At 65.5% G+C, this 922,746-nt stretch carries 794 protein-coding genes, 1 tRNA gene and 1 pseudogene (1 of these 796 only partly in view); 410 read left to right on the top strand and 386 right to left on the bottom strand.

All coding sequences use genetic code 11. The features are described 5' to 3' along the window. Window positions 1-737: the 3' portion of a peptidylprolyl isomerase gene (locus FAZ98_RS18255; RefSeq protein WP_158952704.1), read on the top strand. The gene continues 136 nt to the left of window position 1, outside the view; 737 of the gene's 873 nt are visible here — the last part of the coding sequence; the start codon falls outside the window, past its left edge; the stop codon is at window positions 735-737. Window positions 738-926: 189 nt separating this feature from the next. Here the strand turns inward: FAZ98_RS18255 and FAZ98_RS18250 are convergent, their stop codons facing one another. Together FAZ98_RS18250 and FAZ98_RS18245 are read right to left on the bottom strand one after the other, a co-directional pair. Further along, window positions 927-2,912, bottom strand: coding sequence for a methyl-accepting chemotaxis protein (locus FAZ98_RS18250; protein ID WP_158952703.1), 1,986 nt, complete (start codon window positions 2,910-2,912; stop codon window positions 927-929). A gap of 275 nt (window positions 2,913-3,187) precedes the next feature. Beyond that, window positions 3,188-5,662, bottom strand: coding sequence for a heavy metal translocating P-type ATPase (locus FAZ98_RS18245; protein WP_158952702.1), 2,475 nt, complete (start codon window positions 5,660-5,662; stop codon window positions 3,188-3,190). A gap of 300 nt (window positions 5,663-5,962) precedes the next feature. On the opposite strand from FAZ98_RS18245, the gene FAZ98_RS18240 reads away from it, so the two are divergent. Beyond that, complete coding sequence (locus tag FAZ98_RS18240) at window positions 5,963-7,393, top strand: DUF1254 domain-containing protein (RefSeq protein WP_158952701.1); 1,431 nt, start codon at window positions 5,963-5,965, stop codon at window positions 7,391-7,393. Window positions 7,394-7,791: 398 nt separating this feature from the next. Beyond that, complete coding sequence (locus tag FAZ98_RS18235) at window positions 7,792-11,625, top strand: DUF748 domain-containing protein (RefSeq protein WP_158952700.1); 3,834 nt, start codon at window positions 7,792-7,794, stop codon at window positions 11,623-11,625. Window positions 11,626-11,632: 7 nt separating this feature from the next. Here FAZ98_RS18235 and pdxR read toward each other — a convergent pair whose 3' ends face one another. Continuing rightward, window positions 11,633-13,183, bottom strand: coding sequence for a MocR-like pyridoxine biosynthesis transcription factor PdxR (gene pdxR, locus FAZ98_RS18230; protein ID WP_158952699.1), 1,551 nt, complete (start codon window positions 13,181-13,183; stop codon window positions 11,633-11,635). Window positions 13,184-13,352: 169 nt separating this feature from the next. On the opposite strand from pdxR, the gene FAZ98_RS18225 reads away from it, so the two are divergent. The 4 genes from FAZ98_RS18225 to FAZ98_RS18210 all read left to right on the top strand — a co-directional run bounded on the left by FAZ98_RS18225 (window position 13,353) and on the right by FAZ98_RS18210 (window position 17,888). Beyond that, window positions 13,353-14,450 carry an ABC transporter ATP-binding protein gene (locus FAZ98_RS18225; protein ID WP_158952698.1) on the top strand — a complete coding sequence of 366 codons (1,098 nt, stop codon included), beginning with the start codon at window positions 13,353-13,355 and terminating at the stop codon, window positions 14,448-14,450. A gap of 149 nt (window positions 14,451-14,599) precedes the next feature. Beyond that, window positions 14,600-15,625, top strand: a complete 1,026-nt coding sequence (locus tag FAZ98_RS18220) for an ABC transporter substrate-binding protein (RefSeq protein WP_233272828.1) — start codon at window positions 14,600-14,602, stop codon at window positions 15,623-15,625. A gap of 133 nt (window positions 15,626-15,758) precedes the next feature. Continuing rightward, the gene (locus tag FAZ98_RS18215; protein WP_158952696.1) at window positions 15,759-17,039 is read left to right on the top strand and encodes an ABC transporter permease; all 1,281 of its coding nucleotides are present in this window, start codon (window positions 15,759-15,761) and stop codon (window positions 17,037-17,039) included. A 9-nt stretch (window positions 17,040-17,048) separates the two neighbouring features. Continuing rightward, on the top strand, window positions 17,049-17,888 hold the full coding sequence (locus tag FAZ98_RS18210) for an ABC transporter permease (RefSeq protein WP_158952695.1): 840 nt from the start codon (window positions 17,049-17,051) through the stop codon (window positions 17,886-17,888). A gap of 80 nt (window positions 17,889-17,968) precedes the next feature. On the opposite strand, the gene FAZ98_RS18205 is transcribed toward FAZ98_RS18210, so the two are convergent. Continuing rightward, complete coding sequence (locus FAZ98_RS18205) at window positions 17,969-19,444, bottom strand: amidase (RefSeq protein ID WP_158952694.1); 1,476 nt, start codon at window positions 19,442-19,444, stop codon at window positions 17,969-17,971. Window positions 19,445-19,963: 519 nt separating this feature from the next. Here FAZ98_RS18205 and FAZ98_RS18200 point away from each other — a divergent pair. Beyond that, entirely contained in the window at window positions 19,964-20,566 is a 603-nt protein-coding gene (locus FAZ98_RS18200; RefSeq protein ID WP_158952693.1) for a response regulator transcription factor, read from the top strand. A gap of 85 nt (window positions 20,567-20,651) precedes the next feature. Then, a complete protein-coding gene (locus FAZ98_RS18195; RefSeq protein ID WP_158952692.1) occupies window positions 20,652-21,029 on the top strand; it encodes a gamma-glutamylcyclotransferase family protein in 378 nt (125 codons plus the stop codon). 135 nt (window positions 21,030-21,164) lie between these two features. Here the strand turns inward: FAZ98_RS18195 and acnA are convergent, their stop codons facing one another. From acnA to FAZ98_RS18170, 5 genes are all read right to left on the bottom strand, one after another. Then, entirely contained in the window at window positions 21,165-23,882 is a 2,718-nt protein-coding gene (gene acnA / locus FAZ98_RS18190) for an aconitate hydratase AcnA (RefSeq protein WP_158952691.1), read from the bottom strand. Between the two features lie 75 nt (window positions 23,883-23,957). Then, window positions 23,958-25,409, bottom strand: a complete 1,452-nt coding sequence (locus tag FAZ98_RS18185) for a bifunctional 2-methylcitrate dehydratase/aconitate hydratase (RefSeq protein WP_158952690.1) — start codon at window positions 25,407-25,409, stop codon at window positions 23,958-23,960. A 19-nt stretch (window positions 25,410-25,428) separates the two neighbouring features. Beyond that, window positions 25,429-25,962: a hypothetical protein gene (locus FAZ98_RS18180; protein ID WP_158954021.1), complete on the bottom strand. Its 534-nt coding sequence runs from the start codon at window positions 25,960-25,962 to the stop codon at window positions 25,429-25,431. Window positions 25,963-26,229: 267 nt separating this feature from the next. Beyond that, window positions 26,230-27,240 carry an HpcH/HpaI aldolase/citrate lyase family protein gene (locus FAZ98_RS18175; protein ID WP_158952689.1) on the bottom strand — a complete coding sequence of 337 codons (1,011 nt, stop codon included), beginning with the start codon at window positions 27,238-27,240 and terminating at the stop codon, window positions 26,230-26,232. Window positions 27,241-27,423: 183 nt separating this feature from the next. Then, complete coding sequence (locus FAZ98_RS18170; protein WP_158952688.1) at window positions 27,424-28,410, bottom strand: malate dehydrogenase; 987 nt, start codon at window positions 28,408-28,410, stop codon at window positions 27,424-27,426. A 618-nt stretch (window positions 28,411-29,028) separates the two neighbouring features. Between FAZ98_RS18170 and FAZ98_RS18165 the strand changes: the two genes are divergently transcribed. From FAZ98_RS18165 to gltA (FAZ98_RS18135), 7 genes are all read left to right on the top strand, one after another. Continuing rightward, window positions 29,029-29,823, top strand: a complete 795-nt coding sequence (locus FAZ98_RS18165; protein ID WP_158952687.1) for a GntR family transcriptional regulator — start codon at window positions 29,029-29,031, stop codon at window positions 29,821-29,823. Window positions 29,824-29,972: 149 nt separating this feature from the next. Beyond that, window positions 29,973-30,389 carry a succinate dehydrogenase, cytochrome b556 subunit gene (gene sdhC, locus FAZ98_RS18160; protein ID WP_158952686.1) on the top strand — a complete coding sequence of 139 codons (417 nt, stop codon included), beginning with the start codon at window positions 29,973-29,975 and terminating at the stop codon, window positions 30,387-30,389. A gap of 3 nt (window positions 30,390-30,392) precedes the next feature. Then, window positions 30,393-30,761: a succinate dehydrogenase, hydrophobic membrane anchor protein gene (gene sdhD, locus FAZ98_RS18155; RefSeq protein ID WP_158952685.1), complete on the top strand. Its 369-nt coding sequence runs from the start codon at window positions 30,393-30,395 to the stop codon at window positions 30,759-30,761. Window positions 30,762-30,765: 4 nt separating this feature from the next. Continuing rightward, a complete protein-coding gene (gene sdhA, locus FAZ98_RS18150) occupies window positions 30,766-32,541 on the top strand; it encodes a succinate dehydrogenase flavoprotein subunit (protein ID WP_158952684.1) in 1,776 nt (591 codons plus the stop codon). A gap of 28 nt (window positions 32,542-32,569) precedes the next feature. Beyond that, the gene (locus FAZ98_RS18145) at window positions 32,570-33,271 is read left to right on the top strand and encodes a succinate dehydrogenase iron-sulfur subunit (protein WP_158952683.1); all 702 of its coding nucleotides are present in this window, start codon (window positions 32,570-32,572) and stop codon (window positions 33,269-33,271) included. A gap of 15 nt (window positions 33,272-33,286) precedes the next feature. Further along, a complete protein-coding gene (locus FAZ98_RS18140; protein ID WP_158952682.1) occupies window positions 33,287-33,553 on the top strand; it encodes an FAD assembly factor SdhE in 267 nt (88 codons plus the stop codon). Window positions 33,554-33,645: 92 nt separating this feature from the next. Next, the gene (gene gltA, locus FAZ98_RS18135) at window positions 33,646-34,947 is read left to right on the top strand and encodes a citrate synthase (RefSeq protein ID WP_158952681.1); all 1,302 of its coding nucleotides are present in this window, start codon (window positions 33,646-33,648) and stop codon (window positions 34,945-34,947) included. A 121-nt stretch (window positions 34,948-35,068) separates the two neighbouring features. Here the strand turns inward: gltA (FAZ98_RS18135) and FAZ98_RS18130 are convergent, their stop codons facing one another. Then, window positions 35,069-35,533: a VOC family protein gene (locus FAZ98_RS18130; RefSeq protein ID WP_158952680.1), complete on the bottom strand. Its 465-nt coding sequence runs from the start codon at window positions 35,531-35,533 to the stop codon at window positions 35,069-35,071. Window positions 35,534-35,721: 188 nt separating this feature from the next. On the opposite strand from FAZ98_RS18130, the gene FAZ98_RS18125 reads away from it, so the two are divergent. Next, complete coding sequence (locus FAZ98_RS18125) at window positions 35,722-37,038, top strand: sensor histidine kinase (RefSeq protein ID WP_158952679.1); 1,317 nt, start codon at window positions 35,722-35,724, stop codon at window positions 37,036-37,038. A gap of 20 nt (window positions 37,039-37,058) precedes the next feature. Beyond that, window positions 37,059-37,715: a response regulator transcription factor gene (locus FAZ98_RS18120; protein ID WP_158952678.1), complete on the top strand. Its 657-nt coding sequence runs from the start codon at window positions 37,059-37,061 to the stop codon at window positions 37,713-37,715. A gap of 128 nt (window positions 37,716-37,843) precedes the next feature. On the opposite strand, the gene FAZ98_RS18115 is transcribed toward FAZ98_RS18120, so the two are convergent. The 3 genes from FAZ98_RS18115 to FAZ98_RS18105 form a co-directional block, all read right to left on the bottom strand. Next, the gene (locus FAZ98_RS18115) at window positions 37,844-38,254 is read right to left on the bottom strand and encodes a tellurite resistance TerB family protein (protein WP_158952677.1); all 411 of its coding nucleotides are present in this window, start codon (window positions 38,252-38,254) and stop codon (window positions 37,844-37,846) included. A gap of 68 nt (window positions 38,255-38,322) precedes the next feature. Further along, window positions 38,323-38,595: a TFIIB-type zinc ribbon-containing protein gene (locus FAZ98_RS18110; protein ID WP_158952676.1), complete on the bottom strand. Its 273-nt coding sequence runs from the start codon at window positions 38,593-38,595 to the stop codon at window positions 38,323-38,325. A 120-nt stretch (window positions 38,596-38,715) separates the two neighbouring features. Continuing rightward, a complete protein-coding gene (locus FAZ98_RS18105; RefSeq protein ID WP_158952675.1) occupies window positions 38,716-39,726 on the bottom strand; it encodes a TerC family protein in 1,011 nt (336 codons plus the stop codon). Between FAZ98_RS18105 and FAZ98_RS18100 the strand changes: the two genes are divergently transcribed. Next, window positions 39,725-40,336, top strand: coding sequence for a hypothetical protein (locus tag FAZ98_RS18100; protein ID WP_158952674.1), 612 nt, complete (start codon window positions 39,725-39,727; stop codon window positions 40,334-40,336). The two genes, FAZ98_RS18105 and FAZ98_RS18100, sit on opposite strands and share 2 nt — an antisense overlap. Before the next feature lie 107 nt (window positions 40,337-40,443). Here FAZ98_RS18100 and FAZ98_RS18095 read toward each other — a convergent pair whose 3' ends face one another. Beyond that, on the bottom strand, window positions 40,444-41,292 hold the full coding sequence (locus FAZ98_RS18095) for a MipA/OmpV family protein (RefSeq protein WP_158954019.1): 849 nt from the start codon (window positions 41,290-41,292) through the stop codon (window positions 40,444-40,446). A gap of 497 nt (window positions 41,293-41,789) precedes the next feature. Here FAZ98_RS18095 and leuC point away from each other — a divergent pair, with 497 nt between their 5' ends. The 4 genes from leuC to leuB are packed head-to-tail and all read left to right on the top strand — an operon-like array spanning window position 41,790 to window position 45,179. Next, window positions 41,790-43,199: a 3-isopropylmalate dehydratase large subunit gene (gene leuC, locus FAZ98_RS18090; protein WP_158952673.1), complete on the top strand. Its 1,410-nt coding sequence runs from the start codon at window positions 41,790-41,792 to the stop codon at window positions 43,197-43,199. A gap of 2 nt (window positions 43,200-43,201) precedes the next feature. Beyond that, the gene (locus FAZ98_RS35410) at window positions 43,202-43,354 is read left to right on the top strand and encodes a hypothetical protein (RefSeq protein WP_199272390.1); all 153 of its coding nucleotides are present in this window, start codon (window positions 43,202-43,204) and stop codon (window positions 43,352-43,354) included. Between the two features lie 60 nt (window positions 43,355-43,414). Continuing rightward, window positions 43,415-44,065: a 3-isopropylmalate dehydratase small subunit gene (gene leuD, locus FAZ98_RS18085; protein ID WP_158952672.1), complete on the top strand. Its 651-nt coding sequence runs from the start codon at window positions 43,415-43,417 to the stop codon at window positions 44,063-44,065. A gap of 43 nt (window positions 44,066-44,108) precedes the next feature. Then, window positions 44,109-45,179: a 3-isopropylmalate dehydrogenase gene (gene leuB, locus FAZ98_RS18080; protein WP_158952671.1), complete on the top strand. Its 1,071-nt coding sequence runs from the start codon at window positions 44,109-44,111 to the stop codon at window positions 45,177-45,179. Window positions 45,180-45,221: 42 nt separating this feature from the next. Here the strand turns inward: leuB and FAZ98_RS18075 are convergent, their stop codons facing one another. Further along, a complete protein-coding gene (locus FAZ98_RS18075; RefSeq protein WP_158952670.1) occupies window positions 45,222-45,452 on the bottom strand; it encodes a hypothetical protein in 231 nt (76 codons plus the stop codon). Window positions 45,453-45,543: 91 nt separating this feature from the next. Between FAZ98_RS18075 and asd the strand changes: the two genes are divergently transcribed. The 13 genes from asd (at window position 45,544) to FAZ98_RS18010 (ending at window position 60,493) form a co-directional block, all read left to right on the top strand. Beyond that, the gene (asd, locus tag FAZ98_RS18070) at window positions 45,544-46,665 is read left to right on the top strand and encodes an aspartate-semialdehyde dehydrogenase (protein ID WP_158952669.1); all 1,122 of its coding nucleotides are present in this window, start codon (window positions 45,544-45,546) and stop codon (window positions 46,663-46,665) included. A 173-nt stretch (window positions 46,666-46,838) separates the two neighbouring features. Beyond that, the gene (locus FAZ98_RS18065) at window positions 46,839-49,247 is read left to right on the top strand and encodes a FimV/HubP family polar landmark protein (protein ID WP_158952668.1); all 2,409 of its coding nucleotides are present in this window, start codon (window positions 46,839-46,841) and stop codon (window positions 49,245-49,247) included. 19 nt (window positions 49,248-49,266) lie between these two features. Continuing rightward, window positions 49,267-50,082: a tRNA pseudouridine(38-40) synthase TruA gene (gene truA, locus FAZ98_RS18060; RefSeq protein WP_158952667.1), complete on the top strand. Its 816-nt coding sequence runs from the start codon at window positions 49,267-49,269 to the stop codon at window positions 50,080-50,082. Between the two features lie 34 nt (window positions 50,083-50,116). Then, window positions 50,117-50,794: a phosphoribosylanthranilate isomerase gene (locus FAZ98_RS18055; RefSeq protein ID WP_158952666.1), complete on the top strand. Its 678-nt coding sequence runs from the start codon at window positions 50,117-50,119 to the stop codon at window positions 50,792-50,794. A 61-nt stretch (window positions 50,795-50,855) separates the two neighbouring features. Next, window positions 50,856-52,049, top strand: a complete 1,194-nt coding sequence (trpB, locus tag FAZ98_RS18050; RefSeq protein WP_158952665.1) for a tryptophan synthase subunit beta — start codon at window positions 50,856-50,858, stop codon at window positions 52,047-52,049. Window positions 52,050-52,070: 21 nt separating this feature from the next. Next, entirely contained in the window at window positions 52,071-52,985 is a 915-nt protein-coding gene (locus tag FAZ98_RS18045; RefSeq protein WP_158952664.1) for a DNA-methyltransferase, read from the top strand. Window positions 52,986-53,044: 59 nt separating this feature from the next. After that, window positions 53,045-53,857, top strand: a complete 813-nt coding sequence (gene trpA, locus FAZ98_RS18040; protein ID WP_158952663.1) for a tryptophan synthase subunit alpha — start codon at window positions 53,045-53,047, stop codon at window positions 53,855-53,857. 124 nt (window positions 53,858-53,981) lie between these two features. After that, window positions 53,982-54,854, top strand: coding sequence for an acetyl-CoA carboxylase, carboxyltransferase subunit beta (accD, locus tag FAZ98_RS18035; RefSeq protein ID WP_158952662.1), 873 nt, complete (start codon window positions 53,982-53,984; stop codon window positions 54,852-54,854). A gap of 186 nt (window positions 54,855-55,040) precedes the next feature. Beyond that, entirely contained in the window at window positions 55,041-56,351 is a 1,311-nt protein-coding gene (gene folC / locus FAZ98_RS18030) for a bifunctional tetrahydrofolate synthase/dihydrofolate synthase (protein ID WP_158952661.1), read from the top strand. Between the two features lie 61 nt (window positions 56,352-56,412). After that, the gene (locus FAZ98_RS18025; protein ID WP_158952660.1) at window positions 56,413-57,342 is read left to right on the top strand and encodes an SPOR domain-containing protein; all 930 of its coding nucleotides are present in this window, start codon (window positions 56,413-56,415) and stop codon (window positions 57,340-57,342) included. Window positions 57,343-57,349: 7 nt separating this feature from the next. Then, a complete protein-coding gene (locus tag FAZ98_RS18020; protein WP_158952659.1) occupies window positions 57,350-57,844 on the top strand; it encodes a CvpA family protein in 495 nt (164 codons plus the stop codon). A 106-nt stretch (window positions 57,845-57,950) separates the two neighbouring features. Continuing rightward, window positions 57,951-59,495 (top strand): amidophosphoribosyltransferase, encoded by a 1,545-nt coding sequence (gene purF, locus FAZ98_RS18015; RefSeq protein ID WP_158952658.1) that lies wholly within the window; start codon window positions 57,951-57,953, stop codon window positions 59,493-59,495. A gap of 125 nt (window positions 59,496-59,620) precedes the next feature. Next, complete coding sequence (locus FAZ98_RS18010; protein WP_158952657.1) at window positions 59,621-60,493, top strand: MOSC domain-containing protein; 873 nt, start codon at window positions 59,621-59,623, stop codon at window positions 60,491-60,493. A gap of 27 nt (window positions 60,494-60,520) precedes the next feature. On the opposite strand, the gene FAZ98_RS18005 is transcribed toward FAZ98_RS18010, so the two are convergent. Further along, the gene (locus FAZ98_RS18005) at window positions 60,521-61,330 is read right to left on the bottom strand and encodes an AraC family transcriptional regulator (RefSeq protein WP_158952656.1); all 810 of its coding nucleotides are present in this window, start codon (window positions 61,328-61,330) and stop codon (window positions 60,521-60,523) included. Between the two features lie 36 nt (window positions 61,331-61,366). Next, a complete protein-coding gene (locus FAZ98_RS18000; RefSeq protein WP_158952655.1) occupies window positions 61,367-61,708 on the bottom strand; it encodes an FKBP-type peptidyl-prolyl cis-trans isomerase in 342 nt (113 codons plus the stop codon). 167 nt (window positions 61,709-61,875) lie between these two features. On the opposite strand from FAZ98_RS18000, the gene FAZ98_RS17995 reads away from it, so the two are divergent. Next, window positions 61,876-62,631: a sensor histidine kinase gene (locus FAZ98_RS17995; protein ID WP_158952654.1), complete on the top strand. Its 756-nt coding sequence runs from the start codon at window positions 61,876-61,878 to the stop codon at window positions 62,629-62,631. A 109-nt stretch (window positions 62,632-62,740) separates the two neighbouring features. After that, window positions 62,741-64,189 (top strand): hemolysin family protein, encoded by a 1,449-nt coding sequence (locus FAZ98_RS36170; RefSeq protein ID WP_158952653.1) that lies wholly within the window; start codon window positions 62,741-62,743, stop codon window positions 64,187-64,189. A gap of 32 nt (window positions 64,190-64,221) precedes the next feature. Here FAZ98_RS36170 and treY read toward each other — a convergent pair whose 3' ends face one another. From treY to FAZ98_RS17950, 8 genes are all read right to left on the bottom strand, one after another. Then, the gene (gene treY, locus FAZ98_RS17985) at window positions 64,222-67,074 is read right to left on the bottom strand and encodes a malto-oligosyltrehalose synthase (protein WP_158952652.1); all 2,853 of its coding nucleotides are present in this window, start codon (window positions 67,072-67,074) and stop codon (window positions 64,222-64,224) included. Further along, on the bottom strand, window positions 67,071-69,320 hold the full coding sequence (malQ, locus tag FAZ98_RS17980; protein WP_158952651.1) for a 4-alpha-glucanotransferase: 2,250 nt from the start codon (window positions 69,318-69,320) through the stop codon (window positions 67,071-67,073). The genes treY and malQ overlap by 4 nt, the downstream gene beginning before the upstream one ends. Then, complete coding sequence (gene treZ / locus FAZ98_RS17975; protein WP_158952650.1) at window positions 69,317-71,248, bottom strand: malto-oligosyltrehalose trehalohydrolase; 1,932 nt, start codon at window positions 71,246-71,248, stop codon at window positions 69,317-69,319. Before treZ ends, malQ begins: the two co-directional genes overlap by 4 nt. 34 nt (window positions 71,249-71,282) lie before the next feature. Continuing rightward, a complete protein-coding gene (gene glgX / locus FAZ98_RS17970) occupies window positions 71,283-73,541 on the bottom strand; it encodes a glycogen debranching protein GlgX (RefSeq protein ID WP_158952649.1) in 2,259 nt (752 codons plus the stop codon). 95 nt (window positions 73,542-73,636) lie between these two features. After that, window positions 73,637-75,859, bottom strand: coding sequence for a 1,4-alpha-glucan branching protein GlgB (glgB, locus tag FAZ98_RS17965; RefSeq protein ID WP_158952648.1), 2,223 nt, complete (start codon window positions 75,857-75,859; stop codon window positions 73,637-73,639). Continuing rightward, entirely contained in the window at window positions 75,852-79,310 is a 3,459-nt protein-coding gene (gene treS, locus FAZ98_RS17960; RefSeq protein WP_158952647.1) for a maltose alpha-D-glucosyltransferase, read from the bottom strand. Before treS ends, glgB begins: the two co-directional genes overlap by 8 nt. Further along, entirely contained in the window at window positions 79,307-82,804 is a 3,498-nt protein-coding gene (locus FAZ98_RS17955; RefSeq protein WP_158952646.1) for a maltotransferase domain-containing protein, read from the bottom strand. The genes treS and FAZ98_RS17955 overlap by 4 nt, the downstream gene beginning before the upstream one ends. Before the next feature lie 410 nt (window positions 82,805-83,214). After that, window positions 83,215-83,880, bottom strand: coding sequence for a DUF1345 domain-containing protein (locus FAZ98_RS17950; protein WP_158952645.1), 666 nt, complete (start codon window positions 83,878-83,880; stop codon window positions 83,215-83,217). 354 nt (window positions 83,881-84,234) lie between these two features. On the opposite strand from FAZ98_RS17950, the gene FAZ98_RS17945 reads away from it, so the two are divergent. Then, a complete protein-coding gene (locus tag FAZ98_RS17945; protein ID WP_158952644.1) occupies window positions 84,235-84,978 on the top strand; it encodes a metallophosphoesterase in 744 nt (247 codons plus the stop codon). A 41-nt stretch (window positions 84,979-85,019) separates the two neighbouring features. On the opposite strand, the gene FAZ98_RS17940 is transcribed toward FAZ98_RS17945, so the two are convergent. The 3 genes from FAZ98_RS17940 to FAZ98_RS17930 all read right to left on the bottom strand — a co-directional run bounded on the left by FAZ98_RS17940 (window position 85,020) and on the right by FAZ98_RS17930 (window position 87,133). Beyond that, entirely contained in the window at window positions 85,020-85,721 is a 702-nt protein-coding gene (locus FAZ98_RS17940; RefSeq protein ID WP_158952643.1) for an RES family NAD+ phosphorylase, read from the bottom strand. After that, the gene (locus tag FAZ98_RS17935; RefSeq protein ID WP_158954017.1) at window positions 85,718-86,080 is read right to left on the bottom strand and encodes an MbcA/ParS/Xre antitoxin family protein; all 363 of its coding nucleotides are present in this window, start codon (window positions 86,078-86,080) and stop codon (window positions 85,718-85,720) included. Before FAZ98_RS17935 ends, FAZ98_RS17940 begins: the two co-directional genes overlap by 4 nt. A gap of 201 nt (window positions 86,081-86,281) precedes the next feature. Then, window positions 86,282-87,133, bottom strand: a complete 852-nt coding sequence (locus FAZ98_RS17930; RefSeq protein WP_158952642.1) for a LysR family transcriptional regulator — start codon at window positions 87,131-87,133, stop codon at window positions 86,282-86,284. Between the two features lie 96 nt (window positions 87,134-87,229). On the opposite strand from FAZ98_RS17930, the gene FAZ98_RS17925 reads away from it, so the two are divergent. Continuing rightward, window positions 87,230-87,613, top strand: coding sequence for a tautomerase family protein (locus FAZ98_RS17925; RefSeq protein WP_158952641.1), 384 nt, complete (start codon window positions 87,230-87,232; stop codon window positions 87,611-87,613). A gap of 102 nt (window positions 87,614-87,715) precedes the next feature. Here FAZ98_RS17925 and ppk2 read toward each other — a convergent pair whose 3' ends face one another. Beyond that, window positions 87,716-88,816: a polyphosphate kinase 2 gene (ppk2, locus tag FAZ98_RS17920; RefSeq protein WP_158952640.1), complete on the bottom strand. Its 1,101-nt coding sequence runs from the start codon at window positions 88,814-88,816 to the stop codon at window positions 87,716-87,718. Then, window positions 88,813-89,049, bottom strand: a complete 237-nt coding sequence (locus FAZ98_RS17915; protein WP_158952639.1) for a YdcH family protein — start codon at window positions 89,047-89,049, stop codon at window positions 88,813-88,815. Before FAZ98_RS17915 ends, ppk2 begins: the two co-directional genes overlap by 4 nt. A gap of 183 nt (window positions 89,050-89,232) precedes the next feature. Here FAZ98_RS17915 and FAZ98_RS17910 point away from each other — a divergent pair, with 183 nt between their 5' ends. Next, entirely contained in the window at window positions 89,233-90,978 is a 1,746-nt protein-coding gene (locus tag FAZ98_RS17910; RefSeq protein ID WP_158952638.1) for a CHAD domain-containing protein, read from the top strand. 111 nt (window positions 90,979-91,089) lie between these two features. Then, complete coding sequence (locus tag FAZ98_RS17905; RefSeq protein ID WP_158952637.1) at window positions 91,090-91,977, top strand: TOBE domain-containing protein; 888 nt, start codon at window positions 91,090-91,092, stop codon at window positions 91,975-91,977. Between the two features lie 184 nt (window positions 91,978-92,161). Here the strand turns inward: FAZ98_RS17905 and FAZ98_RS17900 are convergent, their stop codons facing one another. Beyond that, complete coding sequence (locus tag FAZ98_RS17900; RefSeq protein WP_158952636.1) at window positions 92,162-92,860, bottom strand: phosphatase PAP2 family protein; 699 nt, start codon at window positions 92,858-92,860, stop codon at window positions 92,162-92,164. A gap of 262 nt (window positions 92,861-93,122) precedes the next feature. Here FAZ98_RS17900 and FAZ98_RS17895 point away from each other — a divergent pair, with 262 nt between their 5' ends. Both FAZ98_RS17895 and FAZ98_RS17890 read left to right on the top strand, forming a co-directional pair. Next, the gene (locus FAZ98_RS17895) at window positions 93,123-94,268 is read left to right on the top strand and encodes an extracellular catalytic domain type 1 short-chain-length polyhydroxyalkanoate depolymerase (RefSeq protein ID WP_158952635.1); all 1,146 of its coding nucleotides are present in this window, start codon (window positions 93,123-93,125) and stop codon (window positions 94,266-94,268) included. Between the two features lie 111 nt (window positions 94,269-94,379). Continuing rightward, window positions 94,380-94,559: a DUF3563 family protein gene (locus FAZ98_RS17890; RefSeq protein ID WP_158952634.1), complete on the top strand. Its 180-nt coding sequence runs from the start codon at window positions 94,380-94,382 to the stop codon at window positions 94,557-94,559. 179 nt (window positions 94,560-94,738) lie between these two features. Here FAZ98_RS17890 and FAZ98_RS17885 read toward each other — a convergent pair whose 3' ends face one another. From FAZ98_RS17885 to FAZ98_RS17875, 3 genes are all read right to left on the bottom strand, one after another. After that, window positions 94,739-95,542 (bottom strand): BPSS1780 family membrane protein, encoded by an 804-nt coding sequence (locus FAZ98_RS17885; protein WP_158952633.1) that lies wholly within the window; start codon window positions 95,540-95,542, stop codon window positions 94,739-94,741. Beyond that, the gene (locus tag FAZ98_RS17880; RefSeq protein ID WP_158952632.1) at window positions 95,533-96,540 is read right to left on the bottom strand and encodes a homoserine kinase; all 1,008 of its coding nucleotides are present in this window, start codon (window positions 96,538-96,540) and stop codon (window positions 95,533-95,535) included. The genes FAZ98_RS17885 and FAZ98_RS17880 overlap by 10 nt, the downstream gene beginning before the upstream one ends. A gap of 288 nt (window positions 96,541-96,828) precedes the next feature. After that, a complete protein-coding gene (locus tag FAZ98_RS17875; RefSeq protein WP_158952631.1) occupies window positions 96,829-97,254 on the bottom strand; it encodes a hypothetical protein in 426 nt (141 codons plus the stop codon). Between the two features lie 302 nt (window positions 97,255-97,556). Between FAZ98_RS17875 and FAZ98_RS17870 the strand changes: the two genes are divergently transcribed. After that, window positions 97,557-99,080 (top strand): AMP nucleosidase, encoded by a 1,524-nt coding sequence (locus tag FAZ98_RS17870; RefSeq protein WP_158952630.1) that lies wholly within the window; start codon window positions 97,557-97,559, stop codon window positions 99,078-99,080. A 73-nt stretch (window positions 99,081-99,153) separates the two neighbouring features. Here FAZ98_RS17870 and FAZ98_RS17865 read toward each other — a convergent pair whose 3' ends face one another. Together FAZ98_RS17865 and FAZ98_RS17860 are read right to left on the bottom strand one after the other, a co-directional pair. Then, window positions 99,154-99,681 (bottom strand): chromate transporter, encoded by a 528-nt coding sequence (locus FAZ98_RS17865; RefSeq protein WP_158952629.1) that lies wholly within the window; start codon window positions 99,679-99,681, stop codon window positions 99,154-99,156. After that, a complete protein-coding gene (locus FAZ98_RS17860) occupies window positions 99,678-100,286 on the bottom strand; it encodes a chromate transporter (RefSeq protein ID WP_158952628.1) in 609 nt (202 codons plus the stop codon). The genes FAZ98_RS17865 and FAZ98_RS17860 overlap by 4 nt, the downstream gene beginning before the upstream one ends. Before the next feature lie 100 nt (window positions 100,287-100,386). Between FAZ98_RS17860 and FAZ98_RS17855 the strand changes: the two genes are divergently transcribed. Further along, window positions 100,387-101,301, top strand: coding sequence for a transcriptional regulator GcvA (locus tag FAZ98_RS17855; RefSeq protein ID WP_158952627.1), 915 nt, complete (start codon window positions 100,387-100,389; stop codon window positions 101,299-101,301). A gap of 28 nt (window positions 101,302-101,329) precedes the next feature. Here FAZ98_RS17855 and FAZ98_RS17850 read toward each other — a convergent pair whose 3' ends face one another. After that, entirely contained in the window at window positions 101,330-102,091 is a 762-nt protein-coding gene (locus FAZ98_RS17850; protein WP_158952626.1) for an LOG family protein, read from the bottom strand. 1 nt (window position 102,092) lies between these two features. Between FAZ98_RS17850 and polA the strand changes: the two genes are divergently transcribed. From polA to FAZ98_RS17835, 3 genes are all read left to right on the top strand, one after another. Continuing rightward, entirely contained in the window at window positions 102,093-104,894 is a 2,802-nt protein-coding gene (polA, locus tag FAZ98_RS17845; RefSeq protein WP_158954015.1) for a DNA polymerase I, read from the top strand. 129 nt (window positions 104,895-105,023) lie between these two features. Then, entirely contained in the window at window positions 105,024-106,403 is a 1,380-nt protein-coding gene (locus FAZ98_RS17840; RefSeq protein ID WP_158952625.1) for an NAD(P)/FAD-dependent oxidoreductase, read from the top strand. A gap of 46 nt (window positions 106,404-106,449) precedes the next feature. Further along, on the top strand, window positions 106,450-107,322 hold the full coding sequence (locus tag FAZ98_RS17835; RefSeq protein ID WP_158952624.1) for a dienelactone hydrolase family protein: 873 nt from the start codon (window positions 106,450-106,452) through the stop codon (window positions 107,320-107,322). Window positions 107,323-107,358: 36 nt separating this feature from the next. Here the strand turns inward: FAZ98_RS17835 and FAZ98_RS17830 are convergent, their stop codons facing one another. After that, a complete protein-coding gene (locus FAZ98_RS17830; RefSeq protein WP_158952623.1) occupies window positions 107,359-108,228 on the bottom strand; it encodes a sulfurtransferase in 870 nt (289 codons plus the stop codon). 157 nt (window positions 108,229-108,385) lie between these two features. Beyond that, a complete protein-coding gene (locus FAZ98_RS17825) occupies window positions 108,386-109,492 on the bottom strand; it encodes an aromatic ring-hydroxylating oxygenase subunit alpha (protein WP_158952622.1) in 1,107 nt (368 codons plus the stop codon). A gap of 297 nt (window positions 109,493-109,789) precedes the next feature. Between FAZ98_RS17825 and FAZ98_RS17820 the strand changes: the two genes are divergently transcribed. The 4 genes from FAZ98_RS17820 (at window position 109,790) to folE2 (ending at window position 113,916) form a co-directional block, all read left to right on the top strand. Next, the gene (locus tag FAZ98_RS17820) at window positions 109,790-110,092 is read left to right on the top strand and encodes an exodeoxyribonuclease VII small subunit (RefSeq protein ID WP_158952621.1); all 303 of its coding nucleotides are present in this window, start codon (window positions 109,790-109,792) and stop codon (window positions 110,090-110,092) included. Next, window positions 110,089-110,970, top strand: coding sequence for a polyprenyl synthetase family protein (locus FAZ98_RS17815; protein ID WP_158952620.1), 882 nt, complete (start codon window positions 110,089-110,091; stop codon window positions 110,968-110,970). Before FAZ98_RS17820 ends, FAZ98_RS17815 begins: the two co-directional genes overlap by 4 nt. An 88-nt stretch (window positions 110,971-111,058) precedes the next feature. Continuing rightward, window positions 111,059-112,966 (top strand): 1-deoxy-D-xylulose-5-phosphate synthase, encoded by a 1,908-nt coding sequence (dxs, locus tag FAZ98_RS17810; RefSeq protein WP_158952619.1) that lies wholly within the window; start codon window positions 111,059-111,061, stop codon window positions 112,964-112,966. Window positions 112,967-113,109: 143 nt separating this feature from the next. After that, window positions 113,110-113,916 carry a GTP cyclohydrolase FolE2 gene (folE2, locus tag FAZ98_RS17805; RefSeq protein ID WP_158952618.1) on the top strand — a complete coding sequence of 269 codons (807 nt, stop codon included), beginning with the start codon at window positions 113,110-113,112 and terminating at the stop codon, window positions 113,914-113,916. A gap of 98 nt (window positions 113,917-114,014) precedes the next feature. Here the strand turns inward: folE2 and tsaD are convergent, their stop codons facing one another. Next, window positions 114,015-115,043, bottom strand: a complete 1,029-nt coding sequence (tsaD, locus tag FAZ98_RS17800; RefSeq protein ID WP_158952617.1) for a tRNA (adenosine(37)-N6)-threonylcarbamoyltransferase complex transferase subunit TsaD — start codon at window positions 115,041-115,043, stop codon at window positions 114,015-114,017. 220 nt (window positions 115,044-115,263) lie between these two features. On the opposite strand from tsaD, the gene FAZ98_RS17795 reads away from it, so the two are divergent. From FAZ98_RS17795 to dnaG, 4 genes are all read left to right on the top strand, one after another. Then, window positions 115,264-116,490 (top strand): BaiN/RdsA family NAD(P)/FAD-dependent oxidoreductase, encoded by a 1,227-nt coding sequence (locus tag FAZ98_RS17795; protein ID WP_158952616.1) that lies wholly within the window; start codon window positions 115,264-115,266, stop codon window positions 116,488-116,490. 70 nt (window positions 116,491-116,560) lie between these two features. Further along, window positions 116,561-116,773: a 30S ribosomal protein S21 gene (gene rpsU / locus FAZ98_RS17790; protein WP_158952615.1), complete on the top strand. Its 213-nt coding sequence runs from the start codon at window positions 116,561-116,563 to the stop codon at window positions 116,771-116,773. Window positions 116,774-116,982: 209 nt separating this feature from the next. After that, window positions 116,983-117,429 (top strand): GatB/YqeY domain-containing protein, encoded by a 447-nt coding sequence (locus tag FAZ98_RS17785; protein WP_158952614.1) that lies wholly within the window; start codon window positions 116,983-116,985, stop codon window positions 117,427-117,429. Window positions 117,430-117,537: 108 nt separating this feature from the next. Next, window positions 117,538-119,415, top strand: a complete 1,878-nt coding sequence (gene dnaG, locus FAZ98_RS17780; protein WP_158952613.1) for a DNA primase — start codon at window positions 117,538-117,540, stop codon at window positions 119,413-119,415. 52 nt (window positions 119,416-119,467) lie between these two features. On the opposite strand, the gene FAZ98_RS35635 is transcribed toward dnaG, so the two are convergent. Then, window positions 119,468-119,719 (bottom strand): hypothetical protein, encoded by a 252-nt coding sequence (locus FAZ98_RS35635; protein ID WP_233272803.1) that lies wholly within the window; start codon window positions 119,717-119,719, stop codon window positions 119,468-119,470. Here FAZ98_RS35635 and rpoD point away from each other — a divergent pair. Together rpoD and FAZ98_RS17770 are read left to right on the top strand one after the other, a co-directional pair. Further along, a complete protein-coding gene (rpoD, locus tag FAZ98_RS17775; protein WP_407672109.1) occupies window positions 119,718-121,964 on the top strand; it encodes an RNA polymerase sigma factor RpoD in 2,247 nt (748 codons plus the stop codon). The two genes, FAZ98_RS35635 and rpoD, sit on opposite strands and share 2 nt — an antisense overlap. A gap of 139 nt (window positions 121,965-122,103) precedes the next feature. Continuing rightward, a tRNA-Ile gene (locus FAZ98_RS17770) sits at window positions 122,104-122,191 on the top strand. Between the two features lie 112 nt (window positions 122,192-122,303). Here FAZ98_RS17770 and FAZ98_RS17765 read toward each other — a convergent pair. The 8 genes from FAZ98_RS17765 to FAZ98_RS17730 form a co-directional block, all read right to left on the bottom strand. Continuing rightward, window positions 122,304-123,500 carry a YncE family protein gene (locus FAZ98_RS17765; RefSeq protein ID WP_158952611.1) on the bottom strand — a complete coding sequence of 399 codons (1,197 nt, stop codon included), beginning with the start codon at window positions 123,498-123,500 and terminating at the stop codon, window positions 122,304-122,306. 229 nt (window positions 123,501-123,729) lie between these two features. After that, window positions 123,730-124,659 (bottom strand): LysR family transcriptional regulator, encoded by a 930-nt coding sequence (locus FAZ98_RS17760; protein WP_158952610.1) that lies wholly within the window; start codon window positions 124,657-124,659, stop codon window positions 123,730-123,732. A 190-nt stretch (window positions 124,660-124,849) separates the two neighbouring features. Beyond that, a complete protein-coding gene (locus FAZ98_RS17755) occupies window positions 124,850-126,106 on the bottom strand; it encodes an MFS transporter (RefSeq protein WP_199272388.1) in 1,257 nt (418 codons plus the stop codon). A 158-nt stretch (window positions 126,107-126,264) separates the two neighbouring features. Beyond that, complete coding sequence (locus FAZ98_RS17750; protein WP_233272802.1) at window positions 126,265-127,887, bottom strand: thiamine pyrophosphate-binding protein; 1,623 nt, start codon at window positions 127,885-127,887, stop codon at window positions 126,265-126,267. 88 nt (window positions 127,888-127,975) lie between these two features. Continuing rightward, a complete protein-coding gene (locus FAZ98_RS17745) occupies window positions 127,976-129,424 on the bottom strand; it encodes an aldehyde dehydrogenase family protein (RefSeq protein ID WP_158952608.1) in 1,449 nt (482 codons plus the stop codon). A 97-nt stretch (window positions 129,425-129,521) separates the two neighbouring features. Further along, window positions 129,522-130,760, bottom strand: a complete 1,239-nt coding sequence (locus tag FAZ98_RS17740) for an alpha-hydroxy acid oxidase (RefSeq protein ID WP_158952607.1) — start codon at window positions 130,758-130,760, stop codon at window positions 129,522-129,524. After that, window positions 130,757-131,527 (bottom strand): class II aldolase/adducin family protein, encoded by a 771-nt coding sequence (locus FAZ98_RS17735; protein WP_158952606.1) that lies wholly within the window; start codon window positions 131,525-131,527, stop codon window positions 130,757-130,759. Before FAZ98_RS17735 ends, FAZ98_RS17740 begins: the two co-directional genes overlap by 4 nt. 245 nt (window positions 131,528-131,772) lie before the next feature. Beyond that, a complete protein-coding gene (locus tag FAZ98_RS17730) occupies window positions 131,773-132,666 on the bottom strand; it encodes a LysR family transcriptional regulator (protein ID WP_158952605.1) in 894 nt (297 codons plus the stop codon). A gap of 107 nt (window positions 132,667-132,773) precedes the next feature. Here FAZ98_RS17730 and mdlC point away from each other — a divergent pair, with 107 nt between their 5' ends. The 6 genes from mdlC (at window position 132,774) to FAZ98_RS17700 (ending at window position 141,156) form a co-directional block, all read left to right on the top strand. Then, window positions 132,774-134,351 (top strand): benzoylformate decarboxylase, encoded by a 1,578-nt coding sequence (gene mdlC, locus FAZ98_RS17725; protein ID WP_158952604.1) that lies wholly within the window; start codon window positions 132,774-132,776, stop codon window positions 134,349-134,351. 19 nt (window positions 134,352-134,370) lie between these two features. Further along, window positions 134,371-135,543, top strand: coding sequence for an alpha-hydroxy-acid oxidizing protein (locus FAZ98_RS17720; protein WP_158952603.1), 1,173 nt, complete (start codon window positions 134,371-134,373; stop codon window positions 135,541-135,543). A 13-nt stretch (window positions 135,544-135,556) separates the two neighbouring features. Beyond that, window positions 135,557-136,636: an enolase C-terminal domain-like protein gene (locus FAZ98_RS17715; RefSeq protein ID WP_158952602.1), complete on the top strand. Its 1,080-nt coding sequence runs from the start codon at window positions 135,557-135,559 to the stop codon at window positions 136,634-136,636. Between the two features lie 115 nt (window positions 136,637-136,751). After that, window positions 136,752-138,104, top strand: a complete 1,353-nt coding sequence (locus FAZ98_RS17710) for an MFS transporter (RefSeq protein ID WP_158952601.1) — start codon at window positions 136,752-136,754, stop codon at window positions 138,102-138,104. Window positions 138,105-138,146: 42 nt separating this feature from the next. Beyond that, window positions 138,147-139,610 carry a benzaldehyde dehydrogenase gene (locus tag FAZ98_RS17705; protein WP_158952600.1) on the top strand — a complete coding sequence of 488 codons (1,464 nt, stop codon included), beginning with the start codon at window positions 138,147-138,149 and terminating at the stop codon, window positions 139,608-139,610. A gap of 388 nt (window positions 139,611-139,998) precedes the next feature. Further along, a complete protein-coding gene (locus FAZ98_RS17700) occupies window positions 139,999-141,156 on the top strand; it encodes a branched-chain amino acid ABC transporter substrate-binding protein (protein ID WP_158952599.1) in 1,158 nt (385 codons plus the stop codon). A gap of 40 nt (window positions 141,157-141,196) precedes the next feature. Here the strand turns inward: FAZ98_RS17700 and benD are convergent, their stop codons facing one another. From benD to FAZ98_RS17680, 4 genes are read right to left on the bottom strand one after another with little or no spacing between them, the layout of a single operon-like run. Next, window positions 141,197-141,973 (bottom strand): benzoate diol dehydrogenase BenD, encoded by a 777-nt coding sequence (gene benD, locus FAZ98_RS17695; RefSeq protein ID WP_158952598.1) that lies wholly within the window; start codon window positions 141,971-141,973, stop codon window positions 141,197-141,199. After that, a complete protein-coding gene (gene benC / locus FAZ98_RS17690) occupies window positions 141,970-142,992 on the bottom strand; it encodes a benzoate 1,2-dioxygenase electron transfer component BenC (protein WP_158952597.1) in 1,023 nt (340 codons plus the stop codon). Before benC ends, benD begins: the two co-directional genes overlap by 4 nt. A gap of 36 nt (window positions 142,993-143,028) precedes the next feature. Further along, complete coding sequence (benB, locus tag FAZ98_RS17685) at window positions 143,029-143,529, bottom strand: benzoate 1,2-dioxygenase small subunit (protein ID WP_158952596.1); 501 nt, start codon at window positions 143,527-143,529, stop codon at window positions 143,029-143,031. After that, window positions 143,526-144,884 carry a Rieske 2Fe-2S domain-containing protein gene (locus FAZ98_RS17680; RefSeq protein ID WP_158952595.1) on the bottom strand — a complete coding sequence of 453 codons (1,359 nt, stop codon included), beginning with the start codon at window positions 144,882-144,884 and terminating at the stop codon, window positions 143,526-143,528. Before FAZ98_RS17680 ends, benB begins: the two co-directional genes overlap by 4 nt. Before the next feature lie 257 nt (window positions 144,885-145,141). Between FAZ98_RS17680 and FAZ98_RS17675 the strand changes: the two genes are divergently transcribed. Further along, window positions 145,142-146,038, top strand: coding sequence for a LysR family transcriptional regulator (locus FAZ98_RS17675; protein WP_158954010.1), 897 nt, complete (start codon window positions 145,142-145,144; stop codon window positions 146,036-146,038). A 34-nt stretch (window positions 146,039-146,072) separates the two neighbouring features. On the opposite strand, the gene FAZ98_RS17670 is transcribed toward FAZ98_RS17675, so the two are convergent. Beyond that, on the bottom strand, window positions 146,073-147,860 hold the full coding sequence (locus FAZ98_RS17670) for a sensor histidine kinase (RefSeq protein ID WP_199272387.1): 1,788 nt from the start codon (window positions 147,858-147,860) through the stop codon (window positions 146,073-146,075). Between the two features lie 105 nt (window positions 147,861-147,965). After that, complete coding sequence (gene gcvA / locus FAZ98_RS17665) at window positions 147,966-148,883, bottom strand: transcriptional regulator GcvA (protein ID WP_158952594.1); 918 nt, start codon at window positions 148,881-148,883, stop codon at window positions 147,966-147,968. Between the two features lie 115 nt (window positions 148,884-148,998). Between gcvA (FAZ98_RS17665) and FAZ98_RS17660 the strand changes: the two genes are divergently transcribed. The 3 genes from FAZ98_RS17660 (at window position 148,999) to FAZ98_RS17650 (ending at window position 153,184) form a co-directional block, all read left to right on the top strand. After that, window positions 148,999-149,838 carry a DMT family transporter gene (locus FAZ98_RS17660; RefSeq protein WP_158952593.1) on the top strand — a complete coding sequence of 280 codons (840 nt, stop codon included), beginning with the start codon at window positions 148,999-149,001 and terminating at the stop codon, window positions 149,836-149,838. Between the two features lie 269 nt (window positions 149,839-150,107). Then, entirely contained in the window at window positions 150,108-152,369 is a 2,262-nt protein-coding gene (katG, locus tag FAZ98_RS17655) for a catalase/peroxidase HPI (protein WP_158952592.1), read from the top strand. Window positions 152,370-152,482: 113 nt separating this feature from the next. After that, window positions 152,483-153,184 (top strand): SDR family NAD(P)-dependent oxidoreductase, encoded by a 702-nt coding sequence (locus FAZ98_RS17650; protein WP_158954006.1) that lies wholly within the window; start codon window positions 152,483-152,485, stop codon window positions 153,182-153,184. Window positions 153,185-153,251: 67 nt separating this feature from the next. On the opposite strand, the gene FAZ98_RS17645 is transcribed toward FAZ98_RS17650, so the two are convergent. The 4 genes from FAZ98_RS17645 to FAZ98_RS17630 all read right to left on the bottom strand — a co-directional run bounded on the left by FAZ98_RS17645 (window position 153,252) and on the right by FAZ98_RS17630 (window position 158,421). Then, window positions 153,252-154,361 (bottom strand): S-(hydroxymethyl)glutathione dehydrogenase/class III alcohol dehydrogenase, encoded by a 1,110-nt coding sequence (locus tag FAZ98_RS17645; RefSeq protein WP_158952591.1) that lies wholly within the window; start codon window positions 154,359-154,361, stop codon window positions 153,252-153,254. Between the two features lie 46 nt (window positions 154,362-154,407). Next, window positions 154,408-154,683 carry a formaldehyde-responsive transcriptional repressor FrmR gene (gene frmR, locus FAZ98_RS17640; protein WP_158952590.1) on the bottom strand — a complete coding sequence of 92 codons (276 nt, stop codon included), beginning with the start codon at window positions 154,681-154,683 and terminating at the stop codon, window positions 154,408-154,410. Window positions 154,684-154,789: 106 nt separating this feature from the next. After that, a complete protein-coding gene (locus FAZ98_RS17635) occupies window positions 154,790-155,857 on the bottom strand; it encodes a porin (protein WP_158952589.1) in 1,068 nt (355 codons plus the stop codon). A 140-nt stretch (window positions 155,858-155,997) separates the two neighbouring features. After that, window positions 155,998-158,421 (bottom strand): membrane-bound PQQ-dependent dehydrogenase, glucose/quinate/shikimate family, encoded by a 2,424-nt coding sequence (locus FAZ98_RS17630; protein WP_158952588.1) that lies wholly within the window; start codon window positions 158,419-158,421, stop codon window positions 155,998-156,000. 322 nt (window positions 158,422-158,743) lie between these two features. Here FAZ98_RS17630 and FAZ98_RS17625 point away from each other — a divergent pair, with 322 nt between their 5' ends. Then, the gene (locus tag FAZ98_RS17625; protein WP_158952587.1) at window positions 158,744-159,031 is read left to right on the top strand and encodes a DUF4148 domain-containing protein; all 288 of its coding nucleotides are present in this window, start codon (window positions 158,744-158,746) and stop codon (window positions 159,029-159,031) included. A gap of 154 nt (window positions 159,032-159,185) precedes the next feature. On the opposite strand, the gene FAZ98_RS17620 is transcribed toward FAZ98_RS17625, so the two are convergent. Continuing rightward, a complete protein-coding gene (locus FAZ98_RS17620) occupies window positions 159,186-159,551 on the bottom strand; it encodes a DUF4148 domain-containing protein (RefSeq protein ID WP_158952586.1) in 366 nt (121 codons plus the stop codon). A 264-nt stretch (window positions 159,552-159,815) separates the two neighbouring features. Between FAZ98_RS17620 and FAZ98_RS17615 the strand changes: the two genes are divergently transcribed. Next, window positions 159,816-161,132 (top strand): cation:proton antiporter, encoded by a 1,317-nt coding sequence (locus FAZ98_RS17615; protein WP_158952585.1) that lies wholly within the window; start codon window positions 159,816-159,818, stop codon window positions 161,130-161,132. A gap of 22 nt (window positions 161,133-161,154) precedes the next feature. On the opposite strand, the gene FAZ98_RS17610 is transcribed toward FAZ98_RS17615, so the two are convergent. Genes FAZ98_RS17610 through FAZ98_RS17600 form a run of 3 tightly spaced genes read right to left on the bottom strand, consistent with a single transcriptional unit; the run spans window position 161,155 to window position 164,273 of the window. Next, window positions 161,155-162,300, bottom strand: coding sequence for a DNA topoisomerase IB (locus FAZ98_RS17610; protein WP_158952584.1), 1,146 nt, complete (start codon window positions 162,298-162,300; stop codon window positions 161,155-161,157). 36 nt (window positions 162,301-162,336) lie between these two features. After that, on the bottom strand, window positions 162,337-162,972 hold the full coding sequence (locus FAZ98_RS17605) for a D-glycero-alpha-D-manno-heptose-1,7-bisphosphate 7-phosphatase (protein ID WP_233272800.1): 636 nt from the start codon (window positions 162,970-162,972) through the stop codon (window positions 162,337-162,339). Between the two features lie 11 nt (window positions 162,973-162,983). Further along, a complete protein-coding gene (locus FAZ98_RS17600) occupies window positions 162,984-164,273 on the bottom strand; it encodes a glycosyltransferase (RefSeq protein WP_158952583.1) in 1,290 nt (429 codons plus the stop codon). 203 nt (window positions 164,274-164,476) lie between these two features. Between FAZ98_RS17600 and FAZ98_RS17595 the strand changes: the two genes are divergently transcribed. Both FAZ98_RS17595 and FAZ98_RS17590 read left to right on the top strand, forming a co-directional pair. Beyond that, window positions 164,477-165,031 carry a phosphoglycerate mutase family protein gene (locus FAZ98_RS17595; RefSeq protein ID WP_158952582.1) on the top strand — a complete coding sequence of 185 codons (555 nt, stop codon included), beginning with the start codon at window positions 164,477-164,479 and terminating at the stop codon, window positions 165,029-165,031. Between the two features lie 71 nt (window positions 165,032-165,102). Further along, window positions 165,103-165,528, top strand: a complete 426-nt coding sequence (locus tag FAZ98_RS17590) for a hypothetical protein (RefSeq protein ID WP_233272799.1) — start codon at window positions 165,103-165,105, stop codon at window positions 165,526-165,528. A 74-nt stretch (window positions 165,529-165,602) separates the two neighbouring features. Here the strand turns inward: FAZ98_RS17590 and FAZ98_RS17585 are convergent, their stop codons facing one another. Further along, window positions 165,603-167,555, bottom strand: coding sequence for a hypothetical protein (locus FAZ98_RS17585; RefSeq protein WP_158952581.1), 1,953 nt, complete (start codon window positions 167,553-167,555; stop codon window positions 165,603-165,605). Window positions 167,556-168,191: 636 nt separating this feature from the next. Here FAZ98_RS17585 and FAZ98_RS17580 point away from each other — a divergent pair. After that, complete coding sequence (locus FAZ98_RS17580) at window positions 168,192-168,902, top strand: aldolase (RefSeq protein ID WP_158952580.1); 711 nt, start codon at window positions 168,192-168,194, stop codon at window positions 168,900-168,902. 8 nt (window positions 168,903-168,910) lie between these two features. Here the strand turns inward: FAZ98_RS17580 and FAZ98_RS17575 are convergent, their stop codons facing one another. Continuing rightward, window positions 168,911-169,366, bottom strand: coding sequence for an SET domain-containing protein (locus FAZ98_RS17575; RefSeq protein ID WP_158952579.1), 456 nt, complete (start codon window positions 169,364-169,366; stop codon window positions 168,911-168,913). 199 nt (window positions 169,367-169,565) lie between these two features. Between FAZ98_RS17575 and FAZ98_RS17570 the strand changes: the two genes are divergently transcribed. Then, the gene (locus FAZ98_RS17570) at window positions 169,566-169,805 is read left to right on the top strand and encodes a hypothetical protein (RefSeq protein ID WP_158952578.1); all 240 of its coding nucleotides are present in this window, start codon (window positions 169,566-169,568) and stop codon (window positions 169,803-169,805) included. A 42-nt stretch (window positions 169,806-169,847) separates the two neighbouring features. Here the strand turns inward: FAZ98_RS17570 and FAZ98_RS17565 are convergent, their stop codons facing one another. The 6 genes from FAZ98_RS17565 to FAZ98_RS17540 form a co-directional block, all read right to left on the bottom strand. Then, complete coding sequence (locus FAZ98_RS17565; protein WP_158952577.1) at window positions 169,848-170,210, bottom strand: copper resistance protein CopC; 363 nt, start codon at window positions 170,208-170,210, stop codon at window positions 169,848-169,850. 20 nt (window positions 170,211-170,230) lie between these two features. Next, a complete protein-coding gene (locus tag FAZ98_RS17560) occupies window positions 170,231-171,178 on the bottom strand; it encodes a hypothetical protein (RefSeq protein ID WP_158952576.1) in 948 nt (315 codons plus the stop codon). A gap of 101 nt (window positions 171,179-171,279) precedes the next feature. Then, window positions 171,280-171,675: a DUF2946 domain-containing protein gene (locus tag FAZ98_RS17555; protein ID WP_158952575.1), complete on the bottom strand. Its 396-nt coding sequence runs from the start codon at window positions 171,673-171,675 to the stop codon at window positions 171,280-171,282. 142 nt (window positions 171,676-171,817) lie between these two features. Further along, window positions 171,818-173,299 carry an aldehyde dehydrogenase family protein gene (locus FAZ98_RS17550; protein ID WP_158952574.1) on the bottom strand — a complete coding sequence of 494 codons (1,482 nt, stop codon included), beginning with the start codon at window positions 173,297-173,299 and terminating at the stop codon, window positions 171,818-171,820. 35 nt (window positions 173,300-173,334) lie between these two features. Further along, window positions 173,335-174,285 carry an agmatinase gene (gene speB, locus FAZ98_RS17545; protein WP_158952573.1) on the bottom strand — a complete coding sequence of 317 codons (951 nt, stop codon included), beginning with the start codon at window positions 174,283-174,285 and terminating at the stop codon, window positions 173,335-173,337. Window positions 174,286-174,448: 163 nt separating this feature from the next. Next, on the bottom strand, window positions 174,449-175,279 hold the full coding sequence (locus FAZ98_RS17540) for a helix-turn-helix transcriptional regulator (protein WP_158952572.1): 831 nt from the start codon (window positions 175,277-175,279) through the stop codon (window positions 174,449-174,451). 195 nt (window positions 175,280-175,474) lie between these two features. Here FAZ98_RS17540 and FAZ98_RS17535 point away from each other — a divergent pair, with 195 nt between their 5' ends. The 5 genes from FAZ98_RS17535 (at window position 175,475) to FAZ98_RS17515 (ending at window position 180,974) form a co-directional block, all read left to right on the top strand. Beyond that, on the top strand, window positions 175,475-175,819 hold the full coding sequence (locus FAZ98_RS17535) for a cupin domain-containing protein (protein WP_158952571.1): 345 nt from the start codon (window positions 175,475-175,477) through the stop codon (window positions 175,817-175,819). A gap of 59 nt (window positions 175,820-175,878) precedes the next feature. After that, complete coding sequence (locus tag FAZ98_RS17530; RefSeq protein WP_158952570.1) at window positions 175,879-177,363, top strand: NAD(P)/FAD-dependent oxidoreductase; 1,485 nt, start codon at window positions 175,879-175,881, stop codon at window positions 177,361-177,363. Between the two features lie 50 nt (window positions 177,364-177,413). After that, a complete protein-coding gene (locus FAZ98_RS17525) occupies window positions 177,414-178,361 on the top strand; it encodes a LysR family transcriptional regulator (RefSeq protein WP_158952569.1) in 948 nt (315 codons plus the stop codon). A 157-nt stretch (window positions 178,362-178,518) separates the two neighbouring features. Continuing rightward, a complete protein-coding gene (locus FAZ98_RS17520; RefSeq protein WP_158952568.1) occupies window positions 178,519-180,081 on the top strand; it encodes a purine-cytosine permease family protein in 1,563 nt (520 codons plus the stop codon). A 119-nt stretch (window positions 180,082-180,200) separates the two neighbouring features. Continuing rightward, entirely contained in the window at window positions 180,201-180,974 is a 774-nt protein-coding gene (locus FAZ98_RS17515; RefSeq protein WP_158952567.1) for an SDR family oxidoreductase, read from the top strand. Window positions 180,975-181,008: 34 nt separating this feature from the next. On the opposite strand, the gene FAZ98_RS17510 is transcribed toward FAZ98_RS17515, so the two are convergent. The 6 genes from FAZ98_RS17510 to FAZ98_RS17485 form a co-directional block, all read right to left on the bottom strand. Beyond that, window positions 181,009-181,779 carry an AraC family transcriptional regulator gene (locus FAZ98_RS17510; protein WP_233272798.1) on the bottom strand — a complete coding sequence of 257 codons (771 nt, stop codon included), beginning with the start codon at window positions 181,777-181,779 and terminating at the stop codon, window positions 181,009-181,011. A 134-nt stretch (window positions 181,780-181,913) separates the two neighbouring features. Continuing rightward, window positions 181,914-183,185 (bottom strand): NAD(P)/FAD-dependent oxidoreductase, encoded by a 1,272-nt coding sequence (locus FAZ98_RS17505; protein WP_158952566.1) that lies wholly within the window; start codon window positions 183,183-183,185, stop codon window positions 181,914-181,916. Continuing rightward, window positions 183,182-183,454, bottom strand: a complete 273-nt coding sequence (locus FAZ98_RS17500) for a 2Fe-2S iron-sulfur cluster-binding protein (RefSeq protein ID WP_158952565.1) — start codon at window positions 183,452-183,454, stop codon at window positions 183,182-183,184. The genes FAZ98_RS17505 and FAZ98_RS17500 overlap by 4 nt, the downstream gene beginning before the upstream one ends. Next, window positions 183,447-184,622: an NAD(P)/FAD-dependent oxidoreductase gene (locus tag FAZ98_RS17495; RefSeq protein ID WP_233272797.1), complete on the bottom strand. Its 1,176-nt coding sequence runs from the start codon at window positions 184,620-184,622 to the stop codon at window positions 183,447-183,449. The genes FAZ98_RS17500 and FAZ98_RS17495 overlap by 8 nt, the downstream gene beginning before the upstream one ends. Continuing rightward, the gene (locus FAZ98_RS17490) at window positions 184,604-185,563 is read right to left on the bottom strand and encodes a 4-hydroxyproline epimerase (RefSeq protein WP_158953996.1); all 960 of its coding nucleotides are present in this window, start codon (window positions 185,561-185,563) and stop codon (window positions 184,604-184,606) included. The genes FAZ98_RS17495 and FAZ98_RS17490 overlap by 19 nt, the downstream gene beginning before the upstream one ends. Before the next feature lie 114 nt (window positions 185,564-185,677). Beyond that, window positions 185,678-186,397 carry a TetR/AcrR family transcriptional regulator gene (locus FAZ98_RS17485; protein WP_199272385.1) on the bottom strand — a complete coding sequence of 240 codons (720 nt, stop codon included), beginning with the start codon at window positions 186,395-186,397 and terminating at the stop codon, window positions 185,678-185,680. 64 nt (window positions 186,398-186,461) lie between these two features. Between FAZ98_RS17485 and shc the strand changes: the two genes are divergently transcribed. Next, window positions 186,462-188,492: a squalene--hopene cyclase gene (gene shc / locus FAZ98_RS17480; protein WP_158952564.1), complete on the top strand. Its 2,031-nt coding sequence runs from the start codon at window positions 186,462-186,464 to the stop codon at window positions 188,490-188,492. A 45-nt stretch (window positions 188,493-188,537) separates the two neighbouring features. Here shc and FAZ98_RS17475 read toward each other — a convergent pair whose 3' ends face one another. From FAZ98_RS17475 to FAZ98_RS17425, 11 genes are all read right to left on the bottom strand, one after another. After that, the gene (locus FAZ98_RS17475; protein ID WP_158952563.1) at window positions 188,538-190,223 is read right to left on the bottom strand and encodes a purple acid phosphatase family protein; all 1,686 of its coding nucleotides are present in this window, start codon (window positions 190,221-190,223) and stop codon (window positions 188,538-188,540) included. Between the two features lie 213 nt (window positions 190,224-190,436). Next, entirely contained in the window at window positions 190,437-191,609 is a 1,173-nt protein-coding gene (locus tag FAZ98_RS17470; RefSeq protein WP_158952562.1) for a porin, read from the bottom strand. Window positions 191,610-191,873: 264 nt separating this feature from the next. Beyond that, window positions 191,874-192,050 (bottom strand): DUF1328 domain-containing protein, encoded by a 177-nt coding sequence (locus FAZ98_RS17465; RefSeq protein ID WP_158952561.1) that lies wholly within the window; start codon window positions 192,048-192,050, stop codon window positions 191,874-191,876. Window positions 192,051-192,253: 203 nt separating this feature from the next. Beyond that, window positions 192,254-192,550, bottom strand: a complete 297-nt coding sequence (locus FAZ98_RS17460) for a YciI family protein (protein WP_158952560.1) — start codon at window positions 192,548-192,550, stop codon at window positions 192,254-192,256. An 11-nt stretch (window positions 192,551-192,561) separates the two neighbouring features. Beyond that, on the bottom strand, window positions 192,562-192,846 hold the full coding sequence (gene catC / locus FAZ98_RS17455) for a muconolactone Delta-isomerase (protein WP_158952559.1): 285 nt from the start codon (window positions 192,844-192,846) through the stop codon (window positions 192,562-192,564). Window positions 192,847-192,899: 53 nt separating this feature from the next. Next, the gene (locus tag FAZ98_RS17450; protein WP_158952558.1) at window positions 192,900-194,228 is read right to left on the bottom strand and encodes a short-chain fatty acid transporter; all 1,329 of its coding nucleotides are present in this window, start codon (window positions 194,226-194,228) and stop codon (window positions 192,900-192,902) included. A gap of 60 nt (window positions 194,229-194,288) precedes the next feature. Continuing rightward, window positions 194,289-195,266 carry a 3-hydroxyacyl-CoA dehydrogenase gene (locus FAZ98_RS17445; protein ID WP_158952557.1) on the bottom strand — a complete coding sequence of 326 codons (978 nt, stop codon included), beginning with the start codon at window positions 195,264-195,266 and terminating at the stop codon, window positions 194,289-194,291. A gap of 2 nt (window positions 195,267-195,268) precedes the next feature. Further along, a complete protein-coding gene (locus tag FAZ98_RS17440) occupies window positions 195,269-195,970 on the bottom strand; it encodes an SDR family oxidoreductase (RefSeq protein ID WP_158952556.1) in 702 nt (233 codons plus the stop codon). Between the two features lie 42 nt (window positions 195,971-196,012). After that, complete coding sequence (locus tag FAZ98_RS17435) at window positions 196,013-197,065, bottom strand: cyclase family protein (protein ID WP_158952555.1); 1,053 nt, start codon at window positions 197,063-197,065, stop codon at window positions 196,013-196,015. Window positions 197,066-197,121: 56 nt separating this feature from the next. After that, the gene (locus FAZ98_RS17430) at window positions 197,122-197,865 is read right to left on the bottom strand and encodes an IclR family transcriptional regulator (RefSeq protein WP_158952554.1); all 744 of its coding nucleotides are present in this window, start codon (window positions 197,863-197,865) and stop codon (window positions 197,122-197,124) included. A 221-nt stretch (window positions 197,866-198,086) separates the two neighbouring features. Further along, complete coding sequence (locus FAZ98_RS17425) at window positions 198,087-198,704, bottom strand: TetR/AcrR family transcriptional regulator (protein ID WP_158952553.1); 618 nt, start codon at window positions 198,702-198,704, stop codon at window positions 198,087-198,089. 216 nt (window positions 198,705-198,920) lie between these two features. Here FAZ98_RS17425 and FAZ98_RS17420 point away from each other — a divergent pair, with 216 nt between their 5' ends. The 3 genes from FAZ98_RS17420 to FAZ98_RS17410 are packed head-to-tail and all read left to right on the top strand — an operon-like array spanning window position 198,921 to window position 204,784. After that, a complete protein-coding gene (locus tag FAZ98_RS17420) occupies window positions 198,921-200,087 on the top strand; it encodes an efflux RND transporter periplasmic adaptor subunit (RefSeq protein ID WP_158952552.1) in 1,167 nt (388 codons plus the stop codon). 9 nt (window positions 200,088-200,096) lie between these two features. Next, a complete protein-coding gene (locus tag FAZ98_RS17415) occupies window positions 200,097-203,303 on the top strand; it encodes an efflux RND transporter permease subunit (protein WP_158952551.1) in 3,207 nt (1,068 codons plus the stop codon). Beyond that, the gene (locus FAZ98_RS17410; RefSeq protein WP_158952550.1) at window positions 203,300-204,784 is read left to right on the top strand and encodes an efflux transporter outer membrane subunit; all 1,485 of its coding nucleotides are present in this window, start codon (window positions 203,300-203,302) and stop codon (window positions 204,782-204,784) included. The genes FAZ98_RS17415 and FAZ98_RS17410 overlap by 4 nt, the downstream gene beginning before the upstream one ends. 60 nt (window positions 204,785-204,844) lie before the next feature. Here the strand turns inward: FAZ98_RS17410 and FAZ98_RS17405 are convergent, their stop codons facing one another. Further along, the gene (locus FAZ98_RS17405; protein ID WP_158952549.1) at window positions 204,845-205,024 is read right to left on the bottom strand and encodes a hypothetical protein; all 180 of its coding nucleotides are present in this window, start codon (window positions 205,022-205,024) and stop codon (window positions 204,845-204,847) included. A gap of 196 nt (window positions 205,025-205,220) precedes the next feature. Between FAZ98_RS17405 and FAZ98_RS17400 the strand changes: the two genes are divergently transcribed. Next, the gene (locus FAZ98_RS17400) at window positions 205,221-205,997 is read left to right on the top strand and encodes a DinB family protein (protein WP_158952548.1); all 777 of its coding nucleotides are present in this window, start codon (window positions 205,221-205,223) and stop codon (window positions 205,995-205,997) included. A 154-nt stretch (window positions 205,998-206,151) separates the two neighbouring features. On the opposite strand, the gene FAZ98_RS17395 is transcribed toward FAZ98_RS17400, so the two are convergent. After that, the gene (locus FAZ98_RS17395) at window positions 206,152-207,066 is read right to left on the bottom strand and encodes a LysR family transcriptional regulator (RefSeq protein ID WP_407672107.1); all 915 of its coding nucleotides are present in this window, start codon (window positions 207,064-207,066) and stop codon (window positions 206,152-206,154) included. Window positions 207,067-207,256: 190 nt separating this feature from the next. Here FAZ98_RS17395 and FAZ98_RS17390 point away from each other — a divergent pair, with 190 nt between their 5' ends. The 10 genes from FAZ98_RS17390 (at window position 207,257) to FAZ98_RS17345 (ending at window position 220,258) form a co-directional block, all read left to right on the top strand. Next, window positions 207,257-209,542 (top strand): NADP-dependent malic enzyme, encoded by a 2,286-nt coding sequence (locus tag FAZ98_RS17390; protein WP_158952546.1) that lies wholly within the window; start codon window positions 207,257-207,259, stop codon window positions 209,540-209,542. A 162-nt stretch (window positions 209,543-209,704) separates the two neighbouring features. Then, the gene (locus FAZ98_RS17385) at window positions 209,705-210,484 is read left to right on the top strand and encodes a DeoR/GlpR family DNA-binding transcription regulator (protein WP_158952545.1); all 780 of its coding nucleotides are present in this window, start codon (window positions 209,705-209,707) and stop codon (window positions 210,482-210,484) included. 253 nt (window positions 210,485-210,737) lie between these two features. Continuing rightward, complete coding sequence (glpD, locus tag FAZ98_RS17380) at window positions 210,738-212,270, top strand: glycerol-3-phosphate dehydrogenase (RefSeq protein WP_158952544.1); 1,533 nt, start codon at window positions 210,738-210,740, stop codon at window positions 212,268-212,270. Window positions 212,271-212,352: 82 nt separating this feature from the next. Beyond that, complete coding sequence (gene glpK, locus FAZ98_RS17375) at window positions 212,353-213,855, top strand: glycerol kinase GlpK (RefSeq protein WP_158952543.1); 1,503 nt, start codon at window positions 212,353-212,355, stop codon at window positions 213,853-213,855. 152 nt (window positions 213,856-214,007) lie between these two features. Next, window positions 214,008-214,724: an MIP/aquaporin family protein gene (locus FAZ98_RS17370; protein WP_158952542.1), complete on the top strand. Its 717-nt coding sequence runs from the start codon at window positions 214,008-214,010 to the stop codon at window positions 214,722-214,724. 200 nt (window positions 214,725-214,924) lie between these two features. Further along, window positions 214,925-215,782, top strand: coding sequence for a fumarylacetoacetate hydrolase family protein (locus FAZ98_RS17365; RefSeq protein ID WP_158952541.1), 858 nt, complete (start codon window positions 214,925-214,927; stop codon window positions 215,780-215,782). Between the two features lie 13 nt (window positions 215,783-215,795). Beyond that, entirely contained in the window at window positions 215,796-216,548 is a 753-nt protein-coding gene (locus tag FAZ98_RS17360; protein ID WP_158952540.1) for an SDR family NAD(P)-dependent oxidoreductase, read from the top strand. 320 nt (window positions 216,549-216,868) lie between these two features. Then, entirely contained in the window at window positions 216,869-218,212 is a 1,344-nt protein-coding gene (locus FAZ98_RS17355; RefSeq protein WP_158952539.1) for an MFS transporter, read from the top strand. A gap of 24 nt (window positions 218,213-218,236) precedes the next feature. Next, complete coding sequence (gene rhmD, locus FAZ98_RS17350) at window positions 218,237-219,415, top strand: L-rhamnonate dehydratase (protein WP_158952538.1); 1,179 nt, start codon at window positions 218,237-218,239, stop codon at window positions 219,413-219,415. A 60-nt stretch (window positions 219,416-219,475) separates the two neighbouring features. Beyond that, window positions 219,476-220,258, top strand: a complete 783-nt coding sequence (locus tag FAZ98_RS17345; protein ID WP_158952537.1) for an SDR family NAD(P)-dependent oxidoreductase — start codon at window positions 219,476-219,478, stop codon at window positions 220,256-220,258. 39 nt (window positions 220,259-220,297) lie between these two features. On the opposite strand, the gene FAZ98_RS17340 is transcribed toward FAZ98_RS17345, so the two are convergent. Then, a complete protein-coding gene (locus FAZ98_RS17340; RefSeq protein WP_158952536.1) occupies window positions 220,298-221,290 on the bottom strand; it encodes a LysR family transcriptional regulator in 993 nt (330 codons plus the stop codon). Window positions 221,291-221,473: 183 nt separating this feature from the next. Between FAZ98_RS17340 and rhaM the strand changes: the two genes are divergently transcribed. From rhaM to FAZ98_RS17295, 9 genes are all read left to right on the top strand, one after another. After that, window positions 221,474-221,788, top strand: a complete 315-nt coding sequence (gene rhaM / locus FAZ98_RS17335; RefSeq protein ID WP_158952535.1) for an L-rhamnose mutarotase — start codon at window positions 221,474-221,476, stop codon at window positions 221,786-221,788. 26 nt (window positions 221,789-221,814) lie between these two features. Further along, on the top strand, window positions 221,815-222,720 hold the full coding sequence (locus tag FAZ98_RS17330) for an amidohydrolase family protein (protein ID WP_158952534.1): 906 nt from the start codon (window positions 221,815-221,817) through the stop codon (window positions 222,718-222,720). A 32-nt stretch (window positions 222,721-222,752) separates the two neighbouring features. Beyond that, on the top strand, window positions 222,753-224,294 hold the full coding sequence (locus tag FAZ98_RS17325) for a sugar ABC transporter ATP-binding protein (RefSeq protein ID WP_233272796.1): 1,542 nt from the start codon (window positions 222,753-222,755) through the stop codon (window positions 224,292-224,294). Beyond that, on the top strand, window positions 224,291-225,346 hold the full coding sequence (locus FAZ98_RS17320) for an ABC transporter permease (RefSeq protein WP_158952532.1): 1,056 nt from the start codon (window positions 224,291-224,293) through the stop codon (window positions 225,344-225,346). The genes FAZ98_RS17325 and FAZ98_RS17320 overlap by 4 nt, the downstream gene beginning before the upstream one ends. Then, window positions 225,339-226,352, top strand: a complete 1,014-nt coding sequence (locus FAZ98_RS17315; RefSeq protein WP_158952531.1) for an ABC transporter permease — start codon at window positions 225,339-225,341, stop codon at window positions 226,350-226,352. The genes FAZ98_RS17320 and FAZ98_RS17315 overlap by 8 nt, the downstream gene beginning before the upstream one ends. Before the next feature lie 77 nt (window positions 226,353-226,429). Next, window positions 226,430-227,437, top strand: coding sequence for a rhamnose ABC transporter substrate-binding protein (gene rhaS / locus FAZ98_RS17310; RefSeq protein ID WP_158952530.1), 1,008 nt, complete (start codon window positions 226,430-226,432; stop codon window positions 227,435-227,437). A 179-nt stretch (window positions 227,438-227,616) separates the two neighbouring features. Continuing rightward, window positions 227,617-228,471, top strand: a complete 855-nt coding sequence (locus FAZ98_RS17305; RefSeq protein ID WP_158952529.1) for an alpha/beta hydrolase — start codon at window positions 227,617-227,619, stop codon at window positions 228,469-228,471. A 205-nt stretch (window positions 228,472-228,676) separates the two neighbouring features. Further along, window positions 228,677-228,838: a DUF1328 family protein gene (locus FAZ98_RS17300; RefSeq protein ID WP_158952528.1), complete on the top strand. Its 162-nt coding sequence runs from the start codon at window positions 228,677-228,679 to the stop codon at window positions 228,836-228,838. A gap of 269 nt (window positions 228,839-229,107) precedes the next feature. After that, complete coding sequence (locus FAZ98_RS17295; protein WP_158952527.1) at window positions 229,108-230,313, top strand: NAD(P)/FAD-dependent oxidoreductase; 1,206 nt, start codon at window positions 229,108-229,110, stop codon at window positions 230,311-230,313. Between the two features lie 59 nt (window positions 230,314-230,372). On the opposite strand, the gene FAZ98_RS17290 is transcribed toward FAZ98_RS17295, so the two are convergent. The 4 genes from FAZ98_RS17290 to FAZ98_RS17275 form a co-directional block, all read right to left on the bottom strand. Next, window positions 230,373-230,903, bottom strand: coding sequence for an RrF2 family transcriptional regulator (locus FAZ98_RS17290; protein ID WP_158952526.1), 531 nt, complete (start codon window positions 230,901-230,903; stop codon window positions 230,373-230,375). Window positions 230,904-231,071: 168 nt separating this feature from the next. Then, window positions 231,072-231,575, bottom strand: coding sequence for a PRC-barrel domain-containing protein (locus FAZ98_RS17285; protein WP_158952525.1), 504 nt, complete (start codon window positions 231,573-231,575; stop codon window positions 231,072-231,074). 483 nt (window positions 231,576-232,058) lie between these two features. Continuing rightward, window positions 232,059-232,574 (bottom strand): response regulator, encoded by a 516-nt coding sequence (locus FAZ98_RS17280; protein WP_233272794.1) that lies wholly within the window; start codon window positions 232,572-232,574, stop codon window positions 232,059-232,061. Beyond that, entirely contained in the window at window positions 232,558-232,842 is a 285-nt protein-coding gene (locus tag FAZ98_RS17275; protein WP_158952524.1) for a DUF2795 domain-containing protein, read from the bottom strand. The genes FAZ98_RS17280 and FAZ98_RS17275 overlap by 17 nt, the downstream gene beginning before the upstream one ends. Window positions 232,843-233,130: 288 nt before the next feature. Between FAZ98_RS17275 and FAZ98_RS17270 the strand changes: the two genes are divergently transcribed. Together FAZ98_RS17270 and cqsA are read left to right on the top strand one after the other, a co-directional pair. After that, entirely contained in the window at window positions 233,131-234,300 is a 1,170-nt protein-coding gene (locus FAZ98_RS17270) for a GGDEF domain-containing protein (protein WP_158952523.1), read from the top strand. 767 nt (window positions 234,301-235,067) lie between these two features. Continuing rightward, complete coding sequence (gene cqsA / locus FAZ98_RS17265) at window positions 235,068-236,366, top strand: alpha-hydroxyketone-type quorum-sensing autoinducer synthase (protein WP_158952522.1); 1,299 nt, start codon at window positions 235,068-235,070, stop codon at window positions 236,364-236,366. Window positions 236,367-236,406: 40 nt separating this feature from the next. On the opposite strand, the gene FAZ98_RS17260 is transcribed toward cqsA, so the two are convergent. From FAZ98_RS17260 to FAZ98_RS17235, 6 genes are all read right to left on the bottom strand, one after another. Then, the gene (locus FAZ98_RS17260) at window positions 236,407-237,432 is read right to left on the bottom strand and encodes a response regulator (protein WP_158952521.1); all 1,026 of its coding nucleotides are present in this window, start codon (window positions 237,430-237,432) and stop codon (window positions 236,407-236,409) included. Further along, window positions 237,429-238,832 carry a sensor histidine kinase gene (locus FAZ98_RS17255; RefSeq protein WP_233272793.1) on the bottom strand — a complete coding sequence of 468 codons (1,404 nt, stop codon included), beginning with the start codon at window positions 238,830-238,832 and terminating at the stop codon, window positions 237,429-237,431. The genes FAZ98_RS17260 and FAZ98_RS17255 overlap by 4 nt, the downstream gene beginning before the upstream one ends. A gap of 238 nt (window positions 238,833-239,070) precedes the next feature. After that, entirely contained in the window at window positions 239,071-239,892 is an 822-nt protein-coding gene (locus FAZ98_RS17250) for an alpha/beta fold hydrolase (RefSeq protein ID WP_158952520.1), read from the bottom strand. 8 nt (window positions 239,893-239,900) lie between these two features. Next, window positions 239,901-241,541: a benzoate-CoA ligase family protein gene (locus FAZ98_RS17245; protein ID WP_407672106.1), complete on the bottom strand. Its 1,641-nt coding sequence runs from the start codon at window positions 241,539-241,541 to the stop codon at window positions 239,901-239,903. A gap of 142 nt (window positions 241,542-241,683) precedes the next feature. Beyond that, on the bottom strand, window positions 241,684-243,279 hold the full coding sequence (locus FAZ98_RS17240; protein WP_158952519.1) for a 3,4-dehydroadipyl-CoA semialdehyde dehydrogenase: 1,596 nt from the start codon (window positions 243,277-243,279) through the stop codon (window positions 241,684-241,686). Window positions 243,280-243,417: 138 nt separating this feature from the next. Beyond that, window positions 243,418-243,888 (bottom strand): DUF4863 family protein, encoded by a 471-nt coding sequence (locus FAZ98_RS17235; RefSeq protein ID WP_158952518.1) that lies wholly within the window; start codon window positions 243,886-243,888, stop codon window positions 243,418-243,420. 252 nt (window positions 243,889-244,140) lie between these two features. On the opposite strand from FAZ98_RS17235, the gene FAZ98_RS17230 reads away from it, so the two are divergent. From FAZ98_RS17230 to FAZ98_RS17210, 5 genes are all read left to right on the top strand, one after another. Then, the gene (locus FAZ98_RS17230; protein WP_233272792.1) at window positions 244,141-245,088 is read left to right on the top strand and encodes a helix-turn-helix transcriptional regulator; all 948 of its coding nucleotides are present in this window, start codon (window positions 244,141-244,143) and stop codon (window positions 245,086-245,088) included. 125 nt (window positions 245,089-245,213) lie between these two features. Next, window positions 245,214-246,905, top strand: a complete 1,692-nt coding sequence (gene boxC, locus FAZ98_RS17225; RefSeq protein WP_158952517.1) for a 2,3-epoxybenzoyl-CoA dihydrolase — start codon at window positions 245,214-245,216, stop codon at window positions 246,903-246,905. Between the two features lie 86 nt (window positions 246,906-246,991). Continuing rightward, entirely contained in the window at window positions 246,992-248,419 is a 1,428-nt protein-coding gene (boxB, locus tag FAZ98_RS17220) for a benzoyl-CoA 2,3-epoxidase subunit BoxB (RefSeq protein ID WP_158952516.1), read from the top strand. A gap of 82 nt (window positions 248,420-248,501) precedes the next feature. After that, window positions 248,502-249,755 carry a benzoyl-CoA 2,3-epoxidase subunit BoxA gene (gene boxA / locus FAZ98_RS17215; protein WP_158952515.1) on the top strand — a complete coding sequence of 418 codons (1,254 nt, stop codon included), beginning with the start codon at window positions 248,502-248,504 and terminating at the stop codon, window positions 249,753-249,755. A gap of 117 nt (window positions 249,756-249,872) precedes the next feature. Next, complete coding sequence (locus FAZ98_RS17210) at window positions 249,873-251,066, top strand: L-dopachrome tautomerase-related protein (protein ID WP_158952514.1); 1,194 nt, start codon at window positions 249,873-249,875, stop codon at window positions 251,064-251,066. Here the strand turns inward: FAZ98_RS17210 and FAZ98_RS17205 are convergent. Both FAZ98_RS17205 and FAZ98_RS17200 read right to left on the bottom strand, forming a co-directional pair. After that, window positions 251,063-251,974 carry a ketopantoate reductase family protein gene (locus FAZ98_RS17205; RefSeq protein WP_158952513.1) on the bottom strand — a complete coding sequence of 304 codons (912 nt, stop codon included), beginning with the start codon at window positions 251,972-251,974 and terminating at the stop codon, window positions 251,063-251,065. The genes FAZ98_RS17210 and FAZ98_RS17205 overlap by 4 nt on opposite strands. A 36-nt stretch (window positions 251,975-252,010) precedes the next feature. Further along, on the bottom strand, window positions 252,011-252,865 hold the full coding sequence (locus FAZ98_RS17200; protein WP_158952512.1) for an NADPH-dependent oxidoreductase: 855 nt from the start codon (window positions 252,863-252,865) through the stop codon (window positions 252,011-252,013). Window positions 252,866-253,145: 280 nt separating this feature from the next. Here FAZ98_RS17200 and FAZ98_RS17195 point away from each other — a divergent pair, with 280 nt between their 5' ends. Continuing rightward, window positions 253,146-254,006: an oxidoreductase gene (locus tag FAZ98_RS17195; protein ID WP_158952511.1), complete on the top strand. Its 861-nt coding sequence runs from the start codon at window positions 253,146-253,148 to the stop codon at window positions 254,004-254,006. Window positions 254,007-254,021: 15 nt separating this feature from the next. Here the strand turns inward: FAZ98_RS17195 and FAZ98_RS17190 are convergent, their stop codons facing one another. Beyond that, window positions 254,022-254,687 carry a hypothetical protein gene (locus FAZ98_RS17190; protein ID WP_158952510.1) on the bottom strand — a complete coding sequence of 222 codons (666 nt, stop codon included), beginning with the start codon at window positions 254,685-254,687 and terminating at the stop codon, window positions 254,022-254,024. 23 nt (window positions 254,688-254,710) lie between these two features. Next, a complete protein-coding gene (locus FAZ98_RS17185; protein ID WP_158952509.1) occupies window positions 254,711-256,105 on the bottom strand; it encodes a selenium-binding family protein in 1,395 nt (464 codons plus the stop codon). A gap of 253 nt (window positions 256,106-256,358) precedes the next feature. On the opposite strand from FAZ98_RS17185, the gene FAZ98_RS17180 reads away from it, so the two are divergent. From FAZ98_RS17180 to pbpC, 3 genes are all read left to right on the top strand, one after another. Further along, entirely contained in the window at window positions 256,359-256,688 is a 330-nt protein-coding gene (locus FAZ98_RS17180; protein WP_158952508.1) for a DUF4148 domain-containing protein, read from the top strand. Between the two features lie 404 nt (window positions 256,689-257,092). Beyond that, complete coding sequence (locus tag FAZ98_RS17175; RefSeq protein ID WP_158952507.1) at window positions 257,093-263,158, top strand: alpha-2-macroglobulin family protein; 6,066 nt, start codon at window positions 257,093-257,095, stop codon at window positions 263,156-263,158. Continuing rightward, a complete protein-coding gene (pbpC, locus tag FAZ98_RS17170; protein WP_158952506.1) occupies window positions 263,155-265,383 on the top strand; it encodes a penicillin-binding protein 1C in 2,229 nt (742 codons plus the stop codon). The genes FAZ98_RS17175 and pbpC overlap by 4 nt, the downstream gene beginning before the upstream one ends. A 37-nt stretch (window positions 265,384-265,420) precedes the next feature. Here pbpC and FAZ98_RS17165 read toward each other — a convergent pair whose 3' ends face one another. The 8 genes from FAZ98_RS17165 to FAZ98_RS17130 all read right to left on the bottom strand — a co-directional run bounded on the left by FAZ98_RS17165 (window position 265,421) and on the right by FAZ98_RS17130 (window position 275,548). After that, a complete protein-coding gene (locus FAZ98_RS17165) occupies window positions 265,421-266,920 on the bottom strand; it encodes an efflux transporter outer membrane subunit (protein WP_158952505.1) in 1,500 nt (499 codons plus the stop codon). Further along, window positions 266,917-267,918 (bottom strand): efflux RND transporter periplasmic adaptor subunit, encoded by a 1,002-nt coding sequence (locus tag FAZ98_RS17160; RefSeq protein WP_158953987.1) that lies wholly within the window; start codon window positions 267,916-267,918, stop codon window positions 266,917-266,919. The genes FAZ98_RS17165 and FAZ98_RS17160 overlap by 4 nt, the downstream gene beginning before the upstream one ends. Window positions 267,919-267,925: 7 nt before the next feature. Further along, window positions 267,926-268,135: a DUF1656 domain-containing protein gene (locus FAZ98_RS17155; protein WP_027818583.1), complete on the bottom strand. Its 210-nt coding sequence runs from the start codon at window positions 268,133-268,135 to the stop codon at window positions 267,926-267,928. Window positions 268,136-268,172: 37 nt separating this feature from the next. Then, window positions 268,173-270,311 carry an FUSC family protein gene (locus tag FAZ98_RS17150; RefSeq protein ID WP_158952504.1) on the bottom strand — a complete coding sequence of 713 codons (2,139 nt, stop codon included), beginning with the start codon at window positions 270,309-270,311 and terminating at the stop codon, window positions 268,173-268,175. 16 nt (window positions 270,312-270,327) lie between these two features. Next, window positions 270,328-270,783 carry a MarR family winged helix-turn-helix transcriptional regulator gene (locus FAZ98_RS17145; RefSeq protein WP_158952503.1) on the bottom strand — a complete coding sequence of 152 codons (456 nt, stop codon included), beginning with the start codon at window positions 270,781-270,783 and terminating at the stop codon, window positions 270,328-270,330. 162 nt (window positions 270,784-270,945) lie between these two features. After that, window positions 270,946-271,632, bottom strand: coding sequence for an HAD family hydrolase (locus tag FAZ98_RS17140; RefSeq protein WP_158952502.1), 687 nt, complete (start codon window positions 271,630-271,632; stop codon window positions 270,946-270,948). A gap of 203 nt (window positions 271,633-271,835) precedes the next feature. Continuing rightward, on the bottom strand, window positions 271,836-274,247 hold the full coding sequence (locus tag FAZ98_RS17135) for a glycoside hydrolase family 31 protein (RefSeq protein ID WP_158952501.1): 2,412 nt from the start codon (window positions 274,245-274,247) through the stop codon (window positions 271,836-271,838). A 32-nt stretch (window positions 274,248-274,279) separates the two neighbouring features. Next, window positions 274,280-275,548, bottom strand: a complete 1,269-nt coding sequence (locus FAZ98_RS17130; protein WP_158952500.1) for an MFS transporter — start codon at window positions 275,546-275,548, stop codon at window positions 274,280-274,282. A gap of 360 nt (window positions 275,549-275,908) precedes the next feature. Here FAZ98_RS17130 and FAZ98_RS17125 point away from each other — a divergent pair, with 360 nt between their 5' ends. Together FAZ98_RS17125 and FAZ98_RS17120 are read left to right on the top strand one after the other, a co-directional pair. Next, window positions 275,909-277,075, top strand: coding sequence for a porin (locus FAZ98_RS17125; RefSeq protein ID WP_158952499.1), 1,167 nt, complete (start codon window positions 275,909-275,911; stop codon window positions 277,073-277,075). An 80-nt stretch (window positions 277,076-277,155) separates the two neighbouring features. Further along, a complete protein-coding gene (locus FAZ98_RS17120) occupies window positions 277,156-277,905 on the top strand; it encodes a class I SAM-dependent DNA methyltransferase (protein WP_158952498.1) in 750 nt (249 codons plus the stop codon). Between the two features lie 7 nt (window positions 277,906-277,912). Here FAZ98_RS17120 and FAZ98_RS17115 read toward each other — a convergent pair whose 3' ends face one another. Then, a complete protein-coding gene (locus FAZ98_RS17115; RefSeq protein ID WP_233272824.1) occupies window positions 277,913-279,052 on the bottom strand; it encodes a pyridoxal-phosphate-dependent aminotransferase family protein in 1,140 nt (379 codons plus the stop codon). A 336-nt stretch (window positions 279,053-279,388) separates the two neighbouring features. Here FAZ98_RS17115 and FAZ98_RS17110 point away from each other — a divergent pair, with 336 nt between their 5' ends. Then, entirely contained in the window at window positions 279,389-279,796 is a 408-nt protein-coding gene (locus FAZ98_RS17110; RefSeq protein ID WP_158952496.1) for a PaaI family thioesterase, read from the top strand. A 116-nt stretch (window positions 279,797-279,912) separates the two neighbouring features. Here the strand turns inward: FAZ98_RS17110 and FAZ98_RS17105 are convergent, their stop codons facing one another. From FAZ98_RS17105 to FAZ98_RS17095, 3 genes are all read right to left on the bottom strand, one after another. After that, window positions 279,913-280,707, bottom strand: coding sequence for an ABC transporter ATP-binding protein (locus tag FAZ98_RS17105; RefSeq protein ID WP_158952495.1), 795 nt, complete (start codon window positions 280,705-280,707; stop codon window positions 279,913-279,915). 1 nt (window position 280,708) lies between these two features. Beyond that, window positions 280,709-281,605, bottom strand: coding sequence for an ABC transporter permease (locus FAZ98_RS17100; protein WP_158952494.1), 897 nt, complete (start codon window positions 281,603-281,605; stop codon window positions 280,709-280,711). 111 nt (window positions 281,606-281,716) lie between these two features. Then, window positions 281,717-282,706, bottom strand: a complete 990-nt coding sequence (locus FAZ98_RS17095) for an ABC transporter substrate-binding protein (RefSeq protein ID WP_158952493.1) — start codon at window positions 282,704-282,706, stop codon at window positions 281,717-281,719. Between the two features lie 1,004 nt (window positions 282,707-283,710). On the opposite strand from FAZ98_RS17095, the gene FAZ98_RS17090 reads away from it, so the two are divergent. The 5 genes from FAZ98_RS17090 (at window position 283,711) to FAZ98_RS17070 (ending at window position 288,667) form a co-directional block, all read left to right on the top strand. Then, window positions 283,711-284,838: a branched-chain amino acid ABC transporter substrate-binding protein gene (locus FAZ98_RS17090; RefSeq protein ID WP_158952492.1), complete on the top strand. Its 1,128-nt coding sequence runs from the start codon at window positions 283,711-283,713 to the stop codon at window positions 284,836-284,838. Window positions 284,839-284,984: 146 nt separating this feature from the next. Next, window positions 284,985-285,911: a high-affinity branched-chain amino acid ABC transporter permease LivH gene (gene livH, locus FAZ98_RS17085; RefSeq protein ID WP_158952491.1), complete on the top strand. Its 927-nt coding sequence runs from the start codon at window positions 284,985-284,987 to the stop codon at window positions 285,909-285,911. A gap of 7 nt (window positions 285,912-285,918) precedes the next feature. After that, window positions 285,919-287,199 (top strand): high-affinity branched-chain amino acid ABC transporter permease LivM, encoded by a 1,281-nt coding sequence (locus tag FAZ98_RS17080; RefSeq protein ID WP_158952490.1) that lies wholly within the window; start codon window positions 285,919-285,921, stop codon window positions 287,197-287,199. Beyond that, a complete protein-coding gene (gene livG / locus FAZ98_RS17075) occupies window positions 287,196-287,966 on the top strand; it encodes a high-affinity branched-chain amino acid ABC transporter ATP-binding protein LivG (RefSeq protein WP_158952489.1) in 771 nt (256 codons plus the stop codon). The genes FAZ98_RS17080 and livG overlap by 4 nt, the downstream gene beginning before the upstream one ends. After that, a complete protein-coding gene (locus tag FAZ98_RS17070; RefSeq protein ID WP_158952488.1) occupies window positions 287,966-288,667 on the top strand; it encodes an ABC transporter ATP-binding protein in 702 nt (233 codons plus the stop codon). The genes livG and FAZ98_RS17070 overlap by 1 nt, the downstream gene beginning before the upstream one ends. 102 nt (window positions 288,668-288,769) lie before the next feature. Here the strand turns inward: FAZ98_RS17070 and FAZ98_RS17065 are convergent, their stop codons facing one another. Continuing rightward, window positions 288,770-289,435 carry a helix-turn-helix transcriptional regulator gene (locus tag FAZ98_RS17065; RefSeq protein ID WP_158952487.1) on the bottom strand — a complete coding sequence of 222 codons (666 nt, stop codon included), beginning with the start codon at window positions 289,433-289,435 and terminating at the stop codon, window positions 288,770-288,772. Window positions 289,436-289,777: 342 nt separating this feature from the next. Here FAZ98_RS17065 and FAZ98_RS17060 point away from each other — a divergent pair, with 342 nt between their 5' ends. Continuing rightward, window positions 289,778-290,380 carry a DUF4337 domain-containing protein gene (locus tag FAZ98_RS17060; RefSeq protein ID WP_158952486.1) on the top strand — a complete coding sequence of 201 codons (603 nt, stop codon included), beginning with the start codon at window positions 289,778-289,780 and terminating at the stop codon, window positions 290,378-290,380. Window positions 290,381-290,413: 33 nt separating this feature from the next. Here the strand turns inward: FAZ98_RS17060 and FAZ98_RS17055 are convergent, their stop codons facing one another. Then, window positions 290,414-290,938 carry a hypothetical protein gene (locus tag FAZ98_RS17055; RefSeq protein WP_233272791.1) on the bottom strand — a complete coding sequence of 175 codons (525 nt, stop codon included), beginning with the start codon at window positions 290,936-290,938 and terminating at the stop codon, window positions 290,414-290,416. 193 nt (window positions 290,939-291,131) lie between these two features. After that, window positions 291,132-291,599, bottom strand: coding sequence for a DUF2501 domain-containing protein (locus FAZ98_RS17050; RefSeq protein ID WP_158952485.1), 468 nt, complete (start codon window positions 291,597-291,599; stop codon window positions 291,132-291,134). Window positions 291,600-292,255: 656 nt separating this feature from the next. Between FAZ98_RS17050 and FAZ98_RS17045 the strand changes: the two genes are divergently transcribed. Next, the gene (locus tag FAZ98_RS17045; protein WP_158952484.1) at window positions 292,256-293,479 is read left to right on the top strand and encodes a transposase; all 1,224 of its coding nucleotides are present in this window, start codon (window positions 292,256-292,258) and stop codon (window positions 293,477-293,479) included. A gap of 80 nt (window positions 293,480-293,559) precedes the next feature. On the opposite strand, the gene FAZ98_RS17040 is transcribed toward FAZ98_RS17045, so the two are convergent. After that, window positions 293,560-295,080 (bottom strand): mannose-1-phosphate guanylyltransferase/mannose-6-phosphate isomerase, encoded by a 1,521-nt coding sequence (locus FAZ98_RS17040; protein WP_158952483.1) that lies wholly within the window; start codon window positions 295,078-295,080, stop codon window positions 293,560-293,562. 497 nt (window positions 295,081-295,577) lie between these two features. Here FAZ98_RS17040 and FAZ98_RS17035 point away from each other — a divergent pair, with 497 nt between their 5' ends. Genes FAZ98_RS17035 through FAZ98_RS16990 form a run of 10 tightly spaced genes read left to right on the top strand, consistent with a single transcriptional unit; the run spans window position 295,578 to window position 308,462 of the window. After that, window positions 295,578-296,957, top strand: coding sequence for an undecaprenyl-phosphate glucose phosphotransferase (locus FAZ98_RS17035; RefSeq protein ID WP_158952482.1), 1,380 nt, complete (start codon window positions 295,578-295,580; stop codon window positions 296,955-296,957). A gap of 57 nt (window positions 296,958-297,014) precedes the next feature. After that, on the top strand, window positions 297,015-298,427 hold the full coding sequence (locus tag FAZ98_RS17030) for a UDP-glucose dehydrogenase family protein (RefSeq protein WP_158952481.1): 1,413 nt from the start codon (window positions 297,015-297,017) through the stop codon (window positions 298,425-298,427). 38 nt (window positions 298,428-298,465) lie between these two features. Next, a complete protein-coding gene (locus tag FAZ98_RS17025) occupies window positions 298,466-298,915 on the top strand; it encodes an arsenate reductase/protein-tyrosine-phosphatase family protein (RefSeq protein WP_158952480.1) in 450 nt (149 codons plus the stop codon). Beyond that, complete coding sequence (locus FAZ98_RS17020) at window positions 298,912-300,087, top strand: polysaccharide biosynthesis/export family protein (RefSeq protein WP_158952479.1); 1,176 nt, start codon at window positions 298,912-298,914, stop codon at window positions 300,085-300,087. The genes FAZ98_RS17025 and FAZ98_RS17020 overlap by 4 nt, the downstream gene beginning before the upstream one ends. A 58-nt stretch (window positions 300,088-300,145) precedes the next feature. Beyond that, window positions 300,146-302,374, top strand: coding sequence for a polysaccharide biosynthesis tyrosine autokinase (locus FAZ98_RS17015; protein WP_158952478.1), 2,229 nt, complete (start codon window positions 300,146-300,148; stop codon window positions 302,372-302,374). A gap of 16 nt (window positions 302,375-302,390) precedes the next feature. After that, on the top strand, window positions 302,391-303,326 hold the full coding sequence (locus FAZ98_RS17010) for a glycosyltransferase family 2 protein (protein ID WP_158952477.1): 936 nt from the start codon (window positions 302,391-302,393) through the stop codon (window positions 303,324-303,326). Between the two features lie 37 nt (window positions 303,327-303,363). Beyond that, the gene (locus FAZ98_RS17005; RefSeq protein ID WP_158952476.1) at window positions 303,364-304,509 is read left to right on the top strand and encodes a glycosyltransferase; all 1,146 of its coding nucleotides are present in this window, start codon (window positions 303,364-303,366) and stop codon (window positions 304,507-304,509) included. A gap of 2 nt (window positions 304,510-304,511) precedes the next feature. Further along, window positions 304,512-306,035: an O-antigen ligase family protein gene (locus FAZ98_RS17000; protein ID WP_233272790.1), complete on the top strand. Its 1,524-nt coding sequence runs from the start codon at window positions 304,512-304,514 to the stop codon at window positions 306,033-306,035. Then, a complete protein-coding gene (locus tag FAZ98_RS16995; RefSeq protein ID WP_158952475.1) occupies window positions 306,032-307,270 on the top strand; it encodes a glycosyltransferase family 4 protein in 1,239 nt (412 codons plus the stop codon). Before FAZ98_RS17000 ends, FAZ98_RS16995 begins: the two co-directional genes overlap by 4 nt. A gap of 28 nt (window positions 307,271-307,298) precedes the next feature. Further along, window positions 307,299-308,462, top strand: coding sequence for a glycosyltransferase family 4 protein (locus FAZ98_RS16990; protein ID WP_158952474.1), 1,164 nt, complete (start codon window positions 307,299-307,301; stop codon window positions 308,460-308,462). Window positions 308,463-308,575: 113 nt separating this feature from the next. Here FAZ98_RS16990 and FAZ98_RS16985 read toward each other — a convergent pair whose 3' ends face one another. From FAZ98_RS16985 to FAZ98_RS16970, 4 genes are all read right to left on the bottom strand, one after another. Continuing rightward, window positions 308,576-309,526 (bottom strand): GDP-mannose 4,6-dehydratase, encoded by a 951-nt coding sequence (locus tag FAZ98_RS16985; protein WP_158952473.1) that lies wholly within the window; start codon window positions 309,524-309,526, stop codon window positions 308,576-308,578. After that, window positions 309,513-310,556, bottom strand: coding sequence for a GDP-mannose 4,6-dehydratase (gene gmd, locus FAZ98_RS16980; RefSeq protein WP_158952472.1), 1,044 nt, complete (start codon window positions 310,554-310,556; stop codon window positions 309,513-309,515). Before gmd ends, FAZ98_RS16985 begins: the two co-directional genes overlap by 14 nt. Before the next feature lie 37 nt (window positions 310,557-310,593). Continuing rightward, a complete protein-coding gene (locus FAZ98_RS16975) occupies window positions 310,594-311,685 on the bottom strand; it encodes an acyltransferase family protein (RefSeq protein WP_158952471.1) in 1,092 nt (363 codons plus the stop codon). A gap of 89 nt (window positions 311,686-311,774) precedes the next feature. Next, on the bottom strand, window positions 311,775-312,152 hold the full coding sequence (locus FAZ98_RS16970) for a hypothetical protein (RefSeq protein ID WP_158952470.1): 378 nt from the start codon (window positions 312,150-312,152) through the stop codon (window positions 311,775-311,777). On the opposite strand from FAZ98_RS16970, the gene FAZ98_RS16965 reads away from it, so the two are divergent. The 3 genes from FAZ98_RS16965 to FAZ98_RS16955 are packed head-to-tail and all read left to right on the top strand — an operon-like array spanning window position 312,139 to window position 318,257. Further along, a complete protein-coding gene (locus tag FAZ98_RS16965; RefSeq protein ID WP_158952469.1) occupies window positions 312,139-314,295 on the top strand; it encodes an NHL repeat-containing protein in 2,157 nt (718 codons plus the stop codon). The two genes, FAZ98_RS16970 and FAZ98_RS16965, sit on opposite strands and share 14 nt — an antisense overlap. Window positions 314,296-314,325: 30 nt before the next feature. Continuing rightward, on the top strand, window positions 314,326-315,792 hold the full coding sequence (locus FAZ98_RS16960; protein WP_158952468.1) for a flippase: 1,467 nt from the start codon (window positions 314,326-314,328) through the stop codon (window positions 315,790-315,792). After that, a complete protein-coding gene (locus FAZ98_RS16955) occupies window positions 315,789-318,257 on the top strand; it encodes a glycosyltransferase family 4 protein (RefSeq protein WP_158952467.1) in 2,469 nt (822 codons plus the stop codon). Before FAZ98_RS16960 ends, FAZ98_RS16955 begins: the two co-directional genes overlap by 4 nt. 96 nt (window positions 318,258-318,353) lie before the next feature. On the opposite strand, the gene FAZ98_RS16950 is transcribed toward FAZ98_RS16955, so the two are convergent. Next, complete coding sequence (locus FAZ98_RS16950; RefSeq protein ID WP_158952466.1) at window positions 318,354-319,514, bottom strand: acyltransferase family protein; 1,161 nt, start codon at window positions 319,512-319,514, stop codon at window positions 318,354-318,356. Window positions 319,515-319,720: 206 nt separating this feature from the next. On the opposite strand from FAZ98_RS16950, the gene FAZ98_RS35405 reads away from it, so the two are divergent. Next, window positions 319,721-319,864, top strand: coding sequence for a hypothetical protein (locus tag FAZ98_RS35405; protein WP_199272384.1), 144 nt, complete (start codon window positions 319,721-319,723; stop codon window positions 319,862-319,864). Window positions 319,865-320,159: 295 nt separating this feature from the next. Further along, entirely contained in the window at window positions 320,160-321,050 is an 891-nt protein-coding gene (gene galU, locus FAZ98_RS16945) for a UTP--glucose-1-phosphate uridylyltransferase GalU (protein ID WP_158952465.1), read from the top strand. Between the two features lie 35 nt (window positions 321,051-321,085). Here galU and FAZ98_RS16940 read toward each other — a convergent pair whose 3' ends face one another. Both FAZ98_RS16940 and FAZ98_RS16935 read right to left on the bottom strand, forming a co-directional pair. Then, entirely contained in the window at window positions 321,086-321,601 is a 516-nt protein-coding gene (locus FAZ98_RS16940; protein WP_158952464.1) for a nucleoside deaminase, read from the bottom strand. Between the two features lie 52 nt (window positions 321,602-321,653). Further along, window positions 321,654-322,763: a BMP family ABC transporter substrate-binding protein gene (locus FAZ98_RS16935; RefSeq protein WP_158952463.1), complete on the bottom strand. Its 1,110-nt coding sequence runs from the start codon at window positions 322,761-322,763 to the stop codon at window positions 321,654-321,656. A 354-nt stretch (window positions 322,764-323,117) separates the two neighbouring features. Here FAZ98_RS16935 and FAZ98_RS16930 point away from each other — a divergent pair, with 354 nt between their 5' ends. Beyond that, window positions 323,118-324,743: a S53 family peptidase gene (locus FAZ98_RS16930; protein WP_158952462.1), complete on the top strand. Its 1,626-nt coding sequence runs from the start codon at window positions 323,118-323,120 to the stop codon at window positions 324,741-324,743. A 182-nt stretch (window positions 324,744-324,925) separates the two neighbouring features. Then, window positions 324,926-326,590, top strand: coding sequence for a S10 family peptidase (locus tag FAZ98_RS16925; RefSeq protein ID WP_158952461.1), 1,665 nt, complete (start codon window positions 324,926-324,928; stop codon window positions 326,588-326,590). A gap of 13 nt (window positions 326,591-326,603) precedes the next feature. Here the strand turns inward: FAZ98_RS16925 and FAZ98_RS16920 are convergent, their stop codons facing one another. Further along, a complete protein-coding gene (locus tag FAZ98_RS16920) occupies window positions 326,604-327,155 on the bottom strand; it encodes a nucleoside 2-deoxyribosyltransferase (protein WP_158952460.1) in 552 nt (183 codons plus the stop codon). 377 nt (window positions 327,156-327,532) lie between these two features. Here FAZ98_RS16920 and FAZ98_RS16915 point away from each other — a divergent pair, with 377 nt between their 5' ends. The 8 genes from FAZ98_RS16915 to recD all read left to right on the top strand — a co-directional run bounded on the left by FAZ98_RS16915 (window position 327,533) and on the right by recD (window position 343,338). After that, a complete protein-coding gene (locus tag FAZ98_RS16915) occupies window positions 327,533-328,840 on the top strand; it encodes an MFS transporter (protein ID WP_158952459.1) in 1,308 nt (435 codons plus the stop codon). Between the two features lie 223 nt (window positions 328,841-329,063). Continuing rightward, entirely contained in the window at window positions 329,064-330,305 is a 1,242-nt protein-coding gene (locus tag FAZ98_RS16910; RefSeq protein ID WP_199272383.1) for an NAD(P)/FAD-dependent oxidoreductase, read from the top strand. A 251-nt stretch (window positions 330,306-330,556) separates the two neighbouring features. Beyond that, on the top strand, window positions 330,557-331,438 hold the full coding sequence (ugpA, locus tag FAZ98_RS16905; protein ID WP_158952458.1) for a sn-glycerol-3-phosphate ABC transporter permease UgpA: 882 nt from the start codon (window positions 330,557-330,559) through the stop codon (window positions 331,436-331,438). Further along, window positions 331,438-332,283, top strand: a complete 846-nt coding sequence (ugpE, locus tag FAZ98_RS16900; RefSeq protein ID WP_158952457.1) for a sn-glycerol-3-phosphate ABC transporter permease UgpE — start codon at window positions 331,438-331,440, stop codon at window positions 332,281-332,283. The genes ugpA and ugpE overlap by 1 nt, the downstream gene beginning before the upstream one ends. 58 nt (window positions 332,284-332,341) lie before the next feature. After that, a complete protein-coding gene (locus tag FAZ98_RS16895; RefSeq protein ID WP_158952456.1) occupies window positions 332,342-333,433 on the top strand; it encodes a sn-glycerol-3-phosphate import ATP-binding protein UgpC in 1,092 nt (363 codons plus the stop codon). 223 nt (window positions 333,434-333,656) lie between these two features. Beyond that, window positions 333,657-337,229, top strand: a complete 3,573-nt coding sequence (recC, locus tag FAZ98_RS16890) for an exodeoxyribonuclease V subunit gamma (RefSeq protein WP_233272789.1) — start codon at window positions 333,657-333,659, stop codon at window positions 337,227-337,229. Then, a complete protein-coding gene (recB, locus tag FAZ98_RS16885) occupies window positions 337,226-341,083 on the top strand; it encodes an exodeoxyribonuclease V subunit beta (protein ID WP_158952455.1) in 3,858 nt (1,285 codons plus the stop codon). The genes recC and recB overlap by 4 nt, the downstream gene beginning before the upstream one ends. Continuing rightward, a complete protein-coding gene (recD, locus tag FAZ98_RS16880; protein ID WP_233272788.1) occupies window positions 341,080-343,338 on the top strand; it encodes an exodeoxyribonuclease V subunit alpha in 2,259 nt (752 codons plus the stop codon). The genes recB and recD overlap by 4 nt, the downstream gene beginning before the upstream one ends. A gap of 74 nt (window positions 343,339-343,412) precedes the next feature. On the opposite strand, the gene FAZ98_RS16875 is transcribed toward recD, so the two are convergent. The 4 genes from FAZ98_RS16875 to FAZ98_RS16860 all read right to left on the bottom strand — a co-directional run bounded on the left by FAZ98_RS16875 (window position 343,413) and on the right by FAZ98_RS16860 (window position 346,312). Beyond that, on the bottom strand, window positions 343,413-343,838 hold the full coding sequence (locus tag FAZ98_RS16875; RefSeq protein ID WP_158952454.1) for an organic hydroperoxide resistance protein: 426 nt from the start codon (window positions 343,836-343,838) through the stop codon (window positions 343,413-343,415). A 257-nt stretch (window positions 343,839-344,095) separates the two neighbouring features. Further along, window positions 344,096-344,662, bottom strand: coding sequence for a TetR/AcrR family transcriptional regulator (locus FAZ98_RS16870; protein WP_158952453.1), 567 nt, complete (start codon window positions 344,660-344,662; stop codon window positions 344,096-344,098). A gap of 163 nt (window positions 344,663-344,825) precedes the next feature. Further along, window positions 344,826-345,461 (bottom strand): LysE family translocator, encoded by a 636-nt coding sequence (locus FAZ98_RS16865; protein ID WP_158952452.1) that lies wholly within the window; start codon window positions 345,459-345,461, stop codon window positions 344,826-344,828. A gap of 128 nt (window positions 345,462-345,589) precedes the next feature. Further along, window positions 345,590-346,312 (bottom strand): CerR family C-terminal domain-containing protein, encoded by a 723-nt coding sequence (locus tag FAZ98_RS16860; protein ID WP_158952451.1) that lies wholly within the window; start codon window positions 346,310-346,312, stop codon window positions 345,590-345,592. Window positions 346,313-346,408: 96 nt separating this feature from the next. Here FAZ98_RS16860 and FAZ98_RS16855 point away from each other — a divergent pair, with 96 nt between their 5' ends. From FAZ98_RS16855 to kdgT, 4 genes are all read left to right on the top strand, one after another. Continuing rightward, window positions 346,409-347,545, top strand: coding sequence for an HlyD family secretion protein (locus tag FAZ98_RS16855; protein ID WP_158952450.1), 1,137 nt, complete (start codon window positions 346,409-346,411; stop codon window positions 347,543-347,545). Further along, entirely contained in the window at window positions 347,538-349,127 is a 1,590-nt protein-coding gene (locus FAZ98_RS16850) for an MDR family MFS transporter (protein ID WP_158952449.1), read from the top strand. The genes FAZ98_RS16855 and FAZ98_RS16850 overlap by 8 nt, the downstream gene beginning before the upstream one ends. 15 nt (window positions 349,128-349,142) lie before the next feature. Continuing rightward, the gene (locus FAZ98_RS16845; protein ID WP_158952448.1) at window positions 349,143-350,660 is read left to right on the top strand and encodes an efflux transporter outer membrane subunit; all 1,518 of its coding nucleotides are present in this window, start codon (window positions 349,143-349,145) and stop codon (window positions 350,658-350,660) included. A gap of 340 nt (window positions 350,661-351,000) precedes the next feature. Further along, on the top strand, window positions 351,001-352,017 hold the full coding sequence (kdgT, locus tag FAZ98_RS16840) for a 2-keto-3-deoxygluconate transporter (protein WP_158952447.1): 1,017 nt from the start codon (window positions 351,001-351,003) through the stop codon (window positions 352,015-352,017). Between the two features lie 31 nt (window positions 352,018-352,048). Here the strand turns inward: kdgT and FAZ98_RS16835 are convergent, their stop codons facing one another. Both FAZ98_RS16835 and FAZ98_RS16830 read right to left on the bottom strand, forming a co-directional pair. Then, the gene (locus FAZ98_RS16835; RefSeq protein ID WP_158952446.1) at window positions 352,049-352,594 is read right to left on the bottom strand and encodes a cytochrome b; all 546 of its coding nucleotides are present in this window, start codon (window positions 352,592-352,594) and stop codon (window positions 352,049-352,051) included. Continuing rightward, window positions 352,591-353,649: a catalase family peroxidase gene (locus FAZ98_RS16830; RefSeq protein ID WP_158952445.1), complete on the bottom strand. Its 1,059-nt coding sequence runs from the start codon at window positions 353,647-353,649 to the stop codon at window positions 352,591-352,593. Before FAZ98_RS16830 ends, FAZ98_RS16835 begins: the two co-directional genes overlap by 4 nt. Window positions 353,650-353,841: 192 nt before the next feature. On the opposite strand from FAZ98_RS16830, the gene FAZ98_RS16825 reads away from it, so the two are divergent. Continuing rightward, window positions 353,842-354,240 (top strand): GFA family protein, encoded by a 399-nt coding sequence (locus FAZ98_RS16825; protein WP_158952444.1) that lies wholly within the window; start codon window positions 353,842-353,844, stop codon window positions 354,238-354,240. 127 nt (window positions 354,241-354,367) lie between these two features. Here the strand turns inward: FAZ98_RS16825 and FAZ98_RS16820 are convergent, their stop codons facing one another. The 3 genes from FAZ98_RS16820 to FAZ98_RS16810 all read right to left on the bottom strand — a co-directional run bounded on the left by FAZ98_RS16820 (window position 354,368) and on the right by FAZ98_RS16810 (window position 357,533). After that, the gene (locus tag FAZ98_RS16820; protein ID WP_158952443.1) at window positions 354,368-356,512 is read right to left on the bottom strand and encodes a phosphocholine-specific phospholipase C; all 2,145 of its coding nucleotides are present in this window, start codon (window positions 356,510-356,512) and stop codon (window positions 354,368-354,370) included. Between the two features lie 108 nt (window positions 356,513-356,620). Continuing rightward, complete coding sequence (locus FAZ98_RS16815) at window positions 356,621-357,127, bottom strand: hypothetical protein (protein ID WP_233272787.1); 507 nt, start codon at window positions 357,125-357,127, stop codon at window positions 356,621-356,623. An 82-nt stretch (window positions 357,128-357,209) separates the two neighbouring features. Continuing rightward, complete coding sequence (locus FAZ98_RS16810) at window positions 357,210-357,533, bottom strand: DUF1330 domain-containing protein (protein WP_158952442.1); 324 nt, start codon at window positions 357,531-357,533, stop codon at window positions 357,210-357,212. A 226-nt stretch (window positions 357,534-357,759) separates the two neighbouring features. Here FAZ98_RS16810 and FAZ98_RS16805 point away from each other — a divergent pair, with 226 nt between their 5' ends. After that, window positions 357,760-357,975 (top strand): hypothetical protein, encoded by a 216-nt coding sequence (locus FAZ98_RS16805; protein WP_158952441.1) that lies wholly within the window; start codon window positions 357,760-357,762, stop codon window positions 357,973-357,975. A gap of 9 nt (window positions 357,976-357,984) precedes the next feature. On the opposite strand, the gene FAZ98_RS16800 is transcribed toward FAZ98_RS16805, so the two are convergent. Continuing rightward, window positions 357,985-360,114: a tetratricopeptide repeat protein gene (locus FAZ98_RS16800; RefSeq protein ID WP_158952440.1), complete on the bottom strand. Its 2,130-nt coding sequence runs from the start codon at window positions 360,112-360,114 to the stop codon at window positions 357,985-357,987. A 191-nt stretch (window positions 360,115-360,305) separates the two neighbouring features. Next, entirely contained in the window at window positions 360,306-361,370 is a 1,065-nt protein-coding gene (locus FAZ98_RS16795; RefSeq protein ID WP_158953974.1) for an alcohol dehydrogenase, read from the bottom strand. A gap of 202 nt (window positions 361,371-361,572) precedes the next feature. Here FAZ98_RS16795 and FAZ98_RS16790 point away from each other — a divergent pair, with 202 nt between their 5' ends. Beyond that, complete coding sequence (locus FAZ98_RS16790; protein ID WP_158952439.1) at window positions 361,573-361,989, top strand: MarR family winged helix-turn-helix transcriptional regulator; 417 nt, start codon at window positions 361,573-361,575, stop codon at window positions 361,987-361,989. A 90-nt stretch (window positions 361,990-362,079) separates the two neighbouring features. Further along, on the top strand, window positions 362,080-362,253 hold the full coding sequence (locus FAZ98_RS35400; protein ID WP_199272382.1) for a hypothetical protein: 174 nt from the start codon (window positions 362,080-362,082) through the stop codon (window positions 362,251-362,253). A 57-nt stretch (window positions 362,254-362,310) separates the two neighbouring features. Here the strand turns inward: FAZ98_RS35400 and zwf are convergent, their stop codons facing one another. Then, window positions 362,311-363,786 carry a glucose-6-phosphate dehydrogenase gene (zwf, locus tag FAZ98_RS16785; protein WP_158952438.1) on the bottom strand — a complete coding sequence of 492 codons (1,476 nt, stop codon included), beginning with the start codon at window positions 363,784-363,786 and terminating at the stop codon, window positions 362,311-362,313. Window positions 363,787-364,185: 399 nt separating this feature from the next. Beyond that, a complete protein-coding gene (locus FAZ98_RS16780; RefSeq protein ID WP_158952437.1) occupies window positions 364,186-365,535 on the bottom strand; it encodes an Nramp family divalent metal transporter in 1,350 nt (449 codons plus the stop codon). Between the two features lie 224 nt (window positions 365,536-365,759). Here FAZ98_RS16780 and FAZ98_RS16775 point away from each other — a divergent pair, with 224 nt between their 5' ends. The 3 genes from FAZ98_RS16775 (at window position 365,760) to FAZ98_RS16765 (ending at window position 369,184) form a co-directional block, all read left to right on the top strand. Next, window positions 365,760-366,785: a YncE family protein gene (locus tag FAZ98_RS16775; RefSeq protein WP_158952436.1), complete on the top strand. Its 1,026-nt coding sequence runs from the start codon at window positions 365,760-365,762 to the stop codon at window positions 366,783-366,785. Window positions 366,786-366,795: 10 nt separating this feature from the next. Next, window positions 366,796-367,803 carry a sterol desaturase family protein gene (locus tag FAZ98_RS16770; RefSeq protein WP_158952435.1) on the top strand — a complete coding sequence of 336 codons (1,008 nt, stop codon included), beginning with the start codon at window positions 366,796-366,798 and terminating at the stop codon, window positions 367,801-367,803. Between the two features lie 259 nt (window positions 367,804-368,062). Further along, window positions 368,063-369,184 carry a 3-deoxy-7-phosphoheptulonate synthase gene (locus FAZ98_RS16765; RefSeq protein WP_158953972.1) on the top strand — a complete coding sequence of 374 codons (1,122 nt, stop codon included), beginning with the start codon at window positions 368,063-368,065 and terminating at the stop codon, window positions 369,182-369,184. On the opposite strand, the gene FAZ98_RS16760 is transcribed toward FAZ98_RS16765, so the two are convergent. From FAZ98_RS16760 to FAZ98_RS16720, 9 genes are all read right to left on the bottom strand, one after another. Further along, complete coding sequence (locus tag FAZ98_RS16760; protein WP_158952434.1) at window positions 369,185-369,565, bottom strand: type II toxin-antitoxin system VapC family toxin; 381 nt, start codon at window positions 369,563-369,565, stop codon at window positions 369,185-369,187. Further along, the gene (locus tag FAZ98_RS16755) at window positions 369,562-369,768 is read right to left on the bottom strand and encodes a type II toxin-antitoxin system VapB family antitoxin (protein ID WP_158952433.1); all 207 of its coding nucleotides are present in this window, start codon (window positions 369,766-369,768) and stop codon (window positions 369,562-369,564) included. The genes FAZ98_RS16760 and FAZ98_RS16755 overlap by 4 nt, the downstream gene beginning before the upstream one ends. 67 nt (window positions 369,769-369,835) lie before the next feature. Next, complete coding sequence (locus FAZ98_RS16750; RefSeq protein ID WP_158952432.1) at window positions 369,836-370,498, bottom strand: DUF2894 domain-containing protein; 663 nt, start codon at window positions 370,496-370,498, stop codon at window positions 369,836-369,838. After that, window positions 370,491-371,141: an OmpA family protein gene (locus FAZ98_RS16745; protein ID WP_158952431.1), complete on the bottom strand. Its 651-nt coding sequence runs from the start codon at window positions 371,139-371,141 to the stop codon at window positions 370,491-370,493. Before FAZ98_RS16745 ends, FAZ98_RS16750 begins: the two co-directional genes overlap by 8 nt. Next, complete coding sequence (locus FAZ98_RS16740) at window positions 371,138-374,440, bottom strand: DUF802 domain-containing protein (protein ID WP_158952430.1); 3,303 nt, start codon at window positions 374,438-374,440, stop codon at window positions 371,138-371,140. Before FAZ98_RS16740 ends, FAZ98_RS16745 begins: the two co-directional genes overlap by 4 nt. 10 nt (window positions 374,441-374,450) lie before the next feature. Next, window positions 374,451-375,305, bottom strand: a complete 855-nt coding sequence (locus tag FAZ98_RS16735; protein ID WP_158953970.1) for a DUF3348 domain-containing protein — start codon at window positions 375,303-375,305, stop codon at window positions 374,451-374,453. A 302-nt stretch (window positions 375,306-375,607) separates the two neighbouring features. Further along, the gene (locus FAZ98_RS16730; protein ID WP_158952429.1) at window positions 375,608-376,252 is read right to left on the bottom strand and encodes a DsbA family oxidoreductase; all 645 of its coding nucleotides are present in this window, start codon (window positions 376,250-376,252) and stop codon (window positions 375,608-375,610) included. A gap of 55 nt (window positions 376,253-376,307) precedes the next feature. Then, window positions 376,308-377,708 (bottom strand): ATP-dependent RNA helicase DbpA, encoded by a 1,401-nt coding sequence (gene dbpA, locus FAZ98_RS16725; protein ID WP_158952428.1) that lies wholly within the window; start codon window positions 377,706-377,708, stop codon window positions 376,308-376,310. Window positions 377,709-377,808: 100 nt separating this feature from the next. Next, on the bottom strand, window positions 377,809-378,015 hold the full coding sequence (locus FAZ98_RS16720) for a hypothetical protein (RefSeq protein WP_158952427.1): 207 nt from the start codon (window positions 378,013-378,015) through the stop codon (window positions 377,809-377,811). A gap of 272 nt (window positions 378,016-378,287) precedes the next feature. On the opposite strand from FAZ98_RS16720, the gene FAZ98_RS16715 reads away from it, so the two are divergent. After that, a complete protein-coding gene (locus FAZ98_RS16715; RefSeq protein ID WP_158952426.1) occupies window positions 378,288-379,445 on the top strand; it encodes a porin in 1,158 nt (385 codons plus the stop codon). A gap of 174 nt (window positions 379,446-379,619) precedes the next feature. Here the strand turns inward: FAZ98_RS16715 and FAZ98_RS16710 are convergent, their stop codons facing one another. Continuing rightward, window positions 379,620-381,182 (bottom strand): methyl-accepting chemotaxis protein, encoded by a 1,563-nt coding sequence (locus FAZ98_RS16710; protein ID WP_158952425.1) that lies wholly within the window; start codon window positions 381,180-381,182, stop codon window positions 379,620-379,622. Window positions 381,183-381,282: 100 nt separating this feature from the next. Then, a complete protein-coding gene (locus tag FAZ98_RS16705; protein WP_158952424.1) occupies window positions 381,283-382,203 on the bottom strand; it encodes a LysR substrate-binding domain-containing protein in 921 nt (306 codons plus the stop codon). Between the two features lie 105 nt (window positions 382,204-382,308). On the opposite strand from FAZ98_RS16705, the gene FAZ98_RS16700 reads away from it, so the two are divergent. Beyond that, window positions 382,309-383,097 carry a HalD/BesD family halogenase gene (locus FAZ98_RS16700; RefSeq protein ID WP_158952423.1) on the top strand — a complete coding sequence of 263 codons (789 nt, stop codon included), beginning with the start codon at window positions 382,309-382,311 and terminating at the stop codon, window positions 383,095-383,097. A gap of 95 nt (window positions 383,098-383,192) precedes the next feature. Continuing rightward, complete coding sequence (locus FAZ98_RS16695; protein WP_407672117.1) at window positions 383,193-384,050, top strand: transporter substrate-binding domain-containing protein; 858 nt, start codon at window positions 383,193-383,195, stop codon at window positions 384,048-384,050. Window positions 384,051-384,120: 70 nt separating this feature from the next. On the opposite strand, the gene FAZ98_RS16690 is transcribed toward FAZ98_RS16695, so the two are convergent. From FAZ98_RS16690 to FAZ98_RS16655, 8 genes are all read right to left on the bottom strand, one after another. Next, a complete protein-coding gene (locus tag FAZ98_RS16690) occupies window positions 384,121-385,248 on the bottom strand; it encodes a porin (protein ID WP_158952422.1) in 1,128 nt (375 codons plus the stop codon). 119 nt (window positions 385,249-385,367) lie between these two features. Then, on the bottom strand, window positions 385,368-386,315 hold the full coding sequence (locus FAZ98_RS16685; RefSeq protein ID WP_158952421.1) for an NAD(P)H-dependent flavin oxidoreductase: 948 nt from the start codon (window positions 386,313-386,315) through the stop codon (window positions 385,368-385,370). Between the two features lie 109 nt (window positions 386,316-386,424). Then, window positions 386,425-386,946 (bottom strand): MarR family winged helix-turn-helix transcriptional regulator, encoded by a 522-nt coding sequence (locus tag FAZ98_RS16680; RefSeq protein ID WP_158952420.1) that lies wholly within the window; start codon window positions 386,944-386,946, stop codon window positions 386,425-386,427. Window positions 386,947-387,135: 189 nt separating this feature from the next. After that, a complete protein-coding gene (locus tag FAZ98_RS16675; RefSeq protein WP_199272380.1) occupies window positions 387,136-388,479 on the bottom strand; it encodes an MFS transporter in 1,344 nt (447 codons plus the stop codon). Window positions 388,480-388,555: 76 nt separating this feature from the next. Next, the gene (locus tag FAZ98_RS16670; RefSeq protein ID WP_233272786.1) at window positions 388,556-390,220 is read right to left on the bottom strand and encodes an AMP-binding protein; all 1,665 of its coding nucleotides are present in this window, start codon (window positions 390,218-390,220) and stop codon (window positions 388,556-388,558) included. Beyond that, window positions 390,213-391,010: an enoyl-CoA hydratase/isomerase family protein gene (locus FAZ98_RS16665; RefSeq protein ID WP_158952419.1), complete on the bottom strand. Its 798-nt coding sequence runs from the start codon at window positions 391,008-391,010 to the stop codon at window positions 390,213-390,215. Before FAZ98_RS16665 ends, FAZ98_RS16670 begins: the two co-directional genes overlap by 8 nt. A gap of 54 nt (window positions 391,011-391,064) precedes the next feature. Further along, a complete protein-coding gene (locus FAZ98_RS16660) occupies window positions 391,065-392,261 on the bottom strand; it encodes a CaiB/BaiF CoA transferase family protein (RefSeq protein ID WP_158952418.1) in 1,197 nt (398 codons plus the stop codon). A gap of 6 nt (window positions 392,262-392,267) precedes the next feature. After that, window positions 392,268-393,032, bottom strand: a complete 765-nt coding sequence (locus FAZ98_RS16655; RefSeq protein WP_158952417.1) for an enoyl-CoA hydratase/isomerase family protein — start codon at window positions 393,030-393,032, stop codon at window positions 392,268-392,270. 346 nt (window positions 393,033-393,378) lie between these two features. Between FAZ98_RS16655 and FAZ98_RS16650 the strand changes: the two genes are divergently transcribed. The 5 genes from FAZ98_RS16650 (at window position 393,379) to FAZ98_RS16630 (ending at window position 399,249) form a co-directional block, all read left to right on the top strand. Next, window positions 393,379-394,347 (top strand): hydroxymethylglutaryl-CoA lyase, encoded by a 969-nt coding sequence (locus FAZ98_RS16650; RefSeq protein WP_158952416.1) that lies wholly within the window; start codon window positions 393,379-393,381, stop codon window positions 394,345-394,347. Next, window positions 394,344-394,730 (top strand): PaaI family thioesterase, encoded by a 387-nt coding sequence (locus tag FAZ98_RS16645; protein ID WP_158952415.1) that lies wholly within the window; start codon window positions 394,344-394,346, stop codon window positions 394,728-394,730. Before FAZ98_RS16650 ends, FAZ98_RS16645 begins: the two co-directional genes overlap by 4 nt. 24 nt (window positions 394,731-394,754) lie before the next feature. Then, window positions 394,755-396,188, top strand: a complete 1,434-nt coding sequence (locus FAZ98_RS16640; protein ID WP_158952414.1) for an NAD-dependent succinate-semialdehyde dehydrogenase — start codon at window positions 394,755-394,757, stop codon at window positions 396,186-396,188. Between the two features lie 96 nt (window positions 396,189-396,284). Further along, window positions 396,285-397,577 (top strand): MFS transporter, encoded by a 1,293-nt coding sequence (locus FAZ98_RS16635; RefSeq protein WP_158952413.1) that lies wholly within the window; start codon window positions 396,285-396,287, stop codon window positions 397,575-397,577. A gap of 28 nt (window positions 397,578-397,605) precedes the next feature. Next, a complete protein-coding gene (locus FAZ98_RS16630; protein ID WP_158952412.1) occupies window positions 397,606-399,249 on the top strand; it encodes a GMC family oxidoreductase in 1,644 nt (547 codons plus the stop codon). A gap of 107 nt (window positions 399,250-399,356) precedes the next feature. Here the strand turns inward: FAZ98_RS16630 and FAZ98_RS16625 are convergent, their stop codons facing one another. From FAZ98_RS16625 to FAZ98_RS16595, 7 genes are all read right to left on the bottom strand, one after another. Beyond that, window positions 399,357-400,157, bottom strand: a complete 801-nt coding sequence (locus FAZ98_RS16625; protein WP_158952411.1) for a crotonase/enoyl-CoA hydratase family protein — start codon at window positions 400,155-400,157, stop codon at window positions 399,357-399,359. Window positions 400,158-400,179: 22 nt separating this feature from the next. Continuing rightward, the gene (locus FAZ98_RS16620) at window positions 400,180-401,199 is read right to left on the bottom strand and encodes an acyl-CoA dehydrogenase family protein (protein ID WP_158952410.1); all 1,020 of its coding nucleotides are present in this window, start codon (window positions 401,197-401,199) and stop codon (window positions 400,180-400,182) included. Between the two features lie 27 nt (window positions 401,200-401,226). Next, on the bottom strand, window positions 401,227-402,411 hold the full coding sequence (locus tag FAZ98_RS16615) for an acyl-CoA dehydrogenase family protein (protein WP_158952409.1): 1,185 nt from the start codon (window positions 402,409-402,411) through the stop codon (window positions 401,227-401,229). A gap of 10 nt (window positions 402,412-402,421) precedes the next feature. After that, the gene (locus tag FAZ98_RS16610) at window positions 402,422-403,723 is read right to left on the bottom strand and encodes a CaiB/BaiF CoA transferase family protein (RefSeq protein ID WP_158952408.1); all 1,302 of its coding nucleotides are present in this window, start codon (window positions 403,721-403,723) and stop codon (window positions 402,422-402,424) included. Window positions 403,724-403,889: 166 nt separating this feature from the next. Beyond that, on the bottom strand, window positions 403,890-405,215 hold the full coding sequence (locus FAZ98_RS16605; protein WP_158952407.1) for an MFS transporter: 1,326 nt from the start codon (window positions 405,213-405,215) through the stop codon (window positions 403,890-403,892). A 64-nt stretch (window positions 405,216-405,279) separates the two neighbouring features. Further along, window positions 405,280-405,861: an amino acid synthesis family protein gene (locus FAZ98_RS16600; protein ID WP_158952406.1), complete on the bottom strand. Its 582-nt coding sequence runs from the start codon at window positions 405,859-405,861 to the stop codon at window positions 405,280-405,282. Window positions 405,862-405,942: 81 nt separating this feature from the next. Continuing rightward, window positions 405,943-406,893 carry an NAD(P)-dependent oxidoreductase gene (locus FAZ98_RS16595; protein ID WP_158952405.1) on the bottom strand — a complete coding sequence of 317 codons (951 nt, stop codon included), beginning with the start codon at window positions 406,891-406,893 and terminating at the stop codon, window positions 405,943-405,945. A 106-nt stretch (window positions 406,894-406,999) separates the two neighbouring features. Here FAZ98_RS16595 and FAZ98_RS16590 point away from each other — a divergent pair, with 106 nt between their 5' ends. Continuing rightward, the gene (locus tag FAZ98_RS16590; RefSeq protein WP_158952404.1) at window positions 407,000-407,908 is read left to right on the top strand and encodes a LysR substrate-binding domain-containing protein; all 909 of its coding nucleotides are present in this window, start codon (window positions 407,000-407,002) and stop codon (window positions 407,906-407,908) included. 190 nt (window positions 407,909-408,098) lie between these two features. Then, window positions 408,099-409,652 (top strand): methyl-accepting chemotaxis protein, encoded by a 1,554-nt coding sequence (locus FAZ98_RS16585; RefSeq protein WP_158952403.1) that lies wholly within the window; start codon window positions 408,099-408,101, stop codon window positions 409,650-409,652. Window positions 409,653-409,757: 105 nt separating this feature from the next. On the opposite strand, the gene FAZ98_RS16580 is transcribed toward FAZ98_RS16585, so the two are convergent. Beyond that, a complete protein-coding gene (locus FAZ98_RS16580) occupies window positions 409,758-410,447 on the bottom strand; it encodes a GntR family transcriptional regulator (RefSeq protein ID WP_158952402.1) in 690 nt (229 codons plus the stop codon). 372 nt (window positions 410,448-410,819) lie between these two features. On the opposite strand from FAZ98_RS16580, the gene FAZ98_RS16575 reads away from it, so the two are divergent. The 3 genes from FAZ98_RS16575 to FAZ98_RS16565 are packed head-to-tail and all read left to right on the top strand — an operon-like array spanning window position 410,820 to window position 414,717. Further along, window positions 410,820-411,554 carry a gluconate 2-dehydrogenase subunit 3 family protein gene (locus FAZ98_RS16575; RefSeq protein WP_158952401.1) on the top strand — a complete coding sequence of 245 codons (735 nt, stop codon included), beginning with the start codon at window positions 410,820-410,822 and terminating at the stop codon, window positions 411,552-411,554. Window positions 411,555-411,557: 3 nt separating this feature from the next. Continuing rightward, window positions 411,558-413,333: a GMC family oxidoreductase gene (locus tag FAZ98_RS16570; RefSeq protein WP_158952400.1), complete on the top strand. Its 1,776-nt coding sequence runs from the start codon at window positions 411,558-411,560 to the stop codon at window positions 413,331-413,333. 16 nt (window positions 413,334-413,349) lie between these two features. Beyond that, window positions 413,350-414,717, top strand: coding sequence for a c-type cytochrome (locus FAZ98_RS16565; protein WP_407672116.1), 1,368 nt, complete (start codon window positions 413,350-413,352; stop codon window positions 414,715-414,717). A 150-nt stretch (window positions 414,718-414,867) separates the two neighbouring features. Here the strand turns inward: FAZ98_RS16565 and FAZ98_RS16560 are convergent, their stop codons facing one another. The 4 genes from FAZ98_RS16560 to FAZ98_RS16545 all read right to left on the bottom strand — a co-directional run bounded on the left by FAZ98_RS16560 (window position 414,868) and on the right by FAZ98_RS16545 (window position 418,497). Continuing rightward, the gene (locus tag FAZ98_RS16560; protein ID WP_158952399.1) at window positions 414,868-416,121 is read right to left on the bottom strand and encodes an MFS transporter; all 1,254 of its coding nucleotides are present in this window, start codon (window positions 416,119-416,121) and stop codon (window positions 414,868-414,870) included. Between the two features lie 69 nt (window positions 416,122-416,190). Next, the gene (locus FAZ98_RS16555) at window positions 416,191-417,000 is read right to left on the bottom strand and encodes a siderophore-interacting protein (RefSeq protein WP_158952398.1); all 810 of its coding nucleotides are present in this window, start codon (window positions 416,998-417,000) and stop codon (window positions 416,191-416,193) included. 160 nt (window positions 417,001-417,160) lie between these two features. Beyond that, on the bottom strand, window positions 417,161-417,982 hold the full coding sequence (locus FAZ98_RS16550; RefSeq protein ID WP_158952397.1) for a PadR family transcriptional regulator: 822 nt from the start codon (window positions 417,980-417,982) through the stop codon (window positions 417,161-417,163). A 293-nt stretch (window positions 417,983-418,275) separates the two neighbouring features. Continuing rightward, the gene (locus FAZ98_RS16545; protein WP_158952396.1) at window positions 418,276-418,497 is read right to left on the bottom strand and encodes a hypothetical protein; all 222 of its coding nucleotides are present in this window, start codon (window positions 418,495-418,497) and stop codon (window positions 418,276-418,278) included. Window positions 418,498-418,567: 70 nt separating this feature from the next. Between FAZ98_RS16545 and FAZ98_RS16540 the strand changes: the two genes are divergently transcribed. Both FAZ98_RS16540 and FAZ98_RS16535 read left to right on the top strand, forming a co-directional pair. Further along, on the top strand, window positions 418,568-418,840 hold the full coding sequence (locus tag FAZ98_RS16540; RefSeq protein WP_158952395.1) for a hypothetical protein: 273 nt from the start codon (window positions 418,568-418,570) through the stop codon (window positions 418,838-418,840). Between the two features lie 2 nt (window positions 418,841-418,842). After that, entirely contained in the window at window positions 418,843-419,250 is a 408-nt protein-coding gene (locus FAZ98_RS16535) for a RidA family protein (protein ID WP_158952394.1), read from the top strand. A 17-nt stretch (window positions 419,251-419,267) separates the two neighbouring features. Here FAZ98_RS16535 and FAZ98_RS16530 read toward each other — a convergent pair whose 3' ends face one another. From FAZ98_RS16530 to FAZ98_RS16520, 3 genes are all read right to left on the bottom strand, one after another. Continuing rightward, window positions 419,268-419,456 carry a Flp family type IVb pilin gene (locus tag FAZ98_RS16530; RefSeq protein WP_158952393.1) on the bottom strand — a complete coding sequence of 63 codons (189 nt, stop codon included), beginning with the start codon at window positions 419,454-419,456 and terminating at the stop codon, window positions 419,268-419,270. Window positions 419,457-419,800: 344 nt separating this feature from the next. Beyond that, window positions 419,801-420,724, bottom strand: coding sequence for a glutaminase (locus tag FAZ98_RS16525; protein WP_158952392.1), 924 nt, complete (start codon window positions 420,722-420,724; stop codon window positions 419,801-419,803). Window positions 420,725-420,743: 19 nt separating this feature from the next. Next, on the bottom strand, window positions 420,744-422,249 hold the full coding sequence (locus FAZ98_RS16520) for a DHA2 family efflux MFS transporter permease subunit (RefSeq protein WP_233272822.1): 1,506 nt from the start codon (window positions 422,247-422,249) through the stop codon (window positions 420,744-420,746). A 515-nt stretch (window positions 422,250-422,764) separates the two neighbouring features. Between FAZ98_RS16520 and FAZ98_RS16515 the strand changes: the two genes are divergently transcribed. From FAZ98_RS16515 to FAZ98_RS16505, 3 genes are all read left to right on the top strand, one after another. Further along, complete coding sequence (locus FAZ98_RS16515; RefSeq protein WP_158952391.1) at window positions 422,765-423,427, top strand: alpha/beta hydrolase; 663 nt, start codon at window positions 422,765-422,767, stop codon at window positions 423,425-423,427. A gap of 321 nt (window positions 423,428-423,748) precedes the next feature. After that, window positions 423,749-424,828, top strand: coding sequence for a rod shape-determining protein (gene mreB, locus FAZ98_RS16510; RefSeq protein WP_158952390.1), 1,080 nt, complete (start codon window positions 423,749-423,751; stop codon window positions 424,826-424,828). Window positions 424,829-425,117: 289 nt separating this feature from the next. After that, the gene (locus FAZ98_RS16505; protein WP_158953957.1) at window positions 425,118-425,903 is read left to right on the top strand and encodes an alpha/beta fold hydrolase; all 786 of its coding nucleotides are present in this window, start codon (window positions 425,118-425,120) and stop codon (window positions 425,901-425,903) included. 104 nt (window positions 425,904-426,007) lie between these two features. On the opposite strand, the gene FAZ98_RS16500 is transcribed toward FAZ98_RS16505, so the two are convergent. After that, entirely contained in the window at window positions 426,008-426,409 is a 402-nt protein-coding gene (locus FAZ98_RS16500) for a hypothetical protein (protein ID WP_158952389.1), read from the bottom strand. A 328-nt stretch (window positions 426,410-426,737) separates the two neighbouring features. On the opposite strand from FAZ98_RS16500, the gene gltA (FAZ98_RS16495) reads away from it, so the two are divergent. The 3 genes from gltA (FAZ98_RS16495) to amaB all read left to right on the top strand — a co-directional run bounded on the left by gltA (FAZ98_RS16495) (window position 426,738) and on the right by amaB (window position 432,257). Continuing rightward, window positions 426,738-428,039, top strand: a complete 1,302-nt coding sequence (gene gltA, locus FAZ98_RS16495; RefSeq protein WP_158952388.1) for a citrate synthase — start codon at window positions 426,738-426,740, stop codon at window positions 428,037-428,039. A 233-nt stretch (window positions 428,040-428,272) separates the two neighbouring features. Next, window positions 428,273-430,543: an amylo-alpha-1,6-glucosidase gene (locus FAZ98_RS16490; RefSeq protein ID WP_158952387.1), complete on the top strand. Its 2,271-nt coding sequence runs from the start codon at window positions 428,273-428,275 to the stop codon at window positions 430,541-430,543. Between the two features lie 196 nt (window positions 430,544-430,739). Further along, window positions 430,740-432,257 carry an L-piperidine-6-carboxylate dehydrogenase gene (gene amaB, locus FAZ98_RS16485; RefSeq protein WP_158952386.1) on the top strand — a complete coding sequence of 506 codons (1,518 nt, stop codon included), beginning with the start codon at window positions 430,740-430,742 and terminating at the stop codon, window positions 432,255-432,257. 51 nt (window positions 432,258-432,308) lie between these two features. Here amaB and FAZ98_RS16480 read toward each other — a convergent pair whose 3' ends face one another. Continuing rightward, on the bottom strand, window positions 432,309-433,208 hold the full coding sequence (locus FAZ98_RS16480) for a LysR substrate-binding domain-containing protein (RefSeq protein ID WP_158952385.1): 900 nt from the start codon (window positions 433,206-433,208) through the stop codon (window positions 432,309-432,311). 116 nt (window positions 433,209-433,324) lie between these two features. On the opposite strand from FAZ98_RS16480, the gene FAZ98_RS16475 reads away from it, so the two are divergent. Next, on the top strand, window positions 433,325-434,545 hold the full coding sequence (locus FAZ98_RS16475; RefSeq protein WP_158952384.1) for an MFS transporter: 1,221 nt from the start codon (window positions 433,325-433,327) through the stop codon (window positions 434,543-434,545). Window positions 434,546-434,710: 165 nt separating this feature from the next. Here FAZ98_RS16475 and FAZ98_RS16470 read toward each other — a convergent pair whose 3' ends face one another. Continuing rightward, window positions 434,711-435,460 carry a sulfite exporter TauE/SafE family protein gene (locus FAZ98_RS16470; protein WP_158952383.1) on the bottom strand — a complete coding sequence of 250 codons (750 nt, stop codon included), beginning with the start codon at window positions 435,458-435,460 and terminating at the stop codon, window positions 434,711-434,713. A 48-nt stretch (window positions 435,461-435,508) separates the two neighbouring features. Here FAZ98_RS16470 and FAZ98_RS16465 point away from each other — a divergent pair, with 48 nt between their 5' ends. Then, window positions 435,509-436,438 carry a LysR family transcriptional regulator gene (locus tag FAZ98_RS16465; RefSeq protein ID WP_158952382.1) on the top strand — a complete coding sequence of 310 codons (930 nt, stop codon included), beginning with the start codon at window positions 435,509-435,511 and terminating at the stop codon, window positions 436,436-436,438. Window positions 436,439-436,464: 26 nt separating this feature from the next. Here FAZ98_RS16465 and FAZ98_RS16460 read toward each other — a convergent pair whose 3' ends face one another. Then, window positions 436,465-437,076, bottom strand: coding sequence for a TetR/AcrR family transcriptional regulator (locus tag FAZ98_RS16460; RefSeq protein WP_158952381.1), 612 nt, complete (start codon window positions 437,074-437,076; stop codon window positions 436,465-436,467). Window positions 437,077-437,145: 69 nt separating this feature from the next. Here FAZ98_RS16460 and bdcA point away from each other — a divergent pair, with 69 nt between their 5' ends. Genes bdcA through FAZ98_RS16440 form a run of 4 tightly spaced genes read left to right on the top strand, consistent with a single transcriptional unit; the run spans window position 437,146 to window position 440,102 of the window. After that, window positions 437,146-437,874: an SDR family oxidoreductase gene (bdcA, locus tag FAZ98_RS16455; RefSeq protein ID WP_233272784.1), complete on the top strand. Its 729-nt coding sequence runs from the start codon at window positions 437,146-437,148 to the stop codon at window positions 437,872-437,874. Beyond that, a complete protein-coding gene (locus tag FAZ98_RS16450) occupies window positions 437,871-438,188 on the top strand; it encodes an EthD family reductase (protein ID WP_158952380.1) in 318 nt (105 codons plus the stop codon). Before bdcA ends, FAZ98_RS16450 begins: the two co-directional genes overlap by 4 nt. Before the next feature lie 12 nt (window positions 438,189-438,200). After that, entirely contained in the window at window positions 438,201-439,199 is a 999-nt protein-coding gene (locus FAZ98_RS16445) for an alpha/beta hydrolase (RefSeq protein WP_158952379.1), read from the top strand. Between the two features lie 39 nt (window positions 439,200-439,238). Continuing rightward, window positions 439,239-440,102: an NAD(P)-dependent oxidoreductase gene (locus FAZ98_RS16440; RefSeq protein ID WP_158952378.1), complete on the top strand. Its 864-nt coding sequence runs from the start codon at window positions 439,239-439,241 to the stop codon at window positions 440,100-440,102. Window positions 440,103-440,115: 13 nt separating this feature from the next. Here the strand turns inward: FAZ98_RS16440 and FAZ98_RS16435 are convergent, their stop codons facing one another. Next, window positions 440,116-441,426 carry an adenylosuccinate synthase gene (locus tag FAZ98_RS16435; RefSeq protein WP_158952377.1) on the bottom strand — a complete coding sequence of 437 codons (1,311 nt, stop codon included), beginning with the start codon at window positions 441,424-441,426 and terminating at the stop codon, window positions 440,116-440,118. 142 nt (window positions 441,427-441,568) lie between these two features. Between FAZ98_RS16435 and gcvA (FAZ98_RS16430) the strand changes: the two genes are divergently transcribed. Further along, window positions 441,569-442,468: a transcriptional regulator GcvA gene (gcvA, locus tag FAZ98_RS16430; RefSeq protein WP_158952376.1), complete on the top strand. Its 900-nt coding sequence runs from the start codon at window positions 441,569-441,571 to the stop codon at window positions 442,466-442,468. 36 nt (window positions 442,469-442,504) lie between these two features. Here gcvA (FAZ98_RS16430) and FAZ98_RS16425 read toward each other — a convergent pair whose 3' ends face one another. Further along, window positions 442,505-443,266, bottom strand: coding sequence for an IclR family transcriptional regulator (locus FAZ98_RS16425; RefSeq protein ID WP_158952375.1), 762 nt, complete (start codon window positions 443,264-443,266; stop codon window positions 442,505-442,507). Window positions 443,267-443,302: 36 nt separating this feature from the next. Next, the gene (locus FAZ98_RS16420) at window positions 443,303-444,433 is read right to left on the bottom strand and encodes an FAD-dependent monooxygenase (protein ID WP_199272379.1); all 1,131 of its coding nucleotides are present in this window, start codon (window positions 444,431-444,433) and stop codon (window positions 443,303-443,305) included. Between the two features lie 388 nt (window positions 444,434-444,821). Here FAZ98_RS16420 and FAZ98_RS16415 point away from each other — a divergent pair, with 388 nt between their 5' ends. From FAZ98_RS16415 to FAZ98_RS16385, 7 genes are all read left to right on the top strand, one after another. Then, entirely contained in the window at window positions 444,822-446,165 is a 1,344-nt protein-coding gene (locus FAZ98_RS16415) for an MFS transporter (RefSeq protein WP_407672115.1), read from the top strand. Between the two features lie 87 nt (window positions 446,166-446,252). Beyond that, the gene (locus FAZ98_RS16410) at window positions 446,253-446,585 is read left to right on the top strand and encodes a hypothetical protein (RefSeq protein WP_158952374.1); all 333 of its coding nucleotides are present in this window, start codon (window positions 446,253-446,255) and stop codon (window positions 446,583-446,585) included. Continuing rightward, entirely contained in the window at window positions 446,582-446,800 is a 219-nt protein-coding gene (locus tag FAZ98_RS16405) for a recombinase-like helix-turn-helix domain-containing protein (RefSeq protein WP_158952373.1), read from the top strand. Before FAZ98_RS16410 ends, FAZ98_RS16405 begins: the two co-directional genes overlap by 4 nt. Window positions 446,801-446,814: 14 nt before the next feature. Further along, window positions 446,815-447,831, top strand: a complete 1,017-nt coding sequence (locus FAZ98_RS16400) for an aromatic ring-hydroxylating oxygenase subunit alpha (protein ID WP_158952372.1) — start codon at window positions 446,815-446,817, stop codon at window positions 447,829-447,831. After that, window positions 447,831-448,280 carry a RidA family protein gene (locus FAZ98_RS16395; RefSeq protein ID WP_158952371.1) on the top strand — a complete coding sequence of 150 codons (450 nt, stop codon included), beginning with the start codon at window positions 447,831-447,833 and terminating at the stop codon, window positions 448,278-448,280. The genes FAZ98_RS16400 and FAZ98_RS16395 overlap by 1 nt, the downstream gene beginning before the upstream one ends. Window positions 448,281-448,328: 48 nt before the next feature. Then, complete coding sequence (locus FAZ98_RS16390; protein ID WP_158952370.1) at window positions 448,329-449,318, top strand: PDR/VanB family oxidoreductase; 990 nt, start codon at window positions 448,329-448,331, stop codon at window positions 449,316-449,318. Between the two features lie 193 nt (window positions 449,319-449,511). Then, the gene (locus FAZ98_RS16385) at window positions 449,512-450,474 is read left to right on the top strand and encodes an IclR family transcriptional regulator (protein ID WP_158952369.1); all 963 of its coding nucleotides are present in this window, start codon (window positions 449,512-449,514) and stop codon (window positions 450,472-450,474) included. Window positions 450,475-450,603: 129 nt separating this feature from the next. Here FAZ98_RS16385 and FAZ98_RS16380 read toward each other — a convergent pair whose 3' ends face one another. Beyond that, window positions 450,604-451,677 (bottom strand): porin, encoded by a 1,074-nt coding sequence (locus FAZ98_RS16380; RefSeq protein WP_158952368.1) that lies wholly within the window; start codon window positions 451,675-451,677, stop codon window positions 450,604-450,606. Between the two features lie 402 nt (window positions 451,678-452,079). On the opposite strand from FAZ98_RS16380, the gene FAZ98_RS16375 reads away from it, so the two are divergent. The 11 genes from FAZ98_RS16375 to FAZ98_RS16325 all read left to right on the top strand — a co-directional run bounded on the left by FAZ98_RS16375 (window position 452,080) and on the right by FAZ98_RS16325 (window position 463,787). Next, on the top strand, window positions 452,080-452,850 hold the full coding sequence (locus tag FAZ98_RS16375) for an SDR family oxidoreductase (protein ID WP_158952367.1): 771 nt from the start codon (window positions 452,080-452,082) through the stop codon (window positions 452,848-452,850). Between the two features lie 81 nt (window positions 452,851-452,931). Next, the gene (locus tag FAZ98_RS16370; protein WP_158952366.1) at window positions 452,932-453,471 is read left to right on the top strand and encodes a cupin domain-containing protein; all 540 of its coding nucleotides are present in this window, start codon (window positions 452,932-452,934) and stop codon (window positions 453,469-453,471) included. Between the two features lie 8 nt (window positions 453,472-453,479). Then, a complete protein-coding gene (locus FAZ98_RS16365; RefSeq protein ID WP_158952365.1) occupies window positions 453,480-454,379 on the top strand; it encodes an alpha/beta fold hydrolase in 900 nt (299 codons plus the stop codon). Beyond that, window positions 454,376-455,236: an IclR family transcriptional regulator gene (locus FAZ98_RS16360; protein ID WP_158952364.1), complete on the top strand. Its 861-nt coding sequence runs from the start codon at window positions 454,376-454,378 to the stop codon at window positions 455,234-455,236. Before FAZ98_RS16365 ends, FAZ98_RS16360 begins: the two co-directional genes overlap by 4 nt. Continuing rightward, the gene (locus FAZ98_RS16355) at window positions 455,237-456,034 is read left to right on the top strand and encodes an SDR family oxidoreductase (RefSeq protein ID WP_158952363.1); all 798 of its coding nucleotides are present in this window, start codon (window positions 455,237-455,239) and stop codon (window positions 456,032-456,034) included. Then, complete coding sequence (locus FAZ98_RS16350) at window positions 456,027-457,685, top strand: thiamine pyrophosphate-binding protein (protein WP_158952362.1); 1,659 nt, start codon at window positions 456,027-456,029, stop codon at window positions 457,683-457,685. Before FAZ98_RS16355 ends, FAZ98_RS16350 begins: the two co-directional genes overlap by 8 nt. Beyond that, entirely contained in the window at window positions 457,678-458,505 is an 828-nt protein-coding gene (locus FAZ98_RS16345; protein WP_158952361.1) for an aspartate dehydrogenase, read from the top strand. The genes FAZ98_RS16350 and FAZ98_RS16345 overlap by 8 nt, the downstream gene beginning before the upstream one ends. A 15-nt stretch (window positions 458,506-458,520) precedes the next feature. After that, window positions 458,521-460,017 (top strand): aldehyde dehydrogenase, encoded by a 1,497-nt coding sequence (locus FAZ98_RS16340; RefSeq protein WP_158952360.1) that lies wholly within the window; start codon window positions 458,521-458,523, stop codon window positions 460,015-460,017. A 14-nt stretch (window positions 460,018-460,031) separates the two neighbouring features. After that, window positions 460,032-460,997 (top strand): VOC family protein, encoded by a 966-nt coding sequence (locus tag FAZ98_RS16335; protein ID WP_158952359.1) that lies wholly within the window; start codon window positions 460,032-460,034, stop codon window positions 460,995-460,997. A gap of 166 nt (window positions 460,998-461,163) precedes the next feature. Further along, window positions 461,164-462,717 (top strand): methyl-accepting chemotaxis protein, encoded by a 1,554-nt coding sequence (locus FAZ98_RS16330; RefSeq protein WP_158952358.1) that lies wholly within the window; start codon window positions 461,164-461,166, stop codon window positions 462,715-462,717. 212 nt (window positions 462,718-462,929) lie between these two features. After that, on the top strand, window positions 462,930-463,787 hold the full coding sequence (locus FAZ98_RS16325) for an alpha/beta hydrolase (RefSeq protein ID WP_158952357.1): 858 nt from the start codon (window positions 462,930-462,932) through the stop codon (window positions 463,785-463,787). An 89-nt stretch (window positions 463,788-463,876) separates the two neighbouring features. Here FAZ98_RS16325 and FAZ98_RS16320 read toward each other — a convergent pair whose 3' ends face one another. Further along, window positions 463,877-464,146 carry a DUF2024 family protein gene (locus FAZ98_RS16320; protein WP_158952356.1) on the bottom strand — a complete coding sequence of 90 codons (270 nt, stop codon included), beginning with the start codon at window positions 464,144-464,146 and terminating at the stop codon, window positions 463,877-463,879. Continuing rightward, window positions 464,127-464,678 (bottom strand): redoxin domain-containing protein, encoded by a 552-nt coding sequence (locus FAZ98_RS16315; protein WP_158952355.1) that lies wholly within the window; start codon window positions 464,676-464,678, stop codon window positions 464,127-464,129. Before FAZ98_RS16315 ends, FAZ98_RS16320 begins: the two co-directional genes overlap by 20 nt. Window positions 464,679-465,159: 481 nt before the next feature. Between FAZ98_RS16315 and FAZ98_RS16310 the strand changes: the two genes are divergently transcribed. The 7 genes from FAZ98_RS16310 (at window position 465,160) to FAZ98_RS16280 (ending at window position 472,953) form a co-directional block, all read left to right on the top strand. Further along, window positions 465,160-465,681 (top strand): hypothetical protein, encoded by a 522-nt coding sequence (locus tag FAZ98_RS16310; RefSeq protein WP_158952354.1) that lies wholly within the window; start codon window positions 465,160-465,162, stop codon window positions 465,679-465,681. Window positions 465,682-465,754: 73 nt separating this feature from the next. Continuing rightward, on the top strand, window positions 465,755-468,100 hold the full coding sequence (locus FAZ98_RS16305) for a TonB-dependent receptor (RefSeq protein ID WP_158952353.1): 2,346 nt from the start codon (window positions 465,755-465,757) through the stop codon (window positions 468,098-468,100). A gap of 223 nt (window positions 468,101-468,323) precedes the next feature. Further along, window positions 468,324-469,064 (top strand): enoyl-CoA hydratase/isomerase family protein, encoded by a 741-nt coding sequence (locus FAZ98_RS16300; RefSeq protein ID WP_158952352.1) that lies wholly within the window; start codon window positions 468,324-468,326, stop codon window positions 469,062-469,064. A 1-nt stretch (window position 469,065) separates the two neighbouring features. After that, complete coding sequence (locus FAZ98_RS16295; RefSeq protein ID WP_158952351.1) at window positions 469,066-470,463, top strand: FAD-binding oxidoreductase; 1,398 nt, start codon at window positions 469,066-469,068, stop codon at window positions 470,461-470,463. 2 nt (window positions 470,464-470,465) lie between these two features. Further along, window positions 470,466-471,686: a CaiB/BaiF CoA transferase family protein gene (locus FAZ98_RS16290; RefSeq protein WP_158952350.1), complete on the top strand. Its 1,221-nt coding sequence runs from the start codon at window positions 470,466-470,468 to the stop codon at window positions 471,684-471,686. Then, the gene (locus FAZ98_RS16285; RefSeq protein ID WP_158952349.1) at window positions 471,686-472,546 is read left to right on the top strand and encodes a sulfurtransferase; all 861 of its coding nucleotides are present in this window, start codon (window positions 471,686-471,688) and stop codon (window positions 472,544-472,546) included. Before FAZ98_RS16290 ends, FAZ98_RS16285 begins: the two co-directional genes overlap by 1 nt. A gap of 59 nt (window positions 472,547-472,605) precedes the next feature. After that, window positions 472,606-472,953 (top strand): carboxymuconolactone decarboxylase family protein, encoded by a 348-nt coding sequence (locus FAZ98_RS16280; protein ID WP_158952348.1) that lies wholly within the window; start codon window positions 472,606-472,608, stop codon window positions 472,951-472,953. A gap of 91 nt (window positions 472,954-473,044) precedes the next feature. On the opposite strand, the gene FAZ98_RS16275 is transcribed toward FAZ98_RS16280, so the two are convergent. Further along, entirely contained in the window at window positions 473,045-473,950 is a 906-nt protein-coding gene (locus FAZ98_RS16275) for a LysR family transcriptional regulator (RefSeq protein ID WP_158952347.1), read from the bottom strand. A 372-nt stretch (window positions 473,951-474,322) separates the two neighbouring features. Here FAZ98_RS16275 and FAZ98_RS16270 point away from each other — a divergent pair, with 372 nt between their 5' ends. From FAZ98_RS16270 to FAZ98_RS16250, 5 genes are all read left to right on the top strand, one after another. Further along, window positions 474,323-475,660, top strand: a complete 1,338-nt coding sequence (locus FAZ98_RS16270; protein ID WP_158952346.1) for an MFS transporter — start codon at window positions 474,323-474,325, stop codon at window positions 475,658-475,660. A 144-nt stretch (window positions 475,661-475,804) separates the two neighbouring features. Then, entirely contained in the window at window positions 475,805-477,004 is a 1,200-nt protein-coding gene (locus FAZ98_RS16265; RefSeq protein WP_158952345.1) for a porin, read from the top strand. 89 nt (window positions 477,005-477,093) lie between these two features. Then, window positions 477,094-478,248, top strand: coding sequence for a CaiB/BaiF CoA transferase family protein (locus FAZ98_RS16260; RefSeq protein ID WP_158952344.1), 1,155 nt, complete (start codon window positions 477,094-477,096; stop codon window positions 478,246-478,248). Window positions 478,249-478,256: 8 nt separating this feature from the next. Continuing rightward, on the top strand, window positions 478,257-479,033 hold the full coding sequence (locus tag FAZ98_RS16255) for an enoyl-CoA hydratase/isomerase family protein (protein WP_233272783.1): 777 nt from the start codon (window positions 478,257-478,259) through the stop codon (window positions 479,031-479,033). Further along, window positions 479,020-479,586 carry a cysteine dioxygenase family protein gene (locus tag FAZ98_RS16250; RefSeq protein ID WP_158952342.1) on the top strand — a complete coding sequence of 189 codons (567 nt, stop codon included), beginning with the start codon at window positions 479,020-479,022 and terminating at the stop codon, window positions 479,584-479,586. Before FAZ98_RS16255 ends, FAZ98_RS16250 begins: the two co-directional genes overlap by 14 nt. A gap of 63 nt (window positions 479,587-479,649) precedes the next feature. Here FAZ98_RS16250 and FAZ98_RS16245 read toward each other — a convergent pair whose 3' ends face one another. From FAZ98_RS16245 to FAZ98_RS16225, 5 genes are all read right to left on the bottom strand, one after another. Then, window positions 479,650-480,564 (bottom strand): BKACE family enzyme, encoded by a 915-nt coding sequence (locus FAZ98_RS16245; RefSeq protein ID WP_158952341.1) that lies wholly within the window; start codon window positions 480,562-480,564, stop codon window positions 479,650-479,652. A 23-nt stretch (window positions 480,565-480,587) separates the two neighbouring features. Further along, entirely contained in the window at window positions 480,588-481,532 is a 945-nt protein-coding gene (locus tag FAZ98_RS16240; protein ID WP_158952340.1) for a 3-hydroxyacyl-CoA dehydrogenase NAD-binding domain-containing protein, read from the bottom strand. Window positions 481,533-481,565: 33 nt separating this feature from the next. After that, the gene (locus tag FAZ98_RS16235; protein ID WP_158952339.1) at window positions 481,566-482,180 is read right to left on the bottom strand and encodes a 2-hydroxychromene-2-carboxylate isomerase; all 615 of its coding nucleotides are present in this window, start codon (window positions 482,178-482,180) and stop codon (window positions 481,566-481,568) included. A gap of 7 nt (window positions 482,181-482,187) precedes the next feature. Further along, window positions 482,188-484,107, bottom strand: coding sequence for an AMP-binding protein (locus FAZ98_RS16230; protein ID WP_233272782.1), 1,920 nt, complete (start codon window positions 484,105-484,107; stop codon window positions 482,188-482,190). A gap of 65 nt (window positions 484,108-484,172) precedes the next feature. Continuing rightward, window positions 484,173-484,934, bottom strand: a complete 762-nt coding sequence (locus FAZ98_RS16225; protein WP_158952338.1) for a crotonase/enoyl-CoA hydratase family protein — start codon at window positions 484,932-484,934, stop codon at window positions 484,173-484,175. Window positions 484,935-485,127: 193 nt separating this feature from the next. Between FAZ98_RS16225 and FAZ98_RS16220 the strand changes: the two genes are divergently transcribed. Together FAZ98_RS16220 and FAZ98_RS16215 are read left to right on the top strand one after the other, a co-directional pair. Next, window positions 485,128-486,291 (top strand): ABC transporter substrate-binding protein, encoded by a 1,164-nt coding sequence (locus tag FAZ98_RS16220; RefSeq protein WP_158952337.1) that lies wholly within the window; start codon window positions 485,128-485,130, stop codon window positions 486,289-486,291. A 42-nt stretch (window positions 486,292-486,333) separates the two neighbouring features. After that, window positions 486,334-487,236 (top strand): helix-turn-helix transcriptional regulator, encoded by a 903-nt coding sequence (locus FAZ98_RS16215; protein ID WP_158952336.1) that lies wholly within the window; start codon window positions 486,334-486,336, stop codon window positions 487,234-487,236. Between the two features lie 36 nt (window positions 487,237-487,272). Here FAZ98_RS16215 and FAZ98_RS16210 read toward each other — a convergent pair whose 3' ends face one another. Both FAZ98_RS16210 and FAZ98_RS16205 read right to left on the bottom strand, forming a co-directional pair. Continuing rightward, window positions 487,273-488,163 carry an amidohydrolase family protein gene (locus FAZ98_RS16210; RefSeq protein WP_158952335.1) on the bottom strand — a complete coding sequence of 297 codons (891 nt, stop codon included), beginning with the start codon at window positions 488,161-488,163 and terminating at the stop codon, window positions 487,273-487,275. Between the two features lie 43 nt (window positions 488,164-488,206). After that, window positions 488,207-488,704, bottom strand: a complete 498-nt coding sequence (locus FAZ98_RS16205; RefSeq protein ID WP_158952334.1) for a MarR family winged helix-turn-helix transcriptional regulator — start codon at window positions 488,702-488,704, stop codon at window positions 488,207-488,209. 143 nt (window positions 488,705-488,847) lie between these two features. Between FAZ98_RS16205 and FAZ98_RS16200 the strand changes: the two genes are divergently transcribed. From FAZ98_RS16200 to FAZ98_RS16190, 3 genes are all read left to right on the top strand, one after another. After that, on the top strand, window positions 488,848-489,675 hold the full coding sequence (locus FAZ98_RS16200; protein WP_158952333.1) for a p-hydroxycinnamoyl CoA hydratase/lyase: 828 nt from the start codon (window positions 488,848-488,850) through the stop codon (window positions 489,673-489,675). A gap of 34 nt (window positions 489,676-489,709) precedes the next feature. Then, entirely contained in the window at window positions 489,710-491,161 is a 1,452-nt protein-coding gene (locus FAZ98_RS16195) for an aldehyde dehydrogenase (RefSeq protein WP_158952332.1), read from the top strand. A 95-nt stretch (window positions 491,162-491,256) separates the two neighbouring features. After that, window positions 491,257-493,134, top strand: coding sequence for a feruloyl-CoA synthase (locus FAZ98_RS16190; protein ID WP_158952331.1), 1,878 nt, complete (start codon window positions 491,257-491,259; stop codon window positions 493,132-493,134). Window positions 493,135-493,186: 52 nt separating this feature from the next. Here FAZ98_RS16190 and FAZ98_RS16185 read toward each other — a convergent pair whose 3' ends face one another. Then, window positions 493,187-493,879: a TetR/AcrR family transcriptional regulator gene (locus FAZ98_RS16185; RefSeq protein ID WP_158952330.1), complete on the bottom strand. Its 693-nt coding sequence runs from the start codon at window positions 493,877-493,879 to the stop codon at window positions 493,187-493,189. A gap of 278 nt (window positions 493,880-494,157) precedes the next feature. Between FAZ98_RS16185 and FAZ98_RS16180 the strand changes: the two genes are divergently transcribed. From FAZ98_RS16180 to FAZ98_RS16160, 5 genes are all read left to right on the top strand, one after another. Further along, window positions 494,158-495,258: a porin gene (locus tag FAZ98_RS16180; RefSeq protein ID WP_158952329.1), complete on the top strand. Its 1,101-nt coding sequence runs from the start codon at window positions 494,158-494,160 to the stop codon at window positions 495,256-495,258. A gap of 56 nt (window positions 495,259-495,314) precedes the next feature. Then, window positions 495,315-496,559, top strand: coding sequence for a CaiB/BaiF CoA transferase family protein (locus FAZ98_RS16175; protein ID WP_158952328.1), 1,245 nt, complete (start codon window positions 495,315-495,317; stop codon window positions 496,557-496,559). Between the two features lie 98 nt (window positions 496,560-496,657). Beyond that, window positions 496,658-497,980: an MFS transporter gene (locus FAZ98_RS16170; RefSeq protein ID WP_158952327.1), complete on the top strand. Its 1,323-nt coding sequence runs from the start codon at window positions 496,658-496,660 to the stop codon at window positions 497,978-497,980. A gap of 45 nt (window positions 497,981-498,025) precedes the next feature. Beyond that, on the top strand, window positions 498,026-499,198 hold the full coding sequence (locus tag FAZ98_RS16165) for a 2-hydroxyacyl-CoA dehydratase subunit D (RefSeq protein ID WP_158952326.1): 1,173 nt from the start codon (window positions 498,026-498,028) through the stop codon (window positions 499,196-499,198). After that, a complete protein-coding gene (locus FAZ98_RS16160; RefSeq protein ID WP_158952325.1) occupies window positions 499,195-500,496 on the top strand; it encodes a 2-hydroxyacyl-CoA dehydratase family protein in 1,302 nt (433 codons plus the stop codon). Before FAZ98_RS16165 ends, FAZ98_RS16160 begins: the two co-directional genes overlap by 4 nt. Window positions 500,497-500,535: 39 nt before the next feature. Here FAZ98_RS16160 and FAZ98_RS16155 read toward each other — a convergent pair whose 3' ends face one another. Both FAZ98_RS16155 and FAZ98_RS16150 read right to left on the bottom strand, forming a co-directional pair. After that, on the bottom strand, window positions 500,536-500,877 hold the full coding sequence (locus FAZ98_RS16155) for a YciI family protein (protein ID WP_199272378.1): 342 nt from the start codon (window positions 500,875-500,877) through the stop codon (window positions 500,536-500,538). A gap of 255 nt (window positions 500,878-501,132) precedes the next feature. Further along, window positions 501,133-502,044 carry a LysR family transcriptional regulator gene (locus FAZ98_RS16150; protein WP_158952324.1) on the bottom strand — a complete coding sequence of 304 codons (912 nt, stop codon included), beginning with the start codon at window positions 502,042-502,044 and terminating at the stop codon, window positions 501,133-501,135. 208 nt (window positions 502,045-502,252) lie between these two features. Between FAZ98_RS16150 and FAZ98_RS16145 the strand changes: the two genes are divergently transcribed. The 7 genes from FAZ98_RS16145 (at window position 502,253) to FAZ98_RS16115 (ending at window position 509,738) form a co-directional block, all read left to right on the top strand. Continuing rightward, a complete protein-coding gene (locus FAZ98_RS16145) occupies window positions 502,253-503,143 on the top strand; it encodes an NAD(P)-dependent oxidoreductase (protein ID WP_158952323.1) in 891 nt (296 codons plus the stop codon). 26 nt (window positions 503,144-503,169) lie between these two features. Then, the gene (locus FAZ98_RS16140; protein ID WP_199272377.1) at window positions 503,170-504,669 is read left to right on the top strand and encodes an aldehyde dehydrogenase family protein; all 1,500 of its coding nucleotides are present in this window, start codon (window positions 503,170-503,172) and stop codon (window positions 504,667-504,669) included. 71 nt (window positions 504,670-504,740) lie between these two features. Beyond that, window positions 504,741-506,060, top strand: a complete 1,320-nt coding sequence (locus FAZ98_RS16135; protein WP_199272376.1) for an MFS transporter — start codon at window positions 504,741-504,743, stop codon at window positions 506,058-506,060. A 17-nt stretch (window positions 506,061-506,077) separates the two neighbouring features. Next, window positions 506,078-507,085, top strand: coding sequence for a glutamate cyclase domain-containing protein (locus FAZ98_RS16130; RefSeq protein ID WP_158952322.1), 1,008 nt, complete (start codon window positions 506,078-506,080; stop codon window positions 507,083-507,085). A gap of 55 nt (window positions 507,086-507,140) precedes the next feature. Next, window positions 507,141-508,457, top strand: coding sequence for an aminotransferase class I/II-fold pyridoxal phosphate-dependent enzyme (locus FAZ98_RS16125; protein WP_158952321.1), 1,317 nt, complete (start codon window positions 507,141-507,143; stop codon window positions 508,455-508,457). 2 nt (window positions 508,458-508,459) lie between these two features. Further along, window positions 508,460-509,470 carry a glutamate cyclase domain-containing protein gene (locus FAZ98_RS16120; protein ID WP_158952320.1) on the top strand — a complete coding sequence of 337 codons (1,011 nt, stop codon included), beginning with the start codon at window positions 508,460-508,462 and terminating at the stop codon, window positions 509,468-509,470. 70 nt (window positions 509,471-509,540) lie between these two features. Continuing rightward, on the top strand, window positions 509,541-509,738 hold the full coding sequence (locus FAZ98_RS16115) for a hypothetical protein (protein ID WP_158952319.1): 198 nt from the start codon (window positions 509,541-509,543) through the stop codon (window positions 509,736-509,738). Between the two features lie 25 nt (window positions 509,739-509,763). Here the strand turns inward: FAZ98_RS16115 and FAZ98_RS16110 are convergent, their stop codons facing one another. The 3 genes from FAZ98_RS16110 to FAZ98_RS16100 all read right to left on the bottom strand — a co-directional run bounded on the left by FAZ98_RS16110 (window position 509,764) and on the right by FAZ98_RS16100 (window position 513,993). Further along, window positions 509,764-511,770: a putative bifunctional diguanylate cyclase/phosphodiesterase gene (locus FAZ98_RS16110; protein ID WP_158952318.1), complete on the bottom strand. Its 2,007-nt coding sequence runs from the start codon at window positions 511,768-511,770 to the stop codon at window positions 509,764-509,766. 742 nt (window positions 511,771-512,512) lie between these two features. Next, window positions 512,513-513,667: an L-dopachrome tautomerase-related protein gene (locus tag FAZ98_RS16105; protein WP_158952317.1), complete on the bottom strand. Its 1,155-nt coding sequence runs from the start codon at window positions 513,665-513,667 to the stop codon at window positions 512,513-512,515. A 185-nt stretch (window positions 513,668-513,852) separates the two neighbouring features. After that, window positions 513,853-513,993, bottom strand: a complete 141-nt coding sequence (locus FAZ98_RS16100; RefSeq protein ID WP_158952316.1) for a hypothetical protein — start codon at window positions 513,991-513,993, stop codon at window positions 513,853-513,855. Between the two features lie 328 nt (window positions 513,994-514,321). Here FAZ98_RS16100 and FAZ98_RS16095 point away from each other — a divergent pair, with 328 nt between their 5' ends. The 5 genes from FAZ98_RS16095 to FAZ98_RS16075 all read left to right on the top strand — a co-directional run bounded on the left by FAZ98_RS16095 (window position 514,322) and on the right by FAZ98_RS16075 (window position 519,803). Next, window positions 514,322-515,569 (top strand): FAD-dependent monooxygenase, encoded by a 1,248-nt coding sequence (locus tag FAZ98_RS16095; protein ID WP_158952315.1) that lies wholly within the window; start codon window positions 514,322-514,324, stop codon window positions 515,567-515,569. Window positions 515,570-515,603: 34 nt separating this feature from the next. After that, entirely contained in the window at window positions 515,604-516,485 is an 882-nt protein-coding gene (locus FAZ98_RS16090; RefSeq protein WP_158952314.1) for a fumarylacetoacetate hydrolase family protein, read from the top strand. Between the two features lie 34 nt (window positions 516,486-516,519). Further along, window positions 516,520-517,323 carry an alpha/beta fold hydrolase gene (locus FAZ98_RS16085; RefSeq protein ID WP_158952313.1) on the top strand — a complete coding sequence of 268 codons (804 nt, stop codon included), beginning with the start codon at window positions 516,520-516,522 and terminating at the stop codon, window positions 517,321-517,323. A gap of 11 nt (window positions 517,324-517,334) precedes the next feature. Beyond that, a complete protein-coding gene (locus tag FAZ98_RS16080) occupies window positions 517,335-518,231 on the top strand; it encodes a VOC family protein (protein WP_158952312.1) in 897 nt (298 codons plus the stop codon). Between the two features lie 117 nt (window positions 518,232-518,348). Continuing rightward, a complete protein-coding gene (locus FAZ98_RS16075; RefSeq protein ID WP_158952311.1) occupies window positions 518,349-519,803 on the top strand; it encodes an MFS transporter in 1,455 nt (484 codons plus the stop codon). A gap of 32 nt (window positions 519,804-519,835) precedes the next feature. On the opposite strand, the gene FAZ98_RS16070 is transcribed toward FAZ98_RS16075, so the two are convergent. After that, complete coding sequence (locus tag FAZ98_RS16070; protein ID WP_158952310.1) at window positions 519,836-520,687, bottom strand: LysR substrate-binding domain-containing protein; 852 nt, start codon at window positions 520,685-520,687, stop codon at window positions 519,836-519,838. Window positions 520,688-521,037: 350 nt separating this feature from the next. On the opposite strand from FAZ98_RS16070, the gene FAZ98_RS16065 reads away from it, so the two are divergent. From FAZ98_RS16065 to FAZ98_RS16045, 5 genes are all read left to right on the top strand, one after another. Further along, on the top strand, window positions 521,038-522,585 hold the full coding sequence (locus FAZ98_RS16065) for a class II aldolase/adducin family protein (protein ID WP_158952309.1): 1,548 nt from the start codon (window positions 521,038-521,040) through the stop codon (window positions 522,583-522,585). Between the two features lie 155 nt (window positions 522,586-522,740). Then, the gene (locus FAZ98_RS16060) at window positions 522,741-524,195 is read left to right on the top strand and encodes an MFS transporter (protein ID WP_158952308.1); all 1,455 of its coding nucleotides are present in this window, start codon (window positions 522,741-522,743) and stop codon (window positions 524,193-524,195) included. 73 nt (window positions 524,196-524,268) lie between these two features. Then, a complete protein-coding gene (locus tag FAZ98_RS16055) occupies window positions 524,269-525,348 on the top strand; it encodes a porin (protein ID WP_158952307.1) in 1,080 nt (359 codons plus the stop codon). A 35-nt stretch (window positions 525,349-525,383) separates the two neighbouring features. Next, the gene (locus FAZ98_RS16050) at window positions 525,384-526,250 is read left to right on the top strand and encodes a class II aldolase/adducin family protein (protein WP_158952306.1); all 867 of its coding nucleotides are present in this window, start codon (window positions 525,384-525,386) and stop codon (window positions 526,248-526,250) included. Between the two features lie 20 nt (window positions 526,251-526,270). After that, window positions 526,271-526,519 (top strand): hypothetical protein, encoded by a 249-nt coding sequence (locus FAZ98_RS16045; RefSeq protein ID WP_158952305.1) that lies wholly within the window; start codon window positions 526,271-526,273, stop codon window positions 526,517-526,519. Here the strand turns inward: FAZ98_RS16045 and FAZ98_RS16040 are convergent. From FAZ98_RS16040 to FAZ98_RS16000, 9 genes are all read right to left on the bottom strand, one after another. Further along, window positions 526,450-527,301: a LysR substrate-binding domain-containing protein gene (locus FAZ98_RS16040; protein WP_158952304.1), complete on the bottom strand. Its 852-nt coding sequence runs from the start codon at window positions 527,299-527,301 to the stop codon at window positions 526,450-526,452. The two genes, FAZ98_RS16045 and FAZ98_RS16040, sit on opposite strands and share 70 nt — an antisense overlap. A gap of 299 nt (window positions 527,302-527,600) precedes the next feature. Then, complete coding sequence (locus FAZ98_RS16035) at window positions 527,601-528,404, bottom strand: SDR family NAD(P)-dependent oxidoreductase (protein ID WP_325072541.1); 804 nt, start codon at window positions 528,402-528,404, stop codon at window positions 527,601-527,603. Further along, complete coding sequence (locus tag FAZ98_RS16030) at window positions 528,401-529,510, bottom strand: glycerol dehydrogenase (RefSeq protein WP_158952303.1); 1,110 nt, start codon at window positions 529,508-529,510, stop codon at window positions 528,401-528,403. Before FAZ98_RS16030 ends, FAZ98_RS16035 begins: the two co-directional genes overlap by 4 nt. A 1-nt stretch (window position 529,511) precedes the next feature. After that, window positions 529,512-530,183 (bottom strand): HAD family hydrolase, encoded by a 672-nt coding sequence (locus FAZ98_RS16025; RefSeq protein ID WP_158952302.1) that lies wholly within the window; start codon window positions 530,181-530,183, stop codon window positions 529,512-529,514. Beyond that, on the bottom strand, window positions 530,180-531,730 hold the full coding sequence (locus FAZ98_RS16020; protein WP_158952301.1) for a xylulokinase: 1,551 nt from the start codon (window positions 531,728-531,730) through the stop codon (window positions 530,180-530,182). The genes FAZ98_RS16025 and FAZ98_RS16020 overlap by 4 nt, the downstream gene beginning before the upstream one ends. A 37-nt stretch (window positions 531,731-531,767) precedes the next feature. Next, window positions 531,768-532,844: an MBL fold metallo-hydrolase gene (locus FAZ98_RS16015; protein WP_158952300.1), complete on the bottom strand. Its 1,077-nt coding sequence runs from the start codon at window positions 532,842-532,844 to the stop codon at window positions 531,768-531,770. Between the two features lie 2 nt (window positions 532,845-532,846). Next, a complete protein-coding gene (locus tag FAZ98_RS16010) occupies window positions 532,847-533,620 on the bottom strand; it encodes an SDR family NAD(P)-dependent oxidoreductase (RefSeq protein ID WP_158952299.1) in 774 nt (257 codons plus the stop codon). Window positions 533,621-533,671: 51 nt separating this feature from the next. Then, window positions 533,672-534,643 carry a shikimate dehydrogenase family protein gene (locus FAZ98_RS16005; protein WP_158952298.1) on the bottom strand — a complete coding sequence of 324 codons (972 nt, stop codon included), beginning with the start codon at window positions 534,641-534,643 and terminating at the stop codon, window positions 533,672-533,674. Further along, complete coding sequence (locus FAZ98_RS16000; protein WP_158952297.1) at window positions 534,640-535,284, bottom strand: glucose-6-phosphate isomerase; 645 nt, start codon at window positions 535,282-535,284, stop codon at window positions 534,640-534,642. The genes FAZ98_RS16005 and FAZ98_RS16000 overlap by 4 nt, the downstream gene beginning before the upstream one ends. A 204-nt stretch (window positions 535,285-535,488) precedes the next feature. On the opposite strand from FAZ98_RS16000, the gene FAZ98_RS15995 reads away from it, so the two are divergent. The 16 genes from FAZ98_RS15995 (at window position 535,489) to FAZ98_RS15920 (ending at window position 554,391) form a co-directional block, all read left to right on the top strand. Continuing rightward, window positions 535,489-536,922 (top strand): FAD-binding oxidoreductase, encoded by a 1,434-nt coding sequence (locus FAZ98_RS15995; RefSeq protein ID WP_158952296.1) that lies wholly within the window; start codon window positions 535,489-535,491, stop codon window positions 536,920-536,922. 65 nt (window positions 536,923-536,987) lie between these two features. Beyond that, on the top strand, window positions 536,988-537,965 hold the full coding sequence (locus tag FAZ98_RS15990; RefSeq protein ID WP_158952295.1) for a sugar ABC transporter substrate-binding protein: 978 nt from the start codon (window positions 536,988-536,990) through the stop codon (window positions 537,963-537,965). Window positions 537,966-538,032: 67 nt separating this feature from the next. Continuing rightward, window positions 538,033-539,598, top strand: coding sequence for a sugar ABC transporter ATP-binding protein (locus FAZ98_RS15985; RefSeq protein ID WP_158952294.1), 1,566 nt, complete (start codon window positions 538,033-538,035; stop codon window positions 539,596-539,598). Window positions 539,599-539,650: 52 nt separating this feature from the next. After that, on the top strand, window positions 539,651-540,655 hold the full coding sequence (locus FAZ98_RS15980) for an ABC transporter permease (protein ID WP_158952293.1): 1,005 nt from the start codon (window positions 539,651-539,653) through the stop codon (window positions 540,653-540,655). Between the two features lie 99 nt (window positions 540,656-540,754). Then, window positions 540,755-541,612 carry an SIS domain-containing protein gene (locus FAZ98_RS15975; RefSeq protein ID WP_158952292.1) on the top strand — a complete coding sequence of 286 codons (858 nt, stop codon included), beginning with the start codon at window positions 540,755-540,757 and terminating at the stop codon, window positions 541,610-541,612. Between the two features lie 414 nt (window positions 541,613-542,026). Next, window positions 542,027-543,601, top strand: a complete 1,575-nt coding sequence (locus tag FAZ98_RS15970) for a rhodanese-like domain-containing protein (protein ID WP_158952291.1) — start codon at window positions 542,027-542,029, stop codon at window positions 543,599-543,601. A gap of 226 nt (window positions 543,602-543,827) precedes the next feature. After that, on the top strand, window positions 543,828-545,732 hold the full coding sequence (atzF, locus tag FAZ98_RS15965) for an allophanate hydrolase (RefSeq protein ID WP_158952290.1): 1,905 nt from the start codon (window positions 543,828-543,830) through the stop codon (window positions 545,730-545,732). Window positions 545,733-545,814: 82 nt separating this feature from the next. After that, window positions 545,815-546,912, top strand: a complete 1,098-nt coding sequence (locus tag FAZ98_RS15960; protein WP_158952289.1) for a BMP family ABC transporter substrate-binding protein — start codon at window positions 545,815-545,817, stop codon at window positions 546,910-546,912. 59 nt (window positions 546,913-546,971) lie between these two features. Beyond that, on the top strand, window positions 546,972-548,105 hold the full coding sequence (locus tag FAZ98_RS15955) for an ABC transporter permease (protein ID WP_158952288.1): 1,134 nt from the start codon (window positions 546,972-546,974) through the stop codon (window positions 548,103-548,105). Next, window positions 548,098-549,024 (top strand): ABC transporter permease, encoded by a 927-nt coding sequence (locus tag FAZ98_RS15950; RefSeq protein ID WP_158952287.1) that lies wholly within the window; start codon window positions 548,098-548,100, stop codon window positions 549,022-549,024. The genes FAZ98_RS15955 and FAZ98_RS15950 overlap by 8 nt, the downstream gene beginning before the upstream one ends. 51 nt (window positions 549,025-549,075) lie before the next feature. Then, window positions 549,076-549,768, top strand: a complete 693-nt coding sequence (biuH, locus tag FAZ98_RS15945; protein WP_158952286.1) for a biuret amidohydrolase — start codon at window positions 549,076-549,078, stop codon at window positions 549,766-549,768. A 2-nt stretch (window positions 549,769-549,770) separates the two neighbouring features. After that, the gene (locus FAZ98_RS15940; RefSeq protein ID WP_158952285.1) at window positions 549,771-551,405 is read left to right on the top strand and encodes an ABC transporter ATP-binding protein; all 1,635 of its coding nucleotides are present in this window, start codon (window positions 549,771-549,773) and stop codon (window positions 551,403-551,405) included. 3 nt (window positions 551,406-551,408) lie between these two features. Further along, entirely contained in the window at window positions 551,409-552,407 is a 999-nt protein-coding gene (locus FAZ98_RS15935) for a formamidase (protein ID WP_158952284.1), read from the top strand. Window positions 552,408-552,413: 6 nt separating this feature from the next. Then, window positions 552,414-553,082 (top strand): cysteine hydrolase family protein, encoded by a 669-nt coding sequence (locus tag FAZ98_RS15930; RefSeq protein WP_158952283.1) that lies wholly within the window; start codon window positions 552,414-552,416, stop codon window positions 553,080-553,082. Next, window positions 553,079-553,543 carry an oxalurate catabolism protein HpxZ gene (gene hpxZ, locus FAZ98_RS15925; RefSeq protein ID WP_158952282.1) on the top strand — a complete coding sequence of 155 codons (465 nt, stop codon included), beginning with the start codon at window positions 553,079-553,081 and terminating at the stop codon, window positions 553,541-553,543. Before FAZ98_RS15930 ends, hpxZ begins: the two co-directional genes overlap by 4 nt. Window positions 553,544-553,704: 161 nt before the next feature. Then, a complete protein-coding gene (locus tag FAZ98_RS15920; RefSeq protein WP_158953939.1) occupies window positions 553,705-554,391 on the top strand; it encodes a GntR family transcriptional regulator in 687 nt (228 codons plus the stop codon). Between the two features lie 55 nt (window positions 554,392-554,446). On the opposite strand, the gene FAZ98_RS15915 is transcribed toward FAZ98_RS15920, so the two are convergent. From FAZ98_RS15915 to FAZ98_RS15900, 4 genes are all read right to left on the bottom strand, one after another. Continuing rightward, window positions 554,447-555,754 (bottom strand): MFS transporter, encoded by a 1,308-nt coding sequence (locus FAZ98_RS15915; protein WP_158952281.1) that lies wholly within the window; start codon window positions 555,752-555,754, stop codon window positions 554,447-554,449. A 127-nt stretch (window positions 555,755-555,881) separates the two neighbouring features. Beyond that, on the bottom strand, window positions 555,882-556,733 hold the full coding sequence (locus FAZ98_RS15910; RefSeq protein ID WP_158952280.1) for an NAD(P)-dependent oxidoreductase: 852 nt from the start codon (window positions 556,731-556,733) through the stop codon (window positions 555,882-555,884). A gap of 19 nt (window positions 556,734-556,752) precedes the next feature. Then, window positions 556,753-557,754, bottom strand: a complete 1,002-nt coding sequence (locus FAZ98_RS15905; RefSeq protein WP_158952279.1) for a transketolase family protein — start codon at window positions 557,752-557,754, stop codon at window positions 556,753-556,755. Then, entirely contained in the window at window positions 557,751-558,638 is an 888-nt protein-coding gene (locus FAZ98_RS15900; protein WP_158953937.1) for a transketolase, read from the bottom strand. Before FAZ98_RS15900 ends, FAZ98_RS15905 begins: the two co-directional genes overlap by 4 nt. 182 nt (window positions 558,639-558,820) lie before the next feature. Between FAZ98_RS15900 and FAZ98_RS15895 the strand changes: the two genes are divergently transcribed. Both FAZ98_RS15895 and FAZ98_RS15890 read left to right on the top strand, forming a co-directional pair. Then, entirely contained in the window at window positions 558,821-559,720 is a 900-nt protein-coding gene (locus FAZ98_RS15895) for a LysR substrate-binding domain-containing protein (protein ID WP_158952278.1), read from the top strand. Between the two features lie 100 nt (window positions 559,721-559,820). Beyond that, window positions 559,821-560,681 carry a MurR/RpiR family transcriptional regulator gene (locus FAZ98_RS15890; protein ID WP_158952277.1) on the top strand — a complete coding sequence of 287 codons (861 nt, stop codon included), beginning with the start codon at window positions 559,821-559,823 and terminating at the stop codon, window positions 560,679-560,681. On the opposite strand, the gene FAZ98_RS15885 is transcribed toward FAZ98_RS15890, so the two are convergent. Continuing rightward, window positions 560,653-560,928 carry a hypothetical protein gene (locus FAZ98_RS15885; protein ID WP_158952276.1) on the bottom strand — a complete coding sequence of 92 codons (276 nt, stop codon included), beginning with the start codon at window positions 560,926-560,928 and terminating at the stop codon, window positions 560,653-560,655. The genes FAZ98_RS15890 and FAZ98_RS15885 overlap by 29 nt on opposite strands. Between FAZ98_RS15885 and FAZ98_RS15880 the strand changes: the two genes are divergently transcribed. The 4 genes from FAZ98_RS15880 (at window position 560,915) to FAZ98_RS15865 (ending at window position 565,079) form a co-directional block, all read left to right on the top strand. Then, window positions 560,915-561,994, top strand: coding sequence for a C45 family autoproteolytic acyltransferase/hydolase (locus FAZ98_RS15880; RefSeq protein ID WP_158952275.1), 1,080 nt, complete (start codon window positions 560,915-560,917; stop codon window positions 561,992-561,994). The two genes, FAZ98_RS15885 and FAZ98_RS15880, sit on opposite strands and share 14 nt — an antisense overlap. A gap of 21 nt (window positions 561,995-562,015) precedes the next feature. Further along, window positions 562,016-563,362 (top strand): aspartate aminotransferase family protein, encoded by a 1,347-nt coding sequence (locus FAZ98_RS15875; RefSeq protein WP_158952274.1) that lies wholly within the window; start codon window positions 562,016-562,018, stop codon window positions 563,360-563,362. A gap of 153 nt (window positions 563,363-563,515) precedes the next feature. After that, on the top strand, window positions 563,516-564,082 hold the full coding sequence (locus tag FAZ98_RS15870) for a carboxymuconolactone decarboxylase family protein (protein WP_158952273.1): 567 nt from the start codon (window positions 563,516-563,518) through the stop codon (window positions 564,080-564,082). 709 nt (window positions 564,083-564,791) lie between these two features. Further along, window positions 564,792-565,079 carry a YodC family protein gene (locus tag FAZ98_RS15865; RefSeq protein WP_158952272.1) on the top strand — a complete coding sequence of 96 codons (288 nt, stop codon included), beginning with the start codon at window positions 564,792-564,794 and terminating at the stop codon, window positions 565,077-565,079. A gap of 252 nt (window positions 565,080-565,331) precedes the next feature. Here the strand turns inward: FAZ98_RS15865 and FAZ98_RS15860 are convergent, their stop codons facing one another. Together FAZ98_RS15860 and FAZ98_RS15855 are read right to left on the bottom strand one after the other, a co-directional pair. Further along, the gene (locus tag FAZ98_RS15860) at window positions 565,332-565,964 is read right to left on the bottom strand and encodes a LysE family translocator (protein ID WP_158952271.1); all 633 of its coding nucleotides are present in this window, start codon (window positions 565,962-565,964) and stop codon (window positions 565,332-565,334) included. A 219-nt stretch (window positions 565,965-566,183) separates the two neighbouring features. Further along, a complete protein-coding gene (locus FAZ98_RS15855) occupies window positions 566,184-566,495 on the bottom strand; it encodes a superinfection immunity protein (protein WP_158952270.1) in 312 nt (103 codons plus the stop codon). A 167-nt stretch (window positions 566,496-566,662) separates the two neighbouring features. Here FAZ98_RS15855 and FAZ98_RS15850 point away from each other — a divergent pair, with 167 nt between their 5' ends. Then, window positions 566,663-568,120: a M20 family metallopeptidase gene (locus tag FAZ98_RS15850; RefSeq protein WP_158952269.1), complete on the top strand. Its 1,458-nt coding sequence runs from the start codon at window positions 566,663-566,665 to the stop codon at window positions 568,118-568,120. 77 nt (window positions 568,121-568,197) lie between these two features. Here the strand turns inward: FAZ98_RS15850 and FAZ98_RS15845 are convergent, their stop codons facing one another. Then, window positions 568,198-568,695: a Cd(II)/Pb(II)-responsive transcriptional regulator gene (locus FAZ98_RS15845; protein ID WP_158952268.1), complete on the bottom strand. Its 498-nt coding sequence runs from the start codon at window positions 568,693-568,695 to the stop codon at window positions 568,198-568,200. Between the two features lie 104 nt (window positions 568,696-568,799). Between FAZ98_RS15845 and FAZ98_RS15840 the strand changes: the two genes are divergently transcribed. Next, entirely contained in the window at window positions 568,800-571,508 is a 2,709-nt protein-coding gene (locus FAZ98_RS15840) for a heavy metal translocating P-type ATPase (RefSeq protein ID WP_158952267.1), read from the top strand. 304 nt (window positions 571,509-571,812) lie between these two features. Here the strand turns inward: FAZ98_RS15840 and FAZ98_RS15835 are convergent, their stop codons facing one another. After that, window positions 571,813-576,423 (bottom strand): DEAD/DEAH box helicase, encoded by a 4,611-nt coding sequence (locus FAZ98_RS15835; RefSeq protein WP_199272375.1) that lies wholly within the window; start codon window positions 576,421-576,423, stop codon window positions 571,813-571,815. Between the two features lie 405 nt (window positions 576,424-576,828). Here FAZ98_RS15835 and FAZ98_RS15830 point away from each other — a divergent pair, with 405 nt between their 5' ends. Next, on the top strand, window positions 576,829-577,881 hold the full coding sequence (locus FAZ98_RS15830; RefSeq protein ID WP_158952266.1) for an aldo/keto reductase: 1,053 nt from the start codon (window positions 576,829-576,831) through the stop codon (window positions 577,879-577,881). A 187-nt stretch (window positions 577,882-578,068) separates the two neighbouring features. Here the strand turns inward: FAZ98_RS15830 and FAZ98_RS15825 are convergent, their stop codons facing one another. Further along, complete coding sequence (locus tag FAZ98_RS15825; RefSeq protein ID WP_158952265.1) at window positions 578,069-578,407, bottom strand: BON domain-containing protein; 339 nt, start codon at window positions 578,405-578,407, stop codon at window positions 578,069-578,071. Window positions 578,408-578,449: 42 nt separating this feature from the next. Between FAZ98_RS15825 and FAZ98_RS15820 the strand changes: the two genes are divergently transcribed. Both FAZ98_RS15820 and FAZ98_RS15815 read left to right on the top strand, forming a co-directional pair. Continuing rightward, window positions 578,450-578,731: a hypothetical protein gene (locus FAZ98_RS15820; RefSeq protein ID WP_158952264.1), complete on the top strand. Its 282-nt coding sequence runs from the start codon at window positions 578,450-578,452 to the stop codon at window positions 578,729-578,731. Between the two features lie 73 nt (window positions 578,732-578,804). Beyond that, a complete protein-coding gene (locus FAZ98_RS15815; RefSeq protein WP_158952263.1) occupies window positions 578,805-580,319 on the top strand; it encodes an RNA polymerase factor sigma-54 in 1,515 nt (504 codons plus the stop codon). A gap of 154 nt (window positions 580,320-580,473) precedes the next feature. Here FAZ98_RS15815 and FAZ98_RS15810 read toward each other — a convergent pair whose 3' ends face one another. After that, on the bottom strand, window positions 580,474-580,821 hold the full coding sequence (locus FAZ98_RS15810; protein ID WP_158952262.1) for a darcynin family protein: 348 nt from the start codon (window positions 580,819-580,821) through the stop codon (window positions 580,474-580,476). Between the two features lie 147 nt (window positions 580,822-580,968). On the opposite strand from FAZ98_RS15810, the gene FAZ98_RS15805 reads away from it, so the two are divergent. Beyond that, entirely contained in the window at window positions 580,969-581,604 is a 636-nt protein-coding gene (locus tag FAZ98_RS15805; protein WP_158952261.1) for a TetR/AcrR family transcriptional regulator, read from the top strand. Window positions 581,605-581,821: 217 nt separating this feature from the next. Here the strand turns inward: FAZ98_RS15805 and FAZ98_RS15800 are convergent, their stop codons facing one another. After that, the gene (locus FAZ98_RS15800; protein WP_158952260.1) at window positions 581,822-582,673 is read right to left on the bottom strand and encodes a DUF72 domain-containing protein; all 852 of its coding nucleotides are present in this window, start codon (window positions 582,671-582,673) and stop codon (window positions 581,822-581,824) included. 242 nt (window positions 582,674-582,915) lie between these two features. Between FAZ98_RS15800 and FAZ98_RS15795 the strand changes: the two genes are divergently transcribed. The 6 genes from FAZ98_RS15795 (at window position 582,916) to FAZ98_RS15770 (ending at window position 586,793) form a co-directional block, all read left to right on the top strand. After that, entirely contained in the window at window positions 582,916-583,329 is a 414-nt protein-coding gene (locus tag FAZ98_RS15795; protein WP_158952259.1) for a transposase, read from the top strand. Window positions 583,330-583,518: 189 nt separating this feature from the next. Further along, entirely contained in the window at window positions 583,519-584,487 is a 969-nt protein-coding gene (locus FAZ98_RS15790; protein WP_158952258.1) for an acetyltransferase, read from the top strand. Between the two features lie 228 nt (window positions 584,488-584,715). Next, complete coding sequence (locus FAZ98_RS15785) at window positions 584,716-584,874, top strand: hypothetical protein (protein ID WP_158952257.1); 159 nt, start codon at window positions 584,716-584,718, stop codon at window positions 584,872-584,874. A gap of 270 nt (window positions 584,875-585,144) precedes the next feature. Then, the gene (locus FAZ98_RS15780) at window positions 585,145-585,615 is read left to right on the top strand and encodes a universal stress protein (RefSeq protein ID WP_158952256.1); all 471 of its coding nucleotides are present in this window, start codon (window positions 585,145-585,147) and stop codon (window positions 585,613-585,615) included. Between the two features lie 194 nt (window positions 585,616-585,809). Beyond that, window positions 585,810-586,304 (top strand): hypothetical protein, encoded by a 495-nt coding sequence (locus tag FAZ98_RS15775; protein ID WP_158952255.1) that lies wholly within the window; start codon window positions 585,810-585,812, stop codon window positions 586,302-586,304. A gap of 264 nt (window positions 586,305-586,568) precedes the next feature. Then, window positions 586,569-586,793, top strand: coding sequence for a hypothetical protein (locus FAZ98_RS15770; protein WP_158952254.1), 225 nt, complete (start codon window positions 586,569-586,571; stop codon window positions 586,791-586,793). A 115-nt stretch (window positions 586,794-586,908) separates the two neighbouring features. Here the strand turns inward: FAZ98_RS15770 and FAZ98_RS15765 are convergent, their stop codons facing one another. Further along, window positions 586,909-587,097: a hypothetical protein gene (locus FAZ98_RS15765; protein WP_158952253.1), complete on the bottom strand. Its 189-nt coding sequence runs from the start codon at window positions 587,095-587,097 to the stop codon at window positions 586,909-586,911. A 290-nt stretch (window positions 587,098-587,387) separates the two neighbouring features. Here FAZ98_RS15765 and FAZ98_RS15760 point away from each other — a divergent pair, with 290 nt between their 5' ends. Then, entirely contained in the window at window positions 587,388-588,377 is a 990-nt protein-coding gene (locus tag FAZ98_RS15760) for a hypothetical protein (protein ID WP_158952252.1), read from the top strand. Between the two features lie 75 nt (window positions 588,378-588,452). Here FAZ98_RS15760 and FAZ98_RS15755 read toward each other — a convergent pair whose 3' ends face one another. Then, a complete protein-coding gene (locus tag FAZ98_RS15755) occupies window positions 588,453-589,172 on the bottom strand; it encodes an SH3 domain-containing protein (protein WP_158952251.1) in 720 nt (239 codons plus the stop codon). 315 nt (window positions 589,173-589,487) lie between these two features. On the opposite strand from FAZ98_RS15755, the gene FAZ98_RS15750 reads away from it, so the two are divergent. After that, the gene (locus tag FAZ98_RS15750; RefSeq protein ID WP_158952250.1) at window positions 589,488-590,810 is read left to right on the top strand and encodes a TIGR00366 family protein; all 1,323 of its coding nucleotides are present in this window, start codon (window positions 589,488-589,490) and stop codon (window positions 590,808-590,810) included. Between the two features lie 55 nt (window positions 590,811-590,865). Here FAZ98_RS15750 and FAZ98_RS35625 read toward each other — a convergent pair whose 3' ends face one another. After that, window positions 590,866-591,237, bottom strand: coding sequence for a DUF488 domain-containing protein (locus tag FAZ98_RS35625; protein ID WP_233272821.1), 372 nt, complete (start codon window positions 591,235-591,237; stop codon window positions 590,866-590,868). Between the two features lie 60 nt (window positions 591,238-591,297). Then, a pseudogene (locus tag FAZ98_RS35620) lies at window positions 591,298-591,891 on the bottom strand (uracil-DNA glycosylase family protein); the annotation flags it as partial. Window positions 591,892-592,289: 398 nt separating this feature from the next. On the opposite strand from FAZ98_RS35620, the gene FAZ98_RS15740 reads away from it, so the two are divergent. The 4 genes from FAZ98_RS15740 to dld all read left to right on the top strand — a co-directional run bounded on the left by FAZ98_RS15740 (window position 592,290) and on the right by dld (window position 598,410). Beyond that, window positions 592,290-593,792: a GntP family permease gene (locus tag FAZ98_RS15740; RefSeq protein ID WP_233272779.1), complete on the top strand. Its 1,503-nt coding sequence runs from the start codon at window positions 592,290-592,292 to the stop codon at window positions 593,790-593,792. 108 nt (window positions 593,793-593,900) lie between these two features. After that, window positions 593,901-595,466 carry a hopanoid C-3 methylase HpnR gene (gene hpnR / locus FAZ98_RS15735; RefSeq protein ID WP_158952247.1) on the top strand — a complete coding sequence of 522 codons (1,566 nt, stop codon included), beginning with the start codon at window positions 593,901-593,903 and terminating at the stop codon, window positions 595,464-595,466. Window positions 595,467-595,618: 152 nt separating this feature from the next. Continuing rightward, the gene (locus FAZ98_RS15730; RefSeq protein WP_158952246.1) at window positions 595,619-596,521 is read left to right on the top strand and encodes a LysR family transcriptional regulator; all 903 of its coding nucleotides are present in this window, start codon (window positions 595,619-595,621) and stop codon (window positions 596,519-596,521) included. A 134-nt stretch (window positions 596,522-596,655) separates the two neighbouring features. After that, on the top strand, window positions 596,656-598,410 hold the full coding sequence (gene dld, locus FAZ98_RS15725) for a D-lactate dehydrogenase (RefSeq protein WP_158952245.1): 1,755 nt from the start codon (window positions 596,656-596,658) through the stop codon (window positions 598,408-598,410). A 55-nt stretch (window positions 598,411-598,465) separates the two neighbouring features. Here dld and FAZ98_RS15720 read toward each other — a convergent pair whose 3' ends face one another. From FAZ98_RS15720 to FAZ98_RS15700, 5 genes are all read right to left on the bottom strand, one after another. Next, window positions 598,466-599,236 carry a DUF4410 domain-containing protein gene (locus FAZ98_RS15720; protein WP_158952244.1) on the bottom strand — a complete coding sequence of 257 codons (771 nt, stop codon included), beginning with the start codon at window positions 599,234-599,236 and terminating at the stop codon, window positions 598,466-598,468. Between the two features lie 191 nt (window positions 599,237-599,427). After that, the gene (locus FAZ98_RS15715) at window positions 599,428-600,798 is read right to left on the bottom strand and encodes an ATP-binding protein (protein WP_158953935.1); all 1,371 of its coding nucleotides are present in this window, start codon (window positions 600,796-600,798) and stop codon (window positions 599,428-599,430) included. Continuing rightward, window positions 600,798-601,511 carry a response regulator gene (locus FAZ98_RS15710; protein WP_158952243.1) on the bottom strand — a complete coding sequence of 238 codons (714 nt, stop codon included), beginning with the start codon at window positions 601,509-601,511 and terminating at the stop codon, window positions 600,798-600,800. The genes FAZ98_RS15715 and FAZ98_RS15710 overlap by 1 nt, the downstream gene beginning before the upstream one ends. Window positions 601,512-601,527: 16 nt before the next feature. Next, a complete protein-coding gene (locus FAZ98_RS15705; RefSeq protein WP_158952242.1) occupies window positions 601,528-601,851 on the bottom strand; it encodes an EF-hand domain-containing protein in 324 nt (107 codons plus the stop codon). Window positions 601,852-601,956: 105 nt separating this feature from the next. Further along, entirely contained in the window at window positions 601,957-602,904 is a 948-nt protein-coding gene (locus FAZ98_RS15700; protein WP_158952241.1) for a hypothetical protein, read from the bottom strand. A gap of 320 nt (window positions 602,905-603,224) precedes the next feature. On the opposite strand from FAZ98_RS15700, the gene FAZ98_RS15695 reads away from it, so the two are divergent. Both FAZ98_RS15695 and FAZ98_RS15690 read left to right on the top strand, forming a co-directional pair. Beyond that, complete coding sequence (locus FAZ98_RS15695; protein ID WP_158952240.1) at window positions 603,225-604,136, top strand: sterol desaturase family protein; 912 nt, start codon at window positions 603,225-603,227, stop codon at window positions 604,134-604,136. Between the two features lie 127 nt (window positions 604,137-604,263). After that, window positions 604,264-604,980, top strand: coding sequence for an SDR family NAD(P)-dependent oxidoreductase (locus tag FAZ98_RS15690; protein ID WP_158952239.1), 717 nt, complete (start codon window positions 604,264-604,266; stop codon window positions 604,978-604,980). 62 nt (window positions 604,981-605,042) lie between these two features. On the opposite strand, the gene FAZ98_RS15685 is transcribed toward FAZ98_RS15690, so the two are convergent. The 4 genes from FAZ98_RS15685 to FAZ98_RS15670 form a co-directional block, all read right to left on the bottom strand. Next, window positions 605,043-605,414, bottom strand: a complete 372-nt coding sequence (locus FAZ98_RS15685; RefSeq protein WP_158952238.1) for a hypothetical protein — start codon at window positions 605,412-605,414, stop codon at window positions 605,043-605,045. Window positions 605,415-605,559: 145 nt separating this feature from the next. Then, complete coding sequence (locus tag FAZ98_RS15680; RefSeq protein ID WP_158952237.1) at window positions 605,560-607,029, bottom strand: PepSY-associated TM helix domain-containing protein; 1,470 nt, start codon at window positions 607,027-607,029, stop codon at window positions 605,560-605,562. Window positions 607,030-607,073: 44 nt separating this feature from the next. Next, on the bottom strand, window positions 607,074-609,446 hold the full coding sequence (locus FAZ98_RS15675; RefSeq protein WP_158952236.1) for a TonB-dependent receptor: 2,373 nt from the start codon (window positions 609,444-609,446) through the stop codon (window positions 607,074-607,076). 123 nt (window positions 609,447-609,569) lie between these two features. Then, window positions 609,570-609,944 carry a DUF2946 domain-containing protein gene (locus FAZ98_RS15670; protein WP_158952235.1) on the bottom strand — a complete coding sequence of 125 codons (375 nt, stop codon included), beginning with the start codon at window positions 609,942-609,944 and terminating at the stop codon, window positions 609,570-609,572. 213 nt (window positions 609,945-610,157) lie between these two features. Between FAZ98_RS15670 and FAZ98_RS15665 the strand changes: the two genes are divergently transcribed. Beyond that, window positions 610,158-610,472, top strand: coding sequence for a hypothetical protein (locus FAZ98_RS15665; protein ID WP_158952234.1), 315 nt, complete (start codon window positions 610,158-610,160; stop codon window positions 610,470-610,472). Window positions 610,473-610,476: 4 nt separating this feature from the next. Here the strand turns inward: FAZ98_RS15665 and FAZ98_RS15660 are convergent, their stop codons facing one another. The 3 genes from FAZ98_RS15660 to FAZ98_RS15650 form a co-directional block, all read right to left on the bottom strand. After that, window positions 610,477-613,833 (bottom strand): ATP-binding protein, encoded by a 3,357-nt coding sequence (locus tag FAZ98_RS15660; RefSeq protein ID WP_158952233.1) that lies wholly within the window; start codon window positions 613,831-613,833, stop codon window positions 610,477-610,479. Continuing rightward, on the bottom strand, window positions 613,833-614,495 hold the full coding sequence (locus FAZ98_RS15655) for a response regulator transcription factor (protein WP_158952232.1): 663 nt from the start codon (window positions 614,493-614,495) through the stop codon (window positions 613,833-613,835). The genes FAZ98_RS15660 and FAZ98_RS15655 overlap by 1 nt, the downstream gene beginning before the upstream one ends. Before the next feature lie 125 nt (window positions 614,496-614,620). Further along, window positions 614,621-615,094 (bottom strand): hypothetical protein, encoded by a 474-nt coding sequence (locus tag FAZ98_RS15650; protein WP_158952231.1) that lies wholly within the window; start codon window positions 615,092-615,094, stop codon window positions 614,621-614,623. Between the two features lie 391 nt (window positions 615,095-615,485). Between FAZ98_RS15650 and FAZ98_RS15645 the strand changes: the two genes are divergently transcribed. The 4 genes from FAZ98_RS15645 (at window position 615,486) to FAZ98_RS15630 (ending at window position 620,574) form a co-directional block, all read left to right on the top strand. After that, a complete protein-coding gene (locus tag FAZ98_RS15645; RefSeq protein ID WP_158952230.1) occupies window positions 615,486-616,076 on the top strand; it encodes a BPSL1445 family SYLF domain-containing lipoprotein in 591 nt (196 codons plus the stop codon). A 287-nt stretch (window positions 616,077-616,363) separates the two neighbouring features. Continuing rightward, window positions 616,364-618,574, top strand: a complete 2,211-nt coding sequence (locus FAZ98_RS15640; protein WP_158952229.1) for a thiamine pyrophosphate-dependent enzyme — start codon at window positions 616,364-616,366, stop codon at window positions 618,572-618,574. 14 nt (window positions 618,575-618,588) lie between these two features. Further along, entirely contained in the window at window positions 618,589-620,100 is a 1,512-nt protein-coding gene (locus FAZ98_RS15635; protein WP_158952228.1) for an indolepyruvate oxidoreductase subunit beta family protein, read from the top strand. A 39-nt stretch (window positions 620,101-620,139) separates the two neighbouring features. Next, complete coding sequence (locus tag FAZ98_RS15630; protein ID WP_158952227.1) at window positions 620,140-620,574, top strand: acyl-CoA thioesterase; 435 nt, start codon at window positions 620,140-620,142, stop codon at window positions 620,572-620,574. Window positions 620,575-620,592: 18 nt separating this feature from the next. On the opposite strand, the gene FAZ98_RS15625 is transcribed toward FAZ98_RS15630, so the two are convergent. Then, a complete protein-coding gene (locus tag FAZ98_RS15625) occupies window positions 620,593-621,039 on the bottom strand; it encodes a MarR family winged helix-turn-helix transcriptional regulator (RefSeq protein WP_158952226.1) in 447 nt (148 codons plus the stop codon). A 233-nt stretch (window positions 621,040-621,272) separates the two neighbouring features. On the opposite strand from FAZ98_RS15625, the gene FAZ98_RS15620 reads away from it, so the two are divergent. Further along, window positions 621,273-622,052, top strand: a complete 780-nt coding sequence (locus FAZ98_RS15620) for a cyclase family protein (RefSeq protein WP_158952225.1) — start codon at window positions 621,273-621,275, stop codon at window positions 622,050-622,052. A gap of 83 nt (window positions 622,053-622,135) precedes the next feature. On the opposite strand, the gene surE is transcribed toward FAZ98_RS15620, so the two are convergent. Then, a complete protein-coding gene (surE, locus tag FAZ98_RS15615) occupies window positions 622,136-622,924 on the bottom strand; it encodes a 5'/3'-nucleotidase SurE (protein WP_158952224.1) in 789 nt (262 codons plus the stop codon). A gap of 294 nt (window positions 622,925-623,218) precedes the next feature. Between surE and ydiK the strand changes: the two genes are divergently transcribed. Together ydiK and FAZ98_RS15605 are read left to right on the top strand one after the other, a co-directional pair. Then, window positions 623,219-624,325 carry an AI-2E family transporter YdiK gene (gene ydiK / locus FAZ98_RS15610; protein WP_158952223.1) on the top strand — a complete coding sequence of 369 codons (1,107 nt, stop codon included), beginning with the start codon at window positions 623,219-623,221 and terminating at the stop codon, window positions 624,323-624,325. Between the two features lie 157 nt (window positions 624,326-624,482). Further along, window positions 624,483-627,155, top strand: a complete 2,673-nt coding sequence (locus FAZ98_RS15605; protein ID WP_158952222.1) for an ATP-dependent Clp protease ATP-binding subunit — start codon at window positions 624,483-624,485, stop codon at window positions 627,153-627,155. Window positions 627,156-627,199: 44 nt separating this feature from the next. Here the strand turns inward: FAZ98_RS15605 and FAZ98_RS15600 are convergent, their stop codons facing one another. The 9 genes from FAZ98_RS15600 to FAZ98_RS15560 form a co-directional block, all read right to left on the bottom strand. Further along, entirely contained in the window at window positions 627,200-628,435 is a 1,236-nt protein-coding gene (locus tag FAZ98_RS15600) for a type II toxin-antitoxin system HipA family toxin (RefSeq protein WP_158952221.1), read from the bottom strand. After that, the gene (locus FAZ98_RS15595; protein WP_233272778.1) at window positions 628,432-628,680 is read right to left on the bottom strand and encodes a helix-turn-helix transcriptional regulator; all 249 of its coding nucleotides are present in this window, start codon (window positions 628,678-628,680) and stop codon (window positions 628,432-628,434) included. Before FAZ98_RS15595 ends, FAZ98_RS15600 begins: the two co-directional genes overlap by 4 nt. 359 nt (window positions 628,681-629,039) lie before the next feature. After that, window positions 629,040-630,677, bottom strand: coding sequence for an AMP-binding protein (locus tag FAZ98_RS15590; RefSeq protein WP_158952219.1), 1,638 nt, complete (start codon window positions 630,675-630,677; stop codon window positions 629,040-629,042). Window positions 630,678-630,800: 123 nt separating this feature from the next. Further along, the gene (locus FAZ98_RS15585) at window positions 630,801-631,217 is read right to left on the bottom strand and encodes a RidA family protein (protein WP_158952218.1); all 417 of its coding nucleotides are present in this window, start codon (window positions 631,215-631,217) and stop codon (window positions 630,801-630,803) included. A gap of 40 nt (window positions 631,218-631,257) precedes the next feature. Next, a complete protein-coding gene (locus FAZ98_RS15580) occupies window positions 631,258-632,448 on the bottom strand; it encodes an acyl-CoA dehydrogenase family protein (RefSeq protein ID WP_158952217.1) in 1,191 nt (396 codons plus the stop codon). Between the two features lies 1 nt (window position 632,449). Then, window positions 632,450-633,304 (bottom strand): enoyl-CoA hydratase family protein, encoded by an 855-nt coding sequence (locus tag FAZ98_RS15575; RefSeq protein ID WP_158952216.1) that lies wholly within the window; start codon window positions 633,302-633,304, stop codon window positions 632,450-632,452. A 65-nt stretch (window positions 633,305-633,369) separates the two neighbouring features. Continuing rightward, on the bottom strand, window positions 633,370-633,942 hold the full coding sequence (locus FAZ98_RS15570; protein ID WP_158952215.1) for a MarR family winged helix-turn-helix transcriptional regulator: 573 nt from the start codon (window positions 633,940-633,942) through the stop codon (window positions 633,370-633,372). Then, complete coding sequence (locus FAZ98_RS15565) at window positions 633,939-634,718, bottom strand: SDR family NAD(P)-dependent oxidoreductase (protein WP_158952214.1); 780 nt, start codon at window positions 634,716-634,718, stop codon at window positions 633,939-633,941. Before FAZ98_RS15565 ends, FAZ98_RS15570 begins: the two co-directional genes overlap by 4 nt. A gap of 2 nt (window positions 634,719-634,720) precedes the next feature. Next, window positions 634,721-637,081 (bottom strand): bifunctional salicylyl-CoA 5-hydroxylase/oxidoreductase, encoded by a 2,361-nt coding sequence (locus tag FAZ98_RS15560; RefSeq protein ID WP_158952213.1) that lies wholly within the window; start codon window positions 637,079-637,081, stop codon window positions 634,721-634,723. Between the two features lie 449 nt (window positions 637,082-637,530). On the opposite strand from FAZ98_RS15560, the gene FAZ98_RS15555 reads away from it, so the two are divergent. Continuing rightward, window positions 637,531-638,619 carry an OpgC domain-containing protein gene (locus tag FAZ98_RS15555; RefSeq protein WP_158952212.1) on the top strand — a complete coding sequence of 363 codons (1,089 nt, stop codon included), beginning with the start codon at window positions 637,531-637,533 and terminating at the stop codon, window positions 638,617-638,619. A gap of 162 nt (window positions 638,620-638,781) precedes the next feature. On the opposite strand, the gene FAZ98_RS15550 is transcribed toward FAZ98_RS15555, so the two are convergent. Continuing rightward, window positions 638,782-639,552 (bottom strand): SDR family oxidoreductase, encoded by a 771-nt coding sequence (locus FAZ98_RS15550; RefSeq protein WP_158952211.1) that lies wholly within the window; start codon window positions 639,550-639,552, stop codon window positions 638,782-638,784. A gap of 315 nt (window positions 639,553-639,867) precedes the next feature. On the opposite strand from FAZ98_RS15550, the gene FAZ98_RS15545 reads away from it, so the two are divergent. After that, entirely contained in the window at window positions 639,868-640,968 is a 1,101-nt protein-coding gene (locus FAZ98_RS15545) for a ProQ/FINO family protein (protein ID WP_158952210.1), read from the top strand. A 220-nt stretch (window positions 640,969-641,188) separates the two neighbouring features. Here the strand turns inward: FAZ98_RS15545 and FAZ98_RS15540 are convergent, their stop codons facing one another. From FAZ98_RS15540 to FAZ98_RS15530, 3 genes are all read right to left on the bottom strand, one after another. Further along, window positions 641,189-641,899, bottom strand: coding sequence for a transglycosylase SLT domain-containing protein (locus tag FAZ98_RS15540; protein ID WP_158952209.1), 711 nt, complete (start codon window positions 641,897-641,899; stop codon window positions 641,189-641,191). Between the two features lie 168 nt (window positions 641,900-642,067). Further along, window positions 642,068-642,964, bottom strand: a complete 897-nt coding sequence (locus tag FAZ98_RS15535; RefSeq protein WP_158952208.1) for a fructose bisphosphate aldolase — start codon at window positions 642,962-642,964, stop codon at window positions 642,068-642,070. A 197-nt stretch (window positions 642,965-643,161) separates the two neighbouring features. Next, the gene (locus FAZ98_RS15530) at window positions 643,162-644,520 is read right to left on the bottom strand and encodes an aminotransferase-like domain-containing protein (RefSeq protein ID WP_158952207.1); all 1,359 of its coding nucleotides are present in this window, start codon (window positions 644,518-644,520) and stop codon (window positions 643,162-643,164) included. Between the two features lie 361 nt (window positions 644,521-644,881). Here FAZ98_RS15530 and cyoA point away from each other — a divergent pair, with 361 nt between their 5' ends. From cyoA to FAZ98_RS15495, 7 genes are all read left to right on the top strand, one after another. After that, entirely contained in the window at window positions 644,882-645,775 is an 894-nt protein-coding gene (gene cyoA, locus FAZ98_RS15525; RefSeq protein ID WP_233272819.1) for a ubiquinol oxidase subunit II, read from the top strand. An 8-nt stretch (window positions 645,776-645,783) separates the two neighbouring features. Then, a complete protein-coding gene (gene cyoB / locus FAZ98_RS15520; RefSeq protein WP_158952205.1) occupies window positions 645,784-647,802 on the top strand; it encodes a cytochrome o ubiquinol oxidase subunit I in 2,019 nt (672 codons plus the stop codon). A gap of 2 nt (window positions 647,803-647,804) precedes the next feature. Further along, window positions 647,805-648,428 (top strand): cytochrome o ubiquinol oxidase subunit III, encoded by a 624-nt coding sequence (gene cyoC, locus FAZ98_RS15515; protein WP_158952204.1) that lies wholly within the window; start codon window positions 647,805-647,807, stop codon window positions 648,426-648,428. After that, a complete protein-coding gene (gene cyoD / locus FAZ98_RS15510; protein WP_158952203.1) occupies window positions 648,425-648,799 on the top strand; it encodes a cytochrome o ubiquinol oxidase subunit IV in 375 nt (124 codons plus the stop codon). The genes cyoC and cyoD overlap by 4 nt, the downstream gene beginning before the upstream one ends. Before the next feature lie 103 nt (window positions 648,800-648,902). Continuing rightward, window positions 648,903-649,091, top strand: coding sequence for a CsbD family protein (locus tag FAZ98_RS15505; protein ID WP_158952202.1), 189 nt, complete (start codon window positions 648,903-648,905; stop codon window positions 649,089-649,091). Window positions 649,092-649,347: 256 nt separating this feature from the next. Next, window positions 649,348-649,953: a histidine phosphatase family protein gene (locus FAZ98_RS15500; RefSeq protein WP_158952201.1), complete on the top strand. Its 606-nt coding sequence runs from the start codon at window positions 649,348-649,350 to the stop codon at window positions 649,951-649,953. Between the two features lie 502 nt (window positions 649,954-650,455). Beyond that, a complete protein-coding gene (locus FAZ98_RS15495; RefSeq protein ID WP_158952200.1) occupies window positions 650,456-651,487 on the top strand; it encodes a GGDEF domain-containing protein in 1,032 nt (343 codons plus the stop codon). Between the two features lie 58 nt (window positions 651,488-651,545). Here the strand turns inward: FAZ98_RS15495 and FAZ98_RS15490 are convergent, their stop codons facing one another. Then, on the bottom strand, window positions 651,546-653,054 hold the full coding sequence (locus tag FAZ98_RS15490; RefSeq protein WP_158952199.1) for an MFS transporter: 1,509 nt from the start codon (window positions 653,052-653,054) through the stop codon (window positions 651,546-651,548). Window positions 653,055-653,184: 130 nt separating this feature from the next. Between FAZ98_RS15490 and FAZ98_RS15485 the strand changes: the two genes are divergently transcribed. After that, the gene (locus tag FAZ98_RS15485) at window positions 653,185-654,057 is read left to right on the top strand and encodes a LysR family transcriptional regulator (RefSeq protein ID WP_158953933.1); all 873 of its coding nucleotides are present in this window, start codon (window positions 653,185-653,187) and stop codon (window positions 654,055-654,057) included. Between the two features lie 106 nt (window positions 654,058-654,163). On the opposite strand, the gene gcvA (FAZ98_RS15480) is transcribed toward FAZ98_RS15485, so the two are convergent. After that, entirely contained in the window at window positions 654,164-655,090 is a 927-nt protein-coding gene (gcvA, locus tag FAZ98_RS15480; protein WP_158952198.1) for a transcriptional regulator GcvA, read from the bottom strand. Between the two features lie 255 nt (window positions 655,091-655,345). Here gcvA (FAZ98_RS15480) and FAZ98_RS15475 point away from each other — a divergent pair, with 255 nt between their 5' ends. Next, window positions 655,346-656,119: an SDR family NAD(P)-dependent oxidoreductase gene (locus FAZ98_RS15475; RefSeq protein ID WP_158952197.1), complete on the top strand. Its 774-nt coding sequence runs from the start codon at window positions 655,346-655,348 to the stop codon at window positions 656,117-656,119. A 116-nt stretch (window positions 656,120-656,235) separates the two neighbouring features. Here the strand turns inward: FAZ98_RS15475 and FAZ98_RS15470 are convergent, their stop codons facing one another. After that, window positions 656,236-657,270: a methyl-accepting chemotaxis protein gene (locus FAZ98_RS15470; protein WP_158952196.1), complete on the bottom strand. Its 1,035-nt coding sequence runs from the start codon at window positions 657,268-657,270 to the stop codon at window positions 656,236-656,238. A 230-nt stretch (window positions 657,271-657,500) separates the two neighbouring features. After that, window positions 657,501-658,400, bottom strand: coding sequence for a LysR family transcriptional regulator (locus FAZ98_RS15465; RefSeq protein ID WP_233272777.1), 900 nt, complete (start codon window positions 658,398-658,400; stop codon window positions 657,501-657,503). Between the two features lie 138 nt (window positions 658,401-658,538). Between FAZ98_RS15465 and FAZ98_RS15460 the strand changes: the two genes are divergently transcribed. The 3 genes from FAZ98_RS15460 (at window position 658,539) to FAZ98_RS15450 (ending at window position 661,120) form a co-directional block, all read left to right on the top strand. Further along, window positions 658,539-659,456 carry an alpha/beta fold hydrolase gene (locus FAZ98_RS15460; RefSeq protein ID WP_158952195.1) on the top strand — a complete coding sequence of 306 codons (918 nt, stop codon included), beginning with the start codon at window positions 658,539-658,541 and terminating at the stop codon, window positions 659,454-659,456. Window positions 659,457-659,491: 35 nt separating this feature from the next. Next, the gene (locus FAZ98_RS15455) at window positions 659,492-660,256 is read left to right on the top strand and encodes an SDR family oxidoreductase (protein ID WP_158952194.1); all 765 of its coding nucleotides are present in this window, start codon (window positions 659,492-659,494) and stop codon (window positions 660,254-660,256) included. Window positions 660,257-660,328: 72 nt separating this feature from the next. Continuing rightward, window positions 660,329-661,120, top strand: coding sequence for an SDR family NAD(P)-dependent oxidoreductase (locus FAZ98_RS15450; protein WP_158952193.1), 792 nt, complete (start codon window positions 660,329-660,331; stop codon window positions 661,118-661,120). 188 nt (window positions 661,121-661,308) lie between these two features. Here FAZ98_RS15450 and FAZ98_RS15445 read toward each other — a convergent pair whose 3' ends face one another. Both FAZ98_RS15445 and FAZ98_RS15440 read right to left on the bottom strand, forming a co-directional pair. Next, window positions 661,309-661,851, bottom strand: coding sequence for a hypothetical protein (locus tag FAZ98_RS15445; protein WP_158952192.1), 543 nt, complete (start codon window positions 661,849-661,851; stop codon window positions 661,309-661,311). A gap of 91 nt (window positions 661,852-661,942) precedes the next feature. Continuing rightward, complete coding sequence (locus tag FAZ98_RS15440) at window positions 661,943-662,485, bottom strand: hemerythrin domain-containing protein (RefSeq protein ID WP_158952191.1); 543 nt, start codon at window positions 662,483-662,485, stop codon at window positions 661,943-661,945. A gap of 473 nt (window positions 662,486-662,958) precedes the next feature. Between FAZ98_RS15440 and FAZ98_RS15435 the strand changes: the two genes are divergently transcribed. Then, window positions 662,959-664,935 carry an ATP-binding response regulator gene (locus FAZ98_RS15435; protein WP_158952190.1) on the top strand — a complete coding sequence of 659 codons (1,977 nt, stop codon included), beginning with the start codon at window positions 662,959-662,961 and terminating at the stop codon, window positions 664,933-664,935. A gap of 175 nt (window positions 664,936-665,110) precedes the next feature. Beyond that, on the top strand, window positions 665,111-666,652 hold the full coding sequence (locus tag FAZ98_RS15430; protein ID WP_158952189.1) for a response regulator: 1,542 nt from the start codon (window positions 665,111-665,113) through the stop codon (window positions 666,650-666,652). Window positions 666,653-666,759: 107 nt separating this feature from the next. Here the strand turns inward: FAZ98_RS15430 and FAZ98_RS15425 are convergent, their stop codons facing one another. Beyond that, window positions 666,760-667,653, bottom strand: a complete 894-nt coding sequence (locus FAZ98_RS15425; protein ID WP_158952188.1) for a LysR family transcriptional regulator — start codon at window positions 667,651-667,653, stop codon at window positions 666,760-666,762. 90 nt (window positions 667,654-667,743) lie between these two features. Here FAZ98_RS15425 and FAZ98_RS15420 point away from each other — a divergent pair, with 90 nt between their 5' ends. The 15 genes from FAZ98_RS15420 to FAZ98_RS15350 all read left to right on the top strand — a co-directional run bounded on the left by FAZ98_RS15420 (window position 667,744) and on the right by FAZ98_RS15350 (window position 683,779). Then, entirely contained in the window at window positions 667,744-668,394 is a 651-nt protein-coding gene (locus tag FAZ98_RS15420) for a 4-carboxy-4-hydroxy-2-oxoadipate aldolase/oxaloacetate decarboxylase (RefSeq protein ID WP_158952187.1), read from the top strand. 70 nt (window positions 668,395-668,464) lie between these two features. After that, the gene (locus FAZ98_RS15415) at window positions 668,465-669,829 is read left to right on the top strand and encodes an MFS transporter (protein ID WP_158952186.1); all 1,365 of its coding nucleotides are present in this window, start codon (window positions 668,465-668,467) and stop codon (window positions 669,827-669,829) included. Between the two features lie 271 nt (window positions 669,830-670,100). Next, window positions 670,101-672,053 carry a thiamine pyrophosphate-binding protein gene (locus FAZ98_RS15410; protein ID WP_158952185.1) on the top strand — a complete coding sequence of 651 codons (1,953 nt, stop codon included), beginning with the start codon at window positions 670,101-670,103 and terminating at the stop codon, window positions 672,051-672,053. A 12-nt stretch (window positions 672,054-672,065) separates the two neighbouring features. Beyond that, on the top strand, window positions 672,066-672,707 hold the full coding sequence (locus FAZ98_RS15405; RefSeq protein ID WP_158952184.1) for a c-type cytochrome: 642 nt from the start codon (window positions 672,066-672,068) through the stop codon (window positions 672,705-672,707). 269 nt (window positions 672,708-672,976) lie between these two features. Beyond that, window positions 672,977-673,702, top strand: coding sequence for an OmpA family protein (locus FAZ98_RS15400; RefSeq protein ID WP_158952183.1), 726 nt, complete (start codon window positions 672,977-672,979; stop codon window positions 673,700-673,702). 244 nt (window positions 673,703-673,946) lie between these two features. After that, a complete protein-coding gene (locus FAZ98_RS15395; RefSeq protein WP_199272392.1) occupies window positions 673,947-674,450 on the top strand; it encodes a MaoC family dehydratase in 504 nt (167 codons plus the stop codon). A gap of 180 nt (window positions 674,451-674,630) precedes the next feature. After that, the gene (locus FAZ98_RS15390; RefSeq protein WP_407672114.1) at window positions 674,631-675,977 is read left to right on the top strand and encodes an MFS transporter; all 1,347 of its coding nucleotides are present in this window, start codon (window positions 674,631-674,633) and stop codon (window positions 675,975-675,977) included. Then, on the top strand, window positions 675,974-677,392 hold the full coding sequence (locus FAZ98_RS15385; RefSeq protein WP_158952180.1) for an MmgE/PrpD family protein: 1,419 nt from the start codon (window positions 675,974-675,976) through the stop codon (window positions 677,390-677,392). The genes FAZ98_RS15390 and FAZ98_RS15385 overlap by 4 nt, the downstream gene beginning before the upstream one ends. A gap of 69 nt (window positions 677,393-677,461) precedes the next feature. Beyond that, window positions 677,462-678,646, top strand: coding sequence for an acyl-CoA dehydrogenase family protein (locus tag FAZ98_RS15380; RefSeq protein WP_158952179.1), 1,185 nt, complete (start codon window positions 677,462-677,464; stop codon window positions 678,644-678,646). Beyond that, window positions 678,643-679,833, top strand: a complete 1,191-nt coding sequence (locus FAZ98_RS15375; RefSeq protein WP_158952178.1) for a CaiB/BaiF CoA transferase family protein — start codon at window positions 678,643-678,645, stop codon at window positions 679,831-679,833. Before FAZ98_RS15380 ends, FAZ98_RS15375 begins: the two co-directional genes overlap by 4 nt. Window positions 679,834-679,938: 105 nt before the next feature. Further along, window positions 679,939-680,655 carry a GntR family transcriptional regulator gene (locus FAZ98_RS15370; protein ID WP_407672099.1) on the top strand — a complete coding sequence of 239 codons (717 nt, stop codon included), beginning with the start codon at window positions 679,939-679,941 and terminating at the stop codon, window positions 680,653-680,655. A 22-nt stretch (window positions 680,656-680,677) separates the two neighbouring features. After that, window positions 680,678-681,487, top strand: a complete 810-nt coding sequence (locus FAZ98_RS15365) for an HpcH/HpaI aldolase/citrate lyase family protein (RefSeq protein WP_158952176.1) — start codon at window positions 680,678-680,680, stop codon at window positions 681,485-681,487. Between the two features lie 27 nt (window positions 681,488-681,514). Then, a complete protein-coding gene (locus FAZ98_RS15360; RefSeq protein WP_158952175.1) occupies window positions 681,515-682,264 on the top strand; it encodes an electron transfer flavoprotein subunit beta/FixA family protein in 750 nt (249 codons plus the stop codon). Window positions 682,265-682,277: 13 nt separating this feature from the next. Beyond that, window positions 682,278-683,210 (top strand): electron transfer flavoprotein subunit alpha/FixB family protein, encoded by a 933-nt coding sequence (locus tag FAZ98_RS15355; RefSeq protein ID WP_158952174.1) that lies wholly within the window; start codon window positions 682,278-682,280, stop codon window positions 683,208-683,210. Next, window positions 683,207-683,779: a DUF2889 domain-containing protein gene (locus FAZ98_RS15350; protein ID WP_233272776.1), complete on the top strand. Its 573-nt coding sequence runs from the start codon at window positions 683,207-683,209 to the stop codon at window positions 683,777-683,779. Before FAZ98_RS15355 ends, FAZ98_RS15350 begins: the two co-directional genes overlap by 4 nt. Window positions 683,780-683,819: 40 nt before the next feature. Here FAZ98_RS15350 and gnd read toward each other — a convergent pair whose 3' ends face one another. The 3 genes from gnd to FAZ98_RS15335 form a co-directional block, all read right to left on the bottom strand. Next, entirely contained in the window at window positions 683,820-684,845 is a 1,026-nt protein-coding gene (gnd, locus tag FAZ98_RS15345) for a phosphogluconate dehydrogenase (NAD(+)-dependent, decarboxylating) (protein ID WP_158952173.1), read from the bottom strand. A 319-nt stretch (window positions 684,846-685,164) separates the two neighbouring features. Then, the gene (locus FAZ98_RS15340) at window positions 685,165-687,027 is read right to left on the bottom strand and encodes a putative bifunctional diguanylate cyclase/phosphodiesterase (protein WP_158952172.1); all 1,863 of its coding nucleotides are present in this window, start codon (window positions 687,025-687,027) and stop codon (window positions 685,165-685,167) included. Window positions 687,028-687,178: 151 nt separating this feature from the next. Next, complete coding sequence (locus FAZ98_RS15335; RefSeq protein ID WP_158952171.1) at window positions 687,179-688,147, bottom strand: LysR family transcriptional regulator; 969 nt, start codon at window positions 688,145-688,147, stop codon at window positions 687,179-687,181. A 224-nt stretch (window positions 688,148-688,371) separates the two neighbouring features. Here FAZ98_RS15335 and FAZ98_RS15330 point away from each other — a divergent pair, with 224 nt between their 5' ends. The 7 genes from FAZ98_RS15330 (at window position 688,372) to dkgB (ending at window position 696,844) form a co-directional block, all read left to right on the top strand. Next, window positions 688,372-689,742, top strand: a complete 1,371-nt coding sequence (locus tag FAZ98_RS15330) for an MFS transporter (RefSeq protein WP_158952170.1) — start codon at window positions 688,372-688,374, stop codon at window positions 689,740-689,742. 25 nt (window positions 689,743-689,767) lie between these two features. Next, window positions 689,768-690,559 carry an SDR family NAD(P)-dependent oxidoreductase gene (locus FAZ98_RS15325; protein WP_158952169.1) on the top strand — a complete coding sequence of 264 codons (792 nt, stop codon included), beginning with the start codon at window positions 689,768-689,770 and terminating at the stop codon, window positions 690,557-690,559. A 20-nt stretch (window positions 690,560-690,579) separates the two neighbouring features. Then, window positions 690,580-692,337, top strand: a complete 1,758-nt coding sequence (ilvD, locus tag FAZ98_RS15320; RefSeq protein WP_158952168.1) for a dihydroxy-acid dehydratase — start codon at window positions 690,580-690,582, stop codon at window positions 692,335-692,337. A gap of 11 nt (window positions 692,338-692,348) precedes the next feature. Next, window positions 692,349-693,260, top strand: coding sequence for an NAD(P)-dependent oxidoreductase (locus tag FAZ98_RS15315; RefSeq protein WP_158952167.1), 912 nt, complete (start codon window positions 692,349-692,351; stop codon window positions 693,258-693,260). Window positions 693,261-693,336: 76 nt separating this feature from the next. Then, window positions 693,337-694,668 (top strand): MFS transporter, encoded by a 1,332-nt coding sequence (locus tag FAZ98_RS15310; RefSeq protein WP_158952166.1) that lies wholly within the window; start codon window positions 693,337-693,339, stop codon window positions 694,666-694,668. 100 nt (window positions 694,669-694,768) lie between these two features. Further along, the gene (locus tag FAZ98_RS15305) at window positions 694,769-695,989 is read left to right on the top strand and encodes an MFS transporter (protein ID WP_158952165.1); all 1,221 of its coding nucleotides are present in this window, start codon (window positions 694,769-694,771) and stop codon (window positions 695,987-695,989) included. Between the two features lie 36 nt (window positions 695,990-696,025). After that, window positions 696,026-696,844, top strand: a complete 819-nt coding sequence (gene dkgB, locus FAZ98_RS15300; protein WP_158952164.1) for a 2,5-didehydrogluconate reductase DkgB — start codon at window positions 696,026-696,028, stop codon at window positions 696,842-696,844. A 35-nt stretch (window positions 696,845-696,879) separates the two neighbouring features. On the opposite strand, the gene FAZ98_RS15295 is transcribed toward dkgB, so the two are convergent. The 7 genes from FAZ98_RS15295 to FAZ98_RS15265 all read right to left on the bottom strand — a co-directional run bounded on the left by FAZ98_RS15295 (window position 696,880) and on the right by FAZ98_RS15265 (window position 704,657). Then, a complete protein-coding gene (locus tag FAZ98_RS15295) occupies window positions 696,880-697,905 on the bottom strand; it encodes a substrate-binding domain-containing protein (RefSeq protein ID WP_158952163.1) in 1,026 nt (341 codons plus the stop codon). Between the two features lie 175 nt (window positions 697,906-698,080). Continuing rightward, window positions 698,081-699,049: a ribose ABC transporter substrate-binding protein RbsB gene (gene rbsB, locus FAZ98_RS15290; RefSeq protein ID WP_158952162.1), complete on the bottom strand. Its 969-nt coding sequence runs from the start codon at window positions 699,047-699,049 to the stop codon at window positions 698,081-698,083. A gap of 125 nt (window positions 699,050-699,174) precedes the next feature. Next, window positions 699,175-700,131, bottom strand: a complete 957-nt coding sequence (locus FAZ98_RS15285) for an ABC transporter permease (RefSeq protein ID WP_158952161.1) — start codon at window positions 700,129-700,131, stop codon at window positions 699,175-699,177. A gap of 105 nt (window positions 700,132-700,236) precedes the next feature. Continuing rightward, window positions 700,237-701,748, bottom strand: coding sequence for a sugar ABC transporter ATP-binding protein (locus FAZ98_RS15280; RefSeq protein ID WP_325072539.1), 1,512 nt, complete (start codon window positions 701,746-701,748; stop codon window positions 700,237-700,239). An 8-nt stretch (window positions 701,749-701,756) separates the two neighbouring features. Further along, on the bottom strand, window positions 701,757-702,155 hold the full coding sequence (rbsD, locus tag FAZ98_RS15275) for a D-ribose pyranase (protein ID WP_158952160.1): 399 nt from the start codon (window positions 702,153-702,155) through the stop codon (window positions 701,757-701,759). Beyond that, the gene (gene rbsK / locus FAZ98_RS15270) at window positions 702,152-703,060 is read right to left on the bottom strand and encodes a ribokinase (RefSeq protein WP_158952159.1); all 909 of its coding nucleotides are present in this window, start codon (window positions 703,058-703,060) and stop codon (window positions 702,152-702,154) included. The genes rbsD and rbsK overlap by 4 nt, the downstream gene beginning before the upstream one ends. Before the next feature lie 280 nt (window positions 703,061-703,340). After that, entirely contained in the window at window positions 703,341-704,657 is a 1,317-nt protein-coding gene (locus FAZ98_RS15265) for an MFS transporter (RefSeq protein ID WP_158952158.1), read from the bottom strand. A gap of 396 nt (window positions 704,658-705,053) precedes the next feature. On the opposite strand from FAZ98_RS15265, the gene FAZ98_RS15260 reads away from it, so the two are divergent. Further along, complete coding sequence (locus tag FAZ98_RS15260) at window positions 705,054-705,611, top strand: DUF4142 domain-containing protein (protein WP_158952157.1); 558 nt, start codon at window positions 705,054-705,056, stop codon at window positions 705,609-705,611. A 94-nt stretch (window positions 705,612-705,705) separates the two neighbouring features. Here FAZ98_RS15260 and FAZ98_RS15255 read toward each other — a convergent pair whose 3' ends face one another. After that, window positions 705,706-706,311 (bottom strand): TMEM175 family protein, encoded by a 606-nt coding sequence (locus FAZ98_RS15255; protein WP_158952156.1) that lies wholly within the window; start codon window positions 706,309-706,311, stop codon window positions 705,706-705,708. Between the two features lie 169 nt (window positions 706,312-706,480). On the opposite strand from FAZ98_RS15255, the gene FAZ98_RS15250 reads away from it, so the two are divergent. Together FAZ98_RS15250 and FAZ98_RS15245 are read left to right on the top strand one after the other, a co-directional pair. Beyond that, entirely contained in the window at window positions 706,481-707,185 is a 705-nt protein-coding gene (locus FAZ98_RS15250; protein WP_158953925.1) for a cytochrome b/b6 domain-containing protein, read from the top strand. A gap of 128 nt (window positions 707,186-707,313) precedes the next feature. Next, a complete protein-coding gene (locus FAZ98_RS15245; RefSeq protein WP_158952155.1) occupies window positions 707,314-707,574 on the top strand; it encodes an H-NS family nucleoid-associated regulatory protein in 261 nt (86 codons plus the stop codon). A 106-nt stretch (window positions 707,575-707,680) separates the two neighbouring features. Here FAZ98_RS15245 and kdgD read toward each other — a convergent pair whose 3' ends face one another. The 4 genes from kdgD to FAZ98_RS15225 all read right to left on the bottom strand — a co-directional run bounded on the left by kdgD (window position 707,681) and on the right by FAZ98_RS15225 (window position 712,434). Further along, entirely contained in the window at window positions 707,681-708,598 is a 918-nt protein-coding gene (kdgD, locus tag FAZ98_RS15240) for a 5-dehydro-4-deoxyglucarate dehydratase (protein WP_158952154.1), read from the bottom strand. A gap of 54 nt (window positions 708,599-708,652) precedes the next feature. After that, on the bottom strand, window positions 708,653-710,002 hold the full coding sequence (gene gudD / locus FAZ98_RS15235; protein ID WP_158952153.1) for a glucarate dehydratase: 1,350 nt from the start codon (window positions 710,000-710,002) through the stop codon (window positions 708,653-708,655). Between the two features lie 71 nt (window positions 710,003-710,073). Beyond that, entirely contained in the window at window positions 710,074-711,405 is a 1,332-nt protein-coding gene (locus FAZ98_RS15230) for an MFS transporter (RefSeq protein ID WP_158952152.1), read from the bottom strand. 267 nt (window positions 711,406-711,672) lie between these two features. Further along, window positions 711,673-712,434, bottom strand: a complete 762-nt coding sequence (locus FAZ98_RS15225) for a FadR/GntR family transcriptional regulator (protein ID WP_158952151.1) — start codon at window positions 712,432-712,434, stop codon at window positions 711,673-711,675. A gap of 542 nt (window positions 712,435-712,976) precedes the next feature. Here FAZ98_RS15225 and FAZ98_RS15220 point away from each other — a divergent pair. The 8 genes from FAZ98_RS15220 (at window position 712,977) to FAZ98_RS15185 (ending at window position 719,338) form a co-directional block, all read left to right on the top strand. After that, window positions 712,977-713,582, top strand: coding sequence for a c-type cytochrome (locus FAZ98_RS15220; RefSeq protein WP_158953923.1), 606 nt, complete (start codon window positions 712,977-712,979; stop codon window positions 713,580-713,582). Window positions 713,583-713,661: 79 nt separating this feature from the next. Continuing rightward, window positions 713,662-714,918, top strand: a complete 1,257-nt coding sequence (locus FAZ98_RS15215) for a c-type cytochrome (protein ID WP_233272775.1) — start codon at window positions 713,662-713,664, stop codon at window positions 714,916-714,918. A gap of 7 nt (window positions 714,919-714,925) precedes the next feature. Beyond that, window positions 714,926-715,108, top strand: a complete 183-nt coding sequence (locus tag FAZ98_RS15210) for a hypothetical protein (RefSeq protein WP_158952150.1) — start codon at window positions 714,926-714,928, stop codon at window positions 715,106-715,108. A gap of 37 nt (window positions 715,109-715,145) precedes the next feature. Continuing rightward, window positions 715,146-715,721, top strand: coding sequence for a cupredoxin domain-containing protein (locus FAZ98_RS15205; RefSeq protein ID WP_158952149.1), 576 nt, complete (start codon window positions 715,146-715,148; stop codon window positions 715,719-715,721). Continuing rightward, on the top strand, window positions 715,711-717,336 hold the full coding sequence (locus FAZ98_RS15200; protein ID WP_158952148.1) for a b(o/a)3-type cytochrome-c oxidase subunit 1: 1,626 nt from the start codon (window positions 715,711-715,713) through the stop codon (window positions 717,334-717,336). Before FAZ98_RS15205 ends, FAZ98_RS15200 begins: the two co-directional genes overlap by 11 nt. Then, entirely contained in the window at window positions 717,333-718,121 is a 789-nt protein-coding gene (locus tag FAZ98_RS15195; protein WP_158952147.1) for a c-type cytochrome, read from the top strand. The genes FAZ98_RS15200 and FAZ98_RS15195 overlap by 4 nt, the downstream gene beginning before the upstream one ends. Before the next feature lie 100 nt (window positions 718,122-718,221). Beyond that, the gene (locus FAZ98_RS15190) at window positions 718,222-718,653 is read left to right on the top strand and encodes an OsmC family protein (protein ID WP_158952146.1); all 432 of its coding nucleotides are present in this window, start codon (window positions 718,222-718,224) and stop codon (window positions 718,651-718,653) included. Window positions 718,654-719,071: 418 nt separating this feature from the next. Continuing rightward, entirely contained in the window at window positions 719,072-719,338 is a 267-nt protein-coding gene (locus FAZ98_RS15185) for a hypothetical protein (RefSeq protein ID WP_158952145.1), read from the top strand. 54 nt (window positions 719,339-719,392) lie between these two features. On the opposite strand, the gene FAZ98_RS15180 is transcribed toward FAZ98_RS15185, so the two are convergent. The 3 genes from FAZ98_RS15180 to FAZ98_RS15170 all read right to left on the bottom strand — a co-directional run bounded on the left by FAZ98_RS15180 (window position 719,393) and on the right by FAZ98_RS15170 (window position 722,807). Next, entirely contained in the window at window positions 719,393-720,679 is a 1,287-nt protein-coding gene (locus FAZ98_RS15180; protein WP_158952144.1) for an MFS transporter, read from the bottom strand. Between the two features lie 171 nt (window positions 720,680-720,850). Beyond that, a complete protein-coding gene (locus tag FAZ98_RS15175) occupies window positions 720,851-721,255 on the bottom strand; it encodes a DUF302 domain-containing protein (protein ID WP_158952143.1) in 405 nt (134 codons plus the stop codon). A 121-nt stretch (window positions 721,256-721,376) separates the two neighbouring features. Further along, entirely contained in the window at window positions 721,377-722,807 is a 1,431-nt protein-coding gene (locus tag FAZ98_RS15170; RefSeq protein WP_158952142.1) for an MFS transporter, read from the bottom strand. A gap of 127 nt (window positions 722,808-722,934) precedes the next feature. On the opposite strand from FAZ98_RS15170, the gene FAZ98_RS15165 reads away from it, so the two are divergent. Next, window positions 722,935-723,660, top strand: coding sequence for an ArsR/SmtB family transcription factor (locus FAZ98_RS15165; RefSeq protein ID WP_158952141.1), 726 nt, complete (start codon window positions 722,935-722,937; stop codon window positions 723,658-723,660). 8 nt (window positions 723,661-723,668) lie between these two features. Here FAZ98_RS15165 and FAZ98_RS15160 read toward each other — a convergent pair whose 3' ends face one another. Together FAZ98_RS15160 and FAZ98_RS15155 are read right to left on the bottom strand one after the other, a co-directional pair. Continuing rightward, window positions 723,669-724,880 (bottom strand): M20 aminoacylase family protein, encoded by a 1,212-nt coding sequence (locus FAZ98_RS15160; RefSeq protein WP_158952140.1) that lies wholly within the window; start codon window positions 724,878-724,880, stop codon window positions 723,669-723,671. Between the two features lie 47 nt (window positions 724,881-724,927). Continuing rightward, window positions 724,928-726,217 (bottom strand): MFS transporter, encoded by a 1,290-nt coding sequence (locus tag FAZ98_RS15155; protein WP_158952139.1) that lies wholly within the window; start codon window positions 726,215-726,217, stop codon window positions 724,928-724,930. A 207-nt stretch (window positions 726,218-726,424) separates the two neighbouring features. On the opposite strand from FAZ98_RS15155, the gene FAZ98_RS15150 reads away from it, so the two are divergent. Then, window positions 726,425-727,402, top strand: a complete 978-nt coding sequence (locus FAZ98_RS15150) for a LysR family transcriptional regulator (protein ID WP_158952138.1) — start codon at window positions 726,425-726,427, stop codon at window positions 727,400-727,402. Window positions 727,403-727,408: 6 nt separating this feature from the next. Here the strand turns inward: FAZ98_RS15150 and FAZ98_RS15145 are convergent, their stop codons facing one another. After that, window positions 727,409-728,515, bottom strand: a complete 1,107-nt coding sequence (locus FAZ98_RS15145; RefSeq protein WP_158952137.1) for a 4-hydroxyphenylpyruvate dioxygenase family protein — start codon at window positions 728,513-728,515, stop codon at window positions 727,409-727,411. A gap of 88 nt (window positions 728,516-728,603) precedes the next feature. On the opposite strand from FAZ98_RS15145, the gene FAZ98_RS15140 reads away from it, so the two are divergent. Next, window positions 728,604-729,221 (top strand): VC0807 family protein, encoded by a 618-nt coding sequence (locus FAZ98_RS15140; protein ID WP_233272774.1) that lies wholly within the window; start codon window positions 728,604-728,606, stop codon window positions 729,219-729,221. A gap of 11 nt (window positions 729,222-729,232) precedes the next feature. Here FAZ98_RS15140 and FAZ98_RS15135 read toward each other — a convergent pair whose 3' ends face one another. The 4 genes from FAZ98_RS15135 to FAZ98_RS15120 form a co-directional block, all read right to left on the bottom strand. Next, entirely contained in the window at window positions 729,233-729,562 is a 330-nt protein-coding gene (locus FAZ98_RS15135) for a hypothetical protein (RefSeq protein WP_158952136.1), read from the bottom strand. Next, complete coding sequence (locus FAZ98_RS15130) at window positions 729,559-729,933, bottom strand: phage holin family protein (RefSeq protein ID WP_158952135.1); 375 nt, start codon at window positions 729,931-729,933, stop codon at window positions 729,559-729,561. The genes FAZ98_RS15135 and FAZ98_RS15130 overlap by 4 nt, the downstream gene beginning before the upstream one ends. A gap of 113 nt (window positions 729,934-730,046) precedes the next feature. Further along, complete coding sequence (locus FAZ98_RS15125) at window positions 730,047-730,304, bottom strand: CsbD family protein (protein WP_158952134.1); 258 nt, start codon at window positions 730,302-730,304, stop codon at window positions 730,047-730,049. A gap of 213 nt (window positions 730,305-730,517) precedes the next feature. Beyond that, window positions 730,518-731,429 (bottom strand): mechanosensitive ion channel family protein, encoded by a 912-nt coding sequence (locus FAZ98_RS15120; RefSeq protein WP_158952133.1) that lies wholly within the window; start codon window positions 731,427-731,429, stop codon window positions 730,518-730,520. 198 nt (window positions 731,430-731,627) lie between these two features. Between FAZ98_RS15120 and FAZ98_RS15115 the strand changes: the two genes are divergently transcribed. Next, window positions 731,628-732,245, top strand: a complete 618-nt coding sequence (locus FAZ98_RS15115) for a LysE family translocator (protein ID WP_158952132.1) — start codon at window positions 731,628-731,630, stop codon at window positions 732,243-732,245. Between the two features lie 88 nt (window positions 732,246-732,333). Then, window positions 732,334-734,712, top strand: a complete 2,379-nt coding sequence (locus FAZ98_RS15110; protein ID WP_158952131.1) for a DNA polymerase II — start codon at window positions 732,334-732,336, stop codon at window positions 734,710-734,712. Here FAZ98_RS15110 and FAZ98_RS15105 read toward each other — a convergent pair. Further along, window positions 734,709-736,112, bottom strand: coding sequence for an aminotransferase-like domain-containing protein (locus FAZ98_RS15105; protein WP_158952130.1), 1,404 nt, complete (start codon window positions 736,110-736,112; stop codon window positions 734,709-734,711). The two genes, FAZ98_RS15110 and FAZ98_RS15105, sit on opposite strands and share 4 nt — an antisense overlap. 187 nt (window positions 736,113-736,299) lie before the next feature. Between FAZ98_RS15105 and FAZ98_RS15100 the strand changes: the two genes are divergently transcribed. Beyond that, window positions 736,300-737,628: an aspartate aminotransferase family protein gene (locus FAZ98_RS15100; protein WP_158952129.1), complete on the top strand. Its 1,329-nt coding sequence runs from the start codon at window positions 736,300-736,302 to the stop codon at window positions 737,626-737,628. Between the two features lie 243 nt (window positions 737,629-737,871). Then, window positions 737,872-738,120, top strand: coding sequence for a hypothetical protein (locus FAZ98_RS15095; protein WP_158952128.1), 249 nt, complete (start codon window positions 737,872-737,874; stop codon window positions 738,118-738,120). A 72-nt stretch (window positions 738,121-738,192) separates the two neighbouring features. Here the strand turns inward: FAZ98_RS15095 and pcaC are convergent, their stop codons facing one another. The 5 genes from pcaC to FAZ98_RS15070 form a co-directional block, all read right to left on the bottom strand. Next, window positions 738,193-738,588 (bottom strand): 4-carboxymuconolactone decarboxylase, encoded by a 396-nt coding sequence (gene pcaC / locus FAZ98_RS15090; RefSeq protein WP_158952127.1) that lies wholly within the window; start codon window positions 738,586-738,588, stop codon window positions 738,193-738,195. Then, the gene (gene pcaD, locus FAZ98_RS15085; RefSeq protein WP_158952126.1) at window positions 738,588-739,376 is read right to left on the bottom strand and encodes a 3-oxoadipate enol-lactonase; all 789 of its coding nucleotides are present in this window, start codon (window positions 739,374-739,376) and stop codon (window positions 738,588-738,590) included. The genes pcaC and pcaD overlap by 1 nt, the downstream gene beginning before the upstream one ends. A 49-nt stretch (window positions 739,377-739,425) precedes the next feature. After that, on the bottom strand, window positions 739,426-740,793 hold the full coding sequence (locus tag FAZ98_RS15080; RefSeq protein WP_158952125.1) for a 3-carboxy-cis,cis-muconate cycloisomerase: 1,368 nt from the start codon (window positions 740,791-740,793) through the stop codon (window positions 739,426-739,428). A gap of 108 nt (window positions 740,794-740,901) precedes the next feature. Then, on the bottom strand, window positions 740,902-741,561 hold the full coding sequence (locus tag FAZ98_RS15075) for a 3-oxoacid CoA-transferase subunit B (protein ID WP_158952124.1): 660 nt from the start codon (window positions 741,559-741,561) through the stop codon (window positions 740,902-740,904). A 16-nt stretch (window positions 741,562-741,577) separates the two neighbouring features. Beyond that, window positions 741,578-742,273, bottom strand: a complete 696-nt coding sequence (locus FAZ98_RS15070; protein WP_158952123.1) for a 3-oxoacid CoA-transferase subunit A — start codon at window positions 742,271-742,273, stop codon at window positions 741,578-741,580. A 323-nt stretch (window positions 742,274-742,596) separates the two neighbouring features. Between FAZ98_RS15070 and FAZ98_RS15065 the strand changes: the two genes are divergently transcribed. Together FAZ98_RS15065 and folE are read left to right on the top strand one after the other, a co-directional pair. Continuing rightward, window positions 742,597-743,520, top strand: coding sequence for a LysR family transcriptional regulator (locus tag FAZ98_RS15065; RefSeq protein WP_158952122.1), 924 nt, complete (start codon window positions 742,597-742,599; stop codon window positions 743,518-743,520). A 180-nt stretch (window positions 743,521-743,700) separates the two neighbouring features. Then, a complete protein-coding gene (gene folE / locus FAZ98_RS15060) occupies window positions 743,701-744,366 on the top strand; it encodes a GTP cyclohydrolase I FolE (protein ID WP_158952121.1) in 666 nt (221 codons plus the stop codon). Between the two features lie 76 nt (window positions 744,367-744,442). Here folE and epsC read toward each other — a convergent pair whose 3' ends face one another. After that, on the bottom strand, window positions 744,443-745,366 hold the full coding sequence (epsC, locus tag FAZ98_RS15055) for a serine O-acetyltransferase EpsC (RefSeq protein WP_158952120.1): 924 nt from the start codon (window positions 745,364-745,366) through the stop codon (window positions 744,443-744,445). A 149-nt stretch (window positions 745,367-745,515) separates the two neighbouring features. Then, entirely contained in the window at window positions 745,516-745,749 is a 234-nt protein-coding gene (locus FAZ98_RS15050; protein WP_158952119.1) for a hypothetical protein, read from the bottom strand. Window positions 745,750-746,090: 341 nt separating this feature from the next. On the opposite strand from FAZ98_RS15050, the gene FAZ98_RS15045 reads away from it, so the two are divergent. Together FAZ98_RS15045 and FAZ98_RS15040 are read left to right on the top strand one after the other, a co-directional pair. Next, the gene (locus tag FAZ98_RS15045; RefSeq protein ID WP_158952118.1) at window positions 746,091-746,543 is read left to right on the top strand and encodes a DUF3005 domain-containing protein; all 453 of its coding nucleotides are present in this window, start codon (window positions 746,091-746,093) and stop codon (window positions 746,541-746,543) included. 560 nt (window positions 746,544-747,103) lie between these two features. Next, the gene (locus FAZ98_RS15040; protein WP_158953917.1) at window positions 747,104-747,808 is read left to right on the top strand and encodes a helix-turn-helix transcriptional regulator; all 705 of its coding nucleotides are present in this window, start codon (window positions 747,104-747,106) and stop codon (window positions 747,806-747,808) included. Here the strand turns inward: FAZ98_RS15040 and FAZ98_RS15035 are convergent. Beyond that, window positions 747,792-748,121, bottom strand: a complete 330-nt coding sequence (locus FAZ98_RS15035; protein ID WP_199272374.1) for a helix-turn-helix domain-containing protein — start codon at window positions 748,119-748,121, stop codon at window positions 747,792-747,794. The genes FAZ98_RS15040 and FAZ98_RS15035 overlap by 17 nt on opposite strands. 169 nt (window positions 748,122-748,290) lie before the next feature. Between FAZ98_RS15035 and FAZ98_RS15030 the strand changes: the two genes are divergently transcribed. Continuing rightward, a complete protein-coding gene (locus FAZ98_RS15030; RefSeq protein ID WP_158952117.1) occupies window positions 748,291-748,881 on the top strand; it encodes an acyl-homoserine-lactone synthase in 591 nt (196 codons plus the stop codon). 96 nt (window positions 748,882-748,977) lie between these two features. Here FAZ98_RS15030 and FAZ98_RS15025 read toward each other — a convergent pair whose 3' ends face one another. Both FAZ98_RS15025 and FAZ98_RS15020 read right to left on the bottom strand, forming a co-directional pair. Next, window positions 748,978-750,537 (bottom strand): MFS transporter, encoded by a 1,560-nt coding sequence (locus FAZ98_RS15025; RefSeq protein WP_158953913.1) that lies wholly within the window; start codon window positions 750,535-750,537, stop codon window positions 748,978-748,980. 44 nt (window positions 750,538-750,581) lie between these two features. Continuing rightward, window positions 750,582-750,806, bottom strand: a complete 225-nt coding sequence (locus FAZ98_RS15020; RefSeq protein WP_158952116.1) for a hypothetical protein — start codon at window positions 750,804-750,806, stop codon at window positions 750,582-750,584. Between the two features lie 108 nt (window positions 750,807-750,914). Between FAZ98_RS15020 and FAZ98_RS15015 the strand changes: the two genes are divergently transcribed. The 3 genes from FAZ98_RS15015 to FAZ98_RS15005 all read left to right on the top strand — a co-directional run bounded on the left by FAZ98_RS15015 (window position 750,915) and on the right by FAZ98_RS15005 (window position 753,800). Further along, complete coding sequence (locus FAZ98_RS15015) at window positions 750,915-751,388, top strand: universal stress protein (RefSeq protein WP_158952115.1); 474 nt, start codon at window positions 750,915-750,917, stop codon at window positions 751,386-751,388. Between the two features lie 169 nt (window positions 751,389-751,557). Continuing rightward, window positions 751,558-752,313 (top strand): helix-turn-helix domain-containing protein, encoded by a 756-nt coding sequence (locus FAZ98_RS15010; RefSeq protein WP_158952114.1) that lies wholly within the window; start codon window positions 751,558-751,560, stop codon window positions 752,311-752,313. Between the two features lie 209 nt (window positions 752,314-752,522). Continuing rightward, complete coding sequence (locus FAZ98_RS15005; RefSeq protein ID WP_158952113.1) at window positions 752,523-753,800, top strand: SUMF1/EgtB/PvdO family nonheme iron enzyme; 1,278 nt, start codon at window positions 752,523-752,525, stop codon at window positions 753,798-753,800. A gap of 200 nt (window positions 753,801-754,000) precedes the next feature. On the opposite strand, the gene FAZ98_RS15000 is transcribed toward FAZ98_RS15005, so the two are convergent. Genes FAZ98_RS15000 through FAZ98_RS14990 form a run of 3 tightly spaced genes read right to left on the bottom strand, consistent with a single transcriptional unit; the run spans window position 754,001 to window position 758,351 of the window. After that, the gene (locus tag FAZ98_RS15000; RefSeq protein WP_158952112.1) at window positions 754,001-755,710 is read right to left on the bottom strand and encodes a long-chain-fatty-acid--CoA ligase; all 1,710 of its coding nucleotides are present in this window, start codon (window positions 755,708-755,710) and stop codon (window positions 754,001-754,003) included. Window positions 755,711-755,769: 59 nt separating this feature from the next. Continuing rightward, window positions 755,770-757,674, bottom strand: a complete 1,905-nt coding sequence (locus FAZ98_RS14995) for an MFS transporter (protein WP_158952111.1) — start codon at window positions 757,672-757,674, stop codon at window positions 755,770-755,772. A gap of 59 nt (window positions 757,675-757,733) precedes the next feature. Beyond that, window positions 757,734-758,351 (bottom strand): YebB family permuted papain-like enzyme, encoded by a 618-nt coding sequence (locus tag FAZ98_RS14990; protein WP_233272773.1) that lies wholly within the window; start codon window positions 758,349-758,351, stop codon window positions 757,734-757,736. 114 nt (window positions 758,352-758,465) lie between these two features. Between FAZ98_RS14990 and FAZ98_RS14985 the strand changes: the two genes are divergently transcribed. From FAZ98_RS14985 to pelG, 10 genes are all read left to right on the top strand, one after another. Beyond that, window positions 758,466-759,221, top strand: a complete 756-nt coding sequence (locus FAZ98_RS14985) for a helix-turn-helix domain-containing protein (protein WP_158952110.1) — start codon at window positions 758,466-758,468, stop codon at window positions 759,219-759,221. 282 nt (window positions 759,222-759,503) lie between these two features. Then, window positions 759,504-760,031: a hypothetical protein gene (locus FAZ98_RS14980; protein ID WP_158952109.1), complete on the top strand. Its 528-nt coding sequence runs from the start codon at window positions 759,504-759,506 to the stop codon at window positions 760,029-760,031. 39 nt (window positions 760,032-760,070) lie between these two features. Next, window positions 760,071-760,370, top strand: a complete 300-nt coding sequence (locus FAZ98_RS14975) for a YXWGXW repeat-containing protein (protein WP_158952108.1) — start codon at window positions 760,071-760,073, stop codon at window positions 760,368-760,370. Window positions 760,371-760,743: 373 nt separating this feature from the next. After that, entirely contained in the window at window positions 760,744-763,527 is a 2,784-nt protein-coding gene (locus FAZ98_RS14970) for a bifunctional glycoside hydrolase 114/ polysaccharide deacetylase family protein (protein WP_158952107.1), read from the top strand. Then, complete coding sequence (locus FAZ98_RS14965; RefSeq protein ID WP_158952106.1) at window positions 763,502-767,458, top strand: tetratricopeptide repeat protein; 3,957 nt, start codon at window positions 763,502-763,504, stop codon at window positions 767,456-767,458. Before FAZ98_RS14970 ends, FAZ98_RS14965 begins: the two co-directional genes overlap by 26 nt. An 82-nt stretch (window positions 767,459-767,540) precedes the next feature. After that, a complete protein-coding gene (locus FAZ98_RS14960; RefSeq protein ID WP_158953909.1) occupies window positions 767,541-768,101 on the top strand; it encodes a penicillin-binding protein activator LpoB in 561 nt (186 codons plus the stop codon). A gap of 49 nt (window positions 768,102-768,150) precedes the next feature. Continuing rightward, the gene (locus FAZ98_RS14955) at window positions 768,151-769,626 is read left to right on the top strand and encodes a PelD GGDEF domain-containing protein (protein ID WP_158952105.1); all 1,476 of its coding nucleotides are present in this window, start codon (window positions 768,151-768,153) and stop codon (window positions 769,624-769,626) included. Then, complete coding sequence (locus tag FAZ98_RS14950) at window positions 769,613-770,926, top strand: tetratricopeptide repeat protein (RefSeq protein ID WP_199272373.1); 1,314 nt, start codon at window positions 769,613-769,615, stop codon at window positions 770,924-770,926. Before FAZ98_RS14955 ends, FAZ98_RS14950 begins: the two co-directional genes overlap by 14 nt. A gap of 47 nt (window positions 770,927-770,973) precedes the next feature. Beyond that, entirely contained in the window at window positions 770,974-772,590 is a 1,617-nt protein-coding gene (gene pelF / locus FAZ98_RS14945) for a GT4 family glycosyltransferase PelF (protein WP_158952104.1), read from the top strand. Between the two features lie 11 nt (window positions 772,591-772,601). Continuing rightward, complete coding sequence (pelG, locus tag FAZ98_RS14940; RefSeq protein WP_158952103.1) at window positions 772,602-773,975, top strand: exopolysaccharide Pel transporter PelG; 1,374 nt, start codon at window positions 772,602-772,604, stop codon at window positions 773,973-773,975. A gap of 1 nt (window position 773,976) precedes the next feature. Here pelG and FAZ98_RS14935 read toward each other — a convergent pair whose 3' ends face one another. Further along, window positions 773,977-779,481 (bottom strand): trifunctional serine/threonine-protein kinase/ATP-binding protein/sensor histidine kinase, encoded by a 5,505-nt coding sequence (locus tag FAZ98_RS14935; RefSeq protein WP_199272372.1) that lies wholly within the window; start codon window positions 779,479-779,481, stop codon window positions 773,977-773,979. Between the two features lie 770 nt (window positions 779,482-780,251). Between FAZ98_RS14935 and FAZ98_RS14930 the strand changes: the two genes are divergently transcribed. Then, window positions 780,252-780,533, top strand: a complete 282-nt coding sequence (locus FAZ98_RS14930) for a DUF4148 domain-containing protein (protein WP_199272371.1) — start codon at window positions 780,252-780,254, stop codon at window positions 780,531-780,533. Window positions 780,534-780,930: 397 nt separating this feature from the next. Then, entirely contained in the window at window positions 780,931-781,284 is a 354-nt protein-coding gene (locus FAZ98_RS14925) for a response regulator transcription factor (protein ID WP_233272772.1), read from the top strand. A gap of 110 nt (window positions 781,285-781,394) precedes the next feature. On the opposite strand, the gene FAZ98_RS14920 is transcribed toward FAZ98_RS14925, so the two are convergent. After that, window positions 781,395-782,084, bottom strand: a complete 690-nt coding sequence (locus FAZ98_RS14920; RefSeq protein WP_158952101.1) for a type 1 glutamine amidotransferase domain-containing protein — start codon at window positions 782,082-782,084, stop codon at window positions 781,395-781,397. Between the two features lie 53 nt (window positions 782,085-782,137). Next, window positions 782,138-782,983: an SDR family NAD(P)-dependent oxidoreductase gene (locus FAZ98_RS14915; RefSeq protein WP_158952100.1), complete on the bottom strand. Its 846-nt coding sequence runs from the start codon at window positions 782,981-782,983 to the stop codon at window positions 782,138-782,140. 187 nt (window positions 782,984-783,170) lie between these two features. On the opposite strand from FAZ98_RS14915, the gene FAZ98_RS14910 reads away from it, so the two are divergent. Next, window positions 783,171-783,617 carry a GFA family protein gene (locus tag FAZ98_RS14910; RefSeq protein WP_199272370.1) on the top strand — a complete coding sequence of 149 codons (447 nt, stop codon included), beginning with the start codon at window positions 783,171-783,173 and terminating at the stop codon, window positions 783,615-783,617. Between the two features lie 160 nt (window positions 783,618-783,777). Here the strand turns inward: FAZ98_RS14910 and FAZ98_RS35395 are convergent, their stop codons facing one another. Next, window positions 783,778-783,918, bottom strand: coding sequence for a hypothetical protein (locus FAZ98_RS35395; protein ID WP_199272369.1), 141 nt, complete (start codon window positions 783,916-783,918; stop codon window positions 783,778-783,780). 191 nt (window positions 783,919-784,109) lie between these two features. After that, window positions 784,110-784,880: an enoyl-CoA hydratase/isomerase family protein gene (locus tag FAZ98_RS14905; protein ID WP_158952099.1), complete on the bottom strand. Its 771-nt coding sequence runs from the start codon at window positions 784,878-784,880 to the stop codon at window positions 784,110-784,112. Window positions 784,881-785,237: 357 nt separating this feature from the next. Here FAZ98_RS14905 and FAZ98_RS14900 point away from each other — a divergent pair, with 357 nt between their 5' ends. Beyond that, window positions 785,238-785,495, top strand: a complete 258-nt coding sequence (locus tag FAZ98_RS14900; protein ID WP_158952098.1) for a hypothetical protein — start codon at window positions 785,238-785,240, stop codon at window positions 785,493-785,495. A 32-nt stretch (window positions 785,496-785,527) separates the two neighbouring features. Here FAZ98_RS14900 and FAZ98_RS14895 read toward each other — a convergent pair whose 3' ends face one another. From FAZ98_RS14895 to FAZ98_RS14885, 3 genes are all read right to left on the bottom strand, one after another. Beyond that, window positions 785,528-786,208, bottom strand: coding sequence for a response regulator transcription factor (locus FAZ98_RS14895; RefSeq protein ID WP_199272368.1), 681 nt, complete (start codon window positions 786,206-786,208; stop codon window positions 785,528-785,530). Between the two features lie 112 nt (window positions 786,209-786,320). Continuing rightward, entirely contained in the window at window positions 786,321-786,941 is a 621-nt protein-coding gene (locus FAZ98_RS14890; RefSeq protein WP_407672094.1) for a response regulator transcription factor, read from the bottom strand. Window positions 786,942-787,314: 373 nt separating this feature from the next. Next, window positions 787,315-788,820 carry an MFS transporter gene (locus tag FAZ98_RS14885; RefSeq protein WP_199272367.1) on the bottom strand — a complete coding sequence of 502 codons (1,506 nt, stop codon included), beginning with the start codon at window positions 788,818-788,820 and terminating at the stop codon, window positions 787,315-787,317. On the opposite strand from FAZ98_RS14885, the gene FAZ98_RS14880 reads away from it, so the two are divergent. From FAZ98_RS14880 to FAZ98_RS14860, 5 genes are all read left to right on the top strand, one after another. Continuing rightward, window positions 788,771-789,337, top strand: coding sequence for a hypothetical protein (locus FAZ98_RS14880; protein ID WP_158952097.1), 567 nt, complete (start codon window positions 788,771-788,773; stop codon window positions 789,335-789,337). The two genes, FAZ98_RS14885 and FAZ98_RS14880, sit on opposite strands and share 50 nt — an antisense overlap. Before the next feature lie 161 nt (window positions 789,338-789,498). Next, entirely contained in the window at window positions 789,499-789,720 is a 222-nt protein-coding gene (locus FAZ98_RS14875; protein ID WP_158952096.1) for a hypothetical protein, read from the top strand. Between the two features lie 163 nt (window positions 789,721-789,883). Then, on the top strand, window positions 789,884-790,879 hold the full coding sequence (locus FAZ98_RS14870) for an alpha/beta fold hydrolase (protein ID WP_407672093.1): 996 nt from the start codon (window positions 789,884-789,886) through the stop codon (window positions 790,877-790,879). Between the two features lie 13 nt (window positions 790,880-790,892). Beyond that, on the top strand, window positions 790,893-791,174 hold the full coding sequence (locus FAZ98_RS14865; RefSeq protein WP_158952095.1) for a DUF4148 domain-containing protein: 282 nt from the start codon (window positions 790,893-790,895) through the stop codon (window positions 791,172-791,174). Window positions 791,175-791,276: 102 nt separating this feature from the next. Further along, window positions 791,277-791,993, top strand: a complete 717-nt coding sequence (locus FAZ98_RS14860; RefSeq protein ID WP_158952094.1) for a RibD family protein — start codon at window positions 791,277-791,279, stop codon at window positions 791,991-791,993. A gap of 71 nt (window positions 791,994-792,064) precedes the next feature. On the opposite strand, the gene FAZ98_RS14855 is transcribed toward FAZ98_RS14860, so the two are convergent. Genes FAZ98_RS14855 through FAZ98_RS14845 form a run of 3 tightly spaced genes read right to left on the bottom strand, consistent with a single transcriptional unit; the run spans window position 792,065 to window position 795,004 of the window. Continuing rightward, window positions 792,065-793,120, bottom strand: coding sequence for an NAD(P)-dependent alcohol dehydrogenase (locus FAZ98_RS14855; protein ID WP_158952093.1), 1,056 nt, complete (start codon window positions 793,118-793,120; stop codon window positions 792,065-792,067). Between the two features lie 58 nt (window positions 793,121-793,178). Beyond that, complete coding sequence (locus FAZ98_RS14850; protein ID WP_158952092.1) at window positions 793,179-794,552, bottom strand: NAD-dependent succinate-semialdehyde dehydrogenase; 1,374 nt, start codon at window positions 794,550-794,552, stop codon at window positions 793,179-793,181. 32 nt (window positions 794,553-794,584) lie between these two features. Then, window positions 794,585-795,004 (bottom strand): GlcG/HbpS family heme-binding protein, encoded by a 420-nt coding sequence (locus FAZ98_RS14845; protein ID WP_158952091.1) that lies wholly within the window; start codon window positions 795,002-795,004, stop codon window positions 794,585-794,587. Window positions 795,005-795,363: 359 nt separating this feature from the next. On the opposite strand from FAZ98_RS14845, the gene FAZ98_RS14840 reads away from it, so the two are divergent. The 4 genes from FAZ98_RS14840 to FAZ98_RS14825 all read left to right on the top strand — a co-directional run bounded on the left by FAZ98_RS14840 (window position 795,364) and on the right by FAZ98_RS14825 (window position 800,247). Continuing rightward, window positions 795,364-795,618: a hypothetical protein gene (locus tag FAZ98_RS14840; RefSeq protein WP_158952090.1), complete on the top strand. Its 255-nt coding sequence runs from the start codon at window positions 795,364-795,366 to the stop codon at window positions 795,616-795,618. A 27-nt stretch (window positions 795,619-795,645) separates the two neighbouring features. Next, window positions 795,646-796,659: an aldo/keto reductase gene (locus tag FAZ98_RS14835; RefSeq protein WP_158952089.1), complete on the top strand. Its 1,014-nt coding sequence runs from the start codon at window positions 795,646-795,648 to the stop codon at window positions 796,657-796,659. Window positions 796,660-796,673: 14 nt separating this feature from the next. Next, window positions 796,674-797,099 carry an SRPBCC family protein gene (locus tag FAZ98_RS14830; RefSeq protein WP_158953895.1) on the top strand — a complete coding sequence of 142 codons (426 nt, stop codon included), beginning with the start codon at window positions 796,674-796,676 and terminating at the stop codon, window positions 797,097-797,099. A 226-nt stretch (window positions 797,100-797,325) separates the two neighbouring features. Then, window positions 797,326-800,247, top strand: coding sequence for an ATP-binding protein (locus tag FAZ98_RS14825; protein ID WP_158952088.1), 2,922 nt, complete (start codon window positions 797,326-797,328; stop codon window positions 800,245-800,247). 3 nt (window positions 800,248-800,250) lie between these two features. On the opposite strand, the gene FAZ98_RS14820 is transcribed toward FAZ98_RS14825, so the two are convergent. Then, window positions 800,251-800,784, bottom strand: a complete 534-nt coding sequence (locus FAZ98_RS14820) for a DsbA family protein (RefSeq protein ID WP_158952087.1) — start codon at window positions 800,782-800,784, stop codon at window positions 800,251-800,253. Between the two features lie 279 nt (window positions 800,785-801,063). Here FAZ98_RS14820 and katG (FAZ98_RS14815) point away from each other — a divergent pair, with 279 nt between their 5' ends. After that, a complete protein-coding gene (gene katG / locus FAZ98_RS14815; protein ID WP_158953893.1) occupies window positions 801,064-803,271 on the top strand; it encodes a catalase/peroxidase HPI in 2,208 nt (735 codons plus the stop codon). Between the two features lie 62 nt (window positions 803,272-803,333). Here katG (FAZ98_RS14815) and mctP read toward each other — a convergent pair whose 3' ends face one another. The 4 genes from mctP to FAZ98_RS14795 form a co-directional block, all read right to left on the bottom strand. Then, on the bottom strand, window positions 803,334-804,821 hold the full coding sequence (mctP, locus tag FAZ98_RS14810) for a monocarboxylate uptake permease MctP (RefSeq protein WP_158952086.1): 1,488 nt from the start codon (window positions 804,819-804,821) through the stop codon (window positions 803,334-803,336). Further along, a complete protein-coding gene (locus FAZ98_RS14805; RefSeq protein ID WP_158952085.1) occupies window positions 804,818-805,030 on the bottom strand; it encodes a DUF3311 domain-containing protein in 213 nt (70 codons plus the stop codon). The genes mctP and FAZ98_RS14805 overlap by 4 nt, the downstream gene beginning before the upstream one ends. A 447-nt stretch (window positions 805,031-805,477) precedes the next feature. Continuing rightward, entirely contained in the window at window positions 805,478-806,590 is a 1,113-nt protein-coding gene (locus FAZ98_RS14800; protein WP_158953891.1) for an alkene reductase, read from the bottom strand. A gap of 69 nt (window positions 806,591-806,659) precedes the next feature. Continuing rightward, window positions 806,660-807,007, bottom strand: a complete 348-nt coding sequence (locus tag FAZ98_RS14795) for a BON domain-containing protein (RefSeq protein ID WP_233272771.1) — start codon at window positions 807,005-807,007, stop codon at window positions 806,660-806,662. Window positions 807,008-807,386: 379 nt separating this feature from the next. Between FAZ98_RS14795 and FAZ98_RS14790 the strand changes: the two genes are divergently transcribed. Together FAZ98_RS14790 and FAZ98_RS14785 are read left to right on the top strand one after the other, a co-directional pair. Next, entirely contained in the window at window positions 807,387-808,448 is a 1,062-nt protein-coding gene (locus FAZ98_RS14790) for a catalase family peroxidase (protein WP_158952083.1), read from the top strand. Beyond that, window positions 808,445-809,053 carry a cytochrome b gene (locus tag FAZ98_RS14785; RefSeq protein ID WP_233272770.1) on the top strand — a complete coding sequence of 203 codons (609 nt, stop codon included), beginning with the start codon at window positions 808,445-808,447 and terminating at the stop codon, window positions 809,051-809,053. Before FAZ98_RS14790 ends, FAZ98_RS14785 begins: the two co-directional genes overlap by 4 nt. A 22-nt stretch (window positions 809,054-809,075) precedes the next feature. On the opposite strand, the gene FAZ98_RS14780 is transcribed toward FAZ98_RS14785, so the two are convergent. The 14 genes from FAZ98_RS14780 to FAZ98_RS14715 form a co-directional block, all read right to left on the bottom strand. Continuing rightward, the gene (locus FAZ98_RS14780) at window positions 809,076-809,561 is read right to left on the bottom strand and encodes an FUSC family protein (RefSeq protein WP_158952082.1); all 486 of its coding nucleotides are present in this window, start codon (window positions 809,559-809,561) and stop codon (window positions 809,076-809,078) included. A gap of 92 nt (window positions 809,562-809,653) precedes the next feature. Further along, a complete protein-coding gene (gene fumC / locus FAZ98_RS14775) occupies window positions 809,654-811,048 on the bottom strand; it encodes a class II fumarate hydratase (RefSeq protein WP_199272391.1) in 1,395 nt (464 codons plus the stop codon). Window positions 811,049-811,138: 90 nt separating this feature from the next. After that, window positions 811,139-811,528 carry a tautomerase family protein gene (locus tag FAZ98_RS14770; protein WP_158952080.1) on the bottom strand — a complete coding sequence of 130 codons (390 nt, stop codon included), beginning with the start codon at window positions 811,526-811,528 and terminating at the stop codon, window positions 811,139-811,141. 61 nt (window positions 811,529-811,589) lie between these two features. Further along, on the bottom strand, window positions 811,590-813,086 hold the full coding sequence (mqo, locus tag FAZ98_RS14765; protein WP_158952079.1) for a malate dehydrogenase (quinone): 1,497 nt from the start codon (window positions 813,084-813,086) through the stop codon (window positions 811,590-811,592). Window positions 813,087-813,110: 24 nt separating this feature from the next. Next, window positions 813,111-813,497, bottom strand: coding sequence for an AraC family ligand binding domain-containing protein (locus tag FAZ98_RS14760; protein WP_158952078.1), 387 nt, complete (start codon window positions 813,495-813,497; stop codon window positions 813,111-813,113). A 71-nt stretch (window positions 813,498-813,568) separates the two neighbouring features. Further along, window positions 813,569-814,972 (bottom strand): NAD-dependent succinate-semialdehyde dehydrogenase, encoded by a 1,404-nt coding sequence (locus FAZ98_RS14755; RefSeq protein WP_158952077.1) that lies wholly within the window; start codon window positions 814,970-814,972, stop codon window positions 813,569-813,571. A 281-nt stretch (window positions 814,973-815,253) separates the two neighbouring features. Beyond that, window positions 815,254-816,555, bottom strand: a complete 1,302-nt coding sequence (locus FAZ98_RS14750; RefSeq protein WP_158952076.1) for a cytochrome c — start codon at window positions 816,553-816,555, stop codon at window positions 815,254-815,256. A gap of 10 nt (window positions 816,556-816,565) precedes the next feature. Beyond that, the gene (locus FAZ98_RS14745) at window positions 816,566-818,806 is read right to left on the bottom strand and encodes a xanthine dehydrogenase family protein molybdopterin-binding subunit (protein WP_158952075.1); all 2,241 of its coding nucleotides are present in this window, start codon (window positions 818,804-818,806) and stop codon (window positions 816,566-816,568) included. 1 nt (window position 818,807) lies between these two features. Continuing rightward, entirely contained in the window at window positions 818,808-819,263 is a 456-nt protein-coding gene (locus FAZ98_RS14740; protein ID WP_158952074.1) for a (2Fe-2S)-binding protein, read from the bottom strand. A 116-nt stretch (window positions 819,264-819,379) separates the two neighbouring features. Continuing rightward, window positions 819,380-820,330, bottom strand: coding sequence for an HlyD family efflux transporter periplasmic adaptor subunit (locus FAZ98_RS14735; protein WP_158952073.1), 951 nt, complete (start codon window positions 820,328-820,330; stop codon window positions 819,380-819,382). Window positions 820,331-820,376: 46 nt separating this feature from the next. Then, a complete protein-coding gene (locus tag FAZ98_RS14730; RefSeq protein ID WP_158952072.1) occupies window positions 820,377-820,580 on the bottom strand; it encodes a DUF1656 domain-containing protein in 204 nt (67 codons plus the stop codon). After that, complete coding sequence (locus FAZ98_RS14725; protein ID WP_158952071.1) at window positions 820,570-822,180, bottom strand: efflux transporter outer membrane subunit; 1,611 nt, start codon at window positions 822,178-822,180, stop codon at window positions 820,570-820,572. Before FAZ98_RS14725 ends, FAZ98_RS14730 begins: the two co-directional genes overlap by 11 nt. Next, window positions 822,177-824,345, bottom strand: a complete 2,169-nt coding sequence (locus FAZ98_RS14720) for an FUSC family protein (protein WP_158952070.1) — start codon at window positions 824,343-824,345, stop codon at window positions 822,177-822,179. The genes FAZ98_RS14725 and FAZ98_RS14720 overlap by 4 nt, the downstream gene beginning before the upstream one ends. A 224-nt stretch (window positions 824,346-824,569) precedes the next feature. Beyond that, window positions 824,570-825,097, bottom strand: coding sequence for a DUF3331 domain-containing protein (locus tag FAZ98_RS14715; RefSeq protein WP_158952069.1), 528 nt, complete (start codon window positions 825,095-825,097; stop codon window positions 824,570-824,572). Between the two features lie 423 nt (window positions 825,098-825,520). Here FAZ98_RS14715 and FAZ98_RS14710 point away from each other — a divergent pair, with 423 nt between their 5' ends. The 3 genes from FAZ98_RS14710 (at window position 825,521) to FAZ98_RS14700 (ending at window position 828,142) form a co-directional block, all read left to right on the top strand. Further along, the gene (locus tag FAZ98_RS14710) at window positions 825,521-826,915 is read left to right on the top strand and encodes a cytochrome ubiquinol oxidase subunit I (protein WP_158952068.1); all 1,395 of its coding nucleotides are present in this window, start codon (window positions 825,521-825,523) and stop codon (window positions 826,913-826,915) included. Between the two features lie 61 nt (window positions 826,916-826,976). Further along, window positions 826,977-827,975, top strand: a complete 999-nt coding sequence (gene cydB, locus FAZ98_RS14705; RefSeq protein ID WP_158952067.1) for a cytochrome d ubiquinol oxidase subunit II — start codon at window positions 826,977-826,979, stop codon at window positions 827,973-827,975. Between the two features lie 23 nt (window positions 827,976-827,998). After that, the gene (locus FAZ98_RS14700; protein ID WP_158952066.1) at window positions 827,999-828,142 is read left to right on the top strand and encodes a hypothetical protein; all 144 of its coding nucleotides are present in this window, start codon (window positions 827,999-828,001) and stop codon (window positions 828,140-828,142) included. Between the two features lie 69 nt (window positions 828,143-828,211). Here the strand turns inward: FAZ98_RS14700 and FAZ98_RS14695 are convergent, their stop codons facing one another. The 3 genes from FAZ98_RS14695 to FAZ98_RS14685 all read right to left on the bottom strand — a co-directional run bounded on the left by FAZ98_RS14695 (window position 828,212) and on the right by FAZ98_RS14685 (window position 831,163). After that, a complete protein-coding gene (locus FAZ98_RS14695; protein WP_158952065.1) occupies window positions 828,212-829,060 on the bottom strand; it encodes an oxidoreductase in 849 nt (282 codons plus the stop codon). A gap of 182 nt (window positions 829,061-829,242) precedes the next feature. After that, window positions 829,243-830,136: a LysR family transcriptional regulator gene (locus FAZ98_RS14690; RefSeq protein WP_158952064.1), complete on the bottom strand. Its 894-nt coding sequence runs from the start codon at window positions 830,134-830,136 to the stop codon at window positions 829,243-829,245. A 46-nt stretch (window positions 830,137-830,182) separates the two neighbouring features. Continuing rightward, window positions 830,183-831,163 carry an AraC family transcriptional regulator gene (locus FAZ98_RS14685; protein ID WP_158952063.1) on the bottom strand — a complete coding sequence of 327 codons (981 nt, stop codon included), beginning with the start codon at window positions 831,161-831,163 and terminating at the stop codon, window positions 830,183-830,185. Between the two features lie 355 nt (window positions 831,164-831,518). On the opposite strand from FAZ98_RS14685, the gene fdnG reads away from it, so the two are divergent. Genes fdnG through FAZ98_RS14670 form a run of 3 tightly spaced genes read left to right on the top strand, consistent with a single transcriptional unit; the run spans window position 831,519 to window position 836,184 of the window. Then, window positions 831,519-834,587 carry a formate dehydrogenase-N subunit alpha gene (fdnG, locus tag FAZ98_RS14680; protein ID WP_158952062.1) on the top strand — a complete coding sequence of 1,023 codons (3,069 nt, stop codon included), beginning with the start codon at window positions 831,519-831,521 and terminating at the stop codon, window positions 834,585-834,587. 9 nt (window positions 834,588-834,596) lie between these two features. Then, the gene (gene fdxH / locus FAZ98_RS14675) at window positions 834,597-835,520 is read left to right on the top strand and encodes a formate dehydrogenase subunit beta (protein ID WP_158952061.1); all 924 of its coding nucleotides are present in this window, start codon (window positions 834,597-834,599) and stop codon (window positions 835,518-835,520) included. Then, window positions 835,507-836,184, top strand: a complete 678-nt coding sequence (locus tag FAZ98_RS14670) for a formate dehydrogenase subunit gamma (RefSeq protein WP_407672091.1) — start codon at window positions 835,507-835,509, stop codon at window positions 836,182-836,184. Before fdxH ends, FAZ98_RS14670 begins: the two co-directional genes overlap by 14 nt. Window positions 836,185-836,214: 30 nt before the next feature. Here FAZ98_RS14670 and FAZ98_RS14665 read toward each other — a convergent pair whose 3' ends face one another. From FAZ98_RS14665 to FAZ98_RS14645, 5 genes are all read right to left on the bottom strand, one after another. Further along, the gene (locus tag FAZ98_RS14665; RefSeq protein WP_158952060.1) at window positions 836,215-836,511 is read right to left on the bottom strand and encodes a putative quinol monooxygenase; all 297 of its coding nucleotides are present in this window, start codon (window positions 836,509-836,511) and stop codon (window positions 836,215-836,217) included. 78 nt (window positions 836,512-836,589) lie between these two features. After that, window positions 836,590-838,407 (bottom strand): FAD-dependent oxidoreductase, encoded by a 1,818-nt coding sequence (locus FAZ98_RS14660; protein WP_199272366.1) that lies wholly within the window; start codon window positions 838,405-838,407, stop codon window positions 836,590-836,592. 51 nt (window positions 838,408-838,458) lie between these two features. Then, entirely contained in the window at window positions 838,459-839,922 is a 1,464-nt protein-coding gene (locus tag FAZ98_RS14655) for a mechanosensitive ion channel family protein (protein WP_158952058.1), read from the bottom strand. A gap of 24 nt (window positions 839,923-839,946) precedes the next feature. After that, a complete protein-coding gene (locus FAZ98_RS14650) occupies window positions 839,947-840,852 on the bottom strand; it encodes a LysR family transcriptional regulator (RefSeq protein ID WP_158952057.1) in 906 nt (301 codons plus the stop codon). Between the two features lie 373 nt (window positions 840,853-841,225). Then, window positions 841,226-842,080 carry an enoyl-CoA hydratase/isomerase family protein gene (locus FAZ98_RS14645; protein ID WP_158952056.1) on the bottom strand — a complete coding sequence of 285 codons (855 nt, stop codon included), beginning with the start codon at window positions 842,078-842,080 and terminating at the stop codon, window positions 841,226-841,228. A 307-nt stretch (window positions 842,081-842,387) separates the two neighbouring features. Here FAZ98_RS14645 and FAZ98_RS14640 point away from each other — a divergent pair, with 307 nt between their 5' ends. Continuing rightward, a complete protein-coding gene (locus tag FAZ98_RS14640; RefSeq protein WP_158952055.1) occupies window positions 842,388-842,738 on the top strand; it encodes a BON domain-containing protein in 351 nt (116 codons plus the stop codon). A 72-nt stretch (window positions 842,739-842,810) separates the two neighbouring features. Here the strand turns inward: FAZ98_RS14640 and FAZ98_RS14635 are convergent, their stop codons facing one another. From FAZ98_RS14635 to FAZ98_RS14605, 7 genes are all read right to left on the bottom strand, one after another. After that, window positions 842,811-845,705 carry an ATP-binding protein gene (locus FAZ98_RS14635; protein ID WP_158952054.1) on the bottom strand — a complete coding sequence of 965 codons (2,895 nt, stop codon included), beginning with the start codon at window positions 845,703-845,705 and terminating at the stop codon, window positions 842,811-842,813. Beyond that, entirely contained in the window at window positions 845,702-848,788 is a 3,087-nt protein-coding gene (locus tag FAZ98_RS14630; protein WP_158952053.1) for an ATP-binding protein, read from the bottom strand. The genes FAZ98_RS14635 and FAZ98_RS14630 overlap by 4 nt, the downstream gene beginning before the upstream one ends. A gap of 109 nt (window positions 848,789-848,897) precedes the next feature. Next, a complete protein-coding gene (locus FAZ98_RS14625) occupies window positions 848,898-849,932 on the bottom strand; it encodes a LacI family DNA-binding transcriptional regulator (protein WP_158952052.1) in 1,035 nt (344 codons plus the stop codon). A 25-nt stretch (window positions 849,933-849,957) separates the two neighbouring features. Further along, entirely contained in the window at window positions 849,958-852,021 is a 2,064-nt protein-coding gene (locus FAZ98_RS14620; RefSeq protein ID WP_158952051.1) for an alpha-amylase family protein, read from the bottom strand. A gap of 4 nt (window positions 852,022-852,025) precedes the next feature. After that, window positions 852,026-852,847 (bottom strand): carbohydrate ABC transporter permease, encoded by an 822-nt coding sequence (locus FAZ98_RS14615; protein WP_158952050.1) that lies wholly within the window; start codon window positions 852,845-852,847, stop codon window positions 852,026-852,028. Continuing rightward, window positions 852,844-853,875 carry a carbohydrate ABC transporter permease gene (locus FAZ98_RS14610; protein ID WP_199272365.1) on the bottom strand — a complete coding sequence of 344 codons (1,032 nt, stop codon included), beginning with the start codon at window positions 853,873-853,875 and terminating at the stop codon, window positions 852,844-852,846. Before FAZ98_RS14610 ends, FAZ98_RS14615 begins: the two co-directional genes overlap by 4 nt. 76 nt (window positions 853,876-853,951) lie before the next feature. Beyond that, the gene (locus FAZ98_RS14605; RefSeq protein ID WP_158952049.1) at window positions 853,952-855,247 is read right to left on the bottom strand and encodes an ABC transporter substrate-binding protein; all 1,296 of its coding nucleotides are present in this window, start codon (window positions 855,245-855,247) and stop codon (window positions 853,952-853,954) included. A 336-nt stretch (window positions 855,248-855,583) separates the two neighbouring features. Between FAZ98_RS14605 and FAZ98_RS14600 the strand changes: the two genes are divergently transcribed. After that, entirely contained in the window at window positions 855,584-856,591 is a 1,008-nt protein-coding gene (locus FAZ98_RS14600; RefSeq protein WP_158952048.1) for a CAP domain-containing protein, read from the top strand. Window positions 856,592-856,704: 113 nt separating this feature from the next. Here FAZ98_RS14600 and FAZ98_RS14595 read toward each other — a convergent pair whose 3' ends face one another. Beyond that, a complete protein-coding gene (locus tag FAZ98_RS14595) occupies window positions 856,705-857,085 on the bottom strand; it encodes a porin (protein ID WP_233272769.1) in 381 nt (126 codons plus the stop codon). Window positions 857,086-857,136: 51 nt separating this feature from the next. Between FAZ98_RS14595 and FAZ98_RS35390 the strand changes: the two genes are divergently transcribed. Further along, on the top strand, window positions 857,137-857,430 hold the full coding sequence (locus FAZ98_RS35390) for a hypothetical protein (RefSeq protein ID WP_199272407.1): 294 nt from the start codon (window positions 857,137-857,139) through the stop codon (window positions 857,428-857,430). Here FAZ98_RS35390 and FAZ98_RS14590 read toward each other — a convergent pair. From FAZ98_RS14590 to FAZ98_RS14580, 3 genes are read right to left on the bottom strand one after another with little or no spacing between them, the layout of a single operon-like run. Continuing rightward, window positions 857,363-858,862: an efflux transporter outer membrane subunit gene (locus FAZ98_RS14590; protein ID WP_158952047.1), complete on the bottom strand. Its 1,500-nt coding sequence runs from the start codon at window positions 858,860-858,862 to the stop codon at window positions 857,363-857,365. The genes FAZ98_RS35390 and FAZ98_RS14590 overlap by 68 nt on opposite strands. Next, window positions 858,859-862,161, bottom strand: a complete 3,303-nt coding sequence (locus tag FAZ98_RS14585) for an efflux RND transporter permease subunit (RefSeq protein ID WP_158953883.1) — start codon at window positions 862,159-862,161, stop codon at window positions 858,859-858,861. The genes FAZ98_RS14590 and FAZ98_RS14585 overlap by 4 nt, the downstream gene beginning before the upstream one ends. 18 nt (window positions 862,162-862,179) lie before the next feature. Further along, window positions 862,180-863,415, bottom strand: a complete 1,236-nt coding sequence (locus FAZ98_RS14580; RefSeq protein WP_158952046.1) for an efflux RND transporter periplasmic adaptor subunit — start codon at window positions 863,413-863,415, stop codon at window positions 862,180-862,182. 151 nt (window positions 863,416-863,566) lie between these two features. Between FAZ98_RS14580 and FAZ98_RS14575 the strand changes: the two genes are divergently transcribed. The 4 genes from FAZ98_RS14575 (at window position 863,567) to FAZ98_RS14560 (ending at window position 868,477) form a co-directional block, all read left to right on the top strand. Further along, the gene (locus tag FAZ98_RS14575) at window positions 863,567-864,973 is read left to right on the top strand and encodes an ATP-binding protein (RefSeq protein WP_158952045.1); all 1,407 of its coding nucleotides are present in this window, start codon (window positions 863,567-863,569) and stop codon (window positions 864,971-864,973) included. Between the two features lie 56 nt (window positions 864,974-865,029). Beyond that, complete coding sequence (locus FAZ98_RS14570) at window positions 865,030-865,653, top strand: response regulator (RefSeq protein WP_158953881.1); 624 nt, start codon at window positions 865,030-865,032, stop codon at window positions 865,651-865,653. A gap of 148 nt (window positions 865,654-865,801) precedes the next feature. Next, complete coding sequence (locus FAZ98_RS14565; RefSeq protein ID WP_158952044.1) at window positions 865,802-867,013, top strand: putative DNA modification/repair radical SAM protein; 1,212 nt, start codon at window positions 865,802-865,804, stop codon at window positions 867,011-867,013. 9 nt (window positions 867,014-867,022) lie between these two features. Beyond that, a complete protein-coding gene (locus FAZ98_RS14560) occupies window positions 867,023-868,477 on the top strand; it encodes a UdgX family uracil-DNA binding protein (protein ID WP_158952043.1) in 1,455 nt (484 codons plus the stop codon). A 19-nt stretch (window positions 868,478-868,496) separates the two neighbouring features. Here the strand turns inward: FAZ98_RS14560 and FAZ98_RS14555 are convergent, their stop codons facing one another. The 15 genes from FAZ98_RS14555 to FAZ98_RS14485 all read right to left on the bottom strand — a co-directional run bounded on the left by FAZ98_RS14555 (window position 868,497) and on the right by FAZ98_RS14485 (window position 883,484). Next, the gene (locus FAZ98_RS14555; protein ID WP_158952042.1) at window positions 868,497-868,949 is read right to left on the bottom strand and encodes a MaoC/PaaZ C-terminal domain-containing protein; all 453 of its coding nucleotides are present in this window, start codon (window positions 868,947-868,949) and stop codon (window positions 868,497-868,499) included. A 17-nt stretch (window positions 868,950-868,966) separates the two neighbouring features. Beyond that, complete coding sequence (locus FAZ98_RS14550; protein ID WP_158952041.1) at window positions 868,967-870,598, bottom strand: AMP-binding protein; 1,632 nt, start codon at window positions 870,596-870,598, stop codon at window positions 868,967-868,969. Next, complete coding sequence (locus FAZ98_RS14545) at window positions 870,598-871,311, bottom strand: ABC transporter ATP-binding protein (RefSeq protein WP_158952040.1); 714 nt, start codon at window positions 871,309-871,311, stop codon at window positions 870,598-870,600. Before FAZ98_RS14545 ends, FAZ98_RS14550 begins: the two co-directional genes overlap by 1 nt. Continuing rightward, the gene (locus FAZ98_RS14540; protein ID WP_158952039.1) at window positions 871,308-872,102 is read right to left on the bottom strand and encodes an ABC transporter ATP-binding protein; all 795 of its coding nucleotides are present in this window, start codon (window positions 872,100-872,102) and stop codon (window positions 871,308-871,310) included. The genes FAZ98_RS14545 and FAZ98_RS14540 overlap by 4 nt, the downstream gene beginning before the upstream one ends. Next, window positions 872,099-872,998, bottom strand: a complete 900-nt coding sequence (locus FAZ98_RS14535; RefSeq protein WP_158952038.1) for a branched-chain amino acid ABC transporter permease — start codon at window positions 872,996-872,998, stop codon at window positions 872,099-872,101. The genes FAZ98_RS14540 and FAZ98_RS14535 overlap by 4 nt, the downstream gene beginning before the upstream one ends. A gap of 15 nt (window positions 872,999-873,013) precedes the next feature. Continuing rightward, window positions 873,014-873,886, bottom strand: coding sequence for a branched-chain amino acid ABC transporter permease (locus tag FAZ98_RS14530; protein ID WP_158952037.1), 873 nt, complete (start codon window positions 873,884-873,886; stop codon window positions 873,014-873,016). 13 nt (window positions 873,887-873,899) lie between these two features. Further along, window positions 873,900-875,093: an ABC transporter substrate-binding protein gene (locus tag FAZ98_RS14525; RefSeq protein WP_158952036.1), complete on the bottom strand. Its 1,194-nt coding sequence runs from the start codon at window positions 875,091-875,093 to the stop codon at window positions 873,900-873,902. A gap of 156 nt (window positions 875,094-875,249) precedes the next feature. Next, a complete protein-coding gene (locus FAZ98_RS14520; protein WP_158952035.1) occupies window positions 875,250-876,053 on the bottom strand; it encodes a citryl-CoA lyase in 804 nt (267 codons plus the stop codon). Between the two features lie 4 nt (window positions 876,054-876,057). Further along, window positions 876,058-876,939 carry a MaoC/PaaZ C-terminal domain-containing protein gene (locus FAZ98_RS14515; RefSeq protein ID WP_233272815.1) on the bottom strand — a complete coding sequence of 294 codons (882 nt, stop codon included), beginning with the start codon at window positions 876,937-876,939 and terminating at the stop codon, window positions 876,058-876,060. Continuing rightward, window positions 876,933-877,715 carry an enoyl-CoA hydratase/isomerase family protein gene (locus FAZ98_RS14510; RefSeq protein ID WP_158952033.1) on the bottom strand — a complete coding sequence of 261 codons (783 nt, stop codon included), beginning with the start codon at window positions 877,713-877,715 and terminating at the stop codon, window positions 876,933-876,935. Before FAZ98_RS14510 ends, FAZ98_RS14515 begins: the two co-directional genes overlap by 7 nt. Next, window positions 877,712-878,836 carry a lipoate--protein ligase family protein gene (locus FAZ98_RS14505; RefSeq protein ID WP_158952032.1) on the bottom strand — a complete coding sequence of 375 codons (1,125 nt, stop codon included), beginning with the start codon at window positions 878,834-878,836 and terminating at the stop codon, window positions 877,712-877,714. The genes FAZ98_RS14510 and FAZ98_RS14505 overlap by 4 nt, the downstream gene beginning before the upstream one ends. Further along, window positions 878,833-880,005 carry a phenylacetate--CoA ligase family protein gene (locus FAZ98_RS14500; protein WP_158952031.1) on the bottom strand — a complete coding sequence of 391 codons (1,173 nt, stop codon included), beginning with the start codon at window positions 880,003-880,005 and terminating at the stop codon, window positions 878,833-878,835. The genes FAZ98_RS14505 and FAZ98_RS14500 overlap by 4 nt, the downstream gene beginning before the upstream one ends. Before the next feature lie 24 nt (window positions 880,006-880,029). Further along, window positions 880,030-881,229, bottom strand: coding sequence for an acetyl-CoA C-acetyltransferase (locus tag FAZ98_RS14495; protein ID WP_158952030.1), 1,200 nt, complete (start codon window positions 881,227-881,229; stop codon window positions 880,030-880,032). Between the two features lie 36 nt (window positions 881,230-881,265). Continuing rightward, the gene (locus tag FAZ98_RS14490; RefSeq protein WP_158953879.1) at window positions 881,266-882,504 is read right to left on the bottom strand and encodes an acetyl-CoA hydrolase/transferase family protein; all 1,239 of its coding nucleotides are present in this window, start codon (window positions 882,502-882,504) and stop codon (window positions 881,266-881,268) included. A gap of 59 nt (window positions 882,505-882,563) precedes the next feature. After that, on the bottom strand, window positions 882,564-883,484 hold the full coding sequence (locus FAZ98_RS14485; protein ID WP_199272364.1) for an SDR family NAD(P)-dependent oxidoreductase: 921 nt from the start codon (window positions 883,482-883,484) through the stop codon (window positions 882,564-882,566). Between the two features lie 225 nt (window positions 883,485-883,709). On the opposite strand from FAZ98_RS14485, the gene FAZ98_RS14480 reads away from it, so the two are divergent. Beyond that, window positions 883,710-884,612 carry a LysR family transcriptional regulator gene (locus FAZ98_RS14480; protein ID WP_158952029.1) on the top strand — a complete coding sequence of 301 codons (903 nt, stop codon included), beginning with the start codon at window positions 883,710-883,712 and terminating at the stop codon, window positions 884,610-884,612. 45 nt (window positions 884,613-884,657) lie between these two features. Here FAZ98_RS14480 and FAZ98_RS14475 read toward each other — a convergent pair whose 3' ends face one another. From FAZ98_RS14475 to FAZ98_RS14435, 9 genes are all read right to left on the bottom strand, one after another. Continuing rightward, the gene (locus tag FAZ98_RS14475; RefSeq protein ID WP_158952028.1) at window positions 884,658-885,359 is read right to left on the bottom strand and encodes an ABC transporter ATP-binding protein; all 702 of its coding nucleotides are present in this window, start codon (window positions 885,357-885,359) and stop codon (window positions 884,658-884,660) included. Beyond that, window positions 885,352-886,080 carry an ABC transporter ATP-binding protein gene (locus FAZ98_RS14470; protein ID WP_158952027.1) on the bottom strand — a complete coding sequence of 243 codons (729 nt, stop codon included), beginning with the start codon at window positions 886,078-886,080 and terminating at the stop codon, window positions 885,352-885,354. Before FAZ98_RS14470 ends, FAZ98_RS14475 begins: the two co-directional genes overlap by 8 nt. Continuing rightward, on the bottom strand, window positions 886,067-887,038 hold the full coding sequence (locus FAZ98_RS14465) for a branched-chain amino acid ABC transporter permease (RefSeq protein ID WP_233272768.1): 972 nt from the start codon (window positions 887,036-887,038) through the stop codon (window positions 886,067-886,069). The genes FAZ98_RS14470 and FAZ98_RS14465 overlap by 14 nt, the downstream gene beginning before the upstream one ends. Further along, the gene (locus FAZ98_RS14460; RefSeq protein WP_158952026.1) at window positions 887,035-887,907 is read right to left on the bottom strand and encodes a branched-chain amino acid ABC transporter permease; all 873 of its coding nucleotides are present in this window, start codon (window positions 887,905-887,907) and stop codon (window positions 887,035-887,037) included. Before FAZ98_RS14460 ends, FAZ98_RS14465 begins: the two co-directional genes overlap by 4 nt. A gap of 26 nt (window positions 887,908-887,933) precedes the next feature. Beyond that, window positions 887,934-889,151 (bottom strand): ABC transporter substrate-binding protein, encoded by a 1,218-nt coding sequence (locus FAZ98_RS14455; protein WP_158952025.1) that lies wholly within the window; start codon window positions 889,149-889,151, stop codon window positions 887,934-887,936. Between the two features lie 25 nt (window positions 889,152-889,176). Beyond that, the gene (locus tag FAZ98_RS14450) at window positions 889,177-890,334 is read right to left on the bottom strand and encodes an acyl-CoA dehydrogenase family protein (RefSeq protein ID WP_158952024.1); all 1,158 of its coding nucleotides are present in this window, start codon (window positions 890,332-890,334) and stop codon (window positions 889,177-889,179) included. A gap of 31 nt (window positions 890,335-890,365) precedes the next feature. Next, a complete protein-coding gene (locus FAZ98_RS14445) occupies window positions 890,366-891,550 on the bottom strand; it encodes an ABC transporter substrate-binding protein (protein WP_158952023.1) in 1,185 nt (394 codons plus the stop codon). A gap of 95 nt (window positions 891,551-891,645) precedes the next feature. After that, on the bottom strand, window positions 891,646-893,196 hold the full coding sequence (locus tag FAZ98_RS14440) for a class I adenylate-forming enzyme family protein (protein ID WP_233272767.1): 1,551 nt from the start codon (window positions 893,194-893,196) through the stop codon (window positions 891,646-891,648). A gap of 231 nt (window positions 893,197-893,427) precedes the next feature. Continuing rightward, on the bottom strand, window positions 893,428-894,129 hold the full coding sequence (locus tag FAZ98_RS14435) for an SDR family oxidoreductase (protein WP_158952022.1): 702 nt from the start codon (window positions 894,127-894,129) through the stop codon (window positions 893,428-893,430). A 133-nt stretch (window positions 894,130-894,262) separates the two neighbouring features. Here FAZ98_RS14435 and gcvA (FAZ98_RS14430) point away from each other — a divergent pair, with 133 nt between their 5' ends. Next, window positions 894,263-895,189: a transcriptional regulator GcvA gene (gcvA, locus tag FAZ98_RS14430; RefSeq protein ID WP_158952021.1), complete on the top strand. Its 927-nt coding sequence runs from the start codon at window positions 894,263-894,265 to the stop codon at window positions 895,187-895,189. 228 nt (window positions 895,190-895,417) lie between these two features. Beyond that, complete coding sequence (locus FAZ98_RS14425; RefSeq protein WP_158952020.1) at window positions 895,418-896,503, top strand: porin; 1,086 nt, start codon at window positions 895,418-895,420, stop codon at window positions 896,501-896,503. Window positions 896,504-896,596: 93 nt separating this feature from the next. Here FAZ98_RS14425 and FAZ98_RS14420 read toward each other — a convergent pair whose 3' ends face one another. Further along, on the bottom strand, window positions 896,597-897,871 hold the full coding sequence (locus FAZ98_RS14420; protein WP_158952019.1) for a LysR substrate-binding domain-containing protein: 1,275 nt from the start codon (window positions 897,869-897,871) through the stop codon (window positions 896,597-896,599). Window positions 897,872-898,014: 143 nt separating this feature from the next. On the opposite strand from FAZ98_RS14420, the gene FAZ98_RS14415 reads away from it, so the two are divergent. The 5 genes from FAZ98_RS14415 (at window position 898,015) to FAZ98_RS14395 (ending at window position 904,297) form a co-directional block, all read left to right on the top strand. After that, window positions 898,015-898,866 (top strand): amidohydrolase family protein, encoded by an 852-nt coding sequence (locus tag FAZ98_RS14415; RefSeq protein WP_158952018.1) that lies wholly within the window; start codon window positions 898,015-898,017, stop codon window positions 898,864-898,866. Between the two features lie 68 nt (window positions 898,867-898,934). After that, complete coding sequence (locus FAZ98_RS14410; RefSeq protein WP_158952017.1) at window positions 898,935-899,846, top strand: substrate-binding domain-containing protein; 912 nt, start codon at window positions 898,935-898,937, stop codon at window positions 899,844-899,846. Window positions 899,847-899,929: 83 nt separating this feature from the next. Beyond that, window positions 899,930-901,285, top strand: coding sequence for a C4-dicarboxylate transporter DctA (dctA, locus tag FAZ98_RS14405; protein WP_158952016.1), 1,356 nt, complete (start codon window positions 899,930-899,932; stop codon window positions 901,283-901,285). Window positions 901,286-901,434: 149 nt separating this feature from the next. Continuing rightward, window positions 901,435-902,472: a porin gene (locus tag FAZ98_RS14400; protein ID WP_158952015.1), complete on the top strand. Its 1,038-nt coding sequence runs from the start codon at window positions 901,435-901,437 to the stop codon at window positions 902,470-902,472. Between the two features lie 370 nt (window positions 902,473-902,842). Then, a complete protein-coding gene (locus FAZ98_RS14395) occupies window positions 902,843-904,297 on the top strand; it encodes an MFS transporter (RefSeq protein WP_158952014.1) in 1,455 nt (484 codons plus the stop codon). 72 nt (window positions 904,298-904,369) lie between these two features. Here FAZ98_RS14395 and FAZ98_RS14390 read toward each other — a convergent pair whose 3' ends face one another. The 4 genes from FAZ98_RS14390 to FAZ98_RS14375 form a co-directional block, all read right to left on the bottom strand. Beyond that, complete coding sequence (locus tag FAZ98_RS14390; RefSeq protein ID WP_158952013.1) at window positions 904,370-905,275, bottom strand: LysR substrate-binding domain-containing protein; 906 nt, start codon at window positions 905,273-905,275, stop codon at window positions 904,370-904,372. Between the two features lie 288 nt (window positions 905,276-905,563). After that, window positions 905,564-905,947 (bottom strand): VOC family protein, encoded by a 384-nt coding sequence (locus tag FAZ98_RS14385; protein ID WP_158952012.1) that lies wholly within the window; start codon window positions 905,945-905,947, stop codon window positions 905,564-905,566. A 17-nt stretch (window positions 905,948-905,964) separates the two neighbouring features. Then, a complete protein-coding gene (locus FAZ98_RS14380; protein WP_158952011.1) occupies window positions 905,965-906,936 on the bottom strand; it encodes a hydroxymethylglutaryl-CoA lyase in 972 nt (323 codons plus the stop codon). 94 nt (window positions 906,937-907,030) lie between these two features. Beyond that, window positions 907,031-908,221: a CaiB/BaiF CoA transferase family protein gene (locus FAZ98_RS14375; protein WP_158952010.1), complete on the bottom strand. Its 1,191-nt coding sequence runs from the start codon at window positions 908,219-908,221 to the stop codon at window positions 907,031-907,033. Between the two features lie 297 nt (window positions 908,222-908,518). Between FAZ98_RS14375 and FAZ98_RS14370 the strand changes: the two genes are divergently transcribed. After that, a complete protein-coding gene (locus tag FAZ98_RS14370) occupies window positions 908,519-909,502 on the top strand; it encodes a D-2-hydroxyacid dehydrogenase (protein WP_158952009.1) in 984 nt (327 codons plus the stop codon). Window positions 909,503-909,596: 94 nt separating this feature from the next. On the opposite strand, the gene FAZ98_RS14365 is transcribed toward FAZ98_RS14370, so the two are convergent. The 3 genes from FAZ98_RS14365 to FAZ98_RS14355 all read right to left on the bottom strand — a co-directional run bounded on the left by FAZ98_RS14365 (window position 909,597) and on the right by FAZ98_RS14355 (window position 913,152). Beyond that, a complete protein-coding gene (locus FAZ98_RS14365; RefSeq protein WP_158952008.1) occupies window positions 909,597-909,842 on the bottom strand; it encodes a hypothetical protein in 246 nt (81 codons plus the stop codon). 220 nt (window positions 909,843-910,062) lie between these two features. Beyond that, a complete protein-coding gene (locus FAZ98_RS14360) occupies window positions 910,063-911,388 on the bottom strand; it encodes an MFS transporter (RefSeq protein WP_158952007.1) in 1,326 nt (441 codons plus the stop codon). Between the two features lie 126 nt (window positions 911,389-911,514). Continuing rightward, window positions 911,515-913,152 carry a gamma-glutamyltransferase family protein gene (locus FAZ98_RS14355; RefSeq protein ID WP_158952006.1) on the bottom strand — a complete coding sequence of 546 codons (1,638 nt, stop codon included), beginning with the start codon at window positions 913,150-913,152 and terminating at the stop codon, window positions 911,515-911,517. A gap of 98 nt (window positions 913,153-913,250) precedes the next feature. On the opposite strand from FAZ98_RS14355, the gene FAZ98_RS14350 reads away from it, so the two are divergent. Together FAZ98_RS14350 and FAZ98_RS14345 are read left to right on the top strand one after the other, a co-directional pair. Then, window positions 913,251-914,114: a LysR substrate-binding domain-containing protein gene (locus FAZ98_RS14350; protein WP_158952005.1), complete on the top strand. Its 864-nt coding sequence runs from the start codon at window positions 913,251-913,253 to the stop codon at window positions 914,112-914,114. Window positions 914,115-914,234: 120 nt separating this feature from the next. Beyond that, window positions 914,235-915,782, top strand: a complete 1,548-nt coding sequence (locus tag FAZ98_RS14345) for a phospholipase D family protein (RefSeq protein WP_158952004.1) — start codon at window positions 914,235-914,237, stop codon at window positions 915,780-915,782. Window positions 915,783-915,869: 87 nt separating this feature from the next. On the opposite strand, the gene hutG is transcribed toward FAZ98_RS14345, so the two are convergent. The 6 genes from hutG to hutC all read right to left on the bottom strand — a co-directional run bounded on the left by hutG (window position 915,870) and on the right by hutC (window position 922,746). Continuing rightward, window positions 915,870-916,679 carry an N-formylglutamate deformylase gene (gene hutG / locus FAZ98_RS14340; protein ID WP_158952003.1) on the bottom strand — a complete coding sequence of 270 codons (810 nt, stop codon included), beginning with the start codon at window positions 916,677-916,679 and terminating at the stop codon, window positions 915,870-915,872. Window positions 916,680-916,709: 30 nt separating this feature from the next. Continuing rightward, window positions 916,710-918,134 (bottom strand): formimidoylglutamate deiminase, encoded by a 1,425-nt coding sequence (locus FAZ98_RS14335; protein ID WP_158952002.1) that lies wholly within the window; start codon window positions 918,132-918,134, stop codon window positions 916,710-916,712. After that, complete coding sequence (hutI, locus tag FAZ98_RS14330) at window positions 918,131-919,369, bottom strand: imidazolonepropionase (RefSeq protein WP_158952001.1); 1,239 nt, start codon at window positions 919,367-919,369, stop codon at window positions 918,131-918,133. Before hutI ends, FAZ98_RS14335 begins: the two co-directional genes overlap by 4 nt. Next, complete coding sequence (locus FAZ98_RS14325) at window positions 919,366-920,028, bottom strand: HutD/Ves family protein (protein WP_158952000.1); 663 nt, start codon at window positions 920,026-920,028, stop codon at window positions 919,366-919,368. Before FAZ98_RS14325 ends, hutI begins: the two co-directional genes overlap by 4 nt. Further along, entirely contained in the window at window positions 920,025-921,713 is a 1,689-nt protein-coding gene (hutU, locus tag FAZ98_RS14320; protein WP_158951999.1) for a urocanate hydratase, read from the bottom strand. The genes FAZ98_RS14325 and hutU overlap by 4 nt, the downstream gene beginning before the upstream one ends. A 319-nt stretch (window positions 921,714-922,032) precedes the next feature. After that, window positions 922,033-922,746, bottom strand: coding sequence for a histidine utilization repressor (gene hutC, locus FAZ98_RS14315; RefSeq protein WP_158951998.1), 714 nt, complete (start codon window positions 922,744-922,746; stop codon window positions 922,033-922,035).

Below are 922,746 nucleotides of genomic sequence, written 5' to 3'. Positions count from 1 at the left end.
ACGGTCAGGCGATCGCGCAGACCACCCTCGACGAAGCCGTGCGCAAGGTCACGAGCAATGCGGGTGCGCCCGACACGCCGCAACTGCGCGCCGCGCTCAAGCAGGATCTGATCGCGCGCGAACTGCTGCGTCAGCAGGCGCTGCGTGCGCATTACGATCAGCGCCCGGAAGTCGCGCAGGCGCCCGCCGAGCAAAAGACCGACGCTGCAATTCGCGCGTGGATCGTGGACAACGTGCGCGCCGCAGCCGTCACCGACGCCGACGTGAAGGCACGTTACGACGCCGTCATCCAGACCTTCGGCAAGGACGAGTACAAGCCGCAGGTGATCGCCGTTGCCGACGAAGCCACGGCGAACACCGTGATCGCGGCCGCGAAGTCGGGCAAGCCGTTCGCCGATCTCGCGCGCGAATACGGCGTGGGCGCGACCCAGGCGAATGCGGGCGCGATGCCCTGGATCAGCCTCAAGCTGCCGCTGACTGAAGGCAACACGCACGGCGTGCCGATGCCGCTCGCGCAGGCGATCACGAGTCTCGCGCCGGGCGAGCTGCTGCCGCAACCGCTCAAGGCCGACGACGGCTGGCTGATCGTGCGTCTGGAAGCGAAGCGCGCGATGGCGATTCCGAAGTTCGACGCGTCGAAGGAAGAGATCCGCCGCACGCTGCAAGCCGAAGCCATGGATCTGGCGATGGCGCAGCGCGTGACGCAACTCGCGCAGGAAGCGACGATCGTCGAATAAGCGCGGCTCGGCCGTGCCCCAAGCGATAAAAAAAGCGGCGCCATTGCGCCGCTTTCGTTTTTTGCGTGTCCGTTTTGGTGCTCACGCTGTTGCGCGAGAGCCGACGACGGCGCGGCCCGCAGCCGCCGTGCGCGATGCGACGCCTGCAACGAACTGCGCGCCGTATCGACGAAACTCAAGACCCGCCGCTCAGTCCCGCACCTTGAACACGGAGACGAGTTCGGCGAGCGTCGTGGCGTGTTCGTTGAGCGCGGCCGCCGCGCGTTCGGCGTCGCCCACGAGCGCGGCGTTCTGCTGCGTCGCCGCGCCGATCTGCGAAACGGCGATATTGACCTGCTCGATGCCGCCCGACTGCTCGCGCGACGCCACGCTGATTTCGCCGATGATGCCGCGCACTTCCTCCACGCGCGCGACGATGTCGCGCATGGTCGTGCTGGCTTCGCCCGCGAGGCGATAACCGGTTTGCACCGTCGCCGACGACTCGGCGATCAATGCCGCGATTTCCTTTGCCGCCGTTGCCGAACGTTGCGCGAGACTGCGCACTTCGCTCGCGACCACGGCGAAGCCCTTGCCGTGCTCGCCCGCGCGCGCCGCTTCCACGGCCGCGTTCAACGCGAGAATGTTGGTCTGGAACGCGATGCCGTCGATCACGCCCGTGATGTCGGCGATCTTCTGCGAGGCGCGGCTGATGTCGTTCATCGTCTCCACCACGCGTTCGACGGCCTGGCCGCCGCCCAGCGCCGCGTCGGCCGCGCTGCTCACGACCGTGTTGGCGCGCGAGGCGTGCTCGGCGTTCTGCTGCACGGTGGAGGTCAGCTCTTCCATGCTCGCGGCCGTTTCTTCGAGGCTGCTCGCCTGGCTCGCGATGCGCGCCGCGATCTCGCCGCTGCCCGTGGCGATGCGCGAGGTGTCCTCGTTCATTTGCGCGGTCGCGCCGCGCACCTGCGACACGATCTGCGCGAGTCCTTCGCCGATCCCGTCGATGGCGCGCGTGAGGCGGCCGATCTCGTCCGCGTTCATGGGCGTGCCGTCGGCGTGCAACGCGGTGTCGCTGCCAATGCGCACTGTGAGGTCGCCCGCCGCGAGTTGACCCGCGGCGTGCGCGGCGGCGTCGAGCGGCCGGCTCACGAGGCGGCGCGCCGCGTAGATCGAGAGCGCCGCGAACGCCGCCACCAGCACGAGGCCGATGGCCGCGAAACGGTCGCGCGTGGCGGTCACGTCGGCCATGATTTCGTCGTCGGCGGCCACGCCGCCCACGAGCCACTGCCATTGCGGCACCGTCACGAACGAGGCGAACTTGTCGCGCGCGTCGTGCTCGTTGAGCGTCGCGTCGGCGGAACGATAGTCGAGCGTGCCTTCGCGCGCTTCGAGCATCTTCGACCACGGCGCGTCGTGGTCGTCGTAGTGACGGCCCGCGGCCGCGGGATGCACGAGGAAGGTGCCGCGCGCGGGACCGTTCGAGGCGTCGATCACGAAGTAATAACCGGTCGCGCCTATCTTGAGCTTGGCGATCTCGCTCTTGAGCGCGTCGATCTGCGCGCCCACGTCCACGCCCACGAACAGCGCGCCGATCACTTTGCCGCTCGCATCGTGGATCGGCCGGTATTGCGTGATGTACTGCTTGCCGAACAGTTGCGCGAGACCCGTATAGCTGCGGTTCGCGAGAATCGGCGCATACGCGGGACCCTTGCGGTCGAGCAGCGTGCCGATCGCGCGCGTGCCGTCCTGCTTCTTGAGCGAGGTCGTCACGCGCACGAAGTCGTCGCCGCTGCGCGCGAAGATCGTCGCGATCGCGCCGCTGCGCGCGAGGAACTGGTCGGGCACGGTGAAGTCGAGGTTGAGCACGTGGTCGCCGGACTTGAAGGTCGGCGTGGCCTGGCCCGCGATGTCGACGGTCTGGCTTGCGTCGAGCGCGAAGTCGCCGGGCAGGAAGCTCGCGAAGAGCGTCATCGCGCGGTCGACTTCGGCGTCGAGCGCGCCGTCGATCAGCGAGATCGACGAAGCCACCGAGTGGTCTTTTTCGGCGATACGCGCGCGCACCTGATCGCCGAGCTGCGTGGCGGCCGTGCGCGTGAGCGCCCATGTGAAGGCCGCGAAAATCAACGCGACGATGACACAGGAAAGCAAAGCGAGGCGCACGCCGACGCTCGTGCGGCGCGAAATACGTGAAAGCATGAAAACGATTCCAGAAGACGTCGGATGGAGTGCGTGCACCAAAAAGCGGCGCTCGCATGACGCATTACGGCGCGTAAGCCCCCAACCTTTAGGGTTGCGCGCGAGCCCGGCGCCGCTGCGCTAAAGCGTTGTATCGAGTGAGATATTTCGGTCGTGCCGCGAGCGCGCGAAGTCGATAAAAGTCCGCGAACGCTCGCGAGCGCGCGCCAAAGCAAAACGGCGCCCGAAGCGCCGTTTTGGTGCAAGACCCGCGCGAGGCGAGCGGGGCCGCGACTTTATCGCCGCGCGCGCCAACTGCGCAACAACAACGCGTTGGTCACGACGCTCACGCTGGAAAACGCCATCGCCGCGCCCGCGATCATCGGGTTCAGGAGGCCGAACGCCGCGAGCGGAATGCCGATCAGGTTGTAGACGAACGCCCAGAACAGGTTCTGCTGGATCTTGCGCCACGTGCGCCGCGAGATGTCGATGGCGGCCGCGACGAGCGCCGGGTCGCCGCGCATCAGCGTGATGCCGGCCGCGTGCATGGCGACGTCGGTGCCCGTGGCCATGGCAATGCCGATGTCGGCGGCGGCGAGCGCGGGCGCGTCGTTGATGCCGTCGCCGGCCATCGCCACGATGCTGCCCGTGCGGATCTTCAGGTCGCGGATCGTGCGCGCCTTGTCGTCGGGCAGCACTTGCGCGTGGACTTCGTCGATGCCGAGCTGCGCGGCCACGGCCGCCGCGCTGCCCGCGTTGTCGCCGGTCACGAGCACGCTGCGAACGCCCATCGCCTTCAGACTGGCGATGGCTTCGCGCGCAGTGGGCTTCACCGTGTCGCCGAACGCGAGCAGGGCGAGCACGGCTTCGTGCGGCGCCGCGTTGGGCGCGATCAGCCAGGACACCGTGTTGCCCGCGCTTTCGAGCGTTTGCGCGCGCGCGGCGAGCGCGGGCGGCACCGCGAGCCCGAGTTCGTCCACCCAGCGCCGGCTGCCGACGGCGAGACGGCGGCCGTCCACTTCGGCTTCGACGCCGCGGCCCGGCACGGCGCGCGCATGGGCGGCGGCGGGCAGCGTGGCTGCGTGGGTTTCGGCTTCGTACGCGCGCACGACGGCCTTCGCGAGCGGGTGATCGCTCTGGCGCTGCACGGCGGCGGCCTGCGCGAGCGCGGCGGCGCGCGTGACGCCCTCGGCGGTGTCGAGCGCGGTGAGCGCCGGTTGGCCGAGCGTGAGCGTGCCGGTTTTGTCGAAGGCGACGAGGCTCACGTTGTGCGCCGTTTCGAGCGCTTCGGCGTCCTTGATGAGCACGCCGTGGCGCGCCGCCACGCCCGTGCCCGCCATGATTGCGGCGGGCGTGGCGAGGCCGAGCGCGCACGGGCAGGCAATCACGAGCACGGCCACGGCGTTGAGGATGGCGGTTTCGGCGCTCGCCCCGGCGAGCAGCCAGCCGCCGAGCGTGACGACGGCGATCGCGAGGATCGCGGGCACGAACACGGCGCTCACGCGATCGACGAGACGCTGGATGGGCGCCTTCTCCGCCTGCGCGCTCTCGACCAGACGGATGATGCGCGCGAGCGTGGTTTCCGCGCCGATGGCGGTGGTGCGCACCGCGAGCGCGCCCTCGCCGTTGATCGAGCCGGCGGTGACGGCGTCGCCGGGCGCCTTCGGCACCGGCAGGCTTTCGCCCGTGATCAGCGATTCGTCGATATGCGTGCGGCCCTCGGCCACCACGCCGTCCACGGGCAAGCGCTCGCCCGGCAGCACGATCACGAGCGTGCCCACGCGCACCTGCGCGAGCGGCACGTCGCGCTCGGCGCCGCCCGCTTCGTCGCGAATGCGCGCGCGTTCCGGGCGCAGCGCGTTGAGCGCGCGGATGGCGTCCGTGGTTTGACGCTTCGCGCGCGCTTCGAGCCACTTGCCGAAGCGCACGAGCGTGATGACGACCGCCGACGCCTCGAAGTACAGATGCGCCATCGCGCCCGGATGCGCGAGCATCTCGTAGACGCTCACGCCCCACGCGGCCGAGGTGCCGAGCGCCACCAGCAGATCCATGTTGCCCGAACCCGCGCGCACGGCCTTCCACGCCGCGCGGTAGAAGCGCGCGCCGAAGCCGAACTGCACGACGCTCGCGAGCACGAGTTGCGCGACGGCGGGCAGCATGGCGTGCGCGCCGAACCACGCGCCGATCATCGGCACGAGGAGCGGCGCCGTGAGCACGGCCGAGATCAGCACGGCGCGCCATTCGCGACGCGCTTCGTCGGCTTTCGAGGCGGTTTGCGCGCTCGCTTGCGCGGCGGCTTCGTCTTCGTCGGCGGCGAGCGGCGTGGCGGTGTAGCCCGCTTTCTTCACGGCGGCCACGAGTTGATCCTGCAGGTCGCCCGTGAGCGGCGCGCGCAGCGCGACGGTGGCCTGCTCGGTCGCGAGATTGACGCTCGCGCCGGTCACGCCGGGCACTCGCGCGAGGACTTTTTCGACGCGCGACGCGCACGCCGCGCAGGTCATGCCGCCGATGGCGAACGCGGCGCTTTCGGCGGCGACCGGCACGGCTTCGTAGCCGGCTTTCTCGACGGCCGCCACGAGCGCGGCGGGACCCACGCCTTCGCTGGCTGCGACGGTGGCTTTTTCGGTGGCGAGATTGACCGAGGCGCGCGTGACGCCCGGCACCTTCGCGAGCGCCTTTTCGACGCGTGTCGCGCAGGCCGCGCAAGTCATGCCGCGGATTTCGAGTTCGGCGACGGTGTCGGCGCGCTCGGCAATTAAGGGTTCGTTCATGACGGAGGCGAACGTAGGAGATTCGATGTCAGGAGTATCTACGTTCCCATCATGGGAAGGTCAAGGGGCGATTGCGCGGCGTGGCGAGGTTTTTTGCGCGGCCAACATACGACATATCGGCAAGGCACAATTGCTCGCGTCAGACTTTTCACACCCCTGTGTGGGAGATACGATAGCATCCGCCGGCATTGGCACCTCGTCGCGCGCATTCGCCACGGTCCTTGGGGGGACCCGCGCGCGGCAGACGCCATCGACGTCACTTTCTGGATCTGGACCGCCCGCTTCGCACATAACTTACAAATGACAACAACACGTCGAGAGTTCTCCCTGTTTCGCACCGGCTTCGCACTCGCCGGCTTCGCGCTGATCGCCGCCTGCGCCACCGCGCCCGATACCGTCGCGCCGAAGGTCAGCAACGGTTGGGTCAAGGACGAGGTTTCCGATTCCTACGTGTTCGGCTTCCCGCTCGTGCTGATGGACGTCTCGCGCGAAGCCGCCACCGGCAGCGCGCCCGGCCAGGCCGCGCCTAACACGCTGCGCCATGCGCAATCGCTGCCGCCGGTCGGTGCCTCGAGCCCGCCCGAACCGAACCTCGACACGCTCGCGTCCAGCGGCTGGCTCGACGTCTCGAACGAACCCGTGATCGTCGCGTTGCCCGACTCGCATGGCCGCTATCTCGACGCCCGCGCGCTCGACATGTGGACCAACGTGGTCTGGTCGACGGCGGCCGCACCGGGCAACGAGCGCGTTGCCGGCCAGAAGGCGCAAACGATTGCGTTCGTGCCCGCGGGCTGGAAAGGCACGCTGCCGGCGCGCGCGAAACGTGTGGATGTGAGCACGCGCTACGTGTGGTTCGTCGCGCGCATCCAGACGCGTGGCGGCGGCGACATCGCGGCGGTGCGGCGCCTGCAACGCGGCCTGCGCGTCGCGCCGCTTTCCGCCTGGGGCGAGGGCGGGGCACGCGGGGACGAACCGGGCGGCGCGACGCAGAGCGGCGTTCCCGTGGCGTCCGGCACGCCGGCGGCGCAGGTCGCGGCGCTCGACGCCAACGCTTTCTTCAATCGCCTCGCCAGCGCGCTCGAAGACAATCCGGCCGCGCCCGACGACGCTCACGCGCTCAAGATTCTCGGCGACATCGGCGTGCAGCCCGGCGAGCAGGCGCAATTGCCGGGTGGCGCGAAAGACAAGGCGATCGTCGCGGCGGGGCTCGCCGACGGCCGCGCGCGTGTCGCCACGCCGCCTTCTAACCTGCTGGCCGGCAACGGCTGGCTCTGGGTCGGCGACGATGCGGGCAACTACGGCCCCGATTACGCGCTGCGCGCCTACGCCGCCTACACCTCGCCGGGCCTGCCGACGAGCCGCGACGAAGTGCGCGCGAGCGTGAGCCAGGACGGCGACGGCCACGCGCTCAACGGCGCGAATCGCTACACGATCCACTTCGCGGCGAAGCAGTTGCCGCCCGCGCGCGCGTTCTGGTCGATCACGGCGTACACGCCCGACGGCGCGCTCGACGCCGACGCGCCCGTGCGCGTGGCGTTCGGCGATCGCAGCGGCGCGCGCCGCAATCGCGACGGTTCGCTCGACGTGCAGGTGAGCGCGGCGCGCCCGCGTGGCGCGGCGAACTGGGTGCCGGTGCCGCATGGCGACTTCCGGCTCGTGCTGCGCATGTACGCGCCGAAAGCACAGGCCACCGACGGCAGCTGGCAACCGCCGGTGGTCGAACGTCGTTGATGCGCTGAAGCCGGTATGCGGCGGCTCACGCGCTGATTGCGGCAAGCGCCTGCTTTCGTGAATCTTGCGCGCGCCGGCATCGGCTCAGGCCGATACACCGGCGCGCGTGCCTCGCTTCGCGTCGTTTCGCATCGCATCGAGTCTATCGAACTGGTGATCGACATTGCCGCCCATGTCGATCCGCTTTTCAGCACGGCGCGCGCGCGCAGGGCGCAATGCTCCGCGCAACGTTTCCCTACCTCTGGCACCGGGCGCGCAGCTCGCGGCGCGTACGTTTTACCGACGTGCCTCATGCCATCGGGCCTATACTTCCGCGTGTCGGGGCGGCGCGTCACGCGCTGTCCGTCACCGTCCCACATCGCGCGGCGGGCCAGTTGCCGCGTCATCCGCAAGCACGCATGGCAAGCCTCAACAAAGCATCGCTGAACTCCTCGCTGCAATCGGTGCGTGCCGTCGCACGTGCGCCGCGCACGCGGCAAGTCCTGATCGGCGTGCTGATTTTTATCGTCGTCTTCGGGCTGCTCGGGTTCTTCGCCGCGCCGCCGCTCATTCGTCACGTGGCCGAGCAGCAGTTGAGCAAGCAGCTCGACCGGCCCGTCACGATCGGCCGTATCGCGCTGAATCCGTACACGCTGCGGCTCGAAGCGGACCGCGTGCATATTGGCGAGCGCGGCGGCAGCGGTGACTTTCTCGACGTCTCGCGCGCGATCGTGCAGGCGTCGTGGTCGTCGGTGTTTCGCGCGGCGCCCATCGTGGACGAAGTGCAACTCGATTCGCCGCGCGTGACGATCGTGCGGCTCGACGCGCAGCGCTTCAATTTCACCGACCTGATCGAAAAGTTCTCGAAGCCTTCGCAACCGGCCAGCAAGCCCACGCCGTTTTCGGTCTCGAACATTCGCGTGGAGAACGGCCAGATCACCTTCGACGATCGCCTGCTCAACGAGAAGCACGTGATCGATCGCTGGTCGCTCGGCATTCCGTTCATCGCCACGCTGCCGTCGAAAACCGACATCTTCGTGGAGCCGCTGCTGCGCGCGCGCATCGACGGCGCGAGCACGCTCGCCATCGACGGGAAAACCAAGCCGTTCGCGGCCTCGCGCGAGTCGGAAGTCGAACTGCGTTTGACCGATCTCGACGTGCCGAAACTGCTCAGCTACGCGCCCACGAAGCTGCCCGTGATCGTGAAGAGCGGGCGGCTCACGACCAACCTCAAGCTCGACTTCGTGATGACGGGCGAGAAGCCCACGCTGCGCGTTTCCGGCACGACCGATCTCGCCGACGTGCAGGCCACGGACGCCGCGAACGCGCCGCTGTTGAACGCGCGCAGCCTGCACGTGGCGGCGGCGTCGCTGGAACCGTTCAGCAACCGCTACCGCTTCGACGACATCCAGCTCGACGCGCCCACGGTCTGGCTCGCGCGCGACAAGCAAGGCGTGCTCAGCGTGGAGAAGCTGGCGGGCGCGCCCGCCGCGAAGCCGGAGCAGGGCGCGGGCGCTGCCACGACCAGCCGGGCTGCGGCGTCGGGCGCGGCGGCGGCTTCGGCGCCGGTTTCGGCTTCCGCTTCCGCTGCGTCGGGCGCCGCTGCGTCGGGCGCCGCCGCGACGCAAACCGCCGCGGCCGAACCCGCGCCGCTCGATCTGTCGATCCGGCAATTCGCGCTCAACGACGGCACGCTGCACGTGCATGACGAAGCGCCGTCGCGGCCTGTCGATGTCGATCTCACGCAACTCGCGGCCACGCTCGCCAATTTTTCGACGACGTCGAAGGCGAGCGCGCCGTACACGCTCGCGCTCAACATCCGCGATGGCGGCACGGCCAGGGTCACGGGCGGCCTGAGCCTCGCCGCGCGAAACGCCGACGCCAATATCGCGCTGCAAGGCGTGAATCTGCCGCCCGCGCAGCCGTATCTCGACAACGCCACCGCCGCGCAGATCGTCGACGGCAAGCTCGATCTCAACGCCACGCTCAAGGCGAACTGGGCCGCGCAACCGGCCGCCGTGACCATCGGCCCGAGCACGCTCGGCCTCGACTCGCTCAAGGTTGCCGCGCGCGGCGCGAAAACGCCGGCCATCGCGCTCGCGCAAGGCACGGTCAAGCTCACGAGCGTCGATCTCGCGGCGCGCAAGGCGCAGGTCGCTTCGGTCGACGCCACCGGTCTCGCCGTCAACGTCGAGCGCCTGAAAGACGGCAAGATCGACTTGCTGCAACTGGCCGCGCCCCATGAAGCCGCGCCCGAACGCACGGCCATCCACGCGGCGCAGAAGTCGGTGAAGGAAGGTCCCGCGTGGCATTACACGATCGACGCGCTCAACGTGAGCAACGGCGCGATCAACGTGACGGACAGCGCCGCGCCGCGCCCGGTGAAGCTCGCGATCGCGCCGCTCGATCTCAAGGTGCAGCAGATCAGCGACGACCTGCATCACGCGTTGCCGATCGACCTCAAGGCCACCGTGAACCGCAAGGGCACGCTCGCGCTCAACGGCAACGTGAACCCCACGCCGCTGAAGGCGCAACTGAAGATCGACGCGAACCGGCTCGACGCGGCCGCGTTCGAGCCGTACTTCGGCAAATCGCTCAACGCCGTGATCGCGAGCGCGCTGCTCAACATGAACGGGCAACTCGCGGTCGAGCAGGACAAGGCGTTCAAGGCGAACTATCGCGGCGACGCGGCGCTCGTCGACGTGCGCATGCTCGACAAGGCGACCTCGGCGCAGTTCGCGGGCTGGCGCTCGCTCGCGCTGTCGAATCTCAAGGCGAATTACGACGACGCGCGCGGCACCGACGTCGACGCGAGCCGCGTGACCTTCGCGGGCTTTTACGGCCGCGTGGTGCTCGACGCGCAAGGCCAGCTCAACCTCAAGAACGTGGTGGCGCACGAAAGCGGCGAGGCGAAGTCGCTCACGCAGGACGCTGGCGCCGCCGACGCGGGCAAGCGCGGCCGCGAACCCGTGCCGCTCACGCCGCAGGCCGCGAGCGCGCCCGCGGCGGCACCGGCTACCGGACCCGCGCCCACGGTGCAGGCCGCGCAGGGGCCGCAGCACCCGGTGCGCCTGCACTTCGGCCAGCTCGTGCTGCAAGACGGCAGCGTCAATTACACGGACAACTTCATCAAGCCGAACTACACGGCCGACCTCGTGCAGATCCACGGCACGGTGGGCGCGTTCGGCACCGAATCGACCACGTCCGCGCCCGTGGATGTCTCCGCGAAGCTCGCCGCGAACGGGCCCATCACGATCAAGGGCACGGTGAATCCGCTGATCGCGAAACCGGCGCTCGACCTCACGGCCACGGCGCACGACATCGAACTCACGAACCTCACGCCGTACTCGACCAAGTACGCGGGTTATCCAATCACGAAGGGCAAGCTCAACGTCGACCTGCATTACCAGCTCGCCGACGAGCAACTCACCGCGAACAATCACATCTTCATCGACCAGCTCACGTTCGGCGATCACGTTGACAACGACACCGCGACGAAGCTGCCCGTGCGTCTCGCGATCTCGCTGCTGAAGAACCGGCGCGGTGAAATCGACGTGAACATTCCGGTTTCGGGCTCGCTTTCGAACCCCGAGTTCAGTCTCGGCGGGCTGATCTGGAAAGCCGTGCTCAATCTGCTCGCGAAAGCCGTGACCGCGCCGTTCTCGTTACTTGCGAACGCGTTCGGCGGCGGCGGGGAAGAGCTCGGTTACGTGGAATTCGCGCCCGGCACCGCCACGCTCACCGACGCCGACAACGGCAAGCTCGACAAGATCGCGCAGGCGCTCGGCGACAAACCGTCGATCAAGATCGACCTGATCGGCCGCGCCGATCCCGCCGTGGACACGCCCGCGCTGCGCGAGCAATACGTCGACAACCTCGTGCGCCAGGAGAAGGTGAAGGACACGGTGGGCAACGGCGAAAGCGTGGATACGTCGCAGGTCAAGGTGGACGCGAAGGAGTACCAGAAGTACCTGACCGAAGCGTACAAGGACGCCGACTTCAAGAAGCCGCGCAACATGATCGGCATGACGAAGACGCTGCCCGACGACGACATGAAACAGGCGCTCGCCGAACATGCCACGGTGGACGAAGCCGCATTGCGCGACCTCGCGCAGCGCCGCGCGCAGGCCGTGCAGCAATACTTCGACGGCAAGGTGGATGCGAGCCGCGTGTTCATCGTCGCGCCGAAGCTCGACGCCAAGGGCATCGACGACAAAGGCGCCACCACGCGCGTCGATTTCGGGCTGAAGTAACGTTGAATCAACCCACGCGGCGCCGCTTGCGCGGCTGCGCGAACGCGTGCGTTTCGATCACTTGCGCGAGCGTCGCGAACGCGGGCGCGATCTCGTCGTGCGGCACGCAGGCGTAACCCGTCAGCAGTCCCTGGTGTTGCTGGCGCGTGCTGTAGTAGGCGGTGAGCGGACGCACGATCACGCCCGCTTCGAAGGCCGCCGCGGTGATGGCGCGATCGTCGGCGTCCTCGGGCAAACCGAGCACGAAATGCAGGCCCGCTTCGTCGCCCATCACGGGCAGCGCGTCGCCGAAATGCTGGGTGACGGCGTCGATCAGCAACTGGCGGCGCTCGCCGTACAGCGTGCGCATGCGGCGCACATGCGAGGTCAGGTAGCCGTCCATGATGAACTCGGCGAGCACGGCCTGCTGCATCAATTGTCCTTCGCGATACAACTCGGCCACGCCGGTGCGGAAGGTGGCCGCGAGCCGTTCCGGCACGACCATGTAGCCAATGCGCAAGCCCGGAAACAGCAGCTTGCCGAGGCTGCCCACGTAAATCACGCGGTCGGAATCGTCGAGTCCTTGCAGCGACGCGAGCGGCCGGCTGCCGTAGCGGAACTCGCTGTCGTAGTCGTCCTCGACGATCCACACCTTATGCTGGCGCGCGTATTCGAGCAGCATGCGGCGGCGCGCGAGACTCATCACCATGCCGAGCGGATATTGATGCGAGGGCGTGACGAGCGCGATGCGCGGCGGCTCGCGCAAGTCGGCTTCGCGTGGGTTCAGGCCTTCGTCGTCCACGGGAATGGGCGCAAGCGTGAGCCCCGAAGACTGCAGCACGCTGCGCGCGCCCCAGTAGCACGGTTCCTCCACCCACGCGCGATCGCCCACATCGGCGAGCAGGCGCACGGCGAGATCCATCGACTGATGAATGCCGGTCGTGATGATGATCTGCTCCGGCGTGCAGCGCACCGAACGCGCAACGCGCAGATAGTCGGACAGCGCGCGCCGTAGCGGCCGGTAGCCGCCGCCGGGCGCGTAAGTCAACAGCCCGTGATTCGCCGATTTCCACAGGCGCGCCTGCAAACGGCTCCACGTGCGCGCCGGGAATTCAGCCACGTCGGGCACGCCCGGCATGAACGCGCCCCACTGTTTCGCGGATACGCCGGCCTGGTCGATCAGGCGCTGGCCGCGCTTCGACATGTCGCCGCGCGGGCAGGTCTCGCGCGCTGGCTCGCCGGCCGCTTCGTCGGGCGCATTGCCGGCCGCGCCTTCCGCGTTCGCGGCGGGGTTCACGGCGGCGCTGTCCGGGCGCGTGTCGGCCACGTAGGTGCCGCTGCCGGTGGACGAGATCACATAGCCTTCGGCGCTCAACTGGTCGTACACGTGCAGCACCGTGTTGCGCGCCACGCCCAGATCGCCCGCGAGCGTGCGCGAACTCGGCAGCTTGGTGCCGGGCGCGAGCCGGCCCGTGAGTATGGCCTGCTGCATGAGTTGCAGAAGCTGGCGGTAGGCGGGTTCGGCGCTGTGTTTGTCGAGTTGCGCCGCGAGCCAGTCGGACAGGATCACCATGGCCAAGTGGTTCCATCGGGAATAATGAAATGGCTCCATTGGATAGAGCCGAACCCATCTATAGTAATTCGCACGTCAGTTCTGGTTAATGCCTGTGTCAGGAAATTTTTAACCGGAGTACAAAAGCAGTGCGTGCCGCTGCAAACATCTGAGGAAAAAAGGAAGGAGACGGCGAATGAAGACCTCGGACGTGATCGTCAGTTTTCGTGGCGTGCGTAAAACCTATGACGGCGAAACGCTGGTTGTGAAGCAGCTCGATCTGGATATCTACCAGGGCGAATTCCTCACGCTGCTCGGGCCGTCCGGCTCAGGGAAAACCACGTGTCTGATGATGCTCGCGGGTTTCGAATTCCCCACGGGCGGCGAGATTCGTCTCGAAGGCAAACTCCTCAATAACGTGCCGCCGCACAAGCGCGACATCGGCATGGTGTTTCAGAACTACGCGCTGTTCCCGCATCTCACGGTCGAGCAGAACGTGGCGTATCCGCTGGGCGTGCGCAAAGTGCCCACGGCCGAACGCGCGCAACGCGTGAACGACGCGCTCAAGATGGTGCGCATGGAAGGCTTCGCGAAGCGCTATCCCGCGCAGCTTTCGGGCGGTCAGCAGCAGCGCATCGCGCTGGCTCGCGCGCTCGTGTTCCAGCCCAAGCTCGTGCTGATGGACGAACCGCTCGGCGCGCTCGACAAGCAGCTGCGCGAACATATGCAGTACGAATTGAAATCGCTGCACGAAAAGCTCGGCGTGACGTTCGTCTACGTCACGCACGATCAGGGCGAGGCGCTCACCATGTCGGACCGCGTGGCCGTGTTCGATAAAGGCATCGTGCAGCAGCTCGACAGCGTGGACCGGCTCTACGAGTCGCCGTGCAACGAGTTCGTGGCGAACTTTATCGGCGACAGCAACCGGCTGCGCGGCACCATCGCCGCCGTGGATGGCGAGTACTGCGAAATGCATCTCGCCGACGGCACGCGTCTCAAGGGCCGCAACGTGGCGGGCGCGCAGGCGGGCGCGAGCGCTATCGCCTGCATCCGGCCCGAACGCATGAAGCTCGCGCAACGCGACAGCGCTCGAAGCAACGGCGCGAACGCGCTCGCGGGCGAGGCGCGCGGTCTCATCTATTTCGGCGACCACGTGCGCATGCGCTGCGGTCTGCCTCAACAGGACGAGTGCTTCGTGAAGGTGCCGCTCGGCACCGAAGCGCTCGACGCTTTCGCGCCCGGCCAGCCGGTCGCGCTCGAGTTCGCGCCGGAGCATCTGCGCGTGTTCGCCTGAGGCGCGCGGGCGCGGCGCGCGTAGTCGTGCGCGGCGCTTCGTTACGCGTTTCGATGTCTGGACAACCGGGTTCGCGGCGTTCGCCGCCAGGCGCCCGGCATGACAAACCACCAAGGAGAAGGGGTTACACCATGAAGCAGATCGGCACCATGCGCATTGCAGCGGCCGCGGCCGCGCTCGCACTTTCGTTCGGCGTGGCGCACGCCGCGGAACTGACCGTCGTGAACTTCGGCGGCGCGAACGGCAACGCGCAGAAGGCGGCGTTCAACGAGCCGTTCCAGTCGCAAACGGGCAACAAGATCACGGCCGTGGAATACAACGGCGAGCAGGCCAAGGTGAAAGCCATGGTCGAAGCGAAGCACGTGAACTGGGACGTGGTGGAAGTCGAAACCGGCGACATCGCGCGCGGCTGCGACGAAGGTCTCTACGAAAAGCTCGACTGGGCCAAGCTCGGTAGCAAGGGCGACTTCATGAAGGCCGCGCAGCAGCCGTGCGGCGCGGGTTTCTTCGTCTGGTCCACGGCGCTCGCCTATAACGGCGACAAGCTGAAGACGGCGCCCTCGGGTTGGGCCGACTTCTGGGACGTGAAGAAATTCCCGGGCAAGCGCGGCATGCGCAAGGGCGCGCAGTACAACCTCGAATTCGCGCTGATGGCCGACGGCGTCGCGCCGGCGGACGTCTATAAGGTGCTCGCGACCAAGGCCGGCCAGGACCGCGCGTTCAAGAAGCTCGACGAACTGAAGCCGAATATCCAGTGGTGGGAAGCGGGCGCGCAGCCGCCGCAGTTCCTCGTGGCCGGCGACGTGGTGATGTCGACAGCCTACAACGGCCGTATCGACGCCGCGCAGCGCGAAGGCAAGAACCTCAAGGTCGTGTGGAACGGCAGCATTTACGACCTCGACTACTGGGCGATTCCGAAGGGCACGCCGAACAAGGCGCTGGCCGAGCAGTACATCGCCTATACGCTTTCGCCGAAGCCGCAGCAGGACTACGCGCAGCACATCGCCTACGGTCCCGTGAACGCGAACGCGATCAAGTCGCTCGACGCGAAGACGCTCGCCAATCTGCCGAACTCGCCGGCCAACGGCAAGAACGCGGTGCAGCAGAACCTCACGTTCTGGACCGATCACGGCGACGAACTGGAGCAGCGGTTCGCTTCGTGGGCCGCGAAGTAAGCGAGGTTTGCGGCCGCGCACGTCGCAGTGAAGGCGTGCGCGGCGCGTGGACGGCGCCCTCGGGCGCAGGACCGGAGCCGGCGCGGGCACTCGTGCGCGGCCTCCGGTCGACAGGAGACTGGATGTGACAACGATGACGACCGCGACCAACGTAGCGAGCAGCACCGCGCGCGAGGAAAGCGCGCGCCTCAAGCGCGAGCTGCGCGTGGCGCAGGCAAAGAAGCGCACGATGGCGCTCATGCTGATCGCGCCGCTCGCGATTTTTCTGCTGCTGATTTTCGTGGTGCCGATCGCCGCGCTGCTCACGCGCGCCGTGCAGAACCCCGAAGTGGCCACCGCGTTGCCGCATACCATCGCGGCGTTGCGCGACTGGGACCGCAAGAGCGCGCCGCCCGACGTGGCCTATGTGGCGCTCACGCAAGACCTCACGGCGGTGCAGGACGGCGACGCCATGGGCGCGCTCGCCCGCCGCCTGAACGTGGAGATCGCGGGCTATCGCTCGCTCGTGGCCAAGACCGCGCGCGCCATGCCGCTCGCCGGCGACGACGGCAAGCCGCTCACGCTCACGCCCGCGCAAACCCACGCGAAGCTCGCCGAACTCGACGACCGCTGGAACGACGTAGCGTACTGGCAGGCCATCGCGAAGAACGGCTCTCGCTATTCGCCGTTCTATCTGCTGGCCTCGCTCGACCATCGGCAGGATGCGTTCGGCCATATCGTGGCCGCCGACCCCGATCAGCAGATCTACCTCGACGTGTTCGGCCGCACCTTCGTGATCAGCGTGTTCGTGACGCTGTTCGCGCTGCTGCTCGGCTATCCGCTCGCGTACTGGATTTCCACGCTCTCCGAGCGCCGCGCGAATCTCGTGATGATTCTCGTGCTGATTCCGTTCTGGACGTCGATCCTCGTGCGCGTGGCCGCGTGGATCGTGATCCTGCAAGGCGAGGGCCTCGTCAACAAGGCGCTGATGGGCAGCGGGCTCGTCTCGCATCCGCTCGCGTTGCTGTTCAACCGCGTGGGCGTCTACATTTCGATGACACATATTCTGCTGCCGTTCATGGTGCTGCCGCTCTACAGCGTGATGAAGTCGATCCCGCCCACCTACCAGCGCGCGGCCGTGTCGCTCGGCAGTCATCCGTTCGCGGCCTTCTGGCGCGTGTACGTGCCGCAGACGTATCCCGGCGTGGGCGCGGGCGTGCTGCTCGTCTTCATCCTCTCGATCGGCTACTACATCACGCCCGCGCTGCTGGGCGGTCCCGGCGACCAGATGGTCAGCTATTACGTGGCGTATTTCACCAACGTGTCGATCAACTGGGGCATGGCGTGCGCCTTGGGCGCGCTGCTGCTGGTGGCGACCACGGTGCTGTATTTCGTCTACGGGCGCTTCACGCGCACGCAACTGAGTCTCGGCTAAGGAGCGAGCATGAAATTCGCGAAACCGCTCTTTGCGCCGCACACGTCGGCAGTCGAACGCGTGTGGTATTTCGTGCTGCGCGCGCTCGTCGTGCTCACGCTGCTGTATCTGATCCTGCCCGTGCTCGCGATCGTGCCGCTGTCGTTTTCGTCGAGCACGTTCCTCGTGTACCCGATTCCGGGCTGGTCGCTGCGCTGGTACGAAAACCTCGTGATGTCCGACGAGTGGCGCATGGCCGCGAAGAACAGCTTTATCGTGGGACCGGCGGCCACGGTCGTGGCCACGGTGCTGGGCACGCTCGCGGCCATCGGCATCACGAAGGCCGACTTCCGCGGCAAGGCGCTGCTGATGGCGGTGCTCATCTCGCCGATGATCGTGCCCGTGGTGGTGGTGGGCGTGGGCATGTATCTGTTTTTCGCGCCGCTCGGGCTCGCCAACACGTATCTCGGGCTGATCCTCGCGCATGCCTCGCTGGGCGTGCCGTTCGTCGTCACGACAGTGGCGGCCACGTTGCAGGGCTTCAATCACAATCTGGTGCGCGCGAGTCTGTCGCTGGGCGCGAATCCGGTCACGACGTTCTTTCGCATCACCTTGCCGGTGATCGCGCCGGGCGTGATCTCGGGCGCGTTGTTCGCGTTCGCGACGTCGTTCGACGAAGTGGTCGTCACGCTCTTTCTCGCGGGCGCCGATCAAACCACGCTGCCACGCCAGATGTTTACCGGCATCCGCGAAAACATCAGCCCGACGATCGCCGCGCTCGCCACCATCCTCATCGTGTTCTCGACCTGCCTGCTGCTCGCGCTCGAATGGCTGCGCGGCCGCAACGCGGCGCGTGCCGTGAAAGCGTGACGCGGTTTCGCGCGACGTAAAAAAACAGCGCCTCGGCGCTGTTTTTTTTTGTTCGGTCGATCCCGATCGAGCGGCGACGATCAAGCGCTCAAGGCGGGCGGCAAACGTCGTTTGACCCATTGCGTGGCCTGATCGTACGCATGCGCGAGTTGCAGCACGCGAAGATCGGCGTGCGGCTTGCCGATGATCTGCACGCCCATCGGCAGACCTTGCGCGTTGAAGCCCGCGGGCACGCTGATCACGGGCAAGCCCGCGAGACTCGCGCCGATCACGACTTCCATCCAGCGGTGATACGTGTCCATCACGCGGCCCGCGACCGACTTCGGCCAGGGCTCGCGCGCGTCGAACGGGAACAGTTGCGCGCTCGGCAGCGCGAGATAGTCGTAGCGCTCGAACAGCGCGAGCAGCGCGTTGTACCACTGGCTGCGCGTGACCGTGGCGTTCCACACGTCCTCGCCCGAAAGCTTCAGGCCGCCTTCCACTTCCCACTGCGCCTCGGGCTTGAGCAGCGCGCGCTGCTCGGGATTGCGGTAGAAGCCGCCCAGCGTGCCCGCACACGAGAAGTGCCGCAGCGTCAGCCACGTTTGCCACACGCGTTCCATGGCGAAGTCGGGGCGCGTGGGATCGACCTTGCAACCGATCGCCTCGAACTGCGCGAGCGCGCTTTCGCACAGCGCGAGCACGCCGTCTTCCATCGGCAGATAACCGTCGTAGTTGCCGAGCCAGCCGATGCGCGACCCGCTCACGTCGCGTTCGAGCGAACCCGCGAACTGCGCGGGATCTTCGGCGATAGAGAGCGGCGCGCGCGCGTCGAAGCCGGCTTGCGTGGATAGCAGCATGGCGAGGTCGCCGACGCTGCGGCCCATCGGCCCGGCATAGCCGAGCTGATGGAAGAAGAGATCGTGCGCGGGCACCGAAGGCACGCGCCCCTGCGACGGACGGAAGCCGAACACGTTGTTCCAGCCCGCGGGATTGCGCAGCGAGCCCATCATGTCGCTGCCGTCGGCTACGGGCAGCATGCGCAGCGCGAGCGCCACGGCCGTGCCGCCGCTGCTGCCGCCCGCGCTGCGCGTGGGGTCGTAGGCGTTGAGCGTGGTGCCGAACACCGTGTTGTAGGTGTGCGAGCCGAGGCCGAACTCGGGCGTGTTGGTCTTGCCGATGAAGATCGCGCCCTGGGCGCGCATGCGCGCGGCCATGAGTGCGTCGGTTGTGGGGATCTCGTGGCGAAACAGCGGCGAGCCTTGCGTCGAGGCGAGCCCGGCGGTCGCGGTGAGATCCTTCGGCGCTTGCGGCAGGCCGTGCATCCAGCCGAGATATTCGCCGCGCGCGAGTTGCGCGTCGCGTTCAGCGGCTTCGGCGAGCAATGCGGGGCGCTCGCGCAGCGAGACGATCGCGTTCGCAGCCGGGTTCACGCGTTCGATATGGTCGAGAAACGCGCTCATCACGTCGCGGCACGACACCTTGCGCAGCCGGATCCATTGCGAAAGCTGCAGCGCGTCGGCCATCACGAGATCGTGGGGCGAGGGCGGAACGGGGAATGTCGATGCCTGGTTCATACGTGACTCTCGTTAGCGGATGGAGCAGGGAACGAGCATTGTCGCCCAGGCGGCGCCCGGAGGAAAGGAAACGGCTGGTTGCCGCGTGGACCAATGGTTGCCAGCCCCGGGTCGCCAGCCTGAGTCGCCGCCCCGGTTACCGGATCGACGCAATGAGCGATGCCTCGTCGACATCGCCATATGCTTCGGATTGCCAGGTAATTACGCACTGCGCACCCACTGCGTTCAGCCCGCGACAATGGCGGCACGAGAATTCAGGGCCGGTTCGTCCCCGTTCGGCATGGCACTTTCGTTGACGATTGACTGACGTCGCGTGCACCGCGCCCGCACGGCCAGCCATTGCGCGAACCCGGCGATACGTCTGCGTGCCGCGTGCGTATTGAGCTTTGCGGGTTAACCCGGTCGCCAACGACTCAGGTCGTTTAAGAACTTTCCTATACAAAAACGACCACGTGTCAGTCAGTCTGTGAGATTCCCGCTGAAGGGACAAACGAAACTCACACCGCCATGGAACATCAAATGAAGCGCATCGTCGTAATCGATGATCATCCCATCGTCCTGAAGATGCTCGCCAACGTGCTGAACACGGAATACGAGCTGGTGGGCGAATGCGGTGACGGCGAAGAGGGACTGCGCCTCGTCAACGAACTGCATCCCGATCTCGTGATCCTCGATCTCGAATTGCCGAAGCTCGACGGCTTGTCCGTCATTCGCGGCATTCGCGCGAAGCAGCCGGACGCGCGCATCCTCGTGCTGTCGGCCAAGCCCGAACTGGTCATGGCCAATCACACACGCGTGGCGGGCGCGAACGGCTACGTCAACAAGAATCGCGGTGTGGAGGAATTGTGCGGCGTGGTCAAGGCGGTGCTGCTCGGCTACGACTGCTTTCCGGCCGGCAGTTGCGGCGGCGGCCGCGACATCGCGCTCAACGGCCTCTCGCCGCGCGAAGTCGAAGTGCTGCAATACCTCGCGCGCGGCATGAGCAACAAGGGCATCGCGGCGCGGCTCGGCCTCTCGGACAAAACGGTGAGCACCTACAAGACGCGCGTGCTGGACAAGCTCGGGGTGTCTTCGCTGGCGGCGCTGATCGAGTTCGCAACGCTCAACAAGCTGATCGAGTAAGGCACGGCGTATGGCGCGCGCCGCTGCACGCGCCTGCGGCGTCGCATAAAATTCCTTTCCCAATCACCACGGGCAAGGACCACAAATGACCACGCCAACCCACGCGCGCTCCGAACTCCTGTTTTCCTACGGTACGTTGCAGCTGGAGCCGGTCCAGCTCGCCACCTTCGGCCGCCAACTCGAAGGGCGCGCCGACGAAATGCCGGGCTACTCGCTCGCCATGCTGAAGATCGACGACCCCGAAGTGGTCGCGACGAGCGGCAAGACCCACCATCCCGTCGTCACTTTCACCGGCAATCCCACCGACAAGATCAGCGGCACCGTGTTCGCGATCACGCCCGAAGAATTGCGTCACGCCGACGAATACGAAGTCGCCTCGTATCGGCGTGACAAGGTGCGGCTCGCCTTGGGCGACTCGGCGTGGGTCTATGTGGATGCGAACTCGGCGCGCGCGCCGGAGTAAGCGCGGCCACGCGACTCGCCGCACGCCAACGAACCCGCCAACGCCAACGCGCACGCGAAAAAAAAGCCCGACTTGCGTCGGGCCCTAAGTGTGACCGCACCCGTTGCCGGGCGCGGCACCTGCAAAACCGCTGGCTTACGCTGCGAGCAGCGAGCGCAGCACGAACGGCAGAATGCCGCCGTGCTTGTAGTAGTCGACTTCGATCGGCGTGTCGATACGCAGCAGCACTTGCACGCGTTGATCCTTGCCGTCCTTGTGGTGGATCACGAGCGTCAGATCTTGCTGCGGCTTGAAGTCGTTCGTCAGGCCTTCGATGTCGAAGGTTTCTTCGCCGGTCAGGCCGAGCGACTGCACGCTGTCCGCGCCCTTGAACTGCAGCGGCAAAACACCCATGCCCACGAGGTTCGAGCGATGGATACGCTCGAAGCTGCGTGCGACCACGGCCTTCACGCCCAGCAGTTGCGTGCCCTTGGCGGCCCAGTCGCGCGACGAACCCGTGCCGTATTCTTCGCCCGCGAACACCATGGTGGGCGTACCGGCGTCGATGTACTTCATCGCGGCGTCGTAGATCGAGAGCTGTTCGCCGCTCGGCTGGTGGATCGTCAGGCCGCCTTCCACGCGCGTGCCGTCGGCCTTCGCCGGGATCATCAGGTTCTTGATCCGCACATTCGCGAAGGTGCCGCGCATCATCACGTCGTGGTTGCCGCGGCGCGAGCCGTAGCTGTTGAAGTCGGCCTTCTGCACGCCGTTTTCCTTCAGCCACTTGCCCGCGGGCGAGTCTTCCTTGATCGAGCCGGCCGGGCTGATGTGGTCGGTCGTGACCGAGTCACCGAAGATGCCCAGTGCGCGCGCGCCCTTGACTTCCGGCACGTCCGACGAAGGCTTCATCGAGAATTCGCTGCCGAAGAACGGCGGCTCGGCGATGTAGGTCGACTTCGGCCAGTCGTAGACCTGACCTTCCTCGCCTTCGATCTTGCTCCACAGGTCGCCCTTCTTCGTGAGCTGGCTGTAGTTCTTCTGGAACTCTTCCGGATCGAGCGCGAACTTGAGCAGCGCGTTGACTTCGTCGCTCGTCGGCCAGATGTCGCCGAGATAGATGTCGCGGCCGCCCTTGCCCTTGCCGACGGGTTCCGTCATCAGGTCGCGCGTGATGTTGCCCGCGATTGCGTAAGCCACGACCAGCGGCGGCGAAGCCAGGAAGTTCGCGCGGATGTTCGGGTGAATCCGCGCTTCGAAGTTGCGGTTGCCCGAGAGCACCGCCGCCGCGACCACGTCGTTCTTCACGATCGACTCGTTCAGTTCCGCCGTGAGGTCGCCCGCGTTGCCGATACAGGTCGTGCAGCCGTAGGCCGCGAGTTCGAAGCCGAGCTTCGAGAGGAACGGCAGCAGGCCCGTCTTCGTCAGGTATTCCGTGACGATGCGCGACCCCGGCGCGAGCGAGGTCTTGATGTGCGGCGCGACCGTGAGGCCGGCTTCCACGGCCTTCTTCGCGAGCAGGCCCGCGGCCAGCAGCACGCTCGGGTTCGACGTGTTCGTGCACGACGTGATCGCGGCGATCAGCACGTCGCCGTTGTGCAGCTTGACCTTCTCGCCCGCTTCGTATTCGGCGGCGAGGTCGGCGGCCTTCTTGTTGAAGCCGTTTTCCGCAACCGGCTTCGAGAACAGGTCCGTGAAGGTCGACTTCACGTTGCCGATTTCGATGCGGTCTTGCGGGCGCTTCGGACCGGCCAGCGACGGCGCCACCGTGCTCAGGTCGAGCGTGAGCGTCTTCGTGTAGTCGATCTCGCCGGCCTTCGGCACGCCGAAGAGTTCCTGCGCCTTGAAGTAGTTCGCGAAGGCGTCGATCTCGGCTTGCGTGCGGCCCGTGCCCTTGAAGTAGTCGATGGTTTTTTCGTCGACAGGGAAAAAGCCCATGGTCGCGCCGTATTCCGGCGCCATGTTGCCGATGGTCGCGCGGTCGGGCACGCCGATCGAGGCCGTGCCTTCGCCGAAGAACTCGACGAACTTGCCGACGACCTTCTCCTTGCGCAGCATTTCGGTAATCGTGAGCACGAGGTCGGTGGCCGTGCAGCCTTCGCGCAGCTTGCCCTTGAGTTCGACGCCCACCACGTCCGGCGTGAGGAAGTACACCGGCTGGCCGAGCATGCCGGCTTCGGCTTCGATGCCGCCCACGCCCCAGCCCACCACGCCGATGCCGTTGATCATGGTGGTGTGCGAATCGGTGCCGACGAGCGTGTCCGGGTAGTAGACGGTGTCGCCGCCTTCGGCCTTCTTGTGCACGCCGCGCGCGAGGTATTCCAGGTTCACCTGGTGCACGATGCCGATGCCCGGCGGCACGACCTTGAACGTGTCGAACGCCTGCATGCCCCACTTCATGAACTGGTAGCGCTCGTTGTTGCGCTGGAATTCCAGCTTCATGTTCAGGTCGAGCGCGTCCTTCTGGCGGAAGTAGTCGATCTGCACCGAGTGATCGACCACGAGGTCGACCGGCACGAGCGGCTCGATGACCTTCGGGTCCTTGCCGACCTGCTTGGCCACGCCGCGCATGGCGGCGATGTCGGCGAGCAGCGGCACGCCCGTGAAGTCCTGCAGCACGACGCGAGCGACGACGAACGGGATTTCGTCGACGCGGGACGCCGTGGGCTTCCAGTTCGCGAGTTGCTCGATATGCTCTTCCGCGATCTTCTTGCCGTCGTAGTTGCGCAGCACGGACTCGAGCACGAGACGGATCGACACCGGCAGACGATCGATCTTCACGCCGAGCTGCTTGCCGAGTTGCGGCAGCGAGTAGAACTTGCCTTTACCGGAACCGCTGTCGAATTCCTTTAGCGTTTTGTGGAGGTTGTGGGCCATGGTATTTTCCTTCGTTTAATCGCGGAAATAACGCTACTGCACGTTTGCTGCAATTACCGATTTTCGCCTGATTGCTCAAATCACATACAGATCGACGTACTCGTTCACCGGCATGGCCATGAGCCGCGCCTCGTCGAGCGAGACATCCAGAATCGCCTGCTGCCGCTTCGCGGGGAAGCGGCGCGCGAGGTTGGTGCGGAACTTCTCGATCAGCAGCGGGATGCCTTCTTCGCGGCGTCGCTGGTGGCCGATCGGGTACTCCACCACGACTTCTTCGAGCGTCGTGCCGTCGTTCAGTTCGACGGTGAGCGCATTCGCGATCGAACGCTTCTCCGGGTCGTGATAATCCTGCGTGAATTGCGGGTCTTCCACGCACACGGTTTTGGCCCGCAACGCGTCGATGCGCACGTCGCGCGCCACGTCGTCTTCGTAGTCGGCGGCGGTCAACCGGCCGAACAGCAGCGGCACCGCGACCATGTACTGGATGCAGTGATCGCGGTCGGCGGGATTCGCCAGCGGGCCGGTTTTGTCGATGATACGGAGCGCCGCTTCGTGCGTGCGAATGGTGACGCGCGCGATGTCTTCCGCCGACTTGCCGCGCGCGGCGAGCACGCCGTACAGCGCGATGGCGGCTTCTGCGGCGGTCTGCGCATGGAATTCGGCGGGAAACGCAATCTTGAACAGCACGTTTTCCATCACGTACGTGCCGTAGGGGCGCTGGAACGCGAAGGGCCGCCCCTCGAACGAGACGTCGTAGAAGCCCCACGTTTTGGCCGTAAGCGCGGTGGGATAGCCCATTTCGCCGGTCTTCGCGATGAGCGCGAGGCGTACGGCGCGCGAGGTGGCGTCGCCGGCCGCCCACGATTTGCGCGAGCCCGTGTTGGGCGCATGCCGATAGGTGCGCAGCGCCTGGCCGTCGACCATCGCCAGCGAGACCGCATTGACGAGTTCGTCGCGCGTGAGGCCGAGCATCTGCCCGACCACGGCGGTGGACGCGAGTTTGACGAGCAGCACGTGGTCGAGACCGACCTTGTTGAAGGCGTTCTCGAGCGCGATGCAGCCTTGAATTTCGTGCGCCTTCACCATGGCTTCGAGCACGTGCCGCATGGTGAGCGGCGCTTCACCCCAGGCGATGGCCGTGCGCGAGAGCCAGTCGGCGGTCGCGAGAATACCGCCGAGATTGTCCGACGGGTGGCCCCATTCGGCCGCGAGCCAGGTGTCGTTGAAGTCGAGCCAGCGGACCATCGTGCCGATGTTGAACGCGGCCTGAACGGGATCGAGCTGGAACGAGGTGCCGGGCACTTTCGCGCCCTGCGGGACCAGCGTGCCGGGCACGAGCGGCCCGAGCAGCTTGGTGCAGGCGGGATAGGAGAGCGCCTCGAGCCCGCAGCCGAGCGTGTCGATCAGGCAATGCCGGGCCGTCGTCAGCGCCAGCGCGCTGTCGATGGCGAAATCGAGCACGTAGTCGACGATATCGACCAGTACCCGGTCCGGTTGCGGCCTGACGTTGGCGGTCGGCGCGGACATTGAGGCGTTCTCGCGGTCCTTATTGACCTGCTGCGCCGCTTGCCGGTGCGGCGCGGTTGGCCGGGTTCAGCGCGTTGGCTTGCGTCGGTGCCATGGCGCCGGCTTGCATGGCGGCGGTCTTGCACTCGTCGGCGAGACGCGAGCTGTCCTTGTCCGAGAACAGCATCGCCTTCGTCGGGATCACGACGAGGTCGAGGCCGGTCGCGGCGTCGTGGAAGCGGTCGGCGCCCGTCGTGGTGCTCTGACGCGGCAGGTTGTAGTTCTTTTTGTCCCAGTGAACGGTGACGATCTGGTCACGCGCCATGTCGCCCTTCAGGTCGAACTGCATGCCTTCCGCGCAGCTCCAGTGTTCCGAGCCTTCCGGCACGGCGTCCACCTTGGCTTCCTTGGCGGGGTTGGGCTTGCGCTTGATGATGCGGTGCTTCGGGGCCGGCTTCTTCGGCGTTGCCTTCTTGGCAGTGGTCGAAGTGGTTTGTGCAGCGGCGTCGGTCGCGGCCAGCATCATCGTCGAGGACAGCGTGCCGATGACGGCGGCGATCAGCAGTTTCTTCATGGGTGTCAGAACCTTTATCTCAAACAATCGGTTGATCAGTGCGCGGCTGCGAGGCGCGGCCGCCGGTTGCACTGCGCACGCCCCGTGAGCGCGCAGCGGACGCTATTTTCACCTATTTATCGCCATGGACTTCAATTTCTCCGGCGCGGTGTTGCGGGCGTGGCGACACGTTGTGCGCAGAAACCGGGCCTCGCGCGGGATCGACGGCCGCGGCGCCCGGCCGCGACACGTTGAAAACGTTTTTGGCGATCTCGCGCGGCACCGCCATCAGGCCCGCTCCCGCGCGTCGTTCGCGCCGAACAGCGGCGCGGTTTCCGGCGGCACCGCGCGGCCGGTCGAGCGCGCGCGGCGCAGCACCGACCAATAGTAGCGGTAGCTCGCGCGGTCATGCAGCGTGTCGCCATGGCGCGTGGGACCCCACTGCGCATGCTGCGCGGCCAGCAGGATCTCCGCCGCGGTGACGATTTCCGCCTCGCGCGGCGCGAACGCCGCCACGATCACCGGCACCTGCGCGGGGTGAATGCTCCACATGCGCGTGTAGCCGAACTCGTCGCGGGCGCGGCGCGCGTCGTTCTCGACGATTGCCATGTCGCGCACTTCGGTGCTCACGTTGTGCGACGGCACGCGCCCGAACGCATGGCAGGCCGCCGAGATCTCCAGCTTCGCGCGGCGCACGAGCGGGTGATCGAACTGGCCCGGCGAGCGCATGGCCGTGTCGGGAATCGCGCCGTCGTGCGCGGAAACGAAGTCCATCAGCCCGAAACTCAACGACTCCACGCCGCGCAGCGCCGCGAGATCGAACGCGCGAGCGAGGGCGCCGTGCGTTTCGACCAGCAACTGTACGGGAATCGGTTTGTCGATGCCCATTTCCACGCGCGTGGCCTCGACGAACGCCGTCATTTCGGCGGCGTCGGCCACGGCGCGGATCTTGGGCAGCATGATGAAGGCCGGCGCCCGCCTGGCCGCGCGCAGGATCAGGCGCACGTCGTCGCGCCAATGCGGATGATGAAAGTCGTGAATGCGCACGCCCACGCGGCCGAAGCGGTCGTGTTCGCCGCCGAGGAACGACGCGACCAGTTCCGCGTGTTCGGCTTCGCGGCCGACCTGCGCGCCGTCTTCGCAGTCGAGCGTGATGTCGAATACCGGGCCGAGCTGCTGCTGCAGCGCGAGCGATTTCAGCATCAGCTTCTCGCTGCCCGCGTAGTGATCGCACGCGGGCAGGATGGCGGGTGGCGCTTCGCCGTCAAACAGCACTTCGGCGGGAGTGAGGGCGCGCATCGTCGGCGTCAGGGCTTGGAAGTGGAGAAGAGACCGGATTCGCATGCGTCCTGCGGGCCGAGCCGGGGACCAGGGCGCATGCGGATCGCGGAGGGCGCGGGCGGCGTGCCGTCTTGCCGACGCACGGGCCGCGCCCTGCGAACTGGAGCGGCGCAACGCGCGCGCCCCAGCCTTGCGGTGGGCTTACTTGCCGAGCAGGTGAGCCACGCCGTCGCGCTCTTCCAGCAGCTCGTTGAGCGTGCCGGTCATCTTTTCGCGCGAGAACGCGTCGATTTCCAGACCTTCGACGCGCTTGTACTCGCCGTTTTCGCACGTGACGGGCACGCCGTAGATGATGTCTTCGGGGATTTCGTACGAGCCGTCCGACGGGATGCCCATCGTCACCCACTTGCCGTTCGTGCCGAGGACCCAGTCACGCACGTGGTCGATGGCCGCGTTGGCCGCCGATGCCGCCGACGAGAGGCCGCGCGCTTCGATGATCGCCGCGCCGCGCTTGCCGACCGTGGGGATGAACGTGTTGCGGTTCCATTCTTCGTCGTTGATCAGCTTGGTCAGGTCTTGACCTTCAGCCGTTGCAACGCGGAAGTCGGGGTACATGGTGGGCGAGTGGTTGCCCCACACGGCGAGCTTCTCGATCGATGCGACCGGCTTGCCCGACTTGGCGGCCAGTTGCGAGAGCGCGCGGTTGTGGTCCAGACGCAGCATGGCCGTGAAGTTCTTCTTCGGCAGATCCGGCGCCGACTTCATGGCGATGTAGGCGTTCGTGTTGGCCGGGTTGCCGACCACCAGCACCTTGACGTCGCGGCTTGCCACGTCGTTGAGCGCCTTGCCTTGCACCGTGAAGATTTCAGCGTTGGCCGAGAGCAGGTCCTTGCGTTCCATGCCCTTCGAGCGCGGACGGGCGCCAACCAGCAGGGCGACGTCGGCGTCCTTGAACGCAACCTTCGGGTCGTCGGTGATGACCACGCCCGCGAGCAGCGGGAATGCGCAGTCGTCCAGTTCCATCACGACGCCTTTGACGGCGGCTTGCGCTTGCGGCAGGTCGAGCAGTTGCAGGATGACGGGCTGGTCCTTGCCGAGCAGGTCGCCGTTGGCGATGCGGAACAGCAGGGAGTAAGCGATCTGACCTGCGGCGCCGGTGACGGCAACGCGCTTTGCGGGCTTAGCCATTGAAAATCTCCAGGAGGATGCGTTAGACGCCAGGGTAAAAACGCCATTCTATATGCGCGATACCCGAAGCGTTGGTGAAACAGGCGGTCCTGGCTGCCTGCCCGCGCCACGCCGCGCTTCAGCCGCGGCGCACGCGGGCGGCACGGACCGCCGTGCCGTTAACCTGTGCTGTACGACAAACAAGCGAGGATTGGACGGGGCTGCCCGTATGAGGGAATGGTGACGCTGGCCGCTTCGCGTGTGCCGACTCCTGCAACAGCTCGCTCGGGCTGGTCCACGGATGCGCGGCGCGAAAATGCGGCGAAAACCTGCATGAAGCGCGCCGGCCGGGCGGATCGAAACCTTGACTGCGTGTACTGCGTGACTGCACGAGGGGAACCGCACGAGGCAAGGCGGCATGCGGCGCATTCGCCACAAGTGGAAAGCCGCTGGCGGCGCCCGGATGACTGCTTTCGTGTCTCGAAATCAGCCCGCGAAGCCGCCCGCAAACCCTTGCTCGATCGGCAGTTTAGGAGTCGAAAGGGTCAAAGTCAACAGTATCTTATGTCTTATATAAGACATATCTATTGCGGGCAAAATGCTGGACGCGTAGGGTACCTTTATGTTGAAATGCGCGCCATGAGTGCGAACCCGGCCAGCAACGCGAATCCCCCCGCTCCTGAGAGCGGCGTTTCCGCGTCTGCGTCGGCTTCGCCGTCTCCGACCTTCAGTCCGCTCTATCAGCAGATCAAGGGGCTCATTACGCAGAGCCTCGAGTCCGGCGAATGGAAGCCCGGCGAAATCATCCCCAGCGAAGTCGAACTGGCCGCCCGCTACAAGGTGAGCCAGGGGACCGTGCGCAAGGCGATCGACGAACTGGCCGCGGACAACCTGCTGGTACGCCGCCAGGGCAAGGGCACCTTTGTTGCAACGCACAACGAAGAACGCGCCCAGTTTCGCTTCCTCAGATTACTCGCCGATGACGGCGCCGAGCACCCGCACGTGAGCCGCCTGCTGGAATGCCGCCGCCTGCGCGCCTCCGCCGACATCGCCCGACAGCTCGACCTGCGTCCCGCCGATCCCGTGGTGCTCATCAAGCGTTTGCTGCAGTTCGACGGCGACAGCACCGTGCTCGACGAAATCTGGCTGCCCGGCGGCGTGTTCCGCGGCCTCACGGCCGAACGTCTGGCCGAGTACAAAGGCCCGCTGTACGCGATGTTCGAGGCGGAATTCGGCACGCGCATGATCCGTGCGAGCGAGAAGATCCGCGCGGTGGCCGCGGAGCCCGCCGTGGCCGACGTGCTGCACGTGCCGGCCGGTTTTCCTTTGCTTTCGGTCGAACGCGTGTCCTATACCTATGGGGACCGGCCGGTCGAGGTGCGCAGAGGTTGGTATGTCACAACCGGGTACTACTATCAGAATGATTTGAGTTGAAAAGGCGGCCGCGCGGACGACGCGGCTCCTTCCCCACGCGCCTTCGCGTGCATGCGCCCCAGCCGTTTCCCGCCGAGGATTTCGCTGCAGCGCGATATGAAAAGGCGCTAAAATTGCGAATTAGTGTTACTACATAGTAGGGGTCTAGCATGGCAGAAGCCGCAAAAAAACCGAGGCCGGAATACCGGAACATCGGGATTGGGCAGATCTTGACGGCGTACCGTCTTCCGTTGGCCGGCCGCGTGTCGATCGGCCACCGTGTCAGCGGTGCGTTGTTGTTCCTGTTCTTGCCTTTCCTGTTGTTCCTGTTTGACCAGAGCCTCACCTCGGAACTCAGCTTCGAGGTCTTCAAGGGCTTCCTCTCGAACATCATCGTCAAGCTCGTCGTGCTGGTCCTCGGATGGGCGTTCCTGTTTCACTTCTGCGCTGGCGTGCGCCACCTGTGCATGGACTTCAGCCATGACCTCGTGAGCAAGGAAAAGGGCAAGACGACTTCGCTCGTCGTCGTGATCGTCTCCACGATCCTCACGATCGCCCTCGCGGCAAAACTCTTCGGAGCGTTCTAAAAAATGTCGGCAAAAAACGGTATCGGTCCGAAGCGCCTCGTCGTTGGCGCTCACTACGGCATTCGCGACTGGATCGCGCAACGTGCCACCGCCGTGATCATGGCGATCTACACCGTCGTGCTGCTCGTGCTGTTCTTCGGCGCGCACGACTTCTCGTATGACGGCTGGGCTTCGATCTTCTCCGCACAGTGGATGAAGCTCGCGACGTTCGTCGTGCTCATCGCGTTGTTCTATCACGCATGGGTCGGCGTGCGCGACATCTGGATGGACTACATCAAGCCGGTCGGCCTGCGCATCACGCTGGACGTCCTCACGATCGCATGGCTGCTGGGCAGCCTCGGCTACGCCGCTCAGATTCTCTGGAGAGTGTAAAAGAATGGCTGCAATCAAGAATTCACTGCCGCGTCGCAAGTTCGACGTGGTGATCGTCGGCGCAGGCGGCTCGGGGATGCGCGCTTCGCTGCAACTCGCGCGCGCCGGTCTGTCGGTCTGCGTGCTGTCGAAGGTGTTCCCCACGCGTTCGCATACCGTTGCGGCTCAAGGCGGCATCGGCGCTTCGCTCGGCAACATGAGCGAAGACAACTGGCACTACCACTTCTACGACACGATCAAGGGTTCCGACTGGCTCGGCGACCAGGACGCGATCGAGTTCATGTGCCGTGAAGCCCCGAACGCCGTGTACGAGCTCGAACACATGGGCATGCCGTTCGACCGTAACGCGGATGGCACGATCTACCAGCGTCCGTTCGGCGGCCACACGGCCAACTACGGCGAGAAGCCGGTTCAGCGCGCTTGCGCCGCGGCCGACCGTACCGGTCACGCGCTGCTGCACACGCTGTATCAGCAGAACGTCGCTGCCAAGACCACGTTCTTCGTCGAATGGATGGCGCTGGATCTGATCCGCGACGCCGAAGGCGACGTGCTCGGCGTGACCGCGCTCGAAATGGAAACGGGCGACGTCTACATCCTCGAAGGCAAGACCACGCTGTTCGCCACGGGCGGCGCGGGCCGGATCTTCGCGGCATCGACCAACGCGTTCATCAACACGGGCGACGGTCTCGGCATGGCGGCCCGTTCGGGCATCGCGCTGCAAGACATGGAGTTCTGGCAGTTCCACCCGACCGGCGTGGCCGGCGCGGGCGTGCTGATCACGGAAGGCGTGCGCGGCGAAGGCGGCATTCTGCGTAACGCGAACGGCGAGCGCTTCATGGAGCGCTACGCGCCTACCCTGAAGGATCTGGCGCCGCGCGACTTCGTTTCGCGTTCGATGGACCAGGAAATCAAGGAAGGCCGCGGCGTGGGTCCGAACAAGGATCACGTGCTGCTCGACCTGTCGCACATCGGCGCGGAAACGATTCTGAAGCGTCTGCCGTCGATTCGCGAAATCGCGCTGAAATTCGCGAACGTCGACTGTATCAAGGAACCGATCCCGGTCGTTCCGACCATCCACTACCAGATGGGCGGCATTCCGACCAACATCCACGGTCAGGTCGTCGGCACGCCGAAGGGCCACGAAGAAGTCGTCAACGGCTTCTACGCCGTGGGCGAATGCTCGTGCGTCTCGGTGCACGGCGCGAACCGTCTGGGCACGAACTCGCTGCTCGACCTCGTGGTGTTCGGCCGTGCGGCCGGCAACCACATCGTCAAGCACGTCAAGGAGCTGAAAGAGCACAAGCCGCTGCCGGCAGACGCCGCCGACTTCGCTCTCTCGCGCCTTGCCGAACTCGACAAGTCGACCTCGGGCGAATACGCGCAAAGCGTCGCGAACGACATCCGCGGCACGATGCAGAAGCACGCTGGCGTGTTCCGCACCTCGGCGCTGCTCGCCGAAGGCGTCAAGGAAATCGCGCAAGTCGCCGAGCGCGCGAAGCACATCCACCTGAAAGACAAGTCGAAGGTGTTCAACACGGCGCGCGTGGAAGCGCTCGAAGTGGCGAACCTGGTCGAAGTGGCTCGCGCCACGATGGTTTCGGCCGAAGCTCGCAAGGAAAGCCGCGGTGCGCACGCGCAAAGCGACTTCGAACACCGCGACGACGAGAACTGGCTGCGTCACACGCTCTGGTTCAGCGAAGGCGACCGCCTCGATTACAAGCCGGTCCACATGCAACCGCTGACCGTCGAGTCCGTGCCGCCGAAGGCGCGTACGTTCTAAGGCACACGCCAGTCAAAAGGAATTGGAAATGGCCAAGAGAATTTTTGAAGTCTATCGCTACGACCCGGACAAGGACGCGGCGCCGCGCATGCAAACGTACGAGCTGGACATCACGCACGAGCGCATGCTGCTCGACGCGCTGGTCAAGCTCAAGGAACTGGACGAGACGCTGTCGTTCCGCCGCTCGTGCCGCGAAGGCGTGTGCGGTTCGGACGCCATGAACATCAACGGCAAGAACGGTCTGGCGTGCCTCACGAACCTGAACGAACTGCCGCAGAAGATCGTGCTGCGTCCGCTGCCGGGCCTGCCCGTCGTGCGCGACCTGATCTGCGACTTCACGCAGTTCTTCAACCAGTACCACTCGATCAAGCCGTACCTGATCAACGACACGCCGCCGCCCGAGAAAGAGCGTCTGCAGTCGCCTGAGCAGCGTGACGAACTCGACGGTCTGTACGAGTGTATTCTGTGCGCGAGCTGCTCGACGTCGTGCCCGAGCTTCTGGTGGAATCCGGACAAGTTCGTCGGTCCGGCAGGCCTGCTGCAGGCTTACCGCTTCATCGCGGACAGCCGCGACGAAGCCACCGGCGAGCGCCTCGACAACCTCGAGGACCCGTACCGTCTGTTCCGTTGCCACACGATCATGAACTGCGTCGACGTCTGCCCGAAGGGCCTGAACCCGACCAAGGCGATCGGCAAGATCAAGGAACTGATGTTCCGCCGCGCGGTTTGATGTCGTCATCCTGTAATGGAATCGCATCAGTCTGATCCGCATCGTCGTGCGCGCCTGCGGTGGCGCGCACGGCGCGGCATGCTCGAAAACGATATTATTTTCGAGCGTTTTTTCGACCGCTATGAGCATGACCTCAGCGACGCCGACGTGGGCGCACTCACGCGCCTGCTCGAGCTGAGCGATAACGACCTGATGGACTTGCTGCTCGCGCGCAAGGAACCTGAGGGCAATCTTGCCGACCCGGACGTGAAGCGGGTGCTGGAGCTGCTTCGCAACGTCTGACGCGCGGTGGCGTTCGCAGTGGAACAGCGGACGCCCCGTGTGCGACGTGCAAACTATCGAATCCTGTGTTTATCTTCGATTGAGGATGTGCTATGACCCCGTCTGATGTAAAAGCCACGCTATCGTTCAGCGACAATTCGCCGAGCGTCGAAATGCCGATCTACAAGGGCACGCTCGGCCCGGATGTGATCGATATCCGCAAACTGTACGGTCAGACCGGCAAGTTCACGTACGACCCGGGCTTCATGTCGACGGCCTCGTGCAACTCGGCCATCACGTACATCGACGGGGACAAGGGCGAGCTGCTGTATCGCGGCTACCCGATCGACAACCTCGCTGAAAACGCCGACTTCCTCGAAACCTGCTTCCTGCTGCTCAAGGGCGAGCTGCCGAACCAGGCTGAGAAGGACGAATTCGTGAAGACCGTCACGCAGCACACGATGGTCCACGAGCAGATGCAATTCTTCTTCCGTGGCTTCCGTCGCGACGCGCACCCGATGGCGATCCTGGTCGCCGCAGTCGGCGCGCTGTCGGCGTTCTATCACGACTCGCTCGACATCAACAACGCGAAGCATCGCGAAGTTTCGGCGATCCGCATGATCGCGAAGCTGCCCACGCTGGTCGCCATGGCGTACAAGTACTCGATCGGTCAGCCGTTCGTGTACCCGCAGAACGACCTGTCGTACAGCGCGAACTTCATGCGCATGATGTTCTCGAACCCGTGCGAAGACTACAAGGTCAACGACGTGCTGGTGCGCGCGCTCGACCGTATTCTCATCCTGCACGCCGACCACGAGCAGAACGCTTCGACCTCGACCGTGCGTCTCGCCGGTTCGTCGGGCGCGAACCCGTTCGCGTGTATCGCAGCCGGTATCGCCTGCCTCTGGGGCCCGGCGCACGGCGGCGCGAACGAAGCCGCGCTGAACATGCTCGAAGAGATCGGCTCGGTCGACAACATTCCTGAGTTCATCAAGCAGGTGAAGGACAAGAACTCGGGCGTGAAGCTGATGGGCTTCGGCCACCGCGTCTACAAGAACTACGATCCGCGCGCCAAGCTGATGCGCGAAACGTGCCACGAAGTGCTCAACGAACTGGGCCTGCACGACGACCCGCTGTTCAAGCTCGCCATGGCGCTCGAAAAGATCGCGCTGGAAGACGAATACTTCGTGTCGCGCAAGCTGTACCCGAATGTCGACTTCTACTCGGGCATCGTGCAACGCGCGCTGGGCATCCCCACGTCGATGTTCACGTGTATCTTCGCGATGGCGCGTACGGTGGGCTGGATCGCCCAGTGGAACGAAATGATCGCCGACCCCGAGCAAAAGATCGGCCGTCCGCGTCAGCTGTTCATCGGCGACACGGCTCGCGAAGCCAAGCCGATCTCGGCACGCTAAGCCTTGCTGGCGCACGCGGCCAAACGCGTGCGCGCTGCTGCAAAAAACGCCTCGACGGCTGGTTCGTCGGGGCGTTTTTCTTTTGCCGACGGGTTCGATACGGCGTGTCGATGCGGTCTGCTCAAACCCAGCCGTCGATCTTCAAGCCGCTTGCCTGTTCGGCTTCCTCGCGCGTGACCTGGCGCACGGTTTCGCCGAAGCTCCACACGTGGCCTTCGGGGTCCACGGCCGCATACACGCGGTCGCCGTAGAACTGGTCTTCCGGTTCGCGCACGATTTTCGCGCCCGCGGCGCGGGCGCGTTCGCAATGCGCGTCCAGACCGCTCGCGAGCTGCACGTGCACCGACTGCGTGTTCTTGCCGTCGAGCGCGGCGGGACTCGTGGCGGGCGTGCCGGGCCATCCGCCGCACACCATCACGTAGCCGTCGCCGAAACGCATCTCCGAGTGGCCGAGCTTGCCGTCCGGCGTTGTCACCACGAATTGCCGCGTGAAGCCGAACGCCTTTTCGAGCCACTCGAGCGCCGCGAACGGGTCGCGGTAGTAGACGGCGGGGCCGAATGTCGGGCGTTGCGAGGTGTCGCTCATGATCGTCTCCTGTTTTGGCGCATGAGGCCATGCGCGCACGCTGCGAGCCAAATAATCTAGCACTGCGAAACGCGTCGCGCGCGCCACGCGCCCGCTCAGGTCGAGGCAAGGCGCGCCCGCGCCGCCCGCGGTTGGCGGTATCGGCGAATCCCTTATGATGGAACGTACTTTCTCCTACGGAACGCTTCATGTTCTTCGCCGCGCATTCGCTGCATCGACGCCTGAGCATCGCGATCGGCACGCTCGCGCTGCTCGTGGGCGTGCTGGGCGCGCTCGGCACGTTTCTGGTGGTGCGTAGCCTCGCGAGCGAGTTCAACGCGAGCTTGCGCGACGCCGCCGCGCACGTGCAGACAGGCACGCCGCACGGCGCGAGCGAAGCACAGGGAGAGCGCTCGCCCTCCGACGACTTCGTCGTGCAGATCTGGTCCGCCGGCGACGGCGCCGCGCCCAGCCGCACCAGCAACGCGCGGCTGGCGCTGCCACGCTCGCAAAGCGGCTTTTCGTCGGTCGATTACGACGGCGAGGCGTGGGACGTGTTCGCGCTGGCGGCCGGCGACGAGTACATCCAGGTCGCCGAATCGCGCAGCATGCGCAACCGCAACGCGCTGCGCGTGGCGTTCTGGAGCCTCCTGCCGGTGCTCGCGCTGCTGCCGCTGCTCGTGCTCACGATCGCGGTGACGGTGCGCCTCTCGCTGCGGCCGATGGAACGTGTGGGGCGGCGCGCCGCGAAGGTCGATCTGCATGACCTGAAGCCGCTCGAAGCCGCGCAGGCGCCGGTCGAATTGCGGCCGTTCGTGGAGTCGATCAATCGCATGATCGAGCGGCTTTCGGTGCTCGTGAACGCGGAGCGCAAATTCATTGCCGATGCCGCGCACGAACTGCGCTCGCCGATCTCCGCCATGCAGTTGCAGATCGACAATTTGCGCGACGCGCCGCCGGGGCAATATCCCGAACGCCTCGACGAATTGCGGCGTGGTGTGGCGCGCACGGGCTCGCTCGTCTCGCAATTGCTCGGCCTCGCGCGCGCGGAAATCGGCAGCGCAGAGCGCGTGCTCGTGAACGTGCCGCTCCCCGCGCTCGTGACCGAAGTGCTGGCCGACCTGCTGCCGCTCGCCGACGCGCGCGGCATCGATCTGGGCGTGGAGCGTCTCGACGAGGTGAGCGTGCGCGCGACCGAGACCGACTTGCGGATTCTGGTGCGCAATCTCGTCGACAACGCGATCCGCTACGGGCACGAAGGCGCGCGCGTGGACATCGCGGTGCGCCACGAAGGTTCGCACGTCAGGATCGACGTGATCGACGAAGGGCCGGGCATCGCGCCCGCCGACCTGCCGCGCGTGTTCGACCGGTTTTTCCGTGCGGCGGGCCACGACACGCCGGGCAGCGGCCTCGGTCTCGCCATCGCGCAGGCGCTGGCGCAAAGCTATCGCGGGCGCGTGACGCTGGAGAATCGCCGCGACGGCACAACGGGCGTGGTCGCGAGCATCGAATTGCCGCTCGCGTGACTCATGAAAGGACGAGGACGATGCGCATTCTGCTGATCGAAGACGATCTGCTGATCGGGCCGGCGCTGCTGCGCGCACTGAAGGACGCGTCGTATAGCGTCGATTGGGTGCGCACGGGCGAGAGCGGGCGCGCCGCGATCCGTGACGGCTCCTACACCGCCATCCTGCTCGATCTCGGTCTTGGCGACATGAGCGGGCTCGACGTGCTGCGCGGTTTGCGCGAGGCGCAGGACGCCACGCCCGTGCTGATCATCACCGCGCGCGACGACGTGGACACGCGCGTGGAAGGCCTCGATCTGGGCGCCGACGACTACCTCGTGAAGCCGTTCGAGAGCAAGGAACTGCTCGCGCGCATCCGCGCCGTGGTGCGCCGCAAATCGGGCTTCGCCTCGCCCACCATGGGCAGCGGCCGTGTCACGCTCGACATGAACGCGCGCCGCCTCAGCTTCGACGGTGCCTCCGACGATCTTTCCGCGCGCGAATACGCGCTGATGCTCGCGCTGCTGGAGCGGCCGGGCGCGATTCTCTCGCGGCAGCAGCTCGAGGAGCGGCTTTACGGCTGGGGCGAAGAGGTGGAAAGCAACGCCGTGGACGCCGTGATCTACAGCGTGCGCCGCAAGTTCGGTCACGCGGTGATCCGCAACGTGCGCGGGCTCGGCTGGGCCGTGTGCGTGTGAGAGCGTGTGACCGTAAGAGCGTTTGGGCGCGCGAATAAAAAACGGCGAGACCGAAGACTCGCCGGAAAGTCGCGATGCGCGGCGAGATCGCGCATCGCCCGCAAACCCCCGTCAACGTGTTCGCGGTGTCAGGCCAGCAAGCGTTGCCACGGTTCCTCCTGCCACGCGCGGCTGAGCGCGGCGAGCAGCGCCGTTTCGGTTTCGGCCACGTGACCGTCGGCATACACGGCCACGTGGCACAGATTCAGCACCTTGCTGCGCAGCGCGGGATCGTCGAGTTCGAGCATGACCTGCTGCATCACGTCGGAGTCGAGCTTGCACGCGTCGCTCCAGTTCAGGTGCGCGTTGGTCAGCAGCAGGTCTTCGCACAGGCCTTGCATGATCGAGCCAAATTCGCCGGGCGCGAGACCCAGCCGCTCGGCCACGCGCGCGCGATGCACGGCCACGAGTTCGTCGTTGCTCAGGTGACCGTCGGCGAGCATCGCGATGGCGACGATACGGCCCGCGGCCTGGGGACTGTTGCAGGTGTAAGTACGCATGATCAGGAATCCTCTTCAGCTTGCTTGATGTCGATGGAACGGCGGCGCGGCTTGCGCCGGTTCGATGCTCAGTCGAACAGATCGCCGAGCCACGATTTGCGGCGGCGCTCGTGTCCGTCATGGCGCTCGTGGGCGCGGCGTGACGCGTGATGGCTGTTGAAGCCGCCGCGTTCGTCGTCGTCGTGGCGGCGCGGGTGGCCGCCGCCGTTACCGCGCTCGATCAGCCTGTCGAGTTCGCCGCGATCGAGCCAGACGCCGCGACACTGCGGGCAGTAGTCGAGTTCCACGCCGTGGCGCTCGGCGAGCGACAGGGTGACGTCGGGACAGTTCGGGCATTTCATGATGCGCTCCGTGTTGAGTGGCCGGTCATCGCGCCGGGCGCGGCTTGCCGCGTTGCGTGCAGGGCGTGGCGTCGATGAAACCCATCGTATCCACGCAGAATGAGCGAAAAATGAGGACGCTCAGGAGGCGCCGGCTCGCGCCTTCGCCGGGTCCTGGGCCGCGTGCTTCGCGCCCCGTGTCTTGAACAGCGACACCACCACGCCGCCCACGAGCAGCGTCATCGTCACGCCCAGACTCACGGGCGCCGGAATCTTGCCGATGAGTCCCACCAGAAAGATCTTCGCGCCGATGAACACCAGCACGAGCGCGAGCGCGTGCTTGAGGTAGGGGAAGCGGTGCGCCATTGCGGCGAGCGCGAAGAACAGCGCGCGCAGCCCCAGCACGGCGAAGATGTTGCTTGTGTAGACGATGAACGGATCGGTCGTGATCGAGAAGATCGCGGGGATCGAATCGACGGCGAAAATCAGGTCGGCGAACTCGATCATGAGCAGCGCGATCAGCAGCGGCGTGGCGAACAGCGCGGCTTTGCCGGTGGCCGGATGCGCGCGCCGCACCACGAACGCGCGGCCTTCGATGCGCGGCGTGATCGGCACCACGCGGCGCAGCCAGCGCAGCACGGCGCTGTCCTGCACGCCCGGTTCGGCCGGCTTGCCCACAAGCATTTTCACGCCCGTGGCCGCGAGGAAAATGCCGAACCCGTACAGCATCCACTCGAACTGCGCGACCAGCGCGGCGCCGAGCCCGACCATGAGCGCGCGCAGCACCAGCACGCCGACGATGCCCCAGAACAGCACGCGATGCTGATACTGGCGCGGCACCGCGAGCGCACCGAAAATCGACGCGATCACGAACACGTTGTCGAGCGACAGCGATTTTTCGATCAGATAGCCGGTGATGTATTCGCTGGCCGCCTGGGTGCCGAGCTGCCACCCGATAAAGCCGCCGAACGCCACGCCGATGACGATATAGCCGAGCGAGAGCCAGAGACTTTCGCGTATGCCGATCTCGCGGTCGCGCCGGTGCAGCACGCCCAGGTCGAGCGCGAGCAACACGAGTACGACCGCGAGAAAGGCGACCCAGAGCCACAACGGCTGGCCGAGGAAGGAGGCGGCGACGAGCGGCGCGAACATGATGACGGTCCTTGTGTCAGAGGTGAACCCCGGCTACGCGCATGCGGCGTTGCTGGCGCGTCCGGGCGATCGGGTCAGTCTGACGGTGTCGAATGAGCGGAGAATGAGCGCGCGACGAGGAAGGCGAAACCGTGAAAGATTCGCGGTGAAAGATTCGGCGCGGGAATCGGGCTTGATGGGCGTCAGCACGGCCGCATTGAGGCGTTGCTACGATGGCGGCCCGCCACGCTTTGCGCCATCCATCACCATGAATCTTCGTCGTTGTCTTGTTATTATTTCGACCCTTTCGACCGTCGCGCTAACGTGCGTCGCTCACGCGCAAACCGGTTCCGCCGAAGGCGCGCCGCACCAGTACGGCGGAGCGCTTCAGCGCAATCTCAACACCGTGACGACATCGCCGGCCGCGAACGACGCCGACGCTGCACGCCGTTGCCGGGACCTCGCGAAAACCTATGTGGACTCGCTCGGCCCGCAACCGGGCAATGCGGCTTCGGTTGGGAATCCGAACTATGGAAGAGATGGGCGCAATGTGGAGTCGCAAACCGATCTCCAAGCACGCTACCGGGTGAACGATGCGCAGCAGGCGTACGGCGACGCCGGTTGCAAATAGCGCGGCTCGCAGGCGCGCCTGGTTGGACTGTATCGGCGGATTCGCGGTTCGTTTTTCCGGCCGTGCCGTGATCGACGGCCAGCGCTCTGTGCGCGCCGGCCGCATCCTCAAAACTGGTAGTTGATCGAGACGTCGCAGACGCCTTCGGTCTTCGTCTGGATGATCGGGCTGCGCGCGGCGCTGCCGAGCAAACGTTTGAGCGCGCCGTCGGCGCTCACGAACCAGTGCTTGTTGACGAAGTAGACCATGGTGATGCCGAAGCCCGCCGACTTCAAACCCGCGCTCGCATCGTACTGGCGGTAGCCGGAATCCACCGACTGCTGCGGCGTCACGCCGAACCAGCTTTGCATGTAGTTCGAGTCGGCGAAGGTGACGGACGGGCCCGCGAACCAGTAGAAGCTCTCGTTGCTGCCCGGCAGCGGCATGTAGGCGCCGAGGTCAGCGGTCCAGCCGTTCGAGCCGCCGAAGCTGCGCGTGAACGCCGCGCGCATCACGAGCGGGAAGTCCTTCGACACCACGTATTCGCCCGCGATCTTCAGCAGCGGCGCCGGGTTGATGTTGCCCATGCCGTTCAGGCGCGTGGGGTCGTCGTGCGCGCGGCGCCCGAGGTCGTACGCGGCCGCCACGCTCACGCGCCAGTTCTGGCCCTGGAGCACGTTCGCGCCGAAGCCTTCGCCCGTCGAGCCGAACAGGATGTCCTTGTAGCGCAGGTCGAGGCTCGGGCCGGCCATCATGTGGTAGCGGTCGGAGCCGTCGTAACGCGGCTCGAAGGTCGAGCCCACACCGAGTCGCACGGCCCAGTCGGGTTGATTCGGCTGATAGAGCTTCTCGAGCGGAATGCCGGCGGAATACTGCCATTCGCCGAGCGGCGAAGGCGTTTGTGCCTGCGCGCGCGGCGTGAGCGCGGCGAGCGCGCAGGCCGTGACCGCGAGCGAGGTGCGGCGTGCGCCGTGCATCGTGGCCTGTCGGCGGCGCAACGTCTTGCGTGTTTTGTTCGTTGTGTCGTGCGCGTTGCGAAGTGCGAGTGGCATGAGGCCTCCAGAATTGCCGGTACGGCCGTGGCGTCGTGCATGCGATGCGTTTCCACGATGGAGTTACCGCGGGCTGCACCGACGTTCGGCGGCGCTCATGTCGCAATCGACGTGCCCAATCTGGCACCATCAGTGCGTCCCGCATCGACGAAACGTTCTAAAAAAATTGTCGCAAAAACAAGGATTTCGCCGCATTCGCGAGGGTGGATGTGGGGGCAAGGCGTCGCGCCAATGCGCCGGGTAACGCCGATACAGGTATCGTCACTACCACCCAACTCACTGTTTTTTATCGCTTTTTTGCTTTGGGCTTCTGCAGGCGCGGGCCACTGCGTGGCATAATCGTGACACGCCGCGATGCCTGAGCAACACCGTATCGCGCCAGGACAACGTATTGCCCCGCAGTCAAAACATCCCCGCACATCATGGCAAAGACGCTCTACGACAAATTGTGGGACACGCATGTGGTCCACACGGAAGACGACGGCACGACGCTCCTTTACATCGACCGTCATCTGCTGCACGAAGTCACCAGCCCGCAGGCTTTCGAAGGTCTGAAGCTGCATGAGCGCCCGGTGTGGCGCATCAGCGCGAACCTCGCGGTGTCCGACCACAACGTGCCCACCACCGACCGCAGCCACGGCATCGCCGACCCGGTCTCGAAGCTTCAGGTGGACACGCTCGATTCGAACTGCGACGCCTACGGCATCACGCAGTTCAAGATGAACGACCTGCGTCAGGGCATCGTGCACATCGTCGGTCCGGAGCAGGGCGCGACGCTGCCGGGCATGACCATCGTCTGCGGCGACTCGCACACGTCCACGCACGGTGCGTTCGGCGCGCTCGCGCACGGTATCGGCACCTCGGAAGTCGAGCACGTGCTGGCCACGCAAACGCTGCTGCAAAAGAAGAGCAAGAACATGCTCGTGAAGGTCGAAGGCACGCTGCCGCGCGGCTGCACGGCCAAGGACATCGTGCTCGCCATCATCGGCAAGATCGGCACGGCGGGCGGCACGGGCTACGCCATGGAGTTCGGCGGCTCGATGATCCGCGGTTTGTCGATGGAAGGCCGCATGACGGTCTGCAACATGGCGATCGAAGGCGGCGCGCGCGCCGGCATGGTCGCGGTGGACGACACCACCATCGAGTACCTGAAGGGTCGTCCGTTCTCGCCGCAAGGCGCGGAATGGAACCAGGCCGTGGAGTACTGGAAGCAGTTCAAGTCGGACGACGGCGCGCATTTCGACCGCGTGGTCGAGCTGTCCGCCGCCGACATCGTGCCGCAAGTCACGTGGGGCACGTCGCCGGAAATGGTCACGGCGGTGGACAGCCGCGTGCCGGACCCCGAGCGCGAGAAGGACCCGGTCAAGCGCGACGCCATGGAACGCGCGCTGCAATACATGGCGCTCGAACCGAACACGCCCATCGAGTCGATCAAGCTCGACAAGATCTTCGTGGGTTCGTGCACCAACGCGCGTATCGAAGACCTGCGCGCCGCCGCGTACGTCGTGAAGAAGCTGGGCCGCCGCGTGGCCTCGAACATCCGTCTCGCGATGGTCGTGCCGGGCTCGGGTCTCGTGAAGGAACAAGCCGAGCGCGAAGGTCTGGACAAAGTGTTCGTCGACGCGGGCTTCGAATGGCGCGAGCCGGGTTGCTCGATGTGTCTCGCGATGAACGCCGACCGTCTCGATCCGGGCGAGCGCTGCGCCTCCACGTCCAACCGTAATTTCGAAGGACGTCAGGGCGCGGGTGGCCGCACGCATCTGGTGAGCCCGGCCATGGCGGCCGCGGCGGCCATCGAAGGCCATTTCGTCGATATTCGCAAGTTGGGTTGAGCATGAAAACGAATGTGATTGGCCGCGCGAGCGTGCGTTTCATCGCGCTGATGTCGCTGGCGGGCGCGCTCGTGGCCCTTTCGGGCTGCAACACGGTGGCCGGCTTCGGCCAGGACATCAGCAGCTCGGCGCGCACGGTGCAGCACGCGCTCTAAGCGCGGCGCCCGCAGCGTCACTCAGGCATCCATAGCAGGCATCCATCAGGATCACGGATCATGGAAAAATTTGTCGTACACACCGGCCTCGTCGCGCCGCTCGATCGCGAGAACGTGGACACCGACGCGATCATTCCGAAGCAGTTCCTCAAGTCGATCAAGCGCACGGGCTTCGGCCCGAACGCGTTCGACGAATGGCGTTATCTCGATCACGGCGAGCCGGGCCAGGACAACTCGACGCGTCCGCTCAACCCCGACTTCGTGCTGAACCAGCCGCGCTATCAAGGCGCTTCGGTGCTGCTCACGCGCAAGAATTTCGGCTGCGGCAGCTCGCGCGAACACGCGCCGTGGGCGCTCGACCAGTACGGTTTTCGCGCCATCATCGCGCCGAGTTTCGCGGATATCTTCTATAACAACTGCTTCAAGAACGGTCTCCTGCCGATCGTGCTGAGCGAGTCGGACGTCGATCATCTGTTCAACGAAACCTACGCGTTCAACGGTTTCCAGCTGACGATCGATCTCGACAAGCAAGTGGTGCGCACGACCGACGGCGCGAAGGAATATCCGTTCGAAGTGGCCGCGTTCCGCCGCTACTGCCTCTTGAACGGCTTCGACGACATCGGCCTCACGCTGCGTCACGCGGACAAGATCCGCCAGTACGAAGCCGAGCGCCTCGTGCGCCAGCCGTGGCTGAACAACCGCGTCCTTTAAGTCGTTTAGGTACGCCAACCGCAACAGAGCGAGGAATCACAGGATGAAGATTGCAGTGCTGCCGGGCGACGGCATCGGTCCCGAAATCGTCAAGGAAGCCGTGAAGGTGCTGCACGCACTCGGCGAAAAGTTCGAACTCGAAGAAGCGCCGGTGGGCGGCGCGGGCTACGAGGCGAGCGGTCACCCGCTGCCCGAAGCGACGCTCGCGCTGGCGAAGGCCGCCGACGCGATCCTGTTCGGCGCCGTGGGCGACTGGAAGTACGACTCGCTCGAGCGCGCGCTGCGCCCGGAGCAGGCCATTCTCGGCCTGCGCAAGCATCTGGAGCTGTTCGCCAACTTCCGTCCGGCGATCTGCTACCCGCAGCTCACGGGCGCTTCGTCGCTCAAGCCGGAAATCGTCTCGGGCCTCGACATCCTGATCGTGCGCGAACTGAACGGCGACATCTACTTCGGCCAGCCGCGCGGCACGCGCGAAGCGCCGGACGGTCTCTTCAAGGGCGCGCGCGAAGGCTTCGACACCATGCGTTACTCGGAACCCGAAGTGCGCCGCATCGCGCACGTCGCTTTCCAGGCCGCGCAGAAGCGTCAGAAGAAGCTCACTTCGGTCGACAAGGCCAACGTGCTCGAAACCTCGCAATTCTGGAAGGACATCATGATCGATGTCGCGAAGGAATATCCTGACGTCGAGCTCTCGCACATGTACGTCGACAACGCGGCCATGCAGCTCGTGAAGGCGCCCAAGGCGTTCGACGTGGTGGTCACGGGCAACATGTTCGGCGACATCCTCTCGGACGAAGCCGCCATGCTCACGGGCTCGATCGGCATGTTGCCCTCGGCCTCGCTCGACAAGAACAACAAGGGTCTGTACGAGCCGTCGCACGGTTCGGCGCCGGACATCGCGGGCAAGGGCATCGCCAATCCGCTCGCCACGATCCTTTCGGCCGCAATGATGCTGCGCTACTCGCTCGGCTGCGAAGAGCAGGCCGATCGCATCGAAACCGCGGTCAAGAAGGTGCTCGAGCAGGGCTACCGTACCGCCGACATCGTCACGCCGGACTGCAAGCGCGTGGGCACGGCGGAAATGGGTGACGCGGTCGTCGCGGCGCTGCAGTAAGGCCAGTGAGAAAAGGGCGCACCTTGGCGGTGTGCCCTTTTTTTATTCGACATGCCGATACGCGCTATTCATGCGCATTCCCGGTTCGGCTGCGCTGGCATGTCGTAAATAGCGGAAAACGCTGGGTTTTCCGCAGATAACCAGGTTTTTCGTGTATATTGTTTCGATGGCGACGATCTCCCCGATCACGACGGTTGCGAATTTCCACGGCGAAACGGCCCGTGCGATTTCGCTCGCCATCACCACGAAAACGATTACCAAAACGATCACCATTCGTTGATCGCTCGTCGTGCCCGCTCATCTTCCCCGCGCGGCCACGCCGGGCGAGCGAAGCGGGGAAGTGTGTCCATCTCAAGGGTTAGTCATGAACGTAGGTCTCGTAGGTTGGCGCGGCATGGTCGGCAGCGTGCTGATGCAGCGCATGCAGGAAGAACGTGATTTCGACCTGATCGAACCGGTGTTTTTCAGCACCAGCAATGCAGGTGGCGCGGCTCCGTCGTTCGCCAAAAACGAGACGAAGCTCAAGGACGCGAATAGCGTCGACGAGCTCAAGAAGTGCGACATCATCATCACCTGCCAGGGCGGCGACTACACCAACGAGGTGTATCCGAAGCTGCGCGCGGCGGGCTGGACCGGTTACTGGATCGACGCGGCTTCGGCGCTGCGCATGAAGGACGACGCGGTCATCATCCTCGACCCGGTCAACCTCGACGTCATCAAGGACGCGCTCGTCAAGGGCCAGAAGGACTTCGTCGGCGGCAACTGCACGGTCAGCCTGATGCTGATGGCGCTCGGCGGTCTGTTCCGCGAAAACCTCGTCGACTGGATGACGGCCATGACGTACCAGGCCGCTTCGGGCGCGGGCGCGCAGAACATGCGCGAACTGCTCTCGCAGATGGGCGCGCTCAACGCCGCCGTGGCGAGCGATCTGGCGAACCCGTCTTCGGCGATTCTCGACATCGACCGCAAGGTGCTCGCCACGATGAACAGCGACGCCATGCCCACGCAGCACTTCGGCGTGCCGCTCGCGGGCTCGCTGATCCCGTGGATCGACAAGGATCTCGGCAACGGCATGTCGAAGGAAGAGTGGAAGGGCGGCGCGGAAACCAACAAGATTCTCGGCAAGCCGGCCATGGGCCAGCCGGGCTCGATTCCCGTCGACGGTCTGTGCGTGCGTATCGGCGCAATGCGCTGCCACTCGCAGGCGCTCACGATCAAGCTGAAGAAGGACGTGCCGCTCGACGAAATCGACGGCATCCTCGCCTCGGCCAACGACTGGGTCAAGGTCGTGCCGAACCAGCGCGAAGCGTCCATGCGCGATCTGTCGCCCGCCGTGGTGACGGGCACGCTCTCGGTGCCGGTCGGCCGTCTGCGCAAGCTGGCGATGGGTGGCGAATATCTGTCCGCTTTCACCGTGGGCGATCAGCTACTGTGGGGTGCTGCGGAGCCGCTGCGTCGCATGTTGCGCATTCTGCTCGACAAGTGAATGAATTAAACTACGCGGCTAATGACGCGTAGACAGGGTGAAAAGCGCCGCGCCAGCCGCGGCGCTTTTTTATTTATTGCGGCACTGCAATTGACCCCAAGCGAACCAACGTTTGATCGACAGCCGCCACGCGCGGTGTGCCAGGGCATCTGATGATCGTTCGATTTGATTGTGTGACTTCCGCGCTTCGCGCCCAACGCGCCGAACGCGCGCAACCGGCGGCAACGCTTCGCGCGGTGCGCACCGCCGTGGCGGCGGCGTGTTTTCTGTCCTGCGGCCTCGCCGCCGCGCAAGGCGCGAGTGCGCCGCCCGCGGGCGCTCAGGCTGTGGCGGCCGCCCCGGCGCCGGTGAATATCGTCGGGACCTACACGATTCATCCGGGACAGTCGCTGCACGACGCCGCCGTGGATCTCACGCAATCGCACGACAAGGCGGTGCTCGCGCGCATGGCCTCGGCGCTGTTCGATGCGAATCCTCAGGCGTTCAATCGACATGACCCGAGCTTGCTGCGCGCGAACTCGGTGCTGAACGTGCCTCAGGTGCCGGATCTGTCTAGCGCGGCTTCGGGTGTCACGCCCGCCGCGGCGCCGGCTGCCCCGGCGGCGACCGCTTCCGCGCCCGCGGCCAGCCCGGCTGCTGCGGCGTCGAATGCGGCGGCCCAGGCGGTGTCGGCGGCTTCGTCCGCCACCGCTGCCGCAGCGGCAGGCGCTAGCTCGGCGAACGCCGCCGCGAATGCGGCAACGGCAGCATCCGAGCCGGCCACGGTGGCGAGCGCCCCGGCGGCCGCAGAATCGGCTGCCAGCGCCGCAACGAGCGCGAGCGCGGCGGCCTCGAGCCCGTCGGCGAGCGATTCGCACGTGTACAGCGGCGCGATTCAGGCTTCGGCGCCCGCTACCGCGGTGGCTTCGGGCGCGAGCGCGTCCGGGCCGGTGCATGCGTCGAGCCTCCAGCAATTGCTGGCGTTGAAGAACCGCGTGCTGATGGCGTTGCAGGGCCATGGCGCGGGGCAGGCGGCGCAGTCGTCGGCAGCGGGCGGCGCACCTGCCGCGCAGGCCGGCGCGGCTGCGCAACCGGCCGCCAACGCGAACGGTGCCGCCGTCGACACGCAAGTCTCGCCCACCACATGGGGCATCGTCGTGGCGGTGCTCGTCGCGCTGGTCGCCTTGATCGCCGGGCTGTTCACGCGCAAGCGCCGCAAGCCGCCGGTCGAAACCGCCGTGGACGAAAACACGCCCGCGCCCGCGCCGCACGAGCCGGTGCTGGCCGCCGCCGTGGCCGAGCAGGAGGTCGCGGCGCGCTACGAAGCCGAAGCGCCGCCCGTGGCCGAAGTCACGCCGGACGTACGCGAGCCGGTGGCGCCCGTGGAACCGCTCGCGCCGGAAATTGCGCACGAAGCCGCAAGCGCGCACGTGGCAGCGGTCGAGCACGAAGCGCACGCAGCGCACGTTGAAGAAGCCGCTGCTCCGCATATCGACGAAACACTTGGACACGCTACCGAAGCGGCGAGCCTCGAAGCCGCCGCCGCGCTGGGCGCCGACGCGTTGCCGCTCTCGTACGCCGAACCGCAACATGCGCCGGAAGGCGAGTCCGTCGAACCGGCTGCGCACGCCGATCACGTCGATCACGCCGCGCACGAAGCGCCCGAAGATCGCGCAACGCGCATCGAACCGACGCTAACGGCCGCGCATGACGAGCCGGAAACGCTGCACGACGCCACGGCAACCGCGAGCCTGGCCGCCGCAGCCGAACTCGGCGCGGACGCGCTGCCGCCCGAAAGCATGGCGCACGAAGCCGAATTGCCCAGGCTGGACGCCGAACCGGCGCCGCTCGCGCCCGCCCCGGCAGGCAGCGCGCCTGACCTGGCCCTCGACTTTGGCGACGATCTGGGGCACACTCCGCGCCCCGCATCAGCGCAGCCGAGCGCGCCGCCGTTGCAGCCCGAGCCGGAAGCCCCGCTTCAGCCGCAAGCCGAACCCGAAGTCTTGCCGCAGCACGCCGAGCCCGAAGCGTTGCCGCAGCCGCCTGTTTCGCTGATGGAATCCGCTCACTCCGCAGCGCCAGCAGTCCCGGTAGAAGACATGAATTACCTCGATGTACCGACCGAATTCCCGCGCGATGCCGTCGAAGCGCTCGGCGATATCGGTCTGCCGCTCCCGCCGCGTATCGGCGAACCGATCCTGCCCGTCGGCCCGCTCTCCAGCGAGCCAGTCGCGACGCCGGAAGCGGCCGAGCATCTCGCTTCGCCGTTCCACGTGCCGCCCGCGCCGCTGGTGGGTGAAACGATCGAACACGGTCTGGCCGGCGCGGGTGCGCTGGCGGGCCTTGGCGCACCGCGCTTCGGTGCGCTCACGCTCGACTTCGACCTCGACCTGCCGCCCGATTCGGCCGAGCCGCTGCCGGTGTTCACCCCGGAGCAACTCACGCGAATCGCGCGCAACAAGCTCGATCTCGCGCAGGAGTACATTTCGCTCGGCGACGTATCGGGCGCGCGCTCGCTCATCAACGAAGTGATCGAGTCGAACGACCACGCCACGCGCGCCGACGCGCAGGCGTTGCTCTCGACGCTCGCGCCGCTGTCCTGACGCCGCCGCGGTTCTCTCCATGCGTATCGCGCTAGGCATTCAGTACGACGGCGCCGCCTTTTGCGGCTGGCAATCTCAGCCGCACGGCAAGACGGTGCAGGACGTGCTCGAGCGCGCGTTGCGCGAATTCGCGTGCGTGCCGCTGCAAACGGTCGTGGCGGGGCGCACGGACACGGGCGTGCACGGGCTCGGTCAAGTCGTCCATTTCGACACCGATCTCGACCGCACGCCGTTCTCGTGGGTGCGCGGCACCAATGCGTTCTTGCCCTCGACCGTGTCGGTGCAGTGGGCCAAGCCCATGTCCGAGGCGTTTCACGCGCGCTTCGCGGCGTTCGAGCGCACCTATTACTACGTGCTCTACGTGCACCCGGTGCGCTCACCCATGCTGGCGAACCGCGCAGGCTGGATTCACACGCCGCTCGATGTCGATGCCATGCGCGAGGCGGCGGCGCATTTGATCGGCGAGCACGATTTTTCGGCGTTCCGCTCGTCCGAGTGTCAGTCGAAAACGCCGGTCAAGCATCTGTATCAGATCGATATCCGGCCGCAGGGCGACTTCATCCACTTCCGTTTTCGCGCCAACGCGTTCCTGCATCACATGGTGCGCAACCTCATGGGTTGCCTCGTGGCCGTGGGGCGCGGGCGCTACGCGGCGCCGTGGCTGGCGGAAGTGCTGGCGGGTCGCGACCGTGCCAGAGCCGCGCCGACCTTCATGCCCGACGGCCTCTATCTCGCCCAGGTAGGCTATCCTGACGAGTTCGCGGTGCCCGCGCCGCACACGGCCAGCGTGCCGTGGAGCGAGGTATGGAACGACGCGCCCGGCGGCGCTGCCTGAATCACGCGCGAACTGAATCAAACCGCCCATCATCATGACGCAAGCCGACACTAACGTCCCGCATCGCACCCGTATCAAGCTGTGCGGCCTCTCGACGCCCGAGGCGGTCGCGCAGGCCATCGATCTGGGCGCGGATGCCATCGGCCTCGTGTTTTATCCGCCTAGCGCGCGCTCGGTGAGCGTGGCGCAGGCCGTGGAACTCACGCGCGATATCCCGCCGTTCGTCTCGGTCGTGGGCCTGTTCGTGAACGCCACGGCGCAATGGATGAGCGAAGTCGCCAGCAACGTGTCGCTCACGCTGCTGCAGTTTCATGGCGACGAAACCCCCGAGCAGTGCGAAGCGCTGGCGGCCGTTGCCGGTTTGCCCTGGTTGCGCGCCCTGCGAGTGGCGGCCGATACTCGCCAGGCCGATTTGATAGAATCGGCAAATCGTTATTCATCAGCTTCCGGCCTTCTGTTCGACACGCACGTCGAGGGCTACGGTGGCGGCGGAAAGGTCTTCGATTGGTCACTTATTCCCGCAGGTCTCGCGCGTCGGGCCGTTTTGAGTGGTGGCTTGAACGCGCAAAACGTCGGTGAGGCGGTTCGCCAGGTGCGCCCGTTCGCTGTCGATGTCTCGAGTGGCATCGAAGTGCCGGGCGCCAGGGGCGTGAAGGATCACGCCCGTATGGCGGCGTTCGTACGCGCGGTGCGCGAAGCGGACGCGGGATGATTTTCTGTGCCGGTGCGGCTCGTGCAATGCGAGTTTCAAAGCCGGCTCAAGCGAGTGACTTATGTACAACTTACCCGATGAACGTGGCCACTTCGGCCAATATGGCGGCGTGTTCGCTGCCGAAACCCTCATGCAGGCGATCGACGAACTGCGCGAGGCTTACGCGAAGTTCAAGGACGATCCCGAGTTTGTCGCCGAGTATCAGCGCGAGCTGAAACATTTCGTCGGCCGTCCTTCGCCGGTGTATCACGCGCAGCGCTGGAGCGAATTGCTCGGCGGCGCGCAGATCTACCTCAAGCGCGAGGATCTGAATCACACCGGCGCGCACAAGGTGAACAACGTGATCGGCCAGGCGCTGCTCGCGAAACGCATGGGCAAACCGCGCGTGATCGCCGAGACGGGCGCGGGCCAGCACGGCGTGGCCACGGCCACGATCGCCGCGCGCTTTGGCATGGAATGCGTGGTCTACATGGGCGCCGAAGACGTGCGCCGTCAGGCCGCGAACGTCTACCGCATGAAGCTCCTGGGCGCGACGGTGGTGCCGGTCGAATCCGGTTCGCGCACGCTCAAGGACGCGCTCAACGAAGCCATGCGCGACTGGGTCACCAACGTGGAAAACACGTTCTACATCATCGGCACGGTCGCGGGTCCGCATCCGTATCCGATGATGGTGCGCGACTTCCAGCGCGTGATCGGCGACGAATGCCGCGTGCAGATGCCCGAGATGACGGGGCGCCAGCCCGACGCCGTGATTGCGTGCGTTGGCGGCGGTTCGAATGCGATGGGCATTTTTTATCCGTATATCGACGACACTTCGGTGCAGTTGATCGGCGTGGAACCGGCCGGCGACGGCATGGAAACGGGCCGTCATGCGGCGTCGCTCGCCGCGGGCACGCCGGGCGTTCTGCACGGCAACCGCACCTACCTGCTGCAGGACGAGAACGGCCAGATCATCGAAACGCATTCGGTTTCGGCGGGCCTCGACTATCCGGGCGTCGGTCCGGAGCACGCATGGCTCAAGGACAGCGGTCGCGCGCAATACGTGACCATCGACGACGAGGAAGCGCTCAAGGCGTTCCACGACTGCTGCCGTATCGAGGGCATCATTCCCGCGCTGGAGTCGAGCCACGCGCTCGCGCACGCGGCGAAGCTCGCGCCGTCGCTGCCCAAGGACAAGGTTCTGCTGGTGAACCTGTCGGGCCGTGGCGACAAGGACATGCACACGGTCGCCGAGCGATCGGGCATCCAGTTCTGAGCGCCCGGAGCGACACGAACGATGCGTGACGAGTTCGACGAGCCGCTTGCGCCGGCACCCGTGGGCGACGCGACCGCCGCGGTTGCGGCGGACGCACTGCCCATGGCTTCCCGCGTTCCCGTGGTGCCCGACAGCATCCGGCTCCTGAACCGCGATTTTCTGACCGATGCAGCGAATTTGCCCGACGCCTCGATCGATTTGATCGTCGCCGATCCGCCTTACGGGCTCGGCAAGGACTACGGCAACGACTCCGACATGCGTTCGGGCGAGGACTTTCTCTCCTGGACGTACGAATGGCTCGACCTCGCGATCCCGAAGCTCAAGGCCAGCGGCTCGCTCTACGTGTTCTGCACGTGGCAGTACGCGCCCGAGATCTTCGTCTATCTCAAGTCGAAACTCACGATGATCAACGAGATCGTCTGGGATCGTCGCGTACCCAGTATGGGTGGCACGACGCGCCGTTTTACCTCGGTGCACGACAACATCGGTTTTTTCGCGGTCTCGAAGGATTACTACTTCGATCTCGATCCCGTCCGCATCCCGTACGATGCCGCCACGAAGAAGGCGCGTTCGCGCAAGTTGTTCGAAGGCAGCAAGTGGCTGGAGCTCGGCTACAACCCCAAGGACGTCTGGTCGGTTTCGCGGCTGCACCGGCAGCATGCGGAGCGTGTGGATCATCCCACCCAGAAGCCCCTGGAGATCGTCGAGCGCATGGTGCTCGCGAGCTGCCCGCCCGGCGGCCGCGTGCTGGACCCGTTCATGGGCAGCGGCACCACGGCAGTCGCCTGCGCGCGTCAGAAGCGCGAATTCGTCGGCTATGAAATTAACGAAAGTTACTGCGCGATCGCGCGTGAACGCGTGAGCGCGGCGGCGTTGGCTACGCCAGCGGCCGCCGCGGACGCGAGCGCGACGCCCTCTGTCGCGGCCGGGGCCTGAGGCGCCGCCGCCAGGGCAATACGCACGCGCAGTAGCGACCCAAGTTGAGGACTCAAGCAATGTCCCGTATCAAGACCACGTTCGCGGCACTCGCCGCCGAAGGCAAGAAAGGCCTGATCCCGTTCATGACGGCAGGCGATCCCGATCCCGCGCGCACCGTCGAATTCATGCACGCGCTGGCCGCGGGCGGCGCCGACGTCATCGAACTCGGGGTGCCGTTCTCGGACCCGATGGCGGATGGCCCGGTGATCCAGCAAGCGTCGGAGCGCGCGCTCGCGAAGGGCGTGACGCTCAAGAGCGTGCTCGCCGACGTGAAGCGCTTTCGCGAAACCGACAACAAGACGCCCGTCGTGCTGATGGGCTACGCCAACCCGATCGAACGCATGGGCGCCGACGAATTCGTCGCGGCCGCGCGCGATGCGGGCGTGGACGGCGTGCTGGTGGTCGATTACCCGCCCGAGGAGTCGGAGCATTTCGCCGCGAAAATGCAGGCCGCGAGCATCGATCCCATTTTCCTGCTCGCACCCACGTCGACGGACGAACGGATCGCCGCCGTGGGCCGCGCCGCGAGCGGCTACGTCTATTACGTCTCGCTCAAGGGCGTGACCGGTGCAGCGAATCTCGACGTTGCGAGCATCGCGGGTAAAATCCCGGCCATCAAGGAGCATGTCTCGCTGCCCGTGGGCGTCGGCTTTGGCATTCGCGACGCGCAAACCGCCGCGGCGGTCGCGCAGGTGTCGGACGCGGTGGTGATCGGCAGCCGCATCGTGCAGCTGCTCGAACAGACTCCGCCCGACACGGCAGCGGACGCGCTCATGCAATTCATTGCCGGCATTCGGACAGCGCTCGACGAAAATTCAGGCGCAATTTAAGACTGCTGTAAAATCCACTTTTCGCCATGCGCGGTCGGGGTCGGAACCCGGTCAGTTTGACTGATCGGGGCGATGGATCGATTCGCCGCGCCCGCGCATCACGAAGGTCAAGGAAGGAACATCAATGAGCTGGCTCGATAAACTGCTGCCGCCCAAGATCAAGCAAACCGATCCGAAAAGCCGCAAGAGCATTCCGGAAGGGTTGTGGATCAAGTGCCCGTCATGCGAAGCGGTGCTGTACCGCAACGACGTCGAGGCGAATCTCCACGTCTGTCCGAAGTGCGATCACCACATGCGCATTGGCGCGCGTGAACGCCTCGACGGTCTGCTCGACCCGGAAGGCCGCTATGAAATCGGCCAGGAAATCATTCCTGTCGACGCGCTGAAGTTCAAGGACAGCCGCAAGTATCCGGACCGCCTGAAAGAGGCCATGGATGAAACCGGCGAAACCGACGCCATGGTGGTGATGGGCGGCGCGATCCGCACGTTGCCGGTCGTCGTCGCCAATTTCGAGTTCTCGTTCATGGGCGGCTCGATGGGCTCGGTGGTCGGCGAGCGTTTCGCACGCGGCGCGCAAACCGCGCTCGAGCAGCAAGTGCCGTTCATCTGCTTCACCGCTTCGGGCGGCGCGCGCATGCAGGAAAGCCTGCTGTCGCTCATGCAGATGGCCAAGACCACGGCCATGCTCACGAAGCTCTCGGAAGCCAAACTGCCGTTCATCTCCGTGCTGACCGACCCCACCATGGGCGGTGTGTCGGCGAGCTTCGCGTTCCTCGGCGACGTGGTGATCGCCGAACCGAAGGCGCTGATCGGCTTTGCCGGCCCGCGCGTGATCGAGCAAACCGTGCGTGAAAAGCTGCCGGAAGGCTTCCAGCGCGCCGAATTCCTGCTGCAAAAGGGCGCGATCGACATGATCGTCGACCGCCGCAAGCTGCGCGACGAGATCGCGCAACTGCTCGCGCTGCTCCAGCGCCAGCCCGCCGACGCGGTGGCGTAACGCCGTTTCAGGCGACGATGGCGGCGCATTCCGCCGCCGCGCGTCATCCGCAAAACAACGCGCCGCAAGCGAGAGCAAGCGGCGCGTTGTCATTTCCGCGATAATGCCGTTCTTTCGCGACCGATCATTCGCGTGAACCCTCCGCTGATGGCGGACGTCATACGCGCAGCACCTACGATTTATCCCATGAGCACCTTTCCCTCCCTCGACGCGTGGCTCACGCATCTCGAAACTGCGCATCCGGTCGGCATCGACATGGGGCTCGATCGCATCCGTCAGGTGAAGGACGCGCTCCAGCTCGAATTCGCGTGCCCGATCTTCACGGTTGGCGGCACCAACGGGAAAGGCTCGACCTGCGCGATTCTCGAAACGATTCTGCTGAAGGCCGGTTATCACGTGGGCTGTCACACGTCGCCGCACTTGCTCGCGTTCAACGAGCGCGCGCGCATCGACGGCGTGCAGGCCAGCGACGCCGAGCTGCTGCCGCATTTCGAAGCCGTGGAAGCCGCGCGTCTTTCGCTCGACAAGCCGGTTTCGCTCACGTACTTCGAGTTCACGACGCTCGCGATCATGCATCTGTTCGCCTCGCGCGGGCTCGACGCGGTGATCTTCGAAGTGGGTCTGGGCGGGCGCCTGGATGCCGTGAACGTGCTCGATACCGACTGCGCGATCATCACCAGCATCGACCTCGATCACACCGAATATCTCGGCGATACGCGCGAGAAGATCGGTTTCGAGAAGGCCGGTATTTTCCGCGCGGGCAAGCCCGCGATTTGCGCCGATCCGATGGCGCCGCAGTCGCTGATCGACCATGCGGAGGCGATCGGCGCCGAACTGTGGCTGTTCGGCCGCGATTTCCGCTACGAAGGCCAGCCGGGCAGCGAGCGCCAGCAATGGAGCTACGTGGGCCCGACCATGCGGCGCTCGGCGCTCGCCTATCCGGCGCTGCGCGGCGCGAATCAGCTCATCAACACCACGGCGGCGCTGGCGGGTCTCGAAGCGGTGCGCGACCGCCTGCCGGTCTCGGCGCAGGACATTCGCCTCGGTCTGGCCAATGTCGAACTGCCGGGCCGGTTCCAGGTGCTGCCGGGCAAGCCGGCGATCATTTTCGACGTGGGCCACAACCCGCACGCGGCCGCCGTGCTCGCGCAGAATCTCGGCAGCATGGGCTATTTCCCGTACACCTACGCGGTGTTCGGCGCGATGCGCGACAAGGACATCGCGGGCGTGATCGAGCATCTGAAGGGCGAGGTCGATCACTGGTGCGTGACCGACCTGCCGCTGCCGCGTGCGGCAACGGCACAACAGCTGGAAGCGCTGTTGCACGACGCGGGCGTCAACGACGGCGCGGACAGCAGCGTGACGCGTTACGAAAGTCCGTCGGATGCATTTCAAGATGCGCTAAAACGTGCAACTGAAAATGATAGAATTATTGTTTTCGGTAGTTTCCTGACGGTTGCCGGGGTCATGGCCTGGCGCAAATCGCAGCAGCACTGACCGCCCGGCACCGCACGCCGCCCACGCAAGACAGGCCAGGTAGGCCAACAGCAAGCCATACATGGGACTTTTCTCGTTCGGCAGCAAGAAAGACGACGACGCGCCCCGCCGGCGCGGTGAAGAAACCGGCTCCAGCCGGCGTCGCAGCCAGAGCACGCGGGTGGAGCGGCGCAGCCGCCGACCGGACCGCTCCGGCGACGCCGAAGCCATGCTGCTCGATCCCACGCTTCCTGAAAAACAGCGTGCCCGCCGCCGCCTCGTGGGCGCCATCGCGCTCGTGCTCGCCGCCATCGTGATTTTGCCGATGGTGCTCGACTCGCACCCGAAGCCGGTCACCGACGACATCGCCATCGACATTCCGAGCCGCCCGGCCGATAAATCCTCCGCGCGCCAGCACGACGCCGAAGACACGCAAGCGGGCGTCGCGCCGGATAACCCGGCCGCCGCTGAATCGACCGGCGCCTCGGGCCTTGCAGCGGCGTCCTCGTCGCAGGCGACGCAAACCGCCGACACGAAAAAGCCCGCGGCCGCCGCGCAAAAGCCGGCACAGAACGCCGCCACGGGCACCACGCCGGGCACCGCATCGCAACAAGCCGCGCAGGCGCACGCCAGCAAGCCCGCCGCCGCCTCGGCCGCGACGAGCACGGCCTCGCGCAGCAAGCCGGTGGACACGACGCAAGCGAACAACGACAGCGCCACATCGTCCAGCACGAATGCGAGCACGGACGCCGGCACGCCGTCCACGCCGCCGGGCGCGCGTTTCGCCGTGCAACTGGGCGCGTTTTCGAACGGCAACACCGCGCGTAATTGGGTCACGAAGTTGAAAGCGGCGGGCGTGCCCGCATATGTCGAGGAACGCAAGGAAGCCGACGGCACCACGCGCACGCTGCTGCGCGCCGGGCCGTTCCCGGACCGCGCTTCGGCCACGGCGGCCATCGCGAAGGTGCGCGGCGCCGGCCTGATGGCAGGCTCGAACAGCAACGCGGAATAAGCCGCGCATGTTCACGGCATTCGACTACGCTGTAATGGCGGTGATCGGCCTGTCGGCGCTGCGCGGCGCGTGGCGGGGCTTCATCGGCGAGATTTTTGGTTTGATCGGCTGGATCGCGGCATTGCTCGTGGCCTGCCGCTACGTGGACCGTGTGGTGCCCTTCATTCCGGCAACCTGGCCGGGCGGGGCGCTCACGCAATGGCTGATCGCGTTCGCGCTGATCGTCATTGGCGTGGTGCTCGTAGCCGGCGTGGGCAATGCGCTGCTCGGCCGTCTGGTGCAGGTGAGCGGGCTGTCCGGCGTGGACCGTTCGCTCGGGATGATGTTCGGCCTCGTGCGAGGCGTCGTGCTGGTGTTGATCCTCGTCGTCCTTGCCGGGCTGACCGAGCTGCCCCAGCAGGACTTCTGGCGCAAGGCGCTGCTGCGGCCGTATGCCGAGCAGGGCGTGCACGAACTGAAACCTCTGTTGCCCGAGACGCTCGCGGCCTACGTTCACGTCTGATCAGAAACTGATCGGCGCGATACGAGGCGAGGCGTGATCCCGCAACGCTGCCCTTTTGCGGCGCTCGACCGGCCGCGACCGATTTCGCTTTTTTGAAGGACCTGCCATGTGCGGCATCGTAGGCGTAGTTTCCCGCTCTCCCGTCAACCAGCTCCTCTATGACGCGCTGCTGCTGCTCCAGCATCGCGGTCAGGACGCGGCCGGCATTGCCACCGCGGACGGCAGCACGTTCCACATGCACAAGGCCAACGGCATGGTGCGAGACGTGTTCCGCACGCGCAACATGCGTAGCCTGCCCGGCACCTGCGGCATCGGCCAGGTGCGTTACCCGACGGCCGGCTCGGCGTCGAGCGAAGAAGAAGCCCAGCCGTTCTACGTGAACGCGCCGTTCGGCCTGATCCTCGCTCACAACGGCAATCTCACGAACTGGCAACAGCTCAAGGAAGAGATGTTCCGTGTGGATCGCCGCCACATCAACACGAAGTCCGACACGGAAGTGCTGCTCAACGTGCTTGCGCACGAACTCCAGCTTGCCAGCTCGGGCCTCGAACTCGACCCCGCCGCGTTGTTCAAGGCGGTCTCCGGTGTGCATCGCCGCGTGCGCGGCTCGTACGCGATCGTCTCGCTGATCGCCGGTTACGGTCTGCTCGCGTTCCGCGACCCGTTCGGTATTCGTCCGCTGTGTATCGGCAAGGTCGAAACGCCGGAAGGCACGGAATGGATGGTGGCGTCGGAATCGGTGGCGCTCGAAGGCATCGGTTTCGAATTCGTGCGCGACGTGGAACCGGGCGAAGCGGTGTTCATCGACTTCGACGGCAACTTCTACTCGCAGCAGTGCGCCGTGAAGCCGAGCCTCAACCCCTGCATCTTCGAACTCGTGTATCTCGCGCGTCCGGACTCGGTGCTCGACGGCGTGCCCGTGTACAACGTGCGCCTGCGCATGGGCGACTATCTCGCCGAGAAGATCCGCCGCGAGCTGCCCGACGTGAAGATCGACGTGGTCATGCCGATTCCCGACTCGTCGCGTCCCGCCGCCATGCAAGTGGCGAAGAAGCTGGGCGTGGAGTATCGCGAAGGCTTCTTCAAGAACCGCTACGTGGGCCGCACCTTCATCATGCCGGGCCAGGCCATGCGCAAGAAGTCGGTGCGCCAGAAGCTCAACGCCATGGGCGTGGAGTTCAAGGGCAAGAACGTGCTGATCATCGACGATTCGATCGTGCGCGGCACCACCTCGCAGGAAATCGTGCAGATGGCGCGCGACGCCGGCGCGACCAAGGTGATCTTCGCTTCGGCGGCGCCGCCGGTGAAATTCCCGAACGTCTACGGCATCGACATGCCCACGCGTGGCGAACTCGTGGCGCACGGCCGCACGGACGAAGAAGTGGCGCGCATCATCGGCGCCGACTACCTCGTGTATCAGGACGTGGAAGCGCTCAAGCAGGCGGTGCGCGACATCAACCCCGAACTGCGCGAGTTCGAGGCATCGTGCTTCGACGGCGACTACATCACCGGCGACATCACGAGCACGTATCTCGACAGCATCGAAACCGCGCGTCTCGCCCCGCAGTCGCAGTCGGACCGCGACGCCGCGAGCGACGCGATCGACGGCGGTTCGCGCTCGCAGCTGCATCTGCAACTGTCGGTCGAGTAACGCAACCCGCCACGCGGCCCGATCGTGCCGCGTGATCGCAAGCCCGCTTCTGCCGCTTCGTGTTGGCACAAGCGGGCTTTTTTACGAACCTCGTTTCGACGATTCCACTTTCCGACGCACTCGCCATGAGCACCGTTCGCGCGCTGTATGTGTATCCCGTGAAATCCTGCGCGGCGATCGCCCTCGATCGCGCCCAACTCGACGTGCAGGGCCTGCAATGGGACCGTCATTGGATGGTCGTGGACGCGACGGGCCGTTTCGTCTCGCAGCGCGAGCACGCGGCCATGGCGCGCATCGTGCCCGCGTTCGTTGAAAACGGCGTGCGTTTGTCGATGGCGGGCATGCGCGCGATGCTGCTGCTGCCGTTCGCGCCGCGCGGCAACGAGGCGCGCGCGCAGGCGACGGTCTGGAAGGACACGTTCGAGGCGCTCGACGAAGGCGACGAGGCCGCACAATGGTTCAGCGCGGCGCTGGGCGTGCCGGTGCGCCTCGTGCGTTTCGCCGCCGACGTCACGCGCCTCGCGAGCAAGAAGTGGACGCACGACGAAGACGCGCCCACGCAGTTCGCGGACGGTTACCCGATTCTCGTGACGAGCGAGTCCTCGCTGGCGGACCTCAACGCGCGCCTCGCGGCGAAGGGCGCGCAGCCCGTGCCGATGTCGCGGTTTCGCCCGAACATCGTGGTCGACGACGTGAACGACGCGTTCGACGAAGACTTCGTCGACACGCTCGCGATCGAAACCGCGCCCGGCGCGCAGGAGATCGTGCTGCGCTTCGTGAAGCCGTGCGCGCGCTGCCCGATCACGACAATCGACCAGCAATCGGGCGAACGCGACGCGCAGTGGCCCACGGAACCGCTCGACACGCTCGCCGTGTTTCGCGCCGATGCCCGCGTGGACGGCGGCCTCACCTTCGGCCAGAACGCGATCGTGGTGACGGGCGCGGGCGAGCGCGTCGCGGTGGGCGCGCGGGCCGAGTGGGAATACCGGTTCGAATGAGCAGCGGCGTGCCGCGCGGCGCAACGCCTAGTGCGGCAGCGCGCGCCATTGCCCGGGCGCGAGACCGAAGCGGCGCGTGAATGCGTGCGTGAACGCGCTCTGGTCGCCGAAACCCACTTCGAGCGCGATCTCGCTGAGCGAGGCGCGCGGGTCGGCGAGCAGCGTGAGCGCGGTGTCGAGGCGCAGACGTTGCAGGTAGCGATGCGGCGTTTCGCCGAACGCGTCGATAAACAGCTGATGGAAGCGGCGCATGCCGAAGCCGCAATGCGCGGCAAGATCGGCAATACGCAGCGGCTCGGCGAGATGCGCGCGCAGCCAGCGGTCGATGCGCGCGAAGTCGAGCCCTGCGGCGGCTTCGAACGCGGCGCCCGCCGCAATGCCGGTTTGCGCGAGCAACGCGGCGCACAGGCGCGCGGAGGCGTCCCAGTGGAAGCGGCGCTGGCGCACGTCGAGTAAGTCGGGGTGGCCCGGCGACGGCCCGGCCGTGGCGGCGCGCTGTGCGATCTGGCGCACGAGCTGCGCGAGCGCGGGATCGACCCGCACGGCGCGCGCACTGTCGAACAGCCGTTCGGGCACGGCCAGCGCGGCGGAGGGCAGATCGAGCACGAGCTGGCGGTTATCGCCGATACCCATGTAGTCGTGGCGCGCGCCCGCCGGAATGAGCCACGCCGAACAACAGTCGATGCGCTCGCCCTGGCCGTCCACGGTCATCTCCATCTCGCCGTCGAGACCGAGCACGATCTGATGAAAATCGTGCAGATCGGTCTCCTCGATTGCGCCGTAGCGGCGCAGTTCGACGCCGGGCGCGAGGACGGGAGCGGGATGGTGCGGATTCACGAGAGCGAGCGTTTTCTACAACGCGGGCGTGAACGTTTAGACGTCGAGCAGTTCGACTTCGAACACGAGCGTGGCGTTCGGCGGAATCACGCCGCCCGCGCCGCGCACGCCGTAGCCGAGTTGCGGCGGGATCGTGAGCTTGCGCACGCCGCCGACCTTCATGCCTTGCACGCCTTCGTCCCAGCCCTTGATGACCATGCCGCCGCCCAGCACAAAGGCGAACGGGTCGTTGCGGTCCTTGCTCGAATCGAACTTCTGGCCGTCCGTCAGCCAGCCGGTGTAGTGCACGCTGACGGTCTGGCCGGCCTTGGCTTCGGCGCCGCTGCCTTCGGTCAGGTCTTCGTACTTGAGGCCGGAATCGGTGGTCACGATGGACATAGGAAAACTCCTGAAACGGATGGGATGAATCCGCTATTGTAGGCGGTTTGCAGGCCGCGAGCCGCCTCTGGCGTGCGGTCTCGCCGGCCGGGTATGCCGGTTGCTTCCTTGCGCTGCCTATAATGGGGGGCTGTTTCGCCCGCCCTGGGCGAAAACCGAGGAATTCGATGGCGTCGACTTCGCAAACTATCAACGAACGCACGGCGCGCCTGTGCGCCGAAACCGCGCTGTTCATGCGCGACCATGTGCTGTCGCGCGTCTCGCACGATCTGCGTAGTCCGCTCAATGCGATCCATAGCTGGGCTTACGTGCTCGAGCGCAAGATCGACAATGCCGATACGGCCGCGCAGCGCGCGCTCGGCGGCATTCGCACGGGCGTGGAGCAGCAGGTGCATCTGCTGGAATCGCTCGTCGATAAAACGCGCGCCGAAACGCGCAAGCTGCGTATCGACCGCGCGCCGGTCGCGCTCGGCGAACTGATCGCGCAAACGGTCGACGACGCGCGCGCCGCGCTTGCCGACGCGCGCGGCGTGAGCTTCGCCGTGCAGGACGGCACGGGCGCCGCGGCCCTCGACGCCGACCGCGAACGCCTCGCGCAGGCGCTCTGGCTGATGCTCGTGTTCGCCGCCGAAACCAGCGTGCAGGGCGCGAGCGTGGCGGTTACGGCCAACGCCACGCCCACGGGCGCGCAGTTCGAAGTCAAATGGCGCGCCACCCCGCAAGCGCTCACCGACGAAGCGCTGGAACACGTGCTCGAACCCTTCGCGCGCGTGCAGGCGGGCGAGCCGCAGGAAATCGGCCGTCATGCGTGGGTGCTGGCGCTCTGCCAGCGCGTGGCCGAAGCGCACGGCGGCCGCTTCGAGGCGCCCATCGCGCCCGAAGGCGAGGAAGCCACGATGCTGCTGGGCGTGGTCGCCGCATAACGCTCGCGCAGGCACGCACGACCGTGACATCACGCGTCGTGCGCCTGTAAAACTTTCACGCACCTTGCACCCTTTATACTGAGCGCTTCGTCTTTCGGAGCCACCTGTCTTGATCCAGCTGCTCGCCCTCGTCGGGGCGCTTTTGCTCGTTGCCCTCAACGGTTTCTTCGTCGCGGCCGAATTCGGTCTCGTCAAGCTGCGCGCCACGCGCGTGCAGGCGCTCGCCGCGGAGCACGGCCTGCGCGGCAAAATTCTCGCAAAGGTTCACGGCCAGCTCGACGCGTATCTTTCCGCGTGTCAGCTCGGCATCACGCTCGCTTCGCTCGGTCTCGGCTGGATCGGCGAGCCGGCGTTCGCGGAATTGCTCGCGCCGCTCTTCAAGGTGATCGGCGTGACGTCGCCGGAAGTCGTGCACGGCATTTCGCTCGTGTTCGCGTTCACGGTCATTTCATTCCTGCACATCGTGGTGGGCGAACTCGCGCCCAAGTCGATGGCGATCCGCCAGGCCGAAAAAGTCTCGCTGTGGACCGCGCTGCCGCTCTACGGCTTCTATTGGGCGATGTACCCGGCGATCTGGGCGCTCAATTCCAGCGCGAATGCGGTGCTGCGCGTGGCGGGTTTGTCGTCGGAACACGGCCACGACTCGCATTACTCCACCGACGAACTCAAGCTCATCCTGCGCAGCCGCCGCGCCGCCGCCGAAGCGGAAACGGAAGCGCACCAGCATGCCGAATCCGCGGCAAACGGGCGGGCCAGAAATGGTGCGAAAAGCGGCGCGAAGAACGGCGCAAAAAGCACGGAGATCGCGCGCCTGCCCGCGCCCGCCGCGAACGCCTATAGCGCCGACGAATGGAACACGCTCGCGCATTCGCTCGACTTCTCGCGCCTCACGGTGTCCGACCTCATGCGTCCCGCGCACGAGATGGTGGGCTTGCGCCGCGACCTGCCGTTGCGCGAGAACATGCAGATCGTCGCGCGCCATCGTTTTAGCCGCTATCCGCTGTTCGAAGACGGTTCGGGCGAACGCGTCGTTGGCCTGATTCATCTGAAGGATCTGCTGCTCGCGCGCGAGGCGGGCAATGCGCTCGACGACCTGACGAAATTCGTGCGGCCGGTGCAATACGTGAAGCCCGAAACGCCGGCGCTCGCGCTGTTCCGGCGCTTTCGCAAGGGCGCGCCGCACTTCGCGCTGGTTGGTCACAAGCACGCGCGGCCCAGCGGCTTTCTCACGCTCGACAATCTGCTGGGCGCGCTCGTCGGGCAGATTCACGACGAATTCCATCAAGCCGATACCGACTGGACCCGCATGGACGACGGCACGCTGATGGGGCGCGGCAGCCTGCCCGTGGTCTCGCTGGAGCAGGCGCTCGGTATCGACATCGACGAAGGCCGCGCGGAGTCCGTGGGCGGGCTCGTGATTCACGCGCTCAACGATCTGCCCACCGAGGGGCAGCGCGTGGAGTTCGAGCGCTTCGATATTGTCGTGAAGAAGATGAAGGGGCCGCGCATCGTGCTCGTGCGCATCTATCCGAAGGACCTCGACGACGAGGGCGGCTGAGCGAGTCAGGCGCCGCCCGTCGTCGGCCATGTTCAGGCGCGCGGTTCCGTCGACAACACCGCCACGGGCAGCGCCTTCAGCACGTCGCGCAGCGCGAGCGCGTTGCCCGGCGTGTGATGCGCGGCGTCGCTGAGCCAGTCGTGCAGACTCGCCTGCGCCAGCGCCTTCGGCAATTCCACGTTCGTATCTTCCCAACGCTCCGGCGCGACGAGCGGCAGGTCGCCGTCGAGCAGCCCGGCGGCGTGACGCGTGCCGATCACGACCGCCCACGCATTGCCGTGATGTCGCGCGAACGCGATCACGTGTTCGGCCAGCGCGCCGCGCACGGTCAGCGGCAGATATTCGCCTTCGCGCAGTAACTCGGGCGCTTGCTTGCGCAGTTCGAGCAGGCGATGCACCGTGGCCAGCTTCACGTGCGCGTCGCGCCAGTTGGCGAGCTTCGTCGCGGGCGCGGCCCGGTCGAGCGCCTGTGCACGCGCGGCGTAATCCACCGGCCGGCGGTTGTCCGGATCGACGAGGCTGAAGTCCCATAACTCGGTGCCCTGATACAGATCGGGCACGCCCGGCGAAGCAAGCCGCAGCACGGTTTGCAACAGCGTATTCACGACGCCCGCCGGCGCGACGCGCGCGACGAAATCCGCGAGCGCCTGCAGGAAGCCGTCGCGGCGTTGCGGCGAGAGAATGTCGAACAAGAATGCCTGGCAGTCCGACTCATAGGCTTCGTCGGGTGTGAGCCAGTTGGTGCGCAATTTCGCTTCGCGCAGTGCTTTGAGCTGCCATTGCGCCACGCGTTCGGCGAGTTCGCGCACGCCCGCTTCGTCACCGGGATCGAGTTCGGGCGGCCACACGCCCACGAGCGTCTGATACAGCATGGCTTCCGCGCCGGGGCCGGGCGCCCAGCCGGTGGTCGAGGTGATGTCGCCGCGCCGCTGCGGCTGGTTCAATGTGGACCATGCGCGCAGCGTGCTGCTCCAGTCGACGGCGATCTCGCTGAGCACGGCGAGCCGCGCGCGCACGTCCTCGCCGCGCTTGTGATCGTGCGTGGCCGTGGCGAGCAGGCCATACGGATGTCGTTGCCTACGCAACTTATTGGCTGCATGAAACTGTTCGACGCTGCGCGAGAAGTCGTCGGGATCGGCGCCCACTTCGTTACGCGAGATCAGGCGGCCGTAGCGGTAGCACGCCGTATCTTCGGTGGCTTTCGCGGCGAGCGGCGCGGTGAGTTGCGAGAACAGCGCGAGCGCCGTGCGCTGCGCGATGAGCGCGTGACTGAGCGGCGCGTTCGCGTGGCTGCCCGCATTCGCATGGGCGTTGCGCGCAGACTTGCCGCCGCCGCCGTGGTTCGCGGGCGGCGCGTTGGCCGCGTCGGGCGAGCGGCCGCCGAGCCACGCGTTCACGAGTTCGAGCGCCGTGAGGCTCGCGCGCGGCAACGCCTTGCGCGCGCCTTCGAGCGCGGCGTCGAACCACGGTTTGTCGTGCGTCGTGCGCATGCCCGCGACCGGATAGATGCGATAGATCGGGAAATGCGTGGCGAGACTCGCGACCGCGCGATGCACGCTCGCGTACGTCGTGTCGCGCGTGGCGGGCTGCTCGCGCGCGATGCGATGCAGCGCGCGCGTCACGTGATCGAGTTCGGCGGCGAGGTAGTAGGACAGCATCTCGCCGCGTGCTTCGAGCGCGTAGGCGCCAAACGGACGATCGTCGCCGGCGATCGCGCTCCACGCTTCGGCGAGCGGCGCCGCGCCGCGCGCGTCGTGCAGCAGCGCGCCCACGTCGTTCATGAAGTCGTAGCCGGTCGTGCCTTGCACGGCCCAGTCGTCGCGCAGCGCCTCGGTGGGCGCGAGAATCTTTTCGACGACGATATACGGCGGTGTCGCGCGCAGTGACGTGAGCCGCTGGCGCAGGCGCTCGCAATACTCGCGCGGGTCGGCGAGACCGTCGATATGGTCGATACGTAAGCCGTCGATCACGCCATCGGCATAGAGCCGGAAAATCAGCTTGTGCACGGCCTCGAACACGTCGTGGCGCTCGACGCGCACGCCCGCGAGCGAGGTGACGTCGAAGAAGCGCCGCCAGTTGATTTCGTCGGTGGCGGTGCGCCACCACGCGAGCCGGAAATGCTGGCGTTCGAGCAGGCGATGCAGACGGTCGCGCGGCACCGGGTCGGCGCTCGAATAGGCCTCGAGCACGAAGTCGAGCGGGTCGGTGCCCACGCGTTCGATGAACGCGCGCAACGCGTCGCGGCCGGCGGCGGCGCGCGCCTGGTCTTCCGGCTGCGTCGTCAAACCCTGGAACGCGCTGGCGAGCGTGTCGAGATCGGCGCGATTCGCCGATTGCAGCAGCGCCGCGTAATCGGTCGGGCAAATCGGGCACACATGCGGACCGTACTGCGCGTAAAAGCGCGCGGCCTCGGGATCGAATTTCAGCTCGATGCGGCCCGCCGCGAGTTCCTCGCCGTACGGGCCGCCCAGGAACGGCATCAGCACCTTGCCGCGCAGCGCGGGATCGGGCGAATGCCAGTCCACGTCGAAGTGGCGCGCGAACGCGCTATGGCGTCCCCATTCGAGAATGTCGAGCCACCACGCGTTGTGCGAGCCGCCCACGCCCATGTGGTTCGGCACGAAGTCGGCGACGATACCCATGCCGCGTTCGTGCACCTTCGCGGCGAGTCGGCGCAGCGCGCCTTCGCCGCCCAGCTCGGCGCTCACGGTGCCGTAGTCGACCGTGTCGTAGCCGTGCATGGAGCCGGGTTGCGCCGTCGTGACGGGCGAGAGATAGAGATGGCTTACGCCGAGCGCGGCGAAGTAATCGAGTTGCGCGAGCGCGTCGTCGAACGTGAAGCCGTGATGGAGCTGCAAGCGCAGCGTCGCGCGTGGGTAGGTCATGGCGTCGGCTTCGTCTCGGGTGGAGTGGGCGCGGGTTGCGCTTCGTTGGAAGATGGTTCGGATGACGAATCGTTATCCGGGGTCGCGCGCGCCTGCGTGCGCGCCGCGGCTTCCCGGGCGCGCGCGACGGTGTCGATGCGCGCCATGAACGCGGGATCGGCGAACATCGTTTCGACCGTGAGCGGCAGGCGGCGGCGCCAGTTCGGGTGTTCGTCGATGGAGCCGGGCAGGTTCGGTTGATCGGCGAGTGCGAGCAGGTCTTCGAGCGGGCAGGTCACAAGCGGACTCGTGGTGGCCGCCACGTAGCCGAGCGCGGCGTTCACGGGCGGATCGTCGGGAGAAGGCGGCTCGGTGTCGCGGGGCGCGAAGTTCGCCTGTTGCAGCGCCTGCCAGAGCGCGCCGCGATCGGTGGCGCGCTGTGCCTGTTCGAGCGCTACGGGATCCTGACCATCGGCGCGTGGCAGCATTTGCCCGATGCGGTGCCGCCATTCGATGTCGGTGCCGCGCCACCAGCCCGCCACGGTGGGCAGATCGTGCGTGGTTGTCGTGGCCACGCCGTGCGGGTCCCAGCGCGAGGGCGCGAGAAAGCCCTTGCCGTCGTGCTCGAACCACAGCACGCGTATGCCGTAGAGGCCGTGTGCGGCGAGCCGCTCGCGCAAGCCGGGCGGCACGGTGCCGAGATCTTCGCCGATCACGATCGCGCGATGCCGCCACGACTCCAGCGCGATCAGCCGCACGAGGTCGTCGAACGGATAGCGCAGATACGCGCCGTGCTTCGCGCTTTCGCCTTCGGGCACGAGCCACAAGCGCCGCAAGCCGAGAATATGGTCGATGCGCACGCCGCCCGCGTGCGCGAACGCGGCGCGCAGCATGTCGATGAACGCGCGAAAGCCCGTGTTGTGCATCGCGCGCGGCGAGAAGGTCGTGAGGCCCCAGCTCTGGCCGGCCTGATTGAAGATGTCGGGCGGCGCGCCCACGGACACACGTTGCAGCATGTCCTGCGGCAACGACCACGCATGCGAGCCCGCGCCGTCGCAACCCACGGCGAGGTCGGCAACGAGCCCGACCGTCATGCCCGCGTCGCGCGCGCAGCGCTGTGCGTTGTCCAGCCCCTCGGCCGCGAGCCATTGCAGGAAGCAGTGAAAGTCGACTTCCTTGCGACGCTCCTGCGCGAACGTCGCGACGGCCGCTCCACGCGGATCGCGCAACGCTTCCGGCCAGTCGCGCCAGTGACGCGGGCCGCTGCCGTCGCCGATCATCGCTTCCTGCAGGGCTTCGAAGCGCGCGTGGTCTTCGAGCGCCTCGCCACCTTTTGCGCAAAACGCCTGAAATGCCGAGGCGCGCGGCGAACCGCTCGCGCGTTCTTCGCGCTCGAAGCGATCGAACAATGCGCGCAGCACCTTGAGCTTGAGCGGCAGCGCGCGCTGCCAGTCGATCAGCGGTTCGGCTTCGAGTTCGCGCCACGCGTCGCCCACCTGCGCGGCCACGCTCGCGTCGTGCGCGGCTTGCGCGCCGAACACGGCAGCGGGGTCGATATGCGCAACGTTGAGCCACAAACGCGACGAAGGCGAGTACGGGCTGAAATGGCCCGGCTCCGCGCTGAACATCGCGTGCGTGGGGCTCACGGCGAGCGCCTGCGCGCCGTGCCGCGCGCTTTGTTCCGCAAGCGAGGCCAACGCCGTGTAATCGCCGATACCGCCGTCGCCCTTTCTTCGCAGTCCGTACAACTGCGCGGCAAGGCCCCAGAGCGGCGGCACCGTGCTCGTGTCGCCGTGGCGTGCGCGCCAGGCGTCGGCGACCGTGTGGCAATGCGGCGGCGCGACGGCGATCGTGAGCGTGTGGTCGTTGACCGTGAGCGTGTGATAGCCGGGCTCGCTCAGCGGCGCGAGCAGCGCGGGCTCGCCGCGCGGCATCGTGAAGCGGCCTTCGATATGCTCGCCGCTTTCGAGGTCGATGCGGTAGTGACTGCCCGCGCGTACCGCCGAGGCAGGCAACTCGATCGCGCTTTCGAACTCGGCGGTGATGAGCGGCGGCAGGCGCCGCCCCGACTGCTCCGCGTTCAACGCCGAGGTGCTCTGGCGCAACTGCGTGGCGTTCGCGCACGGCAGCCCCATGCATTCGAGCAGCGTGGCGAGCGTGTCGTCGGAGACGCGCTGCACGTTGCCGAGCGCGTCGGTCCATTCCACTTCGAAGCCCGCGCGCGAGGCGAGGGCGGCGAGCGTTTCACTGCGGCGCGCCGTGCTCATGCGTGCGGCTCCTCGCGGTGCGCGATGCGCGCGTCGTGTTCGCTCGAATACTCGCGCACGTCGCCGGTCAGCCACGCGATGCACGCGCTTTCCGGCAGCGTGCCCGCGTCGGCGCGATCGCGCGCGCGGCCGGGCGTTTCGAAGATCACCATGCCCTCGGGCTGCGTGTCGAGCGGCACGTCGTGGTGACCGAGATTGAGCGCGATCGTGAGGATCGCGCCGTCGCCGAGACGCCAGCGCGCCACCAGCGCGGCCTGCGCGTTGGCGGTGTCGTCGGCGAGCACGGTGGCGCCCAGCGCCTTCGCGTGGTGCAGGCGCGGCATCAGCAAATGCGCGCGCACGCAAAGCGCCGATTTGTAGAAGTGCATCCACTCGCGCCGTTCGCCTTCCACGGGCGCCTCGGCGGGCGGCGGCGACGAATTCACGAACGTTTGCTGCGCGTTGGGGTCGGGAATGCGCGCGCGCGTTTCGGCGTCGTTGAAGGCGCTGAAATGCGCGAATTCACGGCGACGGCCTTCGCGCACCGCATCGGCGAGATCGCCTGTATAGGCCGTGAAGAACTGGAACGGTTGCGTCGAACCGTATTCCTCGTCCATGAACAGCAGCGGAATTTGCGGCGAGAGCAGCAGCATCGCGGTGGCCGCGCGCAGCGCGTCGTCGTCGGCCAGCGCGCGCAAGCGGTCGCCGAACGCGCGATTGCCGATCTGGTCGTGATTCTGCAAGAACGACACGAACGCCGTGGGCGGCAAGTGGCCGCTCGGCTCGCCGCGCGGCTTGCCGTCGTGCACGGGCGACGGATCGCCCTGATACACGAAACCCTCGCCGAGCGCGCGCGCGAGTTTGCGGATAGGCGATTCGGTGAAGCCGCGGTAGTAGCCTTCGGATTCGCCCGTGAGCATCACGTGGAAGCAGTGATGCACGTCGTCGTTCCACTGCGCGTTGAAATGCGTTTCGAGCAGATTGGCTTCGTTGTGCTCGTTCTCGAGCACGAGATGCACGTGGCGTCCGGGTTCGACGCGCGCCTTCACGTGGTCGGCGAGTTCGCGCAGCCAACCGGGATTGTTGATGGCGTGCACGGCGTCGAGGCGCAGGCCGTCGAAGCGATATTCGTTGAGCCAGTAGAGCGCGTTGTCGCTGAAGTAGTCGCGCACTTCCAGGCGCTCGAAGTCGAGCGCGTCGCCCCACGGCGTCTTGATGTCGGCGCGAAAGAACGGCTTGGCGTACTGGCCGAGCCAGTTGCCGTCGGGGCCGAAGTGGTTGTAGACCACGTCGAGGAACATTTGCAGGCCGAGCCCGTGCGCGGTATCTACGAGTTCCTTCAGTTCGTCGGGCGTGCCGTAGGCCGCGTGCGGCGCGTAGGGCAGCACGCCGTCGTAGCCCCAGCCGCGCTCGCCCGGAAAGCTGCTGAGCGGCATGAGTTCGATGGCCGTCACGCCGAGTTCCTTGAGCGCGGGCAGGCGCGCCATCACGCCGCGATAGCCGCCCATCGCGCCCACGTGCAACTCGTAGATCACCGTTTCTTCCCACGGCCGGCCCTGCCATTGCGCGTGCCGCCACGCGTACGCGCGCGGGTCGAGCACTTCGCTCGGGCCATGCACGCCTTGCGGCTGGAACCGCGAAGCGGGGTCGGGCACGCGCGTGCCGTTGCCGATGTCATAGCGATACAGCGTGCCGGGCCCGCACGGCGCCTGCGCCTCGAACCAGCCATTGCCGGTGGGCGTCATGGTGAGGGGCGGCGTGGCTTGCGCATCGCCTTCGAACACGACCTGCACCGTCTCGCACGACGGCGCCCAGAAGCGAAAGCGCGTGCTCGGCTGCCCTTGCGACGCGCCTTGTACCTGCGCGCCGAACGGCAGGCAGAACGCGAAATGGCGATCGCGCGGTCGATCATGCGGACGAACCTGCGTTTGCTGCGAAAGCGGGGACATGTTGGCTTCCTGTGTGACTCGGTGTGACGCTGCGTTAGCCCTCGGCGTCGTCGCGTGCGCGTTGCAAGCCGGATTCCCGCGCGTCCGGCGAACCGGGCGCGCGGCGCGGGTCCGGCGCGGGCGCATCGTGCCGCGGGCGTGGCGCGGTCTGCGTGTTCTGCGCGTCCTGGCGCTGCGCGTCGTGCCGCGCGGGCCGCGCGGGCCGCGCGCACAGTACCGCGAGCGCGCGCGCGGCCAGTTCGTAACGCGTATCGGGCAGGGCGTACGGCGTGGCGTCGGGGCGCGCCGTATCGAGAAGCACCTCCCATGCCATGCGCGGCGCGGGCGCGACGAAATTCACGGCGCCCGGCGAGGCGTTCAGCATCAACAACAATACTTCGGTTTCGCCGTTGCGGCCCGCGCCGGCGCGGCGCAGCGTGAACGCGCGCGCCTCGGGGTCCTGCCACGCCTCGGGCGAGAGCGCTTCGCCGCGTTCGTCGAACCAGTCGATGTCGTGTACGCCTGGCAGAATTTCCCGGTCGCCGAACAAAAAGCGCGTTTCGCGCAGCAACGGATGCTCGCGGCGCAGTGCGATCACGCGGGCGGCGAAGCGCGTCATGGACTTGCCTTGCGGCGTGTCCGCGAGCGCCCAGTCGACCCATGAAATGTCGTTGTCCTGGCAGTACGCGTTGTTGTTGCCGCGCTGCGTGCGGCTCGCTTCGTCGCCCGCGAGCAGCATGGGCGTGCCGAGCGCGACGAACAGCGTGGCCAGCATCGAGCGCGCGACGCGGGCGCGCGTAGCGAGAATCGCGGGGTCGTCGGTGGCGCCTTCCGCGCCCCAGTTCGCGCTCCAGTTCTCGTTGTGGCCGTCGCGGTTCTCTTCGCCGTTGGCCTCGTTGTGCTTGTGGTCGTACGAGACGAGATCGGCGAGCGTGAAGCCGTCGTGCGAGGTGATGAAATTGATCGACGCCCACGGGCGCCGCTTGCGTTTGTCGAACAGGTCGGCGCTGCCCGTGAGACGCGCGGCGAGGTCGGCGCGCTGGCCCGGTTCGCCGCGCCAGTATTTGCGCACGCTGTCGCGAAAGCGGTCGTTCCATTCGCTGAAGCCGGGCGGATGATGGCCGAGCTGATAGCCGCCCGGACCCACGTCCCACGGCTCGGAAATCAGCTTCACCTGCGAGAGCACGGGGTCCTGGCGCAGCACGTCGAAGAAGCCGCCGTTCGGATCGAAACCCGACGGCTCGCGCCCGAGTGTCACGCCCAGATCGAAGCGGAAGCCGTCGATGCCGTACGAGGTGACCCAGTGGCGCAGGGAATCGGCCACCATCTGCAACACGCGCGGATGCGAGAGATTGAGCGTATTGCCGCAACCCGTGTCGTTGATGAAGTGGCGCTCGTCTCCCGGCACGCAGCGGTAGTAGCTCGCGTTGTCGAGGCCGCGCCACGAGACCGTGGGCCCGGTTTCGCCGCTTTCGCAAGTGTGGTTGTAGACCACGTCGAGAATGACTTCGATGCCGGCCGCGTGCAGCTGGCGCACGGCAATGCGCATTTCGTCGGTGTCGTAGCCGACCAGATAGCCCGGCTCCGGCGCGAAGAACGCCGCCGGGTTGTAGCCCCAGTAGTTGCGCAGGCCGCGCTCGACCAGAAAGCGCTCGGAGAGAAATGCGTGCACGGGCAGCAGCTCGATCGCCGTGATGCCGAGCTTCTGCATATGCTCGATGAAGTACGGCGAAGCGAGCGCCGCGAACGTGCCGCGCGTGTGCGTGCGCAGATCGAAACGCTGCATGGAAATGCCGCGCGGGTGCGTCTCGAAGATCACGGTTTCACCCCACGGCGTGTTCGGGCGCCGGTCGCGCGACCAGTCGAACTTGTCGCTGACCACCACCGACTTCGGCATCGCGGGCGCGGAGTCGCGCCGGTCGATGGAGAGATCGCCGCGATTCGAATGCGCGCGATACCCGTAGAGCGTGTCGGACCAGCGGAACTGGCCGATCAACTGGCGCGCGTACGGATCGATCAGCAGCTTGTGCGGATTGAAGCGATGGCCGAGATGCGGCTGATACGGCCCGTGCGCGCGAAAGCCGTAGACGGTGCCCGGATGCGCGCCCGGCAGATAGCCGTGCCAGACCTCGTCGGTGCATTCCGGCAAGGTATAGCGCACGCGTTCCTTGCGGCCGGTGGGATCGAAGAGACATAGCTCGATGCGCCACGCGTTGGCGGAAAACACCGCGAAATTGGTGCCGAGCCCGTCCCACGTCGCGCCGAGCGGGCCGGGCGAACCCGGCAGCAGGCGGTCAGGCGGACCATTAGCCATGTCGAAGCTCCGTGCGTTTTTGTACGTTATGCATCGGTTCCTGCGTGATGCTGCTTCCAGCGCGCTCGCGCGCGCCGCGCCCGGACCCGCGGCCGCTAGCGGCGCAGGCGCAGGATCAGCGTGCCGAGCGGCGGTAGCACGAGCGACACCGACTGCGGCTTGCCATGACTCGGCACGTCTTCCGTACTCACGACGCCGCCGTTGCCCATGTTCGAGCCGCCGTAGATCTCGGCGTCGGTGTTGAGCACTTCTTCCCACTGGCCCGCGTGCGGCACGCCGATGCGATAGCCGTGGCGCGGCACCGGCGTGAAGTTGCACACGGCGACGATCTCGCCGCCCGCGCCGTCCACGCGCCGCCACGCGAGCACGCTGTTGCCGTTGTCGTCGGAAACGAGCCACTCGAAGCCGCCCGGTTCCGTGTCGAGCACATGCAGCGCGGGCTCGCTCGCATAGAGCCGGTTGAGATCGCGCACGAGCGCTTGCGTGCCGCGGTGCAACGGGTCGTCGAGCAGATTCCAGTGCGGCGTGCCGTCGTGATCGAACTCGGCCATCTGCCCGAACTCGCCGCCCATGAACAGCAGCTTCTTGCCCGGATGCGCCCACATGAAGCCGAAATACGCCCGCAGGTTCGCGAACTTCTGCCAGCGGTCGCCGGGCATCTTGCCGAGCAGCGAGCCCTTGCCGTGCACGACTTCATCGTGCGAAAGCGGCAGCAAGAATCGTTCGGAGTACGCATAGACCATCGCAAAGGTCATTTGATGATGGTGGTACTGCCGGTACACGGGATCTTCGTGCATGTAGTGCAGCGTGTCGTGCATCCAGCCCATGTTCCACTTGAACTGGAAACCGAGGCCGCCGTCTTCGGGGCGCGCGGTCACGCCGGGCCATGCGGTCGATTCCTCGGCGATGGTGATGACGCCGGGCCGCTGCGGCACGTATTGCGTTTCGTGATTGAGGCGCTTGAGGAACGCGATGGATTCCAGATTCTCGCGGCCGCCGTAGATGTTCGGCACCCACTCGCCGTGCTTGCGCGAGTAGTCGCGATACAGCATGGACGCGACGGCATCCACGCGCAGGCCGTCGATGTGATAACGCAGCAGCCACGCGAGCCCGGAGGCGATCAGGAACGCGCTCACCTCGCGACGGCCGAGGTTGTAGATCATCGTGTTCCAGTCGGGGTGATAGCCTTCGCGCGGGTCTGCGTGCTCGTAGAGCGGCGTGCCGTCGAATTCGACCAGACCGTAGGCGTCGTTCGGGAAATGCGCGGGCACCCAGTCGAGAATCACGCCGAGCCCCGCCTTGTGCGCGCGATCGACGAAGGCCGCGAAGTCGACCGGCGAGCCGAGCCGCGCCGTGGGCGCGAACTGCGAGAGCGGCTGATAACCCCACGAACCGCCGAACGGATGCTCGGCGATCGGCATCAACTCGATATGCGTGAAGCCCATGCCCTGCGCGTACGGAATCAGCCGCTCGGCGAGCGCGTTCCAGTCGAGTGCCTGGGAATCCGAACCTTGTGTGGGCGTGGGCAGCCACGAGGACGCATGCACTTCGTACACCGACATCGGCGCCCGCGCGCTCTGCTTCTCGCCGCGCGACTGGATCCACGCCTGATCGCTCCACGCGAATTGCTCGATCGCTTCCACGGGCGCGACGATCGACGCGGTGCCCGGCGGAATTTCGGCCTGCATCGCGCACGGGTCGGCCTTCAGCGGCAGCACGTTGCCCTGCGCGCCGAGAATCTCGTACTTGTAGCGCGCGCCGGAGGCCACGCGCGGAATGAACAGCTCCCACACGCCCGCTTCGTGACGCAGCCGCATGGGGTGGCGGCGGCCGTCCCACGCGTTGAAGTCGCCGACCACCGAAACGCGTTTCGCGTTCGGCGCCCAGACCGCGAAGCGCACGCCGGGCACGCCGTCGCAAGTCACGGGGCGCGAGCCGAGGCATTCGAGTACCGCGTACGGGTCGCCGTCCGCGAGACGCGCCAGCGCCTCGGCAGACAACTGCGGCCCGAACGAATAGGCGTCCTCGATTTCCTGGCTCACACCCTGCCAGTCGATTTCGAGCCGATACGGCACGGCTTCGGCAAGCGCGCCCGCAAAGAGGCCGGCTGGATGCACGCGTTCGAGTTCGGCGAGCGTATGCGCGCGATCGCGCGCGACGACCTTCACGCTCGCGGCGTTCGGTAGCCACGCACGCACGTACGGCGCGCCATCCACGTAGTGCAGCCCGAGCACGCCGAACGGATCGTGATGATGCGCGCCGGCGAGCGCGTCCGCCTCGTGCGGATTGAGACCGGCGTGGGGCGAGCGCTCAGCCATGAACACCTCCGCCGGCCTGGTTGGGCGTTAAACCGAGCACGCGCGACGCGATGGCGGCAAGACCGCGCACCGGCAAGGCGAGCCATGTCGGACGGTTGGCCGCTTCGTAGCGGATCTCGTACGCGGCTTTCTCGATCAGGAACAGGTCGAGCAGCGCCTGTTCGTTCGACGCGCTCACGAGCGAGATGGGCGCTTCGGCCACGGCGGCGCGGTACTGGCTCAGGAACGCTTCCGCCGAATTGCCGCGGAAACGTTCGAGCAGCGCGCGCTTGCGGTCGGCGGTTTGCGTCGGCGCATTTTCGGTGGTCGATTGCGCGGCGGCGCCCGCATACGAGAGCGAACGCAGCAGCCCCGCGACGTCGCGCAACGGCGAGGTTTTCGCGCGGCGGAATTCCAGCGGCCGCGCGGGCTCGCCTTCGAAGTCGATCAAGTACGCGTCGCCTTGCGAGAGCAGCACCTGGCCCAGATGGAAGTCGCCGTGAATGCGGATGCGCGAAGCCTTCGCGTCGAGCGGCACCATGTCTTCGACCTTTTGCACCAGCGCCTCGCGACGATCGATGAGGCTGCGCGCGAGGTCGCGCGCGTCGTCGTCGAGCGTGTGTTTGTCGTCGCCGATATGCTGCGCGATGATGTCGAGCGCTTCATTGAGCATGCGCTTCGCGTCGTCGATCCACGCACGCACGTCGCCCTCGCTGGCGGGTTCGGGCGCGAAGGCCGCGTCGTCGGTGGGCGAGGCGAGCGCGGCGTGCAACTCGCCGAGCCGCTTGCCGATGGTGCCGATTACCGTGCTGTAGCCTTGAATGATTTCCTCTTCGTGGGCCTGGTCGGCGACCGTCGTGCCGTCGCCGTCATCGGTGGCGAGCGCGAGTTCGTCCACGGTGCGGCGCAGGAAGTCGAGCGCCCAGTCCCATGCGTTGCCCTGATTGTCGATGAAACCCTGCACGATGATGAGCGTATGCGGCACGCCCTGCGGATCGACGCGCACCACTTCACCATAGAGCGGCGCCGTGTTCGCGTAGCCGAGTTTGGTGAGATAGCGGCTCATTTCCGCTTCGGGATGCACGCCCGCCATCAGGCGGCGCACGATCTTGAGCACCAGCGATTCGGCGATCACGAGCGAGCTGTTGCTCTGCTCGGCCGCGAGCCAACGCACTTCGGGCGTCTCGCCGAGATCGAGTTCGTCGAGTCGCGCGGTCGGCTCGAAGCGGATCGTGCTGCCTTGCACCGTGGGCACGGCCGCGCGCTCGCGCAGCTTGCGCAGCACGCCATACGCGAACCACGGCAACGCGAACGCGTCGGTGAGATAACCGACCGTGCGGCCGCGTCGCACGCGCGAGAGCGCGAGCTGGATATGCAGCGGCGTGGTGGTGTCGGTGCCCCACGTGATCGCGATGGGGAGCACGTAGCGCTCGCTCGTGCCGTCGGCGAGTTCGGCTTCGATCTCGGTGAACGCGAAGCCCGCGCCGGTGATCGTGGTGAGCGCCGCGAGCTTCACGGAGCGCAGCGGCTTGTCTTTCGACGCGAACCAGCGGCGCCGCGAGAGCCACGAAGGCAGCACTTCCGACTCGAGCAGACGCACGTTTTCAGGCGTTGCGCCGGTTTGCGCGTCGCGGATCACGACCGTGACGAATTCGGGCAATTGCTCGGAGGTCGGCTGGCTCCACGAAGGACGCTGATCGCCGGGGCACAGCAGGAACCACAGGAAACCGTAGGGCGGGAACGTGAGCAGATACGGCAACTGGCCAATGGCCGGGAAAACCGAGTCGGCGGTCATTTCCACGGGGGCCGTGCCCGCGAATTCGGAAAGATCGAGTTCGACGGCCTGCGGCGCGCGCGAGAGATTCGCCACGCACAAGATGGGCGGCTCGCCCGGCATTTCGCGCAGATACGCGAGGATCTTGCGATTCGCGGGCCGCAGGAAACGAATCGTGCCGCGCCCGAACGCCTGTTTCGAGCGGCGCACGGCGAGCATGCGGCGGGTCCAGTTGAGCAGCGAATGCGGATCGCGGCTTTGCGCTTCCACGTTGACCGCGTCGAAGCCATAGAGCGAACCCATGACCGGCGGCAGCACGAGTTGCTCGGGGTCGGCGCGCGAGAACCCGCCGTTACGGTCCGACGACCATTGCATCGGCGTGCGCACGCCGTCGCGGTCGCCGAGGTGAATGTTGTCGCCCATGCCGAGTTCGTCGCCGTAATAGATCACGGGCGTGCCCGGCATGGAAAGCAGCAGCGAATTGATGAGTTCGATGCGGCGGCGGTCGCGCTCCATGAGCGGCGCGAGACGGCGGCGAATGCCGAGATTGATGCGCGCGCGCCGGTCGGTCGCGTAGGTATTCCACAAATAATCGCGCTCGGAATCGGTGACCATTTCGAGCGTGAGTTCGTCGTGGTTGCGCAGAAAGATCGCCCACTGGCACGTTTCGAGCAGATCCGGCGTCTGCTTCATGATGTCGAGAATCGGAAAGCGGTCCTCGCTCGCGATCGCCATGTAGAGGCGCGGCATCAGCGGGAAGTGGAACGCCATGTGGCATTCGTCTTCGTCGCCGAAATATTCCTTCACGTCTTCCGGCCACTGGTTCGCCTCGGCGAGCAGCATGCGGTTCGGATAATGCTCGTCGATGGTCGCGCGAATCTTCTTCAGAATCGCGTGCGTTTCGGGCAGGTTCTCATTGTTCGTGCCTTCGCGTTCGACCAGATACGGCACCGCGTCGAGCCGCAGACCGTCGATACCCATGTCGAGCCAGAAGCGCATGACCTGCAGCACTTCGCGCAGCACGGCGGGATTGTCGAAGTTCAGGTCGGGCTGGTGCGAATAGAAGCGGTGCCAATAATACGCGCCCGCCACGGGATCGTGGGTCCAGTTGGACGCCTCCGTGTCGATAAAGATGATGCGCGTGTCCTGATACTTCTGATCCGTGTCCGACCACACGTAATAGTTGCGATGATTCGAGCCCGGCTTCGCGCGGCGCGCGCGCTGAAACCACGGATGCTGATCCGAGGTGTGATTGATGACGAGCTCGGTGATCACGCGGATCCCGCGCGCGTGCGCTTCCTGAATGAAGCGGCGCACGTCGGCGAGCTGGCCGTAGTCCGGGTGCACGTTGCGATAGTCGGCGATGTCGTAACCGTCGTCGCGGCGCGGCGAAGGATAGAACGGCAGCAGCCAGATCGCCGTCACGCCCAGCGCCGCGATGTAGTCGAGTTTCGCGAGCAGGCCCGCGAAATCGCCCACGCCGTCGTTGTTCGCATCGAAGAACGACTTCACGTGCACCTGATAAATCACCGCGTCCTTGTACCAGAGCGGATCGTCGGAAATCAGCGAAGGCTTGCCGCGCTTGTGCGTGCCGCGTTCTTCGTGAGGGTCCTGCGCGCTTTGCGGCGCGCTCGAATCGTGCGTAATGGATGGCATGTCGTTGGCCGTAGGCTCTTGCGTGGCGGGGTCGCGTTTCATGTCGCTCCTCCGGGCGGGAAGTCGGCGTCCAGTTCGGGATGGCCCTCGACGTGTTCGTCGGCGTCGGGCAGCGGTTCGTCGCGCGGCAAGCCTTGTATGGGCTCGATGCGCCAGATCGCGAACGGTTTGGAATGCGGATCGAGCCGCACGTGTTGCCAGCGGCCGTTCCACTCGAAGCGGTCGCCGGTGATTTCATCGGTCACGGCAAGGCGCGCCTGGTCGTCCAGATTCCAGCGCTGGAACGTGGGCCAGGACAGCTCGAAGTCGGCGCCTTGCTCGTTGAACGCGTCGAGGTTGATGGCCACGACAATCACGTTGTCGCGCGAAGGCGTGGCTTTTTCGAAGCACAGAATGGCGTCGTTGTGCGCGGGCAGGAACGTGATGCCGAGGTGCGAATGCAGCGCGGGATTCGCGCGGCGCGCCTGATTGAGCGCGGCGATTTCGGCCACGATATTGCCGGGCCGGTTCCAGTCCCATGCGCGCAGCTGATACTTTTCGGAATCCAGATACTCTTCGGAATTCGGCAGCGCGCGGGCCTCGCACAACTCGAAGCCGCTATACACGCCCCACAAGCCGGAGAGCGTGGCCGCGAGCGCCGCGCGTATCAGGAAGCTCGAACGCGCGCCCGTTTGCAGATGCCGCGGATTGATGTCGGGCGTATTGACGAAAAAGTTCGGCCGATAAAAATCGCGTACCTCGGTTTGCGTGAGTTCCGTGAGGTACTCGGTGAAGTCGCGTTTCGACTCGCGCCACGTGAAGTACGTGTACGACTGCGAAAAGCCGATCTTGGCGAGCCGGTACATGAGGCGCGGCCGCGTGAACGCTTCGGAAAGGAAGATCACGTCGGGATGGCGCGCGCGCACGTCGGCGATCATCCATTCCCAGAACGGCAGCGGTTTCGTATGCGGATTGTCCACGCGGAAGATGCGCACGCCCGTGTCGATCCAGAACAGGATCACGTCGCGCAACGCGAGCCACAAGTCGGGCTTGGCGTCTTGCGCATAGAACTCGGGATTGACGATGTCCTGATACTTCTTCGGCGGGTTCTCGGCGTAACGCAGCGTGCCGTCGGGGCGCCACGCGAACCAGCCGGGATGCGCCTTGAGCCAGGGGTGATCGGGCGAGCACTGGATCGCGAAGTCGAGCGCGATTTCGAGGCCGTGCGCGTGCGCGGCCGCGAGCATGCGGCAGAAGTCTTCGAGCGTGCCCAGCTCCGGGTGCACGGCCGTATGACCGCCTTCCGCGCCGCCGATCGCATACGGGCTGCCCACGTCGCCGGGATTGGCCGTGAGGGTGTTGTTGCGGCCCTTGCGGTTCGCCACGCCAATGGGGTGGATCGGCGGGAAATACAGCACGTCGAAGCCCATGTCGCGCACGCGCGGCATTTTGGCGATCACGTCGTCCCAGGTGCCGTGGCGCGATTCGTCGTCGCTCATGGAACGCGGGAAGATCTCGTACCAGCTCGCGAAGCGCGCGGCGGCGCGTTCCGAGTCCACGCGGTTGATGACGGTGTCGGTGGAGAGGAACGGGCGATGGCGCGCCGCGCGCACGGCGGCCGCCGTGGCGGGCGCGGCGAGCAACGCCACGCGCACGTCGGTGTCGGCAGCCATGAAGCGCTTGACGATGCCTTCGAGCGTGGCGCGATTGCGCTGGTGCGCCTCGCCGGGCACGTCCGAGGTTTCGGCCGTCGCGAGCACGAGCGCGAGCAGGCGGTTTGCCTCTTCGAGTTCGAGATCGACGGGCTGGCCCACGTCGCGCTTCTTTTGCAGATGGCCGACGAGCGAGGCGAAGTCGTCGCGCCACGCGACCACCACGTATTCGTAACGGCCCACGCGTTCGAGCGGGAACGAGCCCACCCACATATCGGTGCCCGCGGGCGGCGCGGCCGTCATGGGCGCTTCGTGCCAGACGGTTTCGTCGGCGGCGCGCCAGAGCACGGCGGCGTCGATCTTGTCGTGGCCTTCGGCGAAGATCGCCGCGCGCACTTCGCAGCGCTCGCCCACGTTGCGCTTGACGACGAAGCGGCCATGATCGATGGACGGCGTCGCGCTTTCGATCGCGATGCGCGGCGCGGCGATCGCTTCGAGCACGGTCTTGTGGCCGCTCGTGTCGATCTTGCCGCGATCGTCGGGCGGCGCGAGCACGACAAGCGGCGTGGGCTGCGCGCGGAACATCCAGCACGCGCCGGCGGGCAGCGTGAAGGTCTCGGGAATCGTCGCGTCGGGATTCGCGCCCGTGCCGGTGTGCCGCGCGGTGCGCAGCGTTTCGGCGTCGAGCGGCGTGAAGCGCGTGAAATTGCCGGGCACCGCGTCGAGCAGGCGCGCCATGTCCACGCGCACGGGCGCGGCGAGCGCTGGGTTCACGAGCGTGAGGATCGCGTTGCCGGCGTCGCGCAAATCGGCATGGTCGGCGCGCAGCAGCGCCGCGACACTCGCGCCGGGGCCGCTCAATGCGCGCAATTCGCCGCTGGTGTGCAGCGCGGGCGTTTCGCGTTGGAGCGTGTTGACGTGCGCGACTTCGGCGCTCAGGTCGAAGGGCGCGCGCTCTCTCGCCTGGGCCCACGCGTGCGCGCTGTTGCCGCTGTGGCCGATGGCTTCGTCCACGCCGAACTCGAAGCCCATCGGCATGAGCCAGCCGGTGCCCAGCGCGGCCGCCGTGCGCAGCATGCGGCGATACGCGCGCTCGATGGCGCGCGCGTCGGCGGCGCCTTCCTGGTCGTGCGCGTAACGCACGCCGTAGGGCGCTTCGGGGAACGTGACGGGCGAGCCCACGCGGCGCAGCGCGGCGTGCTCTTCCACCATCCAGCGCGACGCGTAATCCCACCAGCGCACGGAGGAAAAGGTGGCGTCGAAGCCCACGCCTTCGAGCCGCTCGATGGCTTCGCGCGGCAGGCCGGGCGTGGCGGCGAGCCAGCGCGTTTGCGGATAGCGCGCGCGCACGGCGGAGAAGATGGCGCGCAGCACGTGCGGCGGCACGCCATGCGGCGAGTCGATGCGAAAGCCGCCGATGCCCGCTTCCACGAGCGCGCTGAGGCGCGCGGTCCACCAGGCAATGAGCGCCTCGCCGCCGCGCTCGAAGTCGAGGTAGGCGACGTTCGCTTCCTGATGACCGTGGCGCGGGTCGAGCCGTGCGTCTTCGGGCTCGAACGGGTGAAACCACTCGGGATGTTCGGCGTAGAGCGCACCGTCGGCGGCCGTGCGGTCGAGCACGAGGTCGGCGAGCAGCGTGACACCGCGCGCCTGGGCGGCGAGCGCGAGTTGCCGGACGGCGTCCTTGACGGTGAGCTTGTCGCCGAATGCGGGATGCACGCGCGCATGATCGGCGACGATGCGGTCGTCCCCCGCGGTGCCCGGCGCGAACAGCGCGCCGATCAGCAGATGGTCGAAGCCGAGCGACGCGGCGCGGGCGAACTGCGCTGGCCACGCGTCGAGCGGTCCGACAAGGACGGAATGGACGAAGTAGATCCGCGGCGCAAATGCGTGGGGAGGTTGCATCGGTCGTCTTCCAGGTACGTCGGGCGGCAGGGATGCAGGACGGCGGCTGGCCGAAATGCGATCGCGCGGCCCAGGGGGTGCCGGAGTGTGCCGCGTGGCGCGTGGTGGCCCGTCACGACCTGTTCAGAGTAGTGCAGAAGCAGGCCGGAACCAAACGGAACCACAGCGCGCGCCGCGCGGCGACTTGGCTGGGGAGGGAGCAAGGCGTATGCCTATCTGCTTTGCATGACCGTGCCCGCGGGGCGCACGGCGGGACCGGGATTGCGGTTCGGGCCGCTGGGCGCCGCGAGTCGCGAGCCCTGTACGGGCCGGGGCCGGCAGCAATTGCCGGTAAGGTTTGTAGCGATCAGCGCGAGCGCGGCGGGAGGCAAGCGGAACCCGCCGGCATCGACATGACGTCTTTGTGTCGGTCAGTTGCCGACCATGCTCGCGGCGATGTTCACGCACAGGCCGAGCACCGTGACGTTGAAATAGAACGAGAGGATCGATTGCGCGAGCACGCCGCGCCGCGCGGTGCGGCCCACGATCGAGATGTCGGCGGTCTGCGACGCGCACGCGATCGTGAACGAGAAGTACAGGAAGTCCCAATAGTTCGGCGTGAGCTTCTTGTCGGGGAAGGCGAGCGCGGGCTCGTTGGGATCGGAGCCGTAGTAGAGGCGCGCGTAGTGCAGCGTGAAGATGGTCGGAATGAGGAACCACGCGCCGATCAGCGTGAGGCCGGTAAGCAGCGAATGCAGCACCTTCGAGGCCGTGCCGAGATCTTTCGTCGCGCCCAGTTCGAGCACGATGGCGACGATGCTCGCGACCGTCGCCGTGCAGATGAGGAACAGCACCGTGCCCGCGTTCTCGTCTTCGCGGCGCGCGTTGGCGCGCACGCTGGCTTCGTCGGCGAGCGCCATGTGAATCCAGATGAGCACGAGGTAAGTCCAGACGGCCGCGTCCCAGCCCACCAGCACGCGCGCGGAAGGGCGGATCGTGGCGGGCACGAGCGCCCCGAGCACGACGCCCACCGCGATGGCGATCATCAGATGCGGGCGGTTGCGCAGCACCCGCGGATAGAGATTGACGAGATTCATGACGAGGCCTCGAGCGCGGTTAAGTTCTTGTGTCGGTTATCTGTCGCGATGGTCGGTCGATAAGGCGTCGAGCGGCGTCGATCGTTGCGGCGATTCTACCGTGGCGATGGCGCGATGCACGCGGTTGGGGCGCGGCACTCACGCCTGCGTTGCAGCGTGCCGTTAGCCGGTTTTATGCCTGAAAGCGAGGTGCAAGACGTGCCGTTGGCGCAGTGACAGGCACGCGATTTGCGAGCCTTCTAATCCCTTTATGAGGCCGCGTTCGGCGCGCCATCGGCGAATTCGTATGAATTCATCGTCGATACGCTGTTTGGCGCGCATATCGGCGCCGCCTCCCAGCGCTATGATGGTGCAATGACACTCTCTCACGCTCCTCTCGTGCAGCATCACGCCGCCAATGCAGCGGGCCGCGATTTTATCGTCGGCGACCTGCATGGCTGTGTGGAAGCGCTGCGCTACTTGCTGCGCGAAGTCGATTTCGACACGGCGCGCGACCGGCTGTTTTCGGTCGGCGATCTGGTCGATCGCGGCGATCGCGCGCAATGCGAGGAAGCGTTGGCGCTCATCGACAAACCGTGGTTTTACGCCGTGCTCGGCAACCACGAAGACACGCTGTGCGCGGTGGCGGAAGGCCGCATGCCGCGGCATCGCTGGTATGGCATCGGTGGCGGCTGGGCGCAGGGTTTGAGCGCCGACGCGCTGATGCAGTACGCGCTGCGTTTGCGGCGTTTGCCGCTCGCTCGCGTGGTGGGCGAGGGCGTGGAGCGCTTCAACGTGCTGCACGCGGAATTTCTCGGCAGCGACGCCGACCTCGATCGCGCCAACATCGACATGGAAACGCGCGATCGCATGCTCTGGGGCCGCGACATCGTGCTCGGCTCGGCGCAGGCGCCGCCGCGCCAGGTGCTCTCGCTCACGTACGTGGGCCATACGCCCGTGCGCGAAGTGCGCTTGATCGGCTCGCAGATGTTTCTCGACACTGGCGCCTTCATTCCCGAAGGCCGCCTCACGATGGTCGAGGCGCTCACCACGCGCCGCTGGTCGGTTTCGACCGCCGAAGCGCGCGCCCATGGCGCCGCGACCATCGCGCTGCCCTGAATGAGCAGCGCTGCATTTCAGGCGCGGCGCTCGCCGCGTTCTCACACGATGCGGTTCAGCTCGAACACCATGTCGACGCTCTGGCCGCTCCAGTTGTATTCCAGATACGCCGCGTGATGGCACGCACGCAGGATCGTCGTGCTGAGCGCGGCAAGGCATTCGCCGCCCGCGTCGCGCACCGAAGGGTAGGCGATGCCCGGCGCCTGCGCCGCGCGCGCGGCACGGCCGAGCGCCTGGCCGGCGGTGTAGTCGGTGGGCGAGAGTACGCCGGGATCGAGCGCGGGATCGTCGCGAATGTCGATCACGTCGCCGTGCGCCATCACCGTGTAGAGCCGCATTTGCTGGCGTAGCGGCGGCTCGTTCGTGGCCGCGAGAAAGAGCGCCGAGTGATAACGCGTTTCGGCGATGGCGGTGGCGCGCGAGCGTGCGCAATAGAACACGCCGTAGGTGCCGTCGGAGAAGCGGCTGCCCTGCGGATTCAGATGCGTGAACGCGGCCATGATGGGCCCGTAGCCGGGACCGAAGCGGCGCTCGTCGCGCGGCACGAGGTCGAGGTCGCCGGTCTCGGTGCGCAGGCGGTCGTTGGTGAGCGCCTCGAGCGCGTAGAGCGCCTCGAAGTCTTTCGGCGACGCCACGCGGTCGAACAGGTTCACGGCGGGAAAGCGCGTGGGGATGACCCGGAACGCCGGGGACCACGCGAGCGGCGCGCTGCGCCAACGGTCTTGCCAGTTCGTTTGCGTCACGCCCAGCCGCCTCGCATTGCGTCGAGATACTGGCGCACGGCCACGAGGTCGCTGATATTGCCGGCCAGCATGCGGTCGAGCGCGCGCCGGCCGCCGAACGGCGGGGCGCTGTTGGGGCGCTTGATCCAGGTGTCGGCGGCGGCGGGTTGCGGCAGGAGAATCTGCAGCGCCTTGTAGATGCCGAGCATGAGCGACAGCCGCTCCAGCGTGTCGCGGCCGAGCCGCGCGGTTTGCGGCGACTGCTTCCATTTGAAGAACGTCGATCGGCCCGGCGAGCCGAGCAGGACGATTTGCTCGTCGACGCTCAGGTCCCAGTCGCGCGCAATGGCGAAGAACGCCCGCAGACCCGCCGCCGACATTTCCGTCAACGAGGGTTCGGCGCCGATACGTCGTTCGGGCGCCGCGGAAGCAATGGCAGGTGACATGGTGGTCGAGTCCTGAAAGAAACTTTTAGTTGATATTAGTCCATCTGTGGATTTATGCAAGGCGGGAATCGGTTAGCCGCGTTTGGGGAGGATTCGGGGCGAGCGGCGAGCGGCCGCCAGGCGCGGTGCGATCCGTCAAGTCGCGCCCAGCGCCGAAGCGAGCAGTTGCAGCGTGGCCGCCGTGCGCGGCTCGTGCACGCGCGAATACATCAACACGCGCGAGGCGGGCAGCGCAGGCAGGCCTAGCCGCGACCCGACATCGACGAGTTCGCGCGGCGCCACCCGCCGCGCCAGCGGCGAGACGGCCAGCCCGGCAGCCAGCGCCGCGCCGATAGCCGCCACGCCGCCGCCCACGAACACTTCCGTCCAGGCGATCTGCGCCGCGTCGAGCGCGCGAATGGCGGTCGCACGCACCGCGCACGGCGCCGCCAGCAAGGCGAGCGGCAGCGGCGCGCCCGGTTGCCACTGCCATTGCGGCGCGGCCAGCCAGACCAGCGGTTCACGAAAGAGCGGCCGCGCGTCGGGGCGTACGGGCTCTTCTTCCGCCTGCCGCAGGATCACGGCGTCGAGCCGCCGCTCGTCGTACTGCGCGAGCAATTGCGCGGAGAGCCCGAGATGCAGCTCGATCACCAACCCCGGATCGTGCATGCGCAGTTGCGCGAGCTGGCGGGCGAGCGCGGCGTCGGCGACATGTTCGCTCAAACCCAGCGCCACACGCCGCTCGTCGCCGGAGAGCACGCCTAGCGCGCGCTCGTGCGCGCCCAGCAAATCGCGCGCGGCGCCCAGAAACGCGAGCCCTTCGGCGGAGAGTCGCACCACGCGCGGCGTGCGCTCCAGCAACGACTTGCCCAAATGCGCCTCGAGCCGCTTGAGCTTGAGGCTCACGGCCGATTGCGTGGTGTCCAGCGCCTCGGCGGCGCGCGTGAAGCTGCTGAGTTCGGCCACGAGCACGAAGGCACGCACGGCATCCAGATCGAGCGGTTTCATTTCAGATGTAAATGGATGAAATATCTATCGATGTCTGTTTATTATGATAGATCGCGCCTAAGCTGTTGTCATGTCAAACCCAACAAGGAGATCGACATGCCGCTCACCCGAATCGCTCTGCGCGCTGGCAAGCCGGCGCCGTACCGCAAGGCGCTGGTCCAAGGCGTTCACGCCGCGTTGATGGAAACGTTCAACGTGCCCGAGGACGATCAGTTCATGATCGTCAACGAAATGGACGCCGATAACTTCGTGTTCGGCCGCCATTATCTGGGCGTGGAACGCAGCGATGACCTCGTGATCATCCAGATCGCCGCGAACAACACGCGCGGACAGGAGCAGAAGAAGGCGCTCTACGCGAAGATCGCCGATAACCTCGCGCGCAATCCGGGCGTGCGCAAGGAAGACGTGTTCGTGAATCTCGTGACCGTGGCGCGCGAGGACTGGTCGTTCGGTAACGGGCTGGCGCAGTACGCGACCTGAGCGCGCTGAATGCGCGCGGCTTTATCGGCTCAGCGCGCGGATGCCCATGCAAAAGCGGCGCACTCGTGCGCCGCCTTTGCTATTCACCCCCGTTTCGCCCGATCACACCGCCCGGCTCACCAGCAGCGGGTCCACCCGGCCGATGGTTTCGGTATCGCGGCTCGCGTACGGCAGTTTGTTGAGCACATGGCGCATGGCGTTGAGCCGCGCGCGCTTCTTGCAATCGGAGCGCACGACGGTCCACGGCGCGTCCGCGGTGTCGGTTTGCGAAAACATGGCTTCCTTCGCTTGCGTGTACTCGTCCCACTTGTCGAGCGAAGCGAGGTCGACGGGACTCAGCTTCCATTGTTTGAGCGGATGCACCTTGCGCTCCTTGAAGCGGCGGCGCTGCTCCGCCTGGCTCACCGAGAACCAGAACTTGATGAGATGAATGCCGCTGTGAATGAGCTGGCGTTCGAACTCGGGCACTTGCTGTATGAAATCGGCATATTCCGCCTGCGTGCAAAAGCCCATGACGTGCTCGACGCCCGCGCGGTTGTACCAGGAGCGGTCGAACAGCACGATCTCGCCCGCCGAAGGCAGATGCTGCACGTAGCGCTGGAAATACCACTGGCCGCGCTCGACCTCGCTGGGTTTTTCAAGCGCGACCACGCGCGCGCCGCGCGGATTCATGTGCTCCATGAAGCGCTTGATCGTGCCGCCCTTGCCGGCGGCGTCGCGGCCCTCGAACAGGATCACCACGCGCTGGCCGGTTTCGCGCACCCACGCTTGCAGCTTGAGCAATTCCACCTGCAGCCGGTATTTCTGCCGCTCGTACGCGCGCCGCGACATCAGATGCCGATACGGATACGCGCCTTCGCGCCAGTTCTCGGCGAGTTCGTCGTCGGGGTTGCGCGCGCGCGCGTGACGCCATTCGGCCGGATTGCCTTCTAGCAGCAGGCGGCGCAGTTGCACGACCTCGTCGGGCGACATGCCTTCCATGAGCGCGGCGATGGAATCGAGCAGCGTGGCGGGCGCCTGCGTTTGCTCCTCCTTCTGTTCCCGGCTTTGCGCGACAAGATCATGCAGCGCGCCCGCCGCGACCTGATGCGCCGCTTCGAGCGCGCTTTCCACGCTGCGCAACTCCGCGCCATGCGGTGTGAGGGCGGCCGCGTGCGCGCCGGAGTCGTCTTGTTCCGCGGCGTGAAGCGGGGCGGTGCTCATGACGGCGCTCCGCTGGCGGCGCTTTCCGCTTTGCGCAGCGTGAGCCAGAGCGAGTCCTTGAGCCGGAGCTTTTCTTTTTTCAGTTGCTCGATTTCCATGCCGTGCGACGGCACGATACCGGCTTCCATATTCTTGATTTGCTGATCGAGTTCGTTATGGCGATGAAACAGCCGCGCGAAATGCTCGTCGTCGATCTTGAGGCGCGAGATCAGGTCTCTGAATTCGGGGAACACTCAACACTCCTTAAGATGGGGCAACACGTTACGATCCAGGCCGCGAGGAAGCGGAATGTAATCGACGATTCTTCCACCGACGCGACGCAAAAACCTTGACCGTCGTCAGTGACGCACCCTGGCGCGCGGCGCCCGACTCGCGTGTACCATCATTCGCGCCTACTCATCGAAGCTGGAGCGTTCATGGCTCGCGTTCTGGAAATCGTGCTGGATGTCGTGACGCCGTTCGCGCCGCCCCCGTCGAACGCGCCGCGCCCGCCGGATAACGCCGATGTGCCGGATCCGGCCGCCGTGCCCGCAGCCGCGTCATGCCGGGCAGCGCGCTCGCCCGCTGGCGCGGCGGCGCTCGTGTTCGCCGAAGCGTTGCCCGCGCTCGTGGCGCTGCCCGATACGCAAACGCCTACCACCGTGGTGTCGTTCGACAGCGACGGCGCATTGGCGCGCGCGGGCTGGCGCGTGACCGTCGATACGCACGACGCGGCGCGCGATGCATCTGATTCCGATTCTCAGGTCGATGTCGCCGATGTCGCGCCGCGAGCGTCCGCAAACAGCCATCGCGTCGTCGTGTCGCAGCGGCGCGTGCATACGCCGGGCATCGCGGTCGTCACGCCGATCTTCGTCGCGCCGCTCGATGCGAGCGACGTGGCCAACGCGCTGTTCGATGCCGCGCCCACGCCGTTTCGCGAAGCGCTCGCCGCCACGGGCGCGTTGCGGCCCGCGGCGACCTTGCACGCGCTGCGCAGCCGCTGGCAATGGCCGCGCGAGGGCATCGACGTATTGCTCACCTTCGACGCCGACCTGCGTGCCGAACCCGCGACGCCTGCGGCTTCGACCGTGCACGAATGGCGCGTGAGCGCGGCGTGGCCGGAAGGCGAGGACGACGCGCCGCTCGTTGCCGCGTTGTTCGACTGTGCGCGCGAGTTGATCGGCGCGATGGGGCCGTACGCGCCCGCGTTCGTGCGCGACGCAGACGCCGTCGAGCGCGCCGCGTCGGGCGATGTCGCGGGCGACGTGCGCGTGGCGCGCGCCGAGCCCGTCGATCTCGCGGGCGCCCGCAGCGCCGCCGACGCGCTGGTCGCGATCTGCCGCAATATCGGCGCGCAATGGTTCGGTAACGACGCGGGCGTGCGCGGCAGCGCCAACGGCGAATTCATCCACCAGATGCGGGTCGCGCAACGCCGCCTGCGCACGGCCATGCGGCTCTTCGCGCACTGGCGCGACGACGCGTGGAAGACGCAGATCGAGCCCGAACTGCGCTGGCTCGGCGCGCTGCTCGGCGACGCGCGCGATCGCGATGTCTTCGTCGACTCGACCTTGCCCGCGCTCGCGGCCGCCGACGTCGATCCCGCGCGCTGGACCGCGCTGCGCGCAGAAGCGGACGCCCGGCGTCAAGCGGCGCGCGCCAGCTTGCGCGAGGCGCTGCTGTCGCCGCGATACGCGCTGGCCGCGCTGGCCTGGCTGCAATGGCTCGACGCGCTCACGCGCCGCGCGCGCCGGGCCGATCAGGACGGTTCGACGGGCCTCGCCGGAGAACGGGCGCGCCCGCTGCGTGCTCACGCGAAGAAGCGTTTGCGCCGTTACCACGACGAACTCGCGAACACGCCCAAGCTCACCGCCATCGACGAAGCCAGCCGGCATCGCGTGCGTATCAACGCGAAGTATTTGCGCTACGCCGTCGAGTTTTTTGCGCCGATCGCCTCGCGCCGCACGCGCACCGATCTCGTCCGCACGCTCGCGCGGCTGCAAAGCGTGCTCGGCGACGGCAACGACGCGGCCGTCGCGCTGCGCTATCTCGAAAGCATGGACGCCGAGCCGTATCAACTCGGTTTCGCGCGCGGCTGGTGCGAGGCCGTCAAGCGCTACACGGCGAAGGAAGGCGAGCGTGTGCTGCGCGAATTGCCCGCGCCGAAAGTGCCGCGCGCCGACTAGCACTTCTTATAATCGCCGCGACTGCTTCCTTTTTTCCGACCGTTGATCTCGATGAATCCTGCCGATCCGCCTGCTTCTCCCGACGATGCTGCTGAAGATGCCTTACGCGTCATGACGCATGACGCGGCCGAACTGGGCGTTGGGGGTTCGGTGTGGTTTCAGGCGGGCGCGCGGCAACTGGGCGGCGCGGCGCGCATCGGCCTGCTCGACGCGATTCGTGCGACCGGCTCGATTACGGGCGCGGCCAAGGCCGTCGGCATGAGCTACAAGGGCGCGTGGGACGCCATCGACGCGATGAACAATCTGGCGGGCGAAGCGCTCGTGCTGCGCGCGACCGGCGGCAAGGGCGGTGGCGGCACGACGCTCACACCGCGCGCGCTGCGTCTGATCGAGACGTACCGGACGATCGAGCACGAGCATGGGCGTTTTCTCGAGCGTGCGGCGCGGCTGCTGGCGGGCGGCGATCGTGCCGAGGGAACTACGGCCGAAAACGCGGACGAAAACGCGGACGAAAACGCGGGCCAAAGCGGCTTCGAGCGCGATCTCGCGATGCTGGGCCGCTTCGCGATGCGCACGAGTGCGCGCAATCAGCTGTTCGGCACGGTGACGGGCATCGTGCGCGGCGCGGTCAACGACGAAGTGTCGATGGCGCTGCCGGGCGGCGAGGCCATCGTCGCGACCGTCACGCACGAGAGCGTCGAGATGCTCGCACTAGGCGAAGGCGCGCCGGTGGTGGCGCTCGTGAAGGCGACGTCGATCGTGCTGGTGGCGGACGCGGCCGACGCGGCGCGGCTGTCGGCGCGCAACCGGCTGAGCGGCACGGTCGAGGTGCTTCGGCGCGGCGCAGTGAACGCCGATGTGTCGATCGTGCTGCCGGGCGGGGCGGTGCTGGCGGCGATCGTGACCGAGGCGAGCGTCGAGGCGCTCGGGCTCGTGATCGGCAAACCGGCGACTGCCGTGTTCAAGGCGTCGAGTGTGTTGTTGGGAGCTGCCGGCTAGGTGTGGCCGACTAGGTGCGGCAAGCGAGGCGAAACAAACCCAACTATCGCAACTAACTGCCAGATTTTCCCTGCGCGGGCGAAGCGAAAAGGCTACGCGCCGTAGCGGAAAAGCCGCGGCGGCAGCGTGCTCGAGCTATCGCCGGCGCGATCGCTCTCAATTAAAACCCCGCTCTCAGCCCGCCTTACGTGCGATCCGAAGGCGTAGAAAGATCGTTGAGCGTTTGCGAAATCGGCGCTTCCGGCGCGCGCTTCGGGCCGCTCGCCTTCCACTTCGCGCGCACGAACGGACGATCGTGGCCCGACACGGTCAGCGCGAGATTCGTCACCCAGCGGTGCGTGGGCACCTGCACGTTATGCAACGCGATCACCACGCCCACGAGACTCAGCGTAACGATGGCCGCCGAGACACGCTGCGCGCGCGCCTGCCACCAGTAGCGTGCGAACACGAGCGCCGCGAGCGCGCCGAGAATGCAGCCGGTAACCGCTTCGGAAGGCGAGTGCGCGTCGAGCACGACACGCGAAAACGCCACCGCGACGCCCATGGCGAGCCCGGCCAGCATGCCCGTCACGCGCAACGCCGAAGGCGCGCTTTGCAGCATCAGGAAGAACGCCACGGGATACACGGCTGTGGACAGCATCGCGTGGCCGCTGAAACCCGTGAAATCGAGTTCGCGAATCCCCACACCCCAGCCGAGAAACGCGATTTTCGTGATCGTCGTGAGGCCGATTGCCACACCCAGCACGACGACCCAGCTCGCCGCCATGCGCCACGAATAACCGGCCGCGAGCCAGAGCGCGATTGCCAGCGCGAGCGGCAGCGTGAGGCCCGCGCCGCCGAGGTTGGTAATCGAGTACCACAGGTGTAAAGGCAAATCTGGCATGGTGCAACGCCAAAACGGCGCTTCCGGACAGGGTGATTCTTAGAGTAACGCGCGAGGAGCCGCGTCGGCGGACAAGCAGGAGAAAACGAGCAAGCAGTATAGCCGCGTCGCCCGCCTGACAGCATGGCGTACCGTACGCAGGCGCGCCGATTTCGAATCCGTCCGATCTGCAAACGTCGTGGTTTGATGCTATTGTGCGTTGCACAAAGACCGATTGCCGCAGTACGCGGTGATCGTGTCGGACCCTTTCACGAGGCCCCTGATGACGAAAGATCTGACGAAGCTATGGGCGGGTGGCATGCGACGTCTGCTCGCCATCCAGAACCGCGCCGCGCACGAGGCGCTCGCGAGTGCCGGCTTGCATGCGCCGCGCCCGCAGGCAATCTGGCACGCCGCGCAAGACGTTGCCCGCGAGGCGGAACACGGCGCGCCGGCTGGCCGCGCGCGCGAATCGCGCGTCGGTCCGCGCGGCGCCGCGTGGGCCTCGGGCACCTGGTCGCGTGCGGAACATCTCACGCCGTCGCGCGCGCTGCCTTACGGCCTGTATCTGCCGAAGGGCGGCGCTCGCAAGCCCATGCCGCTCGTGGTGATGCTGCACGGCTGCAAGCAGTCGATGGATTCGTTCGCCGAAGGCACGCGCATGAACCTGCTCGCCGACCGCTACGGGTTTGCCGTGGTCTACCCGGAGCAGAGCGAGCGCGCCCACCCGCACCAATGCTGGCATTGGTACGACGCACGCGACGCGGCGGGCGGCGGCGAGGCGGAATCGATCGTGTCGCTCGTGGATGCGCTCGTGGAGGAGCATGGCTTCGACCGCTCGCGCGTGTATCTCGCCGGTTTGTCGGCGGGCGCGGGGCTGGCCATGTTGCTGGCCGTGCGTGCGCCGGGCCATTTCGCGGCGGTCGCGCTGCATTCGGGGCCGGCGTTCGGCGAAGCGCGCTCGGGTGTTTCGGCGCTCGACGTGATGCGGCGCGGCGCGCATCGTGACCCCGTTTCACTCGTCGACGAAGAACTCGGCGAGCGCGAGTATCCGGGCATGCCGGGCATCGTCATTCACGGCGACGCGGATGCCGTCGTCGCGCCCATCAACGCCGAACAACTTGCGCTGCAACTCCTGCGCCTCAACGGTCTCGCCGATGCGCGCGGCGTGCGCCCCGGCGTCGTATCGCACGAGATTTTCCGCGAAGGCTATCGCGAGCAGGACTACGATCGCGACGGCACGAGCGTCGTGCGGCTGTGCCGGGTGGCGGGGCTCGATCACGCATGGAGCGGCGGCGACGACGCCGTGCCGTTCCACTCCGCCACGGGGCCGGATGCCAGCGCGCTGATCTGGGACTTTTTTGCCCAGCATCGCCGTTCGTCCGCCGATGTCGATTCCGATGACGAATTGACGCAGGTGTTGCGCTAAAGGCACGGCTAGCGGCGCCAAACGCAGTTTAGGTGTTTACCCTAACTAGGGATTACCCTATAATGAGGTCATTCGTTAAGCAGGCGTGTGCCTGCACAGAGGGACCTCATCATGTATCTGCTCAGCCGCCTTTTCCTGTTCCTGTCCGAAACCGCTGAAACGCGCCGTCAACAGCGCGAAGAAGCGTATCTGGCCGAATCGGCCGACATCTACGACCTCGAATTCCGCATGCGCAAGCTCGACCGCGAAAAGTCGACGCGTCATCCGTCGTGGATGAATCACTACGGCTAAGCCGTCTGCGCGCCTGATACGGCGCGAGCGGGGCGGCGCGCAAGGCGCCGTCCATGAGTGTTGTGAAATCGGGCGTCAGCCCGGCGCGCGTTGCGGGCCATTGCGGCCTGAAGGTTGATCGGCTCGAATGATCGACGCAGCGGCCGAGCCGGCTCCGTGGCCTGAATCAGTGGCCCGAATTAGCGGCCCGAACCCGGCATCTCATCGGCCTGCTTCTCCTGCACGCCGTAGCAGCCGCGGTACGTGGCGTAGAACGAGCAGTAGAGCATCGTCGTCACGACGATGAGCGCCGGCATCAGAATGGCGATGCCGAAGTCGCCCGCGCCCACCGCATGTAGCACCGCCGAAAGGCCGATCGACACGCCCGTGGACACCGCGAACCACAGCGCGCCGTACACCGTGAACGCGCCCTTATTGCGCCAGCAACTCACGATGCTGAAGAACAGCGCCTTCGCCGGCGGCACTTCGTGCCACGCCGTGAGCACCGGCGCGAACCAGAACAGCATCGAAACGGGTACGTAGCACAGCAGCGAAGCGAGCACCGCGAGCGGAATATTGCTGTTTTCCAGCGCTTCCACGTCGAGCGTGCCGCCTATCGTCATCAGACGCAGCAGCGAACCGCCGTCCACCAGGGCGGAGGACGCGAGCACCAGCGTCATCGCCACAATGTAAATCCCACCCAGCGTAAACAAATGCTTCGTCACGGTGCCTCCGTACGAGCGGAAGCCGTCGACAAGGATGGTCGGGAACACCGGCTTGCCCGCGATGGTGTCGCGGCATGCCGCCATGAAACCGACCGCCACGCCCGGCACGAACAGCAAGGGCAGCACGCCGCCGATCACGGGAATGCTCGAAATGAGCGTCATCGCGAGCAGATAGGCGAAGAACAGCGTGAGAAACGCGAGCGGATTGCGGCGGAACAGCCAGATACCCTGGCGAAACCAGACGTAACCCGTTTTCGCGGGGACTTCGATCAATTGCATGGGCGATGGGGCGTGGCGTGGAGAGTGTCTGCGGCGCTACCGGCGACGCGCTCGCGCAGAATGCGTTCGAAATGGCCGGGATCGTGCGGCTTCAGCAGTTCGGCCGAACGCGGCAGGTAAAAATCATACAGGCGCGAGACCCAGAAGCGGTAGGCGCCCGCGCGCAGCATGTCGGCCCAGTGGCGCGTTTCCTCGGGCGTGAACGGCCGCACGGTCTGATAGGCGCGCAGCAGCGCCTCGGCGCGCGGCGCGTCGAGCGCGCCCGTGGCGAGGTCCACGCACCAGTCGTTGACCGTGACCGCCACGTCGAACAGCCACTTGTCGCAGCCGGCAAAATAAAAGTCAAAAAAACCGCCCAGGCGCACTTCGTGGCCCGGCGCCGGATTCGCGTGCGCGAACATCGCGTTGTCGCGGAACAGGTCGCAGTGGCACGGGCCGCCCGGCAGCGCGGCGTAATCGTCCGAGGCGAAGAACGCGCGTTGATGGTCGAGTTCGCTTGCGAGCAGCGTGCGTTGGGCGTCGTCGAGGAACGGCAGCACGGTCGGCACCGTTTCTTCCCACCACGCGAGGCTGCGCAGGTTGGGTTGGTCGCGCGTGAAATCGCGGCCCGCGAGGTGCATGCGCGCCAGCATCTGGCCGACTTCGGTGCAATGTTCGACCTGCGGCGCGAGTTCGGGCTTGCCTTCGAGCTTCGAGACGATGGCAGCGGGCTTGCCATGCAGCAGGCCGAACAGCGCGCCGTCGTTGCGCGGCATGGGGTCGGGCACCGGTACGCGATGCGAGGCGAGATGGCGCATCAGATCCAGATAGAACGGCAGTTGTTCGGCCGTGAGCTTTTCGAAGATCGTGAGCACGTATTCGCCGCGCGTCGTCGTCAGGAAAAAGTTGCTGTTTTCAATGCCGGACTGGATGCCGCGAAGCTCGACGACATCGCCGAGATCGTAATCGCGCAGCCAGTGGGCAAGTTCAGTGTCGGTGACAGCGGTGAAGACGGCCATGCAGAAGGTGGATCGATTGGAATAGACGGTTGGCGGGCGCTGCGAGGTGCGGCTCGGGATACGCGGGCGCGGCCGGATTCGGGGGACTGCGGGTTGGCTTCGCGCTCGCCTTGTTGTTGCCTGATGTTGCCTGGCGTTGCGTTGTGCCGTCTTACCTTGCCTCGTGTGTGGCGCGTTCGGCAAGCGGAGCGCGAAGCGTGCCGGTGCGATGGCGGCGGCCCGGATCGCGGGGCGGCGCGCAAGGCGAGACCGCGCGCGCCCGTTTCGGGCGCCGCGCGGACGGCGGGATCAGTAGTGCAGGTTGACCGACGGCAGGCGCGTGCTGGCCTGGCCGTTCTGGCGCACTTGCGGCGACGTGTCGGGGTTGGCGCTCATCGTGTAGCGCGTGCCGAAGTTCGAGTGCACGTTGATCTCGACGGGCTTGCCCTTGTCGCGGTATTCGGTGATTTCGGTGCCGTTCGGGCTGACCTCGTGGTAGCTCGGCAGACGCGGCACGTCGTTGATGTTGACCTTCGAGGTGACCCGCGCGGACGGCTGATTGTTGATGGCAGCCAGGTCGGGCAGGCCGGCCCGCTCGTTTTCGGACTGGGCCGCCGGAGCGGACTGAGCCGACTGCGCCTCGACGGCGGTTTTCGCGTCGTCGGCGGGCGCGGCCATGGCGACTCCGCTGAACGCGAGCGTCGCCGCGACGGCGGCAAGAAGGTGCGACTTCATTGTGATTCTCCAGTGTCGACCAGCGTTGGCGCTCGAGCGCCGGTTCTGGTCCCATGGCGCCGCTGGCGCCAACTTCGGTCCCACGCAAAACCGGGATTCGCCAATTCTAGCAAATCCCGCCGCTTCTCCCCATCTCGACAAGGCGCTCAGGCCCGCGCCGCAAGGGCGATCGGCGGCTTTTTGCAAGGCGCGCGCGAGGCGCCGGAAAGGCGCGTGCGCAAAGCCCCATGTGCGACGAGGCAGTCGTCAGAATGGCGTATCGGCATGGTAAGGTGGATTCACCACACAGAGAGGCGAACAAGATGAACGATACCCACCCGCGGCCCCTCCTGACCCCGGCACACGATTTCCCGGTGGAAGCTTACGAAGACGCCGCCGACGCCGTGGCGCGCCTCGCCGCCATTTACGACGCGAACACCTCGTTCCTGCGCGACGCGTTCGCGCGTTACCGCCGTGGCGAGTCGTTCGACCGTCGCGTGCGCGCCTGCTATCCGTTCGTGCGCATTCGCACCGATGTCAATACGCATATCGACTCGCGCCGCTCGTACGGTTTCGTGGCGGGTCCCGGTGTGTTCGAAACCACGGTCACGCGGCCGGATCTGTTCGGCAATTACTATCGCGAGCAACTGCGTCTGCTCGCGAAGAACCATCATGTGGCGATCGAAGTGGGCGTGTCGGATCAACCGATTCCCGTGCATTTCGCGTTTGCGGAAGGCATTCACCTCGAAGGCGATCTCGACCGCGAGCGGCTCTTTCTGATGCGCGACGTGTTCGACGTGCCCGATCTCGCGCAACTCGACGACCGCATCGTCAACGGCACGTTCGAGCCCGCGCCGGGCGAGCCGTATCCGCTCGCGCTCTTCACCGCGGCGCGCGTGGACTTCTCGCTGCATCGGCTCAAGCACTACACGGCAACCTCGCCCACGCACGTGCAGAACTACGTGCTGTACACGAACTACCAGTTTTATATCGACGAATTCGTGAAGCTCGGCCGCGCGATGATGGCGCATACCGACGACGCCGACTTGCGCAATTACCGCAGCGAATACACCTCGTTCGTCGAACCCGGCGACGTGGTCACGTACAACGCGAATCTCGGCGAGCAAAGCGACGAAGGCACGGTGCCCGCGCGGCTGCCGCAAATGCCGGCCTATCACCTCAAGCGCGCGGACGGCAGCGGCATCACGATGGTCAACATCGGCGTGGGACCGTCGAACGCGAAGACGATCACCGATCACATCGCGGTGCTGCGTCCGCATGCGTGGATCATGCTCGGCCATTGCGCGGGCCTGCGCAACACGCAGCGTCTCGGCGACTACGTGCTCGCGCACGGCTATGTGCGCGAGGATCACGTGCTCGACGCCGACTTGCCGTTGTGGGTGCCCATTCCGGCACTCGCCGAAGTGCAGCTCGCGCTCGAGCGCGCGGTGGCCGAGGTCACGAAACTGGACGGCGCGGAACTCAAGCGCGTGATGCGCACGGGCACGGTGGCGAGCGTGGATAACCGCAACTGGGAACTGCGCGATCATCGCGAGCCGGTGCAGCGGCTGTCGCAAAGCCGCGCGGTCGCGCTCGACATGGAAAGCGCGACGATCGCCGCGAACGGGTTCCGTTTTCGCGTGCCGTACGGCACTTTGCTATGCGTTTCGGACAAGCCGTTGCATGGCGAGCTGAAGCTGCCCGGCATGGCCGATTCGTTCTATCGCGCGCAGGTCGACCAGCATTTGCAGATCGGCGTGAAAGCGATGGAGATTTTGCGCACGAATGGCTTGCACAAGCTGCATAGTCGCAAGCTGCGCAGCTTTGCCGAGGTGGCATTTCAGTGAGGTTTTAGGGGGAGGAAAAAGCCGGCGGAAGCCGGCTTTTTTTGTCGCCAGAAATACCGGGGTCGGCAACGACTCACTGCCCAAACCCCGTCAACCCGATCAAGCTCCCCGCTCCCAGCAGCCACAGCGGGTGAATCTTCGTACGAAACGCGAGTGCCGCGCAAACACCGGTAATTGCCCACGCGATCCAGGAAGGGTCGGAGGCGCGCGCGATCAGCACCGCGCTCGCGGGCACGAGTCCGGCTGTTACCGGCACGAGCCCTTTTTGCGCAACGCGCCGCCACGGCCGGTCCTTGAAGCGATCCCACGCGTGCAACGCGGCAATCGTCACGAGCGAGGACGGCCCGAACTTGGCGATCGACGTCACGAGCATGCCCGCCCAGCCGGCCACGTGCCAACCCACGAGCGTGACGATCATCATGTTCGGGCCGGGCGCGGCCTGCGCGAGCGCGAACAGCGCGCTGAACTCGCTCGCGGGCATCCAGTGATGCACCTCGACCACCTGACGCTGCATCTCCGGCAGGATCGTGTTGCCGCCGCCGAACGCGAGCAGTGAAAGCTGGCTGAAAATCGTGGCCAGCGCAACGAGCGTGGCCGTCATTGCGCGCCTCCCGCATGCTTGCGCGCGGCGCGCGCCGCGATCGCGATGCCTATGGGCGTGAGCACGAGCATGGTCGGCAGCAGCGGCACGCGCAGCACCGCGATCGCCACGAAGCCGATCGCGGCCACCACGGCGGCGGCCGGTTCGCGCCGCAACGGCAGGATGATCTTCACGGCCATCGAGATCAGCAGACCGGCCGCCGCCGCCGCGAGCCCCACGAACAGATGCCGCACGTGCGGATCGTTCTGCGTGCGCTCGTACAGCACGCCCAGGCCGATCACCACGAGCGACGGTCCCGCGATCAGCCCGAGAATGCCCGCGAGCGCGCCGCGCCAGCCGTGAAAGCGCATGCCGATCGCCACGGACAGGTTGATGACGTTGCCGCCCGGCAGGAACTGGCAGAGGCCGAGCAGGTCGGTGAATTCGCTGGCGGCGAGCCAGCGGCGCTGTTCGACGATCGCGCGGCGCGCGAGCGGCAGCGCGCCGCCAAACGACGTGAAGCCGAGCCCGAGAAAGCCGAGAAAGATTTCGCGCACGGTGGGCGTGTGCAAGCCGGCTTCGGTGCCGGAGCCGGCGGAAGCGGGCGAAGCGCTGTGTTGTGTCATGGGGATGAATAACCGTTGAGGCAAGCTGCGAGCGTAGCGCCGATCGTCCCCGCCGCAAAACGATTTTTCAGGCGGCCTCTTGTGATCTACACTCACAAGGATGGCACGCTCTCTTCCTCCTTTTCCGGCGCTACGCGCGTTCGAGGCCGCCGCGCGGCACAACAGCTTCACCGCGGCCGCCGCGGAACTCCATGTGACTCACGGTGCAATCAGCCGTCAGGTGGCCGCGCTCGAAGCCTGGGTCGGCGTGCAGGTGTTTCATCGGCATGGCAAACGCGTGGCGCTCAGCGAAGCGGGGCGGCGTTATCTCGCGGCCGTGCAGGCGTCGTTCGACGACATTGCGCGCGCCACCGAGCAGTTGCGCGACACGGGCGTCGTGCACGTGCTACGCGTGAGTGCGTTGCCCACCTTCGCGATGAAGTGGCTGCTGCCGCGTCTTTCGCAGTTTCAGCGGCTCGCGCCCAATGTCGAACTGCGTTTGTCCACGTCGAATGCGCCCGTCGAAACGCTCGATGGCTTCGACGTCGCGGTGCGGCGCGGTCCCGCGCATTGGCCCGATTGCGAAGCCGGCCACTTCCTTGACGAAATGGAATTGCCCGTGTGCAGCCCCGCGCTGCTCAAGCGTGCGCCGATCCAGCACGCGAGCGATCTCGCGCGTCACGTTCTCTTGCATTCGGACACGCGCCCTGACGCATGGCGCAACTGGCTGGCGGCGGCGGACGTGAAGGCGAAATGCCGCAAGAAGCAGTCGTTCGACCACTTCTATCTGGCGTTGCAGGCGGCGGTGGATGGTCTGGGTGTGGCGCTCGGGCCGTTGCCATTGCTCGACGACGAACTCGCTTCGGGGCGGCTCGTGGCGCCGCTGGCCGGACCGCAGCTGCATGCGCGCGGCTATTGGTGGGTAGCGCGCCGGGAAGTCGCGCAGGCGCCTCTCGTGGTGCAGTTTTGCCGCTGGCTGGAGGAGCAGGCGGCACAGGCGGGGCAGGGCGGCCCCGGCACGCAATCGCGCGCATGAGCCAGCCTGCGCGTGATTGCGTAAGACGTTACAGATAGAACATGCGGTCGTCGTCGGAGTCGCGATCCTGGCGTGCCGGCTCTTCCTTCTCGCCTTCCTCGCCCGCGTCTTCGTAGAACTTCAACACCGCTTCGAGCACCTGGTCGGGGTCGTCGATCACCTGCATCAGATCCATGTCTTCGGGATTGATGAGGCCCATCGGCACGAGCGCCGTGCGGAACCAGTCGAGCAGGCCGGTCCAGAACTCGCCGCCCACGAGAATGATGGGCACGTGACGCGACTTCTTCGTTTGAATGAGCGTGAGCACTTCGGCCAGTTCGTCGAGCGTGCCGAAGCCGCCCGGCATGACGATCACCGCGTCCGAGTTCTTCACGAACGTGACTTTGCGCGTGAAGAAATGTCGGAAACGCAGGGAAATGTCTTGCCATTGATTGCCGGACTGCTCATGCGGCAATTCGATGTTAAGACCGACCGATGGCGACTTGCCCGCGTGCGCGCCCTGGTTCGCGGCTTCCATGATGCCGGGGCCGCCGCCGGAGATCACGGCGAAGCCCGCGTCGGACACTTTTCGCGCGATCGTGGTGGCCAGCTGGTAGTACTTCGAGTCCGGTTTCAGACGTGCCGAGCCATAGATGCTGACCGCTGGCCGGATCTCGGACAGGTACTCGGTCGCCTCGATAAACTCTGCCATAATCGTGAACATCTGCCACGATGCGCGCGCCTTCTTGGCCGTTGCGCGCTCTTGATCTGCGAGTGAACGCAGACTCGGAATCACTTTTCTCTTGTCCATAATGCCTGACGAACTACGCGTGGAAACGAAGCTACAAACTGAGCTCGAAGGAAAGACCCTGTTGCTGGTCGACGGTTCTAGCTATCTCTATCGGGCCTACCATGCCATGCCGGATTTGCGCGGTCCCGACGGTGAACCCACGGGCGCGCTCTACGGCATGATCAACATGTTGCGTCGTATGCGCAAGGAAGTTACGGCAGAGTATAGCGCGTGCGTGTTCGATGCAAAGGGCAAGACGTTCCGCGACGACTGGTATCCCGAGTACAAGGCCAATCGTCCTTCCATGCCCGAGCCGCTCGCAGCACAAATCGAGCCCATTCACGTGGCCGTGCGCGCGCTCGGCTGGCCGCTGCTCATGATCGAAGGCGTCGAGGCCGACGACGTGATCGGCACGCTCGCGAGCCAGGCCGAAAAGCTCGGCATGAAGGTGATCGTTTCCACGGGCGACAAAGACCTCGCGCAACTCGTCACCGATCGCGTCACGCTCATCAACACGATGACGAACGAAACGCTCGATCGCGAAGGCGTGATCGCGAAGTTCGGCGTGCCGCCGGAACGCATCGTCGACTATCTTTCGCTGATCGGCGACACGGTGGACAACGTGCCGGGCGTGAACAAGTGCGGCCCGAAAACGGCGGTGAAGTGGCTCACGCAATACGACTCGCTCGACGGCGTGATCGAACATGCCGAGGAAATCAAGGGCGCCGTGGGCGGCTATCTGCGCGACGCGCTCGAATTTTTGCCGATGGCGCGCAAGCTCGTGACGGTGGAAACGGCGTGCACGCTCGAACCGCATCTGGAGTCGATCGAAGCGTCGCTGGCCACGCGCCCGGAAGCGCGCGAGGAGTTGCGCGACATCTTCGCGCGCCACGGCTTCAAGACCTGGCTGCGCGAAGTGAACGAAGCCTCGCAGCAGAGCGCCACGGTGCCGGCCGCCACCAGCGGCGACGTGCCCGAGAAAGACGCGAACGTGCAGCCCGCGTTGTTCGTCGAGGCGCCGCGTCACTATGAAACGATCCAAACGTGGGACCTGTTCGACGCGTGGTTAAAGCGTATCGAGGCCGCGGAGCTCACCGCGTTCGACACGGAAACCACGGCGCTCGACCCCATGGTCGCGAAGCTCGTGGGCATGTCGTTTTCCACCGAGCCGGGCGTGGCCGCGTATCTGCCGCTCGCGCATCGCGGTCCGGACGCGCCCGATCAACTGCCGTTCGACGAAGTGCTCGCGCGCCTCAAGCCGTGGCTCGAAAGCGAGCAGTACAAGAAGGTCGGCCAGCATCTCAAGTACGACGAGCAGGTGCTCGCGAATTACGGCATCGCGTTGAACGGCGTGGAGCACGACACGCTGCTCGAATCGTACGTGCTCGAATCGCATCGCACGCACGACATGGACAGCCTCGCGCTGCGCCATCTCGGCATCAAGACCATCAAGTACGAAGAGGTTGCGGGCAAGGGCGCGCAGCAGATCGGTTTCGACGAAGTGGCGCTCGATAAAGCCGCCGAATACGCGGCCGAAGACGCCGACGTCACGCTGCAACTGCATCGCGCGCTGTATCCGCAAATCGCCCCGGAAAAGGGCCTCGAGTACGTGTATCGCAGCATCGAGCTGCCCACCTCGCGCGTGCTGCGCACGATGGAACGCAACGGCGTGCTGATCGACGCGGAGCGGCTCGAAAAGCAGAGCGCGCAGATCGCGGTGCGCCTGATCGAACTGGAACAGCAGGCGTATGCGCTCGCGGAAGGCGAATTCAATCTCGGCTCGCCCAAGCAGATCGGCCAGATCTTCTTCGAGAAGCTGAAGCTGCCGGTGGTGAAGAAAACGCCGAGCGGCGCGCCCTCCACCGACGAAGAAGTGCTGCAGAAGCTCGCCGAGGACTATCCGCTGCCGAAGCTGCTGCTCGAACATCGCGGGCTGTCCAAGCTGAAGTCCACCTACACGGACAAGCTGCCGCGCATGGTCAACGCGCAAACGGGCCGCGTGCACACGAACTACGCGCAGGCGGTGGCGGTCACGGGGCGGCTCGCGTCGAACGATCCGAATCTGCAGAACATTCCGGTGCGCACGGGCGAAGGGCGGCGCATTCGCGAAGCGTTCGTCGCGCGGCCCGGTTGCAAGATCGTTTCCGCCGACTACTCGCAAATCGAGTTGCGCATCATGGCGCATATTTCCGGCGACGAAGCCTTGCTCGGCGCCTTTGCGCGCGGCGACGACATTCACCGCGCGACCGCCGCCGAAGTGTTCGGCGTGACGCCGCTCGAAGTCAGCAACGATCAGCGGCGCATTGCCAAGGTCATCAATTTCGGCCTGATTTATGGCATGAGCGCGTTCGGGCTCGCCGCGAATCTCGGCATCACGCGCGACGCGGCGAAGCTGTACATCGACCGCTATTTCGCGCGTTATCCGGGCGTGGCGCGCTACATGGACGAAACGCGCATGGACGCGAAGTCGCGCGGCTATGTCGAAACCGTGTTCGGCCGCCGCCTGTGGCTGCCGGAGATCAACGGCGGCAACGGTCCGCGTCGGCAGGCGGCCGAGCGCGCCGCCATCAATGCGCCGATGCAGGGTACGGCCGCCGATCTCATCAAGCTTTCGATGATCGCGGTGCAGAAGTGGCTCGACGAGCGCGGCATCGAGACAAAGATGATCATGCAGGTACACGATGAACTCGTGCTCGAAGTCCCCGAGAGCGAGCTGGCCGAAGTGCGCAAGCGTCTGCCCGAGCTGATGTGCTCGGTGGCGCAGCTCAAGGTGCCGCTCGTCGCCGAGGTGGGCGTGGGCGCGAACTGGGAGGAGGCGCACTAAGCGCACCGCGCGCATCGAGCGCACCTGGCGGGCTGAACGCCCATGCCCTGACCGGCGATGAACAAAAGGGCCGCGGCGCGCTTCGTGCGCAGCGGTCGTCCATCGTCTTTCGACATGCACGGAGAAGCTATGCATCGGTTTATCGTTGTGGGAGGCGGCGCAGGCGGCCTGGAACTGGCCACGCGCCTCGGCGATCGCTACGGCGAAACGCGTGCGAAGCGCGGTCGGCCGCACGCTTCGGTCACGCTCGTCGACCGCTATCCGACGCATATCTGGAAGCCGCTCCTGCACGAAGTCGCGGCGGGCAGCATGGACCCGTTCACGCATCAGCTGGAGTACGCGGCGCAGGCGCGCTGGCACGGCTTCGAGTTTCAGCAGGGCGAACTCGCGGGCCTCGACCGCGCGGCCAAACGCATCACGCTGGGCCGCGTGTACGACGAAGACGGCGCGGAGATGCTGCCCGAACGCGTGCTCGAATACGACACGCTGGTGATCGCCATTGGCAGCACCACGGCGTTTTTCGGCGTGCCGGGCGCGGCGGAGAATTCCATCGCGCTCGATACGGTCGAGCAGGCCGAGCGTTTTCGCAAGCGCCTGATCGCGGCGTGCGTGCGCGCCGAGCATCGCGCGCCCGAACGCGTCGCGCCGGACGCCGCGGCCGACGCGCCCAACATCGCGCCCAATGCCGCGACGGAAGCCGAGCCGCGCGTCCAGGTCGCCATTGTCGGGGCGGGCGCGACGGGCGTGGAATTGTCGGCGGAACTGCGCAACACCGCGCAGGTGCTTTCGGCATATGGGTTGCACAACCTCGATCCGCGCCACGACGTGGGTATCGTCGTGATCGAATCCGGGCCGCGCATTCTGCCCGCGTTGCCCGAGCGCGTTTCGTCGGCCACGGCGGAATTGATGACCAAGCTCGGCGTGCGCATTCTCACGGGCGAGCGCGTGACGGAAGTCGCGCCGGGCGTCGTGCGCACGGCGAGCGGCAAAGCGGTGCGCGCCGACCTCACGGTGTGGGCGGCCGGCATCACGGCGCCCGGGGTGCTTTCGAAACTCGACGGCCTCACGGTCAACCGCCTCGGCCAGCTGGTCGTGCGCCGCACGCTGCAAACCGAAAACGACGACAACATCTTCGCGCTCGGCGACTGCGCGGCCTGCGAATGGCCGGGCCACGAGCGCGGCGTGCCGCCGCGTGCGCAATCGGCGCATCAGCAGGCCACGTTTCTGTTCAAGGCGTTCGGCGATCTGCTCGCCGGGCGGCCGCTGCCCGAGTTCACCTATCGCGACTTCGGTTCGCTGGTGTCGCTCGGTCACTTCAGCGCGGTCGGCAATCTGATGGGCGGCTTGATCGGCGGCAACATGCTGATCGAAGGTCTGTTCGCCCGCTTCATGTACATGTCGCTGTACCGGCTGCATATCGCGGCGCTGCACGGCTACGCGCGCATGGTGCTCGACACCTTCGCGCACTGGCTGCGCCGCACCACGCTGCCGCGCGTGAAACTTCACTGAGCGTTTTTTCCGTTGGCTGGACCGTCCTTTCCTTAAGGAGCGTCGCATGCTGAAACCCGAAGTCGATAGTCTCGTTCCGCACGTGCCGTTCGACCGGCGCACGTTCATCAAGGCGGCGCTCGGCAGCGGTTTCGCCGCCGCCGTGCTGCCGGTTTCGGCGCAAACCATCCACACCGACAGCGAAGGGCTCGACGCCGGCGAGATCGGCTTTCAGTCGAACGGCACGCTGATTCCCGCGTACCGGGCGCAGCCGCGTGGCAAGACGCATTTGCCGGTCATCATCGTGATTCACGAGATTTTCGGCGTGCACGAGCATATTGCCGATGTGTGCCGCCGCTTCGCGAAGCTCGGGTATCTGGCAATCGCGCCGGATCTCTACGTGCGCCAGGGCGACGCCTCGGTGTATCCGACCATCCAGCAGCTCAACGAGCAACTGGTGAGCAAGGTGCCCGACGCGCAGGTGCTCGGCGACATCGACGCGGCCGTGGCCTGGGCCGGCCAGCACGGCGGCGACACGAAGCGTCTGGGTATCAACGGCTTCTGCTGGGGCGGGCGCATCACGTGGCTGTACGCCGAGCACAATCCGCACGTGAAGGCGGCGGTGGCGTGGTATGGCCGCGTGGCCGGCGATCACACGCCGAATACGCCGCAGAATCCGCTCGATCTCGCCGGCAATCTGCAGGTGCCCGTGCTCGGCCTGTATGGGCGCCAGGACAACAGCATTCCGCAGGACACGCTGGAGCAGATGAAAGCGGCCATCGCGCAGGGGCCGCGGGGCGGTCGCGGCTCCCAGTTCGTGGTGTACGACGACGCGGCACACGCGTTTTTTGCCGATTACCGCCCGAGCTATCGCAAGGCCGACGCCGAGGACGGCTGGAAACGCGCGATCGCCTGGTTCAAGGGGCACGGCGTGGCGTGACGCCGCGCTTTTTCTATCGACGAAACTCGCCCGCGCTTACGGATTCGGGCCCGTGGCGACCGGGCGCGACGGGTCGGCGCTCCATTCGCTCCACGAGCCGGGGTAGAGCGCCGCGCCGTGCATACCGGCAATTTCCATGGCCAGCGCGTTGTGGCACGCGGTCACGCCCGAGCCGCATTGCAGGACCACATGCTCGGGCGTGGTGCCGGGCAGCAGCGCGGTGAAGTCTTCGCGTAGCGCGTGCGCCGACTTGAAGCGGCCGTCCGGCGTAAGGTTGTCCTTGAAGAAGCGGTTGCGCGCGCCCGGAATGTGGCCGCCCACCGGGTCGATGGTTTCGTTTTCGCCGCGATAGCGGTCGGCGGCGCGCGCATCCACCACGGTCAACTCGCGCGCCGTGAGATTGCGCATGACCGCCTGCGCGTCGATCGTCACCTGGAGCGGTGCGCCGGCCTTGAAGGTGCCGCGCGCGGGCGTGGGCACGTCGTGCACGAGCGGGAAGCCCGCGGTTTCCCACGCCTGCAGACCGCCGTCGAGCACCGCCACCGAGTCGTGACCGAGCCAGCGCAGCAGCCACCAGAGCCGCGCCGCGTAAGAGCCGCCGTGCGCGTCGTAGGCCACGATCTGCTGACCTTCGTTGAGCCCGCGCAGCGAGAGCGTGGCGACCAGCGCGGCGCGGTCCGGCAGCGGATGGCGGCCGTTCTTGCCCGTTTTGGGTCCCGAGAGGTCGCGGTCCAGATGCAGATACTGCGCGCCCGGCAGATGGCCCGCGGCATAGGCGTTTTCGCCCGCGGCGGGATCGAGCAGATCGAAGCGGCAGTCGAACACGAGCACGCTGCCCGGCGCGGCGGTCAGGCGTTCGTGCAGATTGGCGGCCGAGATGAGCGTGGTGTAGTGGGTGTGGGGCATGACGGCTCCTTGGATCGTGCGCGGCCGCTTTTCTTGATGCCCGTGTGCGAGCGGCGGCCCGGTGCCGTCAGTCTAAACAAAAAGACGGGCCGAAGCCCGTCTTTCCTTGATGCGTCTGGCGCTCATTCGGCGCGCGTCCGAACTTGCCCGTGCGCGCTCAGAGCGGCCCGAGCTCGCGGCGCAGGAACTCGTGGAAGTGCTGCATGCCGTCTTCCATCGGGCTCTGATATGGGCCGACCTCGGAAACGCCGCGTTCGTAAAGCGCGCGGCGGCCGGCGTCCATGCGCTCGGCGATCTCGTCGTCTTCCACGGCCGTTTCCATATAGGCGGCGCGCTCGGCCTCGACGAATTCGCGCTCGAACAGCGTGATTTCCTCGGGGTAGTAGAACTCGACGATATTGGTCGTTTTCTGCGTGCCGTTGGGGATGAGCCACGACACCACGAGCACGTGCGGATACCACTCGATCATCAGATTCGGGTAGTACACCATCCAGATCGCGCCGAACTCCGGCGGCACGCCGTTACGGAAGCGCAGGACCTCGTCGTGCCACTTGCGGTACGTCGGGCTGCCGGGCTTGCCGAGCTGGCTGTGGATACCGACCGTCTGCACGCTGTACCAGTCGCCGAACTCCCACTGCAGGTCGTCGCACGAGACGAACTGGCCGAGGCCGGGATGGAACGGCACGACGTGGTAGTCCTCCAGATAGACCTCGATGAAGGTCTTCCAGTTGTAGTTGCACTCGTGGACCTCGACGTGATCGAACATGTAGTCCGTGAAGTCGAGATGTTTGGCCGGTCCGAGGCGTGCGAGATCGCGCGCGACGTCGCGCCCCGCCGTTTCGAACAGCAGGCCGTTCCACTTCTGCAGCGGCGTGTTGTTGAGGTTCAGGCAGGGCTTGTCCGCAAAGTGCGGCGCGCCGAGCAGTTCGCCCTTGAGGTCGTAGGTCCAGCGGTGCAGCGGACAAACGATGTTGTCTGCCGAGCCGCGACCGTTTAGCATGATGGCCTGACGGTGGCGGCAGACGTTCGAAAGCAGCTCGATCTCGTTGCTTTTGTTGCGAACGAGCACGCGCCCCTCTTTCTCGCCAGGCAGCGCAAAATAATTCCCCGCCTCGGGCACCATCAGTTCGTGCCCGATGTAACGAGGACCTTGCTGGAAAAGCGTGTCGATTTCGCGCTTGAGAAGCGCTTCGTCAAAATAAGCGGTGACTGGCAGCTGACTATGAATGGAATTCAGCTGCAATGCATTGCTCAGATTGGACATTCCCACTCCCGATGAAGACGTGAAAGCAGTGAACAACCCAACCATCGAAAATTCGATTTAGGGAGCCGGAGATTATACCCGGTTTACCCGACTCGGGGGCAGCTAAGTCACTGATTTTCGCTCGAATTGTGTCGGGAAGATGTCCGATTCATGAAAATTCGAAGGCAAATCGCGAAAACGGGCAGCGATCGTTTTCGGCCGAAGATTACATTTGAAAACACGCTCGCGCCGGCGAGCGGGTCGAAAGACGGGCTTTTGCCGTAGAATGTCCGCCTTGTTTCATTCTGGCGACGACTCATGGCGAAATCCGCAAGAAACGACGGTGCCGCAACGGCCGAGCCGGCCGAAGCCGAAGCGCTCCCCGAGAGCTACGAGGCAGCGCTCGCGGAACTCGACGGCCTCGTCGCGCGCATGGAAGGCGGCAGCCTGAGTCTCGAAGATTCTCTGGCTGCATACCGCCGTGGCGCCACGCTGGTGCGGTTCTGCCAGCAGCAGCTCGAAAAAGTTGAACAACAGGTGCGCGTGCTCGACGGCGAAACGCTGCGTCCCGTGCCCCTCAATACGACAGACTCCGCTGCGGGCGGAGACGACGATCTATGACATTTGACCAATGGACCCGGCTGGTGCTCGACCGGGTCGAAAGCGCGCTCGATCACTATTTGCCGGCTGCCGACGTGCAGCCCGCGCCGCTGCACGACGCCATGCGCTATGCCGTGCTGGGCGGCGGCAAGCGCGTGCGTCCGTTGCTGTGCCACGCGGCGGGCGAACTCACGCAAGCGACGCCCGAGGCGCTCGACGCGGCGGCCTGCGCGCTCGAGATGATCCACGTGTACTCGCTCGTGCACGACGACATGCCCTGCATGGACGACGACGACATGCGCCGCGGCAAGCCGACCGTACACGTCAAATATGACGAACCGACCGCGCTGCTCGTCGGTGACGCGCTGCAATCGCAGGCGTTCGTCACGCTCACTTCGGACAGCATCGCGGCCACGCGTCAGGCGCCGCTCGTGCGCGAACTCGCGTTGGCGAGCGGCTCGATCGGCATGGCGGGCGGTCAGGCCATCGACCTGGCGAGCGTCGGCCATGCGCTCACGCGTCCCGAACTCGAAACCATGCATCGCCTGAAAACGGGCGCGTTGCTGCGCGCTTCGGTACGCATGGGCGCGCTCGCGGGCGAAGCGCCTTCGGCGCAAACGCTCGCGGCGCTCGACGCCTACGCGGCGGCCGTGGGCCTGGCGTTCCAGGTGGTGGACGACATTCTCGACGTGACCGCCGACTCCGCCACGCTCGGCAAGACCGCCGGCAAGGACGCGAAGGACGGCAAGCCGACCTACGTGTCGATCATCGGCCTCGATGCCTCGCGCGTCCTCGCGCAGCAGTTGCGCGCCGACGCGCACGCCGCGCTCGAACCGTTCGGTGCGCGCGCCCAGCGCCTCGCCGAACTCGCAGACCTGGTGGTGAACCGGGTCAGCTGATCGCGCCATCCCGCCCACGCGCATGCAGCGGCCAGCCGCATGAGCAGAACACGTGCGGGAGCGCCAGTTTTCCTACAATGGAACGACGATGTACGACTTGCTGAAAACCATTGACGACCCGGCGGATCTGCGCCGTCTCGATCGCCGACAGTTGCAACCGCTTGCCGACGAACTGCGTGCCTTCGTTCTCGAAAGCGTCTCGCAAACGGGCGGCCATTTGTCGTCCAACCTCGGTACGGTCGAACTGACGATCGCGTTGCACTACGTGTTCGACACGCCGCGCGATCGCATCGTCTGGGACGTGGGTCATCAGACCTATCCGCACAAGATCCTGACCGGCCGCCGCGACCGCATGCCCACGCTGCGCCAGCTCGACGGCCTTTCGGGTTTCCCGAAGCGCGACGAGTCGGAATACGACACGTTCGGCACGGCGCATTCGAGCACGTCGATCTCGGCGGCGCTCGGCATGGCCGTCGCGAGCAAGCTCAAGGGTGAAGACGCCAAGGGTATCGCCGTGATCGGCGACGGCGCGATGACCGCGGGCATGGCCTTCGAGGCGCTGAACAACGGTGGCGTGGAAGACGACGTGCCGCTGCTCGTGATCCTCAACGACAACGACATGTCGATTTCGCCGCCGGTGGGCGCGCTCAATCGCCATCTCGCGCGCCTGATGTCGGGCCGTTTCTACGCTGCCGCGCGTGCGGGCGTCGAGCGCGTGCTGCGTCATGCGCCGCCGGTGCTCGATCTCGCGCGCAAGCTCGAAGAGCACGCGAAGGGCATGATCGTGCCGGCCACGCTGTTCGAAGAGTTCGGCTTCAACTACATCGGCCCGATCGACGGTCACGACCTCGACTCGCTGATCCCCACGCTGCAGAACATCAAGGAACTGCGCGGCCCGCAATTCCTGCACGTGGTGACGAAGAAAGGCCAGGGCTACAAGCTTGCCGAAGCCGACCCGGTGCTCTACCACGGTCCCGGCAAGTTCAACCCGGCCGAAGGCATCAAGCCGTCCACGGCGCCCTCGAAGAAGACCTACACGCAGGTGTTCGGCGAATGGCTGTGCGACGCGGCGGAACTGGATAACCGCGTGGTCGGCATCACGCCCGCCATGCGCGAAGGCTCGGGCCTCGTCGAGTTCGAAAAGCGCTTCCCGGACCGTTACTTCGACGTGGGTATCGCCGAGCAGCACGCGGTGACGTTCGCGGGCGGTATCGCCGCCGAAGGCATGAAGCCGGTGGTCGCGATCTACTCGACCTTCCTGCAACGCGCGTACGACCAGCTGATTCACGACGTGGCGCTGCAAAACCTGCCGGTCGTGTTCGCGATCGACCGCGCGGGTCTCGTGGGCGCGGACGGCGCGACGCATGCGGGCGCGTACGACCTCGCATTCATGCGCTGCATCCCGAACATGATGGTGATGGCGGCATCGGACGAAAACGAATGCCGCCAGATGCTCTACACGGCGCTCCAGCAGGATTGCCCGACGGCCGTGCGCTACCCGCGCGGCGCGGGCACGGGCGTGGCCACGGTCAAGCAGATGACCGCGCTGCCGGTGGGCAAGGGCGAAGTGCGCCGCGAAAGCCAGGCGCCCGCGGGCAAGCGCGTGGCGATCCTCGCGTTCGGCACGATGGTCGCGCCGTCGCTGGCCGCGGCCGAAACGTTCGACGCCACGGTCGCCAACATGCGCTTCGTGAAGCCGATCGACGCGGCACTCGTGAAGCAGCTCGCCGAGACGCACGACTACCTCGTGACCGTCGAGGAAGGCTGCATCATGGGCGGCGCAGGATCGGCGGTCGTGGAATCCCTGCTTGAAAGTGGGGTTATCAAGCCCGTACTACAATTGGGCCTTCCCGACCGCTTCATCGATCACGGCGATCCGGCGAAGCTGCTGGCAGCCTGTGGCCTCGACGCGGCAGGCATCGCGAAGTCGATTCGCGAGCGCTTTCTCGACAGCAACGCGAACGCCGCGGGTCAATCGGTGATGCGCGTCGCCTGAGTCCGGAGCCCGCGCAGCGCGGGCGGCTCACCCGACATTTGAACCGGCGGACGGGTTTTCCACCCGGCAACCGCCAGACAGCGCCGGCTCTTGCCGGCGTTGCCATTTGCGCGCCGTATCCGGCGCGGCTTGAGGATAAGAACATGAATCAGATGAATCCGGCCTTCGTGATGCCGGACGTGCAAAGCTCGGTCGACACGCGTCAGATCCCCATCCAGCGCGTGGGCGTGAAGGGCGTGCGTCATCCGCTTACCGTGAAGACGGGCGCGGGCGAGGTGCAGCCGAGCGTCGGCACGTGGAACCTCGACGTTCATCTGCCGGCCGACCAGAAGGGCACGCACATGTCCCGCTTCGTCGCGCTGCTCGAAGAGAACAAGGCGCCGCTCGAACCCGCCACGTTCCGCGCGATGCTCGACATCATGCTGACGAAGCTCGAATCGCAGGCGGGCCGTATCGAAGTGTCGTTCCCGTACTTCGTGAAGAAGGTCGCGCCGGTGTCGGGCGTGGAGAGTCTGCTCGACTACGAAGTGACGCTCACGGGCGACGCGCGCGACGGCCAGACGCGTCTGTTCCTCAAGGTGCTCGTGCCGGTCACGAGCCTGTGCCCGTGCTCGAAGAAGATCTCGCAGTACGGCGCGCACAATCAGCGCTCGCACGTGACCATCGACGCGGAATTCGAAGGCGATCTGCCCGTGGAAGACCTCATCCGCATTGCGGAAGAAGAGGCGTCGTGCGAACTCTGGGGTTTGCTCAAGCGCCCCGACGAGAAGTACGTGACCGAGCGCGCGTACGAGAACCCGAAGTTCGTGGAAGACCTCGTGCGCGACGTGGCCGTGCGCCTGAACGCCGATTCGCGCGTGCTCGCCTATGCGCTCGAAGCCGAGAATTTCGAGTCGATCCACAATCACAGCGCCTACGCCGTGATCGAGCACGACAAGCGGGCCGCCTGATTTTCGCTTGATCGTCGCTTGAACGCTGGATGTGAAAAAGCCGCCTGACAAGGCGGCTTTTTTGTTTCGCAGCTTGATCGGCAGAAGTTCTAACGCCGTTACTGCTGCGCCAACGCCGTCAAATCCCAGCGTGGCTTCACCGTGAACGCATAGTCGCGCGTGGCCTGTTCCGGCCAGCGTTGCAGGCGCAGCGCGCCCGCGAGCGCGATCATCGCGCCGTTGTCCGTGCATAGCGCGAGATCGGGGTAATGCACCTCGAAGCCGCGCTTTTTTGCCGCCGCCGAGAGCGTCTCGCGCAACTGCTTGTTCGCGCCCACGCCGCCCGCGACCACGAGGCGCTTCATTTTCGTTTTCTTGAGCGCGGCCAGCGACTTCGCGGCCAGCACTTCCACGGCGGCGTCGACAAAACCGCGCGCGATGTCCGCCTTGCCTTGCTCGCAGATATTCGCGCCGAGCTTCTTCACCTGCGTGAGCACGGCCGTCTTGAGCCCGCTGAAGCTGAAGTCGAGGTCGCCCGAGTGCAGCATGGGACGCGGCAGCACGACCGCGCCCGGCGTGCCGAATTCGGCGAGGCGCGAAACTTCCGGGCCGCCCGGATAGCCGAGCCCGAGCAGCTTGGCGGTTTTGTCGAAGGCTTCGCCGGCGGCGTCGTCGAGGGTTTCGCCGAGCGTTTCGTACACGCCCACGTCGGTCACGCGCATCAATTGCGTGTGGCCGCCCGAGACCAGCAGCGCGACGAACGGGAACGGCGGCGGCGCGTCCACCAGCAGCGGCGAAAGCAGATGCCCTTCGAGATGGTGAATGCCGACGGTGGGCCGGTTCCACGCCATGGCGAGCGCGTTGGCGATGCTCGCGCCCACCAGCAGCGCGCCCGCGAGGCCGGGGCCTTGCGTGAACGCGATGGCGTCGATGTCGGCGCGCGCCGCGCCGCTCTTCGCGAGCACTTCTTCCAGCAGCGGCAACGCGCGGCGAATATGATCGCGCGAAGCGAGTTCCGGCACGACACCGCCGTACTCGCGGTGCATGGCGATCTGCGAGTGCAGCGCGTGCGCGAGCAGGCCACGCTCGCTGTCGTAGAGCGCGAGGCCGGTTTCGTCGCAGGAGCTTTCGATGCCGAGAACGAGCATGGTGTGGCGCGCAACGGTCGCGAACGGGCCGCGAAAACGTCGCTAAAACGGAGAAAAGTAAGCCTGAAAGTATAGCAGTGCGCGCGTCGGCCGGCTGAGCGCGTCTCGAGTCCGTCCAGCGTTCGCCCGGAGGGCGCCTCGAAGTCGTCCCGAAGTTTCCCCGGAGCCGCCAGAGCGGCGCGCGGGCCGTGGCCGCTGCCGCGCAGGTAAAATGCGCGCCATGGAATCTTTCGACATCGCCGTGATCGGCGCAGGGGCGGCCGGCATGATGTGCGCGGCGGTGGCCGGCCAGAAGGGGCGCCGCGTGGCGCTGATCGATCACGCGCCGCGCCTCGCGGAAAAAATCCGCATCTCCGGCGGCGGCCGCTGCAATTTCACGAATCTGCACGCGAGCCCGGCCAACTATCTCTCGAACAACCCGCATTTCTGCCGCTCGGCGCTCGCGCGCTATACGCCGCGCGACTTTCTGGCGCTGCTGCGCCAGCATCGCGTGACGTGGCACGAGAAGCACAAGGGCCAGCTGTTCTGCGACCAGTCGAGCGAGGCGATCATCGACGTGCTGCGCGCCGAATGCGACGAAGGCCGCGTGGCGTGGCGCCGTCCGCTGCCCGTCGAGGCCGTGAGTCATGCCGATGGCGCGGGCTTCACGCTCGGCACGCCGCAAGGCGAGATTCGCGCGCAGGCGCTCGTGATCGCGACCGGCGGTCTGTCGATTCCGAAGATCGGCGCGACCGATTTCGCCTATCGCGTCGCGAAGCAGTTCGGCCACAAGCTGATCGACACACGCCCGGCGCTCGTGCCGCTGACCTTCGCGCAGGACGAATGGGCGCCCTACGTGCCGCTCTCGGGCGTGTCGCTCGAAGTCAACGTGGCGACGGGCGAGCGCAAGACCGGCGGCGCTTTCGACGAAGACCTGCTGTTCACGCATCGCGGCTTGTCGGGGCCGGGCGTCCTGCAGATTTCGAGCTTCTGGCAGCCCGGCCAGCCGATTCGCGTGAACCTGCTGCCCGAGCGCGACGCCACGGCGGCGTTGATCGAGGCGAAGGGCGAGACCAAACGCCAGATCGGCAATCTGCTCGCCGAATGGGTGCCCGCACGCCTCGCGCACGCGTGGCTCGAAACGCACCAGGTGAAGGCCGATGCGCGCCTCGCCGACCTGCCCGACAAGACGCTGCGCCGCGTGGGCGACGGCCTCGCGCAATGGACGCTCACGCCCACCGGCACCGAAGGCTACAAGAAGGCCGAAGTCACGCGCGGCGGTGTGGACACGCGCGAACTCTCCTCGGCGACGATGATGAGCCAGCGCGTGCCGGGCCTCTATTTCGTGGGCGAGGCGGTGGACGTCACGGGCTGGCTCGGCGGCTACAATTTCCAGTGGGCATGGGCCTCCGGCGTGGCCGCGGGCGAGGCCGCGGCGGACTTCGCGGCGGCCGTGCGGAGCGCCTGACGATAATCTGGCGACTGGCAATTTCCTTTGCTACACTCAGTTTTCTTTACCTCCGATCCGTTATTGGAAAATGACGACCATCCGCGTAAAAGAAAACGAGCCGTTTGAAGTCGCCATGCGCCGCTTCAAGCGCACGATCGAAAAGAACGGTCTCCTGACCGAACTTCGTGCGCGCGAGTTTTACGAGAAGCCGACGTCGGAGCGTAAGCGCAAGAAAGCGGCGGCGGTCAAGCGCCATTTCAAGCGTCTGCGTGGCCAGATGCTGCCGAAGAAGCTGTACTGATTTTCGGCGCCGTCGCGGCGCGCGCCTGGTGGCGCGGCGTGCGGCGGCGTGTGCAGCCGGGCCGGTCCGGCGAGCCACAAGCTCGATGGTTCCCGGCCGTGGCTGCCTTCTGGTGTGGTCGCAACCAAGTCGAATCTGCGCCGACCCGCCTGGAAACGCTTCCAGGCGGGTTTTGCATTCCAGCAACCCCAACGTAATTCAGGTGAGTGATGAGTCTCCGAGACCAGATCAACGACGACATGAAGGCCGCGATGCGCGCCCGCGAAACCGAGCGCCTCGCCACGATCCGTCTGCTGCTCGCCGCCATCAAGCAACGTGAAGTGGACGAGCGCGTGACGCTCGACGACGCCGGCGTCACCGCCGTCATCGACAAGATGATCAAGCAGCGCAAGGATTCGATCAGCCAGTTCGAAGCCGCCGGCCGGAACGATCTCGTGGAAAAGGAAGCGGCCGAGCTGACCGTGCTGGCCGCCTACATGCCCGCGCAACTGTCCGATGCCGAGATCGCCGCCGAAGTCCAGGCCGCCGTCGCGCAGGTGGGCGCCGCCGGTCCGCAGGACATGGGCAAGGTCATGGGCGTGCTCAAGCCGAAGCTCGCGGGCCGCGCCGACATGACGGCGGTCTCGGGCCTCGTCAAAGCCGCGCTCTCGAAGTAAGAGCACGCGTCTCGTGCGCGGCGTGCCGCTCCGTTCGCGGGCGGCGGCGCCGGGCGCTTCGGTGCGCGTCGCGCGAGACTCTTCTGCTCAACGGGCGTTCAGGCCTCGATGATTCCGCATTCGTTTTTGCAGGACCTGCTCAACCGCGTCGATATTGTCGACGTGGTGGGTCGTTACGTGCAGCTCAAGAAGGGCGGCGCGAATTTCATGGGCCTGTGCCCGTTCCACAACGAGAAAAGCCCGTCGTTCACGGTGAGTCCGACCAAGCAGTTCTATCACTGCTTCGGCTGCGGCGCGCACGGCACGGCGATCGGCTTTCTCATGGAACACGCCGGGCTCTCGTTTCCCGAGGCCGTCGAGCAACTCGCGCAGTCGGTGGGGCTCAGCGTGCCGCAGGAACCATCGCCCCTGCGCGGCGGCTTCAGCGGCGGCGGTGCCGGGGGCTTCGCGTCCGGCGCGTCGAAGGCCGTCACCACGGCGCTCTCCGACGTGATGCAAACCGCCTGCGACTACTACCGCAAGCAGTTGCGCGGCGCGCCCAACGCCATTCAGTACCTCAAGAAGCGTGGTCTCACGGGCGAAGTCGCCGCGCGCTTCGGGCTCGGTTATGCCCCAGACGGCTGGCAGAACCTCGAATCCGCGTTCGAGAATTACCGCGACGACTCGCTCGTGGAGTCGGGTCTCGTCATCGTCAGCGAAAAGCAGGATGCGCAGGGCGCCGCGCGCCGCTACGACCGTTTCCGCGACCGCGTGATGTTCCCGATCCGCAACGTAAAGGGCCAGGTCATCGGCTTCGGCGGCCGCGTCCTGGATGGCGGCGAGCCCAAGTATTTGAATTCGCCGGAAACGCCGCTATTTAACAAGGGCAGCGAGCTGTATGGGCTGTTCGAGGCGCGCCTCGCGATTCGCGAGCAGCGCTACGTGCTGGTGGTGGAAGGCTATATGGACGTGGTGGCGCTGGCGCAACTGGGCTTCCAGAACGCCGTGGCCACGCTCGGCACCGCGTGCACGCCGATCCACGTGCAGAAGCTGATGCGTCAGACCGACACGGTGATCTTCAGCTTCGACGGCGACTCCGCGGGCCGCCGCGCCGCGCGGCGCGCGCTGGACGCGTGTCTGCCGCACGCGGCCGACAACCGCACGATCCGCTTTCTGTTCCTGCCCGCCGAGCACGATCCGGACAGCTACGTGCGCGAATTCGGCACCGAGGCGTTCTCGGAGCAGGTCGAGCGCGCCATGCCGCTTTCGCAGTTCATGCTGAACGAAGTGCTGGCGGACAAAGAGCTGGATCAGCCCGAAGGCCGCGCCCGCGCGCTGTTCGACGCGAAACCGCTGCTGCAGGCGCTGCCCGCGAACGCCTTGCGCGCGCAGATCATGCACATGTTCGCGGACCGGCTGGACGTGCCGTTCGAGGAAGTCGCGGCGCTGTGCGAAGTGGACGCGCGCATTGCCCAGGCGGCGCGCCAGGCGCCGGCGCGCAAGGACCGGCACCTCGTCACGGGGCTGGAGCGCAAGGCGCTGCGCAGCCTCGTCATGCATCCGCGCATTGCGGCGCAACTGGACGAGGAGGCGGAGAAGGCGCTCATCGGCTTCACGCGCCACGGCGAGTTGTTCGAAGAGGTGGCCACGCACGCGCGCGCGCTCGGCGAATCGGCGGAATTCCAGCTGCTTTCGGATCTGCTGAGAAATGGGGCCAATGCTGCGACGTTCGAGGAGATTTTTCGCGAAATTCTGGACTATGATGAAAACGTTCGGGATTTACTGATGAAAAATCCCGAAGACGGCTCCGCTTTGGAGGAGCGCCGCGAGCAGGAGCGGCTCGTGAGCGAGGAACTCAAGGCAGCAATCCTGAAAATGCGCTACGACGCCTGCTGCGAGCGGCTGGACGCGCTGTCGCGGCAATCGAGGCATACGCCGGAGGAATTGGCCGAATTGATGTCGTTGAATCAGACGCGGGCTGAAATGAAACGTCAGCTCGGTTTGTAAGGGAAGGACCGCACGGGAGCGCATTTTTCTCGCGTGGTAAAATTACAGGTTTTCAGCGGTTTGTTTTTGTTTTTTCCGGGCAGGCGCGTGGGTATTCACTCGGGTTGGGGTAATCCGGGCGTGTCCAGGTTTCCAGCAAGGGCGGAATGGCAATGGCAAAGACTGCAGGCGGAAGCAAGGCGACTGGCAAGGGCTCGACGGAGCCGACCCAAACGGTCATTGAGGCCAATGTCGCAACATCCGCCCGTTCGTCAGGAAACGCGTCCAGTACCCGTTCCGAACCGGCAGCCCGGAGGAAGTCCATGGCTGCTTCGGCTGCAAGAGCAGCGCCTGTGCGCGCGGCGAAAGCCGCGTCCCAACCGGCAACGAAGCGGTCCGGTTCGAGAAGTGCAAGGGAAGTGCCTGCCGTCGCGGACGATGCGGCAGAGCGCGAGGCTCACGTATCCACGGTTCAAGCGGCTGTTGTCCAGCAGTCGCGAGTCGAGACTATAGCCGGTACGGCGAACTCCATGACGAAAAAGCTGAATGAAGTACCCGTCGATGACGAGGCAACCCAGAGCGAAGACAGCGCGCCCGCCGCGAAGGAGAAAACCTCCCGAGCGCGAGACCGGCGAGCCAAGGAAAAGGCGCTGCTGAAGGACGCGTTCGCGTCGTCGCAGCCCGGCACCGTCGAAGAGATCGAGGAGCGGCGCACCAAGCTGCGCGCGCTCATCAAGCTCGGCAAGGAGCGCGGCTTCCTCACGTATGCGGAAATCAACGATCACCTCCCGGACAACTTCACGGAAACCGAGGCGATCGAAGGCATCATCAGCACGTTCAACGACATGGGCGTGGCCGTCTACGAGCAGGCGCCCGACGCCGAAACGCTGCTGCTCAACGACAACGCACCCAACGCGTCTTCCGACGACGAAGTCGAGGAAGAAGCCGAAGTCGCGCTCTCGACCGTCGACTCCGAATTCGGCCGCACGACCGACCCCGTGCGCATGTACATGCGCGAAATGGGCACGGTCGAGCTGCTCACGCGCGAAGGCGAAATCGAAATCGCCAAGCGCATTGAAGACGGCCTCAAGCACATGGTCATGGCGATCTCCGCGTGCCCGACCACCATCGCCGACATTCTCGCGATGGCCGAGCGCGTCGCGAACGACGAGATCCGCGTGGACGAACTCGTCGACGGCCTGATCGATCCGAACGCCGAAGACACCGACGGCTTCGACGCCAAGCAGGCCGAAGAGATCGAGAACGAGGACGAAGAGGAAGAAGAGGAAGAGAGCGAGGAAGAGGAAGAAGAGGACGACGGCGCGGCGCAGGCGACGGCCAACGCGGCGCAGCTCGAAGCCTTGAAGCGCGCTTCGCTCGAAAAGTTCGGCCTCATCAGCGAGTGGTTCGACAAGATGCGCCGCGCCTTCGAGAAGGAGGGCTACAAGTCGAAGTCCTATCTCAAGGCGCAGGAAACCATCCAGAACGAGCTCATGTCGATCCGCTTCACCGCGCGAACGGTGGAGCGTCTGTGCGACACGCTGCGCGCTCAGGTTGACGAAGTGCGTCAGGTCGAACGCCAGATCCTGCACACGGTCGTGGACAAGTGCGGCATGCCGCGCTCGGAGTTCATCGCGCGTTTCCCCGGCAACGAAACCGACCTCGAGTGGTCGGAGAAGGTCGTGGGCGAACCGCACTCGTATAGCGCCATTCTCTCGCGCAACATTCCCGCTATCCGCGAACAGCAGCAGCGCCTGCTCGACTTGCAGGCGCGTGTGGTGCTGCCGCTCAAGGACCTCAAGGAAACCAACCGCCAGATGGCGGCCGGCGAACTGAAGGCGCGTCAGGCCAAGCGCGAAATGACCGAGGCGAACCTGCGTCTCGTGATCTCCATCGCCAAGAAGTACACGAACCGTGGCCTGCAATTCCTCGATCTGATCCAGGAAGGCAACATCGGTTTGATGAAGGCGGTGGACAAGTTCGAATATCGTCGCGGCTACAAGTTTTCGACCTACGCAACGTGGTGGATTCGTCAGGCCATCACGCGGTCGATCGCGGACCAGGCGCGCACGATCCGCATTCCGGTTCACATGATCGAGACGATCAACAAGATGAACCGCATCTCGCGTCAGATCCTGCAGGAAACCGGTCTCGAGCCGGATCCGGCAACGCTGGCCGAGAAGATGGAAATGCCGGAGGACAAGATCCGCAAGATCATGAAGATCGCGAAGGAACCGATCTCCATGGAAACGCCCATCGGCGACGACGACGACTCGCATCTCGGCGACTTCATCGAGGACAACAACACGGTGGCGCCCGCCGACGCCGCGTTGCATGCTTCGATGCGCGACGTCGTGAAGGACGTGCTCGACTCGCTCACGCCGCGCGAGGCGAAGGTGCTGCGCATGCGCTTCGGTATCGAAATGAGCACGGACCACACGCTCGAAGAAGTCGGCAAGCAGTTCGACGTCACGCGCGAGCGTATTCGCCAGATCGAAGCGAAGGCGCTGCGCAAGCTGCGTCACCCGAGCCGTTCGGACAAGCTCAAGTCCTTCCTCGAAGGAAATTGAGCCCGGTACGGGTGTAGTGCGCGGAAGTCTCGCGCCCGCTGGTCAGGCCGGCCTGCTTTCGTGTAGTATGTCGGCCTGTCGTCAAAAAGCCCGGCCTTTGGGTAGACCGGGCTTTTTTGTTGACCGCTGAAAATATCGTGGGCCGGACGCCGTGTTGGTTGCAGGCAGCGGACTCATAATCCGCCTCCGAAAGGACGTCGTGGGTTCGAACCCCACCCGGCCCACCAGATAGTCAGCGTGTCTGAAAAGACAATTTCCCCATGCGGTGAATGAACGCAAAAAAGCCGGCTTCGTTAGCCGGCTTTTGCGTTTCTGGCGCTCGTGTGTTTCCTCGCCGCATCAACGCCACGCCGTTGCGAACGCCGACGGACCCGCCGCAGCGGGCCGTTTCTCCAGAAGTTGCAGCTTCGTGCCGTTCCAGCCATAGGCGAGGATGACGTTCTCGTTCATATCCTGGACGTAGATGCGCTGGCCGTCTTTGGAGTAAGCAATGCCCTCCATCCAGCCCCCCGACTTCTCCTGGGCTTTCAGATGGAGCCGGCCGTTCTCGACCTCGAATACGCTCAAGTACCCGTTCGCATGCCAGAACGGCGAAGACTTCGCCTTCGTGGTGCCGTCTTCCGAACCGACCGTGAGATACCGTCCGTCCGGCGAAAACTTCATCGGCTCCGGCCCGCTCGGAACCGCGACCGTGTCGATCGTGCGGAACGGTGTCTTGCTAACGTCGATGATGCTGACGGTGTCCACATCACCCGCACTGCGTCCCATGTTGGAAACGGCGACCAGACCGCCCGCCGGGCTCAGCTCGATCGTGAGCGGGGCGATGCCGGTCGTGATGGAGCGCGCATCCTCTTCCACGCTGTCACCGTCGATGTGGAGAATGCTGACCCGGTTCTCCTTGTTCATGGTCACCAGGACCGTCCGGCTATCGCCGAGGAAAACCGCCCCATTGGGACCCGAATCCTTCTTGTAGGTGAACGTCTGGAACGGGCTGAGCGCGTGGCCCGAAATCGTGAAGAAGCTCACCGTGCCGCCGTCGCGATTGGCAACCGCCGCGTATTTCCCGTCGGGCGAGACACGGACGGAAGCTGCGCCAGCGCCAGCGGACAAATGCTGGACCACCCGAATCTCGGACCCATGCGGCGTGCCGCCAATTTCGAACACGTTGACCTGGGTATCGGGCTTGATCTCGCCCGCGTGTTCGGTGTCGAGCGACGTGGACGCCGTCGCGATGCCCCACGATGCGTCGGGCGATACCCAGAGCGCCATCGGAGGGCCCACGACGCTTCCGGCCATGTCGAACGTGGTGAGCAGCTTGAGGCGACTTTGCGCGCTCTCGTAGACAGTCAGCGTATCCGCATGCTGCGGCGACGCCGCGACGAGCTGGCCATCCTTCAGCGCCGTGTGACCATCGTTCGTGCTGAACAACAGGTCGGCCTGACTGTTCGCGCTCGCGCAGAGTGCGATAGCTGAGGCGATGACGATGCCGCAATAGCGTAGCTTCGTTCGAACTCCGAATTGATTCTGTGTCTTCAAGAAACCTGTCTCCGTTGATTTTATGGGCCGCGATGGTTCGCCGACCAGGGTAATGCGACCGGCAAAATCATCCTAACGTGGGGCAGCCGCGTGTATCTACGGCACAGGCGCATATCAGCTATGAACCGATCATGAAAATCGCATGCATTTTCATGGCGTGAATTTCCATACGGATAACTAATTTTATGGAATAGAAAGTCTGACCGCAGACTTAGCGTTTACGACACGATCAACTCATCTTGTCGACGCCAGGCCACTGCTTCCGGGCCACGATTTCAGCGATGGTTTCTTTGATGATTCCCGTCACGCGAGAGAGGCCGACCATCGGGACCTTTCCCGTCGTCGTCGCCATCACCACGGATCGCACGGCTTCGCTATCGTCGATACGTGTCGCGCGCATCAAGCCTGCCGATACTTCGCTCGCGGCAGAAGCGAATGGCAACAAGGTATGCCCATGTCCCATCTGCACGAGCTGGCGCATCAGGTGCGTCGAGCCATCGCATTCCACGGAGATGTTCAGGCGCTTTCCGTAGCGGTCGGCAAACGACTGAGCCTGGGTCCGAATGCCGTGAGCCGTACTGGGAATGACCAGCGGCAAGTCGATGAACTCTCTTGCCGTCATGGAGTTCTGCTTGGGCTGCGGCCCCGGAGGCGAGAGACAATAAAACGGCTCCTGGACCAGCCGCTCATGGGGAATCAGTTTCGAATTGCTGGGCATGTACAGCAAGGCAACGTCCACTTTGCCTTCCTGGAGCCACGTCAAAATCTGACTGCCCAGCGCCTCGACAAATCGCACCGTGGTCGTTGGATACTCGCGCTTGAGCGCGTGAAGAATCGGGCCGAAGGTGACTTGCGCCAACGTGGGTTGAGCCGCCACGATGATGTGCGCGGGACCTTGCGCCGCCAGTTCCCGCGCGACCTTGCGCGCCCGGTCGGCCGCTTCGGTCATCTCGTTCGCGTACTCGAAAAAGATCTGGCCTTTCTCGTTGAGCACCATGCCCCGGCCGGTTCGATGGAACAGCTTGACGCCCACCGAGTCTTCGAGTTTGCCGATGTGCCGCGTCAAGGTCGACTGTTCGATTCCCAGCACGGCGGCGGCCTTCGAGAGGCTTCCCGCCTTGGCGATGGTGCAGAAATACTCGAGTACGTTCAGGTCCATTCTTTTGTCGCGCGACGCGTCATACCGTTGTGAAACAGGCCTCCAGTGGGCACGGCTTCTAAAGCCGGTCCTACCGTACCATAACGCAATACAGCCAGCCCTACCGGAGACCGCGAGTACCGAAGCGCGCAACGTCACCGTTACGCCCTTTGTGTTTTTGGCGGACGCGATCAGCTGGCGGCTGCGCCGCTCATGCCGCCTTCACGGCTCCCATCGGCTCCGCCTCGAGCCGCGTGATGGGACCGCGAACGAGAAACAGATACGAGCAGGCGGCCAGCAACACCAGACCGGCGCCGACGAACAGCGCCACGACGAACGAACCGGTCGCCTGAACGATGAGGCCGGTAACAATGGGCGCCAATGCGCCGCCCGTGAAGCCGCCGAAGTTCTGCAACGCGCCCAGCGAGCCGGTGAACGCGGTTGGACTCAATACGCTGATGGCCGACCACGCGATACTTGCGGCGGCCGCACCGCAGAACATGGCGCCCGAAATGGCCGCAACCGCGACCGCGTTGCTCGGCGCCACCGCAGCGGATGCGACCATGGCGGTTTCGAGAAGCAAGATGACGCAGATGGGCAGCCGGCGGCTGTTGGTCAGGCTGAAGCCCGCATTGGCGAGTTTGTCGACGACAAAACCTGCCGACAGGGCACCGAGTACCGCGCAGGTGTAGGGAATGGCCGCCGTCCAGCCCACCTTCGCAATGCTCATGTGGCGCTCCATTTGCAGATATCCGGGCAACCAGCTCTGGAACAGCCAGCTCACGTAGGTGATGCCGAAGTACCCGAGCACGAGGCCGAGGGTCGTGCGGTCCTTCAGCAGGCTGCCCCACTGCTTCGCCGTCAGGCTTTGCCTCGAGGCCGCCTTGATTTCGTCGCCGGCCTGGCGATAGGCATGCTCTTCGGCCGTCAACGCGACGTCGGCCGGGCTACGGTAAAACGCCGCCCAGATCGCCGCCATGACCAGCCCGAGCACGCCCATGATGATGAACATGTTGTGCCAGCCGAAGTTCAGCATCAACACGGTCAGGAACGGCGCGGCGACTCCGGTTCCCAGATAGGAAGAACTGATAAACGTGCCGGTCGCGCGCCCGCGGTGACGAGCCGCGAACCAGTCGCGCGTGACCCGCGCACCCGTCGGGAATTGAGGCGCCTCGCCAACGCCGAGCAGCGCGCGGGCGACGGCGAACTGCACCGTGTTGTTCACCATGCCGCACATGGCCTGCGCCGCGGACCAGAGCGCCAGTCCGCCCGCGAGCAGCCAGCGCGGACCGAAGCGGTCCAGCAGGACACCAACAGGCAATTGCGCGAACGCATAGGCCCACAGAAATGCGGAGAGCAGGAAGCCCATTTCCGCCACCGACAGTCCCATGTCGTGGCGAATCAGGGGATTCGCCACGGCGAGCGCCGCGCGGTCGATGGTACTGATCACTCCGCTGATGACCAGCATCGTCAACGCGCCTCGCTGGATGGCTTTCACCTTCGGCGTGGGCTCAATGACCTTGTTCATGTTATCTCCTTCACCTTTTCTCTTTTATGGGCAAAGCACGGCGATGTTCAGCCCGCGCCTGGCCAGACTGATCGACGTTCTCTTCGGTTCCGTGCGGCTCAAACCGTGTCGAGGCGCTTCTCGGGGGTAATCTGCAGCGGGTCGGTGATCAGTTCGATGAGCGCGACGCCGCCCGCTTCCCGTGCCCGCTCGAAGGCAGCGGGGAAGGCTTCGGCCGAAGTCACCCGTTCCGCATGCGCGCCGAACGCCTTCGCCAGAGCGACGTAGTCGGGCCCGCGCAGGCGGGTACCGCTCACGCGTCCGGGGTACTCGCGCTCCTGGTGCATGCGGATCGTCCCGTACATGCCGTTGTTGACGACGAGGACGATCAGGCGCGCGCCATATTCGACAGCGGTGGCGAGTTCTTGCGGGTACATCAGGAAACAGCCGTCACCGGCGACGCAAACGACCGTGCGGTCCTTGTGTCGCAATCCTGCGGCCACGGCGGCGGGGAGGCCGTAGCCCATCGCGCCGCAGGTGGACGCGAGTTCGGTACGTGCCGCACGGTAGCGGTAATAGCGATGCAGCCAGACGGAATAGTTTCCCGCGCCGTTCGTGAGTACGGAGTTGGCGGGCAGCGTCGAGGTCAGATGCAACATGACCTCGGTGAGATTCACCCCATTCACCGCGGGCGAGGCCGGGTTCAGCGCCGTGAACGCTTCGAACGCAGCGCGGCCTTGTTGCGTCCATGCGTGCCACGCCGGGGCCTCGGGCGCGCGCAACGTGCACAGCGCCGCGGCCATGGCGTTGGGGTCGATCTGAATCGCCTGCGCCGCCTGGAAGACGCGCCCGAGCTCGCCTGCCTCCCGATGGCACATGATCAACCGTTGCCTCGGGACCGGCACGCTCAGCAGCGAGTACGCGTCGGTTGCCACGTCCCCCAGCCGGCTGCCGAGCGAGACGATCACGTCGGCCGATGCGACCATCTCTTTCAGCATCGGGCTCATGCCCAGGCTCATATGCCCCACGTACTGCGGGTCGTTGTTGTCGACGATATCTTGCCGGCGGAACGAACACGCCACCGGCACATTCCATGCTCTGGCGAAGGCCCGGATGTCTTCGATGCCTTGCCCGGTCCAGGTGCTGCCGCCGACCACGACCAGCGGGCGTTGCGCCGATTTCAGTTCGGCCTCGATCGCCTTTAAGGAGGTCGCACTGACCGCCGGCGTTTCGATGGGGGTTGCGAGACACGCCTGGGAAGTCGTCGCGGCGACGAGCATATCTTCGGGAAGCGAGACGACCACCGGTCCGGGGCGCCCCGATACGGCGGTATGAAACGCCTTCGCCATCAGCTCGCCCATACGATGCTCGTCTTCGATCTGGATAACGAGCTTCGCCATCGACCCGAACATTTCTTGGTAGTCGACTTCCTGGAACGCTTCGCGGCCCCAGTGCGCGCGCGCGATCTGGCCCACGAAGAGAATCATCGGCGTGGAATCCTGCTGCGCGATGTGGACACCGATGCTCGCGTGAGTCGCGCCAGGACCGCGTGTGACCATGCAGATGCCGGGGCGGCCGGTCAGCTTGCCGTCGGCTTCCGCCATGTTTGCCGCCGCGCCTTCATGCTTGGCGACGATCAGCTCCATGTCGGGGTGGTCATGAAGGGCGTCGAGCACTTCCAGATAGCTCTCTCCGGGCACGCAGAAGATACGCTCCACGCCATGCAGTTTCAGGGCGTCCACGAGTACACGGCCGGCGGTTGAAGCGCGCGGGGCGGAAGTTTGCAGCGGGTGATTGGCAGACACGGCAGACCTTTTGTTCGAATGGGGGTTAGCTGGCGATATACGAGGTCTTCACGGTCGTGTAGAACTCGCGGGCATAGGTGCCCTGTTCGCGGGGACCATAGCTCGATCCCTTCCGGCCGCCGAAGGGCACGTGATAGTCGACGCCAGCGGTGGGGAGATTCACCATCACCATGCCGGCCTGGCTATGGCGCTTGAAATGCGACGCGTACTTCAGGCTCGCGGTGGCGATGCCCGCGGCGAGACCGAACTCGGTGTCGTTCGCGCTTGCCAGGGCTTCGTCGTAGTCGGCGACCTGGATGATCGAGGCGACCGGGCCGAACACTTCTTCCTTGTTGATACGCATGGCGGGCGTCGTATCGGTGAGCAGCACCGGCGAGAAGAAATAGCCTTCGAATCCACTGCCGGTGTGACAGGCGACCCGGCCGCCGGGAACCGCGAGCGTCGCGCCTTCGTCGAGCGCAATATCCACGTATCGCGCGTCCTGGTCGAACTGCGCCTGACTTGCGACGGGCCCGATATCGGTCGTTGCCGCCAGTGCGTTGCCGACCCGAATGCCGGCCATGCGCGCCTGCATCGCGTCGACGAACTTCGCGTAGATGCCCTTCGTCACGATCAGGCGACTGGACGCGGTGCAGCGCTGACCGGAAGCGTAGTAAGCACTCTGCACGCAAAGCTCTACCGCCGTGGCGAGGTCCGCATCGTCCAGCACGACTTGCGGATTCTTCCCGCCCATCTCGAGCTGGACTTTCTTTTGCAGTGCCGCGCAACGCTCGGCAATCCGGCGTCCCACGCCAACGGAGCCGGTGAAGCTGATGGCATGAATGCCGGGATGTTCGACCATGGCCTCGCCGATCACGCTGCCACGCCCCATCACGAGATTGAAGACGCCAGCGGGGACGCCCGAGCGGCTGATGATTTCCGCGAGCGCCCATGCGCAGCCAGGCACGAGGTCGGCGGGCTTCAGGACGACGCAGTTGCCATACGCGAGCGCCGGCGCGATTTTCCACGCGGGAATGGCCATCGGGAAATTCCACGGCGTGACGAGGCCGACGACGCCAACGGGCTCGCGAGTCACTTCAATACCCACGCCGGGACGAACGGAGGCCAGCACCTCGCCGGTTTGCCTCAGGACCTCGGCCGCGAAGAACTTGAAGATGCGTCCGGCCCGCGCGACTTCGCCGATACCTTCGGCGCGCGTCTTGCCCTCTTCGCGAGACAGCAGCGTGCCGAGTTCGTCCTTGCGAGCCAGCAGTTCTTCGCCGATCTTGTCGAGCGCGTCGCTGCGCTCCTGGATGCCGCCGGTGGACCACGCGGGGAACGCGGCCGCCGCAGCGGCCACGGCTGTGTCGACGTCCTGGGCGGTGCCGCCCGCGTATTCGCCGATGACCTCGGCGATATTGCTGGGATTGATGTTCAGGGTCGACGATGCGCCGGCAACCCATTCCCCACCGATAAAGTTTTTGAATTCGCTCATCGTCAATGATTAACCGATGGATGTTGCGGGACGCACGAAGCCACGCCCTTCCCGGAAGGGAGCGGGGCTGGCTTCTGAAACGCGGGTTCGAAAGCCGTTAAGCCGCTCTTCGGCGAATCAACGAAGCGTCGATTTCGTTGACCTTATTGATTCCCAGAAGCGCCATATCCCGGTCTACCTCGGTTCGCAAGATCGAGATTGCATGCCGCACGCCCGCCGCTCCGGCAGCGGTCGCCGCGTAATTGAACGAGCGGCCGTTGAAGACGCATTTCGCGCCTTCGGCAAGCGCCTTCAGCACGTCCGTTCCGCGCCGGATACCGCTGTCCATCATGACGGTCACGTCGGGCACGGCATCGACCACGGCGCGCAGGACGTCCATGGGCGAGGCCGCGCCATCCATCTGACGTCCGCCATGGTTCGAAACGATGATGCCGTCCACGCCGCAGTTCCGCGCGATGACGGCGTCCTCGGGACGCATCACGCCTTTCAGAACCAGCGTGCCTTGCCAATATCGGCGCACGATCTTGAAGTGTTCCCAGGACAGATGATCTCGAGCGACCATGTCCCGCTTCACCGAACCGGACAGAATGGGAGCGCCGCGCTCGGCGCGCCAGTTCTCGAAGTGCGGCATGCCATGGAACGCCAGTGTCTTCAGGAAGGTGCCAATCAGCCACTGCGGATGACTGAGTCCGTCGAAGGCCAAACGGGCGCTGGGACGCAGCGGCGTGGAAAAACCGTTCTTCGCGTAGCGTTCCGGGTTGACCTGCACGGGCAGGTCGACCGTCACGACCAGCGTTCGGAACCCTGCGTCGGCGATACGCGCGAGGAGTTCACCAATGCGTTTCTCGTCGCCCGGCATATACGCCTGGAACCAGGTGTTCGGCGCAGCAGCGGCCACGTCCTCCATCCGGATCAGCGAAGCGCCGCTCATCACGGCGGGGACGCCGCATTCCTCCGCCGTCCTGGCGAGGACGATGTCGCCGCGATAGCACCACATCGCTGCGAGGCCGACCGGCGACACGCCGAACGGCGACGAATACGGCTGCCCGAATAGCGTGATGCTCTGCGAACGCCCGGCGACGCCCTCGAGAATGCGCGGCGTAAACGTGAACTGATTGAATGCCGCGCGATTGAGCGACATCGAATATTCGTCGTCGGCGCCGTTGGCAATATAGCTATAGAGCTGGCGCGGAAGCTTCTTCTGCGCCAATGGCTGGAAATCATCCAGGCAGTACACGTCGTTCAGAATGGACGGCTTTTTCAGCGCTTGCGACGGAACCTTCACGCTTGGTGGGTTCAACGGCGGGTCGCTCAGCCCGGTTTGCGTGACGCTCATTCGTCGAATCCCGGTGACAGACGGGCGACGCGGCGCAACAGCGAAGGCCAGACGATTTCCGGGCCGCGGCCACGGCGGCCAGCCGCGATCTGCTCGGGCGCGTTGTCGAGGATGGCGTCGGGAATGCGGACCATCTCGCTGCCTCCGCTCTGTGCGCGGACCTGAATCATGCAAGCGCTTTCGAACTTGTGCATGGCGAGGAAAGCGTCGGCGGCGGACCTGCCGGTGGTCAGCAAGCCGTGATTCCGCAGCATGAGGTACTGGTGGTTGCCGAGGTCTCGCGTGAGCGTCTCCCGCTCGGCATCCTTCAACGCAATACCTTCGTAGTCGTGGTAGCCGAGCGAGCCCATCACGAAAAGCGCCTGCTGCGAAATGGGCAACAAACCTTCTTGCTTCGCCGACACGGCAACCCCGTTGATGGAGTGCACGTGCATGACGTACGTCGCATCGGGGCGCGCGGCGTGGACGGTGCTGTGAATGAGAAAGCCGGCCGGGATGATGTCGTAGGCGGACTCCATCACCTTCTCGCCCTGCAGATTCACCTTGACCAGACTCGAGGCCGTGACTTCGTCGAACATCACGCCGTACGGGTTGATCAGAAAGTGCTCCGTCCCGGGAATCTTCGCCGTGAGATGCGTGAAGATCAGGTCGTCCCAGCCGAACATGGCGACGAGTCGGTACGCGGCGGCGAGGTCGACTCGAGTCTGCCACTCCGCATCGTCGACGAGGTGGCGAACGCCCGGAAACTGGAGTTGGGAAATTGGCATGCGTGCTCCATTCAATGTTGTTTTGCTTGCCCGCAACAGGCGGGCAGAAGTCCACGATGAATGGATGCTAGCGGCAAGCGCCGGTCACACGCTACGTCGCTATCACATACCAGCTATGAAGGCGCCGGACGCCTGAAAACCCCCGGACCGCCGTGCTACGAGCGTTCCGGCGTTTATTGGCGCGGTTCGCGGGTTGCCGTTCCCCGCCTATACCCCAGGTCCCGGGCGGAGTGCGCGAAGCCTGCTCAGACCTGGCGCAGTGTCCGATTGATGGTGTCGCAGAACCATTGCTGCGCCGCGGAGTCTTCCGCGTGGGGATACCAGTACAGGTTCACTTCGAATGGCGGGAGTTGAAACGGCAGCGGCAGTACCTGCATGCGCCCCTCGCTGGCGAACGACTTCGCGATGCGCGTGGGTAGTGTCAGCATGAGATCGGTGGTCGCGATGGACGAAGAGAGGCTGGTGAAGTGCGGAACCCGCAGAACGATTTTGCGGCTCAACCCCATCTCGCTCATTGCGTCTTCCACGAGGTGATGGCCGGTGAACGGCGCGACCACCACGTGGTTGGCCGCCACATACTGCTCCAGCGTCAACGTCCCCTGGATGGTCGGGTGAGACGCACTCAGCAGGCACGAATAACTCTCGCTGAATAGCGTGGTCTTTCGCGCCTGGCCGCCAACAAACTGCATGTTGCCCACCGCCGCGTCCACGTACCCGGTTTGCAGCCATTCGGCGATGAGGTTGCTGTCGATCTGGACGATTTCGAGCCCAACGGAAGGCGCAATCGCCTGAAATTCGCGGATCAGGAATGGCAGGAAGTACAGCTCCCCCAAATCGGAAAGCGCGAGCCGGAACGATCGTTCCGAGCGGGTGGGGTCGAACTGGCGCGTGGCGGAAATCGCCGACTCGATACTGTTCAGTGCCTCTTTGAACGAGTTGAACAACTGCGTGGCATTGAAGGTTGGAATCATCCCGTCGCGCGTGCGGGTGAACAGGGGGTCGTGGAGCAGGTCGCGCAATCGCGTCAGCGAGTAGCTCACCGAGGGTTGCGTGATGTTGAGACGCCTGGCCGCCGCGCTCACGCTGCGCGTTTCGTAGATCGCGACGAAGGTCCGGATGAGGTTCAGGTCAGTACTCACGCGACGCCACCTTTATAGATGGCCTCTATTATAAGAACAAAAAAAGGATGATTGGATTTATGAAACTCGTGCTCCTACGATGTGGCCAATCGAAAGGAAGTGATGTCATGAAAACCATTCACCAAGCGTGCTACGAAATCCTCCGCAGCCAGGGCCTGACGACCTGCTTCGGGAATCCAGGCTCTAACGAACTGCCGTTTCTCCATGACTTCCCGGGCGACTTCCACTATGTCCTCGGCCTGCATGAGGGCGCGGTCGTGGGGATGGCGGACGGCTACGCGCAAGCCACCGGGCGTCCGGTTCTCGTGAACCTCCACTCGGCCGCGGGCACCGGCAACGCCATGGGCGCGCTCGCCAATGCCTGGAACTCCCACTCGCCGCTCGTGGTGACCGCCGGGCAGCAGGTTCGCGCGATGATCGGCGTGGAGGCGCTGCTGGCGAACGTCGACGCCGCGTCGTTGCCGAAGCCGCTCGTCAAGTGGAGTGCCGAGCCGTCCTGCGCGCAAGAGGTGCCGCTGGCGCTGAGCCGCGCGATTCACACCGCGGGCACGGGCGCGAAAGGCCCCGTCTACCTGTCGGTTCCTTATGACGACTGGAAGCAGGAGGCCGCCCCCGGCGTGGACTATCTCGCGACGCGTCGCGTCGAGATGGCGGGCGTTCCGGCGCCGGCCGTCCTTCGGAAGCTGGCTCGCGAACTCGAACAGGCAAAAAATCCGGCGATGATCGTGGGTCCGGACGTCGACGCGAGCGCGGCGAACGGTCTCGCGGTGGCGCTCGCGGAAAAGCTCGCGATGCCGGTCTGGCAGGCGCCTTCGGCGCCTCGCTGCTCGTTTCCGACAACCCACGCCTGCTTTCGCGGCCTGCTTCCGGCGGGCATCGCCAGCATCAGCCGGCTGCTGGAAGGCCACGACCTCGTGCTCGTGGTCGGTGCGCCGGTGTTCCGCTATCACCAGTACGAACCCGGTGACTTCCTGCCGCAGGGAACGCGCCTTGTCGCCATCACTTGCGACATCAACGAAGCGACCCGCGCGCCGATGGGCGATGCTCTCATCGCCGAAATCGCGCCGACGCTCGAAGCGCTGAACGAGGCCGTCGCGCAGACGTCGCGCCCGATGCCTGCGGCGGTTCGCCGTCCCGAACCGGCGCCTGCGGAAGCAGGGCGCCTCGCGCCGGAGCGGGTGTTCGATATCCTCGACGACATGGCGCCGCGCGACGCCATTTATGTCAACGAGTCGACCTCGACCACGAACATCCTGTGGCAGCGCCTGCGCATGACCGAACAAGGCAGCTACTACTTCGCCGCCGCAGGCGGTCTTGGCTTCGCGCTGCCGGCGGCGGTCGGCATTCAGCTGGCAAAGCCGGAGCGCCGCGTTATCGGCGTGATTGGCGACGGCTCGGCGAACTACGGCATCCAGGCGCTCTGGACGGCGGCCCAGTACAACATTCCGACCATCTTCATCATCATGAAGAACGGGACGTATGGCGCCTTGCGGTGGTTCGCCGGCGTCCTGCAAGCGGAGAATGTCCCGGGCCTGGATGTGCCCGGTCTCGACTTCTGCGCGCTGGCTCGCGGCTACGGCGTGGAAGCACTGCACGCGGATTCGGCGGAGTCGCTCACCTCGGCCCTGCGACAAGCGCTGGCGGGTAACAAGCCGGTGCTCATCGAAGTCGAGACGCGCGCTTGAGCCGTCGAGGTATCGACCTATGAAAAAGCTCGTCAATGTCGCCGACTTTCGCGCCAGCGCCAAAGCGCGTCTCCCGAGGATGGTGTTCGACTATCTCGAAGGCGGAGCGGAAGACGAAATCGGTCTGCGTCACAACCAGGATGCGTACAGGGCCATCAAGTTTCAGCCGCGCCGTCTGGTGGATTTCAGCGCGCGTAGCACACAGGTGAATCTCTTCGGTAAGCCGGCGAGCGCTCCGCTCGTCATTGCGCCGACGGGGTTGAACGGCATCTTCTGGCCGCACGGCGACCTCGCGCTCGTGCGCGCCGCTGGCAACTTCGGCATTCCGTTCGCGCTGTCCACGGCGTCGACGAGTTCGATCGAAGACGTGGCGAAGGCCGCCAGCGGCGAGATCTGGTTTCAGCTGTATGTGGTGCATCGCAAGCTGGCCGAACGGCTGGTCAAGCGCGCATTGAGCGCCGGCTATACCACGCTGATCCTCACGACCGACGTTGGCGTGAACGGCAAGCGCGAGCGCGACATCAGAAATGGCTTCGGCATGCCCATGACGTATTCGCCTTCGACCATTCTCGATGGCGTGTTGCATCCGCGCTGGTCGCTCGACCTGCTTAAAAATGGTATGCCGCAACTGGCCAACTTCGCGAGCCTGGACGTGCAGGACACGGAGTTGCAGGCGGCTCTCATGAGCCGCCAGATGGACGCCAGTTTCGCGTGGGAAGACTTGCAGTGGCTGCGTGATTCGTGGCCGCACACACTGCTGATCAAGGGCATCAGCCGGGTTGACGACGCACGCCGCTGTATCGAGCTTGGGGCGGACGGCGTGATTCTGTCGAACCACGGCGGGCGCCAACTGGATAGCGCCATTGCACCCGTCGAAGTGCTGCAGGAGACCGCGAAAAGCCTCTCCGCTCCCGTGTTCGTGGACAGCGGGATCCGACGCGGCTCGGATGTCGTGAAAGCCGTCGCGTTGGGCGCGAGCGCCGTGCTGCTCGGCAGAGCAACGCTCTACGGTTTGGCCTCGGGCGGCCAGGCGGGTGTGGAAGCGGTGCTCTCGATTCTCAAGGGCGAAATCGACACGACGCTCGCTCAGCTAGGCTGCCCGTCGGCCAGCCAGCTCAACGCCGACTTCTTGTGGCGCGGAGGCGATGGCAAGGTCGGCGAGGTGAACGCTGCCCGTTTCGTGCCCGCATAACGAGGTTCTCGCCATGGAAGAGATTCGAATCACCGGTCTGCGCGCACGAGCGGTCAATGTGCCCTTGCAGTATCCGGTGAAGACCGCTGTCGGCACCGTGGCGACATCGCCATTGGTATTGATCGACCTGCTCACGAACGCGAATGTCACCGGGCACGCGTATGTGTTCACCTACACGCCGCTGGCACTGAAGCCGACCTTGCAGATGGTCGAGGAACTCGGCGCGTTGGTGCAGGGCATGCCGCTTTCCCCGCATGACCTTGACCGCGCGTTCAACGGCCGTTTCCGCCTGATTGGCCACACTGGAATCGTGCGCATTGCCACGGCGGGGATCGACATGGCGGCGTGGGATGCCAAGGCCAAGGCGCACCGTGTGCCGCTGGTCGAACTGCTCGGCGGAAAGGCGAGGCCGCTCCCTGCTTACGATAGTCACAGCATGGACGATGTGGCGCTCGGGACGAAGCGCGCGCGTGACGCCGTCGAGTCCGGTTTCAGGGCGATAAAGACCAAGATTGGCTATGCCACGCTCGACGACGACCTGAAGGTGGTCCGGGCGATCAAGGCCGTGACTGGCAATGCCGCGGATTTGATGGTCGATTACAACCAGGCGTTGTCGGTGCCGGAGGCGAAGCGTCGCGGCCGCGCGCTGGCGGCCGAGGGCATTGCATGGATCGAGGAGCCCACACTGCAGCAGGATTACGCCGGTCACGCGTCCATTCGCGAAGCGCTGACCACGCCAATTCAAATGGGTGAAAACTGGTTCGGTCCCGACGAGATGCAAAAGGCCGTCGATGCCAAAGCCTGCGACTTCGCCATGCCCGATCTCATGAAAATCGGTGGCGTTAGCGGGTGGCTGAAGGCGAGTGCGATTGCCGAGCAGCACGGCTTGCCGTTGTCCAGCCACATCTTTCAGGAATTCAGCGCACACGTTCTCGCCGTTAGCCCGACCGCTCATTTCCTCGAAAAAATGGATATGGCGGGCCCGGTGCTCGAGCCGCTGCTCCGATTCCGGGACGGCAACGCCCACTTCGGTGATGAACCCGGTGCCGGCATTCGCTGGAACGAGGAAGCCGTGAGTCAATTCCTCGTGTGAAGTCACGCTGGCTTTCGTCACCGAGGAGGCCAGAAAAGAAGCAGATAAGAAGCCGATTCGTTGTACCTGATACGAGCCTTCAAGAGCTCGCTCAATATCTAATCTGGAGACGACAATGAACCCTGATGCCAGCGCTGGCGATGCGCTCTACCACACCGTCTTGAGCCCCCGACACCTCATGGTGATGTTCTGGTGCTCAATGCTGATGCTGTTTGACGGATACGACTTAGTCATCTATGGCTCGATCCTTCCTCATCTGATGCAAGAGTGGAAGCTATCGCCCGTCACTGCGGGCTTTATCGGCAGCAGTGCGTTGTTTGGGATGATGATCGGCGCGCTGGTTCTGGGCACCTCGGCAGATCGCTTTGGTCGTCGCCGTCTGATTCTTGTTTGCCTCGTAACGTTTGGTCTCGCCGCGCTCGTGAACGGAGTATCGACCAACACGACGGAATTCACCCTGTGCCGCTTTTTCACGGGTTTTGGTCTCGGCGGTTTGATTCCGAATATTGTTGCGTTGATGAACGAGATGGCGCCGCGTAACCGCCGCAACCTGATGGTCACCGGCATGCTGGGGTTCTTCTCGGTCGGTGGCGTTATCGCGGCATTCGCGGGTAAAGCGCTCACACCAGAATTTGGCTGGCGCGCCAGTTTCTTTATCGCGGGCATTCCTTTGATTTGCTTTCCTGCGTTCTTTCGCTGGCTCCCGGAATCCATCAGTTTTTTGGTCGCACAGAAGCGCTATCCGGAAGCGGACGCGTTACTGAAAAAATACGCGCCCGACTTCATGGGAAAGGCGTCGTCGCTGGTCGTATCGAGTGAATCGTCAGATGGTAGCGGCGGCCGTTTTAGTGCGATGCAGCTTTTTTCTCGTAATCAACTCACTGGGACTTTGCTCCTCTGGACTGCATTTGGCATGTGCATGCTGATGTTGTATGGGTTGAATACGTGGTTGCCCAAGTTGATGGCGGCAAACGGATACTCCATGGGTTCGAGCCTTACCTTCCTGCTTACGCTGAATGTGGGCGGCGTTTTAGGCGGTCTCTTTAGCGGATGGCTGGCAGACCGGTGTGGCGGCAAGCTGACGTTGATGCTCTTCTTCCTGGTTGGGGCGGCTTCAATCGCATTGTTGGGCTACCGACAGTCTCCGCTCGTACTGAATGTCCTTCTGACGGCCGCAGGCGCGACCACGACCGGCACGCTGTCAATCTGCTACTCGTTTGCCGCGCAGATTTACAAGGCGGAAATTCGCACGACGGGTGTGGGCTGGGCCGCCGCCGCGGGGCGTTTTGGCGCCATGGCGGGGCCGGCACTGGGCGGCTATTTACTGAGTCAAAACCTTTCAGCCAACGTCAGTTTTCTGGTCTTCGCCGTTCCGGGTGTGATCGCCGCTATCGCGGTGCTGCTGATTTCAACGCCTCGCGAACGCGCCGAGCGCGCGGTGCCTGCACTCGCCCCTCGCGCTGAGTAAGTTTCCAGCCATAGCGTCAATATGAATCACGGAGAAATGAACATGAGCAATATCGGTGAGTCGCAAGTCTGGAACGGGCGGATTTTTTCCGAAGGCTGGAAGGCCGCGAAGGGTGGCACTCATGACGTCATCGAGCCGGCCACTGGGGAACGCATCGGCGTGATCGGCACAGGTTCCCCCGAGGACATCGACAACGCGGTCGTCTCCGCCACGAAGGCCCAGGCCGCGTGGGCCGCGACGCCGTTCGACCAGCGCGCGGCCATTCTGCGCGAGGCGGCGCGGCTCTTGAAGGAGCGCGCGCCCGAGATCAACGAATGGAATGTCCGCGAGTGTGGCTCGACGCGCCCCAAGGCCGAGTGGGAACTGCACGCCACCTTCGAGCAATTGCAGATGGCCGCCGCGATTCCCATGCAGCCAGACGGTGCGCTGTACCCGTCGGCCATGCCGGGTCGCATCAACATCTGCCGGCAGGTGCCCATTGGCGTGGTGGGCGTGATCGCCCCCTGGAATTTTCCGATTCTCCTCGGCATGAGGTCGGTGGCGCCCGCGCTTGCGCTCGGCAACGCCGTCGTCCTGAAGCCCGATACGCAGAGCGGCGTGGCTGGCGGCCTCCTGCTCGCCAAGGTGTTCGAAGACGCGGGACTGCCCGCGGGCGTTCTTCATGTGATCCCGGGCGGCCCGGCCGCCGGCGACGCGCTCGTGCGTCATCCGAAGGTGGGCATGATTTCGTTCACGGGCTCGACGGCCGTGGGTCGAGCCATTGGCGAAATCTGCGGACGCATGCTCAAGAAGGTCGCGTTGGAACTTGGCGGCAACAACGCCATCGTGGTGCTCGAAGACGCGGACATCGAAGCCGCAACGTCGAACGGCGCATGGGGCTCGTTCCTGCACCAGGGTCAAATCTGCATGCAGACGGGCCGCCATCTCGTGCATCGTTCTATCGCCCAACAGTATGCGCAGCGTCTCGCCGAGCGTGCCCGCAACCTCGCGGTAGGGAACCCCGCCAAAGACCCCGTGCATCTCGGACCGCTCATCAACCAGAAGCAGTTGGACCGCATCGACAACATCGTGCAGCAGAGCGTGAGCGAAGGCGCGACGGTGTTGGCGGGTGGCAAGCACGTCGGGCTCTTCTACGAGCCTACCGTCCTCGCGGGCGTCAAACCGGGGATGCCGGCGTACGAGCAGGAAATCTTCGGACCTATTGCGCCCATCACGGTGTTCGACACCGACGAAGAAGCCATCGATCTGGTCAATTCGTCCGAGTACGGTCTGGCTGCCGCCATCCATACGCAATCGATGTCGCGCGGGCTCGCCATGTCGTCGCGCGTGCGGGTCGGCATGGTGCACGTCAACGACCAGACGGTGAACAACGAGTTTCACGTGCCGTTCGGCGGTATGGGGGCATCGGGCAACGGCGGTCGCTTCGGCGGACCGGCCAACGTGCACGAGTTCACGCAAACGCAATGGGTCAGCCTGATGGACAAGCCGATCCAGTATCCGTTCTAACGCGTGGTGTAGCCCGGAAAGTCTTCGAGCGCGCGCTCGTCTGGGCGCGCGTATCGGGATCGATGGGCCACGGGTTTTGTCGTATACGAGAACCTATTTTTTCTCGTATATGATAACTCGTAGCGCGTTGTGACATCGTTTGATGACAGGGACTTCGTGCGTTGCACACTGGACTCCGTTCGAGCCGAGCCATTCCCGGGAGTCGCAAGAAGAAAGTATTTTTCTCATATACGAGAAATTTATTTTGACTCGGATATGATGGGTTTCACGTAAGGATGCGGACCGCAAGACGAACTCAGGAAGCATCTTCAGTTGAATCGCTCAGGATGCCTAATAGTTGGCGCGCATCGACTCATTGAGATTGCCGGAATTTCCCTGGAGAAACAGCATGTCGCACCGAAACCCGTTCGAAACAACGCTCGCCACGACCTGTGTCGCGGCGCTGCTGGCCGTGTTGTCAGCGCCGACCTTTGCCGATGACCTGGTCGCCAAAATTGCCGTCGCCGGGCCCACCACGGGCCAGCTCGCGAGCCTCGGTAAAGACGTGCAGAACAGTGGCGTGCTGGCAATCGACGCGCTCAACGCGAAGCACATTACGGTAGACGGCCGGACCGTTCGATTCGAACTCGTTTCGGCAGACGATGGCGCGGACCCGCGCGTGGGCACGATCGTCGCGCAACGGCTTGTGGATGACCATGTGATCGCGGTGGTCGGACACATCAATTCGGGCGTGGCCATTCCCGCCTCGCGCATCTACAGCCAGGCCGGCATTCCGTTCATCTCGAGCGGCGCGTCGAATCCGACGCTCACCGCACAGAATCTGAAAAACACCTTCCGCGTCGTCGCCGACGACAACGCCCAGGCGCGCGGGATGGTCCAATTCCTGAGCGGCCAGTTAAAGGCGAAGCGGATTGGTCTGGTCGACGACCGAACGGCGTACGGACAAGGCCTCGGGGACCAGGTCGCGAAAGATGCGAACGAGTCGGGCATAACCGTGACGCGTGAGTTCACGAGCGACAAGGCGGTGGACTTCCGGGCCATTCTCACCACGTTGAAATCGAGCGAGCCGGATGCCATCGTGCTGGCCAGCACCGACGCGATCGCGTCGCCCTTCGTGAAGCAGATGAAGACGCTCGGCATGACGCGCGTACGCTTCGTGGGTGGGGACGGCATCTGCACTGAGAACTGGGTGCGAGTGGCGGGGCCGGCTGCGGAAGGCGAGTATTGCACCCAAACCGGTGCGCCGCTCGACCAGCTTCCCGGCGCGAAGGAGTTCGTTCAGAAGTACCAGACGCGATTCAATCAACCGCCGCAATACTTCGGGCCGTACACCTACGATGCGGTGATGGTGGTGGGCGAGGCAGTCCAGAAAGCGGGCTCGCTCGACCCGAAGAAACTCATCGACGCACTGCATGCCGTCGACTACACGGGCGTGACCGGCAGAATCGCATTCGATAGCAAAGGCGACCAAAAGTACGCCGCGGTCTCGGTCTACCAGGTGAAGTCGCAGAAGATCACGTCTCTCGGTGTCGTCGGAAAGATGTGATGGGAAGCGCGAGCCGTTATCGGCTCGCGCATCGAGCGCATCAGCCGTTGTCGCCGCCCGCTACGGGCAGCACGGCGCCGGTGATATAGCCTGCCTCGTCGGAAGCGAGGAAGAGGATAGGGGCGATCTGTTCATCGAGCGTCCCGTAGCGTTTGAACCAGGTCGATTCGGTCACCTGCTTCACGGCTTCCTCCATCCACTGCTTCTCCTGCGCGTTGTCTCCCGCGGCATTGCGCGGCACGCGGCGCGGCGGCGCTGCGGTTCCGCCGGGCGCGGCGGCCACCACCCGGATGTTGTGCTCGCCGTACTCCATGGCGAGCGACTGCGTCATCGCGTTGACGCCGCCCTTGGCCGCCGAATACGGCACGCGACGAATGCCGCGAGTCGCATTCGACGAGACGTTGACGATGGTTCCCCCGCCTTGCGCGAGCATGGGCGGAAGGACAGCATGGCAGGCATACAAGGTCGGCATGAGCGAGCGCCGGATTTCCGCGTCGATCTGCGCCGGCTCGAACTCGGCGTAAGGGCGCATGCGGATGGCGCCGCCAACACCGTTGACGAGAATGTCGATCCGGCCAAACCTCTCAACGGCGAAGGCCATGGCGGACGCCGCGCCTTCGTAGGTTTCGAGGTCCGCGACGAATCCCGCGGTGTCCGCGCCTGTGGCCTCGGCCGCCACTTCCGCGACAAAGGCGGCGCGGTCGACGAACAGCACGCGCGCGCCTTCGGCCGCCGCGCGTAGCGCGACTCCGCGACCGATGCCTTGTGCCGCGCCGGTCACGACCATCACCTTGCCTTCGAATCGTCGCGCGCTCATGCCTTCACCGCGCTCGCGTTGGGCGTGAACTTCTCATAGTGGAAGCTGTGGGGCTTCACGCCGTTGTCGTCGAAATACTGGCGCACGGCGTCCACCATCGGCGGCGGACCGCACAGGTAGACGTCCACGTCGCCGTCGTTCAGGCACTCGGCCGGCATATGCTGCGTGACCCAGCCCTTGCGCGGATGGCTCGACGCCTCTTCCGCCACGACCGTAGTGAACGAGAAGTGCGGCAGCTTCGCCACGTAGGCTTCGATCGCTTCCACTTGTACGAGGTCGAGGTCGCGCGTGACGCCGTAGATCAGATGCGCGCGCTGTTGCGAGTTCGTCTGCACGAGCACTTCCAGCATCGACAGAAATGGCGCGAGCCCGGTGCCGCCCGCGAGGAACAGCAGCGGGCGCTCGACGGCACGAAGATAGAAGCTGCCGAGCGGGCCCGTGAGCGCCACCTCGTGACCGGGTTGAGCCGATTCGAGCCACGTGCTCATCACGCCACCGGGAATCTTCTTGATCAGAAAGCGAATGTTCGACGCGCCGGGAGCCGACGAGAACGAATAAGAGCGGTGCTGGCCGCTGCCGGGAACGTCGATATTGACGTACTGGCCAGCCAGGAACACGGGCGCAACACCGCTCACGTCCAGTTCGAGGACCACGGCGGCGTCGTTGTGCTGCTCGACTTTCGTGACCGTTGCGGCGAACTGGCTCTGTTCGGTTTTGCATGCCGTCGACGACGCGGGCACCGCGATCACGCAATCGCTCTGCGGCACCATCTGGCAGGTGAGAACGAGACCGCTCGCTTGCTCGTCCTCGCTCAGTGCGTCTTCGATATAGTCGTCGCCGAGGTCGTAACGGCCGCTTTCGGCGCGGCATTTGCAGGTGCCGCACACGCCGTCGGAGCAGTCCATCGGCAGGTTGATGCGGGCGCGAAACGCGGCATCGAGAACCTTCTCGCCGGCTTTGCATTCGACGAAGCGGGTCACGCCGTCTTCAAAATTCAGTGCGATGTTGTAGCTGGACATCTTGCCTCCTGCTTCCTGTCTCGTTCCAACCGGCAATCAGACGTGGTAGACGTCGAGCACCTGGCGGATATAGTCGTTCTTCAACGCAATCTTCTTCTTCGCGATCAGCAGGCGGTCATCGACCTTGCGGAAGGTGACGTGGATCGTGCCGAAGAACTGGTCCGTTGTCTTGTAACGGTGGCTCAGCGTGTTGAAGTTGTAGCGGACGTCGATCTCGATACCGTGCTCGCCCTGACGCTCGGCCAGCACTTCCACATTGGTGACGTTGTGACTCGTGCGCGGCTCCGGCATCGACGCGCCGCTGCGCTCGGTCTTGATGCGGAACACGCGATCTTCGAGGCCGCCGCGGTCGGCGTAATACATCAGCGAGATCTGGCTTTGCGGGTCGTCGGTGAGGGTGTCGTCGTCGTCCCAGGCGGGCATCCAGTAAGTCACATCTTCCGTGTAGCACGCCAGCCACTCGTCCCACTGGCGGTCGTCGAGAAAGCGCGCCTCTTGGTAGAGCGCGCGACACAGTGCCGGATAGTCGATGCTCATACGCTTGCCTCGGCCTGTTCTTTACGCAGGGCTTCACGCATCACCTGCATCCAGTATTCGTGCTGAACCACGAAGAGACCTTCGTCTTCGCTGCGCTCGCCCGAGATGAGCGGATTCAAACCCATTCCCCTGGCGTTCTCGTCCGGCCCGTGAATCCACAGCGGCGCGCCGCGCGACATGTCGTTCCACATCGAGGTCGTGCTGGCATAACCGGCCTGGCAAGCACGGAACTCTTCGAGGTCGTCGCTCGTGCCCATGCCCGAGACGTTGAAAAAGTCTTCGTACTGGCGGATGCGCGTGGCGCGACTCTCCGGGCTCTCGCCTTTCGGCGCGAAGCAGAAGATGCTGACTTCGGTTTTGTCGACGCCAATGGGACGGACCACCCGAATCTGCGTGCTGAACTGGTCCATCAGGAACACGTTGGGATACAGACACAGGTTGCGTGTCTGATTGACGATGTACTTCGCCTTGTCCTCGCCCACGCGAGCCGCGATCTCCTCGCGGTGTTCGTAGACGGGGCGCACTTCGGGATTCATCGTGTTGGTCCATAGCAGGATGTGGCCGTGCTCGAAGCCATACACACCCGCCACCGATTTGCTCCAGCCGTTCGCATCGACCGCCTTCGTTCCTTCCACCTTGCGCCGGCCCATGGTGGCCGAGTAGTTCCAGTGCACGGTGCTGACGTGGTACCCGTCGCAGCCGTTCTCCATCTGCATCTTCCAGTTGCCGTCGTAGATGTACGAGGAGTTGCCGCGCAACACTTCGAGTCCGCCGGGCGCCTGCGAGACGATCTGGTCGATGATGACCCGGGCCTCGCCGAGATAGTCTTCGAGCGGCATCACGTCTTCGCTCAGGCTGCCGAACAGGAAGCCGCGGTAGTTCTGGAAGCGCGCAATCTTCTTCAGGTCATGCGAGCCTGCCTGGTTGAACTGCACCGGGTACTCGGTCGTTTTCTCGTCTTTGACTTTCAGCAGCTTGCCGGCATTGGAGAAGGTCCAGCCGTGAAACGGGCACGTGAAGCTGCCTTTATTGCCGTGTTTGCGGCGGCAGAGCATCGCGCCTTTGTGCGCGCAGGCGTTGATGACCGCATGAAGTTCGCCGGTCTTGTCGCGCGTGATGACAATGGGCTGGCGACCCATCCACGTGGTGTAGTAGTCGTTGTTGTTGGGCACCTGGCTTTCGTGCGCCAGGTAGACCCAGTTGCTCTCGAAGATGTGCTTCATCTCGAGTTCGTAGAGGTCGGCGTTGGTGAAGATGTCGCGGCGGCAACGGAATACACCGTTCTCCTTATCGTCCTGAACGGCGTGACTCAGCAGATCGTCGAGTTGCTGGGTTTTATCGATGATTGCAGACATACGTTGTCTCCTGGGCGGGCTTCGTGGAGCAGCCCTGCGCATCGGTTCAAAAAATTCGTGAGGAGAAGTCGCGGCCCGAAGACGAGCTGAAAATTCGCGCTACCCCGCTGGGGTTTACCCTTGTTTTTCATGCCGTCGTTGTATGTCTTGAAGGTATAATCTGACGACGAAACTGCAGGGTTTTCGCAGAATAGTGGAGGTGAAGGCCGGCAGTCCAACACCCATTTAGTATTGCTCTATACCTCCGAGGTATGAACATGGAACTGCGGCATCTTCGCTACTTCGTGGCGGTGGCGGAGGAGAAGAATTTCACGCGTGCAGCTGAACGACTGAACATCGCGCAGCCGCCTTTGAGCCGGCAGATACAGCAGCTCGAAGAGACGCTAGGCGTGCAACTGCTCGAACGGGGTTCGCGTCCGCTCAAGCTGACCGAGACCGGCAAGTTCTTTTACAGCCATGCCTCGCAACTGCTGGCTCAGACTGCCGAGCTCGAGTCGATGACGCGCCGAGTGGGGAACATCGAACGCAGCCTGTCCGTGGGTTTTGTCGGGTCGACCTTGTATGGTCTGCTTCCCAAGATCATCCGGCGCTTTCGCGATGAGAATCCGACCGTCGAGCTGAGCCTTCACGAGATGTCGACGATGGACCAGCTGCGGGCGCTGAAGGAAGGGCGCATCGACGTCGGCTTCGGCCGGATCCGCACCGAGGACGTGAACATACGCCGTGTGGTCTTGCGTGAAGAGAAGTTGATTGCCGCGCTTCCCCAGGGACATCCGCTGTCGCTCGCGAAGCCGATACTCTCGCTGCGCGACCTGCTGAACGAGACGTTGATCATTTTCCCGAAGTCGCCTCGGCCGAGCTACGCGGACCAGGTGTTGGCCGCTTTCGAGGAGCGTGCGCTCAAGCCTCGGCGGATTTATGAAGTTCGCGAGTTGCAGATCGCGCTGGGCCTCGTGGCCGCGGGCGAAGGTGTCTCGGTGGTGCCGGGCAGCGTGTACGGGCTGAAGCGCGACGACGTCAGCTACATGGAACTCGACGACCCGACACTCGTGTCGCCCATCATCATGAGCACGCGCGCGCTCGACGAATCGCGGGATCTACAGGAGATTCTCGCGCTCATCTACCGGCTGTACGAGGAACTGAATATTCCCTAGCGTTGCCCGCATCCGTCGCCATGCCGCCGCCCGCTCAGACCACCGGCATGCTGAAGCGGAAACACGTTTCCTTTTGCGTCGATGTCACGTCGATCGTGCCGCCATGCGCACGCGCGATTTCGGCCACGATATACAGGCCGAGTCCCAGGCCGCGCTGGTCGGTGGAGGCGCGGCCGCGTGTGAACGGCTCGAACAGGCGCTGGATGTCGTCGTGCGGAATAGGGGTGCCCTGGTTCGCGACCGCGAGCGTGAAGCGCGTTTCGGTCGAGGCGATGTCGATAGCGACGGGTTCGGTTTGCGAGCCGTAGCTCAGTGCGTTCTTCACGAGATTCGTGAGCAGCCGTGCGAGATACACCGGGTCGGCTTCCACACTATGCGCGAGCGCGAAGTTCGCGTCGATCCGCCGACCGGGATGCGCGAGCCGCAATTCGTCCACCGCCTGCCGTAAGGCCGGCTCGATGCCCTCGCGTGTGCGCCGCAGCGTGATGCCGTTGCCGAGCCGCATGCGAGCGACGTCGGAGAGTACGTCGATGAGCGTGGCCATGTGCTCCGCACTGCGGCCGATCACTTCGGAGATCGCGCGCTCGCGGTCGTTGAGCGCGCTCCGGCGCAGCAGCGTGGCGCCCGCGCTGATCGCGGCGATGGGATTGCGCAGATCGTGGCCGAGCACCGCCATCGACTGATCCTGAAGCCGGTTCGCGGCCAGTGCCTCCGAGAGAACGAGTTCGGTTTCGGCGAGCCGCATCCCGGCTTCGAGATGAAACGCGATCAGATCGGCGAACAGGCGGAACAGGCCGCGCACGGTGGCGTTGTCGAGCTTCGCGGGGTGCGGGTCGAGCGCGCACAAGGTGCCGAAGAAACTGCCGTCGCGCAGGAAGATCGGCATCGACATATAGCTCTGGAAGCCGTAGCGCGCAGGCGCGCGGTGATCATGGTAAGCGCCGCTCTGCGCGACATGATCGATTGCGACGGCGCTGCGCGTTTCGCGCACTTCGCGGCATAGCGTGGTGGCCACGTCGAGTTCGCCGCCCGCCTGCAGGCCAAAACCGATTTCGTCGCGTACCGCGAGACAGACCCAGCGTTCGGACGTCACGCGCGCAACGGCGGCGAATCCCATGCCCGTGATCTGGCAGATCACTTCGAGCAGCGTGGGAACGGCGTCGATGGCCTGGAGCGCGGCGATATCGGCCTCGAATGCCGGCGGCGTGGCGAGTGCCGATGCGCGTGGCGTACCGTGCGGCGTGCCGGATGCGCTCCGGCTGCGCAGCACGAAATGATGGTGATCGAGTACGTCGCGCACTTCGCCCGAATCGATCGTGTCGTGGCGGTAGCTGCACATGCAGATCATGCGCCGGCCGCGCATGGCATCCTGCACGCCCGCTTCGTAGTCGAGAAAGCCGTTCCAGCGCGCCTTGTCCACCCACGCGCAATTGCCGTTGGTGCGCAGGCCGCGATAACCGGCTTCGAGCGCGTCGCTTTCGCGCTGCAACAAGCCCGCGACGATCGCCTCGGTTTGCAGTGGTTCGTTCGGATCGTAGAACGCGAGCAGGTCCTGGATTTCGATCTGACCTTCCTGTTCGCGCGTGTCGAGATCGGGAACCACGGCGCGTAGCGCGGCGCGCGCTTCATGCGCACTGAATGGTTCGCCCGTCACCCACAGGCAGCGCTCGTGGTTCTCGAGCCCGGCCTTGAAGTAGGGAACGAGCAGGTCGCGCAGGTCCTCGGCCGAACTGTAGAGCTGGCCAAGGTGACTTCCCCAGGCTAGGGACGGCAGCGCCGCGATACCCGAGGGCGCGTGATCTTGCGCAAAAAGTTCATGCATGGTGAGAAGTTAGCAGAGTCGCCGGGTCCTGTTGCCCGCAAATAAAAAAGGCGTGCATTTCGACATCGCCATTACCTTGTTTTAGGCCGTAAATTCGCAAAACGTTCAAGGAAAATCTTTGCGCGTCGATCTCGTGGCATGGGCGCCCTCGTGCTCGATCCATTCGAGAAATAGCGCAATCCGTGGTTGCTCCGCGCCTTCGTCGCGCACATAGGTGCAATAGCTGCGCGAGGGCAGGCGCGGTCCTTCGAACGGTGCCACGAGCCGGCCTGCCGCGAGATCGTCGGCGATCAATGCGGTCGGACCCATGGCGACGCCCATGCCATCCACGGCAGCTTGCAGCGTCAAATAAAAATGGTCGAGCGTGACCGTGGCGGCCGGCTGCAATTCGCCCATTCGCGCTTGCGCAAGCCAGTCCGGCCATAAACGCGGCAAGCTGGACGTATGCAACAGCGTATGTCGACGTAAATCCGCGGGCTCGTGAAGCTCGATGCGTTGCAGCAGTGCCGGACTGCAGACGGGCAGGCGTTCTTCGTGCAGAAAAGGCCGCATCGAATAACCGTAAAAGGTGTCGGGGCCACCGCGAATCACGATGTCATAGGCGTCTTTCAGGCTTTCGAGCGGCTCATTCGACGTGTCGATCTTTAGCGCGATATCGGGATGCGCTTTGCGAAAACTCGCGAGTTTCGGTACGAGCCAGCGCAATGCGAATGTCGATGGCGCATTCAATGACAGCGAGTGCGAAATGGGTGCGGGAATGCCGTAATGGCCGGTGGCTTGCGCGAGCGATTCGAATAGCGGCGTGATTTGCGCGAGATAGACGCTCGCCGCGGCGGTGAGCACCACGCGGCGGTTATGCCGCTCGAACAGCGCCGCGCCGAGCCATTCTTCCAGTGCCCGAATTTGCTGGCTCACGGCGCCATGCGTGACATGCAATTCGGCGGCGGCCTCTTTGAAACTGCCGAGTCTCCCGGCGGCCTCGAAAGCGCGCAACGCATTGAGCGGCGGCATGACCCGTTTCATGGCATTCGTTCTATTGATGAGTTAGGGAAACTCTCTCGACGGGGCAATTTATCTGGTTTGTTAGGGACAGGCAAGATAGTTATTCTGTTCGTTTCAATCTGATCTTTCCCTTTCGATGATTCATTGGGGCGTGCTGGTTTTATTCGCGGCGTTATTGCACGCCACGTGGAACGCGATGCTGCACGGCAATCGCGACCGCTTTCTCTCCATGACGTGGATGAGCCTCGCCATCGCGCTGGTGTCGAGCGTCGTCGTCGTTATCGCGCCCCTGCCCGCGCGCGGCGCGTGGCCGAGCATCGTGGCATCGGGTCTCGTGCATATCGTCTACAACGTCTCGCTCGTGCGCTCGTACCGGCGCGGCGACTTCGCGCAGGCCTACCCCATCGCGCGCGGTTCCTCGCCGTTGCTCGTCACGCTCGGCGCGGCGCTGTTCGCCCACGAAGCGCTCGGCGTGCTGCATGGGCTCGGCATCGTGCTGGTCTCGGGCGGCATCCTCGCGCTCGCCACGCCGGTGCGCGGCGTCTCGCGCGCGGCGGTGCGGGCGGCGCTCGCCACCGGCGCGACGATCGCGCTGTACACCGTTATCGACGGCATCGGTGTGCGGGCCTCCGGCGGTCGCGCGCTGTCCTATACCGCGTGGATGTTCCTGTTCTACTGGCTGATGCCGCTCCTGTTCGTGGCCAGGCAAGGCGTGCCCGCGTTGTTCGCGCCGCTACGCAGCATGCCGGCTTCGGTCGCTTCGTCGCTCGCGGGCGGCATCGTGTCGATCTTCGCTTACGGAATTGTCATCTGGGCATTGCAGTCGGGCGCCATGGGTTCGGTCTCGGCATTGCGCGAGACGAGTGTGGTGTTCGCCGTTCTGATCGGGCGCGTGATGCTGCGCGAAGCCGTCGATACGAAGCGCTGGATCGCCTGCATCGTCGTGGCGGCGGGCGCAGTGTGTCTGGGCGTGTGACGCCTGCGTGTCGATTCGCGGGCGCGGTGGGATTCGATGAAAGCAAGCGCTCACATGCGGCGCGAAAAATGTGCGCCGCACCGCGGCGCAACGAGGTTGCCGAACGTTGACTATCATCGTTTGCGGCGGCCGATAAATTAAAGCTTTCAAGCCTCATCGAATAAACCAATTTCCCCTATGTCGAAAAATACATACCATTTTGGTTGAAGTGGTTTTTTCGCCAGCAAGGGAACCTGCTCGAAGGCCGTCACGACTAAAGGAGGCAAGCGATGTCTAGCGAAGCGAAGTGCCCGTTCAAACATACGGCCGGTGGCGGTACGACCAACCGCGACTGGTGGCCGAAGCAGCTCCGTCTCGATCTGCTCAGCCAGCACTCAAGTAAAACCAATCCCCTCGATCCCGATTTCAATTACGCCGAAGCGTTCAAGACGCTCGATCTCGCCGCGGTGAAGAAAGACCTCGCGGCCCTCATGACGAATTCGCAAGACTGGTGGCCCGCCGACTTCGGCCACTATGGTCCGCTCTTCATCCGCATGGCGTGGCATAGCGCGGGCACCTACCGTATCGGTGACGGACGTGGCGGCGCAGGGCGCGGCCAGCAGCGGTTCGCACCGCTCAATAGCTGGCCCGACAACGTGAGCCTCGACAAGGCGCGTCGTCTGCTATGGCCGATCAAGCAAAAGTATGGTCAGAAGATTTCGTGGGCCGATCTGCTGATTCTCACGGGCAACGTCGCGCTCGAGACCATGGGTTTCAAGACCTTCGGCTTCGGCGGCGGTCGCGAAGACACGTGGGAACCGGACCAGGACGTCTACTGGGGTACGGAAAAAACCTGGCTCGGCGGCGACCTGCGTTACGGCAAGGGCGCAGCGGGCAAGGACGACGACGAAGGCGTGATCGTCGCCGACGCGGAACTGCACGGTGCCGAAGCGAGCCGCACCGACGAAGGCCGCAACCTCGAGAATCCCCTTGGCGCGGTGCAGATGGGCCTCATCTACGTGAACCCCGAAGGTCCGGACGGCAACCCCGATCCGCTGGCGGCGGCGCACGACATTCGCGACACGTTCGGCCGCATGGCCATGAACGACGAGGAAACCGTCGCGCTCATCGCGGGCGGCCACACCTTCGGCAAAACGCACGGCGCGGGACCGGCCGATCATGTCGGCCCCGAGCCGGAAGGCGCGGGACTCGAAAACATGGGCTTGGGCTGGAAGAACAGCTTTGGTTCCGGCAAGGGCGCGGACACCATCACGAGCGGCCTGGAAGTGACCTGGACGAGCACGCCCACGCAGTGGGGCATGGGCTTCTTCCAGAATCTGTTCGGGCATGAATGGGAACTGACGAAAAGCCCGGCCGGTGCGAATCAGTGGATTGCGAAGGATTCCCAGGCAACCATTCCGCACGCTCACGATGCATCGAAGAAGCTCAAGCCGACGATGCTCACCACCGACCTCTCAATGCGTTTCGATCCGGCGTACGAGAAGATCTCGCGGCGCTTCATGGAGCATCCGGACGAATTCGCCGACGCCTTCGCGCGTGCGTGGTTCAAGCTCACGCATCGCGACATGGGTCCGCGTGCGCGCTATCTTGGCGCCGAAGTGCCCAAGGAAGAGTTGATCTGGCAAGACCCGATTCCGGCCGTGAATCATCCGCTCGTCGACGAAAAAGACATCGCCGCGCTCAAGCAGAAGATTCTCGCTTCGGGACTCAGCGTGGCCGAACTGGTTGCCACGGCCTGGGCATCGGCGTCCACGTTCCGCGGTTCGGACAAACGTGGCGGCGCGAATGGCGCGCGTATCCGGCTCGCCCCGCAGAAAGATTGGGACGTCAACGAGCCGCAGCAACTGGGCAAGGTGCTCAAGGTGCTCGAAGGCATTCAGAGCGAGTTCAATGGCGCGCAATCGGGCGGCAAGAAAATCTCGCTCGCCGACCTGATCGTGCTGGCGGGTAGCGCGGCGGTGGAAAAGGCCGCGAAGGAGGCGGGCGAAACGGTGACGGTGCCGTTCGCGCCGGGCCGCATGGACGCTTTGCAGGACCAGACGGAAGTCGAATCGGTGGCGATGCTCGAACCGGTATTCGACGGCTTCCGCAATTACCTGCAACGCCCGTTTGGCGTGCCGGCCGAGAAGTTGCTCATCGACAAGGCGCAGTTGCTCACGCTCACCGCGCCGGAAATGACGGTGCTGATCGGCGGCTTGCGCGTGCTGGGCGCCAACGCGCGTCAAGACGCGCATGGCGTTTTTACGCAGCGTCCGGGTGTGTTGAGCAACGACTTCTTCCGCAACCTGCTCGACATGAATACGGACTGGCAAGCCACTTCGGAAGCGAGCGAACTGTTCGAAGGCCGTGACCGCAAGACGGGCGAGCGCAAATGGACCGGCACGCGCGTCGATCTGATCTTCGGCGCGCATGCCCAGTTGCGCGCTCTCTCCGAAGTCTATGCAAGCGAAGATGCGCAAAAGAAGTTTGTGCGCGATTTCGTTGCGGCCTGGACGAAGGTGATGAATCTCGATCGCTTCGATCTCAACTAGTCGTGAAGGCGTGAACGTTGCCGCCGGGCGAGCAGGTTGCTTGCCCGGCGGTTTGCATTGAAGCCCGAAAAATGACCGACAACAGGAAACCTCATTCCATGCCTGACAACGACTTGACAACCCTTCCGTATCGTAGCGCGCTCATCATCGGCGCGGGGTCCGGCATCAGCGCGTCGCTCACGCGCGTGCTGCGTGCCGCAAACCTTCCCGTGGTGATGGCCGCGCGCAACGTCGAGAAACTCACCGCGCTCGTCGATGAAACCGGTGCAATGGCCTTACCCGTGGATGCCGCCGACGCCGCGCAGGTCGAGCGTTTGTTCGCCGAAACGCAAGCGCGTATCGGCGCGGCGGAGATCGTGATTTACAACGCGAGCGGCCGCCTGCGCGGACCGCTGGCGGAACTCGACGCGCAAGCCGTTGAAGCGGCCGTTGCCGTGTCCGCGCTCGGTGCGTTTTATGCCGTGCAGCAAGCCGCGAAACGCATGGTGCCGGCAGGCAAGGGCGCGATTTTGCTCACGGGCGCGACGGCCGGCGTGAAAGGCTTTGCGCTCTCGGCGCCGTTTGCGATGGGAAAATTTGCGTTGCGCGGTCTCGCGCAAAGTGCGGCGCGCGAGTTGATACCGAAAGGCATTCACGTGGCGCATGTGGTGATCGACGGCGGCGTGCGCGCCGCGCATCGCGCCGATCCGCCCGACCAGCCGGACAGCACGCTCGACCCCGATGCGATCGCGCAGTGCTACCTGGACTTGCTGCGCCAGCATCGCAGCGCGTGGTCTTGGGAACTCGAAGTCAGACCGTGGACGGAGAAGTTCTGAGCGCGCACGGCGCGCCCAGAAACGATTCGCCTTTATCCCAGCGAAGGACCGGTCGTTCGCGTATCGATCAGTAATGCACGACGGTGCGGATCGACTTGCCTTCGTGCATCAGGTCGAAGGCTTCGTTGATGCCCGCGAGTTCCTTCGTGTGCGTGACGAACGGCGCGAGTTCGATCTTGCCGGCCATGGCGTCTTCGACCATGCCAGGCAGTTCCGAGCGCCCCTTCACGCCGCCGAATGCGGTGCCGAGCCAGCGGCGGCCCGTGACGAGCTGGAACGGGCGCGTGGAGATTTCCTGACCCGCGCCCGCCACGCCGATGATCACCGACTGGCCCCAGCCGCGATGCGCGCATTCGAGCGCCGCACGCATGACGTTCACGTTGCCGATGCACTCGAAACTGTGATCGACGCCCCAGCCCGTCATCTCGACGATCACTTGCTGAATGGGCTTTTCGTGGTCCTTCGGATTCACGCAATCGGTCGCGCCGAATGCCCGCGCGAGATCGAACTTGCCCGCGTTGGTGTCGATGGCGATGATGCGCCCCGCCTTCGCGAGTTTCGCGCCCTGGATGACGGCGAGGCCGATGCCGCCCAGACCGAACACCGCGACCGTGTCGCCTTCCTGCACCTTCGCCGTGTTCTTCACCGCGCCGAGGCCCGTGGTCACGCCGCAGCCGAGCAGACACACCTGCTCGGGATTCGCCTGCGGATTGATCTTCGCGAGCGAGACTTCGGCCACGACGGTGTATTCGCTGAAGGTCGAGCAGCCCATGTAGTGATAGACGGGCTGACCGTTGTAGCTGAAGCGCGTGGTGCCGTCGGGCATCACGCCTTTGCCCTGCGTGGCGCGCACGGCCACGCACAGGTTGGTCTTGCCGCTCTTGCAGAACAGGCACTCGCCGCATTCGGCCGTGTAGAGCGGAATCACGTGATCGCCGGGCTTCACGCTCGTCACGCCTTCGCCCACTTCCACGACCACGCCCGCGCCTTCGTGGCCGAGCACGGCGGGGAAGAGGCCTTCGGGGTCGTCGCCGGAGAGCGTGAACGCGTCGGTGTGGCACACGCCCGTGTGCGTGATCTTCACCAGCACCTCGCCTTTGCGCGGCGGTTCGACGTCGATCTCGACGATTTCAAGGGGCTTGCCTGGCCCGAATGCAACGGCTGCGCGTGACTTCATGGCAATCCTCGCGAATGAAAAGAGAAGGGGAGAGACGGCGCCCGGCTCAGCGCAGATACGAACGCACGAGAGAAACGACTTCGTCGATGGACTTTTCCTGCGCCGCGTTCGACCGGGTCATTTGCGTGAATTCCTCGCGCAGATGACTTTCCAGCACGCCTGCCATCAGGCCGTTGACGGCGCCGCGCACCGCGGCGATCTGCTGGAGAATCGGGCCGCATTCCGCGCCTTCTTCAAGGGCGCGTTCGAGCGCGTCGATCTGGCCGCGCACGCGGCGCACGCGAGCCAGCACGCGTTTTTTCTCTTCGACGGTATGGGGCATCGTGACCTCACCGGATACTGCCCGGCAGTATAGTATGGATACTGCGGGGGAGTATAGAAATTTCTGCTGCGACAGCGCCGGGAACCCATCCAGTGTAGGACAGAATCTAGAACCGATCGATCATCCCGAACTGCACGCCGCGCACGGCCGCGCCGGGCCACGCTGGCGCAAGTCCGGTCACGTTCACGCCTTTGAGCGTGAATTGCGCCTCGCCGCGATTACGCAGCCAACCGGCGCTCGCGTAGAGCAGCACGCGCTTCGAGAGGTCGTACTCGCAGGCGGCGCTGAATTGGTCCGCATCGTTGCCGCCGCCGGACTGGTCGCGCAGGAAGGTGTAGCCGAGCGAGGCGCGCAGGCGCGAAGTCAGCGCGTAGCGTGCGGAAACCGCCACGCCGTCGTTGTGATAGCGGGGCGTGCCGCCGTCGCCGTTGAAGTACGACAGAAAGGCCGTGAGCGGCCCGAAGTCGTACGAGACGCCGCCGAGATTCGCGCGCAACGCGCCGCTGCCATGCGTTTGCTGATGCGCGTAGGAGACGCGCACGGGACCGCCGCGCCACGACACCGTTTCGATATGGCCCGCGAGCCCGTTGCCGTCGTCGTCGCTCGCATCGCGCAACGAAGTCATGACGGTTGCCGAGAAGCCCTTGATTTCGGGCGAGATCCATGTGATCGCGTTGCTCTCGTAGGGCGTGATCTTCGAGAGATTGTCGAGACCCGACGCGATCGTGCCCGCGCCGAACGCGTCGAGTTGTCCCTTGAATGGAATATAGATGGGCGAATATTGCCGCCCCACGCGCACGATGCCATAAGGCGTGCCCACGCCGATCCACGCCTGCCGGTTGAAGAGCGTATTGGCGACGGCATACGCGCCATTCGCGGAACCAAAACCGTTCTCCAGATCGAAGAGTAGCTTCACGCCGCCGCCGAGATCTTCGGCGCCGCGCAGGCCGATGCGCGAGCCGCGATACGCGCCGGAATCCATACGCGCGACGTAGCCGGAACCGGGGTTGGTCACTTCAATGCTGGTGTCGATCGCACCGTAAAGCGTGACGCTGCTTTGCGCATGGGCGAGCGGCACGCACGCGGCCAGTGAAAAGCCAATTGCGCCGATCAAGGCATGCCGCGACGGCACGCGATCGCGCAACGAAATAAGCGCGGATAGCGATGGAATCATAAGGGACGAGAACAGCGGCGAGTGCGGCCCGGTCGGAACCGCATCGGCAAAAAGGAAAGGAAACGTGCGGGCCAATAAAAAACGGCGGCGTGAGCGAAACGCTCCACGCCGCCGTTGGCATTACGGCTTAACTCGCCGGCTTACTTCGAGTCGGGCAATGCATACGCGATCACGTCGTCGCCGCGATCGGGCGACTGGCGCGCGCCGCCCGCGGAAATCACGATGTACTGCTTGCCGTTCACCACGTAACTCACCGGCGTGCCCTGGCTGCCCACGGGCAAGCGCGCCTTCCACACTTCCTTGCCCGTGGAGCTGTCGAACGCGCGCAGGTAGTAGTCCTGCGTGGCGGCGAAGAACACGAGGCCGCTGGCCGTTGTCATCGAGCCGCCAATGGTCGGCATGCCGATAGGCGTGGGCATATGCATCTGCATGCCGTAGAGGCGCGTGTCCTGCACGGTGCCGAGCGGGACTTGCCATGCCACGCTACGCGTTTTCGAGCTGATGGCCGTGAGGCTGCCGAACGGCGGCTTCTGGCACGGAATGCCGAGCGGCGAGAAGAAGCGATCCTTCGTGACCGAGTAAGGCGTGCCGCCGAGCGGCACCGCGCCCATGCCCGCATTCACGGCCTCGTTGCCGTCCGACGTGCCGCTGTGCTGCTTTTCCTTCACGAGATGCACCCACAAGCCGAGACGCATGTCGTTCGCGTAGATCATATCCGTGTTCGGATCGTACGAGAGGCCGCCCCAGTTCATGCCGCCGAGCGAGCCGGGGAAACTCAGCGACCGGTCGGTATCCGGCGCGGTGAACAGGCCGTCGTAGCGCAGGCCGCGGAACGTGACGCGGCACATGAGCTGATCGATCGGCGTGGCGCCCCACATGTCCGACTCCTTGAGCACTTCCGCGCCGATCTGCGGCATGCCCACCGAGAGCGGCTGCGTTTTCGCATACGGCTCGTTCGGGATGGTCGCGGGCTTCACGGGATGTTCGACCACTTGCGTGAGCGGCTTGCCCGTCAGGCGGTCGAGCACGAACAGCTGACCCATCTTGGTGCCGACGATGAGCGCGGGCACGCGCTTGCCGTCGAGCGGGAAGTCGATGAGCGTGGGTTGCATCGGCACGTCGTAGTCCCAGAGGTCGTGATGGACCGTCTGGAAGTGCCACTTTTCGGCGCCCGTGGTCGCGTCGAGCGCGAGAATCGAGCCGCCGTAATTCTCGTCGAGCTTCGTGCGCTTGACGCCCCACAGGTCGATCGCCGCGTTGCCCACCGGCATGTAGACGATGTTCGAGGTGGCGTCGTAGGTCATGGGCGCCCACACGTTCGGCGTGGAACGCGTGAAGGTCTTGCCGGTTTGCGGCGCGGCATGATCGTCGGGATTGCCCGGATCGAATGCCCACTTCATCTTGCCCGTCATCACGTCAAAGCCGCGAATCACGCCGCCCGGCATGTCGAGCGAGACGTTGTCGGCCACCCGGCCGCCCACCACGACCGTTGTGCCCGCAACCGTAGGTGGCGACGTGAGCTGATAGAGCGGGCTCTTCGCATTGCCGAGGCCGGCTTTCAGGTCGACGATGCCGTGCGTGCCGAAGTCGTCGCAGAGCTTGCCGGTTTCGGCGTCGAGCGCGACGAGCTTCGCGTCGATCGTGTTCATGTAGATGCGCTTGCGGCACGCGGTGGGGTCGCCCGACGCGGCGAGCGGCGTGACCGGCGTCGAACCCGCCACGCTGGGCTGCACGAGCGGCTGCGTGCTGTCGAAGTAGGCGAGGCCGCGGCAACGCACCCACACGGTGGTTTTCGTGGGGAACGCGTGACGCCACTTTTCCGTGCCGGTGGCCGCATCCACGGCGATCACCGTGTTATGCGGCGAGCACAAGAACAGCGTCTTGCCGACCTGCAGCGGCGTTTCCTGATCTTCCGAGCCGCCGCCGTCGGGGCTGAGCGGTACGTCGCCGGTGTGATAGGTCCACGCGACCTGCAGGTTCTTCACGTTGTCGCGCGTGATTTGCGTGTAGCCCGCGAAGCGGTCGCCGCCGGCCGAGTGTCCATAGGCGGTCCAGTCGCCCGTCCCGGCATTGCTGGCTACGGGCGGCGCGGTTTCGGTGCCGAACTTGCCGTGCGGCACGAACATGCCCCACACGAACGCGGCGTTGCACGCGAGCAGCACGAGCGCGACGGTCCACGCCGCGCCGCGTGCGGGCGTCCTGCCTTCGTGCGCGCGCAGCGCCGGATAGACCGGCGCGAGCAGCATGCCGATCATCGAGAAAATGAAGATGCGCGCGTTGAGCGGCCAGAAGTCGAAACCGCTTTCCCACACGGCCCACACGGCGGTGGCGATCAGCAGCACGAGGTAGATCGCGCAGGCGCTCGAACGGCGGCGCGCGAGCTGAATGCCCGTGGCGCTCAGCGCGAGGCCCAGCAGCAGGTAGTACACGCTGCCGCCGCGCGCGATCAACATGCCGCCGCCAATGACGAAATAAAGGCCCAGCAGAAGGCCGATCAGCCCGGCGAGCGCCAGCCCGATCCGCGCCCCGGTGGGCAGCGGTTTCACTTTGGATTGCTCTGACATCGTTTGTACTTATGGTCGACCCGGCCACACGAAGCCAGGAGGGTTAAGCGGGCGGCCCCGCTTGCACGTGCAAGACGCAACGGGCTGCCGCATTCGGCTTGAATTGGCGCGTCTACGCCATTCCATCGGCAGGGACGGATGGCAAAAATTAACCAACTAGTACATTTTAAGGGTAAACGCGAGTTCGTGCCGGGAATTCCGCAAGGTCGTTGTTTTTAAAAAAATTTTCATGAGACCGATGCGGGCGTGACAGGCGCGGGCCGCTAGTCTCGCGGCCGGACCTTGTGCCTATGCACCCACCTTTGCCACGGGACTCACGACCATGAAACTGCTGCCGTTGAACGCCATTGCGCTCGTCGCCTTGAGCGCCGCATTCCCCGTCTTCGCCGCTCCGAGCCTGACACCGGCGGATTGCAATGCTTACCCGTTTACGCGGGCTGCGGGCGAAGTCACCCATGCGCAGCTCGAACACGAACTCGGCGAACTTGAACAGCGTGGCTATCGCGCTGGTGCGGATGCCAGTGTCTATCCCGCGGATCTGAAGGCGGCGGAGCAGCAACTCAACGCCGATTACCGGGCCGACTGCAAACGTCCCGCAGCGCGGAGTTGAGCGTTTTACATGCGCATAGATGTACGAACTGGTTAAAAATACGCCAAACGCCTCGACCATGAAAAATGGCGCGACCTCGGTAAGGTCACGCCATCGATATCACTTGCTGCATTAACGCCGGTTTGGTGAATCAGGCTCGAGACCGCGAGCGCGCTCACTGACCGAAATACACGGGCTTCACACCCGGCGCGTTCGCCGTGTGGGCGGGTTGGGCCGGCATGTCCGGCGCGCCCGAGGCCGAGGTGCCCGGCATCACGCCGCCATAACCGCCGCTTTCAGCCTGCTGCACCTGCGTGGCGCCCACGCGCGCTTCGGCTCGTTGCGCCTGGCGCGGATACGACGCCTGATCGCCCACAGACGGGTTATAGCCCTGTTGTTCCACTTGCATCTGATCCTGCTTGACCTGCGCACGCGAGAGCGAGTCGCTGGTGTTGTTCATCGGCATCTCGGTCTGTGCGAACGCAACCAGCGGCGTGGCGATGAGCGCGGTCACTGCGGCAAGGTGTTTGATCGACTTCATGGTCATTCTCCCAGTGTGGTGGTCCGAGCCTACGACTCCGCACATGCTGTGCCACGGTCCGCGTTGCTTGCCGATCCGGCGTATGTGGATCGTGGCTCCAGCGGCATAAATTGCCGCCGCTTTCAAAGGGCAAACGAAACCCGGCGGGTTTGCACCACGAGGGGGAACGCCGAAAGAGTGACGAAAGCGATGGCAGAGAAATTGCTCTCTTCCTCTTTAAAGGAAAAACTCACTCGTCATTCAACTCAGCGTGGAATTCTGCTCATGATGGAAGAGGCCGTGTGGTTCGTGCTTGTCGGCGTGCTGCTGATTTTCATGGCGGTGGCAAGCGGACTGATCACGCGTTTGCCGTTGACCGGCGCGATGATTTATCTCGCCGTGGGCGTGGTCGTCGGGCCCGCCTGCCTCGGGCTCGTGCGTGTCGATCTCGCGGGACACGCGTGGCCGCTTTCGGTCATCGCCGAAGCGGGCCTCGTGATCTCGCTCTTTTCGGTGGGCATGCATTTGCGCGTGCGTTTGCGCGATCGCCTCTGGCATTTGCCGCTGCGGCTCGGCGTACTCGCCATGGCGCTCACCGCCACGCTCATGGCCGTGTTCGCATGGGCAATTGGCGAGCCGCCCGGCGTGGCGCTGTTCCTCGCCGCCGCGCTTTCGCCCACGGACCCGGTGCTCGCGAACGAACTGCGCGTGCGCGAAGCGGGCGACGACGAACCGGTGCGCTTCGCGTTGTCGGGCGAAGGCGGTCTCAACGACGGCGCGGCGCTGCCATTCGCGCTCGTGGGACTTGCGCTATGCGGTGCGCAGGTCGGCAGAGTGCAAAGCGCAGGCGCGTTGCTGGTGTCGCTGTTGTGGGGCATGGCGGGCGCATTGTTGATCGGCACCGTGCTCGCCGTTCTGTGCGTGCGCGTGATTTTCAATTTGCGCACCCGCTACGGTGAAACGGTGGGTCTGGACGGCTTTATCGCGCTCGGGCTGATGTCGGTGACTTACGGCGCTGCGGAACTGGCACACGCCTATGCCTTCGTTGCGGTGTTCGCAGCGGGCGTTGCGTTGCGCCACGAAGAATTGCGTGCAACCGGCGACCGCCGTCCCGCCGAAGCGCTCGAAAACGTGCATTTGAGCGAGCACGCGGAAGTTGCCAAAGATCCGCGGCGCGCGCACGCGTGGCTCGCCGAAAGCATGACGGGCTTCACGCTCGAAATCGAGCGGCTCGCCGAGTTTTCCTTGCTGTTGCTGATCGGCTGCATGGTCTCGGCGCATTGGCAGGACATGCTGCAGTGGCGGCCGCTGCTCTATGCGTGCGTTCTCATTTTCATCGCCCGCCCCGTTGCGGTATTCGCGGCGATGGCGGGCTCGACGGCAAACGGCCAGCAGCGCAGATTGATGGCATGGGTCGGCATACGCGGCGTCGGCACGTTTTATTACGCGGTATGGGGTATCGATCAAGCGGGCGACGTCCTGCGTGCGGTGCTTCCCGTGGCGCTCGACGCGATCGTATTGTCGGTGATACTGCATGGCGCGACGGCGGGTTACGCGATGAGCCACTATTTTCAGCGTAAGGACACCGTCAATACCGGTTGAGCAAACGCCACAGGTCTGGCGATTACGCTATGCGTTGTGTGCGTTTCGCACCGCATGCCGTGCGCGTTTTCAGCAGCAGCGCGAAAGCACGCTCTGCCGGCGCGAGCGGTGCGTTGCTCGCGCGAAAGCGCTTGTTGCCCAAGGTGGCGGTTTGCCAGGCTTCCACAACCCATGGATGCACATAGCTGCGGCGGCACACGGCCGGGGTATTGCGCAGCAACAACGCGACCTGACGAATGGTTTGCGCGAGCGTTCGGCGCGCCGCACGGTCGCTGCGCGGCGGATCCAGATCGTAGAGTAGCGCCAGTGCCGCCACGCTCGCGCCCCACGTGCGAAAGTCCTTCGCCGTGATGCCGCAGCCGCCGTTTTCCTGTAGATAGTCGTTCACGTCGTCGGCGTCGATCCTGCGCGATTCGGCATCCACCACGCAAGCGAATAACTCGCGGCCGGGCAGCTGGCGGCATTCGCGCACGACGGCGAGCACGAGGGCATCGTCGACGGAAATCTCGTGCTTGATGCCGTGCTTGCCCTTGAAGCGCAGCATGGCGCTTTCGTCGTCGAGTCGCACGTGACGCTTGCACAATGTGGTCAAACCGTAGGTGGCGTTGTCGCGCGCATATTCGGCGCCGCCGATTCTTGCGAGCGAGCGATCGAGCAGGCGCACGATCGCGGCAATGACTTTCTCGCGCGGCAGGCCTTCGAGGGCGAGATCGCGTTCGACGGCAGCGCGCACGCGCGGCAACGCCCGCGCGAATTGCGCGATCTTCGCGAACTTCTCGCTCTCCCGCTGCTCACGCCACGAAGGGTGATAGCGATACTGCTTGCGGCCGCGCGCATCGCGCCCCGTTGCCTGCAAGTGACCGAGCGGATCGGTGCAGATCCAGACGTCCTCCCAGGCGGGCGGAATCACGATGGAGAGAATGCGCGCGATGATGCGCGCGTCCTTGATGAGCTTGCCGCGCACGTTGAGGTAGTCGAAGCCCTCTGGCGTGCGCTGGCGGCGATAACCGGGCTCGCTGTCCGAACTGCGATGCACAGCGGGCGACGCCGGCTTGTGTGCCGCGTGACGTGCCGCGCGCTTCGGCGGGCGGCGCGGCGTGGAGCGCGCGCGGACGAAATCCCCCGCCGTGGTGGCGTGCTCTTCCGAAAGGTCGAAATCGCGGTCCATGACGTCTCCTCGCCGAGTGACGGCTTTGGAAGACGATCACGCAAAGTGCGTTCCTGTCACTTCCGGCGCGGGCTCCGCATGCTCGTAGGCATGGCGTTCGACGATCATCTGCGCGGCGTCGTGCAGATTCGTCACGATCGCATACGGCAAGCGCGCGGGCTCGCTGTGCCATGCCGCTTCGTTGCCGCCGTCGGTGAGTATCGAGCGGCAACCCGCGCGATTGCCCGCTTCGATATCGTTCGCGTGTTCGCCGATGAGCCAGCTCTGCGACAGGTCGATATCGTGCTCTCGTTGCGCGCGCAACAACATGCCCGGCTGCGGTTTGCGGCACGTACAGGCGCCCGCGTAGGTGGCGAGCGCGCCACGCGGATCGTGCAAATCGTGCGAATCGTGCGGGCACCAGTACGCGGCGTGCAGCCTCGCACCGCAGCGCGCGAACAGACGTTGCAACTGGGTTTCCATTTTGTCGAGCGAAACGTCGCGCTGATGGCTCACAATAACGAGCCGTAGCGGCGCTTGCGCGAGCCGTTCGAGCGCTTCCGCCGCGCCCGGCGCCAGGCGCATGCGAGCGGGGTCGGCGTGATTGTCGCGATGCCACGAGTCGTGAATCAACGCGCCGTTAATGTCGAGAAAGACAGCGGGCCACTGTGCCCGTGCGGATCGCATCAGCATCGTGACTCCCGTTAGCCGAATGCGCGCATGGCGCCGTCGTGCGAGTTATCGGCCGCGCCTGCGCGTCGCAAACCGCCGAGCTTCGCGACGCGCGCATACAGGTCTTCGAGTTCGAGCCCGATGCGGCGCCACGTGAAATAGGTTTGCGCGCGCACGCGGCCCGCCTCGCCCATTGCACGAGCGCGTTGCGGATCGGCGTGAAGCTGAAGCAAGCGTTCCGCGATGGCCGTGGCGTCGCGCGGCGGCACGAGCCAGCCGGTTTCGCCATGCCGTACCGTATGGCGAAGGCCGCCGGTGTCCGAGCCGATCACGGGCGTGGCGCAGGCCATCGCCTCGACGGTCGTCATGCCGAATGCTTCGTACCACGGCGTGGTCGCGAACACGTTGGCGGCGCGATAGAGCTCGCGCAATTGCACGGGATTGCGGCGGCCAACGAAGGTCACGCGTTCCTCGATGCCGCAACGATGCGCCACGCCGCGCAAGCGCCCGATCTCGGGCGTGGCAATTTCGTTGGGCGTTTCGGCGTCGCCGCCCGCGAGATAGAGGTGCGCTTTCACGCCATGCCGCGCCTGCAGGATGCCCACCGCGCGCACGAGGTCGTCGATGCCTTTGCGCGGGACGAGTCGCGCTGCCTGAAGCACGGCAAATTCGTCGCGCGGCCAGCCGAGGCGTGTACGAGCTTCGGCGCGGTCGCCGGGAAAGAACAGGTCGGGGTCGAAGCCGGCCGCCACGAGCGCGATGCGTGACGGGTCGGCGTGGTACTGCTCGATGAGATCGGCCTCGTCCGCAGGGCTTTCGGCGACGAGGCAATCGGCGCGACGCACGAGCCGATCTTCGATCGCGATTCGTTCATCGGCAAAACCATCGTTCACGCCTTGATGAGCGCGGCGCACCCGGCCGAGCCCATGAAACGTCATTACCAGCGGTAGGCGCAGTGCGTCCTTGACTTCGAGCGCGGCCATCCCCGACATGAAGAAGTTCGCGTGAACCACGTCATAGGCCGGTGTTTCCTTGCGGCAGAAATCAACGAGAAACTCGGTGAAGGCCGGCATATGCGGCAACACCATTTCCTTCGGCAATTGCATGGGCGGACCCGCGGGCACATGTACGACACGCACGCCTTCATTAAGCGAAATGGGCGGCAACAGCGCGCGATCGCGACGCGTGAACACGTCGACTTGATGGCCGGCGCGTTGGAGTTGACGCGCCACGTGCGCGACATAAACGTTTTGCCCGCCGGAATCCACGCCTCCCACCGCGACGAGGGGCGAGGCGTGTTCACTGACCAGGGCGATTTTCATGCGGGCTCCTTGCTTGCATCGTTTGCAACGCTTTGCGCATGTGCCATGCCAATCGAGGAAGTGGAGATCGCAAAGAAGCGGAACGCCTTGCGTTTTCAGGGTTCAAACCCGTGTTCAGGCGCGTCATGAGAGACATCAGCGTCGCCAGAAAGCCAACTCGCGCGTCATGACTTACCGGTAACCCAACCGCCAATGGAGAGCACATGGGACCCAAACGTATTCTTTTCATTCGCCATGCGGAAAAGCCGGCTACGGGCTTCGGCAAAGGCGTGGACGCCGCGGGCAATCCCGACGACGACAGTCTCGCCGTGCGTGGCTGGCAACGCGCTGGCGCGCTGGCGCATTTCTTCTCGTCGGAACAGGACGCGCGCTGGGGACGCGTGCGCCCCGACGCGGTCTACGCCCCAGGACTCGGGCCCGGCAGCAAGAGCAAGCGGCCGATGCAGACCATCGAACCACTGGTGGCATTGCTGCAGGAAACGTCGCGCGTGAAGTACGTGAATTCGTATCTCAAGGACGATGGCGCCGCGCTCATGGCCGACGTACTCGCGCAGGAGGGCGTCGTGTTGGTCTCGTGGGAACACAAGGTCCTCACCACGTTGTTCTCGCATGTGCCCGCCGCGCCTGCCGTGCCAGCTATTTGGCCCGAAGATCGCTACGACATGACGTGGATGCTCGAACGCGGCGCGCAGGGCTGGGCGTTCTCCCAGTATCCGCAGATGCTGCTCGCGGGCGACAGCAGTAAGTTAATCGAATGAAATCGAGTGAAATGGGAACGTAAATTGCGCCCAAATGCACTTCTTTTAATCACCGAAAGCGAGCGTGACGCATGAATGGAAAGTGGATTAGCGCGCTGATGAGTGCCGGCGCGGCGTTGGCACTTGCGGCGCCCGTCTTCGCCGCCGACGTTGCGCCCGGCGCAACGGGCGCGCCGCCGTGCGGCAAGCTCGTGGGCACGGGCGCAGCGGGCAACGGCAACGCTGCGGATGCGGGCTTTACCCTGCGCAACGGCGAAGCCGTTGATTTCGTTTCCGGCGGCCGGACCACGCACGGCACGTTGCTCGTCTTTACCGAGGGACAAATGTTCCGCGCTTACTGGCAGCCGCAAGGTGGCGAAGAGAAGTACGCGCTCGCCAATGCGGGGCCGAACAGCGTGCGACTGATCTCCACGCCCCCGCAAGGCACGCCGACCACCGACGGCAAACCAGGCATCACGACGCAGCCCATGCAGGTGCTGTCGTGTCCGCAGTTGTAACTCGCGCGAGTGAATGAAAAAGGGCAGCGCAATGCGCTGCCCTTCGGTCGTTCTAGCGAAGCGGGATCGCTACGTCAATTCGGCACGTAGCCCGCGGGCAAGGTCGAATTGGCGCTCGCCACGGAGGCGTTGGCCGACACCACATACACCGGCGACTCCGTGAGGTTCAGCGAGAGCGTGCCGTTGCTGTAGTTCATCGAAGTGGGATTGCCCATCTCGTCGAGTACCGTCACGGTGCCGCTCGTGCCCGGCGCATCCACGTTGAGCGTGTAGGGCACGCTATACGTCGAGCTGAAGCCGCTGCTCGCGTTCCAGACGCTGTTGTTGTGCGTCCAGAGCGCCGTGATCACGCTGCCGTTGTTCAACTGCTGGAACGCATACGCGTAGACGCCCGACGGCGTGCCGTTCACGGGGCCCAGCGTATTGGTGCCGTCGAGAATGCGCGTCATTGCGGCCACGGCCATCGCCGAAGGCTTCGGGCTGATGTTGGTCGCGCCGTACTGGCCTTGCGCATCGGCGAGATCGAAGAAGGTGCCGTAGCCGATCAAACCGGGGAAGTCCGCGCCGTAGAACACCCACGTCTGGTCCGCGCCTTCGCCGAGCACGATCAGGTGTGCGCGCGCCGTCAACGCGCCCTGCGCGAACAGGACATTGGCCGTGGGGTAATTCGGGCCGTACGCGCTACCGTTGTCGTAGCTGATGCCTACTTCGGTCTGGAACAACTTCATGCCCGGCTTGTAGTCGGCTGCCATTTCATTGCGCAGCGCGCGCATCTGGCCGTTCAGCGAATTGTTGAACGTGGACGGATCGCCCGCATAGCGCTCCGGCGGCACCGAAGGCGAATTGCCGTCGATGTCGTAGTAACCGTGCGTCGTCACGCCGTCGATGTACTGCGCGAAGCCCAGCGGCGCGAGTTCCTTGAGGCGATTGCTCGTGGAAATCGGTGCGGTGTCCGTCGTGCCCATCACCACGGCGTGCGGATCCGTCGAGTGGATGCCTTGATACACGGCTTGATAGAGCTGTACGAACTGCGCGTCGTTGCCCGCCCACTGCGAGTCCGGTTCCCAGGTGAGCTGGTAGTAGTTCGCCGATTGATTCGGGAAGTGCGTCGTGCGAATGATGTTCGATTCAGTGCCCACGCGCGCCATGTAGTTCTGGTAGTACGCGAGGTCGGTGGGCGGCAGCGATTCGTCTTCGAATGCATTGGTCGGGCTCGCCCACGCGGGAATGCCGTCGAGACGAATGAGGCGCATCACGTTGCCCGTGAGATAGAACGGGTCCGCATTCGCGTTCGCGTACGGATTGAACGTGTTGGGGCCGTTCGGCTCCATGTTGTACAGCTCGCGATGATCGAAATTCCACGAGATGCCGAGCGCGCCGAGCACGTCGCCGTTGTCGTTTTCGCCCTGCATGCCGAAGCGATGCTGATCCTGATGCGCATACGTCACGGCCGGCAGCACGTTGGAAAGATCGGGCAGCACGCCAAACGTGGCATTGCCGGTCGGGCGCGTGCCCGCCGAAGGAACTTGACCGCCTGCGTTCGCCAGCGTCGCGCTGATGGCGAAGTAGCCGGCGAGCGTGGACGAGCAACTGAGCGTGGTGGTCACCGCGCCGGCCGCAACCGGCAGCGTGCCGCTCGCCGCGACCTTGCCGAGCTGATCGCTGATCGACCAGTTCAGCGTATCGGCGGCCGGTGCGTTCGTCGTGAATGCCACGGGGAACGTGGCGCCCGCGTTGAACATGCGGCCGCTTTGCGCAGTGGGCGTGTCGGCGGAAACGAGCGTGCCGCTCGCTGTCGCGCCCGAGGTGGCAGGCGCGCCGCAGCTCATCGCGCCCGGCGCGATGGCGGAGCCGTTCAAGCCGCGCACCACGGCATTCGAGGAGCCCGAACCGCTCGCGCCATTGCTGGCATTCGAACCCGCGTCGGCCGCCGTCGTGCCGCCTGCGGCCGCATTCGTGCCGGAGCCGCCGCCGCCGCACGCCGTCAGCACGAGTGCCGACGAAAGAAGTAAATAAACAAGCTTCATCGTTTTCAAAAGGCAAAGCGACGCCCAGCCTGCAGCGGCGCGCATTGCGCACTCGGGAGCGGCTATCGGGCAGTCGGTTGGTTATTCGCGAGCGCCGCGCTAATTAATTTGAATTTCGAAAACACCGTTTCGAAAAAACGAAAAGGGTGTGACTCGAAAATCCATTCATTGCGGACGCGCTAATGAGTACCGTGGCAGTGTTTTCAATTCGCGTGACTCAGCCGCGCTGGTTCCCTTTTTCATTCGGGAGACTCGCGCAATCGTTTGCGTCCTGCGTTGGTAAACACTGCTTTAGTCTGATTTTTCGCGGCGATGTTACCGGAAATTTCCCCTTTGATGTGAGAAATAGGCGTAAGTAAATGTCACAAAATGCAGAATTGTCGGCATCATTTACCGGGCGATCTGCCACTTTACGAGCTAAACATCAGCGGATTGGCGGGTCTTGCACACGCCGGCGCCACGCCACGCCTTGAGTTAACGGCATTGACGGCGAGTGCGGTAAAAACTTAAGAGGGGAAACGGATCTATTTCTATTTTTTTCTTTTCTTTTAATGGCGCGATCATTCGTTCAATTATGATTGAATAATCAGACGAATAATCCGGTTCGCCCATTGACGACATTTAATCGAGGTTTTCATGTTCAACGATTCACACGTTGCGACATTGCGGTCCGATCTCGCACTTGCGTTGCGTGCCGCTGCGCATTTCGGTTTGGGTGAGGGCGTTTGCAATCATTTCAGCGTGGCGCTGCCCGAAGAGAGTGGGTTGTTCCTGCTGAATCCGCGCGGACTGATGTGGAGCGAAGTGCATGCCGACGACATCGTCGTGGTGGACGGCGCAGGCGAGGTCGTGGCGGGGCATCATGAAGTCGAGCCCACGGCCATGTTCATACACGCTGCCATTCATCGCATAGCGAACAAGACCTGCGTGCTTCACACACATATGCCGTATGCCACCGCGCTAACGCTCACGATAGACTGCGGGCTCGACACGACGCTGTCACAAAACGCCATGCGCTATCACGGCCGCGTCGCGCTCGATCACGCGTACAACGGGCTCGCGCTCGGTCCCGAAGAAGGCGAACGTATTGCGCATGCGCTCGCGGGAAAAGACGTGGGCTTCCTCGGCAATCACGGCGTGGTGGTGTGCGGCGAGCGCGTGGATTATGCGTTCGACGATCTCTACTATCTGGAGCGCGCGTGCGCCGCCCAGGTGATTGCGCTCTCCACGGGCCGGCCGCTGCGGCCGGTCAACGCGGAACTCGCGCAGCGCGTGGCGGAGCAAGTGCAGGGCGAACGCCTGCAATCGACATTGTTCTTCGAAGCGCTGAGAAGAACGCTCGGCTGAGCGGCGATTTATTCGCTCGCGCTTTCGCCTGCACCGAGCATGGTGCCGCGGCACACCGGCGTGCCGCATCGGCAAACATACTCACGAATGGTGTCTTCGCAGGCGTCGCTGGGCAACTCGAGTGCGTAGTCGATAAAGAGTTCTTCGCCCGCGTGAATGTCTCGGCGCGCCTCGATGAATACGCGACCGTCTATCTCGACCGTTTCGCAATTCGCTTCGCAGGCGTGGTTGAACCAGCGCGAGGAATTGCCGCCCTGGCCGCCGTCGATCACGCGGCCGTCGGAGAGGCCGAACAGGAACGTATGCGCGCCTTCCTCGCGCCGGTTATAGCGCCGTGTGGCGCTACGCCAGCTCAAGATTTTCCCCTTGTATTCGAGGATGCGTTCGCCTGCGCGAAGCGGGCGCAATGCATAGACGCCTCGGCCGTGCACCGGCGAGCGTCTGACGGCGATTCGTCTGGTCATGGGGATCTTTCACGCGTGAGTCCGGCCAGTATAGATGGCCAGAATGAAAGCGAGAACACAAATCGCGCGCGGTTTGCGAACGCTCGCAAGCGGTGCAGACGTGCGGCATTTCCGGTGCATCGATCGCGTGGAAAATCGGTAGTGGCGTTCCTCTACGGATTCACTAAAATGGTCACTCTGCTGTCGTATTCGAATCACCATGGAACGCAAGAAAGCCGAACACATACTCATCGAAGCCGACGCCATGGCGGGCCTCGTGCTCGACGGTTTCGACCTGTCGATGGACACCGACGCCGGTCGCGCGCTCTACGATCGCGCGTTCACCGCCTATCTGCATAGCGAGATCGGCGACCTGCCGCTCGCCGAGTTGTACGACGCGCTCAACGGCGCACCGGACGCGTTCGCGCCCGAGGCCTTCGCCCCCGGCATGCTGCAATGAAAAAGGGCCATCGCAGGATGGCCCTTGCATGCTTCGTAGCGCTTATTTCACATTGAACGCGTAGTGCCCCGTCGTGCGGTGACCGTCGGCGGCCACGGCAATCCACACCACCGAATACTTGCCCGGCGTAAGCGCGTTGAGCGCGACCGACATGCGCTTGCTATTCTGCGCGTCCACCTTGGCCTTTTCGCGGATCACCGACTTGCCTTGCGCGTCGGTGACGTCGATCGAGCTGAACGCGGGCTCGAGTCCGTCGTCGAAATCGATCACCACGGCATTCACGCTCGTGGGCGCGGTCGCGCCTGCCGCCGGCTCCTGATGCGTGGGATAGGCATGCGCCCAGGCGAATTGCGCCGCGAGCAACGCGCAGGATGCCACGGCGGTGCGAAGGAATGCGAGTTTCATGCGTAGGTCCTTTTGAAAGATCACTGAAAGAGCGGCTTGCCGATGCTGCGCGGCGCGACGTCGTCGAAGAAGATATGCGCCTGCACGAGAATGCCGACGTGCGAACCGCTCGCACGATTGATCGGAATCTGTGCTTCGATACCGAGCTGGCCGTAGCGATTCATCCAGATGAAACCGGGGTTGACGGTGCCCGTGGTCTGGCCCTGGCTGCGCGACAGCGGAATTTCCACGAGCGGTATCAGGTTCGCAAACGGCTGCGGCAGGCCCACGTCGTGCACGTGCTGCTGGAGATACGGCAGGCTGTATTGCACGGTGAAACCGTAGTCGAACGAGTTGGGCTGGCCGCCGCCGGTGGTGAACGACGGGCCCGCTTCGCCCGTGATCGCCACGGGGCGCAGCCACGCGAGCGAGTCCGGCAGATCGCCCATGCCTTTGCCCGCGAAAACCGTGGGCGAAAGGGTCGAGAAGTTGTCGGCGATCGCGCGGCTGCCCGTGCCGCCGAGATCGGCATCCACGCCAACCGACGTCATGAACTCGTGCGCGGCGTTCACGTAGAGCAGGTATTTGAGCCCCACGCCGAAGTTGTCGAGGCCGTGTGCCGTGGGGTTGTTCTGCATGACGTAGGCCCCATTCACGGAGAACGCGAGCCGCGGCGTGATGAGCTTGTCGTATTCGAAACTGAACGTATTGACGCTTTGATCGCCGGCGTCGCCGGGCAGGCGTTGATGGCCGAATTCGACATTGGCTTCGTCGCCAACACCGGGATCGTCGACGGAAAGCGTGGAGGGAAACACGCGGTCGCCTGCGATGGCGTGCGCGTGTGCCGCGCCGGAGGCGAACGTGCAGCCGAACACGATCGACGCGGAAATTGCGCGACTGGCGAACGCGCGTTTGCCCGTGCTCGTGCTTTTGCGGGCGCGTGCGTGTGCGGCCCGTAGCGCGGGGCCGGAAGGCGAATAGTCAGGCATGGAATGTCCTGTTGGAGAGCGAAGCCACGCGCGGCACGAGTGTCATGCGCGCGTGCAGGCCGCCGACGCGCAACCGCATCGGCGGAACGTTCGATCTGTGCTCAGGACAACGGTGGGGCGCGAGCGTGCGCATGACTCGCGGATTCGGCGAGACGCACGCTTTCGAAGCGGGTGGCGATGCGCGACTGCACGAGCCGCGCAACCACGAAAAGCGGCACGGGAACGCCGGTCACGGCCGGCAGGTGCGCGAAAAAGCTGCAATAGCCGCAGTCGTCCATGCCGCCCGAGGCGTGCAGATCGGCGTGATCCGGCTTGCCATGCGTGTGGCCCGGGGCCGCGTGCATGTCGCCTTGCATGGAAGGCATGCCGCATGGCGAAGCGGCATGCATGGACGGCGAAGTCTGCGCGATCCAGTGCGAAACCACGGGCGCGAGCGTGGCCATGAGGAGCGCAAGCGTTCCCAACAGGCTGCCCAGCGTGAGATGGATTCGGCGCACGGCGCGAGAAGAGAAAAAGACCAAGGCGATCGCGCGATTATGCCACGCGAGCCGAGTGTGCCGCGCACGGGCCGCATTGGTGGCGGCCCGGCGAAATGTCGCGGCGCAGCGGACGCAGCGCGCGCTGCGGGCACGATAGCCGTCAGGCGCGCGCTTCCACGGTGTGGCGCAATTCCTGGTAGCTGCGCAGGCCGGCTAAGCCCAACTCGCGACCGAGGCCGCTCAACCCGAGTCCGCCCCAGCAGACCTGCGGAAAGATCAGTTGAGGCGTGTTGACCCACACGAGGCCCGCGCGCAATTGCGCCTTGTAACGGCGCGCCGCGTTCGTGTCTTGCGTGACGACGGTCGCGACCAGGCCATAGCGCGTGCCGTTGGCCAGGGTAATGGCTTCGTCATCCGAACGAAACGATTTCACGCAGGCTACTGGACCGAATACTTCGTCGGTCCACAGCACGTTGCTGGCCGCGGGTTCGGCGATCACCACGGGCGCCATGAAAAAGCCATCCCTACAGCCCGTATCGAGCGTACCCGTGAAGGCGATTTGCGCGCCCTCCGCCACGCCTTGCGCGACGAGCGCCGTCACGCGCGCATGCTGGGCGGCACTCACGAGCGGACCCATGGCGGTGTTTTCGCCGTGCGGCGGCGCGACCACGAGCGCGCGCACGGCCGTTTCGAACGCGGCCATGAACTTGCGATACAGATCGTCGTGCACGAGAATGCGCGCCGTGGCCGAGCACATTTGGCCCGCGTTTGCGAACGCGCCGCCCACCGCGAGCGAAACGGCGTGCGCCACGTCGGCGTCCGCGCGCACGATCAACGCCGACTTGCCGCCCAGTTCTAGCGTGACGCGTTTCATGTCCTGCGCGGCCGTTTGCATCACCTTGCGGCCCACGGCGGTGCTGCCCGTGAACGAGACCTTGTCGACGAGCGGATGCGCCGCGAGCCACGCGCCCACTTCGCCGCCGCCGTTCACCACGTTCACGACGCCATCGGGTACGCCCGCCTCGCTCACGATATCGACGAGCATGTGTTCGGTCGGCGAAGTGAGTTCGGAGGGCTTGAGCACGACGGTGCAACCGGCCGCCAACGCCGGCGCGAGTTTCCACGCGGTGGTGACCATGGGGAAGTTCCACGGCACGATCAGGGCGGCCACGCCCACGGGTTCGTGCGTGCGTTGCGCGAGCAGGGCGTCGTCGGGGACCTGCACGGTTTCGGCCGCGAACAGCGCCGCGTTCTCGCACAGCCCCGCGTAGTAGTTGAACGTGGCGACGGCGTCGCTCACGTCGAGATCGGCTTCGAACGGCGGCTTGCCGCTCACGCGCATCTGCATGGCCGCGAGGCGCGTGCGATCGGCGTCCAGCAGTTCGGCGATCTTGCGCAGCAGCTTGCCGCGCGCGCCGGGCGTGGTGTGACGCCATGCGATGAGCGCGTCGCGTGCGGCGTGCACGGCGCGATCGACGACGGCTTCGCTCGCATGTTCCTGCCAGCCGATTGTCTCGCCGCTCGCGGCGTTGCAAATGGGCGAGCAGGCTTGCGCGTTCGTGGCGCGTATCGTTGCGCCCGCAACGGTTGCGGCGGGCAGCACGAATGCGTTGTCGCTGTGTCGTTCGGGAATCGTGGCCATGATGTCTCCTCGTTGTCTGTGCGTGCGATGAGGCGTTAGCGGTAGGCCACGCCCGGCATGATGCAGAGCATTTCGAACGCGAGGTTCGCGCCCACCAAAGCCGTTGTGCCCGCCTGGTCGTAAGGCGGCGAGACTTCCACGAGATCGGCGCCCACGACGTTGAGGCCCTTCATGCCGCGCACGATTTCGAGCCCTTGCTGCACGGTGAGGCCACCCACTTCGGGCGTGCCCGTGCCAGGCGCGAAGGCAGGATCGAGACCGTCGATATCGAAGCTCAGGTACACGGGCGTGTCGCCCACGCGCGCGCGCACGTCTTCCATGAGCGGCTTGAGCGAGCGGTTCCAGCATTCCTCGGCCTGCACGACCGTGAAGCCTTGCTGGCGGCACCAGTCGAAGTCGTCGGCGTGGTAACCGGTGCCGCGCAAACCGATTTGCGTGACCTTGTCGCACTGGAGCAGACCGTCTTCCACCGCGCGGCGAAACGGCGTGCCATGCGCGATTTTCCCGCCGAACATGGTGTCGTTGACGTCGGCGTGCGCGTCGATATGCACGACCGCGACCTTGCCGTACTTCTTGTGCAGCGCGCGCAGGATCGGCCACGCGATCGTGTGGTCGCCGCCGAGCGTGATCGGGCGGCAGCCCGTTTCGACGATGCGGTCGTACGCGCTTTCGATCAGGCGAATCGAGTCCTTCAGGTCATAGGGATTGGTCGCCACGTCGCCGATATCGGCAACTTGCAGCGAGTCGAACGGCGCGGCACGCGTGGCCATGTTGTACGGGCGCAGCAGCACGGATTCGCTGCGAATCTGGCGCGGCCCGAAGCGCGTGCCCGAACGGTTCGAGGTGCCGATGTCGAGCGGCACGCCGACGAAGCATACGTCGAGTCCTTCCGTCGTTTCGGCTTGCGGCAGGCGCATCATCGTGGCAATGCCACCGAACCGCGGCATGTCGTTGCCGCCCATGGGCTGATTGAGTTGGCGCTCCATCTGCAAGTCTCCGATCGTTGATGTCAATTCGATCGGGCGATGGTAGGGCCAAACACGCGGTGGCAAATAACGAAGTGGGAATGTTTACATCGACGCGAATCGATGTGAACGAGGCTTTACCTCGTGCGTGCGCGGTGCCGGACCGCCATGGCGACGCGCGCGACTATCGCGCCGCCGTGCCCCAAGCGATCAGTTCGCGCTTGGTCCGCACGCCGAGTTTGGCAAATGCGCGCTTCACGTAGGATTCGGCCGTGCCTAGGCGCACGTCGAGAATCTGCGCGGTTTCCGGAATCGTTTTTCCGGAAATGAGGTGCGTGCAGAGTTCGTATTCGCGGCGCGAGAGACGCACATTGTCGGTGGCGATACGCGCGTCGAATTGCGCGAGCGGATGCATGAACGGCGCCGCGTGCGCAATGCGGCGCGCGGCGCTCGTGGACGCATGCAATTCGAGCAGCGGAAACAGAAACTCACTGATGCCGCGAAAACGGTTCATTTCCGCGAGTGAAAACGCCGGTTCGCGCAAGCCGCGTTCGAGTGCGATGGAATCTTGTGCGTGCCGTGTGCCGCGCGCCAGAACGCATTCGTGCGCAATGCGCGCTTCGTCGAATAAACGCTGACGAAACTCATTGGGCGGCATGGCCCCGATATCGCGCACGACCAGCATCGTACCGATCTTGCCCCGAATTCCGGCGAACAACGGATCGCTTTCGTAAAAGCGATCGTAATAGAGCGTCATGACGTCGGAGATTTCGCCATTGTCCATGCCAACGCCGCCGCTGCCGATCCACTCGCAACGAAAGCCTGTGGGCATCGTGCTGTCCACGCGCGAACGCTCGATGTGCACGACGTTGACGGGCACCACTTCGTTCACGAGCAGCGTGAGTCGCGGCACGAAATCGGGCGTGCCGACGGCCTCGATCAGATTGCCGAGTGTTTTAAACGAAAGCGGAAAATTGGGGTGTTCGCGGTTGAGCGGGGGTACGTTGAGCAGCATGGCGCGCCCCTTCGTAAAAGGCCGATCGATTATAGCCGAAGCGTTTTGGCCGCCAAAAAAGGCTCGGGCGCGGGGTTCGTATCGGCGAGAAAACGCGGCTTGTCCCCCCTGAGGGGGGGCATACCGCGAGCGCGGCAGTCGGTAACTTTGACAGCGCTAGACAAACAGCATCGATTCGACATCGACAGGAACGATATGAGCAAACTGATTCAGGACATCGTGCCGCTCGGCGCGGGCATCGGCGAATTCACCAAGCTGGAATACGGCATGGACGAAAGCGATTGGCGCGCGAGCGCCGGCAAGAATAACAACTACGTGGTTGGCTGGTGGGAAGGCAAGGTCGGCGCGGTGGATTTCCCCGCAACGACCGCCGACGAAGCCGTGTGGCTCGTGGAAGGCAAGATCGCACTCACCGACGCCCAAGGCGCGCGCAAGGAATTCAGCGCAGGCGAAGGTTACTTGCTGCCGGCCGGTTTTGCGGGCCGTTGGGAAACGCTCGAAGACGCGAAGAAGTTTTACGTCGTGCTCGAACAGGCCTGAAGTGTGCCGCCCCATGCGGGCGGCATCGTTTCTTATGCTTTGAAGAAGTGAAGCCCATCATGAGTCCCTCCGCCGAACTGAAAGCGCAAGCGCGCGTGAGCGCCGATGCGCCGCAACGGCCGCAAGGCGCCACGAAAGCCCCGGGCGCGCCGCGCGCATTGAGCGTACAGGAAGCGCTGTCGCGCACGCGATTCTTTCCGTACTGGCTCGACAATCCCGCCGAGCCGCCGACCGAGCCCAAACTCACTGCCGATGTGAGCGCGGACCTTCTGATCGTGGGCGGCGGCTTCACGGGCCTGTGGACGGCGGTGCAGGCCAAGGAGCAGATGCCGCATCTGAACGTGGTGCTGATCGAAGCGGGCCGGGTGGCGCATGGTGCGTCGGGCCGCGCGGGCGGCATCATTTCGACTTCGGTGATGCATGGCTTGCCGAATGCCGTGCGGGTCTTTCCGAACGACATCGCGCAACTCGAAGCCTTTGGTCATCACAATCTCGACGGTTTCGAGGAAACGCTGAAGCGCTACGACATCGACGCCGATATCGAATGGAACGGCGAAATGACCGTCGCCGTCGATCCCGAGCACGTCGAACATTTGCGCGCCGACTACGATCTGCACACGCAATACGGTCACAACGTGGCGTTGCTCGACGCCAAAGCCACGCGCGAACAACTCGACTCACCCTTGTTCGCGGGCGCGTTGTGGTCGCGCAATCGCAGCGGCATCGTGCATCCGGCCAAGCTCGCGTGGGGACTCAAGCGCGCGGCGCTCTCGCTGGGCGTGAAGCTCTACGAACACACGCCGCTCACCGAAGTCGCCGACGAAGGCAGCACGGTCCATGTGAAGACACCCGAAGGCAGCGTGCGCGCGCCGCGTGTGGTGTTCGGCAGTGGCACCGCGAAAGTGGGCATTCCCGACATCAACCGTCGTGTGTTGCAGGTGCGCGATCACGTGCTCGCCACGGAACCGCTCACGGAAGAACAACTCGCGCGCATCGGCTGGAAAAACCGCCAGGGCATTTACGATACGCGCACGCAGCTCAATTACTTCCGCCTCACGAAGAACAACAACATCATCTTCGGCGGTCTGGTGAGTTATCACTTCGACGGCGACCCCAACCCGCCGCAGGACCAGCAGGCGGAAACTTACTATCGCCTCGCGCAGGCCTTTTATCGTACGTTTCCGCAACTCGCCGACGTGCGTTTCTCGCACGCCTGGGGCGGACCGATCGATTACTGCTCGCGCGGGTCGGTGTTCGCAAAACGCTACCTCGGCGATAAAGCGGTATTCGTCGCGGGCTATACGGGATTCGGCGTGGCCGCGAGCCGCTTCGGCGCATTCATGGGCCTCAATATCCTGTTCGATCGGGAGAGTCCCGAGCGCGAACTCGATATCGCAAAGCTGAGCCCCACGTATATTCCGCCCGAACCGGTGCGCTGGCTGGCCGCGAAAGTCACGTTCCATGCCTTCGACGGCGCCGACGCCGAAGGTGGCTGGAAGCGCGCCTGGATCAAAGGCATCAAGGCCATGGGTTTCCCGATGTGAGTGAGTTTCGGCGCTTCCGGTGAAGCGCCGTTTTGCGGATACGACCCAGCATGTTCTCCAATACTTCCGATCTCGATCTGCGGCTGATTCGTGTGTTTCTCGCCGTGGTGGACGCGCGTGGCATCACGGCTGCCGAAGCCACGCTCGGCGTGCGTCAGTCCACCATCAGCACGCAGCTTTCGGCGCTCGAAGCGCGCGTGGGGTTCAAGCTTTGCGAGCGCGGTCGCGGCGGTTTTCGGCTCACGTCGAAAGGCGAGCGCTTCGTGCCTTCGGCGCGCGCGCTGGTGGCGGCCACCACGGAGTTCGTCGCGCGCGTGCGCGATATCGACCGCAAACTCGTCGGCACGCTCAGCATCGGCTTGATCGGGCAGGCTTCGCAGGTGGAGAACGCGCGGCTCGCGGAAGCCGTCGGTGCGTTTCGCAAGCGCGATCAGGCGGTGCGCTTCACGATGAAAGTCGCGGCGCCGCAGGAACTCGAAGAAGGCCTTGTCAATAATCAGCTCGACATGGCGATCGGTTACTTCTGGCACCGCGTGGCGGGGCTCGCTTATACGGAGTTGTTCAGCGAACGCCAGGTGATTTGCTGCGGGCGCGGGCATCCGCTGTTTCATAAGGCGCCGCACGTGACCGCGGAAGATTTGCGGGCGCACGACTGGGTCTGGCGCAGCTATCCTGTGCCGGAGGAATTGGCGGGCATCGGCGACCGGCCCGTCACCGCCATTGCCGATAGTATCGACGCCGCCACGGTGCTGATTCTCTCGGGCAGTCATATTGGCTATCTACCGGCGCACCATGGGGAGCCGTTCGAGCAACGCGGTCTCATACGCGCACTCGGCCGTACGCAATTCGGCTTCGACGTGCCAATGCATCTCGCGATGAAACGCAGTTCGGCGGAAAAGCCCATCGTGCGCGCGTTCTGCGAGGACCTGCTGGGCGTGTACGAGTTGAATACGAGCTTGCCCGCACCACTCGTTGAATCGGCCGCCGATCATGACTAGCACGGACAGATAACGCCATACATTGGCCGCCTGCGATGTGAATGACGGGAATCCGTGATAAGGCCCGCGTCATCATCCAGTAGAGTGAACCTCAGGCGTTGACAGTGCGTCGACCGGTGATTTTACGAGCCGGATCGGCGCTCAATGGAGTGAGACAATGAGCGATAACAGCATTACCCAGATCGAGACTTTCGGTTTCGAACGTATTCCCGATGCTTCGCGCTATGCGCGTCCCATCGATCTCTTCCGGCTGCTGTTCGGCGGCTGCAATACTTTCTCCACTTCGGTGCTCGGCAGTTTTCCCGTGCTCGTGGGCCTTTCGTTCAAAGCGGGCGTCTGGTCGATCGTGCTGGGCGTGCTCGCGGGCACCTGCATTCTCGCGCCGATGAGTTTGTTCGGGCCGCGTAACGGCACCAGCGATCCCGTTTCGTCGGGGGCGCACTTCGGCATTCACGGCCGTATCGTCGGCTCGTTTCTCGCCTTGCTCACCTCCATCGCGTTCTTCGCGCTCGCGGTGTGGAGTTCGGGCGACGCGCTCGTGGGCGGCGCGCACGACATGGTGGGCGTGCCCGTGAATACGTGGACGCTCGGCTCGGCCTACATGGTGTTCGCCGTGCTCGTGGTGGTGGTGTGTATCTACGGTTTCCGCTTCATGCTGTGGGTGAACAAGATCGCCGTGTGGGCCGCGAGCCTGATGTTCGTGGTGGGCGCGTTCGCCTTCGCGGGCGCGTTCGACCCGCATTACGCGGGCACCGTGCAGCAAGGCGGCGCGGGTTTCTGGGTGGCGTTCGTGAGCGCGGTGCTCGTGGCGCTCAGCAACCCCGTGTCGTTTGCTTCCACGCTTGGCGACTGGGCGCGCTACATTCCGCAGCGCACGCCGCGTCATCGCGTGATGGGCGCCGTGTTCGCCGCGCAAATCGCCACGTTCGTGCCGTTCTTCTTCGGCCTCGTCACGGCCACGATCATCGCGACGAAAGCGCCCAGCTATATCGCGTCGAACGATTATGTCGGCGGTTTGCTCGCCGTGTCGCCGCGCTGGTTCCTGCTGCCCACGTGCCTGATCGCGATCATTGGTGGCATGTCCACGGGCACGACCGCGCTTTACGGCACCGGACTCGATATGTCGAGTATGTTTCCGAAGCTGCTGAACCGTGTACGCGCGACCATGTTGATCGGCACGCTTGCCATCGGCTTTATTTTCGTGGGGCGCTTCGCGTTCAATCTGGTGGAAAGCGTCTCGACGTTCTCGACGCTCATCTGCACGTTCAGTTGCCCATGGATGGCGATCATGGTGATCGGCTTCATCACGCGGCGCGGTCATTATCTCGCCGACGACCTGCAGGTGTTCAATCGCGGCGGCCGCGGCGGTCACTACTGGTTCAAGCACGGCTGGAACTGGCGGGCAATGGGCGCATGGTTGCCCGCGGCGTTCATCGGTTTGTCGTTCGTGAATCTGCCCGGCCAATTCATCGGGCCGCTCGGTTCGCTCGCGGGAGGCCTTGATCTGAGCGTGCCGGTTTCGTTGCTGGTGGGCGGCCTGCTGTACGTCGTGCTGCTCTCGCTGTTCCCCGAGCCGGATGCCGTGTACGGCGAAGCGGGCCGGCGCTTCGTGCGCGGCCATCGTGCTTCGCGGGTCGCGCAGAAGACGGTGCAAACGGCGGCGGTGCAGACGTCGCGCGGCGTGCCTGAGTTGAAGCGCCGGCCGGAATATGTCGAGTGAGTTAGTCGTTCTACGACTAGAAAATCGCCTCTCCGGAGGCGATTTTCGTTTTCGCGCAGTGTGAATGCGGGAAACGCGCATCGGTGCTCTAATGCGATGACCACGCACGAGGAGCCGGCATGACCGATACGCTGAAGTTATTCGATCTTCATGGCAAGCGCGCCTTGATCACCGGGTCGACGCGCGGCATCGGGCTCGCACTCGCAACGGGTCTCGCGCACGCGGGCGCGGCCATCGTCGTCAACGGGCGCGAAGCGGCACCGGCTCAGGCGCTTGTAGATCGCTTCCGCGCGCGAGGACTCGAGGCCGATATCGCGATCTTCGACGTGGCCGAACCCGAGCGCGTGAAGACGGTGATCGACGCGATCGAGGCGCATGTCGGCCCCATCGACATACTCGTGAACAACGCGGGCATTCAGCGCCGCGCGCCCCTGGAAGATTTCGAAACCAGCGACTGGAACGCATTGATGCGCGTGAATCTCGACGGCGCGTTTCATGTGTCGAAAGCCGTTGCGCGCCACATGCTGGCGCGTGGACGCGGCAAGATCATCAACGTGTGTTCGGTGCAGAGCGCGCTCGCGCGGCCGACCATCGCGCCGTATGCCGCTTCGAAAGGCGCGTTGCGCATGCTCACGCAAGGCATGTGCGCCGATTGGGCGAAGCACGGCATCCAGGCCAATGCCATCGCGCCCGGTTATTTCGCCACGGAGCTGAATCGCGCGCTCGTGGACGACGCGGAGTTTTCAGCGTGGTTGTGCAAGCGTACGCCGGCGGGGCGCTGGGGCCGCGTGGAAGAGTTGTGCGGCGCGGCCGTGTTTCTCGCTTCGGAAGCGTCGAGTTTCGTGAACGGACAAACACTATTCGTCGACGGCGGATTGACGAGCGTGGTGTGAGCCTCGCTGCCTACTGCTGCCGTGGCCTTGGGGCTCAGGCGCCCGCGTTGGCGGGCGTTTGCAATAGCGCGCGGTATTGACTCGGCGTCATGCCCACGGTGGCCTTGAACTGGCGCGTGAATGCGCTGTGGTCGGTATAGCCGCATTGCGTGGCGATATCGGTGATGCTCGAATCGCTCGCGAGCAACACGGAAGCCGCGTCGAGCCGCACCTTCAGCAGCATCTGGCGCGGCGTCAAATGAAAGATCTTGTGGAAATAGCGTTCGATTTGCGCCACCGACATGTCGATGAGCGTTGCAAGATCAGTGAGTTTGAGCGGCTGCGCGTAATTGTCCTGAATGTACTTCGCGGCAATGGCGAGCCGCTGATACGCGGGGTGCGTGCCTTCGGCCGCTTGCAGGTCGCGTGAAATGCCCGCCACGCCCAATACGCGCTTTTGCGCGTCGTGCAACGGCACTTTCGACGTGAGACACCAACCCGGTTGACGGCCCGGATAAAGATGCAATTCGAGTTGATCCACGAGGCTGCTGTCGAGCCGCACCACGGCCTGGTCCTGGGCCGTGTAGATCTGGCCGAAGCGCGAGGGAAAGACCTGTTCGGCTGTTTTGCCGAGCAGCGCGCGCTTGTCTTTGAAGCCGCAGCGTACGGCCAGCGTGGTATTGACGATCACGTAGCGCGCATCGTGATCCTTCACGAAGAAAACCACGTCGGGCATGGCGTCGAACAACGGTTCGAGCAGGGCGTAATGCGCGACCATCTGCGCGAACGCGGCATTCTCGAAGACAGGCAAAAGCGGTTCGGGCATCGCGGGCGCACGTAATGAATCGACGGAATCCGTTCCGTGCGCGTGCGTTGGGAGCCAAGGCGGCGGCGCGCGCGCGAAACCGGCAAAGCGCTATTGTGCACGGTTCGTGCGGTCGTGCGCACCTGCGATCAAAATCAGGATTTCCCGGCGTGCATCAGCGTGTCGATGCGAGCGGGCGAGAAGGGCGGACGCTGGCCCTGCTGCGACCAGCCCAGGCAGAATGCCGCCGCTTCGCCGCAAATTTTGCCTTGGCACGGTCCCATGCCGCACCGTGTCTGAAGCTTGGCGTCGCGCCACGAAGCGTGGCGAGCGACTTCGCCGAACGTGACGTCTTCGCATCGGCAAAACGTGGTGTCAGGCTGCGCCAAGGTGCGCAAGGCGGGTGTGAGCGCGAAGGCGGCGTGCAATCGTGCGGCGAATTGCCGGTAGCGCTCGCGTTCGGCAAATAGCGCGCGCGCGGCTTCGTGTTTGCCCAGTGCGGAGTAAGCGGCGATACGGCCTTCGACCGCCGCGAGTTCCATGCCGCCCACGCCGGTACATTCGCCGGCGGCGTAGATGTCGTCGCGCGAAGTCTGCTGCCAGTCGTTCACGGCGATGGCGAGCGCGTCGTTCTTCATGTCGATGCCGCAATCGAGCGCCGCGCCAACCTGCGTGTTGGGCACGAGCCCGTACGCGCACGCGAGTCGGTCGCAATCGAGCACGATGGTTTGCCCGCCGCGCCGAATGCGTACTTGCGTCACGCGCGTCTCGCCGATGGCCTCGGTCACATACGCATCGCGCCAATACGGCGTGGCGCGCAAATCGAAGCGCAGACGCAGCGCCTGCATGAGTTTCGCGGGCGTGCGCACGAGCCCCGTCGCGAAGCGCGACACAGCGTGCGCCGGTGCTTGTTCGACGAGGGCGACGATATGCGCGCCTTGCGCGCGCGCGGTTGCGGCCGCAGCAAACAGCAACGGCCCGCTGCCGGCGATCACGATGCGTTCGCCGCGCACGGGCGTGCCGCCTTTGACGAGCGCCTGCAGGCCACCCGCGCCCGTGACGCCGGGCAAGGTCCAGCCGGGGAAGGGCAGAAAGCGCTCGCGCGCGCCCGAGGCAACGATGAGTTTGCCGTACTCCAGCGCGATCGCGCCCGTGGCGCTTTCGGCCTGCAAACGTCGTTCGCCGAGCGCTTGCACGATGCGCGTGCCGCTGAGGATCGTGACGTTGCCGTGCGCGCGCAAAGCGTCGAGCAACTCGCGTGCGGCGCCTGTCGCGCGATGCCGCGGACCTTGACGCCAGATCTGGCCACCGGGCAATGCATTGTCATCGACGATACCGACGCGCGCTACGTGGTCGGCGTCGGCTGCCGTTCGTGCCGCTTGCAAGCCCGCCGGACCCGCGCCAATGATCAGGATATCGAACTTCATGATGCTGCGATTCCGGTAATCACCTGCATGCCGTCGACGCACAGCGTCTGGCAGGCAAGCCGATGCGCCATGCCGTCGACCGTCACGCGGCACTCCTGGCAGATGCCCATGCCGCACAGCGGCCCGCGCGGCGCGCCCGTGACCGAGCGCCGCGTGACGGCGGCACGTTCGATCGATATCGCGTGAATGGCGATCGCGGCCGCGACCGAGGTGCCCGGCGCCACGCTCACGCGTGCGCCATCCACCGTCAACGTGATGACGTCATGCATGAACGGTTCCTTCGGCAACGAAGCGCGTGGGCAAATAGGGCGTGGGATCGATCGCGGCGGCGTGCCCGAGCAGTTGCGCGGCGATCAGCTTCGCGGTGCCGAGCGCGGTCGTGACGCCGAGTCCTTCGTGTCCCGTGGCGAGCCACAGCGACGGATGGCTGTCCGCTTCGGCGAACGGCCCGGCGGGACCGATCAACGGCATGCCGTCGCTCGAAGCGGGCCGAAAGCCGGTCCACGCGCGGACCGCGTTGAGCGCGGGCAGTTGCGGCAGAAAGTGCGCGGCGCGTTGCAGCATGCGCGCGAGGATGGCCGGTTCGATCGCGGGATCGGTGCTGTCGAATTGCCGCGACGAGCCGATCAACAATTGACCGGTCGGGCGCGGCTGCACGTTGAACGCGACCGAGGTACCGCTGGCGTTGTGCGCGCTCTTGATATAACCGAGTTCGAGAATCTGATGGCGGATCGTGCCCGGATAGCGGTCCGTAATGAGCAAATGGCCTTTCTTCGCTTGCAGCGGCACGCGCGGCAGCAGATCGACAGCCTGCAGGCCGTTGGCGATCAGCACCGCGCCGGTGGCGACGATTTCGCCGCTGGCGAGATGCACGCCTCGCCGATCCACGTGAGTGACGAGCGTGTTCGTACGGCACGTGACGCGGCCGCGAGACGGTTGCGTGAGCAACCATGTCGACACCGTGGGCGCATAAGCCACGGCATCGTCGTGAACGATCATGCCGCCCACCAGGTCGGCGCGCAAACCGGGCTCCGCTTCGCGCAACTGCTGCGCGTCGAGCGTCGAGCAGGCCACGCCCGCGTCATGCAGCGCTCGCTGGCGCGTTTGCGCGAGCGCGTATTCTTCTTCGTCGGCGGCGACCCACACGGTGCCGCAGCGCACGAATGCATGGCGCGCATCGAGTTGCTGCGCGAGTTCGTGCCACAGCGTGCGCGACCAACCGCTCAGCGCGAATTCCGCGGGCGTGTCGTCCATGACGACGATATGGCCCATGCCCGCCGCCGTCACGCCGCCGCCTACGCCGGCGCGCTCGATCACGAGCACGTTCAGCCCTTGCGCGGCGAGTTCGTGAGCGCACGCGGCACCCACGATTCCCGCGCCGATCACTACGACGTCGGGGCGCTGCGTCGACACTTCGCTCACGTACGAATGCCCCACGCGAACGGGTCGTCGTCGTTGAAAATCAATTGGGACTCCGCAGCAATGTGCGCCGTGCCGCGAATGCTGGGTCGAACGTGACCCTGTTCCAGGGCGCCGCCGGTCTCATAGCTGGCTTCGAACACGCTGCCGATAATGCTTTCCTGCCGCCACACGGCGTGCGGCGCGAGATGTTCGTCGGCGGCGAGGCAGGCGATTTTCGCGCTCGTGCCGGTGCCGCACGGCGAGCGGTCGTAGGCCTTGCCCGGGCACAGCACGAAATTGCGGCTGTCCACATCGGCGCGCGGGGAGTCGGCGAACAGTTCGATGTGATCGATCAACGCGCCGTCCGCCCCCGTGATGCCACTGGCTTCGAGTGCCGCGCGCATGGCCCACGTGGCTTCAGTGAGCGCCTCCACGTTGTTGGCTTCGAGCACGAGGCCGTGGTCCGCCACGAGGAAGAACCAGTTGCCGCCCCAGGCAATGTCGCCGTGCACGCGGCCGTGGCCCGGCACGTCGAGCGGAACCGCCTTGCGATGGCGATACGCGGGCACGTTGCGCACGGTGACGCTGCCGTCGTGATGCAGTTCGGCCTCGACCACGCCCACGGGGGTTTCGATGCGATGTACGCCGGGCGCGATGCGGCCGAGATGCGCGAGCGACACGATCAAGCCGATGGTGCCGTGCCCGCACATGCCGAGAAAGCCGACGTTGTTGAAGAAGATCACGCCTGCGGAGCACGAGGGATCGTGCGGTTCGCACAGCAGCGCGCCGACCATGACGTCCGAGCCGCGCGGTTCGTTGACGATGCCCGCGCGCAGGTCGTCGAAATCGCGGCGGAAGATCGCGAGACGTTCGGCGAGCGGGCCATGCCCGAGTTCGGGGCCGCCGGCGATGACGAGCCGCGTGGGCTCGCCGCCGGTATGGGAGTCGATAACGGTGACGGTTTTCATGCCGACAATCGTAGGTCGCGGCTTTTCGACCGTCTTGCTCGATCGGCCCGCGCGCGATGACGATTTCGGCATAGTGCGCCGGGCGCGGCGCGCGGCGCTCAGGGTGTTCCCTGGCGCTCAGCGCTACGCGAGCGCGAGCTGTTCGAGCTGGCGCACGATCTCGTCGCGCAGGCGCGGCGGGATCGACTGATAGCCGAGCAGATCGGAGATCCACAGGCCGTCGGCGGCGAGGCGGCAGATCATGAGGCGCGCGGCGGCGTCGAGCGGCAGCGGGTCCGGCCGCGTCCATTTGCGCATGGGCGCGGCGTAGCGTTCGCGGATCGCGGGGTCGGTCATCATCGCCGCCACGAGCACGCGCAGCACGTTGGTGCTCGCCGCGGGATTCGTTTCGTCGATGGTGGTGTGCAGATACGCGCTCGCAGCCGCGGTGTGAGGCGACGCGCCCTCGGCCTTGCGCGTGTCGATCCGTGCATGCATTTGCGTCTCGAAGCGGTCGAGCGTCTGTTCGAACAGCGCGTCGAGCAAGCCCTGCTTGTTTTCGAAGTGGTATTGCAGTGCGCCTTTGGTCACGCCCGCGCGTTCGGCCACGGCGTCGAGCGTGACGGCGGGCACGCCCAGGTCGGTGGCGATATCGGACGCAGCCTGCAACAGCAGTGCACGCACCTGTTCCGGCGCCTTCTTGCGGCGCGCGCCGGTGGCGGGCGCGGCGCGCTTGCGCGGCGTTTCTGCGGCAGGCTTGCCGGACGTGACCGAGGTCGCGGCCTGCGGCGTTTTCGCGCGCTTCGGGCTCGCTGTCGTGCTGGATTTGCTGCGTGCAAGCGCTTTGGCGGGGGGGGCTTTCATGGCCCGGATCATAGCATTGCGGATCTCGATGAAAAACATTCCGTACGGATGGTATGATCCGCCGATGAAAAATTCAGGGCAATCGTTCACTTTTTCGACCGCTACAAAAGCGTTGCTCGACGCCGCCATCGTGCGCGGCCGCGAATCGCTCGCGCGCCTTCAGGCCGAGGACGGAAGCTGGTGCTTCGAACTCGAATCCGACGCCACGATCACTGCCGAATACATCCTCATGATGCATTTCATGGGCAAGATCGACACGGTGCGGCAGGAGAAAATGGCGCGGTATCTGCGCGACATTCAGCGCTTGCAGACGCACGGCGCATGGGATCTGTATGTGGATGGCGCACCCGATGTCTCGTGTAGCGTCAAAGCCTATTTCGCGCTGAAAGCCGCGGGCGACGCCGCCAGTGCGCCGCACATGGTGCGTGCGCGGGAAACCATCCTCGCGCTGGGCGGCGCCGCGAAGTCGAACGTCTTCACGCGCATTCTGCTCGCCACGTTCGGGCAGGTGCCGTGGCGCGCCACGCCGTTCATGCCGATCGAATTCGTGCTGTTCCCGAAGTGGGTGCCCATTTCGATGTACAAGGTCGCGTATTGGGCGCGCACGACGATGGTGCCGTTGCTCGCGTTGTGCTCGTTGCGTGCGCGCGCGGCCAATCCGCATCATGTTTCGATATCCGAACTATTCGTTACGCCTGCCGAAGAAGAGCGCGAGTACTTTCCGCGCGGCAAGGGTATTCGACGTTTCTTTCTGGCGATGGATCGCGCTGTTCGTCACATCGAGCCGCTCATGCCGAAATCGCTGCGAAAACGCGCGATGGCTCACGCCGAAGCATGGTGTGCCGAGCGCATGAACGGGGAAGACGGCATGGGCGGCATTTTTCCGCCTATCGTCTACAGCTACCAGATGATGCAGGTGCTTGGGTATCCTGAAGATCATCCGCTGCGGCGCGATTGCGAAAACGCGCTCGAAAAGCTGCTGGTCGAGCGGCGCGATGGCAGCATGTACTGCCAACCCTGTCTCTCGCCGGTCTGGGACACGGCGTGGAGCACGATGGCGCTCGAACAGTCGCGCGTGGCGACTGCCTCGGCTACGCAAGCGAATGCGTTGAGCGACGCCGAGTTGCAGCAACGCATCACGCGCGCCTACGACTGGCTCGCGGCGCGCCAGATCGACACGGTTCGCGGCGACTGGATCGAGAACGCGCAGCCTGATACGCCCGTGGGCGGCTGGGCGTTTCAGTACGAGAATCCGTACTATCCCGACATCGACGATACGGCCGTGGTCGCGGCCATGCTGCACCGGCGCGGTCGCGCGCAGGCTCGTGCAACCGGCACCGATCCGTACGCCGCGCGCGTGACGCGCGCGCTCGACTGGATGCGCGGTTTGCAGTCGCGCAACGGTGGCTTCGCGGCGTTCGACGCCGACTGCGACCGGCTCTATCTCAACGCCATTCCTTTTGCCGATCACGGCGCGCTGCTCGATCCGCCCACGGAAGACGTGTCGGGGCGCGTGTTGTTGTGCTTCGGCGTGACGGGCCGCGCGCAGGACAAGGCGGCGCTCGCGCGTGCGATCGATTACGTGAAGGCCACGCAGCAACCGGACGGCAGCTGGTGGGGGCGCTGGGGCACGAACTACATCTACGGAACGTGGAGCGTGCTCGCGGGTCTCGCGCTCGCGGGCGAAGACGCGCAAGCGCCGTATATCGCGCGTGCGCTGGCGTGGCTGCGCGCGCGTCAAAACGCGGACGGCGGCTGGGGCGAAACCAACGACAGCTATCTCGACGCGGCTCTGGCGGGCAGGAATGGCGGCGAGAGCGCTTCGAATTTCACGGCGTGGGCGCTACTCGCGCAGATGGCGTTCGGCGACTGGGAGTCGGAGTCGGTGCGGCGCGGCGTGGCTTACCTGCTTTCGGTGCAGGGCAGCGATGGCTTCTGGTGGCATCGCTCGCACAATGCGCCGGGCTTTCCGCGGATCTACTACCTCAAGTATCACGGCTATACCGCGTATTTTCCGCTGTGGGCGTTGTCGCGGTACCGGCGGTTGGCGAAGGTGGATGTGGCGGTTGAGGCGAAAGAACTCGTGGAAGCATGACAGCGTGCGGCCGCGGCAGAACATGCTGCGGCCGCACGCCGGACTTTACGGCCGCCCGCGTCCCTTCTCCAGCGTGATCGTCTCAAACAACTCGTAATTGCCCGTTGGCGTTTGATCCGCGCCCGGCGCGTGATAGTAGTTCATCGTGATCGTCGTTTTGCCGCCGTGCGTGCCCGGGTCCACGTCGAACACGGCGATGCCGTAACCCGTGCCCGTGTCGCGTTGTGCGGACCAGATCGCGTCTTCGAGCGCATCGGCGGTCGGACGCACGAAGGTGCCCGCCGTCGTGCCCGCCACCGGGCGATTCGGCTTCGTGAAGATCTGCGCTTGCGGATTGCCGTTGCCGATATCCACGCCGTACACGTCGAGCGGCGCACTCGTGCCGCCGCCACCGAGAACCAGATGGATCGTGCCGTGGCTCGTGTCGAACGTGTTGCCCGTGCCTTGCGCATGCGTGACGGGGCGCGGTTGCAGCGTATCCACAGGCGTGCCCGTTTTCGCGTCGGTACCCGCGTGGTGATTGCATCCGCGCACGGGATAGCTGCGCTCGTAGTCGTGATCGTGGCCACACACCACGAGGTCGACGCCGTAGCGATCGAACAGCGGCAGCCACGCCTCGCGTATGCCCTTATCGGAACCATTGCCCGTTTTCGACGAACTCAGCGCGATTTGGTGCATCTGCACGATGATCCAGTCGATGCTGTCGTCGTGCGAGGCGTGTTGCAGCGTGCGCTCGAGCCAGCGCGTTTGCTCGCCGTTGCTATAGCCGCGCACGTAGAACGAGGTGCCGGGTGCGATCGACGCATTGCCCGTGCTCGCGACGGGCACGAGCGGAGCCGGACCGGCCACGAAAGCCGCCGCGTCCTGATAGATCACGTCGTCGGCGTCGAGCGAAACGAACTGCACGTTGCCCACGCGGAAGGCGTACCAGCGGCCAGGAAAGCGCGTCCCGTTATCGGGCAGCGTATAGCGCGAGAGATACGAATCGAGCCCTTGCGGCCCGTTGTAGAACTCGATTTCGTGATTGCCAGGGCACGGCATCCACGGGCGGTTCGAGGCCGAGGTCTGCGCGTTGTTCGCGAAGTCGCGCCACACGTCGGTCTGGTGCGTGGGGTTCAGGTTGGCGTAGCAGAGGTCGCCGTTGAGCAGGTGAAAGAGCGGCTGGAATCGCTCGACTGCCTCCACGGCAAAGCGGCTTTGCGGCGACGAGAGCACCCAGTTCGTGTTGGGCGTGGCGAGATCGCCGTAGCTCGTGAAGCGGAACGGCACGTGGCCGCGCGGCGCCGTCGTGAAGGTCGAGGCGAACGGGCCGCCCGCGCGGCTGTCGTTGTCGGCGGTGACTTCGTAACGGTAAGTCGTGGCGGAGTGCAGATCGCGCAGACGCGCGTGGTATGAGAACACGACCACGCCCGTGAGGCCGTCGGTGTAGGTGCGTTGCACGGCGTGGACGGTTTCGCGCTTGCCGCGATCGGCACTATACGTCACGCGCGGATTCGTCGATGCCGCGAGCGAGGCCCACGAAACGATCACTTCGCTGGCCGGGTCTTCGCCCCACGTGATATGGATTTGCTCGGGCGTGCCGTCGGGCGTCGCGGCATCGGCTTTCGCACCGCCGGAAAAGGCGCCGGCGGCGCTCGCGAAACCCGAAGCGCCAGCGAGTTTCAGAAAGCCGCGGCGCGTGACGTTGGCGGCGGATTCAACGGTGTTCTCGGGGGTATCTTTTTTCGTCATCGCTCGTCTCGCGAGAAGGGGACGAAGCGTGCGCGAACCGCACTGCATGACTGACTTGATGCGCGGGGCGCAAGCGTCGCAGAGTGAGTGTAGGCGCAACGATGGCGCGCTTGCATGACCCCGCGATGACATTGCAAACGACTGACGAATGGAATGCGCCGCGAATGCAATCGAAAGCGGGCCGCGCATTGCGCGCGACCCGTTATGCATGAATCAGAACTTCATGCGCATGCCGGCCGCGACCACGGCCTGCGTGTTGCTCGACGAAGCAGCGAGGTTGTAGATCGACGCATTGCCGAGCACCGCGATGCCGTTCGCGCCCGAAACGCGCTGATACGTGCCTTCGAGGTAGAGGTCGGTACGGCGGCTCAGCGCGTAGTCGGCTTGCAGCATGAACTGGTTCCAGTGCGGCGAGGCATTGCCGGCGGCGCGGCTCAGCGAACCGTCCGTGTACGTGTACGCGCCGCCCAGGCTGAACTGCGGCGTGAGGTTGTAGCGGCCGTTCACTTCGAAGTTATTGAACGTCAGGTAGTTGGCGTTGAACGTGTTGAGCGAGCCGCCCTGCGCGATCTCCGTGGGCGAGGCGATCATCGTGCGCGTGAACACGAGGCCGACCTTCGCCGGGCCCATCGTGTAGCTGCCGCCCGCGCCGAGCGTGCGCGTGCGCGCGCCCACGAACATCGGATCGTTGTCGGTGCTGGTGCCCGCACTCAAGGCGCCGCTCGTGGTCGAGCCAGGCTGGTTGCCCTGGAAGTACGCCACGGCCGCGTTGAACGGGCCGCCGGCCCACGAGGCGCCGAACGTGTACGCGTTGTTCTGCGAGAAGCCGCCGCCTTCGTTGCTGAACGCGTAGGCGCCTTCCACCTGGAAGCCTTCGTAGGTCGCGCTGCGGAACTTGACGGCGTTGTTCATGCGCACGTCGTTGTTGAGGTTGTCGTTGTCGAAGGGGTGGTCGGCGATATTGCCGCCGAAGCCCGAGCCCGTAGCCGACATCGGCGCGATCATGTCGACGAGCGCATCGTACTGGCGACCGAGCGTGAGCGTGCCGTATTGATCGCTCGACAGACCGACCCAGGCTTGCCGGCCGAACAGATAGCCACCGTTCGAGCCCTTGCCGTTGACGACGGAAAAGCCGTTTTCGAGGTCGAAAATGGCTTTCAGGCCGCCGCCGAGATCTTCGGTGCCGCGCAGGCCCCAGCGGCTCGTGCTCACGTTGCCCGACTGCGCGGCCCACGTGGTGCCGTGTCCCGCCGACGACTTCTGGTTGCTGATGTAATCGATGCCCGCGTCGACGGTGCCGTAGAGCGTCACGCTGCTTTGCGCATGCGCCGTCATCGAGGCAGCGGCCGCGGCGAGCGCGAGAAGATTCAACAACGCTTTTTTCATTTCGATTCCGTAGGGAAAGTGAATCGACCACTGCGTGAATGGACTCGTTATTCAGGAATCCGATTCAAGTCGATCCGGTAGGTGTGGCGGAACCGAGAATGTAGAAAAAGGCGGTGACGCAGCCGTGTCGAAATAGGGCAGTTATATGAAACTTCGTTTAGATTCGCGACGCGTCTATTTCATGAAAGAGGGCGGCCGTGCGAATGAACGCGACGGCCGCCCTCGGGGCAGGCAGCATCGGAAAGCGTGCGGAAAGCCGCTACGCTAGTCGACTATTTTCTTCGTGACCACCACGCCGATCACGAGGAACACGATGCAAAGCACCACGAAAATGAAGAACAGCGTCTTGGCGATGGCGGCAGCGCCGGCGGCAATGCCGGTGAAGCCGAACAATGCCGCGACCACGGCGATCACGGCGAACAACAGAGCCATTTTGAGCATGATGGATTTCCTCCTCGCGTTGCCGGCGGGCTGCGCCGGCTGTTGGTTTGACGTCGAGGGAGGGATGAGCAAGCGGTGTGCCCGAGGCGGGGCGCACCGAAAAATGGCCCGGCGCGTGGAGGGTCGCGGCGGGCCAAACCGGCGCCGCACAAGGAAGCGGCGCCACTGAGGGCAGGTTCGCTCGAGCGGCCGGGCCGGCTCGCTCAGAGGTGGCAAACCCCATCCACATAGGCTTTACGCCAGCGCACGATCTTTACCTCGGCAAACAGGTTGGCGTGCGTGTACGGGTCTTGCGCAATGAACTGTTCGGCCTGCTCGCGCGTTTCCAGATCGACGATATAGATGCCGCCGCCCGCATTGCTGCCGTCGTCGTTGAGCTTCGCGCCGCACGCGAGCAGCAGGGCTTTGTGCTGCGCGAGAAACGCGAGATGCACGTCGCGTTCGCGCAGGCGCACGTCGGCATGGCCGGGTTTGTCGAACGTTTCGATGAGAAAGGGCATGACGTGTCCGGTCAATTGGCGGCAATGGCGGACGGATGCTGCGCCAGCGGCGTCACACTGATCTTCATGAACGGAAAGAGCGGCAGCGCGGCAAGCAGAGCGTGGAGTTCGTCGTTCGACTCCACGTCGAACACGCTGTAGTTCGCGTATTCGCCCGCCACGCGCCACAGGTGCCGCCATTTGCCTTCTCGTTGCAACTGTTGCGAGAACGCCTTTTCTTCGGCCTTGAGGGCGTCGGCGTGGGCGGCGTCGGTGCCGTGCGGAATCTGCACCTGCATGTGCACGAGATACAGCATGAAAACTCTCCGTAAGAACTGAATCGATCGAAACCACTGAGTCGCCAGGCCGCTTAGCCCCAGGCGAGAATCGCCACCGAGTACACGATGCCGATCCAGAACATCATGATGACCGTGTAGCCCATGATGTCCTTGAGCTTGAGCTTCGAAAGCGCGAGCGCGGGCAGAATCCAGAACGGCTGTACGAGATCGTTCCAGGCGTTGCCGAGCATCACGGCCGTGGACGTGTGACCCACGTTCGCGCCAATGGCCTTCGCGGCTTCGATCATGAACGGGCCTTGAATGACCCAGTGGCCGCCGCCCGAAGGCGCGAAGAAGTTGATGACGAACGAGCTGATCAAACCCCAGAACGGCAGCGTGCCGGGCGTGGCGATCTTCGTGAACGCTTCGGAAAACGTCGTCACCAGACCCGAAGACGCCATGATCGCCATGATGCCGGCATAGAACGGGTATTGCAGAATGATGCCGCTGATCGTGCGAATGCCTTCGTTGAGTTTCTCCACATAACGAATAGGCGTGCCGAGCAGCAGGATGCCGAGAAACAGAATGAAGAAGTTGATGAGGTTCAGGTCGATCGAGCCGCCTTGCACGAAGTGCAATGCCACGTAGCCCATGCCGATCAGGCCGATCACATAGCTGAGAATGCGGCTGTTGTTCAGTCGATTGGCGAGCGTGCTGCCTTCGTCGAGATCCACGTGCAATGCGGAAGCCTTCGGGCGCTCCTCGAAGTTGCGGTCGATTTCCTTCACGGGCTGCCCCGCCTTCGGATGCAGCCACGCATTGAGCAGCGGCAGCGTGACGATCGTCACGAGACTCGTGATGAGCATGGTCGGCGAAAAGATCGTGTCCGAGAGCGGGATCACGCCCATTTGCGCTTCGAGCGGATGGCCCTTGGTGGAGATCAGAACCGGAATGCTCGCGGAGAGGCCGAGGCCATACAGCGTGAAGCCGCTGTAAGCGGAAGCGATGATGAGCGGGTAATGCACGCCTTTCACGCGCATGGCCAGCTTGCGCGCGACGATGCCGCCCACCACGAGACCGAAGCCCCAGTTGAGCCAGCTGCCGACGCCGCCCACCAGCGTGGCAACGATGATGGCCATGCGCGGATCGTTCACGCGCGCGACGAGCCGGTCGAGAAAGCGGTCGGTGAGCGGCGCGGTGGCGAGCACGTAGCCCATCGCGAGAATCACCGCCATTTGCGTGGTGAACGCGAGCAGCGCCCAAAAGCCCTTGCCCCAGCTCGTGGTGAGCGCGGTGATGGCCTGGCCCTGCACGAGCACGGCAAGCACCATCGTGAGCAGCGTGAGGCCGATCGCAAACACGAAAGGATCGGGTAAATACCGGCGCATCAGTTCGGTAAAGAAAGCGGTGACTTTCTGCATGGCAATGTCTCTTCGAATCGTAATCTAGTAGTTATGAGGTCTCGTTCGCGCGTGCGGCGCTTATGAGTCGTCGCGGATAAAGCGTTTGCGGTGGCGCGCGAGTTGCATGAGCTGGCGATCGCGCCAGTTCACGCGGGCATCCCAATGTTCGAGCGGCAATGCGTGACGTCGCGCGGCTTCCACTTGCGCGACGAGTTCGGGCGTCCACGGATCGTGCTGGCCGCGCTCGGCGCCCATGCGTTCGTACGACGGGCCCATCTTCTGCGCATGCGAGCCAATGCCGCCGCGCGTGTTCAGGTCGACGGTTTCGAACGGGCCGATCACGGACCAGCGCGGGCCGAGTCCTTCGCGCATGACCGTGTCGATGTCCTCGACCGATGCAATGCCGTCGCGCACGAGGCAATACGCTTCGCGCAGCACCGCCCCTTGCAGGCGGTTGAAGATGAAGCCTTCCACTTCATGCTTCACGCGCACGGGCTTGAGGCCCGCTTCGCCGTACAGCGCGATCGCGCGTACCGTGGCGGCTTCAGCCGTGAATGGCGCGGGCACGACCTCGATCACGGGCACGAGATAGGGCGGATTGCCGGGATGCGCAACGAGGCAGCGGGCGCGGCCGGGCAGGGTTGCGTCGACAAATTTCGACGCGGCGAGAAACGAGGACGCACTCGCGAGAATCGCGTCACGCGGCGCGGCGCGATCGAGCTGCGCGAAGAGATCGCGCTTGAGTTCGGCGCGTTCCGGCGCGCATTCCTGCACGAGGTCGGCGTTGGCGGCGGCGGCTTCGAGCGATTCGACCATTTCGACACGCGCGGCGAGATCCGCTGCGGTTTCGTCGAGCAGATCGAAGCGCGCGAGATCGGCGAGACGCTGCGCGATTTCGGCGGGCGCGGCCGCGCGGCGTGCCGCGTCGGGGTCGTAGAGGCGAACGCGCCAGCCCGCGCGTGCGAAGCAGATCGCGAACGCCACGCCGATACTGCCCGCGCCGACGATGCCCGCCGTGCGCGCTGCGTGCGCTTCGTGCATTGCGTGCGTCGTCATCGTCAGACTCCGGCCACGCCGACCGTCATGCCGCCGCACACATACAGCACCTGGCCCGTGACGAAGCCGCTGCGGGCGTCGAGCAGATACGACACGGCGTGCGCGACGTCGTCGGGCGTGCCCACGCGCTTGACCGGCACCGCGTCGATGATGGCTTGCGTGCGCGGCGCGTCCGGCGGGTTCGCGCGATCGAACAGTTCCGTGCGGATCGGGCCCGGGCCGATGGCGTTCGCGGTCACGCCGAACGCGCCCAGTTCGAGTGCCCACACGCGCGTCATGCCGATCAGCGCGGCCTTGGTGGCCGAATACGCCGTGCGCAATTCCTTGCCGAGCGCCGCGCGCGACGACATGTTGACGATGCGGCCGAAGCCTGCCGCCTTCATGCCCGGCAATAGCGCCTGCATGCATTGCTGTGAGCAGCGCACGTTGAGCGCCCACGCGCGCTCGAGTTCTTCGAGCGTCTGCTGTTCGGCGCTGGCGGGTACGACTACCCCCACGTTGTTGACGAGGCGCGTGATCGGGCCGCCTTCGAGCGCACGCGCAAGCGCCGCCGCCGTTGCTTCGGTGTCCGAGAGATCGGCGATGATGCCGGTGCCCACGCGGTCGATGACGACGGCTTCGTAGCCGTCCGCTTCGCAGCGCGCGGCGCATGCCGCACCGATGCCGGCGGCGCCGCCGGTGATCAGGACTCGTTCTTTAGCCATGTTCAGGAATGCAGATGAAATAGAAGAAAACGACGAACGGCCTCAGACCGTAGCCACCGGCGTGACCGGCGAGCCCATCGCGCCCGGCAGCCGCAGCGGTGGTGCGGTCAGCATGAAGCGCGAGCGACCGTGTTCGCGCAGCCACCGCGCGAGATCGCGCAGATACCACAGTTCGCCGAGCGGCAGGCCCAGCTTGAACAGACAGTGGTGATGCAGCGGCATGAGCGGATGCTCGCCCGGCGTGGCCGGTGCGCGCGCGGGATAGCGTTCGACCGCGTAGTTGTCGGCGGCCAGCGCGGCAATGCCCGAATCCGTGATCCATTGCAGCAGGCGTTCGTCGCGGCCGTCGAGTGCGCCGCAATGGCTCGACAACACCGCTTCGTCGGGCTGACGGTTCATCTCGAGCACCATTTCGGCAAAGCCGGTGCGCAGCACGAGCATGTCGCCGCGCTCCACTTCGATCTGGTCGGCTTCCATCACGCGCATGAGGTCGTCATAGCCGAGCGTGCGGAATTCGCGGCCGAAATGCGCGGCGAAGTCGATCAACACGCCGCGCCCCTGCATGCCTTTCACCGCGAGATTCTCGATGCCGAGCACGTTCGCGTGGCTGTGTTCGCCGCCGCAGGCATGCGGCGCGAAGTTGTCTTCGGCGGCATACGTCATGGGGCCGACGATGTCGTCGTTCGCGCGATAACCGTTGTAGTAGACGCTTTCGGCCGCGCCGTCGCCATTGGCATCGAAACGCGCGCCCACGTGCGCGAGCGAATCCCATTGCGTCGAATATTGCAGCGAGAGCAGTACCTGGTCGTCGCTCACCACGTCGGTGGCGCCCGCTTCGTTGCGCGCGAACGGGAAGTTCACATAGGGCAGGCCGTCGCGAAACGTCGGGCGCAGCACGGGCGGATGACGACGCACGTTGAGCTTGCTGTCGCCGGGAAAATCGAGCGGCAGCGAGAGCGTAAACGTGAGGCCCGCGCGAATTTCCTGCGCGCCCTTGAGCACCTGTTCCGCGCCGATGAGGTTGGGGCGGCCCAGTTGATCGTCGGGGCCGAAATCGCCCCAGTTCGAGCCTTGCGGCCGGTTTTTCCATCGCATGCTGCTTGTCTCCCCACGGCGTTGGCCGCGATCGTCTTCGTGCCCGCTCCGCTTTATCAGGCGGCGAGCAGCGAAGGCGGAATTTGCGCGTACACCTCGAGCAGCGCCTTCGCGGCTTGCGGCTCGTTCTTGAGCAGACGCGCCTTGGGCGCGCCGATGACGAGCGCGAACGCTTCGCCGTGAATCAGAAAACCGCGCGAGAGACCCGCTACGTCTTCGACGCTTTCGCCTGTCGAGCGATGCCAGCCTTCCACCACGCCTTGCTCGACCTCGCGCTCGAACGCCGCGCGGTCGATGACCGAGCCGTCGCTGGCGACCAGTTGCGGCGCGCAGGTGTCGAGCAGTTTGCGGCGCGCGGCCGGAGCGAGCGCGCCGAGCAAGGCCTTGCCCGCGGCGCTCGCGATGGTCATGAAGCCGCCCGGTTCGTCGCTGTAACGGATCTTCTGGCGCGACTCCATCACTTCGAGGTAGACGACGCGGTTGCCCGCGAGCGTGGCCAACGCGGCGGTTTCGCCGGTGGCGTCGCGCAGCGCGGAGAGCAGCGGCTGAAACGTGAGCGTGAGCGGATCCTCGCTGCAAATGTCGCGCGCGACGTGCAGCAGGCGCTGGGTGGGGTAATAGCCCGCCTTCACGCCCGGCGCGTACAGATAGCCCTTGGCCACCATCGTCTGCAACAACGCGTGGCAGCTCGATAGCGGGATCTCGGTTCGTCGCGCGATCTCGCTGTAGATCATCGGCTGCCGCACTTCGGCAAAGAGGTTGATCACGTCGAACACGCGCACTGCGGTTTTCACATCCATGAGAGTATTATCGACATATCGATAACCAGCTGACAATATGGTTACGGGTAAACACCTAACGAGCGGCGATCGTGCCCGATTTAGCGTGTTTTCTCTTTTTCCGATCGGAAAGGCGCGACCGCGCCCCCTTTTCGCATTGGAAACGGGAACGCGGCAACGAACAGGAAGGCAGGCGAGTCCGGCGGACTCGTGCATGGGCGCCCGGCGAGCGAAGGCGGAACTCAGCCCCTTTCGGAATCTAACGCGCCATAAGCCGCGACGAACGCGTCCACTGCGCGCTTGACCACGGGCAGCAGTTTCGCGCGCGTGACCTTCACCTCGTATCCCAGCATCGCGATCTCCACCAGTTCGGCTTCGAGCAGCGCTAGCAGATGCTGGGCCGCGGCGCGCGGATCGCAGCGCCGCAGCACCCCCGCCTCGGTGGCGCCCGCGAGGAAATCGCGCACATGCATCAGGCCGCGCTTCGGCCCGCTTTCGTACAAGGTGCGGCCGACATTCGACCGGTCCACTTCGTGATACGACAAACGCCGCGTGGCGAGAAACGTGGGCTGCAGCACGGCGGTGAGGTATTGCAGCCCGAATGCGGCCAGCGACTGGGCGAGCGGAACGTCGAGCGTCAGCTGATCGAACGCGTTGCGGATCTCGGTGCCCGCGCGGCTCGTCATGGCCTCGGCGAAGAGCGCTTCTTTCGATTCGAAATAGCCATAGAGCGTTGCCTTCGACGCGCCCGAGCGCGTGGCGATCTGCGTCATGGACGCCTGCTCGAAACCCACTTCCCGAAACACGTCGAGCGCGGCTTCGATGATGGATTGGCGCTTCTCTTCCGTCTTTTTTCTCACGAGGTCTCCTTGCTGGCACTTTGTTTCAGCGGTCACGCACTGAAACATTCGTAACGTGGCTGGGCGGCCGATTCGATTGACATTCAGCTTACGTTTAATTATAAACCATACCGTTCAGTTTAGTTATGCGTGAGCGCAAACATGAGTCTTGTGGATCAATTCAACGCACGGCATTCCGCGAATGCCGTGCCGCAACGGCTTCGGTCCGGCAATGCAATGCATCGCAGGCGCCTGATGGCGGCGCTGCTGGGTTCGACCGCGCTGTTCGTCGCGGGTTGCCAGAAACACGACGCCCAGATGCCGGCGGCCCAGAGCGTGGACGTGGGTGTGCAGACCATGGCGCCGAAGCACGTCGTGATGACGGCGGAATTGTCCGGGCGTTTGTCGTCGCTGAAGGTCTCGGACGTGCGGCCGCAGATCGGCGGTATCGTGCAGAAGCGGCTTTTCGTGGAAGGCTCGGACGTAAAGGCTGGCCAGGTGCTGTACCAGATCGATCCGGCGACCTACCAGGCCACCTATGACCAGGCGCGCGGCACGCTCGCGAAGGCTGTAGCCACGCTCGCTTCCGCGAAGACGAAAGCCGACCGCTACGCTCAGCTCGTCAAGATCAACGCCGTGAGCGCGCAGGACAACGACGACGCGATCGCGGCCGTGCGCGAAGACGAAGCGGACGTGATCGCCGATCGCGCCTCGCTGGAATCGGCACGTATCAATCTCGGTTACACGCGCATCGTCGCGCCCATCTCGGGCCGTATCGGCGCGTCCTCGGTGACCGAGGGCGCGCTCGTGACCTCGGACCAGACTACGGCGCTCGCGACCATTCACGCCTACGACGAGATGTATCTCGACGTCACGCGTTCGAGCGCCGACTGGCTGCGCCTGCGCAAGGCGTTCGCCTCGGGCCGGCTCAAGCGCGCGGGCAACGGCGCGGCCGTGCAGATCGTAATGGAGGACGGCACGACCTACGCGCACGCGGGTGTGTTGCAGTTCTCCGGCATCACGGTCGATGCGACCACGGGCTCGGTCACACTGCGCATGATCTTCCCGAATCCCGATGGCGAACTACTGCCGGGCATGTTCGTGCGCGCGCAACTCGACGAAGGCGAAAGCACGGACGCCTTGCTGGTCCCGCAACTCGCGGTCACGCGCGCCTCCGACGGCAGCGCGAACGTCTGGGTCGTGGACGACAGCAGTCACGCGAAGCAGGTTGCCGTGCGCGCGGACAACGCGTATGGCGACCAGTGGATCGTCACGAGCGGGCTGAAGGCGGGCGACCGCGTGATCGTCAACGGCTTGCAGAAGGTGCAGGCGGGCGTGGCCGTGCACGTGGCCGCGGATTCGGCCGCCTCGGCGCCCGCGGCAGCCACGGCTGCGAAGTCGTAAGGAGTCCGCATGGCTGGTTTCTTCATTCAGCGCCCGATCCTCGCGTGGGTCATCGCCATCGTCATCATGCTGATTGGCGGCGCGGCGACCACGACGCTGCCGATCGAGCAATATCCGACCATTGCGCCGCCTTCGGTGCAGGTCACGGCAACCTATCCCGGCGCCTCCGCCGACACGGTGGCCAAAACCGTCACGCAGGTGATCGAGCAAAAGCTCTCGGGCATCGACAATCTGCTGTACATGTCGTCCACGAGCAGCGGCGCGGGGCAGGCCACCATCAACCTGACCTTCAAGCCGGGCACGAACCCGGACATCGCGCAGGTGCAGGTGCAGAACAAGGTGACGCAGGCGAGCGCCTCGCTGCCCGAAACGGTGCAGGAGCAAGGCGTGCAGGTCGCGAAAGCGTCGAGCGACTTCCTCATGATCGTCGCGCTTTCTTCGCCGGGCGGTACGCTCAACTCCATCGACCTCGGCAACCTCATCGCCACGCAACTCGAAGATCCGCTCACGCAGATCAACGGCGTGGGCGACGTCACGCTGTTCGGCGCGCAGCACGCCATGCGCATCTGGCTCGATCCCGTGAAACTGCGCAGCGTGGGCTTGACCGCGTCCGACGTGACCACGGCGGTCACCAACCAGAACGTGCAGCTTTCGGTGGGCGAACTGGGTGGCGCTCCTGCTACGGACTCCCAGGCGATCAACGCGACCATTTCCTCGTCGAGCCTGCTGACCACGCCGGAACAGTTCGGCGACATTCTGCTGCGCGTGAATACGGACGGCTCCAAGGTCCTGCTCAAGGACGTGGCGCGCATTGAAGTGGGCGGCGATTCGTACGACACGTCCTCGCGACTCGACGGCCGTCCGGCCTCGGCGCTGGCGGTCAAGCTCTCGACGGGCGCGAACGCGATGGCAGTGGCGAAAGCGGTGCGCGCGAAGCTCGTGGAATTGCAGCCGCAATTGCCAAAGGACGTAGCCATCGCGTACCCGTACGACTCCACGCCGTTCGTGAAGATTTCCATTGAAGAGGTCATGAAGACGCTGTTCGAAGCGGTCGTTCTCGTGTTCCTCGTGATGTATCTGTTCCTGCAGAACCTGCGCGCGACGCTGATTCCGACCATCGTCGTGCCGGTCGCGCTGCTCGGCACGCTCGGCGTGATGTCGGCGATCGGCTTTTCGATCAACGTGCTTTCGATGTTCGCGATGGTGCTGGCGATCGGCCTGCTCGTGGACGATGCCATCGTCGTGGTGGAAAACGTCGAGCGCATCATGGCCGAGGAAAAGCTCGACGCCAAGGCGGCCACGAAGATGGCGATGAGGCAGATCACCGGCGCGCTCGTTGGTGTGACCACGGTGCTGACCGCCGTGTTCATTCCGATGGCGTTCTTCTCCGGCTCGACCGGCGCGATTTATCGGCAGTTCTCGGTCACCATTGTTTCGGCGATGGTGCTCTCGGTCATTCTCGCCATGACGCTCACGCCCGCGCTGTGCGCGAGCCTGCTGAATCCAGCCGCCGTGGCGCACGAAGAACGCCGCGGCTTGCTGGGCGCGTTCAACCGCTTCTTCTCGAAGAGCAATGCGCGCTATAGCGCCTCGCTCGCGGGCGTGGTCGCGAAGCCCTTGCGCTGGATGCTGGGCTATGGGCTCATCGCGGGTGTGGTCGGCATTCTGTATGTGACGCTGCCTTCGTCGTATCTGCCGGAAGAAGACCAGGGGTCGATCATGGTGTCGATCTCGGCGCCGGTGGGCACGCCTTCGTCGACAACCCTCAAGACCGTGGCCGCCGTCGAACAGTATTTCCTCAAGCAGCCTGCCGTTTCGCACGTGATGGCCGTGAACGGGTTCAGCTTCAACGGGCAAGGGCAAAACAACGCGCTCGCGTTCGTGCAATTGAAGGACTGGAGCCAACGTGGCTCGAACGACAGTGCGCAGGCCGTGATCGATCGGGCGAACGCCGCATTCATGGGCAGTCGCGACGCGCAGATCTTCGTGATGAACGAGCCGGCGATTCACGGCCTCGGCACGCAGAGCGGCCTCGACTTCGAGATCGAGGATCGCGCGGGCCAGGGGCACGACAAGCTGTTGAAGGCGCGCAATCAGTTCATGGCGCTGGCCGCGAAAAATCCCTCGCTCGCCATGACGCGCGCCGCCGGTCTCGAAGACACGCCGCAGCTCTATGTGGACATCGATCGCGAGAAAGCGAGCGCGCTCGGCCTTTCGATTGCCGATGTCGACGCCACGCTGTCCACCGCGTTCGGCTCGTCCTACGTGAACAATTACATCGACACGGGGCGCATCCAGAAGGTGTACGTGCAGGCCGACGCGCCTTATCGCATGATGCCGAACGACATCGGGCAGTGGTACGTGCGCAGCGATTCTTCGTCGACTAGTTCGTCGTCCTCGAGTTCTTCGTCATCGACATCGACAAGCGCTTCGAGCACCACGACCACGTCGAACTACGACGGCCAGATGGTGCCGTTCTCCGCGTTCGCGAAAACGCGCTGGACCTTCGGGCCGCCTCAGATCGAGCGCTACAACCGCGAACTCGCGATGGAAATGAGCGCGCAACCCGCCGCGGGCGTGAGCACAGGCCAGGCAATGGCGGCTGTCGAAGCCATTGCGAAGCAGTTGCCCGCGGGCTTCGGCATCGAGTGGACCGGGCAGTCGTATCAGGAAGTGCTCGCGGGTTCGCAGGCCACCTACCTGTACGCCATTTCGCTGATCGTGGTGTTTCTCTGCCTGGCGGGTCTGTACGAAAGCTGGTCGGTGCCGATCGCGGTGATTCTCGTGGTGCCCATTGGCGTGCTGGGCGCGCTGCTGGGCGCTCATATGCGCGGCCTTTCGAACGACGTGTACTTCAAGGTCGGGCTGCTCACGACTATCGGACTCGCGACCAAGAACGCGATCCTGATCGTCGAATTCGCCAAGGATTTGCAGGCGCAAGGGCGCGGGCTCGTGGAAGCCACGCTCGAAGCGGCGCATCAACGCTTGCGGCCGATTCTCATGACGTCGCTGGCGTTCGTGTTCGGCGTGTTCCCGCTCGTGATCAGCAGCGGCGCGGGCTCGGCCGCGCGTCGCGCGATCGGCACCGGTGTCGCGGGCGGCATGATCGCGGCGACGGCGCTCGCCATCTTCTTCGTGCCCGTGTTCTTCATCGTCGTACGCAGGCTGTTCAAGGAACATGGCGATGCCGCGCAGCTCGCAAAGGAACAGGAATGAAACGGAAGCTTTTATCGGTGCTCTGTGCGGTGGCGCTGAGCGCATGCTCGCTCGATCCCGCGTATCAACGCCCGGCCGCGCCGGTTTCCGCCGCGTGGCCTGCGGGCGACGCTTACCAGACGCGCGCTTCGACGGGCGCGAGCGCCGCGCAACCGGCTTCGTCGGCATCGCCCTCCGGCGCTGCGCCGTTCGCGGCCGATATCGGCTGGCGCGACTTCTTCAAGGATGCGCGCCTGCAAAAGCTGATCGCGCTCGCGCTCGACAACAATCGCGACCTGCGTGTGGCGGCTTTGCAGGTGGCCGAATACGAAGCGCAGTACCGCATTACGCGCGCGGCCCTGGCGCCGACCGTCGACGCGGGCGGTTCACTCACGAACACGCGCAGCAGCGGCGTGGTCAGCCGTTCGAGCAGTGTTTCGGTGGGCACCACCTCGTGGGAGATCGACTTTTTCGGGCGCTTGCGCAGCCTGAAGCAACAGGCGCTGGAGAACTATCTGTCGACGCAAGCCTCGCGCACCAGCACGCAGCTGACGCTCGTGGCCGACGTTGCGACCGACTACCTGCAACTGCTCTCCGACGAGGCATTGCTGAAAATCTCCACCGACACGGCCAAGGCGAATCAAAGCACCTACGATCTCACGGTCAGCATGATGAAGATCGGCAGTTCGTCGTTGCAGGACGTGCGCGAAGCGCAGACCTCGCTCGCCAGCGCACGCGCGAGCGTGGCGTCGTACACGCGGGCCGTCGCGCAGGATCGCAACAATCTGAGCGCTGAAATCGGGTGTCCGTTGCCCGACGATCTCGGCGAAGGCCCCACGCTGCTCGACAGCGATTCCATGTTCGCCGAGGTCGACGCGGGCGTGCCGTCGGATCTGCTCGCGCGGCGCCCGGACATCATCGAGGCCGAGCACACGCTAAAGGGGGCGAACGCGAATATCGGCGCGGCGCGCGCGGCGTTCTTTCCCAAGATCGAGTTGACGGCCACGGCGGGCACGGCGAGCACGAGTCTCTCGCAGCTCTTCAAGGCGGGCACGGGCGCGTGGACCTTCGCGCCTTCGATCACCATGCCGATCTTCGATTACGGCAGCAACAAGGCATCGCTCGATGTTGCGAAGATCGAAAAGGATATTGACGTGGCCGATTACGAAAAAGCGATTCAGACCGCCTTCAAGGAAGTGGCGAATGCGCTCGCGGGCCGTGCGACCTACGTGGATCAGGTTCAGGCCGACCACGACTACGTGACTTCGGCGCAAGACTATTACGATCTCGCGCAGGCGCGCTACCAGACCGGCACCGATAGTTTTCTCACGCTGCTCACGGCGCAACGCACGCTCTATACGGCGCAAGAGCAGCTCGTGACCGATCAACTGGCGAAGCTCTCGAATCAGGTCACGCTCTACAAGGTGCTGGGCGGCGGCTGGTCGGAAGCAAGTCACGCGGCGCAAGATGCAGCGGGCCATGAAACGCTAACGGCCCGGTGATGTACCGGGCCGTTAGTGGCTGAGTCAATAAGCGAAACTCAGCGTTAGCCGCTTCGCGTATCAGTAACGCGGGGGCGGCGGCGGGCCGCCAGGACCGCCGCCATCCGGGCCGCGACCTTCATCGCGATGGTCGTAGCCGCCGCCATGGTCGTAACCGCCGTGATCGTGCGGCGGCGGGAAGAAACAGCCCGACAAACTCGTGACGAGCACGGCGGCCAGCGCCAGAACGGTATATCTCATCGTCGATACTCCTTTGAAGACATGAATAGCCGGAAACGGTCTTCAGGCAGTGTAGCAACGCGTCTCGCAGGAAAATGTTCCATAGTGTGACGACTGGTAACGTCCGGTTGCGGCGACGTGCGCGAGCGCTTGTCTCTCGGCTCGCAAATAACGTATCATTTTGATACGTTACAAAATCGACCGTAAGAGAGACGCCATGCATTCCCGCTTCGACCGCTTCAAGGCCACGCCGCTCGCCACTCAGCTGGAGGCGCTCATCGAGGCGCCGGGCCGTTACGCGGAATACGCGGTGCTGTCGCGCGTGGGCGTGGCGGCCATTGCCGCCGTGGCGGAGGAAATCGCGCTCAGGTTTCCGGAGATCGAACAGGACACCACGGCGCGCCAGTATTGCGGCGCGCTGGTGGCGGACGTCATGCGCCGCCATGGTCATGAAGTCGCGCAGGCGCGCGGGCGCGTGAGCGGGGCGCTGTTCAGTTACGGCGCGGTATTCAGCGCGCGGCCGGTGGCGCTCTCGTTCGACGAAGTCATCGACGCGCTCGGCGCGATGCCCGCGCGTTTCGCCGCGTTGGTCGAGCGCGTGCCGAAGAAGTCATGGGCGCGCCGCCCGCAGGGCACGGGCTTTTCGTTGCTCGAACATGCGTGTCATTTGCGCGATCTCGACGCGGTTTTTGCCGAGCGGTTCAACGCGGTGCGCCGCGCCACGCTGCCCGCGCTGGCCTCCGTCGACGGTACGGCCATTGCCGAGGCGCGCGGGTACCTGCGCCAGGATCTGGCCGAGGCGTCGCAGGGCTTTGCGGAAGGTCGCCGGAAAATGTGCGCGTCGCTCAGGAAGCTCGCGCCCGAACAACTCGCGCGCTGCGGCGTGAGGGACGGCGTGCGGCGCATGACGCTGGAAGAACTCGTGCGCGAATTGCTCGATCACGACCGCACGCACGCGCTGGAACTCGAAGAGCTCGAAAGCGAATTGAAATGATTGTGGGCTGTAGTGGATGGGCCTAAGCAGACTTTAAGCGGGACTTAACCAGGATTTAAGCGAGCTTTATCGACTTTTAAGTGAATTTAAGTCGCGTGCTTTACGTGATTTGAACCACGTTTTAAACGCCCTTTAACCGCTTTTCAACCGCTCTTTAACCGCGCGCGCTTTCCGTTTCCTGATACAGCTCGCGCAGCGATTGCCCGAACGTGGCGTCCAGGTCGCGCAGCACGCCCGCGCGCGTGAACATCGCCACGGGCGGCAGGGTCCAGTCGAGCGTATACGGCACGATCGCCACGCCCGCGAAATGCACGAGTTCCTCGGCGATATCGGCGGGGACGATGGACACGGCGTTGTCGTTGGCCACGATCATTTCGCCGATCAGCCGTGCCGTATAGCTTTCCACGATGGGCACGGGCGGCGCCACGCCCGCTTGCAGGAACAGATCGGAAATCTGTTCGCGTACCGGCGTATTGGGCGCGCCCAGAATCCAGTCCAGTTCCACGAGCTTTTCCCAGCTCAGCTTCGTGCGCGCGAGGCGGGCCGCGAGACGGCGGCTCGCGATGAGCCGCGGTTTCTGCTGGTGCAGCACTTCAAAGCGTAACTGCGCCACGTCGACGGCCGCCGAAGCGCGCCCGATCACGATGTCGAGCGTGTGGTCGCGCAATTGTGGCAGCAGTGTGTCACTGGTGCCTTCGTGAATCGTCATGGTGATGCGCTGCGGCAGCCGCGATTGCGTAAGACGAATGGCCGAGGCGAGCGTGCGCCCCGAAATAAACGGAATCACCCCCACGTGCAGCCGCGTGGCGTGACCGGCCACCACGGCCTCGATGTCGCGGGCGAGGTGATCGAGGTCGTGCAGCATGGCCTGCGCCCGCGCCAGCACGACGTTGCCGAGCGCCGTGGGCGTCATGCCGCGCGGGGAGCGGTCGAAGAGCGGCGCGCCGAACATGCTTTCGACCTCGGCGAGCGCGTTGGTGACGGCGGGCTGGCTCGTCGCCATGTGTTCGGCCACGCGCGTGAGCGAGCCGTGCTGGCGAATCTGCAACAGCAGCACCAGATGACGCATTTTCAGGCGCGTATTCAGGCGCCTCGTCACTTCTTCGGAACTGAATGACACGATACCGGGGGCATAACCAAACGATAATGGCCCCATACTAAAGCAAAATGGCCGCCTTATGACGGCTCTCTAGAATCCCCTCATTCCAACGCACCGGCCGCCTTCGACGCGCGCCGGGCTCATCATCAGAGTGAGGAACATGAACCAGACCGATCGCCAGGCCGCCCTCGAATATCACGAGTTTCCCACCCCGGGCAAGATTTCCGTGACGGCCAGCAAGCCGCTCGTGACCCAGCGCGACCTCGCGCTCGCCTATACGCCGGGCGTGGCGGTGGCCTGCGAGGAGATCGTGGCCGATCCGCGCAATTCGTTCCGTTACACGGCACGCGGCAATCTGGTCGGCGTGATCACGAACGGTACGGCGGTGCTCGGTCTCGGCAATATCGGCGCGCTCGCGTCGAAGCCGGTCATGGAAGGCAAGGCGGTCCTGTTCAAGAAGTTCGCGGGCATCGACGTGTTCGACATCGAAGTCACGGAAAGCGATCCGGACAAGCTGGTGGACATCATCGCCAGCCTCGAAGCGACCTTCGGCGGCATCAATCTGGAAGACATCAAGGCGCCGGACTGCTTCACGGTCGAGCGCAAGCTGCGCGACCGCATGAAGATTCCGGTCTTCCACGACGACCAGCACGGCACCGCGATCACCGTTTCGGCGGCGTTCCTGAACGGCCTCAAGGTGGTCGGCAAGGACATCACGCAGGTCAAGGTGGTGACCTCGGGCGCCGGCGCCGCCGCGCTCGCGTGTCTGGACCTGATGGTCGATCTGGGCCTGCCGCTCAAGAACATCTGGGTGACGGACATCGACGGCGTGGTCTATCAAGGCCGCAAGACGCTGATGGACCCGGACAAGGAGCGCTTCGCGCAGGACACGTCCGCGCGCTCGCTCAGCGAAGTCATCGAAGGCGCCGACGTGTTCCTCGGCCTTTCGGCGGGCGGCGTGCTCAAGCCCGAAATGGTCACGAAGATGGCGGCCAGCCCGTTGATCCTCGCGCTCGCGAACCCCACGCCGGAAATTTTCCCGGAAGCCGCGCTCGAAGTGCGCCCGGACGCCGTGCTCGCCACGGGCCGCTCGGACTTCCCGAACCAGGTCAACAACGTCCTGTGCTTCCCGTACATCTTCCGCGGCGCGCTCGACGTGGGCGCGACGACCATCACGCGCAACATGGAAATCGCGGCCGTGCATGCGATCGCCAAGCTGGCCGAAGAAGAACTGAACGACTCGGTCGCGGCGGCGTACGGTGCGTATGACCTGCGCTTCGGCCCGAAGTACCTGATTCCGAAGCCGTTCGACTCGCGCCTGATCGTGCGTATCGCGCCGGCGGTGGCGAAGGCCGCGATGGAAGACGGCGTGGCCACGCGTCCTATCGACGACTTCGGTGCGTACACGAACGAGTTGCAACAGTTCGTGTATCACTCGGGCGCATTCATGAAGCCGATTTTCGCGGCCGCGAAGCAGTTCGTGCGTGACGGCGGCAAGTCGCGCATCGTGTTCGCCGAAGGCGAGGAAGAGCGCGTGCTGCGCGCGGTGCAGGTGATCGTCGACGAGAAACTCGCGCGTCCGATCCTGATCGGCCGTCCCGAAGTGCTGCTCGCCCGCATCGAGAAGTTCGGCCTGCGCCTGAAGCTCGGTGAAGACGTGGAAGTCACGAATCCCGAGTACGACGAACGATTCCATCAATACTGGACGACGTACTGGGAACTGCGTTGCCGCGACGGCATTTCCAAGGAAATGGCGCGCGTGGAAATGCGCCGCCGTCTCACGCTGATCGGCGCGATGATGGTGCGTCTCGGCGACGCGGACGGCATGGTCTGTGGCACGGTGGGCGCGTATCACGACCACCTGCGTTTCGTCGACGAAGCGATCGGCATGAGCCGCAACGCGAAGACGTACGCGGCGATGAACATCCTGCTGCTCGACAAGCGCACGGTCGCGATCGTCGACACGCACGTGAACGATAACCCGAGCGCCGAGCAGATCGCCGAATTCACGCTGGCGGCCGCACGTCAGATGGAATGGCTCAATCTCGCGCCCAAGGTCGCGCTGCTGTCGCGTTCGAACTTCGGTTCGGGCAGTTCGGCGTCGGGCTCGAAAATGCGCGAAGTGCTCAAGCTCGTGACCGAGCAGAATCCCGATCTGGAAATCGACGGTGAGATGCACGGCGACGTCGCGCTCGACGAAGCGCTGCGCCAGCGTATTCTGCCGCATTCGAAGCTCAAGGGCGCGGCCAATCTGCTCGTGTGCCCGAACGTGGACTCGGGCAACATCGCCTACAACCTGCTCAAGACGGGTGCGGGCAGCAACGTGGCGGTGGGACCGTTCCTGCTCGGCGTGAATGCGCCGGTGAACGTGCTCACGTCCAGCTCGACCGTGCGACGCATCATCAACATGGCAGCGTTGACGGTGTTGCAGGCGAATCGCGACTAAGCGGGTTTCCGCCTGAGTTAAAGAGCGCGATGGCCTCCAACGGCCGTCGCGCTTTTTTATTGGCGCGAAGGGTGGCGCGGCTGGTTGCATGCGCAACGACCCGGTTTGCGCGACCAAACCCCTTACAATAGGCTCCGTTTTCATTCGTCGCCCGAACGCCCCATGAGCCGAGATCCCCGCCTGAACCTGAACGCGCGCCAGCAGGAGTTGCTCGAATGGGTGCAGCGCGACGGTTTCGTCACGGTCGACGATCTCGCCTCGCACTTCGACGTGACGCCGCAGACCATCCGCCGCGACGTCAACTGGCTCGCCGACATGAATCTGCTGCGCCGTTATCACGGCGGCGCGAGTCTGCCCACGAGCTCGGAAAACGTCTCGTACAGCGCGCGTCAACAGATGTTCCATGACGAGAAGCGGCGCATCGCGGCGCTCGCCGCGCAGCACATCCCCGATCAGGCCTCGCTCTTCATCAATCTCGGCACCACGACCGAGGAAGTGGCGCGCGCGCTGCACAGCCATCGCGGCTTGCGCGTGGTCACCAACAATCTCAATGTCGCGAGCCTGATGAGCGGCTATCCCGACTGCGAAGTGATGATCAGCGGCGGCATCGTGCGGCCGTGGGACAAGGGCATCGTTGGGGAACACACCATCGACTTCATTCGCCAGTTCAAGGTGGATTACGCGATCATCGGCACCTCGGCGATCGAAACCGACGGCACGCTGCGCGACTTCGACACGCGCGAAGTGCGGGTGGCGCAAGCCATCATCGAGCACGCGCGCACGGTGTATCTGGTCGCCGATCATTCGAAAGTGGGCCGCCCGGCGCTTGTGCGCCAAGGACATCTGGAGCAGGTCCACGCGCTTTTCACCGACAAACCGCTGCCGGCCGACATGAACGAAGCCGTGGCGGCGGCCGGCACGCAGGTCCATATCGCGGCCTGAGTTTCCTTTCTGCACCTGATCCCACCGCTTTTTCCTTTGCGAAACCTGGCGCCGTGCGGGCGCGGGTGACATTTTGCCGATACGAAATGTCGCGCGACGTTCGTTTTTTTTCGATTTAATCTGTCTCCATTTTCGTTTGCGCCCAAAGTTCCCACGCTATCGCGTCGATAGTCGTCTTTACTTTTTCGAAAATGTTCGATAAATTTCGAATTCGAACATTTTGACGTTCGCTTTCTTTTTGGGAACCAGCAGGGTGAATCAAGAGAACCGGTACGATCTGCTCGTCGTGGGCGGCGGCATCAACGGCGCGGGTATCGCGCGCGACGCCGCCGGGCGCGGGCTTTCGGTGCTGCTGTGCGAGCAGGACGATCTGGCGTCGCACACGTCTTCGGCAAGCACGAAGCTGATTCACGGCGGCCTGCGTTACCTCGAATACAAGGAATTCGGCCTCGTGCGCAAGGCGCTGCAAGAGCGCGAGACGCTGCTGCGCGCGGCGCCGCACATCATGTGGCCGTTGCGCTTCGTGATGCCGCACATGCCGAACTTGCGGCCCGCGTGGCTCATTCGCATGGGCTTGTTCCTTTACGATCATCTGGCTAAACGCGAGCTGCTGCCTGGTTCGCGCGGCATCGACATGCGCCGTCATGCGGCGGGCGCGCCGCTGATCGACTCGATCCGTCGCGGCTTCGTGTATTCGGACGGTTGGGTGGACGACGCGCGCCTCGTCGTGCTCAATGCGCTCGACGCGAAGGAGCGTGGCGCGACCATCCTCACGCGCACGAAGCTGGTTTCGGCGCAGCGTAACAACGGCGAATGGCAGGCGCTGCTGCGTCGCGCCGACGGCAGCACGTTCGACGTGCGCGCGCGCGCCGTGGCGAACGCGGCCGGACCGTGGGTGGGCGAAGTGCTGCACGGCGCGCTCGGCCGCGAGGCGCGGCATAGCGTGCGGCTCGTGAAGGGCAGCCATATCGTGACGAAGCGTCTGTTCGAACACGATCACGCGTACATCTTCCAGAACCCGGACAAGCGCATCATCTTCGCGATTCCGTACGAACACGACTTCACGCTGATCGGCACGACCGACGTGGAATATCGCAGCGACCCCGCGAAGGTGTCGATCGACGGCGACGAAACGCGTTACCTCTGCGAATCGATCAACCGCTATTTCAAGCGCCATATCTCGCCCGCCGACGTGCAATGGACTTACTCGGGCGTGCGTCCGCTGCTCGAGGAAGAGGGCGCGGCGAACGCGTCCGCCGTCACGCGCGACTACAAGCTCGAACTGGACAACACGGCCGGTGCGCCGTTGCTCTCGGTGTTCGGCGGCAAGATCACGACCTTCCGCAAGCTCGCGGAAGAGGCCGCCGGCTTACTGTGCGGCGCACTCGGGCACGAGGCGAACACCTGGACGGCGCACGAAGCGCTGCCCGGCGGCGATATCGCGAACGCGCGTTTCGAACCGTTCGCGCAAGCATTCGCGAAGCGGCACGCCTGGCTGCCCGTCGCGTTGACGCGCCGTTATGCGCGCGCTTATGGCACACGCGCGGAGCGAGTGATCGGCCCGGCGCAGGCGCTCGCAGATCTCGGCACAGAAGTCGCTCCGGGCATCTACGAAGCGGAGTTGCGCTACCTGCGCGACGCCGAATGGGCCACGCGCGCCGAAGACGTATTGTGGCGCCGCTCGAAGCTCGGTCTGCACGTCGAGCCCGGCACGATCGCCGAAGTCGGCGCGGCCATCGACCGCTGGTTTGCAACGGCTTGCGTGAGCGAAGCCGCGTCGCATTGAATCCGCGAATTCATTCGTATCCCTAAGCATGGCGCCAGCTGCGCCGTGCGAAATCACAACGAGTACAACGGAGATAAGAGACATGCAGGAAAAGTACATTCTCGCGCTCGATCAGGGCACGACCAGTTCCCGCGCCATGCTGTTCGACCGCGAAGGCAATATCGTTTCCATCGCGCAAAAAGAGTTCGAGCAGATTTATCCGCAACCGGGCTGGGTCGAGCACAATCCGCAGGAAATCTGGTCGACGCAGGCGGGCGTGGCCGCCGAAGCCGTCACGCGCGCGGGCCTGAACGGCACCAATATCGCCGCGATCGGCATTACGAACCAGCGCGAAACCACCATCGTGTGGGACCGCGAAACGGGGCAGCCCGTCTATAACGCGATCGTCTGGCAAGACCGCCGCACCGCCGACTTCTGCGACACGCTCAAGGCGCGCGGACTCGAAGAAAAGGTGCGCGCCAAAACGGGCCTGCCGATCGACTCGTACTTCTCCGCCACGAAAATCCGCTGGATTCTCGACAACGTGCCGGGCGCGCGCGAGAAAGCGCGCCAGGGCAAGCTCGCCTTCGGCACGGTGGATAGCTGGCTCGTGTGGAACTTCACGAAGCACGAACTGCATATCACCGACGTGACCAATGCGTCGCGTACGATGCTGTTCAACATCCATACGCGCGAGTGGGACGACGAGTTGCTCGACGCGCTCGAAATCCCGCGCAGCATGCTGCCGGAAGTGCGGTCGTCGTCGGAGGTCTATGGTCCGACCAAGACCACGGTGTTCGCCTCGAAGATTCCGCTCGCGGGCATCGCGGGCGATCAGCAGGCCGCGCTGTTCGGCCAGATGTGCACGAACTCGGGCATGGTGAAGAACACCTACGGCACGGGTTGTTTCCTGATGATGAACACGGGCGCGAAGCCTATCGAGTCGAAGAACAATCTCGTCACGACCATTGCGTGGCAGATCGGCGACGAGGTCAATTACGCGCTCGAAGGCAGCATCTTCATCGCGGGTGCGGTGGTGCAGTGGCTGCGCGACGGTCTCGGCATCATCAAGACCGCTTCGGAGATCGAAGCGCTGGCTGCCAGCGTGCCGCATACCGACGGCGTCTATCTCGTGCCGGCCTTCGCGGGCCTCGGTGCGCCGCACTGGAACGCGCACGCGCGCGGCACCTTGTTCGGCGTGACGCGCGGCACGACCTCGGCGCATCTCGCGCGCGCGGCGCTCGACGCGATCGCGTATCAGTCGCTCGACGTGCTCGCCGCCATGGAAGCCGACTCGGGAATCAGCGTGGGCGAATTGCGCGTGGACGGTGGCGCGAGCGCGAACAATCTGCTCATGCAATTCCAGGCCGATCTGCTCGGCGTGGACGCGGTGCGTCCGAAGATCACCGAAACCACGGCCCTGGGCGCGGCCTATCTGGCGGGCCTTGCCACCGGCTACTGGCAAAACGTGGATGAACTGCAGAGCCAGTGGAAGCTGGGTGCGCGCTTCACGCCCGCGATGGAGTCGGCGCGTGTGGACGCATGCCGTGCGGGCTGGCAGCGTGCGGTGCGCGCGGCAAAAACCTGGGCCGACGATTCGCACTGAGCGTGTCGGGAAGCGCTGCCCGTTTGATCGGCAGAATCGGTATTAACCAGGCATAACGAACTATTAATAACCCGAAAAACGGTTGCGGGCGCAACTTGTGGCATGGCCGCAAGGCACCCGCATCGTGCGGGCAGAGAGACGAATCAACTAACATGTCACCCTATATTGCGGAATTCATCGGCACGGCTATCCTCGTGCTGCTCGGTAACGGCGCGGTCGCCAACGTACTGCTCGCGAAAACCAAAGGCAAAGGCGCCGACCTCATCGTCATCGTGATGGGCTGGGGCATGGCCGTGTTCGTGGCCGTTTATGTGACGGCCTCGTTCAGCGGTGCGCATTTGAACCCCATCGTCACGATCAGTCTTGCGCTGGCGGGCAAATTCGCCTGGTCGAAAGTGGGCGGCTATATCGCCGCGCAAATGCTCGGCGGCATGGCGGGTGCATTGCTCGTCTGGCTCGCGTATCGCCAGCATTTCGCCAACGAAGCGGACCCCGACATCAAGCTCGCCGTGTTCTGCACCGCGCCGGCCATTCGCTGCGTCAAGCACAACGTGCTCACCGAGGCGATCTGCACCTTTGTGCTGATTCTCGGCGTGCTGTATCTGGCTTCGCCGCAAGTGGGGCTGGGCGCGCTCGACGCGTTGCCGGTCGGTCTGCTCGTGCTCGGTATCGGCATTTCGCTGGGCGGCCCCACGGGTTACGCCATGAGTCCCGCGCGCGATCTATCGCCGCGCATCATGCACGCGTTGCTGCCGATCCCCGGCAAGCGCGACAGCGACTGGCGCTACGCCTGGATTCCCGTCATGGGTCCGCTGGCGGGCGGCGTGGCCGCGGCCGGTCTCTACCATTATTTGCATGCACTGCATTGAGGCCGCTGTTGCGCAGTCATGCGCATGGCATTGAACAAAGCCCGCGAAAGCGGGCTTTTTCTTTTGTACGATGTAAATAACGTGCGCGGAAAAGGGTGCGATCCGGTTTCGCTATCGGGTCATGCGTGTTTCGGATTGTTCGGCTATCGCTGCGCGCCTATATTGGGTGCACAAGAGATTCCAACAGATGGAGACACCGCATGAAGCTGGTCCGTTGGGGCAGTCAGGGCAATGAAAAGCCCGGAGTCATCGATCATGCCGGACGCATACGCGATCTTTCGGGCGCGCTGCCCGATGTGGCCGGCAACGGCCTCGCCACCGCCAATCTGCGCCGGCTCGCGGCGCTCGATCTCGACGCGCTGCCGCTCGTTCCCACCGATGTGCGCCTTGGGCCGTGCGTGGGCCAGGTCGGCAAGATCGTGTGCGTAGGCCTCAATTATTCCGATCACGCCGCCGAATCGAATATGCCCGTGCCCACGGAGCCAGTGCTGTTCTTCAAGGCAACCAGTGCGATCTGCGGTCCCCACGACGACGTCTTGATTCCGCCGGGCGCGCAAAAAGTCGACTGGGAAGTCGAGCTTGGCGTGGTGATCGGCGAGGAAGCGCGCAACGTGTCGCGCGAGCGCGCGCTCGATTACGTGGCCGGCTATTGCGTGGTCAACGACGTTTCGGAGCGCGCGTGGCAAATCGAACGCGGCGGCCAGTGGGACAAAGGCAAGAGCTACGACACGTTCGCGCCGCTCGGCCCCTGGCTCGTCACGCGCGATGAAATTGCCGATCCGCAGGCGCTCGACATGTGGCTGGAAGTGGACGGCAAGCGCTATCAAAACGGCAATACGCGCACGATGATCTTCGACGTCGCCACGGTCGTTTCCTATATCAGCCAGTTCATGAGTTTGCAGCCCGGCGACGTGATTTCGACGGGTACGCCGCCTGGCGTCGGCATGGGGCAAAAGCCCGCGCCCGTGTATTTGCATGCGGGTCAAACCATGCGCTTGAGCGTGAGCGGGCTCGGCGAACAACGGCAACGCACCGTGGCCGCACCGGCCAACGCATAAGGAGACAGTCGCAATGAATCAGATCGATTTGAACAATCGCGTGATGGTGGTGACGGGCGGCGCGCGCGGTATCGGCTATGCGGTGGCGCAACGCGCGTTGCGCTCCGGCGCGGCGGTCGCGCTCTGGGATGTCGACGCGGAACGGCTCGAACGCTCGCGCAAGGAGTTGTCGGACCTGGGCACGGTATCCGCGGTGAAAGTCGAATTGACCGATGAAGCCTCGGTGGAGGCGGCCGCCCAGCAAACGGCGCAAACGCACGGCGGCATTCATGCGCTCGTGAACAGCGCGGGCATTACGGGCGGCAACGGTCTCACGTGGGAATTGCCGGTGGAAGTATGGCGCCGCGTGATCGACGTGAATCTGATCGGCTCGTACCTCACGTGTCGCGCGGTCGTGCCGCGCATGCTCGAGCAAGGCTATGGGCGCATCGTGAATATCGCTTCGGTGGCGGGCAAGGAAGGCAATCCGAATGCCTCGCACTACAGCGCGTCGAAGGCCGGTTTGATCGGTTTGACCAAATCGCTCGGCAAGGAACTGGCGACGAAGAACATTCTCGTCAATGCGGTGACGCCTGCCGCGGCGAAAACCGAGATTTTCGATTCGATGTCGCAGCAGCATATCGATTACATGCTCTCGAAGATTCCGATGAATCGCTTTCTCATGCCCGACGAAGCGGCCGCGATGATCGTGTGGCTTTGCTCGGAGGATTGCGCATTCAGCACGGGGTCGGTGTTCGATCTTTCGGGTGGTCGCGCGACGTATTGATGGGCGGATGCATTGATGCGATGACGCACGACAACGGCGCAAACGATAAAGACAAGCGTCGAGCGGCAGTTCGACAGCTTTGCATGGGACCCGAGTAAGCACTGAAGCGCCAACTCGGGTCGACAGCTCTGCATGGGACCCGAGTAAGCGCTTTGGGACCAGAGTAAGCGCTAAAGCGCCAACTCTGGTCGACACGCTAACTCGGGTCGACAGCTTTGCATGGGACCCGAGTAAGCACTGAAGTGCTAACTCGGGTCGACAGCTTTGCATGGGACCAGAGTAAGCGCTAAAGCGCTAACTCTGGTCGACAGGAGACACTGATGTCCGAGGCATTCCCGTTGGCGGAGGCCGCCGGCCGTAAGGCCATGCACCGCCTCCTGCCGTTCCTGCTCTTGATGTACGTGCTCGCGTTTCTCGATCGCGCGAATATCGGCTTCGCGCAAAAAGCCCTGCAAGGCGACACCGGACTTTCGGATGCCGCGTTCGCCTTTGGCGCGGGCGTGTTTTTCATCGGCTACGCGTTGTTCGAAGTGCCGAGCAATCTCGCGCTGCATCGCGTGGGCGCGCGCATCTGGATGTGCCGCATCATGGTCACGTGGGGGCTCGTCTCCGCTGCCATGGCGTGGGTGCAGTCGCCCACCTCGTTCTATGCGCTGCGCTTTTTGCTGGGCGTAGCCGAAGCGGGCTTCTTTCCCGGCATCATCTATTACCTCACGCAGTGGTTTCCGCAGTCGGCGCGGGCGCGAGCGATCGGGGTGTTTTATTTCGGCGCGCCGCTGGCGTTCATCTTCGGCGGCCCATTGTCGGGATTCCTGATCGATTTGCACGGCACTTTCGGGCTGGCGGGATGGAAGTGGCTCTTTCTCGTGGAAGGTGCACTCGCGTCCATCGTCGGCGTGTGGGCGTACTGGTATCTCGTCGATAAGCCCGAAGACGCGAGCTGGCTCGAAGCCGACGAGCGCCGCGCGCTCGCCGCCGCCATTCGCCTCGACGCACACGAAGCCGCCGCGCACGGTCCCCGCGACGCGTTCGCCGCGTTGCTCGATCGTCGCGTGCTCATGTATGCCGTGATCTACGCGCTGATTCAAATGAGCGTGTACGGCGTGATTTTCTTCCTGCCGCAGCAGGTGGCGTCCATCGTCGGGGCGAAAGTCGGCTTGAAAGTGGGGCTGCTCGCGGCGGTGCCGTGGCTGTGCGCCGTGGCGCTCACCTGGTTCGTACCGCGCCGCGCCGACCGCGTGGGCAGCCACCGCGCGTGGACCGTGCGCCTGCTCGTGATGTCGGGGCTCGGCATTGCCGTCTCGGGCATCGCGGGCAGTGCGGGCGGCTCGATTGGCGCGGTCGTCGCCATGCTCGGGCTCTGTTGCGCGGCCAGCGGCTTTATCGCGGCGCAGCCGTTGTTCTGGACGTTTCCCGCGCGCGATCTGGCCGGTGTCGCTTCGGCGAGCGGCATCGCCCTCATCAATTCGCTCGGCGGTCTGGGCGGCTTCTTCGCGCCGATGTTGCGCGCCGCCGCCGACCGTAGCTTCGCCTCGCATGCAGCCGGACTCGAATTACTCGGGCTCGCGAGCCTCGCGGCCGCGCTGCTCGTCTTCATCGTCGTGCCACGCGTTCGTGCGCGGGAAGCCGGCTCGTTCGAGCCGCCCGCGTCGCGCGTGCGCTAATCCATCACACAGGAGCAAGCTCACATGGCCATGCCAACCATCAAACACGTGCGGGCGTTCACGGTGCGCGGCGGTGGCGCCGACTACCACGACCAGCCCGACGGTCACTGGATCGACGACCACATTTCCACGCCGATGGCGCGCTATCCGGAGTATCGCCAGAGTCGGCGCTCGTTCGGCATCGACGTGCTAGGCACGCTCGTGGTGGAAGTGGAGGCGAGCGACGGCACCGTGGGCTTCGCCGTGACGACGGGCGGCGAGATCGGCGCGTTCATCGTGGAGAAGCATCTGGCGCGCTTTCTCGAAGGTCAGCGCGTGACCGACATCGAAAAGATGTGGGATCAGATGTATTACGCAACGCTCTATTACGGCCGTAAGGGCGTTGTGCTCAACACGATTTCCGGCGTCGATCTCGCGCTGTGGGACCTGCTCGGCAAACTGCGCGAGGAGCCGGTTTATCAACTGCTGGGCGGTCCCGTGCGCGACGAGCTGCAGTTCTACGCGACCGGCGCGCGCCCCGATCTCGCGAAGGAAATGGGCTTTATCGGCGGAAAATTGCCGTTGCTTCACAGCCCCGCGGAAGGTGAGGAAGGCCTCAGGAAAAACATCGAGCTGCTGGCGACGATGCGCGAGCGCGTGGGCGACGACTTCTGGCTGATGTACGACTGCTGGATGAGCCTCGACGTGCGCTACGCCACGCGCCTCGCGCACGCGGCGCACGAATACGATCTCAAGTGGATCGAGGAATGCCTGCCGCCCGACGATTACTGGGGCTATGCCGAACTGCGCCGCAACGTGCCGCGCGGCATGATGGTCTCCACGGGCGAACACGAAGCCACGCGCTGGGGCTTTCGCATGCTGCTCGAAATGGGCTGCTGCGATCTGATCCAGCCCGACGTGAACTGGTGCGGCGGCATGACCGAACTCATCAAGATCTCGGCGCTGGCGGACGCGCACAACGTGCTCGTGGTGCCGCATGGTTCGTCGGTGTACAGCTATCACTTCGTCGTCACGCGCCATAACTCGCCGTTCGCGGAGTTCCTGATGATGGCGCCCAAGGCCGACAAGGTCGTGCCCATGTTCACGCCGCTGCTGCTCGACGAGCCGGTGCCGGTGAAAGGCCGCCTGAAAGTGCCGGACACACCGGGGTTCGGTGTGCGCCTGAGTCCGGACTGCAAGCTCGCGCGGCCTTACACGCACTAACGCGCGCACTCACGCGCATACGACATCGGCATCGAAAACATCGGCAAGCAGGAGGGGAACGTGCTGCTCAAGGACAAAGTGGTGATCGTCACCGGCGGCTCGCGCGGCATCGGTCGCGCGATTGCGGTGGCGAGCGCACGCGAAGGCGCGGACGTTGCGATCAACTACTGGGGCGATAACGACGCCTCGTACGGTCGCCGTTCCGCTATCGGCGAAGTACTCGACGAAATCGAAAGCCTGGGGCGCCGCGCCATTGCCGTGGAAGGCAACGTGGCCGCGCCGCAAACCGGTGTGGATCTCGTGCGTCAGACGGTGGAACGCTTCGGCAAGGTGGACGTGCTCGCGAGCAATGCCGGCATCTGCCCGTTTCATTCGTTTCTCGACATGCCGCCCGCGGTGCTCGAACGCACGATCGGCGTGAATCTGAACGGTGCGTTCTACGTGACGCAGGCGGTGGCGCGCCAGATGAAGGAGCAGGGCACGGGCGGCGCGATTGTCGCGACGAGTTCGATCAGCGCGCTCGTGGGCGGCGGCGAGCAAACGCACTACACGCCGACCAAAGCGGGTGTGCATTCGCTCATGCAGTCGTGCGCGATCGCGCTCGGGCCTTATGGCATTCGCTGCAATTCGGTGATGCCCGGCACGATCGCCACCGATCTCAATGCCGAGGATTTGAGCGACGAAAGCAAGCGTGCGTACTTCGAAAAGCGAATTCCCCTTGGTCGTCTGGGTGCGCCCGAAGACGTGGCCGAATGCGTGGTTTTCCTCGCCTCGGACCGGGCGCGCTATGTCACGGGCGCGGCATTGCTCGTCGACGGCGGCCTGTTCGTGAACCTTCAGTGATCCTGAGCAATCGTGATGAATTGCGAAGGCATTGAAACGTCAGTGAGCCAGGAGCGTGGAACCGCGCGCGCCGGCGGGCACGACATCGTCCATTTTGAACGGCTGCGAAAAACGCCGCAGCAAGCCGACGAAGTGCTCGGCCGGCTCGGCAAGCGGCTCGCTCTTGCGCGTGAGTACGCCGAAGCCGGGCAGGCTCTTGCCGATTTCGAGCGGCAGCACGACGAGCAGTTTGCCGCGCACGTGATCGCGCACGACCGACTCGGGCAGCATGGCCACGGCGTCGAAGCTTTCGAGCAGTTGCAAGGTGGCGAAGATCGAGGCGGATTCGGTGAGATTGACAGGCGTGCCGAGACCGGCGCGCGCGAGTTCGCCCTCGAAGAGTTCGCGCGCGGGGCTCGTAATGGGTTGTGCGACCCACGGCCAGTCCATCAGTTCGGGCAGCGTGACCTGTTCGCTGCGCGCCAGCGGATGCCGCGCGCGCACCACGAGCACGAGCGTTTCGCGCGCGAGCGGTTCGAAGCTGAAGTCGTTGTGTTGCAGCGGCGTGGTCAGGCGGCCGAGCGCCAGGTCGACTTCGCGCCGATGCAGCAATTGCACGACCTGGTCGCTGGTCTCGCCGAGAATGCGCACGTGCAGCAACGGGCGTTCGGTCTTGAGCGTGGCGACGGCCTGGGCGAGCAGATCGGGCGCGGCGCCCATGATCGCGCCCACGGTGAGTTGGCCGTGACCGCCGCGACGCTTGACGTCGAGGTCTTCGGTAAAGCGCGTGAGTTCGGCAAGCGCGCGGCGCGCGTAGGCGAGCGTGACCACGCCGAGCGCCGTGGGCTGCATGCCGCGCGCGTTGCGCTCGAAGAGGCGAAAGCCGAAGGCTTCTTCGATGTCGCTGAGCATGCGGCTCGCGCTGGGTTGCGCGACGTTGATCGCGTCGGCGGCCTGATGCACGTTGCGCGAGTCGTCGAGTGCGACGAGCAGCGCGAGGTGCTTGAAGCGCAGACGGTTGACGAGCGACACGGCGGCAGTCTGATGATTCATGGCGTAGTAAGCACTAGCGATCCGGTTTAAGTATCGCCCGATCCCAACATCGGATTGGTTGGCTATCGATGCGGGAATTATAGTCGGATCACATTGCCGCAATCCACGCTAAAAGCCGTGCGCGACGCCAGGGCAAACGCCAGGTGTTGCCTACGCGATAGAACGCTGGACGGAGACACGAACATGGAGACAATCGCGTTTCGCATGCAGCTCGATCCCGGTAAACGGGACGAATACGAGCGGCGTCACCGCGAAATCTGGCCCGAGCTTGCCAGCGCCCTGCGCGAAGCCGGCGTCAGCAATTACAGGATCTTTCTGGACGAAGCCACGCATCATCTGTTCGCGGTGCTCGATCGTCGCGACGATCACACCATGGATGCGTTGCCCGAGTTGCCCATCATGCGCAAATGGTGGGATTACATGGCCGATCTGATGGCAACCGATGCGCATAACGTGCCGTTGCAGCAGCCGCTCGTGCCCGTTTTTCATTTGCGTTAATGGCCATTCATTCCGAGGAACATGTCATGCAGGTCGTCGATCCGCACGTTCATTTCTGGGACCTCGATACGCATCATTACCCGTGGCTCGCGAATCCCGGCGTGTCTTTCGTCGGCGACGCGCGCGACCTCAAACACAGCTATTTGCCCAGCAACCTGGTGCGCGAAGCGGGCGATATCAGCGTACTGAAAGTCGTACATGTCGAGGCGAATCACGATCCCGAAGATCCGGTGGAAGAAACGCGCTGGCTTCAGTCGATTGCCGATGACGCCGAACGTCATGGCCAGCCGCATTCCTTTCCCAATGCGATCGTGGCCGCGTGCGATTTGAGCGCCGCGAATGCGCCCGCAATACTCGAAGCGCACGCCGCGTTTTCTCGCACGCGCGGCATTCGCCAGATTCTCAACGTCCACACGAACAAGCTGTACGACTATGTGGGACGCCACTATCTGCGCGAAGCCGCCTGGCGCGAACATTTTGCGCTGCTGGAGCGTCACGGTTTCTCTTTCGACTTGCAACTTTATCCTTCGCAAATGGAAGAAGCCGCCGCGCTGGCGCGTGCGCATCCCGGCGTTCAACTCATCGTCAATCACGCGGGCATGTTTGTCGACCGCAACGGCGTGGCGGGCTGGCGAGCGTGGCGCGATGGGTTGCGCGCGCTGGCCGCGTGCGAGAACGTCAGCGTGAAGATTAGCGGGCTCGCGATGTTCGATCACGACTGGAGCGTCGAAAGCCTGCGCCCTTATGTGCTCGAAACGATCGATGCCTTCGGCGCCGGGCGCGCCATGTTCGCTTCGAATTTTCCCGTCGATCGCCTGTTCGGCGATTACGCGGCACTCTGGCATGCATATGCGTCGATCGTGAGCGATGCGAGCGAAAGCGAACGTGCCGCGCTGTTTCGCGGCAACGCCGAGCGCATTTATCGCATTTGATTGTGCGCGCAACGATAACGATGGAGACAGGCGTGGAAGCAGAAGGAAGAACGGCAGCCGCGGGTACGCCCCGGCTCGAACTGCGTAACGCGAGCAAGTCGTTCGGGCGCGTGCGCGCGCTCGTGGACGGCAGCCTGAGGTTGATGCCTGGCGAAGTGCACGCGTTGCTCGGTGAAAACGGTGCGGGCAAGTCGACGCTCGTGAAGATACTCGCGGGCGTGCATCGTCCCGACGGCGGCGCCATGCTCGTCGACGGCGCGGAGCGTCAGTTCACGACGCCCGCGCAGGCGCGCGACGCAGGCATCGCCGTGATTTATCAGGAGCCCACGTTGTTCTTCGATCTCTCGATCGCCGAGAACATTTATATGGGGCGTCAGCCCGTCGACCGCGTGGGCCGTATCGCGTACGACACGATGCATCGCGAGGTTGCGGCGTTGCTCGAATCGCTGGGCGTCGAACTGAAGCCCGAACGACTCGTGCGCGGGCTCTCGATCGCGGACCAGCAGGTGATCGAAATCGCCAAGGCGCTCTCGCTCAATGCGAACGTGCTCATCATGGACGAGCCCACGGCGGCGCTGTCGTTGCCCGAAGTCGAACGGCTCTTCACGATCGCACGAACGCTGCGCGATCGCGGCGTGGCGATTCTGTTCATCACGCACCGGCTCGAAGAGGTGTTCGCGCTCACGCAGCACGTGACAATCATGCGCGACGGCGCGAAGGTGTTCGACGCGCCCACGTCTACGCTGAAAACGCAGGATATCGTCGCGAAGATGGTGGGCCGCGACCTCGCGACGTTCTATCCGAAAGCCGAGGTCGCGCCCGGCGAAGTCATGTTGCGCGTGCGCAGCCTCACGCGGCGTGGCGTGTTCAAGGACATTTCGTTCGACGTGCGGGCGGGCGAGATCGTCGCGCTCGCGGGACTGGTGGGCGCGGGCCGCAGCGAGGTGGCGCGCGCGATCTTCGGCATCGACCCGATCGACACGGGACAGATCCAGATCGCTGGCAAGCCGCTTTCGCTCGGTGCCCCCGCAGCGGCGGTGAAAGCCGGTCTCGCGCTGGTGCCCGAGGATCGTCGGCAGCAAGGGCTGGCGCTCGAGTTGAGTATCGCGCGCAATGCGTCGCTCACGGTGCTCGGACGGCTCGTGCGTTTCGGCCTGATTTCGGCGGGGCGCGAGGTGCAACTCGCGGGCCAATGGGGTACGCGTCTGCGTTTGAAGGCGAGCGATCTCAATGCGCCCGTGGGCACCCTGTCGGGCGGTAATCAGCAGAAAGTGGTGCTGGGCAAGTGGCTCGCAACGGGCCCGAAAGTGCTGATCATCGACGAACCCACGCGCGGCATCGACGTGGGCGCGAAAGCCGAAGTGTACGGCGCGCTCGCCGAACTCGTGCGCGAAGGCATGGCGGTGCTGATGATTTCGAGCGAGTTGCCGGAAGTGCTCGGCATGGCCGACCGCGTGCTCGTGATGCACGAAGGCCGCATTACCGCCGACATTGCGCGCGCCGAAGCCAACGAAGAGCGCATCATGAGCGCCGCGCTCGGTCAGGCCAACATTCACCTGGGGCACGCCGCATGATGCGCCATTCCACTTCTCCTCATCCGCTGCACGGCGGCGAGCCGCGCCCGCAGCGACGCAACGCGGGCGCCTTCGCCGAGGCGCTGGCGAAGAGCCGCGAGACCACGCTTTTCATCGTACTGCTGATCATTATTGGTGGTACGGCGATCGCGCGGCCGCAGTTCCTCAATCTGCAGAATCTGCGCGACGTTTTGCTCAATGTGTCGATCGTGAGTTTGCTCACCGCCGGCATGACGATCGTGATCCTCATGCGTCATATCGATCTTTCGGTGGGGTCGACGGTGGGGATCAGCGCGTATTCGGTAGGTGCTCTGTACGTGGTCTTTCCGCATATGCCGGTGCTCGTGGCGCTGGTCGCGGGGCTCGCTATCGGACTCGTTGCGGGCGCAATCAATGCGTTGCTCGTGGCGGTGGGACGCGTGCCGTCGCTCGTTGCCACGCTTTCCACGCTCTACATATTCCGTGGCGCCGACTACGCCTGGGTGCATGGCGGCCAGATCAATGCGACGAGTTTGCCCGATGCGTTTTCGCGCCTCGCCACGGGCTCCGTGCTCGGTGTGCCCGTGCTCGCGCTCATCGCCGTCGTGCTGCTCATCGCGCTTTCGGTCTACCTCAAGCAGTTCCGGCCGGGCCGCGAATACTATGCGATCGGCTCGAACCCGGAAGCCGCGCGGCTCGCGGGCATCAACGTCGAACGGCGCGTTGCCACGGGCTTCATGATCAGCGGCGCTATCGCGGGGCTCGCGGGCGCGCTCTGGCTCGCACGCTTCGGCACCGTGGACGCGAGTACCGCGAAGGGCATCGAACTGCAAGTCGTGGCCGCCGCCGTGGTGGGTAGCGTGGCGATCACGGGCGGTGTGGGCACGATACTCGGCGCGACGCTCGGTGCGCTCGTGCTGGGTGTCATCAGCATCGCGCTCGTGGTGCTGCACGTCTCGCCGTTCTGGGAGCAGGCGATCGAAGGCGCGTTGATCGTCGCGGCCATCGCCGCCGACACGCTGCTCGCCCGCTCCGTCGCCAAACGCATGATGAGGAAACGCGATCATGGCTAACACCAAACCCGATGCCGCGCTGCTCACGCGCAAACCCGGCTTGCCGCTCAGCTGGGAAGCGTTGCTCGTCGTCATTCTCTTCGTGTCGCTCGGCGTGGGGCGCGTATTGTCGCCCGTGTTCCTGAGCGGTGCGAATATCAGCAACGTACTCGCGGACCTGACCGAAGTCGCGTTGATGGCCTTGCCAATGACGCTCATCATCGTCGCGGCCGAGATCGATCTCTCGGTCGCCTCGGTGCTCGGCGCCTCGAGCGCGTTGCTCGGCGTGCTCTGGCACATGGGCGTGCCGATGCCCGTCGCAATGGTGCTCGTTCTCGTGGCGGGTGGCGTGGCGGGGCTCTTCAACGGGCTCGTGATCGTCAAGCTCAATCTGCCTTCACTCGCGGTGACGATCGGCACGCTCGCGCTGTTTCGCGGCCTCGCCTATGTGTTGCTCGGCGACCAGGCCATTGCCGACTTCCCGCCGCAATACACGCTGTTCGGCATGAGTAATCTGGGCAGTACCTTCATTCCGCTGCCGTTCCTGATCGTGGCCGCGTGCGCCATTGTTTTCACGGTGCTATTGCAAGCCACGGCGTTCGGGCGCGGTCTCTATGCGATCGGCGCGAACAGCACGGCGGCATCGTTTTCGGGCATCGACGTACCGAAGATCAAGCTGCGCCTCTTCGTGCTGTCGGGCGTGATGAGCGCGTTGGCGGGCATCGTCTATACGCTGCGCTTCACGAGCGCGCGCGGCGACAACGGTGAAGGCTTCGAGCTTTCGGTGATCGCGGCGGTGCTGTTCGGCGGCGTGAGTATCTTCGGCGGACGCGGCTCGATGTACGGCGTGCTGCTCTCGCTGCTGATTGTGGGCGTGCTGAAGAACGCGCTCACGCTCGCGGACGTTTCGAGCGAAACGCTCACGATCGTGACCGGCGCGCTGTTGCTCGCCTCGGTGCTGATCCCGAATCTCGCGGCACGCTGGCGCACGATGCGCGATCGTCGCGCACTCGCGCGTGCGGCATGAGTTTGTCAACGGAAAGCAGGCATCAACAAGGCAGTCAATCAACCGGACATGTCCGGTATCCATCGAGGAGACACGTCATGAAAAAACCAGTACGTCAGGTGTGCACGGCCTTGCTGTGCGCGATGCTCATGGGCGGCGGCATTGCGGCTCACGCCGCCGGCATCAAGGATGGGCTGAAGATCGCTTTCGTGCCGAAGCAGATCAACAACCCGTACGAAGTGATCGCCGACAACGGCGGCATGGACGCCATCAAGGAATTCAAGGGCGATGGCAAAGTGGTCGGTCCGTCCGACGCGGGCGCTTCGTCCCAGGTCTCGTACATCAACACGCTCACCACGCAGCATCAGGACGCGATCGTGATCGCCGCCAACGATGCGAACGCACTCGTACCGTACCTCAAGCGTGCGATGGCGCAGGGCATCAAGGTCGTGACATTCGACTCGGACACGGCACCGGAAGGGCGGCAAATCTTCGTGAATCAGGCCAATGCCGAGAGTATCGGACGCGGCCAGATTCAGCTCGTGTCGAAGCTGATTGGCGGCGAGGGCGAGTTCGCGATTCTTTCCGCCACGCCGAATGCGACGAATCAAAACACCTGGATCAAGTATATGCAGGACGAGTTGAAGAAGCCCGAGTATTCGAAGATGAAACTCGTGAAGATCGCCTACGGCAACGACGACGACCAGAAGTCGTTCGTGGAAACGCAAGGCTTGCTGCAAGCGTATCCGAACCTGAAGGCGATCGTTTCGCCCACGACGGTCGGCATCGCAGCGGCCGCGCGCTATATCTCCACGTCGTCGAGCAAGGGTAAGGTCATGGTAACGGGCCTCGGCACACCCAATCAGATGCGCGCGTTCGTGAAGAACGGCACCGTGAAGGCGTTCCAGCTGTGGGATCCGGGTGCACTCGGCTACCTCGCGGCCTACGCGGCGGCCAATCTCGCCTCGGGCACGATCACGGGCAAGGAAGGCGATACGTTCGATGCAGGCAAGCTCGGCAAGCGCACGGTGGGCAAGAGCGGCGAAGTCATTCTCGGGCCGCCGACGACCTTCGACGCGTCGAATATCGACAATTTCAACTTCTGATAATCCAGTCTTTGCGTAAATACGGCCCGGTTAATCCGGGCCGTTTTATTTGGTTCGATAACATTTGGGATTGACCTGACAATTCGTATGGCGCGTTGAAATTTGGTTGTAAGTGGTCCTTGTTAGAGTCAGTGAAAGCAGTTGTCTTTCGTGGCGAACAACACAAAGAGCGACTTCTCATGGCAAATGTCCGTGCAGGCTGGCTCGTTCTGGCGCTGCTTTTCGGGGCCTTGTTCAGTGGGCCCGCGCTTGCGTTTCAGACGCGAATCGTCTCAATCCCGAGTGCCGCCATGCATCGCGCTTTCGATGCAACCGTGGTGTTGCCTGCCGACTACGCGCGCGGCAAGGCAGCGCGCTTCCCGGTGATTTACGTGCTGCACGGTTCAGGCGGCAATTACGCCGACTGGACATCCAACACGCATATTGGCAAGCTCGCCGACCGGTATCACGTGATACTCGTGATGCCCGACGGCGGCCACGAAAGCTGGTATATCGACAGCCCGTACGACCCGCGCAGTCGTTATGAAACCTATGTGGGCACCGAAGTGGTGTCTTATGTGGACACGCATTTCCGCACGCTCGCCACACGCGAGACTCGCGCTATTACCGGCTTGAGCATGGGCGGGTTCGGCGCGTTGCGCATTGCGCTCGACCGGCGCGATACGTTCGGTGCCGCGGGCAGTATCAGCGGCGCGGTGGATCCGCGTAATTGCGAGGACGAACCGGGTATCTCCGACGTGTTCGGCGATCCCGCGCGGCACGCTTCGTTCTGGAACAGCAATGCCATTGTCGAAAGCGCGCGGGCCTTCGAGCATGCGCATATTGCACTGACTATCGACTGCGGGGTGAGCGACTTCTTCGTGCAGTCGAATCGCATGTTGCATGAAAAGCTGGTCGAACTGGGCGTGCCTCACGACTATGCCGAGCGCCCCGGCGGCCACGACTGGAACTACTGGTCGAACTCGATTCGCTACCAGGTGCTGTTTTTCTCTACATCGTTTCAGCGCGGCGGCTGGCATCCGCAAACCGCCTGATTCCCCGACCTCCTTCTCGCCCTCGCGGGGCGCGATTTCATTTGTCAGTTGATTCCGCCATCGCGGCACGCGGCTTGCGTATGCGTATGGAGAGCCGTATGAAGCCGCAGTCTTATCGCGTTGTGATGTCAGGCACCGCGTTTGCTGAGAGCTTACGGCGTGATCAATGAACTCGTTAAACCGAAACCGACGACTGGAGGACAACATGCTTCAATATGCAGTCATTTTCTTCATCATCGCGATCATCGCGGCCGTGTTCGGCTTCGGCGGCATTGCGGCAGGCGCCGCGTCCATCGCGAAGATCCTGTTCTTCATCTTCCTCGTGATCTTCCTGGTCACGCTCATTATGGGTGTCGTGCGACGCTGACGTCAGGCGTTGACCCAACAGGATGAGAAGGGCGCGCGTTGGATTCAACGCGCGCCTTTTGTCGTCTGCGAAAAGTGCTGACGCACGTTGCCCGATGACGTTCGTCGTCAGGTGACAACCCCGCCGCGCATAGCGACCGCATCGGCCGCGCGGTTCCTCCTTGCCGAAATTTCATCCATGCGTTTCCACCAAAAGACTTGCGCTCTTTAACTACGACTCATAGAATCCGAGTTGTGCGACGCAAACACGCGGCGCCTTTGGAGAAATACATGTCGAAGCGCATTTTGATTATCGGGGCCGGGTTCGCCGGCATGTGGAGTGCCTTGAGCGCGGCGCGTCTGATCGACGAAGCCGGTCGCGGCGACATCGAAGTCATGCTGATCGCACCGGATCCGCACTTGCACGTGCGTCCGCGCCTGTATGAAGAAGGGCCGGCGAATATGAAGGCGCCGCTCAGGGACATTTTTGACGCCGTGGGTGTGCGTTTCGTGCAAGGCACGGTCGAGCGCATTCATGTCGACCGCAATGAGGTCGACATGGTGAGCGTGACGGGCGAGGCCGCCACGGTGCACTACGACAGGCTCGTGCTGGCCACGGGTAGCCGGCTGTTCCGCCCGGCCATTCCGGGTCTTGCGCAGTATGCCTTCAGCGTCGATCAAACCGACGAAGCGGCCGAACTGGAAGCCCACATCAAGTCGCTCGCGCAGGCGGCGGACACGCCGGCACGCAACACGGTGGTGGTGGCGGGCGGCGGCTTCACGGGTATCGAAACGGCCGCGGAAATGCCGGCACGCTTGCGCGCCGCGTTGGGCGAACAGGCGAACGTGAACGTGGTGGTCGTCGAGCGAGCGGAAGCGATCGGTCCCGATCTCGGCGCGGGTCCGCGCCCCGTGATCGAAGAAGCGCTGCGCGAACTGGGCGTGAAGTGGCGCCTAGGTGCGGGCGTGACGTCAGTTGACGCGAATGGCGTGCCGATGGACGACGGCACGCGCATCGACTCGAACACGGTGATCTGGACGGCCGGCTTGCGCGCGAGCACGCTCACCGAGCAGATTTCCGCGCGCCGCGATGCCACGGGGCGTCTTTACGTCGATCGCAACCTGGCGGTGGAGGGTGTGCCGGGCGTGTACGCCACGGGCGACGTCGCCCGCGCGGCCACCGACGACGCCGGCAATTACACGATGATGTCGTGCCAGCACGCCATGAATCTGGGGCGCTCGGCCGGTCATAACGTGGCGGCGGATCTGCTCGGCCTCGAAGCCATTCCCTATAGTCAGCCGAAATATGTGACCTGTCTCGACCTCGGTCCGTGGGGAGCGGTGTACACAGAGGGTTGGGAGCGTGAAGTCAAGCTCAAGGGCAGTGAAGCGAAGCAACTCAAACACCGCATCAATACCGAGTGGATTTATCCGCCGCGTGCGCAACGTGAGGAGGCGTTCGCCGCGGCCGACCCGCGTCGTATCGTCGTGGCCTAGTGGCTGTATGCGCGGCTCGTCACGCAGTGAGTTGCGTTGCGAGCAGCGCGAGTTGAAGTTCAGCGATCGCCGCGCCGGTTGGCCGCGCGTTCGCTGAACCACTCGACCACATGGCGCCCGTGCGATGCGGGCGCTTTTGCATTGGCGCGCGAGGCGAGTTCCGCGAGCGTGTGATGTTTGAGCTCTTCGCGCATGGCACGCTCGGCCGCTTGCATGACTGCATGAATCGAGCAGGTGCCGCGCGTGGCCCACGCCGGTGCCTCTTCGTCGAATAGCGCGCACTGCGTGCGAACTTCGCGGCAGTCGAACAGCGCTTTATCGCCGTCGATAGCCTCGACCACGTCGTGCACGCTGATGTCCTGCGCGGGCCGCGCGAGTGCGAAGCCGCCGCGCACGCCTTCCGTGGACGCGACCAGCCCGGCTTTGGCGAGCCGCGTGAACAGCTTCGCAGCGTAATCCACGGGTACGCCCTGCATTTCCGCAAGATCGCGCACGCTGGCTTCGCGCACGCCCGCGGACGTGCCCGCGAGATAGAGCAGGCAGTGCAAACCGTACTCGACGCCGGTGCTGATAAAAGACGATGTGGCCATGAAACTCGTTACCGCGACTGAATGGATCGGAGTTTGAAGCGTACCACGGGATGATCCGACCCGCAGTTGCGTGAGAAACATAATCATCGTGCAGCAACGAAAAACGGCACGGGTTTCAAACCCGTGCCGTTTCATCTACCGCCGAATCGAAGTGTGTGACCAGCGTTTTTACAGCTTCACGCCGCCTGCTTCGGGCGGCTCGCCCGGTTCTTCGAGCGGGAGTCCGCGGTCCGAGCCCCAGTAGGGTTCACGCCCATAATACTGATGCACGGAGCTGGCCCACGTGCGATCCGCCATGGAAGGCCAGTGACCCTTGTCGAAGCCCGGCGCGTTCTTCACACGTTCCGAAGTGAGATCGAGCACGAAACATTTGCGATCCGCGTCGAGCGTGAGTGCGTTCCAAGGCACGGCAAGCAGTTTGTCGCCGATCCCTAGAAAGCCGCCGCTCGACATCACCATGTAGGCGATACGGCCGCTTTGCACGTCGATCATGATGTCCTTTACCTTGCCGACCTCGTCGCCATTCGAGCTAAACACGCGATCGCCGTCGAGCGTGCTGGACGCCATCACGGAAGGCCCCGGACCGGCTGTTCTCGACGAGTCGCTACCGACAATGCGCGCGCCGTTGCCATCGCCTGAAACCGAACTATTCTGGGTTTGGGTATAAGCCATGAAGTTCTCCTTGTTGCGGAATTGGACGAATCGTCTTGCGCACGTGCATCAACGGCACTTGCCACCACCGTCGATACCAGCGCCACGACGCCAGACATCTTTGCCTTCTCGAGAGAGTTCGCCGCAGCTATGCGCCGCATCGGGCTCCGTGCCCGGAACCGCCATGTCACCGCCTGGCGGCTCCTGCGAGGGTTGAATCCGGCTCTTGCGTTGCGCCGTGCGCTCGTCGTGCGAGCGGCCTGCGTATTCCCTCATACGAACCTCCGTTCATTGGACGCGTTGCCCGGTGGCAACGCGGGTTGAGGGTGCGATCCCATAGGCGGGTGACCCGATGCCTGATTCCCGCATTCGCCGTGCCGCGTGATAATTATTTAGGATCGCAAAGAAATTGCTATCCAACGAAAAAGCGATCCTCGAAGAAAGGATCGCGTGATTCGCCAAATGCGGGAACTGCGTGGAAAGGCCGAAGGAACGACGCGATATTCAAGGCGTCGCGACGCGATGCAGAATGTCGAACAGTTGTGAAACTGCGAAGGGTTTGCGAAGAAAACCCACGACATCGGCGTCGGCGGGCGGCGTGACGAGCGCGGAAACGAGCACAAGCGGAATGCGTGCGAGTTTGTTGCTACGGCGCATTTCCCGCATCAGGGAGAGGCCATCCATGCGGGGCATCATGCAATCGGAAATCACCACGTCCGGAGGATCGTCGAGGGCGCTTTGCAGCGCGTCGGCGCCGTCCGCCGCGGTCCGGACCCGATAACCTTCCTGTCCGACCAGTTCCTTGAGTGCATTCAGCGCATTGGTGTCGTCGTCGACGAGCAATACAGTAGCCATACGTCGTTTACCTGAGCGGCGCGACCAATCGTGGCGATCGGGCCTTTGTTTTTTGCGAGCCTGTCGCGGCGAGCCGAGGATGCCCGGCATTTTGACGAGAGCGCGCAAATCGCGTTCCCGGTTGCCGCGTCCGGAATGGGCGGATCGTTCAGTGAGTCGTGCCATCAGGAGCCGATTCGCTTTGATGGGCGCGCATCTGTGTCGCGACGATCGACGCCGAGACCTCCGGGAAGCTGCCGTACGCCTCGTCGGGCAAACCGCGCAGGGCATCCATGACGTCGCGGCCGGCGCCGTAGCCCGCCGCGCACTCGAGCAGCGTGGCGGGGTGGGCGGGCCACGTGACACCGTCGAGCGCGCTCTGAACGCGGTCGGCAAGCGCATTGGCAATGTCGCGCGATGCTACGGCGGAGGCATGGGAGGGAGCGGGGTTCATCGACGTCTCCTTTCAAGGTTGCTGCACCACCGCAGATGGCGTACCCGCATTGAAATGTGTTTAAAAGGTAAGCGATAACCGTGAGAGCCGCGTTTATCCCGTGTTATTCGATGGTTTAAATCGGTAATATTTGCGCATTTTAAAAAATAAAAAATCGATCGGAAAGATTGAAGCTTTCAGGGCGAATGCCGTAAACATAGCCATATCCTCTGATTTCGCCGTGCATCGGCCTTTTCCGCGCTCGAGTCTCGCGGTGCTTCGCCGACAATCCGGTGCGAACCGTCGTTCATGCTAGATCCGGTCAATATCCTTCTTGTCACGGTGCTGTCGAGCATCATGAGCCTGGCGATCCTCGGCTCGTTGCGACCGGCCCGTATTCCCGGTGTCAGTCGCTGGATCGGCGCGTATGTGATGGCGAGTGTCGCGCTGCTGCTCGCGGGTCTGCAGAAGCTCGGGGTGCCGGTGTTGACCGTTTTCGTGTCGAACACGCTGCTTGCGCTCGCCATCGTGCGGGTACACGAAGGATGCCGCGAGTTTTTCGGCTTGCGTCCGCGAGTGAATGCCGCTTATGCGGGCTGTGTCGTGCTGGCCGCCGGCATCACCTGGTGGTATTGGGTCCAGCCGAGTCTCGGGGCGCGCATCGCGGTGGTTTCCGCGTTTCATGCGGCGATCTACACGTCGATCGGCTGGCTCGCCTGGCGCTGCCGGCCGGCGGCTCGGCCCGTCTACAGCTATCGGTTCGTGACCATGGCGGCATGGTTCGGTGCGTTCGCGCATGCGCTTCGCGGTCTCATGTACGGCAGCGGCTACGTCAAACAGCACAACCTCCTCGACTTCTCGCCGCTCAATGTCGCGTGGCTCGCATTGGGCATTCTCGTGTTGCCTTCGCTGTCGATCGGCATGGTGCTGCTCGCACACGATCGCATGGCGGAGCGCCTCGAACGCCTCGCGAATCTCGACGAGCTTACCGGCGCACTCACGCGGCGCGCCTTTCTCGCGCAAGCGGGCGCCTTGCTCGAAGCCGCGCGCAACAAGAAGCGTCGCCTCACGCTGGCGGTCGTCGACATTGATCATTTCAAGGCCGTCAACGATCGCTATGGTCACGCCACGGGCGACCGCGTGCTCGCGCAATTCGGGCGCATCGTGAATAACGGTGTGCGTGCATCGGATAAATTCGGGCGGCTCGGTGGCGAAGAATTCGCCGTGCTGTTCACGGATATGACACGCGACGACGCCGTACGTCGCCTCGATGAACTGCGTCGCTCGATACTCGCCGTGCGCCGGAGTGCCGACGCGGACGCGAGCGAAGACGAACGGGGCCCGCAAGAAAGCCTTACATTTAGCGCAGGTGTCGACGAATTTCATTCCAGCGATACCCTTGCCACGCTAATGGCGCGCGCCGATGCCGCGCTTTATCTCGCCAAAACGCGCGGCCGTGACTGCGTGGTCATTGCCTGAAACGTACTCCGCGACACACTCGCTATGCGAATTGAGTGAGTGAGTTTTAAATGTTTGTACCCTACCTCTCTTAGCGCATGAATTCGACATGCGCATCGCATAGTTGCCCTTCAAGAAAGCCGTAACGCCGCTGTTTTTAAACGATAATTATCAATGGCGCGGCGGACGTCGCATGCAGCTTGCTTTATTTTTCGCTGCTCGGCGTGCATGGACAGAAAGCCATCGTGACGCGCCTCCATTTTTGCAGGCGTTACTTCCCTTGTGACCAGTGGCGATCACGCGAAGCGCGATTCGTGCGGATAAGAAGGCGCCTGCTTGCAGCGCCGTGCGCGCGCATGGAGTTTTGGATTCGCTCCGGGTTTCGCCACTCGATCCCGCGCCATGCCGTCGATGCGAGTCGCGTTCACGAGAACGCACGCCGCACCGGTATATCGGCGCCAGCGGCACCGTCACACAATGGAAACGCGTGATGGCGTGCCGCTTTCGAATACGCGACAACTCGCGCTTTCAATGCGCATTCAGTTGCGCATTCAATCGGATTTCCGCGCGCTCTGGCGCCGCCGGTCGATGGTCTCGGCCGCGCGCCGCGACAAACGCGCCCGCCAGTCTTTGCATTACCCGCATTCAAAAGCTCATTAGCGGTCTCACCCGGCATGCAAGGCATGCGCGGGGCGTCGCCATGGGCGCATTACGGGCCGGTTTCCCGAGCGTGTCTTTCGACGCGTCGCGTCGCCTTCGGGGGCGGCCCTCACCACAAGGAGCCTGAGATGAAAGTTGGCAGCAACTGGCGTAGCGCACACAACAACGACGCGGCGTTGCCCGCGTTTCTTGCGGCACGTGTCGATCGCTATTACACGGAGCGCGTGCAGGAAAGCTGGGCCGGGGGGCACATCATGAAGGGACGCGTGGCAGATGACCGCGCCTTGCATCTGTCGAGCAACGACTATCTCTCGATCGCACGACACCCGGAAATTCTCGACGCGATGTGCGGGAGCATACGCTCGGAAGGCAATGGTCTGTTGATGTCGGGTGTTTTTCTGCACGGCGACGATTGCCCGCAACTCCAGCTCGAAGATCGGCTGGCGTCCTATATGGGCGCGGAAGCCGGCGTACTGTGTCAATCCGGTTTTGCCGCGAATACCGGACTCATTCAATCGATCGCCAATGCGCAAACGCCGGTTTATGTCGACATGATGGCGCACATGTCATTGTGGGAAGGCATACGTAGCGCAGGCGCGCGCGCAATTAGTTTCTTCCACAACGATGTCGATCATCTCGAGCAACGCATTCAGCGTTACGGTGCAGGTGTCGTGATCGTCGATTCGGTTTACAGCACCAACGGTAGCGTGGCGCCGCTCGCGGCCATCGCGGACGTTTGCGCGGAGCACGACTGCGTGCTGGTGGTCGACGAATCGCATTCGCTCGGCACGCATGGGCCGAGCGGCGCGGGGATGGTGGCGGAACTCGGTCTTGTCGACCGCGTGCACTTTCGCACCGCGAGTCTGGCGAAAGCCTTTGCAGGGCGCGCGGGCTTCATCAGCTGCTCGCGCCGCTTCCAGGAGTATTTCAAATGCGAGGCCTTGCCCGCGATTTTCAGCTCGACGTTATTGCCGCATGAGGTGATGGGGCTGGCGGCCACGCTCAACGTGATCGAACGCGAAGACTGGCGGCGCGCCCGTCTTGCAGCCAATGCACGCTATGTACGCGCGCGCCTTGCCGAACTCGGCTACAACCTCAACGGCAGCGAGACGCAGATCATCGCGCTCGAAGCAGGCCCCGAACCGCAGACGATCGTACTGCGTGATGCGCTCGAACGACGCGGCATCTTCGGTTCGGTGTTTTGCGCGCCCGCTACCGCGCAGAATCGTTCGCTGGTGCGCATCTCCATCAATGCGGCGCTGAGCGAGCAGGAACTGGAGCGTATCGTGGAGGTGTGCGAGCAGATTCGCGACGAAGTGCAGATGTGGAACTGGCCTTCCACGCGCCGCAATGAACGCGTGGGCCGCGTGCGCACGCGCATGCCGCAGCCGGTGGTGAGTATGCCGATGGTGGCCGTGGCGGCGTAGTCAGCGACCGAAGCTGGGCGACAGCGTGGTATCGCGCAACTCAGTGCGAATCCCACGCTGCCTGGATCTCGCGATCGAGCTGGTCGAGATGCCGGTCGTAGGGCATGACGTTGTCGAGCGCGAGACCGGCCGGCTTCTTGACGATGGCATAGACATAACGCCGGTCGCCTTCGAAGGTCGAGGCCGTATGCATATAGGGTTGCCATTCCGCGCATTGCGCCGGGTAATAGCCTTCGGTACGCCAGAAATAAGGCAAGGTGCGATGACTGTCGAGTTCGGTGAGGAAACCCATGGGCGCACCTTGTTCGACGGCAATTTCACGCACGCCGCGCAGTGACTCTTCGGTGTGAATGATGAGCAGGTAAGCGGTGCCTTCGCCGTCGAACATCAACAAGCCATGCGGTTGATAAGAAAGATAATGTTCGACAATGCCCAATGAATCGCAAATGCCAGCGACATGCGCCGCGAGTGCGTGATCTTTAAGAAACGCATATTCGGAAACCGAGAGCGCATCGAGCACCGTGCGGCAACAACGATCGAAATACGCGATTTGCATATCGCGAATGGCCTGATTGAGCGTATCCACCGCATCCATTTCGTGTTTGCGAATGAAGCGATCGATCAGCCCTTCATTGAAGCTTTTTACGGCGAGGTGTTCGTCGGCTTTACCCGTCAGCACGATCTTCTTGATTGACGGGTCGGTGATGCGGCGGCAGAACTCCATACCATTCAACTCGGGCATGTCGTAATCGACCACGACGACTGAAACCGAATTGAAGCGCGCGGGGTTGTGCACGAGGCTGCGAATGGCGTCCACTCGCATGGCGATAACCTGATGCGCATCGTTTTCTTCGGTGCGATCGAGGTAAGCGCTGAAAATGGGTTCCGGCGCCTGATCGGGCAGCGTGCGGCCGTTGAGGTATTTCAGGCCTTCGCTGGGCGAACTGAACAGGCGGAACGCGAGGTCGGGTTCGAGTTGTAGGCTCAGGTTCGAGAGGAACGCGGCACTGTCGTCGACGAACGCGACGGTGGTCGGATACGAGAACGGCTGAATGGCTTTCGTCATGGCGCTGGGAATGTCAAAACGAACTCGGTGTATTCGCCTTTTACGGAGGAGCAGGTGATCGCTCCACCCATCGCTTGCATGACATCGCGGCAGAATGCCAGCCCGATTCCTGCTCCGAGCGTCACGTCATCGGTGGCGGTGGTTGAAGTATAAAAGCGCGTGAAGATATGCGGCAAGACCTCTGGAGAAATACCGGTTCCTGTGTCGCTGAAAATCAATCGATTGGCACGTTGCCCTGATTCAAGACGAATCGAAATCTGTGCGCCTTCAATGCTGCCCATATGCCGGAACGCATTTTTCAGCAGATTAAAGAGCACATGCACGGTGAGCATTTCCGACCCGTAAAACGCGAAGTCGGGACGCAGATTGCAGATCACGCGACGGCGGTCGCCTTCGCGAAATGGAAAGCGTGCGAGCGCCGTTTCCACGCAATGCGCAATCGAGCATGATGTTGCGTTTTGCATGTTGCCAGTGAAGCGCGCGGTGGCGAGCAGCATGTCGATGATTGCATTCGAATGTAGCGCTTCCTGTTCGATGCGGCCCACCACGCCTTGCATGGAATGTAGATGCGCTACGCGTATCTTCGGCACGGCCAGGCGATGCCGTTGCGCGAGAAGATAGGTATCGAGTAACGCGGGCAAATAACGCATCAGACCCGCCGCACCCACGCGAATGGCCACGAGCGGCGTACGCAATTCGTGCGCGACGCTGCCGGCGGTGGCCAGCATGGCACGCTCCTGTTCGATCTGAATACGGTCCTGATCGTAATTCGCCACCGCGCCAATGGCGACGGCGAATGAGAAGATCGCGAGATGCGTGAGGTAATTGGAACCCAATACGATGGGATCAGTCGTGAGGCAGTACGCCATGACCGCGAGGCCAATGCCCACAAAAAACTGTAGTACGAGCATGAGCCAGTCGAGCAGCAGCACCATCACGAATGCGGCGATGAGCGCGCTTTCCACCCACACTTCGTTGCCATTGTTCTTCAGCAGCATGAACGTGAAGAAGAACGGCAGCGCATAGAGCGTTGCGCAATACCAGTACCACGGCAACAGCTTCTTGAGCGGCGTGGGCCAATGATCGAAGGCGAGAACCGGCACGAATACCAGCGAGCCGATCAGCCGCAGCGTGAGGTTCTCGTACGGTTGCGGGAAGAGGTCCTTCCACACGTAGTAATACAGCGGAAAACCCAGGCTCGCGACCACCGCGAGCGGACGCATGCGCCGCTTGACGTACTGCAGATTGCGCAGCGCCGGCGCGAAAGCGCGCACGAATCGCGGACGCATCGACGCCCATGCTCGCCGAAGTCGCAGCGAGTTGTTCGAGACATTCATCTGAATGGAATCGCTCATCGTTCTGGCTTTCCCCGCGCGGCGTGGCGCGCCTGCTCGCGCCATGGGGATTTCCCGAGTCATTCGACTGGAGAATCAGCCCGCGCTGCCCCCGCAGCGCTCATGGGAGACGATATCACCAAAGGATTGCGATGATGCGATGGTTTCGGCCCTTAAAGGGTATTCGTCGTACTACTGCGAGTGATTGAAATGCGCAATGCATCGGATCACATCAAAAACTCATATTTGAAAGGAAGTTGCGAGAAAGACGCGCACGCTATTGGTGCGCGTGGAGAGCGCAACGTCAGGCTGCGGAAGCGCGGTGGGACGCAATGAACTGCACGATGACGTCGTCGAGCAATTGCGGCGCATCGCGATGCGGTGAATGACCGCCATGCGGCAGCGCATGCACGCGGGCATGCTTCACCACGTTGCCAATCGCCTCGACCTGCGCCATGGTGCCGTAATGGTCGTCGTGCGCTTGCACTGCGAGCAGTGGTGCGCTGATCGTCCCGATCTCGTCGACGATATTCCACGCGCGAAAAGCCGGATCGAGCCAGATATCGTTCCAGCCATAGAATGCCGAATCGACGTCGTCGTGATAACGCGCGAGCTTGTCGCGCAACGAAGTGGTTTCGTACGCAACTTTCGCTTCGGCGATGCTGGTCACCGAAATGTCTTCCACGAACACATGCGGCGCAATGACGATCGCTCCCGCGATGGCATCGGGAAACGCCGCGGCGTGGAGCAGCGTGATCGAGGCCCCGTCGCTATGGCCGACGAGCCACATACGGGCGCGCTCGGCGGCGCCGATATCCAGCGCGTCGAGGAGTGCGGGCAGCACGTCGCGAGCCTGATGCGACATGAAATTCACGGGCCATTTCGTGTCGTGCGCGCGTGGCGTGGAGCGTCCGTAGCCGGGACGCGAATACACGAGCCCGCGCATGCCGAGCCGTTCGCACAAGGCGGCAGGCCAGTCTTTCCACATCGCGACGGAGCCCAGCCCTTCGTGCAGAAATACGGCGAGCGGTGCGTCCTGACGCGCTGTGCCGATCCATCGATACTCGATGCGCAGCGCGTCGCGCGTGGCAGTGGCGGGAAGGGTCGCGAATTCGCTTTGAGTCATGGTGTCGATCACGGCTGAAGTTGCTGGCGCAGACGGAAGCGTTGAATCTTACCAGTCGCTGTTTTCGGCAGATCGTCGACAAAGAGAATATCGCGCGGATATTTATGCGGCGCGAGCCGTGACTTCACGAAGGCCTTCAATTCGTCGACGAGCGCTTCGGGCGGCACGTCCTGCGCCGCGCGCTTGAGCACGACGAACGCGCAGGTCTTCACGAGTCCGCCCTGGTCGACACCGATCACGGCGGCTTCTAGCACCGCATCGTGCTGCATCAACACCATTTCCACTTCGATGGGCGACACGTACTGGCCGCTGACCTTGAGCATGTCGTCGCTGCGGCCCGCATAGAGATAGGCGCCGCTGGGCAAGCGTCGATATTTATCGCCGCTGCGTACCCAGTCGCCGAGAAATGTCGCGCGTGACTTCTCGCGATTGCTCCAGTACATGACGGCCGCGCTCGGCCCGCGAATGTAGAGGTCGCCGATCTCGCCATCGGGCACGAGGTGGCCCGCTTCATCACGCAGTTCGATTTCATAGCCCGGCACGGGGTGCCCGGTCGTGCCGTACTCGACCGCGCCGGGGCGGTTCGACAGGAAGATATGCAGCATTTCGGTCGAGCCGATACCGTCGAGTATGTCGCTGCCGAAATGCTGGCTGAAGCGCTCGCCGATCTCGCGCGGCAGTGCTTCTCCGGCCGAGGTGCAGACGCGCAATGCGACGTCGGCGCGCGCGGGCAGATTCGGCGAGGCCATCATGCTCGCGTAAAGCGTGGGCACGCCGTAGAACACGGTGGGGCGATGTTTGACGAGGCGCGCGAAGATCGCGTCGGCGGTGGGGCGTTCTGCCATCAGCACGGTGGTCGCGCCCACGGAAAGCGGGAACGTCAGCCCGTTGCCCAGACCATAAGCGAAGAACAGTTTCGCAGCCGAAAAAGCGATGTCGCTTTCCTGAATGCCGAGGATGGGCTTGGCGTAGGTTTCGACGGTCCAGTAGAGGTTGGCGTGCGTATGTACCGTGCCCTTGGGCTTGCCCGTCGACCCGGACGAATAGAGCCAGAACGCAATGTCGTCGCAACCGGTGGGTGCGGCGCGCAACGCGGGTTCGGCGCTCGCGACGAGGTCGGCGAGCACGTGCGTGTGCGCCGCCGCGTTCGAAACGGTGGCCTCGTCGGGCACGGGCTGAGAAACGATTAGTTTGCATTCCTCACATTCGACTTGCGTGAGTGCCGCTGCAACCGTAGGCAATACCGCGCCGGATGCGATCACGACCCGCGCACGGCTGTGCGTGAGCATGTAGACGTAGTCGGCGGAAGTGAGCAACGTATTGACGACGACGGGTACCACGCCCGCATGGAGCGCGCCGAGAAAAGCGATCGGCAACTCGACGGTGTCGAGCATCACGAGCAGGATACGTTCTTCGGCATGCACGCCGAGCGCGCGCAACGCACTTGCGAAGCGACGTGCGCGCGTTTCGAGTTCGGCGTAACTGAGCGCGCCGTTATCGTCGATATAGGCAATCTTCGCCGCGCGCGCGGTGTTCAGCGCGAACAGGTGCGTGGCAAAGTTGAATTGCGCGGGCGGCGGTTCGGCCGCCGGCACGGGGGGCGCTGCCGCGATGGCGGCGGGTTCGGGCGACGCTGCCTGGATGTCCACGTTGTTGTCTCCACTCTGTCTGCCGCGATCGCGTGGCTTCACCGCGAAGCGTCGCGGCGGCGTCGATCGTCTGGTCTCGGTTGAATCGTTCTCGTCTTGTTGCGGTTCCTGCCTGCGGGTTCGAAGCGCTTGTCCAGCTCGACTAGCTGGGGCTGGACGCTTGCACGCCGGCGTCGACGAGTGCGCCCAACGTTTCGGCCGATCCCTGGATTGCGGCCCGGCGATGATAGAAGCCCAGCGCGCGCAAGCCGCCCAGTTCCTCGCCGCCGCCCGCGCGTCCGGGGCCGCCGTGCAGCGACATCGGCATGACGTTGCCGTGTCCGGTCTGGGTTTGGCGTACCGAAGGCGAGAGCGCGTGCACGCGGCCGTGCGTGTCGGCGAGTTCGAGCGCGACGCGTGCGAGATGCGTGCTGTCGTTGGCGTAGATCGAGGCGACGAGCGAGCCCTGGCCGCGCCGGGCCAGCTCGACAGCATGGGTTTCGGGCAGTACGTCGTCGCGCACGGTGTAAGGCGCGAGCGTGGCGACGGGGCCGAACACCTCGACATCGTGCAGACGAAGTGCTTCGTCAGGATTCCTCATGACGAAGAGATGCGGCGCGATACAAGCCGCGATTGCGGCATCGGCATCGACCAGCGGCAGCGTTGCACCGTTGAACACGAGCTCGGCCTCTTCGCCAAGCGCCGCAATGCCGTCGCGCACATGCGCCAGTTGCTCGCGGCTCACGAGCGAACCCATACGCACGGAATCGTTGCGCGGATTACCGACGACGACCTTCGAGAGCTTCGCCGTGATGGCAGCGACGGCTGCGTCCAGATGAGAGGCGGGCACGAACGCGCGCCGTATCGCCGTGCATTTTTGCCCGGATTTCACTGTGATTTCGCGTACCACTTCGCTCACGAACATGTCGAAGGCTTCGGTGCCCGGCGCGGCGTCGGCGCAAAGAATCGCGCTGTTGAGGCTGTCCGCCTCGACGTTCAGGCGCGCTCCACGTTCGACGAAAGCGGCATGCCGGCGCAGTGTGGCGGCGGTTTGCGCCGAGCCCGTGAACGAGACAACGTCGAAGGGGCCGATCGGGTCGAGCAAGCCTGCCGAGCTGCCGCAGACGATGGATATCGCGCCTTCGGGCAAGATGCCCGCTTCCACGATGTCGGCGACCATCCGATGCGTGAGCCATGCGGTCGCGGTGGCGGGCTTGACGATTACCGGTACGCCGGAGAGCAAGGCGGGCGCGGCTTTTTCCCAAAGGCCCCAAGACGGGAAGTTGAACGCGTTGATGAACAGTGCGACGCCGCGGGTGGGAACGAGCACGTGCTGCACGCCGAAGCTCTGGTCCTTGCTGAGCGACGCGAGGTCGCCGTCGCGCAGTGCATGGCTGTCACCGAGCGAAGCGCCGAGCTTTGCGTAATACGAGAGCGTGAAAATGCCGCCGTCGATATCCACGGCGGAATCGTTGCGCGTGGTGCCCGAGTTGGCGAGCGAGATTTCGTAATAGCGGTCGCGATTCGCTTGTAGCAGCTTGACGATCTCGCCGAGTTTCGCGGCGCGTTGCGCATAGCCGAGCGCGCGCAACGCGCCGCCGCCCGTCGTGCGGGCGTGATCGAACGCCGCAGGCAGATCGAGTCCGCCGCTCGACACGCTGACGAGTGTTTCCCCGGTAACCGGATCGACGAGCGGAGTGGCGGGGCCAGTGCCGGCGACCCAGCGGCCGGCGACGTAATTGGGAAGCAGCGAAGTCATGCGATGGGCCTCGTCGGCAAAACAGGAAGCAAAGTGCGTCCAGAAGGACGCGCGGGCGTGCAGGTCATGCATCGCGGCACCGGCAGTGCCGGTCATGCAGTGCATGCAACGCAGTGCACGAATTGAGATTCGAGCGAATCAAGCCGCCTGAGTGAATTCGATTGCCCCTGCGGGCAGCAGATAGAGCACGAGTGCTTCGCCGTGTGCGACCGTTGGCCGGTGCGCCGTGCCGGGACCGTACACGCACCAGCCCGCCGGCCGGCCGTCGAAGGTGGCGTCCGCGGTGAGCGGCATGATGAGATCGATTTCGCCGTTCGGGTGCGCGTGGTGCGGACCGGCAATATCTTTCATGCTCACGACGTCAACGGAAAAACCGTGCGTCGCGGGCAGCGCCTTGAAAATGCGGCCGTAGCGCAAGCCGCCCGCTTCGCGGTTACAGAGCCAACCTTCGGCCACGCCGGCGCGGCAGGCTTCTGCAAGCGCTTCGAACGTCGGACTGCCGTCCGGCCAGGTGGCGTTGAGCCACGCGTCGAGTGCATCATCGAGCGGTCGGTCGGCGATCTGCGCGGTCACGCCTGCGACGAGGCGTTCGAACTCTTGCGGCGACATGCGTGTCTCCTGTCGATCCGACGCCATCGCATGGGCTGGCGCCGGTCCCATGCGAGATGGGGGCTTTGGCGCCAGCATGCAACAAACTGCTGGCGCATCGTGGGGCGTTGCCGTCGTCGCGAAATCAGCCGCGGCGCCGGTGCCAACAAATTGATATTTGTCGTCGATTGCACTTTTGGTCGAAAATTAACCGTCCGCAAAGTGCATGTCAAGCACTATAGTACATAAATTCGCGTTGAGAGGTCTCAGAAGATGAAGCAAACTTACGTTGTCGAGCCGCCCGCCGATCTCGCCGACGACGTCGCGCGGGGCGAGCGCGTCGAACGCGACCCGTTCCTCACGGCGATGGGCGAGCGCGTGCGGCTGCTGCGCGCGCGGCGCGGCATGACGCGCAAGACGCTCGCGGCGGAAACCGGCCTCTCGGAACGTCATCTGGCGAATCTCGAGTCGGGCGTGGGTAATGCGTCGGTGCTGGTGTTGCGGCAGATCGCGGCCACCTTGAACTGCTCGCTCGCGGAAGTGATCGGCGACGTCACCACATCGTCTGCCGAATGGCTGCTGATTCGCGAACTGCTCCAGGGGCGCGATCAGGCGGCGTTGCAGCGGGCGCGCGTCGCGCTGGCGGAGATGTTCTCGCAGGCGCCCGCCGACCCGCATCGCAACGATCGCATCGCGCTCGTCGGCCTGCGCGGCGCGGGCAAATCCACGCTGGGGCGCATGCTCGCGCAGGAAATGAAGGTGCCGTTCGTGGAACTCACGCGCGTGATCGAGCAACTGGCTGGCTGCCCGCCTTCGGAAATTCATTCGCTGTACGGGGCGAGCGCTTACCGGCGCTACGAGCATCGCGCGCTCGAGGCCGTGATTGCGGAGCACCCGCGCGCGGTGATCGCGTCGCCTGGCGGGCTGGTGTCCGAACCCTCCACGTTCAACATGCTGCTCGCGCACTGCTTCACGGTCTGGCTGCAGGCCACGCCCGAAGAGCACATGCGCCGCGTGGTCGCGCAGGGCGATCTACGGCCGATGTCGGGTAACCGCGAGGCGATGGACGATCTCAAGCGCATTCTGGCCGGTCGTGCCGAGTTGTATGGCCGGGCCGACATGACGTTCGAGACCAGCGAAAGGACGCTCGCCGACACGTATCTGCAACTGCGCGACCGGCTGGCGGCCCGGCTCGGCGCGGAAGCGCCGCGTGTCGATTGAGATGCGTTTTACTGCACCGGGGTTTACCCCTGACCGGAATTAAAATGCACTAAAGTGCTTTACATGGGTGGGGTGTTGCACTATCGTTCATTCAACGAATGACGAAAGCACACCAGGAGACACTCATGGCCGCAGCAGACACCGCCGTCGCCCCGCAACCGGTCGTTGCGCAACGGGTCGACTACCGCACCGACCCCTCGCAGTACCGGCACTGGAAACTGACGTTCGACGGCAGCGTCGCGACGCTCGGCATTGACATCGCCGAGGACGGCGGCATTCGCGACGGCTACAAGCTGAAGCTGAACTCGTACGATCTGGGCGTCGACATCGAACTGCACGACGCGATCCAGCGCATTCGCTTCGAACATCCGGAAGTGCGCACGGTCGTGCTGACGAGCCTCAAGGACCGCGTGTTCTGCTCGGGCGCCAACATCTTCATGCTCGGCCTTTCCACGCATGCGTGGAAGGTCAACTTCTGCAAATTCACGAATGAAACGCGTAACGGCCTCGAGGACTCGTCGCGTCACTCCGGCCTGAAGTTTATTGCAGCCGTGAATGGCGCCTGTGCCGGCGGCGGCTATGAACTGGCGCTCGCCTGCGACGAAATCATGCTGGTGGACGACCGTTCCTCGTCGGTGGCGTTGCCCGAGGTGCCGTTGCTCGGCGTGCTGCCCGGCACGGGCGGTCTCACGCGTCTGACCGACAAGCGCAAGGTGCGCCACGATCGCGCGGACATTTTCTGCACCGTGGTGGAAGGCATTCGCGGCGAGCGCGCGAAGGCATGGCGTCTCGTCGACGACGTCGTCAAGCCCAATCAGTTCGGCCAGGCGGTGCAAGCGCGTGCGCTGGAACTGGCGGCAACGAGCGACCGACCCGCCGACGCACAGGGCGTCGCGCTCACGCGCATCGAGCGCGTCGAACACGAGAACGGCCTGAGCTACGCGACCGTCGAGGTCGCCATCGACCGCGCGAAACGCATTGCAACTTTTACGGCGAAAGCGCCGGTCGCGGCGCCCGCCGCCGACATCGAAGCGATCGTTGCCGCAGGGACGTCGTGGTGGCCACTGCAGTTCGCGCGTGAACTCGACGACGCGATTCTCTCGATGCGCACCAACGAACTCGACATCGGCACGTGGATCCTCAAGACGGAAGGCGACGCACGCCATGTGCTCGCCGCCGACGCCGCGTTGCTCGCACACCGCGATCACTGGTTTGTACGCGAAACCATCGGCATGCTGCGCCGCACGTTGGCCCGTATCGACGTCTCGTCGCGTTCGCTGTTCGCGCTGATCGAGCCGGGCTCGTGCTTCACCGGTACGCTCGCCGAGTTCGCATTCGCCGCCGACCGCACCTACATGGCCGCGCTGCCCGCCAATGAAGACGAGGAACCGGCCATCACGCTTTCGGAGGCGAATTTCGGCCTTTATCCGATGGTTACGCATCAGTCGAGACTGGCGCGACGGTTTTATGAGGAATCCGAACCGCTCGACGCGGCACGCGCCAAAATCGGTCAGATGGTCAAGGCGGTGGAAGCGGAGCGCCTCGGTCTCGTGACCGCATCGCCGGACGACATCGACTGGGCCGACGAGATCCGCATTGCGCTGGAGGAACGCGCGGTGATGTCGCCCGACGCGCTCACCGGCCTCGAAGCGAATCTGCGCTTCAATGGTCCCGAAACCATGGAGACACGCATTTTCGGGCGCCTCTCGGCGTGGCAAAACTGGATCTTCAACCGGCCGAATGCGGTGGGCGAGAAAGGCGCGCTCAAGGTGTACGGCAAGGGCAGCAAGGCGCAATTCGACGTCGCGCGCGTTTGATTCGCGCGGTACGACACGCACGCCTCCGAATCTTCCACCGACCAGCCGCATTCGATGCGGCCCATGAACGGCCGCAAGGAACCGAAATGTCCACGATCAATTACAGCGAAAAGATCCCCAACAACGTCAACCTCGCCGACGACCGCACGCTGCAACGCGCGCTCGAACAATGGCAGCCCAACTTTCTTTCGTGGTGGGGCGACATGGGCCCGGACGGCTCGCACGGCTATGACGTGTATCTACGCACGGCGGTGAGCGTCGACGCGGGCGGTTGGGCGCACTTCGATCACGTGAAGATGCCGGATTATCGTTGGGGCATCTTTCTCACGCCGAGCGAGGCGGATCGCAAGATCAACTTCGGTGCGCACAGGGGCGAGTCGGCGTGGCACGACGTGCCGGGCGAACATCGCGCGAACCTGCGCCGTATCATCGTCACCCAGGGCGACACGGAACCGGCGTCGGTCGAACAGCAACGGCATCTGGGCCTCACCGCGCCTTCGATGTACGACTTGCGCAATCTCTTCCAGGTGAACGTGGAGGAAGGGCGCCACCTGTGGGCGATGGTGTATCTGCTGCATCGCTATTTCGGCCGTGACGGTCGTGAGGAAGCCGAAGCATTGCTGGAGCGCCGTTCGGGCGACGACGACAATCCGCGCATTCTCGGCGCGTTCAACGAGAAAACGCCGGACTGGCTCGCGTTCTTCATGTTCACGTATTTCACCGACCGCGACGGCAAGTTCCAGCTTTCGGCGCTGTCCGAGTCGGGCTTCGATCCGCTCGCGCGCACCACGAAGTTCATGCTGACGGAAGAAGCGCATCATATGTTCGTGGGCGAGTCCGGCATTTCGCGCGTCGTGCAGCGTACCGCGCAGGTCATGAACGAACTCAAGACCGACGACGTGAACCGCCTGCGTGCGGCAGGTGTGATCGATCTCGATACCGTGCAGCGTTACCTGAACTTCCACTATTCGGTCACGATCGATCTGTTCGGCGCCGATCACTCGTCGAATGCCGCCACGTTCTACAGCGCTGGCCTCAAAGGCCGCTACGAAGAGACGAAGCGCGACGACGATCATCAACTCGAAGGCCAGCACTATCGCCTGCTCGACGTGCAGGACGGCAAACTGGTCGAGCGTGAAGTGCCGATGCTCAACGCAATGAACGAAGTGCTGCGCGACGACTACATCAAGGACTCGGTGGCCGGTGTCAATCGCTGGAACAAGGTGCTCGAAAAGGCTGGCATCGATGTTCGCCTGACCGTGCCGCACAAGGCGTTCAACCGGCAGATCGGTACCTTCGCGGGCGTGCGCGTTTCGCCGGACGGCCGCGTGCTGAGCGACAGCGAATGGGCCGCGAACGAGGCGAAGTGGCTGCCGACGCCGGAAGACCGTGCGTATGTCGCCTCGCTGATGGGTCGCGTGATCGAGCCCGGCAAGTTCGCCAACTGGATCGCGCCGCCGGCGATGGGCATCAATCGTCAACCCGTCGATTTCGAATACATTCGCTTCAACTGAAACCGTTTCGGTTACCAATAGGCGACACGAAGCAACGGCGGCGCGCACCTCCCCACGGGCGCGCCGCGGTGGGAGACACATCATGAACGGTCCGGTCCCCGTGGAAATTCTCAGGCAACACCTGATCGATCCTGAAATCTGCATACGCTGCAATACGTGCGAAGAAACGTGTCCGATCGACGCGATCACGCACGACGGCACCAATTATGTGGTGAAGGCCGAGGTCTGCAACGGCTGCATGGCATGCGTGCCGCCGTGCCCGACCGGTGCGATCGACAACTGGCGCAACGTGCTCAAAGCCGATGCGTACAGCATCGACGAGCAATACACGTGGGACGAGTTGCCCACGCAAAGCGCTTCGGTGAGCGCGCCCGTCGAGGCGCCGTTGGCGCAGGGCGCCGCGGCCACGCCCGTTGCTGAAGCGCCGGACGTGACCGTTGCGGGCTCGGACCTCGTGCGTGGATCGACGGTGCCACCGTGGTCCGCCGCGCGCCCTTACGTGAATCTTTACACGCACAAGGCGCCGACCACGGCGACCGTGGTCGGCAACTATCGCCTCACCGACGACGCCACGGAAAGCGATATTCATCACATCGTGCTCGACTTCGGCGCGATGCCGTTTCCTGTGCTCGAAGGTCAGTCGATCGGCATCTTGCCACCCGGAGCGACGCCCGAAGGACGCGCGCATCACGCGCGCCAGTATTCGATCGCCAGCCCGCGCGACGGCGAACGTCCCGGCTACAACAACGTCTCGCTCACGGTGAAGCGCGTGACGCGCGACCACGGCGGCAATGAAACCGACGGCGTCTGCTCGAATTATCTGTGCGATCTGAAGAAGGGTGATACGGTGACGGTGATCGGGCCGTTCGGCAACACGTTCCTGATGCCGAATCATCCGAACTCGCACTTGCTGATGATCTGCACGGGCACGGGTTCCGCGCCGATGCGCGCGATGACCGAGTATCGGCGCCGTCGCAGGCTCAAGGGTGCAACGGGCAAGCTCATGCTGTTTTTCGGTGCCCGTACGCAGCAGGAATTGCCGTATTTCGGACCCCTGATGAACTTGCCGAAGGATTTCATCGACACGAATCTCGCCTTTTCGCGCACGCCGGGCCAACCGAAGCGCTACGTGCAAGACGTACTGCGCGAGCGCGCCGTGGATGTCGCCCAGCTGCTCAAGGACGGCAATACGCATATCTATGTGTGCGGCCTGAAGGGTATGGAAGACGGCGTGTTACAGACCTTGCAGGAGATCGCGGAAAAACATGCCCTGAGTTGGGATGCGCTTTGGGAACGGCTCAAGCGCGAAGGGCGCCTGCATCTGGAAACTTACTGAGTATGGGATGAGCGCGGTATGAGCGCGAAAGCCCGGCGAAAACTCCGGGCACGCCATTCGCTTTGCATGCTGCCGGCCTCGGTTCTACACTGATAAGGCCGCTCTTGAGGAGGCAGCATGCGAGCCGATACCTTCCAACCGCCGATGCGGCGGCGCGTAATCGCGACACTGGGCGCGGGATTGCTCAGCACCCTGGTGCGGCCTTCTTCGCTGCTGGCCGCCACGCCCGAGACCGCGCACGCCGCTTCGAAACTCGAAACGGTTGCGAGCTTCGGTGACGATTTTCGGCTGGTCGGCATTGGCGTCACGCGTTCGGGCCGCGTGTTCGCTACGGCCCCTTCGTCGGCGAAACGTTCGCGCTACAGCCTCGTGGAAGTGGACCCGCGCACCGGCAACGTCACGCCGTTTCCCGACTCCGACTGGAATACCTACAAGCCCGGTAAATCGGGCGAGCGTCAGTGGATTTCGCTGCAGGCGCTCTGGGTGGACGAACGCGACCGCCTGTGGGCGCTGGATTCGTCCTTGCCCTCCGTCGATCAAACCGTACAACCGCCCAAGCTCGTGCAATTCGATATCGACAGACGCGAAGTCGTACGGGTGTACACGTTCGAGCAGGTCGTCACGCCGAAGGATTCGATCAACGACGTGCGCATCGATCTCGCGCACGGTTATGCGTTCATCAGCAACGCGGGCAATCAAGGCGGTATCGTCGTCACGCAGCTGAGCAACGGCAAGGCGCGGCTGCTGCTGGCGGGCGATCGCTCCAGCGTGTCCGATCCGCGCGAGCATCTCATGTTCGGCGATCGCGTCGCGCGCAAGTCCGACGGCGGCGTGCTCGTGCTGCAAACGGACGGCATTGCGATTTCGCCACAACGCGACTGGGTCTATTACCGGCCGCTCACGGATCATCACTACTGGCGCGTGCCGGTGGCGGCGCTGATCGACGAAACTCTTGCGCCCCAGGCGCTCGCACAACGCGTGCAGGATCTTGGCGAACACGCGCTCACGGGCGGCTTGCTGATGGGACCGGACGGCACGTTATACGGTGGCGATCTGGAGAACCGCACGGTGGTGGCGTTCACGGTGAAGGAGCGCAACGGCAAAGCCACGCTCGACCAGCGCACGCTCGTCAACGAACCCACTGTGGTGTCGTGGGCCGATGGCTTCGCACTCCAGAACGATTATCTCTACTTCGCCGATTCGCACCTGCACGAGCTCGATAACTTTTCCAACGGCTATCCGCGCAAGGGGCGCTTCACGATCTTCCGGGTGAAGCTGCCCCCGCAGCCCGCAGGGCTATTTGCCGGTTAGATCGCGCCGTGCGCCTTGTCTTCGACCAGACGCACGAGCGTTTGCAGCAAGCGGTTCGCCGGGGTTTTCACGCCGAGCGCCGCGCCGCGTTGCACGACATAGCCGTTCAGGTGATCGATCTCGCTGCGCTTGCCACGCGCGACGTCCTGTGCCGTGGACGAATATTGGCCCGGCATGGTTTGCGCGATGCGTTCGATGGCGCCGTGAATCTCGGGCGGCAGCGTCACGCCGTCGGCCTGCGCGACGGCCACGCATTCGTCGAACACGTCCTGCATCACCGCGTTGACGCCCGCGCCCTGAACCAGGCGGCCGTACGGTAGCTGCGTGATCGCGGAGAGCGCGTTGTACGCGCAATTCACGATCAGCTTGGCCCACAACGCGCCGCGCACGTTGGGCGAAATCTCCGTAGGCACACCCGCGGCGATGAGTGCGTGCGCAACGGACTCGCTCGAGCGCGACGGCTCGATCACGAGTTCGCCGCGGCCGTGGTGGCGCACGTGGCCCGGTCCCGCCATTTCCGTGGCAACGTAGACCACGGCGGCGGCCACGTCGTTGGCAATGACACCGCGTAAGCGATCGGCGTTATCGACACCGTTTTGCAGCGTGAGTACGAGCGTGTCGGCGCCAAGAAACGGCTTGATCGACGCGCCCGCGCTTTCGGTGTCGGTGGACTTCACGCAGAACAGCACGAGTTGCGCGCCGCTGATTGCCGAGGCTTCGGTGCCCGCCGTGAGATGCGGCGCGCCGATGCGCTCGTCGAACTGCTGGGCTTCGAGGCGCAAGCCTTCGCGCGCGATTGCGTCCACGTGCTGCGGGCGGCCGATCAGCACGACATCGTGACCCGCGCGCGCCAGCATGCCGCCGTAAAAGCAGCCCACCGCGCCCGCGCCCATGACGGCAACTTTCATAGCTCTTCTCCGGTTCGGTTAAGCAAGCGACGGCGCTCAGCGCAATTCGAAGCCGAGCGCGTTGAGCGCATCGCGCAGACGATCGCGGCCATGCAGCGACTCGGCGCTGCGCCAGCGCGCCAGCGAACGCGCGGTCCAGCCCGCCGCGCTTTGTCCCTGGCTCGTCTGGAACGCGCGCGTGACTTCGTCATACTGAGCAATCTCGCCGACTTGCGAAGGCACGTTGTATTGTTCGCGATGCAGCACGACCGGTTGCGGCAAACGCGGCTTGATTGCGGCGGGACGCGTTTCGTCCGGATAGCCCACGCACATGCCGAACACCGGCATCACGCGCGGCGGCAGCCCGAGTTCGGCGGCAACCTGTTCGGGGCGATTGCGAATCGCGCCGATATACACCGCGCTCATCCCGAGCGATTCGAGCGCGACCACGGCGTTTTGTGCGGCCAGCGCAGCGTCGATCATGCCGACGACCAGCGTCTCCAGATAATGCAGGCCTTCGATGCTCGTGTCGGTGCGTTGCCCCGCGGCTTCGAGGCGTGAGAGGTCGGCGAGCCACACGAGAAAGAGCGGCGCCTCGCGCACCTGCGACTGATTGGCGGCGAGCGCGGCCAGACGCGCCTTGCGCTCGGGATCTTCGATTGCGACCACGCTCCACGTCTGAAGATTCGACGATGTCGAGGCGGACTGCGCGGCCGCGATCAGCGTTTCGAGCGTGCCTTCGGGAAGCGGCCGGTCGGCGTAATTGCGCACCGAACGATGTGCGAGGAGCGAATCGAGCGTTTCGTTCCATGCGGGCAGCGGGGCGGACCACGGCGTACCGTAACGCGCTTCGAGGGCGCGCAGGGCGTCGGCGTGAGCGGTGGAACTGGCGGGCGCGGTGGCGGTGGACATCGGTAATTCTCTCCGGCGAGTGGCGATTGTGTTGTCGAGGTGGGATCGAGTGGCGGCGAATGCCGCGCCAAGCGGCGTATGGTACATGGCCGGCGCGTTTGGCGCAGGCGTCAGCGAGATTTGCGCGCGGCCGCTATCATGAACGGGCGCGCCGCGTTGCGATCTTCGGCGCCTTCACTTGTCTTTCGGTCGTTGCGGTTTTCCCGTTTTTTCAGGCACCGTGGTTGCTTCCGGCAGCACCGTCTGCCATTGGCTTGCCACTTATCCGCGAGGTTATTCCATGTCTGCCGATTCAAACAATGCGTCGCCGGTGTGGTTCGTGACCGGTTGTTCGACCGGTTTCGGCCGCGAACTCGTGCTTGCCGTGCTCGAACGCGGCTGGCGTTGCGTCGCGACTGCTCGCAACAAGGCGTCGCTCGACGATCTCGCACCCGAGGCCGGCGACCGCCTGCTACGCGTCTCGCTCGACGTAACCGATTCCGCGCAGATCGCAGCGGCGGTCGACGCCGCGCAAAAGCAGTTCGGCGCGATCGACGTGCTCGTCAACAACGCCGGTTACGGTTATCAAAGCTCCATCGAAGAGGGCGAGGAAGACAAGATCCGCGCGCAGTTCGACGCCAACGTGTTCGGTCTCTTCGCCATGACACGCGCGGTGCTGCCCGGCATGCGCGCACGCCACAAGGGTTTCGTCATCAACATCACCTCGGTGGCCGGCCTCGTGGGCTTCCAGGGCTCGGGCTACTATTCGGCCTCGAAGCATGCGGTGGAAGGCTTCTCCGATGCCCTGCTGGCCGAAGTCGGTCCGCTCGGCATCCACGTGACCTGCGTCGAGCCGGGGCCGTTCCGCACGGACTGGGCGGGCCGCTCGCTCGTGCAGACGCCGAGCCAGATCGCCGATTACGCCGATACCGTCGGGGCGCGCATGAAGCAGACCGCGGGCAATAGCGGCAAGCAGGCGGGCGATCCGAAGCGTGCGGCGCTGGCGATGATCCGCATCACCGAGGTCGAGAATCCGCCGCGTCATCTCGTGCTGGGTGCGTTTGGCGTGGACGCGGTGGCGAACCGTTTGCGTGCGGCGCTCGCCGATATCGACACGTGGCGCGATACGAGCGTCGGCGCCGATTTTCCGGCGCAAACCTGAGGCGGGTTTCAGGTTCTACGCGGTGGCGATCATCAACGTGCCGGTCGCCACCAATGCGCCGCGCCACAGCCAGTCGAAGTTGATCCAGCCGCGCCGCAGCACGCCGAGACCGAGGTACTCATAGGCGAGCAACGCAATCGCGGCCGTGGTGGCGAGCGTCGCGAGCGTGTGCAGCACGGTGAAGGCGAGCGATACCGCAAGCGTATGGCTCGCGCCATCCACACTGCCGGATCCACCCGGGCCAGGCGTGCCGCACAACGGCAACATGACGGGCATCAGCATGAGGCCGGCGCCATGCAGGGTTGCCATCAACGCGGACCATGCGGCGAGCCCCGCGAAGCCCACGGTCATGCCCACGCGCACACGATGCCGGTGGCCGTACGCATGCTGCCAGGCGGCCCAGCCGATCAGCAGCGCGCCCAGAGCCCAGTGCATTGCCACACCCGGCACATACGCACTGATCGCGGCAGCCGAACTCGTGAACAACAGGATCGAGGCCGCGTGCCCGAGCGCGATAGGCGGCAATGCGAGCAGCAATGCGCGACGACTGCCGCGCTGCAAACCGAGCGCGGTCGCGAAGAGCCAACCCATGGCCGGATTCACGCCGTGAAATACCCCGCTCCCGGCCACGGCCGCCCACGCGCCCCAATGCGCGTCGAGAAGCCCGAATAGCGCGTTCATGCGACTCTCCCGCGCGCCGGGCGTTAGGGATAGCAGTAGGAATCGGACGAGCAGTCGCCGCCTTCCAGCCGTATTTGATGCGGCCGATGCGACTTCGGCCAGTCGACAAAGAAACGTTCGTCGAAGTCGAGGCCGCCGTTTTCCTGCGCGTCGAGTTTGACCATCCAGCCGTCGATACCCTCGGGATAGAACTGACCGTCGATGGCGCCGTAGAGTGAGTTGGTGAAATACACGCGCCGGCCGTCGCGACTCACTTCGACCATTTGCGGGCCGCCGTTCAACGCGCGTTCCGGCGCGAACGGATGCGCTGCACGCGCCGCAATGCCGCCGATACGCACGCAGCCCGTCAAGCGAGGATGTTCGGGATCCGAAACATCGTATTGGCGCATGTCGCCGGTGCCCCAGCACGCCACGTAGAGAAAGCGGTCGTCGAGTGAGAGCGCGATATCGGTCACCAGCGGCGGCACGGCCGCGAAGCCCTTGAGCATGAGCGGTAGCGTTTCCGGATCGGCGGGCTCGGCGGGAATCTCGATGATCTTGCGCGCGGCCCACTGGTCGCCGTCGAGATACCACTGCCAGATCGACGCGGAAAGGTCCTTCAAACTGATCACGGAATTGACGAACCCGTAGGGGCGGGTGGGATTGTGCGCGGGACGCAATTCGAAGACGAGTTGATTTTCGGCGCCGAAATCGAGGACCTGTTTGTGCTGTCGCGTATGCAGGTCCCAGAAGTGCAGCCGATGCCCATATTGCCCACTCAATAGCACTTCCGGCACGAGGCCGTTTTCGAAGGTGGACGGCAAGCCCCATTCGCTCGTGACCAGCGTGTCGTAGCCGAGGTGCCACCAGCCGTCATATGCGAGTTGTTGTGGTCCGCGTTCGATTTCCCATTGCCCGAGTATGTCGAAACTCTCGTGGTCCATGAGGAAGATGCCGCCGGGCGCTTCGCCTTGCGCATTGCCGAGCGCGGTGACGTAAATGCCATCTGGCCCGCAATGCACCGTATGAGGGCGCGTGTAACCCGCGCGCTGGGCAACGGTTTCCGGCTCATGCACGCGCACGATTTGCGGGCGCCGCGCGTCGGGTTTCGTATCGACGATATGAATGCGTGACGATCGCAAACCGGGCACCACCAGATAGCGCCGTTCGGTATGGGCATGCGGGGCATTGGGGCACAGATGCGAGCTGCACGCGTTCCAGCCGAAGTGATGCAGTTCGTCGCCGAGGTTCGGCATGGGCAGCCGGTGCACGATGCGCCCGAATTCCGGCGAGCGCGGGTCGAGATCGACTACGTCCAGTGAATCGGGGACCTGCCGCGTGGGATCGAAACTGGCAACATACGCAAGCGTTTCGGGTGGCGCTTCGCCCGCCATGCGCGCGGAAGGATAAAAGGTCGGATCGGGTTTCCACGTTGCCATTGCTGCCCCCTCTGGATGATCCCGACGATGTCGGCAAGAGTCATCATCATGCGCCAAAGCGGAACAGTGCGTTGCACACGTGTTCCATATTCCTTTTGGTGAGAAGCTTATGCGTGAACGCGATTATCCGTTTTGCGAAAACAGTGAATTCGTGTTCTCGCCATTTATCCTGGCGCTCTACCTTCCTAGACTTGTCATCAACGGAGCAGGAAAAAACGCTGCACCGATTCAATCAAGTTATTGGAGGTACATCATGAAATCGCTCATCAAGGCTGTTGCCATTGCTGCCGTACTCGCCGTTCCCGCCGTGTCGTTCGCTCAAGCGCAAGGCACCAACGGTCCCGTGACCCGCGCACAGGTGCGCGCCGAACTCGCGCAACTCGAAGCGGCGGGTTATCGGCCCTACCAGAACGACCAATACTATCCGGAAGACATTCAACGTGCGGAAGCGCGCGTGAATGCGCAGAACAATCTCGCTGGCGCGCAAACGAGCGGTTATGGTCCGTCCACGAATGGCTCGTCGCAAAGCGGTTCGGATGGCGCAGTGAGCAGCTACTCGCCGCCGGTCTATAACGCGCATTAATCGCTTTGATAGTCAGCAAAAAACCCGCGTGAATAACGCGGGTTTTTTTATTGCCGAAACGACAAGATTTTATTGCGGCTTCGAACTGGAGGTGGCAAATAGAAGCCGCTATGCATGAGTCCGGCGGCGCTTATTCAATGTTGGCAAACGTGTGGAAATTACGACCGGCGACTTCCCGCGCGCCAGCCAAGTACCCATTCCCCCCGCATTCCCCGATCTCTTCGATGCAGCTCAGTTTCAGCACTGTCCGATAGGGCGCAGGCGCAGGTCAAGGCATGCTGTGCGCCTGCGCTCGCGCGCGCACTCTCGACGCGTGGGTTCGAACCGCGCTGTACCATACCGCTCGCCGCGCCGAAGTACACAAGAACGCTGCGGGAAAACGCATAATAAAACAGGGATCGTCGATGCAACGAATCATTCGAAGAATACGCGGTGGGTGGACGTTGGCGCTACTCGCGGCGCTTGCGTTGTATGTATCGGGAACATGGCGCGCCGACGCCGCGCGCACGCTCAGCGTCTCGCCGCAGGGCACGGTCACGCAGGCGCGTCAAGTGGTCATCAAGTTCGACGAGGCCATGGTGGCCTTCGGCGCGCCCGACGCGAAAGATCCGGCGCGCGTGCAATGCAATCCCGCCGCGGCCGGTGCGGGACAAGGCCGCTGGATCGACGAAAAGACCTGGGCCTACGATTTCACGCACGACTTACCGTCCGACACGCAATGCGGCGTTACGCTCAACGACGGCCTCAAGTCGCAATCGGGTAACGCGGTCACAGGCGCGCACCGCTACGCGTTCTCCACGGGCGGCCCGTTTCCCGTGAGCGTTCAGCCCTATGGCGGCGAAATCGAAGAGCATCAGACCTTCGTGCTGCGGCTCAATGGCCCGGCCACGCCCGACTCCGTAGGCGAACACGTGTGGTGCGAATCGGGCGGTCTGGGCAACCGCATTCCCGTGCAACCCGTGGACACGCCCGCGCGCGCCGCGTTGCTCAAACACTTCGGCCTGGAGAAAGACAGCGCCCGCGTGCTCACGCTCATGTGCCAGCAGACCTTGCCGTCGAGCGCGAAGATGCAGCTGGTGTACGGCAAGGGCGTGAAAGGCGTGAACGGCACGCCCAACGAGGTCGAACGCCGCTTCGATTTCCACGTGCGCGAACCGTTCTCGGCCAGCATGAGCTGCGAGCGCGAAAACGCGAAGGCGCCGTGCACGCCACTGCGCCCCGTGCGCGTCGATCTGAGCGCCCCCATCGCGCGTGCAGACGCCGGGAAGTTCCGCCTGCAAGGGCCGAACGGCGACATCGCTCCCACTTTCGATAAAGACGATAAGGACGCCGAAGTCAGCGCGGTTACGTTCGCCGCGCCGCTGCCCGAACGTGCGACGCTCACGATTCAGGCGCCCGCCGGCCTCAAGGACGTCAGCGGCCGCGCACTCGCGAATGCCGACCTGTTTCCGCTGCGCACCGCCACCGCGCCGATGCCGCCGCTCGCGAAGTTTCCGTCGTCGACGTTCGGCATCATCGAGCGCTATGCGGAGCCCGGCACGCCGCCGCTCGTGCCCGTCACCCTGCGCAACGTGGAAGCCGATCTGCACGTCGCTGGCCTGAATGCGGGCGAGGCGAAGTTCGCGAAACTTGCCGTGCAGTCGGATGTCGACATGCGTCGCTGGATGCGTCTCGTCGATCAGTTCGACAACTACGGCATGAGCGAATCGCAAATCGACAAGCTCGTGCCCGGTCTCGTCAAACGCGCGAAGTCGCCGGTCGTGATTCCTCCGCCGCAAGGCGAGGAAGCGCCGAAGGACCGCATCATCGACGTGCGTTCGCTGTCTTTGCTCGACGGTCAACGCGGCGTGGAAACGCTGGCCTTGCCGAAAGCCGATCCGAAAGCGCTGCGGCCGTTCGAAGTGGTGGGCATTCCGGTGCCGAAGCCCGGCTTCTACGTGATCGAACTCGCTTCGCCGCGACTGGGCGCTTCGCTGCTGGGCAAGCCCGCGCCCATGTACGTGCGCACGGCGGTACTCGTCACCAACCTCGGCGTGCATTTCAAGCAAGGCCGCGAAAACAGCGTGGTGTGGGTCACGACGCTCGACAAGGGCGAGCCCGTGCCGAATGCCGACGTGCATGTTTCCGACTGCAACGGCGAGATGATCGCCTCGGGAAAAACCGATTCACACGGACTCCTGACGATCGGCGGACCGCTTTCGAGCCGCCGCGATTGCACGGGCGACAACAGCTACAGCGGCCTGTTCGTTTCCGCGCGCATTGACGATCCGAAAACGGGTCCCGACATGGCGTTCGTGCAATCGGACTGGAATCGCGGTATCGAAGCGTGGCGCTTCAACGTGCCCACCGACACGAGCGTGGAGCCGACCATGATCGCGCATACGGTATTCGACCGCACGTTGTTGCGCGCGGGCGAGACCGTGTCGATGAAGCATTTCATCCGCGCGCAGACCATGCACGGTTTTGCGTTTCCGCGGCAGTATCCCACGCGTGTCACGATCCGTCACTCGGGTAGCGGCCAGACCTGGCATTTCCCGCTCAAGTGGGCCGCCGATCACACCGCCGACACGACCTTCAAGCTGCCGCCCGAAGCGAAGCTGGGCGAATACGACGTGACGCTCGACGACGGCGACGCGAGCGCGAGTGCCTCGGGCGATACGAATGACGCGAGCGATTCGAACGACGGCGATGACGCCGATTCCACGGACAGCGGCGCGCTGCACATGAACTACGAAAGCGGCAGCTTCCGCGTGGAAGCGTTCCGCCTGCCGGTGCTCAAGGGCACGATCGCGGTGCGCAACGCAAAGGCCTCGCCGTTGGTGGCCGCCACGCAGGCGCCGGTGTCGGTGCAGATCGATTATGTGTCGGGCGGCGCGGCTTCGAATCTGCCGGTGCAGGTCTCGGCGCTCGTGAAGGACACGTCGCCGGCTTTCGCGGATACGTTCGGCGATTTCAGCTTCACGCCCTACGTGCCGTCGAGCAAGGGCGACAACGCCAGCGACGAAGACGACAACTCGCCGCAGGAAGACAACGAAATGGCGAAGCTCGTCGCCGACAAGGAACCGCTCACGCTGGACCGCAGCGGCGCCGGCGCGCTCACGCTGAAGAATCTGCCTGCGGTGAACGCGCCCAAACGTCTCTCGCTCGAGGCGACCTTCGCCGATCCGAACGGCGAGGTGCAAACCATCAGCGGCGCGGCCACGCTGTGGCCCGCGGCCGTGATCGCGGGCGTGAAGTCGGGGCGCTGGGTATCGGTGGGCAAGTCGGTGCCGGTCACGGCGCTCGCGCTCGATCTGCAAGGCAAGCCGCGCGCGGGCGTGAAGCTCGACGTGCGCGGCATCGCGAAGATCACGACCACGTCGCGCAAGCGCATGGTGGGCGGTTTCTACGCCTACGACAACCACACGGAAACGAAGGACCTCGGCACGCTGTGCAGCGGCACGAGCGACGACCACGGTTTGCTCACTTGCGACGCGAAGCTCAAGGAGGCCGGCAATATCGATCTCGTGGCGACGGCTCACGATGGCGACGGGCACGCGGCAACGGCCACGACTTCGATCTGGGTCACGCGCGAAGACGAACTCTGGTTCGGCAGCGAAAACACCGACCGTATCGACGTATTGCCCGAAAAAACTCACTACGAGCCGGGCGAAACGGCGCGCTTCCAGGTGCGCATGCCGTTCCGCTTCGCTACCGCGCTGGTGGCCGTGGAGCGCGAGGGCATCATCGAAACCCACGTGGTGCAACTCGACGGCAAGGATCCAACGGTCGAGCTCAAGGTGAGCGACACGTGGGGGCCGAACGTGTATGTCTCGGTGCTGGCATTGCGCGGACGCATTCACGAAGTGCCGTGGTATTCGTTCTTCACGTGGGGCTGGAAAGCGCCGCTCGAATGGGCGCGCGCGTTCTGGTACGAAGGGCGCCAATACGAGGCGCCCACACCGCTCGTCGATCTCTCGAAGCCCGCTTATCGTTATGGACTGGCGCAAATTCGCGTGGGCGACGCGGCGCATCAGTTGAACGTGAGCGTGACACCGGATGCGAAGCGCTATACGGTGCGTGGAAAATCGCACGTGTCGTTGCGCGTGCAACTACCTGACGGCAAGCCCGTACCGGCCGGTACGCAGATCGCCGTGGCGGCAGTGGACGAAGCCTTGCTCGAACTGATGCCGAACCAAAGCTGGAATCTGCTCGACGCGATGCTGCAACAGCGTGCGTATGGCGTGGAGACCTCCACGGCGCAGATGGAAATCGTCGGGCGCCGCCACTTCGGGCGCAAGGCCGTGCCAGCGGGCGGCGGCGGGGGCCATGGCGCCACGCGTGAATTGTTCGACACCTTGCTCTACTGGAACCCGCGCGTGACGCTCGACGCGAAGGGCATGGCACAGGTGGACGTGCCGCTCAACGACTCGATCACGCGGTTCCGCATCGTTGCCGTGGCCGCGAGCGGCACCGAACGGTTCGGCACGGGCAGCGCCAGCATCGAAAGCACGCAGGATCTCCAGGTGATCTCCGGCCTGCCGCCGCTCGTGCGCGAAGGCGACACGTTCCGCGCGCAATTCACGCTGCGCAACACCACGCCGCGCACGATGAAGGTCGTGGTTACGCCCAACGTGCCGCCGCTCTCGCTCGACCCGCAAACGGTCGATCTCGCGCCCAATGCCTCGCGAGAAGTCGCGTGGAATGTGGCCGTGCCCGACAATCTCGCCGAAGCCGAACGCCCCGCGCTCGTCTGGAACGTGAGCGCGGCCGAGCAAGGCGGCGCTCACGCAAGCGACGCGGTGAAGCTCGCACAACAGGTCACGGCGGCCCTTCCCGTGACAGTGCAGCAAGCCACGCTCGCGCAGGTGGACGGCACGCTCGCGGTTCCCGTTGCGCCGCCGGCGAATGCGAGCGTTACGCAAGCCGGCGCAGTGCGCGGCGGCATCGCGGTTTCGCTGCAACCGAAGCTCGCGAACGGTTTGCCCGGCGTGCGCCGCTGGTTCGAGCGTTATCCGTACTCGTGCCTCGAACAGCAAACGTCGATCGCGATCGGTTTGCGTGATTCGGCGCGCTGGCAGACTACGCTCGCGCGCATGCCGGTCTATCTCGACCGCGACGGCCTCGCGAACTACTTCCCGCCGAGCGACGACAGCGGCAATCACGGCAGCCCCACGCTCACCGCGTATCTGCTCACGGTCACCGACGAAGCCTCGAAACTCGACGCGCATTTCGCGCTCGCCGACGCCATGCGCGACAAGATGGTCGACGGTCTCACGCGCTTTGTCGAAGGCCGTATCGAGCGCAATACGTGGGCGCCGCAACGCGATCTCGATCTGCGCAAGCTGGCCGCCATCGACGCGCTCTCGCGTTATGGGGCGGCGAACGCGCGTCAGCTCGGTTCGATCGAGATCGCGCCGAATCAGTGGCCGACTTCGGCCGTGATCGACTATGCGGGCATACTCTCGCGCGTGCACGACGTGCCCGATCGCGACGCGAAGCTCGCGCAGGTGCAGCAGATTCTGCGTGCGCGTCTCACGTATCAGGGCACGCAGCTCACGTTCTCCACCGCCTCGCAGGACAACTTGTGGTGGCTCATGACGGGGACCGAAGTGAATGCGGCGCGTCTCGCGCTCGCTTTCGTGGACGATCCCGCCTGGAAGGACGACATGCCGCGCCTCGTCACGGGCTTGCTCGCGCTTCAGCACAACGGCGCTTGGGGCACGACCACGGCGAACGTCTACGGCTCGCTCGCGGTCGAGCGGTTCTCGCGGGCGTTCGAACGCGATCCTGTTGCGGGCGCAACGAAAATCCAGTTCGGCGATACCTCGCGCACGGTCGACTGGAATGCGCCGGTGCCGGCGGCCGCGTCGGCTTCCGCGGCGAGCGCCACGCCCGCCACGCGTATCGTGCCCGCCCGCAGCACGCTGCTCGCGTGGCCTGCGCAAAAGACCGCGACCACGCTCTCGCTCACGCAGGACGGTACCGGTAAACCGTGGGCGACCATCGAAAGCCTCGCGGCCGTGGCATTGCGCGCGCCGTTCGCGGCGGGCTATCGCGTGACCAAAACCATCACGCCGGTCGATCCGGCCGTGAAGGGCGTGTACTCGCGAGGCGACGTGGTGCGCGTGCATCTCGACATCGACGCGCAAACCGACATGACCTGGGTGGTCGTCAACGATCCCATTCCGGCGGGCGCGACCATCCTCGGCTCGGGACTCGGGCGCGATTCGGCGGCGGCAACGGCAGGCGAGAAGCACGACGAAGAGGGGCAATGGCCGACCTTCGTCGAACGCGGCTTCGACGGCTATCGCGCGTATTACGAGTATTTGCCGAAGGGCAAGGTCTCGGTGGAATACACGGTGCGGCTCAACAACGTGGGCACGTTCGGTTTGCCGCCCACGCGCGTGGAGGCGCTCTACGCGCCGGCCACGTTCGGCGTGACGCCGAATGCGCCGATGGTTGTGAAGCCCGTGGCGCAGGCATCATGAACGTGCGCCGCCTCATTGCCGTTGGCGTCATGGCGATGCCGCTCACGGCGCTCGCGTTGCCGACCTTCGACACAGTGCGCGCGCAATGGCAAAGCTCCGACTGGGTGCTGCTCGCGCGCGACGGCACGCCGTTGCAACGCACGCGCATCGAGCGCACGGCGCGACGCGGCGATTGGGTCGCGCTCGCCGACGTCTCGCCGGCCTTACGCGAAGCGATCGTTGTTTCGGAGGACAAACGATTCTACGAGCACAGCGGCGTGGACTGGCGCGGCGCGGCGGGCGCGGCATGGGCGAACCTCTGGAATACGCGCACGCGCGGCGCCTCTACCGTAACGATGCAACTCACGGGTTTGCTCGACGACGATCCGCGCCATTCTGGCCAGCGCTCGATCGCGCAAAAAGCGGTGCAAGCCGTGGATGCGTTGCGGCTCGAGCGAAGCTGGCGCAAGGACCAGATACTCGAGGGGTATCTGAATCTCGTGCCGTTTCGCGGCGAGATGATCGGGCTTTCGGCGTTGTCGCAAACGTTGTTCGGCAAGACGCCTTCCGGTCTCGACGCGCGCGAATCAGCCGTGGCGGCAGCGCTGGTTCGCGCGCCCAATGCGTCGTGGCCGAAGGTCGTCACGCGTGCGTGCCGCATTCTGCGCGACATGAATGCCGCGAACGGCTGCACGAATCTCGATGCATTCGTGCAACTCGCGTTCGCGCGCCCGGCCTCGTCGCTCGACACCTCGTTCGACACTCGCAGCGAAAGCTCGCCCCAACTCGCGCCACATTACGCGCGTCATATCGCGAATCTCGTGCATCCCGCGCCGGGGCAACGCGTGCCTTCTACGCTCGATGCGAACCTGCAACGCTTCGCGCGCGACACGCTCACGCGCACGCTCATCGAACTCAATGCGCGCGCGCATCCGCGCAACGTGCAGGATGGCGCCGTGATCGTGCTCGACAACGCGACGGGCGAAGTGCGCGCGTGGGTCGGGTCGTCGGGCGGCTTGTCGAAGGCGCGCGAAGTGGATGCGGCACTCGCGCTGCGCCAGGCGGGCTCGACACTCAAGCCGTTTCTGTATGCCGAAGCCATCGACGAGCGCCGTGTCACCACGGCCTCGTTGCTCGACGACGCGCCGCTCGATCTCGCGGCGGGCGGCGGCCTCTACATGCCGCAGAACTACGACAAAGGGTTCAAGGGCTGGGTTAGCGTGCGGACTTCGCTGGGGTCGTCGCTCAACGTGCCGGCCGTGCGCACGCTCGTGATGGTCACGCCGCATCGCTTTGCCAATACGCTCACGTCGCTCGGTTTGCCGCTCACGCAAAGCGGCGATTACTACGGCTATAGTCTCGCGCTCGGCAGTGCCGACGTCACGCTGGTGTCGCTCACGAACGCGTATCGCGCGCTGGCGAACGGCGGCGTAGCCACGCCGGTGGTGGAGGTGCCCGCCGCCAAAAACGCGGTACATCCCCCCGCAAAACGCATTTTCAGCCGCGAGGCGGCCTTCATCGTCACCGATGTCATCGCCGACAACAACGCGCGTACGCGCACGTTCGACTTCGACAGCCCGCTCGCCACGCGCATGTTTTCCGCCGTGAAAACCGGCACGAGCAAGGACATGCGCGACAACTGGACCGTGGGCTTCACGTCGCGCTACACGGTAGGCGTGTGGGTCGGCAACGCGGACGGTTCGCCGATGTGGGACGTCTCGGGCGTGAGCGGCGCGGCGCCCGTGTGGGCGGCCGTGGTGGGCTATCTGCATCGGCGCGTGCCGAGCGTGGCGCCGGTTGCGCCGCCCGGCGTCGAGCACGTGCGCGTGACGTTCGCCGGTTCGGTCGAGCCCGCACGCGACGAGTGGTTCCTGAAGGGCACGGCCACGCCGCAAGTGGGTCTTGCGTCGAACGCGGCCGATCTCGCGCGCGGTCCCGCGCAAATCGGCAGTCCGGTGGACGGCACGATTTTCGCGCTCGACCCCGACATTCCCGCGCCGCGCCAGCGCGTGTGGTTCGAACGCGCCAACGGTTCGAGTACGCGTGTGAACTGGCGTCTCGACGGCAAACCGCTTAACGGCGGCGCGCGCGTGGCGTGGTTGCCGTGGCCGGGCAAGCATCGGCTCGAACTCGTCGATGCGAAGGGCACGGTCACCGACACGGTGCGCTTCGAGGTGCGCGGCGCGATGGCGAAGCCAACGTCAATGCGCGCCGACGCCGGGCAAAACGGTGTGACGGCGCGCTAAATCCGATCGCTCGTTACGGCGGACGTTACCGCGGACCTTACTGAGCGTGTTGCGCTGCAGAGGCGGCTTGCGGCGCTTGCGCGCCTTTCTGCGCGCTCGCAGCCGGCGATTGCGTTTCCCAGCCACCGCCCAGCGCCAGGAACAGTTTCACCTGATCGAGCGCGACCTGGCCTTCGGCCGCCGCGACTTGCGCGTGCACGCTCGTGAGCGTGCGCGTGGCGTCGAGGTCGGAGAGGAACGATTCGCGGCCGGCCGCGTACATGCGGTGGGTTTCGTCGGCGGACTGCTTTGCCGAGGTATAGGCCGTGCGCAGCGAGTCGGCGCGCTGATCGTCGGCGGCGTAGGTCGCGAGGCTCGATTGCGTTTCGCGCAGCGCGTTCAGCACGACACCGTCGAAATGCGCGAGCGCACCGCCCGTCGCCGCTTCGGCCGCGCGCACGCGGGCGCGCTGGCCATTGGCAGGGAAGGTCCAGTTGATTAGCGGTCCGAACGACCAGCTATCGGTCTTCTGTTCGAACAGATCACCCGAGAGACCCACGGTACTCACGCCCGCGCCAAAACTCACGGACGGATACATCTCAGCCGTCGCCACGCCGATACGTGCCGTCGAAGCCGCGAGCAGACGCTCGGCCTGGCGCACGTCGGGACGGCGCTTGAGCAGCGCGGCGCCGTCGCCCACGGGAATCGGCTGCTTGAGTCTGGGCAGGCGATCGCACTTGAGCGCGGCGGGCGGCAGATCGGCGGGCGCTCGCGCGAGCAGCATCGCAAGCTGATACTGCGCGATGCGGCGGCGGCCTTCGAAGCGCGGAATGTCGGCGGCGAGCGTATCCACCTGGGTCTGGCCGCGCGTCACGTCGGGCTGATTGCCGCGGCCCGCGTCGCGCAGACGCTTGGAGAGCGACACGCGCTGCTGCTGGAGCTTGAGCGAGTCGTGCGCGATGGCGAGTTCTTCAGCGGCCGAGCACGATTCCACATAGGCTTGAACGACGTCGGCGACCACGGTGATGCGTGCGAGATCGGAGGCGGCTTCCACGGCTTCGTCGTCGGCGCGCGCGGCTTCCACGCCGCGCTTGAGCTTGCCGAACAGATCGAATTCATACGAGACGTTGATGCCCATGTCGCCGAGCGTTGCCACGGGCACTTTCTCGAACAGCAGATATTGTTCGCCCGACACCTGCGCGCGCTGGAAGCCCGCCGAGGCGCCGCCCGAGAAGCCGCCTTGCGCGGCTGCCACGGCAACGGCCTCGCGCGAGCGCGCAAGATTCGCGGCGGCCACGCGCAGACTCGCGTTCGATTTGAGCGCTTCCTGCACGAGGTCGTTGAGCGCGGGATCGTCGTAGAGACGCCACCAGTCGGCGGGCACCGCTTGCTGCGAAACCGGCGCGTGATCCGCGCCCGCAATCGGCCCTTGCGCGAGCGGGGCGTTCACCACGGCTTCGTCGGGCAGCTTGTAATTGGGCCCGAGCGTCATGCACGCGCCGAGCGCGAGCGTGAGCGGCGTAAGCGCGAAGCCGCGCCAGAAAGCACGCCGTGTCATTGCGAAGCTCCGGAGGCGGGCGCTGCCGAACTGGCGGACATCGGGCGGCTTACACCGCTCGCACCGCTGGCACCGTTCACGCCGCTGGCCGCGTTCGCGTTGTTCGCGCCGCGTGCCGCTTTGTCGTGGCCGGCTTCGGCACGCACGGCAACCGTGGCGGTGCGGCCCGCGATCATGCGGAAGTCGTCGGGCACTTCGTCGAGTGCGATGCGCACGGGAATCCGCTGCGCGAGACGCACCCAGCTGAACGCGGGGTTCACGTTCGGCAGCAAGTTCGGGCTGGCCTGGCGATCGCGGTCTTCGATGGCCGCGACGATGCTTTGCACGTGGCCGCGCAACGGCCGGTCTTCGCCCATTACCGTGATCTCGACCGGCTGGCCGATATGAATGCCGTGCAGGCGCGTTTCCTCGAAGTAGCCGTCCACGCGGAACGAATGCATGTCGACCACCGAAAGCACCGCGCGTCCCGCGGAGACATATTCGCCCGTGCGCGGCGCGCGATCGTTGAGATAGCCGTCCACCGGACTCACGATCGTGGTGCGTTGCAGATTGAGCTTCGCGGTATCCACTTGCACCTGCGCATCGGCGGCGGCGGCTTCGCCTTGCTCCACGCGCGTGCGGCTTTCTTCGAGCGTTTCGCTCGCCACGAGATTGCCGAGCGTGATGTTGCGCGCGAATTCGCGCTTGGCCTGCGCGAGCGTGGCCTTGCGTTGTTCGAGCGCCGCCTGGGCGAGGCGCAGGGAGAGCGCGTAGCGCGCCTGATCGATCACGAACAGCACCTGGCCTTTCTTGACCGCCTGGTTGTCGACCACTTCGACGTTCGTGATGAGGCCGCCCACGTCGGGCGCGACCTGGATCACGTCGGCGCGCACGTGACCGTCGCGCGTCCACGGCGCGAACATGTAGTAGTTGACGATGCGCCACAGCACGAGCGCGGCCACGACGACGACGATGAGCGTCAGCAGGATCTGTCCTGCGGAGAACCAGGTTTTTTTCACGTTCACGTTAGTTCACGAAGCGATGCGACACGATGATGACGGCAGCCAGGACGAACACATAGATGCCGAGATCGAAAATGGAGCGGTGCCAGACGAGCCGGTAAAAGCCGACGCGCGTGAGCACCTTGCCGATCACGACATTGATGAGGTACGCGATCAGCATCAGCACGAGCACGGCGGGCACGAACACGCCGAAGATATCGATTTCGCCGATCATGGTGCGGGTTTCAGGAAAAAGTAAAAGTCGCGCGCGTTCATGCGATCGCCTCGCCGCCCGAGGGCGCTTGCGACGCGGCCGCCGGATAGAGCGCGAGCCGCACGCCCACGAGCGCATGCAGCGTGTCGCGCAGCCAGCGCTGCGACACGAGCGCGCGCGGCGGCGTGGCGGCGTTGGCTACGGTTTCGCCGGCACCGGCGGGCGGCGTTTGCGCGAGCGCGCGCGAGGCCACGCGGTGCAGGGCGTCGTCGATGGTGGCGAGCAGCGCGGGCGGCGCGCTCTGGCGTGCGCTCTGTTGCGCGCAACGCGCGTAGTGCTCGCTCACGCCGGCGAGCACGCGGTCGATGGCGTCCGGCACGTCGCCGTCGAGTTTGTGGCGCGAGCGGCGCAGGTCGAGCGCATTAAGCGCGATACGCAGGTCGCGAAAGCTTTCGATCGACGGATGCCGATGATCGTCGGAGGCCGCCAGACGCGGAATGAGTTGCATGAGGCGGTCGAGCATGCGCGAGGTGAGATTGCGCTGATCGGCGATGGGCGTGGGCGAGGCCGAGAGCGCGACATCGTTCCAGCTCGAACGCAACAGCCGCCGCGCCGCGAGTTCGGCACCGAACGGGCGCGTCGCGCGCACCCAGATATAGGCGAACAAGAGGCCCGCGACGCCGGCGATATTACTGTTCAGGAATACCAGGAAATCGGCTTCGTACGCGCTTTGCACGCTGATGAAGGTCGCGGTGTTGACGGCCACGAGCATGGTCACCACGTTGAACGCGGGGCGCGGAATCAAGGTGCCGATCAGGATGAACGGCCCCGCGAACAACAGAACGAGCATTTCGAAGTCGTGCACCTTGGGCAGCGCCACGAAGAGATACAGGCCCGCGAACACCACGCTGGCAGCCGTGGCGACGAAAAAGCGAAACACCATGGGCGCGGGTTCGTCGAGTGCCGCGAAGAAGCAGCATGCCACGGCCGCGAGCGTGACCGCGCCTGCGCCGTCGTGCCAGCCCGAACTCACCCACAGCCAGCACGCCACGAGAATCGCGCTCACGGGCACGAGGCACGAGAACAGCATCAGGCCGCGATCGTAGAAGCGTTCCGTGCCGCCGAGCCGCCAGTGGCGGTAGCGCGGCCGCCACGCGCCGTCCTGATGCGCGATGAGCGAGCGCAGCGCCCGGCAATCCTGCCAGACGTCGATGACTTGCCCGAGACGCCAGAGCGCATTCGAGAGCAGCGCGCCTTCCCAGCTCGTGAGCGCGTCGCGCGCGGGTTGCAGGCCGGCGATGCGTGCACGCAGGTTGTCGGCTTCGGGGTCGCCCGCGTTGTCGTGCATGTCGGCGGCGCGCGTGGGCAGCGGTTCGTCGAACCAGCGCGCGGCGTCGTTGAGCAGCGCGTCGAGGCCTTCGGGCCACACTTTCAGATCTTGACGCAAGGCGATGAGCGGATCGGCGAGCGCCGAAATCATCGGCAGAAATAGCTGCATGCGTCCGCGCAGTGTTTCCGCGCGCGTGAGAATGCCGGGATGCGTATGGTCGTAACCGAGTTGGCTCAGCAGGAATTCGAGCTGGTTCACGGTATTGGCGAGGCGCTGGCGGCATGCCGAAACGTCCTTGCCCGCGATGTGGCCGGAGAGCGTTTCGCGGCCATACCAGGCGGCGTCGCGGAACCACGCGTCGGCGCGCTCGATGAGCGTGGGCGCGAGCCGGCTCGGCAGGAAGTTACTGCCGATCACGCTCGCGCAGATGATGCCCAGCGTGATTTCCTCGGTCCGCGCGATGGCCACGTCGAACACGGTCGTGGGATCGGTCACCGTGGGCAGCGCGATGAGCGGCATCGTATAGCCCGCGAGCATGAACACGTAGCTGCGCGCGGTGCGATCGGACATGGCGAGGTAAAGCAGCGTGCCCGTCCAGGTCGCCACGATCACGCTGAACAGCAGCGGCGTTTCGACGAAGGGCGGCACGAGCGTGATGGCGGCGGCCGCGCCGAGCGCCGTGCCGAGCGCGCGATACAGCGCCTTCGAGCGCGTGGCGCCCACGAACGGATTCGACACGATATAGACGCTCGCCATTGCCCAGTAAGGACGCGGCAACTCGAAGATCAGCGCGAGGTAGAGCGCGAGCATCGACGCGGCGAAGGTCTTGACCGAGAAGAGCCAGTCGCGGAGGGAAGGGTAGGTCATGTTCCGCTTTCAGCTTTCAGTCGTGTAAGGCAGCGTCGGCGCCTTCGGCCGTGTTGAACGCGTTGAGCACGCGTAGCGTCGCTTCGAGGTCGGCGCGGGTCACGCCCTTGAGCACGCGCGAACGCAACTCGCGCAACTCGTCTTCCATGCGCGCGGTCACGGCGAGGCCTTCGTTCGTGAGCGAAATGGTTTTGGCGCGGCGGTCGTCCGGGTCTTCGTCGCGGCGTACGAGACCGGCGGCGCAAAGTTGATCGAGCAAACGCACGAGTGAGGGGCCTTCGATGCCCACATGCTCCGCGAGCGTGACCTGGCGGACCGCTTCGCCCAGCCGGCCGGCGGTGAGCAGCGGCGCGGCGCAGGCTTCGGAGACGTTGTATGCGGTAAGCGCTCCGTGACTCGTGCGGCGCCATTTGCGTGCCGCCACCACGAGCGTGCTGCTGACGGCAAGGCGTAATGTGTGAAGGTTCGACATCGGCGGGATGATAGCCCAAAGCGATTCGATAGCAAACTATCTTTTTGAGTACGCGGCGCCACGGTATGAATGGTATGCGAACCGTTGGCGGCGTGCTTCGTGCGTGCCGGACGGGAAGGGCGCGAGGGCCGCCTTCTTCCGGCGCGTGATTTTCACACGCGCTTACTGGATTTGCCAGTTTGCCAATAACGCGGGCAGTTGCACCATGTCGGTGAAGACGTGTGCCACGCCCGCGTCGCGCAGCGCCTGCGCGCTGCTGTGGCCCGGCTCGGCCGGACTGTAGCCGAACACGGTGGCACCGGCGGCGAGGCCGGCGCTCGCGCCCGTGACGGTGTCTTCGACCACGGCGCAGCGGCGCGGGTCGGCGTGCAGCCCGGCGGCCGCGGCGAGATAGACGTCGGGGAACGGCTTGCTGCGCGGCGTTTCGTGGCCGCTATAGATATGGGCGCCGAAGCAGTCGAGCAGCGCCACTTTGCGCAGTTGCAGTTCGACTTTGCGCCGGTCGGCGCCCGAGGCGACGGCGATGCGGCCGCCGAAGGCCGCGTGCACTTCGCGCACCGCGGCCGGCGCGCCGGGAATTTCGACGAGATCGCGCTCGAGCGCCTCGTTGCGGCGCGCGCGGAAGCCTTCGAGCCATGCTTCGGTGATGCGTACGCCCGTGTGGCGTTCGATGCGGTCGGCTTCGTCCTTCACCGCCTTGCCGACGAAAATGCCCATCGCTTCCTCGACGCTCAGCGACCAGCCCAGCTCGCCCAGCATCTGCACGAGCACGACGTGGGTAATGCGTTCGGAATCGACCAGTACGCCGTCACAGTCGAAAAGCACGGCGTCGAAAGGAGTGGAGGACATCGTCTGCCTGAATAGCCTTGGGGGTTGTCGCGATGCGGCACGCATGGCGGGCATGCGCGCGCGAGACCGCGATGATAACCGGGGTTGGCGCGGCAGGCAGCGAAGCTGGCAGGGTGGGGCCGCCCAGGTGCGGCCGGCCAGGTGCGGCCGCCAAGGTGGCGCCGCGCCTTGGCGGAAAGATCCGGTTGAAAGCGCTGAAAGATCTAGACGATTTCGATATCGATCGTTCGCCAGCCGCCGGCATGCGTATCCGCCGTGATCTGCGCTCCGCTCAGGTGGAGTTGCCGCTTTTCGCTGGCGGGCAGGTGGAGTTCCAGCGCCGTGCTTGCGTCAGGCATGAGCCCGGACTTCGTCACTGAAATCCTGAGGTCCCGGGCGTCCCCCTCGACCGCGACGGTCCACGTGCCGAACTCGCCGTTGCGCCACGCTTCGGTTTCGCCGTCGTCCTCGATATAGCGGCGCTCGACGCGCGCGCCGCTTTGCATCGGCACGATCCGGAAGGCCCGCCGTTCGGCCCGCGCGTCGAAATGCTGCTCGGCGACGTTCAGCGCGATCACGCTGCCTTCGCGTATCAGCATGACGGGGTGCTCGAACGGCGCGGGCAGCGTGATGGTTTGGCCGCCCGCGAACGTGACGCCGCTCCAGAAGCAGGTCCAGTGCGCCCCGGCCGGCAGGCGCACCTCACGCGTGGTGCGCCCCGGTTCAACCACGGGCGCGGCGAGCAGCGAAGCGCCGACCATCATGTCGTCGGATTCGGCGTAGCAATGCGGGTCGCCGGGGAAGTCGGCGAAGGTCGGCCGCAGGACCGGCTCGTAATGCAGGGTGGAATCCCACAGCAACTGATAGAGATAGGGCAGCAGGCGGTAACGCAGCTTGAGCAGCGCGGAAACCTGCGGCGTGTGCTCGGGAAACATCCACGGTTCGTTGACCGTGCCGTCGTCGTTCCACGAGTGAATGGAGAAACGCGGCATCCAGACGCCGAACTGTATCCAGCGCAGGAACAGTTCGGGGTCGGGCGCGGGACCCGCGAAGCCGCCAATATCGTGGCCGATGTTCGATACGCCCGAAAGCGCGAGCCCGAGTCCCATCTTGAGGTTGTAGCGCAGCGTTTCCCACGAGGTGGCGTTGTCGCCGGACCAGGTCTGCACGTAGCGATGCATGCCCACGCCGCCCGAACGCGAGACGAGGAATGGCCGCGTGTGAGGCGCGTGCTCGCGTTGCGCGTCGCGCGAGGCGCGCATCATCAGCAACGTTTGCAGGACTTTCGCTTCGCGCGCCGCAAAGGAATGGCCGAAACCGTGCGCCTTGGCTTGGGGCGACCAGATTTCATACTCGTTGTTGTCGTTCCAGGTGGCGGCAATGCCGTAGCGCAACAGGGCGTCTTTCACGTGCTGCTTCCACCAGGCCGTGGCGGCGGGATTCGTGAAGTCGACGTACGCGCCCACTTCGTCCCAGAACTGAACCCACGCGGGTTGCCCGTCGCCCGATCGAATCAGCAAGCCCTCCCGTGCGGCGGCGTCGAACTCGGGATGATCCCGCAACAGGCATGGTTTGATGTTCGCGCAGAGCTTGACGCCGTGGTCGAGGTAGTCGCGCACGAAGCCTTCGATGTCGGGGAACTTGTCGCGATTCCAGTTGAACACATAGCGTTTCGCGCCAATGGACGTGTAACCCGAAGAAAGATGAAACGAGTCGCACAGTATGTCGTGCTCGCGGCAGCGCGCGATGAATTCGTTCATTTGCCGCTGGGCGTCGGGTGCGTCGGTATAGCTCATGGTCGAGCCGGAGTAGCCGAGTCCCCACTTCGGCATCAGCGCGGGGCGGCCCGTCAGCCAGGTGAAGCGGCGCACCGCGGCCAGCGGCGTGCGTAGCGAAGCGATGAAGTAGTAGTCGAGATCGCCGTGATCCGCAATGAAATGGCGATACGGGCCGTGGTAATTGTCCAGTTCGCGGCCCATGTCGAAGGTGCAGTCGGCGAGCGTGTCGTAGAACAGGCCAAAGCCGAGCCGCGCCTCGCGTTGCCACGTGAGGTAGAACGGGATGTGCTTGTAGAGCGGGTCGGTGGTGCGCGCGCTGTAGCCCATCGCGTCGACATTGGTCATGCGATAACTTTGTTGCGCACGATCGATCGAACCGGCGCGCTCGCCGAGACCCACGTACATTTCGCCCGGTTCGCGGCGCACATAGTGATACACACGCTCGTCCCACCAGCCGAAGTTATACGCTTGCGTGGCGCGGTCCTGCAGCACGGTGCGCCATGCGTCGCCGTCATGCATTTGCCAGGCGCAGCGGCCGCCCGCGTAAGCAATAGAAAGGCGAATCTGTTGGGTTTCGACGACGATACCTTCGTCATTCGTTAGCAATACGAATGAAGGCATCGAGAAGCCGTGGGTATCGAGTCGGTCCCGGCCTTCGTAAGGGACGTCGTCGAGCCCGGGCGCGATCGCCCACGTGCGCGGGCCGTGCGCTTCGCCATCGGGCAGCACGCGTACGCGCACGATGTCGTCTTCGAGCACGAATACGTCGAGCGTCGCGCCATCGGCACTGGTGAGGCGCAGGTGATTGTCATCGCGCGAAGCCAGCGCGAATGTGGGCGGTTGAAGTAACGAGGTCATGGTCGGTCCTTGATCGGGTTGCGTGGGCGCGGTCATGCGCTCGCGATGCGGTAGTCGTTGCGTGCCTGTCCGCGTATGAGCCAGACGAGCAGGGCAGCGCCGACGATGTCGAACGCGCCGAGACAGGCGAACAGCGGTCCGTAGCCCACCTTGTCGGCGAGCGCGCCCACCAGCAGCGAAAACCCGAGCCCGCCGATCCACGCGGCCATGCCCGCGAAGCCGCTCGCCGTGCCCACTTCCTGCGGATCGAACACGTCCGCCGCGAGCGTGTTGACGAGCGCGGAGATCATCTGGTGCGCGAAGCCGCCTACGCAAAAGAGTGCGATGGCCTGGTAGGGCGAAGCGACCAGGCCGATGCACGCGGGGCCGATCATCATGAACGCGCCGAGCACGACGCCTGCCACGCGCGACCAGACGAGCGGCAACCGGAAGTGCCGCATGAGAAACGGCGAAAGATAACCGCCGAGAATGCCGCCCATGTCGGCAGCGAGAAACGGCAGCCACGCGAAGATGGCGATCTGTTTGAGATCCATGTGCCGCTCGGTCGCGAGATAGAGCGGAATCCAGAAGCTGAAGGTCTGCCACGCGGGTTCGGCGAAGAAGCGCGGCAACGCGATCGCCCAGAAGCGCCGCGACGTCACCACCTCGCGCGTGCTGCGCTTGCCGTGCAACGCGGGCGTGTGCTGACCGTCGAGAATGAGCGCGCGCTCGTGATCGCTGATGCGCGGATGCGCGCGCGGCGAGCGATACAGCACGTACCACGCGGCGGCCCAGATGAAGCCCACCGCGCCCGTAACGATGAACGCAGTCTGCCAGCCGAAGCGCAGCGAAAAGAAGATCACGACGGGCGGCGCGAGGACGGCGCCGAGCGAGGTGCCCGCGTTGAAATAGCCCACGGCCACCGACTTCTGGCGATCGGGAAACCATTCGGCCACGGCCTTCATGCCCGAGGGAATGGCCGCCGCTTCGAACAGCCCGAGCAGGCCGCGCATGGCGCCGAGCGAGAGCCAGCCCGTGGCGAAGCCATGCATGACGCCCGCCGCCGACCACAGCGCCGCGAACAGCGCGAAGCCGAGCCGCAGGCCGAGGATGTCGACGAGAATGCCGCACACCGGTTGCATGATCGTGTAGCCGATCTGAAAGGCCGCGACCACATACGAATACTGCTGCGTGGTGAAGTGCAGCGTCTCTTTGAGTTCGGGCGCCAGCACCGACAACGAGTTGCGCGCGAGGTAGTTCAGGATGGTGCCCACGCACACGAGGGCGATGATCCACCAGCGCAGACCGACGATGGTTTTCAAGTGTGTCTCCTCCCGGTTGACGGGCGCGCCGCGGCTCGATTGGCCGGCGTTGGTGACGCGCCCGCTGATACTTCAAGCGTCATCAAAGTTATACGATGACGCATGTCTATGGCCTGTTGATGCTAAAGAGGCGCGCGCAACGCTGTCAAGGCGCGAACGGGCGGCTTGATACGCCTCTTGCGTTAACTTTGCGCCACGTCAGGCATGAAGCGTGAACTCAATGAGATAGAGCAAGGCGTGCTTGACGGGCATTTCAAGGCGAACCTACGATTAACTCAAACAAGATATCAGTCGTCGGATAACTTGACTGAGGCAATAGGTCCATCGCCCAGCAGGACATCAAAAATATTAGGAGGCCTGATGAAATACGCTGTCACGAACCGCACGCTCATCTTCGCGCTGTCCCTCGGCGCGGCAACGCAACTTCACGCGCAATCGAACGTCACGCTCTACGGCACCGTCGACAACGCGATCAGCTACGTCAACAATCAGGGCGGCCATGCGAATGTCGCGCTTCGGCAGGGCAATCTCTACGCGTCCAAATTCGGCTTGCGCGGCAACGAGGACCTCGGCGGCGGCACGAGCGCCATCTTCGATCTGCAGGCGGGCTTCGACGCGAACACGGGCGCGAATTCGTCGAGCGGTCTGCTGTTCAATCGCCAGGCGTACGCGGGCCTCAAGAACGAGCGTTACGGCACGATTACGTTCGGGCGCCAGTACACGCCGTATATGTCGTTCGTCGGGCCGCTCGCGTCGAGTAGCTGGCTCACGGGCGCAACGGGCGCGCATCCCGGCGACTACGACGGACTCGACACCACGGTGCGTATCAACAATGCCGTGACGTACACGTCGCCGGTCTTCGGCGGACTGAGCGCGAGCGTGCTGTACGGTTTCAGCGGCCTCGCGGGCAGCATGGGCAAAGGGCAGACATTCAGCGGCGCGCTGCGCTACAGCACTGGTCCGCTCAGCGTCGCGGCAGGGTATTTGCGGCTCGATAACACGGAGCGCACGGCGAATTTCGATCCGAACGCGACGGGGTCGTTCGCGGTGTCGGCCGTGAATCGCGGCTATGCGTCGGCGCGTGCGGTGCAGAACGTCGCGGCCGCCGCGAACTACACCGTGGGCGATTTCACCTTCGGGCTGAACTACACGAACGTCGAATATCTCGCGGGTGGTCGCACCGCGTTTGCGGATACGGCGGTGTTCAACACCTATGGCGCGCTGGCCGCGTGGCGCATCACACCCATGTTCGATCTTGCCGGGGCGTTCTCGTACACGCTCGCCGCAAAATCCAACGGCATCGCGAGCGCCGCGCGGTATCAGCAGTATTCGCTGAAGCAGTCGTGGCATCTTTCGAAGCGCACCACCCTCTACGCGTTGCAGGCGTACCAGCGCGCCAACGGTCAGACGCTCGGTGCGAACGGCATCGTCGATGCAGTGGCGACCGTGGGCGATTCGCAGAACGGCACGCCGTCGAGCACGCAAGCGCAATTCGTCGGCATGGCGGGCATTTCGTTGCTGTTTTAAGCACGCTGCGCGGGCCGGGCTGGAAAGATCGAAGCGAAACGGTGGACAATAGCGTTCCGCGATTCACCGTCCATCGAACCATGTCCACCAACGATCCCTCTTCCCCGCAAGCGCTGCCCGGCCGCGCCAGCTACACGCAGTTCGCCGACCGCTACGCCGAGCGCGCGCCCGTCAAGCCACACAACGCGCTGTACGAACGCCCCGCCACGCGCGCCTTGCTTGGCGAAGTCGCGGGCCTCGATCTGCTCGACGCGGGTTGCGGGCCCGGCATCGTCAGCGCGGAATTGGCCGCCGAAGGCGCGCGGGTGAGCGCCTTCGACGTCACGCCCGCGATGGTCGAGCTGGCCAAAGCCCGTTGCGCGAATCTCGCGGTGGCGGTCGAAACCGGCGACCTCGGCGCGCCGCTGCATTGGCTCGCCAACGCCGCGTTCGATCGCATTGTGTGCTCGCTCGCACTCGATTACGTCGAGCATCTCGCGCCCACCTTTCGCGAGTTTCATCGCGTGGCGCGGCCCGGCGCGGTGCTGGTGTTTTCGATGGCGCATCCCATGCGCGACTGGATCGACACGCGCACGCGCGGTTCGCGAACCTACTTCGACACGACGCGCTTCGGTCTGCATTGGGGCGGCTTCGGCGAACCGAAGCCGTGGGTGGAGGCGTTCCGGCGTCCGCTTGCCGATATCTTCAATGCGCTCACGGAAAGCGGCTGGAACCTCGAGCGTGTGACCGAACCGGTGCCGCTCGCGGAAATGAAGTCGGTTTCGCCGGCGCTGCATGCGGAACTCACGCAGGCGCCGGCGTTCATCTGCGTGCGCGCGAAGCGCGCCTGAGGAAGCGTTACGCTCGCCGCGCGCTCGACGACAGCGATTCTTCGAGCGCGGCCACCCCGGCGGGCAGATCGACGGCGGCGCCCAGATCGCACATCGTGCGGCCGAGTGCATGCACGGTGCGGAACAGATGGTGCTCGCGGCACTGCTCGCCCATTTGCCCGATTCGAACGATGGGCAGACCGAACGATCCCGCGATCTCGACCTGATACTGCTGCGAGATGTGATTGCAGACTTCGCGTGCCGTGAGCTTTGCCGGCAACTCGATGCCCACCACGGAATTGAGGCGGCACGCTTGCGGCGTATAGAGCGACAGACCGAGCGCGCTCACGCCGCTTTGCAGTGCGAGCGAACAACGCAGGTGGCGCGCAAAGCGTTTTTCGAGCGTTTCCGTGCACACGAGACGCAGTGCTTCATGCAGCGCGAGCACGCCGGACACCGGCGCGGTGTAGTGATATCCCGCGTTGTGCCAGAAGTTTTCGGCGAGCGTGGCGTCGAGGCACCAGTGCGTGTTGGGCGCCGTGCGCGTGCGCACGCGCTCCCATGCGGCATTCGAAAAGGCGATCAGCGACACGCCCGGGATCGACGACAAACCCTTTTGGCCGCCCGTGATGACCACGTCGATACCCCACGCGTCCATTTCCAGCGGCATGGTGCTCAGCGTGCAGACGGCGTCGACAACCACGAGCGCGCCGGCCGCTTTCGCGAGTTGCACGATCTCCCGGATCTGCCGGTTGCACACCGTGTTCGAGGTTTCGCCGTGCACGATCGTGACGATGGCCGGGCGCGTGCGTTCGATGGCCTGCGCGATGTCGTCGAGCGAGGCGATCGAGCGGTCGGCGACGTCGAGCGTGGTGACTTCCGCACCCACGCGTCGCGCCATTTCGGCCATGCGCGCGCTGAAGAAACCGTTGACGATGGACAGCACGCGTGTGCCCGGCCACGCGAGATTCGACACGGCCATTTCCATGGCGGCCGAGCCGGGCCCGGCCACGCCGAGCACCCAGTTCGAATGCGTCTGGAACACGTAGCGCGCCATGGCCTTCACCTGATGGATCACGCGCGCCATGGTGTCGCCAAGGTGATTGATCACGACCGTGTTGGCTTTGGCCACGGCGTCGGGAATGGGCACGGGACCCGCGCCCATCATGAGCAGCGGTTCTTCGGGCAGGATGTGGTCGAGCGTGTCGACGGTGGGGCAGGGAACCGGCGCTGCCCCGGCCGCGGCCGCCGCCGCCGAGGCGTGCGAAGTGGCGGGTGGGGCGGAGTGGAGCGCGGTGTCGTTCATGTTGGAGTACCTGTGTTGGGCAAAAGAAGCGAGGCGCGCGCGTCTAACAGCGGCGGCCTCACAGCAGTGTTCTGCGGCGCGGCGGCGCTGACCATGTACAGTTGGGCGGAAATCCGCTGAACAGTGGGGTGCGGCGCTGCGGCGCTTTGGGCAGAACCCTATAATCGAACGCTTCGCCCGTTAATGCAAGGAGCGCGCATGTCGCAATTCGCCGTGGACAATCCCTTCCTCGAAACGCTGGGCGTGAGCGTCGCGCAATGGCGCGATGGCTACGCGGAACTCGTGATGCCCATCGACGCCTCCAAGCTCAACCGGCAAGGCGTGCTGCAAGGCGGCGCGATCGCCACGCTGCTCGACGCGGCCGCGGGCTACGCGGGTCTGTTCGCGGAAGCCGGGCAACCCGCGCGCCACGGCTTCACGCTCTCGCTCACTACGAACTATCTCGACAAAGGTCTGGGTCAGTTCGTGCGCGCGAAGGGGTTTCTGGAACGCGGCGGCCGTTCGATCTTTTTCGCGCGCGCGGAGGCATGGGTCGACGACCGCGTCTTGATCGCGAGCGCGCAGGGTACGTTCAAATACGTGAAGCCGGCTGCCGCTGGAAAATAGTTCGGCATCCTGATTTTGCCGGGGTTTGGCGACATTTGGCGGTGGTGAAAAAAATGCCCGCGGCCTGTTGCAAGGAAGCGGGCATCGGGCGCCGTTGAAGCGGCGTCGGCCGGCGATCAGCCGAGCAGCAGCGCGTCGTCGTCGAGTGTTTCGTGACGATTGTGTTCGAACATGCGCAGCAGGTCGGGTACGTCGAGACCGTTGCGTGCCTCGCCGGACACGTCGAGCACCACTTGCCCCTGATGCAGCATCACGGTGCGCTGCCCGTAATCGAGCGCCTGGCGCATGCTGTGCGTGACCATCATGGTCGTGAGCTTCGATTCCTCGACAATACGCGCGGTCAGTTCGAGCACGAACGCGGCCGTTTTCGGATCGAGCGCGGCCGTGTGCTCGTCGAGCAGCAGAATGCGCGACGGTTGCAGCGACGCCATCAGCAGGCTCACGGCCTGGCGCTGTCCGCCCGAAAGCAGGCCGATGCGGTCGGTCAGGCGGTTTTCGAGCCCGAGATTCAGCAGGCGCAACTTCGCGCGAAACAACTCGCTATCCTGCCTTTTCAGCGCGGGGCCAAAGCCGCGACGTTTGCCGCGCGTCATCGCGAGCGCCATGTTCTCTTCGATCGTGAGTGCCTCGCAGGTGCCGGCCATCGGGTCCTGAAACACGCGCGCGACGAGATGCGCGCGGTCCCACGCCTGCTTGCGCGTAACGTCGTTGCCGTCGATCGAGATGGTGCCGCTATCCACGCGTTGATCGCCGCTGATCGCGTTGAGAAAGGTCGATTTCCCCGCACCGTTCGAGCCGATCACGGCGACGAACTGGCCCGTGGGAATCTCGAGATTCAGGCCACGTAGCGCGCGGGTTTCGATCGGCGTATCGGCATTGAAAGTGAGTTGCAGATTGCTGGCGCTGAGCATGTCATGCCCTCCCTTTCTTACGGCCGAACAGCTTCTTGCGCGTGGCCGGCAGCACGAGCGCGATTGTCACGAGCACGGCGGTGACGAGATTCAGGTCCTGTGCCTTCAGGCCGATGAAATCGCTGTTGAGCGCGAGCGCAATGAAGAAGCGATAAAGAATCGCACCGAGCACGGCCGCGAGCGTGGTGAGCATGAGACGGCGCGCGGGCAGGATGCTTTCGCCGATGATGACCGCGGCCAACCCGATCACGATCGTGCCGATCCCCATCGAGATGTCCGAGCCGCCCTGCGTTTGCGCGAACAGCGCGCCCGCGAGCGCGACGAGCGCGTTCGATAGCGCCATCCCGGCCAGCGTCGCGCGACCCGTCGCGATGCCCTGCGCGCGCGCCATGCGCGGATTCGCGCCGGTCGCGCGCAACGCAAGACCGTATTGCGACGAAAAGAACGCATCCACGCCCAGTTTCGCGACGATCACGACGACGAGCAGCGCGAGCGGGCGCAACACGTAATCGGGCAGCCACGCGGGCTGAATCGTCGTGAAGACGGTGGATTCGGAAATCAGCGGCACGTTGGGCGCGCCCATCACGCGCAAGTTGATCGAATAGAGCGCGATCATCATCAGGATGCTGGCGAGCAGATCCATGATCTTGAGGCGCACGTTGAGCCAGCCCGTGACGAAGCCCGCGAGCGCGCCGGCCACGACTGCGCAGGCGGTTGCGAGAAACGGATCGTGACCGGCGGCGATCAGCGTGGCGGCGACGGCGCCGCCCAACGGAAAACTGCCGTCGACGGTCAGATCGGGAAAGTTGAGGATGCGAAACGAGATCAGCACCCCGAGGGCCACGAGACTGAAGATCAGGCCGATCTCCAGCGCGCCCAGCAGCGAGTAGAGGGACATGCGAAATTCCTGTTACGGTCTTGCACTCGCGCGGCGTCGGTGCGAAAACCGCGTGCGAGCCGTCGTCGCTCGCGCGCGGGAAAGGCAGACGCGTGTGCGCGACAAGGTGCCTTATTTCACGACCGTGGTCGCGTCCTTGAGCAGATCGGCCGAAAGCGTCACGCCTTGTTTTTGCGCGGCGGCCGGATTCACGAACAGTTGCAGCTTGTTGCTCGTTTCCGAGGCGATCGCGCCGGGTTTCTCGCCCTTGAGGATGCGCACGACGACCTTGCCGGTTTGATGGCCGAGATCGCGGTAGTCGATGCCGAGCGCCGCGATGGCGCCACGCTTCACGCTGTCCGTGTCCGACGCCACGAGCGGAATCTTCGCGTCGTTGGCGACCTTGACCAATGCTTCGTACGCCGAAACGACATTGTTGTCGGTGTTGGTGTAGATCACGTCCACCTTGCCGATCAGGCTCTTCGCCGCCGGGCCGATGTCGACCGTGCGCGGCGCGGCCGCTTCCTTGAGCGTCATGCCCTGCTGCGCGAGCAGCGCCTTGAGCGCCTTCACGACCACGACCGAATTCGCCTCGCCGGGGTTGTAGACCATGCCGACCGTCTTCGCGTTCGGCACGACGCGCTTGATGAGCGCGACCTGCTTGTCGAGCGGCAGTTTGTCGGAAACGCCGGTGACGTTCGTGCCGCTCGGTGTCCACGTCTTCACCAGTTGCGCGGCAACCGGGTCGGTCACGCCCGAGTAGACCACGGGCACGCTCTTCGTGGCGGCCACGACTGCCTGGGCCGAGGGCGTGGCGATGGCGACGATCGCGCTCGGGTTGTCGCCGACGAATTTGCGCGCGATCTGCGCGGCGGTGCCGGTGTTGCCTTGCGCGCTCTGATATTCCCACTTGAGGTTCTTTCCGGCGTCGTAGCCGGCCGCCTGGAGTTCGTCGCGCACGCCGTCGCGGATCGCGTCGAGCGCGGGATGCTCGACGATCGAGAGGACTTCGACGGTGGCGGTGTCGGCTGCGCGCGCGGCACCCGAGGCCGTCGCGAGCACGGCGGCGCTGGCGATCAGCGTGAGGGTGGCGGCTTGGGCGGCGAGTTTGAAGGTCTTCATTGTGCTTGATCTCCCCCGAGTGACTCGGTTCTGGACGGTGTGGCCTGACTGCGCATTCGGCTTCGTGGCTGCACCGCGAGAGGGCGTGAGTCATGCCCGAAACTGGTGCATCTCGAAGACGAGGCAGCGAGAATACCACCGTAAGTAACGGGTCCGGAACGATTCGAGAGGCGAGTGAGGCGGTTTTGCGACGGTGGCTGCGCGATTAATTTGAGATTTCTGATCGTGATTTCGAGAAAATATCGAGCGCAGTAAAAAGTTTTCTCAGTTTCGGAATGGAAACGTAGAAGGCGATTGAGTTGCCAGGAATCGTCCTGGTCAAAGCGCGTTTCGGTCTGGGAATTCAAAGCGTTTTCGGATAAATTGTCTAGACAAATCAGTTATTTGGCGCATATTGCATTTAGGGTTTTCCCCGTTTATGGTGCATTATCGGATAATCGTATTTATATCTATTTATTTAAACCGGTATTGATCTATTTCGTTTAATGAATTTATTGATGCGAATATATTTTGAGATGAGACGCATTGAGTTCTTAAAATCGAAAATCATGGATCTTGCCAAGACCTTTATCCATCAACGCTTTGTGCACCATGCGGCCATCCGGGCTCTCCGGAAATGAGAATTTTCCGAGTCTATTCAAGCGCTTCTCGGCGCTTTGTTCGACTGATCGATATCAAAACCCCGATTGAGATCGAAGCCGGCGCGCAGTTGCACGGGAAAGGGATTATTGATAGCATCCGCGAGTCGCTGATTTTGGCCGGGCCACCTTTCCGGAACAAAATGCAGTGAACGGGGCAGGCGGATCGCTTGCGCAACAGAGTCTGTAACAGAGCAGATTCTCCGAACTCAGCTGCCTACCCAGGCACTGATACTCGCCGGGCCCCGTCACGTCTTTTCGATGCCCGTCGTGGTTGTTCTCCAAGGGTTTAGCATTGGGGCGCTGTTCGTTTGCGCAGGTCATTCCGTTTGCCCGGTTGACCCGAAAACAATCGAGGAGCTCCTGATGACGTCGCTGTCACGCCTTACCCGCCTTACCTCCGTTTCCCTCGCCGCCGCGCTGCTCGCATTTGGTGCAAACGCGCACGCAGACACCGTCAAGATCGCCATCGCCGGTCCGTTCAGCGGCCCCGTCGCCCAGTACGGCGACATGGTCAAGGCAGGCGCGCTGACCGCGATCGAGCAGATCAATGCCGCGGGCGGCGTGAACGGCAACAAGCTCGAAGCCGTGCTGATGGACGACGCGTGCGAGCCGAAGCAGGCCGTGGCCGTTGCCAACAAGATCGTCTCGCAGCACATTCAGTACGTGGTCGGCCACGTGTGCTCGGGCTCCACGATCCCCGCATCGGACATCTACGAGAACGAAGGCGTCGTGATGGTCACGCCGTCGGCGACCGCGCCGCAACTGACCGAAGGCAAGAAGCGCCAGTTCATCTTCCGCACGATCGGCCGCGACGACCAGCAAGGTCCGGCAGCCGCCGCGTACATCATCAACAAGGTCAAGCCGAAGAAGGTCGCGATCCTGCACGACAAGCAGTCGTACGGCCAGGGCATCGCCACCTCGGTGAAGGCCGCGCTCGACAAGGCGCACATTCCGGTTGTGGTGTTCGAAGGCATCAACGCCGGCGATTCGGACTACTCGGCCGTCGTCACCAAGCTCAAGTCGCAAGGCGTGGACTTCGTCTACTTTGGCGGCTATCACCCGGAAATGGGTCTGCTGATGCGCCAGTCGCGTGAACAGGGCGTGAAGGCCACGTTCATGGGCCCCGAAGGCGTGGGCAACAAGGACGTCACCGCGATCGCCGGTCCGGCTTCGGAAGGCATGCTCGTCACGCTGCCCGCCGACTTCGCCGCCGATCCCGCCAACGCGAAGCTCGTGAAGGCGTTCGCCGACGCGAAGCGCGACGCCAACGGTCCGTTCCAGATGCCCGCCTACGCGGCCGTGGAAGTGATCGCCGACGGCATCAAGGGCGCGAAGAGCACCGACCCGACCAAGGTTGCCGCTTACCTGCATGCCAACGCGTTCAACACGCCGATCGGCAAGGTCGAGTACGACAAGCAGGGCGACCTGAAGTCGTTCCGCTTCGTCGTCTACACGTGGCACAAGGACGCCACCAAGACCGCCGCGAACTGATTCCCGCGCGCATTTCGCACGCCCCGCCCGCGCGGCGGGGCGTTTTCATGATCGCCTCATGAAAGTTGCGCGCGCAACCAACACCCGAGCGGGAATCGCCACGGTTTCAAGGTCTCTTACCGGCTGCACGGCCGCGGGGCTTACGCATGAATGATTTTCTTCCTCAGTTCACCCAGCAGCTCGTCAACGGGCTGACGCTGGGTGCGATCTATGCGCTGATCGCCATTGGCTACACGATGGTCTACGGCATCATCGGCATGATCAACTTCGCTCACGGCGAGATCTACATGATCGGCGCCTACGTGGGCCTCGTCACGCTTACCGCGATCGGCACTTCGGCGGGTTATCCGCTGCCGCTCGTGCTGGGCGCGGCGCTTATCGTCGCGGTGCTGGTCACCGGGCTCTACGGTTTCGCGGTCGAGCGCGTCGCATACCGGCCGTTGCGCGGCGGCCCGCGCCTCGTGCCGCTGATCTCCGCCATCGGCATGTCCATCTTCCTGCAGAACTACGTGCAGATCGGTCAGGGCGCGCGCGATGTGTCGGTGCCGGAACTCATTTCCGGCGCGCTCGACTTCAACATGGGCGGCAATTTCGAAGTGACGATTCCGTATGCGCGCATGTTGATTGTGGGCGTGACGCTCGTGCTGATGATCGCGCTCACGCTGTTCATCTCGCGTTCGCGCATGGGCCGCGCCTGCCGCGCCTGCGCAGAAGACATGAAGATGGCGAACCTGCTCGGCATCGACACGAATCGCGTGATCTCGTTCACGTTCGTGCTCGGCGCGATGCTGGCGGCCGTGGGCGGCGTGCTGATCGGTCTTACCATCGGCAAGCTCAATCCGTATATCGGCTTCATTGCGGGCATCAAGGCGTTCACGGCGGCGGTGCTGGGCGGTATCGGCAGCATTCCGGGCGCGATGCTCGGCGGCGTGCTGCTCGGTCTCGCCGAAACCTTCGCCTCAGGCTACATGCCTTCGGAGTACAAGGACGTCGTGGCGTTCGGCCTGCTCGTGCTCGTGCTGCTGTTCCGTCCCACCGGCCTGCTCGGCAAGCCGGACGTCGAAAAGGTCTGAGGTCGATATGAGCCAATCTGTTCCGGTTCGCGTGGCCGCCCAGCGCGGTCACGGCCCGTCTTCGTCGCAGACGTTGAAGGGCGCGTTCGCCGCCGCCATCGCGACCATCATCCTCACCGCGCCGATCCTCGGCTTGCAACTCACGCTCGACGGCTATCAGGTCGTGCTGCAGCAGCACTGGCGGCCCGTGTGGATCGCCGCGGCCGTGGTGTTCGTGTTCCAGCTCGTCAAGCCGTTGGTTGTGCGCGCAACCAGTAGCGTGCGTTTGCCGAAAACCCCCGCGCTCGGCGCGCGTCAGCAACGCATGGCGATCTGGGTGCTGCTCGCCTTCGGCGTGGTGTTTCCGCTGATGGGCTCGCGCGGCTCGATCGACGTCGCCACGCTCGCGCTCATCTACGTGATTCTTGGCCTCGGCCTCAACATCGTGGTGGGCTTCGCGGGTCTGCTCGACCTCGGTTACGTGGGCTTCTACGCGGTGGGCGGCTATACGTATGCGCTGCTCAACCAGTATTTCGGCTTCACGTTCTGGGAATGCCTGCCGCTCGCGGCGCTCGCTTCGGCGGCGTTCGGCTTCGTGCTCGGCTTCCCGGTGCTGCGTTTGCGCGGCGACTATCTCGCGATCGTCACGCTCGGCTTCGGGGAAATCATCCGTTTGCTGCTCAACAATCTCACGAGCATCACGGGCGGTCCGGACGGCATCTCGGGCATTCCGAAGCCCACGGTGTTCGGTTACGAACTCGCGCGCCACGCCAGCGTGGAAGGCGCGAAGACGTTCAACGAACTGATCGGCATCCCGTACAACGGCGAGCACATGGTGATCTTCCTGTATCTGCTCGCGCTCGTGCTGGTGGCGTTCACGCTGTTCGTCACGAGCCGCCTGCTGCGTATGCCGATGGGGCGCGCGTGGGAAGCGCTGCGCGAAGACGAGATCGCCTGCCGTTCGCTCGGCTTGAATCCCACGCGCATCAAGCTCTCGGCGTTCACGCTGGGCGCCTCGTTCGCGGGTCTCGCGGGCGCGTTCTTCGCGGCGCGCCAGGGTCTCGTCACGCCGGAGTCGTTCACGTTCATCGAGTCGGCGCTGATCCTCGCCGTGGTCGTGCTCGGCGGCATGGGTTCGCAACTGGGCGTGGTGCTCGCGGCGATCCTGCTGACCGCGCTGCCGGAAGTGGCACGCGGCTTCGCCGAATACCGCATGCTGATCTTCGGTCTGGTGATGGTGCTGATGATGATGTGGCGTCCGCAGGGCCTGCTGCCCGCGAGTCGTCCGCACGTGGAGTTGCCGCAATGAGCGCACAGGCGTTATTGAAAGTAGCGGGCTTGCAGATGCGCTTCGGCGGTTTGCTGGCCGTGGACGGCATCGATTTCGACGTGCGTCCGAACGAGGTGTTCGCCATCATCGGGCCGAACGGCGCGGGCAAGACCACGGTGTTCAATTGCGTGGGCGGTTTCTACAGGCCCACGGCTGGCGACATCGTGCTCGACGGCCATGCCATCACGGGTCAGCCGAGCCACCAGGTCGCGCGTCGCGGTCTCGTGCGCACGTTCCAGAACATTCGTCTCTTCAAGCAGTTGACGGTGCTGGAAAATCTCATGGTCGCGCAGCACCTGAAGGTGAATCGCAACATGCTGAGCGGCCTGCTCGCGACGCCCGCGTTTCGCCGCGCCGAACGCGCCGCGCTCGAACGTGCCGCGTACTGGCTCGAACGCGTGGGCCTCACGCAGGTGGCGAATCGCGAAGCCGGCACGCTTTCGTACGGCCATCAGCGCCGGCTCGAAATCGCGCGCTGCATGATCACCGACCCGCGTCTGTTGATGCTCGACGAACCCGCGGCCGGTTTGAATCCGCAGGAAAAGATCGAGTTGCAGCAGATGGTCGACGGTTTGCGCAACGAGTTCGGAATCTCCGTACTCCTGATCGAACACGACATGAGCCTCGTGATGGGCGTGTCCGACCGCATTCTGGTGATGGAGCACGGCAAGCCGATCATGATCGGCAAACCCGATGAAGTGCGCAACGACCCGCGCGTGATCAAGGCGTATCTCGGAGAGGACTGATGCTGAAGCTGGAACAGGTCCATACCCACTATGGCGCGGTGGAAGCGCTGGCGGGCGTGTCGATCGAAGTGAACCAAGGCGAGATCGTCACGCTGATCGGCAGCAACGGCGCCGGCAAGACGACGCTCATGATGACCGTGTGCGGCACGCCGCGCGCGTCGTCGGGCCGCGTGTCGTTCGAAGGCCGCGACATCACGCGCATGCCCACGCACGAGATCATGCGTCTCGGCATGGCTATTTCGCCGGAAGGCCGCCGCGTGTTCCCGAGCCTTTCCGTGCTCGAAAATCTGCAGATGGGCGGCTTCTTCGCCTCGAAGCACGAGATCGAAGCGGGCATCGAGCACGTGTTCAAACTGTTTCCGCGCCTGAATCAGCGGGCGAAACAGCGTGCGGGCACGATGTCGGGCGGCGAGCAGCAGATGCTTGCCATCGGGCGCGCTTTGATGAGCAAGCCGCGTTTGTTGCTGCTCGACGAACCCACGCTCGGCCTCGCGCCGCTCGTGATCGCGCAGATTTTCGACATCATCCGCACGATTCGCGAGGAAGGCGTGACGGTGTTCCTCGTCGAGCAGAACGCGAACAAGGCGCTGCACGTGGCCGATCGCGGTTACGTGCTCGAAACCGGCCGTGTCGTGCTGGCGGATAGCGCCGCGAATCTGCTCGCGAACGACAATATCAAGCGCGCCTATCTGGGCGGTTGATTTGGGCATGCGATGATTTGAGCCCACAAAACAGGGTGTTTTGTGAACGGCCCGCGCAAGGCACTGCGCGGGCCGTTTTGTTTTCGATGCCGATGCGCACCGTTAGTCGCTGCGTGCGATGGCCAGTTGCGCGATCAGCCACATCAAGTCCGCCTGGCGGTGCGTGGCCGTCTTCTCGAACACGTGATGCAGATGCGTGCGCACGGTCGAAGGCAGAATGCGCAGCGCTTCGGCCACGTCTTTCGGGTTGAGGCCGTTGCCGACTTCGCAGGCCACGCGCGCTTCGGCGGGCGTGAGCCCGAACAACGCGATGAGCCGCGTTTCCACGCCGCGCCGCGCGGCTTGCGGGTCGATCGCGATGAGCATGGCCGTGCTGCGCGCGCGCAGCGGGGAAATCAGTGTCTGCAAAGCTTCTTCGGGGGCCGGGCGGCGGATCAGCATGGCGCCCCCCAGACGCGCGCGCGCATCGGCATTCGCGGCCCGCGCGATCAACGTACGCAGTCGCTGCGTGTCGCCGGCGTCGCAGGCGCTCAATGCAGCGCTGTCGCTCCGCAAGCCGTTCGCGCGCGTGAGCATGGCCGTGGCCGCGCGGTTGGCGAACACGATGCGCGCTTCGGCATTCACGATCAGCACGCCGTGCGCGAGCGCGTCGAGCGCGGCGCCGGGCGCATCGGCATCACTGGCGGCTTGCGGCCCCATGGCGGTCTCCAGGGCGAACGATGCGTGGCCGCGCAACGAAGCGCGCCACGCGAAATCGGCGAACGCCACGTTATCGAACGCCTGCGTGCGTAGGGTGGGTAGACGGGAAGCGGGCGGAAGAATATGGCGGGGGTTAGGGCGACCCGTTGCGGCGTCGCCAATCGCGATTGCGGTGAATAGACAATGAATAGTCGATAAAACCTACGTTTTGCTTTCGACAATCCCGGATAAACGCGAATTCGGCTTTCGTTACAACGGATGCAAATTGGGTACTGGACAAGCGGGCCGCGCTCACGATAATTAGCGTTCCGCATGGCGCGCCGCCCGGGGAAGTCTGGCGCGCGCCGCGCATGTCGTCGCGAGAACGACGGCGCAATCGGGCGGTCAGTCAGTGAAACGGAGAGTGTCTGGATGTCTGAAGAGTATGAAGTGCATGGGCCGCACGATCACGCGGTCGAACACGCCGCGTCGGGCCATGGCGCGCACGGCAGCGCCGATTCGTTTCCCGGCCGCATGGCGGTGATGACGGCCATTCTGGCTTCCATCGGCGCGATCTTCGCGTATCAAAGCGGCAATAGCGAAAATCTCGCGCTCTATTACAAGAACGAAGCGGCCATTCACAAAACCGAAGCGGCGAATCAGTGGGCGTATTACCAGGCGAAAGGCGAGAAGCAGAATCTCGCCGAACTGGGCAGCGAACTCTCTGCGCTCGCACCGAATTCGGATGCCGCGCAACGCCGCTTCGCGAGCGACGCCGAGCGTTACAAGCAGCAGAAGGAGCCGATCCGCGCCAAGGCCGAAGCGCTCGAAAAGACCGTGGAAGACGACGACGCGCGCAGCGAGAAACTGCTGCACGGTCATCATCGCTGGGCGCAGGCCACCACGCTCATCCAGATTTCGATCGCCCTCACGGCCATTACGCTGCTCACGCGCCGGCGCTGGCTGCTCAAGATTTCCGTGGGCGCGGCCATTGTTGGCGTGGCCATGGGCGCGCTGGCGTTCTTCGGCGGCTGATCGATTACGCCTGGGTTGACCGGGTTCATTGTGCTAGCCGCCACACACGATGGCGGTGAGCACGAGCGGCACGACGGGATGCACCGTCGCGTCGCTGTTGGCCTGACGCACACGCGCCCGCACCGACTCGGCGGGCGCATTCACGACCACGCCATACAGGGGCGTGGCGATCTCCTTCCCGGCGCCGTGCTGAAATAGCGCGTCGTCGCGGTCGTAACCCAATACCACGTACACCGGAAAACCGAATGCGCTGATGTGCGCGCCGTGAATCGGACGGAACGCATTGACGGAATTCGCCTCGACGCGACTCGGTTGGGGATCGATCGATTTTTCATCGATGAATGTAGTAATGAACGCATGCGGATTCGAGTTGCAGTCGAATTGCGCATCGCGTGGCGCCTCCTGAGCGGGCGCGCGAAGCGGCGCGAAGCACAGCGCCGCGAGGAGCGCGGCGGCGTGCCGGGAGACCGCCCGGCTCGCACACGAGACCGCCGCCGCAGCCGTGACCGGCGCGGCAAGGCGGGCAAAAGGGCGGGCAGGCTGGCGGCGCATGGTCATGGCGGCGAAGGCGGGCGCGATGGCGCGAAGACGGCAACGAGGACTCGCGATATCGACCGGAATTGAGCCGGAATGTATTCGACCCGGCGCGGTCTCACTCGTTCTTCGAGTGTCGGGGCACGCGAATTGCTCCGATGTGCGGCGGCGCTCATACCGCGCGCACATCGGCGGGGCCGTTCGTACGAGGCCCGGATTACAGCATCGATTTCGCCTGGCTCAGGATTTTGTCGCAGACCTGTCGCGTGGCGGCTTCCTTGAGGCCGCCGCCCGAGAGGTCGAGCTTCGAGCCGTTGCCGGCGGTGAGTATGCCGCTCGTGCCCTGGGTGTAGCCGCTGTCGGTCGTATTGGCGCCGCCGGGTAATTTGCTGAGCAGGGAGTCTTTGACGTTGCTGGCGCTATTCGCATTCAGATAATTGTTCTGGATGCAGTACTGGAGAACGCCCGTGACGTTGCCGAGGCTGCTCGACGTCACGGAGGAGCCGGAAAGCGAATTGCCGAGGCCGCCCAGATTGCCGAGCGCGCCCTGTGCCGAGCCGCTGTTGCTGCCGCCCTGGTTCAGCAGATTGCCGAGTTGGGCCTGCGCGGCGCCCCAGGGCGCAAGCAGTGCGATTGTCAGGGACGCCATCAGCGCGGTGGCAATGCGTGGTGCAGACGTTTGCATACACGAGTCTCCGAAGCAGTTGAAGTGTTTCAACTATAGACGGATTGGCGCGGTTGGCTTTGTTGCGTGAACGTGCGAAACCCGGTCGCCGAATGCGAAAGCAGACAGGAAATTCGCATTAACGATGCCGCGAGCATGCTCGCTTCATCGAAGTGTCACTGGTTGTGTGCACAACGAATATCGCAGCGGTTAAAACCTATAGCTATCTGTTGTTTACTGCTTGACTGTCGCGCGCGCTTAGCTTCAACTGGTACTATTCGTCTGAACCCGCGTGGCGGCGCGAGTGAGTTGTCGAAGTCGCATGAAAGAGGGTCTTGCAAAGGCATCGTTGTTAGAAAAGCCCTTATCTACAGGGGTTTTCGCAACAATCGCGCCGTATCAAGGTCGATAATGTTTCTAACCGTAACACTTATTACGGCCCTCCTCATCGGCTGGTTTCAGGTGGTATGCTTCCTGCACAAATTCTCCCTTGCACGAGTGAGACCACGTTTATTGCGTCATTAGCGTGAACGCGCGCACTGCCCATGTGCAGCCTGCGACGCAAATGAACCCTTCATATAAGCATATGGTGCAACCGGGCAAGCCAACGCGGACAGCGAGATCCGCGAGCGAATGCCCAGTCACAGCAGCCCCGGTCCGGCTGCGTGGAGAACAGCATGAATTTCGTAGAGTTGAGCGACGACGAGTGGACGCAGGTGTCTTCGCTCGTATCCGATGAACCGCCTATCAGGCTAAACCGCCGCGGTCGCCCTCGTGCCGAACCGCGCGTGGTGGCGAATGCCGTGCTGTGGATTTTGACCACGGGCGAATCGTGGTCGCGTCTGCCGGCGCGCTATCCGTCCGGCCCTACGTGCCGCCGCCGTTTCGAGGAATGGCACGTGAATGGCACGCTGATCGAACTCGTCGGCCTGCTTTCGCAGGGCGGGCGTCAGTTCGTCTATGTGCCGGAACCCGCCCAGCAGCCGGCCGTGCAAGCGGTCGCGGTGGTGGTGGAAGAGGTCGCGGAAGACGACGGCCAGCCGGCCGTGTACTGGAAGAGTCCCGAAGCGTGGCAGGCGCCCACGGCGGCCGTTGCGGCGCTCGTCGAAACGCCGTTCGCCAATTCGATCGAGAGCATGACGCGTCAGCTCGCGGGCGGTGAGATACCGGCGGCGGCGCACGCTCATGTCGTGCCTGTCGATAAACACGTGGCGCCCGTGGCGTCGCCGGTACCCGTGGCCGCCGTTCGTGCGGGCGCGGACGCCACGCATGGTTCCTCGCGCATGAGCACGCCCGCGTCGCGCGCCGTGCCGCTCAAGGAGCGCGTGGTGCCGCCCAATAGCGAGGCCTCGCCCGGCGGCGCCACGCAGGTCGCGCAATGGCGCGGCTTCGTGCTGAGCCTCACCGTGCAGCCCGTGCGCAATCGCATGTTCCGCGCGGCGGTGGAGATCCTTCAGGAGGGCCAGCGCGTGGAGCGCTCGGGCTTGATCGGGCCGTCTTTCCAGGACCGCGACGACGCGCGTGACTTCGCCTTCGGCTGGGCGCGCGAGTGGATCGATCGCGAGCATCCGGGCGCGCCCGCCGCCGCCGCTTCGCCGGCGCTGGCGCATGCCGTTCAGCAAACGGTGTCGCGTTCGGCCCAGCAAAGCGGTGCAGAAGCCGCCTCTCACCATGCCGATACGGCGCGCACCGAAGCTTCCGCCAATAGCGGCGCCGTGGTCACGCGCACCGTGCCCGCTGCCGCCGCGCCGGGCAGCATGCGCTTGGCTCCCGTGCAGCGTTACACCGCGACCGGCGCTTTGCTGTCGAGTGAAAGCCGCGACACCGCCGCATCCACTCCGGCCTCCGGCACTGCCGAGCGTCGCCCGTTCGGCACGCGCATGCGCACGCATCTGGGCTGACATTACCTCGTTTTGCATCGTTCTCTGTTTCCGTTGGCTGCGCGCTCGTAGCGCGCAGCCTTCTCCCTGATTTACCGCACTTACTGTCTACCGTACTGGTCTTCCAGGCGCACGATATCGTCTTCGCCGAGATACGAGCCCGATTGCACTTCGATGATTTCGAGCTGCATCTTGCCCGGGTTTTCCAGTCGATGCGCCACACCGAGCGGAATATAGGCTGATTCGTTCTCCGAAACGATGAAGTGTTCTTCGCCGCGCGTGACCAGCGCCGTGCCGCGCACCACGACCCAGTGCTCGGCGCGGTGGTGATGCATTTGCAGCGAAAGACGCGCGCCCGGTTCGACCACGATGCGTTTCACCTGGAAGCGTTCGCCGCTGTCCACGCTGTCGTAGTGGCCCCACGGACGGTGCACGAGCCGGTGAGCGACGGCTTCGCTGCCGCGTTGCTCCTTGATGCGTTGCACGACCTTCTTGACGTCCTGCGCGCGCGAACGGTCGGCGACCAGCACCGCGTCGGCGGTTTCGACCACGACCAGGTTCTCCGTGCCGAGGCACGCAACGAGACGGCCATCGGAATGCGCGAACGTGTCGCTCGCGCCTTCGAACATCACGCGGCCCTGCGCGACGTTGCCTTCTTCATCCTTGGGCGCAACCTGCCACACCGTGTCCCACGAACCCAGGTCGGTCCAGCCGGCCGCGAGCGGCACGACCACGCCGCCCGCCACGCTCGGGTCGCCCGAGAGCGGTTCCATCACCGCGTAGTCGATAGAGTTCGACGGCGAGCGCTCGAACGCTTCGCGGTCCACGCGGAAGAAGTCGCCGTCCTGTTTGCCGTGTTCGGTCGCTGCCGCGCACGCCGCGTAGATCGCGGGCTGGAAATGGCGAATGGCCTTGAGCCACGTGGAAGCGCGCACGATGAAGATGCCGCTGTTCCACCAGTAGCGCTGCGACGCCACGTATTGCTGCGCGAGCTCGAAATAGGGCTTTTCGACGAAGCCGCTGAGACGTCGCGCGCCATCCGGTTCGGCGTTCACGACAGGCTCGCCCACGTGAATGTAGCCGTAGCCGACTTCGGGGCGGGTGGGCACGATACCCATCGTTACGATCTGGCCGCTGGCGGCGTGGCGCACGCCCTCGGCCACGGCGTTCTGGAACGCCTCGAGATCGGCGAGCGCGTGATCGGCGGGCATCACGACGAGAATGCCGTCCTCCTGCGCGGCGACCACCGACATCGCCGCGATCGTCAACGCCGGTGCGGTATCGCGGCCCGTGGGTTCGAGAATCAGCCGGGCGCGCTTGCCCGCCACGCGAACCTGCTCGGCCGTGGTGAAGCGATGTTCTTCGTTACACACGATCAGCAACTGATCCGCGAGCGTCACGCGCTCGGCGAGCGCATCGAGCCGCCCGGCGGTATTCGTCAGCAGCGACTGCTCGCCGACGAGATTGATCATCTGCTTCGGATATTGCTCGCGCGACAGTGGCCAGAGTCGCGAGCCCGCGCCGCCTGCCAGCACGACAGGGCATACCTGCAACGCGCTGTGTTTTTCGGCTCGCGTCTGGGACGCTTGCGCCGACGCCGTTGCGGAACTCGTATCCGTCATCTCGTTCTCCTGATTGGGTATCGGTGTCGCAATTTGTAGCATGCTTAAAATCGTCATAAATCGCGACGTAAAGAAGAAAACGGAAAATATTCGAATTAAATTTAATTCGTGGCGCGAGCATCGAAAAAGTCGAATAAAAAATAGAACAAAAATTCGGGCTAGCGAGGCGGCGATTGCGGGATCGGCCCTGAAACCGCCTTGCAGAAAGGGAAAAATGTGCCGGAATTCACCGCGCCGCACCCGCGAAATTCGGCCCGCAACGGCAATCCTTGCCGAAAAAATGGGGAAATAAACAAGCGGAAAGAGGGGAAACATTTGGAGATACTTTTGGTCCTTGCAGCGCGAATTTTTATCGCGCTTTATTAGGGTTTATTCGGATCCGAATTCGCGCCGCCCCCGCATTCGCGGCGTAGTACTTCCAGAATTTTTTTGCAGCGAGACGGCCATGACGCGCAGCGCGTGGCCGCGATTCATTCCTTTAACCCGAGGTGCCGGACATGCTCAGCGTTCTAGCCAGAATTTTCGACGTTGCCGCCATCGCTGCTGGCGCGCTGCTCGCCGCCGCCCTGCACCACGGCCGGCCCGTGCCGCTCACCGACGCCGAAAGCGTCGCGCTCGCATTCAACTGCCTGCTTGCGATCTGGATGTTCCCCGCGTTCGGCATCTATCAATCGTGGCGCGGCAAGTCGCTCTACGTGCTTTCCGCGCGCGTGTGCGTTGCCTGGCTCGCCGTGGAGAGCACGGGCATCCTGCTGAGCTTCAGCGTGCATCGCGCCGACTCGCTTTCGCGCCTCTGGCTCGCATACTGGGTCGTCGCTTCGGTGGCGTTCCTGATCGTCTCCAAGGGTGTCGTGCACATGGTGCTGCGTGGCATTCGTCGCGAGGGCTACAACCAGAAGGGCGTGGCGGTGGTGGGCGGCCCGCGCTACAACCGCTTTCTGATCGAGCAGATGCGCAATCGCCCCGAGGCGGGCTTTCATCCGGCGCTCGTGTTCGACGAGGACAGCGATGCCGACGGCGCCGCCCAACTCGACGGCGTGCCGGTCGAGCGCAATCTCCAGGCGATGCTCGAGTTCGTGCGCGAACACGACGTGCGCGAACTGTGGCTCGCGCTGCCCATCACCAAGGAGCGCACGATTCATCGCATCGTCATGGCGCTGCGCAACGATTTCGTGAACATCCGCTTCATCCCCGACGTGCGCAGCCTGTCGTTCTTCAACCAGCCCGTGGTCGATCTGCTCGGCGTGCCCGCGATCAATCTCGCGGCCTCGCCGGTGACGGAACTGCGCGTGCTGCCCAAGCGCGTGTTCGACTTCGTGTTTGCGGGCGCGGTGCTGATCGCGCTCGCGCCGCTGCTCGCGGTGATCGCGCTGGCGGTGAAGATCACGTCGCGCGGGCCGGTGTTCTTCAAGCAACGCCGCAAGGGACTCGACGGCAACGAGTTCGAGATCTACAAGTTTCGCTCGATGAAGGTGCATGCCGAAGTCGCGGGGCAGATCACGCAGGCGCGCCGCAACGATCCGCGTATCACGCGCGTGGGCGCGTTCCTGCGCCGCACGAGCCTCGACGAACTGCCGCAGTTCATCAACGTGCTCAAGGGCGAAATGTCGGTGGTGGGCCCGCGCCCGCACGCCATCGCCCACGACGACATTTACAAGGACCTGGTGCGCGGCTACATGGCGCGCTATCGCATCAAGCCGGGCATTACGGGTTGGGCGCAAGTGAACGGTTATCGCGGCGAAACCGATCGCGTGGAAAAGATGCGCGACCGCGTGCGCTTCGATCTGCATTACATGCAGCACTGGAGCTTCGCGCTCGACCTGCGCATCGTCGCCATGACGATGTGGAAAGGCTTCGCAGGCCAGAACGCATATTGACGCGAAGCGTCGCGCAACGCTTCGTACGACAACGGCAACCAAACTTTTGAGGTAGGCATGAATCTGACGATCATTGGCAGCGGTTATGTGGGTCTCGTGACGGGCGCGTGTCTCGCCGACATCGGCAACGACGTGTTTTGCCTCGACGTCGATGCGCGCAAGATCGATCTGCTCAATCAGGGCGTCGTGCCGATTCACGAGCCGGGCCTGAAGGAAATCATCGAGCGCAACGTGCGCGCGCGCCGCCTGACGTTCTCGACGGACGTCGAGGCGGCGGTCGCGCACGGCGACGTTCAATTCATCGCCGTGGGCACGCCGCCCGACGAAGACGGTTCCGCCGATCTGCAATACGTGCTCACGGCGGCGCGCAACATCGGTCGTCACATGAACGGCTTCAAGGTCATCGTCGACAAATCGACGGTGCCGGTGGGCACGGCTTCGCTGGTGCAGGAAGCGATTGCTTCGGAGTTGCGCAAGCGTGGCGCCAATCACATGTTTTCGGTGGTCTCGAATCCCGAGTTCCTGAAGGAAGGCGCGGCCGTGGACGATTTCGCGCGCCCCGACCGAATCGTGATTGGCTGCAACGACGACGTGCCCGGCGAACGCGCGAAAGAAGTCATGAAGCGCCTCTATGCGCCGTTCAATCGCAATCACGAACGCACGCTCTACATGGACGTGCATTCGGCCGAATTCACCAAGTACGCGGCCAACGCCATGCTGGCCACGCGCATTTCGTTCATGAACGAGCTGGCGAATCTCGCCGACCGCGTGGGCGCCGATATCGAAGCGGTGCGCCGCGGCATCGGCTCCGATCCGCGTATCGGTTACGACTTTCTCTATGCGGGCTGCGGTTACGGCGGTTCGTGCTTCCCGAAAGACGTGAAGGCGCTGATGCGCACCGCCGAGGACTTCAGCGAGCCCTTGCAGATTCTGCGCGCCGTGGACGCGGTGAACGAAACGCAGAAGCGCGTGCTTGCGGACAAGATCGTCACGCGCTTCGGCTCCGACCTCACGGGCCGCACGTTCGGCGTCTGGGGGCTCGCGTTCAAGCCGAACACCGACGACATGCGCGAGGCGCCGAGCCGCACGCTGATCGCCGAACTGCTCGCGCGCGGCGCGAACGTCAAGGCCTACGACCCCGTCGCGACGGAAGAAGCGAAGCGCGTGATCGCGCTCGATCTCGCCGACGTGCCCGAGCACCAGTCGCGCCTCGCCTTCGTCGACGACGCGCTCGACGCCGCGAGCGGTGCCGATGCGGCCGTGGTGGTCACGGAGTGGAAGGTCTTCAAGGCGCCGGATTTCGACGCGCTCAAGTCGGCGCTAAAGATGCCGATCGTGTTCGATGGCCGCAACCTGTACGACCCGCTCGCGCTGCAGGAACTCGGCGTCGAATATCACGCCGTGGGCCGCGCGAGCGCGACGCTGGACAGCCGCGTGCGCGCGGAAAGCTCGTCGCAGGCGCTGGTGTAAGCGCGGGCGCGAAATTTGCAATGCCAGGGAGTCCGAACATGTTCAACGACGTGCTGATTGTCTGCCACGCCAATGTTTGCCGCTCGCCGGCGGCGGAGCAGCTGTTTCGCGCGCGTCTTCGCGAACACGCCGCATCGGGCAACGGGTCGTTTCATTCCGCGGGCTTGCGCGCGCGCGATGGCGACGACATGGACCCCGTCATGCAGCGTTTGCTCGCGGAACGCGGAGTCGAGGTGGGCGAGCATCGTTCGCGCCGCCTCACGAGCCGCCTCATCCGTGCGGCGGATCTCGTGCTCGTGACCGAGCGCCGGCAGGTGCCCGAGGTCGAGCGGATCGAGCCGACTGCGCGTGGCAAGGTGTACGCGCTCGGCAACTGGGAAAACTCGGACGTCGTCGATCCGCACGGTCTCGACGAGGCCACGTATCGCGACAGTCTCGAGTTGATGGATCGACTGGTTAAAGGATGGCTAAGCCGAATATGCCAATGAACAAACTGAAATTGACGGCGGCAGTGGCCTTGAGCGCCTTTGTTTCCGCGTGCGCCACCGCGCCCGGCAACTATCTCGACACGTCCAGCCTCAAGGAAGAGCCGAGCAATCAGCCGCAGCAGCAATACAAGGTGCATCTGATCGATGCGCAGCTCGTGATGCAGCAGGCACAAGCGGCCGCGGCCGCGGCGAAGCAGGATCTGCCGCCTTCGAAATTCTCGAGCCCGAGCAACTATGTCTACCACCTCGCGCCGCAGGACATTCTCGGCGTGACGGTGTACGACCACCCCGAACTGTCGACGCCGCAAGGCTCGACGTTCTCCACGGGCGGCAACACTACGCAGACCGTCGGTCAGGCGCTTACGCAACCCTATACGAGCGCGCTGCCGGGTCAGGCGGACCCGTACGGTCAGACGGTGGCCTCGGACGGCACCATCTACTTCCCGTTCGTCGGCCGCATCATGGCGGCGGGCAAGACGCCGGGCCAGTTGCGCGACCGGCTCGCCTCGGGTCTCGGGCCGTACGTGAAGAATCCGCAGGTGGACGTGCGCGTGCTCGCGTATCGCAGCCAGAAAATCCAGGTCACAGGCGACGTGAAGACGCCGGGTCCGCTCGCCATGAGCGACGTGCCGCTCACGTTGGTCGATGCGATCACGCGCTCGGGCGGCACGACCGACAACGCCGACATCAACCGCGTGCGCCTCACGCGCAACGGCAAGCTCTACGTGCTCGACGCGAACCGCATGCTCGATTCGGGCGACGCGACGCAGAACGTCATGCTGCAAGACGGCGACATCATCAACGTGCCGGACCGTTCGGACAGCCGCGTGTTCGTGATGGGCGAAGTGAAGACGCCGATGCAGACGGCGCTCATTCGCGGCAACCTGACGATCGCCGACGCGCTCACGCAGGCGGGCGGCATTCTGGATACCGACGCGAATCCGCGCCAGATCTTCGTGATGCGCGGGATGAAGGACAACCCCACGCAGCCCGATATCTACCGCCTCGATATGACCAAACCCGACGCGATCATGCTGTCGTCGCAATTCCAGCTGAAGCCGCTGGATGTCGTGTACGTGGGCACGGCCGCCTCGACGACCTTCAACCGCGTGTTGCAGCAGGTGCTGCCGACTGTCCAGACCGTCTTCTATCTGAAGCAGATCACGCGTTGAACACGCGGCATCGGCATTCCATGAAGACGACGGAGCAACACCCAGAAAGGATCGAAACGTGAGCACACAAGCGAATAGTTACGCGGCCACGGCCGCCCGCACCGAGGAAGAGGACGTCGTCCTCGGCCAGCTGTTGCGCGTCATCATCGACGACATCGGCTGGCTCATCGCGATCGCGGCGGCGGTCATCGCCATCGCCGTGTTCTACTGCTACGTGGCCAAGCCGACTTACACGGCCGACACCCAGGTGCGCGTGGAGCCTTCCGACTACACGTCGCAGGCGCTCACGCAAACGCAGTCGGGTGCCAACATCAACAGCGGGTCTTCGGCGGGCAGCTTGCCCACCGACGCCGAGATCCAGATGATCAAGAGCCGCAGCGTGGTGGAACCGGTTGTTAAGGAGTTCAAGCTGAACTTCTCGGTGTCGCCCGTCACGCTGCCGGTGCTCGGCAATCTGGCGGCGCGGCTCGCCACGCCCGGCACGCCCTCGCGGCCGTGGCTCGGCATGTCGAGCTACGCGTGGGGCGGCGAGGTCGTCAACGTCGATTCGGTGCAGGTGACGCCGGCGCTCGAAGGCAAGAAGCTCACGCTCACCGCGCTCGACAACAACCGTTATGCGGTGACGGGCCCCGACGGTCAGCGTCTGGTGGAAGGCACCGTGGGGCAAACCGCGCAAGGCGGCGGCGTGACGCTGCTCGTGACGCAACTCGCGGCGCGGCCCGGCACGCGCTTCACGGTCGTGCGCATGAACGATCTGGACGCGATCAGCGCGTTCCAGAACGCGGTCCAGGTGCAGGAGCAGGGCAAGCAGACCGGCATCATCGACATCTCGCTGGAAAACACCGACCCCACGCTCGCGGCGGCGGTCGCCAACGCCGTGGCCGAATCGTATCTGCGTGAACACGTGGCGACGAAACAGGCCGACGCCAGCAAGATGCTCGACTTCCTGCGCAGCGAACAGCCGCGCCTGAAGGGCGATCTGGAGAACGCGGAAGCCGCGCTCACCGCGTATCAAAGCAAGTCGGGTTCGATCAACGCGAGCGACGAAGCAAAGATTTATCTCGACGGCAGCGTGCAGTACGAGCAGCAGATTTCGGCGCTGCAATTGCAGATCGCTTCGTTGCAGCAGCGCTTTGGCGACCAGCATCCGGTGCTGATCGCGGCGCGCCAGCAACTCGCGCAATTGCAGGGCGAGCGCGCGAAGTACGACACCAAGTTCCGCGATCTGCCCGCCACCGAAGTCAAGGCCGTGCAGCTGCAACGCGACGCGAAGGTGGCCGAGGACATTTACGTGCTGCTGCTCAACCGTATTCAGGAGCTTTCGGTGCAGCGCGTGGGCACTGGCGGCAACGTGCATATCGTCGATCCGGCGCTGCGTCCGGGCAAGCCGTCGAAGCCGAAGAAGCTGCTCATCATCTCGGCCGCTTCGTTGCTCGGCGTGATTCTCGGTACGGGCTTCGTGCTCCTGCGCCGCAACATGTTCAAGGGCATCGTGGACCCCGACCAGATCGAGCGCTCGTTCCAGCTGCCCGTGTACGGTCTCGTGCCGCTCTCGACCGAACAGGCCGTGCTCGAAAAGCGCCCGCTGCGCGGCGGCACGCGTCTGCGCGAAGTGCTCGCGAACGCGCGCCCGAAGGATCTCACGGTCGAAAGCCTGCGTAGCCTGCGCACCTCGCTGCAGTTCAGCGTGATGGACGCGCGCAATCGCGTGATCATGTTCACGGGCTCCGTGCCGGGTGTGGGCAAGAGCTTTCTCACCGCGAATCTCGCCGTGCTGCTCGCGAGTTCGGGCAAGCGCGTGTTGATGATCGACGGCGACATGCGCCGCGGCGCGCTCGAGCGTCATCTCGGCGGCCCGCAGGAAAACGGCTTCTCCGAACTGCTCTCCGGGCAGATCGCGCTGGACGAGGCGATCCGCGCGACCGAAGTGGACAACCTGCACTTCATCTCGTGTGGCCGCCGTCCGCCCAATCCTTCGGAACTGCTGATGTCGCCGCGCCTCTCGCAGTACCTCGAAGGGCTCGCGTCGCGCTACGACGTGCTGCTCATCGACACGCCGCCCGTGCTCGCCGTGACCGACGCCGCGATCATTGGCGGTCATGCGGGCTCGACATTCCTCGTGCTGCGTTCGGGCATGCATTCGGAAGGCGAACTCGCCGACACGCTCAAGCGTTTGCGCAATGCGGGCGTGCGCGTGCAGGGCGGTATCTTCAACGGGGTGCCGGCGCGTGCGCGCGGCAGCTACGGCTATGGCTACGACGCCGTCCAGGAATATCTGAGCGCGTGACGAAGGAGAGCGAACCATGAAAGTGACCGTGCTGGTGCCGACGTATCAGCGTCCTGACGATCTCTCGCGTTGCCTTTCGGCGCTGCTGCGCCAGGAGCGCGCGCCCGATCAGATCGTGGTGGTGGCGCGCGCCGACGACGAGGCCACGCATGCGTGCCTCGCGGAGCACGTGACGCCGCGTGTGCTCAAGGTCGACGTGGCGATCGTCGACGAACCGGGCCAGGTGGCCGCGCTCAATCGCGGTATCGACGCCGCCACGGGCGACGTGATCTCGATCACCGACGACGACGCCGCGCCGCGCGCCGACTGGGTTGCGCGCATCGCCGCCGCGTTCGAGGCGGACCCGTTGCTGGGCGCGCTTGGCGGCCGCGACTGGGTGCACGAAGGCGGCAAGGTGCTCGACGGCGAGCGCTCGCTCGTGGGCAAGCTGCAGCGCTCGGGCCGCATCGTCGGCAATCATCATCTGGGCACGGGCGGCGCGCGCGAAGTGGATCTGCTCAAGGGCGCCAACATGAGCTACCGCCGTGAGGCCATCGGCGAGCGCCGATTCGATCGCCAGTTGCGCGGGAGCGGCGCGCAAACGCACAACGACATGGCGTTCAGCATGAGCGTGAAGCGCGCGGGCTGGAAGCTCATGTACGACCCGCTCGTGGCCGTCGATCATTTCCCGGCGCCGCGCCCCGGCGAAGATCCGCGCAACGCGCAGACGCTCGCCTCCATCCGCAACGCGGCCTTCAATCTGCACTGGATTCTGCTCGGCCACTTGCCGCCGCTGCATCGCCAGACGGCGTGGTGGTGGTACGCACTGGTCGGCACGCGCGTGTATCCCGGCCTGGTGCATACGGGTCTGAGCGCGCTGCGCGGCGGTTCGGCGGGCGCGGCGTTCGCACGCTGGCGCGCGGTACGCGGCGGCGCGCGCGAAGCGCGCCGTGCCCTGGGCGCGCTGGCCTGATGCGCGCTCGCCCACGAGACTACACGGAGGACCCTGAATGAGCGGTACGCAAGTCCACGTCCATCTGTTTTATGGCGCCGATCCGCGCCGTTATCGCAAGGGCGAAAATATCGGCAGCCTGTATGGCTACCATCACGCGGAATCCGCGGAGTTCGCGCTCGACTTCGCGAAAGACTCGCGCGAGACCGCGCCCGTGCGTTTCGCGCGCCGCGCGCTCAAGGCGGCGCTCGGGTTCGACTTCCTGCACGCCTGGCGCAATCGCCGCGCGATTCTCGACGCCGACGTCATCTGGACGCACACGGAGCAGGAGCATCTCGCCGTGGCGCTCGTGCTGCTCATGCTCGCGAAGAAGGGCGGCACGCGCCCGCTGCTGCTCGCGCAAAGCGTGTGGCTGCTCGACCGCTGGCCCGGCTATGGCGCGCTGCGCCGCGCGATGTATCGACGTCTGCTGGCGCGCGCCGATCTGCTCACCACGCTCGCGAGCGAGAACGCCGCGCTATGCGGCACGTACTTCGGCCGCGCAGCGCGTCACGTGCTGTACGGCCTCAATACGGCGGACTTTCCGCTGTGTCCGCCGTCGCACTGGAAGCCCAATAAGCCCGTGCGCGTAGCCGCGATCGGCAACGACCGCGATCGCGACTGGGCCACGCTCGTGAGCGCGCTCGGCAACGACGCGCGCTATCAGGTGCGTATCGCCACGCGGCGGCGCATGCCCGCTTCCGCGCGCGCGGACAACGTGGAGATCGTGCGCGTCTCGGGCATTCAGCAGCAGCACACGCTTTACGAGTGGGCCGATATCATCGTGGTGCCGCTGCGCCCGAACACGCATGCGTCGGGGATCACCGTGATGCTCGAAGCGGCCGCGCTCGGCAAGCCGATGATCGCCACGAAGGTGGGCGCGCTCGAAGATTATTTCGACGACCAGGCCGCGAGCTACGTTGCGCCGTTCGATCCGCAGCAACTGCGCGAAGCCGTCGACAAGCTCGTTGCCGATCCCGCGCGCACGCTCGAACAGGCGCGCGAGGCGTGTGAGCAACTGCGCTCGCGCGATCTCACGACGCAGCATTTCGCACGCCAGCATGCGCAACTCACGCGCGAGATGCTGCAAGAGCGCGACCCGCGCATCGGCAACGTGACGGCGAGGGCGCCGCGCGAGCCGGGTGTGGCCGCGCGCGGGACGTAATCATGCGCGTGTCCTCCGCCTGGGCTCAAGACCCTTCCGCGCCGCTACCGCAGCCTGGCTTCGTGCCGCAGCCGCAGCCGCGCGCGGCCGCCGCGTCGCGTTCGGGATTGCGGCGCGCGCTGGGCCGCGACACGCTGCCGCCGCTCGCGCTGTGGCTCGTCACGGCGCTGCTGATCGGCGCGCATCAGGGCTCCGCGCTCACGCTGCTGTTTCCGGTGCTGTCGATCGCCACGGGGCTGTGGCTCTACTTCGTGAACCCGGTGCGGTATATCGGCTTCATGTGGTGGCTGTGGTTCCTGAGCCCCGAAGTGCGCCGGCTCGCCGACTACGGCAAGGGCGGCTTCACACCCACGAGTCTGATTCAGGTCGCGCCGCTCGCGGTCACGATGATCAGCGGCATTTCGCTGCTGCGCTATTACCCGGTGCTCGCGCAGCGGCGCGGTTTGCCGCTGCTGCTGGCGCTGCTCGGCATCGCCTATGCGTTCGTGGTGGGCGTGATGTCGTCGGGCCCGGCAGCGGCCGTCTACGACCTCGCCAACTGGGTGTATCCGCTGCTGATCGGCTTTCACATCATGGTGCTCACGCGCCAGTATCCCGAGTGCCGTCAGACCATCGTCAACACCTTCATCTACGGCATGCTCGTGATGGGCGCGTACGGCCTCGTGCAGTTCTTCATCATGCCGCCGTGGGACGCGATGTGGATGATCGGCTCGAACATGAATTCCCAGGGCGACCCCGTGCCGCTCGGCGTGCGCGTGTTCAGCACGATGAATTCGTCGGGGCCGTTCGCGTTCGCGATGATGGGCGCGATGGTGCTGGTGATGGCGGCGCAACATCGCGTGCGCTGGGTCGCGGCGGCGTTCGGCTTCTTCGCCTTCGCGCTTTCGCTGGTGCGCTCCACGTGGGGCGGCTGGGCCATCGCCATGCTGATTCAACTGGCGAAGTCGAGCAACAAGGTGCGCTTGCGTATCGTCATCAGCGCGTTCGTGCTCGCGGGCGTGTGTGTGCCGCTGCTCACCTTCGGGCCGGTCGCGGACCGCATGCAGCAGCGCCTGAATTCACTCGTCAATCTGAGCGACGACCAGAGCTACGAAGCGCGTAACCAGTTTTACGCCGAATTCGCCAAGACGGCCTTCACCGACGTGACGGGCGAAGGCATGGGTGCCACCGGCGCCTCGACGAAGCTCTCGAGCGACAACGGCGAACTGGGCAAATACGGCAGCTTCGACAGCGGCGTGATGAACATTCCGTTCGTGCTCGGCTGGCCCGGCACGCTGCTCTACATGTCGGGCGTGCTGTGGCTGATCGTGCGCGCCGTGCGCGAGTCGTTCCGCATGCAGGAAGACCGCTACGTGTGCGCGTGCCTGAGTCTCGCCGTATCGATTTTCGCCATGCTCGTGTTCACGAACTCACTCGTCGGCACGGGCGGTTTGCTGCTCTTTTCGAGTGTGTTTTCCATTCTCAGCGCGGGGCATTGGCGCAAGCTGGAGCGACGCCAGGCATTCAACAGGGAGGTCTCCGAGTGAGAGTCGCAATCGTCACGCACGTCGTGCGCCATAACGACGGCCAGGGGCGCGTCAACCATGAAATCGCGCGCGCGGCGCTCGCCGAAGGATTCGAAGTCACGCTGATCGCATCGCATGTCGCGCCGGAAATGCTCGCGCATCCCAACGTGAAATGGGTGAGCGTGAAGCCGTCGCGCTGGTGGCCGACGAATCTGCTGCGCCAGCAGGTGTTCGCGTTGAAGAGCGCGCTGTGGCTGCGCCGTCATCGCAGCGAATACGACGTGCTGCATGTGAACGGCTTCATCACGTGGGCGCACGCCGACGTCAACACGGCGCATTTCGTGCACGGCGGCTGGGCGCGCAGCAAGTACTATCCGTTCGGACTCACGCGTGGCGTGTGGTCGGCGTATCAATTCGTCTATACGCGCGCCAACGCCGTGCTCGAACGCTGGGCTTACCGGCGCTCGCGCGTGATCGCGGCCGTCTCGCGCAAGGTCGCCGACGAGATTCGCGACTCGGGCGGCGACCCGGTCGAGCGCCTCGACGTGATCTACAACGGCGTGGATACGCGCGGCTTCGCCTCGGCGCATGCCGACCGCGCGAAGTTCGATTTGCCCGCCGAAGCCTTCCTGCTGCTGTTCGTGGGCGACCTGCGCACGCCGCGCAAGAATCTCGGCACCGTGCTGCACGCGCTCAAGCAAATGCCCGATCACGTGCATCTGGCGGTGGCCGGTTATCTGCCGGGCAGCCCGTATCCGGAGCTCGCGCGCGAACTCGGTATTGCGAACCGCGTGCATTTTCTCGGTCTCGTAAGCGATATGCCCACGTTGATGCGTTCCGTGGACACCTACGTCTTTCCTTCGCGCTACGAAGCGATGAGTCTCTCGCTGCTCGAAGCGATGGCGGCGGGCTTGCCCGTGGTCACCGCGCGCACGGCGGGCGGCGCGGAAATCATCACGCCCGAGTGCGGCATCGTGCTCGAAGATCCCGACGACGTGACCGCGCTCGCGCACGCTGTCGTCGCGCTCGCGAGCGACCGCACGCGCCGCCTCGCGATGGGCGTGGCGGCCGCCGACCTCGCGGGCCAGTTCGGCTGGGCGCGCATGGCCGCGCAATACATCGCGCTGTATCGACAACTCGCGGGCGACGCCAACGAAGCCGTCCGGCACGCAAGCCGCGAAGAACCCGCATTCGCCGCCACCCTCCCGGGTGGCCAGACGCTGCGCCAGTTGCCGGCGCGGATCTCCGCTGAATAACCGCATTCGTGCAGAACAAGGACACGCGATGACCACACGACAATCCATCCATTCGCTACAGATCGGCATGCACTGGTTTCCCGAACGCGCGGGCGGCCTCGACCGCATGTATTACTCGCTCGTGGGCGCACTGCCGGGCGCGGGCGTGCACGTGCGCGGCGTGGTGGCCGGTTCGCCCAAGGTGGCGCAGGACAGCAACGGCGCGATCAACGGTTTCGGTTCGGCTTCGCGTTCGCTGCCGTTCCGGCTCATGGACGCGCGCCGCGCGTTGCGCCGCGAGATCGCGGGTCATCGTCCGGACGTGATTTCCTCGCACTTCGCGCTCTACACGTTCCCGGGTCTCGACGTCACGCGCGGCATTCCGCAGGTCTCGCATTTCCAGGGACCGTGGGCCGATGAAAGTTTCGTCGAAGGCGCGGCCACGTTGAGCCAACGCATCAAACATTCGCTCGAACAGTCGGTGTACGAGCGCTCGTCGCGGCTCATCGTGCTCTCGAAGGCGTTCGGCGACATTCTCACGAAGCGCTACGGCATTTCGCCGGAGCGCGTGCGCATCGTGCCGGGCTGCGTGGACACCGCGCATTTCGATCCCGCGTGCAGCGTGGCGGAAGCGCGCATGAAGCTGCAATTGCCGCAAGGGCGGCCGATCATCCTCGCGGTGCGCCGCCTCGTGCGCCGCATGGGTCTGGAAGATCTGATCGAAGCGATCAAGACCGTGAAGACGCGCCATCCCGACGTGTTGCTGCTGATCGCGGGTCGCGGGCGCCTCGAGACGGAGTTGCAGCAGCGTATTGACGAAGCCGATCTCACCGACAACGTCAAGCTGCTCGGCTTCGTGCCCGACGCGCATCTGCCGGCGCTGTATCGTGCGGCCACGCTGAGCGTCGTGCCCACGGTCGCGCTCGAAGGCTTCGGGCTCATCACGGTCGAATCGCTTTCCGCCGGAACGCCGGTGCTCGTGACGCCGGTGGGCGGTTTGCCCGAAGCGGTGGCGGGCCTGTCGCCCGATCTCGTGCTGCCGGCAACGGGTGCGGAAGCGATCGCCGAGGGCATCACCGGGGCGCTCTCGGGCCGTATCAAACTGCCCGACGAGGCCGCCTGCAAGGCGTATGCACGCGAGCATTTCGACAACGCCGTGATCGCGAAGCGCGTGGCCGGTGTGTACGCGGAAGCGATTGCCGCCGCGCATTGAACGATCGAAAGGCCGAAGGAACGGCCAAAAGAAACGCCGCCCGAAAGGGCGGCGGTTTCAGCAACGCGAAGTGAAGAAGGGAGGGCGCGCGGAGCGTGAAAACCCGCGCGCCTTCATTGCGTTTCGAGCAGACGTTCGCGCGCTTCGTCGTACATCCAGCGCAAGGTCTCTTCGAGCCGTTTGCGCGTGCTGTCGCCCACCACCGAGCGCAGCTTCGCATTCGAGCCGATGAGCTGGCGCACTTCGTTGGCGCGCACGAAACGCGGATCGATGTGCACGTCGATGTCGTAACCGGCAATGCGCGACAGCATGTCGAGCAACGCTCCGAGCGTATGGCCGCGGCCCGAGCAGACGTTGACGGTCGCGCCGCGCGGCGCGGCGGCAATCAGTCTGGCGTAGCTGTCCACGACATCCCGCACATCGGAGAAGTCGCGCGCCACGTGGATATTGCCGAGCGAAATGCGCTCTTCGCCCCGCGCGTAATGTTCGACGATCTTCGGGATCAGGAAGTCGACCGTCTGGCCCACGCCGGTGTAGTTGAACGGCCGCGCAACGATGATCGGCAGCGTGTCGTTCCAGCGCTTCGCGACGTACTCCATCGCGAGTTTGCTGACCGCGTAGTCGTTGGCCGGTTGCGGCGCCACGGTTTCGTCGATCACGCCGTTGGTGGCGTTGCCATAGACGTTGGCGCTGCTCGCGAGCAGCACGGCGCGCGGCGTCTTGCGCTGCTTCGCGAGCGCCTCCAGCAGGTTGCGCGTGCCGACCACGTTGACCACATAGGTGCGCGCGACATCGCTGCTCGCGACGTTGGCCACGGCGGCGAGGTGCACGACCACATCGGGCTGCGCGGCTTCCACGGCATGCGCGAGCGACTGGGTGTCGAGCAGATCGGCGGCGAGCGGCGTGACGCCCTCGGGCACGTGTTCGTTGTCACGCACGGTGCCCCAGAGGCGATAGCCGTCCGCCGCGAGGCGGGCGGCCATGTAGCGCCCGGTGAAGCCGCCGATACCCGTGATGAGCGCGTGCGGCTGCTTCGAAGGAGCCGGGTTATCAGAACGTGTCATGGCGTTCGTTGCGCGTGAGGTCGGCCGTGACCATCATCTGGCAAAGTTGTTCGAGCGTGGTTTGCGGCTGCCAGCCGAGTTTCTCGCGCGCCTTTTCGGCAGAACCGATCAGCAGATCGACTTCGGCGGGACGATAGAAGCGCGGGCTCACGCTCACGAGCTTGCGGCCCGTGGCCACGCAAATGCCGGTCTCGCGCTCGCCCTTGCCTGACCATTCGAGCTGGAAGCCCGCGGCGGAAAAGGCCATCTTCACGAAATCGCGCACGGTTTCGGTGCGGCCCGTGGCGAGCACGTAGGTGTCGGGTTCATCGGCTTGCAGCATGCGCCACATGCCTTCCACATATTCGGAGGCGTAACCCCAGTCGCGCTTGGCGTCGAGGTTGCCGAGTTCGAGCATGTTCTGCTTGCCGAGCTTGATCTTCGCCACGGCGTCGGTGATCTTGCGCGTCACGAATTCGCGGCCACGTAGCGGCGACTCGTGATTGAAGAGAATGCCGCTCGTCGCGAAGATGTCGTAGGACTCGCGATAGTTGACCGTCGACCAGTGGGCGAACAGCTTGGCGATGCCATAAGGGCTGCGCGGATAAAACGCCGTGTCCTCGCATTGCGGCACGGCCTGCACCTTGCCGAACATTTCGGAGGTCGAAGCCTGATAGAAGCGCATGCGCGGATTCACCACGCGAATCGCTTCGAGCAGATTGAGTGCGCCGATGCCCGTGACTTCGGCGGTGGTGACCGGTTGATCGAACGACACGCCCACGAAGCTTTGCGCGGCGAGGTTGTACACCTCTTGCGCCTTGGCGCGCTCGACGAGACGCATCGTCGAGCCCGCGTCGGTGAGATCGTGCTCGACCAGTTCGAGGGAGGGATGATCGAGAATTCCGAGTTCGCTCATGCGCCAGAAGTTGACCGAGCTGGTGCGGCGGTACGTGCCGGTCACGTGGTAGCCCTTGTCGAGCAAAAGGCGCGTGAGGTAAGCACCGTCCTGGCCGGACACGCCGGTGATGATGGCTTTGCGTCGTTCGTTCATGTGATGTGCCTTTTGAAGTAGCGAACGGGGAAGGGAATCACGATTGCGCGCTGGTGGAGTTCACCCGCGAGCCGAGCGTGGCCGGCGTGGTGTGGGCACGCCGGTTGGGCCCGCGCGTGAGGCGGCGTTCGAACAGGAACCAGCTCGCGCTTGCGTAAATCAGCGTGATCGCGAGTCCGATTCCCGCGCTCGCCAGGCGGCCGAAATGCGGCCACAGGGCGTAGAGGATCGTGAGGTGGATGAGGTAGATCGTGTAGCTGATGGTGCCCACGTACACGAGCACGGGATGACTGAGCACGCGCCGCACGATGCCCTTCGATTGCAGCGCGTACACCACCGCCGAGGTACACAGCACGAGCGAGATGCTGTAGAGCAGTGCGTTCGAGGCGGGCGTGTTCATGCCGCGAAAGCGCGGGTAATGCAGATGCAGCCACGCCAGCGCGGCCAGCGCCAGAAAGAACAGCACGGCCGCCGGAATCTTGAGCGGTTCGAGTGCGTTGCGGTCGTTGCGCACGAGCACGGCGAGCAGCGCGCCCGCGGCCAGCAGGTCCATGCGGAACGGCGTGAGGTAGTAGATCGGCCAATACGTGTCGAACCACGGCGTGGCGACAGCGCGCAGGATCGGCGTGATGACGATCAACGCGGCGGCCACGATGGCGAGCCAGCGGCGCGGCAGCAGCAACACCACGAAGGGCCAGACGATATAGAACTGTTCCTCGACGGCGAGCGACCAGAGAATGTTCAGGCTGTCGTGGCCGCTCTGTCCCAGCGCGTCGCCGATATTGGTGGCGAAGAACGCGTACCACGGCCAGTAATGCGCCCAGCCGAAGCCGAACAGGATCGACGAGACGACGAGCAATAACACATACGGCGGCAGAATGCGGCGCACACGTCGCGCATAGAAGTAGCTGAAGTAGGACTGGCCGCGCGACTTGCGCTCCATCAGGATGCCCGTGATCAGGAAGCCGCTCAGCACGAAGAACAAATCCACTCCCATCCACAGCGGCGCGCGCAAGGCGTGCTGCGCGAACACGGCGAGCACGGCGATCGCACGCAGGCCGTCGAGCTGGACGATGCGGTGGGAATGATTAGCGGGGCTCACTGAGTCAAGAGGGCGGTCGACGGTCATCGGCTATCCGGTTGATGTTGCATGCGCAGTGCGAACGATTCTAGGAAGAATTTAATGGTCAAAAAGCGCGTCAAAAAATCGAAATATCTCTAATTGTGAGTTTGTATTTTTAATTGCGTTAAATGCACCATTTCTGGCCTCTCGACGGCGCTGTAATGGCGCAAAAAGTCCTTATCGGTAAGGCCGTGCGTGTGATGGTGCGGCGCATCAGTATTTATTGCCGTTGCGCGCAAAAAAGCCGGATTGGAGACTGAATTTTTTTGAATTATTTTCGCTTTTTGCGGGGAGATTTTTCGCGCGGTTTGTACGGCATGATCCGAGCAGATTGCCGTTACCAGACCGGAGGAATTCGCCTTGCCGCTGAAGTCGCCACGGACGCCGTCCCCGACGCTGCCACTCGAGCGCCGCGCACATCCTGAACGCCGCCTGCGCAGAACGTTCGCGCTGGCCGCGATGTGCACGTTCATCTGTACCTCGTCGGTGCAGACGATCGCCGCGCCGCAATTGCAGGTTACGACTTCGTGGATCGGCAATACCTACGGTTATGGTCAGGGCACGTGGATGCAGATCAACGTGACCGCCATCGCCGTGACGCCCGAAGGCAAGGTCTATACAAACGCGCCGTGGGACGAGAGCGGGGCGGAGATCAGCGCGTATCAGGACGGCAAGGCGCTCGGTTTCGCGGGCGGCACGCATGGCTGGGGTGGCGCGGGCGGCAATGCCGTAGCCGTGAATCAGCACTATCTGTATGCCGCCGTGGGCGTGGGCAACGAGAAAGGGCATCTCGTTGGCAACGGCATCTGGCCGGAGAAAGGGCGCCAGTGGTTCGGCGTGACGCGCCGGCCGCTCGATCAGCCTAAGCGAGCCGCTGCGTTCCAGGCCTCGCCCGATCCGCTGAATCCGCACGCGCAACTGGCGGGCGCGTTCCTGAAGATCGCCGATGTGCCCACGGGCACGCATGCCGATATCGGCGGACTCGCCGCGACGGATTCGACGCTCTATGTCAGCAACACGTCGATGAATCGCATCGAGATTTACGATGCGAACTCGATGCAGCGCAAGTCGCAGTTCGACGTGCGGGCGCCGGGCCGCATCGCGCTCGCGGGTGACGGTTCGCTCTGGGTGCTCGCGGGCGCGAACGACGACAAAGGCCCGTACGTCCAGCATTTTTCGGCGGATGGCAAGCCGCTCGACGACGCGCTCAAGCTGCCCGACGACGCGGACGCCGTCGACATCAACGTGGATGCCTCGCAGCGCATCCTGATCGCCGATAACGGCCCGCGCCAGCAGATCCTCATTTATACGCGCAACGGCAAGTCGTGGGCGCAGAGCGCGACGCTCGGCGAACGCGGCGGCATTTTCGCGGGCGTGGCGGGGCGGCCGGGGCCGGGCCGCTTCAACGGCCTGACCGGCGTGGGCACGGACGCGCACGGCAACATCTACGTGTCGACGAACGGCATTGGTCCGCAGCACGACAGCATTGGCGCGGGGCTCGGCGCGACGCTCGAGGCCTACTCGCCCGCGGGCAAGCGGCTGTGGAATCTCGAAGGACTGCTGTTCGTGGACGGCGCGTGGGTCGATCCGCAGCGGCCCGATAGCGTGTACACGGGCAACAAGCGCTTCGAGCTCGATCTCTCGAAACCGCCTGGTCAGGACTCGCGTTACGTGGGCTTTCTGTCGAACCGTTTCCGCTATCCCGACGATCCCGTCTTCCACACGGACCAGTGGCCGGGCCTGCCGACGGCGCGCGCGCTGAATGGGCACACGTTCCTCTTTCTCACCGACATGTATGCGGACCATCTGAAGATCTATCGCTTCGATGCGCAGCATGACGGCGAAACCGCGATTCCCTCGGGCTTCATCGCGGGACGCGAACGTCCCGTGCTGCACGTGCCGAACGCACCGCCGGGCGGCGACTGGATCTGGCGCGACACGAACGGCAACGGTGCGTTCGAGAGCAGCGAATTCACGCGCAATCCGTCGCGCGAAAAGCTCGGCGGCGGCTGGGGCTGGTGGGTCGACACGCGCGGCGACATCTGGCGGGCGCGCGACGACAAGGGGATCTGGCGCTTCCGCTTTGGCGGACTCGACGCGAAGGGCAACCCCATCTACAGCTACGACAAGCTCGACAAGTACGCGATTCCCGCGCCGTTTACCGAAGTGCATCGCGCGATTTACGAGCCGCAAACCGACTCGCTCTACGTGACCGGCTACACCGCCGACGCGCCGCACGATCCGGGCTTCTGGAAAGAAGCGGGCCGCGTGCTGGTGCGCTACGACAAGTGGACGAGCGGGCATCCCGAGCAGCGCTACATGCTGCGTTTGCCGTGGGATCCGCACGCGAAGCCGCCCGTCACGCCAGCGGGACTCACGGTCGAAGGGCAGTACGTGTTCGTGGTCGAACCCGCGGGCAACGTGCATGTGTACGACAAGGACAGTGCGAAGGAAGTGGGCACGTTCGGCCCGGGCCCCGAGGTCGGACACGCCTCGGGCTGGGTAGACGTGCCGTTCGGAATCAGCGCGCATCGTCAGGCGAACGGCGAATACCTCGTGTTCGTCGAGGAAGATGCGCGCGGCAAGGTGCTCATGTACCGCTGGAAACCGGCCTGATGAAGCACGGCCGCTACAACGGGAAATCCCATGGATAAAGGAATACTGCGTAACGTCGCGATCAATCTGTTCGGTCTCGTGCTGCCGACCTTCGTGTCGCTGGTCACGGTGCCGTCGTACATTCGCATGCTGGGTGTCGAACGTTACGGCGTGATCGCGCTCGTGTGGGCCTTGATTGGCTATTTCAGCGTGCTCGATCTCGGCATGAGCATGGCCGCGCAGAATCATATTTCGAAGGCGTGGGCCTCGAAAGACACGGAGGCCTGCGAGCGCGTGTTCTGGAGTGCGTTCTGGCTCAACTTCGTCACGGGCGCGATTGGCGGCATCCTGATCTATTCGGGCGGCGCGCTCTATACGGCGTATTTCACGCACGTTTCGGCGGCCATGCGCCACGAGGTCTATCTCGCGCTGCCGTGGCTGGCCGTGGCGATTCCCATCGCGAACGTCTCGTGGGTGTTCGCGGGCGCGATCAACGGCGCGGAACGCTTCGGTATCTACAACACCAACCAGACGCTCGGCACCTTCCTGTTCCAGTTGCTGCCGCTCGGCGCCGCGTGGGTGTTCGCGCCGAATCTGCAAACGGTGATTGCCGCCGCCGTGCTGGCGCGTTTCGTGGCGGCCGTGCTGCTCGGGCGCTCGGCGCTGCGCGTGCTCGGCATTCGCAAGATGCAGCGGCCGCGTCTCGACACCTCGAAGGCGTTGTTCGGCTTCGGTGGCTGGATGCTGATCGCGAGCATCACGACGATGGTGGCTGATTCGCTCGACCGCATGATGCTGGGCGCGGGCCTGGGCGCGCGTTTCGTCACGTACTACACGGTGCCGCAAAACCTCGTCACGCGTTTGAACATGGTGCCGAACGCGCTGGTGCGCACGCTGTTCCCGCGCCTTTCCGCGCTGCGTCGCGAGCATGCGGATGAAGTGGCCGCGCAGTCGCTGCAATTTCTCAACGGCGTGTTCACGCCCGTGGGTATTGGCGCGATCGTGGTGCTCGAACCGTTTCTGCGCGCGTGGGTCGGCCCCGTGATCGCGGAGCATGGCGCACCCGTGGGCCGCTTTCTCATCATTGCCGTGTGGCTGATCGGGCAGGCGAGCGTCACGCGCATTCTCATTCAATCGCAGAACAATCCGGCTGCCGCCGCGCGTGTCGGGCTCGTGGAACTGCCGCTGTTCGCGGGGTTGCTGTGGCTCGGCATTGCGCGTTTCGGTTTGCCGGGCGCGGCGGCGGCGGTGCTGTTCCGCTCGTTGTTCGACTACGTGGTGTTGTTGTGGCTCGCGCGCATTCATAGCCGCACGATCCTCGTCGACATGTTCGCCCATCTGAGTTTTCTTGCTGCCGCACTCGCGCTCGCATGGTGGCTGCCGGACGCGTGGTACGCGATCGGCGCGGGCGTGGTGCTGGCACTCGCCAACGTGGTGTGGTCGGTGGCAACGACGCCGTTGCTGCGCGGTTACGCCCGTTCCCTCCTGTTTCGACTGAATCTACGGAAAAGCGCATGAGTCATGAACTGATCGACGAAACGGCCTCGTCCGAAAGCAGCATCGCGCCGCTCAAACGGCGCGATCTCACCGCTCCACGACTTGCCGAGGCCAACGCACTCGTGCCCCTCACGCGCCATACCGGCCGCGCGCCACGGGTGGCGATCGTGCACGACTGGCTCGTGACCTACGCGGGCGCCGAGCGCGTGCTGGAGCAGATTCTCGCGTGCTTCCCCGACGCGGACCTGTTCTCCGTGGTCGATTTCGTCGACGCGAAAGACCGCACGTTCCTGCGCGGCAAGCGGGCCACGACCTCGTTCATTCAGCGCCTGCCGAAGGCGCGCACGCGGTATCGCGCGTACCTGCCGTTCATGCCGCTCGCGATCGAGCAGATCGACGTTTCCGGCTACGACGTGGTGATTTCGAGCAGCCACGCGGTGGCGAAGGGCGTGCTCACCGGACCGGACCAGTTTCACATCAGCTACGTGCATTCGCCGATCCGCTATGCGTGGGATCTGCAGCATCAGTATCTCGAGGAGTCGCGACTCACGCGTGGCCCGAAGTCGATGCTGGCACGGCTGATTCTGCATTACATCCGCAACTGGGACGTGCGCACGGCGAATTCCGTCGATCAGTTCGTCGCCAATTCGGACTTCATCGCGCGACGCATTCACAAGGTGTATCAGCGCGATGCGGAAGTGGTGTATCCGCCCGTCGATATCGATTCGTTCGAAGTCCAGACGAAAAAGGAAGACTTCTATGTGACGGCTTCGCGGCTGGTGCCGTACAAGAAGATCGATCTGATCGTGGAAGCGTTCTCACGCATGCCGGACAAGCGTCTCGTGGTGATCGGCGATGGTCCCGACATGCAGAAGGTGCGCGCCAAGGCGGGCCCGAACGTCGAGGTGCTCGGCTATCAGCCGTTCGCGGTGTTGCACGATCGCATGCGCCGCGCGAAGGCCTTCGTCTTCGCGGCGGAGGAAGACTTCGGCATTTCCGTGGTCGAAGCGCAGGCGTGCGGCACGCCGGTCATTGCCTATGGCAAGGGCGGGGCGCTGGAAACCGTGGTCGACAGCGGCTCACGGCCCACGGGCCTCTTCTTCGAGGAGCAGGACGCCGACGCGATCATCGCGGCCGTGGGCGCGTTCGAAGCGAATCCCGCGCGCTTTCGCGCCGAGGACTGCCGCACCAATGCCGAGCGCTTTTCGTCGGCGCATTTCCGCGAGCAGTTCTTCGCGCGCGTGGCGCAAGCAGTGCCGTCGATCACGCGAGCGGGGTCGGCGCATGGCGCGCCGCCCGTCGAGATCGACCCGCATGCCGACGCGCCGCGCGTGCTCGCCATCGACCAGAGCGGCGTGCTGGGCGGCGCGGAGTTGTCGTTGCTCGAAGTGGTGAAAGGCTTGCAGTCGCGCGTGGATGTGCTGCTGTTCAACGACGGGCCGTTCCGCGAGGCGCTCGATGCCGCGGGTGCGAACGTGGAGGTGATCGAGTCGGGCGCGTTGCGCAACGTGCGCCGCGATGGTGGCACGGCGCCGCGTCTGGGCGTGCTCAAGGGCGTGGCGGGCCTCGTGCGCGAAACGCGCCGCCGCGCGCGCGATGCGGACGTGGTCTACGCCAACACGCAGCGCGCCATGGTGATTAGCGTGATCGCCGGCAAACTCGCGCGCAAGCCGGTGGTCTGGCATCTGCGCGACATCGTGAGCGCCGAGCATTTCGGCCGGGTGCAGCGCGCGATCATCAAGGGTTGCGCGAAGCTGGGCCTCGCCCACGTGATCGCGAATTCGCATGCCTCCGCGAAGGTGTTCGCGCAACTCACGCGCTTCGACGAAGACCGCATCGACGTCGTGCACAACGGCGTGGACGAGTCGCCGTTCCGCGCGCTCGCGCAGGCTTCGCAGCGGCAGTTGCGGCTGCAGATCGGCTTGCCCGAAGACGCGTTCCTGGTTGGCGCATTCAGCCGTCTCGCACGCTGGAAGGGACAGCATGTGCTGCTCGAGGCGCTGCTGCACGAGCTGCGTGCGCATGCGGTATTCGTCGGCGCGCCGCTGTTCGGTGAGGACGATTACGCCGCGGAGCTGCAAGCTTTCGTGGAAACGCACGGCCTGCAGGATCGCGTGCATTTCCTTGGCTTCCGCAACGACATTGCCGCGTGCATGCGGGCCGTGGACGTGATCGCGCATACCTCGATTACGGCCGAGCCGTTTGGCCGCGTGGTGGTGGAGGGCATGCTGGCGCAGCGCCCCGTGGTGGCGTCGCGCGACGGCGGCGTGACCGAGATCGTCGAGCATGGCAAGAGCGGCCTGCTCTGCACGCCGGGCGACGCGAGCGAACTGGCCGCGACGCTCGGCAGACTGCACGACGACACGCTATTGCGCGAGCGGCTGGCCGGACAGGGCCTGCAAACGGCGCGCGCGCGCTTCGGCAAGGCGCAATATGTCGAGGCGGTCGAGAAGGTGCTGGACGACGTGGTGGCGCGCGGTAAATAAGCGGCGCCGATCAATTCAGCGCACCATGGAAAAGGGCGGTCCGCATCTGGCGGGCCGCCCTTTTTTGCTTCGTTGGGATCGTTGGAATGGCTCGAATCAACCCGCGACGCGTTTGCGCAGTCGCGCCGCCACATTGAGCGCGGGGCGTTCGAAGAGGCGGTAGAAGACCCACGCCACCGGCAATACCGCGAGCGTGAAGCCGAACGACGGCCAGATCGACGTTTGCAGCGAGGAGCGATACAGCAGCGAGCCGAGCAGCACAAATAGCGGCAGATGAATCAGATAGAGCGAGTAGCTGAACTCGCCGAGCTTCGAGAAGCACGCGGTGAGCGCACCGCCCGCCAGGACGGGGCGGCCCAGTGCTTTCACGAGATAGCACGCGAAGGCGGCGGCCCATAGCTGAAAGGCGCCATATTGGCCGAAGTGAAACGCCGCGCAACCGGCCACGGCGAACAGGGCGGAAGCGGCATACGCGAGGCGAAACCCGGAGCCGCCGCGCAGATGCACTTCGGCGATCCAGGCGCCCAGCATCCACGAGAACCAGAACGACGTGAAGATCACAACGTCGTGGCGTTGCAGCGTGAGCGCCGAAACGAGATTGACGAGGGCGACCGCGCCCAGCACCGCATGCAAGCCAAAGCGGCGGCGCGCGGCGAACAGCAGCGGATAGAGCAGATAGAACTGCACTTCGAGCGAGAGGGTCCAGAGCGCGCCGTTCGAGCCGTAGGTTTTACCGGCAATCCCTTGTAGCGAGAACAGGTTGACCAGAAAGGATTGCAGCCCGATGTCGTTGATCTTGTGGCTCACGGGCAGCACGCCCAGGCTGATCGAGTCGACGGCCAGCGTGAGCAGCAGGGCGGCCAGCAGCACGGGATAAATGCGCACGAAGCGGCGCAGCCAGAATTGCCGCGCATCGAGTGTGAAATTCGGGTTCGCGAGTAGCCGGGCCGCGCCGCTGCGATGAATGCAATAGCCGCTGATCACGAAGAAGATGGGCACGCCCGCCGAGCCCCATGCAATGGGCAAGGTCAGCCACGCGGCGATCGTGCCGGGATCGGCGAGGCTCGCGTGAGCCCGGTGGAATGCGCCCATGCCGATCCATGTAACCTGGCGGCAATGGAAATAGGCCACCAGCAGGGCCGCGAAGCCGCGCATGGCGTCGATCATATGCTCGCTTGCGACCACCTTGGGACGCGCGGCGGCGGCAGGCACGACGGTTGCAGGCGGCAGTGCCACTTCGAGTGCGGGATCGCTCATGTTTGTCCGGCGCGTCCGGTCCTTGGGTCGATGACTTCGCGATCATAGGCGTCGCGCGCGAGGGAAAAAGCGGTAAAAGATTTTCAAAATGTAGTCGCAAAAAAAGACGGATACAGAAAGAAATACGTTTTAAAAAATTGGCGATTTATTTGTGGGATTTGTGATGCTACTTTGAAGGGGATCGCCTATGATCGCTGGAGATTCCAATGAACCTGCATTTACTGGCCGGCGTGGCCGTGCTGTTGATACTCGTAGCGGTTTCCGCGTATCGCGAAGCCCTGCGCAACGAGCCGATCCGGCGTGCGCGCACGCGGTCGAGCGCATTGCCGCCCGCCGACGAAGTCGAGTAAGAAGCGATTCTTTCTTGCGGACGAATTGCACCAGCAATGCGTTCCGCGTCAAAATGCATCACTGATTTATTCAGGCAATTCGTGCCGATTATTAATGCGATTGGCAAGAATTTCCGGTAGTTCTCACACTTCGTTTTCTGGATTGACCTGTCGCGCCGCCATATCTCGCGGTCATGGCGGTGCAGGCGGAAAATTATCCCGCATCACAAGAACTGCATTAGCAGCCCCCACGAGGGGAAGCCGGCTTGCCTCGCTGCAAGACTTGACTCAAACGAACGATCTGGGAATAGACATCATGCTGAAAGTCACCAAAGCGGTATTTCCTGTTGCGGGCCTCGGCACGCGCTTCTTGCCGGCCACCAAGGCAAGCCCCAAGGAAATGCTGCCGATCGTCGACAAGCCGCTGATTCAATACGCGGTGGAAGAAGCGATCGCGGCGGGCATCACCGAAATGATCTTCGTGACGGGCCGCAGCAAGCGCGCCATTGAAGACCACTTCGACAAGTCGTACGAAATCGAAGCCGAGCTCGAAGCCCGCAACAAGCAGAAGCTGCTCGACCTCGTGCGCAGCATCAAGCCTGCCAACGTGGATTGCTTCTACGTGCGCCAAGCCGAAGCACTCGGCCTCGGGCATGCCGTGCTGTGCGCGGAAAAGCTCGTGGGCGACGGTCCGTTCGCCGTGATTCTCGCCGACGACCTGCTGTACAGCCCGAAGCCCGTCATGACGCAGCTCGTGGACGTGTTCAATCACTATCACAGCTCGGTGATCGGCGTGGAAGCCATCGAGCGCGAGAATAGCGCGTCGTACGGTATTGTCGACGGCCGTGAATGGGAAGAAGACGTCTTCAAGCTCTCGGGCATCGTGGAAAAGCCGGCGCCCGAAAACGCGCCGTCCAACCTGGGCGTGGTGGGGCGCTACGTGTTCATGCCGACCATTTTCCAGCATCTGCGCGCGCTGAAGCCGGGCGCGGGCGGCGAACTGCAACTCACCGACGCCGTGCAGTCGCTGCTGGCCGAAGAGCAGGTGCTCGCGTATCGCTACATGGGCACACGTTTCGACTGCGGCAGCAAGCTCGGCTACCTCAAGGCCACGGTGGAATTCGCGCTGCGTCACCCCGAGGTGAAGGACGAGTTCGAAGCCTATTTGCAGGCGCATTTGCCGGCCGCGCTGGCCGCGGCGGCCTGATTCGCGCGTTGCTCTGATGAAACGGCGCGCGGGTCTCAGTGCCCGCGCGCCTGCCAGAATGCGCGCTGCACGCGCATCACGTCCTCTTCCACTTCCTCGACCGGTCCGATCAGGTCGACGGCCTTTTGGCAGTGATCGAACACGTAGCGCGACGAGACGCTCATCGTCGGGTTTTCTTCGTGGCGGCCCGTGGCTTCGAGCAGGCGCGTCTCGGTCAGGCCGAATACCACTCGTCCGATATTGGCCCAGTAGGCGGTGCCCGCGCACATGCAGCACGGTTCCACCGACGTATAGAGCGTGCAATGCCAGAGATACCCAGCGCTGAAATTCATTGCGGCGATGCGCGCGAGCACGGCCTCCGCGTGATTGACCGTGTCGACGTTGCCTTGTTCGATGAGCACGGTTTCGTGATCGGGGCCGACGAGAATCGCGCCGAACGGGTGATGCCCGAACGACGCCGCGCGCTCGCCCACGGCCGCCGCGTGCCGCAAATGCCGCACGATCTGCTCGCGCGTGGGCGATGAATCCGAAGCGGCCGTGAGTGTCGTCATGTCGTGTCTCCTGGTGTTTTAAATCTGGATCGAAAGCGAAATCGTAGGGCGTTTACTTCGGCACCGCGCCGTCCACGCCTTCCACGAACCAGTTCAGGCGAAGTAGTTCGGTATCCGAAAGAGATTTTCCCGCTGCCACACGTATCGTGCCCGCTTGATCCTTGATTGGCCCGGCGAACGGATCGAACGTGCCCGCCACGATGGCGTCGCGCTTCGCGTTTAGCGCCTTCAGCGCCGTGGGCGAGACCGCGTTCGTGTTGATGTCGGCGAGATCGATCGCCTTCTCCTTGAGACCCCACCACACGGGCGCATTGGTCCACGTGCCGGCCATCACCTGCTGCACGAGATGCGAGTAATACACGCCCCAGTAGCTCACGCACGCGCCCAACTGGGCGTTCGGGCCGAACTGTTTCATGTCCGAATCCCAGCCGAAGGCATGGACCTTCTTCTGTTCGGCGGTCTGCATCGTGGCGGTGGAGTCGGTGTTCTGGATCAGCACGTCGGCGCCCTGGCCGATGAGCGTTTCGGCGGCCTGCTTTTCGCGGCCCGGATCGAACCAGCTGTTGATCCAGATGACCTTGACCTTGGCGTTCGGATTCACCGAGCGCGCGCCCATCGTGAAGGCGTCGATATTGCGTACGACTTCGGGCACCGGCACGGACCCGACAAAGCCGAGCTGATTGCTTTTGGTCGTGTAGCCCGCCACGAGTCCCGCGAGGTAAGCGCTCTGGTACGTGCGCACGTCGTAGGTCGCGAAGTTGGGCGCTTTCTTGTAACCCGTCGCGTGCATGAACACGGCGTCGGGGTAGTCCTTCGCCACTTTTAGTTCGAAGTCCTGAAAACCAAAGCTCGAACCGACGATGATCTTGTTGCCCTTGGCGGCGAGATCGCGAAACACGCGCTCCGAGTCGGCGGATTCGGGCACGTTCTCCACGCGCGTGACCTTGATCTTGTCGCCGAACTGCTTTTCGATGGCTTTCACGCCTTGCTCGTGCGCATAGGTCCAGCCGGCGTCGCCGGGGTTGCCGAGGTAGACGAATGCCACGCCCATGGGCGTGGAAGGCGACGTGGCGGCCGCGCTGGCGCCGATCGAGAAGGCGGCGCCGAGTGTGGCGAGTACGAGAGGGGCGACGCGCAGGACGCGGGCCATGCGGTTATTCATGAAGTCTCCGTGAGCGGGCTGGGAATGAACCGATGTTCGCGAGGCCAAAATTAGGGAAATATTTGCTGTCGTTATCTCGCCCATAACGGAATGAATATGAAAGGAAGCATGCGGTGAACGCAGTGTTCGTCGTAGCGACGAATTGGGCATGCGGCATGCTCGCCTCTGACTGATTTTGCGTCCGTGATCGACTGCGAAATTCGCGAATGCGCGAGAATGCGTCGGGATGCAATGAAACTCACGCATATTCAGGCAGCATCGGACGGCATGCGGTGCCCTCGTGGCGCGCGGAACCGGCGAGTTCGCCGTATGTCCGGTCGTCAGGGGGCGCGCGCTTAATCGAGGAGATTGGCGATGACGAGGCACCCTGTGGCAAACAGCGACCATCCCACGCCGGGCGGCGCGCAGTGCGTTGGTTCGTGCGACCCCGCCGAGCATTTCGACATCGTGTTGATTCTGCGGCGGCAATCGTCGGCGGAATTTCATGAGCTCGTCGACAAACTCGCGTCGAACGATCCATCGGCCAAGCCTATTTCACGCGAGGAGTACGAGCGGCGTTTCGGCGCATCCGCCGACGACGTGAAGCGCGTCGAGCAATTCGCCACGTCGCATGGTCTCCAGGTCGCGCACGCCGATCCGGCAGCGCGGCGCGTCGTGCTCTCGGGCACGGTGCAGCAATACAATGCGGCGTTCGGTGTGGATCTGCAACGCTTCGAGCATCAGGTCGGCAAGTCCAAATTCCATTTTCGCCAGCCTAACGGTCCCGTGCATTTGCCCGACGACGTGCACGAGGTCGTGACGGCCGTCGTGGGGCTCGACAATCGCGCGAAGGCGCAGCCGCACTTTCGCCTCAATCACGCGCCCACCTCGAGCGATCCGTCCATTCGTCCGCCGATTCGCGCCGCGAGCGCTGTGAGCAATTCGTTCACGCCGCTGCAACTCGCGGAGCTTTACGACTTTCCGCCCGGCGACGGCAAAGGCCAATGTATCGCGCTCGTCGAAATGGGCGGCGGCTACGATACGGCCGATTTGAGCGCCTATTTCAAGGGTCTCGGCGTGAGCGCGCCGACCGTGGAGGCGGTGTCCGTCGACCAGGCGAACAACGCGCCCACGGGCGACCCCAACGGCCCCGACGCCGAAGTCACGCTCGACATCGAGATCGCGGGTGCGCTCGCGGCCGCCGCGCTCATTGCCGTGTATTTCGCGCCCAACAGCGAGGCCGGTTTCGTCGATGCGGTGAGCGCCGCGCTGCACGACAGCCAGCGCAAGCCGTCGGTCATTTCGATCAGTTGGGGCGCGCCGGAATCCTCGTGGTCGCAGCAGTCGCTCAGTGCGCTCAACGACGCGCTGCAAACGGCCGTCGCGCTCGGCGTGACCGTGTGCGCGGCCTCGGGCGACAGCGGCTCCTCGGACGGCATGAGCGACGGCGCCGATCATGTCGACTTTCCCGCCTCGAGCCCGTATGCGCTCGGCTGCGGTGGCACGCACGTGAGCGCGTCGGGCGGCCAGATCACGCGCGAAACGGTGTGGGGCAGCGCCGCCGCGGGCGGCAACGGCGACGACGGCGCGACGGGCGGCGGCGTGAGCAGCACGTTTGCGTTGCCCGCGTGGCAAAAGGGCTTGCGCGTGGTGCGCGGCAGCGGCGGGGCGGGCGCGCTCGTGCGTCGCGGGGTGCCCGACGTCGCGGCCGATGCCGACCCGGCCACGGGCTACGTGGTGCGCGTGGGGGGCACCGACACGGTCGTGGGCGGTACCAGCGCCGTCGCACCGCTGTGGGCCGCGCTGCTCACGCGCATCAACGCCACGCGCGGCACGGCCGTGGGCTTTGTCAACGCGAAGCTCTACGCGCAACCGGCCGCGTTCAACGACATCACGAGCGGCAGCAACGGCGACTACTCCGCCGCCCCCGGCTGGGACGCCTGCACGGGGCTCGGCACGCCGGTGGGCAGCAAGGTGGCGTCGGCGCTCGCGTCGGCGTAGCATGAGCCGTCGCGCGGTGTGCGGGACGGTGCGGTTTGCGATGGCGCCGCCCGCTTGCCGCGCGACGGCCTGAAACGAAGACGTGCGAGTTCGACATCCGCGAAAAAACCGCGCCGGTGCATGCGCGTTGCATGTTTCCGATGCGAGAAGCTGTGCTCCCTCCAGTCGACACAGGAGACGACATGAACGACGAGGCGCAGTCCACCAGCAACGGCCAGGCTTCCGGCCCGACGGGCAGCAACGGCAAGCACCGCAGTCCCGCCGACCAGCCCTGCTTCGATCCCATCGCTTACGGCAACGGTCCCGACGACTTCGTCACCGACATGACCGAGAACGCCGCTATTACGCATCATGCGATCCAGATCGGCAAGGAAGCGATCGCCTACACCGCGACGGCGGGGCATCTCGTCACCGTCGACCCGAGCAGCTCGCAGCCCAACGCGAAGATCTTCTACGTGGCGTTCACGAAAGACGGCGTGCAGGCGCAGGATCGCCCGGTCACGTTCTTCTACAACGGCGGCCCGGGTTCGTCTTCGGTGTTCGTGCTGCTTGGCTCGTTCGCGCCCAAACGCATCAAGACGTCGATGCCGGGCTTCACGCCGCCCGCGCCCTATGCACTCGAAGACAACCCGGACAGCCTGCTCGACAAGAGCGATCTCATCTTCATCAATCCGGTGGGAACGGGCTATTCGGCCGCCATCGCGCCGCATCACAACCGCGACTTCTGGGGCGTGGATCAGGACGCGGATTCGATCAAGCAATTCATCAAGCGCTATCTCACCGCGAACGATCGCTGGAATTCGCCGAAGTTTCTCTACGGCGAGTCGTATGGCACGGCGCGCAGTTGCGTGCTCGCATACCGGCTGCATGAGGACGGTATCGATCTGAACGGCATCACGCTGCAATCGTCGATACTCGACTACACGCAAAGCGGCAATCCGGTGGGCGCGTTGCCCACGGCCGCCGCGGACGCGTGGTTTCATCAACGCCTGGGCGTGAAGCCCGCGCCGAAGGATCTGCAGGCATTCGCGGCACAAGTCGCGCAATTCGCGCGTACCGACTACCGCGAAGCCCTGGCGAAATTCCCCAATGCCAAAGATCCGGCCATTGCCGCCGCGCTCACGAAACTCTCTCAATACACGGGCATCGACACGCAAACGCTGGAGTCGTGGAATCTCGACATTGCCGCTTATGACAGCCGTGGAAACTCACTCTTTCTCACTACGCTGCTGAAAGACAAAGGCGTGGCGCTGGGTTCGTACGACGGCCGCGTGACGGCGATCGATACCGGCATTGCCGGCGACATCGACCCGAATTCGGGCAGTAACGACCCGACCATGACGGCCGTGAGCGGCGTCTATACGGCCATGTGGAACAGCTACCTGAACGAACAGCTTAAATTCCGCACCAATTCGTCATTCACCGACCTCAACGATCAGGCGTTCAAGAACTGGAATTTCGGCCATATCGATCCGACTGGCGCGCAGAAAGGCACCGACGCACAAGGCAATATCGTGCTTTACACGGCCGGCGATCTGGCTGCGGTCATGGCACTCAACCCGGATTTGCGCGTGCTGTCGGCCAATGGCTATTACGATTTCGTCACGCCGTTCTATCAGACCGTGATCGACTTGCAGAAGATGCCGCTCGTCGACCAGAAAGTGCGCGACAACCTGGTTGCGCGTTTCTATCCTTCGGGGCACATGGTGTATCTCGACGGCGGTTCGCGTACGGCGCTGAAAGCCGATCTCGCGAAGCTGTATCAGTCGGCCGTGACGGACCGGCCAGCGGTGGCGCGCATTCGTGCGTTGCAGCGCATGAGCACGATGAGCACCATGCATCACTGACCGGCGAGTACGGCTAGCGCGGCGATGGCGTGCGGTTTTGCGCCATCGCCTCGAGGCACGCGCGCGCGTCGCCCGGCACGATGCGCGCCGCGCACGCGATCATTAGATTCTTCGCCAGGCCGAAGTCTTCCACCACGTACCCGCGTTCGCAGATTCGCACGGATTGATCGGCGGAACCGGCCGACGCGGCCGTGGACGGCACGCGTTCGAGCAGCGTGCCCGCGTCGGACGTATAGGCCCAGATTTCCTTGCCGAGCGCGGCCGCATAGCCAATTTCGAATGCGGTGCCCGAATCCGGCTCGCCCGGGCCGCGAAAATCGTTGACATTGGCCATGACGATCTCGGCGGCGCGAATGGCGTCGAGGTTCGCGCGATAGATCCATGCGGCTTTGCGCGGGCCGTCGAGGTCGACGGGCGCCGCGGTGTCGAGCGGATACATGCCTTCGAAGCCGTATTCGGCGCAGGCCGCGACGAGGCGGGCGCCGAATTCGACGGCGTCACGGCGGAACACGTCGAAGCCGGCGAGATAGACGCGCGGACGTCGGGGCGGGGAAGCAATATTCATGGCGCGCGTTCCTCCAGGCAAGAAGTCAATTTTATGTCGTATCGGCGATTCTAGCGCCGCCGCTCGCGCGACTGCAGTTTCGCGTTGCGCGGGGATGCCTCAGTGAGTTTTTCGCATGCGTTTTCTCGTTCGCCTTTCATTCGGTTGACAACGAATGTTGTCCATGGCTACGATCACGCACCTTGCGTGATGCGCTGCTATCCAGCGGGATTCACTGGTAGCATGCGCACTCCCTCGTTTTCGCCGACCTGCTGGCATCGTGTTGCACGCTTCATGCCTGCCGAAAAGGCACGCAGCGAAGCATGAAGCCCGACCAAAGCCATCGGGCAGGCAACCCGCGATACCCGTGCGGTATCGTCTTGCACCATGTGGAGACCATGAATACATTCGCCGGTGGCCAGTCGAAGGCCGCATTGCAAACGCTCGAAGCGGGCGCTTATTCGAAAGCGACCTTGCGTCTGTTGCCGTTCCTTTTTCTCTGCTACGTTGCCGCGTATCTCGACCGCGTGAACGTGGGCTTCGCCAAATTGCAGATGCTCAGCGACCTGCAATTCAGTGAGACCGTGTATGGCCTCGGCGCAGGCATCTTCTTCATCGGATATTTTTTCTTCGAAGTCCCAAGTAATGTCATCATGCACCGTGTGGGTGCGCGGCGCTGGATCGCGCGCATCATGCTCACGTGGGCGATCATTTCGGCGGCCTCGTTGTTCGTCAAGACGCCCACGCAGTTCTATATCGTGCGTTTTCTGCTGGGCGTGGCCGAAGCGGGTTTCTTCCCCGGCATCGTGCTGTATCTCACGTACTGGTTTCCGGCCGCGCGCCGCGGCCGCATGAACGCGCTGTTCATGATCGGCATTCCCATTGCGGGCGTGGTGGGCGGCCCGCTCTCGGGCTGGATTCTCGCGGCGTTCTCGGGCGCGAACGGTTTGGCGGGCTGGCAATGGCTGTTTCTGATCGAAGCGGTGCCGTCGTTCGTGCTGGGCATCGTCACGCTGGCTTATCTGCCGAACAATATTCGCGCCGCGAAATGGCTTTCGGATGAAGAGAAAGCCGTGCTGGAGCAGAATATCGCGCAGGACAACGCGGGCAAGGGCCATGCGTCGATCGGCTCGGTGTTCTCGAACGGCCGCGTCTGGCATATGGCCATCATCTACTTCTGCTGCATGATGGGCCTGTACGGCATCAGCTTCTATCTGCCCACGCTGATCAAGGCAAGCGGCGTGAAGGACGCGCTCAACGTGGGCCTGCTCACGGCCATTCCGTACGCCTGCGCCGTGGTCAGCATGCTCGGCGTGGCGAAGAGCGCCGACCGCACCGGCGAGCGCCGCTGGCACTTCGCGATCGCGTCGTTTGCCTCGGGCGTGGGCCTCTATTTCAGCACGGTGTTCGGCGCGAACGTGCCGCTCGCCATGATCGCGCTTTCGGTGGGCGCGGCGGGCATGCTCGCGACCATGCCCGTGTTCTGGACATGGCCGAGCGCGATTCTCGCGGGCGGCTCGGCGGCGGCGGCCATCGGCATGATCAATTCCATCGGCAATCTGGCGGGCTTCGTGAGCCCGTCGATCATCGGCTGGCTCAAGGACGTCACGCACAGCACGAACGCGGGCATGGCGTTCGTCTCGGCGGCGATGGTGCTGGGCGCGGTGCTGGCGCTGCTGCAACCGAAAAAGCTCGTGAACGGTTGAGCGTTCGCGCGCGAAGCGCGAGCCTCGTGAAGCAGGCAGCGGCCGAAAGGTCGCTGCTTTTTTTTCGCCTGACCGACGGCGTCGCGTTTTGATTTCCTCCGACCGCCATGTTCGCGAGCGCGGCGATGCGGGCGATCCTGCGCTGTTTAACGCGTCCAAACCGTGCGATCATCTCGTTCCTGGCGCGCCGGCGCGCGCCACGGATCAATGACTGGGAGCGGACATGGAAGCACAAGGCAGCACGGTGGTGATCGTCGGGGCAGGGCATGCGGGCGGCAACGCGGCGGCGCTGTTGCGGCAATACGGGTTCGACGGCCGCATCGTGCTGGTCGGCGAGGAGCCGGTTCCGCCGTATCATCGCCCGCCGCTCAGCAAGGCGTATTTGAAGGGCGAGGCCGAGATCGAGCGCCTTTGGCTCAAGCCGCGCGCGTTCTACGACGAGCAGCGCATCGAACTGAAGCTCGGCACGGGCGTGCAATCGATCGATCGCGCGGCGCACACGCTCACGCTGGCGGACGGCAGCTCGCTTGCCTACGACAAGCTGATTCTCGCGACCGGGTCGGTCCCGCGCGCGTTGACGGTGCCCGGCCACGACCTCGCAGGCGTGGTGGCGCTGCGCTCGCTCGCCGACGCAGACGTACTGCGCGAACGCGTGAAGCCAGGCGAACGGCTCGTGGTGATCGGCGCGGGGTATATCGGCCTGGAAGCCGCCGCGGCGGCGCGCCAACTGGGACACGCGGTCACGGTGCTCGAAGCCGCGCCGCGCGTGCTCGGCCGCGTGACCGGCGAAACGGTGTCCACGTTCTACGCGAACGAACACCGCGCGCAAGGCGTCGATCTGCGTCTGAACGCCAAAATCGAAGCGCTCGTGGGCGAACACGGCAAGCTCACGGGCGTGCAGCTCGAAGGCGGCGAAGTCGTGCCCGCCACGCTCGCGCTGATCGGCATCGGCATTCTGCCCAACGAAGCGCTGGCGCGCGACGCGGGCATCGTTTGCGCCAACGGCATTCAGGTCGACGACGACGCGCGCACCAGCGATCCAGACGTTTTCGCTATCGGTGACTGCGCGCATCGTCCGCTCGCGCACTACGGCCGTCCGGGCCGGCTCGAAAGCGTCCACAACGCGGTCGAACAGGCAAAGCTCGCGGCTTCGGCCATCGTCGGCAAGCCGCGTCCCGCCTGCGACGCGCCGTGGTTCTGGTCGGATCAATACGATCTCAAGCTGCAAACCGTGGGCCTCTGCGAGGGCTACGACGAGACCGTCGTGCGTGGCGATCCCGCGGCGCGCCGCTTTGCCGTGTACTACCTCAAGGATCGTGAACTGCTGGCGGTCGACGCCGTGAGTTCGATGCCCGATTTCCTGTGCGGCAAGAAGCTCGTTGGCACGGGCCGCAAGCTCGATCTCGACGCGCTGCGCGACCCGGCCACGGAAATCGGCAAATTCGCGGCGGCCACGCTGGCCTGAGCGATGGCCGCATGCCGTCCGGATCGCGCCGCGTGCCGCGCTCCGGACGGATCCGGCGGATCGAGACATGATGCATCCAGACGAATATCGTCTCGATTCGCCCCGTCATGAGTCTCGGCTAGAATGCCAACGCGGCGCCGCCCCGAGGCAGCCGGCTCAGCCTTGGCCGCAAGCCGCAAGCGTTCCGATAGTCATGCCGCGCCACCGGGCGTTCGCCGCTCCGAACGCCGCGATTCGAGGAGAGTGAAGCGATGGAACAACGCTCCCGCTTTGGGGCGAGCTTGCTGCCTTATCTGCTCGTCGGTCCGCAACTCGCGGTGACCGTGATCTTTTTCCTCTGGCCGGCCGGCGTGGCGCTGATGCAATCCACGCAGTCTGAAGATGCGTTCGGGACGTCTTCGGTATTCGTCGGCCTCGCGAATTTCACGCGGCTCGTGCAAGACCCGCTCTATCTGGGCTCGGTCAAAACCACTCTGATCTTCACCGCGCTCGTGACCTTCATCGGGCTCGCCGTTTCGCTGCTGCTCGCGGGCATGGCGCACCATGTGACGCGCGGCAAGCGCTTTTATCAAACCTTCCTGATCTGGCCGTACGCCGTCGCGCCCGTGATTGCCGCGGTGCTGTGGGGCTTTCTGTTCAATCCGAGCATCGGGCTCGTGACCTACGCGCTCGCGCATGCGGGCGTGATCTGGAATCATGCGCTGAATCCGGGGCAGGCCATGGCGCTCGTAGTGATCGCTTCGGTGTGGCAGCAGATCAGCTACAACTTCCTGTTCTTCTACGCGGGCCTGCAGTCCATTCCGCAGTCGCTGTTCGAAGCGGCCGCGATCGACGGCGCGGGCCCCGTGCGCCGCTTCTTCGGCATCGCCTTTCCGCTGCTCTCGCCCACGAGTTTCTTCCTGCTCGTCGTGAACGTGGTGTACGCCTTGTTCGATACGTTCCCGGTGATCGATGCGGCCACCGGCGGCGGCCCCGGCCAGGCCACGCGCACGCTCGTGTACAAGATCTTCGACGAAGGCTTTCGCGGCCTCGATATCGGCAGTTCGGGCGCCCAGTCGGTCGTGCTCATGCTGATCGTCACGGCGCTCACGATCTTCCAGTTTCGCTTCATCGAACGCCGGGTGCAGTACTGATGATCGAGAACCGCAAATACTTCAACCTCTTTTGCCACGCCATGCTGCTGCTGGGCGTGGCCGTGGTGGCGTTCCCCGTGTACGTGGCGTTTTGCGCGGCCACCATGAACGAACAGCAAGTGTTCTCCGTGCCGCTTTCGCTGGTGCCCGGCACGCATCTATGGGAGAACCTGACCACCGTGTGGCGCACGGGCACGGGTAGCGCGGCGAGTCCGTTCGGCACGATGCTCATGAACAGCGTCATCACGGCGCTCGTGATTTCGGTGGGCAAGATCGCCATTTCGATCATTTCCGCCTATGCGATCGTGTTCTTCCGTTTCCCGTTCCGCCGTCTCGCGTTCTGGCTCATCTTCGTCACGCTGATGTTGCCGGTGGAAGTGCGCATCTTCCCAACGGTCCAGGTGGCGGCCACGCTGCATCTCACGAACACCTACGCGGGTTTGACCCTGCCGCTGATCGCCTCGGCCACTGCGACGTTCTTGTTCCGGCAGTTCTTTCTCACGCTGCCGAACGAACTGATCGAAGCGGCGCGTATCGACGGCGCGGGGCCCATGCGTTTCTTCTGGGATGTCGTGCTGCCGCTCTCGAAGACGAATATCGCGTCGCTCTTCGTCATCACGTTCATTTACGGCTGGAATCAGTATCTGTGGCCCATTCTGATGTCGAGCACCGCGTCGATGACCACGGCCGTCGTGGGCATCAAGAGCATGATTTCGAGCGGCGATGCCGCCACGCAGTGGCATCTGGTGATGTGCGCGACGATGATCGCGATGCTGCCGCCGCTTGTGGTGGTGCTCGCGATGCAGCGCTGGTTCGTGCGCGGTCTCGTCGACGTCGAGAAATGACGGCACGGTTCATGGCAAAACACAGCATCGAGACGAAAATCGTCTCGCGGGGGACGGCATGGCGGCATTGACAATACGCGCGGTAACGAAGTCATACGATGGCGCGCAGCAGGTGCTGCACGGGATCGACGTGGACGTGCAGGACGGCGAGTTCATGGTGCTGGTCGGGCCGTCGGGCTGCGGCAAGTCCACGTTGCTTCGCATGGTCGCGGGGCTCGAAAGCATCACGTCGGGCGAGATCGCCATCGGCGGCAAAGTGGTCAATCGCATGGAGCCGAAGGATCGCGACATCGCCATGGTGTTCCAGAACTACGCGCTGTATCCGCATATGACGGTGGCGCGCAACATGGGCTACAGCCTCAAGCTGCAGGGACTCGATCGCCATACGATCGACGCGCGTGTGAAAGCCGCCGCCGACATTCTGGAACTGGGCGCGCTGCTCGAGCGCAAGCCGCGCGAACTCTCGGGCGGCCAGCGCCAGCGCGTGGCCATGGGGCGTGCCATTGTGCGCGAGCCCGCCGTGTTTCTCTTCGACGAACCGCTGTCGAATCTCGACGCAAAGCTGCGCGTGCAAATGCGCCTTGAAATTCAGCGCTTGCATGCGCGGCTGCGCACCACGAGCCTCTATGTCACGCACGATCAGATCGAGGCGATGACGCTTGCCCAGCGCGTGATGGTGCTCAACGGCGGCCGCGCCGAACAGATTGGCACGCCCAGCGAGGTGTACGACCGGCCGGCTTCGATGTTCGTCGCGAGCTTCATCGGTTCGCCCGCCATGAACTTGCTGAGCGGCCGCGTGAGCGATGACGGCCGGCGTTTCGAGGTCGCGGGTAACGGGCCGCATGTGCCGCTGGCGGAGCCGCCGCCGTGGTTGCCGAAGGGCGCGGCGTGCGTGCTGGGCGTGCGACCTGAGCATATGCACATGCGCGAGCCCCTGCAGGCGTCGCGAGACGAAGCCGTCACGCTCGAAGTCGACACCTGCGAACTGCTGGGCGCCGACAATCTCGCGCACGGCCGCTGGGGAAACGCCGATGTCGTCGTGCGTTTGCCGCATGAAACGCGGCCCGCGCCCGGTACGCGCCTCGCGGTGCAGTTGCCCCCCGCGCGTTTGCACTTCTTCGACCCGGAAACGGGCGCGCGGCTGGGCTGAAAGCGGTCGTGAATCGCACGCGAGGCCCTGAAAACAGCGGCGAATCGTGTTGGCGCCGCTCGCTGCCGCCACGAATGTCGTAACATGTCGTCACGCGCGAGCGCGATCCGCTCGCGCGTTCGTACCGGCAACACACACGACCTGGCGACATGGCCGCATTCTCTCTGACCCGATCCCTCGCCCACTTCGCGGCATATGCGCAGGCCGCGCACTGGAGCGTCGCTTGAGCACGCGCGAACTGCCCACGGGGCTCATGCTCGTGCACGGCAATCAGCCCGAGCGCATGCGCGATCTGATCGTGCACTGGATTCGCCAGAATCCGCTCGCGCCGCTCGAGAAAGAAATGTTTCTCGTGCAGAGCAACGGCATTGCCCAATGGCTCAAGCTCGCATTCGCCGCCGACCCGGCGCAGGGCGGCGTGGGCATTGCGGCCGCGCTCGAAATGTCGCTGCCGTCACGCTTTCTCTGGCAGGTCTATCGCGCCGTGCTCGGCAACGAAGCGGTACCGGCCGTATCGCCGTTCGACAAATCGCGGCTTACCTGGCGTCTCATGCGCATGCTGCCCGCGCTGCTCGACGAGCCCGGCTATGAGCCGCTCAAGCGCTTCATGGCGCACGACGAGGACCAGCGCAAGCGCTTCCAGCTCGCGCAGCGCGTGGCCGACTTGCTCGACCAGTATCAGGTGTATCGCGCCGACTGGCTGGCCGCCTGGGCCGCCAACGAAGACGTGCTGATCGACGCGCGTCACCAGCGCAGCGCATTGCCCGACGACGCGCGCTGGCAAGCCGCGCTGTGGCGCGCGCTGCTCGCCGACGTGAGCGCGCAGGGCGACGATGGCATCGGGTTGCGCGACACGGGTCGCGCCGCCGTGCATGAAGCGTTCATGGCGCGCGCCGAAGCCTGGCAGGACGGCGGCGCGCGTCCCGCCGGCTTGCCGCGCCGCCTCGTGGTGTTCGGCATTTCGAGCCTGCCGCGACAGTCGGTGGAAGTGCTCGCGGCCATGTCGCGCTGGAGTCAGGTGCTGATGTGCGTGCACAACCCCAGCATGCATTACTGGGCCGACATCATCGCGGATCAGGATTTGTTGCGCGCGCAACATGCTCGCCAACGGCGCCGCGCGGGCTCGCCCGTGCAACTCGATGAATCGCAACTGCATCTGCATTCGCAGCCACTGCTTGCGGCGTGGGGCAAGCAGGGCCGCGACTTCATCGGCCTGCTCGACGAATACGATAGCGACGAAGCGCGCGAAACCTATACGCCGCATTTCACGCGCATTGGCCAGCGTATCGATTTGTTCGAAGGCGAAGAGGCCCACACGCTGCTCGCGCAGTTGCAGGACGATATTCGCGACTTGCGCCCGCTCGGCGAAACGCGAACCCACTGGGAACCGGTGGACGCGCAGCACGACGAATCCATTCGCTTTCATGTGGCGCACAGCGCGCAACGCGAGGTGGAGATCCTGCACGACCGGCTGCTTGCCGCATTTGCCGAGGATCCCACGCTGCGGCCGCGCGACATCATTGTGATGGTGCCCGATATCGAAGTCTATGCGCCGCATATTCAGGCCGTATTCGGCCTGCTCGACGGCGACGATCCGCGCAGCATTCCGTTCAGTGTCGCCGACCGCGCACAGCGTGCATTCGATCCGCTGATCGCCGCGCTCGAAATGCTGCTCGCCCTGCCGTACTCGCGCGTCACGGTCAGCGACGTGCTGGATCTGCTCGAAGTACCGGCGGTGCGCAAGCGCTTTGGCATCGACGTGGAAGACGTGCCCACGCTGCGCAACTGGATCGACGGCGCGAATATTCGCTGGGGTTTGCACGCGCAACAGCGCGCGAGCCTGGGCCTCCCGCAAGCCGATGAATTGAGCGCACCGAATAGCTGGGCGTTCGGGCTGCGTCGCATGCTGCTGGGTTATGCGGCGGGCGAGCGCGCCGAGGCGTGGCGCGGCATCGAACCGTTCAGCGAGATCGGTGGACTCGATGCGGCATTGCTTGGCCCGCTTACGCGCTTGATCGACGCGCTCGACCACGCCTGGCGCACGCTGCGCGAACCCGCTACGGTGGAAGTCTGGTGCGAGCGTTTGCGCGCGCTGAAAGCCGCGTTTTTCGTGGCCGACGACGGTGAAGACGCGTTCACGCTCGACCGTCTCGACGGTGCGTTGGAAACCTGGCGCGAAGCCTGCGACGAAGCGGCGCTCGCGGACGCGTTGCCGCTCGCCATCGTCGCCGAAAACTGGATGACCGCGCTCGAAGGCGGCGGTCTGTCACAGCGCTTCTTCGCGGGCGCTGTCACATTCGCCACGCTCATGCCAATGCGCGCGATTCCGTTTCGCCGCGTGTGCCTGCTCGGCATGAACGACGGCGACTATCCGCGCAGCCGCACGCCGCTCGACTTCGACCTGATGCGCCGCGATTATCGGCCGGGCGACCGCTCGCGTCGCGAGGACGATCGCTATCTGTTTCTGGAAGCACTGCTCTCCGCGCGCGATCATTTGCACGTGTCGTGGATCGGTCGCAGCGTGACCGACAACACGCCGCGGCCGCCTTCGGTGCTGGTGGGACAGTTGCGCGATCATCTGAACGCGGGCTGGCGGCTGCCCGACGACGACGGTCGCGCGCTGCTCGATGCGTTGACGATCGAACATCGTCTGCAACCGTTCAGCGCAGACTATTTTCCCGCGCATCCCGAGCACGCCACGCTTTATACCTATGCGCGCGAGTGGAACAGTCCCGCGCCGCAGCCAAACGAGCCCGCTTCGTTCGAGCCGCTGAGCGCGCCCGAACGCGACGAGCCGCTGACCCTTCGCGAACTCGGCGACTTCCTGAGCAATCCCGTACGGAGCTTCTTCCGGCAGCGCTTGCGCGTGGCGTTCGAGAGCGAAGATGCGGCGAGCGAGAATCACGAACCGTTCGAGGTCGATGCGCTACAGGCGTGGCAACTGCAGGGCGAATTGATCCGCGCGCAAATCAAGGCGATGGAGCGTGGCGAAAGCGATCTCGAACCGGCGGCCCTCGCGCGCCTCGAACGGATGCATCGCAGCGGCGATCTCGCTACGGGCGGCTTTGGCGAAGTGGACGGCGAAGCGTTGCTCGCGCCCATGCCCGAACTGTTCGCCGAGTATCGCAAGGCGCTGGCGCGCTGGCCCGACCCGCTCGAGCATCAATACGATATTCGTCTCGATGCTTCGCGCGACGGCCGCCTGCTCACGATCGACGATTGGCTCGACGATCTGCGCGTGGGCCCGGACGGCTCGCTCGGCCGCGTGCTGCTCGATCCGGGCACGCTCATCAAGGACAGCCGTTATCGCGGTGACCGTCTCGTGCCGTACTGGGTCGCGCACGTGGGGGCCCAGCTCGCGGCGGGCGCCGTGACCACAGTGATCGTGAGCAAGGTTGGCGTGGCGGAGTTCGCCCCCCTCGATCCGCAGGTGGCGCGCGCGTGGCTGCTGGCGCTCGTCGATGCATGGGACGAAGGCGCGCGCAGGCCGCTGCCACTCGCCGTGAAGACCGCGTTTGCGTGGCTGCGCAAATTGCCGGACACGTTCGATGGCACGCGGGCCTCGGTGCCCGTGGAAACCTGGGATGCGGCCCGTGCCGCTTACGAAGCCAGCGGCCGCGTGATGGGCGAGCGCGATACGAATGCGTATTTGCGCCGCGCGTTCCCCGACTTCGACACGCTGGCCGCTCACGACGAATTCATGACGCTCGCCACGACACTGTTGCTGCCCGTCTATCGCGCGCCGCTGGCCTCCACGCGTGCGCAGCGTGCATCGGGCGAAGGAGAGGCCGCATGAACGCGCTCGATAACATGGACGCGCTGGTCCTCGATCCGCTGCGGTTTCCGCTGTACGGCAGCCGGTTGATCGAAGCGAGCGCGGGCACGGGCAAGACCTTCACGATCGCCATGCTCTATGTGCGGCTCGTGCTCGGTCACGGCGCCTTGAATGCCGATGCCGATGCCGATGACCTCCCCGGCAACGCCGGTCTGTTCGGTGCATCGCGTACGTCTGGCCGCGCGCTCACGCCACCCGAAATTCTGGTCGTGACGTTCACGGACGCCGCCACCAAGGAGCTACGCGAGCGTATTCGCGCGCGCTTGATCGAAGCCGCCGAATGCTTCCGCGCGGATGCGGACGACGTGCCGTTTCTCGCTCCGGGGCAGGACCTGTTGCACGACCTGCGCGAGGACTATCCGCCGGAGCAATGGCCCGCCTGTGCGCGCCGCTTGCAACTCGCGGCCGAATGGATGGACGAGGCCGCGGTCTCGACCATTCACGGCTGGTGCAATCGCATGCTCAGCGAGCATGCGTTCGACAGTGACAGCCTGTTTTCGCAAACGCTCGAAACCGATCAGACGGAATTGCGCGCGGAAGTCGTGCGCGATTACTGGCGCACGTTCATGGCGCCGCTCGACGCGCGATGCGCGGCCGAAGTCCGCGACTGGTTCGCAAGCCCCGACGCGCTCCATCGATCGCTGCGCGGATTGCTCGCGCACGCAGACCTGTTACCAGACGCACGCGAACCGCAAGCGGCGTTGCTCGACGCGCGCGCGCAAGCGCAAGCCGAACTCGCTGCGTTGAAGGCACCGTGGCGCGTGTGGATCGACGAGGTCGAAGCGCTGTTGAACGCTGCGCGTGCCGCGAAGCAGTTCAACGGCGCGAAGCTCAAGACGAATCACAGCGAAGCGTGGCTCGGCAAGTTGCGCGATTGGGCGAATACCCCCGAGATGGCGCATCCCGGGTTCGACGACAAGGCGGCCGTCTGGACGCGCCTGACGCCCGCTGGACTCCAGGAAATCTGGAAGGGCGAGGCGCCGGCGCATCCCGCGTTCGTTGCGATGGAAACGTTGCGCGAGTCGCTGGCCTCGCCCACGCAGGCGAAGCAGGAGGTGCTGTGTCACGCGGCGCGCTGGATTGCACGACGTTTCGAGGAAGAGGAGGCGCGCCGCTCGCAGATGGGCTTCGACGATCTGCTCACGCGTTTGCTGGCCGCGCTGAAACGCGAGAACGGGCCGCGTCTTGCTGAGATCATCCGCAAGCAATATCCGGTTGCGTTGATCGACGAGTTCCAGGACACAGACCCGGTTCAGTATCAGATTTTCGATTCGGTCTACCGTATCGCGTCGAACGACATCGATACGGCAATCGTCTTGATCGGCGATCCGAAGCAGGCGATCTACGCGTTTCGCGGTGCCGACATTTATACCTATCTGCAAGCGCGGCGTGCGTGCGAGGGGCGTCTCTATACGCTGAAAAAGAATTTCCGCTCCACGCGCGCCATGGTCGACGCGGTCAACCGTTGCTTCGACGCGGCAGAGTCGCGGTCCCAAGGCAGCGGTGCGTTTCTGTTTCGGAGTGCCGACGGCCAGGAGAATGCGCTGCCGTTCGTCGCCGCCGACGCGAATGGCCGTCCCGAGACGCTGGTCGCAGCGGGCCAGCCGCTCGGGGCGCTCAACATCTGGCGTTTGCCCTCCGCGACGGATGGCAAGCCGCTCAGCAACAAGGCCTATTTTGCGGGGATGGCCGCGAGTTGCGCGACGGAAATGGTGCGTCTGCTCAACCTCGGTCTGCACGGGGAGGCAGGCTTCGAAAGCGAGCGGGGCTTGCGCGCGCTGCAACCGGCCGACATGGCCGTGCTCGTGAACAATCGCGAGGAAGCGCGCGCGATTCGCGAGGCGCTGGCTTTGCGCGGCGTGCGCAGCGTGTATCTTTCCGACCGCGACTCGGTGTACCAAACGCCGCAAGCGGACGAACTGCGCTACTGGCTGGCCGCGTGCGCGGAGCCCGACGACGGCCGGCTCGTGCGTACGGCACTGGCGAGCGCGACGCTCGGCCTCTCGTGGGCCGAACTCGACGCGTTGGGCCGCGACGAACTCGCCTGGGAAGCGCGCGTGCTGCAATTTCGCGGCTATCGCGAGTGCTGGCGCAAGAAGGGCGTGCTGCCCATGCTGCGGCGTCTCTTCAACGACTTTCACGTGCCGCAGCGTTTGCTTGGCGAATCCGCGAGCGCAGGTCTCAATGGCGAACGCGCGCTGACCAATCTCCTGCATCTCGCCGAGTTGCTCCAGCAGGCGAGCACGCAACTCGACGGCGAGCACGCGCTGATTCGCTACCTCGACGAACAACGCGAGGACGAGAGTGCGGGCGGTGGCGGCGACGCGCGGCAATTGCGGCTCGAAAGCGACGCGGGACTCGTTCAGGTCGTGACGATCCATAAGTCGAAGGGGCTGGAATATCCACTCGTGTTCCTGCCGTTCGCGTGCGCGCACCGCGCGGTGAAACCCGACGACATGCCGTTCAAATGGCACGACGAAGCGGGGCGGCTCCGCGTCACGCTCGAAGCCGATGCGCACGTGCTGCATCAGGCGGACCGCGAACGCCTGGGCGAGGACTTGCGCAAGCTTTATGTGGCGCTCACGCGCGCGCGCTACGCCACGTGGATCGGTTATGCGGCGGTCTCGGATGTCGAGGGCAGTGCGTTCGGATATCTGCTCAACGGCGGGGCGGCGATTGCCGGTGAGGAGACCGAATCATTGCTCGATGCGTTGCGCGGACCGTGTGCCGACATCGCCGTCTCGTCCGCGCCGGAGCCGGCTCGTGATGTGCTCGCGTTGCGCGACACGGGCGTGCAGCGTGGCCACGCGCGCACAATGGCGTATCGCGAACGCGAGCGTTGGTGGATCGCGAGTTATTCGAGTTTGAAGACCGTCGAAGCGTCGATAGGCGAAGGCGTTCCCGTCGAAGTGGACGAGTCGCGCGGCGCGCCCGATACGCGCGGCGAAGACGTGTTCCTCGAACTGCTCGACGCGAGCATGCCGCCTGACGAAGACGACGGGTACGGCAGCGGCGCGGAAATGCGGGTCACGCCCGCGCTCGCGCCGATGCACGGTTTCGAACGCGGCGCGGACGCGGGCAGCTTTCTGCACGAACTCATGGAGTGGGCCGCCGACGAAGGCTTCGCGAACATCGTGAAAGCCGACGCGCGCGAGACGGTGCGCGATATGGTCGCGCGCCGCTGCAATGTGCGCGGCTGGTCGCATTGGATCGACACCCTGACCGACTGGCTGATCGAACTCGCGAGTACGCCGCTTCGTCTGCCCGATATCGACGACGAGCCCGTTACGCCGGTGGCGTTGCAATCGCTCGAATCAACGTCGTATATGGCCGAAATGGAGTTCTGGGTCACGGCGCGTTCGGTCGATACGCTCGAACTCGATCAGCTCGTCACCGCCATGACACTCGATAGCGAAGCGCGTCCCGCACTCGACGCCGCACAACTGAACGGCATGCTCAAAGGCTTTATCGACCTCGTGTTCGAGCACGAAGGACGTTATTACGTGGCCGACTACAAGTCGAACTGGCTCGGCCCCGACGACGCGTCGTATACGTCCGCGAAAATGCGCGCGCAGATTCTGCATTCACGCTATGAACTGCAATACGTGCTGTATTTGTTCGCGCTGCATCGATTGCTGAAATCGCGCTTGCCGGACTACGAGTACGAGCGCCATATCGGCGGCGCCGTGTATTTGTTTTTGCGCGGGGGACGCTCGCAAGGGCAAGGCTTGCATTGCGAGCGACCGCCGCGCGAATTGATCGACGCGCTCGATGCACTCTTTGCCCATGGCGATGCGCTGGAGAAGCTGGCATGACAAAGCGCCGTACATCAACGCAAGGGCAGCCAGGACAGATCGGCGTGACGGGCGATTTGTTCGCGGACCTCGATCTGCCCGATTCGGCCGCAGCGTCCGACGCAATTCAAGTTGCACAGACCATGCCGCATGCGTCGCGCGAATCGGCCACGCAGATGTTGAGCGTGCTCGATCATTGGGTCGAGCGCGGCTGGTTGCGCACGCTCGATGCGGCGTTCGCGCGATTCCTCTGGACCGAGGTGCCGCACAGTGCGCCGTTGTTGTTGCTCGCGGCCGCGCTCGCGAGCCATCAACTCGGGCGCGGCCACGTCTGCCTCGATTTGCAGGCAACGCTCGACGATCCCACCTTCGCGCTCTCGTTGCCGCCCGACGGGCCGCAAATGCTGGCTGCCGTGCCCGCGCAACCGCCCGCCGAGGTGCTGGCGGGCGTGACGCTCGCGCAATGGCAGGCGGCGCTCGCGGCGCCGGATCTGGTCGCGCTAGAGGCTGCCGGCGCGGCGGCCAACACGCCGCTCGTGCTGGCCGGTACGCGTCTTTATCTGCGGCGCTACTGGCAATACGAGCAAGACGTGCGCGCGGGCATCGAGCGACGCCTCGCGCGCGGCGCGCAACTCGAAACGGCGTTGCCGCTCGACATGGCGCGCGCCACGCTTGACGCGCTGTTCGCACCGTCCGCGCAGAAGAAGCCGGGCACTACGCGCGCGGACTGGCAAAAGCTGGCGTGCGCGCTCGCGGCGCGCAGCGCGTTCAGCATCGTGACGGGCGGGCCGGGCACGGGTAAGACGACCACCGTCGTCAGGTTGTTGGCACTCCTGCAGACCTTGGCACTCGGCCGCGCGAGCGGCGCGGCCCATGAGACGAGCGCGAGGCCGTTGCGCATTCGTCTCGCGGCGCCTACCGGCAAAGCGGCGGCGCGGCTGAACGAGTCGATTGCGGGAGCGGTCGAGCGATTGCCGTTCGACGCGTTGCAATCGCATGTCGATTCCAATGCGCTGCGCAAGGCGATTCCCACGGTCGTGACCACGCTGCATCGCGTATTGGGCACACGTCCCGGTAGCCGCCGGTTTCGCCATGACGCCGCGAATCCGTTGCCGGTGGATGTGCTGGTGATCGACGAAGCCTCGATGGTCGATCTCGAGATGATGGCCGCCGTGCTCGATGCGCTGCCGCCTTCGGCACGGCTCATTCTGCTCGGCGACAAGGACCAGCTCGCGTCGGTGGAAGCGGGCGCCGTGCTCGGCGAACTCTGCGATCGCGCGCGCGAAGGTCACTACACGGAAGCAACGCGTGCGTGGCTCGAAGCGGCTACGGGCGAACATATTGATGCCGCGATGCTCGACGCGCACGGCTTGCCGCTCGATCAGGCGATCGCGATGCTGCGCGAAAGCCATCGCTTCGCTGCGGATAGCGGTATCGGCGCCTTGTCGGAATTCGTCAACGCGGGCGATGCCGTGGGCGTCGCGAAGATCTGGGCGCGCGGTTACGCCGATCTCGCACGCATCGTGTGCCCGGCCGCCGACGACGGCGCGCTGCGCGCGCTGATCGTCGATGGACGCGCGGGCGAAACGCACGACGCGCGTCGCCAGGGTTATCGGCACTATCTCGACACGATGCACGCCACGCGCCCGGAAGCCGGCGCCGCCCCGAATGCGCTCGGCGCGTGGGCCGCAGGCGTGCTCGCGGCCCACGGTGCGTTTCAGCTGCTATGCGCGTTGCGGCGCGGGCCGTGGGGCGTGGACGGACTCAATCGCCGCGTCGCGCGGCTGCTGCACGAAGAAGGGCTGATCGAGCCGCGCGGCGACTGGTATGCCGGGCGACCCGTGCTCGTCACGCACAACGACTACGAACTCGGTCTCATGAACGGCGATATCGGTATTGCGCTCGACTTGCCCGTAGCGCCCGGCGAGCCGCCGGTGTTGCGCGTGGCGTTCCCGGCCGGAGACGGGTCGGGCGGCGTGAAGTGGGTGTCGCCGAGCCGCTTGCAAGGCGTCGAGACCGTGTTCGCGCTCACGGTCCATAAATCGCAGGGCTCGGAGTTCACGCACGCCGCGCTCATGTTGCCCGACACGTTCAGCCCGATCCTGACGCGCGAACTCGTCTACACCGGCATCACGCGCGCGCGTGCGTTTCTCACGCTCGCCGTACCCGAGGGACGCTCTGTGCTCGACCGCGCGGTGCAGTCGAAAGTGCAGCGCGCGAGCGGCCTCATGGCGGGACTCGTGAGCGATGCGCGGCGCGAATCGTTGCCGGCCTGAGGTCGGCACGCATCGACAAAAAGGCCGCATATCGCGGCCTTTTTTGTTCCAGCGGGTACGCGAGGGAAGCGTACTTAGACGATCGTCAGCGTGACGTCGATGTTGCCGCGCGTGGCGTTCGAGTACGGGCACACGATGTGGGCCTTGTCGACGAGCGCCTGGGCGGCCGCGCGGTCCATGCCCGGCAGCGAGATCTTCAGTTCCACTTCGATACCGAAGCCGTTCGGGATCTGGCCGATGCCGACGTTGCCCGTGATCGACAGATCCTGGGGCAGGGCGATCTTGTCGCGCGCCGAGACGAACTTCATCGCGCCGATGAAGCATGCGCTATAGCCTGCTGCGAACAGTTGTTCCGGGTTGGTGCCGTCGCCGCCCGCGCCGCCGAGTTCGCGCGGCGTGGTGAGCTTGAGGTCGAGGTTGCTGGCGGGGATCACGGCACGGCCGTCGCGACCGCCGGTAACGTTGGCTTCGGCGCGGTAGAGGACTTTTTCGATCGACATGACAGGCTCCTTGTTGAGCAAAAACGTGAATTGGAAAAACAGTTCGGTACGGCTTGTTCTGCGGTGCGACCGGCAACGGTGCGCACAAACGATTCCAGCTGAAACAAACTACATCTATTTCTGGATAGTGGGCTGACCAGCACACGAGTTCATCCTGGCGCCACCAACCCTGATCTTCCAGCTATCTATCAGAAGATAGATAAAACGGCCCAAATAAATGGGGCGGCGGACCACCCCGGCTTGCGTGATTCAATACCTCATCGAGCCACGCGCCACATGGCTTCGACATCTTCGAGCCGCGACTTCGTATGAAACAGGCGGCTTGCCAGCACACTGCCCTGGAGCGCGGCAAACAGCGTGCGCGCCGCGCTTTCGGGGTCGCCTTTCACGATCAGCGTGCCTTCCTTCGCACCTTGCGCCAGCACACTGGCGAGCCAGCTTTCGTTGGCGTTGAAGAAGGCCTGTACTGCTTGCCGCACGGTCTCGGGCAGCGACTCGATGTCGGCGGCGAGCATGCCGCATAGACAAATCTGATCGCCATCGCCCAACGTTTTGCCGAACAGCTTCGTGTACGTTGCCAACTTGTCGCGCGCCGGCAGCGCGGGATCGACCGACTGCAAACCCACCATTACCGCGTCGCTGTACTGGTTCACGGCTTCGAGCACCAGATCGTCCTTCGACGGAAAGTAATAGTGGATGCTCGACGTCTTCACTCCCACCAGCGTAGAGAGGTCGCGGTAGCTAAAACCGTTGTAGCCCCGCAGCATCATTAACGTAATGGCGTGGTCGAGAATCTGTTCCCGCACCGTCAACTTCGTTTCCATGAGTCGTACTTTATCTACTGGAAGATAGATTGTCAAGCGTCGATGCAAATAAGTGCATCACATGCAGTGCAGGCGGCTCAGTGCAGATCGTTGGCCGCCGCGATAGTGCCAAGGGCACCGGCAATCGAATGCCGGTGCCCTTGGCCTTTGTGCACATGATCCATTACAGGCCGCGATGTCCCGCGCTCACGATGAGGCGCAGGCCGAGCGCGGCAATGGCCGTTGCGGCCACGCGGTCGATGCCGCTTTTCGCGCGCAGATACAGGTCGCGCGGGCGCTGGCTGGAAAAGCACAGTGCGACCACGCAATACCAGCCGGTTTCGATCGCAAACAAGAGCGGCGGCAGCGCGAAATAGCACCACAGCGGCGGATGCTGCGGTAGCAGCGCAACGAAAATGCTGCCGTAGGCCACGGCCGTCTTCGGGTTGCTGAGTTGCGTGGTGAGACCGCTCCAGAACGACCGGCCGGGACGCGCATCGGGCGCGTGGCTCTTGTCGACCGTCACGGGTTGACCGGCTCCGCGCCAGATGCGCGAGGCGATGTAGAGCAGATAGACGCCGCCCGCGATCTTCAGCGCGGCGTACAGCCAGGCGACCGTGGCGAGCAAGGTGTAGAGACCCGCGAGGGCGATGCCGGAGAAGCAGATCGCGCCCGCTCCCATGCCAAGCGCAGTGGCGACGCCGTCGCGCCGCGAGAGGCCGATCGAATTACGCGCGACGAGCACGAAGCTCGGTCCCGGACTCATGGCGCCGAGCAGGACGGCGGCGAGAATGCTGGCTACGGCGGCAACGGGCGACATGGCGGCGGCTCCTGAAAGGATGAGGGGACTCGAAAAACACGTACACGCGGTGTGTTTCCGCACGGCTACCCACCGCGACACCAACTCGTTGGCGAACTGCCCGGTTGAACCGCCCGGTTGAACCGCCTTTATCTCGAACGTTCGCGCTCGACGTGCTGGGCGTTCCAGAATTTCAGCAGCATGCGGGTTTGTTCGGCAATGCTCGTCTTCAAGAACTCAGCGTTTTGCGCGTCGATGTCGTGCCATCCGAGCATCGCGAGCGTCGAGCGCCGCGCGAGATGGAACAGCAGAAATTGGCCATACAGACTGAACATGCGCACGACGGTGATGGGGTCTTGCGCTGAGGTACCCGTGATGCGTTCGAGCAGGTCGACGTTGATCTTGTTGAGCGGTCCGCGAATGCGTTCCTGCAGAATCATCGAACCGATCTCGGGTTCGCCGCCGCTTTGTTCGCGCGCGAAAAAAAGGCGCTGGTCCGGTTCGTGGTGCTTCACGAAAGTGCGATCGGCCACGCACATGAGGATGTCGATGAAGGCGTCGATGAGCGCTTCGGCGCTGGCTTGCGTGGCAAGCACCGCACGCGCGCGCAGCACGGCGGGTTCGAAGGCCTGCCAGGCTTCGTCCGCGATCCATTCCGCGCAGGCGCGATAGAGGCCTTCCTTGTTCTCGAAGTAGTACTGCAGCGCCGGAGCGTTGACGCCCGCGCGCGCGGCGATGTCGCGCGTGGACGCACCTTCGAAGCCTTCGCGCCCGAACAGTGCGATTGCCGCCTCGATGATCTTGCGGCGCGTTTCGTCGCCGCGTGCGTAGCCCCCTTCAGGCGATCGCCGCAGTCTTTTCCCTTCGCTCATGCATTTTCCTTCATAGCCGAGACTCAATATAACACTTGACACAATTGTTCCGAGTGGAATAATTCTGCCAACTGGAATAAATTTGAGATTACAAACATGTCAACGACTGCAGGTGCACCCGGCCGCGACGTTCCCGAAGCCGCCGCTGCGCCGAAGAAGCGCGGGGCGAAACGTCCGATTCTGATCGTACTCGGCCTCGTGGCGCTCGTCGCCGCGGCGATTTGGGGTGGGCACTGGTGGCTGGTCGGGCGGTTCATCGAATCGACCGACGACGCCTATCTTCAAGCCGATAGCGTGACCATCGCGCCGAAGGTGAACGGTTATGTCACGGACGTCTACGTGGCCGACAACCAGACTGTGAAGGCCGGCGATCCGCTCGTGAAGCTCGACGCGCGTCAGTACCAGGTCGCGCTGGAACAGGCGCAGGCCACGGTGGATGCGCGTAGCGCCGACATCGAACACGCGCAGGCGCAGATCGAACAGCAGCGCGCGAATATCGCGCAGTCCGAGGCGCAGCAGCAGGTCGCGCAAGTGAGCCTGCGCCATGCGCGCGACGAGGTCGCCCGCTACGCGCCGCTCGCTGCCACGGGTGCGGAAACCACCGAGCATCTCGCCGAACTCACGAGCACGCGCGATCAGGCGCAGGCCACGCTCGCGGCCGATGCCGCCGCCGTGACCGCCGCGCGTTCGCAGATCGCCGCGCTCAACGCACAGCTCTCGCAAGCACGCGCGCAACTCGAAGCCGCTCGCGCGAGCGCCGCGCAATCGCAGCTGGATCTCGACAACACCGTGGTCAAGAGCGCGCTCGCGGGACGCGTGGGCGATCGCACGGTGCGCGTGGGCCAGTACGTGCAGCCCGGCACGCGCATGCTGACCGTCGTGCCCGTGCAGCAGACCTACCTCACGGCCAACTTCAAGGAAACGCAGATCGGCCGCATGCGCGTGGGCCAGCCCGTGGAATTGCGCGTCGACGCCTTGCCGGGGCATACGCTGCACGGCGTGGTCGACAGCTTCTCGCCGGGTACGGGCGCGCAATTCGCGCTGCTGCCGCCCGAAAACGCCACGGGCAACTTCACGAAGATCGTGCAGCGCGTGCCGGTGCGAATCCGCCTGCAAACCGGGCCGGAAACGCGCAGCGTGCTGCTGCCGGGCATGTCGGTGACGGTCGATATCGATACGCGTTCCGCCCGCGAAGACGATCGCCGCATCGAACAAGAGAATCATCGTGGCTGAGGCGACCCAGGCTCCGGCGCCGCATCCGCACGGCGAACGCGCGAGCGCGGCCGACTGGATCGCGGTCGCGGCAGGCGCGCTCGGCGCACTGATGGCCACGCTCGACATCTCGATCACGAATTCGGCGCTCCCGCAAATTCAAGGCGAGATCGGCGCAACGGGCACGGAAGGCACGTGGATCTCCACGGGCTATCTGATGTCCGAGATCGTGATGATTCCGCTTGCGGCGTGGCTCACACGGGTGTTCGGACTCCGAAATTTCCTGCTCGCCAATTCGGCGCTCTTCATCGCCTTTTCGATGATGTGCGGCTGGTCCAGCACGCTGGGCGTGATGATCGCCGGCCGCATCGGCCAAGGTTTCACGGGCGGCGCCATGATCCCGACGGGGCAGACCATCATACGCACGCGGCTGCCGCTCTCGCAGTTGCCTATCGGCATGACAGTGTTCGGCTTGATCGTGTTGCTGGGTCCATTGCTCGGGCCCGTGGTCGGCGGCTGGCTCGCCGAGAACATTAGCTGGAGCTGGTGCTTCTTCATCAACCTGCCCGTGTGTCTCGCGCTCATTACGCTGCTCGTGGTCGGGCTCGACGCCGACAAGCCGCACTGGGAAGCGTTCTTCAAAGCCGATTGGCTGGGCATTACGGGGCTCGCGGTGGGCCTCAGTTCGCTGACCGTGGTGCTCGAAGAAGGGCAGCGCGAGCGCTGGTTCGAATCCGACTACATCGTCTCGCTCACGTGGGTGTCGCTCGCGGGCATGGTGCTGATCGCCATTTCGCAGTTCACGGCGAAGCGGCCCATCTTGCGGCTCGCGCTCATGCGCAACCTGCGCTACGCAAGCGTGATCGTCATCGTGTTCGCGGTGGGCGCGGGGTTGTACGGCATTTCGTATTTGCTGCCGCAGTTCCTGAGTCTGGTCGCCGGCTATAACGCCGAGCAGTCAGGCGCGATCATGCTGCTCTCGGGGCTGCCCGCGTTCCTGATGATGCCGATTCTGCCGCGCCTGCTCGGCAAGGTGGATTTTCGCGTGCTCGTGGTGAGCGGCTTGATGCTGTTCGCGCTCAGTTGCATGCTCGACATTTCACTCACGGCGCAGAGCGTGGGCCACGACTTCGTGTGGTCGCAACTCATACGCGGCGCCGCGCAGATGTTGGCGATGATGCCGCTCAATCAGGCGTCGATGGCGACCGTTTCGCGCGAGGATTCCGGCGATGCCGCAGGGCTTTACAACATGGCCCGCAATCTCGGCGGTTCGGTGGGTCTCGCGATCATCGGCACGTTGATCGATCGGCGCGAAACGTACCACACGGCGGTGCTGCGCGAATCGGTTAGCGCCAATTCGCTGATCGGGCAGGAGCATCTCGCTTCCGGCGCGGCCAACTGGTTCGCGCAAACGGGCGACATGGCGTATTCGCAGATGCGCTCGCTCGGACAGATTGCCTCGCAGATCCAGGTGCAATCGATGGTTATCACGTACTCCGAAACATTCTGGGTGCTCGGCATCGCATTGCTGGCCTGTGTGCCGCTTGCGCTGTTGCTCAAGAATCCGAAGCCGGGCGCGAAGGCGCCGTCCGCAGGTCACTGACGTTTTTCTCTATCCATGACGGCAACCCGTTTTTCCCGTTTTCCGCTCGCACCGTTGGGCGCTTCGTTGACCGCGTTCGCGGCGGCCTGCATGCTGGCCGCCTGCACGGTCGGCCCCGATTATCGCGGCGCACCCACGGTCGCGCCCGAAGCCGCGAGCGCGGCAACCTTCGTGCGTACGCCCGCGCAAGGCGTGACGCCCTCGCATGCGCCGAGCGAATGGTGGCTCGCGCTGAACGATCCGCAACTCGACACGCTGATTGCCGCCGCGTTCGCACACAACCCCGACTTGCGCGCGGCGCAGGCGCGACTGCGCGAGTCGCGCGCGCAATTGCAGCAGCAGCGTGCGGCCGAATTGCCGAAGGTCGGTGCGAGCGCGGCGGCGTTGCGCATGCGCGAGCCCGATTTGAGCGGCCTGACTTCGTCGTCGAGCAACAGCAGTTCGGGACAGAGCGATGGCAGCAGCCAGAGCGCTTCGTCGGGGCGCGGCCCGCTGACGTTCTACACGACGGGCTTCGACGCCTCGTGGGAACTCGATCTGTTCGGCGGCACGCGCCGCGCGGTCGAGGCCGCCACCGAGGAATCGGAAGCGGTCCATGCCGATCTTTCGGATACCCAGGTATCGCTGGCGGCCGAAGTCGCGCAGGCCTATATCGACTTGCGCGACCAGCAGCAGCGCCTCGCGATCGCGCAGCATACGGCCGAGTTGCAGGAGCAGATGCTCACGCTCACCGCGCAGCGCCGCGCGGGCGGCACGGCAGCGGAAGTGGACGTACAGCGCCTCACCACCCAGGTCGAGAACACGCGTTCGACGCTCACGCCGCTGGCGGCGCAGGTGGAAATCTCGCTCGACCAACTCGCGGTGCTCACGGGCAAGGCGCCCGGTGCGCTCGACGCGGAACTCTCGCCGCTCAAGCCCTTGCCCACGATGCCCGCCACGGTGGCGGTGGGCGATCCCACGACCCTGCTCGCGCAGCGCCCCGATATTCGCGCGGCGGAACGCCGGCTTGCCTCGAGCAACGCGCAGATCGGCGAGCACATCGCCGACTTTCTGCCCAAGCTCACGTTGTACGGCGACCTCGGCTTCAGCGCCGCCGATCCGGGCCACCTGATGCGCAAGAGCAATTTCAGCTGGCTGGGTGTGCCGTATCTGCAGTGGAACCTGTTCGATTTCGGCCGCACGTTGGGTGCGGTGCACGGCGCGGAAGCGTCGCGCGACGAGGCCGAGGCGCGTTACGAAAAAGCCGTGCTCGCGGCGCTGCAGGATGCGAACGCATCGCTGTCGCGTTACGGTTATCAGCGCGAGCATCTCGTGACCTTGCAGAAGGTGCAGACCTCGGCGGAACGGTCGGCGACACTCATGCGGCAGCGCTATCGCGCGGGGGCGTCGAGCCTCGTCGATCTGCTCGACACGCAACGCGCCGAATTCGTCGCCCAGCAAGACGTGGTCTCGGGGCAGGCGGAATTGCTCAAGGACTTCGTTTCGCTGCAGAAGAGCCTCGGTCTCGGCTGGCGTACCACGACGCCGGGTTAAGCACTTTAGTTCATCGGCATCAGCATTACCGCGACTCGGTCTGCGCGCACGCGTAAGGCCGGGTCGCGACTCCCTCCTCGCGCGGTCGAAACCGGCACCGCAATGCATTGCGCCCCGCTCTCACGCACGTTGCCCAGATAGTGGGTAATCGCAAAACCGCAACCGTCGAACGCAGTGGAAAACGGGTAAACGCCAGGCATTTCCGCCGATAAATCCAGAACGTCGCTCCTTTCGCACTGCTATTCTGTTCCGTGGAGACGAGTACAGGGAGCACTACCAAAAAAGCCGGACGCATTATTTTGCCGATCCGGCAACCGGATGCAGAGTCCAGGGAGGAGGCATGAAGCTGAAGAAGGCCATCGACCGCATTCCAGGCGGCCTGATGCTGGTGCCGCTGCTGTTAGGCGCCTGCGTGCATACGTTCGCGCCCGGCGCGGGCAAGTACTTCGGTTCGTTCACCAACGGTTTGATCACCGGCACCGTGCCGATTCTCGCGGTGTGGTTCTTCTGCATGGGCGCGACCATCGACCTGCGCGCCACCGGCACGGTGCTGCGCAAGTCGGGCACGTTGCTCGTCACCAAGATGATCGTGGCCTGGATCGCGACGCTCGTCGCGGCGCATTTCATTCCCGTGGATGGCGTCAAGGCCGGTCTGTTCGCCGGGCTTTCGGTGCTCGCGATCACCACGTCGATGGACATGACCAACGGCGGTCTCTACGCGGCCGTGATGCAGCAATACGGCACGAAGGAAGAGGCCGGCGCGTTCGTGCTCATGTCGATCGAATCGGGGCCGCTCGTCAGCATGCTCATTCTCGGCGCAACGGGCGTGGCGTTTTTCGAACCGCGCCTGTTCGTCGGCGCTGTGTTGCCGTTTCTCGTCGGCTTCACGCTGGGCAATCTCGATCACGAACTGCGCGAGTTGTTCGGACGTTGCGTGCATCCGCTGATTCCGTTCTTCGGCTTTGCGTTAGGCAACGGCATCGACCTCAACGTGATCGTCACGAGTGGCATCCCGGGCGTGTTGCTGGGCTTCGGCGTGATCGTCGTGACCGGCATTCCGCTGATTCTCGCCGATCGCTGGCTCGCGGGCGGCAACGGCGCGGCGGGTCTCGCGGCGTCCTCCACGGCGGGCGCGGCGGTGGCGAATCCGGCCATCATCGGCGAGATGATTCCGCGCTTCAAACCGCTCGTGCCCGCGGCCACGGCCATGGTCGCCACCGCGTGCCTCGTGACAGCGATTCTCGTGCCGATCCTCACGGCACTCTGGGTGCGCCGTCGCGCGGCCCGCGACGCGCTCCTGCAGGAACTCATGGAGCCGCCGGCATCGCCTATCGCGGGGCGCGACGCGCACGTTTGAATTCCCGCGAGTTCATTCGAACCGAAAATAGTCAGCCGCGTGTCTCGCCTCGCGTCATGCTGGCGAGCACGCCGTCGCGACGGATCAGCGCGTGAAAGAGGGCGGCGGCCAGATGCAGCAGGACCGTCGCGAACAGCACCAGCGCGAGCCACGTGTGCGCGTTGCGTAGCCACGCATAGAGCGTAACGTCGTGCGGCGCGATCGGCGGCAGATGCACGCCGCTGAACAGCACCACGGGATAGCCGGCCGCCGAGAGCATCGACCACCCGATCAACGGCATCGCGATCATCAACGCATAGAGTGCGAGATGCGAGGCGTGCGCGCCCACGCGCTGCCACGCGGGCAGATCCGCGGGCAAATGCGGCGCGCCGCACACCAGCCGCACAACGAGCCGGACGAGCACGAGCATCAGCAGCGCAATGCCGAGCGGTCGATGCAGCATCAGCAGACTGTTGTGCAGCCGCGAAACCGTCGAAACCATGCCTACGCCGACGAACAGCATTGCGATGATCAGGACTGCCATCGACCAATGCAGGGCGCGTTGTGGCGCGCTGAAGTGTGATAGCGATCGCTTCATGGCTGCGCGCCCTCATGTGACGGCGCCTGCTGCGCTTCTTCGCGCGTGCGCCGGTTGAACGAAACGGAATAGGCGGCGGAGCGCGCGGCGAGCAACGGATCGTCGGAAGGCTTGAGGCCGTCCGGCAGAATGGTCGGGTCGTAATTCACGTCGCGACATTGGCCGTTGCTTTGCGGCTCGGCATGCTGGAGCACGAGCGTGCCTGCGTCGATACGTTCGCGGTCGGCCGGCCACGCTTGGGTGGCGTTGTCGGTGGGGTCGCCGGGCGCGGCGACCGTGAGCACGAGATGCCAGCGTAACGGGCCTGTGGAAAGGCGCGCATTCAGGTCGTCGGCGAGGAAATCGGGATCGCTCTTTTGCGCCGCGGTCTGCGGCGCATACGCGACCTCCGGCACCGTTTCCCAACGCACGGCGTGTGTGCGGCCCGCGGCGTCGGTGGCGACGAAGGCATTGACGCTGTAGAACGCCGTATTCGCGAAGCTCGACGAAGACGGGTGCCCCTTGAGCCAGTTGCGAAACGGTAGTGTCTCCGGATTCGCCTTGAAAAACGCGTCGAGTTTCGCGGGGTCGGGCTTGCCGGTCGCGGGATCGGGTTTCGAGGCAACGAGCTGTTGATAGAACTGCTTCGGCGTGCGAACGATGAAGATCGGCGTGGAGTTCATGCCCGTGCGCCACTGCTCGCCGTCGTGCAGCTGAAACAGCAGCGCCATGCTGCGGACCGGCGAACTTGCGTCGGGCATGGCGGGGTTGCTGCCCGGAATCGCAAAGCGCCCGATCACGGGCGTGCTGCCCGGCGCGAACACGGCCGCGCGCGAGATGCGTGCACCGTTGCCGTTGCTCTCGAACGTGCCTTCGAGGCACAGACCTTTCGCATGATTGCGCCGATAACCCGCGTGAATGCCGTAGTTCGACTCGAACGTGTCGACGATATGCGGTGCGCTTAGGTGTCGGGGCGTGAGCCAGCCGGCGGTCCACGCGAAGGCCGCGCCCGCGCAGCCCACCACGGCGGCAATCGCCGCGAGCCGGCACGGCACGCAAATCGGTGCGCGATTCATGACGTGCCTCCCGCGCGGGTCACAGCGCGTGGGGGTGACGTCGATAATGAAGCAGTGGACACGGTTGGCATGGTCGATCCAGTCAATGGCGCGAGGGCCGTTACTGGCGTCAACACGCGCGCAGGCGATCTATTCCCGCCAATGCGCGTAGGATCGGCGAAATAGTGTGACTGCGGTGCGAAGGAGGGAACGATGCTGACCGGCGGTTGTGCATGCGGCAAAGTCCGCTACCAGATTTCGTCCGATCCGATTCACAACACGATCTGCCATTGCGTGGATTGCCGCCGTGCTTCGGGCGCGCCGTGCGTCGGTTGGATCACGATACGTGACAGCGATTTCCGGATGGTTGCGGGCGCAACGAAATCGCGTGAGTCGAGTCCGGGTGTGGCGCGCGCGTTCTGCGCGAGTTGCGGCACGCCCGTCACGTACCGGCATGCGGCGTTCGCGGGCGAGGTCGATGTCGCGACCGGCACGCTCGATCGCCCCGAGGCGGCGCCGCCGCGCGATCACACCTGGGTCTCGCAGAAGCTGGCGTGGCTGCAGATTGCCGATGGCTTGCCGCAGTATCCGCGTGCACTTCCCGAGACATGAGCGAACGTCAGCGAGTGCAGAAACCGCACTTTGATGCGTTGCACGATATTGCACATCGACATAAAAAACGGCGCCCGAAGGCGCCGAAACATTGCGAGGAGAAAATGAGAACGGTTAAAAGCCGCGCTTAGCTCAGTTGCGTGACCGGCACGACGGCGGCCGGATCGCTAATGCTCGGCTTGCCGTTTTCGACGTGGCCTGCGAAGCGCCAGGCGAACGTGCTGTCGTCGCGGTTCGTGACCGTAAGGTCGTACCAGTGATGGCTCGACGCGAGCACCCAGGCTTCCTCGATGCGCGCGCCGGCCGGCACGAGCACGGTGCGTTCGATAGCGCCGTAGGCGTTGTCGTTCACGTTGAGGCGGGCGATGCCGCCGCCCGTGTTCGCGAAGCGCAGGAACAGGTTGCCGTTGGCCACGTCGTAGTGCGCGGTCACGACCGGGTGCGGCGCACCCGTGAGCTTGCCCAGCAAGCCGCCGCCTTGCGACGAAGGCGTGGCCGTGCCTGCGAAGCGGCGCACGAAGCCGTTCGGGCCGTGCACTTCGAAGGCATAGACGCCATTGGTTACGGTGAGGTCCCACGTATCGTCCACGGACTTGCCGGCTTCGACCGTGTAGCGCCACGGGCCGTCGCTGCGGTTCGTGCCGTACACGTAGAAGTGCGCGCCCTGGCGGCCCGTGTTCGCGAACGTGATTTGCAGCGTTTTCTTTTGCGCGTCGGGATGCGCGTTCACGTGCAACTCGTAGGGCAACGCGCGCGCATAGCGCACGCCGGATTCTTGCGGGTCGATGGGCGTGGGCGTGGCCGGCACCGTGGGCGCGGCGTTGGCCGAGCACTGATTGTCGGCGAGCGACATGTAGTTGCTCGTGTCGGGCAGCGTGGGCATCGACGCATCGGGCGTGCGGAAATCGAAGCACGTGGTGAGGTCGCCGCACACCGCGCGACGCCATGCGGTGATGTTCGGTTCGTGCACGCCGAAACGTTCTTCGATGAAGCGAATCACCGAGGTGTGGTCGAACACCTGCGAGCAGACGAAGCCGCCCTTGGTCCACGGCGAAACCACCGTCATCGGCACGCGCGGGCCGAGACCGTACGGCAGGCCGTCGGCGGTGTACGAGCCGCCACGGCCCGGATTGACGACGTCGTGAATCTCGCCGTCCGTGCTCACGGTCGACTTGCCTTGCGTCGAGGTCGTGGGCGGCTGCGGCGGCACGATGTGATCGAAGAAGCCGTCGTTCTCGTCATACATGATGAAGAGCACGGTCTTGCTCCACACCTCGGGGTTCGACGTGAGCGCGTCGAGAATCTGCGAGGTGTATTCGGCGCCGTACGCGGGCGTGTATTTCGGATGCTCGGAGAACGCGGCGGGCGGACACAGCCAGGAGACTTGCGGCAGGTTGTTCGCCTGCACGTCGGCCTTGAGGTCGGCGATCGTGCGCACGGTCTGTGCGCGCTGATACAGCGCCGAACCCGGCTGCGCATTGATGAAGTTCGTGAAGTTCTGCAGGATGTTGGTGCCGTAGTTGCCGTTGAGCGGATCGTTGCCGTTCGTGCCTTGCTGATAGATCTGCCACGAGATTCCGGCCGCCTGCAGACGCTCGGGATACGTGGTCCACGAGAGCAGTTGATAGCTGGGCGGCACGTCGCCGTCCACGAAGTCGTTGTTGTCGAGCAGCGGGCCGCCCATCGTGCCGCTCGGATCGACCATGCCGGTCATCAGGTACGCGCGGTTCGGGTGCGTCGGGCCGGGCAGCGAGCAGAAGTAGTTGTCGCACACGGTAAAGGCATCGGCGAGCGCGTAGTGGAACGGAATGTCGGCGCGCAGGTAATAGCCCATCGTCATGTCGGTCTTGTACTGCGGCCACTGATTGTGCGCGCCGTTATTGATGGCGTAATGCGTGGGATACCAGTTGTGATCGAGATCGCCCACGCATTGCGCGCTGGTCGTGAACGTGTTGAGGTGGAACGGCAGGACGGGCTTCGTCGCATCTTCCTTTGAGGGCTGATACCAGATGGGCGCGCCGCCCGGCAGCGGGATCGGCAAGCGGTCGTTATACCCGCGCACACCGCGCATATGACCGAAGTAATGGTCGAACGAGCGGTTCTCCTGCATGAACACGACAATATGTTCGATGTCGCGAATCGAGCCCGTGCGCGAATTTGCAGGAATGGCGAGCGCATTGCGGATCGACTCGGGGAACACGGTCATCGCGGCGGCGGCGGCGCCCGACGACGCAACGGTTTGCAGGAAACGACGACGGCTGTTTGAAGTCATTGTTGTCCACCTGTCTGCATAAAAGTTTAATTTGGAATGCTTAACGATAAAAAAATCACTCGGAAAATGCGGTAACGCGGGGACTACGGCTGGAATGACGCTATGGCACTAATGGTTCGATGTGGCGGCGCCGCCCGTATTGTTGCCGGTGCTCGCCTCTTGCTGCGCCTCGTCGCCGGGTGCGTAGCTCATCACGGGCGTCACTTGCTGGCTATCGGCGGCGAGGCTGGCCTGCACGTTCTGCACGGGATCGGCGGAAGCATTCGTGGTGTCGGTGGCGGGGGCACTGGCGTGTGCGTCTACGTCCGCGCGCGAGGCGGAAGGCAGCCTCACGCCGGCAGAAGACGTGTCCGCATCGTTGCGCGCCGCAGTCGCTGCAGGCGACACGGGCGCAGCGGATCGGGCGGCAACGGGCGCGTTGTCGCCGGGGCCGCATGCGGTCAGCGATAAGGTTGCGAGCGCAACCAACGTGGTGGCGAGCGCGGTCCTCGCCGGTCTGGCGTCAAGGCGTATTCTCATGTGCGCATCCTTTCGTTGGGGATGAGTCGCGCACAGTTTGGTCGGCGTTGAAGAAAAATTTGTGAAACGATGAAAACGTTTGCGGCGCTGAAACATCTTGTTTCAAACGCGTGCGAAGAAAGCGTTCGTCGGGCTGTCGCCGCTAACGAAACGCTTTCATTCAAGGGCTTTTTATCGACTACGCATGCAGAACGTCGGTGGCGCGATGCGGCATGCTCACCTGGTCGATAAAGAACACGTCGCTGGTCGAATGCGAAGTGCGCAGCGGCAGAATGGCCTGATAGTCGCTAGACCGATACCAGGCGCGGGCACGTTCGCGGCTGGCGAATTCGATCACGATCAGGTCGCCGGAGAAGGCGCCTTCGAGCGATTCCACTGGACCGCCGTGAACCAGAAAGCGGCCGCCGAACGGCGCGAGTGTCGCGTCGATTTTCTCCAGATACTCAACGATGTCGGGGCCCATCTCGACATGATGCAAATGGCCAATGGCGTAAGTCGTCATGACACTCCTCGCTGGCGTGTGAGTGATACGCAAAGGAACAACACGGGGCAACACGCTAGCGAGAATAGGGCGCGGCGCGCCGCGAATCGATTACGTGGGAGGTAATGCCGGCGCTAATGGGAAACCCTGCCGGAGCCGCGCGGCGGTTCTGGCGCGGAGTAAAATAGTCGCGTCCGTCTCGAGCCCGCCTGCGATCAAGACGTTTTCGCTATCGTTCCACTTCATCATGAACACGCCGAACAAGGAACCCGCGCGCAAGCGCCCGCCCACCTGGGTGCTCAACACGCTCACCGCACTCGTGGGTTTGATTACGCTCGCGGCCGGCGTTGGCTGGGTCATCTACAAGTCGGTGGTGGACCTGGAAATTCCGTACTTCGCGATTCCGCTCGTGATGTGCGTGCCCGTGATCGTGGCGGTGGCGTTCCGCAACATCTGGGACTAGGCGCCGGGATCAAGCAAAGCGTTCCGCGCACGCCACGCGCACGCGCTCGACCACGGCGGTCCAGACCTCGTCCGGTCGCTGGCGGAACAACCGCATCGTGCCCGGATACCATGGCGTGTCTTCGCGCCCGTGCAGCCAGCGCCAGTCCAGATCGGTGTTCGGCAACAGCACCCAGCAGGGCGTGCCCAGCGAGCCGGCCAGGTGCGCAATGGACGTATCCACGCAAATCACTAGATCGAGCTGCGCGACGATGGCGGCCGTGTCGGCAAGATCGCCGGCGTCGGTCCCGAGGTGCAGCAGCGGCAAACTCGCGGGCGGATGCTGCGCCTCGTCCTCGCCCCGTCCTTTTTGCAGACTCACGAAACGCAGGTCCGGCACGTTCCAGAGCGGCGCGAGCGCGGCCAGCGAAGGCAGCGAGCGATGCGCGTCGTTGTTGTGCTGCGGATTGCCGCGCCACACGATGCCCACGCGCGGTCCCGGCGCGAGCGTCGCGAGGCGTTGCGCCCAATGCGCGACGAGCGCGGGTTCGGGCTCGAGCGCGAGCGGCGCGGGAATGGTGTCGAGCGTCGTGCCAAGCCGGTGCGGCACGCTGATCGGACTCACCCAGCAATCGAACCGTGCGGAGGCCGCGCTGCCCGCATCGTGATCGAGCACGGCGTCGATGCCTGCCACGTTGCGCATCAGGCGATGCAGCGCCTTCATGCACACGAACGTAATGTGCTTCGCGCCGCGCGCCTTCAGTTCGCGCGCGTAGCGGCCGAACTGCAACATGTCGCCAAGTCCGTCTTCCTGCCACAACAGCAACGATTTGCCCGCGAGCGATTCGCCTTGCCACATGGGACATTGCAGCAACTGCTGGGTCGCGTGATGCACGAAACCGGGCATTGTGTAGCGGCACTCGTAGCGCGCGAAGCCTTCCTCGAAGCGGCCCATGCTGATGAGCAAGGTGGCGAGACGGAACTTCGCGTCGCCGTAATCGGGTCGTGCCGCAACCGCGCGACGGTAACCGGCTTCGGCGGCCTCGAAGCGGCCGAATTCCTTGTCGATGCTCGCGACATTGAAATGCGCCTCGGCGAAATCGGGCTGTACGGCCAGCGCCTGCGCGAGCACGTCGAGGGCATCGTCGGGGCGCTTTTGCGCCATCAGCACGCACGCGAGATTGTTGTAGGCCTCCACGCGGCGCGGCAGGCGGCGCACCGTCTCGCGATACGCGGCTTCGGCTTCGGGCAGGCGCTCCAGCCGGTGCAGCACCACGCCCAGGTTGTACATCGCTTCGGCATGATCGGGCGCGACGGCGAGCGCTTCGCGAAACGCGGCTTCGGCGTCGGCGGGACGCTTGAGATCGTTGAGCACGCAACCAAGATTGTTGAGTGCGTCGACAAACTGCGGGCGGATCGTGAGCGCGAGCCGGCACGCGAATTCCGCTTGCGCGAGTTCGCCCGTCATCTTGAGCACGAGCGCGAGATTGTTGAGCGCCTCCGGAAATTGCGGCTCGATGCGCAGGGCTTCGCGATACGCGGCATCGGCATCGTCGATACGGCCTTGATCGCGCAGCAGCGTACCGAGCACGTTGTACGCCTTCGCATGGCGCGGGTTGGCCGCGATGGCCGCGCGCAGGCCGCTCTCGGCTTCCGCGTGGCGTTGCTGGTCTTTGAGCAGCAGCGCGAGGTTGTAGTGCGCGTCGGCGTGATCGGGACGTTGTGCAAGCAGCGCGCGAAACGCGGCTTCGGCGTCGGGGTGACGGCCCAGGCGCAGCAACACGACGGCGAGATTGCTGCGTGCATCGGCGTCGTTCGGTTCGAGGCTCAAAAGCCGCCGATACAGCATTTCCGCTTCGCCCAGCTGGCCGAGCGCCGTGCAGACCGTCGCGAGACCGCGATACGCGCTCGCGAAGTCGGGCCGCGCCGTGATGCAGCGCAGCCACAGCGCCTGGGCGCGCGCGGCGTCGCCAGCGCCGGTCGCGCTCAGCGCGGCGAGATCGAGCGCGGGTGCGAGCGCGGCGTCTTCGGGCGTGGCGGCGGCGCCCACGCAGGGGTCGAGCAGCGCGAGCGCGTCGGCGAAACGGTGCGCTTCGCAGAGCGCGCTGGCGGCGCGCAGAAGATCGTCGAAGGCGGGCGCGGGAAGCGGAAGGGTGGTCACGGTGTCGGTCGCAAGGCGGCGCACAAACCTGCGCGGCGCAAACAATGGGGCATGACGAGCTTACGTCAGCCCATGCGCAAACGATGCGGCGAACTAAGCCGCTCCGTGCCCCTTATTCGTTTTTTGCCGGCAAAACCGCGCTCGATCCGGCGCTTTTTAAAGCGCCCGTCGACGAAACCCGCACACGGCGCTCACGGCACGAGAATCTGCCGCCCCACCACCTTGCCTTGCGCCAGCGCCTCGAACGCCTCGTTGATCTCGCTGAGCGGCCGTTGCAACACCGCGGCCGCGTGCAGTTTGCCCGCGCGCATCAACGCCACCAGTTCGCGCAGTTCGGGCAGCGTGCCGACATAGCTGCCTTCGATGCGCAGCGGCCGCATCGGGATGATCGGCAAGGAGAGCGTGAGGTCGCCGCCCATCAAGCCGACGATCACCACGTGGCCGCCCCGCGCGCACGAGTCGAGCGCGAGCTTCACCGTGGGCGTCGCGCCGACGAGGTCGAGCACGGCACGCGCGCCGCCGCCCGTTGCCGCGACGATCTGCTGTGCGGCGTCGCTCGCGCGTGCGTCGATTGCGGCCAGTGCGCCCGCCGCGAGCGCGGCCTCGCGCTTGGCGGGGTCCACGTCCACGACGACCGCGCCGTGCGCGCCCATCGCCTTGAGCACCTCGAGCGCCATCATGCCGAGTCCGCCCGCGCCGATCACGACCACGGGGCCTTCGTGCAGGCGCGCGCCGAACTTCTTCGCGGCCGAATAGGTCGTCACGCCCGCGCACGCGAGCGGCGCGGCCTTCACGGGGTCGAGCCCCGCGAGATCGACGAGATAGCGCGGATGCGGCACCAGCACGTAGTCGGCGAAACCGCCGTCACGCAGCACGCCGAGCGATTGCGGCTTCGCGCAGATGTTTTCCTCGCCGCGCCCGCAGGCCGCGCATTCGCCGCAACCGATCCACGGATGCACGATCGCCGTCGTGCCCGCCGGCAACGCACTGGCGTCGGCCGAAGCCTGCGGACCGAGCGCGACGACTTCGCCGCAAATCTCGTGGCTCGGCGTGAGGGGGAGTTTGATGCCGCGATCGGCGAGCGAGAGCTTCTTGCCGCCGCCGAGATCGTAATAGCCTTCCCAGAGATGAAGATCGGAGTGACAGAGACCCGCTGCCTTCACGCGCAGCAGCACTTGCGTGCCGGTGGGTTGGGGCACGTCGCGCTCGACGAGTTCGAGCGGCTTGCCGTGATCGACAACGCAATAGCAGCGCATTTGCATCGATGTCTCCGTTTTATGGTGTGAACGATCGGTCGGGCGATCTTTGCAGCATCATAGCGGATTCGTCCAGTCGTGCTTTTTCGTATGGAGCGCGGCATTTGGAAAATCCCTTTTCGAGCGTCTTTAAAACGCCTTTAAAACCACAACGCATGCCGAGATCGTTGCATAGCTAACGATAAGGGTTTATGCTGGGCGCATGTTCGATCACTGCCTTTACTTCAATACGACCGCGCTCGCGCGCCGGCTCGAACGCGAATGGACCGAGGCGTTCGAGCGTTTCGATCTCACGCCGCCGCAGGGTTTCATGCTGCGCGCCGTGCTCGACAAACCCGGCTCGCTGCAACGCGAACTCGCCGACTTTCTGTCGATCGCGCGGCCCACGGCCACACGCGTGCTCGACGGGCTCGAAGCGCGCGGTTACGTGGAGCGCCAGCGTACCGAGGGCGATCAGCGCGAAGTGGCGATCGTGCCCACGCGCGAAGCGCTCGCCATTCGCGAGGCGCTCAACGCGGCTAGCGCGGCGGTCACGAGCCGCCTGAAACGCACGCTGGGTGGCGAAGCTTTCACGGACACGGTCGCGCGTTTGCGCACCGCGCGCGCCACGCTCGGCTGAGCGCGTGGTAACGGGGTTTAACGGTTTGCAAGCGGCACTGCGCGACGGTCATGTCGCGGGGCAGTGCCTTAGAGAGTAGGGAGTTGCATCATGCGGCGCATCGTCGCTTTTTGTGTTTCGACGTGGCTCGCGGCCGCGATTCTGCTGATCGGGCGTCATTCGGTGCCGCTCATGGCGTTGAGCGGCGTGATCGTGTTCGCGGGGCTCGATCTGTTCCGGCCCGAGCCGCAATCGCAATCGCAATCCCGCCCGCAAGATCGATAAAACGTCGAGGCGTGCGCGCCGCGCATTGCACGCAGCGCACACGCCTTCGTCACCGCATCAAGCCTCTTCGGCCCACGACATGTTCTCGCGCGCGAGCAGCGCCGAGGAAGCCGCCGGACCGAACGTGCCCGCCGTGTAAGCGCGCGGGCGGTCGTTGAGTTCCTTCCAGCCTTCGAGAATCGGTTCGACCCACGACCATGCGGCTTCGAGTTCGTCGCGGCGCATGAAGTGCGTGAGGCGGCCGCGAATCACGTCGATCAGCAGGCGCTCGTACGCTTCCGCGCGGCGCTCGGGAATGGCTTGCTGGAGGTCGAGATTCAGGCTCACCGGCAGCATGTTCATGCCGCTTCCCGGTTCCTTCGCGAGCATCTGCAACTGGATCGATTCCTCCGGCTGCAACTGGATCACGAGGCGGTTGCCATAATTGCGCGGGCCTTGCGGGAAGATCGAGAACGGCAGATCGGCGAATTCGATCACGATCTCCGACTGACGCTTCTGCAGACGCTTGCCCGTGCGCAGGAAGAACGGCACGTTGGCCCAGCGCCAGTTGTTGATCTGCGCGCGCAAGGCCACGAAGGTCTCGTTCTTGCTGTCGGCCGGTACGTTGTCCTCTTCCAGATAGCCCTTCACGGGCTGGCCGTCCACAGCGCCCGCCGCGTACTGGCCGCGCACCGTGTCGCGCGCAATATCGGCGAGCGACATGGGGCGCAGCGAGCGCAGTACCTTGAGTTTTTCGTCGCGCACCGCGTTGGGGTCGAGCGAAACGGGCGGCTCCATGGCCACGATGCACAGCAGTTGCAGCAGGTGGTTCTGCACCATGTCGCGCATGGCGCCCGTGTGATCGTAGAAGCCCGCGCGGCTGCCCACGCCCACGGTTTCGGCCACCGTGATCTGCACGCTGCGAATGTACGGCGCCTGCCACAGCGGCCCGAAGATCGGGTTGCCGAAGCGCAGCACCATCAGGTTCTGCACCGTTTCCTTGCCGAGATAATGGTCGATGCGATAGATCTGCGACTCCGCGAAATGACGGCCCACGGACTCGTTGATTTCCTGCGCCGAAGCGAGGTCGTGGCCGAGCGGCTTTTCGAGCACCACGCGCGATTGCGCGTCGAGCAGATGCGCGGCCGAGAGGTTGTCGCAGATCGTCGTGAACAGTTCCGGCGAGGTCGAGAGATAGAACACGCGAATCGCGTTGTCGCGCGAGGCGTTGCGCAGGTTCGTGTAATCGTCGGGATTGTTCACGTCGATGATGACGTACTGGAACAGGCCGAGATAGCGGTCCCACGCCTGCGCGTCGAATGCTTTCGCGTCGATGAACGGACGCGACTGCTCTTCCATGAACTTGCGATAGTCGTCGATCGTCCAGTTCTTGCGGCCCACGGCGATGATGCGCGTTTCGGGCGGCAGATTGCCGTGCAGATGCGCCATGTAGAGCGCGGGCAGCAGTTTGCGCGCGGCCAGGTCGCCTCCGCCGCCGAAAATAATCATGTCGACGGGCTGTTCGTGCGCGGCTTGGGCAGGCTGATTCGTCATGGCAGGTCGGAGGTGACGCGCGCTCGAGGCAAAGCCGCTCGCGCGCAATTGCAAAACCCGCGCCCGACGCGAATGCGGGCGCGGCGAAAACGCTAATGGTGCATGGTTTCGCGCGAGTTTGCACGCTAGACGCGAAGACCTCGCGCGTGCGATGGGTACGCGCGGGTTGCGCGCGACTTGCGTGATGCGCGTGCTAGCGGCATCTTGCGGCGCCGATGTTTCGGGATTGCGTCGATGTTGCGCGCGCCGGGCTAAACAAATGCGCAATTCTGAAACTACATAACGCCGCAATGGCAATGACGCCGCCAAATATCGACATTAAAGCGGCATTGAAGCGGTTTTAAATCGCATGTAAAGCAACAATAAGCCGCTTTCCATTGCGCGTTACTTTTCAACCACTCAACCGAATCCCGGCAGGTTCATGCCGGCCACCTGCACGAGCAGGATCGCGTTGAGCGCGAGCACGCCCGCCGCGCCCGCCACCGCGCAGCACGCTGTAAGCAGCCTGTTGCGATGCGGCCCCATGACGTCGCGGCGGCACGTGAACCAGACCAGCGCCGCCATAGGAAACGGCAGCGCGAGACTCAGCACGACCTGGCTTGCGACCAGCGCCTCGGTTGCGTTCACGCCCATCGCCACGACGACGAAGCTCGGCACCATCGTCACCGCGCGGCGCAGCCACAGCGGAATATGAAAGCGTACGAAGCCTTGCATGATCATCTGGCCCGCGAGCGTGCCAACTACCGAACTCGAAATACCCGAGGCGATCAGCGAAACGAGGAAGATGCCCGCCGCGGCCGCGCCCAGCAGCGGCGCGAGCGTGTGGTACGCGGTCTCGATCTCGGCGACATCGGCATAGCCTTGATGGAATGCGCCCGAAGCCATCATCACCATCGACATGTTGATGAGGCCCGCCACCGAAAGCGCGACCACGACCTCGATGTTAGAAAACTTCACGAGGCGCGCGCGCTCGGCGTCGTTGCGCGCGAACACGCGCGCCTGGGTGAGCCCGGAATGCAGGAAGAGCGCATGCGGCATGACCGTTGCGCCGATGACGCCCACGGCGATCGCCACGGCGTCGGCGTCGGGCAGGCGCGGCATCGCGAGGCTGTGCGCGAGATCCGGCCAGGCGATCGGCGTAATGAACAATTCGATCAGATAGCAGACGCCGATCACGCCCACGAGCGCGCCGATCACGAGTTCGAGCGGCCGGAACCCGCGGCGCTGGAGAAACAGCAGCGCATACGTGACAACGGCCGTGATCGCCATGCCCGCGATGAGCGGCAGATGGCACAGCAACGCCAGGCCGATCGCGCCGCCCAGGAATTCGGCGAGATCGGTGGCCATCGCCGCGATTTCGCTCACGATCCACATGACCCAGACGAGCGGGGCGGGCAGGCGCTCGCGGCACAGTTGCGCGAGATTGCTGCCCGTGGCAATGCCGAGCTTGGCCGACAAGCCCTGGAACAGCATGGCGATGAGGTTGGCGAGCAGCACGACCCACAGCAGCGCGTAGCCGTAGCGCGCGCCCGCCTGGATGTTGGTCGCGAAGTTGCCCGGATCGATATACGCCACCGAAACGACGACGGCCGGGCCCGCGAGCGGCAGCAGCAGCGCGATGCCGCGGCGGCGCCCGTCGAGCGCCTCGCGCACCGCGGCGACGGTGTTGCGCGAGAGTTCGTCGCGCGCGTCGAGCGCGGTGTCTTCGGCGGTCGGGTCCGGTTCGTCGATTCTCGAGCGATGATCCATGCAACTTCTCGCGTGAGTTTGGGGTCTGTACGTACGAACTCCGCACGCCGCATGCCGTCACGGTGCCGCGCGCGTTCCGCCATGATGCGCGCGTCATCGGAATCCGGTGTTCGCGCGTTAAGCTGCCATACGCGCGCGCGTGTGCCGCTTTGCGCTTCGTTTTCGCCTCCTGGCTTAGCACAAACCGGCGCCGCGCGCCTTCGCCGCCCCTTCTCCCTTACGAAATGCCTGACTTCCCGATCTTTTCGATTACATCCGCACGCCTGAAAAACACGCTCGCGGCCGCGTTGCTCGTGAGCGGTCTCGCAGGCGGCTCGCTTGCCCACGCCGACGACAAGGTCATCATTCTCGACTCGGGCGAAGCGAAGCTCACGCTCATCGACCAGGCGACCCGCACCGTGGTCGGTACCCAGCCCACGGGCAAGGAACCGCATCACCTGATGATCACGCCCGACGGCAAGTCGCTGATCGTCGCCGATTCGGTTTCGAACGACCTGCTGTTCGTCGACCCGCACACGGGCCAGTTGCAGCGCCGCCTGGACGGTATCGAAGATCCGTACCAGCTCGGTTTCTCGCCCGACCACAAGTGGTTCGTGACGGCGGGCCTGCGGCTCGATCGCGTCGACGTGTATCGCTACGACGGACAAAACCCCGTGATCGCGAAGCGCATTCCGCTCGCGAAAACGCCGAGCCACATCAACTTCACCTCGGACAGCAAGATCGCGTTCGTCACGCTGCAGGACACGGGCGAAGTGGCCGCGATCGATCTCGCGACGCAAACGGTGCTCTGGAAACTGCATATCGGCAGCACGCCCGCGGGCATCTGGATGACGCCCGGCGACAAATACCTGCTGATCGGCATGACGGGCGAGGACGACGTGGCCGTGGTGGACTGGCGCAACCACACGCTCGTGAAGAAGATCCCGACCGGGCGCGGCGCGCACAACTTCCGCGATCTCGACGACGGCAAGCACGTCGCGGTGTCGAATCGCGTGGAAAGCACCATCAGCATTCTCGACTACACGAATCTGACCAAGGTCGGCGACATCACGGGCCTGCGCCCGGGTCCGGACGACATGGAGCTTTCCGCCGACAAGCGCTACCTTTGGGTGACGTTCCGCTTCGCGAAGCACGTGGGCATCATCGACCTGAACACGCGCCAGTTGATCGACACGATCGCCGTGGGCCGCTCGCCGCACGGCATCTACTTCGCGAACAGCGCGCCCGTGCGCGTGCCGAACCCGGACTGAAGGAGTTCCGATGCTTGACACGTTGATCTCGCAGGCCGACAACCTCGTGTCGTGGCTGCAAACGCTCGTGTATGTCGACGTGGTGCAGCCGGTCTTCTACAAGATCGGCCTGATGGGCTACGACGAAGACACCTACGACGCGCTCTACTGGGTGATCGTGGGCGTGCTCGAGATCGTCGCCATGTACGCGGTGTTGCGGCCGCTCGAAGCGCTCGCGCCGGTCGAAAGCTGGCAGAACCGCAAGGCCCTGCGCGCCGACGTCTGGTACACGTGGATCGCCAAGCTCGGCATTCTCAACATCGCGTTCTTCTTCGTGCTCACGCCGCTGTTCAATCACTGGCAGAGCCTGATGGCGATCCACAACATTCCGAACCTGGAAGTGGACAGCCTGTGGCCCGGCGTGACCGACCGGCCGATGGTGTCGTTCGCGATCTATCTGATCGTGCTCGACTTCGCGGGCTACTGGTATCACCGCTGGCAGCATCGCTTCGGCGTGTGGTGGGAGTTGCACGCGGTGCATCACAGCCAGCAGCAGATGTCGCTCTGGTGCGACGACCGCAATCATTTTCTCGACGATGTCGTGCAGGCGGCGTTCTTCGCGGCCATTTCGCTCGTGATCGGCGTGCAGCCGGCGCAATTCGTGGTGCTGGTGGCCGTGAGCAACTTCATGCAGAGCGTGCAGCACGTGAACGCGCGGCTGAAGTTCGGCTGGCTGCTCGAGCGCATCGTCGTGAGCCCGGCGTTTCACCGGCGTCATCACGCCATCGGTTACGGCCACGAGGGCACGCGCTACGGCTGCAACTTCGGCGTGCTGTTCCCGTGGTGGGACATGATGTTCCGCACCGCTTCGTGGAATCCCGCGCCGGAGCCCACGGGCATTCGCGACCAGCTGCCCGCGCCGCATGGCCGCGACATCGACTACGGCGAAGGTCTGCTTGCGCAGCAATGGTTCGCGCTCGTGCGCATCGCGCGGCGGCTGGCGGGCAAGGGCTATCCGCTCGGCGGCACGGCGCCCTGACGCGCTGGCGCGCTACCGGCGCGTTTGCGTTTCGATCGATTCGCGAGGCGGCCTGCGGGCCGCCTCGTTGCGTTTTGGGCAACAGGTTGGCGAATCTCGCCGCGCCGGTTCGAGGCGGCTTCGGGCGCGTTTCAAGGAAACGTCGCGTGCGAGATGCGATAATTGCGGGATCGTCCCCCGCGAGAGGTGTGCGCCGTAGCCGCATCGCTCGCATGAAATCTGCATGAGAAGCGCTTCGAATGCTTCGCTGGAGAATAAATTGAGCCGTATCGACAACCCGCAGCACGACCAGGAAGTCGGCGTCGCCGACGCGACCCAGGACACCACCCGTATCGACGACACGCGTATCGGCGCGGTACGCCCGCTCATCTCGCCCGCGCTGCTGCTCGACGAGTTGCCGGTGCCGCAAGCCACGCAAACGCTGGTGGAAACGAGCCGCGCCGAAATCGCGAACGTGCTCAAGCAGCGCGACGACCGCCTCGTGGTGGTGGTCGGCCCGTGCTCGATTCACGACCACGATCAGGCCATCGAATACGCGAAGCTGCTGAAGGCAAAGGCCGACGCGCTCAAGGACGATCTGCTGATCGTCATGCGCGTGTACTTCGAGAAGCCGCGCACCACGGTGGGCTGGAAGGGCTACATCAACGATCCGCGTCTGGACGGCAGTTTCCGGATCAACGAAGGTCTGCGCGCGGCGCGCCAGTTGCTGCTCGACATCAACGCGCTCGGCCTGCCCACGGGCACGGAATTCCTCGATTTGCTGAGCCCGCAGTACATCGCCGATCTGGTGGCGTGGGGCGCGATTGGCGCGCGTACGACCGAAAGCCAGAGCCATCGTCAGCTGGCTTCGGGGCTGTCGTGCCCGATCGGCTTCAAGAACGGCACCGACGGCGGCGTGCAGGTGGCCGCCGACGCCATCGTGGCCGCGAGCGCGAGCCACGCGTTCATGGGCATGACGAAGATGGGCATGGCCGCGATCTTCGAAACGCGCGGCAACGACGACTGCCACGTGATCCTGCGCGGCGGCAAGAGCGGTCCGAACTACGACGCGGCATCGGTGGCGGCGGCGTGCGCGGCGCTCGCGAAGGCGGGCATGCGCGAACAGGTGATGATCGACTGCTCGCACGCGAACTCGAACAAGGCGCACGAGCGCCAGATCGAAGTGGCGAAGGATATCGGCGCGCAACTGGTGGGCGGCGAGCCGCGTATTACGGGCGTGATGATCGAGAGCCATCTCGAAGCGGGCCGCCAGGATCAGAAGCCGGGCGTGCCGCTCAAGCGCGGCGTGTCGATCACGGATGCGTGTATCAGCTGGGCGCAGACCGAGCCGGTGCTGGACGGGCTGGCGGAAGCGGTGCGGGGGCGGCGGAAGGCGGGTTGATCAGTGCGCCGCGCTGTGCCAGGCCACGTTCAACCGGTCGGCCAGCGCGGCAAGCCGTCGATCCAGCGACCACAAGCGGGCGCCGGGCGTCACCAGGGTCGAGGCCAGCAACGTGAGGTCGACGCTGCCGCACCCCTTTCCATAAAGCTGTTCGAGTTCGATGAACTGCATGACTTCCGCCCAGGTCGCCTGTTGGGCGTGCTGTAACAGGCCGATGTCGCGCAAGGTTTGCGCGCGGGGCGCGGGAGGCGTGCCGCACGCCAGTTCGAGAATCACGAACGGATGGGTCAGTGCTTCGTCGCGCGTGATCAACGCGACGAGCTCGGGATTGCCGTGCCGAAAATGATCGACCCACACCGACGTATCGATCAGGACGCTCATGGAGCGTCGTAGTCGGGACGTTGACGCGGAATGTCCGCCATCTGCGGTGCCGAGCCCCCAAGCGCCGCAAGGCGCTTCGCGGCCTGCACCCGAACGAAAGTCTGGATCGCTACCCGGAAGAGATCGGCTTTGTCGATGCCGGGCCCGGCGAGTTCGAGCGCTTGCTGATAGAGCGCGTCGTCGATCGTTACCGTGGTTCGCATGGAGTGCCTCTAGTTTGATGCTGGAGCGCATCAATCTTAGCATCATGACGGTGCGTTCGACGGAAACTCAGCGTGCTTTACGCGTCTTCCTCGCCGCGCGCACGGGTTCTTTGGCTGGCGCTTTGGTCGGCGCGCTGGGCACGCTGCCCCCCACCTGCTCCAACCACGACAACGCGTCCGCATACGCCAGAAAGTGCTGCAGATACCCCGGCGATACCTCGCGCATCAGCGAAAGCGCGCGATGCACGAGGCTGCTCGAATTGAGCGGCCCGGCGTTCTTCGGCACCTGATCGAGCGACTGGCGCAACTGCGTTTCGGTGCGCACGCGCGACCACGTCTTGCGGAAATAGTCGACGAGTTCCGGGTCCGGCTCGTGCCGCACGCGCGACGCGGGCTGCTCGGGTTCCGGGCGCGCCACGGCGTCCACGAGCACACCCAGCGCCGAACGCCGCCGCGAATCGCCCCGCCCGTCGTCATGCGAATCGAACGCCGCCGCCCGCGCCGTGCCGGCCTCGTTGGCCCGCGCGACGTCGCTGGCGAACGCGCGCAGCAGTTGCGCGAGGCGCGCGTCCAGCAGGCGCCGCGCTTCACCGTGCTGGGTGGCCGCGCGCCGCGCCAGCGCCTCGATGAAATGAAAGCGCACGGGATCGAAGCGATCCGCGCCGCGTGCGCGCCAGGTGTCCAGCAGCGTGCGCGCGTGCGCGGCGTCGGGGCGCGCGCCGTTATCCACCGTGCTTGTCCTGGCCGACGGTCGCCTGGCGCGGCACCGGGGCGATTTCCACGCGGCGGTTCTTCGCGCGGCCCGCGTCGTCGGCGTTCGAGCTGATCGGCTGCTCGGAGCCGAACGCGGCCGCGAACACCGAGGCCGCCGGCACGCCCGCGTCGATGAACGCGCGCGTGACCGTGAGCGCGCGTTCGGCGGACAGCTCCCAGTTGTCGGCGAAGCGCTTGTTGCCCGCGTGCACCTGCTGGTCGTCGGCGAAACCGCTCACCATCAGCACCTCGTCGCGGCTTTTCAGATACGCCGTGAGCGGCCCGGCCAGGCTCCGGAGCAACTCGCGCCCCTGCGGCTGCAACTGATCCGAATTGAGCGCGAACAACACGCTGCCCGCAATGCCGATACGGCCGTTCACGAGCGTCACGCGCCCCGAAGCGAGCGGCCCCGCGAGCGCCTGTTCGAGCGTCTTGCGGCGCTCGGTTTCGGCCTTGCGCTCCTTCACTTCCTTCGCGAGCCGGCTCGACAGTTCGAGCTGCATGCCGACCACGCCCACGAGAATCAGCATGAACGCGCCGAGCAGCACCGACATCAAGTCGGCGAAGGCGGGCCAGACGGGTGCGGCCGGCGTGGTGCCGCCGTCGATGTCGTCGTTCATGCGCTTTCAGCTCCCGCCGCCGCGCGCTGGCCGGCCAGCTGCTGCAGGTTTTCGACGATCTGCTTCTGCGACAGCATGCTCAGATCGATGACCTCGCGCGCCTGCGCGACGTAGTAGGCGAGCTGGTCGTCGCTGCGCGCGAGCGACTTGTCGAGCGCGGCTTCGATGCGCTCCAGGTGCGCCACGAGCTTGTCGTTCGATTCGCCGAACACGCCCACGGCCGCGCCGAACGCATCGCCGAGGCTCGCGACTTCCACGGCGCTGCCCGTGACCTGCGCGGCCACCGCGCCGAGCTTGCCCGTTTCCGCGTCCACCTTGTCGCTGAACTGGCCGCCCACGCGTTCGAGCAAGTCCGCCGACGTCGACACGAGACCGTCCACGGCCGCGCGCTGCTCGGTGGCCGCGCGATTGACGGCGTCGAGCAGGGTTTCGAGCGTGGCGAGCAGGCGGCTGCGCTCTTCGAGCATCGCGGTGTCGCGCACCATGCTGTCCGAGAGTTTCTGGCGCAGTTCCGCGACCACTTCGGCGGCGGCTTGCGGCGCGACGGACGCGGCCTGCACGAGGCGCTCGATTTCGGCGATGGTGTCGCGCGCATGCTGCTTCGACTGCGCGACGATGTCGTTGGCCGCTTGCGCGAGCGACGCGCAGATGGCTTGCTGACGCTGCTGCGTCGCGGCGCTCGCGCTGTCCCATTCGCTGCGCAGCGTCGCGGCGATGTCGGCCAGCGATGCGGTCCACGTCGTGAAGCGCTGCTGGTCGCGCTCGGCGATTTCGTGGTGCAGATTCGCGGCGGCCTTCGGCGCCTCGGCGGCGGCATCCACGAGGCGATCGATTTCGGCGAGCGTTTTCGTCGCGTGCTGCTGCGATTGTTCGGCGATGTCGTGCGCGGTTTGCGCGAGCGTGGCGTGTGTCGCGGCCATTTCCGTGCGCAAGGTTCCGGCGAGTTCGGCCAGCGATGCGGTCCACGTCGTGAAGCGCTGCTGGTCGCGCTCGGCGATTTCGTTATGCAGATTCGCGGCGGCCTTCGGCGCCTCGGCGGCGGCATCGACGAGACGATCGATTTCGGCGAGGGTTTTCGTCGCGTGTTGTTGCGATTGCTCGGCGATGTCGCGCGCGGTTTGCGCGAGCGTGGCGAGCGTGGCCGCCATTTCCGTGCGCAAGGTTCCGGCGAGTTCGGCGAGCGATGCGGTCCACGTCGTGAAGCGCTGCTGATCGCGCTCGGCGATCTCGTGGTGCAGATTCGCGGCGGCCTTCGGCGCCTCGGCGGCGGCATCCACGAGGCGATCGATTTCGGCGAGCGTTTTCGTCGCGTGTTGTTGCGATTGTTCGGCGATGTCGCGTGCGGTTTGCGCGAGCGTGGCGTGCGTGGCCGCCATTTCCGTGCGCAAGGTTCCGGCGAGTTCGGCCAGCGACGCGGTCCACGTCGTGAAGCGCTGCTGGTCGCGTTCGGCGATCTCGTTGTGCAGGTTCGCGGCGGCCTTCGGCGCCTCGGCGGCGGCATCCACGAGGCGATCGATCTCGGCGAGCGTTTTCGTCGCGTGTTGTTGCGATTGTTCGGCGATGTCGTGCGCGGTTTGCGCGAGCGCCGCGCTCACTTCCTGCTGACGTTGCGCGGCCGTGGCGCCCGCCGCTTCCCATTCGCTGCGCAAGGTCGCGGCGATGTTGGCCAGCGAGGCCGTCCACGTCTCCATGCGCTCGGCGTCGCGCTGGGCGATCTCGTGGTGCAGATTCGCGGCGGCCTTCGGTGCTTCGGTCGCGGCATCGACAAGACGTTCGATTTCGCCGATCGTCTTCGCGGCGTGCTGCTGCGCATGCCCGGCCATGTCGCGCGCCGTTTGCGAGAGCGTCGCGCAAATCTCCTGCTGACGCTGCGCGGCGGCGGCGCTCGTCGCGTCCCATTCGTTGCGCAGCGACGCGCTCATGGCAGCCAGCGCCTCGGCCCAACTCGCGAGACGCGCTTTGTCGCGCGCGGCGAGCGTCGTTTGCAACTCGGCGTGCGAGGCGTCCACGGCGCGCAGCAGCGCGGCCGAATGCTGTTCGAACGTCGATGCCGCCGTGCCCAGCGCCTGCTGTTGTTCGGCCGCGAGCTTTTCGCCCGTGCGTTCCTGCTGCGCGAGCGCGGCCTGCCATGCCTGCGAAAGACTGCCCGCCGCCGTTTCGAAGCGTGCCGAGACGCCCTCGAGCAGGCCCGTCGACCGGGCTTCGAAACTCGTGTTGAAGCGTTCGAGCGCGCCGCCCAGATTGGCCGCGAGCGCGTCATGGGTTTCGCGATGCTGGGCCAGCGCGCGATTCCAGTTGTCGGCCACGTGAGCCGTGGACGCCTCGAAGCCGCGCGTCACGCCGTCGAGATGCGTCTGCACCGCCTGCGTCAGCGTGGCGTGCAGCGCGGCCGATTCGCGCGAGAGGCCCGCCATCGTGGCCTGCATCACGGGTTGCAGCGCGGCGCCCGCGGCGCGTGCGCTTTCGGCGGCGCTGTCCTTGAGCGAATCGCCCACCGAAGCCGCAAGGCGGCTCCACGCGGCCTCGGCGCTCACGGCAAAGGCCTGCTGGCTCGCGAGCTGCTGTTCGTGCTGCGCGGCGCCCTGGCGCTCGATCAGCGTCATCAGCGCGTCGAGCTTGCCGACCAGCGCGGGCACGGCGTCGGCCTGGCGCTGCATCAGCTTGAACGATTCGTCACGTTGATGCGCGGGCGAAAACACGCGCAGCGTCGTGGCGATTTTCGCGTCGAGCTGTTGCGCGGCTTCGATGCGTTCGCGGCGTACCAGCGCCGAGAGCAGCCCGAGCATTGCCGAAGTCGCGACGCCCGCGATCGAGGTGCCGAACGCGAAGCGCAGGCCGTTGAGCGGCGCGGCGAGCGAGGCGCGGATCGCGTCGAGATCGGTGGCGCTTTCGAGCGCCGAGCCCGTGCCCTTGAGCGTCACGACCATGCCCAGCAGCGTGCCGAGCATGCCGAGCAGCACCAGCAGGCCGGTGAGATAGGGCGCGAGCGCGGGGCCGGGCAGCGCGGCGCGTTCGCCTTCCACGCGTGCGCGCACGGCGTTGCGCAGACTCGCGGGCAAGCTGTCGAGCCAGCTGGCGAGACGCGCGGGCGGCGCGCCGAGTTGCGTGAGCGCCTGGCCGAGCGCGGCCGTGGTCTGCCGATAGCGATGCAATTCCCACGCGCCCGTGAGATAGCACGCGCCGATCAGCAGCGTGACGGCGAGCGCGAGCGCATTCGTGCCCAGATAACCGGCGCCGATCCAGCAAACGGCTGCGAGACCAACGGCAAAAACGACAAGATCAATGCGGAATCGGGACATGGCGATGGATTTAGCTGGTGCGAAGGGCGGCAAGCAGCCCTTCAACCGGTTGAAACCGAATTTCGAGTTCGGCGAGCAGCACGCTTTGCATATCCTTGCGGAAACCTGCGAGCCATGCGTTGTGCGCGCCGGGCGCGGCGGTGTTTGCCGCTTTGGCTTTGCCTTCGGCGGCGGCGTTCGCGTTGGCGGATTCCGCGGCGGCTTCGGCGGGCGTATCGGCATCTTGCGGCGCATTTTGCGGTGTGTCTTGCGGCAATTCCGCCGCCGCGCGCAGGCGCTCGAAATGCGCGCCGAGCAGCGCGGGCACGCTCGCGAGCAGCCGCTGTTCGCGCGCGGCCAGCGCTTGTTCCATCACGGCGTCGACGGTGGCGAGATGCGCGAGCTTCGGCGCGCGCGCGGCGAGCGTGCTGCGCAGTCGCGCCCGCAACGCGCCGATATCGGACTCCATCGCCTGTTGCAACACCAGATAGCGCTGGCGGAATTCGGCGTAATCGGGTGCCGGATCGGCCGAGCTATCGGCATTCGCGGCCGTTGCCGCCATGGCGGCTGAAGCGGAGCGCCTGTCGCGACCGTCGCGGCGTGCGGTGGATTCGTTGCCCGCGATCGCGCGCGTGAGCGCCGTGCGCAGGCGCGTGACTTCGGCCTGTTCGACGCTCGCGCCGACCCGTGCCGCACCCGCGCGAGCGGGCGGCACCTGCACCGAAAGCGCGGTTGACAGCGCGATGGCATCCGTCCAGCCGAGCCACTGGCTCAGATGGTCGGCGAGCGATTGGCGCGACTCCGTCACCTCCGTGCCGCCGAAACCGGCGAGCAGGCGTACGAGCGTCGGGCCGCTCAGGGCTGAGCGTTGCGAGGCGAGCACCATTCCACCCAGGCAAAAACCCGCTAGTTTACACGCCCGCGCCCGCTCGCCAGGCATCCATCGTTCTGGCGCGCTTTACACGGCGCGGGCGGTGCGGCTCGCGAAGCGCCCGCGCGAGGCTCGATGGGCGCGCGCGATCGGCTCGAAGCCCGGGAAGCGTCTCGTCACACGGCCGCGCTTGGCCGCTTGGTCGCCGCATCCGCCGGACATCCGCCGCGTAATGACCGCGCGTTAGCCGATTCAACGCGCGAGCCATCCCGGATCCCGGCCGCATCGCACCCGAATCGCCCCGAATCCGCGCGCGCTCAGGCCTGGCCGGCGAGAATCTGCTCGATCGCCTTCTCGAAGCTCTCCGGTGGCTGGCCGCCGCTCAGCAGATATTGCTCGTTGAAGATGATGGCCGGCACCGACTGGATGCCCGCCGCCTGATATTCCTGCTCCTCGGCGCGCACTTCGTCGGCGAACTGGCCGCTTTCGAGCACGGCGCGCGCCTTCGCGGCGTCGAGGCCCACGGACTGCGCCGCTTCGACGAGCACCGCCGGGTCGCTCGTGTCTTTGCCTTCGCCGTGATACGCGCGCAGCAGCGCGAGCTTGAGCGGCACCTGCTTGCCTTCGAGCCCGGCCCAGTGAATCAGCCGATGCGCGTCGAACGTGTTGTAGATGCGCTCGCGCTTGCCAAACGTGAAGCCGACGCTCGCGCCGCGCTCGGCGATCATCGCTTGCGACTCCGCGATCTGCTCGGGCGTGCGGCCGTACTTCTGGCTCAGATACTCGACGACGGATTCGCCGCCCGCCGGCATCTGCGGATTGAGTTCGAACGGATGCAGCGTGAGGTTGGCGTCGACGCGATCGCCCAGACGCTCGAGCGCGATCTGCAGCGACGAAAGGCCGATCGCGCACCACGGGCAGGCGACGTCGGAGACGAAATCGATTTTGAGCGCTTGTTTCATGGCGTTCCTCTGATTTGAATGGCTGGCGTACGCGGCGCGTAAGGGATCGAGTCGATCAGAACTCTTCGTCCATAAGGCGGGCCTTCACCTTCTTGCCCTTGACCTTGCCCGCGTTGAGCTTGCGCACGGCGTCGCGCGCGATACTGCGCTCCACGGCCACGTAGGTCGAAAAGTCGGTCACGTTGATCTTGCCGATCTGCGCGCCGCTGAAGCCCGCTTCGCCGGTGAGCGCGCCGAGTACGTCGCCGGGACGGATCTTTTCCTTGCGGCCGCCGAGAATCTGCACGGTTTCCATCGGCGGCAGCAGCGGTTCCTTGCTGGCGGGCACGAGTTCCGCAACCGGGCGCCATTCCACTTCGCGCTTGAGCGCCTGTTCGATGCCGCCCACGCGGCCCATTTCGTCCATGGTGGAAAGGCTCAGCGCCCAGCCGTCCTGATCCGCGCGACCCGTGCGGCCGATACGGTGCACGTACACCTCGGGGTCGGGCGTGACGTCGACGTTGATCACGGCTTCGAGTTGCGCGATGTCGAGACCGCGCGCGGCCACGTCGGTGGCGACCAGCACGGTGCAACTGCGGTTCGCGAACTGGATCAGCACCTGATCGCGTTCGCGCTGGTCGAGTTCGCCATGCAACGCGAGCGCGTGAAAGCCCTGCGCGCGCAGCACGTCGAGCAGGTCGCGGCACTGTTGCTTGGTGTTGCAGAACGCGAGCGCGCTGGTCGGGCGATAGTGATTGAGCAGCATGCCGACGGTGTGCAGGCGATCGTTCTCGCTCACTTCATAGAAGCGCTGGCGGATCTTGCTGTCGTCGTGATGTTCCTCGAGCTTCACTTCTTTCGGATTGCGAAGGAATTGCTGGCTCAGCTTCGCGATGCCTTCGGGGTAGGTGGCCGAGAACAGCAGCGTCTGGCGTTCCTTCGGGCATTGACGCGCGACCGTGGCGATGTCGTCGAAGAAACCCATGTCGAGCATGCGGTCCGCTTCGTCGAGCACGAGCGTGTTGAGCGCGCCGAGCGCGAGGTTGCCGCGCTCCAGGTGGTCCATGATGCGGCCCGGCGTGCCCACGACGACATGCGCGCCGTGCTCCAGGCTGGCCGCCTGCGGACGCATGGGCGTGCCGCCGCACAGCGTGAGCACCTTGATGTTTTCTTCGGCGCGCGCGAGGCGGCGGATTTCCTGCGTGACCTGGTCGGCGAGTTCGCGCGTCGGGCAGAGAATCATGGCCTGCACGTCCTGGCGGCGCACGTCGAGGCGTGCGAGCAGCGCGAGCGAGAACGCGGCGGTCTTGCCGCTGCCGGTCTTGGCCTGCGCGATCAGGTCGTGGCCCGCGAAAGCGATCGGCAGGCTCGCGGCCTGGATGGGCGTCATATCGACGTAACCGAGGCGTGTGAGATTCTCGAGCGTGGCGGGCGCGAGCGGCAGGGCGCTGAAGGGCGTGGCAGTCGTATTCGTCATGAGGGGTCTTGCGCCAGCCGGGCGCGGGCGGCGGAGCCGGGCGCGCGACGGTGGCGTGGATGAGGTGGGCGCCGCAGGATGAGGCGCGTATGGCGTGATTTTAGCGGATGCGCGCGACGGCACCGCTGCGCGTGCCGCCCCGCACCCCGGCGTTGCGCACAATGCCGTGGCCGATCGCCCCTTCGATTCCTTTAATCGCAATGGCAGAAATAATCGGACTCCGATATTTTCCGGTTAATACGGCGTAATAAAATAGATTGAACTTATCGTTGTTTCGATTTGCGTAATTCGTTAATTCGAATTCCACAATAATCGAATAACATTTGTTACATATTGACGTGGTAGGTTCACCACACGCCATATTCAATACCTCACCGCAGTTACAAACAATTTCCCTTTTGCAACAGGTATTTATAAAACGTTTTCTGGATATTTCCAGAATCCGCAAATATCTGTTACAGCGCCAGATCCCGCGAATTAAAGCCTCTGACCCGTAGACTTCGCTCGAGATTGCCGGAGCGGCTCCACTACCCGGAGCGGTTTCAGCGCGGTCTGAAAGTCATAAGGAAAGTCACAGTCATGAAGAAAACTCTGATTATCGCTGGCGTCATGGGCGCATTCGCAGCAACGGCCGCTCACGCACAAAGCAGCGTTACGCTCTATGGTTCGCTCGACGCAGGTATCGTCTACGCGAACAACGCGGGCGGCCACTCCACATGGAACCAGGGCAGCGGCGCGCTCTCCGACACGTACTTCGGCCTGAAGGGCAGCGAAGACCTGGGCGGCGGTCTGCATGCGATCTTCACGTTGGAAAACGGCTTCAACCTGAACAACGGCAAGCAAACCGAAAGCGGCTCGATGTTCAACCGCCAGGCGTTCGTCGGCCTGCAAAGCGACCAGTACGGCACGCTGACGCTGGGCCGTCAGTATGATTCGATGGTCGACTACCTCTCGCCGCTGTCGGAGTCGGGTTCGGGCTACGGCAACAACCTCGCCGCTCACCCGTTCGACAACGACAATCTCGACCACTCGTTCTCGATCAAGAACGCCGTCAAGTACCAGAGCGCGAACTATCAAGGCTTCAAGTTCGGCGGCATGTACGGCTTCAGCAACGACGCCGGCCAGTTCGCCAACAACCGTGCATGGAGCGTCGGCGCTTCGTACGGCAATGGCCCGCTGAACGTCGCGGCCGCTTACCTGCAGATGAACAACTCGCGCACGGGCAACACGAACGGCGCGAACTCGGCGGGTTCGGACAACAACTTCAACCTCTCGGCTGAAACGCAACGCACCCTCGGCGCGGGCGTGAACTACAACTACGGCCCGGCAACGGTCGGCTTCGTGTGGACGCACACGCAGTACGAAAACCTGATCGCGGGCGGCCAGAGCGGCAACACGTTCACGATCCCCACCGGCACGAACCTCCACATGGACAACTTCGAGCTGAACGGCCGTTATGCGCTGACGCCGGCCCTCGCGCTGGACGCGTCGTATGCGTTCACGGACGGCAAGGTGAGCGGTTCGAACGGTTCGGGTGATCCGAAGTGGCACACGGTTTCGCTGCAAGCCGACTACTCGCTCTCGAAGCGCACCGACGTGTACGTGGAAGGCGTGTACCAGCACGCATCGGGCGAACTCGGCAACGCCGGCGCCAATGTCGCGATGATCAACACGCTCTCGCCGTCGACCTCGCAGAACCAGGTCGCCGCGACGGTGGGTCTGCGTCACCGTTTCTAAGCCTGTTTTAGGGCAGCGTTCGATCGATACGCATTTCGTCTCGATCGAAGCGTCCAGCGCTTTTATCCGAAGCAGAAAACCGGTTCGCCGGGCAGTGCGCGCTCACGAGGCGCGTCCTGCCGGCGAGCCGGTTTTTTTATGCGCGAGCGCATCGACTGCCGCTGTCGATTCCGCTCAGCGCACCTTGAAGATCGATACGGCCGCGCGCAGCGTTTCGGCCTGATCGGCCATGGCCTGCGCCGCGGCGGAAGCCTGCTCGACGAGCGCGGCGTTCTGCTGCGTGACTTCGTCCATCTGCGTGACGGCGGTGTTGACCTGCTCGATACCCGTCGATTGCTCGACCGAGGCCGAGGCGATTTCGCCCATGATGTCGGTCACGCGCTGCACCGAGCGCACGACTTCGCTCATCGTCTGCCCCGCGTCGTTCACGAGCGCGGAGCCGGTCTGTACGTGCGAGACCGACGCTTCGATCAACTCCTTGATCTCCTTCGCCGCGCTGGCGCTGCGCTGCGCGAGCGTGCGCACCTCGCCGGCCACGACCGCGAAACCGCGGCCGTCCTCGCCCGCGCGCGCGGCTTCCACGGCGGCGTTGAGCGCGAGGATATTGGTCTGGAACGCGATGCCTTCGATCACGGCGATGATCTCCGTGACCTTCGAGGAACTCGACGAAATGTCGTTCATCGTGCTCACCACGCGATGCACGACGTCGCCGCCCGAGGCCGCCGTGTGCGACGCCGTGGCCGCGAGCGTGCTGCCCTGGCGCGCGTTGTCGGTGTTCGCCTTGACCGTCGACGTGAGTTCTTCCATGCTCGCCGCGGTTTCTTCGAGCGAGGCCGCCTGCTCCTCGGTGCGTTGCGAGAGATCGAGGTTGCCCTGCGCGATCTCGCCCGCGGCCGTCGAGATCGATTCCGCCGACGCCTTGATGTCCGTGACGATGCTCGTGAGCCGCGCGCGCATGGTTTCGAGCGACGCCATCAGGCTGCGCTCGTCGCCCTTCGCCAGCGCGATGGGAACGCGCAGATTGCCCGCGGCGATCTCGCCCGCGATGGCCTGCGCGACGCTCGGCTCGCCGCCCAGCTGGCGCAGCACGCTGCGCGTGAGCAGCGCGGCCGTGGCGATCGCGACCAGCACCGCGAGCGCGACCATGGACCCAACCAACACCCGTATGTTGCGATAGGTCGAAACGGCATCCTGCTGCGCCTCGGCGTTTTCCAGGTCCTCGCGTTCCGCGAGCGCGACCGCTTTCGCGAGCCACGCGCGCTGCGGCGGGCGCGCCTCTTTCATGATGGTATGCGTGGCGAGCGTGATGTCGTTGGCCACGGCCTGCTCGATGGCCTTGTTCATCGGCGGCACGGCCAGCGCCTCGCTCTGGTCGACCTCGGCCATGAGCGTGCGTTCGATCGCGGTCGTGCCCGGCTCGTGCGCGAACATGTCGCGCAACTGACGCGCGGCGTCGGCGTACAGGCGATCCTGGCCGCGGATGCGGTCGACTTCGGCGAGCAGGTCCTGCCGGTTGTCGAGAAACGCGAGATTGCGCACGGCGATCGCGCGATCCTGAATCGACGATTTCAGAAGATTCGCGAGGCGCGACTCGGTGTTATTGATGCGCGCGATATCGTCGAGCCGGTTATTCAATTGCGCGAGGCCATAGAAAGCGACGCCGGCCACACCGATCAGCAAGAACGTCAGCAGGGAAAAGCCCGCGATCAGACGCGTCGACAACTTCAGGTTCTTCATTGGCCATCCACGGAGAATGCGTTGATATCCGGGGTTACGGCAGCGCCGTGAAGTTCTGAAGGGTGATTGAAAGTTTACCGAAGGCAAACGTTTAGCGCGATCAATCGTTTTGCGCGTTGTTCCCGAGGATGGCGAGCAACCGCCTGATGTCGGCGCGATCCGCCTTGGCGTCGGGCACGAACGCGCAATACGGATGACCGAGCTTGAGCGACGTGGGCGAAAGCGCGATCAGCCGGCCCGCTTCGAGGTCGGCGCGCGCCATCACGCGCTGGCCGAGCGCCACGCCCAGCCCCAATCGCGCCGAAGCCACCGCGAGACTCGAAAGCGCCACGCGGCGCCCGCGCGACGGGTCGGGACCCGTGCCGCCGGTGACACCGCTGCTCGATCGGGCGAACCAGTCGCGCCACGTGGGATGCGACGCGTAGTTCGGCCCCCAGTTCGTGTGGATGAACAGGCTCTCGTGGATCGACGCGAGATCGAACTCGTGGTTGCCGTGCTTGTACCAGAACTCGGGCGCGCACACCGGGAGCACCTCGTCGTGCACGAGCGGCACGGCGCGCAGGCCGGGGTAGTGATAGTCGCCGTAGCTGATGCGCAGGTCGATGTCCTGGCGCGCGAGATCGACGGGATCGTCTTCCACGCGAATGTCGATGGCCATCTGCGGAAAGATCTCGATGAGTTCCGCCAGTTTCGGCGCGAGCCAGGTTTCCGCGAGCGAGGCGGGCACACTCACGACGAGCCGCATGCGCAACGCGCCTTCGACGATCCGCACGGTCATGGCCGCAATGTCGTTGAGCGCACGCGCGGTTTGCGGATAAATCGCGAGCCCCGCGTCGGTCAGCGCAATGCGGTTGCCGGTACGCACGAACAACTGCTTGCCGAGAAATTCCTCCAGGTTGCGCACCTGCTGGCTGACCGCCGCCGCCGACACGCCCAGTTCGGCGGCCGCCTGCGCGAAGCCGCCCACCCTTGCCGCCACTTCGAAGGCCTTCACCGCGTTGAGCGGAGGCAGTCTCGACATCGTCGCTCCAGCATAAGTTTTTCTATATGAAGCCTAACAATTTATGCCGTTGTTAGAAAGATTTTTTCTGGATAACGTTCCTCTCATTCACGAGGAGGAGTCAACATGCGAGACATTCTGGATCTGGAGCGTTACCCGCTGGATCGTCCCGGCAGCGTCGAATGGCGCCGTCTGGTGGACCGCTGCAGCGCCGAGCTGGCCGAGCACGGCATGTTCAATCTGGCCGGGCTGCTGCGGCCGGGCGTGGCCGAACGGGCGGTGCAGGACATCCAGCCGGTGATGGACATGGCGTCGCATACGCACAAGCGCTCGCACAACATCTACTTCAAGCCCGACATGCCCGGCCTCTACGCGGGCCACCCGGCGTTGCAGCAGGTCGAGACGGTCAGCCACACCGTGTGCGCGGACCAGATTCCCGGCAGCGTCGTGCTGGCGATTTACGGCTATGCGCCGCTCGTGCAGTTTCTGGCGGCGACCATGGGCAAGCGCGAGTTGCATCCGATGCAGGACCCGCTCGCGCGCGTGAACGTCATGGCTTACCGCACGGGCGAAACGCTGAACTGGCATTTCGACCGCTCCGAATTCACGACCACGCTGCTGCTTCAGGAGCCCGAAGCGGGCGGCGAATTCGAATACCGCTCCGAACTGCGCGCCGACGACGATCCCAACTACGAGGGCGTCGCGCGGCTGCTCGAAGGACGTGACCCGAAGGTCAAACGGCTGCGGCTCGCGGCGGGCAATCTGAATGTGTTTCGCGGCAAGAACACGGCGCATCGCGTGACCTGTGTGCAGGGCAGCCGCGAACGCATGATCGCCGTGTTCTCGTACTACGAGAAGTCGGGTGTCGTGTTCAGCGAAGAAGAACGGCTCGGTTTTTACGGGCGCGCCGCGTAGCGGTGGCGCGCGGGCGCCATGCCCTTTCGTCCACGCATTGATCCACGCGCATTAATCCACGCATCGAGCGCAAACATCGGAGAGCGAACGTGATGATGACCCTGCAGGTGAAGTGGGCCGGACTGGCGGCGGCCGCCGTCGCGAGCCTCGCGCTCATGTCGGCGTGGCCGGCCGAGGCCAAAGACTGGACTTCGGTGACGATCGCCACGGAAGGCTCGTACGCGCCCTGGAACGTCACGCTGCCGGGCGGCAAGCTGGGCGGCTTCGAGCCCGAGTTGATGCAGAACCTGTGCGCGCGCATCAAGCTCGAGTGCAAGCTGGTGGCGCAGGACTGGGACGCCATGATTCCGGGGCTCAGAACCGGAAAGTTCGATGTCCTGATGGATGCGATCATGATCACGCCCGAGCGCGAGAAGGTGATTGCGTTCTCGCGCCCGTATGCGCTCACGCCGGGCGTGTTCGTTGCCACCGACGGCAAGCTGCTCGCGGGGCTCGGCACGCCCGCCGACCTGCTGAAGCTGAGCGGCGACCCGCAAGCCGACAAGGCCGCCGTCGACCGCTTGCGCGCGGCGCTGAAGGGCAAGACCATCGGCATTCAGACCGGCACGGCCTACACGACGTTCATCGTCCAGAACTTCAAGGACATCGCCACGATCCGCGAATACAAGAAGTCGCCGGAGCGCGACATGGATCTGCTGATGGGACGTATCGACGTCGCGTTCGACGACGTGAGCTATTTTTCTTCGGTGTTGCAGCAGCCGGAGAACAAGGCGCTGAAGTTCGTCGGGCCGAAGATCGGCGGCACGATCTGGGGACCCGGCGAGGCGCTCGCGTTCCGCCCCGACGACGCCGAACTGAAGGCGCGATTCGACACGGCCTTGACGGCGGCGCTCGCGGACGGCACGGTGAAGCGGCTCTCGGAGAAGTGGTTCAAGGTGAGCGTCACGCCGTGAGCGGCACGGCGAACTCGCAGCGCAGCGAGGCGGGCGAAAGCGCCGCCTCGCTGCGCCAACGCGCTTGCCCTTAGAACCGGTGACGCAGGCCCAGCGTCGCTGAAACGCTGTCGTCCTCGCCCGCGAACGGGCCGTTGAACGCGCTGCTCGTCTTGCTGTACGCGCCCGCGAGATACACGTCGGTGCGCTTCGAGAGGAAGTAATCGCCGATCAGGAAGGTGGAGAGTTTGTTGCCGCCTTCGCCGTTCGCGTTGACGTGGCGCGCGAAGTCGTAGATCGCGGCTGCCTTGACCTGCACGGCGGGCGTTGCTTGCCACGTGGCGCCGAGCTGGAACACGTTGTCCGTGCGTGCCGCGCTGCTCGCGCCGATGTTCGTGTTGCCCGGATTCGTATAGAGCGCCGCGTACCCGCCGTAGGTGGGCGAGAAGTCCTGACCGCTGGTGGGCGTGAACGCGCCGTCGCGGCGCGTGTAGAGGTAGTAGCCGTTCAGCGTGACGGGGCCGGCCACATACGACGCCCCCGCGCCCAGGTTCGACTGCTTGTTGCCCGCGAGATCCTTCGCCTGCTGCGCGGTAAAGCCCGCGCCGAACACGCTGCCCTGATAGTTGAGGCCCGCCGCATAGGTCGAGCCGTGCGACACGCTGCCGGCCTGACCGCCGAACGAGTAGGCGGCGGTGAACTTCCACGGCCCGGACGTGAACACGTACTTCGCGGTGTTGTCGAGACGCGAGCCCGCGAGCAGTTGCACCCACACGTCGGTGGCGGAGGAGTTGGCCCAGCCGATCGTGTCGAAGGGCAACAGGGTTTCGAACGGCACGCTGTACTGGCGGCCCAAGGTCAGTTGTCCGAAGCTTCCTTTCAGGCCGACATAGGCCTGACGCCCGAATTCGCGGCTGCCTTGCAGCGACACGCCCGTGGTCGGGCTAAAGCCGGCTTCCACGCGAAACAGCGCGGAGAGGCCGCCGCCCAGATCCTCGGTGCCGGACAAGCCCCAGCGCGAACCGTTGAAGAAGCCCGGGCCGAGCGCGACGGAGCTGCCGCTCGACGTGGCGCGCCCGTTCGCCGCCGTGGTTCCGACCTGATTGGTTTGCCAGGACAGGGCCGTGTCGATCAGGCCGTAAAGCGTCACGTTCGATTGCGCGTGCGCGGAACAGGCAAACGCGAGCGTCGCGCCCGCAGCGAACAGGTGCTTCTTCATCGATGTCTCCAATTTATATAGGTATGCAAAATAAGTGCCGCCCGCGTGCGGCGGGGGCGTAAGTGCTACAAAGGATGCAGGAAGACAGCGCAGGCGCGGCGCGCGGGGCCGCGCCAGATTCAGCCGAGCAGCCGCGCCACGGCCTCGCGGTATTCGTCGACGAGACGCGCCATCACCTCGGCCGCGCCCGGCAGATCGTCGATCAAGCCCGCCGACTGGCCGAGTTCCACTTTGCCGCGTTCGATGTCGCCGTCGAGCGCGGCTTGTTTGAGCGTGCTGCTTTTGAACAGCGCGTCGTAAGCGGCGTTATCGGTTTCGTGCTGGTCGGCGTGCAGGACATCGGCGGCGAAACGGTTGCGGGTCATGCGCACGGGCAGGTTGCGCACGCCCACGAGCACCGTGCCGTCGATGTCGGTGTCCAGCACGGCCTGTTTGTAGTTTTCGTGCACGCCCGCTTCGCGTGTGGCGAGAAAGCGCGTGCCCAGTTGCACGGCGTCCGCGCCGAGCGCGAGCAGCGCAGCCACGCCATGGCCGTCCGCCACGCCGCCGCCCGCGACGATGGGCAGGTCGAATGCCTTCACCGCGCGCCGCACCGCGATCAGCGTGCTCACGCCGTTGGCGGGCGGATGGCCGCCGGCTTCGGCGCCCACCACCACCAGCGCGTCCACGCCCGCGCCCGCGGCCTTGCGGGCGTGTTCGAGCGTCGATACGACATGGATCCAGCGGGTGCCGATGCGGCGGAAGCGTTCCAGGTGCGCTTTGGGGCCGCCCTGCGAAGCGATCAGCACGGGCACGCGCTCGGCCTCGATCACGTCGAGAAAGCGTTCGGCTTCGGGGCGATAGAGGGGCAGGTTGACCGCGAACGCACGGCCTTGCGTGAGTGCCTTGACTTCGCGCACGGTGTCGCGAAACGCCTCGAGATACATGGGGCCGGCGGCGATCACGCCGAGCCCGCCCGCGTTGCTCACCGCGGCGGGCAGCGCGGCATTCGACGAAGCCCAGCTCATGCCCGCCTGCACGATCGGATAGTCGATGTTCAACATCCGGGAGAGGCGGGTTTGCATCATCTTCATTTCCATTCCTTCGAAGCGAGCGCACGGCGCTCGGGCATGCGAGAAATGTACCTGTATATATGATGCAATGTCAAATAAAAACGCGGCGGAGAATGCCGATTTTCTAGTCGTTTTTGCCGGATTCTTCGCGCTCGTGATCGAGCATCACACGGGCTTGATGTGTGAGCTTGTCAATGATTCCGGGCAGCGCTGCGCGTTCCGCGCGCGTGAGGGCGGAGAGCAGGCGTTCGTTGAGCTGCGCGGCCACGGGAAAGACTTCGCGCACCAGCTCGCGGCCCGTTTCGGTGAGCGCGATGACCACGCCGCGCGCGTCTTTTTCGTCGGTGCCGCGCTGAAGCACGCCGCGCGCTTCGAGCGCGGTGACGATGCGGCTCGTGAGGCCGCGGTCGAATTGCGCCTGCTCCGCGAGGCGGTTCAGCGACATGCCCGCGCTGTGCTGCAACAGCGCGATGCAGCGCCACTCGTTGAGCGTGAGCCCGAAGCGGCGCTCGTAGACGCTCGACGAGCCTTTCGTGTAGATGTTCGTCAGCTGGCGCAGCTGAAACGACGTGAGCTGACGCAGATCCGTGGGAGCGGAACCGGTGTCGGGCTCGGCGTCGGGGCGTTGAGTAGGCGATTTGGCCATGATGGGTCGCGGCAAAGGTGCAGGTCGCGCCAATCCTAGCGATTCGGTTCGCGGCGGTCAAACGGGCGCGAGTTCGGCCGACCTTGCACAGGCTCGCGGCCAGCCGCAAATAGGCGCCGCGCGCTGCCGGATCCGAATCCGGATCGCGCCGGATCGCGCCGGATCGCACAACCCGGCCCGCCCCGCCGTTCAGTCCGCGTTGCCCTTCGGCATGAGCCGCGCCGGAATGCCCACCAGCAGCAGCACACCGCCCGCGAGAATCACGCAGCCCGCCATCTGGATGCCGAGCGTGAGGCTGCCGCTCACGGATTTCACATAGCCGATCATGCTCGGCCCGACCAGGCCGCCCAGCGAGCCGATGCTGCTCACGAGCGCGATGCCCGCCGCTGCGCTCGTCGAGGCGAGATAGGTGGACGGAATCGTCCAGAACACCGAAAGGCTCGACAGGTGACCCGCCGTGGCGATCGCGAGCAGGACGATCGAGAACGCGAGGTCGCCGCGCGAGAAGGGCAGCGCGATCAGGCTGCACGCCGCGATCATCAGCGGCAGCGCGGCGTGCCAGCGGCGCTCGCGATGGCGGTCCGAATGACGGCTCACGAGCACCATCGAGACGATGCCCGCGAGCGCCGGAATGGCGGCGAGCACGCCCACGTGAAAGGCGTCGTGCACGCCGGTGGCCTGGATCACCATCGGCGAAAAAAAGGCGATGGTGCTCGCGAGCACGTAGCCGCAAAACGAAACGAGCCCCGCCACGTACACGCGCCAGTCGCCCAGCGCTGCCAGCATGCCGCCGTGTTCGTGGCCTTGTGCGCCGCGCTCGCGCCGCTCGGCGGCGAGCACGTTGACGAGGCTCGCTTTCTCGGCCGCGCTGAGCCAGCTTGCCGTCTCGGGCCGGTCTTCCAGACGAAAGTACACGACGACGCCCAGCACGATGGCCGGCAAGCCTTCGAGCAGGAACATCCACTGCCAGCCCGCGAGTCCCGACACGCTGTGAAAGCTGCGGATGATCCAGCCCGAGAGCGGCGCGCCGATCATCGTGGCCACGGGAATGGCGATGAACGAGAACGCCGTCACGCGAGCGCGCCGCGCGGCGGGAAACCAGTAGCTGAGGTACAGGATGATGCCGGGAAAAAAGCCCGCTTCCGCTACGCCGAGCAGCATGCGCGCGGCGTAGAACTCGGTGGGTGTGCGCACGAACAGGGTCGCGCTCGACACCGCGCCCCACATCACCATGATGCGCAGCAGCGTCTTGCGCGCGCCGAGCTTCGCCAGCAGCAAATTGCTTGGTACTTCGAAACAAAGAAAGCCCACGAAGAACAGGCCTGCGCCAATGCCATAGACGAGGTCGCTGAAATGCAGGTCGGCCTTGAACTGGATCTGCGCGATGCCGATGTTCACGCGGTCGATGTAGTTGATGATGTAGCACACGAACAGCAGCGGCAGAATGCGCCGGCTGATCCTGCGGTATGTGGATTCACTGACGGCTTCGTCGGCGCGAGTCATGCCGACGGTCTCCGAAGCGCTCATGCTCATTGTCTCCTCCTTTTTATCGACGACGGCGGCGCGTGCGTGGCGCCGCCGTCGCGTTCGTGCGCTGGCGCGCGTGGCGTTACGCGAGCCCGAATTCGCGGATGGCGTAGTCGCGCAGCTTGTTCTTCTGGACCTTGGAGCTGCCCGTCATGCCGATCTCGTCGAACGACAGCACGAGTTGCAGATAACGCGGCACCTTGAAGTTCGCGCAGCGGCTCTTGCACCAGGCGATAAGTTCTTCGCTCGACGCCTGGGTGCCGGGACGCAGCACGACGAACGCCGCCGCGACTTCGCCGAGCCGCGCGTCGGGCACGCCCACCACCTGCGCGAGCTGCACGGCGGGATGCGAGAACAGCGTTTCCTCGACTTCGGCGGGTGCGACGTTCTCGCCACCCACGCGGAACACGTCCTTGAGGCGACCCAGCATGCGCATGCGGCCGTCGGCGTCGATCACGCCGAGGTCGCCAGTGCGCAGCCAGCCGTCGTCGCTGAACGCCTTCGCGGTTTCCTGCGGCTTGTTGTAATAGCCCTTCATCACGCTCCAGCCGCGCACCTGAATTTCGCCGGGCGCGTTCGCGGGCTGCACTTCGCCGGTTTCCTGCGAGACCGTGCGGATTTCCAGGCCCGGATGCGGCGCCGCCCAACCGGCCACGCGCAGTTCCAGCGGATCGCGCCAGTCGTTGAGCACCACGTTCGGCGAGGCTTCGGATTGCCCGTACGCGCCCACCATGTACTTCACGCCCATCACGTCGTGAATCTTCTGCATGATCTCGGGACCGGCCGCCGCCCAGCCGCCGCGCAGGTGAATGCGTTCGCGGCGGAACTCGGGGTGGCCCATCATCATCAGGAAGATCGTGTCGTTGCCGGACGTGAGCGTGCAGCGTTCCTCGTCCAGCATCGTGAGCACGTTCGCCACGTCGAACGAGGGCACCGAGAGCAGGCACGCGCCCGTGACGAGCGCCACGAGCAGCGACATGGTCGTGCCCGCCACGTGAAAGAACGGGCGCACGCTGAAATAGCGGTCGTCGGGCTGCACGCCGATACGCAGCGCGGAGGCCGCCGCGTTCATCAGCATGTTGCGATGGCGCAGCAGCACGCCCTTCGGGAACGAGGTCGTGCCCGAGGTGTACTGGATCAGCAGGATGTCTTCGGGCGAGACGCGTTGCGCGCGTGCCGCGGCCTCGGCGCGCCATTCGGGCGTATCGGGCAGGGCGTCGAAGCGCTCCACGCCAGCGGGAATCGCGCGCGCATCATGGCCCGCGACATCGCCGACGATCACCGCGCGGCGCAAGAGCGGCAGCACCTCGCCGGGCAGCGCCGCGTCGAACGCGGGTTCCACGTCACGCAGCAGTTGCGTGTAGTCGATGTTGAGGAACGTGTCGACGTAGAACAGCACGCGCACGTCGCCTTGCTTGAGACAGTAGTTGAGTTCGTCGAGCTTGAAGCGCGTGTTCACCGGCACCGTGACCGCGCCGATCGAAGCGGCCGCGTAGAACAGCACGACCCAGTCGACGGAATTGCCCATCAGCACGCCCACGTGCTCGCCGTGCTGCACGCCCGCGGCGACCATGCGCGCGGCGGCGCTCTGTACGCGTTCGTGTAGCGTGCGGTAGTCGACGCGCACGCCGTCGATCACGAGCGCTTCGGCGTGCGGCGTGGCGGCGGCGCGGCGCGCGAGGATCGCAGGCAGCGTGACCGGGCCGCTCAGGCCGAACTGTTCGGCGTAGACGGTGTAATCATGCATGGCTGGGATCCTTGACGATGTTCTTTACGGAATCCTTATGATCGCCCGCGCCGAACGAAGCGATCGACTGCTTCCAGTCGGAGTTTTGCAGCAGCGTGTCGATAGCGAGCATTTCGATGGCGAGCGCGCCCGCCGGGTCGGTTTCTACGCCGCGGTCGATACAGTCGCGCGTGAGGCGCATGGCGAGCGGCGGGGCGTCGGCGATATCGCGCGCCATTTGCCGCACGAGACTCACGGCATCTTCGGCGGCCACGATGCGCGAGACCAGCCCGGCCTGCTGCGCTTCCTGCACGCCAAGCGTGCGGCCCGTGTAGGCCATGTCTTTCGCGAGCCGCTTGCCCACCACGCGCGGCAGGCGCTGCGTCGCGCCCACGGTGCCCCACAGCGCCTCGGGCGTGCGAAAGCTCGCGTTTTCCGTGGCGACGATGAAGTCGCAGGCCATGGCGATCTCGCCGCCGGAGCCCACGGCCGCGCCTTCCACGAGCGCAATGCACGGCTTGCCGATCTGTTCGAGCGCGTCGTAGGCGGCGAAGGCCTTGAGACGGCGCGCGCGCACGTCGTCGATATCCATGCCCTTGCGTTCCTTGAGGTCCGCGCCCGCGCAGAACACCGGGCCGTTGGCGCGCACGATCACGCAGCGGATCGTGTCGTCGGCGCGCAGTGCGACGGCGGCGGCGCGCAGCGCGTCGCACATGGCCGCGTTGAGCGCGTTGCGCTGGTCGGGGCGATTGAGAATGATCTCGGCCACGGCGCCCAGCCGTTCGACGATCAGCGTATCAGTGTGGTTCATCGTTTCCTCTTGCTTTGAGACGGTGGCGCGGCGCGCTCGATGCGCTCGATGCGTTCAGATCGCGCCGTCGCGGCGCAGCGCGGCAATGTGCTGCGCGTCATAGCCCAGGCGTTCGCGCAGGACCTGATCCGTGTGCTCGCCGAGCAACGGCGGACGCTGGATCTGCGGATCGTCGAAGCCGTCGAACTTGAAGGGCAGCGGCAGCGCGCCGAAGCTGCCCACCGTGGGATGCTCGAACGCGCCAACCATGCCGCGCGCCCGCACGTGCGGATCGGCGAGCACTTCGGCCACGTCGTTGATCGGACCGGCGGGCACGCCCACGGCGTCGCACGCGTCGCAGAGTTCGCGGCGCGTCCAGCCCGCGATGGCCTGCGTGAGCGTCTGCATCACGCGCTCGCGATGCTCGACGCGGCCCGCGTTGGTCGCGAGCAGCGGGTCGCTCGCGAGCGCGTCGAGCTTGAGCAGCGTGCACAGCGGCAGCCAGTGCTGATCGCTGCACGTGATGTGCACGTACGCGCCGTCGCTGCACGCGAAGGTGGCGGACGGCACGCGCCCCGGATGCTCGGTGCCCAGGCGCGGCGGCACTTCGTTCAGCGCGAAATAGCGGCCGGCCGCGAGCGTGAGCAGGCTCACCTGGCCGTCGAGCATCGAAAAGTCGATATGGCAGCCCTTGCCCGTGAGCGTGCGGCCGTTGAGCGCGGAAAGCAGGCCGATGGCGATCCACATGCCCGAGGTCAGATCCGCGATCGGCAGGCCGGGTTTGACGGGGCCGCCGCCGCGCTCGCCGGTGAGGCTCATCAAGCCGCCCATGGCCTGAAACACGGTGTCGTAGCCTTTGCGCTTCGCGTACGGGCCGGTCTGGCCGAAGCCCGTGCACGAAACGTAGATGAGCTGATCGTTGGCGGCGCGCAGCGCGGTGTGGTCGAGGCCGTAGCGCGCGAGCGTGCCCACCGGAAAGTTTTCGATGACGATGTCGGCGCTGGCCGCGAGCTCGCGCACGATACGGCGGCCCGCGTCGGTCTTGAGATTGGCCGTGACCGACTGCTTGCCGCGATTGCACGCGAAAAAGTACGCCGATTCGTCGCCCACGGGCGGCTCGAAGCTGCGGGTTTCGTCGCCGCTGCCGGGCTGCTCGATCTTGATGACGGTCGCGCCGAGCTCGGCGAGGATCATGTCGGCGAACGGGCACGCGAGCACGCGCGCCAGCTCGATGACGGTCACATTGGCGAGGGGTTTCGTCGAGAGGCTCATCGCGGCTTACCGGTCGTTCGCGCGGTCCTGGCGGAAGCTGCGCATCATCATGTTGGTGTCGAGGGAGGCGTCGAGCGCCGGTTGCAGCGGCAGGTCGGCCACGCGGTGGAACAGGCGCTTGGTTGCCGCCATGGCGGGCGCGTCGAAGCTCGCGAGCCGCTCGGCAATGCCCACGGCGGTCTCCACGAGCGCCGCGTCGGGCGCCACGCGATTGACGATGCCGAGCGCGAGCGCGCGCGGCGCGTCGACGGACTCGCCCATCGACACGAGTTCGAACGCCGTCTTGCGGCCCACCTGGCGCACCAGATTCGCCATCACGATGGCCGCGACGATGCCGTGCTTCAACTCCGGGTAGCCGAGCTTGAGGCTTTCGCCCGCGACCAGCATGTCGCAGGCCAGCGCGAGACCCGCGCCGCCGCCCATTGCATAACTCTGCGCCGCGCCGATCACGGGCTTGCCGATCTGCGAGAACACGCGATGCAGGTTGGTCGTGAGATGGGCGCGCTCGAGCGCGGCCTGCGCGGCGCTGGCGTTGCTGCCGTTGTTCACGAAGCCGCCGAACTCCTTGATGTCGGCGCCCGCGCAAAACGCCTGGCCCGCGCCCGCGAGCACGATGGCCTTGATGGCGGGATCGCGGTCGGCCGCGTGCAAGGCGTCGAGCAGCGCCTGCGTGAGGGCGTTGTTGAGCGCGTTGCGCTTGTCGGGACGATTCATCGTGAGCACGCGCACGGCGGCGCGGTCTTCGATGAGCAGGCAGTCGGAAGAAGTCATGAGCGTTTCAGTGAGGCGATAAAGAAGGGCGCCGGACAGCCCGGCACGACGACCACAGGTTAAAGCACGATACGTGATGAAGTCAAACAAATGTGCACTATCCACAAACGTTTCGGCTCGGTGTTAACCCGCATCTCACAGCGTGAATGCCGGTCATGCAAGTGTCGCTAAAGCGATGATATTTACGCCTTTATTCGCGGATTGACGGGAGGTTTCGGGTTTTTCCCCGCGCGCACGCCAAACTCGGCATCGCTCGCGCGACTCGTCGATAAATAGTTGACAGTGCATCACAACGATGTTTTCATTCGGTCGACGCTCACCCTATCTTCGAGAAACGCCGCGCATCATGTCCGACCTGACCCTCTGTGAATGCTTCGCCCGCGACGGGCTTCAGCACGAGACCGATTTCATCGCCACCGGCACGAAGGTCGCATTGATCGATCGCTTCGCGCGCGCCGGGTTCGCGCGGGTGGAGGCCACGTCGTATTCGAACCCCGCCGTCGTGCCGCAATTCGCCGACGCCACCGAGGTCCTGCAGGCGCTGCCGCGCGTGGACGGCGTCTACTACAAGGCGACCTGCGCGAACGTGCGCGCGGTCGAGCGCGCGCTCGCCGATCTCGAGGCGGGCTGCGGCGCGAACGAGATCAGCCTGCTGGTCTCGGCGAGCGAGTCGCATTCGCAGCGCAACCTCAAGCAATCGCGCGCCGCTCAATGGCAGCGCATCGAAGCGATGGCCGCCGCGGCGCAAGGGCGCTTTCGCCTGATCGGCACGATCTCCGTGGCGTTCGGCTGCCCGTTCGAAGGCGCGATCGACACCACCAGCGTGCTCGCCGACGTCGAACGCTTCGCCGCGCTCGGCGTGCGCCACGTGACACTCGGCGACACCATCGGCGTGGCGACGCAAGCGGCCACGCAGCAGCTGTTCCGCGCGATGCGGGAGGCGTGCCCCGAAGTCGACGCCATCGCGCATTTCCACGACACGCGCGGCACCGGCATCGTCAACTATCTGGCCGCGCTGGAAGCGGGCGTGCGCCATTTCGACGTGGCGTTCGGCGGCGTGGGCGGGCACCCGGCCAAGGTGAAATACGGCGGCGGCGTGACCGGCAACGTGTGCACGGAAGACTTCGTAAACGTGCTCGAAACCATGGGCGTGGAGACGGGCATCGACCTCGCGGCGATGATGGACGCCTCAGCGGCGTGCGAGGAAGCGCTCGGGCGCACGCTCGCGAGCCGCGTGGCGCGTACCGGCCTGAATCCGCTGCTCGCCGCGAGGAGCGGCTCCCCCGCCGCGCAGCACGCGGCGAGCGCCGCATGAGCACGCTCGCGATCGAATCGGAGTTCTGCCTCGACCAGGGCTTCGAACTCGTGGACCACGGCGACGGCTGGGCGACGCTCGCGTGCGACGTGCAGGCGCGCCATTCGAATCGCCACGGCAACGCGCACGGCGGCCTGCTCGCCACGCTGCTCGATACGTCGATGGGACTCGCCACGCGCAGCAACGGCCGCGTGGACAACCTCGGCACCGCGAGTCTCACCGTGAACTATCTGAAGCCCGCGCGCGGCCGCATCGCCGTGCATGCGCACGTGCGCCGCAGCGGCCGCACGCTCGCGTTCTGCGAGGCCGAGGCGCGCAACGCGAACGACGAAGTCGTTGCGACGGCCAGCGCCGTGTTCGCTGTTTCCCCCATTGCGTCCTAGCTCAAACATCAGGAGAAGCAGTTCATGTACGAAGACGTCCAGTTGTATATCGACGGCGAATGGAAGGCGGGCGCCGCGGCGCGCACCCTCGACGTGATCAATCCCGCGACCGAAGCCGTGATCGGCAAGGTCGCGCAGGCGGAGACCGCCGACCTCGACGCGGCCGTGGCCGCCGCGCAAGCGGGCTTCGAGACGTGGAAGCGCATGAATGCCTACGAGCGCGCGAACCTCATGCGGCGCGCCGCGAACCTGCTGCGCGAACGCGCCGACGCGATCGCGCGCACGATGACGCTCGAACAGGGCAAGCCGCTCGCCGAGGCGAAGGGCGAAGCGATGTCGGCGGCCGACCTGATCGACTGGTTCGCCGACGAAGGCCGCCGCGCTTACGGGCGCATGATTCCCTCGCGCATTCCCGGCTCGTATCAACTCGTCATCAAGGAACCGGTCGGTCCCGTGGCGGCGTTTTCGCCGTGGAATTTCCCGATCAACCAGGTCGTGCGCAAGCTCTCGGCGGCGCTCGCGGCGGGCTGCTCGATCATCGTGAAGGCGCCCGAGGAAACACCGGCCGCGCCCGCCGCGCTGATCCGCGCATTCGCCGACGCGGGCGTGCCGCGCGGCGTGATCAATCTCGTCTATGGCGTGCCCGCCGACATCTCCGGCTACCTCGTGCCGCATCCCGCCATCCGCAAGATTTCGTTCACGGGCTCGACGCCGGTGGGCAAGCATCTCGCGCAACTCGCGGGCGCGCACATGAAGAAAGCGACGATGGAACTCGGCGGCCACGGCCCGGTGCTCGTGTGCGACGACGCCGATCTCGACACGGCCGCCGCGCAACTCGGCGCATTCAAGCTGCGCAACGCGGGCCAGGTGTGTACCTCGCCCACGCGTTTTCTCGTGCAGCGCGCGGTGTTCGCGCCGTTCGTGGAAAAGCTCGTGGCGGCCATGTCGAAGGTGCGCGTGGGCGACGGTCTGAGCGAAGGCGTGACGATGGGGCCGCTCGCGAACGCGCGCCGCCTGCGCGCGATGCAAAGCCTCGTGGACGACGCGCTCTCGAACGGCGGCACGCTGCGGCTGGGCGGCAAGCGCATTGGCGAACGCGGTTATTTCTTCGAGCCGACCGTGCTGACGGACGTGCCGCAGCGCGCCCGCATCATGTCGGAGGAACCGTTCGGGCCCGTGGCCGTGGTCAATGCGTTCGACACGCTCGACGAGATGATCGACGAAGCCAACCGCCTGCCGTACGGTCTGTGCGCGTTCGCGTACACGCGCTCGGCGAAGCAGGCGCATCGCATTGCGGCCGAAGTCGAAACGGGCATGCTCACGATCAACCAGATCGCCATTGCGTTCCCCGAAGTGCCGTTCGGCGGCGTGAAGGACAGCGGCTACGGCAGCGAAGGCGGCGCCGAGGCCATCGACCCGTATCTGAACCTCAAATACGTGTCGCAACTCGACATCTGACGATCCTGGCGGATCGACCCGAACCCACGCGGCGCGGAAAGCGCCGCGTCATCACGATGTAGCGCGCAAAAAAAAACCATAAACCGGAGACACAGCATGGACCTCGAACAGCAGGTCATGAAACGGGTGATGTATCGGCTGATGCCCGTTCTGATCGTGTGTTACCTGATTTCGTATATCGACCGCAGCAATCTCGCGGTGGCCGCCATTGCCATGAATCGCGAACTCGGCCTTTCGCCCGCGGATTATGGCTTCGCCGCGGGCATTTTCTTTCTCGGCTACGTGATCTGCGAGATTCCATCGAACATCTTTCTCGCCAAACTCGGCGCGCGTTTGTGGATCTCGCGCATCATGCTCACGTGGGGACTGCTCTCGGGCGCAATGGCGTTCGCGGTCGGGCCGAAGTCGCTGTTCGTGCTGCGCATTCTGCTCGGCATTGCCGAAGCGGGGCTGTTTCCGGGGCTGATTTTCTATATCTCGTTCTGGTTTCCGTCCACGTATCGTGCGCGCGCGTTCGGCTGGTTTCTCGTCGTGATTCCGCTGTCGATCGTGATTGGCGCACCGCTTTCCGCGTCGATCCTCTACATGGACGGCATGGCGGGTCTGTCGGGCTGGCAGTGGGTGTTCGTTCTCGAAGCCGCGCCCGCCGTGCTGTTCTCGTTCTTCTGTTTCTTCTTTCTCACCGACACGCCCGCGAAGGCGAACTGGCTGAGCGAGCCGGAGCGCAAGTGGCTGATGAACCGCATCGCGCGCGACGTGGAGCATGTGGAGGCGCACGGGCAGTCGCACGGGCGGGGCGAGATCATGGCCGCGTTCGCGCATCCGCGCGTGTGGCTGCTGAGCCTCATCAACGTCGCGCTGATCGCATGCAGCTACGGCTGCGTGTTTTTCATGCCGCTGATCGTGTCCGACTTCGGCTTCACGAAGATGCAGACCGGCCTCATCACGGCGCTGCCGTTTCTCGCGGCCGCCATCGCGACGATCGCATGGGGCCGCAAATCGGACCGCGCGGGCGAGCGCAAGCTGCATCTGATCCTGCCGCTGCTCGTGGCCGTGGTCGGCTTCGTGATCGCCGCCGAAGTGGACACGGTCACGGTCAAGATGATCGGGCTCGGTCTCGCGGCGTGCGGCACGTTCGCCTCGCTCTCGCCGTTCTGGTCGCTGCCGCCCACGTTCCTCAAGGGCACGGGCGCGGCGGCGGGCATTGCGATGATCAACACCATCGGCAGTCTCGCGGGCTTCGGCGCGCCGTATCTGATGGGCTACGTGAAGCAGCATACCGGCAGCTATGGGTTAGGGCTGCTGATTATCGGCGCGAGCGCGTTGATCGCCGCCGCGCTGGCGCTGCGCATCCGGTCCGACGAAGCGCCGCTGCGCCGGACTGCCTGAATCGTTTCAACCGAACTACGTACACGCCATGGAAGCTTTCGACTATGTCATCGTGGGCGCCGGCTCGGCCGGCTGCGCGATCACCGCGCGGCTGGTGCAGGCGGGCAAGCGCGTCGCGCTGATCGAGTCGGGTCCGCCCGACAATCATCCGTTCATCCACATTCCCGCGACCTTCTTCAAGGTGCACGGCACGCATCGCATGTGGATGTACCAGACGCAGCCGCAGCCCAACGCGAACGGCCGCACGATGTATATCCCGCAAGGGCGCACGCTCGGCGGCGGCAGCTCCGTGAACGCGATGATCTATATTCGCGGCCAGCACGAAGATTTCGACGACTGGCAGGCGCTCGGCGCGCACGGCTGGGCGTGGCGCGACGTATTGCCGTTCTTCGTGAAGAGCGAAGGCAACGCGCGGCTCGCGGGGCCGCTGCACGGCACGGCGGGACCGCTGAAGGTCAACGACGCGCGTCACGTGCATCCGTTCACGCGCGCGTTCGTCGAGGCGTCGCAGCAGGCGGGCGTGCCGTTCACCGACGACTTCAACGGCGCCCGGCAGGAAGGCGCGGGCCTGTTCCAGACCACCACCTTCGACGGGCGGCGCGGCAGCAGCGCGGCCACCTACCTCAAGCTCGTGAAGCACGATGCGCGCTTGCGTCTCGTCACCGGCGCCGACGTGCTCAAGATCACGAGCGAAGAGCGTCGCGCGACGGGCGTGCTGGTGCGTCACGCGAGCGGCGAAACGGAACGCATTGCGTGCGGCGGCGAAGTGATCGTGTGCGCGGGCGGCGCGGCGAGCCCGAAGCTGCTGATGCTCTCGGGCGTGGGTCCGGCGGCGCACCTGCGTGAGTTCGACATTCCCGTGGTGCACGATCTGCCGGGCGTGGGGGAGAACTTCCAGGATCACCTGACCGCGCCCATTTACGGCCGCGCGCGTCACGCGCACAGCGTGCTCGGGCACGACAAGGGTTGGCGCGCATTGATGCACGGCCTGCGTTACGCGTTCACGCGCTCGGGACTGTTGAGTTCGAACGTGATCGAAAGCGGCGCGTTCATCGACACGGCGGGCACAGGCCGTCCCGACATTCAGATCCACACCACGCCCACGCTGGTTGGCGACGTGGACCGCAAACCGCTGGACGGTCACGGCATCACGATCGGCCCGTGCGTGGTGCGGCCGAAGTCGCGCGGCACGGTGCGGCTCGCGTCGAACGATCCGCTCGCGCCCGCGTTGCTCGATCCGCGTTTCTATAGCGACCCATACGACATGGCCACGATGATTCGCGGCGTGAAGATCAGCCGCAAGATCCTGCGCGCGCCCGCGCTGCGCGCCGTGATCGCGGAAGAATTGCTGCCGGGCGCGGACGAACATCTCAGCGACGCGCGTATCGAAGATCACATTCGCGCGATCTCGAAGACGGTGTTTCATCCGGCCGGCAGTTGCCGCATGGGACGCGACGCCCTGGCCGTGGTCGATCCGCAGTTGCGCGTGCGCGGCATGAGTCATTTGCGCGTGGCCGATGCGTCGGTCATGCCGGCGCTCGTGAGCGGCAACACCAACGCCACGGCGATCATGATCGGCGAACGCTGTGCCGATTTCATCCTGAATCCGCGTGACGATGTGCGCGCGGGGGCGGGCGTTGAGAACGTGAGCGGCGCGGCGCTGCGCGTCTAGTTACCGTTCGGTTCGCGAGCGCCCGCCGCCGATTCCTCGGCCACGGAGTCGCGGCGTAATCGGCATGACGATGACGACGACCGCCATCGCCACGTCATGCCTTATCGCTATGCCTTCGGCTGCGAAAAATCCGGCTTGCGCTTGTCGATGAACGCGGTCACGGCCTCGCGATGCTCCCACGACTTGTGCGCGAGCGCCTGCATCACCGCCGACGTTTCCAGCACCGAATCCAGGCTGTTCATCTGACTCTCGCGCAGCAGGCGCTTGGTCATGCGCAGCACGCCGCCCGGCTGCGCCGTGATTTTCGCGGCCAGTTCACGCGCCGCGTCCATCAGTTGCGCGGCGGGCACCACGCGCGAGACAAGGCCGATACGCAGCGCCTCAGCGGCGGACAGCATTTCGCCCGTGAAGGCCATTTCGGCGGCTTTCGAGCGGCCGATGGTGCGCGTGAGCAGCCACGCGCCGCCGTCGCCGGGCACGATACCGACCTTCACGAAACTCTCGGCGAACGCGGCGTTTTCCGCGGCAATACGCACGTCGCACATGCAGGCGAGGTCGCAGCCCGCGCCGATGGCCGCGCCGCCGACCGCCGCGATGACGGGCACGTCGAGGCCATAAAGCGCCTTGGTGAGCCGCTGGATGCCGTTGCGGTACTCGGCGGCGATCTGCGCCTGCGTGAGCGTGTCGTCGAAATAGCGGCGCATGTCCTTCATGTTGCCGCCCGAGCTGAACATGCCGTCGTAACCCGTGACGATCACGCATTTGACGCTCAGGTCGCGATCGATCGCCGCGCATTGCTCGACGAATTCGGCCACGGCCGTGTTGCCGGTGAGGGCGTTGCGGACCTCGGGTGCGTTCATCGCGAGCGTGACGAGCGGGCCGTCGCGGGTGACTTCGAGAAAGGTCATCGGGAATCCTGATTGAAGGGGTCTAGGCCGATACGACGTCCGGGTCGTGACCGGCGCGAATGAAATCGAGCGCGGAATCGTCGCCGTCGAGCCACGCTTGCCCGAGCCGTTCGTGCCACGCCGACTCGCTGCCGAACGCGCGCCGCCACGCATGCAGGCGGCGCGTGTAGAGCTGCAGATTGTGCTCGGCCGTGATGCCGATCGCGCCGTGCACCGCATGCGCGGCGGCAGCGGCGGGCGCGGCCACTTCGCTCGCGTAGCTTTTGGCGATGGCCGTGCCGTGGCGCGTGGGCATGAAGCCGTCGCGCGGGCACGCGAGTTTCGCGGCCATGCGCGCGGCAAAGGTCCATTCGGCGAGCACGCTGATCTGCTGCTGGATCGCCTGGAATTTGCCGATCGGGCGGCCGAACTGCGTGCGGTCGTTCGCGTAAGCGATGCTCAGGTCGAGAATGCGTTCGAGCGCGCCCGTCATCATCATCGCCGTGAGCGCCGCGCCGCCGTCGCGCATGTCGTCGGCGCCAGGCGAGGGCAGGGCGAGCGGCTCCTTCGGTACGTGGGTCCACGCGAGCGTGGCATCGAGACTCGCGTGAATGCCGTCCGGCGCGCGGTTTTGTGCTTCGATCGGCCAAAGCGAACCCACGCCCTCGTGCGAAACGAGCACCCAGTCGCTCGTCATGCCGAACGGCACTTGCGGCACGCGCCAGCCCCGTTCGTCTTGCGCGAGCGCGTGACTCGCGATCGTGATCGAACCGGGCGGCACGGGGGTGTCCGTTTGCGCGAGCCACGCGCGCGCGAGCATCGTATAGGCGAGTGGCAAGGGCAGCGCGTAGCGGCCGCACAGCGCCACGAGCGGCGCGGCGTCGATCAGCGCGAGTGCCGCGCCTGCGTGCGTTTCGGGCGCGAGCAGGTTCGGGAAGCCGCCTTCGTCGAGCGCGCGCCACATCGCCGTGTAGTCGCCGCCCGCTTCGATCCGTCTGACGGCGGCGGGCTCGCACACGTCCGCGAGCAGGCGTTCGAATGCATCGCTGAATAGCGTGTCCATCGTATCCTCGGGTGTCCTGGTGAACGGTCAGCGCAGCCCCAGCCCGCGCGCGATCATGCCGCGCAGAATCTCGCGCGTGCCGCCGCGCAGCGAGTACGACGGCGCGATATGCGTGACGAAGGCGAGCGTGCGCAGCAGTTCGTCGGGCGTCGTGTGGTCCGGTTCGTCCACGGGTTGCATCGCCAGCTGGTCGGCAATCCACAGCGGCACCTGCTGTTCGAACCCGGTGCCGAGATCCTTGGTGAGCGCGGCCACGGTGGCCGGCGACTCGCCCGCCGCAAGCTTCGCGACCACGGCCAGCGACATCGCGCGCAACGTGGCGAGCGTCGCGATCATGCGGCCGGCGGCGACACGCTCGCCGCGATCCGGTGCCGACGCGGGCAAACGTCGGGCGCGGCGTCGCACGTGATCGGCCCATTCGTCCATCAGCACGACGCTCGAATAGATGCGCTCGGGCCCGCTGCGCTCGAAGGCGAGTTCGGCCGTGACCTGGTGCCAGCCGTCGCCTTCCTTGCCGATCAGCGCGTCGGGCGGCAGCGCGACATCGTCGAAAAACACTTCGCAGAAGTGGCTGTCGCCGGTGAGGTCCTGGATCGGGCGCACGTTGATGCCGGGCTGCTTCAGGTCGATCACGAATTGCGACAGCCCCTTGTGGCGATCTTCCGCGCTGCCCGAGGTGCGCACGAGCGCGATCATGTAGTGCGCCTCGTCGGCTTGCGTCGTCCAGATCTTGTGACCGGCGAGGCGCCAGCTGCCGTCGTCGCTGCGATGCGCGCGCGTGCGCACGCTCGCGAGATCGGAGCCCGAATTGGGCTCGCTCATGCCGATGCAGAAGAACGCTTCGCCACGGCAAATGCGCGGCAGGTAAAACGCTTTTTGCGCCTCGGTGCCGTAGCCGAGTATCAGCGGGCCGCTTTGGCGGTCGGCGATCCAGTGCGCGCCCACGGGCGCGCCCGCGTTGAGCAGTTCCTCGACGATCACGAAACGCGCGAACGGGCCGAGCGCCGCGCCGCCGTAATCGCGCGGCAGCGTGAGGCCAAGCCAGCCGCGTGTGCCGAGCGCGCGGCTGAAGTTCGCGTCGAAGCCAATCCAGGAGCGCGCGCGCGTGCTGGGCGGCACGTCGCGCAGCGCATCGGCGAGGAATGCGCGCACGTCCTGGCGCAAGGCCGCCGCGTCGGGCGGGAGGCTCACGTAGTCGAGGGAGTCGATCATCGTGGTGACGTCATGAAGCGGTGGAAGGGGCGGCGGCGTGCGCTTTCGCATTCGTGCCCGAATCGGCGCCCGAATCGACAGGTGCAGCGGCGATCACGCGCGCCGAAACGAGGCGCTCGAGCGCCGCATCGTCGAGATGCAGCAGGTCGCGCAGCACCGCGGCGGTGTGCTCGCCGAGCAGCGGCGGCGGCTCGCGATATTCGACCGGCGAAGCCGACAAGCGCATCGGGCTCGCCACGAGCGGAATGCTGCCCACCTGCGGATGCGTCATCTCCACGCGCACGCCGCGCGCGACCACCTGCGGGTTGCGGAACACGCGCGCGAGATCGTTGATCGGGCCGCACGGCACGTTGGCCGCTTCGAGCAACGCGACCCACGCGTCGGTGCTGCGGTGCACGGTGAGCTGACGCAAGCGCGGGATCAGCGTCTCGCGATTTGCCACGCGCGCCGCGTTGGTCGCGTAACGCGCGTCGCTAGCGAGCTCCGGCTGGCCGAGCGCCGCGCACAGGCGCGCGAACTGGCCGTCGTTGCCAACCGCGAGAATCATGTCGCCGTCGGCGGTGGGAAAGTCCTGGTAGGGCACCACGTTCGGGTGCGCGTTGCCGAGCCGGCGCGGCGCTTCGCCCGTGTTCAGATAGTTCATCGACTGATTGGCGAGACACGCGATCTGCACGTCCAGCAGGCTCATGTCGATATGCTGGCCAACGCCCGTGCGGTCGCGATGCGCGAGCGCGGCGAGGATCGCGGTGGAGGCGTAGAGGCCCGTCATCACGTCGGTGAGCGCGACGCCCACCTTGAGCGGTCCCGCGCCCGCCTCGTCGTCGCGGCGGCCGGTGATGCTCATCAAGCCGCCCATGCCCTGGATCAGGAAGTCGTAGCCCGCGCGCGGCGCATACGGGCCGGTCTGCCCGAAGCCCGTGACCGAGCAGTAGACGAGGCGCGGGTTCAGCGCGTGCAGCGCGGCGAAGTCGAGGCCGTATTGCTTGAGGCCGCCCACCTTGAAGTTCTCGATCAGCACGTCGGATTGCGCGGCCAGTTCGCGCACCAGCGCCTGGCCTTCGGCCTGCGTGAAGTCGATCGCCACCGACTTCTTGTTGCGGTTGGTGCACATGAAATACGCGGATTCGCGCGTGTCGGCGCCGTTGGCGTCCTTCACGAAGGGCGGCGCCCACGTGCGCGTGTCGTCGCCGCTGCCGGGCTTTTCGACCTTGATGATCTCGGCGCCCAGATCGCCGAGCGTCTGCGCGGCCCACGGTCCCGCGAGCACCCGCGACAGATCCAGCACGCGCAGATGCGAAAGCGATCCTGCCATGTTGCGGCGTCTCCTTGCCGCGCGCCTCGTGCGGACAACGCGGCGTTTATGTTGGGCTCGACTGCGGCTCGGCTTCGGCTCGAAGTGGCTCGACAGCGAATCGGCGCGGCGCGGCCTTCTCACGGCGATAGCGTGAGATCGACGCGCCGCCACGCCCGCGCTGCGCTTACGTAAGCGCGCGGCCCTTCGTTTCCGGCATCCGCCAGTAGGTCACGAGACTCACCACGGCGCCCGCGCTCACGTAGAGCAGGAACCAGTTCTCGTGCTGATGCGATTGCAGCCATGCCATCAGATACGGCGTCGTGCCGCCGAGCAGCGCGACCACGGTGTTGTAGACGGTGCCGATGCCCACGCCGCGCACTTCGGTGCTGAACATCTCGACCATGACCGCGGGCGCGATCGCCGAATACATGCCGTACAGCAGCAGCCCGAACAGGTCGACGAGCAGAATCGAGAGAATGGACGCGCCCGTGGCGAGCACCACGGGATACACGAACAGCGCGTAGCCGAGCGCATAGACGAGCAGCTGCGGGCGGCGGCCGATACGGTCGGACAGCATGCCGAACAGCGGCTGCGAAAGCATGTAGATCAAGAGGCCGATGGTGGTGGCGGCATAGGCGTCGCCGGGTGTCGCGCCCGCGTGCTGGATCGCGTAGACGGGCAGATAGCCGGTGAACAGATAGAACGCGAATGCGCCGAGCACGCTGAAGCCGATCAGGCGCCGCGTCGCGCCGCGATGCTCGCGCAACAGCCACGCGAGCGAACGCTTGGGCGCGGACTCGCGGCGCTTTTCCATCGCGAGATAGGCGGGCGTTTCCGACACGGTGCGACGAATCCAGAAGCCCACGAACGCGCCGATGCCACCAATCACGAACGGAATGCGCCAGCCGTAATCCGACATGGCTTCGCGCGAGAGCAGATGCGTGAGCAGCCACGCGAGCGCGGAGGCCAGCAGCAAGCCGAGCGCCGTGGTGAAGAACACCCAGCTGCCGTAATAGCCGCGCCGTTTGGCAGGCGCGGTTTCGCCGACGAAGGTGGTGGCCGCCGCGTATTCGCCGCCCACGGCGAGGCCCTGGATCAGCCGGAACAGCACAAGCAGCGAAGGCGCCGCCATGCCGATGGTTTCGTAGGTCGGCAAGCAGGCGATGGCGAGCGACGAGCCCGCCATCATCACGATCGAGATGGTCAACGCGGTACGGCGGCCGTAGCGGTCGGAGAGCGTGCCGATCGCCCAGCCGCCGAGCGGCCGCATGGCGAAGCCCACGGCGAACACCGCGAAGGTCGAGAGCAGTGCCGATGTCGCGTTGCCGGAGGGAAAGAACCGGTGACCGAAGAACACCGCGAAGGTGGTGTACACCGACCAGTCAAACCACTCGAAGGCGTTGCCGATCGTGCCCGCCACCACGGAGCGCACGGGCATGGACGCGCTCGCGAACGAGGCATGCGTTTGAGAGTCGTCCAGCGGCACCGCCGGCGATTCGAACTGGCTCATGTTGCCTCCTTGTTTTGTTCTATTCCCGTCCGGCTATGGCCGGTACGGGTCTTGCCGTTGAGCGTTACCGTTGACCGTCGTGGACCTTGACGTCCTCTTTCTTGAGTCCGCCCAGGCGCGAATGCACGCGGCCGCCCGTGCCCATCACCAGCGCGAAGAGAATTTCACGCGGACGCGGCGCATCCTGGATGCCCACTTCGATGCTGTTGAAATGGCTGCGCACATAGGAAGCATGCACGTAGTGCACGGGCACCATGATGCGGTAGCCCACCGTCGCCACGGCCTTGTTGGCGGGCACCATCGCCTTGGGCTGGCCGAGCACTTCGCGCATGGCCCAGCCGCCGGCTTCGTGCCACACCGCGCCGTGTTCCATTTCGCCTTCGATACCGACGATCGCGGCCTTGCTGTAGACCTCGACGTTATCTTTTCCGCCGAGCGTCTGCACGAGTTCGGTGGCCAGCTCGTGGCCGAGCGAGCGCAGTTCTGCCATGAACGGCATCAGGTCCGGCTCGTACTTGCCCGCGTAAGGGTTGCGGATCACGGCGGCGGCGGCGGCCAGCTTGAGCGGCGTGGCGGCAACGGGACCGCCTTCGTGATACGTGGTTTCGATCACCAGACTGCGCTTGCGGATTTCGATCAATGCCATGCTGTCTCCAGAATTTGAGTCGGGCGCGACGGGGCGGGGTTGGCGCTGCCGCGCCGCGCGAATGTTTGCGTGAATCGAGGCTTAGGAATCCACGGCCGCTTCGTTGCGCTGTTGCAGGAAGCGGAAGATCTCCGTGTTGTCGGCGGCCGGTTCGAGCGCGGCGCTGGCTTCGGTCCAGAGCGCCTTGCACAGGTTGAGCTGCGGCGCTTCCACGCCCGTGAGCGTTTGCAGCGTGGCGGCCGTGGCGATGTCCTTCGCTTGCAGACGCAGCGCGAAGCCCGCCGAGAAGGTGCCGGGAATGATGAACTGGCTGAGCTTGGTCTCCGTCGCGACGTTGCGGCCGCTCGAGGCGTTGAGCACGTCGGTGAAGCGCGCGAGGTCGAGGTCGAGGCGCGAGGCGATCAGAAGCGCCTCGGAAGCCGCGAGCAGACCCGCCGCATACACGTAGTTGTTGAGCGCCTTCATCGCATGTGCGGAAGCGACCTTGCCGGTGGCGATCAGGTTGTTGCCCATCTTCTCCAGGATCGGCCGGGCGCGCGCGCAGGCCGCCTCCGGGCCGCCCACCATGATCGTGAGCGTGCCGGTGCGCGCCTTGGCCACGGCGCCCGAAACCGGTGCGTCGATCAGCGTGGCGCCCGCCTTTGCGAGCAACGCGGCCAGTTCCATGGTGTCGCCGGGATTGGACGATCCCATGTCGATGACGATGGCGCCCGGCTTCAGCACGTCGACGAGACCGGGCTTGCCGCCCGCGCCCGCGACCACGGCGTTCGTGATCGTGCTGTTCGGCAGCATGGTGATGACCGCGTCGACGGCAGCGAATTCGTCGAGCGTCGCGGCGCGCCGCAGCGTCGTGCCCCACGCCGCATGCGCGGCCAGTTTCTCGAAGGGCGCGTTCGCGGTGTCGAAGGCGAGGATCTCGAAGCCGCTGGCGGCGCCTTGCGTGGCGAGGTTTTCGAGCATCGGCAAACCCATCATGCCCAGTCCGATAAAGCCAATGCGCTGGACGGGTTCGCTCTTATAAGTTTCTGACATTGAGTGTGTCTCCATAATTCGCTTCGAGCTTACCCAAAAGCGCCGAACTTGCCTTATGCTTTATCCCCTTGGGGACATAACAGAACGTTATCGGAGACACCTTGTCATGCGCTTCAAGCTGCGCCAGATGGAGGCCTTTCGCGCCGTGATGCTCACGGGCTCGATGAACGGCGCGGCGCGTCTCCTGTACATCTCGCAGCCCGCCGTGAGCCGTCTCGTCGCGCACACGGAGCAGACGCTCGGCATTCGCCTGTTCGACCGCGATCGCGGCCGGCTCACGCCCACGGCGGAGGCGCATCTGCTGTTCAAGGAAGTGGAGACGATGTTCGAAGAGGCCGTGCGTATCGACGAATTCGCGCGCGATCTTTCGTCGAACCCGGCGGGCGCGCTGCGTTTCTGCACGAGCCCGAGTCTCGCGCTCAACTTCATTCCGCCCGTGGTGGCCGCCTATATGAAGGCGTATCCGCACGTGCGGCTCAAATTCCACACCACGCTGCTCTCGAACATCGCCGACGAACTGCTCGCGCGCAAGGTCGAACTCGCGGTTTCGGTGTTGCCGCTCGATCATCCGAACCTGACCGTCGAGCCGTTCGTGGCCGGGCGCATGGTCTGCATCATGCCGGACGCGCATCCGCTCGCGCGCCAGGACGCCGTGGAGATTCGCCAGATCGCCGACTACCCGCTGATCGGCTATGCGCGCAACATTCCCTTCGGCCGGCTGATGTCGAGCGCGTTCGAGCGCGTGGGGCAGCCGTGGCGGCCGGCGGTGGAAATCGTGCGGGCGGAGTCGGCGTGCGCGTTCGTGCGCGAGGGCGTGGGCGTGGCGATCGTCGACGAGTTCTCGGTGGCGGGGCACGGCTGGACCGGCGTGACCGTGAAGCCGCTCGCCGAGGAAATTCCGCTCACGCTCAGTTTGTTGCGCTCGCGCTTCGACCGGCAGTCGTCGCATGCGCAGGCGCTCGCAAAATTGATCCGGCAGCACGCGAAGCGTAACGAGCGTGCAAGCGAGGCGTAATTCGCACCGCGCTGGTGCCGTAAGCGGGTTATGTGCCGATTATTCGTGCACCCGGATCATGCAAACGATTTCGATTCTCCATTGTTGCGGTTTTTGCTCAAGTTACCGGTTACAGGGCCGATATGTGGGTTGAGCCAAGCGATTGGCTGATTGCTCGCTCCCCACTCCGGACTACCAGAACCTTACGACGATGTTGCGCTCCCATCTCTCGATCAACGGCCGTCTTGTCGCGGCCATGTCCTTTCTCGGCGTCCTGCTGGTTGTTATCGGCGCCTTCGGCCTGGCCGGCATGGTCACCAGCAACAACGCGAACCGTCACACGTATTCCGAACAGTTGCCGAAGTCGATCGCCGTGGGCGAGATGACGATCATGGTCGGCCGTCAGCGCACCTCGCTCGACCGCGCGGCGATCAATCCGGGCTCGGACGACGCGCGCAACATGTACGGCAAGGAAAAGGAAGTGCGCGACGCCGCCGACGCGGCATGGCAGAAATATCTCGCGTTGCCGCGCGACGCCGAAGAAGACCGCCTCGCGGCCGGCGTGACGCAGCAGTACCAGGCGACCGAGGCGGAACTCACGCGCTTTCGCGAAGCCACGGAGCGCGGCGACCGCGACGAGATCCTCAAGCTGATGTTCAGCGTGGGCAAGATCTACACGACGATGCAGGAAGCGGCGAACGCGCTCAAGACGTATCAGTTCAAGCAGTCGAAGGAAGAGTACGAAGCCACGGAGCGCCGCTATCAGTGGTTCCTCGCGGGCAGCATCGCGGCGATCGTGGCCGGGCTGTGCGCCGCGTTCGGCAGCTGGTATTTCCTGCGCCGCGCGATTCTCGGTCCGGTGAACGACGCCGTGGCGCATTTCGGCCAGATCGCGCAAGGCAACCTGGGCCGCCGTATCGACGTGCGCAGCCATGACGAAATGGGCCGCATGCTGGGCGGTCTCGCCGAGATGCAGTCGAACCTGCGCCGCACGGTCAGCACCTTGAGCGAAGGCAGCAACGCGATCGCTTCGGCCACGCGCCAGATCGCCGCCGGTAATGCCGATTTGTCGGCGCGCACGGAGTCGCAGGCTTCGGCGTTGCAGGAAACGGCCACGAGCGCGGAGCAACTGTCGAGCACGGTGCGCCAGAACGCGGAGAACGTGCATCGCGCGAGCGAGCTGTCTTCGTCGGCGTCGGATATCGCGCGGCGCGGCCATGAAGTGGTGACGCGCGTGGTGCAGACGATGGGCGACATCAGCCAAAGCTCGACGGCCGTGGCCGAGATCACGTCGATCATCGAAGGCATCGCGTTCCAGACCAACATTCTCGCGCTCAACGCGGCCGTGGAAGCGGCGCGCGCGGGCGACCAGGGGCGCGGCTTTGCCGTGGTCGCGGGCGAAGTGCGCACGCTCGCGCAGCGTTCCTCGGCGGCGGCGAAGGAGATTCGCGACCTGATCGCGAATTCCACCTCGCGCATCGACGACGGCGCGAAGCTCGTGGGCGAGGCGGGCAACACCATGAGCGAGCTGATCGACGCGGTCGCGCGCACCAACGCGATCATGGCGGAGATCGCCGCGGCCACGGAAGAGCAGAGCCACGGCCTGAGCCAGGTCAGCATCGCCGTGAACAACATGGACAACGCCACGCAGCAGAACGCCGCGCTGGTCGAGGAGGCCGCGGCGGCCGCGAGTTCGCTGGAAGATCAGGCGCGCAAGCTCGCGGAAGCGGCGGCGCAGTTCCGTCTGGAAGATCGCGTGGCGTGAGCGGGGTTTGCCGCGTGACTGGCGTGCCGATCGCGCGTTGATCGAGCGGGCCGCGGCGCTACGTCTTGCCTCGCGCGAGGGCGCGGCGCGCGCGGGTTGGCGTCGTCAGTCGTAGTTGATGGAGAACTCGGGCGCGCCGTTCATGGCCTGCACGAGCAGCTTGCCGCTGCGCGAAACGTGCTCGAAGGCCAGTTGCTCGGCGGCGCTCGCGTCGCGCGCAATGATCCGCGCGACGAGTTCGCTGTGATCGCTGAGCATGCGTTCGAGGCTGCCCGCGTGCATGGTGTTGGTCCAGCGGATATAGACGCGCGCGAGGTCGGCGACCTGCGCGTAGTGATTGCCGAGCCGCGTGTTCCCCGACAACTCGACGATAAGCGTATGCACGTCGAGGTCGGCTTGCGCGATGGCTTCGCGGTCGCCGCTGGCGACCGCCGCGTGGAGCGTGGCGAGCGAGGTCTGGAGCGCGTCGCGGCCGGAGTCGTCGAGATGTTCGGCGGCGAGGCGCGCCGCGAGGGCTTCGAGCGTGCTGCGCAGCGCGTAGAGGTCTTCGGCATCCTTGGTCGTGAGGGACATCACCTCCCAGCCCGAATACGGATGCTGGACCAGCAAGCCTTCGCCGGAAAGCCGCTCCATGGCGGAGCGCACGGTCGAGCGCGACAGGCCGATCTGCTCGGCGAGCCCGATTTCGGTCAAGCGCGTGCCGGGCGCGAGGCTGCCGGCGGCGATGGCATTGCGGATCCAGTCGGCGGCCTGATGGCCCAAGGCCTTTTTGTTGATTCCCGCGATCTTCTGCATCTGGCGCTCCCTCCGGTCGCAGGAATTTTAAGCGTTCGCATCATTTTTGTCAACAATTAACAAATGGTGTCCCAATATTGGGCAAGATGGTTGACCAGCGACATTACGCCGCGATAGTATTCGCGCGTTGTTAACAATTAACTTTATCGATCGATCGCCTTGAAGCGGTCGTCACGCGGCTTCAGATGCCGGGCGTCCCGAGCGAGCTTTTCGCAGCTCGGCGGACGCAAAACCGGCACGGCGCAAGCCGCGTTCATAAGTAGTCCAAAGGACTTCTGTCGGGGAAAGATCGCGCAGGACTCAGCGTGGCCCGGACCCACAGTCGGCCTTGCTGTTTCCGAAACATTGCGTTCCCACAGGCAGGAATCACCGATGTCAAACAATCAAGAACCGCGTCGCCGTTTCTTACGGCAGATGCTGGCCGTCGTCCCGGCAACTTCCGTCGCGACCGCCGCGGCGCTCTCGGAGTCTGCCTGCGGTGACGCTTCCGCGCCCGCCGCGGCCGCGGAAAAGAGCGCTTCAACGCCTTACGCGCCGCAATACTTCACCGCCGACGAATGGCGCTTTATCGGCGCCGCCGTCGACCGCCTGATTCCCGCCGACAACCTCGGCCCGGGCGCGTTGCAAGCGGGCGTGCCCGAATACATCGACCGTCAGATGGATACGCCGTACGGTCACGGCAAGCTCTGGTACATGCAGGGCCCGTTCCATCCCGACGCGGTGCCCGAAATGGGCTATCAGATCAATCTCTCGCCGCGCGAGGTGTATCGCCACGGCATCGACGCCTGCAACGCGTACTGCAAGCAGCAGCACGGCGGCAAGATATTCGCCGATCTCGACACGGCCACCCAGGAAGCGGTGCTGCACGAGCTGGAAAAGGGCAAGCCCACGTTCGACAGCGTGCCCTCGAAGACCTTCTTCGCCACGCTGCTCGGCAACACCAAGGAAGGTTTCCTCGCCGACCCGATCTACGGCGGCAACAAGGACATGGCCGGCTGGAAGATGGTGGGCTTTCCGGGCGCGCGCGCCGATTTCATGGACTGGATCGATCAGCCGGGCGTCAAGTACCCGTACGGTCCGGTATCGATCAACGGCCGTCGGGGATAAGTCATGGCAATCAAGAAGAACAAGGTCGATTGCGTGATCGTCGGCTTCGGCTGGACCGGCGCGATCATGGCGCAGGAACTCACGGACGCGGGCCTCGACGTGGTCGCGCTCGAACGCGGCGCGATGCGCGACACGCCCACCGACGCGGCGTACCCGAAGGTCGTCGACGAACTCAAGTACGCCGTGCGCGGCGAGCTGTTCCAGGATCTGTCGAAGGAAACCGTCACGATCCGTCACGGCGTGGACGACCTCGCGGTGCCGTATCGTCAGCATCACTCGTTTCTGCTCGGCAACGGCGTGGGCGGCGCGGGCTTCCACTGGAACGGCATGCACTACCGCATGCTGCCGGAAGAGCTGGAACTGCGCACGCGCTACGAAGAGCGCTACGGCAAGAAGTTCATTCCCGAAGGCATGCAGGTGCAGGACTTCGGCGTGACCTACGACGAGATGGAGCCGTTCTTCGACTTCGCGGAGAAGGTGTTCGGCACCTCGGGCACGGCGGGCAATCTCAACGGCAAGATCCAGCCGGGCGGCAATCCGCTCGAAGGCGCGCGCAAGAACGAATTCCCCACGCCCGCGCTGAAGAACGGTCTCGGCGCGACGCTGTTCGAGAAGGCCGCGCGCGATCTCGGTTTCCATCCGTACCCGGCACCGGCCGCGAACGCGTCCACGCCGTACACGAACCCGTACGGCGTGCGCCTCGGGCCGTGCAACTTCTGCGGCTTCTGCGAAGACTTCGGCTGCTACATGTACTCGAAGGCCTCGCCGCAGACCACCATCCTGCCGGTGCTGCTCAAGAAGAAAAACTTCGAACTCCGTACGAAATCGTACGTGACGAAGGTGCTGCTCGACTCCGAAGGCAAGCGCGCCACGGGCGTGACCTACATCGATGCACAAGGCCGCGAAGTGGAGCAACCCGCCGACATCGTGATCGTCGCGGCGTTTCAGATGCACAACGTGCGCCTGCTGCTGCTCTCGGGCATCGGCAAGCCGTACGACCCGAAGACGGGCGAAGGCGTCGTGGGCCGCAATTACGCGTACCAGATGAACGGCGGTATCAACGTGCTGCTGCCGAAGGGCACGCAGCTCAACCCGTTCGTCGGTAGCGGCGCGGGCGGCGTGGGCATGGACGACTTCAACGGCGACCAGTTCGACCACGGCCCGCTCGGCTTCGTGGGCGGCGCGAGCATTCGCCACGTGCGCACGGGCGGCCGTCCGATCGGCCAGGCGGCCACGGTGCCGGGCACGCCCACGTGGGGCAGCGGCTGGAAGGCCGGCGTGAACGACGCGTACCAGCGCTACATGACCATCGGCATTTCGGGTTCGGTGATGCCGTACCGCGACGCGTATCTGGATCTCGATCCCACCTATCGCGACTCGCATGGCTTGCCGCTGCTGCGCATGACGTTCGACTGGCACGACAACGAATACAACATGCTCGACTACATCGGCACGCGCATGGAAGAAGTCGCGAAGGCGATGAACCCCGAGAAGCACTACCGCGCGATCCGCAAGAAGGGTCAGCATTACGACACGCGCGTGTATCAGTCGACGCACACCACGGGCGGCACGGTGATGGGCGCGTCGCCGGTCACCAGCGTGGTCAACAAGTATCTGCAGAGCTGGGACGTGCACAACGTGTTCGTGATGGGCGCTTCGGTGTTCCCGCAGAACATGGGCTACAACCCGACCGGCATCGTGGCGGCGCTCGCGTATCACTCGGCGAAGGCGATCCGCGAGCAGTACCTGAAGAATCCGGCTCCGCTGGTTCAGGCTTGAGGAGACGGCGATGACGATGAAGAAAATCACGATGGCCGTGCTGTCCTCGGCCGTGGTCGCGGGCGCGGCGTGGGCCGCGTATGCGTTCGCGCAGGAGCCGGCTTCGGCGCCGCGCGTGGAAACCCAGGTCGCGCAACCGCAGGCAGCGGCCGCGAGCGACGCCGACAAGGCGCTGATCGAGAAGGGCCGCTATCTCGCGGCGGCGGCGGACTGTATCGCGTGCCACACGGCGAAGGGCGGCAAGCCGTTCGCTGGCGGTCTGGGGATCGACTCGCCCATCGGCAAGATCTATTCGACCAACATCACGCCCGACAAGACGACGGGGATCGGCGACTACACGTTCCAGGACTTCGACAACGCCGTGCGTCGCGGCGTGGCGAAGAACGGTTCGTCGCTCTATCCGGCCATGCCCTACGTCTCGTACGCGAAGGTCAAGCCGTCGGACGTGAAGGCGCTGTACGCGTACTTCATGCGGGGCGTGCAGCCGGTCGAGCAGGCGAACAAGCCGACGGATATCGTCTGGCCGCTCTCGATGCGCTGGCCGCTGCGCTTCTGGCGCATGACGTTCGCGCCCGACGCGATCACCGACGACAGCCCGCTGCCGAACGATCCGATCGTGCGCGGCCGCTACCTCGTGGAAGGCCTCGCGCATTGCAGCGCGTGCCACACGCCGCGCGGCGTGGGGCTGCAGGAGAAGTCGCTCACGGACGACGGCCACACGTTCCTCTCGGGCGGCGTGATCGACGGCTATCTCGCGAAGAACCTGCGCGGCGACAGCAAGGACGGTCTCGGCACGTGGAGCGAGGCGGATATCGTCGCGTTCCTGAAGGGCGGCCGCACCGCGCATTCGGCGGCGTTCGGCGGCATGACGGAAGTGGTCGAGAACAGCACGCAGCACATGAGCGATGCCGATCTCGCCGCGATTGCCGCGTACCTCAAGACGCTCAAGCCGGTCGACACCGCGGGCAGCGCGCTCACGGCGAATCCGGCGGCGGCCGCGGCGTTGCGCGCGGGCACCGACCGCAGCAACGGCGCGCTGACGTTCCTCGATAACTGCGCGGCGTGCCACCGCACGAGCGGCGTGGGGTATTCGGAGACGTTCCCGGCGCTGGCGCTGTCCTCGGCCGTCAATTCCGACGATCCGACTTCGCTGATCCATCTCGTGCTGCAAGGCGGCGAGATGCCGTGGACGAAAGCGGCGCCCACGCACTACGGCATGCCCGGTTTCGCCGATCGTCTGACCAACCGCGATATCGCCGACGTGCTGACCTTCGTGCGTTCGAGCTGGGGCAATCACGCACCGGCCGTGACCGCCGATCAGGTCGCGAAGGTGCGCGGCGCGGTCAAGGCGCCGGCTCAGCCCACGCGCGCGGAGAATCCGTAAGCGCGGTGCGCGGCGCGGTTTGACGTGACACCGCGCCTGCCATGAAAAACGCCCGATGCAATGCATCGGGCGTTTTGTTTTGTGCGCCCGGCGTGGCCGGTGCGCTGGCCGGATTTTTTCGCCGATGTGTTGCCCGGCGTGCCGTTGCGCTCAGGATTCCGCGGCCGCGGCGGCGCTCACCGGAGCGGCGGGCGCATTGTCCGACGCGCCGCGCACCTGCGTGACCCACAGTACCGTCACGCACGTGAGCGCCGCCGCGATCCAGCCGTTTTCGCCATAGCCGACGATCGTGCCGTTCGCGCCGGTCGACAGCAGCAGCCCGCCGAACCACGCACCGATACCGGTGCCGAGCGCCTGCACCGCGCTGTTCGCGCTCAGGAACGCACCGCGCCGCGACGGCTCGGGGATCGTCGTGAGCAGGGCCTGGAGCGGCACCATGCGGCTCGACATGCCGATCATGAACACCGCGAAGAACGCCACCAGCGCGAGAAAAGGCAGCGTGGGCAGATGCGTGACGATCAGCACCGGCGCGAGCGAGACGAGCGCCGTCAGGCGGAAAATCCGGTGCTTGCCGTAGCGGTCGGACAGGCGGCCCACCGCGCGCGCGGTCAGGAGCGTGGACGCGCCACCCGCCATGTAGAGCCACGAAATCTGTTGCGGCGCGATGTGGTGATTGGCGACGAGCATCGGCGAGATGAACGGAATCACCATCATGTGCGCGGTCATCATCGTGAAGGTGAGCCCGAATGCCTTCAGGTGCCGCGGCAGCGTGAGGAGTTGCCACAAACGCGGCACGATTTCGGCGAGCGGCGTGCGCTGTTCGAGATGCCCGGTGAGCGACGGCACGACGCGCGAACCCGCGAGCCAGATCGCCACGGACAGCACGACCAGCAGCAGGAACGGCGTACTCCAGCCGAACCGCGCGCCGAGCAGCACGCCGGCCGGGACGCCCGCAATGGCGGCGATGGAGAACGCCGTCATGATCGTGCCCGTCGCGGCGCCGCGCCGCGCGACCGGAATCACGTCGCTGACGATGGCCATGACGATGGAGCCGAGCACGCCGCCCGTGAGCCCCGCGAACGCGCGCGCGGCCAGCAGCAGATGAAAGTTCGGCGCCAGCGCGCAACCGAGATTCGACAGCGCGAACAGCGCATACGCCACTTGCAGCAAGCGGCGCCGGTCGAAGCGGTCGATATAGGTGGCCGCGAGGAGTCCTGACAATCCCGAGCAGAGCGAATACGCCGAGACGGCCGTTGCGAATGCCGCGGGCGTGATCGCGAACGCATGCATGATCTGCGGGCCGAGCGGCATCATCACCATGAAGTCCATGATGACGGTGAACTGCGTGAGCGCCAGCAGCCAGAGCAGCGTGCGCTCACGCAGCGGAGTGAGAGAAAGTGTCATGAGTGGCGTCGAGCCAGAGTTCGAGGGCGCGGCAGGGCTGCCACGCCTCGCATTATCGATTGTCGACCCTTAATCGTCGATGGTCTCGTGAGCGGCCTGCGCGCCGCGCCGCCAGTAGGCCGAGGCGCGCACGCGCTTTTTGTCCACGCCGCGCTCGTTGCACAGATGCGCGCGCACCGCGCGGATCGCCGAGGCTTCGCCCGCCGCCCACACGTAGCCTTCGCCGGGCGGCAGCCAGACTTGCGACACGGCGTCCACCAGCGGTTGATCTGTCTCGCTTTCGTCGCGATACACCCACGTCGCGTAGAGATCGGCTTCGGTCGGCAGTTCGATGCGGGCCGCGCGATTCGCCACTTCGACCACCACGGCCACGCGCGCGTTCGCGGGCAGTTCCGCGAGTCGCCGCGCGATGGCGGGCAGCGCGGTTTCGTCGCCCACCAGCAGGTGCCAGTCGAATTCCTTGGGGATCACCATCGAGCCGCGCGGGCCGCCCACGCCGAGATACTGGCCCGGCTGCGCCTGCGCCGCCCACGCGGTGGCGGGACCGGCCTCGTGCAGGGCGAACTCGAGATCGAGTTCGTTGCTTTGCGGGTCGTAGCGGCGCGGCGTGTAATCGCGCGCGGCCGGACGGGCGACGCCTTCGGGGAACACGGGACCGTCGGGGCCGAGGCTCGGCACGGCCGGCTTGTCGGCCCCTTCGGCGGGGAAAAACACCTTGACGTGGTCGTCGAACGACGCCGACACGAAATCGCTCAGATCGCCCGTGAGCGTCACGCGCACGAGCGCGGGCGACACGGGGGCGACGCGCGCCACGCGCAACAGGCGGAATTTCAGCGGGTGACGTACGCGGACGACTTCGAGTTGGGACGAGTTCTGCATGAGTGGCTCCGATGCTGGGTGGCGCGGCGCGCGGGCGCGCCGCGTATCGATTGGGTGGATGAGGGGCGAGGGCGTGGCGATCGCACGGATTGCCGGGATCGCCCGGGCCGCTCGAGCGGTTTGCTTGAGCGGCCTCGATGAGTGACTCGCTTGCGCGGACTCAGGCGCCGCCTTTTTCGATTTCCTCGGTGGCGCGCGCGAGGATCGCGGCGATGCGGCGCTGTTCGTCGGGCGAGACGTCGGAGCGGCGCAGTAGCGCGTGCTTGAGTGCGCGGCGCGCTTCGATCAGTTCGCGCACCCAGCCGCTCGCGTCCGAAACGTCCTCGCCGGCGAGCGCGCGGCGCATCACGTCCATCTTGCGGCCGAAGTGCGTGAGCTTCGCGAGGATCAGGTCGGCGCGCTCGCGGTTTTCGTCCAGATACGTGCGGCCTTCGGGCGACAGCTCGTAGCGCTTGCGGTTGCCCTCGAGCGTCACGCTCACGTAGCCGAGTTCTTCCAGATACGTGAGCGCCGGATACACCATGCCGGGGCTCGGGCTGTAGAAACCGTTCGAGCGCGCGTCGAGCGCCTTGATGAGTTCGTAGCCGTGGCTCGGACGCTCGGCGAGCAGCACGAGCAGCATGAGTTGCAGGTCTTCCGACGTGAACTTGCGGCCGCGGCCGAAACCGTCGCCGTCGCCGAAACCGCCGCCGCCGCCGAACGGACCGAAGCCGCCGCGGCCGAAGCCTTCGCCGAAACCGCCCGGGCCATCGCCGCCGCCGGGACCGCGATGGCGGCCCATGGCGTGGCGCAGCGCGCGGAACGCGTGACGGGCGGCATGCCGGTCGATGAATTCGGCGCCGTGCTTGGCGGCATGCAAACGGTCGAGTGCGGCCGCGAAGAAGTCGCGCGGATCGCGCTCACGGCGGCGTTCCGATTCGCTTTCGCGGGCTTCACGGCCTTCGCCGAAGCGGCGGCCGTAGTGATGATGAGGGTGGCGCATGGGGCCTCCTGAGTTCTGAGTGTCTTAAAACATGTCTTAAGATATATATCGTAAGAGCGTTTGTCAAAGCATTTTCGTGCGTTTATTTAGGGATGGATGCGCGACCGGGTCGCGCGCATGCACTCATGCAGCGGCACTCGAATGCATGAAAACCCGAACTGCACTCAAGTTCTGCTTCAGACTGGCCGTTATTGGACGGATGGGCCGTTTTTCGGTGGATCACGGCACTTTGTTGCAGCTCACGAAGAAGGGAATGACATGCAGATTCAACCAGCGAGCGCGGCCACGGCCGTCTACGGCACGGGCTCGAACGCCACGGGTTCGAACACGAATTCGAATGCACAGGGCTCGACGGGCGCGGCGAACGGCAGTACCGCTGCGGCGTCGGCTTCGTCGGCGGCTTCGACCTCGGGGTCGACTTCGGGGTCGACTTCGGGATCGACAAGCGCTAGCGGCACTTCGGCTTCGTCAGGCACGACGAGCGGCGGCAGCGCGACCAGTTCGGCATCGGGCAAGTCGGGCGGCGGAGGCGGAGGCGGCGGTGGTGCCGCGTCGAGCAGTTCGGCATCGTCGGAACTCGATTCGTTGAACGCGTTGATCGCATCGCTCGAATCGCAACTCTCGCAGGTGAGCTCGCAAACATCGGGCGCGGCCTCGCAGGGCGCGAACGCGGGCGAGATCAGCCGGATCAAGGCGCAGTTGCAGAGCGCGCAAAGCGCGTTGAGTTCGGCGGCGCAGAGTTCGGACGACAGTCAGGTCACGCAGATCGCGGCGCAGCTGGAAAGCGCGCAAGGCACGCTCGCGCAACTGATGCTTGCGAACGGCATGACCACGGGCCTCGTTTCGACAACGGCCTGACCATGGGCGATCGCGAAAGGATCGTGCCCGCGTCGATGCAAGGCCTGGTGGAGCGCGCCGGCTATGTGCCGGCCGTGAAGGTGGGCGACACGGTGTATTGCGCGGGGCAGGTCGGACGCACGGCCGATCTGGCCGTGATCGCTGATCCGGAGGCGCAATTTATTGCATGCTGGGAGAACCTGCGTCTCGTGCTGGCGGCAGCCGGTTGCACGTTCGACGATGTCGTCGACATGACCACTTACCACGTGCACATGAGCGCCCATATGCCGGTGTTTCGCGAGGTGAAGAACCGCGTGTTTCCGCGCGGAACGTGCGCATGGACCGCGATCGGCGTGGCCGAACTCGCGCATCCTGGCTTGCTGGTGGAAATCAAGTGCGTGGCGGTACAGAGGCGCACGGCCGGCGGGTGAAGCGGTGCGGTGAGCGCTTAGTGGAGCGCCGCGCTGATTTTGGTGCTGAGGTTCGACATCATGTTCGTGAACAGCGCCGGAATGTTCGTGGTGAGTGAACTGCCCGCCACTAGCACCGCCGCCACGACGATACCGGCGATCAGCGCGTATTCGAGCGCGCTGACGCCGCGCTCGTCGCGGTACAACGTATTAATGATTTTCCACATGACCATTCCTGGAATTCGGCACGCTCCGTCCCCCTTGACGGATTTGCGCGGCTCTCATTCTAGGTAGTCTTTATAAAAACACAATGGGTGATGCCCGCGAGTGTTGGGTATTGTTCAATTCGCGGACATAGCGATGGACAAATCGCCGAAGAGCCGAAAAGTCGCAATGCGGTCAATGACTTGCGCAAACGTTTTACGTGGCTTTTTTATGGGAGCCTGAATCTCGCAGCGGCTCCCGTTAAATGCGCTATTTCTCCGGTTTGAAAAACGACGTTTATGTGACGCGTATCGCAGCGCATGCCCGGTGAGCGAATGGCGGGTTTCTCGCTTCCGCCCATCCGCCCTCAAAAAATCGACCGCCCCGTGCGCGTCGTGAGCCATTCCAGCGCCATCTGCCCCACTTGTGAGTTCCCCGTCGGGTCCAAACCCGGCGACCATACGCAAACCGCGAATTCGCCCGGCAGCACCGCGACGATGCCGCCGCCCACGCCGCTCTTCGCCGGCAAGCCCACGCGATAGACGAAGTCGCCGGCCGCGTCGTAGGTGCCGCAGGTCAGCATCAGCGCGGAAAGACGCTTGGCCGAACTCGCGTCCACGACCTGTTCGCCATTCGCGGGCGAAACGCCGCCGTTGGCGAGAAAGAGCGCGGCGCGCGCGAGTTCCACGCAGTTCATCGAGATCGCGCACTGGCGGCAATACGCGTCGATCACGGCGTCGGCGGGCATGTCCATGTTGCCGAAGCTCGCCATGAAATGCGCCATCGCGCGATTGCGCTCGGCATGCGCGAGTTCCGATTCCGCCACGCGCAGGTCGTAGTCGATCGAGGGCTCGCCCGTGAGTCGCCGCACGAATTCCACGAGCGCGGTTTCGGCGCGCACGAAGCGGCGGCACAGCACGTCGGTGACGACCAGCGCGCCCGCGTTGATGAACGGGTTGCGCGGCTTGCCCGCTTCGAATTCGAGCTGCACGAGCGAGTTGAACGCGTTGCCCGAAGGTTCGCGGCCCACGCGGTCCCAGAGCGAATCGCCGAGCAGCTGAAATGCGAGCGTGCAGGCGAACAGCTTCGAAATGCTCTGGATCGAGAAGCGCAGGTCGGCGTCGCCGCTGCGATAAACGTGGCCGTCCACCGTCACGATCGCCATGCCGAAGTGCTCGGCGCGCACGTTCGCGAGTTCTGGGATGTAGTCGGCCACGCGGCCGCGCCCGAAGTGCGGGCGCAGGTCGCGGTAAATCTCGTCGAGTATCGACGCGTAATCCGGTGAGGTCATTGACGCAGAAAGTGGGTGATCAATGCGCGCCTGCCGCGCCGCCGCCGCCCTTGCCGCGCGTCGATTTGGTGATCCAGATGAGCGGAATGATCGCCAGAAAGATGATCGCCGAAATATAGAAGATGTCGTTCAGGCCCATCATCGCGGCTTGCGTCGTGAGCTGGAAGTCGAACAGCGCGCGCGAAGAGGGCTCGCTCAAATGCAACACGGTTTGCGTTTGCGAAATGGCCGCGTTGAACGTGGGGTTGTCGACGGAAGCCTGCTCCGTGAGCCGCGCATGGTGCAGGATCGTGCGATTGTTCCAGGCGTTGGTTGCGATCGAGGTGCCCACGGCGCCGCAGAACACGCGCACGAAGTTCGAGAGCCCCGCGGCCGCCGGCACGCGCTGCGGCGGCTGGCCCGCGAGAATGATCGCGGTGAGCGGCACGAAGAACAGCGCCATCGGCACGCCTTGCAGCAAGGTGGGCAGCACCAGATGGAACGTGTCGATCTCCACCACGTACTTCGAGCGCATGTAGAACACCACCGCGAACAGCACGAACGCCACGGTCGCGATAATGCGCGCGTCGGAGCGCGGCAGGATGCGCCCGACCACGGGCGAGAGCAGCATGGCGAAGATGCCGAGCGGCGCGGTCACGAAGCCCGCGTCCACGGAACGGTAGTTCAGATACTCCTGCATCCATTGCGGCAACAGCACGAGATTGCCGAAGAACACCGCATAGGCCACGGAAATCGCGATCGTGCCGCCGAGAAAGTTTCGCTGTCCGAACAATCGCAAGTCGACGATCGGGTGCTCCTCGGTGAGTTCCCATACGAGGAAGAACGCGAAGCTCACCAGCGCGACGAGGCCAAGCCCGACGATCACGGGCGAGTTGAACCAGTCGAGGTCCTTGCCCTTGTCGAGCATGATCTGCAGCGAGGCGACCCACGCGATCAGCAGGCCGAGCCCCACGATGTCGATCGGCGGCTTGCGCGTGGCGGACTCGCGCGTGCGATAGATCGACCACGTGATGAAGCCCGCGAACAGACCCACGGGAATGTTGATGTAGAAGATCCACGACCAGTTGTAGCTGTCGGTGATCCAGCCGCCGAGCGCCGGGCCCGCGATCGGGCCAACCGTTGTGGTCATGGCCCAGAAGGCGAGCGCCGTGGCGGATTTGTCCTTTGGCCAGGAGCCGAGCAGGATGGCCTGCGAGAGCGGAATCAGCGGTCCGGCCACGGCGCCTTGCAGCACGCGCGCGACCAGCAGGATGGGCAGCGTGGGAGCGATACCGCACAGCCACGAGGCCAGCACGAACGAGAGAATCGAGGCCACGAACAGGCGTATCTGACCGAAGCGCTGCGTGAGCCAGCCCGTGAGCGGGATCGACACGGCATTCGCGGCCGCGAACACGGTGATGACCCACGTGCCTTCGTCGACGGACACGCCCAGGTCGCCCGAGATGGTCGGAATGGCCACATTGGCGATCGACGTATCGAGCACGTTCATGAAGGTCGCGAGCGCGACGGCAACGGTGGCGAGGATCAGGCGGCCGCCTTCGAGCGGCGGCGGTGGCGCGGGTGTGGCTGCGGGTTGGTTCAAGCGTGTTCTCCGCTGATTCGGTGACGTGGTGCGATGGCGCGCGGCGCTCGCGTGGTGCAGCTGCGGGTGGCAGTTGCGCGCGGCGGCCAATATGGCGATGATTCCGTCGGCGGAACCTGACAGCGGCACAGGATACCCGTAATTGCCGCGAACCATCGCCGCGCGGAGAAGCAGCCCCACGCGATGGCGGGGTTTTGCGGGTGCGTTTGTTTTCGATTGCCTTACATATTGCCGATTTCGCGGCCGAGCCGTTTGCCAACGCGCTTCGATGTGGCGTTGGGCCGCGTGCTGGCGCGCCCACGCGCGGCGCGGCCGTCGTATCCTTGCGCCTGCCGCGCGTACGGCCAGTTAGGCACGGCCAGTTTGGCACGGCCGGTTTGGCACGGCTGGTCAAGTACGGCGCGCATGCACTATATAAACATCAAGACTGGATTGAACCCGTTAGGGGAGGCCTGACCATGAGCTGGGAACCGTTCGAAGGAGGCTGGCGCCTTGCGCCCGCCGATGGCGCCGCGCGCGCGCTCGTCGTGCTGCTGCACGGCGTGGGCAGCAACGCACAGGATCTGACGCCGCTCGCCGATGCGTGGGGCGCCGCGCTGCCCGGCGTCGCGTTCGCGTCGCTCGACGGCAACGAGCCGTTCGACGGCGGCTTCGGCGGCCGCCAGTGGTTCAGCCTGCGCGACATCAACGAGACGAATCGCGAGGCGCGCACGGCCGCGGCCGCGCAAACGTTCGAGCGCCGTCTCGAGGCCGAGCTGGCGCACTGGGGCGTCGGCCACGACGCGCTCGCGCTGGTCGGCTTCTCGCAAGGCACGATCATGTCGCTGTATCACACGGCCACGCAGGACGCGGGCGCGGCGGCCGTGATCGGCTACTCGGGCCGGCTCGTCACGCCGGTCGTCGCGAAGAGCCGCACCGTGATCACGCTCGTGCACGGCGAAGACGACGAAGTGATTCCGGTGCTCGAAACCGAGCGCGCGGCCGTCGCGTTCAGCGACGCGGGCTTCGCCGTGACCGCCTACGCGTTGCCGCAAGTGGGCCACACGATCACGCCGCAAGGCGCGATGCTCGGCCGCGACGCGCTGGTGCGCGCGCTCGTGCGCGAACCGGCGAGCCACTGAACCGGCGGCCGCGAGGGCGTTGCCCGGCGCGCGGGATATCGGCGTATCGACGCAATCGGCGAAATTCCGCTGAGGAATCATGCCGATATCCCGCGCGGGTGACGCCGCGGCGCGACCGCATAGCCAGTTATTTTTGGCGCGGCTAAAGTCTGCGCCGGTCGCGGCCGTTATCCCGGGTGTCGCTGCGGCCATGTGGGCCGCGAGGCCCGTTCCGAATGGCGCACGGGGTCGTCCGCAAAGTACGGACGCGCGCCATCGGCACGCCTTCACGGCGGGCGCATCGCCTGCCGGGGCGTTCATTCCGCACGCACAAAGACCAATATGGCCCGAGCCAAGCCGCACTCCTTCCTTGCCAGACGGCTGACCCGCCACGACGTGGCGCTCGATCTCGGCACGGCCAACACCCTCATGTTCACCGCCGGCGAAGGCATCGTGCTCAATCAGCCGTCCGTGGTCTGCTTCGAGCGCCGCGCGAGCGCGGGCGAGACGAAAGCGACCGTGGCGGCGGTGGGCGCCGAAGCGAAAGAGCTGCTCGGCCGCACGCCCGCGAATCTCGAAACGGTGCGCCCGCTCTCCCATGGCGTGATTGCCGATTTTTCCGCCGCCGAGCACATGATGCGGCGCTTCGCGGCGATGGCGCAGCCGTCATCCCGGCTGGGACGTCTCGGCCGGTTCGGCCGCCGTGCGTCGTTCACCGTGTGCGTGCCCGAAGGCGCGACCCACGTGGAGCGCCGCGCGATTCGCGAAGCGGCGTTCGCGGCCGGTGCGGCGCGCGTGAGCTTCATCGACGAATCGCTGGCGTCGGCGCTCGGCGCGGGCTTGCCCGTGGACGAAGCAACCGGCTCGATGATCGTCGATATTGGCGGCGGCACCACGGAAGTCGGCATTCTCGCGCTGGGCGGCGTGGTCTGCAGCGGCTCGGTGCGCGTGGGCGGCGACCAGTTCGACCGCGCGATCGTCGACCACGTGCGCGCGCTCTACGACGTCGTGCTGGGCGAGCAGACCGCCGAGCACGTGAAAAAGACCATCGGCAGCGCGTTGCACGGCGAACCCGTCGAACGCGCCCGCGCCACGGGCCGCAGTCTCGCCGACGGCCTGCCGCGCACCATCGAACTCACCAGCGAAGATATCGCCGACGCGCTCGCCGCGCCGCTGCGCGCCGTGATCGGCGTGGTGCGGCGGGTGATCGAGACGGCGCCGCCCGAACTCGTGACCGACATCGCCGGCAACGGCATCGTGCTGACGGGCGGCGGCGCGTTGCTCGGACGCCTCGACCAATGCCTCGCCGCGGAACTCGGCGTGGCGGTGCGCGTGGCCGACGAACCGCTCACCTGCGCCGTGCGCGGTGCGGGCGCGGCGGCGGCGTATGCGGGCGAGCACGGCTACGCGGCGGCCGAATAAACGCGCGCGTTCCCATCTAAAACCTCGGTCGAGGACGCCCATTCTCGCGTTTTCGCGTGCGGCTACGGGAAAACCCGCACGCACGAGGCGCGGCCGTGGGACAATACGCCTCTTTACCGGCGCGCGCCGCTGTGCCCGATACGTGTCTCGCCGTTGAAGCGACGCGATCGCGCCCGAATGGCCGTTAGAGCCGCGCGCCGCCGAATGGTCGTCTCCACATTTTTTCGCCGTGAATCCAGTTGATTTTCCGGCCCCCGGCACGTTCGTCGAACTGCCCGGCGGCCTGCCCATGCCTTATGTCGAACGCGGCGAGGGCGAGCTTCTTCTCTTCGTGCACGGTTCGCTGTGCGATTACCGTTACTGGCAGCCGCAGCTGGCGGGCCTCGCGCCGCACTACCGCTGCGTTTCCGTGAGCCTCTCGCATTACTGGCCCGCGAGCCGGATCGCCGACGATCAGCCGTTCAGCTGGAGCCATCACGCCGACGAACTCGCGCAGTTCATCGACGCGCTCGGCGCCGGTCCCGCGCACGTGATCGGCCATTCGCGCGGCGGCGCGGTGGCGTTCCAGTTCGCGCGCCGTTATCGCGATCACGTGCGCACGCTGACGCTCGCCGACCCGGGCGGTCCGGTGCAGCAGCCCGGGCAGACGCTCGCGACGCTGCCCGAAACCGTCAACGCACTGCGCGCGCGTGCCGTGGCGCTGATCGCGGCGGGCGAGGTGAATGCGGGCCTCGAATTGTTCGTCGACTCCGTGAGCCGCCCCGGTTTTTGGGCCAGGAGCACGAACGCGTTCCGCCGCATGGCGACCGACAACGCCCACACGCTCGGGCCGCAATTCCACGATCCGCTGCCCGCGTTCACGCGCGAGGCCGCCGCCGAAGTGCATTGCCCCGTGCTGTTGATCGACGGCCAGCTGAGCCCCGAAGTGTTCCATCGCGCCGTGGCCGCGCTCGAAGCATGGTTGCCCGACGCGCGCCGCGCGACCGTGGAGGGCGCTTCGCACGGCATGAATCTCGCGCGCCCGGCCGCGTTCAACGAATTGATCGACGGTTTCGTGAGCGGCTTCGCGCGATAAATCGCGTGCCAACCGCGCGATATCGCCGGATCGTTCGGCATCCGTAATAATTCCGCGGATAAAAAAAGCGGCCCCACGGGCCGCTTTTTTACGTCGCGCGAAACTCAGTCGCGGCCATGCGCGTGCGCGTCGAGCTTCAGCTCGGCGGCTTCGCCCACGAGGCCCGCGTAGTAGAGATGCACGCCGATGGCGAGCGAGTCGTTGCGGATTTCGTGGAACGCCTTCCAGGCCTTCTTCGGGTCCTTGAATACGAGGTAGTGCGCTTCCTGCGAAACGAGGCGCGCCACCTGGTTCAGGCCGTGGTTCTGCAGCTTGCCGACCAGTTCGTCGAGGCTGCGGTGCGTGCGCGCGTCGGTGCGCGGATACAGCATGTGCAGCACGGCCACGCGTTCGGTAGCGAGCGCGGCCGAGAGGGCGACCACGATGTCCTGGTGATTGAGTGCCGTGACAACGGCGCCCTCTGCGAGTTCGTCTTCTGCGAACAGGGTGTCGATCGAAATGTTCATCTGTTCCTTCCTTACGTTTTGCTTTAAGCGCGTGTGGCAATAATTACCGCGGTGCAATTCGACTGGCGAATCGCATGTCAAGCAGTATCGCAGAGGTGAAGTGTCGCATGTTGCATTGCACTAGCAAAATATTGTTGCAAGAACTTGTATTAAGCTAGATGAAAGCTTGACAGTGTTGCGGTGTAAAAGAGGCATTGTTGCGAATTGCGCTATCAATCGATGCTGCATCGCGCCGTAGAATGCGGCATGCGGTCGCAGCTTGCAGTGGCGCCTACGCCACTTTGCCGCGCTGCGATCATTTGCGAAGTGACAGCAAAAAGGACACAACATGATCGATTCGAAGACACACGCTACGCTCACGATCCCCGGTCAGGCGGAGAGCGTCCAGTTGCCGGTCTACCAGGGCACGATGGGCCCGGACGTGATCGACATCCGCAAGCTGTACGGCCAGACGGGCATGTTCACGTACGACCCCGGTTTCATGTCGACGGCGTCGTGCAATTCGGCGATCACCTATATCGACGGCGACAAGGGCGAGTTGCTCTATCGCGGCTACCCGATCGACAATCTCGCGCAAAACGCCGACTTCCTCGAAAGCTGCTATCTGCTCCTCAAGGGCGAACTGCCGACGCAGGCGCAAAAGGACGAATTCGTCGCGATGGTCACGAACCACACGATGGTTCATGAGCAAATGCACTTCTTCTTCCGGGGGTTCCGCCGTGACGCGCATCCGATGGCGATTCTGGTGGCGGCGGTCGGCGCGCTGTCCGCGTTCTATCACGACTCGCTCGACATCAATAACCCGGAACATCGCGAAGTGTCGGCGATCCGCATGATCGCGAAGCTGCCCACGCTGGTGGCGATGGCGTACAAGTACACGGTCGGCCAGCCGTTCGTGTATCCGCGCAACGATCTCTCGTACAGCGCGAACTTCATGCAGATGATGTTCTCGAACCCGGCCGAAGAGTACAAGGTCAACGACGTGCTGGTGCGCGCGCTCGACCGCATTCTCATTCTGCATGCGGACCACGAGCAGAACGCGTCCACCTCGACGGTGCGTCTCGCCGGTTCTTCGGGTGCGAATCCGTTCGCGTGTATCGCGGCGGGCATCGCGTGCCTGTGGGGGCCGGCGCACGGCGGCGCGAACGAAGCCGCGCTGAACATGCTCGAAGAGATCGGCTCGGTCGACAACATTCCGAAGTTCATCGAGCAGGTGAAGGACAAGAACTCCGGCGTGAAGCTGATGGGCTTCGGTCACCGCGTGTACAAGAACTACGATCCGCGTGCGAAGCTGATGCGCGAAACGTGCTACGAAGTGCTCAACGAACTGGGCCTGCACGACGACCCGCTGTTCAAGCTCGCCATGGCGCTCGAAAAGATCGCGCTCGAAGACGAATACTTCGTGTCGCGCAAGCTTTACCCGAACGTCGACTTCTACTCGGGCATCGTGCAGCGCGCGCTGGGCATTCCGACCGCGATGTTCACCTGCATCTTCGCGATGGCGCGTACGGTGGGCTGGATCGCGCAGTGGAACGAAATGATCGGCGATCCGGAACAGAAGATCGGCCGTCCGCGTCAGCTGTTCATCGGCGAGACGGCTCGCGAAGCCAAGCCGATCGCGCAGCGCTGAGCATTGTCGCGCCGCTGTCGTTCGAGATCGCGCAACACGATCGATAACGATGTAGCGTAAAAAGCAGCCTGAAAACGGGCGCCCGCACGTGAAAGCGTGCCGGCGCCCGCAATTTTTTCCGCGCACGGTATTTGCAGACGGCCCGCATGACCGCGCATCCTTCAGCATCGCAATGGGCTAAGCCGCTAGAATCGAAACCGAAGCAAGGTAGGCGACCTAACGGAGGCATTGCAATGCAGGATCCTGAAGGACTCGGCGGCGTCACGCGAGCAGGCGGCGTGGATCATCCCCGGCAAGACATCGACGGCGCGTTCATCGCGCCCGAAACGCCCGAGGTCGCGAGCGCGACCCAGCACGTGCTGAAGTCGGGCGGCACCTTCATCGTCAACGACCCGCTCGGCGACATCACCGGCATCGACGACGGTCTCTTCGTCAACGACACGCGCGTGCTTTCCTCGCTGCGTCTCACGTTCGGCGGCCGCGTGCCCTCACTGCTCTCGGGCAGCGTGAGCAGCGACAACACCGCGTTCACCGCGCACCTCACCAATCGCCCGTTGCCGCCGCTCGGCGGATCGACCACGCCCGAAGGCGTGATCCACGTTTCGCGCGAACGCGTGCTCTCCGGCACGATGATGACCGAGGCGATCGAACTGACGAACTACGGCACGACGGACGCCGTGGTGCCCGTGTCGGTCTCGTTCGCGAGCGACTTCCGCGACATGTTCGAAGTGCGCGGCCTTAAGCGCGAAAAACGCGGCACGCTCACGCCGCCGCGTGTGGAAGAAGGCACGGTGCGGCTCGAGTACATCGGCCTCGATCACGTCGCGCGCCGCGTGCGCATCGACTTTTCACCGGCGCCCGCGCAACTGCTCGCCGATCGCGCCGACTTCACCGTCGATCTGCCCGCGCAGGCGTGCGTGTCGCTTTACCTCACCGTCTCGATCGAAGTGGAAGCGCTCGAAGGCGCCACGCCCGGCGCGCCGAGCGCCGGCATCATCCAGCCCGATCATTGCCTCGTGAATTCGGGGCAGCGCGTGGGCCGCGCGGCCATGCGCGCGGCGCTCGTCGACTCGCATATCGTGATGCGCGAGCGGCGCCGTTCGGCGGCGCGGCTGCGCTCGAGCAATCCGCTCTTCAATGCGTGGATCAACCGCTCGATCGCCGATCTCGGCCTGCTCACGACCGATCTGCCCACCGGCCCGTATCCGTACGCGGGCATTCCGTGGTTCTCCACGCCGTTCGGCCGCGACGCCGTCATCACCTCGCTGCAAACGTTGTGGCTCACGCCCGCGCTGGGGCGCGGCGTGCTGCGCTTTCTCGCGGCGCATCAGGCGCGCGAGGATTCGGCGTTCCGCGACGCGGCGGTCGGCAAGATCATGCACGAGATGCGCAAGAGCGAGATGGCCGCCACGGGCGAAGTGCCGTTCGCGCTCTATTACGGCGGCGTGGATACGACGCCGCTCTTCGTGGTGCTCGCGGGCGCGTATGTCGATCGCACCGGCGACCTCGCGTTGATCGACGAACTGTGGCCCGCGCTCGAACGCGCGGCCGCGTGGGTCGCGGGCGTTTGCGATCGCAACAAGCTCGGTCTGCTCGACTATCGGCGCGAATCGGAAGGCGGCCTCGCGAATCAAGGCTGGAAGGACAGCCACGACTCCGTGTTCCATGCCGACGGCCGTTTCCCCGACGGCCCGATCGCGCTCGTCGAAGTGCAGGCCTATGCGAGCGCCGCGTTCGAGACGATGTCGCGTTTCGCCACGCATCGCGGCCTCGTCGAAGACGCCGCGCGCTATGCGGCGCGCGCCGCGAAGATTCGCCGCGCCGTGGAGGAAAAGTACTGGATGCCGGAGTCGGAGTTCTATGGCATCGCGCTCGACGGCCACGGCGAGTTGTGCCGCGTGCTCGCCTCGAACGCGGGGCATCTGCTCGCGTTCGGCCTGCCCGAGTACGAGCGCGGCCGCGCCGTCGCGGGCATTCTCGAGTCGGCGTTGTTCCACACGGGCTGGGGCGTGCGCACGCTGGCGGCGGGCCAGGCGCGCTTCAATCCGATGGCGTATCACAACGGCTCGGTCTGGCCTCACGACAACGCGATCTGCGCGCGCGGCCTCGCGCGCTACGGGCGCAAGGAAGCGGCGGTGCGGCTCTTGCAGGCGCTGTTCGAAGCGGCCGTGACCTTCGACATGCGCTTGCCCGAACTGTTCTGCGGTTTCCCGCGCCGCCGCGGCGAGCCGCCTACGGCGTATCCCGTTGCGTGTCTGCCGCAGGCGTGGGCCGCGGGTTCGCCGTTCATGATGCTCGAAGCGTGCCTGGGCGTGACGATCGACGCGGCGCGCAACGAAGTGCGCGTCGAACAGCCGATGCTGCCCGAAGGCATCGACTGGCTCGAAGTGGGTGATCTGCGCGTGGGTAAGTCGACGGTCACACTCACGTTCCGGCGCGTGGATGGCGGCAAGGTCGTGGCTTCGGCGGACCGCAGCGACGTGAAGGTGGTCGCGCTGCTGTAACGCCAACGTCGCACGGCGTGATGAAGGCGGGCGTGTTTCCAATCGGAAATGCGCCCGCTTCGTCGTTTTTGGCGAAGGCGATTCGCTTAGGGAATCCGCAAATTGTCGCCGGAAAACAGCGCGTGTATAGTGCGTCGGATCCGTGTGTTTCCTATCGGAAACATATGATTCGGTCCAATTTCAAGGGATTCGCACCATGAACGTATCGACGCTCCTCGACGAACTCGGCATCGCACAGTGCACGCAGGCGGCTGACAGCGGCGATCAACACGGTATCGCCGTGCATTCGCCAATCGACGGCGCGCGCATCGGCCGCGTGGCGAGCCAGTCCATTGCCGAGGTCGATGCGGTGCTCGCGCAGGCGCAGCAGGCCTTCAAGGCGTGGCGCGACGTGCCCGCGCCGCGTCGCGGCGAACTCGTGCGCCTGCTCGGCAACAAGCTGCGCGAGAAGAAACGCGCGCTCGGCGCGCTCGTTACGCTGGAGACCGGCAAGATCCTGCAGGAAGGCATGGGCGAAGTGCAGGAGATGATCGACATCTGCGACTTTGCCGTGGGCCTCTCGCGTCAGCTTTACGGCTTGACGATCGCCTCCGAGCGCCCCGGTCATCGCATGGCCGAAACCTGGCATCCGATGGGCGTGTGCACCGTGATCTCGGCGTTCAATTTTCCCGTGGCCGTGTGGTCGTGGAACGCGGCGCTCGCGCTCGTGTGCGGCAACGCGGTCGTGTGGAAGCCTTCCGAGAAAACCCCGCTCACGGCGCTGGCCGTCGACGCCATTCTGCAAGACGCGTTGCGGGAGTTCGGCGATGCGCCCGCGGGACTGACGAGCGTCGTGATCGGCGGCCGCGAGGTGGGCGCGAAGCTCGTGGCCGACCCGCGCTCGACCATCGTGAGCGCGACGGGCAGCACGGAAATGGGCCGCGCGGTGGGCGTGGAAGTCGCCCGCCGCTTCGGCCGCTCGCTGCTCGAACTCGGCGGCAACAACGCGGGCATCGTCGGTGCAACGGCGAACCGGGAACTCGCGCTGCGCGGCATCCTGTTTTCGGCGGTGGGCACGGCGGGGCAGCGCTGTACTTCGCTGCGCCGCCTGTTCGTGCACGAGAGCGTGTACGACACGACCGTCGAACGCCTCAAGACGCTCTACGGCAAGGTCAAGATTGGCAATCCGCTCGAACAGGGCACGCTGATGGGACCGCTTATCGACGAGCACGCGTTCACGCGCATGCAGGCGGCGCTCGCGCAGGCGAAACGCGAGGGCGGCACGGTGTTCGGCGGCGAGCGTCATGCGGTGGCGGGCAGCGAGCAGGGCTTTTACGTGCGCCCGGCGATCGTCGAAATGCCGAAGCAAACCGGGGTCGTGCTGACTGAAACCTTCGCGCCCATTCTCTACGTGCTCAAGTACGCCGATTTCGACGAGGCCATCGCCGCGAACAACGCCGCCGCGCATGGTCTTTCGTCATGCGTGTTCACGAACGACCTGCGCGAGAGCGAGCGTTTCCTTTCCGATGCGGGCAGCGACTGCGGCATCGCCAACGTCAACATCGGGCCGAGCGGCGCGGAGATCGGCGGCGCCTTCGGCGGCGAGAAGGAAACGGGCGGCGGCCGCGAATCGGGCTCCGATGCGTGGAAGGCCTATATGCGGCGCGCGACCAATACGGTGAATTATTCTTCGGCGTTGCCGCTGGCGCAGGGCATCGATTTTAGTGTCGAGTGAGTTGGGCGGGTGTCGAGTGATCGTAAAAAAGCCCGCGTTTTGCGGGCTTTTTTATGCGCTGTCCTTCGCGACCTCTCTCGCTAGCGCAACGAAGCGCTCGACACACGCCGCCCCGAACGGCTCGACCCACGATAGCGTTTGCTCGAGCCCATGCCCGCCCTGGAGTGGCACATACGTCACGCCCGGCCGCTGCAACGTGCGTGTGAACGCGGGCACGATCGCCACGCCGCGTTCGGCCGCCACGAGCGACACGAGCGTGGCGACCTGCGAGGCCGTCGGGCCGAGACGCGGTGTGATGCCCGCTTGCGCGCACAGCGTGTCGAGCGCCGTGTTGATCGCGGAGCCGTAGCCGGGCGGAAACACGAGAAAGGTTTCGTCGCGCAACGCCGTGAAGTCGAGCGCCGGTCGCGCGGCATGCGCGCTGCCGGACGGCACGGCCGCAACCAGCGGCTCGCGCGTCACCACGAGCGTTTTGAGGCCGTCTTCGCGCGCATCGCGCGCCGACCAGCCAAAGCCGATATCGAGCGTGCCGTCTGCGATCTGCCGCTGCTGGCTCGCCGTCGCGACCTCGCGAAACGTGAGGTCGACGTCGGGTAATGCGCGGCCCGCGCGGCGCACGATTTCCGCGAACGCCTCGGACATCGGAATCGAACTCGTATAGCCGATCGCGATGCGGCCGGCCACGCCTTGCGCCATCTTGCGCGCCGAGTTTTCCGCTTCGCCCACCGCCTGCAACACGGTGCGCGCGCGCTCGAGAAACAGCGCGCCTTGCGGCGTGAGCTGCACGGAACGCGTGGAGCGCTCGAACAGACGAATGCCCAGTTCGGTTTCGAGCGCCGCGATATGGCGCGTGAGCGGCGGTTGGGCGATGCGCAGGCGTTCGGCGGCGCGGCCGAAGTGCAATTCCTCGGCGACGGTCACGAAATAGCGTAGGCGGCGCAAATCGAGCATTGTTGTCCTGGCGGTATCAATGGCGATGAAAACGGTATTGGCGCGTGCGCTGCGCAATCGTCAGACTGTCGATACGACCCGACATCGACATCGACACACACGCACTCACTCCTCACGTGAACGAACGAAAATATCGCGCCGCGTTTTTCCTCTGCGGCTTCGCGGCCTTCATCAATCTTTATTCGACGCAAGGCATCCTGCGCGAACTCGCGCTCGCCTTCGACGTGAGCGCGGAGCACGCGGGGCAGGGCGTGAGCGCGACCACGCTGGCCGTCGCCATTATCGCGCCCTTCGTGGGCTTGCTGGCGGCGCCGTTCGAACGTCGCAAGGCGATTGCGTGCGCGGCGCTGGCTTCGGCGTTGCCGGCGTTGTGGTCGGCGCATACCGCGAGCTTCGGCGCGTTTCTGGCGGCGCGCTTCGCGGCGGGCCTGCTGATGCCGTTCGTCTTCGCGCTCTCGATCACCTTCATTGGCGAGCGCTACGGCCGCGAAGGCGCGACCGAGGTGGGCGCGCTGTTCGTCGCTGGCACGACGCTCGGCGGCTTCGCGGGACGCTTCATCACCAACGGTCTCACGGCGATGCTGGGCTGGCGGCACGCGCTCGACTTCGACGCGTTGCTGTGTCTCGTCACGGGCTGCGCGATCTATGCGTGCCTGCCGGGTTCGCCCGCAGGCGCGTTGGCCTCGGCATCGACATCGGCATCGACGGAAAAAACCAGCGCCGCTCGCGCACCGTGGCGCAACGTGCTGCGCGCGCCTTTGCTCGCCTCGTTCGGCGTGGGCGCGTGCGTGCTCGCCTCGCAGGTCGCGACCTTCACGTTCATCGGCTTACGGCTCACGCGCGCGCCGTTTGCTTTCTCCACGGTCGGGATCGGAGCGATCTACGCGGTGTTTCTCGTCGCCGTGGTCGTCACGCCGATCTCGGGGCGCATCGCGCGGCATCGCGGTCCGCGCGATCTCGCGCTCGCCGCCGTGGCGCTGGGCATCGTCGGCAGTCTGTTCACGCTGTCGGGCAACGTGATCGCGATTCTGGTCGGCCTCGCGCTCGGCTCCACCGCGGTGTTCGTCGAGCAGGCGTCGGCCAACGCGTTCATTTCGCAGCGCGCCGCTAGCGCGCGCTCGACCGCCATCGGCATCTATCTCTCTTGCTATTACCTGGGCGGCAGTCTCGGCTCGGTGTTGCCCGTGCCGATGTGGCATCGCTGGGGCTGGGCCGGCTGCGTGGCGTTCGTGATCGGCGCGCAGGCGCTGGTGGGCGCGCTCGTGCACGCGTTCTGGCGCGAGGGTAGGCGCATGCCGGACGCGCCGCGAACGAGTGCGCCACGCGCCACGCGTTGAGATCGAATATGTCGATGACGCGTCGATGCCGTATCGCGCAACATCAGCAATCCTTAGCGTTTCAACCGTTCGCCAATTCGCACGACGAAACTCGCGAGCACCGCAAGCGCACCCACGGTATCGATCAGAGCCTGCAGCATGTTGTCTCCTCGCACTAGTCGGTGATTATTGGGCGCGCACGAAAAACCACGTGGTGATCGCGGCCGTGAGCAGCAACGTGCCAATGCGGATCACGCGCGCGGGCGTGCGCCGCCCCAGTTGCGCGCCCGCATAGCCGCCGCCGATCGACGCGACCAGCATCACGGCCGTCTGTTCCCAGTACACCGCGTGCGCGGCGATAAACGTCGCGACCGCCATGAGGTTGGCCGCGCTCACCATGAGCGTGCGGCGCGCGTTGAGCTGCTTCGGGTCCACGCCCTCGAGCAGGCCCCACACGGCGATCATCATGATGCCGACCGCGCCGCCGAAATAGCCGCCGTACACGCCCAGCGCGAACTGCACGGGCAGCATCACCGACTTGCCGATATGGCCGCGCGCCCGCAGCTTCGCCCCGACCGTTCTGCCGAACGCGAGCGTGAGAAATGCAACCAGCATCAACCACGGCAACGCCTCGCGAAACGCCGCCGACGGCGTATGCAGCAGCAACAGCGCGCCGCTCACGCCACCCAGGACCGTTACCGCCAACAGCACTTTCAGCGACACGCCGCCCGCGCCCGGGCTCAAACCGTCGCGATACGCCCACGCGCTCGCCAGCCCGCCTGGGAACAGCGCGACCGTGCTCGAAGCGTTCGCCTGAACCGGTGGCACACCGGCGGCGATGAGCGCGGGTAGACTGACGAACGAGCCGCCGCCGGCCAGCGCGTTCATCGCACCGGCCGCCAATCCCGCGGCGAAAAGGGTAAGGAGGGAGTCCATGCGACGATGCTACGTTTCGCGTCGGCCTTTCACAATCTGGAATTTCCAATGACCTACTTCGGCACAACCGAAGGCACGCGCGTGCGCGTCGACCTCACGGACATGCGGCTGATCCTGTCGATCATCGAGCACGGCAGCTTCACGCAGGGCGCACGCGCGATGAATCTCGCCCTGGCTTCGGTGAGCGAGCGCGTGGCGCGCATCGAGGGCGATCTCGGCGCGCCGTTATTCGAGCGCAGCCGCCGCGGCGTGCAGACCACGGCGGCCGGCGACGCGCTGGCGCGGCACGCGCGCCTGATCCTGCGGCAAGTGGAAGAGTTGCACGGCGACCTGCACATGTACGCGCAGGGTTTGCGCGGGCGCGTGCGCCTGCTCGCGAATACCGCTTCGCTCACGAGCTATCTACCGCCCAGGCTGCGGCGTTTTCTCTGCGCGTGCCCCGATCTTTCCGTCGATCTGGAGGAGCGGCCGAGCATCGAGATCGTCGAGGCGCTGCTGGACGAGCGCGCCGAACTGGGCGTGGTCGCCGACACGACCGATCTGTTCGCGCTGCAGACGCGCCTGGTCGCCGAGGACCGGCTCGTCGTGGTGATGAGCGCGGCGCATCCGTTCGCGCAGCGCCAGCGCGTGAGCTTTCCGGAGCTGCTCGACGAACCGTTCGTCGGTCTCGCCGACGGCGCGCTCGAAGTCCATCTCGCGGAACGCGCGGCGCGGCTCGGGCGGCAGATTCCGTATCGCATCAAGCTGCGCAATCTCGCCGAGGTCGGGATGATGATCGAGGCGGGCGTCGGCATCACGGTGTTGTCCGAGGCTGGCGTCGCGCAACTGCGGCAGAGCGGGCTGAGCGTCGTCGCGCTCGACGCCCCGTGGGCGGCGCGGTGTTTGTACCTGTGCGCACGCGATTTCCGGGCGCTCACGCCCGCGGCCGCGCGGCTCGCCGAACATCTCGATCTGCTTCGTTCGGACGACGAAGCATAACCAGAGTCTGGCGTGACGGCGGACGTTCAGCGCAGCAACGCGTCCAGACTCGCCACCGCCGCGCGCGACACCTCCAGCAGACGCGCTTCGCCCATGCCTTCGCGCGCGCCCGACGACAACCCCGACATCAGCGTGGAAACGAAATCGGTCACACGGTCCGCCGCCTGCGGATGCGTGGCCGCGACGAACTCGCGCACCTGCGCGCGCCGCCGTTCCGCAATGCGCCGCGCCATCGGCGCGCTCTCGCTGGCGTCGTTGCCCCGCGCCGCTTCGAGCACGAGGCAGCCGCGCCGCTGCGGGTCTTTCGCGTAGTTGCGCGCCGCCTGCTCGAGCAGGTCGGCGAGTGCCTCGACAGGCGCGCGGCCGGGCCGCAGCACGCCGCCCAATGCGATTTCGGTACTGGCGTAGCGCTCCAGCACGCGCTCGAAAAAATCCGCCTTGCTGCCGAACGCCGCGTAGAAGCTGGGCGGCTTGATGCCCAGCGCGTCGGTGATCGCGCTCAGGCCGACCGCCTCGTAGCCCGCCGCATGGAACAACTGCTGGCCAATGGCGAGCGCGCCGTCGGGATCGAACGCGCGCGGTCGGCCGCGTCCGGGTTTCGTCCCCGTATCGGCGGGCGTCTTTAAATTAGTGGTCACTAAAAAATTCCTTGCTCATGCGTTCGCTGAAATATATAGTGGTCGCTAAATTAATTCAAGGAATCTGACATGGCGATGCAGGACAGCAAGGACTGGCGCGGCAAAACGGTGATGGTGGTGGGCGGCAGCCGCGGGATCGGCTCGGCCATCGTGACGGCGTTCGCGGCCGCGGGCGCCACGGTGCGCTTTACCTATGCGGGTTCGCGCGACGCCGCGCTCGCGCTTGCCGAAACCACGGGCGCGCAGGCCGTTCAGGCCGACGCCGCCGAGCGCGCGGCGCTGCTCGACTCGATCCGCGCGGCGGGGCCGCTCGACGCGTTCGTCTACAACGCCGGGCTGCTGCTGAGCGGCGACCCGTTGACGCTCGACGCCGACGCGGTCGACCGGCTCATCGACGTGAACGTGCGCGGCGCGTACCACGCGATGGTCGAAGCGGCGCGCAGGATGCCGGACGGCGGCCGCATCATCGCCATCGGGTCCGTGCATGGCGACCGCATGCCGTTCGCGGGCATCACGGCGTACGGCATGAGCAAGTCGGCGTTGCAGGGCCTCGCGCGCGGTCTCGCCCGCGACTTCGGGCCGCGCGGCATCACCGTGAACGTCGTCCAGCCGGGCCCGACCGACACCGACATGAATCCCGCCGACGGTCCGCTCGCCACGCAAATGCACGACGAAATGGCGATCCGCCGTCACGGCACGGCGAGCGAGGTGGCGCAACTCGTGATGTATCTCGCGTCGCCGCCCGCGCGCGGCATCACCGGCGCGATGCACACCATCGACGGCGGGTTCGGCGCATGAGCGCGACGGGAGACACGGTCACGATCCACGTGACTTACACAGGCGAAGCGCACGCGCGCTTCGATCGCGCGTGGTACGTGGAGCGTCATCTGCCGCTCGTGCTGCGGCTTTGGTCGCGCTACGGCTTGCTGCGTGTCGCGGCGTTTTTCCCGGCCGTGGCGCAGGACGGCACGCAGGCCGTGTGCGAGTGCACGTTCCGCGACGCCGCCGCCGTGGCGGCCGCGTTCGGTTCGCCGGAAAGCGCCGAAGTGATGGCCGACGTCGCGAATTTCACCGACATGACGCCGCGCCGCACGCGCGCGGCGGCAATTTAATCAGGATTCCCAATGAGCGAAGCTTTTGCACCGTGGACCACGACCGCCGCGCGCACGATCCGGCGCGGGCATTTCTGGATCGCTGGCGAACGCGTGACGACTGGCGATAAAACGGTTCAACGCGGGCCGATGTACGTCGAATGGGAAGCGCCCGAGCAGGTCGTGCGGCCGTGGCCCGTTGTGCTCATGCATGGCGGCGGCTTTCAGGGCACCGAATGGTTCGACACGCCCGACGGCCGGCCGGGCTGGGCGCAACGGCTCGTCGAGGCCGGTTATGCTGTGCTGGTCGTGGACCGCCCCGGCCACGGCCGCTCGCCGTATCACGTCGATACGCTCGGCGAGATGGGGCCGCCGTTCTTGTACGAAGGCGGCCAGCGCATCTATTTTCCCGGCGACGACGCGCGTCACACGCAATGGCCGTTCGCCAGCGACGACACCGCGGCGATGGACGAATTCATCGCCGGTTATGGCCCGCTGCCGCGCGATCTCGAGTTGTCCGAAACGATGGATGCCGATCGCACCGCCGCGCTGCTCGACCGCATCGGCCCGGCCATTCTGATCACGCATTCGGCGTCGGGGCCGGACGGCTGGCTCGTGGCGGACCGGCGCCCGCGGCTCGTCAAGGCCATCGCCGCGATCGAGCCGATGGGGCCGCCGTTCGCGGCGATTCCCAACATCGGCGCGATGCGTTGGGGACCCACGGCCGCGCCGCTGACGTTCGAGCCGCCCGTGCACGACCCCGCCGCGCTGCGCGAGATGCGCGCGGGCGACTACGCGCTGCCCGCGCTCGCCGGCTTGCCGATCCTGATCGTGACGGCGGAAGCCTCGGCGTTCGCGGCGGCGAGTCCGCCCACGGCCGCGTTCCTCAACGCGTGCGGTGCGTCGGCGGAACTGCTCGCGCTCGCCGATCACGGCGTGCGCGGCAACGGTCACGGTCTGATCTACGAACGCAACTCGGACGAGGCGCTCGCGCCGGTGCTCGACTGGATCGTGCGTAAAACGGAAGCGTAAGCGAATTAATCCGCATTCCTGATCAAAAGGAGCAGGCACATGGAAATCGGCATTCTCGGACTCGGCGCCATGGGCAGCGTGATGGCGCGCAATCTTGCGGGCGCGGGGCACACGGTCAAGGCATGGAACCGCTCGGGCGGCGCGGTGGAGGGCGTGACGATGGTGGCCTCGCAAGTAGAAGCCTTGCAGGGCGACGCCGCCTTCACCATGCTCGCCGACGACAACGCGATCCGCGAGACGCTGCTCGCGCCCGGCGTGCTCGAAGGCGCGCGCAAGGGCCTCGTGCACGTGGTGACATCGACGATCTCGGTGGCGTTCGCGCGCGAACTCGCGGCGCAGCATGCGGCTGCGGGCCTCGCGTATGTCTCGGCGCCCGTGCTCGGCCGCCCCGACGTGGCCGCGAAGGGCGAACTCAACGTGCTCGCGGGCGGCCCGCCCGAAGCGCTGGCAAAGGTGCGGCCGCTGCTCGACGTGATCGGCAAACGCGTCTGGGACATGGGCCCCGATGCGCCCACGGCGAATGCCGCCAAGATCGCCTGCAACATGATGATCACGATGGCGATCGAGGCGATGGCGGAAGCCGTGGTGCTCACCGAGAGCAACGGTCTCGCGCGCGAGTCGTTCTTCGAGCTGATCCTCGCGACGCTGTTCGGCAGCCGCTCGTATCAGGTGTATTCGGCGAACATCGCGGCGAACCGCTACGAGCCCGGTTTCAAGGCGAGGCTCGGTTTGAAGGACTTGCGTCTCGCCACGGAAGCGGCCAGCGAAACCGGCCGCGCGTTGCCGATGCTCGCGGCCGTGCGCGAGCGCATGTCGGACACCGTGGCGGCGGGCATGGGCGAACTCGACTGGTCCGCCATGGCCGCGTTGACGCTGGGGCAGGTGCCGCCGCCGCGCGACTGAAGCACGACGGAAATCAACGGGCGATGGCGGCGCGCTCGGCATCGGCGAACGGCGCGCGCAGCACGATCGCATCGTCGCGTTCCGGGCCGGTCGTGATCATCGCGACTGTCACGCCCGCCTCGCGCTGGATCGCTTCGATCAGCGCCTGCGCTTCGCGCGGCAACGCGTCCCACGAACGCACGCCGCGCGTGTTGCCGCGCCAGCCGGGGAAGTGCTCGTACACAGGCTCGAGGCGCTGCTGTTCGGCCTCGCTGGCGGGCAGATAGTCGATACGCGCGCCGTCGAGCGTGTAGCCCACGCACAGCGAGATCGATTCGAAACCGTCGAGCACGTCGAGCTTGGTCAGCGCGAGCAGGTCGATGCCCGCGACCTTGCTGCTCTGGCGCAACTGCACGATATCGAGCCAGCCGCAGCGGCGCGGGCGGCCCGTGTTGACGCCGTATTCGCCGCCGCGTTGCCGCAGCGTGTCGCCGGTCGCGCCGTGCGCTTCCGAGGTGAACGGGCCTTCGCCCACCCGCGTTGCGTAGACCTTGCTCACGCCGAGCACGCGCCCGAGACGCGAGGGCGCGATGCCCGCGCCGCTCGCCGCGCCCGCCGCGACGGTGCTCGACGACGTCACGTAGGGATAGCTGCCCCAATCCACGTCGAGCATGACGGCCTGCGAGCCTTCGAACACCACGCGCTCGCCCGCCGTGTGCGCGGCGTCGAGCCGTTCCCACACGCGGCCGACGAACGGCAGCACGCGCGGCGCCATCGCCAGCAGATCGCCCAGCATCGGTTCGAGCGCGAACGGTTCCAGGCCCGAGCCGCGCAGCCACGCGTTGTGGTGATCGAGCAGCGCGGCGAGTTGTTGCGCAAGCCGCGCCGGATCGGCGAGATCGCACACGCGCAGGCCGCGGCGGCCGATCTTGTCCTCGTATGCCGGGCCGATACCGCGCAGCGTCGTGCCGAGCGGTTGCGCGCGCAGCCGCTCCTGGGCGGCGTCGATCGCACGATGCACCGGCAGCACGAGCGTGGCCGTTTCGGCGATTTGCAGCACCTCGGGCGTCACGTGGATACCCAGCGCGGCCATGCGGTCGATTTCCGCGAGCAGCGCCTCGGGATCGAGCGCCACGCCGTTGCCGATCAGGCCGAGCTTGCCGCGCACCACACCGCTCGGCAGCAGCGCGAGCTTGTAGGTGCGGCCGTCCACGACCAGCGTGTGCCCGGCGTTGTGGCCGCCGTTGTAACGGACCACGATATTCGCGCTCTCGGCCAGCCAATCCACGATTCGGCCTTTTCCTTCATCGCCCCATTGCGCGCCGACCACCACAACATTCGACATCCGGCTATTTCCCTGGTGAGTTTATCGAACAGATCCACGAGCGAATCTGCGACGAAAGGGCAAAATATAAGCATCACAGCAGCTTGCGAAAAGCGATATAAAATCATCTAGCTTGTCAGGAAAAATCACATAGGACGATGTCATGGCCCGTCGCTTGCCCCCGTTGAACGCGTTGCGCGTATTCGAAGCCGCGGCCCGTGCGGAGAGTTTTTCCGCCGCCGCCGGCGAGCTGTGCGTCACGCACGGTGCGGTGAGCCGCCAGGTCGGGCAACTGGAAGCGTGGCTCGGGCATCCGCTGTTCGAGCGACGCGGGCGGCGCGTGGTGCTGACCGCGGCGGGGCGCGCGTATCTGCCGGAAATCTCGGCGGCGCTCGATCGCATCGCGCTCGCGACGCACGAGCAGGTGCGGTCCACGCGCGCGCAGATCGTGCGTGTGAACGCGCCCACCACTTTTGCGTTGCGCTGGCTGTTGCCGCAGCTTTCCGGTTTTCAGTTGACGCATCCGGCCGTGGAAGTCCGGCTCACGACGTCCGACGAGCCGATCGAAAAACTCGGCGACGACTGCGACGTGGCGATACGCGGCAGCGAGCAGAAGTCCACGGGCTTCGTGGCCCACGAATTTTTATCGGAAGTGCGCTTGCCGGTGTGCTCGCCGAAGGTGCTGGAAGCGCATCCGATCCGCACGGTCGCGGACCTCGCGCAGCACACGCTGCTGCATAGCGCGACGTATCCGGGGCTGTGGGCGGAGTGGCTCGCGGCGAGCGGCCACGCGGGGCTGGCGGCGCGCAACGCGCAGCAGCTCGATCATTTCTATCTCACCCTGCAGGCCGCCATCGACGGCTTGGGCGTGGCGATGGGACCGACCGCGCTGGTCGCGCTCGACGTGCAGGAAGGGCGGCTCGTGTTTCCGTTCGACGGGCCCGCGCTGCCCGCGTGGCGCTATTGCAGCTACGTGCGCCACGCGCGTATCGACGATCCGGCGATCGAGTTGTTCCTCGCGTGGCTGCGCGAACTCGGCCAGCGCTTTTCACGGAGCGCCTGAAGGCCTTTGCGCGAGCGTGTGCGCACCCGCTCGCGCTCAGCCCACCAGCCGCGAAATCTGCGCCGCCGCCGACTTCACGTGTTCGGCGAGCGCCTCGGAGGAGCGCGGCGCCTCCAGAAAAAGTTGCGACGGGCCGGCCACGCTCAACGCCGCGAGCACGGTGCCGTCGCCGCTCACGATGGGCGCCGCGCACGAATCGATGCCCGGCTCCAGACCCGAATGGCTCCATGCGCAACCTTCGGCGCGAATGGGCGCGAGGCGTTTCGCGAGCGCGTCCCACGTGGGCGCGTCGTCGTCGTGCCATGCCGAGTCGCACAGGTTCGCGACTTCGGTCTCGGCGAGCTGGGCGAGCATGGCGAGGCCCGGCGTGGCGCGGTACGCAGGCAGGCGGCTGCCCACGCGTATCTGGCTCACGAGCGGCGTGTCCGGCGTTTCGGCGAGCCAGTAGACGATCTCGTGCTCCTCGCGCACCACGAGATACGCCGACATGCGCGTGGCGGCCGCGAGCCCCGGCAACACTTCGCGCGCCCGCGCGATCAGGCTGGACGAGCCGAGCGCGGCGGAGGCGAGTGTGAGGAACGGCAGGCCGAGCCGGTGCCCCGTGTCGCCCGCCACGATCATGCCCGCCTGCTCCAGCGTGGCGATGAGCCGCATCAGCGTGACGCGGTTCACGCCGATGCGGCGCGCGGTGTCCGCGATATTGCGCGTGCTGCCGCCTTCGGCGATGAAGCGCAGCAGGCGCAGCGAGCGCTCGACCGCGCCCGATGAATCGGCGCGACGTTCGGGAGAAGCGGTCATGCGGGTCACGCTCGGTCGGTCAGGAAGGGATTGGCATCATGCCAGAGATGCCAGCGGTACGGCCCAGGCGTCGTAGCCGTAGACCCAGTCCGCGTTGCCGCCTTCCTTCAGCCAGTTGTTGCCGCGCGAGCCGATCTGGATGCGCGCGGTGCGCTCGCGGCGCGCGTTTTCGTAGCGCTGCAGTGCCGCGCCGAGCGTGGCGGGCGATGCGTCCTGAAGCGCGCGCGACAGCACCACGGCGTCTTCGATCGCCATGCCCGCGCCTTGCGCCATGAACGGCATCATCGGGTGACAGGCGTCGCCGAGCAGCGTGAAGCTGCCGCGGCTCCACAGCGGCAGCGGGTCGCGCACGTACAGCGCGGAGGCGAGCACGGTGTCGCACGCGGCGAGCAGCGCGCGGGCGTCGGCGTGGAAGTGCTGATAGGCGTCGCGCAGCGCGTCCGGGTCGCCCGGCGCGGTCCACGACTCGTTGGTCCAGTCGGTTTGCGCCGTGGTCGCGAAGATGAACACGTCGCGGCCGCGATTGAGCGGGAAGGTCACGATCTGCGATTCGGGCGTCGGGCCCCACCACTTCACGAACGTGCCCAGTTCGAGGCCTGCGAGTTTCGTGGCGGGCACCACCGCGCGGTACGAGACCACGCCGGTGAATTGCGGCCGGTCCTCGCCGAAGACGAATTCGCGCACGCCCGAATGAATGCCGTCCGCGCCGATCACGAGGTCGAAGTCGTGCGCGCCGCCGTTTGCGAGCGTGACGGTCGCGCCGTCTTCGCGCTGCGCGAACCCCTTCACGCGATGGCCGAGCCGCAGCCGCTCGGCGGGCACGGCCTGCGCGAGCGCATTCACGACGTCGGCGCGATGCATGGTCAATTGCGGCGCGCCGTACTGGCGCTCGGCTTCGTCCGACATCGGCAGACGCGAGGTTTCCGCGCCCGTGTCCCACATGCGGCTGATACGCGCCGACGGACGCGCCGCCGTCTCGCGTAGCAACTCGCCAACCCCGAGGCCGTCGAGCGCGCGCACCGCGTTCGGCGTCAGGTTGATGTCGGCGCCGACCCGGCCGAACGCTTCCGCCTGCTCGAACACCGTGACCTCGTGTCCCGCGCGCCCGATGGCGATGGCCGCCGCCAGCCCGCCGATCCCGCCGCCATTGATCCCGACCTTCAACATAATGCTCTCTCTATGGGATGTGTTCAAAAATGAACTGTGTGTTAAGAAAATGAACAGTGCCGATTGTGAGAGCTTTTTATTTTGTCCGCAACGCTTTCTGTGGCCCGAATGCGATACATAAAACGGTGTCAAGCACGATTGGCGGCGTTGGCGACGTAGCGCGTCAGTGTTTTCCCTGAAGATCCCAAAATCATTTTTTTCCGGGCAAAGACACGGCGTAAAATTCACCATATACGAATCGTTGTTCCTTATACGGAACAAGTGGCCCGAGAAAGAGACCACGGTGACCGTTCAACCGCTACTTGACGACGCAACCCTTATGGAAATGAAGGTCGAGGTGAACAGTGCAGCAGGAGTTGGCGCGGCGAGCGCGTCGACCGGTCTGTCGATGGGCGGCATCGTTGCCCGCATGGAGCGGCTGCCCGGCAACGCGATGCAGGTGCGCGCGCGTGTACTGATTGGCTGCGCGACGTTTTTCGACGGCTTCGACGTGATCGCCATTGCGGCGACGCTGCCGATGCTGATCGCGAAGTGGCATCTCTCGCCCTCGCAGATCGCGTTTCTGATCGCGGCGGGCTCGGTCGGGCAACTGATCGGCGCGCTGCTGTTTCCGGCGCTGGCGGAACGCTACGGCCGCGTGAAGACGATCGCGTGGAGCTCGGGCATTATCGGCGTGACCAGCATTGCCTGCGGCTTCGCGCCGTCGTACGCGGTGTTCGTGGCGCTGCGCGCGGCGCAGGGCATCGGGCTCGGCGGCGAGCTGCCAGTTGCGGCGGCGTATATCAGCGAAATCACGCGCGCTCACGGCCGCGGCCGTTTCGTGCTGCTGTACGAGATCATTTTCCCGATCGGCCTGCTGGTGTCGAATGCGCTGGGCGCGTGGCTCGTGCCGAAGCTCGGCTGGGAAGTGATCTACTTCGTGGGCGGCATTCCGCTGATCCTGTTCTTCACGCTGCGCCATCTCGTGCCCGAGTCGCCGCGCTGGCTCGGTCAACGCGGCCGCATGGCGGAAGCCGCCGAGTCGATCGCCGCGTTCGAAGCCAGCGTCAAGGGTCCGCTGCCGCCGCTGCCGCAAACCGACGACGTGCGCCAGGCGCAGCTTTCCGCCGCGCACCCGAAGCGCACCGTGCGCGACCTGTTCGGCCCGCTGTACCTCAAGCGCACGATTGCCGTGGCCATGCTGTGGATGACCTGCGGCGTGATCCAGTACGGCCTGCTCACGTGGCTGCCGACCATCTACAAGACGGTTTATCACGCGCCGCTGCAACTCGCGCTGAATCTCGCGGTGGGCGCTTCGGTGCTCGGCGTGATCGGCTCGCTGGTCTGCGCGCTGGTGGTCGACAAGGTGGGCCGCAAGCCGGTGATCAACGTGTCGTTCGTGCTGTGCGCGCTGGCGCTGTTCTGCGCGGCGATCTTCCACGACAGCTCGGTGTACGTGGTGGGCGCGTTCTGCGCGCTGTCGTTCGGCTTGCTCGGTTGCGGCTTCATCACCGCCTATGTGTACACGCCGGAGTTGTACCCGACCAGCGTGCGGGCGCTCGGCTGCGGCGTGGGCAGCGCGTGGCTCAAGATTGCCGCGATCGCGGCCCCGGCGCTCGTCTCGAAGACGATCACCGCGAATATCAGCGTGGCGTTCTACGCGTTCGGCGCGGTGCTGTTCCTCGCCGCCGTGGTGATTCACTGGCTCGGTATCGAAACGAAGGGTCAGGTGCTCGAACAGCTCGAGAACTGAGCGGGAACTGACGCGAAGCACGAACGCAAGAACGAGCGCAAGAACGAACGAAACAAGACTGTCCCCATGCAACAAGGAGCTACAACGATGACGTCTGAAAACGCGCAGGACACGGTCCTCATTACCGTGTTTCTGCGGCACGACCAATCGAACAATCTCGACGCGATTCAGACCAAGCTGAAGGAAGCCGAGTGGTGGGACCGTTTCCCGCCCGAAGGCGTGCGCATCGTGTCGTGGACGGTGGCGATGGGCTTTGGCCAGATCGTGACGCTCGAAGTGCCGCCGCGTCTGCTGCCCATCGTCAATCTGGAACTGGAGCGCTCGGCATGGGGCGTGTTCAGCACCGAGTGTTATCCGACCTATGATTTTTTGCCGGTTCGCGAACGCATTCGCGAGCGGGTTCGCAATGGAGGTAAATGATGGATCGCTATCTTGAGCCGCATCAGGCGCGGCAACGTCCCCCGACCCAATACGAAAACCTGCTCGGCGACGCGATCGAACGCGCGTTCGCGCAGGGCATCACCGTGCTGGCGGAACTGGTCGCCTACCTGAACGAGTCCGGCCCGCGCGCGCAAAACGGCGAAGCGTGGACGGAAGACAACTTCCGTGCCGAAATGGCGCGGCTGGGACAGTGAACACGGAGAACCCCATGAATACGGATCAAAAGGACGACATCGAAAGCACGCTGGCGCGCGGGTTGCAGAATCTCTGGTACCCGATCTGCCCGTCGTCGTTCGTGAAGCAGGACCCGGTTTCGCTGCGCCGCCTCGGCCGCAAGCTCGTGTTCTGGCGCGACGTGGACGGCACGCCGTACGCGCTCGAAGACCACTGCCCGCATCGCGGCGCGCCGCTGTCGCGCGGCGTGGTGCTCGGCGACCGCATCCAGTGCGGCTATCACGGCGTGCACGTGCGTTGCGACGGCGTCGTGACCTCGGTGCCGGGCAGCCCCGGCTGCAAGCTCGAAGGCTCGCGCGGCGCGCGTTCGTTCCACGTGCAGGAACGCGCGGGCGCGCTGTGGCTGTACAACTCGGCGACCAATATCGACGAGCCGCCGCCGCTCGTGCTGCCGGAAGAACTCACGGGCGAAGGCTTCTCGTCGTTCCTCTGCTACACGGAGTGGAAGGGCGACTACCGTTACGTGCTCGACAACGTGATGGACCCGATGCACGGCGCGTATCTGCACAAGCAGTCGCATTCGATGGCCGAAGGCGACATCAGCGCGACCTTCGCGATTCGCGACACGGACCGCGGCTTCATGTTCGAGAAGGTCGGTCAGCGCGACGTGAACTTCGACTGGACCGAATGGGCCGACACGGGCACGCACTGGATGCGTCTGGAAATTCCGTATCCGAAAACCGGCGGCCCCGGCGGCAACTTCATCATCATCGGCAGCTATACGCCGATCGCGCCCAACCTCGCGGCCGTGTTCCACTGGCGTTGCCGCAAGGTGGATGGCTGGCAGCGCGACGCGTGGCGCTTCCTGTACCGCAACCGCCTGGAAGCGCGCCACTGGGCCGTGCTCGAGCAGGATCGCGAGATCCTCGAATTCATGGAGCCGGACGCGAACCAGAACGAGCATCTGTATCAGCACGACATGGGCATCGTGCGGTTGCGCCGTCATCTGCGCAATCTCGCGAAGGCGCAGATCGAGAACGGAGCGGCCTGATGAGCGCGGTGCTTCAGTCCATCGAGCGGGTGCGCTGCGAGCAGGTGCCCGACGCGTCGCACGCCACGTGGAGCAATGCGCTCGTGATCGGCGACGAGATCGTGATGTCGGGCATGACCGCGCATCCGGCCACGCGTGAGGCGAGCGAGGCGGGCAAGCCGCTCTCGACCTACGAGCAGACGCGGGTCGTGCTGGAGAAGATCCGCGCACTGGTGGAAACGGCGGGCGGCACGATCGGCGGCATCTACAAGCTCGTGGTCTACGTGACCGAGATCGCCGATAAAACCGAAGTGGGGCGCGCGCGCCAGGACTTCTTCGCCGCGCAGGTGGCGGCGGGCGGCGCGTATCCGTGTTCGACGCTCGTGGAAGTCTCGGGGCTGGTGTTTCCCGAGCTGACCGTGGAAATCGAAGCCTGCGCGCGCATCGGCCTCGCGCAGGCAGTGCGGTAGCGCGGCAATTCAGGCAGTAAATCAGCAGCACCGTAAAGAGACGCAAAGATGAGCAATCCCTCCGCTAGCAAAGCCGGCTTCACGGCCCTCGTACGCACGCTGCGCCACGAGGCGCCTGGCATCATGAGCATCGAGCTGATCCCGCCGCGCGGCGAGCGCTTCCCGGCGTTCGAGCCCGGCGCGCATATCGACCTGCATCTGGCCAGCGGGCTCTTGCGCAGCTACTCGCTGCTCAATCCGTGCGGCGAGACGGATCGCTATGTCGTGGGCGTGCAGATCGACAAGAAAGGGCGCGGCGGCTCGCGCTTCATCCACGAGAATTTCCGCGTGGGCATGAGCGTGCAGCTTTCCGCGCCGCGCAATCTGTTCGCGCTCGACGAAAACGCCGCGCACAGCGTGCTGATCGCGGGCGGGATCGGTGTCACGCCCATCTTGTGCATGTATCGGCGCCTGATCGAACTCGGCCGCCCGGTGCAGATGCTCTATTGCGCGCGCAGCGGCGAGCACGCGGCGTTCATCGACGAACTGCGCGCGATGAGCGAAGCCAGTGCGACCGAGGCGAAGCTCGAGGTGCATTTCGACGTCGACAACGACGGCCGCCCGGTCGACCTGAAGTCGTATCTCGCCAACGTGCCCGCGGATGCGCACGTGTACTGCTGCGGCCCCGCGCCCATGCTCGACGCCTTCGACGCCGCGTGCGAAACCGTTGGCATCGCCAACAAGCACATCGAGCGCTTCGCGGCCGTGGTGCAGGCCGAGCCCGCCGCGAATCACGGCTACAGCGTGGAGCTGGCGCGCAGCAAGAAGCTCGTCGAAGTCGCGCCGGGCAAGACGCTGCTCGATTCGCTGCTGGCGGCGGGCGTGGAGGTCGAGCACAGCTGCATGGAAGGCATTTGTGGCTCGTGCGAGACGCGCGTGCTCTCCGGTTGCCCGGATCATCGCGACTCCGTGCTGAGCGCCTCGGAACGCGCGGCCAATCAGGTGATGATGGTGTGCGTCTCGGGCTGCAAGGGCGAGAAGCTCGTACTCGATCTTTGAGCGCGCAGGGCGCGTACGGCGTGGTCGAACGTGTCGATAAACCGGCTATGACGCGGCTATGAAGCGGCTATGAAGCGCCGATAAACCGGCGGCGTTCGCGCGTCGGCGGAAAGCGATAGATTTTGGGGAATGGCGACTACGCCAGGCCTTCACGCTATCATCGCAGTCTCTCCTACTGCGATTTCTGCCGATCATGGCGCGAGCAACTACGACAGGCACAGCAAAACGGTCCGCCGCCGAGAAGGCGTCCAAGCTGGACGAAGCCGAAACGCCGGGCGTCGGTACGCCGGGCGTCGCCACGCCCGGCGCTGAAGGCGCTTCCGGGCCCGAATCCGACGAAGACAGCGGCGCTTCGGCCTACTCTGTGCCGGGGCTCGAGCGCGGCCTGCGCATCCTTGCCGAATTCTCCTCGCGCGAACCGGTGCTGGGCGCGCCCGAACTGTCGCGCCGCATCGGCATTCCGCGCACGACCACCTTCCGCCTGCTGCAAACACTGGAATCGCTCGGCTTTCTGGAGCGGGCGGCGGGCGAGCGCAGCTACCGGCTGGGCGTCGCGGTGCTGCGGCTCGGCTTCGAATATCTGAGCTCGCTCGAATTGACCGATTTCGGTCAGCCCATTCTCGACCGTCTGCGCGACGACACGGGCTTCAGTTCCCATCTGCTGATTCGCGACGAGCGCGACGTGGCGTTCGTCGCGCGCGCCCAGACGCGCGACTCCATGTTCAATTCCGTGAAGGTTCACGTCGGCACGCGCTTGCCCGCGCACGCCACCGTGCACGGCCAGGTGCTGATGGGCGACCTCACGCTCGCCGATTTGCGCCGCCTCTATCCCGAGCGCGAACTGGAGCGCTACACCGAGCGCACGCCCGCGACCGTCGACGACCTGTATCAGCGCATTCGCGCCACGGCCGCGCAAGGCTACGCGCTGAGCGAAGCCTCGTTCGAGCGCGGCATTTCCGTGATCAGCGCACCCGTGCGCGACCACACCGGCCGTATCGTCGCGGCGCTCTCGGTTACCGTGCCGCGCTCCGATATCGGCGACGAAGAACGCGCGCCGCTCGTCTCGCGCGCCTGCCAGGCGGCGCTCGATCTCTCGGCGCGGCTCAACTACCGGCCGCGCGTGGACGACCCGACGCTCGTTTATGTGAACGCTTGAGGCTTGCATGCCCGAGCGCGGCGAAGCATTCGCTCGTGCGAGCGGGCGATAAAAAAGCGGGGCGATAAAAAAAGCGGCGGTGTCTGCACACCGCCGCTCGCCACCACCTCAACTACGCTTCGAACACACTCAGAACGAGTGATGGATGCCCGTCAGCACGATGGTCTGATTGCGTCCGCTCGACACGCCCGCCGTAAAGAACGCCGCGCTGGTGTTGCTGCTCGCGCGCTCGTACAGCACGTTCGCGTAAATCTGCGTGCTCTTCGAGAGCGAGTAGTTATCGCCAATCTCGAACTGCGTCCAGCGATGGCCCGCGAGCGTCGTGGTGGCCGCGCCGCCCGCGATGCTGTTGAACGGCGTGAGCTGATAATTCGCGCCCACGTCGTAGCTCTGGTACGTGTTCGAATAGCCGGCGGATTCCAGTTTCACGCGCGTGTACAGACCGTGCACGAGCAGCTTGCCGAACTGGTACGACAGACCCGCGCCCATGTTCTCGACCTTGTCGGCCGCATAGCTCGCCGCCGCCACGCCCTGGAAGCTCGTGATACCCGTGGTCACGATCGACGGCGTGCGGTTGTGCTCGTTCGAATACACGGCGCCCGCCTTGAACGCGCCAATCGCATACGTCACGGTGAAACCGTAGTTGCGGCCCGTCGAGAAGTTGGTCGTGTTGCCGAGACCCATCATCGCGCCAACGGTGAAGCCGTAAAAGTCCGCCGAGCGGAACTTGACCGAATTGTCGAACGGCACGATGCCCGTATCGGCGAGTTCGTCGATATTGCCCGGATGAAACGCGAACCAGCTTTGCGCCAGATACGCGGTGCTGAACGGCCCGAGCACGTCGAAGTTGAACGGCGTCTGATGGCCCAGCGTGAGCGTGCCCATCTTGTCCTGGCTTAGACCCACGTAAGCCTGGCGATTGAACAGCGTGCCGGCTTTCGCGAAGCTCCCCGTGTTCGTGTAAAAGCCGCTTTCGAGCCGGAACACCGCGCTCAGACCGCCGCCGAGATCCTCCTTGCCGAGCAGGCCCCAACGATCGGGCTGCATGTTGCCCTGTTCTTCCATCCACTTCGAATGGCCGCCGACGTTGCTGACATAGGCAACGCCCGCGTCGAGGCTGCCGTACAGCGTGACGCTGCTCTGCGCCGAAGCCGCCGAACTGACCACAAGACCTGCCACGCCGGCAGCAATGATGCGTTTCACCGTTGGTACTCCTGAAGAGTGGTTGTGTAGTGGGTCCCGTTACTTCGACATGGCCATCGACACGGTGCGGGTCAGCGTTGCGTGTCGTGGGGACCCCGGCGTCGTTTCGTCGTTGTTAGTTCCATATATGAAACAACGTATCGCCTATGGAAAATTATAGTGACGCTTGTGGCTCGTCAAAATAACTTTTGTGGTTCGGGCATACCCGATGTGGACAAACGTTTTTGGCGGCGATAACCGCGCGCGAATGCGCCGTGCGTGGGTGTTGTTGTGCCTCGCTAGTGTTTTCCCTGAGTTTGCCCACGGGTGGACAAATTTCTTTTTGATCGGCGGCCGGGGACTCTATAATGACCACATATAAACCAACGTTCCTTATATGGAACAAAGCAAGCGGAGGTTAGGATGAATCTCCAATCGACCCTCCCCGTGAGCGGCGCATTGGCAAACCGGCGCGTGGTCGTCACGGGCGGCGCGCGCGGACTCGGCGCGGACTTCGTCGAAAAGCTCGCGGCCGGCGGCGCGCGAGTCGTGTTCGGCGACGTGCTGCACGACGAAGGCCGCGCGCTCGCGGCTCGTCTGGGCGAGCACGTGCACTTCGTCGCGCTCGATCTCGCCGATGTCGCGAGCATCGACGCGTTCGTGCAAACGGCCGCGCAACGTCTGGGCGGTATCGACGCGCTCGTCAACAACGCGGCCATCACCAATTCGGGCGGCCGTCTCGCCGAGGAATTGAGTCTCGAGACGTGGGACGCCGTGATGAACGTGAACGTGCGCGGGACCTGGCGCATGTGCGTCGCGGCGCTGCCGTATCTGCGCGAGTCGGCGTGCGCGAGCGTCGTCAACATCGCGTCGGACACGGCGATCTGGGGCGCGCCCAAGCTGCTCGCCTATGTGGCGAGCAAGGGCGCCGTGATCGCCATGACGCGTTCGCTCGCGCGCGAATTCGGCGCGCACGGCATCACCGTGAACGCCATCGCGCCGGGCCTCACCGAAGTCGAAGCCACGGCCTACGTGCCCGCCGAGCGTCACGCGTATTACCAGCAGGGCCGGGCGCTCTCGCGCGCGCAGGTGGCCGGCGACGTCACGGGCCCGGTGCTGTTCCTGTTGTCCGATGCGGCCCGTTTCGTGACGGGTCAGGTGCTGCCGGTCAACGGCGGTTTTGTCCTGAACTGAGTTTCAACCTTGTGTGAATCGAGCTTGAACGCGGCTTCGCGTTCGAGCGAGTCGTTTAGCGAATCCCTGTGGAGAATGACGATGGCCGATGCCGATATCGAACGTAAATCGTGGGACCAGCCCGCCGAGGCGAGCTTCGAACAATGGATGGAAGCGCGCGTCGCGCGCTTCGCCACGCGCCGCTACGACTGGGACGCGCTGAAGTTCCAGGCCGACTACGACCCCAAGTACCGCCGCGCGCAAATGCGCTATGTGGGCACGGGCGGCACCGGCGTTGCGAAGGACATGAACACCGTGCCGGCCGGCGGCTTCACGTTTTCGACGATGGTGATTCCGGCCGGCAATATCGGCCCGAGCCATATTCATATGGACGTCGAAGAAATTTTCTTCGTGCTGCGCGGCAAGATGAAGGTGATCTGCGAGCGTGATGGCGAAACGTGGGAAGCCGTGCTCGGCGAGCGCGATCTGATTTCGGTGCCGCCGGGCGTGTATCGCACGGAGATCAACGTTGGCGAGGAAGACGCGCTGATGTGCGTGATGCTCGGTTCGCCGAAGCCCGTCACGCCGACGTATCCGCCGGATTCGCCGCTCGCGAAGATCAAGCGCGAACTCGCGAAGTAAGGCCCGCCATGCGCTCGACCGACCTGTCATTCGAAGCCCGTCTCGAAGCGTTCCCCGCGCAGTGCGCGGACGTGGCGCCGTCGCGGCGTATCGGCTATCGGGACTGCGGGAAAGCCGCCGCCGCGCGTGCGGCTGCGCTGCCGCTCGTGCTGTTGCACGGTATCGGTTCGGGCGCGGCTTCGTGGTTGCAGCAACTCGAAGCGCTCGGCACGACGCGCCGCGTGCTCGCGTGGGACGCGCCGGGCTACGGCATCTCCACGCCGGTGGAACGCGCTTCGCCGCACGCCGCCGATTACGCCGAAGCCTTGCGCGGCTGGCTCGACGCGCTCGGCATCGAACGCTGCGTGCTGGTCGGGCACTCGCTCGGCGCGATTATCGCGGGCAGTTTCGCGGCGGCGCATCCGCAACGCGTGGCGGGTGTGGCGCTGCTGTCGCCCGCGGGCGGCTACGGCGCGGCGAGCGAAGCGGTGCGCGTGCAAAAGCGCGACGCGCGCCTCGCCATGCTGGCCGAACTCGGTCCGCAAGGGCTTGCGGCGCAGCGCAGCGCGAACATGCTTTCGACCACGGCGAGCGAAGCGGCGCGCGAATGGGTGCGCTGGAACATGGCGCGCATCGTGCCCGGCGGTTATGCCCAGGCCACGCACTTGCTCGCCAACGCCGATCTCGCCAGCGACGTGGCGCGGTATCGGCATGAAGTGACGGACGATAGAAAAATTGGCGTCGCGGTTGGCACGGAAGATCGCATCACGCCGCCCGACGCCTGCGAGCGCATCGCGCAAGCCGCGAACGTGCCGCTGCAATTGATCGCGGGCGCGGGCCACGCGGGTTATGTGGAAGCGCCCGAAACTTACAACACGCTCATTGCTACGTTCTACGAAACGTGCGAGCAACAGGAGACGCAGGCATGACGCTGGCACCCACCGGTGGCGTAACGGAAGCCGCCGAGGACACGAGCGAGGTCAGCTATCGCGTGCCGGGACTGGAGCGCGGGCTGCGCATCCTCAGCGAGTTTTCGCCGCGCGAGCCGGTGCTGGGCGCGCCCGAATTGTCGCGCCGCCTGGGCATTCCGCGCACGACCGTGTTCCGCCTGTTGCAGACGCTGGAGTCGCTGGGCTTTCTCGAACGCGCCGACAGCGAGCGCAACTATCGCCTGGGCGTGGCCGTGCTGCGCCTCGGCTTCGAATACCTGAGTTCGCTCGAATTGACCGATCTCGGTTTGCCGCTGATCGAAGCGCTGCGCGACAGCACGGGGCTTTCCACGCACATTGTGATTCTCGACAGCCGCGACGTGGTGTTCGTCGCCAAGGCGCAGAGCCACGCGCCCGTGTACAGCGCCGTGAAGGTCAACGTGGGTACGCGGCTGCCCGCGTACGCGACCACGCACGGCCACGTGCTGATGGGCGACTACACGCTCGACGAGTTGCATGAACTCTATGCGGGCATCACGCTGGAACGCTTCACGAAGCACACGCCGGGCACCGTCGAAGAACTGTACGAACGCGTCCGCATCGACGCCGAACGCGGCTTCGCGACGAGCGAATCGTCGTTCGAGCACGGCATTTCCGTCGTGAGCGCGCCGGTGCGCGGCGACACGGGGCGCATTGCCGCCGTGGTCACTACGACCGTGCCGCGCGCGCACATCGACACCACGCTGCTCGAAAGCGGCCTGATCGAAAAGGTGCGCGAGACGGCCCATCAACTCTCGCTGCGGCTCAATTACCGGCCGCCCGCGGAACATCGTTTTATGAAGGCATTGGGGCTTTAAATGATTCAGATCGACCTCACAGGGCAGGTGGCCGTGGTGACGGGCGGATCGTCCGGCATCGGGCTCGCCGCGGCGCGGCTGTTCCTGCAGGCGGGCGCTTCCGTGGCTATCTGCGGACGCAACGCCGAGCGGCTCGCGAGCGCGGAAACGGCGCTGCGCGACGCGTTCCCCGGCGCGAAGCTGCTCGCGGCAGGTTGCGACGTGCTCGATGCCGCCGATGTCGCGCGTTTCGCCGAGTCGGTGCGCGTGGCGTTCGGCCGCGTCGACATGCTCGTGAACAACGCGGGCCAGGGCCGCGTCTCCACGTTCGCCGACACCAGCGACGAAGCCTGGCGCGAGGAACTCGACCTCAAGTACTTCAGCATCATCCGCCCCACGCGCGCGTTCCTGCCGATGCTCGAACAGTCGCCGCACGGCGCGATCGTCTGCGTGAATTCGCTGCTCGCCTTGCAGCCCGAAGCGCACATGGTGGCCACGTCCTCGGCGCGCGCGGGCGTGCTCAATCTCGTCAAATCGCTCGCCGTCGAACTCGCGCCCAGACACGTGCGCGTGAACTCGATCCTGATCGGTATCGTCGAGTCGGGGCAATGGCGCCGCCGCTTCGAAACGCAGGCGCAGCCGGGTCAAAGCTGGGAAGACTGGACCGGCGAACTCGCGCGTCAAAAGAAAATTCCGCTGGGCCGCTTCGGGCGTCCCGAAGAAGCCGCACAAGCTCTTTTTTATCTGGCCACACCGCTCTCGTCCTACACGACGGGCAGCCATATCGATGTCTCAGGAGGCGTTGCACGTCATGTCTAATACCACGACGGTTGGCGAACTGATCGCCGCTTTTCTCGAACAGTGCGGCGTCCAAACCGCTTTCGGCGTGATCTCGATTCACAACATGCCGATCCTCGATGCGATCAACACGCGCGGCAAGATCCGCTACGTGGGCGCGCGCGGCGAAGCGGGCGCGCTCAACATGGCCGACGGCCTCGCGCGCGTCTCGGGCGGCCTCGGCGTCGCGTTCACGAGCACGGGCACGGCGGCGGGCAACGCGGCCGGCGCGATGGTCGAAGCGCTCACGGCGGGCACCGCGCTCGTGCATATCACCGGCCAGATCGAAACCACGTATCTCGATCAGGACCTCGCGTATATCCACGAAGCGCCCGATCAGCTGACGATGCTCGCGTCGATCTCGAAGGCCGCGTATCGCGTGCGTTCGGTGGAAACGGCGCTCGCCACGGTGCGCGAAGCCGTGCGCGTCGCGCAAACGGCGCCGAGCGGCCCCGTCAGCGTGGAGATTCCGATCGACATCCAGGCAGCGCAAGTCGAATGGCCCGCCGACCTCGCGGCGCCGCACGTGAGCCTGCCTACGCACGACGCGAAGCGCGTCGAACAACTCGCCGACGCGCTCGCCAGCGCGAAGCGTCCGCTGCTGTGGGTGGGCGGCGGCGCGCGTCACGCGCGTGCCCAGGTCGAGCGCCTCGTGAAGCTCGGCTTCGGCGTGGTCACCAGCGTGCAGGGGCGCGGCGTGCTGCCCGAGGATCATCCGGCCACGCTCGGCGCGTTCAACGTGCAAGGCAGCGTGGAAGCGTTCTATCGCACCTGCGACGCCATGCTCGTGGTGGGCTCGCGCCTGCGCGGCAACGAAACGCTCAAGTACAAACTCGCGCTGCCGCAGCCGCTGTATCGCATCGACGCCGACGCGCTCGCCGACAACCGCGGCTATCGCAACGCGCAGTTCGTGCACGGCGACTCGGCCGCGATTCTCGATCAACTCGCCACGCTGCTCGAAGGCCGTCTGAAAGTCGATCCGAAGTTCGCCCAGGATCTGGCCGCCACGCACGAAGTGGCCGTGACGGAAACGGGCAAGGGTCTCGGACCGTACAAGCAACTCGTGGACGCGCTGCAACGCGCCGTGGGCCGCGACTTCAACTGGGTGCGCGATGTGACGATCTCGAACAGCACGTGGGGCAACCGCATGCTGAAGATCTTCGAACCGCGCGCGGGCGTGCATGCGCTCGGCGGCGGCATCGGCCAGGGCATGCAGATGGCGATCGGCGCGGCGCTCGCGAACGCGGCGGCCAAGACCGTGTGTCTGGTCGGCGACGGCGGCCTGATGGTCAACGTGGGCGAACTCGTCACGGCGGTGCAGGAAAACGCCAACGTCATGATCGTGCTGATGAACGACCAGTGCTACGGCGTGATCCGCAACATCCAGGACGCGCAATACGGCGGCCGCCGCTGCTACGTGCAGCTGCATCAGCCCGAATTCGCGCAGTTCTGCGCGAGCTTCGGCATGCAGCACTACCGCATCTCGTCGCTGGACCAGGCCGAAGCCGTGATTCGCGACGGCATGGCGGTCAGCGGCCCGGTGATGGTGGAAGTGGACATGCTTTCGATCGGCTCGTTCGCCACCGCGTTCGCGGGCCCGCCGGTCAAGAAAGAGGAGCCCGAACATGCGTGAGCACGCGTTCGCGCCCGGCGGGCGCATTGATGTGGCGATGATCGGCTTCGGCGCGATCGGCCAGACCGTGTATCGCGCCGTGGCCGCCGACCCGCTCGTGCGCGTGGCGCAAGTCGTGGTGCCCGAGCATCAGATGGGCGCCGTGCGCGAACTGACCGGACCGGATGTCGATGTTGTGAGTTCGGTGGCGGCGCTGGCGCAGCGCCCGCGTTTCGCGCTGGAATGCGCGGGGCACGGCGCGCTGGTCGATCACGTGGTGCCGCTGCTCAAGTCCGGCACCGATTGCGCGGTGGCCTCGATCGGCGCGCTCTCCGACCTCGCGCTGCTCGAAGCGCTCGAACTCGCGGCCACCGAAGGCAATGCCACCGTCTCGCTGCTGTCGGGCGCGATCGGCGGGATCGACGCGCTGGCGTCGGCGAAAGAAGGCGGTCTCGACGACGTGCAGTACATCGGCCGCAAACCGCCGATCGGCTGGCTCGGCACGCCCGCCGAGGCACTCTGCGACCTGCGCACGCTCAGCGAGGCGCGCGTGATTTTCGAAGGCAGCGCGCGCGAAGCCGCGCGGTTGTATCCGAAGAATGCGAACGTGGCGGCCACCGTCGCGCTCGCGGGCCTCGGGCTCGACGAAACGCGCGTGCGCCTGATCGCCGACCCGCAGGTCACGCGCAACGTGCATCGCATCGTGGCGGCGGGCGCGTTCGGCGAAATGTCGCTGGAAATGTGCGGCAAGCCGCTGCCCGACAACCCCAAGACCTCCGCACTGACCGCGTTCAGCGCGATTCGCGCGCTGCGCAATCGCGCGGCGCATTGCGTGATCTGATCGAGGAAGCACCCCATGACTGACCAGGACATCATCGCCTCGCTCGTGCCGTCCGCCGATATCTTCGTCGGCGGCGTGTGGAAGCGCGGCCGCGGCGCGATCTTCGCGAGCCAGTATCCGGCGGACGGCTCGGTGAACGCCGAAATCACCACCGCCGACGCGGAAGACGCGCGCGAAGCCGTCGAAGCCGCCGACCTCGCGTGGCGCCGGTCGAACTGGGCCGGGCTCAAGCCGCATCAGCGCGCGCTGGTGCTGTATCGCATCGCCGACCTGATCATGGCGCGCCACGAAGCGCTCGCGCAATTGCAGCGCCGCGACAACGGCAAGCCGATCAACGAAACGCGCGTGCTGGTGGCGAGCGCCGCGAACACGTTCCGCTACTTCGCGGCGTGCCTCGAAACGCTCGACGAAGAAGTGACGCCCTCGCGCGGCGACTACATGACGATGAGCGTGCACGAGCCGATTGGCGTGATCGCGGCCATTACGCCGTGGAATTCGCCGATCGCCTCCGACGCGCAGAAGCTCGCGCCCGCGCTCGCGGCCGGCAACGCCGTGGTGCTCAAGCCCGCCGAAGTCACGCCGCTGGTGTCGCTCGCGCTCGCGCGCATCTGCGAGGAAGCGGGCGTGCCGCCGGGCGTGCTCAGCGTGCTGCCCGGCAAGGGCTCGGTGATCGGCGACGTGCTGGTGCGCCATCCGCTCGTGAAGAAGGTATCGTTTACGGGCGGCACGGAAGTGGGCCGCGGCATCGCGCGCATCGCGGCGGAAAAGCTCATGCCGGTGTCGCTCGAACTGGGCGGCAAGTCGCCCACCATGGTGTTCGCCGACGCCGACCTCGATCACGCGGTCAACGGCGTGCTGTACGGCATTTTCAGCTCGTCGGGCGAGGCTTGCATCGCGGGTTCGCGTCTTTTTGTCGAACGGCCGGTTTACGACGAATTCATGCGCCGCCTCGTGGCGAAAGCGCGCGAATTGCGGGTGGGCGATCCGTCGCTGGAAAGCACGCAAATGGGTCCGCTGATCACCGCGAAGCATCGCGAATCGGTCGAGCGTTACGTGGCGATCGGGCTGGAGGAAGGCGGCCGCCTGCTGTGCGGCGGCGCGCGTCCGGCAGGTCACGATCGCGAGCAAGGCTTCTTCTATCAGCCGACCATTCTGGAAGGCCTCACGAACGGTGCGCGCATCTGCCAGGAAGAAATCTTCGGGCCCGTGCTGGTGGCCATGCCGTTCGACGACGAAGCCGCGCTGCTGAAGGAAGCGAACGACAGCGTGTTCGGTCTCGCGGCCGGCATCTGGACGCGCGACTACAAGCGTGCGTGGCGCGTGGCGCGCGCGCTCGAAGCGGGCACGGTGTGGATCAACACGTATAAGCTGTTCTCGATCTCCACGCCGTTCTCGGGCTGGAAGGAGAGCGGCATGGGCCGCGAGAAAGGGCGGCTCGGCATTCGCGAATACATGCAGCAAAAGAGCCTTTACTGGGGCTTGAACGACGCGCCGCTGGCGTGGGCGAACTAACAGGGCAACGCATTATGACCATTCTGGGCATCGAACAGATCACTTATGGCGTCGACGATCTGGACGCCTGTCGCCGCTTTTTTGCCGACTGGGGCATGCGCGAAGTCGCGCACGATTCCAGCCAGGCGCGCTTCGAAACGCTGAACGGCTGCACGGTGCTCGCCGTGCGCGCCGACGACCCCTCGCTGCCGCCCGCGTTCGAAGCGGGCCCCACGCTGCGCGAAGTCACCTGGGGCGTGGCGACGGCCGCGGATCTGGACGGCTATCGCGAGCGTCTCGCGGGCGCGCAAGGCTATTACTCGCACGACGCGGCGGTGGGTTGCATCGACCCGAACGGCATGGCGATCCGCGTGGAAGTCACGCGCAAACGCGCCATCGACGTAAAAGGCTCGCCGTCCAACGTGTGGGGCCAGACGCTGCGCGTGGACACGCCGAGCCCGGTGTACGACCACGCGGAGCCGGTCGAAGTGGGGCACGTGGTGTTCTTCACGAATTGCCTCGCGGAGCAGCAGCGCTTTTATGAAGAGCGCCTCGGCTTCGAGATGTCCGACCGCTACCCCGAGCGCGGCGCGTTCATGCGTTGCGCGCCGCATGGCGGCCATCACGACCTGTTCCTGCTGCAACTGCCCACGGGCAAGCGCGGCCTGAATCACGTGGCGTTCACCGTGCGCGATATTCACGAGGTGTTCGGCGGCGGTCTGCATATCAGCCGCTGCGGCTGGGAAACGCAACTCGGGCCGGGCCGGCATCCGGTTTCGTCGGCGTATTTCTGGTACTTCAAGAATCCGGCGGGCGGCTTGATCGAGTATTACGCCGACGAAGACCAGCTCACGCCGGAATGGCAGCCGCGCGACTTCGAGCCGGGTCCGACGGTGTTCGCCGAATGGGCCGTGGACGGCGGGATCGACGGCCACACGCGCCGCCAGGTCGATGCGAAGGCGCCGGAAGGCAAGTTCATGACGGACCGTCAAAAAAGCTGATGGCGTTCAAGTGGCGGGCGCGGGGCGTCCGCCGCTTTTGTTGTTCGTTGTGGTCGTGGACGATCGGGGGCAGCGCGGGGAATACCATGCCCCTGTGCGCCAATTGATCGGGAATCCAAAATAAATTAAATCGGTTAAGACGCCTTCTCGATCTTTCGTCCAGACGATGAAAAACCTCACCTTGAATGCGCGCATTGCCGCGATCATTCTGTTCCTCGCGTTGCTGCTGATCGCGACGGGCGCCATCGGTATCGCGGGCATGGAGGCGAGCAATCGCTCGCAGCACGAAGCGTATGACGTGTACTACGCCTCGGCGGTCACGCTCGGCAAATCCAATACGGCGATGTCGCGGGCGCGCTTCGGGCTGGACTGGGCCATCGCCAACCCGCAGTCGCCGCAACTGGGCGTGCAGCTGGATCGCGCCGCCGCGCTGCTCGCCGACTCCGACACGTGGTGGCAGCGCTTTCGCGCGTTGCCGAAGTCGCCCGAACTGGCGGCGCTCACCGACGACCTCGACGCGAAGCGCGGTGCTGTGCGGCGCGACGCCATCGACCGTCTGATTACGGCGATCCGCAGCGGCGACACGGGCTGGATGGACGCGCAACGCGCGCAGCAGCTCATCGGCCTTTACACGGCGATGAACACGAGCCAGGGCGCGCTCGAAAATTATCTCGACCAGCAGTCGAGCGCCGCGGGCCGGCATTCGGACGCGCTCTTTCACACGCTGCTCGCGATCTGCGCGGCGAGCGTCGCGCTCGCGCTTACGGCGTCGTTTTTCAGCTGGCGCGCGTTGCGGCGCGCGATCATGACGCCGCTCGCCACGGCGATGCGGCAGTTCGAGGCCATCGCGGCGGGCGATCTGACCACGCGCGTGGCAATTCGCTCGAACGACGAAATGGCGACACTGCTGCGCTCGCTCGCGGGCATGCAGGCGAGTCTCGCCAATACGGTGGCGGCGGTGCGCTCGGGTTCGCAGGCCATTGCGGGCGCGACGCAGCAGATCGCGGCCGGCAATCAGGACCTGTCGCAGCGCACCGAGGAGCAGGCGGCTTCGCTGAGCGAAACCGCCTCGGCGATGGAGCAGCTCACCGCCACGGTGCAGCAGAACGCGCGGCACGCGAGCGAGGCGAACGAGCTTGCGCGCGGCGCGGCGCAACTGGCGGGGCGCGGCCGCGAGGCTGTCGGCACCATGATCGAAACCATGCGCGCGATTCACACGGGATCGGCGCGCATGACCGGCATTATCGGCACGATCGAGGGCATTGCGTTCCAGACCAATATCCTCGCGCTCAATGCGGCCGTGGAAGCGGCGCGCGCGGGCGAGGAAGGGCGCGGCTTCGCCGTGGTGGCGGGCGAGGTGCGCAGCCTCGCGCAGCGCTCGGCCACGGCGGCGCGCGAGATCGGCGCGTTGATCGCCGAGTCGACCGCACGGGTCGAGGCGGGCGCGGGGCTGATTCAGGACACCGGCGCCACGATGACGCAGATCGACGCCGCCATCGCGCGGGTCACCGGCATCGTCGCGGGCATCGCACAGGCGTCGGGCGAGCAGAGCGACGGCATCCAGCAGGTCGGGCTCGCCATCACGCAGATGGACGAGGTCACGCAGCAGAACGCGGCGCTCGTGGAAGAGAGCGCGGCGGCGGCCTCGGCGCTCGCCGATCAGGCGCACACGCTGCGCGAACTGACGGCGGCGTTTCGCATGGAGCGCGGCGCCGCCTGAGTGTTGCCGAGAGCGGTTCAGGGCGCGGCGCGCGACCGGGCGAAGCCGCCCGCGGCGGCCGCTTCGCGTCAAGCGGAGGCGATACGTTTCCCGCCACGAAAAAGCGGCCTGAAATGCCGCGTAATTCGGGCGCGAACGCGTGCGTGTCCACGAGAAGCCGGGAATCCGGCCGCTTCCTTATACTGGCGCGACTCAGTTCTTTCGGGCGCGCGATGTCGGGGAAGCGGATGCTGGTTTATGGCTGTGCGATTGCCGTGGGCGCCTATGTCGCCGCCGCTGCGGCGTTGTACGCGATGCAGGACACGATGCTGCTGCCGTCCACGCCGCCGGCCGTCGATCTGCGCGATCAGCCGCATCCGGGCGAAAGCGTCGAGCGCTGGGAGGTCGGCGGCCAATATATCGGCTATGTCGTCACACCCGAAGCCGGTACGCCCGATGCCGGTACGCCCGCCGCCGGTATGCCCGCCGCCGGTACGCCGCGCGGTACCGTGATCGTCTATCACGGCAACGAGGAGTCGGCGGAAACCAAGCTGCCGCTCGCCAATGTGTTCGTGCACGCGGGCTATCGCGTCGTGATCGTCGAATATCCGGGGCACGGCAATCGCGGCGGCGCGCGGACGATGCGCGCGGCGCTCGCGGCGTCGCGCGATGTGTTCGCGCGTACGCGCGCGCGCTGGCCCGGCGCGATCTGGCTGGTTGGCGAATCGCTCGGCGCGGGCATGGCGGCGCGCGTCGTGCAGGGCAACGAAGCCGCGCTCGCGGGCGTCGTGCTGATCACGCCGTGGGACACGCTCGCCTCGGTGGCCGGCGAAAAATACCCCATGTTCCCGGTGCGCTGGCTGCTGCACGATCCGTTCGATTCGATCGCGGCGGTGGCGGCGTACGGCGGCCCGCTCGTGGTCGTGGCGTCGGCGCAGGACACGCTGATCCCGCCCGCGCACGCCGAGCATCTGGTGGCCGGGCATCCGGGCAGCCGCCTCATGATGCTGCCGAACGCCGATCACGACACGTGGTTCGACGCCATGACGCCCGCGCGCTGGCAGCAGGTGTTGCAGTGGATCGGCGCGTGATTTGACGCTCGCGAGGCCCGCGCGCGCGGGCCTTTTTCCGCTGATTTCTGCTGATTCCCGCTGATTCCGTCCGGCGGCGGCGTCGCGCCTCAATCGCAATGCTGCAATTCGATGATCGCGAAGCCAATGCGCTCGACCTCGGCTTCGATTGCCGGTGTGGCCGACTCGACATGGCAGAAGCGGCATTCCCGGGCTTCGAGCGCGGTCGCGGGGACGCCCTTCGCGGCCAGATAGCGGCGCCCATGCGAGAGCACGAGTTCCGGCGCCTTGTCGGCGGGCTGGTCGCGCACGAGGATGTCGAAGTGCATGCGGCGGCCGTCCGGCCGGTCGACATAGGTATCAAATACGGCAATTTTCATGGCAGGGTGCCTCTACGGAAGTTTCGGGAGTGTCGCGGTACTGCGTGGGTCTCGTCTCGCTCGTCGCCGGTTCAGCGGCGCGCTGCGCGACGAGTTCTCCGAGCACGGCGCCGAGGCGCAGATCTTCAAGGTGTCCGAACTGCTGGAGCGCGAGCGCGCCGCTTCGATCGAACACCATCAGGCTGGGCGTGCCTTGCAGCGCCCAGTTTTCCATGGTGATGGGAACGGGCGAGCGCGCCCGGGCGGCGTCGATCGCAATGGGAAAGCGCAGGCGATATTCGTGCGCGAACGCACGCAGCGCCTCGGGCGTCATCGCCGCGTGATGCTCGAAGACGCTGTGCAGACCGATCACCGCCAGGTCCTCGCGCGGAAACAGCGCGTGCAGTCTGGCGGCTTGCGGCAGGCTCGTTTGCGCGCAGCCGGGGCACAGCATCTGGAACACGGTGACCACCACCACACGGCCGCGCAACGCGCGCAGGCTGAGCGGCCGGTCGGTATTGAGCCAGGCGCTGGCTTCGATCTCGTAGTGCATGCTTGGCGGATTGCATGAGGGCAGGCGGGCCGCGAGGCGCCGTCTGCGGAGTGGGACGCAAAAGCGGTCGGTGAGACCAGTATGCCGACGAGGCTCGCATGCAAGGGTTCATGGGGTACGGAAGAGATACCGTTTCGTACAACTGCAACCCCGACGGCGTGCGGTTCACGCTGACTCGCCGGGTTCATCGCGGCGTGCCCGGGGCGGCGCGCCTTGTCATGACGCGCGTCGCCCACGTTTTCCCCGTTGCCCTCACGCAGTTCGGCTCATGCGCGCTCGCGCGATTCGGGGTGGCGCCGTATCGGCGCGACGCTGGGCTTCGATGGCTTCGATAGCTGCGATAGGGGCGGTTGCCGGTCGCGCGGTCACGCGCAGGGATGGCGCTTCGCCCACGCGAAAGCGGCACGGCGCCGCTGTCCGGCGCGCAGCGGCGGGCGAATTGGCGCAGGTCCGTGCCTGAAAGCCGGGTAGAATGCGCGCCATGAATGCCTTTCGCCGGTTCCTGCTGCGAGGCGGCATGGCGAGCCGGGCGTGGTTGCTGGCCGCCTTCGCCGTTCTCTTTGCGCGCGCGCTCTTGCCGGGCGCCGTCATGCTGGATCCGGTATCGGTGGCGCAGGGCGACTTCGCGCTCGTCATGTGTTCCGGCCACGGCCCGATGTTCGCGCAGGATCGCGGCGCGCTGGCGGTGCGATCCCACGCCATGTCCGGCATGGCGATGCCCGGCATGGACATGAGCCCTATGGCGGGCATGATGCACGAAGACATGGACATGCCCGGCATGTCGATGCCCGGCTCTCACGATCACGATTCGATGAACGGCGACGACGGCCTGTGCCCGTTCAGCGCCGCGCTCGTCGTGGCCTGCGTGGGCATCGCGCTCGCGATCGTCCTGTTCACGCTGACGCGCGTCACGCAAACGTGGCGCGACGTATCGACGCGCTTGCCAGCGCGTCCTCCTCTCCATTTCCGGCCGCTTTCGCGCGCCCCGCCCCGGTTCAGCTGAAGTTCGTCGCCTTGCTGCGCGCGCCGTGATGGCGCGGCGCACGCACGACTTTTTCTTTTGCCGAACCGAAACCATGAAAACCCAACAACGACCGCCGCGCGCGGGCGTCGTCGGCATGCGTGCGCCTGTGGCGTGCGGTGCCGACGATCGCGATCCGAAGCCGCTCACCCGCTTTCGGACCGCACCTCTGCAACTGGCCATCGCGATGCTGTGCGCGGGATGTCTCGCCGCCCCCGAGGCGCGAGCCGCGGAATCCGCATCGACCGCATCGACTGCATCGAGTACGTTGACCCCATCGCCCGATGTCACCCAGGCGTCCGGCGTCGAGGCGCCCGCCGCGCACGGCGCCACGCCCACCGCGCAGGACGCGCATGGCCACGCCGGCTCGCCCGCACCCGCGCTCGCGGAAGGCACGATGCCGGTGATTTCCGTGATCGGCTCGAGCGTGTCCAGCTATGTGGCAACCACGTCGGACAGCACCACGAGAACCGGCGTGCCGCTCAAGGACTACGCCGCGTCCGTCCAGGTCGTGCCGTCCGAGGTGCTGCGCGACCGTGGCGTGACCCGCATCGACCAGATCGCGGACAACGTGAGCGGGGTGCACGCCGAGGCGAGCTACGGCGGCAACGGCGCGACCTTCTTCAATATCCGCGGCTTCAGCGAGAGCAACGGCTTGCGCGACGGCTTCCGCAACTACGGCTATTACGCGTTTCGCGACGTGCAGAACATCGACCGCGTGGAGATATTCAAAGGTCCGGCGGGCGCGCTGTACGGTGGCGTGGGCGCGGTGGGCGGTTACATCGACACGGTTTCGAAGCGGCCGGAGCCGGACAATTTCGGTGAAATCGGCGTGACGGCGGGCAGCTACGGCCTCGTGCGCACGACCGTGGACGTGAACCGCGCGCTGAACGACGAGCTGAGCATCCGCCTCAATGGCGCGGCGGAAAGCAACTCGACGTTCCAGGACAACGGCGGCTACAAGTCATGGTCCATCGCGCCGGCCATCAGCTGGGACAATCACCACGGCACCTCGCTCACGCTACTGTCCGAGTTCAATCATTCGAACCGCGACGGCTTCGACTTCGGCGTTCCCGCGGTGCCCAACTATCAGGCGCTGTCGCGCACGCGCTATTACGGCCTGCAAAGCGGCGTGTATCCCGGCGTGGATGGCGACTACGGCAGGAACGATACGGTTGCCGAAACGCTGTTGTTCGAGCACGCGCTGTCGAGCAACTGGAAGCTGCGCCTCGCGGGCCAATACAGCTACGCGCGCCAGCGATCGACGCAATCCTTCCCAGACAGCACGACGGCCACCGGCAATCTGCTCGATTACTCCGTGTACAGCGGCGCCAACGAAGTGTCGCGCCAGTACGGCGCGCGGGCCGAACTGGCGGGCGACTTCTTCACCGGCAGCCTGAAGCACTCGCTGCTCGCGGGCGTGGATTACGGCTATCTGGAAGTGGGCAGCGGCGGCTCGCAGGTCTCGTCGATGACGCTGGATCTCTTCAATCCCGGCTACGTTTCCGGATTGACGCCCGGCGATCCCTTGCCGGGCCATCAGGGGCGCGGCGCGGACTACGGCGTCTACGTGCAGGATCTCGTCGACATCACGCGGCAGGTCAAGCTCCAGCTGGGCTTGCGCGCGGATCGCTTCATCAATCGCGCCGACGAGAGTGGCGAGGAAACGGGCCGAGGTCAGCAGACGGCGTTTTCGCCGCGCGTGGGTCTGGTCTGGCAACCCGTGAGCGGCACCTCGCTGTTCACGGACTGGAGCCGCAGCTATGCGCCTAACGTGGGTCATAGCGGCAGCAACGCGACCTATGCCGCGGAGGTCGCGGAGCAGTTCGAAGTGGGCGTGAAGCAGGATCTCGTCAAGGACCGCCTCACGGCGAATCTCGCGCTCTTCAATCTGAACCGCAATCACATTCTCACCACCGATCCCACGAACCCGCTGCTGGAAGTGCTCACCGGCAAGCAACGGAGCCAGGGCGTGGAACTCGACATTGCCGGCAACCTCACGCCGCGATGGAAGGCCATCTTCACCTATGCGTACACGCTCGCGAAAGTCACGAGCGATACGACGTTTCCCGTGGGCGATGTGTTGAGCAACGTGCCGCGGCACAGCGCGAGCTTGTGGACGGTCTACCAGTTGCAGTCGGTGCCGGGCTTGCAGGTGGGCGCGGGCGTGTACTACGTCGGCCCGCGCGAGGCGACCCTGCCGAATACCTTCAAGCTCGCCGGCTACGTGCGCACCGACGCGATGGCGTCGTATCAGCGCGGGCCGTGGAAGACGCAGTTGAATATCTTCAACCTGTTCAACCGCAAGTACTACACCGGCGGCTCAGCCGCGACCTTCGACTACACGCTCATGCCGAGCCCGCCGTTGTCGGCGCAGGTGACGGTGTCCTACGCGTTCTGAGCGCGGCCTGAGCCGGGCGGCGCGCGGGTAGGGCGCGCGTTGCCCGGCGACCTTCGCGCAGCGGCCGCTCGCGGAAACCGGCCATCGTCTTTAACCGCCACGCGCGCGCAATTCATTCGATTTTCATAATTAATCGGCAAGAAACTCTTGCTTCTCCTTAGTAGCCCCCGGCCGTACAGTCGTCGCATCACAAAAGACAACGGCAACGACAGGAGGCGACGACATGGCCGAAGGATGCGTGAGCTATCGCTCGGAGGCGGGCGTGGCGATCATCACGATCGATCGCGAGGAGAAGCGCAACGCCATGACGGCGCTCATGTGCGATCAACTACGGGAAGCGCTCACGCGCCTCGAAAACGGCAGCGATCGCGTGGGCATTCTGTGCGCCGCGGGCGAGACGTTTTGCGCCGGCGCGGATCTGACCGCGCCGCCCGAAAACTTCTGGCGCGCCGTGCCCGGCATCGGCATCGAGTTGACGAAGCCGCTGATCGCCGCCGTGCAAGGGCCGGTGGTCGGCATGGCCGTGGGCATCGTGGCGTTCGCCGATCTGTGCGTGGCCGCCGAAACCACGCAGTTCATCTATCCCGAAGCGCGCGTGGGTGTGTCGAAGGGCATGATCGCCTCGCTGGTCGCGCGCGTCCCGCACAAGGTCGCCATGGAACTGATGCTGCTCGGCGGCCCCATGACGGCGGCGCGCGCCTACGACGTGGGTCTCGTCAATCGCGTGACGAGCCGGGGCGAGCACCTGAGCGTGGCCCTCGAACTCGCCGCGGCAATGGCAACGCACGCGCCGCTCGTGATGGCGCAGCTCAAGCAGATGAGCGCCCAGACGCTGCCGCAGAGTCCGTCCGAAGCGTTCTACCTGGCCACCAGGGCGATCGAGCGCGTGACGCATAGCGAGGACGCCCAGGAAGGACTGCGGGCGTTCAAGGAAAAGCGCCGGCCGCGTTTCGAGGGGCGTTGAGATGACGCCTTCGCTTCTCGACGCGGGCACGTTGCCCGAGGCGTTGCACGACGCGTTGCGGCGCGCGTTCGGCGATCGCTATTCCACGGCCGACTCTGTTCGCGAGCAGCATGGCCGGGGCGAGGCGCCGTTCGCGGCGATGCCGCCGAATGCCGTGGTGTTCGCGCGATCGACGCAAGACGTGCAGGACGTTCTCGCGCGCTGTCATGCGCACCGCGTCCCCGTGATCGCGTTCGGCGCGGGTTCGTCGCTCGAAGGACAACTGCTGGCCACGCGAGGCGGCGTTTGCATCGACCTTTCGCAGATGAACGCCGTGCTCAAGGTTGACGCGGGCGATTTCACCGCCACGGTTCAGGCGGGCGTGACGCGCGAACAGCTGAACACCGCGTTGCGTGCCGAGGGCCTGTTTTTTCCCGTCGATCCCGGCGCGCATGCGAGCCTGGGCGGCATGGCGGCCACGCGCGCATCGGGCACGAACACCGTGCGCTACGGCTCGATGCGCGAGAACGTGCTCGCGCTGACCGTGGTGCTGGCGGACGGACGCGTGGTGCAAACGGGCACGCGGGCCGCGAAGTCGGCCGCGGGCTACGACCTCACGCGCCTGTTCGTCGGCTCGGAAGGCACGCTCGGCATCATCACCGAGGTCGTGCTGCGCCTGTATCCGCTGCCCGAGTCGGTGAGCGCCGCCGTGATCGCGTTTCCCGACACGGACGCGGCCGTGGCCACCGTGATCGAGGCAATCCAGGCGGGTCTGCCGATCGCCCGCAGCGAATACCTTTGCGCGAACTCGATTCGGGCGATCAACCTTGCCGCGCGCGAGCTGGCGTTGCGCGAAGTTCCGACGCTCTTTCTCGAGTTTCACGGCTCGCCCGCGGCGCTCGAGGAGCAGGTCGAGACGCTGCGCGAGCTGGCGGCGCAGCACGGCGGCGGCGACTTTGCCTGGGCCGTGCATCCCGAAGACCGCACGCGGCTCTGGCATGCGCGCCACAACGCGTATTTCAGCTGCCAGCTGTCGCGCCCCGGTTCGCTCGTCATCGCGACCGATACCTGCGTGCCGCGTTCGCGCCTCGCCGAATCGATCGAAGGCGCGGGCCGCATCATGGCGGACGCGAGTTTCCCGAGCATGATCTTCGGCCATGTCGGCGACGGCAATTTCCACGTGCTGATGGTGATCGATCCCGGGAGCGAAGCCGAACGTGAGGAGGCCGAAGCACTCAACGAAGCGATCGTGACGCTCGCGCTCTCGCTCGGCGGCACCTGCACGGGCGAACACGGCATTGGCTATCACAAGAAGGCATTTTTGCGGCGCGAAACAGGCGACACCGCCATCGAACTGATGCAGCGAATCAAGGCGGCCGTCGACCCGCACGGTATTCTCAACCCCGACAAAATTTTCTGACTATGAAACACTCGATTCTCGAGGGCGTGAAGATTCTCGATCTCACGCGCGTGCTGGCGGGACCCTGGTGCACGCAGGCGCTGGCCGACATGGGCGCCCGGGTCTTCAAGATCGAACGGCCCGGCAACGGCGACGAAATGCGTCAGTCCCCGCCATTTCTTAAGGATACCGAAGGGAACCGGACCACTTATACGCCCGCTTATGTCAGCGTCAATCGCGGCAAGCAGTCGCTCACCATCGACTTCACCCAGGACGCGGGGCGGCGGCTCGTGCTCGAACTGGCGGCGCAGTGCGACGTGTTCGTCGAGAACTTCAAGGTGGGCGACCTGAAGCGCTATGGGCTCGACTACGAAGCGGTCAGGGCGATCAACCCGCGTATCGTCTATTGCTCGATCACGGGCTATGGCCAGGACGGGCCGATGGCGCGTTATCCCGGTTACGACCCGATCCTGCAAGGCGTGTCCGGCATCATGAGCACCTGCGGTCTGCCCGAGGGCCAGCCCGGCGCCGGACCGCTGCGCTCCATGGTACCGCTGATCGACGTGATGACCGGCATGATCTCCACGTCTTCGGTGCTGGCCGCGCTCTACCATCAGCAGCGCACCGGCGAGGGGCAATGCATCGACGTGGCGTTGCTCGACGTCGCGATGTCGGCAACGAGCTATCTCTCGCAGAATTTCCTGCTGACGGGGCAGGTCGCCGCGCGTATCGGCAATGGCAGCCGGCTGTTTGCGCCGTCGAACTGCTATCAGTGCGCCGATGGCCCGCTGCTGATCCAGATCGGCAACGACGGCCAATGGGAGAAGCTCTGCAAGGCGCTCAAGCGCGAAACCTGGTTGAGCGATCCGCGCTTCGCATCCAACGGCGCGCGACTCGAACACGTGCTCGAACTCGATCGGGAAATCACGGCCGTGACCTCGGGCCTCAAGCGCCACGACGTGACCGCATGGCTGAGCGACATGGGCGTGCCCTGCGGGCCGGTCAACACGATCGCCGAGGCCTACGATCATCCGCAGGTCGTGCATCGCGGTTTGCGCGCCGAAGTCGAGCACCCCGAACTCGGCAAGATTCCGGTCGTACGCAGTCCGTTTCGTTTCTCGCATACGCCCGTCGAGCATCGGCCGCCGCCCGGCCTCGGCGCGCACACCGCGAGCGTGCTCGCGTCCGAGCTGGCGATCCCCGCCGAGCAACTGCGCGAACTGGCCGAGGCGGGAGTGATCTGATGGCGGCATCCGCATTCGCCGCGTCCACGCTCATCGACGCGCGCACGCTGCGCGACCGGCTCGCGCGCTGCCGCGTGATCGATTGCAGTCACGACCTCGCGCGCCCCGAAGCCGGTTCGGCCGAGTTTCGCGCGGGTCACGTGCCGGGCGCGGTCCACGCGCATCTCGACCACGATCTCTCGGGCGCGAAGACGGGAACCAACGGGCGGCATCCGTTGCCCGAGCCCGCGGCGTTCGCCGCGTGGCTCGGCCGGCAAGGTATCGGGCGGCACGATGCGGTCGTTGCCTACGACCGTTCGGGCGGCATGTACGCGGCGCGATTGTGGTGGCTGCTGCGCTGGCTCGGTCATGCCGACGTGTGTGTGCTCGACGGCGGCTGGCAGGCGTGGGTCGAGCAGGGCGGCGAGGTGGCCGCCGACGCGCCCCGATACGATGCGACGCGCTACGAAGCCAGCGCACCGGCCGCCGCGATGTGGGTCGACGCCGGCTTCGTGCTGCGCAATCTGCAAACCGGCGAGGCGCTGGTCGTCGACGCGCGGGGCGCAGAACGCTATCGAGGCGTGGTGGAGCCGATCGACGCGCGAGCCGGACATATTCCGGGCGCGCTCAATCGGCCCTACACGGACAATCTCGCGGCCACGGGCGGCTTCAAATCCGCGGCGCAACTGTCGGACGAGTGGCGAACGCTACTCGGTGCACGCCCGGCGAACGAGGTCGTCGCGCAATGCGGCTCGGGCGTCACGGCCTGCCACAACCTGCTGGCTCTGGAAGCGGCGGGGCTGGGAGGCGCGCGCCTGTATCCCGGTTCGTGGAGCGAGTGGGCCAGCGACCCGCATCGTCCGACGGCGACGGGCGCTTGATTCGCTCGATGAATTCCGGCGCGCTTGCGCCTCATGCTTGATCAACGAGGAGATAGACGATGTTTCTGAATAACTGGGTCGAAGTGCTGAAGAAGAACCGGACGGCTTCGGCCACGCTGCTCGAACACCACCCGAAGCTGATGAGCGGCTTTCGCGGGTTGAACGAGGCGCAGGGCGGCACCGGTACGCTCGACGCGAAAACGCGAGAGTTGATCGCGCTCGCCGTGGCGGTCACCACGCGTTGCGAAGGCTGCATCGCCTCGCATGCTCAGGCCGCCAAGGCGGCGGGCGTGACCGAGGCCGAACTCGCGGAAGCGATGTCGACGGCCATCGCCCTGAACGCGGGCGCGGCGTATGTCTACTCGCTCAAGGCGATGGACGCGCTCAAGACCTTCCAGCAAGCCTGATTGCCTTGCCCACGTTTCCCCGGCGCGCTTCACGGCGGCCGGGGAAACGCGTATGCGGCGCCCGTGCAAGCGCGTTAAAGCGCTTTGAACCTCACGCCAGATCCTTATAGGTTTCCTGCACCTGCTCGACGAGAAAATCGCGGATCTGCAGAATGTGCGGGTCGGGTTTCGGCTGCCGGGACACGCCAATTTCGAGCAGATGCGGAATGTCGGGTTCGGTGATCGGCACCACGTCGAGGTTGTGTAGCAGTGCCAACGGACTGACATAACCGGGCACGACGACAATGCCGCCGCCGTTGGCCGCGCTCGCGACCGCGAACATCGCGGTACTCACCGAATGCACGTTTTCGAGCACCAGATCCGCGGGCAGCGCGGACTGAATGCGCAGCCGCGACGACTCGTTGATGATGATGAGCGAGACGTTCTGGATCTGCCGCCATGTCAGCGAGCGATGGCCCGCGAGCGCATGCGTGCGAGGCACCAGCGCGACCCAGCGCGACACGAAGAGCGGTTGGCTCTCGTGGAAATCGTCGTTGGGCAGGCGCACGCCGATGGTGATGTCGGCCGCCCGCAGGTCGATGGCTTCGACCAGCTGATGCGACGGCACTTCCACGCAGGTGATCCGCACGTTGGGCCACAGCACGGGCGCGCGTTCGAGCACCACGCCGAGCAGCGACGAGATGACGGCCGGCGTGGTCGCCACGCGCACCGTATCGAAGTTATTGCCCGCCCGCAGCGACGCCGCGCAACTCTCGGTGGCGCGAATTTCCGTCAAGACGCGTTCCACGCATACGAAGAACTTGCGGCCCGCTTCCGTCAAGCGGACATGGCGCGTCGTGCGTTCGAACACGCGAAAGTCGAGTGAGGATTCCAGGTCGCGGATGGCGAGGCTGACGGCTGCCGGCGTCATGTGCAACGCCTTCGAAGCTTCCACGAAGCTGCTCAGGCGCGCGACGGCATCGAACACACGCAGCAGCCGAAGGTTGGTCAATCGCATGGCAGGGTACGGCGAGGCATTGTTAACCTGATGCGAAAGAATGTCCAAATATTCCTTGATTGTATATAAGGGTTGGCCGCACTACAGTGACTCCACCGGCTAGCCCACAGGGCGATAAATCTCTCACAACGCGCCGGACACGGAGACAAACACGATGACGTCCACTACCGCTTTTCGCCTCTCGCCCCCATTAAAAGCCATGGCCGCTTTGCGCCGTGGCGCACGCTGCCGCGCAGGCGTGCCCATTCCGCTTCCCGATCTCTGAACGCTGCTCGTCGGTCCCCTCGTTGGTCCCTTTCGCATCGCCACGTTGCAAGGGAAACCCCGCGCGTGACGATGCCGTCAATCATTGCAGAGTCGAGGAGTGAAGGAATGCAACCTACTGCGAGCGACGTATACGACCCGGTTGGCGTGTCGGTCGAGAAGTCGACCTACGCCAAAGTGCACCTGAGAATTCTCTTGCCGCTGGCGATCTGTTTCATGCTGGCGTTCATCGATCGCATCAATGTGGGTTTCGCCTATATTCACATGCGCGGCGATATTGGTCTCACCGATGCCGCCTATGGTCTGGGCGTGGGCCTGTTCTTCGTGAGCTACACGCTGTTCGAAGTGCCCAGCAATCTGCTGCTCACGCGCGTGGGCGCCCGCAAGACCATTTCGCGCATCATGATCCTGTGGGGACTCATTTCCTCCTCGACGATGTTCGCGCACACGCCTACCCAGTTCTTTATCGCGCGACTCGCGCTGGGCGCGGCCGAAGCCGGCTTCTTCCCGGGCGCGATGCTGATCCTGACCTACTGGTATCCGGCCAACAAACGTGCGCGCGCCATTGCGCTGTTTTCGCTCGCGGTGCCCGCGGCGGGCATGTTCGGCAGCCCCTTGTCGGGCTGGATCATGCATACGTTCAATGACGTCGCGGGGCTGCGCGACTGGCAGTGGCTGTTTCTCATCGAAGGCATTCTGCCCGTAGTGGTGGGCGTGGCGATGTTCTTCTTCCTGACCGACTCGCCGGCCCAGGCGCGCTGGCTCAGCGCGGACGAAAAAGCGCTCGTGACCGGACTGCTCGACGCCGAACAGAAGGCGAAAGGCTATTCGGACAAAACGCACCATTTCGGCGCCGCGTTGAAGTCGCCGAAGCTGTATATCGTCGCGCTCGCCTATTTTCCGGTGGCATGGGTCGGCAGCGTGCTCAACTATTGGGGGCCGCTCATGCTGAAGCAACTGGGCGGCGGCACGATCCTCAATATCGGGCTGTTGCTGGCCATTCCGTCGATTGCAGGCGCCATCGGCATGCTGATCGTCTGCCGCAGTTCCGACAAGCGCATGGAGCGCCGCTGGCATTGGGCCATCAGCGCGCTGGTGACGGCCTGCGCCGTGGTTTATCTCTCGCAGATCCATCACGATCTCTATGGCGCGCTCATCACGCTCGCGGCCATCAATATCGGTTACCTCTGTATTGCCGCGCTGTTCTTCACGATCCCGACCGCGTTTCTCTCGGGCTCGGCGGCGGCGGGCGGTCTGGCGCTCGTCAGTGCGATGGGCCAGGTGGGCGGCTTTCTCGCGCCCATCGTCATCGGTCATGTCAAACAGTCCACCGGCAGCTTCGCGCTTGCCTTGATGCTGGTGGCGGCCTTGCTGCTCGTGGCCGCCTGTTTCGTGATCTTCCTGATTCCCGCCGGCATCTTCGGCAAGGACTCGCGGCTGCGCTAGGCACGAGCGGCGCGCTGCTTTCGCCGATAACCCCGCATTCCGAGGTCCGGATCACGCGTTCGCCGGACTCACGATTACCCGTCTTTACTCATCGCCATCATGAAAAATCTTTTGAAGAGCGGACCGGCTCCGCTCCGGACAGCCGTGTCCGCCGCACTCGCCGGAACCGCGGTATTCGGCATGAACTGCGCCTTCGCGCAAAGCTCCGTCACGCTGTATGGCATCGTCGATACCGGCTTGATGTACGTGAACAACCAGCACGGCGCCTCAAACTGGGAAATGACCTCGGGCAAGCTCTCGGGAAGCCGCTTCGGCTTGCGCGGGGAGGAGGATCTGGGCGGCGGCTATCAGGCGCTGTTCGTGCTCGAGAACGGCTTTTCCGGGCCAACCGGCGCCTTGCAGCAGGGCAGCCGTCTGTTCGGGCGGCAGGCGTACGTGGGGGTGTCCGGCAAGTCGCTCGGGCGCCTCACGCTGGGCCGCCAGTACAGCCCGTACGAACTCTACGTGGGCTATCTCTCGGCGGGCATTCGCTGGGGCACTTCGCTGATGACCGATCCGTTCGACCTGAACATGCTCGGCGGCTCGGTGCGTTTCAATAACGCCGTGACTTACGAAAGTCCGGACTACTACGGTTTGACCTATAGCGTGCAATACGCGTTCAGCAATCAGGCCGCCTCGGAGGCCGGGCAGGGTTTCGCCAACAACCGCGAGTTCGGCGCCGCGCTGAAGTACCAGCACGGCGGCCTGCGCGCGGCCATCGGGTATGCGAACCTGAGCGCGCCGAATGCGGCTTCCAATACGTCGGGCGCGACCTATGGCGATTACCCCGGCGCGTTTCCGCTGTGGTTCAAGCAACTGGACAGCAACGCCTCGGGCGCGTCGTCCAGTGCGACGGTGGCCATCGGCAAGCAGCAGGTGCTCGCGGGTGGCTTCCTGTACAAACCGGGCGCGCTGGCGTTCGGCGCGGTGGCGTCACGCACGTGGATCGGCGGCATGACGATCGCGGGCGCGAAGACGCCAGGCTTCAACACGTCGGCGGGACGCTTCGACATCAACTCGTTCGAACTCAGCTCCAGCTACGACCTCTCGGTGGCGGACACGCTGGGCGTGATGGCGAAATACTCGAACGCCGAACTGCGCACCGGCGCGGGGACGACGCCGCTGCATTGGTGGCAGTTCGGGGTGGGCAACGACTACCTCTTTTCGAAACGCACCGACGTGTATTTCGCCGCGGCCTATGAAATCGCCAGCGGGTCGCATAACGTCGCGCAGATCACGCTCGACGCGCCGTCCTCCAACTCGACGCAGATCGCCGTGACCGTGGGCTTGCGGCACCGTTTCTAAGCGCGGTAAATCTCGCAGCATCGTCTTTCGGGCAGGCATCGTCTTTTCCCTATCATAAGGATTCCTATGAACGTCGAGTGGGGTAACCCATGAACTTGCCGCTGGAAGGCATTCGCGTGGTCGAGTTCTGCAACGTCGCGGCGGGCCCGTATTGCGGCATGTTGCTCGCCGACATGGGCGCGGACGTCATCAAGGTGGAGCATCCTGCCGGTGGCGATACGTTGCGCGCCTGGCCGCCGCTCAGCGAGGGCTACAGCGAAAATTTCGCGGCGCTCAACCGCAACAAGCGCTCGGTGACCCTCGACCTGAAACGGGCGGACGACCTGGAGAAGGCGCGTCAACTGATCGCGAGCGCGCACGTGCTGCTCGAAAACAATCGCCCGGGCGTGATGGCGCGGCTCGGCCTCAGCTACGAGGATGTGGCCGCGCTCGCGCCGCGCATCGTCTACTGCTCGATCTCGGCCTACGGGCAAACGGGGCCGCGCGCGCAGGAGGGCGGCTTCGACCTCACCGTGCAGGCGATGAGCGGTGTCATGAGCGTGACCGGCGAGCCGGGCGGCGCGCCGGTCAAATGCGGCGTGCCGCTCGCCGACTTCACCGCGGGTCTCTATGGGGCATTCTCGGTCGCGGCGGCGTTGCGCGCGGCGGAGCAAAGCGGCCGGGGCACGCATATCGACGTGCCGATGCTCGGCGCCACGCTCGCCATCGCCGCGCTGCAAACTTCCGAATATTTCGGCACGGGTCGCGATCCGCAGAAGCTCGGCTCGGCGCATCCGCGCAATGCGCCGTACCAGGCATTCCGGGCCCGCGACACCTGGTTCGGCATGGCGGCGGGCAACGACGCGCTGTGGCGGGCTGTTTGCGAAACGGTGGGACGGCCCGCGCTCGGCAACGACCCGCGCTTCGCGAATCCCACGCTACGTGCGCGCCATCAAGACGCACTGCGCGAGATCCTGGAGTCGATTTTCGAGGCCGACGACGCGAGCGTCTGGCTCGCGCGCTTTCGCGCCGCGGGCGTGCCGTGCGCGCCGATCAACACGTATTCCGAGGTGCTCGCCGACGAGCAGGTGGCTCACATGGCGTGGGTTCAGCCAGTCGAGTTGCCCAACGGCGTGACGACGCGCACCTTCGTCTCGCCCGTGCGCTTCATGGGCGAGGCGGCGGTGATCCGTGCGCGCCCGCCGGCGCTCGGCGAGCACACTGCCGCCGTGTTTCAGGCCCTCGACGCGAGTACGCCCGCATGACGCCTCTCATGATCGAACGGTATGCCACGCACTGGACGCTCGTGCTCGATCGTCCCGGCAAGCGCAATGCGTTGTCGGCGGAACTGGTCGAAGCGCTGCTCGACGCGTTCGACACGGCCGCGCGCGAGGCCGTGCCCGTTGTCGTCTTGCGCGGCCACGGCCATTGCTTCAGCGCGGGCTTCGACATGAGCGAAGCCGCCACCCAGTCGGACGGCGATCTGCTGCTGCGCTTCGTCCGCATCGAGATGCTGCTCAACCGGATCGCGACGTCGCCCTGCGCGACGGTGGCGGTCGCGCACGGCCGCAATTTCGGCGCGGGCGTGGACCTGTTCGCGGCGTGCCGCGTGCGTATCGCCGCGCCCGGCACGACGTTCCAGATGCCCGGCTTGCGGTTCGGCATCGTGCTGGGCACCGCGCGGTTCGCGCGCATCGTGGGGCGCGACGTGGCGCGTGCGATGCTCGAAACGTCCGCGCCATTCGATGTGGACTGGGCGGTCGAGCACGGCTTCGCGGAGCGCGGCGAGCCTGCGCCGCGCCTGCTCGAAACGATCGACGCGCGGGTCGCGCGCGTCGCGACGCTCGCACCGCGCACGCGACGGCTGCTCGACGAAGCGCTCTGCGACGAGCGAGCGGACGCCGATCTCGCCATGCTCGTGCGGTCCGCCGCGGAACCGGGCCTGCGCGAACGCATCGCCGCCTATCGGGCGACGACCGCGCCGCCGCGGCCAGCCTCTGCCACGCACGAGGCCGCTCACGCGGCGGGGAGCCGCCATGACGTCTCATGAGGGCGGACGCCTGAACGCCTTCGTTCAGGCCGTGACTGCGGAACTCGACCGGCCCGGCAACGACGAAGCGGTTTTGCTGGCGGCCGTCGCGCGGCACATGGGTACGCTGGTTTCCGTCGACGACTGGCTCGACGCGCCGTTCGCGCAGCCCGACCCGCATCGCTACCGGCAGTATCTGCTGCATGCCGATCCACGCGCGCGCTTCAGCGTGGTGAGCTTCGTGTGGGGACCGGGCCAGGCCACGCCTGTTCACGACCACACCGTGTGGGGGGTGATCGGCATGTTGCGCGGCGCGGAAATCGGCCAGCACTACGCGCCCGGTCGCGACCGCCGCCTGACCGCGCGCGGCGCCGCGCATCGGCTCGAACCCGGCGAGGTGACCTGCGTGTCGCCTTCGGTGGGCGATATCCACGCGGTGAGGAATGCGTTTGGCGATCGCGTCTCCATCAGCATTCATGCGTATGGCGGCGATATCGGCCGTATCGCGCGGCACGTGTACGCGCCGGATGGCACCACGAAGCCGTTCGTCTCGGGCTATTCGCCATTGCAATGAGCGAGGCGAACGGCGGCGCCATGCGTGCCGATCACGCACTGGCGCACACCGTTCCCCGGGCTCTCACACGGCGAATTCCGGCCGGACTTCGCCCGCTCTCGGCAAGCCCATGATCTGCCGCGCTTCGGCGGGCGTCGCCGGTTCGCATCCCATGTCGCGCACGAGCCTCACGAGGCGCTCCGTGAGTTGCACGTTGGTCGCGAGTTCGCCCTGCGCGTAGTAGAGATTGTCTTCGAGGCCGGTGCGCACGTGCCCGCCGAGCAGCAGCGAATTCATCGCGGAAGGCAACTGCGCCGGGCCGATGCCGCTCACGCAAAAAATACTTCCCTTGGGCAGCATGTCGACCATCGACTGCAGGACGCGCGGCGAATAGGGCATGGCGTTCTGGAAGCCGCGATGCACGCCGAGCACGATGTTGACGAAGAACGGTTCGTCGTCGAAACCGGCGGCGGTCAGCGTGGCGACGTCCTGCACGATGTGCGTGGGACTGAACACTTCCCACTCCGGCTTGATGCCGCGCTTCTTCATTTCCAGCGCCAGCTGCTTGCAGCGCTCCGGCGAGGTGTGCATCAGCAGCTCCTTGCCGCCGAAGGTCGCGATGATGGTGGTCGCGTCTAGCGTGCACATTTCGGCGCCCGCATCCATGCCTTTGAGCCGTTCTTCCCACAGAATTTCCCAGTAGCCGTTCGCCGCTTCGCCGATCATGTCGCCGTGCACGCCGCCGCCGGTCGAGTTGTTGATGACGATGTCGCATTGGTCGCGAATGCGGCGATTGATGTCGCGGTAGATCGCGGCGTCGCACGTCGCGCCGTCGTCCGGACGGCGCGCATGCACGGCCACCACGCTCGCGCCCGCGTTGTAACAGTCGTAGACGTCGCGGGCGATCTCGTCGGGCTGCGTGGGCAGCGCGGGATTCTGCGACTTGTGTGCCATGCCGCCCGTGGGCGCGATCGTGACGATCACCTTCGGTTTGTCCATTGCGTGTCTCCTTGTTGGGGGTGTCAGTTCGCGCCGTGCGCGTCGTCGCGCAGCGCGAGCAGGCCGAGCACGACCGCGTCGCGGTGTTCGGCCAGTGCGTCGCTGGACCTGGAGGCCAGCGCTTCGCGCATGCCCTCGGCGATCCGGCGTTTGAGGTCGTCCGTCATGCGTGGCGTGCCGAGATCGTCCCACCAGCTTTCGATCGGGCCGCCCAGATGGTCGAGTACGTGCGCGATGCCGCCATCGCCGCCGGACAGATGCAGATTCGCGAACGGTCCGCAGGCCGCCCAGCGCAAGCCGGGGCCATAGGCGATGGCGTCGTCGACATCGGCCACGCTCGCCGCGCCAATGGCGACCAGATGCATGGCCTCGCGCCACAACGCGGCCTGTAGCCGGTTCGCGATATGGCCTTTGAGTTCCTTGCGACCGTGAATGGGCCGCTTGCCGATCGCACGATAAAAGGCCATGGCGCGCTCGATGGTCTGCGCCGAAGTGCGTTCGCCGCCGATGACCTCGACGAGCGGAATGAGATGCGGCGGATTGAACGGATGACCGAGCACGACGCGCTCCGGGTGCGCGCACGACGTCTGCACGCGGCTCATCACGAGTCCCGAGGAACTCGACGCGATCACGACCACCGGCGGCAGCCGTGCGTCGATGCGCGCGAACAGCTCGCGCTTGAAATCTTCGCGCTCAGGGCCGTTTTCCTGCACGAATTGCGCGCCTTCGAGCGCGTCGTCCAGATCGGCGGAGAAGTGCAGCCGTTCCGGCGCGGCGCCGGGCGCGAGTCCGATACGCTCCAGCGCCGGCCAGTGCTGCGCGACGGCCGCCCGAAGTCGCGCCTCGGCGCCGGGCGAGGGGTCGGTGGCGCGCACGCTCAGCCCCTTCGCGAGAAACAGGGCGGCCCAACTCATGCCGATCACCCCGGTGCCCACCACCGCAACCCGTTCGATGCCTGCGTCATTCATGCTGTCTCCTGCAATCCGTTCACGTTGCGACGTTCACCAGCCGCCCGCGGCCAGCCACGCCTCGAGTGTTTCCATGCTGGTCACGCCGAAGAAGGGTTCGTCGTCCACCAGAAAATACGGCGAGCCGAACACGCCCCGGCTCACGGCCTCGTCCACCTGGCGGCGCAGCGGCGCGCCGTCGGTGCAAGCGGCCGGCAACGCGGCGAGGACGGTCTCCGGAAGTCCGGCGGATCGCGCCGCCAACGCGATCTCTTCCGGCACGGACAGATCGCGGCCGAGCCGCCAGTACGCGTCGAAGCAGGCGCGCGCGAACGGCGCGGCGTGCTCCGGCCACGCTTCGCCGAGCCACGCGAACGCGCGCATGGCGGGCAGCGGGTTCATCGGCGTTTCGCGCAGGCCGCGAGCGAGCGTGAGGCCGTGACGGCGCCTATGGCGTTCGGCTTCGCGCACGATGTAGTCGCCCTTGAGCGGAATGTCGATGAGCGCGCGGCTGCCCATGATCTTCATGACCGTCACGCCGATCAGAACCGGGCGCCAGCGCACGCGGCGCTCGTATCGCGCGGCGAGCGCATCGATACGCAGGCTCGCGAAATAGCCGAACGGCGAGATGAAGTCGAAATAGAAGTCGATGTCGTGCGAGGTCGTCATGGAGTCCTCAGGGATTGGCGGCCTGCGGAGGCAAAGGCGTGCCCACCCGCCATTCGATGTCGAGGTCGAGACCGGCCAGCGCGAGCTTCACGCGGTCCGGCACGGCGTCGTGCGTGCTGGCGTCGAGTGTCACCGTCGCGCGCAAACGCCCCTTGTTTTCCATGCATTGCACGTCGCAGCGCGCCGGCGGCAGCTGCGCGGCGAGCAGGTCGAGCAGCTTGACCCGCGCCGCGTGCGCGCGCAGCGCCGGCTTGTAGATCTTGCCGATGGCCGTGAGCGGCAGCGCCTCGAGCACGATGATCCGGCGCGGCATGGCGGGCGGCTCGTGAATGCGCTCGCGAATCAGCGGGTGCAGCGCCTGGGCGTCGAGCGGCGAGCCCGCGCGCAGCACGACGAACACCACCGGCAATTCGCCCGCATAGGCGTCGGGTTCGCCCACGGCCGCGCACACCACGACGTCGTCGATACCCAGCACGGCTTCCTCGATCGCGCGCGGGTCGAGGTTGTGGCCGCCGCGAATGATGAGGTCCTTGGCGCGGCCGGTCAGAAACACGCGGCCGTCCGCGTCGACGTGCCCGAGATCGCCCGAGAGCAGCCAGCCGTCCTGCGTGAACGTCGAGGCGTTCGCGGCGGCGTCGAGATAGCCGCGGCTCACGTGCGGCCCGGAAATCGCCAGTTGTCCGGTTTCGCCGGGCGCGCACACGCGGCGCACGCGCGTGGGGCAACCGTCTTCGAGCGGAATGGCGCACACGCGCGTCAAGGGCAGCGGCAAGCCTGCCGAGCCGGGAATACGCGCCGCGCCCACGGGCTCGATCGACACCACGCCGACGCACTCGGTCATGCCGAAGATATTGCGCACCGGGATCGCGAAGCGCTGTTCGAAGCGCGCGGCGAGGTCGGCGGGGAGCGGCGAGCCGCCCGTCAATGCCGCGCGCACGGTGGGGTCGCCGCGCGCGGGCGCGGCGTCGGGCGAGCCGTTCAGCAACGCCGACAATACGGTCGGCACACAGCCCAGATGCGTGACGCGGTGGCGTTGCGCGATCTCCCAGATCCGGCTCATGAAGCGCGTATTGCGCATGCCGGTGAGCGTGGGAATGAAGATCGAGCCGCCCGCCGCGAGCGACGCAAGCCCATAGACGAAGGCGCCCGCCACGTGAAACAGCGGGAAGCCGTTGAGCATGCGGTCGCCTGGGCCGAACCGGTAGAAGCGCGCGGCGAACCAGCTCGTGTGCACCTCGTTGCGATGCGAATGCGTGAGCAGCTTCGGCAAGCCGGTCGTGCCGCCCGTGTGATAGAGGGACGCGACGGTCTCGGCGTCGAGTTCCTGCGCGAGCGTGGCCCCGTCGTCGTGGGCGGTGCTCACGCGGTGCTGGAACGAACCGGGCGCGGGTGCGCTTTCACACGGGTCGATTTCGAAAACATGGGCGACGCAGCCCGCCTGCGCGATGGCGTCGCGCAGCGCCGCGTGCACCGTCAGCTCGGGCGTCGCGCCGAGAATGACGGCGGCCTTCGCATTCGAGGCGCGTAGCAACGCGGCAATGTGATCCGCGCCGAGCAGGTAGTTGACGGGAAATGCGCGGCCCGCGAGTTGCGCGCCCCAGATCGCCACGTGCGTCGACGGCATGTGCGGCGCGAGGATCGCCACGGTGTCGCCGCGTTCGACGCCGCTGGCGCGAAACAGGCTCGCGGCGCGCGCGACATCGTCGAATAGCCGCCGATGCGAGATGCGCAGGACCTCGTCGGGACGATCCGGCGATTCGAGGAACAGCAGCGCGTCTTGCTCGCCGAATTGCTCCGCGTTGCGGGCGAGCAGTTGCGCGGTGGTGCTCACGGGAACGGCTTCGGCGGCCGGCATGCGCTCGAAGGCGAGCAGGTCGGCGGGCGTGTCGATCCAGCGCATGGCCGCGCTTGGGCAGGGCGTCTCCATCGGGTCTCCTGTGCGGGTTCGCGGCAAGGCGCGAACGCGTCTGCGATGCGGGCGGGGCGCCCGGACTAGCGGGTCTTGCCGGTCAGGAACGCTTCCATGCGTTCGCGCGCCTCGGGCGTGCTTTGCAGCAACGCGGCAGTCAGGGACTCGGTGAAGAGGCCATCCTGCATCGACATGTCGTGAATGCGCGAAACGGCCTGGATGCAGGCCCAGTTCGACAGCGCGCTGTTCTGGGCGATCGTGCGCGCGAGTTCGGTGGCGAGGCGCAGACCGTCGCCGGGCTCCGCGAGGTAATGCGCGAGGCCGAGACGGCAGCCTTCCTCCGCCGTGTAGCGGCGCCCCGTGAGCATCATTTCCGTCATGCGGTCCGCGCCGATGATGCGCGCCACGCGCACCGACGCGCCGCCGCCGACGAAGATGCCCCGGCGGCCTTCCGGCAGCTGGAAAAAGGCGCTGCGTTCCGCCACGCGCACGTGCGCCGCCAGTGCGAGTTCGAGGCCGCCGCCGATCACGCCGCCTTGCAACACGGCGACGACGGGTTTGCCGGAGAACTGGAGGTCGTGGAAGACCTTGTGCCAGCGCTGCGAGATGCGCAACACATCGACCGGCTGATTCACGCTGTTTTCCGCGAGATCGAGACCCGCGCAAAAGTGCTCGCCCGCGCCGGTGAGCAGCACGGCGTGGATGTCTTCGCCGAGCGAACGGAACGCCGCGTCCAGCGCTTCGATCTGCGCGGTGTTGATGGCGTTGCGCTTGGCGGGCCGGTTCAGCGTGAGGTGCGCGATGCCCTCGTGGACCGTGAGTTGCAGAGCGTCGGTATCAAGCATGCGATTCGAGCCTCGGACATATCTTATAAAATATTCTCGGCTTCGATCGAAGCGCTGGCTACCCAGGGAAAACCTCGTGATTCCAGGCGTTTTTTACTATTGATACGGCTGGCATGGGTTTACCATGGCTTTCGTCGTGGCGTCGATGAACATATCTTTTAATATATATTCACAACGACACGAGGAGACGCACATGGCACACCGTCCCGGACGCTGGGCAATCGGCATCGCATTGACGCTGGCCGCGAGTTGGGCGCTGAGCGCGCAGGCGCAACTGAAAGTGGGCGTGGTGGTCTCGGCGACCGGACCCGGCGCGTCGCTCGGCATTCCCGAGAAGAACACGGTGGCGCTGTTTCCGAAGGAGATCGCGGGCCAGCGGGTCGAGTACCTCGTGCTCGACGACGCCTCCGACGCGACCTCGGCCACGAAGGCCATGCGCAAGCTCGTGAGCGAAGACGACGTCGACGTGGTGATCGGCTCGACGTTGTCGCCGAACTCGATTTCGATGTCGACGGTCGCCGCCGAGAGCGCGACGCCGCTCATCAGCATCGCGGGCGCGTCGAGCATCGTCGAACCCATGGACAAGCAGAAGGCGTGGGTCTTCAAGACGCCGCAGCACGATTCGCTGATGGCCGAGGCGATCGCGCAACACATCCAGAAGCGCGGTCTCAAGACGCTGGCCGTGATCGCCCAGGGCGACGCGTACGGCGACGGCTGGGTGCGCGAAATCACGAAGGCCGCGGCCGCCTCGAACGTGAAGATCGTCGCGGTGGAACGCTATGCGCGCACCGACTCCACCGTCGTTGGCCAGGTATTGAAGGCGCTGGGTGCGCACCCGGACGCCATGCTCGTGGCGGGCGCGGGCACGCCCGCCGTGCTGCCGGAAAAGACCTTGCGGGAGCGCGGCTACGCGGGGCCGATCTACCAGACGCATGGCATCGCCAACAACGACGTGCTGCGGGTGGGCGGCAAGGATCTCGAAGGCACCGTGCTGCCGGCCGGCCCGGTGCTGGTCGCGCGGCAGTTGCCGGACAGCAACCCGAGCAAGGCGGTGGCGCTGGGTTATATCGACCGTTACGAAGCCGCGTACGGCAAGGACACGGTGTCGACGTTCGGCGCGCACGCATGGGACGCGATGCTGATGCTCGAGAACGCCGTGCCCGCCGCGTTGAAGACCGCGAAACCCGGCACGCCGCCGTTTCGCGCGGCCTTGCGCGACGCGCTGGAGAACGTGCGCAACCTCACCGTCACGCATGGCGTGATGAACTTGACGAGCGCCAATCACAACGGGCTCGACAGCCGGGCGCGCGTGATGGTCGTGGTCCGGGACGGCCGCTGGAAGCTGCTCGATCAGTAGGCGGCGCGGAGTAAAATGCGGCTTTCGATCCGAACCACGCTCATGCCCGACCGAACGCCCGCGCCGCCCCGTCAGTCGTCTGCCGAAGACGAGGCGCTGTTGCTCGCCGCGCTGGCCAAACGCATACGCACGCTGCGCGCGCAGCGCGGCATGACGCGCAAGCAGCTGGCCGAACAGTCGGGCGTGTCGATTCCGTATCTCGCGCGGGTCGAGGCCGGCAGCGGAAACGTGTCGCTGGCCTTGCTGCACAAGCTGGCGCGTGCGCTGAACGTGCCGGTCGAGGCGCTGCTCACGAGTCCGGCGGGCGAGAACAGCGACCTGCTGATCCTGATCGAGTACTTGAAGCAGCAGTCGCCGGAAGTGCTGTCACGGCTGCGGCGTCAGGTGATGATGCAGCCCGCCGCCGAACCCGCCACGCGGGAGCGGATCGCGCTGCTCGGTCTGCGCGGCGCGGGCAAGTCCACGGTCGGTCCGTTGCTTGCCGAACGCCTGGGTGCGCCGTTCGTCGAACTCGACAAGGAAATCGAGGCCGTGGCGGGCATCGCGATCGGCGAGGTCATTACCGTGTACGGTCAGGCCGCGATGCGCCGTATCGAGCGGCAGTGCATCGAGCGCATCGTCGAGCGGCACGAGCGTGTCGTGCTCGCCACGGGCGGCGGCATCGTCTCCGAGTCGGCGACCTATGAAGTCGCGCTGCGCGCGTTTTTCACGGTCTGGCTGAAGGCGCGGCCGGACGTGCACTTCGAGCGCGTCATGAAGCAGAACGACGCCCGGATCGCCACGCCACCGCTTCGCAAGGAAGCGCTCGAGCACATTCACAAGATGCTCGATGCGCGGGCGTCGCTCTACCAGCTCGCCGACGCCAGCATCGACACCTCGGATCTCACGCCCGGCGAAGTGGTGGCGCGTGTCGCGCAACTCGCCACGCAACCGGTCGTGAGCTGAGCGCGCGTTCGATAGCGGCACGCCTCGTCACGCCCATCACGACGCGTCGCGCGCGCCCAGTCCCAGCAGCCGTGCGGCATTGTCCTTGAGGATCAGCGGTTTGACTTCCGGCTTGATGTCGAGCGTGTCGAAGTCGGCGAGCCAGCGGTCCGGCCGGATCAGCGGAAAGTCCGAGGCGAACAGCACGCGCTCGCGCAGCAGCGTATTCGCGTACTTCACCAGCTCCGGCGAGAAGTATTTCGGCGACCAGCCCGAGAGGTCGATGTACACGTTGGGCTTGTGCAGCGCGATCGAAAGCGCCTGTTCCTGCCACGGCCACGAGGGATGCGCGATCACGATCTGCATGGCGGGAAAATCCACGGCCACGTCGTCGAGATAAATCGGTTCGGAGTACTTCAGGCGCAGGCCGCCGCCGCCCGGCATCCCGGATCCCATGCCCGAGTGGCCGCTATGAAACACGGCGGGCAAACCGTATTCGGCGATCACCTCGTAGAGCGGATACGCGAGCCGGTCGTTGGCGAAAAAGCCCTGCATCGTGGGGTGAAACTTGAAGCCGCGCACGCCGTGCTCTTCGATCAAGCGCCGCGCCTCGCGCGCGCCGAACTTGCCCTTGTGCGGATCGATGCTGGCGAACGCGATCATGATGTCGGCGTTTTGCTGCGCGAACTCCGCGATCTCCTCGTTGCCAATACGGCGCCGCCCGATGTTCGCCTCGCAGTCGACCGTGAACATCACGAAGCCGATCTTGCGCTCGCGGTAGTGCTCGATGGTTTCCGGAATGGTCGGGCGGCGCCCCTGCTTGAGCACGGTGCCGAAGTACTTGTCGGCGGCTTCGTCGAACTCCTTCGCGAAGAGGTCGGGCGGCTGGCAGCACGACACTTCGGCGTGAACGTGCGTGTCGATGGCGACGAGTGCGTCGAGGTTCATCGTGGTCTCCGGTTGTTATAGGCGTGGCGGCTGTGTCGCGCCGCTACGCCGAGCGCAGGTTGCGCGCGCAGTTGTGCAGCAGCGCATGCAGTGTGTGTGCCGATTCCGTGTCCATGTCGTCGAGCATGGCGCGCTCCACGCGGTCGGCGGCTTCGTCGCACTGGCCGAGCAGCGCGTTGCCCGCTTCGGTGAGCGAGAGCAGAACGATGCGGCGATTCATGGGGTCGGGCTCGCGCATGACCCAGCCATGGCTTTCCATCGTCTTGACGACTTCGTTGGCGGCCTGCGGCGTGATGAACGAGCGATCGGCCAGTTGCGCATTCGACGACCGGCCGCGCGCGCGCAGGACGGAAAGCGCGGTGTACTGCGGCAGCGTGAGGCCATGCTGCGCGAGCGCTTCAGAAAGACGACGCGACACGATGCGGTCGAGCTGGCCGATCAGGTAGCTCAGGCGCATGGGCCGGGCACCGTGCGCGCCGCTCGTGGGGGATTGCGTGGCGGTCGTGTCGTTGGCGGCGGCGGTCGAGGATTTACGGGTCATGGCGTTCAGTAGCGCTTACAGGTGGGTATCGCGGCGATACCGGGTTTGTACCGACAGGATCATATTCTACTTTACATATCAGGTAGCCTGATAGTAAATTGAGATCAAGCCGCGAGTGCGGCATTACCGACGGAGAACAGAAGATGAGTTACGAAGGTCGCTGGAGCACGGTCAAGGTCGCGGTGGAAGGCGGTATCGCGTGGGTTACGCTGAATCGTCCGGACAAGCGCAACGCGATGAGCCCCACGCTCAACCGCGAGATGATCGACGTGCTCGAAACCGTCGAGCTGGACCCGGAAGCGCAGGTGCTCGTGCTGACGGGCGAGGGCTCGGCGTGGACCGCGGGCATGGACCTCAAGGAATATTTCCGCGAAGTGGACGCGAGCCCGGATGTGGTGCAGGAACGCATTCGCCGCGACGCGAGCCGCTGGCAGTGGCAACTGCTGCGCATGTACTCGAAGCCGACCATCGCCATGGTCAACGGCTGGTGCTTCGGCGGCGGTTTCTCGCCGCTCGTGGCCTGCGATCTCGCGATTGCCGCCGACGAAGCCACCTTCGGCCTTTCGGAGATCAACTGGGGCATTCCGCCGGGCAATCTCGTGAGCAAGGCCATGGCCGACACGGTCGGTCACCGCGAGGCGCTGTACTACATCATGACCGGCGACACCTTCACGGGCCCGCAGGCCGCGAAGATGGGCCTCGTCAACAAGAGCGTGCCGCTCGCGCAACTGCGCGCGGAAACCGTGGCGCTGGCCGCGAAGCTGCTCGACAAGAATCCGGTCGTGCTGCGCAACGCCAAGCACGGCTTCAAGCGCAGCCGCGAACTCACGTGGGAGCAGAATGAAGACTATCTGTATGCCAAGCTCGATCAGGCGAACCATCGCGACAAGGAAGGCGGCCGCGCGCAGGGCCTGAAGCAGTTTCTCGACGACAAGAGCATCAAGCCGGGCCTCGAGGCCTACAAGCGCTGAGCGCCGCGTAACCGGGAACAGGAGGAGACACCCCATGCATGAAACGCAGCTTCTGATTGGCGGCGCGGCGCGGGCCGCGGCGAGCGGCAAGACCTTCGATCGCATCAATCCGGCAACGGGCGAAGTCGCCACGCGCGCCGCCGCCGCCACGGTGGACGACGCCGATGCCGCGGTGGCCGCCGCCGCGCGCGCGTTCCCCGCGTGGGCCGCGCTCACGCCCACCGAGCGGCGCAAACGCCTGCTCGCCGCCGCCGACCGCATGGACGCCCGCACGCCCGAGTTCATCGCCGTGGGCGCGGCTGAAACCGGCGCGATGGCGAACTGGTACGGCTTCAACGTGATGCTCGCGGCCAACATGCTGCGCGAGGCCGCCGCCATGACCACGCAGATCGACGGCGCCGTGATTCCGTCCGACGTGCCCGGCAGTCTCGCGATGGCCGTGCGCCAGCCCTGCGGCGTCGTGCTCGGCATGGCGCCCTGGAACGCGCCCGTGATTCTCGCCACGCGCGCGCTGGCCATGCCGCTCGCGTGCGGCAATACGGTCGTGCTCAAGGCGTCGGAAGGCTGCCCCGGCGTGCATGCGCTGATCGGCGCGGTGCTCAACGAAGCGGGACTCGGCGAGGGCGTCGTGAACGTCGTCACGCATTCGGCGGAAGACGCGCCCGCCATCGTCGAACGTCTGGTTGCCAATCCCGCCGTCAAGCGCGTGAACTTCACCGGCTCCACGCGCGTGGGCCGCATCGTCGCGGAACTGGCCGCGCGGCACCTCAAGCCCGCGCTGCTCGAACTCGGCGGCAAGGCGCCCGTGCTGGTGCTCGACGACGCCGATCTCGACGCGGCCGTGGCGGCGATCGCCTTCGGCGCGTTCTTCAATCAAGGGCAAATTTGCATGTCGACGGAACGCGTGATCGTCGATCGCAAGGTCGCCGACGCGTTCATGGAAAAGCTCGTGGCGAAGGCGCGCACGCTCAAGGCGGGCGACCCCACGCAACCCGGTTCCGTGCTCGGCACGCTCGAAAGCGAAGCCTCGGCGCGGCGCATCCGCGCGCTGGTGGACGACGCGCGCGAGAAGGGCGCGACGCTGCCGCTCGGTTGCGAGATCGCCGGCGCGATCATGCAGCCCGCCATCGTCGAAAACGTCACGCGCGAGATGAAGCTGTACGCCGACGAATCGTTCGGCCCGGTCGTGACCGTGCAGCGCGTGGATGGCGACGACGACGCTATCGCCGTGGCGAACGACAGCGAATACGGCCTCTCCGCCGCGGTGTTCAGCCGCGATATCGGCCGCGCGATGAACGTGGCGAAGCGCATCGAATCGGGCATCTGCCATATCAACGGGCCAACGGTGCACGACGAGGCGCAAATGCCGTTCGGCGGCGTGAAGGCGAGCGGTTACGGCCGCTTCGGCAGCAAGGCGTCCATCGCCGAATTCACGGATCTGCGCTGGATCACGGTGCAAACGGGGCCGCGCCACTATCCGATCTGACTCGCGCGCAGCGTCGCGAGAAGGTTGTCGATCGTCCGGAGTGAGACACGCCGCGCGCGCATCAAGGCGAACGCGGCTCGAAGAGGAGACAGGTTTTGGAATCGGACCAAAGCCACGCGAGCGGCGGCACGACCGGTTACCGGCGTGTGGCCATCGGGCGGACTTCGCCGCGCATCGAGCGGCGCGGCGAGAGCTGGTACATCGAAGACAGCGCGCCGCTCGGCGCGTACCCCGAGCGTTTGACGGACCGGCTGGAGCAGGGCGCGCGCGCGCATCCGGACCGCTGGCTGGTGGCGCGTCGCGACGCGTCGGGCGCGTGGCGCGGCATCACGTATGCGCAGATGCTCGCGCATGCGCGCGCGATTGGCGAAGCGCTCTCGCAGCGCGGGCTGAGCGCAGCGCGGCCGTTGCTGATCCTCTCGGGCAACAGCCTCGAACATATGCAGATGGCGCTCGGCGCGATGTATGCGGGCGTGCCGCATGCGCCCATTTCGCCCGCGTATTCGCTGCTGTCGAGCGATTACGGCAAGCTCCGCCACGCGGTCGAACTGCTCACGCCGGGGCTCGTGTTCGCCGACGATATCGACGCCTACGCGAAAGCGCTCGACGCGGTGTTGCCCGCCGATGTCGAACGCGTGAGCGCGGCGGCGTCGGCGCGGCCCGGCGTGACGCGCCTCTCGACCTTGCTCGACACTCGACCGCGCGACATCGACATTTCGCATGCCGAAGTGAATGGCGACACCATTGCGAAGTTCCTGTTCACGTCCGGTTCGACGCGCCTGCCCAAGGCCGTGCCCACCACGCACCGCATGCTGTGCGCGAACCAGCAGATGCTGCTCGAAACGTTCCCGCAGTTCGGCATCGAGCCGCCCGTGCTGGTCGACTGGCTGCCGTGGAATCACACGTTCGGCGGCAGTCACAACGTGGGTATCGCGCTTTATAACGGCGGCACGCTGTATATCGACGACGGCAAGCCGGTCGCGGGCAAGTTCGAGGCAACGCTGCGCAACCTGCGCGAGATCGCGCCCACGGTGTTCTTCAACGTGCCCAAGGGCTGGGAAGAACTGACGATGGCGCTGGAAACCGACGCCGCGCTGCGCGAGCGCTTCTTTTCGCGCGTGAACCTGTATTTCTTCGCGGGCGCGGGTTTGTCGAAGGCCGCCTGGGCGCGGCTCGAACAGGTCACGCTCAAGTACTGCGGCGAGCCGATCCGCATCATGGCCGCGCTCGGCATGACGGAAACCGCGCCGTCGTGCCTCTTCACCACGGGGCCGTATTCGGGGGCGGGGTATGTCGGTCTGCCCGCGCCGGGTTGCGAGACGAAGATCGTGCCCATGGACGGCAAGCTCGAAGTGCGTTTTCGCGGCCCGAACGTGATGCGCGGCTACTGGCGCGCGAGCGAGGCGCAGGCGGCGGCCGTGTTCGACGAGGAGGGCTATTACTGCACCGGCGATGCCGTGCGGTTCGTCGATCCCGGGCGGCCGGAAGTGGGCCTCGCGTTCGATGGCCGTATCGCGGAGGACTTCAAGCTGGGTTCAGGCACGTTCGTGAGCGTGGGGCCGATGCGCGCGCGTATCGTGAGCGAAGGCGCGCCCTATGTGCTCGATGCCGTGATCACGGGCCTGAATCGCGACGAGGTGGGCGTGATGATTTTTCCGCGGCTCGATGCGTGTCGCGAGTTGGCCGGACTGGGCGATGACGCGGACCTCGACAAGGTGTTGAGTGCGCCTGCCGTGCGCGCGTTCTTCGCTTCGCTGCTCGCGCGATTGAACGCGCAGGCCTCGGGCAGTTCCACGTTTGTCGCTCGGCTGCGCCTGCTCGTGCAAGCGCCGTCGCTCGATCGCGGCGAAATCACCGACAAAGGCTCGATCAACCAGCGCGCGGTGCTTCAGCATCGCGAAGCGCTGGTCGAGTCGATGTATGCGGGCGACGATCCGGAGGTGATCGTCGCGGCGACAAGCGCGGCGCGATAAAGCCGTTATCGCGCGATGCGGGCGCGCGGCGCGCGGCGAGCGCCGAGCGCCGTTACGCGCTCGCGGCGCCGTGGGCGGTGGCGAGGAGCGTGGGCGGCAGGTTCGCGAGTTCCTTGCCGATCGCCGTTTTCAGCCGCGAAGCGTCGACCAGGCCGCCCGCGATCAGATTGAAGAACACGTCGACGATGCCGTCCAGCGAGACGGGGCCGGCCGGGTCGTACCAGTGCGTCAGCCAGTTGCACATGCCGAGGATCGCGAACACGACGAGCTTCGGATTGTCCATCGTGCGCAGCACGCCCGCCTGCGCGCCTTCCTCGATCAACTGCACCCAGCAGTCCTCGTAGCGCTTGTAGAGCGGGCGCACTTCCTTGTGCACCGACTGGCGGTCGTCGTGAGCGATGCCGCGCAAGCCCACCGTGACGGTGTCGAGCGCTACGCGGTCGAACAGGCGAATGTGGTGCTGGAGCGCGAGAAAGAGTCGCGTGACCGGCGTGACGTTGGCGGCAAGGATGCGCTCCATGCCGTCGACCAGCACCTGATTGTTCGGCCGCACCAGTTCGATCAGGATGTCGCCGCGGCTCGGATAGTAGTAATAGACGTTTTCCCGCTTGATGCCGCACGCCTGTGCGATGTCGTTGATCGACGTATTCGCAAAGCCTTTGCGCTCGAAGAGTTCACGCGCGCACGCGAGGATGTCTTCCCGCCGCTGCTGCGACTTCTGCGTTTTTTGCAGGCGCTCGCCCATATCCGCTCGTCTCCCGACCGATTCGTTCTGCGCATATTTTACACGCCGGAAAATTTACGGATCGTAAAAATTGGCCGCACTCAGCGCGCGCGTTGACGCGACCGTCATCAATTCGAGTTTCTTCCCCGTGACACGGAACGGGAGCAGAATTCGTGGATAAGTCCGCCTCGCGTCGGCAAGAAGTTCGTCCGCTAGCGATTACCCTGGATTGACCAATGTTTTTACGGTGCGTAAAAATTAACGCCAGACAGACACAACAACGACGGAGACTGGCGGACATGAAAAAGCGGCTTGGCGCGCTCGGCGCGTGGGCGTTTTCGGGGTTGGCGATGGCGCAGGCAGCGCCCGCGCCTTCAAGCGTGGATACGGGCAGTTACGTGCAGCTTTACGGCCTGCTCGATATCGGCATGAACTACACGACGCGCGCGGCGAGCGGCACGTCGAGCGGCTCGCTCTATTCGCTCACGAGCAGCGTGCTGCAACCCAACCGCTGGGGCTTGCGCGGTTCGGAAGATCTCGGCGGCGGCTTGCGCGCCGTCTTCACGCTGGAAAGCGGCTTCTTCCTGGAAAACGGCACGGCGAGCCAGGGCCTGGAATTCAGCCGCAACGCTACCGTCGGTCTGGCGGGGCATTGGGGCGAAGTGCGTCTCGGCCGTCAGTTCGACTTCATGTACGACCTCGGTTTCTACTCGGGCATCGTCAACGTCTCGGGCGGCATGGCGGGCTCCGCGCACACCTATGGCGTGGACAACCGGCTCGACGGCGTGAAGGTCAACAACTCGATCCGCTATCTCGGCCAGTTCGCGGGCTTCAACGTGGGCGCGATGTATGCGCTCGGCGGCGTGGCGGGGCATCCCGGCGCGAAGAACGTGCAGAGCTTCACGCTGGGCTACACGAACACGCGGTTTTCCGTCGATGCGGTCTATACGAACGACCACAACCCCGAGTTCTCGCCGCTGCTCTCGCCGTGGCTCTCGAGCGCCTCGGGCGTGAAGACGGCGGGTATCGGCGCGTATTTCAACATCGACGACAAGACTCGCGTGTTCGCGCTCTACACCTATTCGCGCGCCGAAAGTCTCGCGAACAAGTCGAATCTCTACACGGCGGGCGCGTCGTACCGCATCACGCCCGCGTTGAGTGTCGGCGCGGACTACACGCTCGTCTACACGCGCGACTCCGCCAACGCCAAGGGACGTTTGCAGGAAGGCGACCTCGGGCTCGATTACGCGCTCTCCAAGCGCACCGACGTCTACACCGGCTTCACGTATCAGCGCGTGACGGGCGCGAACACCGTTGCGTTCGCGTTTCCCGCCACCAACGACGCGTCGAGCGGCAACACGCAAGGCGTCTTTCGCGTCGGTATCCGCCATCGCTTCTAGCGAGGCATGAAGACCGCGCCAACCGGGTTCACCACAGCATCGGCACACTGAAATACATGAATGCAGCCCAGCCTCGTCCGCTCGAAGGACTCACCATTCTCGACCTCACCACCGCGCTCGCCGGCCCTTACGCCACCTTGCTGCTTGCCGGGCTCGGCGCGCGCGTCATCAAGATCGAGAATCCGTCGAACCCGGACACGATGCGCAACAACGCCCCTTATCTCGGGCGCGACGGCGTGACCCTGCAAAAGCGCGACGCCGGCGATCTTTCCCTCTCGCTGCTCGAACGCGGGCGCAACAAGCTCGGCGTCACGCTGAACCTCAAAAGCGAGGAAGGCCGCGCGATGTTTGTCGATCTCGCGCGCCACGCGGACGCCGTGGTCGAAAACTACAGCGCGGGCACGGCCGACCGGCTGGGCATTGGCTATGCGACGCTCGCGCAGGTGAATCCGCGCCTCGTGTACACGTCGATCAGCGGTTTCGGCGCCGACGAACTCGGCGGCCAGAATCGCGCGATGGACACCATCGTGCAGGCGCTCTCCGGCCTCATGCTGACCTCGGGGCTCGCGGGCGACGCGCCGGTGCGCGTGGGCGTGCCGATCGGCGATCTGTCCGCGCCGCTGTACGCGACCATCGGCACGCTGGCGGCGCTGTTGCAGGCGCAGCGCACGGGGCGCGGCCAGCATGTCGACGTTTCGCTGCTCGGCGCGCTCACGAGCGTGGTGGCGTGCGAGCAGTCGGACGTGATGGAGCGGCTCGGCCAATCCACACGCACCGGCAATACGCTCACGCGCCTCGCGCCGTTCGGCGTGTTCGCCACGGCCGACGGGCACGTGGCGATCTGTTCGCCCACCGACAAGTTCGTCGCGGCGCTGTTCGGCGCGATGGGCGCGCCGGAACTCGCGCGCGACGCGCGTTTCAGCTCGCGCGACCAGCGCGTCAAACACGCCGACGAACTGCATGCGCGGGTGGAGGCATGGACGTCGCGCGTGCCAACGGCGCAGGTGGTGGACACGCTCGGCGCGCTCGGCGTGCCTTGCGGTGCCGTGCGCACGCCGGGCGAAGCGGTGCGCGACACGCGCGCGCTGCGGCGCGGCGAGACCACGCGGCTCGAACACCCCGTGTTCGGCGACACGGGCGACGTGGTGGTGACCGGTTTGCCGATCCGCATGTCGGGTGCGTTCACGGGATTCGACCGGCCCGCGCCGCAACTGGGCGAACACAACGCGGCGGTGTACGCCGAGCTGTTGGGCCTGAGCGACGACCAGTTGCGCGAGCTGGCCGCGCGCGCCGTGATCTAGCGCACGGCAACCTATCAAACCGTTCTGGGCCGCATCGACAAGAGACGCAATCCACGCGCAACGTCGAACATGACCGGCCCGATCATCGGAGGAGACAGATGCAAACCGATGTCGATGTTATGCGCAAGGTGGTCTGGCGTATCGTGCCGCTGATTTTTCTGCTGTTCATCCTGAACTCGATCGATCGCGTCAACGTGAGCTTCGCGGCGTTGCAGATGAACGCCGAGCTGGGTTTCACGCCGCGTGTGTACGGCTTCGGCGTGGGCATGTTTTTCGTCAGCTATCTGCTGTTCCAGATTCCCATTGCGATGGCGGCGCGCAGCTACGGCGTGCGCGTGTGCCTCGGCCTCATGAGCATCGCGTGGGGACTCGCGGCGGCGGGCATGTCGCTCGTGCACACGCCCACGCAGTTCTACGTGCTGCGCTTTCTGCTGGGCGTGACGGAGGCGGGCTTCGCGCCGGTCACGCTGTACTACTACAGCGTGTGGATTCCCGCGCGTTACCGGGCGCGCGTGACCTCGAAGAACACGATCGCGATTGCCGTGTCGATCGTGATCGGCGCGCCGCTCTCGGGCTGGCTCATGACGTCGACGCACACGCTTGGCGGTTTGTCCGGCTGGCGATGGATGTTCGTTGCCGAAGGGCTCGTGCCCGTGCTGCTCGGCATCTACACGCTGCTGAAACTGCCCGAGACGCCGCGCGACGCCGCCTGGCTGAACGAGGCGGAACGCGCATGGCTGCTGGCGAAACTCGACGACGATGCCGCCACCCGCACGCAGCACGCGCATAGCACGGAACGCGTGCGCGCCTTGCCGCGCACGGCGGGCAGCTTGCGCCTGTGGGCGTGCGCCGGCGCGTGGTTCGCGCTGACGATGGGCGTCTATGGCGTGATTTTCTGGCTGCCGCAAGCCATCAAGCATCTGTCGAATTTCGGCGACTTCACGGTGGCGGTGCTCGCGGCCACGCCGTGGGTGTTCGCGGGCGTGGCGATGTGGCTCAACGCGCGGCACTCGGACCGGCACGCGGAGCGCCTCTGGCACGTCGTGCTGCCGACGCTCGTGGGCGCGCTCGGCCTGGCCGCTTCGGTGGTGGTGGGCGGCGGTGCGAGCGCCTACGCGATGCTGCTGCTGGGCTTGATCGGCCTGGGCGCCGCGCAGGCCGTGTTCTGGGCCGTGCCGATGGACTTCATGAAGGGCGCCGCGGCGGCCGGCGGCTTCGCCTTCATCAATCTCTGCGGCAATCTCGCGGGCCTGCTCGGGCCGAACGTGATCGGCTGGATCCGGCAGAGCACGGGCTCGTTCGCGGATGTCGCGTACTTCCTCGCCGTCGTGCTGCTGCTGGGCGCGTTGCTGCTCGCGCTGGCCTTGCGCGCGCGCCGCGCCGACGGTCCCACCGGCGACGGTGCGGGCGCGCGCGGTTGAAGCGCGCGGTGATATCGATCTGAATGCCTCGTTTTCGTGAATGACATGACTGAACTCCTTTCCACGCCGCTCGCGCCGGATGCCCGGCTCGCCGCGTTCGCCGCGACCGATACGGTCGAAGGCGCCGTGCCGGGCGCCAACACGGTGGGCTACGTCTCGCTGAACGTGCCGGTCGAATTGATCGAGGCGGCGGGTTGCGTGCCGCGCCGGCTGACGCCGCGCCGGCACGCCACGCTGCCGCACGCCGACCGTTTTCTCGACGCCTGCTTCGACGGCGCCGCGCGCGCCCTGTTCGAGCAGTTTCTGCGCGGCGACTATGCCGCGTACGACCTGGTGGTGATGCCGCGCACGTCGGAAAACGGTTTGCAACTCTATTACTTCCTGCTCGAAGCGCAACGGCTCGAGCCGCAACTCGCGATTCCCCCGCTGCATTTGTTCGACCTGTTGCAAACGCCGTATCGCTCGACGGCGCGCTATGTGCGCGATCAGGTCGAGCGCCTGAAGTCGCGGCTCGAAGCGTTGAGCGGGCGGGCGATCGAAGCCGATGCCGTCGCGCGGGCGATTCGGGACGCGAACGCTCACCTCGCTCGATTCGACGCGTTGACGGCGCTGCGGCATGCACAACCGGCCAGGATGAGCGGCGCCGCCGCGTTGCAGATTGTCGATGCGCTGGGCAAGATGCCGCGCGCGCAACATGTGGCGGCATTGGACGCGCTGCTGGCGGAGCGCAACGCATTGCCCGCTCACGACGGGCCGCGCCTCGTCGTAAAGGGCTCGGCGCACGACTCGGACGCGTTTTACCGCGTGGTCGAAGCGTGCGGCGCGGTGATCGTCGGCGACGAACATCTCGGCGGTCAACTGGCCGTTGGCGGCGAATTCGACAGCGGTCTCGCGCCGCTCGATGCCATCGCGCATCGTTACCAGCTGCGCTCGCCGAGCCTGCGCCGCTATCCGCAAGCCGGGGACGACGCACGCTTTATCGAGGCGATCCAGGCCGCGCACGCGCATGGCGTGATCTTCTGGTACGAGGCGAACGACGACGTGCTCGGCTGGGATTATCCCGATCAGAAAGCGGCGCTCGACGCGCTCGGCGTGCCCTCGCTGCGTCTGCTCGAACAACCTTATGGCGAAGTGCCCAACGCGGAAGTGCGCGCGCAGGTGGCCGCTTTTATCGACGCATTGCGCCCAGGCGCTCAACCCGTGGGAGCCGTTCGATGAGCGCACCGGAAAAAACTCGCAACGACTATCGGCCGCTCGGCACGACGCAGCTCGGCCGCGATCATCAGAAGCAGTGGTTCGCCGAATTCCGTCGCGGCGTGCTCGAAGAGAACCGGCCTTATGTGGTGGCGGGCGCGGTCACGCCGCACGAAATCCTCGACGTGCTCGGCATTCCCGTGGTGTCGGACGTGTGGTACTCGTCGATCATTTCCGCGAAGCAGATGGCGCCGCATTACTTCGACGTGATGGACCGGCTCGGCTATCACGACGCGTTGCCGCGCTACACGAGCTTGCCGCTCGCCTGCACGCTCGACGCGGATCCCGCCAGCGCGCCATACGGTGGCTTGCCGAAACCGCTGTTCGTGCTGGAGCGCCTGCGTGGCGACTACGCGCAGCGCATCACCGAAAAGTGGGCGAGGGCGTTCGGCGTGCCGCATTACGTGCTCGACGCGCCTTCGTCCACGCATCTCGACCTGCGCTGGTTCGAACGCGGCATGCGCGACTGGGAAGCGCTATACGAAACCCACCGGCTCGATTTTCAGGTCGAACAGCTCGAAGGCCTGATCCGCTTTGCCGAGACCCTGAGCGGACGCACGTTCGACGAAGCCGAATTCGCGCGCCAGATGCATCGCATCAATCGCGCGGGCGAACTGGTCGCCGAGGTGCGCGATCTGCTCGCGAGCGCGCCGCGCAGTGTCGTGCCCTTGCCCGAACAACTGGGCACGGTGATGACCGCAACATGGCATCGCGGCTCGCAATGGTCGGTGGATTTTCTCTCACGGTATCGCGACGAAGTGGCGCAGCGCGTGGCCGCGAACGATGCTTTCTGTCCCGACGAGCGCGTGCGTTTGCTGTGGTTGAACAACGGCCTCTGGCACAACACGGGCTTTTATCGCAAGTTCGAAGCGAAGTACGGCGCGACGTTCGTGTGGTCGATGTACTCGGATTTTCTTTCGGATGGCTACCGAAAGTATTTTTCCGGCGACCCGATGCGGGCACTGGCGGCGCGGCACGTGAGCATGAACGAGCAATTGCATCTGCCGGGCTGGATGAGCGAGTGGATCGTGGAGCAGGCCAGGCGCTGGGGCGTGCATGGCGCGGTGATGCTGGTGCCGAAGAACGATCGTCTTTCGGCGTTCGGCACGCGGCATACGGCGCGCGTGCTCGAAGCGGCGGGCCTGCCCGTGGTCGAACTCGAAGCGAATATGGTCGATTCGCGCCAGTGGGACGACGCGGCCATGACGCAGCGCGTGGAGGCGTTCATCGAAACCCGGGCGCTGCGCAAGGCGTTTTGCTGAAGCGCGGCTCGCGTGGCGGTAGATTGAGCGCGCGCTGCCTCAGCGCTCGGGATCGTCCCCGAACTCGCGGAGTTCCTGCGCGCAGCGGCAGGCGGCGGCGATTTTCGCGGCCCACTGGATGGCGGCGTCGCGCGACGGGAGTTGCAGCACGCAGAAGCCGCCGTCCAGCGCCTTCGTCTCGGGCCAGGTTTCGTTCGTGACCGTGCCGTCCGCGGCTACCCTGAGCGGCGCCACGGCGGCATTGATGCCGCCGCCGAACACGTACACGCCCGCCGCTTTGGCCTCTCGCATGACTGCGTGCGCGGCGTCCGCCACGGCGGCGAGGTCCTCGGCCGGAACGTGCATTGCCCGCGCCGGAAACGAGATCAGGTATGTCGTCATCGCTCGATCCTCCGCATGCGGCAAGCGCCGCCGAGTCGGTATTCTCTCGCGTGAACCTGTCATTGACCAAACGTTCGGCGCTTCGCGCGAATGGGAGGGATGGAACAGACGGAGAGAATGGGAATCTCTCGGGCCTCGCTGGCCGACAACCGCTCGAATATACGTACTGGTTTTCAACCATGCCGGTTACGTAGCCGATTGATCGTTTCAAGCCGACAACAGCCATCCCCTCGCCACGCTCAACCTCGTTTCTCGTCAAGCGTCGCTGGCTTCGTTCGCCGCGAGCAGCAGCGCGTCGAGCACGGCTGCGACCGCCGGACGTTTTGCCGTGCCCTTCGGAAGCGCGGTAAAAACGCGTCGGCTCAGCACGGGTTCGATCGGCAGCACGGCAAAGTCGCCGTCGTTTTCCACCCGGCGCAGACCGAGCCGGGGCAACACGGCCACGAGACCGCCGGTCCTCACCATCTCCAGCGTGACGGCCGTATTTCGGCTGCTGCACGTGACTTTCGGCGTAAATCCGCCCGCAAAACAAGCGTTCATCAGAAACGTGTGATAGGTCGCCGCCGACTGGTTCAACGCCCATCGTTCATGCGCCAGATCGGACAACTGAATATTCTTTCGGCCTGCTAACTTGTGGCCGGAAGCCACCACGGCATCGAAATGGTCGACGCACAGCGGCTGGAATTCGAGCACGTTGGCCAGCGCTTCCGCGCTCACGAGGTCGTCGACGATCGCAATGTCGGTTTGTTTCGCGGCCGCCGCCCGAAGCCCTTCGGACGGTTCCAGTTCCGTGAACTGAATGTGCAGTTGCGGATGCTGTTCCAGCAGTATTTTCATCGCGTGCGGCACGACGCTGCTCGCCAGCGAACCGAATGCGGAGAGCCGCACTTCGCCGCTGACTTCCACGTTCGCCGCCGCGACTTCCGCCTCGATCTCCTCGACCAGCTCGAACAGCCCCGTGGCCCGCGCGACCAGACGCCGGCCGGCGGGCGTCAACTGCACGCCGCGTCCGGAGCGCTCGATCAATACCGTCTCCAGTTCGTCCTCGAGTTGCGCCAGCTGTTGCGATACCGCGGGGCGGGTCAGGTGGACCGCGTCCGCGACGGCGGAAATCGTCCCGAGCACGGAAAGCTCGTGCAGTAGACGCAGACGGCTGAGGTTGAGCATGCGCGCAGTTTCCCGGTTGGACTGACGCGAATGGTAAGCAATTTCTTCCTATGGCGTCAAAAAGTGTCGTCTTTTTTTCCTTATTTTGTCTTCCTATAGTCACGTCACAGGCAGCCACACATCACGATGACTAGGGAAATCCCTTGGTAATCATGGGGTTAGTGGGTCTGCCCGTTCAACTAAATTGAATTCGTCGGAGGAAGTGGAAATGAAGGTTGCATTTATCGGTATCGGTCGCATGGGTGGACGCATGGCCGCCCGTCTGGTTGCCGCGGGCCATCAGGTCCGTGTGTTCGATCCGAGCCAGGCCGCCATGGACGCCCTGGCCGCACAAGGCGCGATCGCGACGAAGAGCCCGGCCGAGGCCGCCCTCGACGCCGAGCGCATCCTCTTGAGCCTGCCGAGCCCGAAGACGCTCCGCGACGCCGTCACCGGTCCGGAAGGCGTGCTGAAGACCGCGGCGGAAGGCGCCATCGTCGTCGACTTCAGCACCGTCGATCCGGCCACGACGAAGGAAATCGCGGCAGTCGCGGCGCAAAAACACGTCTCGTTCGTCGACTCGCCGGTGAGCGGCGGCGTGCTCGGCGCGGAAAACGGCAAGCTGGTGCTGATGGTGGGCGGTGCGGCGGACGTCATCGAAAAGCTGAAGCCGGTTTTCGACGTGCTCGCGGGGCGCGTCGTCCATTGCGGCGAAACGGGCGCGGGCCAGCTGACCAAGCTCAGCCACAACCTGCTCACGGCGATCAACACCGTGGCGCTTGGCGAGGTTCTGACGGCCAGCGTGAAGGCGGGCGCGAAGCTCGACGTGCTGTGCGACGTGCTCACCGCGGGCCTGGCGGGCAGCAAGATGCTCGACTACCTGCCGAAAACGCTGTTCACGCAGGCGCGTCCCGCGAACTTTGCGATCGACCTGATGCACAAGGACATCAAGCTCTGCCTCGACGAGTTCTCGAATCTGCCGATGCCGCTCGGCCAGCTCGTTCTGCAAACCTATAACGCGGCGCGCGCCAAGGGTCTCGGCGGCAAGGACTCGACCAGCGTGAACGAAATCTATGAAGAACTGCTCGGCGTGCGACTCAGCCTGCCGGCTGCCGAGTAACTTGACCGACCCCCGAAGGATAGATCGTGAATTCCCGTACCGAAAATCTCGCTGCTGAAGTCGTTCTCCCGAAAGCCGGCATCACCGGTCTGCTGATCAACAACGAATGGCGCACGCCGGCCAGCGGCAACACGCTCGACATCGAGAATCCGTCGCGCCGCGAAGTGTTCGCCACCATCGGCGCCAGCGACGCCGCCGACGTGGCCGCCGCCGTGGCCGCCGCCGCCGCCGCATTCCCCGCATGGCGACGTCTCGCGTCGCGGGCACGCGGCGCCTTGTTGACGGAACTGGGCAATCGCGTGACGGCGCATGCCGAGGAAATCGCGCGCGTGCTGGCGGCGGAAAGCGGCAACGCGCTGCGTACGCAGAGCCGTCCGGAAGTGCTGGGCGCGGCGGAAGTGCTGCGCTATTACGGCGGTGTCGTCGCCGAGCAGAAGGGCGAAACGCTGCCGCTGGGTCCCGGTCTCTTCAGCTATTCCACGCGCGAGCCGCTGGGTGTGGTCGGCGCCATCATCCCGTGGAACTCGCCGGTCATCCTCGCGGCGGTGAAGATCGGCATGGCGCTCGGCACTGGCAATACGCTGGTGCTCAAGCCGGCCGAGGACGCGCCGCTCGCCGTCATCAAGATCGCGGAACTCGCGACCGGCCTGTTCCCGGCGGGCGTGTTCAACGTCGTCACGGGCACGGGCATCGACGCGGGCGCGCCGCTGGCCGCGCATCCGAACGTCGCCAAGGTCTCGTTCACGGGCTCGCTCGAAGTCGGCAAACTGGTCGGCCACGCCGTCGCGGACCGCATTGGTCACGCCACGCTCGAACTCGGCGGCAAGAGCCCCTGCATCGTTTATCCGGATGCGGCCACGCCGGACTATGTCGATGCCACGGTCACGGGCATCATCAACGCCATGCGCTTCGCGCGTCAGGGCCAGTCCTGCACGGCCGGCTCGCGCCTCTACGTGCACAAGGACGTCTGGGATGTCGTGATGACGAAGCTCGTCGCGAAGGTCAAGGAACTGAAGATCGGCGATTCGCTCGACGAAGCCAGCGATATCGGCGCGATCGTGAATGCCGAGCGCTATGCGGAAATTCGCGCCTTCATCGAGGAAGCGATCGACGCGGGCGCGCAGGTGCTGACCGGCTCGTTGCCGCCCGCGCTCGAAGACGCGCAGGGCTTCTTCCCCGAGCCCGTAATTTTCGCGGGCGTCGACAACAGCTGGCGCGTGGCGCGCGAAGAGGTGTTCGGCCCGGTGCTGGTGGCGATTCCCTGGTCGGACGAAGCAGAAGTCATCCGCTGGGCCAACGACACGGTGTACGGTCTCGCCGCCTATGTCTTCACCAACGACATCACGAAGGCGCTGAAGGCAACCGAACAGATCGACGCGGGCTGGCTGCAGGTGAATCGCGCGGGCGGTCAGATTCCCGGCATGTCGTACGGCGGCGCGAAGCAGAGCGGTATCGGCGCGGAGTACTCCATCGAAGGCGCGCTCGAAGCCTATACCTCGCGCAAGAGCGTGACGATCAACGTCTGACGCGCAACCAGAAGGCGGCCCGGCAACGACCGGGTCGCCACTAACCGATACCACACCGGGTTTGGAGTGAAATGATGAGTGCAAATCTCGCAGCATCCACGGACGCGACGCACGAAGCGTCGCGTGCGACGTCGACCCGAGCGGCGCTAAGCTCGTTTATCGGCACGACGGTCGAATGGTACGACTACTTCCTGTACGGAACGGCGGCCGCGCTGGTGTTTCCGAAGGTGTTCTTCAACGAGCTGACGCCGGAACTGGCGACGCTGGCCTCGATGGCGTCGTTCGCGGTTGCGTTCATTCTTCGCCCGCTCGGCGGCATGGTCATCGGTCACTTCGGCGACCGCATGGGCCGCAAGAAGATGCTGGTGTTCACGCTGCTCGTGATGGGCCTGTGCACCGCGGCGATCGGCTTTCTGCCTTCGTATAACGCCGTGGGTTACTGGAGCCCCGGCCTGCTGATCGCATTGCGCGTGGTGCAGGGTTTCGCCCTGGGCGGCGAGTGGGGCGGCGCCGCGCTCATGTCCGTCGAGCATGCGCCCGACGGCCGGCGCGGCTTGTTCGGCGCAACCATGCAGATGGGCGTGCCCGCCGGTTTGCTCGTGTCGACTGGCGCGTTCGCGCTGGTTTCGGCACTGCCCGACGATCAGTTCTTTTCGTGGGGCTGGCGCCTGCCGTTCGTCTTCAGCCTCGCATTGCTGTGCGTCGGCATGTATATCCGGCTGCAGGTGAGCGAGCCGCCGAGCTTCGAGAAGATCAAGGCGTCGGGCAACGTGTCGCGCGCCCCGCTTCTGGAGGTCTGGAAAAACGAGAAGAAAAAGACCCTCATCATGGTGTTCTTCCAGACGGTGGCGAACGTCGGTTACTTCCTGATTACGGTCTACGCGCTGACCTACATCACGACCAAGCTGCATCTGCCGCGTAGCGTGGCCTCGACCGGCCTGCTGATCGCGGCGGGCGTCGATCTCTTCATGCAGCCGGTGTTCGGCTGGCTTTCCGACAAGGTGGGCCGCAAGGTGGTGTACGGCTTCGGCGCGCTGTTCTTCGCGGTCTATGCGTTCCCGCTGTTCTGGCTGCTGGATACCGGCAATCCCGTGCTGATTACGGTGGCGCTCGCACTGGGTCTCGGCATCGGGCACGCCTCGACCGGTTCGCTGCACGGCGTGATTTACGCCGAACAGTACCCCACGCGCTATCGCTTCAGCGGTTCCTCCACGGCCTATCAGTTGTCGGGCATCGTCTCCAGCGCCCCGACGCCGCTGATCGCCGCGTGGCTCGTGGCACGCAGCGGCAACTCGATGGCGGTGTCCTGGTACGTGGTGGTGGCGGCCATCGTTTCGCTGGTTTGCGTGCTGCTCGTCAAAGAGACGTTCCGCGAACCCATCGACCGTTGAGCCTGCCGGGAATCGCCATGACCACAACGAATGAACAGCGCACGGGCGAACGCATCGACCGCCTGATGACGGTGGAAATCCGCCCGCTGAACGGCGGCTTGCCCGCGGGCTTCGTGGTGCCGATGTACGAGGTTTGTCGCGCGTATCACGGCGAGCCGCTGAGTTCGCTGGCGGCGCGGCGCCTCGCCACGGTGCTGTCGCGCGGCGGCACGGTGTTGATCGCCACGGGCGCCGGTGTCGCGCCGAAGCTGCCGCAAGGCGAAACCGATGGCCCCGTGGGTGCCGCGGTGCTGGCGCGCGCGTTGATCCTCGCCTTCGGCGTGCGCGTGATGCTCGTAACGGAAGCGGCGCATGCGGCGCCGGTGGCGGCGGTCGCCGAGGTCGTCAACGCGGAGCTGCGGGAACGAGACGGATGCGACGCCGTGACCGTGGTGTCGTTTCCGTTGGGCCTCGAACCGGGTAGGGCGGCCGCCGAAGCGCTCATGAACGCGCACCGTCCGGCAGCGGTGGTGTTCGTGGAGCGCGACGGGCCGAACAAGGAAGGCTTCTTTCACGGCGTTCGCGGCGATTGCCGCAACCCCGGGGACGTGGGGCACGTGTATTTGCTCGCCGAGATGGCGCGTGAGCGCGGCGTGCTTTCGATCGGCATTGGCGACGGCGGCAACGAAGTGGGATTCGGCGCGGTGCGCGACGCGATTACGGCCGTGCATCCGCTCGGCGGCAAGTCGCTCGCGGGTCACGCCTCCGGCGTCGTGACCGTCACGGCAACCGACGTGGTGGTGAGTGCCTCGGTATCGAACTGGGGCGCGTATGGCATTGCCGCCGCGCTCGCCGCGCGACAGGGGAACGCGGAGATTCTGCACACGCCGCCACTCGAATATGCGCTCATCAAGGCGACCGTCGACGCGGGCGCGCGTGACGGCGCGACTTCGAAGGCCGAGATTGCCGTGGACGGCATCAACTGGGAGGGCCATACGTCGTTCGTGGAACTGCTCAGAAGCATCGTCGCGGTCGCCAGCGAATAGCGCATACGCAAACCGCCTCTCGCAGCGCCCTTTTTAGACTTGATAGGTGTACGAAATGAGTGACGTTAAGGACACGAAGGCACAGATTCCTTCGACCGCTGCCTCGGTCAAGACCGACAGCTTTGGCAATCCGGTCGACCCGACCGTGGGCTTCGCGCGCGGCAGCATCATCCGCTCGAGCATCGACGAGGCGCTGCGCCTGCGCCATGGCCAGGCCGTGGCCGCGAAACGCGTGAAGCTGCTGGGCGCCGCCTCCATCGGCGTATTTACCGGCAATCAGCGCGATTTCCCCATTCACGCCGACGATATCGCCACGCTTTGCGAGGAATGGGTCGGCCCCGGGCTCGCGGCGGAGGAACTGCGCCAGGTCGCGATCGGCCACATGGGCGGTCGCGGCGACGATGCCGTCGCCATTTTCAATCGAACCAGTGCCGGTATCGTCGCCACCATCGCCGCGCTCGCCGACGGCAAGCCCATTGTCTCCGTGGTTCCGCCGAAAGGCCGTTCGCATGCGTCCGTCATTCGCGGCGCGAAGCTCGCCGGTGTCGCCGTGCATGAGGTTCAGGGCAACAATGAGTGGCTGAAAGTTGTCGAGGCGCAGCGCCCCGCGCTGGTCGTGGTCACCACGGTCACGAGCAGCCTGGAGCGGCTCGAAGACCACGTGACGCTGGAGGTCGTGCAATTCGCTCACGCGCTCGGCGCCAAAGTGTTTCTCGACGAGGCTTACGGCGCGCGGCTGCGCACGGTGTTGCACGGTGGCCGGCTGAGCCTGCAACTGGGGGCCGATATCGCCGTGACGAATTGCGACAAGGCGGGACTCTCGGGGCCGCGAGCCGGCGTGCTGGTCGGCCGCGCGGACCTCGTGACGGCGGCGGCGGCCAGGGGCGCCGAATACGGCATGGAAGCGCGCGCGCCGATCTCCGCCGCGGTGCTGCGCTCGTTGCAGAAGTATCAGCCCGAGGACTTGCGGGAAGAGTCAGCGGCGGGCCAGAAGCTGGCCGAAGCGCTCGCGCAGAAGCTGGGCGCCGGCCTGGTGCAGCGCAGCGACCTGGGACCGATGGTTGAGGAAGACGCCGTGTTGCGCGTGCTGCTGAAGCTCGCGGGCCGCGAGAACGAAAAACCGGTCGTCGTGCCTTGCGAGGCCACTTCGGCGCTCGGCATGGTGCTGCTCGAAGACCACGGCATCCTCACGGTGAACACGCACGGCCAACCGGGCGCGCGCGTGTCGCTGCGGCTCAAGCCTACGCTCGACGCGCTCGGCCGCACCGGCGGTTTCGACGCCGTGGTCGCCGCGGTCATGAAGTCGCTCGAGAAGGTCGCGTCGATCATCCATGATCGCGATGCCGTCGCTCAACTCGTCATCGGGAAATAATCATGGGCAACCCCGCATTCAGTCAAATCGACGACCGCCTCGACGCTCTCGTATCGCTCGACCTCGGCGGCCGGGGCGTGGAGCAGCTGTATCGCGCCGCGCGCGCGCGGCAGGGCGGTTCGCTCGTCGGCGCGGCAGCCGATGCGTTGCTGAGCATTCCTGACAAAGCCAACGTATTCGTCACGACGGGCTCGGTGTCGCGCGCGTGGATCTCGCCTTCCATTGGCGAAAACGACGGCCCGGCGGGCCTCGCGGCCGTGGTGCGCGCCTTGTCGCTTTCGAAGCACGCGTTGTGCATCGCTTTTGTCGAGGCAACGCTGATCGACACCACGGCGGCCATTCTCACGAGCGCGGGCCTCACGGTTTTGCCGTACGAACAGGCGAAGCTTGCCCGTGACGACGGCAGCCTCGCCGTGGTGTGCGTCGAAGCGTTTCCCGTGGAGGACGAGCCGGCGAAGCGGGCGGCCGCCGCGCTCATCGAAAAGTATCGGCCCGCGCTGTTCTTTTCGACCGAACGTGTGGGCCGCAATGCTGACGGCATTTATTGCAGCATGCGCGGGATCGACTATGGCATGGGGCGCGCCCGTATCGACTATCTGTTCGACGAAGCCATCGAGCGCAAGATTCCCACGGTCGCCGTGGGCGACGGCGGCAACGAGATCGGCATGGGCGTGGTGGCGGAGGCGGTCAAAAGCCATGTGAAGTTCGGCGACCAGCGACCGGACGGCAGCGCGGGCATTGGCGCCGTAACAGGCGCGGACGTCCTCGTGACGGCGGCGTGCTCGAACTGGGGCTGCTATGCCATTGCGGGGGCTTATGCGGCCCGCAGCAACAAGGCGGCGCTCGCGCATAGCCCTGCGATGGAAGCGGCGTTGCTGCGTCGTGGCGTGGATATCGGCCTGATCAACTCCGTGGCGAACGTGATCGACGGCAATGTGGACGGCATTCCCGAGGCCACGCATCTCGCCGTTGCGCAACTGATCTCGACGATCATCGCGCCGGCTTTCAAATAAGCGCGCTGGACGCCTTCGGCCTTCGGGCTCGAGGCGTCCGGTACGCGGCAAACTCATTCATGGTGCCACTATGACTTCGTTGACGATTCACGCTTTATTTCAGCCCGCCGCGACGGCTCGCACGAGCACGGCGCCAGTGCACGCGACCCATGCGCAGCGAACGGCAACGCTTTACGCGTCGCTTCTGAGTCATCCCATGGCGCAGATCGCGGGCAATGTGTCCGATCGCAGCGATGTGTCGTCGGTCGCCATTCTCGGCTACAACTGAAGCGGGAAACGCGGGACGGTTGCCGCTAGGCGCTCAGATAAGGTTCGAGCGCCATGGCAGGCGCGGGACGAGCGAAGAAAAAGCCCTGCAGTTCATGACAGCGCTCGTCGAGCAAGGCCTGCCGTTGAACGCCGGTTTCGACGCCTTCCGCCGTGATGGGCAGATCGAGACTGCGGCATAGCTCGGTGATCGCGTGGATAATGGCCGCCGATTTCGGGTTGTTCCCGAGGCCGTTGACGAAGCCGCGATCGATTTTCACCCGCGTAAAGGGCACGCTTTGCAAAAGACCCAGCGACGAGTAGCCCTTGCCGAAATCGTCCATGGCCACTCCCACGCCCATCGCGCGAATTTCGTTGAGAATACGCGACGACGTACCGGACGATTCCAGCAGCACGGTTTCGGTAATTTCGACTTCCAGACGATGCGCGGGAAGCCTCGCGTTCGCCAGCGCTTTGGCCAGTATGTGCGTGAAGTTCGCGTGTATCAGCTGCGCCGGCGAAACGTTGACGCTCAGGCGAATATGCGCGGGCCACAGCACCGCGTCGCGACACGCCTTTTCCAGCACCCACGCCCCGAGTTCCGGCATCAGGCCGCGCTCTTCCGCAACGGGAATGAAGTCGGCCGGCGAGATGGGGCCGCGCTTGGGATGATGCCAGCGCAGCAGCGCCTCGCAGGCGGTGGTGATGCCCGTATGCGCGTCGACGATCGGCTGGTAGTGCAGTTCCAGTTGATTCGCGCGCAGGGCCCGCCGCAGATCCTCTTCGAGTTCGTTGCGCAGTCGCAGCGGATTCTTCATGCCGCTCTCGTACAAACGGCAGCAGTTGCGCCCCTCGCGCTTGGCCGCGTAGAGCGCGAGGTCCGCGCGCTGGAGCACCGTTTCCGCGTCGATCCCGGCCCGCGCATGAACGACGATCCCGACGCTCGCGCCAATGCAGATTTCATTGCCCGCGATCTCGAACGGCTCGGCAAGATTGTCGATGCAGCGTTGCGCGAGCGCTTTGGCTTCGTCCACGCTGCGATACGGAATTTGCAGAATGGCGAACTCGTCGCCGCTCAGACGAGCCAGCTGATCGCTCGAACTCACCGACTCCTGCAGACGCCGGGCCACGGCCTTGAGCAGCGCGTCGCCCACGTGATGGCCGTGCGTGTCGTTGACCGACTTGAAACGGTCGAGGTCAAGGTAGAGGAGTGCGAACGGTTGCTCGGCAGAGGCCTGTTTCGCGAGCGCGGAGAGGCTTTCCTGGAAACGCAGCCGGTTGGGCAGGTCGGTCAGATGATCGTGATGCGCGAGATACGTGATGCGCTTTTCGGCGGCGCGCCGCTCGGTCACGTCCTCGATCGTGGAGACCCAGCCGCCGTGCGAAAGCAGACGGGTAACGACCGAGATGCTGCGGCCCAGATGGTCGATCTCCATCGTCACCTGCGGCCGGTTGGCTTCGGGGCGATGCATGAACTGCTTGCGCGCGTTTCTCACGTACGCCGCCATGCGCTCGCGCGGCACGCCGGCGCGCTCGCCTATGCGCCGTAGTATCGTGCTGAGCGGCATGCCGCGCGACACGACTCGCGAAGGCAGCGAGAGGACATGCGAGAACTGGCTGTTGGACAGGACGAGGCGGCCGCGATGGTCGAACAGACACAACCCTTGCGATATGTTGCTGAGCGCGAGATCCAGGTTGCGGGTGGTCTCTTCGAGTGCCCGCGACGTGTCGTGGTGTTCGTTGGCGTCGTAAAGCAGCTTTGCGAAGCCGAACAGCGCGCCTTCGCCGTCGTAGATCGGCTCGACGAGGACGCCGGCCCGGAACCGCGTGCCGTCCTTGCGCAGACGCCAGCCCGTGGTTTCGAGCCTGCCCGTTTCCCTGGCCATGGCGAGGTCTTGCGCGGGAATACCGGCGGTCTGGTCTTCGGCGGTGTAGCAGCATGAAAAATGCCGCCCGATGATGTCGCCCGCCGGATAGCCCATGGCTTGCTGCGCGCCGGTATTCCAGGTGCGGATTATGCCGTCGACATCGAGGAGATAAAGCGCATAGCCCATGGCGCCCTGAATACGCTTTCGATCAACCGGATCGCCGGACGATGGCGCCTCGAATGCGCGCTCATCGAGGCTGGTCCCGGAATTCCTTACCCCGATTTGCGTGATTTTCATTGTTTGGGCGGTTGATCGGTCTCGAAAGACACTCTCAGTGGACGTAGGCGGCGCGGGCAAACGCGGTATTCGAATCGATTATTGATGCCCGGAATCGATCCGCCCAGCGATTTTCAATTCCCATGAGTTTCCATGAATCCTCATGGATTCTAGCCGCTGTCCGCAACAGACTCAATTGGAAAACGGCGGGAAATCACGACGTTTTATCGCGCAAACGTTTCAAATTCACCGGCGCGTGGCCATCCGTCCGCCGCCGGGCTTTCGTGGACTCGCCGGGGGCGGCCCGCACGCGCGAATGAAGCCGGAATGAAGCCGGATTGAAGCCGCAATGCGGCCGGGGTGCCGCCTCTTTTACGTCACCCGAGGCGAGTTATCGCGGGCTTCGATAATCCGCCTTGAAGCCAACTGGATAACGCCTGTTGCGGGTATTTTGATCGCCCTTTCATTTTCCACCGATGCTTTTTTAGCCAGCAAAGTCATCGTGGTATAAAGCGCGCGACTCGCCCGGCCATAACGCCGATATGAATGGACGCGTTTTCGAATATGCCGCGCTTTTCGCGGCGGCGGCATTGCGCCACGCCGTTTCGTCCCGATGACTTGCCAACCGGAGTTCGAAACGCGCGCGGCGAGTTCACGCGCCCGTGACGGGGCCGCCCAGCGCGATGCCGTCGAACACGTCCGGCAGCGTGACCGCGTAGATCACGAAAGGCGCGTTACCGGCGGTGCCGTCTTGCGCCGCGTTGGCCGGAACGGGTTGCTTGACGGGAACGTACAGCCGCCGGTCGCGGCTGATGAACGAACCGTCGGGGCGCACCAGCGTGGGATCGGACGCGAGCACGGCGGTCTTTCCCGTTGGCGACCACACGGTGAGGTTGCGCGTGACGGTTTCCGAAAAGTAGACGTTGCCGCGCGAATCCATCGAGCAGCCGCCCGAAAAGCGGTTGTCGTAGACGTGCTCGACCCGCGCGGCGAGATCGGCGTCGGAGAGCGCGGGATCGTCGAGGTAACGCGTCTCGACGCGATAAAGCGGCCCCGTGGGCGCGGCCCAATACAGCCACCTGCCGTCTGCCGTGATTTCGATCAGGTCGCTGTTGGGCGGCCGAAAGGTCTGCCCGCCTTTGACGTGCGCGAGCAGCGCGGGAACGTCGGTCGCGGAAGCCTTCGTCACCGTGTTGCCGGAAAGCCGGCGCAGGGTTTTGCCCGTCGCGCGGTCATGCACGATCAGGCCGCCCAGGCCCGAGTCCGTGATGTACAGCTTCGCGCCGTGAAAGCGCAGGTCGTTCATCTGCGCGCCCGGCGGCAGGATCGTCGCATCGAAACGCAGCACGCCGAGCACGGCGCCCGTTGCCGCGTCGAGCTGGACGAGCTTCTGCGCCGCGGGGCTCAGCGTTGCGTCGACATCGGGAAAAATGCCTTGTGGCAAGGCGCCCTGATCGACGCACCAGACGGTGTCGTCCGCGAAAATATGCACCGAGTTCAGGTAGACGAAAGCGCTGTAGCCGTCGTCACCGGGCTTCCATTGATTCCACGCATTGCCGGGAAACGGCGCGAAAGTGCCGTCCGGTTCGCGGCGCGCGAGCGAGGGTGTGGGCGTGTCGTGCGCGTAGCGCGGACAGCCGAGAAACATGACGTTCTGGCTCGTCAGCGCAACCTGATTGGCCATCCACGGCGAGCGCGCCGCAATCTCGAGCTTGAGCGGTCGCGCGGCCGCGAACGCGGGTCCGAACGGCAGCATGGCGCAGGTCGCGCCCGTGGCGGCGAGAAATTCGCGGCGACGCATTCGCATGGGCAAGCTTTTCCTTTTTCGATGCCAGAGCCAAACGACATGTTAGGGAGCGTCGCGATTCGGGCAAGTACCCAGGTCTTATCGCGTCGATAAGACCTTCTTATGCCGCGCATGGCCGATAAAAAAAGCCCGTCATGGACGGGCCTGAAATCTCGCGACTGCGAGAGGCTGAGGTAAAACCCGGTTTAGTGGCAGACCTTGTGCCAATGTCCGTGATCCTTGACGCTATGGCACACGGGATGATGATGGTGGTCGTCCGCGCGGGCGAGCGTGGGAATCGTGACGATCATCGCGCTGGCAAGAAGGCTGAGAGCAAGCTTTTTCATGTGGCAACGTTCTCCGTTTGACGAGCCTACCTCGTTGCACGCGACGTACCCGCAAGCGGCCGGCCACATTACCGATCATTACCGCCGTGTTCGACGCGGCTTCCAGCGCGGGTTGCGCGGCCGCCGCGCAGCGCGTCTCGATACATAAGCGCCGCTAATCTTTCCCGCTGAATTGTTGTGTTGTTCGCGTTATCGCGAGTCCGTATAGTCAATTCGTCCCGGTGATCACGAGGCGCGCCGAAGCCAGCGCAACGGCCGAAGCCCGGATTCGCCGAAGCGCGCGCAGCCAGCGCGGCACGACGACTGACGAAATGACAAGGAGACACGCATGGTAACGAAATGCCGTATTGCAATCGTGGGCGGCGGCCTCGCCGGCACAGCGACGGCGAACGCGCTGAAGACATTCGGCGTGGAGGCGGAACTGTTCGAGGCGGCGCCGGCGCTCGGCGAGATCGGCGCGGCGGTCAGCTGCAGCCCGCAAGCGGTGAAGGCGTTGTGGGGCCTGGGCGCACGCGAACGCGTGGATGCGGTCGGTCACCGTTCGCCCGGCGAATACACGCGCAACATGCAGAGCGGCGAATTCCTCGAATTCCGCGACCGCTTCAAGCTCGCTGAAAAATGGGGCGCGCCGTACTACTCGTTCCACCGCGCCGATCTGCTCGACGCGCTCGCGTCCACGCTTGACGCCTCGCACATCCATCTCGGTCACCGGCTCGTGGCGGCCACGCCGCATCGCGACGACGTGGAACTCGTGTTCGACAACGGCCGGCGCGTGCGCGCCGACTATGTGATCGGCGCGGACGGCGTGAAGTCGGTGCTGCGCCAGACGCTGTACGGCGACGACAACCCTGCCTACACGGGCCAGATGGCGTGGCGTTCGCTGCTCAACGCGAGCGATGTGCCCGAGTGGATTCTGGAGCCGACCGGGCAAACCGAGTGGGTCGGGCCGGGCGCGCATGTGCGCGCCTACTACATCCGCCAGAAGAAGCTCGTGAATATCGTCACGCAGCAGGACACGGGCGACTGGGTCGAGGAAAGCTGGAACAAGCGCGGCGATCCGGACGAAATGCGCGCGAGTTTCGCCGATCCCGAACCGCGCCTGAAGGCCTTGCTCGATCTCGTGACCGACTGCATGAAGTGGGGCCTCTTCGCGCGGCCGATCAACGACAACTGGGGCCGCGAGCGCATCCAGCTGATCGGCGACGCGGCGCACGCGATGGTGCCCAACGCGGGCCAGGGCGCCTGCCAGGCGTTCGAGGACGCCTATGTTCTGGGCCGCTGGCTGGCGGCTTGCGCGGACCCCGAAGAAGCTTTCGCGAACTTCCGCCGCGTGCGCATTCCGCGTGTGCACGGCGTGCAGCGTCTCGCGCTCGCCAACCTCAGCTTCAAGCACATGAAAGACAGCCAGGCGCAGAAAGACGCGATCGCGGCGGGCAAGGGCAGCATGCACGGCAAGAACGACTGGCTGTATGGCTTCGATCCCGCCGCCGAGTGGGACAAGACGCCCGTGGTCGCGGAACTCTACGCGGACCCGCCTGCGGGTGCCGCCGCCGCCACGAGCGCCGCATCGGCTTGAACGCCTGCCCATAACGACCGAGAGCACCAGAACGATGAAGATTTGCCGCTACAACGAAGGGTTGCCCGGGCTGATCGAGGGCGACGCCATTTATCCGCTCGCCGACGCGCTCGCGACCACCGGCGCGACGCGCGCCCAGGCGTCGATGGCCGAAGTGATCGACGCGCTCGCGAATCATCCCGGCGCGCAGGACGCGCTCGCCGTGGCGCGCCGGGGCGAGGCGCTGCCGCTGGCCGCGGCGCGGTTGCTCGCGCCTATCGACAATCCGCCCGCGATCTGGGCCGGCGCCGCCAACTATCGCTCGCACCAGACCGAAATGACGGGCCGCGTGGGCGCGTACGACCGCTCGCAGTTTTCGCCCGACGAACTCATGGCCGAGGTGTTCCTCAAGCCGTCTTCCGCGATCGTCGGTCCGGGCGGCACGGTGATCCTGCCGAAGATCGCGAACCACGTGGACTTCGAGTGCGAGCTGTGCGTGGTGATCGGCCGCAGCGCGAAGGACGTGAGCGCGGAGCAGGCGCTCGACTACGTGTTCGGCTACACGATGTGCTGGGACATCAGCATTCGCGACCCGTGGGGCCGCCGTCACAACACGCGCAATATCCGCAAGGGCTTCGACACGTTTTGCGGCGTGGGGCCGTGGTTCGTGACGCGCGACGAGATTCGCGAGCCGCAGAATCTGCATATCGACGTCGAGCAGAACGGCAGCAACGTCATGCACGCGCATACGGCGGACATGATCAACGGCGTGCGCGAACTGATCCGCTTCCTGTCGAGCGTGACCACGCTCAAGCCCGGCACGCTGATCACCACGGGCACGCCCGCGGGCGTTTCGCAACTCGCGGCGGGCGATCGCCTCAAGGGCACCATTGGCGGTATCGGCTCGATGGAGCTGGACGTGGCCGCGGCGGCCTGACCCCGCGCATCGACGCAATTCGACGGACGACACCATGCTGCTTCCTCTGCCTCAACGCAAAACCAGTTACGACCTCGTGGGCCCCGAAACGGGCGAGGTGGTCGTGTTTTCCCACTCGCTCGCGGCCGACCTCGGGCTGTGGGCCGAACAGGTGCCGGCGCTGCTCGCCGCCGGTTACCGCGTGCTGCGCACCGACCTGCGCGGCCATGGCGGCAGCACCGCGACGAGCGCGCCGTACACCATCGACCAGCTGGCCGACGACGTGGTCGAAGTGCTGGACGCCTTGCGCATCGAGCGCTGTCATTTCGTCGGTCTGTCGATCGGCGGCATGATCGGTCAGTCGCTCGGCCTGCGCCACGCGCGCCGTCTGCGGTCGCTGATGCTGTGCGACACGCAGTCGGAGTCGCCGCCCGATGCCGCGACGTTCTGGGGGCCGATGATCGAGGCGATCGACAAGGCCGGCTCGCTCGAGCCCATTGCCGACCGCACCCTGGAACGCTGGCTGACCGCCGGTTATCGCGAGGCGCATCCGGGCCGCTGGCAGCAGATTCGCGACACCGTCGCGGGCTGCACGCCAATGGGCTATATCGGTTGCGCGCAGGCCATCGGCAATTTCCATTTCACGAACCGGCTCGGCTCGGTGCAAACGCCCGTGCTGGTCACGTGCGGCACGCAAGACCCGCGCGCCACGCCCGAGGAAAGCCGGCGTATCGCGAGCCTCTTTCCGCAGGCCAGTTACGAGGAATTCGTCGGTGCGAAACACGTGCCCAACGTCGAACAGGCCGATGCGTTCAACCGCGTGCTGCTGCACTGGCTCGACGCTCACCGCGGCTCCTGAGGAGAATCAGCATGCATTTGCGTAGCATTGAGTTTCAGATGCCGGACCGCGCGGAAGCCGTCGCGTTTCTCAAGGCGCCCTGGGGCATGAGCGAAGTCGAGACGCGCGGCGCGACGACGTATCTGCGCGGCACGGCGGCACAGCATTATTCGGTGGCGATTACCGAGGGCGCCGAGCGCGCGCTGCTGTCCGCGACCGTGACCGGAAGCCGCGAAGAGATCGACGCGGTGTACCGGCGCGTGCAGAAAGCGGGCCTGCGCCACGGCGCATGGATCGACCGTTTCGACGAGCCCGGCGAAAGCGCGGGCTTTCACGTGCTGGGGCTCGAAGGCGAGCCGTATCGCTTCGTGGTGGAAGCCGCGGCGGCGCCGGCCGCGCTGCCCGTGGACCGCACGCATCCCATCCGTCTCGCGCACGTGGTGTTCAACACGCAGGATCGCGAAGCGGCCGTGCGCACGATGACCGACGTGTTCGGCTTCAAGCTCAGCGACCGCACGGGCTACATGAGCTTTCTGCGTTGCGACGATCTGCATCACGTGATTGCTTATGCCGACTCGAAACGCCCCACGCTCAATCACGTGGCGTTCGAAATGCAGGACACCGACGCCGTGCTGCGCGGCATGGGACGCCTCAAGGACGCGGGCTGGGGCACCGTGTGGGGACCGGGCCGTCACGGTCCCGGCGACAACGTGTTCGCGTATTTCGTCGGACCGTTCGGCGCATGCATCGAATACACGGCCGAAATCCAGCGCGTGGACGACAGCTACGTGACGGGCACGCCGGAGTTCTGGAAATTCCCCAACGGCCGTAACGATCAGTGGGGCATCTTCAGCCGCGACATGGAAGCGATGGCGGCCTCGGGCACGACGTTTCCGTTTCATCCGCTGACGGTCGCGAGCGTGGCGTGAGCACGCGAACGATGGCGATCCGGCGCGGCCGGGTTGCCATCCGCACGACGCGGTAGCGCGTCGAATGCATAAAAAACCGGTTCATGCGCATCGATCGCGGGCCGGAAGGAGACGAAGATGGCAGAGCGAGCCAGCGTACGAGGCGAACTTCCGGTCGGCCGCATGACCTACACGGAATTCCTCGACGCATGCCCGATGAACGGCTTTCTGTGGATGCTGCTGCTGGGCTGCATCGTCGCGCAGATACTCGACGGCTTCGACTTCCAGTCGACCTCGTTCGCACTGCCACTCATCGTGCGCGAGTTTCATATCAGCACGACCCAGGCGGGCGCGATCGGCTCGGTCACCAACATCGGGCTGCTGCTCGGCGCGCTGCTGTTCGCGCCGCTCGCCGACCGCGTCGGCCGCCGCCCGATCTTCCAGTGGGCGCTGTTCGCCTACGCGTTCGGCACCTTCCTCAGCGCGATCGCGCCCAGTTACCCCGTGCTGCTGCTCGCACGCTTTATCGCCGGCATGGGCATCGCGGCGGAATTCCCGGTGGCGTTCGCGCTGCTCGCCGAATACGCGCCCAAACGGCTGCGGCATATCTTCATCGGCTCGGGCGCGATCGGTTACTCGTTCGGCTGGTTCGTGTGCGCGGTGGCGGCCACGCTGATCGTGCCGCGCTTTGGCTGGCGCGCGCTGTTCTGGGTGGGCGTGAGCCCGGCGCTGATGATCCTCTACGTGCGCCGTTACATGCCGGAGTCGGTGCGCTTTCTGCTGCAGCAGGGCCGTGTCGACGAGGCCGCGCAGATCGTGCGCCGGCTCGCGGACCGCGCGGGCTACACGTCGCTCGAACTGGTGCCGCCCGAAGCGGCCGCCTATGCGAAGAAGACGCGCCCCACGCTGGGCCAGCAGTTCTCGCTGCTGAAGTTCTCGGCGCTGGCGATCGCGGTGCTCGGACTGTTCCAGCTCGCGAACAACGTGCAGGTGGTGGGCTTCGGCACGTGGCTGCCGTCGATCTTCCTGCGCCAGGGCTTCACGCTCACGAAAAGCTTCACGTTCACGATGATCGTGCTGGCGACCACGCCGCTGGGGCAGATCTTCGGCATGTGGCTGCAGGACCGCATGCCGCGCAAGTGGGCGATGCTGCTGCTCTCGGGATTGAGCGCGCTGTGTTTCTTCGGCTTCGGGCTGTCGTTCGAGTATCGCTACCCGGTGGAAATCATCGTGGCGTGCGACGTGGGCTACCAGTTCTTCTCGGGCGGGGTGGTGCCGATCTTCTACACGCTGAGCAGCGAGCTGTTTCCCACGCGGGTGCGTTCGCTGGCGATGGGGCTGGTGGTGGCGTGCGCGCGGGTGGGCTCGATCACGGGCCCGTTCGTGCTGGGCTGGCTGCTGACGCTGGGGACGATGATTCACCAGATCATTTACTACTTCACGATGCCGCTGGTGCTGGCGGCGGTGGTGCTGGTGGTGGCGGTGAAGGTGGATTCGCGCCAGAAGACGCTGGAGGACGCGAGCGGCGAACCCACGGAAGAGACGCCCGCGCCGGTGGCCGCGCGCATGAAGCCCGGTCATGCGCCGCACTAGTCGCGCACTAGGCACGCACTAGCAGACGTTCATCACATGCGCACGGCTTCGAGCGAATCGAACAACCGCCGCGCGGCCAGATTGGGCGCGGCGCCGAGATAGAGGTTGTACGTGACGTCGGGCAGACGCGGCAAGCCGTCGAGTTCGCCGAGCACGCGAAAGTCCGGGCTCATCATTTCGACCGAACGCGCGGTCACGCCGAGTCCCGCGCGCACGGCGGCGCGGATGCCCGGCAAAGTTGGCGCGACGTACGTGATGCGCCACGCAATGCCCGCGCGTTCGAGATGATCGAGCGCGGTGCGGCGAAACAGGCTCGGTTCGTCGGCGATGATCAGATCGAGCGGCTCCGTGCGGTCGTAGCGATAGTCGGCGGCACAGATCCACACGGCCGGCGAAGTGCGCAGCGTGATGCGCCGGAATTCCGGATGCTCGCGCGGCGAGATCGCCATGTCGATTTCGCCGCGCTTCATCGCCTCCATGAGAAACGGGCTGCGGCCGACATCGATCGTCATGCGCAGGCTCGGAAACATCTTCGAGAAACGCTGCAAGAGATTAGGCAGCATCGAATCCGCCACGTCCACGGGCGCCCCCAGTCGCACTTCGCCGGTCAGCGTCGAGCCCGAGATCGCCGAGCACGCTTCGTCGTTGAGCGCGAGCAGGCGGCGCGAGTATTCGAGCAACTTGAGGCCGTCTTCGGTGAGGCGTTTTTCGCGGCCCTGCTTGCGGAACAGAGGCTTGTCGATCTGCGTTTCCAGCCGCTGCATCTGCTGCGTGACGGCCGATTGCGTGCGATGCACGGCGTCGGCCGCGGCGGCGAACGACTCGCGTTCGACGATCGCCACGAAGGTGCGCAGCAGTTCGATATCCAGATTGACGAGGCTCATGTCGATCGCGCCAGGCGCGGCGCAGTTAGGGGATTCGGCATCGCGCAATGCATGCAACAAGCGATGTCAAAGCGTAGCGCTAAACGCCGCGGCCAGCTTGCTACGCAATGCCCGAAATACATTAGCCGGGCTGATGCATTTCACCGAATTGTTGGATTGTTGGCGCTTTTCTGCGGACCTATAGTTTTCCTGCACCGCGGCCGATCGTGACGATCTCGCGGGGGCTGGCGTGCCAGGCTGATGAAACCCGGTACGGCCAGCATCGACATTCAATAGGAATCCATAACAAGTTCGGAGACAGGCATGAGATCGGATCGTCGTAGTGCGAGGGTGACGGGCGGGCGCGCGTCATGAGCGAGATCGTCAGCACGACACTGAAAGCGTGGCGGTTCCTGTATCGCCGCGGCTTCATCGAGGGCTTCGGCCACATCAGCGTGCGCCTGCCGGGCGAGCGTTTCATGATTACGCGTCATTCGCTCGGGATGAACGCCACCGCCGACGATTTCGTCGTCATGGATTTCGAGGGCCGCAAGCTCGAAGGCGCGGGCGACCCGCCCGGCGAGTATCCGATCCATCTCGAAGTGCTCGCGGCGCGCCCCGACGTGAATTCGGTCATCCATTACCACGGCATGTATTCCACGGCGTTCACCACCAGCGGCCAGACGCTGCGGCCGATCCATCTGATGGGCACGCTGTTCCACGACGGCATTCCCACTTACGACGACCCGCGGCTCGTGAGCGATCGCACGCGCGGTGCCTATCTGGCGCAGGCGCTCGGCCCGCATCGCGCGGTGCTGATGTGCGCGCATGGTGCGACGGTCACCGGCGCAAGCGTGGAAGAGGCCGTGGCGAGCGCGTTCCTGTTCGAGGAGAACGCGCATCGCGCGTGTATCGGCGCGACGCTGGGCAAGCTCGCCTGGATCGACGACGCGCTCGCCGCCGACGCGGGCGCGGAACTGATCCGCACGCGCGGGCCGTTCCGCCGCGTCTGGGCACTGGTCGAAGCCGAAGAGGCGGAGCAGGCGGCTGCGTCGGCGGGCGGAACGTGTTCGTGCGCCGACTTGTCCGGCGCCTCGAACGACGCATTGCCCAGCGCGGCGCCGAACGACGACGACAGCTTTCGCGTGATGACGTCCGGCGTGTTCACGGCCGCGCATCTGGCGCTCGTGCCCATGCTCGAAGCGCTCACGGGCAAGCGTGTGGTGACCGTCACGACGTCGATCGGCACGGGCGAGCAATCCATTCCCAACCGGCTCCAGCGTTTCGAACCCGTGGATCTCGTGATCGTCGCCGACCCGAACATGCGGCAGTTTCTCGACGCGGGCTACATCGTGCCGGACAGCAGCGCGCTGATCGCGCGCTCGACGGTGGCCGTGGCGGTGCGGGAAGGCGCGCCGCCGCCCGACGTGAGCTGCGCCGAGGCGCTGAAACGCACCTTGCTTGCGGCGCGCACCATCGCCTATTCGGCGAGCGCGAGCGGCACGTATCTGACCACGCAGCTGTACCAGAAGCTCGGTATCGCGGACGAATGCCTGCCCAAGAGCCGCTTCGTCGGCAATGGCGAGCGCACCGGCGCCGTGGTCGCGCGCGGCGAGGCGGACATCGCGTTCCAGCAGTTGAGCGAGTTGCGGCCCGTGCCGGGCATCGCGCACATCACGCCCATTCCGCGCGAGTTGCAGGCTTCGGTGGGCGTGGCGGCGGGCGTGCCCGCTTGGAGCCGGCACGCGTCGCTCGCGCGTGCCGTGGTGCGGTATCTGGCCTCGGCGGCGTCGGCGCAGGCCATCGTCGAAAGCGGTCTCGAGCCGGTCGCCCGCGATGCCGACGAAGCGATGCCGGTGGCGCCCGGACCGTGGATGAGCGCGGCGCCGGTCGCGCGTCCGGCGGCCAGCGCGGGATAACTCATCCGCACCGGGAGCGGCCCGGACGATGACGGCATTCGGGCGCGGGCGAAGCGCGCTCGCCTTCGTCATGACAAGCGACATCTCGCACTGATCGGCGCAAAAGCCGAAACGCGAAACAACAACCGCGCAACGCGGACTGCAAGGAGACAACGATGGTAGAGCTGGCCGAAGGTCGGGGCAAATTTCTAGGCGGGAGGGCGAACGAGGCGCAGGCGGCATCGGCCGCGCTCGCCGGGGTCAAGAGCATGACCTACACGGAATTCCTCGACGCATGCCCGATGAACGGCTTTCTGTGGATGCTGCTCGTGGGCTGCATCGTTGCGCAGATACTCGACGGCTTCGACTTCCAGTCGACTTCGTTCGCACTGCCACTCATCGTGCGCGAGTTTCATATCAGCACGACCCAGGCGGGCGCGATCGGCTCGGTCACCAACATCGGCCTGCTGCTCGGCGCGCTGCTGTTCGCGCCGCTCGCCGACCGCGTCGGCCGCCGCCCGATCTTCCAGTGGGCGCTGTTCGCCTACGCGTTCGGCACCTTCCTCAGCGCGATCGCGCCCAGTTACCCCGTGCTGCTGCTCGCACGCTTCATTGCCGGCATGGGCATCGCGGCGGAGTTTCCGGTGGCGTTCGCGCTGCTCGCCGAATACGCGCCCAAACGGTTGCGGCATATCTTCATCGGCTCGGGCGCGATCGGTTACTCGTTCGGCTGGTTCGTGTGCGCGGTGGCGGCCACGCTGATCGTGCCGCGCTTTGGCTGGCGCGCGCTGTTCTGGGTGGGCGTGAGCCCGGCGCTGATGATCCTCTACGTGCGCCGTTACATGCCGGAGTCGGTGCGCTTTCTGCTGCAGCAGGGCCGTGTCGACGAGGCCGCGCAGATCGTGCGCCGGCTCGCGGACCGTGCGGGCTACACGTCGCTCGAACTCGTGCCGCCCGAAGCGGCCGCCTATGCGAAGAAGACGCGCCCCACGCTGGGCCAGCAGTTCTCGCTGCTGAAGTTCTCGGCGCTGGCGATCGCGGTGCTCGGTCTGTTCCAGCTCGCGAACAACGTGCAGGTGGTGGGCTTCGGCACGTGGCTGCCATCGATCTTCCTGCGCCAGGGCTTCACGCTCACGAAAAGCTTCACGTTCACGATGATCGTGCTGGCGACCACGCCGCTGGGGCAGATCTTCGGCATGTGGCTGCAGGACCGCATGCCGCGCAAGTGGGCGATGCTGCTGCTCTCGGGATTGAGCGCGCTGTGTTTCTTCGGCTTCGGGCTGTCGTTCGAGTATCGCTACCCGGTGGAAATCATCGTGGCGTGCGACGTGGGCTACCAGTTCTTCTCGGGCGGGGTGGTGCCGATCTTCTACACGCTGAGCAGCGAACTGTTTCCCACGCGGGTGCGTTCGCTGGCGATGGGGCTGGTGGTGGCGTGCGCGCGGGTGGGCTCGATCACGGGGCCGTTCGTGCTGGGCTGGCTGCTGACGCTGGGGACGATGATTCACCAGATCATTTACTACTTCACGATGCCGCTGGTGCTGGCGGCGGTGGTGCTGGTGGTGGCGGTGAAGGTGGACTCGCGCCAGAAGACGCTGGAGGACGCGAGCGGCGAACCGCAAACCGACTAGCTTTTATTTCGGTATGCAAAAGAAAAGAAAAAACGTAGTTTCGATAAAACAAGAAGGGATTGGAGGAAGACACGTGAAAAAGGCATGGGTAGGAGCATCGGTGGCGGTTTCGGTGGCGGCTTCGTTGGCTTCGCCGGCGGCGCACGCGCAGTCGTCGGTCACGCTGTACGGCATTGTCGACGTGGGCGTGCAGTTCACCAACCACAACGTCGTGACGGGCGGCAAGAGCGGCTCGACGTTCTCGCTGATCTCGGGCGGCGCGCAGACCTCGCGCTGGGGCTTGCGCGTTCGTGAAGAACTCGGCGCCGGTTATGCGGCCGTGGCCGTGCTGGAAAACGGTTTCGATGCCACCAAAGGCACGGCGAATAACTCGGGGCGCCTGTTCGGGCGCTCGGCTTACGTGGGTATCGACTCGCCTTACGGGCAGTTGACGATGGGGCGTCACGTCACCGGCATCTACGACTTCGGCGTGTGGTTCGACCCGGTCGGTCCCGCGATCTATTCGAGCGTCGTGTACGACCTCGCGTTCGTGGGCCGCGCCGACAACTCCGCGCGCTATCTCGGCAAGTTCGACGTGCTCGGCGGCAAGCTGATGGTCGAGGAACTCTACAGCTTCGGCTACGACAGCGTGACCGGCGCGGGTCCGGTGGCGGGCGCGTATCGCGTCGGCAAGGAGGAGAGCCTGTTCGTCACGTACAACCACGGTATCGGCACACTGGGTTTGCTGTTCGATCAACAGAACGGCAACACGGTGGCGACGCAAGGCGTCAAGACGCAACGCTACGGCGCCGCCGCCTCGCTCGACCTGAATCCCGTGCAACTGTACGCGGCGTATCGCTTTTACGCGCAAAAGCAGCCGGTGCAGAACCTGTATTCGTCGCTGTTCTGGGTCGCTGGCCGCTATCAGGTCACGCCTTACTTCAACATCGCCTCGGATCTGTTCTACGAAGCCGACCGCAACACGGGCCAGGGCAATCCGCTGATGCTTTCCGTGCTCGCCGACTATCTGCTGTCCAAGCGCACCGACGTTTACGTGCAGCTCGGCACCATCCTCAACAAGGCCCACAGCGCGCTCGGCTTCGCGGGCTTCAACACGGTGACCGAAGGCGCCGTGCAGACCGGCGCGATGATCGGCCTGCGCACGCGGTTCTGATGCCGCGCGACGGCGTTTCAACAAGGAGACAACGAATGATTCGCAAATGGATGCGGGCGGGGCTCGTCGTGCTCGCTGTCGTGATGGGCGTGGGCGGCATGGGCATGACGGGCTTCGCCCGTGCGCAGCAACCCGTCGATCCCGACGACGCGGTGAAGGAGCAACTGGTTCAGGCGTACCGGATTCTCGTCAACGAAGGTGTGCTCGACGGCTTCGGCCATGTGAGCGCGCGCTCGAAGAAAGATCCCGGCATCTTCTACATGCCGCGCGCGATGCCGCCCTCGCTCGTGACCAAAAACGACATCCTCGCGCTGCGCGTGTCCGACAGCCAGCCGATCGACGCGCAAGGCCGCAAGGTTAATGGCGAGCGGTATATCCACGGCGAAATCTACAAGGCGCGCCCCGACGTGATGGCCGTGATCCACTCGCATTCGCAGGCGGTGATTCCGCTCAGCCTCACGCACATTCCGCTCAAGCCCGTGATCGCGCAGGCGGGCTTTCTGCCGCTCGAAACGCCGAACTTCGAGATTCGCGACGCGCGCGGCAAGGAAGAACGCGGCATGCAGGTCACGGACGAAAAGCGCGGCGCGGCGCTCGCCCGCGCGCTGGGCAACGCGCCGGTGATCCTGATGCGCGGCCACGGCGACACCGTGGTCGGGCATTCGGTGAAGCAGGCCGTGGTGTTCGCCGTGTATGCCGATGTGGATGCGCGCATGCAGACGCAGGCCATGCTGCTGTCGAAAAACATCACGACGATGGACCCGGCGGAGTTGTTCGGCGAAAGCGAGTTCGACATCAATCGCCCGTGGGAATACATGCTGGCCAAGACGATGACGCCCGAGGAAAAGGCGCACATCGATCACACGCAGTTCGGCCTCGAACAAACCCAGCAGAAGCAGTAGCGCGTGCCAAGGAAGCCGACATGACCGTGTATCTGCATGGCGAACCAGGCGTGGCGGTGGTCTGGCTGGCGAGCTACGAGGCGGCGGGCGCGGAGGAACGCGCCGCCGCGGCGTGGGCGGATCGGCAGGAAAAAAAGCGCGGCTTGCGCGCGAGGTGGCTCGCCTGGCTCGGGCCGGTCGTGCTGCGTTGCGACGCGCTTCAGATGCGCACGGCGCCGAGCGAGTCGAACAGCCGCCGCGCGGGCGGATTGGGCGACGAGCCGATATAGAGGTTGTAGGTGACGTCGGGCAGGCGCGGCAGTCCGTCCGCCTCGCCGAGCACGCGCAGGTCGGGGCCCATGACCTCGACCGAGCGCGCGGTGATGCCCAGACCCGCGCGCAGGGCGGCGCGTATGCCCGGCAGCGTGGGCGCGACATATTTGATACGCCACGCGATGCCCGCGCGTTCGAGATGGTCGAGCGCCATGGTACGGAACAGGCTTGGTTCGTCGGAGGTGATGAGATCGAGCGGCTGAAGCCGGTCGTAGTGGTAGTCGTCGGCGCACATCCAGACCGTGGGCGAGGTGCGCAAGGTCACGCGCCGGTATTCGGGATGCTCGCGCGCGGAAATGGTCATGTCGATTTCGCCGCGCTTCATGGCCTGCATGAGAAACGCGGTGCGCCCCGTGTCGATCGTCATGCGCAAGCTCGGGAACGCCTTCGAAAAGCGTTGCAGCAGATTCGGCAGCATCGAGTCGGCAACGTCGGCGGGCGCGCCCAGCCGCACTTCGCCGGTGAGCGTCGAGCCGGCGATGGCCGAACACGCCTCGTCGTTGAGCGCGAGCAGACGCCGCGAATATTCCAGCAGCTTGAGACCGTCTTCAGTCAGGCGCTTTTCGCGGCCTTTCTTGTGGAACAGCGTTTTGTCGAGCTGACTTTCCAGCCGCTGCATTTGCTGCGTGACCGCCGATTGCGTGCGATGCACGGACTCGGCCGCGGCAGCGAACGATTCACGCTCCACGATGGCGACGAACGTGCGCAGCAACTCCAGATCCAGATTCACGACGCTCATGCATGCCACTCCCTGACGGGCTTCCGGAGGCGGCGGGCGGGTTCCCGGTCGGCACGCCATGGCGTGCGCGCAGGGCGGCAACGGCAAGGTCGAAGCGAGGGTGTCAGGGCGCTGAAAGCCAGCGGTGCGGCCGCGCGGAAGCGAACATTAGCCATGCTAATGCATTTCCCCTGGTGCGGCGACCAGGGGGAACGGCAGTATCGGCAGGCGTGGCGTGATCGCTCGCGCGCGGCGCGAACGTCGCGCGTGCGTGCCGAAAATGCAGCGCGAATGTAGCGAACCGGGATGACGCGACGCGCTCAGCTGCCGCTGACGTAACCGCCATCCACGGGCAGCGTCACGCCGGTGATGAACGCGGCGGCGGGCGAGGCGAGAAACAGCGTCGCGCCCACGAGATCGCTGGCTTCGCCCCAGCGTTTGAGCGCGCTGCGCGCGGCGATCTTTTGCGCGCTCGCGGGGGTTTCCCAGAGCGGTCGCGTCATGTCGGTGCGATGGTAGCCGGGCGCGATCGCGTTCACGCGCACGCCCGCCACGCCGAACGCATGCGCGAGCGAGCGCGTGAGGCCGAGCACGCCCGTTTTGCTCGCGCAATACGCGGGCACTTCGACATCGGCGAGATAACTGAGCATGGAAGCGACGTTGACGATCGCGCCTTGCGTGTGCTCCAGCTGCGCGCGCGCGGCCATCGAAAAGCGCATGGCGGCGGTGAGATTCACGTCGAGCACTTCGCGGAACACGTCGTCGCGGTATTCGTCGAAGGGGCGCGCGACGCCGGCCGCGTTCACGAGCACGTCGAGCGTGTCGAGGCCGCCCACGAACTGCTGGATCGCCTGCGCGTCGCGCACGTCGAGCGCTTCGAAGCGAAGATGCGAGAGCGTGGCGTCGGCGCGCCGCGCTTCGAGCTTCGCCGCCGAACTGCCGGTGGCGATCACGCGCGCGCCGAGCGCAGCGAAACCTTCCGCGATGGCGAGCCCGATGCCGCTCGTCGCGCCCGAGACGAGCACGGTCTTGCCGTCGAACAAATCGGGGCGAAAGGCGTGCGATTCGTGCGATTGCGTCGTGCCCTGTGCAGGGTTTGCCGTTACGTTCTGCATCACGTTCATGCCAGTTCCTCTGCGTAGTGACGCGCTTCGAGGCGCGCGCCGTAACCGTCCATGGCCTTGAGCGCGGCCACGACCATGGCCGGTTCGACGGGATACGGCTCGTTGTGGATGATTTCGCCCGCCCGGCAAGCGCGCGCGGCGACGGCTTCGAGCGCGGCCGTATCGTTCACGTCGACGTTGATCTGCGCGAGGCGCGTGGGCAGCCCCACGGTGCGGCAGAACGCGAACACGCGGTGGCGTTCCGCTTCGTCGACCGTCGACAGAAACAGCGAAGCGAGCACGCCCACGGCGACTTTTTCACCGTGCAGCAAGCTGTGCGAGGAGGGCAGATCGGCGAGGCCGTGATGAATCGCGTGCGCCGCCGCCACGCCGCCCGACTCGAAGCCGATGCCCGAGAGGAGCACCGTGGCTTCGAGCGTGGCGTCGAAGTCGGGCGTGACGAGTTGCGCGCGGCAGTCGGCGACCGCTTGCGGCGCGTGCGCGAACAGCATGTCCCGGCACAGCCTGGCGGCTTCGAAGGCGAGCGCGGTGCCGCGCCCGCCGCACAGGTTGCGCGCCCAGGCGCGGCGGCAGGCGTCGGCTTCGTACCAGGTGGCGAGCGCGTCGCCGATCCCCGCAATGAAGAAGCGCGCGGGCGCGCGCACGATCACGGCGGTGTCGAGCAGCACGAGGTCGGGGTTGCGGCGCACGAAGCGGTCGCGCACCACGCGGCCGGCTTCGTCGTAGATCACGGCGAGCGCGCTGCACGGCGCGTCGGAGGCGGCGATCGTCGGCACGCACGCGAACGGCAGGCGCAGGTCGTCGGCGGCGGCGCGGCCCGTGTCGATGACCTTGCCGCCGCCGAACGACACGACCATGTCCGCGCCCGTCGAGCGTATCCAGCCGGCGGTCTCGGCCACGGCGCGTTCGGTGCACGCGGCCTCCACGGCGCGCACCTGCAACGCGACCTTGTCGGCGCGCGCCAGCGAGGGGTCGAGCAGACCGGCGACATTGCGGTCGACGAGGCAAGCCGCGCGCGTGCCGAGGCGCGCGAGTTCGGCGTCGAGGGTCGCGAGCGCGCCCGCGCCCTGCACGTAACGCGAGGGAAAAATACTGGTTTTCAGCATGTCAGTGCGAGTCAGGTAGGTCGAGGGAAAGGCCGAGCGCGGCGGCGAGTTCGCGCGCGCTATACACGAGTTGCACCTGCGGCGCGAACCCGCTCGCGTGTTCGGCTTCGGCGGGCCAGCCCAGCACGCGCATGCCCGCCGCGAGCGCGGCCTGCGCGCCGGTCGGGCTGTCTTCCACGGCCACGGCTTGCGCGGGCGGGACGTCGAGCAGATATGCGGCGCGCAAATAGGGTTCGGGGTCGGGCTTGCCGTGGCGCACGTCGTTGGCGCTCACGGAAACGAGTTCGGGCGCTTGCAGGCCGAGCGCGTTGAGATTCGCTTCGAGCAACATGCGCCCGGCGTTCGAGACGATGGCCTGGCGCAAGCCCGCGTCGTGCGCCGCGCGCCAGACTTCCAGCGCGCCGGGGCGCGGCGCGAGCTGCGGCGCTTCGGCCACGTAGCGTGCGGCGCGATACGCGGACCAGGCGTCGAATGGCGTGTCGATGCCGAAGCGCTCGCGCACGAGGCGATGCACGGCCTTGCCGGTTTGTCCGAACGTGAGCGGATGCAGTTCGTCGCCGGCCCGCACGCCGTGGTGCGCGAGCGCGGCAATGAGCGTGCGCAGGTGGAGCGGCTCGCTCAGCGCGAGCGTGCCGTCCATGTCCCAGAGCACGGCGCGTGGCGGGGCGTTCATGCGCAGGCTCCTTGCAGTGCCGATACGGACGCGCCTTCCTGCAACGCGTCGAGATCGTCGTAGAACTGTTGCGCGTTCAGGTAGAGGCGCTCGAAGATCGGCATCATGCGGTCGTAGCGATCGCTCGCGCGCGGGTCGGGCTGCACTTCGCGCTCGAAGCGCACGAAGCGGCGCACCGCCTCGCCGAGCGTGGCGAACTGGCCCGACGCCGTGGCGGCCAGCAGCGCGCAGCCCATCACGCCGCACTCGACTTCGGCGGGCACGAGAATGGGCGTGCGATACATGCTTGCCTTGATGTCGAGCCACAGCGCGGCTTTCGCGCCGCCGCTGGCCGCCACCAGACGCTCGATCGGCACGCCTTCCGGTTGAATCATCTGCATATGACGGCGCACGCCGAACGCCACGCCTTCGAGCACCGCGCGATGCAGATGCGCGAGACCATGGCGCGCCGCGATCCCGAAGAACTGCGCGCGCGAATTCGGGTGATCGCCGAAGCGTTCGCCGGTGAGATAGGGCAGGAAAAACAGGCCTTCGGCACCCACGGGCGCTTCGGCGGCCTTGCGCGCGATGGCGTCGTAGGAGAGCGTGTTCTCGTGGAACGCGCGGCGCGCCCAGCGCATGGCGTCGCCGCCCGAGTCGAGCAGCGTGAAGCGGCCCCACAGGCCTTCGCAGGTCGCGACGTTCGAGACCTCGGGGTGCAGCATGGGGGTTTTGGCAATCACGGTGATGATCGACGAGGTCCCGGTGATGTCGGAGGCGAGCCCCGGCTCATGAACGCCCGAGCCGAGCACCGAAGCCGGATAGTCGGCCGCGCCCACCAGCACGGGCGTGCCCTCGCGCAGGCCGGTCGCGGCGGCGGCGGCTCGCGTCACGTGACCGAGCAGGTCCTGCGGCGCGCGGATGGGCGGCATCTTGCGCAGGTCGAGCCCGAGTTCGTCGAACATCGCGGCGGACCACGTGCGCGCCTGCGGGTCCATCAGGAACATCATCGACGCGTCGCTCCAGTCGCACGCGCGCTCGCCGGTCAGGCGGAAGTTCACGTAGTCCTTCGGCATGAACACGGTTGCCGCGCGCTCGTATGCGGCGCGCTCGTGGTCGCGAATCCACTGGAGCTTGAACGCGGGCCACGCGGCCGTGGGCGGGTTCGCCGTGCGCGGCAGGTAGTCGTGTTGATTCGACTGCGCGCGATAACGCGCGCGAAACGCTTCGACCTGCGGCGCGGCGCGCTTGTCGTTCCAGAGCGGCGCGGCGTCGCGCGTGAGTTCGCCGTCGGCGTCGATCAGCACGGTGCCGTGCATCTGCCCGCACGCGCAGATCGCCGCGATATGCTGCGCCGCGCCGGGCTCGGCGGCGAGCAGTTCGCGAATCGCGTCGACCGCGCCCGCCCACCAGTCCAGCGGGCGTTGCTCGGACCAGCCGTAGCGCGGCACGATCTGTTCGTGCTCGCGCGCGGCGAGGCGGCGAATCCGGCCGGTGGCATCGACGAGCGCGGCGCGCACGCTGCCGGTGCCCACGTCGATCGCCAGGTAGTGGGTTGTCTCCGTCATGATTCGGGTTCTTCGAGTCGCAAGGAAAAGGAGGGGGCTAGCCGTGTTGCGGCGACGTCGCGGGTGGCTCGGCACGCGCATCGGCACGCGCGTCAGCACGCGCGTCAGCACGCGCGTTCGCCCCGCCGCTCGCACGCACGCGCCACGTGCACTGCGTACGCGCACGATACAACGCCAGCGCGCCGCGTTCCTCCACGATACGCGTGTCGATCTCGCCGGGCGCGATCGTGTTGAAGTCGAACAGGCCGTGATGATGCGCGATCATCGCGCGCACGCCCGCGTGCTTGCAGAGCGAAACGGCTTCGTCGAGCGTGAAATTGCCGGGCACGCCGTTGCCGCTGCGTTCGTCGTCGCGGCCGTTCACGGGCAACAGCGCGAGATGCGGTTGCAGCGCGGCCACGCGTTCGGGCAGGCCCGCGTAAGGCACGCAGTCGCCGGAATGATAGAGGCGCACGCCCGCGATATCGACCACGTAGCCAAGCCACGGATGCCGCCCCAGCGCGTCCGCGTCGAGCGTCTCGTGCGCCGAGGCAATGGGCGCGACGTGCACGCCGGGCAGCGCTTCCACGCGCTCGCCCGCATCGACGGGAATCAGCCGCCCGGCGTCCACGCCACAGCGCTTGATGGCTTCCTCGAGCGTCGCGGCGGGCACCACGAAGCGCAGCTGCGGAAAGCGCCGCGCGAGCGGTTGCAGCGTGTCCGGGTCCATGTGATCCGTATGGCGATGCGTGCACAGCACGAGATCGACGCGCTCGACCTCCTCGGGCGCGACCGGCGCGGCCATCATGCGCCGGTGCGGGTAGCGCGTGCCCGCATATTTGCGCGCGAGCGAGTCCGAGAGATACGGGTCGATCAGAAGGCGCAAGCCCGCGCCTTCGATCACGAAACCGGCCTGGCCGAGCCAGTTCAGCGCGACGCCGCCCGCTGGCGGCGCGGGCGCGAACGGTTGCGAGTCGCGCCCGCGCGACGGGCTGGACGTGCCCGGCGTGCCCGGCGTGCCCGACGTGCCCGACGTGCCCGACGTGCCCGACGTGCCCGGTGCGCGCGCCGCGAGATGCGCCGCGAGCGGCATCTCGAAGGTTTCGACGTCGATGGAAAGCGTGGCGGCGTTCATGCTCACCAGCACACGTAGCCGCCGTCGGCGAGCACGATCGAACCGGTCATGAGGCTCGCGGCTTCGCTGGCGAGAAACAGCACCACGGAAGCCACTTCGTCCACGCGGCCGAGGCGGTTCATCGGCGTGCCGCCCACCCAGTGGCGGTACATCTCCGGGTCGTCGTACACGTACTTGTTCATTTCCGTGTCGATATAGGTGGGCGCGACCGCGTTCACGCGCACGCCGCGCGCGCCCCATTCGGCAGCCAGCGAGCGCGTGAGGTGATGCACGCCCGCCTTCGACGCGTTGTAGTTCGCCTGTTCCTGCGGCCGGTTGACGACGAAACCCGACATCGACCCGACGTTCACGATACTGCCGCCGCCGTGGTCGAGCATGCTCTTGCCGAACGCGCGGCAGCAGCGGAACACGCCGTTCAGATTCACGTCGATCACGCGGTCCCAGACTTCGTCGCTCATGGTTTCGGCGGGATGATTCGAAATGGCGATGCCCGCGTTGTTCACGAGCACGTCCACGCGGCCGTGACGCGCGACGATCGCATCGTGCACGCGCTGCACGGCGGCGGCGTCGGTCACGTCGAGCAGCTCGGCTTCGACGCTGGCGCCCGCCTGCGCGAGCTTCGCCACGGCTTCGTCGAGCGCGCCCCGGTGCATGTCCGTGAGGACCACGCGCGCGCCCGCCTGCGTGAGCGCCTCGGAAATGGCGTAGCCGATGCCGCGCGCGGCGCCGGTTACCACGGCGAGCTTGCCGTCGAGGCGGAATTTGTCGAGATACATCGTCGATCCTTGCAGTCAGTGTCGATTCGTTCGGTTGCCCGCGAACGCGGCTCAGGCGGCGGGTTTCGCGGGCGCGGGCTTGCCCGCCGCGGCGGCGATCCGGCAGATCTCGTCGAAGGCCGCGCCGCGCGTCGGGATGTCGATATGAAACACCTCGGCAATGACGCGCGTCCAGCCGTATATGAAATAGGTCCAGCCGTCTTCCACCTGCAAGTGCCGCGCGCTTTGCTGGGCGCGCGCCTGGTCGAGAAACACGAGGTCGCCGCGATAGTTCAGGTCCCAGGCAATGGCGCGGTCGGGGAACTGCCCGCCGTGGGTGAGCGGCGAGCCGGGCGCGTCCTTGCCGAGTCCCGTCGCGTTGATGACGAGCGCGCCCGGCGAGAGGCGCGCGAGCACGGCGTCGTTGTCTTCGGGGCGCGGCGCGACCACGTACTCGCACGGCACGCCCAGATCCAGTTCGCGATGAATGCGCTCGATCTCTTCCAGGCGGCCGGCCGAGCGGTTCGAGACGATCACGCGCGACGGCCGGTTCGCGCCGCGGCTCGTCTGCATCAGATGCCAGCTGAGCGCGATGGTCGAGCCGCCCGCGCCCATCGAGAACACTTCGGCGCCGGTGCGCGCGAAGTGATCGGGCGGCAGGAAGCCGTCGAGCGCGAGCCCGGACGTGATCGGATCTTTGGCGTGGCACACGAACTTGCCGTCGCGCTTCGAGAGGCAACTGGTCTCGCCCATGATGCGCGCGTGCGGATCGATCTCGTCGAACAGGTCCTCGCACGCGGCGTACAGGTCGATCTTGTGCGTGGTGACGAGCGCGCCCAGCGAGAGCGGATCGTCGCGCAAAAATTCGACGGCCTCGCGGTACGCTTCGCGGCTCGCGTGCAGCGGAAAGTCGATGCCCTTCATTTCCACGTCGCCGAGACCGAGGTGGCGCGCCCATGCCGGGAACACGCGCATGATCGAACTCTGCGCCGTGGTCACGCCGATGAAGTAGAAGGTGGGCCGGGTGGCGGCGCAATAGCTCATCGCGCCTGCTCCGTTTCGTGCTGGCGCGCGATCAGCGTTTCGATCTCCTCGATCGTGCGCGCGCGCCATTCCGGATTCTGCTCGCGGCGCCAGCCGCCCTGGCCGTCGTCCACGATGCGCGTGCGCATGCCGTTCGAACGCTCGATGATCTCGTAGTCCTGACCCGAATCGGCGGGATAACAGAACAGCATCACCAGATCCGTGTCGCCCAGATTCACCGAGCGATGAATCCAGCGCGGCGGCACGTAGCAGATCGTGTTGGCACGCACTTCCACGAGGCGCGTTTCGCCGTCGGGCGCTTCCATCAGCATCAGGCCGTGACCCTTGAGCCCGAAGTACAGCTCCGGGCGGTCGATGTTCGCGTGGATATGGCCGCGCGTCATGAAGTACTCGTTGCCCACCTTGCCCGCGCTCATGCGCGTCACGCCCGTGATGAGGTCGCCCGGTTCGGCGCTCGGCCGGTGATCCGTGACTTCGTAGACCACCTCGCCCGCGCGCGTGGCGGCGAGCGCCTCGAAGGCGGCGGTGTCGGCATACAGACCGGCGAGATCGCCAAGGCGTTTCTGGTAGTGCGTGTCGGTCCCGGCGATCAGGCCGGTCTCGAGATTCACGTCGAACGAACGCGGTTCGGGCCATTGCATGGTGCTGCTCTCCCTGAAAGATGTTCAAGTCAAAACGTTAGTGTTAGTGATGATATAGTTTGTGAAACAAACGAATACTCGGGTTTTCACTAAGATAAATCGTCAGTTTTGCAAATATAATGGCAGCAACACTATAGTTTATGTTGTGATGCACACGTTGCCGATGACGCAGCGCGCATCGCCGGAGAGCAGGAGAGACACCCCATGCAAGAGAAGGCCGAACAGGCTCGGAGCGAAGTTGTGGTCGCCGCGTTGCGCGAGGCGCTGGGGCCGGCCGTGGTCAGCTTGCCCGCCGATTTCGCGGGCCGCCGCCACGCCGATTCCAGCCGCATGCCGTGCGCGGAACCCATCGCGCTGCTACGTCCGCGCACCACCGAGCAGGTTTCCACGGCGCTGCGCATTTGCCACGCACACCAGCAGAGCGTGGTGACGCAGGGCGGCCTGACCGGTCTCGCGGGCGGCGCGTGCATGCTGGGCGGCGAGGTGGCGCTGAGTCTCGAACTCATGAACGCGATCGAGGAGATCGATCCGGTCAGCGCGACCATGACGGTGCAGGCGGGCGTGCCGCTGCAAGCCGTGCAGGAAGCCGCCGATGCCGCGGGCTTCATGTTTCCGCTCGATCTGGGCGCGCGCGGCAGCGCGACCGTCGGCGGCAATCTCGGCACCAACGCGGGCGGCAATCGCGTGATTCGCTACGGCATGATGCGCGAGCAGGCGCTCGACGTCGAAGCCGTGCTGGCGGACGGCAGCGTGGTCGGCGGCCTGCGCAAGATGATCAAGAACAACACGGGCTACGACCTGAAAGACCTGCTGATCGGCAGCGAAGGCACGCTCGGCGTGATGACGCGCGCCGTGCTGCGGCTGCGTCCGAAACCGCGTGCCGTGTCCACGGCCTGGTGCGGGTTGCCCGACTACGAGAGCGTGACCACGCTGCTGCGGCTCGCGCAGGAACGCTTGCCCGCGGGCGTTTCCGCGTTCGAAGTGATGTGGCCCGGCTACTACGACTTCGTGCTCGCCACCCTGACCGAGTTGCGCGCGCCGCTCGCGGGCCGCCACGCGTTCTACGTGCTGCTCGAAAGCAGCGGCGCGGACCCCGAAGGCCAGGCCGCCGTGTTCGAAAGTTTCCTCGGCGAGATGCTCGAAAGCGGCACGCTCGACGACGCCGCGCTCGCGGCCAACGAGTCGCACGCGGCCGCGTTCTGGGCCATTCGCGACGCGCCCGGCGAGTACGGCCGCTTTCTGCCCGGACGCGTGTCGTTCGACGTGAGTTTTGCGGTCGCGCAGGTGGGCGTGGCGGCGCAGCATTGCGAAGCGCGCCTGCGCGAGCAGTTTCCCGACGCCCGCATCCTGATCTACGGCCATCTCGGCGACGGCAATCTGCACATCGTCGTACAGGAGCCGGACTGGCCCGCGAGCGCGAGCGCCGAAGTCAAGCGCATCGTCTATGGCGTGACCGGCGAACTGAACGGCTCCGTTTCCGCCGAGCACGGTATCGGCACCAAAAAACTCGAAGTGCTCGCGCTCTCGCGCACGCCGGCGGAACTCGCGGCCATGCGCGCGGTGAAAGCGGCGCTGGACCCGCGCGGCATCCTGAATCCGGGAAAGATATTCGTTTCGTCATCCGAACGAAGTAGCTGAAGTAAATAACCAGCGCGCCCGCCGCGCCGATTCATTACGTGACACACCTACAAAAAGGAGGAGACATGTCGCGTCTCATGCAGAAACTGCTTTGCGCCGCCACGTTTGCCGCAGCCGGCATCCTGGCCACGAGTCCCGCGTTCGCTGCCGACAAGATGAAGGTCGGGATTTCGATGAAGGTGCTCAACGCGCCGTACTTCGCCGCCGCGATGGAGTCGGCGAAGGCGCGCGCCACGGAAATGGGCGCGGACGTGATCGTGTCCGACGCGCAGGGCAAGATGGGCAAGCAGATTTCCGACGTGGAAGACCTCGTCACGCGCGGCGTGAAAGTGCTGCTGATCGATCCCGCCGACCCCGAAGCGCTGGTGGGCGCGGTGAACGCCGCGAGCGCGGCGGGCGTGAAGGTCGTGGTGTTCGACAGCACGCTCAACGAGAAGGCCAATTACCTCACGCTGGTGCAGTCGTCGAATAGCCAGAACGGCGCGCTGGTGGGCCGCTGGGTTGTCGACAACCTGGGCGACAAGCCGCTGAAGATCGCGCTGCTCTCGGGCGAAAAGGGCAATCCGGTCGGCAAGGAACGCCGCGACGGCGTGCTCGCGGGCATCGTCGAGGCGCAGCTGGAAAAGACCGGCAAGTCCAACATTCAGATCGTCGGTCAAGGCTGGGGCAACTGGTCCGACGAAGGCGGCCTGAAGGCGATGGAAGACCTGCTGGTGGCCAACAAGGACATCAACATGGTGCTGAGCGAAAACGACAGCATGCTGCTCGGCGCGCGCCGCGCGATCCAGAGCGCGAACCGCGACGGCATCACGCTCGTTGCGGCCGCCGACGGCCAGAAGGAAGCGCTCGCGCTCATCAAGCAGGGCAAGTACGGCGTGACGGCGCTCAACGACCCGGCGCTGGTCGCGCGCACGGCGGTGGATATCGGCATGAAGGCGGCGAAGGGCCAGGCCGTCAACGTGCCGAAGGTGACCTTCACGCCGCCGGTCGCCATTTCGAAGAGCAACGTCGACAAGTACTACAACCCGAAGGCGATTTTCTAAACGCGCTTTCGTCGTATGCGCGCGTTCCGGGCATTGCCCGGGCGCGCGTCCGAGTGGAGACAGTGCAATGATTCCGTTCATCGCCCTAACGGGCATCGACAAGCGATTCGGCGGCATTCACGCGATCGAGAACATCGACTTCGATGTGCGCAGCGGCGAAGTCCACGCGCTCGTCGGCGAAAACGGCGCGGGTAAGTCGACGCTCATGCGCGTGATAGGCGGCGGCCATCAGCCGGACGCGGGCGCGATCAGCGTGCAGGGGCAGCCCATGGTGCTGCGCAATCCGCACGCGGCGCTGGCCGAAGGCATTGCCGTGATTCATCAGGAAACGGCGCTCGCCCCCGACCTTTCGGTGGCCGAGAACGTGTTTCTGGGCGCGTTGCCGGCTGTGATCGACTGGCGCGGCCTGCGCGCGAGGGCGCGCGCGTTGATCGAGAGTCTCGGTTTCGATATCGACCCGGCCGCGCTGGTGGGCACGCTTTCGGCCGCGCAGTGCCAGGTGATCGAGATCGCCAAGGCGCTCTCGGGCGAACTCAAGCTGCTCGTGCTCGACGAACCCACGGCGGCGCTCGCGCCTTCGGACGCGGACCGCCTGCTCGAGATCGTGCGTTCGCTGCGCGCGCGGGGCGTTGGCATCGTCTATATCTCGCACCGGCTCGAAGAGGTGTTCGCGATCGCGGACCGCATCACGGTGCTCAAGGACGGCCGGCGCGTCGACACGGTCACGCCCGCGGAGATCACGCGCGACGAGCTGATCCGCAAGATGGTCGGACGCCCGCTCGCCGTGCTGTTTCCCGAGCGCCACGCGAGCGCTGGCGAGGTCGTGCTGAAGGTCAGCGATCTCGCGCGCGGCGAGGCGGTGCGCGGCGTGTCGTTCGAATTGCGCGCGGGCGAAGTGGTGGGACTCGGCGGTCTGATCGGTTCGGGGCGCACCGAAGTCGCGCGGCTGATCTTCGGCGCGGATCGCGCGGAGGCGGGCAGCATCGAACTCAAGGGCAAGCGTTTGAACGTGCGCTCGCCGATGGCGGCCGTGCGCGCGGGCATCGGCCTCGTGCCCGAGGATCGCAAGGGGCAGGGCGCGGTGCTGTCGATGCCGATCCGTATCAACGCGACGCTGGCTTCGCTCAAGTCGGTGAGCGCGCCGGGCGGCTTTCTCGCGTTCGGCCGCGAACGCGGCTACGTCAAGCAATTGATGGACGCGCTGCGCATCAAGGCGCGCTCGATGGACGCCGACGTTTCGACGCTCTCGGGCGGCAATCAGCAGAAGGTCGTGCTCGCCAAGTGGTTTCACGCCGACGGCGATCTCATCATCCTCGACGAACCCACGCGCGGCGTGGACGTGGGCGCGAAAGTCGAAATCTACACGCTTATCAACCAGCTCGCGGAGCGCGGCAAGGCGGTGCTCGTGATCTCGTCCGAGCATCAGGAATTGATGGGCTTGTGCGACCGCATCATGGTGATGGGCGAGGGCCGTATTCGCGGCGAACTCCGGCCCGGCGAGTACAGCGAAGAGGCGATTCTCGCGCTCTCGCTGCGGCGCGATCCCGGCGAAACCCATGGCGATCCGCATGTTCCGCAGGACGCCGCCGCGCAAGGCAGCACGCGCGACGCCAGCACGCTCATTCACGGTTGACGCCCGGGCGGCGCGTTAACCCAGACCGCTTTTATCGATTGGAGACACCCACATGAATCCCAGCGCCGCGACCCCGAATGCGCGCACGCGCCAGTCCAGCAGCTTGCAGCAGGTCTGGCAGAGCGCGCGCCGCTTCAATACGGTCGCCATTCTTCTCGTGCTCGTCATCGCGGCGTCGTTCATCTCCGATGACTTCTTTTCCGCGCCCAATCTCGCCAACATCACGCGCCAGGTCGCGGGCGTGGGCATCATGTCGGTCGGCATGCTGCTGGTGGTGCTGACGGGCGGCATCGATCTTTCGGTCGGCTCCGTGGCGGCGCTCGGCAGCGTGCTCTCGGCCATGCTGATTCCCGACCACGGGCTCGTATTCGCCCTCGTGGCGGCGCTCGTGACGGGCGGCGTGTGCGGTCTCGTCTCGGGCGTGCTGGTGGCGTTCTGCCGCCTCACGCCGTTCGTGGTCACACTGGCGATGATGACGGTGGCGCGCGGCATTGCCATGATCGTTTCGAACGGCTCGCCCATTCTCGTCGACGACGCGGGCCAGGCGCTGCTCGACTTCGGCCGCCACAGCTATCTCGGCATTCCCGGCCCGACGCTCGTGATGCTGATCGTGTTCGTGGCGGGTGGCGTCGCGCTCGGCCGCATGCGCGCGGGCCGCGTGGTGCGCGCGATCGGTTCGAATGAAGAAGCGGTGCGCCTCTCGGGCGTGCCGGTGGCGCGGCACATTCTGGGCACCTATGTGTGCTCGGGCGTGCTGGCGTCGCTCGCGGGCATCATCTCCACGGCGCGGGCGAGCGTGGGCGCGCCCACCGTGGGCGTGGGCGACGAGCTCACGGTGATCGCGGCCGTGGTGATTGGCGGCGCGAGTCTCGCGGGCGGCAAGGGTGGCGTGCTCAACACGCTCATGGGCGTGCTGATACTCGGCGTGATCGGCAACATCATGAATCTCGCGAGCGTGCCGGGCTATCACCAGCAGGTGGTGATGGGCGCGATCATCGTCGCGGCGGTGCTGATGCAGCAAGGCGCGGGCTTCTGGCGGCGCTGGATATTCCGCTAAACTTCCCTTTTTGGCGCGCTTTCGTGCGGTTTGCCCGCACGGCGCGCCGCGCCGTCCGGCTTCCGCTTCGCGCCTGTACGACCAGCAAGGAACTCCCGCGTGCCCGATTACAACATCTTCGAAGTGATTGACCGCGCCCGGCCCAATCTGCGGCGCGGCAGCCGTCAGGTCGCCGACTACGTGATGGAGCACGTTCACTCTATCGCCGAAATCAGCCTCTCCGAACTCGCGAGTCTCGCGCAGGTGAGCGAGCCCACGGTGCTGCGGTTTTGCGCGACGATCGGCTGCAACGGTTTCAAGGACTTCAAGATTCGCGCGGTGCAGAGCCTCGCGCTCGGCGCGCCCGCCACGCATTCCGTGCTGTCCGGCGCGGACACGCCCGAAACCGTGGCCACGAAGATCTTCGACTACACCATCACGAGCCTCGACTGGGCGCGCAAGAAGCTCGACTTTGAAGCGGTCGGGCGCGCGGTGGATCTGCTGGCGGCGGCGTCGCGCATTGAATTTTTCGGCTTCGGCGCCTCGGGTATCGTGGCGCAGGACGCGCAGCAGAAGTTTCCGCTGTTCGGCGTGCCGTGCATCGCGCATCAGGACTCGCATCAGCAGTTCATTGCCGCTTCCATGCTCAAGACCGGCGACGCCGTGGTGGCGATCTCCAACACCGGGGCCACGCGTTCGCTTATCGAGGTGGCGCGCACGGCGAAGGAGCGCGGCGCGCACGTGGTGGTGATCACCGGTTCGCACGGGCCGCTCACGCGGTATTGCGACGTGGCCGTGGTGGCCGAGACGCTGGAAAACACCGACGTCTACACGCCCACGACCTCGCGGCTCGCGGCGCTCGTGATCGTGGATATTCTCTCCACGAGCGTGGCGCTGCGAAAGGGCGAGGCGCATGCGCGCGACGTGCAGGACATGAAGCGCCATCTCGCCGACATGCGAACCTCGGGCGTGATCTGAATTTTCCTCGATAACGAGCGATAACGAGCGCTCGCGCGGCGGCGAGCGTTTCGTCGTTTTAGTTAGCGATACGAATCAATGCGAGCGCCGGGCGGAAAGCGCGAGGGGGCGAGCTCACCTGGCGTTCGATCCGCGCTCGCGCGCAAAGTCCGATCTCTCGATCAGCAAGCCGACAACAATGAGCCATTGATGCCGATGGCAAAACACGGCGTCGCGCCAGCCGCGCGCCACATCGCACATCCAGGCATAAGGTTATGCGGGATTCGTGGTTCGGACCGGGCCGCCGCGCGCCTACTATCACGGCACGCAGCCGATTCCCGCACCGCGCGCGACCCGGCCGCGTCCCCATACCGCGCCATCGGCGACTACACCATCAACGGGCAACCGCCGCCCATCGACTACGGATATTGAGGCATGCCCACGGCTATCACGGCTCACACGCTCAAGGGCTGGTTGCGCGACGGCGAGGAAATCGGCCTGTTCGACGTGCGCGAACACGGCCAGTACGGCGAAGGCCATCTGTTTTTCGCGGTGCCGCTGCCGTACAGCGTGCTCGAACGCGAGATCGGGCGCCTCGCGCCGAACCGGCGCGCGCGGCTCGTCGTTTATGACGATGGCGAGCAGCTCGCGGCGCAGGTCGCGCAACGGCTCGAAGCGCTCGGCTACACGGCCGTGCACGTGCTCGAAGGCGGCACGCGCGGCTGGCGCGACGCGGGCTTCCGGCTGTTCAAAGGCGTCAACGTGCCGTCCAAGGCGTTCGGCGAACTCGTCGAGCAGATCGCGCACACGCCGCACGTGACGGCGGCGACGCTGGTGGCGTGGCAGCGCGCGGAGCGTGCGCCCGTCGTGCTCGACGGCCGCCCGTTCGGCGAATACCGGACGATGAACATTCCGGGCGCGGCGTGTTGCCCGAACGGCGAACTGGCGTATCGCATCGACGCCATCGTGCCGGACCCGCGAACGCCCATCGTCATCAACTGCGCGGGGCGCACGCGCAGCATCGTCGGCGCGCAGACGCTGCGGCATCTGGGCATCGCGAATCCCGTCTACGCGCTCGAAAACGGCACGCAAGGCTGGTATCTCGCCGACTTCGCGCTGGAGCACGGCACCACGCGCCGCTATCCGGCCGAAGTGCGCGCGAGCGCGTCGCGCGTGGAAGCGGCCCGCGCGTTGGCCACGCGCGCGGGCGTGGCATGGGTGAGCGCCGATGTCGTGCGCGCCTGGGCCGCGGCGGGCGAGCGCACCGTCTCGCTCTGCGACGTGCGCACGCCCGAAGAATTCGCGGCGGGCAGCTTGCCCGGCGCGCAGCACGCGCCCGGCGGCCAGTTGCAGCAGGCGACGGATCAATACCTCGGCGTGCGGGGCGCGCGCGTGGTGCTGTTCGACGACGACGGCATTCGCGCGCCGGTCACCGCGAGCTGGCTGCGGCAACTGGGTCACGAGGCGTTCGTGCTCGAAGGCGGCTTGCGGAGCGGTCTCGCGCTGCACGATGCGCCGGTGGCCGAGCCGCCGCCGCTCGCGTTCATCGACGCGCCCACGCTGGCCGAACGTCTCGCGCACGGCCAGGCGCTCGTGGTCGATCTGCGCGCGAGCGCGGCGTGGCTCGAGGCGCACGTGCCGGGCAGCGTGTGGTCGGTGCGGCCGCGGCTGGCGGCGTTGCTCGCGCAAGCCGCGCAACGGGGCGTGCAACGCGTGACCTTCGTCGCCGACGACGCGCGCCTCGCGGCATGGGCCGTCGCCGATCTGCCCGCGCCGGGCGACATGGCGTTCAGCGTGCTCGAAGGCGGCTTCGCGGCGTGGCGCGCGTGGGGTGGCCGCGAGGCTTCCGGCGCGACGCTGACGCCCGAGGCGCGTATCGACTTCCTGTTCTTCACGCACGATCGCCATGCCGGCAACAAGGCGGCGGCGCGCCAGTACCTGCAGTGGGAAGTCGACCTGCTGGCGCAACTCGACGAGGACGAACGCGGCGTGTTCCGGCCGCTGAGCTGAGCTGAGCCGGGCCGCGCGGGCGGGCGTGCACTGGCAACGTGAATCGCTGCACCGTCCGGCAACGTGAAACGGCCCACGATGGCGCGCGGCCCGCGTCGCGATTCACGGCGAAAGCCGCTGCCCGATCGGCGGCGAAGCCCGCCGCGACGGGCATTCGACGCGGGTTCGAGCGCGTCTGGCATGGATGCTGCATAGCGGGTTCCATCTTGTATTCAAGATTGAACTCATGCCACGCACCGAATTGTTGAAGGTCCGCGCGCTGCTCGACGCCTATCGCCGGGGCGAAACCACGCCGCGCGACGTCGTTGCGACCGTGCTGCAACGTCTGGCGGTCACGCATCGTCCCGAAGCGTGGATCCTGCGCGTGCCCGACGCCGCGCTCGTCACGCGCGCCGCGCAACTCGAAGCGCAGCTCGCCGAGGAAGGTCCGGCGCTGCTCGCGCGGCTGCCGTTGTTCGGCGTGCCGTTCGCGGTCAAAGACAATGTCGATGTCGCGGGCCTGCCGACCACGGCCGCGTGCCCCGCGTTCGCCTATACGCCCGACGAAACCGCCTTCGCGGTGGCGCGTTTGCTGGAGGCGGGCGCGATTCTCGTCGGCAAGACCAATCTCGACCAGTTCGCGACCGGCCTCGTCGGCGCGCGCTCGCCGTACGGCGCGGTGCGCCAGATCGAGCGCGACGAGTACGTGTCCGGCGGTTCCAGCTCGGGCTCGGCGATCGCGGTCGCGGCGGGCATCGTGGCGTTTTCGCTGGGCACCGACACGGCGGGTTCGGGCCGCGTGCCGGCGGGCTTCAACGGGCTCGTGGGCCTCAAGCCGTCGCTCGGTCTCGTGAGCAAGCGCGGCGTGGTGCCCGCGTGCCGCACGCTCGACACGCTCTCCGTGTTCGCGCACGACGTGGCCGACGCGTGGACCGTGCTCGAACGCCTCGCCGCGTTCGACGCGCAGGACGGCTACGCGAAGCCGCTCGTCTCGCGCGGCTTGCAGCACGCGCCGTTGCGCCTCGCCGTGCCCGACACGCTCACGTTTTTCGGCGACGGCCACGCGGCCGATGCCTTCGCCGCCACGCTCGACGCCATCGCGGCGCAACTCGGGCTCACGCCTTCGACCTTTGCGTTCGCGCCGTTGCAGCAGGTCGCGGCGCTGCTCTACGACGGCCCGTGGGTGGCGGAGCGGCGCGCCGCGCTCGGCGACTTCTTCGAGACGCATCGCGCCGATCTCGACCCGACCGTGGCGAAGGTGATCGGCCAGGCGGCGCGCTTCGACGCCGCCGCGGCCTTCGACGGCCAGTACGCGCTCGCGCGCCTGAAGCGCGAGGCCGAGGCGCTGTTCGAGCACGCCGACGTGCTGATCGTGCCGACCACGCCCACGCATCCGACGCTCGCGGAGGTGCAGGCGAATCCGGTGGAAGCGAACAGCCGCCTGGGCGTGTACACCAACTTCGTCAATCTGCTCGACTGGTGCGCGCTCGCCGTGCCGGGCGTGCCGCGCGCCGACGGCTTGCCCGCGGGCGTCACGCTGATCGCGCGCGCGGGCGCCGACCAGCAGCTCGCCGTGCTCGGCGCGCGCATTCAGGCGTGCTTCGACGCCAGCGCAAACTCTCGTGCCGCCGAAACCATCGCCGCGCAGCCGTTGCCGTTGCAGGAACCCGCCGTCACGCTCGCCGTGGTCGGGGCGCATCTGCGCGGCGAGCCGCTGAACTGGCAACTGCTGCAGGCGGGCGCGCGCTTTCTCGAAGCGACGACCACGGCGCCGCATTACCGCCTCTATGCGCTCGCGGGCACCGCGCCGCCGAAGCCCGGCCTCGTGCGCGTGGCGGGCAGGGAGGGCGAGGCAGGCGAGGCCATCGACATCGAACTCTGGGAAGTGCCGCTGCGCACCTTCGGCGCGTTCGTGGCCGCCGTGCCCGCGCCGCTCGCGATCGGCTCGCTCGACACGTTTGACGGGCGCACGGTGAAGGGCTTCGTCTGCGAGCCGTCCGCCGTGGCGGCGGGCGCGGGCGCCGTCGACATCACCGCGTATGGCGGCTGGCGTGCTTACCTGGCGCACCACGTGGCGCACCGCGTCGCGGCGCCGGTTGTGCCCCCGGTTGCGTCCCGCGAGACGCAACCGGAGCCGCCACCGCTCGCCTGACGCGCTCGATCCGCACTTCTCGCAATCCCGAAACGCAGTGAAACCCGAACGCAGTGAACGACACCCTCAAGGAATCCACACCATGACGCAACGCCGCGACTTCATCAAACAGGCCGGCGCGCTCGCGCTCGGCAGCCTGCTGCCGCTCGAAAGCGTATTCGCCGCCGACAAGCTGACCGTTGGCGTGATCTACGTCGGCTCGAAGGGCGATTACGGCTACAACCAGGCGCAGGCGCAGGCCGCGGCGGTCATCAAGACACTGCCCAACGTGAAGGTGGTCGAGGAAGAGAACGTGCCGGAAACGGTCGCGGTGCAAAAGTCGATGGAAGCGATGATCGAGCAGGACGGCGCGACGCTGATCTTCGCGACCTCGTTCGGTTACTTCGATCCGCACGTGCTGAAGATGGCGGCGAAGTATCCGAAGATCCGTTTCGCGCATTGCGGCGGCCTCTGGAAGCAGGGCAATCCGCCCAACATCGCGAGCTACTTCGGCTATATCGACGAATGCCAGTACCTGAACGGCGTGGTCGCGGGCCACATGAGCAAGAGCAAGAAGCTCGGCTTCGTGGCCGCCAAGCCCATCCCGCAGGTGCTGCGCAACATCAACGCGTTCACGCTGGGCGCGCAGTCGGTCGATCCGTCGATCACCACGCACGTGATTTTCACGGGCGACTGGTCGATGCCGGTCAAGGAAGCCGAGGCGACCAACGGTCTCGTCGATCAGGGCTGCGACGTGCTGACCTGCCACGTGGACGGCCCGAAGGTCGTGATCGAAACGGCGGAGAAGCGCGGCGCGATGAGCTGCGGTTATCACGCGAGCCAGGCCGCGCTGGCGCCCAAAGGTTATCTCACCGGCGCCGAATGGGACTGGGCGACGCCGTACAAGACGCTCGTGGCCGACGCGCAGGCGGGCAAGCCGCAGCCGAACATTCTGCGCGGCGGCCTCAAGGAAGGCTTCGTGAAGATGTCGCCGTATGGCGCGAAGGTCACGCCCGACGCGAAGAAGCACGCCGACGCGATCAAGGCGCAGATGATGGCCGGCCAGTTCGTGATCTTCAAGGGACCGTTGAAGGACAACAAGGGCGGCACGGCGATCGCGGCGGGCACGAGCTACGCGCAGACCGACATCACGCTCGAAAGCATGAACTACCTCGTCGCGGGCGTCGTCGGCCAGATCTGACCGCCGCCCGTGGTTCGCGCGACCACGCCGTGATTCGCGCCCCCTCGCAAGGAGACATCATGCGCGCTCGCGCTTCCTCGCCGACGTCGGCCGCCGCCGCCCGCCTGCTGACCGGCGCGCTGCCCGCCGTGCCGACGCTCGCGGCGATCGTCGGCACGTTGCTGCTGTTTTCGCTGTTCCTGCTGATCCAGCGGCAACCGGCCGGCGACGCGATCGTGCTGATCGCACAGGGCGCGTTCGGCTCGTCGTTCGCCTGGCAGAGCACCTTGCTGCGCGCCGCGCCGCTGATGCTCACCGCGTTGTGCGTGGCGCTGCCCGCGCAGGTCGGGCTGATCGTGATCGGCGGCGAGGGCGCGCTCGCGCTCGGCGGTCTCGCCGCGGCCGTCTTGCCGCAACTGCTGCCGGCCGCCACGCCGTGGTTCGTCGCCACGCCGCTCATGGCGGTGGCCGGCATGCTCGTGGGCGGCGCGTGGATCGGCGCGGTGGGCGCGTTGCGGCAGTGGCGCGGCGTGAACGAGACGATCAGTTCGCTGCTGATGTCGTATATCGCCATCGCCGTGTTCAAGTTTCTCGTGGAAGGGCCGTTGCGCGATCCCGCGAGCCTGAACAAGCCGTCCACGCCCGCGTTGCCCGACGCGTTTTCGATCGGCTCGCTGCCGGGGCTCGAAGTGCACTGGGGCCTGTTCTGGGGCGCGCTCGCGTGCGTGGCGGCGTGGGTGTTCGTGCGTCACAGCACCCGCGGCTTCGCGATGCGCGTGACCGGCGGCAACGCGCGCGCCGCGCGGCTCGTCGGTTTGCCGGTGAATGCGCTGGCGCTGACCGCGTGCGTGCTGGGCGGCGCGGCCGCGGGCCTCGCGGGCATGTTCGAGGTGGCGGCGGTGCAGGGCAGCGCGAACGCCTCGCTGCTCGCGGGTTACGGCTACGCGGGCATTCTGGTCGCGTTCGCGGCGCGCCAGAATCCGCTCGCGATCGTCGTGTGCGCGCTGATGATCGGCGGGATCGAGGCGAGCGGCAGCCTGCTGCAACGCCGTCTCGATCTGCCCGACGCGACCACGCTCGTGCTGCAAGGTCTCCTGTTCGCGAATCTGCTCGCGTGGGAAGCGCTGGGCGGACGCCTCGCCGCGTGGCGCGTGAAGCTGCAAGCCGCCGCGCAAGCCGAAGTCAATGCTGCGCTGGAGCAAACTCATGCTTGATCTGCACTCGCCGTTCGCCGTGCTGATGCTCTCGCTGATCGCGGGCGCCATCCGCGTGAGCACGCCGTATCTGTTCGTGAGTCTCGGCGAATGTCTGACCGAGAAGGGCGGCCGCGTGAATCTCGGCCTCGAAGGCATTCTGGTGACGGGCGCGATGAGCGGCTACGCGGGCGCGTACCTGACCGGCTCGCCGTGGGCGGGCGTGCTGATCGCCGGCGGCGCGGGCCTGCTGCTCGGCGGTCTGCACGGGCTGATCTGCTCGCTGCCGCGCGTCTCGGACATCGCGTTCGGCATCGCGCTGATGCTGTTCGGCACCGGCCTCGCGTTCTATCTGGGCAAGCCGTTCATCGAGCCGCAGGCGCCCATGCTGCGCTCGTTCGACTTCGGCGCGTGGAGCGCGTCGCCGCAACTGCACAACGCGCTGCACGTGAACCCGCTGTTTCTGATCGGCGTGGCGCTCGCGTTCGTCCTGCAATGGGGACTGCGCTCGACGCGCTGGGGCATGACGCTGCGCCTCGTGGGCGAAAACGCGGAGAGCGCGCGGGCGATGGGCTACGCCGTCACGCGCGTGCGCATTATCGCCACTGCCGTGGGCGGCTTCTTCGCGGGCGTGGGCGGCGCGTATCTGTCGCTCGTGTATCCGGGCAGCTGGAACGAAGGGCTGTCGAGCGGCCAGGGGCTGATGGCGGTCGCGCTCGTGATCTTCGCGCGCTGGCAGCCGCTGCGCTGCTTGTGGGCGGCGCTGCTGTTCGGCGCGGCGGGCGCGCTCGGTCCGGCGTTGCAGGCGATCGGCGTGACGAGCGGCTATTACCTCTTCAACGCCGCGCCCTACGTGCTGACGCTCGCGATCATGATCGTCAATTGCCGGCCGGACCGCACGCTCGCGGGCGCGCCCGGCGAATTGAGCCTCACGCGCTGACCGCTTCCCTTACCCGCGCCTTCGCATCCATCCGTCTCACTGGAGACCGACATGACCCGTTTTATCGACGCCCGCCCTTATCCGTGGCCCTACGACGGCGCGCTGCGCGCCGACAACACCGCGCTCGTCATCATCGACATGCAGACCGACTTCTGCGGCATCGGCGGCTATGTCGACAAGATGGGCTACGACCTTTCGCTCACGCGCGCGCCGATCGAGCCGATCCAGCGCGTGCTCGCCACGATGCGCGCGCAAGGCTTCACGATCATTCACACGCGCGAGGGGCATCGGCCCGATCTCTCCGATCTGCCCGCGAACAAGCGCTGGCGCAGCCGCCGCGCGGGCACGGACGGTATCGGTATCGGCGACGACGGCCCGTGCGGCAAGATTCTCGTGCGCGGCGAACCGGGCTGGGAAATCATCGACGACCTCGCGCCGCTGGCGGGCGAGATCGTCATCGACAAACCGGGCAAGGGCTCGTTCTGCGCGACCGATCTCGAACTCGTGCTGCGCACGCGCGGCATCGTCAATCTGGTGCTCACGGGCATCACCACGGACGTCTGTGTGCACACGACGATGCGCGAGGCGAACGACCGCGGCTTCGAATGCACGATACTCGCCGACTGCTGCGGCGCGACCGACAAGGGCAATCACGACGCGGCGCTGAACATGGTGCTGATGCAAGGCGGCGTGTTCGGCACGGTGTCGGATTCGCACGCGCTGCTCGCGACGCTCGGACGCTGATCATGTCCACGCTCGCCAGCATGAAACCCCTGCCGTCCCGCGGCGGCGCGCTCGGCATCGAGGTGCTCGGCGCGAGCAAGCGCTTCGGCGCGTTTCGCGCGCTCGAGGACGTCACGCTCAAGGTGCGCCCGGGCACCGTGCACGCGCTGCTCGGCGAAAACGGCGCGGGCAAGAGCACGCTCGTGAAAGGTCTCGTGGGCTACGGCCTGCTCGACGGCGGCCAGCTCGTCGCCGACGGGCGCGAGGTGCGCATCGCCTCGCCGCGCGACGCGCAGGCGCTCGGCATCGGCATGGTTTATCAGCACTTCACGCTGGCGGCGGGTTTGTCGGTGGAGGAGAACCTGCTGCTCGCGCGTGGCAGCCTGCCGTGGAAAGTCGATTGGGATGCCGAACGAAATGCGCTCGACGCGTTCATGCGCGGCATGCCGTTCCGCCTGCCGCTCGACGCGCCGGTTTCGGGTCTCGCGGCCGGTGAAAAGCAGAAGCTCGAAATTCTCAAGCAGCTGTATCTGCGTCAGCGGCTGCTGATCCTCGACGAACCCACTTCGGTGCTGACGCCGCAGGAGGCCGACGAAGTGCTCGGCCTGATGCGCGATCTGGCCACGCGCGGCGAACTGACCGTGCTGATGATCACGCACAAGTTCCGCGAAGTGATGGCGTATGCCGACGACGTCACGGTGCTGCGCAAAGGGCGTCTGGTGGGCAGTTGCGCCGTGCGCGACACCGACCGCGACCGGTTGGCGACGTGGATGATGGGCGGCGACAGCAGCGCCGACGCGCGCGCCACGGCCGGCATCGACGCGCAACGCGCCGCCCGCAAGCCGCTCGCCGCCAACGCGCCGGTCGCGCTCGAACTCGCGAAGCTCACGGTGGTGGACGATCGCGGCCATGCGGCGGTGCGCGAGGCGTCGCTGGCGGTGCGCAGCGGGGAAATTCTCGGGCTGGCGGGCGTATCGGGCAACGGCCAGAAGGAACTGGTCGAGGCGCTGGTCGGCCAGCGCCGCGTGCAGTCGGGCGCGATGCGCGTGAAGGGCGAGGCGTACCGCGCCACGCGCGAGGCCATGACGCGTTTGTCGGTGTTCGCGTTGCCCGAGGAACCGCTGCGCAACGCGTGCGTGGCGGCAATGAGCGTGGCCGAAAACCTCGCGTTGCGCGACTTCGATCGCGCGCCGTTGCGCGCGGGCGGCTGGCGGCTGAACCGCCGCGCGTTGCGCGAGCGCGCGAGGCAACGCATCGCCGAGTTCAACGTGCGGCCGCCGCTGCCCGAACGCGCGATCGGCACGCTCTCGGGCGGCAACGTGCAGCGCGCCGTGCTCGCGCGCGAACTGGGGCAAGCCGTCGATGTGCTGATCGTCGCCAATCCGGTGTTCGGACTCGACTTCGCCTCGGTGGCCGACATTCACGCGCGCCTTCTCGCCGCGCGCGACGCGGGCGCCGCCGTGCTGCTGGTGAGCGAAGACCTCGACGAATTGCTGGAGCTGGCCGACCGCATCGCCGTGATCGCGGAAGGGCGGCTCGTGTTCGAAACCGCCGTGGAAAACGCCGACCGCGTGGTGCTCGGGCGCCACATGGCCGGCCACGGCGACGATCGTCAACCCGAAGCGGCGGTGCCTGCCGCCGCCTTTCATGGAGCCTGAACGATGAGTTCGAGTGGACTCGGCGGATTGAACCGCTCGCCCGCGGGCGTGGTGATCGGCCTCGTGCAGTTGCAGAACCCCGACGTGGAAACGCCCGCGCAACTCGCGGCGCAAACGCAGCGCATCGTCGAGCTGGTCGGCAAGGCGCGGCGCAACAACGCGGCCATGGATCTCGTGGTGTTTCCCGAGTACGCGCTGCACGGCCTTTCCATGCGTACCGACGACGCGATCCTGTGCTCGCTCGACGGACCCGAAGTGGCCGCGTTCAAGGCCGCGTGCGTGGCGTATCGCATCTGGGGCGGCTTTTCGATCATGGAGCGCAACCCGCACGGCAATCCGTACAACAGCGGCCTCATCATCGACGACACCGGCGAGATCCGGCTCTATTACCGCAAGCTGCATCCCTGGGTGCCGGTCGAGCCGTGGGAGCCGGGCAATCTGGGCGTGCCCGTGTGCGTGGGCCCGCGCGGCGTGAAGCTCGGGCTCATCATTTGCCACGACGGCATGTTTCCGGAGATGGCGCGCGAAGCCGCGTACAAGGGCGCGGAAGTGATCCTGCGCACGGCGGGCTATACGGCGCCCATTCGCCACGCGTGGCGCATCACCAATCAGTCGAATGCGTTCCAGAATCTCGCGCAAACCGCGAGCGTGTGCCTGTGCGGCAGCGACGGCACGTTCGACTCGATGGGCGAGGGCATGTTCTGCGATTTCGACGGCACGGTGATGGTGGACGGCAGCCATCGCCCCGACGAAATCATTGCCTGCGAAATGCGGCCCGACCTCGTGCGCGAAGCGCGCGCGCATTGGGGCGTGGAGAACAACATCTATCAGCTCGGCCATCGCGGCTACGTGGCCGTGAAGGGCGGCGCGCGGGACTGCCCGTACACCTTCATGCAGGACATGGTGCGCGGCGCGTATCGTGTGCCATGGGAAAGCGAGGTGCGCGTGACCGACGGCACCGCGTGCGGCTTCCCCGCGCCCGAACGCGACTACGAGGGGTGATCGATCATGCCGAGGGTTGCTGACGCGCTGCCGTCTCCTTTTACCTACGAGGCTTCGAAAACGGCGCTCGTGGTGATCGACATGCAGCGCGATTTCATCGAGCCGGGCGGTTTTGGTGCGGCGCTCGGCAACGATGTGTCGTTGCTGGGCGGCATCGTGCCCGACGTCGCGCGGCTGTTGCGGCACGCGCGCGAGCGCGGCTGGTTCGTGGTGCATACGCGCGAATCGCATGCGGCGGACTTGTCGGATTGCCCGCCCGCGAAGCGCTTGCGCGGCCAGCCCAGCGCACGCATTGGCGACGCCGGTCCAATGGGCCGTATTCTCGTGCGCGGCGAGCCGGGCAACGCGATCGTGGCTGCGCTCGCGCCGGTCGCGGGCGAACTCGTGATCGACAAACCGGGCAAGGGCGCGTTCCACGCAACCCGGCTCGGCGAGGAACTCGCCACGCGCGGCATCACGCATCTCGTGTTCGCGGGTGTTACGACCGAGGTGTGCGTGCAGACGTCGATGCGCGAGGCGAACGACCGGGGTTACGATTGCCTCGTGATCGAAGACGCCACGGCGAGCTATATTCCCGCGTTCAAGGACGCGACGCTCGCGATGATCCGCTCGCAAGGCGGCATCGTGGGGTGGACCGCGAGTCTTGCGCAACTTCTGGAGTCCGAATCAACATGACGCTGCCCTGTTCTCCGCGCGAGATCGACGATCCGGCCATTGTCGCCGAAGTGCGCGCCGCATTCGAAGCCTACGAACGCGCGCTGATCGACAACGACGTAGCCGCCATGAATGTGCTGTTCTGGGACGCGCCCGAAACCGTGCGCTACGGCATTGCCGAAATCCAGCATGGCGGCGCGGCCATTCGTGCGTGGCGCGAATCGTGCGCGCCGGTGCCGAAGTCGCGCAAGCGGCATCGCACGGTCGTGACCACGTTCGGCCGCGACTACGCGACCGTGAGCACCGAATTCACCAGCGACGCCACGCCGTTGGTGGGCCGCCAGATGCAGACGTGGGCGCGGCTCGGTACGCCCGATGCCGCATTCGGCGGCTGGGTCGTCGTGGCGGCGCATGTGAGTCTGATCGACGCGCCGGATGCCGTGGCGGCATACGCGCAGGCGGCAGGCGCGAGCGGCGCTTGAGTCGCGCCGGACACGCCAGCGCACGCAGGAGAACGGCCATCGAACCCAAACGGCAAACCGACGCGAACCCGCCTGAACCGGAGGCGCTGGACAACGCAGCGGAAAACGCAGCGGAAAACGCAGCGGAAAACGCAGCCGAAGACGCGAGCGCGGCGAAGGTCGTGTACGGCGCGAATCCGCTGGCGGAGCAGGTGTATCTGCAACTCAAGCACGCTATCTTCGACTTTCGGCTGTTTCCCGGCGACCGCTTTTCGGAAACCGACATCGCGCAACACTACGGCGTCTCGCGCACGCCCATGCGCGACGCGTTGTTTCGTCTGTTGCGCGAAGGTTACCTGGAAGTGGGCTTCCGGCGTGGCTGGAAAGTGTGCGATATCGACTTCGACCGGCTCGATCAGCTCTACGACTTGCGCATCGTGCTGGAACTCGCCGCCATCGAACGCGTGGCCAGCGCGGGGCCGCCGCATCGCGCCATCGAGGCACTCAAGGCGATCTGGCGCGTCGCGCCCGAACTGCGCGAGAGCGACCCGGCGCGGATGTTCCGGCTCGACGAAGGCTTTCATCGCGGCCTGGTCGAGGCCACCGGCAATGCGGAAATGCTGCGTGTCCACAACGAGGTGACGGAGCGTATCCGCATCGTGCGGCGGCTCGACTTTCTCAAGCCGCATCGCACGGACGCGACCTACGACGAGCACGCCACCATGCTCACGCTGATCGAGCGCGGCAAGCCCGCCGAGGCCGCCATCCTGCTACGCGCGCATGTCACGCAGAGCAAGCTCGAAGTGCGCAAGATCACGGTTTCGATGCTGGCGCAGGCGCGCCATAGCAAGCTGCCTTTTGTGAGTTGATCGTTACGCAGCGGGAATTCTCGCACTCGGGCGCTGCCAGCAATCCAACCGGAGCTTACGCGGCGAATCGGCGTTCCGTGCTGGCATGCGCCTTTTTCTTCTCGACGACGGCGGGCGCCGTTTCCTTCATCGCGAGGGCGCAACACGTGGAGACCACGCCGAGCGCCGAGAACATCAGCGCGGGCCCGATCCAGCCGAACGCGCCGAACATGCCTGTCGCGATCATGGGCAGCAGCCCCGCGATCAACGAAGCACCGTTGTACCCGAGCGAGATGCCCGACGAACGCACGTTGGCGGGAAACTGCTCGGAGAACCAGCTCGCCTCGACCGCGAAGATCGGGTCATGGCTCAGCAGCAGCGAGAGCGCCACGGCCACGATCACCATGATGATCGCGCCGGTGTTGATCAGCATGAACATCGGCACGCCGAACACGATCGTGAAGAGCGCGCCCAGCATGAACACGGGGCGGCGGCCGATCCGGTCGCTGAGCGCGCCGTAGAACAGGTGGCTCACGAGGCCGAGCGCCGAACCGATCAACGTGCCCCAAAGAATATGGTGCGTGCTGGAGACATGCGCGAGCGTCACGTACGAGAGCATGAAGCTCGTCGTGATGTAGTAGCCGCCCGTTTCCGCCATGCGCAAGCCGACGATGCGAAGAATGCTGCGCCAGTCGCTCTTGATGACTTCGAGCGCGGGTGCCTTCATCACTTTGTCCTCGGCCTTGACCGCTTCGAACTCCGGCGACTCCGCCACGCTCATGCGGATGAAGATGCCGATCGCGACCATCACGAACGACAGCAGGAACGGCGCACGCCACACCCAGTCGCCTTCGAAGATCGAGCCGGACAGCAGGAACGCGCCGTTCGCGAGCAGCAGGCCGAGCGGAATGCCCAGTTGCGGCACGGCGCCGAAGAAGCCGCGGCGCTTTTCGGGCGCGTGTTCGCAGGCCATCAGCACCGCGCCACCCCATTCGGCGCCGAAGCCGATGCCTTGCACCATCCGCAGGAGAATCAACAGGATCGGCGCGAGCACGCCCGCCTGCTGGTAGGTTGGCAGGGCGCCGATCAACACGGTCGCGCCGCCCATGGCCACGAGCGACCAGAACAGCACGGCCTTGCGGCCGAGGCGGTCGCCGTAGTGCCCGGCGAGATAGCCGCCGAGCGGGCGCATCAGAAAGCCGATCGCGAGCGTCGCGAACGCCGCCAGAATGCCGACGATCGGTTCAGTCGTGTGGAAAAAAATCTTGCCGAACCAGGCAGCGGCCGCGGTGCCGTAAATGAAGAAGTCGTAGCTCTCGACGGCCGAGCCGATCATCGATGCGACGGCGACCTTGGTGGCGCGTCCTTCGTGATGAGTATTCATGTGGTTTGTCTCCGTTGCTATGGTCGCCGTCCGCATGGCGGACGGCCCAATCGTGCCGCGCGTTCTTCGTGCGCTTTCGGCGATTGTTCACGACGACGACGCTTGCGCGCGTTTTCGTGGATTCGAGTTACGCCGAACGCCAGGTTTCGATCACGCGGCTGTCGTCGCGCAACGCGAGTCCCGCGTCGGCGGCGGCGTGATAGCGCGCATTGGCGATCGACAGCAGCGGGACGTCCGCGCCGCACGTTGCCGCGGCGTCGGCGACCAGATCGCTGTCTTTCACGAAGATGTTGATCGAGCTGGTCACGCTGACGTCGGTGCCTTGCAGCATGCGCGGGCCGCGGTCGGAGAGCATCCACGAGCCGGCCGCGCCTTTCTCGATCAGTTCGAGCACGGCGGCCGGGTCGAGCCCGAGCGAGCGCGCGAGATTGAGCGCTTCCGCCGCCGCGACGATATGGACCGAGCACAGATGCTGGTTGACGACCTTGATCGACTGGCCGTCGCCGAGCTTCGGGCCGACGTTGCGCACGCTGCCCATGGTGTCGAGCACGGGGCGCACGGCCGCGATATGCGCGGCTTCGCCCGAGGCGAAGATCACCAGCTCGCCCGTCTTTGCCCGCGCGGTGCCGCCCGTCACCGGCGCGTCCACGACCCGCGCGCCCGCCGCGACGAGGCGCTCGCCCTGTTCGCGCACGGCTTCGGGGCCGACCGTCGACATGATCACCCACGTTTGGCCCGCGACCTGCGCGGCCACGCTGTCGACGAGCGAAGCGAGCTGCTGCGGCGTGGCCACCATGGCCACCACGACCTCGGGGGCCGGCGCGGCGGCGAAACCGTCCACGGCGGCGAGCCCGCTGTCCTGCGCGAGTTCGCGCGCGCGGCTCGACAGATCCACGCCCGTCACCGCGTGGCCCGCGCCCTGGATGCGCAGCGCCATCGGCAGACCGATCGCGCCGATACCGATCACTGTTACGTTCATGATGATTGCGTCTCCTGGCTTACTTCAGCCACGTCTTGATGTTGTCGACGATGGAGGCCGTCGAAATACCGTAGCGGTCGTGCAGCGTCGGCAGCGCGCCGGCGTCGAGAAACTGGTCGGGCAGCGCGATCTGGCGGAATTCCGGCATCACGCGGTGGCGCACCAGCGCGCTCGTCACGGCGTCGCCGAGACCGCCGATCACGCTGTGGTTCTCCGCGACGATCACGAGACGGCCCGGCTTGCGGCATTGCTCGATGATGGTGGCTTCGTCGAGCGGCTTGATGGTGGGCACGTGCAGCACGGCCACGCTCGCCGAGCCGTCGTCGAGCGCCTGCGCCGCTTCGAGCGCGCGCATCGTCATGATGCCCGAGGAGATGATCAGCACGTCCGCGCCGTCGCGCAGCAGCTTCGCCTTGCCCAGTTCGAACTGGTAGTTGTAGTCGTCGAGCACGGCGGGCACCTTGCCGCGCAGCAGACGCATGTACACGGGGCCGTGGTGCGCGGCAATGGCCGCAACGGCCTGCTCCGTGTCGAGCGCGTCGCACGGGTCGATCACGGTCATGCCGGGAATCGCGCGCATCAGCGCGAGATCTTCGGTCGCCTGGTGGCTCGGACCATAGCCGGTCGTCAAGCCGGGCAGGGCGGCGCAGATCTTCACGTTGAGATTTTCCTCCGCGATGATCTGGTGGATGAAGTCATACGCGCGGCGCGTCGCGAACACGGCGTAGGTCGTCGCGAACGGAATGAAGCCTTCCTTCGCCATGCCGCCCGCCGCGCCCATCAGCAACTGCTCGGCCATGCCCATCTGGAAATGCCGCTCGGGAAACGCCTGGCCGAAGATGTGCAGGTCGGTGTACTTCGAGAGATCGGCGCTCATGCCGACGATGTTCGGGCGCTTCTCCGCCTCCGCCACGAGCGCGTGGCCGAACGGCGCGGGCCGCGTCTGCTGGCCTTCCGATGCGATCGACGCGATCATCGCCGAAGTCGTCAGGCGGGGTTTCTTGTCGATGACGGCGCTCATGCCGGGTCTCCTTGCTGGGCTTGACGATGGTTCTGGTCGAGCACGGCAATCGCCTGCTGCCATTCTTGCGCGTCGACGCGGATGAAGTGATTCTTTTCGCGCGTTTCGAGGAACGGCACGCCTTTGCCCATCAACGTGTCGAGCAGGATGACGCGCGGCTTCGCTTCCGTGAGCGCGCGGGCGCGATCGAACGCGGCGACGAGCGCGGGCAGGTCGTTGCCGTTCACACGCTCGACGTGCCAGCCGAACGCGGCCCATTTGTCCGCGAGCGGTTCGAAGCCGAGCACGTCGTGCGACGGGCCGTCGGCCTGCTGGCGGTTGATGTCGACCATCGTGATGAGATTGCCGAGACCGTGGTGCGCGGCGGACAGCGCGGCTTCCCACGTCGCGCCTTCGTCGAGTTCGCCGTCGGACATCGAGTTGTAGACGAAAGCCGGATTGCCCTTCAGACGCAGGCCGAGCGCCATGCCCACGGCGATCGTCAGGCCCTGGCCCAGCGAGCCGCCCGAGATTTCCATGCCGGGCGTGTAGGTGGCCATGCCCGACATCGGCAGGCGGCTGTCGTCGGAGCCGTAGGTTTCCAGCTCGTTTTCGGCGATCACGCCCGCTTCGATCAACGCGGCGTAGAGCGCGATGGCGTAGTGGCCGTGCGAGAGCAGAAAGCGGTCGCGGCCTTCCCACTCGGGGTCGGCGGGGCAGATGTTCATCGCGTGGCACCAGGCGACGGCGAGCGCGTCGGCGAGACCGAGCGCCTGGCCGATGTAGCCCTGGCCCTGAACTTCGCCCATGCGCAGCGCGAAGCGGCGGATGCGGTACGCGTGATCGGCAATGCGGGAGAGTTGCGCCGATGTCGAGCCGGCTTGCGGCTCGGCCTCCGTAATCATTGTCATGGCAGTTCCTGCGGAAACGGGAAAGATCCTCGACAACCCGTCATTGCCGCAGTTGTCTCCTGTTCAGCAATCGGACGGGTGTGGGAACGAGGTGGGCCCAATGTAGCGAGCCGTACTGTCCGTGACAAAAGAAAAGATTACACTAGCTCGTGAATGCCATTCACGAATCCAGGCCCATGAACGTTTTCCGCAAGGTCCCGCTGTCGTATATCAGGGTTTTCGAGGGTGCCGGACGCACCCTGTCGTTCGCGGAGGCGGCACGCGAGCTGAGCCTCTCGCCCAGCGCGGTCAGCCATTCGGTCCGCAAGCTCGAGGAATTGCTCGGCCACCGGCTGTTCCAGCGCAGTACCCGGGAAGTGCGCCTCACGCGCGAAGGCGCGATGCTGATGGAGCATATCCAGCGCGGCATGGAGGAAATGCAGCGCGGTTTCGCGCTCTTGACGAGCAACGAGCGCACGCCGTTGCGCCTGCACACCGCGCCCAGCTTCGCCACGCAGTGGCTGCTGCCGCGGCTGTCCGGCTTCGTGCGCGATTATCCGAATATCGACCTGCGCTTTTCGGCGAGCACGGAATACGCCCGTTTCGACGACGACTTCGATCTCGATATCGTCTACGGCGAACCGAAGCCTTCGCCGCACGCGAAGATTCCCCTCGCGCTCGAGGGGCTGGCGCCGTTGTGTACGCCGGCGCTCGCGGAACGCATCCGCAAGCCGGAAGACCTGTACCACTTGCCGCTGATCCAGTGCGAAGTCCAGATGTATCAGTGGAAGGGCTGGTTCGAAGCCAATCAGTTGCCGCCGCCCACGCACTACGGCCTGCGCTTCGACCGAAGTTCCATGGCGATCGCCGCAGCCGTGGACGGCCTCGGTGTCGTGCTCGAATCGACGTTGTTGTCCGAGCGCGAATTGCAGCGCGGCGAACTCGTGCGGCCGCTCGCCGGGTCCACGCGCGAAGTCGAATACGTCGGGCACTATCTCGTGCATCCGCACCGGGCGCATCGGCACGAGGCCTTCGAGATGTTCAAGCTGTGGCTGCTGACGGCGCTGGGGATTCGCGAGAACGCGACCTCGGGCTGACTTGCTTTGGCATTCTGCGTATGGGAGAGCGCCGCAACAATCCACGATCGCGACAACACCAGTGATAACATTTGTTGTCACTTATTGCCCGAGCCGCTGCATGCCAGACAGTTTCGACCAGCTCGCCGCGCTGATCCGCGCGCGCTTCTCCGACCTGAGTCCGCAGTTCCAGACCGGCGCGGCCTTCCTGCTCGACCATCCCGACGAGGTGGCCGTATCGTCCATGCGCAAGGTCGCCGAGCGCGCCGGCGTGCAGCCGGCTTCGCTCGTGCGCCTCTCGCAGCAACTGGGTTTTCCGGGCTGGAACGAGTTGCGCGATCTGTTCGTTGCGCGCGTGCGCACGCGCCCCGAACCGCTCTCGAGCCGCGCGCGCTCGCTCGTCGCGGGCAGCGCCAAAGAAGGCCTCGCACGCGACCTGCTGGTGGCGCAGCAGCACAATCTCGAGGCGAGCGCGGCGCAGAACACGCGTTCGATCGGCGAGGCGGCGCGCGTGCTGCGCCGCGCGAAACACGTGCAGGTGGCCGGCTTTCGGTCGTGCTATGCCGTGGCGTTCGGGCTGGTGTACGGTTACCGGCTGTTCCGGCCATCGGTTTCGCTGCTGGGCGGCGAGGCCGGCACGCTCGAAATGCAGTTGCTCGGCATCGAGCGCGAGAGCGCAACAGTCGTCGTGAGCTTCGCGCCGTATTCGGTCGAAGCCGTGCGCGTGGCCGAAGCAGCGCTCGAAAAAGGCAGCCACCTGATCGCGATCACCGACAGCGCCGTTTCGCCCATCGCCCTCAACGCCGAAAAAGCGCTGATCTTCACGCACGAAAGCCCCTCGTTTTTCCCCTCGCTCGTGGCCGCCACGGCGCTCGCCGAATCGCTCGTCGCGCAACTGCTCGCGCTCGAAGGGGCGGGCGCGATCGCGCAGCTCGAAGCGGCCGAACGCTCGCTCAACGCACGCGGCGCTTACGTGCCTTAAGGGCTTCCTTCGGCGCTTTCTTCTCCGCGTCTTTTCCGCCAGGTTTCCGGTTCCGTCGATACGCCATGCGCCGGGCGCACGTCACGAGACGCGCGCCCGGCTTGGCTTCGTCCATCGATATCGCATTTGTTGTTGATTTATATTTTATTGACAACATATGTTGTTGAGGCGTATAAATCGGCATCAGATAAAGCGCGTCGCAAAACGCGACGTAATCAGCGAGATTTCTTTCGATGCAGGCACTCAAGACTTTCCGCGCGGGCGGCACGCCCGAGGCGATCGGGCGGCAACTCGGCGCGTTCGCGAAGCCCGTCTTCGCGAGTTACATGGCGCAAAGCAGCGCCTGGCGCGCGGTCAGCCGCTGGCGCGGCAGCGCGTTCGCCCGCGAACTGCGCGCGGCGGCCGAGCGCTATTTCCCCGCGCACGTCGCGGAACTCGACGCCATGGCCCACGCGCTCGACTGGCCCGCCGACGACCTGTTCCTCTGGAACTGCCGCGGCGAACTGATCCACAACGCGCCGGACGGCTGTACGACGCTGGCGGCGCGCACGGCTTCGGGCGGCCTGATCGCGCACAACGAAGACGGCGACCCGTGGCTGCTCGGCCGTTGCGGCGTGGTCGAAGTCGAGCCCGAAGGCAAGCCCGGTTTCACGAGCTTCTACTATCCGGGTTCGCTGCCGGGCCACACGTTCGCGGCCACGCGCGCCGGGCTGGCCCAGGCGATCAACAACGTGCGCATTCGCGAGCCGCGCGCGGGCGTGCCGCGCATGATCCTCGCGCGCGCCGTGCTCGACGCGGCCTCGCTCGAAGACGCGCTCGCGCTGCTGCGCGACACGCCGCGCGCGAGCGGCTTTCATCACACGCTCGGCGGCACGGACGCGGCAGGCGTCGTGCGCGTCTTCAGCATCGAAGCCACGGCGCGGCGCTGCTCGCCGGTCGAAGTCGAGGCGCCTTCCGGCCATGCGAATCATTTGATACACGCGGGCTGCGAGCACGAGCCGCAGATCGTCACGGACTCCTCGCGCGATCGTCAGGCGCGGCTGGCGGAATTACTGCCCGCGTTGCTACCCGATGTACCGCGCGACTCGCCGCCTGCGCCCAAAGCCGCTGGCGACGCGTTCGTGCGCGCGTTGCAAGACCGCGCGGGTGCCGGGCTGCCGATTTTCCGCGACGACCCCCACGATCCCGACGACGAGAACACGCTCGCCACCGCGTGTCTGCGCGTCGAGCCGGGCGGCGTCGCGCTTGGCGTCTGGCAGGGCGGCGCGTGCGTGCTCGACCGGCGCATCGGCACGACCCGTTCGCCCCACTGACATTTTTCATCGAGGACCATCATGAGCCAGGTTTTCCATCGGATGCCGAAGCAAACGCTGCCCGTCGCGGTGGCGGGCGAGGGCATCGAAATCATCGATTCCACCGGCAAGCGTTATCTCGACGCGAGCGGCGGCGCGGCCGTTTCGTGTCTGGGCCACAGCAATCAGCGCGTGATCGACGCGATCAAGCGCCAGGCGCAGCAACTGCCTTATGCGCATACCTCGTTTTTCACGACCGAGGCTTCCGAGCAACTGGCCGATCATCTGATCGCCGCGGCGCCCGAGGGGCTCGACCACGTGTATTTCGTCTCGGGCGGCTCCGAGGCGATCGAGGCCGCGCTCAAGCTGGCGCGCCAGTACTTCGTGGAAAAAGGCGAACTCACGCGCCGCCACTTCATCGCGCGCCGCCAGAGCTATCACGGCAACACGCTGGGCGCGCTCGCGATCGGCGGTAACGCGTGGCGTCGCGAACCGTTTCTGCCGATCCTGATCGAGTCGCACCACGTGAGCCCTTGTTACGCGTACCGCGAACGTCACGAAGGCGAAACCGACGCCGCCTATGCGCAACGTCTCGCCGACGAACTCGAGCAGAAAATTCTCGAACTCGGCGCGGAGAACGTCGCGGCCTTCGTCGCGGAAACCGTGGTGGGGGCGACGGCGGGCGCGGTGCCGCCCGTGCGCGACTACTTCCGCAAGATTCGCGCGGTGTGCGACCGCTACGGCGTGCTGCTGATCCTCGACGAAATCATGTCGGGCATGGGCCGCACGGGCTATCTGTACGCGTGCGAGGAAGACGGCGTGGCGCCCGACCTGCTGACGATCGCGAAGGGCCTGGGCGCGGGGTATCAGCCGATCGGTGCGACGCTCGTGAGCCAGCGCATTTACGAGACGATCGTGGGCGGCAGCGGGTATTTCCAGCACGGCCATACCTATATCGGCCACGCGACGGCGTGCGCGGCGGCGCTCGAAGTGCAGCGCGTGATCGCCGAAGAAAAACTGCTCGACAACGTGCTCGCGCGCGGCGAACAACTGCGCGCGCGGCTGCGCGAACGCTACGCCGCGCATCCGTACGTGGGCGACGTGCGCGGGCGCGGGCTGTTCACGGGCGTGGAACTCGTGCAGGATCGCGGCACGAAGGCGAGCTTCGATCCGGCGCTCAAGCTGCACGCTGCCATCAAGCGCGAGGCGTTCGCGCGCGGCCTGATGGTGTATCCGATGGGCGGCACCGTGGACGGCAAGCACGGCGACCACGTGCTGCTGGCGCCGCCGTTCATCTGCACGTCCCGCGACATCGACACGATCGTCGAGCGTCTCGCCGATGCCATCGACGGCGCACTCGACGCGACGGGCGTGGCGCGCCCGGCCTGAGCCATGGCGCGAGCGCATGATGTGCAACTAACTGCCTAAAATTACCCGCGACTGCGAGCGCTCGCGATATCTTCCCGCGGGCTTCCGCGTGCTGCCGTGCATGCGAGCGGTCGCGGGCCGCCGCACCTGTCTGTTTTCCAATGGAGTGAATCGATGACGCCATCCTCGAAGCCACGGCTTCCCGCGTTTGACGCCGCGCTCGCGTCGCCCGAGCAAACGGCCGTGCTGAGCGAGATCCTCGCGGGACCGCGCGGCAATCTCAACGGCCCGTTTCTGGGCTGGATCCACAGCCCGGAACTGGCGCAGCACGCGCAGCGGCTGGGCGCGTTCTGCCGCTACCAGACGGGCCTGTCGCTGCGGTTGTCCGAACTCGCGATTCTCGTGACCGCCGCGCGCTGGCAGGCGCAAGCCGAGTGGTATATCCACTATCCGATCGCGCTGAAGGCGGGCGTGCCCGAAACGCTGGCGGAGCAGATCCGCACGGGCGCCGCGCCCGAGTTCGAGGATGCCGACGACGCGCTCGTCTACGCCTTCACGACCGAGCTTTACGATGGCAAGCGCGTGTCGGACGCGACCTACGCGCGTGCCGTGGCGCGCTTCGGCCACGAAACGACCATCAATCTGGTCGGCCTGCTCGGCTACTACGCGCTCGTCGCCATGACGCTCAATGTGTTCGAAATGCGCGCCGAAGGGCAAACCACGCTGCCGTTCGCCGAATAAACGCGCCGCGGCAGGCTGCTGCGCCCCATCGGGTCGTTCTCGCTAGCTCGGGGCGGCCGGATGGGGCGCTGTCTTTTACGACAGAAGTTCGCATTAACGTGTCAGCCATATTTCATCGACGATATTCGTTATCGTTCGGTTAATCGGCAGATAACCGCGCGGCTTTCACGCCTGAAACACGCCGACGAAAAAATAAAACGAACGAGCGGTTTTTGAGGGCGGGAAGCGTTTCCACCCCTGTGGCAACAATATCGAAATTTGAACCATGCGGTTAATGTTGTGACATTCGCATGGTTTTTATTGCAACTGCATTGCGGCGGTTATTTAACCGCAAGCCGCGAATAATAATACTGTTCGTGCAACGCTCGAGAACGCTCGCGCGGAGAGGCCTGCAGATCGGCTCGTAGCTGGGGCAATCGCCCGACCGTCCGGTAGCTTTTGCTATCGGGCGCCGGTCAATATGTGGCGTTTCCGTAATTTATGCGCGGCAAAATTGCTGGACGCGTTTTAGCTAATGCGCAGTAACAGGGTTTTCCGCAAGCGATATTGAAATTGCTTGCGCGCATTAATTCGAGTTGTTAGTCTTGCCAAACTCATTATTACCGCCAAATTCCGTGGCCGAAAAAACGGCGAAAACGGTGGGCCGGTTGCGGGACGCAAGCCCCGCCTGAAGTTTTTTCTCTGCGCGTCTTTTTCAACGGGGGACATCATGCTTGATACGACCATCGACGTTGCCGTGGGCTCGAGTGCCGTAACGGCCGGCATTGGCGACGTTGTCACCCTGAGTTCGGGCGGCCCGCGCATGACCGTCATGTATGCGGGTCCGGTGGGCTTCGCGAGCGGCCACTGGCTGATCTGCCAATGGTTCGACGAGCACGGCGAACTGCGCCAGGACATGTTCTCGCAGGACATGGTGCAGATCCAGCCGCGCTCGATTCCGGCGGGTTCCGTCAGGATGCGCGACGTCGCGCGCGGCAGCCTCGTCAGCGGGTTTTAAGCGAGCGCATCAAATTACGCGAGACGATATCCATCCTTCGTCGCTTTCGCGGTAACACCAGGCAAAACGGCCGGGCCTTTGCGCCCGGCCGTTTGCATTCCGGCGCCAGACTCTCGCGCCTTTACGGTAGCGATAGATCTACTGCCTAAGCGCACGGTTTGCCCGATCGGAGCGCGATGGCCGCGATGGCGGATCGCCGCTCAGCGGCAGCGGCCGGCGCCCACAGCCGCCGGCGCCATCGTCCGGCCTGACTCAGCGCTGTCCTTCCGCCGCGATGCGCACGGCGAGCCCGGCCAGCACCGTGCCCATGAGCCAGCGCTGCATCACGAGCCACGCCGGACGGCCCGCGAGGAACGAGGCGATGGTACCGGCCGTCATGGCCACGGCCGCGTTCACGCTGATCGACAGCGCGATTTGCACGCTGCCCAGCACGATGGACTGCGCCAGCACGCTGCCGTGATGCGGGTCGATGAACTGCGGCAGCAGCGAGAGATACAGAATTGCGATCTTCGGATTCAGCAGGTTGGTGATAAAGCCCATCCAGAACAGCTTGCGCGGGCCGTCGGCGGGCAGGTCGCGCACCTGGAAGGGCGAGCGGCCGCCGGGTTTGAGCGTTTGCCACGCGAGCCAGAACAGGTAGAGCGCGCCGCCGAGGCGCAGTGCGTCGTAGGCGAACGGCACCGCCATGAGCAGCGCGGTGATGCCGAACGCCGCGCACAACATATAGAACACGAAGCCGAGCGCGACGCCGCCCAGCGAGATCAGGCCCGCCTTGCGCCCCTGGCAAATGGAGCGCGAGATCAGATAGATCATGTTGGGTCCGGGCGTGAGCGCCATGCCGAGCGCAACGGCGGCAAAGGCGAGCAACGGGGCGACGTGTGGCATGAATGGCTCCAGTTAACCCCGGCGCGGGGCGTGGGATTGGCCGCCGCGAACGCTGTGACGGGCGGCTTCGTTTGACGACGAATTACGCCGATTATTTCCTGCCGGAACCGCGTGCGCTCGACTCGACGGGCACGTTGGCCATCCGGCCAGGGCAGACAGTTATGCAGCCCGCGCGAATGCTGTCGAAACCGCGCGAAACCCGCGGCGCGGTGCCGGGACCTAGCGCTTGCGCTCGGTCGCGCGCGACTCGCGGGCCTGCACGCGGGCGTCGAGGCGGCGCGAGAAGATCTGCATGCCGATCCGGCGGCTGCGCACCGTGGTCTGGCCGCCCAGATCGCGCGGCGGATTCGGCTGCAGCGACCAGACCAGCGCCAGCAGCCAGCCGAGCACGGTCCAGCCGAGCAGCGCATTGAACATGGCGAGCACGAGCAGATCGTGGCGATGACGCCGGTCGGCGATCAGCGCGGGCAGGAAGTAAAGCGCGATCACGACTGCGAGAGCGATCATCTCGAAGGCGGAACGGCTCACCATGGTTGGCTCTCCTCAAAAATTGCGATGGCAGATGGTCGGCTATTGTCGCGCGGATTGGCGTCGGGCGCACGTAAGGTCCTGGCCAAACGGCTAACGTTGGGGCGAGCGGGGTGCGGCGGCGCGGGGTTCGGGTCTATCATCGGGGTTTTCATCGCAGGGAACCGATCATGTCCGATACGTCCGAAGCCACTCGGCAACTCGATCACGACGAATTGCGCACTTTCGTCGAGCGCAAATGGCACGACGAGATCGTGCCCGCGCTCACCGACTACATCGCCGTGCCGGCCAAGAGCCCGGCCTTCGACCCGCAATGGGCGAAGCACGGTTATCTGGAACGCGTGGTTCAGGAGGCGGCGAAGTGGGCGGAGCAGCAGCCCGTGCGCGGTCTGAAGCTCGAAATCGTGCGTTTGCCCGACCGCACGCCCGTGATCTTCTTCGAGGCGCCCGCCACGCGCTCTGGCAACACGGAAACCGTCGTGCTGTACGGCCATCTGGACAAGCAGCCGGAGTTCGCGGGCTGGCGCAACGACCTCGGCCCGTGGACGCCGAAGCTCGAAGACGGCCGGCTCTACGGTCGCGGCGGCGCCGACGACGGCTACGCGATCTACGCGAGCGTCACCGCCATCGCCGCGCTCGACGCCCAGGGCATCGAACGTCCGCGTTGTGTGGGGCTCATCGAAACCTGCGAGGAATCGGGTAGTTACGACCTTTTGCCCTATGTCGACGCGTTGCGCGACCGGCTCGGCGAAGTCGGCCTCGTCGTGTGCCTGGATTCGGGTGCGGGCAATTACGACCAGTTGTGGCTCACCACCTCGCTGCGCGGTCTGGTGGCCGGCGACCTCGAAGTCGAAGTGCTCGAAGAGGGCATTCACTCGGGCTCGTATGGCGGCATCGCGCCTTCGAGTTTTCGCATCATGCGGCAGCTGTTCGAGCGTCTCGAAGACGCCGCGAGCGGCACGCTGCTGCCCAAGGGTTTCCATTGCGCGATTCCGCAGCAGCGCTTGAGCGAGGCGGAGGCCACGGCAAGGATTCTCGGTGACAGCGTGTGGAAGGGCCTGCCGTGGGCCTGCGGTCAGGACGGCCGCCCCGTGCTGCCCAAGACCACCGACCCGCAGCAGGCGCTGCTCGATTCCACGTGGCGGCCTTCGCTCTCGGTCACGGGGGCGGCGGGTTTGCCGGCCCTCGCCGACGCGGGCAACGTGCTGCGGCCGCGCACGGCGTTCAAGCTGTCGCTGCGTTTGCCGCCGCTCGTGGAGGCGTCGAAGGCCGTAGCGGATCTCAAGGCGCTGCTCGAACTCGACCCGCCGTACAACGCGAAAGTCACCTTCAAGCCCGACGCGGGCGCGGCGAACGGCTGGAGCGCGCCGGAACTGGCGCCGTGGCTCTCGCATGCGCTCAACGACGCCTCGCGCACGCACTTCGGCGCGGACTGCGCGTATCTCGGTCAGGGCGGCACGATTCCGCTCATGAACGTGCTGCAGGCAGGCTTCCCGAAGTCGCAATTCATGGTGTGCGGCGTGCTCGGGCCGAAGTCCAACGCGCATGGCCCGAACGAGTTCCTGCACGTGCCCTACGCGAAGAAACTCACGGCAACGGTCGCCGAGGTGATCGCCGCCGCGCCTTGAGTGCGTAGCGAGGCGTGCGTAGCGGGCTTCGGTGAGACGGCGCGGCGGGCTGCCTGAGGAAGCCCGCGCCGCGCGTGTCACTCCGCTGCTGGATGCCGGTGCGGCGCGCCCGCCGGGTGCACCGCGTCGAGCGCGGCTTGCGCGGGCGTATCGGCATGACACGAACAGCTTTCGTCGTCCACGGGCTGTGCCAGGTTCTTCATGATTCCGCACTCGGCGCTGCTTTGATGGTGCGCGTGGCAGCTGTCGCGCAGCGTGCGCAACTGCTGCTCGAGCACGCGCATCGACTCGATCTGCTGATGGATGCGTGCGATCTGGCTGTCGATCAGCTCGTTGATTTCGTCGCAGGGCTGGCTCGGATCGGCCTGAAAGCGGCGCAGCATGCGGATATCCACGAGCCCGATGCCGAGCGAGCGGCAATGACGGATGAAGTTGAGTTGAACGGCGTGGCCGGGCGTATAGCTGCGGTATCCGTTCATTTCACGCGCGGGCTCGTCGAGCAAGCCCTCGCGTTCGTAAAAGCGCACGGTTTCGACGTCGCAGTGCGCGAGGCGCGCGAGTTCGCCAATTCGCATGATCGCGGCTCCCAATGAGTGACAGATGCGGGTGACAGACTGCTTGACCCTGTAGCGACTACAGGCTGTTCAATGGATTCTGTCACTTTTGGGAGAGCTTGACGATGAACCTGGCGTTCTTGTCGCAGACAGGCGTCGCGCAGCGGTGTCGTGCGCGTGACGAGGGACGGGGCGACGGCGGCGCGGGCAGCGCCCCGGTCGCGGTCGATGCTGGCGGCGCGAACGGGTGTTGCGGCGCGCATGCGCATGAAAGCACGCCTGGGCGCGCGCGCGTGACCGCTGGGCAGGCTGGCGGCGAACAGAATCGTCGCGAGTGTGGCGATGCCGGGCACGTGCATGCCACGCAACCGGGTGAAGGCGGGGGTTGCGGGCCGTTGCACGGCGCGCACGCACACGATCACGTGGGCCACGACCACGGCGGAGACGACTGCGGCAGCCACGACCACTCTCACGATCGCGACATCCATTCCCACGCCCACGCTCACGACCCCCACACCTGCTGCGGCACCGCTTCGCACTCGCACGCGGCACCCACGCCGTCGCGGGGTTTCGCGCAAGCGCCGGAAGGCACGCACGCCGCGCGCTGGCGTATCGACAACATGGATTGTCCGACCGAGGAGCGGCTGATCCGCAACAAGCTGGAGCCGATGCAAGGCGTCGCGCGCCTCGACTTCGATCTGCTTGCGCGCGAACTCACGGTGCATCACCGGCTCGACGACGTCCAGCCATTCGTGGCGGCGCTGAAAGCGATCGGCATGGCGCCGCGCGCGCTCGACGCGGCCGCCTCGCAAGCGGCCGAGCCGCCGTCGAGGCGTCTCGCCTGGCGCCAGAAGCTGCTGCTCGCCGTGAGCGGCGTGGCCGCGGCGAGCGCCGAACTGCTCGCGTGGAGCACCGGTCACGAAACCGGCGTGCCCGTGCTGATTTGCGCGCTCGTCTCGCTGCTGTGCGCCGGATTGCCGACCTTGCGCAAAGGCTGGATCGCGCTGCGTCACGTCACGATCAACATCTATTTCCTGATGTCGCTCGCGTTGATCGGCGCGGTCGCCATCGGCAAATGGCCCGAGGCGGCCATGGTCGTATTTCTGTTCGCACTCGCCGAGGAAATCGAAGCGCTCTCGCTCGAACGCGCGCGTCAGGCGATCCGCGCACTGACGGCGCTCGCGCCCGATACCGCCGAGGTCTGGCACGAGGGCGAGCGTGCCTGGCGTGACTATGCGGTGGGCGAGGTCGCGATCGGCAGTCGCATTCGCGTGCGCACGGGCCGGCGCGTGCCGCTCGACGCGCGCGTGATCGCAGGCCGCGCCGCGCTCGACCAGGCGCCCATCACCGGCGAAAGCCTGCCCGTCGACAAAGAGAGCGGCGCGGCGCTGTATGCGGGCAGTATCGTCGTCGATGGCGTGGTCGAGGCGAGCGTCACGGCCGTCGCGCAGGACAGCACGCTCGCGCGCATCGCGGCGGCGGTTCAGCAGGCGCAGGCGCAACGCGCGCCCACGCAGCGCTTCGTCGACCAGTTCGCGCGCTACTACACGCCGGTCGTGGTCGCGTTCGCCGTGCTGATCGCGCTTGGCGGCCCGCTCGTGCCTGGCGGCGCGTGGAGCGCGTGGCTCTACAAGGCGCTCGTGCTGCTGGTGATCGCGTGCCCGTGCGCGCTGGTCGTCTCGACGCCGGTCACGGTCGTGAGCGGCCTCGCCGCCGCCGCGCGCCACGGCATGCTCGTGAAGGGCGGCGTCTGGCTCGAGCGCGGCCGCTTGCTGAAAGCCGTCGCGCTCGACAAGACCGGCACGCTCACGCGCGGCGAGCCGGTGCTGACCGACGTGCTGGCGTTGTCGTCCACGCTGACGGCGGAAGCGGCGTTGCGCCTTGCCGCGAGTCTCGACGAGGCGAGCACGCATCCGGTCGCGCGCGCGATCGTCGAGGGCTGGCGGGCGCGCTCGAACCCGGCGGCGCGCACGTCGGCCGCATCGGTTTCGGCGGATTCGTCGTCCCTGCCGGCGCTGGATGTTGCGCAGACGCCTGAGTCGCTTCGATCGCCGCCATCATCGCGAGACCGGCTGGCGGCCGTCGACGCATTCGCGGTGCTCAACGGGCGCGGCGTGCAGGGTCGTATCGACGGTGTGCAGTGGCGGCTCGGCAATCATCGGCTCGCGGAAGAACTCGGGCTGTGTTCGCCCGCGCTGGAAGCGCAACTCGCGCAACTGGAGCAGGCGGGCAAGACGGCGATCGTGTTGTGCTCGCCGCAGGCGGCCGTTGCCGTGCTGGCGGTGGCCGACGCGGTGCGCGCCGAAAGCGCCGAAGCCGTGCGTGCGTTGCGCGCGCTCGGCGTCGCGCCGGTGATGTTGACGGGCGACAACGTATCGACGGCACGCGCGGTCGCGACGCAACTCGGCATCGACGACGCGCGCGGCAATCTGCTGCCGCAGGACAAGCAGGACGCGCTCGCCGAGCTTTCCGCGCGCTACGGCATGGCGGCGATGGTCGGCGACGGCGTCAACGACGCGCCCGCGCTCGCGCGCGCCGACATCGGTTTCGCGATGGGCGCGGCGGGCACGGCCACGGCGCTGGAAACCGCCGATGTCGCGATCATGGACGACGATCCGCGCAAGATCGCCGCGTTCATCGGCCTGTCGCGCAAGACGGCGGCCGTGCTCAAGCAGAACATCGCGCTCGCGCTCGGCATCAAGGCGGTGTTTCTCGTGCTCGCGCTGGCGGGCGAGGCGACGCTGTGGATGGCCGTGTTCGCCGACGTCGGCGCGAGTCTGCTGGTGGTGGCCAACGGCTTGCGGGTGCGCCGGCATTTCGCAACGCGCCGGTGATGTCGTGAGTTGCAACTAACGGCCTGGTTCGCGAGGCGATGGAGAGTGGGCGCGGGAAGGCAGGCGTGCGCCGGGTTGAAGCTTTCAGGGTCGATCCGGTGTTCGCGATATCGCGGCGCATGGAGGTCAGCGAATTGCTGTGACCTGATTCAGCCTTCGCGACGCGGGCTTCCCGGCGTTCGGGAAACCCGCATCGCGTCTTCGTCGAAGTCGCGGTTGCCGGGAAAGCAAACGCTCCCGCGACACAGCCGCGACATCGTCAGCCTTGGGAACATAGCCCGCCCGCCGCTCCCAAAAATCCACGTCACCACGGCTTGACCAACCGCGCGCGCAACGCGCTCCGCGTCCCCTCGTCGAAGTCGCCGAGAAACGCAAACTTTCCCGCCACGAGCGTCGCCACCGGCACACCGTCGCGAAACACGATGCGGTTGCCCGCCACCGCGGGCACTTTCTCGCCGGGCAGCAGCGTCCCCACGAGGTTGAGCGGATCGGCGGCGGGAATGCAGACGAGCCCGTCCTCGCCGCGCTCGCCGCTACCCGCACCGGCTGCGACACCCGCATCGGCAACCACCGAAGCATTCGCCCGCCGCCGCACCTCGCGCAGCAGCGCGACCGCTTCGGGCAGCGCGAACTGTTCGCCGGACAAACCCGTCACGAAACGCCCGCCGCGCACCTCGCCGCGCGCCTCCATGCGATGCAGCACGCGCAGCAGATCGCGCCACGGCGGCAGCCACGGCGCTTCGCGGGCGAGCAGATGCCAGCAGATCACGCCATAACGGCGCAGCAGGACCTTCGCCACCTGTTCGAGCCGTTCCGGCTCGACGGGCGGACGCCGCGCGGGCACGCCGGCTTTCGTGCGCGCGGCGTCTGGCCAGGACGTTTCGTCGACGGATGGGGTTTCCGGCCCGGCGGCAGGTTCCGCCAATGTCACGCGCCGCAACGCGGCCCAGCGTCCCGCATCGGCCATGCCGCCAATCAGCGGCGCAAAGCCGCGCGGTTTCCTGCGGCCGTGCGTGCTGCCGCGCTGCGCCGCCGGTTTCACGAGCGCGCGCAGGCCAGCGAAGCTATCCGCGTTGACGAGTCCCGCCGAGACCAGTTCGCCGAGCGCGTTCTCGAGTTCGACGCCGAGCAGGTGCGCATCGGAGGCGAGTTCGTCGAAGAACATCGCGCCGTGCCGCGTCAGCGCGTCGTACACGCGTCGGGCGCGCGCAGAGAGGCCGGCCGTGTCGGGGGGGGCGACCAGCGCCATCCAGTGCGACAGTTCGCGGCGCGAGAGCAGCACGACCGGCGTGCTACGCACCGTCGAGGTCGCCGTCGCGGCCGCCCGCGCGGGTAGGCGCGCCCACGCGAGATGGCCGGCGCGGCAGAGGTCGTCGAGCAGCATCGGCGCGGCATCGCCCAGACGCGCATCGATGCGCGCGGGCAGGATCTCGTCCTCCCACGCGAGCGCCGAGGCTTCCCAGCCTTCGAGCTGATCGAGCACGGCGGCGAGCGCGTCGCGGCCCGAGCCGCGCGTGCCCGGCGCGACGCGCTGCCATTCGAACAGGAACCGCATGAAGTGATGGCGCTCGACGGGTTCGATCTCGCGCCGCAGCTTGCGCACCGTGTAGCGATGGATACGCGCCAGCAGATGGCGCTCGCACCATTCCTCTCCACCGCCATGCATCGCCGCGGGCGTGAAGCGGCCGCGCATGACCGTGCCCTCGGCTTCGAGGCGCGTGAGCGCGAGCGCCACCACGCTTGCTTCGAGCGCGAGCGGCCGGGCGATCTCCGCAAGCGTGAGCGGCCCGAACCCGGAAAGCCGCGCGCGCACGATCTCGACCAGCGCGGCGTCTTCGCTCCATGCCTCGGCATAGTCGGGCGGCGGCGCGAGCGGAGGTTCGTATTGCGCCTGCGGGTAGAGCGCGCGCACGCACGCGAGGCGCTCGATACTCACCCACAACGCGTCGTGCTGCGCAACGGCGAAGCGCGTCGCGCGACCCCCCGCGGCAAGTTCGGCGAGCCAGGCCGGCCATTGCGGCTCGCCTCGCGCCTCGCTTTCCGCGAGCACGCCGAGCGTGTTGAGCGCGTCGTGCATTTCGTCGATGTCGCGCACTTGCGGCCACGCTTCCTCGCGCACGCTGGCGATCGCTTCGGTGTCGAGCGCGCCCAGATCGTCGGCGGATTCGGGGTCGCTCCAGCGCCGCGACAGCACCGCCTGCGTGCGGCGTTCCTCGATCGGCGCATCGTCGAGATACGCATACGGGCGCGCGCTCAGCACTTCGGCCGCGAGCGGCGATGGCGCGGGCAACTCGCGCACGACCAGCGTCACTTCGCGCGCCTCGATCCGGCGCAGCAGCGCGAGCCACGCCTCGGTGTCCATCGCCTCGTGCAGGCAATCGTCGAGCGTCTGGCCTACGAGCGGATGCTCGGGCACCTCGCGCTCGCCCGCGAGGTTCTCGACGCACGCGACCTGATCGGGAAATACGGCGGCGAGCAGATCCTCGCTGCGCATGCGCTGAATTTGCGGCGGCGTCTTGTGGCCGCCCGTCTGACGCGGCAGCGCGAGCGCCGTGGTCGCGTTCCAGCGCCAGCGCACGCCGAACAGCGGCGCGTCGAGCAGCGCCTGCACCAGCAGATGCTCGGCGGTATTCGAATGCAGATAGCGCCACACCTCGTCCAGCGCGAAACTGTGCGCGCCCGTGAGCGAGAGGATGATGGCGTCTTCGGTCGCGGCCGCCTGCAATTCGAAGTTGAACTGGCGGCAAAAACGCTTGCGCAGCGCGAGGCCCCACGCGCGGTTCATGCGGCTGCCGAACGGCGTGTGGATCACGAGTTGCGTGCCGCCCGACTCGTCGAAGAAGCGCTCCATCACGAGCGTGTCCTGAGTCGGCAGGACGGTGAGCGCGCCGCGGGCCCGGGCGAGATAGTCGACGATCTGGCGCGCGGCCGCGTCGTCGAGATCGAGCGCGGCGGCGAGTTTCGCGGTGGCGCGATCGACGGCCCGAGCGAACTTCGCGTTGTCGCCGGCGGCGCGTTGGACGGCGCGATCGTCTTCGTTTTCCGCGACCTGATCCGCCTCGGTCAAGAACGCTTCGACCTGCTTGCGCAGCCGCGAAATCGCGAACGAAAGCTCGTCGCTGCGGCCCGGCGCCTCGCCAAGCCAGAACGGAATATTGGGCGGCTGGCCTTGCGCATCTTCCACGCGCACGCGGCCGGACTCGATACGCAAAATGCGATACGACGCGTTGCCGAGCTGGAACACGTCGCCGGCGAGGCTTTCCACCGCGAAGTCCTCGTTGACGGTGCCGATCTTCACGCTCTGCGGTTCGAGCAGCACGGCGTAGTCGGCGTTGTCGGGAATCGTGCCGCCCGAGGTAAGCGCCGCGAGCCGCGCGCCGCGCCGGGCGCGCAAGGTCTGACTGACGATGTCGCGATGCAGATACGCGGCGCGCGGCCCATGGCGGCTCGTGTAGCCGTCGGCGAGCATGCGCAGCACAGCGTCGAATTGCGCGCGCTCGAAGCGCGCCCACGGCGTCGCGCGGCGCACGAGCGCGTAGAGATCGTCGTCGCGCCATTCCGCGCAGGCCACTTCGGCCACGATCTGCTGGGCCAGCACGTCGAGCGGCGCGCGCGGCAGCGTGAGCCGGTCGAGTTCGCCGCGCCGCACGCAGTCGAGCAGCGCCACGCATTCGATCAGGTCGTCGCGCGATGTCGCGAACAAGCGCCCCTTCGGCACGCCGCGCACCTGGTGGCCCGAGCGTCCCACGCGCTGCAAGAACGCGGCGATCGAGCGTGGCGAACCGATCTGGCAGACGAGATCGACATCGCCGATATCGATCCCGAGTTCGAGCGACGCCGTTGCCACCAGCACGCGCAGATCGCCTTGTTTCAGGCGCTGTTCGGCGAGAAAGCGATGTTCGCGCGCGAGGCTGCCGTGGTGCGCGGCCACGGCTTCGGTGCCGAGCCGGTCGGTGAGATGACGCGCCACGCGCTCGGCCATGCGCCGCGTGTTGACGAACACGAGCGTGGTGCGATGCATGGCGACGAGTTCGGCGATGCGGTCGTACACGCGCTCCCACACGTCGTTCGCCATGATCGCTTCGAGCGGCACGGGCGGCACCTCGATGGCCAGATCGCGTGCGCGCGTATGACCGACATTTACGATCTCGCAGGCGGGTGGTGGCGCGGCGGCGTCGAGCGCGGCATCGCCGAGACCGACCAGGAAGCGCGCGACGGTTTCGATGGGTTTTTGCGTCGCCGACAAACCAATGCGCAGCAGCTTGCGGCCGCACAGCGCGTCGAGGCGTTCGAGACTCAGCGCGAGATGCGCGCCGCGCTTGTTGCCCGCGAGCGCGTGAATTTCGTCGACGATCACATTGCGCGCGCTCGCCAGCATCTTGCGGCCCGACTCGGAGCCGAGCAGCACGTAAAGCGACTCGGGCGTGGTCACGAGAATGTGCGGCGCGCGTTTGCGCTGCGCGGCGCGTTCGGGCTGCGGCGTGTCGCCCGTGCGCACGGCGGTGCGAATCGCGACGGGCGGCAGGCCGAGCCGCGCCAGTTCCTCGCCGATACCCTCGAGCGGCCGCTCCAGATTCAGGCGGATGTCGTTCGAGAGCGCCTTGAGCGGCGAAACGTAGATCACGAGCGTTTCGTCGGGCAGCGCGCCGCCGTGCGCGAGGCCTTCGCGCACGAGTTCGTCGAGCGCGGCGAGAAACGCGGTGAGCGTCTTGCCGGAGCCCGTGGGCGCGGCCACCAGCGTCGCGCGTTGCGCGGCGATGAGCGGCCACGCGGCGCGCTGCGCGGCGGTCGGGGCGTCGAAGCTGCGGCGGAACCAGCCCGCGACAGCGGGATGAAAGCGCGCGAGCACGTCGTCGTCGGCCGGGGCGGCGGCGTTCGCATCGACAGCGTGCGGATCGGTGACGGACGTGCTCATGGATGGTTGAGGCGAAAGCGGGAAAACGGGAAATAGCGGAATCGGCGCGCTATCAGGAGGAATCGGGCCGCGTCACGCGCGATGGCGGCTCGTGATTGCGAGTCTCGCAGCTTTCATGCGCGAGCGCGCGGGCGTGTCCGGAACCGTTCGGTTTCGCGCGGCACGGCAATCGCGCAGGGCGGCGCTGCGGCGCAACGGCGGCACAACCCGCGCAAGTTACGCGCATTGTCGAACTGGCGGATTCCATCCATATCCGGCCGCCACGCCCGTTTTCAAGCCATGGCGGCGGCCCGGCGCAACGGCGGCCCGGCGCGGCGGCGGCCCGGCAAGCGCGCGGCGAAACGCAGTATCCTCGCCGCGTTGGACGTTTCCCGTTGTTTCCTCTCACTCACGACGGAGTCTCACATGCGTTACAACTCTCTGGGCCGCACGGGCCTGTTCGTTTCGGAGCTTTGCCTCGGCACGATGACGTTCGGCGGCGGCGCGGGCATCTGGAACCAGATCGGCGATCTGCAGCAGGCGGAAGCCGAACGCCTCGTCGGCCGCGCCATCGACGCCGGTATCAATTTCATCGATACCGCCGACGTCTATTCACAAGGCGTGTCCGAGCAGATCACCGGCCAGGCGCTCAAGAATCTCAAGGTGCCGCGCGATCAGGTCGTGGTCGCGACCAAGGTGTTCAGCGAAATGGGCAAATCGCCGAACGAGCGCGGGGCGTCGCGCTATCACATCATGGACGGCGTGAAGGCGAGCCTGAAGCGCCTGCAACTCGACCACATCGACCTCTACCAGATTCACGGCTTCGATCCCGCCACGCCGATCGAGGAAACCGTGCGCGCGCTCGACACGCTCGTGCAGCACGGCCACGTGCGCTACGTGGGCGTGTCGAACTGGGCCGCGTGGCAGATCATGAAGGCGCTCGGCATTGCGCATCATCACGGGCTCGCGCGCTTCGAATCGCTACAGGCGTATTACACGATCGCGGGGCGCGACCTCGAACGCGAACTCGCGCCGATGCTGCGCAGCGAAGGCCTCGGGCTGATGGTCTGGAGCCCGCTCGCGGGCGGCCTGTTGAGCGGCAAGTACGGGCGCGAGCAGCAGGGCGAGGCGGGCAGCCGCCGCACGACGTTCGACTTTCCGCCCGTGAATCGCGACCGCGCGTGGGATTGCGTCGACGCAATGCGGCCGATCGCGGAAAAGAAGGGCGTTTCGGTGGCGCAGATCGCGCTCGCGTGGCTCTTGCATCAGCGCGCGGTAACAACGGTGATCATCGGCGCGAAACGCGTGGACCAGCTCGACGACAACATCGCCGCGACGCAAGTGACGCTCTCGGAAGAAGAACTCGCCGTGCTCGACGACGTGAGCGGCTTGCCGGCCGAATATCCGGGCTGGATGCTCGCGCGTCAGGGCGAGTACCGGCGCGAGCAGATCAAGCAGTCGCGCCACGGCGAAGACTGACCTGGCGCCGCCACATGAACTGCAACTAACCGCCTGCTCTGCGCTTCGCAGCGAGCGAAGAAAAACGCGCACGGAAGCGATCTTCCGTGCGCGTTTTTTCTTCAATCGCCCAAGCCCGCAACGCGGCTTCGCCTAACCGGGAAAAGCGAAGCCCGTCACGCGTCCTGGGGCAGACAAGGCTGACCGCTTAGCTGCCTGCGGCGACCTTCAGGTGGTTCTTGACCGACGCGACGCCCGTCACGCCTTCCACCACTTGCTTGGCGTTGTCGCGATCTTGTGCGCTCGGCACCGTGCCCGTCAGCGAGACCACGCCGTTGTGGGTCTTCACGTGAATGTGCGTCGACTTGACGTTCTTCGCGCCGAGCAGTTCGGCCTTCACCTTGGTCGTGACGGTCGCGTCGTCGACGTGCTGGCCGACCGTCTCCGAACTGCCCGCGGGCGCCGTCGTGGTCTGGGCGCTGGCGAGAAGGGCGAACGTCATGCAGGCTGCGCCGGCGGCGGTCTTGATGATCTGGATGCGCTTCATGGCAACTCCTCTTTACTTGGTTGTGGTGTCCCCGATTCAGCAATGCCCGTGCCGCGTCCGGTTCCCAGCGGCGATTTTTTGTCGACGAAAGCAATCATCAGGCGCGCGAAACGCCCGCTGGGCAAGGGAAAACGAGAAATCGACGCCGGCTCGGATCGTGTGTGTCTACTGGAAATCGATGTCGATGGAAGGCGGCAATCGGCTGCGCGATGCCGCGCCGCAATTTTTCCGGATGTTTGTAAAAAACACCTTGGCGGGGTCGGAGAAGCGGTTCGCCGTTGCCTGCCGCAAACGCCGATCCCGTTACAAAACAATGCTTTGTAAAAACTGGCATGGGTGTTGCATTAGGTTTCTCACCAGACACCCAAATCAATCCATCTTCAAGAACGGGATCGCCATGCCTTCCATCGCATTACAAGCGCGTCAACATCTGGCGCTTACGCCGCGCCTTCAGCAGGCGGTGCGACTGCTGCAACTGTCGTCCCTCGAGTTCCAGCAGGAACTGCGCGAGGCACTCGACACCAATCCGTTCCTCGAGTTGACGCCGTCCGAAGCCGGTGAGGGCGCCGAAGTCGCGGAAGGCGCGGCCGGCATCGGCGCCGGTACGACCACGACCGCCGAAGCCCCGGCCATGGCCGGCGAAAGCGCCTCCGACGCCGCCATGGACGGCATGCCGCAAGACACGTCCCCGTACAGCGACAGCTCCTACGAGTCGTCGTATGGCGATGACGGCGGCGGTTATTCGGCCGATTACCCGTCGTCGATGCGCTCGTCGAGCTATCGCGGCGGCGAAGACGGCGATTCCGACGCCTCCGACTGGGTGCGCGTGCCGGTCACGCTGCGCGAACAATTGCACGAAGCACTGCGCCTCTCGCCGCTCGACCAGCTCGACCGCATCGCAGCGCAAGTCGTGATCGAAGCCCTCGACGACGACGGCTATCTGCGTCAGGACCTCGCCGAACTGGCGGAAGTCGAAGGCCTCGGCGAAGAATTCGACGAAGACCGCCTGCGTGTTGCGCTGCGTGTGGTGCAGACGCTCGACCGCCCGGGTATCGGCGCTCGCTCGCTCTCGGAATGCCTCGCGCTGCAACTCGAAGCGATGCCGTGGGACACGCCGAATCGTGAACTGGCTTTGGGCATCGTTTCGCAACATCTCGAACGTCTCGCGCGCCGCGAGCACGGCGAGCTGCAACGCCAGCTGGGCTGCGACGCGCAATCGCTCCAAGCCGCCATCGCGCTCGTGCGCAAGCTCGACCCGAAGCCGGGCAACCACTACGGTCGCGCCGACGGCGGCTACGTGATCCCGGACGTGATCGTGCGTCAGGTGCGCGGCAAGTGGGTCGTGAGCGTGAATCCGGCGATCGAGCCGCGCGCGCGTATCCACAAGCTCTACGCGGAAATGTTCGCGCGCTCGGACCAGACGAGCCGCTCGCCGCTCGCGCAGCAGCTTCAGGAAGCGCGCTGGTTGATCCGCAACGCGCACAAGCGCTGCGAAACGATCCTGCGCGTGGGCGAATGTATCGTTGCGCGTCAGAAGGCGTTCTTCCAGTACGGTGAAATCGCGCTGCGCCCGATGCTGCTGCGCGATGTCGCCGACGAACTCGGCTTGCACGAATCGACGGTTTCGCGCGCCACGGGCAACAAGTACATGGCCACGCCGCGCGGTATCTTCGAATTCAAGCGCTTCTTCCCGCGTGAGCTGGAAACGCGTACGGGCGGCACGTGTTCGGCCGCGGCGGTGCGCGCGCTGATCAAGGAAATGATCGACGCGGAAAACCCGAAGGATCCGCTCTCCGACGTCGTGCTGACGCAAGAACTCGAAAAGCAGGGCGTGCAGGTCGCACGCCGTACCGTCACGAAATATCGCCAGATGATGAAGCTGCCTGCGGCGGAGATGCGTCGTCAGATTTAAGGACGCAGTGAAGCGCCTCGATTTTGAGGTGCAGCGCAGCAACTTGATGCGCATAAAGCGCGGCACGTGTCGAAAGGCGCGTGCCGCTTTTTTTACGTCACGTGACGGCGGTGCGTAACGGGCGGTGCCATCGTCACGTTACGCAGTGTAGGCCTTATTGTTTGCCGTAAGCGTTCGACGAACCCGGCAAGATTTCAACGATATCGAACAAGTGGTCCCAGAACGGCGTATCGCGCAGCGCCTCGACCACCGCTTCGTAGGCCTGATGATCGGCGGCCTCCCACATCCAGACGTCCGTCACGCGGGTGGCGTAGAACTCCACGTCGTAGGCGCGCAGGCGCACGCTGTCGCGGTGTTGCGCGAGGACCGGTTCGACGTGCTCGCGCAGCATACGGCCGCGCGCGTTGCTATCGAGCGCGAGCCATTCGCGGCGGCTTTTCACGAGCATGAACACGGTGAGCGCGGGTTGGAATTCGGCGGCGGGCGTGGCGGCTTGGGACATGGCGGGCGTTCCTTTTCGGTGAAGGCGATCGAACGTCGATTGGCGTGAGGGGCGATTGATCGGCGTGATCGACTTAATCAGCGTGATCGGTTGAAAGAGGCTTTAGAATACGAGTAATTGCTCACATTCCCTACTCGCATTCCCGACATGACCTCAGCGCCTCGCGGCAAACGCCGCCCAGCCCCGATCGACGTGCGCAAGCGGCCGATGCAGCGCCGTTCCGCCGCCACCGTCGAGGCGATCCTCGAAGCCGCGGCTCGCATTCTGGAGCAGGGCGGCCTCGCCGGTTACACGACCAATGCCATCGCCGAGCGCGCGGGCGTGAGCGTCGGCTCGCTTTATCAGTACTTTCCCAATCGCGACGCGCTCACCGCCGCGCTCATCGAGCGCGAGAGCGCGCCGCTGCTCGCGGCGGCGGAAGTGGCGTCCACGGCATCGAGTTGCGAAGCGGTGTTGCGCGGGCTGATCCGCGCGGCCGTGGCGCATCAGATGCATCGGCCGGAACTGGCGCGGCTGCTCGATTTCGAGGAGCGCCGCTTGCCGCTCGACGAACGCGACGCGCGCGTGGGCGAGCGCATACACGCCACGCTGATGCGCGCGTTCGACCTGCCGGATGCGCCGCGCCTCGAAGACCGGCAAACCGCCGTCGACGACGTGTTCGCGATCGTGCGCGGCATGATCGACGCGGCGGGCGCGCGTGGCGAAATCCACGCCGAGGCGCTGGAAGCGCGCGTCACACGCGCGGTGGTGGGCTATTTGTGGCGCAGCGAAAGCGGCGATTGAGGACGTCGAGGCCGTTCAAGCGACGCATGCAGTGCGTCATGCGCGCCGGCCGAACGTGGTACGCGCGACGCGCGACACGCATCACGGTGAACTCGCTCTGTACGAATGACGCGCTAACGGCGGGCGATGCGTCGACTGCCGCGCGGGCACGCAGCGCGACGATGGGCCACGCTGACCCCGTGCCACATCGGCGAAAAAACGCAGCCCGAACGCCGCATCAACCCATCTCCTCGTGCTCCGGAGTCAGCCCGAGCCGCTCCAGCAGCGCCGTCGCGGCGGCCGGATTGTGCGCCTTGTAGCCGCTGATCACATAGAGATAGACGTCGCGGCCGGCCTTCGGCGCGGCGAGCGTCTTGGCGTGCGTGGTCAGGTCGCCCGGCGTTTCGCCGCTCGCCCATGCCAGCGCGCGCTCGGCCCAGCGGTCGAGATCGGCGTTTGTGTAGCCCGCGCCGTGTTGCTGCGCGGTGCCCATGATGCGCGCGTAGACGAAGGGCGCGCTCGCATCGGCGATCTGCGGATAGTCGGAATCTCCCGACACGACGATCGCTGCCTTACGTCGACGTGCGAGCGCGACGAACTCCGGCGTGCAGAAACTCTCGTGGCGGACTTCGAGCGCATGACGCAGCGGGCGGCCATCGGCGCTTTCGGGTAGGAGTTCGAGAAAGCGGGCGTAGTCTTCCGGATCGAACCGCTTGGTCGGCATGATCTGCCAGTTGATCGGCCCGAGTTTGTCGCGCAGGTTCAGCACGCCGCCTGTCAGAAAACGTTCGATTGTCGGTCCGGCTTCGGCCAGCACGCGGCGGTTCATCGCGAAGCGCGGCGCCTTGACGGAAAACACGAAGTCGTCGGGCGTTTCGTCGTGCCAGCGCGCGAAGCTTTCCGGACGCTGCGCGCCGTAGTACGTCGAATTGATCTCGATGGTCGAGAGCCGCCGGCTCGCGTATTCGAGTTCGCGCCGCTGCGCGAGCCCCTCGGGGTAGAACGCGCCGCGCCACGGCTCGTAAATCCATCCGCCGATACCGACACGAATGCGCCCGCGCCGGGCTTTTGAAGAGGAAGAGGCCGCCATCGGAAATCCGTCGTCGAAGCCGCGATGGCGCAGTGTAGCGCAAGGCGCGCGCCAGCCTCGGCGCATGGCCTGGCGCGCCGCGCGACCGCCGCCATATGGGCTTGCGGCGCGCGGAGTCGTCATGCTTCGAGTCGATAGCGTTCCGCAAGCGCGCGCCGCATTTTAGGCATCGTCCGATATTTTCTTCGGAAATGTGAGGCTACTTTAGACGTGTGTCAGATAACCCTCACATGGATCATCAGATGTCTTCCCGTATTTCCCCGGAGCTGACCGATGCGCAATGGCGCAGCATCGAGCCGCTCTTTCACGAAATCCGCACCGACGGCCGTCGCCGCGGTCGGCCCGCGCATCACCCGCGCCTGGTGTTCGAAGGCGTGCTCTGGGTGCTCGCCACCAGTTCGGTCTGGTCGAAGCTGCCCGAACGCTATCCCGATTTCCGCACCTGCCATCGCCGTTTCAAGCTGTGGTTCGACGCCGGCCTCGTGCATCAGGCCATGGAGCGCCTGTACGGCGAGCAGGGTCTCGCAGTGTGCGCGGCCATGAACGCGCGCATGCAGCCATGGCGCGCCCCGGCGGGTCGCAAGCCGCGCTTTCCCGTGGCGGCCACGCTGCGCTGGCCGTTGGCGCGTCCGCCCGTCGAGCGCTCGGCAGACTAAGTTTCGCCTGGCCATTTGGCGTTCGGCCGAATGGCTAGTTCTCCTCTCACGTCAAGCCCTCATACGCGGGTTGCGTGAACAGCCTTTGACCGAAACGGCCTGTGCCGTTTGCGGCGTCTTTAACCTTTTGTGCTTTCGCGCGGCGCTGCGCCATACTGTGGCGTTACCCGTAACGGAAGCTCGAAAGACATGGCGCATTTCGACGTATTCAACGGCGACGCGGACGGCATCTGCGCGCTGCATCAACTGCGGCTCGCAAGGCCGCGCGAAGCGACGCTCGTCACGGGCGCAAAGCGCGACATCGCGCTCGTCGAACGCGTGCCCGCGCAGGCCGGCGACTCGCTCACGGTGCTCGACATCTCGTTCGACGTGAACCGCAAGGCGCTCGCCGCGCTGCTCGCGAAGGACGTCACGGTCGAATACTTCGATCATCATCATGTGGGCGACTTGCCCATGAGCCGCAACCTCGTCGCGCATATCGACACCACGGCGCAAGTCTGTACCAGTGTGCTCGTCGACCGGCATCTCGCGGGGCGGCACCGTCCGTGGGCAATCGCCGCCGCATGGGGCGACAACCTGCCCGACACGGCGCGCGCGCTCGCGCAGCAGGCGGGCATCGGCGAAACGCAGCTCGAACAACTGCGCGAACTCGGCGAGTCGATCAATTACAACGCCTATGGCGATTGCGTCGACGATCTGGTGATCGCGCCCGCCGACCTGTACGCCCGCATCCAGCCATACGCCGACCCGTTCGCGTTCGTCGCGGCGGAGCCCGTGGTCGCGCAACTCGCGCGCTGCCGTCACGACGACCTCGAACTCGCACAAACCATCACGCCCATGCTCGCGTTGCAATACGGCAGCGTGTGCGTGCTGCCCGACGAACCGTGGGCGCGACGCGTGCGCGGCGTGTTCGCGAACCTGCTCGCGAACGAAGAGCCCACGCGCGCGCACGCCGTGCTGAGCGTGAACGCGGACGGCAACTACGCCGTGAGCGTGCGCGCGCCGCTCCGCAAGCCACAAGGCGCCGACGAAGTCTGCCGCGCATTTCCGGGCGGCAACGGGCGCGTGGGCGCGGCGGGCATCGATTGCCTCGACGCGAAACGAATCGACGCGTTCGTGACCGCGTTCGCGCGCGTATTCGGCCGCGCGAAAGTCTAGCGCGCGGTTTCGGCGTCATGGCATTCGGAAGGCGGCGCGTGTGCGCCGCTTTTCGCATGCGGCGCCGGGCGGTTCGGGATTTGCCTGGGGCGGCGTGGTGTCGGCATTTGCTCGCGGTATCGCTTGAATCGCGACGATCGAACGGGTTCGCGATATCGCGTTACGACGAGAGTGGGTGGGTGTCCACGAGCGGCATCGGCCCATTTGCGCGATCGCGCACGGCGCTGCATGAACGTCGCCGCAACGCCAATCGACATCACTCGCTCCACCGGCAGCGTTCAAGCGATTGTTCACGCCGCGCGCGCCGTCACGTCAGCCAAATCGCATCGGCGCACCCACCGCATCGCCATCGCCGCGCCGCGCGCGCGCGCCGGTTCGACCGCGTAACATGACCGTTGACGCAACCTTCATGGCGATAGCCGCGCGGCATACGCTCGTCATCGAATCGATGCCGTATCCGCTCGAGTGCGCCAACGAGGCGTCTGCCATCTGGCGCGAAGGTGGACTCACGGGCGTGGCCGTGCTGACGATGCGCGGACGCGTCGCGCCCCGCGAACGCCCGCGCGCATCAAGATGGATGCGGCCGGGCGCCGAAGCTGCGCTCGAACATGCCGATCGTGCTCATTACGCAATGGCCGCAAGGCCGGGGAGGGACTCATGTACAAGCAGATTCTGGTGGCCGTGGACGGCAGCCGCAGCGGCCGGCGCGCGCTCGACGAAGCCGTGAAGATCGCGCAGGCCACGGGCGGCACGATCGAGGCGCTGTGCGTGGTGCAGCATCCGTCACGGCCCGTCGACGTCAACCCGGGATTCGCCGAGGAACCGACGCGCCACGAAGCCGCGCGCGACGCCGCGACGGCCGCGCTCGACGAGGCCAAAACGGTGCTTGCGCAAGCGCACGTGACGGGCACCACACGCGCCGCCGATGCGAACGGCGAGGAGATCGCCGCCGTGATCTATCGTATCGCGGCTGAGGAAGACGCCGATCTCGTGGTGATGGGCACGCGCGGCTTGTCGGGCGTGAAGCGCCTGTTGCTCGGCAGCGTGGCCGAAACGTTCTTGCGCATGGCCGATCGTCCGGTGATGCTGGTGCGCGACGAGGCCGCGCCTGCTGCATCGGCAAGCTGATCCGGCGAACGAACCTGCACGCGCCCTGGGCGTGACCTGAGCGCGCGCCGCAGAGGCTTGCGCGCACACGTGGCAATCCGTCGCGAAAACATCGCAGAGGCTCGCGCAGAATGTGAGGGGTGCACGCGGCGTATCACGAAATAAGTGCCGATCACGCCGTGTGGCACGCGATTCAGCTCAACCGGAGATCGATCATGGTGACGGCATCACAACCTGCGTTCGACGCGTGGCGCGCCGGCAGCATTGCCGCTTTGCGGCTCTATCAGGGGCGTCAGCAAGGGCGCGAGCAATGGCTGCAATTCATGCAGCGGCGGGTGGAACGCGATCGCGCCGCACTCGAAGGCGCAATGGACGCATTGCGCGAAGCGCGCGACTGGAGCGAGTACGCGATCGCCTCGCAAACAGTCTCGCGCGACTGGTTCAACGCGAGCGCCGCACTCTGGCAGGAAACGGCCGCGAATGCCGTGCAGGGCCCGTTGCTTTGGAGCGAAGTGGCGCGCGACTTCGCTCAACAATGGACCGACGTGTGCGCGGGCTTCGGCGCTGTCACGATGAGCATGCGCGCCGCGCGGCCCGTGCGCGCATGGATGAATGCATTCGAACGCACCATGAGCGATACCGTTCACGAAACCAACGTGGAAGCGAAGGCCAATGGCGCCGTGCAAACGAGCGCAGCGCCCGGCGCTTGAGCTTTCTTTCGTTCTTTCCTGGTCGAACGATTTAAACGAAACGTTGGCCGTGCGCAGCGGCCGTCGTTTCGGTCCCTCAAAATCTCATCGATTAAATTAATCGGTATTCCGAACTATTGTTTATGAAGAACCGATCCATTTCGTTGTGCCGCGCCGCGTAAGTCGGAGCCATTGCCGTAACACCGCGAAACAAGGTTGTAGCGAAACTGTACGATTGACCCGCTATGCTGGGCATCACTGTGAGTTCTGGACAGGAGAGATTCGATGCTCAGTCACCATGAACTGGCGACGTTGCTGTTGATTCGCGACGCCAACACGCCTTTGCAAACGATCGATTCCGATTTTCTCGCGCTACAGCACTATCGGCTCGTGGAGATGGACGACGAAGAGGGCGAGACCGCCCTGCGTCTCACGACGCGAGGGCACGAGTTGCTGCGGCGGCTCACGCACGAGGAAGGCGGCGAGATCGAGGGATTCGGCGAAGCGTAAGCGCCAGGAAAGCTGTCAAAAGGGTTTCAATCGCTGTGTTTCGTTACAAGTGTGTAACGAAGAATCGCGGACTCTACGATACAGTGCTGGGTTTTGTTTTTCCCATGCAGTGATTTCACTGCATTCCACTGTCGTCACGCACGAGTCCAATAGAATGAACACCGTTTCCAAAACTTTCGTCCGTCTTTTTGCTATCGCTGGTTTCGCCGTGCTGCTCGCGCCGCTCGCCGCTCAGGCCGCGCCGCATGGTCATCAGGTGTGCCACATCGAACATCACCACCACCACGCCGTGCGCGTTTGCCATCACGTGCGCTGATTTCAGCGACGAAAGAAAAAACGCCGCCTCGCATGGCGGCGTTTTTTTTTCCTATATTAGTTTGGACGTCGAATTAAATAGCTGGCAATTCCGTCAGTTTCGAAGAATTGATAAACGCGAAATTATCGCCGCTGTAATTTACGGAAAAGAGTGGGATTTCACAGTTATTTCACTGTGCGTTATTCTCGGCCGCTTCACGCCACCGTGACTTTTTTGCGGTGGTTTTCGTTCAGCTTGGGTGCCGCAGCGCATCGTCCAGGTCGAGGCATTGCTATTTCATGAGACCCATCACGACGTCTGCCGCATCGTGCGTCATCACTGCGATGCTCGCCGCGATATCGGCCTCGGCGCACGCGCAGGAATTCACGCTATTCGCGGGACCGCTCGCGAGCGGCAGCGCCCACACGTATTCGTGGGCGATGGATTACACGGAGGGCTTCGGCAATTACTTCGCCGGTAGTATTTCGTGGCTCAACGAAGGCCATATTCCCGACCATCATCGCGACGGTCAGACGATTCAGGCGTGGGCGCGTTTGCCGCTCGCGCAGCGGCGCCTGGTATTCGCACTCGGCGTGGGTCCGTACCGCTATTTCGATACCGAAGCGGCGTCGAAGGGCGAGGGTTATTCGAATACCCACGGCTGGGGTGTCGTCTACAGCGCGCGGGCGACGTATTATTCAGCGCACCGCTGGACGGCCAATCTGCAGCTCAATCGCGTGCAGGTCACGAACGGGCCCTCCACCACCGCGCTGATGCTCGGCGTTGGCTATCAGCTCGATGCGCCGGACACGCCGGGCCCGCGCGAGTTCGCGCTGCCACGCACGCACGACGTGACTCACAACGAGATTACGTTGATGGCGGGCGAGACGATCCTCAACAGTCTCGATTCGCAAACGTCCGCGGCCGAGTCGATCGAATACCGGCGCGGGCTTACGCATTTTCTCGACGCAACCGTGGGATATCTGCACGAAGGCAACGGCATTTCGGCGCGCCGCGACGGGGCGACCGCGCAGCTTTGGCTCACGCGCGCTTTCCTCGACGACAAGCTGACGCTAGGTTTCGGCGCGGGCGTTTATGCGGCGATCCATCACGGCGATCACCCCGACGACCGCGATACCGGCGACGGCATTCTTTCGGGGCTCGTATCTGTCTCGGCGTCGTACCGCATGACGCAGCACTGGGACGCGCGCGTGACGTGGAATCGCGTGGTCACGCGCTATAGCCGCGATACCGACGTGATTCTCGGCGGCATCGGCTACCGCTTCTGAGCGTTTTCGCATGACGGGCGCGCGCGGCATATCCACACCGCGCGCGTTCCGGCGCATCGGAATCGCCGCGGCCGATCAACCGCCGGGCCGGCCGCCACCGCCACCACCACCACCACCCGGCGGGCGACCACCGCCGCCACCGCCGCCATGTCCGCCGCCGCCCGGCGGACGCCCGCCACCGCCACCCGGCGGCCGCCCGCCGCCATGCGAGGGCGGTCTCGCGCCGCCGTTGCCGGGCCCTGCGCCGTGACCAGGCGGCCGGGGACCGGGACCCGCGCCGTGCGAAGGCGGCCGCGGACCACCGGGCGGGCGGCCCGCGCCATGCCCCGGCGGATGCGGACGCGGCGGCCGAATCGGCGGCGGCGGCACCGGGCGCGGCCCCGGGTGATGCGACCAGCGCCCCTGGTTACCGTACCACGGCCGGTCGCGATAGAAGTTGCCCCAATAGGCGCCCAGCGAGAACGTCACGATCGGCAGGCCGATGGTCGCACCATACGACGGCACGGGCACGCGCTGGCCTTGCCACGGGTAGCTGAGATAGCTGCCGTACACCCAGCCGCGCAGATTCGGCAGGCTCACGTCGCACCAGCTATAGCCGGCCACGCAGCCCATCACCGCGAGCGACACGCCGCCCGACACCTGCGCCACCACGGGATAGTCGCCGCCCGGACCGGCATAGACGTTGACGGTCGTGCTCGTGAACGCCTGCGACTGCGCGAGCGCCGGTTGCGCCGCGAGCATTCCCGCGAGACTGCCCAATCCAGCGAATACGACACCGACAAACTGCTTGCGCATCTATCGACTCCTTTTCTGGTTTTGCGGATTCCGATGCGGAGACGGATCGAGAAAGCTGCCGTAACGGTAGCAGATTGGCTTTTTACGGCACGTATGAGCGTGTAACCGTAGATTTCGCCGCGCGTTGCAGGAAAAGAGCGCAAGTGCCGGCGGAAAAATCCCGGCGGCGAGTAGGGCGAATCGCCGGCGGCCCATACGCGTTGCGCGGCGCTGTGCCAGAATCGCGCCTCGGTTCGCATCGAATCCGCAATAGCGGACCGTTGCCGTATCGGCAAACGAAACAATGAAAGAGAAGCAGACGAGGAGCAGACCAACGTGATTCAGCGCATTTCCAGTTTCTTTACCGGCGTCGTGCATCGGGTATTGCCGGACCCGCTCATTTTCGCCATTTTCCTGACCGTCGTGACGTTCGTGCTGGCATTCGCGCTCACGCCGCAGCCGCCCGAAGCGCTGGTCCTCATGTGGGGTTCGGGCTTCTGGAACCTGCTCGCGTTCGCGATGCAGATGGTCCTGATTCTGGTCACGGGCCACGCGCTGGCCAGTTCCGGTCCGGTCAAGCGCCTGCTGGTCGCGCTTGCGAGCTGCGCGCGCACGCCGGCGCAGGGCGTGATGCTGGTGGCGTTCGTGGGCGCGGTCGCTTGCGCGATCAACTGGGGCTTCGGCCTCGTGCTAGGCGCGATGTTCTCGCGCGAAGTCGCGCGACGCGTGCGCGGCGCGGACTATCGCCTGCTGGTCGCGGCGGCGTACATGGGCTTTCTGACGTGGCATGGCGGTCTCTCGGGCTCGGTGCCGCTGGTCGCCGCCACCAAGGGCAACCCGATGGAAAAGGCCGTTGGCCTGATCCCCGTTTCGCAGACGATCTTCACCGGCTACAACGCCTTCATCACGATCGGCCTGATCGTGCTGCTGCCGATTCTCGTGCGCCTGATGATGCCGAAGCCCGAAGACGTGGTTTCAGTCGATCCGGCGCTGCTCGAAGATCCGCCGAGCGTCGAGCGCAAGCTCGGCCCGGACGCCACCTTCGCCGAGCGCATTGAGGAAAGCCGCGCGCTCTCGTTGCTGGTCGCCGCACTGTGCTTCGTGTTCCTCGGCGTGCGTTTCCACACGAAGGGCTTCTCGCTCGACATCGACACGGTCAACCTCGTGTTCCTCGCCGCGGGCCTCGTGCTCCACAAGACGCCGATGGCCTATGCGCGCGCCGTGGGCGCCGCCGCGAAGGGCGCGTCGGGCATCATGATCCAGTTCCCCTTCTACGCCGGCATTCAGGCGTTGATGGACCACTCGGGTCTCGCGGGCGTGATCACGAAGTGGTTCGTGGATATCGCCAACGTGCACACGTTTCCGCTGCTCGTGTTCCTCAGCTCGGCCCTGATCAACTTCGCGGTGCCCTCGGGCGGCGGCCACTGGGTCGTGCAGGGCCCGTTCGTGATGCCGGCGGCGCAGGCGCTGGGCGCGGATCTCGGCAAGTCGGCGATGGCGATCGCTTACGGCGAAGCCTGGACCAACATGGCGCAGCCGTTCTGGGCGTTGCCCGCACTCGCCATCGCGGGCCTCGGCGTGCGCGACATCATGGGTTACTGCGTGACCACGCTGCTGTTTTCGGGTGTGGTGTTCGTCGCGGGGATGTACCTGTTCTAGGCGTGCGGCGCGAAGCGGCGCAGGCGTTGCGCGCCGTGCGTCGCATCGGTCGTTTCTATTGGCGCTCGCGCTTCAGAAACGCCTGCAACACGACCGCGTGATTGCGCGCGGTGTCGTGCGAGCCGTAGAGCAGCACGACAGGCCGCGTTTCGCGCGCCCGCACGATGGGCTCCCACGCCACGCGGTTTGCGGCGAGTTCCGCCAGATAACGCTCGCGGAATTCGTCCCAATGCGCCGGATCGTGCTCGTGCGCGTGAAACCACTGGCGCAATGCCGTGCTCGGCGCCACGTCCTTCGCCCACGTCACGTGCGCGAGCGTTTCCTTCCTGATGCCGCGCGGCCAGAGCCGGTCGACGAGAAAGCACGCCGCGCCGGCTTCCGGCAGCGGTTCGTAGACGCGCTGGATCGTGATTGGCGGCTTCGTCATCTGCGCGTTCTCCTGGGCGTTGTCCCATGTCATGTCGATGGGGGCGGCGTTTTCCGTATCGGCGAACAGTTCGGTCACGTGCCGCCTGAGCGCGGGCAGCACTTCCGCTTCGAACCACGCATGGCGCTTGAACCAGGGCTGATTGCGCGGTGACGGATGCGGCAGCGGCACGTAATCGGGCGCGTACTCGCGCCATGCCTGCACCGTTTCCGTGAGCGACGGCTTACGCCGGGCGCCCAGAAAATAGCGCTGCGCGTATTGGCCGACCAGCAGCGTGAGCCGCACGTTCGTTAGCTGATCGAGCAGGCGCGTGTGCCAGAGCGGCGCGCATTCCGCGCGCGGCGGGTTGTCGCCGCCACCGCCGCGGCCCGGATAGCAGAAGCCCATGGGCACGATCGCCACGCGCCGCGCGTCGTAGAACGTGGTTGTGTCGATGCCGAGCCATTCGCGCAGACGCTCGCCGCTCGCGTCGTCCCACGGCACGCCCGACGCGTGCACTTTCGCGCCCGGCGCCTGCCCGACGATCAACAGGCGCGCCGTGCCGCTCGCCTGCAACACGGGGCGCGGCCCGAGCGGCAAGGCGTGCTCGCACGCGCGGCACGCGCGGATTTCGGCGAGCAGGTCGGTCAAGGCGATGGCGTGAAAGGTCCGCACGGTGGCTCGGCAAAAAAACGATGGCGCCGCGATGAAACGCGCGGCGAACGTATCGGCGACACATCGACGAAAAATAGGCGCGAAACACGCGAAGATCCAGTCTAGCAAATGGCATAAGACGATTCGTATGCCCTTCGCCCAAGCCGATAGGGCGCCATTTCCAGCCATGACGCGCCGCAGCACACGCTCGCGCTTCGCCCCACGCATTTCCTGTACGCTCGCCACACCGCTCGTCACCCGCCGGTCTGGAACGGAGCCGCGATGCCCGCCGAACCCGATACGCCCGCCCGCGCGCTCTACGCGCTCTCTGCGCGCCCTCCGTGCCACGCGATTCACGTCGCGCCTGAATGGTTAATCGGCACGACACCGCCGCGCGCCGCCTTCCGGAGCGCATGCCGATGAGCACCGCCACGCTCTTCACCGGCCTCGCGGGCATGCTCGCGAGTCTCGCGCTGCTCGTGTGGCTCGCGTATCGCGGCTGGAGCGTGCTGCTGCTCGCGCCCGTGTGCGCCATGCTGGCCGCGTTCGTGTCCGGCGAACCGGTGCTCGCGCACTGGACGCAAACCTTCATGGCCAGCACCGGCCGCTTTCTCGCGCAGTTCTTCCCGTTGTTTCTGCTCGGCTCGCTGTTCGGCAAGCTGATGGAGGACAGCGGTTCCGTCGACGCCGTCGCGCAACTCATGATCGACAAGCTCGGCACGCGCCACGCGCTCGTTGCCGTGGTGATGGGCGGCGCGCTCGTGACGTACGGCGGCGTGAGCCTGTTCGTCGCGTTCTTCGTGCTCGCCCCCATGGCACAGGCGCTGTTCCGTTCCGCCGATCTCCCGCGCCGCCTGATGCCCGCCACGATCATGCTGGGCACGGCGACATTCACGATGTCCGCGCTGCCCGGCACGCCCGCGCTGCAAAACGCGATACCGATGCCGTTCTTTGGCACGACGCCGTTCGCCGCGCCGGGCCTCGGCGTGATCGCGAGCGGCGTGATGGCGGGCTTCGGCCTCTGGTGGCTCGGGCGTGCGGCCGCCGCCGCGAAGCAAAACGGCGAAGGCTTCGTGGAGCCGCTCGATGGCGGCGCCGACTATGAAGCGCGCGGCAAGTCGGCGCTCGTGCGCGAACGGGCGAGCGTCGCGCAAACCTTCGACCCCGCCGAAATCGACAGCGGCGGGCGCGCGCCCGAAGCGGCGGGCTATGGCGTCGCGCCGCCATCGGCGTTCGTCGCGCTGGCGCCGCTCGTCGTGGTCGTGGCGATGAACTTCGCGATGAACGTCGTGGTGTTTCCGCGCCTGGACGCCGCGTATCTCGCCCAGCCGCGCTGGGGCGCGACCACGCTCTCGGCCGTGGCGGGCGTGTGGGGCGTGTCCGTGGCGCTCGCGGTGGGCATTGTCGTGCTGGTCGCGCTCAATCGCGCGCGGCTCGGCGCGTTGCGCGAAAGCATGGACGCGGGCGCGAATGCTGCCGTGCTGCCCGTGCTGAGCGTGGGCAGCCTGGTCGGCTACGGCGCGGTGATCGCGGCGCTGCCCGCGTTCGAGGCCGTGCGCGACTGGGTGCTCGGCATCGGCGGCGGCCCGCTCGTCTCGCTCGCGGTGGCGACGAATCTGCTCGCGGGCCTCACGGGCTCGGCCTCGGGCGGCCTGACGATCGCGCTCGACGCGCTCGGCGGCACTTATATGCAGCTCGCGGCCCAGCATCATATCGATCCCGCGTTGCTGCATCGCGTCGCGGTGATGTCGTCGGGCACGCTCGACAGCCTGCCGCACAACGGCGCCGTGGTCACGCTGCTGGCCGTGTGCGGCTCGACGCATCGCGAGAGTTATCGCGATCTGGTGATCGTGAGCATTGCGGGCGCGCTGATCGCGCTCGCCGTCGTGATCGTGCTCGGCTCGCTGTTCGGTTGTTTTTAGATCGACCGTTTTTAGGGCCGATTTCGACACTGCGCGCGAAAAGCGCCACCCAGGCGATGCGCGTAGACTCGCTCGAATGCGCGGCGATCCCGCGCGCGAGGAGGCACGATGAGATTGCTTGCCGTCCACCCGAGCGGACTCATGTACACGCGCGTGTTTCTGCGGCTCGAGCCGCTGGGCCTCGAAGCCGTGGCGGGCGCGGCGCGCGACGCGGGTCACGACGTGCGCCTGATCGATCTCCAGGTCGAAACGCATCGCGACCTCATGCGCCTCGTGCGCGCCTGGCAGCCCGACGCGCTCTGTTTCTCGGGCAACTATCTCGCCAATATCCCCGAAATCATCGACCTCGCCATCGCCGTGAAAGCGGCGCGGCCCGCGTGCTTCGTGTTCGTGGGCGGCCATAGCGTCTCGTTCACCGCGCACGATTTGCTGCACCACGCGGAGGGTGCGATCGACTGCGTGTTGCGTGGCGAGGGCGAAGCGTCGGTTAGCGCGTTGCTCGACGCGGTCGCGCACGGCGGCGATCTGCTCGCGGTGCCCGGCGTGTTGACGACGCAAGGCACCGGACCGCCGCCGCGCTTCGTCGAGCGACTCGATCCCGTGCGGCCCGCGCGCGACCTGCTGCGGCATCGGCGCAAGTATTTCATCGGCACGCTGGACCCATGCGCGTCGATCGAATTCGCGCGCGGCTGCCCGTGGGACTGCACGTTCTGCAGCGCGTGGACCTTCTACGGCCGCAGCTATCGCACGCGCAGCCCCGAGGTGGTAGTGGAAGAACTCGCGGCGCTGCGCGAGCCGGGCATCTTTATCGTCGACGATGTCGCGTTCGTGCACGCCGAGCACGGCATGGCGATCGGCGAGGCGATCCGGCGGCGCGGCATACGCAAGCGCTATTACCTCGAAACGCGCGGCGACGTGCTATTGCGCAACAAGGACGTGTTCCGCCTGTGGCAATCGATTGGCCTGAAGTACATGTTTCTGGGCCTCGAAGCCATCGACGAGGAAGGACTCAAGGCGTTTCGCAAACGGATCAGCATCGACCGCAATTTCGAGGCGCTCGAATTCGCGCGCTCGCTGGGCATTACCGTGGCCGTCAATCTGATCGCCGATCCCGACTGGGATCATGCGCGCTTCGAGACGATCCGCAACTGGTGCCTCGAGATTCCCGAGATCGTGAATATCAGCGTGAATACGCCGTATCCGGGCACGGAGAACTGGCAACGCGAAGCGCGGCGGCTCACGAGCCTCGACTATCGCCTGTTCGACATCCAGCACGCCGTGGTGCCCACGCGGCTGCCGCTGCCCGAGTTCTACGCCGAACTCGTGCGCACCCAACAAGTGCTCAATCGCAAGCATCTGGGCTGGACCGCGCTGCGCGGCGCGACCGGTCAGGCCACGCGGCTGTTGCTGCACGGCCAGACCAATTTCGTCCGCATGCTCTGGAAGTTCAACTCGGTGTTCGATCCGCGCCTGCAACTGGCCGATCATGCGCGCGCGGTGCGGTACGAGATGACGCCGCCACCGGCGATGCTGGCGACCCACGGCGCCGCGCAGGGCGCGCCGCGCATCGATATGAAAACCGTCTACATTCACGGGCCGACCGGCCGCAAGGGCCGCAAGATCGACGACGCCACGGAGCAGTTCGTCGACGAGACACGCATGGGGTTGGGCTGACCCGAACCCGCTGAATCCGCACGAAATCCAGCGCTAAATCCCGCGCAGATTTGCCGCGCCGCTTCGCCGTTCGGCCGAGGTGCCGGTTTTTCGTCTTGCCGTCATGATGAGGACGCGTTCACAATCGGGCGTTCGATCAAGACGAAAAAGATATGGAATTCCGGCAACTACGCTATTTTCTGGCCGTCGCGGAGTCGTTGCATTTCAGCGAGGCGGCGAGCGCGCTCGGCATTGCGCAGCCGCCGCTGAGCCAGCAGATCCTCAAGCTGGAGAAGGAAATCGGCACGCGGCTGTTCATTCGCCATTCGCGCCATGTGGAGTTGACCGAGGCGGGGCGGCTGTTTCGCGAGCGTGCGCAGCGCATCGTCGAAGATGCGGAACTCGCGCTCGCCGAAGCGCAGAACGCCGGGCGCGGCGAAACCGGGCGGCTCGTGCTGGGCTTTGCGGGCTCGACGGTGTTTCATCCGCTCGTGGCTACGGTGTTGCAGCGCTATCGCAGCGCGTATCCCGGCGTCTCGATCGGCTGCGAGGAAAGCAATAGCTCGGTGCTGCTCGAACGCGTGAGCGAGGCCAAAGTCGACGCCGCGCTCGTGCGCCTGCCACTGAACTGCCGCGGGCTGGCCACGCAGCCGCTGGTGGAAGAAGACGTGCTGGCCGTTTTGCCGCCGCGCCACCGGCTCGCGCGCCGCCGCAGCGTGGACCTCGCCGACCTCGCCGAAGACCCGCTCATCCTGTTTCCGCGTGCCATTGGCCCCGATCTGTACGATTCGATCATCAGCGCCTGCCATGCGGCAGGTTTCAATCCCGTGATCGGCATGGAGTCGCCGCAGATTTCGTCGACGGTCAACATGGCCGCCGCGGGCTTCGGCGTCACGCTGATTCCCTCGTCGATGCGGCAGATTCAGGCGAAGGGCGTGACTTACCACGCGCTCAAGGGCGGCACGCTGCACACGACCATCGCGCTGGTGTACCGGTCGCGCGAAAAGGCGCCCACGGTGCAGAACTTCGTGCGCATCGTGCGCGACGCGTCGCGGCATCCGCCCGTTGCCGGCTAGTGCGCTCGCGAGCGGCATCCGTCGATTGATATCTTTTTCGTCTTGATCGCGCGCTCGCCGCGTATTGGACTTGATACGGCGCGCAGCCTATGCTCTCACGATCCCTTAGATCGCCACGCAGGAGCCATGCCGTCATGACCACCGTTCCCGGGCGCGAGCGCGCGTCAGTCACACCGGGCCGCACTGGCCGCACCGCGCTGATCGCCGCGCTGCACGACGCCGTCGGTCGCGCGCACGCCCTGACCCGCGACGAAGCCACGCGCCGTTATCGCAAGGGTTTTCGCTTCGGCGAAGGCAAGGTGGCGGCCGTGGTGCGGCCCGGCACGCTGGTCGAGCAATGGCGCGTGTTGCAGGCGTGCGTGGCGGCCCGCGCCGTGGTGATCTCGCAGGCCTCGAACACGGGTCTCACGGGCGGCTCCACGCCCGACGGCGACGACTACGACCGCGACGTGGTGATCGTGAGCATGACGCGCATGCGCACCGTGCATGTGATCGAAGGCGGCAAACAGGTCGTGTGCTTGCCGGGCTCGACGCTCGATCAGCTCGAACAACTGCTCAAGCCGCTCGGGCGCGAACCGCACTCGGTGATCGGCTCGTCGTGCATCGGGGCTTCGGTGATAGGCGGCGTATGCAACAACTCGGGCGGTTCGCTTGTGCGGCGCGGGCCCGCCTACACGGAAATGAGCGTGTTCGCACGCGTGAGCGCGAACGGCGCGCTCGAACTCGTGAACCATCTCGGCATTCGGCTGGGCGACACGCCCGAAGACGTGCTCGGCCGTCTCGACCGCGGTGACCTCCCCGAAAGCGACCTGCTTCACGACGCGGGCGTGGCCTCGGACCAGAATTACGCGGAGCACGTGCGCGACATCGAAGCGGCCACGCCCGCGCGCTACAACGCCGACCCGCTGCGTCTGCACGAGGCGTCCGGCTCGGCGGGCAAGGTCATGGTGTTCGCGGTGCGGCTCGACACGTTTCCCATCGAGAAGGGCGCGAAGGTGTTCTATATCGGCACCAATGCCACCGGCGAATTGACCGACCTGCGCCGCGACATACTCGGCAAGTTCTCGAAGCTGCCGATCGCGGGCGAATATCTGCATCGAGACGCTTTCGATATCGCCGAACGCTACGGCAAGGACATGTTCCTGCTGATTCAGTATCTCGGCACGAAGCGGCTGCCCGCGCTGTTCGCCTTCAAGAGCCGTTGCGACGCCTTTTTCGAGCGCCTGCGCTTCCTGCCCGCGCATTTCACCGACCGCGCCATGCAGGCCATCAGCCAGCTATTTCCGGGTCATCTGCCCGCGCGCCTGAAGGAATATCGCGAGCGTTACGAACATCATTTGATGCTGAAGGTGTCCGCCGATTGCGTGGATGAAACGCGCGCCTGTTTGCAGCGCTATTTCGGCGAGGCGAGCGGCGACTTCTTCGAGTGCAGCGACGAAGAGGGCAGCAAGGCGTTTTTGCATCGCTTCGCGGCGGCGGGCGCGGCCATTCGTTATCGCGCGGTGCACGGCAAGGAAGTGGAAGATATCGTCGCGCTCGATATTGCGCTGCGCCGCAACGACCGCGAGTGGTTCGAACAATTGCCCGCCGAGGTGGAAAAGCCCATCGCCATCAAGCTTTATTACGGGCATTTTCTTTGCCATGTGTTTCATCAGGACTATATCGTTCGCAAGGGCAATGATTGCCTCGCGCTCGAACACGCAATGTGGAAGCTGCTGGACGCGCGCGGCGCCGAATATCCAGCCGAGCACAACGTTGGGCATCTTTACTACGCCAAGCCTGAATTGAAGGCATTTTACGAAGGCCTCGATCCGTGCAACTGCTTCAATCCGGGCATTGGGCACACGTCGAAGTTTGCGAACTATCGCGAGAGTGCGGCGCAGTCGTAAACACATAACGGCGACGATTTGAAAACCGTCGCCGTTATGTTTTGCGCTCGCGTTTTCAGCTTTTTTCGGCAGCCGCCGGCATCCAGCCGTTTTGCGCATTCGCTTGAGCGATCTGCTTCGCGATCGCTTTTGCGAGTTTGCCGGCATCCGCGGAAAGGGTGTCCTGCTTCGCCTCCGAAGCGCCGTGCAGCCCGCCGCCCAGCGCCGCCGAAGTGGCGAGATGACCCGCCGCCGCGCCCACGCCCGCCGTTTCCGCCACGCCCGGCAGATGGCCGCTGTTCGCGTTCGACGCAAAACTCGCGAGGGTTTGCGGCGAGCCGTTGGCGGCTTGATATTGCATCGTGATTTGCGCACTCACTTCGCTCTTGCCGGCGCCCAGGCCGATCAGCATGCGGCGGCGGCGATTGCCCGCGTCCATGGTCTCGATGCGGCCGTCCACGATCAGCGCGTTACGGCCGGCCGGCGCGGGACCGTCCATGCGCATGGCGGGCAAGCCCAGCTTCTGCAGTTCGCTCACGATTTGATCGGCGAGATGCTCGCGCGTTTGCAGCGCGGCTTGTTGCTGTTGTTGCGCCGACGTTGCTCCGTTGCTCATCGACGTGAGTTTGCGCACGAGGCCGGTGTGGTCGAGTTGCACGTCTTCGGCGCTGGCCTCGAAGGCGTAGACGTAGATGACTTCGGCGTGAAGTTGCGAGGTCGGCTGCGCCTGAGCCGTGGCTTGCGTGGCCGCCTGCGCGCAACCGCTCGCGAACAGCGCGCCCGCGAGCAGCGTGGCGCCCGCAGCGCGTTTGATTTTGCCGACGATAAAGCCGAGAAGCGATTCCATGTTCGTATCCGTTTGCCTGATTGCATCATTGCGGGGAAAAGCCGGGCACGTCGAATTGATCAGGATGGCGAAGGATCGACGCTGGCGTTTCGGGGCCTGCGTCGCGGCCGGAAGCGGCTTCGTGCGGTGCAGGGCTCAGCAGCAAGTATGGGCAAACGGACCCGCGAAATCCACGCGCAAAGTATGTCGATTCATGTCGCGCGAGGGTGCGAGATCGACCCGTCGAGCGGCAGACGCACCACGGCTTCGAGGCCGCCGCCCGCGCGGTCGCGGAACGTGAGTGTGCCGCCGTGCAGCCGCGCGATGCGGTCGACGATGGCGAGCCCCAGACCGGAGCCGCCCGAATGCGTGCGCGCGTTCGCACCGCGGCTGAAGGGCTCCTTCAGGCGTTCGAGCTCCGCGGCGCGAATGCCGCTGCCGCGGTCGCCGATCACGACGCAAGCCATGTCGCCTTCGCGCATGGTGCGAATCGCAAGACCCGCGCGGCCGTAATTCACCGCGTTCTGCATCAGGTTCATCAGCAGACGCATCACGGCGACGGGCTGAAAGTCGAACACGGGCAGCATGCCTTCGTCGAACTCGAATTCGTGCCCGAGTCCCGCGAAATCGGCCACCAGCTGGCCCGCGAGCGCGTTGAGATCGCCCGGCTTCGGCGCCTCGCGCTCACCGCTGCCCGCGTAATCCATGAACTGCTGGAGGATCGTGTCGATCTGGTCGAGATAGCTTTCCGAAGCCGCGACCAGCGCGTCGTTGCTGCCGCGCGGCAAGGCCATCGCAATCGCGAGACGCAGCTTCGTGAGCGGCGTGCGGATGTCGTGCGAAACGCCCGCGAGCATCAGCGCGCGCGTGGCTTCGGCCTGCTTCAGCGCGTCGGTCATCTGGTTGAACGCGTGACTCACGGCGGCGATTTCGGTCGGGCCGTCGGTGGGCAGCGGCGGCGGCGTGTCGCCCGCGCTCACGCGCCGCGCGGCGCGCGCGAGTTCGCGCAGCGGCCGGTTCAGGTGGCGCTGCAACAGATAGCCCGTGAGCGCCGCGAGCAGCGCCAGCCCCGCCGACAAGACGAGTGCGGTCGAAATGCCGCTTGCGCGCGCGTCGGCGGTCATCGGCAGCGAGATCCACACGGGCGCGCCCGCGGCGTGCACGCGAATCCACAGGCGTTCCTGCAACGGCGACGGCGTGTCGTGGCTGGCGTCCCAGCGCACCAGCAGGTCGGGCGGCAGGTGGCGTTGCAACGCGGCGACGAACAGATCGCGCTGCCACGTGCGAAAGAAGTGGATCAGGCTCGGCGGCGTGTCGTCGGGGGCCTCGGTGACCTCGGGCGGCGGCGTGCTGCGCGCGTTCAGCCGCGCGGCGGCGGCGCGCCCTTCGGCCGCCGGCATGGCGGCAAGCGTGGTGTCGAGCAGCGTCACGTAGTCGGCGAAGATGATCGACGCGCGTTCGATGCGCGGGCGCTGCACGTAATGCAACAGCACGCTCAGCGAACACACCTGCGAGAGCGCGACGAGCGCGACCAGCAGCGCGATGTTGCGCGAGAGCAGCGAGCGGGGCAGACCGAAGCGCATCACGCGTCGACGCCGGCCACGAGCATGTAGCCGATGCCCCACACGGTCTTGATGAAGCGCGGCTTGGCGGGATCGTCCTCGACGATCTGGCGCAGCCGCAGGATCTGCACGTCGACGCTGCGATCGAGCGCGTTGTGATCGCGGCCGCGTGCGCGCGCGAGCAGATTCTCGCGGCTCACGGCCCGGTTGGGCGAGGAGCCAAGCGCGTGCAACAGCAGCATTTGCGCGGAATGCACCTCCACGGGCTCGTCATGGCGATACAGCGTTTGTTTGCCAACGTCGAAGCTGAAATCGCCGAAACGCAGCCGCTGCGACGTCACCGTGGGGTCGCCGGCGGCCATCTTCTGGCGGCGCAGCAGCGCACGCACGCGCGCGACGAGTTCGTCGGGCAGGAACGGTTTCGCGAGGTAGTCGTCGGCGCCGGTTTCGAGGCCGATCACCTTGTCGGCGGCGTCGCCCTTGGCGGTGAGCATGAGGATCGGCAGCGTCTGGCCTTCGGCGCGCAGGCGGCGGCAGATCGAGAGGCCGTCTTCGGGCTCCATCATCAGGTCGAGCACGAGCAGGTCGTAGGGCTCGCGCTGGAGCAGGCGGTCGAGGCGCTTGCCGTCGGCGACGGCGCGCACCTCGAAGCCATGGCCCGTGAGGAAGCGTTGCAGCATATTGCGCAGCTCGGCTTCGTCGTCGAGCACGATGATCCGGTGGGCTTGCTCCATGATGCGTCTCCGGCGGTCATCGCGCTGCCGCGCGCGTCCGCATGAAGTCTTCGATCTGCGCGAGCGTGACGAAGCCGGCATGCTGCGTGTCGATTTCGTCGAAGTGCTGCGCGACTCGCGGCATGCCCGCTTGCGCCTGGTCGCGCGTGAGTTTGCCGTCGTGCGTGGTGTTCGCGGCGGCAAAGCGGCTTTGCACTTGCGCGAGCATGCGCTCGATGCGCGCGCCGTTCATGCCGGACGCCGCGGGCGTGGCCGCGTTCGGCGCACTTTGCGCGTGCGCGCTGATCGAGGCGGTTGCTGCAACGATACACAAAACGAGGGCGGCGATCGACTGCTTCATGATGGACTCCGTTGGTTGGCCGGCCCAGCGTGCCGGCGCGTGATGACGATTAAAACGATGACGATTAAAACGATGACGGTTGCGACGTGACGGATGCGCCGGATTTCACGCCCAGTGCGCGGGCACCCAGAAGCCGCCCGCCCAATGGCCCGGCACCCAGACGGCCGGACGCGGCGCGATATACACGGGGCGCGGCAGCGGGCGCGCCACGTAGATGACCTTGGGCGCGGGCGGCGCGACATAAACGACCTTCGGAGCGGGCGCGGCCACGTACACAGTTTTCGGCGGCGGCGTGACGTACACCGGCTTCGGCGCGACGTACACGGTGCCGCCCGGCGGCGGGGCAACCACGACCGGCGCAGGCGCGGGCACGACAGCCACGGTGGTCCCGACGGTGGTGACCGATGCGCCGTGCACGACCGTCGCGCCACCCGTCGTGACGGTACCGCCGTGCACCACGGTCGAGCCGCCGCCCGTCGTGACGACGCCCGTGCCGATGCCGGTGGCGCCGCCCGCGTGAGACACGCTGCCGCCCGCGGGGCCGTTGACGGTGCCCGAGCGCCCGCAGGTCGAGCCCGCGCAACTGGCCGAGGCCGAATGGTCGTAGACGTTGCCGCTGCCCGTGGTGACCGTGCCGGTGGACGCATATTGGCCCGGCGCGGTGCGCGTCACGCTGCCCGAGGTCGTCGCGCTGCGGCCGTCCGAGCCCTCGAGCGAACCCGTGTGCGAGCAGGTGCCGTTCGCGCAGTTCGTGTCGCCCGAGTGTTGAACCGAACGCCCGTTCGGGCCAACCGCCGTGCCGCTGTTGGCGAACTGGCCGGGTGCGGTGCGCGTGACCGTGCCCGTGTTCGTGGCGACACCGCCCCAGGGGCCGACCACGCCGCCCGCATGCGAGCAGCTGCCGCCGCCGCACGAGCCGGCATGCGCGCCGTTGTAGGTGCCGTGCGGCGTGTAGGCGGTGCCGTGGCCGGACCAGCCGGCGAAGGCGGGCGCGCTGGCGAGACCGATAACGGCGCCAATGAGCGCGGGAGCCACGAGAGAGAGCGTTTTCATCACAAGTCCTTGAGTTCGTTGTTGCGATCGGCACGGCTGGCGTGTCAGCGGAACGAACTATAGGACCGCGCTTTTCCGATGTCGCGCACTGAAAAATGTCGCGCGGTTACACGGTTTGCGGAGCGGGCCCGCGCGCCGTGCCGCGCGGGCCAACGCGGCGCCGCACGGCACGGCGCGTGACATCGGGCGACATAGTTTGCGCGTGGTGTTTCGCGCGGCGCGCCTCTACAGTGCCACTCATTCGACGCGACACCGGGATTTTTCGCCGCTATGCGCCGCGTCTTCGTTCACCGCATTGACATCGAATCAGGCAGAGGATCATGCTCACCACCGGAAAAATCGCGTTGTATGTCACGTTGTTCATCGTCGGCGTTTCGTTGATCGAAGCGTGCGTGCTCACGTTCAAAAAGCGTCGCGCGTCGCAAGCCGCGTTCGACTGGTCCGAGGTCGGGCTCTCGCTCGCCGATCTCGCGGGGCGCAAACTGTTCGCGTTGCTGCCGCTCTCGCTGGCCACGCCGATCTTCGATTTCGCGTGGCAGCATCGGCTGTTCACGCTGCCGGTCGACAGCATGCTGCTCGCGCTGCCGATCTTTATCGGCCAGGAGTTCTGCTATTACTGGTATCACCGCGCGTCGCACCGCATCCGTTTCTTCTGGGCCACGCACGCGGTGCATCATTCGCCGAATCAGCTCACGCTGTCTTCGGCTTACCGGCTCGGCTGGACCGGCAAACTCACGGGCCCGGCGATGTTTTTCGCGCCGCTCGTGTGGCTCGGCGTGCGCCCCGAAGTGGTGCTCGCGATCCTGTCGTTCAATCTGCTGTACCAGTTCTGGCTGCACACCACGTGGATTCCGAAGCTCGGCTGGTTCGAGTCCGTGTTCAACACGCCGTCGAATCACCGCGTGCATCATGCGTCGAATGTCGACTATCTCGACGCGAATTACGGCGGAGTCCTGATTATTTTCGATCGGCTGTTCGGCACTTATGTCGAAGAGCGCGCCGACGAACCGTGCCGTTATGGCCTCGTCACGCCCACGCGGTCGCGCAATCCGCTCGTCGTCGAACTGGAACATTGGGGCACACTGTTGCGCGACGTGTTCACGGCGCGCGATCTCTGGACGGCGCTGCGCTACGTGTTCCTGCCGCCGGGCTGGAGCGCCGACGGCCACGGCGAAACCACCGAGAATCTGCGCCAGCAACGCGCGCTCGCACCGGTGCGCACGAAAGTATGAGCGGCGCCGCAAGGCGCATTCGCGGTTGCCCGATGCCGCCGCCTCGCGTAACGTTGCGCCAGCGGCGTTTGCATGCAAAGTGCGGCGCGTATCGAAACACTTGCATCGAGGTAGGAAGGTTATGGAAATGCGTTCGAATGAAACACTGAGCGGCAAGATCGTGGCGATCACGGGCGGCTTCGGCAGCCTCGGCATGGCCACGGCGCAAGGACTCGCGCAGCGCGGCGCGCGCGTGGCATTGATCGGCCGCGGCGCGGCGCCCGAGGCGAGCACGTTGCCCGCGTCGCTCGAGAACGCGTTGTGCGTGGGCGGTGTCGATCTCGTCGACGCGAACGCGGCATTGGCGGCGTTTCGCGAGGTGCAAACGACACTCGGTGCAATCGACGCGCTGGTGAACACGGCGGGCGCATTCCGCTGGGAAACCATTGCCGAAGGCGACGCGAGCACGTGGGACCTGATGTTCGATCTCAACGTGAAAACGGCGCTCAATGCCGCGAAGGCCGCCATGCCTTATTTGGTGGCGAGCGGCGCGGGTCGTATCGTCAATATCGGCGCGGGCGCGGGGCAAAAGGCGGGCTTGGGGATGGGCGCTTACGCGGCTTCGAAGGCAGGCGTGGCGCGCTTGACCGAGGCGCTTGCCGAAGAGTTGAAGGACAAGCGCGTGACCGTGAATGCGATTCTGCCGAGCATTATCGACACGCCGCAAAATCGCACTGACATGCCTGACGCCGATTTTTCGCGCTGGGTGCCGGCGGCCGAGATTGCCGCGCTGATCGCGTTCCTGCTGAGCGCCGAGGCGCAATCGATCACGGGCGCTTCGATTCCGGTGAACGGGCGCGTGTAAATGTCAGCCTGAAGGCGGCACGTGCGGGCGGCGCGTGCGCCGCGAGCACACGATCGCTAACGTCAGCGCCCGCGGCCGCCGTGGCCCATGCCCATGCCGCCGCCTTGCCACGTGCCGCCACCGCCGTGCCAACCGCCGCCACCGCCATGCCAGCCGCCGTGGCCGCCGTGCCATCCGCCGTGATTCCAGCCGTGGTGGTAGTAGCAGCAACCGCCGCCGCCCCAGATGGCGATGCCGCCATAACCCGCGCCGAAATAGCCCGGGTAGTAGCCGTAACCATAAGCGTAGGGCGCGCCGTAATCGTAGGGGTACGCGTAGTCGTAGCCATAGCCGCCGTAATAGCCGGGGTAATAGCCATACCCTTGATACGGTGGCCACGCGACGCAGCCCGCGAGGACTGCCGCCGCACTCAATGCCGAAATGAGCCGCAACACGATGATCTCCCGGAGATACACGTTTGAAACCGGACCGTGCCGCCGGGTTCAGACGCAATTGTGTCCGCAGATTACCGCAGCGCGTGGACCTTTGCTTACCTTCTCGATGACGAGCGTTGATGCGCTTTGATACGCGCTTCGATCGTCAGGAAGACGACAGCCTCGCCGCGCGGCCGAAGGCAACGCGATCGAGCAACCACACGGCCACGAGCGTCGCGCCCATCAGCGGAAACACGATGCCGAGCAGCACGAGGCCCGTTTTCCAGGCGCGCAGCGGCGGCGCGGCGCGTTCACGCGAAGGCGCAGCCAGGCCGCTCGCACGCGCGGGACGACGCAGCCACCACATCACGAAACCCGTCACCGCGAGCGCGCCCAGCCCCAGCGAAATCGCCGCGCAAATCAACTGATTCGCGAGACCGAAGTAGCGGCCCATATGCAGGGAAGTGCCATACGAAACGGCTTGCGAAATCGCGCCGTAATCTTCATATCGAATGTCCTTGAGCACGGCACCGCTGTACTGGTCGATATACACGGTGCGCTCGGCCTTCGGATCGGGCGGGAAGTACGAGACCGTATACACACCGTCGCGCGTGGCGGGCAGGGCGATGTCGTAGCCGCTCTGCACGCCGAGCGCACGCATTTGCGCGAGGACCTGGTCGAGCGTCCAGCGCGGACCGTTCGCGCCGGATGGCGCGGTATCCGGCGATTGCGGCACGGGCATCGCGCCCACGGCCCAAGGCACGAGCGGCAGTGGCAAGTCGTCCATGACCATGCCGGGCATCGACGCCATGTCGTGGCCCGCATGCGCGGAGTGACCGGCGGCCGCGTTCGTGTGGGTGTCTTTTGCGGCCGCACCCGGTATCGACGAGGTCAGTCGCAAGCCGCCCCACGACCCTTCCGGCGCACCGAGACTCAGGCGCGTGGCGAGCGCCTTGAACTGCTGGCCCCACGAACCCGTCCAGGGCAGGCCGCTCAGCACGAACGCGAGCGCGCCCGCCGCGAGCCAGATGCCGACGAACGCGTGCAGGCTTTTCCAGAACGGCCGCCCCTGCGCGCGCCAGCGCGGCAGCAACGCCGCGCGCAACGTGGTGCCCGCGCGCGGCCACCAGAGCGCGACGCCCGTGCCGATCATCACGAGCGTCCAGCACGCGGCCAGTTCCATCAGCAGTTCGCCGGGCTTGCCGAGCAGGAGCTTGCGATGCAGCATGCGATCGATTTGCATGAAGCGCCGATCGACGTCGAGCGTGCCGAGCACCGCGCCATCGTAGGGGTTCACGTAAACGCTTTGCTTCGTGCCGTCCGGCAGCGCGAACACAAATTCCGCGCTGCGCGCGGGATTCGACTCGACATGCGCGCGCAACGCTCGCGCGCCGGGCGGCAAGGCGTTGTGTGCGCGAGCCAGCAACGCATCGGTGGGCAAACGCGGCGAGGCTTGCGGCGCCACCACGAGCCGATGCGGATACAGCAACGGCTCGATCTGCGGCTGGAAGCAATAGATCGTGCCCGTGATCGCCAGCACCACGAGAAAGGGCATGACGAAGAGGCCGGCATAAAAATGCCAGCGCCACAGCGTGCGATAACCGGGCTGCGCCGAGGCAATGGTTCGATCGGACATGACTGTCTCCTTGCTCAATGAATCAGGATTACGAATCAAAGGATTCAGATGCCGAGCTTCGCTTCGACATAGAACGTGCGGCCCGGATAGGGGTGATAGACGAAGTAGCGCGTGTCGAAAATATTGTCGATGCCCACGCCGATCTCGCTCTTTTTCGTCGGCCTGTAGGTGAATTTCGCATCGGCGACGATATAGCTGCTGGTGCCGCCGAACACGTCCGGATTCGTATCGGTATTGGTGAGCGTGTTGTACTGCCGCCCCGAATAGCGCGCGGCCAGCGTCATGGCCGAATGCGCGTCGAAACGCCAGGTGGCGACCGCATTCACGCGCCACAGCGGAATGCGATAGAAGTACTTGCCCACGCTGGCCGGGTTCTGCGCGTTCTCGACGATCTTCGACTGCGTATAAGCCACACTCGCGCCGAAGTCGAAACCGCGCAGGACCACGTCTTCGCCTTGATAACTGGTTTCCACGCCGCGCGAGCGCACTTTGCCGATGTTCTGGAAATTCGTGACGTTGGGAATCACGGTCGTGTCGGTCTGGCTGAAGATCGTGTTCTTCACGTCGTCCTGAAACAGCGTGAAGCGAAACAGACCGTTCCAGTGCGCCCATTCGGCGCTCAGCTCTTTCGAGAGATCGTTTTCGGGGCGCAGGTTCGGATTGTTGTTGACGATCGAGGAGCCGTTCACTTGCCCCTGGAACAGTTCGCTCACCGTGGGGAAGCGGTACGCGCGCGCGATGGAGGCGCGCAACGTGAGGTCGTCGGTGAGATCGAACGAGAGCGAGGCTTTCGGGGAATAGTGGCGATCGCCCACGTTCGCATACGGCACCGTCGCGCCGCCGAGCGCCTGATACCCGTCGTACGCGTGCCAGTCTTCGTAGCGCACGCCGTACACGAGTTTCCAGCGCGGCAGAAAGCGCCAGGCGTCCTGCGCGTAGACGGCCTGGGTTTCCGTTTTGCCCGCGAATGCGTTGGCGAAACTGGCCGCGCCGCCATCGCGCCACGCGAGCGTGTTGTAGGTCTGGTTGTCGAGCGCGTAGTCGTCGTAGTGATAGCCGAACGTGAGCCAGTGCGCGCCAGGTCCGGCGGTGGGCGTGGCCGGTGTCCACGTGGCTTTGAGATCGAGCGTTTTCCAGCCGGTGCCGTTGCCGAGCGTCATTGTGCCGGGACCGTTGCCCGGGCCGCCCGCGTTGGCCGTGCGTGCCACGCTGTTGCTCACGTCGTAGTACGAAGCGATGGCTTCGGCGTTCCAGCCCGTGGCCTGATGCGTACGCAGCGAGGCGCCGTAGAGCCAGTTCTCGCTCCAGCCGCGGCTGGGCGCGAGCGCGGCGGCGGGAATGCTGTACTCGTAGCCGTTGATCGAGACGTTTCCGCTATAGATCGGTTTGCCGTTCGCGTCGTAGAGAAACGTCGAGGCCGCGCTGTCGTAGGTTTGATGCCAGTAGCCGAGTGTCACGCCGCCTTGCACCGTGGGCGTGAAGTCGTACTGCATGCGCAGCTTGAACTGGTCCTGCACGGTGTGCTCGATGCCTTCGCCGTTCACGCCGAGCACGACCGTGGGCGTGTTGGTCTGATTGTTGTAGAAGTACGCGCCATGCACGGGCACGTCGCCGGCCTGGGCCGGTTTCGTCGATTGGGACAGCGTGGCGAACTGCAGCGGCTGGCTGGTGTTCTCCAGATGATTCACGCCCAGCAGGTAGGAAAATTTGCCGATGCGGTCGCCGATCGACGCGCTCGTTTCGCTGCCGTTGAAGTTCTGGTTGACACCATACAGGCTGAAATGCTGCGTGAACGCCTTCACGTCGGCGGTGGCCTCGAACTGCTTCGGCATGCGCGTGGTGATGAGCACGGTCGCGCCGAGCGAATTGCCGGGATAGAGCGCGGAATACGGGCCGTAAATCACGTCCACCTGCTGGATCTGGTCGGGGAACACCATCGACCAGCGCGGCGGAAAGCTATAGCTGTTGCCGAGCAGATTCGAGAGCAGCAGGCCGTCGGCATACACCAGGCCGCGCGCGCTCTGCGAGTTGCTCGTGCCGCGCACCGCGATGATCGAATTCAGGTCGCCGGTGAAGCGCTTGCGCACCGCGAGATTCGGCAGGTACTTGAGCACGTCTTCGGTGTTGACGACGTTCCAGTTGCGAAACTGCGCAGGCGTGACGGTTTCGACCGTGGCCGGCAGATTGGGGTCGACGGCGGGCGTGGCGGCGCCGGCCGACGAACTGCCGCTTGCACTGACGCTGACCGTGGGCAGCGTGGCCGAATCGGCGGCGGCTGGCGTTTGCGCAGCGGCGAACGGCGCGGCGAGAGAAAGGGGCACGAAGCCGAGCGCGAAGCGCCAGGCGTGCCGCAGCGCGCGCGGCGTTGCGCGTTCGCGGGGGCGAACGCCAGCGCCACGCGTAACGGGCGTGGACATGAAGCGGTTTCCTGATAGGGATGAGCGAATGGCCGCGCGCGCGAATGCATCACGAAGATCGAACGATGCCGATGTGTGCAGGTGCACACGATCGACGCGCGGATCAACGGCCGGGAGCGGAAATCAGGAAACGACGGGTGGGGCGCGCGGCCTGCCCGAAGGGAAGGCGCCTAAGGGGACGAAGCGGGTGGAAAGCGGCGCCACGGCCTCGCGTGCGACCGCGAGCGCGGGCATGGGCTCGGGGACGGCAACGGAGGGCATCGCCACGTGATGTTCGAGCAGATGGCAGTAGCCGCAGGCGCCGAAGGCGTCGTCGTGCGAAAGATGCTGCACGTCCGGCGTATTCGACGCGGGCTGCAAGGCCGAACACAGCGCGGAAACCGGCTCGTGCGCGTGTTGCGCGGCCACGAGTTGACTCACGAGCGGCGCAAGCACGATGAGCCACATGGCGACGAGGCCAGCCCATGCGGTCAGCAGTGAATGCTTGCGAAGGTTCATGAGAATGAGAGCGATTGCGCGGCGCAGTCTAACACGCTGCGCCGTTTTTGAGCATGCCCGAAAGCCCTTCTGAGGGCGGTTATCAGCGCGGCACCATGTCGCGGCGGCAAGTGTTTTAGAAGGGCTTCGATAGGCCGGGCAAGCGGTGCGCGCGATCATCGGCATCATCGATACGACGCCAAGGAGCCGCCCCGAAAGGGCGGGAACGCTCTCATGTCAGCCTTCGGTTTTCGCCGCGCACCGGGTGTGCGCTGGACGCCCAGTTTGCGGTTTCATCAAGCCGCCTCGGGCGACGACACGCGTACCTCATTCGCGCCCATGGCGCGCGGTGCGCACGAAACGGTTTGCGATCTCGCGCTGCCGCCTGCCTTTGCGCTGCGCAGGGAGGCGTGCCAACCGGTGACGCCACGCTCGACGCAATGCTGTCCGGTCGAAGCCACGGCGTTGCGGCAATGGTGCGTGCGCCTGCAACGCGGTGCCTGTCCGCTGCAAGCGCAGGGGGCACCCGAGTTCCTCAAGAAGCGCTGAGAGCTTACACGGCGTCGCGTTGCGCGGCCAGCGTGCGAAAGGCTTCGAGTTCCTCGGCCACGGCCGCTGCGAGATCGCTCACGTCGTCGGTCCATGCGCCGGCTTCGCGCATCGTCGCGCGCAATTCGAGGCACGCTTCATTGAGCATCGAAGGGCCGAGCACGGCCACGCCTCCCGACACGCGATGCGCCCAGTCGCTCAGCCTTGCCCAGTCGCGCAGGCGGGCAATTTCAGCGTAATCGTCGAGATCGCGTTCGGCCTGCTCGACGAACAGCGGCGCGAGCGCGGGCGTGAGCGTGGGAAAGCGCGGCGGTTCATCGTCGCTATCCAGCGCTACGGATTCCTCATGATGTTGCGCCGGAACGACGATGGCCGCCGTAGCCGCGAGCACGCGCGCGAGGTCGGCCAGCGCGACCGGCTTGCTCAGATAGTCGGTGAATCCCAGCGCGCGGCCTTCTTCGATGTGCTCGGGCAACGCGTTGGAACTGAGCCCGTAGATGCGCAGGTCGGGATAGCGCTCGCGCGCCGCCGCGAGCAATTCGAAGCCGTTCATGACGGGCATGTTGATGTCGGTGAGCACGAGGTCGACGTGGCGATCCTCGAGCCGCGCGAGCGCCTCTTCGCCGTCCTTCGCTTCCACGGTATGCGCGCCGAGCGTGCGCAACTGGTCGCGCAGCAAGCCGCGATTGAGCAGGTTGTCCTCGGCGATCAGGACGGTCAGGGCTGCGAAATGTTCGTCGGCTATTGCCGCAACCCGCGACGTCCCGGCAGGCGAATCGGCGTTGTTATCCCGAGTGGCGCGACCGTCGCGCGCGATCATCCGCGTGGCGGCGCGGATACCCGTGAGGCTGTACAGGCTCACTTCGACCGAACCGTCGTCGCGCACGATCGGCACGAGTGGGCCGTCCTGGCGTAGCCATACGATTTTCGCGCTGTCGGGCCAGAGCGTACGCACTTCGTCGCGCGTGAACTCGTCGGTGACGAGCAGGTAGTCGTGGCCGTCTTCGCGCGGCGTCTCGCCGGGTGTGAGAAAGGTCGGCGTGCTCGTGCGCGTATCGTAGAGATTCGCGAGCCATTCGCGATTCTCGGGCGCGCGGCAGAGCAACGCCGGATGCGCGTCGGGCAGCGTCCACGCCTCGCCGGCGCTGGGTTCGTCGGCGTCGGTTTCGACGTCTTCCACGTGGCGCAGCGGCAGCGTGACCGTTACCCGCGTGCCCACGCCTTGCGTGCTGTCGAGTTCGATGCGCCCCTGCATCAACGCCGCGAGCCGCGCGCAGATCGTCAGGCCGAGTCCGGTGCCGCGCGCCTGCGTGAGTCGATGCGCGTCGCCTTGCGTAAAGGGCTGAAAGAGCTGCGGCTTGAGGTCGTCGGGAATGCCGCCGCCCGAATCGCTCACGCCGAGCACCAGCGTGTCGTCGCGCCAGCGCGCGCGCAACACGATCTTGCCCGAGTGCGTGAACTTGAACGCGTTGCTCAGCAGGTTGTTGACGATCTGTGCCACGCGAATCGAATCGAATTGCCGTTGCGCCGGAATCGCGCGATCCATCACGAGGTAAAACGGCAGACGCTGACGCACCGCGAGCGGCGCATGCGCCAGCGCGATGCGCACCAGCAGCGCGGCGATCGAGCCCGGCGTTTCAGTGAGCTTCATCTGGCCCACGTCGATCTTCGAAAAATCGAGCACGTCGCTCACGATCTGCAGCAATTCGGCGGCTGAAATCTCCATCGCCTGCACGCGCGCGCCTTGTTCGGGCGCGAGCGGCCCGCGCGCCACCAGTTCGATATTGCCGACGAGCGACGCGAGCGGCGTGCGAATCTCGTGGCTCATCGCCGCGAAGAAACTGACTTTGGCGCGTGCGGCCTCGTCGCTCAGGCGTTTCGCTTCGCGCAACAGGCGTTCGACCTCGTAATGCTTCGACATGTCCGTGACGGCGCAGAACATCACGTCTTCGCGGTTCATGGTGGCGGGCGCGTAAGTGATCGCGAGATGAATCGATTCGGGATCCTGACGAGTCAGCGAAAACGGCAGTTCATACACCGGCGTGGCGTGTTCGCGCGTCACGACGTCGGGCCAGCCCGGCTGGGTTTCGAACGCGGCGCAGAGCGCGGTTGGCAGACGCGTGGCGGTGGCGTCGAGGCCCAGCACGTTGCGCACGATCTGGTTCGCCACGACGATCTCGAAGTTGCTGCGCTTCACGATGCACAGCCCCACAGGCGTGGCGTGCACGAGCAGGTGATTGAGCAGTTCGCCTTCGAGCGCGCGCGCGGCTTCGTCGTAAGTGCGCTCGAGCACCTGCCGATTCCAGTAGCGCGTGAGCGCGATCAACATCGCGACGAGCGCCGCGGTCAGGCTCAGCACGAGCAGGAGCGGCGTGCGCATCAACGCGAGCCCGTCCGGCCAGGAAATCGCGACCATATAGTGGCCGAAGTCGTAGTCGAGCGGCGGGACGCGGCGCACCCAGCCAAAGCTCGGGATCACGTGGTAGCTGCCCGCCACGAGCCTCGCAACACGCTGATCGAGCGCTTGCGCGCGGGCGGCGGGCAGCGGGCTGTCCAGCACGGCATTGTCGGCGTCGAACAGGGTGGCGAACGGCGTGCCGGTGTCGGGCGAAGACGCGCGGGCGAGCGCGGCGGGATCCACGGAGGTGATGACGAGGGCGTAGGGCTTGCCGTCCTTGAGCACGTTCAGCGCGCCGTACACCACGTCGAGCGGCACGCCGCTGCCCGGCGGCGCGCGAAACCACGTCACCCTGACATCGTGCGCGGCCGAGACCGGGTCCGCGCCGCGCGAGGTCATGCGCAAGAGAGCGGCGTCCACGAGCAGGTGCGCGGCATCGGCCACGCGCGCGTTGCTGTCAGCGAGTACGCGCGCATCGGTCGCGAGCTGGGAGCCGTACGCCGCGCTGCCGTCCAGGCGCAGATACAGCAGCGGCTCGTCGTCGTCGATCCTCGCCGCGAGCTGGGCCGCGCGTTCGCAACTGCGGCGCAGGTCGGGGGACGTGTCGAGTTCGGCGGACAGCGGCGTGCAAAGCGGCTGCGGGGCGGCGGCGGCATGGTCGTCGGTGCTCGATGCCTGTTGCGCCGCGAGCACCGTGGCCGCGCCGGTCAGCAGCGCCTTGCGGCGGTCGAGCAACTTGTCGAGTTGCGCGCTGGTTTCGCGCACACGCAGCGCCTGCGCCTGCAGCATGCCGAAGCCGATACTGCCGAGCGCGACCGCCGCCATGCAGAGCGCCGCGAAAATCAGCAGCGCCGTGAGCATGGTGAACACGCGCCGTTCGCGCCTCAGGCTGCGTTCGAGCGCCGCGACGGCGTCGGCGGGCGAGCGCTGCGTCAGGGCGTCCAGCCGGTGGGCGCGGAACATCACGCAAAGCCGTGTTCAGCGGCGTAGCGAATCAGATCCGCATTGGAGTCGAGATGGAGCTTGCGCATCGCGGCGCGCTTTTGCGTGGCGACCGTCGTCACGGAACGGTTGAGGCGTTTCGAGATTTCGGTAACGCTCAAGCCGCCCGCGAACAGCCGCACGACTTCGAGTTCGCGCGGCGAGAGCGGGTGGCTGCGCTGAAACTCTTCCGCGGTCGAGCCTTCCTTCGCAAGCCGTTCGGCGATGCGTGCCGAGAGTGCCGTGCCCGCTTCCGTCAGGGCGCGCTGGCAGACGTCGCCGAGCGTCGGAATTGGCTCGTCCTTGCCGATCAGTCCGGCTACGCCGAGCTGCGCGAGTTCGTGCAGGATGCCGCCGTTCGTGAGCATCGTGAAGACGACGACCGGCGTATTGGGATATTGGCGCCGCAAGCGGCTGATGAGGCGCAGGCCGTCTTCGTCCTCGAGTTCGCCCTGCATCGAGAAGTCGGTGACGATCAGGTCGCACTGCGCGCCGCGCAAGGCGTCCATGAGGTCCGCGCCGGTGTTGGCTCGCGCGACGACCTTGAAGCGCGGCACGGAGTTGAGGTAATCGCTGATGGCCGTGAGGACGACCGGATGATCGTCGGCCACCACGATCCGCACGTCTTGCGTTGCATTCGTCATGGTCTTGAGCGTGTCGCCTGTAAGCGTTATCTGAAGGGCGTCGACTCAGAGCCTGACAGCAAACGTCGCGCGCGTAGAAAGGCTCTGGTTCATTATATGTCAGTGTTTTTTGATCGATGTCAGAGTTAGCCCGCAGGCGTGTCGGCTTTTGCTGTCGCCGCGGCGGCGGCGCAGTCAGCGTGGAAACAGGCCACCATGAACTGGGTCCGTGCGCCGTTGGCGCCGGTGCAGGTCTGGCTGCACGGGCGCGTGGGCATGGGCGTATTGCGTAGCGGCGTGATCCGGCGAGCCGGGCGGCGCGCGGCATCGACCGAAATGGCGGAAACGGCGGAAACGGCGGTTCGACGCTCGGGCGGCGCGAAGCGGCTTGCCGTGAGGAACAGGAGCGCCCAGACGCTCATGGTGCCCGCGAGCGTCGCGGCCGTGGCGGGCAGCCAGAAAGCCGCGCCGGGTGCGCGCCAGATCAGCAGCAGCATCGCGAAGAAGCCCAGGTAGAACAGCGGCAGCAGCCACACGCCGGCGCGGCTCGCGCGGTCGCACGCGCGAGCGAGCGCGGTACGGGGCGTCGGGGAGGGGGAGGCGGGGCGGCTCGCAGGCATGACGGTTCGCTAGGGACGGGATCGGATCGGCCAAAACAGGGCATTCGCTGGGCGATTTCGATTGCGCCAGCACGATCTCAATTTTGTCGATCGAGCACGCCGGTCGATATCGAAACAATTCGAGAAGCGGCCTGCGCGAGTTGTCCGTTCGGCCAGCGCGCGGCATGGCGGCACCGCGCGCCAGGCCCGAAAATCGAACTCGATGCCCGTTGCAGGGTCCTATCTCGCCAGGGATAGCCGGACGTGGCCGCCTGCCCGTCCCATGCCGCCCGGCGTCTCGCGGACCTATTGGGGCCATAAAGACGGCCACGCGCGCTATCCTGTGAGACCTGCGTGTCCGCCACGGCGGGTGCGCGCCATCATCGAAGCCCTTTTCTACAGGAATCCGCCCATGCGCCGACGTCAATTTCTCCTCAGCTCCAGTGCGGCGCTCGCCGCCAGCGGTCTCGCGCTCGCCGGCTGCACGACCACGCCGCTGGGTTCGCAGGACAGCGCCGCGCAGAACGCGGCCAAACGCAATGCCATCGACTCGGGCGTGGACGCCACGCTCACGCGCCTTTACAGCACGGTGGCGGGCTCGCAGGAACTGATTTCGAAGGCGAGCGGCGTGCTCGTGTTCCCGCGCGTTCTGGCGGCGGGCTTCTGGTTCGGCGGCCAGTACGGTACGGGCGCGCTGCGCGTGGGCGGCCGAACCTCGGGTTACTACAGCACCGTGGCCGGTTCGTTCGGCTTGCAGATCGGCGCGCAGTCGAAGGCCATCATCTTCGCGTTCATGAACGACGGCGCGCTGGCCGACTTCACGCGCAGCCAGGGTTGGTCGGCGGGCGCGGACGCCACCGTCGCGGTCGTGACCGTGGGCGCGAACGGCAATGTCGATACCTCCACGGCCACGAGCCCGGTCGAGGCGTTCGTGCTCACCAACGCGGGCCTGATGGCCGGTGTCTCGCTCGAAGGCGTGAAGGTCTCGCGCCTCGTCATCTAGTTCGCTGCGGCGGCGGGCGCACGGCGCGCCCGCCGCGATGCTGCACCGCAGCGTCGGCGCCTGCGCGCAGGTCTTTTTCGCGGCATCCCTCACGCCGTGATTCCCGAATCATTTTGAATGTTGTAGCGTGCGAAATTAGCCCTCGCGCAAGGCTGGCGCTCGTACGCCGGAAGGCCTTTTCGCAGGGTTAACTATGATTTTGGAAATATTTAAATCTAAACTATACTTGCCCCACGCATGACGATGCGACGTCGTGCGCCACGAGTCGATCATCGGAAGGGACGGTCATGGCAGAGCGGTCGTTTGTCGAGGAAGTGAAGAAGCTGCGTCTCGGCGCAGGCGAGGTGTTCAGCGGCGAAGGCATTCTCGCCGTCACGAAGGCGCTACTGGAATCGGGCGTGGCCTACGTGGCCGGCTACCAGGGTGCGCCCATTTCCCATTTGATGGATGTGCTCGCCGACGCGCAGGACATCCTCTCCGAGCACGGCATCCGCTTCGAGAACAGCGCGAGCGAAGCCACGGCGGCGGCCTCGCTGGCCGCGTCGGTCAACTATCCGCTGCGCGGCGCGGTCACCTTCAAGGCGACCGTGGGCACCAACGTGGCCTCGGACGCGCTCGCCAATCTCGCCTCGGGCGGCGTGACGGGCGGCGCGCTCATCATCGTCGGCGAAGATTACGGCGAAGGCTCGTCGATCATGCAGGAACGCAGCCACGCATTCGCGATGAAGTCGCAGATCTGGCTGCTCGATCCGCGCCCGAACCTGCCGTGCATCGTGCAGGCCGTGAAGGACGGCTTCGATCTCTCCGAGGCGAGCAGCACGCCCGTGATGCTGCAATTGCGGATTCGCGCGTGCCACGTGCATGGCCAGTTCGTCGCGTCCGACAACCGCCGGCCGTCGTTCACGATCCAGCAGGCGCTCGATCAGCCGCGCCGCGACGTCGACCGCATCGTGCTGCCGCCCGCGAGCTTCCTGCACGAGCGCGAAAAGATTCACGAGCGCTGGCCCGCGGCCGTGAAGTTCATCGAAGAACGTCAGCTCAACGAATTCTTTTCCGCCGATGCAGGCGATATCGGCATCGCGGTGCAGGGCGGCAGCTACAACACGGTGCTGCGCGCGCTGGAGCGTCTCGGTCTGGCGGATGTCTACGGCGAATCGGAAGTGCCGCTCTATGTGATGAACGTGGCGTATCCGCTCATCGACTCCGAATGGCAGCGTTTCTGCGCGGGCAAGCGCGCGGTGCTCGTGATCGAGGAAGGGCAGCCGAACTTCGTCGAGCAGAACGCGAGCGCGATCCTGCGCCAGCAAAACGTGGACGTCGCGCTGCACGGCAAGGACATGCTGCCGCTCGCGGGCGAGTACAACGCGGCCACGGTCATGAAGGGGCTGCGCACGTTCTTCGAGCGCTATGGCGTGCTCGAGCCGCAACCGCAGCCGCGCAAGGTGATTCCGGTGGCCGCCGTGCCGATGGATGCGCCCGCAACGAATACGGCGACGGCGGAGATCGACACGGCCGTGGCGGTGACGGAAGCGTTGCCCGCGCTCGATACCCACGTGCATGCGCGTCCGCCGGGCTTTTGCACGGGTTGTCCCGAGCGCCCGATCTTCACGGCGATGAAACTCGTCGAGCGCGAACTCGGCCCGCACCACGTGAGCGCCGACATCGGCTGCCACCTGTTCTCGATCCTGCCGCCGTTCAATCTCGGCGCGACGACGATGGGCTACGGGCTGGGCGGCGCGAGCGCTTCCGCGTTCAACACGAGCGGCAGCAAGCGCGCGATTTCGGTGATGGGCGACGGCGGCTTCTGGCACAACGGTCTCACGAGCGGCATCGCGAACGCGGTGTTCAATCGCAGCGACAACCTCACGATCGTCGTCGACAACAGCTATACGTCGGCCACGGGCGGCCAGGACATTCTCTCGTCGAAGGCGCTCAATCCCACCCGCAGCACGGGTCACGAAATCGAGCAGGCCGTGCGCGGCGTGGGCGTGAAATGGGTCAAGACGGTGCGCCGCACCTATGACCTCAAGACCATGATGGGCACGCTGCGCGAAGCGCTCACCACGGGTACGAAAGGCCCGAAGGTGCTGATCGCGCAGAGCGAGTGCATGCTCAACAAGCAGCGCCGCGAAAAGCCGAAGCAGCGCAAGGCCATTGCGGCGGGCGAACGCGTGGTGCGCGAGCGCTTCGGTGTGGATTCGGATACCTGTACCGGCGATCACTCGTGCATCCGCCTCTCCGGGTGTCCGTCGCTGTCGATCAAGCCGAACCCCGACCCGCTGCGCACCGACCCGGTCGCGAGCGTGCTCGACAGCTGCGTGGGTTGCGGTCTGTGCGGCGAGGTTTCGCATGCGGCGGTGCTGTGCCCGTCGTTCTACCGTGCGCAGATCATCAGCAATCCTACGAAATGGGACAAGCTGAAGCAGCGCGTGCGCGACGCGGTGATCGGCACGCTGCAACGTCGCGAAGCGGCCAAACGTGCGCGCTACGCGTTCTGAACCAGGGATTGACGATGACGAAGACACAACCGATCAAGATCGCGATTCTGGCGATGGGCGGCGAGGGCGGCGGCGTGCTCGCCGACTGGATCGTCGATCTCGGCGAGCATAACGGCTACTTCGCGCAAACGACTTCGGTGCCCGGCGTGGCGCAGCGTACCGGCGCGACCATCTATTACGTCGAGCTGTTTCCGCACGAAGCCAACGAGTCGCGTCCGCCCATTCTTGCGCTCATGCCACTACCCGGCGACGTGGACGTGGTGCTCGCCTCGGAGCTGATGGAAGCGGGTCGCGCGGTGCAGCGCGGCCTCGTGAGCGCGGACCGCACGACGCTCGTGGCCTCCACGCACCGCGTGTTTTCCATCGCCGAAAAAACCGCGATGGGCGACGGCCGCGTGGACAGCGAAGCGCTCGTGAAGCACGCGAGCCAGGCCGCGAAGCGCTTCGTGCGCTTCGACATGGCGCAGGCCGCGCAGGACACGGGCAGCGTGATCAGCGCCGTCCTGTTCGGCGCGCTCGCGGGCACGGGCGTGCTGCCGTTCAGCCGCAAGCAGTTCGAGGAAACCATCGAGCGCGGCGGCGTGGGCGTGAAGCCGAGCTTGCGCGCGTTCGATCTCGCCTATGGGCGCGCGAACGATGCGGGCGCCGAAACCAGCGATTACGCGGCGAAAATGCAGCCCGCCGGGCCCACGGCGGCGGCCGCGCCGCGCGATCCCGAGGTCGCGAAACTGGTCGAGCGCGTGCGCGCCGAACTGCCGGAAACGGCTCAGCCCTTCGCGCTCGAAGGCGTGCGCCGCTTGATCGACTATCAGGACCCGGCGTATGCGGGGTTCTATCTCGATCGCCTTGCTTCGCTGCGCCGCGCGATTCCCGATGCCGACGACACCTTGCTGCGCGAAACGGCGCGTTACCTCGCGCTCTGGATGTCGTATGAAGACGTGATTCGCGTGGCCGACCTCAAGACGCGCGGCACGCGTTTCGAGCGCGTGCGCGGCGAGGTCAACGCGAACGCGGAGCAGTTGCTGGCGATCAACGAGTTTATGCATCCGCGGCTGGAAGAAATCTGCGAAACGCTGCCGGCCGGTCTGGGCCGCTGGCTCGCGCAACCGCATTGGGTGAATCGTTTCGTGAGCGGTCACACGCAGGCGGGGCGCGTGGTGCAAACGAGTTCGCTGCGCGGCTATCTGATGCTGTACGTGATCGCGCGTTTGCGCGGCATGCGCCGCCGCACGCTGCGTTACGAGTTGGAAAACGCACGGATCGAAGCGTGGCTCGCGCAGATCGTCGCATCGGCGAAAATCAATCCCGCGCTCGCCACCGAGGTCGCGCAATGCCAGCGCATGGTGAAGGGCTACAGCGACACGCATGCGCGCGGGCTCAAGAACTACGAAACGGTGATGACTGCCGTGGTCAAGGCGGGCGCGAAGCTCGCACCCGCCACGCTGCGCGACCTGCGCGACGCCGCGCTCGCCGACGAACACGGCCACAAGCTGCGCGCGGCGCTCGCGCGGCACGCGCTGGCCTGAAATTCGCCGCGCCGCGCTAAAACAATGGGAGACGACTGCATGGCAACACCAACGTTCCGGCGCAGGCACAAGATCCACTTCTCGGAGTGCGACCCGGCCGGCATCGTGTTTTATCCGCAGTATTTCGTGCTGTTCAACGACTTGATCGAGGCGTGGTTCGACGAGATGCTGCCCGAGGGCTATCACGGTGTGATTGGCGGGCGGCGTGTCGGCATGCCGACGGTGCGGCTCGAAGTGGATTTCACGGCCGTGAGCAAGATGGGCGACGAAGTGTGGTTGTCGCTCGACGTCGAGCGATTGGGCGAGAAGTCGCTCACGCTCGCGTGGGCATGCACGGGTGCCGATGGCGTGCTGCGCATGGCCGCGCGCCAGACGCTCGTGACCACTTCGCTGGAGACTCACAAATCGATTGGCATGCCTGACGATATTCGCCGGGCGATCGAGACGGCGATGGCAGAGGGCGATCAGGCTTGAACGTGCGCCGCCCGGGTTTCAGGTGGGCGGCCGATGCAATTCGATGAGCAGGCGCAGCGTCGCTTTGAGTTCTTCGGCTTTCTCCTGGCCGAGCGGCGCGAGCACCTGCTCTTCGTGCGCTTTGGCTTGCTCCATCAGCGCGGACACGAGCTTCTGGCCGCGCGGCGTGATGCGCACGAGCGTGACGCGACGGTCCACTTCGTGCGGAATGCGCTTGACGTAACCCTGCGCTTCCATGCGGTCGAGCAGACGCGTGACCGTGGGCTGCTTGGTGACCGAGACCTGCGCGAGGCGGCCGATGCTCACGGCCTTGCCGTCGGAGAGTGTGGAGAGCACGCGCCAGTCGGAAACTTCGAAGCCGGCGGCCTGCACGATCACGTGGAATTCGCCGGAGATCAGCTGGCTGACCTGGGCGAGCAGTGCGGGCGTGTAACTGTCGACGAAGCTGGAAGTAGGCTGGCTCATACGTGGTATCGCGGAAAGCGGCGGCGGGAATCTGCACGCGACGGGGACTGCGCCCGTCGAGCCGCAAACATACCACGGCCCCGATTTATCGCGAGGCAGGTGTAAGAAAAAAGGGGTTAACCATGATTATGGATTAATTTATGCCTCAAGATAATCGGATCGCAGATAACCCCACGTGCCGGCGCGTGCGCCGCACATAACGATGACGCGCGAGTGATAACCAGGAGTGCAAGATGACGAGCAGTCTCGAACAACTGACCACCGGGCTGGCGAGCGGCCAGATTCGCGTGGTGGATCTGACGCAAACGCTCTCGCCGGAATTCCCGGCGCTGCAACTTCCGCCGCAGTTCGGGCAGGTGTGGGCGTTCAAGATGGAAAAGATCAGCCAGTACGACGAGCAGGGGCCCGGCTGGTACTGGAATAATTTTTCCTGCGGCGAGCACACCGGTACGCACTTCGATGCACCTGTGCACTGGATTTCCGGAAAGGACCACGCACAGAACGCCGTCGATACCATCGACGTCAAGAACTTTATTGCACCGGCGGTCGTGATCGATGCCAGCGCCGAGATTGCGGAAAACGACGACTGGCTGCTCACGGTCGGCTTTCTCGAAGCGTGGGAAGCGAAGCATGGCCGCATTCCGCGCGGCGCATGGGTGCTGCTGCGCTCGGACTGGTCGAAGCGCACCGACCCGGCCCAGTTCCTGAACCTGCGCGACGACGGCGCGCACACGCCGGGACCGACGCAGGAAGCCGTGGAATGGCTGATCGGCGAGCGCGAAGTGCATGGCTTCGGCGTGGAGACCATCAATACCGATGCGGGTCAGGCGTATAGCTGGCCGATTCCGTACCCGTGCCACACGCTCATGCACGGCTCGAACCGCTATGGCCTGCAGTGTTTGCGCAATCTCGATCAACTGCCGCCCACGGGCGCCGTGATCGTTTCCGCGCCGCTGAAGATCCAGGCGGGCTCGGGCAGCCCGCTGCGCGTGCTCGCGCTCGTGCAGGAGTGAGCGCCGACGATCCAGACGTTTTTCGTCTGGATCGCTTCGCTTTGTTGAGAAGCCGCGCGGCTTGACGCGATGCGTGTGCGCGATCAGGCGCCCGCGCCCAGCGCCGCCTGCAAGGTCGCAAAGGTCTTTTCGTCGGTGCGCTCGAAGTGCAGCGGCGTCACCGACACCCGGCCGGAGTTCACCACGGCCGTTTCGCTGTCGGGCCCGTTTTCGCGCGGCCCGCGATTGAAGCGCAGCCAGTGATAGTCGAGGCCGCGCGGATCGATTTGCGGCACCACGTCGATACCCTGCACGAGGCCCACGCCCTGACGCGTGACCGTGAGCGGACCGGCCGCGTTCGCATCGACATCGGGAAAATTCACGTTCAGGCACACGGGCGCGTCATGCGCGACCGACGCGAGCTGACGGATCACGTCGGGCGCGAGGGCCCGCGCCGTGTCCCAACGCACGCGTTCGCGGTCGCGGAAGGTCTGGCTCATCGCAATGGACGGCAGGCCGAGCAGCAGGCCCGTCATGGCCGCGCCCACCGTGCCCGAGAACATCGTCTCCACGCCGAGATTGCCGCCGCGATTGATGCCCGAAAGCACCAGCGAGGGCCGCACGTCGCCCATCAACTGACGCACGGCCATCACCACGCAATCGCCCGGTGTGCCGAGCACGCCGAAGCGCCGCTCGCCACGCCGGCTCACGCGCAGCGGCGTATGCAGGCTGATCGAATGCGAGGTGCCGCTCTGGTCGTGCTCGGGCGCGACGACCCAGACTTCGTGGGCGATTTCCGCGGCCACGGCTTCGAGTGTGGCGAGGCCCGGCGCGTCGATGCCGTCGTCGTTGGTGAGGAGCACGCAGGGGAGTTTGTCGTGGATATCGGACATGGCTGGCTCTGTCTTCGAGGCGAGTCGGGAAGCGGCCATTATTCCAGAGGCTTCGGCACGGTGCATCGAAGGCTGGCTGCGTCGTGTTTGAGCCGGACGTTAAGAATGCGAACGAAATCCGCGCGCGGCGAGCCTGCGCGGGCGGTGCGCACGGCCGTGGCAAACGGCCTTTTCGCGCGGCATCGAGACGTATCCGATATAGACTAGCGCGTCGGCGGCGCAGGGCGCGAGCGCGGTCTTGCGCCAGCATCGTGTCCATCGCGCCAGCCATGGCGCCCGTCGCGAGGAGAGCACATGAAACCGCAAGCTACGCCCGATATCGCCCGCATCCTGTTCATCGTCGCCATTCTGTGTGCGCTGACGACCGGCACGCTCTACGTGATGCGGCCGTTTTTGCCGGGACTCATCTGGGCCACGACCATTGTCGTTGCCACCTGGCCCGCCATGCTCGCCGTGCAGCGGCGCTGCGGCAACCGGCGCTGGCTCGCCACGCTAGTGATGCTGCTGATTCTGCTCGTCGTGATCGTGCTGCCTTTGTACGAAGCGATTTCCACGCTGGCTGCGCATGGCGGCGAGATCATGGACGTGATCCGCAAGCTGCCCGACTACGCGCTCCCGCCGCCGCCCGCCTGGGTGCATGACATTCCCGCCGTGGGCTCGCGCATCGCCGCGAAATGGCAGGAGTTTTCGGATGCGGGGCCCGGCGGTCTGCTCGCGCAGCTCGAACCCTATGTGTCGATCGCGGCGCACTGGCTGATCGGGCACGCGGCCTCCGTGGGCGTGTTCGTCATTCATATGTTCATCACGGTGATCATCACGGGCATTCTCTACGTGCAGGGCGAGCACGCGGCGCACTACGTGATGCGTTTCGCGAGCCGCATCGCGCCCGTGTATGGCGAAGAAGCCGTGCAACTCGCGGGCGCCTCGATTCGCGCGGTCGCGCTCGGTATCGTGGTCACGGCCATTCTGCAATCGGCGCTTGGCGGCATCGGTCTCGCGGTCGCGGGCGTGCCGGGTGCGGGCGTGCTCACCGCGCTCATGCTGATGCTGTGCCTCGCGCAGATCGGGCCTACGCTGCCGCTGCTGGGCGGCATCGTGTTTCTCTTCATGCACGACGCGCGCGTGGCCGGCATTCTGCTCGCGGTGTGGTCGCTGATGGTCGTCATGCTCGACAACTTCGTGCGTCCCGTGTTGATCCGGCGTGGCGTCAATCTCTCCATGCTGCTGATTCTTTCCGGCGTATTGGGCGGCATGTTCGCGTTCGGTATCGTCGGCCTGTTCATCGGTCCGGTGATACTCGCGGTCTCCTCGACCTTGCTTTCCGCGTGGATCAAAAGCCCTGCTGGCCAGGCGCGCGCAACCGCGGAACCGCATCCGCCGCTCGTCGATCCAGACGTTTGAGATATCGATTGCCGTCTCCCTGGCGACGCGCTCCGCGAATCGACGTTACGATGAGAGCTGATTTCGTGACGGCATTCGTTAGAGCATTCAGGCGGCTTGCACGCGGGCACGACGAGTATCGCGTTCGCACGCCGCGCATCGCTTTCCTGGAGACGAAATGGCTCAGTTCAACTGCGATATCTGCGGCGTGCGTCCCGCGACCGTGCGAGTTGCCGTGTTGCAGGACGGCAGACGGCGTTTTCTCGATGTCTGCGATTACCACTACGCGCAACTCACGCGCCATCAGCGCACGCTGAGTCCGCTCGAAGCGCTGTTCCGCGCTTCGCAGCAGGCCGAAGGCGCGACCGAACCCACTCCGCAGCAGGCGATGGAAGCCGGCGACGGCGCCATCGTCGAGCGTTATTTCAGCGACGTGGCGCGCGAATTGCTCCAGCGCGCCGCAGAGCGCGCGGTGCAGTTCGGGCGGCGCGAAGTCGACACGGAGCATCTGCTTTACGAAATCGCAGGCAATGACGCGGGCGTGGCGCTGCTCAAGCGGCTCGGCGTTCAACCCGACGACGTGCGCGCGTTCATCGACGCCAATGCGCAAAAGCGCGACCCTTCGAATGCGCCGGAAGACGGCCGGATCGGCGTGTCGCCGCGTTTGAAGGGGGCGCTAGACCGCGCATTTCTGGTGTCGCGCGAACTCGGTCACAGTTACGTCGCGCCCGAGCATCTGCTGTTCGGTCTCACGCAGGTGCCCGAGAGTTTCGCGGGCCATCTGCTCGGCCGCTACGGCGTCACGCCGCAAAAGGTGCTGCAGGCACTCGTGGAAGCGCAAGGCGACAAGCGCGAACGTCCCGCCGCGAAGGGGCCGAGCGCCACGCCCCAACTCGACCAGTACAGCCGCGATCTCACCGCGCTCGCGAGCGAAGGCAAGCTCGATCCGGTGATCGGCCGGTCGAGCGAAATCGAAACCGTGGTGGAAGTCCTCGCGCGGCGGCGCAAGAACAATCCGGTGCTGATCGGCGAGCCGGGCGTGGGCAAAACCGCTATCGCCGAAGGGCTCGCACAACGCATGCTCAACGGCGACGTGCCCGAATCGCTGCGCGGCCGGCGGCTCGTCGAACTCAACGTGAACGGTCTCGTGGCGGGCGCGAAGTATCGCGGCGAATTCGAGGAGCGCGTGAAGGGCGTGATGGAAGAGATCACGGCGCAGCGCGACAACCTCGTGCTGTTCATCGACGAGGTGCATACGATCGTTGGCGCGGGCACGGGCGGCGGCGAGGGCGGCCTCGATATCGCCAACGTGTTCAAGCCCGCGATGGCGCGCGGCGAACTGAACCTGATTGGCGCGACCACGCTTTCCGAGTACCAGAAGTACATCGAGAAAGACGCGGCGCTCGAGCGGCGCTTTCAGCCGGTGTTCGTGGCCGAGCCGAGCGTCGATCAAACCATCAACATCTTGCGCGGCCTGCGCGACAAGCTCGAGGTTCATCATCACGTCACGATTCGCGACGACGCGCTCGTGGCCGCCGCCGAACTGTCGGACCGCTACGTCACGGGCCGCTTCCTGCCCGACAAGGCCATCGACCTGATCGATCAGGCGGCGGCGCGCGTGCATCTTTCGGCCACCTCGCGGCCCGCGGTGATACTCGAACTCGAAGCCGAACTCGCGCAATTGCGCCGCGAGCAGGATTACGCGGCCACGCGCAAGAATTTCGAGCGCGCGCATACGCTCGACGAACCTATCGCCGACAAGGAAAAGGCGCTTGCGGAAGCCACGAACGACTGGAAAGGCCAACTCGGTTCGGTGACGTCCGACGTGACGACCGAGGAAGTGGCCGAGATCGTTTCGAAGCTCACGGGCGTACCCGTCACGCAATTGACGGCGGAAGAGCGCACGCGGCTGCTCGAAATGGAGCAGCGTCTGCACGAGCGCGTGATCGGCCAGGAGCAGGCGATCGTCGCCGTGAGCGATGCGGTGCGCCGCTCGCGCGCCGGGCTGCGGCGCGGCCGTCGTCCCACCGCCGTGTTCCTGTTCCTCGGGCCCACGGGCGTGGGCAAGACCGAACTCGCAAAGGCGCTGGCCGAAGTCGTGTTCGGCGACGAAGACGCGATCGTGCGTATCGACATGAGCGAGTACATGGAGCGCCATGCGGTCTCGCGTTTGATCGGCTCGCCGCCCGGCTATGTGGGTTACGACGAGGGTGGCCAGTTGACGGAGCGCGTGCGCCGCCGCCCTTATTGCGTGATCCTGCTCGACGAAATCGAGAAGGCGCATTCCGATGTCTACAACGTGCTGCTGCAGGTTTTCGACGATGGCCGCCTCACCGACGGCAAGGGGCGCGTGGTCGATTTCAGCAACACGATCGTGATCGCGACGAGCAATCTGGGCTCCGACGTGGTGTCGGGACAGAAGCGCTCGGGGCCCGGTTTTCTGTCGAGCGCCGACGTGTCGATGCAAAACGCGGTGATGGGCGAATTGCGCCAGCATTTCCGGCCCGAGTTCCTGAACCGCATCGACGAAATCATCGTGTTTCAAGGGCTCAACAGCGAGGAGTTGCGCGCGATCGTTCGGTTGCAACTCGAGCAGGTGCAGCGGATGGCGCGCAGCCAGGACATCGATCTCACGTTCGACGACAGCGTGGTCGACCATCTCGCGGCGGAGGGGTATCGGCCCGAATTCGGCGCGCGCGAATTGAAACGGCAGATTCAGCAGACGGTGGAAAACGAACTCGCGAAGGAAATGCTCAAGGGCGAGGTGAAGGAGGGGGCGAAGGTCGTATGCCGTTTCGATACGGCGGACCGGCGCATGACATTCGCGGTGCAGGACGCGGGCAACGCGTGACGCGGTTGCGCCCTGAAGCGCTGCGTTCTGGTTGATTCACTCGCTTAACGCACGGCTTTGGGGCGCGTCACGGGCTTGATGCCGGGATGCTCGACGGCATGCCGGATTTTTTCCAGCAGATCGTCTTTCTGGTAGCGCGGATCGTTCGCGAGGCGCGCTGCAACCGTGTCATACGCGCGTTGCAGTCGCGTCATGATTGCTTCGCTATCCGAAGCATTCAGTTCGAGGCGGCGCGCGAACGCCATCAATTCGGCGGGCAACGGGAAGGTTTTGCTGCGATTGAGGCTCAGCGCCATGCGGCCGTCGAGATCCGGATAGATGTCGGTGCAGACCACGTCGAATACCGGCGCGAGCCGGCGTGGCCCGGTTGGATCGGCGTACAGGATCCCGAGGTTCTTCATATGCGCGTCGCCGTCGCGCAGCATGCACGACAGCGCGATGCGTTCGAACAAGCGGCGTTTTTGCGCCGGGTCGGAGCGCGTGTAGATGTCCACGGCCTTGGCGATCATCTCGTAGCTGCCTTCGTACTTCGCCTTGCCCGTTAGCACGCTCATGTCCTCGAAACCGAGCGGCGTGCCTTCGGCGGTGCGATCGAAGCGCGACATCACGAAGAGCTGGCCGTCGTCCGAGAGCCAGAATCCAGGCACTTCGAGCGCCGCCTCCTGCGCCACCGACATGCAGAAGAATTCGTTGCGAGCGAGGCCGGGGAAGTCGTCGCCTTCCGCCTTGACGATCACGGTGCGCAGCGGCAGCGCCGTGTGTTCGGCCGGCCGCCCGGTCGCCTCGCTCGCGAGCGGCACGACCGCCTTTGGCTGCACGCCGGAAATGCCGGAACCGAGCGCATAGCGGTCGATGAGGCGCTCGAACAGGCGCCCCGAAGGCGAGGACAGCAACTCGTCGAGACGTTCGCCGTCGCCTTCGGGCACGCGCTCGCCGGGCACGGAGTAGGTGAGCCGGCCGATCTGGTTGCGGCCGGCGAGAAAGAGCAGAAACAGGTCGCTGGGCGCGCCGTAACGCGCCAGCCGCTCCTCGATCACGAAGCGCAGATAACCCTCGGGCCGGTTCATCGCGAAGATGCCCATGAGGTCGCCGCTCGCGTAACTCTGGCGCCGCACCGGCATGGTCAGCGACACGGCGGCTCGATCGGGCGTTTGACCGTAGTTGAAGACGAAACGGCTCTCGCGCGCGAGCAGGCCGCTCGGCCCCTGCGGCGTGTGAACCTCGAGCGTGCGGATTTCGCGCAGGAGGCGTTCGAGATCGAGCGGGGCTGCGCTGCTCATTCGTCGTCCCGGAAGATATCTTGCAGGTCCTCGAAGACCACGGTGTCCAGCGGGCGCAGAACCACCTCGTAGCCCAGCGCGTTGGCGAGCCGGCACAACTCGCGAATGCCGATGTTTTCGGCCTGCTCCGCATTCGTGATGGTGCGGCGGGCGACGCCGGCGCGGTCGGCGAGCGCCTGCTGCGTGAGCTTGCGCTCGCGACGCGTCGAACGCAGGCTCGTAGCGAGGCGTTCGACGTTGGACACGAGAGGGGTGGGAGCCGTTTTGCGCATAATAGTGCGCATTATAGGCCAGTAAGATGGTTTTGCGCATTATCGTGCGCAAAATGAGATGGGGATTTAGTCGGTTTGCAAGGCAAAAATGCGCAAGATCATGCGCATTGGCGAGGCGACGTATCGATTTGCGCATCATTTTGCGCAAAAAGAGGCGCTAGACGCGTTTTACGCCGATGTCATTGAAGGATCAATCGACATTATAAAAATAATGTCTAAATATACGGTTAAAACTGTAGAAAATTATCGGTTTACGTAATAATACATTTGAAAAAATCCTTAAGTGTGCCGTTTCAGATCGGCAATGGGCCGCCGAAGCGGCCCAACCCACCTCACATCGCCCGCAAGGCTGCGCGTTTCAGCTTGCCGGTTTCCGTGCGCGGCAGCGCGTCGATAAACGTGACCAAACGCGGATATTTGTAGGCCGCCACGGCGTTCTTCACGAATTCCTGCAACTCCGTGACCATCGCGTCGTTGCCGTCGAAACCGGGACGCAGCACCACGAACGCCTTCACCACCTGTCCGCGCAGATCGTCGGGTACGCCGGTCACGCCGCATTCGGCGACGGCGGGGTGCTGCATCAACACCGTTTCCACCTCCGGCCCGGCGATGTTGTAGCCAGAGGACACGATCATGTCGTCGGCGCGCGCCTGGTAGAACACGTAGCCGTCCGCGTCGATCGAGACGGCGTCGCCGGGCAGATTCCAGCCGCCGCGCACGAATTTCATCTGGCGTTCGTCGGCGAGATAGCGGCAGCCGGTCGGGCCGCGCACGGCGAGGTTGCCGGTCACGCCCGGCGGCACGGGCTGCATGGCGTCGTCGAGCGCCTGCACGACGTAGCCCGGCACCGCGCGGCCGATCGATCCCGGACGCACCTCCGCACCCGCCGACGACACGAAGATATGGATCATTTCCGTGCCGCCGATACCGTCGATCATCTCGATGCCCGTGGCTTCGCGCCACAGTTCGCGCGTGGTGGGCGGCAGCGCCTCGCCCGCGGAAACGGATTGCTGGAGACTGGCGATGTCCGCGTCCTTCACGAGCGGCGCCATCTGCCGATAAAAGGTGGGCGCGGTGAATACGATGGTCGCGCGAAAGCGTTCGATGGCCTGCAACAGCAGCGCGGGCGTGAGCTTTTCGATCAGTACCGTGGACGCGCCCACGCGCAGCGGAAAGCACAGCATGCCGCCAAGTCCGAACGTGAACGCGAGCGGCGGCGTGCCGCAGAACACGTCAGCGGGCGTGGGTTTGAGCACGTGGCGCGGGAACAGGTCGCACATCGCGATCACGTCGCGATGGAAATGCATGCAGCCCTTCGGCGTACCGGTCGTGCCGCTCGTGAACGCAATGAGGCAGACGTCGTCGGCGGCCGTATCGCAGGCCGTGAACTCGGCGGGTTTGTCCGCGGCGAGCGTTTCGATCGAACCGGGTGCGCTGTCGTGGAAGTGGCGCGCCTGCTTGATGCTCGCGCAGAAGTACTCGTCGGCGGGATCCATGCAGCGCGCGAGTTCTTCGGCGAGCCGCACGTCGCACAGAGCCGCCGAGACCTGCGCCTTGTCGGCAATCTGCTTGAGTTCTTTCGCGCGCAGCAGCGGCATGGTCGGAATCACCACGAGCCCGGCCTTGAGCGCCGCGAGAAACACGACCGCCATTTGCAGTGTATTCGGCCCGCGCAGCAGCACGCGGTTGCCGGGCTGCAAGCCCATCTCGTCGACGAGCACGTGCGCGCTGCGATTGACGAGCGCGAGCAGCTCCGCATAGGTCGTGGCGTGCGGCGCGCCGTCGATCTCCGACCAGACCGCGGGGCGGTCGCCGTGTCCGCTGGCGATGGCGCGATCGAGCAACTCGGCCGCGCAATTCATGCGCGCGGGGTAGGCGACGTCGGGATTGTCGAGCAGCATCACGGGCCATTGCGCCTCGGGCGGCAAATGATCGCGTGCGAAAGTATCGACGTGTGCGGTCGGTTGCATGATGTCTCCGGCAGTCTGTTCAGGCAGATCGTTTTCGGGCTTTTATTACGCGCTGTTTTCGCGCGTTCGTTGCGTGCGCAACGTTAAGTCATCGCGCCGCGCGGGGCGCGATGCAACCGCCTGTCAATCACGATTCAGGCGCGGATCGTCGGGAATCACGGCCGTGGCTTCGATCTCGACCTTCGCGTCGTCCTCCACGAGCGCGACGACCTGCACGGCGCTCATGGCGATGTCGTAGTCGCCGATCAACTCGCGGAATGCCGCGCCGATCTCCTTCAGCGAAGCCAGATATTCTTTCTTGTCCGTCACGTACCACGTCAAGCGCACGAGGTGCTCGGGCTTGCCGCCCGCCACGTCCAGGACGGCGACGATATTGCGCAGCGCCTGCACCGCCTGCGCGCCGAACTCGTGGCTCGTGAACTGTGCGTTTTCGTCCCAGCCGATCTGGCCGGCAATGTACACCTGCGTGCCCGTGGCGGCAACGCCGTTGGCATAGCCGCGCGGCTTGAGCCAGCCTGCGGGAAGAAGGGCTTTTTTCATAGTCGTTAGCAATCCGTATGATGCGTCGCGAAGCGGGCGCTTACGCGGCGGTGTTGAATTCCTTGAGCAAATCGCGGCCGACGATCAGTTGCTGCACTTCCGTCGCGCCTTCGTAAATACGCAGCGAGCGAATCTCGCGATACAGCGACTCGACGATATGGCCGCTCTGCACGCCCATGCCGCCCCACAGCTGCACTGCCGCGTCGATGACCTGTTGCGCGCCTTCGCTCGCATGCCACTTCGCCATGGCCGCCTCGCGCGTCACGCTTTCGCCCTGGTCGCGCAGCCACGCCGCGCGATAGACGAGCAGGGCGCTGCTGTCGATGGTGAGCGCCATTTGCGCGAGCTTGGCCTGCGTCAGCTGGAAATCGCCGAGCGTCTGCCCGAACATCTTGCGCGAAGCCGCGCGCGAGAGACCTTCGGCGAGCGCGCGCCGCGCGAAACCGAGCGAAGCGGCGGCGACCGAGGTGCGGAAGATATCGAGCGTGCGCATGGCGATCTTGAAGCCCTCGCCAGGTACGCCCAGCATCTGGCTGCGCTTCACGCGCGCGCCGCTAAAGCGCAGGCGTGCGAGCGGATGCGGCGCGATCACGTCGATCCGTTCGGCGATCTCGAGCCCGGGCGTGCTGGCGTCCACGACGAACGCGCTGATGCCGCGCGCGCCCGGTGCTTCGCCGGTGCGCGCGAACACCACGTAGAAGTCGGCGATGCCGCCGTTGGAGATCCACGTCTTTTCGCCGTCGAGAACATAATCTTCGCCTTCGGCACGCGCGGCGAGCGCCATCGCGGCAACGTCGGAGCCCGCTTCGGGTTCGGAGAGCGCGAAGGCCGCGAGCGCTTCGCCGCTGGCCACGCGCGGCAGGTAGCGCGACTTTTGCGCTTCGGTGCCGGCGAGCGAAATGGCGCCGGAGCCGAGGCCCTGCATGGCCAGTGCGAAGTCGGCGAGGCCGGAATGTTTGGCGAGCGTTTCGCGCAGCAGGCACACGGCGCGCGTGTCGATGGTGTCGCCGTGGCCGCCGTAAGCAGTGCCGCCCACGCCGTAGCGCAGCCAGCCCGCTTCGCCCAGTTGGCGCACGAGCGCGCGGCAGGTGGCGTCGACGTCGTCGTGCGGGACATGCGCGAGGTGCTCGCGCGACCACGCTTCGATGCCCGCGCCCAGCTCGCGATGACGGTCCTCGAAAAACGGCCAGGCGAGCGCGCTGTGAAGATCGATGTCGGCTTTGGCGTTCAACTCAATCTCCCTGGAAAACCGGACGCGACTTCGCGGCGAAGGCTTCGTACGCGCGGCCGAAGTCGCGCGTGGCCATACAGATCGCCTGGGCTTGCGCTTCCGATTCGATCGCTTCGTCGATGCTCATGGTCCATTCCTGATGCAGCATCTTCTTCGTGATGCCATGCGCGAAGGTCGGGCCCGCGGCGAGATCGGCGGCGAGCTTTTGAGCTTCGGCGAGCAGCGTTTCCGGGTCGCAGAGGCGGTTGTAGAAACCCCAGGCGTGGCCTTCGTCGCCGCTCGCGGAGCGGCCCGTATAGAGCAATTCCGCGGCGCGCCCCTGACCGATGATGCGCGGCAGGATCGCGCACGCGCCCATATCGCAACCCGCGAGGCCCACGCGCGTGAAGAGGAACGCGAGTTTGCTGCGCGAGGTGGCGTAGCGCATGTCGGAGGCCATGGCGAGGATCGCGCCCGCGCCCGCGCACACGCCGTCGACCGCCGCGATGATCGGCTGCGGGCAGTGGCGCATGGCTTTCACGAGATCGCCCGTCATGCGCGTGAACATCAGCAGTTCGGGCATGGGCAGGTCGATGAGCGGCGCGATGATGTCGTGCACGTCGCCGCCCGAGCAGAAGTTTTCGCCCGCGCCATGCAGCACGACGGTCTTGATGTCGGTGGCGTAGGCGAGCTGGCGAAACAGGTCGCGCAGTTCCGCATACGACTCGAACGTGAGCGGATTCTTGCGCTCGGGGCGATTGAGCGTGATGGTCGCGACGCGGCCTTCGACCGACCAGCCGAAATGCTGCGGCTGATAACCCGCGAGCGTCGTGCGGTTGCCTGCGAAAAGCGCCTCGGCGCTGGAACGTGTCGTCAAGGTGTGTCTCCCAATCTATGCGTGTTCGTGAACGCCGCGGGCGTTCGAGGCTGCCGTATCGGCGGCTATTTCAGGCCTTGTTCGAGGCCGCTGCGCAAATGCTGCTTGAGCTTGCCGAGCCGCTCGTGCATTTTCGACTTCTCGTCGAGCGAGAGGCCGCCGAGCATTTCCACCACCCACTGCTCGTGCGCGACCGCCATGCGATCGAACTGCGCGCGGCCTTCGGGCGTGAGCTTGACGGCGATCGAGCGGCGGTCGTCGGGGTCGGCGTCGCGCACCACGAGGCCTTCTTTTTCCAGCTGATCGGTGATGCCCGTGACGTTGCCGCCCGTGACCATCAGACGGCGCGACAATTCGGTCATGCGCAAGCCTTCGGGATGGCGTTCGAGCTGCGCCATCAGGTCGAAACGCGGCAGCGTGGTGTCGAATTCGCTACGCAGGCGGCGGCGCAATTCGGCTTGCACGAGGTTGGTCGTGGTGAGCAGGCGCAGCCACAGGCGCAAGCCCATGTGGCTGTCGGCGCCCGTGCTCATCTCCATGTCGACGACATTCCCCGCCGGTTTTTCGACGCCCTTGCGCACCGTTTTCGTGGCGGTTTTCGCTGCCGCGTTCTTGCGCGGCGAGGCAGGCGATGTCATGTGATTTCTCCACCGGAAACGGATATTGACTGCCCCGTGATCGCGGACGACCCGGGCCCGCAGAGCCACAACACCGCGTCGCCCACTTCGTCGGGCGTGACGAAGCGCTGCTGCGGATTGTGGCGCACGAGAATGCTACGCGCCTCCGCTTCGCTGCGCGAGGTCTTGCGCGTGATCTGATCGAGCGAAGCTTGCAGCAATTCCGTTTCCGTATAGCCGGGGCAAACCGCGTTGACGGTCACGCCTTGCGTGGCCACTTCGAGCGCGAGCGCGCGCGTCATGCCGATCACGCCGTGCTTCGAGGCGCAATACGCGGCCACGTACGGATAACCGACCTGGCCCGCCGTGCTCGCCACGTTGACGATGCGCCCCGACTTGCGCTTGAGCATGGCGGGCAGCACCGCGCGCGTGCAGAGGAACGCGCCCGTGAGATTGACGTCGAGCATGCGCTGCCAGAGCGCGAGATCGGTTTGCGCGAACGGCGCGGCCGTGGCCTGGCCCGCATTGTTCACGAGAATGTCGATCTCGCCGAGCGCGGCCACCGCTTGCGCGAAGGCCGCAGTCACGGCCTCCTCGTTCGCGATGTCCACGCTCACGCAGGCCACGTTGTCGCCGCCGCCCAGCGCCGTTTTCTGCGCTTCGAGGCGCGTGGCGTCGCGGCCCATGAGCGTGACGCGCGCGCCCGCGCCGAGCAGCGTGGCGGCCGTGGCCGCGCCGATACCGCTGCCGCCGCCCGTGACCACCGCATGACGATCGTTCAGGATTCCCAGGCTCATGCTCACACCGTTCCTTCGGCGCGCTGCGCGCGTTCGAGCGGCGAGAGGCCCGCAGCCGCCGCGGCCGCCGCGCGTTCGCGTTCGATGTTGCGCTCGAGCTGCGTTTTCGCCGAGGTGTATTGCACCGGCCACTTCACGTCGAGCCAGCCGATGCGCGCGGCTTCCGTGAGCGTCCACGACGGATTGGCCAGATGCGGACGCGCCACCGCGCAGAGATCGGCGCGACCGGCCGCGATGATGCCGTTCACGTGGTCGGCTTCGGAAATCGCGCCCACGGCGATGGTGGCGATACCCGCTTCGTTGCGGATGCGGTCGGCGAACGGCGTCTGGAACATGCGGCCGTAGACCGGGCGTTCTTCCTTGCTCACCTGACCCGACGAGACGTCGATCATGTCGGCGCCCGCGGCCTTGAAGGCACGCGCGATTTCGATGGCGTCGTCGGGCGTGTTGCCGCCTTCGACCCAGTCGTGCGCCGAAATCCGCACGGAGATCGGCTTGTCTTCCGGCCAGATCGCGCGCAATGCCTTGAAGATCCGCAACGGATAGCGCAGGCGGTTTTCGAGCGAGCCGCCATATTCGTCGGTACGCTGGTTCGTGAGCGGCGAGAGGAAGCTGGACAACAGATAGCCGTGCGCGCAGTGCAGTTCGAGCCAGTCGAAGCCGGCTTCCACGGCCATGTGCGTGGAGCGCACGAATTGCGCTTCGATCTCGCGCAATTCGTCTTCGCTCGCCTCGTGAGACCACTGGCTCACGCCCGGCAAATACTGCTGCGGCGAAGCCGAAACGAGCGGCCAGTTACCGTCGTCGAGCGGTTTGTCGATGCCTTGCCACGCCACGCGAGTGGAGCCCTTCGCACCCGAATGGCCGATCTGCACCCCGATCTTCGCGTCGGACTGCGCATGCACGAAATCCACAATGCGCTTCCACGCCGTCAAATGTTCGGGCGCATAGAGGCCGGGGCAACCCGGCGTGATACGGCCTTCGGGCGAGACGCAGGTCATTTCCGTCATGACCATGGCCGCGCCGCCCATGGCGCGCGCACCGAGGTGCATCAGGTGATAGTCGCCGGCCACGCCGTCCTGCGCGGAATACTGCGCCATGGGCGAGACCACCACGCGGTTCTTGAGCGTGACGCCGCGCAGCTTGAACGGCGTGAACATCGGCGGCACGGCGCGGGTGCCCGCACCGGCGCGTTCCGCGAGCCACGTTTCGAAGCCTGAAAGATAGTTCGAATCGCGATCGCGCAGGTTTTCGTGCGAGATGCGCTGCGAGCGCGTGAGCAGCGAATACGCGAACTGCTCCGGTTCGAATTGGGTGTAGCGGTCGACGTGCTCGAACCACTCCGTGGAATTGCGCGCGGCATTCTGGATACGCAGCACGTCCACGCTGCGCACGCTCGTATAGTGTTCGAGCGCGGCGCGCAGATCGGTGGGATGCGTGTCCATGCTGTTGGCCAGCTCGATGGCGTCTTCGAGCGCGAGCTTGGTGCCCGAGCCGATCGAGAAGTGCGCCGTGTGCGCCGCGTCGCCCATCAGCACGACCGGCGTCTGCTTGCCGTCCGCCGCCGTTTTCCAGTGCACCCACTCGCGATTCACCACGCGCGGGAAGCGGATCCATTGCGCGGAGCCGCGCAGATGCTCCGCGTTCGAGCGCAGTGCGTTGCCGTCGAGGTAGCGCGCGAACAGCTTCTCGCAGAACGCGATGCTGTCTTCCTTGCTCATGGTGTCGAGGCCGGCGGCACGCCATACGTGATCCGGCGTTTCGACGATGAACGTGGACGTGTTGTCGTCGAAGCGATACGCGTGCGCCTGGAACCAGCCCCATTCGGTCTGTTCGAACGCGAACGTGAAGGCGTCGAAGAGTTTCGAGGTGCCGAGCCACACGAAGCGGCAATCGCGCATGTCGATGTCGGGCTGATACGTGGCCGCGTATTTCTGGCGCGTGGCGCTGTTGAGGCCGTCGCACGCGACGATGAGGTCGGCGTTCTGGATGTCGTCGTCGGTGATCTGCGATTCGAATACGAGCTTCACGCCCAGTTGTTCGCAGCGCGCCTGCAGGATGTTCAGCAGACGCTTGCGGCCGATGCCGCAAAAACCGTGACCCGACGAGCGGATGGAACGCTCGCGGAAATGAATTTCGATGTCGTCCCAGTGATTGAACGCGTCGAGAATTTCGCTCGCGCTTTCGGGATCGGCCGCGCGCAGATTGCCGAGCGTTTGATCCGAGAACACCACGCCCCAACCGAACGTGTCGTAAGGACGGTTCCGTTCGATTACCGTGACTTCGTAGTCCGGATGACGGCGCTTCATCAACAGGCCGAAGTACAGGCCGGCCGGCCCACCACCGATGCAAACAATACGCATGCTCGCTCCCTTGATCAGTCTGCAAGGGCAATGTATGCCGATTTACTTTAGGTGTCAAGTAAATCGCGGGCGTAGCGGGTTCGCCCTGGTACGGCATGGAAGCGGCTTCCGGATTCGCGTGTGGATGCATCGCCCGGATTGGCGGGTCTGGAGGATTGGTAACGTCTGGAACGTACCCGTAAGGACAGCGCGCGAAAATGCTACGTGGCGTTACGGAGCCGCCATTTAACGCGCGCAAATAGTAGAGTGAATGAACAAGCCAAAAAAATCACTCGACACTTCTCGCTGCTTTATCCATTCCTTTCACGCGGCAAACGGGCCGCCGCGAAAGTCGACTCGCCGCTGCAGCGCGCGAATCGACTGGAGCGATCCGCCATCCTGAGCGATCGTTCGATACGCGGCGCCGTTCCCTTCAATCGTAATGGTCGGCATGACGGGAGTTGTCATAGATGAACGAAACGGCAAAACGGTCGATCGAAATCGACTTTTTCCGGGGTTTTGCGCTGTTGTCCATTTCGCTCGATCACATTCCGTCGAGCGTGCTTTCTCACGCCATGCTGCATACGTTCGCGTATTGCGATTCGGCGGAAGTGTTCGTGTTCGTGAGCGGCTATGTCTGCGCCGCGAGCTGGCTCGCGCTGGCCGCGCGCAAAGGCGAGGGCGCGGCCAATCGCCGTTTCCTGCGGCGCGGCCGCGAAATCTACGCCGCCTATCTCTGTACCGCCGCGCTGATGCTGCTCTCGGGCGCGGCCGCCGTGTTGCTGCGTGTGGATTCGCCGCTGGTTGGCGAGTCGGGCTTTCTGCGCTTTGCCGCGCATCCTTTCACAACGCTCGCGAACGTCGCGATCTTTCGCGATCAGCCGTATCTCGCGGGCGTGCTGCCGATGTACATCGTGCTCGTGCTGGCGTTGCCCGTGGTGATGCCGCTGGCACGCCGCTCGCCCGATCTCGTGCTGTTCGGCAGCTTCGGCATGTGGCTGGCAGGGTGCTGGCTCGCGAACGCGCTGCCCACGGCGCCGGGCTCCATTTGGCCCTTCAACCCGTTCGCGTGGCAGGCCATGTTCATGATCGGGTTGCTGTGCCGCCTTTATCCCGTCACACACGCGTTTCAGACCTCGACGCCGGGCCGCGTGCTGACCGTGCTCGCGCTCGCGGTGTTCGTGACGTTCGCGGTCATGCGCCTCTTCATCGATCTCGAGCCGCAGCCCGGATATATGAAGCAGAACCTCGCGAGCGTGCGCATCGTGAGTTTCGCGGCCGTGGCGTGGCTGGCCGCGCAGGCCGTGCGCAAAGGCTGGATCGCGCAACTTGCGCAGCGGTTGCCCGCTATCGTCAACGTGGGTCAGCAGGGATTGGCCTGCTTCGTGGGCGGCGCGGTGGTGTCGAATCTCGTCGATACGATGTTGCGCGCGGCGCATATCAACGACTGGCTGCCTGCGCGGCTCGCCGGCGATGCGCTCGCGATCGCGGCATTGCTCGCGCTCGCGGGCGGCATGCGCCGATGGAAGGCCGTGCGGCCGCGGGTGGCGCTCACCTGATTTTCCAGAGGTGAGCGTTTGCGGGAACGCGAGTGCCTGGGGCCACACAACGTGGCCTGAAACGCGGATGAATCAACGCGTTAGCGTCGTGACCCGGCGTGCGTCGCGCGTGCAAAGGTGAGGCTTTGCGGGAGCTGCGCGACGCAGGCGGTTTGCGTTCGATCAGGCGAGTTCGCGCACGTCCGCAACGGGCGTTGCGCCGAACGCGTCGCTCAACGCGTAATCCACCACTTGCCGCGCCGCCGCTTCGGGCGAAGTCAGCTGGCCGTTTTCCTTCAGTTGTTCGAAACGCTCGCGCAGCGGGAAATGGTCCGTGCTCGTCGAACGGATCGTTGCCTGCATGCCCGTGTCGATCACGCCGGGCGCGAGACTGCAGATGCGCACGCCCGCGGGGGCATCGAGCGCGACGGCGCGGGCATGATGGTCGAGCGCCGCTTTGGTCGCGCAGTAGACGCTCCAGCCCGCATACGCGTTGCGCGCGGCGCCGCTCGAAATATGCACGATGCGGCGCGAGGCGTTTGCGCCCAACGCGCGCGTGGCGGCGAGCGCGTTCGCGAGCATCAGCGGCGCGGCCACGTTGAGCGTGACGGCACGCGCAATCGCGTTCGCGTCTTGTGCGCCGAGCGGAGCAATCGGCTCCACGCTGCCTGCATTGTTGATGAGCACGACACAATCGGCGCCTTCGACGAACGTGTCGAAGCTGGCGCTGCCGAGCCAACGTTCGAGCGCGGCGGGATCGGCGAGATCGACGATCGCTTCGGCGTACTGCGTAGCGTTTCGCGCGGCGAGCGTGGTGTTGCTGCCGCGGCCGAGGCCGAGCACGTCGATACGGCGTTCGAGCAGCAGTTCGGCCATGGCCGCGCCGAGTCCGCGTGTGTGACCGGTGACGATGGCGCGAACGGCGGAGCGGGAAGGGGAAGCGGAAGAGGTCATGATGGCGTGGAGGTGAGAAAGCGGTGCTGCGGCGCGCGCCGCGAGCAGGCCGCGAAGGTGGCCGGAAACGTGGCCGCGAAGTCGGCGGATACGGCAATCGGCGGCGCCGTGCGCTGAATGGGCGAACAGCGCGTTCGTGGCGCTCGAATGGTGCCCGAGCGCTGCAAGACGGTGCGCAGTGGCGGCGAAGTGTGTTTTATAAGCGTCAATACGCGTAAAAGCGCGTAAAAACGCACTGCGAAACAGGAGTTTGCCGGTTGGAATCGCCGCGATTCGGTATCATAGCGTCCCATCCCATATGGAAGAGAGCTGGACGTGAAAGCCGCATCGCAACAACGCCGTACCCTGAGCTTCAAGGAAGGCCTTCTTGAGATCAAGAAGACCATGGGCGGGGGCTCCGGCCAGGCGCCCGAAGAGCAGGCGCAAAAGACGCAGGGCAAACCTGCGCAAAAGGGCGGGAAAGACGCAAAGGGCCACAGCGGTTCGCCGGCGCCGAAGGGCCCGCGCGCGCCGCGTGAAGGCGCGGGTGCGGGCGAAAGCCGTGGCCGTGCGCGTCCGGGCGGCCGTCCGCAGGGCAATCGCGGCGAGAAAGCGCAGCAGCCGGGTCAGTCCGGCGAGGCGGCGCGCGGCGAACAGCGTGCGCGTCCTCCGCGCGATGCGCGCGGCCAGAAGCCGGGCGAGCACGGTCAGCCGCGCCACGGTCAAGGTCAGGGCCAGCCGCGTCAGGGGCAAGGGCAGCATCGTCAGCGCCCGCCGCGTCAGCAGCCGGCCATGGAGAATCTGAGCGAAGCCGAAAAGGCGCGCATGGAGCGCAATCGCCAGTTGAACACGGTGTGGAACATTTTTGCGAAGCACTACCCGGCGTTTCGCGACCGCCTGCCGCTGAAGATCGGCGTGGCCGAAGATCTCGTTGCGCGGCATCCGGAATACGAGCGCACGCTGATCGTCGCGGTGCTCAAGCGTCACGTGAATCATCCGCGTTATCACGAGCGTGTCGCCGCGGGCGGCGCGCGTTACGAACTGGACGGCAACGCCTCGGAAGGTCCGGGCATCGAGCCGTCGCACGTCGGCCGCGCGAATGCCGCGCTGGCGCGTCAGAAGGCGAAGTCGGAAGCGCAGGCGAAGCCGCGCGAAGCGAAGGCAGCCGAGGCCGCCGCGCCGCAAGCCGAGGTTCAACCGGCCACGCAAGCCGAAGCGGCAAACGCGGAAGCGACCGCCGAAGCCACGAAGGTCGAAGCGGCAAGCGCGGAAGCCGCGCACGTTGAAGCCGCAAACGCCGAAGCGCCAAGCGCAGAAGCAGCAAGCGCAGAAGCCGAAGCGGCTGCGCCGCAAGCCGAAGCGCCGGCCCAAAGCGCGGAAGCCACGCCCGCCGAAGCCTCTTCCGAAAACGGCGAAGCCCCCGCTACGGGCGCTTAAGCCGCCCAGCCGGCATTGTCGGCACAATCGACAAAAAAGCGGCGCCAGCGTCTACACGCTGCGCCGCTTTTTTTATTGCGTTTTCGTTTTCGCACCGCCGCTTCGAAGCCCGCGCGCTCCTTTGGTGAGCCACTCGCACCGTACGCGCATGAGCGTTCCCGCACGCCGCACCCTTCGCGACATCCGCATCAACACGTTGTGCAATTCACCCAGCGAGTCTCTAGCGCGCGCCCGCAGCCGCCGCGTTCTGCGCTTGCGCGGCCGTTGCCGCCGCGCTGAACGCCATTGCCGCCGAGGCCGCCGGACTCATGCCGACGATACCGCTTGCCTGCGCGTCGTCGTCGCTGCGAGCGGCGGGCGCGGACGGATCGAGCACGCGGCTGAATTCCGTCGCGCGCAGGCGGATTTTTTCCGCGTACGCTTTCGAGCCGCCGTAGTTTTTCATCGCCGCGTCGAGGTTGCCGCCAGCCGCGCGCTGATAACCGTAGAGAATCGACGAGCCCACTTCGATGTTGAACTCGGGGTCCGTGAGGTCCTTGCCGTTGCGCAGCAGATTGCGGTGCGCCGAGGGCACGACCTGCATCAGCCCGGTCGCGCCGTTCGCGCCGCGCGCCTTCTCGCGAAAGCGCGACTCGATCGAAATGATGGCGAGCAGCACGGCGGGCGGCAGCGAGTATTTTTCGGCGGCGGTCGTCACGGCCTGCGAAATGCGCGCGGCCTTCTCCTTCGCCACGCCGAACTTCTTCTGGATCAGCGCGCTTACCGAGGCATTGGTCGAGGCGCCGGCAGGCGGCACCGCAGCAGCGGAAGCAGAAAGCGAAGCGGCGGCCGAAGCGCCGGAGATGTCGCTCGCGCTGGTCTGCGAAGCCTGCGCGAATGCGATTTGCGCGAGGCCCGGCAACAAGGCGAGCACGCAGAGAAGCTGCCGCATGGCCGGTCGAATAGGGGAGGAAGTGGAAGGCGCAAGTATAACCGGCCTCCCAGGCGGGAGGCCGGTTCTCGGCCGTTCGCAGGTCAAGGCCGGTGAGGCAGCGCCGCTCGGGCGCCGACCGGCTTCAGACGTGGCGTGAAGACGTGCAGCGTGGCGATGCGCGATGCATCAGCTCTTCTGCACTGATGCCTTCCAGATTTCGTCGATGCTCGCGGCCAGCGTGGTGTTGAACTCATCGTCGCTCATCGACTTCGTGAGGTCGTTGATGAGCGCGCGCGAGAAGCTGGCGATCATGCCGTGATTCTTCGCGAGACGCGCGCACGCGTCGCTGCGCGTGTAGCCGCCCGAGAGCGCGACCACGCGCACCACGCGCGGGTGATCGATGAGCGGCTTGTAGAAGTCGGGCGTGTCGGGGATCGTGAGCTTGATCATCACGTTATGCGAAGCGGGCAGTGCGTCGAGGCCCTTCATCAGTTCGTCGCGCAGGATCGATTCGGCCTTCGCCTTGTCGGCGGCCTTGATCGACACTTCGGGTTCGAGGATCGGCACGAGACCGTGCCCGGCGATCTGCGCGCCGATGGCGAACTGCTGCGCCGCGATCGACGCAATACCCGACGACGACGCATGCTCGATCGTCGAACGCATCTTGGTGCCGAAAATGCCCGCCTTCACGGCGCGCTCGAGCAGCGTGTCGAGCGTGGGCATGGGCTTCATCAGACGCACGCCGTCGGCTTCGTCTTCGAGACCCTTGTCGACCTTGAGGAACGGCACCACGCCGCGGTCTTCCCAGAGGAACGCGGGCACGGGCTTGCCTTGCGCCTCGCCGTCCATCGTCGCTTCGAACAGGATCGCGCCGATCACCTTTTCGCCCGTGAAGGCCGGCGCGCTGATGATGCGCACGCGCATTTCGTGGATCAGGCGGAACATTTCGGCGTCGCCGTTGTAATCGCTTTCGGCGATGCCGTACTGGCGCAGCGCGCCGGGCGTGGAACCGCCGCTCTGGTCGAGCGCGGCGATGAAGCCCGGTTTGTCGCGCATCTGCGCAAGCATCTTGTCGTTTGCCATGCTCATATCTCCCGCATCTGGAGCGCCCGTTGGGACGCGGTTACTCGAATCCGGTGTCGTCATTCCGACGAGTGTACTTGCGGCGCGGCGCGGCAGTATGTGGGAACGGCCGCGCAGCGCCCGTGAAGCGCAACCTTTTTGCGTAGCAAGCACGATGCCCGCTGTCGCAAGCAGGGTTCGCCGGCTCGACGATCCGTTCAAACGATAACCGCGGCCTGTGACGAGCGATCGTTGGCGAGCAAGGCCGAAAGCCGCCGCAGCGCCGCCTGCAACTGCGCCTGGTCGCCGGTTGCGCCGAGTGAGATGCGGATGGCGTCGGCGCTGGGCGCGCCGTATTCGAACGCCGTGGAGGGCGCGACGGCGAGGCCTTCCGTGCTCGCGGCCGCGGCCAGTTCGCGCGCGTGCCAGTAGCGCGGCAGCGTGTACCAGAGATGGATGCCCGCGCCGGCCGGCACGCCCAGCGTTTGCGCCGCGATGCGCTGGCGCTCGCGCGCTTCGGTCTTCACCCCCGCGAAGATCGATTCGGCCACGCCGTCCTCAATCCAGTGCGTGGCGAGCGCGTTGGTGAGCGGCGCGGCCATCAGCGAAAACGCGCGCAGCGCGGCCAGCAGGCGCGTGTGCGCGTGGGCGTCGGGGAGGGCGAGGTAGGCCGTGCGCAGGCCGGGCGAGAGCGTCTTGGAGAGCGTGGCGAGGTAGCAGACCCGTTGCGGCGCGAGCCGCGCGAGTGGCGCGGGCGCGCCAGCCGGCGCGAAACGCCAGTACGGATCGTCCTCGACGATGCGCGCGCCATAGCGTTCGGCCACGCGCAAGATCTCCAGCCGGCGCGACTCGGGCATCGTGGCCGTGGTGGGGTTTTGCAGCGTCGGATTGAGGTAGACGAGACGCGCGCCGTGCGCGCCACTTTCCGCGGACGCGCGGCAGGCGGCTTCGAGCGCATCCGGGCGCATGCCCTCGGCGTCCACGGCCACGGCTTCCACGCGGCGGCCGAGTTGCGCGGCCGCGTGCGGCAAGCCGGGGTAGATCAGCGGTTCGGCGAGGATCGCCTCGCCGGGTTGCGTGAACGCGAGGATCAACGCGGCCAGCGCCGCCTGCGCGCCCGGGCACACCACCACGCGTTCCGCCGCGACCGCGCCCAGCATGGGCTGAAGCCATTTCGCGCCCGCCGCGCAGTCGGCGCGGCCGCCGCCGCCCACGTGATAGGTCATCAGCAGGTCGGCGTCGCTGCGCACCAGCACGCGCGACATGCCTTCGCGCAGCAGCGCGTCCATGACCAGCCCGACGGGCGGCGGCGGAATGTTCATGCTCAGGTCCACGCGCTGCAACAGCTCGGCGCGCGGCGCGGCGATAAAGGTGCCGAGCGGCCCGCGCGCCTCGATCAGACCGCGCCGCCGCGCCTCGTTGAAGCCGCGCGTGACGGTGGTGAGATCGACGTCGAGCAGCGTGGCGAGCGCGCGCTGCGCGGGTACGCGGTCGCCGGGCGCGAGCGTGCCGCGCGCTACCGCCGTCTCGATAAAATCGACCAGTCGCAGATAGCGCGGCCCGCTGCCCCCAGACATGGCCGAGGCCCAAACGGCGGCCGGTTGCGCGGAATCGGTGGGGCTTTCGGCGCGGTTATCGTGTGTCATTGTGTCGCGGATGTATGCATGATGTCTTACTCTAGCATGCGTGCATGAAACGCGTAAATCCATACATATGGGTTATGTATGGTCTGCACCGAATGCACGTAGGGATGGGTTTGCGCGATCGTCAACCTCGGAACCCGACATGCGCTATCCCGATCCCTCCACCCCACACGTTGCCCTTGCCGCTCAAGGCGGTCCACCCGAATCCTGGCTGCGCCGTCTCGCGGGCCGAACCGCGCAAGGCGCGGCCGCCGTGGCCGCATTCGCGCTGCTCGGCGGCTGCGACCTCACGCACATGGCGCTGCTCGACCCGAAAGGCGACATCGGCTCGCAGGAAAAGCAGCTCATCCTGATCGCGCTCGGCCTGATGCTGCTCGTCGTGATTCCCGTGATCGCGCTCACGCTGTTCTTCGCGTGGCGCTACCGCGCGTCGAACACGAGCGCGACCTACGCGCCGCGCTGGTCGCATTCGACGGCCATCGAAGTGGTGGTCTGGTCGATCCCCTGCGTGATCGTCGTCACGCTCGCCGTGCTGATCTGGAACACGACGCACACGCTCGACCCCTACCGCCCGATCGAATCGTCGACGAAACCCGTGCGCGTGGACGTGGTCGCGCTCAACTGGAAATGGCTGTTCATCTACCCGGACTACGGCGTGGCCTCGGTGAACCAGCTCGCGATTCCTGTGGATACGCCGGTGGAGTTCAACCTCACCGCCGAGTCGCTGATGAACTCGTTCTTCATTCCGCAACTGGGCACGCAGGTCTACGCGATGTCGGGCATGCAGACGAAGCTGCATCTGATCGCGAACCAACCCGGCGTGTACGCGGGCCGCTCGGCGGCGTTCAGCGGCCCCGGTTTCTCCGACATGCATTTCGACACGCTCGCGACCAACCGCGCCGACTTCGACGCGTGGATCGCGCGCGCCAAGGCTTCGCCCGCGATGCTGAGCCGCGGCGCCTACGAGCAGCTCGCGCAGCCGGGCGAGAAGGCGCCGGTCGCGCTCTATTCGAACGTCGCGCCGGGCCTCTTCGAAGGCGTGGTCGGCAAATACATGCGCGACGTTCACGGCAATCCGATTTGCGGCACGGGCGCGCCCATGGCGTCGATGTCCACCTCGACAGCCAAACCGGCACTCACATTCGATCGTAGCGGGACGCACGCGCCCGCCATCCTGGCAGCGGAGTAACTCACATCATGTTTGGAAAACTCACACTCGATGCCGTTCCCTGGCACGAGCCGATCATCATGGGCACGGGCGCGGTGGTCGCGCTCGGCGGGCTCGCGTTGCTCGTTGCGATCACGCTCGCGGGCAAGTGGGGCTATCTGTGGCGCGAATGGTTCACCTCGGTGGATCACAAGCGCATCGGCGTCATGTATATCGTGCTCGCGGTCGTCATGCTGCTGCGCGGTTTCGCCGATGCGATCATGATGCGCGCGCAACAGGCGCTCGCGTACGGCGACTCGGCGGGTTATCTGCCGCCGCATCACTACGACCAGATCTTCACGGCGCACGGCGTGATCATGATCTTCTTCGTGGCGACGCCGCTCATTCTCGGGCTGATGAACGTGGTCGTGCCGCTGCAGCTGGGCGCGCGCGACGTGGCGTATCCGTTCGTCAATTCGCTGAGCTTCTGGCTCTCCGTGGTGGGCGCGATTCTCGTGATGGTCTCCATGTTCGTGGGCGATTTCGCGGCCACGGGCTGGGTGGCGTATCCGCCGCTTTCGGAGCTGGGCTACAGCCCGACCGTGGGGATGGACTACTACATCTGGTCGCTGCAACTCTCCGGTCTCGGCACGACGCTTTCGGGCATCAACTTCATCGTGACGATCCTGCGCATGCGCGCGCCGGGCATGGACCTGATGAAAATGCCCGTGTTCGTGTGGACGGCGTTCATCACCAACATCCTGATCGTCGCGGTGTTTCCGGTGCTGACCGGCACGCTCGCGCTGCTCACGATGGACCGCTATCTCGACATGCACTTCTTCACGAACGAGTTGGGCGGGAACGCGATGATGTACATCAACCTGATCTGGGTCTGGGGCCACCCGGAGGTGTACATCCTGATTCTGCCGGCGTTCGGCGCGTACTCGGAAATCATCGCGACGTTCTCGGGCAAGCCGCTGTTCGGCTACAAGTCGATGGTCTACGCCACCTCGTCGATCGGCATTCTCTCGTTCTTCGTGTGGCTCCATCACTTCTTCACGATGGGTTCGGGCGCGAACGTCAACGCGTTCTTCGGCATCATGACCACGGTCATTTCGATTCCGACCGGCGTGAAGCTGTTCAACTGGCTGTTCACGATGTACCGCGGCCGCATCCGCTATCACAGCGCCACGCTCTGGACCATCGGCTTCATGGTGACGTTCGCCGTGGGCGGCATGACGGGCGTGCTGCTCGCGGTGCCGGGCGCCGACTTCGTGCTGCACAACTCGCTGTTCCTCGTCGCGCATTTCCATAACGTGATCATCGGCGGCGTGGTGTTCGGCTGTCTCGCGGGCATCAGCTTCTGGTTCCCGAAGGCGTTCGGCTTCACGCTCAACGAGTTCTGGGGCAAGGTCTCGTTCTGGTGCTGGCTGATCGGTTACTGGCTCGCGTTCACGCCGCTCTACATCCTCGGCTTCGAGGGCATGACGCGCCGCATGAATCACTACGACGTGCCCGAGTGGCATCCGTGGCTCGTGGTCGCGCTGGTCGGCGCCGTGTTCGTCGCGCTCGGCATTCTCGCGTTCATCGTGCAGATCGTCGTGAGCATTCGCGACCGCGACGCCAACCGCGACCTCACGGGCGACCCGTGGGGCGCACGCAGCCTCGAATGGTCGACGTCGTCGCCCGCGCCGTTCTACAACTTCGCGCATCTGCCCGTCATCACGTCGATGGAGCAGCACTGGGACGACAAGGAAGCGGGTCGCGCCTACGTGCAGCCGCCGCGCTACGAAGACATCCATATGCCGCGCAACACGGGCGCGGGCTTCATCATCGCCGCGTTCAGCCTGGTGTTCGGCTTCGCGATCGTGTGGCACATGTGGCTGTTCGCGGCGGTGGGCCTGGTCGGCATGATCGGCACGTTCATCGCGCGCACCTACGACACGGATACCGACTACTGGGTGCCGGCCGCCGAAGTCGAACGCATCGAGAACGCGCGCTTCCAGCAAATGGGCATCCGGCGCAAGGACCGTCCCGCACAACCCGAGGCTGTCGGGGAGATGGCTTGATCATGGCTCACGTTATTAACCACTCGCACTCACACGCTCACGACGCGCACGGTCACGACCACGCGCACGACGATTCCACGAAGACGACGCTCGGCTTCTGGATCTACCTGATGAGCGACTGCCTGATCTTCGCCACGCTGTTCGCCACCTTCGGCGTGCTCGCGAACGCGACGGCGGGCGGTCCCGGCGCGAAGCAGCTGTTCGAGTTGCCCTATGTGCTCGGCGAAACGCTGTTGCTGCTTGCGAGCAGCGTCACCTTCGGCATGGCGATGCTGAACCTGCACGCGAATCGCCGCGCGCAGGTCGTCACGTGGCTCGCGATCACGTTCGCGTTCGGCGCGGGTTTCGTCGGCATGGAAATCAACGAGTTCGCGAAGCTCGTGGCCGACGGCGCGGGCCCCGGCACGAGCGCGTATCTCTCGGCGTATTTCACGCTGGTCGGCACGCACGGCTTGCATGTGACGGCGGGGCTGCTGTGGATCGCGATCATGATGCATCAGACCGCGAAGTTCGGTTTGACTGGCATGGTGCGCCGCCGCCTCGCTTGCCTCAGCCTCTTCTGGCACTTCCTCGATCTCGTGTGGATCTGTGTGTTTACGTTTGTTTATCTGCGAGGTGTGCTGTGAGCCAATCCCACGTTTCCCATGCGGTCGATCACGACGCCTCGCACGGCAGCTTCAAGGGCTACATGATCGGCACGGTGCTGTCGCTCGTGTTGACGCTCGCTTCGTTCGGCGTCGTGATGGCGCACCTCGTGGCGCCCGGCGTGGCGCTCGCGCTCATCGTCGTGCTGTGTATCGCGCAACTCGTGGTGCAGCTGTTCTACTTCCTGCATATCGGCGCGGCGCGCGAGCAGCGGTCGAATACGGCGATCTTCGTCTGCACGGCGTTCCTGATCGCGGTGATCGTCGGCTTGTCGCTCTGGGTCATGCACAACGCGAACGTCAACATGATGCCCACGCAGATCTCGATCGACCGCGCCATGGCGCACGATTGAGCCCCGATTCCAGGCATTTTCTGCGCGCGACGGGGGGCGGGCACACTGCATGCGGTAGGAGAGGCGTCGCGACACACCGTCGCTTTTTACCTGGAGTGCGATCATGAACAAGGACCAAGTGAAGGGTACGGCCGAGAAGATGAAGGGCAAGGTCAACGAGGCCGTGGGCCGCGCCACCGATAACCCCGCGCGCGAACTGAAGGGCGATCTCCAGCAGGAAGCCGGCCAGGCACGCAAGAACGTCGGCGACATGAAGGAAGCCGCCAAGGACTCGATCAAGCGCCATCACTAAGCCTGAGTCGTTCGGCTCTGGCTTGATTCGATGACACGCGGCGCCGCCGCCTCGCAAGGGCGGCGGCGCCGTTCCGTTTGTGCGCGAATTACCGCTGCGGGTGAACGTGGCGCCGTGACTTCGAGCCTGGCGGCTGGCTGCAAGGTCGATTGAAGGCAAACCGGGTATGCTGCCCGCATCCCGCGGCCTCGAGAGGCGCTTTCGAGCGTCATTACCACGCGGAACGTGGCATTTTCTTCATGCGGAGTGTGTATTCATGGCTTCTTCCCAGGCAACCGCCGGCGTGCGCGAAATCTGGCTGATCCGTCACGGCGAAACGGCGTGGAGCCTTTCCGGTCAGCACACGGGCCGCACCGACATCGCGCTCACGGACCATGGCCGCGAGCAGGCGCGCGCGCTCGTGCCCGTACTCGCGGAGCAGACGTTCGACGCCGTGTTGTGCAGCCCGATGTCGCGCGCGCTCGAAACCTGCCAGCTTGCGGGACTCGGCGACCGCATGACGATCACGGCCGATCTGCACGAGTGGGATTACGGCATTTACGAAGGCCGCACCACGGCCGACATCCAGAAGACCGACCCGGACTGGAGCGTCTGGCGTTCGCCGATCCCGCAGGGCGAGGACCTCGCGCGGGTCCAGCAGCGCGTGCAAAGCGTGATCGAGGCGCTGCTCGCCATGCGCGGCCGTATCGCTTTGTTCTCGCATGCGCATTTTTTACGCGCGCTGGGCGGCTGCTGGGCTTCCGGCGCGGCGGAACTCGGCGAGCATCTTTACCTGGAAACGGCTTCGGTGAGCGTGCTCGGGTTCGATCACGACGCGCGCGCGATCCGCCGATGGAATGCGGTCGGGGCTCGCAGGGGCTGACAACCACGACGGAAACCGGCGCCGCTTTGCCATGCAAACCGGTGCTTTTTTACGCGTGGAAAATCGGTTCGGATACCAGATTAGCGAGAAGGCAGACCGGTCACGCGATCGAGCGGATCCCATGCCGATTGCGCCGCGACGGCCAAGGCGCGTCGCGCCGAAATCGGCAATCGGTTGCGAGCGCATCGAAATCATGATTTATCCCTATCTGGACTTTCTGGTATTCGCATGCCAATGTTTCGTCATGGCTGGCGTCATGTTCACTTAAAGGCGGCTAAAGCGTTTCAGCGGTATTGATTACCGTGATTGCGTGGTTTTTTATGCGTTTTTCGCAATGCCATTCACTGCTTCGTTATTCAATGCGCATTGCCCGAGCGGGAGTGTCTGGCAATTAGCCGTTCTCAAGACGAACGAAAGTCGCCGCCAGCCGGATTTAAAATAATGACGCCCCCGATTTCGCAGCTAGAATTAAATATGTCGCGCAAGCTCCGGATTACCTCGCATGGATGAAACAATCGAACGGCTCTCGCAGAGCCTGGCGGAAGCGGACAGCCTCGAAGCGCTCGTCCGGCCCGTTCTGGAGATGCTGGAAGTCTTGACCGGCCTCGAATCGACGTATCTCACCTCGATCGATTTCACGCGCGAAGTCCAGACTGTCGTCTATGCGCTCAATAGCGGCGACCTCACCGTGCCCGAAGGTCTGGAGGCGCCGTGGTTCGATACGCTGTGTAAGCGCTGTATCGAAAGCGGGCGGCGCGTGGTGAATAACGTGCGCGAAATCTGGGGCGATTCGCGTGCGGCATCGGCGCTTGGCATTCAGACTTATGCGAGCGTGCCGGTTTGCGCCGGTAATGGCGCGATTATCGGCACGTTATGCGGAATCAGCCGAGACAGCCGCGAAGTGAGTTCGCGCGCGCGCAGTGCGCTGAATGTATTCGCGAAACTGATTTCCGAGCATCTGGAGCGCGAGCAATTGCTCGAACAGTTGAGGCTGACGAACGAGCATCTGCAGCGCCAGGCGCGGCTCGACGAAATGAGCGGCTTGCCCAATCGCAAGGCGCTGGCCGAGGAACTCGGCGCGCGGCTCGCGAGCGCCTCGCGCGACGGCTCGTATGTGGTCGTGTGCCTGCTCGAACTCGACGGTATCAAGGAAATTCGCGCGCGCATGGGCTACGCGGCCGGCGAGCAATTCCTGCGCGCCTGCGTGAGCCGGCTGGCCGAATCCGCGGGCACGAGGGCGTTCCTCGCGCGCGTGGACTGGGACGAATTCGCGCTGATCGCGCCCGGTCCGGCCGACTTCGACGAGGCGATCCGCATTGCCCGCGCGCTCGCCGACCGCACGCGCGACGCCGTGTGCGGCGATTACGCCTTCCGCGACGGCACGGCGCGCTACGAGGGCGCCTGCGCGGGCAGCGTGGCGGTGCGCTTTCTCGGCGTGCAGCAGGCGCTCGAAATTGCCGAGGAGGAGATGCAGCGCGTGCGGCGCGAGAAGATCGGCGCGGTCGAGTTGCACGGGCTGTGGCGTTTCGCGTGAAGGTGCGCGGGCGCGGCGCCCGCTCATCCGCCTGAACGAGGCGCGCCGTCCCAATCGCTCAGCGCTGCGCCATTGCCCGCCGGTGCAAGGTAGGCAGCCGCATCGAGAGCAGCATGCAGCCCCAGAGCACGACCACGAGCGCGAACATCGCGGTGCGGAACGCGGCCGGATAGTCGGCGCTTGCGGGATGCGCGCCGAGCCGTGCGAAGAACAGCCCGCCAAAGCTCGCTGCGCCCACCGCCGCGCCGATCTGCAGCATCGCCGTGACCATGCCCGCCGCCACGCCCGCGCGCGCGGGTTCCACTTCCGCGAGCACGATGCGCACGACCGAAGGCAGCACGAGCCCCTGACCGATGCCCATTGCCGCGAGACCCAGATAGAAGCCCGCGCCCGGCGCGCCGGTATGCGCGAGCGCGGCTGCGGTGCTCAAACCGGTCGCGATCAGCGCGAAGCCGAGCGTGAGCACGCGATAACTGCCGAAGCGCGCGACGAGCCGCGGCATCAGCAGCGGACTGCCGAGAAAGCCCAACCCGAACGGCAGAATCGCGATGCCGCAGAGCAGCGGCGACCACTGCAACGCGCCTTGCAGATAGATGCCATAGCTGAGGAAAAACGCGCTGAGCATGTAAAACAGAAACGCGAGCGTGAGGCCGAGCGCGACCACGGGATTGCGAAACAGCCGCACGTCGAGCAACGGATCGCTGCCCGCCGCGAGCGTGCGCCGCTCGACGTGCAGCAGCAGCGCGAGCATGGGCGCGGCGAGCGCGAGACACGCGAGCATCCAGGCGGGCCAGCCGTTTTCGCGGCCCTGCGTGAGCGGGTACACGATCATCAGCAGGAACAGCGAGAGCAGTGCGGAGCCGGGCAGGTCGATGCGCGCGTGGGTTTGCGGGCGGCTTTCGGGAATGAAGCGCCAGCTTCCCGCGAGCGCGAGCAGACCGATCGGCAGATTCACGAGAAAGATCGCGCGCCAGCCGAGCCCGTAGGGATGCAGGCTGATGAGCGCGCCGCCGCCTAGCTGGCCGATCACGGCCGCGACGCCGAACACGAAGCCGTAGAAGCCCATCACGCGAATCTGTTCGTGCGGCGTGAAGACGCTGCGGATGGTCGCGAGCACCTGCGGCGCGAGCACGGCGGCGAACAGCCCTTGCAGGATGCGTCCGCCGACCAGCACGTCGCCGCTTGGCGCGAGGCCGCAAATGGCCGAGGCGAGCACGAAGCCCGCCATGCCGATCATGAACATGCGCTTGCGGCCGTACAGGTCGCCGAGCCGGCCGCCCGTGATCTGCGCGACGGCGTTCGCGCATGCATACGCCGACACGACCAGCTGCAACTGCGCGCTGCTTGCGCCGAGGCCGCCGTGAATGGCGGGCAGGGCGAGATTGACGATGAAGTAATCGACGGGCGGCAGCAGCGCGCCCACGAGCAGGACCACGAGCGCCCAGCCGTGGTGGCTGCGCGTGCTGTCACGGGCACTTGCGTGCGCGGTTTCATGCGTGCGTTCGCGCGCGGCCTCGCGGATCGGGGCGGCCGAAGGCGGCGCGGCGTGTACGGTGTTGTCATTCATGCGGGTAACCCTGTGCGTTGGCTGGCGACGCCAGGCCGAGCGTGCATTCTCACCGCAGTCGCGTCAGCGGAAAAGCGGGAAATACTGGTAATATCCATCGACTTTCCCGATGGATACCCGGAGCGCCTTCATGCGCGGTTTCGAACTCGACCAGTTGCGCACGTTTACCGTGGTTGCCGAGGTGGGCAGCCTCACGGCGGCCGCGCCCGCCCTGCATCTCTCGCAATCGACGGTGAGCGAGCAGATGCGCAAGCTCGAAGCGCGCGCGGGCGTGCCCTTGTTCGTGCGCAGCAAGCGCGGCGTCGCCACGACGCCGGCCGGCTTGCGCTTGCTGGAACAGGCGCGCCGCATCGTGGCGCTCAACGAAGCCGCCTTCGACGAGGCGCGCGGCCAGTCGATCCGGGGCGAATTGCGCGTGGGGATCAGCGAATATTTCCGCACGCACGAGGTCGCGGGCATGCTCGCGCGCCTGCGCGAGTGCTATCCGCAACTGGGCCTGCACGTGAGTTCGGCGAAGAGCGGCGAGATCGAACTGGCGCTCGCGCGCGGGCAGATCGACCTGGGCGTGGTGATGCATATCGAGGGCGGTCCGGTGCGCGCCGCGCCGGGCGACACGCGCTGGGTGCTGCGCCGCGAGCCGCTGCATTGGGTCGCGTCGCCCGCGCTCGCGGAGTCGCTGCCCACGCCGCTGCCGCTCGTGTTGTTGCCCGAAGACTGCGTGGCGCATCAGGTCGCCGTGCACGCGCTCGACGTGCGCCAGATGCCTTACGTGATGGTCCATAGCGCCTCGGGTGTGGCCGGGTTGCAGTCGCTGCTGGCCGCGGGGCTGGGCGTGGGCTGCCTGTGCGCGTCGGCGATCGGCGAGGGGCTCGTGAAGCTCGGCACGCGGCACCAACTGCCCGCGCTCACCTCGGCGGTGTTTTCGCTCACGCCGCCCGCGTTGGGCGAAAGCGAAACGGTCACGCAGGCGCGCGAGATCCTCGCGCGGCAGTTGCTGGTTTGAATCGGCGCGGATTCAAGCCTTTTTCTTTTGCGAGTCGGGCCAAGGCTGCGCTTGATCGGCGCCGGTTTTGCGCTGGATTCGCTCCGGCTTCGGACTGCGCGCGCCGTTAGGCGAGCGGCGCTGCCGCGGCCGCCTCCGCGAGCAGCCAGTCGCGGAAGCCGGCGAGCCTCGGCAGGCTCTCGCATTCGGGCCGATACACCACGTAGTACGCGAGCGGCGAGACGAAGCGGATCTCGGGGAAGAGCCGCACGAGCCGCCCGCTCGCGAGATCGTCGCGCACCATCACGCTGCGCGCGAGCGCGACGCCGTGACCTTCGATCGCGGCTTGCAGCACCGCCGCCGAGTTGTTGATCCTCATCCCGCGTCGCGTGTCGACGCCTTTCACCCCCGCCATCTGCAACCATGCCTGCCACGTCGGGAAGCTCGCGTGGCCCTCCATCGACACATCGTGCAGCAGCGTGGCGCGCGCGAGGTCGGCGGGCTTGCGCAGGCGCGTCCGGCCGCCCGCCAGCGCGCGCGAACACACCGGATACACCTCTTCGTCCATCAGCTTGTGCGCCGCGAGCCCGGGCCAGTTGCCCGTGCCGTAACGCACGCCCAAGTCCACGCGTTGCGCGATGAAATCGACGGGCTTGAGGCTGGTGTCGAGGCGCAGATCGGTGTCGGGGCATGCGCTCTGAAACCGGTCGATGCGCGGCAGCAGCCACTTGGCCGCGAACGCGGGACTCACCGTGACCGTGAGCACACCGCTCGCCGAATGCTCGCGCAGCCGGTCCATGCCCAGCGCCAGCCGGTCGAATCCCGCGCGCAGGTCGGGCAACGCGCGTTCTGCGATCTCGGTGGGGACGAGGCGCGACTTGCCGCTCGTACCGCGCAGAAACAGCGGCGTGCCGAGCCAGCTTTCGAGCGAGCGCACGAGTTGGCCGACGGCGGCGGGCGTGACGTTCAGCTCGGCGGCGGCGGCCGAAAAGCTTTCGTGGCGCGCGCTGGCTTCGAAGGCGCGCAGCGCGTTCAGATACACGGGCGATTTCATGTCGATGGCGATAAAGATTTTCTTTCAATTATCGACACTTTATCTCGTTTGCGAGCGACAGAGAAACCGCGAAGAATCGCTCATCAGAAACAGGATCAAGCCGTGAAATCCGCTAATCCGCGCGATCTGGCGGAGCGGAGTCGAATGCATAGGTTTTCTATTCATCGACACCACGTTGCCTGTCCTGCATTTTTCAACCAGGCGGCCTGCGAGCGCACGCTTCGCGAGCGGCAGGCCCATTGAGAGGGATTCATTATGAGCAACGCATTCAAGGGCAGAAAACTGCTCGTCGTCGGCGGCACGAGCGGCATGGGTCTGGAAACGGCGCGCGAGGTGCTGGCCGAAGGCGGCAGCGTGGTGATCGTCGGCAATCGCGCGGAAAAGGCCGAGGCGGCGCGCAAGGAACTGGCCGCGCTCGGCCAGGTGTGGGCGCTGACCGCCGACCTCGCGAGCGACGCCGGGCTCGCCGCGCTGCTCGAGGCCATCGACGCGCAGCATGCCGACATCGACCTGCTCGTCAACGCGGCCGGCGTGTTTTTCCCCAAGCCGTTCCTCGAACATCGGGACGCCGACTACGACCAGTACATGAAGCTGAACAAGGCGTTCTTCTTCGTCACGCAGAAGGTGGCGGCCAATCTGGTCGCCGCCGCGCGGCCGGGCGCGATCGTCAATATCGGTTCGATGTGGGCGAAGCAGGCGATCGCGGCCACGCCTTCCTCGGCGTATTCGATGGCGAAGGCCGGGCTGCACTCGCTCACGCAGCATCTCGCGATGGAACTGGCCGGGCAGCGGATCCGCGTCAACGCGGTCTCGCCGGCCGTGGTGCAAACGCCCATCTACGAAGGCTTCATTCCGAAAGCCGAAGTGCATGACGCGCTGCAAGGCTTCAACGGCTTTCATCCGATCGGCCGCGTGGGCACGCCGCGCGACGTGGCCGAGGTCGTCGTATTCCTGCTCTCGGATAAAGCCGCGTGGGTGACCGGCGCGATCTGGGACGTGGACGGCGGCGTGATGGCCGGGCGCAACTGAGCGCAACTGAGCGCTCGCCGCAGCGTACGTTCATCCGCATTGGCTTCGCTCGCCCCGCCACGAGGCGAGCGAAGCCCGCGCCGCATTCGATCGAACGGGCGCCTGGCTCGCGCCGCTCAAGCCGGCTTCTGGCAGATCACGCCGTACCAGCCCAAGCCCCGGTATGTTTCGTAGCCGGGCGTGGCGGCGAACGACACGATCGTGCCGTCGATGGCGCGATAAAAGCCGCTCTGGCGGCCTTCCGTTTGCAACATGAAGCGCTCGTTGAGCGTGCCCTTGCCATTCGACGCGGCGATCACGCGCGACTTCGAATCCACGATCAGGCAACGCGTGCGCTGCCATTCTTCCTCGCTCAGCCGCACGCCGTTCACCACCGCGCCCGCTTGCGGCGCCCAGTCGAAGAAAATCACCAGCGCGCCCAGCACGCGACCCTTGGCGAGGCCGCCCGCGCGGATGGCCGTGGAATAGGTGGCGACTTGCGCGTCGCGCAGCAGGGGCAGCGCTTCCACGTCGCTGGCCGCGTAGTCCGCGCCGGACTGCGTTCTCATCGCGGCCTTGAACCATTCCGCGTTCGCGACGTTCTGGCCGCGCACCGCGTATTGCGCGGGGCGTCCGTTCGCGATCACCGTGCCGCGCTCGTCCAGCACCCAGATGTCGCGATACACCGTGTAGCTGTCGAGGATGACCGAGAGGCGTTCGCAGGCGTGATCGGCGGCATGCGTCTGCGCATGCGCGAGACATTCGACCACGGCCGAATCGGTGGCCCACCAGCGGACGTCGCACGAACGCTCGTAGAGATTGCGGTCGATCACGTCGATCATGTTGAGCGCGAGATCGGCGCAACGCTGGCCGTCGTGCGAACGCAGGCGCTCGATCATGCTGTCGCCGAGTTGCGTGAGCGTGGCGAGCGAACCCGCGAGATCCTTGTTCAGATCGGCGGTGATGTCGCCGATGCGCCGCGAGACCTGCTTGACCTGATTCGCCACCACGGCGAAGCCCTTGCCCGCATTGCCCGCGCGCGCCGCCTCGATCAGCGCGTTGAGCGCGAGAAACGTGGTTTCGCGATTGATATCGTTGATGTCGCTGATCTTGCTCGTCGCGAGGCGTTTGACTTCATGCGTGAGATCGACGATGGCCTGCGGGTTCGACATGCGGTGACTCCTATGTAGCTTTGATGACAAAGCCACGCAAAAGCCGCGCCAATCGCGCGCAGGTTCGCGCGTGAAGGGCAAACGTTGTCTTCACAACGATAGGGCAAGCACGCGTTGCGTCTGCGAGTGCGTGCACCTCGATGGGTGGCTTCACGCACTGTCATTGGGCGGCATCGATCGGATCGCTGGGCTTCCCGCCGTCTCGCGAACGTCGCGCGCGATCCCCGGCCTTATGTGGTTTCCCAGTACGGCGGGCTGCCGAAGGCTTCCCGCAACCACGCCGCCAGCGCGCGCAGTTTCGCGGAGGGATTCTGGCCGTCGGCGTGCGCGATATAGATGAATTCCGTTTCCGCCTCGATGCCGATATCGAGCGATGTCAACGCGCCGGACCGAAGCGCGTCGCCCACGATGAACATGGGCAGCAGCGCGATACCCAGCCCGGCGATGGCGGCGTCGCGCATCATGTCGCCGTTGTTCAGCACGAGGCCGGAGCGGCCGGGTACGACCGTGGTCTGCCCGTGCTGGACGAAGCGCCAGTCGGCGCGGCCGCGGTTCAGGTAGAAGATCCCGCGGTGTCCTTCCAGTTCGGCGAGGGAGGCGGGGCGCCCCGCTTGGGCGAGATACGACGGCGCGGCGACCAGCACGCGCTTGCTGGTCGCCAGTTGCCAGGCCACGAGGTAGGCGTCGGGCAGCGCGCCATGACGGATGACGGCGTCGAAGCCGTCCGCGCCAGCGTCCACGCGGCGGTCGTCCAGATCCAGCGTGAGACGTATTTCCGGGTGCCGCGCGAGAAAGGCGTAGAGCGCCGGCCCCAGATGCATCCGCCCGAAGGTGACCGGCGCGGAGATGCGCAACGGGCCGCTGAGCGCGCCGCGGCGCTCGGCCAGATCGGCGCTGGCTTCCTCCACTTCGCGCGTAATGCGGATCGCCCGGGCAAAGAACGCCTTGCCGTCTTCGGTCACGGTCAGCTTGCGCGTGGTCCGCTGCAACAGACTCGCGCCCAGCGTTTTTTCCAGTTCCACCAGCCGTTCGCTGACCACCGAGCGCGAAACTCGCAGGCGCCGCGCGGCCTCGCTCAGCGAACCGCTTTCCACCACGGACACGAACGTGGCAATCCCTTCGAGTTTCATGATTGTTCGGCTTTTCCGAAATGCTGGTGTGGGAATTGAAGGCTACTCCGGCAGATTGCGCAAGCCCATACTCACGCCATTCCCACGGGCAGCCCGCGACGGTCAGGTGACCTTCCCCCGCAGGGACAGGTGCCGATCATGTTTCGCAAGCTTGCCGTATTCTCGATGCTCTTCGCGCTCACGCTGGCGCCGGCGTTGCCGGCGGCGGCCCGCGTTCAGCCGTTTCCCGATTCGTTCAAGGCGATGAACATTCCGGCTCAGGATGCGATGCTGCATGTCGTGACAGGCGGCCACGGGCCCGCCGTCGTGCTGATCCACGGATTCGGCGATACCGGCGACATGTGGTCGCCGCTGGCCGCGCAACTCGCCAGGACCCATACCGTGATCGTGCCGGACCTGCGTGGCATGGGCCTGTCGTCGCATCCGGCCGGCGGTTACGACAAATGGAATCAGGCGGCCGACATTCGCGCCGTGCTGACCTCGCTGGGCATCGACCACGCCGCGATCGTGGGTCACGATATCGGCACGATGGTCGCCTACGCGTATGCCGCGCGCTATCCGGACAAGACCGACCGGCTGGTCGTGATGGACGCGCCGGTGCCAGGCATTCCGCCGTGGGATCAGATCGTCCGCCAGCCCGCGCTGTGGCATTTTCACTTCGGCGGTAAGGATGCCGAACGATTGGTGGCGGGTCGCGAACGGATCTATCTCGACCGGTTCTGGAACGAGTTCGCGGGCGATCCCGCAAAAATCGACGAGTCGACGCGCGAGCACTATGCGCGGCTGTACGCGCGCCCCGGCGCGATGCACTCGGCGTTCGCGCAGTTCCTGAGCATCGATCAGGACGCGCTGCAGAACGAGAAAGCGATGGAACACAAGTTGACCATGCCGGTGCTGGCCATTGGCGGCGGCAAGTCGTTTGGTGCGAACGAAGCCCTGGTGATGCGCAACGCGGCGACCGACGTTACCGAACTCGTCATACCGGAAAGCGGCCATTGGCTGATGGAGGAAGCGCCCGCCCCGGTGATTGCGGCAATCACGCGCTTCCTGGACTAACCCTCGCACTTTCACTTTTTGAACGGAGCATTTTCATGGGACGTTTGGACAACAAGGTGGCGATCGTGACGGGCGCCAGTTCGGGAATCGGCCGGGCCACCGCCAGGCTGTTCGCCGCGGAAGGCGCGAGCGTGGTGATCGCCGCGCGCCGGGAAGCGGAACTTGCCGCGCTCGCTGCGGAAATCGCCGAAACGGGCGGCCGCGCCGCGTATCTCGCCGGTGACGTGCAGTCCGAGGCATTCGCGCAGGCGCTGGTCGCGTTCGCGGTGAGCCGCTTCGGCGGGCTCGATATCGCCTACAACAACGCGGGAACGCTGGGCGAAATGGGGCCGACCACGGAGATTTCCGAGGCGGGCTGGAACGCCGCGCTCGCCACCAATCTGACCAGCGCCTTCCTCGGGGCCAAGCACCAGATTCCGGCAATGCTGAAGCGAGGCGGCGGGTCGATCATCTTCACGTCGACGTTCGTGGGGTATTCGTTCGCGTTTCCCGGCACGGCGGCCTATGCGGCCAGCAAGTCCGGCCTGATCGGCCTGACGCAGGCGCTTGCCGCCGAATACGGCGCGCAAGGCGTGCGCGTGAACGCGGTGTTGCCGGGCGCGGTGGACACGGAGATGTATCGCGGCATGAACGACAGCCACGAATCGCAGACGTTCGTGACCGGGCTGCATGCGCTCAAGCGTGTGGCGAAGCCCGAGGAACTGGCGCGCGCGGTGCTGTATCTCGCGTCCGACGACGCCTCGTTCGTGACCGGCACGGCCTCGCTCGTCGATGGCGGCGCATCGATCACGCGTACCTGATTTTCACGGCGGCCGCCGCTGCGTGAAGCGCGATTGCGCCGCTTTTGCATCGACTCTCAACAAGGAACGAACATGGACCTGAAACTGACAGGCAAACTCGCGCTGGTGAGCGGCAGCACGGCCGGCATCGGTCTCGCGATCGCCACCACGTTGGCGCACGAAGGCGCGCGCGTGATCGTGAACGGCCGCTCGCAGCCGTCCGTCGACGAGGCGGTCGCGCAATTGAAAGCGCAAACCGGCGGCGACGTGCAGGGCTTCGCGGGCGATCTCGGCACGGCCGCCGCGGCGGAGGAGGTCGCGCGGCGTTTTCCGGATGTGGAGATCCTGGTGAACAACCTCGGCATCTTCGAGCCCAAGCCATTCGAAGACATCCCCGACGAAGACTGGCAGCGGTTTTTCGATGTCAATGTGCTGAGCGGCGTGCGTCTCGCCCGCCTGTATCTTCCGGCAATGCGGCGCGCGAACTGGGGGCGCATTATTTTTATCTCGAGCGAAAGCGGCATCCAGATTCCCGCCGAGATGATCCATTACGGTGTGACGAAAACCGCGCAGCTCGCGGTATCGCGCGGGCTCGCCGAGGCGGTTGCCGGTACGGGTATCACGGTGAACAGCGTGCTGCCGGGGCCGACGAAGTCGCGTGGCGTGGGCGAGTTCGTGGAGACGCTCGCGAAAGCCGACGGCAAATCGTTCGAGGCGTTCGAGAAAGAATTCTTCGAGAAGGTGCGCCCCACGTCGCTCATCAAGCGATTCGGCTCGCCGCAGGAGGTCGCTTCGCTCGTGGCCTATGTCGCAAGCCCGCTCGCTTCGGCCACGACGGGCGCCGCGTTGCGGGCCGACGGCGGCGTCGTCAAGAGCGCGTTCTAGCTTCGGTTGCGGTACAGAGAGCGGCTGCGCGCTTCGTCATACGATTCACGCGGCAGCCATGACCGCGCGGGCATACGACCCGCGCGTTGCAATGGCTTTAGCAAAAGCGCCAGACCGTGCGACGAGCGCGGCCTGGCGCGATCTATTGGCACGTGTAGCGACAGATAGCGATCCGCCGCGCCTCGCGCTCAGCCTTGCGCGTCGATCAACTCGGCGATGTCGCTGACGTCGATCGTGGCGCCATGCCGCGTCTTGATGCCATCGCCCCATGCCTGCACATGGGCGCCCGGTTGCAGATACGCCGTCAGTTCGGCGGCGGCATGCGGCGGCATGCGCAGCGACGTCCCGGTCTCGAGCAGCGCGCCGCGCAGTTCTCCGCGCGGCCCGTAGAGCGCGAGCAGCACCTCGCCGCTCGTCTCCATCGGCTTGCGTTTTCTGGGCTCCGCCGGATGCGCCGGGTGGTCCGGACCCTCGTCGAGAATGACGCGGTCTTCCCGCGTGACGAGTTGAATGGCGGCGATCATGTCCGCGCCGCGCGGCTTGACGCCACGCACGCGAATGCGATCTCCTTGCGCGATATGACGCGAGATCGTGCGGCTCAAGTGGGGCGGGGTATGCACCTGGCGGCGGCCGTCGAGTACCAGTCCGTCGATATCGCCGTGCGGATTCAGCAGAAAGTGGGTGACGCGGCCGCGGACTTCGGGCAAATGAGCGGGGTCGATCCAGTGCATGGTGCGTTTCCGTGAGGATAGGGGAACTGCCACGAAGCAAGGGCTGCGCCCGAGCGCGGCCTTTGCTCCTCACGGCGCATGCACGACTGCCTCAATGAAGTCGCATCGTGTTGTCGCCGGCGTCCTTCGGCAGCTTCGCTTCGAGTTCGCGCTGCCGTTTCAGCATCTTCTTGCCGAGTTCGCCGAGATCCGCGTGAGACTTGCGCAGCTTCGGAAACAGATCCGTTTCTTCTTCTTCGATGTGATGACGCACCATCTCGCTCATCACCTTGAACGTGGCCTCGAAGCCCGGCTCGCCCGCTTTCAGCCTGGCGAACTTGTCGATCAGCACCTTGACGAGAAAGTGTTCGACATACGCTTCCTCGACATCGGGCGCATCGTCGTCATCGAGCGCTTCCTTGGCAGCCGGATAGAGCAATTCTTCTTCGATCATCGTGTGCACGGTCAACTCTTCGCACGCACGCCGCACGAGCGCGGCCGTGGCTTCGAGATCGTGCTTCGAGGTCTGTTCGAAGGCGTCGAATAGTTTCTGCACGGCGCGGTGGTCGTCGGTGAGAAGCTGGATCGCGTCCACCTCGCGATGCGTGCGGGAAGCGGAAGTCGGGGTCGATTGGGTGGGGGCATGACGGCTCATGATGTCCTCGGTTCCTGTCAGTGTGGGGATCTGCTGTTCCGCAAAGCGCAGTCCTGCGAGCGCCAGGCGTGGCACGCGGCACGGCCGGAGTTCGGCAAGCGGAGTGAGTTGAGGAACGGTAAATGCTGAACGATCGCAACTCAGTATTCGGTATTTTTTCCTGCGTTGCGAGCGCGTGGCGGTAATAAAGGGGAGGGCGCGATGAGAGATCAGCTAATGGTCGAGACGCAGCCCGCCCGCAAATAGAACCCGGAATGAATTCGGGAAGCGAGTCGTAAGAGTGAGTCGTAAAAATCGAACGTCGTGAATGCTCGCGGCAATAAAGCGTGCGAAGATGCACGGCAATTTCAGCGGATCAATAATGCGCCGGAGTGAGTCTACGTATTGCAAACCTCATTAACGGTGATACGAATCACCCGAATCACACGCGCGACGGCGCACCCCTATTTCTTTATCGAACTGACGAATTTCGCGTGCACAAGCTCCTCCCATTGAAGCTCGACGACGGGCATTGTTCACCGGGTCCCTCGCTGATTTTCAATCTTGGCCTGCGAGTGGTTAGCGTCACGGGTACGACGAATCGTGCGCTGGTCGGCATGCACATGACCGAACTCGGCGACGCGCTGGGCCAGCCAGACTGGCTGCCAGCCGGGCTGGTGTTGCAAAACGCGGCGCAGTCCGCGCTGCTCTCCGGAACCGCGCAGATCTTGCAGGCTAGCGCGGCCTCGCGAACCATCGTCATCTACCCGCTGTGGTGCGAAGGCGAGCGCCTGATCGTGCTGCAGGTATCGCCCGGCGCGGAAGCCAGTGCGTCGAGTGCCGACGACAGCGGGAGCCGCGGCCAGGCGTCGGGCGGACGCCCGTTCGGGCGCAGCCGCGTGCCGGGCACGGCCGGAAACCGGCTTTTGCTCGAAACCGCCAGCCGGTTTTCCATGGCGATCGAAGCCGCCGATATCGGCACCTTTTACGCGCCGCTGCCGGCCGGCCGCATTTTCTGGAATGCGCAGTGCGCCGCGCATTTCTGGACGCTGCCCGGAACGGACATCGATTTCGCGTACTTCTATTCGCGCATTCATCCCGACGACCGCGAAGCCACACGCGCCGCCGTCGAGGCCGCCATCCTCGAAGGTCGGCCCTACGACATCGAGTATCGCGCCATGTCGCCCGAAGGCGAGATTCGCTGGATCCGCGCGAAGGGCGCGGTGCGCTATTCGTCCGACGGCGCGCCCGACCGCTTCGACGGCATCACGATCGACATCTCGCGGCAGAAGCAGGCGGAGGACGATCGCGACCGGCTGCTCCAGAACGAGCGGCTCGGGCGCCTCGAAGCCGAAAGCGAAGCGCATATGAAGGACACGTTCATCGCCACGGCCTCGCACGAATTGCGCACGCCGCTCAATGCGATCCTGAACTGGACGGAACTGCTCGAACGCAAGCCCACCGATGCGGCGTTCGTGCGCCAGTGCGTTGATGTCGTCAAGCGCAATGTGAAAGGGCAGATCCGTCTCGTCGACGATCTGCTCGACGCGAGCCGCATTGCGGCGGGCAAGCTGGGAATCGACAGGCAGCGCGTCGATCTGGCTGCCGTGCTCGAAGCCGATTCCGGGTCGTTTCAGCAACTCGCCCAGCGCAAGCACATCACGCTGGCGTATGCGCTGGAGCCGGAGGCGATCGTTTCCGGCGACGAAACGCGCCTGCGGCAGATCTTCGACAACATCATTTCGAATGCGCTGCGGCACACGCCGATGCAGGGCAAGATCGACGTTCGGCTGGCGCGCTCCGGCAGCGCGTATGTCGTTTCGGTGGCCGACACCGGTGACGGCATCGCCCCGGAAATGCGCGAAGCGATTTTCACGTCGTTCATGCAGGCCGACGGCTCGCTGACCCGCAAGCATGGCGGTCTCGGCCTGGGGCTCGCGATCGCCAAAAAACTCGTCGCGCTCCATGGCGGCACGATCGAGGCACAGAGCGAGGGGCCGGGCCTGGGCGCCACGTTCACGGTCACGTTGCCCACCGCCGCGGTTGCCGAAGACACGGTGCCGGACACCAGCGTATCGCCGTCGATCGACGCCATGCCCGTCGCCGCCGGCGAATGCCATGTGCTGATCGTCGAGGACGATCGCGATTCGCTTGAGGGCCTGCGCATTCTGCTCGAAGACGCGGGCGCGACCGTGACCGCCGCGACCTCCGCGCGGGAAGGGCGGGCCGCCGCCTCGCAGCGGCGGTTCGACGCGATTTTCTCCGATATCAGCATGCCCGACGTCGACGGCTATGACTTCATTCGCAACGTGCGCGCCGACGGCGTCACGTCGCCAGCTTTCGCACTCACCGCGCTGGCGCGCGATCAGGATGTGCAGCGCGCCTTGGCGGCCGGCTTCGACGAGCATTTGAGCAAACCCGTCGAGCGAAGCGCGATCGTACGCGCGCTGTTGCGGGCGCGGGAGAGGTGACGGGCACGCTTCGCTGAAGCCCGGTGCGGGCATCCCTGGACAGTCCGGGCATTCCACGCATGTCGCGCGCAACGCGTGACCACGCGGCACGCCGGTTGCTGTCCGGTGGCGCCTGCCTCGCCGCGGTAACCCGTCGCGGTCGCGAGGCGCAGGCGCTTCCTTCAGGCAACGGCCCATGCCCCTCATTCTCAACGTCGACGACAACGAAGGCGCACGCTACGCAAAATCGCGAATCCTTCGGGAGGCGGGCTTCAACGTCATGGAGTCGAGGAACGGCCGGGGCGCGCTCGAAGCGGTTCGCGCCCATGCGCCCGCACTGGTCCTGCTCAACGTCAAACTCCCCGACATCAGCGGTATCGACGTGTGCCGCCAGATCAAGAGCGACCCGCAAACCGCCACGACGCTCGTGTTGCAGGTATCCGCCCAGGCCCTGCGTTCGAGCGACAAGATTTGCGCGCTGGAGAGCGGAGCGGACAGCTATCTTTCGGAACCGGTCGAGGCCGAGGAACTGATCGCGAATATTCGGGCGCTCCTGCGGCTGCATTTTGCCGAAAAGGCCTTGCGCGACGCGGCCCATCGCCAAGATTGCTTTCTTGCCACGCTCGCGCACGAATTGCGCAATCCGCTCGCGCCGATCCGCAACGCCATCGAGCTGCTGGACCCGGCGCGCGCCGTGCCGGGCAGCGATCAAGACGCGCACGCGCTCCGCATGGCGAGCCGCCAGATGGATCACCTGGGCCGACTCGTCGACGACCTGCTCGACGCCGCCCGTATCGCGCGCGGCAATATCGAGTTGCAAAAGAGCCTGCTGGATCTCGGCGCCGTGACGGAGGCGGCGCTGGAGGCCGCGCGACCGGCGCTACAGGCGAAGCAGCAGCGGTCGACGGTGCGGATGACGCCCGCTCCGTGCCTGATCGTGGGAGACGGCGTGCGGGTCTCGCAGATCATCAGCAACTTGCTGTCGAACGCGGTCAAATACACGGCCGTTGGCGGCCACATCGCGCTGTCTCTCGAGACGCAATCGCGCCACGCGGTGCTGCGCATTGCCGATAGCGGCATCGGCATCGAACCCGACGAGCTGCCGCATGTCTTCGAGCTGTTCGTGCAATCGCGCAAAGCCGCCGAGCGCGCGGACGGCGGGCTGGGCGTGGGCCTCGCGCTCGTGAAGGAACTGGCCCAGCTGCATGGGGGATCGGTGGTGGCACGTTCCGACGGGCCCGGGCAGGGCGCCGAATTCACGGTGCGCTTCCCGCTCGCCATCGGCGCGCAGGCGCTGCCGCAAGCGCCTCGCCGCGACGCGGAAGAAGGCCGGACGCGGTCCGCGCCCCGGCGCATTCTGATCACCGACGACAACGTGGACTGTGCCACGTCGTTGCTGATGCTGCTCGAGATCGAGGGCCACGACGTGCGCATGACCCACGACGCGCTGAGCGCCATCGATCTCGCCGCGAGCTTTCGCCCCGACGTCGCCATCCTCGACATCGGTCTGCCGGGCATGGACGGCCGCGAGCTCGCGAGGGCGCTGCGCCGCCATCCGTCGACGGAAAACACGGACCTGATTGCGGTCACCGGCTACGGTCTGGCCGAGGATCGTAGCGCCACGAGTGCCGCCGGTTTCCGTCGGCATTTCGTCAAACCGGCGCCGTTCGAGGACATTCTCGAGGCCATTTCGCAAGTGCCGGTAGCCGCGGGCCACGCGACGTCCGTGCCGCTGTAGCGAGGCCGTTTTGCTCGTTGGCCGCTAAGCGCCGGCCCGCGCGCACCTTGATGCGCAGGCCGCCGCCGCGTCGCGTGCCGATCCGTGCGATGGCGATCCGTGTGCGCTCATTTCCCGCAGGTGGCCGACATCGCGTCGCGGAACGTGGCGATCAGCCGGTTGTCGTCGCCCGCGCGCGTGAGCATCACCAGCTTGGTGCGCAGTTCGAGATCCTTGACGGGGATGAAGCGCACGTCGCGCCGGTTGTTTTTCGCCGTCGAGCGGCCCACCAGCGTCGCGCCGAGTCCCGCGCCCACGAGCGCGAGCGCGGTGTGAATTTCGATCGCTTCGTGCGCCACGCGCGGGTCGCCTCCCGCGGTTTTCAGCGCCGTCAGCAACTGCTGGCCGAACGGGCTGCGCGAGTCTTTCGGATAGTGGATGAACGGCAGGCGTGACAACTCCGCCGCCGTGACCGCGCGCTGCTTCGCCAGCGGATCGCCCACCGGCACGACGGCGACGAACGGCTCGTCGAGCATGACCGTGTGGTCGAGATCCGGATGAGGATCGAGCGAGCCGATGAAGCGCGAAATGCCGAGGTCGATGCGGCCTTGCCGCAGGCGCTCGGGCTGATATTCGGAGAGCGCCTCGACGAGATCCAGATGCACGTCGGGGCAGCTTTCGCGAAACCGCCGCACCGCGGCCGGCAACACGGAATACGCCACCGAACGCACGAAACCAATGCCGAGCCAGCCCCGCTGGCCCGATGCGATCCCGCGCGCCTCGTCGTCGAGACGGCCCGCGTGCGAGAGCAGTTCCTTCGCCCGCGGATAAAAGTATTTGCCCAGCGAAGTGAGTTCCATCGGCCGGCGCGAGCGGTCGAACAACTCGCCGCCGAGGTGCGCCTCGAGCTGGGACAACTGCATGCTGATGGCCGTGGGCGCGACGTACAACGCTGCGGCCGCGCTCGACGCGCTGCCCGCCTCGACCACCGCGCAAAAATAGCGAACCTGACGAAGATTCATTTTTATTGAACTAAAGCTCAGAAAACGATGTTTGATTGCGATGAAACTTTATCTAAAACTAACGGCACGATCAAATTTCAAAACACGAACATGAGCAGTCACGAGACAACCCCCGACCTGATCGCGGCGCTGCGGGAACTGGGCAGCGCGACCGTCTACGAAGCCCAGGGCGCCTATGGCGCGCTCGACAGCGGCATTAAACCCATTCATCCGTCGATGTGCGTGGCCGGTCCGGCCGTCACCGTGGACACGCGTCCCGGCGACAACCTGATGCTGCACTACGCGATGCTGAAGGTGAAACCCGGCGACGTGCTCGTCGTCGACGCGAAGGGCTTTCTCGAAGCCGGCCCGTGGGGCGACGTGTTCACCGAACTCGCCTTGCAGAAAGGGCTGGCCGGCCTCGTCATTCATGGCGCGGTGCGCGACGCTCGCACGATCATCGAGCAGGGCTTTCCGGTGTTTGCGCGCGGCCTCTGCATCAAAGGCACGGGCAAGAATCAGCCGGGCAGGCTCAACGTGCCCGTCACGATCGGCGACGTGCAGATCCAGCCCGGCGACATCGTCATTGGCGATATCGACGGCGTGGTCGTCGTGCCGCAGCACGATATCGAGCGGGTGGTCCGGGTGAGCCGGGCGCGCGAGGAAAAGGAGCAGGCGTTCCGCGCGAAGATTCGCGAGGGCGCGACGACCGTGGAACTGCTCGGACTTGAAGCGACGCTGCGCGGCTTCGATCTGACCTAGGGCGAATCGCCTGAATCGCGCCCGACAAGGGCGCACCAGACCAAAATAGAAAAAAGATGGAGCGAGACACATGAGAAAAGACACGACATTGCCGGCGTCGAACGCCCTGGCGGCAGCCGCGCGGCCCACGCGCTATCGCTGGGTGGTCGCGACGCTGTTTTTCCTGATCTACACGGTCGCCGCCGCCGACCGCGCGAATCTCGGCATTGCGCTGCCGTTTCTGCGCAAGCAATTCACGATGACCAACGCCGAGGCCGGCGCGCTCGTGAGCGTGTTCCTGATTGCCTATGCGCTCGCGCAACTGCCTTCCGCGTTGATCATCTCGCGCTTCGGCGTGCGCCGCGCGCTGCCCATCTCCATGATCCTCACGTCCATCGCCACCGCGATGACGGGCGTGGTCGGTTCGCTCTTTTCGCTCAAGCTGTGCCGGCTCGCGCTCGGTTTCGCCGAAGGACCGCTGCCGCTCGGCATCGCCGCGACGATCAACAGCTGGTTTCCGGCGAAAGAGAAGGGCACGGCCTCGGGCTTGTTTCTCTCGGCGGTCAAGTTCGGCCCCGTCATCACGCCGATCCTGGGCGTGGCGATCATTTCGCTCTGGGGCTGGCAGGCGATCTTCCTCGTGTTCGCGGTGCCGGGTGTGCTGTTCTCGATCGTCTGGTATCTGATGGTCGCCGACAAACCGGCCGACAGCCGCGCGGTGAACGAGGCGGAGCGCGAACTCATCGACATGGCGAGCCCGCAGGCGGGCGCCGCGATGCGTATCGAACGCACGCGCGCCATGCCGTGGCTCGACCGCCTCACGCGCGTGCGCCGCGAAAAGCCGCTCGAAACGACGCGCGCGGTCGTCACGTCATGGAACATCTACGGCTGCGCGCTCGGCTACTGCTGCCAGCTCGGCATTTCGAGCGTGATGCTCGCGTGGATTCCGACGTATCTGCTCAACGTGAAGAAGTTCAGCGTGGCGGGCACGGGCTTGGTGGCGGCGGCGCCGTGGGTGGGTGCGGTGGTCGGCAATATTCTGGGCGGCTGGCTTTCGGATCGTGCGCTCGGCAAGCGCCGCAAACCCGGCATGATGTTCTCGGCCGTGGCGACCGCGTTGATGATGGTCGTGCTGATCCAGTCGCCGGCCTCGCCCGTTTTATACGGATTCCTGATCTTTCTCGCGGGCGTGGCGCTCAGCGTGGGCTTTTCGGCGTACATGGTCTACCCGACGTCGTTCGTCGCGAAGGCGAAGTTCCCGCTGGCGAATGCGATCGTCAATATGGGCGGACAGCTTGGCGGCGCGGCCACGCCGTTTATCGCCGGATGGTTGCTCGATCATTTCGGCTGGGACTACGTGTTCGGCTTCATGTCGGTGATCTCGGCGGTGACGTTCGTCATTCTGCTGACGATCACGGAACCGCTCGATACGGTGGCGCGCGACGCGGCGGTTTGAGTTGTACGGCCAAGGCCGTATGCGGTACTGCCCACCGTCGCGCTTCGACCTTTCTACTCAAAAACATTTACGTCGATAAATTACATTATGTCAAATAAAACATAGCAACGCCCGTCGCCCCAGCTTAGCCAGAACTTATGTCTCATGCCGCACTTCATATTACGAGCCACGCCAACTCCACCCCTACATTAACCGGGCGCGTAGAACCCGGCCCGCGCCTGGCCTGTGCGCATCCAATGGATAAAACGCACATAAAAAAGGAACGGAGACAATGGCAGGACGACGCACGTTTCTCAAGGAAGCGCTGGTCACGGGCACCGCGGCCGCGTTGGCGAAACCGCTGACCGGCGTCGCGCAGGAAACCGGGAATCCCACCGCCGCGAAACGCGGGCCGGCCATTGGCGAGCCGAACGCCGCGCTCGTCGCCGCCGAAACCGCCGCGCCTTCGCTGCTCGAAGCGCCCGCCACCGACGCCGCGCATATCGGCAACCCCGGCTCCGACTTCATGGTCGACCTGCTGAAGCTCGCGGGCATCGACTACGTGGCCGCGATGCCCGGCTCGACGTTTCGCGGTATCCACGAATCCATCGTCAACTACGCGGGCGACCGTCATCCTCAACTGATCGTCTGCACGCACGAGGAAGCGTCCGCGGCCATCGCGCATGGCTATGCCAAGGTGGCCGGCAAACCCATGGCCTGCCTCGTGCACAGCACGGTCGGCTTGCAGCATGCGTCGATGGCGGTCTACAACGCGTGGTGCGATCGCGTGCCGGTGATGGTGCTCGCCGGCAATATCGCCGATGCGGTCAAGCGGCGGCCCGGCGTGGAGTGGTATCACACGGCGCAGGACCTGGGCGCGCTCGTGCGCGACTACACGAAATACGACGATTACCCGGTGTCCTTGCAGCACTACGCCGAGTCGTTCATGCGCGCGTACACGATGTCCGTCACGCCGCCGATGGCGCCCGTGCTGATCGTCGCCGACGCCGAGTTGCAGGAGCAGCCGATCGCCGATGCGCGCGATATGCGCGTGCCGCCGCTGCGCGAAGTCGCGCCGCCCGTGGCGAGCCAGGACGCGCTCGCCACTGCGGCGGCCATGCTCTGCAACGCCACCGCGCCCGTGATCGTCGCGGACCGCGCGGTGCGCAGCCAGGCCGCCATGGACACGCTGGTCCAACTCGCCGAAACGCTCAACGCGCCTGTGATCGACCTGCTCGCGCGCATGAACTTCCCGACCACGCACTACCTGAATCATTCGTCGATGCAGAGCCGTTTGCTCGCCCAGGCCGACGTGATTCTCGCGCTCGAAGTCGGCGACGTCTGGAGCCTCACGGGCACCGTGCCCGACACCATCGAGCGCCCTTCGAAACCGCGCGGCAAGGGCGAGGCGAAAGTGATCAGCCTGTCCACCGCGTATCTGTACGGCAAGTCGAACATGCAGGACGCCGAGCGTTTCTACGCGCCCGCTCTGCCCATTGGCGCCGACGCACACGCTTCCCTGCCCGCCCTCCTGCACGCCGTGCAGACCACGCTCACGCCTGCGCAACGCAACGCCGCTGCCGCGCGCCAACCGGCCATGCAACAAGCCTTCGAGACGATGCGCGCCAACGCACGCGAAAACGCGACGCGCGCCTGGGACGGTTCGCCGATCAGCACCGCGCGCTTGTCCGCCGAAGTGTGGCACGTGATCCGTCACGAGGACTGGGCGCTCGTTTCGCCCACCGGCGCGATCAGCCAGTGGCCGCAGCGCCTGTGGGACTTCACGAAGACGTATCAATTCATTGGCGCGGGTGGCGGCTATGGCGTGGGCTATGCGGCGCCCGCCGCCGTGGGCGCCGCGCTCGCGCATCGCGACGCGGGGCGCCTTGCCGTGAGCATCCAGACCGACGGCGATCTGATGGTGCTGCCCGGCGTGCTGTGGACGGCCGCGCATCACAGCGTGCCGCTGCTTTCGGTGATGCACAACAACCGCGCGTGGCATCAGGAGACCATGCATATCCAGCGCATGTCGAGCCGCCGCGACCGGCATCCCGAGCGCGGCACCATCGGCACGGTGTTGCAGGATCCGCCAATCGATTATGCGGCGATGGCGCGCAGCATGGGCATGTGGGCCGAAGGCCCGATTTCGAATCCCGCCGATCTGGGCCCGGCGCTCGCGCGCGCGATGGCCGTGGTGAAAAGCGGCAAGCCCGCGCTCGTCGACGTGCTGACGCAACCTCGCTAACGGGAGCGCACTGTGCCCTTTCTTCGTTCCCTCGCCCTGCGGTTCGTCCTGACGCTCACGTGTGCGCTGCCTGCCGTATCGTTCGCCGATTCCCCCGCCGATAGCGGCGCGGACGTTCAGGCGGGCCGCGCGCTCTTCATGCGCAACGGCTGCTACGAATGCCACGGCATCTTCGGTCAAGGCAGCATCAGCACCGGCCCGGCGCTCGCGCCGCATCCGTTGCCGCTTGCCGCGATGCAGGCCTACGTGCACGCGCCGAAAGGCCAGATGCCGCCGTTCAGCGAGAAAATTCTCTCGAATGCCGACATCGCCCGAATTCATCAGTACCTCGAATCGATTTCGCCGGGACCGGCTGCCGCGAGCATCGCGCTGTTGAACGATGGCGTGGCAACGCAGCGTGCCGAAGCCTCGCCAGTTGTTGCTACGCTGGAGCACGGCGCGTCGATTTACACCGCGAATTGCGCGGCCTGTCATGGGCAAGGCGGACAAGGCGGTGTCGGTCCCGCGCTCGCGGGCATTGCGGCGAAACTGTCGCTCGACGGCGTCGAAGCGCGGATTCGCGAGCCCTCCGGCATCATGCCGAAGCTTTATCCCAACCCGCTCGACGCCGCGGATGTGCAAGACGTGGCGCGCTACGTGATGTCGCTGAAGTAATGGCGGCCAGGCTTTCGTCGTGCTGACTGTTCACGCGTTTTTGCTCGGCGAAATGTCATTCGATGCAACGCAACGCGCCGCTTCGTTACGCCGGATTACGGTGTCGAGTCGGCGCGCCCGAGTGTAATCGTGTCCCCCTCACTTCCCGCAGGCGCCGCGCCGCGCGCTGCGCGCCGTTTGCACTCGCACGTTTCGTTACATTCCGCAAAGGCCTGTATTCCGGGCGGCCGTTAGCATTTCAGCAACACTAACCACCCGCACGATACGACATGAAACGCACTCCTTTTCGTCCAGGCGCCGGTGGCGAGCGCCGTCGCCGCATCGTCACGAGTCTGCTGGTCGGCGCGGCCTCGGTCGCGGCCTGGTGCGCGAGCACGGTGCCCGCCGCCGCGCAGGTGATGGTGCTCGCGCCGCCCGCGCCCGTGTATGAAGTCACGCCCGCGCCGCGCGTCGGCTATTTCTGGCAAACGGGCGAATGGCGCTGGCAGTACGGCCGTTATGTGTGGGTGCCGGGCCACTGGGTCGAAGTGGCGCGCGGCCGCGCGATGCCGCCTCCGCCGCCTGCGCCCGTCGCGCAGGTCATGCGGCTCTCGGCCGACGCCCTGTTCCCGTTCGATCGCGGCGATGTCGCCGACGTGCTGCCAGGCGGCCGCGCCGATATCCGCGAGATCGCCGCGAAACTGAACGCCATGCGCTTCAGCCATATCGAAGTGCGCGGCTACACCGACCGCCTCGGCGACGCCGCCTACAACGAGACGCTCTCGCAGCGCCGCGCGGAAGCGGTCAAGGCGCTGCTCGTCGAACAAGGCATTCCCGCCGACCATATCGACGCGCGCGGCTTCGGCAAGCAGGACCCGGTCTCGCATTGCACCGACAATCAGTCGCGCGACAGTCTCGTCGCGTGCCTGCAGCCGGACCGGCGCGTGGAGATCGTCACGTATGCACGCGGCGATCGCCGCTACGCGCCGCCGCCTCCGCCGCCCGCCGTTCAGTGACCTTCCCGTCACGTCACAGCACGCATACGACACGCCGCCGCTCGCCTTCGAGCGGCGGTTTTTTTTCGTCCGTTGTTCGCGCGCGGGCCGCCTTTGTCCTGTCGCGCCGATACAAACCGCACGCCACACAGCGCCCGAATCGCCAGGGTAAACCGTAGCGCCCTTCCGCTTGACATGCCAACTCGCCGCGCCCGATACTTTGTCCGTACAAAGTGACATTCAAGACAGGAGCAGACAAACCATGATGCAGTCGGAAAAAGTGGGGACGCAGCGTTACCGTGCCAGCTACGGGCGTTATCTCGAGGACTTCACGGTGGGCGACATCTACGAACATCGCCCGGGCCGCACGATCACCGATGCGGACAATATCCAGTTTTCGCTGCTGACGATGAACCCGCATCCGATGCACTGCGACGCCAATCACGCGTCGAAGAGCGAGTTCGGCAAGCTGCTCGTGAGCAGCGGCCTTACCGTGGCGATCGTGCTCGGCATGTCGGTCAACGACGTGAGCGGCAAGGCCATCGCCAATCTCGGCTGGAAGGAAATTCGCCTCACCGGCCCCGTGTTCGCGGGCGACACGCTTTATGCGGAGTCCGAAGTACTCGAAGTGCGCGAGTCGAAGTCGCGGCCCACGCAAGGCATCGTCACCGTGCACACGCGCGCCTACAACCAGGACGGCAAGCCCGTTCTCGACTACATTCGTTCGGCGCTGATCGCGAAACGCGGCCACGGCACCAACGAAGCCTGAGTATCCGCAGGAAAACGCGAGGAACGCCGGTAGGCTCCGGCCGTTCCCCTGCCTCGCCGTCACGCCGATAAACCGCCATAACGTCATGAGAGCGGCCGGCGCGACGGTCCACCGCCACAGGATCTGGAGACAACTGTGAGTCACAACGTAAGCTCGGGCGCCCGGCTAGACCGGCTGCCGATGTCGCGGTTTCACTGGAAGATACTCGGGCTCATCAGCGCGGGCGCGTGCCTCGACGCCTTCGACGTCTATCTCGCGGGCGGCGTGTCCGCCGCGATGCTCAAGACGGGCTTTTCCACGCTGCAACTCAACGCGCTGTTCGTCTCGTGCGGCTTCTTCGGCATGGTGATCGGCGCGGGCCTCTCGGGCTATCTCGGCGACCGCTTCGGCCGCCGCTCGTCGTATCAGTTCAACCTCGCGCTGTTCGGGCTCATGTCGTTCGCCGCCGCGTTCGCGCCCAGCATTCACTGGCTGATCGGCGCGCGCTTTCTCATGGGCATCGGCCTCGGCGCGGAACTCGTGGTGGCCGCGGGCACGCTCTGCGAATTCATTCCGCCCGCGTATCGCGGCCGCTGGATCTCGCTGCTCGGCCTGATCGTCAACTCGGGACTCGTGCTCGCGACCAGCGTGGGCTACGTGGTGATTCCGCATCTGGGCTGGCGCTGGATGTTCGGCATCGCGGGCATTGGCGCCGTGGTCGTGTGGGCGCTGCGTCACCGCATGCCGGAGTCGCCGCGCTGGCTCGAATCGGTGGGCCGTACCGCGGAAGCCGAGGAAACCGTACGCGCCATCGAGCAGGAAGTCGAGCAACTCAAGGGACCGCTGCCCGAAGTGTCGCGCGCGCAGAACCTCGAAGTGCCGCGCGCCCCGCTTTCGGCGCTGTTCCGCCGCGGCATGATTGGCCGCACCTTGACCGCCGCCCTTACCGCCGTGGCCGTGAACGTGGCCGTGTACGGCTTCGTCGCATGGCTGCCCACGTTCTTCGTGCACGAAGGCCGCGACATCGTCACCTCGCTCGGCTTCACCACGCTGATGTCGCTGGGCGCGCCGCTCGGCGCCGTGCTCGGCTACCTCACCGCCGACCGCCTCGGCCGCGCCAAGGGCGTGGTGTTCTTCAGCGTGGTCACGATCGTGCTGGGCTTCGTCTACCCGCAGATGACGGCCAACGCCGCTATCGCCGTGGTCGGCCTCACGCTCGTCAGCTGCATCTACGCCATCGTCACGCTGGGCCTGTTCGGCTACGTGCCGGAACTGTTCCCCACGGCGCTGCGCTTGCGCGGCACCGGCGTGGCGGGCGTGTGCGGACGTATCGCGTCGATGCTGACCTCGTACGCCGCCGTGATCCTGTTTGCGCAACTCGGCCTTTTCGGTGTGCTCGGCATGGTGGCCGGCGTGCTGGTGCTGCTCGTGATCGCCGTGCTGAAACTCGGCGTCGACGCCAACCAGTTCTCGCTCGAAGCCGTCTCGCCCGAAGAAGACCCGAGCGCCGACCCGTTATCGCTCAACCATCAGGGAGCCACCCGATGAACGCACGCAACGACATCGAGCAACGCGCTCGAGCCGGTCAAACCATCGCGCAGCAACTGGCCGCCTTCACGACTTCGCTTGATCTGAACGACGTGCCCGCCGCCGTGCGCGAACGCGCGAAGCATCTGATGCTCGACAGCATCGGCCTCGCCTACGCCACGATCGGCCTGCCCTACGCCACCTCCACGCTCGCCGCGATGCAGGAACTGGGCGACGGCAGCGCCACCGTGTTCGGCCACGCGCAAAAGCTCGCGCTGCGCGACGCGATGCTGCTCAACGGCCTGCTGATTCACAGCCTCGATTTCGACGATACCCATGCGCGCGGCGTGATCCATTCGACCGCGAGCGCGCTGCCCGTGGCGTTCAATCTGGCCGAGCGCGAAAACGCGAGCGGCGCCGACCTGCTCACGGCGTACCTCTGCGCGATGGAAGTCTCGACGCGCGTGGGCGCCGCCGCGAAAAGCGGCTTCCACAACACGGGCTTCCACCCGACCGGGCTCGTGGCGGCGTTCGGCTGCGCGCTGGGCGCGGCGCGGCTGCTCGGTTTATCCGCGGAACAGGCGCAGCACGCGCAAGGTATCGCGCTCTCGATGGCGTCGGGCAGCCTGGAGTTTCTGCAGGACGGCGCGTGGACCAAGCGTCTGCATCCGGGCTGGGCCGCCGTGGCGGGCACCACGGCCGCGACGCTCGCGAAGCACGGCTACATCGGCCCCGGCGCGCCGTACGAAGGGCGCTTCGGTTTGTACTCGCTGTACATGAAGACGCCCGTGAGCGCCGACGATCTCGCGCTGGCCACCGCTGGCCTCGGCGAGGCGTGGGAAATCGACGGCGTCGCGCTCAAGCCGATTCCCGCCTGCCACTTCACGCATGCGTCCTCGGACGCCGCCATCGCGCTGCATCGCGCGCACGGTCTCGCGGCGAGCGACATCGAGCGCGTGGTGGTGCGCGTGCCGGGCCCGACCATTCCGATCATCTGCGAGCCGGTGGAGAACAAGCAGAAGCCGTCGAACAGCTACGACGCGCAGTTCAGCATTCCGTACATCGTCGCGACGGGGCTGCTGCACGGCCGCTTCACGCTCGACGATCTCGACCCGGCCGCGCTCGCCGACGAAGCCGTGCGCGCCCTCGCCGCCCGCGTGACGCACGAAGCCGACCCCGAGACCACCTTCCCGCAGCACTACACGGGCGAAGTCACGATTCATACGCGTGACGGCCGCACGCTCACGCACCGCGAAGCCGTGAATCGCGGCAGCGCCGATCGGCCGCTGAGCAACGCCGACATCGTCGCGAAGTTCTACGACAACGCGCAGCGCAACGTCTCGCGCGGCGCGGCCGAACGCATCTGCGAAGCGGTGCTTTCGCTCGACCGCCTGAGCGCGCGCGAACTCGCGCAGGCGCTGGGCGCGGCCCGCTGAATCGCGCTGCATCGAATAACCCGCGCGCCCGCGTTGCGCGCCCAACGAACCGAAAGACCAGGAGTGACGATGGCTACGATCGACGCCGATCATCAACAGGACGCCGGCGACTACGCCGAGAACGAAACGCTGATTCTCGACATGCTGGACCGCTTCCTCAAGACGGAAGTGAAACCCTATGTGCACGAACTCGACGCGAAGGACGAATACCCGCACGAGATCGTCGAAAAAATGAAGGACATGGGCCTGTTCGGTTGTCTCATCGACACCGAATACGGCGGCCTCGGGCTGTCCACCGCGACCTACGCGAAGATCGTCGACCGCATTTCGGCGGTGTGGATGTCGGTGAGCGGCATCATCAATTCGCATCTCATCATGGCGATGACGATCCAGCGCAACGGCACGGATGCGCAAAAGCGCGAGTTCCTGCCGCGCATGGCCACGGGCGAATTGCGCGGCGGCATCGGCCTGACCGAGCCGGATTGCGGCACCGACCTGCAGGCGATCCGCACGGTCGCGAAGCGCGACGGCGACCACTACGTGGTGAACGGCAGCAAGACGTGGATCACCAACAGCAAGTACGGCAACGTGCTCGCGCTGCTGGTCAAGACCGACCCGGAAGCGCAGCCGCGCCATAAGGGCATGAGCCTGTTGATCGTCGAAAAAGGTCCGGGTTTCGAGGTGAGCCGCCAGCTGGAAAAGCTCGGCTACAAGGGCATCGACACCTGCGAGCTCAACTTCACCAACTTCCGCGTGCCGGTGTCGCGCGTGATCGGCGGCGAAGAAGGGCTCGGCCTCAAGCAGATTCTGAGCGGGCTCGAACTGGGCCGTATCAACGTGGCGGCGCGTGGCGTGGGCGTGGCGCAAGCGGCGCTCGACGAAGCCGTGGCGTACTCGCAGCAGCGTAAAACGTTCGGCAAGCCGATCTGCGAGCATCAGGCCATCGCGCTCAAGCTCGGTGAAATGGCCACACGCGTGGAAGCCGCGCGCCTGCTCACCGACTCCGCCGCGCGCGCCTACGACAAGGGCCTGCGCTGCGACATGGAAGCCGGCATGGCGAAGTATTTCGCCACCGAGGCCGCCGTGGAAAACAGCATGGAAGCCATGCGCATTCACGGCGCATACGGTTATTCGAAGGAATACAACGTCGAGCGGCTGTATCGCGATGCGCCGCTCCTGACCATCGGCGAAGGCACCAACGAGATGCAACGTCTGATCATCGCGAAGATGCTGATTGCGAGGAACCCTGCATGAGCCTGCCCCTTTCCGGCGTACGCATCGTCGCCATCGAACAATACGGTGCCGGGCCTTTCGCCACGCAGCATCTCGCCGATCTCGGCGCGGAAGTCATCAAGATCGAGAACTTCCGCGAAGGCGGCGACGTGGGCCGCGCGGTCGGGCCGTACTTTTTCGGCGAAGGCGACAGCCACTTTTTCGAGGCGTTCAACCGCAACAAGTGCAGCCTCACGCTCGACCTGAAGAAGCCCGAAGGCCGCGAAGTGCTGCACGACCTCGTGCGCACCGCCGACGCCGTCTTCAACAACCTGCGCGGCGATCTGCCCGTGAAGCTCGGCCTCACCTACGAGCAGTTGAAGGAAGCGAATCCGGCCATCGTCTGCGCGCATCTTTCGGCGTACGGGCGCACCGGCAGCCGCGCGGCGTGGCCCGGCTACGACTATCTGATGCAGGCCGAAGCCGGCTATCTCTCGGTCACGGGCGAACCGGATGCGCCGCCCGCGCGCTTCGGCCTCTCCATCATCGACCTGATGACGGGCACCACGGCCGCCATGGCGCTGCTCGCGGGTCTCGTGCAGGCCCGCGCCACAGGCGTGGGTCGTGATCTCGACACGAGCCTCTTCGACGTCGCGCTGCATAACCTCGCCTACGTGGGCACGTGGTATCTGAACGGCGGCACGGTGACGGGACGCGACCGCCGCTCCGCGCACCCTTCGCTCACGCCGAGCCAGTTGTACAAGACGAAGGACGGCTGGATCTTCCTCATGTGCAACAAGGAAAAGTTCTGGGGCGTGCTGGCCGAGATGCTCGACCGCCCTTCGTGGATCACCGACGAGCGCTTCTGCAACTTCAAGGCGCGCCTCGCGAATCGCGATCTGGTCGAACAGGAACTCGACGCGGCGCTCTCGCGCGCGACCACGGCCGAGTGGCTCGAACGGCTGGGCGGCCGCGTGCCCGCCGCGCCGGTGTACGACATCCAGCAGGCGCTCGAAAGCCCGTTCGTGGCCGAGCGGCAGAACGTGGTCGAGGCGGAGCATCCGCGCTTCGGCAAGATTCGCGGCGTGGCGGCACCGGTGCGCGTGGACGAACCCCTGCCCGCGCGCGCCGCGCCGGATCTCGGGCAGGACAACGCGAGACTCTTCGCCGAACTCGGTTACGATGCTGAACGAGTCGCCGCCCTGCGCGAGAGCGGTGTCGTGCAATGACGTTGCGGGAAACGCACGACGCGGCGCGGCAGGCGACTTTCGTTTGTCAATCCTTCTTCGTGCGTGCAAAAGATGGTTAATGTGCTCGGTCAGCAGCCACGCTATATGCAACTGGCGCAGACACTCATCAACGAAATACAGGGTGGACGCTTTCCCGTGGGCTCCACCATTCCCACCGAGTTCGAACTGTGCGAGCAGTTCGGCGCGAGCCGCTCGACCGTGCGCGAGGCGGTCAAGCAGCTCGTGCAGCTGGGCATGGTAGTGCGTCAGGCGGGCGTGGGGACCACGGTCAAGGCCACGAGCGCGGAAGGCAGTTATCGGCAGGTCATGCAGCAGCTGAGCGACCTGCACCGCTACACGGCGGATACCGCGCTGCATCTGCTGAAACAGGAGACCGTCGAGATCGACGATCCCTCGCTCTGCACGATGCTCGAAGCGAAGCCCGGCGAAACCTGGCTGCGCCTGAAAGGCGTGCGTCGCTCGCCCGAAAGCGTCGATCCGATCTGCTATACCGAGGTGTATATCCAGCCCGCGTTCCGCTCGCTGACGGGTTTCGAGGACGCCCCGCACACGCCGATCTATTCACTGATCGAGCGCCAGTTCGGCGAGCAGATCGCCCAGGTGCAGCAGGAAATCAAGGCGGTCGCGCTGCCCGCCGACGTCGCGCGCATGGTCAACGCCAAGGCGCGCGCGCCGGCGCTGTGGCTGTCGCGCCGCTATCTGAACCGGCGCGGCGAGATCGTCGAGGTGGCGATCAGCATTCACCCCGCCGAGCGCTTCAGCTATTCCGAAACCTTCCAGCGCGGCTGGACCGGCGCCTGAAGCCTTTTCGAAAGGATCCTCCATGATCGCACGCAGTTTTCTGTTCGTTCCCGGCGACCGGCCGGAACGCTTCTTCAAGGCGCTCGCGACCGAGGCGCATCAGGTCGTCATCGACCTGGAAGACGCCGTCTCGCTCGACGCCAAGGCCGCCGCGCGCGACCAGCTCGCGTCGTGGCTGCGCACCGGCATGGCCGACACCGAGCGCGGTCGCGTGATGGTGCGCGTGAACGCGTTCGGCACGCCGTGGCATGCCGAAGACGTGGCCATGCTCAACGCCGCCGAGGTGCGCCGCGTGATGGTGCCGAAGGCCGAAAACCCTACGCAACTCGCCGATATCGCCGCGCGCTGCGGCCGCAACGTGGAGCTGGTCGCGCTCGTGGAAAGCGTTGCGGGCGTGGTCGCGATGCGCCAGATCGCGCACGCCACGGGCGTGGTGCGGCTCGCGTTCGGCTCGTTCGATTACAGCGTCGATGCGGGCACGGAGAGCAGCGGGCGCGCGCTCGACTACGTGCGCTCGCAGTTCGTGATCGAGTCGCGGTTCGCGGGGCTGCAAGCGCCGATTGACGGCGTCACGCTCGCGACCGACGACGCGCAACTGATCGCGGCGGACACGCTCGATGCGCGCCAGTTCGGCTTTGGCGGCAAGCTCTGCATTCACCCGAAGCAGGTCGACGCGGTGAATCGCGGCTTTGCGCCGAGCGACGCGGAACGCGCATGGGCCAAACGCGTGCTGGCCGCGCTCGCGGAGAATCCGCGCGGCGCGATTTCGGTGGATGGCAAGCTGGTCGACAAGCCGATCGTCGACCGCGCGAAACGAATTCAGGCCGCCTGAGCGCGGCGTTGTGGAGAGCATGCAAGCATGAAGATTCTCGTACCGGTTAAACGCGTAGTTGATTACAACGTGAAGGTCCGTGTGAAGTCGGATGGCACGGGTGTGGATATCGCCAACGTGAAGATGTCGATGAATCCGTTCGACGAGATCGCGGTCGAGGAAGCCGTGCGCCTGAAGGAAGCGGGCTTGGCAACCGAAGTGATCGCCGTGTCGTGCGGCGTGACGCAAGCGCAGGAAACGCTGCGCACGGCGCTCGCGATTGGCGCTGACCGTGCAATTCTCGTGGAGTCGAGCGAGGATTTGCAGCCGCTGGCGGTGGCGAAGCTGCTGAAGGCACTCGTCGACAAAGAACAGCCGCAACTGGTGATTCTTGGCAAACAAGCCATCGACGACGATTCGAACCAGACCGGCCAGATGCTCGCCGCGCTCGTGAATCTGCCGCAAGCGACGTTCGCCTCGAAAGTGACGGTTGCCGATGGCAAGGCCACGGTCGCGCGTGAAGTCGATGGCGGCGCGGAAACGCTTTCGCTCACGCTGCCCGCTGTCGTGACTACGGATCTTCGTTTGAACGAGCCGCGCTACGTCACGCTGCCGAACATCATGAAGGCAAAGAAGAAGCCGTTGGAGACGATCAAGCCCGAAGATCTTGGCGTGGATGTCACGCCGCGTCTGAAGACGCTCAAGGTCGCTGAACCGCCCAAGCGCAGCGCGGGCGTGAAGGTGCCGGACGTGAAGACGCTGGTCGAGAAGCTGAAGACCGAAGCCAAGGTGCTGTAAGGGGAGCCGAAAAATGACAACGCTGGTTATTGCTGAACACGACAACGCTACGATCAAGGCTGCAACGCTCAACACGGTTGCCGCTGCGCAGAAGATTGGTGGCGACGTGCACGTGCTGGTCGCGGGCCACAACGCGCAAGCGGCCGCCGACGCCGCCGCGAAGATCGCAGGCGTGGCGAAGGTGCTGCTCGCCGATGCGCCGCAACTCGAACAAGGCCTCGCGGAAAACGTCGAAGCGACGGTTTTGAACATCGCGAAGAACTACTCGCACATTCTCGCGCCCGCTACGGCCGCAGGTAAAAACGTCGCGCCGCGCATCGCCGCGAAGCTCGACGTCGCGCAGATCAGCGACATCACCGCTGTCGATTCCGCCGATACGTTCGAGCGTCCGATCTACGCGGGCAATGCCATCGCCACGGTGCAATCGGCGGATCCGATCAAGGTCATCACGGTTCGCGCAACGGGCTTCGACCCGGTCGCGGCGGAAGGCGGCAGCGCCTCGGTGGAAAAGATCGAAGCGGCAGCGGATTCGGGCCTCTCGCAGTTCGTGAGCCGCGAAGTCACCAAGCTCGATCGCCCGGAACTCACGAGCGCGAAGATCATCGTTTCGGGTGGCCGTGGCCTCGGCAGCGGCGAGAACTACACGAAGGTGCTGGAGCCGCTCGCCGACAAGCTCGGCGCGGCCCTCGGCGCCTCGCGTGCCGCCGTGGACGCGGGCTATGTGCCGAACGACTTCCAGGTCGGCCAAACCGGCAAGATCGTCGCGCCGCAGCTTTATGTGGCCGTCGGTATCTCGGGCGCCATTCAGCATCTCGCGGGCATGAAGGACTCGAAGGTCATCGTCGCCATCAACAAGGACGAAGAAGCGCCGATCTTCAGCGTGGCCGATTACGGCCTCGTGGGCGATCTGTTCGCGGTCGTGCCGGAACTCGTGAGCGCCCTGTGAGCGTGGCTGAAGCGCCCTCGCCGCACGACGAACGCGACGCGAACAACGTCGCGCGCGCCCCGCTCCACACGCGCAATATCGTGCTGCAAGGCTACCGTCGCGCGGACGGCCTTTACGATATCGAAGGCCGCCTGCGCGACACCAAGTCGTACGATCGCGAATCGCACGGCGTCAAGGTGCGGGCGGGCGATCCCATCCACGACATGCTGCTGTGCATGACCGTGGGCCGCGACCTCGTGATCCGCGAGGTGCGCGTGGAATCGATCGTGGTGCCCTACGCGGGCTACTGCGACGCGGTCGGCCCCGACTATCGCAAGCTGCAAGGCCTGACGATCGCCTCCGGGTTCATGCGCGAAGTGAGGCGTCTGGTGGGCGGCGCGCAGGGCTGCACGCATTTGACGGAGTTGATCGGCGCGGTGGCCACGGCCGCGTTTCAGACGATGAGTGTCGAACTCAACGCGAGCAACACGGAGCGGCCGTTTCAGATCGACGGTTGCTACGCGCTCAAGTCCGACGGCGCGATCGTCAAGGCGTTTCATCCCACGTGGTACGCGGGCCAACCCGACTGACGCTCGCGCCCTGCCGCGCCTTACAGCATGATTCGCGGCGTTAGTTGGTGGGCGAACCCGGCTTTTCCGCGTGACCGCCAAAGTCCTTGCGCATGGCCGAGAGCACGCGATTCGAGAAGTCCGCCTCGCCGCGTGACGAGAAGCGCGCGAACAGCGCGGCGCTCAGCACCGGCGCGGGCACGCCTTCGTCGATAGCGGCGTCGATGGTCCAGCGCCCTTCGCCCGAATCCGAGACGCGGCCCGCGAAATCCTTCAACTCGCCGTCGCGCGAGAGCGTGCCCGCCAGCAGGTCGAGCAACCACGAACTGATCACGCTGCCGCGCCGCCAGACTTCGGAAATGTCGCCGAGATTCAGATCGTATTGATAAAACTGCGGATCGCGCAGCGGCGAGGTTTCGGCGTCCACTTCGCGCGACTGTTTGCCCGCGTTCGCGTGGCGCAGGATGTTTAGCCCTTCCGCGTACGCGGCCATGAGCCCGTATTCGATGCCGTTGTGGACCATCTTGACGAAGTGCCCCGCGCCTTGCGGGCCGCAGTGCAGAAAGCCCTGCTCCGCCGTGCTCGCGTCCTGCGCGCGGCCGGGCGTGCGCGGTGCCGCGTCCACGCCCGGCGCGAGCGCCGCGAACACCGGCTGCAGATGCTGCACGATGTCCTTCTCGCCGCCGATCATCAGGCAATAGCCGCGTTCGCGTCCCGCCACGCCGCCGCTCGTGCCGACATCCACATAGTGCAGTTGCTTCGCGCCCAGTTCGTTGCCGCGGCGAATGTCGTCGTGATAATGCGAGTTGCCGCCGTCGATGACGATGTCGCCGGGTTCCAGCAGCGGCACGAGTTTGTCGAGCGTGGCGTCCACGACGGCGGCGGGCACCATCAGCCAGATCGCGCGCGGCTTCTCCAGCTTCGCGACCAGATCCTCCAGCGAGGACGCCCCCGCGAAGCCTTCCTGTTCGAGACGCTGCACCGCCGCGGGCTGGACGTCGAACACGATGCATTGCTGACCGCCCTTCGTCAGCCGCCGCGCCATGTCGGCGCCCATCCGTCCCAGTCCGATCATTCCGAGTTGCATGAACTGCTCCTGCGTGTGTGGGTTGAGGGAATCGCGCGCCGATGTCGCTCCTGAGTCGCTACCGATGTCGCTGCCGGCGTTGCAGCCTGTAAGCGATCGGTAGGCTTGTGCGCTGTCGCTGCCGATGCGTGTGTCTACGAGAGACGGCGAGCGTGCCGAAAGTTCCGGCCGACGCCTGCGAGGCTACACGTCATGGGCGAGACCCAGCGGCAAGCTGCGCGTTTCGGCGAATAGCGGAGCAGTATCCGTTCCCAATTTCCCCCGACTTATCTCAATGGACTGTTGCGTGCGGACTCCTGCGTGCGTCGGCTCGCCGGACTTAAGCGCGGCGATCCGCCAGCGCCCCGCGCCGCAATACCTCGGTGGTGGTGTCGCGATCGGCGGGCCGCCCGAACAGATAGCCTTGCGCGTAGCGGCAGCCGAGGCGTTGCAGGTCGGCCGCCTGCGACTCGGTTTCGACGCCTTCCGCGACGATGCGCATGCCCAGTCCGCTCGCGATGTCGAGGAGCGCCTTGATGATGAGCCCGCCCGGACCGCCCACGGAGAGTTTGTCGACGAAACGTTTGTCGACCTTGATGATGTCGACGGGAAAGTTGAGCAGGTGCGTGAGCGACGCGTAACCCGTGCCGAAATCGTCGAGCGCGACGCGCACGCCGTCGCTGCGCAACTCGTCGAGCGTTTGGGAAACCTTACGGTCGCCTTCGTCCATGTAAACGGATTCCGTCACTTCGAGCAGCACGTGGCTCAGCGGCACGGCGTGGCGCGCGAACGCGTCGCGCATGCGCTCGCGCAAGTCGTGTTGCTCGAAGTCGGCCATGGAAACGTTCACGCTCACGTGCTGCACCGGCACCTCGCGATCGAGCCAGTGACGCAGATCGCGCGCGACCTGCGCCAGCATGCGCTCCGTGACGAGATAGCCCATCGAGCGGTCGTGCAGCGCTTCCACCAGCATGCCCGCGGGAATGATCTCGCCTTCCCTCGTGCGCACGCGGCACAGCGCTTCGAGCCCGATGGGCTCGCCCGTTTCCAGATGCACGATAGGCTGATAATGCGCCTCCACGCGATCTTCGGCGAGCGCGTTCGCGAGCGTTTGCAGCACCTGCACGCGGCGCGTGATCGGGCCCGCGAAGCGTTCGCTGTACAGCACGAACTGGCCGCGCGCGGTTTGCTTCGCGTGACTCAGCGCGAGATTCGCCTGTTGCAGCATGGTGGGCACGGGCACGGGCCGCGCGAGGTCGAACAACGCGCCGCCGCAACTCATCGTCAAGGGAATGGCGTGCTCCCCCGCGAGCGGCGAACGCTGGGCGAGCGCCGCGAGAATCCGTTGCGCGAGTTCGGGCAGCCGTGCGGCGAGCGCGGCGGCCTCTTCGCCTTCCTCGCCTTCCTCGCCTTCGATAAGCACGGCGAATTCGTCGGCGTCCACGCGAAACGTGGCCTCGCGCGTGGCGATTCGCGCCACGGTGTGGCCCGCTTCCTGAATCAGCGCGTCGCCGGCCGCGTAGCCGAACGCGTCGTTCACGCGGCCGAGATAGTCGATGTCGGCCAGCAGAATGCCGAGCGAGCGCCGGCGCGGACGCTCGGCGCGCGCGACGAACTCTTCGAGCGTCTTGATGAAATTCGCGCGATTGCCGAAGCCCGTCAGCAGATCGAAATTGGCGAGGCGTTCGTTTTCCGCGCGCGCGTCTTCGCGCTCGAGGATCAGCGAACAGAGCGCCACGCATTCCGCGACGATGCGCACTTCCTCTTCGGTCGGCCCGCGATGCTCGCGGTAGTAGAAGCCGAACGCGCCCAGCACGCGGCCGTCGCTCTGCATGATCGGACTCGACCAGCAGGCGTGCACGCCGTGCCGGTCGCGCAGCACGTTGGCCAGCGGGCGATACGGCCGCCATCTGGCGTCGCCGAAAATATCGTGCACGGCCACGGGCTCGCGCAGGAACGCCGCCGTGCCGCACGAACCGACCTCCGGCCCGATCAGGATGCCGTCGAGTTTCGACGAATAGTCGGCCGAGACGCTCGCCCCCGCGAACGGATGCAGCACGCCTTCGCGGTCCACGGTCACGATCGAACACAGCACGCCGGGCGCGCGCTGTTCGGCATGCCTGCAGATGTAGTCGCCGGTTTCCTGCACGGAATACCCTTGTGCAAGCATGTCCAGAATCTGCTGCTGAAGCTGTCCTCTCATTGCATGTATCCGTCGTTTTTCGCTGTGCGGAATTCGGGCGTTCCGGTTCGATTTATCGCGTTCCCCGTGCAGGGCAGTCTAGCTCAGCTCCGCGTCGTTTCAGTATTCGCCCTGGCCGCGAGTGGGCGCGGATGAACGCGCCATCGACGCCCTAATTCCGGCTCGCCGCCCGCTCCTTGCGAATTTCCGCGCCCGCTTCCTTGAGACATTCCACGAACAATTGCCCCGCGCCCGGCAACGCGTCCGCGCGCCAGTACGCCACCACTTCGGTGAGCGCTTCGAGCGGCGGCAGCGGCAGCACGCGCAAATGGCCGCGCATGGCGTGCTCGCGCGCCGTGGAGAGCGGCAGGATCGACACGAACTCGCCGTGCGTGAGCAGCGTGACGTTGAGCGAGAGCGAACTCGACTCGATATGGCTCGCCCCCGGCGCGACCTCGTGCGACGTGAGCGTTTCGATCAGCGTGGCGTAGGCGGGCGAGCCGTGCAGCGGCGTAATCCAGCGGCAATGGCCGAGATCCTGCCAGTCCACCGGCGTGTCGAGCTGGCCCAGCGCGTGATGCGCGCTCGCCACGAACACGAACGGCTCGCTATGCAGCGTTTCCTGGCGCAGCTGCGTTTGCGCGGTCGCGAGCCGGTTGCGGCCGATGGCGATGTCGAGTTCGCCTTCGTCGAGCATCTTCATGAGCCGGTCGAGCGTGCCTTCGATGAACGAGAGCGAGGCGGCCGGCGCGCGGCGCAGGAACAGTTGCACGGCGTTGGCCGTCATGGGCTCGGGAATCGTCACCACGGCGCCGAAGCGCACATGGCCGCCCGTGCCCGCCGCCAGCGCGTTCACGTCGCGGCGCGCGAGTTCGAGATTGCGCAGGATCTCGCGCCCGCACGCGACGATCACGGTGCCGATACTCGTGAGTTCGAGCGCGTTGCCCACGCGGTTCACCACGCTCACGCCCATGGCCTGCTCGATTTCCGCGATCTGTTTGGAGATGGCGGGCTGCGTCACGTGGAAGGCGGCGGCCACGCGCGTGACCTGGCCGAGATCCGCCAGCGCCACGAGGATGCGCAGATGCGGCAGTTTGAGCCCGTTGCGGAAGAATCGGTCGATGGAGGCGTCGTTTTGCATAAGGGGTTTCCCGTATTCGACATAACCATACGGTTATGCGCAATACCGAAAGAGTGATTTGCGGCGGCCCGCCGCGGGCGGCTACCCTTTGCGTTGCAAAGCGGCCGCCTGTTTTTGCGCAGGCACAGCATAACAAAGCCAATAGCCGCTGGTTGAGATACGGAGCGCGCCCGTCGAGGCCGCCCGCCACGGAGACGGCGCCCCCGCGGCGCCCAGGAGACGACATGAGTGCCCAGTCATTCGGACCGGACGCGTTCACCCCGGAAAGCCCCACGCCCGCCCGCCATGACGGCGCGGACCCCGCGCGCCTCGCGCTCTATGGCAAGCTCGCGCGGCGCATCGTGCCGTTCCTGTTTCTCGCCTTCGTGGTCGCGTATATCGACCGCGTGAACGTGAGCTTCGCGAAGCTGCAGATGCTGAGCGATCTGCGTCTGAGCGAAACCGTCTACGGCGTGGGCGCGGGCATCTTCTTCCTCGGCTATTTCATCTTCGAGGTGCCGAGCAACCTCATCCTCAACCGCGTGGGCGCGCGCCGCTGGATCGCGCGCATCATGATCACGTGGTCGATCGTCTCGACGCTCACGATGTTCGCGACCGGCCCGGCCTCGTTCTATCTGTTGCGCTTCATGCTGGGCGTGGCCGAAGCGGGCTTCTTTCCCGGCGTCGTGCTCTACCTCTCGCAGTGGTTTCCGTCCACGCGTCGCTCGCAGATCATCGCGCTCTTCATGGCGGCGATTCCCGTTTCCGGTGCCATCGGCGGCCCGCTCTCGGGCTGGGTGATGGCGCATCTGGGCGGCGCGTACGGGCTCGCGGGCTGGAAGTGGTTGTTCGCGGTCGAAGGGCTGGCCTCGCTGATCGTCGGCTTCGCGGCGTTCTTCCTGCTGCACGACCGCATCGACTCCGTGCGCTGGCTCGACGCCGACGAAAAAGCGCTGCTCAAAGCCGATCTCGCCGACGACGCCCGCTCGCGCCCCGAGGAAACCGTGCGCGGCGCGTTCTCCAGCGCGCGCGTGTGGCTGCTCGGCCTGCTCTACTTCTGCATCGCGATGGGCAACTACGGGCTCGCGTTCTGGGTGCCCACCATCATCAAGGCGAGCGGCGTGGCGAGCGTGAGCAACATCGGCTGGCTCTCGGCGGTGCCCTCGCTCATCAGCATCGTGGCGATGGTGACCATCGCCCGCCGCGCCGACCGCGTGGGCGAGCGCCGCCGTCCCGTGGCCGCGTGCTGCGTGATCGGTGCGGCCGGGCTGCTCGCCTCGGTGCTGTTCGCCGCCACGCCCGCCGTGGCCGTGATCGCGCTGATCGTGGCCGCTATCGGCATCAATTCCATCGCGCCCGTGTTCTGGGGCATTCCCACCGCGCTGATGGGCGGCGCGGGCGCGGCGGCCGCGATCGCCGTCATCAACTGCACGGGCAATCTCGCGGGCTTCGTGAGCCCGTTCCTCGTGGGCTGGCTCTCCGACCTGAGCGGCGGCAAGCTGCTGCCCGGCATGCTCGCCATTGCCGTCGCGCTGCTCGCGGGCGCCGCGCTCGTGCTGACGCTGCGCGTGCCGGCTGCGCAAGCGTCCGCCAATGCGGCAGGCCGCCACGACTGATTTTTTCAAAAAGAGGACTTCGCACATGACCTACTCCGCAACGCCGGTCTGCATGATCACGGGCGCGGCAAGCGGCATCGGCGCCGCCACGGCCGTGCGTTTCGCGCGCGCGGGCTGGGCCGTCGCCATCGGCAATTTCGACGACAGCACGCGCGCGAGCGCGCTTGCCGTGCAGGACGAATGCCGCGCGCATGGCGCCGAAACGCTGGTGTTCGACGCCGACGTGAGCCAGGACGAAGCCTGCCTGCGCGCCGTGGACGACGTGACCGCGCGCTGGCGCCGTATCGACGCGCTCGTGAACTGCGCGGGCACTACGCGCGTGATCCCGCACGCGCAGCTCGACGATGTCGACGCCGCCGAATTCGAGCGCGTCTATCGCGTCAACACCATCGGCCTCTTTCAGATGACGCGCGCCGCCGCGCCGTGGCTGCGCGAGTCCGCCACCGCGAAGCGCAGCGCGAGCGTCATCCACATTTCCTCGCTCGCGGGCCTGAACGGCACGGGCTCGTCGATCGCCTACGCGGCCTCGAAAGGCGCCGTCAACACGATGACGCTCTCGCTCGCGCGCTCGCTCGCGCCGCGCGTGCGCGTGAACGCGATCGCGCCCGGCATGGTCGACGACGGCCTGCTGCTGCGCTCGCTCGAACCCGCGCAATACCGCGACGTGCTCGCGCGCATGACGGCCAATTCGCCGCTCGAACGCGTCTCGCAGCCCGCCGAAATCGCCGATCTCGCGTTCTTTCTCACCGAGCACGCGCCCGCCATCACGGGCCAGGTGATCGCCGCCGAAAACGGCTTTCTGCTCGCGAGCGTATAAAAAAACACCCCGTTACGACCATGACCGATCTCCACAAGCACCGCTCCCGCCTCGTCACGGATGGCGTCACGCGCGCGCCGCATCGCGCCTTCCTGCGCGCCACGGGGCTCGACGACGCCTCGATGCAAAAGCCCTTCGTCGCCATCGTCGATACCTTCGGCGAGAACACGCCCTGCTCCATGTCGCTGAACCAGATCTCCGACAACGTGCGCCTCGGCGTGGCGGCGGGCGGCGGCGTGCCCATTCGCGGCTCGGCGATTTCCGTGTCCGACGGCACCTCGATGAACCACGCGGGCATGCGCATGAGCCTCGTCTCGCGCGAAGTGATCGCCGACAGCGTCGAGCTGTTCGTGCGCGCCCACGGCTATGACGCGCTCGTGGGCGTGGCCGGCTGCGACAAGACGCTGCCCGGCATGCTGATGGGCATGGTGCGCGTGAACGTGCCCGGCGTGTTCCTGTTCGGCGGCGCGATGCTGCCCGGTGTGGCGCCCGGTGCGATTCCGGGCGGCGCGGGCCACGGCCTGCAGCGCCAGGCGACCATCCTCAACGCGATCGAAGCCGTGGGCGCAGCGCAGCGCGGCGACATCACGCGCGCGCAGCTCGACGCCATCGAAAAAGGCTGCACGCCCACGGCCGGTTCGTGTCCCGGCCAGTTCACGGCCAACACCATGGCGATGGTGGCCGAAACGCTCGGCCTCGCGCCGCTCGGCTCGGCGATGGTGCCGGCCGTCTACAGCGAACGCATCGCGATCTCGCGGCGCGCGGGCGAAACCGTGATGCGCGCGTTGCGCTCGGGCGGCCCGCTGCCGCGCGATCTCGTCACCGTGAAAAGCCTCGAGAACGCCTGCGCCGCCGTGGCCGCGACGGGCGGCTCGACCAACGCCTGCCTGCACATTCCGGCCATTGCGCACGAGGCGGGCATCCGCTTCACGCTCGACGACGTGGAGCGCGTGTTCGCGCGCATTCCGCTGATCGGCGACCTGCAACCGGGCGGCCGCTACCTCGCGCAGGACCTGCATCACGCGGGCGGCGTGCCGGCCGTGCTCAACGCGCTGCTGGCGGGCGGCCACCTGCACGGCGACGCGCTCACGCTCGACGGCACGACGCTCGCCGAGGCGCTCGCGCAATTCGCCGGCCCCGACGGCGAAGTGGTGCGCGGCTGCGATGCGCCGCTCTCGCAGAACGGCGGTCTCGTGATCCTGCGCGGCAACCTCGCGCCGGACGGCGCGTGCCTCAAGATCGCGGGCCTCAAGTCGCTGACCTTCACGGGCACGGCGCGCATTTTCGAATGCGAGGAAGACTGCATGGCCGTGGTCGCGGCGCGCACCTACCACGAAGGCGACGTGCTGGTGATCCGCAACGAAGGCCCGCGCGGCGGCCCCGGCATGCGCGAGATGCTGAGCGTGACGGCGGCCATCTATGGCCAGGGCATGGGCGAGAAAGTCGCGCTGCTCACCGACGGCCGTTTTTCCGGCGCGACGCGCGGCATGTGTATCGGCTACGTGGGCCCCGAAGCGGCCGAAGGCGGCCCGATCGCGCTGCTGCGCGAAGGCGACCGCATTCGTATCGACGCGCGCGAGGGCGTATTGCACGTCGAGCTTTCCGACGACGAACTCGCGCAACGCCGCGCGCAACTCGCGCCGCGAGCGCCGAAGCGGCTGGCGGGCGTGCTCGAAAAATACGCGGCGCTCGTGCGGCCCGCGCATCTGGGCGCCGTCACGCACTCCGGCAACGTCGAGTGGCCGTACGACGCGCGCACGCACGGAGACACGGAATGAACGCGGAGACGATGAACGATGACAGCCATCATGACAACGGTTTGCGCGTCGGATTTTGCGGTCTCGGCAAGATGGGTTTGCCGATGGCGCGCCGTCTCGCCGAAGCAGGATTTCGGACGGCGCTCTGGAATCGGTCGGCGCAAAAGGCTCACGCCCTGGGTGCGTCGCTGAATACGTCGGCGGGCAAGGCCAGCGCTTTCGAAACCGCCGCCGAAGTCGCGGCGCACAGCGAAGCGGTCATGCTGTGTCTCGCCGATCACGCCTCGGTGGAAGCGGTCGCGTTCGGCGCGCAGGGACTCGCGCGCGGCGCGCCGCGGGGTCTCGTCGTCGTCGATCATTCGACCATGGCGCCCGCGCAGGCCCAGGCGCTCGCGCGCCGCTGGCACGACGAAACCGGCGGCGCGTGGATCGACGCGCCGGTCTCGGGCGGCACGGCGGGCGCGGCGGCAGGCACGCTCGCGATCATGGCGGGCGGCGACGCTCACGCCATCGACACGACGCTCGGCGCCATGCGCGCGTACGCCGCGCGCGTCACGCGCATGGGCGCGAGCGGCGCGGGCCAGGCCACCAAGCTCGCGAACCAGACCATCGTGATGACGACCATCGCGGGCATTGCGGAAGCCACGCGTCTCGCGCGGCGCACCGGCATCCAGGCCGCGAGCATGCCGGCCGCGCTCGCGGGCGGCTGGGCCGACTCGGTGCTGCTGCAAACGCTGCAACCGCGTATGATCGCGGCTCCCGCGCAGCCGAGCGGCACGATCCGCACGATGCTCAAGGATCTCGACGCCGTGGAGTCGTACGCGCGCGAGAACGGCGTGACGCTGCCGGTGGCCGCGCTGGTGCGCCGCTGGCTCGCGCGTGCCTGCGAGCAAGGTCTCGCCGAAGCCGATATTTCGCAGATCGTGACCGTCGAGCTCGATTAGCGATTGAATTAGCAGCGCGCTTTATCCGCGCGAAAACACGCGGCATCGACCCAAAAAAACACACCCGGAGACAACCATGCCCACACTCGAATCGAGCCCCCCGCTCGGTGCATCCAGCGAACGCCTCACCGCGAGCCAATGGCGGCTGATCGTGCTCGCGAGCCTCGGCGGCGCGCTGGAGTTTTACGATTTCGTCGTCTACGGCGTGTTCGCGCAGTTCATCGGCGCCGCGTTCTTCTCGATGCTCGACCCGATGATGTCGCTGGTGATGTCGTTCGCCGTGTTCGCGATCGGCTATCTCTCGCGGCCCATTGGCGGCGCGGTGCTGAGCTGGTTCGGCGACCGCTACGGGCGGCGCCGCGTGTTCATCGTCTCCGTGATCGTGGTGTCGCTCTCCACCATCGGCATGGGTCTCGTGCCGACCTACGCGAGCTGGGGTCTCGCGGCCACCGTCACGATGATCGGCCTGCGGCTGATTCAGGGCTTTTGCCTCGGCGGCGAGTTGCCCGGCTCGATCACCTACGTGGTCGAAACCGTGCCGCGCCGCGCGGGTTTCGTGTGCGGCATCGTGTTCTTCTGCGTGAATTCGGGCGTGCTGCTCGCGGCGATCATGAACCTCGTGGTGCACGCGGCGCTCACGCCCGAGCAGGTGCCCGCGTACGGCTGGCGCATCGCGTTCGTGTTCGGCGGGCTGATCGGCCTGCTCGGTTTCTGGCTGCGCCGCAAACTGGAGGAAACGCCCGAATTCGCGCACATGAAGGGTCTCGCCTCGAAGCATCCGTTCGCGGAACTGTGGCGCGAACACTGGCGCGCGGTCGTGCTGGGCGTGGTGACCACGGCGGCCACGGCGGGCTACAACGGCCTGCTGTTCGCGCACATGCCCGCGTATCTGGACAAGGTGTTGCATTACGAGCCGCACACGGTTGCCGTGGCGCAGAACGTGGCGCTCGCCACGGCGTCGCTCGGCATTCTCGTGGTGGGCTGGCTCGGCGACAGCATCCCGCGCCGTCTCCTGATGCGCGCGGGCGCCCTGCTGCTGATCGTGCTCGCGCTGCCGTTCTATGCGGCGCTCGTCGCGCACCAGATGGACCTGATCGTGCTGATGCTGCTCGGCGGGCTGGGCGCGGCGCTCATCAACGGCACCTTCGCGTGCATCATCGCCGACATGTTTCCCACGCGCGTGCGCTTCAGCGGCGTGGCGATCGCGTTCAACCTGAGCTTCACGATCTTCAGCGGCACCGCGCCGTTGATCGGCACCTGGCTCATCGGCAAGACCGGCACGACGGTCGCGCCTGCGTATTTCATGATCGCGTGCGCGGTGCTCACCTTCATCGGCACGTTTCCGCTCAAGCGGATGAGCGGCAAAATCGTGGGACGAACGGCCGCCGCTGCGGCCATTCTTGACTGAAATTCAAAACAGTCTGGTCGTGAGAGCGGTTTTTCGTCGCGGGTGAATCGGGGACAATGCTGCATTGCAGTAAAACCCGATTCTCGACGGAGCCTCTCGCATGACCACCCCGCAGGCCAATTCCTCCAGCGCGCCGGCGCACGGCGCGGCCCTGCCGCTGCTCGCGCTCGCCGTGGGCGCGTTCGGCATCGGCACGACCGAGTTCTCGCCCATGGGCCTGCTGCCCGTGATCGCCGAGGGCGTGCACGTCTCGATCCCCAGCGCGGGCATGCTGATCAGCGCTTACGCGATCGGCGTGATGGTGGGCGCGCCGCTCATGACGCTGGCGCTCGCGCGCTGGCCGCGCCGCAAGGCGCTGATCGCGTTGATGAGCATCTTCACGATCGGCAACCTGCTGGCCGCGCTCGCGCCCGATTACACCACGCTGCTACTCGCGCGGCTCGTGACGAGCCTGAATCACGGCGCGTTCTTCGGCATCGGGTCGGTCGCGGCGGCGAGCTTCGTGCCGCGCGAGCGCCAGGCGAGCGCCGTGGCCACCATGTTCATGGGCCTCACGATCGCGAACATCGGCGGCGTGCCCGCGGCCACGTGGCTCGGCGGCGCGATCGGCTGGCGCATGTCGTTCGTCGCGACGGCCGGTCTCGGCGTGCTCGCCATTGCCGGTTTGCGCTACGCGCTGCCCAGGGGCGAGGCGGGCGCGATGCCGAACCTGCGCGCCGAACTCGCCGTGCTCACGCGCCCCGTCGTGCTGGGCGCGCTCGCGACCACGGTGCTCGGCGCGGGCGCGATGTTCACGCTCTACACCTACGTCACGCCCACGCTCACCGAATTGACGGGCGCCTCGCCCGCGTTCGTGACCGCCATGCTCGTGCTGATCGGCGTGGGCTTTTCGATCGGCAATGCGGCGGGCGGGCGTCTCGCGGACCGTTCGCTCGACGGCACGCTGGCGGGTTTTCTGCTGCTGCTGATCGCCGTGATGCTCGCGTTTCCGGTGCTCGCGCTCACGCATGTGGGCGCGGCCGTTGCGCTGCTCGTCTGGGGCATCGCGACCTTCGCGGTGGTGCCGCCCTTGCAGATGCGTGTGATGCGCGCGGCCCACGAAGCGCCTGGCCTCGCGTCTTCGGTGAACGTGGGCGCGTTCAATCTCGGCAATGCGCTCGGCGCGGCGGCGGGCGGCGCGGCGCTCTCGAACGGCCTCGGTTACGCGGCGGTGCCGGTGGTGGGCGCACTCATCGCGGGCGCGGGTCTCGCGCTCGTGGCGCTCCAGTTCGTGCTCGACCGGCGCGCGCGCGTGCCTTCCACCACGTCGCCGAATTGCTGAAACGCGCGTGACGTTATCGATCTTCAGGAGAGTGTGATGAATCCAGTGTCTTCCCCGGTGCCCGCCTTCGGCCTCGGCACGTTCCGGCTCAAAGGTCAGGTTGTCGTCGATTCGGTGCGCAACGCGCTCGAACTCGGCTATCGCGCCATCGACACCGCGCAGATCTACGGCAACGAAGCCGAAGTCGGCGCGGCCATCGCCGCCTCGGGCGTGAAGCGCGACGAGCTTTACCTCACGACCAAGATCTGGGTCGATCACTATGCGCCGGACAAGCTCGCGCCGAGCCTCGAGGAAAGCCTCGCGAAGCTGCGCACCGACGCCGTCGATCTCACGCTGATCCACTGGCCCGCGCCCGACAACGGCGTGGCGCTCGAAACCTTCATGGCCGCCCTCGCCCAGGCCAAAGCGAAGGGCCTCACACGCGCCATCGGCGTCTCGAACTTCAACATCGAGCAGACACGGCGCGCGATCGACGTGGTCGGCGAAGGCGAGATCGCAACGAACCAGATCGAGTTGAGCCCTTACCTGCAGAACCGCAAGCTCGCGGCGTTTTTGCAGGGCGCCGGTATTCAGGTCACTTCGTACATGACGCTCGCGTACGGCAAGGTGCTCGGCGATCCGGTGATCGGCGCGATTGCCGCGCGTCATGGCGCGACGCCCGCGCAGGTCGCGCTCGCGTGGGCGCTGCAACTCGGCTATTGCGTGATTCCCTCGTCGACGAAACGCGAGAACCTCGCGAGCAATCTGCTCGCGCAACAACTCGCGCTCAGCGAGGCGGACATGCGGGAACTGGCCGCGCTCGAACGCAACGGCCGCGAGGTGAGCCCGGCGGGCCTGGCGCCGGTTTGGGACTGAAGCGTTTGCCGCGTGGCGAGCGCGCCTGACGGCGCTCAGCTGCGCACTTCGCCGCGCTGCCGGTAGTGAATATGCGCGGGCACTTCGCGCGATTCGGGCGGCGCCTCGCCGTCGAGCAGCGAGAACACGCAGCGCAGGCTATGCGCGGCGAGTTCGCGGCTGTCCTGCACCACGGCGTCGATGCGCAGCGGCAGACAGTCGAGCAGACGATGGTCGTCGAAGGTCATCAAACGTCCCGGCGCCTGGCCGAGCTGATGCGCTTCGTTGATGAATTGCAGCACGCCTTCGAGCAGCGTGATCGAACCCGCGAACAACGACTCGGGGTAACGCCCGTGCGCCTCGAACCACGCCTTCATCAGCGCGTAACCCGACTCGCGTTGGTAATCGCGCTGGAATATCCAGTCGGCATGTTCGGTTACGCCGTTTTTGTCGAGCGCCTGGCGATAACCCGCGAGACGGTCGCGGCTCACCGAGAGATCGGGCTGGCCGCCGAAGTACACCACTTCGCGCGCGCCCTGCGAGAGCGATTCGCTTACGAGCCTCTCCACCATGCCGGCCGCGTCGGTGACCACGAACGGAATCGTGCTCTCTTCCACGCGGCGGTCGGCGAACACGAGCGGCAGGCGCTTGACCCACTTCTCGTAGCGCGACGCTTCGGCCGTGCACGGCACCACCACCACGCCATCCACCTGTTGCGCCACGAGCCGCGCGATGCCTTCGGTCTCGCGCACGGGATCTTCGTCGCTCGTCACGATCATCAACTGATAGCGATACTGCTCGCGGCACTGCCATTCCATGGCCTGCGCGAGCGCCGCGTGCGCGGAGTTCGTGAGGTCGGGAATCACGAGGCCGATCGTGTTGCTGCGCCGCGAACGCAACGCGCGCGCCGACTGCGACGGCGTGAAGTGATGCTCCTTCGCCACCTTGAGCACGCGCTCGACCGTGGCCGCCGAGATGCGGTAACGCTCGGCGTTGCCGTTCAGCACCATGCTCGCTGTCGTGCGCGAGACTTCCGCGAGACGGGCAATGTCGTCGATGGTCAGTCGCTCGAACTGGGACACGCGGTTTCCTGTTGGCAATTGAGTGATCGACATGTTGCCATGCACGCATCGAAACGTAATGCAACGTGCAGGCGGCGTACAAAAAATAATGCGCCCCGTTTTGCGGACGGGGCGCATCACGCGCATCGGCGAAAACGTTCCGCCGATGGTACTACGTTGCCACGCGCGCGAGAACTTACTGCTTGAAGAGGTTCAGCGGCACGGGGATGAACTTGTCGACCGGCTGGCCGTCCACGAGCTTCTTCGCCGTCTGCACGCCGTACTGGCCGATCAGCTCCGGCTGCTGCTGCACGGTCGCGGCCATCTGGCCGGCCTTCACGGCGGCGATCGCGTCGTCGGTGGCGTCGAAGCCCACCACGGCCACGTTCTTGAGGCCGGCGGCTTGCAGCGCCTTGACCGCGCCCAGCGCCATCTCGTCGTTCTGCGCGAACACGCCCTGGATGTCCTTGTTGCTCTGGATGATGTTTTCCATTACCGAAAGACCCTTGGCGCGATCGAAGTCGGCGGGCTGCTTCGTGGCGATCTTCACGCCGCCCTTCGCCGCGACTTCGTCGTCGAAGCCCGCGCCGCGCTCGTTGGCCGCCGAGGAACCCGGAATGCCTTGCAGTTCGACGATGTTGCCCTTGCCGCCGAGTTTGTCGGCGAGGAAGTCGGCAGCCATCTTGCCGCCGGCCTTGTTGTCTGAGGCGATATGCGAGCTGACTTCGGCGCCGTTCACGCTGCGGTCGAGCGAGACGACCTTGATGCCCTTGTCCGTGGCTTCCTTCACGACGTTCGCCACCGCCGAGGAATCGGTCGGATTGATCAGGATGACGTTGACCTTCTTCTGGATCAGGTCTTCCACGCTGGCCTGCTGTTTGGCCGGATCGTTCTGCGCGTCGACGGTGATGAGCGTCACGCCGTCTTTCTTCGCTTCGTCTTCGGCGCCCTTCTTGAGCGAGACGAAGAACGGGTTGTTCAGCGTCGAGATCGACAGGCCGACCACGACGGCGCCGCCCGCCGCCGGTGCCGAGGCGCCGCTGGCGGCCGCGTCCGACGAGCTGGACGGACCTTCCTTCGAGCAGGCCGCGAGGCCGAGAGCGAGCGAACCCGCGACGAGCGCGGCGAAAAGCTTCGAGAATCGGGGCGTAACGTGCTGTTGCATAGTCATCTCCTCGTAGTTATGGATAGAGCGTGAAGTGAAAAATTAATCAGGATTGCTACGAAAGCGGTATTGTCACGCCGCGCGCGCGACGGTGAAGTCACGCGGCGCGGCACGATAAAAATGCGTTACGACTTCTTGTTGCCGCGGTCGATCAGCACGGCGAGCAGAATCACGCCGCCCTTGATGACCTGCTGGTAGAACGACGAGACGTCGAGCAGATTGAGGCCGTTGTTGAGCACGCCGATCAGCAGCGCGCCCACGAGCGTGCCGAAGATCCAGCCGCGCCCGCCCGTGAGGCTCGTGCCGCCGAGCACGACCGCCGCGATGGCGTCGAGTTCGTAGCCGGTACCGGCGGTGGGCTGCGCGGAGTTCAGGCGCGAGGTCAGCACGATGCCCGCGAGCGCCGACATCACGCCCGAGATCGTATAGACCCACAGCTGAATGCGGTCGACCTTCACGCCCGAGAGCTTCGCCGACTCGGCGTTGCCGCCCGTCGCGTAGATATGGCGGCCGAACACGGTCTTGCGCAGCAGCACCCAGAAGCCCGCGAACATCACGAGCATGAGGATCACGGGAATCGGCACGAGGCGCGCCACATAACCGCCGCCGAGCAGCGAGAAGAAGTCGCTGTTGAAGCTGCTGATCGGGCTGCCGTTCGAGACCACGAGCGCGAGGCCGCGCAGCACCGTCATGGAGCCGAGCGTGGCGATGAACGGCGCGACCTTGCCCTTGCTGATGACGAGGCCGTTCGCGAGACCCATCAGGCCGCCGGCCACGAGACCCGCGAGCGTGGCGAGCACGGCGGGCGTGCCCGAACTCAGCAGCGTGGCGATGATGACCGAGGAGAGCGCGAGCACCGAGCCCGCCGAAAGATCGATGCCGCCGAGCAGGATCACGAGCGTCATGCCGAACGCGATGAGCGCGTTGATCGACGCCTGACGCATCACGTTGAGCAGATTGTCGACGGTGAGAAAGTCGGGGCTCACGATCGAGAGACCGACCGCGATGATGAGCAGGGCGATAAACGGCCCGAGTTTTTGCAGCGTCGCCCGGCTGCTGGGTGTCATCGTGAGTTGCGCCATATGATGTCTCGCTGATGTGCTGGGTCTTTCGTGTTGCGCGGCCGACGCCGCTCAGGTCGCTTGCGTCGCTTATGCCGCGTATGTCGCGTATGTCGCGTATGTTGCTTATGCCGCCGCCGTGGATTCCGGCGCGGCCTGGCCGCCCGCCGCGGCCGTCATGATCTGTTCCTGGGTGGCCGTGGCCGCCGCGAAAATGCCGGCCTGGCGGCCTTGATGCATCACGAGAATGCGGTCGCTCATGGCCAGCACCTCGGGCAGTTCGGACGACACCATCACGATCGCCACGCCCTGCTCCGCGAGCTGGTTGATGATCGTGTAGATCTCGGCCTTGCCGCCCACGTCCACGCCGCGCGTGGGTTCGTCGAGCAGCAGCACCTTGGGCGGCTTCGCGAGCCACTTCGCGAACACCACCTTTTGCTGGTTGCCGCCCGAAAGCGACTTGACGTCGAGTTCGGCGTCGCGCGTGCGCACGCGCAGCTGCTTGATGAGGTTGTCGACGGCAATGCGCTCGGCCTTCTCGCTCACGAAGCCGAGCTTCGCGTAGCGGTCGAGATGCACGAGCGTTGCGTTCTCGCGCACCGACATGCCGAGCACGAGCCCTTGCCGCTTGCGGTCTTCGGTCACAAAGCCGATACCCGCGCCGATCGCGCTCGCCGCGTCGCGCACGGCGAGCGGCTTGCCGTCGAGCGTGACGGTGCCCGCCGTTTTGCGATTCGCGCCGAACAGCGTGCGCAGGATTTCGCTGCGGCCCGCGCCCATCAGGCCCGCGATGCCGAGCACTTCGCCCGCCCGCACGTCGAAGCTGATGCCCGCCACGTTGCCGTCGTCGGCGAGATTCGACACCTGCATGCGCACTTCGCCCGGCGTATGACGGCGCTTCGGAAAGCGCTCGCCCAGCTCGCGGCCGACCATGAGCCGCACGATTTCGTCGAAGCCGGTGTCCTTGATGGCGCGCTCGCCCACGAAATGGCCGTCGCGCAGCACGCTGATCTTGTCGCAGATGCGGAAGATTTCTTCCATGCGATGCGAGACGTAGACGATGGCCACGCCGCGCGCCTTGAGCGCGAGCATGATCTCGAAGAGCGTTTCGATTTCGCGGTTGGTGAGCGCGGCCGTGGGTTCGTCCATCACGAGCACGCGCGCGTCGAGCGAGAGCGCCTTGGCGATTTCCACGAGCTGTTGCTGGCCGATGGAGAGCAGACCGGCTTCGGTCTGCGGATCGATGCGCTCGGCGCCCACCATGTCGAGCCACTTGCGCGCCTGCGCGCGCATCGCCGCCGTATCGACGAAACCGAAGCGGCGCGGCTCGCGGCCGAGGAACAGATTCTCCATCACCGTGAGTTGCGGGATGAGATTCAGCTCCTGGTGAATGATGGCGATGCCCGCGCGTTCGGCGTCCACGGTGCCGCGAATCTGCACGGCCTTGCCGTCGATCAGCACCTCGCCCGCGTCGGCTTCGTACACGCCGCTCAGGATCTTCATGAGCGTCGACTTGCCCGCGCCGTTCTCACCCATCAGCGCGTGAATCTCGCCCGCCTCGATATGGAAATCGACGCCTTCGAGCACGCGCACGGGCCCGAACGCCTTGCCGATGCCTCGCATCATCACTTGCATCATGGGCCTCGTCAGAAGATCACGCCCGAATGCAGGATCACATTCGCGTACGGGCTGCATTCGCCGGTGCGGATCACCGCTTTCGCCTCGCGGCAGCGGCGCTTGAATGTTTCGTGCGGCACTTCTTCCACCGCGACTTCCGCGGCGGCGAGTGCGCGTGCGCGCGCGACCACGGCCGCGTTATGCGTTTGCGCTTCGCTCGCGAACACGGCGCGTTCGGCCTTGAAGTCGGCGAGCACGCTGTCGAGCACGTCGAAAAAGCCGGGCACGCCCAGCGTGAGCGAGACGTCGATGCATTCGACGCCCTCGGGAATCGGCAGGCCGCAATCGGCGATCACGATGCTGTCGGTATGGCCCATGTTGGCCAGCACGCGCGCGATGTCGCGATTCAGGTGTCCGTGTTTCTTCATGCCGGGTGGTCTTGCTGGTTCAGGAACGCTTCGAGTTCGGCGAGCGTGGGCATGCCGCCCTGCGCGCCCGCGCGCGTGACGGAGAGCGCGCCCGCCGCGTTCGCGCGGCGCACGGCTTCGCGCATGCCGAGATGCCAGAACGCCGCGAGCGCGCCGTTGAAGGTGTCGCCCGCGCCGGTCGAGTCGACGGCATTCACGCGAAAGCCCGGCTGATGCACGAGCGCGCCGCCGGCTTCCGCGCGCTCCGTGAAGTACGCGCCTTCCTTGCCGTGCGTCATGGCGATGCGGCCCGGCAGGCGCGCGAGCGTGTCCGCCCACGCGGCCTCGGGCGTTTGCAGCGCCGTGGCGAGTTCGTGTTCGTTGGGCGTGAGCAACGTGGTGAGCGCGAGCAGTTCGTCGCTCAGCGGCACGGCGGGCGCGGGATTCAGAAAGAACGGCTTGCCGTGCTCGCGCGCGAGGCGCGCGGCGTGCAGCACGGTGTCGATGGGCGTTTCGAGTTGCGCGAGGATCACGTCGGCTTGCGCGAAGACGTCGCTCGCGCGGTCGAGGTCGGCGGGCGAGAGTTCGTGGTTCGCGCCCGGCACGATGATGATGGCGTTGTCGCCGCCCGAGAGCGTGATCGAGGCAATGCCCGTGGCGGCGGCGCCCGTCTTGACGTGGCGCGTGTCCACGCCTTCGCGCGCGAGCGTGGCCTTGAGTTCGGCGCCGAACGCGTCGTCGCCCACGCAGCCGATCATCGTGACCTGCGCGCCGAGACGCGCCGCCGCGACGGCCTGGTTGGCGCCCTTGCCGCCCGGATGCGTCGAAAAGCGCGTGCCGAACAACGTTTCGCCCAGACGCGGAAACGTTTCGGTCGCGACGACCATATCCATGTTGATGCTGCCCACCACTACCACGCGCGCCATGACACTCCCTTTCGCCCGGATTTCGACTTCGTTGCGGCGATGTCGTTTTTCCCCGTGCTAAAACGTAATCAGCTTGGGAGCGCAGTTATACCAGAGTCGTCGCAACCGGGAAATAGGCTTAGGGTATTACCGGATATCGCGATAAAAACGGGGCGCGATTACGAACTCGATGCGCGTGATGTCGCGCGAGGAAGCGGCCCGCGGCGCTGCCGCGCGGCGGGCCCGGGATGGAACGCGGAGAGGCGGCGTGGCGCGACCGGCCGTATCGCCGCGATGGCCGTTATTGCGCGACCGTGCGGCGCGCCATGAACCAGTAGAACAGCGCGGCGCAACCAGCGATCACGCCGCCGATCACGAAGGCGAGCGAATACGAACCCGTGCGATCGACGATGAAACCCGCCGCGACCGGCGAGAACGCGCCGCCGAAATAGCCGCCGAAATTCTGGATCGCGCTCACCGAAGCGATCATCGAGGAAGGCGCGATGTCGCCCGCGAGCGCCCACGCATTGCCGATGGTCGCGGAGATGAACGCGAGGCCGAACGTCATGAGCACGACCGTCGTGATGATCGAACTCACGAACGGCAGCGCGAGCGCGCAAGCCGCCGCGCACAGCGAACACACGACGATGATGAGCCGCTTGGCGACCATCGGCGAGGCCACGCCGCGATCGACGAGCTTCTTCGCCACCCAGCCCGCGACGATCTCGCCCGCCGCGCCGCCGAACCACGGAATGCTCGCGTAGATGCCGAGTTGCGCGAACGAGATATGAAAGCGGTCGAGCAGATACAGCGGCAGGAACACGAGAAAGAGATTCCAGAGCCAGATCGCGCAGAAGTAGCCGAGAATCATGCCCCATACGCTCCGCGAGGCGAACAGCGCGCGCCAGCGGATGGGCGCGCTCGTGAGCGAGCGTTCATGGCCGCCGCCGCCCGCTTCGATATAGGCGAATTCCTCGCGCGAGAGCCGCTTGCTTTGCGCGGGATTGCGATAGAAGAACAGGAACAGCACGGCGAATACGATGCCGATCGCGCCCGTCACGTGAAACAGCGAGCGCCAGCCGAACGCGATCATCAACGCGACGAGCACGGCGGGCGCGAGCGCGGGCCCCCACTTCGAGGACGAGTCCCAGATGCCGGTGGCGAAGCCGCGTTCCTTGGCCGGGAACCATGCGGCGGTGATCTTCGCGGAGGTGGGCCAGCACGGCGCTTCGCCCACGGCGAGCAGCACGCGCATGACGATGAGACCCGAGATCGAGCCGACCACGCCCGTGAGCCACGTGGCCACGCTCCACCAGATCATGCCGATGGCATAAGCGCGCTTTGCGCCGAAGCGGTCGATGATCCAGCCCGCCGGCAATTGCATCACCGCATAGGTCCACGAAAACACGGTGCCGAGCAAACCGATCTGCGTGCGCGTGAGACCGAGATCGTGAATCATGCCGGGCGCGGCGATGGCGAGATTCGCACGGTCGAGATAATTGATGACGCCGCCGATCATCAGCCAGAACAACACGCGCCAGCGGAAACTCGCGTGAGCCGTTATTGCCGCATTCGCGCTTGCGCCCGACGTTGTATCGGCAACCAGTTTGTCGTCCATCCTGTCTCCTCCTCGTTGGCCTGCAACCGGGCGAAAAGCCCAGATCGTGGGACGTTCGCATCGAAAACGCGGATGCGCGTCGAGAGACATTCTGCGCCCGGCGAGTGCGTTTGAAAAACAGGGTATGCGTGAAGAGGAGTGAGTTTTTTTATGCGCGGTCGATTTTCTTTTGATTTTCTTTTCTATTTTGACCTTACCACTCGTTACATAAGCGAATTCTTCGTTTCACCTGAAGCGCAAGCGCATTCCTAGAATTCGTCAGACCGTTTCGCGGGACATCTCGCAGGACGTCTCGCTGCAAATCACCGCGGCTCGCGCGACGGTCGATCGATACGAAATCGATATCGATCTCAATCAACGAAACGTCGACGAAAATCCGACGAAACAGGAGTGCTCATGACTCGCCTCTCGCTTGCCTCGCTCATCGCGGCTTCCGCCGCCAGCCTCTTTGCCGTCACGCTCGATGCCCACGCGCAAACGGCCGCGCCCGCCGCATCCGCCGCCGGCGCGCCGGAACTGCACGCCGCCGACAAGACGTTTATTGCCGACGGCACGCAAACGGTCTCGACGCAGCGCGATGCCGCGCGGATTGCCGACTCGCGCTCGACCGACCGCGAAGTGAAGGCGTTCGCCGAGAAGATCGTTGCCGATTACACGAAGCTCGGCGACGCGATGCGCGCCGCGAGCCCGCGCGGCGTGGACGTGCCGCGCGACGACCCCGACACGGCCGTGCTCGACGGCATCAAGAATCTGCGCGGCGCCGACTTCGACAAGGCGTATATCGAGCAGGTGGCGCTGGCGGGCCAGCAGAAGACGCTCTCGGCGTTTCAGGCGGAAATCGCCTCGGGCCGCGACGCGGGCCTGAAGAAAGCGGCAACGGACGGCTTGCCCCTGATCCAGGCCGATTACGCGAAGGCGCAGGAACTCGCCAAGCGCAAGCACCTGGGCGGCTGACCGGTTGATCGACTGATCGGTTGGACTGACTGACGATGCATCCGGCGCGCAACTCACTCGCGCCGGATTCGCGCTGGTGGAACTCCGCGAAAACTTACTCCGCGCCCTTCTCGTGTTCGCGCGATGCGAGCGCGAGACGCTCCATGCGCCGGTCGGGCACGAGCCACAACAGCGCGACGATCAAGTAGAAAATCGCGCCGACCTGCGGATAATCGAGCGCCGCCAGCCCGCACCCCGTGAGATACAGCACCGGCGAAATCTTGCCCTTGAAGTCGCGGCCCAACGCGCGCGCGAGCGGGCTCTCGTGACCGTGATAGCGCACCAGCACGATTTGCAGCACCACATAGGCCACCGCGCACAGCAGCAGATTCACGCCATACAGCACGGTTGGCCAGCGCCCGAAATGGTTCTCGCCCATCCAGCCCGTGGTGAACGGCAGCAGCGAGAGCCAGAACAGCAAATGCAGGTTGGCCCACAACACCGACCCGTTGACGCTGCGCGCCGCATACATGATGTGGTGATGGTTGTTCCAGTAAATTCCCACGTAGATGAAACTCAGCACGTAGCTCAGGTACGTTGGCCACAGCGGCGCGAGCGCGGCGAGCGATTCGCCGTGCGGCACCTTGAGTTCCAGCACCATGATGGTGATGATGATGGCGAGCACGCCATCGCTGAACGCTTCGAGTCGGTTCTTTTCCATCTGCCGGTTGAATGGGCGCGCAAACGCCTGAAGGGAAAATACGTGGATTGAAAGGCAAGCGGAAGTATCGCCGAAGTCGCACGGCAACGCCACGTAGCGCCGCGTAATGGTCGTGCACGTGACCTATCATGAAGGCGAACGCCTTCTACCTCGCATCACTTCCGCCATCATGGATCGCTATTCGTCGGACCACGCTTCTCACCAGGGCGCGTCATCGGCCCCGACGCGCCGCGTACGTGTCTGGGACTTGCCTACGCGCCTCTTTCACTGGCTGACGGTCGTGCTCGTCGCGGCGGCTTACGTCACGCAACGCCTGAACTGGATGCAGACGCATGTGCGCGTGGGCGAAACGCTGCTCGCGCTCGTGATCTTCCGCATTCTATGGGGCTGCTTCGGCAGCGAAACCGCGCGCTTCTCGCGCTTCCTCGCTTCGCCGCGCAAGGCGTTCGCGCATCTGCGCACGCTGCCGCGCCGCGAACCCGACGTGCAGGTGGGCCACAACGCCGCGGGCGGCTGGATGGTCCTGGCGCTCGTCGCCCTGCTGCTCGTGGAGACCTTGAGCGGCCTCTACGACAACAACGATATCGCCGACGAAGGCCCGCTCAGCGAAATCGTGCCCGCCGCCGTCGCCAACTTCATCGGCGCCGTGCACGCGATCGGCTGGGACGTGATGCTGGCGGCAGTCGTGCTGCATGTGTGCGCGATCGCCGTGTACGCGATCGTCAAGGGCCAGAATCTGGTCGGGCCGATGCTGAGCGGCAGGAAGCGTTTGCCCGACGCCGTGCGCCCGCCCGCGCGCGCCTCGCTGTGGCTCGCGGCGCTGCTGTTCGGCTTCTCGTGCGTGGTGGTGGCGCTGCTCGCGGTGTACCTCTAGCGCGGGCGTAGCGCCAGCGTGTGCGGTGGACTGTGTGGCATTCGCCACGCTCGCCGGTTCGCGACTTGCCCGCGAAGCGTGCGCAACGCGTAAAATCGGCCACTCGTTTTACTCGACACGATTCATCGATGGCAACTTACCGCGAATTGCTCGCCCAGAAGCGCGCGCTCGACGAGCGCATCGAAACCCTGCGCGCCGAAGCCGCGCAAGAAGCGCTCGCGTCCGCCCGCGCGGCGATCGCCGAATTCGGCTTCACGCCCGAAGATCTGTTCGGCAAGCCGCGCCGCGCCAAGGGCCCGCGCGCCACGCAGGCGGCGAATGGCGCTGGCCGCAAGGCGCGCACCGACGCCAATCTCGATCTGTTCGGCGACGGCGCGGAGAAGTCGTAACGTCTTTTGCTTCGACTCGTCTCGCGCGCAACAAAAGCACAGGGCCCTTTCGGGCCCTGTTTCGTTTTTGCCGCTGGACGCGCGTTCGATACGCGCTCGATACGCGTTATTGCGCGCCGAGCTTCTTGATCAGCACGGCGAGTTGCGCGAGTTCGTCTTCCGTGAGGTCGGTGAGCGGCGCGCGCACCGGACCGGCGTCGCGGCCCACGAGCTTCGCGCCCGCCTTCACGATGCTGACCGCGTAGCCCGCGCGGCGATTGCGGATGGCCAGATACGGCAGGAAGAATTCGTCGATCAGACGGCCCGTGGTGGCGTGGTCTTCGGCGGCGACCGCGCGGTAGAACTCCATCGCCGTCTTCGGAATGAAGTTGAATACCGCCGACGAATACACCGGCACGCCCAGCGCCTTGTAGGCCTCCGCGTAGACTTCGGCCGTGGGCAGGCCGCCGAGGTACGAGAAGCGATCGCCCAGACGGCGGCGGATCGACACCATCGCTTCGATCTCGCCCACGCCGTCCTTGAAACCGATGAGGTTCGGGCAACGGTCGGCAAGGCGTTCCAGCGCGTCGGCGTTGAGCTTCGAATTGGCGCGGTTGTAGATGATCACGCCCATGTTCGGCACGGCTTTGCAGACCTGCTCGGCGTGCGCGGCAATGCCGTCCTGCGAGGCTTCCGTGAGGTAATGCGGCATCAGCAAGATGCCTTGCGCGCCATTGCGCTCGGCTTCCTGCGCGTATTCGATGGCCACGCGCGTGGCGCCGCCCGCGCCCGCGAGAATCGGCACCTTGCCCTTGCAGGTTTCCGTCGCGGTCTTGATGACCTGCGTGTACTCGCTCTTCGTGAGCGAGAAGAATTCGCCCGTGCCGCCCGCCGCGAACAGCGCCGTCGCGCCATATGGCGCGAGCCATTCGAGCCGTTCGGCGTAGGTGTCGGCGCGGAAGTTGCCTTGCGCGTCGAAGTCGGTCACGGGAAACGACAGCAGACCTTCGGAAACGATTTGCTTGAGTTCTTGCGGTGTGGTCATGATCTTGATCCTCGGATGAATGAGTGACGCTAAATAAGGGTGAGTGGTTCGATATCAGCGCACGAGGCACGGGCGCTTGTTGTCGAATTTCCAGTTCGGAACGAGGTATTGCATGGCCATCGCGTCGTCGCGCGCGCCGAGACCATGTTCCTGATACAGCGCGTGCGCCTTGTCCAGCGCGTCCATGTCGACTTCGATGCCGAGGCCCGGCTTCTGCGGCACCTGCACCTTGCCGCCCACGATCTGCAGCGGATCGCGCGTGAGGAACTGGCCGTCCTGCCAGATCCAGTGCGTGTCGATCGCGGTGATCTTGCCCGGCGCGGCAGCGGCCACGTGCGTGAACATCGCGAGCGAAATGTCGAAGTGATTGTTCGAGTGCGAACCCCACGTGAGGCCCCAGTCGTTGCACATCTGCGCGACGCGCACCGAACCCTGCATGGTCCAGAAATGCGGATCGGCGAGCGGGATATCGACGGATTGCAGCTGGATGGCGTGACCCATCTGGCGCCAGTCGGTCGCGATCATGTTGGTGGCCGTGGGTAAGCCCGTAGCGCGGCGGAATTCGGCCATCACTTCGCGGCCCGAATAGCCGTTCTCGGCACCGCACGGGTCTTCGGCATAAGCAAGCACGTCGTGCTGGTCGCGGCACAGGCGAATGGCTTCGGCGAGCGACCACGCGCCGTTCGGGTCGAGCGTCACGCGCGCTTGCGGGAAGCGTTCGGCGAGCGCGGTGACGGCTTCGATTTCGGCGTCGCCGGCCAGTACGCCGCCCTTGAGCTTGAAGTCGTTGAAGCCGTAACGCGCCTGCGCGGCTTCGGCGAGACGCACCACGGCTTCGGGCGTCATGGCGACTTCGGTGCGCACGCGCTCCCACGCGTCGCGGCCCTCGGCACCGCTCGCGTACGGCAGGTCGGTCTTGTTGCGATCGCCGATAAAGAACAGATAGCCGAGCATTTCCACTTCGCTGCGCTGCTGGCCTTCACCGAGCAACGCGGCGACCGGCACGTTCAGATGCTGACCGAGCAGGTCGAGCAGCGCCGCTTCGAGCGCCGTGACCGCGTGAATGGTCGTGCGCAGGTCGAAGGTTTGCAGGCCGCGGCCGCCCGAATCGCGGTCGGCGAACTGCTTGCGCACCGTGTTGAGCACGGCCTGCAGATTGCCGATCGACTGGCCGACCACGAACGCGCGCGCGTCGTCGAGCGTCTTGCGGATCGCTTCGCCGCCCGGCACTTCGCCCACGCCGGTATTGCCCGCGCTGTCGCGCAACAGCACCACGTTGCGCGTGAAGAACGGGCCGTGTGCGCCGCTCAGGTTCAGCAGCATGCTGTCGCGGCCCGCAACGGGAACGACGCGCAACTCGGTCACGACGGGCGTGGCGTGGGATCGAACGGTGGAGGTGGACATGACGTGTTACCTGTGAAGATTCAGCGGATAAAAGGATCGAGACGATTTGCGTATGGATCGATGTCGGGTGCTCAATGCGCGCCGCGATGCACTTGTTCTTCGGTGGGCGCGCGGCGTGTGGGCTTGTTGCGCGCGAGAAACGCGGCCGCCGCGGCGATCAGCGAGGTCACGCCCAGACCGTAGAGGCCGCCCGTGATCGAGCCCGTGTGCTGCTGCAGATAACCGAAGGTGGCGGGCGCGAAGAAACCGCCCAGATTACCGAGCGAGTTGATGAGCGCGATCACGGCGGCGGCCACGCGGGCGTCGAGATAGCCTTGCGGCATGGGCCAGAACAGCGACGAAGCGGCCTTGAAACCGATCGCCGAAAAACAGATCGCCACGAACGAGAACACGGGATTCGCCGACGTGGACGCGAACAGGCCGCACGCGGCAATCACCAGCGCCAGCGCGAGCCATGCTTGCTGAAAGCGGTATTTCGCGGAGAGGATCGCGAAGCAATACATCGCGACGATGGCGATCATCCACGGAATGGCGTTGTAGAGACCCACCTGGAAATCGCTGAGGCCGCCCATCTTGCGGATGATGGTGGGCAGCCAGAACGTGGCCGCGTAGATCGTGAGCTGGATCGCGAAGTAGAGGAAGCAGAACAGCACGATTTGCGGATCGCGCAGCAAACGCAGCACGGGAACGTGCGCGCCCGTGGCGGCTTCGCGTTCGGCCTGCTCGCGCGCCATATACGTTTCGAGCGCGCCCTGCTCGTCGCGCGTGAGCCAGTGCGCGTCGCGAATGCGCGACTTCAGCAACAACCAGCTCGCGCCGCACAGCACGATGGAGAAGCCGCCTTCGATCAGGAACATCCACTGCCAGCCGGCGAGGCCGAGACCGCGCACCGAGAGCAGCGCACCGGTGATGGGACCGGAGAGCACCGAGGCGAACGCCGAGCCCGCGAGGAACACGGCCACGGCCTTGCCGCGCGCCTTCTGCGGCAGCCACTGCGCAAAGTAATAGACCACGCCGGGAAAGAAGCCGGCTTCCGCAATGCCGAGCAGAAAGCGCAATACGTAGAACGAGGTGTCGTTTTGCACAAACGCCATCGCGCCGGCAACGATACCCCACGTGCCCATGATGCGCGTGAGCCACGCGCGCGCGCCGTACTTCTGCATCAGCATGTTCGACGGCACTTCGAACAGCGCATAGCCGACGAAGAACAGACCGCTGCCCAGACCGTAGGCGGCCGCCGAAAGCCCGAGGTCGGCTTCCATGTGCGTGTTCGCGAAACCGACGTTCACACGGTCGATGTAGTTCGCGATGAACATGATGAGAAAGAGCGGCAGCACGTGCCGCATGACCTTGGCGCTGGCCGAGTCCAGCAGGTTGTCATGACGGTGAACGGAAGCGGACATCGAGGTTGTCTCCTGATCGGCGCACCGGGGCGCGCATGCATCATACTTCGTGGTACGTTGTCTGATGACATTTTAAGCACACTTTCCGGTTGTCTGATGTGGTGTAAACCCTCAATTTTCCGCAAAATTTTCTGCAAAACCCGTGCGGAAAGGGCTTCCGGTCACGAGATCGAGCGATTGCCTCATGTTATAAGACATCATACAACATGGAGCGAAAGCGCAGCAAATTCTGGCGCGGCAACCGTCTCCAGTCGCCGCCCTGCCCGTTCAGACGGGTTCGCCCGACTCCGCCGCCGCGCGCCGCAGCCGTTCCCGGCTGCTCGACAAATGCATGCGCATGGCCGCGCGCGCGCCGTCGGGATCGTGGCGCGCAATCGCGTCGAAGATGCTTTCGTGCTCGCGGTTGACGAGTTCCGCGTACGCCTTCGGGTCGCGGTGCGCGATGCTCGCCGAATTGACGCGATGCCGCGGAATGAGCGCCGCACCCATCTGCGTGAGGATGTCGACGAAATAACGGTTGCCCGTGGCGCGTGCCACGCAGATATGAAACTCGAGGTCGGCGCCCGAACTGTCGCCGCCGGTGCGCGTGGCCACGTCGAGTGTGTCGAGCGCCGTGCGCAGCGCAGCCAGGTCGCGTTCGCTCGCGCGTTGCGCGGCGAGCCCCGCCGCTTCGGTTTCGAGGCTGATACGCAGTTCGAGCACGCAGAGCACGTCGTTGAGCGTGGCGGCCGGCACCATCTCCAGGTCGAGCGGTTCGCGGCGCGGTTCGAGCACGAAGCTGCCGATGCCGTGACGCGTTTCGATCACCGACATGGCCTGCAAACGCGAAATGGCTTCGCGCACCACGGTGCGGCTCACGCCGAGTTGCGTCATGAGGCTGCTCTCGGTGGGCAGTTTGTCGCCGGCCTTGAGCGCCCGCGAGGCGATCTGCTCGCTGATGTAATTCACGACCTGCCCGGCGAGATTGCGGCCACGCGGGGTAATGGGGCTGTTCGCGGGGGAGGCAGGCGTGCCAAGCGACTCCGCCATGTGGGGCTCTCCTGTTATCTGTCGTTGTCCATTATACGTTGTCGTATAACCCATGCGGCGTGCTTCGCGCTCGCGCAAACGCCTCGCTGCGACGCGCGCATTGCGAACCCTGCGACATAGGATGACCCGCGAGGGCCGCCAGTCACCGTCTCGCATGACACGGAAAAACTCACTGCGATATTGGCTCGATTAATAGTTAGGATGCCAATGTAAATAATGCGGTCGCAGGGAAAACGCATATTGTTGCGTTAGCAAACGTACTGAGTGCGACACTCGATCGCGATGAATTTTGCGCAGATTCCCGGCGCTCATTTTCTTTTTTCTCCCATAATGTGTTTCAGAGGAAGCGCGCCCGCACGCCAAGATAATTCCGGTCCCCACGGACGACGCCTCAACTGATATCGAATCGCATCGCGTTTGTGCCGTCACACACCGCAACGAGGGAATCATTGAGCCATCGCATCGTTCTCCTCATTCTTGCGCTTGCGCTGCCGTGCGCGCCGCTCTTCGCGGCGCCGGCCGCCGAGCGCGCGCCTGACACGATGCAGGCGCGCGTCCTCGGTTGCGCCGCCTGTCACGGCGCGCATGGCGAAGGCACCGACAACGACTACTTCCCGCGTCTCTCGGGCAAGCCAGCGGGCTATCTGTACAACCAGCTGATCGCGTTTCGCGACGGTGGCCGCAGCTATCCGCCCATGAACTATCTGCTCGCGTATCTGCCCGACGCGTACCTGAAGCAGATCGCCGAGTTCTTCGCGCAGCAGCATCCGCCCTATCCGCCGCCCGCCGCGCCCACGGTCGACGCGGCCACGCTCGCGCTCGGCAAGGAACTCGTCACGAACGGCGCGCCCAATCGCAAGGTGCCCGCGTGCGCGAGCTGTCACGGCGCCTCGCTAACCGGTATGGAACCCGCCATTCCGGGTCTCGTGGGTCTGCATGCGAATTACATCAGTGCGCAACTGGGCGCGTTCCGTTACGGCACGCGCCGCGCCGCGAGCCCCGACTGCATGCACGACGTCGCGACGCGTCTCGCCGACCGCGACATCACCGCCATCGCCGCGTGGCTCGCCTCGCAACCCGCGCCTGCCGACCCCACGCCCGCGGCGCCCGCGCCGCTGCCGATGGCGTGCGGCGGCGTTCACAACTAGCCGGGGTATCGACGTGCGCAGACTTCGAACCCTTCTCCCCTCATCGTTCCTGCGTCGCGCTGCCCTGCTTGCGTGCGCCGTGCTGGGTGCTGGCACTGCCGCCACGTTCGCGCAAACGGCCGCGCCCGGCGCCAGCTCCGCGAGTAGCGCACCGACCGCATCGAATGCTGCGTTGATCGCGCGCGGCGAATATCTCGCGCGCGCTGGCGACTGCATCGCGTGCCACACGGTGCCTTCCATGCCGATGTTCGGCGGCGGCCGGCCAATGGAGACGCCCTTCGGCACGCTCTATACGCCGAATATCTCTTCCGACAGGCAATATGGCATCGGCGCATGGACCGCCGCCGAGTTCTATCGCATGCTGCACGACGGCAAGTCGCGCGACGGCACGCTGCTTTATCCCGCCATGCCGTTCGCGTCGTACACCAAGGTCACGCGCGCCGACTCCGACGCGATCTTCGCGTACCTGCAATCCACGCCGGCCGTGCATCAGGCCAATCGCCCGCACGACCTGCGCTTTCCGTACAACCAGCGCTCGCTGCTGCTCGGCTGGCGCACGCTGTTCTTCCGGCCCGGCGAGTTCAAGCCCGATCCCACCCAGTCGGTGGAATGGAATCGCGGGGCGTATCTCGTGGAAGGACTCGGGCACTGCACGATGTGTCACACGGCGATCAATGCGCTCGGCGGCAACTCGGCCTCGAAGCAATTCCAGGGCGGCCTGATTCCCGTGCAGAACTGGTACGCACCCTCGCTCACGTCGAACAAGGAAGCCGGTCTCGGCGACTGGAGCATCGACGATATCGTCGACTTGCTGCACGCGGGCGTGTCGAATCGCGGCGCCGTGTACGGGCCGATGGCGGAGGTCGTCTACGACAGCTTCCAGTATCTCGACGAAGACGACGTGCGTGCCGTGGCCGTGTATCTGAAGTCGCTGCCGGGTCGTTCGAACGAAGTCGACAAAGCGCCGAAAACGAGCTTCATGACCGAGGAAGGCGCGCGACTTGCACCGCTCGGCAAGAAGATCTACGACGCGCAGTGCGCGCTGTGTCATGCCACCGAAGGCCAGGGCAAGCTGCCGCATTTCCCGCCGCTCGCGAACAACCAGTCGATTCAGATGAATTCCTCGGTGAATCCGATTCGCATGGTACTGAACGGCGGTTATGCGCCGGGCACGAAAAAGAATCCCATGCCGTACGGCATGCCGCCTTTCGCGCAGTCGCTCTCCGACGAGGAAGTGGCGGCCGTGGTCACCTATATCCGCACGGCGTGGGGCAATCACGGTACGCCCGTTTCCGTGCACGAAGTGAACGCGCTGCGCTCGGCGCCGCTTTTCTGAGGCCGTCATGATCGAGACACCCGTTGCCGAACAACCGGGCGAGCGCCCGCAACACGAACAAGTCGACGAGATCGTACGCAGCGGGCCGGGCGGCGCGCTCGCCCTGGCGAGCATCGCCACGGCCATCGTCGCGGCGATCTGGTTCGCGTTCTACTTTTTCGTGTTTCTGCCGCGCGGCGTCATTCAATAGTTCGAATAGACCATCTTGATCACAAAGGCCCGGCCTCATGTCGAACCCACTCGATAACCACGCCAGTGCCGAGATCGCCGCGCGCGTCGAGCGACGCTGGGCGATCTTCATGGTGCTGCTCGTCCTCGTGCTCGTGGCGATGGTCGTGTTCACGGGCCTGCATTGGGCCATGATGCCGCCTTCGCGCGTTGAGACCGTGGACCCGGAAACGCTGCACGTGTCCGGCGAATTCGTCGAATCGAACCTCGGCAGCGCGGTGGAAACCGACGGGTCCGTGACCGTACGCGTGGTCGCCCAGCAGTACTCGTTCACGCCGCAATGCATCGTGGTGCCGGCGAATACGCCCATCACGTTTCGCGCGACCAGCGCCGACGTCATACACGGTTTCCTCATCACCGACACGAATCTCAACTCGATGGTCGAACCCGGTTACGTCTCCACGTTCCGCACCACGTTCGACAAGCCCGCCGATCACACCATGCCGTGCCACGAATACTGCGGCACGGGCCATCAGGGCATGTGGGCTCACGTGAAGGTCGTCGATCGCGATACGTTCATGCAGATGGCGTCACAGTCCGGCAATGCCGCGCGGAGGCTCAGCTGTGTTAAATAACAAGCGACTCGTACTCGCCCACTTCTGGCTCGCGTTCATCCTGTTCGGTGTCGCGCTGCTGCTCGGCGCGTGGCAGATGCTCGTGCGGAGTCCTTTGCATCCCATGCTCAAGAACCCCGAGCTGTATTACCGCTCCGTGACCGAGCACGGCACGGTCATGGGCTATGCATTTCCCACGCTCATTGCCATGGGCTTCGGCTACGCCGTGACCGAACTCGCGTTGAAGCGGCCGCTCGTGGGCGTGCGCTGGGCGTGGCTCGGCTTCATCCTGCTCGCGCTCGGCGGCGTGACGGCTTCGGTGCCGGTCGCGCTCGGTCTCGCTTCGGTGCTGTACACCTTTTATCCGCCGATGATCGGCAACGTGTTCTATTACATCGGCGTGGTGTTCGTGGTGGTGGGCTCGTGGATCTGGGTTGCGCTGATGGGCGTCAATCTCGCCGCGTGGAAGCGCGACAACCGCGGCAAGCCCGTGCCGCTCGCGATGTTCGCGACCACGGCGGGCGCGTATCTGTGGGGATGGACGGCCGTGGGCGCCGCCATCGAAGTGCTGTTCATGATCTTGCCCGTCGCGCTCGGTTTGCGCAGCACCATCGACGCGGGCCTCGCGCGCGTGTTCTTCTCGTGGACGCTGCACGCGATCGTCTACTTCTGGCTGATGCCCGCGTATATCGCTTATTACACGATCGTGCCGCGCGCGATTGGCGGGCGCCTCTACAGCGATTCGATGGCGCGCATCTCCTTCATCCTGTTTCTCGTGGTGGCCATGCCGATCGGCCTGCATCATCTCTTCACCGACCCGCAGGTGGGCTCGGGCTTCAAGTTCGTGCAGTCGGTCTTCACGGCGCTGGTTTCGGTGCCCACGCTGCTCACCGTGTTCACCATCTGCGCCTCGGTGGAGATCGCCGGGCGGCTGCGCGGCGGCAAGGGTCCGTTCGGCTGGATCGCCAGGCTACCGTGGCACAACCCGCAAATGCTCGCGGTCGCGTTCTCGTTCGTCATGCTCGGCTTCGGCGGCGCGGGCGGCCTCATCAACATGAGCTATCAGCTCGATCAGCCCGTGCACAACACGCAATGGGTCACGGGCCACTTTCATCTGATCTTCGGCGGCGCCATCGTCATCATGTACTTCGCGATCGCCTACGATCTCTGGCCGCAACTCACGGGCCGCGCGCTCGCGAACTGGCGGCTCATGCGCTGGCAGTTGTGGCTGTGGTTCATCGGCATGATCGTACTGACGTTCCCCTGGCATGTGGTGGGTCTGCTCGGCATGCCGCGCCGCATGTCCTACTACGATTACACCGACCCCGCGCTCGCGAGCTGGGGGCCGTATGTGACGCTCTCCGCGATCGGCGGCTTCATTCTCGTGATCTCGGCGATCCTGTTCTTCGTCGTGCTGCTGCAAGGCCATCGCGCGGCGGTCGTGAAGCCCGACGAATATCGCTTCAGCACGCCCGTGCACGAGTCGCCCACGCTGCCCGTCGCGCTCAACAGCTTCGGCTTGTGGATCGTGCTGATGATTGCCCTCACGATCGCCAATTACGGTTACCCGATCGCGCAACTGCTCGCGACGCCCGACACCGCGGTGCCCGCGATCCCGATTGGAGCGCAGCGATGAGCGACGAACGCCTGTTCTCGTTTCGCAACGTGTGGTTTCGCGCGAGCGTGGGCGCGACGGTGCTCACGTTTGTGGTCTCGGTGTTGATCGGCTTCGTGTGGCTGCCCTCGGTGCAAAAAGATGCGCAATTTCAGGGCATCTGGAACGCGATCTGCAGTGCCGCGGGCGTGCCGAACCGTTGGCATGCGAGCGAAACGTCGGTGGTACCCGCGTACAAGATCAGCACGGTCGAACTCGCGCCGCATATGCTCGACGGCGCGACCAACCTTTCGATCGGGCGCGGCGCCACGCTCTCGCTACGCTGCACGATGTGCCACGGCCCACGCGGCTTGAGCATGGCGAATTCGCCGAATCTCGCGGGCCAGTACGCAACGGCCGTGTACAAGGAATTGCACGACTTTCAAACGGGCGCGCGCCAGAACGCCGTGATGTCGCCCATGGCACGCGATCTCTCCGATCAGGACATGCGCGATCTGGCGGCCTATTACGCGTCGATTCCGCCCATCGCGCGCGTACGCGGCAACGCGCCCGCCATCGTGGCGGTGGGTGCGCCAATGCGCAACATTCCCGCGTGCGGCGCGTGCCACGGCGGCGTGGACAGCAAGGTCGGCAGCCCGTGGCTCGACGGTTTGCCCGCGCCTTACACCGCGGCACAACTCGAGGCGTTCGCGAATGGCACGCGCCACAACGACATTTCCGAGCAGATGCGCAACATCGCCCGCAACATGACGCCCGAGGAAATCGACGCGGCCGCCGCGTGGTACGCCGGACAGCCTGCGCACTGATTCTCCGCAAATCAGGCAAGATCCCTCTCGACGGATGTGGGGCACGCGCGTTGCGTGCCCTGCCGTTTCCCATTCCCCTTTCACATCGCGGAGAGACATCATGCAAAAGACGGCATCGGCAAAATGGCACGGCGGGATCAAGGACGGCTCGGGCGCGATTTCCACGCAAACCGGCGTGCTGCGCGATGCGCCCTATGGTTTCGCGTCGCGCTTCGAAGGCGGCCCCGGCACGAATCCCGAAGAACTGATCGGCGCCGCGCACGCCGGCTGCTTCACGATGGCGTTCTCGCTCTTCCTCACCCAGGCGGGTTTCAAGCCGGAGAGCATCGAAACGAAGTCGACGGTCACGCTCGACAAGGTCGGCGAGGGTTTCGCGATCACGGCGTGCCAGCTCGACATGAGCGCGAAGATTCCGGGTATCGACCAGGCGAAGTTCGAGGAGCTTTCGACGGCGGCGAAAGAAAATTGCCCGGTGTCCAAATTGTTCGCCAATAACGCGAAAATCACGTTGAACGCGAAACTCGAAGCGTAAATTGGCTCGAGGCGTAAAGTGTGAATGAAATGGCCCGCGCAGTCGGGCCATTTTCTATTTCCCGACGATCGATGCGCGCGGCCCGGTGTGATCGCCCGGCAACCGGCCATGCCCGCAACTCACCGACGCATTTGCATGGCGTGCCTGCGGCAGCGTGTGGCACCGGCGCCACGCATCGTTGGCACTCGTCGCGCCGCAAACTATAACTAAAGCACAGCGCGGATTTTATCCGCGCGCCCCGCTTTTCCCGCTCTTGCGCCGCGCCGCGCTGTGTCGCCCCATCACGTGGGCGCCCATCTTCCCTGTATCCGACTAATTCGAATCGGTAGCCGCGCTTCGTGCGCCGGCATTCCGACCTTTCGACTATCGAGCGCGCGTTTGCAAACCACTGGCGGGCGTTCGGGAAAAGGAGGCTGCAATGAAAACCCGTTTAGCGTGGATCGCGGCCGGCATCACGATCGTGGCCGTGTGCATACCGGCCATGGCGTTGGCGTCCGACGATGCCGCGACGCAAGCGGCACAACCGCGCGCGCAACAGCGCATGACCGATGCGGCGAACGCCTCGGCGCAGGCGACCACCGACATGTCGTATGGCGGGACGTCCGATTCGCGCGGCGCCTCGGGGTATCGCGTGGGCAAACCCTGCACGCCACGCGCGCAGTGCGATATCTTTTTCGGTCAATGAAGCGCGACGATGCGGACGCGTTGCGCAGCGCGAATCCGGCACGCGTCCGGTCAATCAGCCATGCAGATTACGCTGACCGAAACCCACCGCACGCCACGTATAGCCCGCGCCCGCGAGCATCAGCAGACTCGTGCCGAGAAACACCGCGCGCATGCCGAAATGGCCGCCGATGAAACCGCCGATCAGCGGCCCGAGCACCTGCCCCGCGAATTGCGCAGAGACCGAATAACCGAGCACGCTGCCCGCCGCATGATCGGGCGCGTTGTGCCGGATCACCGTGGCGATGCACGGCAACAGGCCCGCGAGGGAGACGCCCATCAGAAAGCGCAGCGCGACCAGTTGCCAGCCCGCCGAAACGAACGCCTGCGGCACGAGCAGCACGGCGCACAGGGCGAGCGCGCCCACGATGACTTTGGCGTGACCGATACGATCGGCGAGCCGCCCCACGCGAGACGCCGCAACGATGCTGCCGAGGGCCGCCGCCGACATCGCTAGACCCGCGACGAAGGTCACGCGCGCCGGATCGTGCACGAGGGTCGCGACATAGACGGTGATGATCGGCTCGATCGACATGTTGGCGAGCATTAGCAGCGTGCCGGTCACGAGCATGGCCACGATGGGCCGCTTGTCGGGTAGCGCGGACCAGCCGCCCGATTGCTGTTCCTTCGCGGCGCGCACGGGACGCGGCGCTTCTTTCACGAACACGCAGGTCGCGATGAACGCCGCGAAGATCGCCGCGCCCGCGACCCAGAACGTTCCGCGCAAACCGATGAGCGGCGGCAACGCGCCACCGAGCAGCGGCCCGATCAGATTGCCCGCCATGATGCCCGACGACAGCACGCCCAGCGCCCACGCGGAGCGATGCCGCGGCGTCTGGGTCGCGACGAGGATCGTCGAGCCCGACGAGTAGCCGCCCGCGAAGCCCGCGAGCAGCCGTAGCGCGACGAGTTGCCAGATGTTGCGCGACATGCCGATGAGCGACATCGTGATCGCCATGCCGAGGCTCGCGCGTACCAGCATGGGCTTGCGGCCGTAGCGGTCGCCGAGCCGCCCCCAGACTGGCGCGACGAGTGCGGCCGTAAAAAACGTGGCACTGTACGCGATGCCCGACCACTGCACGATCGCCGCGTGGCCGTGTACGCCGAGTTCCTCGACGTAGAGCGGCAGGAACGGCAGCATGAGCGTCATGGCGACGAGCGTGGTGAACGAGCCCACCACACACACGGCGAGATTGCGTTGCCAGTGCTGCACGACCGGGGCTTCGGTTACCGTGGCGGTCGAAGGAGGCGCGTCGGCGGTGTCGTGGGGAACTGCGGCGGAGCGGTCGGCGCGGGAAGTCATCGGCGAATGGAAAAAGACAGCGAAGGCGGCGTCAAGCGAGCGGAGCGGCACAAACGGCACCGTCCGTCGGCAACGCGAAGTCCGCTAAGGTACGCGAAGGCCGCCGCGCCTGTCAATTTTTAAGTAAATGCCGAAAATGCACCAAAATGCTGCTTCTGCACTGCACCTACTTCAGTGCATGGCGTCCTGAATGAGTGCCGGTACACGCTGGAGCGGCCCGAGCACTTCGGGCGTGATGCCGTAGAGCGGACCGAGCGTCTGCGAGACATCGCGGTAGTCGACGCGCGCGTGGCCTTCGTCGTCTTCCCACACCACGAGACGCAGCGGCAATTCCACGGCCGCATGCGGATTCGCGGCCATCACGGGCGTGCCCGCCTTCGGGTTGCCGAACAGGATCAGCCGCGTGCGCCGTAACGTGAGTCCGGCCGCTTCGGCGGCCTCGCGCTGGTCCACGTCGGCGAACACGACGGCACCGGCGGTGGCGAGCAAGGTCTTCACGCGCGCGATCGTCGTATCGAAGTCGTGGGCGCTTTTCAACGTCAACACGGATGACGGATGCTGCCCGTATTCGGCCATGGCTAAGCTCCTTCATTGGCGCGCCACGCGCGGGATGCGCGGCGCATGCAAGGACTGTAGTCCAGATTCCGGGCGACTTCCGTGACTTCCGCATGTTCGAGTGCAGCTTCGGCACTCTACTTCATGCGTTCTTCTTCGCGGCACGATAGTTCAGGTGCGCGTCGTGTGACCCCGCGCGCCACCCCGCGCTCCACCCGATTCCCGCCGCGAACACCGACAGCCCGGCCGCGAGCAGCAGGTCGAAGCGCAGACCGGCGCCGATCGAAGCGCGCCCCGCGAGCCACGCGCCCGCGACGGCCACGCCGAGCGCGGCGCCGGTCTGCCGGGCGGTATTGAGTACGCCCGCTGCCACGCCGGAGCGTTCCGCGTCGACCGACGCCATGAGCGCGGCCGTGGCGGCGGGCGTGATGAGGCTCGCGGCGAGGCCGATCAGCGGCAGCGCCCCCATCAGCGCGCCGTCATGCATGGAGGTCGCGTCGAGGGGCGCCACGCTCAGCGCCGCGCCCAGATAGCCGAGCGCGGCCAGCCCGCATGCGCCTGCCACTAACGCGCGCGCCCCGAGCCACGCCGCCGCGCGGCGCGAGAGCAGGCTGCCGAGCGGCACCACGACCGTGAGCGGCAGAAACGCCAGCCCCGCGTGTGCCGGCGAATAGCCGCACTGCTGCTGGAAATACAGGCTCAAGCCGAACAGCAAGCCGTAGAACGTGAACGCGGAAATCATCGAAACGACCACGGCCGCCGTGAACACCGGCTCACGAAAGAAGGCCAGCGGCAACATGGGTTGCTCGCGACGCGCCTCGAGCGCGATGAAACCGGTTCCCGCCAGGCACGCGGCGGCGAGTCCCGCAACGACGGGCATCGCAAGCCAGCCGCGCGCCGGTGCCGCGATGATCGACGCATTGACGAGCGCGAGCGCGGCCACGGCGCAGATCTGCCCTGCGAGGTCGAACCGGCGCGGCGCGACCGCCAACGCGCGCCGGAGCGCTTGCGGCGCGATCCGCCCCGCCATGGCGATGCCCGCGAGGCACACCGGCACGTTGAGCCAGAAGAGGCTGCGCCAGCCTGCAACGCCGATTAGCACGCCGCCGAGCAGCGGCCCCGCCGCCATCGCGACGCCGCCCAGCCCCGCCCAGACGCCGAACGCGGCGGCGCGCTCGCGCGCATTCGCGCAAACGCCGTGAATGAGCGCCATCGACGCCGGCACGAGCAGCGCCGCGCCCACGCCCTGGAGCACGCGGCCGAACGTGAGCGACGCGAGCCCGGGCGCCGCGCCGCACCACGCCGAAGCCGCCGTGAACACCGCGAGTCCCGCGATATAAACCGGGCGCGCGCCGAGCCGGTCGCCGAGCGTGCCGCCCGAAAGCAGCAGGCTCGCGAACGTGAGCGTGTAGGCGTTGACGACCCACTGCAGCCCCGCCACGCCGCCCGCCAGATTCGCGCCGATGCGTTCGAGCGCGACGTTGACGATGGACGTGTCGAGGATCACCACGACGTAGCTGATACTCGTTGCCCATAACACGCGCCGTCGCACATCGGGGGTGGTGGCTTGCATCGGTTCTCCTTGCGTTCGCCGGGTTCGCCTTCAGTATTGGGCGCGATGCGTTGGCGATGTTTCGATGCGCGTCGAAACATGCGACCATGAGCGCGCGTTACGCTACGGGCAAGTTCCGGAGAATTCGATGACTGTCCAGCCGAGAGTGTCCGCCACGGCCTTTTTGATTGCCGATCCCGCGCGCGCCGCCATGTTGATGGCGCTCGCCGACGGCCGCGCGCTACCTGCGGGCGAACTCGCCTATGCGGCCGGCGTGACGGCGCAAACCGCGAGCAGTCACCTTGCGAAGCTGCTCGACGGCGGGTTGCTCGCGGTGGAAAAGGAAGGCCGGCATCGCTACTATCGGCTCGCCGATGCGCAAGTGGGCGCGCTGCTCGAAAGCCTCGCAACGGTCGGTGCGCGCGCAACGATCCGCCGCAAGCCGCTCGGTCAGGAAGCGCGCACGCTGCGTTTCGCGCGCTGTTGCTACGACCATCTCGCGGGCCAGCTCGGCGTGGCGATCACGGGGCGGTTGACGGAAGCCGGCCTGATCGCCGAACACGCCGACAAGCGTTTCGTCGTCACGGCGGCGGGCACGCAATGGTTCGGCGATCTCGGCCTCGACGTGGCGATGCTCAAGCCGGGCCGGCTGGGCATCGCGCGGCAATGCCTAGACTGGACCGAGCGGCAGCACCACCTGGCAGGGCCGCTCGGCGTGGCGTGGCTGGCGTTGATGTGCGAGCGCGGCTGGATGCGCCGCCAGGAAGGCTCGCGCGCCGTGCTCGTGACGCAGCCCGGCTGGCGCGATTTACGCGACCGGCTGGGCCTCACGCCCGACTCGATCGCTTCCTCCGATAACGATTCGGATGGCTAATCAAACGGCTAGGCTGTGAGAAAGCGCTGCGCGAGCCGGACCCAGCATGCCGCGCCGAGCGGCAGCACCTGGTCGTTGAAATCGTAGCCGGGGTTGTGCACCATGCAGCCGCCGAACTCGCCCTCGCCATTGCCGAGCAACAGATAGCAGCCCGGCACGGCGTTGAGCATCCACGCGAAATCTTCGCTGCCGTTCAGGCCTTTGGGCGCCTGCATCACCACGTTGTCCGCGCCTACGAGTTCGGCGCAAACCTGCTGCGCGAGCGCGGTTTCTTCGGCGGTATTGACCATCGGCGGCGTGAGTTGACGATAGTCGATATGCGCCTCCACGCCGTGTGCCTGCGCCGTCAACGACACGATCTCGCGCACGCGCGCTTCCACGAGCGCGCGCGTCTCGGGGCGCGCCGCGCGAATGTTGAGGCCGAGCGTAACGGTCTCGGGAATCACGTTGTGCGTTGCGCCGCCGCGAATGAAGCCGACCGACACGACCGCGGTTTCGTCGGGTGCCACGTTGCGCGCCACCACGGTTTGCAACGCCGTGACCAGCGCGGCCGCCGCAACGATAGGATCTTTCACGCGATGCGGCATGGCGCCATGGCCGCCCACGCCTTTGAGCGTCACGTCGGCGACATCGGAAGAGAGACTGACCGAGCCCGGCAGCACGCGAAACGTACCCGCCGGCACGCCCGGCATGTTGTGCAGCGCGTAGACGGCATCGCACGGAAAGCGCTCGAACAGGCCGTCTTCGATCATCGCCTTCGCGCCGCAGAGGTTTTCCTCGTCGGGCTGAAAGATCAGGTTGAGCGTGCCGTTGAAGTCGCGCCGTTCGGCCAGCGCTTTCGCGGCGGCCAGCAGGATCGCGGTGTGGCCGTCGTGACCACAGGCGTGCATCTTGCCGGGCGTCTGGCTCGCGTAGGAGAGTCCGGTCTTTTCGACGATGGGCAGCGCGTCCATGTCGGCGCGAATCCCCAGGCGGCGCGTGCCGCTGCCGACCTTCAACTGCCCCACCACACCGCTCTTGCCGATTCCCGTGTGGACCTCGTAGCCCCACGTTTCGAGCAGCATCGCGACCAGCCTGGCCGTGGCGCTCACTTCGAAACCGAGTTCGGGCTGCGCGTGAATCTGGCGCCGGATGCCGATGAAGGTTTCGGCGTCGATCTCAATCTCGGGCAGCAGCGAAGGCAGAAACTGGAACGGCGTGAGTGAGTTTTCTCGTTTCATAAGGATTCCAGATGAAGTATCGGACGATGTGTCCGAGGCGAGTGATGTCAGGCGACGCGCGGCTCGCGAATGGCGCTCACCGCGCAGAACGTGATGACGCCGCACGCGACGAGGTACAGCGCCGGAGACAGCGGATTGCCGGTTTTCGCGAGCAGCCACGTCACGATGAATTGCGAACTGCCGCCGAACACCGTCACGCCCACGCTGTAGATCACCGAGAGCCCGCTCGCGCGCACACCGGCGGGCAATAGCTCCATCAGCATGAGCAACATGGGCGTGGAGCCGAGATTGGCCGCGGCCGTCATCACGACCGAGAGCGCGAGCACGAGCGGCACGCTCGGCATGCGCGTCATCAGCCAGAACGCGGGCACCACGATGAGAATATTGAACACGAGCGAGCCGAGCACGAGCGGCTTGCGGCGCGTGAGCCGGTCGGCGAGCAGGCCCGAGACGAGCGAAGCGACGAGCATGGTGAGACCGGTTGCGCAGCCCGAGAGCAGCGCGAGCGACGGCGGCATCTTCAAGACGCGAATCATATAGGTCGGCATGAAGAACACCACGAGGTACATGCCCACCGTGCCCGCGGTTACCGACAGAATGCCGAGCCCCACTTTCGCGCCATGCTCGCGCAGCAGCGTGCCGAGCGGGCTCGGCGCGTCGGGTTCGGCCTGGTGGGTCTCGTCGAGCTTCGAGCGAATGTAGAGACCGACCGGCGCGATCAGCAGACCGCCCAGAAACGGCAGGCGCCAGCCCCAGCTCTCGAGCGCGGTTGGCGTGAGCGTCGCGTAGAGCACGGTGCCCGTGAGTGCGCCGATCAACGCGGAAATGCCCTGGCTGCCGAGTTGCCAGCTCACGCGAAAGCCGCGCTGCCCCACTTCGCCCGATTCCATCAGCATGGCCGTGGAGGCGCCAATCTCGCCGCCCAGCGAAAAGCCTTGCAACAAGCGCCCCGCGAGAATCACGAGCGAACCGGACACGCCGGCTTGCGCATACGTGGGCGCGAACGCGATGCAGAGCGTGCCTATGACCATCAACAGGATGGTGAGTGTCATTGCGGCCTTGCGTCCGCGCCGGTCGGCGTAGCTGCCGATCACGAGACCGCCGAGCGGCCGCATCACGAAGCCGATGCCGAACGTCGCGACCGCGAGCAGCAGCGAGCCGTAGGGGCTATCGGAGGGGAAAAAGAGCCGCCCGATCAGCAGCGCGAAGAAACTGTAGACCGTGAAGTCGTACATTTCGAGCGCGTTGCCGATCGAGCAGGCGGCGATCAGGCGCAGCTGGCCTTGCCGGGCGGCCGTGGGCGGCGTGATGGCGGCGCTGAGCGTTGCGTCATTCATGGCGGTTCTCCCGCAGGCAGTGGAAAAGGCGGCGAAGTGGCTGGGTGTGCGAGTCGATCATCGGCCCAGTGCGACTTTTGAAAGAAGTGATAAATTTTCATCGTGATAACCAAACCGAATCGACGTCATAACCGGCACTATGCTGCCATTGTCGTTTTCCATGAAATGCGGTTCCGCACCAAAGTGCGCCCACCCGGAGTGACATGAATGAAACTGCATCAGTTGCGGGTGCTACTCGCGCTCGCGCAGCACGGCAGCATGCACGAGGCATCGCGCAGCCTGCATATCTCGCAACCGGCACTGTCGAAGGCCATTGCCGAGCTGGAGCGGGAGTTGGGTGTCACGCTGATGTCGCGGTCGGTGCGCGGCGTGAGTCTGACGAATTACGGACGCACGCTCGCGAAGCGCGCAAGCGTGGTCGAGCAGGAGTTGCGGCACGCGCTCGAAGATATCGAGGCGATGCGCGGTCACGCCGAGGCGCAGCTCAATATCGGCTTTTCGGCGGTGGCGTCGAGCGGCCCGTTGCCCGAATCGATCGCGGCGTTTCGCGCGCGCTTTCCCGGCGTTGCGCTTCACGCCTATGAAATGCGCCCGCAGCAGATTCTCGAAGGCCTGCGTGAAGGCCGGCTCGATCTCGCGCTGATATCGACCAACAGCGGCCCCGGCACCAGCGCGTTCCAGTGGGAATCGCTCTTTTCCGTGGGCATGGTGCTCGCCGCGCGGCCAGGCCATCCGCTCGGCCGCACGACGCGCCTGCGCGACCTGCTCGACGCCGACTGGCTCACGCTCGACCCGCTCGACGACCCCGGCAGCCCGCTCGCGAGCCTCATGCGCCTGCACCGGCTGGAGATGCCCAAACGCATCGTGCACAGCGTGTCGAACCTGCTCGGCCTGCATCTCGCCACGCAGACCGACGTCATCAGCATGTGGTCGGACTTCGTGTTTTACGGTTCGGTCGGCCCGCTCAGGCTCAATCGCGACGCGCTCCATACGCTGCCGATCCGCGACGAGCTGCCCGACTTCCACGTCTACATGGTGTATCGATCGACCGATCTGATGACGCAAGCATGCGCCGAATTCGCCAAGGAAATGCGGCATCGCAGTCGCACGATGGTGTCGCCGCGCGCGGCTGCGGCTCCGGTGACGAAGCGCGCGCGCAAACCCGCGGCAACGCGCGCGACCTGACGGCGCTTAGTCCGGCCGGCCGCGCGCGCTGGCGAGCGCATCGAGATTGCCTTCGCCGAAGCCCGCGTGGCCGCTGCGCTGCACGATCTCGAAGAAAATCTCGCCGGGCCGGCGTTTCACGAAGGTCTGAAAAAAGAGGCGTGGCGGGCCGTCCGGGCTCGTTTCGCCGTCGACCAGCACATGGCGCGCGCGCAAGGCCGCGAGGTCCGTGCCGTGGCCGGGCAGGCGCGCATCCACGCCCTCGTAGTACGCGGGCGGCGGCTCGACGAACTCGACGCCGTTGACGCGAAGTGCGTCGACGCACGCGAGAATGTCGTCGGTGGCGAGCGCGATGTGCTGCACGCCTTCGCCCGGATGCTCGGGCAGATAATCGTGCATGAGCTGCGTGCGCCGCGTACCCTCCTCGTACACCGGAATGCGCAGATCGCCGTCCGGCGACACCATCACACGCGATTCCTCGGACACATGCCAGTTCGCATTGATCTCGTGAATTTCGCGAAAATGCAGCAGATCACGATAAAAATCGAGCCATTCGCCGATCCGGCCCGCGCCCACGGTCTGCGTGAGATGATCGACGCGGCGCAAGCCGGTACCGCCGTGATCGAGGTCGGTATGCGCGGTGGCGATGTCGAGCGGCCGGAAGTCGATGTCGAAGATCGAAATATCGCCCACGCCGCCGCGCTGGCCGTTGCGGCCGCGCCAGCGATCGACGAAATACAGGTGCGAGTCGCCAATGCCCTGAATGGACGGAATGGTGAGTTCGGCGGCGCCGGTGCGTTCGCCTTCGAAGGCCCAGGCGCCGAGCGAAATGGCGTGCTCGAAAGCGCGGCGCGCGTTGGCCACGCGCACGCCAATCGCGCAAACGCCCATACCGTATTCCTGGGCGTAGCGGGCGGCGAACGAATCGGGTTCGGCATTGAGCAGGAAATTCATCTGTCCCTGCCGATAAAGCACCACGTCCTTGCTGATATGGCGCGCGATGGGCTTGAAGCCGAGCTGCTCGAAGCGGCGGCCGAGGTCGGCGGGCGTGGGCGCGGCGAACTCGACGAATTCGAGTCCGGCCATGCCGAGCGGATTGTCCGTTTGCGGCGAAAAGTGGGACGGGCTGGACATGCAGAAGACTCCTGACGCAAGGGTATGACGAAGCACGTCAATTTTAACCAGTTCGTACACTTTTGACGAAGTGCCGGAGATCGCGCCGATGATTCCTTCCCTGCGCTGGGTGTTCGCAATCGTCGTGAACGTCGCGCTCCCCGCGCTGGCGTATCGTCTCGCCCTGCCGCACTTCGGCGTGACGGGTGCGTTGGTCGCCTCGGCGTTGCCGCTGCTCGCGTGGATGGCGGTCGATCTCGCGCGCTTTGGCCATTTCGACGCGCTCAGTGCACTCGTGCTGGCGGGTATCGCACTGTCGCTCATTGTGCTCGTTTCAGGCGTGGGAAGACAGTGGCACGAGGCCCGCGAACCGGCCGTGAGCGGCGCGATCGGCGCGTTATTTCTCTTGTCGTTACCCTTGGAAAAGCCGCTGGTCTTCTGGCTCGCGAGATCCACGCTCGCCCGCGAAAAGCAAGGCCGGGAGATCGATTTCGATGCAATGTGGACCTCGCGTCCCGGCCTCGCGAGATCGATCCGCCTCATGACCGCCGTATGGGGTGTCGGTCTCGTCGCCGAAAACCTGATGCGGCTCTGGATCTCGCTGCAGATGAGCGGCGAGGCCGCCGAACGGCTGTCGCTGTTGTTGCGCTACGCGACCTACGGTGCCCTTGCGGGATGGACGATCCTGTACCGGCGCTTCTATCTCAAGCGTTCCGATCGCGCGTAGCGATGCGCAGCTCAGGGCGCGCGCAATGTGCTGCGCGAACTGGCCACGCGAGCGCGGCGCGCAATGAGTCCAGGCAAGCCCGAGCGCAGCACCAGCGGCACGATGCGTTTCGGGCCCACCAGCAGCGAGCCGAGCACCACCGAGCCGAGCAGCGTGACATTCGGCGCGGCAAACAACGCCCGGCCGATATTCGGCAGCGTGAGCGAGCTGCCGGGCGTCTTCGCCGCCTGGTCGTTGAGGCGCGAACCGACATTGGCCGCGAGCAATTGCACGCGCGTCACCTCCATGCGCATCAGCATGGCGGCTTCGCGCTGCCGGCGAAGTCTGGCGCGAGGATTCATTTGAGTGCCTCCTTGATCGTTTCCAGATCGGCGCGCATTTCGTCTTTTAGCAATCCGAACGATTGAGCTGGACGTTGCGAGCGAACCACCATTAGCGCCACGATCGACATGAGGAACCATGCGGCCGCGACGCCCCACACTACGGCGAGAAAATACGGCGTGCCCCACGCGGTCGCGATCAAGGCGACGCAGAGGAAGGACAGCGTGAACATACCGCCCACGGCGAGCGCGACCAGCGCGAGGAGTTCGCGCATGACGCGCGCGCGTGTTTCGGCGACTTCGATCGAGAATAGCTGGCCATAGTCGGACAGACGGGCCGTGAGGAACCGCGACACATTGCGCCAGCGGTCGAGCTTCGAATGAACCGACATGGCCATCCTCCTGCGCAGGGCGCTAGCGGGCAATGCACGCGGTGCGGGTTCTCGCGCATTCTCGTCGAGTCAGCGCGTCGACCTCGCAGGCGTGGCATCGCCTTGATTCGCGATTATTCGCGGTTATTGGCCCACAACGCGCCCAGTGCGAAACCGATGCCGATGGCGGCGCCCAGCACCACGAGCGGCTTGTCGCTCATGGCGTCGCGGGCCACCACGGCGGCGTCGGCCATCAATTCCTGAGAGCGGCCGCACAATGCCTTGGCCTTGCCCGAGAGCTGCATGCCCGCGTCGCCGAGCACGTCGCCTGCGAGGCTCTGTGCTTCGCCCGCCGCTTCCCGCGCCATGCCTTCCACTTTCGTCGTTTCCATGCTCGTGCTCCTTGTTGGGCCGCGTGCGCGGCCGTTATTGGCGACAACCCGAGTCGCGTTCACGGAAAACCTGAGCAACAGCCATACCAGCTAAAACGGCCGCTGAAATCGCTGCCGTTTCGGTAACTTGCCGTGTCGATACGACGGCGAGGCCGGTAAGAACGAAAGCACATGCGCGCAAAGCGTGCTCGACGCGAGCGCGTATCGCATGCATCACGACCGCGTCAGTTCGGCTTCCGATTCGTGCCGGTCTTCTGCCTGATTGCCGCCGCTTGCGCGGGTTTGTGCATCTCGGGCGCCCGCGCTTGCCGCCGTTTCGCCCGTCACTGCGATGTCGGCGGCCGCGAGTGCGTCGTGTGCATGATCGTGCAGGTCGTCGACGGCAGGCTGCGCGTCCGGTTCGCGCACCCACACGCTCAGACGCAGGCGCACGCCGCCGTCCGGCAGGTAGCTGTCGACAACGACGCTCGGCGCGAGCGTGTTGCCGGCCAGCACGCGTGGTTCGTCCGCGACGAGCTTCTTCAATTGCGCGATGGCGGCATCGACCTGCTCGCGCCGCGCCAGATCGATCGTCACGTCGACACGCTGCGTGCCGCCGCTGCTGTAGTTGATGACCGGATTGCTCCAGATCTGGCTGTTCGGCACGAACACCGCATTGCCGTCGCTGCGCTCGATATGCGTGGTGAACAGCCCCACTTCGCGCACGATACCGGCGGCGGCGCCGCTCCCCTCGATCACATCACCGGCGCGGAACGGCCGCAGCATCAGCAACATAATGCCGGCGGCAATATTTTGCAGGGTGCCCTGAAGCGCGAGACCAATGGCGAGACCGGCAGCCCCCAGTGCCGCCAGCACGCTCGCCGTGGCAATGCCCACTTCGCTGAGGGCGGCGACGATCGCGATCGCACGCACGGCCCATGCGGCTATGCCCGCGAGCATCGGCGCGAGCGTCGGATCCGCGTGCGAGCGCAACAGCATGCTCGCGAACAACTGCGCCATACGGTTGGAAATCCACCAGCCGACCACGATGACCAGCACGGCGACGATCAGATGCATGACGTCGTGCGTGGCCGTCGCGAGCAGCGAGGGTTGCAGATGGAAAAGGCGGTTGAAGAAAGCGTCCATGGTCGAGTCGATCGCTAATGGAGTGGCCAATTCTTCGGGTTAGCAGTCCGTATGCCCGCAAGATAAAAATGGGGCTGCATCTACCTTCGACCCTGATCCGTACCGCCCTGCGTTTCGCTAAGTGTACCGGTACTGTATCGTGAACTGTCGTTACACTGACTTTCCACTGAAACTGCACTTTTCTTCCGGAGTTCCGTCATGCTGCCTGACCTGCTCAGCGCGCTGCCCGCCGGCATGCTCTTCGTCGTGGTGACGTCGATCACGCCCGGCCCCAATAACACCATGCTGCTCGCGTCGGGCGTCAACTTCGGATTTCGCCGCACGGTGCCGCACGTGCTCGGCATCAGCGCGGGCGTCGTCGTCCTCATGCTCTCGGTGGGCTTCGGGCTCGGTGAACTGTTCCGTCGCGTACCGTCGCTCTATATCGCGCTCGAAGCGGCGAGCGTCGCGTATCTGCTCTACCTCGCGTGGAAAATCGGCACGTCGGGCGACCTCAAGGTCAAGAGCGGCGAACATCGGCCCATGCGCTTTCATGAAGCCATTGCGTTTCAGTGGATCAACCCGAAAGCGTGGATGATGGTGCTCACCGCCGCCACCACGATCCGCCTCACCGCCGAATTCGGCGCGAATACGCTCATGATGGCCGTGCTGTTCTTCGTGGTCGGGTTGCCGTGCATCTGCGTCTGGGCCGCGTTCGGCACCGGCATGCGGCGTTTTCTGTCGAATTCGCGCCGCCTGCGCGCGTTCAACGTGGCGATGGCGCTCTCGCTCGTCGTCTCGATGTATCCGCTCGTGGCGCATCTGCTGCAACATTGAGCCGATTAAACCGGCTTATCCGCCCGCCGCCGCGCGCGTTTCAACCGCTACAATCGCAAGCGGGAAATAGCGGCGGCGGAGTCATATTTTGTCTGAGTTTGAAGCGGGTTTTATTCTCACCCGCCATTGGCGCGATACGGGCGAACACACGGAAGTCGACTTCTGGCTCGCGACGGAGAACGGTCCGCGGCAGTTGCGTCTGCGCCCGCCCGTCTCAGTCGCGTTCGTGCCCGCCGGGCACGAAACGGCGTTGCGCCACGAACTCCGTACCTCGCTGAAGCAGGACGCGCGCATCGAGTTGCGCCCGCTCGCCTTGCGCGACTTTCAGCAGCGCCCCGTGCTCGGTCTCTATTCGCCGCAATATCGTGTGTTGAGCGGGCAGGCCAAACGCCTCGCGAAGGCCGGCATCGACGTGTACGAAGCCGACGTGCAACCGCCCGACCGCTACATGATGGAGCGCTTCATCACTGCACCGGTGATGTTTCGTGGCACGCCCGACGCGAGCAATCGGCTGCTCGACGGCGAGATGAAACCCGCGAACGGTTACCGCCCTCGCCTCAAACTCGTTTCGCTCGACATCGAAACGAGCGCGCGCGGGGAGTTGTATTCGATCGCGCTCGAAGGCTGCGGTCAGCGCCAGGTCTATATGCTCGCGCCCGCGAACGGCGACGCCAGTCAGGTCGATTTCGATCTGGAATACTGCGAGAGCCGCGCGCACCTGCTCGAGTGCCTCAACGCGTGGATGGCGAAGCACGACCCCGACGCCATCATCGGCTGGAATCTCGTGCAATTCGATTTGCGCGTGCTGCATGCGCATTCGCAGCAAACCGGCGTGCCGCTCAAACTCGGCCGCGGCGGCGAAGTCATGGAGTGGCGCGAACACGGTGTGCATGCGAATCACTTTTTCGCGGGCGCCGCGGGCCGGCTCATCATCGACGGTATCGAGGCGCTGCGCTCCGCCACCTGGAGTTTCCCGTCGTTCAGCCTCGAATACGTGTCGCAAACGCTGCTCGGCGAAGGCAAGTCGATCGACAATCCGTACCAGCGCATGGACGAGATCCAGCGCCGCTTCGACGAAGACAAACCCGCGCTCGCACGCTACAACCTCAAGGACTGCGAACTGGTGACGCGCGTGTTCGAGAAAACGGAGCTGATGTCGTTCCTGCTCGAACGCGCTTCGGTCACGGGCTTGCCCGTCGATCGCAGCGGCGGTTCCGTGGCGGCGTTCACGCATCTTTATCTGCCGAAGATGCACCGGCTCGGCTATGTCGCGCCCAATCTCGGCGACGTAGTCGGCGAAAACAGTCCTGGCGGTTTTGTGATGGACTCGCGGCCCGGCATCTACGATTCGGTGCTCGTGCTCGATTACAAGAGTCTGTATCCGTCGATCATCCGCACCTTCCTGATCGATCCCGTGGGACTGATCGAAGGTCTGGCGCAGCCCGGCGACGAGGCATCGGTGCCCGGCTTTCTCGGCGCGCGTTTCTCGCGCGAGAAGCATTGTTTGCCGGAGATCGTGCAGCAAGTCTGGGAAGGCCGCGAAGAGGCCAAACGGCAGCACAACGCGCCGCTATCGCAGGCGCTCAAAATCATCATGAACGCCTTCTACGGCGTGCTCGGTTCGACCGGTTGCCGTTTCTTCGATCCGCGTCTGGCTTCGTCCATCACCATGCGAGGCCACGAAATCATGCGCCGGACCCGCGCGCTGATCGAGGCACAAGGCTACGACGTGATCTACGGCGACACCGACTCCACCTTCGTCTGGCTCAAGCGCCCGCACGAAGAAAGCGAAGCGACGCAAACGGGCAAGCAACTCGTTGCGCATGTGAATGCGTGGTGGAAGGATCATCTGCGCGAGGAATACGGACTCGACAGCGCGCTCGAATTGCAGTTCGAACGTCACTATTCGCGCTTTTTGATGCCGACGGTGCGCGGCGCGGAAGAAGGCAGCAAGAAGCGTTATGCGGGACTCACGCTTGCGAAGGACGGCAGCGAAGAAGTCGTGTTCAAGGGGCTGGAAACGGTTCGCACCGATTGGACACCGCTCGCGCAACAGTTTCAACGCGAGCTGTACCGCCGCATTTTCAAGCGCGAACCGTATGCCGACTACATTCGCGATTATGTCGCGCGCACTTTGAACGGCGCCATGGACGAGCAGCTGATTTATCGCAAGCGCTTGCGCCGCCCGCTCGCCGACTACGAGCGCAACGTGCCGCCGCACGTGCGCGCTGCTCGCGTCGCCGACGAATACAACCGCGTGAAGGGCCGTCCGCTGCAATATCAGAACGGCGGCTGGATCAGCTATGTGATGACGACGGCTGGCCCCGAGCCGCTGGAGACGCTGAGTTCGCCGCTCGATTACGCGTTCTACGTCAGCCGCCAGTTGCAGCCGGTCGCGGACGCGATTCTGCCCTTCCTGCGCGAAGATTTCGACACGCTGATGTCGGGCCAGCAAAGCCTTTTCTAGCGCACGCGCTCGATGAATCGCCAGAGCGCGTCGTCGAGAGAATACGGCGCGTTGAAGCGAAACCACGCGCTCGGCGCGTCGTCGGGGCGGAAATACGAGCCCGGTGCGAGCCAGATGCCGTCGCTCAGCGCCGCCGTGGCGATCGCGGCCGCCCGCCCGGCTTCGACCGGCAGCTTCGCCCAGATGAAGAGTCCCGCGCGAGGCCGGTGAAACACCTCCAGACCAAGCGCGTCGAGCCGCTCCTCGACCGTTGCGTGCGCAACCTTCAGGCGTTCGTTCACGAATTCAACGTGACGGGCGTGGCGCCCTTCGAGCAAGACCTTGTCGACGAGGCGCTCGATCGTTTCCGACGACGTGAGTCCCACCGCCATCTTGGCCCGCGCGAGTTCGCGCAGCACGTCGCGCTCGGCCACGACGTAGCCGCAACGCAGCGAAGGCGTCACCGTTTTCGAAAAGCCACCCACGTACAGCACGCGCTGCAAGCCTTCCATGGCCGCGAGCAACGGCGCGCCGGGCGGCGCGAGTTCGCGGCTCACATCGTCCTCGACGACCCACATGCGTTCGCGCTCGGCGATCTGCAGCAGCCGGAACGCATTCGCCATCGTATAAGTCGCGCCCGTGGGGTTCTGCAGCGTGGTGTTGACGAACATCGCCTTGGGCTGGTGCGCGGCAATCTGGCGTTCGAGTGCATCCATATCGAGACCGGCTGGCGTGCGCGGCACGCCATGCACGGCAAGACCCGCCAGCTTCAAGATCTGCAATAAATTGCAGTAGCCGGGATCCTCCACCAGCACGGCGTCGCCGGGGCGCAATAAAGTGCGCACGATCAGGTCGAGCGCCTGCGTTGCGCCTTGGGTGAGCAGGACGTTCGAGACCTCCACGGGCAAGCCCTGACGGTCGAGCTGTACTGCGATGCGTTCGCGCAGCGGCGCATAGCCGTAGGGATGCCCGTAATCGCCGAGCCGCACGGCGGGCACGCGGCTCATCGCGCGTAACGCATGATGGAGACCGCTTTCGTTGATCCACTCGCCGGGCATCCAGCCGCAGCCGGCCTTGATTGGGACCGAGTGATCGGCGAACACGTCGGAGAGCAGCCACGTGGCCGTGAGCGTGGGCGGCTGCCAGCCGGTCACGCTCGCACGCGCCGTCTCGCTGCGTGGCGCCACACGGTAACCCGAGCCGCGCCGCGCGACCACGAGGCCGGTCGAGACGAGCCGGTTGTACGCCTCGGTCACTGTATAGGTCGAAAGCGCGTGCGTTTGCGCGAGTTGGCGCACCGAAGGCAGAAGCGCGCCGGCGCGCAAGGTCTGCGCCTCGATCGCGCGCGTGAAGCCCTGAACAAGCTGTTCGACCAGCGTTACGGGGCCGCCGCGGCGGCGTTCGAGCGGGAATTCGATCATCGTGAAAGTTGGTAAAGCGCCAGGGGAAACCCGCACGATTGCACGGTCGAGCCTTTAGCGACCAATACAGTTGACGGGGTTGGTCCAGCACGGTTATCAGCGCAGTATAGAGACTGTCTATGTGGCGCTTCAAGTGGCCGGGCTACAGTGGCACGCATCGACTGCGTCAACTTGAGGAGAACCCCGTATGACTTCGCGCCCCGTCATCGACGATCTCTCGTCGTTCTGGATGCCCTTCACGGCCAACCGCCAGTTCAAGGCCGCGCCGCGCCTGCTCGAATCGGCCAAGGGCATGTACTACCGCACGACCGACGGCCGCGAAGTGCTCGACGGCTGCGCGGGCCTCTGGTGCGTGAACGCGGGTCACGCGCGCGACGAAATCGTTGCCGCCATCGCCAGCCAGGCCGCCACGCTCGACTTCGCGCCCACGTTCCAGATGGGCCACCCGCTCGCATTCGAGGCAGCGAGCAAGGTGGCCGAACTGATGCCGGCAGGGCTCGATCGCGTGTTCTTCACGAACTCGGGTTCGGAGTCGGTCGATACGGCGCTCAAGATCGCCCTGGCCTACCACCGCGCGCGCGGCGAAGGCCAGCGCACCAAGCTGATCGGCCGCGAGCGCGGCTATCACGGCGTGGGGTTCGGCGGCATTTCAGTGGGCGGGATCGGCACGAATCGCAAGGCCTATTCGGGGCAACTGCTGCCGGCCGTCGATCATCTGCCGCACACGCACAACCTTGAGCACAACGCGTTTTCGAAAGGCCAGCCCGCGTGGGGCGCGCATCTCGCCGACGACCTCGAGCGCATCGTCGCGCTGCACGATGCTTCGACGATCGCCGCGGTGATCGTCGAGCCGGTCGCCGGTTCGACGGGCGTGCTGATTCCGCCGCAAGGCTATCTGCAACGCCTGCGCGAACTCTGCACGAAGCACGGCATTCTGCTGATTTTCGACGAAGTCATCACGGGCTTCGGCCGTCTCGGCAAGGCCACCGCCAGCGAGTATTTCGGCGTGACGCCCGACCTCATCACGATGGCGAAGGCCATCAACAATGCCGCCGTGCCGATGGGCGGCGTGGCCGCGAGCCGCGCGATCCACGACACGGTCGTGAACAACGGCGCGCCGGGCGCGATCGAACTGTTCCACGGCTACACCTACTCGGCGCATCCGCTCGCGGCGGCCGCGGCAATCGCCACGCTCGATCTCTATCGCACGGAAGGCCTGTTCGAGCGCGCCAACGGCATCGCACCGAAGTTCGAAGCCGCAGCGCACGCCCTGCGCGACGCGAAACACGTCAAGGACGTTCGCAATCTCGGCCTCGTGGCCGGCATCGAACTGGACTCGCGCGACGGTGCGCCCGGTGCGCGCGCGTACGAAGTGTTCGTGAAGTGTTTCGAGGCAGGCGTGCTGATCCGCTTTACCGGCGACATCCTGGCGTTCTCGCCGCCGCTGATCGTGAGCGAAGAGGAAATCGCGCGCATTTTCGACACCGTGCGCAAGGTGCTCGATACCGTGGCGTAACGCCAACGCAGCCGCGTGCATTTTTGTGCACCGGCACTTGAATGCATGCGGATCGAGCGGATGACGACGGATGGGGCATCAGCGATACACCGCACGGGCGGCCCGAATCAGGGCCGCTTTTTTTGCGCCTGTGCGGCGAGTGGGCCGGCGCTGCCCTTCCCGATCACGGTACAAGCACGCGAGGCCGCATCGGCGTATCGTTGCGGGTATCGATGATTCCCGCAGCGCGCGAGGAGGAAGCTCATGAAGATGCCCGTCCGCACCGGCACGCATATCGAGGGCGTTCACTGGATCGCCGAGTATGTCGAAACGACGCGCCATATTCGCGTGTTCCGCGAGGGCCGCGCAGTCGACACGATTCCAGCGCCCGCCGCGATGTTCGGCGAGGAACGCGACGCGGGTTCGGCAAGCGACGCCGCGAGTCGTGCCGAAGAAGCCGCGCTGCTCGCCTGCTTGCGCCGCTATGTGGCCGACGTTCAGCCCGAAGAATGATTTGCTATTTACTTCGGCATACGAAGCAATGATCCTCAAAAAAATCGCGGGCGATAATGCCCGCGATTTTCGTTATGCCTGACCCTGCTCCGCGTCTTGCTCGCGGAAAATCTTGTCGGCGAGATGGAACGCCGAATTGGCCGCAGGCACGCCGCAATAGATCGCGGTTTGCAGCAGGACTTCCTTGATCTGCTCGCGCGTCACGCCGTTGTTGCGCGCCGCGCGCAGGTGCAGCGCGAGTTCTTCGCCGCGGTTGAGCGCGACCATCATCGAGATCGTGAGCAGGCTGCGCGTGTGACGCGGCAACCCCTCGCGCGTCCAGATTTCGCCCCACGCATAGCGCGTGATGAGATTCTGGAATTCGTCGGTGACTTCCGTGCGGTTCGCAATCGAGCGATCCACGTGCGCATCGCCCAGCACCGCGCGGCGCACGCCCATGCCGGCTTCGTAGCGGTCTTCGTCGTTCATCACGCCCCCTGCAGGAATTCGAGCACGAGCTTATTCCACTCCTTCGCCAGTTCGACGTTGGAAATGTGGGCCGCGTCGAGTTCGACGTAACGCGCGCCCGGCACCGATTCGGCGAGTTCGCGGCCTTGCGCGGGCGTCGCGGCGAGATCGTGCGTGCCCGAGATGACGAGCGTCGGTGCCTGGATCGAGCCGGCTTCGCCGCGCAGGTCAGCGGCGTTGATCGCCTCGCAGTTCGAGGCGTAGCCGTCCTTGTCCGTGTGCACGAACACGTCGCGCACCTGCGACATCACGAGCGGATGGCGCGAGATGAAGTCGGCGGTGTACCAGCGCGGCAGCACGGCGTCGGCGAGCGCGAGCATGCCTTCGCTGCGCGCCTTCGCGGCACGCGGCACCCAGACTTCGGGCGAGCCGATCTTCGCCGCCGTGTTGCAGAGCACGAGACGGTCGATGCGATGACCGAAGCGCGCACCGAGCCCCACGCCGGTCAGGCCACCCATCGACACGCCCGCGAAATGCGCTCGCTCGATGCCGAGCAGATCCATGAGACCGATCACGTCGCCGGTCAACTGCTCGATCGTGTACGGACCTTGCGGCGCCTCCGAATGACCGTGACCGCGCGTGTCGTAGCGCAGCACGCGAAAGTGCTTCGAGAACTCGACGAGCTGCGGCGTCCACATCGACACGTCGCTGCCGAGCGAATTCGAGAGAACCAGCCACGGCGCCGTTGCATTGGCCGCACCGTCGATGCGGTAGAACAACTGCGTGTCGTTGACAGCTGCGTAAGGCATGCGTGTTACTCCTCGGAAATCGTGAATCTGCAATAAAGTTCAGTGCGTTTTAGTGCTGCTTTTGCCGCTGTGCCTGCCGGTCATGCGCGGCGAGCACGGCATCGACGAATGCACCCGCTTCGCCCACGTAGTTGGCCGGGTCGAGCAGCGCCTTCAGGCGCGCTTCGTCCAGATGCTGCGTGACAGCGGTATCGGCGGCCAGCACATCGTAAAGCGTGCGGCCGCTTTGCACCGCCGCTTTCGAGGCGTGCTCGACGAGATGGTGCGCGTCGAGACGCCCCACCTTGTCGCCGAGCGCGAGCATGACGGCCTCGCCGAGAATCAGCCCGTGCGTGATGTCGAGATTGGCCGCGAGACGTTCGGGCCGCACTTCCAGACCGCCCGCGATCTGCTCGATCTGCGCGAGCGCGCCGCCCGCGAGACGCGCGAGATCGGGCAACGCGTCCCACTCGGCCTGCCAGCCGCCGAGTGCGCGTTCGTGCTCCTGCACCATGCCCGCGAACACCGTGGCGACGAGCCCCGGCGCGCGTGCCGCCGCCGTGAGGACCGCCGCGCAGCCGACGGGATTGCGTTTGTGCGGCATCGTCGACGAACCGCCCTTGCCCGCCGCCGCCGGCTCGCCGAGTTCGCCCACCTCGGTCTGCATCTGCAGCGAGATGTCGCGCGCGATCTTGCCGAGCGTACCGATCAGCATGCCGAAGAACGATGCCGCCTCGGCAATGCGATCGCGCTGCGTGTGCCACGGCAGCGCGGGCTGCGCGAGGCCGAGTTCTCGCGCGAGCGCGGCGCTCACTTGCGGTGCGGCGTCGCGCAAACTCGCGAGCGTGCCGGCCGCGCCGCCGAATTGCAGCACGAGCGCGCGTTCGCGCAGCGCCGCGAGCCGCTCGCGATGACGCAGCAGCGCGTCGAGCCATTGCGCGAACTTCAGGCCGAGCGTGATCGGCAGCGCTTGCTGCAACCACGTGCGTCCGACCATCGGCGTGGCGCGATGCGCGCGCGCGAGTGCGGCGAGCTTCGCGCAGGTCGCGTCGAGACCGGTTTCGATCTGTGCGAGCGCGTCGCGCAGTTGCAGCACCGTCGCCGTATCGATGATGTCCTGGCTCGTGGCGCCCCAGTGCACGTACTTGGCGGCTTCGGGATCGACCGCTTTCACGCGCGCCGTGAGCTGCTTGACGAGCGGAATCGCGAGATTGCCGCCGAGCGCCGCGTCGCGGGCGAGCGCGGGCGCGTCGAGCTGTTCCGCCACGCAGGTTGCGACGATGGCGGGCACGGCCGACTGCGGAATCACGCCATGCGCCGCCGACGCGCGCGCCAGCGCGGCTTCGACGTCGAGCATGCGTTGCAGCGTGGCCTCGGGCGACCACACCGCGTTCATGGGCTCGGTTCCGCAGATCAGGCTCGTGAGGCGTTCAATCATGGAAATATCGTGCAGGCTTTCAGAGACAGATGGCGCGGTAACCTGCAGTGCATATCGATCACTGCAGGTTACCGCGCCACGAATGCGTGCGATGCACGCGAGTGCAGTTTACGCTGCGCGGCGATTTTGCGTCGCGTCGATCAGCGGCACGCCGGCGAGCTTCTGAAGCGCGTCGAAATCGATATCCGAATAGATTTCGCGCACGGCCAGACCGTCGCTCGTGACGTCGAACGCTGCGAGGTCGGTGTAAATGCGGTCGACGCACTGCACGCCCGTGACCGGGTACGAGCACTCGGCAACCAGCTTGCTCTCGCCCTGCTTCGTCAGCAGTTCCATCATCACGAACACCTGCTTCGCGCCGATGGCGAGGTCCATCGCGCCGCCCACGGCCGGGATCGCGTCGGGTGCGCCCGTGTGCCAGTTCGCGAGGTCGCCCTTCGCCGAGACCTGGAACGCGCCGAGCACGCAGTAGTCGAGATGGCCGCCGCGCATCATCGCGAAAGAGTCCGCGTGATGGAAATACGCGCCACCCGTCAGCAGCGTGACGTGCTGCTTGCCCGCGTTGATGAGTTCGTCGTCTTCTTCACCGGGCGCGGGCGCCGGGCCCATGCCGAGCAGACCGTTCTCGCTGTGCAGGAAGATTTCCTTGTTTGCGTCGAGGTGGTTCGCCACCAGCGTCGGCACGCCGATGCCGAGATTCACGTACGCGCCTTCGGGAATGTCCGCGGCCACGCGCTGGGCCATTTCCTCGCGATTCAGTCGTTTCATTGCTTCTCTCCTTCCTTCACGCCGCCTGGCTTTGCGATTGATGAGCCGCTTGCGGCACGGCGACGACACGCTGCACGAAAATGCCAGGCGTGACGATCACTTCCGGATCGAGCTGGCCGAGTTCGACGACTTCCGACACCTGCGCGATGGCGACCTTCGCCGCGCTCGCCATGATCGGGCCGAAGTTGCGCGCCGTCTTGCGATACACGAGGTTGCCCCAACGATCGCCCTTGTACGCCTTGATGAGCGCGAAGTCGGCGTGCAGCGGCGCTTCGAGCACGTAATGACGACCGTCGATCAGGCGCGTTTCCTTGCCTTCGGCGAGCTTCGTGCCGTAGCCCGTGGGCGTGAAGAAACCGCCGATACCGGCGCCCGCCGCGCGAATGCGCTCGGCGAGATTGCCCTGCGGCACGAGTTCGAGTTCGATTTCGCCCGCGCGATACAGCGCGTCGAACACGTACGAGTCGGTCTGCCGCGGGAACGAGCAGATGATCTTGCGCACGCGTTTGGCCTTGAGCAGCGCGGCCAGACCCGTGTCGCCGTTACCGGCGTTGTTGTTGACGATGGTGAGATCGCGCGCGCCTTGTGCGATCAGCGCGTCGATCAGTTCGGCGGGCATCCCGGCGGTGCCGAAACCGCCGATCATCACCGTGGCGCCGTCATGGACGTCGGCCACGGCGGCTTGAAGCGAGTCGGAAATCTTGTTGATCATGCCTGTTCCTGAGAGCGATGCGCATCGCGGAGAATCCACGCCACTGATCGCAGAAAGTTCTATATACGAACACTGATTCGTTTAGCGAACGTCGAGCGCATTATGGAAGCCGACGCGCGCGCTTGTCAAGGCGGGGCTTCCCCGAGACTGCACTCCAGTGCATGGGAGAAAAGTGCATGTCTATCAGGATAGAAGCTGCACAAAAGCCGCCGGAAGCGGCGGTGCGCACTATCCCCAATATCTGGAATTCCACTTCATGCTCTAGTCTTTATCTCATTTCGGCATAATGGCTCGCAGTGCGTGTCGCGGCGAGCGCTCTCTCGATGCAAGACCTCGACCTGAATCTCATCCCCTTCCTCGTGGCGATGGAGGACACGCGCAACGTGAGTCGCGCCGCCGAGCGGCTGGGTGTCAGCCAGCCACGTGTAAGCACGGCGCTCGGCAAGCTGCGCGAGTATTTCGGCGACCCGCTGTTCGTGCGCACCTCGCGCGGCATGGAACCCACGCCGCGCGCGCTCGGCCTCATTCCGGCGGCGCGCGATGCGCTCATCCGCATCGAGAAAGGCATGTTGCAGGATCAGGACTTCGATCCGGCCACCAGCACGCACACGTTCTCGATTGCGCTTTCCGACGTCGGCGAGATCGTGTTTCTGCCGCGTCTGTTGCAGGTCTTCGCGGAGCGCGCGCCCAACGCGAATCTGCGCTCGGTATCGCTGCCGCCGAGTCAGGTCGAACGCGGCCTCGAATCCGGCGACATCGATCTTGCGGTGGGTTATTTCCCCGACCTCGGCGGCAACAATTTTTTCCAGCAGCGGCTGTTCACGCATCGCTTCATCTGCATGATGCGCAGTGCGCATCCGCTCGCGGGGCAGCCCATCACGCTCGAACAGTTTCTGAATCTGGGCCACGCCGTCGTGCGCGCCGAGGGCCGCAGCCAGGAAGTGCTCGAGCACTATCTGGAGAAAAAGCGCCTGCACCGCCGTGCCGTGCTGGAGACGCCCCACTTCATGAGCTTGCCGTTCATCCTCACGCGCTCGGACCTCATTGCCACGGTGCCGCATGCAATCGGCTTCGCTTACGTGTCCGAACATGCATCGATCACGCTCGTGGAACCGCCTTTGCCGCTGCCGCGCTTCGACCTGAAGCAGCACTGGCATCGCAAGTATCACAATGCGCCGCGCGGCGCATGGCTGCGCAGCCTCGTCGCCGAGCTGTTCAACGACGCCATGGACGAATGGCCGAAGTGAGCGGCGAGCGAGCGCCGGAACCCGAGTGCCGGTACCTCCGGCGCGACGCGGGAAAACATGAAACAATGCGCGTTTTGGGTGCATGTCGGATCGGGCGTTTGCCCGCACGGCAGTCACTATCTTGCATGGGACCGCGTGGGCGCCTGAAGCGCCATCGCCGGTCGCCACTGGAGCCGATGCATGAGCGAAGAGAAGAAGAAAACGAAGCAACGCAAGACGGAAACGCGGGTGGTCAGCGCCAGCGCACCCGTGGAGCGGCCGTCACGCGACGAAGCCGAAGCGGCCGTGCGCACCCTGCTGCGCTGGGCCGGCGACGATCCTTCGCGCGAAGGTCTGCTCGATACGCCCGCGCGCGTCGTGCGCGCCTACGAAGAGTTCTTCGCGGGCTATCAGGTCGATCCGCGCGACATCCTCGCGCGCACGTTTTCGGAAGTCGACGGCTACGACGAAATGATCGTGCTGAAAGACATTCGCTTCGAAAGCTATTGCGAGCATCACATGGTGCCGATCATCGGCCGCGCGCATGTCGCGTATCTGCCCAAGCATCGCGTGGTGGGCATCTCGAAGCTTGCGCGGCTCGTGGATGCCTTCGCCAAGCGGCTGCAGATCCAGGAAAAGATGACGGTGCAGATCGCCGACACGCTCAACGACGTGCTGCAACCGGAAGGCGTCGGCGTCATTCTCGAAGCGGCACATCAGTGCATGTCCACGCGTGGTGTGCACAAGGCCGGCGTCTCGATGGTCACCTCGCGCATGCTCGGCACGTTCCGCACGGACCCGTCCACGCGTCGCGAGTTTCTCGCGATCGTCGGTCATTCGGGCGCCATGGGTCTCTCGAATACCTGAAGCGGCGGCGCCGATCGGCCATAAAAAACGGGACGCCGCGGCGTCCCGTTTTCTTTGCACTTTAATTCAAGCTAGTTCAGGCGCTCGCGTCGCCGCGCTCGATCTCGCGTATCTTGCCCTGGCGCACGCTGCTGCCCGCCGGCACGCTGTGCGTGAGCCACACGTTCCCGCCGATCACCGAGCCGCGCCCGATCGTCACGCGGCCGAGAATGGTCGCGCCCGCGTAGATCACCACGTCGTCTTCGACGATCGGATGGCGCGCATTGCCCTTGACGAGCGTGCCGTCGAGATCGGCGGCAAAACTCTTCGCGCCGAGCGTTACGGCCTGGTACACGCGCACGCGCTCGCCGATGATCGCCGTCTCGCCGATCACCACCCCCGTGCCATGATCGATGAAGAAACTCGAACCGATCTGAGCGCCCGGGTGAATGTCGATGCCCGTGGCCGAGTGCGCGATCTCGTTGATGAAGCGCGCGAGCAGCGGCACGCCGAGACGATATAGCGCATGCGCGAGCCGGTGATGCGTCATCGCCCAGATGCCCGGATAGCAGAGCAGGATCTCGGTGATGTTGTGCGCGGCCGGGTCGCCCGCGAACGCGGCCTGAATGTCGCTCACGAGCAGCGCGCGAATCTCCGGCAGTCGATGGCCGAACTCGCGCGCGACTTCGAACGCGCGGGCGCGCAGATCGTCGTCGCTGACATGCGCATTCTCCGGCAGGAACCGCAGGGCGCGGCGAATTTGCTCGGAAAGCAGGCGCAGCGTGCTTTCGAGCGTATGGCCGACGTAGTAGTCGACACTTTCGTCGGTGAGATCGGGCGCGCCGTAGTGGGTGGGAAAGAGCGCGGCGCGCAGGCCGGCCACGATGTTGACGATCGCCTCGCGCGACGGCAATTCGCGAATCCCGAGCGGATGGCGCGTGCGATGCCGTTCCTCGCGCGACGCGCGCAGCTCGGAAACGATCTGTTCGAGACCCCAGTCGGGGGAAGCAGCTTTGGACATGGTGATGCAGCAGCGGACGCACGGCCGCGCGGAAGTGTATCGACCCTAGAGGTTACCGCGTTTCGGGCGAGTTCGCCGGAGGGCCCGTGAGAGTGAGCGGCGCGAGATTGCGCGGGTCGGCCAGCGAGAGCGCCGCGATCGGAAGCGGATCAGAGCGTGACGCTGCTCGCGTCGATCCAGCGCACGGCCCAGTCGCGGGCGTGCGCAATGGCGGCGGCTTCGTCGGGGAAGCGCAGCTCGGCGGGGAAAAAACGGTTGGCGACGAGTTCGCCGTCGCTCGAACGCGAAATCACCACATAGGGTTGCCAGGACCCGTCGCCGGCTCGTGCCGGCGCGCAATTCAGCAAATAGCCGCGATGCGTGAATGCAGCGTCGAAGTGCATGTGTCTCACCCGCCCCTGACTGCCTCGTTCATTTACATTTATATATAGCGCGCAAATTCGGAATTCCGAGGCAAAACAAAGCCTTGAGCCGATGTTTCGGCCCATTAATTGAAAGCGCGCCAACTCGATGAAAGAGGATCATACTCCTGGGAAAAAGGCCGATCCAACGAAAAAAATGCGAAATCGCTGGAAGCGTTCTCCTGGCGAACCGGCTTGCTTTTCGGTGCGCGCTCCGGGCGCGCACTGCCCGCTATTCTCTCGATCGAGTCGCGGCGCCGCGCTGGAACGGCGCTTGCGGAATTCAGGCTGACATCAGCCACGTTGGTCCAAGGAGGAAGATCATGATTCGTCCCGACGACACCGGTCAGGCCGCGATGGGTGCAAAGGAAGGCCCGACGCGCAGCGCCGAACTGCATAACGATCGCACGCACGATAGTTCCGTCGACACCGACGGCAAGAACCGCGAAGCCGCGCGCCGCGCGGGTGACGGCGTCATTGGCCCGGACGAAGTCGTCATGAGCAACGCCACGCTCGACAACAGCGTGCCCGAAACGCCGGACGGGTTCGCCGGTTATGACAGTCGCAAAGTGGGCGGTCACCGCCTGCTGTTCGCGCTGGAATCCGGCTACGAATGGATTGACAAGGGTATGACCCCGCCTGAATTGCCCGCCGATATCGCGTGGCAGTTCGTTGATCCCGAGGGCACTGGACAGCGCCGTAATCCGGGCCGCATGCACTACGCCCTCAATCATCTGCGCCCGGCGCGCATCATCGAAATCCTGCGCAAGCCCTGAGTTAAAACGGGGAAGCATAGTTTCGGCGTCAACAGAGCGGCAGTAAAATGCCGCTCATCTGTTTATGCTCGAACTTCAATGCATTAGCACCGGCATTTGAATTCCTCAGTTCTACCGATTTTTACCGACTCCCCTGTCATTCCGGCAAAAAAATACCGATCAATTTGGGCGGAATCAAAGTGCAGCGCGTCGAGTGCGTATAAAAAGAGAAAATAAAATCACGCACAAAATGACAGTCATTATTTAATTGCCATTATTCTCTGCGGCATCAAGACGGCGCCGGCTACGCTTGCGACTTCCTGACGGCACCCGCTGCCCGGAGGCACGGATGTCGCGGCGTGCGTTGCCGCTTCCCGCATCGTCCCCCGCTCGCCTACCGCATCTCCGACAGAAAAAACGTGCGCAAACGGACCCTTTTGCGGAATTAGGGCAATCAGGGAGGGATTTAGTGATAAATTCTTACATCATAAGAAGCGAGGCGCCGATATCGCGTGGCCGTCCACGCTCGCGCCTACCGCCGATGGAGAGTGTTGAACGTGCCTCTACATTTTATTGAGCAGATGTCGCCCGTGCTCGACGCGCCTGAAGAGGCGGCGTGGTTCGACGCGGTGAACGGGCTCGCCAGCTCGTGGGGTTTCAGCCAGCTCATGCTGGCTATCCTGCCTCGTCCCGGCATGCGTCTCGAGGATGCGTTCATTCGAACGAACTACTCCGCCGCATGGCGGCAGACGTACAACGACCACGGCATGGCCTATTTCGACCCGACCGTGTCGCATTGCACGACGCGGTCGTCGCCGCTCATCTGGTCGCCGGAACTCTTCGCGACCGAGCAGCAGCAATCCATGTACGAGGAAGCCCGCGCCTACGGGCTGCGCGCCGGCATTACGCTGCCGATTCACGGGCCGCGCCAGGAAATCGGCATGCTGTGCTTCGTCAACGACGTGAATCCGACCGACAGTTTCTGGGACGACGTGAACCGCGCGCTGCCGAATCTCGTGCTGCTGCGCGATCTGGTGCTGGATACGAGTCAGCGACATCTGACCGAGCACGCCCAGTCGCTGATCCCGAAATTGACGCCGCGTGAGAAGGAATGCCTCAAGTGGACCGCGCTCGGCAAGTCCACATGGGAAATTTCGCACATCCTGAATTGCTCCGAGGCCGTGGTGAACTTCCACATGAAGAACATTCGCGGGAAGTTCGGCGTCAATTCACGGCGCGCGGCCGCCGTGATCGCAACTCAAATGGGTCTTATTGACCCGGGCTAAACGCCATCGGACCTTCGGCGCGGCGCAGTACGCGCTCGGCGCGGCCCAGATCGCCGTCCGAAATCGTCTTGTTGAAATATAAACCCAGCAGAATCGAGACCGGCGGCGGAATTTCCGCGCCCGATTCGAATCGGCTGCCGCGCGACTGCGTCACGCCGAACCGCGCCCAGAAACGGCGCTGGCTTTCCTTCTTCTTCTTCCGATACGCGATGATCAGGACGCGGTCGATGACCGACGACAGATCCCCTGAGGATGAAACCGCGGACGAAAAGGTGGTCGCACCCGAGTGCCATTGATTCTCAATTAGTTCCATGATGACTCTCGCTGTCAGATATGCCTGATGAGTGTTTGCCGCCTGACGAATTCTCCTGAAGAGACCCTACCTGCGCACCTACCCAGGTAGGTAGGTGTTTTTTTATATTCACGACGCATAGCTTTCGATCCGTACTGCCGCGCTTCTTACACGCACACGGAGAGTTGTCATGCAAGCTGTAATCCGGATCGGTCAGAGACAGGACTTCGACAACGAGGTAATCAACGAGATGTACCGGTTGCGTGCGCGGGTGTTTCGCGACCGGCTCGGGTGGGACATTCCTACGATTGCGGGCATGGAAATCGACGGCTACGACGCGCTCGGGCCCCATTACATGTTGATCCAGGACACGGCAGGACAGGTGCGCGGCTGCTGGCGTCTCATGCCCACCGAGGGCCCCAACATGCTGCGCGATACCTTTCCGCAGTTGCTCCACGGCGCGGAAGCGCCATCGTCGGGTAACGTCTGGGAACTGAGTCGATTTGCCGTCGAATCCGGTAATGATCAGACATTTGGATTCGCGGAACTGACCTTGCACGCGATGCGCGCGGTGGTCTCGCATGCGTTCCGCGCAGGTATCAGCCGCTATGTCACGGTCACGACAACCCCCATCGAGCGCCTCTTGCGACGCACGGGCATCGACGTCAACCGGCTCGGCGCGCCACTGCGCATCGGCGTGGAAAATGCAGTCGCGCTCGATATTGCGATGAGCCCGCGAACCCGCGAAGCGCTGTTCGGACCGATAGCCGCGGCGGCCTGAGCGCGGTCGACGTCGCGCAAATTTCACGAAGTGTTGTTTTTGTCAGACAAATAACGCGCGACGTCTGATCGATTTTTGTCCAGTCGGCCGAAAAAGTCAGTCGGCGTTGACTTCGCCAGCCGGCGTTTCGGCCGGTTTGGGCGCCGGCGCGCTCTTGCTGAAGCGGATATGCGAAATGCGCCGCACCATCAGCGCCGCCGCCAGCGCCGCGGCGCCCGTCAGCCCAATCCCGAGATGAATCGCGTCGACGAGCACGTGCCGCACGGCTTCGATCAGCGCTTCGCCGTCGAGTCCGGCGGTTTTCATCTGCGTGACCAGACCGGTGCGCAAGGCCGGATCGATCAGCACGCGCGGATCGGCCAGCAGCGGCCGCCAGCGTTGCTGCAACGGCGCGCCGAGCACGGCCAGCGCATCGCTCACGCCAGCCGCATAGCGGTGGTTCACGATCGTCGCCACCACGCTCGTGCCGAGCATGCCGCCCACCATGCGCGTGGATTGCAGCAGCGCCGTGGTGATGCCGAAACGCTCGCGTCCGGCAATCTCCTGGCCGAACACATTCAGATTGTTGAGGATGAAGCCGAGACCGATGCCGACCGCCGACATCGACAGTTCGAGCCAGAGGTGCGGCGTGCGCAGCGTGGTGAATGCCAGACCCACCGAGGCCGCGACCAGCAGGCCGAAGCCCACGGTCAGGATCGTGGTCGGCTTGCGCAGCTTGATGACGATGCGCGTGTTGATCAGGCTGCCGAGCGCGATGCACGCGGCGATCGGCGTGGCAAGCAGACCGGCTTCCTGCGGTGACAGGCCGAAGCCGCCCTGCAGCAGCAGCGGCGCGAAAAAAATCAGCGAAAACATCACGAAGCCCGAAAGCGTCGAGAGCGTGAACAGCGTGACGAGCTGCGGATCGCGGAACAGGTCGAGCGGAATCATCGGATGCGTGGCGCGACGCTCGCAAATCAGCAAGGCGACCGCGCCGACCACCACCAGCCCCGCCAGCAAGATATTGCCGATGGTGAAGCCGTCCTGCGGCACCGCCTCGATGAAGGTCTGGAATCCGCCCAGCACGAGCGCGACCAGTACCGCGCCGGTCCAGTCGATGCGCACCTCGCCGGTGCGCGCGGGCCGGTAAGACGGCAAGTGCGCCCAGATGAAATAAAGTGCGAGCGCACCGACCGGCAAGTTCACCATGAACGTCGAGCGCCAGCCGAAGTGCTCGCTGAGCCAACCGCCCAGCGACGGACCCGCCGCCGTGCCGATGCCGTAGGCGGCCGCCATGACGACCTGCCAGCGCACCCGCGCGCGCGGGTCGGGGAACAGATCGGGAATCGAGGCGAACGCCGTGCCCACCATCATGCCGCCGCCCACGCCCTGCAGCGCCCGCGCGGCCGCGAGGAAGCGCATGTCGGTGGCGAGCCCGCACAGCACCGAAGCCACCGTGAAGACGATCACGGCCGCGAGCACGAAGCGCTTGCGCCCGAAGTAGTCGCCGAGCCGGCCGAACACCGGCACGGTCACGATCGACGCCAGCAGGTAGGCGCTCGCGATCCACGCGTAGTACTCGAAGCCGTGAAGTTCGGCGACGATCGAGGGCAATGCGGTACTGACGACGGTCTGGTCGAGCGCGACCAGCATGTTGACGAGGCCGATGCCGAGCATGGCCAGAAGCGCGTCGCGAAACGGCAGCGTGGCGGAAGTGGAGTTCACGGGGGGATGACAGCGCGGGGCGAAAAATACGCAACGATACTGGCATGCCAGTGCAGGCGCAACCGCAGCAAAAAGGCAAGCCCGGCAATATCCCGGTTTGCCGCGCCGGTTTTCATCGTCCATGAAGCCGATTTCCGGCGCTTGCAAGCAACTGCATTTCTTCCGATGAAGCCGTGGTATTCCGACGCACTGGCCTTGACCTTCCTGCGCCCTGCTTCCATCTTTCATACGAGTCGACTGCAGGTTCAGACGCGATCCATTAAGCTGCTTGCCAGTCGCGCCATCACCAGACGCCGTGCGTCTTTCGATCCATTCAACGCGGAGGTTCCATGTACACACGCATTCTTGTCGCCGTCGACGGCAGCGCCACTTCGCGCCGCGCCTTCGAAGCGGCGGTCGAACTGGCCAAGGCCATGGGCTCGACCCTGCTGCCTTTCTACGTGATCGAAAACACGCCGATGTATTTCGACGCGCCGGGCTACGATCCGTCGATCCTGCGCAACCAGATGATCGCGCAGGGCAAGGATCTCGCCGACGAAATGAACCAGGCGATGCGCGAGCGCGGCGTGCAAGGCGACATGGTTACGGGCGAGGCCTCTTCGCTCGACGACGTGCCGACGCTCGTGCTCGAAGCCGCGAAAACCCATCACGCCGACCTCATCGTGATGGGCACGCACGGCCGCCGCGGCGTCCAGCGCCTCATTCTCGGCAGCGTTGCCGAACGCTGCGTACGGCAATCCTCGCTGCCCGTTCTGCTGATTCCGTCAGCCGCTGGCGCTCCCGCCGACAAAGGCGAGCAATAACTCCTGGAGACCGGGCATCGGTAGGCGGCCGCTTGCGCGCCAGCAGATTGCGCGCAAGCGGCCTCTGATAAGGCGCAAAGCAATTCATCTCAAAAGCGCGGCAGTTTGCCGCGAATTCGAGATTTGACCCCGGAGGAAAATGCACGACACAGATCAAAGGAGCATGTCGATGTTGACCCCTACCGTGGTATCGAACTCTACTGTGCGCCGCAGCAGCCGCACCCCTGCGGCCAACGCACGAACCTCCACGCGCTGCTCGAACTGTGCAATGCGGCACCTGTGCATGCCGCAGGGCCTGACGGTCGACGAGCTGCCCAAACTCGAAGCCCTGATCTGCAATGCGCGTAGCGTGCGACGCGGCGACTTCGTGTATCGCGCTGGCGATCCGTTCGAAAACCTTTTCGTCGCGCGTTCGGGCTCGCTCAAGACGGTCATGGCGCACCGCGACGGCCGGGAACAGGTCACCGCGCTGCGCCTCGCCGGTGACCCGCTCGGGCTCGACGGCATCAGCACGGGCATGCACACGGCCAGCGCAGTCGCGCTCGAAGACAGCTCGGTGTGCATCATCCCCTACCCGGCGCTCAAGCACATGTGCCGCGAAACCGGCGCCATGCAGGACCGGCTGCATCGCCTCATGAGCGAACAGATCATTCGCGAGTCGTCGCAAATGATGGTGCTGGGCTCGCTGTCCGCCGACGAGCGCGTGGCCGCCTTCCTGCTCGATGTTTCCGAACGCAACGGCCAGCGCGGTTATTCGCACGCGGAATTCAACCTGCGCATGACGCGCGAGGACATGGGCAGCTACCTTGGCATGACGCTCGAAACGGTCAGCCGCACCTTGTCAAGATTTCAAAAGCGCGGCCTGATCGACGCGCAGGGCAAGCTGATTCGTATTATCGATCTCGAAAGCTTGCGCCGCCTCTGAGCGGCGCCGGTCCGCCGTCTGGGCGATCGGGCGCCGGCGCGCCGGTGCCCCGCCTGATCGGCGAGATCCGTCGTGCTCTTCATCTCACCACCGCCACCGGAGCGCCGCACCGCGCCGCGCTCCCGTGACGCGGCGTGCCGGCTCGATGGCACAACTCCTGCGCAGGGGATACAGTCTCGTACTAAACCCTCGCAAGGAGAGTCGTCGAAATGCTTCTCCCGCAACAGCTTTCGCTTGCCGCACGACTGAACCACGCGCGCGCCGCCAGCGACGCCCTCTTCGACGTCGTCAAGCCCGAATTCCGCTACGAGCGCCCGATACGCGAGCGTCATCGCATCGTGTTTTACATCGGCCATCTCGAAGCGTTCGACCGTAATCTGTTCGACAAGCGCCTGTTCGATCTGCCGGCGTCCGACGCGCGGCTCGACCAGCTGTTCGCGTTCGGCATCGATCCTGTCGATGGCGCGCTGCCCACCGACACGCCCGAGGACTGGCCCACGCTGCAGGAAGTGGTCGACTACGCGCAGGCAGCACGGCGCGGTATCGACGAACAAATCGCCGCCCTCGATCTGCCGCTGGGCGCCTCGCATCACGATACGCCCGGCCAATTGCTGAACGTTGCGATCGAGCATCGCCTGATGCACGTGGAAACGCTCGCGTACATGCTGCATCAGTTGCCCTTCGAGTACAAAGTTGCGCCCGAGGCAGCGCCGGCGCGTGCCGATCACCTCTATGCAGTCACGCCCGATATGGTCGCCGTGCCGGAAGGCCGCACGGAACTCGGCATGACGCTGGAGCGCGGCGTATTCGGCTGGGACAACGAGTTCGGCGAGCAGCAGGTGGATGTCCCGGCCTTCGAGATCGACCGTTACATGGTGACGAACGGCGCGTTTCTCGAATTTGTCGAAGCCGGTGGCTACCGCGACCGTTCGCTCTGGAACGACGCCGACTGGGCGTGGAAGGAAGCCGAAGGCGTCGCGCACCCGGTGTTCTGGTTGCGCGGCGAGGACGGCTGGCGTCTGCGCACGATGTTCGACGACATCGCGCTACCGCTCGCATGGCCTGTGTACGTGAGTCATGCCGAAGCCAGCGCCTTCGCCCGCTGGCGCGGCGCGAAGCTGCCGAGCGAAGCGCAATGGCAACGCGCGGCGCATGGCGCGCTGCCCGGCGCGACCGACAACTTCGACTTTCGCGACTGGAACCCCGTGGCCGTGGACGCCACCCCCGACAGCGCCAGCACCTGGGGCGTGGAAGGTCTCTACGGCAACGGTTGGGAATGGACGTCGTCGCTATTCGAGCCGCTGCCCGGCTTCAAGGCGTTCCCGTTCTACGAAGGCTATTCGGCGAACTTCTTCGACGGCCAGCACTACGCGATGAAAGGCGGCTCGCCGCGCACCGCGCAGTGCATGTTGCGTCCGACCTTCCGCAACTGGTTTCAGCCGCGCTACCAGTATGTGTATGCGGGATTTCGCTGCGTGAAGGGTTGACATGCGGGTTGATATGCCGAAGTTGAAGACGGGGAATAACACGTGGTTGGCGATACGAGCTCAACCCCGCGACCAGACCCATGGCGACGCACGCGGCAACTTCCGCATTGGCGTGGCGGCCGTGCCGCGCATGGAAAACTGAGCGCGCGAGCGATGCGCGGCGCAAGCGCGCACCGACGCCGCGCGCGTTAGACCGGCACTCACGACGCGGCCGCGCCCTCCCCGTCCGCCGTTACGTCCCGCAACTCGCGCCGCAAGATCTTGCCGATGTTGCTCTTCGGCAGTTCGCGGCGAAACTCCACGCGTTTCGGTCGTTTATAGCCCGTGAGCCGTTCCTTGCACCACGCGAACAGGTCAGCCTCGGTCAGCGCCGGATCGCGCCGCACCACCACGACCTTCACCGCCTCGCCCGAATGGCGATCGGGCACGCCCACGGCCGCCGCCTCGAACACGCCCGGATGCTGCGCGAGCACGTCCTCGATCTCGTTCGGATACACGTTGAAGCCCGAGACGAGAATCATGTCCTTCTTGCGATCGACGATTTTGAACTGGCCAAGCGTATCCATCACCGCGATGTCGCCCGACCGGAAGAAGCCGTCGGCGCTCATGACCTGCGCGGTCTCGTCGGGACGTTGCCAGTAGCCGGCCATGACCTGCGGCCCGCGCACGCAGAGTTCGCCCGGCTGGCCGCACTCGACGTCGTTGCCCGCGTCGTCGCGCAAGACGATCTCCGTCGACGGCAAGGGCACGCCAATCGTGGCGCTGTAACGCGTCGCCAGCGGCGAATTGCAGGTCACGCACGCAGTCGTTTCCGTGAGCCCATAGCCTTCGATCAGCGGCGTGCCGGTGCGCTCGAACCAGCGCCGCGCCACGCTTTCCTGCACCGCCATCCCGCCGCCCACCGCGGCCACGAGTTGCGAACAGTCGAGCCGCGCGAACTCTGGATGATCGAGCAGCGCGTTATAGAGCGTGTTCACGGCCGGAAACATCGTGATGCGGTAGCCGCGCAGCGCGCGGATCATCCCGCCAATATCGCGCGGGTCCGGAATCAGCACGCCTTGCGCACCGGTTTCGATCGTGAGCAGCGCGCACGTCGTCAGCGCGAACACGTGGTAGAGCGGCAGCGCGACGACCGTCGTGAGTTGGCCCACGGGCCGCCCGTTATCGGCACGCTGCCGGCGCGCCGGTTCGAGCCACGCACGCGTTTGCAGCACGTTCGCGACGAGATTGCGATGCAGCAGCATCGCGCCTTTCGAGACGCCCGTCGTGCCGCCCGTGTATTGCAGGAACGCGAGATCGTCGGGGGACTGCGGCACGGGCGTGAACGGCGCACGCGCGCCTTGCGCGAGCGCGTCGGCGAAGGAGGTATGGCCGCTCAAGCGCCACGCGGGCACCATTTTCTTCACGCGGCGCGCGACGAAGTTCGCCACGAGACCTTTTACGCCGAACAGATCGCCGGGACTCGCCACGATCACGTGTTTGATCGACGTGTTGCCGATCACGGCCTCGAGCGTCGCCGCGAAGTTTTCCAGGACGACGATCGCCTCGGCGCCGCTGTCCTCGAGCTGATGTTCGAGTTCGCGCGGCGTGTAGAGCGGATTCACGTTCACGACGACGCAGCCCGCGCGCAACACGGCCGCCAGCGCGACAGGATACGGCAGCACGTTCGGCATCATGATCGCGACGCGCGCGCCCTTGTGCAGGCCCTTCGACTGCAGCCACGCGGCGAAGTCGCGCGACAGCGCATCGAGTTGCGCATAGCTGATCGACTTGCCCATGCAGGCAAACGCGGGCCGTGCGCCATGGCGGCGAAAGCTCGCTTCCAGCAGCTCGGTCACGGAGCGGTACGGCTTGAGGTCGACATCGGCGGAAACACCGGCGGGATACGAGGCGAGCCAGGGTTGGGTCATGATTGGCGTCCGGTTAGGCGTGGTTGAGCGATGTAGGTCGATGGCGATCCGCAACGGCCTCAGCCTTGCGCGCCATAGAGTTGCTGCACGATCTGTTGCAGGCGTTGCGGCGAGGCTTGCGCGGGCGCGAGCGGTTCGCCCACGGCGAGCGTCAAGGTGCTGGCCGCGCCACGGCGCAGCCAGCGCGGCACGCGCGCGTTCGCGTCGCGCGAGAACACGCTGCCCCAGAGCCCGCGCAACGCCATCGGCACGACGGGTACGGGTGCGCGGCGCAGGATCTCCGTCACGCCGTGGCGAAACGCGTTCATCTCGCCGGTGCGCGTGAGCTTGCCTTCGGGAAAGATGCAGACCAGTTCGCCTTGCGCGAGCGCGGCGGCACAGTCGGCGTAAGCGCGTTCGAGCAGCGCGGCGTCTTCGTGCGCGGGCGCCACGGGAATCGCCTTGACGGCGCGGAACAGCCAGCCCGCGAGCGGCGTGCGGAAGATGCGGTGGTCCATCACGAAGCGCACGGGGCGCGGGCTCTCGGCCATGATCACGACCGCATCGACGAAACTCACGTGGTTGCAGACGAGCACGGCCGCGCCGGTGGCGGGAATGCGCTCGGCGCCCTCGCGGCGCACGCGATAGCAGGTATGCACGAGCGCCCACGCGGCGAAGCGCAGCAGGAATTGCGGCGCGAGCGTGTAGATCCACGCGGCAACCGCGACGTTCAGCAGACCAGTCACGAGAAAGAGACCCGGAATGCCCACGCCTGCCGCCGAAAGCGCCATCGCCAGCAAGGCGGCCGCCACCATGAACAGCGCGTTGAGGATGTTGTTCGCGGCCATGATGCGTGCGCGGTGCGTGGCGGGACTGCGGCTCTGCACGAGCGCGTAGAGCGGCACGCTGTACAAGCCGCTGAACGCCGCGAGCAGGAACAGGTCGGCGAGCACGCGCCAGTGCGCCGCGCTGTGCAGGAAGGCGCCGGCGCTTTGCAACGGCGCGCTCGCGGGCAGCGCGTGGCTCGCGAAATACAGGTCGATGGCGAACACGCTCATGCCGATCGAGCCGAGCGGCACGAGGCCGATCTCGATGCGGCCACGCGAGAGCCGTTCGCACAGCATCGAGCCCACGCAGATACCGAGCGAGAAGGTCGCGAGCAGCACGGTCACGACGTCAGGATCGGCGTGCAGGACGTCTTTGGCGAAGCTGAAAAACGACGAGAGGAACGTCGCGCCCACGAACCACAGCCACGAAATGCCGAGCAGCCCCAGCCACACCGTGCGATCGGTACGCGCGATGGCGAGATTGCGCCACGTCTCGCTCGCGGGATTCCAGTTCACGCGCAGCGCCGGTTGCGGCGCGGGCGATGCCGGCACGCGCGCGGCGGCCACGCGGCCCGCCACGGCCATCAGCAGACACAGCGCCGCGAGCACGAGCGCGCCCTGCTGCGTGGCCGCGGCCAGACCGCCCGCGATCGTGCCCGCGAGTATCGCGACGAACGTGCCGGTTTCCACGAGGCCGTTGCCGCCCACGAGTTCGCCTTCGGCGAGATGCTGCGGCAGGTACGCGTACTTCACCGGCCCGAACAGCGTGGAATGCACGCCCATCAGGAAGGTCGCGAGATACAGCAGCGGCGCGCTCGCGCACCACAAGCCCGCGCCCGCCACGCCCATCACGGCGATCTCGAAGCTTTTGACGAAGCGCGTGAGCGCGGCCTTGTCGAACTTGTCGGCGAGCTGGCCGGCCGTGGCCGAAAACAGCACGAACGGCAGCACGAACAGCGCGGGAATCAGGAAGCCGGCGAGTTTCGCGTCGACGCCGGGAAAGCGCGAGCTTGCGTACGTGACGAGCGAAGTGAAGCCAACCTTGAGCGCGTTGTCGTTGAGCGCGCCGCAGAACTGCGTCCAGAAAAACGGAGCGAAGCGACGCTCGCGCAGCAGCGCGAGGGACGAAGGCGAGGCACGGCGTTGAGCGTGGTTCATGAAAGTCGGAGCTGGCGATGAGTGGGTGAAATGGTGCGGCAATATCGATTCGAAAGCGATCAACGCGATTCGCAATTCGGCGTGCGGTTGTCGAAGATCAGATCGATGCCCGTGCTGTCGAGCAGGCTTTGCGGCGTGACGGTGCGGCGCCGCCACGGAATGCGCCCGAAGAACCACGCGCGCCAGAAACGCAAATCGGCATCGGGGTGGCTGGCGTGCAGCTCGGCGAACGTCATGACGCTGCCGACACGCACGTCCATCGCCTCGTCGAGCACTTCGTGCACGAAGCGCGAGCAGAACTGGCGCGGCGAGTCGAGATCGAAGCCGGTGTCGTAGAACGTGCCGAGCCGCCGCCGCGCCGCCGTGCGGATGCGAGCCGCCTGCGCCGGATCGGGCGCCGTCACGAGCCGCGCGACCACGAACGCGCGGTGCTGCGAGCGCGCCACAAAACGCGCGAACGGCGTGACGCGGGCGAACGGAAACGTGCTTTCGGCCACGCGCGCCTCGCCCGCCACGATCTCCACGACGATGCCGACGTGGTTGGCCCAGCTTTGCGTCGCCGCCGCCACTTCGAGAAACGGCCGAAACGGGACGCGGATAAACACGATGTCGCCGACGGCGAGCGCGGGCATCGGCTCGATGCGGCTTGCCGCGGGGAAGGAGGCGCTTGAAATCATGATGTCCGGTGGTGATTGATCGACCGGCGCATTCTGCCCGCAGGCATCGGAAATCGCTCATCTTGCTGATCAGGTCGCGTAGAATGGCGCTCCGAGTATCATTTTTCGATACCTATGACGACCGAATCCGCCCAACTCATTGAGACACTGAAGCGCCAGTTGCGCGCGCGCCGCCTCACCTATCGGGACGTGGCGCAGGCGCTCGAGCTTTCCGAGCCGAGCGTGAAGCGGCTGTTCGCGAGCGGCCGCTTCACGCTCGATCGGCTGGAGGACCTTTGCCGGTTTCTCGGCTTGACGCTCGCCGAACTCGTGCAGGACGCGGCCTCGGCGGTGCAACCGTTGCGTACGCTCGACGCCGCGCAGGAGAAACGCCTCGTCTCCGACGAACGGCTGATGCTGGTCGCCGTGTGCGCGCTCAACCACTGGTCCATCGACGACATCGTGGCGGCCTACCGCCTCACGCGCGCCGAATGTCTGAAACTGCTGCTGGCACTCGACCGCATGGGACTGATCGCGCTGCTGCCCGGCGATCGCATTCGCCTGCTGGTGGCGCGCGACTTCGACTGGCTGCCGCGCGGCCCGATTCGCCAGTACTTCATGACGCACGGCATGGGCGAATTTCTCGAGGGCGAGTTTGCCCACGACGGCGAAACGCTCGAGTTCGCGCAAGGCATGCTCACCGAAAAGGCGCGCGCGGAACTCGCCGTCGAACTGCGGCGGCTCAAGAGCCGCTTCGCGGCGCTGCATGCAGAGTCGGCGTCGGCGCCGCTCACGCATCGGCGCGGTACGGGTTTGCTGATGGGCACGCGCGAATGGGAGCCGCGCATGTTCGAACGGCTGCGGCGGACCGCGGAGAACGAAGGGAAATAGCGGAGCGAACGACGGCGGCAACGACGTAGCAGCGCGCGAAATTCGCAACGGAAAGCGCCCGGCGAATCCCGCACGACGCGCACACCGGTCATTGCGCGAATCGTTGCACCGATCGTTGCGTGAATCGTGTCGCGCGCGGGCATTGTTCAACATGCATCAACGAGAAACCGCCGCTCGCGCGCACGCCGCGATCGTCAAGCACTCCGAATTTGCGAGGTCGGCGCGCGCTGCCTACACTGGACAACACCGCCCGGCCGCATGGCAGACAGAAGGAGGACGCGCATGAATACCGTGGCCGCGAGGGTCAAGCACGAATTCATGGAGATGCTGCCGCCCACCCTGTTCTTTCTCGTCATTCTTCATGTGGTGGCACTGGTGCGCGCCCTGCTCACGCGCGACACCGGCATCTCGCTGCCCACCGCGGGCGCCGTCACCCTTGCTGCGCTCGTGCTGGGCAAATCCGTGCTGATCGCGAACCTGCTGCCCTTCGTGAACCGTTTTCCGGAGAAACCGCTCATCTGGAACGTGGGTTGGAAAACGCTCATCTATACGCTCGTCGCCACGCTGTTCCATTTTCTCGAGCGTCTCTACGACTACTGGAAGGACACGCATCACCTGGGCGCGGCCAACCGGCAACTGCTCGCGGAGGTGAACTGGCCGCATTTCATCGGCATCGAGATTCTGCTCGTCGTGCTCATCCTCAACTACTGCACGCTGGCGGAACTCGCGAGGGTGATTGGCAGGCGCCGTTTCGCGGCGTTGTTCCTCGGCCCGATGCCCGCGCTGCCGCCCGAAAACGAACCGGCCTGAGCGCGCCGGCGGTACGCGCACGACGAAGGAGAAACGCGCATGAACCCGCACTTTTCAGCGAAGATCCTCGCGTGTTTGAGCGGCAGCCTGGCCGCCGCGACGGTGTTCGCCGCCGTCATCATCGCGCCGATGCCGCCCCCCGCGCCGCGCGCGGAGCCGATGCCGCCGCCGCGCGCCGGCTATATCTGGGATCCGGGGCACTGGAACTGGGCAGGTGGGCGTTACGTGTGGGTGGGCGGCCATTGGCAGCCCGCTCGTGTGGGATACCGCTGGGAACCGGGACACTGGGTTCGCGCCGAAGCGCGTTGGCGCTGGATCGACGGCCACTGGATCCGGTAACGCCGCCTGGCTGGCGTGGGCTCGCGCCCTGCGATCCCGCGCCGCAGCAATCGAAGTCAGATTCGTCTTATTCTTGCAGCGGATTTATCAGAATTCGCGACCGGCGAGTATCGGATGGAAAACCGCTTGCCGCCTCATTCTCCGGCCGTCAATGAGATCTGGCACTCAGTCGCGCCAAAGCGACACGCCGCAGGCCTTATCGGCCGTTCACTGACGTACATCAGCTGAAGATATAGTAACATTCGCGCGATCTATCATCCTATGATTGCGGCCCCGCGGGCTGTTCTCTCCAGTGAAGACCAACCTGCTATCGCGCGCCCTCTTCGTCTGGTTTCTGCTCGCCATCTTCGGGACCGCAAACGCGGAGACGACGATGCCGGCTTTCCAGTCTGCCTCGAATGCGGCGAGCGCCGCGTCGCCCGCCGCTTCCTCCGGGAATTCGCCTAGCTTCGCGCTGTATTACGGCGGCAACCCGCCCGTCGATCAACTCTCCGCGTTCGACGCCGCCGTGGTCGAGCCGGACAGCCGTTTCGATCCGCGCGCGCATCCGCTGCCGCACACCACGTGGTTCGCCTACGCGAGCGTGGGCGAAGTGTCGCCGTCGCGCGCCTGGTATAACGCGATGCCCAAGGCGTGGCTGCAAGGCTCGAACGCGGCGTGGGCCTCGCGCGTGGTCGACCAGAGCCAGGCCGACTGGCCCGCGTTCTTCGTCGATCACGTGATCACGCCGCTGTGGCAGCGCGGCTATCGCGGCTTCTTCCTCGACACGCTCGACTCGTATCAGCTGGTCGCCAAAACCGACGACGCGCGCGCGCGCCAGCAAGCCGGTCTCGTCGCCGTGATTCGCGCGATCAAGACGCGCTACCCGGAAGCGAAGCTGATCCTCAATCGCGGCTTCGAACTCATGCCGCAGGTGCACGATCAGGTCTACGCGGTCGCCTTCGAGTCGCTGTATCGCAGCTGGAACCAGGGCGAGCAGCGCTACGGCGAAGTGAGCGCCGCGGACCGCGCGTGGCTGCTCGGCCAGGCGCGCACGATCCAGAGCCAGTATCACCTGCCGGTGGTCTCGATCGACTACTGCCCGCCCGGCGATACGGCCTGCGCGCGCGACGCGATCGCGAAGATCCGCGCCGACGGCATCGTGCCGTACGTCACCGACGGCGGCCTCAAGACCATGGGCGTGGGCTCGGTCGAGCCGCTCAAGCGCCGCATCCTGCTCGTGCAGGACCCGCCCGCGCGCACCGACCTGAACGTCTCGCCGGGCGTGCGCTTTCTGGCGATGCCGCTCAACTATCTCGGCTACGAGATCGACTTTCGCGACGCCAGCGAGCCGCTGCCGCAAGGCGACCTGAAGCGCCAGTACGCGGGCATCGTGCTGTGGCTCAACAACGACGTGCCGCGCTCCAGCGAATACCGCCAGTGGCTGCTCGCCCAGGTCGACGCGCACATTCCCATCGCCATCTTCAGCTCGTTCGGCATTCCGCTCGACAGCACGCTCGCGAGCAAGCTCGACTTGCAGACCGTGAACGGCGCGCCCACCGACGACAAGCTCGCGGTCGAGTCCTACGACCACACGCTGATGGGCTTCGAAATGCCGCCGCGCCCGGACCCGCACGACTTCACGGCCGTGCGCGTCGGGCCCAACAGCCGCTCGCTGCTGCGCCTGCGCTCGGGCGACTTCGAGATCGACGGGGCGGCGCTCACGCCGTGGGGCGGCTATGCGATGCGCCCGTTCGGCGTGTTCGGCCTCGGCGCGGTCAACCAGTCGCGCTGGGTCGTGCAGCCGATCGCCTTCCTGCAGGCGGCGCTGCATCTGCCGACCGACGTGCCCGTGCCCGACACCACCACGATGAACGGCCGGCGCGTGATGATGTCGCATATCGACGGCGACGGTTTCGCGTCGCGCGCCGAGTTCCGCGACGGCGACCATCCGAACACCGACGCGCAACCCGAATATTCCGGCGACGTGCTCTACCGCGTGCTGCGCGACACCGGCATGCCAACCACGGTTTCGCTGATCGAAGGCGAAGTCACGAGCGACGGCCCGTTTCGCAAGATCGCCGCGCACCTGCGCGACATCGGCCGCCGCATCATGGAACTGCCGAACGTGGAAGTGGCCACGCATACCTACACGCACCCGCTGCAATGGATGCGCGTGACGGGCCTCGGCCGCTCCGACGACGCCGACACGCCTACCGAAGGCGGCAGCCAGACCAACAACACCGGTCTCTCGATCGACATTCCGGGCTACCGCTTCAGCATCGACCGCGAAATCGACGGCTCGATCCAGTACATCGACAAGCAGGTCGCGCCCGCCTCGAAACCCGTGCGCATGGTGCTGTGGAGCGGCGACTGCCAGGTGCCCGCGCCCGTGCTGAAGGCCGCGTACCAGGCCGGCGTGCTCAACATGAACGGCGGCGACACGCTCATCACGCGCTCGTACCCGAGCTGGACCGCGATCGCGCCGCTCGGCGTGATGAAGGACGGCTACTACCAGGTGTTCGCGCCGAACCAGAACGAGGAGCTGTACACGGGCCTGTGGCACGGCCCCTTCTACGGCTTCGACCGCGTGCTCGAAACCTTCGAGATGACCGACAAGCCGATCCGCTTCAAGCCGATCGACGTGTACTACCACATGTTCACCGGCACCAAGTACGCCTCGGTGCGCTCGCTCAAGACCGTGCTCGAAACGGTGATGAAGCAGCACGTGACGCCGGTGTTCTCGTCCGAATACGCGCGCACCGTGCTCGATTCGCTCGACACCAGCGTCGCCCGTGACGGCGACTTCTGGGTCGTGCGCAACGCCGGCATTCTGCGCACGCTGCGCCTGCCCGTGGGCAAGGTGCCCGACCTCGCCACGGCGCAAGGCGTGATCGGCTACCTGCCCGGCCCCGGCGGCACCTACGTGCACATGTCGGGCAGCGAGGCGCGCTTTCGCGTGATCGACGCCGCGCGCGCCGCCCGCGTGCCGTATCTCGCCGACGCCAACGGCGTGCTCGACCGCGCGCAGCGCACCAGCGGCGGCCTCTCGTTCGACCTGCACGCGCACGTCGCGCCTCAATTCACGCTCGCCAACGCCGGTGCCTGCCGCGTGACGAAGCGTCCCCTTTCCGATTCCGTCTATAGCATCCATGTCGATGTCGCCTGCGGCACCTGAACGGCAACGGCTGTTTTCGCCGGCCGTCATCGCGATCCTCGGAGCGTTCGTCACGCTGCTGCTGGCGCTCGCCTTTCCGCGCGAGAAATTGCAGCAGCGCCTGCTCGGCGGCGCCAACGTGGATGGCCTCACGATCGCCTATCTCGAAGCGTGGCGTCGCGTCGACCCGAACAACGGCGACGTGCTCTCCGAGCTCACGCGCGAATACCTGAAGGTGCAGCGCCCCGCCGACGCGCAACGCCTGCTGCCGCAACTCGCGCATTCCGACGATCCGGCCGTGCGCCAGATGGCGCTCGCCATTCGATTGTCGATGGCGCAGAACGACCTGTATTCGCTCAAGAACGACGACCCGCGCCGGGCCGCCCGCATGGCCGCGTTCGACGCGCTGCTGCGCGAAGCCACGCACTACACGTGGAACGTGGACGAAACGAAGACGCTCCAGCAGCAGGCGATGGGCATCAACGACGCCGCAACCGCGAGCGTCTTCATCGCCCGCCTGATCGAAGCCGACCCGCAGCACGCGAACACGTGGCGCATGGCGGCGGCGCGCGTGTCGCTCGCGAGCGGCGACTATCGCGCGGCGTCCGACGCCTACTTCGCGGCGCAGGCCGGAGCGGCCACGCGCGGCGAACGGCGCACGCTGTTCCTGGCCGGCGTGCGCGCGCTGCAATCGGGCAATCTGCTGAAGCAGGCGCTCGACGCCGCGAACCAGCATATCGGCGATCTGGCCGACGACCCGGAAACGCTGCGCTATCTCGCCAATCTCGCCGTGGCGGCGGGCCGTCCCGACCTCGCGACGGGCTACGTCAAGCGCCTCCTGAAGATGTCGATGCGCGAGCGCGGCGGCGTGCCGGGCGCCGACGGAGCTTATGGCGCACACGTCGAATATGCGGTGCTGCACGTGCGCCGCGTGGCGCGCGAGAGCCAGGACGGCCGCCGCTGGCTGCGTCTGGAAGGCCTGCCCGCGCCCACGCGCCTCGTGGCCGACGGCGTGCGGCTGCGGCGCGTCGCGACTTCGGCGCCGCAAGCGAACGGCGCGGCCAACGGCGCCACCAGCGGTAGCGCGAGCGATCCGGCCACGGCCGCCGCGCCCGCCTCGACCACCGACGAAGACCTCGCCTACCGCGTGTTCCTCGCCAACGGCGACGTCGCCAACGCGCAGCGCGTGGCCCAGCGCGCGCTCGACAAGGCGCCCGACTCGATGGTGTGGCACAACCGCCTCGCGCAGGTGGCCGAGTGGAATCACCAGCCGCAGGTCGCGTTGCAGAACTGGCTCGCGCTCGCGCAGGCCACCAATCAGGAAAACGCGTGGCAGCAGGTCGCGCGTCTCGCGCCCGGTCTGGACGACACGCGCGCGATTCTCGCCGTGGCGATCCACCAGGCGGCGCTCGATCCGTCCAACCTGAAGCAGGTCGACCGCGTCGTGGCCGCTTACGAAGGCCTCGGCGATCCCGACTCGGCCATGCGCTTTCTCGCCGCGCGCCAGACCGGCAGCATGCGCCAGCCCATTCTCGAGCGCTCCGCCGAACTCGCCGAGCGCAAGGGCGACGACACGCTCGCGCTGCAAACGTGGCAAACGCTCGAACGCCAGTACGGTCCGAACGCCAACTACGCCTACCGTATCGCCACGCTGCTCTACGCGCGCACGCAGTTCGACGCGGCGCTCGCCACGTTGCGCGACGCGCAGCCGGCCGCGCACCCGCAGGACGCCGACTACTGGCGCTTCCTCACGCTGCTCGGCGCGATCGACCAGAATCGCAAGGCCGTGGGCGCGGGCTATCACGGCCTGATGAGCGGCGGCCAGATGAAGCCTGACGACTACGATTCGATGATCAGCTTCTATCAGAACACGCCGCTCGACGCCGGCCGGCTCGCCGAAATGGCGTACCGGCAGAGCGGTCAGGTCAAGATGCTGGAGCAGGCGCTCTATCAGTACCGCCGCGCGTACGCGTGGGAGCGCATCACCGCGCTGCTGAATTCGCTCACGCCGCAGCAGCGCGCCGCCGCCGAGCAGTCGCCCACGTTCCTGCTGAGCCGCGCCGAATACGAACGCCAGCGCGGCGACTTCGCCGCCCAGTCCGCCGACATCCGCGGCGCGGCGAAGCTCGCGCCCGACAACGAGCAGGTGCGCTCGACCTACGTGTGGAGCCTCGTCGACCGCGGCACCGACGTCGAACTGCGCAACGCCCTCGCCCGCTACGCGAGCTACGCCGACAGCGACCCGACGCTTTCCGCGCCGTTCGGCGCCGCCTACCTGCGGCTCGGCGACGGCCGCGCGGCGCTGCATTATCTGCACTTGCAGGCGGCCGGGTCGAAAGCCGACCCGCTCTGGCAGCTCACCTGGGCCGACGCGCTCGAACTGAACGGCCGCACCGACGAAGCCTGGCAATTGCGCCGCCGCGTCTGGACCGATCTGGCCAGGCGCCGCAACGACCCGCACGCCGCGCCGCTGCCGCCCGCCGAGCGCGACGACCTGCGCGGCCGCATGGTCGCGCTCTCGCAGCACTTCGCCAACGGCGACGCCTCGCGCGCCGTGCTGATCGCCATGTTGCGCGAGGACCGCGCCGCCAGCGAAGACACGAGCCGCGCGGCCAATGCGCCGTCCGAGTTCGCGCAGATGAGCGAATTCGACAAGCTGCCGCCCGAAAAGCAGCGCGCGCTGCGCCAGCAGCAATCGACGTACTCGGCCATTGCGCGCGAGGCCGCGATCTCGTGGGCGCAGAACGGCGACGCGAGCGACCTCGAACATCTGTGGCTCGAAAAGCAGTACATCGACAAGAGCACGCGCCCCGTGTATGCGGAAGCGCAGCTCGCGATCGACGAAGGCGACGTCAACACGCTCGACCGCCTGCTGACCAACACGCCCGACCTCGTGCCGCGCGAGAACCGCATCGACGCCGACGCGCTCACGGGCCGCTACGCGCAGGCGCAAACCGACGCCGTGGACGCCGCCGCGCGCGTGCCCGACAACGACGTGATCCAGGCGCCGCTGCGCGAGCAACTGCTGCGCAACGCGCAGTCGGCGGCCGTGACGCAGCGTTATGTCAATACGGGACCGCTGCGCTACAACGAGCAGTCCGCCACGGCCGGCGTGCGCATCGGCAACAATCAGTCCATCCAGGTGCGCGTGATGAACCGCGAGCAGTCGTCGGATGCCGCGCAACTGCCGGTGGTCTCGAAGAACGACCGGCTGGAAGAAGGCATCTACCGCCATCAAGGCCAGAACGACGAGGAGCGCGTGACGATCGGCCGCCGCGAGGCGCTGCGCTCGTTCACCGAGGCGAAGGTCGAAGGCAGCGTCAACGTCACGCGCCGGCTCACGCTCACCTACGAGGCCGGTTATCACCAGTACGCGAACGAGTCGCCGCAGTTGCAGGTGGGCGGCACGAAGGACTACCTCGCGGCGGGCTTCAACTACCGCATCGACCCGCACTGGTTCACGGGCGGCCGCTACGAATACGCGGCGTTCCACGGTCAGGACGGCTCCATGCTCGGCCACGGCCAGCTGGTCGAATTGAACGGCGGCTACAAGATTCGCGTCGATTACCCCGACTACACGGTGCGCGCGATCCTCGCCCACTCGAGCTACAGCGCGAGCGGCACGCCGGGCCAGGCGCTCCAGCAACTGCTGCCGGCGGGCGTGCCGGTCGAGTCGGCGTCGTACATGCCGCAGGGCTCGTCGCAGGCCGGCCTCCTGTTCTCGTTCGGCGAGGACCTGACCGAGGGCTACAGCAAGGCGTGGCGGCCGTTCTTCGTTGGCGGCCCGGTGTACGACACGCATGCGGGCTGGACCGGCCAGGTGCTCGCGGGCATGGCGGGCAGCGTGTTCGGCGACGACCAGGCCGTGCTGTACGGCGCGTATCAGGGCGTGTCGGCGACACGTTCCACGTCGCTTAAAGAGCTGGGATTGCGGTACCGATATCTGTATTGACATGGGTGAGCGGTGGCCGCGCAACCCGCGCATCGGCCCGACATCTGCCAGGACGAAGGAGAAAAACATGGAACGGAACACGATGAACAACACGTCGCGGGACACGCGCGGGGCCAACGCCGCCCGCTGGATGGCACGCGCGGGCCTCGCCTGCGCGATCACGCTGCTCGCCAGCTGCGCGGTGGTCGACCGCAGCAGCGCGCCGCAGCTCTCGAAGACCGACGCCTTTGCCGTGCTGCCGCTCGCCAACAACACGGAAACGCCGCAGGCGGGCCAGCGCGCCGCCTCGATCGTGCAGAGCCTGATGACCTCGTACGGCTACACGAACCTCAAGCGCTACCCCGCTTCCGGCGACGACGAAACGCTGTTCGATCCGGCCAAGCCGGACCAGCAGCAGGCCGCGCTCGGCTGGGCGCGCCAGCAAAACGCGCATTATGCGCTGACGGGCGCCGTCAACGAATGGCGCTACAAGGTGGGCGTGGACGGCGAACCGGCGGTCGGCATCACGCTCGAAGTCGTCGACGTGCAGAGCGGCGCGGTGGTCTGGAGCGCCACGGGCAGCCGCACGGGCTGGAGCCGCGACTCGGTGTCGGGCGTGGCGCAGAAGCTCGAGCGCGAACTGCTCTCGCAACTCGCGCGTTGATGCGCGGCATCGCGCCGGCTTTCCCTCTTCAATCCGCTGATGAATGACGATGAATACACGCTCCACTGACGACGCCGCCGCACGGACCCGCTTGCGCCGGCGCCAGCAACAGAGCGTCCCCGGCGGCTCGCGCTGGGCCCGCTTCGTCGCGCCGCCGAAGGGCGTCGTGCGGCGCCGCACGATCGCGCTCGTCGAAACGCTCGTCGCCACGCTCGTCGTGCTCGCGCTCGGCATGGCGTTCGATCGCGCGGACCCGCTGTTCATGCACAGCGGCTTCGGCTGGATCTGGATCGTGCCGGTGGTGATCGCGCTGCGCTACGGCAGCATCGTGGGCGCGTGCTCGGGTCTCGTGCTGCTCGGCGGCTGGTTCGTGCTGTATCCGGGCGTGGCGGTGCCGCATCCGGGCCTCGGCGCGGCCGCGCTCGCCACGCTGGACCGCGAAGCCAGCTTCCCGGTGGACTTCTTCTTCGGCGGCTTCGTGCTCACGCTGCTGTGCGGGCAGTTCGGCGACATCTGGACGACGCGGCTGCGTCAGGCGCGCGTCTCGCACGACTATCTCTCCGAGCGCCTCTCGATCCTGATGCGCAACCAGTACATGTTGCGCCTCTCGCACGAACGGCTCGAACAGGACCTGATGAGCCGCCCCGCCACCTTGCGCGACACGCTCGTGCGGTTGCGCGAGTTCGCGTTCGCGCAGGACGCCACGCCCGCGCAGCAAGGCGACGTGGCGCTGGTGGGCGCGCAGGCGTTTCTCGACACGGCCGCGCAGGCGTGCCAGTTCGATACGGCGCGCATTTACGCGTGGCGCGGCGGCCATCCGGCAAAGGTGGCCGCGGCGTCGATCGGCCCGGCCTTCGAGCTGGACGAACACGACTCGCTGCTGCGCGAAGCGCTCGAAACGCGCTCGCTCGTGCACGTGGCCTCCGCCGAAAACCAGCATGCCGCGCATTCGGCCTACCTCGCCTGCGTGCCGCTCGTCGATGCGTTCGACAACCCGATCGGCCTGCTGGTCGTCAAGCGCATGCCGTTCCTCGCGCTGACGCTGGAAAACCTCCAGTTCCTGCTGGTGCTGTGCCACTTCTACGCGGACGGCGTGCGCCACGCGAGCGTCACGCGCGGCATGCTCGCGGCGTTCCCGGCGTGCCCGTACGAATTCGCGCTCGACTACGCGCGCCTCGTGCATCTGGCGCGCGAATCGCAGGTGTCGTCGTCGCTGGTGGCGCTCGTGTTCGAGAACGACGAGCGCAGCCAGCCGTGGTTCCAGCACGTGCTGCGCACGCGCCGCGCGCTCGACGCGCAATGGGCGCTGCACACGGACCAGCACCTCGCCATGCTCACGCTGATGCCGCTTTCGGGCGAAGGCGCCATCGACGGTTATCTGCGCCGTATCGAGGAAACGCTGCAGGCGCAGTACGGCGTGACGTTCGAATCCGCGCGCGTGGCCGTGTACTCGATGCCGGTGCCCGATCACGCCGAAGTCGACGCGCTGCGTCGTTTGCTGGAGCGCTGCAATGTCGGAGCGTGAGCGCAAGGTCGAACCGGCCTACCGGAGCACGCCGGACGCGCCGCCGCGCGACCGCGCGGCGCGGCGCAGCCACGTGCTGCTCGCCGTGCTCGCGATCGCGGTCGGCGTGCTGGTGCAGCTGTTCGCGTTCCTGCTCGCCACCCACAGCGCGCCCGACACCTCGGCGCAGATTCTCACAGGCATGGCCGACAGCATCGCGCCCGCCGCGCCCAATCCCACGCCGTGGCGCGGCAATTCCGCGCTGCTGCTGATGTGCTTCGCGCTCGACGCGCTCGCCGCCGTGCCGCTCGCCTTCGGCACCGTCGCGCTGCTGCCCGCGCGCTACCGCCAGTGGCGCCGGCCGCAGTTCGCCTTCCTGTGGCTGCTGCTCGCCGCCGTGCCGCTCCTCGGGCTGCTGTGCGCGCCCATCGCCATCGCGCTCGGCACGTCGCTGCGCCATCGCGAGCGCAATCTGCCGATCGAGCATGTCGACGAACCGGAGTTCGCGGCGGGCAGCGTCGGCACCGTGTCGTACGGCCGCGGCGCGCGCCTGAAGGCCGAGCTGCAGAACGCCGACGCGCCCACCTCGTTTCGCATGACCGCCCTGCTCGCCATGCAGTCGATGCCGGTGCGCACCGTCTCGCCGCTGTTGCAGGACATGCTCGCCGATCCGCTCGACGACATTCGCCTGCTCGCCTACGGCATTCTCGACAACCGCGAAAAGCAGCTCACGCAGCGCATTCTCGCGGAGCGCGCGAAGCTCGACGGCAAGACGGCCGACAGCGCCGTCAAGAGCGACGGCAAAGCCGATAACAAGGCCGACGCCAAACGCGCCGCGCCGCCGCTGAGCGCGCGGGAACGCGGCGAGATCAACAAGTCGCTCGCCGAACTCTACGGCGAGCTGATCTACGAAAACCTCGTGACCGGCGACGTGTACCGCAACGCCGCCGATCAGGCCGACGCCTACGCGCGCGCCGCGCTCGAGGACCTGCCCGACGACGCCGCGTTGTGGCGCCTGCGCGGCCGCCTCGCGCTCGGCAACGGCGAGCTCGACGCCGCCGAAACGATGCTCGCGCGCGCGATCGAGTTCGGCTTCCCGCGCGAGCGCATGCTGCCCTATCTCGCCGAAGCCGCCTACCTGCGCGGCGACTACGCGCGGGTTCGCGCGCTGCTCGCCGAGTCGACCCAATACGCCACGCTGCCCACCTTGCGCCCCGTGCTCGAATACTGGCGCGCGGGCGGCGCGGCGAAACCCACGGGTGGCCGCGCCCCCGAGCGCTTCCGCACCCTGCCGCCCGCGCGCCGCGCCGAGCGCGGCTGACACGCACCTGAACGTAGCCGATTGCCCCTGAAACGCACCTGATGCCGATGAACTCTTCCGCCTCCTCCGACACCGCCACGGCTGGCAAGCTGCCGCGCGCGGCGTCCGCCGACATCGGGCTGCTGCTCGAAGGCACGTTTCCCTATGTGAGCGGCGGCGTGTCGAGCTGGGTCAACCAGATGATCCGCGCGTTCCCCGAGTACACGTTCGCGCTGTGCTTTCTCGGCAGCCGCCCGCAAGACTATCCGCGCCAGTCGTACGAGCTGCCCGACAACGTCGTGCATCTGGAAAATCATTACCTGTACGATTTCGCGCCGCCACCGGTCGCCGAACGCCAGCGCGGCGACAGCGAGGCGTTCGCGCGCTCGGCGCAACTGCACGAGAAGCTGCGCAATCCGGCCATGCGTCACGCCGCGGGCAGCCTCCTGAAGACGATGCTCGACGACCTGCGCCCGGGCGGCGCGCTCAGCGAAGACGCATTCCTGCACTCCGAAGAGTCGTGGCACTTCCTGACCGATCAATATCGCCAGTTCTGCACGGATCCGTCGTTCGTCGACTACTTCTGGACCGTGCGCATCATGCACAAGCCGCTCTGGCAGCTCGCGCGTATCGCCGAAGGTCTGCCGCGCGTGCGCGTGTTCCATACGGTCTCGACCGGCTATGCGGGCTTCCTCGGCGCGCTCGCGCGCTACCGCTTCAACCGGCCGCTGCTGGTCTCCGAACACGGCATCTACACCAAGGAACGCAAGATCGACCTGTTCCAGAGCCGCTGGATTCGCGATAACCGCACTATCTTCGAGCGCGACGGCGCGCAGATCGGCTACTTCCGCGAACTGTGGGTGCGTTTCTTCGAGACGCTCGGCCGCGTGTGCTACGACGCCTCGAACGACATCATCGCGCTCTACGAAGGCAACCGGCAGCGCCAGGTCATGGACGGCGCGCCGCAGGAACGCACGGCCAGCATTCCGAACGGCGTGAACCTCGCCCGGCTCGCGCCGCTGCGCGAGAAACGCGCGCCCGGCGTGCCGAAAACGCTGTGCCTGATCGGCCGCGTCGTGCCGATCAAGGACATCAAGACCTTCGTGCGCGCGATGCTCACCGTCGTGCGCGAGATGCCGGAAGCCGAGGCGTGGATCGCCGGTCCCGAGGACGAAGACCAGTCGTACGCGCAGGAATGCCGCGCGCTGGTGGAAAGTCTCGGGCTGCGCGACAAGGTGAAGTTTCTCGGCTTCCAGAAGATCGACGAGTTGCTGCCGAAGTGCGGCGTGCTCGTGCTCAGCTCGATTTCCGAGGCGCTGCCGCTCGTGGTGCTCGAAGGCTTCGCGGCGGGCGTGCCCTCGGTGACGACGGATGTGGGCTCGTGCCGCCAGCTCATCTACGGTCTCGAAGGCGACGACGCGGCGCTCGGCGCGGCGGGCCGCGTCGTGCAGATCGCCGATCCGCGCGCGCTCGCCGAAGCCGCGCTCGACCTGCTCAAGGACGACAACTGGCGCGCGGCCCAGCAGGCGGGCATCGCGCGCGTCGAGCGCTACTACACGCAGGAACAGATGATCGGCTCGTATCGCACGCTGTATCAGCGGCTCACGGACCTGCCGGATCTCGCCGATACGGGCGCCAGCGGTGCGCCCGGCGCGCACGGTGACAGCCAGCGGCATAGCGGATAAAGGGGAACCACGTGGCCGGAATCGGTTTTGAACTGCGCAAGATGCTCCAGCGCAACACGCTGCTGGGGCTCATGCAGGCTTATACGTACGCCGGGCTGATCAGCTCGGGGCCGTGGATCTTGTCGATCGTCGGCATGCTGATGATCGGCGTGCTGAGCCTGCCTTTCGTGCTGCCGAACACGCTGATCGCGCAGTTTCAGGTGTCGGTGACCTATCTGATATCGGTCTCGCTCGTGCTCACCGGCACGTTGCAGCTCGCCTACACGCGCTTCACCTCGGACCGCCTGTTCGAGAAGCGCGACGACCTGATCCTGCCGAACTTCAACGCCGTGGCGTTCGTCACGACGATCGGCGCCGCCGTGCTGGGCGGCCTCGCCGTCTGGCTGCTGTTTCCGCAGCAGACGGCCGGCTACCGGCTGCTGATGCTCGCGGGCTTCGTTGTCATCGCCAATATCTGGATCGCGACGATCTTCCTCTCCGGCATGAAGCAGTACATGGCGATCATCGGCGTGTTCGCGGTGGGCTACGCGCTCTCCACGGGCGCGGCGCTGCTGCTCGCACATCTGGGCCTGAACGGGCTGCTCGGCGGCTTCGTGGCGGGTCAGACGGTGTTGCTCGCGGGCCTGCTCACGCTGATCTACCGCGACTTCCGCGGCAAGCATTTCATCTCGTTCGAAGTGTTCCAGAAACAGTACCGCTACCCCACGCTGATGTGGTCGGGGCTGCTGTACAACCTCGGCATCTGGATTGACAAGTTCATGTTCTGGTACTGGCCGGGCACGAGCCAGCCCGTGATCGGGCCGCTGCGCGCTTCGGTGATCTACGACACGCCGGTGTTTCTCGCCTATCTCGCGATCATTCCGGGCATGGCGGTGTTTCTGCTGCGCATCGAAACCGACTTCGTCGAGTACTACGACGGCTTCTTCAACGCCGTGCGCGAAGGCGCTTCGCTGCAACACATCGAGCGCATGCGCAACGCGATGGTCGAGGCGCTGCGCAACGGCCTGTGGGAAATCATCAAGGTGCAGACCATCGCGGCGCTGCTGCTGTTCGCGGCGGGCGCGGCCATTCTGCAATGGCTGCACATTTCCACGCTGTATCTGCCGCTGCTTTATGTCGATGTGATCGCCGCGAGCTTGCAGGTGGTGTTTCTCGGCGTGATCAACGTGTTCTTCTATCTCGACCAGCGCCGTATCGTGACCGGCCTGATCGGCGCGTTCGTGCTGCTCAATGTGGTGCTCACGGGCATCACGCTCACGCTCAATCCGGCGTGGTACGGCTACGGCTTCGCGGGCTCGCTCGTGATCGTCGTGCTGGCGAGTTTGTATCTGCTGGACCGCAAGCTCGACATACTGGAGTACGAAACGTTCATGTTGCAGCGCTGAGTCAATCCAGCTCCGCTTCGGGTCCCGGTAATTCGAATTCGAACACCGCGCCGTGGGGCAGGTTCTGCCGCATTCGCAAGGTCCCGCCATGCGACTCCACGATCGACCGGCAGATCGACAGGCCCATGCCCATGCCCGTGGCCTTGGTCGTGAAGAACGGCTCGAACAGGCGCTCGGCGTCTTCCTCGCGGATACCGGGCCCCGTGTCGCTCACGGCAAGCTTGACGCCGTCGGTTTCGAACGGCCGCGTCGAGATCGTCAGCTCGCGCAGGTGATCGGCGGAGTCGCTCATGGCTTCCACGGCGTTCATGATCAGGTTCATCACGACCTGCATCAACTGCACGCGGTCGCCGCTGACCGTGCCCAGTTCGGTACCCAGGTCCTCGCGTATCGACACATGATGCTTGGTCGCCTCGCCGCGAGTGAGCGCGACGACTTCGCGGATCGCGTCGTTGAGCACGAACTGTTCGTGCCTGGCAGGCTGCTTCTTCACGAGCGCGCGCAGGCGCCGGATCACGTCGTTGGCACGCGTGCCGTTATGGACGACACGGCCCAGCGCGAGGCGCACCTCCTTCAGATTGGGCGGGTCCGCGTCGAGCCAATGCGAGGCCGCCTGTGCGCTGAATACCACCGAAGCGATCGGCTGCGTGATTTCGTGACTGATGGACGCCGTCAACTGGCCCAGGGTCGCGATCCGGTTCGCATGCGTCAGCTCGATTTCGATGTCGTGGAAGCGCTTTTCGCTGTGCCGCGCTTCCGCCTCGGCGCGTTTGCGTTCCGTGAGATCGACGACGAAAGCCACGATCTGTTCCGGCGAACTGCTGAGGATCGCGGCGCCGAGCAAGACCGCGACCCGGCTGCCGTCGGCGCGGAGATATTCCTTCTCGACCGGCTGAAGCTCGCCCTCTTTGCGTAACTGCGCGATGGCTTCCACGTCCTGCTGATGCCATTCGGGCGGCGTGAGATGCAGGCAGTTGATGCGCCCCGCTTCGAGATCGTCGCGGCCATAACCGATCATGCGCAAAAACGCGTCGTTCGCTTCGTAGATCGGCCCTTTCAGGTCCCAGATGAACACGCCGACGATATTGGCGTCCACGAGCCGGCGAATTCTGGCCTCGCGCTCGGCGAGATCGCGATAAAGCCGCGAATTCTCCAGAGAAATGGCGGCCTGCGAGGCAAGCAGTTTCAACACCGAAACGCGGCCCGCGGTGAAGACGTGCGGCGCCAGACTGTTCTCGAGGTAAAGCAACGCGATGGGTTTGCCTTGATGCACCAGCGGCACGCACGCCACCGACTGCGTGCGCGGCGGCGAAAAATACGGATCGGCCGAAAATTCGTGGCGTGCATTGGCGTCGTTCAATATGACGCTTTCCATCGTGCGCATGACGTAGTGCAGGATCGACACGGGCAACGTCGTGCGCTCGATCCCGGCCTTCTCGAGACTGACCGTGACGACGTCTTGCGTGGTCGTGGCCTCCGCCTCGATCCGCATTCCGGGGCCCGCACCGAACACCAGCAAACCGCGCTGCGCGCCTGCGTGGGCAATGGCCGTGCGCATGACGGTCTGGACCAGCCGGTCGAGCACGACCTCGCTGGAGATGGCGCGTGAAATCTTGAGCACCGTGGCGAGATCGAGATGTTCGACCGGCGCTTCCATGCTGCTCGCCACGGTATAAGGCTGATAGTCCTGAGAGAGTTTCGGGTGCGTCGCCTCGAGTTGCCGAACCTTGCCTTGCGCACCCCAGCGCAAATAAGCATGGCGCGCGTTCTTCACATAGAGTTCGGCGATCTCGGCCAGCTCGCGCGCCTCGTAGAATCTGGACGCGGCCTGATACGCCACGGCTTCGTTGTGCACGAAACCATTTTTACGCGCCGAGCGGATCGCGAGATCGTAGAGACGTTCCGCCTCGGGAATATCGCCGTCGATACGCGCCAGCTCCGCACCGACGAGCGCCGCGCGATTCTCGAAGTTTTCCGGGCAATGCGCGGCCCAAACCGACAATTGCCGATGATGCGCGGTGATTTCGTCTCTATGCCGCTGCTTTTCACCGGGATTCGCCGTGTGCCAGCAAGCCGCGTGACTCATGGCGCCATAGAAATGAAACTCCGCGGTCTCGAACTGCGAGGTCGCCACCCATAGCACCTTCGACGCATTGAACTTCGCGGCCACTGCGTGCGCGAAATCGTCGGCAATATAGCGCGCTTGCAGCTTGCGAACCCAGTAATCGAACTCGGGAAGCGCCAGCGATGGCGAGCTGCGCAAGTGCGCTTCGAATTCCCGCTCGCTGAATTGCGCCTCGTCGAACGAGCCGAATTGCGGCGTCAGGCCACGCAGCGTTCGCACGAGACCGCGATACGTCACCAGCATGTCGCTGACCAACCGGAAGCGCACGCGCTCCGAAATGGCCACGGCATTTTCGACCTCGCGCTGCACGGTCTCCAGGCTGTCGCCCACCGAGAGACAGTTCTGCGTCAGATCGCACAGCGAATACATCGTGTAGGTGAGATCGCCGCTTTCGCTCGCTATTTCGAAAGCGCGGCGAATCGGCTCGCGCCCTTCGAGCACATGTCTTGCCCACGGCACGACGATATTGCCGTACGAGGTGTAAATGCGCGCCCGGAAGCGCTTCAGATTGCGCTGATCGACCAGATCGAGTCCGAGCCGGCCAAACCGGTAACCCGCGGCGTATTGATCGAATAACGGCCCCGCGTAGGTGGCCAGCCAGACATAGGCATAGCAGGATGCGTCGCTGTTCCCGTATTCGAGGCTCAGGTTCACCATGCGGCACAGCACGAGCGCGCACAGATTCTGGTCGGTGAAAAACGCCGGCGTGACGATTTCCATCAGGATGTCGAGCGTGTCCTGAACCGCGACATCGTCGAGCAGCGGCAAGTCGATCAACGCTTCGATTTCGCGCCCGGCCCGCAGCGTTGCAATACGCCGGAACTCGCTTTCGACGACCTCCATGGACGGATGCGATTGCCATTCCGTGCCCGATTCGCGCAAATATTGGAGGCAAATGTCGATGCTGCGCTCGCTCTGGTCCATGGCCGTATGCAATGTAATCCGCAGCCGGGTGACGAGCGCCGCGTGGTGCGGCTTGAGCTTGCGGGCCACGAGTGGCGCGAGGCGAAATTCGGCCGCATGCATGTTGGTGTTGAGCAATTCGCATTCGGCCAGAGAAAAGTCCACGGCGAAACACAACTCGTAGTTCGCGTTCCAGTCGATGCCGCTCAACAACGCTTGCGCCGCCGAAAAATACGTCAATGCCGAAGCGAACGCCGTCGCGGCCTTGGCCCGTTTTCCCGCCCGCAGATTGAGTTCCGCCACGCGCTTGCGCTCGACGGGATCGACGATGAGTTCGATGGCGCGATTGAACTGACTGACGATTTCGAAAATCGTGTCGTCGAGTTGCGAAACGGGCGTGTGGTCGAGCAGCAAACGCCCGATCTCGCGGTGCGTGAAAGCGCGCTCCCGCTCGTCGATCAGCAGGTAAGCGGCTTCTTGAACCCGGTCGTGCAGGAAGCGGTAATGAGGCCCGGTGCGCAGGATCAGGCCGCTCTGAACCGCATACGACAATGCGTCCTGCACCGCCTCGGCCGAGGCGCGGCAAATCGTCTCCAGAATCGAGGCGCGGGCCGTATTGCCGATGCAGGAAAACTGTCTCAGTACCTGTTGCGTCTCTTCGGGGAGCCGGCTGATCTTGCCGATCATCAGCGTGACGACGTTTTCCGTATAGCCTTTGGCGTGAATCTGATTGAGATCCCACGACCAGCGCCCCGCGACGTGATCGAACGTCAGCAGATTTTCATCGGCGAGCGACGAGAGAAATTGCAGCGCGAAGAAGGGATTGCCGCCCGTCTTCTTGTGCAGCAAACGCGCGAGCGGGACGGCTTTCGTAATGGGACAACGCAACGCGTCGGTAACGAGTTGATCGAGTTGCGTGTTGACGAGCGGTCCCAGCACGACTTCGTCCACGGCCGCCCCCGATTGGCGGATAGCTTCCATGCGTCGCGCCAGCGGGTGGATCGCATCGACCTCGTTGCTCCGGTAGGCGCCCACCACCATGAGATTGTGCACATCGCCCTGCACGAACAGATCTTCGAGCACGTCGAGGGTTGCCACGTCGAGCCACTGCAAGTCGTCGAGGAAAATCACCAGCGGATGTTCCGGCCGCGCGAATACGGCAATGAAGCGCCGAAACATCAACTGGAACCGCCGGCGTGCGTCTTGCGGCGGCAACGCCGGCACCGGTGCCTGTGCACCGATGATGGTCGCGAGTTCCGGCACGAGATCCACGATGAGTTGGCCGTTGGCGCCCAGTGCCTGCTGCAACGCCTCGCGCCAGGTTACCAGTTCGTTTTCCGCGAGTATCTGCCGAACGCCGGCCTTGATCGCCACCGCCAGCGACGAATAAGGAATATCGCGGGTGTACTGATCGAACTTGCCGGCCCAGAAGAAACCTCTGCGCGGAACGAGCGCCCGGTGCAATTCGTTAACCACCGCCGACTTGCCGATGCCCGAATAACCCGAAACGAGTACGAGCTCGCTATGCTGGCGCTCGGCGACGCGATCGAATGCCGCAATGAGTTGCTCGACTTCGGCATGTCGCCCGTAGAGCTTTTCCGGTATCAGGAGTTGGTCGGGAATATCGAACTGGCCGAGTGCGAAGCTCGCGATATGTCCACGCGTTTCCCAGTGCGCGAGACAGCGCCGCAAGTCGCGCACCACACCGCCCGCCGTCTGGTAGCGGTCTTCCGCCGTCTTGGCGAGCAACTTCATGACGATTGCCGAGATGGCGGGCGGCAGCGCGGGCACCCGTTCGATCGGCGGCAACGCCTGCCGCGCGATATGGCAATGCACCAGTTCCATGGGGTCGGTGGCGTTGAAGGGCAATTGGCCCGTCAACATCCAGTAGAACACCACGCCGAGTGAATACAGATCGCTGCGTGAATCGATCGAGCGATTCATCCGGCCGGTCTGCTCGGGCGCCATATACGCCAACGTACCGGCGATAAACTCGGGGGGCTCCGGCAACTGGCGCTCGCGGCGCACCAATGAAGCGATGCCGAAGCCCGTGAAGCGGACGTTTCGACTCGCTTCGTCGACGAGAATATGATTGGGCGCGATGTCGCGATGAACCAGGCCTCGCGAGTGCAGTTGCGCCAGCGCCGACGCGATATTCACGGCGAGGCGCAGAAAGGCCACCGTGATGATGGGCACGCCCAGGGACGCGAGCGGGACGCCGCCGGGATCCTCCAGGATCAGCGACATCTCGCCCTGCTCGCACAGCAATTGCAGCGGACGCACCGCCGCGGAGCAGTTCAGCCGGTCGGCCAGCGCATATTCATGGGCCAGGCGGTCCACGACGCCGCGTGCGGGTTGCGCACGCACCGCTCGCACGACCAATACGGGTTCGTCGACGCGGTCGTCGAGCCGCCGCCTTCCCCGATACACCCGGTAGGCTCCATCCTCCCACGCGACCTGCAGCGATTCGACTGGCATCCCATCGGGCAACGGGCCTAAGCGTATCAACAAACACTCCCTGAGCGGCAAACCAACCACCGAGCCATGCAGAACCGGAGTGACGAATGACCGCCCACGGGCACGACGGCGTCACCGTTCGCAGCCGAAACGCCGCCTGCGCAGGTTTCAAAACCATGCGCAACCGCTTCGCTTCGTATTGATCTGGTTTGTTCTATGTATGCTATTTCGCACTTGCCCTGAAAGATTACCTTCCCTGAATTTCAGACGCAACCGCGGTTTGAAAGCCGTTTTACCGAAAGCTTCATTCTCGTCGAATCGTACGAATGAAATGAAGATTGAGTGTCGCGCGACCCGATTATGGGGAAGACGCATGACATCATTTTATGAGCCACCGAATCTTTCATATTCATGACACCGTGAGTGTGCCGGCGCCCGGCGAGGATTTCATTCTTCCGATCAATAGCCGGATTCAAACCATCTGAACGGGCCGATGTGAGCAGCGCTCGCCGCTTTTCACGTTAGATGAATTGGCTAACCAGCTCTCCCGGCGCGTCACGTGAATTCAACCCTGAGTCGGCCTTATTGCTTTCGGAGCGCGTACCTATTCGACGATCAATTCGATTTCTTTATGGCTGCCAAAAAGACGGGACAAAGTCATTTCATCCGGCAATAGAATTCTCTTTTCTCTTTCGGCCGATTACTCAAACTCGCCATAAAACTTACTCTGATAACGAGATTCGTACGCGACGCGTACACGATGCCATGCCCTCACGTCGGAGATTGCACTCATGAAACTGCCCGGTCTCGTTATCGCCATGACAATTGCCGCGGCTTATATGCTGCCTGCGCGCGCCTTCGCACAAACCAACGCACCGGTGACACGCGCGCAGGTGAAGGCCGAACTGCGTGCGCTCGAACAGGTGGGATATAACCCCGCCATTAGCGAAGACATCAACTATCCCTCCGACATTCAGGCGGCCGAAGCACGCCTGCGCGCAACCGGGCCGGTGAGCACGCCGGTCTCCAGCGCAACGAATCGCGCGAACCCGGTAACCTCGCCCAGCGATTGACTTCGCGCCGCAACCTGCTTCGCGGCGAGTGCGCCATGTGCATCACCCAGCGTCTGCCCGCGCGGGTCAATTCCCGTGCGTTCGACACCGCGTGAAGCGTTACGCCGGGTGCGAAACTTGCGCTTCGATTGTTGCAGCATTCGTGGTCACCGCAATGAAATTCATTCACTGCGCATGAATTTCATTCAAGCTCGATGACAGATTAGCAATGAGAGGAAAAGGAGCGTCGCTATTTTTCATACGCCGTAATCAAGACCGTTGCGCTCTATACCATCGTATGGTTACCGTGCACTGCCTGGTGGGCTAAGGTGTATCCAGAAAGACTAACAACCTGAAGGGCAGCCCCGATATTGGCGGGTATGTCCGTCCGAGGGATGGCGTGACTCCAGTCGCTCTTGTGTCCATCGTTGAGGACGATGAGTCGGTTCGAGAAGCAATCGAAAGTCTCATCCGTTCGGTGGGATGGGACGTATTGACTTTCGACTCGGCCAACGCATTTCTCAACTCCGGCGCCGTCAATCAAACACGGTGCCTGATCTCGGACGTCACCATGCCGGGCATGTCCGGCATTGAAATGCATGCGCGGCTTCTGGCACGCGGCTATGTACCGCCCACCATCTTCATTACCGCTTATCCTACCGCCAGCGACGAAGCCACGGCGCTCGCCAACGGCGCGCTTGCCTACTTCGAGAAGCCCGTGGACTCCGCCCTGATTCTGGAAAAGGTTCGGCAGGCACTGGGGCTGCCGTAGCCGCGATGGCTCCGCGCGATGACTCCGCGGTTACGCTGGCACAACACGCAAAAACGCGAATACCCCGGACGCGATCGAGTCACGTCCGGGGTATCGGCATTGACGCTACGTTACTTGCCCATTTGCCTCAATTTGGTCACCAGGGCTTTCGCGCCCGGCGCAGACGACGCCGGGTTCTGGCCGGTGATCAACAGGCCGTCGTCCAGCACGTAAGGCTGCCAGTCCGCGACACTCGAGTATTTGCCGCCCTTCGCCTTCAGTTCGTCTTCCACGAGGAACGGCACCACCTTCGTCAAACCAACCGCCTCCTCTTCGGAATTCGAAAAGCCGGTGACGGTTTTGCCTTTCACCAGCGGCGCGCCGTCGGCGCCAATCACGTGGCGCAATACACCCGGCGCATGGCAAACGAGCGCGACCGGTTTGCCCGCTGCGATCGTGCGCGCGATCAGGTCGATCGAATCCCGATCCTCGGCCAGATCCCACATCGGTCCGTGGCCGCCCGGATAAAAGACACCGTCGAACTCGTCGTGCGCGACGTCCTTGAGTTTTGCGGTGCTGGCCAGTGCGGCCTTGGCCGCGGCGTCGGCTTCGAAGCGCCGGGTCTGATCCGTCTGATTGGCAGGCTCGTTGCTCTTCGGGTCGAGCGGCGCCTGACCGCCTTTCGGCGAGGCGAGCGTCACCTCCACGCCCGCATCCTTGAACACATACCAGGGCGCAGCGAGTTCTTCCAGCCAGAAACCTGTCTTGCGGCCCGTGTTGCCCAGCTGATCGTGCGAAGTCAGAACCACGAGAATCTTCACGGTTTTCTCCTTGATCCGTTAAAGGCAGTGACAAAAAATCGGCAAGCGCCGCGTCAAACCGGCAGATCTTCCGCGGCCGCGTTGGGATAGCCGGGATACCAATTGTTCTTGACACCGAGCGTGCGCACGTCGAATTCGACATCGCCCGTGTAGCGCGGTGCGTATTTCGCGAACGCCGCCTCGATCTCGCGCCAGCGCGCGTGAATCCGCACCATGTTGAAGGCATGAGAAACAATATAGAACTCGCCGGCGAGCAGTTGGCGCATTACGAGCGCCGCGTAGGCGTCGGTGTCCATGCCCTGTTCGGTCTCTCTCGCCAGTTCCGAGCGCACGAGTCCCGGGCAGATCAGCGCGACTTCGATGTGCTTCGGCACCTCTTCGCGCAAGGCAACCGTCATGGCCAGCACCGCGTGCTTACTCAGGATATACCCAGCGCCTTCGGGTATCGCATTGAAGAACGCGTTTTCGGAGCCGACGTTGTAGATCGCAGCGGGCGTACCTTGAGCGATGAAGCGCCGCCCGAAGATGGACACGCCGTTCCATACCCCGAACAGATTCACGTTCAGCACTTTCTGCACGTCTTCGGGCTTCGAATCGATAACGGTCGACGGAATGGGGCCCACGCCCGCGTTATTGACGATCACATCGGCACGGCCGAACTGCTGCCAGGCAAATTCGGCGAGCGCCTCGACCTGCTCGCGTTGTGTGACGTCGCACTCGAAGCATTCCACGCGAGCCGCATGCGGCGCGAGTGCCTCCACGGCGGCTTTCAGACGCTCGCGCTGAATACCCGCGATCAGCAACAAGGCGCCCTGCAAAGCGAACTGTTTCGCGAGCGCGAAACCGATGCCGGTCGCCCCGCCCGTCACGACAACCACCTTACCTTTGTAATCCTTCATGACGCTGGCTCCGCACAGTGCGTTGAACGTGAAAGAGCCACCATTTATACGCACAACGGCTTGCCGGTTCTGTCCGGAAACCCCGGCTTTCGATCACGCACGGCGCACTGCGTCCTTGCGTGAGACCACGGGACAATGCGAGCGGAATCGTCGTCCCGGGCCACCCCTTGCGCCTGACCGGATTCCCATGGTGTTTCTTCAACGAACGAGGTCCCGGATCATGGCAAAAAAACACACTGGTCAGTGCGCGTGCGGCGCGGTGAAATTCGAGTTCGAAACCGACCCCACGTTTATCGCCGATTGCTATTGCAAGGATTGCCAGAAAGCCGGCGGCGGCGCCATGGCGACGTTCTTCGCCATTCCCGAAAGCGATTTCACGCTACTCAGCGGCACGCCGAAAGCCTTTCACTACACCGCGCAATCGGGCAACGGCCTCGACCGCAACTTTTGCCCCGAGTGCGGCGCGCGCCTGTTCACGAGCAACCTGGCAGGGTTTCCCAAGACCGTGTTCGTGACTATCGGAAGTCTGGACAATTCCGATGGCATTGCGCCCATACTCGAAATGTTCACCAAGCGCCGCCTCAAATGGACGCAGCACCTGGACGTACCTCAGTTCACCGACATGCCGGGTTGAAGCGTCGCAGCGTCATTGCATCGCCTCCCGCATTCACCGTAAACAGCAACGCACCGGCCCGCGCCATGGCATCGATGGCGCGGGCCGGTGCATTTCAAGCCGTGTGTTGAGCGAACGTGCCATGCAGCGGCTCAATGTGAATCCATGCGTTGATACGGCGCTATTGCAGGCAAATGTCCCGATAGTCGACCGTGCGCCGATAAACATGCCGGTTCAGCCAGGGAACAAAGGTGTATTCCATATAGGCTTCGCTGCAAATGATGATCCAGTTGTGCAGCGTCGAGGACGGAAGCTGGGACATGGGCGGAACTCCAGAAAGCCGCCTTGCGAGTGGGACGCACCGACTCGCCGCGACAGTTCCAGCCTAGTCGTCTTAAGGGATCATGACCATGCTACCGTGGCATAGACGCGCTTTCCGCAGTCCGCTAACGCGCTATACGTTCGTATGGGCGCGAACCGCTTTTTGCCCGGCAGCTCATCTCGCGCCTGGTTTCAAAGCGCCTCGAAGCCTTCGCGATAATCGGAATTGTGAAGTCTGCCGTTGATATGGCCTTCCATTTCGATCCCCATCGACAACGACGAATCGTCGATATCGTTGAGCAGCCGTTTCGCCGCACGTTGCGCGAGCGGCGAAAACGCCAGCAGCTCGCGCACCATGTCGTCGGTGGCGCTCTCCAGATCGCTGTCGGGCACGAACTCGGTCACGATGCCCCAGTCGAAAGCCTGCGGTCCCGAGATTTGCCGCGAGCGCATGATGATGTCTTTGGTGCGGCCGATTCCCACCATTTTCTGCAGCCTGGCCGAGCCACCCGAACCGGGAAGCTGCCCAATGCGCTGCTCCGAGAGCGCGTACATGGTCGTTTCCGTTGCAAGCCGGAAATCGCACGCAAGCGACAACTCGAAACCCACGCCGAAGCAGTAGCCGCGATTCGCGGCAATGACGGGCTTGCTGCAACGTGCGGGCGCCGACACATTCCACGCGAGATTGGAAATATCCTCCGCCGAAATGCCGCCAAGCCCCACGATGTCACCGCCCATCGAAAAGTGTTCTCCCACGGAGCGCAATACGATCACACGAATTTGCGGATCGTCGTCGAGTGCCTCGAATACGAGGCGCAGTTGCTCGCGCTGCTCCATGGTGACGACATTGAATGGCGGCCGGTCCAGCACGATATCCACGCGCGCGCTCACCTCGGAAAACTCCACGCGAAAGCCGCTGAGACTGGTGAGCAGTGCTTGCGCCGGATGAACAATCCTGGTCATTGCGTTGCCTCTCACTGCAGTTCGATCAATAGTTCGAGCCGGTCAAGCAACGACGCTCGTTCCGCCATTCGAGCGACGACTTACCGGTGCACGCACTCCGTATCACCCCCTCGTATCGAGCAGGTTGAATAGCCAGGCAAACTATGCCAGCCATATCGAGGAACGAAAAGTTAATTGTGGTAAAGCGAAAGATCGCGATCCCGCGTATTCGTCACAGGATTGAATCGCATGCCGAAGCCTGCGCCAAACGCCAGGTTCCGCGCAAAGAAGCGGTCAATCCGGAAAGACAGGATGCTAGTGCCGCGACCACACTGCGCCATGAGCCGACGATGAATTCATCACGAAGGAACGGAAATCATGAAGCGCACTTTCTTGCGGGTCACGCTGTTGTTGGCAACGACGTGGGTTTCCACGACCGCGTGGGCAAGCGGCTACGGACCGTCGCCCTTTTATCGGCCCGAAGTCAATCCGTACACGCTGCATTGCGGCCATGCGCGCGCGGCGAAACCGGCAAGCACGCCGGACGACACCGGTTTTGGCGGCACCGCGCAAGAGGTCGGCCAGTCGGGCGGCCCCGCCCGCATGAGCGAAGCCCCCCTTTACGGCCATCATTGAGGCCCGCGTTCGAACGCACGCAAGCAACGCGGCTAAGGCGCGCCGGGGGTGTTGGGCGACGTGACCGCGGCAATGCCTAGCATGCGGGCCTTGGAAAGAAATTCGCCCAGCGTTCGCGTGCCGAGACGCCTCATGCCCTCACCCCGATAAATCTTGACGGTGATTTCGGTGATACCCAATTCTTCCGCAATTTCACGGTTCGGCATGCCGCAGGCCACGAAATGCATGACCTGCCGCTGCCGTGGCGTCAATTCGAGCCAGCGGTTCTTGATATCTTGAGTGGCCAATTCTTCCGCAATACGGGTTCGATCGAGGTCGACGGCCTCCGCAATGGCTTCGAGCAAATCCTGATCGCGAACCGGCTTGGTGAGGAAATTGACGGCGCCCGCCTTCATGGCCTTGACGGTCATGACGATGTCGCCATGCCCCGTGATGAAAATGACGGGATGCGCAATGCCACGCCGTGCCAGCTCGCGCTGCACCATGAGACCGCTGGCGCCGCGCAAGCGCACGTCGAGGACGATGCACGCCGGACCGGAGATAGGCTCCGCCTCGAAGGCTCCGATCAACGCCTCGCCGCCGGAGAAGGCATTGGCCTGCATCCCCACGGATCTCAATAGCTGCTCCAGGGATTCCCGCACGTCGTCGTCGTCTTCGACCACGAACACGGTCGGCGCATCGAAATGAGCCACGCCGGCAGGTTGAACGTTCACTCGCGCACCCCACAATCAGACGGCAAATTCATCATGGACCGCTACCGCTCGCACGCATACGGCAGCGGAACAGCAACCGGGCAAGCAACCGAAGCGCGCCCGCGTGATGGCTTCACAGGCGGCGGCGCGGCGGCTTGCGTGGTTCGACGCCTAACCGCTGGGCGTCGCGCACGAGATCGACCACCGACATCACCCCCATCTTTCGCATGACATGGCCGCGATGCAATTTCACCGTGATTTCGCTTACGTGCATTTCGTCGGCGATCTGTTTGTTGAGCAGTCCGGAAAGCACGAATTCCAGCACCTCGTGCTCTTTCGGCGTGAGCGCGTCGAAACGCTGACGGAGTTCAGTCAGCGCGGAGTCGGCGGCGAGGCGGTCCGCATCGCGAATCAGCGCCTGCGCCACGGCGTCGAGCATCTCCTGCTCGCGAAACGGCTTGGTGAAAAAATCCATGGCGCCCGCCTTCATCGCTTTCACGGACATCTCGACGTCGGCATAACCGGAAATAAACAGGATCGGAATATTGGGTACGAGTTTCGTGACCGAACGCTGAAACGCCAAGCCGTTCTCGCCCCGCAATCTCACGTCGAGAATCAGGCAGCTCGGCACGTCTTCCCGCCCGAAATTGACGAATTCGAGCGGCGTCTCGAAGAGTTCGACACGGTGCCCGACGGAGCGCAACAACCCGCCCAACGACAACCTCAGTTGTTCGTCGTCGTCGATGACGTACACCACGGAGGAACCCGGCATTCCACCGTTGTTGGTCGAAGTCGACCGCGTCATGATTGTCATCCGGCTTCCTCTTGGCCCGACCTGTTCGGATCGCACTGCGACTACGATCGCCTGGGGCAACGCGCGCGGCGCTCGAGCGCGGCACTGAAAGGCGGATGTCGGGAAACGGCTTCGCGCGTGCGGCTTGATTTGTCTGCGTCATGCATTGCACAGCGAAACGGACACGATGAAAGCTGCGCAACGAAACTATTTTAATGGGAATTCTTCCCATTGGTTTTTTAAATGCGCGACGAAGCCCGCATGACCATGCGTGTTAACCGTCGATCGCCATTCATGCAATCAAAGTTTGCATACGTCTTTAATCGCTTCTATTTCACGTTCGGGATTGCGACGAATCCGCCGGAACGATCGCTTCCCTGTTCGCCGGCACCGAGACGTGCGGCGACCAACGCAGCGTAGCGACGAACACGATCAGCCCCGCGAGCGTCAGGCCGAACCCTGCCCACACGGCGGAAAGCACCCCCCACCCCGCACTGATCGCGGTCCCGCCCGCCCACGCACCGAGTGCATTGGCAACGTTCAGGGAAGCGAGATTCATCGCCCCCATCAGCGTGGGAGCTTCGGGCGCGAAGCGCGTCAGACGGACCTGTATGGTGGGAATGGCGAACATCATCGTCGCCCCGACACCGAAGAGCGACGGCATCAGCACGGCCGCATTGGCCCCGAACGCGGCGAGCACGGCCAGCACGGCGAGCGCACTGCCGAATCCAATAACGAGCCCGCGTGCCGCGTGCGTATCGGCCACCCGTCCGCCCAACGCATTGCCCGCCGTCATGCCGACCCCGAAGAGCGCGAGCGCAATGGGAATCACGGATTCATGCAGTCTCGCAACGTCCGTGACGAGCGGACCGATGAAGGTGTACACCGCGAAGATACTGCCAACGCCCAGCGCGGCCACGATCATCGTGATCGCGACCGAAGGCCGGCGCAACGCGGCGAGTTCCTGTGCGAGCGGGCCGCCGTCCAGCGCGGCGTTCACGGGCACCCAGATCCACAGCGCCGCGAGTGCGAGCATGGCGAGGACGCCCACTACGAGGTAGGTCTCGCGCCAACCGAGCGTCTGCCCCAGAAAAGTGGCGAGCGGCGACCCGAAGATCGTCGCGATAGTCAGCCCCGACATCACGATCGCGAACGCCTTGCCCGCACCGCCGGGGCCGACGATATACGACGCGACGAAGGCACCCGCGCCGAAATACGCGCCCTGAGGCAAGCCGCTGAGAAAGCGCGCCATTGCGAGGGTCGTGACGCTCGTTGCCATGGCCGAGAGCAGATTGCCCACGACGAACATCGCCATCAGAACGAGCAATAAGGTTCTGCGATTCAGTCGCGCACACACGAGCGTGACCAGCGGCGCTCCGACCACGACACCCAATGCATAGGCCGTGATCGCATCGGTCGCTCTGGGAACGGCGACACCCAGCGCCGAGGCGAACAATTGCAGTATTCCCATGCTCGCGAATTCGGATGTGCCGATGCAAAAGCTGCCGAGCGCCAGCGCGAATAACGTCAAGCCGCGTTTGCGCACTTCGGGTTCGCGCGAGCAATGAACGACCACCGACTCGCATTCCGCCGCATACGCTTTCTCGTGCATGATCGCTCTCCCCATTGCGCTCCGGCGCCCGGCCCAATCATGCCTGACCTCGACACCGCGGTCGCGGTGCCGTTTCAATGCGCAATTTGCGTATTCAACGCGAAAGAATCCGTCGCGCAATGGTTTCACACTCGGCCTGAATTGTTTTCCGGCGATTGCCGGTGCCGCGAGGATTATCGTGAATTCCGAAGAACGTTTTATGCTGCCCTCCGAGCCGTTGTTTCCCACGCCCGCCATTCACGCGAGGGAGACAGACCCCGAGGGACTCGTTCCGCTAAATGCCGCGTGGAAAGCGCTGGTGGTCGCGGTCTGGCTATGGTCGCTGTTCGAGACGCGTTGGGAACTCGCTGGCGAAACCCGGATGATGGCCGTCATGGCGACGCTGAGCGCCAAGCTCGTGTTGACCGTGATCGTATTCGGCGCGCTGCGGAGAAACCACGTTTCACTGGTTCTTTTCTCGTTCTGTTGCACCGTGAGCATTATCGTCATTGCCATGGCATTGCCACGCATGTATGCAATCGCGCCTTTCTACTTCTTTCTGTGCTTGATCGAAACCGTACTCAAGACCGCTTCGGTCGTTGCATTGGCATTCGATTATTTCGGTCGCGATACCGTCGTCGACGAATCCCTCCCATTGCCAACACGCTTTCGCCCGGGCGTGGCTTCCGCCACGAGTGAGTTCGGTGAATTCGGCAACGCTACGCGCTTTCGCGAAAGCTTTGAGACCGATGAAATGCGACGATGAATGCGTGCAGAGTTTCACGTTTGTCTTTGTCTCCTCCGGCGGGATCGCATTTCCCGCCCTTTGTCCGCCCGCGCTTGCGCGGGCGCTTTCTCGCGCTCGCCGCCTCGCAAGACATTCGCCCTCTGCTCACCGATCGACCTGTCTCGCTCCAGGAGATATTCATGAAAGCCACTCAAGCGACCCTGTTCTTTCTCGCGGTCGTGCCCATGCTCGCGCATGCGCAAGCACCGATGCCGTCGGATGGCGGCACGCAAACGGCCACGGCGGCCGCACAACCGTCTCAGCGCGCCGATCAGGCCTCGCATGCCGCGATGCATCGTTGGCACGACAACGGCGACTGTGTCGGCCCCAATAGCTTCTGCAATCTGTTCGCGGGAAGTTAGCCGCCATGCCGGCCTGGCGGTGAAAACGCGTGCATTGCCGAAAGAAGCCGCGAATGCCCCGCTTTAGCATGAACTCGCGCTCGAAACGTCGAGAAACGGCAGCGACTTTCTCGAGCCCGACTTTCCTGAACCGCACACCAACGCCTTACGACAAGGACACATTGTGGATACGATCATCGGACAGCTTTCATCGAATCGTCGACAGGTACTCGCCGCCAGCGCCGGCGTGGCAGTCGCGGCGCTCACCGCGCCCGCCATCGCCATGGCCGAAGCGACGGCCGGCAACGGCCATGCGCGAACCGCCTCGCCCTCGCACGCCTCGCGCGGCGAGCGCTTCACCGCCGACTCCGTTACGGTGAAGGATGGCACGCGGATCTATTTCAAGGACTGGGGCAGCGGCAAACCCGTCGTGCTCTCGCATGGCTGGCCGCTCGACGCCGACGCATGGGACACCCAGATGCTGTTCCTCGTGCAGCACGGCTACCGCGTGATCGCCCACGACCGCCGCGGCCACGGGCGCTCCGGCCAGTCGTCGGGGGGCAACGACGTGGATACCTACGCCGACGATCTCGCCGCCGTCATCGAGGCACTCGATCTCAAGCAGGTCACGCTCGTCGGACACTCCATGGGCGGCGGCGAGATCGCGCGTTACATGGGGCGCCATGGCACGTCGCGCGTGGCGAAGGCCGTGCTGATCAGCGCGGTCGTGCCGCTCATGCTCAAGACCGACAGCAATCCGGATGGCTTGCCCATGTCGGCATTCGATAACATCCGTTCGAATCTCGCCGGTAATCGTTCGGTGTTCTACACGAATCTCGCGCTGCCGTTCTACGGCTTCAACCGGCCGAATGCCAAAGTCGAACAAGGCACGGTCGAGGAATTCTGGCGCGAAGGCATGGCCGGTTCGATTCTCGGGCAATACCAGTGCGTGCAGCAATTCACTGTCGATTACACGGCCGACCTGAAGAAAATCGACGTGCCGACCTTGATCCTCCATGGCGACGACGACCAGTTGGTACCGGTCAAAGTCGCCGCTGAAATGTCCGCGAAAATCATCAAGAACGCCCGGCTGAAGATTTACCCGGGCGCCCCGCACGGCATGTGCACAACGGCAGCCGAGCAGGTCAACGCCGACCTGCTCGCCTTCCTGCAAAGCTAGTGCGATTGCCTCGATGAAACGCTCACGGGTTGCGGGAATTGTCTTGCTGCTGGGCGGCGCGCCACTGCACACGCTCGCGCAAACCGCGAGCGGCCCCGTTACGCGCGCCGCGGTGATCGAGCATCTGGTCGACGTCGAACGCGCCGGCTTCCTGCCCACCCAGGCGTCGAGCCTGCGCTTCCCCTTCAATGTGGAAGCGGCCGAAGCGCGCGTCGCCGCGCAACACGCGACGCGTTCGAGCGAACCGCGGACCGATACCGCCGACGAGGCGCAAACTGTTGAGCCACCGCGTTGAGCCGCGCGTTGCCGCGCTCTGCCCTGCGCTATTCAGGTATGGGAATTGCAAATTCAATGAGTCAGTGAGATCCCCGAACACGTTGCTCAAGAGGAGCCCGCCATGCGCCCCCGAATCATCTGCCACATGATGTCGTCGATCGACGGTAAATTGCATCCGAGCCGTTATTCGATGCCGCACGGTTTCGACCGGCGCCATTTCGTGACGCAATACGAAAACGTCGCGGCCAGTCTGGGCGGCGACGGCTGGCTCGTCGGCCGCGTGACGATGGCCGAAATCGTGAAGGACGAGCGCAGCGCGTCCATCGCAACGGGCGCTACGGGCACGCGCGAAGCGTGGCTCAATCCCGAACGCAAGCCCACCTTCGCGATCGGGCTGGACCCCGACGGCAAGCTGCACTACCCGCGGCCCACCGTGGGCGAAGAACAGATCGCCGCCGTGCTCGGCGAGCACGTCTCGGACGCCTATCTCGCCGAGTTGCGCCAGAGCGGCGTCTCGTACGTTTTCGCGGGGAAGGACGGCCACGATCTGCAAGCGGGCGTCGAGGCACTGGGCAACACCCTGGGCATCAAGACGCTGCTGCTCGAAGGCGGCGCGGGCATCAATGCGGCTTTTCTGAAAGCCGGTTTGATCGACGAACTCAGTGTGTTGATTTGCCCCGGCATCGACGGCGTGCGCGGCGTGCAAACGATCTTCGAAGGCCCGGAGGAAAATCGGCCCGGCTACGGCCAATCGCTCGCATTCCAGTCGGTGGAGACGCTCGAGGGTGGCAGTGTTTGGCTGCGCTATCGCGTCGAGCATGGCGAGCGCGCCAATTAACGCCTGGGTGGCATCCGATTAATTATGCGGCCCGCAACCGGTCATTCATGGCCGATTACGGGCCGTTTTCATTACCACTTCATGACAGCACGGCCAACGATCTCGCCCACGCGCAGGCGGTTGATATAGTCGTTGAGCTGATCGAACGAGAAGGTCGTGACGGTATGGCGGATCTTGTCTTCCGCCGCGAGCGCCATGACTTCCATCAGGTCGATATTGTTGCCCCAGAACGAACCATGCAGCGTTTGCTCGCGCGACACACGCGGGAAAAGCGGAATATCGATGCGATCCCCCACCAGCCCGACATCGACATAATGACCGCTGATCGACAGCAGGCTCATGGCGAGTTGCACCATCTCGGGCGCGCCCGCGCAATCGATCATGGCGTCGAGATCTTTCTGCCCAGTGAGTTGGGCGAGTTCCTTGCTGATATCCGCCGACGTTTTGCCTTTGATATCGACGATATAGTCGGCGCCATATTCCTTCGCGATCGCGAGTTTCTCGGGATTGCGTGCGAGCGCCACCACGCGCGCGCCGCCGCCGAGTATCTTCGCGTACTGCACCGCATAACCGCCCAGCCCGCCGATGCCGAACACGCCCACCACGCGGTCCGGACCCATCGCGCCGGAATCGCGTAGCTTCTTGATGCCGCGATACGGCGTGAGTCCCGCGTCGGTCAGCGGCGCGAGCGTTTCGAACGGCAGCCGCTTGTCGACCTTGATCAGATAGCGCGCGGGCACCGGCAGAAACTCGGCGAAACCGCCCACCGGCCCGAAACCCGGCCAACGCACGTTGGGACAAATATGCGTATTGCCGATCTGGCAATGACGGCAAATGCCGTCGCCCCAACCCGGCGCCACCACGACATGGTCGCCCTCGCGAAAGCCGGCCGCCTCGGGCACGATATTGCCGATCGCGTGCACGACACCGGTGATTTCGTGGCCGAGCGTGATAGGCGTTGGAATATCCGCGTATTTGCGGAAATAGCCGTCCACGAGTTGCACGTCGGAACGGCACATTCCACAGGCTTTCACCTGCACGAGAATTTCGTCGGGTTTGATATCGGGTACAGGCACGTCCTCCAGAACGAGAGGCTGGCCGTATTCATGCATGCGTGCTGCTTTCATAACCGGATCCTTTATTCAGTCATAGGTCGAGCGAATGCTTGCGGCACAGAACGAAGATTCAAGCGCGGGCAACGACCACCATCTTCTGGTTCACAAGCTCCTTGATGCCGAATTCGGAAAGCTCGCGACCGTAGCCCGATCGCTTGATTCCGCCGAACGGAAGCTCGGGCGCCGTGGACGAGCGTGTGTTGATCCAGACCGATCCCGTCTCGATCCGGGCTGCCAGCGCCTTGCCTCTCTCGATATCCGCCGTGAAAATGGCCCCGGAAAGACCGAAGTGCGAGTCGTTGGCGAGTTCGACGATTTCGTCGTCGCTGCGCACGACATACACTTGGGCCACGGGGCCGAAAAATTCTTCGAAGTACGCGGGGTTGTCACGCGTGATGTGGGTGAGAATGGTCGGCTGAAACCAGGCGCCGGGCCCCGCGACCGCGGAGCCGCCGTAGTGCAGCGTTGCGCCCTCTTTCACGGCCCGCTCGACCTGCGCCGCGATCTCGTTGCGCGCGTCGATGGAACACAGCGGGCCGAGACCCACGCGTTCGTCCATGGGGTCGCCGATCTTCGTGTTCGCGAACAGCGTGGTGAACTTGTCGAGGAACGCGGCAATGACTTTCTCGTGCACCAGAAAGCGTTTTGCTCCGTTGCAAACCTGCCCGGCACCGAACAGCCGGGCAGCGGCTCCGGCCGCCACCGCCTTGCCGATATCGGCGTCGTCGAGCACGACGAACACGTCGGCGCCGCCGAGTTCCATCACCGACTTCTTGAGATATTTGCCCGCTTGCGAGGCGACCACGCTACCCGCTTTCTCCGAACCCGTGAGCGCCACGCCCTGCACGCGATCGTCCTCGATCAGCACGGCAATCTGCCCGCTCGACGCGAACAAGTTGGTCCAGGCGCCTTTAGGTGCGCCCGCGGCATGCATGATGCCCTCGAACGCCAGCGCCGCGCGCGGCACGATGCTCGCGTGCTTGGCCAGTACCGGGTTGCCGATCGCGAGATTCGGCGCCGCCACGCGTATCAGCTGGTAATACGGGAAGTTCCACGGTTCGACTGCAACGATCACGCCAATCGCGTGATACTCGATCCACGCGTCGCCTTGTGCCGTTTCCAGTGGGTGAGGCGCGAGAAAGGTCCCCGCGTGATCCGCGTAATAGCGCGCGATGTCGGCGCATAGACGGACTTCGGCCCGCGCTTCGTCAATGCGCTTGCCCATTTCCGTCGTGATGATTTCAGCCAGCTCCTCGCTGCGCTCCACCAGCAATTCGGCCACGCGCGCCAGCACGGCCAGACGCGGTTCGATCGAACCCTGAGCCCAGCTCGAGCGGTAGAACGCGTGCGCGCTATCGAGTGCGGCCGAAACTTCGGCATCCGAATGATTATCGAAGCTTTTTACTAATTCCCCGGTTGCGGGGTTCACACTGCGATACGGCATGATTTGCGCTCCTTGCGAGTGAGATCGCGGCGTCAGGCATTCAGCGCGGCAATGGCCGCCGTCGCCACGTCGATATCCTGTTCGACGGTGCCCGCGCTCGCGCCCACCGCCCCGACAATGGCACCGTCGATCACAACGGGTACACCGCCGCCGAAGATCACGACCTTGCCCTCGTTGCTTTCCTGTATGCCGAAGAGCGGCATACCCGACTGCGAGAGCTTGGCGAGATCGTCGGTGGCCTTGTCGAAGATGCGTGCGGTCACGGCTTTGTCGATGGCGAGATTGATGCTGCCGATCAGCGCGCCGTTCTGCCGCGCGAATGCGAGCAAATGGCCGCCCGCGTCGACCACGGCAATGTTGTAGGCAATGCCGAGGCTGGTCGCTTTCGACTCGGCCGCCGACAACATCCGTTTTGCGTCTTCGAGCGTGAGGGTGAGATAAGTGCGTGGCATGGTTGTCTCGCCTTGAAAAAGCAGCGGCCGGATTGGCGACCGCCCGCAATGCATTAAAGACGGTAAATCGGCGTAAAACTTCGTTCAGGCGTCAAGATAGCCGCGACCTTCTTTTCACGTCGCTTACCGTGCCAATTGAAAAATCGGGCCATTCGACAAGTACGTGAAACGCTCGAGACAGGCTTGAAGCAGGCTTGAAACCGATTGGCATCGTGCGGCAATACGATAGTGAGTTTTCGATTTCGCCGATTCCCCGCGAGCACTTGCGATTACCGCTAGCCACGTTTTATTCAAATGCACGCGCCACGGCGCATTTCACGCCGCCTCGCTACCATCGGTTTCAACTTGCGGGAGGAAGCATGAAGCGCTGGCAGTCCGTCGTGGCGATCGCGCTGCTGGGTTTTGCCACGTGCGCGCGGCCCTACACGATCAAGACGTATCACGGCGCAGGCGCGAGCCGCGTGGAGGCGTGCAGTCTCGCGAAAGCGAGCGCCTTGTCACCGCATGAAGAAGTCGCACACGGTCGCATGCTCAAAGTGAGCCGTTGCGAATGCAACCAGGCCACGACCTCGCCGCCATGGCATTGCCTCGTGCAATCCGTCCACGACAAATGAGCCCATGGCTTTCAACCGGAGAATTTCATGAGTATCAAAGACACGCTGATAAATGGTCCGCTCGGTTTTGGAACCGCACCGCTCGGCAATATGTTCCGCAACATCCCCGAAGAGGAATCCGCGGCCACGCTGGAAGCCGCGTGGGCCGCGGGCACGCGCTATTTCGACACGGCGCCGTTCTATGGCGCGGGTCTTGCCGAAATCCGCCTGGGCAAGGAACTGGTCAAGCACAAGCGCGACCACTACGTGCTCAGCACGAAAGTCGGCCGGTTGATCCTGGAAGAAACGGTGAGCGGTCCGCAGGCATTCGGTGAAAAAGGCACGCTCTTCGAACATGGCCACAAGAACAAGGTGGTCTACGACTACACGGCCGACGGCGCGCGCCGCTCGATCGAAGACAGCCTGAAGCGCATGGGCGTCGATCGCATCGACTTCGTCTGGATACACGACATCGCACAGGACTTTCACGGCGACGCCTGGCTCTCCCAGTTCGAAATCGCGCGCACCGGCGCAATGCGCGCGCTCTCGGAATTGCGCGACGAAGGCGTGATCGCGGCGTGGGGGTTGGGCGTCAATCGCGTCGAGCCGATCGAACTCACGCTCGGCCTCAGCGAAGTCAAACCCAATGGCATGCTGCTCGCAGGCCGTTATTCGCTGCTCGATCACGAAACCGCACTGCAACGGCTCATGCCCGCGGCACAGGCACAAGGGGTGCAGATCGTGGTGGGCGGTCCGTATAGCTCGGGCGTGCTGGCCGGGGGCAGGCATTTCGAATATGCCGAGGCGTCGCCGGAGATACTCGACAAGGTCGCCCGGATCAAGGCGCTCGCCAGCCGTCATGGCGTGTCGATCAAGGCGGTCGCACTGCAGTTCTGCCTCGCGCATCCGGCGGTCGCGTCCGTGATACCGGGCGCGAGCAAGCCCGAGCGCATCAAGGAGGATCACGCGGCGCTCCACGAGACCGTGCCCACCGCTTTCTGGCAGGAACTGCGCGAGCAACGGCTGGTGGCGCCGAATGCGCCGCTGCCCATCGACCGCTGAGCGGGAGAGCCATGATGGCCACGGCGCACTCCCACATTGAACTCACTCAAAACGCAGACACCGTTTGGGCTTTCATCGGCGGATTCGGCTCGCTGCCCGACTGGCTGCCGTATATCCCGCACTCCGAATTGAGCGAAGGCGGCCGCGTGCGTCGCCTCGCCAATCCCGAGGGTGCGGCCATCGTCGAACGGCTCATGGCCTTCGACGAAGCAGCCCGCACGTATAGCTACGCGATTCTCGAAGCGCCCTTTCCGGTAAGCCACTATCGCTCGACCTTGCGCGTCGTGCCCGCCGCACACGGCAACGGATCGCGCGTGGAGTGGTTTGGCGAATTCACGCCCGAAGGCGTGACGGACGAGGACGCCACCGCACTATTTCGGGGCATTTACGACGACGGCCTGAAAGCGCTGGCTGGCGAACTAAAGAAAAGAACGCCATAAAACCTTAAAGAAAAGCGAGACAACCTGATTTCCGCCAATCGCGCATCGAGCATGCGGCATGCGTGCTCGATGCGCGATTGCTTCGTTAATGGTGGTGATTACGTCGAGACTGCCCTTCTATAAACTCGTCCCCAAAAATATGGATAAACTGACGCTGCGCCGCGCGCCCTCATCGTGGGCGGTGGCATCGTGCGTCATTCCTCCAGCGTCATTTCGGGACCCCATCATGCCTGTCTCGCACGACAGTCCAGGTCGGAACGCGGTCGTAGCACCGCTCGAAGCGACTGGCATCACGTATTTGTTCGGCTCGTTCCGGCTGATTCCTTCGCAGAAGACGCTGCTCAACGGCGACGCCCGCGTGCTGATCGGCGGACGCGCGCTCGAAGTGCTCACCGCGCTGGTCGAACGCCCCGGCGAACTCATCACGAAAAAAGAATTGATGGCGCGCGCGTGGCCGCGCAGCGTCGTGGAAGAAAGCAACCTCAAGGTGCATATCGCGGCATTGCGTAAATCGCTGGGGGAAAGTCCGAACGATCAACGCTTCGTCGCGACGGTGGTGGGTCGCGGCTATCAATTCGTGGCGCCCGTGCAGCGCACGGTCATACCGCCGGAACTCGCCGTGCCGCCAACTCACTCCCATCCCTCGCACAATATTCCGGCCGCGCTGGTTCGCCCCATTGGACGCACCGAAACGATCGAGGATTTGCAGGGCCGCCTCTCACGCACGCGCCTGTTGACCGTTGCCGGCCCGGGCGGCATCGGCAAGACGACCGTGGCGCTGGCCATTGCGCGCGAGATTGTCGAGGCGGGCGCGCATGACGTCTGGTTCGTGAATCTTTCCCGCCTCTCCAACGCGAGCTTCGTACCTCATGCGGTCGCCAATGCGATTGGTCTCGTCGTGCATTCGGACGACATTCCGCGCGCGCTGGCCCATTACTTCCGGCTGCGCAATCGGCCGCAACTGGTCGTGCTCGACAGCTGCGAGCAGGTGATCGAGGCGGCGGCGATCATCGCCGAACAGATGATCGCCGCCGCACCGCACATGCGCGTACTCGCAACCAGCCGCGAGCCGCTGCACGCCGTGGGCGAACACGTCTTCCGGCTCGAACCGCTCGACAATCCGCCCGACTCCGCCACGCTGACGCTACAAGAAGCGTTGCACTATGCCGCGGTCGAGCTGTTCGTCGAACGCGCCGTGGCGGCGCGCGGCGACTTCGCGCCCACCGACAGCGACGCGCCCGTGGTCGCGCAAATCTGCCGGCGGCTGGACGGTATCGCGCTGGCTATCGAACTGGCGGCCACCCGTCTGGACGCGTTCGGCGTGCACGAGTTGCTCGGCCTGCTCGACGACCGCTTCGCGGCACTCGCGCAAGGCCGCCGCACGGCGCCGGAGCGGCAGAAGACCCTGCTGGCCACGCTCGACTGGAGCCACCAATTGTTGCCCGAAAGCGAACGCGTCGTGCTGCGCAGGCTGGGCGTATTTCCGGGCGCGTTTTCGCTCGGTTCGGCGGCCGCCATTGTCGGCGACGACCCGCTCGCGTACGCCGGTGTGATCGACGCGGTCGCGAGTCTCGTCGCCAAGTCGATGCTCTCGGCCAACGCGGGCAACGACGCCGTGCGCTACCGGCTGCTGGACACGACGCGCGAATACGCGCGCCGCAAGCTCGCCGAAGCCGGGGAACTGGACATTGTCTCGCGCCGCCACGCCGGCTACTTTCGCGACCTCTACGCGCGTGCGGAAGATGGCTGGAACCGTTCGCCCGATGCCCGTTGGCTCGCCGATCACGAGCCTACTATCGACGACGTTCGCGCCGCCTTGAACTGGGCCTTTTCCGCGCAAGGCGACGCGGCAATCGGCATTGCGTTGACGCTCTCCGCGATCCCCGCGTGGATCCATCTGTCCTCGCTCGACGAGTGCCGCACGCGCGTCGAACAGGCGCTGCATCATATGAACGCCGATACCCCGGCGCTCGAACGCCAACGCATGAAACTGTACTCGGCACTCGCCGCCACGGCGCTCTATACGCGCGGCATGGTTTCTCAGGTCGATACCGCGTGGACCAATGCGCTGGCCATTGCGGAGCGGCTCGGCGACAAGGAGTACCAGCTGCGTTCGTTGTTCGCCGCGTGTTGCGGCTTCGTGTATTCCGGCCAGCATCGTGCCGCCGACGAACTGCTCAAGAAGTTTCGCGCCATTGCGAGCGAGACGGGCAACGCCGTTTCGATCTCCGAAGGCAGCCGGATCACGGCGTTCGCCTGGCATCATATGGGCCGGCAAAGCGAAGCGCGTACCTTGCTCGAAGGCGTGCTCGCCTGGTACGCCTCTCCCACGCATCGATCGCAACTCTCCGACAACCATGTGAAGGGGCGCGAAGGCACGCGCTCCCTGATGGCCAGCGTCCTGTGGTTTCAGGGCATGCTCGACCGCGCGCAAGGCGAAGCGCAACAAGCGCTGGACGACGCCAATGCCAGCGGTCACACGTTGACGATCGGCTATGTGCTGGTCTTCGCCTTCATTCCGCTCGCGCTGCACGCGGGCGAGCTGGATGCCGCAGAAGACGCGCTCGTCACCCTGCTCGACAGCGTGGCGAAACACGGACTCATTCTGTTCGACGCCATGGCGCTCGGCCTGCACGGCGCGGTACGGCTGGAACGAAAAGATCCGGCCGGTCTGGCCATGCTTCACGAGGCGCTGGCGCAACTGAGGCGCGAGCATATCGGCATGCGTTACTCGTTATTTGCCGGCATTTATGCGCGCGGCCTGCTCGACTTCGCGCGTATCGAGGAGGCACGGGCCACGGTCGAAGAAGCGCTGGCGTGGTCCGAAGCGCACGACGAACGGTGGTACATACCGGAGTTGCTGCGCATTCGCGGCGACCTGCTCGCCGCGACCGACGAGCGCGATTCCCAGGGCGCGGCCGAGGCGGCTTATCAACGCGCCATCGAGATTGCCCGGCAGCAGGACGCGCTATTTCTGCAACTGCGCGCGGCGAGGAGCCTGGCCGCGCTGAAACACCGGCAAGGCGAACCCGCGCGGGCGGAGCAGATACTTGCGCCGGTGTACGACCGTTTTACCGAAGGGTTCGCTACACGCGACCTCAAAGAAGCGCGCACCCTGCTGGAACGCCTGCGCACGCCGCCCCATTGAAACTCACCGGGCCGAATCTTCCGAAACGGCGAGCAGCGCGTCGAGCAAGCCTTTGGCATCGCGCTCGCCGGAATACAGGCGGCCATTGATGAACAAGGTCGGGGTGCCCTGTACGCCGCTACGCAAGCCGCCGGAAAAGTCACGCTGGATGCGCTCGTCGAACTCACCGGCGAATGCGGACTCAAGTGCGGCCGTGGGAATCGCAAGGCGCGTTGCGTAGTCTGCGAGTGCGCGATCGCCGAGAGAATTCTGATTCTCGAACAACATTGCGTGCGCCTGCCAGAATTTCCCCAAGGCGGCCGCCGCTTCGGCGAATTCGGCGGCATGCAGCGCGTGCTCGTGCAATTGCGTCAACGGAAATTGCCGGAATACGAACTTCAAATTCTTGCCCAATGCGTGTTGAACCGATTTGACGACTTCGTACATGGCCCCGCAATACGGGCATTGGAAATCACCGTACTCGACCAGCGTGAGCGGCGCATCGGCCGGGCCTTCGGAATGATCGTGCGGACCGACCGGCGGCGAGAGTGTGTTCATGGGCTGCCCTGCGATGAAGTAGGTTTCAGGCAGAATAAATCGCTTCTCGTGGAATCAACAGCTATGCGCGAGGTTAGTTTCCGCACGCCGCTCACGCGGGGTTTTAGACCTTCGTATAGGGCACGCGCGTAAAGCCGCGTAAAGCCGCGTAAAGCGAAAACGTCACTCCGACTCTCTCGCCGATTCGCCGTGCGCAAACACAAAACGCCAACTTCCGCGAACATTCAGGCCACGTCGTTTGCGCAATACTCGCATCGAACCACGGTCCAGGGGAACGATGTGTCGAACGATTCGAAGTGTCCAATGCATGAAGCCAGTGACGCGCGCCACGCCAATACGATTCGCGATTGGTGGCCGAACCACCTGGATCTGAAAGTCCTGCACCAGAACGCGCCGGCATGTAGTCCCATGGGAGAGGATTTCGACTATGCCGAAGCCTTCAACCAACTCGACTTCGCGGCGCTCAAAGCCGATCTGCACGCCCTGATGACCGACTCGCAAGACTGGTGGCCCGCCGACTTCGGCCACTATGGGCCGTTCTTCGTTCGCATGGCGTGGCATAGCGCGGGCACCTACCGGATCGGCGACGGTCGCGGCGGCTCCGGTGCCGCACAACAACGTTTCGCGCCAGTCAATAGCTGGCCCGACAACGTCAATCTCGACAAGGCGCGGCGCCTGCTTTGGCCCATCAAGCAGAAGTACGGGCGCCATATTTCGTGGGGCGATCTGATGATACTCACCGGCAATGTCGCGCTGGAGTCGATGGGTCTCAAGACATTCGGCTATGGCGGCGGACGCATCGACGCCTGGGAGCCCGACGAATCGGTATTCTGGGGACCGGAATCGCACTGGCTCGGCAACGCGCGCCACACCGCCGACGGCACGCTCGAAGCCCCGCTCGCCGCTACGCAAATGGGCTTGATCTACGTGAATCCCGAAGGCCCGAACGGCAACCCCGACCCGCTTGCGGCGGCGAACGACATACGCGCGACCTTCACGCGCATGGCGATGAACGACGAAGAAACCGTCGCTCTCGTTGCGGGCGGCCATACATTCGGCAAAACGCACGGCGCCGGCCCGCTCGCGCTCGTCGGCCGCGAACCCGAAGCCGCGCCCATCGAAGATCAGGGGCTCGGCTGGAATAACCGCTTTGGCGCGGGCCATGGCGACGACACCACCTCCAGCGGACTCGAAGTCATCTGGAGCACCAAGCCGACACAATGGAGCAACGAATTCTTCGCAAGCCTGTTCGGCAACGAATGGGAGCTGACGAAAAGCCCGGCCGGTGCCCATCAATGGACGCCCAGAGACAAGGCCCGCGCGCTCACCGTGCCCGACCCGCGCGACCCTTCGAAGCGCCGCTTGCCTTCGATGATGACGACCGATATCGCATTGCGCGTCGATCCTGTCTACGAACCGATCTCGCGGCATTACCATGCGCATCCCGAAGCCCTGGCGGACGCGTTCTCGCGTGCCTGGTTCAAACTCACGCATCGCGACATGGGCCCGAAATCCCGCTACCTCGGCCCCGAAGTGCCGGCCGAAGCCCTGATCTGGCAAGACCCCGTGCCGCCCGTCGATCACCCTTTAATCGACAGCGACGATATCGCGGCGCTCAAGCGTCAACTCAAGGCGTGTGGCGTGCCGGTCTCGCGGCTCGTCGCGCTCGCGTGGGCTTCGGCGTGCACCTTTCGCGGTTCGGACAAGCGCGGCGGCGCGAATGGCGCGCGCGTTCGTCTCGCGCCGCAAAAGGACTGGCCCGCGAATGAACCGGCGCAACTGGCGGAGGTTCTGGAAACGCTGGGGACCCTCCAGGACGCGTTCCACCGCGCTCAGCCCGGGCCGGTCGGTAAGCGCCTGTCAATGGCGGATCTGATCGTGCTGGCCGGATGCGCGGCCATCGAGCAGGCGGCCGCCCGCGCCGGTCACGACGTCGTCGTGCCCTTCACGCCGGGCCGCACCGACGCGACGCAGGCGCAAACCGACATCGCGTCGTTCGCCGCGCTCGAACCGAAAGCCGATGGGTTTCGCAACTATCTCGCCGATAACTCGCCGGTTTCGGCGGAGGCCCTGTTGATCGACAAGGCGCAGCTGCTCACCTTGAGCGCGCCGGAAATGACGGTCTTGATCGGCGGTCTGCGCGCCCTGGGCGTGACCAGCGCCCGCACGCGTCACGGCGTGTTGACGCAACGTGCCGAAACGCTCAGCAACGACTTCTTCCGTCATCTGCTCGACATGCGCACGGTGTGGACGCCGGTTTCCGCGGAGGCCGCCGTGTTCGAAGGCCGCGACCGCGCCAGCGGCGAACTCAAATGGACCGCGACGCGCGTCGATCTGCTGTTCGGCTCGCACGCGCAATTGCGCGCGATCGCGGAGGTCTACGCGAGCGCCGACGCCGCGAAACCCTTCGTCGACGATTTCGTGGCGGCATGGACGAAAGTGATGAATCTCGATCGCTTCGATCTGCGCCGCAGCGCGCGCCGATAAAAAAGGCGGAAACGCATGACACGCTTCCGCCCTTTTCCTCGTACTACAGCGCCGTTAACGCATTACGTCGCCAGTTGACGCTGTTGACGCGCGGGCATCAGCAGCGACACGATCACCGTGACGACGATGTTCGCCACCAGCGCGATCAGGCCGATATAGAGCGGCCACGTCGCGCCGCCCACGTGCAGCGCATAGACGGGCTTGAGACCTTGCAGCGCGGCCAGCCACGTGCCAATCACGATACCCACGAACCAGCCCGCCAGCAAACCGGTGGCGCTCAGGCGGCGCGAGTACAGCGTGAAGACGATGGACGGGAAGATCTGCAGAATCCACACGCCGCCGAGCAGTTGCAGGTCGATGGCGAATTTCGTCGGCAAGGCCACGATGAACAGCAGCGCGCCGAACTTCACCACCAGCGAGACGAGCTTGGCCGTCGCGGCTTCGCCCGCGGGCGTCTGGTTCGGCGCCACCAGCGGACGCCACAGGTTGCGCGTGAAGAGGTTCGCCGCGCCGATCGACATGATCGCCGCCGGCACCAGCGCGCTGATCGCGATGGCCGCCGCCGCGAAGCCGACGAACCACGCCGGGAACAGCGTGCCGAACAGCGCGGGCACGACGTCGGTGGGCGACGTGACCTTGATGCCGGCCGCGATCGCCATGTAGCCGAGCAGCGCGATCAGGCCGAGCAGCAGCGTGTACGCGGGCAGGAAGATCGCATTCTTCTTGACCGTGTTGGCCGACGCCGACGAGAGCACGCCCGTCATCGTATGCGGATACATGAACGCCGCGAGCGCCGAGCCGAGCGCGAGCGAGGCATACGCCGTGAACTGCGACGGTTGCAGCAGAATGCCGGTCGCGCCGCCCTTTGCCTTGAAGAACGTGTCGGCCGCGTCGAACACATGACCGTAGCCGCCGAGCCTTGCCGGAATCAGGCAGACCGCCGCGATCACGACGATATAGATCATGATGTCCTTGACGAACGCGATCATGGCCGGCGCGCGCAAGCCGCTCGTGTAGGTGTAGAGCGCGAGAATCAGGAACGCGATGATGAGCGGCAATTCGCCCGTCACGCCCAGACCCTTGATGACCACCTGCATGCCGATGAGCTGCAGCGCGATATAAGGCATCGTCGCGACGATACCCGTCAACGCGATCGCCGCGGGCAGCCATTTGCCACCGAACTCGCCATGCACGTAGTCGGCCGCGGTGATATGGCCTTTCGCGTGCGCGATCTTCCACAGCTTGGGCATCACGGCGTACACGAACGGATACACGATGATCGTGTACGGCAGCGCGAAGAAGCCGTACGCGCCCACCGCATACACGAGCGCGGGCACGGCAATCACGGTGTAGGCGGTATAGAAGTCGCCGCCCACCAAAAACCACGAAATCACGGTGCCGAACTGCCGCCCGCCCAGACCCCACTCGTGCAACTGGGTCAGGTCACCGCGTTTCCAGCGCGCGGCGAGAAAGCCCACGACGGTGACGAGCGCGAAGAACGCGATAAAGACGGTCATCGCGACCGGATTAACTGGATTCAATTCACTCATTTGGTGCTCCGGTAGACGACATACAACAACAGCGAGGTCAACGGAACCCACAGAAACTGATACCAGTAAAAGAACGGGAAACCGGCGAATGAAGGACGGCTGTCGTTATAGAACGGCAGCCACAGCAGCGCGATATACGGGATTAAAAGGATGACCCAAAGCCAGCTGCGGCCTGCTTGGGGTTCATCCGTATCAGGGTGGTCGATCATCAGTTAACTTCTCCGAGACAACGTTTTCGGTCTGGTTTCACAGCGAAAACGAACCTGGCGCGGAGGAAGGACAAGACGGAGAGAGTTGGCAGAGATTGCCAGGAGACGAGCGCGCGCGGTATGACTGCAAACGTACCGAACGCGAAATCGGGTTCCTTTCTTGCCCATGCCAGCCGCACGGCAGGGTGTATCGTCTTGCAGGTCTCCAGCGATATTTTCAGTTCACACGCCGCGCGTTGAATCGCACAGCGAACCGAGTATATACGGATTGAACTTAATGCGTAGCCGGGTTAGCTATCTTTACGCGCAATTGGTTCTAATACGTCTGAATATCGGTGGGCAAGATGGGATATCGGGAACGGGATTGCGTGCGGAGCGAGAGACTTTGCAGCAATAGGGCAAGGCGCGAACTGCCTGAATCGCAGCCCGGCCCCCATAATCTTTCAATTAACTTTCAACGCTTTCCGCCAGCGTTTTGTAGTCGGTATAGCCTTCCGCGCCGCCACCGTAAAACGTGGCGTGATTCGCGGCATTCAGCGGAGCATTGCGGCGCAGCCGCTCCACCAGATCGGGGTTGCTGATGAACGGCCGCCCGAACGCGACCATGTCGGCGTGCTTCGAGGCAATCGCGTCGATGGCCATCTGGCGGTCATAGCTGTTATTGGCGATGTACTTGCCGCCGAACGCCGCGTGCAGCGCCTTGAAATCGAAAGCGCCCGCCGCGTTGTCGCCGCGCGTCTGGCCTTCGATACAGTGCAGATACGCGAGGCCCAGCTTGCCGAGCTGCTCGACGTAATAGCCGTAGGTATGCTGCGCGTCGCTGTCGAGCGGCGTGTCGCCCGCGGACCGCGTGAGCGGCGAGAGGCGCACGCCCACGCGGTCGGCGCCCCAGATTTCCGCCACGGCCGTGATGGCCTGCACCGGAAAGCGCGTGCGATTCTCGACCGTGCCGCCATATTGGTCGGTGCGCTTGTTGGTGCTGTCGCGCACGAACTGCTCGAGCAGATAGCAATTCGCCGAATGCACTTCCACACCGTCGAAGCCGGCCTCCATCGCACGACGCGCGGCGTTGCGATAATCCTCGACGATGCCGGGAATTTCCGCGGTTTCGAGCGCGCGCGGCATGGAAGGCGGCGCCTGCTTACCGGTTTCCAGAAACACGAGTTCGCCCGCCTGGATCGCCGAGGGCGCGACGGGCGCCGCGCCGTTTTCCTGCAGATCGACGTGCGACATTCTTCCCACGTGCCAAAGCTGGCAGACGATCTTGCCGCCCGCCCGATGCACCGCTTCGGTGACCGGATGCCATGCGGCGACATGCGCTTCGGTGTAGATGCCGGGCGTGAACGCGTAGCCGCGCCCTTGCCGCGAAATATTGGTGGCTTCGGTGATGATGAGGCCCGCCGAGGCGCGTTGCCGGTAGTAGTCGATCGCGAGCGGCGTGTGCACGCCGTTGCGGTCCGCTCGCGAGCGCGTCAGCGGCGCCATGGCGATACGATTCGTCACCTCGATCGCGCCGATCGTCGTGGGAGAAAACAGCACGGATTCGTTTGTCGTCGACATCATGAAAAACTCCTGGATCGGGTGGCGGCAGCGCCGCGAAGACACGTGTCAAGATCGTGCGCGCAGCGCTCAGTTGCCCTCTTCGCGCAGGGTCAGTTTGCTCGTGACGTTCTTGACGCCGGCCACCTTGCCCGCCGTACTCACCGCCGCCTGTTCCTGGTCGGGGTCCGAGATGAAACCCGCGAGCGTCACCTGCCCCGTGGAGGCATTGCCGAACACGACGATATCGGCGTCGCTGACAGCGTGATCCTTGTAGATCGCGCGCTGCACGGTGGTCGAGAAGCGGCGGTTCTCCGCCCGCATGACTTTCTTGCCGCCGCCTTGCGTCGCGGCATTGGCGGTATTGGGGCTCGCCGTGGCGGCGTCCGCGCCCGTCGAGGTTTGCGCGTAGAGCGCCGTGGAAATCAGGACTGCCATACATCCCGCCAGCCAGCTATGCATCCGCTTCATCGCACGACTCCTGAAGTAGAGAATCCGGTTATTCGCATGAGCGCGCCGCATGGGGCCGGCGCGCGCTTTTCATCACGGCACCGATGCTACTGCGAAGCGATTCCGCGCTCTTTCGAAAGCGCACGGCCTGCTGTCCACACCAACGGCATTCCGCAGTCCAATGCACCGCCCGCATGCGAACCATGCGGGAACGACGCGATTTTGTGAGCCCGCACTGCCGTAAGACGCGACTTCGAGAAACCGACTAGAATCGACTGCGAAATTGGCCAGCTCCCCAGCGGCCAGGTCCCCAGAACCGCAAGCCGTTCCCGATGCCCTCCGCTGTTTTTCCGTCCAGGAGAAGCCGATGGATGACCGCCCCGCTACCCGTTCTTCCGCCGCCGGTCCGATCGTTCTGATCGCCGCCATCGCGCTCGTTGCGATTGTCGCTTTCGCCTTTACCGCCGGCTGGCTCGCACCGCAACGCGTCACGCCCGCGAAACTGGTGAATGCCCTCGCGCCGCCGGGCGGTCCCGCGCTCGGCTACCGGCGCAATCACGCGAAAGGCATCTGCTTCACGGGCACGTTCGAATCGACTGGCGCGGCCGCCGCGCTCTCGAAGGCGCCCATGTTCGCGGCCGGTTCGTATGCCGCCATGGGCCGTTTCAATCTGGGCACGGCCGACCCGAAAGCGGCCGATCCCACGGTGCGCGTGCGAGGCGTGGGCTTGCGCGTCGTCGCGCCCGACGGCAGCGAATGGCGCACCGCCATGATCGACGCGCCCTTCTTCGCGGTCTCCACGCCTCAGGCGTTTTATGGCTTGTTGCAAGCATTGGGACGCAAGGACGACCCCAACGCGATGAAGTCGTTCATCGCCGCGAATCCCGAGTTCGGCGCGTTCGCGAAGTGGATCTCCACCACGCCCATGACCGCCTCGTTCGCGGAGGAGCGCTTCAACAGCCTGGACAGCTTTCTCTTCACGAACGCGTCCGGCAACACGAGCACGGTGCGCTGGTCGTTCGTGCCGGTTGCGAAGCCCGAGCTGCTTTCCGCCGACGATCTCAAACAGCGCGGCCCCGACTTTCTCGCCACCGACATCGCGCAGCGCGTGGCCGCCGCGCCGCAGCGCTGGAACCTCGTCGTGACCGTGGCCAACCCGGGCGACCCCAGCGCGGACCCGAGCAAGCCCTGGCCCGACGACCGCCGCACGGTGACGGCGGGCACACTGGTCGTCACCGGCATCCAGCAGGAAGCCGACGGTCCGTGCCGCGACGTCAACTTCGATCCCACCGTGCTGCCCGCCGGCATGCATGTCTCCGACGACCCGTTCCCCGCCGCGCGTTCGGCCGCCTATGCCGTGTCGTTCGACCGGCGCACCGCCGAAGACAAGTACTATCCGCACACCCAGGCCGGAGGCAACGGACAATGACGCCCACCACGCCCAACTCCCGCACCATGCCCGCCACGCCCGCCACGCGTTTCTCGCCGCTGCAGCGCGCCCTGCACTGGCTCATGGCGATCTGCATTCTCGCGATGCTGTTCATCGGCGTCGGCATGGTCTCGACGATCCACGCGAAGTATCTTTCGCTCGTCTCTATCCACAAACCGTTAGGCATCCTGATTCTCGTGCTCGCGCTCGTGCGCCTCGCGGTCCGGCTGGTGTGCGGCGCGCCCGCGCTGCCCGCCAACATGCCCGAGCCGATGAAACTCGCGGCGCATCTCTCGCATCTGGCGTTCTACGTGCTGATGATCGCGCTGCCGCTGCTCGGCTGGGCCATGCTGTCGGCCGGCGATTATCCCGTGGTGGTGGCGGGCCTGCGCCTCATGCCGATCGCGCCGCCGAGCAATGCCCTGCATACGCTGCTCTGGAACGCGCACCGGTTCCTGGCCATCCTGTTCTTCTTTCTCATCGTGATGCACTTCTCGGCCGCGCTGTTTCACGCCCTCGTGCGCCGCGACGGCGTATTCGAGGCGATGGCGCCGTGGGGCAAGCCATCGGCGAATACGGGCAGCAAGCCGGTTGGCGGCGAGTAGAACACGTTGCGGGAATGCGGCGTCAGCCACGCTCCCGCTCGCGCGTGAACTCGAGCGCGAGCAGCCGTTCGGCCAGAAAGTGAAACACGCCGCCCACGAAGCAGCCCACCATGATCTCGAAGGCGCGCAACAGGCCCGTGACGATCGCGGGCTGCGCACCGGCGTGCGCGGAGAGCAGCACGATCGGGCACGTCCACATGCACACGCGCAAACCGCGTTCGGCGCGCGCCACGGCCGCGCACACGGCCACCGCCACCATCAACTGGACGATGGCCGGCAAGCGCAGCGAGATCGCGACGATATTGACGGCCAGCGAGACCGCCACGCCCAGCAGCGTGCCGCGTACGCGTTCATGCAGCGAGACGCGCGTCTCGCTCCAGCGGTCCTGGGCAATCACGAGCGCCGACACCGAAGCCCACACGGGAACCGGCAGCCCGAGCCATAGCGCGAGTTGATAGGACGCGGCGGCGGAGCACGCGCAGCGGAGCACGAAAGCCAGCGAGCGCACGAATTCGTGCCCGCTGGCAGGCGAAGGTGAAGAGGGAGACGAAGACGAGCGGCTCACGCTAGCTCACGGGGCGGCGCGAAACCCGGGGACATTCACGCACCCGCGAGCCCCTCGCCGATCATGTTGCGCGGCACGATGATCGCGTCGTACTGGGCCTCGGTCACCTTGCCCGAGCGCAGCGCGGCTTCTTTCAACGTCGAGCCCGTGGCTTGCGCGTCTTCGGCGATATGCGCGGCGTTCTGATAGCCGATCACCGGCGAAAGCGCGGTCACGAGCATGAGCGTCTGGCTCACGTGCGCCGCGATACGGTCCGGGTCGATCTCGGTGCCTTCCACCGAGTACTTGCGGAACTTCTCGCTGCCGTCGGCGAGAATGGTCGCGCAATGCAGGAAGTTGTTGATGATGACGGGCCGCATGGCGTTGAGTTCGAAATTGCCCTGGCTACCCGCGAAAGCCACGGCGGTATCCTCGCCGATCACCTGGATCGCGATCATGACGATGGCTTCGCATTGCGTGGGATTCACCTTGCCGGGCATGATCGACGAGCCCGGTTCATTGGCCGGCAACTTGAGTTCGCCGAGTCCGCAGCGCGGCCCCGAAGCGAGCCAGCGCATGTCGTTCGCCACTTTCATCAACGCCACGGCCGCGCCGCGCAACGACGCCGAAGCACGCACCATGGCATCGAGCGAGCCTTGTGCCATGAATTTGTTCGGCGCCGTCACGAACGGCTTGCCGGTGAGTTCCGCGATTTTGGCCGCCACCTTGCGCGAGAATCCCGGCGGCGCGTTCAGGCCAGTGCCCACGGCCGTGCCGCCCAGCGCGAGTTCGTAAAGGCCCGCGCGCGCGGCTTCGATCTGCGCAACGCAGGCGTTCAACTGCGCGGCCCAGCCCGACCATTCCTGCCCCACCGAAAGCGGCGTCGCGTCTTCCAGATGCGTGCGGCCGACCTTCACGACGTGCATCCATGCCTGCGCCTTGCGCTCGATCGTTTGCGCGAGCTGTTTCAGTTCGGGCACGAGCCGCGCGTCGATGGCCGTGACGGCGGCGATATGCATGGCCGTGGGAAAGCTGTCGTTCGACGACTGCCCCATGTTCACGTCGTCGTTGGGGCCGACCGGCTGTTGGCTGCCGGGTGTGCCGCCGAGCAACTGGATCGCGCGATTCGACAGCACTTCGTTCATGTTCATGTTGGACTGCGTGCCGGAGCCGGTCTGCCACACGAAGAGCGGAAAATGCTCGTCGAGCTGGCCCGCGATGGCTTCGTCCGCGGCGCGCACGATCGCGTCGGCTTTCCACTGCGGCAGGCGCCCTGCTTCGGCGTTGATCAACGCGGCCGCTTTCTTCACGATGCCATAGGCGTGATACACCGCCTTGGGCATGCGGTCGCCGCCAATCGAAAAATGCTCGAGCGAACGCTGGGTTTGCGCGCCCCAGTAACGGTTGGCGGGCACCTCGACTTCGCCCATGCTGTCGAATTCCCGGCGCATGCCCGATGCGGAAAGCCCGATCGTCACGTCCGTCATGACGGGAAGCGTACGTGTGATGTCCTGCATGGCTAGCCCCTTCGTTCGCACCCGTCAGCTTTCGGGCGCATATTGCGCAACGCCGCTTCCGAACGACCAGTTCTCGCGCGGCACTTCGAGCAGATTGATGAACACGTCTTCCTTGCGAATGCCCACGCGCTCGTGCAAGCCCGCGGCAATGGACGCAATGAGTTGCTTTTTCTGCGCCAGCGTGCGCCCGGCATTCATCGTGATCTGAATCGCAACGAAACCGTCGGTGCGACGAATGCCGAGATAGTCGCCATGGAAAACGAGGTCGTGCGGCGCGTGCTCCGAGAACACCTGAAAGCGGTCGTTCTCCAGCGCGCCAATCTCGAGCACGGACTCGTACAGCACGTCGCTGATCGCGCCGCGTTGCTTGCCGTCGTAACGCCCGGCAACCGTATCGATACGAACGAAGGGCATGATGCGTTTCTCCTTGGGAAAAATGCGGCCGATATTGCGTCAAGCTCGCGTCCCACTCGCGTTAGACATTCCGCAGCCCCAGCACCGAAGCCGTCTCCACGCGCGTCGCGCGGCACGCTTCGGCGTCGGTTCTGAGGTCGATACCGTAAGTGGGCACGATGCGTTTGAGCGCCGGCAGCCAGCCCTCGGCGGTGAGCCGTTCGGCGAAGCACTGCTGCAGCAGCGCAATGGCGATGAATGCCGCCGTCGAAGCGCCCGGCGAGGCGCCGAGCAGCGCGACGATCGACCGGTCGGCCGAAGCGAGCAGTTGCGTGCCGAACTGCAGCGTGCCGCCGCCTTCGCCGTCGGGCTTGATGATCTGCACGCGCTGCCCCGCCACGGCTTCGCGCCAGTCCTCGCGCCGCGCCTGCGGGAAAAACGCCTGCAGCGTTTCGAACTGCTCGTGCGGCGTTTGCACGACCTGCCCCACGAGATACGTTTCGAGGTTGAAGTTATGCGCGGCAACGTCGAGCAACGGCCCGAGATTCGACACGCGCAGCGACTCGAACAGATCCAGATACGAGCCTTCCTTGAGAAACTTACTCGAAAAGCCCGCGTACGGACCGAACAGCAGCGAATGCTGGCCGTCCACCACGCGCATGTCCAGATGCGGCACCGACATGGGCGGCGAACCGTGCGCGGCCTTGCCGTAGACCTTCACGTGGTGACGTTGCGCAACGGCCGGGTTGTCGCAACGCAGCCAGCGCCCGCTGACCGGAAAGCCCGCATAGCCCTGCGCCTCGGGAATGCCCGACTTCTGCACGAGCGAGAGCGCCGCGCCACCCGCGCCGATGAACACGAACTTCGCGACGGTCTCGACCGTGGAGTCGGTTTCGGCGTCGTGCGCCACGATCCGCCAGCGGCCGTCGTCCTCGCGGCGCAGGTCGTGAACGTCGTGCCGATAGTGGATCTCCACGCACTGACGCGCGAGATGTTCGATCATCAGGTGCGTGAGCGTGCCGTAGTCCACGTCCGCGCCCGTGACCATGCGCGTGGCCGCGACCGGATGGCTGGACGGGCGGCCCTCCATCACGATGGGCGCCCACTGCGCGATCACTTCGGGATCCTCACTGTGCTCCATCTGCGCCCAGCAATGATGCGCCGACATCGCCGCGAAACGCTTGCGCAGAAACGCCACGTTGTCGTCGCCGACCACGAAGCTGATATGCGGGCACGCGCGAATGAACGCGGCGGGGTCGGCAATCGCGCCCTCCCGCACGAGGTAGGTCCAGAGTTGCCGCGACAGATCGAATTCGACGTTGACGTCGAGCGCTTTCGAAATGTCGATGGAACCGTCGGGCCGCTCCGTCGTGTAGTTCAATTCGCAATTCGCGGCGTGGCCGGTACCCGCATTGTTCCAGCCGTACGAGCTTTCCTGCGCGCAGTCTTCCAGCCGCTCGAAGATCGCGATGGACAACGCGGGATCGAGGCGATTGAGCAGCGTGCCGACCGTGGCGCCCATGATGCCGGCCCCGATCAGCGCCACGTCGACGTGGCGAACAGCGTCTTCCTGACTCATCGAAGGTCTCCTGAACACAGGCGATCACGCGCGCGGCGTAAAACCGGCTTCCATGCCGGCCGGCAAGATGACGTAGGCGCGCCGCCACGGTTCGTCGCCGATCAGCCGCCAGCGATGCCCGCTGCCCGTCGTGTCTTCGGCGAGCAGCACGTCGCCGGGGCGAATCACGAAGGTCTCGCCCTGCCGGGTGCGAAATTCGAGCGTGCCGCCCAGCGTGAGCACGAGCTGATGCGCGGGCGCGGTGTGCCAGTCCAGCGTGCCGCTCGGCAGCGTCTCGCGAAACGACACCGAAGCCGCGGCGAACGCTTGACCGATCGCGTCGCCTTCATGGCCGCCCGGCAGTGCCAGATAGCCCTCCTCGAATACCGAGGATTCCTGATTGTTGGTGCTGAGCCTGATACAGCGAATCATCGACCTGCTCCTTTGCGAGAGAACGTTCAGCCGCGACGGCAATGAAACGCACGCCGCGGCGCACACGCGGATCACGACACTTTCTTGACCCACACGCCCTGCGCGTTCACGAACTCGCGCAAGCCGAAGTGCGACAGTTCGCGGCCATAGCCGCTCTGCTTCACGCCGCCCACGGGCAAGCGCGGATTCGACGCGCTGAAGCCATTCACGAACACACCGCCCGTTTCGAGCCGCCGCGCGATCTCGCTCGCCCGCGCGAGATCCGAGGTCCACAGGTTGCCGCTCAGCCCGTAGTCGCTCAGGTTCGCGAGACGGATGGCGTCTTCGAGATCGTTGGCCACCGTCAACGCGGCCACGGGACCGAACACCTCCTCGTCGAAGGCGGCCATGCCGGGCGCCACGTCGCCGAGCACGGTCGGCTCGTAGAAGAAGCCCGGCCCGTCGACGTTCTTGCCGCCCAGCAGGGCCTTGGCGCCCGCCGCGAGCGTACGCACCACCTGGTCGTGCACGCCCGCGCGCAGGTCGTCGCGCGCGATCGGGCCAATGGTCGTGGCCGGGTCCAGCGGATCGCCCGCCTTGACGCGCGCCGCCGCGCTCACGTATTTGCGCGTGAATTCTTCCGCGATCGGCCGCTCGAGAATGAAGCGCTTCGCCGCGAGACACACTTGCCCGGCGTTCTGGAAGCGCGCTTCGATACCGACTTCCACCGCGCGGTCGATATCCGCGTCGGCGAGCACGATATAGGCGTCCGCGCCACCGAGTTCGAGCAGGCTCTTCTTGAGCGCCTTGCCCGCGATCGAGGCCACGGCCGAACCGGCCCGCATGCTGCCCGTGACCGTGACCGCCGCCGTGCGCGGATCCTGAATGACGCGCGCCACCATCTCGTTGCCCACGTGCAGCACGCCGACCACGCCCTTCGGAAAACCGCTCGCCTCGAACGCCTCCTGCAACGCGTACGCGCAACCCATGACGTTGGGCGCGTGCTTGAGGATGAAGCCGTTGCCCGAGAGCATGATCGGGCCCGCGGCGCGCATCACCTGCCAGAACGGGAAATTCCACGGCATCACGGCGAGCACCGTGCCGATCGGCAGAAACGACACATACACGCGGTCGCCGTTGTCCACCGGCGCGGGTTCGTCGGCGAGAATCGCGGGACCATGCTCGGCGATCCAGTCCACGGCCGAAGCGCACTTCTCCACTTCCGCGCGCGCCGCCACGAGGGTTTTGCCCATTTCGTGAGTGGCCAGCAGCGCGAGTGTTTCCAGCCGCTCGCGCAGCGTGGCGGCGAGGCGGCGATAACAGGCCACGCGCTCGCTCATCGGCGTGGCGCGCCAGGCTTTCGCGGCGGCCGCGTTCGCCGCCAGCATCTGCTCGACTTCATCGGGCGTCTGGAACGGCCAGGTCCTGATGATCTCGCCCGTTGCCGGGTTACGTGATACCGACGATTCCTGCAGTCCCGCCACGTCGCTCTTCATCGCTGCCTCCGGTGCATGAATGGATGGTCGCGCGTCGTTCGCGCGAGTCGGCGCATCGGTCACGCGGCGCGTGTCCGGTGCAAACCGTCCAGGTCATGGTACGTGCCGTGGCATGCGTGCGCTGTCGCGAACGCACCAGGATTTATCGAGGCGAACGGAAGCCTTGCGCGGCCGGCCGCCCAGTGGGGCGATCGGCCGCGCAAGGCGTGGCAGCGGCGTCATGAGACGCGCGGGAAACTCACTCGTGCCCAGCCACCGGCACGCGCTGGACTCACCGGCGGTTATTCGCCGGGTGGCGCTTTTGCCGCGAGCTTGCGGAGGTCGCCAACCGCTTTGGGCGACACCGCGGGCGCGCCGTTGCTCCAGCCCGCGCGAATGAACGTGAGCACGTCGGCGATCTGCTGATCGTCGAGCACGTCGGCGTAGCGCGGCATCGGGTACGGCGCGGGAATGCCGTCGATCACGATGTCCTCGGTGCCTTCCAGCGTCACGTGGATCAGCGACAACGGGTTCTTTTCGAGCACGTTCGGATTGCCCGCGAGCGGCGCGAGGAACGGCGCGAACGCCCGGCCGTCCGCGCCGTGGCAATGCATGCAGTAGGTCGCGTAGGTACGCGCGCCCGCATCGTTCGCGGGCCTCAGCAACGACACCTTCGTCGCCTTCGGATCGTAAGCGTAAGCGGTGGGCTCGGGATCGCCCGCCGCGGGCAGCGACTTGAGATAGCGCGCGATGGCCGCGAGATCGGCGTCGCTCATCCACTGCATGCTGTGATTGATCACGCTCGTCATGGACCCGAACGCGCTGGCATGCTGATTCGCGCCGGTCTTGAGGAACTGCGCGATGTCGGCTTCGCTCCAGCGGCCGAGCCCGGCGTTATGCGCGCCGCTCAGATTCGACGCGAACCAGTTGTCCACCGCCGCACCGGAAAGATACGCGCTGCCGGTTTCGTCGAGCGCCTTCTCCTGGAACGCCACGCCGCGCGGCGTATGGCACGAGCCGCAATGGCCGAGCCCCTGGATCAGATACGCGCCGCGATTCCACGCCACGTCCTGCTGCGGCTTGGGCCGATAGCTGCCCTTGTCGAGAAAGATCAGGTTCCAGAACTTGAGCGGCCAGCGCATGTTGAGCGGCCAGCGAATGTCGGACTCGCGATCGGGCTGCCGTATCGGCGCCACGCCGTGCATGAAATAGGCGTAGAGCGCGTGCACGTCTTCGTCGCTGACCTTCGCGTACGACGGATACGGCATGGCGGGATACAGATTGTGGCCGTCCTTCGCCACCCCTTCGCGCAACGCGCGCGCGAAATCGGCCTCGCTGTAGCGGCCGATACCGGTGTCCGGGTCGGGCGTGATATTGGTCGAATAGATCGCGCCCATCGGCGTCATCATCGGCAGGCCGCCCGCGAACGGTTTGCCGTGCGGCGCGGAATGACACGCCACGCAGTCGCCCGCTTTCGCGAGATAGTCGCCGCGCTGGATCAACGCGGCATCCTGCGCGCGCGCCAGCGGCGCCACGCCCAGTTGCGCGACCGCGACCACGGCGAGACCTTGCGCGAACCGCGAAATTTTCCGTGCGATTTTCATGGCCGGCTCCTCACACGGTTTGCAATTGATTGCCCACGGGCAAGCGGTACAAACGCTTGCCCGTGGCCGCAAAAATCGCATTGGCGATGGCGGGCATCGCGGCGGCCGTACCCGGTTCGCCGATCCCGCCCGGCGCCTCGCCGCTCTTGACGATATGCACGTCGATAGGCGGCGCCTCGTGAAAGCGCAGGATGCGGTAGTCGGTGAAATTGCTCTGCTGCACGCGGCCGCGCTCGATGGTGATCTCGCTGTAGAGCGCCGCCGTGATCGCGAAGATCACGCCGCCCTGCACCTGCGCCTCCACCGTGTTCGGATTCACCACCATGCCGCAATCGACGGCGCACACCACGCGGTCGATCTTCACCTCGCCGCGCTCCACGGTGACCTCGGCCACCATAGAAAAGAAGCTGCCGAACGCGTTCATGACCGAAACGCCGCGCCCCCGCCCTTTGGGCAACGCGCCGCCGCCCCAACCGGCCGCTTGCGCCGCCACGTTGAGCACCTGCAACGCGCGCGGCGACTTGCCGAGCAGATCGCGGCGATACTGCACCGGGTCGGCTTTCGCATGCGCCGCGAGTTCGTCGATAAAGCTTTCCACCACGAAGGTGCCGCGAGTGGGTCCCACGCCGCGCCAGAAGGCCGTGGGCACCGCGTTGGGCTCCTGGCGCACGTAATCGACGAGCTGGTTGGGCAGGTCGTACGGCAGCGAAGCGGCAACTTCCACGGCGTCCGGGTCCACGCCGTTCTTCACCGCGCCGGGCGCGAAACGCGCGAGGATCGACGACCCGACAATGCGATGCTGCCACGCGAGCGGCTTGCCGTTCGCGTCCAGCCCCGCCGAAATGCGGTCGTAGTAGCACGGCCGGTACATGTCGTGCTGAATGTCCTCCTCGCGCGTCCACATGACTTTCACGGGCACGCTCAGCTGCTTGCCCACCTTGAGCGCCTGGGTGATCGCGTCCACTTCGAGCCGCCGTCCGAAGCCGCCGCCGAGCAGATGGTTGTGCACCGTGATCTGTTCCGCCTTCAGGCCGGTCACTTTCACGCCCGCATCCACGGCGCGCGTGGGCACCTGCGTGCCCACCCAGATATCGCAGCCGTCGGGCCGCACGTGCACGGTGCAGTTGATCGGCTCCATGGTGGCGTGCGCGAGAAACGGCTGCTCGTACACGGCGTCCACGCGCGACTTCGCCGCGCCGAACGCGCGGTTCACGTCGCCGTCCTTGCGCGCCACCGCGCCGGCGCGTTGCGAGGCCGCCGCGAGATCGCGCGAAATGGTTTGCGTCGATACCGCGGCGCCCGCGCCTTCGTTCCAGACCACCTTCAGCGCGGCCGCGCCACGCTTCGCGGCCCAGGTGTGATCGCCGATCACGGCCACGCCGTTGTCGAACTGCACGACGCGCCGCACGCCGGGAATCTTGTTCGCATGCGTGGCGTCGACGCTCGCGACGGTGCCGCCGAACACCGGGCAATTGACGATGGCCGCGTAGACCATGTCGGGCAGGCGCACGTCGAAGCCGAACAGCGCGCTGCCGTCCACTTTCTCCGGCGAATCGAGCCGCTTGAACGCGGTGCCGATGATGCGAAAATCCTTCGGGTCCTTGAGCTTGACGTTTTGCGGCACGGGCAGTTTCGCGGCCGCTTCGATCAAGTCGCCGTACGCCGCGCGCCGCCCCGAATCCGCGTGAATCACCGCGCCGTTTTCCGCGTGGCACGACGCCGGGTCGACGCCCCACTGCAGCGCCGCCGCGCCCACGAGCAGCACGCGCGCCGTGGCGCCCGCGCGGCGCATGGGTTCCCACGCATAGCGGATGGAGGTGGAGCCGCCCGTCAATTGCCCGCCCAGCAGCGGGTCGCTAAACAGTTTTTCGTTGGGCGGCGCGTGGTCGACCGTCACGCTGGCGAGCGGCACTTCCAGTTCTTCGGCGATCAGCATGGGGATGGACGTGTAGACGCCCTGGCCCATTTCGACCTTCGGCACGATCAGCGTGACCTGGCCGCTCTTGTCGATCTGCACGAACGCGTTGGCTTCGAGCACGCCCGCCTGCGGCGTTTCCACGCCGTCGCCGCCGATCACCGACTTGCGCGCGTCGCCCTGGCTGCGCGCGGGCAGGCTGAAGCCGAGAATCAGCGCGCCGCCCGCCATGGCGGCCGCCGAAGCGCTGAACTGGAGGAAGGTGCGGCGGGTGAAGCGCGCGGCTTCGGCGTCGAGCGGCTTGCCGTTTTGCGCGTCGAGAAGTCCCTGGGACATGTCACGCCTCCTTCGCGGCCAGCTTCACCGCCGCGCGGATGCGATTGTAGGTGCCGCAGCGGCAGAGGTTGCCGGCCATGGCGGCGTCGATATCGGCATCGGTGGGATGTGGGTTCTCCGCGAGCAGCAAGGCCGCCTGCATCACCTGGCCCGACTGACAGTAGCCGCACTGCACGACGTCGAGCTCGCGCCACGCCGCCTGCACTTTCTGCCCGGCGGGCGTCGCGCCCACCGCTTCGATCGTCGTGATCGCGCGATTGCCCACGGCGCCGACGGGCAATACGCAGGAACGCACCGCCGCACCGTCGAGGTGCACCGTGCACGCGCCGCATTGCGCGATGCCGCAACCGAACTTGGTCCCCGTGAGACCCACCAGATCGCGCAGGACCCACAGCACCGGCATATCCGGCGGCGCGTCCACGTCGTGCATCTGACCGTTTACGTTGAGCGTGACCATCGTCACTCCTTACATGCGGCGAGCGTTAATGATTGCGGGGCTGCGGAACGGCTGCGCGCCGGTGCGCTCATCATAGTCGCATCCGCAACGGCGCGTCCTGCTGCGCGGCCGCCGCGCTATTTCGGCTTCAGCGTGATCGTGCAGGTCATGCCCATCGCCAGATGAATGCCGCGCGGCACGTTGTCGAGATGAATGCGCACGGGCACGCGCTGCGCGAGGCGCACCCACGTGAACACCGGATCGACGTTGGCGAGCAGGTCGTTCCCGCCGGTGGGATTGTCGCGATCGACGATCCCGCTCGCGATGCTGTCCACGTGCCCGCGCAGGTCCACGTCGCCGCCGAGCAGCCGCACCGTGGCGCGGTCGCCGACATGCACGCGCTGCACCTTGGTCTCCTCGAAATAGCCGTACACCCAGAACGAGCGCGAGTCGATCATGGCCATGCGCGCGACGCCCGCGCCGACGAAATCGCCGGGATAGAGGTTGAGGTTCGTGATGTAGCCGTCGGTGGGCGCGCGCACCTCGCTTCTCACGCGGTCGAGTTGCGCGGTCTCCTTGCGCACGAGCGCGGCTTGCAGGTTCGCCTGCGCGGCGGCATAGGCCGCGCGTGCCGCTTCCAGCGCGGCGCGCGATTGCTGCGACTGCAGACCGTAGTCGGAGCGCGCTTCCTCCGACACCACGTCCTGCGAGAGCTTCTCGCGGCGCGCGGCCTGGTCGGCGCGCATGCGCGCCTCGAAACGATTGGCGTCCATGGCCGCCTGGGCCTGCTGCATTTGCGCCTGCGCGCGCGCCACGTCGGCGTCGGCCTGCTGCACCGCGTAGACGAAGCGGTCCGGGTCGATCACGTAGAGCACGTCGCCCTTGCGCACCCACTGGTTGTCCTTCACGCGCACGTCCTTCACGAGGCCGGACACGTCGGTCGAGAGATTGATGACGTTCGCGCGCACGCGGCCGTCGCGCGTCCACGGCGCATACATGTAGCGCTCCCAGATCGCCCACATCAGCACAAGTGCGACGAGCAGCGTAACGAGCGTGACGGCCACGCGTATGAGCGACTGCCTGTTCATCTGGCATCCCGGTGAATGGCCGCCCCGCCGGGCGGATCGATGACGTTCATGCTGGCTGGACGATGAGCGCTGCCCCGCAGAACAGCGCGATGAACAAGGCAACCCGAAACAGCCCCGGATGCCACGCGAGCCGGTACACGCCCGCGCTCGCGAGGAACAGGTCGAGCGCGACGAACACCGCGACGCTCGCCGCCAGCACCACGAGCAATAGCGGCGCGAAAAAACCGAACAGGTCGATTTCAACGGGCATCCTGGGCTCCTGCGGTGGCTTGCAGGCGCGCGGCGGAGCGAGCCGCGTCGTCCGCCGCGCTCGCGCTCATGCGCGCGACCGATCCAGCGACCGAACCCACGCCCGAACCCGCGCCAGCATTCGCAGCGACACCCGCACCGTCGTCAGCACCGAGGTCCGCGCCGCCGCCGAGATCGCGCATCAGCAGCACCCAGGCGTCGGCGCGTTGCCCGCGAATCTGCGCCAGTTCGAGCGTCTGTTGCAGCACCACCTTTTGCGCGACCAGCACGTCGAGATAGTCCGTGATGCCGCCGCCGTAGCCCTGATTCGCCAGCTCGTAGGCGCGCTGCGCCGCCGCCACCGCGGCCTGCGCCGTCTGCTCCTGCGCGCCCAGCGATTGCAGCGACGTGACCTGCTGCGTGATCCCTTGCATCGCCGCGAGGACGGTGTCGTTGTAACGCAGCACCGCGTCGTCGTATTCGGCCGTGGCGACGCCGTAGTTGCCGCGCCTGCGCCCCGCGTCGAAGATCGGCAGCGAAGCCGCCACGCCCACGCCGTGCCCGACCGCGTCGCTGTTGACGAAGTTGAAGAAACCGCCGAACGGCACGAGCGACGCCAGCGACGCGCTCGCGACGAGGTCGATGTTCGGATAGAAGTCGGCGTGCACCGCGTCGGCCTTGCGCGCGGCTTCCAGCACGCGCCAGCGCTGCGCGACCACGTCGGCGCGATGGCCGACGAGTTCGGCGGGAATGGCGCTCGGCAGCGCCACAGCCGCGTTGCGCGGCAACACGGGGCGCGTGAGCGTGTCGCCGAAACCGGGCCCCGCGCCAACGAGATACGCGAGTTGCAGGCGCGCCACGGCGATGGCTTGACGCGCGCGCGCGATGTCGGTGCGGCCCGCTTCGAACTGCGTGCGCGCCTGGTAAGCGTCGATATCGCCGCTGATGCCCGCGCGCCGCCGCGCCGTGGCGATGTCGATATTGCGGCGCTCGTCGTCGTTGATCGACGTGTAGAGATCGAGCAGCGCGTATTGCAGCGCGAGGCCGGTATAGGTGCGCGCGACGGCCGCTTCGAGTTCGACTTTCGCGAACTGGGCGTCGGCCACGCTCGCGCGCACGTGATTCAGCGCGCCGCGTTCGAGCGCGCGGTTCTTGCCCCACAGGTCCAGGTCGTAGGACAGCGTGAGCGCCGCCGAATTGGCCCACACGGTCGTGCCGCCGGGCGGCGCGGGCGTGGCGTAGCGCGGAAAGCGTTCACGCTCGAATTGCGCGCCGCCGTTCACCTCGGGCAAGGTGTCGGCGTGAAGCGCGCGCGCCTGCCAGATCGCCGCCGTCACACGCGAACGCACGATATCCAGCGTCGGGCTGTTGGCGGTCGCGCGCGTCATCAGGGCGTCCAGCTGCGGATCTTGCCACGCTTGCCACCACGCCTCGGCCGGCCACTTCGCGTCGTTCGTCGCGTCGCGTAACGCCTGGCCCGCGTCGATCGATGTCGGGTCGATCAACGCCGCCTCGGGCTTGATCCCCGCCCCGCTGATGCAGCCCGCGAGCAACGCCGCCAGCGCGCACGGCACGAGCGTCACGCGCAACGCGGCGCAGGTCTGGCCAGCGGGCGCGTTCATGACGGAGTGGCGCCGCGCGCGGCGGCCGCGGGCAGCAGGTCGCCCAACGCGGCCCACGTGGACCACAGGCGCGCCCGCAGGCGAAAACGCTGACGCTGCGCGGGCGACGCGGTATCTGACGCCGCGCCGTTCGCGCTGTCTTCCGCCTCCAGTGCGGCCACCGCGCGCAGCGTCGCCGCGCGCGCGGCATCGAGCGTCGCGTCGTTGGGGTGTTGCGCGAGCGCCGCGAGCGCGGCGAGCCACGGCGGTTGCGCGGCGTGCCACGCGGGCGGCAAGGCGTTCGCCTCGTCGCCGTCGGTCGTGCGCACCCGCACGACCGTATCGACGATACCCAGTTGCGCGAACGTCGCCCGCGTCGCTGGCGCGCCCGCGCCCTTGAGCCCCTGCAGCACGGTCGCGAGACGCATCACGAGATCGCGCATGGACAGATCGATCTGCGCGGCGTCGTCCGTATCGAGCGTGTCGCGCGCGGCGTGCAGCATCACGCCGCGAATGCGTTGCGCGTAACGCTTGACGAGCCACTCGGCCTCGCGCGGAATCACCAGCGAGAACGCCACCGCCGCCGCGCCGATGCCGATCAGCAGCGCGAAACCGCGATCCAGAATATAGGGCGGGTTATAGGTTGCGAGGTTGGTCGGCGTGAGGATGTAGCACAGGTAGATATTGAAGGTGGCGCCCAGAATCGCCATGCCGGGCAGCGTGTTGACGTAGCTGCCCAGAAACACAAAAATCCCCAGGCACAGCGCCAGCAAGGTGACGTCGCCGAAGCCCGGCATCAGCACGAAGTTGACGACAAAGCCCACGACGCACGCGAACAGGCAGCCCACGAACGCCTGCCAGCTCGCCGCCGCGGGCGTGGGGTTGATCGAAAAGAATCCGCTCGTGATGCCCGCGCCGAGCACCGCGCTGAAGCCGTTGTCCCAGCCCGAGGCGAACCACGCCGCGCCCACCACGATCACCGAGACCGTGGCGCGCAAACCGGAAATCGCGGCTTCGGCGCCATCCGCGCGAAAGCTCGCGCTGCGCATGAACGCGATGGCATGCAGCACGGAGCGCGTGAGCCGGATCCGCGGCGGCCCGAAGGTCGCCGAGCACGCGCCGCAGAACTCCGTGAGCGACGAGACCGTCGACCAGGCCTCGGCCCCGACGATCGCGGCCACGGGCACCGTTTGGGTATCGTGCGACGGCGGCGTCAGTGCATTCACTTCGGCGGGCAAGGTGGCTTCGAGCGCCGCCAAACGCCCGCGCAGCGCCGCGATATCGCCGCCGGGCGGCATGCCCTGCTGCGCCCCGGCGAGCGCATGAACCGGCGCGAGCTGCGCGCACAGCGCCTGCGCCTGCTCTCGCGTGGCGTCGTCGGCTCGCAGGGCGCGTTGGCGCGCGCGATGCAGCGCGTAGATGCGCGTGGCCGCATGCAGGAAGCTGCGGTCGAGTTCCATCAGCGCTTCGTTGCGCAGGCGCATTTCCGGGTCTTCGAACACCGCGGCCGTGCGCAGATCCTCGAGCGCCGCGCCGCTTCTCACGAGCGCCAGATAGCTGGCCTCGGAGAGCGCGGCGGCGTCGCCTTGCGCGGCTTCGCGCAAGGCGTTCAACAACGCGGCCAGCGCCGATTGCCGCCAGCGCAGCAGCGCGGGCACGACCTTGCCGGGAAAGACCAGCGCGCTCACGAGACTGCCCATCGCCACGCCCACGACCACTTCGCTCGTCGTATAGATGACGTTGTGGATGGCGTCATAGGGCATGCGCCATTCGGGCACCGAAGTAATGCACGCCGCGTAGCCCGACAGCACGAACCCGTACGACTGCACGTTCTTGTAGTACGACGAGCCCGCGACGAACAGCCCGATCCAGATCGACAGGCCGACGATGAAGAACGCCGGCGCCTGCGCGAACAGGGCAATGAGCGTGAGACCGGCGATGCAGCCCACCACGAGACCGAGCGTGCGATAAAACGACCGCGCGATGACCATGCCGCTCTGTTGCGCGAGCATCACGATCACCGCCGAGACCATTGCGGTGCTCGGCGAGCGCAGCTCGATGCGCATGCACACCAGCATGCTGAGCACGATGGCGAGCGCAGCCTTCCACGCGTGCAATAGACGGGGGAAATCGTCGTGGCGATACACGGCGAAGTCGTCCCGCAGGCTGCTCAAGAGCTGGCTCATCTCTGTCGACCTCGGCTCGTCACGCGCTGGTTTGGCGAGGCCGCTGGCGTTCCCGCGATCGACCTCGTCCCGGATGGTATCGCCGCCCTGGGCGGCGCGTTATCCATAACGCACGGCAAATGGCGGCGTCGAACTGGCATTCCCCTTCCGATCGACATGAATCCGCGCGAATCCGTGCTCATCCACCGGCATCGGCGCGATCCGGCGCATCGGCGTCGCGCCCGCTATCGCGGCGTGCCGTCTCGCACCACGGAAAGCAGCATCACCAGCGTGGGTGCGCGCACGCCCAGGGTGCCGCGCGCGAGCATGCGGCTGTCGCCGAGGGTCGTGCGGATCGGCGCTTCCTGCAGCGACGCGCCCGGCATCACGGCTTCGATCGCGCGGGCGAGCACCATGGCGTTGACGTTGCGCGGCGCGGGCCGCGTGGGACGCGGCCGGAAGATCTCGTCGCCCGGGGCAATGGCCGCGCCGCTCAGAGCGCAGCGGCCGGCCACGCGTGCCCGGGCCGCGACCCACAACTGCTCGCGGTAGCAGCATCGCGTCGAATCGCGCCAGTCGAGCGTCACGGTCGAACTCGTGGGCCGGTCGATGATGCGCACGATGGGCTCGCATTTCGGCGTGCTGCTTTCCGCGAAGGCGCGCGGCTTCGCACACTCGAAGCTTTCGCTCTTCCGCGGCCGCGCGGCCTCGGGCATGCTCAGCAGACTGAGCGTCTGAATCCACGGGTCGACGAGAGAGGGATTGGCCAGCATCTTCGACTCCTTCGCTGTGTACGTTCAGGTCGACGGACCGCGCGCCACGTGCTCCCGCGCCCCCGGTTCGCCGCTTTCGTTACCGCAACATGGCTGCACGATAACGCGCCTCGCGCGGCGAAACGAGCCCTACCATGGGTTGGATCGCACCGCAGAACAATGCCGGGACTTATACCTTCGTTTAATTCGCGCGGCTCGCCCGCCCGCTGCGCCGCCGGCCCCGCCATGCCTCGCAGCGCCTCGCGCGGCGAGCCAACCTATACCGCGGTATAGGCCACGCAGCGTCGCGCGGCACGTTCCGATACCGAGGTGCTATTTCCCGAGGCGGGAGCGCCGCGCTAGTGTGCGGTTACGGAATCGTCAAACCAGGGCGCACGAGCCAGCACGTGTCGATCGCTGCGCGCGCCTGCCACCAGGGTGATCATGATGGACGCCAGCGCGCTCGATCTATCGCGGATTCAGTTTGCGGTCACGGTTTCGTTTCACATCATGTTTCCCGCGCTCAGCATCGGGCTCGCCAGTTTCCTCGCGGTGCTCGAAGGCTGCTACCTCTACACCGGCAAGCCGCATTACAAGGAACTGTGCCTCTACTGGTCGAAGATCTTCGCCGTGGGCTTCGGCATGGGCGTCGTGTCGGGCGTCGTCATGGCCTATCAGTTCGGCACCAACTGGGCGGGCTTCTCGCGTTTCGCGGGGCCGATCACCGGGCCGCTGCTCACCTATGAAGTGATGACCGCGTTCTTTCTCGAAGCCGGTTTTCTCGGCGTGATGCTGTTCGGCTGGGACAAGGTCGGCCGCAAGGCGCATTTCGCGGCCACGGTGCTGGTGGCCGTCGGCACGCTGATCTCCACGTTCTGGATTCTGTCGTCCAACAGCTGGATGCAAACGCCGCAGGGCTTCATCGTGCAGAACGGGCACGTCGTGCCGGTGGACTGGCTCGCGGTGATCTTCAACCCGTCGTTTCCGTACCGGCTCGCGCACATGACCATGGCGGCGTTCATCGTGGCGGCGCTGATCGTCGCGGCAACGGGCGGCTGGCACCTGCTGCACGGCCGCCGCGATCCGGAAGTCAAAACCATGTATTCGATGGCGCTCTGGCTGCTGCTCGTGCTCGCGCCCGTTCAGGCCTTCGTGGGCGACCAGCACGGCTTGAACACGCGCCGCTATCAGCCCGCGAAAATCGCCGCGATCGAAGGGCTCTGGGAAACCGAAAAAGGCGGCACCGCGCTCAATCTGATTGGCTTTCCCGACATGAATGCGGAACAAACGCGCTACGCCATCCAGATTCCGCATCTGGGCAGCCTGATCCTCACGCATAGCTGGAACGGAGAGATTCGGGGCCTCAAGGAATTCCCCAAGGAAGACCGGCCCAATTCGTCGCTGATCTTCTGGACTTTTCGCATCATGGCGGGGCTCGGCGTGCTGATGATCCTCACCGCCATCGTGGGCGCGCTCCTGCGCCGCGGCGGCAAGCTGTTCGAATTCCGGCCGTATCAGTGGTTCACCGTGCTGATGGGACCGGCCGGCATCGTCTCGCTGATCGCGGGCTGGATCACCACCGAAGCGGGCCGCCAGCCCTGGGTCGTGTACGGCGTGCTCCGCACCCGCGACGCCGTCTCGCCGGTGACCTCGCAGAGCGCGGGCGTTTCGCTGCTGATCTTCGTGATGGTCTATTGCCTCGTGTTCGGCACGGGCATTTACTACATCCTCAAACTCATCCGGACCGGCCCCGGCCAGGCCGGCGAACGCGCCGCCGCGCCGGTCGCGCCCGAACCTTCCGAGGCGTCGGGGCGGCGCCCGCTCGCGGCGGTCGAATAAGCACGCTCAACCCCGCCTCGATCGAATCGCGAACGAGTCTCGCAGGCCACTGGAGAATGCCATGGACGTTACCGTGATATGGGCCGCCATCATCGCGCTCGGTCTTTTCATGTACATCGTGCTCGACGGTTTCGACCTCGGCGTGGGCATGATTTTCCCGTTCTTTCCCGACGAAGCCGAACGCGACATGATGATGCACAGCATCGCGCCCGTCTGGGACGGCAACGAAACCTGGCTCGTGCTCGGCGGCGCCGCGTTGTTCGCGGCCTTTCCGCTGGTGTATTCGACCGTGCTTTCCGCGCTGTATCTGCCGATCGTGTTCATGCTCGTCTGCCTGATCTTTCGCGGCGTGTCGTTCGAAATACGCGGCAAGGCCAATCGCACCAAAAATCTCTGGAATCTCGCGTTCATTTGCGGCTCGGCGGGCGCGGCCTTCTTTCAGGGCGTGATACTCGGCGCGTATCTGCACGGCATTCCCGTGAAAGACGGCGCATTCGCCGGCGATCCGTTCTTCTGGGTCACGCCATTCAGCTTTTTCACCGGCATGGGCCTGATGGTGACCTACGCCTTGCAGGGCGCGACCTATCTCGTCATGAAAATGGACGGCGATATTCAGGCGCGCCTGCACGATCTCGTGTGGCCGCTCACGCTCACCCTGCTCGGTTTCATGATCGCCGTGAGCATCTGGACACCGCTCACCGACGCGCAAGTGGCCTCGCGCTGGTTCGAATCGGCGTTCCGCTACCGGCTGTATCCGGTCCCGCTGCTGGTCGCGCTGGCCGCCGCGCTCATGTATCGCGCGGTCAAGCGCAATCTCGACGTCGCGCCGTTCGTGTTCTGCAACGTGCTCGTTCTGCTCGGCTATATCGGCCTGCTCATCAGCATCTGGCCGTATGCGATTCCCAATAGCGTGACGCTGTGGGACGCCGCTTCGCCGCATACGAGCCAGGTGTTCGCACTGGTGGGCGCGGTCGTGATCATCCCCGTCATCGTCGTCTATACGACGGCCGGCTACTGGGTCTTTCGCGGCAAGGTCGCGCCCGGCAGCCAATACCACTAGCCTCGCTCGCAAGGAGCTTCGTCATGTCCAAACTCACGCCCGAGCCCGAACTCACTTTCAGCAAGCGCATGACGTGGTTCGTCATGCTCTGGCTGCTGGGTTTCGCGGGCACCATGCTGCTCGCCATGCCCTTTCATTTTCTGGTGCGCGCGGCCATGGCGCATTGACTACGCCACTGGACCACGCGCGTCGATAACTGGCTCGCACGACTTCGCGAGCCGGTTATCGAGCGGACCTTACTGGCTCTCGAAGTCCGCCGAAACGCTCAGGTCGCGCAGGCTTTCAATCTCACTGGCAAGCGTGTGCAGATAGTCGACGACCGTCGTGTAGCCCCACGCGCCCAGCACGAGATGGCGCGGCGCCTCGGCATTGCGGGCAATCGCGATCATGGCTTCGCCCGCGCGCACCGGGTCGCCGGGCTGCGTGCCGCTCGTCGCTTTCGTGCCCGTGTGGCGCTTGCCCGCGGTCTCGGCGTAATCGGCGATCTGCGTGAGGGTCTGGCGCAGCGAGCGGCCGGCCCAGTCCGTGCGGAACGGGCCGGGCTCCACGCAAGTCACGCCGATACCGAGCGGCTGGAGTTCCGCGCGCAGCGAATCCGACCAGCCTTCCACCGCGTGCTTGGAAGCCGCGTAGTACCCCGAGCCCGGAAAGCCGATCAGCCCCGCCACCGAACTCACGTTGAGGATATTGCCGCTGCGCTGCGCGCGCATGAGCGGCAGCACGGCGCGCGTCATGGCGAACAGGCCGAACACGTTGGCGTCGAACTGGGCGCGAATCTCCGCGTCCACGCCTTCTTCGGCGGTGCTTTGATAGCCGTAGCCCGCGTTGTTCACGAGCACGTCGATACGGCCGAACGTGTCGCGCGCGGCGGCCACCGCGGCGTCGATCTGATCCTGCCGCGTGACGTCGAGCGACAGCGCGAGCGCGCGGTCTTCGGCGCCGCGCACGATATCGGCGACGCTCGACGCATCGCGCGCGGTCACGACGGCGCGCCAGCCGCGCGCCACGATCTGTTGCGCGAGCGCGCGGCCGAGGCCGGTGGAACAACCGGTGATGAACCAGACGGGGGTCGATGTCGATGTCATGAGATGTCCTTTCAAAGTGCGTGAGCCTGCATTCAGGCGGCGCTCGCAGTGTAGGCTCGTGTCATGCGCGGAAAAAGCCGCACAATGAGAAAGGCCCGTGCGACGTATTTTGATAATCCCCGGCGCCATCTCGCGCGGGTTATCGCGCTTGTGTTCCGCTTTTGTCCGGATCGCGTCCCGCGTCAGGTCAGCCGCTCGCGCACGAAGTCGATGAACGCGCGCAGCTTGCGCGGCATGCCGTTGGGATTGTAGTAGTACAGATAAAGCGCGCCGGCGGGCACCCATTCGTCCAGCACGCTGACGAGCTGGCCGCTCTCGAGATACGGCGCGGCGAGACGGCGCTGGATATAGCTGAAGCCGAGGCCGTCGAGCGCCGCGTGCAACAGCAGATCGTTGTCGTTGGTCGCCACGCGCCCCGTGACCGCAATGCTGATCTTCTCGTCGCCCTTCTGGAACTCCCAGCGGTACAGCGCGTTCGTATCCGCGCTGCGGTAGTTGGTGCATGCATGCTGGAGCAGGTCGCGCGGATGCGCGGGCAACGCTTTGCCCGCGAGATACGCGGGCGAGGCCACGATGCAAAAGCGCATGTTCTCGACGATCGGGATCGCCACCATGTCCTGCGCGAGCACGTTGTCGTAACGAATGCCCGCGTCGTAGCCCTTGCTCGCGATATCCACGAGACTGTTGTCGGAGATCACCTCGAGTTTCATGTCGGGGTGCGCCTGCAAGAACGCCTGAAGCACGGGCACGACAACGAGCGGAATGGCCGAGCGCAGCACGTTCAGCCGCAGCGTACCCGTGGCTCCGCTCGCGGCTTTGCCCACTTCGCTGAACGCGAGGTCCAGTTCCTCCATCAACGGCCGGATGCGGTTGAGAAAGGCGCTGCCCGCCTCGGTCAGGCTCACGCTGCGCGTAGTGCGGTTGAACAGCCGGGTGCCCAGTTGCTCCTCGAGCCGCCGGATGGTGTAGCTCGCCACCGAGTTGGACACGCCCGCGGCCTGCGCGGCGGCGCTGAAACTCTGCGCCTCGGCCACGCGGGCGAACAAGGTCAGCGCGGAAAGATCGGAAACGTTCATGGCCTGGCACCGGGCAAAAAGTGCACAACGATACGCCAGAACGCCGTCAGTTGGCGGCCAGACCGCCGCCCGACACGCCTTGTTTGCCGCGCCAGCGGTGCGGCGTATCGTCGACGTGACGGCGAAACACCGAGGTGAAATGCGCCTGGGTGCGAAAGCCCACGCTGAAGGCGATGTCGGCCACCGTGGAGGTCGTGGTGGCGAGCAGCAGTTGCGCATGCTCGATGCGCCGCCGCAGCACGAAGGTATGCGGCGAGCTGCCGGTGGCCGCCCGAAAGCGCGCCGCGAAATGCATGGGCGACAGGCCGACCGCCGCGCCCAGCTCCGCGAGCGTCAGGTTCTGGTCGATCCGTTCGTCGATGAAGTCGATGGCCATTTTCACGCGCCACGCCTCGAGCGGCGAAACCGACGGCGCGCGCACGGGCTTCACCGCGAAGCGCGCCACCACCACCTCCAGCAGCCGCGCGATGATCGACAGCGTGATGCCGTCGGCGTAGATCGAGCGCGCCGAGGTCTGGCTGCCGAACGCGCGCAGCAGCGTGTCCGTGAGCTTGCCGATCACGCCGTCGCGCAGATACAGCGCCGCGCCGGGCAGCGCGGTCAACGCCGGGTCGTGCGCGCCGTCGAGCCAGCCCGCCAGCAGGCTTTCGGGCACGCTCACGTGCAGAAAGTCGGCGGGCGTGTGGGACATCGCGTGCACGGCGCAGGCCGGCGGCACGAGCAGCGCGCCGCCGCGGTCGATCACGCCGTCGTACACGAGCGTCTCGCCCGCCTTCAGCGTGAGCAGCGACTGCCGCAGACACAGCGTGACCAGCGCGCTCTTCGTGCCGCTGACCGTGTGCCATGCCTCGGGTTGTCCGCTGGTCCAGCGCGACACCACGAGGCGTTCCTCGGCCGCGTCGTCCGCGGTGCGGCTCGGGTCGTCGAGGCCCGCGTGCTGCAACACGATGCTGTCCGCCGAGGGTTGCGCCGAGGGTTGCGCCGCCGCCGGCGCGGTGAATCGATCCGTGCAAACTGACTCAATCATGGCTCATCCCCAAACTCCGTTCGCGCTCCATTGCGCCACGTGACCCGAGGTGGTCGCGCACGGCGAAGCATTGCCCTCGCCGGCGTCACGTCGGGGCGGATCCGATGTCCTGCCGCCACGATATCGTCGAACGTGCAAGGCCGAAAGCCTACAGCGGTATGGTCGTGCGGCCGGGAACGCTGCCCTGACTAAACCAAGGTATAGGTCGCGCGCGCAACACTCGCGGCGGGCGATATCGACAAACCGGGCGCCCTTGCAACACAGCGCGCGCGAAAGTACTCACCATGGCCGTCACATCGGGAATTGCGCGGCTGCGTGGTGAATGCGGCCGGGCAGCCACGCGCAGGGAGCATTCATGGATCGTTTGACACGGCGCCAGTTTCTCAAGCTGTCGGGCGCGGCGCTCGCGAGTTCGAGTCTCGCGCTGCTGGGCTTCTCGCCGGAGGACGCCCTCGCGGAAGTCCGGCAATACAAGCTCAGCCGCACCACGGAAGTGCGCAACACCTGCACGTATTGCTCGGTGGGATGCGGGATCCTGATGTACGTGCTCGGCGACAACGCCAAGAATGCCAAAGGCAGCATCATCCATATCGAAGGCGACCCCGATCACCCCGTGAATCGCGGCACGCTCTGCCCGAAGGGCGCGAGCCTGCTGGACATCGTGCATAGCGAGGCGCGGCTCAAGGTGCCGCAGTATCGCGCGCCCGGATCGGACCATTGGGTCGAGATCTCGTGGGACGACGCCTTCACGCGTATCGCGAACCGCTTGAAAGCCGATCGCGACGCGCACTTCCAGTCGCGCACCGCCGACGGCAAGACGGTGAACCGTTGGACCACCACGGGCTTTCTCGCGGCCTCGGCGGCCAGCAACGAGGCGGGCTATCTCACGCACAAGGTGGTGCGCAGTCTCGGCATGCTGGCGTTCGACAACCAGGCGCGTGTCTGACACGGCCCGACGGTGGCAGGTCTTGCCCCGACGTTTGGCCGCGGTTCGATGACGAATCACTGGGTCGACATTCGCAACGCCGACGTCATTCTCGTGATGGGCGGCAACGCGGCCGAAGCGCACCCTTGCGGCTTCAAATGGGTCACGGAAGCCAAGGCGCACCGCGGCGCGCGTCTGATCGTGGTCGATCCGCGTTACACGCGCACGGCCTCCGTGGCCGACTATTACGCGCCGATCCGCACCGGCACCGACATCGCGTTTCTCGGCGGCGTGATTCATCACCTGCTCTCGAACGATACGATCCAGCACGAGTACGTGCGCAATTACACCGACTTCGCGTTCATCGTGCGCGAGGACTTTGCCTTCGAGGACGGTTTGTATTCCGGCTACGACAGCGCCGCGCGCCGCTACGACAAGCACACGTGGGACTACGAGCTGGGCGAGGACGGCTACGTGAAGACCGACCCGTCGCTCGCGCATCCGCGCTGCGTGTATCAGCTGATGAAAGCCCACTACGCGCGCTATACGCCGGAGATGGTGGAACGCGTCTGCGGCACGCCGAAGGCGAAGTTCCTCGAAGTCTGCGCCATGCTCGCCAGTACGGCGGTTCCCCATCGCGCGGGCACGCTGCTCTACGCGCTCGGCTGGACGCACCACTCCATCGGCGCGCAGATCATCCGCACGGGCGCGATGGTGCAACTGTTGCTGGGCAATATCGGCATTTCCGGCGGCGGCGTGAACGCGTTGCGCGGCCACTCCAACATCCAGGGCTTGACCGATCTCGGCCTGCTGAGCGAAATGCTGCCGGGCTACATGACCTTGCCGACCGAGGCCGACCAGGACTACGACGACTACCTGCGCCGCCACACGCTCAAGCCGCTGCGCCCCGATCAGCTCAGCTACTACCAGCACTATCCGGCGTTCTTCGTGAGCATGATGAAGTCGTGGTGGGGCGACGCGGCCACCGCGCAGAATCACTGGGCGTACGACTATCTGCCCAAGCCGGACAAGACCTACGACGTGATCCAGAACGTCGAGCTGATGACGCAAGGCAAGATGACCGGCTATGTGTGCCAGGGCTTCAACATGATCGCCTCGGCGCCCGACAAGGCCAAGGTCTTCGACGGTCTCTGCAAGCTGAAATGGCTCGTGATCATGGACCCGCTGGCCACGGAAACCTCGGAGTTCTGGAAGGATTTCGGCGATGTCCATCATGCCGACTCCGCGAAGATCCAGACCGAAGTGTTCCGGCTTCCCACGACCTGCTTCGCCGAGGAAAACGGTTCCGTGGTGAGTTCGTCGCGGGTGCTGCAATGGCACTGGAAAGGCGCCGAGCCGCCCGGCTCCGCGCTCGGCGACGCCGAGATCATGGCGAACATCTTCCTGCGTCTGCGTGAAAAGTATCGCCACGAAGGCGGCGCCTTTCCCGACCCGATCCTCAACCTCCAGTGGAACTACGACAACCCGCTGAGCCCGACGCCCGAAGAACTGGCGAAGGAATACAACGGCACGGCGCTCGCCGATCTCGCGGGTTCCGCCGAAGCCGGCAAGGCACCGCTCAAGGCGGGGCAGCAGCTATCGAGCTTCGCGCAGCTGCGCGACGACGGCAGCACGGCCAGCGGCTGCTGGATCTTCTGCGGCGCGTGGACCGAGCAAGGCAACATGATGGCGCGGCGCGACAACGACGACCCCACCGGCATCGGCCAGTCGCTCGGCTGGGCGTGGGCGTGGCCCGAGAACCGGCGCATTCTCTACAATCGCGCGTCGTGCGACGTCGAAGGCGTGCCGTTCGACCCCACGCGCAAGGTGATTGCGTGGAACGGCCGCCAGTGGAGCGGCGCCGATATCGCCGACTACCCGAGCGACGAAGCGCCCGCGCGCGGCATGGGACCGTTCATCATGAACCCCGAAGGCGTCGCGCGTTTCTTCGCGCGCGGCCTGATGAACGAAGGACCGTTTCCGGAGCACTACGAGCCGTTCGAAACGCCGCTCGGCATCAATCCGTTTCATCCGCAACGGCCCGAGGTCACCAACAATCCGGCCGCGCGCGTGTTCGACTCGGATCGCGCGAACTTCGGCAGCGCCGCCGAGTATCCGCACACGGCCACCACCTACCGGCTCACCGAGCACTTCCACTTCTGGACCAAACATGCGCGGCTGAACGCGATCGTCCAGCCGCAGCAGTTCGTGGAGATCAGCGAGGAACTGGCCGCCGAGATCGGCGTGGTCGCGGGCGACCGCGTGCGGGTGTCGTCGAAGCGCGGCTACATCCTGGCCGTGGCGGTCGTCACCAAGCGCATCCGGCCGCTGCTCGTGGACGGCAAACGGGTGCATACCGTGGGCGTGCCGCTGCACTGGGGCTACAAGGGTCTCGCCAAGCCGGGCTATCTGGCGAATACGCTCACGCCTTCGGTGGGCGACGCGAACACGCAGACGCCCGAATTCAAGTCGTTTCTCGTCAAGGTCGAAAAGGCCTGAGGTCGCGCCATGTCGATGCAATCGCTGGACATCCGCCGTTTATCCGCGACGACCGTGGCGCCGCCGGGCGACCGGCGGCCCGTCACGGGCACGGTCGCCAAGCTGATCGACGTATCGAAATGCATCGGCTGCAAGGCATGCCAGACCGCGTGCATGGAATGGAACGATCTGCGCGACGAGATCGGCGAGAACGTGGGCGTCTACGACAATCCGCGCGATCTTTCCGAGCATTCGTGGACCGTCATGCGCTTCACGGAATACGTGAATCCCAAGGGCGATCTCGAGTGGCTGATCCGCAAGGACGGCTGCATGCATTGCGACGATCCGGGCTGCCTGAAAGCGTGCCCTTCGCCCGGCGCCATCGTGCAGTACACCAACGGCATCGTGGACTTCCACGAGGAAAACTGCATTGGCTGCGGCTACTGCATCGCGGGCTGCCCGTTCAATATTCCGCGCCTGTCGAAAACGGAGCATCGCGTCTACAAATGCACGCTGTGCTCCGACCGCGTGGCCGTGGGGCAAGAGCCCGCATGCGCGAAAACCTGTCCCACGGGCGCGATCATGTTCGGCACCAAAGAAGACATGAAGCAGCAGGCGGCCGACCGGATCCGCGATCTGAACGACCGCGGTTTCGCGCAGGCAGGCCTCTACGACCCGGCGGCCGTGGGCGGCACGCACGTGATGTACGTGCTGCATCATGCCGATCAACCGTCGCTCTATCACGGCCTGCCCGACAAGCCGCGCATCAACCCGCTGGTCGTGCTGTGGAAAGGCATCGCCAAGCCCATGGGACTGGCCATGCTGCTCCTCACGGCGATCACGGTTTTCTTCCACTACATCCGCATCGGTCCCAACAAGGTGCACGCGTCCGACGAAGCCGCCGCGCGTGCCGAGATCGACGCGCACGAGGAGCCTGCAGATGGACGCGAATGAGCCCGCCGCCCCCACCCCGCGCATGACGCTCATCGAGCGCTACAACGCGAACGAGCGCACCATCCACTGGATCACGGCCATCAGCTTCGTGCTGCTCGCGCTCTCCGGCCTCGCGCTGTTTCATCCCGCCCTGTTCTGGCTTTCCGAACTGTTCGGCGGCGGCCAATGGTTGCGTGTGCTGCATCCGTTCATCGGGCTCGTGATGTTCAGCGCGTTCTCCTGTCTCGCGCTGCGCTACTGGCATCACAACCTGATCGAATGGAACGACATTCGCTGGCTCATGCATATTCTCGACGTGCTCAACAATCGCGAGGAAGGCGTGCCGGAAGTGGCGCGCTACAACGCCGGGCAGAAGATGCTGTTCTGGACGCTCGTGCCGTGCATGCTCGCGCTGCTGCTTTCGGGCATCCTCATCTGGCGGCGCTATTTTTCCGGCTATTTCCCCATCGACATGGTGCGGCTGGGCGCGCTCGTGCACGCGCTCGCGGCCTTCGTGCTGATCCTCTCGATCATGGTGCACATCTACGCCGGCATCTGGATTCAGGGCACGCTGGGCGCCATGCTGCACGGCTATGTCACGCCGGGCTGGGCGCGCAAGCATCATCCGCGCTGGTTTCGCTCGCTGCTGAAAGCGAAAGACGCCGGGCCGCCCGAGCCGCATTAGCCTGGCTAGCCGGTGCGGCCCGGCGCGGTTTCAGGTATTAGCCACGTCGAGCACGACCACCGCCGTGCGTTCACCCAGCTCCGCGATGCGCGAGAGATAGTTCTGGAAATGCGGCGTGGCGCGGTGCGAGGTGATCGCCTCGTTGTCCTTGTACAGCTCGTCGAGGACGAAGCGGCCGGGCTGATCGTAGTCCTGCCAGAGATCGTAACGAAGGTTGCCCGCCTCGGCGCGCGAGGGCGCGACCATGCCGCGCAAGAGCGTTGCGAGTTCGTCGGCGCGGCCCGCTTTCGCCGTGAGGATAGCCACAATCTTGACACTGGAAGTCATCGTCCTGCTCCTTGAAATCGAATACCGGAAAGAGTCGGCCTGCGCGAGGCTTGCCGTGCGTGCGGGTAAAGCGTGATTCTAGTCCGGCGCCGCGGCCGGCGTGGCTTGAGCGGGGCGCGCGTCATGCGCCTCGCGCGCCCGTTGCTGCCGCTCGTTCAGCACGCCGTGAATCTGCGCGACCACGGCCGCGCCCTCGCCCACCGCCGCCGAGACGCGTTTGATCGAACCGAAGCGCACGTCGCCGATCGCGAACACGCCGTTCACGCTGGTTTCGAGCGTCTGGTGCGCGTCGCCCTGGCTTTCGCCCGCGCCGCGCGCCGCGGCGCCGGTGAGCACGAAGCCCTTGTCGTCGGTGGTCACGCCGCAGCCTTGCAGCCAGCGCGCGTTGGGTTCGGCGCCCGTGAACATGAAGAGATGCTTCACGCGAAACGCGAGCGGGCCGCGCGGTCCCACGCAGTCGATTTCCGCGAGTCCCGCGGCCTCGTCCTTCAAGGCGATCACTTCCGTGGCCGCATAGAGCGTGACATTGGCGAGCCGCGCGATGCGATCGACGAGGTATTGCGACATGTGCGCCTCGAGGTTCGCGCCGCGCACGATCAGGTGCACGTGCTTCGCGTGCGAGGCGAGATAGACCACGCCCTGGCCCGCCGAATTGCCGCCGCCCACCACGGCCACTTCCAGCCCCTTGCAGAGCTTGGCCTCAACTGGCGAGCTGCCGAAGAACACGCCGCGCCCGGTCAGCGAATCGAGTCCGGCGATGGCCGGCCGCACGTAGGTCGCGCCCGACGCCACCACCACGGTATGCGAGGCCACGCGCCGGCCGTCTTCCAGCTCGATCGCGAGCGGCGTCTGTTCGCAGCGCAGGCGCCGCACCCGCGAGGGAATCGAAATGTGCACGCCAAACTTCTGCGCCTGCATGAACGCGCGCGACGTCAACGCCTGGCCCGAAATACCGGCCGGAAACCCCAGATAATTTTCGATACGCGCGCTCGTGCCGGCCTGGCCGCCCGGTCCCCAGCCGTCGAACAGCGCCACCGAAAGCCCTTCGGACGCGGCATAGACCGCCGCCGCGAGACCCGCCGGTCCCGCGCCCACGATCGCCACGTCGTAGACATGCGCCGGATCGAAATCGGGCAGCCAGCCGAGACACTTCGCGAGCTGATTGCCGTCGGGCGCGCGCAGCACGGTGCCGTCCGGGCAGATCACCACGGGGCAATCGAGCGCCGTCGCGGACACGCGCTGCAGGAGCGCCAGCGTATCGGCATCCTTGAGCACGTCGATCAGCGAATACGGGTACGAATTGCGCCGCAGCAGTTCCTGCAACGCGATCAGACGCGCATCGGTCGACTCGCCGATCAGCACCGGCCCGCTGCCGCGCTCGATCAAGCCCGCGCGGCGCAACAGCAGCGCGCGCATGACTTTCTCGCCGAGTTCGGCTTCCATCACCAGCAGGCTGCGCAGGTCTTCCGTGCCCACCACGATGGCCGTGGTGTCCTCGACCGCGACGCCGTCGCCGAGACTCGGATGCCCGAACAGCTGCGCGATCTCGCCCATGAATTGGCCGGGGCGATATTCGAACACGCGATGCACGCGGCCCACCGCATCGCGCCGCACGACGTGGGCCAGGCCGCTCAGCACGACGATCAGGCCGGGGCTTTGCCGCCCCATCGTGAAGATGGCGTCTCCCGCGCGCCAGCGCACGATGCTGCCGAACGCGCGCGCCTTGTCGACTTCCACGTCGAGCAGCACGGGAAACATCTGCTGCTGCCGGCTGAAGAGCGGCGAAAACGCGCCTTCGGCATCAAGGGTATTGATCGGCAGAACGCCCGCCTCGCCCGTTGCCGGACCGGCGGCCGAATACGGCGGATTGCTCCAGGGATTGCGTGCCTCGTCCATCTGTTCTCTCCCGCGTGGCGTGCGCATGAAAGGGGGTGACCGGAACGCCGCTCAGAGCGCGAGGTCGTGCAGCTTTCTGACCTGATCGAGCAGCCAGTGAAAGAACGACGGGTCCGACGGCGGTAACGCCGCGGCGCGTTCGTTCGCGTCGATGGCGTGCTCGCGGCGCGCGAGCAACTGGCACATCGAATGCGCGGCGTCGGGATTGCGCTTGAGCACCGTGGACAGATCGTCCTTGCCGAGCTGATACACGACCGCGCGCGTGAGCGTGGTGAACGCGAGGCGCGCGGGCAGACCGGCGAGCAATTCCATTTCGCCGACGGCGTCGCCGGGGCCCAGCCGCCGCACTTCGGACGGGCGGCCGTCCTCGCTCGCGGCGGCCGAGAGCACACCGCTCTCGACGATGCTCAACGCGAGCGGCACTGCGCCCGAAGCCAGCACGACCTCGCCGCTCGCGTACGCCTTGCGCGCGAGTTGGGCGGCCAGCCGTTCGAGTTCCTCCGGCGCGAGCGCGGCGAACAGGTCGAGGCCGCGCAACAGCCGCACGCGCGCGGCCGCGGGCGCGTCGGCCTTGTCGGCCGCATAGGGTTCGCCGAGCGGCCGCAGCGCGACGCCTGCCGCCGCGAGGTTGCGGTAGCACAGGTCGTAAAGCTCGTTGGAGGCCGCGAGCTTCTTGCCCATGTCGTCCACATAGAGCGTCGCCTCGTACTGGAACGACTGCGGTCCCGTGCTCTTGATGTGCGCGAACGGCGCGGGATCGGCGAGCGCCGCGCGCACGCCCTTGAGCGCGCTGGCGAGCGCGTCGAGCACCACGGCGGGCCGCGCCTCGGGCGTGACGTCGAGCGTGACGCTCAGGCCGTGCAGCGTGGGCGGGCGGCTGCTGTTGCTGATCTTCGCCTTGGCGGCCACGGCGTTGGGCACGATCATCACGTTGCCCTCCGAAGTGAGCAGATGCGTCGCGCGCCAGTTCATCTCCAGCACCTTGCCTTCCACGCCGTCGATCGCCACCCAGTTGCCCACCTCGTACGGCTCCGTGGTGTTGATGACGATACCCGCGAACACGTCGCTCAGCGTGCTCTGGATCGCGAGCCCGAGCACGACCGCGAGCGCGCCCGAGGTGGCCACGAGTCCGCGTATCGGCAGTTCGAGCACGAAGCCGAGCGCCGCGACGATGGCGGCCAGAAACGTCACCGCGCCGAACACGTCTTCGAACAGCCGCTGGCGCCGCCACGTCTTCGGCAGAAACAGCGTGTCGAGCACCACGGTCAACAGCCGCGCGCCCGTGAGCCACCAGATGATCTCGAGCATCTGCCCGAGCACGCGCTGCTCGCGCGAAGCGCCGTAGGCGGCGTGCGAAAACGGGCTCAGCCCCGACGAGAACAGCAGCGCGCTCAACGCGGCATACACGGCGAGCCGCGCCACCAGGCGCGCGACCTCGTTGCGCGGCCATGCGCAGCGCCAGATCGCGATGTCGATGGCGATCAACACGAAGCCGGCAAAGAGCGGATCGTTCACGCAAGCTCCCGTCAGCGTCGCGTATCAATTGAGAGACACCAGCGCCTGCCTCAGGCGCGGCTGCATGAAATCCAGAAAGCACTGAATGCGCAACGACAGGCGCGAGTTGCGATAGAACACCGCGTACACCGGTTGCGTGGGATCGGCGAGCGACTCGGACATCACGTTCACGAGCCGCCCGGCGGCCACGTCGCGCGCGGTCGCGAAGCTCGCGAGACAGGCGATGCCGTGGCCCGCCAGCGCGAGCTGCCGAATGGTCTCGGCGCTGGACGCGCTCAGTGCGGGGCGAAACTGGAACGCGGCGCCCGCCTCGCCCTGCAACGGCCAGAGGTTCAGGCTCGCCGGCTCGCTGAAGCCGATCAGCGCGTGCGCGGCGAGGTCCGCGACCTCGGCGGGCTCGCCGCAACGCGCGAGATAGGCGGGGCTCGCCACCATCTGCAGACGGTCGGTGCCGAGCAGGCGCGCGCGTAAGGTGGAATCGGTTTGCGCGCCCATGCGAATGGCGATGTCGGTGTTTTCGGCGAGCAGGTTGATATCGCTTTCGCTCGTGTTGAGCTGCAATTCGATGGCGGGATAGAGGCCGCGGAATTCGTCGAGATGCGGCACGATCGCGTGCAGCATGAACGCCGTGGTCGCGTTCACGCGCAGACGCCCGGCCGGTGCCTGGCGGCGCGACGTCAGGCGTTCTTCGAGATCCTCGATGCGCAGCAGAATGTCCTTCGCCTGATCGAACAGCAGCGCGCCTTCCTCGGTCAGATGCATGCGCCGCGTGGTGCGATTGAGCAGCGTGACGCCCACCTTCTCCTCGAGCCTGGACAGCGAGCGGCTCACCGCCGACGCCGCGAGGCCGAGACTCTGCGACGCCGCGGTGATCGAACCCGATGCAACGACGCAGACAAAGATCGAGAAGTCTTCGGAGGTGGCTTTCATGGGCTGGCGTAGTCGCGTGCGCGCGAGGACAGTCGCAAGCCGGGCAATGCATCCCGGCACCCGACATCAGCAGCTTAGCCAGCTTCCCCGCGCGATTCCACGCTACCGTGGCATAGAGAATTGCCGCATCGGCATAGGCGCCCTATACGTTGGTATAGCGCGCGCATGTAGCGCATGTAACGCGTGATCGGCGGGCGCCATGCGCGCCGCGTGCGGCGCAGGCGCGAAGGCGCCGCTCGCAGCGGCTGCGGGACGGGAGTCGGGCGCAATGGCGATACGACCGCGGGGCGCGGTGCCCGGCGGTCACGAGGAACGCTGTGATCACGCGACCGTTGCGCATGGAACCGCAAACGGACAGACGAAGCGGCCCGCGTCACGAGCCGTTGGAGATGGCCTTGTGCGGCGCATAAGCGGGACGAGCGCCGAATGCGTCGTGATGGCGCGGACGCGGGTTGGCGTGAAGGTCGGCGTGAAGGCCGGCATGAGAATCGGCGTGCGGGTCGGCGGACGAACCGGCTTCGAGCCGCGCGGCGCACGTGTCGTCGATGTCGTTGAGCAGTTGCTTGACCGCGGGATACGAGGCCGCCGAATACGCGAGCAACTCGCGCACCATGTCGTCGGTGGCCGCTTCGAGATCGCTGTCGGTCACGAATTCGGTGGCGATGCCCCAGTCGTACGCGAGCGGACCCGGAATCTGCCGCGAACGCATCACGATGTCGCGCGCGCGGCCGATACCCACCATTTTTTGCAGCCGCGCCGCGCCGTCCGAGCCCGGCACCTGGCCCGGCCGCTCGGGCCGCTGTTCGGCGAGCGCGTACAGCGTCGCCTCGGTGGCGATGCGAAAATCGCAGGCCAGCGCGAGTTCGAGTCCCACGCCGAAGCAATAGCCGCGCGTGGCCGCGATCACCGGCTTGCTGCAACGCGCGGGCGACGCCACGCTCCACGCCTGCTTCGCGAGTTGCTCGCGCGAGGCATGCCGGAAGTGCTCCAGTTCGCGGCCGCCGCAAAAATGCTCGTGCGCCGAACGCACGACGATGACGCGCACGGCGGGGTCGTCGTCGAGCGCTTCGAACACGAGCCGCAACTGTTCGCATTGCCGCAACGTGATGCGGTTGAGCGGCGCGCGGTCGAGCACGATGTCGGCGCGCGCGCCGCGTTCCGCGTGATCCACGCGGAAGCCGTCCAGGTCGGCGAACCGGTCCTGAACCGGGTGAACGATCTTGATCATGGCTGTCCCTTGCCTGTCGCGTTCGAGGCGATCAGACGATGCCGGTGCGCACGGCGTCCTCTCACGCGAAGCCCGCGCACCACGAAGAATTCAGTATGCCGCGCACGCCGCCGCACCGGTAGTTAAGCGCGGTTAAATGCGGTAAGCCGCGCCGCGCGCGTGCGCCGGATTCTCCGCATTTCCCAAAAAATACGATGGGATCGCGAAAGACCGCGCGCCGCCGCGTCTCTACGATGACTTGCCTGGCGACTAGCGGGATAGTCTCGCGTCGAGCCCGGACTTCTCATCGATCACAAGGAGCGCTGCAATGTCTTTAAGCAAATACCTCAGCACGTTCGCGTTGGCGCTTGCCGCACTCTCCCTCGCCGGCACCGCCTTCGCCCAGGACGATGCCGCCGCGGCACCGGCCGCGCCGCTCACCAAAAAGCAGATTCGCACGCAGAATCATCAACTGGAGTCGAAGGTTCGCCACACGCTGAACCGCACGAAGGAACTCGATGCCTCGGGCATCACCATCGTCGCGCGCAACGGCAAGATCACGCTCGACGGCACCGCCGAGGACGACACCCAGATCCAGCTCGCAGCCACGACGGCGGCCACGGTGCCGGGCGTGACGGGCGTCAGCAATTACGTGCGCATGCGCGAACCGGGCCACTGAAGCCGGCGGGCGAGCCGCGCGCCGCCACGGTTCGCCCCGCGCACGCGTGCTGCAGGCATCGAGCCTCCTGCTTCAGGCGCGGGCGTCGAGCAGGCAATCGAGCAAGACCCGCGCCGCCCTGAGATCGGCGGTATCGAAACCTTCCGTGAACCGCGCATAGACGGGCCGCAGCTGCACCCGGCTCTCACGGCACAGACCGAGCGTGCGCGCGAGCCCCGCCAGTCCCGTCGCCGCGCGTAACTCCAGACTCAGCGCACCCTGCGCGCGCGCCAGTTCGATCGCATCGAGATACGCGCGCCACGCCGGGCCGCGCACCGCGCGCGGGCCTTGCGCTTCGAGTATCGCGGCCTTGATGCGCAGCAGTTCCGGCTCGATCCAGCGCTCCCCGTGCGCCGCCGACCACGCCAGCGCTTCGTCGATGACCCGGCGCGCCGGGTCCGCGCGCCCGAACGACAGCAAACCGCGCGCGTACATCCCCAGATACATGGAATAGCGCATGCCGACGTTCTCGCGGCGGAGTTGCGCGAGCGCCTCGGCGAGCAGCGCGAGGCCGCGCGCGTCGCGGCGCTCGACCAGCAACGCGCCGTGCAGGCAACGCGCCATGCCGTCGTACACATGCAGCCCGTGCTTCGCGAGATGCGTCTGCAAGGTCGCGAGCGCGCTTTCGGCCCGCGGCAGGTCGCCCGTGTAGAGCGCGAGCGGCACCGCCGCCAGCACGAGCGCATAGCCGAGCGTGAGCGTATTGCCCAGCGACTGCGCCTGCTCCGTGGCCTCCTGCGCCGTGCGCAGCGCCTGCTCGGGAAAGCCTTGCAGCCACAGCACGTTGCTCAGGATCGTGCGCGCCGCGCCCCGCCACTCCACGTGAAAGCGCCCGAGCGGACGCGTGTGGCGAGCCGCCGGGCGATGCGCGAGCACGCGTTCGAGATGCCGCCGCGCGGCGGCCTGGCGGCCCGCGCGATGCCAGGCGAACGCGGTGAGCCGGTCGCCGTCGGAGATCGCGGCGGCGTTGCCGGTGGCCGCGGCGAGCGTCCGGTAGCGGTCCAGCAGCGCGTCGGCGGCCGGATGCTTGCCTGCGTAGACGAGCGCGCAGCACGCGGCGAACAGCGCGCGCAACTGGAAAGTCTCGTCGCCGAGCCGCTCGGAGATCGCGAGCGCCGTGGCCGACGCCGCTTCGACCTCGGGCACCATGCCGCGCGTATACATGGTCGAGGCGGCCAGCGCGCCATGCAGCTTCATCGCCCGGACGTCGTCCACCGCCGCGCCGCGCGCGACCTGCGCCAGCGCGGTTGCCACGCGGCCGCGGCATTCGTCCAGCGAGGACACGTGCAGCAAGGCCGGTATCGCCGATACCGTGAGCGCCACGCCCATGGCCGCGTCGCCGCGCGCCGAGAACGCCCAGTCGAGCGCGGCGCGGGCGTCGTCGATGGCGCGCACGCGCGCTTCGAACCAATGCGTGTCGGTGGCTTCGGCCCACTGCGCCTCGTCGCTCGCGAACCGCTCGAGACAGTACGCGGCGTGGCGGCGCGCGAGCGCGTCGAGTTCGCCCGCCTCCGCCAGCTTGCGGCGCGCATAGGCGCGCGTCGTGTCGAGCAAACGGTAGTGCATGCTCTCGCCGCGCAGGTCCGCCGTGACGATCGACTTCGCCACGAGGCTCGCCAGCGCGTCGACGACGGGCGCGGCGCCGAGCGCTTCGTCCGTGACCACGGCCACGGCCGCGTCGAGCGCGAAGGCGCCCGCGAACACGCCGAGGCGGCGCAGCACGGTGCGCTCCACCTCGGGCAGCAGTTGATGGCTCCAGTCGAGCATCGCCAGCAGCGTGCGATGCCGCTCCGGTCCGCCGAAGCCGCCGGCGCCGCCCGCGTCCAGCACGCGAAAGCGGTCTTCGAGCCGGCGCAGCAGCCCGCGCGCGCCGAACCCGTCGACGCGCCGCGCCGCGAGTTCGATGGCGAGCGCGATGCCGTCGAGGCGGCGGCAGATTTCGGCGACCACGGGCGCGTCGGCGTCGCTCAACACGTAGTCGCCGCGTTGCTCCGCCGCGCGCGCGGCGAACAGCGCGATCGCCGGCCACTGCAACGCGGCGCGCGCGCTCAACCCGGCCGATTGCGCCGGATGGCCCAGCGGATCGAGCCGGTACACGTGTTCGCCGACCGCGCGCAGCGGCTCGCGGCTGGTGGCGAGCACGAGCATTCGCGGCGCGACGGCGACAATGCGCTCGGCCATCTCCGCTGCCGCGTCGACCACGTGTTCGCAATTGTCGAGCACGATCAGTTGCGGCCGCACGCGCATGCGCAAATCGTTCTCCAGCGCCGTCGCGATGTCTTGCGAATGCACGGCGAGGCCCAGCGCCGTGGCGACCGCGTGCGGCACCAGCGCGGCGTCGCCGAGCGTGGAGAGGTCGACGAACCAGACGTCGTGGCACGCGGCATCGGCAATCGACTGGGCGAGCGCCAGTGCAAGCCGGGTCTTGCCGATGCCGCCCGGACCCGTGATCGTCATGAGCCGCGTTTGCGGCAGCTTGTCGAGCAAGCTGCCGATGTCGCCCGCGCGGCCGATGGGCGGCGCGAGTCGCGCGGGCAGGTTGTGCGCCACGGCCGCGCGCTCGACCGGCACCGCCTCGCTCGCCCGCAGCGCGCGGGTGCGCACGGGCGCGACGAAGCGGTAGCCGCGCCCGACGACCGTGTCCAGATACGCTTGCCGCGCGGGCGCGGCGCCGAGCGCCTTGCGCAACGCGGCGATCTGCACCTTGATGTTGCTTTCGTCCACCACCGTGCCCGGCCAGCCGCGCGCCAGCAGTTCCTGGCGCGTGAGCAGTTCGCCCGGGCGTTCGACCAGCGCGGTGAGGATCACGAGCGCGCGATTGCCGAGCCGCACGCGCGTGTCGCCGTCGAGCAGCAATTGGCGCGCGGGCATCAGCCGGAAGCGGCCGAACTCGAACACCACGCCGTTGTCGTCGGAAGCTGCGATCATGCGCGCCGTCCTGACGATCGGGAGCCGCGCCCGGCGCGCGTGCCAGGAAGCTCGAGCAGCGCGCGCGCCGCGCGGAGGTCGGCCGTATCGAACCCTTCCGTGAACGCGGCGTAGAGTGCGCGCAAACGCGCGCGCGGGGCGTCGTCGGCATCGGCTAGGCCCGCGCCATCGGCCACCCCGGCCACCGCGCCCGCCGTGCTCGCCGTGCCCGGCCGCGCTTCGTCGCACGCTGCGAGCGGTGCTTCGAGCCGCGCGAGACTCGTCGCGGCGCGCAGTTCGAACCCGCGCGCCCCGAGCCGGTGCGCCTGCGCGATCGCCTGCTCGAACAGCGCGCGGGCCGCGGCGCGCGCGGCGGGATCGTCGGCGCTGGCGAGAATTTCGCCCTTGGTGCGCAGCAGCTCCGGCACGTACCACGCTTCGTCGTGCGCGTGCGCCCGCGCGAGGGCGAGATGGATGGCCGCCAGCGCCTCCGCTTTGCGGCCGGCGCGCAGCAGCCCGCGCGCGTAGAGGCCCGCGTACATCGCGTAGCGCAAGCCGATGTGATCGCGGTCGAGTTGCGCGATGGCGTCGGCGAGCATCGGCAGCGCGGCGGGATCGTTCTGCTCCACGCGCACGGCGCCTTCGAGGCAGCGTGCCGTCGCGTCGAAGATCACGAGGCCGTGGCGCGCCACGTTGTCCTGCAACGCCACCACCGCCGCGTGCGCCGCCGCGATATCGCCCGTGAACAGCGCCACCGGAATCGTGGCGAAGACCTGCACGTAGCCGAGCGTCAACGCATGGCCGCTCGCCTGCGCGTCGGCGTCGGCCTGGCGCGCGGTGCGCACCGCGCGTTCGGGCAAGCCCTGCAGCCACAACAGACTGGCGAGCAACGCGCGCGACCCGTTGCGCGCATCGACGTGATGGTGCGAGAGCTGCGTGCGCTGGCGCGGCGCGACCTGCCGCGCCAGCACGCGCTCCAGGTTGCGGCGCGCGGGCGTCAGCCTGCCCAGGTGGTGCCAGGCGAACGCGGTCACGCGCCGGTTGTCCGACAGCGCCACGGCATTGCCCGACGCCTGCGCGATCGCGCGGAACTTCGTCAGTTGCTGGTCGGCGGCGCGGTATTTGCCCGCATACACGAGACAGCACGAGGCGGCGAACAGGGCGCGCAGCTGATACTCCTTGTCGTCGATACGTTCCGCCACCTGCAGCGCGGTGCCCCAGGCGGCTTCGATCTGCGCGACCATGCCGCGCGTGTAGAGCCCGGAAGCGGCGAACGCCGTGTGCAGCTTCACGCGCTGCACGTCGAGCGCGGGCGCCCCCGCTTCGATCGCCTGCAACGCGTGTTCGACGCGGCCGCGGCATTCGTCGAGCGACGACAACCGCTCCCATGCCGGAATGGCCGAGACCGTGAGCGCGATGGCGAGCCCGAGATCGCCGCGCGGCGAGAACGCCCAGTTCAGCGCGGCGCGCACGTCGTCGAGCGCGCAAACCGGTTCGTCGGGGCCGTGCCCGCCGGACGACGCGTGCCAGTCGTCCTCGAGCCGCGCGTTGAGCGCTTCGCAATGGCATGCGTGACGGCGCGCCACCGTATCCAGTTCGCCCGCGTCGTCGAGCTTGCGGCGCGCGTATTCGCGCGTCGTGTCGAGCAGCCGGTAGCGCAACGGCCCGCCCGCCGCGTTCGCCGACACCATCGACCTCGCCACGAGACCCGCGAGCGCGTCGATCACACCGGCGTGCGTGAGCGTGCCGTCGCACACGATCGCGAGCGCCGAGGCCAGCGTGAACGCACCCGGAAAAATGCCGAGGCGGCGCAGCACGACGCGCTCGATCCCGGGCAGCATCTGATGGCTCCAGTCGAGCGTCGCGAGCAGTGTCTTCTGGCGCTCCGGCGCGGTGCGCCGCCCTTGCCCGAGCGTGGCGAAACGGTCGTCGAGCAAATCGTGCAACTCGCGCACGCCGAACGCGTTCATGCGCGTCGCGGCCAGTTCGATCGCGAGCGCGACGCCGTCGAGGCGCCGGCAGATTCGCGCGACCACGGGCGCGTCGTCGTCCTGAAACACGAAGTCGCTGCGCGCCGCCGAGGCACGTTCGACGAACAGTTCGACGGCCGGATAGCGCAGCGCCTCGTTCACCGTGAGGCACGCCGTGTCTTCGGGCGCGTCGAGCGGATCGAGCCGGTAGATGTGCTCGCCCGCCGCCTGCAGGGGCTCGCGGCTCGTGGCCAGCACGCGCATGCGCGGCGAGGCGGCGGTCAGCTGCGCGGCGATCTCCGCGGCCGCCTGGATGACCTGTTCGCAGCTGTCGAGCACGACCAGTTGAGGACGGCTGCACAGACGGCAGTGATTCGTGAGCGCCTTGAGAATGGCGTCCGAATGCACCGCGAGACCAATGGCGTTGGCCACCGCATGCGCCACGAACCGCCCCTCGGAAAGCCGCGACAGATCCACGAACCAGACGTCGTGCTCGCCGCGCCCGGCGATTGCCTGGGCGAGCGCCAGCGCGACCGTGGTCTTGCCGATGCCGCCCGGTCCCGCGACCGTCAGCAGACGCGCGCGCGCGAGCCGCTCGTGCAACTCGCGGAGCGTGGCCGCGCGCCCGATCGGCCGCACCAGCGCGGCGGGCAGATTGTGCGTGGCGCGCTCCGGCGCGGAGCCGCGCGGGGCCGCGTCCGCCAGCAGCTCGCGCTCGACGGGCGCCACGAACTGGTAGCCGCGGCCCACCACCGTCGCCACGAAGCGCTGCTCCTGCGGTCCCTCGCCCAGCGCCTTGCGCAGCGCCGCCATATGCACCTTGAGATTGCTTTCCTCGACCACGGTGCGCGGCCATGCGCGCGCCAGCAACTCCTGCTTGGTCAGCAGTTCGCCGCGCCGCTCCACGAGCGCCGTCAGCAGATTGAGCGCGCGCCCGCCCACCGGCACGCGCGCTCCGCCTTCGAGCAGGATCTGCTGCGACGGGATCAGCCGGAACGCGCCGAACAGGTAGGCCACGCCCGGCGCCGGGGCGGCCGGGCGCGCGACGCCGCAGGCTGCCCTACCCGCCGCCACGGTCGAGTCGGTCGAGTCGGCCGCCACGCTCACTGCGCGTGGTTCGGACAAAATCTGCATGATGGCAAGCCCGGCGCGGTCCGGCAGCGGCCGCGAGCGTTGCGAGTCACGTGTAATGCCAGGTCGAGCATGCTTCACCTCACTTGTCTTCGGATATCGCAGCGCGGCGTCACACCGGCCGCGTCGAGCCGCGCAGGATCACTTCGCAGCGCAGGTTCGTGGAGCTGAACGGCATGCTCCGCTCGCTGCGCAGCCGCCGTTCGAGTACGTCGGCGATGCTTTGCGCCACGCCGTTGATCGGCTGCGCCACCACCGTGATGCCCGGCTCGTAGAGCCCGAACAACGCCGCGTCGTCGAACGAAATCAGCGACACGTCCTCGGGCATGCGCACGCGCGCGTCCTTGAAACAGCGCAGCGCGCCCAGCGCCATCACGTAGTTCGCCGAAAAAACCGCCGTGGGCGGCTGCGGCAGCGACATCAGCCTGCGCGTGGCGTCGTTGCCGCCGAGGATGGTCCAATGCCCCGACTCCACATAGCGCGGATCTACGGCAATACCGCGTTCCTCGAGTGCGTCGCAATACCCGAGATAACGGCCGTGCGCCGCACTGTCCTCCAGATCGCCCGAGACCAGGCCCACGCGCCGGTGCCCGATGTCGAGCAGATGCCGCACCGCGTGCATGGACGCCTCGCGGTTGTTCACGAACACGCGGTCGGCCTTCAGCCCGGCGATGTCGTTGTCGTACAGCACGAGCGGCACGCCCGCGTCGATCAGCTGGTCGACGCGATCGAACAGATGGTCCTCGCCCGACATCACGAGCGCGTCGATCCGCTGCGTCGAAAAATAGTCCATGCCGTCCTCCATCAGCCGCGTATCGCCGCCGTGGCAGTAAATCAGCAGCGCGCGCCCGTCGCGCCGCAGCGCCCGCGAGAGATGTTCGAGCATGGCGCCGTGAAACTCGTCGAACGACGGCGCGAGCAGGCCCACCACGTGCGTCACGTCGGTCTTCATGGCGACCGCCGTGGCGTTGCGCCGGAACCGCAGCGCCTGGATCGCCTCCTCGATCTGCTCGCGATTCGCGCGCCGGATCGGAAACCCGTTCAGGTAGCGCGACACCGTGCCGATCGCCACGTTCGCCCGTTTGGCGACATCGACTATCGTCGCCGAACGCGGCTTGTCCCCTTCGTTTTGCGTGTCGTCGTTCATATACGGCTCAGTCTGGCGAAGAAAATCATTCGGCCTCGAACGCCACCGCCGCGTGAATGCGCAGGCGCGGCACCGTGACCTGCACCGCGCCGTCCGCGGCGAGCGTCCAGTCGAGCGACTCGCCCGTGAGCGCGTCGTAGGCGCGCACCGGCGGCCGCGGCAGGCGCACGCGCGCGCTCACCGGCCCGATCGCGGGAATGTCCTCGATCATCTCCATCGCGCGCGTGCGGCCGTCCAGCGGCATCGCCTGGCCGCGCAATTGCGGCGCGCCATACAGCAGATGCAGGACGTGGCGCTTCCGGTGCGGCTGATGCGTGAGCGCGAGGCGGCCCGACGTGGGCAGGTCGGTGCGCACGGCCGCGTTGGGCATCAACCGTTCGATCAGCGCGTCGACGATGTCGCGATAGATCGGCTGGCCGACCGCGCGATAGAGCCGGAACACCGGATACGCGATATAGCCCGTGCCCGCGTGCATCGCCACGGCGGCGCCGAGCGACGCCGCCTCGGCATCGTGCGGCGCATGCGCGTGCGAGCTGAAGTGGCGCCAGTTGCGATTGAAGTACGGCGGGCGGATCTCGCCGAACACTTGCGCGCCGTTCGGTGCGGCGTGGGCGAGCGGCTGCACGCACAGCGCGTCGTCGTAGAACACGACCGGGCTCGCGGGCACGCGCGCGTCGAAGCCGCCCGGCATCGTCACGTAGCTCGGCAAAAAGCCCGTGGTCGGCGCCGTCACGCGCAAGCCGAAGTCGAGCGCGAAGCCGTGCTCGCCCTCGCGCGCCGAGCGCCACGACGCCAGCACGGCCCCGCCGCTCGCGAGGTACTCGCGCAAGCGCTGCGCGAGCGCGGCGTCGAGCGCGATCTCGTCGGGCAGCACGACGAGCCGGTAGTCCTCGAAACGCGCGTTCGGGTCGATCACGTCGAACGGGCGATGCAGTTCCAGCAGCATCTGCACCGCGCCGTCGTCGCTCGGATGATTGCGGCCCGCGCCGGGTTGCAGGTGCTCCGCCGAGAGAATCGCGATCTCGGAAACCTGCTGCGCGCCGTCGAGAAACGGCTCCAGCCGCGCGATGCGCGCATACGCGGGCGCGATCCGCTCGTAGGTCGGATGATCGAGCGCGCCGTCGGGATGCAGCGCGTCGCCCACGAGGCAACGCGCGCCGAGCGCCGCCATCTGCGCGCATTCGTAGTCGAGCGCGTCGGGATGCTTGAAGCCGCCGAACTCGCCCCAGCCCGCGTGAAACTTGCCCGTGTGCGCGAGATACTCGAGCCCGAGCGTGGCCGCGTAGCGCGCGCTCGCGGGCAGATGGTTGTAGCCCCAGCCGCCGGTGGGCAGGCTCTCGAGTTCGAGATGCGTGTAGTCCTTGTAGCGCGCGCGTCCGCTGCGCGCGATGTGCCCCGCGTTGTAGAACACGCGCAGCCCGGCGAATTCGGCGAACAGCGCCGCGCTCGTTTCCTCGCGAAATTGCGCGAGCACGGCTTCGTCGTTGATGCGGCGGTCGCGTTCGCTCTCGGGATTCAGACCGCTCGCCAGCATGCGTTCGATGCAGGCCGGGCACACGCAGTCGTTGGCGATCACGATGTCAAAGAACAAACCGGGCGTGTCGTACGCCGAGGCCACTTCGCGCGCCTGTTCGAGAATGCGCTGGCGCAGCGGCGCGTGATTCAGACACAGCGCGTGCCACGCGGGACTCAGTTGCTGGCCGCTCGACGAATCGGTGGCCAGCCCGTGGCTGAACGCGTTCGTCGCGCTGAGCGCGCGCCATTCGGGGTGCTCGCGCGCGGTCTCTTCGTCCCATTGCACCGTGAGATAGACCGGCGCCTCGATGTCGGCGGCCTTCAGCGCCGCGATCATCTCGCCCATGAGGTCGGGCCGCGCGAGGTGCGGATGCACGCGCCCGACCTTGGTCGGGTAGTAAGACCAGCCGTGATGGCACTTCGCGAACACGGTGATCGAGTCGACATGCGCCCGCTTGAGCGTGGCGGCGAAATCCGCCGCGTCGAAGCGCGCGCCCACACCGGGGATCTGCCCGGAGGTATGGAAGTCGAGGTGAATGTGCCGGTAACGCAGCGGCTTCGCGGTGCGCGTCATGGCGTCATTCCTTGATACCGCTGCGATTCAGCGCGCCGCCCGCGAACTCGCGCTGAAACACGATGAACACCACGAGCGGCACGATGGCCGTGACGATCGCCGCCGCCGCGCGCAGGTTCCAGACGGCGTCGAAGGTGCCCGCGAGGCGCGCGAACACGACCGGCAGCGGCACCTGGGTTCGCAGATACAGCAGCGGCAGCAGCAGCGCGTTCCAGCTCCACAGGAATTGCAGAATGCCCACGGCGCTCATGGGCGCGAGCATGTTGGGCAGCACGATATGGCGGAACACGGCGAGCGGCCCGCAGCCGTCGATCCGCGCGGCGTCGATCAATTCGCGCGGGAACGCCGCGAGATAGTTGCGCGCCACCACGATCGACCACGCGAACGACAGACCCACGTAGGGAATCAGCACCGCCAGCGCGTGGTCGATCAGCCCGAGTTCGCGCCAGAGCCGGAACAAGGGAATGACGATCACCTGCTGCGGCAGCACGAACGAACTGACCACCAGCACCATGATCGTGCGGCGCAGCGGAAAGCGCAGAAAATGCAGCGCGTACGCGGCGGCGGGCGTGAGCAGCATCGTCGCGAGCGTGGCGAGGCCCGCGAGTTTTAGCGTGGTCCAGAACGCGTCCGCGAGCGGATAGTGCGTCCACACGGTGCGCCACGCGTCGAGCGTCAGCGTGAACGGTTGCGTGGTCCACCAGCCGAGCGCCGCTTCGCTCAGCGGCCGCAGCGACGTCACCACGATTCCGACAACCGGCACGATCCACACGAGCGCCACGGCGCTCACGAATACGGTGGCCCAGGTCGAGGTCGCGCGCGTCATTTCGCCTCCGCGCCGCGCCGGGCCACGAGCGGTATCGAGACCATTAGCACCGCCGCGAGCAGCACGAGCGTGGCGGCCGCGCCGTAGCCGAGCTTGAATTGCGTCATCGACTCGCGGTACATGAAGAAGCCCAGCGTTTCGGTCGAGCGCACCGGGCCGCCGTTCGTCATCACGAAGATGGTGTCGAAGGCGCGCAGGCTGGACAGCAGATTGATGAAGACGGCCACGCGCACACCCGGCCACGACAAGGGCGCGACGATGCGGCGCACGAGCGCGAGGCCGCTCGCGCCGTCCATGTACGCGGCTTCGATGATCGATGCGGGAATCGCCTGGGTGGCCGCGAAGCACAGCATCAGCGGCAGGCCCACCTGCGCCCACGTATAGGCCACGACGAGCGCGCCGAGCGCCGCGGCGGGATCGCCGAGCCACGCGTGCGTGAACTGGCCGAGGCCCACGGCCGTGAGCGCCGCGTTCAGCAGACCGCCTGCGTCGGGCCGGAAAATGCCGAGCCAGATGAAGCCCGTGACGGTTTCGGCAATGCCGTACGCGGAGAAGATCAGCACGCGCGGCACCAGCGTGGCGCGCGGCGCGAGCGAACACGCGAGCGCCAGGACCCAGCCGATACCCACCGACAACACCGTGGTCGAAACTGTCCAGACCAGCGTGGTCCACAGCGCCTGGCGGAAGTTGGCGTCATGGAAGAGCGCGACGTAGTTGCCGAAGCCCACGTAGCGCGGCGCGCTCAGGCCGCGCACGTCGAAGAAGCTCAGGCGAATGGTGTCGAGCAGCGGATACGCGACGGCCACGCCGAACAGGATCAGCATGGGCGCCATCAACAGCCAGGCGGCGCGCGTTTCGCCATGGCGCTTCGCGCCCGCCTGAACGCGCCCGGACACTCGATCGGACGCGAGATCGGACGCCAGCGCGGCCGCGACATCGCTCAAGCGCGCCGACGACTCGACCACGCGCGCCAGCGCACCGCCCGCTTGCGACGCCAGCGGCGCGGCGCGATTTTCGAACTCGTTCATTGCGGCCATCGTTCCCATGGGTAATGCACGCATGACGGTTTCCTGTGCGCGAACAGGGCGGCGCGACTCGCCGGTTTCAGGGGTAGGCGCCCTTCGCCTTTTGCTCGATCGCGGCGAGCACCTTGTCGATGTTCGCGTCGCTCGGGTCTTCGAGAAAATGCTGGAGTTGCACGCGGTATTCGTCGACGAGATCGCCCGGCAGCAGGTCGCCGAGCACGAACTGGGTCTTGCTCGCCCGCACCGCATTCGACGAAGCCGTGGCCGCCGCGCTCAGTTGCGCGCTGTCGGCCTGCTTCGACGGCGACGCGAGACCATGCCTCGCTTCGATGCTCGCGGCTTCGGCGCCCGTCACCCAGGTGAGGAACGCGTCCGCCGCCGCGGGATTCGCGCCCGACTTCAGCGCGAGGAATTCCTTGGTGTCGACGCTCGTGGTGTCGTCGTGACCGAGCCCCATCGCGGGAAACTGGAAGAGCGCGTAGTCCTGCCCTTCCTGCAAGCCGTATTCGCTTTTCGCGCGCGTGTTCACCCACATGCCGACCATGTCGTACGCATGCGTGCGCGCCTTGAGCACGTCGTCGGCGGCGTTGTCCCACTCCGTGGCCAGCATGCGGTCGGCGTGGTCGCAGCAGCCGGCCCTGAGCATGTCCGCGTAGCGGCGCAGCGCCGTTTTCACCACCGGGTCGGTCCACGCCATGCGATGCGCCGCGAGCCGCGAGGCCGCCTCGACGCCGCCCACGCGCAGCAGCAGGGTCTCGAACCAATCGGCATGCGCCCACGTCTTGCCCGCGACCGACACCGGCGTCACGCCCGCCGCGCGCAATTTCGCGAAGCTGCCGAGCCATTCGGCCCAGGTTTTCGGCGGCCCGCCGATCCCGGCTTTCTTCAACACGTCCGGGCGATAAAAAATGCCGCTGCGATCGCCGAACGTATAGGTCACGCCATACGTCACGCCCTGGTATTGCCCGAGACGCCGCCATTTATCGTCCAGATTCGCGCCCCATTGATTCGCCTGCCATTCGCGGTCGAGCGGACGAAGAAAATGTGCGTCGGCGAGTTCGGCACGAAACGCGGGCCAGGTATTGATCAGCAGATCGGCTTTCTCTCCACCCAATAACGCGGCGCGAATCGCACCACGGGCGTCGCCTTGAATCGTGAGACTGATTTCGCGAATCCTGATTTCCGGATGGCTTTTCGTAAATGCCGCTTCCAGTTCCTGCATGGTTTCGGCGTCGGAGCCCGAAAGCCAGTTGATGATGACGAGTTCGCCGTTAGCCGCGAACGCGGGTGATGCAACGAATAAAGCGGAAAACAGCACGAGGAACACGGGAAGGCGCCGGCAAACCGCTGCCGGCGCGAAGCTGACGCGTTTCATTACCCATCTCCGGGGCGTGGGCACGGTCCATTGCGAGAATGAGATTCAATTTAGTTGAAACGTTACTAACTAAGTTGAATGGATTCAAGAAAGGGTTAACCCTTTATCTTTTAATCGGACGATTAAAGTTAATTAACCTGATGTTTTAACTATGACAAATCAACATGTAATCAACGCAAACAACTTTCATTGCTCATATCAAAGGAAAACACGGCGAGCGTGCGTTAAGATTCGCCGGCTCCTCGGCCGCCGCTCTCAACCGCACCCTTGAATTTCGCCTATGCAGGTCGATAACCAGGAAGGCGCCGATGTCCGCCTCCTTTGCCGTTATCGACCATGTTCCCGCGAATTCCGCTTTTTTCCGCGCCTGTTTCCGCGCTCGCGCTCGCCTGCGCCGCGCTCGCCGCGTGCGCCAGCAAACCGCCCGCACCGGCCGCGGCCGCCTATACGGGACCCGTCGTCACGCTGCATCCCGTGCCCACCGGCGCAACGCTCGTGAGCACCGGCAATGCGGGATCGCCCGCGATTGCGTGGCTGAACACCCGCCGCGCCGAGCTGGGCCTCGCGCCCATTGCCGTCGATCGCGACCTCGCGCAGGCCGCCGCCGCGCATGCGCGCTATCTGCAACTGAACCGCGCCGCGGGCCACGACGAGCGCCCGGACTTGCCCGGCTTCACGGGGAGCGACGTCATCACGCGCGTGCGGCTGCACACGCCCGTGGCAGGCGCAAGCGAAGTCTTCGCGGTGTACGGCGGCCAGCGCGCGCCCGCCCTGCCTATCGACGAAATTTTCGCCGCGCCGTATCACCGCGGCGCCATGCTGTACGACTGGGCACGCGCGGGCGAAGCCGCGCTGAACGCGGACGCCTCGATCACCGTGCTCGATTTCGCCGATCCCGCGCCCGCGCTCACGGCGTCGGAACTGGTGGCGTATCCGTATCCGGGCCAGACCGACGCGCCGCTTGCCTGGACCGACGAAGAAACGCCCGACCCGATGGGCCCGGACGGCCGCTATCGCGGCGCGGTGCTCGGCTATCCGATCACGCTCTCCGGCGGCACGAACGCGCACGTGGACCTGCTCACGTTCGAATTGCGCAACGCCAAAGGCAAGACGGTGCGCTGCCATATCGCGCCCGTCACACCGGCGCAAAGCGGCCGCAATACCGCCGTGTGCACGCCCTATGAACCGCTGCTGCCGGGCACACGCTACAGTGCGCACGCGACCGGCCTGCTCACGCAGCAATACGGCGCGGCCAACGTGCCCTTCGATCTCAGCTGGACCTTCAGCACCGCCGCGCCCCACCCGCGCACGCTGTTCGCCACGCGCGCCGACACGCTGGATTAGCGCAGCGCGCTCGAACCGCATCGACGTAAAAAAGCCCACGAACCGGCGCCTTTCATGCCGGCTCGTGGGCCACCTCGCACGACCGAGCCACCGCGCGGCGGCGTTGAAAACGGTTAGAACATCGTGCGCAGGCTCAGGCTCGCGCCGAAGTTGTTCGCCTTGCCCGCGGACGTGAGCGGCCCGTTCGGATCGCTGAGCGAGGCGCCCGAGAGATGGCTGTGGTCCACCTCGACATACACGTCGGTGCGCTGGCTCAAGATGTAATCGGCGATCTCGTACACGGTCTGGATCGTGCCGTTGCGGCCCGGCGCGACGTTGTTCGCGTGATCGTACGCATACGAGGCAATGAAGCGCCATTGCGGCGCGAGTTGATAGCTCGCGCCCACGCGCACGAACACGTCGTCGCGCGCGCTGCTTTGCGTGCCGAATGCCGTCGTGGCGTTGCTCACGATGTTGGTGTTCGAGAGCGGGCCGCCGCTGTTGGTGGCCGCCACCGTGCAGCCCGCGTCGCGGCGCGCGTCGATGGCACGACCAGGGATCAGGCCGTGGCTGCGGTGCAGCGTTTCGCGTCCATCGTCGGCAAAATTTCGTCGATGTCGAAGCACCAGCGCGCGAGCATTGGCGAAGTCAATCTCGCGATCCGGCAAATGGGCGACGTCACGCAGCGCAACGCCGCGCGCGTCGAACAGGCCGCCGCCGCGGGTTCGCTCGACGTGCAGGCCATGCGTCTGCTGCAGTCGGGGCGGCGTTCGACGTGGAGCAAGCCGCCGCTTATTGAGCGGCGCCTTGTTGCGGCGTGGCGGCGTCCACGCCGCCGCCCAATGCCGCGTACAACGTGATCAGGCTGCTCTGCGCCGAGAGTTGCGTCGCCACCAGCGACTGCTGCGCGGTGTAGAGCAAACGCTGCTCCGTCAACGCGTCGAGCAGGCTTTCGCTGCCCGCCTTGTACATCGCCATGGAAAGATCGTAGGCGTGCTGATCGGCCTGCACGGTGCGCGTTTGCGCGTCGAGTTGTTCGTCGATGGTCGCGCGGGTCGCGAGCGCATTGGCGACTTCCTCGAACGCCGTTTGAATCGTCTTCTCGTAGTTCGCGACGTCGATTTTCACGGTGACTTTGGCGGCGTCGAGCGTCGCGCGATTGGCGCCCGCGTCGAAGATCGGCAACGTTGCGTTCGGCTCGAACGACCAACTGCGATTGCCGCCCGTGAACAGTTGCGCGAGCGCCGGACTTTCGAAGCCGAGCGCCGCCGTGAGGCTGATGGTCGGGAAGAAGTTCGCGCGCGCCGCGCCAACGTTCGCGTTGTCGGCCTTCAGCGTATGTTCGGCGGCCAGCACGTCGGGGCGCCGTTGCAGCACGGTGGACGGGATACCCGCCGGAATGCTCGTCATGCTCGCGACCGGGTCCACCTGCGCGTCGGGCAGATCGGCAGCGGGCACGGTCGCGCCCACCACGAGTTCGAGCGCATTGCGCGCCTGCGCCGCCGTGGTCGTGGCCTGCGCCACGGCATTGCGCGCGGCCTGCAGGCTCGCCTGCGCCTGCGCGAGATCGAGCGCGCTCGCCGCGCCCAGCGTGTGCTCGCGATCGACGAGATCATAGGTGCGCTGCTGGCTCGTGAACGTGTCCTGCGCGATCGCGAGCAGGCGCTTGTCCGAGGCGAGCGTGAGCCAGTCGCTCGCCACTTCCGAGACCAGCGTGATTTGCGTGCTGCGCCGCGTTTCGACGGTGGAGAGCCACGTTTCCAGCGCGGCCTTGCTCAGGTTGCGCACGCGGCCGAACAGGTCGAGTTCGTACGACGTGAAGCCGAGATCCGCGCTGTAGATATGCGTGGTTTCGCCGCTCGCCGCGTTGGCCGTCGTGCTCGCTGCGCTCGATTCCGCGCTGCGCACCGAGGTGGGCGTGCGGCCCGCGTCTTCGCCCGCGCCGAGATCGATGGCGGGAAACAGCGCCGAGCGCTGGATCCGATACTCCGCGCGCTCCTTTTCAATGTCGAGGATCGCCACGCGCAGGTCGCGATTGTTTTGCAGCGCGAGCGCGATGGTGCGTTGCAGACGCGCGTCGACAAAGAATGTCTGCCAGCCGATATCGGCGGCCATGAGGTTGCCGGTTTGGGCAGCCGACGCCGCGGGCGCCGAGGCCGCATCGGCCCCTGAAGCGGGCCATGAAGCGGGCACGGGCGCGGCCGGCCGCTGGTAGGCCGGCGACAGGTCGATACACGCGCTCAACAGCACCGCCACGGCGCTCGCCGTCACACCATTTCGTATCGCCTTCATGCCGCTCCTCCGCTTGCAGTCCGATTCGCAGTCCGGTTCGCCGCCTCGTACTCGCTGCCCGCCGTTTCCGCTTCGGCGTGCTCCGCTTCCCGCGCGTGTTCCGCTTCGCGCGTTGCCGCCGTATCGGACGCGCCCGGATCGCCGTCGGGGTCGTCGTCCGGATCGCCCGAACCGCCGGGACCGTGCGCGCCGCGCGGACCTTCCGGATCGGTGCCCTTGCGGCTCAGCTTGCGCACCATGAAATACGAGAGCGGCGTGAAGAAGATCGCCAGCAGCGTACCGGCCAGCGTGCCGCCGAACACCCCCGTGCCGATCGACTGGCGCGCCGCCGCGCCCGCCCCGCTCGCGATCACGAGCGGCGCCACGCCCAGCAGAAACGCCAGCGAGGTCATGATGATCGGCCGGATACGCAATGCCACCGCCTGCTCGATCGCCTTCAACGTGCTCTTGCCTTCCTTCTCGAGCATGGTCGCGAATTCGACGATCAGAATCGCGTTCTTCGACGACAACCCCACGGTCACGAGCAGGCCCACCTGGAAGTACACGTCGTTCGACAGCCCGCGCAAGGTGGTGCCGAGCGAAGCCCCGAGCACGCCGAGCGGCACGATCAACAACACGGCCAGCGGCACGGACCAGCTTTCGTACAGCGCCGCGAGACACAGGAACACGAACAGCACGGAAACGGCGTAGAGATACGGCGCCTGACCGCCCGACAGCTGCTCCTGATACGAGAGTCCCGTCCATGCATAGCTGATGCCCTTGGGCAGCTTGCCGACGAGTTGCTCCATGGTCTTCATCGCCTGGCCGGAACTCACGCCGGGCGCGGGATCGCCCACGATTTCGAACGACGACTCGGCGTTGTAGCGGTCGAGTTCGGGCGGCCCATAGGTCCAGTGCGAAGTCGCGAACGCGGAGAACGGCACCATCGTCCCCGACGCATTGCGCACGTACCATTGCTCCAGCGACTCCGGCGTCATGCGGAACGGCGCGTCGCCTTGCACATAGACTTTCTTGATGCGCTGGTTGTCGAGGAATTCGTCCACGTATTCGCCGCCGAGCGCGTCTTCGATCGTCGTGTCGATGTCGCTCGGCGAGAGGCCCATCGCGCTCGCCTTGCGGTCGTCGATACTGAGCGCGAGCTGCGGCGTATCGCTCAAGCCGTTGAAACGCACCTGCCGCACCACGCCGCTCTGATTCGCCATCTTGATGAGCTGATCGCGCGCCGCCGAAAGCGCGGCATGGCCGAGGTTGCCTTCGTCGAGCAGTTGCATATCGAAACCAGAGCTGATGCCTAGCCCGCGCACCGTGGGCGGTTGCAGCACGAATACCTTCGCGTCGCGAATCTGCTGCGAGAGATCGCGCGAGGCCTTCGTCACGAAGCCTTGCGCCGTGTCGTTCGCGGCCGTGCGCTGGCTCCAGTCCTTGAGCTTCACCCACATCATGCCGACGTTCTGGCCGTTGCTGCCCACCGCGTAGCCCGCCACGTTGAACACTTCGGACACGGCCGGCTGCTTGAGCAGATAGTCCTCGACCTTGGCCATGGTGGCTTCGGTGCGCTGACGCGTGGCGCCCACGGGCGCGGTGACGGTCACCATCAGCACGCCCTGATCTTCGGTCGGCAGAAACGAGGTGGGCAGACGCACGAACAGAATGCCCGCGCCCACCACGAGCAGCGCATACACGACGATGGCCGCTTTACGATGGTGCAGGATCTTGTCGACGGCGCGCCGGTATTTGCCGGTCGAGACGTCGAAGCCGTGATTGAAGCGGCTGAAGAACCGGCCCTTCGGCTTCTCGTGACCGTCCTTGAGCAGCGTCGCGCAGAGCGCGGGCGTGAACGTGAGCGCCACGACCACGGAGAGCGCCATGGCCGAAACGACCGAAACCGAAAACTGTCGATAGATGATGCCGGTCGAGCCGCCGAAAAACGCCATCGGCAACAGCACGGCGGAGAGCACCATCGCAATGGCCACGAGCGCGCTGCTGATCTCGGTCATCGACTTTTTGGTGGCTTCGCGCGGCGATAAATGCTCCTCCGACATGATGCGCTCGACGTTTTCCACCACCACGATGGCGTCGTCCACGAGCAGGCCGATCGCGAGCACCACGCCGAACATCGTCAGCATGTTGATCGAATAGCCGGCCATTTCGAGTATGCCGAACGTGCCGAGCAGAACCACGGGCACCGCGATCGCGGGGATCAGCGTGGTGCGCAGATTCTGCAGGAACAGGAACATGATCGCCACGACCAGCACGATCGCCTCAACCAGCGTCTTCACCACTTCCGAAATGGACGTCTTGATGAACGGCACCATCTCGTACGGATATTCGACTTTCAGCCCCGCCGGAAAGCTCGCGGCGCGCTTGTTGAGAAAGTCGTGCACTTCCTTGTCGACCTGCACTTCGTTCGCGCCCGGCGCGAGCTGCAGGCCCAGGCCCGAGGCGGGCTTGTTGTTGAAGTTGGTTTCGACCGTGTATTCCTGCGGCCCGAGCGCCACGCGCGCCACGTCGCCGAGCAAGACCTGCGAGCCGTTCGTCTGGGTCTTGAGCACGATGTCGCGGAACTGCTGCGCGGTGGTCAGGCGGCTGCGCGCGGTAATGGTGGCGTCGAGTTCCTGCCCCTTGACCGCGGGCGCGGCGCCCACTTCGCCCGCCGCCACGTCGTTGTTTTGCGCGTCGATGGCGTTCACCACGTCCGAAGGCATGAGCGAGTACTTCTGCAGCTTGTTCGGATCGAGCCACACGCGCATGGCGTATTCGTAGCCGAATTGCTGCGCCTGCCCCACGCCCGGCAAACGTTCGATGGATTCTTCGAGGTTGCTGTAGAGATAGTCCGCGATCGCGGCCTTGCTCATCTTGCCGTCTTCGGAAACGAGGTTGAAGACGAGGAACGTGTCCGGCGAGGCCTTGCGCACCGTCACGCCGCTTTCCTGCACTTCGGTGGGCAGCAGCGCGTTCGCCGACTGCAACTGGTCCTGCACCTGCACCTGCGCGGTGTCGGGATTCGTGCCCGCCGCGAACGTGAGCTTGATCGAGATGTTGCCTTCGGAGTTCGCCGAGGACGACATGTACATCAGGTGATCGAGGCCGACCATCTGCTGCTCGATCACCTGCACGACCGCGTCCTGATTGGTCTGCGCCGAAGCCCCGTTGTAGGTGGTCGCGATCTGGATGGTGGGCGGCGCGATGTCGGGGTACTGGTCGAGCGGCAGCTGCGTGATGGCGAACGCGCCCGCCAGCGAAACGATGATCGCCAGCACCCACGCGAACACGGGCCGGTCGATGAAGAAGTGAGCGATACGCATTGCGCGGCTCCCTTAGTTCGACGCGGCCGCGGCCGGGGCCGTCGCGCTCGCAGCGGAGCTCGCCGCAGCGGTTGCCATTGCCGGAGCCGCGTCGCTCGTGGCCGCCGCGCCATCGGCAACCGGCACGGGATTCACCGTGTCGCCCACGCTCGCGTACTGCGAACCCGCCACCACGACGCGGTCGCCATCGGCGAGGCCGTTCGTCACGACCCATTCGTTGTTGTCGGCGGTGCCCGCGAGCGTGAGCGAACGTTGCTCGACCTTGTTCTGGGCGTCGACGATCAACGCCGTGGCATTGCCGCGCTGATCGTGCGTGACCGACTGCTGCGGCACGAGTATGGCGTTCTGGTCGATCCCCTGCTCGACCACGGCGTGCAGATATTCGCCGGGCAGCAGCAGCTTTTCCGGGTTCGGCACGATCACGCGCAAGGTGATCGTGCCCGTGGTCGGGTCGACGCCCACGCCCGCGAATTGCAGCGTGCCTTCGTGCGCGTAGGTGGTGCCGTCTTCGAGCGTGATCTTCACTTGGGCGTTGCCGTTCGCATCGGTTTTCACGGACCCGTCAGCGAGTTTCTTGCGCAGCGCGAGCACGTCGGTGCTCGATTGCGTCACGTCGAGATACATCGGATCGTACGAATAGATCGTGGCGAGCGGCGTGGTCTGGTCGGCGGTCACGAGCGCGCCCGGCGTATAGGCCGAAGCGCTGATCGTGCCGGTGACGGGCGCCACCACGCGCGTGTAGCCGAGATTGATGCGGGCGCTTTCGAGCGCGGCCTTGTCGGCGTCGATGGTGGCTTCGTCCTGCTTGAGCGTGGCTTCGGCTTCTTCGAGCGTTTCCTTGCTGATCGCGTCGATGGCGGCGAGCGAGCGGTCGCGTTCGGCAATCGGCTTTGCCGATAACAAGGCGGCCTGCGCTTTTTCGAGGTCGGCTTTGTCGGCGTCGTAAGCGGCCTGATACGGCGCGGGATCGATCTGGTACAGCACCTGCCCCGCGCGCACCACGCCGCCTTCCGTGAAGAGCCGCTTCTGGATCACGCCCGTGACCTGCGGCGTGACCGGCGAGGTGAGGTACGAAGTGGTGCGCCCCGGCAGCGACACCGATTGCGCGTACGGCACGGTTTTTACCGTCTGCACGGAAACCGACTGAATTTTTTTCTGCTCGCTCTTCTTGTCGTGCGAGCATGCCGCCAGCGCAACCGTCAAAACAAGCACGCCCGTGCGGCAGTGCGCGGAAAGTCGAATTTGCATAGTGGCCTCAATGCCGAGAGCGCGATCCACGCCCGATTCGCGGATTATGCAAATCAATTTCGCAAGAAATTAGGAAGTCAAGCCAGGTGTATTGCCAGTGCGGGCGGCCAGCGTAAAATCCGGCTTCATGATCTCTGCCGCCCTTCGATCGGTGCTCGCCAAACACCCGCTCGGCCTCACGACCAAACTGTTCGTCGCCATGGTGGTCGTCAATATCGTGCTGATCGGCGCGATGTCGCTAGGCGCGCGCATCAGCTTCGAGCACGGCTTTCTCGGCTATCTGGAGCAGCAGGACATCAAGCGTCTCGACGCGAGCGTGGCCCCGCTGGAAGCCGCGTATCGCGAGCACGGCAGCTGGGCGTTCCTGCGCGCGAACCGCCATGTCTGGCATCAGCTGATGCTGCCCAATCCGCGCACCTCGCTCGTGGACAGCAACTTTCCGCCGCCGCCCATCGCCGACCTCGTGGGCGCGAACCTGCGCTTTTCGCTGCTCGATGCGAACGGCGCGTATCTCTCGGGCAACCGCGAGATCGCCGCGGGCGCGCCGCGCCGGCCGGTGGTCGTCGACGGCAAAACGGTGGGCTGGCTCGTGATCGTGCCCGTGCAGGAAGTCACGGAAGCCGGCGACCTGCGGTTGCAACGCACGCAGCGCGACGCCAGCTGGGCGCTTGCGGTGGCGGCCATGCTCACGGCCGTGATGATCTCGCTCTGGATCGCGCGCGCGCTCGGCCTGCCCTTGCAGCGCATCGCGCGCGCGACGCACGTGCTCGCGGGCGGCGACTTTCAGGCGCGCATTCCCGTGGTGTCGGCGGGCGAACTGGGGCAACTCGAGGCGGACTTCAACAACCTCGCGCAAACGCTCGAACGCAACGAGCGCGTGCGCGCCGCGCTATTCGCCGATATTTCGCACGAGCTGCGCACGCCGCTCGCGGTCATTCGCGGCGAAGTGGAGGCGCTCGAAGTGGGCGTGCGCGAAATGTCGACGGAAGCCATGCGCTCGCTCTCCACCGAGGTCGCGCGCCTGAATCGTCTCGTGGACGATCTGTACCAGCTCTCGCTTTCGGACGTGGGCGCGTTGCGCTATCACTTCGGTCTCGTCGACGTCGCCGAAGCCATGGAAGAAGTGTTGAGCACGATCCGGCGGCCGCTTGCCGAGGCGCGCATCGCGCTGACCACCGACCTTCCCGGCGAACCGTGCTGGGTGCACGGCGACGAGCGGCGCCTGCAGCAAGTGTTCTTCAATATCTTCCAGAACGTCTTGCGCTACGTGCCCGAAGGCGCGGCGGTGCAGGTTCGCATCCGCCAGGACGCCGCGCGCATTCATATCGACATTCTGGACAGCGGCCCCGGCGTGCCGGACACGGCCCATGCCGCGCTGTTCGACCGCTTCTATCGCGTGGAAGGCTCGCGCAGCCGCTCCACGGGCGGCGCGGGGCTCGGCTTGCCGATCTGCAAGAGCATCATGGAAGCGCACCGGGGCGCCATTTCCGCCGCCCGGGCGCCGCAAGGCGGACTCTGGATCGCCATCCAACTCCCTTGCCCCGAGGAGACGCCGTGAGCGCGAACGATCCCACCGCCGAAATCCTGCTGGTCGAGGACGAGCCGAAACTCGCCATGCTGATGACCGACTTCCTGCGTTCGGCGGGTTTCTCCACGCGCTGGGTGCGCAACGGACTCGACGTGGAAAAGGCGGTGGCGGAACGCATGCCGAACATGATCGTGCTCGACCTGATGCTGCCGGGCCGCGACGGCCGCGATATCTGCCGCGACCTGCGCGCGTACAGCGACGTGCCCATCATCATGGTGACCGCGCAGGTGGAGGAAGTGGACCGGCTGCTAGGCCTCGAACTGGGCGCGGACGATTACATCTGCAAGCCGTTCAGTCTGCTCGAACTGGTGGCGCGCGTGAAAACCATTCTGCGGCGCGTGCGCGCGGATGCGCGGGCCGAGAGCAGCCCGCTGCAATTGAACGAGGCGGCGTTGAGCGTGACGTATCACGGCGTTGCGGTGGAATTCACGCCCATCGAGTTTCGGTTGCTCGCCACGCTGGCGAGCCGGCCGGCGCAGATTTTTTCGCGCAATGCGTTGATGGACCGCCTCTATACGGACGGCCGTATCGTGGACGATCGAACTATCGACAGTCATGTGCGCAAGATACGCCGCAAGCTCGAAGCGATCGCGCCGAACGAGGAACTGGTGCAATCGGTTTATGGCGCGGGATTCCGCCTGAATGTCTAGCGGCTAGCGGCGCGCGGCTAGCGGCGCGCGGCGAGCGGAAGAACCGGACGTTTCCCGCGATTCCACCCCAAAATCCCTCGCATTTTCCGCTTGCACTCGCTGAGCGCCCACGTAGAATACTGTATAGATATACAGTATTGGTGCCAAAGTGGAACTGCAACAAAAGCTCGAGATTCTGGCTGACGCGGCGAAATACGACTCTTCGTGCGCCAGCAGCGGCGCGCCCAAACGCGGTTCACGCGGCGTTTCGGGGCTGGGCGCGAGCACCGGCGCGGGCATCTGCCACAGCTTCACGCCAGACGGGCGCTGCGTGTCGCTCCTCAAGATCCTGCTCACCAACTTTTGCCTGTACGACTGCCAGTACTGCGTGAACCGGCGCTCGAGCAATGTGCCGCGCGCGCGCTTCACGCCCGAGGAAGTGGTCGACCTCACGCTCGACTTTTACCGGCGCAATTACATCGACGGCCTGTTTCTGAGTTCGGGCGTGATCCAGTCGTCCAACTACACGATGGAACAATTGGTGCGCGTGGCGCAGTCGCTGCGCGAAGACCATCAATTCCGCGGGTATCTGCATCTCAAGACCATTCCCGACGCCGACCCCGAGCTCATTGCGCAAGCCGGACGCTATGCGGACCGTCTGAGCGTGAATATCGAATTGCCAACCGACGGCGGTCTCGCGCGCCTCGCGCCCGAAAAGAACGTGCGCACCATCAAGCTGGCGATGGGAACGATCCGGCTCGGTCAGGAAGAAGCGCAGGCCGAAACGAAGGCGCCGCCCTTCACGCCGGCCGGGCAAAGCACGCAAATGATCGTTGGCGCCGACCCCACGAACGACCGCACCATCCTGCAAACGGCCGAATCGCTCTACAGCGCGTTCAAGCTCAAGCGCGTCTATTACTCGGCGTTCAGCCCCATCCCCGACAGTCCGTCCGCCTTGCCCGCGCAGGCGCCGCCGCTGCTGCGCGAACACCGGCTGTATCAAGCCGACTTCCTGTTGCGCGGCTACGGCTTCAATGCAAACGAACTGTTCGAAAACAGCGGCGACCTCGCGCTCGAAATCGACCCGAAGCTCGCGTGGGCGCTGGCGCATCGCGAACATTTTCCGGTCGACCTCAACCGCGCGCCGCTGCGCATGATCGCGCGCGTGCCCGGCATCGGCATGCGTAACGCCAAACGTCTCGTGGAACTGCGGCGTACGCGGCGCGTCCGTTACGACGATCTCGTGCGCCTGCGCTGCCCCATGGACAAGATCCGCCCGTTCGTGGTGACGCAGGATTATCGCGCGGCCCAGCAAGATGCCTCGTCCGAGCAACTGCGCCGCGCGCTCACGCCACCGCCGGTGCAACTCGCGTTGTTGTGAGGCCGGTTCATGCGCACGATCGTGATCGAAGATCGCTTTGCCGCGTGGCGCGCGGCCTCGCTGGCGGCGCTCGCGGAAGACCTCCGGCCGGAGTCGATTCAATGGCGCCTCGCGGAGACCGGAGCGCCACAGCAGCAAGCATCGCTCGACTACACGCCGGATTCGCGCAGTCCCGCCGCGGCATCGCCTCGCATGGCCGAAGTGCAGGTGTCGAAGGAACTCGCCGCCTTGCTCAAAGACGCCGCGTCGTTTCGCGACCCGGAGCGTTGGGCGTTTTTGTACAAGGTGCTGTGGCGCTGGCATCACGGCGACCGCTCGGTGGCATCGGCCGCCGATATCGACGGCTCTCGCCTGTATCGCATGGCCAAAAGCGTGCGCCGCGCGCAGCACGACATGATCGCCTATGTGCGCTTTCGCAAGCAGCGCGACACCCAGGCCGTGCCCGAATACGTGGCGTGGTACGAGCCCGACCACGACGTGCTCGAATGGGCGGCGGAGCATTTCGCGCAGCGCATGGGCCGATCTTCGTGGCTCATCACCACACCTCGCGGCGCCGCGTTCTGGGACGGCGGCGCATTGCATCTGGACGCACGCGGCGCGTTGCCGGGCGATCACCGCTACGACTCCGAAGACGAGGCCGAGGCGCTGTGGATCGCGTACTACCGCAGCACCTTCAACCCGGCGCGCTTGAACGAAGAAGCGCTGGAGCAGCATATGCCGGTGCGTTTCTGGAAGGGCTTGCCTGAGGCCCACCTGATTCCCGGCATGATCAGCGAAGCCAGAAGCGGCGCGCGGCGGCTCGCCCAGGCAAGCGGTGTGGGCTCGCTGGACGGCAAGGTGATCGCGGTCGAGGCCGAGACGGCGCAACCCGTTCGCGAACCACCCTCTTCGCTGGACGCTTGCCGGCGTTGCGACTTGTGGCGTCACGCCACGCAGGCGGTGAGCGGCGTGGGACCCGCCCGTGCGCGAATCATGTTGCTCGGCGAACAACCGGGCGATCAGGAAGACCTGAGCGGGCAACCGTTCGTCGGACCGGCGGGGCAACTGCTCAGCGTTGCCATCGAGCGAGCGGGCTTGTCGCGCGAGCAGGTTTATCTGACCAATGCCGTGAAGCATTTCAAGTGGGAGCCGCGCGGCAAACGCCGGTTGCACAAAACGCCGGCGCAGCGCGAGGTCGAAGCGTGCTACTACTGGCTCGAACGCGAACTGAACGCGGTGCGGCCCGCCGTGATCGTGGCGCTCGGCGCAACGGCGCTCACCGCCTTGCTGCGCGAGAAGGTCAGCCTGCGCGACTACGTGAGCGCGCCGTTCGAGATCCATGGCGGCTGGGCCGTCGCCACCTGGCATCCTTCGTTCGCATTGCGCCAGCAGGACGAGAGCGCGCGCGACACCGTGCTCGGCGACATCACGCGCGCGCTCGTCCGCGCGCGAGCATTGGCGAACCCGACTCCATCGCCCGGCTGAACACCGTGCCGAAAAGGGCTTACGCCGCGCCGCGCTTCTTGATCAGCATGTCGCTGATCCCGTCCTGCACGATTTCGTCGCGCTGATTGAGCATCACGAAGCGGCGCGTGAGCTTGCCCGCGCGTTCGCTCTTGCCGCCGTCGAGTGCGAGAATGTCGAGCCGCAACCGCAAGGTGTCGTTGACGAAGATCGGCGTGACGAACTTCCAGTCGTTCAGCGACATCATCGCGATCACGCTGTCGTGAAAGATACCCAGCTGATGCAGCATGCCAGTGGCCACGGCAATGCCCAGGGTGCCATGCACCACGCGTTGCTTGAAGCGCGTTTTGCCCGCGAATTCGGCGTCGGCGTGAATCGGGTTCCAGTCGCCGGACAGCATCGAAAACAGCGTGAGATCGCTTTCCGTGATCGTGCGGCCGCCGCTTTCGAACGTCTGGCCCACGTGAAAATCCTCGAAGTACAGCGAAGTCATGTCAGTCTCCCCCATCGTCAAACGGTTTCGCCTTGCACGCGCTCGACCGCCATGTCGCGCAGCCGCGCGCGCTGGATCTTCACGCCGTTCGAACTTTGCGTGACCGGGAACGCGTCGACGAACCACACGCGCGCGGGCACCTTGAACGCCGCCATGCGCCCGGCCAGCGCGTGACGCACGCTTTCGGCGTTCAAGCCCGGTTGCGCGGCGGCGATCACGAATGCGACCGCGCGCTGCTGCCCGTCGATCTCGACCGCGACGATCTGCGCGTCGTCGACGCCCTCGATCGCCTTGATCTCGTCCTCGATCTCGACCGGGCTCACGAGAAAGCCCGCGAGCCGGATCGCGTCGCCCTTGCGCGTCTGATACACGAAGCTGCCGTCTTCGCGCAGAAAGCCGATGTCGCCGGTGCGGAAAAAGCCGTCGGGCGTGAGGGCTTCGGCGGTCGCATCCGCGTTGTCGAGGTAGTGCAGAAAATTGCCCGGCGCGGCAATTTCGATCTCGCCGCTTTCGCCGTGCGGCAACAGCTTGCCGCTTTCGATGTCGCGAATGCGGATCGTGGCGAGTTCGCCCGCTGCCGGATAGCCGCCGCCTTCGATGCGCGTGTCGAACGGCATGTCGATCTTCTGGCACGAAAAGAGCGCCTGCACTTCGCTCGAGCCGTACAGCCCGGTGAGCGGCATGCCGCGCGTTTGCGCGTAGGCGGCGAAGCTCGCCAGCCCCGGCTGGAACGCCGCGAAGCCGAACACGCGCGCGGACGGAAACGGCCGCTCGCCCTCGCCCGCTTCGAGCAGACGCCGATACATCTCGTCGCTGCCGAAGGTGTGCGTCACGCGATGCGCCTGCACCAGCCGCGCCGCTTCCCGCGCGTCGAACGTGTCGATCAGGACGACCGGCGCGCCGCCGGCGAACGCCGCGAGCGCGCCGTTCAAACCGAATACGCCGCAGAACGGCAGCGCCGCGAGCATGACCGCGTCGTGCGCGTCGAAGCCGTAGGCGCGCGCGGCGCGCTGGCTGTGACCCGTGATCGTGCGCTGGGGATGCACCACGAGCTTCGGCGCCTTCGTCGTGCCCGAGGTCGTGAAGAGGATCAGCGGCGCCTCGGCGGTTTCGCCCGGGCGGCGCCTGCGCGGCGCGGTCGCCGGTTCGAACGCGCAATGCACCACCGGTTTGCCGATGAGCGCTTCCGGCGTGCTCGCGTCCGCGTCGATCACCGCGATCTTGCGCAGCGACGCGACCGCGTGAGCATCGATGCCGGCCAGTTCCGCCGGAAAATCGATCTTGCGGAAATTCGGCTGAAACACCAGCAGCTTCGCTTGCGACTTGCCCAGAATGTGTTCGAGTTCCGCGCGCCGATACCGCGTGTTGACGGCCACGACCGTCGCGCCAATGCGCGCCGCGCCGAACAGCAGCGCGAGCCATTCGATGCGGTTCACGAGCCACACGGCCACGCGATCGCCCGCGCCAATCCCGTGTTCCTCGAGCCAGCGCGCGGCGCCTTCGGCGAGCGCGTCGAATTGCGCGTAGCTGAGCGTGGCGCCGCCGTCGACGAAGGCGGTGCGCGTGGCATGCGCCGCGAGATGATCGGCAAGCAGCGTGTTCAGCGTGGCGACCGGTGCCGGGGCAACCTCAGTGGAAGAGTCGGACATCAGTAAAGCTCCATCAGTTTCGCATTGGTATCGAGTTCGCCCGGCAGCGCCTCGCGGATCAGCGAGCCGGACTTCATCACCACGACGCGGTCGCTGACCTTGAGCGCTTCGCGCACGTTCTGTTCGACGAGCAGGATCGACATGCGGGTGTCCTGCTGCAACTGGCGGATCGGGCCGAGCAGATCCTGGAACAGCTTGGGCGCGAGACCGATCGACGGTTCGTCCATCAGCAGGCAGCGCGGCCGCGACAGCAACGCGCGGCCGATCGACACCATCTGCTGCTGGCCGCCCGAGAGCGACCCCGCGCGCTGTTTGTAGAAGCGCTTGATGTCGGGCAGCACGGCCATGACCCAGTCGAGCCGCGCCGCGTGTTCGGCAGGCGGCACGTCGGCGGACCAGAGGCCAAGCTTCAGCACTTCTTCGACAGAAAGACTCGGAAACACGCCACGCCCTTCCGGCACGAGCGCGATGCCCGCCGCCGTGGAAGCGCGCACGCTCTGCCGCTCGCGCTTCGCGCCGTCGACGAACACCTCGCCGCCGCTTTGCGCCATCAGGCCGAACAGCGTTTTCACGAGCGTCGATTTACCGGCGCCGTTATGGCCGAGCAGGCACAGTACTTCGTTCTCGCGCAAGGTCATGTCGATGCCGTTGAGCACCGCGCGGCCGCCGTAACCGGCCGTCAGCGCGCGCGTTTGCAGGATCGGTGCGCTCATGCGGTCTCCCCGAAATAGATCGATGCGAGCCGTGCATCGGCGAGCACGTCTTGCGGCGCGCCTTCGGCAAGCAGGCGCCCTTGATCGAGGAACGCCACGCGGTCGGACACGTTCGACACCACGTCGAGGTTGTGCTCGATGATGCAGACCGTCACGCCCTCTTTCACCTGCGCGCGCAGCAGCGCGACGAAGCGCTCGTACGAGCGCGGATCGAGACCCGACGCGGGTTCGTCGAGCAGCCAGATCTTCGCGTTGCTCGCGATCAGCCGCGCCACCGAGAGAAACTTGCGCTCGGCGTAGGCGAGATCGATGGCGCGCGCCTCAGCGAGAGACTGCAAGTGCGTGGTGTCGAGAATCGCGCGCACTTTCTCGTCGCGCGCGTCGCGTGCGCCGCGCCCGCCCGGTTGCCACAACCACGAGCTTTGTTCCATCGCGGTCAAGATGTTCTCGCGCACCGTCATCTGCGAAAACAGGCGCAAGTCCTGAAACGTGCGGCCAACGCCCGCGCGCGCGATACGCCACGGCTCGCGGCCCGCGATCGACTCGCCGCGCAACAGCACGTCGCCGGTACTCGGCTTCAGATGGCCGGTGATGAGATTGAACAGCGTGGTCTTGCCCGCGCCGTTCGGGCCGATCAGTGTGGTCACGATGCCGCCGCGCAGCGAGAGCGATACGTCCGACACCGCCTGCAAGCCGCCGAAGCGCTTGCCCAGTTGACGCACTTCGAGCAGCACCGGCTGCGTGGCCGCATCCTGCGCGGGAGACACATCGGCAAGCGGGGTCGTGCTCATTGCGCGCCTCCTTTCACCGTACGTTGCCGCTTGCCCGCGCCGACGATCCCGCCCGGCCGGTAGATCATCAGGAGCACCATCACGAGGCCGTAGACCGCCTGCTGCACGAGGCCGACTTCCGCCTGCGGCAGACCCGGCACGAAGCTCAGCGCGGCGGGCAGCAGCATCAGCAGCGCCGCGCCGATCAGCGGACCGAACAGCGAGCCGGTGCCGCCGATGATGACCATCGCCATCAGCAACACGGAAAGATCGAGCGTGAAGCCTTCGACGTTGATGAAGCTGAGATAGAACGTGTAGACCACGCCCGCCGTCGCGGCGAGCGCGGCCGACACCACCACGGAGAGCGTCTTGATCGCCTTCACGTTCTTGCCGAGCGCGAGCGCCGCCGACTCGCTGTCGCGGATCGCCTGCAGATTGCGGCCGAAGCTCGAACGCACCAGCAGCCACAACACCACGCCCACCAGCGCGAGAAACGCGACCGCGAGCAGGAAGAAGCCGTTCGAGGTGTCGATGGCGTGACCGAACACCGTGGGCGACGGAATGTTGGTGATCCCGCCAAGGCCGCCCGTGACCGAGCGCCATTCGGAAAACACGGTCACGCCGAGCATCTGCAAGCCGAGCGAGGCCGCCACGAAATACTCGCCGCGCACGCGCAACGCGGGCAACGCGAGCGCGAGCGACAACGCGCCCGAGAGCGCCATCGACGCAATCGCGCAGACGAACACGTCGGGCGTCACGTGCATCGAGACGACCGCCGCCGTATACGCGCCAACGCCGAAAAACACCGCATGCGCGAGCGAAAAAATGCCCGCGTAACCCATCAGGAAATTGAGCGTCATCGCGAGGATCGCGTTCACGCAGACGAGCACCGCGAGATTCTGCAAATAAGCCAGCATGGAAGCGCCCTCGCGTCAGTGAACCAGCGCGCGTCCGAAGAAGCCGGACGGACGGAACAGGATGAACAGGAACAGCACGACGAACACCACGGCTTCGCTCCATTGCGAGCTGAACCACGCGAGCGCGAGACTTTCCGCGAGGCCGAGCAGCAGACCCGCGCACGCGGCGCCGCGCAGACTGCCCACCCCGCCCACGATGGTCGCGGCGAGGCTGATGAGCATCACGTGGCTGCCCGCCGCCGGGTTCAGCCCCGCGCTCGCGCCGGACAGAATGGCCGCGGGCACGACCGCGAGCGAACCGAGTGCGAAGGCGACTTGCGACAACCGCTGCGGCGACATGCCGAACGCGCGCACGAGTTCGGGGCTATCGGCGAGCGCGCGCAACGCAATGCCGGTCTGACTGCGCGAAAGAAACGTGGAGAGCGCCATGAAGCCGACGATGGCCGTGACCACCGCGATGCCCGCGAGCGGCGAAACGTAAAGCCCGCTCGCGACTTCGACGCCCTTGGACAACGGCGAAGGAATCGCCACGAAGCCGCGCCCGAAGAAGAAGGCGATCAGGTTCTGCACCACGATGCCCACGCCGAACGCGCCCGCGAACAGCGTGAAGAACGAGTTCTCGTGACGCTTGATCGGCTGATACACGAGCCGGTCGAGCAGCACGCCGAACGCCACCGTCACCAGCGCCGCGATCACCAGCGCGACATACCAGGGCCAATGCAGCTTCGCGTAAATCTCGTAGAAGCCGTAGCCGGCGACCATGAACGCCGCGCCATGCGCGAAGTGGAAGATGCGCGTCGCGCCGAAAATGAGCGAGAAACCGCCGGCGGTCAGCGCATAGAGCGCGCCGAGCTGAATGCCGTTGACGAGCAGTTGAATGAAGAGCATGCGGTCGCCTCCGTTACTGCGTGGTCGACACGACCGTGCCGCCCGCGCCGTCGATCTCGTTGATCTGGATGGGCGCGCGCACGGTGCCGTTGGCATCGAACGAGACGCTGCCGCCCACGAGATCGAAATGCTGCATGGCATTGCGGGCCGCGAGCAGATTCGCGCCCGTCACCGGCTCGCCCTGCGCCTCGAGTCTGGCCGCGAGCATCGCGAAGAGACGCACCGCGTTGTAGTAGTTCGCCGCGTATGCCGTTGGCTTGCGGCCGTACTTCGCGCGGTAGTCGGCCACGAAACGCTGTGTCAGCTTGTCCGGCGCGTTCCAGTCGAAACGCTGCGTGGTGTAGAGCGCGCCCTTCGCCTCGGGCAGCGCGTTGATGGCCGGAATGCTGAACGCCGAATAACTCGCGAGCTGCTGGTTCACGCCGTTGTCGCGCAACTGCTTGACGATCTGCGATTGCTGCGCGCCGTACGAGGCGATGAAGATCAGGTCCGGCCTGGCGTCACGCACGCGCGCGACCACGCCGCCGAACTGCTGCGCCGCCGCGGGCACCGCGAACGACGACACGAGTTGGCCGCCTGCGGGCGGCAAATCCTGCGCGAGTTCCTGATTGATCGACTGGCCGAGCGGGTCGTCCACATAGATCAGCACGAAGCGCTTCAAGTGCTTCTGCGTGACGAGATACGGCACGATCGCGCGCACTTCGGAGTTGGCGAGCGGGATCACGTTCCAGAAGTACGGGCCGAGTTGCGCGAGGTCGGGACCGACGCCGCCGCCATTCACCGCGACGGTCTTGCTGCGGCGCGCGAGCGGCGCGATGGCTTTCGAAACGCCGGTGAAACCGGTCAGCACGAACGGCGTCTCGTACACGTTCACGAGCTTGTTCATGCCGAGCACGCCTTGCATCGGCAAAGCCTGGCTGTCTTCGTAACGCAGCGCCAGCGGTTCTTTCAGCAGCTTGTCGGCGTTCACGTGCGCCACCGCCAGGTCGGCGCCCGAGCCGAACGTCTGACCGTATTCGGCGTTCGGCCCGCTCAGCGGCAACAGCGCGCCCAGGGTGAGCGGCGCGGGCGGTTCGGCTTGCACCGCTCGCACTTCTTGCGCCGTGAGCGCGCTCAACGCCGTGAGCGCCGTGAAAGCCGTGAGCGCGGCAAGCGCGAGCGCGCGCCTGCCCCACGCGGCGCGAAGCCTTCGCTTCGTCGATGACATGGGTCGTGTCTCCGTGGTTCTGATTGTTGTGGTTCGCTTTTCGCGATCGTGTCTCTCAGGTTCCGCACGACGTGGTGGCGAGTATCACGCGTGCCGCGCGTGCGTGGCTTTCTTTCTCGTGAACGCCCGCTTAAGCCACGTGAAAGTGCCGCGTTTTCAGGGCTTTTCCTCGTGCGGCTCGCGCAAATGCGCGGACGCCTCGTCTTCCACGCGCTGCCACAATTCGACCGCCATCGGCCGCTCGCCTTCTTCGAGAATATGACCGACGAGTCCGATCGCGCGCGCCATCACGCCGAAGCCGCGCACGATGCGCCACGGAAAACCGAACTCGCAGCAAATCGCGCCGAGCGCGCCCGTGGCGTTCACCGGCAGCGCCTTGCCCGTCACGCGCGCCGCTTCGTCGCCGATCAATTGCATCAACTTCACGTAGCGGCCCGACATGCCGTTTTGCGCGGCGAGTTCGAAGAGGCGCGGCGTACGCGGATCGATGGGTTTGTGCAGCGGATGGCCGAGCCCCGGCACGATCGCGCCGCGCTCGCGATACGCGGCGACCGTGTCGCGCGCGAGCGTTGCCAGATCGGAGTCGTCGCCGCGATCGGCGGGCAACGCTTCGTACAGCATGCGGCACGCGCCTTCCATGCTGCCCACGAACACCGAGCCGAGTCCGCACAAACCGGCCGCCACGGCCGCCTGCAACGACTCGGGCGCGCCCGCATAGGTCATGCGCGCCGCGATCGCGCTGGGGGTCATGCCGTGCTCCACGAGCGTGATGACGAGCGCGTTGAACATGGCCGACTGCTGCGGCGTCGCGGTCTTGCCGGTCAGCTGGAAATAGGCGAAATCGCCCAGATTCATGTGACCGAGAATCTCGTTCGGCAAGTCTTTGCCGCGTACGCTGATGCGCTCGGGCGTGCTGTAGGCGATATCGGAACGCACGAGCGGTTTCGGTTGGCGAGGCATGGCGTCAGTCTCCGGTTGCACGCAGTTCGGCGGTGCCGCTGTTCAACACGATCACGTCGCGTTCGAGCGATCTCGCGCGAAAGCGCACCGTGCTGCCGTCGATCCACAGTTCGGTGCGGATCGTTTCGCCCGGATACACGGGCGCGGTGAAGCGCGTGTGCAGCAGCGCCAGCCGGGCGGGATCGCTCTCGCACGCATGCTTGAGCACCGCGCGGCCCGCGACGGCATAGGTCGCGAGACCGTGCAGAATGGGCCGCTCGAAGCCCGCCGCGCGGGCGACCGACGGGTCCGCGTGCAACGGGTTGTCGTCGCCGGACAAGCGGTAGATGAGCGCGGTCTCGGCACGCGTGGGCAAGTCGCAGATCACGTCGGGCGCGCGCTCGGGCATCGGCGGCGGGCTGGCGATGGGGTCGTCGCTCGGCTGACCGCTTGCGCTGAAGCCGCCGTCGCCGCGCAGAAAGTTCAGTTGCTCGACGGTCGCCAGCAGTTCGCCGCTCGTCTTGTCGACGATCGTGCGTTCGATCAGCAGCAGCGCGCCCTTGCCCTCGCCTTTGTCGATCAGGCGCGCGACGCGCGACTGGCCGACCACCGTCGCCGCCTTCGGCAGCGGCCGGTGAATGCGCAAGGTCTGCTCGCCATGCAGCAGCTTGACCCAGTCGATACCGGTGCGCGGGTCCTTGGCCCAGAAGCCCGGATAGCCGAGCACGTTCGCGAAGGTCGGCGACACGCGCAGCTCTTTCTCGTAGACGAAACGCAGATCGTCCTGATCGAGCGGATCGGCGCCATAACCGATGCCGAGACCGTAGAGCATCGCGTCGTGCGGCCCGTAAGTGCGTTCGAGCGGTTCGAAATGCCAGTGCTTGAGCGTCAGATAGTCGATCATGATTGTGGCCAGTGAAACAGCGGCGTCGCCTTGTCACGGAAACGCTGCACGGCTTCGCGATGAAAGTCGGTGGAAAACGCGAGCCCCTGCCCGAGCGATTCGAGTTCGAGCATGGTGCGCAGATCGCTCGTCAGCGAGGCGTTCAGCGCGCGCTTGGTCAAGGCGAACGCGGCCGGCGAGGCGCTCGCGAGCGCGCGCGCGATCGCGTTGGCGCGGGCGTCGAGCGCTTCGGCCCCCGCGATTTCGAGCACGATACCCATCGCGCGCGCCTCCTCCGCATTCGCTTCGCGCGCGGTGAAGATCAGGTCGCGCGCGCGCGCCATCCCAACGATGCGCGGCAGCGTATAGAGCGCGCCGCAGTCGGGCACGAGGCCCACTTTCATGAAGGGCATGCAAAAGCGCGCGCGCGGCGTGGCGATCACGAAGTCGGCGGCGAGCGCGAAACTGAAGCCCGCGCCATACGCCACGCCATCCACGGCCGCGATCACCGGGCGGTCGAGTTCGAGCAGTTGCGCGACCCAGCCATGCAGATCGTCCACGCGATTGCGACCCGCCTCGGCGCTTTCCACGTTCATGCCGCGCACGTCGCCGCCCGAGCAGAAGTTGCCTTCGCTGCCGCGCAGGATCACCGCGCGCACGTTGCGATCGGCGCGAATCGCATGGACCGCTTCGCGCAGTGCGGCGCGCATCGGCAAGTCGAGCGCGTTCTTCGCATGCGGGCGATTGAACGTGAGCGTCGTAATGCCTTCGGCGTGATCGATCAACAGTTCGTCGCTCATGCGGCCACCTCGCGCGCGAGTTCGGCGAGCGCGAGGTCGAGCGCGTCGATCAGATGCGAGGCCTCGACGCCCGCGAGTTCGACATCGCCGCGTTGCATGAACGCTTCGATGTGCGCGACACACGCCGCCCGTTCAGCGGGCAGATTGGCGAAGCCGTCTTCGAGCCAGTCGATCGAAGCGGTCGGACGCGGATGAAAATCGCCATTGACGATGGCGCGCACGATCGTGCCGTCGCGCGTCAACAGACTCAGCCAGATCAGACCCGCGGGCGCCTTGCGCCGGCCGCGGCCGATGCGGTCGCCTTCGAGCATGAACGGCTCGTAGCGGGTCGCCTCGCTCTTGCCGACGAACCACGCGCGATCCGTCAATTGCGCGGCGGCATCGCGCGCCAGCGCATGCTCGCGTTCGCTCAACGCCCCGCGCGACAGCGTCACGCCGCCGAATGCGCGCCGCACGCAATCGTGCGCCCACTCCACCAGTTCGCGGTGCTCCACCGGCCGCTGCAATTCGTGCTCCAGATACGTGTAGCGCGAACCGAGATCCTTGTGTTTCTTGTCGCGCACTTTCTCGGGTGCCATCGGCATCGCGCGCGCGGCGGTCTCGGTGTCGATCGCTTTCACGTTGAGCAGAATGCGAAACGTCATCGCACCGCCCTCGATTTTTAGCGAGGTCGCGATCAGCTTTCTGCCGTCGATCTCGACGTCGTTGAGCGGCCGATACGACGCCGCGAGCCCGAAGCGCTCGCGCAAACTTTCGGCGACATGACCGAGGATCGACGGAAACGCCTCGGTGGCCGTTTGCGGCACGCCGTTCAGCGAGAGCGGCAAATAAAAGCACAGGAACGCCGAGCCCGCGCCCGCGTAAATCGCACCGCCGCCGTTGATACGCCGCCGCGCGACGATATCGCGCCCCTCGCAAAACGCGACGTCGAGCACCTGATACGGATCTTCGTTCACGCCGATCGTGATGCTGTCGCCGTCGAACACGTTGAGATAGACGGTGGGCGGCGCTTCGCCGCTCACGACCGCGCGCTCGATGGCGGGCGAAACGGAGATGGAGAAGTCGGCGTAACCGGCGTGGCTGTCGATAAAGCGCCACGGTGCATTGGCATTCGTATTCATCGCGTGTCGTGTCTCCTGTCGATCACCGCGTCCGCGTTCGCGAGCGTGTCGTTCGATTCGATATGGTCCGCGCTCACCAGCGTCTGGCGCTTGAAGCGTTCGGCAATGTGCGTCAGCGCGTCATGAGCAAGCTGGCCTTCGATGCGCAGCAGCACGTGGTCGCCGCCATTCGGCTTTTGCGTGAGTTCGAGTTGCAGGCGGCGCGCGCCGTCCACGCCGAGCAGCACGGTCGCGAACTCGGAGGGATAGAGCTTCACGCCCTTCACTTTCACCATGGCGTCGGTGCGGCCGAACACCACGCCGGGCAGCGAAACCGTGCGGCCATGCACGGGCGCCGTGCGCACGAGTGCCGTGAGGTCGCCGGTGCGGTAGCGCACGAGCGGCTGCAACTCCTTGCGCAAATGCGTGAGCACGAGTTCGCCGCGCTCGCCGTCCGCGACCGGCTCGCCGCTGTGCGGATCGATGACCTCGGCGTACAGCAGTTCGTCGAATACGTGTACGCCTTCGCCGCCCGGAAACGTGCGCGCAACGGGCAAACATTCGGACAACGAAAAGCTGTCGATCAGCACGGCGCCCGGCATGGCCGCCTGCACCCGTGCATACAACGCGGGATTGCTAGTGAACGCTTCACCGCCCGCGAAGAACACGCGCGGCACCGGACAGCCCGCCTCGATCAGCTTGATGGCGTGCGAGGGATTGCCCGCGAGCACCGTCACGCCGCAGCGGCGCGCGACCTCGGCGGCGCGTTCGGTTTCGCCGGGCCCGTGCGGAATGCACGCCACGCCGCGCGCCTCCATCTGGCTCTGATAGAACAGGCCCGCGACGAACAGGTGATAGCCGAACGTCACCATGCAGACGTCGCCGGGACCAATGCCGCAGGCGTCGAGGTGCGTCGCGCAGGCGGCTTCGATGGCACGCAGGTCGTTCGCGCTGTGCAGGATGGGCACGAGCGACGCGCCCATGGGCGTGAGATTGATACGCACGGGCGGCACGGGCGGCGCGAACGCGCCATAACCGGGCTGCTGCATTTCGCCTACGAGATCGGCGCGCTTCATCAACGGCACCTCGCGCGCGAACGCTTCGAGGCTCGCGACCTCACGCGGCAAACGCCCGCGATAGAACGGATGATCCGCAAGACGCGCAAGTTGCGCGTTGAGCTGATCGAGCATGTCTCCTCCTTTTTCGAAGGCTTTTTATGCGGCGCGTTCGAACACCGCGGCGATGCCCTGACCGCCGCCAATGCACATCGTCTCCAGACCATAACGGCCGTTACGGCGCTGCAATTCGTGCAGCAAGGTCGTCATGATGCGCACGCCGGTCGCGCCAATGGGGTGACCGAGCGAGATGCCGGAACCGTTCACGTTGAGGCGATCGTCGTCGCGCCAGCCCCAGCCTTTCAGCACGGCGAGCACCTGGCAGGCGAACGCCTCGTTGAGTTCGACGAGATCGAAATCGTCGAAGGAGAGGCCCGTCTTCTTCAGCAGCTTTTGCACGGCGGGCACGGGGCCGATCCCCATCGTCGCCGGTTCGCAGCCGCTCGCGGCCCAGCCGACCAGATAGCCCATGGGCGTCAAACCCAGTTCGTCGAGCTTGTCTTCCGCCACCACGAGGCAGGCGGCGGCCGCGTCGTTCTGCTGGCTCGCGTTGCCCGCCGTTACCGTGCCGTCCTTCGAGAGCGTGCGCAGCTTCGCCAGCGACGCCTCGGTGGCATCCGCGCGAAAACCTTCGTCGCGCGCGAACAGCACCGCGTCGCCCTTACGTTGGGGCACGCTGACCGGCGCGATCTCGTTGTCGAAGCGGCCCGCTTCCCACGCGGCCGCCGCGCGCTGATGACTACGCGCCGCGTACGCGTCGGCTTCTTCACGCGTGATGCCATAGTCGCGCGCGAGGTTCTCGGCGGTCTCGATCATCCCGGAGATGTAGCCGAACCGCTGCTCCGGCTGCGAACGTTCGCGCCCGCGGTCGAGCCGATCGTGCAGTTTCACCGTGCCCGCGCGCGCGCCCCAGCGCATGTCGGTCGTGTAGTACTCGATATTGCTCATGCTCTCCACGCCGCCCGCGACCACTACGTCGGCCGCGCCGCTCTGCACCATCATCGCGGCGGTCACCACGGCCTGCAGGCCGCCGCCGCAGCGCCGGTCGAGCTGCATGCCCGGCACATGCACCGGCAAGCCCGCTTCGAGCGCGGCCCAGCGGCCCACGCAAGGCGTCTCGCTGTTCGCATACGACTGCGCGAACACCACGTCTTCGATACGTTCCGGGTCGATGCCGCTCTTCGCGAGTGTCGCGCGCAACGCGGTGGCCGCGAGCGCTTCCACGCTCACCGGCCGCAACGTGCCGCCGAAGGTTCCGACCGGCGTGCGCATCGGCGCGACGATGGCTGCTCTTCTCATGCAATGTCTCCTTTATCGGTTGTCCTGATGAAGCGCTCAACGCTTCATCAACGTATGCGTGTGCGCTTGCGCTTCGAGTTCGGCGCGCTGTTCGGGCGGCGCGATGTCGATCATCCTGCGCACGCGCCTCGCGAGCGTGAGCCCGCGCAAATCGGCCGCGCCGAATTCGGTGACGATCACGCCCGCATCCACGCGCGGCGTGCTCACCGGTCCATGCAACTGCGCGACGATCCGGCTGCCTTCGCGGCCGCGCGCGCTCAACGCGACGATCGGCACGCCGCCGCGCGATTTCGCGGCGCCGCGCAGAAAGTCCACGCCGCCGCCCACGGCACCCACGTAGCGCCCGTTCACGGCCTCGGCATTGACCTGGCCCGTGAGATCGACTTCGAGCGCGGAATTGATCGCGACGAAACGATCGATGCGCGAAAGCACGCCGATGTCGTGCGTATAGGCGGTACCGCGCATCTGCAACGCGGCATTGCGGTGCGCGAAGCGGTACACGCGTTCGCTGCCCATCAGCACGCCCGCAACGGAAACGTTCCTGTCGAGGCGCTTGCGCGCGTTGGTGATGACGCCGCGCGTTTGCAGGTCGGCGGCGGCGTCGCTGAACATGCCGCTATGCACGCCCAGATCGCGACGGTCGGCGAGCGTCGCGAGAATCGCTTCGGGCATGGCGCCCAGGCCGAATTGCAGCGTCGCGCCGTCCTCGATGAAGGCGGCCGCGTGCTGCGCGATGCGGGTTTCGATCTCGCCGGGCGCGGCGCGCGCGCTTTCCAGCGGCTTGCGATTGGTGTGGAACAGCACGTCGAAGTCGTCGGCGCGCAAGGGTCGCGACCCGTGGGTCCACGGCGCCTGCGCATTGACTTCGGCGATCACCACACGAGCGTGGTCGAGAAACGGCAGCAAATACTCGTGCGCGATGGACAGGCTGTAGTGGCCGTGCTCGTCGGCGGCCGCGACTTGCACGAGCAGCACGTCCACGTCGATCAGTTGTTCGAACTGCGAGTAATGCGAGGGCAGGATGTCGAGCACGCCCGCCTGGGCGAGCGCGCGATTCTGGCCGCCGCCGGTGTACGCAACGAAGTCGATCGCATCGGCGTGCGCCGCTTGCAGCGTGTCCGACCACTGCGTGCCGACGAACACGCTGAAGCGGCCGCCCACCGCATGGCGCTGCTCGACGAGCGCGCGCGTGAGCGTGCAAGGCTCCGCCCCGCATTGACCCCAGGCGACCAGATCGCCGGGACGCACGTAACGCGCGAAATCGAGTGCGCCGATCTCGACCGGACGCGCCGCGCGCTTCGCCGCTTCGCGACCGGACGACGCGCACAGTGCGCTCACACCGGGTCCCACGAGAACACGTCCGCGGAAACATCGAGCGTGTGGAACGACGCGCGCAGCGCGGGCATTGCGTGCTCGGCGATACTTTGCGGCGTCCAGCCTTCGCTCTTCTGCACCGAACGCAGCGGGCGCGGCTGGCTCATCACGAACAACTCGTTGTTGCGCACCGCGAAGATCTGCCCGTTCACGTCGCGCGCGGCGTCGCTCGCGAGATACACGGCGAGCGGCGCGATCTTCGCGGGCGTCATCTGCTTGATCTTTTCGACGCGCGCGGCCTGTTCGTCCGAATCGATCTTGATCGACGAAATCATGCGGCTCCACGCGAACGGCGCGATGCAGTTCGACCGCACGCCGAACTTCTGCAAGTCGAGCGCGATCGACTTCGACAACCCCGCAATGCCGAGTTTCGCCGCGCTGTAGTTCGCCTGCGCGAGATTGCCGATCAAGCCCGAGGTCGACGTCATGTGCACGAAGGCGCCCGAGCCCTGCGCCTTCATCGGCTCGGCGGCCGCGCGCGAGACGTAATAGCTGCCGTACAAATGCACTTTGAGTACGGCATCCCACTCTTCGTCGCTCATCTTGTGGAAGAAGCGATCGCGCAAAATGCCCGCGTTGTTCACGACGATATCCACGCGGCCGAACACATCGAGCGCGTTCTGCACGATGCGCGCGGCGCTCGCGGACTCGGCCACGCTGTCGGTATTCGCGGTGGCCACGCCGCCCGCCGCTGCGATTTCCTTCACCACGTCGTGCGCGGGACCCTCGCTGCGGCCCTCGCCGCCGAGCGTGGCGCCCACGTCGTTGACGACGACCCGCGCGCCTTCCTTCGCCATCAGCAGCGCGATGTCGCGCCCGATGCCGCCGCCCGCGCCCGTCACGATCGCCACTTTGCCTTCGAGCAATTGCTGCGCTGCCATCGACCTGTCTCCGGTTTGTAGTTGGCAATCAGCTTGACCCAAGCGCGCGCGCGAAACAATTTGCGATTCCCGAAGGCCCGTTTCGGCTCGGCTTAACCCGTGAAACGCCTAATGCAAACCTTTACGATGCAGTGCAATACTCGGCGTGCACGCTTGCGCCGTGCGTGTTTCGCTTTTGCGCTCGCGCTCGCCTCTGCCTTTCTCGCCACTCTTACGCGGAGAACCATGCATTTCGATCTGGTCGATCTCAGGCTCTTCACCCACATCGCGGAACACAGCAGCCTCACGCGCGGCGCCGAACGCGCGCACCTGTCCTTGCCCGCGGCCAGCACGCGCATCAAGAATCTCGAGGAACAGGTCGGCGTGAAACTGCTCAGCCGCACGAGTCACGGCGTCACGCTCACGGGTGCGGGCGAGACGCTGTTGCTGCATGCGCGGCGCGTGTTGCAGCAGCTCGAACAGCTTTCCGGCGATCTGCACGAGTACTCGAACGGTGTGAAAGGCCATGTGCGGATTGCGGCGAATACCACCGCGACCAGCGAATTTTTACCGGCCGTGTTGCGCACGTATCTGGTCAACTATCCCGACGTCAACGTCGATCTGCACGAGCGGCTGTCCGGCGACGTGGTGCGCGCGGTGCAGGAAGGCACGGTCGATATCGGCCTCGCGGCGGGCAACGTGCGCACCGACGGTGTGCAGACGATGCCCTACCGGCGCGACCGCCTCGTGCTCGCGACGGCCTTGAGCCACCCGCTCGCCGACCTGAAGAAGCTCTCGTTCGAAGAGGCGCTCGACTACGACTTCGTCGGGCCGCCCGAACAGAGCGCGATCTACGGCTTTCTCAAGCGCGCCGCCGCCGAAGTGCAGCGGCCGCTGCGCTGGCGCATTCAGGTCAGCAACTTCGAAACCGCGTGCCGGATGATCGAAGCGAACATCGGCATTGGCGTGCTGCCCGAGGCAACGGCGCTACGTCACGCGAAAATGATGGCCATCAAGATCCTCCCGCTGAAAGACGCGTGGGCCGTGCGCAATCTGCAAATCGTGGTTGCCGATCTCAATGCGTTGCCGCTGTTCGCGCGCAAGCTCGTCGACGTGCTCGTCGCGGACGGCGTGGGCCGGCTCGACTGAACCGGGCGCCGAGTCCGACACCGAGCCCGGCATCGAACCCGGCGCTCAACGCGCGAAATAGCGGTCGTGCAGCGCTTCCACGTCGACATTCGCCGCGCGTTCGGCGAACGTAAGCTTGCCGCCCTGCATCAGATAGACCTGATCGGCGAGACGCAGCGCCACACGCGTGTTCTGCTCGACCAGCACGATGGTGCGGCCCAACGCCTTCAGCTTCGCGAGAATCGCGAACACTTCCTGCACCATCACCGGCGCGAGTCCCAGCGAAGGCTCGTCGATCAACATGACGTCCGGCGACGACATCAAGCCGCGCCCCAGCGCGAGCATCTGCGCCTGGCCGCCTGACAGCGTGCCCGCCTGCGCGGCGCGCCGTTCTTTCAGCAGCGGAAACATTGCGTAGACTTCGTCGAGCTGGCGTTTCGCGCCATGCCGCCGCGCCTTCGGGAACGCGCCGAGCATCAGGTTTTCCTCGATCGTCATGTCGCGGAAAATCAGCCGCCCCTCGGGCACCATCGCCATGCCGCGTTCGAGCATGTCCCACGTCGCCACGCCCGCGAGCGACTTGCCCGCCAGCTCGATCTGGCCGCGTTGCAGCGGCAGCAGGCCCATGATCGCGCGCAGCAGCGTGGTCTTGCCCGCGCCATTCGGTCCGACGATGGCCGTGACCTCGCCCTTCGCGAACTGCATCGTCACGTCCCACAGCACGTTGATCGCGCCGTAGCCCGCGCGCACGCCGTTGAGTTCAAGCATCGATCGCCTCGCCCGTATAGCTCTTCACGACCGCCGGATCGCGGAACACCTCCGCGGGCGGGCCATCGGCGATCAGTTCGCCGAAGTTCAGCACGCACACGCGGCGGCACAAGTTCATCACCGTCTCGATGTCGTGTTCGATAATCAGGATGCCAATCTGATAACGCTCGTGGACTTCTTGCAGCATCGACATGAAACGGCGTTTGCTCGCGGTTTCCAGCCCGCCGAGTACTTCGTCGAGCAGCAGCAGTTTCGGCTGCGTCGCGAGCGCCTTGCCCACTTCGAGCGCCTTGAGTTCGGTCAGCGCGAGTTCGGTTGCCGCGTTGCGATGCGCTTTGGTGTCGAGGCCCACGAACGCGAGAATTTCGTCGAGCCGCGCCTCGTCGATCTTGCCCGCGCCGAAGCGTTGCGCAACGCGCAGGTTCTCGCGCACCGTGAGTTCGTGCATCGGCTGCGGCACCTGAAACGTGCGGCCCAGACCGAGCCGCGCGCGTTGGTGCAGCGAGGCGCGCAGAATGTCGCGGCCCTCGAACGCGATCTCGCCTTGCGTGGGACGCACGAGGCCCGAGATCGCGTTGAAGAGCGTGGTCTTGCCCGCGCCGTTCGGGCCGATCAAGCCGACGAGGTCGCCGGTGCCGATCGACAGCGTAACGTTGTTCACCGCCGTGAGTCCGCCGAAGCGGATCGTCACGTTGCGCAGTTCGAGTTCAGCTTGCGGCATACGCGTCGGCCCTCGCACGTTTTTTCAGGCGCAGCGCCGTCAATCCCGACGGGCTCACGATGATCATCGCGACCAGCAGCGCGCCCAGCACGATCTGGTGGCTGCCCGGCAGAATGCTCTTGAGCACGAGCTGGTCGACGAGATACACGACCACCGCGCCCGCCAACGCGCCAATGATCGAGCGATAGCCGCCGAAAATGGCCGCGATGATCGGCACCACGGACCACGTGGCGTTGAACGCGTAGTCGGGTTCGAGAAAGTTGATCACGTGCGCATTGAACGCACCTACAATCCCGGTCATCAGCGCGGACAACATCAGCATGCCCGCCTTCAACGCCGTGCTGTTCACGCCCACCACGCGCGTGGCGTCTTCGCTTTCCTGCATGGCGCGCAACGCCAGCCCGGTATCGCTCGCGCGCAAGCGCTGATACACGAGCGCGAAGATCAGCACCAGCGTGACGATCACCAGATAGCCGCCGGTCTTGCTGCCGAAGTCGAAACCAAACAGCTTCGGCAACGCGGGAATGCTCGACAGCCCCGCGGGACCGTTCGTCATGCTCGTCCATTCGGTGGCGAGAATGCGGAAGATCTGCGCATAAGCGAGTATCGCCAGCGCGAAATACGGGCCCTTGAGGCGCAACGCGGGCAGCATCGCGACCGACGCGACCACCGCGCCCACGCCGCCCGCGAGCATGGCCGGAAACACGGGCCAGCCCGCCTTCATCGTCAGGAGCGCGGAGATATACGAACCCACGCCGAAGAATGCCGCGTGCCCGAAGCTCACCATGCCGCCGAGATTGCCGAGCAGCGACCACGCGAGCGAGATGCCCGCGATCGTCAATGAGGCAACGATCAGACTCATGAGATAGAGGTCGCCGCGCATCAAGAGCGGCACGCCGCCGTACAACACCAGCACCACGATCGCGCCGATCACCCCATTTTTCATGCCGCTTTTCATCCCCGCCTCCTTGCCACGCCGAACAACCCGTTGGGCAACACGTAGAGCACCAGCAGAAACAGCAGCATGCCTGCAAGTTCCTGCATCGCCGAGCTATAGAGCGTGACCGTGAGGGCCTCGGCAATGCCGAGCAACATCGCGCCGAGCAGAACGCCCGGAATGGAGCCGACGCCCGCGAGCACGGTGATGATGAACGCCTTGACCGTGAGCGCCTCGCCGATGGACGGCTGCACCGCGCTGCTCGCGTAGATCGACACGCCCGCGCACGACGCGAGTACGCCCGCGACGAGGAACGTGACGAGTTCGATGCGGCGCGGGTTGATGCCCATGAGTCCCGCCGCGTCGCGATTGCTGGACACCGCGCGCACGGCGCGGCCGTACCACGACTTCGACAGCCACCACCACAGCGCGCCCATCAGCACCACGCTGATGCCGAAGGCGAGCAACTCGCTGTTCATGCTCATCACGTTGCCGAGGCTCACGCTGTCCTGCAGCCACGCGGAGCCCGTCGACCGCACGTCGGCGCTCCAGATCATCAGCACCGCATTCGTGCCGATAATGCCGAGGCCGTACGTGAGGATCAGCGAGTTCAGTTCGCGGTCGCGGCGAATGCGGCTCACGAGCCAATACGCGATGGCCGCGCACGCGCACACGACGGGGATCGCGCACGGAATCGCGAACATCGGATTGAGACCCGTGCGCGTTTCGAGCGTGAACGCGATATACGCGGCGAGCAGCACGAGTTCGCCGTGCGCGAGATTGATCACGCGCATCGCGCCGAACACGAGCGCGAGCCCGAGCGCGACGAGCGCATACGTGCCGCCCATCAGCACGCCGGAATAGAGCGATTGCAGCACCAGATCGGACATGTCGCGTCCTCCAGTTGGTCAGAGCGTCACCACGGCACGGCCGGGTACTTGAGCGTGCCGGTGGCCTTGTCCTTCGGCCAGACGATGGCCAGCTTGCCGCCTTGCATCTGCGCCATGTTGTTCAGGAACGCCGGGTTGTCGCCGCGCGCGTCGAAGTGCACGGGGCCGATCAGCGTGTCGAACGATTGCGCGCGCAAGGCGGTGGCGATACCGCCGCTCTTGAGCGTGTTGTTCGCGGCGGCCTTCGCAACGGCATCGAACAGCAACATGGACTGCACGTAGGCGAACTCGGCGAGATAGTCCGGTTCCTTGTGATACGCCTTCTGATACGCGGCGACGAAGGCCTTGCCGTCCGCGCTCGCGAATTGCACCGGATACGGCAACATGGCCGTGCCGATCGCGCCATCCACGAGTTCGCCGAATTCCGCCGCCATCTTCGGCGTGGCCAGCGACCACGCGCCCACCACCGCCTTCAGTTGCGGCTTGAGCACGCGCGCCGCGCGCAGGATGCCGATGTAGTCGTTTTCATAGCCGATCATCAGCATCGCGTCCGGCTTGTCCTGCAGCTTGATCTTGTTGATGACGGGCTTGAAGTCGGTCATCGCGGGATCGAACGGATGCTGGACCACCTTGATGCCCTGCTTTTGCAGCGTCGCGGCAACGTCGCCGGAAAGATCGGAGGTCGCTTGCTTCGTCGACGAAACGATCGACACCGACTGCACCTTCATCTCGCCGAGCAGGCCGACGATAGCCTTCGCGTAACCCGAGGCCGGGCCGATGCGGAAGAAGTTCCTCAAGCCGCGCGAGGTCATCGCGCTATCCACGCCGCCCGAGGTGATGTACACGAGCCCGAGCTTGTCGGAGGCCTCGGAGGCGGGGCTGACCGCATTCGATCCATAGCCGCCCGTGATCGCGAGCACGCCTTGCGACGCGAGCTTTTCGACCCCGGCCACGGCTTTGGCCGGCTGCGCTTCGTCGTCGATCACCGTGAGCTTGACCGTGTTCGCACCGCCGCGCGCGTTGAAGAGATCGGCGGCCACCTTGATGCCTTCGAGCTGCGCGTTGCCCGCGCGCGCCATCGCGCCCGTCAACGGCAGTTCCACGCCGACCGGCAATTCGGCCGCGTGCACCGCGGGCGCGACGAGTGCGGCCAGTGCCACGGTCGCCGAAGCGCAGGCCGCGAGCGCATGCGCCGGACGAAGGCCAACGTGCAAGCGAAAGCTGAAACGAAAGCGAGTCTCCATGCTGCCTCTTTATTGTTGTCGGGTTTCAGAGCGTGGCCGCCGCGCGAATCATGTTGCGCGCGATCACCAGTTGCTGGATCTGCGTGGTGCCCTCGTAGATGCGGAACAAGCGCACGTCGCGATAGAAACGCTCGACGCCGTAGTCGGCCACGTAACCCGCGCCGCCATGAATCTGCACCGCGCGATCCGCAACGCGCCCCACCATTTCCGAGGCGAACAGCTTCGCGCACGACGCCTCCGTGCTGACGTTGTGGCCGTCGTCGCGCCGACGCGCGGCGTCGAGCACCATGCAGCGCGCCGCGTAGAGTTCCGCCTGACTGTCGGCGAGCATCGCCTGGATCAGCTGGAATTCGGCGATCGGCTGCCCGAACTGCTTGCGCTCCATCGCGTAACGCAACGCGTCGTCGAGAATGCGCTGAGCCACCGCCACGCAGATCGCCGCGATATGAATGCGGCCTTTGTCGAGCACCTTCATCGCGGTCTTGAAGCCAACGCCCTCGTTGCCGCCGATCACGTTCTCCGCCGGCACGCGCACGTTTTCGAAGATCACGTCGCAGGTGTGCGCGCCTTTCTGGCCCATCTTCCTGTCGCGCTTGCCGAAACCGATACCCGGCGCTTTCGCGTCGACGATGAACGCCGTGATGCCGCCCGCGCGCGGGTCGTCCGGGTTGGTGCGGGCCATCAACGTGAAGATGCCCGCTTGCGGCGCGTTCGTGATGAAGCGCTTGGTGCCGTTGACGACATAGTGGTCGCCGTCGCGCACCGCGCGCGTCTTCAGCGAGGCCGCGTCGGAACCCGACTCCGGTTCGGTCAGCGCGAAACTCGCGATCACTTCGCCGGTGGCCATCTTCGGCAGCCACTTCGCCTTCTGCGCGTCGGTGCCGTCGATCACGATGCCTTGCGAGCCGATGCCCACCGTCGTGCCGATAATGGAGCGAAACGCCGGCGAGGTCTTGCCGAGTTCGAACATCACGAGCACTTCTTCTTCCATCGTCAGATCGAGACCGCCGAAGCGCTCGGGAATCGTCAGACCGAACAGACCGAGCTGCTTCATGTCGTCGACGAGTTCGGCCGGAATTTCGTCGGTTTCGGCCACGCGCTCCTCGTTCGGCACCAGACGTTCGCGCACGAAGCGCGCAACGTTGGCGAGCAGCACGTTCATCGTTTCCTGATCGCGGATCATGATTCGCCTCGCTTTGCGATTGAATGAAAACTCACTGCCACGGCACGCCGGGATATTGCGGCTTGCCCGTTGCATAGTCGGCGGGCGAAACCACGACGAGTTTGCCGTCGCCGCGGAACTGGCCCATGTGCGCGACATAGCCGGGGTTGTCGCCGCGCGCGTCGAACGCGACCTTGCCGAGGAACGAGTCGCCGGTTTGCGTCGCGCGCAGCGTGTCCGCCAGGCCGCCCTTCGCGAGCGTGCCCGCCTGCGCCGATTTGCCGATCGCGTCGAACAGCAATTGCGCGTAGGCAAACGAGGTCTGCGACTGGTAGTTCGACTCGGTCTTGAAGAGACGCTGGTACGTTTCCGAGAACGCTTTCTGGTCCGCCGAGCGATAGTCCGCCGGCGAGGCGAGCACGGTCGCGCCATACGTGTTCGGCACGAGGTCGGGGAACGACGCGGCCATCTTCGGGCTCGCGAACGCCCACGGCGCGGCAATCGCTTTTAACGGCGGTTTCAGCACTTTCGCGGCGCGCAGAATGCCGACGTAATCGTTCTCGTAACCGACCATCGCCATCGCCTCCGACTTGTCCTGCAGCTTCACCTTGTTGATGACGGGCTTGAAATCGCTCATCGACGGATCGAACGGATGCATCGCGGTCTTCACGCCTTTCGCTTTCAGCGCGGCGTCGAGTTGCTGCGCGAGATCGCTGGTCGCGTCCTTCGTCGAATAGACGATCGACACCGACTTCACGCCGAGCTGATCGAACAGACCGAGCATGCCTTTCGCGTAGCCCGGCGTGCCGCTCACGCGAAAGAAGGTCTTGAGATTGCGCTTGATGAGGTCGTCGCTGGTGCCGCCCGAAGTGACGTACACGAGGCCCGCCTTGTCGGCGGCTTCCGAAGCGGGCCCGGCGCAGTTCGAATTGGCCGCGCCCGCAATGGCGACCACGTTCTGCGAGGCGAGCTTCTCGACGGCCGCGACGGCCTTGGCGGGATTCGACTCGTCGTCGATCGCCACGAGCGTGATGCGATCGCCGGGATGGCGCTGGTTGTAAAGATCGGCGGCCACCTGGATGCCGCGATACATCTCGGTGCCCGCCTGCGCGAGCGAGCCCGTCATCGGCAATTCCACGCCAACCTTGTATTCGGCGGCATGCGCGTTGAGTGCGCTCAAGGCGCTGAGCGCGAGCGTGCCGAACAGCACGCGCGCGGCGGCGGCTAAGGGTTTCATCGTCGTCTCCAGATTGTTGTTTCGACGCGCTCTGTCGACGCGCCGCTTTACTGCGACTTCTCGTGCTGCTTCCGTGCCGCCTGAATGCGGCTGCCTTATGACGTCACGTCGTCCAGCATCGCGCGCAAACGCTGCTTGAGCAGCTTGCCGCTCGCGGTGGTCGGCAGCATCGGCAGTTGCACGACGCGCGAAGGCCGCTTGTACGGCGAGAGGCGTTCGGCGAGATAGCGCTGCAAGTTGTCGGCATCGAGTTCCGCGCCGCTCTTCATTTCGACGAAGGCGATCACTTCCTCGTTGTTGTCCTCGGTGCGTTTGCCGACCACGGCCGACTGCCGTACGTCCTCGAAGGTGTTGATCACCGATTCGACTTCGATCGGATACACGTTGAAGCCCGAGCGAATGATGAGATCCTTCGAGCGGCCAACGATGAAGAGCGCGCCGTCCTCGCCGAGCCGGCCGAGATCGCCGGTATTGAGCCAGCCGTCGGCGCTCAGCACTTCGGCGGTCTGCTCGGGCGCGCGATAGTAGCCGCGCATCACGCCCGGCCCGCGCACCCAGAGTTCGCCCGCCTCGCCCGGCGCGGCGTCCTCGCCGTTCGCGTCGACCACGCGCAACGCCGCGCCCTCGACGATCTGCCCCGACGACGTGTCGCTGCGCGGCGCGTCCATGCGCGTGATGAACAGCGATCCCGCGTATTCGGTCATGCCGTAGCCGTGATGCAGCGGCTGGCCGAACGTGGCTTCGACGTCGCGTTTCAAGGTCGGATCGAGCGGGCCGCCGCCGGTGTAGAGATAGCGCAGGCGCGGCGCCCGCACGTCCACCTGCTGCTCGCGAATGTGCGCGAGCACACGCGTGAACATCGTGGGCACGCCTTGCAGAATGGAGATTTCGCTGTCGGCCAGCGCGCGCACCACGTCTTCGGGTTTGAAACGCGCGTAGAGCAGCAGGCTCGCACCCGCCTCGAAGGTCGCGAGCAGCAGCGTGGCGAGACCGAAGATGTGCGAGATGGGCATCACCGCGTAAGCGCAGTCGTCGGGCGTCAGATTGCGTGAACGCGACGAGACGCGCGCGAAATGCATCAACCCGCGATGCGTGACCATCACGCCCTTGGGATCGCCGGTCGTGCCCGAGGTATAGATCAGCAGCGCGACTTCGCGGGCGAGCGTTTCCGCCTCGCGCGGGCTGGCCGTGTCGACGGCACCGATCATCAGCGGACCGAGGCCGCGCGGCGCGATCTCCCGTGCGCGATAGCGCACGCCATGGCGCACCGCGTCGGGCGAAGCCGAATGCGTGAACACCATGAGGCGCGGCCGGCAATGCGCGCGTATCACTTCGATCTCGCGCTCCGAGAGCCGCGCGTTGACGACCGCCGGCCACGCACCCAGTTCCGACAACGCGAACAGCAGCACGATGGACGCCGCGCAGTTCTCGGTGACGATCATCACGCGGTCGCCGGTGCCGACGCCATGCTCGCGCAGAAACGCGATCGCGTCGCTCACGTTGCGCCACAACTGCGCGAAACTCGTCGTGCCGCCCTCTTCTTCGCGGATCGCAGGCGCGTCGGGCAACTGCCCGGCCCAACGGCGCGGAATATCGCTGATACGCGCCTGCATCGTGGCCGGCGTGGTCTGCGCACCTGTACTCATTCGGCTTCCCTCTGTATTGCGATTGGAAGCCAGTGTCGCTGGAAGACCTTACGGGGACAATTCGTTTTGCCCGAAGTGGGGTTTAGGCGTCGCTTAACCTGGGAGATACCCGGACCGGGCTCGTGCGCGGGGCGCTGCGCGTGAACTGGAGACGCGGGCTATTCGACATTCGCCGCCGCACTAAAGCCTGGCGAAAAAACGCGCGCGGCGAATGCCGATTCGCTCACTCGTTCAAATGGAGCGGGTCAGGCCGCCATCGACGCGAATATTCTGGCCGGTGATATACGCCGCGCCTTCCGAAGCGAGAAAGGCGACGGTCGCCGCGATCTCTTCGCTCGTGCCGTAGCGCTGCAACGGCACGCTTTCGCGGCGCGCTTCCGTTGCAGGCAAGCTGTCGATCCAGCCGGGCAGCACGTTGTTCATGCGCATGTTGTGGCGCGCCTGGCTGTCCGCGAAGAGTTTCGTGTACGCCGCGAGACCCGCCCGAAACACCGCGGAGGTGGGGAATTGCTCGCTCGGCTCGAAAGCCCATGCCGTGGAGATGTTGATGATCGCACCGCCCTGCTTCTGCATGATGGGCGCGACGAGCCGCGTGGGACGGATGACGTTCAGCAGATACGTGTCCATGCCGCGATGCCAGTCTTCGTCGGTGATGTCGAGGATCGGCCCGCGCGGCCCGTGGCCCGCGCTATTCACCAGCACGTCGATACGGCCCCAGCGCGCCACGGTCAGGTCGACGAGTTTGCGCAGGTCGTCGTTGGACTGGTTCGAGCCCGTCACGCCCACGCCGCCCAGTTCCGCCGCGAGCGCCTCGCCTTTTCCCGACGAGGACAGGATCGCCACCTTGAAGCCGTCCGCTGCCAGACGGCGTGCCGCCGCTGCGCCCATGCCGCTGCCCGCTGCCGTCACGATTGCCACTTTTTCTGCTGCCATGGTGATAATCTCCCACAGGTTGAAAGTGCCGTAAAACCAACGCAAACACGCTGGAACGATTCAAAAGAATAGCATCGCGAACGCCTCGCGACGCCGTAGTTTCCCTAGCCAATAGCAGTAGAAAAACTATCGCATGAACGACCCGCACGACACCCTGCCTTCGCTCAACGCACTGCGTGCCTTCGAGGCCGCGAGCCGGCATTTGAGCTTTCGCCGCGCCGCCGAGGAATTGCGCGTGACGGAAGGCGCCGTCGGTCAGCATGTTCGCGGTCTGGAAGCCGCGCTGGGACTGAAACTGTTCGAGCGCAAGCCGCGCAGGCTCACGCTCACCGGGAACGGGCAAACGTATGCGGCGAGCGTGAGGCGTGCCTTCGATCTACTGGTGGAAGCCACTCAGGCATTGCGTCCCGAGTCGCTCAAACTCACCGTGAGCGTGACGCCCACTTTCGCGGCGAAATGGCTGATCCCGCGTTTGCCCGATTTCACCGCGGCGCATCCCGAGATCGACCTGCGTATCGTGGCGACGGAACGCAATTCGCATTTTCAGGCGGACGGTGTCGACCTCGCCGTGCGTTACGGCTTTCCGCCCTTCGGTCCGGGACTCAATACGGCACTGCTATTCGACGACATCCTCGTGGCCGTGGCGAGCCCGCGTGCCGTTGGCAACGCGCGTGGCGCACCTGGCACGACGCGCGCCATCGGCCGTCTGCTCGAGCGCCATGCGCTCTTGCACGACGCGCACGACCAATGGCCGCAATTCCTCGCGCAACTGCATCACCCCAAGTCCGCAACCCAGGGAAAACACATTCGTTTCAATCAGACGTCACTCGCCATCGACGCCGCTTCCGAAGGCCAGGGCATCGCCCTTTCCCATTACGCATTTGTCGCGCGCGACATTGCCGCAGGCCGCCTCATGCGCGTATTCACGGAAGAGCTGAACACGGGGGCCGGCTTTTATCTCGTCTCGCCGCGCAAAAGCCGGCACCCGGAGCCGGTCGCGCTGCTGCGCGCGTGGCTAATCGATCAGGCGCGCGCCGAACCGCAAGCCGCCGTTAATTAATGCGCCGCAATAACGTAATGGAATCCCGCGCTAAAAACCCGCCGCAAATAGGCTGTCAACGAGCGTTGTAACGGCGAGACAGCTTTTTTGAATTTTTGTTAATAATTTTTAGAAGCCAGCTTATGATCGCCACCTTCAGCGCGCCAGTACCCACTGACGCATTAGATTAATCACCCACGGAGTTCGCGCCCTACAGGGTGTGCACTTACAAATAGAATCGGGGATTCCATGAAGAAGACCGCCGCGGCTTTCGCCGTCAGCCTGCTTGCTCTCTCTGCTCAATCCGCTTTTGCACAAAGCTCGGTCACGCTGTACGGCCTCGTCGATACGGCTATCCGTTATCAGACCAACGCGAACTCGGCTAACGACGGCCTCGTTTCGATGCGTGAAGGCGCCGTGACGCCGAGCCGCTGGGGCGTGAAGGGCACCGAAGATCTGGGCAACGGTACGTCGGCGATCTTCAAGTTGGAAAACCAGTTCAACCTGTGGAACGGCCAACTCTCGAACACCTCGAACACGCTGTTCCAGCGTAATGCGTACGTCGGTCTGTCGAACACGCAATACGGCACGCTGACGCTCGGCCGTCAACAAACGCCGTTCTTCGACGAAATGGGCAACACGTTCGACCCGCTGACCGTTGCCGACTACTGGCAAGACAGCTGGGCGTACAACCCGGTCGGTCCGTTCCTGTTCACGAACAGCTCGGTCAAGTACACGAACACGGTGGGCGGCCTGCATGTCGAAGGCATGTACGGCTTCGGCGGCGTGGCGGGCAGCACGGGCATGAACAGCATGTTCGGCTTCACGGCTTCGTACGCGCTCGGACCGCTCCAGGCGCTCGTGGGCTTCCAGCAGAACGACGTGGCCGGCAAGAAGTTCAACATCACCAACGTGGGCGCGGTGTACGCGTTCACGCCGGGCCTGCGCCTGCTGGCCGGCTGGATGCATTCGCAAGACAACTCGGGTACGGTCGACAAGGCCAGCCAGCAATCGGGTGCACCGAATCTGCTGCGCGTGAGCCCGAACCGTATCGACGACAACTTCTACCTGGGCACCACGTGGCAAGCCACCGTGCCGCTCGCGATCACGCTGGCCGGCTACTACGGTCATGCTCGCAACGCGGCAATGGAAGACGGCTCGCTCGGCGTTGGCACGAACTACTCGGCCACGCTGCTCGCCGAGTACTCGCTCTCGAAGCGCACCGAAGTCTATGGCACGGTCGACTTCACGCGCGGTACGGGTGCGTACCTCGCGGACTACCCGGGCCGCAACAACCAGACCGGCGTTGCCGTCGGCCTCCGCAACATCTTCTGATGTCGCGGCCCGGCGCTGCCGGGCTTGTCGATCGCTATCGACACGAAACCGCATGCGTCGCGAGACCCATGCGGTTTTTTTCGTTTCGCCTGCTTAGATATCCGAACTTTTCGGTGCGTCTCCGAGCGCCGCGCATTCCGTGCGCAGACATTCGACAAACGCTTCCTGCACCGCCGTGCCCAGCCAGTCGCCGCGCACCGTGTAGCCCACCGTGCGGCTCGCTTCGGGCGTCTGCACCGCGAGTTCGAGCGCGACCATGTCCATGCCCGGATAGCCCTCACGAATCAGCGAGCGCGCCAGCAGCGTAATGCAATCGCTTTCCACCAGCATCGCCATCATCATCGGCATGGAGCTCGTCTCGGCCACGTGGCGCGGCTTGACCGCGAGGCTGGCGAGAATCGAATCGATCACCGCGCGGCGCGGCACGTTGCGCTGTGGCACGACCCAGTCGTAGGGCGCGAGATCGCCCGCCGCGAGCGACTTCTTTCCCGCGAGCCCATGCCCTTTTCGCACGGCGACCACGTACGGGTCGGCGAATAATTCGGTTTCCTGAACACTGCCCGTGAGGCGCGGATCGCGCAGCGCGCCGATGATCACGTCGATCGCGCCCATGCGCAATTCGCGCAGCAAGCGTTCGTGCGAGCCCTCGTCGATCGTCACGCGCGCGGCGGGATAGCGCGCACGAAGCCGCTCGACCGTGCGCGCAACGAGACGCGGCGGCATCATCGGCAGCACACCGATCGACACGCGCCCGGTCTGCAAGCCGCGTGCATAGGCGAGGTCTTCGCGCGCCTGCGCGATTTCGTAGAGCGCGAGGCTCAGGCAGCGCGCGAACTCGACACCGGCCGGATTGGCGGCGACATTGTGCACACGGCGCCGATACAGCGAAACGCCCACGATCTGCTCGAGCTGCCGCGCTGCCCGATGCACGGCGGGCTGAGAAATGCCGAGCTGCTGCGCCGCCTCGACGGCCGAACCCGCGTTGGCGATGGCGATATGGCAACGCACTTGCGCATCCGTGAGGTGCCGGCAAATATGACTGGCCGCGCTGGAGGGCGGCGCCTGACCGATCAGGCTCGCCACGCCGCGCTCCATCTGATCGAGCATGCGCCGCACGCGCCGGTGCAGGATCGCACCTTCGGTCGTGAGTTCGCTGCCGCCGAAGCCGCGCTTGAACAACGCCCCGCCGAAACCCGCTTCCAGCTTGCCGATGGCGAGGCTCACGGCCGGTTGCGTGCGCCCGGCCCGTGCCGCCGCCTGACCGATGCCGCCCGCTTCGCACACGGCGTCGAAGAGAAACAGACGCCTTAATCGCGTCAGATCGTCTTCGGCAAGATTGTCTTCATCCACGGCATTTTGTGCTTTCATTGTGTTGACAGTTGCATCCGCATAAACCATTAGCTTAACAATAATTTATGCCATAGGTCGTACTTCATATTAAGGCAGTTGACGGCTTCTCACTTACAGTGACGCACATCGCATCACAGTGTTTTCAGCCAGGAGCCTGATCCATGTCGGTCGTCATCGATACGCATACTCATGTTATTTCCCCGGATACGCAGCGCTATCCGCTCGCGCCGGTGGGCGGCCACCAGTCGGAATGGTCGGCCAAGCGACCGGTCAGTATCGAAGGCCTGCTTTCGTCGATGGATGCCGCCGGCATTGATCGCGCCGTGGTCGTGCAGGCATCCACGGTTTATGGCAACGACAATAGTTATGTCGTCGAAGCGGTGCGCCACCACGCGGACCGCTTCGCGGGCGTGTTCTCGATCGACGTGCTCGCGGCCGACGCCGTCACGCAATTGCAGCGCTGGCTGGACGCGGGCCTGAGCGGCCTGCGCCTCTTCACCACGGGCAGCACCATGCCGGGCCAGGCCGGCTGGCTCGACGACGAGCGCTCGTTCCCCGTCTGGGAATACGCCCAGCGCCACAACGTCTCGATCTGCCTGCAGATGACGGCGCAAGGCATTCCGGCGCTGCTCAACATGCTCGGCCGCTTCCCCCAGGTACGCGTGCTGCTCGACCACCTCGCGCGCCCCGAACTCGCAGGCGGTCCTCCGTACGAAGCCGCGGCGCCCCTGTTCAGCCTCGCCTCGCATCGCGGCGTGTATCTCAAGCTCACGAATCGCACCATCGCGGAAGCCGCGCGCGGCGCGTCCACGCCGGAAGCCTTCTTCCCGCGCGTGCTCGAAGCCTTCGGTGCCGACCGTATTGCGTGGGGCTCGAACTTCCCGGCCGCAGAAGGCTCGCTGCCGGAACTGCTGACGCAAGCGCGCGCAAGCCTCGCGATGCTGCCCGAAGCCGCGCAGGAAGCCATTTTTGGCGGCACCGCACGCGCGATCTACCCCGTGCTCGCCGCGTAAATCGCCGTTCGATCGCCAACGCTCGAAGAACGCCAGGCATTCCCAGGTAATTGAAAGGACCGCAGATCGTGAGTACGAATCCGAACGCGCCGAAAGTGACCATCGCGCTGAAGCGCTATCCGCATACGCAACCGCTGCTCGACGGCGAATTCACCGATCCCGCCGTGAATCTGGTTTTCGACGAAGTCGAGCCGATCCACCGCGCCTTCGCACCGATGGCGCGCGAGCAGGCCTTCGACGTGAGCGAACTCGCCATCGTCACGTATCTGCAGGCCAAGGCGTACGGCAAGCCGCTCGTGCTGCTGCCGGCCGTCGTGGCGGCGCGCTTTCAGCAAGGCTGCATTATTTATAATGCGCGTCGGGGCAAACTCGACGTGAGTCAGCTCGCGGGCAAGAAGATCGGCGTGCGGGCGTATTCGCAAACCACGGGTATGTGGGTGCGCGCGATTCTCGGTCAAACCTACGGCGTGCCGCTCGAACAGATCGACTGGGTGACGTTCGAAGGCGCGCATCTCGAGGAATATTCGTCGCCCTCGTTCGTGCGTGCCGCCGCGCCGGGTCAGCAAATGTTGCCGATGCTGCGCGCGGGCGAGCTCGATGCCGCGATTCTCGGCAACGATCTGCCCGACGAAGCCGGTCTGGAACCGCTGATCGAAAACGCCGCGGCCGCCGACCGCGAATGGTACGCGCAACACCATTACGTGCCGATCAACCACGTGGTGGTCGCGACCGAAGCGCTGCTGCGTTCGCAACCGCAAGCCGTGCGCGCCGTGTACGACCTGCTCAAGCGCGGCAAGGCCGCGGTGGCGGAGCAAAATGCGGGCAAACCGGACAAGCTGCTGTTCGGTTACGACGCGCTGCGCGGGCCGCTCGAGGAAACGATTGCCCAGTGCGAGGCCCAGCAGTTGCTGCCGCGCAAGCTGACCGTCGACGAGATTTTCGCCGACACCCTCGACATTCTCGGCGAGGCCGCGCGTTGATGCAGCGCTCGCGCAGATTGCCGCAGAAGTTTTGCCGATTTTCGAGCGAACCCGAGTTCGCCGCCGTTTGAGAAGGAGACGTCATGAGTTTGCCAGGCGCGCACGCCACGAAACCCAAGGGCCGCCAGCCGTTCTACCGGGACCTGTCGTTCCAGGTGCTGGCCGGCATGGCGCTCGGCATCGTCACGGGCTACGTGTTCCCGAAGTTCGGCATCTCGCTGCAACCGCTCGGCGACGCGTTCATTCGCGTGATCCAGATGCTGATCGGCCCGATCATCTTCTGCACGGTGTGTAGCGGCATAGCGGGCGTGAACGACTTCAAGAAGGTGGGCCGCGTCGCGATCAAGGCGCTCTTCTACTTCGAAGTGGTCACCTCGCTCGCACTCGTGCTGGGGCTCGTCGTCATCAATGTGCTCAAGCCCGGCGTGGGCATGAACGTCGACATGAGCACCGTGCACTCCTCCGCGGTCGACGCGTATGTCGCCAAAGCGCACCACGTGGTCACGACGAGCGAATTCCTGCTCAACGTGATTCCGCACACGGCGATCAGCGCGTTCGCGGGCGGCGACGTGCTGCAGGTGCTGTTCTTCTCGGTGCTGTTCGCATTCGGCCTCGCGGCCATTGGCGAACGTGCCCGCCCCGCGCTCAATCTGATCGACGCGGTTTCGGGTTCGCTGTTCTGGATCATCGGTCTCACCATGAAGGTGGCGCCGCTCGCGGCATTCGGCGCCATTGCGTTCACGGTCAGCAAATTCGGCTTCGGCACGCTGATCTCGCTCGGCAAGCTCGTGCTCGAATTCTATTTGACCTGCGCCCTGTTCCTGATCCTGATCCTTTGGCCGATCGCGAAGCTCAATGGCTTCAGCTTGCTGAAACTCATGCGGTATATCGGCGCGGAATTGCTGCTGGTGATCGGCACGAGTTCGTCGGAGACCGTGTTTCCGCAATTGATCGACAAGCTCGAACGACTCGGCTGTGAGAAGTCGGTGGTCGGTCTCGTGCTGCCCACGGCCTACACGTTCAACCACGACGGCACCTGCCTCTATTTCGCGGCCGCCGCGGTGTTCCTCGCGCAGGCCACCAATACGCCGATGAGCTGGCACGACCAGTTGGTGTTGCTCGCCGTGCTGCTGCTCACGTCGAAGGGCGCAGCGGGCGTGTCGGGCGCCGCCATCGCCGTGCTGGCCGCCACGCTGGCCGCCTCGAACACCATCCCCGTGGAATCGATCGCGTTGATTCTCGGGATCCACAAGGCGATGTCGAGCGGGTTCGTGTTCACCAATATCGTGGGCAACAGCGTGGCGACGATCGTCGTTGCGAACTGGGAGAAGGCGCTCGATCGCAAGGCACTGCGCCACGAGTTGAAGACGGGTTTCATACCCACTGAAACGCCCGTTGCCCATCTCAAGCAAACGAGCAGCGGTTCCGCAGGAAATTGACACCCGCTCGGGCGAAGCACCTTCGCTCCGCCCGAGGCTCGCCTCGCAGCCGAGCAAGTTTGTTTAGTTAGTCATACCAGGTAAATCCGGCATCTCGCATGCTGCGGTGCGCCGGACTCAGAACGATAAAACAACATAGGAGACTCACAGTGAAGATCAAGGTCTGGAATACGATTGGGCTGGGGCTGTCCGCCTCGGTGGGGCTGATGGCATTGCCGGCGCATGCGCAAACCAGCGTGCAACTCTACGGCACGGTGGACGGCGGGATCCGCTACCAATCCAATGCGGCGGCCGGCGGCGGTTCGGTCGTGACGATGAACTCGAACGGCTATTACAGTTCGAACAAACTCGACTTCGGCGGCCGTGAAGACCTCGGCGACGGCTGGTACTCGCACTTCCTGCTGGAAAGCGGTTTCAATCTCGGCAACGGCCAGTTCGACAACACCACCGGCACGGAATTCAATCGCCAGGCGTTCGTGGGCATCGGCAACAAGCGCTACGGTTCGCTCGACCTGGGCCGCCAGTACACGATCGCGCACGACATCATCAGCATCTACGATCCGTTCCACTTTCACTTCACGCCGATCATCCCGCTCACGACGGCCTCGGACGGCACCCGCAACAACAACGACGTGAAGTACAAGAACACGTTCGGCAGCCTGCTGTTCGAAGTCGACAATTCGTTCGGCGGCGTGCCGGGCGATATCGCCAGCGGCGCCACGCGCGCCATCGGCATGAGCTATTCGCTCGGCCCGGCGAAACTGGGTGGCGTGTACGGGCACCGCAACATCCTCTCCGGCACCAACTATGTGGGCGACAGCTACTACATGGTGGGCGGCAGTTATCGCCTCGGCCCGGTGAATCTGTCCGGCGGCTTCATGTCGGAAGACCTGCAAACTCCCACCACGACGCATGCGGTCACGAACAACGGCTTTGGCGGTCTCTCCTGGAACATCTCGCCGTATCTCGTGTTCCGCGGCGCGTACTACCAGACCACGGTATCGAACGACAAAGCGGGGCGACGCGGTCTTTCGGTACTCTCGCTCGCGTATCTGCTTTCGAAGCGCACGACGCTGTACAGCGAAGCCGATTACACCTCCTACCGTCACGCCGTGGTCAGCACACTCAACCCGGCGGGGGCCTCGAGCCAGACGGCCGTGACCATCGGTATCGATCACCTGTTCTAGACGGCGCGATATTCTTCATGTCGATGTCTTGACACAATAGTTCGGATTACTACCTTTTCGTGTCATTGGCGCATTGCGCGACGTTTCCCTGCGTCGTGTAATGCGCTTTTTTTTCGCCGCGATTCTCGCCGCCGTGCTCGCCGCATTGTTCGCCGATAATCCGCGCGCCCAATCCTAGGTTCCAGATTCAGTCGAATCGCATCCCCGCCCCAAGCAAATCACTGTTTTAAAAGCACTTTCCTACCCTTTCTCGCAGGGAAAGCATGCTTGAGGCATGTTCAATTTTCGCGCTCCCGGAAATTGACCACACTAGCCATCACGCCCCGTCCGCGTGCGCGAGGGGCGGCACGATCAGAACCCAGGAGACACCATGAATACCCAACCACTCGAGCTGGGCAGCGGCACGCCCGGCGCCCCGCGCCGGCCGCTATCCGCCGATGCCGCACACGACGCATCGCAACACGGCGCGCAAGACGTCACGCTCGGCAGCTTCATGGACGACATGCCAGTGGGCTCGCTGCATCGCTTCGTCGTCTGGATCGTCGGGATCGGGCTGTTCTTCGACATGTACGAGATCTTTCTCGTCAGTTCGATCGGCTCGGCGCTGCAAAACGAATACGGTCTCGACGCGCATAGCCTCGCGTTCAAACTGCTGCTCGCTTCGGCGTTCGTCGGCATGTTCTTCGGCTCGCTGTGCCTTGGCAGCCTCGCCGACCGTATCGGCCGCCGCCGCGCGTTCCTCCTCACGCTGGTCTGGTACAGCGCGTTTTCGCTGCTCGCGGCGTTTTCGGTGAATGCAACGATGCTCGTCATCTGCCGCTGTCTCACGGGGGTGGGCGTCGGCGCGATCTACCCGGTCTCCGACAGCTTTCTCTCCGAGATCCTGCCGAAAGACCGGCGCGGCCGCCTCGCCGCCTGGGCCTATACGACTTCGTACGTGGCCGTGCCGCTGGTCGGCTTTCTGGCTGTGTGGCTCAATCCGCTGCATCTGGGCGGTATCGCGGGCTGGCGCCTGATTCTGGCGATCGGCTCGCTCGGCGCCGTATTCGTGCTGGCCGTGCAGCACCGCCTGCCCGAAAGCCCGCGCTGGCTGCTCGCGCAGGGTCGCGCCGACGAAGCCTATGCCGCGGCGCGCCGCTTCGCCGAAAGCGCGGGGGCTCGCCTGCCGCAACGTTTCGCCGAGCCGAAAGTCCAGCAATATCCGCTGGGCCTCGCGGGGCGCCTCGCGCTGCTGCGCCGCGCGCCGTACGGCAAGCGTTACCTCATGCTCACCATCTTCCACCTGTTCCAGGGCTTCGGGTATTACGGCTTCGGCACGCTTGCGGGCGCCGTGGTGAAGAGCCGCGGCTTCGACGTGACAGGCAGCACGTTGTTCGTCGCGCTTTCGTTCCTGGGCTACCCGATCGGCTCGCTGCTCTCGGTGCCGCTGCTCAACTGGATCGAGCGCCGCACGCTGGTGATCGCCTCGCTCGTGTCGATCGCGGTGTTCGGCGTGGGTTTCGCCTACTCCGACAGCTCGACACTGATCGTAGGCTTCGGTGTCCTGACGACCTGCGCCTCGAACGTGTTCAGCAATGCATACCACGTGTATCAGGCGGAGATTTTCCCGGCCAGCGTGCGCTCGACCGCCATCGGCACAACGTATTCGCTCTCGCGCATCGTGAGCGCCGCGCTGCCTTTCGTGCTGCTGCCGGTGCTCACGCAGCATGGCCCGCTGGCGATGTTCGGCGTGATCTCGGCGGCGCTGGCCATTGTTGCCGTAACGCTGCGCGCGCTCGGGCCGCTCACCACGCGCCGTAGCCAGGACGAAATCAACCCGGTCTGACCGTTCGCCCGGCAGCGCGGCCGGGCTTGCAAAAACGGGGCGGTTGCTGCAACACGCGGCGCCGCCCTTTCTTCATTCGGTTACGCGATTCGACATGTAATCGAAGAGGCTGACGATGTCCGAGCTACGTGCGCTCTCCGCTTTCACGCCCACCCACAGTGTGCGCGCCGACCACGCGTCCGAGAGTTTCACCTTGACGACGCCCGCCTTGCCGCGATCGTCGCTCACGGCCTCGCGCGGCAGAATGCCGATACCCAGCCCCGCTTCGATCATGCGAAACACGCCGTCGAAATTCGACGCCTGAATGCGCAGCTTCAACGAGCGTTCGAGCGCGAATGCGGCGTCGGTGAGACGCGCGAGCAACGAACTGCCGTCGCTCAGACCCACGTAGTCTTCGTCGAGCGTATCGGCGAAACGCATGATCTCGTGCTGCGCGAAGCGGTGCGTGCGCGGCACCAATAGCACGAGTTCGTCGCGCCGGTACAAACGCCGCTCGATGCCGGGCGCGGGCACGTTGTCCGCGAAGACACCGATATCGGCCTTGCCCGAACCGAGGGCTTCGACGATCTCGTGACTCAGGCGTTCCTCCAGACTCACCTTGATGCCCGGATATTCGCTGAGAAAGCGCGCGAGGTCGACGGGCAGGAACTGCACGATCGACGACGTATTCGCCCACATGCGCACGTGCCCGCGCACGCCCGCCGCGTAGTCGCTCATTTCGTTGGCCATGCGGTTCACCTGATCGACCACGCGCGTGGCGTGTTCGAGCAAGGCGTGGCCCGCCGGCGTGAGTTCGACGCCGCGCGCGCGCCGCAAAAAGAGCGCACAGTCGGTGACGCTTTCGAGTTCGGCAATGCGCTTGCTCACCGCGGAGAGCGTGAGCTGACCGTGTTCCGCAGCCTTGGTGAGACTGCCGTGCTCGGCAACGAGCAGAAACACGCGCAGCGACTGCAGATCGAAATGAAGAGGATTGACCATGATGAAAAGGCACGAAGCCGAAGCAGCGCGAGCCCCGATTGTGCGGCATCGCGCGCCGACGCGAAAGGCCGCCTTCGGGCGAACGCATGCTGCGATGCGAAGAAAAGATCGGGCGGCGCCAATGAGAAACGGGCGTGCATCGCTGCACGCCCGCGATTCCGGACCCTTGTCCGGCTGGTTCGCCGCGGCGCCGGCGCCCCCCGATGCCGCGACAAAGCGCGCGGCATTCGCATCGGAAACGCGCTCATTCGCGCGGGTTGCCGATGCGAAACGCTGGATCAGGCCGGATCAGATTGGTTCGGAAATTTCGATGAGATTGAGATCGGGGTCGCGCACATAAACCGAGCGAAGCTTCTGCGTCGCGCCCGTGCGCTCCACCGGCCCTTCCACGATGGGCCATTGCATCGCTTCCAGATGCGCGATCACCGCCTGTAGCGGCACCGCCGCGATAAAGCACAGATCGAGCGCGCCGGGCACGGGCACGTGCGCCTTCGGCTCGAACTCGGCGCCGCGCACATGCAGATTGATCTTCTGGTTGCCGAAGCGAAACGCGAGGCGCCCGGCGCCGAAATGCTCCAGTTGCATCTGCAGGACTTCGGTATAGAAGTGCTTCGTGGCCTCGGGGTCCACGCAGGTCAGCACCAGGTGGTCGAGGTGGTCGATCAAGGTCATGCTGGATTCCTTTGCGGTCATGAAAGCGTCCGTTCGGCAGGTACGCCTTGCGCGTGTGCGGGCATCGCGTGCAGGTCGAGACGGCGCCCCGCCTTGAGGATCTGGCTCGGCACGTCGTGACCGATCAGGCCCGGCAGACGCGCGGCCGCGTCGAGCACGGCGGCGAGATCGACGCCCGTGTCGTAGCCGTCGAGTTCGAGCATATGCACGAGTTCTTCCGTGCACACGTTGCCCGTCGCGCCCGGCGCATACGGACAACCGCCGAGGCCGCCGAGCGAAGCGTCGAAACGCACGATGCCCGCCTCGAGCGCCGCGAGCGTGTTCGCGAGCGCCATGCCGCGCGTGTTGTGGAAGTGCAGCGTGAGTTCGAGCGCGCCGAATGCCTGCGAGGCGCGTTTGCACAACTCACGCACTTGCGCCGGATGCGCCATGCCGGTGGTATCGCAGAGCGTCACGCCTTGCACACCCAGCGCCGCGAAGCGCTCCATCCAGCCGAGCACGGTGTCGAGCGGTACGTCGCCTTCCATCGGGCAACCCATCGCCGTGGAGAGCGACACGTTGATCGCCACGCCGGTGCCACGCACCGTGTCGATCACGTCGCGCAACTGGGCGAACGACTGCTCGCGCGTCATGCGCAGGTTCGCGCGATTGTGGCTTTCGCTCACCGACATCACGAGATTCACTTCATCGACATTGCACGATAGTGCACGTTCTGCACCGCGCACGTTGGGCACCAGCACGGTGTAGACGACGCCCGGCGCACGTGCAATATCGTGCATGACCGCTTCCGCGTCGCGCAGTGCAGGAATCGCTTTCGGCGAGGTGAACGATGTCACTTCGATCTTCGCGTAACCGCATGCACTGAGCCGGTCGATCAGCGCGATCTTGTCGTCGGTGTCGATAAAAGCGGCTTCGTTCTGGAAGCCGTCGCGTGTCGCCACTTCGTTGAGGTACAAGCGCTTTTTTTCCCGATTTCCGATCGTCGTCATTTCGTTTCCCGATTTTGTTTGTCGATTGCGCTGGTCGTTACGCTGGTCGATTGGGTCCGTCGATTGCATTTGCCGCGGCTTCCCGCTCTCAGGTTCAGATCACGCCACGGCCGCGCCAGGCTTCACGCGTGGCGGCATCCACGCCGATCGATTCGAGCACGGCGTCGGTGTGCTCGCCAAGTGCGGGTGCGCTGTGCTCGATGGTGCCCGGCGTCGCGCAGAGTTTCGGCACCACGCCCGGCACCTGCACGCGCGTACCGTCGGGCAACGCGTCGTCGACGATCATCTCGCGGGCGTGGTAATGCGGGTCGGTGGCGATATCGGCCACGTCGTAAATGCGCCCCGCTGGAATGCGCGCTTCGTTGAGCGCGGCGAGCACGTCGTCGAGCGGCTGGCGCGCGGTCCATTCGCCGATCGCCGCGTCAATGCGCGCGACCTGCGCGACGCGTCCGTCGTTCTGCGCGAGCGCGGGATCGTTGGCGAGATCGGCGCGGCCGATCAGGTCCATCAGGCGGCGGAAGATACTGTCGCCGTTGCCCGCGATGAGCGCGTATTTGCCGTCGCGGCAACGGTACGCGTTGCTCGGCGCGATGCCGGGCAAACTGCTGCCCGCGGGCTGGCGCACCGTGCCGAACACCGAGTACTCGGGCAGCAGGCTTTCCATCATGTTGAACACGGACTCGTAGAGCGCGACGTCCACGACCTGGCCCTGGCCGCCCTGCTGTTCGCGATGGCGCAGCGCCAGCAGAATGCCGATCACGCCATGCAGCGCCGAAAGCGAATCGCCGATCGAAATGCCCACGCGCACCGGCGTACGGTCCGGCTCGCCGCTCAGGTGGCGCAGGCCGCCCATCGCCTCGGCAACCACGCCAAAGCCGGGCCGGTCGCGATACGGCCCCGTCTGCCCGTACCCCGAGACGCGCAGCATGATGAGCCCCGGATTGATCGCGCTGAGTTCGTCCCAGCCGAGCCCCCAGCCTTCGAGCGTACCGGGGCGGAAATTTTCGATCAGCACGTCGGTTTCCGATACGAGACGGCGGATCACGTCCTGGCCTTCGGGCGTGCGCAAGTCGAGCGTGAGCGACTGCTTGTTGCGCGATTGCGCGGCCCACCAGACCGACGTGCCTTCGTGCAGCAGACGCCATTTGCGCAGCGGATCGCCCACGCCGGGCGGTTCCACCTTGATGACGCTCGCGCCGAACTCGGCGAGCATGCGGCCCGCGAACGGTCCCGCAATGAGCTGTCCGAGTTCGAGTACGCGAATTCCTTCGAGCGGTCGTGGCATGGCTGTCTCCTGAACGTGTCGCTGGCTAGCTTCGGCTTGGGCGGATTGCCGTCATGACCGCCATGATGAGCGCGTTCGCCGCGCTTGATAATCGATGCTTGCTCAATCTGGCTTGAGCAAATGGAAAGTCTCGACCCATCCCCGTCCGGCGCGGCGTTTCCCATCGTCGTCATGAATGCGCCAATTTTCCCGATCGGAAAGTCGGCTCCGCCAAAGCGCAACTCTCGCCCGCACGCCGCGCGCGACAATGCATGCGCTCGCCTCGTCCCACTCTCCCAAACAGGAAGCCTGCCGCCCATGCACGTCGTTTTTCTCGATCGCGCGACGCTCGCGCCGCAAACGCAGCTTCGCACGCTGCCTTTCGAACACACGCTCGACACGTTCGAGCGCACAGCCGACGCCGAAGTGGCCGAACGCATCCGCCATGCCGACATCGTCGTCACGAACAAAGCGCGCATAACGGCCGAAGCGCTCGCCGAGGCGCCGCGCGTGCGCATGATCGCGGTCGCCGCCACGGGCACGGACCATGTCGATCTGCACGCGTGCGCGGCGCGCGGCATTGTCGTGAGCAACGTGCGCGACTACGCCGGCAACACCGTGCCGGAACATACGTTCGCCTTGATTTTCGCCCTGCGCCGCAGCCTGCTCGCGTATCGCGACGCCGTGCGCGCGGGCCGCTGGCTCGAATCGGGTCAGTTCTGTTTCTTCGATTTTCCGATCCGCAACCTGGCCGGTTCGACCATCGGCATTATCGGCAACGGCGCGCTGGGCGGCGCCGTCGCGCACATGGCGCAGGCGCTGGGACTGCGCGTGCTGTATGCGGCGCGCGCTTCGCACAACGACACGCCGGCGGGCTATGTACCGCTGGCCACGCTGCTTGCGCAAAGCGACATCGTCTCGCTGCATTGCCCGCTCAACGCGCAAACGCGCAACCTGATCGACGCGCAGGCATTCGCGCAGATGCAGCGCCGGCCCTTGCTCATCAATACGTCGCGCGGCGGGCTCGTCGATGAAACCGCGCTGGTGGACGCGCTGCGAAGCGGTGCGATTTCAGGCGCGGGATTCGATGTGGCAACAGAAGAGCCGATGCCGGCCGATCACCCGTTTCAGGCGATTCTCGATCATCCGGCGTTCATTCTCACGCCCCACGTGGCATGGGCGAGCGACGAGGCCATGCAGGCGCTCGCGGATCAACTCGTGGAGAATATCGCGGCGTTTCAGGCGGGCGAACCGCGCAATGGGGTGATGCCGCGTCAGGGCGAGACGATGCAAGCGGACTGATTCAAGCAGACTGATTCAAGCGGAATCCGTGAAGCGGTAGACCACCGGACAGACTGAAGCGCGGCAACCGGAGCGGTTGCTCGCGCGATAACGCTCAGGCCACCGCGGGTTGCTTCGCGTGCCATTCGTCGATGGATTGCTTAGCCGATTGCTCGACCACGCTCAGTGCCATCAACACATCGATCTTCAGCTTGGGAATCTCGAGCACGACAGCAGGCAGCGTGGCCTGTTGCGTTTGCGCTTCGATTCCTTGCAGCTCCGCGCGGCATTGCCACTGCGTATCCGTTGCGTCTGCTTTTGCATCGACAGTGACTCGAAAGCCACGGTATTCGACTGCCATTCTGACTCTCCCGAAACCTGACAAAACGTAATTCCCGAACCGCCAATTGACTCAATGCCGGACTCAATGCCGACCAGCGGTGAGGATGCCGAATATATCATCAACGGGAAACGGCTTCAGCGAAGGTCGCACACTCACGGGCAAGGCGCGCTTGCGCCCTGCTTGCGTCCGCTTGCGTCCGGTTTACGCCGCGTTTAAAGGGCTCGAATGCCGCTTCGGCTCAACTCGCGAGACGCGCGCGCGGCGTAGCTTGCCGCATCGTGCGCCAGCCGACGATCGCGAGCGATACGCCCGAAACGACTGCCGCAAGCGAAACGTAATAAGCGGGAGCGAGCGTGTCGCCAGTGGCATGAATCAGCAACTCCGCAATGGTCGGCGCGAAGCCGCCGAAGAGCGTCACGCCCAGGCTATACGCGATCGACAAGCCGGCCGAGCGCACGTGGACCGGAAAGATCTCCGACATCAGCGCGGGCATCGGACCCGAATACGCGGCCTTGAAAATGCCGGCCGCACCTTGCAGCACGAGCAGCCAGCCCAGCGTGGGATGACGCTGCAACATCGAGAACATCGGATACGTGAGCGTGGCCAGCAGAATGGACGTGGTCAGCATGATGCGCACGCGCCCGATGCGATCGGAGAGCGCGCCCATTACGGGCGAAAGCAGGAATTGCAAACCGCCGTTGAGCACGACCACGCCGAACGAGGTGGCCGCCGCCATATGCAATTGCTTGACCGCATACATCGGCATATAAAGCTGAAGGATATACACGCCCACCGTGGATTGCGCGACGATACCCACGGCCAGCAGCAAATTCACCCATTGCTGCGTCAAACGCGGCCGTGCTTCCACCACCACCGATTCCGCATCCGCTTTTTGATTGGCGACGAATTCCGGCGTTTCGTCGAGATGCGAGCGAATATACCAACCCACTGGGCCGAGCACGAGCCCGAAGAAGAACGGCACGCGCCAGCCCCACGATTGCAGTTGCTCGGGCGGCAGCCACCACGCGAGCACCGAGCCGAACGCAGCCGCGAGAATGGCCGCTGCACCCTGACTCGCGAATTGCCAGCTCGCGTAATAACCGCGCTTTGCGGGGCTATGCTCGACCATGAACGCCGTTGCGCTGCCGAATTCGCCGCCCACCGCAAAGCCTTGCACGAGACGCGCGAGCAAGATCAGCAAGGGCGCGGCCAGCCCGATGGAGGCGTACGGCGGCATCACGGCCATGGCGAGCGTGCCCAGCATCATCAAGGCGATGGCGAGCGTGAGCGCCGCCTTGCGCCCTTTGCGGTCACCGTAAATACCGAGCACGATCGCACCCAGCGGGCGCATCAAAAAGGAAATGCCGAACGTGCCCACGGCAAGCAAGGTGGAGAGCCATTCGTCGTGCACGGGAAAGAACTGTTTCGCGATGATGGGCGCGAAATAGCCGTACACGAGAAAGTCGAACCATTCGAGCGCATTGCCGATCGACGACGAAAACACGATACGGCGCACCATGCCGCGACTGAGTGGCGCGCTCGCGCCCGACGATCCGTTCTCCATACCTGTCACCTTCTATTATTTTGATCTGCTAATCGAATCGCGTGGAATGCCGCGCGTTTTATCAACGCGCGGCGCCCTTTTCAAAGCGCTTTTAAAGCCGCTTCAAAGAGCGGCTTTAAAGCGGCTTTAAAACCCGGCCGCCAAACCGTCACGCCGCGTGTCGCTGGCCGCCACGTAGCCGCGATCCGGGTCGTTGCGATCGAGCTTCCAGATGAACTGACCCGAGCCGAAATCCATATACGGGTCGTCGATGCCCTTGATCTCGTGGCCGAGCGCCTGCAACGCCTGCGAACATTGCGGGTCGAACGTCGACTCGATGTCGAGCGTGAAGTCGCGGTTCACCTTCCAGCGCGGCGCGTCGCAAGCGGCTTGCGGCTGCTGGCCGTAGTCGAGCATGCGCACGACCGACTGCAGGTGCCCTTGCGGTTGCATGTCGCCGCCCATCACGCCGAAACTCATCACGGCTTCCTGCCGGCCCTCCACCTGCTGCGTGAGGAACGCGGGAATGATGGTGTGGAACGGCCGCTTGCCGCCCTCCACCACGTTCGGCGACTTCGGGTCCATCGAAAAACCGCAGCCGCGATTCTGCAGCGCGATACCGGTACCCGGCACCACCACGCCCGAACCGAAGCCCATGTAGTTCGACTGGATGAAGCTCACCATCATGCCGTTCTCGTCGACGGCCGAGAGATAGATCGTGCCGCCCGTGCGCGGCATGCCGAAGTCGAAATGCGTGGCGCGCTTCGGGTCGATGAGTTTGGCGCGCGACTTCAGATAGGCGCTATCGAGCATTTGCTCGGGCGTCACTTCCATCGAACGCGGATCGGCCACGTAGCGATAGACATCCGCGAACGCGAGCTTCATGGCCTCGATCTGCAAATGCTGCGACTCCACCGAATCGCGCTTGAGCGAAGCCAGATCGAATTGTTCGAGAATGCCGAGTGCGATCAGTGCCGCAATGCCTTGCCCATTGGGCGGAATTTCGTGAACCGTATAGCCGCGATAATCCTTGCCGATCGGCTCGACCCATTCCGGGCGATAGTTGCGCAAGTCGTCGGCGCTCAGCGCCGCGCCGCATTCGCGCGAGAACGCGGCGATGCGCTCGGCAATCTCGCCTTCGTAATAATCGCGCGGCCCTTTTTCCGCGAGCATGCGCAGCGTTTTCGCATGACCGGGGAAACGCACCAACTCACTCACTTCGGGCGCGCGGCCGTGCGGCATGAAGGTATCGGCAAAACCGGGCTGATCCTTCAACTCGGGAATGGCGGCGTTCCACTTGCGCTGCACGATCGTGGCGACAGCGTGGCCGCGCTCGGCGATCTCGATGGCCGGTTCGAGAATGTCCGCGAAAGGCAACTTGCCGAACTTCGCGTGCAACGCTTCCCAGCCGGCTACCGCGCCCGGTACCGTGACCGAGTCCCAGCCGCGCCTGGGCTGTTTCGCGAGACCGTTTTCCTCGCCGTATTTGCGCTTGAAATAGTCGAGATTCCACGCGGCGGGCGACACACCCGACGAATTGAGGCCGTGCAGTTTCGCGCCGTCCCACACGAGCGCGAAGCAATCGCTCCCCAAGCCGTTCGACACCGGCTCGACCACGGTGATCGCGGCTGCCGCGGCGAGCGCGGCGTCGACGGCATTGCCGCCTTTCCAGAGCATACGCAGCCCGGCCTGCGCGGCGAGCGGATGCGAAGTGGAGACGATATTGCGGGCGAACACCGGCAAGCGCGGTGTGGGATACGGGTTTTGCCAGTTGAATCGCGTCATGTGAATGCCGTATGAATGGAACCGATCTAACGATTATGTTGAAGGTTCAAGCAAAAAAATATTAATATTTTATTCTCGATACTTAAAAATTTTTTGCGATGCTGACCCTCCGTATGCTGCGTACCTTGCAGGCCGTGGCCCGCACCGGCTCGTTCGCCACGGCCGCCGAAAAGACCGCGCTCACGCAGGCCGCCGTGAGCGTGCAGATGCGCAGTCTCGAAGAGGCGCTCGGCCGCCAGATCTTCGACCGGCGCGCGCGCCAGGTCGCGCTCACGCGCGAGGGCCGCGAGATTTGCGCCAAGGTCGAACGCATACTCGCGCTCGTCGACGAATTGCCCGCGAGCGCCGGCGACTCCCTGCGCGGTTCGATCATCATCGGCGCGGTCGTCTCGGTGATCGGCGCGCTCTCGCTCGCGGTGGCGCACCTCAAGACCGGCCACCCCGAACTCGAAGTGCGTTTGAGTTCCGCGCGTTCGAACGAACTCGCGCGCATGGTCGAAGACGGCGATCTCGACCTCGCGGTGGTCGTGGGCGCGCCAGACGGCGCATTGCACGACTCGCTCGCGTGGACGCCGCTTTACGAAGAACCGCTCATGCTCGTCACGAGCCGCGCGACCTACGGCGACGACGCACGGCGCATTCTGCGCGAACGCGGTTTCCTCCGTTTCGACCGGCGCGTGCCCACGGGCGTCGTAATCGAAAACGCATTGAGTGAGTTGCGCATCGAACCGCTCGAATATCTCGAACTCAATTCGATCGAAACCATCGTCTCGCTCGTGCGCAACGACGTGGGCGTGAGTGTGTTGCCCGTCTTGCGCGGCGGCAACTGGCAGAACGATCCCAATCTGCGGCTCGTGCCGTTGCCGGGGCGCGCGTTTCTGCGCAGCGTCGGCATGATTCATCGTAAAGCGCACAAGCGCACGTTGCTCAACGAAACGATCGCAGACATGTTGCGCGGATAACCCCGCGCATTCGGCAGGCAACGGTGCAGGACATCCAGCACGAATGCGTTACGCCGATCGCGTAAGCTAGGCGTGAAATGAAAGCGCGCCGATAGCAACGAAACCACGGGCGAATGACTCATGCCGAGATCGCTGGCCTCGATGTTGTGTACGTTGCTGCTGGCCGCCTGCCAGTTGCCGCCGCTCGGCGAGCGCACGCCTTCCAGCGCACTGCCCCCGGCCGAGGCGCAAAGCACGCCGCTCGGCAAGGCCGTCGCGCAGGAGATGGCGGCGCACCCCGGCTTCACGGGCATCGACCCGCTGCCCGATTCGCTCGAATCGTTCGCCTCGCGCGTCAGTCTCGTGCGTAGCGCGCAGCGCACGCTAGACGTGCAGTACTACATCTGGCGCAACGACCTCACTGGCACCTTGCTGCTGGAAGCACTGCGCGAAGCCGCCGAGCGCGGCGTGCGCGTGCGGCTGCTGCTCGACGACAACGGCATTCCCGCCTCGCTCGACAGTACGCTCGCCGCGCTCGACGCTCATCCCAACGTCGAAGTGCGATTGTTCAATCCGTTCGTGTTACGCCACCCGAAATTCATCGGATACCTGACGGACTTCTCGCGGCTCAATCATCGCATGCACAACAAGTCGCTCACGGCCGACAGCACGGCGACGATACTGGGCGGCCGCAATATCGGCGACGAATACTTCGCGGCCACCGACGGCATCGTGTTCGCCGATCTCGACGTGCTCGCGATCGGCCCCGCCGCCGCCGACGTCGCGCACGATTTCGACCGTTATTGGGCGAGCGCCTCGGCGTGGCCCGTGACGCGCATCGTCAAGCCCGCTGCAACGGACCAGGCGCGCGCGCTCGACGACGCGGCACATGCCATCCTGCTCGATCCGGCAGCAGCCGCTTACGTCGCATCGCTTGACAAGGTCACCGACGTGAATCGCCTGCTCGACGGCACGCTGCCGCTCGTCTGGGCCAAAACGCGGCTCGTGAGCGACGACCCGGCGAAAGCGCTCGGCAAGGCGCCGCCGCAATCGCTCATCCTCGCGCAATTGCGCGACATACTCGGCACGCCCACGCGCGAACTCGATCTCGTCTCGCCGTACTTCGTTCCCGGCGAAACGGGCACCGGGTATTTCACGCAACTCGCCGCGCAAGGCGTGACGGTACGCGTCCTCACCAACTCACTCGAAGCCACCGACGTGAGCGCCGTGCATTCGGGCTACGCGCGGCGGCGCAAGGCCTTGCTCGCGGGCGGCGTGGAACTGTTCGAGCTGCGCCGCGCGGCGGGCGCCACGGCGTCCGCAAGCCAGGACACCGGCGCGAGTCCCTTCGGCAGTTCCGGTTCGAGCCTGCATGCCAAGACCTTTGCCGTGGATGGCCAACGCGTGTTCGTCGGCTCGCTCAATTTCGATCCGCGCTCGGCGAATCTCAACACCGAACTCGGGCTCGTGATCGAAAGCCCCGAACTCGCGCAGCGCATCGAAACGGCATTCTGGACCCAGGTGCCGCAACTCGCGTGGCAGGCGCATCTCGACACGGGCGGTACGCTCTATTGGACCCGCGTTGCCAGCGGTCGAACGCTGCGTTACGAGACCGAACCGAACACGACATGGCAGCAACGACTCAGCGTGTGGTTCTTCTCCATTCTGCCGATCGAATGGCTTTTGTAGTGGATTGACCACCGCATTTGTCATGGCCATGAAAAACGGCGCGGGACCGCAAGATCCCGCGCCGTTTCCATGACGATGCAACGCGATTCAGCGCGCCGCGTGGTTCAGCGCCTGTACCGCTTCGAGCGCACCGCCCACCATCTCGCGCAACACGGGCTGCACGCGATTGGCGAGCGAAGGCACGTAATCGAACGGCGCGGTCTCGCTCATATAGGTGGACTGGCACATCTCCAGCTGAACGGCATGAATGCCGTCCTGCGGCGCACCGAAGTGACGCGTGATATAGCCGCCCTTGAAGCGTCCATTGGCGACCCAAGTGTACGAACCGTTCGCCGCGGCGTGTTCCGCGCGCGCCTGAACCTGCGCGTGTGCCGTGCGGCCGTCCTGCGTGCCGAGATTCAGATCGGGCAATTTATCGTCGAACAGGCGCGGCAACACGCTCGCAATCGAATGCGCCTCCCACAACAGCACATTGGCGTGGGACGCACGCAGGCGCTGCAATTCGGCGGCCAGCGTGTCGTGATACGGCTGCCAGTAATGCTGCACGCGACGCTGCTTCTCCTGCGCGTCGGGCGCACGATGGTCACGATAAAGCGGCTCGCCACGAAACGTTTCGGTCGGGCACAGCGATGTCGTGGTTTGCCCCGGATAGAGGCTTTCGTCGTTGGGCGGCCGATTCAGATCGATCACATAGCGCGAGAGACGCGCGCCCAGGATCGTCGCGCCCATCTCCTTCGCGAACGCGTAAAGGCGATCCAGATGCCAGTCGGTATCTGCAACCGTCAACGCGATATCCGTGTATTGCGCACGCAGAGAGTCGGGAATCTGCGTGCCGAGATGCGGAATCGAAATGATGAGCGGCGCAGTGCCGCGTTCGAGTGAGTAGAGGTCGTTCATGGTTCGATGTCTCGTGTGTGACCCGCGTCGTCACGCCGCCTTCAGCAGCGTGGCGAGCGCCGCGCGGTAATCGGCATAGAGGCGAGCTTCGTCGCGATGACGACGCGCCGCTACCACGCGCTCGCCGCCCGTATAGACGTCGAGCACGGGCGTTTCGCCATGTTCGCAAAAGACAACCGACGAGAGCCATGTGGCGGGCCGTTGTTCCGCCAGGTTCGGATGCTGCGCGTCCAGCACGACGAAATCGGCGCGGGCACCGGCTTGCAATGCGCCCGTCGCACGTCCCGTGGCGCGCGCGCCGCCTTGCACCGCCGCGCCGAACAGACGGTCGGCCACGTGCGCTTGCTGCGGCCCGGCGAGCACGTTGCGCTCGCGGCGCGCCAGACGCTGGCCGTATTCGAGCAAGCGCAATTCCGCGCGCCAATCCACGCCGATATGGCTGTCCGAACCCACGCCGAACGCGCCGTTCGCCGCAAGATAATCGTGCGAGGGGAAGATGCCGTCGCCGAGATTCGCTTCGGTCGTGAGGCACAGGCCCGCAATCGCGCCGCTGCGCGCGAGCGCCGCCGTTTCCCCGGCATCCATGTGCGTGGCGTGCACGAGACACCAGCGCGGGTTCACGTCGAATCGATCGAGCAGCCATTGCACGGGCCGCGCGCCTTCGGTTTCCAGACACGCGTCGACTTCGGCGGTTTGCTCGGCGATATGGATATGCACCGGCGCACCCGGCGACATCGCATCGAGTCCGGCGAGCAGCGCACGCAGCGAATCGTGCGAGACCGCGCGCAACGAATGCGGTGCGACGCCGTAACGCAACGCGCCGTGCTCGGGACGCCAGCCACGCAAGGTATCGACGATACCGAGCAGTTGGTCCGGCGTGTTGATGAAGCGGCGTTGGTCGTCGCGCGGCGCGCGCGCGCCGAAGCCGCTGTACTGATAGAGCACGGGCAGCATGGTCATGCCGATGCCCGCTTCGCCCGCCGCCGCCACCACGCGTTGCGCGAGTTCGGCGGGGCTCGCATAGCGCTGGCCGTCCTGCGCGTGATGCACGTAATGGAACTCGCACACCGACGTGTAGCCCGCCTTCAGCATCTCGACATAGAGCCAGCGCGCGATCGCGCCGAGATCGTCGGGCGTGATGCGCGCGGCAAAGCGATACATGAGATCGCGCCAGCTCCAGAAACTGTCGGTGGGGTTCGCGCGGTATTCGGTGAGGCCCGCCATCGCGCGCTGAAACGCATGCGAGTGAAGATTAGGCATGCCAGGGATCAGCGGACCCGCCGCATGGGCGACGTGACGCGGCGCTTCGGCGAGATCGGGCGTGACGCGCACGAGCGCGCCCGCAGCGTCCCACTCGAGCAGCACGTTTTCGCGCCAGCCTTCGGGCAACCAGGCGTGCGCCGCGAACAGCGCACGGGACGTTGAATCCGGATTCGTTCTGATAGGGGCATTCATGCGTAGTCGCGACGCGCGAGATCGCGCCGTTCATAAACGGTTTCGCCGCCGCGCACCACGCGCGCGCACAGCGGACGGCCGATCCAGTAAGCGAGTTCCGCGAGCGATTGCACCGACCATACGGCGAAATCGGCGGGACGTCCGGCGGCGAGCGTGCCATGATTCCGCGCGTCGCCGAATGCGCGGGCTGCGTGACGCGTCACGCCTTGCAGCACCTCGGGCACGGTCATGCGAAAGAGCGTGGTCGCCATGTTCATCATGAGCAGCAGCGAGGTGGCGGGCGACGTGCCCGGATTGCTGTCGGTGGAAATGGCGATGGGCACTTCGTAGCGGCGCAGCAGATCGAGCGGCGGCAATTGCGTCTCGCGAATGAAGTAGTACGCGCCCGGCAACAATACGGCCACCGTGCCGGCCTCTTTCATTGCGGCAATACCCGCTTCGTCGAGAAACTCCAGATGATCCGCGGACAAGGCACCGTAGCGCGCCGCCAGCGCCGCGCCGCCGCTGTTCGAGAGTTGTTCGGCGTGCATTTTCACGTCGATACGGCGCTTCGCGGCGGCCTCGAACACGCGCTCGCTCTGCGCGAGCGAGAAGCCGATGCGCTCGCAAAATACGTCCACGGCATCGACCAGACCCTCTTCCGCGAGCGCGGGCAACATGCGCTCGCACACTTCGTCGATATACGCGTCTGCGCGGCCCGCGAATTCCGGCGGCAACGCATGCGCGCCGAGAAACGTCGTGCGCACCGTGACGGGATAACGCTCGCCGAGCCGCCGTGCGACGCGCAACATCTTGCGTTCGCTGGCGAGATCGAGACCGTAGCCCGACTTGATCTCGACGGCCGTGACGCCTTCGGCGAGCAACGGTTCGAGACGTGCCGCCGATTGCTCGAACAACGCGTCTTCGCTTGCCGCGCGCGTGGCGCGTACCGTCGAAACGATGCCGCCGCCCTGCTTCGCGATGGCCTCGTAACTCACGCCGGCAAGACGTTGCGCGAATTCGTCGGCGCGCTGGCCGCCGTAGACGAGATGTGTATGGCAATCGACGAGACCCGGCGTGACCCACGCGCCTTGCAGATCCTCGCGCGACCAGCCGGCGTACTCGTGCGGCAGATCCTGCGATGCACCGAGCCACGCGATCTTGCCATCGTTCACGGCGATCGTTGCGTGCTCAACGACATCGCGCGGATCGCCCTGCGCGCACAGATTGAGGTTGTGCCAAAGCGTGCGTTTCATCGCTGCGAATCCGTTGGAATGAGCGTCAGCGCGATAGCGAGCAGCGCGCCCGCGCCGCGCGTTTCGAGCGTCGATGCGAGCGTTGCGACGGGTGCGTCGATACGCAACGTGTCGCCGGTGGCGAGTTGCACTTCGAGCTCGCCATCGACGCGGATACGTTGTTCGCCTTGCGCGCAATACAGCAGCACGGTTTGCGCCTGCACGCTGCGCGTGGCGTTGTCGCGCCACACGTCGAGCGTACCGCGCGCCGCCTCGCGACGCACCATGAGGTTGAAGTCGCGCGTGGGGCCGTCGATCAATCGCGCGCTAATGGACGCCTCGCCGCGAAACCGCGCGATATCGAGCGGCGTTTCGAGCGCGTACGTCTTTTCAGCGTCACCGCTTTCATCGCGCGCTTCGTGCAAAAGCATGCCCGCGCCTTCCAGCAACACGAGCGTGCGATCGACGCCCGCGAAGCGCGAAAACGGCCCGGCCTGCGCGACGTCCGCCACGCTCACGCGCCACGCGAACGTATCGAGCGACGCGCTGCCAGCCGAAGTCGACGAGCCCGCCGCGATCTCGCGCGTGACGCCGCCGCCGTTCTTCCACGGCGACGCCACGAGATCCGCGCCGCGCAGCACCGTGAGCGTGGCTTTCACCGCCGCGTGCGCGTCGTTCATCGGCCGAGCATCGGCAGGTTAAGGCCCGCTTCGCGCGCCGTTTGCTGCGCGAGTTCGTAGCCGGCATCGGCATGACGCATCACACCCGTGGCCGGGTCGTTGTGCAGCACGCGGCCGAGGCGTTCATGCGCGGCCTGCGTGCCGTCGGCAACGATCACCACGCCCGAGTGCTGCGAGAAGCCCATGCCCACGCCGCCGCCGTGATGGAGCGAGACCCACGACGCGCCGCCCGCCGTGTTCAAGAGCGCGTTGAGCAGCGGCCAGTCGCTCACGGCGTCGGAGCCGTCTTTCATCGACTCGGTTTCGCGGTTCGGGCTCGCGACCGAACCCGTGTCGAGGTGATCGCGGCCAATCACGATGGGCGCCTTCAACTCGCCGTTCTTGACCATTTCGTTGAACGCCTGACCGAGGCGATAACGATCCTTCACGCCCACCCAGCAAATGCGCGCGGGCAACCCCTGGAACGCGATGCGCTCGCGCGCCATGTCGAGCCAGTTGTGCAGATGCGGATCGTCGGGAATCAGTTCCTTGACCTTGGCGTCCGTCTTGTAGATGTCCTCCGGATCGCCCGAAAGCGCGACCCAGCGGAACGGCCCCTTGCCTTCGCAGAACAGCGGGCGGATATACGCGGGCACGAAGCCGGGGAAATCGAACGCGTTTTCCACGCCCATTTCCAGCGCCATCTGACGAATATTGTTGCCGTAGTCCAGGGTGGCCGCACCGCGGTCCTGCAGCGTGAGCATCGCGCGCACCTGTTGCGCCATCGAGGCCTTCGCGACCTTCACGATGCTGTCCGGCGCGACCTTCTGCGCCTCGCGCCATTGCTCGACGGTCCAGCCTTGCGGCAGATAACCGTTGATCGGATCGTGCGCGCTGGTCTGGTCGGTCACGCAGTCGGGCGTGATGCCGCGCGCGACGAATTCGGCGAACACGTCGGCGGCGTTGCCGAGCAGGCCCACCGAAACCGGCTTGCCGCTTTGCTTCGCTTCTTCGACGATAGCGAGCGCTTCGTCGATGGTTTTCGCCTTGCGATCGACATAACGCGTCTTCAGACGGAAGTCGATGCGCGTTTCATCGCACTCGACCGCGATCATCGAGAAGCCCGCCATCGTCGCGGCCAGCGGCTGCGCGCCGCCCATGCCGCCCAGGCCGCCCGTGAGAATCCAGCGGCCCTTGGGGTTGCCGTTGAAATGCTGGTTCGCGACCGAATAGAACGTTTCGTAAGTGCCCTGCACGATGCCCTGCGAGCCGATATAGATCCAGCTGCCCGCCGTCATCTGGCCGTACATCATGAGGCCCTTGCGGTCGAGTTCGTGGAAATGCTCCCACGTGGCCCAATGCGGCACGAGATTCGAGTTCGCGAGCAGCACGCGCGGCGCGTCGGCGTGCGTGCGGAACACGCCCACGGGCTTGCCCGACTGGATCAGCAGCGTTTCGTTTTCTTCGAGATCCTTGAGCGACGCGAGGATCTGGTCGAAACATTCCCAGTTACGCGCGGCACGACCGATGCCGCCATACACCACGAGCGCATGCGGATGCTCGGCGACTTCCGGATCCAGATTATTCTGGATCATGCGATAAGCGGCCTCGGCGAGCCAGGTCTTGCAGACCTTTTCCGGGCCGCGCGGTGCGCGGATCGTGCGGGTCGGGTCGAGGCGGGGATCGGTGAAGTTGGGATGGTTCATGGCGTCCGTGTCGAATCGGCTTGGCAAGGTTGAAAGCGGCGCCCGACGATGCGGCGCGGGCAATGGGTGCTGCAACGTGGACCTAGTCTAACGCCGTCAAGTTGTATATACAACTCGTTTTCAAAAAAGTTGGCTAGGTAATTACCCTGAACCAAATGCGGGATTTTTGGCGTTTAAATGCGGGCGAGGCCGTTCGAAGCGCGCCTCATTGACTAGACAGCTTCATGAAGCGAGGGAAAAGCGAAGGCGAGTCGAAGCCCGGCGGAAGCCGCCGGACCCGTCGAGATTCAGGGAAGAAGGACAGCGCGGGGATGCAGGCTCAGACCGTGCCCGCGAGATGAAAGCGCGACGACGGATGCCACAGGCGCACCGACGTCGCGACGTGCCGGCCCACCCACGTACGGCGCAGCAACAGCAGGCACGGCTCGCCGATTTCCATGTCGAGATACTGGCGCACGCGCGCTTCGGGCTTTTGCGCGTAGATACGGAATTCGGCGCGCTGAATGGGCGCTAGCCGCACCATATAGTGATTGGGTGTTTCGACCGTGAAGTCCTGCGCGAGATAGTCGGGAAATACCTCCGGATTCACGTAGCGATCTTCGTATTGGATCGGTTCGCCTTCTTCGAGGTGAACGATGCGCGAATGAAATACCGGTCCCGCCTCGAGTTCCAGCGCGGCGATCGCGTTGGGGTCGTTGCTCGGTTCGAGCGCGAGCACGCGCGCCGCGTGGCGATGGCCGCGTGCCGCGATTTCGTCGGCGATATTGCGGATCTGCAGCACAGTGGATTCGTACTGGCGCGGCGCCACGTAGGTGCCCGAGCCACGCACGCGATTGAGCACGCCGTCGGCCATCAATTCGCGCAGCGCCCGCGAAACGGTCATGCGCGCCACGCCGAATTCCTTCACCATTTCCGTCTCGGACGGCACCACGTCGCCGGGCTTCCATGCCCCGCTTTCAATTTTCGCGAGCACGTGACGCTTGATTTGTTCGTAGGCCGGCAACGGAGCGCCATTGACCGTTTTCTTTTGCAT

It is taken from the genome of Paraburkholderia acidisoli (assembly GCF_009789675.1).
Taxonomy (GTDB): Bacteria; Pseudomonadota; Gammaproteobacteria; order Burkholderiales; family Burkholderiaceae; genus Paraburkholderia; species Paraburkholderia acidisoli.
Note: the sequence above shows the minus strand (reverse complement) of the source record. Positions and strands in the feature narration are given on the sequence as shown.

Coding starts and splice junctions, on each gene's coding strand:
- FAZ98_RS14580 (WP_158952046.1), bottom strand. CDS start 863,415: ATGCAAATTCGACTTTCCGCGCACTGCCGCACGGGCGTGCTTGTTTTG.
- FAZ98_RS15250 (WP_158953925.1), top strand. CDS start 706,481: ATGGATCGCTATTCGTCGGACCACGCTTCTCACCAGGGCGCGTCATCG.
- FAZ98_RS14395 (WP_158952014.1), top strand. CDS start 902,843: ATGAATACCCAACCACTCGAGCTGGGCAGCGGCACGCCCGGCGCCCCG.
- glgB (WP_158952648.1), bottom strand. CDS start 75,859: ATGGCTGAGCGCTCGCCCCACGCCGGTCTCAATCCGCACGAGGCGGAC.
- cyoA (WP_233272819.1), top strand. CDS start 644,882: ATGGCGCTGCTCGACCCGAAAGGCGACATCGGCTCGCAGGAAAAGCAG.
- FAZ98_RS15230 (WP_158952152.1), bottom strand. CDS start 711,405: ATGTCCGCTTCCGTTCACCGTCATGACAACCTGCTGGACTCGGCCAGC.
- FAZ98_RS16295 (WP_158952351.1), top strand. CDS start 469,066: ATGACGCCTTCGCTTCTCGACGCGGGCACGTTGCCCGAGGCGTTGCAC.
- FAZ98_RS18195 (WP_158952692.1), top strand. CDS start 20,652: ATGACCACGCCAACCCACGCGCGCTCCGAACTCCTGTTTTCCTACGGT.
- FAZ98_RS17535 (WP_158952571.1), top strand. CDS start 175,475: ATGAGCAAACTGATTCAGGACATCGTGCCGCTCGGCGCGGGCATCGGC.
- FAZ98_RS15915 (WP_158952281.1), bottom strand. CDS start 555,754: ATGAATACTCATCACGAAGGACGCGCCACCAAGGTCGCCGTCGCATCG.
- FAZ98_RS17260 (WP_158952521.1), bottom strand. CDS start 237,432: ATGACGAAAGCCATTCAGCCGTTCTCGTATCCGACCACCGTCGCGTTC.
- FAZ98_RS17675 (WP_158954010.1), top strand. CDS start 145,142: ATGGAACTGCGGCATCTTCGCTACTTCGTGGCGGTGGCGGAGGAGAAG.
- FAZ98_RS15255 (WP_158952156.1), bottom strand. CDS start 706,311: ATGGAAAAGAACCGACTCGAAGCGTTCAGCGATGGCGTGCTCGCCATC.
- FAZ98_RS15705 (WP_158952242.1), bottom strand. CDS start 601,851: ATGAAGCAGTCGATCGCCGCCCTCGTTTTGTGTATCGTTGCAGCAACC.
- FAZ98_RS16075 (WP_158952311.1), top strand. CDS start 518,349: ATGGCAGAGCGAGCCAGCGTACGAGGCGAACTTCCGGTCGGCCGCATG.
- FAZ98_RS14350 (WP_158952005.1), top strand. CDS start 913,251: ATGCTGACCCTCCGTATGCTGCGTACCTTGCAGGCCGTGGCCCGCACC.
- FAZ98_RS17010 (WP_158952477.1), top strand. CDS start 302,391: ATGAAAGTGACCGTGCTGGTGCCGACGTATCAGCGTCCTGACGATCTC.
- FAZ98_RS16500 (WP_158952389.1), bottom strand. CDS start 426,409: ATGAACATTTCGATCGACACCCTGTTCGCAGAAGACGAACTCGCAGAG.
- FAZ98_RS15455 (WP_158952194.1), top strand. CDS start 659,492: ATGGGACGTTTGGACAACAAGGTGGCGATCGTGACGGGCGCCAGTTCG.
- FAZ98_RS15710 (WP_158952243.1), bottom strand. CDS start 601,511: ATGGAGCAAGCCCACCGGATCATCGTGCTCGACGACGAAGCCGAGCTG.
- FAZ98_RS17005 (WP_158952476.1), top strand. CDS start 303,364: ATGAGCGGTACGCAAGTCCACGTCCATCTGTTTTATGGCGCCGATCCG.
- FAZ98_RS16015 (WP_158952300.1), bottom strand. CDS start 532,844: ATGAACGCCGCCACGCTTTCCATCGACGTCGAAACCTTCGAGATGCCG.
- FAZ98_RS17880 (WP_158952632.1), bottom strand. CDS start 96,540: ATGGCCGTCTTCACCGCTGTCACCGACACTGAACTTGCCCACTGGCTG.
- FAZ98_RS15970 (WP_158952291.1), top strand. CDS start 542,027: ATGCCCACGGCTATCACGGCTCACACGCTCAAGGGCTGGTTGCGCGAC.
- FAZ98_RS18215 (WP_158952696.1), top strand. CDS start 15,759: ATGACGACCGCGACCAACGTAGCGAGCAGCACCGCGCGCGAGGAAAGC.
- FAZ98_RS15660 (WP_158952233.1), bottom strand. CDS start 613,833: ATGTTCCGCGCCCACCGGCTGGACGCCCTGACGCAGCGCTCGCCCGCC.
- FAZ98_RS17895 (WP_158952635.1), top strand. CDS start 93,123: ATGACGAAAGATCTGACGAAGCTATGGGCGGGTGGCATGCGACGTCTG.
- FAZ98_RS15245 (WP_158952155.1), top strand. CDS start 707,314: ATGGCAACTTACCGCGAATTGCTCGCCCAGAAGCGCGCGCTCGACGAG.
- FAZ98_RS17635 (WP_158952589.1), bottom strand. CDS start 155,857: ATGATTCCATCGCTATCCGCGCTTATTTCGTTGCGCGATCGCGTGCCG.
- FAZ98_RS15555 (WP_158952212.1), top strand. CDS start 637,531: ATGAACGAAACGGCAAAACGGTCGATCGAAATCGACTTTTTCCGGGGT.
- accD (WP_158952662.1), top strand. CDS start 53,982: ATGAGCTGGCTCGATAAACTGCTGCCGCCCAAGATCAAGCAAACCGAT.
- FAZ98_RS17270 (WP_158952523.1), top strand. CDS start 233,131: ATGCTAGATCCGGTCAATATCCTTCTTGTCACGGTGCTGTCGAGCATC.
- FAZ98_RS16625 (WP_158952411.1), bottom strand. CDS start 400,157: ATGACCTTTCTCGAAGTCACCCGCGACGGCCCGCTCGTCACGCTCGCG.
- FAZ98_RS16325 (WP_158952357.1), top strand. CDS start 462,930: ATGTCGGGGAAGCGGATGCTGGTTTATGGCTGTGCGATTGCCGTGGGC.
- FAZ98_RS16675 (WP_199272380.1), bottom strand. CDS start 388,479: ATGAGCATGAGCGCTTCGGAGACCGTCGGCATGACTCGCGCCGACGAA.
- FAZ98_RS15065 (WP_158952122.1), top strand. CDS start 742,597: ATGCAAGACCTCGACCTGAATCTCATCCCCTTCCTCGTGGCGATGGAG.
- FAZ98_RS17905 (WP_158952637.1), top strand. CDS start 91,090: ATGACGCATGACGCGGCCGAACTGGGCGTTGGGGGTTCGGTGTGGTTT.
- FAZ98_RS16990 (WP_158952474.1), top strand. CDS start 307,299: ATGACCACACGACAATCCATCCATTCGCTACAGATCGGCATGCACTGG.
- FAZ98_RS18010 (WP_158952657.1), top strand. CDS start 59,621: ATGAGCACCGTTCGCGCGCTGTATGTGTATCCCGTGAAATCCTGCGCG.
- FAZ98_RS15495 (WP_158952200.1), top strand. CDS start 650,456: ATGGATGAAACAATCGAACGGCTCTCGCAGAGCCTGGCGGAAGCGGAC.
- FAZ98_RS14930 (WP_199272371.1), top strand. CDS start 780,252: ATGAAACTGCCCGGTCTCGTTATCGCCATGACAATTGCCGCGGCTTAT.
- FAZ98_RS14635 (WP_158952054.1), bottom strand. CDS start 845,705: ATGATCGCAGCTTCCGACGACAACGGCGTGGTGTTCGAGTTCGGCCGC.
- FAZ98_RS17715 (WP_158952602.1), top strand. CDS start 135,557: ATGGAAGAGATTCGAATCACCGGTCTGCGCGCACGAGCGGTCAATGTG.
- FAZ98_RS16130 (WP_158952322.1), top strand. CDS start 506,078: ATGACCACAACGAATGAACAGCGCACGGGCGAACGCATCGACCGCCTG.
- FAZ98_RS16020 (WP_158952301.1), bottom strand. CDS start 531,730: ATGACGGAGACAACCCACTACCTGGCGATCGACGTGGGCACCGGCAGC.
- FAZ98_RS16600 (WP_158952406.1), bottom strand. CDS start 405,861: ATGGCATTGATCGAAATCCGCAAGCGCAGTCTGGTGATCGAAACCACG.
- FAZ98_RS15115 (WP_158952132.1), top strand. CDS start 731,628: ATGCTGCCTGACCTGCTCAGCGCGCTGCCCGCCGGCATGCTCTTCGTC.
- FAZ98_RS14380 (WP_158952011.1), bottom strand. CDS start 906,936: ATGACGACGATCGGAAATCGGGAAAAAAAGCGCTTGTACCTCAACGAA.
- FAZ98_RS17195 (WP_158952511.1), top strand. CDS start 253,146: ATGTCTGCCGATTCAAACAATGCGTCGCCGGTGTGGTTCGTGACCGGT.
- leuB (WP_158952671.1), top strand. CDS start 44,109: ATGAAGATTGCAGTGCTGCCGGGCGACGGCATCGGTCCCGAAATCGTC.
- FAZ98_RS15790 (WP_158952258.1), top strand. CDS start 583,519: ATGGCGCATTTCGACGTATTCAACGGCGACGCGGACGGCATCTGCGCG.
- FAZ98_RS16695 (WP_407672117.1), top strand. CDS start 383,193: ATGACCCTGCAGGTGAAGTGGGCCGGACTGGCGGCGGCCGCCGTCGCG.
- sdhC (WP_158952686.1), top strand. CDS start 29,973: ATGGCAGAAGCCGCAAAAAAACCGAGGCCGGAATACCGGAACATCGGG.
- recD (WP_233272788.1), top strand. CDS start 341,080: ATGACAAAGCGCCGTACATCAACGCAAGGGCAGCCAGGACAGATCGGC.
- FAZ98_RS16730 (WP_158952429.1), bottom strand. CDS start 376,252: ATGAAACAAGCGCTCAAAATCGATTTCGTCTCCGACGTCGCCTGCCCG.
- FAZ98_RS15805 (WP_158952261.1), top strand. CDS start 580,969: ATGACCTCAGCGCCTCGCGGCAAACGCCGCCCAGCCCCGATCGACGTG.
- FAZ98_RS14965 (WP_158952106.1), top strand. CDS start 763,502: ATGTCGATGTCGCCTGCGGCACCTGAACGGCAACGGCTGTTTTCGCCG.
- FAZ98_RS17505 (WP_158952566.1), bottom strand. CDS start 183,185: ATGAAGTTCGATATCCTGATCATTGGCGCGGGTCCGGCGGGCTTGCAA.
- FAZ98_RS15130 (WP_158952135.1), bottom strand. CDS start 729,933: ATGTCGGTTCATTCGAAGCTCGACCGCTGGCGCAATGTGTCGCGGTTC.
- gcvA (WP_158952021.1), top strand. CDS start 894,263: ATGAACGACCCGCACGACACCCTGCCTTCGCTCAACGCACTGCGTGCC.
- FAZ98_RS17330 (WP_158952534.1), top strand. CDS start 221,815: ATGCAGGTCGTCGATCCGCACGTTCATTTCTGGGACCTCGATACGCAT.
- FAZ98_RS17890 (WP_158952634.1), top strand. CDS start 94,380: ATGTATCTGCTCAGCCGCCTTTTCCTGTTCCTGTCCGAAACCGCTGAA.
- FAZ98_RS16195 (WP_158952332.1), top strand. CDS start 489,710: ATGCATGAAACGCAGCTTCTGATTGGCGGCGCGGCGCGGGCCGCGGCG.
- FAZ98_RS17205 (WP_158952513.1), bottom strand. CDS start 251,974: ATGAAAGTTGCCGTCATGGGCGCGGGCGCGGTGGGCTGCTTTTACGGC.
- FAZ98_RS14475 (WP_158952028.1), bottom strand. CDS start 885,359: ATGCTTGAACTCAACGGCGTGCGCGCGGGCTACGGCGCGATCAACGTG.
- gcvA (WP_158952198.1), bottom strand. CDS start 655,090: ATGAAATCGCCCGTGTATCTGAACGCGCTGCGCGCCTTCGAAGCCAGC.
- FAZ98_RS14650 (WP_158952057.1), bottom strand. CDS start 840,852: ATGAAAGCCACCTCCGAAGACTTCTCGATCTTTGTCTGCGTCGTTGCA.
- FAZ98_RS15550 (WP_158952211.1), bottom strand. CDS start 639,552: ATGACCTCTTCCGCTTCCCCTTCCCGCTCCGCCGTTCGCGCCATCGTC.
- frmR (WP_158952590.1), bottom strand. CDS start 154,683: ATGCCCCATACCGTCGAAGAGAAAAAACGCGTGCTGGCTCGCGTGCGC.
- FAZ98_RS15025 (WP_158953913.1), bottom strand. CDS start 750,537: ATGCTCGGCATCGGCCTCGTCAACATGCTGGTCGCGCTCGACCAGACC.
- ilvD (WP_158952168.1), top strand. CDS start 690,580: ATGACCGATCTCCACAAGCACCGCTCCCGCCTCGTCACGGATGGCGTC.
- FAZ98_RS15900 (WP_158953937.1), bottom strand. CDS start 558,638: ATGATTACGGAGGCCGAGCCGCAAGCCGGCTCGACATCGGCGCAACTC.
- FAZ98_RS16210 (WP_158952335.1), bottom strand. CDS start 488,163: ATGAACCTCGACGCACTCGTCGCCATCGACACGCACGTTCACGCCGAA.
- FAZ98_RS17460 (WP_158952560.1), bottom strand. CDS start 192,550: ATGCCCTTTCTCATCGAAACGTTCGACAAACCCGGCCATGCCGACGTG.
- FAZ98_RS16085 (WP_158952313.1), top strand. CDS start 516,520: ATGCTGCTTCCTCTGCCTCAACGCAAAACCAGTTACGACCTCGTGGGC.
- FAZ98_RS17105 (WP_158952495.1), bottom strand. CDS start 280,707: ATGCTCAGCGCCAGCAATCTGCAACTCACTTTCAATGCCGATACGCCG.
- FAZ98_RS16940 (WP_158952464.1), bottom strand. CDS start 321,601: ATGACGACACTCACGGCCGCTTCGGATTCATCGCCCACGCGCGAGCAG.
- FAZ98_RS16370 (WP_158952366.1), top strand. CDS start 452,932: ATGGCCGATGCCGATATCGAACGTAAATCGTGGGACCAGCCCGCCGAG.
- FAZ98_RS16410 (WP_158952374.1), top strand. CDS start 446,253: ATGACGTCTGAAAACGCGCAGGACACGGTCCTCATTACCGTGTTTCTG.
- FAZ98_RS17485 (WP_199272385.1), bottom strand. CDS start 186,397: ATGAAAGCCCCCCCCGCCAAAGCGCTTGCACGCAGCAAATCCAGCACG.
- FAZ98_RS14685 (WP_158952063.1), bottom strand. CDS start 831,163: ATGATTGAGTCAGTTTGCACGGATCGATTCACCGCGCCGGCGGCGGCG.
- FAZ98_RS14900 (WP_158952098.1), top strand. CDS start 785,238: ATGAAGCGCACTTTCTTGCGGGTCACGCTGTTGTTGGCAACGACGTGG.
- glpK (WP_158952543.1), top strand. CDS start 212,353: ATGCAGGAAAAGTACATTCTCGCGCTCGATCAGGGCACGACCAGTTCC.
- FAZ98_RS15030 (WP_158952117.1), top strand. CDS start 748,291: ATGCAAGCTGTAATCCGGATCGGTCAGAGACAGGACTTCGACAACGAG.
- FAZ98_RS15380 (WP_158952179.1), top strand. CDS start 677,462: ATGGCTACGATCGACGCCGATCATCAACAGGACGCCGGCGACTACGCC.
- recB (WP_158952455.1), top strand. CDS start 337,226: ATGAACGCGCTCGATAACATGGACGCGCTGGTCCTCGATCCGCTGCGG.
- FAZ98_RS14785 (WP_233272770.1), top strand. CDS start 808,445: ATGACGCCCACCACGCCCAACTCCCGCACCATGCCCGCCACGCCCGCC.
- FAZ98_RS15785 (WP_158952257.1), top strand. CDS start 584,716: ATGAACGTCGCCGCAACGCCAATCGACATCACTCGCTCCACCGGCAGC.
- FAZ98_RS17710 (WP_158952601.1), top strand. CDS start 136,752: ATGAACCCTGATGCCAGCGCTGGCGATGCGCTCTACCACACCGTCTTG.
- FAZ98_RS17825 (WP_158952622.1), bottom strand. CDS start 109,492: ATGTCCAATCTGAGCAATGCATTGCAGCTGAATTCCATTCATAGTCAG.
- FAZ98_RS17020 (WP_158952479.1), top strand. CDS start 298,912: ATGAACAAACTGAAATTGACGGCGGCAGTGGCCTTGAGCGCCTTTGTT.
- FAZ98_RS15700 (WP_158952241.1), bottom strand. CDS start 602,904: ATGAAAACGCTCTCTCTCGTGGCTCCCGCGCTCATTGGCGCCGTTATC.
- FAZ98_RS18175 (WP_158952689.1), bottom strand. CDS start 27,240: ATGCGCGCCCTCACTCCCGCCGAAGTGCTGTTTGACGGCGAAGCGCCA.
- FAZ98_RS14970 (WP_158952107.1), top strand. CDS start 760,744: ATGCCGGCTTTCCAGTCTGCCTCGAATGCGGCGAGCGCCGCGTCGCCC.
- FAZ98_RS17155 (WP_027818583.1), bottom strand. CDS start 268,135: ATGATCGGCGAAATCGATATCTTCGGCGTGTTCGTGCCCGCCGTGCTC.
- FAZ98_RS17250 (WP_158952520.1), bottom strand. CDS start 239,892: ATGACTCAAAGCGAATTCGCGACCCTTCCCGCCACTGCCACGCGCGAC.
- FAZ98_RS15330 (WP_158952170.1), top strand. CDS start 688,372: ATGAGTGCCCAGTCATTCGGACCGGACGCGTTCACCCCGGAAAGCCCC.
- FAZ98_RS17305 (WP_158952529.1), top strand. CDS start 227,617: ATGGCAAATGTCCGTGCAGGCTGGCTCGTTCTGGCGCTGCTTTTCGGG.
- FAZ98_RS16245 (WP_158952341.1), bottom strand. CDS start 480,564: ATGGACAAACCGAAGGTGATCGTCACGATCGCGCCCACGGGCGGCATG.
- FAZ98_RS17830 (WP_158952623.1), bottom strand. CDS start 108,228: ATGCCCCACACCCACTACACCACGCTCATCTCGGCCGCCAATCTGCAC.
- FAZ98_RS17860 (WP_158952628.1), bottom strand. CDS start 100,286: ATGACACAACACAGCGCTTCGCCCGCTTCCGCCGGCTCCGGCACCGAA.
- FAZ98_RS18200 (WP_158952693.1), top strand. CDS start 19,964: ATGAAGCGCATCGTCGTAATCGATGATCATCCCATCGTCCTGAAGATG.
- FAZ98_RS18250 (WP_158952703.1), bottom strand. CDS start 2,912: ATGCTTTCACGTATTTCGCGCCGCACGAGCGTCGGCGTGCGCCTCGCT.
- FAZ98_RS16385 (WP_158952369.1), top strand. CDS start 449,512: ATGGCGCGAGCAACTACGACAGGCACAGCAAAACGGTCCGCCGCCGAG.
- FAZ98_RS15000 (WP_158952112.1), bottom strand. CDS start 755,710: ATGACCCAACCCTGGCTCGCCTCGTATCCCGCCGGTGTTTCCGCCGAT.
- FAZ98_RS15125 (WP_158952134.1), bottom strand. CDS start 730,304: ATGGAAACGACGAAAGTGGAAGGCATGGCGCGGGAAGCGGCGGGCGAA.
- FAZ98_RS15310 (WP_158952166.1), top strand. CDS start 693,337: ATGCCCACACTCGAATCGAGCCCCCCGCTCGGTGCATCCAGCGAACGC.
- FAZ98_RS17605 (WP_233272800.1), bottom strand. CDS start 162,972: ATGCTGATGCGATCCGCACGGGCACAGTGGCCCGCTGTCTTTCTCGAC.
- FAZ98_RS14695 (WP_158952065.1), bottom strand. CDS start 829,060: ATGACATCGACATCGACCCCCGTCTGGTTCATCACCGGTTGTTCCACC.
- FAZ98_RS16045 (WP_158952305.1), top strand. CDS start 526,271: ATGACCGTGTATCTGCATGGCGAACCAGGCGTGGCGGTGGTCTGGCTG.
- FAZ98_RS16390 (WP_158952370.1), top strand. CDS start 448,329: ATGAGCAATCCCTCCGCTAGCAAAGCCGGCTTCACGGCCCTCGTACGC.
- FAZ98_RS15645 (WP_158952230.1), top strand. CDS start 615,486: ATGCGCCGACGTCAATTTCTCCTCAGCTCCAGTGCGGCGCTCGCCGCC.
- FAZ98_RS16845 (WP_158952448.1), top strand. CDS start 349,143: ATGACGGCAACCCGTTTTTCCCGTTTTCCGCTCGCACCGTTGGGCGCT.
- FAZ98_RS15620 (WP_158952225.1), top strand. CDS start 621,273: ATGACGAGCAGTCTCGAACAACTGACCACCGGGCTGGCGAGCGGCCAG.
- FAZ98_RS35400 (WP_199272382.1), top strand. CDS start 362,080: ATGCGGCGCATCGTCGCTTTTTGTGTTTCGACGTGGCTCGCGGCCGCG.
- FAZ98_RS14560 (WP_158952043.1), top strand. CDS start 867,023: ATGCGCACGATCGTGATCGAAGATCGCTTTGCCGCGTGGCGCGCGGCC.
- FAZ98_RS17120 (WP_158952498.1), top strand. CDS start 277,156: ATGTCCACCAACGATCCCTCTTCCCCGCAAGCGCTGCCCGGCCGCGCC.
- FAZ98_RS15760 (WP_158952252.1), top strand. CDS start 587,388: ATGAGACCCATCACGACGTCTGCCGCATCGTGCGTCATCACTGCGATG.
- FAZ98_RS16035 (WP_325072541.1), bottom strand. CDS start 528,404: ATGAACGTGATGCAGAACGTAACGGCAAACCCTGCACAGGGCACGACG.
- FAZ98_RS15355 (WP_158952174.1), top strand. CDS start 682,278: ATGACAACGCTGGTTATTGCTGAACACGACAACGCTACGATCAAGGCT.
- pbpC (WP_158952506.1), top strand. CDS start 263,155: ATGAACGTGCGCCGCCTCATTGCCGTTGGCGTCATGGCGATGCCGCTC.
- FAZ98_RS15630 (WP_158952227.1), top strand. CDS start 620,140: ATGGCAACACCAACGTTCCGGCGCAGGCACAAGATCCACTTCTCGGAG.
- FAZ98_RS16425 (WP_158952375.1), bottom strand. CDS start 443,266: ATGACCGCTTCTCCCGAACGTCGCGCCGATTCATCGGGCGCGGTCGAG.
- FAZ98_RS16590 (WP_158952404.1), top strand. CDS start 407,000: ATGCGCTTCAAGCTGCGCCAGATGGAGGCCTTTCGCGCCGTGATGCTC.
- FAZ98_RS15690 (WP_158952239.1), top strand. CDS start 604,264: ATGCGTTCGAATGAAACACTGAGCGGCAAGATCGTGGCGATCACGGGC.
- FAZ98_RS15570 (WP_158952215.1), bottom strand. CDS start 633,942: ATGACATCGCCTGCCTCGCCGCGCAAGAACGCGGCAGCGAAAACCGCC.
- FAZ98_RS15875 (WP_158952274.1), top strand. CDS start 562,016: ATGAGCCAGGTTTTCCATCGGATGCCGAAGCAAACGCTGCCCGTCGCG.
- FAZ98_RS17955 (WP_158952646.1), bottom strand. CDS start 82,804: ATGCAACCTCCCCACGCATTTGCGCCGCGGATCTACTTCGTCCATTCC.
- FAZ98_RS15960 (WP_158952289.1), top strand. CDS start 545,815: ATGACGCAACGCCGCGACTTCATCAAACAGGCCGGCGCGCTCGCGCTC.
- bdcA (WP_233272784.1), top strand. CDS start 437,146: ATGGCGATGCAGGACAGCAAGGACTGGCGCGGCAAAACGGTGATGGTG.
- FAZ98_RS14855 (WP_158952093.1), bottom strand. CDS start 793,120: ATGAAAGCAGCACGCATGCATGAATACGGCCAGCCTCTCGTTCTGGAG.
- FAZ98_RS17385 (WP_158952545.1), top strand. CDS start 209,705: ATGAGCCGAGATCCCCGCCTGAACCTGAACGCGCGCCAGCAGGAGTTG.
- FAZ98_RS17050 (WP_158952485.1), bottom strand. CDS start 291,599: ATGCAAACGTCTGCACCACGCATTGCCACCGCGCTGATGGCGTCCCTG.
- surE (WP_158952224.1), bottom strand. CDS start 622,924: ATGTCCGATATCCACGACAAACTCCCCTGCGTGCTCCTCACCAACGAC.
- FAZ98_RS15430 (WP_158952189.1), top strand. CDS start 665,111: ATGCCCCTCATTCTCAACGTCGACGACAACGAAGGCGCACGCTACGCA.
- FAZ98_RS17175 (WP_158952507.1), top strand. CDS start 257,093: ATGCAACGAATCATTCGAAGAATACGCGGTGGGTGGACGTTGGCGCTA.
- tsaD (WP_158952617.1), bottom strand. CDS start 115,043: ATGCTCGTTCTCGGCATCGAAAGCTCCTGCGACGAAACCGGCCTCGCG.
- FAZ98_RS16810 (WP_158952442.1), bottom strand. CDS start 357,533: ATGACGACTTACGCCATTGGCCATTTGCATCATGTCGAGATGGGCCCC.
- FAZ98_RS14985 (WP_158952110.1), top strand. CDS start 758,466: ATGACGACCGAATCCGCCCAACTCATTGAGACACTGAAGCGCCAGTTG.
- dnaG (WP_158952613.1), top strand. CDS start 117,538: ATGATTCCGCATTCGTTTTTGCAGGACCTGCTCAACCGCGTCGATATT.
- FAZ98_RS17315 (WP_158952531.1), top strand. CDS start 225,339: ATGGCTAACACCAAACCCGATGCCGCGCTGCTCACGCGCAAACCCGGC.
- katG (WP_158952592.1), top strand. CDS start 150,108: ATGTCTAGCGAAGCGAAGTGCCCGTTCAAACATACGGCCGGTGGCGGT.
- FAZ98_RS15500 (WP_158952201.1), top strand. CDS start 649,348: ATGGCTTCTTCCCAGGCAACCGCCGGCGTGCGCGAAATCTGGCTGATC.
- FAZ98_RS15420 (WP_158952187.1), top strand. CDS start 667,744: ATGAGCAGTCACGAGACAACCCCCGACCTGATCGCGGCGCTGCGGGAA.
- FAZ98_RS35635 (WP_233272803.1), bottom strand. CDS start 119,719: ATGGACTTCCTCCGGGCTGCCGGTTCGGAACGGGTACTGGACGCGTTT.
- FAZ98_RS16830 (WP_158952445.1), bottom strand. CDS start 353,649: ATGAATCGCGCACCGATTTGCGTGCCGTGCCGGCTCGCGGCGATTGCC.
- FAZ98_RS16440 (WP_158952378.1), top strand. CDS start 439,239: ATGGAAATCGGCATTCTCGGACTCGGCGCCATGGGCAGCGTGATGGCG.
- FAZ98_RS16030 (WP_158952303.1), bottom strand. CDS start 529,510: ATGCTGAAAACCAGTATTTTTCCCTCGCGTTACGTGCAGGGCGCGGGC.
- FAZ98_RS16000 (WP_158952297.1), bottom strand. CDS start 535,284: ATGCAATGGCCCGAACCGCGTTCGTTCGACGTGAATCTCGAGACCGGC.
- FAZ98_RS16270 (WP_158952346.1), top strand. CDS start 474,323: ATGCAACCTACTGCGAGCGACGTATACGACCCGGTTGGCGTGTCGGTC.
- galU (WP_158952465.1), top strand. CDS start 320,160: ATGCTGAAAGTCACCAAAGCGGTATTTCCTGTTGCGGGCCTCGGCACG.
- ydiK (WP_158952223.1), top strand. CDS start 623,219: ATGAAACCGCAAGCTACGCCCGATATCGCCCGCATCCTGTTCATCGTC.
- gltA (WP_158952388.1), top strand. CDS start 426,738: ATGATCGATTCGAAGACACACGCTACGCTCACGATCCCCGGTCAGGCG.
- FAZ98_RS17140 (WP_158952502.1), bottom strand. CDS start 271,632: ATGTCCTCCACTCCTTTCGACGCCGTGCTTTTCGACTGTGACGGCGTA.
- FAZ98_RS17420 (WP_158952552.1), top strand. CDS start 198,921: ATGCATCGCAGGCGCCTGATGGCGGCGCTGCTGGGTTCGACCGCGCTG.
- FAZ98_RS14385 (WP_158952012.1), bottom strand. CDS start 905,947: ATGACCTTGATCGACCACCTCGACCACCTGGTGCTGACCTGCGTGGAC.
- FAZ98_RS16215 (WP_158952336.1), top strand. CDS start 486,334: ATGCCCGACCGAACGCCCGCGCCGCCCCGTCAGTCGTCTGCCGAAGAC.
- FAZ98_RS14835 (WP_158952089.1), top strand. CDS start 795,646: ATGAGTATCAAAGACACGCTGATAAATGGTCCGCTCGGTTTTGGAACC.
- FAZ98_RS18120 (WP_158952678.1), top strand. CDS start 37,059: ATGCGCATTCTGCTGATCGAAGACGATCTGCTGATCGGGCCGGCGCTG.
- FAZ98_RS14590 (WP_158952047.1), bottom strand. CDS start 858,862: ATGAAGGCGATACGAAATGGTGTGACGGCGAGCGCCGTGGCGGTGCTG.
- FAZ98_RS15535 (WP_158952208.1), bottom strand. CDS start 642,964: ATGGCAAACGACAAGATGCTTGCGCAGATGCGCGACAAACCGGGCTTC.
- fdxH (WP_158952061.1), top strand. CDS start 834,597: ATGTCGATGCAATCGCTGGACATCCGCCGTTTATCCGCGACGACCGTG.
- FAZ98_RS14665 (WP_158952060.1), bottom strand. CDS start 836,511: ATGACTTCCAGTGTCAAGATTGTGGCTATCCTCACGGCGAAAGCGGGC.
- FAZ98_RS18130 (WP_158952680.1), bottom strand. CDS start 35,533: ATGAGCGACACCTCGCAACGCCCGACATTCGGCCCCGCCGTCTACTAC.
- FAZ98_RS17470 (WP_158952562.1), bottom strand. CDS start 191,609: ATGAAAAAAGCGTTGTTGAATCTTCTCGCGCTCGCCGCGGCCGCTGCC.
- FAZ98_RS16220 (WP_158952337.1), top strand. CDS start 485,128: ATGGCACACCGTCCCGGACGCTGGGCAATCGGCATCGCATTGACGCTG.
- FAZ98_RS15365 (WP_158952176.1), top strand. CDS start 680,678: ATGATCGCACGCAGTTTTCTGTTCGTTCCCGGCGACCGGCCGGAACGC.
- kdgD (WP_158952154.1), bottom strand. CDS start 708,598: ATGACCACACCGCAAGAACTCAAGCAAATCGTTTCCGAAGGTCTGCTG.
- FAZ98_RS16715 (WP_158952426.1), top strand. CDS start 378,288: ATGAAGAAAACTCTGATTATCGCTGGCGTCATGGGCGCATTCGCAGCA.
- FAZ98_RS18075 (WP_158952670.1), bottom strand. CDS start 45,452: ATGGTGATCGTTTTGGTAATCGTTTTCGTGGTGATGGCGAGCGAAATC.
- FAZ98_RS15770 (WP_158952254.1), top strand. CDS start 586,569: ATGCTCAGTCACCATGAACTGGCGACGTTGCTGTTGATTCGCGACGCC.
- rpsU (WP_158952615.1), top strand. CDS start 116,561: ATGACGACCATCCGCGTAAAAGAAAACGAGCCGTTTGAAGTCGCCATG.
- FAZ98_RS16320 (WP_158952356.1), bottom strand. CDS start 464,146: ATGAAAATTGCCGTATTTGATACCTATGTCGACCGGCCGGACGGCCGC.
- dbpA (WP_158952428.1), bottom strand. CDS start 377,708: ATGACGAATACGACTGCCACGCCCTTCAGCGCCCTGCCGCTCGCGCCC.
- FAZ98_RS17230 (WP_233272792.1), top strand. CDS start 244,141: ATGAAGCAAACTTACGTTGTCGAGCCGCCCGCCGATCTCGCCGACGAC.
- ugpA (WP_158952458.1), top strand. CDS start 330,557: ATGGAACAACGCTCCCGCTTTGGGGCGAGCTTGCTGCCTTATCTGCTC.
- FAZ98_RS17525 (WP_158952569.1), top strand. CDS start 177,414: ATGTTCTCCAATACTTCCGATCTCGATCTGCGGCTGATTCGTGTGTTT.
- FAZ98_RS16740 (WP_158952430.1), bottom strand. CDS start 374,440: ATGTCCCGATTCCGCATTGATCTTGTCGTTTTTGCCGTTGGTCTCGCA.
- FAZ98_RS16705 (WP_158952424.1), bottom strand. CDS start 382,203: ATGTCGAGACTGCCTCCGCTCAACGCGGTGAAGGCCTTCGAAGTGGCG.
- FAZ98_RS15470 (WP_158952196.1), bottom strand. CDS start 657,270: ATGTCGAACCCGCAGGCCATCGTCGATCTCACGCATGAAGTCAAACGC.
- FAZ98_RS15045 (WP_158952118.1), top strand. CDS start 746,091: ATGATTCGTCCCGACGACACCGGTCAGGCCGCGATGGGTGCAAAGGAA.
- FAZ98_RS14535 (WP_158952038.1), bottom strand. CDS start 872,998: ATGCTGGCTTATTTGCAGAATCTCGCGGTGCTCGTCTGCGTGAACGCG.
- FAZ98_RS14725 (WP_158952071.1), bottom strand. CDS start 822,180: ATGAACGCGCCCGCTGGCCAGACCTGCGCCGCGTTGCGCGTGACGCTC.
- FAZ98_RS15285 (WP_158952161.1), bottom strand. CDS start 700,131: ATGGCGCAACTCACGATGACACCCAGCAGCCGGGCGACGCTGCAAAAA.
- FAZ98_RS16355 (WP_158952363.1), top strand. CDS start 455,237: ATGATTCAGATCGACCTCACAGGGCAGGTGGCCGTGGTGACGGGCGGA.
- FAZ98_RS15180 (WP_158952144.1), bottom strand. CDS start 720,679: ATGACTTCCCGCGCCGACCGCTCCGCCGCAGTTCCCCACGACACCGCC.
- FAZ98_RS16165 (WP_158952326.1), top strand. CDS start 498,026: ATGACTGAACTCCTTTCCACGCCGCTCGCGCCGGATGCCCGGCTCGCC.
- FAZ98_RS15830 (WP_158952266.1), top strand. CDS start 576,829: ATGCGTTACAACTCTCTGGGCCGCACGGGCCTGTTCGTTTCGGAGCTT.
- FAZ98_RS15280 (WP_325072539.1), bottom strand. CDS start 701,748: ATGATGCAAGTGATGATGCGAGGCATCGGCAAGGCGTTCGGGCCCGTG.
- FAZ98_RS15165 (WP_158952141.1), top strand. CDS start 722,935: ATGACTGTCCAGCCGAGAGTGTCCGCCACGGCCTTTTTGATTGCCGAT.
- FAZ98_RS17870 (WP_158952630.1), top strand. CDS start 97,557: ATGAACGATACCCACCCGCGGCCCCTCCTGACCCCGGCACACGATTTC.
- FAZ98_RS16300 (WP_158952352.1), top strand. CDS start 468,324: ATGGCCGAAGGATGCGTGAGCTATCGCTCGGAGGCGGGCGTGGCGATC.
- FAZ98_RS17610 (WP_158952584.1), bottom strand. CDS start 162,300: ATGGACCGCGATTTCGACCTTTCGGAAGAGCACGCCACCACGGCGGGG.
- FAZ98_RS14510 (WP_158952033.1), bottom strand. CDS start 877,715: ATGAGCGACGAACTGTTGATCGATCACGCCGAAGGCATTACGACGCTC.
- FAZ98_RS15120 (WP_158952133.1), bottom strand. CDS start 731,429: ATGGACGCTTTCTTCAACCGCCTTTTCCATCTGCAACCCTCGCTGCTC.
- FAZ98_RS17400 (WP_158952548.1), top strand. CDS start 205,221: ATGCATTCCCGCTTCGACCGCTTCAAGGCCACGCCGCTCGCCACTCAG.
- FAZ98_RS16345 (WP_158952361.1), top strand. CDS start 457,678: ATGCGTGAGCACGCGTTCGCGCCCGGCGGGCGCATTGATGTGGCGATG.
- mqo (WP_158952079.1), bottom strand. CDS start 813,086: ATGAGTCAGGAAGACGCTGTTCGCCACGTCGACGTGGCGCTGATCGGG.
- FAZ98_RS16160 (WP_158952325.1), top strand. CDS start 499,195: ATGAGCGCACCGGAAAAAACTCGCAACGACTATCGGCCGCTCGGCACG.
- FAZ98_RS17855 (WP_158952627.1), top strand. CDS start 100,387: ATGGCACGCTCTCTTCCTCCTTTTCCGGCGCTACGCGCGTTCGAGGCC.
- FAZ98_RS17395 (WP_407672107.1), bottom strand. CDS start 207,066: ATGCGTCATCTGGTGCTGCTGTTGCAGATTCGCCAGCACGGCTCGCTC.
- FAZ98_RS17445 (WP_158952557.1), bottom strand. CDS start 195,266: ATGACGACGCACGCAATGCACGAAGCGCACGCAGCGCGCACGGCGGGC.
- FAZ98_RS15150 (WP_158952138.1), top strand. CDS start 726,425: ATGAAACTGCATCAGTTGCGGGTGCTACTCGCGCTCGCGCAGCACGGC.
- FAZ98_RS16630 (WP_158952412.1), top strand. CDS start 397,606: ATGGAAGCTTTCGACTATGTCATCGTGGGCGCCGGCTCGGCCGGCTGC.
- FAZ98_RS16985 (WP_158952473.1), bottom strand. CDS start 309,526: ATGACACGTTCTGATAACCCGGCTCCTTCGAAGCAGCCGCACGCGCTC.
- FAZ98_RS16950 (WP_158952466.1), bottom strand. CDS start 319,514: ATGAGCGATCCCGCACTCGAAGTGGCACTGCCGCCTGCAACCGTCGTG.
- FAZ98_RS17550 (WP_158952574.1), bottom strand. CDS start 173,299: ATGGCCACGATTCCCGAACGACACAGCGACAACGCATTCGTGCTGCCC.
- FAZ98_RS14480 (WP_158952029.1), top strand. CDS start 883,710: ATGCATTTCGATCTGGTCGATCTCAGGCTCTTCACCCACATCGCGGAA.
- FAZ98_RS15415 (WP_158952186.1), top strand. CDS start 668,465: ATGAGAAAAGACACGACATTGCCGGCGTCGAACGCCCTGGCGGCAGCC.
- FAZ98_RS17030 (WP_158952481.1), top strand. CDS start 297,015: ATGAATCTGACGATCATTGGCAGCGGTTATGTGGGTCTCGTGACGGGC.
- FAZ98_RS15210 (WP_158952150.1), top strand. CDS start 714,926: ATGATCGAGACACCCGTTGCCGAACAACCGGGCGAGCGCCCGCAACAC.
- FAZ98_RS16965 (WP_158952469.1), top strand. CDS start 312,139: ATGTGCACGTTCATCTGTACCTCGTCGGTGCAGACGATCGCCGCGCCG.
- FAZ98_RS16060 (WP_158952308.1), top strand. CDS start 522,741: ATGGTAGAGCTGGCCGAAGGTCGGGGCAAATTTCTAGGCGGGAGGGCG.
- FAZ98_RS14670 (WP_407672091.1), top strand. CDS start 835,507: ATGGACGCGAATGAGCCCGCCGCCCCCACCCCGCGCATGACGCTCATC.
- FAZ98_RS16230 (WP_233272782.1), bottom strand. CDS start 484,107: ATGGAGACGCCCTGCCCAAGCGCGGCCATGCGCTGGATCGACACGCCC.
- FAZ98_RS18180 (WP_158954021.1), bottom strand. CDS start 25,962: ATGAAGAAACTGCTGATCGCCGCCGTCATCGGCACGCTGTCCTCGACG.
- FAZ98_RS17200 (WP_158952512.1), bottom strand. CDS start 252,865: ATGTCCACCGCCACCGCGCCCGCCAGTTCCACCGCTCACGCCGACGCC.
- FAZ98_RS18095 (WP_158954019.1), bottom strand. CDS start 41,292: ATGCACGGCGCACGCCGCACCTCGCTCGCGGTCACGGCCTGCGCGCTC.
- FAZ98_RS17570 (WP_158952578.1), top strand. CDS start 169,566: ATGGAACGCAAGAAAGCCGAACACATACTCATCGAAGCCGACGCCATG.
- treS (WP_158952647.1), bottom strand. CDS start 79,310: ATGAAACGCGACCCCGCCACGCAAGAGCCTACGGCCAACGACATGCCA.
- FAZ98_RS15155 (WP_158952139.1), bottom strand. CDS start 726,217: ATGAATGACGCAACGCTCAGCGCCGCCATCACGCCGCCCACGGCCGCC.
- FAZ98_RS17360 (WP_158952540.1), top strand. CDS start 215,796: ATGAATCAGATCGATTTGAACAATCGCGTGATGGTGGTGACGGGCGGC.
- FAZ98_RS18140 (WP_158952682.1), top strand. CDS start 33,287: ATGGAATCGCATCAGTCTGATCCGCATCGTCGTGCGCGCCTGCGGTGG.
- FAZ98_RS15560 (WP_158952213.1), bottom strand. CDS start 637,081: ATGCGTATTGTTTGCATCGGTGGTGGGCCGGCCGGCCTGTACTTCGGC.
- FAZ98_RS14415 (WP_158952018.1), top strand. CDS start 898,015: ATGTCGGTCGTCATCGATACGCATACTCATGTTATTTCCCCGGATACG.
- FAZ98_RS14750 (WP_158952076.1), bottom strand. CDS start 816,555: ATGAAAATCGCACGGAAAATTTCGCGGTTCGCGCAAGGTCTCGCCGTG.
- FAZ98_RS16915 (WP_158952459.1), top strand. CDS start 327,533: ATGAATACATTCGCCGGTGGCCAGTCGAAGGCCGCATTGCAAACGCTC.
- FAZ98_RS15815 (WP_158952263.1), top strand. CDS start 578,805: ATGCCTTCCATCGCATTACAAGCGCGTCAACATCTGGCGCTTACGCCG.
- FAZ98_RS16365 (WP_158952365.1), top strand. CDS start 453,480: ATGCGCTCGACCGACCTGTCATTCGAAGCCCGTCTCGAAGCGTTCCCC.
- FAZ98_RS16690 (WP_158952422.1), bottom strand. CDS start 385,248: ATGAAGAAGCACCTGTTCGCTGCGGGCGCGACGCTCGCGTTTGCCTGT.
- FAZ98_RS17290 (WP_158952526.1), bottom strand. CDS start 230,903: ATGGCCACATCGTCTTTTATCAGCACCGGCGTCGAGTACGGTTTGCAC.
- FAZ98_RS14420 (WP_158952019.1), bottom strand. CDS start 897,871: ATGAAAGCACAAAATGCCGTGGATGAAGACAATCTTGCCGAAGACGAT.
- FAZ98_RS17735 (WP_158952606.1), bottom strand. CDS start 131,527: ATGCCAATTTCCCAACTCCAGTTTCCGGGCGTTCGCCACCTCGTCGAC.
- boxC (WP_158952517.1), top strand. CDS start 245,214: ATGGCCGCAGCAGACACCGCCGTCGCCCCGCAACCGGTCGTTGCGCAA.
- FAZ98_RS14800 (WP_158953891.1), bottom strand. CDS start 806,590: ATGTCGACGACAAACGAATCCGTGCTGTTTTCTCCCACGACGATCGGC.
- FAZ98_RS14860 (WP_158952094.1), top strand. CDS start 791,277: ATGCGCCCCCGAATCATCTGCCACATGATGTCGTCGATCGACGGTAAA.
- FAZ98_RS16090 (WP_158952314.1), top strand. CDS start 515,604: ATGAAGATTTGCCGCTACAACGAAGGGTTGCCCGGGCTGATCGAGGGC.
- FAZ98_RS18185 (WP_158952690.1), bottom strand. CDS start 25,409: ATGTCCGCGCCGACCGCCAACGTCAGGCCGCAACCGGACCGGGTACTG.
- FAZ98_RS17590 (WP_233272799.1), top strand. CDS start 165,103: ATGAATGGAAAGTGGATTAGCGCGCTGATGAGTGCCGGCGCGGCGTTG.
- FAZ98_RS14460 (WP_158952026.1), bottom strand. CDS start 887,907: ATGTCCGATCTGGTGCTGCAATCGCTCTATTCCGGCGTGCTGATGGGC.
- FAZ98_RS15665 (WP_158952234.1), top strand. CDS start 610,158: ATGTCAGCCTTCGGTTTTCGCCGCGCACCGGGTGTGCGCTGGACGCCC.
- FAZ98_RS14335 (WP_158952002.1), bottom strand. CDS start 918,134: ATGAATGCCCCTATCAGAACGAATCCGGATTCAACGTCCCGTGCGCTG.
- FAZ98_RS17720 (WP_158952603.1), top strand. CDS start 134,371: ATGAAAAAGCTCGTCAATGTCGCCGACTTTCGCGCCAGCGCCAAAGCG.
- FAZ98_RS16580 (WP_158952402.1), bottom strand. CDS start 410,447: ATGCAGAAGATCGCGGGAATCAACAAAAAGGCCTTGGGCCATCAGGCC.
- FAZ98_RS16350 (WP_158952362.1), top strand. CDS start 456,027: ATGTCTAATACCACGACGGTTGGCGAACTGATCGCCGCTTTTCTCGAA.
- FAZ98_RS17340 (WP_158952536.1), bottom strand. CDS start 221,290: ATGAATCATCAGACTGCCGCCGTGTCGCTCGTCAACCGTCTGCGCTTC.
- FAZ98_RS16025 (WP_158952302.1), bottom strand. CDS start 530,183: ATGAACGCCCCGCCACGCGCCGTGCTCTGGGACATGGACGGCACGCTC.
- FAZ98_RS17875 (WP_158952631.1), bottom strand. CDS start 97,254: ATGAAGTCGCACCTTCTTGCCGCCGTCGCGGCGACGCTCGCGTTCAGC.
- FAZ98_RS14425 (WP_158952020.1), top strand. CDS start 895,418: ATGAAGAAGACCGCCGCGGCTTTCGCCGTCAGCCTGCTTGCTCTCTCT.
- pelF (WP_158952104.1), top strand. CDS start 770,974: ATGAACTCTTCCGCCTCCTCCGACACCGCCACGGCTGGCAAGCTGCCG.
- FAZ98_RS16115 (WP_158952319.1), top strand. CDS start 509,541: ATGACTTCGTTGACGATTCACGCTTTATTTCAGCCCGCCGCGACGGCT.
- FAZ98_RS17475 (WP_158952563.1), bottom strand. CDS start 190,223: ATGACGAAAAAAGATACCCCCGAGAACACCGTTGAATCCGCCGCCAAC.
- FAZ98_RS15460 (WP_158952195.1), top strand. CDS start 658,539: ATGTTTCGCAAGCTTGCCGTATTCTCGATGCTCTTCGCGCTCACGCTG.
- FAZ98_RS14770 (WP_158952080.1), bottom strand. CDS start 811,528: ATGCCCTTCGTTCGTATCGATACGGTTGCCGGGCGTTACGACGGCAAG.
- FAZ98_RS17620 (WP_158952586.1), bottom strand. CDS start 159,551: ATGAAGTCGATCAAACACCTTGCCGCAGTGACCGCGCTCATCGCCACG.
- FAZ98_RS14325 (WP_158952000.1), bottom strand. CDS start 920,028: ATGAACGACGCGCACGCGGCGGTGAAAGCCACGCTCACGGTGCTGCGC.
- FAZ98_RS14345 (WP_158952004.1), top strand. CDS start 914,235: ATGCCGAGATCGCTGGCCTCGATGTTGTGTACGTTGCTGCTGGCCGCC.
- FAZ98_RS17280 (WP_233272794.1), bottom strand. CDS start 232,574: ATGGCACGACTCACTGAACGATCCGCCCATTCCGGACGCGGCAACCGG.
- zwf (WP_158952438.1), bottom strand. CDS start 363,786: ATGACGAATCAGCCTGCCCAAGCCGCGCACGAACAGCCCGTCGACATG.
- kdgT (WP_158952447.1), top strand. CDS start 351,001: ATGAAGCTGAAGAAGGCCATCGACCGCATTCCAGGCGGCCTGATGCTG.
- FAZ98_RS16930 (WP_158952462.1), top strand. CDS start 323,118: ATGACGAGGCACCCTGTGGCAAACAGCGACCATCCCACGCCGGGCGGC.
- FAZ98_RS15795 (WP_158952259.1), top strand. CDS start 582,916: ATGTCTTCCCGTATTTCCCCGGAGCTGACCGATGCGCAATGGCGCAGC.
- purF (WP_158952658.1), top strand. CDS start 57,951: ATGTGCGGCATCGTAGGCGTAGTTTCCCGCTCTCCCGTCAACCAGCTC.
- FAZ98_RS18245 (WP_158952702.1), bottom strand. CDS start 5,662: ATGAACGAACCCTTAATTGCCGAGCGCGCCGACACCGTCGCCGAACTC.
- FAZ98_RS15940 (WP_158952285.1), top strand. CDS start 549,771: ATGTCCACGCTCGCCAGCATGAAACCCCTGCCGTCCCGCGGCGGCGCG.
- FAZ98_RS16135 (WP_199272376.1), top strand. CDS start 504,741: ATGATGAGTGCAAATCTCGCAGCATCCACGGACGCGACGCACGAAGCG.
- rpoD (WP_407672109.1), top strand. CDS start 119,718: ATGGCTGCTTCGGCTGCAAGAGCAGCGCCTGTGCGCGCGGCGAAAGCC.
- FAZ98_RS17300 (WP_158952528.1), top strand. CDS start 228,677: ATGCTTCAATATGCAGTCATTTTCTTCATCATCGCGATCATCGCGGCC.
- FAZ98_RS16105 (WP_158952317.1), bottom strand. CDS start 513,667: ATGCGAATGCGTCGCCGCGAATTTCTCGCCGCCACGGGCGCGACCTGC.
- FAZ98_RS17045 (WP_158952484.1), top strand. CDS start 292,256: ATGAATTTCGTAGAGTTGAGCGACGACGAGTGGACGCAGGTGTCTTCG.
- malQ (WP_158952651.1), bottom strand. CDS start 69,320: ATGAGCACGGCGCGCCGCAGTGAAACGCTCGCCGCCCTCGCCTCGCGC.
- FAZ98_RS18225 (WP_158952698.1), top strand. CDS start 13,353: ATGAAGACCTCGGACGTGATCGTCAGTTTTCGTGGCGTGCGTAAAACC.
- FAZ98_RS17760 (WP_158952610.1), bottom strand. CDS start 124,659: ATGGACCTGAACGTACTCGAGTATTTCTGCACCATCGCCAAGGCGGGA.
- FAZ98_RS14645 (WP_158952056.1), bottom strand. CDS start 842,080: ATGATCAAGATCGTTCACCCGGTTCAGGACCGGTTCGCCGACCTGGAC.
- FAZ98_RS17055 (WP_233272791.1), bottom strand. CDS start 290,938: ATGACCATGCGCCGCCAGCCTGCCCGCCCTTTTGCCCGCCTTGCCGCG.
- hutG (WP_158952003.1), bottom strand. CDS start 916,679: ATGAACGACCTCTACTCACTCGAACGCGGCACTGCGCCGCTCATCATT.
- rhaM (WP_158952535.1), top strand. CDS start 221,474: ATGGAGACAATCGCGTTTCGCATGCAGCTCGATCCCGGTAAACGGGAC.
- FAZ98_RS17600 (WP_158952583.1), bottom strand. CDS start 164,273: ATGAAAATCGCCCTGGTCAGTGAACACGCCTCGCCCCTCGTCGCGGTG.
- shc (WP_158952564.1), top strand. CDS start 186,462: ATGAAAAATTCAGGGCAATCGTTCACTTTTTCGACCGCTACAAAAGCG.
- FAZ98_RS15540 (WP_158952209.1), bottom strand. CDS start 641,899: ATGCGGCAGCTTCTCTGCGTGCTCGCCTTGTTGCCGGGCCTCGCGCAA.
- FAZ98_RS17585 (WP_158952581.1), bottom strand. CDS start 167,555: ATGAAGCTTGTTTATTTACTTCTTTCGTCGGCACTCGTGCTGACGGCG.
- FAZ98_RS17070 (WP_158952488.1), top strand. CDS start 287,966: ATGCTGAAGCTGGAACAGGTCCATACCCACTATGGCGCGGTGGAAGCG.
- FAZ98_RS15840 (WP_158952267.1), top strand. CDS start 568,800: ATGAACCTGGCGTTCTTGTCGCAGACAGGCGTCGCGCAGCGGTGTCGT.
- FAZ98_RS18240 (WP_158952701.1), top strand. CDS start 5,963: ATGACAACAACACGTCGAGAGTTCTCCCTGTTTCGCACCGGCTTCGCA.
- asd (WP_158952669.1), top strand. CDS start 45,544: ATGAACGTAGGTCTCGTAGGTTGGCGCGGCATGGTCGGCAGCGTGCTG.
- FAZ98_RS16285 (WP_158952349.1), top strand. CDS start 471,686: ATGGCGGCATCCGCATTCGCCGCGTCCACGCTCATCGACGCGCGCACG.
- FAZ98_RS16755 (WP_158952433.1), bottom strand. CDS start 369,768: ATGCGAACCACGGTAACGATCGACGACGCGCTCTATCAGCAAGCGCTC.
- FAZ98_RS14850 (WP_158952092.1), bottom strand. CDS start 794,552: ATGCCGTATCGCAGTGTGAACCCCGCAACCGGGGAATTAGTAAAAAGC.
- catC (WP_158952559.1), bottom strand. CDS start 192,846: ATGCTGTATCTCGTGCACATGCAGGTGCAGATTCCGCACGGCACCGAC.
- FAZ98_RS16065 (WP_158952309.1), top strand. CDS start 521,038: ATGAGCGAGATCGTCAGCACGACACTGAAAGCGTGGCGGTTCCTGTAT.
- FAZ98_RS16560 (WP_158952399.1), bottom strand. CDS start 416,121: ATGACACTTTCTCTCACTCCGCTGCGTGAGCGCACGCTGCTCTGGCTG.
- FAZ98_RS17165 (WP_158952505.1), bottom strand. CDS start 266,920: ATGACACGGCGTGCTTTCTGGCGCGGCTTCGCGCTTACGCCGCTCACG.
- biuH (WP_158952286.1), top strand. CDS start 549,076: ATGACCCGTTTTATCGACGCCCGCCCTTATCCGTGGCCCTACGACGGC.
- FAZ98_RS15260 (WP_158952157.1), top strand. CDS start 705,054: ATGACTCGCCTCTCGCTTGCCTCGCTCATCGCGGCTTCCGCCGCCAGC.
- FAZ98_RS14840 (WP_158952090.1), top strand. CDS start 795,364: ATGAAGCGCTGGCAGTCCGTCGTGGCGATCGCGCTGCTGGGTTTTGCC.
- FAZ98_RS16070 (WP_158952310.1), bottom strand. CDS start 520,687: ATGAGCCTCGTCAATCTGGATATCGAACTGCTGCGCACCTTCGTGGCG.
- FAZ98_RS14520 (WP_158952035.1), bottom strand. CDS start 876,053: ATGCCTCGCCAACCGAAACCGCTCGTGCGTTCCGATATCGCCTACAGC.
- FAZ98_RS16870 (WP_158952453.1), bottom strand. CDS start 344,662: ATGGAAACGAAGTTGACGGTGCGGGAACAGATTCTCGACCACGCCATT.
- FAZ98_RS16375 (WP_158952367.1), top strand. CDS start 452,080: ATGAATCTCCAATCGACCCTCCCCGTGAGCGGCGCATTGGCAAACCGG.
- FAZ98_RS14845 (WP_158952091.1), bottom strand. CDS start 795,004: ATGCCACGCACTTATCTCACCCTCACGCTCGAAGACGCAAAACGGATG.
- FAZ98_RS18235 (WP_158952700.1), top strand. CDS start 7,792: ATGGCAAGCCTCAACAAAGCATCGCTGAACTCCTCGCTGCAATCGGTG.
- FAZ98_RS14715 (WP_158952069.1), bottom strand. CDS start 825,097: ATGCTGGCCAATCCCTCTCTCGTCGACCCGTGGATTCAGACGCTCAGT.
- FAZ98_RS15800 (WP_158952260.1), bottom strand. CDS start 582,673: ATGGCGGCCTCTTCCTCTTCAAAAGCCCGGCGCGGGCGCATTCGTGTC.
- folC (WP_158952661.1), top strand. CDS start 55,041: ATGAGCACCTTTCCCTCCCTCGACGCGTGGCTCACGCATCTCGAAACT.
- rbsK (WP_158952159.1), bottom strand. CDS start 703,060: ATGGCGCGCGTGGTAGTGGTGGGCAGCATCAACATGGATATGGTCGTC.
- FAZ98_RS17630 (WP_158952588.1), bottom strand. CDS start 158,421: ATGTCAGAGCAATCCAAAGTGAAACCGCTGCCCACCGGGGCGCGGATC.
- FAZ98_RS16450 (WP_158952380.1), top strand. CDS start 437,871: ATGAGCGCGACGGGAGACACGGTCACGATCCACGTGACTTACACAGGC.
- FAZ98_RS17995 (WP_158952654.1), top strand. CDS start 61,876: ATGGCGTCGACTTCGCAAACTATCAACGAACGCACGGCGCGCCTGTGC.
- FAZ98_RS15820 (WP_158952264.1), top strand. CDS start 578,450: ATGCCCGTGCCGCGTCCGGTTCCCAGCGGCGATTTTTTGTCGACGAAA.
- FAZ98_RS16920 (WP_158952460.1), bottom strand. CDS start 327,155: ATGAATATTGCTTCCCCGCCCCGACGTCCGCGCGTCTATCTCGCCGGC.
- FAZ98_RS15425 (WP_158952188.1), bottom strand. CDS start 667,653: ATGAATCTTCGTCAGGTTCGCTATTTTTGCGCGGTGGTCGAGGCGGGC.
- FAZ98_RS15010 (WP_158952114.1), top strand. CDS start 751,558: ATGTTGACCCCTACCGTGGTATCGAACTCTACTGTGCGCCGCAGCAGC.
- FAZ98_RS16335 (WP_158952359.1), top strand. CDS start 460,032: ATGACCATTCTGGGCATCGAACAGATCACTTATGGCGTCGACGATCTG.
- FAZ98_RS16955 (WP_158952467.1), top strand. CDS start 315,789: ATGAGTCATGAACTGATCGACGAAACGGCCTCGTCCGAAAGCAGCATC.
- FAZ98_RS14440 (WP_233272767.1), bottom strand. CDS start 893,196: ATGAGTACAGGTGCGCAGACCACGCCGGCCACGATGCAGGCGCGTATC.
- fumC (WP_199272391.1), bottom strand. CDS start 811,048: ATGCGCCGGGAATTCGACAGCATGGGCGAAGTCGAGGTGCCCGCCAAC.
- FAZ98_RS17435 (WP_158952555.1), bottom strand. CDS start 197,065: ATGCGATGGAAAAACCGGCCGCAAGGCTCGAACTGGGGCGATTTCGGC.
- hutU (WP_158951999.1), bottom strand. CDS start 921,713: ATGAACCATCCCAACTTCACCGATCCCCGCCTCGACCCGACCCGCACG.
- FAZ98_RS16910 (WP_199272383.1), top strand. CDS start 329,064: ATGGAAGCACAAGGCAGCACGGTGGTGATCGTCGGGGCAGGGCATGCG.
- FAZ98_RS17755 (WP_199272388.1), bottom strand. CDS start 126,106: ATGCTGGTCATCAGCGGAGTGATCAGTACCATCGACCGCGCGGCGCTC.
- benC (WP_158952597.1), bottom strand. CDS start 142,992: ATGTCCAGCTACAACATCGCACTGAATTTTGAAGACGGCGTGACCCGC.
- hpnR (WP_158952247.1), top strand. CDS start 593,901: ATGAGATTGCTTGCCGTCCACCCGAGCGGACTCATGTACACGCGCGTG.
- FAZ98_RS16470 (WP_158952383.1), bottom strand. CDS start 435,460: ATGGACTCCCTCCTTACCCTTTTCGCCGCGGGATTGGCGGCCGGTGCG.
- FAZ98_RS14990 (WP_233272773.1), bottom strand. CDS start 758,351: ATGATTTCAAGCGCCTCCTTCCCCGCGGCAAGCCGCATCGAGCCGATG.
- FAZ98_RS17440 (WP_158952556.1), bottom strand. CDS start 195,970: ATGGCTAAAGAACGAGTCCTGATCACCGGCGGCGCCGCCGGCATCGGT.
- FAZ98_RS14745 (WP_158952075.1), bottom strand. CDS start 818,806: ATGTCCCAGGGACTTCTCGACGCGCAAAACGGCAAGCCGCTCGACGCC.
- FAZ98_RS14710 (WP_158952068.1), top strand. CDS start 825,521: ATGATGGACGCCAGCGCGCTCGATCTATCGCGGATTCAGTTTGCGGTC.
- FAZ98_RS16605 (WP_158952407.1), bottom strand. CDS start 405,215: ATGAGCCAGTTCGAATCGCCGGCGGTGCCGCTGGACGACTCTCAAACG.
- FAZ98_RS14975 (WP_158952108.1), top strand. CDS start 760,071: ATGAACCCGCACTTTTCAGCGAAGATCCTCGCGTGTTTGAGCGGCAGC.
- FAZ98_RS14355 (WP_158952006.1), bottom strand. CDS start 913,152: ATGACGCGATTCAACTGGCAAAACCCGTATCCCACACCGCGCTTGCCG.
- FAZ98_RS16865 (WP_158952452.1), bottom strand. CDS start 345,461: ATGTCGCCCGTTGCCGCCGTAGCCAGCATTCTCGCCGCCGTCCTGCTC.
- FAZ98_RS16645 (WP_158952415.1), top strand. CDS start 394,344: ATGAGCACGCTCGCGATCGAATCGGAGTTCTGCCTCGACCAGGGCTTC.
- FAZ98_RS15505 (WP_158952202.1), top strand. CDS start 648,903: ATGAACAAGGACCAAGTGAAGGGTACGGCCGAGAAGATGAAGGGCAAG.
- FAZ98_RS16005 (WP_158952298.1), bottom strand. CDS start 534,643: ATGAGCTATTGCGCCGCCACCCGGCCCACCTTCTACTTCATCGGCGTG.
- FAZ98_RS15780 (WP_158952256.1), top strand. CDS start 585,145: ATGTACAAGCAGATTCTGGTGGCCGTGGACGGCAGCCGCAGCGGCCGG.
- FAZ98_RS17745 (WP_158952608.1), bottom strand. CDS start 129,424: ATGAGCGAATTCAAAAACTTTATCGGTGGGGAATGGGTTGCCGGCGCA.
- FAZ98_RS15720 (WP_158952244.1), bottom strand. CDS start 599,236: ATGGAATCGCTTCTCGGCTTTATCGTCGGCAAAATCAAACGCGCTGCG.
- FAZ98_RS16875 (WP_158952454.1), bottom strand. CDS start 343,838: ATGTCGATCGAAAAAGTCCTCTACCGCGCCGAAGCCAACGTTACCGGC.
- FAZ98_RS16655 (WP_158952417.1), bottom strand. CDS start 393,032: ATGACTTCTTCCGACTGCCTGCTCATCGAAGACCGCGCCGCCGTGCGC.
- FAZ98_RS14960 (WP_158953909.1), top strand. CDS start 767,541: ATGAACAACACGTCGCGGGACACGCGCGGGGCCAACGCCGCCCGCTGG.
- gnd (WP_158952173.1), bottom strand. CDS start 684,845: ATGCAACTCGGAATGATCGGACTGGGACGGATGGGCGCCGACATGGCG.
- FAZ98_RS17275 (WP_158952524.1), bottom strand. CDS start 232,842: ATGAACCCCGCTCCCTCCCATGCCTCCGCCGTAGCATCGCGCGACATT.
- FAZ98_RS16790 (WP_158952439.1), top strand. CDS start 361,573: ATGTTCGATCACTGCCTTTACTTCAATACGACCGCGCTCGCGCGCCGG.
- FAZ98_RS16530 (WP_158952393.1), bottom strand. CDS start 419,456: ATGTGGAAAATCATTAATACGTTGTACCGCGACGAGCGCGGCGTCAGC.
- rbsB (WP_158952162.1), bottom strand. CDS start 699,049: ATGCAACAGCACGTTACGCCCCGATTCTCGAAGCTTTTCGCCGCGCTC.
- speB (WP_158952573.1), bottom strand. CDS start 174,285: ATGGAGCGCCAACTCAATCAGCCCATGGGCGGCAACGACATGCCGCGG.
- FAZ98_RS17900 (WP_158952636.1), bottom strand. CDS start 92,860: ATGCCAGATTTGCCTTTACACCTGTGGTACTCGATTACCAACCTCGGC.
- FAZ98_RS14495 (WP_158952030.1), bottom strand. CDS start 881,229: ATGAGAAGAGCAGCCATCGTCGCGCCGATGCGCACGCCGGTCGGAACC.
- FAZ98_RS16175 (WP_158952328.1), top strand. CDS start 495,315: ATGAATGCAGCCCAGCCTCGTCCGCTCGAAGGACTCACCATTCTCGAC.
- FAZ98_RS17925 (WP_158952641.1), top strand. CDS start 87,230: ATGCCGCTCACCCGAATCGCTCTGCGCGCTGGCAAGCCGGCGCCGTAC.
- FAZ98_RS16515 (WP_158952391.1), top strand. CDS start 422,765: ATGAGCTGGGAACCGTTCGAAGGAGGCTGGCGCCTTGCGCCCGCCGAT.
- FAZ98_RS15625 (WP_158952226.1), bottom strand. CDS start 621,039: ATGAGCCAGCCTACTTCCAGCTTCGTCGACAGTTACACGCCCGCACTG.
- FAZ98_RS15955 (WP_158952288.1), top strand. CDS start 546,972: ATGCGCGCTCGCGCTTCCTCGCCGACGTCGGCCGCCGCCGCCCGCCTG.
- benD (WP_158952598.1), bottom strand. CDS start 141,973: ATGAGCGCGCGACGATTCGAAGGCAAGGTGATGGTCGTGACCGGCGCG.
- cydB (WP_158952067.1), top strand. CDS start 826,977: ATGGACGTTACCGTGATATGGGCCGCCATCATCGCGCTCGGTCTTTTC.
- FAZ98_RS17820 (WP_158952621.1), top strand. CDS start 109,790: ATGGCGAAATCCGCAAGAAACGACGGTGCCGCAACGGCCGAGCCGGCC.
- FAZ98_RS15195 (WP_158952147.1), top strand. CDS start 717,333: ATGAGCGACGAACGCCTGTTCTCGTTTCGCAACGTGTGGTTTCGCGCG.
- FAZ98_RS15160 (WP_158952140.1), bottom strand. CDS start 724,880: ATGAAACGAGAAAACTCACTCACGCCGTTCCAGTTTCTGCCTTCGCTG.
- FAZ98_RS14365 (WP_158952008.1), bottom strand. CDS start 909,842: ATGGCAGTCGAATACCGTGGCTTTCGAGTCACTGTCGATGCAAAAGCA.
- FAZ98_RS15170 (WP_158952142.1), bottom strand. CDS start 722,807: ATGCAAGCCACCACCCCCGATGTGCGACGGCGCGTGTTATGGGCAACG.
- FAZ98_RS17945 (WP_158952644.1), top strand. CDS start 84,235: ATGACACTCTCTCACGCTCCTCTCGTGCAGCATCACGCCGCCAATGCA.
- FAZ98_RS17025 (WP_158952480.1), top strand. CDS start 298,466: ATGTTCAACGACGTGCTGATTGTCTGCCACGCCAATGTTTGCCGCTCG.
- FAZ98_RS15895 (WP_158952278.1), top strand. CDS start 558,821: ATGAACGTTTTCCGCAAGGTCCCGCTGTCGTATATCAGGGTTTTCGAG.
- FAZ98_RS17285 (WP_158952525.1), bottom strand. CDS start 231,575: ATGGCTTATACCCAAACCCAGAATAGTTCGGTTTCAGGCGATGGCAAC.
- FAZ98_RS14500 (WP_158952031.1), bottom strand. CDS start 880,005: ATGCTCGATCAGCTCAACGCGCAACTTGCGCGTCTTGCGGATCATCCG.
- FAZ98_RS16280 (WP_158952348.1), top strand. CDS start 472,606: ATGTTTCTGAATAACTGGGTCGAAGTGCTGAAGAAGAACCGGACGGCT.
- FAZ98_RS16575 (WP_158952401.1), top strand. CDS start 410,820: ATGTCAAACAATCAAGAACCGCGTCGCCGTTTCTTACGGCAGATGCTG.
- FAZ98_RS16620 (WP_158952410.1), bottom strand. CDS start 401,199: ATGGACACGCTATTCAGCGATGCATTCGAACGCCTGCTCGCGGACGTG.
- FAZ98_RS17415 (WP_158952551.1), top strand. CDS start 200,097: ATGGCTGGTTTCTTCATTCAGCGCCCGATCCTCGCGTGGGTCATCGCC.
- FAZ98_RS16185 (WP_158952330.1), bottom strand. CDS start 493,879: ATGGGCGAGCGCCTGCAAAAAACGCAGAAGTCGCAGCAGCGGCGGGAA.
- FAZ98_RS14445 (WP_158952023.1), bottom strand. CDS start 891,550: ATGAAACCCTTAGCCGCCGCCGCGCGCGTGCTGTTCGGCACGCTCGCG.
- FAZ98_RS15175 (WP_158952143.1), bottom strand. CDS start 721,255: ATGGCCGAATACGGGCAGCATCCGTCATCCGTGTTGACGTTGAAAAGC.
- FAZ98_RS14690 (WP_158952064.1), bottom strand. CDS start 830,136: ATGAACGTTTCCGATCTTTCCGCGCTGACCTTGTTCGCCCGCGTGGCC.
- livH (WP_158952491.1), top strand. CDS start 284,985: ATGAATGATTTTCTTCCTCAGTTCACCCAGCAGCTCGTCAACGGGCTG.
- FAZ98_RS16780 (WP_158952437.1), bottom strand. CDS start 365,535: ATGGATCATCGCTCGAGAATCGACGAACCGGACCCGACCGCCGAAGAC.
- FAZ98_RS17390 (WP_158952546.1), top strand. CDS start 207,257: ATGAACCAGACCGATCGCCAGGCCGCCCTCGAATATCACGAGTTTCCC.
- FAZ98_RS14865 (WP_158952095.1), top strand. CDS start 790,893: ATGAAACGCTCACGGGTTGCGGGAATTGTCTTGCTGCTGGGCGGCGCG.
- FAZ98_RS17930 (WP_158952642.1), bottom strand. CDS start 87,133: ATGAAACCGCTCGATCTGGATGCCGTGCGTGCCTTCGTGCTCGTGGCC.
- FAZ98_RS16235 (WP_158952339.1), bottom strand. CDS start 482,180: ATGACGACCTCGCACGACATCGACTTCTATTTCGACTTCATCTCGCCG.
- mdlC (WP_158952604.1), top strand. CDS start 132,774: ATGAAAACCATTCACCAAGCGTGCTACGAAATCCTCCGCAGCCAGGGC.
- FAZ98_RS16650 (WP_158952416.1), top strand. CDS start 393,379: ATGTCCGACCTGACCCTCTGTGAATGCTTCGCCCGCGACGGGCTTCAG.
- pcaC (WP_158952127.1), bottom strand. CDS start 738,588: ATGAACGACGAAGACCGCTACGAAGCCGGCATGGGCGTGCGCCGCGCG.
- FAZ98_RS15565 (WP_158952214.1), bottom strand. CDS start 634,718: ATGAGCCTGGGAATCCTGAACGATCGTCATGCGGTGGTCACGGGCGGC.
- FAZ98_RS16260 (WP_158952344.1), top strand. CDS start 477,094: ATGAACTTGCCGCTGGAAGGCATTCGCGTGGTCGAGTTCTGCAACGTC.
- FAZ98_RS16970 (WP_158952470.1), bottom strand. CDS start 312,152: ATGAACGTGCACATCGCGGCCAGCGCGAACGTTCTGCGCAGGCGGCGT.
- FAZ98_RS14465 (WP_233272768.1), bottom strand. CDS start 887,038: ATGAAAAGCGGCATGAAAAATGGGGTGATCGGCGCGATCGTGGTGCTG.
- FAZ98_RS17595 (WP_158952582.1), top strand. CDS start 164,477: ATGGGACCCAAACGTATTCTTTTCATTCGCCATGCGGAAAAGCCGGCT.
- FAZ98_RS17510 (WP_233272798.1), bottom strand. CDS start 181,779: ATGCCCGAACCGCTTTTGCCTGTCTTCGAGAATGCCGCGTTCGCGCAG.
- FAZ98_RS17320 (WP_158952532.1), top strand. CDS start 224,291: ATGATGCGCCATTCCACTTCTCCTCATCCGCTGCACGGCGGCGAGCCG.
- FAZ98_RS17450 (WP_158952558.1), bottom strand. CDS start 194,228: ATGCAGAAAGTCACCGCTTTCTTTACCGAACTGATGCGCCGGTATTTA.
- FAZ98_RS16935 (WP_158952463.1), bottom strand. CDS start 322,763: ATGAATAACCGCATGGCCCGCGTCCTGCGCGTCGCCCCTCTCGTACTC.
- FAZ98_RS15445 (WP_158952192.1), bottom strand. CDS start 661,851: ATGCACTGGATCGACCCCGCTCATTTGCCCGAAGTCCGCGGCCGCGTC.
- leuC (WP_158952673.1), top strand. CDS start 41,790: ATGGCAAAGACGCTCTACGACAAATTGTGGGACACGCATGTGGTCCAC.
- FAZ98_RS17680 (WP_158952595.1), bottom strand. CDS start 144,884: ATGTCTGCAATCATCGATAAAACCCAGCAACTCGACGATCTGCTGAGT.
- FAZ98_RS15585 (WP_158952218.1), bottom strand. CDS start 631,217: ATGAAAAAAGCCCTTCTTCCCGCAGGCTGGCTCAAGCCGCGCGGCTAT.
- FAZ98_RS16680 (WP_158952420.1), bottom strand. CDS start 386,946: ATGGCCAAATCGCCTACTCAACGCCCCGACGCCGAGCCCGACACCGGT.
- cyoB (WP_158952205.1), top strand. CDS start 645,784: ATGTTTGGAAAACTCACACTCGATGCCGTTCCCTGGCACGAGCCGATC.
- FAZ98_RS15475 (WP_158952197.1), top strand. CDS start 655,346: ATGAGCAACGCATTCAAGGGCAGAAAACTGCTCGTCGTCGGCGGCACG.
- FAZ98_RS15605 (WP_158952222.1), top strand. CDS start 624,483: ATGGCTCAGTTCAACTGCGATATCTGCGGCGTGCGTCCCGCGACCGTG.
- FAZ98_RS14630 (WP_158952053.1), bottom strand. CDS start 848,788: ATGCAGATTTTGTCCGAACCACGCGCAGTGAGCGTGGCGGCCGACTCG.
- FAZ98_RS15390 (WP_407672114.1), top strand. CDS start 674,631: ATGTCGCGGTTTCACTGGAAGATACTCGGGCTCATCAGCGCGGGCGCG.
- FAZ98_RS16240 (WP_158952340.1), bottom strand. CDS start 481,532: ATGAATGACGCAGGCATCGAACGGGTTGCGGTGGTGGGCACCGGGGTG.
- FAZ98_RS14760 (WP_158952078.1), bottom strand. CDS start 813,497: ATGATTCGCTGTATCAGGCTCAGCACCAACAATCAGGAATCCTCGGTA.
- FAZ98_RS16685 (WP_158952421.1), bottom strand. CDS start 386,315: ATGATGCAAACCCGCCTCTCCCGGATGTTGAACATCGACTATCCGATC.
- sdhD (WP_158952685.1), top strand. CDS start 30,393: ATGTCGGCAAAAAACGGTATCGGTCCGAAGCGCCTCGTCGTTGGCGCT.
- FAZ98_RS14755 (WP_158952077.1), bottom strand. CDS start 814,972: ATGAAGAGCGACGTGGCGGGACTGCAGGAATCGTCGGTATCACGTAAC.
- FAZ98_RS14555 (WP_158952042.1), bottom strand. CDS start 868,949: ATGACTTCGCTGTACTTCGAGGATTTTCACGTGGGCCAGACGTTCGAA.
- FAZ98_RS15810 (WP_158952262.1), bottom strand. CDS start 580,821: ATGTCCCAAGCCGCCACGCCCGCCGCCGAATTCCAACCCGCGCTCACC.
- FAZ98_RS17515 (WP_158952567.1), top strand. CDS start 180,201: ATGACCGATACGCTGAAGTTATTCGATCTTCATGGCAAGCGCGCCTTG.
- FAZ98_RS16100 (WP_158952316.1), bottom strand. CDS start 513,993: ATGAAAAAGCTTGCTCTCAGCCTTCTTGCCAGCGCGATGATCGTCACG.
- ppk2 (WP_158952640.1), bottom strand. CDS start 88,816: ATGAGCACCGCCCCGCTTCACGCCGCGGAACAAGACGACTCCGGCGCG.
- FAZ98_RS15395 (WP_199272392.1), top strand. CDS start 673,947: ATGCAGTCGGAAAAAGTGGGGACGCAGCGTTACCGTGCCAGCTACGGG.
- FAZ98_RS15135 (WP_158952136.1), bottom strand. CDS start 729,562: ATGAATCCTCGCGCCAGACTTCGCCGGCAGCGCGAAGCCGCCATGCTG.
- FAZ98_RS18105 (WP_158952675.1), bottom strand. CDS start 39,726: ATGTTCGCGCCGCTCGTCGCCGCCTCCTTCCTCGGCCAGCCGTTGTGG.
- FAZ98_RS17645 (WP_158952591.1), bottom strand. CDS start 154,361: ATGAAGTCACGCGCAGCCGTTGCATTCGGGCCAGGCAAGCCCCTTGAA.
- FAZ98_RS16570 (WP_158952400.1), top strand. CDS start 411,558: ATGGCAATCAAGAAGAACAAGGTCGATTGCGTGATCGTCGGCTTCGGC.
- FAZ98_RS18205 (WP_158952694.1), bottom strand. CDS start 19,444: ATGAACCAGGCATCGACATTCCCCGTTCCGCCCTCGCCCCACGATCTC.
- FAZ98_RS16795 (WP_158953974.1), bottom strand. CDS start 361,370: ATGCGCTGCTATTGCGTTGTCGATCACGGCAAGCCGCTCGAACTCGTC.
- FAZ98_RS15410 (WP_158952185.1), top strand. CDS start 670,101: ATGGCAGGACGACGCACGTTTCTCAAGGAAGCGCTGGTCACGGGCACC.
- FAZ98_RS14700 (WP_158952066.1), top strand. CDS start 827,999: ATGTCCAAACTCACGCCCGAGCCCGAACTCACTTTCAGCAAGCGCATG.
- FAZ98_RS15440 (WP_158952191.1), bottom strand. CDS start 662,485: ATGAGCCGTCATGCCCCCACCCAATCGACCCCGACTTCCGCTTCCCGC.
- FAZ98_RS17110 (WP_158952496.1), top strand. CDS start 279,389: ATGTCGCAATTCGCCGTGGACAATCCCTTCCTCGAAACGCTGGGCGTG.
- FAZ98_RS17865 (WP_158952629.1), bottom strand. CDS start 99,681: ATGACGGCCACGCTCGTTGCGCTGGCCACGATTTTCAGCCAGCTTTCA.
- FAZ98_RS15220 (WP_158953923.1), top strand. CDS start 712,977: ATGCAGGCGCGCGTCCTCGGTTGCGCCGCCTGTCACGGCGCGCATGGC.
- FAZ98_RS15835 (WP_199272375.1), bottom strand. CDS start 576,423: ATGAGCACGTCCGTCACCGATCCGCACGCTGTCGATGCGAACGCCGCC.
- FAZ98_RS14720 (WP_158952070.1), bottom strand. CDS start 824,345: ATGAGCCAGCTCTTGAGCAGCCTGCGGGACGACTTCGCCGTGTATCGC.
- FAZ98_RS17430 (WP_158952554.1), bottom strand. CDS start 197,865: ATGGATGTGAAAACCGCAGTGCGCGTGTTCGACGTGATCAACCTCTTT.
- FAZ98_RS14625 (WP_158952052.1), bottom strand. CDS start 849,932: ATGAACGACGACACGCAAAACGAAGGGGACAAGCCGCGTTCGGCGACG.
- FAZ98_RS14600 (WP_158952048.1), top strand. CDS start 855,584: ATGTTCCCGCGAATTCCGCTTTTTTCCGCGCCTGTTTCCGCGCTCGCG.
- atzF (WP_158952290.1), top strand. CDS start 543,828: ATGCCACGCACCGAATTGTTGAAGGTCCGCGCGCTGCTCGACGCCTAT.
- FAZ98_RS16745 (WP_158952431.1), bottom strand. CDS start 371,141: ATGAACGACGACATCGACGGCGGCACCACGCCGGCCGCACCCGTCTGG.
- gltA (WP_158952681.1), top strand. CDS start 33,646: ATGACCCCGTCTGATGTAAAAGCCACGCTATCGTTCAGCGACAATTCG.
- FAZ98_RS17795 (WP_158952616.1), top strand. CDS start 115,264: ATGGAATCTTTCGACATCGCCGTGATCGGCGCAGGGGCGGCCGGCATG.
- FAZ98_RS15340 (WP_158952172.1), bottom strand. CDS start 687,027: ATGAGAGGACAGCTTCAGCAGCAGATTCTGGACATGCTTGCACAAGGG.
- FAZ98_RS15305 (WP_158952165.1), top strand. CDS start 694,769: ATGACCACCCCGCAGGCCAATTCCTCCAGCGCGCCGGCGCACGGCGCG.
- FAZ98_RS16255 (WP_233272783.1), top strand. CDS start 478,257: ATGATCGAACGGTATGCCACGCACTGGACGCTCGTGCTCGATCGTCCC.
- FAZ98_RS17185 (WP_158952509.1), bottom strand. CDS start 256,105: ATGGCAACGTGGAAACCCGATCCGACCTTTTATCCTTCCGCGCGCATG.
- FAZ98_RS16895 (WP_158952456.1), top strand. CDS start 332,342: ATGGCGGCATTGACAATACGCGCGGTAACGAAGTCATACGATGGCGCG.
- FAZ98_RS17255 (WP_233272793.1), bottom strand. CDS start 238,832: ATGGCGCGAGCAGGCGCGCCACGCCGCGCGGGGAAAGCCAGAACGATG.
- FAZ98_RS15775 (WP_158952255.1), top strand. CDS start 585,810: ATGGTGACGGCATCACAACCTGCGTTCGACGCGTGGCGCGCCGGCAGC.
- FAZ98_RS15140 (WP_233272774.1), top strand. CDS start 728,604: ATGATTCCTTCCCTGCGCTGGGTGTTCGCAATCGTCGTGAACGTCGCG.
- FAZ98_RS15640 (WP_158952229.1), top strand. CDS start 616,364: ATGGCAGAGCGGTCGTTTGTCGAGGAAGTGAAGAAGCTGCGTCTCGGC.
- FAZ98_RS15865 (WP_158952272.1), top strand. CDS start 564,792: ATGCTTGATACGACCATCGACGTTGCCGTGGGCTCGAGTGCCGTAACG.
- FAZ98_RS14610 (WP_199272365.1), bottom strand. CDS start 853,875: ATGAACGAGTTCGAAAATCGCGCCGCGCCGCTGGCGTCGCAAGCGGGC.
- FAZ98_RS15890 (WP_158952277.1), top strand. CDS start 559,821: ATGCCAGACAGTTTCGACCAGCTCGCCGCGCTGATCCGCGCGCGCTTC.
- FAZ98_RS17740 (WP_158952607.1), bottom strand. CDS start 130,760: ATGAGCGTCACGCAAACCGGGCTGAGCGACCCGCCGTTGAACCCACCA.
- FAZ98_RS14795 (WP_233272771.1), bottom strand. CDS start 807,007: ATGGCAGTCCTGATTTCCACGGCGCTCTACGCGCAAACCTCGACGGGC.
- FAZ98_RS15860 (WP_158952271.1), bottom strand. CDS start 565,964: ATGCCACACGTCGCCCCGTTGCTCGCCTTTGCCGCCGTTGCGCTCGGC.
- FAZ98_RS16525 (WP_158952392.1), bottom strand. CDS start 420,724: ATGACCTCACCGGATTACGCGTCGATACTCGACGAGATTTACCGCGAC.
- epsC (WP_158952120.1), bottom strand. CDS start 745,366: ATGTCCAAAGCTGCTTCCCCCGACTGGGGTCTCGAACAGATCGTTTCC.
- dkgB (WP_158952164.1), top strand. CDS start 696,026: ATGAATCCAGTGTCTTCCCCGGTGCCCGCCTTCGGCCTCGGCACGTTC.
- FAZ98_RS16110 (WP_158952318.1), bottom strand. CDS start 511,770: ATGGGCTATGCGCTTTATCTCCTCGATGTCGACGGCATAATCCGCACC.
- FAZ98_RS16735 (WP_158953970.1), bottom strand. CDS start 375,305: ATGGTGCTCGCCTCGCAACGCTCAGCCCTGAGCGGCCCGACGCTCGTA.
- FAZ98_RS14730 (WP_158952072.1), bottom strand. CDS start 820,580: ATGCCCGTTGAAATCGACCTGTTCGGTTTTTTCGCGCCGCTATTGCTC.
- FAZ98_RS16170 (WP_158952327.1), top strand. CDS start 496,658: ATGCAAACCGATGTCGATGTTATGCGCAAGGTGGTCTGGCGTATCGTG.
- FAZ98_RS17355 (WP_158952539.1), top strand. CDS start 216,869: ATGTCCGAGGCATTCCCGTTGGCGGAGGCCGCCGGCCGTAAGGCCATG.
- FAZ98_RS14640 (WP_158952055.1), top strand. CDS start 842,388: ATGTCTTTAAGCAAATACCTCAGCACGTTCGCGTTGGCGCTTGCCGCA.
- FAZ98_RS16610 (WP_158952408.1), bottom strand. CDS start 403,723: ATGGCAGGATCGCTTTCGCATCTGCGCGTGCTGGATCTGTCGCGGGTG.
- gmd (WP_158952472.1), bottom strand. CDS start 310,556: ATGAACGAACGACGCAAAGCCATCATCACCGGCGTGTCCGGCCAGGAC.
- FAZ98_RS35405 (WP_199272384.1), top strand. CDS start 319,721: ATGAACCTGCATTTACTGGCCGGCGTGGCCGTGCTGTTGATACTCGTA.
- folE2 (WP_158952618.1), top strand. CDS start 113,110: ATGAATCAGATGAATCCGGCCTTCGTGATGCCGGACGTGCAAAGCTCG.
- FAZ98_RS14875 (WP_158952096.1), top strand. CDS start 789,499: ATGAAAGCCACTCAAGCGACCCTGTTCTTTCTCGCGGTCGTGCCCATG.
- FAZ98_RS16595 (WP_158952405.1), bottom strand. CDS start 406,893: ATGTCAGAAACTTATAAGAGCGAACCCGTCCAGCGCATTGGCTTTATC.
- FAZ98_RS17670 (WP_199272387.1), bottom strand. CDS start 147,860: ATGCATGAACTTTTTGCGCAAGATCACGCGCCCTCGGGTATCGCGGCG.
- FAZ98_RS16480 (WP_158952385.1), bottom strand. CDS start 433,208: ATGCTCGATTTGCGCCGCCTACGCTATTTCGTGACCGTCGCCGAGGAA.
- FAZ98_RS16180 (WP_158952329.1), top strand. CDS start 494,158: ATGAAAAAGCGGCTTGGCGCGCTCGGCGCGTGGGCGTTTTCGGGGTTG.
- FAZ98_RS15730 (WP_158952246.1), top strand. CDS start 595,619: ATGGAATTCCGGCAACTACGCTATTTTCTGGCCGTCGCGGAGTCGTTG.
- FAZ98_RS15650 (WP_158952231.1), bottom strand. CDS start 615,094: ATGCCTGCGAGCCGCCCCGCCTCCCCCTCCCCGACGCCCCGTACCGCG.
- FAZ98_RS16360 (WP_158952364.1), top strand. CDS start 454,376: ATGACGCTGGCACCCACCGGTGGCGTAACGGAAGCCGCCGAGGACACG.
- FAZ98_RS16465 (WP_158952382.1), top strand. CDS start 435,509: ATGACCTACTTCGGCACAACCGAAGGCACGCGCGTGCGCGTCGACCTC.
- FAZ98_RS16660 (WP_158952418.1), bottom strand. CDS start 392,261: ATGAGCCTCTCGACGAAACCCCTCGCCAATGTGACCGTCATCGAGCTG.
- FAZ98_RS15450 (WP_158952193.1), top strand. CDS start 660,329: ATGGACCTGAAACTGACAGGCAAACTCGCGCTGGTGAGCGGCAGCACG.
- FAZ98_RS14570 (WP_158953881.1), top strand. CDS start 865,030: ATGCTGATGACCGACTTCCTGCGTTCGGCGGGTTTCTCCACGCGCTGG.
- FAZ98_RS14740 (WP_158952074.1), bottom strand. CDS start 819,263: ATGGTCACGCTCAACGTAAACGGTCAGATGCACGACGTGGACGCGCCG.
- FAZ98_RS14525 (WP_158952036.1), bottom strand. CDS start 875,093: ATGTCATCGACGAAGCGAAGGCTTCGCGCCGCGTGGGGCAGGCGCGCG.
- FAZ98_RS18125 (WP_158952679.1), top strand. CDS start 35,722: ATGTTCTTCGCCGCGCATTCGCTGCATCGACGCCTGAGCATCGCGATC.
- gudD (WP_158952153.1), bottom strand. CDS start 710,002: ATGTCCACCTCCACCGTTCGATCCCACGCCACGCCCGTCGTGACCGAG.
- FAZ98_RS16435 (WP_158952377.1), bottom strand. CDS start 441,426: ATGTCGAATGTTGTGGTGGTCGGCGCGCAATGGGGCGATGAAGGAAAA.
- FAZ98_RS15265 (WP_158952158.1), bottom strand. CDS start 704,657: ATGGACGACAAACTGGTTGCCGATACAACGTCGGGCGCAAGCGCGAAT.
- acnA (WP_158952691.1), bottom strand. CDS start 23,882: ATGGCCCACAACCTCCACAAAACGCTAAAGGAATTCGACAGCGGTTCC.
- FAZ98_RS15465 (WP_233272777.1), bottom strand. CDS start 658,400: ATGAAACTCGAAGGGATTGCCACGTTCGTGTCCGTGGTGGAAAGCGGT.
- FAZ98_RS15715 (WP_158953935.1), bottom strand. CDS start 600,798: ATGCGCTTCGGTCTGCCCCGCTCGCTGCTCTCGCGCAACATCGCGCTG.
- FAZ98_RS16615 (WP_158952409.1), bottom strand. CDS start 402,411: ATGATCGACTCCCTCGACTACGTGAGCCTCCCGCCCGACGCGGCGGCC.
- FAZ98_RS17210 (WP_158952514.1), top strand. CDS start 249,873: ATGCGAGCCGATACCTTCCAACCGCCGATGCGGCGGCGCGTAATCGCG.
- FAZ98_RS17500 (WP_158952565.1), bottom strand. CDS start 183,454: ATGCATGACGTCATCACGTTGACGGTGGATGGCGCACGCGTGAGCGTG.
- FAZ98_RS17405 (WP_158952549.1), bottom strand. CDS start 205,024: ATGAGATATACCGTTCTGGCGCTGGCCGCCGTGCTCGTCACGAGTTTG.
- truA (WP_158952667.1), top strand. CDS start 49,267: ATGCGTATCGCGCTAGGCATTCAGTACGACGGCGCCGCCTTTTGCGGC.
- FAZ98_RS15375 (WP_158952178.1), top strand. CDS start 678,643: ATGAGCCTGCCCCTTTCCGGCGTACGCATCGTCGCCATCGAACAATAC.
- FAZ98_RS17560 (WP_158952576.1), bottom strand. CDS start 171,178: ATGCCTGACTATTCGCCTTCCGGCCCCGCGCTACGGGCCGCACACGCA.
- FAZ98_RS16315 (WP_158952355.1), bottom strand. CDS start 464,678: ATGCACTACGAGATCGAAGCCAGCGCCTGGCTCAATACCGACCGGCCG.
- FAZ98_RS16960 (WP_158952468.1), top strand. CDS start 314,326: ATGGATAAAGGAATACTGCGTAACGTCGCGATCAATCTGTTCGGTCTC.
- FAZ98_RS17530 (WP_158952570.1), top strand. CDS start 175,879: ATGAGTCCCTCCGCCGAACTGAAAGCGCAAGCGCGCGTGAGCGCCGAT.
- FAZ98_RS15855 (WP_158952270.1), bottom strand. CDS start 566,495: ATGGTGAGCCGTTCCGCCTTCGAGATGATCGCTCTCGCAGTCGTGATC.
- rbsD (WP_158952160.1), bottom strand. CDS start 702,155: ATGAAGAAACACGGACACCTGAATCGCGACATCGCGCGCGTGCTGGCC.
- FAZ98_RS14935 (WP_199272372.1), bottom strand. CDS start 779,481: ATGCCAGTCGAATCGCTGCAGGTCGCGTGGGAGGATGGAGCCTACCGG.
- FAZ98_RS17035 (WP_158952482.1), top strand. CDS start 295,578: ATGCTCAGCGTTCTAGCCAGAATTTTCGACGTTGCCGCCATCGCTGCT.
- folE (WP_158952121.1), top strand. CDS start 743,701: ATGAGCGAAGAGAAGAAGAAAACGAAGCAACGCAAGACGGAAACGCGG.
- FAZ98_RS16330 (WP_158952358.1), top strand. CDS start 461,164: ATGAAAAACCTCACCTTGAATGCGCGCATTGCCGCGATCATTCTGTTC.
- FAZ98_RS15105 (WP_158952130.1), bottom strand. CDS start 736,112: ATGATCGAATTCCCGCTCGAACGCCGCCGCGGCGGCCCCGTAACGCTG.
- FAZ98_RS14955 (WP_158952105.1), top strand. CDS start 768,151: ATGAATACACGCTCCACTGACGACGCCGCCGCACGGACCCGCTTGCGC.
- FAZ98_RS16770 (WP_158952435.1), top strand. CDS start 366,796: ATGCTTGACACGTTGATCTCGCAGGCCGACAACCTCGTGTCGTGGCTG.
- FAZ98_RS15325 (WP_158952169.1), top strand. CDS start 689,768: ATGACCTACTCCGCAACGCCGGTCTGCATGATCACGGGCGCGGCAAGC.
- FAZ98_RS16040 (WP_158952304.1), bottom strand. CDS start 527,301: ATGAGCGTCGTGAATCTGGATCTGGAGTTGCTGCGCACGTTCGTCGCC.
- FAZ98_RS15145 (WP_158952137.1), bottom strand. CDS start 728,515: ATGTCCAGCCCGTCCCACTTTTCGCCGCAAACGGACAATCCGCTCGGC.
- hpxZ (WP_158952282.1), top strand. CDS start 553,079: ATGACGCTGCCCTGTTCTCCGCGCGAGATCGACGATCCGGCCATTGTC.
- FAZ98_RS15995 (WP_158952296.1), top strand. CDS start 535,489: ATGCAAGAGAAGGCCGAACAGGCTCGGAGCGAAGTTGTGGTCGCCGCG.
- treZ (WP_158952650.1), bottom strand. CDS start 71,248: ATGTCCCCGCTTTCGCAGCAAACGCAGGTTCGTCCGCATGATCGACCG.
- FAZ98_RS15050 (WP_158952119.1), bottom strand. CDS start 745,749: ATGCACTTCGACGCTGCATTCACGCATCGCGGCTATTTGCTGAATTGC.
- FAZ98_RS15695 (WP_158952240.1), top strand. CDS start 603,225: ATGCTCACCACCGGAAAAATCGCGTTGTATGTCACGTTGTTCATCGTC.
- FAZ98_RS16775 (WP_158952436.1), top strand. CDS start 365,760: ATGCCTGACTTCCCGATCTTTTCGATTACATCCGCACGCCTGAAAAAC.
- FAZ98_RS18025 (WP_158952660.1), top strand. CDS start 56,413: ATGGGACTTTTCTCGTTCGGCAGCAAGAAAGACGACGACGCGCCCCGC.
- FAZ98_RS14370 (WP_158952009.1), top strand. CDS start 908,519: ATGCACGTCGTTTTTCTCGATCGCGCGACGCTCGCGCCGCAAACGCAG.
- FAZ98_RS17090 (WP_158952492.1), top strand. CDS start 283,711: ATGACGTCGCTGTCACGCCTTACCCGCCTTACCTCCGTTTCCCTCGCC.
- FAZ98_RS35410 (WP_199272390.1), top strand. CDS start 43,202: ATGAAAACGAATGTGATTGGCCGCGCGAGCGTGCGTTTCATCGCGCTG.
- pcaD (WP_158952126.1), bottom strand. CDS start 739,376: ATGCCTTACGCAGCTGTCAACGACACGCAGTTGTTCTACCGCATCGAC.
- FAZ98_RS14505 (WP_158952032.1), bottom strand. CDS start 878,836: ATGAATACGAATGCCAATGCACCGTGGCGCTTTATCGACAGCCACGCC.
- FAZ98_RS15035 (WP_199272374.1), bottom strand. CDS start 748,121: ATGGAACTAATTGAGAATCAATGGCACTCGGGTGCGACCACCTTTTCG.
- FAZ98_RS14390 (WP_158952013.1), bottom strand. CDS start 905,275: ATGGTCAATCCTCTTCATTTCGATCTGCAGTCGCTGCGCGTGTTTCTG.
- FAZ98_RS15335 (WP_158952171.1), bottom strand. CDS start 688,147: ATGCAAAACGACGCCTCCATCGACCGATTCTTCCGCAACGGGCTCAAA.
- gcvA (WP_158952376.1), top strand. CDS start 441,569: ATGGCCCGTCGCTTGCCCCCGTTGAACGCGTTGCGCGTATTCGAAGCC.
- FAZ98_RS16095 (WP_158952315.1), top strand. CDS start 514,322: ATGGTAACGAAATGCCGTATTGCAATCGTGGGCGGCGGCCTCGCCGGC.
- FAZ98_RS15100 (WP_158952129.1), top strand. CDS start 736,300: ATGACTTCGCGCCCCGTCATCGACGATCTCTCGTCGTTCTGGATGCCC.
- benB (WP_158952596.1), bottom strand. CDS start 143,529: ATGAGCATCGACTATCCGGCACTGTGTCGCGCGCTCTACCAAGAGGCG.
- trpB (WP_158952665.1), top strand. CDS start 50,856: ATGTACAACTTACCCGATGAACGTGGCCACTTCGGCCAATATGGCGGC.
- FAZ98_RS16700 (WP_158952423.1), top strand. CDS start 382,309: ATGCGAGACATTCTGGATCTGGAGCGTTACCCGCTGGATCGTCCCGGC.
- FAZ98_RS16010 (WP_158952299.1), bottom strand. CDS start 533,620: ATGTATCTCGACAAATTCCGCCTCGACGGCAAGCTCGCCGTGGTAACC.
- FAZ98_RS15490 (WP_158952199.1), bottom strand. CDS start 653,054: ATGAATGACAACACCGTACACGCCGCGCCGCCTTCGGCCGCCCCGATC.
- FAZ98_RS14820 (WP_158952087.1), bottom strand. CDS start 800,784: ATGAACACACTCTCGCCGCCGGTCGGTCCGCACGATCATTCCGAAGGC.
- rhaS (WP_158952530.1), top strand. CDS start 226,430: ATGAAAAAACCAGTACGTCAGGTGTGCACGGCCTTGCTGTGCGCGATG.
- FAZ98_RS15990 (WP_158952295.1), top strand. CDS start 536,988: ATGTCGCGTCTCATGCAGAAACTGCTTTGCGCCGCCACGTTTGCCGCA.
- FAZ98_RS17145 (WP_158952503.1), bottom strand. CDS start 270,783: ATGTCGAACCTTCACACATTACGCCTTGCCGTCAGCAGCACGCTCGTG.
- FAZ98_RS16975 (WP_158952471.1), bottom strand. CDS start 311,685: ATGACCGTCGACCGCCCTCTTGACTCAGTGAGCCCCGCTAATCATTCC.
- FAZ98_RS14995 (WP_158952111.1), bottom strand. CDS start 757,674: ATGAACCACGCTCAACGCCGTGCCTCGCCTTCGTCCCTCGCGCTGCTG.
- FAZ98_RS14980 (WP_158952109.1), top strand. CDS start 759,504: ATGAATACCGTGGCCGCGAGGGTCAAGCACGAATTCATGGAGATGCTG.
- FAZ98_RS17095 (WP_158952493.1), bottom strand. CDS start 282,706: ATGAAGACCTTCAAACTCGCCGCCCAAGCCGCCACCCTCACGCTGATC.
- FAZ98_RS16815 (WP_233272787.1), bottom strand. CDS start 357,127: ATGTTTCAGCGCCGCAAACGTTTTCATCGTTTCACAAATTTTTCTTCA.
- FAZ98_RS16565 (WP_407672116.1), top strand. CDS start 413,350: ATGAAGAAAATCACGATGGCCGTGCTGTCCTCGGCCGTGGTCGCGGGC.
- FAZ98_RS17540 (WP_158952572.1), bottom strand. CDS start 175,279: ATGCTGCTCAACGTACCCCCGCTCAACCGCGAACACCCCAATTTTCCG.
- FAZ98_RS16200 (WP_158952333.1), top strand. CDS start 488,848: ATGAGTTACGAAGGTCGCTGGAGCACGGTCAAGGTCGCGGTGGAAGGC.
- FAZ98_RS16405 (WP_158952373.1), top strand. CDS start 446,582: ATGATGGATCGCTATCTTGAGCCGCATCAGGCGCGGCAACGTCCCCCG.
- livG (WP_158952489.1), top strand. CDS start 287,196: ATGAGCGCACAGGCGTTATTGAAAGTAGCGGGCTTGCAGATGCGCTTC.
- FAZ98_RS16305 (WP_158952353.1), top strand. CDS start 465,755: ATGAAAACCCAACAACGACCGCCGCGCGCGGGCGTCGTCGGCATGCGT.
- FAZ98_RS15400 (WP_158952183.1), top strand. CDS start 672,977: ATGAAACGCACTCCTTTTCGTCCAGGCGCCGGTGGCGAGCGCCGTCGC.
- FAZ98_RS17815 (WP_158952620.1), top strand. CDS start 110,089: ATGACATTTGACCAATGGACCCGGCTGGTGCTCGACCGGGTCGAAAGC.
- FAZ98_RS17295 (WP_158952527.1), top strand. CDS start 229,108: ATGTCGAAGCGCATTTTGATTATCGGGGCCGGGTTCGCCGGCATGTGG.
- FAZ98_RS16825 (WP_158952444.1), top strand. CDS start 353,842: ATGCTGACCGGCGGTTGTGCATGCGGCAAAGTCCGCTACCAGATTTCG.
- FAZ98_RS16225 (WP_158952338.1), bottom strand. CDS start 484,934: ATGCTTGATACCGACGCTCTGCAACTCACGGTCCACGAGGGCATCGCG.
- FAZ98_RS16125 (WP_158952321.1), top strand. CDS start 507,141: ATGAGTGACGTTAAGGACACGAAGGCACAGATTCCTTCGACCGCTGCC.
- FAZ98_RS15680 (WP_158952237.1), bottom strand. CDS start 607,029: ATGTCCGATCGAACCATTGCCTCGGCGCAGCCCGGTTATCGCACGCTG.
- FAZ98_RS16120 (WP_158952320.1), top strand. CDS start 508,460: ATGGGCAACCCCGCATTCAGTCAAATCGACGACCGCCTCGACGCTCTC.
- FAZ98_RS16535 (WP_158952394.1), top strand. CDS start 418,843: ATGGGCGATCGCGAAAGGATCGTGCCCGCGTCGATGCAAGGCCTGGTG.
- FAZ98_RS18210 (WP_158952695.1), top strand. CDS start 17,049: ATGAAATTCGCGAAACCGCTCTTTGCGCCGCACACGTCGGCAGTCGAA.
- FAZ98_RS14545 (WP_158952040.1), bottom strand. CDS start 871,311: ATGAGCGCACCGATCCTGCAAACGCGCGCGCTGACGGCCGGTTACGGC.
- FAZ98_RS35625 (WP_233272821.1), bottom strand. CDS start 591,237: ATGACGAAGCCGCCAATCACGATCCAGCGCGTCTACGAACCGCTGCCG.
- FAZ98_RS15080 (WP_158952125.1), bottom strand. CDS start 740,793: ATGATTGAACGCCTCACGAGCCTGATCTGCGGAACCGAGCCCATGAAC.
- FAZ98_RS15530 (WP_158952207.1), bottom strand. CDS start 644,520: ATGTCTGGGGGCAGCGGGCCGCGCTATCTGCGACTGGTCGATTTTATC.
- FAZ98_RS17240 (WP_158952519.1), bottom strand. CDS start 243,279: ATGACTTCGCTGCTTCCCAATTACGTCGCCGGCCGCTGGGTCGCCGGC.
- FAZ98_RS14830 (WP_158953895.1), top strand. CDS start 796,674: ATGGCCACGGCGCACTCCCACATTGAACTCACTCAAAACGCAGACACC.
- FAZ98_RS18055 (WP_158952666.1), top strand. CDS start 50,117: ATGACGCAAGCCGACACTAACGTCCCGCATCGCACCCGTATCAAGCTG.
- FAZ98_RS17370 (WP_158952542.1), top strand. CDS start 214,008: ATGTCACCCTATATTGCGGAATTCATCGGCACGGCTATCCTCGTGCTG.
- FAZ98_RS15635 (WP_158952228.1), top strand. CDS start 618,589: ATGACGAAGACACAACCGATCAAGATCGCGATTCTGGCGATGGGCGGC.
- FAZ98_RS15600 (WP_158952221.1), bottom strand. CDS start 628,435: ATGAGCAGCGCAGCCCCGCTCGATCTCGAACGCCTCCTGCGCGAAATC.
- FAZ98_RS14915 (WP_158952100.1), bottom strand. CDS start 782,983: ATGAAGGATTACAAAGGTAAGGTGGTTGTCGTGACGGGCGGGGCGACC.
- FAZ98_RS15755 (WP_158952251.1), bottom strand. CDS start 589,172: ATGCGCAAGCAGTTTGTCGGTGTCGTATTCGCTGGATTGGGCAGTCTC.
- FAZ98_RS16640 (WP_158952414.1), top strand. CDS start 394,755: ATGTACGAAGACGTCCAGTTGTATATCGACGGCGAATGGAAGGCGGGC.
- hutC (WP_158951998.1), bottom strand. CDS start 922,746: ATGCAAAAGAAAACGGTCAATGGCGCTCCGTTGCCGGCCTACGAACAA.
- hutI (WP_158952001.1), bottom strand. CDS start 919,369: ATGAAACGCACGCTTTGGCACAACCTCAATCTGTGCGCGCAGGGCGAT.
- FAZ98_RS17520 (WP_158952568.1), top strand. CDS start 178,519: ATGAGCGATAACAGCATTACCCAGATCGAGACTTTCGGTTTCGAACGT.
- FAZ98_RS15095 (WP_158952128.1), top strand. CDS start 737,872: ATGAAGATGCCCGTCCGCACCGGCACGCATATCGAGGGCGTTCACTGG.
- FAZ98_RS16080 (WP_158952312.1), top strand. CDS start 517,335: ATGCATTTGCGTAGCATTGAGTTTCAGATGCCGGACCGCGCGGAAGCC.
- FAZ98_RS17125 (WP_158952499.1), top strand. CDS start 275,909: ATGAAATACGCTGTCACGAACCGCACGCTCATCTTCGCGCTGTCCCTC.
- FAZ98_RS15070 (WP_158952123.1), bottom strand. CDS start 742,273: ATGATCAACAAGATTTCCGACTCGCTTCAAGCCGCCGTGGCCGACGTC.
- FAZ98_RS17575 (WP_158952579.1), bottom strand. CDS start 169,366: ATGACCAGACGAATCGCCGTCAGACGCTCGCCGGTGCACGGCCGAGGC.
- FAZ98_RS15930 (WP_158952283.1), top strand. CDS start 552,414: ATGCCGAGGGTTGCTGACGCGCTGCCGTCTCCTTTTACCTACGAGGCT.
- FAZ98_RS15985 (WP_158952294.1), top strand. CDS start 538,033: ATGATTCCGTTCATCGCCCTAACGGGCATCGACAAGCGATTCGGCGGC.
- FAZ98_RS15185 (WP_158952145.1), top strand. CDS start 719,072: ATGAAAACCCGTTTAGCGTGGATCGCGGCCGGCATCACGATCGTGGCC.
- FAZ98_RS18165 (WP_158952687.1), top strand. CDS start 29,029: ATGAGTGCGAACCCGGCCAGCAACGCGAATCCCCCCGCTCCTGAGAGC.
- boxB (WP_158952516.1), top strand. CDS start 246,992: ATGTCCACGATCAATTACAGCGAAAAGATCCCCAACAACGTCAACCTC.
- FAZ98_RS17625 (WP_158952587.1), top strand. CDS start 158,744: ATGAAACTGCTGCCGTTGAACGCCATTGCGCTCGTCGCCTTGAGCGCC.
- FAZ98_RS15190 (WP_158952146.1), top strand. CDS start 718,222: ATGCAAAAGACGGCATCGGCAAAATGGCACGGCGGGATCAAGGACGGC.
- FAZ98_RS16670 (WP_233272786.1), bottom strand. CDS start 390,220: ATGCATGATTACACCGTCTACGCCGAACAGTTCGGCCTGAGCGGCCCG.
- amaB (WP_158952386.1), top strand. CDS start 430,740: ATGAACGTATCGACGCTCCTCGACGAACTCGGCATCGCACAGTGCACG.
- FAZ98_RS15485 (WP_158953933.1), top strand. CDS start 653,185: ATGCGCGGTTTCGAACTCGACCAGTTGCGCACGTTTACCGTGGTTGCC.
- FAZ98_RS14660 (WP_199272366.1), bottom strand. CDS start 838,407: ATGGACGAGGCACGCAATCCCTGGAGCAATCCGCCGTATTCGGCCGCC.
- FAZ98_RS14455 (WP_158952025.1), bottom strand. CDS start 889,151: ATGGAGACTCGCTTTCGTTTCAGCTTTCGCTTGCACGTTGGCCTTCGT.
- FAZ98_RS18115 (WP_158952677.1), bottom strand. CDS start 38,254: ATGCGTACTTACACCTGCAACAGTCCCCAGGCCGCGGGCCGTATCGTC.
- FAZ98_RS17850 (WP_158952626.1), bottom strand. CDS start 102,091: ATGGACAAGAGAAAAGTGATTCCGAGTCTGCGTTCACTCGCAGATCAA.
- FAZ98_RS16490 (WP_158952387.1), top strand. CDS start 428,273: ATGCAGGATCCTGAAGGACTCGGCGGCGTCACGCGAGCAGGCGGCGTG.
- FAZ98_RS15360 (WP_158952175.1), top strand. CDS start 681,515: ATGAAGATTCTCGTACCGGTTAAACGCGTAGTTGATTACAACGTGAAG.
- FAZ98_RS15980 (WP_158952293.1), top strand. CDS start 539,651: ATGAATCCCAGCGCCGCGACCCCGAATGCGCGCACGCGCCAGTCCAGC.
- FAZ98_RS14540 (WP_158952039.1), bottom strand. CDS start 872,102: ATGAGCACGACCCCGCTTGCCGATGTGTCTCCCGCGCAGGATGCGGCC.
- FAZ98_RS35395 (WP_199272369.1), bottom strand. CDS start 783,918: ATGTCCCAGCTTCCGTCCTCGACGCTGCACAACTGGATCATCATTTGC.
- FAZ98_RS17935 (WP_158954017.1), bottom strand. CDS start 86,080: ATGTCGGCGGCGGGTCTGCGGGCGTTCTTCGCCATTGCGCGCGACTGG.
- FAZ98_RS16635 (WP_158952413.1), top strand. CDS start 396,285: ATGGACCTCGAACAGCAGGTCATGAAACGGGTGATGTATCGGCTGATG.
- glgX (WP_158952649.1), bottom strand. CDS start 73,541: ATGGCTAATGGTCCGCCTGACCGCCTGCTGCCGGGTTCGCCCGGCCCG.
- FAZ98_RS16820 (WP_158952443.1), bottom strand. CDS start 356,512: ATGACTTCAAACAGCCGTCGTCGTTTCCTGCAAACCGTTGCGTCGTCG.
- FAZ98_RS18145 (WP_158952683.1), top strand. CDS start 32,570: ATGGCCAAGAGAATTTTTGAAGTCTATCGCTACGACCCGGACAAGGAC.
- FAZ98_RS15370 (WP_407672099.1), top strand. CDS start 679,939: ATGCAACTGGCGCAGACACTCATCAACGAAATACAGGGTGGACGCTTT.
- FAZ98_RS14950 (WP_199272373.1), top strand. CDS start 769,613: ATGTCGGAGCGTGAGCGCAAGGTCGAACCGGCCTACCGGAGCACGCCG.
- mctP (WP_158952086.1), bottom strand. CDS start 804,821: ATGAGTGAATTGAATCCAGTTAATCCGGTCGCGATGACCGTCTTTATC.
- dctA (WP_158952016.1), top strand. CDS start 899,930: ATGAGTTTGCCAGGCGCGCACGCCACGAAACCCAAGGGCCGCCAGCCG.
- FAZ98_RS14485 (WP_199272364.1), bottom strand. CDS start 883,484: ATGGCAGCGCAGCAATTGCTCGAAGGCAAAGTGGCGATCGTGACGGGC.
- FAZ98_RS15075 (WP_158952124.1), bottom strand. CDS start 741,561: ATGAAACGACTGAATCGCGAGGAAATGGCCCAGCGCGTGGCCGCGGAC.
- dxs (WP_158952619.1), top strand. CDS start 111,059: ATGTACGACTTGCTGAAAACCATTGACGACCCGGCGGATCTGCGCCGT.
- FAZ98_RS16415 (WP_407672115.1), top strand. CDS start 444,822: ATGGGCGGCATCGTTGCCCGCATGGAGCGGCTGCCCGGCAACGCGATG.
- FAZ98_RS16585 (WP_158952403.1), top strand. CDS start 408,099: ATGTTGCGCTCCCATCTCTCGATCAACGGCCGTCTTGTCGCGGCCATG.
- FAZ98_RS17840 (WP_158952625.1), top strand. CDS start 105,024: ATGCATCGGTTTATCGTTGTGGGAGGCGGCGCAGGCGGCCTGGAACTG.
- leuD (WP_158952672.1), top strand. CDS start 43,415: ATGGAAAAATTTGTCGTACACACCGGCCTCGTCGCGCCGCTCGATCGC.
- FAZ98_RS16310 (WP_158952354.1), top strand. CDS start 465,160: ATGAATGCCTTTCGCCGGTTCCTGCTGCGAGGCGGCATGGCGAGCCGG.
- FAZ98_RS17150 (WP_158952504.1), bottom strand. CDS start 270,311: ATGACCTACCCTTCCCTCCGCGACTGGCTCTTCTCGGTCAAGACCTTC.
- FAZ98_RS17080 (WP_158952490.1), top strand. CDS start 285,919: ATGAGCCAATCTGTTCCGGTTCGCGTGGCCGCCCAGCGCGGTCACGGC.
- FAZ98_RS17180 (WP_158952508.1), top strand. CDS start 256,359: ATGAAATCGCTCATCAAGGCTGTTGCCATTGCTGCCGTACTCGCCGTT.
- mreB (WP_158952390.1), top strand. CDS start 423,749: ATGGCCCGAGCCAAGCCGCACTCCTTCCTTGCCAGACGGCTGACCCGC.
- FAZ98_RS16155 (WP_199272378.1), bottom strand. CDS start 500,877: ATGACGACATACCTGATCTCGTTTCCGGCGCGGGCAATGCACGTTCCG.
- rhmD (WP_158952538.1), top strand. CDS start 218,237: ATGGCCATGCCAACCATCAAACACGTGCGGGCGTTCACGGTGCGCGGC.
- FAZ98_RS15950 (WP_158952287.1), top strand. CDS start 548,098: ATGCTTGATCTGCACTCGCCGTTCGCCGTGCTGATGCTCTCGCTGATC.
- FAZ98_RS14825 (WP_158952088.1), top strand. CDS start 797,326: ATGCCTGTCTCGCACGACAGTCCAGGTCGGAACGCGGTCGTAGCACCG.
- FAZ98_RS17565 (WP_158952577.1), bottom strand. CDS start 170,210: ATGAAACTCGCATTCCTTCGCACCGCCGTGGCATCCTGCGCGTTGCTC.
- FAZ98_RS14360 (WP_158952007.1), bottom strand. CDS start 911,388: ATGGAGAACGGATCGTCGGGCGCGAGCGCGCCACTCAGTCGCGGCATG.
- FAZ98_RS14605 (WP_158952049.1), bottom strand. CDS start 855,247: ATGAAACGCGTCAGCTTCGCGCCGGCAGCGGTTTGCCGGCGCCTTCCC.
- FAZ98_RS15315 (WP_158952167.1), top strand. CDS start 692,349: ATGAACGATGACAGCCATCATGACAACGGTTTGCGCGTCGGATTTTGC.
- sdhA (WP_158952684.1), top strand. CDS start 30,766: ATGGCTGCAATCAAGAATTCACTGCCGCGTCGCAAGTTCGACGTGGTG.
- FAZ98_RS17235 (WP_158952518.1), bottom strand. CDS start 243,888: ATGTCGCCGCAAGAGTTCGAACGCCTCGTCGCAGGCGTGACCGCGCAG.
- FAZ98_RS15040 (WP_158953917.1), top strand. CDS start 747,104: ATGTCGCCCGTGCTCGACGCGCCTGAAGAGGCGGCGTGGTTCGACGCG.
- FAZ98_RS17615 (WP_158952585.1), top strand. CDS start 159,816: ATGATGGAAGAGGCCGTGTGGTTCGTGCTTGTCGGCGTGCTGCTGATT.
- FAZ98_RS16050 (WP_158952306.1), top strand. CDS start 525,384: ATGATTCGCAAATGGATGCGGGCGGGGCTCGTCGTGCTCGCTGTCGTG.
- FAZ98_RS18220 (WP_233272828.1), top strand. CDS start 14,600: ATGCGCATTGCAGCGGCCGCGGCCGCGCTCGCACTTTCGTTCGGCGTG.
- FAZ98_RS16555 (WP_158952398.1), bottom strand. CDS start 417,000: ATGCAGAACTCGTCCCAACTCGAAGTCGTCCGCGTACGTCACCCGCTG.
- FAZ98_RS17060 (WP_158952486.1), top strand. CDS start 289,778: ATGTCTGAAGAGTATGAAGTGCATGGGCCGCACGATCACGCGGTCGAA.
- ugpE (WP_158952457.1), top strand. CDS start 331,438: ATGATCGAGAACCGCAAATACTTCAACCTCTTTTGCCACGCCATGCTG.
- FAZ98_RS15020 (WP_158952116.1), bottom strand. CDS start 750,806: ATGGAAGCAGGGCGCAGGAAGGTCAAGGCCAGTGCGTCGGAATACCAC.
- FAZ98_RS16250 (WP_158952342.1), top strand. CDS start 479,020: ATGACGTCTCATGAGGGCGGACGCCTGAACGCCTTCGTTCAGGCCGTG.
- FAZ98_RS16860 (WP_158952451.1), bottom strand. CDS start 346,312: ATGAGCGAAGGGAAAAGACTGCGGCGATCGCCTGAAGGGGGCTACGCA.
- FAZ98_RS15385 (WP_158952180.1), top strand. CDS start 675,974: ATGAACGCACGCAACGACATCGAGCAACGCGCTCGAGCCGGTCAAACC.
- FAZ98_RS14910 (WP_199272370.1), top strand. CDS start 783,171: ATGGTGTTTCTTCAACGAACGAGGTCCCGGATCATGGCAAAAAAACAC.
- FAZ98_RS17950 (WP_158952645.1), bottom strand. CDS start 83,880: ATGAATCTCGTCAATCTCTATCCGCGGGTGCTGCGCAACCGCCCGCAT.
- FAZ98_RS16145 (WP_158952323.1), top strand. CDS start 502,253: ATGAAGGTTGCATTTATCGGTATCGGTCGCATGGGTGGACGCATGGCC.
- FAZ98_RS15205 (WP_158952149.1), top strand. CDS start 715,146: ATGTCGAACCCACTCGATAACCACGCCAGTGCCGAGATCGCCGCGCGC.
- FAZ98_RS16855 (WP_158952450.1), top strand. CDS start 346,409: ATGTCAACGACTGCAGGTGCACCCGGCCGCGACGTTCCCGAAGCCGCC.
- FAZ98_RS17190 (WP_158952510.1), bottom strand. CDS start 254,687: ATGAACGCGCTATTCGGGCTTCTCGACGCGCATTGGGGCGCGTGGGCG.
- FAZ98_RS18110 (WP_158952676.1), bottom strand. CDS start 38,595: ATGAAATGCCCGAACTGTCCCGACGTCACCCTGTCGCTCGCCGAGCGC.
- FAZ98_RS15845 (WP_158952268.1), bottom strand. CDS start 568,695: ATGCGAATTGGCGAACTCGCGCGCCTCGCGCACTGCGACGTCGAAACC.
- FAZ98_RS15225 (WP_158952151.1), bottom strand. CDS start 712,434: ATGGCGGAGTCGCTTGGCACGCCTGCCTCCCCCGCGAACAGCCCCATT.
- FAZ98_RS16550 (WP_158952397.1), bottom strand. CDS start 417,982: ATGCGCCACCCTCATCATCACTACGGCCGCCGCTTCGGCGAAGGCCGT.
- FAZ98_RS16835 (WP_158952446.1), bottom strand. CDS start 352,594: ATGAAGCGATCGCTATCACACTTCAGCGCGCCACAACGCGCCCTGCAT.
- FAZ98_RS17660 (WP_158952593.1), top strand. CDS start 148,999: ATGATTCATTGGGGCGTGCTGGTTTTATTCGCGGCGTTATTGCACGCC.
- FAZ98_RS14450 (WP_158952024.1), bottom strand. CDS start 890,334: ATGATCCGCGATCAGGAAACGATGAACGTGCTGCTCGCCAACGTTGCG.
- FAZ98_RS14550 (WP_158952041.1), bottom strand. CDS start 870,598: ATGTCCGACTCTTCCACTGAGGTTGCCCCGGCACCGGTCGCCACGCTG.
- FAZ98_RS16205 (WP_158952334.1), bottom strand. CDS start 488,704: ATGACCCGTAAATCCTCGACCGCCGCCGCCAACGACACGACCGCCACG.
- FAZ98_RS17580 (WP_158952580.1), top strand. CDS start 168,192: ATGTTCAACGATTCACACGTTGCGACATTGCGGTCCGATCTCGCACTT.
- FAZ98_RS17910 (WP_158952638.1), top strand. CDS start 89,233: ATGGCTCGCGTTCTGGAAATCGTGCTGGATGTCGTGACGCCGTTCGCG.
- FAZ98_RS15015 (WP_158952115.1), top strand. CDS start 750,915: ATGTACACACGCATTCTTGTCGCCGTCGACGGCAGCGCCACTTCGCGC.
- FAZ98_RS15765 (WP_158952253.1), bottom strand. CDS start 587,097: ATGGCAAACGCGCACGGCGTGGTGGTGGTGATGTTCGATGTGGCACAC.
- boxA (WP_158952515.1), top strand. CDS start 248,502: ATGAACGGTCCGGTCCCCGTGGAAATTCTCAGGCAACACCTGATCGAT.
- FAZ98_RS16420 (WP_199272379.1), bottom strand. CDS start 444,433: ATGTTGAAGGTCGGGATCAATGGCGGCGGGATCGGCGGGCTGGCGGCG.
- FAZ98_RS17885 (WP_158952633.1), bottom strand. CDS start 95,542: ATGCAATTGATCGAAGTCCCCGCGAAAACGGGTTACGTCTGGTTTCGC.
- FAZ98_RS17700 (WP_158952599.1), top strand. CDS start 139,999: ATGTCGCACCGAAACCCGTTCGAAACAACGCTCGCCACGACCTGTGTC.
- FAZ98_RS16805 (WP_158952441.1), top strand. CDS start 357,760: ATGAACACGCCGAACAAGGAACCCGCGCGCAAGCGCCCGCCCACCTGG.
- FAZ98_RS17410 (WP_158952550.1), top strand. CDS start 203,300: ATGAAACGGAAGCTTTTATCGGTGCTCTGTGCGGTGGCGCTGAGCGCA.
- FAZ98_RS16925 (WP_158952461.1), top strand. CDS start 324,926: ATGAACGACGAGGCGCAGTCCACCAGCAACGGCCAGGCTTCCGGCCCG.
- FAZ98_RS14435 (WP_158952022.1), bottom strand. CDS start 894,129: ATGGCAGCAGAAAAAGTGGCAATCGTGACGGCAGCGGGCAGCGGCATG.
- FAZ98_RS16290 (WP_158952350.1), top strand. CDS start 470,466: ATGAAACACTCGATTCTCGAGGGCGTGAAGATTCTCGATCTCACGCGC.
- cyoC (WP_158952204.1), top strand. CDS start 647,805: ATGGCTCACGTTATTAACCACTCGCACTCACACGCTCACGACGCGCAC.
- cqsA (WP_158952522.1), top strand. CDS start 235,068: ATGAAAGTTGGCAGCAACTGGCGTAGCGCACACAACAACGACGCGGCG.
- FAZ98_RS14735 (WP_158952073.1), bottom strand. CDS start 820,330: ATGAACAGGCAGTCGCTCATACGCGTGGCCGTCACGCTCGTTACGCTG.
- FAZ98_RS17000 (WP_233272790.1), top strand. CDS start 304,512: ATGCGCGTGTCCTCCGCCTGGGCTCAAGACCCTTCCGCGCCGCTACCG.
- FAZ98_RS14905 (WP_158952099.1), bottom strand. CDS start 784,880: ATGACCAGGATTGTTCATCCGGCGCAAGCACTGCTCACCAGTCTCAGC.
- FAZ98_RS17785 (WP_158952614.1), top strand. CDS start 116,983: ATGAGTCTCCGAGACCAGATCAACGACGACATGAAGGCCGCGATGCGC.
- trpA (WP_158952663.1), top strand. CDS start 53,045: ATGTCCCGTATCAAGACCACGTTCGCGGCACTCGCCGCCGAAGGCAAG.
- FAZ98_RS15005 (WP_158952113.1), top strand. CDS start 752,523: ATGCTTCTCCCGCAACAGCTTTCGCTTGCCGCACGACTGAACCACGCG.
- FAZ98_RS16395 (WP_158952371.1), top strand. CDS start 447,831: ATGAGCGCGGTGCTTCAGTCCATCGAGCGGGTGCGCTGCGAGCAGGTG.
- FAZ98_RS17100 (WP_158952494.1), bottom strand. CDS start 281,605: ATGTCCCTCTACTCGCTGCTGGGCGCGCTGGAGATCGGCCTGATCTTC.
- FAZ98_RS16400 (WP_158952372.1), top strand. CDS start 446,815: ATGAATACGGATCAAAAGGACGACATCGAAAGCACGCTGGCGCGCGGG.
- FAZ98_RS16150 (WP_158952324.1), bottom strand. CDS start 502,044: ATGCTCAACCTCAGCCGTCTGCGTCTACTGCACGAGCTTTCCGTGCTC.
- FAZ98_RS18045 (WP_158952664.1), top strand. CDS start 52,071: ATGCGTGACGAGTTCGACGAGCCGCTTGCGCCGGCACCCGTGGGCGAC.
- FAZ98_RS17705 (WP_158952600.1), top strand. CDS start 138,147: ATGAGCAATATCGGTGAGTCGCAAGTCTGGAACGGGCGGATTTTTTCC.
- FAZ98_RS14470 (WP_158952027.1), bottom strand. CDS start 886,080: ATGCCGCAAGCTGAACTCGAACTGCGCAACGTGACGATCCGCTTCGGC.
- FAZ98_RS17365 (WP_158952541.1), top strand. CDS start 214,925: ATGAAGCTGGTCCGTTGGGGCAGTCAGGGCAATGAAAAGCCCGGAGTC.
- FAZ98_RS15655 (WP_158952232.1), bottom strand. CDS start 614,495: ATGACGAATGCAACGCAAGACGTGCGGATCGTGGTGGCCGACGATCAT.
- FAZ98_RS17465 (WP_158952561.1), bottom strand. CDS start 192,050: ATGCTCAAAATGGCTCTGTTGTTCGCCGTGATCGCCGTGGTCGCGGCA.
- FAZ98_RS16340 (WP_158952360.1), top strand. CDS start 458,521: ATGACTGACCAGGACATCATCGCCTCGCTCGTGCCGTCCGCCGATATC.
- FAZ98_RS15740 (WP_233272779.1), top strand. CDS start 592,290: ATGAGCACCGCCACGCTCTTCACCGGCCTCGCGGGCATGCTCGCGAGT.
- FAZ98_RS18020 (WP_158952659.1), top strand. CDS start 57,350: ATGTTCACGGCATTCGACTACGCTGTAATGGCGGTGATCGGCCTGTCG.
- FAZ98_RS15870 (WP_158952273.1), top strand. CDS start 563,516: ATGACGCCATCCTCGAAGCCACGGCTTCCCGCGTTTGACGCCGCGCTC.
- FAZ98_RS17135 (WP_158952501.1), bottom strand. CDS start 274,247: ATGACCTCGTTACTTCAACCGCCCACATTCGCGCTGGCTTCGCGCGAT.
- FAZ98_RS17835 (WP_158952624.1), top strand. CDS start 106,450: ATGCTGAAACCCGAAGTCGATAGTCTCGTTCCGCACGTGCCGTTCGAC.
- FAZ98_RS15850 (WP_158952269.1), top strand. CDS start 566,663: ATGTCCGATACGTCCGAAGCCACTCGGCAACTCGATCACGACGAATTG.
- FAZ98_RS16710 (WP_158952425.1), bottom strand. CDS start 381,182: ATGAAGAACCTGAAGTTGTCGACGCGTCTGATCGCGGGCTTTTCCCTG.
- FAZ98_RS15670 (WP_158952235.1), bottom strand. CDS start 609,944: ATGAACCTTCGCAAGCATTCACTGCTGACCGCATGGGCTGGCCTCGTC.
- FAZ98_RS15910 (WP_158952280.1), bottom strand. CDS start 556,733: ATGAACGTAACAGTGATCGGTATCGGCGCGATCGGTCTGCCGATGGCG.
- FAZ98_RS14790 (WP_158952083.1), top strand. CDS start 807,387: ATGGATGACCGCCCCGCTACCCGTTCTTCCGCCGCCGGTCCGATCGTT.
- gcvA (WP_158952594.1), bottom strand. CDS start 148,883: ATGAAACGGGTCATGCCGCCGCTCAATGCGTTGCGCGCTTTCGAGGCC.
- FAZ98_RS15880 (WP_158952275.1), top strand. CDS start 560,915: ATGCAGGCACTCAAGACTTTCCGCGCGGGCGGCACGCCCGAGGCGATC.
- FAZ98_RS16665 (WP_158952419.1), bottom strand. CDS start 391,010: ATGAACCACACTGATACGCTGATCGTCGAACGGCTGGGCGCCGTGGCC.
- polA (WP_158954015.1), top strand. CDS start 102,093: ATGCCTGACGAACTACGCGTGGAAACGAAGCTACAAACTGAGCTCGAA.
- FAZ98_RS16275 (WP_158952347.1), bottom strand. CDS start 473,950: ATGCGATTGACCAACCTTCGGCTGCTGCGTGTGTTCGATGCCGTCGCG.
- FAZ98_RS15825 (WP_158952265.1), bottom strand. CDS start 578,407: ATGAAGCGCATCCAGATCATCAAGACCGCCGCCGGCGCAGCCTGCATG.
- FAZ98_RS15935 (WP_158952284.1), top strand. CDS start 551,409: ATGAGTTCGAGTGGACTCGGCGGATTGAACCGCTCGCCCGCGGGCGTG.
- FAZ98_RS18000 (WP_158952655.1), bottom strand. CDS start 61,708: ATGTCCATCGTGACCACCGATTCCGGCCTCAAGTACGAAGACCTGACC.
- FAZ98_RS16760 (WP_158952434.1), bottom strand. CDS start 369,565: ATGAGCGTCCTGATCGATACGTCGGTGTGGGTCGATCATTTTCGGCAC.
- FAZ98_RS16445 (WP_158952379.1), top strand. CDS start 438,201: ATGAGCGAAGCTTTTGCACCGTGGACCACGACCGCCGCGCGCACGATC.
- dld (WP_158952245.1), top strand. CDS start 596,656: ATGACCACCGTTCCCGGGCGCGAGCGCGCGTCAGTCACACCGGGCCGC.
- FAZ98_RS16505 (WP_158953957.1), top strand. CDS start 425,118: ATGCCTTATGTCGAACGCGGCGAGGGCGAGCTTCTTCTCTTCGTGCAC.
- FAZ98_RS15675 (WP_158952236.1), bottom strand. CDS start 609,446: ATGTCCACGCCCGTTACGCGTGGCGCTGGCGTTCGCCCCCGCGAACGC.
- FAZ98_RS14805 (WP_158952085.1), bottom strand. CDS start 805,030: ATGATCGACCACCCTGATACGGATGAACCCCAAGCAGGCCGCAGCTGG.
- FAZ98_RS14375 (WP_158952010.1), bottom strand. CDS start 908,221: ATGCCACGACCGCTCGAAGGAATTCGCGTACTCGAACTCGGACAGCTC.
- FAZ98_RS17040 (WP_158952483.1), bottom strand. CDS start 295,080: ATGACGGATACGAGTTCCGCAACGGCGTCGGCGCAAGCGTCCCAGACG.
- FAZ98_RS18170 (WP_158952688.1), bottom strand. CDS start 28,410: ATGGCTAAGCCCGCAAAGCGCGTTGCCGTCACCGGCGCCGCAGGTCAG.
- treY (WP_158952652.1), bottom strand. CDS start 67,074: ATGACCTACCCACGCGCGACGCTGCGCTTGCAGCTCCATCACGGCTTC.
- FAZ98_RS14530 (WP_158952037.1), bottom strand. CDS start 873,886: ATGCTCTTCATTCAACTGCTCGTCAACGGCATTCAGCTCGGCGCGCTC.
- FAZ98_RS15905 (WP_158952279.1), bottom strand. CDS start 557,754: ATGAGCGCCGTCATCGACAAGAAACCCCGCCTGACGACTTCGGCGATG.
- FAZ98_RS15590 (WP_158952219.1), bottom strand. CDS start 630,677: ATGCAACCGACCGCACACGTCGATACTTTCGCACGCGATCATTTGCCG.
- FAZ98_RS18100 (WP_158952674.1), top strand. CDS start 39,725: ATGATGACGGTCCTTGTGTCAGAGGTGAACCCCGGCTACGCGCATGCG.
- FAZ98_RS17115 (WP_233272824.1), bottom strand. CDS start 279,052: ATGATGGGCGCGGGTCCCGTGCCCATTCCCGACGCCGTGGCCAAAGCC.
- FAZ98_RS14620 (WP_158952051.1), bottom strand. CDS start 852,021: ATGACGCGCACCGCGAAGCCGCTGCGTTACCGGCACATTCACCTCGAC.
- FAZ98_RS14615 (WP_158952050.1), bottom strand. CDS start 852,847: ATGACGCGCGCGACCTCGACCTGGGCCACCGTATTCGTGAGCGCCGTG.